536 protein-coding genes, 4 tRNA genes, 1 rRNA gene, 5 pseudogenes and 1 riboswitch (1 of these 547 only partly in view) are annotated in these 757,257 nt (G+C 59.0%); of the genes and pseudogenes, 290 read left to right on the top strand and 256 right to left on the bottom strand.

Translation table 11 applies throughout. The features are described from left to right. Positions 1-303 precede the first annotated feature (303 nt). From Enr13x_RS39460 to Enr13x_RS23075, 4 genes and pseudogenes are all read left to right on the top strand, one after another. Positions 304-729 (top strand): annotated as a pseudogene (locus tag Enr13x_RS39460) (class I SAM-dependent methyltransferase); the annotation flags it as partial. Positions 730-896: 167 nt separating this feature from the next. Then, on the top strand, positions 897-1,118 hold the full coding sequence (locus Enr13x_RS39455) for a class I SAM-dependent methyltransferase (protein WP_261344149.1): 222 nt from the start codon (positions 897-899) through the stop codon (positions 1,116-1,118). Continuing rightward, the gene (locus tag Enr13x_RS23080; RefSeq protein ID WP_145389216.1) at positions 1,115-1,801 is read left to right on the top strand and encodes a UbiX family flavin prenyltransferase; all 687 of its coding nucleotides are present in this window, start codon (positions 1,115-1,117) and stop codon (positions 1,799-1,801) included. The genes Enr13x_RS39455 and Enr13x_RS23080 overlap by 4 nt, the downstream gene beginning before the upstream one ends. Next, complete coding sequence (locus Enr13x_RS23075) at positions 1,798-2,766, top strand: 4-hydroxybenzoate octaprenyltransferase (protein ID WP_145389215.1); 969 nt, start codon at positions 1,798-1,800, stop codon at positions 2,764-2,766. The genes Enr13x_RS23080 and Enr13x_RS23075 overlap by 4 nt, the downstream gene beginning before the upstream one ends. Before the next feature lie 295 nt (positions 2,767-3,061). Here Enr13x_RS23075 and Enr13x_RS23070 read toward each other — a convergent pair whose 3' ends face one another. After that, a complete protein-coding gene (locus Enr13x_RS23070; RefSeq protein WP_145389214.1) occupies positions 3,062-3,505 on the bottom strand; it encodes an NUDIX hydrolase in 444 nt (147 codons plus the stop codon). A gap of 84 nt (positions 3,506-3,589) precedes the next feature. Between Enr13x_RS23070 and Enr13x_RS23065 the strand changes: the two genes are divergently transcribed. Beyond that, complete coding sequence (locus Enr13x_RS23065; protein ID WP_231743727.1) at positions 3,590-4,894, top strand: CCA tRNA nucleotidyltransferase; 1,305 nt, start codon at positions 3,590-3,592, stop codon at positions 4,892-4,894. A 58-nt stretch (positions 4,895-4,952) separates the two neighbouring features. On the opposite strand, the gene Enr13x_RS23060 is transcribed toward Enr13x_RS23065, so the two are convergent. After that, a complete protein-coding gene (locus Enr13x_RS23060) occupies positions 4,953-6,347 on the bottom strand; it encodes an asparagine synthase-related protein (protein WP_231743726.1) in 1,395 nt (464 codons plus the stop codon). 277 nt (positions 6,348-6,624) lie between these two features. Beyond that, entirely contained in the window at positions 6,625-7,995 is a 1,371-nt protein-coding gene (locus Enr13x_RS23055; RefSeq protein ID WP_145389213.1) for a peptidylprolyl isomerase, read from the bottom strand. 155 nt (positions 7,996-8,150) lie between these two features. On the opposite strand from Enr13x_RS23055, the gene Enr13x_RS23050 reads away from it, so the two are divergent. Beyond that, positions 8,151-8,849 (top strand): RsmD family RNA methyltransferase, encoded by a 699-nt coding sequence (locus tag Enr13x_RS23050; RefSeq protein WP_145389212.1) that lies wholly within the window; start codon positions 8,151-8,153, stop codon positions 8,847-8,849. A gap of 326 nt (positions 8,850-9,175) precedes the next feature. On the opposite strand, the gene Enr13x_RS23045 is transcribed toward Enr13x_RS23050, so the two are convergent. From Enr13x_RS23045 to Enr13x_RS23025, 5 genes are all read right to left on the bottom strand, one after another. Beyond that, the gene (locus Enr13x_RS23045; protein ID WP_145389211.1) at positions 9,176-9,835 is read right to left on the bottom strand and encodes a 3-keto-disaccharide hydrolase; all 660 of its coding nucleotides are present in this window, start codon (positions 9,833-9,835) and stop codon (positions 9,176-9,178) included. A 138-nt stretch (positions 9,836-9,973) separates the two neighbouring features. After that, positions 9,974-10,372 carry a hypothetical protein gene (locus Enr13x_RS23040; protein WP_095740141.1) on the bottom strand — a complete coding sequence of 133 codons (399 nt, stop codon included), beginning with the start codon at positions 10,370-10,372 and terminating at the stop codon, positions 9,974-9,976. Between the two features lie 1,208 nt (positions 10,373-11,580). After that, positions 11,581-12,438 carry a branched-chain-amino-acid transaminase gene (gene ilvE / locus Enr13x_RS23035; protein WP_145389210.1) on the bottom strand — a complete coding sequence of 286 codons (858 nt, stop codon included), beginning with the start codon at positions 12,436-12,438 and terminating at the stop codon, positions 11,581-11,583. A gap of 39 nt (positions 12,439-12,477) precedes the next feature. Continuing rightward, the gene (locus tag Enr13x_RS23030; RefSeq protein ID WP_145392630.1) at positions 12,478-13,287 is read right to left on the bottom strand and encodes an enoyl-ACP reductase FabI; all 810 of its coding nucleotides are present in this window, start codon (positions 13,285-13,287) and stop codon (positions 12,478-12,480) included. A gap of 26 nt (positions 13,288-13,313) precedes the next feature. After that, on the bottom strand, positions 13,314-13,772 hold the full coding sequence (locus tag Enr13x_RS23025; RefSeq protein WP_145389209.1) for a 3-hydroxyacyl-ACP dehydratase FabZ family protein: 459 nt from the start codon (positions 13,770-13,772) through the stop codon (positions 13,314-13,316). Between the two features lie 437 nt (positions 13,773-14,209). Between Enr13x_RS23025 and pgsA the strand changes: the two genes are divergently transcribed. After that, on the top strand, positions 14,210-14,902 hold the full coding sequence (pgsA, locus tag Enr13x_RS23020) for a CDP-diacylglycerol--glycerol-3-phosphate 3-phosphatidyltransferase (protein ID WP_231743725.1): 693 nt from the start codon (positions 14,210-14,212) through the stop codon (positions 14,900-14,902). Between the two features lie 7 nt (positions 14,903-14,909). Further along, positions 14,910-15,911, top strand: a complete 1,002-nt coding sequence (locus tag Enr13x_RS23015; protein WP_145389208.1) for a CPBP family intramembrane glutamic endopeptidase — start codon at positions 14,910-14,912, stop codon at positions 15,909-15,911. Between the two features lie 76 nt (positions 15,912-15,987). Here Enr13x_RS23015 and Enr13x_RS23010 read toward each other — a convergent pair whose 3' ends face one another. Both Enr13x_RS23010 and der read right to left on the bottom strand, forming a co-directional pair. After that, positions 15,988-17,361, bottom strand: coding sequence for a hypothetical protein (locus Enr13x_RS23010; protein ID WP_145389207.1), 1,374 nt, complete (start codon positions 17,359-17,361; stop codon positions 15,988-15,990). Between the two features lie 165 nt (positions 17,362-17,526). After that, the gene (gene der, locus Enr13x_RS23005; protein WP_145389206.1) at positions 17,527-18,864 is read right to left on the bottom strand and encodes a ribosome biogenesis GTPase Der; all 1,338 of its coding nucleotides are present in this window, start codon (positions 18,862-18,864) and stop codon (positions 17,527-17,529) included. 133 nt (positions 18,865-18,997) lie between these two features. Between der and Enr13x_RS23000 the strand changes: the two genes are divergently transcribed. Then, complete coding sequence (locus Enr13x_RS23000; RefSeq protein ID WP_231743724.1) at positions 18,998-19,915, top strand: uracil-DNA glycosylase; 918 nt, start codon at positions 18,998-19,000, stop codon at positions 19,913-19,915. 138 nt (positions 19,916-20,053) lie between these two features. Beyond that, positions 20,054-21,721, top strand: coding sequence for a glutamate ligase domain-containing protein (locus tag Enr13x_RS22995; RefSeq protein WP_145389204.1), 1,668 nt, complete (start codon positions 20,054-20,056; stop codon positions 21,719-21,721). On the opposite strand, the gene Enr13x_RS38195 is transcribed toward Enr13x_RS22995, so the two are convergent. Together Enr13x_RS38195 and Enr13x_RS22985 are read right to left on the bottom strand one after the other, a co-directional pair. Beyond that, positions 21,718-23,700, bottom strand: coding sequence for a hypothetical protein (locus Enr13x_RS38195; protein ID WP_197455300.1), 1,983 nt, complete (start codon positions 23,698-23,700; stop codon positions 21,718-21,720). The two genes, Enr13x_RS22995 and Enr13x_RS38195, sit on opposite strands and share 4 nt — an antisense overlap. Further along, positions 23,700-25,802, bottom strand: a complete 2,103-nt coding sequence (locus tag Enr13x_RS22985; protein ID WP_145389203.1) for a multiheme c-type cytochrome — start codon at positions 25,800-25,802, stop codon at positions 23,700-23,702. The genes Enr13x_RS38195 and Enr13x_RS22985 overlap by 1 nt, the downstream gene beginning before the upstream one ends. A gap of 298 nt (positions 25,803-26,100) precedes the next feature. Here Enr13x_RS22985 and Enr13x_RS22980 point away from each other — a divergent pair, with 298 nt between their 5' ends. After that, complete coding sequence (locus tag Enr13x_RS22980) at positions 26,101-26,637, top strand: hypothetical protein (protein ID WP_145389202.1); 537 nt, start codon at positions 26,101-26,103, stop codon at positions 26,635-26,637. Positions 26,638-26,796: 159 nt separating this feature from the next. Beyond that, on the top strand, positions 26,797-27,261 hold the full coding sequence (locus tag Enr13x_RS22975) for a hypothetical protein (protein WP_145389201.1): 465 nt from the start codon (positions 26,797-26,799) through the stop codon (positions 27,259-27,261). A gap of 403 nt (positions 27,262-27,664) precedes the next feature. Here the strand turns inward: Enr13x_RS22975 and Enr13x_RS22970 are convergent, their stop codons facing one another. Continuing rightward, entirely contained in the window at positions 27,665-28,438 is a 774-nt protein-coding gene (locus tag Enr13x_RS22970) for a hypothetical protein (protein ID WP_145389200.1), read from the bottom strand. Between the two features lie 233 nt (positions 28,439-28,671). Then, on the bottom strand, positions 28,672-29,250 hold the full coding sequence (locus Enr13x_RS22965) for an anthranilate synthase component II (protein ID WP_145389199.1): 579 nt from the start codon (positions 29,248-29,250) through the stop codon (positions 28,672-28,674). Positions 29,251-29,585: 335 nt separating this feature from the next. Here Enr13x_RS22965 and Enr13x_RS22960 point away from each other — a divergent pair, with 335 nt between their 5' ends. Together Enr13x_RS22960 and Enr13x_RS22955 are read left to right on the top strand one after the other, a co-directional pair. Next, positions 29,586-30,137, top strand: a complete 552-nt coding sequence (locus Enr13x_RS22960) for a DUF2617 family protein (RefSeq protein WP_145389198.1) — start codon at positions 29,586-29,588, stop codon at positions 30,135-30,137. A 96-nt stretch (positions 30,138-30,233) separates the two neighbouring features. Continuing rightward, positions 30,234-30,998, top strand: a complete 765-nt coding sequence (locus tag Enr13x_RS22955) for a HisA/HisF-related TIM barrel protein (RefSeq protein WP_197455299.1) — start codon at positions 30,234-30,236, stop codon at positions 30,996-30,998. A 30-nt stretch (positions 30,999-31,028) separates the two neighbouring features. Here Enr13x_RS22955 and Enr13x_RS22950 read toward each other — a convergent pair whose 3' ends face one another. Both Enr13x_RS22950 and Enr13x_RS22945 read right to left on the bottom strand, forming a co-directional pair. Then, positions 31,029-32,282 (bottom strand): DEAD/DEAH box helicase, encoded by a 1,254-nt coding sequence (locus Enr13x_RS22950; RefSeq protein WP_231743723.1) that lies wholly within the window; start codon positions 32,280-32,282, stop codon positions 31,029-31,031. 45 nt (positions 32,283-32,327) lie between these two features. Beyond that, positions 32,328-33,440 carry a hypothetical protein gene (locus Enr13x_RS22945; RefSeq protein WP_145389196.1) on the bottom strand — a complete coding sequence of 371 codons (1,113 nt, stop codon included), beginning with the start codon at positions 33,438-33,440 and terminating at the stop codon, positions 32,328-32,330. A 659-nt stretch (positions 33,441-34,099) separates the two neighbouring features. On the opposite strand from Enr13x_RS22945, the gene Enr13x_RS22940 reads away from it, so the two are divergent. Both Enr13x_RS22940 and Enr13x_RS22935 read left to right on the top strand, forming a co-directional pair. Further along, positions 34,100-35,806: a BBP7 family outer membrane beta-barrel protein gene (locus tag Enr13x_RS22940; protein ID WP_197455298.1), complete on the top strand. Its 1,707-nt coding sequence runs from the start codon at positions 34,100-34,102 to the stop codon at positions 35,804-35,806. Between the two features lie 172 nt (positions 35,807-35,978). Beyond that, positions 35,979-40,217: a beta strand repeat-containing protein gene (locus Enr13x_RS22935; RefSeq protein WP_145389194.1), complete on the top strand. Its 4,239-nt coding sequence runs from the start codon at positions 35,979-35,981 to the stop codon at positions 40,215-40,217. Positions 40,218-40,413: 196 nt separating this feature from the next. On the opposite strand, the gene Enr13x_RS22930 is transcribed toward Enr13x_RS22935, so the two are convergent. Beyond that, on the bottom strand, positions 40,414-41,361 hold the full coding sequence (locus Enr13x_RS22930; RefSeq protein WP_145389193.1) for a putative 2-dehydropantoate 2-reductase: 948 nt from the start codon (positions 41,359-41,361) through the stop codon (positions 40,414-40,416). A gap of 334 nt (positions 41,362-41,695) precedes the next feature. On the opposite strand from Enr13x_RS22930, the gene Enr13x_RS22925 reads away from it, so the two are divergent. Both Enr13x_RS22925 and Enr13x_RS22920 read left to right on the top strand, forming a co-directional pair. Beyond that, positions 41,696-42,685: a nucleoside hydrolase gene (locus tag Enr13x_RS22925; protein ID WP_145392624.1), complete on the top strand. Its 990-nt coding sequence runs from the start codon at positions 41,696-41,698 to the stop codon at positions 42,683-42,685. A gap of 414 nt (positions 42,686-43,099) precedes the next feature. Next, positions 43,100-47,878 carry a cadherin domain-containing protein gene (locus Enr13x_RS22920; protein WP_197455296.1) on the top strand — a complete coding sequence of 1,593 codons (4,779 nt, stop codon included), beginning with the start codon at positions 43,100-43,102 and terminating at the stop codon, positions 47,876-47,878. Positions 47,879-47,945: 67 nt separating this feature from the next. On the opposite strand, the gene Enr13x_RS22915 is transcribed toward Enr13x_RS22920, so the two are convergent. Continuing rightward, positions 47,946-49,334 (bottom strand): BBP7 family outer membrane beta-barrel protein, encoded by a 1,389-nt coding sequence (locus Enr13x_RS22915; RefSeq protein ID WP_231743722.1) that lies wholly within the window; start codon positions 49,332-49,334, stop codon positions 47,946-47,948. A gap of 780 nt (positions 49,335-50,114) precedes the next feature. Beyond that, positions 50,115-51,646 (bottom strand): 16S ribosomal RNA (locus Enr13x_RS22910). Between the two features lie 639 nt (positions 51,647-52,285). On the opposite strand from Enr13x_RS22910, the gene Enr13x_RS22905 reads away from it, so the two are divergent. Continuing rightward, positions 52,286-54,094 (top strand): hypothetical protein, encoded by a 1,809-nt coding sequence (locus Enr13x_RS22905; protein ID WP_231743721.1) that lies wholly within the window; start codon positions 52,286-52,288, stop codon positions 54,092-54,094. A gap of 304 nt (positions 54,095-54,398) precedes the next feature. On the opposite strand, the gene Enr13x_RS22900 is transcribed toward Enr13x_RS22905, so the two are convergent. From Enr13x_RS22900 to Enr13x_RS22875, 6 genes are all read right to left on the bottom strand, one after another. Then, a complete protein-coding gene (locus Enr13x_RS22900; protein ID WP_231743720.1) occupies positions 54,399-54,845 on the bottom strand; it encodes a PEGA domain-containing protein in 447 nt (148 codons plus the stop codon). A gap of 273 nt (positions 54,846-55,118) precedes the next feature. Next, positions 55,119-58,373, bottom strand: a complete 3,255-nt coding sequence (locus Enr13x_RS22895) for a hypothetical protein (protein WP_145389191.1) — start codon at positions 58,371-58,373, stop codon at positions 55,119-55,121. Continuing rightward, positions 58,370-58,900, bottom strand: coding sequence for a KdsC family phosphatase (locus Enr13x_RS22890; protein WP_145389190.1), 531 nt, complete (start codon positions 58,898-58,900; stop codon positions 58,370-58,372). The genes Enr13x_RS22895 and Enr13x_RS22890 overlap by 4 nt, the downstream gene beginning before the upstream one ends. 21 nt (positions 58,901-58,921) lie before the next feature. Beyond that, positions 58,922-59,968 carry a KpsF/GutQ family sugar-phosphate isomerase gene (locus Enr13x_RS22885; RefSeq protein WP_145389189.1) on the bottom strand — a complete coding sequence of 349 codons (1,047 nt, stop codon included), beginning with the start codon at positions 59,966-59,968 and terminating at the stop codon, positions 58,922-58,924. Between the two features lie 407 nt (positions 59,969-60,375). Continuing rightward, positions 60,376-61,461, bottom strand: a complete 1,086-nt coding sequence (locus tag Enr13x_RS22880) for a redoxin domain-containing protein (protein WP_145389188.1) — start codon at positions 61,459-61,461, stop codon at positions 60,376-60,378. 116 nt (positions 61,462-61,577) lie between these two features. Further along, on the bottom strand, positions 61,578-62,819 hold the full coding sequence (locus Enr13x_RS22875; protein WP_145389187.1) for an NAD(P)/FAD-dependent oxidoreductase: 1,242 nt from the start codon (positions 62,817-62,819) through the stop codon (positions 61,578-61,580). A 400-nt stretch (positions 62,820-63,219) separates the two neighbouring features. Between Enr13x_RS22875 and radC the strand changes: the two genes are divergently transcribed. The 4 genes from radC (at position 63,220) to Enr13x_RS22855 (ending at position 68,590) form a co-directional block, all read left to right on the top strand. Further along, the gene (gene radC, locus Enr13x_RS22870; protein ID WP_145389186.1) at positions 63,220-64,173 is read left to right on the top strand and encodes a RadC family protein; all 954 of its coding nucleotides are present in this window, start codon (positions 63,220-63,222) and stop codon (positions 64,171-64,173) included. Positions 64,174-64,465: 292 nt separating this feature from the next. Beyond that, a complete protein-coding gene (locus tag Enr13x_RS22865) occupies positions 64,466-66,214 on the top strand; it encodes an alkaline phosphatase (RefSeq protein WP_231743719.1) in 1,749 nt (582 codons plus the stop codon). Between the two features lie 97 nt (positions 66,215-66,311). Then, positions 66,312-67,160: a suppressor of fused domain protein gene (locus tag Enr13x_RS22860; RefSeq protein WP_197455295.1), complete on the top strand. Its 849-nt coding sequence runs from the start codon at positions 66,312-66,314 to the stop codon at positions 67,158-67,160. 53 nt (positions 67,161-67,213) lie between these two features. Continuing rightward, positions 67,214-68,590 (top strand): DUF1501 domain-containing protein, encoded by a 1,377-nt coding sequence (locus tag Enr13x_RS22855; RefSeq protein ID WP_145389185.1) that lies wholly within the window; start codon positions 67,214-67,216, stop codon positions 68,588-68,590. 128 nt (positions 68,591-68,718) lie between these two features. On the opposite strand, the gene Enr13x_RS22850 is transcribed toward Enr13x_RS22855, so the two are convergent. The 4 genes from Enr13x_RS22850 to Enr13x_RS22835 form a co-directional block, all read right to left on the bottom strand. Next, positions 68,719-71,523 (bottom strand): c-type cytochrome domain-containing protein, encoded by a 2,805-nt coding sequence (locus tag Enr13x_RS22850; protein WP_145389184.1) that lies wholly within the window; start codon positions 71,521-71,523, stop codon positions 68,719-68,721. Positions 71,524-71,639: 116 nt separating this feature from the next. Beyond that, on the bottom strand, positions 71,640-71,960 hold the full coding sequence (locus tag Enr13x_RS22845) for a hypothetical protein (protein WP_145389183.1): 321 nt from the start codon (positions 71,958-71,960) through the stop codon (positions 71,640-71,642). Positions 71,961-72,120: 160 nt separating this feature from the next. Continuing rightward, the gene (locus Enr13x_RS22840; protein ID WP_145389182.1) at positions 72,121-73,017 is read right to left on the bottom strand and encodes an aminotransferase class IV; all 897 of its coding nucleotides are present in this window, start codon (positions 73,015-73,017) and stop codon (positions 72,121-72,123) included. Continuing rightward, positions 72,992-74,101: an alpha/beta hydrolase family protein gene (locus Enr13x_RS22835; protein WP_197455294.1), complete on the bottom strand. Its 1,110-nt coding sequence runs from the start codon at positions 74,099-74,101 to the stop codon at positions 72,992-72,994. The genes Enr13x_RS22840 and Enr13x_RS22835 overlap by 26 nt, the downstream gene beginning before the upstream one ends. Before the next feature lie 187 nt (positions 74,102-74,288). Between Enr13x_RS22835 and Enr13x_RS22830 the strand changes: the two genes are divergently transcribed. Both Enr13x_RS22830 and Enr13x_RS22825 read left to right on the top strand, forming a co-directional pair. Next, positions 74,289-74,810, top strand: a complete 522-nt coding sequence (locus tag Enr13x_RS22830) for a hypothetical protein (RefSeq protein ID WP_145389180.1) — start codon at positions 74,289-74,291, stop codon at positions 74,808-74,810. A 286-nt stretch (positions 74,811-75,096) separates the two neighbouring features. After that, positions 75,097-76,074 carry a transglutaminase-like domain-containing protein gene (locus Enr13x_RS22825; RefSeq protein ID WP_231743718.1) on the top strand — a complete coding sequence of 326 codons (978 nt, stop codon included), beginning with the start codon at positions 75,097-75,099 and terminating at the stop codon, positions 76,072-76,074. Positions 76,075-76,492: 418 nt separating this feature from the next. Here Enr13x_RS22825 and Enr13x_RS22820 read toward each other — a convergent pair whose 3' ends face one another. Continuing rightward, positions 76,493-78,640, bottom strand: coding sequence for a family 16 glycoside hydrolase (locus Enr13x_RS22820; protein ID WP_145389179.1), 2,148 nt, complete (start codon positions 78,638-78,640; stop codon positions 76,493-76,495). 217 nt (positions 78,641-78,857) lie between these two features. Between Enr13x_RS22820 and Enr13x_RS38190 the strand changes: the two genes are divergently transcribed. Beyond that, entirely contained in the window at positions 78,858-80,831 is a 1,974-nt protein-coding gene (locus Enr13x_RS38190; protein WP_231743717.1) for an alpha/beta hydrolase fold domain-containing protein, read from the top strand. Positions 80,832-81,101: 270 nt separating this feature from the next. Here the strand turns inward: Enr13x_RS38190 and Enr13x_RS22810 are convergent, their stop codons facing one another. Continuing rightward, positions 81,102-82,991 (bottom strand): sulfatase-like hydrolase/transferase, encoded by a 1,890-nt coding sequence (locus tag Enr13x_RS22810; RefSeq protein ID WP_145389178.1) that lies wholly within the window; start codon positions 82,989-82,991, stop codon positions 81,102-81,104. A 286-nt stretch (positions 82,992-83,277) separates the two neighbouring features. Between Enr13x_RS22810 and Enr13x_RS22805 the strand changes: the two genes are divergently transcribed. Continuing rightward, complete coding sequence (locus tag Enr13x_RS22805; protein WP_197455291.1) at positions 83,278-85,254, top strand: serine/threonine-protein kinase; 1,977 nt, start codon at positions 83,278-83,280, stop codon at positions 85,252-85,254. On the opposite strand, the gene Enr13x_RS22800 is transcribed toward Enr13x_RS22805, so the two are convergent. Both Enr13x_RS22800 and Enr13x_RS22795 read right to left on the bottom strand, forming a co-directional pair. Further along, positions 85,169-85,885 (bottom strand): RNA polymerase sigma factor, encoded by a 717-nt coding sequence (locus Enr13x_RS22800; protein WP_145389176.1) that lies wholly within the window; start codon positions 85,883-85,885, stop codon positions 85,169-85,171. The genes Enr13x_RS22805 and Enr13x_RS22800 overlap by 86 nt on opposite strands. Positions 85,886-85,962: 77 nt before the next feature. Beyond that, positions 85,963-87,519, bottom strand: coding sequence for a DUF1559 domain-containing protein (locus tag Enr13x_RS22795; protein WP_197455290.1), 1,557 nt, complete (start codon positions 87,517-87,519; stop codon positions 85,963-85,965). Between the two features lie 598 nt (positions 87,520-88,117). Between Enr13x_RS22795 and Enr13x_RS22790 the strand changes: the two genes are divergently transcribed. The 6 genes from Enr13x_RS22790 (at position 88,118) to Enr13x_RS22765 (ending at position 93,969) form a co-directional block, all read left to right on the top strand. Next, complete coding sequence (locus Enr13x_RS22790) at positions 88,118-89,587, top strand: CmpA/NrtA family ABC transporter substrate-binding protein (protein ID WP_145389174.1); 1,470 nt, start codon at positions 88,118-88,120, stop codon at positions 89,585-89,587. Between the two features lie 19 nt (positions 89,588-89,606). Further along, positions 89,607-90,512: an ABC transporter permease gene (locus tag Enr13x_RS22785; RefSeq protein ID WP_145389173.1), complete on the top strand. Its 906-nt coding sequence runs from the start codon at positions 89,607-89,609 to the stop codon at positions 90,510-90,512. 1 nt (position 90,513) lies between these two features. Then, entirely contained in the window at positions 90,514-91,419 is a 906-nt protein-coding gene (locus Enr13x_RS22780; protein ID WP_145389172.1) for an ABC transporter ATP-binding protein, read from the top strand. Between the two features lie 79 nt (positions 91,420-91,498). Continuing rightward, positions 91,499-91,957: a cyanase gene (gene cynS, locus Enr13x_RS22775; RefSeq protein WP_197455289.1), complete on the top strand. Its 459-nt coding sequence runs from the start codon at positions 91,499-91,501 to the stop codon at positions 91,955-91,957. Between the two features lie 3 nt (positions 91,958-91,960). Beyond that, on the top strand, positions 91,961-92,560 hold the full coding sequence (locus tag Enr13x_RS22770; protein ID WP_145389170.1) for an ANTAR domain-containing response regulator: 600 nt from the start codon (positions 91,961-91,963) through the stop codon (positions 92,558-92,560). 221 nt (positions 92,561-92,781) lie between these two features. Next, complete coding sequence (locus tag Enr13x_RS22765) at positions 92,782-93,969, top strand: cohesin domain-containing protein (RefSeq protein ID WP_145389169.1); 1,188 nt, start codon at positions 92,782-92,784, stop codon at positions 93,967-93,969. 221 nt (positions 93,970-94,190) lie between these two features. Here Enr13x_RS22765 and Enr13x_RS38185 read toward each other — a convergent pair whose 3' ends face one another. After that, on the bottom strand, positions 94,191-94,349 hold the full coding sequence (locus Enr13x_RS38185) for a hypothetical protein (protein WP_197455288.1): 159 nt from the start codon (positions 94,347-94,349) through the stop codon (positions 94,191-94,193). 32 nt (positions 94,350-94,381) lie between these two features. On the opposite strand from Enr13x_RS38185, the gene Enr13x_RS38180 reads away from it, so the two are divergent. After that, positions 94,382-95,017, top strand: a complete 636-nt coding sequence (locus tag Enr13x_RS38180; RefSeq protein ID WP_197455287.1) for a cohesin domain-containing protein — start codon at positions 94,382-94,384, stop codon at positions 95,015-95,017. A 77-nt stretch (positions 95,018-95,094) separates the two neighbouring features. Here Enr13x_RS38180 and Enr13x_RS22755 read toward each other — a convergent pair whose 3' ends face one another. From Enr13x_RS22755 to Enr13x_RS22740, 4 genes are all read right to left on the bottom strand, one after another. Next, on the bottom strand, positions 95,095-96,093 hold the full coding sequence (locus tag Enr13x_RS22755; RefSeq protein WP_197455286.1) for a helix-turn-helix transcriptional regulator: 999 nt from the start codon (positions 96,091-96,093) through the stop codon (positions 95,095-95,097). 294 nt (positions 96,094-96,387) lie between these two features. Beyond that, a complete protein-coding gene (locus Enr13x_RS22750) occupies positions 96,388-97,497 on the bottom strand; it encodes a hypothetical protein (protein ID WP_145389166.1) in 1,110 nt (369 codons plus the stop codon). A gap of 50 nt (positions 97,498-97,547) precedes the next feature. After that, on the bottom strand, positions 97,548-100,328 hold the full coding sequence (locus tag Enr13x_RS22745) for a serine/threonine-protein kinase (protein ID WP_197455285.1): 2,781 nt from the start codon (positions 100,326-100,328) through the stop codon (positions 97,548-97,550). Between the two features lie 12 nt (positions 100,329-100,340). After that, positions 100,341-101,036 carry a sigma-70 family RNA polymerase sigma factor gene (locus Enr13x_RS22740; protein ID WP_145389164.1) on the bottom strand — a complete coding sequence of 232 codons (696 nt, stop codon included), beginning with the start codon at positions 101,034-101,036 and terminating at the stop codon, positions 100,341-100,343. 388 nt (positions 101,037-101,424) lie between these two features. Between Enr13x_RS22740 and Enr13x_RS22735 the strand changes: the two genes are divergently transcribed. Then, complete coding sequence (locus Enr13x_RS22735; RefSeq protein ID WP_145389163.1) at positions 101,425-102,114, top strand: hypothetical protein; 690 nt, start codon at positions 101,425-101,427, stop codon at positions 102,112-102,114. Positions 102,115-102,332: 218 nt separating this feature from the next. On the opposite strand, the gene Enr13x_RS22730 is transcribed toward Enr13x_RS22735, so the two are convergent. The 7 genes from Enr13x_RS22730 to Enr13x_RS22700 all read right to left on the bottom strand — a co-directional run bounded on the left by Enr13x_RS22730 (position 102,333) and on the right by Enr13x_RS22700 (position 115,796). Next, positions 102,333-105,761 carry a DEAD/DEAH box helicase gene (locus Enr13x_RS22730; protein WP_145389162.1) on the bottom strand — a complete coding sequence of 1,143 codons (3,429 nt, stop codon included), beginning with the start codon at positions 105,759-105,761 and terminating at the stop codon, positions 102,333-102,335. Positions 105,762-106,524: 763 nt separating this feature from the next. Beyond that, complete coding sequence (locus Enr13x_RS22725; RefSeq protein ID WP_145389161.1) at positions 106,525-106,875, bottom strand: hypothetical protein; 351 nt, start codon at positions 106,873-106,875, stop codon at positions 106,525-106,527. Positions 106,876-107,054: 179 nt separating this feature from the next. Next, entirely contained in the window at positions 107,055-107,714 is a 660-nt protein-coding gene (locus Enr13x_RS22720) for a hypothetical protein (RefSeq protein ID WP_145389160.1), read from the bottom strand. A 119-nt stretch (positions 107,715-107,833) separates the two neighbouring features. Beyond that, positions 107,834-108,172, bottom strand: a complete 339-nt coding sequence (locus tag Enr13x_RS22715) for a hypothetical protein (protein ID WP_145389159.1) — start codon at positions 108,170-108,172, stop codon at positions 107,834-107,836. Between the two features lie 951 nt (positions 108,173-109,123). Next, positions 109,124-109,609, bottom strand: a complete 486-nt coding sequence (locus Enr13x_RS22710; protein ID WP_145389158.1) for a hypothetical protein — start codon at positions 109,607-109,609, stop codon at positions 109,124-109,126. 1,313 nt (positions 109,610-110,922) lie between these two features. Beyond that, the gene (locus Enr13x_RS22705) at positions 110,923-111,720 is read right to left on the bottom strand and encodes a hypothetical protein (protein WP_145389157.1); all 798 of its coding nucleotides are present in this window, start codon (positions 111,718-111,720) and stop codon (positions 110,923-110,925) included. A 155-nt stretch (positions 111,721-111,875) separates the two neighbouring features. After that, a complete protein-coding gene (locus Enr13x_RS22700) occupies positions 111,876-115,796 on the bottom strand; it encodes an ATP-binding protein (RefSeq protein WP_145389156.1) in 3,921 nt (1,306 codons plus the stop codon). 379 nt (positions 115,797-116,175) lie between these two features. Between Enr13x_RS22700 and Enr13x_RS22695 the strand changes: the two genes are divergently transcribed. Continuing rightward, positions 116,176-116,814 (top strand): hypothetical protein, encoded by a 639-nt coding sequence (locus tag Enr13x_RS22695; protein ID WP_145389155.1) that lies wholly within the window; start codon positions 116,176-116,178, stop codon positions 116,812-116,814. 250 nt (positions 116,815-117,064) lie between these two features. Here Enr13x_RS22695 and Enr13x_RS22690 read toward each other — a convergent pair whose 3' ends face one another. From Enr13x_RS22690 to Enr13x_RS22675, 4 genes are all read right to left on the bottom strand, one after another. Then, positions 117,065-118,180, bottom strand: coding sequence for a non-reducing end alpha-L-arabinofuranosidase family hydrolase (locus Enr13x_RS22690; protein WP_145389154.1), 1,116 nt, complete (start codon positions 118,178-118,180; stop codon positions 117,065-117,067). Between the two features lie 388 nt (positions 118,181-118,568). After that, positions 118,569-119,576 (bottom strand): Kelch repeat-containing protein, encoded by a 1,008-nt coding sequence (locus tag Enr13x_RS22685; RefSeq protein ID WP_145389153.1) that lies wholly within the window; start codon positions 119,574-119,576, stop codon positions 118,569-118,571. Beyond that, entirely contained in the window at positions 119,549-122,746 is a 3,198-nt protein-coding gene (locus Enr13x_RS22680; protein WP_231743715.1) for a DUF5060 domain-containing protein, read from the bottom strand. The genes Enr13x_RS22685 and Enr13x_RS22680 overlap by 28 nt, the downstream gene beginning before the upstream one ends. Positions 122,747-122,831: 85 nt before the next feature. Then, a complete protein-coding gene (locus tag Enr13x_RS22675) occupies positions 122,832-123,971 on the bottom strand; it encodes an isocitrate/isopropylmalate dehydrogenase family protein (protein ID WP_145389152.1) in 1,140 nt (379 codons plus the stop codon). Positions 123,972-124,234: 263 nt separating this feature from the next. On the opposite strand from Enr13x_RS22675, the gene Enr13x_RS22670 reads away from it, so the two are divergent. From Enr13x_RS22670 to Enr13x_RS22645, 5 genes are all read left to right on the top strand, one after another. Next, positions 124,235-125,140 (top strand): LysR family transcriptional regulator, encoded by a 906-nt coding sequence (locus Enr13x_RS22670; protein ID WP_145389151.1) that lies wholly within the window; start codon positions 124,235-124,237, stop codon positions 125,138-125,140. 289 nt (positions 125,141-125,429) lie between these two features. Further along, complete coding sequence (locus Enr13x_RS22660) at positions 125,430-126,473, top strand: molybdopterin-dependent oxidoreductase (protein ID WP_145389150.1); 1,044 nt, start codon at positions 125,430-125,432, stop codon at positions 126,471-126,473. 665 nt (positions 126,474-127,138) lie between these two features. Beyond that, entirely contained in the window at positions 127,139-130,903 is a 3,765-nt protein-coding gene (amt, locus tag Enr13x_RS22655) for an ammonium transporter (RefSeq protein ID WP_145389149.1), read from the top strand. Next, entirely contained in the window at positions 130,900-132,018 is a 1,119-nt protein-coding gene (locus Enr13x_RS22650; RefSeq protein ID WP_145389148.1) for a response regulator, read from the top strand. The genes amt and Enr13x_RS22650 overlap by 4 nt, the downstream gene beginning before the upstream one ends. 231 nt (positions 132,019-132,249) lie before the next feature. Next, complete coding sequence (locus Enr13x_RS22645) at positions 132,250-132,867, top strand: class I SAM-dependent methyltransferase (protein WP_145389147.1); 618 nt, start codon at positions 132,250-132,252, stop codon at positions 132,865-132,867. A 255-nt stretch (positions 132,868-133,122) separates the two neighbouring features. Here the strand turns inward: Enr13x_RS22645 and ispF are convergent, their stop codons facing one another. Continuing rightward, positions 133,123-133,626, bottom strand: a complete 504-nt coding sequence (ispF, locus tag Enr13x_RS22640) for a 2-C-methyl-D-erythritol 2,4-cyclodiphosphate synthase (protein WP_145389146.1) — start codon at positions 133,624-133,626, stop codon at positions 133,123-133,125. Between the two features lie 183 nt (positions 133,627-133,809). Here ispF and Enr13x_RS22635 point away from each other — a divergent pair, with 183 nt between their 5' ends. From Enr13x_RS22635 to Enr13x_RS22590, 10 genes are all read left to right on the top strand, one after another. After that, positions 133,810-134,799 carry an ABC transporter ATP-binding protein gene (locus Enr13x_RS22635; RefSeq protein ID WP_145389145.1) on the top strand — a complete coding sequence of 330 codons (990 nt, stop codon included), beginning with the start codon at positions 133,810-133,812 and terminating at the stop codon, positions 134,797-134,799. A gap of 68 nt (positions 134,800-134,867) precedes the next feature. Next, positions 134,868-135,707: a polyphosphate kinase 2 family protein gene (locus Enr13x_RS22630; RefSeq protein WP_145389144.1), complete on the top strand. Its 840-nt coding sequence runs from the start codon at positions 134,868-134,870 to the stop codon at positions 135,705-135,707. Beyond that, entirely contained in the window at positions 135,707-136,246 is a 540-nt protein-coding gene (locus Enr13x_RS22625) for a PilZ domain-containing protein (protein ID WP_145389143.1), read from the top strand. Before Enr13x_RS22630 ends, Enr13x_RS22625 begins: the two co-directional genes overlap by 1 nt. Positions 136,247-136,260: 14 nt before the next feature. Next, positions 136,261-136,920, top strand: a complete 660-nt coding sequence (locus Enr13x_RS22620; protein WP_145389142.1) for a zinc ribbon domain-containing protein — start codon at positions 136,261-136,263, stop codon at positions 136,918-136,920. 467 nt (positions 136,921-137,387) lie between these two features. Next, positions 137,388-137,735, top strand: a complete 348-nt coding sequence (locus Enr13x_RS22615; RefSeq protein ID WP_145389141.1) for a hypothetical protein — start codon at positions 137,388-137,390, stop codon at positions 137,733-137,735. A 55-nt stretch (positions 137,736-137,790) separates the two neighbouring features. Next, positions 137,791-138,018, top strand: a complete 228-nt coding sequence (locus Enr13x_RS22610) for a hypothetical protein (protein ID WP_145389140.1) — start codon at positions 137,791-137,793, stop codon at positions 138,016-138,018. Positions 138,019-138,020: 2 nt separating this feature from the next. Beyond that, positions 138,021-138,791, top strand: coding sequence for a sulfotransferase (locus Enr13x_RS22605; RefSeq protein WP_145389139.1), 771 nt, complete (start codon positions 138,021-138,023; stop codon positions 138,789-138,791). Continuing rightward, on the top strand, positions 138,788-139,450 hold the full coding sequence (locus Enr13x_RS22600) for a class I SAM-dependent methyltransferase (protein WP_145389138.1): 663 nt from the start codon (positions 138,788-138,790) through the stop codon (positions 139,448-139,450). Before Enr13x_RS22605 ends, Enr13x_RS22600 begins: the two co-directional genes overlap by 4 nt. Before the next feature lie 32 nt (positions 139,451-139,482). Next, positions 139,483-140,637: a DegT/DnrJ/EryC1/StrS family aminotransferase gene (locus Enr13x_RS22595; RefSeq protein ID WP_145389137.1), complete on the top strand. Its 1,155-nt coding sequence runs from the start codon at positions 139,483-139,485 to the stop codon at positions 140,635-140,637. Positions 140,638-140,641: 4 nt separating this feature from the next. Next, positions 140,642-141,742, top strand: coding sequence for a glycosyltransferase family 4 protein (locus tag Enr13x_RS22590; RefSeq protein WP_145389136.1), 1,101 nt, complete (start codon positions 140,642-140,644; stop codon positions 141,740-141,742). Between the two features lie 31 nt (positions 141,743-141,773). On the opposite strand, the gene Enr13x_RS22585 is transcribed toward Enr13x_RS22590, so the two are convergent. Then, complete coding sequence (locus tag Enr13x_RS22585) at positions 141,774-143,306, bottom strand: Nramp family divalent metal transporter (RefSeq protein ID WP_145389135.1); 1,533 nt, start codon at positions 143,304-143,306, stop codon at positions 141,774-141,776. Positions 143,307-143,649: 343 nt separating this feature from the next. On the opposite strand from Enr13x_RS22585, the gene Enr13x_RS22580 reads away from it, so the two are divergent. The 6 genes from Enr13x_RS22580 (at position 143,650) to Enr13x_RS22555 (ending at position 150,496) form a co-directional block, all read left to right on the top strand. After that, positions 143,650-144,819, top strand: a complete 1,170-nt coding sequence (locus Enr13x_RS22580; protein ID WP_197455284.1) for an RDD family protein — start codon at positions 143,650-143,652, stop codon at positions 144,817-144,819. Then, entirely contained in the window at positions 144,816-145,892 is a 1,077-nt protein-coding gene (locus Enr13x_RS22575) for a stage II sporulation protein M (RefSeq protein WP_145389134.1), read from the top strand. Before Enr13x_RS22580 ends, Enr13x_RS22575 begins: the two co-directional genes overlap by 4 nt. Further along, entirely contained in the window at positions 145,882-146,880 is a 999-nt protein-coding gene (locus tag Enr13x_RS22570) for a hypothetical protein (RefSeq protein ID WP_145389133.1), read from the top strand. Before Enr13x_RS22575 ends, Enr13x_RS22570 begins: the two co-directional genes overlap by 11 nt. After that, complete coding sequence (locus tag Enr13x_RS22565; protein WP_145389132.1) at positions 146,880-147,839, top strand: DUF4129 domain-containing protein; 960 nt, start codon at positions 146,880-146,882, stop codon at positions 147,837-147,839. The genes Enr13x_RS22570 and Enr13x_RS22565 overlap by 1 nt, the downstream gene beginning before the upstream one ends. After that, complete coding sequence (locus Enr13x_RS22560; protein ID WP_145389131.1) at positions 147,836-149,386, top strand: DUF4350 domain-containing protein; 1,551 nt, start codon at positions 147,836-147,838, stop codon at positions 149,384-149,386. The genes Enr13x_RS22565 and Enr13x_RS22560 overlap by 4 nt, the downstream gene beginning before the upstream one ends. A 129-nt stretch (positions 149,387-149,515) precedes the next feature. Beyond that, on the top strand, positions 149,516-150,496 hold the full coding sequence (locus Enr13x_RS22555) for an AAA family ATPase (RefSeq protein ID WP_145392604.1): 981 nt from the start codon (positions 149,516-149,518) through the stop codon (positions 150,494-150,496). Positions 150,497-150,577: 81 nt separating this feature from the next. Here the strand turns inward: Enr13x_RS22555 and Enr13x_RS22550 are convergent, their stop codons facing one another. After that, a complete protein-coding gene (locus Enr13x_RS22550; RefSeq protein ID WP_145389130.1) occupies positions 150,578-151,663 on the bottom strand; it encodes an SGNH/GDSL hydrolase family protein in 1,086 nt (361 codons plus the stop codon). A gap of 304 nt (positions 151,664-151,967) precedes the next feature. Then, positions 151,968-153,317, bottom strand: a complete 1,350-nt coding sequence (locus tag Enr13x_RS22545; RefSeq protein ID WP_145389129.1) for a DUF6666 family protein — start codon at positions 153,315-153,317, stop codon at positions 151,968-151,970. Positions 153,318-153,529: 212 nt separating this feature from the next. Between Enr13x_RS22545 and Enr13x_RS22540 the strand changes: the two genes are divergently transcribed. Further along, positions 153,530-154,405, top strand: a complete 876-nt coding sequence (locus tag Enr13x_RS22540; RefSeq protein WP_231743714.1) for a Vgb family protein — start codon at positions 153,530-153,532, stop codon at positions 154,403-154,405. Between the two features lie 8 nt (positions 154,406-154,413). Here the strand turns inward: Enr13x_RS22540 and Enr13x_RS22535 are convergent, their stop codons facing one another. From Enr13x_RS22535 to Enr13x_RS22500, 8 genes are all read right to left on the bottom strand, one after another. Next, positions 154,414-154,773, bottom strand: coding sequence for a hypothetical protein (locus Enr13x_RS22535; RefSeq protein ID WP_145389128.1), 360 nt, complete (start codon positions 154,771-154,773; stop codon positions 154,414-154,416). 618 nt (positions 154,774-155,391) lie between these two features. Next, entirely contained in the window at positions 155,392-156,009 is a 618-nt protein-coding gene (locus Enr13x_RS22530) for a response regulator transcription factor (protein WP_231743713.1), read from the bottom strand. 210 nt (positions 156,010-156,219) lie between these two features. Then, entirely contained in the window at positions 156,220-156,885 is a 666-nt protein-coding gene (locus Enr13x_RS22525; RefSeq protein WP_145389127.1) for a hypothetical protein, read from the bottom strand. Continuing rightward, positions 156,882-159,149: a serine/threonine-protein kinase gene (locus Enr13x_RS22520; protein ID WP_231743712.1), complete on the bottom strand. Its 2,268-nt coding sequence runs from the start codon at positions 159,147-159,149 to the stop codon at positions 156,882-156,884. The genes Enr13x_RS22525 and Enr13x_RS22520 overlap by 4 nt, the downstream gene beginning before the upstream one ends. Before the next feature lie 41 nt (positions 159,150-159,190). Further along, positions 159,191-159,823 (bottom strand): hypothetical protein, encoded by a 633-nt coding sequence (locus Enr13x_RS22515; RefSeq protein WP_145389126.1) that lies wholly within the window; start codon positions 159,821-159,823, stop codon positions 159,191-159,193. A gap of 92 nt (positions 159,824-159,915) precedes the next feature. Continuing rightward, on the bottom strand, positions 159,916-160,722 hold the full coding sequence (locus tag Enr13x_RS22510) for a hypothetical protein (protein WP_145389125.1): 807 nt from the start codon (positions 160,720-160,722) through the stop codon (positions 159,916-159,918). Positions 160,723-161,161: 439 nt separating this feature from the next. Beyond that, positions 161,162-161,416: a hypothetical protein gene (locus tag Enr13x_RS22505; protein ID WP_145389124.1), complete on the bottom strand. Its 255-nt coding sequence runs from the start codon at positions 161,414-161,416 to the stop codon at positions 161,162-161,164. Positions 161,417-161,931: 515 nt separating this feature from the next. Continuing rightward, entirely contained in the window at positions 161,932-162,696 is a 765-nt protein-coding gene (locus Enr13x_RS22500; RefSeq protein ID WP_145389123.1) for an AraC family transcriptional regulator, read from the bottom strand. Positions 162,697-162,816: 120 nt separating this feature from the next. Between Enr13x_RS22500 and Enr13x_RS22495 the strand changes: the two genes are divergently transcribed. The 3 genes from Enr13x_RS22495 to Enr13x_RS22485 all read left to right on the top strand — a co-directional run bounded on the left by Enr13x_RS22495 (position 162,817) and on the right by Enr13x_RS22485 (position 168,840). Next, complete coding sequence (locus Enr13x_RS22495; RefSeq protein ID WP_231743711.1) at positions 162,817-166,086, top strand: DUF1553 domain-containing protein; 3,270 nt, start codon at positions 162,817-162,819, stop codon at positions 166,084-166,086. Positions 166,087-166,181: 95 nt separating this feature from the next. After that, positions 166,182-167,618 (top strand): DUF1501 domain-containing protein, encoded by a 1,437-nt coding sequence (locus tag Enr13x_RS22490; RefSeq protein WP_145389122.1) that lies wholly within the window; start codon positions 166,182-166,184, stop codon positions 167,616-167,618. Between the two features lie 13 nt (positions 167,619-167,631). After that, positions 167,632-168,840 carry an aminotransferase class V-fold PLP-dependent enzyme gene (locus Enr13x_RS22485; protein WP_145389121.1) on the top strand — a complete coding sequence of 403 codons (1,209 nt, stop codon included), beginning with the start codon at positions 167,632-167,634 and terminating at the stop codon, positions 168,838-168,840. A gap of 22 nt (positions 168,841-168,862) precedes the next feature. On the opposite strand, the gene Enr13x_RS22480 is transcribed toward Enr13x_RS22485, so the two are convergent. The 4 genes from Enr13x_RS22480 to Enr13x_RS22465 form a co-directional block, all read right to left on the bottom strand. Beyond that, complete coding sequence (locus tag Enr13x_RS22480; protein ID WP_197455283.1) at positions 168,863-172,306, bottom strand: peptidase associated/transthyretin-like domain-containing protein; 3,444 nt, start codon at positions 172,304-172,306, stop codon at positions 168,863-168,865. A gap of 5 nt (positions 172,307-172,311) precedes the next feature. Beyond that, a complete protein-coding gene (locus Enr13x_RS22475) occupies positions 172,312-173,316 on the bottom strand; it encodes a hypothetical protein (protein ID WP_145389119.1) in 1,005 nt (334 codons plus the stop codon). Positions 173,317-173,518: 202 nt separating this feature from the next. Next, positions 173,519-174,565 (bottom strand): tRNA epoxyqueuosine(34) reductase QueG, encoded by a 1,047-nt coding sequence (gene queG / locus Enr13x_RS22470; protein WP_231743710.1) that lies wholly within the window; start codon positions 174,563-174,565, stop codon positions 173,519-173,521. A gap of 9 nt (positions 174,566-174,574) precedes the next feature. Next, entirely contained in the window at positions 174,575-175,696 is a 1,122-nt protein-coding gene (locus Enr13x_RS22465; RefSeq protein ID WP_145389118.1) for a Gfo/Idh/MocA family protein, read from the bottom strand. A 181-nt stretch (positions 175,697-175,877) separates the two neighbouring features. Here Enr13x_RS22465 and Enr13x_RS22460 point away from each other — a divergent pair, with 181 nt between their 5' ends. After that, entirely contained in the window at positions 175,878-177,023 is a 1,146-nt protein-coding gene (locus Enr13x_RS22460) for an AraC family transcriptional regulator (protein ID WP_145389117.1), read from the top strand. 78 nt (positions 177,024-177,101) lie between these two features. Here Enr13x_RS22460 and Enr13x_RS22455 read toward each other — a convergent pair whose 3' ends face one another. The 3 genes from Enr13x_RS22455 to Enr13x_RS22445 all read right to left on the bottom strand — a co-directional run bounded on the left by Enr13x_RS22455 (position 177,102) and on the right by Enr13x_RS22445 (position 181,025). Next, the gene (locus Enr13x_RS22455; protein ID WP_145389116.1) at positions 177,102-179,660 is read right to left on the bottom strand and encodes a serine/threonine protein kinase; all 2,559 of its coding nucleotides are present in this window, start codon (positions 179,658-179,660) and stop codon (positions 177,102-177,104) included. Beyond that, positions 179,660-180,304, bottom strand: a complete 645-nt coding sequence (locus Enr13x_RS22450; RefSeq protein ID WP_145389115.1) for a sigma-70 family RNA polymerase sigma factor — start codon at positions 180,302-180,304, stop codon at positions 179,660-179,662. Before Enr13x_RS22450 ends, Enr13x_RS22455 begins: the two co-directional genes overlap by 1 nt. Positions 180,305-180,695: 391 nt before the next feature. After that, positions 180,696-181,025: a co-chaperone GroES gene (locus Enr13x_RS22445; RefSeq protein ID WP_145392594.1), complete on the bottom strand. Its 330-nt coding sequence runs from the start codon at positions 181,023-181,025 to the stop codon at positions 180,696-180,698. A gap of 324 nt (positions 181,026-181,349) precedes the next feature. Between Enr13x_RS22445 and Enr13x_RS22440 the strand changes: the two genes are divergently transcribed. Together Enr13x_RS22440 and Enr13x_RS38175 are read left to right on the top strand one after the other, a co-directional pair. Further along, the gene (locus Enr13x_RS22440) at positions 181,350-184,394 is read left to right on the top strand and encodes a hypothetical protein (RefSeq protein ID WP_145389114.1); all 3,045 of its coding nucleotides are present in this window, start codon (positions 181,350-181,352) and stop codon (positions 184,392-184,394) included. A gap of 157 nt (positions 184,395-184,551) precedes the next feature. Beyond that, positions 184,552-184,917, top strand: coding sequence for a DUF1294 domain-containing protein (locus tag Enr13x_RS38175; protein ID WP_231743708.1), 366 nt, complete (start codon positions 184,552-184,554; stop codon positions 184,915-184,917). A gap of 207 nt (positions 184,918-185,124) precedes the next feature. Here Enr13x_RS38175 and Enr13x_RS22430 read toward each other — a convergent pair whose 3' ends face one another. From Enr13x_RS22430 to Enr13x_RS22420, 3 genes are all read right to left on the bottom strand, one after another. Further along, complete coding sequence (locus tag Enr13x_RS22430; protein WP_449336656.1) at positions 185,125-186,054, bottom strand: transposase; 930 nt, start codon at positions 186,052-186,054, stop codon at positions 185,125-185,127. 755 nt (positions 186,055-186,809) lie between these two features. Beyond that, a complete protein-coding gene (locus Enr13x_RS22425) occupies positions 186,810-187,745 on the bottom strand; it encodes a glycosyltransferase family 2 protein (protein WP_231743707.1) in 936 nt (311 codons plus the stop codon). 177 nt (positions 187,746-187,922) lie between these two features. Next, complete coding sequence (locus Enr13x_RS22420; protein ID WP_145389111.1) at positions 187,923-189,212, bottom strand: lipopolysaccharide biosynthesis protein; 1,290 nt, start codon at positions 189,210-189,212, stop codon at positions 187,923-187,925. Positions 189,213-189,370: 158 nt separating this feature from the next. Between Enr13x_RS22420 and Enr13x_RS22415 the strand changes: the two genes are divergently transcribed. Continuing rightward, positions 189,371-189,730, top strand: a complete 360-nt coding sequence (locus Enr13x_RS22415) for a hypothetical protein (RefSeq protein WP_145389110.1) — start codon at positions 189,371-189,373, stop codon at positions 189,728-189,730. Between the two features lie 658 nt (positions 189,731-190,388). Next, the gene (locus Enr13x_RS22410) at positions 190,389-191,036 is read left to right on the top strand and encodes a hypothetical protein (protein WP_197455281.1); all 648 of its coding nucleotides are present in this window, start codon (positions 190,389-190,391) and stop codon (positions 191,034-191,036) included. Positions 191,037-191,146: 110 nt separating this feature from the next. Here Enr13x_RS22410 and Enr13x_RS22405 read toward each other — a convergent pair whose 3' ends face one another. The 5 genes from Enr13x_RS22405 to Enr13x_RS22385 all read right to left on the bottom strand — a co-directional run bounded on the left by Enr13x_RS22405 (position 191,147) and on the right by Enr13x_RS22385 (position 196,857). Next, positions 191,147-192,322 carry a hypothetical protein gene (locus tag Enr13x_RS22405; protein ID WP_145389108.1) on the bottom strand — a complete coding sequence of 392 codons (1,176 nt, stop codon included), beginning with the start codon at positions 192,320-192,322 and terminating at the stop codon, positions 191,147-191,149. Positions 192,323-192,400: 78 nt separating this feature from the next. Further along, the gene (locus Enr13x_RS22400; protein ID WP_145389107.1) at positions 192,401-192,970 is read right to left on the bottom strand and encodes a hypothetical protein; all 570 of its coding nucleotides are present in this window, start codon (positions 192,968-192,970) and stop codon (positions 192,401-192,403) included. Between the two features lie 108 nt (positions 192,971-193,078). Beyond that, positions 193,079-194,080, bottom strand: coding sequence for an NAD-dependent epimerase/dehydratase family protein (locus Enr13x_RS22395; protein ID WP_145389106.1), 1,002 nt, complete (start codon positions 194,078-194,080; stop codon positions 193,079-193,081). A 227-nt stretch (positions 194,081-194,307) separates the two neighbouring features. Then, positions 194,308-195,450 carry a glycosyltransferase family protein gene (locus tag Enr13x_RS22390; RefSeq protein ID WP_145389105.1) on the bottom strand — a complete coding sequence of 381 codons (1,143 nt, stop codon included), beginning with the start codon at positions 195,448-195,450 and terminating at the stop codon, positions 194,308-194,310. 12 nt (positions 195,451-195,462) lie between these two features. Beyond that, a complete protein-coding gene (locus Enr13x_RS22385) occupies positions 195,463-196,857 on the bottom strand; it encodes a hypothetical protein (RefSeq protein WP_145389104.1) in 1,395 nt (464 codons plus the stop codon). Positions 196,858-197,049: 192 nt separating this feature from the next. Between Enr13x_RS22385 and Enr13x_RS22380 the strand changes: the two genes are divergently transcribed. Further along, positions 197,050-198,249, top strand: a complete 1,200-nt coding sequence (locus Enr13x_RS22380) for a hypothetical protein (RefSeq protein ID WP_145389103.1) — start codon at positions 197,050-197,052, stop codon at positions 198,247-198,249. Here Enr13x_RS22380 and Enr13x_RS22375 read toward each other — a convergent pair. Beyond that, positions 198,224-199,162 carry a DUF368 domain-containing protein gene (locus tag Enr13x_RS22375; protein WP_197455280.1) on the bottom strand — a complete coding sequence of 313 codons (939 nt, stop codon included), beginning with the start codon at positions 199,160-199,162 and terminating at the stop codon, positions 198,224-198,226. The two genes, Enr13x_RS22380 and Enr13x_RS22375, sit on opposite strands and share 26 nt — an antisense overlap. 103 nt (positions 199,163-199,265) lie before the next feature. On the opposite strand from Enr13x_RS22375, the gene Enr13x_RS39450 reads away from it, so the two are divergent. Next, positions 199,266-199,391, top strand: a complete 126-nt coding sequence (locus Enr13x_RS39450; RefSeq protein WP_261344148.1) for a hypothetical protein — start codon at positions 199,266-199,268, stop codon at positions 199,389-199,391. Between the two features lie 131 nt (positions 199,392-199,522). Continuing rightward, complete coding sequence (locus tag Enr13x_RS22370) at positions 199,523-200,308, top strand: undecaprenyl-diphosphate phosphatase (protein WP_145389101.1); 786 nt, start codon at positions 199,523-199,525, stop codon at positions 200,306-200,308. 211 nt (positions 200,309-200,519) lie between these two features. On the opposite strand, the gene Enr13x_RS22365 is transcribed toward Enr13x_RS22370, so the two are convergent. After that, positions 200,520-202,478 carry a hypothetical protein gene (locus Enr13x_RS22365; protein ID WP_145389100.1) on the bottom strand — a complete coding sequence of 653 codons (1,959 nt, stop codon included), beginning with the start codon at positions 202,476-202,478 and terminating at the stop codon, positions 200,520-200,522. Positions 202,479-202,994: 516 nt separating this feature from the next. Between Enr13x_RS22365 and wecB the strand changes: the two genes are divergently transcribed. Next, the gene (gene wecB / locus Enr13x_RS22360) at positions 202,995-204,185 is read left to right on the top strand and encodes a non-hydrolyzing UDP-N-acetylglucosamine 2-epimerase (protein WP_145389099.1); all 1,191 of its coding nucleotides are present in this window, start codon (positions 202,995-202,997) and stop codon (positions 204,183-204,185) included. Between the two features lie 141 nt (positions 204,186-204,326). On the opposite strand, the gene Enr13x_RS22355 is transcribed toward wecB, so the two are convergent. Further along, a complete protein-coding gene (locus tag Enr13x_RS22355; RefSeq protein ID WP_145389098.1) occupies positions 204,327-205,751 on the bottom strand; it encodes an oxidoreductase in 1,425 nt (474 codons plus the stop codon). 322 nt (positions 205,752-206,073) lie between these two features. Beyond that, on the bottom strand, positions 206,074-207,066 hold the full coding sequence (locus Enr13x_RS22350; RefSeq protein ID WP_145389097.1) for a dihydrodipicolinate synthase family protein: 993 nt from the start codon (positions 207,064-207,066) through the stop codon (positions 206,074-206,076). A 171-nt stretch (positions 207,067-207,237) separates the two neighbouring features. On the opposite strand from Enr13x_RS22350, the gene Enr13x_RS22345 reads away from it, so the two are divergent. The 7 genes from Enr13x_RS22345 to Enr13x_RS22315 all read left to right on the top strand — a co-directional run bounded on the left by Enr13x_RS22345 (position 207,238) and on the right by Enr13x_RS22315 (position 217,577). Further along, the gene (locus tag Enr13x_RS22345; protein ID WP_145389096.1) at positions 207,238-208,089 is read left to right on the top strand and encodes a helix-turn-helix domain-containing protein; all 852 of its coding nucleotides are present in this window, start codon (positions 207,238-207,240) and stop codon (positions 208,087-208,089) included. 76 nt (positions 208,090-208,165) lie between these two features. Next, entirely contained in the window at positions 208,166-208,858 is a 693-nt protein-coding gene (locus Enr13x_RS22340; protein WP_145389095.1) for a hypothetical protein, read from the top strand. 195 nt (positions 208,859-209,053) lie between these two features. Then, a complete protein-coding gene (locus Enr13x_RS22335) occupies positions 209,054-211,243 on the top strand; it encodes a DUF1549 domain-containing protein (protein ID WP_145389094.1) in 2,190 nt (729 codons plus the stop codon). Positions 211,244-211,281: 38 nt separating this feature from the next. Next, positions 211,282-212,649, top strand: coding sequence for a DUF1501 domain-containing protein (locus tag Enr13x_RS22330; protein ID WP_145389093.1), 1,368 nt, complete (start codon positions 211,282-211,284; stop codon positions 212,647-212,649). A gap of 4 nt (positions 212,650-212,653) precedes the next feature. Then, positions 212,654-213,124, top strand: a complete 471-nt coding sequence (locus tag Enr13x_RS22325; RefSeq protein ID WP_145389092.1) for a DUF1579 family protein — start codon at positions 212,654-212,656, stop codon at positions 213,122-213,124. A gap of 83 nt (positions 213,125-213,207) precedes the next feature. After that, entirely contained in the window at positions 213,208-216,117 is a 2,910-nt protein-coding gene (locus Enr13x_RS22320; RefSeq protein ID WP_231743706.1) for a PSD1 and planctomycete cytochrome C domain-containing protein, read from the top strand. Further along, positions 216,114-217,577 (top strand): DUF1501 domain-containing protein, encoded by a 1,464-nt coding sequence (locus tag Enr13x_RS22315; RefSeq protein WP_145389090.1) that lies wholly within the window; start codon positions 216,114-216,116, stop codon positions 217,575-217,577. The genes Enr13x_RS22320 and Enr13x_RS22315 overlap by 4 nt, the downstream gene beginning before the upstream one ends. Positions 217,578-217,853: 276 nt before the next feature. Here Enr13x_RS22315 and Enr13x_RS22310 read toward each other — a convergent pair whose 3' ends face one another. Both Enr13x_RS22310 and Enr13x_RS22305 read right to left on the bottom strand, forming a co-directional pair. Next, positions 217,854-218,987 carry a glycosyltransferase gene (locus Enr13x_RS22310; RefSeq protein ID WP_145389089.1) on the bottom strand — a complete coding sequence of 378 codons (1,134 nt, stop codon included), beginning with the start codon at positions 218,985-218,987 and terminating at the stop codon, positions 217,854-217,856. 2 nt (positions 218,988-218,989) lie between these two features. Beyond that, positions 218,990-219,943, bottom strand: coding sequence for a hypothetical protein (locus tag Enr13x_RS22305; protein WP_145389088.1), 954 nt, complete (start codon positions 219,941-219,943; stop codon positions 218,990-218,992). 217 nt (positions 219,944-220,160) lie between these two features. Here Enr13x_RS22305 and Enr13x_RS22300 point away from each other — a divergent pair, with 217 nt between their 5' ends. Continuing rightward, entirely contained in the window at positions 220,161-221,663 is a 1,503-nt protein-coding gene (locus Enr13x_RS22300) for a Gfo/Idh/MocA family protein (RefSeq protein ID WP_145389087.1), read from the top strand. Between the two features lie 100 nt (positions 221,664-221,763). Here the strand turns inward: Enr13x_RS22300 and Enr13x_RS22295 are convergent, their stop codons facing one another. The 3 genes from Enr13x_RS22295 to Enr13x_RS22285 all read right to left on the bottom strand — a co-directional run bounded on the left by Enr13x_RS22295 (position 221,764) and on the right by Enr13x_RS22285 (position 224,426). Further along, positions 221,764-222,984 (bottom strand): hypothetical protein, encoded by a 1,221-nt coding sequence (locus Enr13x_RS22295; RefSeq protein WP_145384426.1) that lies wholly within the window; start codon positions 222,982-222,984, stop codon positions 221,764-221,766. A 92-nt stretch (positions 222,985-223,076) separates the two neighbouring features. Beyond that, positions 223,077-223,322, bottom strand: coding sequence for a hypothetical protein (locus Enr13x_RS22290; protein ID WP_145384425.1), 246 nt, complete (start codon positions 223,320-223,322; stop codon positions 223,077-223,079). A 354-nt stretch (positions 223,323-223,676) separates the two neighbouring features. Further along, positions 223,677-224,426 carry a 7-carboxy-7-deazaguanine synthase QueE gene (locus Enr13x_RS22285; RefSeq protein ID WP_231743705.1) on the bottom strand — a complete coding sequence of 250 codons (750 nt, stop codon included), beginning with the start codon at positions 224,424-224,426 and terminating at the stop codon, positions 223,677-223,679. Positions 224,427-224,440: 14 nt separating this feature from the next. Between Enr13x_RS22285 and queF the strand changes: the two genes are divergently transcribed. Beyond that, positions 224,441-224,809 carry a preQ(1) synthase gene (gene queF, locus Enr13x_RS22280; protein WP_145389086.1) on the top strand — a complete coding sequence of 123 codons (369 nt, stop codon included), beginning with the start codon at positions 224,441-224,443 and terminating at the stop codon, positions 224,807-224,809. Positions 224,810-225,033: 224 nt separating this feature from the next. After that, positions 225,034-226,041 carry a sugar phosphate isomerase/epimerase family protein gene (locus Enr13x_RS22275; RefSeq protein ID WP_145389085.1) on the top strand — a complete coding sequence of 336 codons (1,008 nt, stop codon included), beginning with the start codon at positions 225,034-225,036 and terminating at the stop codon, positions 226,039-226,041. 105 nt (positions 226,042-226,146) lie between these two features. On the opposite strand, the gene Enr13x_RS22270 is transcribed toward Enr13x_RS22275, so the two are convergent. After that, the gene (locus tag Enr13x_RS22270) at positions 226,147-227,436 is read right to left on the bottom strand and encodes a hypothetical protein (protein WP_145389084.1); all 1,290 of its coding nucleotides are present in this window, start codon (positions 227,434-227,436) and stop codon (positions 226,147-226,149) included. Positions 227,437-227,791: 355 nt separating this feature from the next. Here Enr13x_RS22270 and Enr13x_RS22265 point away from each other — a divergent pair, with 355 nt between their 5' ends. Both Enr13x_RS22265 and Enr13x_RS22260 read left to right on the top strand, forming a co-directional pair. Further along, on the top strand, positions 227,792-228,280 hold the full coding sequence (locus tag Enr13x_RS22265) for a hypothetical protein (protein ID WP_145389083.1): 489 nt from the start codon (positions 227,792-227,794) through the stop codon (positions 228,278-228,280). 92 nt (positions 228,281-228,372) lie between these two features. Further along, positions 228,373-230,190, top strand: a complete 1,818-nt coding sequence (locus Enr13x_RS22260) for a tetratricopeptide repeat protein (protein ID WP_231743704.1) — start codon at positions 228,373-228,375, stop codon at positions 230,188-230,190. A 329-nt stretch (positions 230,191-230,519) separates the two neighbouring features. Here Enr13x_RS22260 and Enr13x_RS22255 read toward each other — a convergent pair whose 3' ends face one another. Next, positions 230,520-231,800: an aminotransferase class I/II-fold pyridoxal phosphate-dependent enzyme gene (locus Enr13x_RS22255; RefSeq protein WP_145389082.1), complete on the bottom strand. Its 1,281-nt coding sequence runs from the start codon at positions 231,798-231,800 to the stop codon at positions 230,520-230,522. Positions 231,801-232,233: 433 nt separating this feature from the next. Between Enr13x_RS22255 and Enr13x_RS22250 the strand changes: the two genes are divergently transcribed. From Enr13x_RS22250 to Enr13x_RS22225, 6 genes are all read left to right on the top strand, one after another. Continuing rightward, entirely contained in the window at positions 232,234-232,989 is a 756-nt protein-coding gene (locus tag Enr13x_RS22250) for a (Fe-S)-binding protein (protein WP_145389081.1), read from the top strand. A gap of 74 nt (positions 232,990-233,063) precedes the next feature. Next, positions 233,064-234,443: a lactate utilization protein B gene (locus tag Enr13x_RS22245; protein WP_145389080.1), complete on the top strand. Its 1,380-nt coding sequence runs from the start codon at positions 233,064-233,066 to the stop codon at positions 234,441-234,443. A gap of 65 nt (positions 234,444-234,508) precedes the next feature. After that, entirely contained in the window at positions 234,509-235,132 is a 624-nt protein-coding gene (locus Enr13x_RS22240; RefSeq protein WP_145389079.1) for a LutC/YkgG family protein, read from the top strand. Between the two features lie 49 nt (positions 235,133-235,181). Next, positions 235,182-236,042: an alpha/beta hydrolase family protein gene (locus Enr13x_RS22235; RefSeq protein WP_145389078.1), complete on the top strand. Its 861-nt coding sequence runs from the start codon at positions 235,182-235,184 to the stop codon at positions 236,040-236,042. Next, positions 236,032-236,655, top strand: coding sequence for an HAD family hydrolase (locus Enr13x_RS22230; RefSeq protein WP_145389077.1), 624 nt, complete (start codon positions 236,032-236,034; stop codon positions 236,653-236,655). Before Enr13x_RS22235 ends, Enr13x_RS22230 begins: the two co-directional genes overlap by 11 nt. A gap of 410 nt (positions 236,656-237,065) precedes the next feature. Further along, positions 237,066-273,956 (top strand): CARDB domain-containing protein, encoded by a 36,891-nt coding sequence (locus Enr13x_RS22225; RefSeq protein ID WP_145389076.1) that lies wholly within the window; start codon positions 237,066-237,068, stop codon positions 273,954-273,956. Between the two features lie 107 nt (positions 273,957-274,063). On the opposite strand, the gene Enr13x_RS22220 is transcribed toward Enr13x_RS22225, so the two are convergent. Then, positions 274,064-275,284 (bottom strand): hypothetical protein, encoded by a 1,221-nt coding sequence (locus tag Enr13x_RS22220; protein ID WP_145384426.1) that lies wholly within the window; start codon positions 275,282-275,284, stop codon positions 274,064-274,066. A 92-nt stretch (positions 275,285-275,376) separates the two neighbouring features. Continuing rightward, positions 275,377-275,622 (bottom strand): hypothetical protein, encoded by a 246-nt coding sequence (locus tag Enr13x_RS22215; protein ID WP_145384425.1) that lies wholly within the window; start codon positions 275,620-275,622, stop codon positions 275,377-275,379. A gap of 248 nt (positions 275,623-275,870) precedes the next feature. Here Enr13x_RS22215 and Enr13x_RS22210 point away from each other — a divergent pair, with 248 nt between their 5' ends. After that, on the top strand, positions 275,871-276,653 hold the full coding sequence (locus Enr13x_RS22210) for a sugar phosphate isomerase/epimerase family protein (RefSeq protein ID WP_145389075.1): 783 nt from the start codon (positions 275,871-275,873) through the stop codon (positions 276,651-276,653). 517 nt (positions 276,654-277,170) lie between these two features. Here Enr13x_RS22210 and Enr13x_RS22205 read toward each other — a convergent pair. Next, on the bottom strand, positions 277,171-279,513 hold the full coding sequence (locus tag Enr13x_RS22205) for a hypothetical protein (protein ID WP_145389074.1): 2,343 nt from the start codon (positions 279,511-279,513) through the stop codon (positions 277,171-277,173). 364 nt (positions 279,514-279,877) lie between these two features. Between Enr13x_RS22205 and Enr13x_RS22200 the strand changes: the two genes are divergently transcribed. The 4 genes from Enr13x_RS22200 (at position 279,878) to Enr13x_RS22185 (ending at position 284,087) form a co-directional block, all read left to right on the top strand. After that, a complete protein-coding gene (locus Enr13x_RS22200) occupies positions 279,878-280,846 on the top strand; it encodes an ABC transporter ATP-binding protein (protein ID WP_145389073.1) in 969 nt (322 codons plus the stop codon). Positions 280,847-280,853: 7 nt separating this feature from the next. After that, entirely contained in the window at positions 280,854-282,059 is a 1,206-nt protein-coding gene (locus Enr13x_RS22195) for an ABC transporter permease (RefSeq protein WP_145389072.1), read from the top strand. Between the two features lie 114 nt (positions 282,060-282,173). Continuing rightward, on the top strand, positions 282,174-283,091 hold the full coding sequence (locus Enr13x_RS22190) for an NAD(P)-dependent oxidoreductase (RefSeq protein WP_145389071.1): 918 nt from the start codon (positions 282,174-282,176) through the stop codon (positions 283,089-283,091). Between the two features lie 21 nt (positions 283,092-283,112). Further along, positions 283,113-284,087 carry an NADPH:quinone reductase gene (locus tag Enr13x_RS22185; protein WP_145389070.1) on the top strand — a complete coding sequence of 325 codons (975 nt, stop codon included), beginning with the start codon at positions 283,113-283,115 and terminating at the stop codon, positions 284,085-284,087. Positions 284,088-284,428: 341 nt separating this feature from the next. On the opposite strand, the gene rsgA is transcribed toward Enr13x_RS22185, so the two are convergent. Further along, positions 284,429-285,577 carry a ribosome small subunit-dependent GTPase A gene (rsgA, locus tag Enr13x_RS22180; RefSeq protein WP_145389069.1) on the bottom strand — a complete coding sequence of 383 codons (1,149 nt, stop codon included), beginning with the start codon at positions 285,575-285,577 and terminating at the stop codon, positions 284,429-284,431. A 127-nt stretch (positions 285,578-285,704) separates the two neighbouring features. On the opposite strand from rsgA, the gene acs reads away from it, so the two are divergent. Beyond that, positions 285,705-287,660 (top strand): acetate--CoA ligase, encoded by a 1,956-nt coding sequence (gene acs, locus Enr13x_RS22175; RefSeq protein ID WP_145389068.1) that lies wholly within the window; start codon positions 285,705-285,707, stop codon positions 287,658-287,660. 286 nt (positions 287,661-287,946) lie between these two features. Here acs and Enr13x_RS22170 read toward each other — a convergent pair whose 3' ends face one another. The 3 genes from Enr13x_RS22170 to Enr13x_RS22160 form a co-directional block, all read right to left on the bottom strand. Next, positions 287,947-288,153: a hypothetical protein gene (locus Enr13x_RS22170; RefSeq protein ID WP_145389067.1), complete on the bottom strand. Its 207-nt coding sequence runs from the start codon at positions 288,151-288,153 to the stop codon at positions 287,947-287,949. Next, the gene (locus Enr13x_RS22165; RefSeq protein WP_145389066.1) at positions 288,150-289,607 is read right to left on the bottom strand and encodes a YeiH family protein; all 1,458 of its coding nucleotides are present in this window, start codon (positions 289,605-289,607) and stop codon (positions 288,150-288,152) included. The genes Enr13x_RS22170 and Enr13x_RS22165 overlap by 4 nt, the downstream gene beginning before the upstream one ends. Before the next feature lie 355 nt (positions 289,608-289,962). Further along, positions 289,963-291,231, bottom strand: a complete 1,269-nt coding sequence (locus Enr13x_RS22160; protein ID WP_145389065.1) for a tagaturonate epimerase family protein — start codon at positions 291,229-291,231, stop codon at positions 289,963-289,965. Positions 291,232-291,856: 625 nt separating this feature from the next. On the opposite strand from Enr13x_RS22160, the gene Enr13x_RS22155 reads away from it, so the two are divergent. Both Enr13x_RS22155 and Enr13x_RS22150 read left to right on the top strand, forming a co-directional pair. After that, positions 291,857-291,927 (top strand) — tRNA-Cys (locus tag Enr13x_RS22155). A 100-nt stretch (positions 291,928-292,027) separates the two neighbouring features. Further along, complete coding sequence (locus tag Enr13x_RS22150; RefSeq protein WP_145389064.1) at positions 292,028-293,326, top strand: hypothetical protein; 1,299 nt, start codon at positions 292,028-292,030, stop codon at positions 293,324-293,326. Between the two features lie 361 nt (positions 293,327-293,687). Here the strand turns inward: Enr13x_RS22150 and Enr13x_RS22145 are convergent, their stop codons facing one another. The 3 genes from Enr13x_RS22145 to Enr13x_RS22135 form a co-directional block, all read right to left on the bottom strand. After that, positions 293,688-295,112, bottom strand: a complete 1,425-nt coding sequence (locus Enr13x_RS22145) for an arylsulfatase (protein ID WP_145389063.1) — start codon at positions 295,110-295,112, stop codon at positions 293,688-293,690. 339 nt (positions 295,113-295,451) lie between these two features. Continuing rightward, positions 295,452-295,697: a (2Fe-2S)-binding protein gene (locus tag Enr13x_RS22140; RefSeq protein ID WP_145389062.1), complete on the bottom strand. Its 246-nt coding sequence runs from the start codon at positions 295,695-295,697 to the stop codon at positions 295,452-295,454. Next, on the bottom strand, positions 295,694-296,881 hold the full coding sequence (locus Enr13x_RS22135) for a M20/M25/M40 family metallo-hydrolase (protein ID WP_145389061.1): 1,188 nt from the start codon (positions 296,879-296,881) through the stop codon (positions 295,694-295,696). Before Enr13x_RS22135 ends, Enr13x_RS22140 begins: the two co-directional genes overlap by 4 nt. A 100-nt stretch (positions 296,882-296,981) precedes the next feature. Here Enr13x_RS22135 and rlmN point away from each other — a divergent pair, with 100 nt between their 5' ends. Then, positions 296,982-298,082 (top strand): 23S rRNA (adenine(2503)-C(2))-methyltransferase RlmN, encoded by a 1,101-nt coding sequence (rlmN, locus tag Enr13x_RS22130; RefSeq protein WP_390621112.1) that lies wholly within the window; start codon positions 296,982-296,984, stop codon positions 298,080-298,082. Between the two features lie 240 nt (positions 298,083-298,322). Here the strand turns inward: rlmN and Enr13x_RS22125 are convergent, their stop codons facing one another. The 3 genes from Enr13x_RS22125 to Enr13x_RS22115 all read right to left on the bottom strand — a co-directional run bounded on the left by Enr13x_RS22125 (position 298,323) and on the right by Enr13x_RS22115 (position 302,555). Beyond that, positions 298,323-299,843: a carboxypeptidase M32 gene (locus tag Enr13x_RS22125; protein WP_145389059.1), complete on the bottom strand. Its 1,521-nt coding sequence runs from the start codon at positions 299,841-299,843 to the stop codon at positions 298,323-298,325. Between the two features lie 74 nt (positions 299,844-299,917). After that, positions 299,918-301,525, bottom strand: a complete 1,608-nt coding sequence (locus Enr13x_RS22120; protein ID WP_145389058.1) for an AI-2E family transporter — start codon at positions 301,523-301,525, stop codon at positions 299,918-299,920. Between the two features lie 208 nt (positions 301,526-301,733). Further along, on the bottom strand, positions 301,734-302,555 hold the full coding sequence (locus Enr13x_RS22115; protein ID WP_145389057.1) for a DUF6690 family protein: 822 nt from the start codon (positions 302,553-302,555) through the stop codon (positions 301,734-301,736). Between the two features lie 465 nt (positions 302,556-303,020). On the opposite strand from Enr13x_RS22115, the gene Enr13x_RS22110 reads away from it, so the two are divergent. Both Enr13x_RS22110 and Enr13x_RS22105 read left to right on the top strand, forming a co-directional pair. Next, positions 303,021-304,778 (top strand): TolC family protein, encoded by a 1,758-nt coding sequence (locus Enr13x_RS22110; RefSeq protein WP_145389056.1) that lies wholly within the window; start codon positions 303,021-303,023, stop codon positions 304,776-304,778. Next, entirely contained in the window at positions 304,775-304,999 is a 225-nt protein-coding gene (locus Enr13x_RS22105; RefSeq protein WP_145389055.1) for a hypothetical protein, read from the top strand. Before Enr13x_RS22110 ends, Enr13x_RS22105 begins: the two co-directional genes overlap by 4 nt. A gap of 111 nt (positions 305,000-305,110) precedes the next feature. Here the strand turns inward: Enr13x_RS22105 and Enr13x_RS22100 are convergent, their stop codons facing one another. From Enr13x_RS22100 to Enr13x_RS22085, 4 genes are read right to left on the bottom strand one after another with little or no spacing between them, the layout of a single operon-like run. Further along, the gene (locus tag Enr13x_RS22100; RefSeq protein ID WP_145392590.1) at positions 305,111-306,931 is read right to left on the bottom strand and encodes an ATP-binding cassette domain-containing protein; all 1,821 of its coding nucleotides are present in this window, start codon (positions 306,929-306,931) and stop codon (positions 305,111-305,113) included. A gap of 27 nt (positions 306,932-306,958) precedes the next feature. Beyond that, positions 306,959-307,879 (bottom strand): dihydroorotate dehydrogenase, encoded by a 921-nt coding sequence (locus Enr13x_RS22095; protein WP_145389054.1) that lies wholly within the window; start codon positions 307,877-307,879, stop codon positions 306,959-306,961. A gap of 10 nt (positions 307,880-307,889) precedes the next feature. Next, the gene (locus Enr13x_RS22090; RefSeq protein ID WP_231743702.1) at positions 307,890-308,540 is read right to left on the bottom strand and encodes a phosphopantothenoylcysteine decarboxylase domain-containing protein; all 651 of its coding nucleotides are present in this window, start codon (positions 308,538-308,540) and stop codon (positions 307,890-307,892) included. 5 nt (positions 308,541-308,545) lie between these two features. After that, the gene (locus tag Enr13x_RS22085) at positions 308,546-308,905 is read right to left on the bottom strand and encodes a TerB family tellurite resistance protein (protein ID WP_231743701.1); all 360 of its coding nucleotides are present in this window, start codon (positions 308,903-308,905) and stop codon (positions 308,546-308,548) included. A gap of 961 nt (positions 308,906-309,866) precedes the next feature. Between Enr13x_RS22085 and Enr13x_RS22080 the strand changes: the two genes are divergently transcribed. Next, positions 309,867-310,967: a DUF481 domain-containing protein gene (locus tag Enr13x_RS22080; RefSeq protein ID WP_145389052.1), complete on the top strand. Its 1,101-nt coding sequence runs from the start codon at positions 309,867-309,869 to the stop codon at positions 310,965-310,967. On the opposite strand, the gene Enr13x_RS22075 is transcribed toward Enr13x_RS22080, so the two are convergent. Further along, positions 310,964-312,307 (bottom strand): Gfo/Idh/MocA family protein, encoded by a 1,344-nt coding sequence (locus tag Enr13x_RS22075; RefSeq protein WP_145389051.1) that lies wholly within the window; start codon positions 312,305-312,307, stop codon positions 310,964-310,966. The two genes, Enr13x_RS22080 and Enr13x_RS22075, sit on opposite strands and share 4 nt — an antisense overlap. Before the next feature lie 176 nt (positions 312,308-312,483). On the opposite strand from Enr13x_RS22075, the gene rsfS reads away from it, so the two are divergent. From rsfS to Enr13x_RS22060, 3 genes are all read left to right on the top strand, one after another. Then, positions 312,484-312,927 carry a ribosome silencing factor gene (gene rsfS / locus Enr13x_RS22070; protein WP_231743700.1) on the top strand — a complete coding sequence of 148 codons (444 nt, stop codon included), beginning with the start codon at positions 312,484-312,486 and terminating at the stop codon, positions 312,925-312,927. A gap of 75 nt (positions 312,928-313,002) precedes the next feature. Next, complete coding sequence (gene argS, locus Enr13x_RS22065) at positions 313,003-315,000, top strand: arginine--tRNA ligase (RefSeq protein ID WP_145389050.1); 1,998 nt, start codon at positions 313,003-313,005, stop codon at positions 314,998-315,000. Between the two features lie 413 nt (positions 315,001-315,413). Continuing rightward, positions 315,414-316,919 carry a serine/threonine-protein kinase gene (locus tag Enr13x_RS22060; RefSeq protein ID WP_145389049.1) on the top strand — a complete coding sequence of 502 codons (1,506 nt, stop codon included), beginning with the start codon at positions 315,414-315,416 and terminating at the stop codon, positions 316,917-316,919. Here the strand turns inward: Enr13x_RS22060 and Enr13x_RS22055 are convergent. Continuing rightward, positions 316,916-317,284 carry a 2Fe-2S iron-sulfur cluster-binding protein gene (locus Enr13x_RS22055; RefSeq protein ID WP_145389048.1) on the bottom strand — a complete coding sequence of 123 codons (369 nt, stop codon included), beginning with the start codon at positions 317,282-317,284 and terminating at the stop codon, positions 316,916-316,918. The genes Enr13x_RS22060 and Enr13x_RS22055 overlap by 4 nt on opposite strands. Positions 317,285-317,467: 183 nt before the next feature. On the opposite strand from Enr13x_RS22055, the gene Enr13x_RS22050 reads away from it, so the two are divergent. Further along, positions 317,468-320,845, top strand: a complete 3,378-nt coding sequence (locus Enr13x_RS22050) for a DEAD/DEAH box helicase (protein ID WP_145392584.1) — start codon at positions 317,468-317,470, stop codon at positions 320,843-320,845. 25 nt (positions 320,846-320,870) lie between these two features. Continuing rightward, the gene (locus tag Enr13x_RS22045) at positions 320,871-321,428 is read left to right on the top strand and encodes a hypothetical protein (protein WP_145389047.1); all 558 of its coding nucleotides are present in this window, start codon (positions 320,871-320,873) and stop codon (positions 321,426-321,428) included. A gap of 108 nt (positions 321,429-321,536) precedes the next feature. Here the strand turns inward: Enr13x_RS22045 and Enr13x_RS22040 are convergent, their stop codons facing one another. The 5 genes from Enr13x_RS22040 to Enr13x_RS22020 form a co-directional block, all read right to left on the bottom strand. Further along, a complete protein-coding gene (locus tag Enr13x_RS22040; RefSeq protein WP_145389046.1) occupies positions 321,537-322,202 on the bottom strand; it encodes a YeeE/YedE family protein in 666 nt (221 codons plus the stop codon). 30 nt (positions 322,203-322,232) lie between these two features. After that, entirely contained in the window at positions 322,233-322,799 is a 567-nt protein-coding gene (locus Enr13x_RS22035; RefSeq protein WP_145389045.1) for a YeeE/YedE thiosulfate transporter family protein, read from the bottom strand. Next, positions 322,796-324,208 (bottom strand): MBL fold metallo-hydrolase, encoded by a 1,413-nt coding sequence (locus tag Enr13x_RS22030; protein WP_145389044.1) that lies wholly within the window; start codon positions 324,206-324,208, stop codon positions 322,796-322,798. The genes Enr13x_RS22035 and Enr13x_RS22030 overlap by 4 nt, the downstream gene beginning before the upstream one ends. A 482-nt stretch (positions 324,209-324,690) precedes the next feature. Beyond that, positions 324,691-325,974 (bottom strand): Gfo/Idh/MocA family protein, encoded by a 1,284-nt coding sequence (locus tag Enr13x_RS22025; protein WP_145389043.1) that lies wholly within the window; start codon positions 325,972-325,974, stop codon positions 324,691-324,693. Positions 325,975-325,980: 6 nt separating this feature from the next. Beyond that, positions 325,981-326,529: an RNA polymerase sigma factor gene (locus tag Enr13x_RS22020; RefSeq protein WP_145389042.1), complete on the bottom strand. Its 549-nt coding sequence runs from the start codon at positions 326,527-326,529 to the stop codon at positions 325,981-325,983. 404 nt (positions 326,530-326,933) lie between these two features. Here Enr13x_RS22020 and Enr13x_RS22015 point away from each other — a divergent pair, with 404 nt between their 5' ends. Beyond that, on the top strand, positions 326,934-329,078 hold the full coding sequence (locus Enr13x_RS22015) for a sensor domain-containing diguanylate cyclase/phosphohydrolase (protein WP_197455279.1): 2,145 nt from the start codon (positions 326,934-326,936) through the stop codon (positions 329,076-329,078). 100 nt (positions 329,079-329,178) lie between these two features. Here the strand turns inward: Enr13x_RS22015 and Enr13x_RS22010 are convergent, their stop codons facing one another. Further along, positions 329,179-329,937, bottom strand: coding sequence for a PilZ domain-containing protein (locus tag Enr13x_RS22010; protein WP_145389040.1), 759 nt, complete (start codon positions 329,935-329,937; stop codon positions 329,179-329,181). A gap of 258 nt (positions 329,938-330,195) precedes the next feature. On the opposite strand from Enr13x_RS22010, the gene Enr13x_RS22005 reads away from it, so the two are divergent. From Enr13x_RS22005 to Enr13x_RS21990, 4 genes are all read left to right on the top strand, one after another. Continuing rightward, positions 330,196-331,692, top strand: a complete 1,497-nt coding sequence (locus tag Enr13x_RS22005) for an arylsulfatase (RefSeq protein ID WP_145389039.1) — start codon at positions 330,196-330,198, stop codon at positions 331,690-331,692. A gap of 102 nt (positions 331,693-331,794) precedes the next feature. Beyond that, entirely contained in the window at positions 331,795-332,655 is an 861-nt protein-coding gene (locus Enr13x_RS22000; protein WP_145389038.1) for a phosphoenolpyruvate hydrolase family protein, read from the top strand. Positions 332,656-332,657: 2 nt separating this feature from the next. Further along, positions 332,658-333,851, top strand: a complete 1,194-nt coding sequence (locus tag Enr13x_RS21995) for a Tm-1-like ATP-binding domain-containing protein (protein ID WP_145389037.1) — start codon at positions 332,658-332,660, stop codon at positions 333,849-333,851. A 116-nt stretch (positions 333,852-333,967) separates the two neighbouring features. Next, the gene (locus Enr13x_RS21990) at positions 333,968-335,320 is read left to right on the top strand and encodes a sulfatase family protein (RefSeq protein ID WP_197455278.1); all 1,353 of its coding nucleotides are present in this window, start codon (positions 333,968-333,970) and stop codon (positions 335,318-335,320) included. Between the two features lie 28 nt (positions 335,321-335,348). On the opposite strand, the gene Enr13x_RS21985 is transcribed toward Enr13x_RS21990, so the two are convergent. From Enr13x_RS21985 to Enr13x_RS21960, 6 genes are all read right to left on the bottom strand, one after another. Then, positions 335,349-336,038 carry a metallophosphoesterase family protein gene (locus Enr13x_RS21985; protein WP_145389035.1) on the bottom strand — a complete coding sequence of 230 codons (690 nt, stop codon included), beginning with the start codon at positions 336,036-336,038 and terminating at the stop codon, positions 335,349-335,351. Positions 336,039-336,158: 120 nt separating this feature from the next. Then, on the bottom strand, positions 336,159-338,267 hold the full coding sequence (locus Enr13x_RS21980; protein ID WP_145389034.1) for a hypothetical protein: 2,109 nt from the start codon (positions 338,265-338,267) through the stop codon (positions 336,159-336,161). 143 nt (positions 338,268-338,410) lie between these two features. Continuing rightward, positions 338,411-340,024 (bottom strand): ribulokinase, encoded by a 1,614-nt coding sequence (locus Enr13x_RS21975; RefSeq protein ID WP_145392582.1) that lies wholly within the window; start codon positions 340,022-340,024, stop codon positions 338,411-338,413. 178 nt (positions 340,025-340,202) lie between these two features. Next, complete coding sequence (locus Enr13x_RS21970) at positions 340,203-341,534, bottom strand: sigma-54-dependent transcriptional regulator (protein WP_145389033.1); 1,332 nt, start codon at positions 341,532-341,534, stop codon at positions 340,203-340,205. A 165-nt stretch (positions 341,535-341,699) separates the two neighbouring features. Further along, positions 341,700-343,049: a sensor histidine kinase gene (locus tag Enr13x_RS21965; protein WP_145389032.1), complete on the bottom strand. Its 1,350-nt coding sequence runs from the start codon at positions 343,047-343,049 to the stop codon at positions 341,700-341,702. A gap of 270 nt (positions 343,050-343,319) precedes the next feature. Continuing rightward, complete coding sequence (locus tag Enr13x_RS21960) at positions 343,320-344,219, bottom strand: DUF2202 domain-containing protein (protein ID WP_145389031.1); 900 nt, start codon at positions 344,217-344,219, stop codon at positions 343,320-343,322. A gap of 449 nt (positions 344,220-344,668) precedes the next feature. Between Enr13x_RS21960 and Enr13x_RS21955 the strand changes: the two genes are divergently transcribed. Continuing rightward, positions 344,669-345,562 (top strand): hypothetical protein, encoded by an 894-nt coding sequence (locus Enr13x_RS21955; protein WP_145389030.1) that lies wholly within the window; start codon positions 344,669-344,671, stop codon positions 345,560-345,562. A gap of 831 nt (positions 345,563-346,393) precedes the next feature. Here Enr13x_RS21955 and Enr13x_RS21950 read toward each other — a convergent pair. After that, positions 346,394-347,797, bottom strand: coding sequence for a Gfo/Idh/MocA family protein (locus tag Enr13x_RS21950; protein ID WP_231743699.1), 1,404 nt, complete (start codon positions 347,795-347,797; stop codon positions 346,394-346,396). Between the two features lie 215 nt (positions 347,798-348,012). Here Enr13x_RS21950 and Enr13x_RS21945 point away from each other — a divergent pair, with 215 nt between their 5' ends. Continuing rightward, entirely contained in the window at positions 348,013-348,615 is a 603-nt protein-coding gene (locus tag Enr13x_RS21945; RefSeq protein ID WP_145389028.1) for a c-type heme family protein, read from the top strand. On the opposite strand, the gene Enr13x_RS21940 is transcribed toward Enr13x_RS21945, so the two are convergent. Continuing rightward, positions 348,605-350,239, bottom strand: a complete 1,635-nt coding sequence (locus Enr13x_RS21940) for an alkaline phosphatase (RefSeq protein ID WP_145389027.1) — start codon at positions 350,237-350,239, stop codon at positions 348,605-348,607. The genes Enr13x_RS21945 and Enr13x_RS21940 overlap by 11 nt on opposite strands. 294 nt (positions 350,240-350,533) lie before the next feature. Here Enr13x_RS21940 and Enr13x_RS21935 point away from each other — a divergent pair, with 294 nt between their 5' ends. Beyond that, positions 350,534-351,091 (top strand): hypothetical protein, encoded by a 558-nt coding sequence (locus Enr13x_RS21935; protein ID WP_145389026.1) that lies wholly within the window; start codon positions 350,534-350,536, stop codon positions 351,089-351,091. 738 nt (positions 351,092-351,829) lie between these two features. Here Enr13x_RS21935 and Enr13x_RS21930 read toward each other — a convergent pair. The 4 genes from Enr13x_RS21930 to Enr13x_RS21915 all read right to left on the bottom strand — a co-directional run bounded on the left by Enr13x_RS21930 (position 351,830) and on the right by Enr13x_RS21915 (position 356,388). Further along, on the bottom strand, positions 351,830-353,413 hold the full coding sequence (locus Enr13x_RS21930) for an acyltransferase family protein (protein ID WP_261344207.1): 1,584 nt from the start codon (positions 353,411-353,413) through the stop codon (positions 351,830-351,832). A 209-nt stretch (positions 353,414-353,622) separates the two neighbouring features. Continuing rightward, on the bottom strand, positions 353,623-355,404 hold the full coding sequence (locus tag Enr13x_RS21925) for a serine/threonine-protein kinase (protein ID WP_231743698.1): 1,782 nt from the start codon (positions 355,402-355,404) through the stop codon (positions 353,623-353,625). A 415-nt stretch (positions 355,405-355,819) separates the two neighbouring features. Continuing rightward, positions 355,820-355,902, bottom strand: a tRNA-Ser gene (locus tag Enr13x_RS21920). Positions 355,903-356,061: 159 nt separating this feature from the next. Then, positions 356,062-356,388, bottom strand: a complete 327-nt coding sequence (locus Enr13x_RS21915; RefSeq protein ID WP_145389024.1) for a hypothetical protein — start codon at positions 356,386-356,388, stop codon at positions 356,062-356,064. 224 nt (positions 356,389-356,612) lie between these two features. Between Enr13x_RS21915 and lysS the strand changes: the two genes are divergently transcribed. Beyond that, complete coding sequence (gene lysS, locus Enr13x_RS21910) at positions 356,613-358,211, top strand: lysine--tRNA ligase (RefSeq protein WP_145389023.1); 1,599 nt, start codon at positions 356,613-356,615, stop codon at positions 358,209-358,211. A gap of 292 nt (positions 358,212-358,503) precedes the next feature. On the opposite strand, the gene Enr13x_RS21905 is transcribed toward lysS, so the two are convergent. The 7 genes from Enr13x_RS21905 to Enr13x_RS21865 all read right to left on the bottom strand — a co-directional run bounded on the left by Enr13x_RS21905 (position 358,504) and on the right by Enr13x_RS21865 (position 371,072). Then, positions 358,504-359,502, bottom strand: a complete 999-nt coding sequence (locus tag Enr13x_RS21905) for a hypothetical protein (RefSeq protein ID WP_145389022.1) — start codon at positions 359,500-359,502, stop codon at positions 358,504-358,506. Positions 359,503-359,620: 118 nt separating this feature from the next. After that, positions 359,621-361,318 carry a putative sodium/potassium/calcium exchanger gene (locus Enr13x_RS38170; protein ID WP_231743697.1) on the bottom strand — a complete coding sequence of 566 codons (1,698 nt, stop codon included), beginning with the start codon at positions 361,316-361,318 and terminating at the stop codon, positions 359,621-359,623. A 205-nt stretch (positions 361,319-361,523) separates the two neighbouring features. Continuing rightward, a complete protein-coding gene (locus Enr13x_RS21885; protein WP_145389018.1) occupies positions 361,524-363,875 on the bottom strand; it encodes a polyketide synthase in 2,352 nt (783 codons plus the stop codon). A 1-nt stretch (position 363,876) separates the two neighbouring features. Next, positions 363,877-366,699, bottom strand: coding sequence for a VWA domain-containing protein (locus tag Enr13x_RS21880; protein ID WP_231743696.1), 2,823 nt, complete (start codon positions 366,697-366,699; stop codon positions 363,877-363,879). Continuing rightward, positions 366,696-369,104: a BatA domain-containing protein gene (locus tag Enr13x_RS21875; RefSeq protein WP_145389017.1), complete on the bottom strand. Its 2,409-nt coding sequence runs from the start codon at positions 369,102-369,104 to the stop codon at positions 366,696-366,698. Before Enr13x_RS21875 ends, Enr13x_RS21880 begins: the two co-directional genes overlap by 4 nt. 14 nt (positions 369,105-369,118) lie before the next feature. Further along, positions 369,119-370,000: a DUF58 domain-containing protein gene (locus Enr13x_RS21870; protein WP_145392576.1), complete on the bottom strand. Its 882-nt coding sequence runs from the start codon at positions 369,998-370,000 to the stop codon at positions 369,119-369,121. After that, a complete protein-coding gene (locus Enr13x_RS21865; protein ID WP_145389016.1) occupies positions 369,990-371,072 on the bottom strand; it encodes an AAA family ATPase in 1,083 nt (360 codons plus the stop codon). The genes Enr13x_RS21870 and Enr13x_RS21865 overlap by 11 nt, the downstream gene beginning before the upstream one ends. 176 nt (positions 371,073-371,248) lie before the next feature. On the opposite strand from Enr13x_RS21865, the gene Enr13x_RS21860 reads away from it, so the two are divergent. From Enr13x_RS21860 to Enr13x_RS21825, 8 genes are all read left to right on the top strand, one after another. Beyond that, positions 371,249-374,206 carry a tetratricopeptide repeat protein gene (locus Enr13x_RS21860; protein WP_231743695.1) on the top strand — a complete coding sequence of 986 codons (2,958 nt, stop codon included), beginning with the start codon at positions 371,249-371,251 and terminating at the stop codon, positions 374,204-374,206. A 38-nt stretch (positions 374,207-374,244) separates the two neighbouring features. Beyond that, positions 374,245-375,036 carry a DUF4159 domain-containing protein gene (locus tag Enr13x_RS21855; protein ID WP_231744438.1) on the top strand — a complete coding sequence of 264 codons (792 nt, stop codon included), beginning with the start codon at positions 374,245-374,247 and terminating at the stop codon, positions 375,034-375,036. 120 nt (positions 375,037-375,156) lie between these two features. Beyond that, the gene (locus Enr13x_RS21850; protein ID WP_145389013.1) at positions 375,157-376,146 is read left to right on the top strand and encodes an AAA family ATPase; all 990 of its coding nucleotides are present in this window, start codon (positions 375,157-375,159) and stop codon (positions 376,144-376,146) included. Continuing rightward, positions 376,143-377,153, top strand: coding sequence for a DUF58 domain-containing protein (locus Enr13x_RS21845; protein ID WP_145389012.1), 1,011 nt, complete (start codon positions 376,143-376,145; stop codon positions 377,151-377,153). The genes Enr13x_RS21850 and Enr13x_RS21845 overlap by 4 nt, the downstream gene beginning before the upstream one ends. After that, positions 377,150-379,279 carry a BatA domain-containing protein gene (locus tag Enr13x_RS21840; RefSeq protein WP_145389011.1) on the top strand — a complete coding sequence of 710 codons (2,130 nt, stop codon included), beginning with the start codon at positions 377,150-377,152 and terminating at the stop codon, positions 379,277-379,279. Before Enr13x_RS21845 ends, Enr13x_RS21840 begins: the two co-directional genes overlap by 4 nt. Positions 379,280-379,694: 415 nt before the next feature. After that, complete coding sequence (locus tag Enr13x_RS21835) at positions 379,695-383,690, top strand: hypothetical protein (RefSeq protein WP_145389010.1); 3,996 nt, start codon at positions 379,695-379,697, stop codon at positions 383,688-383,690. Further along, a complete protein-coding gene (locus Enr13x_RS21830; RefSeq protein ID WP_145389009.1) occupies positions 383,687-386,086 on the top strand; it encodes a hypothetical protein in 2,400 nt (799 codons plus the stop codon). Before Enr13x_RS21835 ends, Enr13x_RS21830 begins: the two co-directional genes overlap by 4 nt. A 107-nt stretch (positions 386,087-386,193) precedes the next feature. Beyond that, the gene (locus Enr13x_RS21825) at positions 386,194-387,228 is read left to right on the top strand and encodes a hypothetical protein (protein ID WP_145389008.1); all 1,035 of its coding nucleotides are present in this window, start codon (positions 386,194-386,196) and stop codon (positions 387,226-387,228) included. 170 nt (positions 387,229-387,398) lie between these two features. Here the strand turns inward: Enr13x_RS21825 and Enr13x_RS21820 are convergent, their stop codons facing one another. Continuing rightward, entirely contained in the window at positions 387,399-388,313 is a 915-nt protein-coding gene (locus Enr13x_RS21820) for a hypothetical protein (protein ID WP_145389007.1), read from the bottom strand. Between the two features lie 236 nt (positions 388,314-388,549). On the opposite strand from Enr13x_RS21820, the gene Enr13x_RS21815 reads away from it, so the two are divergent. From Enr13x_RS21815 to Enr13x_RS21785, 7 genes are all read left to right on the top strand, one after another. Then, on the top strand, positions 388,550-388,810 hold the full coding sequence (locus tag Enr13x_RS21815; protein WP_145389006.1) for a hypothetical protein: 261 nt from the start codon (positions 388,550-388,552) through the stop codon (positions 388,808-388,810). Between the two features lie 375 nt (positions 388,811-389,185). Then, positions 389,186-390,160 (top strand): LysR family transcriptional regulator, encoded by a 975-nt coding sequence (locus Enr13x_RS21810; protein WP_145389005.1) that lies wholly within the window; start codon positions 389,186-389,188, stop codon positions 390,158-390,160. 102 nt (positions 390,161-390,262) lie between these two features. Then, positions 390,263-394,840, top strand: a complete 4,578-nt coding sequence (gene gltB, locus Enr13x_RS21805; protein WP_231743694.1) for a glutamate synthase large subunit — start codon at positions 390,263-390,265, stop codon at positions 394,838-394,840. A 94-nt stretch (positions 394,841-394,934) separates the two neighbouring features. Next, positions 394,935-396,437: a glutamate synthase subunit beta gene (locus Enr13x_RS21800; RefSeq protein ID WP_145389004.1), complete on the top strand. Its 1,503-nt coding sequence runs from the start codon at positions 394,935-394,937 to the stop codon at positions 396,435-396,437. 102 nt (positions 396,438-396,539) lie between these two features. Further along, complete coding sequence (locus Enr13x_RS21795) at positions 396,540-397,418, top strand: sugar phosphate isomerase/epimerase family protein (protein WP_145389003.1); 879 nt, start codon at positions 396,540-396,542, stop codon at positions 397,416-397,418. Between the two features lie 655 nt (positions 397,419-398,073). Beyond that, entirely contained in the window at positions 398,074-398,439 is a 366-nt protein-coding gene (locus tag Enr13x_RS21790; RefSeq protein WP_197455276.1) for a PilZ domain-containing protein, read from the top strand. Between the two features lie 46 nt (positions 398,440-398,485). Further along, positions 398,486-399,796 carry a homoserine dehydrogenase gene (locus tag Enr13x_RS21785; protein WP_145389001.1) on the top strand — a complete coding sequence of 437 codons (1,311 nt, stop codon included), beginning with the start codon at positions 398,486-398,488 and terminating at the stop codon, positions 399,794-399,796. 95 nt (positions 399,797-399,891) lie between these two features. On the opposite strand, the gene dapA is transcribed toward Enr13x_RS21785, so the two are convergent. The 6 genes from dapA to Enr13x_RS21755 form a co-directional block, all read right to left on the bottom strand. Then, entirely contained in the window at positions 399,892-400,797 is a 906-nt protein-coding gene (dapA, locus tag Enr13x_RS21780) for a 4-hydroxy-tetrahydrodipicolinate synthase (protein WP_145389000.1), read from the bottom strand. 25 nt (positions 400,798-400,822) lie between these two features. Further along, positions 400,823-403,411, bottom strand: a complete 2,589-nt coding sequence (locus Enr13x_RS21775) for a hypothetical protein (protein WP_145388999.1) — start codon at positions 403,409-403,411, stop codon at positions 400,823-400,825. After that, positions 403,408-404,334, bottom strand: a complete 927-nt coding sequence (locus Enr13x_RS21770; protein ID WP_145388998.1) for an ABC transporter ATP-binding protein — start codon at positions 404,332-404,334, stop codon at positions 403,408-403,410. The genes Enr13x_RS21775 and Enr13x_RS21770 overlap by 4 nt, the downstream gene beginning before the upstream one ends. A 1-nt stretch (position 404,335) precedes the next feature. Continuing rightward, complete coding sequence (locus tag Enr13x_RS21765; RefSeq protein WP_145388997.1) at positions 404,336-406,792, bottom strand: hypothetical protein; 2,457 nt, start codon at positions 406,790-406,792, stop codon at positions 404,336-404,338. A gap of 399 nt (positions 406,793-407,191) precedes the next feature. Next, positions 407,192-409,213, bottom strand: a complete 2,022-nt coding sequence (locus tag Enr13x_RS21760; RefSeq protein WP_145388996.1) for a DUF4129 domain-containing protein — start codon at positions 409,211-409,213, stop codon at positions 407,192-407,194. A gap of 59 nt (positions 409,214-409,272) precedes the next feature. Then, on the bottom strand, positions 409,273-409,506 hold the full coding sequence (locus Enr13x_RS21755) for a DUF4339 domain-containing protein (protein ID WP_231743693.1): 234 nt from the start codon (positions 409,504-409,506) through the stop codon (positions 409,273-409,275). Between the two features lie 601 nt (positions 409,507-410,107). Here Enr13x_RS21755 and Enr13x_RS21750 point away from each other — a divergent pair. Continuing rightward, a complete protein-coding gene (locus Enr13x_RS21750) occupies positions 410,108-411,844 on the top strand; it encodes a hypothetical protein (protein ID WP_145388995.1) in 1,737 nt (578 codons plus the stop codon). A gap of 211 nt (positions 411,845-412,055) precedes the next feature. Then, complete coding sequence (locus tag Enr13x_RS21745) at positions 412,056-413,561, top strand: HTTM domain-containing protein (protein WP_145388994.1); 1,506 nt, start codon at positions 412,056-412,058, stop codon at positions 413,559-413,561. 241 nt (positions 413,562-413,802) lie between these two features. On the opposite strand, the gene Enr13x_RS21740 is transcribed toward Enr13x_RS21745, so the two are convergent. Continuing rightward, positions 413,803-414,570: a 3-keto-disaccharide hydrolase gene (locus Enr13x_RS21740; protein ID WP_231743692.1), complete on the bottom strand. Its 768-nt coding sequence runs from the start codon at positions 414,568-414,570 to the stop codon at positions 413,803-413,805. A 192-nt stretch (positions 414,571-414,762) separates the two neighbouring features. Between Enr13x_RS21740 and Enr13x_RS21735 the strand changes: the two genes are divergently transcribed. Beyond that, entirely contained in the window at positions 414,763-415,326 is a 564-nt protein-coding gene (locus Enr13x_RS21735; protein ID WP_145388993.1) for a hypothetical protein, read from the top strand. Between the two features lie 9 nt (positions 415,327-415,335). On the opposite strand, the gene Enr13x_RS21730 is transcribed toward Enr13x_RS21735, so the two are convergent. Beyond that, positions 415,336-416,265, bottom strand: a complete 930-nt coding sequence (locus Enr13x_RS21730) for a cobalamin-binding protein (protein ID WP_145388992.1) — start codon at positions 416,263-416,265, stop codon at positions 415,336-415,338. A 526-nt stretch (positions 416,266-416,791) separates the two neighbouring features. Next, entirely contained in the window at positions 416,792-417,511 is a 720-nt protein-coding gene (locus Enr13x_RS21725) for a hypothetical protein (protein WP_145388991.1), read from the bottom strand. 257 nt (positions 417,512-417,768) lie between these two features. Here Enr13x_RS21725 and Enr13x_RS21720 point away from each other — a divergent pair, with 257 nt between their 5' ends. From Enr13x_RS21720 to Enr13x_RS21705, 5 genes are all read left to right on the top strand, one after another. Continuing rightward, complete coding sequence (locus tag Enr13x_RS21720; protein ID WP_145388990.1) at positions 417,769-419,055, top strand: MFS transporter; 1,287 nt, start codon at positions 417,769-417,771, stop codon at positions 419,053-419,055. A gap of 97 nt (positions 419,056-419,152) precedes the next feature. Continuing rightward, the gene (locus tag Enr13x_RS21715) at positions 419,153-420,217 is read left to right on the top strand and encodes a peptidase M42 (RefSeq protein WP_145388989.1); all 1,065 of its coding nucleotides are present in this window, start codon (positions 419,153-419,155) and stop codon (positions 420,215-420,217) included. Between the two features lie 338 nt (positions 420,218-420,555). Then, positions 420,556-421,290, top strand: a complete 735-nt coding sequence (locus Enr13x_RS21710; RefSeq protein ID WP_145388988.1) for a dioxygenase family protein — start codon at positions 420,556-420,558, stop codon at positions 421,288-421,290. Between the two features lie 393 nt (positions 421,291-421,683). Then, entirely contained in the window at positions 421,684-421,854 is a 171-nt protein-coding gene (locus tag Enr13x_RS38165; RefSeq protein ID WP_197455275.1) for a hypothetical protein, read from the top strand. 41 nt (positions 421,855-421,895) lie between these two features. After that, on the top strand, positions 421,896-423,128 hold the full coding sequence (locus tag Enr13x_RS21705; RefSeq protein WP_145388987.1) for a DUF1559 domain-containing protein: 1,233 nt from the start codon (positions 421,896-421,898) through the stop codon (positions 423,126-423,128). A gap of 12 nt (positions 423,129-423,140) precedes the next feature. Here the strand turns inward: Enr13x_RS21705 and Enr13x_RS21700 are convergent, their stop codons facing one another. Beyond that, entirely contained in the window at positions 423,141-424,136 is a 996-nt protein-coding gene (locus Enr13x_RS21700; RefSeq protein WP_197455274.1) for an AraC family transcriptional regulator, read from the bottom strand. 441 nt (positions 424,137-424,577) lie between these two features. On the opposite strand from Enr13x_RS21700, the gene Enr13x_RS21695 reads away from it, so the two are divergent. Further along, a complete protein-coding gene (locus Enr13x_RS21695; protein WP_197455273.1) occupies positions 424,578-426,134 on the top strand; it encodes a sulfatase family protein in 1,557 nt (518 codons plus the stop codon). 59 nt (positions 426,135-426,193) lie between these two features. Here the strand turns inward: Enr13x_RS21695 and Enr13x_RS21690 are convergent, their stop codons facing one another. Further along, positions 426,194-426,811, bottom strand: coding sequence for a TolC family protein (locus tag Enr13x_RS21690; RefSeq protein WP_231743691.1), 618 nt, complete (start codon positions 426,809-426,811; stop codon positions 426,194-426,196). 291 nt (positions 426,812-427,102) lie between these two features. Here Enr13x_RS21690 and Enr13x_RS21685 point away from each other — a divergent pair, with 291 nt between their 5' ends. The 3 genes from Enr13x_RS21685 to Enr13x_RS21675 all read left to right on the top strand — a co-directional run bounded on the left by Enr13x_RS21685 (position 427,103) and on the right by Enr13x_RS21675 (position 429,374). After that, positions 427,103-427,657, top strand: coding sequence for a HupE/UreJ family protein (locus Enr13x_RS21685; protein ID WP_145388984.1), 555 nt, complete (start codon positions 427,103-427,105; stop codon positions 427,655-427,657). A 167-nt stretch (positions 427,658-427,824) separates the two neighbouring features. Then, positions 427,825-428,154: an ArsR/SmtB family transcription factor gene (locus Enr13x_RS21680; protein WP_145388983.1), complete on the top strand. Its 330-nt coding sequence runs from the start codon at positions 427,825-427,827 to the stop codon at positions 428,152-428,154. Between the two features lie 119 nt (positions 428,155-428,273). Next, positions 428,274-429,374, top strand: a complete 1,101-nt coding sequence (locus tag Enr13x_RS21675; RefSeq protein ID WP_231743690.1) for a CobW-like GTP-binding protein — start codon at positions 428,274-428,276, stop codon at positions 429,372-429,374. 135 nt (positions 429,375-429,509) lie between these two features. Here Enr13x_RS21675 and bioD read toward each other — a convergent pair whose 3' ends face one another. Next, on the bottom strand, positions 429,510-430,178 hold the full coding sequence (gene bioD / locus Enr13x_RS21670) for a dethiobiotin synthase (protein WP_145388982.1): 669 nt from the start codon (positions 430,176-430,178) through the stop codon (positions 429,510-429,512). A gap of 24 nt (positions 430,179-430,202) precedes the next feature. Between bioD and Enr13x_RS21665 the strand changes: the two genes are divergently transcribed. After that, complete coding sequence (locus Enr13x_RS21665; protein WP_145388981.1) at positions 430,203-431,084, top strand: carbon-nitrogen hydrolase; 882 nt, start codon at positions 430,203-430,205, stop codon at positions 431,082-431,084. 44 nt (positions 431,085-431,128) lie between these two features. Continuing rightward, a complete protein-coding gene (locus tag Enr13x_RS21660) occupies positions 431,129-431,779 on the top strand; it encodes a toprim domain-containing protein (RefSeq protein WP_145388980.1) in 651 nt (216 codons plus the stop codon). 599 nt (positions 431,780-432,378) lie between these two features. On the opposite strand, the gene Enr13x_RS21655 is transcribed toward Enr13x_RS21660, so the two are convergent. The 3 genes from Enr13x_RS21655 to mch are packed head-to-tail and all read right to left on the bottom strand — an operon-like array spanning position 432,379 to position 435,958. After that, positions 432,379-434,079: a fatty acid CoA ligase family protein gene (locus Enr13x_RS21655; RefSeq protein WP_145388979.1), complete on the bottom strand. Its 1,701-nt coding sequence runs from the start codon at positions 434,077-434,079 to the stop codon at positions 432,379-432,381. Next, the gene (locus Enr13x_RS21650) at positions 434,076-435,005 is read right to left on the bottom strand and encodes an ATP-grasp domain-containing protein (RefSeq protein ID WP_145388978.1); all 930 of its coding nucleotides are present in this window, start codon (positions 435,003-435,005) and stop codon (positions 434,076-434,078) included. Before Enr13x_RS21650 ends, Enr13x_RS21655 begins: the two co-directional genes overlap by 4 nt. After that, complete coding sequence (gene mch / locus Enr13x_RS21645; protein WP_145388977.1) at positions 435,002-435,958, bottom strand: methenyltetrahydromethanopterin cyclohydrolase; 957 nt, start codon at positions 435,956-435,958, stop codon at positions 435,002-435,004. The genes Enr13x_RS21650 and mch overlap by 4 nt, the downstream gene beginning before the upstream one ends. A 429-nt stretch (positions 435,959-436,387) precedes the next feature. On the opposite strand from mch, the gene def reads away from it, so the two are divergent. Continuing rightward, complete coding sequence (def, locus tag Enr13x_RS21640) at positions 436,388-436,972, top strand: peptide deformylase (protein WP_145388976.1); 585 nt, start codon at positions 436,388-436,390, stop codon at positions 436,970-436,972. Between the two features lie 48 nt (positions 436,973-437,020). Continuing rightward, entirely contained in the window at positions 437,021-437,959 is a 939-nt protein-coding gene (gene fmt / locus Enr13x_RS21635) for a methionyl-tRNA formyltransferase (RefSeq protein ID WP_145392566.1), read from the top strand. A gap of 330 nt (positions 437,960-438,289) precedes the next feature. Here the strand turns inward: fmt and Enr13x_RS21630 are convergent, their stop codons facing one another. Continuing rightward, on the bottom strand, positions 438,290-439,453 hold the full coding sequence (locus Enr13x_RS21630) for a transposase (protein ID WP_145388975.1): 1,164 nt from the start codon (positions 439,451-439,453) through the stop codon (positions 438,290-438,292). Between the two features lie 292 nt (positions 439,454-439,745). Between Enr13x_RS21630 and Enr13x_RS21625 the strand changes: the two genes are divergently transcribed. Beyond that, on the top strand, positions 439,746-441,026 hold the full coding sequence (locus Enr13x_RS21625) for a Gfo/Idh/MocA family protein (RefSeq protein ID WP_145388974.1): 1,281 nt from the start codon (positions 439,746-439,748) through the stop codon (positions 441,024-441,026). Between the two features lie 592 nt (positions 441,027-441,618). Then, positions 441,619-442,878, top strand: a complete 1,260-nt coding sequence (locus Enr13x_RS21620) for an outer membrane protein assembly factor BamB family protein (protein WP_197455272.1) — start codon at positions 441,619-441,621, stop codon at positions 442,876-442,878. A gap of 77 nt (positions 442,879-442,955) precedes the next feature. Here the strand turns inward: Enr13x_RS21620 and Enr13x_RS21615 are convergent, their stop codons facing one another. Both Enr13x_RS21615 and Enr13x_RS21610 read right to left on the bottom strand, forming a co-directional pair. Beyond that, on the bottom strand, positions 442,956-444,140 hold the full coding sequence (locus Enr13x_RS21615) for a GIY-YIG nuclease family protein (protein WP_145388972.1): 1,185 nt from the start codon (positions 444,138-444,140) through the stop codon (positions 442,956-442,958). 376 nt (positions 444,141-444,516) lie between these two features. Further along, on the bottom strand, positions 444,517-446,814 hold the full coding sequence (locus tag Enr13x_RS21610; RefSeq protein WP_145388971.1) for a diguanylate cyclase: 2,298 nt from the start codon (positions 446,812-446,814) through the stop codon (positions 444,517-444,519). A 520-nt stretch (positions 446,815-447,334) separates the two neighbouring features. On the opposite strand from Enr13x_RS21610, the gene Enr13x_RS21605 reads away from it, so the two are divergent. The 5 genes from Enr13x_RS21605 (at position 447,335) to Enr13x_RS21585 (ending at position 455,566) form a co-directional block, all read left to right on the top strand. Further along, positions 447,335-449,551, top strand: a complete 2,217-nt coding sequence (locus Enr13x_RS21605; protein ID WP_145388970.1) for a TolC family protein — start codon at positions 447,335-447,337, stop codon at positions 449,549-449,551. Positions 449,552-449,636: 85 nt separating this feature from the next. After that, positions 449,637-450,698, top strand: coding sequence for an efflux RND transporter periplasmic adaptor subunit (locus Enr13x_RS21600; RefSeq protein ID WP_197455271.1), 1,062 nt, complete (start codon positions 449,637-449,639; stop codon positions 450,696-450,698). Next, the gene (locus Enr13x_RS21595) at positions 450,695-452,104 is read left to right on the top strand and encodes an efflux RND transporter periplasmic adaptor subunit (RefSeq protein ID WP_197455270.1); all 1,410 of its coding nucleotides are present in this window, start codon (positions 450,695-450,697) and stop codon (positions 452,102-452,104) included. The genes Enr13x_RS21600 and Enr13x_RS21595 overlap by 4 nt, the downstream gene beginning before the upstream one ends. 9 nt (positions 452,105-452,113) lie before the next feature. Then, positions 452,114-454,378, top strand: a complete 2,265-nt coding sequence (locus tag Enr13x_RS21590) for a site-2 protease family protein (RefSeq protein ID WP_145388967.1) — start codon at positions 452,114-452,116, stop codon at positions 454,376-454,378. Positions 454,379-454,561: 183 nt separating this feature from the next. Further along, positions 454,562-455,566 (top strand): endonuclease/exonuclease/phosphatase family protein, encoded by a 1,005-nt coding sequence (locus tag Enr13x_RS21585; RefSeq protein WP_145388966.1) that lies wholly within the window; start codon positions 454,562-454,564, stop codon positions 455,564-455,566. Between the two features lie 279 nt (positions 455,567-455,845). On the opposite strand, the gene phoU is transcribed toward Enr13x_RS21585, so the two are convergent. The 7 genes from phoU to Enr13x_RS21550 all read right to left on the bottom strand — a co-directional run bounded on the left by phoU (position 455,846) and on the right by Enr13x_RS21550 (position 463,183). Then, positions 455,846-456,526 carry a phosphate signaling complex protein PhoU gene (gene phoU, locus Enr13x_RS21580; RefSeq protein ID WP_197455269.1) on the bottom strand — a complete coding sequence of 227 codons (681 nt, stop codon included), beginning with the start codon at positions 456,524-456,526 and terminating at the stop codon, positions 455,846-455,848. 8 nt (positions 456,527-456,534) lie between these two features. Next, a complete protein-coding gene (pstB, locus tag Enr13x_RS21575; protein WP_145388964.1) occupies positions 456,535-457,368 on the bottom strand; it encodes a phosphate ABC transporter ATP-binding protein PstB in 834 nt (277 codons plus the stop codon). Between the two features lie 13 nt (positions 457,369-457,381). Then, a complete protein-coding gene (locus Enr13x_RS21570; protein ID WP_145388963.1) occupies positions 457,382-458,611 on the bottom strand; it encodes a PstA family ABC transporter permease in 1,230 nt (409 codons plus the stop codon). Further along, entirely contained in the window at positions 458,608-459,555 is a 948-nt protein-coding gene (gene pstC, locus Enr13x_RS21565) for a phosphate ABC transporter permease subunit PstC (RefSeq protein WP_145388962.1), read from the bottom strand. Before pstC ends, Enr13x_RS21570 begins: the two co-directional genes overlap by 4 nt. A 145-nt stretch (positions 459,556-459,700) precedes the next feature. Next, on the bottom strand, positions 459,701-460,765 hold the full coding sequence (locus Enr13x_RS21560) for a PstS family phosphate ABC transporter substrate-binding protein (RefSeq protein WP_231743689.1): 1,065 nt from the start codon (positions 460,763-460,765) through the stop codon (positions 459,701-459,703). Positions 460,766-461,279: 514 nt separating this feature from the next. Next, positions 461,280-462,284: an AAA family ATPase gene (locus Enr13x_RS21555; protein WP_145388961.1), complete on the bottom strand. Its 1,005-nt coding sequence runs from the start codon at positions 462,282-462,284 to the stop codon at positions 461,280-461,282. Between the two features lie 107 nt (positions 462,285-462,391). After that, positions 462,392-463,183 carry an SDR family NAD(P)-dependent oxidoreductase gene (locus Enr13x_RS21550; protein WP_231743688.1) on the bottom strand — a complete coding sequence of 264 codons (792 nt, stop codon included), beginning with the start codon at positions 463,181-463,183 and terminating at the stop codon, positions 462,392-462,394. Positions 463,184-463,679: 496 nt separating this feature from the next. Between Enr13x_RS21550 and aceE the strand changes: the two genes are divergently transcribed. Together aceE and Enr13x_RS21540 are read left to right on the top strand one after the other, a co-directional pair. Then, positions 463,680-466,409, top strand: coding sequence for a pyruvate dehydrogenase (acetyl-transferring), homodimeric type (aceE, locus tag Enr13x_RS21545; protein ID WP_145388959.1), 2,730 nt, complete (start codon positions 463,680-463,682; stop codon positions 466,407-466,409). Between the two features lie 89 nt (positions 466,410-466,498). Continuing rightward, positions 466,499-467,977 (top strand): 2-oxo acid dehydrogenase subunit E2, encoded by a 1,479-nt coding sequence (locus Enr13x_RS21540; RefSeq protein WP_145388958.1) that lies wholly within the window; start codon positions 466,499-466,501, stop codon positions 467,975-467,977. A gap of 142 nt (positions 467,978-468,119) precedes the next feature. On the opposite strand, the gene msrA is transcribed toward Enr13x_RS21540, so the two are convergent. Next, the gene (gene msrA, locus Enr13x_RS21535) at positions 468,120-468,629 is read right to left on the bottom strand and encodes a peptide-methionine (S)-S-oxide reductase MsrA (RefSeq protein WP_197455268.1); all 510 of its coding nucleotides are present in this window, start codon (positions 468,627-468,629) and stop codon (positions 468,120-468,122) included. A gap of 177 nt (positions 468,630-468,806) precedes the next feature. On the opposite strand from msrA, the gene Enr13x_RS21530 reads away from it, so the two are divergent. The 6 genes from Enr13x_RS21530 (at position 468,807) to Enr13x_RS21505 (ending at position 480,529) form a co-directional block, all read left to right on the top strand. Then, positions 468,807-471,194: a DUF1592 domain-containing protein gene (locus tag Enr13x_RS21530; RefSeq protein ID WP_145388956.1), complete on the top strand. Its 2,388-nt coding sequence runs from the start codon at positions 468,807-468,809 to the stop codon at positions 471,192-471,194. Positions 471,195-471,202: 8 nt separating this feature from the next. After that, positions 471,203-472,480 (top strand): DUF1552 domain-containing protein, encoded by a 1,278-nt coding sequence (locus tag Enr13x_RS21525; RefSeq protein ID WP_145388955.1) that lies wholly within the window; start codon positions 471,203-471,205, stop codon positions 472,478-472,480. Positions 472,481-472,961: 481 nt separating this feature from the next. Next, positions 472,962-474,692 carry a DUF5060 domain-containing protein gene (locus Enr13x_RS21520; RefSeq protein WP_231743687.1) on the top strand — a complete coding sequence of 577 codons (1,731 nt, stop codon included), beginning with the start codon at positions 472,962-472,964 and terminating at the stop codon, positions 474,690-474,692. A gap of 107 nt (positions 474,693-474,799) precedes the next feature. After that, on the top strand, positions 474,800-477,256 hold the full coding sequence (locus tag Enr13x_RS21515) for a cytochrome c family protein (protein WP_145388954.1): 2,457 nt from the start codon (positions 474,800-474,802) through the stop codon (positions 477,254-477,256). Positions 477,257-477,303: 47 nt separating this feature from the next. Beyond that, the gene (locus tag Enr13x_RS21510) at positions 477,304-478,830 is read left to right on the top strand and encodes a DUF7133 domain-containing protein (protein ID WP_145392560.1); all 1,527 of its coding nucleotides are present in this window, start codon (positions 477,304-477,306) and stop codon (positions 478,828-478,830) included. Positions 478,831-479,347: 517 nt separating this feature from the next. Next, positions 479,348-480,529, top strand: a complete 1,182-nt coding sequence (locus Enr13x_RS21505; RefSeq protein ID WP_145388953.1) for a DUF6786 family protein — start codon at positions 479,348-479,350, stop codon at positions 480,527-480,529. Between the two features lie 181 nt (positions 480,530-480,710). Here Enr13x_RS21505 and Enr13x_RS21500 read toward each other — a convergent pair whose 3' ends face one another. The 10 genes and pseudogenes from Enr13x_RS21500 to Enr13x_RS21455 form a co-directional block, all read right to left on the bottom strand. Beyond that, positions 480,711-482,030: a hypothetical protein gene (locus Enr13x_RS21500; protein ID WP_145388952.1), complete on the bottom strand. Its 1,320-nt coding sequence runs from the start codon at positions 482,028-482,030 to the stop codon at positions 480,711-480,713. Continuing rightward, a complete protein-coding gene (locus tag Enr13x_RS21495; protein WP_145392559.1) occupies positions 482,027-484,573 on the bottom strand; it encodes a serine/threonine-protein kinase in 2,547 nt (848 codons plus the stop codon). Before Enr13x_RS21495 ends, Enr13x_RS21500 begins: the two co-directional genes overlap by 4 nt. Next, positions 484,573-485,250: a sigma-70 family RNA polymerase sigma factor gene (locus Enr13x_RS21490; RefSeq protein WP_145388951.1), complete on the bottom strand. Its 678-nt coding sequence runs from the start codon at positions 485,248-485,250 to the stop codon at positions 484,573-484,575. The genes Enr13x_RS21495 and Enr13x_RS21490 overlap by 1 nt, the downstream gene beginning before the upstream one ends. 164 nt (positions 485,251-485,414) lie before the next feature. Continuing rightward, positions 485,415-487,184, bottom strand: a complete 1,770-nt coding sequence (locus Enr13x_RS21485) for a matrixin family metalloprotease (RefSeq protein WP_145388950.1) — start codon at positions 487,182-487,184, stop codon at positions 485,415-485,417. Between the two features lie 178 nt (positions 487,185-487,362). After that, positions 487,363-488,976 (bottom strand): prenyltransferase/squalene oxidase repeat-containing protein, encoded by a 1,614-nt coding sequence (locus tag Enr13x_RS21480; RefSeq protein ID WP_231743686.1) that lies wholly within the window; start codon positions 488,974-488,976, stop codon positions 487,363-487,365. Positions 488,977-489,352: 376 nt separating this feature from the next. Further along, positions 489,353-489,802, bottom strand: a complete 450-nt coding sequence (locus tag Enr13x_RS21475; protein ID WP_231743685.1) for a hypothetical protein — start codon at positions 489,800-489,802, stop codon at positions 489,353-489,355. 271 nt (positions 489,803-490,073) lie between these two features. Next, positions 490,074-491,217: pseudogene (locus tag Enr13x_RS21470) on the bottom strand (transposase). 589 nt (positions 491,218-491,806) lie between these two features. After that, positions 491,807-492,511, bottom strand: a complete 705-nt coding sequence (locus Enr13x_RS21465) for a hypothetical protein (protein ID WP_145388949.1) — start codon at positions 492,509-492,511, stop codon at positions 491,807-491,809. Between the two features lie 588 nt (positions 492,512-493,099). Continuing rightward, the gene (locus tag Enr13x_RS21460; RefSeq protein WP_231743684.1) at positions 493,100-495,373 is read right to left on the bottom strand and encodes a serine/threonine protein kinase; all 2,274 of its coding nucleotides are present in this window, start codon (positions 495,371-495,373) and stop codon (positions 493,100-493,102) included. A gap of 2 nt (positions 495,374-495,375) precedes the next feature. Continuing rightward, the gene (locus tag Enr13x_RS21455; protein ID WP_231743683.1) at positions 495,376-496,011 is read right to left on the bottom strand and encodes a sigma-70 family RNA polymerase sigma factor; all 636 of its coding nucleotides are present in this window, start codon (positions 496,009-496,011) and stop codon (positions 495,376-495,378) included. Positions 496,012-496,607: 596 nt separating this feature from the next. On the opposite strand from Enr13x_RS21455, the gene Enr13x_RS39050 reads away from it, so the two are divergent. Both Enr13x_RS39050 and Enr13x_RS21445 read left to right on the top strand, forming a co-directional pair. Further along, on the top strand, positions 496,608-499,826 hold the full coding sequence (locus Enr13x_RS39050; RefSeq protein ID WP_145388948.1) for a PSD1 and planctomycete cytochrome C domain-containing protein: 3,219 nt from the start codon (positions 496,608-496,610) through the stop codon (positions 499,824-499,826). Positions 499,827-499,975: 149 nt separating this feature from the next. Beyond that, positions 499,976-501,430, top strand: a complete 1,455-nt coding sequence (locus Enr13x_RS21445) for a DUF1501 domain-containing protein (RefSeq protein ID WP_145388947.1) — start codon at positions 499,976-499,978, stop codon at positions 501,428-501,430. Between the two features lie 44 nt (positions 501,431-501,474). On the opposite strand, the gene Enr13x_RS21440 is transcribed toward Enr13x_RS21445, so the two are convergent. The 7 genes from Enr13x_RS21440 to Enr13x_RS21410 all read right to left on the bottom strand — a co-directional run bounded on the left by Enr13x_RS21440 (position 501,475) and on the right by Enr13x_RS21410 (position 511,803). Then, entirely contained in the window at positions 501,475-502,335 is an 861-nt protein-coding gene (locus Enr13x_RS21440; protein ID WP_145388946.1) for a PEP-CTERM sorting domain-containing protein, read from the bottom strand. Positions 502,336-502,553: 218 nt separating this feature from the next. Beyond that, a riboswitch (cobalamin riboswitch) is annotated at positions 502,554-502,788 on the bottom strand. Between the two features lie 173 nt (positions 502,789-502,961). Continuing rightward, the gene (locus tag Enr13x_RS21435; RefSeq protein ID WP_145388945.1) at positions 502,962-503,495 is read right to left on the bottom strand and encodes a hypothetical protein; all 534 of its coding nucleotides are present in this window, start codon (positions 503,493-503,495) and stop codon (positions 502,962-502,964) included. Then, a complete protein-coding gene (locus Enr13x_RS21430; RefSeq protein WP_145388944.1) occupies positions 503,492-506,863 on the bottom strand; it encodes an efflux RND transporter permease subunit in 3,372 nt (1,123 codons plus the stop codon). Before Enr13x_RS21430 ends, Enr13x_RS21435 begins: the two co-directional genes overlap by 4 nt. 74 nt (positions 506,864-506,937) lie before the next feature. Further along, positions 506,938-508,422 (bottom strand): efflux RND transporter periplasmic adaptor subunit, encoded by a 1,485-nt coding sequence (locus Enr13x_RS21425; protein WP_145388943.1) that lies wholly within the window; start codon positions 508,420-508,422, stop codon positions 506,938-506,940. A 128-nt stretch (positions 508,423-508,550) separates the two neighbouring features. Beyond that, positions 508,551-509,060 carry a hypothetical protein gene (locus Enr13x_RS21420; RefSeq protein ID WP_145388942.1) on the bottom strand — a complete coding sequence of 170 codons (510 nt, stop codon included), beginning with the start codon at positions 509,058-509,060 and terminating at the stop codon, positions 508,551-508,553. A 653-nt stretch (positions 509,061-509,713) separates the two neighbouring features. Beyond that, the gene (locus tag Enr13x_RS21415; RefSeq protein WP_145388941.1) at positions 509,714-510,538 is read right to left on the bottom strand and encodes a mechanosensitive ion channel family protein; all 825 of its coding nucleotides are present in this window, start codon (positions 510,536-510,538) and stop codon (positions 509,714-509,716) included. Positions 510,539-510,600: 62 nt separating this feature from the next. Next, positions 510,601-511,803: a hypothetical protein gene (locus Enr13x_RS21410; RefSeq protein ID WP_145388940.1), complete on the bottom strand. Its 1,203-nt coding sequence runs from the start codon at positions 511,801-511,803 to the stop codon at positions 510,601-510,603. Between the two features lie 324 nt (positions 511,804-512,127). Here Enr13x_RS21410 and Enr13x_RS21405 point away from each other — a divergent pair, with 324 nt between their 5' ends. Further along, positions 512,128-513,177 carry a mechanosensitive ion channel domain-containing protein gene (locus tag Enr13x_RS21405; RefSeq protein ID WP_145388939.1) on the top strand — a complete coding sequence of 350 codons (1,050 nt, stop codon included), beginning with the start codon at positions 512,128-512,130 and terminating at the stop codon, positions 513,175-513,177. A gap of 15 nt (positions 513,178-513,192) precedes the next feature. Here Enr13x_RS21405 and Enr13x_RS21400 read toward each other — a convergent pair whose 3' ends face one another. Next, positions 513,193-513,582: a CoA-binding protein gene (locus Enr13x_RS21400; protein ID WP_145388938.1), complete on the bottom strand. Its 390-nt coding sequence runs from the start codon at positions 513,580-513,582 to the stop codon at positions 513,193-513,195. A gap of 591 nt (positions 513,583-514,173) precedes the next feature. On the opposite strand from Enr13x_RS21400, the gene Enr13x_RS21395 reads away from it, so the two are divergent. The 4 genes from Enr13x_RS21395 to Enr13x_RS21380 all read left to right on the top strand — a co-directional run bounded on the left by Enr13x_RS21395 (position 514,174) and on the right by Enr13x_RS21380 (position 520,468). Continuing rightward, entirely contained in the window at positions 514,174-514,608 is a 435-nt protein-coding gene (locus Enr13x_RS21395; RefSeq protein WP_145388937.1) for a DoxX family protein, read from the top strand. A gap of 101 nt (positions 514,609-514,709) precedes the next feature. Beyond that, on the top strand, positions 514,710-516,056 hold the full coding sequence (locus Enr13x_RS21390; protein ID WP_145392548.1) for an efflux RND transporter periplasmic adaptor subunit: 1,347 nt from the start codon (positions 514,710-514,712) through the stop codon (positions 516,054-516,056). Then, a complete protein-coding gene (locus tag Enr13x_RS21385; protein ID WP_231743682.1) occupies positions 516,053-519,283 on the top strand; it encodes an efflux RND transporter permease subunit in 3,231 nt (1,076 codons plus the stop codon). Before Enr13x_RS21390 ends, Enr13x_RS21385 begins: the two co-directional genes overlap by 4 nt. Before the next feature lie 564 nt (positions 519,284-519,847). Next, on the top strand, positions 519,848-520,468 hold the full coding sequence (locus tag Enr13x_RS21380) for a DUF3124 domain-containing protein (protein WP_231743681.1): 621 nt from the start codon (positions 519,848-519,850) through the stop codon (positions 520,466-520,468). 3 nt (positions 520,469-520,471) lie between these two features. Here Enr13x_RS21380 and Enr13x_RS21375 read toward each other — a convergent pair whose 3' ends face one another. From Enr13x_RS21375 to Enr13x_RS21365, 3 genes are all read right to left on the bottom strand, one after another. Then, positions 520,472-522,181, bottom strand: coding sequence for a kelch repeat-containing protein (locus tag Enr13x_RS21375; RefSeq protein WP_145388935.1), 1,710 nt, complete (start codon positions 522,179-522,181; stop codon positions 520,472-520,474). 133 nt (positions 522,182-522,314) lie between these two features. Continuing rightward, on the bottom strand, positions 522,315-522,767 hold the full coding sequence (locus Enr13x_RS21370) for a hypothetical protein (protein ID WP_145388934.1): 453 nt from the start codon (positions 522,765-522,767) through the stop codon (positions 522,315-522,317). Further along, positions 522,767-524,545 carry a DUF1559 domain-containing protein gene (locus tag Enr13x_RS21365; protein ID WP_145388933.1) on the bottom strand — a complete coding sequence of 593 codons (1,779 nt, stop codon included), beginning with the start codon at positions 524,543-524,545 and terminating at the stop codon, positions 522,767-522,769. The genes Enr13x_RS21370 and Enr13x_RS21365 overlap by 1 nt, the downstream gene beginning before the upstream one ends. A 405-nt stretch (positions 524,546-524,950) precedes the next feature. Here Enr13x_RS21365 and hemP point away from each other — a divergent pair, with 405 nt between their 5' ends. Both hemP and Enr13x_RS21355 read left to right on the top strand, forming a co-directional pair. After that, entirely contained in the window at positions 524,951-525,145 is a 195-nt protein-coding gene (gene hemP, locus Enr13x_RS21360) for a hemin uptake protein HemP (protein ID WP_145388932.1), read from the top strand. 203 nt (positions 525,146-525,348) lie between these two features. Further along, on the top strand, positions 525,349-525,804 hold the full coding sequence (locus tag Enr13x_RS21355; protein ID WP_145388931.1) for a hypothetical protein: 456 nt from the start codon (positions 525,349-525,351) through the stop codon (positions 525,802-525,804). 95 nt (positions 525,805-525,899) lie between these two features. Here Enr13x_RS21355 and lptB read toward each other — a convergent pair whose 3' ends face one another. Both lptB and lepB read right to left on the bottom strand, forming a co-directional pair. Next, entirely contained in the window at positions 525,900-526,811 is a 912-nt protein-coding gene (gene lptB, locus Enr13x_RS21350; RefSeq protein ID WP_145388930.1) for an LPS export ABC transporter ATP-binding protein, read from the bottom strand. A gap of 203 nt (positions 526,812-527,014) precedes the next feature. Next, positions 527,015-529,018: a signal peptidase I gene (gene lepB, locus Enr13x_RS21345; protein WP_145388929.1), complete on the bottom strand. Its 2,004-nt coding sequence runs from the start codon at positions 529,016-529,018 to the stop codon at positions 527,015-527,017. A gap of 317 nt (positions 529,019-529,335) precedes the next feature. On the opposite strand from lepB, the gene Enr13x_RS21340 reads away from it, so the two are divergent. Continuing rightward, entirely contained in the window at positions 529,336-531,306 is a 1,971-nt protein-coding gene (locus Enr13x_RS21340) for a tetratricopeptide repeat protein (protein ID WP_145388928.1), read from the top strand. A 283-nt stretch (positions 531,307-531,589) separates the two neighbouring features. Here Enr13x_RS21340 and Enr13x_RS21335 read toward each other — a convergent pair whose 3' ends face one another. Then, positions 531,590-532,942 carry a rhomboid family intramembrane serine protease gene (locus Enr13x_RS21335; RefSeq protein WP_145388927.1) on the bottom strand — a complete coding sequence of 451 codons (1,353 nt, stop codon included), beginning with the start codon at positions 532,940-532,942 and terminating at the stop codon, positions 531,590-531,592. 510 nt (positions 532,943-533,452) lie between these two features. On the opposite strand from Enr13x_RS21335, the gene Enr13x_RS21330 reads away from it, so the two are divergent. Next, on the top strand, positions 533,453-534,511 hold the full coding sequence (locus Enr13x_RS21330) for an SGNH/GDSL hydrolase family protein (protein WP_145388926.1): 1,059 nt from the start codon (positions 533,453-533,455) through the stop codon (positions 534,509-534,511). Between the two features lie 6 nt (positions 534,512-534,517). Next, complete coding sequence (locus Enr13x_RS21325; protein ID WP_145388925.1) at positions 534,518-535,900, top strand: MBOAT family O-acyltransferase; 1,383 nt, start codon at positions 534,518-534,520, stop codon at positions 535,898-535,900. 16 nt (positions 535,901-535,916) lie between these two features. Here Enr13x_RS21325 and Enr13x_RS21320 read toward each other — a convergent pair whose 3' ends face one another. Together Enr13x_RS21320 and Enr13x_RS21315 are read right to left on the bottom strand one after the other, a co-directional pair. After that, positions 535,917-536,660 carry a hypothetical protein gene (locus Enr13x_RS21320; protein WP_145388924.1) on the bottom strand — a complete coding sequence of 248 codons (744 nt, stop codon included), beginning with the start codon at positions 536,658-536,660 and terminating at the stop codon, positions 535,917-535,919. A gap of 78 nt (positions 536,661-536,738) precedes the next feature. Beyond that, positions 536,739-537,443: a hypothetical protein gene (locus Enr13x_RS21315; protein ID WP_231743680.1), complete on the bottom strand. Its 705-nt coding sequence runs from the start codon at positions 537,441-537,443 to the stop codon at positions 536,739-536,741. Between the two features lie 200 nt (positions 537,444-537,643). Between Enr13x_RS21315 and Enr13x_RS21310 the strand changes: the two genes are divergently transcribed. The 3 genes from Enr13x_RS21310 to Enr13x_RS21300 all read left to right on the top strand — a co-directional run bounded on the left by Enr13x_RS21310 (position 537,644) and on the right by Enr13x_RS21300 (position 543,157). Further along, positions 537,644-540,475, top strand: a complete 2,832-nt coding sequence (locus Enr13x_RS21310) for a RecQ family ATP-dependent DNA helicase (protein ID WP_145388923.1) — start codon at positions 537,644-537,646, stop codon at positions 540,473-540,475. 307 nt (positions 540,476-540,782) lie between these two features. Beyond that, positions 540,783-542,801, top strand: a complete 2,019-nt coding sequence (ftsH, locus tag Enr13x_RS21305) for an ATP-dependent zinc metalloprotease FtsH (protein ID WP_145388922.1) — start codon at positions 540,783-540,785, stop codon at positions 542,799-542,801. Further along, entirely contained in the window at positions 542,798-543,157 is a 360-nt protein-coding gene (locus tag Enr13x_RS21300; protein WP_145388921.1) for a (2Fe-2S) ferredoxin domain-containing protein, read from the top strand. The genes ftsH and Enr13x_RS21300 overlap by 4 nt, the downstream gene beginning before the upstream one ends. Before the next feature lie 177 nt (positions 543,158-543,334). Here Enr13x_RS21300 and Enr13x_RS21295 read toward each other — a convergent pair whose 3' ends face one another. Genes Enr13x_RS21295 through Enr13x_RS21285 form a run of 3 tightly spaced genes read right to left on the bottom strand, consistent with a single transcriptional unit; the run spans position 543,335 to position 545,102 of the window. After that, the gene (locus Enr13x_RS21295; RefSeq protein WP_145388920.1) at positions 543,335-543,814 is read right to left on the bottom strand and encodes an ExbD/TolR family protein; all 480 of its coding nucleotides are present in this window, start codon (positions 543,812-543,814) and stop codon (positions 543,335-543,337) included. Next, positions 543,811-544,248 carry an ExbD/TolR family protein gene (locus Enr13x_RS21290; RefSeq protein ID WP_145388919.1) on the bottom strand — a complete coding sequence of 146 codons (438 nt, stop codon included), beginning with the start codon at positions 544,246-544,248 and terminating at the stop codon, positions 543,811-543,813. The genes Enr13x_RS21295 and Enr13x_RS21290 overlap by 4 nt, the downstream gene beginning before the upstream one ends. Next, positions 544,245-545,102, bottom strand: coding sequence for a MotA/TolQ/ExbB proton channel family protein (locus Enr13x_RS21285; protein ID WP_390621111.1), 858 nt, complete (start codon positions 545,100-545,102; stop codon positions 544,245-544,247). Before Enr13x_RS21285 ends, Enr13x_RS21290 begins: the two co-directional genes overlap by 4 nt. A gap of 1,225 nt (positions 545,103-546,327) precedes the next feature. On the opposite strand from Enr13x_RS21285, the gene Enr13x_RS21280 reads away from it, so the two are divergent. Together Enr13x_RS21280 and Enr13x_RS21275 are read left to right on the top strand one after the other, a co-directional pair. Further along, positions 546,328-546,591, top strand: coding sequence for a BON domain-containing protein (locus Enr13x_RS21280; RefSeq protein WP_145388918.1), 264 nt, complete (start codon positions 546,328-546,330; stop codon positions 546,589-546,591). Positions 546,592-546,730: 139 nt separating this feature from the next. After that, positions 546,731-546,949 (top strand): hypothetical protein, encoded by a 219-nt coding sequence (locus Enr13x_RS21275; protein WP_145388917.1) that lies wholly within the window; start codon positions 546,731-546,733, stop codon positions 546,947-546,949. A 37-nt stretch (positions 546,950-546,986) separates the two neighbouring features. Here Enr13x_RS21275 and Enr13x_RS21270 read toward each other — a convergent pair whose 3' ends face one another. Beyond that, entirely contained in the window at positions 546,987-548,594 is a 1,608-nt protein-coding gene (locus Enr13x_RS21270) for a sulfatase-like hydrolase/transferase (protein WP_145388916.1), read from the bottom strand. Between the two features lie 48 nt (positions 548,595-548,642). After that, on the bottom strand, positions 548,643-549,356 hold the full coding sequence (locus Enr13x_RS21265) for a hypothetical protein (RefSeq protein ID WP_145388915.1): 714 nt from the start codon (positions 549,354-549,356) through the stop codon (positions 548,643-548,645). Positions 549,357-549,470: 114 nt separating this feature from the next. On the opposite strand from Enr13x_RS21265, the gene Enr13x_RS21260 reads away from it, so the two are divergent. The 4 genes from Enr13x_RS21260 to Enr13x_RS21245 all read left to right on the top strand — a co-directional run bounded on the left by Enr13x_RS21260 (position 549,471) and on the right by Enr13x_RS21245 (position 556,816). After that, positions 549,471-550,910: a sulfatase-like hydrolase/transferase gene (locus Enr13x_RS21260; RefSeq protein WP_145388914.1), complete on the top strand. Its 1,440-nt coding sequence runs from the start codon at positions 549,471-549,473 to the stop codon at positions 550,908-550,910. 253 nt (positions 550,911-551,163) lie between these two features. Beyond that, the gene (locus tag Enr13x_RS21255) at positions 551,164-552,474 is read left to right on the top strand and encodes a Gfo/Idh/MocA family protein (RefSeq protein WP_145388913.1); all 1,311 of its coding nucleotides are present in this window, start codon (positions 551,164-551,166) and stop codon (positions 552,472-552,474) included. 74 nt (positions 552,475-552,548) lie between these two features. Beyond that, positions 552,549-554,429 (top strand): HEAT repeat domain-containing protein, encoded by a 1,881-nt coding sequence (locus tag Enr13x_RS21250; protein WP_145388912.1) that lies wholly within the window; start codon positions 552,549-552,551, stop codon positions 554,427-554,429. Between the two features lie 461 nt (positions 554,430-554,890). Then, positions 554,891-556,816 carry a hypothetical protein gene (locus Enr13x_RS21245; RefSeq protein ID WP_145388911.1) on the top strand — a complete coding sequence of 642 codons (1,926 nt, stop codon included), beginning with the start codon at positions 554,891-554,893 and terminating at the stop codon, positions 556,814-556,816. Positions 556,817-556,822: 6 nt separating this feature from the next. Here the strand turns inward: Enr13x_RS21245 and Enr13x_RS21240 are convergent, their stop codons facing one another. From Enr13x_RS21240 to Enr13x_RS21230, 3 genes are all read right to left on the bottom strand, one after another. Beyond that, the gene (locus Enr13x_RS21240) at positions 556,823-558,313 is read right to left on the bottom strand and encodes a sigma-54-dependent transcriptional regulator (protein ID WP_145388910.1); all 1,491 of its coding nucleotides are present in this window, start codon (positions 558,311-558,313) and stop codon (positions 556,823-556,825) included. A gap of 9 nt (positions 558,314-558,322) precedes the next feature. After that, positions 558,323-561,568, bottom strand: a complete 3,246-nt coding sequence (carB, locus tag Enr13x_RS21235; protein WP_145388909.1) for a carbamoyl-phosphate synthase large subunit — start codon at positions 561,566-561,568, stop codon at positions 558,323-558,325. Positions 561,569-561,675: 107 nt separating this feature from the next. Continuing rightward, positions 561,676-562,968, bottom strand: a complete 1,293-nt coding sequence (locus Enr13x_RS21230) for an MFS transporter (RefSeq protein ID WP_145388908.1) — start codon at positions 562,966-562,968, stop codon at positions 561,676-561,678. A gap of 148 nt (positions 562,969-563,116) precedes the next feature. Between Enr13x_RS21230 and Enr13x_RS21225 the strand changes: the two genes are divergently transcribed. The 4 genes from Enr13x_RS21225 (at position 563,117) to Enr13x_RS21210 (ending at position 566,650) form a co-directional block, all read left to right on the top strand. After that, complete coding sequence (locus tag Enr13x_RS21225; protein ID WP_231743677.1) at positions 563,117-563,476, top strand: hypothetical protein; 360 nt, start codon at positions 563,117-563,119, stop codon at positions 563,474-563,476. Positions 563,477-563,488: 12 nt separating this feature from the next. Further along, positions 563,489-564,280 carry an SMC-Scp complex subunit ScpB gene (locus Enr13x_RS21220; RefSeq protein WP_145388907.1) on the top strand — a complete coding sequence of 264 codons (792 nt, stop codon included), beginning with the start codon at positions 563,489-563,491 and terminating at the stop codon, positions 564,278-564,280. Positions 564,281-564,808: 528 nt separating this feature from the next. Further along, entirely contained in the window at positions 564,809-566,107 is a 1,299-nt protein-coding gene (locus Enr13x_RS21215; RefSeq protein ID WP_145388906.1) for a sensor histidine kinase, read from the top strand. 153 nt (positions 566,108-566,260) lie between these two features. Next, positions 566,261-566,650, top strand: a complete 390-nt coding sequence (locus tag Enr13x_RS21210; RefSeq protein ID WP_145388905.1) for a hypothetical protein — start codon at positions 566,261-566,263, stop codon at positions 566,648-566,650. A gap of 526 nt (positions 566,651-567,176) precedes the next feature. Here the strand turns inward: Enr13x_RS21210 and Enr13x_RS21205 are convergent. The 6 genes from Enr13x_RS21205 to Enr13x_RS21180 form a co-directional block, all read right to left on the bottom strand. After that, the gene (locus Enr13x_RS21205; RefSeq protein ID WP_145388904.1) at positions 567,177-567,470 is read right to left on the bottom strand and encodes a hypothetical protein; all 294 of its coding nucleotides are present in this window, start codon (positions 567,468-567,470) and stop codon (positions 567,177-567,179) included. 8 nt (positions 567,471-567,478) lie between these two features. Continuing rightward, positions 567,479-568,753, bottom strand: a complete 1,275-nt coding sequence (gene lysA, locus Enr13x_RS21200; protein ID WP_145388903.1) for a diaminopimelate decarboxylase — start codon at positions 568,751-568,753, stop codon at positions 567,479-567,481. 569 nt (positions 568,754-569,322) lie between these two features. Next, a complete protein-coding gene (locus Enr13x_RS21195; protein ID WP_145388902.1) occupies positions 569,323-570,825 on the bottom strand; it encodes a Gfo/Idh/MocA family oxidoreductase in 1,503 nt (500 codons plus the stop codon). A 339-nt stretch (positions 570,826-571,164) separates the two neighbouring features. Next, positions 571,165-571,596, bottom strand: a complete 432-nt coding sequence (locus Enr13x_RS21190) for a gamma-glutamylcyclotransferase family protein (protein ID WP_145388901.1) — start codon at positions 571,594-571,596, stop codon at positions 571,165-571,167. A gap of 195 nt (positions 571,597-571,791) precedes the next feature. Beyond that, the gene (locus tag Enr13x_RS21185) at positions 571,792-572,994 is read right to left on the bottom strand and encodes a 3-hydroxyacyl-CoA dehydrogenase family protein (RefSeq protein ID WP_145388900.1); all 1,203 of its coding nucleotides are present in this window, start codon (positions 572,992-572,994) and stop codon (positions 571,792-571,794) included. Between the two features lie 41 nt (positions 572,995-573,035). Further along, complete coding sequence (locus tag Enr13x_RS21180; RefSeq protein ID WP_197455265.1) at positions 573,036-573,890, bottom strand: alpha-1,2-fucosyltransferase; 855 nt, start codon at positions 573,888-573,890, stop codon at positions 573,036-573,038. A 381-nt stretch (positions 573,891-574,271) separates the two neighbouring features. Between Enr13x_RS21180 and Enr13x_RS21175 the strand changes: the two genes are divergently transcribed. Further along, a complete protein-coding gene (locus Enr13x_RS21175; RefSeq protein WP_145388898.1) occupies positions 574,272-574,751 on the top strand; it encodes a hypothetical protein in 480 nt (159 codons plus the stop codon). Between the two features lie 40 nt (positions 574,752-574,791). Here Enr13x_RS21175 and carA read toward each other — a convergent pair whose 3' ends face one another. Both carA and Enr13x_RS21160 read right to left on the bottom strand, forming a co-directional pair. Continuing rightward, positions 574,792-575,922 (bottom strand): glutamine-hydrolyzing carbamoyl-phosphate synthase small subunit, encoded by a 1,131-nt coding sequence (gene carA / locus Enr13x_RS21170; RefSeq protein WP_145388897.1) that lies wholly within the window; start codon positions 575,920-575,922, stop codon positions 574,792-574,794. Between the two features lie 552 nt (positions 575,923-576,474). Continuing rightward, positions 576,475-577,950, bottom strand: coding sequence for a GntP family permease (locus tag Enr13x_RS21160; RefSeq protein WP_145388896.1), 1,476 nt, complete (start codon positions 577,948-577,950; stop codon positions 576,475-576,477). A gap of 250 nt (positions 577,951-578,200) precedes the next feature. Here Enr13x_RS21160 and Enr13x_RS21155 point away from each other — a divergent pair, with 250 nt between their 5' ends. The 3 genes from Enr13x_RS21155 (at position 578,201) to sdhB (ending at position 582,143) form a co-directional block, all read left to right on the top strand. Further along, positions 578,201-579,097 (top strand): succinate dehydrogenase cytochrome b558 subunit, encoded by an 897-nt coding sequence (locus Enr13x_RS21155; RefSeq protein ID WP_145388895.1) that lies wholly within the window; start codon positions 578,201-578,203, stop codon positions 579,095-579,097. A 105-nt stretch (positions 579,098-579,202) separates the two neighbouring features. Continuing rightward, positions 579,203-581,185, top strand: coding sequence for a succinate dehydrogenase flavoprotein subunit (gene sdhA / locus Enr13x_RS21150; protein WP_145388894.1), 1,983 nt, complete (start codon positions 579,203-579,205; stop codon positions 581,183-581,185). A 106-nt stretch (positions 581,186-581,291) separates the two neighbouring features. Continuing rightward, positions 581,292-582,143, top strand: a complete 852-nt coding sequence (sdhB, locus tag Enr13x_RS21145) for a succinate dehydrogenase iron-sulfur subunit (protein WP_145388893.1) — start codon at positions 581,292-581,294, stop codon at positions 582,141-582,143. A 313-nt stretch (positions 582,144-582,456) separates the two neighbouring features. Here the strand turns inward: sdhB and Enr13x_RS21140 are convergent, their stop codons facing one another. The 3 genes from Enr13x_RS21140 to Enr13x_RS21130 form a co-directional block, all read right to left on the bottom strand. After that, a complete protein-coding gene (locus tag Enr13x_RS21140) occupies positions 582,457-583,809 on the bottom strand; it encodes a DUF58 domain-containing protein (RefSeq protein WP_145388892.1) in 1,353 nt (450 codons plus the stop codon). 335 nt (positions 583,810-584,144) lie between these two features. Then, positions 584,145-585,113 carry an ABC transporter permease subunit gene (locus tag Enr13x_RS21135; protein WP_231743676.1) on the bottom strand — a complete coding sequence of 323 codons (969 nt, stop codon included), beginning with the start codon at positions 585,111-585,113 and terminating at the stop codon, positions 584,145-584,147. Beyond that, positions 585,110-586,093, bottom strand: coding sequence for an ABC transporter ATP-binding protein (locus Enr13x_RS21130; RefSeq protein ID WP_231744434.1), 984 nt, complete (start codon positions 586,091-586,093; stop codon positions 585,110-585,112). Before Enr13x_RS21130 ends, Enr13x_RS21135 begins: the two co-directional genes overlap by 4 nt. A 292-nt stretch (positions 586,094-586,385) precedes the next feature. Here Enr13x_RS21130 and argJ point away from each other — a divergent pair, with 292 nt between their 5' ends. Then, positions 586,386-587,576 (top strand): bifunctional glutamate N-acetyltransferase/amino-acid acetyltransferase ArgJ, encoded by a 1,191-nt coding sequence (gene argJ / locus Enr13x_RS21125; protein WP_145388891.1) that lies wholly within the window; start codon positions 586,386-586,388, stop codon positions 587,574-587,576. Positions 587,577-587,733: 157 nt separating this feature from the next. On the opposite strand, the gene Enr13x_RS21120 is transcribed toward argJ, so the two are convergent. Further along, positions 587,734-587,806: transfer RNA gene (locus Enr13x_RS21120), tRNA-Thr, on the bottom strand. A 719-nt stretch (positions 587,807-588,525) separates the two neighbouring features. Here Enr13x_RS21120 and Enr13x_RS21115 point away from each other — a divergent pair. From Enr13x_RS21115 to Enr13x_RS21100, 4 genes are all read left to right on the top strand, one after another. Next, complete coding sequence (locus tag Enr13x_RS21115) at positions 588,526-589,857, top strand: tetratricopeptide repeat protein (protein WP_145388890.1); 1,332 nt, start codon at positions 588,526-588,528, stop codon at positions 589,855-589,857. Between the two features lie 317 nt (positions 589,858-590,174). Continuing rightward, positions 590,175-591,287, top strand: coding sequence for a tRNA guanosine(34) transglycosylase Tgt (tgt, locus tag Enr13x_RS21110; protein ID WP_145388889.1), 1,113 nt, complete (start codon positions 590,175-590,177; stop codon positions 591,285-591,287). Further along, positions 591,284-591,586 (top strand): P-II family nitrogen regulator, encoded by a 303-nt coding sequence (locus tag Enr13x_RS21105; protein ID WP_145388888.1) that lies wholly within the window; start codon positions 591,284-591,286, stop codon positions 591,584-591,586. Before tgt ends, Enr13x_RS21105 begins: the two co-directional genes overlap by 4 nt. A gap of 356 nt (positions 591,587-591,942) precedes the next feature. Then, a tRNA-Met gene (locus Enr13x_RS21100) sits at positions 591,943-592,016 on the top strand. A 481-nt stretch (positions 592,017-592,497) separates the two neighbouring features. On the opposite strand, the gene Enr13x_RS38155 is transcribed toward Enr13x_RS21100, so the two are convergent. Beyond that, on the bottom strand, positions 592,498-592,929 hold the full coding sequence (locus Enr13x_RS38155; RefSeq protein WP_197455264.1) for a hypothetical protein: 432 nt from the start codon (positions 592,927-592,929) through the stop codon (positions 592,498-592,500). A gap of 165 nt (positions 592,930-593,094) precedes the next feature. Here Enr13x_RS38155 and Enr13x_RS21090 point away from each other — a divergent pair, with 165 nt between their 5' ends. The 5 genes from Enr13x_RS21090 (at position 593,095) to Enr13x_RS21070 (ending at position 601,079) form a co-directional block, all read left to right on the top strand. After that, positions 593,095-594,627 carry a carboxylesterase/lipase family protein gene (locus Enr13x_RS21090; RefSeq protein ID WP_145388887.1) on the top strand — a complete coding sequence of 511 codons (1,533 nt, stop codon included), beginning with the start codon at positions 593,095-593,097 and terminating at the stop codon, positions 594,625-594,627. 105 nt (positions 594,628-594,732) lie between these two features. After that, positions 594,733-597,981, top strand: a complete 3,249-nt coding sequence (locus tag Enr13x_RS21085) for an ankyrin repeat domain-containing protein (RefSeq protein ID WP_145388886.1) — start codon at positions 594,733-594,735, stop codon at positions 597,979-597,981. Positions 597,982-598,056: 75 nt separating this feature from the next. Next, on the top strand, positions 598,057-598,905 hold the full coding sequence (locus Enr13x_RS21080; protein WP_145388885.1) for a hypothetical protein: 849 nt from the start codon (positions 598,057-598,059) through the stop codon (positions 598,903-598,905). 19 nt (positions 598,906-598,924) lie between these two features. After that, a complete protein-coding gene (locus tag Enr13x_RS21075; RefSeq protein ID WP_197455263.1) occupies positions 598,925-600,283 on the top strand; it encodes a PQQ-binding-like beta-propeller repeat protein in 1,359 nt (452 codons plus the stop codon). Positions 600,284-600,350: 67 nt separating this feature from the next. Beyond that, positions 600,351-601,079: an RNA polymerase sigma factor gene (locus tag Enr13x_RS21070; RefSeq protein ID WP_145388883.1), complete on the top strand. Its 729-nt coding sequence runs from the start codon at positions 600,351-600,353 to the stop codon at positions 601,077-601,079. A gap of 38 nt (positions 601,080-601,117) precedes the next feature. On the opposite strand, the gene Enr13x_RS21065 is transcribed toward Enr13x_RS21070, so the two are convergent. The 3 genes from Enr13x_RS21065 to Enr13x_RS21060 are packed head-to-tail and all read right to left on the bottom strand — an operon-like array spanning position 601,118 to position 601,978. After that, complete coding sequence (locus Enr13x_RS21065) at positions 601,118-601,489, bottom strand: hypothetical protein (RefSeq protein WP_145388882.1); 372 nt, start codon at positions 601,487-601,489, stop codon at positions 601,118-601,120. 59 nt (positions 601,490-601,548) lie between these two features. Further along, the gene (locus tag Enr13x_RS38150) at positions 601,549-601,698 is read right to left on the bottom strand and encodes a hypothetical protein (protein ID WP_197455262.1); all 150 of its coding nucleotides are present in this window, start codon (positions 601,696-601,698) and stop codon (positions 601,549-601,551) included. A gap of 4 nt (positions 601,699-601,702) precedes the next feature. Further along, positions 601,703-601,978 (bottom strand): hypothetical protein, encoded by a 276-nt coding sequence (locus Enr13x_RS21060; protein WP_197455261.1) that lies wholly within the window; start codon positions 601,976-601,978, stop codon positions 601,703-601,705. 106 nt (positions 601,979-602,084) lie between these two features. Between Enr13x_RS21060 and Enr13x_RS21055 the strand changes: the two genes are divergently transcribed. The 5 genes from Enr13x_RS21055 (at position 602,085) to Enr13x_RS21040 (ending at position 609,522) form a co-directional block, all read left to right on the top strand. Then, positions 602,085-605,111, top strand: a complete 3,027-nt coding sequence (locus tag Enr13x_RS21055; RefSeq protein ID WP_145388880.1) for a protein kinase domain-containing protein — start codon at positions 602,085-602,087, stop codon at positions 605,109-605,111. Positions 605,112-605,196: 85 nt separating this feature from the next. After that, on the top strand, positions 605,197-605,373 hold the full coding sequence (locus tag Enr13x_RS38145) for a hypothetical protein (RefSeq protein ID WP_197455260.1): 177 nt from the start codon (positions 605,197-605,199) through the stop codon (positions 605,371-605,373). A 7-nt stretch (positions 605,374-605,380) separates the two neighbouring features. Continuing rightward, the gene (locus Enr13x_RS21050) at positions 605,381-607,744 is read left to right on the top strand and encodes a DUF1592 domain-containing protein (protein WP_145388879.1); all 2,364 of its coding nucleotides are present in this window, start codon (positions 605,381-605,383) and stop codon (positions 607,742-607,744) included. A gap of 27 nt (positions 607,745-607,771) precedes the next feature. Continuing rightward, the gene (locus Enr13x_RS21045) at positions 607,772-609,031 is read left to right on the top strand and encodes a DUF1552 domain-containing protein (protein WP_145388878.1); all 1,260 of its coding nucleotides are present in this window, start codon (positions 607,772-607,774) and stop codon (positions 609,029-609,031) included. Between the two features lie 71 nt (positions 609,032-609,102). Beyond that, positions 609,103-609,522, top strand: coding sequence for a hypothetical protein (locus tag Enr13x_RS21040; protein WP_145388877.1), 420 nt, complete (start codon positions 609,103-609,105; stop codon positions 609,520-609,522). 105 nt (positions 609,523-609,627) lie between these two features. Here the strand turns inward: Enr13x_RS21040 and Enr13x_RS39045 are convergent, their stop codons facing one another. Both Enr13x_RS39045 and Enr13x_RS21030 read right to left on the bottom strand, forming a co-directional pair. Further along, positions 609,628-610,227, bottom strand: coding sequence for a Fic family protein (locus Enr13x_RS39045; protein WP_261344206.1), 600 nt, complete (start codon positions 610,225-610,227; stop codon positions 609,628-609,630). Positions 610,228-610,247: 20 nt separating this feature from the next. After that, entirely contained in the window at positions 610,248-610,625 is a 378-nt protein-coding gene (locus tag Enr13x_RS21030) for a helix-turn-helix domain-containing protein (RefSeq protein WP_145388875.1), read from the bottom strand. Positions 610,626-610,917: 292 nt separating this feature from the next. Here Enr13x_RS21030 and Enr13x_RS21025 point away from each other — a divergent pair. The 6 genes and pseudogenes from Enr13x_RS21025 to Enr13x_RS21010 form a co-directional block, all read left to right on the top strand. Continuing rightward, a pseudogene (locus Enr13x_RS21025) lies at positions 610,918-612,744 on the top strand (copper-translocating P-type ATPase); the annotation flags it as partial. A gap of 258 nt (positions 612,745-613,002) precedes the next feature. Beyond that, positions 613,003-613,413 carry a TolC family protein gene (locus Enr13x_RS39560; RefSeq protein WP_390620987.1) on the top strand — a complete coding sequence of 137 codons (411 nt, stop codon included), beginning with the start codon at positions 613,003-613,005 and terminating at the stop codon, positions 613,411-613,413. After that, positions 613,371-613,682 (top strand): annotated as a pseudogene (locus Enr13x_RS39035) (TolC family protein); the annotation flags it as partial. The gene Enr13x_RS39560 and the pseudogene Enr13x_RS39035, both read left to right, overlap by 43 nt. 123 nt (positions 613,683-613,805) lie before the next feature. Next, entirely contained in the window at positions 613,806-614,438 is a 633-nt protein-coding gene (locus tag Enr13x_RS39030; protein ID WP_315857109.1) for a TolC family protein, read from the top strand. A 51-nt stretch (positions 614,439-614,489) separates the two neighbouring features. After that, entirely contained in the window at positions 614,490-616,004 is a 1,515-nt protein-coding gene (locus tag Enr13x_RS21015) for a copper oxidase (RefSeq protein ID WP_145388874.1), read from the top strand. A gap of 77 nt (positions 616,005-616,081) precedes the next feature. Continuing rightward, positions 616,082-616,360 carry a metal-sensitive transcriptional regulator gene (locus Enr13x_RS21010; protein ID WP_145388873.1) on the top strand — a complete coding sequence of 93 codons (279 nt, stop codon included), beginning with the start codon at positions 616,082-616,084 and terminating at the stop codon, positions 616,358-616,360. A gap of 664 nt (positions 616,361-617,024) precedes the next feature. Here the strand turns inward: Enr13x_RS21010 and Enr13x_RS21005 are convergent. Both Enr13x_RS21005 and Enr13x_RS21000 read right to left on the bottom strand, forming a co-directional pair. Then, a complete protein-coding gene (locus tag Enr13x_RS21005; RefSeq protein ID WP_145388872.1) occupies positions 617,025-618,047 on the bottom strand; it encodes a hypothetical protein in 1,023 nt (340 codons plus the stop codon). Positions 618,048-618,588: 541 nt separating this feature from the next. Further along, positions 618,589-618,843 carry a DUF7218 family protein gene (locus Enr13x_RS21000; protein WP_145388871.1) on the bottom strand — a complete coding sequence of 85 codons (255 nt, stop codon included), beginning with the start codon at positions 618,841-618,843 and terminating at the stop codon, positions 618,589-618,591. A 465-nt stretch (positions 618,844-619,308) separates the two neighbouring features. Between Enr13x_RS21000 and Enr13x_RS39025 the strand changes: the two genes are divergently transcribed. The 4 genes from Enr13x_RS39025 to Enr13x_RS39855 all read left to right on the top strand — a co-directional run bounded on the left by Enr13x_RS39025 (position 619,309) and on the right by Enr13x_RS39855 (position 621,376). Next, positions 619,309-619,452, top strand: coding sequence for a hypothetical protein (locus tag Enr13x_RS39025; RefSeq protein ID WP_231743674.1), 144 nt, complete (start codon positions 619,309-619,311; stop codon positions 619,450-619,452). 341 nt (positions 619,453-619,793) lie between these two features. After that, positions 619,794-620,282 carry a YeeE/YedE family protein gene (locus Enr13x_RS20995; protein ID WP_261344145.1) on the top strand — a complete coding sequence of 163 codons (489 nt, stop codon included), beginning with the start codon at positions 619,794-619,796 and terminating at the stop codon, positions 620,280-620,282. After that, positions 620,275-620,865, top strand: a complete 591-nt coding sequence (locus tag Enr13x_RS20990) for a YeeE/YedE thiosulfate transporter family protein (protein ID WP_145388870.1) — start codon at positions 620,275-620,277, stop codon at positions 620,863-620,865. The genes Enr13x_RS20995 and Enr13x_RS20990 overlap by 8 nt, the downstream gene beginning before the upstream one ends. 40 nt (positions 620,866-620,905) lie before the next feature. After that, positions 620,906-621,376, top strand: a complete 471-nt coding sequence (locus tag Enr13x_RS39855) for a cysteine dioxygenase (RefSeq protein ID WP_145388869.1) — start codon at positions 620,906-620,908, stop codon at positions 621,374-621,376. A gap of 16 nt (positions 621,377-621,392) precedes the next feature. On the opposite strand, the gene Enr13x_RS20980 is transcribed toward Enr13x_RS39855, so the two are convergent. After that, the gene (locus tag Enr13x_RS20980; protein ID WP_145388868.1) at positions 621,393-621,989 is read right to left on the bottom strand and encodes an exopolysaccharide biosynthesis protein; all 597 of its coding nucleotides are present in this window, start codon (positions 621,987-621,989) and stop codon (positions 621,393-621,395) included. A 209-nt stretch (positions 621,990-622,198) separates the two neighbouring features. Here Enr13x_RS20980 and Enr13x_RS20970 point away from each other — a divergent pair, with 209 nt between their 5' ends. Together Enr13x_RS20970 and Enr13x_RS39445 are read left to right on the top strand one after the other, a co-directional pair. Then, the gene (locus Enr13x_RS20970) at positions 622,199-622,630 is read left to right on the top strand and encodes a macro domain-containing protein (protein ID WP_315856893.1); all 432 of its coding nucleotides are present in this window, start codon (positions 622,199-622,201) and stop codon (positions 622,628-622,630) included. Next, positions 622,612-622,740: a protein-tyrosine phosphatase family protein gene (locus Enr13x_RS39445; RefSeq protein ID WP_261344144.1), complete on the top strand. Its 129-nt coding sequence runs from the start codon at positions 622,612-622,614 to the stop codon at positions 622,738-622,740. Before Enr13x_RS20970 ends, Enr13x_RS39445 begins: the two co-directional genes overlap by 19 nt. Before the next feature lie 806 nt (positions 622,741-623,546). Here the strand turns inward: Enr13x_RS39445 and Enr13x_RS20960 are convergent. The 4 genes from Enr13x_RS20960 to Enr13x_RS38140 are packed head-to-tail and all read right to left on the bottom strand — an operon-like array spanning position 623,547 to position 625,355. Beyond that, positions 623,547-623,840 carry a hypothetical protein gene (locus Enr13x_RS20960; protein ID WP_145388866.1) on the bottom strand — a complete coding sequence of 98 codons (294 nt, stop codon included), beginning with the start codon at positions 623,838-623,840 and terminating at the stop codon, positions 623,547-623,549. Positions 623,841-623,889: 49 nt separating this feature from the next. After that, entirely contained in the window at positions 623,890-624,615 is a 726-nt protein-coding gene (locus Enr13x_RS20955) for an alpha/beta fold hydrolase (protein ID WP_390620986.1), read from the bottom strand. Positions 624,616-624,618: 3 nt separating this feature from the next. Continuing rightward, entirely contained in the window at positions 624,619-625,146 is a 528-nt protein-coding gene (locus Enr13x_RS20950) for a formylglycine-generating enzyme family protein (RefSeq protein WP_197455257.1), read from the bottom strand. Then, positions 625,104-625,355, bottom strand: a complete 252-nt coding sequence (locus Enr13x_RS38140) for an acyl carrier protein (protein ID WP_197455256.1) — start codon at positions 625,353-625,355, stop codon at positions 625,104-625,106. The genes Enr13x_RS20950 and Enr13x_RS38140 overlap by 43 nt, the downstream gene beginning before the upstream one ends. Positions 625,356-625,697: 342 nt before the next feature. Here Enr13x_RS38140 and Enr13x_RS20945 point away from each other — a divergent pair, with 342 nt between their 5' ends. Further along, entirely contained in the window at positions 625,698-627,455 is a 1,758-nt protein-coding gene (locus tag Enr13x_RS20945) for a hypothetical protein (protein WP_145388863.1), read from the top strand. 205 nt (positions 627,456-627,660) lie between these two features. Here the strand turns inward: Enr13x_RS20945 and Enr13x_RS20940 are convergent, their stop codons facing one another. After that, the gene (locus Enr13x_RS20940) at positions 627,661-631,062 is read right to left on the bottom strand and encodes a M56 family metallopeptidase (RefSeq protein WP_145388862.1); all 3,402 of its coding nucleotides are present in this window, start codon (positions 631,060-631,062) and stop codon (positions 627,661-627,663) included. Beyond that, positions 631,062-631,445, bottom strand: coding sequence for a BlaI/MecI/CopY family transcriptional regulator (locus Enr13x_RS20935; RefSeq protein ID WP_145388861.1), 384 nt, complete (start codon positions 631,443-631,445; stop codon positions 631,062-631,064). Before Enr13x_RS20935 ends, Enr13x_RS20940 begins: the two co-directional genes overlap by 1 nt. A gap of 172 nt (positions 631,446-631,617) precedes the next feature. Here Enr13x_RS20935 and Enr13x_RS20930 point away from each other — a divergent pair, with 172 nt between their 5' ends. The 8 genes from Enr13x_RS20930 (at position 631,618) to Enr13x_RS20895 (ending at position 643,652) form a co-directional block, all read left to right on the top strand. Next, a complete protein-coding gene (locus Enr13x_RS20930) occupies positions 631,618-632,052 on the top strand; it encodes a BlaI/MecI/CopY family transcriptional regulator (RefSeq protein WP_145388860.1) in 435 nt (144 codons plus the stop codon). After that, positions 632,049-635,414 (top strand): M56 family metallopeptidase, encoded by a 3,366-nt coding sequence (locus Enr13x_RS20925; protein WP_145388859.1) that lies wholly within the window; start codon positions 632,049-632,051, stop codon positions 635,412-635,414. Before Enr13x_RS20930 ends, Enr13x_RS20925 begins: the two co-directional genes overlap by 4 nt. A gap of 120 nt (positions 635,415-635,534) precedes the next feature. Continuing rightward, the gene (locus Enr13x_RS20920; protein WP_145388858.1) at positions 635,535-636,890 is read left to right on the top strand and encodes a DUF1800 domain-containing protein; all 1,356 of its coding nucleotides are present in this window, start codon (positions 635,535-635,537) and stop codon (positions 636,888-636,890) included. 29 nt (positions 636,891-636,919) lie between these two features. Continuing rightward, positions 636,920-638,146: a DUF1501 domain-containing protein gene (locus Enr13x_RS20915; protein WP_145388857.1), complete on the top strand. Its 1,227-nt coding sequence runs from the start codon at positions 636,920-636,922 to the stop codon at positions 638,144-638,146. A gap of 346 nt (positions 638,147-638,492) precedes the next feature. Then, positions 638,493-638,966: a hypothetical protein gene (locus Enr13x_RS20910; protein ID WP_145388856.1), complete on the top strand. Its 474-nt coding sequence runs from the start codon at positions 638,493-638,495 to the stop codon at positions 638,964-638,966. Between the two features lie 326 nt (positions 638,967-639,292). Further along, on the top strand, positions 639,293-640,366 hold the full coding sequence (locus Enr13x_RS20905; protein ID WP_197455255.1) for a GNAT family N-acetyltransferase: 1,074 nt from the start codon (positions 639,293-639,295) through the stop codon (positions 640,364-640,366). 160 nt (positions 640,367-640,526) lie between these two features. Further along, entirely contained in the window at positions 640,527-642,944 is a 2,418-nt protein-coding gene (locus Enr13x_RS20900) for a heavy metal translocating P-type ATPase (RefSeq protein ID WP_145388854.1), read from the top strand. A gap of 234 nt (positions 642,945-643,178) precedes the next feature. Beyond that, entirely contained in the window at positions 643,179-643,652 is a 474-nt protein-coding gene (locus tag Enr13x_RS20895) for a DUF305 domain-containing protein (RefSeq protein ID WP_145388853.1), read from the top strand. Here Enr13x_RS20895 and Enr13x_RS20890 read toward each other — a convergent pair. The 5 genes from Enr13x_RS20890 to Enr13x_RS20865 all read right to left on the bottom strand — a co-directional run bounded on the left by Enr13x_RS20890 (position 643,633) and on the right by Enr13x_RS20865 (position 650,548). Further along, positions 643,633-643,839, bottom strand: coding sequence for a hypothetical protein (locus tag Enr13x_RS20890; RefSeq protein WP_145388852.1), 207 nt, complete (start codon positions 643,837-643,839; stop codon positions 643,633-643,635). The genes Enr13x_RS20895 and Enr13x_RS20890 overlap by 20 nt on opposite strands. Positions 643,840-643,869: 30 nt before the next feature. Next, positions 643,870-644,403, bottom strand: a complete 534-nt coding sequence (locus Enr13x_RS20885) for a hypothetical protein (RefSeq protein ID WP_145388851.1) — start codon at positions 644,401-644,403, stop codon at positions 643,870-643,872. 55 nt (positions 644,404-644,458) lie between these two features. Further along, the gene (locus tag Enr13x_RS20880) at positions 644,459-647,914 is read right to left on the bottom strand and encodes an efflux RND transporter permease subunit (protein WP_145388850.1); all 3,456 of its coding nucleotides are present in this window, start codon (positions 647,912-647,914) and stop codon (positions 644,459-644,461) included. A 10-nt stretch (positions 647,915-647,924) separates the two neighbouring features. Then, positions 647,925-649,352: an efflux RND transporter periplasmic adaptor subunit gene (locus Enr13x_RS20875; RefSeq protein WP_145388849.1), complete on the bottom strand. Its 1,428-nt coding sequence runs from the start codon at positions 649,350-649,352 to the stop codon at positions 647,925-647,927. A 722-nt stretch (positions 649,353-650,074) separates the two neighbouring features. Further along, positions 650,075-650,548, bottom strand: coding sequence for a DUF1569 domain-containing protein (locus Enr13x_RS20865; protein ID WP_145388847.1), 474 nt, complete (start codon positions 650,546-650,548; stop codon positions 650,075-650,077). On the opposite strand from Enr13x_RS20865, the gene Enr13x_RS20860 reads away from it, so the two are divergent. Together Enr13x_RS20860 and Enr13x_RS20855 are read left to right on the top strand one after the other, a co-directional pair. Then, positions 650,547-650,780, top strand: coding sequence for a CIA30 family protein (locus tag Enr13x_RS20860; RefSeq protein WP_145388846.1), 234 nt, complete (start codon positions 650,547-650,549; stop codon positions 650,778-650,780). The genes Enr13x_RS20865 and Enr13x_RS20860 overlap by 2 nt on opposite strands. A gap of 1 nt (position 650,781) precedes the next feature. Then, the gene (locus Enr13x_RS20855) at positions 650,782-651,333 is read left to right on the top strand and encodes a sugar O-acetyltransferase (RefSeq protein WP_145388845.1); all 552 of its coding nucleotides are present in this window, start codon (positions 650,782-650,784) and stop codon (positions 651,331-651,333) included. 18 nt (positions 651,334-651,351) lie between these two features. Here Enr13x_RS20855 and Enr13x_RS38135 read toward each other — a convergent pair whose 3' ends face one another. Then, positions 651,352-651,507, bottom strand: a complete 156-nt coding sequence (locus tag Enr13x_RS38135) for a hypothetical protein (protein WP_197455254.1) — start codon at positions 651,505-651,507, stop codon at positions 651,352-651,354. A gap of 204 nt (positions 651,508-651,711) precedes the next feature. Between Enr13x_RS38135 and Enr13x_RS20850 the strand changes: the two genes are divergently transcribed. From Enr13x_RS20850 to Enr13x_RS20835, 4 genes are all read left to right on the top strand, one after another. Next, complete coding sequence (locus Enr13x_RS20850; protein ID WP_231743672.1) at positions 651,712-651,981, top strand: type II toxin -antitoxin system TacA 1-like antitoxin; 270 nt, start codon at positions 651,712-651,714, stop codon at positions 651,979-651,981. Beyond that, positions 651,978-652,499, top strand: a complete 522-nt coding sequence (locus tag Enr13x_RS20845) for a GNAT family N-acetyltransferase (protein WP_145388844.1) — start codon at positions 651,978-651,980, stop codon at positions 652,497-652,499. Before Enr13x_RS20850 ends, Enr13x_RS20845 begins: the two co-directional genes overlap by 4 nt. A gap of 298 nt (positions 652,500-652,797) precedes the next feature. Beyond that, the gene (locus Enr13x_RS20840; RefSeq protein WP_145388843.1) at positions 652,798-653,397 is read left to right on the top strand and encodes an RNA polymerase sigma factor; all 600 of its coding nucleotides are present in this window, start codon (positions 652,798-652,800) and stop codon (positions 653,395-653,397) included. After that, on the top strand, positions 653,394-653,693 hold the full coding sequence (locus tag Enr13x_RS20835) for an anti-sigma factor (RefSeq protein ID WP_145388842.1): 300 nt from the start codon (positions 653,394-653,396) through the stop codon (positions 653,691-653,693). Before Enr13x_RS20840 ends, Enr13x_RS20835 begins: the two co-directional genes overlap by 4 nt. 17 nt (positions 653,694-653,710) lie before the next feature. Here Enr13x_RS20835 and Enr13x_RS20830 read toward each other — a convergent pair whose 3' ends face one another. Continuing rightward, complete coding sequence (locus tag Enr13x_RS20830; RefSeq protein ID WP_197455253.1) at positions 653,711-655,282, bottom strand: alginate export family protein; 1,572 nt, start codon at positions 655,280-655,282, stop codon at positions 653,711-653,713. A 58-nt stretch (positions 655,283-655,340) separates the two neighbouring features. Here Enr13x_RS20830 and Enr13x_RS20825 point away from each other — a divergent pair, with 58 nt between their 5' ends. Further along, complete coding sequence (locus tag Enr13x_RS20825) at positions 655,341-657,566, top strand: methyl-accepting chemotaxis protein (RefSeq protein ID WP_197455252.1); 2,226 nt, start codon at positions 655,341-655,343, stop codon at positions 657,564-657,566. Positions 657,567-657,603: 37 nt separating this feature from the next. On the opposite strand, the gene Enr13x_RS20820 is transcribed toward Enr13x_RS20825, so the two are convergent. The 9 genes from Enr13x_RS20820 to Enr13x_RS38130 all read right to left on the bottom strand — a co-directional run bounded on the left by Enr13x_RS20820 (position 657,604) and on the right by Enr13x_RS38130 (position 664,528). Continuing rightward, positions 657,604-658,098, bottom strand: a complete 495-nt coding sequence (locus Enr13x_RS20820; protein WP_145388839.1) for a GNAT family N-acetyltransferase — start codon at positions 658,096-658,098, stop codon at positions 657,604-657,606. 30 nt (positions 658,099-658,128) lie between these two features. Next, the gene (mnhG, locus tag Enr13x_RS20815) at positions 658,129-658,485 is read right to left on the bottom strand and encodes a monovalent cation/H(+) antiporter subunit G (RefSeq protein WP_145388838.1); all 357 of its coding nucleotides are present in this window, start codon (positions 658,483-658,485) and stop codon (positions 658,129-658,131) included. Then, complete coding sequence (locus Enr13x_RS20810) at positions 658,482-658,811, bottom strand: monovalent cation/H+ antiporter complex subunit F (protein ID WP_197455251.1); 330 nt, start codon at positions 658,809-658,811, stop codon at positions 658,482-658,484. Before Enr13x_RS20810 ends, mnhG begins: the two co-directional genes overlap by 4 nt. Then, the gene (locus Enr13x_RS20805) at positions 658,808-659,281 is read right to left on the bottom strand and encodes a Na+/H+ antiporter subunit E (protein ID WP_145388837.1); all 474 of its coding nucleotides are present in this window, start codon (positions 659,279-659,281) and stop codon (positions 658,808-658,810) included. Before Enr13x_RS20805 ends, Enr13x_RS20810 begins: the two co-directional genes overlap by 4 nt. Further along, entirely contained in the window at positions 659,278-660,825 is a 1,548-nt protein-coding gene (locus tag Enr13x_RS20800) for a Na+/H+ antiporter subunit D (protein WP_145388836.1), read from the bottom strand. Before Enr13x_RS20800 ends, Enr13x_RS20805 begins: the two co-directional genes overlap by 4 nt. After that, positions 660,822-661,169 (bottom strand): Na+/H+ antiporter subunit C, encoded by a 348-nt coding sequence (locus Enr13x_RS20795; RefSeq protein ID WP_145388835.1) that lies wholly within the window; start codon positions 661,167-661,169, stop codon positions 660,822-660,824. The genes Enr13x_RS20800 and Enr13x_RS20795 overlap by 4 nt, the downstream gene beginning before the upstream one ends. A 5-nt stretch (positions 661,170-661,174) precedes the next feature. Further along, a complete protein-coding gene (locus Enr13x_RS20790; protein WP_145388834.1) occupies positions 661,175-661,588 on the bottom strand; it encodes a Na+/H+ antiporter subunit B in 414 nt (137 codons plus the stop codon). A 2-nt stretch (positions 661,589-661,590) separates the two neighbouring features. Next, the gene (locus tag Enr13x_RS20785) at positions 661,591-663,966 is read right to left on the bottom strand and encodes a putative monovalent cation/H+ antiporter subunit A (RefSeq protein ID WP_197455250.1); all 2,376 of its coding nucleotides are present in this window, start codon (positions 663,964-663,966) and stop codon (positions 661,591-661,593) included. A 391-nt stretch (positions 663,967-664,357) separates the two neighbouring features. Then, on the bottom strand, positions 664,358-664,528 hold the full coding sequence (locus tag Enr13x_RS38130; RefSeq protein WP_197455249.1) for a hypothetical protein: 171 nt from the start codon (positions 664,526-664,528) through the stop codon (positions 664,358-664,360). A 753-nt stretch (positions 664,529-665,281) separates the two neighbouring features. Between Enr13x_RS38130 and Enr13x_RS20780 the strand changes: the two genes are divergently transcribed. From Enr13x_RS20780 to Enr13x_RS20745, 8 genes are all read left to right on the top strand, one after another. Further along, positions 665,282-665,584, top strand: coding sequence for a hypothetical protein (locus Enr13x_RS20780; protein ID WP_197455248.1), 303 nt, complete (start codon positions 665,282-665,284; stop codon positions 665,582-665,584). 4 nt (positions 665,585-665,588) lie between these two features. Beyond that, on the top strand, positions 665,589-666,524 hold the full coding sequence (locus tag Enr13x_RS20775; RefSeq protein ID WP_145388832.1) for a DUF6745 domain-containing protein: 936 nt from the start codon (positions 665,589-665,591) through the stop codon (positions 666,522-666,524). A 69-nt stretch (positions 666,525-666,593) separates the two neighbouring features. Next, on the top strand, positions 666,594-667,796 hold the full coding sequence (locus Enr13x_RS20770; protein ID WP_145388831.1) for an STM4015 family protein: 1,203 nt from the start codon (positions 666,594-666,596) through the stop codon (positions 667,794-667,796). Between the two features lie 4 nt (positions 667,797-667,800). Beyond that, the gene (locus Enr13x_RS20765; protein ID WP_197455247.1) at positions 667,801-668,913 is read left to right on the top strand and encodes an STM4014 family protein; all 1,113 of its coding nucleotides are present in this window, start codon (positions 667,801-667,803) and stop codon (positions 668,911-668,913) included. Then, entirely contained in the window at positions 668,910-669,509 is a 600-nt protein-coding gene (locus Enr13x_RS20760; RefSeq protein WP_145388829.1) for an HAD family hydrolase, read from the top strand. The genes Enr13x_RS20765 and Enr13x_RS20760 overlap by 4 nt, the downstream gene beginning before the upstream one ends. Further along, positions 669,503-670,312 (top strand): STM4013/SEN3800 family hydrolase, encoded by an 810-nt coding sequence (locus Enr13x_RS20755; RefSeq protein ID WP_145388828.1) that lies wholly within the window; start codon positions 669,503-669,505, stop codon positions 670,310-670,312. The genes Enr13x_RS20760 and Enr13x_RS20755 overlap by 7 nt, the downstream gene beginning before the upstream one ends. Next, on the top strand, positions 670,293-671,630 hold the full coding sequence (locus tag Enr13x_RS20750; protein WP_145388827.1) for an STM4012 family radical SAM protein: 1,338 nt from the start codon (positions 670,293-670,295) through the stop codon (positions 671,628-671,630). Before Enr13x_RS20755 ends, Enr13x_RS20750 begins: the two co-directional genes overlap by 20 nt. After that, a complete protein-coding gene (locus tag Enr13x_RS20745) occupies positions 671,627-672,547 on the top strand; it encodes an STM4011 family radical SAM protein (RefSeq protein ID WP_197455246.1) in 921 nt (306 codons plus the stop codon). The genes Enr13x_RS20750 and Enr13x_RS20745 overlap by 4 nt, the downstream gene beginning before the upstream one ends. 73 nt (positions 672,548-672,620) lie before the next feature. On the opposite strand, the gene Enr13x_RS20740 is transcribed toward Enr13x_RS20745, so the two are convergent. Both Enr13x_RS20740 and Enr13x_RS20735 read right to left on the bottom strand, forming a co-directional pair. Then, positions 672,621-673,052 (bottom strand): Fur family transcriptional regulator, encoded by a 432-nt coding sequence (locus tag Enr13x_RS20740; RefSeq protein ID WP_145388826.1) that lies wholly within the window; start codon positions 673,050-673,052, stop codon positions 672,621-672,623. A gap of 89 nt (positions 673,053-673,141) precedes the next feature. Continuing rightward, positions 673,142-673,513 carry an ArsR/SmtB family transcription factor gene (locus Enr13x_RS20735; protein WP_197455245.1) on the bottom strand — a complete coding sequence of 124 codons (372 nt, stop codon included), beginning with the start codon at positions 673,511-673,513 and terminating at the stop codon, positions 673,142-673,144. A gap of 1,241 nt (positions 673,514-674,754) precedes the next feature. Between Enr13x_RS20735 and Enr13x_RS20730 the strand changes: the two genes are divergently transcribed. From Enr13x_RS20730 to Enr13x_RS20710, 5 genes are all read left to right on the top strand, one after another. Then, positions 674,755-675,513 (top strand): choice-of-anchor M domain-containing protein, encoded by a 759-nt coding sequence (locus Enr13x_RS20730; RefSeq protein WP_145392527.1) that lies wholly within the window; start codon positions 674,755-674,757, stop codon positions 675,511-675,513. 34 nt (positions 675,514-675,547) lie between these two features. Next, the gene (locus Enr13x_RS20725; protein ID WP_145388825.1) at positions 675,548-676,681 is read left to right on the top strand and encodes a DUF1559 domain-containing protein; all 1,134 of its coding nucleotides are present in this window, start codon (positions 675,548-675,550) and stop codon (positions 676,679-676,681) included. Next, positions 676,678-677,175 (top strand): hypothetical protein, encoded by a 498-nt coding sequence (locus tag Enr13x_RS20720; protein WP_145388824.1) that lies wholly within the window; start codon positions 676,678-676,680, stop codon positions 677,173-677,175. The genes Enr13x_RS20725 and Enr13x_RS20720 overlap by 4 nt, the downstream gene beginning before the upstream one ends. A gap of 479 nt (positions 677,176-677,654) precedes the next feature. Next, positions 677,655-677,867: a hypothetical protein gene (locus Enr13x_RS20715; protein ID WP_145388823.1), complete on the top strand. Its 213-nt coding sequence runs from the start codon at positions 677,655-677,657 to the stop codon at positions 677,865-677,867. A gap of 371 nt (positions 677,868-678,238) precedes the next feature. Then, complete coding sequence (locus tag Enr13x_RS20710; protein ID WP_145388822.1) at positions 678,239-678,898, top strand: MerC domain-containing protein; 660 nt, start codon at positions 678,239-678,241, stop codon at positions 678,896-678,898. 173 nt (positions 678,899-679,071) lie between these two features. Here Enr13x_RS20710 and Enr13x_RS20705 read toward each other — a convergent pair whose 3' ends face one another. The 3 genes from Enr13x_RS20705 to Enr13x_RS20700 form a co-directional block, all read right to left on the bottom strand. Then, a complete protein-coding gene (locus Enr13x_RS20705; protein WP_231743671.1) occupies positions 679,072-679,998 on the bottom strand; it encodes a family 16 glycosylhydrolase in 927 nt (308 codons plus the stop codon). A gap of 124 nt (positions 679,999-680,122) precedes the next feature. Next, complete coding sequence (locus tag Enr13x_RS39440; RefSeq protein WP_261344142.1) at positions 680,123-680,254, bottom strand: hypothetical protein; 132 nt, start codon at positions 680,252-680,254, stop codon at positions 680,123-680,125. Between the two features lie 117 nt (positions 680,255-680,371). Further along, positions 680,372-680,584: a hypothetical protein gene (locus Enr13x_RS20700; protein ID WP_145388821.1), complete on the bottom strand. Its 213-nt coding sequence runs from the start codon at positions 680,582-680,584 to the stop codon at positions 680,372-680,374. Between the two features lie 501 nt (positions 680,585-681,085). Here Enr13x_RS20700 and Enr13x_RS20695 point away from each other — a divergent pair. The 7 genes from Enr13x_RS20695 (at position 681,086) to Enr13x_RS20665 (ending at position 689,062) form a co-directional block, all read left to right on the top strand. Next, positions 681,086-682,252: a DUF58 domain-containing protein gene (locus Enr13x_RS20695; RefSeq protein ID WP_197455244.1), complete on the top strand. Its 1,167-nt coding sequence runs from the start codon at positions 681,086-681,088 to the stop codon at positions 682,250-682,252. Beyond that, complete coding sequence (locus Enr13x_RS20690) at positions 682,233-684,443, top strand: transglutaminase-like domain-containing protein (RefSeq protein WP_145388819.1); 2,211 nt, start codon at positions 682,233-682,235, stop codon at positions 684,441-684,443. Before Enr13x_RS20695 ends, Enr13x_RS20690 begins: the two co-directional genes overlap by 20 nt. Then, complete coding sequence (locus Enr13x_RS20685; RefSeq protein WP_145388818.1) at positions 684,440-685,417, top strand: AAA family ATPase; 978 nt, start codon at positions 684,440-684,442, stop codon at positions 685,415-685,417. Before Enr13x_RS20690 ends, Enr13x_RS20685 begins: the two co-directional genes overlap by 4 nt. Before the next feature lie 107 nt (positions 685,418-685,524). Continuing rightward, positions 685,525-685,959: a hypothetical protein gene (locus Enr13x_RS20680; protein ID WP_145388817.1), complete on the top strand. Its 435-nt coding sequence runs from the start codon at positions 685,525-685,527 to the stop codon at positions 685,957-685,959. Continuing rightward, on the top strand, positions 685,956-687,521 hold the full coding sequence (locus Enr13x_RS20675; RefSeq protein ID WP_145388816.1) for a permease: 1,566 nt from the start codon (positions 685,956-685,958) through the stop codon (positions 687,519-687,521). The genes Enr13x_RS20680 and Enr13x_RS20675 overlap by 4 nt, the downstream gene beginning before the upstream one ends. A 102-nt stretch (positions 687,522-687,623) precedes the next feature. Beyond that, a complete protein-coding gene (locus tag Enr13x_RS20670) occupies positions 687,624-688,643 on the top strand; it encodes a DUF1559 domain-containing protein (protein ID WP_145388815.1) in 1,020 nt (339 codons plus the stop codon). Between the two features lie 8 nt (positions 688,644-688,651). Continuing rightward, positions 688,652-689,062: a carboxypeptidase regulatory-like domain-containing protein gene (locus Enr13x_RS20665; protein ID WP_231743670.1), complete on the top strand. Its 411-nt coding sequence runs from the start codon at positions 688,652-688,654 to the stop codon at positions 689,060-689,062. A 372-nt stretch (positions 689,063-689,434) separates the two neighbouring features. Here the strand turns inward: Enr13x_RS20665 and Enr13x_RS20660 are convergent, their stop codons facing one another. From Enr13x_RS20660 to Enr13x_RS20650, 3 genes and pseudogenes are all read right to left on the bottom strand, one after another. After that, complete coding sequence (locus Enr13x_RS20660; RefSeq protein ID WP_231743669.1) at positions 689,435-691,981, bottom strand: cytochrome c3 family protein; 2,547 nt, start codon at positions 691,979-691,981, stop codon at positions 689,435-689,437. 186 nt (positions 691,982-692,167) lie between these two features. After that, positions 692,168-694,432: a dockerin type I domain-containing protein gene (locus tag Enr13x_RS20655; protein WP_197455243.1), complete on the bottom strand. Its 2,265-nt coding sequence runs from the start codon at positions 694,430-694,432 to the stop codon at positions 692,168-692,170. Positions 694,433-694,574: 142 nt separating this feature from the next. Then, positions 694,575-694,688: pseudogene (locus Enr13x_RS20650) on the bottom strand (ECF-type sigma factor); the annotation flags it as partial. Positions 694,689-694,916: 228 nt separating this feature from the next. On the opposite strand from Enr13x_RS20650, the gene Enr13x_RS20645 reads away from it, so the two are divergent. From Enr13x_RS20645 to Enr13x_RS20610, 8 genes are all read left to right on the top strand, one after another. Continuing rightward, on the top strand, positions 694,917-695,477 hold the full coding sequence (locus Enr13x_RS20645) for an EF-hand domain-containing protein (RefSeq protein WP_145388814.1): 561 nt from the start codon (positions 694,917-694,919) through the stop codon (positions 695,475-695,477). Between the two features lie 196 nt (positions 695,478-695,673). Next, positions 695,674-696,789, top strand: a complete 1,116-nt coding sequence (locus Enr13x_RS20640) for a hypothetical protein (protein WP_145388813.1) — start codon at positions 695,674-695,676, stop codon at positions 696,787-696,789. A gap of 197 nt (positions 696,790-696,986) precedes the next feature. Beyond that, positions 696,987-697,553 carry a carboxymuconolactone decarboxylase family protein gene (locus Enr13x_RS20635; protein WP_145388812.1) on the top strand — a complete coding sequence of 189 codons (567 nt, stop codon included), beginning with the start codon at positions 696,987-696,989 and terminating at the stop codon, positions 697,551-697,553. A gap of 446 nt (positions 697,554-697,999) precedes the next feature. Next, positions 698,000-698,332 (top strand): zinc ribbon domain-containing protein YjdM, encoded by a 333-nt coding sequence (locus Enr13x_RS20630; protein ID WP_145388811.1) that lies wholly within the window; start codon positions 698,000-698,002, stop codon positions 698,330-698,332. Between the two features lie 47 nt (positions 698,333-698,379). After that, a complete protein-coding gene (locus Enr13x_RS20625) occupies positions 698,380-699,858 on the top strand; it encodes a nicotinate phosphoribosyltransferase (protein WP_145388810.1) in 1,479 nt (492 codons plus the stop codon). Continuing rightward, complete coding sequence (locus tag Enr13x_RS20620; protein WP_145388809.1) at positions 699,855-700,544, top strand: NUDIX hydrolase; 690 nt, start codon at positions 699,855-699,857, stop codon at positions 700,542-700,544. The genes Enr13x_RS20625 and Enr13x_RS20620 overlap by 4 nt, the downstream gene beginning before the upstream one ends. After that, positions 700,534-701,172 carry a bifunctional nicotinamidase/pyrazinamidase gene (pncA, locus tag Enr13x_RS20615; RefSeq protein WP_231743668.1) on the top strand — a complete coding sequence of 213 codons (639 nt, stop codon included), beginning with the start codon at positions 700,534-700,536 and terminating at the stop codon, positions 701,170-701,172. Before Enr13x_RS20620 ends, pncA begins: the two co-directional genes overlap by 11 nt. Before the next feature lie 220 nt (positions 701,173-701,392). Then, on the top strand, positions 701,393-701,812 hold the full coding sequence (locus Enr13x_RS20610; protein WP_145388808.1) for a hypothetical protein: 420 nt from the start codon (positions 701,393-701,395) through the stop codon (positions 701,810-701,812). 284 nt (positions 701,813-702,096) lie between these two features. On the opposite strand, the gene Enr13x_RS20605 is transcribed toward Enr13x_RS20610, so the two are convergent. Both Enr13x_RS20605 and Enr13x_RS39845 read right to left on the bottom strand, forming a co-directional pair. Further along, positions 702,097-702,846, bottom strand: coding sequence for an energy transducer TonB (locus tag Enr13x_RS20605; RefSeq protein WP_145388807.1), 750 nt, complete (start codon positions 702,844-702,846; stop codon positions 702,097-702,099). After that, a complete protein-coding gene (locus Enr13x_RS39845; protein ID WP_145388806.1) occupies positions 702,843-703,046 on the bottom strand; it encodes a hemin uptake protein HemP in 204 nt (67 codons plus the stop codon). Before Enr13x_RS39845 ends, Enr13x_RS20605 begins: the two co-directional genes overlap by 4 nt. Positions 703,047-703,404: 358 nt before the next feature. Here Enr13x_RS39845 and Enr13x_RS20595 point away from each other — a divergent pair, with 358 nt between their 5' ends. Continuing rightward, on the top strand, positions 703,405-705,696 hold the full coding sequence (locus Enr13x_RS20595; RefSeq protein WP_145388805.1) for a TonB-dependent receptor: 2,292 nt from the start codon (positions 703,405-703,407) through the stop codon (positions 705,694-705,696). A gap of 272 nt (positions 705,697-705,968) precedes the next feature. Then, on the top strand, positions 705,969-707,819 hold the full coding sequence (locus Enr13x_RS20590) for a glycerophosphodiester phosphodiesterase family protein (protein ID WP_145388804.1): 1,851 nt from the start codon (positions 705,969-705,971) through the stop codon (positions 707,817-707,819). A gap of 261 nt (positions 707,820-708,080) precedes the next feature. Here Enr13x_RS20590 and Enr13x_RS20585 read toward each other — a convergent pair whose 3' ends face one another. From Enr13x_RS20585 to Enr13x_RS20570, 4 genes are all read right to left on the bottom strand, one after another. Continuing rightward, on the bottom strand, positions 708,081-709,532 hold the full coding sequence (locus Enr13x_RS20585; RefSeq protein WP_145388803.1) for an alkaline phosphatase D family protein: 1,452 nt from the start codon (positions 709,530-709,532) through the stop codon (positions 708,081-708,083). A 257-nt stretch (positions 709,533-709,789) separates the two neighbouring features. Continuing rightward, the gene (locus tag Enr13x_RS20580) at positions 709,790-714,979 is read right to left on the bottom strand and encodes an FG-GAP repeat domain-containing protein (protein ID WP_197455242.1); all 5,190 of its coding nucleotides are present in this window, start codon (positions 714,977-714,979) and stop codon (positions 709,790-709,792) included. Positions 714,980-715,302: 323 nt separating this feature from the next. Further along, positions 715,303-715,509 carry a carbon storage regulator gene (locus Enr13x_RS20575; protein ID WP_145388801.1) on the bottom strand — a complete coding sequence of 69 codons (207 nt, stop codon included), beginning with the start codon at positions 715,507-715,509 and terminating at the stop codon, positions 715,303-715,305. A 183-nt stretch (positions 715,510-715,692) separates the two neighbouring features. Further along, on the bottom strand, positions 715,693-716,037 hold the full coding sequence (locus Enr13x_RS20570; protein WP_145388800.1) for a hypothetical protein: 345 nt from the start codon (positions 716,035-716,037) through the stop codon (positions 715,693-715,695). A gap of 375 nt (positions 716,038-716,412) precedes the next feature. Between Enr13x_RS20570 and Enr13x_RS20565 the strand changes: the two genes are divergently transcribed. The 3 genes from Enr13x_RS20565 to Enr13x_RS20555 all read left to right on the top strand — a co-directional run bounded on the left by Enr13x_RS20565 (position 716,413) and on the right by Enr13x_RS20555 (position 718,165). Continuing rightward, a complete protein-coding gene (locus tag Enr13x_RS20565) occupies positions 716,413-716,604 on the top strand; it encodes a hypothetical protein (protein ID WP_145388799.1) in 192 nt (63 codons plus the stop codon). A gap of 473 nt (positions 716,605-717,077) precedes the next feature. Continuing rightward, positions 717,078-717,434: a hypothetical protein gene (locus Enr13x_RS20560; RefSeq protein ID WP_145388798.1), complete on the top strand. Its 357-nt coding sequence runs from the start codon at positions 717,078-717,080 to the stop codon at positions 717,432-717,434. A gap of 104 nt (positions 717,435-717,538) precedes the next feature. After that, complete coding sequence (locus tag Enr13x_RS20555) at positions 717,539-718,165, top strand: tetratricopeptide repeat protein (RefSeq protein ID WP_145388797.1); 627 nt, start codon at positions 717,539-717,541, stop codon at positions 718,163-718,165. Positions 718,166-718,289: 124 nt separating this feature from the next. Here the strand turns inward: Enr13x_RS20555 and Enr13x_RS20550 are convergent, their stop codons facing one another. The 4 genes from Enr13x_RS20550 to Enr13x_RS20535 all read right to left on the bottom strand — a co-directional run bounded on the left by Enr13x_RS20550 (position 718,290) and on the right by Enr13x_RS20535 (position 722,438). After that, positions 718,290-718,796 (bottom strand): hypothetical protein, encoded by a 507-nt coding sequence (locus Enr13x_RS20550; protein ID WP_145388796.1) that lies wholly within the window; start codon positions 718,794-718,796, stop codon positions 718,290-718,292. Between the two features lie 84 nt (positions 718,797-718,880). After that, positions 718,881-719,828, bottom strand: a complete 948-nt coding sequence (locus tag Enr13x_RS38125; RefSeq protein ID WP_197455241.1) for a TlpA family protein disulfide reductase — start codon at positions 719,826-719,828, stop codon at positions 718,881-718,883. Positions 719,829-720,435: 607 nt separating this feature from the next. Further along, positions 720,436-721,011, bottom strand: coding sequence for a DinB family protein (locus tag Enr13x_RS20540; RefSeq protein WP_145388794.1), 576 nt, complete (start codon positions 721,009-721,011; stop codon positions 720,436-720,438). 194 nt (positions 721,012-721,205) lie between these two features. Next, positions 721,206-722,438, bottom strand: coding sequence for a DUF1559 domain-containing protein (locus tag Enr13x_RS20535; protein WP_145388793.1), 1,233 nt, complete (start codon positions 722,436-722,438; stop codon positions 721,206-721,208). An 85-nt stretch (positions 722,439-722,523) separates the two neighbouring features. Here Enr13x_RS20535 and Enr13x_RS20530 point away from each other — a divergent pair, with 85 nt between their 5' ends. The 20 genes from Enr13x_RS20530 (at position 722,524) to Enr13x_RS20440 (ending at position 745,705) form a co-directional block, all read left to right on the top strand. Further along, the gene (locus tag Enr13x_RS20530) at positions 722,524-723,696 is read left to right on the top strand and encodes a GspE/PulE family protein (protein WP_145388792.1); all 1,173 of its coding nucleotides are present in this window, start codon (positions 722,524-722,526) and stop codon (positions 723,694-723,696) included. Next, complete coding sequence (locus Enr13x_RS20525) at positions 723,693-724,748, top strand: type II secretion system F family protein (RefSeq protein ID WP_145388791.1); 1,056 nt, start codon at positions 723,693-723,695, stop codon at positions 724,746-724,748. Before Enr13x_RS20530 ends, Enr13x_RS20525 begins: the two co-directional genes overlap by 4 nt. Then, the gene (locus tag Enr13x_RS20520) at positions 724,745-725,557 is read left to right on the top strand and encodes a hypothetical protein (protein ID WP_145388790.1); all 813 of its coding nucleotides are present in this window, start codon (positions 724,745-724,747) and stop codon (positions 725,555-725,557) included. The genes Enr13x_RS20525 and Enr13x_RS20520 overlap by 4 nt, the downstream gene beginning before the upstream one ends. Before the next feature lie 17 nt (positions 725,558-725,574). Next, entirely contained in the window at positions 725,575-726,840 is a 1,266-nt protein-coding gene (locus tag Enr13x_RS20515; protein ID WP_231743667.1) for a type II secretion system F family protein, read from the top strand. 43 nt (positions 726,841-726,883) lie between these two features. After that, positions 726,884-727,261: an acyltransferase gene (locus Enr13x_RS20510; RefSeq protein ID WP_145388789.1), complete on the top strand. Its 378-nt coding sequence runs from the start codon at positions 726,884-726,886 to the stop codon at positions 727,259-727,261. A 53-nt stretch (positions 727,262-727,314) separates the two neighbouring features. Next, positions 727,315-727,779 (top strand): prepilin-type N-terminal cleavage/methylation domain-containing protein, encoded by a 465-nt coding sequence (locus Enr13x_RS20505; protein WP_197455240.1) that lies wholly within the window; start codon positions 727,315-727,317, stop codon positions 727,777-727,779. After that, entirely contained in the window at positions 727,776-728,135 is a 360-nt protein-coding gene (locus Enr13x_RS20500; protein ID WP_231743666.1) for a hypothetical protein, read from the top strand. The genes Enr13x_RS20505 and Enr13x_RS20500 overlap by 4 nt, the downstream gene beginning before the upstream one ends. Positions 728,136-728,197: 62 nt before the next feature. After that, positions 728,198-729,043, top strand: coding sequence for a DUF1559 family PulG-like putative transporter (locus Enr13x_RS20495; RefSeq protein WP_145388787.1), 846 nt, complete (start codon positions 728,198-728,200; stop codon positions 729,041-729,043). 338 nt (positions 729,044-729,381) lie between these two features. Beyond that, on the top strand, positions 729,382-730,563 hold the full coding sequence (locus tag Enr13x_RS20490; protein ID WP_231743665.1) for an RHS repeat-associated core domain-containing protein: 1,182 nt from the start codon (positions 729,382-729,384) through the stop codon (positions 730,561-730,563). Positions 730,564-731,945: 1,382 nt separating this feature from the next. Next, positions 731,946-732,383: a hypothetical protein gene (locus Enr13x_RS20485; RefSeq protein ID WP_145388785.1), complete on the top strand. Its 438-nt coding sequence runs from the start codon at positions 731,946-731,948 to the stop codon at positions 732,381-732,383. 608 nt (positions 732,384-732,991) lie between these two features. Continuing rightward, the gene (locus Enr13x_RS20480; protein ID WP_145388784.1) at positions 732,992-733,387 is read left to right on the top strand and encodes a site-specific integrase; all 396 of its coding nucleotides are present in this window, start codon (positions 732,992-732,994) and stop codon (positions 733,385-733,387) included. Positions 733,388-733,897: 510 nt separating this feature from the next. Continuing rightward, entirely contained in the window at positions 733,898-734,854 is a 957-nt protein-coding gene (locus Enr13x_RS20475) for a tyrosine-type recombinase/integrase (protein ID WP_145388783.1), read from the top strand. A gap of 25 nt (positions 734,855-734,879) precedes the next feature. Continuing rightward, positions 734,880-735,971 carry an RHS repeat domain-containing protein gene (locus Enr13x_RS20470; RefSeq protein ID WP_145388782.1) on the top strand — a complete coding sequence of 364 codons (1,092 nt, stop codon included), beginning with the start codon at positions 734,880-734,882 and terminating at the stop codon, positions 735,969-735,971. Positions 735,972-736,820: 849 nt separating this feature from the next. After that, entirely contained in the window at positions 736,821-738,407 is a 1,587-nt protein-coding gene (locus tag Enr13x_RS20465) for a hypothetical protein (RefSeq protein ID WP_145385934.1), read from the top strand. A 656-nt stretch (positions 738,408-739,063) separates the two neighbouring features. After that, positions 739,064-741,115, top strand: a complete 2,052-nt coding sequence (locus Enr13x_RS20460; protein WP_197455238.1) for a hypothetical protein — start codon at positions 739,064-739,066, stop codon at positions 741,113-741,115. Between the two features lie 292 nt (positions 741,116-741,407). Further along, on the top strand, positions 741,408-742,364 hold the full coding sequence (locus Enr13x_RS20455; RefSeq protein ID WP_145388780.1) for a tyrosine-type recombinase/integrase: 957 nt from the start codon (positions 741,408-741,410) through the stop codon (positions 742,362-742,364). 25 nt (positions 742,365-742,389) lie between these two features. Then, the gene (locus Enr13x_RS20450) at positions 742,390-743,463 is read left to right on the top strand and encodes an RHS repeat domain-containing protein (protein WP_145388779.1); all 1,074 of its coding nucleotides are present in this window, start codon (positions 742,390-742,392) and stop codon (positions 743,461-743,463) included. A gap of 48 nt (positions 743,464-743,511) precedes the next feature. Further along, complete coding sequence (locus Enr13x_RS20445) at positions 743,512-744,228, top strand: hypothetical protein (protein WP_145388778.1); 717 nt, start codon at positions 743,512-743,514, stop codon at positions 744,226-744,228. A gap of 840 nt (positions 744,229-745,068) precedes the next feature. Then, on the top strand, positions 745,069-745,206 hold the full coding sequence (locus tag Enr13x_RS38120; protein WP_197455237.1) for a hypothetical protein: 138 nt from the start codon (positions 745,069-745,071) through the stop codon (positions 745,204-745,206). Between the two features lie 166 nt (positions 745,207-745,372). Beyond that, positions 745,373-745,705 carry a hypothetical protein gene (locus Enr13x_RS20440; protein WP_145388777.1) on the top strand — a complete coding sequence of 111 codons (333 nt, stop codon included), beginning with the start codon at positions 745,373-745,375 and terminating at the stop codon, positions 745,703-745,705. Between the two features lie 66 nt (positions 745,706-745,771). On the opposite strand, the gene tnpC is transcribed toward Enr13x_RS20440, so the two are convergent. Next, the gene (tnpC, locus tag Enr13x_RS38115) at positions 745,772-746,614 is read right to left on the bottom strand and encodes an IS66 family transposase (RefSeq protein ID WP_197455236.1); all 843 of its coding nucleotides are present in this window, start codon (positions 746,612-746,614) and stop codon (positions 745,772-745,774) included. A gap of 15 nt (positions 746,615-746,629) precedes the next feature. On the opposite strand from tnpC, the gene Enr13x_RS20430 reads away from it, so the two are divergent. From Enr13x_RS20430 to Enr13x_RS20410, 5 genes are all read left to right on the top strand, one after another. Further along, positions 746,630-747,388, top strand: coding sequence for an Rpn family recombination-promoting nuclease/putative transposase (locus Enr13x_RS20430; protein ID WP_197455235.1), 759 nt, complete (start codon positions 746,630-746,632; stop codon positions 747,386-747,388). A 197-nt stretch (positions 747,389-747,585) separates the two neighbouring features. After that, on the top strand, positions 747,586-748,014 hold the full coding sequence (locus Enr13x_RS20425) for an RHS repeat-associated core domain-containing protein (protein WP_197455234.1): 429 nt from the start codon (positions 747,586-747,588) through the stop codon (positions 748,012-748,014). 1,214 nt (positions 748,015-749,228) lie between these two features. Then, the gene (locus Enr13x_RS20420) at positions 749,229-750,137 is read left to right on the top strand and encodes an Rpn family recombination-promoting nuclease/putative transposase (protein WP_197455233.1); all 909 of its coding nucleotides are present in this window, start codon (positions 749,229-749,231) and stop codon (positions 750,135-750,137) included. 1,060 nt (positions 750,138-751,197) lie between these two features. Beyond that, positions 751,198-752,847 (top strand): cytochrome c3 family protein, encoded by a 1,650-nt coding sequence (locus Enr13x_RS20415; protein ID WP_197455232.1) that lies wholly within the window; start codon positions 751,198-751,200, stop codon positions 752,845-752,847. Positions 752,848-753,258: 411 nt separating this feature from the next. Next, entirely contained in the window at positions 753,259-753,993 is a 735-nt protein-coding gene (locus Enr13x_RS20410) for a hypothetical protein (RefSeq protein WP_145388771.1), read from the top strand. A gap of 208 nt (positions 753,994-754,201) precedes the next feature. Here the strand turns inward: Enr13x_RS20410 and Enr13x_RS20405 are convergent, their stop codons facing one another. Next, positions 754,202-755,647, bottom strand: coding sequence for a DUF1501 domain-containing protein (locus Enr13x_RS20405; protein WP_197455231.1), 1,446 nt, complete (start codon positions 755,645-755,647; stop codon positions 754,202-754,204). Between the two features lie 25 nt (positions 755,648-755,672). Then, positions 755,673-757,257, bottom strand: the final stretch of a protein-coding gene (locus Enr13x_RS20400) for a DUF1553 domain-containing protein (protein ID WP_197455230.1). 2,441 nt of this gene lie beyond the right edge of the window; only the last 1,585 of its 4,026 coding nucleotides appear in the window; its start codon lies off the right edge, out of view; its stop codon occupies positions 755,673-755,675.

Raw genomic sequence — 757,257 nt, 5'->3', positions numbered from 1 at the left:
GAGCAGGGTCCCATCGATGTCAAAAAAAAGTGTCCGCATGGCGAAAAAGTTAGCAGATGTCGAGCCGCGTACCAGCACCGTGGGGCCGAAACCGACGCGACGGCCCACGGCCTGTTTTGGACCGTTCCCGTTTTTGCGGTTCTCTATTGTGTCCTTCCCAAACCGCGACCGTCATGCCAGAACCTAAGGACGGTTTTTGCGGCCGCCGGTACCGGTAGCTCGTCGTCAGGGCGTTTGACGAGATTCGCTACCCATAGAATCGAGCCGTGACCACGCCCCCAGCCAATCGATCGATCCCCTTCCATGACCGCCAACGTGACCGAACCAGCGCCACCCACCGTCGACACGCCCCCCAACGAAACGGCCGGGGAATTGGACAAGAGCAATGCTCGGGTGCGCGAGATGTTTCGCCAGATCGCTCCCCGCTACGACCTGATGAACCAATTGTTGTCGCTGAATATTGACAAATACTGGCGCAGCCAAGCGGTCAAACGCTTGCGTCTGGTTCCCGGCGTGCCGGCGCTGGATGTGTGCACCGGGACGGGCGATCTGGCGATCGCGATCGCCGACGCGGCCCCCCAGGGTGTCGAAGTCGTGGGCAGCGATTTTTGTTACGCGATGTTGGAAATCGCTCGGCAAAAACGCGTCGTCGGTTCGCCTTCGGAATCGATCGATTTTCTCGAAGCCGATTCCCAGCAATTGCCCTTCGCGTCCAACCGGTTCCAATGTGTCACCGTGGCCTTCGGTTTGCGAAACGTCGCCGACACCGATCGAGGCTTGCGCGAGATGGACGCGGGTGTGCCGGGCAGGCGGGCAAGTGATGGTGTTGGAAATTCTCCCAAGCCGACGCTGCCGGGGGCTGCGGCAAACCTACAACTTTTATTTCAAGCACATTTTTGCCCCGGGTCGGGCAATGGTTCGCCCGCAATAACAAGTCGGCTTACTCGTATCTGCCCGATTCGGTCAGCCCGCTTTCCGGACGGGCAGCATTGGCCGATCGGATGGGGGCGGCCGGATTGACGGATGTCAAATTCACCCCGCTGACGTTTGGGGTCTGCACGATCTACGAGGGCACCAAGCCTGTTGCGAATGCCGGCCCAGGTGGGGATCCCCAATGAGTGCCGCGGAAACTCCGGCCGCGCGGATCGATCCGCTGGTGATCGGGATCACCGGTGCCAGCGGGGCGATGTATGCGATCCGTTTGCTGCAAACGCTGGCCCAAGCCGAGATCGACGTCCATTTGACGATCAGCCCCAGCGGCGCGGCGGTGATCAAGCAAGAAACGGGCTTGGCGATCAATCTGCGCGGTTTGGATTTGCCCCAGCTGGTTTCCTACATCCCGCCCTGGTCAACCGATCGGCATCGCAGTTTGGTCCAGCAAACGGATTGGGAGAGCAGCTTGGCCCAGCGGTTTCACTATCACCAACACGACGACTACATGACCCCGATCGCCAGCGGTTCGTTCCGCACCAGCGCGATGGTCGTCTGTCCGTGCAGCGGCAGCACGCTCAGTGGGATCGCTCGCGCGGCGGCGAGCAACTTGATTCAGCGGGCCGCCGAAGTCCACTTGAAGGAGCATCGCAAATTGGTCGTCGTGCCCCGGGAAACACCGGTCAGTGCGTTGCAGTTGGAGAACATGCACAAAATCGCGTTGGCCGGAGGCGTGATCTTGCCGGCGATGCCGGGGTGGTATCACGACGTCGACTCGCTCGATTCGTTGGTGGATTTTGTCGTCAGCCGGATCTTGGATCAACTGGCATTGGACAACCGATTGATCCAACGGTGGAAGGACGGATCATGACATCAGGTGGTGTGAGTTCAGGCGGCGAGAGGCCCAGAGGCAGCGGTGCCGGCGGCGGCAGATTAGCCGATTGGCTGGGGCTGATTCGATTCAGTCATACGTTGTTTGCACTGCCGTTTGCGGCCTTGGCGACGGTGATGGCGATCGCGACGCCGTTGCCGGGCGGGGGATCCGTGAGCGTGCGTTTCCGCGATCTGCTGGGCGTTTTGCTTTGCATGGTCGCGGCCCGCAGCGCGGCAATGGCATTCAACCGATTGGTCGATCACAAGATTGATGCGGAAAACCCCCGCACGAAAGGGCGTCACCTTCCCGCCGGCGTACTCTCGCGCAGGGCGGTGCTGTTGTTCACCGTGGGTTGCGGGGCGTTGTTTGTCGCCTCGACCGCGCTGTTCTTGCCCAATTGGATTCCGCTCGCGGCGTCGGTCCCGGTGCTGTTGTTCTTGCTGGGGTATTCGCTGGCCAAACGGTTCACCAGCGCGGCGCATTTGTGGCTGGGCGTGGCGCTCAGTCTGTCACCGATCTGCGCCTGGGTCGCGATACGCGGACCGGTGGTGTTTGCCTGGCCGAGCGATCTGGTCGCACCGTTGTTGCTTGCCGCCGCGGTGGCCGCGTGGGTGACGGGGTTCGACATCATTTACGCGTGCCAGGATCAGGCGTTTGATGCCGACGCCGGGCTCCACAGTGTGCCGAGTCGATTCGGGGTGGCCGGAGCGTTTCGAATCGCGGCCGGATCACACGCGGTGATGTTGGTCTTGCTGGCGCTGATGCCCGGGTTGGCCCCGAACGTCGGATTCGGCTGGCTGTACTGGATCACGCTGGTTTGCATCGCCGCGTTGGTGGTGCGACAGCACACGCTGGTGCGTCCGAACGATCTGAACCGTGTCAATGAGGCGTTTTTTCATGCCAACGTTGCGATCAGCGTGTTGTTATTGGTCGCCGGATCGATCGATTGTTTGTGGTTGTAGCGTTGGCCGAGGGGCGTTAGCGAAATGCCAGCTGATTTGGCATAGAAGGCGTTAGCGGAACGGCGCGAGCGGGCTGTCGTTTTTGTGAGCCGCGACGCGTAAGCGGCCGGGCACTGCGACGCTGCCCGAGGCCTTACGGCCAGCGGCTCACCATTGAAACAGCAGATCCCGACCAAATCGACAGCCCGCGAGCCGTCCGGTTGCGGTTCAAAAACACCTTGAACGACCGGAGGGCTCGCGCCCTGCCGCTAACAAAAGACACCCCGTTTGGTGTCAACGTGGGTCGCATTGCCCGCTAGCGCCACTCGCAATTCAGATCGATTTCGCCCTGTTCCCAGGCCGTCAGGAACGGCGGCAGACTGGGCAGCACGTCGTCGGCATTTCGGACGTCTTGACGGCTCATCCAAAACACATCGGCAACCTCGTCCGGGTTGGCGATCGGATGGTGATCGTCCTCTAAATGCGCGTGCCACCAGGCCAGGTTGGTGCCCCACGAGGTCACGCTGCGGTAGCATAGACCGGCCGGAGTGACGTCAATGGCCAGTTCTTCCTGCATTTCGCGAACCAGGGCCTCGGCTTCGGTTTCTCCTTGTTCGATCCCTCCGCCGGGCAAACACAGCTTGCCGGGGGCGGTCACGGTCAACGCGCGACGGATGATCAGCAGTTTGGCGTCACGAAAGACGACGGCGACGACGCCTCGTTTGCGGCGCGTTCTCGGCTTGATCGGAGGAGAGTTCATAGCCCAGCTTGTAACCGAACGCGGAGAAATCGACAATCGTGATCCGCCCCATTGAGAGAAACATCCCCCTTCCACGGCAAAGCATTGACGAAAATCGGTCCCCTGTTTGATTCCAACAGCGATCACTCTCTGGAAACGCGTGCGTCGTTTGCCGAGGCGACTCGGATCTGTGCGCGGTTGCATGAGCGCGGCCACGTCGCATATTTTGCCGGCGGATGTGTCCGCGACGCGCTGCTGGGGCGTGAACCCAAGGACTTCGACGTCGCCACCGACGCAACACCCGACCGCGTCCGCGAAATCTTTGGAAAACGCAAGACGCTCGCTTTCGGTGCGTCGTTCGGCGTGATCGGGGTGTTGCCAGAAAAACGCCCCCAAGACTCGCCGCCCAACCGTGAACACGTGCACCCGACCGAAGTCGCGACGTTTCGCAGCGACGGCGAGTACAGCGACGGCCGGCGTCCCGACAAGGTCCATTACGGTGACGCCAAGCACGACGCCTTGCGCCGCGATTTTACGATCAACGGGCTGTTCTTCGATCCCGCCGAAGAAAAAGTGATCGACTACGTCGGCGGCCAAGTCGATCTGGCGGCGCGGCGGTTGCGAACGATCGGTGCCGCCGACCAACGCTTCGAAGAAGATAAATTGCGGATGCTGCGGGCGGTTCGATTCGCGACCACACTCGGTTTCGAACTCGATGCGGCGACGAAAGCGGAGATCGTCCACCGGGCCGGTGAGCTGGCGGTGGTCAGCGCCGAACGGATCGGTGCGGAGATGCGGCGAATGGTGGTTTCGATCCATGCGCCGCGCGGTTTGGAACTGTTGATCGAGTGCGGGCTGGACCGGCTGATCCTGCCCGAACTGCGATTGGCCGAGCAGTCGTCGTTGGTCAATTACCTGGGACATCGCCAGTCGTTGGATTTCGAATCCACGATGGCGTTGATCTTGTACGTGATCGCTGAAAACCCCACGGCCGCGCCGATCGGAACGCTCGTCAAACGGATTTCGCACCCGTGGCGGCTTTCCCGCGAAGAAACACGCCGGATCACCGCAGCGGCGAAACGCTGGCCGATCATCGCCGACGCCCATCAGCAGAAGTGGTCGGTCGTGCAACCGACGCTGGTGGATCGGGACGTCGATTGTGTTTTTCACGTCGCCGCGGCGATCACCTGCGCCAAGGAATTGCCACAAGCCGGAGTCGACCTGTGTCGCAAGGCACTCGCCTGGCCCGAAGACCAACTCAACCCCCAGCCGTTGTTAACCGGCGACATGCTCCGCGCCGCCGGCCATCCGCCCGGCCCCCATTTTCGCGGCTGGTTGCAAGCCGCCCGGGACGCCCAACTCGATGGCCAGATCACGACCGGCGACGAAGCACTGGCGATGATCGAGTAAAAAAGGTGTCCGACACCTTTTTGGTTGACGAGGGGGTTTGGGGTGATTGGGGTCTCGGTTAATGGGACTCGGTCGGGGTCTTGGTTCGGATCATTCGGGCGAATTCATCGCGGTAGGTTTGTTCGTTTTTGGGGAACAGCCGCTCGAACGTTTGCGGATCGGCGGCGCCGTGTTGGAAGCGGCGTTTTTGAAACACCGGCATCTCGACGCCGGTCACCTGCCGAATGCCGGCGGCGACGATGTCTCCCTTGAGCGCGTAGAGTTTTTGATGGTCCCAATCCGTTAGCGCAACGAACGGGACCGCCTCGGCGATTTCGATCACGTCGGGGACCGCGTAGGGGCTGAATCCTTTGAAACCGAATGCGGCGGCCGGCGCGCTGGTGCGACTGTGCCCGCGACTTTGCCCGCCGCTGTAGACCAGCGAATGTTTGACCGCGTCGACACCCCAGCCTTCCTGATACAGCATCCGATTGCCCAGCACGCTGCGGATCGTCAGTTCCGGGTTGTCTTCGATCGGATAGTCTTTCAAGTTTTCATCGCCGCCGTCACCATCGATCAAGTAGTTCCAATCCGGATAGCGTCGACGAATCTCGCGGAGCAGTGCGTAGCCCATCGTCGCCGACTGGACGTCCAGCGGTTTGTAGTCTTCGATCGCTGCGACGGCGTCCTGCCAGCGGACGTCCGCCAGCGGGACCTCGATCGGTTCGAGTAACATTTCCAGGTCGATCGCCTTGAGGAATTCGCGCGCTTGTTCGACGTCTTGCGAGCGGCCTTCCAGGGACAACGCGAACGCTTTCAGGCGTGACGGCGAATGGCCGCGTCGGCGGAGTAAGTAGTCGACCAGCACGAGAATCGAACCGCTGTCGATCCCGCCGCTGAACATCACTCCGATCGGTTCCTGATCCGGGATCGTGATCAGATACTGATCGATGACTTCGGCCAGGCGTTCGATGTACGCGGCGCCGATGGCGTCGATGTCGGCCGGCAATCGATTGCGTTCGGGGGCAAAATAACGCGTCAGTTGTGGATTCGGATCAGGGCAACCGACCAGTTGCAGTTCGAGCAGATAATGCGCCGGCACCATCCGCGTGTAGGAGGGATGGAATTGATCGGCTAGACCTTCGATGTTCAACTGATCCAGAATCTGACTCATCCGCTCGGCAATGACCAACGCCGGCCCTTCGGCTCGTTTGGCCAAAAAGTATCGCATCGGTCGTCCGATCGACCGTGCCATCCGGATCGTTTTCCCCTCTTGCTGGCAGATCGCGAACTGGCCGCGGATGCGACGAACCGCTTCGGCATCGCCACTGGCGACGGCGGCGCACGCTTGCTCGCGTGGCATGTTCAGAATCACGTCTCCGTCCGGATCCATCAGGTTGACGACCCGGTCGATCAGCGCCGGGGCTTGTCCATCAAATGCGGCGCGTGACATCGGGTCGGTTTGCTGAGACATCGCGGTTACGGGATCGAACGTGGAAGCGGGTGGGGGAGCGCTGCGGTATAGCTTAATGATCCCGATGAGAGGCGTCAGCCGGTGGCGGCTGGGGGGATCGGCATGCGCCGGTCGCTAAACGGGCTGTCGATTGAGTGAGCCGCGACGCGTAAGCGGCCCGGCATTTCGGCGCCCGCCCGAGGCCATACGGCCAGCGGCTCACCATTGACTCCGCAGATCCCGAATCAATCAACAGCCCGTCACGCGTCCCGCTGGGATGGCATTGGCCGCGCTTCGATCAGGGCTGGGGCGCAAAGGGATCGGCGTAGATGACTTCAGGCAGCGTGTCGGGGCGATTCAGAATTTCGGCCTCGATGATTCGGTCGGGCGGCATGATCACGGCGCCTTTCTTTTTTTCTTTGTGCGGGTCCACTCTCCGCAAGGCACCCAAGACGTCCATCCCCTTGGTGATTCTGCCGAACACCGTTTGCTGGTCGCTGACCGACGGCAAGGGCAAGAACAGCATCGCGAATTGGGTGCCCGCCGTGTTGGGAATAAAATCTTTGTTGGGGCCCGGCAATTTCGCCATCACCAGGGAGCCGGCCAGGGGCATCCGAACGACGTCGCGACCATGTTCATCGGCGATGAAATGATCCGGTCGTGAGCTGCCGTCGCCGAGCGGGTCGCCGGTCAACGCCAGCAGTCCGTCGACGACTTGAAAGAAATCCAATCCGTCATAGAAGCCCGATTCGACCAATTCGATGAAGTGTGCGACCGTTGAGGGGGCTTCGTGAATGAACAGGTCGGCAACGATTTCGCCACGCGTCGTTTTGAAGCGGACTTGGGGCAGGTCATCGGGATCGTTGCTCAACAGTTCTCGCTCGGTCTCGTGCTGTTTTTTGATGGCCTCAAATTGAACCATCAAGGCCCTGTCCTTGTCTTCGAGTTCATCTTCCTGAAGGTTCTTGTAGAGGCTTTCGGCGAGTGGGAAATCGCCGGAGCACATCGCGGCACGTGCAGCGGTCAGCGCGACGTAGCGGAGTCGGATCCCGTAATCGAGCAGTTTCGCCGCACCTTCGACCGTTTCGAGGTCGTACACGTCGTGTTTGAACCGCTGTTCCAGGACCGTCACGACGTATCGCATGGCCACCGGGTGTGGGAAGAAGTCGATCAGGTCGAGTGCTTTGCGATAGGCCTGGTTCATCAGCGTGCGACTTTCGTTGCGCAGCGTCAGGTAGGCTTGGCGATCGTCGTTGAATCCGTTGACGAACAAGATGTACTGGCGCCGCATCTGCAACACCTTGTCTTTGAACTGCTGCGAGACGTCATTAAATTCGTCCGTGGCCGCCATCCCTTGTTCGTAAAACTCCGGCGGAGCTTTCTCTTTGAATTCCTTGATGATCGCCTCCGTTTCGGCCGCCATGTCGGGCGAGTCGGTCGTGGAATCGGCGGCCTGGAGGTCCGCCGCGTGGGCGGCATGGTCGTGTCCGCTGTGGTCCACCGTCGCCGAGTCGGACGTTGTCGCAGCCGGCATTTCAGCCGGTGGGCCTGCTTGCGCCGGCGCATCGGCATCCTGTTCTTGCCCGCGTGAATCCTGGCCCGGACCGAGCGACAACGCCGCGACGAGGAAAACGGGGACGAGTGTTTTGAGTGGGCTGCGGACAATCATGGAGTTCTAGAAACCTGCGGTGGGAACGAAGGAGTTCAGCAGCACTACGCAGCGAGCCGCGTTTCGGTTTTTGAGCGGCCGCCGACTCGTCCGGCCGGGCCGAGTCGGCGCCAGCGGGGATCGCGAAAAATTGCTGTCCGCGTATACTTCCCCAGATGAACCGCTCCCGCAAGCCGCGTCGACCGCGAACCGGATCTCTCGAATCGAAAGATCCACCGTCCACACCGAAGAAACCGCAAAAACGGCGTCCGCAAAAGTTGCGGATTATCGGCGGGTCGATGCGTGGCCGGACGGTGGTTTACCACGGTGCGGAATTCACGCGGCCGATGAAGGACAGCGTGCGCGAAAGTTTGTTCAACATCATCGGACCCCGCATCAAGGGGACGAAAACGTTCGATTTGTTCGCCGGCACCGGAGCGGTCGCCTTTGAATCGCTCAGCCGCGGCGCGTCGTCGGCCATCGCGATCGAAAAGAACCGGCGGGCCCACGCTTTTCTAGAATCGACCGCCGAGACGTTGGGTGTGGCGAACAAGATCAACATTCTCTACGGCGACGCGTTCCGTTTGGGCAGCAGTCTGTTGGGGCCGGCCAGTCCAGATGCCCCGCTGGACGATACCCCGCGGATTGTTTACCTGTGCCCACCCTACGCGATGTGGGAAACCGCCGCCGAGTCGCTGCAGGGGCTGATCCGTTTGGCAACGAACCACTCCCCGCCGGGCAGTCTGATCGTCGCCGAAACGGACAAGCATTACGACGAATCCAAACTGCCGCCCGGGCAGTGGGATCACCGCTTGTACGGCGGCACCCGTCTATCGCTGCTCGAACCGCCGATGATTTGTGGCATGCGGATGTGACGCAGGACGCAGACCTGTCGGTCAGGTGGCGCGTCACGGATGGCTGCAGGTGTTAGCGGAACGGCGCGAGCGGGCTGTCGATTTTGTGAGCCGCGCGCCGCGTAAGCGGCCGGGCACTGCGACGCTGCCCGAGGCCTTACGGCCAGCGGCTCACCATTGACTCAGCAGATCCCGACTCAATCGACAGCCTGCGAGCCGTCCGGGCGCGTTTCAAAACGCCGTGAAAGACCGGAGGGCTCGCGCCCTGCCGCTAACAAATCACACCCTGTGGAAGCGTGACGCATGAGTTCTACCGATCGGCGGACGACTGATGCGGCAGCGAACGGCTACAGCGGTTTGACCCGCAGATTGCGGAAATAGCAAACGCTTTTGGGGTCGTGGGCTTGCAGCGCGATCGTGCCTTCACCCAAGCGGCGTTCGAAATTCTTGTCGAACGCTTGTTTGTCTTCCGGTTCGGTGTAGTCGACCATCGTTTTTCCGTTGACGATCAGTTGGATCCGGCGACCGGTCACGATGATTTCTTGGGTGTACCACTGGTTGTCTTGGATCCCGTTGGCGGCCAGATCATCGGCCGAGACGTTTTCGACCGCGTATAAGCTACTCGTCTTTTTGGGGTCTTTGTGCGACACGTTGACCTGGCATTCATAGCCATGCTTCGGCCAGCCGCTCGGTTGGTACTTGGTGTGGAAATAGATGCCGGCGTTGCTGCCCGGCGTCGTCATGACTTCGGCCTTGAAATGAAAATCTTTCATCGGCGCCAGCGGCCCGACGTAGAACGCGTGGCAACGCTCGCCACGACAAACCAGCTTTCCCTCTTCGACCTGCCAGGCATCGGTGTTTTCCTCTGCCAGCTTCCAACCTTCCAGCGATTCCCCGTCAAAAATTTTGACGAATCCGTCTTCCGAGGAGGGTGATTCGGCGGGGGCGGCGTGGGGGCCGGCCAGGCAGACGACGGCAACGGCAACGGAACAGACGAAGGAACGCATTTGCAAAGACTCTTTTGTGGGGGAGGGATTTGTGGGGAAGGGAATCGAGGAAAGATTGTGACAATTCGTAAAAAAACGCTTGCCGCACCGCGGTGCTGCAAGCGTTTTTGTGGGTTCACTCGGCAGTCGGATCGACGACTACTCTTTGCCAGAATCGGTCGCGGGGACTTCGCCGTTCTTGATCTTCTCGGCAAAGGTCTTGCCGTCTTTGCTCTTCTTTTCACCGGCTTTTTCCAAACCGGCGTAGATCTTCTTTTGAGCTTCTTCGGGGTTCTCTTTGACCCAGTCCTTGGGGAAATCTTCCGCCTTCAGGAACTCGTGGATGGCCTTGCCGTACTCGTTGCGGACCTTTTTCTTGTCTTCTTTGTTGACGTGGCAGATGTAGCAACCGTGCTTACGAGCTTTTTTGACGAAGGCCTCGTCGACATCATCGCCGCTCAAGTATTTGTTTTTCCATTGCTTGCTGAATTCGCTCGTCGCCAACGCGGGGCTGGCCAGAAGAGCGAGACAACCAAATAGAATTGCGAACCGTTTCATGCATTGTCTCCGAGGAAATTTCGATGCCTCGTCTGTGGAGGCATGCCCAAGATAGGGGGCTTAGGTGGGTGGGGGATCAGTTTTGTACAACCGATTGCCCTAATTAACGCTCAAATCGACCGAAAAGTCAAATCGGGCGGACTGTTTTTGGAGCGTTTTCGCGCGGAAATGCCTTTTTGGGCGAGTTCGGCGCATGCGAGACGACCCGGGTTTTCTGCCCCAAGGCACCAGCCACTCGGGCTGGCACTTCGAGAAAACCCAGGTCGCTCGACTTGCTGCTGGCAGTGTTTTGACCCGGCCTGCCCCACGCACTCCGAGTCAGCTCCTGCTGCACAAACATGGATCGACTGTTCAGGGTGCTCGAATTGATCACAGCCCGGCGATTGAGGGGAAACGGGCAATGCGTCCTGCTTTGACGCCGAAGGGTTAGCGGAACGGCGCGAGCGGGCTGTCGGTTGAGTGAGCCGCGACGCGTAAGCGGCCGGGCATCCAGGTGCCCGCTCGAGGCCTTACGGCCAATACCGCTAAATCGAGAAGGGAACATGAATCACCCTGGCTCCCCTCTCCCCCGATTCCTGGCGAGCCTAAGCGAGTCAGGAATCGGGGGAGAGGGGCTGGGGGTGAGGGGGATAAGTGGGAATTTATACTGTGCGCCGTTGCTGGATTGCGGCGACGATATGCTCTCGAACCCCGGTTGGACATGGCGACACAGCAGAAATCAGCAGAGTATCGCCCCATCGGATACTCACGTCCAAACTTTTCTCCGGCGCAACCACGATTGCTCATCATCTGCTAAACCGAGTTTTCGAATTCATTCGCTCGGCCGCGCTGATCACGAACAAACTCGGTGACCTTGTGATTGCATCGTCGTTTCGTCATGTGGATTCCCCCTCACCCCCAGCCCCTCTCCCCCAAACAAGCCTCTCGTCATTGCAACATATTGGCATTCTAAAATCACTCGGTGCCCATGATCAATCAGAATCAACGAAGAGGCTTGTTCGGGGGAGAGGGGAGCCATTTTGGGGTAAGTCGAATCTCGATTTAGCGGTATTGGCCTTACGGCCAGCGGCTCAGCATTGCCTCGACCCATTTCCACTGAATCGACAGCCCGCGAGCCGTCCGGTTGCGTTTCAAAAACACCGTGACAGACCGAAGGGCTCGCGCCCTACCGCGAACAAACAACAGGGCAACGGTCTCGGCGAGGCGGCTTAGCGCCGCACGAGTTCGCGGAACGCCTTGTTGAGCTGCTGGGTAATCGGGCCGACCTTGCCGTCGCCGATTTTGCGTCCGTCGAGCGTCACCGCGGGAATCACTTCCGCCGCGCTGCCGGTCAGAAAACACTCATCGGCGACGTAGATGTCGTGTCGCGTCATCGGCAGTTCGGTGGTTTCGATGCCTGCTTCGCGGGCCAGTTCCAACACGGCGTTGCGGGTGACGCCTTCCAGGATGCCGGCTTCGATCGGCGGCGTGTTCAGTCGGCCGTTCTTGATCACGAACAGATTGTCGCCGGTGCACTCGGCCACTTCGCCTTTGTGGTTGAGCATCAACGCTTCGATGCAGCCGGCTTTGAGCCCCTCCATCTTGGCCAAAATATTGTTCAGGTAGTTGAGCGACTTGATTCGCGGGCTGAGCGCCGCCGGATGGTTTCGAATCGTCGAGGCGGTGACCAATTCCAAACCATTTTCGTAGTATGACTCCGGATACAGCGTGATCGAGTCGGCGATGATGATGACTTGTGGATCGGAGCACTTGAACGGGTCCAGCCCCAGCGGGCCGGCCCCGCGGGTGACGATCAAGCGGATGTAGCCATCGACGATCTCGTTCTTGGCGACCGTTTCGTTGGTGTCGGCGGCGAGCTGTTCCAGGGAAATCGGCAGCTGCAAATTGATCGCACAGGCTGATTCGTCGAGCCGTTTCAGGTGCTCGGCCAAGCGAAACACTTTTTTGTCGTAAATCCGCATGCCTTCAAAGACGCCGTCGCCGTAGAGCAGACCGTGATCGTAGACGCTGATTTTCGCGTCGTCCGGGGCATGAAATTGGCCGTTGATGTAGATCTGTCGGGACATGTCGATTGAAAACAGGAGACGCGAGAGGGGGGAAAGAAATCAGCCGAGTTGGGAATCGGTCACGGCACCGACGACGGAAGCGTCAAAATAGTTGATCGACATGCCAGCGTCGACAACCACTGATTGTGCCGTGATCCCACTACTTCGCGGCGACAACAGGAATGCTGCCGTCTGGGCAACTTCTGCCGTTTTCACCGCCTCTTTACGGGGGATGACCTGTTCGGCGTAAAGGTAAGAATCGACGTAGCCGGGAATACCGGCCGAGGCACTGGTCTTGAGCAAGCCGGCGGCCACGGCGTTGAACCGGACGCGGCTAAAGCGGCTGAACGATTTGGTCAGGAACGCCAGCGACGATTCCAACGCGGCCTTGATCGGCGCCATGAATCCATAGCTTTCACTGGCCATGCGGGTGGTGCTGATCCCGATGGTGACGACCGACGCGTCGGCGCTGAAGCGATCTTTCAAGGCGTTGGACAGGTTGATCAGTGAGTAGGCGGAGATGTCCACCGCCTGCAAAAATTGTTGTCGCGTCGTTTCGTGAAAGGGCTGAATGCCGTCGGGATAGTCGGCAAACGCGATCGAGTGCACCATGCCCGCCAGAGAGACACCTTCGTCGCCCAGTTGGTTCGCCAACGCGTCGATCTGGTCTTGGTGTTCGACATCGCAAACCCGCACGTCGCGGTCCCGCAGCAGTTTCGCGGTGCTTTCCTTGCGGGCTTGGCTGCGGACGGCGTAAATCACCTTGCCGCCGGATTGTTCGATGATCCGTGCGATCGCGTACGCCACGCTTTTTTTGTTGGCGACGCCGAGGACCAAATAGGTCTTTCCGGACATCTGCAAAAAATCCATCACGGCCGGTTGGTTCTCTTGATCGCTCACCGCTCCGCCTCCCCGTTCGTCGCCGGCGACTCGGGGACGCTGACGCTGACGGCAAAATCTAACCGCATCGCCAGTTTTCCATTGAGCATCATTTTGCCGGTCAGGTAAAAGGCGTTGCTGAGCTGGTCGTTCAGCGTCACGTGAATCTCCACGCTGTCGTCGGGGCGGATCATGCGTTTGAATTTGACGCTGTCCATGCGGGTCGCCACCGGCACGCTGCCCGCCGCGCCGTCCATCTGTTGGTGCAGCAACACCGCGCCGGCCTGCAGACAGCATTCGCACTGGATCACGCCGGGGACGATCGGTTGCCCCGGAAAGTGGCCTTGGACGAAAAATTCATCCGCGGAAAACGTTTTTTTGCAGACAATTGACTTCTCGCTCTGTTCGCAGATTTCGTCAATCAGACGCATCGGCGGGCGGTGGGGGATTGCCTGTTCGATTGCTTCGATACTCATGGGCGTAATTGAAGTGTTGATCGGCAAAGCGCCAAGACGGCAGGCGGATCGGAAAACCCGGCTGCGGGCCGCGTGCAGTGTCCAAATCAGGAGGCAGGGGGCTGTCGATCGCAGATGTCGCGTAACGGCGTGATCACTCCCGCAATCGGAATCCCTCCCGCGATCGGATTGAGTGAGCCGCGACGCGTGAGCGGCCGGGCAATCGCGTGTTGCCCGAGGCCTGACGGCCTGCGGCTCACCCTTGACTCCTCAGATCCCGATCGATTTACGATCCGCCCGCAAGTCCCGTTCACCTTAAAACGAGGCATTGAAAGGGCACCATGGGAATCGCCAGCAAAGGGGAGACCCGCGCAGCTTCAGCACGGAGGCGGGCTCTGCAGGCTCATCCGGGCGAAAACCCCGCGTGCCCCTTTCCTCGTTGGCCAGAGACGATCATCATGTCGACAGTCCGTTGTGCAGCCCCGACGCGTCTGAATCATCCCCAAAAAGCAGTGCCCTTGCCGTCGTCACCGCAGTCCGTGCCTCCCGAATCGCCTCCCGAACCGCTCCGTTCGATCGGGAAGCGTTCGATTTACAACGTGCCGAACGCGTTGACCAGCATTCGGTTCGCCATGGCGATCGCCGTGATGGCGCTGATCCCGTCGGGCTATTTCCTGGCCGCCACGGTCGTCTTTTTGATCGCCGCGTCGACCGATTGGATGGACGGCTATTGGGCACGCAAATACGGCCAAGTCACGAAGTTCGGTCGAATCTTTGACCCGTTTGTCGACAAGATCATCATTTGTGGCTCCTTCATCGCCCTGGTCGGGGTGGCCAACACACCCGTTGCCTCGTGGATGGCCACGCTGGTCGTCGGTCGCGAGTTGTTGGTGACCAGTTTACGAGGCATGGTCGAGGGCAGCGGCAAAGATTTTTCGGCCAGCTGGCTGGGGAAATGGAAAATGGTGCTGCAGTGCGCCGCGGTCGTCGCCTCGCTGATCTTTCTGCAATACGCAACCGCGCCGTCCTGGCTGAACTACACCACGCTGGGATTGGTCTGGGGATCGATCCTGTTGACCGTGTACTCGGGCTACGATTACACGTTGGCCGCGGCAAGGCTGATGCAGGACGAACCCGACGAACCGGAATGAACGCTCCATGCCGCGCGTGAACCCCTTTGAAATCGGCTTCTTCGCCATCTCGCTGACCGTGCTCACGCTCCTGGTTGCCGGCAGCGTGCTCTGGATCCGGTGGTTCCTTGGACAGGGCAAACGAAATCTGTGCGGCGACGTTTCATCCGAACTGATCACCCGGCTTCCCCAGCCCCGGCCACGCTGGACCGTTTTTGATTTCGTGTTGATGTTCGGCCTGCTGATCTTGGTGGGGGCGCTGTTGCAGCAATCACAGCAGCCCGATCAACCGGGGCCCGACGAAGCGCCACAGGCCGCGGCCGATGTGGTCGATCAAGCCGTCGATGCGCCGCCGGGCGAAGACCCGGGTGAAGACCCGGGTGAAGACCCGGGTGAAGACCCGGGCGTTCGCGCGGCGAAGCTCGTCAAACAGGTTCAGATCCACTTCATCGCCAACCTTTCCGCCTTCGTGTTCACCTTGGTTTTCTTGCGTCTGACTCAAGGGGCGAGCCTTGCGCATTTGACCCTGATTCCGAATCGGCAGGACGTCCGTCGCGGGCTGTTTGCAACCGTCTGGATTCTCGCTCCCGTTTTGTTGTTGAATCTGTTGGTTTCCCAACTGGTCCAATACGAACACACGGTGACGAACTTGCTGGCCGAAGAGAGCGGGACGCGGACGTTTCTGGCACTGTTTCTTTCCGCCGCGTGTTTGACCCCGATCGTCGAAGAGTTTCAGTTCCGTTTGCTGCTGCAAGGCGGGCTGCAACAGGTCGCCGACCCGCTGCCGGATTCCGACCCCCTGTCGAGTTGGAAACCCGCCACAGCCTGGCCGATCTACGTCACCAGTTTGCTGTTCGCGGCGATGCACTTGGGCCAAGGCGCCGCGCCGATCCCGCTGTTTTTCCTGTCGGTCGGATTGGGGTTCTTGTACCAGCGAACCGGCCGTCTGGTGCCCGTGATCGTCGTTCACATGCTGCTCAACGCCGCAACGCTGTGCATGGAGTTTTGCCGCGTCAATGTGGGGTTGTAGCGCTTCGCTCGACCCTCCCGTCGCTTCGCTCGACCCTCCCTGCCAGGGAGGGTGACTCAAGCGGCGTGTGCCACACTCAATGGTCGGCGTTTGATGCTGGCAGATTCGCCGCAATCACGCTGGCGATCAATCCCGGCAGAAAGATCGCGCCGGCATCGGCAAAGCGTCCCAGCGGCGGGCTCGACAAGATCACAAAGCCGACGCTGAAGATCATGTACGAGATCGCGACGACGGCCAATGCATTCCAACCGTCGGGGACGATGATCGGTCCGAGTGTCGGCTGTCTGGTCGCTTGGATCAACAACCCCAGCGTTCCCATCAAGATCATCGCCAGAAAGATCGGATGCATCGCGATGTTCGCCGCGGTGCCCCAAACGCTGCGACGAACCGCCAGCATCAACCAGCGCACGTAGCCGCCCGGTGACTGAGCCAGAATCGCCCGATTGAAGGCACCGATTCGTCGGTGAACGGCGACTTGCGGAGCGACTGGGCCGACCGCATCTCGTTGTGCGAATTGATCGCGGGCGAGCGGCCAAACGACGCCGTAGTTGATCTGGCCCCATTGCTGCTCGATCGTCAACGTGGGCAGCGAGCCGCCGGTTGGGTTGGGCAATTGAAACCCTTTCCTCTCCAATTCGTCGGCGACCGCTCGTCCCAGTTCCCCCGACTCGCCGGGCAGATCCCTCAGCGTCTGGGGTGGGACCGTTTGAACCAGGACCGCGGATAGGTTTTGATGACCGAACGGGGCGATACCGAAATCGGCGACCACCCATTTTCGAACAAACATCCAGCCCACGACGACCACCGCGATCGATAGCGCGATTTTGAATCCCAGCAGTGGCGATGGCGGGGGCGTTGACCGGTTTGTTTCCGCGGCGTCGTGGGGCTTGTGATGACGAGACAGCAGCCAGCCGGCCACCGCGATCCAGGGGATCAGAAACAAGTAGGCCGGTCGAACAAAGATGGCAAAAATCGCGACAGCCGCGCACGCGATCGCTTGGGGCGTCGATCGCGTGCGCGACGCATTCATCAAAAACGCGGCCGTGATCACGCCCAGCGACGCCGCCGGCGCATCGGTGCTGATGGTGCTGATGTGGTCCGCCGCCGTGCATCCGACCAACACGCAAGCCGCCGCCGCCGTTGCCGATCGCAGCGGCATGCCACGGCCGATCAAGGCTTCGGCCAGCACCCATGACGCGGTCGCGTGCAGCAGCACGTGCAGCAGCGGAACCCAGGACAGTCCGACGGTCGCTTTGAGAATGGACAAGACGATCGGATAGGCCGGCGTGCGAATCGAAAGCAGCGCGTCGGTCAACGAATCCAGCGGATAATCGACGTAGCTGGGCGTGTCATTGACCGTGTGCACGGAAAGACGGCCCGAGACGGCGGCCAGGAGGAAGCCGGTCAAGGCGAACAGGATCCATCGAACTGCTGGGGCGTTCCGTTTCATCGACTTTGTGATCTTTGTACGACGTCCTTTCTAGGTCGTCGAGGAAAGTCCTACGGACGACAGCCCGGAAGGGCCATCGTACCCACAAGAGCGGTCGGCTAGAGCCCGACGGTCCCTCCAGGGTTTCCCCTGCTGCATTGACAGGCTGGAAGCCTCTCCCACTGCCTAACGATTGATCGCGTCCTCTTCATCGTTCCTCGCTCGTTTTTGCAAGTACATCTTGATCGGCACTTCGCCAAATTTCAGATGATCGCGCATCACGTTCATTAGGTAACGCTGGTAATCGTTGGAGAACGCCTTCGGATCGTTGCACATCACGACGATCGTCGGCGGTTCGGTGGCGACTTGGGTGGCGTAATAGATTTTGGGTCGGCGATTCTGATACAGCGGCGGTTGGTGGGCTTCAATCGCGCTCCGCAACAAACGATTCAACTGTCCGGTCGACACCCGCTCGCGGGCCTGTTTGAACAGCATCGACGAATGATTCATCAGCGCTTTGACGTTCTTTCCCGTCTGGCCGGTGATGAAGGCAATCGGCGCGTAGGAGAGCGTCGGAAATTGACGGCGCAGATAACGAACCCATCGCTCGGTCGGAATCGTGTCGTGCAACAGGTCCCATTTGTTGATCACAAAGATGCACGGTTTGTAGTTCTCGATGACGTAGCCGATCAGTTGCTTGTCCACTTTGCTGGTCGTTTCATTGGCGTCAAAGAACATCAGCACGACGTCGGCGCGGCGGATGCTGCGTTGGGCCCGGTGCATGCCATAGTATTCCAGGTCGGTGCGTTGGCTCTTTCGTTTTCGCAAACCCGGCGTGTCGATCGCGATGAAGGTTTGGCCGTCGACTTCGAAGTGCACGTCCACGCTGTCGCGCGTCGTGCCGGGTACTTCGCTGACGATCATCCGATCGGTTTCGGCCAGGGTGTTGACGAAGGTGCTTTTACCGACGTTTCGCCGGCCGACGATCGCCAGTTTCATCGTCGGCACGTTGACCGTTTCGTCCGACGGCGGAAGCCGGTCGCGAATCAGTTCCAACAGCTCTTCGCGGTTGCGATTCTGAGTCGTGCTGACCGTGATCAAATGCCCGCGGCCGAGCCGGTGAAACTCATCGGCGTGGATGTCCTGGTGCCGCTGGTCGGATTTGTTGGCGACCAGAATCACCGGACGCTCGACCCCTCGGAGCCGCTCGACGACCAATTCATCCAGCGGCATCAGCCCGGTTTGGACATCGACGACCAACAGGATGACGTCGGCCGAATTGATCGCAAATTCAATCTGGCGGCGGACGTCCGCGGTCAAATCGTCCGGGTCTTCGATGCCCAACCCCCCGGTGTCGGTCAGCTCAAAAAACTGGTCCTCCGATTCAATCAGGGTCGTCATGCGGTCGCGGGTGACACCCTCATAGTCGTCAACAATCGCCAGACGGCGGCGGGCGAGCCAATTAAAAAGACTGCTTTTGCCGACGTTCGGACGGCCAACAATCGCAACTTGGGGGACGGGCATGGAAAAGACTGTCGGACAGGCGTGGCGCGGAACGGGATGGGAAACCAGCGTGCTATGTTAAACGCCATGGTGCAAAACAAGTAGGCCGTGTGTTATCTATGGTGCCATGCCGCAAGAAAATCAAAACATCCCAATGCTCGATCCGGCCGTCACGCTCGCCCAAGCCGGCGGACTGGCCGAACATCTGCAACGCATCGGCGTCCAGTGGTTGCCGACGGCCGATCCGGATGCCGCGGCCGCACTGGCGGAACATTTTCGATTCGCCGGCAGCGGTTCGCCCGATCAAGCCGCCGATCAAGCCGCTCCGCCGTCGTCCGCCTCAGCCCCCCCGTCGGTTCAGCCCGCCGCCGCGGCGCCGCCCGCCACTCCCGTCGCGGGTGCCAGCGGGGCGGTGCAGCCGAGCGTCGGCGGACCCGCCCCCGCGTTCTCCCTCGAGGTCGATTCGGCCGATCCCGCCGAGCCCTACCCCGGACCCTCGCTCGCCTCCGATGCTCGCGCCGCCGAACTGGCAAAGTTCTCCGAACAGGTGGCCGCCTGCACGCGCTGTGAAATCCTTTCCAAGTGCCGCACCAAAACGGTTTTCGGCGAAGGCAACGTGAGCCCGCGCGTCGCCTTCTTTGGCGAAGGCCCCGGCCGCGACGAAGATCTGTCCGGCCGCCCGTTCGTCGGCAAAGCCGGTCAACTGTTGACCAAGATGATCCAAGCGTGCAAGTTCGCCCGCGAAGACGTCTACATCATGAACACGGTCAAGTGTCGACCGCCCAACAACCGAAACCCCGAGCCGACCGAAATCGAAAACTGCCGTGAGTACTTCCAAGCGCAGCTGGAAATCTTGCGACCCGAATACATCGTCTGCCTGGGGCTGGTCAGCGCCCAAGCGCTGCTTCGCACCAAACTGTCCGTCGGGCGATTGCGAGGAAAATTTCATCAATACTTTGATAGCAAAGTGTTGGTGACCTATCACCCTTCATACCTGTTGCGCAATCCGGCCGCAAAAAAAGCGGCCTGGGACGACTTGCAGCTGATGCTTCGCGACGCCGGCTTGATGTAGCCGCCGAAAAAACTCGTATTGACCGGTTTTGCAATACAAGAACAATCTGTGCATCGATCGCGGATACCAAACGTAAGCGAAAGGATCGCTTACCCATTCGTGAAAGCTGAACCCCACGATGTGCACGGAGGCCATCTCATGCGACACGCATTTGACGTTCGACAAAGCGTTTCTTTTCGGACACTCCTTGGCGATGACTCGGTCAACAAAGAGCTGGTTCCGCTGTCCAAGGTGTCCGGCACGGGTGCTCCGCCGATGACGTCGGCGACCGTGGAAAGTTTCGCGGTCGAAGACGACGCGCCTGCGGGACCGGTCATGCTGGCCGGGTTGTTTCCCGAGGCCAAGTTTTTCGGCTGCGAGGATCTCGGGGTTTCAAATCTCGTCGCAGACGTCGCGTCCTGTGGTCCAGGCGATGTCGTGATGTACCGCGTCGGTGAAGGCGATCCGAACGAGTTGATTTCGGTCGCGTTGGCCCGCGGCGCCGGCGGCATTTTGACCGAACAAATGTTGCCCTGTCCGCTGCCCCAATGCATCGTCGGCAGCGTTGACCATGCCTTGGCCCGAATCGCATCGGCTCGGCACCAGCAGCCCGATCGGACGTTGTTGACCGTTGGCGTTCTCGGTCATAGCGGCAAAACATCGACGTGTCTGTTGGCGGCAACGTTGACCAAGGCGTTGGGGATTCGAACCGCCTACCAATGTGACCTCGGATCCAGCGACGGCGTGGTCAACGAGACATCATCACGACAGGTCTGTTACGGCGCCGAGTTGATCGAGTGGATCGCCGAATCGAGCGACTGTCTGAGCCGGATCGCGATCATCGAGATCGATGAAACGGCCGCCCGCGATGGACACTACGACTCGATGCAGTTTGACGTGTTGCTCGTCACGGGGAAACGCGAGTTGTCCGACGATTTTGGACCGTGTGGGTTGCAATGTTTGATCGAACAACTGACGTCGACGGGAATCGTGATCGCACCCGGCGACGACGCCAAGACGGTTCGATTGTTGGACGAATCGCGGTGCAAGCCGATCTATTATGGCACATCGTCCGACAGCGAATTCGGTGCGATCATGATCGATCAATCCGGCGGCATGGCGACGCTGATGCTGACCGCCGGTGACACCAGCGCGATGATGGAAACGCCGCTGTGCGGGATCTCGATGGCATCCAACATCGCCGCCGCCGCGGCATTGGGTTCGCTGTTGGGGCATTCACCCCACGAGATCGCCAAGCATTTGTCCACGCTTCGATCGATTCCCGGCCGTGGTCAGCGTTTGGTTGATTTTGGCCACGCGACGGTGGTGCTGGAAACCGGCGGGACGGTGGATCGTGTCACCGAGGCGTTGCGGACGGCCAAGGCCGTCGGTGCAGGCGGTCGGGTCTGGTGCGTGTTGGCGATCGGCGAAGGCGACGACGACGATTTGTTGGCCAGCTACGGACACGCGATCGAACGATTCGCACATCATTGCGTGGTGACGTCGCGTCCCCATCAGTCCGGTTCGTTTTTGCAGCGCTCCCACCAGTTGCTGGACGGCGTGAAAAAGTGCGCCGCGATTCGCTTGGTTGCCGATCAAGACAAAGCCATCGAGTGGGCGATCGAATCCTCGCGGGCGCGTGACACGATCGTGGTGATCACCAGCCAACGTGTGCAATCGGCTCACGAATCCCGAACCGAGATCGAACGGCTGGCGCGTCTTGTCGATGTCGCCCGATCCAAACAAGACGCCGAAGAAGAAGCCGCGTCGGGCGCCGATTCCGCCGGGGAAGTTGGTGCACCGATCAAACTGAAACTGTTCCGTTAGAACTTCCAGCGGTATTCCATCCGGGTGCCGTAGACGTTGTCATCGCCTTCGCGCCAGCCGTGCATGACGTCGAACCGCAGCAGCGTCGCGTTGGAGATCGGGAACTGATACCGGGCTCCGATCGCGTACTGATCGCCGCGGGCGATCGCGCGATCACCGTGGGGCGTCAGGTAACTCAGCTCCAGCAGCAGCTGGCGGTCCAGATCGTCGCCGATCAAATCGACGCCGACCGAGCCGCCGGCCGTATCGGCGGCGGAGGTATCCAGCGTGGCAAAGCCGTTCAACCCGTCGGTGTCAAAGTTGATTCCCGTGTTGCGTAAGATGCCTCCGGAGATTCCGGCGCGGGCGACCGATTGTGGCCGGTCCCAACCATAGAAAAAGTTGGCGTAGGGAACCACGGTCAACGGCGCGGCCGTGATCCAACTGTTTTCAACCAACAGCAATCCGCCGTCGGCGGTTCGGTCGGATTTGGCGCGATCCTGTCCCGCATTGACGATCACACGGACGCTGTTGCTGATGCGATCGAAGTAGCGTCGCGTAAAACTGAACGTCGCGTTGTGGTAGCTCAATGAATCATCGTTGCGGTGATTCAGGTACGCATAGCCCGTTTCGATGTAGCCGCCATAGGCTTCGATGAACCACGCGGTCCCGAAGGCTTGTGCATCGCTGTTGTCGGCAAACGCGGGGCTGTTGAGTTGATCGAACACGGCAAAGAAGCTGACATCAAAGTTGGCCCAGTTGAGCAGCCGGCTGTGCTTGGCCGGTAGGGCAAACGCGATCCCGCTGACGGCGTCTTCCATCCAAATGCCGTTTTGGAACAACAGCGGCATCAGTCCCGCCGAGATCGGCAACTCCAGCGGCGAGGATTGATTTCCCAAGGCCCCCAGCATGACGCCCAGATCGCCTTCGAAGAACGCGGTCGCCGGCGTCAGGTTCATTTCGTTGCGGTAATGCAAATCACCGTCGATCATTTCCCAACGCGTGAATCGATTCTGTTTGTCCAAGGGGCCGACAAAGGCATGGAATCGTTCGGTGTCGGTGATCTGGAGATCCAAATCCAAGTTCAAGCGATTGGCCCAATTGTCGGCCCGCCCGCCGGCGTTGCGCCCCGCTTGGATGCCCGTTCGAAAGTCACCGTAGACATAAAACTTGGGGCGAACCAGGTTCATCGGACCGAATAGATCGCGTCCCCGCGGTGTGATCCCGTCTCCGTACCAGACGCGCCCCCATTCGACCCAGGGATGCTGGGTCGGGACGTCGCGTTTCGCATCGTAGACCCAGGCTTCGCGGCCGGAATCGTGGTAGCAGGCGTCGGGATCGAGCGGCATGGGGGAGAAATCCATGCAGGGGTGGTGCAGCACGATCGGCGCCGGTTCTGCGTGCGGATCCCGGTTCAACGTTTCGCCCAGTGTCGTGGTTCGGGCTTGCGCGGTCGGTGCTTGCGCGGTCGGTGCTTGCAACGCTGGTTCAACGAGTGATCGATCGGCGTCGATCAGTGGTGCGCTGGTTGCAGCGGTGCCGGAAACCGCAGTGTCGCTGCCGAACAAGTCTGCAGGCAATGGCGGGAGTTGCGTATCCGTCGTGGGCAGGCGCCGCATCGCCATCTCTGGTTGTGGCTCGATTTGCGGCGTGATGTATCGATCCAGTGCGGCGGTGAATCGGTCCAGTCGCGATCCCGTTTGTGGCCGCGGTGCGGCATCAGCGCGGCGTGCCGATTCGGCGACAGATTCGTCGCAAACGGCGGACGGATCCGACGCGGCAGGTGGCTCGGTTGGTGTTGGACTCGTTTGCCGGTCCAGCTCCGCAAGTGTGCGCCGAAGCACGCGGTCGAAGTCCGTTGTGACCAGGGGCGTGGCGCCCATTGGAGTCGTCGCGTCCGTTGTTGAATGAACCGGCGGCAGGCGACGGGGATGGTCTGCACCGATCGCGCACAGCGACAGCAGCGTCAGGGCGAACAAGTATCGTTTTGATTTCGTCATCAGCGCACCCAAAATGTATGACTGGAGGGGTGCAGGTCCAGCGTGTTTTCCAACATGCGGTGAATCATGTCCGGCGTGCTGTCGATTTGACGCATGAAGTAAATCGGTTCGGTGCGGTTTCGCATTCGCACGCTCAATCGATACGGTCCTTTCTTTGTCATCACGTCGGCGGGAATCGAGTAGCGGGCCGTTCGTGAATCGAGCGGCGCAATCGAGTGGGCTTCCATTCGGATCAATGGCGGGTGGTTCAGTACCGAAACGGGAACGGCACCGGGGCGTAGGAAAACGAGTTGGTCGAGGGAGAAGTTCAGCGGCAGAGCGGCTTCGCGATCCGTCCCGCGAACGTTGTTGATCAAGAACTTGGTTTGCAGATTGAACAGATCTTTGTCGCGCTTTACGCGGTGTGTCGCGACATCGACCGAGTGCATGTCGGCCAGATCGCCGTGTCGATCCAGATAACCGCTTTCCCAAACACGACAGCCGTCGGGATCGATCAACGCGACGTTCAGCCAAAGCTGTGGTTGTGCGCCCAGCGAACCCGTCGGCAGATTGTGTCCCTCGCTGATGTTGCGAACCGTGTAGTTGAATTTCAAACGGCGTCCGGCGGTCGGCTCGTGTTCAAAATGCGGGCCTTCGATTTTGAGTCCGCCTTCCATGGTCGCGATCGACCCGGCGCGCTTCTCGGCGAGCTTGGCCTGGTTGGCGTCGATGATCTTGCGTCCGTCGCGTCGATCGTCGGCGGTGTCCCACGGTTCGGGGAATGTCATCCCTGCGGTCACCGCATTTTCAAACGCGTCGGTTCCCCAGCCGGCTCGATAGTCGAACGCCAGCCACTGGCGCGGCGTGTACTGCTTGGCTTTGGGGTGGTGCGGAAAGATCCCCGGGTGGGCGATGGAGAAGCCCGGCCCCCAAAACATGTGATTGGACTGTTTGCGTTTCTCGCCGAACGGCTTGTCACCCAGATGGGCCACGAAGTCGGTTTGATAGCCATGCGGTTTGCCCGGCACGGCACCCATGTGACAATCCTGGCAGGACACACCGCGTTTGGACGCGGGGCCGGCTCGATATTGTGCGTGCACGACTTCTAGCCAAATGCCCGGATGGACGGCGACCTGGTGACAGGAGACGCACACGTCGCTGTTGGTCAGCGGCTTAAAGAACCGGCCCTGCAAGTGAATCGCTTGTCCCGGCCCGCTGTCCTGCGGCGAAAGTTTCAATTTCAACGCGTCGGCATTGGCGATCGCGTCACGGACCCCCGCTCCGCCGCGTCCGCCGTAGACCGGCGCGTGAATGTTGCCGGGAACGATTCGGCGGTCCCCGTTGCTGCGCCAATAGTGTTCGTTGATTCGGTGACAGGCGATGCAGGTGACGCCTTCGCGGACCACGGGTGGGGCATCGAGCACGCTGGCCGAACGGGGGATTTTCAGTTGGGTTTGGACCGGAGAATGGCAGCGGTTGCAAAAGCTGCCCACGGTGCCCTCGGTCAGCTCGGTCATCGCTTGTTCGAATCGATTGTACATCGGCGAGACGGTGGCATAGGCGTGGCCACTGGCCCTCCATTGTTCGTATTGAACCGGGTGGCAGGCACGACACGATTCTGCGGAGGGATAGCAGTCTTCCGTCCACAGGTCTTCGTGGGGATCACGTCGGGCGGTGTCGTCACGGTCTTGGGCCGGGCCCAGGCCGGCCAGCGGATCGGCGGTCGAGCCGTGCAGCAGATCGTCTTGCAGTTCGCCACCGAGCAAGTCGCCGCCGAGCAAGTCGCCGCCGAGCAAGTCATCACCGCTCGCGGTCAACGGGGTGTCGGTCGCCGGCGATTCACCGTCGCCCCGTGCAGCGATCCGCAGCGATTGCCGCAATTGGTCGACCGACAGCGGAGCCTTCGCCGGGTGGTCGGGGCCAGCTGCGATGCGCTGGAGCTGGTAGAACGATTCGGGATCCCATGCCGTTGGTGTGGCGAGACGCTGGGGGGGCTGCCACGAATCTCGCTCGCTCGGATGCGACCAAGACTGGGGGATTGTTTGTTGCGCCGGCGCGGGAACCACGCGAAACGTCAAGATGACGGTGATGGATGCCACCAGAATGATGGGTTTGGCCTGCATTGCCCGCCTGTCCGGAGCTCGGAAGAATTGAAACGGGACCGGTCGACTGGCACCGATCTGATTCTTCGATTCGTCCTGACATGACCGTTGCATCCGGTCGGACTGACATAGCCGGTTCAAAGCTCCTAATCGGAACAGCTTATTGAGGAAAAACCCTCTGCGGGGTCACCCCTTGGGACGCTGTCCAAGATTTTTCGAGCTAGCGTTCAGTGTTCGTGCAGACGGCGCGAAAGCTTTTCAAACCGGATCGGTTCTCGGTCCAATCCCGGCAGACCCTCTCACAACGGTTGTCAGAACGATGCCAACGTATTCCTACAAGACCTTGCCCACCGAGGGACAAGCGAAAACGTATCGATGCAAAGTGGTCGGAGACAGCACCGCAACGCTTCAAGTCGGTCGCAAATCCCTCAAGGTCTTCGTTCGTGAAACATCCGGTGGCGGTTTCACACTCGGACTCGGCCCGAAACTGGCAAAGAAGATCAAGTCAGGCAAGAGCTACGACCTTCGCTACGACGGTCGCCGCATTCAAGTCATCGCCGAAACGTTCGTCGAAACGATTCAGGGGGAGGCTCGCTTGCAAGTCGGCACGATCCGTGAATACGAACCGAAAGAACGCTGGGCATTTCGTCTCCCCTTTACCAAAGGTTCTCGCGTGATTGGACATGATTCAGGCATCAATAGTGGTGCAGCCTACGGTGGTTTCGTGTTGGTGCTGTTTTGCGTCATGTCGCTGCCCGGCGTCGGCGACCGACTCGGCACCGCGCCCCGAATCGAATCAGCCCTGGCGTTGATGAGCAAGAATATCACCGACGTGGTGCACGCAATCCGCCACTAACCCGCAAATCTTTCCTAAAGCCTCTCGTCGTCGTAACCGATACAAATGGTGTTCGCATCCGCGGACGCCATTTTTTTTATGCGCCCCGGCCCTTGGACTGACACTGGCACCGGGGCTGACAGTCTATCCCGCTGTGAAGTGGTGAACGAGAGCAACACGATGAGAGCTGACCGCAAACCAGACGAGCGACTGAGTCGTGTTTCACGCACGCTGTTGGGGCTGGCGCTGCTCTGCGGCGTCGTGACATCCAGCGCCGGTTGTCGGCTGTGTTGCGACCGCGAAGACCAAGCCTATTCAGCCTACGGAGGCAGTTGGGAACGGACGCAGCGTGACTCGGGACGTGTCGGCAGTCTGTTTGATCCCGGTGGTGCACGAGTCGGAGACGTTTCTCCTCGCGACGCGGGCCGCGATGAAATCGAAGCTCGCGAGCGGGTGGCGCCGCTCGGCGGCGTCAAATCCAGGGGCTCTGACGGCGACCCGACGCCTGAACCGGTCCGGCCCGAGAAGAAGTCGGACGAGGAAACCGAGCAGGAGTTCCAAGAGCGATTGAGGCGGTTCCAGGAGGAGAAAATGCTCAACGCGGGCATCGTTCCCGGTGAACCTTCGCCTCCTGATTTTCGTTAACGCGTCTCGCTCTGTTTCGGCCATCGCAAGTGGGATCGGCTTCCAGCCTGTCGGGTCAGTGATCACAGACTGGGCGCCAATCCCACTTTGGTGTTGGCAACGAGTGTCTTCCTAGATGCCCGCGGGTTATCGCTGTGAAGCATTTTTCTCATGTGTTTCTTGAGGTTTTAGCGGCAGGGCGCGAGCCCTCCGGTTCTTCGCGGTGTTTTTGACGCGCGACCGGACGGCTCGCGGGCTGTCGATTGAGTCGGGATCTGCTGAGTCAATGGTGAGCCGCTGGCCGTCAGGCCTCGGGCAGCGTCGCAGTGCCCGGCCGCTGACGCGCCCGAGGCTCACAAAATCGACAGCCCGCTCGCGCCCTGCCGCTAAAAAATGCTTCACAGCGCTTCCCGAGGGTGGGCGATTACGGTTCGTCGATCAGCACGACATCATCAGGTAGCGGTAGCATCCCGTGCTGGGTCAATCGGTCCAGTTCGCGATAGCGGATGCTCACGTAGTCGGTCGTGTTGTTCAAGGCTTGCTTCATTCCGGCTTCGATCAACGCCTGGACTTTGTCGTTTTCAATGGTGCCGCTACGTCCGGTCACCGAGGACAGCGGCACCCGCATGACTTCTAGTTCCTTGACGGCGTCAAGAAAGTGTTTTTCGATCCGCGGGTCGGACGAGATTCGGACATGATCGAACTCGTGACGGACCACGCGGTCGTCCCAGAACTGATCTACCGTTGGCGGAGTGCGCAACCAGACATCGTGTGATGAAATCAATTTGATGGAGCGAAAGCGGACGCGAATCGTCACCATCGCTTGACCGAGCGCGCTGTTGTTTCGTCGACCTTCGATCTGCCATTGCGCGCGGCTGTCGTAGCGATAACGAAACGTGAACCTTGTCTCGCCGGCCAGACGTCGACCCAAGGGCAAGGACGTCGGATCGCTGGTCGGTTGACCGCCGGTGATCAGCCGCACCGTGCCGCGGCGAATCAACGTGGCAATTTCGGGCGTGGCTTTGGGCAATTCATTGAGTCGAATTTCAACGCTGCGATCTTCTCGGTCTCCACTCCGATCGGGCGCAACGCTCTGACCCATCGCCGGCGCCATACCGATCAAAGCTGAAACCATCACGCCGGCCAAGCAAGCCATCGGATGTTTGAAGGACCAGTGGTCACGCGGTGACGGATGCATGGAGTCCCCGGATGTTTAGGTGGCGCATGCCAAGTAACCGCACCAGTGAGTTCGGACGTTACGATTGTTTGCTCTGGATGTGGTTGGACACAACCCGCTCGTGGCCTGACTGGTAAGGGACATTGCAGCTTCAAATGTCACGCCTCCGGTGACGCCGTCCAACACAATTCTATCTTCATTGCCGTCGCTGGACGGCGGACCCGACCGTCGTCGCCGCGCATTGCGGAGATCGTTCACCAACGCAAAAACCGGGTCAACATTTCGATTCCCGGCTGGGTAAGAAAACTCTCCGGATGAAACTGCCATCCTTCCAGTTTGAATGTTTTGTGGCGGACACCCATGATTTGGCGTTGGCCACCGGTGTCGGTCCAGGCGGCGACTTGCAAACAGTCGGGCATGGTTTCCGGATCGATCACCAGGCTGTGGTATCGTGTGGCGACGAACGGATTGCGCAGCCCTGCGAACAACCCTTGGTCGTCGTGGAAGATTTCGTCCGTCTTGCCGTGCATCAACTGTGGCGCGCGAATGATGGTTGCCCCGAACGCTTGGCCGATCGATTGATGCCCCAAACAGACGCCCAGCATGGGAACCTTGCCGGCGAAGTGTCGAATGCACTCGACGCTGACGCCGGCTTCGTTGGGCGTGCAGGGACCTGGCGAAACCAAGATCCGCTCCGGCGCCAGCGATTCCATTTCGGCGACCGAGATTTCGTCGTTTCGAAACACGCGCAGCTGCGTCGTCGCGTCGATCTCGCCCAGGCGTTGCACGAGGTTGTAGGTGAATGAATCGTAGTTATCGATGACGATGACCATGCGGAAACCAGGTAACAACGGGGCTGTCTGTCAATGGGAATCTGAACGCGATTGGACAAAATGCAAATCTTTCATTTTGGAGCGATAAACGCTCTTCTGTCTTGTTCGCGAGAGCATCTATAATGACGTGCATCAGGCGATTTGCCGAGAGCCTGACGCGTCACTTCGAATCGGAAAAGAGACGAAACGCTCGGCGGTTTGCGGCCTCGGGTCGCGCGTTATCGTAGTCTGTTGTCCCTTGCCGGCAGAATCGAGCCGCAGCAACGTGGGATTTTGGTCCCGGATTTGCTATCGATTCCTGCCCCTTATCATTCGTCGATCCCGGAATTCCGCCAGTGCTCTCGGTTCGCCCCAAAGTCGCCGAACTTGCGTTTCACGTTTTCAGCCGGTCGCTCCACCCCGAGCTGTACAGGGTTCATCGCACACGCCGCATCGAGCGAAGTGCGTATCACGCGCAGGTCAATATTACCAACTGCGGACACGTGATCACCTGGAACACGACCGGCAAAACGCCGGTGACCGTCTGTGAAGTCGCGACCGGCGCCCATCAGCCCTTGCCCACCAAACGCTGCCTGATCAGCCACTCGCTCAAGGGCAGTCGCACCGACAAGGCCGATTTCCATTCCGGCGTTGGCTATCGGACCCATTTTCAGTTGGAACCTGTCGCACCCGACATGTTCTTCATGGTGCAGCAGCAGCTTTCCAAGCAGCCGACCGAAGGATTGCTGCACACCTTCGATGCCAGCGGCAGAATGTCGCTCGGTGCACTCAGCTACGTCAATATCGAGACCCGTCAACGCTCGATGCTGGTCCAGGCGATCCACACCTTTCCCGACGACTATGCGATCGTGAAAGTCGAATCGCTGTTCTCCCTGCCCGACGCCTGATTATGAATCGTGGCGTAAGCTTCCAGCTTGCGTTCGCAAGCTTTTGGCTTGCGGCACTTGTCGCAAGCTGGAAGCTTACGCCACTTTGGGGTTGAATTGGACAAGGCACTTGTTTCGCGTTTCGTCGGTGTGATCGATCTGCAGGACGGGCTCGCGGTCCACGGAGTCGGTGGGCGGCGCGATCAATACCTGCCGGTGATGACCTTCCAAACCTCCGGCCGGTCGGCCCTTCGAATCGACGGGGACGCGTGTCGTTTGATCGATGCCTACCACAGCGTCGGCATCGGTTCGCTGTACGTCGCCGATTTGGACGGCATCCGGCGTGACCGATGCCAACAGTCGCTGATCGAGTCGATCGCCCATCACGCGTGGGCGGCCGCTGATTCGGATCGCCGCGGGACCCTTTTCCTGGATCTGGGATTGCGTGACGCGGTCACCCCGCAGCGCTGGAACTGGATCGAATCCCTGGCTCGAAACCATCCGCGCGCTGTCGTGATCCTGGCAACCGAATGCGCCGACGACGTGTCACTGTTGGATGACGTTTTGTCGCGCGTGCCGCGGGATCAGGTTGCCGTCAGTTTTGACTACCAAGACGGACGCTGGTTGTCCGCGTCGACTTCGGAAGAGGCTTGGTTGGACGCCTGTGGCCGCAACGCGGTGTCGACGGTGATCGGACTGGATCTGGCTTCGGTCGGGGGAACGTCGATCGGGCGCACGCTTGAATTGTGCAAGCGGATGCGACGTCCATTGCCGCAACCGCGTTATGTCACCGGCGGAGGGATTCGCAGCGCCGGCGACGCCCAGCGGTTGCTCGATGCGGGCGCGGATCAATTGCTGGTCGCCAGTTTGTATGCCCAGTGACCAGCAGTAATCGTCAGGCTGGATGAAGTCCTAGCGGCGTCGCTTGACTTTCTTGTGCATCGGGTTGAGCCGTTTCCGCATCGGGTCGGCTTCTTTCTTCTCCGGTTCAGCCGGCTTCTCGGGGGCTTCGAATCCCGGGATCGAGTCGCGGATCAGCAGTTTGTTGATCCGCTGTTCGATGCTGGTCAGGAAATCGCCTTGACCGGGGACGATGAAGGTGAACGCGACGCCATCGCGGCCCATCCGTCCCGTCCGCCCGACACGGTGAACGTAGTCGTCACTGTCTTCGGGAACGTCGTAGTTGATGATGTGTGAAATCGTGCTGATGTCGATGCCGCGGCCGACGACATCGGTGGCGACCAGGATTTCCAGGTTACGGTCTCGCAGACGCTGCAGCACACGGTCCCGTTCACGCTGGGCCATGTCACCATGCATGGCGGCACAGGAAGGGTGTTCTTTGCTGATCGCGCGATACAAACGATCGGTGCCGCGTTTGGTGCGACAGAAAATAATCGCCTGCTTTGGTTTCTCTCGTTTCAAGAGTTCGACCAGCAGATCCTGTTTGCGTTCTTGGGGAACCGTGAAGTAATGCTGCTCGATCGTTTCGACCGACATCTCGTTTTTGCAGCAGTCGATCACGATCGGGTCGTGCATGTAGGATTCGGCCAATCGCTGGACCGTCGGGGGTAACGTCGCCGAAAGCAGCAGCGTCTGTCGATCTCGCGGGCACTTCCGCAAAATGCGTTCGATCTGGGGACGAAACCCGATGTCCAGCATCCGGTCGGCTTCGTCCAGCACGACGCACCAGACGTCTTTGGTGCGGAGGGAGCGACGTTGCAGGTGGTCGTGCAGTCGTCCGGGAGTGCCGACGACGATTTGCGCGCCGTTTTCCAGCTGGCGCAATTGGGTCCGAATGTTTTTGCCACCGGCCAGCACCGCGATTTCGGTGTGCACGCCGGCCGCCAATCGCTGCGCCTCGCGGCCGACCTGATCGGCCAGTTCGCGCGTCGGGACGACGACAATCGCTTGCGGGTCGCGACAGTCTTCGAGTGAATCGAGCTGTTCAAGAATCGGGATCGAAAACGCGGCGGTTTTTCCAGTCCCGGTGCGGGCCTGGCCGATCACGTCGAGCCCCTGGAGCGCCAAGGGGATCAATTCCGATTGAATGGGGGAAGGTTTTTCAAAGCCGGCTTTTGCGAGCGCTCGGCGCATCACCGGAGACAGGTCCAGGTCGTCGAAACTGGCTTGTGCAGGATCGAGGGTTTCCATTTGATTTGCGTTCATGCCGCTAGCATAGCGACATCGCGCGCTTTCCACTACGACAGCTGGTCACCCTCGGGGCAACCAATTTGCCGACGCGACGGATTGTTCCAGTCGGACGCGCCCCTGACACCGCATTTCCTCTTCGGCAGCCGCCATCCGGACGTGCACCATCACGTCGTTGCCTTCTGGAACCCGGTCGCGCCAGGCAATGGGAATGTGAATCCCATCGATGGGGGATTGGCGGACCATGTCGCGGACCTGATCGGGGTTAAACTCCCAGCGTCCGATCCGCGCGTCCTCGGAGTCGTCGTTGGGGTCCAGCACCACAACCGTCAGATCCGCGTCGACGTCAAAGTTTTCCAGCGACAATAGGCGACCTTTGGCGTCCACGACCGTCACGATCAAGAACAGGCCGTCGATGTCGGCGTCTGGGTCAAATTGATGCCCACCGGACAGGCCGTCGTGCAGCTCCAGGCGGTCCGGGATCGGCAGCGGCGCCGATGTGGGAGGTTCGAACCCCATCGTTTTGGCGTCTTCGGGATTCTTTACTTTTCCCGGTGGCGATTCGGGGTCCTCGTCCGGAGGCAGCGGCGGGCCGGGGATGATCTGGTCGTCCATCAATTCGCCCTCGCCGGGCGGAATCAGCTCGGCCGGCGGAGGAAGCTCCAGCAGCGGGCCTTCCGGTTCCGTTGGCTGCGGAGCAGGGATCGCCTCGGTCGGCATGCCCAGGCCTTCTCTGGGTCGGTCTTCGTTGGGCGGGTCGACCAATGGCTGGGCCGAGTCAGGCGTCTTGGGGCTTTCTTCCGCTGGAGCGATGGGGGCGGCCGGGGCAGGCGACTCTCCGATCGCCGGGGGCAGCGGCAGACCCGGCCCGGCAGCGGGTGCTGGCGTTTCACTTTCCGACGATTCGGTCTGGTCTGGAGTGGGCCGCGGAGTCGGTTCCCGCATGCTCGGCGAATTCAAGTCCAGGATTTCGTCGGCGCCTGGCCTGGTCGGGCGGGCATCGTCGGGAACTTGCGGCGGGCTTTGGTTCAGGATCCGTTCTCGGCGCGCGCGATTCGGGGAACTCTCCGGACCGACGGCTTGGCCGCGGGAACGTTCTAGCTCGTCGCGGAGCACGCGGTTTTGGTAATCCGCGTCATAAAGCTGGTCTTCCAGCACACGAATTTCGTTAGCCATTTTGGCGCGATACACGTCTTCGTGGGCCCGCCCCCGGCAGCCTGGTGCCGAGCCGATCAGGCAGCAGATCGCAAGCAACGCGACGGGGGAACGCGCAGGGCGGTTGCGAACATCCCCGGCGTCTCTTGGAAGCCGGGGGAGTCGCAAGACAGGAACGAAGTCGGCCGGTCGCGCTGTCACAAGGATCTTTGAAAAAGTCAGTGGATTGGTTGAAGAAACAACAGCGAACGGCCGGTGGACCGGTTCGCTGTGTGTCGAGTACCAATCTGAGGGCGGTCAGGTCAAGTGGTCCGGGGAGGCAGTCGGCAGTTGTCAGTCGGCAGTTGTCCTATGGGTCGTATCTGTCCTATTGGTCCTATTTCACCCCGATGGGACCAATGCGACGAATGCGACCGATGCGACGCGGCTCCATCGCCATGGTTGGCAATTTGTAACGGTTGCGCCGTGTTTGATGATTTTTCCGATTTTTCGGATTTTGCCTGCAGGGGACTTTGGGGGCGCGTCGATATCGCAACTGACAGGTCGTGCCCGCTGCGTGAAACGCGGCGGCACTCCGAAAACCCTTGCTGCGTTTGGCCTCCCTTTGCCAAGACGTCAGTCTTCCGCGAGCGTCGCGGATTCGGCCGCAGCCGGGTTTTACCCCCCCAGAGTCTCAAGTGGTGACGACCGTGCCTAATTTTCAACTTTCCCGCCCGCTCGCTGTCGCCTTGCTGACGGCGTTTTCGCTCAGCCCGCTCGGGGCACCGAGTGCCAGCGCACAGACTTCATCGAGCCAGCAACGTGATGACGTCGATCAGCCCGAGCATGTGCAGGCGGCCCGTGCCAGCTGGTCTCCCACCCGATCCTCTGCGGGCGTGACGAAACAAGTCCGGCGTCCGGCGGCTCAGCCGGCGGTGCAACCCAAGAACAGTCGCCACGCCCAGGCGGTACGACCGAGCCAGAGAATGGCGTCCGGCAAACCGGATTCCGCGAATGCCGCTGCGGCGCGTCCGTCGGGCGTCCGACAAGCCGGGCACCAAATTCCAACGCCTCCGCCGATGGAAGGCGAGATCATTTACGAATCCGCAATCGTCGACGGCTCTTGCGACGCGATGGGAGCGAGCTGCGGTTGCGGTTCGGTCGGCTGTGACGGCATCGGTTGCGATTCGATGGGCAGCTGCGGGCCGAATTGCGGATGCAGCCTGTGCGGCGAGCTTCCCAGTGGACGCGCATGGCGACCGGCCATCACGCTCAGTCTTCCCCAGGACGGCTGGGTTTCCTTTGAAGGCCTCGGGTTTTGGTCCGACGGGATGGAACTGCCCGCGTTGGTCACCCAGTCACCGTCGGGCACTGCTCAAGCCGACGCGGGCGTGTTGACGCGAGACACCACGACCACGCTGTTTGGCGGCCCGGGTGGGGCGTTGTTCGACGATTCACGCGCCGGATGGCGGCTGAAGTTCGGATTCTGGCTGGATCGATGCCACACCTTCGGTGTCGGTGCCGACTACCTGGAACTCGATCGCGAATCGGAAAGTTTTTCGGCCACCAGCACGGGCAACCCGATCTTGGCTCGGCCGTTCTTCAACACGCTGACGGGCCGAGAGGATGCCGAGTTGGTCGCACTGAACAACGGCGCCGACATCCAATTGACCGGGACGGTCGGTGTGACCGCTTACAGCGAACTTGCCGGCGGCAGTGTTTATCTGCGTCGGATGATGTGCTGTGATGAAGGCTGTCGTCAATGGTTGTTCTGCGGAGGTGCCGGCCACTACTGCTCGCGATCGGAATTCCGAGTGGGATATCGGTTCATGCAGCTCGATGAAGGGGTGGGCATCACCGAAGACCTGACCAACAACGGGACCTTCAACATTGGTGACTTCGATATCATGGACCAATTTGATACCGAGAACCAATTCAACGGCATCGACTTGGCTTGGAACTACCGCATCACACGCGGCTACTGGACTTGCGAAAGCCTGGTTCGCCTGGCGGTCGGCAACACGCGTCAAACGGTTCGGATCGCGGGCCAGACGGTGATCGTCGATCGCAACGACGCGGCCAATCCGACGACGGAAACCTACGACGCGGGGCTATTGGCACTGGCATCCAACAGCGGCACGCATCAACAAGATGAGTTCTCCGTGTTGCCCGAGCTGAATCTGACGCTGGGGTATCAGTTGACCGATCACTTGAAGGCGACGTTCGGATACACCGGCATTTACTGGTCCAACGTCGTCCGTCCGGGGCAACACATCCCGACCATGATTGACACCAATCAGCTGCCTCCGGCGATCACCGGTGCCAGCGACCCGCGTCCCCTGTTCGCCTTCGACACGACCGACTACTGGGCTCACGGCTTGACCTACGGCCTGGAGTACCGGTGGTAATCGTTAAAACCTGCAGCTGGGTGAATTCTTCTCCGCCCGGGGCCGATAGCAGCGATTGAGACTGGTCTCCCCCCGAACAATTGAACGCCGATCGCAATCAGGCAGTGCAGCGGTCACGATCCACGCATCGTGATGATCGGCGTTCGGATCACCCGATTACAGGAACGTTCCCATGGTCTGGCAACGAATGATTCAGCGACTGGTGCGTCGCAAGCATCGTTCAGATACCGAAACAAGAAGCAACAAGCGTCGTCGCGTGTTGCGGCACGAGTCATTGGTCAAACGCCAATTGCTGGCCGCCGATATCGGTGCAATCTCCGGTGTCGCGTTTACCGACCTGACCGGTGACGGTCTGACCGGCGATGACCCACGTTTGGAAGGCGTGACGGTCGAGCTCTATCGCGACACCAACGCGAACGACACGTACGATGCCGGAACCGACGTGTTGGTCGACACCGTGACGACCGACACGAATGCGGACCCTGTCCCGGGGCAGTATCGCTTTGATGACCTGTCGGTCGATACCTACTTTGTGCTCCAGGGCGCGGCGCCCGGTGATGTCGACGAGCCATCGGCTCAACTGGTCGAAATCACCGCCGATGACGCCGATGGCGAAACCATCGTGACGATCGACGATTTCACCAGCGGTGCGCAAATCGCGACAGCCGTCGCTACCCAGACGGTCAATCAAACGGTCGCCGCGGGGAACGCCTTGGGTGAACATCGCGACGCCCAACTGACCCACACCGGTGCTGCCGGCAATACGACGTTCCAAGTCGATACGGCCAACCAACTGATGAGTCTGAGCACCGGTGGCGGGGCGACGAGCGAAGTGACGGTCGAATACGACGGAGACGATGGAGCCTTCGGATTGACCGTGCCGCCCGGGTTTTCACCGGCCTCGTCGTTGGCAGGCGGAACGGCCGGTGGAGCCGTCCCCACCAACACCGGGATCGAAATCGTCGGTCGTGGGGCCAACCAAGCGGAATCGATGATCGTGACCGTCATCACGTCGGCAACCGCAGGGTCGGAGATCACCATTCCGATTCAGCAGAACGCGACGCTGCAGTCCATCTTTGTCGAATTCGACGATGCCGGTTGGGGAATCATCGCGACCGAACCCGGATTCAGCGCACCGGCCGATTTCAACGACATCATCGCGATCCGCGCTCAAGCCGCCATCACCAACGCCGATAACGACATCTTCTTTTCGGTTGTCGAATCGCGCGGCCCGGCCCCGGTCACCAGCAACCTGCAAAACACGCAACTGCTGACTCTCGGCGGTACCGTCTTCTCCGATTTTGGCGGTGGAGCGGACACCAACGACGGTGAACTCGACGGCGGCGAAACCGGAGTCTCCGGAGTCACCGTCGATCTCTACGCCGAACCCGTCGGCGGTGGCGCGATCGACCCGAGCACGCAGGCCGCAGTGGCAACCACAGTGACTGACGGCAACGGCGACTACTCCTTTGCCCAGCTCTCCGCCGGCAACTATGTCGTGGTCATCCCCGAGTCCGAATTGGGGGCCGGGCAATCCTTGTTCGGTCACGTCTCCAGCACCGGAAACGACCCGGCGGCGGATCCGGATGACGACGTCAGTGACGACGACAACGGAACCCTGGTCGCGGGCGTCGGAATCGTCACCGGCGAAATCACCTTGGTCGCCGGGGCCGAGCCCACCGATGACGGCGATTCCGATTCCAGCACCAACTTGTCGGTGGACTTCGGTGTCGTTCCGACGATCGATCTGGTGATCACCAAAACCCTCGATTCCGCCGCGTCGACGCTGCAAAGCGGTGGCGAGGCGTTCTTCGACATCGCCTTCCAAAACGACGGGCCCCTCGATGCCACCACCGTCGTGATTGACGACGTGATCCCTGCGGGCATGACCATCAATCAGGCCAATTCCAACTTCGGAAGCTACACGCCGACGATCAACGGCCAGAACGTGAGCGTCGCGATCGGCACACTGGCAGCCGGAGCGAACGACACGATTCGAATCGCCGTCGACATCGACAACGGGCAAACCGCGGACTTGACCAACACCGCGACGATCAGCGGCGATCAGGTCGAAACCAACGACACCAACAACTCCGATGATGCCGTGGCCACGTTGGTCACCACCGACCTGGCCATCACCAAGTCCGACAACACAACGGGATCGGTCGTCGCCGGGGAACAGTTCACCTACACCATCACGGTGACGAACAACGGTCCGGATACCGCGACCGGAATCACGGCAACGGATGATCTGCCGGCCGACCTGTCCTTCGTCAGTGCCACGTTCACCACCGGCAGCGGCACGGTGACCGAAAATCCCGCGGGTAGCGGCAGCCTGTCGATCAGCATCGATGATCTGGCCGCCTCCGCGACAGCGGTTATCGATGTCGTCGTGCTGGTCGCCGCTGACGCCGGTGACACGCTTGACAATACCGCCACCGTCGCCGGATCGCCCGACACCGATTCCGATCCGTCCAACAACAGCGCGACCGAAACCACGCCGGTAGTCCGCAACGTGGATGTCGCAGTCACCAAAACCACGACGGGGACCGCGGTTGCCGGCGAGCAGTTGACTTACACGGTCGAAGTCACCAACAACGGCCCGGGCGTCGCCCGAGGCGTCGAGGTCGTTGACACGCTGGATGCCCGTTTGACCTTCGATAGCTTTGATGCCGGAACATCGGGAGTGACGGTCACCGAGAACGGCCAGATCCTAACGTTTGATGTCGGCACGCTGACCAGCGGTCAAACCGAAACGTTTACCTTCGTCGTCGACATTGCCAGTTCCGCCACGGGCACGTTGAACAACCAAGCCGATATCACGACCACCGATGTCGACACCGACGCAACGAACGACAGTGACGACGTGGACGTGGCGATCACCGTCGACACCGATTTGGTGATGACCAAGGTTGTCGATGCCGCGACCGCGGTTCCCGGGCAGGATACGTTGACCTACACGTTCACGATCTCCCACGACACCGACAGCGTCAGCGATTCCGGCGAAGTCACCTTCACCGATACGCTGCCGGCCGGATTGACCGGGTTGACCATCGACGCGCCCGATGCCACCTCGTCCGGGTTCGACACGGCGCAGCAGACCGTGACCGTCGTGCACGACCCGATTCCCGTCGGGGAGACGCGAACGTTCACCGTCACCGCGTCGGTCAATGACGATGCCACGGGATCGATCGTCAACACCGGCAGCATCACCGTGGCCGGTGCGGAAACGGACACCACCAACAACAGCGACACGGCGACGACGGACGTGACGCCGCAATTCGACGTGACGCTGACCAAGTCCGCCGGAGACACGACGCCGGATCCGGGTAGCAACGTGACCTACACGATTGACGTGACCAATTCCGGCCCCAGTACCGCCACCAACGTGGTCCTGACCGATGACGTGCCGGCCGGATTGACCTTTGTCAGCGGCTCCATCGGCGGGCAAGCGGCATCGCTGTCGGGCAGCACCGTGACCTTCCCCGCGGTCTCGCTGGACGAAAACGAGACCTTGACGGCGACGTTGGTCTTTACCGTCGGCGTCGACACCAGCGGGACGGTGACCAATACTGCCAGCGTCACCGCCGACACGGGCGAGACGGACACGACCAATAACACGGCAACTGCCGAGATCACCGCGACGCCGCAGGCTGATTTGACGGTCGAGAAAACGGTCGATGATGACATCGTGCAAGCCGGAGACACCCTGGTTTACACCGTCACGGTGACCAACGACGGCGTGTCGACAGCGTTCGGCTCGGTCGCAACCGACACGCTTCCCACCGGCGTCACCTTCGTCAGCGGTACCGACCAAGACAGCAATGCGTTGTCGGAGACCAATGGCGTCGTGACCGTCGACGCCGGTGATCTCGCGCCCGGTGCGTCGTTCAGCTTCACCATCAATGCGACGGTCGATGACACGGCGAGTGGAAATCTGCAAAACGTCGTGGTTGTATCAACGACGACGAATGAATCGGACGATACCAACAATACCGATTCAGCAACGACGGAGGTCGACCCGATGATTCGGTCGATCAGCGGTTCGGTCTACTTTGATCGGGACAATGACGGCGTTCGTGATGCCGATGAAGTCGGCATCGAGGGTGTCCAGATTCGGCTGACCGGAACCGACAGCTCGGGCGACGCGATCGCAGAACGCACCGTGTTGACCGACGCAAACGGCGATTACGAATTCACGCAACTTGGGGCGGGAACCTATCAAGTCGAAGAGGTTCAGCCGGATGATTTCTTGACCGGCCAGAACACCGTCGGCAGCGGAGCGACCGCCACCGTCGTCGACGATGTCTTCACCGATCTGGAACTCGGAATCGATGAAGACGCCACCGACTTTAACTTTGGAGAACGAGCACAAGTGCTATCGAAACGACGCTTCCTCGCGTCCTCGTGATGATTGTCCCCGCGGAATGATTCTTCGTCTCGCACTTCGCCGGAGCCGGTGATGTAGCGAAATGCTGATCGACGATCGAATCCACCGCGTCGACACGACAGTCTCACGCATTGGCGAGGAAGCTGCCAACGCACGGCCTTTCGGGGGGAAGGCCGTGCGTTTTTTTGTTGGTCACGATCGTTATCCGCAAAGCCTTTTACGCTTCGGAATGGTCGTCGGCTTGCCGCGCCGACTCCATGAAACTCAGCATCTGGTAGAGCATCTCAACCTTAGGCATCGCAACGCCCGCGGCGTTGGCCGTGTCGATCGGCGTCTTGAGAATCCGCTGCAGCTCCATTGTTCGCCCCGCCAGGTAGTCCAGACGCATGCTGCTATCATAGGGCTTCATCGTTCGCGTGTGGTCGATCGTCTTTTCGATCCACGTCGAATCGATCGACGCACCGCAGGCGATCGCCGCCCGATGGACTTCGGTGATGATGTCGCGGATCAATTGGACCGACGTCTCGTTGCCGATCAATTTGTCGGTCGATGCATCCAACGCCACCGACAGCCCGTTGAAGGGGATGTTCCACATCAACTTTCGCCAACGCACCATGTTCAGATCGTCCGAGGTTTGAACTTCGATGCCCGCCGCAGTCATCTCGCCACAAATCTGTTCGGCCTTGGACAACGTCTCCGGGGAGTTTTGATAGGGGCCGAAGACGATGCGTCCGTAGTCGATGTGGCGGATGTGCCCCGGTCCGACTTTGTTGCTGCACAGAAAACAGCAACCGCCGAAGACGCGTTGGTCGCCCAGAAGTTCCGCGACGTCGCGTTCGACGCCGAGTCCGTTTTGCAAGATCAAGGCCACGCCGCCTTGCGAGGTCGGCTTGGCAAGCAGTGATGGCAGCAGATGGTTGTTGACGGTCTTTAAACCGACCAACGTGACGTCACAGGCCGGTACGGTGTCGATCGACGCGTGTGCGTTGACCGTGGGCAAATCAAAATCGCCCCAGTGGCTTTCGATGTTCCATCCGTGTCGGCGGACATGCTCGTAGTCGGAGTGCAACAGAAAGTGAACGTCGTGCCCGGCCCGGGCAAGCATCGCACCGTACAGGCCTCCGACGGCGCCGGACCCGAGAATCGCATAGCTTTGTTTGATCATCGTGATGGGTGGGGGAGTGGGATCGCAACTGACTCGGCGGGCTCAACTTACGAAACTCGGGGCGGTTTGTCGATTTGAGAGACCGTCCAGCTTAAGACGATCGCTTTTCCGATGTACGATGGCCCTTCCGGGGCGTCGCCCGTGTCTCACGTCAGCGGTCGTCGAGTTCAGCCGACGCGTACTGGCAAAGCCGAGTCGGTCGGGGCTACAATTTGGCACAAACGTTTGTGCTGCTGTATTTTCTCCCACCTTACGATGACACCTCATGAGATTCTTCCCACCGCTTTTGACCTGCCTTTCCCCCTTTCTGCTCGGTTCGATTTCGTTGCTCGCGATGTCCAGCGTGTCGGCCCAACAGTTCGAGCGTCCGGTCCAACTGATCTTTGACACCGATATCGGAAATGATTGCGACGACGTGATGGCGGTGGGCGTGATCCATTCGCTGCAGTCGCGTGGCGAGTGTGAATTGCTGGCCGTCACGATCACCAAAGACAACCCGTTGGCGGCCGCCTTCACCGACGCGCTCAACACGTTTTATGGGCGCGGCGAAATTCCCATCGGGGTTTGCGACAGTGGCGTGACCCCCGAAAAGGGCAGGTTCAACGTCTTGGCCGAACAAAAAGATGACGGCCGATTGCGTTACGAGCACGACCTCCGCTCCGGCGAGGACGCCCTAGGCGCGGTCGACCTGTTGCGGCAAACGTTGGCGGCAGCCGAGGATCAAAGCGTGGTGATCGCCCAAGTCGGTTTCTCAACCAACCTGGCAAACCTGCTGCGCAGCGGCCCGGACCAGCACAGCAAGCTGTCCGGCGTGGATCTGGTCAAGCAGAAGGTGCGTCTGTTGTCGGCGATGGCCGGCGCCTTCACCAAGATCCCCAACAACCAGGGTCAACTGTACGATCACCGTGAGTACAACGTCGTCAAGGATTTGGAAAGTGCCAAGTATTTGGCCGAAAACTGGCCGGTTCCGATCGTCTGGAGTGGATACGAAATCGGTTTGAATCTTCGCTACCCGCACGAGAGCATTGAAAAGGACTTTGCCTATGTCGATCACCATCCGGTCGCCGAAGCCTATGTGCTCTACAATCCCCCGCCGCATGATCGTCCGACTTGGGACCTGACGTCGGTGTTGCATGCGGTGCGACCGGACCGGGACTACTTTGATCTTTCACCGCCCGGAAACGTGACGGTCGACAAAGACGGGCTGACGACGTTCCAGCCGGCCGACGACGGTCGAGACCGTTATTTGATTCTGCGAGAGGGGCAAAAAGGCCGAGCCATCGAGGCGCTCGTCGCCCTGACCAGCCAACCGCCGTCGAACTAACTGATTCTGGCTCTCCTTTCACCGAATCGAGAGGCCGTGCGGTTTTCAAGTCACCCTTCTGGCAGGAGGGCGAGCGAAGCGGTGGGCATCGGCATCACGTAAAGAAGTCACTCTCCCAGAGGGAGGGTGACGATCACTTTGTTGATGAACGGATCGCTTAACTTGATGCGTATCGGTGCGAGGCGGGCGACGGGCCTGCACTTCCGCAAATTGTGCCCAAAAACTTTTCTTGTGGTGTGACATCCCGGCGGACGATTCCGCCTGACAGGCACGGGCAGATCGTCATGTTGGCGAATCTGCCCTGATAGCCGAACGCCGCCCAATGGATTTCTCGACGGCGATGAATCTTCCGCGATGGACTGCCCCACACCGCTTTTTTGCACCGGCATTCCCCGGACAAGGTCTCACGTCAATATGCGTCAACACACCAAGGGATTTTTCTCGCGTCTCGCGTCTCGCCACTGGTCCGCCCGGCATTCTCGCAACCGCTCGCGGAAGCAATTCGGACGTCGAAGTCGACTGGAAACACTGGAATCGCGACGTGTGTTGGCCGCCACCATCGCTTCGTTTAGCCCCACGCCCAGCGGGTTTGTGGCGGAACTGAGCGAAGAAATTGACACCTCAGTCATCAACCTCTACGACTCCGAAAACGGCCTGGCGGGCGCCGCCGATGTGACCCTGACCGGCGCGAATACGGGAGACGTCGCGGGATCGTTGATCCTTGACGGCACTTCAGTGACTTTCATCGCTAGCGGCGGACCCTTGGCGGCCGACACCTACACCGTGACGCTGCGTAGTGCGGCCGATGGGTTCACGGATCTGGCGGACGGCGAATTGCTGGACGGGGACGACGATTCCGTGGCGGGCGGAGACTTTGTCGATACCTTCACCGTCTCCAGCGGACCGGCGCTCGTCGTCAGCTTGCCAGACTTCGTGCGCGGCCCGACGCAAACGATCCAGGTCCCGGCCGCCGGCAGCGGAGAGGATCTGCCGCCGGGATTGCCGATTCAATTGAGCGATGCCGACGGGGTCACGTCGTTGACGTTGACGATCGAATACGATCCGACGTTGCTGGATATCAGCGGCGTCCAACTGGGCAGCGATGCTCCGGCCAACAGTCAAGTCGATGTCAATTTGACCGTCCCCGGCGTCGCCACTATCTCCTTCTTCAGTCTCGCCCCGTTGGACGCCGGCGCCGCCGATCTGGTCGACATCATCGCAACCGTCCCCGAAGACGCGACGTATGGGACCAGCCAATCCGTCCGCATGACATCGATCGAAGTCAACGCGGGGGGCTTGGATGCAACCGGCGACGACGCCTTGCATGTCGTGGCGTTCGCGGGCGACGTGAATCAAAACCGACGCTACGATGCCGAAGACGCTCGGTTGATCGCCCGGGTCGGAGTGGATCTGGATTCAGGGTTCGTGTTCTCCAACCCGACCAGCACCACCGCGTCGACTCGCTTGTACCCCAACATTGACCCCGTCCTGTTGGGCGACGTGACCGGTGTCGATGGAGTCAGCCCGTTGGATGCCAGCGATGTGCTGCGCCGAGTCGTGGGGCTGTCGACGCCGAACATTCCCGACCTTCCCGATGCCCAAGCGCCGACGGGAATCAGTTTGTCATCCGACAGCATCGATGATTCAGTCGCCGTCGGCACGACCGTGGGCACCTTCACGACCTCCGACCCCGACTCCGGTGACACTCACACCTACACACTCGCCAGCGGAACCGGCGATACCGACAACGCGTCGTTCACCATCAACGGCAACTCGCTCGTTACCGCACAAACCTTCGATGCTTCCGCCCAGAACTCGGTCACGATCCGTGTCCGATCGACCGATTCGACCGGCCGTTTCGTCGAACGAGTGCTGACGTTGACGATCGAGCATGCCAACGCTGCTCCGACCGCTCTGGCGATCGACAGCACGACGGTCGACGAAAACGTGTCCAGCGGAACGGCCGTCGGCACCTTCAGCACCACCGATGCGGACAGCGGTGACACCCACACTTACAGCATCGTTTCCATCGACGGAAGTACCACCAGCACCGCGTTCACCATCTCCGCAGACGCACTGCTGGTCGGCACGGCGCTGGACTTTGAAACAAAATCCAGCTACAGCGTGGTCGTGCGAAGCACCGATGCGGGCGGTTTGTCGGTCGACCAGACGTTTACCATCAACGTTTCAGACGTCAACGAAACGCCGACCGCGCTGACCCTCAGCAACTCCACCGTCGGAGCGGACGCAGCGGTCGGCACGACGGTCGGCACGCTCGCCACCACCGATGTCGATTCCGGCGATACCTTCTCGTATTCCCTGGTCAGTGGAACCGGAGACGACGACAACGCCTCGTTCTCCATCTCCGGCGACGAACTTCAAACCGCCGCGACGTTGGATTTCAGTTCGCAAACCAGCTATAGCGTGCGGGTGCGGACGACCGACGCCGGCGGTGAAACGTTCGAACAGGTGTTTACGATCACACAAGGTGATTCGGCACCTTCGGAAGTCACGCTCAGCAGCGACACGGTTGCCGAAAACAGCGCGGCCGCGACCGTGGTCGGTGACCTGCAAACAACCGATTCCAACCCCAGTGATTCGCACACCTACACGCTGGTGTCCGGCGACGGTGACGACGACAACGCATCCTTCACGATCTCCGGCGGACAACTTCTGACCGCGGAATCGTTCGATTTTGAATCGCAAGACTCCTACACGATCCGCGTCCGCAGCACCGACTCGACCAGCCTGTTTGTCGAACAAGTGCTGGTGATTTCCGTTACCAATGTCAACGAAGCGGCCACCACGATTTCGCTCAGTCATTCCAGCGTCGCCGACGGCCAACCCAGCGGAACCGCGGTGGGAACGCTCTCCAGCGATGACCCCGACAACGCCGACACGCTGACGTACACGCTCGTGTCCGGGACCGGCGATGATGACAACGCGTCCTTCACGATTTCCGATGACCAACTGACGACCGCGTTCGCAGCGGACCAAAGTACAAAGTCCAGTTACTCGATTCGGGTCAACGTCACCGACGCCGACGGGCTCTCCGTCGAAAACACCTTCACGATCAGCATCACCAACGAGAATGTTGCCCCGACCGCGGTCGCACTCAGCAATGCGACGATCGCCGAAGACGCCGCCGTGGATTCCGTTGTCGGAACGTTGACCACCACCGATGCGAATTCGTCAGACGTGTTTGTTTACACCTTGGTTGCCGGCACCGGCGATACCGACAACGCGTCCTTCGCCATCGACGGCGACACGCTGACACTCAACACCGCATTGGATTTCGAGACCCAGTCCAGCTATAGCGTCCGTGTTCGCAGCACCGATCCGTTCGGGCTGTTCGTCGAAGACGTGTTCACGATCTCGGTCTCCGATGTCAACGAAGCACCGGATGCACTCACGCTCGACTCGACGGAGCTCACTGACGGCGACCCCAGCGGCACATCGGTCGGCACGCTTTCTGTCACCGACCCCGACTCCGGCGATTCGGCGACCTACTCGTTGGTCGCCGGCGACGGCGATACCGACAACGCTTCGTTCACGATTTCGGGGACGGAACTGGTCACGGCATTCGCCGCCGACTTCTTCCAACAAGGCAGCTATAGCGTTCGCATTCAAGCCGAAGATGCGGGCGGTTTGGTTGTCGAGCAGACGTTTACGATCACCGTGGCCGAGCCCAATAGCGCTCCGTCGGCGATCAGTCTGTCGGCCAACACCGTCGCGGAGGATTCCGCCGCCAACACCGCCATCGGAACGCTGTCCAGTACCGACGCGAATCCATCCGACTCGCATACCTACACCCTGGTCAGCGGCAGCGGTGACACCGACAACGCCTCGTTTGTGATCAGCGGCGACGAGTTGCAGATCGCTGATGTTGCCGACTTCGAGACTCAATCGTCCTACAGCATCCGCGTCCGCAGCACGGATTCCGCCGGACTGTCGACCGAAGAAACATTTGTCGTCAATGTCACGGATGTCAATGAAGGCCCATCGACGGTGTCTCTCAGTTCGTCACACGTCGCTGACGGGGAAGCATCGGGAACGGTTGTCGGCGTGCTTAGCAGCGATGACCCCGACGCGTCGGAGACGTTGACCTACACGCTGGTCAGTGGAACCGGCGGCGACGACAATGCCGAGTTCACGATCAACGGCGATCAACTGCTGACCGCCTTCGCGGCCGATCAGTCCACCAAAAGCAGTTACTCGATCCGCGTCCACGTCCAGGACGCCGATGGCCTGAACGCCGAGCAGACCTTCACGATCAGCGTCACCGAATCCAACGTCGCACCCACCGCGATTGCGTTGTCGCAGACGACCGTCGCCGAAAACGTTGCGGTGGGTACCGTGGTGGGGACGTTGACGACGACCGACGCCAATGCCAGCGATACGCATTCCTACCAGCTTGTTGCCGGAGACGGCGACAGCGACAATGCGTCCTTCACGATCGTCGACGGCGTTGTGCAAACCGCGGCGGACCTGGATTTTGAAACACAGTCGGCGTACAGCATCCGTGTTCGCACCACCGACAATTTTGGCGAATCGTTTGAACAAGCGGTTTCCATTTCCGTGTCCGACGTCAATGAGACGCCGGAAAACCTGGGGCTCAGCTTTTCATCGGTCGCCGACGACCAGCCCGCCGACACCGTGATCGGAGACCTGTTCGCCGACGACCCCGACAGCGGCGACACGTTGACGCTGTCTCTCGTCTCCGGCGATGGCGACACCGACAACGCCGACTTCAAGATCGAGAACAATCAGCTCGTGATCACCGAAGCGGTCGACGATGCGATCCAATCGCTGTACTCGGTTCGCGTACGGGCCGAAGATTCGCAGGGACTGTTCACCGAGCAAGTCTTCAGCATCGACGTGACCGAAACCAACGTCGCGCCTTCGGCCGTGTTGCTCAGCAATTCAACACTGACCGACGGTGATCCGTCGGGAACGGTGGTCGGCACGTTGACGGCGACGGATTCCAATTCATCCGACATCCATAGCTTCAGCTTGGTTGCCGGATCTGGAGATACCGACAACGCCTCGTTCACGATCGACGGCGATCAATTGAAGTCGGCGGTGGCAATCGATTCCGGATCACCCAGTTCGTTCAGCATTCGTGTGCTCGCACTAGACCGCTACGGCCTGACCGTCGAACAGGTGCTGACGATCACCGTTCAGTCGTCCTAACAACCATCGGGAATAAAGTGGCGTAAGCTTCCAGCTTGCGATCCCGACAGCGTCAGCTGACAAGACACTAGAACGAAACCACGGCGCCGAAGCTCAGCCCGTGGGCGATGAAGGTGTCGGTTTCGAATTCAAATGACGGGTCACGCGTTCCCGACGGAACCTCCGGAGGGAACTGTGAGACGTTGCGATCCATCATGTCCGCCACACGCAACGTGTTGGACCAGATCAACACGTTGTAGCCGATCGACAGTTCGATGTAGCGGTCCAATCGCGTCGTGAACATCACACCCAATTCGGGAATCACGCTGAACTCCGATTCATCATAGCTGCCGATGTTGGTCGATTGAGCCAGCAGCCCACCGGTGAAGGTGCTCGATCCGCCTCCGGGAACCGTATTGGTCGTTTGACCGTCGATCCGTGCCTCGGCCTGATTGACTCCAAAACCGAGCTTTGCCATCGCGTTGAAGGTGGAATGGCTGCGAAGTCGACGCAGATAGTGCAGCCCGATCTGGGCACCATGGAACCGGTTTTCCGCTTGGAAGTCGTCAAACAGGGATTGGGTCGTTCCGGCGATGATTTGTCCCTGAGCCGCGGTGAACGTGCTGGCCTGGTCGATCCGCAACGATTCATCCAGACGCCCATGACGATAGCCGACCAACAGGTCCAACTGGTCGCACGATGACGTGCACAGTCGCTGACGACGCATGACGTCAAAGGCATACAATTCACTATCAACCTGTACAGAAATGTTGCCGGTCAAGAAATCTGGATGGGCGATCAGCATCGCGCTTTCGGTGTTCGATCCGGTGTCAAAGACGGGGCGGGCCAACAATGAGCGGCTATCGCGAAACGTCTCGGTGTCCTCGAAGACGCCCAGGCCGCTCAATTCAAATCCGTCGCCGCATGCATTGACGCCCCAATTGAGCGTGACTCGAGCGCCAGATCGCAATTCGTCACCGACGCCGGTTCCGCCAAATAAAACTGATGTTCCTGACTGGCCCAATCGCCCCGTGTCATCCGCCGACGTACCTGTGGGGCTGGTTGTGACCAAGGCGGGCAGGTCGACCGCGTCGAGTGACCACAGCAGGTACTCGGTATGGACGGAAAACGCGGTTCGCTGATGTTTCATCATGCCCATGCTGTCACAACCGAGGGTATCACAGTGGGCATCGAACGATTCGCCGGGGAAAGATTCATGCGACACGGTGGCGACCGATTGACGCTGGTGATTCTGGGGACGTTGTTGGCGATTCGGTTTGCCGTCGGTCTTGCCAGTCGAGACCGGTCGCCAGGTCATCAGCGGCGATTCCTCGTCCGACGGTACGGCGATGTTATTTTGCGCAAGCGGGCGTCCTTCGGCGGCAGACAGGATTTCGAGGTTGGATCCGAAAGCCATCCACACACAGCCAGAAACGGCGGCAGTCCAAGGGTTTCGCAGCAGGGACAGAAACGACATGTTGCAGACTCAGCGTCTTCGACGTAGGGAACGAGTTGCACGAACACAACTTCCTCGAATCCATGTATCGGTCACCAGCCGCCTAATCGTTAACCCTTGCCTAATCGATAAACCCGATTGTTGAATCCGACGATCGCAATCCGGTTCCCACAGGCCCGTTCGGGGGGCCGTTCCCGCGACCCGGGGTCTGTCCCCGCGCATTGGAAATAGGACCAATGGGGCAGATAGGACCTATGCGTCCCCTAGGTCCCATTCCCCACGCGAGTCGCCGCCATCGCAGGCCCCGCCAATCATCACACGGGCACCCGGGGTCTGTCCCCAGGCACCCCGGGGTCTGTCCGCAGGCACCCCGGGGTCTGTCCCCAGGCACCCCGGGGTCTGTCCCCAGGCACCCCGGGGTCTGTCCCCAGGCACCCCGGGGTCTGTCCCCAGGCACCCCGGGGTCTGTCCCCAGGCACCCCGGGGTCTGTCCCCAGGCACCCCGGGGTCTGTCCCCAGGCATTGAAAATAGGGCCAATGGGGCAGATAGGACCTATGCGTCCCCTAGGTCCTCTTGGTCCCATTTCCCCACTCGCCCCGCGACCATCGCAGGCCCACTGCCAACTCCCGCAGCGCGCACGAAAAAACCCGCTTCGGCTGGCGACAGTCCGAAGCGGGGCTTCGTGATTTTTTGGTGGTGAAATGGAAGCAAGCTTCCCTGTTGAGTTCTCTTCGCGAGATCACTTCCACGGATTCGATTCCCACTGTCACCAGTGAAAACCTATTTCTAAGAATCCTTAGAAAGGAGGTGATCCAGCCGCAGGTTCCCCTACGGCTACCTTGTTACGACTTAGTCCCAATCGTCGAGCTGACCTTCGGCGCCTGCGTCAGTAAACTGTTCGCTCAGCGACTTCGGGCCCTCCCAACTTTCGTGGCTTGACGGGCGGTGTGTACAAGGCTCAGGAACACATTCACCGTAGTATGCTGACCTACGATTACTAGCGATTCCGGCTTCATGCAGGCGAGTTGCAGCCTGCAATCCGAACTGAGGCACGGTTTTTGGGATTTGCTCCACCTCGCGGCTTAGCGTCCATTTGTCCGTACCATTGTAGGACGTGTGCAGCCCTAGACATAAAGGCCATGAGGACTTGACGTCATCCCCACCTTCCTCCGGTTTGACACCGGCAGTCTCTCTAGAGTCCCCGGCTTGACCCGCTGGCAACTAGAGATAAGGGTTTCGCTCGTTAAGGGACTTAACCCGACATCTCACGACACGAGCTGACGACAGCCATGCAGCACCTGTGCAAGAGCTCCCCGAAGGGCACTCTCTACTTTCATAGAGACTCTCAAGCATGTCAAATCTAGGATAAGGTTCTTCGCGTATCCTCGAATTAAGCCACATCCTCCACCGCTTGTGTGAGCCCCCGTCAATTCCTTTGAGTTTCAGCCTTGCGACCATACTCCCCAGGCGGAACACTTAACGCTTTCGCTACGGCCGAGAGGATGTGGAAGTCCCCTCAACCCAGTGTTCATCGTTTACGGCTAGGACTACCGGGGTATCTAATCCCGTTCGCTACCCTAGCTTTCGTGCCTCAGCGTCAGTAAAGACCCAGTGTTGCGCCTTCGCCACCGGTGTTCCCTATGATATCAACGCATTTCACCGCTCCACCATAAGTTCCCAACACCCCTGTCTTCCTCAAGCTTGAGGGTTTGCGACGCAATTCCACGGTTGAGCCGTGGGCTTTCACATCACACCTACCAAGCCGCCTACGCACGCTTTAAGCCCAGTGATACCGAATAACGTTTGGACGGTTCGTCTTACCGCGGCTGCTGGCACGAACTTAGCCCGTCCTTCCTCTGAAGATCGGTCAAGACCTGCTCTGCACAGGCCCTTCCTTCCAACTGACAGCGGTTTACAACCCGAGGGCCTTCATCCCGCACGCGGCGTCGCTCGGTCAGACTTTCGTCCATTGCCGAAGATTCTCGACTGCAGCCACCCGTAGGTGTCTGGGCAGTGTCTCAGTCCCAGTGAGCCGGGCCATGCTCTCACACCCGGTAACCATCGCTGCCTTGGTGAGCCATTACCTCACCAACAAGCTAATAGTATGCGGTCCAATCCAAGGGCGGAATCTCACCTTTGATCCGAAGATATCATCCAGTATTACCGCCAGTTTCCCGACGCTATCCTGGACCCCTGGGCATGTAACCACACGTTACTCTCCCTTTCGCCGCTGTCCGAGTTTAATGCAAGCAAAAAACTCTTCTCGCACGACTTGCATGCCTAATCCACGCCGCCAACGTTCATTCTGAGCCAGGATCAAACCCTTCAATTTTGTATTGCATCACATGCTCGCCAAACAAGTTTGGCTCACACGGGAAAATCAAAGTTAAACCGAAAGTTGATTCTGCTCCGGGCCGTTCGGTTAACGACCCAGCGATTCGCCATTTTGCTGCCGGGAAAAACACCCCGAAGGGCATCCAGCTTCCCAGCAAAGCGATCTCGCAAATGCTGAACTCAACAGAAGTTTCACCACCAAATTGTCAATGATCAGTTGGCTCGGGGAGAAGCGACTTGCGTCGCTCGCCCTCACCAAGGAGGCGGAAAGATAGGGGCGGGTTCGCTGATTGACAAGAGGCATCGGTGAAATTTCTGAAAATTAATCGCGAGCCACGTTTTTTGGCAGGCTAATTGCCCTGCCGCCGCGCCCGATCCCTGCCGCCGCGCCCGATCCTTGCCGACGCGCCTCCCGCTCGCCCCGTGGTTCCCGGCAACGTCCGCCCTCACGCCGCCCCGGAAACGCAACGCGGCTGAGGGAACTCCCGCACAGCGGCGACCCCACGCGGACTGACTTGTTTAATCCGAAAGGTCCGATGATTGGAAGAGTCGCGATCGCGTCAGTCCGATACCGAAGAAGCGGCATGCTCCGTTGGTTCCCCCCACCGCCCACTCTCATTTCGAAGGTCGATTCTCGATGTCATTTACGCCTCCTTCTGCCGGTAACGGCGCGGATGCAGATCGCCAACTTGATGCCCTGATCTCTCGAATCCAATCCCTCACCGGCGGCGAATCGGTCGCCCCGGCCGCCAAACAACAGCCTCGACCCGCTCAAGGAGCGACGGGACCGGGCGTGACGGCGACGAACCAGGTTCCAGCGGGGCAAGTCGACGCCGGCGGCTCCGGGGCCGGGGCAACCCGTCCGTCGCCCCCGCCGGCGGGACTCTCCGGCGGACCACAGCCCGCACAGCGGCCGACCGTGCCGCAGCGACCGGCCGCCCAGAATCCGACGCCAGCGGCCGGGGACACGCCTGTGACGCCGCAGGGCGCCCCCAGACCCAATCGCCCGGGGACCCCGCAAGGCGCAGCATCAGCATCAGGATCAGCGGCTGCCAAGCCGCCTCAACGCGCCCGCCCACAGCCTGCCAAGCCGCCCGCCAAAGAGGCCGCCGGTGGGCCGAAACAGTCACTCGGCGGAGGCGTCGAAATCCCTCCGGGCCCGCTCGGATTCGAGCCCTCGCGCGACGAGGCCTGGCGACCGGTCGAGCCGGAATCGATGGAAAAGGCTGGGATCAATGAATCGATCCTGGAAGCGATCATGTATCGCTTTCTGTTGACCGCGGGGGAATCCGAAGGCCGCAAGATCGCCGATCAGGTCAAGGTTCCGTTTCGTCTGGTCGAACCGATTTTGACCCGCATGAAGATGGAACAGAACATCGCCTACAAGAACGCGACGGCCACCAACGATTACGTTTACATCCTGACCGAAACCGGCCGCCAGATCGCACGCAACCATTCCGCCGATTGCACCTATTTCGGGGCCTGTCCGGTCCGGCTGGAAGATTACATCAAGAGCATTCGCTACCAGACGATCGAGGGCCAGTATCCCAAAAAGGCGGATTTGGTTCGCGCGTTCAGCGACCTGTTGATCAACCCCAAGATGCTCAATCGCCTCGGACCGGCGATCGCCAGCGGGCGCGGGATGTTTTTGTTCGGCTTTCCTGGGAACGGTAAAACGTCGATCGCCGAACGGGTGACCGGAGCGTTTGGCAAGTACATCTGGATCCCGCGCAGCGTCGACATCGATGGCGACGTGCTGCGGGTCTTTGACCCCATGAACCATGTGCTGGCGATGCCCGAAGAAAACACCGGGCTGCTGGACATCGGCGGATTCGACAAACGCTGGGTGCGGATCGAACGGCCCACGATCATCGCTGGTGGTGAATTGACGATGGAAATGCTCGAGGTGCTGTGCAACTCCGACACCAACATCAGCGAATCCCCGCTGCAATTAAAAAGCAACTGCGGCACGCTGGTCATCGATGACTTCGGTCGCCAGAAAATGCGCGTCGACGAGTTGCTCAACCGGTGGATCATTCCGCTGGAAAAACGCTATGACTTTCTCAACATGGCCAGCGGGAAGAAGATTCAAGTCCCATTCGACCAACTGGTGATTTTCAGCACCAACCTGGAGCCCAAGGACTTGGTCGACGACGCGTTCTTGCGACGGATTCCCTACAAGATCGAAGTCGAAAACCCGCCGGAACAGGACTTTCGCAAGCTGTTCGAAATCATGTGCCGGATCACCAAGGTGCCCTACAACCCCGACGCGATCGACTACTTGATCAAGACCCATTACCTGCCCGTCGGCCGCCCGTTTCGCAACTGCCAACCCCGTGACTTGTTGCTGCAAGTCCGCAACTTCTGCCTGTATAACGACTTGGAAGTTGAACTGAAGAACGAATACTTCGACTTCGCCTGCGACAACTATTTCTCGGTGATGTAACCGGTGGCATTTCCCGAATGCCATCTACATTGATTCTGCACGAGGTGTTTCTTGTTAGCGGCAGGGCGCGAGCCCTCCGAGACTGTCACGGTGTTTTGAAGCGCGACCGGACGGCTCGCGGGCTGTCGATTTAGTCGGGATCTGCCGAGTCAATGGTGAGCCGATGGCCGTAAGGCCTCGGGCAGCGTCGCAGTGCCCGGCCGCTTACGCGGCGCGCGGCGCACAAAAACGACAGCCCGCTCGCGCCGTTCCGCTCACACCTTCAACGTCAAAGTGGATGACAACGGGCGTTCCCTGTCTGCGATCACTGTCGCGGCGCGGTCACCATTCCCGAATTGGATTGCTGGCGCAGCCCGTCGGCTCTGGCGATGATCTCTTCCGATGCCGGCAGCGTCTTAGGGACCAGGGTCACGTCGATGATGCGTTCGTCACGAATCTCGCCCGGCCAGAGCGTTTCGGCGACAAAGTCGATGCCCGGCCACTGGTACCAGGGCGGGTTGAATCGGCGCCGGATCGTTTCGGTGCGATACCCGTCGGCCTCGATGCGAAACTCGCGCGTCCCGTAAAAAACAAACGGGGTCGCAGCCGGTGACGCCCCGATGACCTGATTGTCGACCGAGACCATGGCGCCGGGAGGATTGGTGCGAACCGTCATCCGTCGGCGGACACAGCCTGTCGCGGCCACGCAGCAACACGATACGGCCACGACGAGAAACAAGCGGCGATCAAGACGGCTGGCGGGCATCGGCATGCGAATTCGGACTCCAACAGCGGACGGAAAGACAGACCCAAAAGCGTAGTAACACGTTTGGGGCTTGCTGTTCCAGGCCAATCTCACCAGCCGCCAGGGTCTGTCCCCGGTGGGGATAGGACCTATAGGACGTAGGGGACCTATGTGTCATATCTGTCCCATTGGTCCTGTTTTCCCTTCAGGAGCCGTGGCCCTGCGTGGCGCGGTGGTTTTGCGTGGCGCGGTTTTGCTAAACAGCCGCTGCATCACGGTTGCACGCCCCGGGATGGCGGGTCAGTTCGGCAATGTCACGTTGTTGAACTGGGCGTCTTGCATGACCGTCTGGAACTCAAACGTCTTCAAGTTCAACAGCATCCTTGGCGAGTGAGTTTGAAAGCCCTTGCGACCGTCCGGCCAGGTTCGTCGCAGGAAGGCACTTTGGCCTTGGGTTCCCTGGGCGTTCAGCCAGGATTTTTTTGATTCATAAGACACCCGCGCCGCGGTGCCTTCGATCAAGCCGTGTTTCTCAGTGTTGGTTCGTACGACGACGCCGCCGTCGGCGATCATCTCCCATGGCGTCGGCATCCCGGGAATGCTTCGCAGGTCGGCGGGCGTTCCCGGCGAAACGCCAAATTTCAATTGCCGGCAATCCATCGTCATCTCGCCGACGGCCAAACGTTCCATTTGCGCCACATCGACGACTTCGTCCCACGACGACAATTTGCGAACGCCGGTGCGAACCCCGCCGGAAAACTCCAGCGTCTCGTGCTTCAGGTCGCCTTGCATCGCTTCGCGGAACGTCAAATGAACGCCTTGCAGCACCAAGCCGCCGAGATGGTCTGACTGGGCAGCCTCCGGAGCCAGGATCGAACTGTCCTGGTCCATCATCATCCAACCGCGATACCAGCCCGGCCCGGTGCCCAACAGTCGGCCGCCGTCGCCGGGCGAAAAATCCAACCGGGTGGCGGTGATCACGTGGACGGATTGTGTGGCCAAATCGGCCGCGCGCTGTTCCGCCCGGACAACGACCGCATGCTGATCGGTCTGGACAAGGCTGACACTGGATAGCTCCGCCGTCGCCATGGAAGCTTGGTCCATCAACTGCACCGGCTTGGCCAGCGTGATCTGCATTTCGCCGCCGTTGATTCGTGCCAGCCACGGATCGGCGCCGCTGACGAATTCCGAGTCGATTTGAACGCCTCCGGTCAGCAGCGCGGCTTGACCATCAAATTGCATGTTGCCGCCCCAACGGCAAAGCGGCGGCGACGTCCAATCGATGGACGAGACGGAAATCGGGTCACCGCTCGAGGTCGAGTCGGCCGCAAACGGACCGGCATTTTGCGACTCGGCGGGCAGTGGCGCTGCATCACGCGCGAGCATTTCGGCGGGCACCTTCATCTCGCCGGCACCGGTCACTTGGACGACATTTTCACTCGGCCAAACCTTGATCATCGGTCCGACAAAGTACCCGTCTCCCATTTGCAGTCGCGCCGGTGCGTCGGGGCCGCTGCCGAGTTGCAGATAGTCCTGTCCCGAACCTTGGGCGACGGCGCTGCGCTGCATCCGCATCGTTTGGCCTGACATTTGAATCGGCAGCATGGATGTGCCGACATTGATCTGGTGTTCAAGCCGCACGTCGCCGACCATGCTGACGTCTTTCGGTTGAACCCCGGCCGGCGTGATCAGCAATTCCGCACTGACGTGATCCCCGGACAGCTTGGGGCGTGGGCGAGCAACCGGGGCACGCAAGGGGCGAGAAGCGTCGGGCTGGCGGGGTGCGTCCGGCTGATTGACAAAACTGGCCAGTCCGCCGGGCGACGTCGCTGCCGGGCGGGCACCCTGCTGGCCGGGCGCCGGCAGGAGCGCACCGCTCGTCGTGGCTGCTGTCGTCCGTTTCCCATAATCGGCCGACGGCTTGAAAAACAGACTCAACCGGTTCATGTTGGCGAGCAATTCGTTGGAATCGATTGTGACCGACTCCAACGCATGAACGCTTTCCGGAAGCAAGGTCATGGCGCGTTTTGATTGCTCAGCCGGTTGGACGATCTGTCCGGCCGATGAAACTTGACCGTTCGATGAAGGGGCGTTGAAGGACTCGACGGGTTGTTCGACGTAATGTGGTTTCAAGATGCCTTCGACCGCGCCGGCTCGGGCGACGCCGCCGTCGGACAATCGGGCTTGAATGTCGCCATCGATCTGGAACCGCAACTTGCTCTGCTCACGTTTTTCTTTGACCGCCGCCACGGTGGCTTGCCCCGTCGGTTGCAGTTTGAAGCTGTCCGTCCAGCTGACCTCGCGTAGCATGATCCCGGCATCGTTGATGGAGACATGCCCTTGGCCGCGGACATCGACCACACCGATCGTTTCGGGCGTTTCGGGGTTGTATTGATAGGCGAAACGGGCGAGCTTGGCTTGCAGATTTCCGCGACGGATCACGACCTGATGGGCGTTCTCGGGCTCGGGAGCGGCATCGGCAATCAACAGCCCGCCGACGGCATCAAACTCAATTTCGTCTGCGGCAATTTGGAAGTCGTAGGAGGTCAGTCGGATCTGGGCGGGACGACCGGTGGCATGCACGCGGTCGATCCAATCGAGCGGACCGCGTCGGACGACCGAGCGATTGGCCGGATCACGCAGAATCAGATCCACGGTGTCGCAGGTGAACGTGTCGATGGCTTGCCCCCTCACCGTCCGTACCATCGTGATCGAATCCCGCAACGACAGCCGATCGAGGGCAAAGTCGTAGATCAGCCCATTTTTGCATTTGATCGAAATCTCGCCGTGATCGTCCGCCGCTTCCTTCGTTCCGATCCGTCGCGGTCGATTCGGGTCTTGGACGGATTCATTGAGCGGAATGCGCAGTTCTTCCAGGTAGACCAGATCCATGCGATCCAATAACGTCGAGGGGACTTCGGCCTTGGTCGCGGAAGTTGCCGAAGCGGCGAGATAAATGGTCAAATCGCTGCCGAGCAATTCGGCGCCGGCGATTTGCATGGCGATCCGCTCGGTCGTCCAAACTTTTTGGTTGTCGATCCGTACGTTTCGCGTTTGCACGGCCAGCGTTTCGCTGCGTTTGGTCGTGCCCCGGCGTTCGATTTCAACATCGCCGATCATGCGTCCCATTTTGATCGGCGGCGCGCTGCCTCCCATCATGTCCAGGGATTGGGCGAATTGGACCTCCGCGCCATCCTTGGCGGTCAACACGATCGGTGTTGCCGCGGCATCCTCAGAAAGGCCGCGTCCGACGACGATCGTCAACGGCTCCAGTTTCCACTGGTCTTCGGAAATCTGGCGCCAGTTCTCGAACAGCAAGGCACCGTTGCTGGTCAGCAACCGCTTGCAATCGCCCAGCTGCCACGCATCGGCGGGAAACAGGTCCGCGAGATCCTCCTTCAGATCGACGCGTTGGGTCGGCGGTCGCGGTTCCACGCGGGCGACGTCGGGAACCGTCAACAGCCGCTGTGCCGCGGCGCGATACACGCCGGCACAGATCAACAGCACGGTCAGTGCGATCAAATAGTTTCGAGCATTCCGGCTGATCCACGTCACGCTGATGCCTCCGCCGCAGACCAAAGACTCTTGGCGCGCAACAGTCGCTCGATCGTCTCGCGAACCGCGCCGTGTCCGCCGCTGCTGGAGAGCACCCAGTGGGCGACGTTTCGTACGTCGGCCGCGGCGTCGGCCGGAGCGACGGCAAGACCGACGCGCCGCATCACGGGGACGTCCGGCAGATCGTCACCGATGTAGCAAACCGACGACAGTTCGCAGCCCCATTCGGGAAGGATCTCCAACGCGCGTTGCAACTTGTCGCCGCTGCCTTGGCTGACATGGCTGATCCCGAGCTCCACGGCACGTCGCTCGACCATCGGGCTGTTTCGGGCGGTGATGATGCCAAACGGGAACCCGGCCTGCATCCAGAGTTTGATGCCCAACCCATCGCGAACATGAAACTGTTTGGTTTCCGCACCGGCCGAGTCATAGATGATCCGGCCATCGGTCATCACTCCATCGACATCCGACAGGATGCATTGAATCGGTTGGGCAACGGAGTGATCGCTGTCGGATGAAACTGGCATTCGAAACGGCTGGCCTAGGGATTAACCGTGAAATGGAATCGTCGACGGCGAGGTCGCGGGGTCGGAGGGGTGGCTGATTTCGCCCAGCGTGATCAAATCGGTGATGTCGACCATCCCAATCGGCTTGCGATCGGAATCCACGACCGGCAACTCGCTGATCCGAAGCTGGCTGAGCAGCGCGATCGCGTCGCTGAGTAGCGTTTGCGGTGCGACACAGTGCGGGTCGAGCGTCATCTTGGCTCGGATCGGACCATCCAACGCTTCTTCACAGCGTGATTCCAGCAACCGGGCGAGATCGCTGTCGGTGAAAATCCCGGTCAGCTGGCCGTCATCGTTGGTCAACATCACCGCGCCGCTGCGGCGTCCGGAAATCGAACACGAAACCATACACTGGCGAATCGAGACCGACTGATTGGCGACACGACAGCACGTCAGGGGACGCATCAATTGGCCGACGTTGGAAAGTTTTCGGCCGAGCGCGCCGCCGGGGTGAAACTTGGCGAAATCACGCGCGGAGAACTCGCGCAACTGGCTGGCCAACAACGCCACCGCGTCACCGACGGCCATCATCACCGTTGTGCTGCTGGTCGGGGCCAGCCCGTGCGGACAGGCCTCGGCGTGGCGTCCGTAGACGACCCTGCAGGTCGCCGCGGCGGCCAACGGATTGTCATCGTCGGCGGTAAACGAAATCAGCCCGGATCCCTGTTGCCGCAATTGGGATGCGATCCGCGTGATCTCTTCGCTGCGGCCGGAATTGGAGAACGCCCAGACCAAATCGTCGCTTTTGACGCGGCCAAAGTCTCCGTGGATGGCTTCGGTCGGGTGCAGAAAGTGGGCGGGGGTTCCCGTGCTGGCCAACGTGGCGACCAGCTTTTGGCCCACCAAACCGGCCTTGCCCACGCCCGTGACGACGACATTGCCGGAACATGCCGCCGTTAGTTCAGCCGCCGCGACCGAAGCGGGCCCGATGGTTTGGGCGGCCTGCGACAACGCAGTCGCCTCCCGGGAGATGATTTCACGAACCGACCGCAGTCGCTCCAGAAGCGTTTTGGGCACTTTCGACAGCACGTCCGAATCGTCAGAACTTGACGGGCCCGGAGTGCGATCTGACGGCAATGGTCGTGCAGCAGACACGTGGATCCTTCCCAAATGTGTGGTCTGAGCCGGTCTTCCCTACCCGGCCCGCCGGCAAACGCCCCTCCAGCGGCACGCTCGACGACAGCGGTCAATCCTACCCAAGATCCCCGAACCATGGAAAGGCCAGACTGGGGGGAGAAAGTCGGCAGTTGGCAGTCCTGAGTCCTGAGTCCTGAGTCCTGAGTCCTGAGTCCTGAGATACCCAAATACCCCGGACATTTTCCTGTCATCCATTTTCTTGTCTTCCCTCCCCATTCTTCCGGCAGCGTCCTACTCCCTTTCTCCTTGTCTCCTTGTCTCCGTGTCTCCGTGTCTCCGTGTCTCCTTCCTCTCCCCCATCACTCCGCGAGCAACTGCTCGATCGTCTCCCGCATTTGCTTCTCCCCCGGCGTCCCCTTCCAATTCATTTCCCCCTGCCACCAACGCCGCAAGAAACCTTGTTTGTCGATCAGATACACGGTCGGCCACATCGTGTTGGACCACTGTTTCCAATTGGCCGACTGGGCGTCCATCAACACCGGGTATTGGATCTGTTCGGTCTCGATGGCCGCGGCGACCCGCTCGGCCGATCGTTCGGCGGGGGTTTCCGGGGTTTGGATTCCGATCACCACCAACCCGTCGTCGGCATAGTCGGCATGCCAGCCGTTGTAGTGGGGCAGATTGCGTCGGCAGTTGATGCATTGGAACGCGTAGAAATGGACCGCGACGACCTTGCCTTTCAGATCATTGAGTGTTCCCGGATCGCCCTGCAACCAACTTGCCCCTTCGCGGGTCAACTCCGGTGCCGCGGGATACATGCGTTTGACGGCGGAAAAATCGAACGACGGACCGGTCAACGCACTGAGCGTGCGTTTTTGCTGGTTCGTCAACGCATCGACAACCGCTTGCTTCTCGTCCGCTTTCGCCTGGTTGATTTGCTTGGCAGCGGCGGCATTGTCCGCTTGCTGATCCTGCACTTGTTGCTGAACCGCTGTGACAACGCGATCGGTCTCTGCGAAGACTTCATACAGTGATTCTCGTTTCGCCGGCGACACCCCCAGCGCCGCAGCGGTTTTGTCGCGGACGATCATCCGGGTGCCGAGGGCCTGGTTGTGCAACTGATCCAGACGCTCCATCTGTTTTTGATCCAGAATTTTGGCCAAGGCATCGGTCAGTTGGTCGGTCAAGCGACTGATCGTTTCGATTCGTTCCGCGACGGGACGGATTCGGACGCGAAACCAAGGCCCGTCGATTGGCGCCAGCGCGTCATGAATCTGGCGGATCTGATCGTCGGACAGGTTCAATTCCCGATGCACTGCATCGTCGCGGATCATTTGCAGCAACACCGGTTGGGTTTCCGGCGGTGCGGCCTGGGCAAGCAAAACCGATGCGTTGACGGCCGTCGCGGACAGGATCGCGACAACCAAGAGTGATCTGTAGAACATAGCTGGACGTAGTCTGCGGGGCCGAGGGAGTCTGCCGGGACGAGGGACGCAACGACCAGAATATGTCCGTCGGGCGGAGGCGTCCGCCCGACGAGAGCTCCTCTGGCAGCCATGCGCTACGACGCCATCGCCACCTTGGCCTGCTGGATCGATTTTTCCATGTCGTCGAACATCTTTTCGGCGCCCTCTTTGAAAATTCGTCCGATCAGCAAATCGGTCAACGTGCCGCGATGCTCGGGATGTTCTTTCATGAAGTGGCCGATGCTGAATTCTTTGGTATAGAACGCATGGACCAGCTTTCGCACCCACATCGCCCCTTGTTTGAATTCGTCGGCCCAAGCGGCCAGCCGTTCTCCGGACACGTCGTTTTCCCGGATGCCTTGTACGACGGCATCACCGGCTCGCACGCCCATGTCCAGTGCAAAGTAAACACCGGAGGAATAGACCGGGTCGATGAACCCGAAGGCGTCGCCGACCAACACCCAGCCATCGCCGGCGTGTTGCTTGGTCATGTAAGAAAACTCTTTGGCGGTTCGCAATCCGCCCAGTCGGGTCGCCGGTTCCAAGCGCGGTTTCAGTCCCGGGCACCGCTCCAATTCCTCCGCAAAGACCTGTTCCTGAGTCCCTCGGCCTTTAAGCAAAAAGTCGTTGTCGGCGACGCAACCGATGCTGGTGATGCCGCGGGACAGCGGGATGAACCAAAACCAAGCGTTTTTGGATTCGGTTTGCAGAATGATCGTCGCCCCTTCGTTGTCGCCGTCGCCCCGCACGGCGTCACGGTAGTAGCCCCAGATTGCGGCTTTCTTCAGGTCGGGATTGACCTCTTTCAATCCCAGCTTGTTGGCGAGGAAGGATTGTTGGCCGGTCGCATCGATGACGACCTTGCAATCGATCTGCTTGGATTGGCCCGATTGATCTTTGACGACGACGCCGATCGCCTTGCCGGCATCATCAAAACGCACATCGGCCAAGCGGGTCTCGTCGTAGCAGTCGGCACCCAACTCCGCCGCTCGATCAAACAACATCTTGTCGAATTCACTTCGTTCGACCTGCCACGTGTCGCTGCACTCGCGCTGGTCGTGCTCGCGAAAGAAAAACGGTGCCGATTCATTGCCGCGGTGGGAGACGAATTGCACACTTTTTTTGACCTGCCATCCGGCCGCTCGAATCCGATCGGTCAGCCCCAATCGTTGGAGTGGCCAGAACGTTTCCGGCATCAGCGACTCGCCGACGTGAAACCGGGGAACACGCTCCCGCTCGATCAACAGTGTTTCAAGACCGGCTTCGGCGGTGATGGAAGCCGCCGAGCCTCCGGCAGGCCCTGCACCAATGACAACACAATCGTAGGCAGACTTCATCTTCGGTTTTGTTCGTTCGTCTGGAAGAAATGGGGCGGGATGACAACAACACGCTCGGCTTGATCGAGCCGATCGAGTGTTTGCCGTTGGAACAACGCAGCGTGGTTGGATCGACAACGTTCTGCGTCCCAGTTTAGCAACTCGGACAGTGGCGGTCGCGTCCATGACGCGCGATCGCACGGTTCACCAGAGTGTGGAAATCAGAAGGGACCCGCCTTCTGGCGACCGGCACGGCGATTGATCGGGCCGCCGGCAATCCCATCCGATGTTCGCCGTGCGACGCCGCAGTCGATCATGCGTCCCCGCAGATGGGACCGGGCACCCCACGGACGGTTCCAGGTTCGTTACGATCTGCGTAACAATTAGACGTCATCACGCAGGGAATCAGCGGGATCCGGCCATGGGGCAGCAAAAGAAGCGGAAAGAAAAACTTCTGCAACTCTTCAAGACACTCTCACCCATCAGTGCATTTTCCAAACAACAGGCGCGGGAGCGGTGTGCCGACCTGACGCCGCAGTTCGTCTCGTTGGCGCTCAAAGATCTGGTCCGCGAAGGGATTTTGGACCGCTATGAATCGTCCGATCAAGAGACCTATGCCTGGCGGAACGCCCAGATCCGCGTCGATCCGTCGCATTGGATCGAACGACAAGTCAGCGGCAACCAGGTCACGGCGCAGCCGGAACAGGAGCGACCGCGGGAGCGATTGCTGTCGTCCGGCGCCGAGACGCTCAGCGATGCCGACCTGTTAGCGATCTTGATCCGGGTGGGCGTGAAAGGCGAATCGGCGATCGAAGCCGGGAAGCGGTTGTCCAAGACGTTTTCCGACAAGCTGTCCGATCTGCGACGCAGCGGCAAAGACGAATTGCGAAACATCAGCCCGGCGATCACGGTGACCAGCTACGCGGCGATCATGGCCGGCATCGAACTGGGACGTCGCGTCGCGCGGCACGAACAGCTGCACCGCCGGGCCCACGGCCCGATCACCAGCACCAGCGCGGCGGTGGAGTTTTGTGACGACGCCTTCAGCGGGCTGGCGATCAGCGGGGTCCAAGAGGAATTCCATATCGTCACGTTGAGCACCAAACACCTGCCGATCAACACCCATCTGATCACCCGCGGCACGTTGGACGCGAGTCTGGTGCATCCTCGCGAAGTCTTTCGGCCGGCCATCCGCGATTCCGCATCGGCCGTCATCCTGGTGCACAACCATCCCTCAGGGGATGCGACACCGAGCCGCGAGGATCATCAAGTCACCGATCGGATGACCGAAGTCGGACAGCTGTTGGGGATCACGGTGTTGGACCATATCGTGGTCGCGTCGGAGGGGTCGGTCAGCATTCGAGAATTGGCGTGAGCCCCACTCGGAGAACGGCTCGGCAACGACTATTCTGACCGCCCTCCAATGACAACGCGTCACGGCGGTCTGTCGATCCCTTCCGATCACACCTGAAAGGTGCCGCGAAGGTGCCGCTGCACGCTAGCGCAAGGGGTGAATCCTAGCGGAAAGGACACACCGTGCCCGGTGACTCGCTGTGGCTGGTGGGCTCGCGCCCATCGGCTGAATCAATCCATCGGCCCCCTGCACTTGGTGGTGCTTGCGGGCAAGATCGTCCCCGACCTCGAACATTCATCCAATCTTCACAAATATGAATCCTCGCCAAGTAGACGCTGATCGGCGTTTCTTTCCTGCCCCGGGACTGGTGATGGCCTCGTTGGCGGCACTCGTCTCGCTGGCGTGTCCTGCATCAGCCGCGAAGCCGGTGCCTGTGGCCCCGGCGAAGTCCGAGGCGGCGAAGTCAGAGGGCCAAACGCATGACAAGGGCGATCCGATGCGTTGGCTGCAGCAGCAATCGGTTGACACACAGTCCCCCGTCTACGGCCATTGGGGATTGGACGCGACCAAGTACAGCAGTTGGAACGAGCACAGCAACCGCTTGGTACCGGTTTACACCTTCGGTCTGACGCTTTCGGACTGGCGTGATCGGGGCAGTTTGTACGCCGACGCCGAGCGGTTGAAAACGCTGGAGCGGTCTTCGGAGACCAGTTCGATCAATCCCACCGCGATGTACTTTGACCAGACCGACGTGTGTCAATTGCAGCGAGCGGCCGTCGACGCCGGTTACAGCAATATCATCTTGTTGGTGTTGGACGGGATGGACTGGCAAACCGCGCGGGCCGCGGCCATCTACAAAACCGGACGCATCGCTTTTGAATCCGGTCGCGGCACCGGACTGGCATTTCAAGACGACCGACGCACGCAAACGGACTTCGGATTGCTATCGACCAGCGCGGCCGCCGGAAGCGCGAAGACCGACGTCGACGCGCAACGGGTGCTCAGCGTCAGCGAGCAGTCGTCGTTCGGGTACGACGTTCGATTAGGCGGCCGAACGCCATGGAATGAGCGGAACGGTAGCGGATACTTGATCGGCGCAGATCTGTCGCGTCCGCATACCGTGACCGACTCCGCCGCATCGGGGACCGGCCTGTGCAGCGGCATCAAGACGTACAACGGTTCGATCAACGTCGCGCTCGATGGGACGCAAGCCGTCCCCCTGGCGCGTGAATTGCAACGCGACCAGGACTTCATGGTCGGCGTGGTGACCAATGTTCCCGTCAGCCACGCGACGCCGGCAGCGGCCTACGCGAACAACGTTTCACGCAAAGACTACCAAGACCTTGCCCGCGACCTGATCGGTTTGCCATCGGCCGCCCATCGCAACGATCCGCTACCCGGCATCGATGTGCTGTTGGGCGCGGGCTGGGGCGAGCACAAAGACGAAGACGAGCTGCAAGGCAGCAACTTTGCCACGGGCAACCGGTACTTGCATGAAGACGACTTGCGCGCTGTCGATCTGCGAAACGGTGGCCGGTACCGAGTCGTCCAACGCGCGGCGGGCAAATCGGGCCGCCAATCGCTGCGTCGTGCCGCGCAAGCCGCCGCCGACAACCAAGAGCGACTGCTCGGATTGTTTGGGACCAAAGGCGGTCACCTGCCATACGCGACCGCCGACGGCGGCTACAACCCGGCGGCGGACGTCTGGGACGCGGAGATCTATTCCGCCGCCGACATCGACGAGAACCCGACGCTCGCCGAGATGACCGAAGCGGCGCTGCTGGTTTTGGAACAGTCGATCGACGGGTTTTGGTTGATGATCGAAGTCGGCGATGTGGATTGGGCCAATCATGCCAATAACCTGGACAACAGCATCGGCGCGGTATTCAGCGGCGAAGCGGCGTTTGTCAAAGTGATGGACTGGGTCGACGAGAACAACGCCTGGGACCACACCGCGGTCATCGTCACCGCCGACCACGGTCACTATCTGGTTCTGGATCACCCCGAAGTCATCGCCGCGGCGGGACGAGGCAAAACGGCAAAGGAATTGGCAGAAAAATAGGCGCCGCAAAGATGCATCGGGAATGTCGCCACGGAACAACTGTTAGACTGTTGCGTTGATTGAATCTGTGCGACGCAACCCTGAACGGTGAACCCAGGTGGACGTAGAATTCCGGTGCCCGAAATGCGCCAAACGCTATAAAACCGATGAAACCCATTCGGGCAAGAAAACCCGATGCAGCGGTTGTGGCGAAACGATCGAGGTCCCTTTTCCCCCGCTGGAAATCCCCGACGAGGTGACCGACGGCGGCAGCACGGTTTATCGCCATGAAGCCAGATCGCGCGAGTTTGAATTGGCGATCGGCGACAGCGAGAACATCGAACGTGTCGAAGCCCATATCGCCAAACACCTCGGCGAGGTCGACAGCGTCTGGCATGAGCTTGTTTCGGATCTGGTGCACATCGACGTGCACTGGGTCAAACCCTCCGCGGAGCGTCCCTTCCACACCCTGATCACCACCGGAATGAGCGATCGACCGATGTCGCCACCGGAGGGTGCCGAAGAATTGGCGTACGCCGAGTTGATGCTCTGCTTGCCGCCGGAATGGAAACTGGACGAACAATCGTTGCAGGACACGGCCAACTATTGGCCGATCCAGTGGCTGAAGTTCTTGGCCCGATTTCCGCACGAATATGAAACCTGGCTGTTTGATGGTCACACGATCCCCAACGGTGACCCCGCCGATTCGCTTGACCCCAGCACCGATTTTATCGGTTGGTTGCTGACGTTCCCATCGACGACCGGCGAAGAGTTCATTCGGCTGAAGATCTCGGACGAAAAATCCATCTACTTTCTCGCCGCGATCCCGTTGCTGCAGAACGAAATGGATTTCAAACTAAAATACGGTACCGAACGCTTGCTGGAACGTTTTGACAAGGCTGGTTACAACGAAGTCTTGAACGTGAATCGCAAAGACGTCTCGAAGAAACGCTTTTGGTTGTTTTGACCCCGCCCTGCCTCGCCCCACCCCAACCCGCCCCGCCCCGCGACACCGACACGATGCTGACACGACGACAACTGCTGGCAAGCTGCGGCACCGGCCTGGGATCTTTGGCGCTCTCGGATCTGCTCGCCCGAGATGCTTCGGCGAGCGGATTGCATTTTCCGGCCAAAGCCAAACACGTCATTCATTTGTTCATGAATGGTGGCCCCAGCCAAGTCGATACGTTCGACTACAAACCCCAACTGAACCAGTTCGCCGGCAAGACCGCGCCGACCGGGACACTGAAAACGGAACGCCCCACCGGCAATGTTCTGGGCACACCGTTCCAGTTCAAACCGTATGGACAGTCGGGAATCCACGTCAGCGAGTTGTTCGCCAAGACGGCCGAGCACATCGACGACATCTGCTTGATCCATTCGATGCACGCCGATGTCCCCAATCACGAACCGTCACTGATGCTGATGAACACGGGTGAATCGCGTTTGGTTCGCCCCAGCGTCGGATCTTGGCTGACCTATGGGCTGGGCAGCGAAAACAGCAACCTGCCGTCGTTTGTGACCATGTGCCCGGGCGGCTATCCGATCAAGGAATCACAGAACTGGCAAAACGCGTTTCTGCCAGGCAAGTACCAGGCGACCTATGTCGACACCAGCCACCGTCAAGTCGATCGGTTGCTGGAGAACATTCGCAGCGAATTGGTGGCGTCGACGGATCAACGTCAACAATTGGATCTGTTGGCCAACCTGAACCGGCAACATGCCGCGGCCCGACGCCATGACGAACGCTTGCAGTCGCGGATCGAGTCGTTCGAATTGGCCTATCGGATGCAAAGCGAAGCGGCCGACGCGTTCGACATCACGCGCGAACCACAATCGGTCCGGGACGAATACGGCGACGGCGACTTTGCCCGCCAGACCCTGATCGCGCGACGGTTGGTCGAACGCGGCGTTCGCTACGTGCAGCTCTACACCGGCGCGGGACAACCCTGGGACAATCACGACGACTTGGAAAAGCAGCACCGCAAACTGGCCCAGCAGGTCGACCAGCCGATCGCCGCCCTGTTGGCGGACCTCAAACGCACCGGGCTGCTCGACGAAACGATCGTGATCTGGGGAGGTGAATTCGGCCGCACCCCCGTCGTCGAGATGCCTCGCAAGGGCACCAACCAAGGCAAAATGAACGGCCGCGATCACAACCACTACGGCTTTACCGTGTGGATGGCCGGTGGCGGCGTCAAAGGCGGCCAAACCGTCGGCGCGACCGACGAGATCGGATTCCAGGCGGTCGAAAATCGCGTCCATGTCCACGACCTCCACGCGACTCTGTTGCGATTGATGGGGCTGGACCACAAACGATTGACCTACCGCTATGCCGGACGCGATTTCCGTCTGACCGATGTCCACGGACGCGTCGTGGACGAGGTGCTGGCGTAGGACGGTCGTGGGATAGGTCGTAGGTCACGCTGTGCGTGACAGCGGACGCACGTAGGTCACGCTGTGCGTGACGGCGGACGGTCGTGACGTTGGCATGCTCAGCATGCCCTACCGAACTACGGCGTCCACTACGGCAGCACTTCCACGGTGATCGGGTGCGAGGCCAGGCCGCCGTCGACGCCGGCGGTCAGAAAGAACGACCGCTTGCCGGGGACGGCGGTCGGATCGGCGGTCACGAAAAACTCTCGCTGCGACGCGCCGGCAAGGATCAACAATCCGTTCAGTCCGATGTTGTCGACGTAGACGCCTTGGCTGGCGTTGCGACCGGATTGCTCTTTGCCGAACGAAACTTCGTTCTGAAACCCTTCGCGACGCTGAACCGACACGCGTGCCGAAACCGTTTCGCCCCGCCGCACTCGCAGCGTCCAGTTTTCGTGGGCGGCGATCTCGGCATCGACCGGTTTCAGGATCGGGATGACCTGTGCCGGACTGGGATCGAATTTTAATTTCCCCGGCGATCCCGCCCGCCGCTCGACGCGCGTCCCGTTGATCAGCGCCGATGCGGTCAGCGTCGGTTCGATCTCGCCCTCCCAGCCCTTCTCGTTGGGATCCGCCCAAATCACAGCGGTTGCGGATCGTTGACCGGCTTCGATCGTGAGGGGGAAATTGCTGACCAACCGATCCGGCAGCCCGTTGATCTCGAGTGTCACGGCGCCGTCGAATCCGTCCAGCCGATCGATCTGGACTTGAAATTCGCGTCCGGTGGCCGGATGCAGCGGTTTGCTGATCGGTTTGGTCGTCGGCCGGAACCCCGGTCGTGCCGGGCGGATGGCCAACCGATACCCGTACGCCGGACCGCCTTCGCCGCGTGTGTCACCGATGCGAACGGTGTACAGTCCATCGGCCGGTGCGGTGAACAACAACCGACTGTTCTTGCCCGCCAGCCGCCGCGGATCGTCGTCGTTTTCATAGAACACATCAAACACGGGCAATCCGTTGGCCAACGGTTCGCCGCCGGGCGGCAATGGTCGAACGATGTAGGCCGGTTCGCCGAGCGCATGGGTCGTCCCGCTGGTACCGAAATACGTCCAACGATTCCCTTGACCGGGATACACATTGAATCCCGAATCGGGACCGCGCGGATGCATCTGCAAACGCGTCACTTCGCCGGCCGCGTACAGGTAGTCGTTCAGCTGCATTTCTTCCCAGTTGAACACGCGAAAGTCGCCGATCTGATTGCTGTCTTTCCCGCGAAAGGTGAAGTACGAATCACGAACGGCTTGCAGACGGACTCTCAGAACGGGCTCGCCAGCGGCGCTGAGCACCGTCACGATCGGGTCGAGTCGGCTGTCCGTTGCAGCGTCGGCATCGATCGCCCAGACTTCACCCTTGCGTGCCTGCCAACGAAACAGGTCCACTTCACCGGCCCGGCCGATCTGCCCCTTGATCGACACGTGACGATCGACGTCCAGGATGGCGGCGGCGGAATCCGGTGAGCCGCCGGGTTGCGTCATCGCTTGACGCAAGGTTGATTCGTCCAGCGAAATCGGTTCCCCCAAATCCATCCAGACCGGCCGCAGTTCGTTTTCGGGGCGACTCGTGCTCGACGATTCGATCGGCGGCAAGGGGCGGGAGACGACTTGTCCGTTCATCATCGAAATCATCACGTGTCGACTGTCCGGCGTGATGAACAGATCCGTGCCCGATTCCGGCAGAGACTCCAGCGACGCCAGCGGTTGCCAATCGACCCGGCGGACCCGTTTGACGCTGCCGGATTCCGAGATCGCGACGAGCGATTGGTCGTCTGGGGCGATGGCGAAATTGACGATCGGCGTCTCGTCCATGAACCGCGTGGCCACCAACGGGTTGATTCGCGGCGTGCGGATTGATCGCAATCGCCAGGCGCGAAGTCGGTTGTCGGCACTGACCGCCACAATGTGTCTTCCATCATGCGTGATCGCGACGGCAAACACCTCGCCTTCGGGTTGGCTGAGCGTGTCCAGCCGGATACCTTGCTCGACGTTCCAGACCTTGACCGTCTCGTCGGCACACGCGCTGACCAGCACCGTTCCATCGGGCGAGAACGCCAAGTCAAAGATCGCGCCGTTGTGTCCGGTCAAGCGACGAACCACGTCGCCCGATTCGGCATCCCACAACACGATCGTTCGGTCATAGCCCGCGGTCGCCACCAGCGCACCATCGGGCGAAAACACGGCGGCGTACAACGTGTCTTGGTGCCCGACGAATTCTCGAATCAAGGCTCCCGATTCGGTGTCGTAGATCGCCGCACGACCGTACGCCCCGGTCAGACCCGAAGCGGCCAACACATGCGTCGCATCCGAAGAAAACGTTAACGAGTTGATCTTTCCAAGGTCCTCATCCGAGATTTCCGTTTTCTCATTCGTCTCCGAATCCCGCGAGGCATGCTCGATTTCGATTCGTCCATAGGAAGCGCGCGCGGTAACCCGTCCGTCAGCTGAACGGGCGATCGCGGTGATCGGAGCGACGACGCCGGGAGACGGCTTGATCGAGGGCGTCCGCAGTTCGCGTTTGACCGGCATCTCGCCTTGTGGTCCGGCGGCGCCCTGTTCGATCCATCGCGCGAGGATTTCCAGTTCACGTTCGTCGGGGCCGGCGGCATCGTCGGGCGGCATCACCGGTTCGACTTCGCCACGGACCATCATCAGCAATCGGCTGCTGGCCGGCACGCCCGGCGTGACGGCGACTCCGGTTTCGCCCCCCTTGGCCAACCCGGCATAGTGCTCCAGCACGAGTCCACCCTGCGGATCATCGGCGGTGTGACAGCCGACGCAGTAGGTTTCCAAGATGGGATAGACGTCACGGACGAACTCAACGCGATCGGCTGCGGTCCCGCGGGCCGGAAATGAGACGATCCAGGCGACGAACCCGACGAACAACAGACGCAAAACCATTTGATCTTCTGGCTAGTTTGAGGTGTCACGGAAACCAAGTGGCCATTGTAACCATGTTGGCCCCACCAGCAGTTCTCACGCATTCATTTCGCCAGAATGATTTCGCCCGAATGCCTTCAACTTGGTCCCTGATCCAAGATATAAAGAAGGGACTGGAAATCGGTCTCGTCGGCCATCCGCAGCAGGGTGCCCATCCCGGGACCGATCGGTGTGCCGATGGCGTTCAACGGGGTTTCGAGCGATTGAAAGACCGAGACGTTGTAACGATCGTCGTACAGCCAATAGTCGAGCGACGCAATTCCGTCGTTCTTCACCGTCAGTTGCTGCTCCCCGCTAAACACGGCAGCGGATGCGTTGGATGCCGAGCCGACGATGAGTCCGACGGCAATGATCAGGCCCAAAATTCCGTTTGTCAATCGATTTCGCTTGCTGTGCATGGTGTTTTGCTCCGAATGGCTTGCCAGCGGTCTGGCGAAAACAAGTGGCGTCCGACACGATGTTTGACGCGTTCGGGAATGACTAACCGGCGGGAGCAGATTTCCTGCGCACGATTTCAGAAAAATTCGGCGTTGCCAGATCGAGACCGCTGAATCCAGCTCAGCGGTTCGCCACGTAGGCGTCGAAACCAGACCGCAATGCTTGATAGACAGGTCCGGGCGGCCGCTGGGGGGATCCGTCGATCGAGTTGGCAAACCAGATGCCACAACTGGTGCCGGTCAACAGGACTTCGTCAGCGGCCCGCAATTCATCGGGATCGATGCGTCGCTCCAGCCAGGACACCCCCAACGTGTCGGCCAGATGACGCACGACTTGCAGCGAAACGCCCTGCAAGACTTGATCGCGCGCTGGCGAAATCAGCCCGCCACCTTGGACGATCAACAAGTTGGCGAGGCTGGTTTCGGTGACCGTGCCATCAGAATCCAGTAAGACGCCGAGTGCTTGGGGATCCAATCGACGTGCCTGCCGATCGGCCAGGTAGTAGTGCAATCGACAGCGCACCTTGATGTTGCGTGACCAACAGGCACTCGGCGGCTGCTGGACCGACGTGACGACCAGGGGGCTGCCCGATCGTGTTCGCCGCTGCACCAATGCCGAGTCGATCGGGTACAGATCGATCACCAGGGTCGGTGCATCGGTCGTTCCGGGTGACGCGAACCACAAGACGCCGAATTCTTTTTGCGTCTTGAACCATGACCCGTTCCGCTGAATGACTTCGTCAATCAATTGCGACAGCGATTGGCGGGAAGGGAGACCGGAGATTGCCAAGGCCTCGGTGGTCCGTTGCCAACGATCCAAGTGCCGGTCGAGTTCAAATAAACGCCCGTTGTAGCATCGGATGCGTTCGACGGCCGTCACCGCTTGAGTGACCGCGGGGTCTCGTGAGGACAAACAGAGGTCATCACCATTGATCCACGATCCGTTGTGGTACGCCAGACGTGCAGGGTCTGGCTCGATCGGACGTGGGGAATCAGAAACTGATTTGTCGGATGCCATTGATCAGCCTCGCCATATCGACTCCGGCGTTGCAACCGCCTTGATAGTAGTCCAGTTCCGAGTGGCGGAGTTTGACGATCGAGGCGCAATCGCGCGAGCGAACGGGCAGTCGCGTGCCGTCGACGCGTGAGGCAAAAACGGTCGGCCCGCTGTACCCCAGCGCCGTGTCGCGGCGAATCTTTTCCAACAACCAATAGCGTTTCAGCACCACGTCACGTCGGTTGTAGAGCAACACCAGTTCGTCCATGTTTTTGGTCGCACAGCGATGGTAACCATTGCCGCCAAGCCATTTCGACTCGATCGCGGGCGCCACCAAACCGACGCGAACGTTTGCACCCGTCAACGCAGGCTCGGGCAATTGTCGCCCCGAAAGTGTTCCCCCGGCCAGGGCGTGAAGTGCCCCGGTGGTCACCCGCGCCCCGAAGCTGTATCCGATCATTGCCATTGGAACACAGGCCTGGACGTGCTGGCGCAAAAACGAAGCCAAGTAGAGCCCTTGTGCATCACAGCGGTCTGCCTTGAGTCGAAAATCTTGGACGCCGATCAATTCCTTTTCACTCGGCCAACTGTAGATCATCCAATCAATCGGACCGCGTGCGCCACGCATTCGGATCCGGTTTCGAATCATGGCCGATCGGCTGACGACTTCGCGCACCGGCATTCGGTTGCCGTGGACATAGAAAACGACGGGACGATCGGGGGAGAGCGAGGCCAGGTAGTCGTTCTGGTTGATCTCGCAGGTCGATCCACAATCGATTCGCCACATCCGAAAGGGAATTTCGACCAACGGGGCGCGACAGGCATCCGCGGTGAGGTGACGGGTCGAAATCAGGAAGACTCGATCGGAATCACAAACGCAACATTCGCTTGAGGCCAAAAAGTCGGCCACCGCCGCTTCCTCGTGATCACCGTGCGCCGCGATCAGGGGCAAGGGATCCGATTCATTCGGCTCGGGCGAGTCGATCGTGTGTTCGACGACATCGGCGATCGCTTCGTGGTCGGTTGCCGCGACATGATCATCCATGCACACAACGGGCATCGCGACGCAGACGAGCAACACGAAGATTCGGATTGACGGGAACATCCGCATCATATGGCTTGAGGTGGGATCAAAGGCGGGTGGGTGAGAACTAGCGTCTTACCGGACGCAACAAATTGTTGCTGAAAAAAAACGATGTTGCGTTTGCACATCATTCAGAGCGTCCTAGTTTTGTGTGGTTCTCGATCCGAGACCAACGAATACGCTCCCTGTGCAAATCGCGGAATCTCCAATGAACAATCGTATTATTCTAGTCGCAATGACTGTCGCCGTCGTAACGACGACTTCGGGCTGCACGCCGTTCCGAAACTTCTTTTTCGGTCGCGGGGCAAACTGCGGCTTGTGCACGCGATTGTCCACTCCGCTCCGCAGGCAAGCTCCGCTGGCAGCGGCCCAACCGACCTGCAACCAACCCCTGGCGGCTCAACCCCGTTACACCCCGCCGGCGGCCGGTTACGGATGCAATCCGGATCCCTGCGCGACCGGCTATGCCCCGGCGGCCCGAACGATGAGCGCCTACCCGGCGGATCCCTATTGCTGCCCCCCCGGCTACGGTGCGGCCCAGGGTGGAATCGTCAACGGCCAGGGCTACATTCAACCGTACAGCGGCGCTTGGCAACCCCGCCCGACCGACAGCCAAGGCTACCGGGCAAACTACTGGGGATATCCCGATGTCGGCTACCGAGTCGACGCCGATGGCGATCGAATCATCTATGAGGAACCGCTACCGGACGGAGCCCGAGCGGTCAACTGAACCGGTATTCAACTGATCCAGCCATCAAATCGACCAACGACCAACGCACGAGACGCAAGCGGGTGGGACAGGCACGGGGATCCCCACACGTTTGCGTTTCGTGCATTTTATCGTTCAGACTACTCTTAGGAACTTCGGAACAACAAGTGACGGGAATAGATTGTGGGATCGGCTTCCAGCCTGTCGTTTTCGCCATGACAGGCTGGAAGCCTATCCCACTGATTGTTCCGATCGATCCTTCGTAGGCAGATACCCATTCCCGACCGGCACATCCCTAGGCAATTCCATGCGATTTAACGATTCGATCCTTCGGCGAGCTTGGATGAAACGCTCGGCGCTGTGGGGCGCCGCAGCCGTCGGCTCGATCGATTCCCTTGTTGGCTCGTCGGCCAACGCCCAGGCACTGGTGTACGAAGAACAGCCGATGACCCATTGGCGGATCGGTCTGGTCTTGACCACACCGGTGACCTGCACCAACGTCCTGGCGACCTTTCCCGTGCCCACCGACTGGCCCGAACAAACGGTCACGGTGCGGAATCAGAACATCGCCCCCCAAGTCACACGTTGGGAGGTGCGCGAGTTGGGCGGAGGCACGAAACAGGTCGTCTTGCAAATGCCGCGCGTCGCTGCCGGATCGACGGTCGAATTCACCATCGACGTCGATATTCAGCGTTCGCGCATCCTGCCCCCGGATGACACGTCGACGCTGGTGATTCCCAAACGACTTTCACGCGATCTGAAACTTTACACCGGCAACAGTCCCTTCATCGATGCCTCGCACCGCTCGATTCGCGAGGCAGCGAATGAAGTTGCACAGATGGAAGCGGACAACGATTGGCGGCGCGTGGAACTAGCCTATGACTACGTCCGCGACAAAGTGCAGTACGTCGAAGGCGATCTGAAAAACGCCTCGTTGGCGCTGAAAGAGGGCAAAGGCGACTGCGAAGAAATGACCAGTTTGTTCGTCGCGATTTGTCGCAACTTGAAAATTCCCGCACGTGTCGTCTGGATTCCCGATCACTGCTATCCCGAGTTCTATCTCGAAGACGCCGATGGAAACGGGCACTGGTATCCCTGTCAAGCTGCCGGGACCCGACAATTCGGACGCATGGACGAGACACGCCCCGTGCTGCAAAAAGGTGACCGTTTCAAAGTCCCCGAAAAGAAAACGCCGGTGCGATACGTTTCCGAATTCTTTCGCTGTGACCGCAAAGGACGCGGAACCCCCAAACCGACCTTCATCCGCGAACGGTTGGACGGCTAAGACCTGAGCATGGCACGGGGGGGAGTGTTGGTGTGCAGGCTTCAGAGACCGTCCAGCTTAAGACGATCGCTTTTCTGATGTACGATGGCCCTTCCGGGCCGTCGCCCGTGGGGCTCTGCGCGACGACCTAGAAAGGACGTCGTACACCCCTCCGCCGACCACCTCTCACCCAATCGGTCAGATCATTCAGATTTGTCGCGTTTCGCGCTAGCCCTAAGCTGGACGGTCTCTTCAGCCGCCCACCGTCGCTGCTTCGCAGCGACCGGTTTTGCGAGTACGATGGCCCTTCCGGGCCGTCGTCCGTTGGACTCGCGACGACGACCTCGAAAGGACGTCGTACAACGCTCCGCTGACCACATCACACTCAAGCGGCTCAAAGCGAAACACCCACGGATCGGCACGCACAGCGTGCCCTACTTCACTCGTCCTCGACCGGAAACACAAACTCGCTGACGGTTTCTCCGTCGACCTTGTGATGCCGCAGCGTCAAATGCGGCTCTTTCTCGTCGCCGGTGTATTGCAATTCACCGGACAGGAATCCGCCGGCGACGCGTAGGAATCGGTGTTGCGGCCGCTGGTCGCCGGGTTTCCAGCCCAGTTGATGTTTCTCGCTTCCCGGGCCGCAGCCGAATTCCCAAAGCTTGGACTCCGGGTCAAACGACGCGTATTGCCAATGGCGGTCGCCACAGAGCACGATCACATTCTCGAGCGTCGCCAGCTTGGCGCGAATCTCATCGCCTTCGTAGGCAAAGATCTCGTTGGCGTGATTGTCCTTCTTGTTCGCCCGGTCGGGGCCGACGACAGGCGTCGGGCTGCAGATCACTTTGAATTTCGCGGTCGATTCATCGAGCGTTTTGAACAGCCATTCTTTTTGCTCGTCACCCAGAATCGTCTTCTCCGGTCCGTCCGGCATGGAATTGGGACTGCGGTAGTCGCGTCCTTCCAAGAACCAGACTTCCAGATCACGCCCCCACCGGACGCTGGTGTAGCGTGGGGTTAACGACGGAAATTGTTCTTCGTTGAACAGTTTGACCCCCTGCTCGAAACTGACCGACCCATACGTTTGTCCGGCCCAGCAATCATTCTTCAACGTGTCGTGGTCGTCTTTCAAAAAGTAGCTGGTCGTTCGGCTGTAGAAGTCTCGGTTTCTAGGCAGGGCAAAGATTCGACCCCATTTGAAACGCATCAATTCCAGCGTCATCGCCCAGGGATCGGGTTGGTCGTAGTATTCGATGTCACCGGCGTGGACAATGAAATCCGGTTGCATTTTGGTCATCGTCGGATAGATCTTGTGGCCTTTCATCCCATCGTCGCGGCGGATGAAATCATGACAGGTCGTGATGCAAAACTTGACGTCCTTTGCTGCGTTGACCTTCGGTGCGGTTCGAAAGGCCCCGCGGAGGACCGCCGTGGTTTCGTCGCCGTCGAGTGACTGGGCTTCGATAATGGCGGCGTACTGTGTGTCCGGTTTCAAGCCCTCGATCTTCCACTGGGCCGTGAAGTCACTCTCGGGGCCTGTCGTGATCCAATCGGTGGTCTTGGTTGCGTACCGTTGTTTGCCGGGAAAGTACATCAGCCGAACGCGTCCGGCCGCCCCCGGGCATGCCCCCAGCATTTGCGAAAGCGTTGCGCCCTGGGGAAGTTGTTCGCCGAGCAGTTTTTCGGGATCGGTCTTTTTAGACAGCTTTGACGCGTCGCTCCTGGAGATCGAAACAAATTCCTTGCCATCGGCGACGAAATCGGGTCGGGCGGTCGTGCGTGTCCAGATCACAATCGAATCTTGATCCGCCCAACTGTTGCGCATCGCATTGCCGAGAAACGGCCCTGTCGCGGTCGGAGTTTCGAGATCGGTGGGGTCGACGTCTTTGGCGGTGAACTGAAACTTTCGATAGGCCGCTTTCCCGCCGTGGTCGGTCAGCATGATGCGGTCACCGGGCTTGGGGCTGCCAAAATCCTCTGAACCATAGAACTTGCTCAGCGCGATCGTCTTGTCCCAACTCGGTCCGGTCGTCTTGGCAGCGGCAACCAGCTGACCGTTCAAGTAATGTTCCAGTCGATGGCCGCTGGCGACGACACGGGACTGGTTCCACTGGCCGACCGGATGCAGCACCTTTTCGGCCCCCGGCGCGACCAGATCGTAGATCGACGCCGTGCTGCCCTTGGCCAGACTGGTCGGTTTGTCGTCGATGATCTGATACTCGATCCCCAGATAGTTGTTGCTGAACAGGTGCCTGCCGAACCGGCGGACGCGGTACTTCAATCCCGTGTTCGTTTTTTCTTCGATCTTCCATTCCCACGACAATTCAAAATTCGGCGGCAGCGGGCCGCTGACAAGACTGCCGTTGCCGCCACGCGGATGGACCAACCGGACCTCCCCGTCGGCAAACTCCCAACTGTCGGTCACCGGCTTTTTGTCGAGCGTTTCCCAAAACTCTGGCGTGGCAAAGTCGAGCTTGTCGGCGGATGGCGGGGCAGCAGTTCTGGGGTCTTCGGCGATGGATGCATTGGAGCCAATTGACGACGCCAAAAGAAAAACCAATAGCGGAAAACTCTTGAATCGGATCATGAGCGGATGCGTTCGGTGGGGCAGGGGAATGGAAGGGCGTTTTGGTTGGAGGCTGGTGTCGACAGCAAGGCGCACGATCACTCGGCGTCGCTCGAAGACACGAGGCTGCGGTGGGGCTATACTCTAATCCATTCCCGCCTCCAGCGTGTTCCACGCTCCTTCCGTTTTCTTTCCCGCTTTGGTGGCCCACATGTCCCACAGAATTCCCGTTCTTCTGGTGCTGATCGCACTCATCGCGATCCCCGATTCCGGCCTCCAGGCCCAGGACCAAGAAACCGAAACAAAGATGCGCGACGCCGGAGCGGCGGTCGAGGTGTACAAGACCACCGAGGACGCCGAGGGGGCTCCGGTGTCGTTGAACGCGTACGTTTTTTATCCCGCCGATCACAAACCGACCGACCGGCGTTCGGCCATCGTTTTCTTCTTCGGCGGCGGATGGAAAAATGGCACGCCGAACCAGTTCGTCGAGCATTGCAAGTACCTTGCTTCACGCGGTATGGTCGCGATGACGGCCGACTATCGTGTTCTCAATCGCCAAGGGACGAAGGCACTGAAATGTGTCGCCGACGGCAAATCGGCCGTCCGCTGGATCCGCCAGCAGGCCGATCGTCTGGGTGTTGATCCCGAACGAATCGTCGCCGGCGGAGGCTCAGCCGGAGGACACGTCGCCGCGTGCACCGGCGTGATCAAAGGGTTGGACGAATCCGGCGAAAACACGTCGGTCAGCAGTCGCCCCGACGCGCTGGCACTGTTCAATCCGGCCGTCGTCTTGGCCGGGATCGATGATCGGCCGCCGCTAGACCCGGAAAAGGTCGCCGGCCTTCCCGAACGAATGGGCACCGATCCCAAAGCACTCTCGCCCATCCACCACATCGGTGCGGAGGCTCCGCCAACGATCATCTTCCATGGGAAAGCCGACGCGACGGTCCCGTATTGGACGGTCCAGGAGTACTGCGGGGCGATGGAAAAGGCCGGCGGTGACTGCGAACTGGTCGGATTCGAAGGCCAGGGACACGGATTCTTTAACCACGGTCGCGGCGACAATTCCAGCTACGAAACCTCGATCCGGCAGTTGGACCGATTCCTCGTCAAACATGGTTTTTTGGAACCACCCCGTTCCCAAGATTCACCACGATTGACCACCATTGATCTTAGCAACGACGTCGACCGTCAGGTGATCGTCGATCGCGAGCCGGGGCAATACCTCGGACACCCGACCACGTGTTTGTTGGAAGACGGCAAGACGATGCTGTGCGTGTATCCGAAAGGGCATGGCCGCGGCGGCATCGTTTACAAACGCAGTGACGATGGCGGACTGACGTGGAGCGACCGATTGCCGACCCCAGAGAACTGGTCGACGTCCAAGGAAGTCCCGACACTTCACCGCGTGATCGGCCCCGACGGCACCAAACGCATCATCATGTGGTCCGGGCTGTATCCGGCTCGACTGGCGGTCTCGGAAAACGATGGACTGGATTGGAGTCCGCTGAAACCCGTCGGCAATTGGGGCGGGATCGTCGTGATGGGATTTGTCGAAGCGCTCCAGACCGGACCCGGCCACTACCTGGCGATGTTCCATGACGACGGGCGGTTCTTCGCCGCCGATGGAAAACGCTCCGATACCTTCACGCTCTACAAAACCTTCTCCACCGACGGCGGCCTGACTTGGTCAGCCCCCCAGTCCGTTTATCAATCCTCCGACGTTCATCTTTGCGAACCCGGTTGCATCCGCTCTCCCGACGGAAAACGGCTGGCGGTGCTGCTGCGCGAAAACGCCCGGCGAAAGACTTCACACATCATCTTCTCCGATGACGAAGGCAAAACGTGGTCGTCGCCTCGGGAAGTACCGCTTGCCCTGACCGGAGACCGCCACACCGGAAAGTACACTGCCGACGGAAGACTGTTCATCAGCTATCGTTGCCAGTCGCCCGTTCAATCCCGCAAAGATCGCGTTTTCGAAGGCGATTGGGTGGGCTGGGTCGGAACCTGGGACGATCTTGTCGAAGGCCGCGACGGCCAATACTTTGTGCGCCTGGGCGACAACACCAAAGGCGCCGACACCGCCTATCCCGGCGTCGAAGTGTTGCCGGACGACACCATCGTCACCACCACCTATGGCCATTGGACCAAGGGCGAGCAGCCGTACATCCTGAGCGTCCGGCTGAAGCTGAGCGAATTGGACCGTCGGTAGGGCATGCTGTGCAGGCCATGCGTCACCCCGAAAGGGGTGAAAGCCAGTAGCCGGTGGTCGCGATCGCGCACCACCGGAAACCTCGACCAAATGACGGTTTGACCCCGACGGGGTCACAGCGATTTCTGCGATGCGCGTCGGGGTCATGCTGTCGCTTCGTTTCGACCCCGGCGGTGGTCGCTGCGCTCGACCGCCGGCTACTTGCTGGCTATCCCTTTCGGGATACGAAGACAAAGAGAGAGCCTGAGCGTTGTGCGTCCCCTGGCAACGTCAATCCACCACATTCGCCGTCCCGTTGAGTTCGTTCAAGGCTCGATTCATCACGCGAACACGGTACTTGCCGTCGGAGTTGAAGCCTTTTTGATACTCCAATCCTTGCCGCATCGGATCGATCACCGGCCGCGCCTGGTCGTCGATTTCGTCCAGCACGATGGCCGCCTGCAACCGCTCCCACTGGGCGCCGGTGGTCATTTCATGGATCAAAACCGGTAACGCCTGATCGGGCAACTCCATCCGGCACAGCGCTCGTGCGGCTGCGGTCCGGACCGCCGAGGAGCGATCGGTCAACAACTTTTTCATCGGTTCCACCGCCGCTCCCTTTGCCGCCACGCCCAGATTGCCGATGCCGGTGGCCGCCCAATAGCGAATCACGCTATCGCCGTCGTCGGCAGAATCGACCAGCTTTTGGAGCGCCGACGGTCCGCTGGAAGCGGCGACGGCGATGTCACCGAGTTGCGCGTTGTAGCGTTCCGCGTCGGCCTGCCGGAGGATCGCAAATTCACTGCCCAATTCTTTTGCTCGTTCGGCAATGATCGCTTCGGGGATCAACCCCAAGTCTCCCGTTTCGCCGATCCACTCGGTTTGTGCTGCACGCATTCGTTTCAACACATCGGCATAATCACTGTCGCCCGCCAAATTGTTGACCTCGTGCGGATCGGCCACGCAATCGTAGAGTTCCTCGACCGGCTTGGTCGGCGAGAAATAGTATTCCGCTTCGGCCGTCAACTCGCCGGCGTCATGCAAGCGACGCAACTCACGCATCGTGGCACCTTTCTCGCAGGTGTTGATGTACTGGTAATAGCTTTTCAGTGGTTCAAAATTGCGGAGATAGCGGAAGCGTTTGTCGCGCACCATGCGGATGATGTCGTAGCGTTCGTCCATCCGGTCGCGGGCCCCGTAAACGTATTGCCGCGCCGCCGGCAGGTCTTTGCCCAAAAATGGTTGTCCCTGGACGTGGGGCGGGACATCCAGTCCGGCGAGGTTCAAGACGGTGGGGCCGAAGTCGATCGAGCTGACCAGTCGATCGGAGACCTGACCGGGGGTGCCCTGTCCGTCAACGCGATACGCCTTGGGAATGCGAACGACCAGTGGAATGTGCGTGCCCGAATCGTACAACCAGCGTTTCGCCCGCGGCAGCCCAACGCCGTGATCGGACCAAAACATGATGATCGTGTTCTCGTACAAACCGTCGTCTTTCAATTGGCCGATCAGTTTGCCGACCCAGTGGTCCATGGCCGTGATCAGTTCGTAATTGCGTTTCCAGTCTTCGCGCGTGACCGGTGTATCGCAGTAGTACGGCGGCAACTGCAACGCGGCAGGGTCTTGACGCTGGTCGTCGGTGAGAACTTCCGTGACGGATTCGTATTTGCTTTTGGATGCGATGCCGGATTCGTGGCAACCGGTGAAATTAAAAACGGAGAAGAACGGCGTCGCGTCATCGCCGCGGTCGCGCCAATGTGCCTTGCCCGATGAAACGTCCCAGGTGTCGCGGGGCGTCTTGAATTGGTAGTCCTGTTTGGAGTTGTTGGTGCAGAAGTAGCCGGCGTCGCGGAGGTATCGGGGAAAGGGACGGATCGAGTCGGGCAGCGTGGCCGTGCACCGCATGTGATGCGTCCCGAGCGTCGTTTGGTACATGCCTGTGATGATCCCACTGCGGCAGGGCGCGCACACCCCGGCGGTCGTGAACGCGTGGGTGTATCGAACGCCCTCGCCGGCCAATTGATCGATGTTGGGCGTGATCGCGTGCGGGTCTCCGTAGCATCCCAGGTGTGCACTGATGTCTTCACAGGAGAGCCACAGGACGTTGGGACGCGAATCGGATGCGAGTGAAACGGAAACACAGCAAGCGACAAAACAGGATGGGAGAAAAAGTCTGAACATGTCGGGGGCGAGGCGGGATACCGGGAAGGGAAGACGGCGCCGGAACGTTGCGGCGCGACGCGTCCATGATAGCCCCTCGATCCGGCGCCGTCGCAGGAGATTGCCGAACGGTCCGGCACTCGAGTGCTGCGCTGTCTCGGGAAACGGACGCCGGAGGGAAAATACGTCGCATCTGATTTTTTCATTTTTTCTCGCAACATCCGTTCGGTCGCCACGATCATCTGAGCAGCGGGCATTTGCGAGGCGTGACCGCAAGTCGCGATCCCATCGCCGATTGGAGAGCTCGATGACGACTGAACTGATTCGGCCTTTGCGTTCCGAGATCAAATCCACCACGCCCCAGTCACGCGTGCCATCGGAGACGCGAAGCGGAATGGCGCCCAGCCTGCCCGAGATGATTTCAAAGTCACGGCGGCTCGCTTCGGCGTTTTCAAAACTGGGGCATTGCATCGGCGACTTTCAACTGGTCAGCTTGGCCGGTGAGGGATCGTTCGGCAAAGTTTTCTTGGCACGACAGCGTTCGCTCGATCGCGACGTTGCGCTAAAGATCACCGCGGACTTGGGCCACGAGGGTCGGACGATGGCCCGTCTGGAACACTCGCATGTCGTGCAGGTGTTTTCCGAAGAGGTGGTTTCCGATCGCGGAATCCGGCTGCTGTGCATGCAATATGTGCCTGGGGGAACCTTGCATGATGTGATTCGGGGTTTGAGTTTTCCGGGCCGAAAGCAATGGGACGGAAACGCGATCCTGGACATTGTTGACGATCTCAACACGCATCCGGCCGTCATGGATCCGGCAAGTCTAAGAAGCCGCGAGCAGTTGGCTCAGTGCAACCGCGACGAAGCCGCCTGCTGGATCGGTCAACAACTGGCCGAAGCACTGTCGTATGCGCACGGGCGGGGCGTGCTGCATCGGGACATCAAGCCCGGCAATATCATGGTCAATCAATACGGAAAGCCGTTGTTGATGGATTTCAGTTTGTCATTGCCCGCGGCGGACGTTTCGAATGATCGTGACGCCATTTTTGGTGGGACGATCGGCTACATGGCACCCGAGCATTTTGACGCCCTCAATCCCCATCACCCCAGCGGTCCCGATCAAGTCACCGAGCAAAGCGATCTCTATTCCCTCGGCGCGGTGCTGCTGGAGTTGGCGATGGCGGGCCATGAACGCACGCGCCCTGAAGTGGTCCAACCAGGCAACGCGAATGTCGCACCGGCTCTCCGTCGCATCATCGGTCGCTGCCTCGAACCGAACAAACAGGATCGGTATTCTTCGGCGAAAGAACTTGCCGACGCATTGTCGGGCTGCTTCGAATTGTTGCGCGTCGAACGCTCCTTGCCCGCCAAGGGAACGCTCACCGCCGTCGCCCAAAAGTACCCGCTGTGGTTTATTTTGCTGTGCACCTGTGTTCCGAATCTGACCGCCAGTGCCATCAACCTGCTGTACATCGGTGTGGTGGTGATCAAGGACCTGACGTCGGCGCAGCAGACGGCGTTTTTTCAGATGGTCGGTGGGTACAACGTCGCCGTGATCTCGCTGATGGGCGTGATGCTGCATCGAACCTTGTTCCGGGCCGCAAACAGTTGGCAAAAATTGCGCGGCGATCGATTGCTCGGTGCCGAAGAACTCCGCGAAGCCAGGCGACAAACGTTGCGTCTACCGTTCTGGACCTTTGTCCTCGGCAGCGTCGGGTGGCTGCCGTTCGCGATCACGATTCCGTTGGGCATGGAGTTGCTGGCCGGACCGGTCGACCGTGGCGTGATGCTCCACACCGGCGTCGCGTTTGTGGTGACGGGGCTGGTCGGCATCGTGACGAACTATTACGTCGTTGCATTTGTCGTCTTGCGAGCCGTCTACATGTCGCTGTGGCGTGACGTTGATCGATTACGAGAAACGGCGTCGAACGAGATCGCCGACGTTCCGGGCAAAAATCGCATCTGCCAGATCATCGCCGGCTTGACCCCCTTGGGCGCCGCAACGCTGTTGATCTTGGTCGGGCCAGAACACTTCACCGCCGACAGCTACCATCAATTTCGTCACACCGTGGTGGTCCTGATCGCCCTGGCGATGGCCGGCTTTTGGCTCAGCATGACGGCCACCGCGTTTCTGAACGAGGTGGTTGCGGTGATGACGGTGAAACCACCTGCGAAAACCGATGCCGGCACGGGAAAGCTCATGTCTTGGGTTCGCAGTATTTTAGCAACCGCAACGTTCGCAACTCCTGCCGAAGCGCTTCTTCGGTCGGGGAATCAAGAGTAGCAGCGACCTCATCGGCCAGCAACTTGGCAAACTTGTCGCGGGCCCGATGCAGCGTCACTCGGTAGCGGTTTGCCGAAAACGGGCTGTCCAGCAACTCCTGGACGAGCCTGCCTTTTTCGGCTGCCGACAGGTCTTCGTTTTCGACGTGGATTCGCAACACCGCAGCGAGCCTTGCGTTCACGTCATCGAGTGCAGTCCAGGTCTTTTGCAACAATTCATCACGCCAGCAATCGATGAATTCACGCTCGTCGCCGACCGCGGCAGAGACGTTGTTGTCGGCCAGCGAATCGGCCAACGCCGGCGGCAGTTCTGCATCGCGGCGATTCCGGTAGTAGTCCCTGGCCAAGTTGACCAGGACGGTTTTGAGATAGTCTCGGAACCTGCCCTTGCTCGATTCGGCGTGACGCAAATCACCACGCAAAACGCGCAGTGCCAATTCTTGAAACAGGTCTTCGGTGATTTGTTCGTCGCGAGTGACGGCCAGCAAATAACGCCATGCCGCTCCGCTGTAGCGGTCGACCAGCGCGTGTCGCGCCGACGTGGCGGATGTGTCCTCACCCGCATGCGCCCGGCGGATCAAACTCCAACGGGTCGCGATGTCGCGGATTCGTGTCGGGTCATCACGTTCCATTGAATCCCACCAGGTGTGCCGATTGGATGGCTGCGATGGACAACCCGCTGCCCATCGCAGTTCAGGCGGCAGGCTGCTCAAAAATTGACCGGTTCTGCCCCGGCCCGCGTCAACAGTTTTTTGAACACTTCCGGATCGATCGCATCGGCGATGAACCTCACCGCACCGTCGCCCATTAACACGTGAAAGCCACCCGGACGGCTGTCACCCGTTTCTGCCAGCGGATCGGTAAGGTCAATTTCCAAGTCCACCGGTTTGGTCCACGGTACGGCGGCCTGCGAACTGCTTTCGATCGCCATGATCGTATTGGAGAGGCCATCACGCACGTCGCGGAACGCGGTTGGACCAGCATCATGGAACATCAATTCCTCTCCCTGGGGCACCTGAAACACGGTGTGTCCCGGGGGAACGATCGCGCTGGGATCGGCGTAGGTTCTCGGCATCTGATCCAACAACGGGCGGTTGTTGGGGCTGTCCCAAGGTTCATCCAAATGGAACTGCTCGTAGAGCGCCTGCTGTTCGATGAAGGGCAAGATGGCGACCCGCCAACTGAGCAAGGCTTTTCCGTTTTCATCTCGGATCGCGCGATCGGGAAGGCTTTTGTAAACGGAATGGTAGTTATGCATGGCCAAACCGATTTGCTTCAGTTCGTTGCTAGCCTGCATGCGACGTGCGGCTGCGCGTGAGGCTTGGACCGCGGGCATTAGTAGACCGACAAGGACCCCGGTGGTGCCCATGTTGCCGGAGAGTCGCACGGTGACGACCTTGCCCTTGCGTTCGGGACGAATCATCGCGGCAATCTCCGTGCCCAGCCGTTCGATGTACTTTGCCATCGCCTGGTTGACCGGATCTTCGCCTTGGACGTTGTTCATCATTTCGGATGTCGCGATCATGCGCCCGAAATCGATCGCCTGATTCAGCGCGTCCTCCAACTTGGCCGCGGAATCATCATCGCGTCCGATCGCCGAGATCATCAACGATCCGGACATCGGTGCGTAGTCCATGTTGACGTACAACGCATCGGTCAGTTCGCCGATCTCGGTCAGATCTCTCAGTGGAGGCGGCAATAGCCCGGCGTTTTGTCGCAGCATGCCGGTGACCAGGGGGCGGATCTGTTGCATCCCGGCGACCAGTGTGACACCGTTTCGGCGCGGGATCCGTGAAACCAGACTTGGCACTTGCCCGGTCCCACCCTCACCGGCGGCCAGCATCTTTGTCAGGTAGCCTCCGCTGCCGACCAGAATCGTGCGTGGACCGGCTTGATGAAGCCGAACGATCGGCGGGCGTCGACTCTCGTAGACCTCCAGCCCGTCGACTTGTTTCGCTTCAAGCTCATTGAGAATCATCGGGTTCAATTGACCGATGCCGGTGTCGACGTTGAACTGAATCACCGCGCCGGCCTGCGGGCCCATCGGGCCGGGCATGCCGACGATGACTTTGACATCGTCGATATTCAGCGGGTCGACGCCGACATACTGCATGCCCGCGGCTTGCGCGACTTCGATCGGGGCCAATTCCCACTCTGGTGAAGTCAGCATTTGGCGCGGAGAAAGAAACCCGGCGGCGACCGCGTCGTCCGGGATGTACTGGCTGGACAGTTTTTCGGCGGTTTGTGCCGACGAAACGGATGGCATCAACAAAACCATCCAACACAGCCCACAGGCTGTGATCGAGCACAAAGTCTTGCGGGAAATCATGGTTGTCTCCGGACGTGGGGAATCGAGCTGAGGCAATTCTAACGGATTCCCGGCAGACCATTCATCCAGAGACCGATCAATCCGGGCCACGTGATTGATTTTGTGTTTTGGCAACCAAGGTGCAATCGCGGTCAAGCGTTTGGCCGGTTGACCGGTGCTTCGTCTGACCGGTCCTTCGTCATGCATTGCACGCTCCGCAAGCAGCCCTGCACCGACCTTACGCAGCGGTGCTGCCAGACCGATTGAGTGGAACACGAAACCGAACCGATTTTTTCTGCCGTCGACATCGACAAATCATTGACAAACAAGCGATTCATCGGAGTTCACTCCCCGATCCGTGTGATCCCAAGAGTGGATTGGCACAACTGTTGCGACGTGATTTCGCCAGCGAAGCATCGGAGTGATCGGATGTTTTGAGCGATCAAAAACAAGCGGATGCGCACTACGTCGTTCCGACTTTCTAAACCGCGGACCCTTCCGCCATCGCGAGCCAGCGCGCTGCTGCTCGAATCTTCGCATTCCAAGGAATCTAACCATGAGTGTCTTTCGGCGTGATCCCTTTGATCCCGATCAATCGCTTGAACATCAACACCACGCGGGATGCGGCCATGGGCACTCGCATCGCGAACCGGCCTCTCCATCGCAGTGCCATCGAGAGAGATGCCATCAAGAGAGATGCCACGAACAAGAATGCCACGAACAAGACGAGCAGCGCAACACCGACCATGACGTCACGCAAGCGACACTGTCGTCCGAAGACGCGATGAGCCGCGCGGTCGAAACGGCGGTGGTCAAGGCGATCTTTGGGCAGAGTGATGTTTCGCGGCGGAAGGTACTGGCGGCTGCGGGGGCCGGTGTGGTCGCTGAAATCGTCCGCGGCATGTTTCCTTTGGACACGGCCAAAGCGATGGCGATGGAAATCGGCAAGATCGAAAAACCGGATCTTTCGATCGGCTTTATCCCGATCACCTGCGCCACGCCCATCATCATGGCCGAGCCGATGGGGTTCTATGAAAAACACGGTCTGAATGCGAAGGTGCGACGCGCCAGCGGCTGGGCGATGGTCCGTGACTGGGCGATCACCAAAGAAGTCGACGCGGCGCACATGCTGTCGCCGATGCCACTGTCGATCACCCTCGGTGCCGGATCGCCCAAGGTTCCGTTCTATATGCCGGCGGTTGAGAACATCAACGGTCAAGCGATCACGCTGGCCAACAAGCACAAGGGCGTCAGAACCGCTCAGGACATGAAAGGTTTTCGGTTCTGCGTGCCCTTTGAATATTCCATGCACAATTACCTGCTTCGCTATTACCTCGCCGAAGGAGGATTGCATCCGGACAAAGACGTGCAAATCCGCGTGGTTCCGCCGCCGGAGATGGTGGCGAATTTGAAAGCCGGCAACGTCGACGGGTACTTGGCCCCGGATCCGTTCAACCAGCGGGCGGTGTACGAAAATGCGGGGTTCATTTTCAAGCTTTCCAAAGAAATCTGGGAAGGACATCCCTGTTGTGCGTTTGCGATCTCGCAAGAGTTCGCCCACACACACCCCAACACGTTCCTGGCACTGTTCCGCTCGATCGTCGACGCGACGGCCTATGCGTCGGACAAGTCCAACCGCAAAGAAATCGCCAAAGCGATCGCGCCGCGAAACTACTTGAACCAGCCCGTCACCGTGCTGGAACAAGTGCTGACCGGTCGCTACGCGACAGGCTTGGGCGGCATCGGCAACGTTCCCGATCGGATCGATTTCGACCCCATGCCCTGGCATTCGATGGCCGTCTGGATCCTGACCCAGATGAAACGTTGGAAGCACGTCGATACCGACTTCGATTACAAGACGGTCGCCGAAGAAGTCTACATGGCAACCAAGTGCAACGAACTGGCCTCGGAAATGGGCTACGAAGATCGCACCAAAACCTACACCAAACACGTGATCATGGGCAAAGAATTTGATCCGGCCAAACCCGACGAGTACTTGGCGAGTTTCCCGATCAACAACCTTTAATCCCGCAGGCGAATTCAAGATGAATCCCAAAACCTGGCGTTTGCCGCGCGATCCGAAGTGGTGGCAAGCCAAGATTTTAAGCGTCGTGATTTTAGTTGCCCTGCTGGGCGGCTGGCAGTACGCGACCAGTCGGCCCGCGTTCGACCCGACGGGTAAAACCGAAGACGAACTGATGTTGCTGGAATTCAACGGCGACATCGTGATGAACGACGCCGGCGATTATGTGTTCAACGAGGAAAAGACCAGCGGCGTGCCCGGACCGCTGCTGGTCGGTAAAAAGATCGTCGAGGAGCTTTCGCATCCGTTTCACAAGAACGGAACCAACGATCATGGAATCGGTCACCTGATTTTTTACACGGTGTCGCGATTCAGCGTCGGGTTCGTGCTGGCGAGCGTGGTCGCGATCCTGGTCGGCGTGGTCGTGGGACTCAACCCCGTCATCTTTCATGCCGTCAATCCGTTCCTGCAGGTGCTCAAGCCGATCTCCCCGTTGGCTTGGATGCCCCTGCTGTTGTACACCGTCCAAAAACCGACGATCACCGCGATCCTGGTGGTGTTCATGGCGTCGCTTTGGCCGACGATCGCGAACACGGCGTTCGGGTTGTCATCGATCGACAAGGATTACTTGCGGGTTTCTCGGATGTTGGAATTCGGCTGGTTCCGGCGACTGTTCACGGTGATCCTGCCGGCGGCGGCCCCGGCGATCGTGGCGGGGTTGAGGATCAGTTTCGGTTCGGCGCTGGTGGCCGTCGTGCCGGCTGAAATGCTGCTCGGCGAACTCGGTGTCGGCTATCTGACGTGGATCGAGTGGAACAACTTGGACATTGCCGGCGTGTTGTTCGCCATCCTTGTGGTCGGCTTCGTGGGCTTTCTGATGGATGCCCTGTTCTCAAAACTCTCCAAGGCGGCCAGCTATGCAACTTGAAATGCCAACTCCTGATCTTCAATCCGCTCCGCCTGCCGAAGCGGACCAATCGAGCGACGGTCAATTGTCCGTCCGCAACGCATCAAAGTTTTTTCCGTCGTTGACCGGCGACGGCCAGGTCTGCGTTTTCCGCGACGTGTCGCTGGAGATCGCGAACGGGGAATTTGTTTCGATCATCGGGCATAGCGGTTGCGGGAAAAGCACGCTGCTGAACATTATCGCGGGATTCGACCAACCGACGTCCGGCGAAATCCTGGTCGACGGCAAGAAGGTGCACGGTCCGGGGTTGGACCGGATGGTGGTGTTCCAGTCGTTCGCGCTGATGCCGTGGATGTCAGCCTTTGACAACGTCCGCGTGGCCGTGCGTTCGGCGTTCCCGTCTTGGGACAGCAAACAGGTTGCCCAACACACGACGCGCTATTTGCATCTGATGGGCCTGACCGATATCGGTAAAAAAATGCCCGCCCACTTGTCCGGCGGAATGCGCCAACGCGTCGGACTGGCCCGCGCGTTTGCGGTGCAACCCAAAGCCCTGCTGCTGGATGAGCCGTTCGCTCAGATCGACGCGTTGACGCGTGGATCGATCCAGGACGAGCTGATTCGGATGTGGGATGTGGCCGGCGCGACCGTCTGTATGGTCACCCACGATGTGGACGAAGCGATTCTGTTGAGCGACCGAATTGCATTGATGACCAACGGCCCCGAAGCACGGGTCGCTGAAATCGTCGATATCAATATCCCGCGTCCGAGAACGCGTGAACAACTGATCGAATCGGACGACTACATGCGGTTGCGGACACGCATCTTGCGATTTTTGATCGACCACAACCGCCGGCCGACGGCGTTGGATGACACCGCCCACGCGATGGATGCCTATCCCCAGAGTGATGCATCCGTCTCGGATTGAACGGCTTCGTTTTGTTGGATTCCGAACCTTTGACCCCGCAGTTTCTTTCTCCTTTCGCAGAGTACTCTCAATGACCACGATGACAGAACCCATGCCCAGCCTCGAGCAAGTCGTCACCAAGATCGAATCGGTCAAGGTCGCCAAAAGTCTGACCTGGGCCGAACTGGCCGAAAAGATCGGCCAGAGTCCCGTCTGGGTCGCGGCGGCACTGACCGGTCAATGCTCCATGAGCGACGACGACTGCGCCGCGGTCAAGGAGGTGTTGGAGTTGACCGACGCCGACTGCAAGGTCTTGCAAGGCTATCCCTATCGGGGTTCGCTGACGCAAACGATTCCCAGCGACCCTTTTGTCTATCGCTTCTATGAAATCATGCAGGTCTACGGCATGGCGATGAAAGAAGTGGCACAAGAGGAATTCGGAGACGGAATCATGAGCGCAATCGATTTTTCGATTGACGTGGATCGTGAACCCGATCCGAAGGGAGACCGAGTGAAAATCACCTTCAGCGGCAAATTTCTTCCCTACAAAAAGTTCTAAGTGATGGCGACACCGCTTCCGCCACCGACGCTCAAGCTGATGCTGGTCGACCAGTCGAGCCAGCGTCGCGCGATTCTGGAAAAGATCCTTCGGGACAACGGTTACACCAACGTCTTTTCGACGTCGGGGCTGGACGATCTGTTCGCGCTGGTGGCGACCGTCAAACCCGACGTTGTCCTGATCGAACTGGATAGTCCGAAACGCGACACGCTGGAACAACTGCGCGAGATCCGGCAACGTCAACCCACGCCCGTGGTCATGTTCGCTCAAGATCAAGACGCTCAAACCGTCCACGCGGCGGTCGACTCGGGCGTCTGTGCCTACATGGTGGACAGCGTCGATCGTGTCAAAGTCAAGCCGGCAATCGACTTGGCGATGGCGACCTTTGCGGCCTATCGTCGCTTGCGAAATGAAGCCGACAAATATCGGACACAGCTCGATTCACGAAAGGAGATCGATCTGGCCAAGTCGCTGTTGATGCGGCACGAGCGCCTGGGCGAAGCCGAAGCGCACCGGATGCTGCGAAAGATGGCGATGGACAGCAATCGCAAACTGCACCGCGTCGCCCTGGACGTGATTTCGTCGTTCAAGAACAAACACTGATCCCACCGCGCCTCGGTCGACGAATCGAACCTCCCGACCGGCATGGGGATCGACACAAGTCCGTTCTGGCGCGATCATCGCTTGCCCCCAAGGGCCATTGCATCGGAGAACAGCACATCAAAAACGTCGACGTCAGGTTTTTTTCAGATACTCTGTGACATCGGGGCGACGGAATCCGCCTTGTTCCTGAGCACCTACCCGAATCCCCGCCTGACAGCCCCATGAAATTGATTCCCAGAAACAGACGACGACGCCCGACGATCGAGAGTCTTTCGGCCCGTCGGTTACTGGCCGCGGTCGACATCGCCGATGATTTGACGGCAGCGCCGGCGTCGGTGGTTTCCGTTCCCGTCAACATCGATGACGCCGATGGAGTCCGTGGTGCCGAGATCCGGCTCCGCTATGACAGCGACCTGTTGGATCTGGAACAAGCCGATGTCACCGCCGGCTCGGTCTGGGACAGTGGCAATGACACCCAGGTGACCGTGAATGTCGACGATGCAACCGGCACGATCGTCATTTTCATCTCGTCGTCATCCGAACAAGCCGCGACCGCGGGAAGCCTGGTCGAGTTGCAGTTCACCGTCGGCGGGGATGCAACGGTCGGGACGGCGACCACGATCGATCTGACCTCGGTCGTGTTGAACGAAGGCCAACTCAGTGTCACGCCGTCACCCATCGCGGGGGACGATGAAACCGACGGAACCCTGACGATCGTCGCAAGCGGTTCGGACACGATCTCCGGATTCGTGTTTGCAGACGCCAATGCCAACGGCAGCTTGGATACCGGAGAGGCAATTCCGGGTGTCACGATCAGGTTGATCCACACGACCACCGGCGCGGAGCAGCAAACGGTGACGGCGGCCGATGGCAGTTACCAGTTCACCGAGTTGGCGGCGGGGACGTACACCATCACCCAACAACAACCTGTCGCCTACTTGGATGGCGGGAACAATGAATTGACGGCGACGCTGACGGCCGGCGAAGCGTTGCAGGACCAGAATTTCACCGAACTCGGCCTGCTTCCGGGATATTTGTACAACCGGCTGCTGACAACGCTTGTCATGCCCGTCGGCTCCGATGCATGGTCCAACGAAATCGGTCGAATCAATGACGACGCGGAATCGGGGAGTGTCGCGACGGCACCCACGACAACTTTCGCCGCTGATGCCGCGACGTCTCTTTCTTCGCTTGCCGCGTCGAATGAATCCGCGACCGCCGCTGCAGCGACCTCCGAGTCGTTGCTGTCAGTTTCCGGCGGCGAGGGGGAAGCGATTCCGGCAGCGGCCGACGAGAGCTTCGGGACGTCCGACGTCACGGCTGCGATGAGCGCCGTGGTGCCCCCATCCGACGACCAGGATGAAGACGAGACCCTCGAAGAGGTCTACGCCATGACGCAGCTTTGGTAACCGACCGGCAGCGAAAATCGCCCAGGCGTCGGTGTCTCTTTGACGCCGAGCGGGGGACGTGATGTTAGCGGCGGGGCGCAAGCGGGCTGTCGTTTTTGTGAGCCGCGCGCGCCGCGTCAGCGGCCGGGCACTGCGACGCTGCCCGAGGCCTTACGGCCAGCGGCTCACCATTGACTCAGCAGATCCCGACTCAATCGACAGCCCGCAAGCCCTCCGGTCTTTTAACGTAGATGGCACTGCGCGACGGAATCGCCGGCGTGGCGACTTTCTCGATCGTCCAAATCGACCGCCCAGTTCGCCAACGATCGTCGGTTGGCCTTGTTCTGCGGATCGGCGAGCAGGTAAAGGACACGGGGTGATGCACCGTGGCGGGATGCCACGCTTCTCGATCTTCTCGATCCGTGGGACCAGGATGGCAGTTCAGACACGCAGGCTTGCCGCCGAGCGGTTGGAATCCAGGCGATTGTTAGCAACCGTTTCGGTGGAGCAATCCTTCGACGAATCCGCGCGCGAGCTGCGTTTGCCGCTGCGTGTTGAAAACGCGCAGGACGTCCGCGCCGCGGAAATTCGAATCGAATACGACCCCAACGTGGTTCGCGCGGAAGAATGGAAAGTCGAACCGGGGGAGTTTTGGAATGGCAGGGTCTCCCTGTCCGTCAACATCGACCAGGATGCCGGTACGATCACGGCGTTCTTGTTTACCGCGGAGCCGGTGGCTGCGACCGCGGGCGATTTGATCCGCATCGATTTCCAAGAGGAAGCTTGTGTGAGCCAACCCGGTGCCGCACCGATCACCGTCAGCCATGTGCATTTCGATGAACGTGCCGCCGCGTTGTCGGTCACCGCACCGATGGATCGGCAGCCGGTCCTGCAACCGTTCTCGCAGCTCGCCGATTCGTCCTCGCGTCGGATCGATCACTCTGGCGATCTACCGATGGGGCCGTTGCGCCCCGATCGTGTCGACGCGTTGATGGCCAGTTGGTTGCCGAGCGAACGTGACCCGGATGAAACGGTTAGGAACTTCGGAACAATAAGTGACGGGAATTGAGTGTGGGAGAGGCTTCCAGCCTGTCGTTTTCACCATGACAGGCTGGAAGCCTATCCCACATATTGTTCCGACGGTCCTTATACGGTTTTGACCAGCGACCGCGAGCGTCGAAATTCGGCCGGAGAGCAATCGTTCCATCGTTTGAACACGCTGCTGAACGACGAGGGTGACTCGTAGCCGACTTGAGTCGCGATGCTGGCGATTTCGACGTCGGTTTCACGCAACAACCGTCGCGCTTTTTGCATCCGCAATTCCGTCAAGTATTGCAGCGGGGCGCGACCGAGAAGATTGCGAAAGCGGTCGGAAAACGCGGACTTGGAAACTCTGGCTCGCTGAGCCATCGTGGGGACGTTCCAGGCAGACTCGGGGGTTTCGATCATCGTCTTCAACACCGGACCGATCACGGTGTCGGTCATCGCCCGCAGCAACCCCGATTGATCTACCTCGTCGACCGACTGGCTGTTGCGATGCAGCTCGGTGGCCAGGGTTTGAATCAAGACCAGCTCGGCCAACTTGCGTACCGTCAGTTGCCAACCCGGTGCCGCATCATGGATCACCTGGTGTGCCAGATCCAATAGCGGCAGGCACGTTTTGAGATCCCCGTCGCGGCGGTGATTGAGGTGGATCAGGGCAGGCAACCCGATTGCCAAGGGATTGATCGACAACCCTGTCAATTCAAATTGTCCATACAGGACGGTGGTCGAAACGTGCGGGTCCGGCAAAATCGGCCAGATGCCATCGGAGAGGCGTTCGGCGACCGGTTCGGTGTCGCTGCCAAGTTCCCGCAACAGTTGGTGTCGACCGCCATCGGTGGTGATCAGGTGGTCGCCGGCGATGACACGGATCGGTTCGGCGGTCGTTTTGCCCTGCGTGTTGTCATCCCATTCATTGCCGCCCCGATCATTGCCGCCCGGAACGAACCAGCCCCCGCCCCGCGTGATGACGTACATGCTGACGATGCCGGCGGGGACGTCCAGCCCCCATCGGGTCGGCAGATGCCAATACGCGGCCTGCCACCTGGGCAGGTACAGCTTGGACAATAGTTCTGTGACCGGATCGGATTCCAGGGGATTCATCAGACAAGCATTCATTGGCGTAGGGTCCGCAGCTGCGGTACCGATGGGCGCTGGCGGATTGCCAATCAAATACCGGTGGGACCTGCGGCGGCAACGCCGAACCAGACGCGGCCGATCTGGTTCCAGGCGGAATCCCCGCCGCGAGTGTCACGGCATGGAGGATGTTTTTGTGAGAAAAGATCACGAACCGATCCGCATCGAACGGAAATCAACCGTCGGATCGATTGGAGTGGGATCGGCTTCCAGCCTGTCAATTCAGCATCGACAGGTTCGAAAGCCTGTCTCATTTGAAGGCTACTGGGAACGCGCCGCGTTTACCGCTTCGCCGCGGCCGGCGATTTCGCCACTCAACAAGGCGCTTCCGGAGACCACCGAGGGGGTGGTTGCGACGGGGCGGGACAGTCCTCGGACCCCCGCCGACTTCCGTTTGAATCGATTTCTTTCGACGGGGTCGCCCTGCGTCCATCGGCTGACCAGGGTGCCGGAGCGTTTGGAATCGTGTTCGGAATCCAGCCCCGGCGTCTCGGCGATTCGAAAGTTTCGGTAGTGTCCCATGCTGGGATCAAGTTGAATTCGAATCTGGGATGACAATGCCGTGGGGCCCAAGGTCGGCAGGGCGGTGCTGTAGACGCGAATCATGCCACCGCCGTCACTGACGGAGGCCGCGGGGGTTTCAGCGAGTGGCCGTACCGGGTTTTGCACCAGCGGCTGGACTGGGTTTTCCGCCAGCGGCTGGACGGGGTGTTCAACCTGCGTGGACGCGGTTTGCGTCAGCGGCGTCGATGCCGTCACGGCTGATTGCGACAGGCCCGAGGTTCGAAGCGTTGCCGGCGATTGAGCAGGTGTCCGCTGAGCATCACTGCCGGCGTAATCCACGGTCAGAAAATGAATCTCCAAGTCCGTGGTGAAATCCATGCTCGCCAGTTCGTCCGCGTGATCGGAGGGCAACTCCGGAGTGCGGACGGCGATCATTCCGCCTTCGTTATCCGATGGCGGCTTGTTCGACGATGACGCATCGTCGGTCGAAGGAGCCATCGGACCGGTTTTGCGTTTTTTGTCCGACGGCTCTTGCGGCAGATCGTCGGCCAGAACGTCGATCGCTGGATGGTCCGACGTCCGATCCAGGGCATCCGGCGATGTCGGTCGGATCGACTCAAGGCGAATCGCCGGCGCGGTTTCCGCGGCTGTCGTCCCCGGCCGCACTGCGGAGACCTGCGAGACTGCGGCGACCTGCGATGCCGTCATCTGACCTGTCGCCTCCGCTTCGGCGTCCATCGCAAGCCCCAAATCGACATCACCAGCCAGCATCGTCCGGCTCTCAAGTCGTTCGACTTTCAAGGGCATTCTTCCAGCTGCGGCGCTGCGACGGGGGCGTGATGAACGGTTGACGGAGTCGTGTTTCATGGGAGGCGTCTGGATCGGTTGAACGAGAAACCGCGTTGAAGATTAGTTTGTCATGTTTCGTCGAGTGGTTGCTTTTGCAGCAATTCCGCGAACTCTGGACGATCGAGCAAGTCGGCGTCGTTGGCATAGCCCGTCTGGATCGCCATCTGCAGCGTCTCGTTGGCATACTCGATACAATCGGACTTCGTCACCCGTCCCTCTGCCGTGACACCCGAGCGAACGATCTGCAGCGCGGTCGTCAACAATTCTTCGGCGACACCGGCCAGACGTTCTCCATCATCGAGCCACAATTGGCGGCGACGGAGTGCAAACGCGAGTGCTTCGTCGAAGTTTTGGTGGTCCCGCAACAGCCTGCCGCAATTGTAAAAATGTTTGCTCAGGTAGTCGCGATAGCGCGGGACTTCGGGGGCAGCCAAATGGGCCAGGTGTTGATGCTCGACCGCCAGTCGATAGGAGTCGAGTGCTTGATGCGGTTGGCCCAATTGTTCCAACACAAAGGCGTGGTTGTTGTAGATCCCGCCCAGGGTACTTTGCAGCTCCGCGTCATCGTCGAACGCTTCGGTCAAGCCGACTTGGTACACGAGCGCTTGGTCAAACGCCCGCCTTGCCGCGTCGAATTGATCTTGCGATGCCAGCGCCATGCCGAGGTTGTTTTGTGTCACGGCCAAGTCGCGTTGGTAGGTCAATTCGTCCGGCCAGCGATCGATCAATTGTTGTTGGATCTGGGCGGCTTGACGATAGGATTCGATCGCGGCGTCCAAATCTCCGCTCGCCGATTGGGCCGCACCCAGGCTGTTCATCGTGAGCGCGACACGGCCGGCCGAGGCGGGGCTGGCGTGGTCGTCGGAAAGCTCCTGCAGCTGTAGCTCAAGGGCGGCGCGGGCGTAGCCGACCGACCGCTGCGGATCGCGTTCGGCCAACAATCCGCTGAGATTCTGGTAGGTCGATGCCAGCTGTTTGGCCAAGACTTCGTTGTGCGGTTCGTTCTGGGCGATCGCCAAGCTGCGTTGAAACATCACTTCGGCTTGATCCGGGCGATCGGTCTTGCTCAACAACAACGCAAAATTGCCGACCGCCATCGCCAACCCCGCACGCGTCGCCACGTCATCGGGGGCGGCATCGAGCAAGGCTTGCCAGCGCCCGATCGCGGATTCGTAGTGCCGTTGGGCGGCTTGGTATTGGCCGCCGCGTTCTAACGCCAGCGCCAGATTATTTTCGCTGGTTGCCAATTGGTGATTGATCGACCGGCTGGCCTGGTCGCTATTGGACAACTGTTGAAACAATCGCATCGACTCTTGAAGCGACTCGATGGCTTCGCCGGGCGAGCCGATTTCGTTTTGCAACGAGCCGATCTTGCCGTAGGTGATCGCCAGATCTTCGGTCAAACTGACGTCGTCGTCGGCCTGATCGGCAAACGCTTGGTAGTAGGCCAACGTTTCGCGGAGCAGTTGTTGTCGCACGGAACTGGCCGCCGGGATCTCGGACAACAGTTCTGCCATTTGGGCGCCCAAGCGATCGACCGTCGCGCGGGCCAGGGCGTCGCTGCGTTGGGCCAGCACCGCGTTGGCGTCGGATTCCTGTTTCGCCGCGGCGACCATCGCGATGCTGGCCGACAGCCCCAGCACGGCGAACCATCCGAACACAAACGTCATCGCCACCATGTTGCGATGGGCGTGTGCCCAATGGGACAACCGGTCGATCATCGTCGGCGGTCGGGCGACGGTGGGCTGGCCCCGCAACACACGCTGCATGTCTTCGGCGAATTGCAACGCGGTTTCGTAACGGTTGTCGCGCGATTTGGACATGGCTTTGGCCACCACGGTTTCCAAGTCCCTGGGGATGTCGTCACGCATCGTCCGCAGCGGGGCCGGAGAGCGCTCGCCGATTTGACGCAGCACTGCCGGCGTGTCGTTGCCGTCATGCGCCGGGCGCAAGCACAGCATTTCATACAACGTCGCACCCAACGAATAGACGTCGGTCCGCCCGTCGACGATCGCCGATTCGCCACGGGCCTGTTCGGGACTCATGTACTTCACCGTCCCGACAATGTCACCCGTCTTCGTCATGCTGGCGTCGGTCTGGCAGCGAGCCAATCCGAAATCGGTCACCCAGATTTTGTCGTCGTTGTCCAAGATTAAGTTCGACGGTTTGACATCCCGGTGCACGACACCAAACTCGTGGGCGGCGTGCAGCGCATGGGCGACGTCGATCGCCCGCCGCAACGTGACGTCGATGTCGGGCATCGCCCCGCGGTCGGACTGATCGGCGATCACCGCATCCAGCGATCGTCCCTCGATGAACTGCATCGCATAGTAGTGGACGCCACGCTGGACGCCGACGGTGTGCACCGGCACGATGTGGGGGTGATTCAGTTGCGCCGCCGCGTGGGCTTCGTTCTTGAATCGGGCGATTTGACGAGCGTCCAAGACGGCGGCAAACGGCAATAACTTGATCGCGACAATCCGCTCCAACGACAACTGCCGTGCGCGATAGACCACTCCCATGCCGCCGCGGCCGACTTCGTCCAGTAAACGAAAGTCGCCCAGCAGACGCTGGTCTTCGAAACCGTCGTGGCGATCGGCATCGGATTGCGGAGCGAATCCGGCCGCGACCTGGTGCAGATCGTCCAGCCCGTTGATGTAACAACGCAGCGGATCAATCAGTTCCGGATCGTCGACCGCCAGATCCTCCAGTGCCGGCGGTGCGCCCTGTTCCAATGCCGACAGGTAGCGATCGAGCAACAACGTCATCCGATCCTTTTGAGAATCGGACAGATGTCGCGTCGCCGAGGGTTCGACGCTTAAATCGGAGATCGAAGAATAGTCCAACACGTCGCTCGGTCGTTACGCTCGGGGATGCTCGTAGGTCTGTTTGAACTTGTCCATCGCCCGCAACCACAGCATCCGCACGGTGCCGGGACGACGATCGAGTCGGTCGGCGATTTCGTTGAACGAGAGTCCCTGCAAATTGCGCAACACGATCACGTCGCGGTACTCCGGACGAAGCTTTGCCAATTGATCGGCCAGTTCGACCGCACGCTCACGCCGTCTGGCCGGCTCGCTGGGCGACGGTCCGCGATCGGCCAACACATTGGCCAGATGACAGGCACTTTTGTTCAGTGATGCGCCGACCTGTTCGATCGACACTTCACGTCGCATGTCGCGTTTCTGGGCGTTCAAATGCATGTCGACGGCATCACGCAGACAGTTCACCAAGATTTGTCTCAGCCAACATAAAAACTCCGGCTCGCTGACCCCTCGAAAGGCCCGGAAATCGCGATGGGCCGCCAGCATCGTGTCCTGGACCAAGTCGGACGGACTCATCCGCCGCCGCAGCCGGCGATCGAGTTGTGTGGTCGCCAGAATCGTCAGATAATTGCGGTACAGCTGCAATAGCTGCCCGAGTGCCTCCGCGTCGCCGCTGCCGCTGGCATCCTGACACGCCGCATCCGGACACGCCGCATCCTGGCGAGCCGCGGACAGCAATTGCGGGACGTCGATTTCGCTCGTGTCGGTTCGGTCAATGGAAATACTGGTCATGCTTTGTCTCTCAATGTCCGTTCACGCGAGATCTCCGTCTCATCTTAACCGCAACGTTGCTTCGTCGCCCTCTCGCGACCACCGCTGGATCTTGGATCGGTACGAACGCCTGGAAAACTCTGCTACTCTAACGATCGCCGCACAGAAACCCACTCTATGCACAAGATAGGGCGCAATTTGACGACGGTGGCAGCTAGACAGTTCCATTGGGTCGCCGGAATCCCTTCCGGAGCGTGGACTTTCGGTCGCCGCGATGCGTTCGTTCTGGGCTGAATACCGGCCTGGACACGGGGCTGGACAATCTGGCAACCGCAACGGTCAAATTCGAAATCGATCGGCGAGCTTTCGGCCGCAAAATATTTCCCTCCGCTGCTATGGAGAAACCACGATGGCGAAAACGGAACAGAGTCGTCAAAAGAAGCTGGCGAAAAAACGCAGCAAAGAAATCGCGAAACGGAAGCGATTGGCGGCCGAGAAAAATGCGTTGAGTTCCGTGGCGGGGCAGATTGCGATCGCAGCACGATCCAAGATCAGCCAATGCTATGTTTCCGGCTCGATTCTTGACGACGAATCAGAACAGGGCCTGGATGCCGGCCTCGGCGGTGTCTTGGTCACCCGCCCGATCCCCGATGGAAGACTGGTGTTCGCCTGTTTCTTGGTCGACAAGTATTGCTTGGGCGTCAAAGACTCGTTTGCAAATTTGGTCACGCCAAGCCAATTTTCAGATCATCTTCGCGGGTTGCGGTCGTCGGGGGACGTCGCCAAGTGCGATCCCGTGGTGGGCAAGAAATTGGTGACCGACTCGGTCGAATGGGCGAAACAGTTCGGACTCGCCCCCCACCGCGACTACCAGCGAATCAGTGGCATCTGGCACGACGTCGACGAATCGCAATGCACCCGCACGTTTCAATTCGGTCGCGATGGCAGGCCCTGTTTCGTTCCAGGCCCCAACGACAGCCCGGAATTCGCTCGTCGCGTGATGGACACCATTGCCGCCCATTTGGTTGAAGGCGACGAGAAGGTCATCGTTTTGGACGAGGGCATCGACGATTTAAGGATCGATGCCGTAAATGAGTAGGCAGTAGGCAGTAGGCACAGTGATTTATCGCGGATGCGTGGATCACCGCTGCACCCTCTTTTCTTGTCGCCCGTCTCCCAACGGTCCCGCCCCATTTTTCTGCCCCCCATTTTCCTGTCATTTCCCCACCGCTGCCAAACGGCCCCGCCGAGCACCCCAAGGCTGAACACCAACGGTTGCCGAACCGATTCCTCCGCAGACCGCCAAGTGCACGGTGGTCATCCCAGCAGGTCTTGCAAATCCTGGGCCGTCAGCTGTCCGATCAGCGATTTGTTTTGGCTGACGATGGCATCGGCCAGATTGCGTTTGGACTTCTGCAACTCGACGATCTTCTCTTCCACGGTCCCGCTGCAAATCATTCGGTAGGCGTTCACACTCTGGGTCTGCCCCATTCGATGGGCCCGATCGATCGCCTGGGCCTCCACCGCCGGGTTCCACCAGGGATCCAAGATGAACACGTACTCGGCCGCCGTCAGATTCAAACCGTTGCCGCCGGCCTTCAAGCTGATCAAAAACAGTTGGCATTCGGGATCGTTTTGGAAACGCCGCACCTTCTCGGCACGTTTTCGCGTTTTGCCGTCCAGGTATTCGTAGTTCCAACCCCGTTGATCCAGATCTTGTTTCAGCAGCCCCAGGAGCGAAGTGAATTGCGAAAACACGAGTGCCTTGCGGCCTTCGCGATGCAGTTCGTCCAGTCGTTCGAGTAGTTCCTCGATTTTAGCCCCCCGCACGCCGCAATCGGGATGGATCAACCGCGGATCGCACGCGGCTTGGCGTAATCGCAACAACGCTTCGAGCACATGGATCTTGGCCTTCTTCAAACCGAGTTCCTTCACCTTGTTGCTCAAGTGGACGCGATAATGCTCCCGCAGTTCGTCGTACAGTTTGCGTTGTTTCTTGTCGATCGAGCAGGACAACGTCTGTTCGACCTTTTCCGGCAACTCCGTCAGGACTTCCGATTTGGTGCGTCGCAGGATGAACGGTTGCAGTGATTTACCCAAGCGTTCCACGTGCCGGCGTTGCGCCTCGTCTTCTAAATCGGGCAACTGGCCCGACGAGGGTTTGGCGTTGGCGAGCATTCCCGGATTCAGAAAATCGAACAGGGACCACAGGTCGCCCAAGTGGTTTTCGATCGGCGTCCCCGTCATCGCCAAGCGGTGTTCGGCGGGCAGCAAACGCGACGCCCGGGCGACCAAGCTTTTCGGGTTCTTGATCGCTTGGGCCTCGTCCAGGATGGCGTAGTCGAATTGCATCTGCGCCAACAGCGGCGCGTCGATACGCATTGTGCCGTACGTGGTCAACAGGACATCGATCGAATCGGGCGCCTCGGTAAAGGCGTCCCAGTCGGATTTGCGTTCGGTGCCGGTATGGTTGCGGACACGCAATTTGGGCGTGAATCTTGATGCTTCGTCCAGCCAATTGAACACCAGACTTTTGGGGACCACGACGATCGACGGGTTGCGCGTTTGCCCCTTGGGCACACGTCGTTTGCGACGCGCCTCGAGCAGCGCCAGCACTTGAATTGTTTTCCCCAGCCCCATGTCGTCGGCCAGGCAACCGCCGAAGCCGAATTTTTGCAGAAACCGCAACCATCCCAGTCCGGTCCGTTGATAATCACGCAACTCACCCGCAAAGGTCTTCGGTGGGGCGGCCGGCTTGATGCCGTCGAACGATTTCACCTGACGCAGGAACTTTGAAAAATCGTGGTCGCGTTTAACGCCGCCTTGTTCCTCCAACAACAGGTCCAACAACAGGCCTTGGGATCGGTGAAAGCGAATCGAACCGTCGTGTTCTTGTCCCGATTCGCGAATCCCGACAAACTTGGACAACCAGTCTTGGGGCAACATGCCGACCGTGCCGTCGTCCAGTTGGATGGTGGATGCACCCGATTGAAGCGCTTCGAGCAACTTGGGCAGGGAAGCGTTGACGTCGTCGAAGGCCACTTCGGCGTCCAGGTCAAACCAATCGACACCGCTGGTGACTTGAATGTCGATGTCGGATGCGATCCGCAGCGGCGCGCCGTTGGCCGTCACGCTCCATCCCGATTCACGCAACGATTCGACGACCGTCAGGAACCGATCGGGAGCCAGACTTACATTGGACGAATGGCGATCGATTGAAAAATCCAGCACGTCGTGGTCCAGCTTCGACAACCAATTCCGTTCGGCGTCCCAGTTGCGAAGCTGCACGGCGCCGGCATCATCGTCGAACCACCACCGTGCCGTGGAGTCGAACGTCAAGTCTCGATTCGGATACTGGATCGACATCGAAACGGTGAAGTCGGTCGCCTTGGGTTCGCGCTGTTCCAACAAGCAGTGCGCCACCGGTTCGTCGACGCGTTTAGGAATCTTTAGGGATTCATGCAGTTCCAGATCGACGTCGCCGTGGTGTGTGGACAGTTCGACCAACAGAGACTTCAAACTGGTGCGCGGTACCTGGATCGACGGCGTTTTTTGCCACGCCCGCATCCGACGGCAATCGTTCGGTGCGATCGTGACCAGACGGGTGCGGAGCGTCTCGGGCGACTCCTCGTTGTCTGGCAAGTCCGTCGGTTCCGAGTCGAATTGCAGTAGCGCGCAACCGATCGTCGACGACCACATCAGTTGCTCGATCGAACAGACCCCGATGTCGGGAACGACCAATTCGGGTGTGACGATCAACTTGGTCCGTTGATCGGGATCGGGCGCGACTCGCAACTGCATCGTCGTCAACGCCGCGACCGAAACGTCGTCAACCCGGCGGGCGTCTTCAAAGTGTTGTTTGGAATCGCCGAGTTTCCAGGCCAGCCGTCCGGTGGCATGCAAGGCTTCGAGCGATTCCCGAACCAACAGCGGCTCGACGGAGAACAGCCGATGGCCTTGGCGATAATTCCCGTAGAAGCGATAGCCGTTGGTTTCCCTGACAGGCTCCAGCATGGCCAACGCGTGCCGTTCTTGGGGATCGCTTAGATCGGCGATGTCCGAATCCAGCAGTTCGACGGAGGTCGGCCGGCTCCAATCACCGTCTGCCTTGCGGTAACTCTGCATCGAGGCGACACGCAGCGCGCCGGAATTGGCGGGGTCGGAGATTGAAAAAACAAACCAGTGTTGAGCTTGTTGAATCGAATCGGGCTGATGTCCGGTGGGCAAGCCCAACGGGGAGGGACGGGGCGAAGCGGCCAGCGAACTGGCGATGCCGCTTAGTTGCGACTTCCAAGCCGGTGGCTGGGGCTTGCGCGGTGCCTGGGGTTTCGAGCCGGACGCCGCTTTTTTCGCACCCCTCGCAGGGCCAGACACGCGGTTCGCGATCCTCGACGTCAACGAGTCTCCGATCAATACGTCGTCGACCTCGAATAAATCCAGCGTGTCGATGTCGACGAAGGGGCTGGCGTAGAGCAGATCGAACTTTGTGATCGTCGCCCAAAGGTGTTTGCAATTGTACCCGTCGCAGAACCTGGGGCAGTCACACGAGACGCCCAGTGAGGAATCGACGAGTTCACTGAAATCGAGCAGGACCTCGTACGTTTCGCCCATCGATCCCTCGACTGCGGCACGCACGCCCAGTTTTCCGACATCGACCAATTGGACCTTTTCGATCATCTCCACCGTGTCACCGCGACGGCGATCTCCGGATTCAAATTCGTCCGTCGCGGCCGCTGTTAACTTCATGTTGTTACCCAGTCCATTCGGGGGCAGGTTCAATTATCGTGGAATCGCCGATCGTGGTGCCAATTGTAGCGACGTGAGCAAAATGATCGAGGCCAGATGACGCGCCGAAACACACACCCCAGCGGGACGAGTCAGCGAGCGGCGAGTGATGCCCTCCCTTCCCTCCACGCCGGTCGTCCATCACCGAAAGCTCCGCCCGTCTACACCGACCGGGTGAAACCGATTCGCCGGAGGTCAGCGCCGCGGCACCACCGGACCACGCACCCCAATCCTCCCCACGACCCCGGACGGGGTCGCAGCAAATCCCGGCACCCCGCCGAGCGAAGCCTTCGGCTCAATCGAAACCTCAGAGACTGTCCGAGAAACCGGGGGCGATCGTTGGCGGCAAATCGTTGTCCCACCGCGAGGACTCAGAAAGAAGGTAGGAAAAGGGTGGATGAAGCGCGAGACACCCGGCACACACCGTGCACTCTTTTCCTACCCCAAATTTTCCTACCTCCATCTCCAACCGAGGCATCACCCGCGGATCATCATCAATACAACCGCGCCTCTTCACGTTGAGGAAGTTGGCAAGCATGCCAACGCAATTGGGTTGCAACTCTGACGGAACCTCAGCCCACCGCGACCGCACGTCAGACATCGCAGCGGAAAGCAATTCGATCAAGCTCAGCTTCGCCCGTCACGCGACCGGGAAGGTAGCGTCAACGATTGCCAAACCGCTCGCAAGCCCGGATCTTGTGTACGGGATGGTTCCTTACGATTGTCATTCAGTGCCGAGTCGCTCACGGATCGCCTCGGCGGCGGAAACAAATCGATCTCGCTGACCTCCATGGTACGTGTAACCATCCAGGGCAAAGACTAGCTCATCTGTATCGTCGACCAAGACATCGATATCTGCGACATTCCCAGCCGCGAACAGCTGGAGTTGATAGGTTCCGAAGGCTTCCAACTTGTCACCATTCTCTGTGGACTTAATCGGAGCCAAGGTGCGAAAAAGGGCCCTGAATCGTTCGAAGTCATCCGGTGGTATCATTATCTCGGTATTGTCCGGAAACGTTACTGACACTGACTGTATTCGGGTGTTTGCGACGATTGCAATTCGTTCATCGGTCATTGGACCGGATGAGGAACTGAAGCACCCAATGCAAGTCGCTAGCAAGGACGTCGCGAAAAGCACACGCATCGTTTTTCTCGGGAAGAGGCGACAATCCCCGAAGATAGGCAGTGGGCGGTCCATTTTAGACACCGCATAAGTCGTGCTTTGGTGCATTTTATCGTCCTGCCGAATGTGATCTACGATTGGGCCATTGATTGCTTGTTCGTAATGTGGTCAATACACCGTTGGGCATATTTGCCGTGCTCCGGCCAACGTTCGGCAGCGTGCTGGTACAAGGCAATTGAAGCGTTCCAATCGCCGCGCATTTCCAAGCTCGATGCTGCCGCGATTGCATCATCCGCATTGACGTAATCCTCGAAGGAACGCTGGCCGTGCTTCCACATTGACCGAAAACGCCCTCCATCCAGGCGCGGAACGAGCGAGAATCTTACGGCGAGAGCGGCGGGCACCGGTGAGAAATAGACCGCAATCGAATACCATTGCCATGCGTCGTACCCAGCGATGATTGCGACGAACCGGCCCAGCCCGAAGTACAATGGCAAGGTTACCGTGACGCCGAGAAGCGACAAGAGCGAAAAGCGGTACATGGTCTGCTGAAGGAAGTAAACCAGTGATGCCATTGCTACAGCAACAAGCAATCCATTCGCTACAATTGCCAACGGATAAACCGTCGAGGGCGGCGGAGGGGGCATTGGCCCGCCAACAGGCATCGGAACTGCGGCCGCCGTAAGGTCGCTCGGCTTAACGTAGTACAGTGGCCAGCCAACGGGGAGCGGAAGCTCGGAAAGGCTCTGGTAACGCGTCGACTCTGAGAGTGCGCCGGTGACAGGATCCACGGAATACGACTCGGAGGGCGCGTCGTTTCCTGAAAATGCGGACCAACCCCAAAGCAGAACTGCCAGCCACGTCAAAGCCGTCCATCGCTTTGGATTCAATGGGCTCGCACGCTGTTGCGTCATACTTGTGCCTCACGTTCATTTGCACGGTGACGTGTGACTTGGCGCAAAGCCGCAAGTCCACCCAAGACTGCAATGGAGTAGCCAGACGCGACCAATGAGTTTGAAAGATTCAGCAGCCATACAATTGGATGGGCTGCCCCAGAGCGAAAGTCATCGATCGTCGCACCTCTCATCGGATACTCTGCCGCAATGCTTCCAAGTGTACCAGCAAGAATCAACACAAAGGCGACACTTAGGAGAAGCGAAGTGATGGATTTGTAGCGACACAGGGCGATCAATGCTGCGACGGCAAAAGTGAAATACGTCAACGGAAGCGCCCATTGGGTAATCTGCATCGGTGCCATCCAAAGGGTCCCGATGCTTGCTGACTCTCCGTCCGGGTTTGCGATGGTGACATTTCTCTGACATCCCAGAGCCAAGAATCCAACGCATGCGTAGACGTAGACGCTGACTTTCAATTGACACATTGAACAGATCTAATTGGTAGCACGGCGGTGCACAACTCCGGAAACACGAACCGCTAATCGACGCTGATGAACGCGAATCTCTGATGCCGTTTCAAACAGCAGACAACGCGAACGATGTGCGATCGATCCGCGCATGTGGAGGAACGGGGATCCATCGGACGCCAAACCTGGTCGACCTCAGGTGGGCCGGTTACAAGTCTGGATTAGAGCGGATCCTGCCAGAGGGTGCCAGTTTTTCAGGCCCAGGCGAACTCGAGCTGAATGGCGGGAACACGGTCTAGTTCGGGTTCCGGCTCCTTTGCACGTATTTGTTCATTTTTCAGGTACCATTCGTACCCAAGTGCGAAAAACCACTACTTATTGCGGTGTCCCAAAAGCGACGCTCCGTCAAGATCCAACGACTCGCGATAGCCGTCCGGACACGCTTTGCATCTTGCGCAACAAGTAGGACGAATGCCATTCCGTCCCAAACCGCGATGGCCAAAAGCGAGTCATTGAAGCCCAGCGGGCTGACAGAGTGTTTGCCGGACCCGTCAGGGCCCGGTGTTCGATGGTGATCGCGGCGCAGGCCTGGAAGGCCGACACAGTGCCTGATCTCACGAGCCCCGAATTGTGTCGGCCCGCTGAGCCTTGGCGACTTTGCGCGAGCACCCTCCAGCAAGTACGCCGGCGCACCAGTCAGACCGCCGCAGATCAATTGCCACAAAAAACACGAGAAGTCGCGAAAAGAGAACGGGCGATCCGTTGAGGGGCGTTGGTTAGCAGTGCGAACAAGAGGGATCACGTGGTCGCCGCGAACGACTCACCACTTCAGAAACGTTAACTCGCGGCCTCCGTTGCGACCGATGGTTCGCTGTCGTAAGCCGTGTCGTTCAGCATTAGCTGCAATTCGGGCCGTGCGGAAGCGAGTGCAGCAAGTATCTCCATCCCGTCGCCGAAATACAAGTCAGAACATGCCACGACAGACCCATCGTGTCTCTCTATCAGCAGAGACTGACTGTCTGACAGGTTGCGCAGGTTGAGGGATGCGATGTGAGAATACGGAATAGCGTCTCCGCCCGCACCTATGCCCGTTGACGACCAAGCAATGGCGTCTTGGTTCAGTTCCAACCATGCGACATCGTTTCTCGCGATCCCAATCCAAACCGCTATCGCCCCTGCAAACAGAAGCAACGACAGCACCAGAAAGACCAGATGCAACTGGATCGCAAGAAAGCAAGCTATCGCCAAAGCGATCAGCACGACGCCCGACCAAATCTGAAAGAGCGACCGGTAGCGAAATTCGTAGCGGTAGATTGATGTCATCTTGCTACAGTCGGGTAAAGTCGACCGTTCACCGCGGCACGGCACGGCGGACGACATGGTGTTTTCAGTTGACGCCGCGACCGTGCTTGCGTGTGCAACGGATGGTTCGCGCTTTCGGCCTCGATGCCAGCCCGTGCCATCGCCGCTGATGGCCAATGTACTCGATCGGAAACGCCGTGGAAAATTTTGTGTCCCAATCAACGGTCGGGCCTTCAGTCGCCGATTTGTCTTAAATCGTACTCCTGCTCAGCATTGCGGTACTCGTACTCGACCGTCAGGCGTTGGTTTGTCTTCCTCGGCCAAGCCGGGAGCGCCGTCCGACCTGACGCGTTTGCCCAACGGGCATGCACGACCAAACCGACGCCACCAACGCAGCGTCCACGGCATCCCGTAGGGATTGCAGCGAGTAGCCGGAGGTCAGCGCAGCGCCACCTCCGGGCCACGCGCCCAATCCTCCCCTCGACCCCGGACGGGGTCGCAGCAAATCCCACCACCCCGCCGAGCGCAGCCTGCTGCAAAACGGAAACCCCGAAGACCGTCCGAACCATCGGGAGCGATCGCTGGGGCAAGTCGTTTTCGAACCGCGGGGACTCAGAAAGAAGGTAGGAAAATTGCAGGTAGGAAAATGGGTGGCTGAAGAACGAGACACCCGGCAAACCCCGAGCTCTCTTTTCCTACCCCAAATTTTCCTACCTTCATCTCCAGCCGAGGCATCACCCGCGGGGCATCATCAATACAACCGCGCCTCTTCGCGTTGGACGAGGCATTTGTTGATGGCCGTTGGCCAATCCCTCTGCTTCTCGTTTGCGGACCTTGGGCGATGCCCAAGGCGATGGATGTAAACGGCCGTTGGCCGAAACCATCCACTCAGAACAGATCTGACGTGCATACGATGTGTCGATACATGCCCCCTTTGGGAGAATCGAGCGCAGCGAAGTGAGGGTTTCGGTTGCTGCTTGGCCGCGCCGACCAATCTTGAAGTGAACACCGCGATTCACCGCTCGACCTCCCCTCGCTGCGCTCGACCCTCCTGCCAGGAGGGTGACTTTAGAGCTGCACGACCTCATCGGGCAGGAGAACCTTCGGTCCCCGTCCATGGCGGTGCGCTGTTGCGACTGAAGTTCGGTGTACCCGCGGACGACGGCCCGGAAGGGCCGTCGTACTTGAAAAGCGGACCGTTGTACGACGTCCTTTCTAGGTCGTCGTTGGGAGTCCAGCGGACGACGGCCCGGAAGGGCCGTCGTACTTGAAAAGCGGTCGTCCTTAGGCTGGACGGTCCGGTAAGCCTGGACACCAACGGGGGCGGATGCAGGTTAGATCTGTGGCGCCGGTAGGGTTTCCATCGGCAGGGTGTCGCTCGGTGAGTGCGTTGACTCATCGACGGTTTCGACTTGTTGTTGCAGCAGTCGCCGGGTCGGTTCGAATCCCGGCGCGGTGGCGATGGGTTTTAGCGCCGGACTATTGAGGATCCCGTCGTAGTGTGAGAGCAATTCTCGCAGCTCGGGTGAATCGCCCTGGGCGATCAAGTCGTCGACACGGTCCGGGGCCAAAAACTCCATCCATGCTTCTCCATCTTCCATCGCCGACAGGCTGGCGATCAATCGCTCCGGAGCCGACTCGGTCCGCGAGAGACTGCGTGAGGAGGGATGCCGCAGCGCTTCCGGGTTGCCTTGATACAGCCACGGATTTCGCGGCGAGGGATGACTGAATTCCACCTGCGGCGTTTTCAGTGCCAAGGGCGGTTTCCGTCGACCCGGGAAATGACTGTCGTATCGATGTCGCTCGCGAAAGTAGGGATCGTTCAACAGATCCGGTGCTTCGAAACTGCCGAATCGATAGGGATCATAGACGTAGTTGTCGAACCGGTAGGGATCAAACGCCCCGGGACGCGGGTAGTTGTAATCCGGATAGCTGAACACGCCGATGCTGATGCCGCGCGTCGTGGTGGGATACGGCGTCCGATACTTGTTGGGCACGTTGGCACTTGCGTGTGCCCTGGTGGTGGCTCGACCGGAACGCATCGCGCGAGACCGGTTTCCAAACCATTGTGCTTGGGCAAGACCACAATCGATGAACAGAAACGCGACCAGGATGACGGATAGACGACTCATGGGAACCCCGCAGGTGGACGTTGCAAATCTCTGCGGAAGCATAGATTGCACCTTGACCGTGCAGGGCGACGATTGACGCGGCGCTAGGTCGATTCATGCTTTGTCGGCGGAACCAACGGTCACCATCGGGACGACCAAATCTTTTCCGAAAAGATTCAAGGTGTCGTCGCGGCCAGCCGACGGTCGAGCAATTCACGGACTCGCGAGGCCAACGTCGCCGGAAGAAACGGTTTCTTCAGACAGGGCACATCAAGCTCGTCCATCGCGTGCTCGGAGCCCGCATCGGCGTGACCGGTGATTAGCATGATCGGTAAATCCGGTCTCGTCTTGCGGATCCATTTCAACAACGCCGTTCCGGTCATTCCAGGCATCAAGACGTCTGAAATCACCAGATCAAATTCACCATCGGATTCAATCTTGCGTTTAGCGTCCAAGCCATCGACAGCGGCGACGACATGGTACCCGTAATGTCGCAACGAATTGCACGCCAGGTCGCGGATCGCCTGTTCGTCTTCGACCAACAAGATCGTCTCGTTGCCTTTGCTGGGTTCCTGGCCGGGCGTCTGGGGGCCCGGCTCGTCGCCCTGTTCTTTGGTAGCGGGAAGAAAGATTTTGAAACGGGTCCCGCGGCCAACTTGGCTGTCCACCGAGATCTGGCCGCGAAACTGTTGGACGATGCCGTAGACGATCGCCAGCCCCAGGCCCGTTCCTTGGCCGTGCGGTTTGGTTGTGAAGAATGGATCAAAGATCCGTTCACAGGTCGCCGCGTCCATGCCGTGGCCGGTGTCGGCGACTTCGAGGACCACGTGGGGACCGGGAGCATCGAGACGGAGTTCGGGCACGGGGTGGTCGGTCACGTCAACGTTGGACGCATGGATGCTGAGTGTTCCTCCCTCGGGCATCGCGTGGGAGGCGTTGATGGCCAGATTGACGAAAATCTGTTCCAGCTGACTCTCATCGCCGCGGATGTTGTCAAGATCTTCGGCGACGTGATACTTCACGGCCACCGACGCATCGACAACGCCTTGCAGCAACGGTTCCAATCCCTCGAGCACCTTGCCGGTCTGGACGATGTCCATCTTGTTCGTCGACGCGCGGCTGAAGGTTTGGATCTGGCCGGTCAAGTGGCGTCCGCGTTCGGCCGCGTCCAAGATCATCTGCACGCCTTGATCCACCGCGGGGTCACCCTTGGCACTGAGACGGACAAACTCGGCGCCGTACATCACGACCGCCAAAAAATTGTTGAAATCATGCGCGATTCCACCGGCCATGCGGCCGACCGCTTCCATCTTCTTGGTCTCCGAGAGCTGTTGCTGGAGATCGACGAGCGTGGAGATGTCACGAATGATGACCTGGTGTCCGATCTGATTCCCGCCGGCGTCGGTTCGCGTGTTGACCGACAAGATCGCGTCAAAGGGTTTCCCATCGAGGGTTTGCATTTTAAAGCGGCTGCCGCGGAGATGATTGGTTTTGCGCAACTCCGATTCAAACCGATCCGCTTCGTCTTGGTCCACAAACAGGGTCCGCAAATGAGCGGTCGAGGGTCCGGTTTGCGCCAACAGTTCTTTCCCGACATCGTTACAACTCTGTAACGTCCCATCGTCCGCGAACAGACAAATCGCATCCTGAGAATCTTCAAATAGCAGCCGGAATTCGCGCTCGCTGGAGACAACCCGATTGGTCTTGCGGGCGACCTCACGCTCCAGACCGCGGGCCATTCTGCCGACCCTGGCCCAGTTAAAAAACGCCAACAGTGCCAAGGCGAGGATCGAGGCAAATCCGATCGCAACGACCGGTTTGAACCAGACTTTCGATTGCAACGGCACCGGCAACACGCTGAAACGGAACGTCGCGGGTGTGGGATCGATTTGCCCCGCCGCATCCTCGACGCGAATCTGAACGTGGTGTTCGCCCAGCGGCATCGCGTCAAACGTGATCTCCTCGCCGAGGGTTTCAAATGGCGTCCAATCTTGGCCATCGACCTGGGTGGAGACACGGAAATAGCGTTTCAGTCGTTGGGGGGTGAATCGTTCTAAGCCGCGGACACGCAGATGCAGCGTTTCACCTTCGCTGAGCGTTTGGTCCCCGTGGATGACCTCGGTTTCCGGCGGATGGGTATCGGGGCGATAGCGATAGCATCGCGTCCCCACTGCCACCCACAGCCCACCGGAATCGCCCGCGACGACACGGGTCACGCGCGTGTCAAAGGGCGATGTGGCAATCGGTGGCGGCAGACGCTGCACCCCCGCGGTCAACACTTCGATCTTTCCTTGCGATGACGCAAACAGTTGTTTCCTTCCGTTCTGACCGACGATCTTGCCTTGACGATCGAACATCATGTCCCACTCGCCATCGCGATACCGCGCCAACGCCGCGCGACCGCCCAGATCGCCGCGACATTGCACCCACGCTTCTCCGCCGAGCACGCGAAGCTTGCCCACGGCCGACGACGGCATCGGGACTTCTGACCAGGTCGCACCCAGATCGGTCGTCCGCATCAGCCCAAAAAAACCTGACACAAAAACCGATCCGTCGGCCAGCGCGGTGACACTCGGCGGATGACTGATCTGAGCCCGCTTGGGCAACGGAATCGTTTGGATCGATTCGGTATCACAGTAGACGAGGTGAAACGGCGGGAAATTGTTCGCTCCCAGGATCGCCCAAATTCCGGCGCGCGGGTCCGCGTCGGAGCGACGGACACGAACCCGATCTTCAAAATCGGAAATGTCTTTGACGTGCAATCGATCACCGTCGACCCCGATCAAAAATCGGCGTCGATCGGCATCGGTTGCGGAGACCCAGACCACACCGCGGCCGTCGATTCCCAGCAGCTTCGGCTTGACGTGCCCGGCCAAATCAACCCAGTCGAGACGATCGTTGTTCCAACGGTACAGCTTCTCATCGGACGCCACCCACAGCACCCCGTCGGGTCCTTCCGCAATCGGTGCGGTCAAGTCGGGGTAGTGCGTCGGCTGGCCCGATGCCCATCGCACCAAGCCGCCCTGGCTTTTCTTGAACCAGATTCCTCCCTCTGAATCGCGATGAACCGGACCGCTGACGTTTTGATGCAGCTGCCACTCCGGCTCGATCCTCTCCCAGCGGAGCAGACGCTCCGAACCGGCGATCCAGACCGCACCCTGTTTGTCTTCGAACAGGTAGTTGTTGCCACCGGTGATGTCGGTCAGTTGGCGAGACGCTTCGGTCCAACCCTCGCCGACCCAGCGATAGATCACCGGTCCGCGGCCCGGCGTGCAGGTGAACACTTCACCGTCTCGGGTCGCGACCAGTTTCGCTTGCTCCAGGCCGGCGATCTGATTCGGGATGCGGCGCCACGATCCGTCTTTGAATTGAAAGAAGTGGGTGTCGGTGGCGACGATCAATCCATGCCGGGCACTCTCGACCAAGGACCAAACGTAGGTGTCTTCTTCCCAGAGCCCGGCGTCCTTGAGCGGTTGTCGGAAGCCGTCGTCGGTGAACTCGGCCAGGCCTTGATTGGTCAAGACGAACTGTTGGCCGCTGGAAACTCGGACGTAGTCGGATGTGTAACTGCTGGGCAAGCCGTCAGCCTGGCGCCAGGTCGTGAACTGTCCGTCTTTCATGCGGGTCAGCCCCGCGGTGACATCGCCCTTGGGCCATTGGTCACAACAAAACCAGAGTGATCCATCGGTGTCTTCGACGATGCGACGGATGCTGGGGCCGGCCAATCGGCCTTGCAGCATGCTGTCGTCAAACGTTTCACCGTCAAAGCGTCCTGCGCCGCGGTCCGTGCCCACCCAGAGTGTGCCGTCGTCGGCAACCAGAACACAGCGAACGTAATTGCTCGGCAGACCGTCTGCGGTCGTGTAACGTTTCCAGCGATATCCGTCGTAATGATACAGCCCGTCCGAAACGGCAAACCAAACCGATCCATCGGCGGCGACGTCGGCATGCGTGACGGACTTCTCCGCTAATTCAGCATCATAAAAGAACGAATGAACTTGCCAGTGTCGCGCGATCGGGGCCGGTTGCTGCGCGAGCCCGCTGATCGCGAACAGGGACGCGACGAGCGGAAACAACAGTTGGACGGAACGAAGCATTTTCTGGCGACCCTACGGGGATGGGGCAAGCCTTGTTGTAGTGAACCCTCGCATCGAGAACCACCTCTATGGCCGCTTCGGTTGCCTCGCCCCCGCACCAGAGGTGGGTGGTTTCCCCCGTCCGCGACGTCGCCTCATTCCACGTCGTCGTGCGGATTATTCGCATTCTGGTGGAAACGCTAGCCCGCCCCCGTGAGGCTGGCCCCTCATTCGCCCACTTTGGTGATCGCAACCACAAAGCGATGACCTAATTCATGCCATACCCGCGGATTTTCTTCGGCACGTGCGTTTCTGACGCACTGCTTTGCTGACGCACCGCTTTGATGATGCGTTGCCGTCAATTCACCAACGCGGTCACATGAACACCGAATCAACTTGGATGAGCGCTCCGATGGATGATGTTGCCGAACTTCTAAAAAATTTAAATGTGTGTCAGTCGCTTGTGCGAAAAACCGATGAAGCTTCATCGACGGCCATTCGCCTGCTGACGACCGGTTTTGAAATCCATGCCGATTGCGATTTGGGCGGCCGCCGCATCTCCGATGTGATGAACCAGTCGATCAGCGGCTACATGGAATGCACCAACGCCAGTCTGTATCGACGCGGCCAGGCGATCGATCACATCGGCAGCGTCAAGGTTCGCAAGCCCGAGATCATGATTGCGGGAATCATGGGCAATCACCATGAGGCTGCTGAAAAGCGGATCGGTAGCCGGCGGGCGCTTCAATTGTTCCATGCCGTCGTTGCCATCGATCGTTGGATCGTCCGGGGGCGGTTGCACATGACGAGTAACAAAACCGTCAAAGAGTTTCTGCATGCCAACCGCGACTACTTTCCCGTCGCCGATGCCTGTGTCATCGATGCCGAGTCGCCGGAGAGCCCGCAACAGATGAATGTGGCGATCGTCAATCGCGCCCGCGTGTCGTTCATGGAGATCACGGAATTGGAAGAGTCCGAATCCGCGTCCGATCAATCGCCGGTCGCCCGACTGTTGCACGAAGACGCGGTCGGCGGATAGCTGTTCGCGACGAGTAGACGATGACTCGCTGATGCGAGGTCGCTACCGCCCCCAGACGGCGGCCTCGGGGAAATGGGGGGTGGCAAAACGATGGGGGCAAAATGATGGGGATGGCAGAATGATGGGGATGGCAGAATGATGGGGATGGCGGGTGTTGGCTCCGCGATTCGCAGCGGTCAGAACATGATTCTGCCCCGTATCATTCTGCCAATTCAAACCAGCCTGAACGTCCACGCTCTGGCGAGCGTCGCTACTTTAGAATTCCCAGTCGCCAGGGGATGTCGCCATAACTGCCGCGTTGATATTCCGTGTCATCGGCTCCTTGAAACAGCAATTGCATCCCGTCAGGATCCACTTCCAAACGTTGGTCGTAACCGCTGCGAATCAGTTCGCCGTGGCTGTACGAGGTCGCCCACGATTGGTCTTGATTGACCACATTGATCGGTGAGACGAAGGGCTGCTGGCGGCTTGCCGCTAACGGCGTCCAGGTTCCGTCCAGTCGATCACTGACGAAGCCTTTGAAATACCGTCTGCGGCCGGCTTGGGCTTCGACCACCGTCAGATACGTGTGCCGACCTCGGATCGCGTACGTGTGACTGGCTTCGAAGATGTCGGCTTGCAAGACCACATGGGGATCCGACCAGCCGCGATTCGGGAAATCGTCGAGCGAGGTTTCGGCACGCCACATCTGACCGTTCAGCGTCGTGAAGAACAAATGCGCCTTGTCGTCGTCACAGATGACCCAAAAATCGAGTCCCGCCTTGGCGCCGTCTTTGACCACATACAGCGGTTCGGGACGCGTCCAACGGTCGGGCTGGTCAATCGAATCGTTGGTGGAAAAGCAAGGGCCGTACTTCAAACCACGGGTTTCATCGCTGGCCTGATAGATCAGGTACCACTTGCGATGCGGCTGGAAATAGAAAATCTGTGGCGCACCGTGGTAGCCCATCGTCAGGTCCAACACACTCCAGTCGGCGTCCTTGGCATCGGCCCAGTCGGCAAAGGAAAGGTACCCGATTCGAATCCGGCCATCGCCGGTTTTGCGTTTTCGCAACGTGCAAAACAAATGCCAACGGTCGGCATAGCGCACGATGCTGGGATCTTTCACGGCCAACCAAGGATGCTCGGAAGAGGCCGGTAAACGCTCTGCGTCCACCCCCAAGATCGGCGCCCCGACGCGCCAACGAAAGATGCCCGAAACCAGCGGGTCATCGGCGCTGCGATCCGTCACGGGGCGCGACGCCGCTTTCGCTGTTTCCTGGCCGCTCGCGACCAAGCCCAACGGGAAAGTGGTGACACACAGCAGCACCGCGACACAAGCCACGGCGACGGACCGCAACGCGTTACAAAGGAGACGTCGTTTCATACCCGATCACACCAAGCTTAGGAGGACGATTCGCACACCATCGGATGATTGAGACGGTGCATTGTAGAAGAGTCGGGCGGGCTGTGCCTGCCATCGGTCACGCACAGGGTGACCTACCATTCTTTTAGCGGCAGGGCGCGAGCCCTCCGGTGTGTTGGCAAAGATGCGCAAGCCGGATCGCTCGCGCCCTGCCGCTAAAACCTCGGCAAATGCAGGAATCAATGGTTCACGGCGAAGGGCAAGGCCTGGGAACGAATCTTCAGCTAGGGATGACATTTCCCGCTAGGCGGACCACGACGGCAAACGGTCGGGGCCGCTTGCGATCGTTGGGCGTAACCGCTGCGGATCAGTTGGCCGCGGTTGATCGAGGTCGCCCACAATTGCGTGATCACTGTTGGTATTTTACGACCGGCAATTTGAGTCGTTCAATCGTCGTCAACTCCGGGGACCCGCCGCGGTTGCCCGATCCAGACGCCGTGTAAACGTACTCGCCCATGATCGCGAATCCCGAACCGTGACGTCCGCGATTAAGCTTGGGCCATGACCGCCAAGTACCCGACACCGTGTCAAAGGCTTCGACGTCGTTGTGGGCGGTCTTTTGAGTCGTCTCACCGCCGCCGACGATCACTTCGTTTCGCCAAACGGTGGCCATGTTTCCTGCCCGCGGCGTGGGAAGGATTGGGCTTTCAGATTCGGGAAGCCAACGGGCGCTTCCAAAATCGTACACATCGACCGGCGGCACGACACGGCTAAACACCTCGTTGGTCGCTTTTGACGTCGTTCGGCCGGCGATCGAATACAGACGGTTGGCTGAAACAACTGCCTGAAAGTGATCCCGCGCATGGGGCGCATCGGCCAGCACGTCCCAATCGCCGGTCACCGGATCGTATCGATCCAGCCAAGGTTGGAAACCGTCGATGTGGCCGTTGGTGATGCCGCCGACCAGATAGATCATGCCGTCATGGTAGACCGCTCCGGCACCGCCACGGCGACGACTCTCCGGAATACTGTGCACGAAATCGAAACGGTCTTCATCGGGATAGTAGACGACGATCTTTTCGAGCGGCGTTTCATGAGGGTACGGCCCCGTCATCGCGCCCATCAGATAGATCGCGTCACCCACCACGACAGCTTGAAAATGATGCAATTCCAGCGGCGTCTTTGACTTTGCCGTCCACGTGTTCGTCGCGGGGTCGTAGACGTCGACCGGGTTCACGCGACGGCCGCCGATCAGATACAGCTTGTTCTGGTAAGCCACCAAACTGGCTTCATGGCGGGCCGTCGGGCTGCCGATCGCATCGATGGTTTCCCACTGCCATCGACGGCCCGAGTCAGTCTGTCCTGAGTCAGTCTGTCCTGAGTCAGCGACTACTTTTTTTTTAACACGACCAACCAATCTTGATCGGGATCCGACGGTGCTTTGCCTAGTGACACCGTGCCGCCGCCGGAAACGCTTGTCGTGCCGCCCGATTGCAACGGTCCGCCGTCACGCGGGTTGAACCAGCGGACGTCATAGGTTCCCGCGGCACCGGATAGATCGAGCGACGAGGATCCGCCCTCGCAAAGGTACACCAGGTAGGTGTCGTTCGCTTTGGCGAAACAGTACTTCGTCGGCTTGCGATCGGGATTCCCGATCAGCTCATCGGCGTTCTTCATTTCCCAAAATGGGATTTGATGGTCGTGAAAGAACCCGATCGCGATGCGGCAATAGTCCCAACTCTGGTCGCGGCTGCGCCAGTCTTCACAGACGATATCGTTTTCATCGAACTGGTAACCGAAGTAGTACTCGTTACCCGCACCGCCGGCCATCAGGGTTCCCCATAGCGTTTGTTTGCGGACCTTGTGCTGGGTGTACGCCATCTTGCCCGTCCGGTCGTGTCCGTCAAAGCCGTTGTAGCCCAGATCGGGGCACTGGGCGTGGGCGGCACTGCCGGATTCGTCGAACGCGACGATCCAGGGTTTGCCCGCCTTGGCGGATTCGGAGACCCATTTGGCCGTTTGAGCGTGCGTGGTTTCCAGGCTGCTGTTTTGCAGGGAGACACCGGTGAGTTTTGATCGCTCGCCCAGCAGCGGCCGATAGACCTGGTCCTGTTGGGACGGAAAGGTGTGCACGACGATGTTGTGACCGTAGGCGTCCAAGTCGGCGAGATAGTTGATCATCGCTTGTTGCTGCTCGGTCGTTTGCGTGTTCTCTTCGCCCAGGTTCCAGTTGAGCGCCAGGTTGTGGCCGTAGCGGGCGATCATTTCGCGGCAATACAGTTTGCGTTGCGATCCGAGATTGCCGCCGTCAAGACTTTCCGGAACGCCGCCGGACGCCTTGTGTTTGTTGTGATCGTCGTTTTCGGTTTCCTGCAATTTGAAGTGCAGGTACATGCCTTTGGCGGTCCCGTGATCGAACACGGTTCCCCACTGATCCAGCTTGCTGCAATCGTAATGCAGTTTGTCCTCGCGTTGGATGAAGGGCCAGACGTTGTCGCCATCGCCTCCGGCGTTGTAGGTCAGAAACGAAAACGCGTTGCAGCCTTTGCCGGACAAGTAATTGACCGCACCGATCAGGCCCTTGCCCTTGCCGTCGCCCCAGGTCGGGTCGCCCGGTTTCCAGTCCTGGACGTGTGGTGTCCAGGTTTTGATAGGCGCTTTCCTGGGGTTGCCGGCAATCGTGTTATCAAAGTCGGCATAGGCGAGCAGGGTTTCTGGCGCGTCGGCGCCGACTTTCAGGAAATACTTTTTCGATCCGGCGAATTGCAGATAGTGTTTGCCGACATACGTCAATCGGCCTTGGCCACGCAGGTCGCGGCCGGTCTTGTCGCTCTCGGCGATCGTGAACGATCCACTGGCCCCATCAAAGGGTGCCAGCGGCTTGGAGGCTGCGTCGGAATCGAGCGCCGCCAAGCTGCCTTGATGAAAGGAAACGGTGTAGGTCCATTGGCCGGTTTGATCGGGAGCAAAATGGGCGCGCCAGACCGTGCCGGATTCGGCCGACGTGTTTCCGGCGTTGCCATCGGCGGCGAAGTAGCCCGGCACCGTGTACTCGGTGCCGCCGGAGTGTTTTAGCCGCACCGTCATCCGATAGTCGGTGAACGGATTGGGCTGGTTGTCTTTTTCGTGGGCATAGGGTCCGCTCAGATCCAACGTGACCTTGTGCCAACGCTTCAATTCACCGGAGACGTCGACGCCGGCGTCACCGTTTTCGCCGCGGGGCCGTTGCAGCGGTTGATCGCTGGAGGGTTTGGTGGGGCTGGTTTTCGATTTGGCAGTGGCGCCGTGTTGCGGCTGCGCGGCCTGTTTTGCCAGGATCGGCGCGATCGACTTGGCGGTCGCAGCATCGGCGGCGGTGAAGGCGACGGCCGACCATCGGGCCCGGCTGAACTCTTGCCCGTCCTTGCTGCCGATCGTTGATGAAACGCCAATCATGGCACCTTCGGTGATCGGAACGTTGTTCCAAGTCTTGTGAAACGCTTTGCCTTCTTTGTACATCGCATCGGCGAGCGGATTGGTGTACTGGCCGATTTTCGATTCATCGACCGACACCTCATAACTGGATCGGCCATCGTTTTCGCCGACCGTTTTCAGGGTGATGTTGTAGCGCCCGGTGGGGAACGGAAACGTTTTGGCGGTCGATCCGCGTTTGTGTTGTTCGGGGTTGATCGCCAGCCATTTGCCCTGGTCCAGGTAGTAGCCCGATTTGTTGCCTTCGGCGAATGCGGCGGCGGTTAATTGCAAGGACGCAGCGTCACCGTCGGCTGAGGTTTTGGTGGCTGTCGTCGCCGTGGTGGTTGACGCCGCGCCATTGTTCGTTGCCGCAACCAGCGGGAATGTTTTGGGGAGCGTTCCATGTTTCAGCCGCGGTTCAGGGCCGGCGTCGGCGGGACGCTGGAATTCGCGGTCGGTCGTCATCAAGAACTTGTCGAATTCGAAACCGTCTTCCCGCATCGAAAAATGAATGACGTGCTCGCCCGGTTCGTCGATTTCCAAAAAGATCTTGTACGGTTCTCCGCAGTGCTGTTTCTCGGTGCGTTGTTTGCTTTCCCATCGCCAGGTCTGTTTGCCCTGGCACCACTGCAATCGCTGGCCGCTTTCCGGCCAAGTGCCATCGATCCCCACGTGCAGACCGTTGTCTTCGGATCCGGTCGAATGGGCGCGGACCCAAACGTAGTAGGTCCCCGGTGTGGAGATGTCGACCTTGTAGTGCAGCACGGCCATCGCGCCGGGCTGGGGTGAAAAATTGGTGCCGCGGATCAGTTTGTCGCCGTGGGTGCGACGCGTATCGGGCAGAATTTCCAAGTAGGCGCCACCGCTGGCTCCAGCGACGTGGGACGGATCGCCGTCCGGTGTGATCGACGGCGTCCATTCGGAATGCGTCAAGTAAAACGCACGAACGTCGTCGTCGGTTTGTTTGAAAAAGTGTTCCGCTTCGACGGCCACCAAGCCGTCCTGTTCGGCGAACACGACCGATTGATCGACGATCGGGCGCCGTGCCTGCACAGACGCTGCGGTGACGGCTGCAATGAGCAGCACCAATGTGGTGACGATGCGAGGTTTCAGTCGTGTGGTTCGTCTCATCATGTTTGCCCGGTGGGGAGGGGAGGGAAATCAGGGGAATGGGAAAACGCTTCGTGGGGAACGACGTTTTGGAATCGAGGCGTGGAAATCAAGTGGCGGGGGTGGCGACGCTGCGTGCGTCGTGGCCCGGCGTGTCGCATCCCAACGCGTCACAGACTGCATCGGCGACTTGGGACGTGGTGGCGTTGCCGCCCATGTCGGGTGTGATCACGTTGCCGTCGGTGATCACTTTCTCGACCGCCTGTTCCAAGTCCACGGCCGCGCCCAGACAAACGGCGTCGTTGTGTTTGTCGCCCAGCCAGTCCAACATCATCGCGGCCGACAGTATGGTCGCCAGCGGATTGGCGACGTTCTTGCCGGCCAGTTGCGGTGCGGTCCCGTGGGAAGGTTGAAAGAGACCGTGCTCTTGGCCGATCTCGGCCGAGGGGCCGAGGCCGAGCCCGCCGACCAAGCCGGCTCCCAGATCCGACAGAATGTCGCCGAACTGGTTTTCCATCACCAAGACGTCAAAGTCCCAGGGGTTTTGCACCATGTACAAACTCATCGCGTCGACATACACCGCGTCGGCTTGAATTTCGGGATAGTCTTTCGCGACATCAAAAAAGACTTTGCGAAAGAACGCCATGCTTTGGAACACGTTCGCCTTGTCGACACAGGTGACCATTTTTTTGCCGTCGACGGGACGTCCGTTGCGACGCCGGGCCAGCCGGAAGGCAAAATCCGAAACCTGCGACGTGCCTTTGCGGGTCACGACCAGCGTGTCGGTGGCCACCTCGTCGCCGACCCTGCTGCCGCCGCCGAAGGATGCAAACAGTCCTTCCAGGTTTTCTCGGATGATGACAAAATCGATGCCCGGGCCGGTGTCTTTGAGCACGCCCGGGGCGCCGCGATAAAGTTTGACCGGACGGACCGCCGAATGCACCGCCAACGCACGTCGCAATCCGACCATCATCGTCGGCTGGACTTCGGTGCCGTCGGGGTAGCGCACGTCGGGCAGACCGATCGCGGACAACAACACCGCATCGGCGGCCAAACAATCGTCCAGTACCGCCGCCGGTAGCGTTTCACCCGTGTCGCGATACAGTTCTGCACCCGCGCGGTGTGACGTGAACCCCAGATCCAAACCGTCGATCTGGTTGACCATGTGGTCGAGTACCCGGTGCGTTGCGTCCATGCACTCCGGTCCAATGCCATCGCCCGGCAACAACGCGATTCGATAAGAACTCATACGATTCAAGAGAAGAAGGATGGGGAGGGGAAGGTTGAACGCGAGGTACGAGCGGCCGGGGAGGGTTCGTTGTGGCTCGATTTCACGCCGTCACAACCGATCGACCTCCCCTCGCTGCGCTCGACCCTCCTGCCAGGAGGGTGACTTCAAGTTTTGTGACTTGCGTCGCCACGAGTTTTGAGGTGCCAATTGTAAAACCTTTGGCTCATTCGTTACAATATAATAGTCTGAAACATTCATTTGGTATTTCTGAATGGTCCGTCATGCCGCGTTCGATCCAGTCCGAAGATTTGAATTTCGCTCAACTGCGGACGTTTCAGTTGGTGATGCAAGAAGGCGGTTACGCGGCGGCGGCCCGCGTTTCGCACCTCTCGGTGCCGTCGGTCTGGCAACACATCCAGGCGTTGGAGAAGGTTTATGGGGTGGAGTTGTTTGCGCGGGCGGGACGGCATGTCGAGCCGACCGCGGCGGCGGAGACCTTGTACGAACATGTCAGTTCGATCTTGGTTCAGGTCGAATCGACATTTGATGTGGTGGCACGATCCTCGATCGACCAAACGATACGTGTGGTCGCCGGGGCGCGGATGATGCTCGAAGACCTTGCGGCTCCGTTGGCGGCGTTTCACAAACGGCACCCCAACCACTTGGTGATTCGTCAGGGCAGCGATCGCCGGGCCGAAGAGTTGCTGATGGACGACCAAGCCGACCTCGCGATGGCCTTGGAACCGGGGCCGGACCGCAAGTCAGCCCACCTTCACTATGAACCGGCCTACACGGTCGAATTTCTGGCGGTGGCGAAGAGATCGCATCCCTACATGAAGTCACGTGCGGCGGGGCTGGAGGAGTTGGCCGAGCACCCTCTGGTGGTCACGTTGGCGGGGACGCATGGAAGAGACGCGCTGGACCAGGCGTTGCACCGGGAAGGTTTGCAGGCCAAGATCAGCGTCGAAACCGACAACAGCGCCTTTACCATCGCCTGTGTCGCCGCCGGCATGGGGATCGGCATCCTGGCCGGCCGCAGCAACGGCGTGTTGAGCAAGAAACTCGCCTCACGATCACTCAGCGACAAACTTGGTCAGCGCAGGATCGTGTTGATGTGGCGGAAGGGACGATTGCTGACCGACCCGATGGTGGACCTGGTCGAACAATTGAAATTGGCGCCGGAGTGACTTTAAGTCGCTGTTGTACGGCGCGTGTGGGTGTCTCGCCAAGACATTCGGCAATGCATCTCGCCCCGCCGAAACGCTGTACCCGTTCCACTACTGTCAAACATAGCGTTGACACACTACCTCTAGCGAGCTCTCCTCATCTCCGTGTCTCCGTGTCTCCGTGTCTCCGTGTCTCCGTGTCTCCGTGTCTCCGTGTCTCCTTGTCTCCTTGTCTCCTTGTCTCCTTGTCTCCTTGTCTCCTTGTCTCCTTGTCTCCTTGTCTCCTTGTCTCCTAATCTCCCCCCCACGCATGAACCCCAAACCGCTCCCTCCCCATCAGCAATTGGTCGGCCGCGATCGTTGGCCCGTCGTCGGCGAACGGGCGCCCCGCCACAGCGATCTTCCGTGGACGATCACGGTTGGCGGCCAGGTGTGGACCGAGCGTCGTGTGGATTTGCACCAACTGGCGACGATGCCTCAAACGACACGACGGATCGATGTGCATTGCGTGACGCGGTGGTCCAAGTTGCAGATGGAGTTTGAAGGCGTTCGGTTTGCGGAACTTGTCGCCGCGCCAAACGGTCAGCCGCTTTGGAATCCGCAGGCCCGATTTGTTTCGTTTGTCGCTCGAAGCGAACGCTCGCATAGCACGTCGCTGCCGCTGCAGGAACTGTTGACCCTGGATCCCTTGATCGCGTTGAAAGCCGACGGCGAATCCTTGTCGAGCGAACACGGCGGACCGGTACGGATGGTCGTGCCGGGCAAGTACTTTTACAAGAGCGTCAAGTGGCTGCAACGCATCGAGTTTCTGTCCGACGATCGACTCGGTTATTGGGAATCCGAAGCCGGTTACCACAACGGGGCCGATCCTTGGAAAGAGCAGCGGTACATCGCCGCGAGTCTGGGAAAGCAAGACGCCGCTCGGCTGATTCGCCAACGTGATTTCAGCGGCCGTGATCTGTTGAGTTTGGAAGCGCGCGGTCTGGATCTGGAAAAGCTCCATGCATCCAACTCGCTGTTGCGCAACGCGGATCTGCGGGAAACGAACCTGCGTCGCGCGGATTTTCGTGGCGCCAATCTTTCCAACGCGCATTTGCAATCCGCCGATCTGCGTGATGCGAACCTTCGCGGGGCGGATTTGGAAGGCGCCGATTTTTCAGCCGCCGACCTCCGCGGCGCCGACCTGCGCGATGCATCACTGTTCGGCGTCAGCTTCGGCGTGGTGAATGCCGACGGCGGGCTTTCGCAGGCTGCCTTGATCGACGCGACGACCAAGATCACCACAACGTCCTTCGACGCGCTGACACCGCAGCAGCGGGCTTGGTTGCGATCGCAATCCGTGACGTTGTTCTAGAGCTTTGTCTGGATTCAACTGCGGCGTTGTGTTTGTTGAGCGGAAAAGGCGGCAGCGACCAATGGCACGGGCATACGTGTTGGTGTACACGCTTTAGCCGCCTACTGTCGCTGCGTCGCAGCGAACGGGAATCGCCTGAAGAGACCGTCCAGCTTAAGGCGATCGCTTTTCTGATGTACGATGGCCCTTCCGGGCCGTCGCCCGTGGGGCTCTGCGCGACGACCTAGAAAGGACGTCGTACACCCCTCCGCCAACCACCTCTCACCCAATCGGTCAGATCATTCAGATTTGTCACGTTTCGCGCTAGCCCCAAGCAGGACGGTCCCTGAAGGCTAGACACCAACGGTTGCTGCATCCCCTGTTACTTCGCCCAAGTCCAAGAGTCGCCGAAACACGCGTGTGGCGGCAAGCGGCTGCGATTTTTCATGCGGGTTTTCCTTCACGGTGAACGATCCGACCAATCGGCAGGCTCAGCCCGTTCGGTTTTATTTGTCAGGTGGAAGACCGCAATCGGCTGGGATTTTCATTCCGTGACCGTCTTACCGCTTAACGATAGCGTGACGCCTCAAGTGATCATTGCATGGTGGACTTGACGGCGACCGACGGAAGAGATCCGTCGGGACCAACAGGGGCAACGGTTTTGAACAAAGGGATCTGCACGAGGAATGAACGATCTGACATCCATTGATTTGTTGTGGGTCCTGCTCTGCACCGGCCAAGTGTTGTTGATGCAGGCCGGTTTCTGCTTGCTTGAAAGCGGAATGTCGCGGGCCAAGAACAGCATCAATGTCGCGATCAAGAACTTAATCGACATTTGTGTCTCGGCGATTGCGTATTGGGTCGTCGGTTTCGGATTGATGTATGGCGCGTCGCTGACGGGCTGGTTGGGTTCCTCGCATTTCTTGTTGGGCGCCGACGTCGGGTCGGGCTTGTTGGCATTCTTTCTGTTTCAAGTCGTCTTTTGCGGGACGGCGACGACGATCATCAGCGGTGCGGTGGCAGAGCGGATTCGTTTTCGCAGCTACGTGATCATCAGCGTTTTTGTCAGCGCGATCGTGTATCCGGTCTTTGGTCACTGGGCCTGGGGCGGGATCGTTGCGGGCAGCGGTTCGGGGTGGCTTGCGTCGCTGGGGTTCATCGATTTTGCCGGATCCACCGTGGTGCATTCGGTGGGGGCCTGGGTTTCGTTGGCGGCGGTTCTGATCGTCGGTCCCCGGTTGGGGCGGTTCGGCACGCATCCCCGAGCGATCCAGTCGAGCAATTTGCCGATGGTCGTGATCGGCATCGTGGTGCTTTGGTTCGGCTGGCTGGGCTTTAACGGCGGCAGCGGATTGGGGCTGACCGACGAGGTTCCGAAGATTTTGGTCAACACCATGATTTCGGCTGCGGCGGGTGGCATCACGTCCTTGGCGATCGTGATGTTTCGATTGGGCCGTCCGGACGTTGCGATGGTTGGCAACGGCGTGATCGCCGGGCTGGTCGCGGTCACCGCGGGGTGTCATCTGTTGAGCCCCTTTACCTCGCTGATCGTTGGCAGCATCGCCGCAGTGATTTGTCTGGCATCCACGTGGATGCTGCATCGGCTGGCGATCGACGACGTGATCGGCGCCATCCCGGCACATGGATTCGCCGGTGTCTGGGGCACGTTGGCGATCGCGTTGTTGACCGATCCGGCGGCGTGGGGCAACGGAAACGATTGGGCGGGCCAGCTGGCGGTGCAATCGTACGGCTGCGCCGCCGCGTTCGCATGGGCGTTCGGATTGAGCTTTGTCGTCTTGTATGCCATCAACGCGGTGTATCCGCTGCGGGTGCCGCGGCGACATGAATACATCGGGTTGAACATCGCGGAGCATCAAGCCAATTCTGAACTGCAAGATCTGTTGACACAGATGTCTCGGCACCGAAAGGGCCGCGAATTCAGTCACCGCGTCAAGATCGAACCGTTTACGGAAATCGGCCAAATCGCCGCGGCATACAATCGAGTGATTGCGGAGGTGGACCAGGAGTTCGCCGGCCGGCGAGAGGCCCAGCAACAATACGAAAGTATCTTCAACGGCGCCGTCGAGGGGATCTACCAGACGTATCCCGACGGATCGTTTCGCAGCGCCAACCCGGCGTTGGCAAAACTGTGCGGCTACGAATCCGCCGAACAGCTTTACGCGTCGGTTCGAAATGTTGCCGCCGAGGTCTACGCCGACGGCGAAACACGCGATCAGTTTCTGCGTGAAATCGCGCTGCACGATCGCGTCAGCGATTTCCGAGCCCGATTGCGACGCCGCGACGGATCGGAGATCTGGATCAGCGAAAACGCCCGTGCGGTTCGAGACGAAGAGGGAAGTGTCCGGTATTTCGAAGGCACCGTTGTTGACATCACCCAGCGGTTGTCGTCCGAGCAACTGCGTTTGCAAAAAGAACAGGCCGAGGCGGCCAACAACGCCAAGAGTGAGTTTCTGGCGGGGATGAGTCACGAAATGCGAACCCCGCTCAACGGCATCGTCTCGATGTTGGAATTGATGGACGAGGGTGAACTTTCGCGACAACAAGCCAAGTACTTGCAAATCGCCAGACGGTCGTCCACCACGTTGTTGGCGATCATCAACGACATTCTGGACCTTTCCAAGATCGAAGCCGGCCGATTGGAACTGGAATCGGTTCCGTTTTCACTGGTCGATCTGGTGGACGAAACCGTCGAAATGCTGTACCACCGAGCCAAGTCCAAGGGGCTGCATCTGTCAGCGCATTTCGAACACGGCGTTCCCGAAATCCTGCTCGGCGATCCGGTGCGGCTGCAACAAATCCTGATCAATCTGATCAGCAACGCGATCAAATTTACGCTGGTCGGCGGAGTCAATTTGCGGGTGCGGCTGGACCGATCCGAATCGACACCCGATGCCGCCGCGTCGGGCGGTGATCAATGGTTGCAGATCGAGGTCAGCGACACCGGCATCGGCATCCCGCTGGAGCGACAATCGAAGATCTTCGAAGCGTTCGCGCAAGCCGACGCGTCAACCACGCGGCGTTTCGGCGGCAGCGGATTGGGACTGAACATCTGCCAGCAGTTGGTGGTCGCGATGGGCGGTCGGATTCGGGTCCACAGCGAACTCGATGTCGGTTCCACGTTCTGCTGTGTGATCCCCGCGATGGAACCGGATGCGACGATCGAAGACGTGCCCAAAACCAATATCCTGGCGCAGCGAAGTCATTCGCGAATCGCAGGAAAGTCGGTGCTGTTGATCGCACCGGCCAACGGGGAAACCGATGTCATTCAGGACTATCTGGAACGTTGGGGCGCGAACTGTCTGGTGGCCAGTTCCGTCCCCTCGGCCCGGCAAACGCTCCGGGCGGTCCACGGATCCAACGACAACATCGACCTGTTAATGGTCGAAACGAGTTTGATCGGTTGGCCGGCCGATGAGACGTGGCCGGATGGTTTGGAGGCGATCAAACGACGCGTCCTGATCGGTGAATCGGACCGCGAGCACCCCGCCGAAGTGCTGCTCAGCCAGCCCGTCCGGCCGTCTGCGTTGTTGGAAGCGATCGAGACGTCGCTGAGTGATTTGCCGAAGTTGGGGCAACCCAATCGCAATCGCCGGGACGCGGGCGACGAATCCATCGGCAAGGGACGTCGGGTGCTGGTCGTCGACGACAATGAAATCAACACCACCGTGGCATCGGAACTGTTGGAGCGACTTGATTTTCGAGCCGACACCGTCGCATCGGCCGCGGCGGCCATCACGATGGCGAAAGACGCCAGCTATGACGTGATCCTGATGGATTGCGAGATGCCGGTGATGGATGGCTTTGATGCGACCCGCGAGCTGCGGCGATTGCATCAGGCCGGTGAACTCGATTTGCCGCCGGATCGTCCGCTGCGGATCATCGCGGTCACCGCCCAAGCGTTGGCGGGACAGGTCGAACGTTGTTTTCGCGCCGGAATGAACGCCCACCTCGCCAAGCCGATTTCGAAAACGGTGTTCGCGCGCACCCTCCGCGATGTGTTCGAAGCCGAACCGATCGACAACAACGCGGTCCTCGACACCCGGTCCAACGCGCCGGTCGGCCCGTTCAGCCATCTTGCGTCGGAAGCGGCATTGAATTGGCACGAAGTCGTTCAGCGTTGCGGCGACAGCGAAGCGACATCCTACGAAGTGATTCGCATGTTCAAACGGCAATTGCCGGAACAATTTGGCGGGTTGAGTGACGCCATTGGTGACGGAGATCTGCAACGGGCCGGCGCCAGTTCCCATCGACTCAAGGGCGTTGCGGCCACGATGTCGGCGGTCCCAATTGCCACGCTTGCCGGAGCGATCGAAACCGCCGTCCGAAACGGTGACCAGAAAGATTTGCCACAAACATTGAAACAACTGGAATCGGAAATCGAGCGCTGTCTCGATTGGATTGATCAAAAACTGGCCGAGGTTGAACCATGAATGACCGCATTTTGATTGTCGATGACGATCCCATCATTCGACAAATGATCTCGTCGACGTTGCGACAAGGCGGTTTTGAGGTCGTCACCGCCGAAGACGGGCGCGGGGCGCTCGAGCGGCTCAAAGAAGGCAATACCCGTTTGGTGATCAGCGATTGGCAGATGCCGGAAATGAACGGCATCGACCTCTGTTGCCAGATTCGAAACGGTGATTTCGGCGGCTACGTCTATTTGATTCTGTTGACCACGATGGATTCGGTTGCCCAACGCGTCGAAGGGCTGGTTTCTGGCGCCGATGATTTCGTCAGCAAGCCGTTTCATCCCAGCGAGTTGATCGCCCGCGTCAACGTCGGCAAACGCGTGCTGCAATTGGAGACCCGCGAGGCGTTGATTTTTTCGCTGGCAAAGCTGGCCGAAAGTCGTGACCCGGAAACCGGACATCACATCGAACGCGTTCAATGCTACTCGCGTTGTCTGGCCGAACAGTTGGTACACAACCCCAAGTTCGCCGAGACGATCACACCCCAGTACATTCAACTGATCTATCAAACCAGCCCCCTGCACGACATCGGGAAAGTCGGCGTGCCCGATGCCGTGCTGTTGAAACCGGGCAAATTGACCGACGAAGAATTCCTGGCCATCAAGGCACATCCCCGGATCGGCGCCGAGACCTTGCAAGGGGCGATTCAACGGAGCCCCGAAGCATCGTTTTTGAAGATGGCGTATGACATCGCGCTTTCGCACCACGAAAAATATGACGGTAGCGGTTACCCCGAAGGCCTGGTTGGAGATGCCATTCCGCTGTCGGCGCGGATCGTGGCGCTGGCGGATGTGTACGACGCGTTGACGACGAACCGAGTCTACAAAGACGCCTATTCGCACGAAAGATCTGAATCGATCATCGTCCAAGGTCGCGGCAGCCACTTTGATCCCGATGTCGTCGATGCCTTTCTGGAAATCGAAACCACCTTCATGGCGATTCGCCGACAATTCGACGACAGTCGCGACGTCGACACGCTGCAGCCGATCAGTGCGGCCCCGATCAGTGCGGACGGGATCAGTGCGGACGGGATCAGTGCGGCCCCGATCAGTGCGGACGGGATGTCGGTCGGTTGAGCGGTTGGGCGTCGTGGGAACCACTCGAGGGTGCCAACCGGGCCAACGGTGTCACACGCCCGCGGCGTGCGACATCAAAGCTTGGGGGCGCGTTAGCGCACCCCAAGCATCGGTCACCATCAGGCCGCCAACCCCAACGGGGTGGAACAAGTCTCTCGACCTCCATGATTTCATCAGCCATCGGTGTGAGCACGGGGACCCCGTTGCGTCTTCTCGCGTTATAGTACCGCGATGCTGCACCCGATTGAGCTACCGTCCCAGATCGACACGCGACCGATTCCGCCTGCGGTCGCCGCAAAACTGTCGTCGATGCGTGCGCGGATCGAGGCGTTTCAAGATTGCTGGGACCAGCATCGGGCCGAGCAGTTCGTCGCCGCGGACTACGAATTGGTCTACCAGACGCTCGACTGGGTTCGCCAACAGCAACCCCTGATCGGAAGCCGGTTTCTGGAGTGGGGCTGTGGTTTTGCCGCCGTCGCCTGTCTGGCCGATGAGCTGGGGTGGAATGCACACGCGATCGAGGCCCATGTGGACTTGATTGTGCAAGCGCGGAAGACGATCGCGAGTTGGCCGGCGAAAGTTGATTTGTTGGAAGGCAATTTTTTGCCGCCCGGTGCGGCGGGACTTGCCTTCGATCCGACGTTGCCGTCATTGGGGCATGCCGGTGAATCGGCGTATGAAGCGTGGGGCTTGGACTTGGATGACTTTGCGCTGGTCTATTCGTATCCTTGGCCGGGCGAAGACGAATTCCACGAAGATGTCTTTGATCGCTACGCCGCGATCGGCGCGATGTTGTTGATGTTCATCGGGCCCAACGAGATGCGGTTGTTGCGCAAGGTCCGCGATTGACGATCCGCGCGGGCTTGCGTTCAATACCGCGCCGTAAAGACAAGCGGAGGTGCCGCCGGGACGCTGGCGGGCTGTCGTTTTTGTGAGCCGCGCGCGCCGTGTAAGCGGCCGGGCACTGCGACGCTGCCCGAGGCCTTACGGCCAGCGGCTCACCATTGACTCAGCAGATCCCGACTCAATCGACAGCCCGCTGGCGCGATCCGGCTGATATCCAACCGTGATCAGCCGATTAGCGCCAGCCTACGGGCCCCCACCTCAGCGACCGGCCAACAACACGACGACGCGGGTGGCGATCGACTGCCCCGTGCCGATTTCGCCGACGCCTTCCCCGGTCTTGGCCTTGATACTGACCCGATCGACGTCGATGCCCAACATGTCCGCGACATGCCCCCGCATGGCGTCGATGTGAGGCGCCATTTTGGGACGCTCGGCCAGAATCACGCAGTCCAGGTTGACGATTCCCAGTCCCCGCTGGTGAACTTGGTCGAGCGCTGCTTGGACGAAGTCGCGGCTGTCGCGATCCGCGTTTTCGTCACGGGTGTCGGGGAACAGGCGTCCGATGTCCGCGGCGCAGATCGCGCCGAGCAACGCATCGGTGATCGAATGCAGTAGCACGTCGGCATCGCTGTGACCGATCGCGTGCAGATCCGCCGGCACGTCGATGCCGCCGATCCGCAGCGGGCCCCCGGCACCCAAGCGATGCGAGTCGTAACCCAGGCCGATGCGGAGGTTTGGCACGTTGGCGGTCGTCGAAGGCATGGTGGTGTGTGGTTGGGGCGGGGAAAAGTGGGATAGGCTTCCAGCCTGTCAATGCGGAGATGACAGGCTGGAAGCCTATCCCACGGGGATGATTTCGCGTGCTCCAAGGCTGGCTCGTGGCAAACGGATCTCGCCACTACAATACCGCCGCTTGTCCTCTTTCTCCAGCGTCACCCGAGTGCCATGTCGATCATCGAAGTCCGAGACCTGACGAAGTCCTATCGCGTTTATCGCAAGGGAGAAGGTCTGAGGGAGAGTCTCAAGGGGCTCTTTCACCGCGAATACCAGGAGGTCCATGCGGTCCGCGGCATCGATTTGGACGTCCAGGCGGGGGAGTTCGTGGCGTTTTTGGGGCCCAACGGAGCCGGCAAAACGACGACGCTAAAATTGTTGTCCGGCGTGATCGACCCGACCAGCGGCAATGCGACGGTGATGGGCTATGTGCCGTGGCAACGAAAAAACGCCTATCGCCGCCGATTCGCACTGGTGATGGGGCAGAAGAACCAGCTCTGGTGGGATCTGCCGGCGCAGGAGTCCTATCGGCTGCAGCAACAGATCTACGGCGTCCCGGAAGATCAGTTCCGCAGCACGATGGATGAGCTGACGGATCTGCTGGAGGTCGGTTCGTTGCTGAGCCAGCCGGTGCGGGAGCTTTCGCTGGGCGAACGGATGAAGATGGAATTGATCGCGGCCTTGTTGCACAGCCCTGATGTGCTGTTTTTGGACGAACCGACGATCGGGCTGGATGTCATCGCCCAGCACAATATCCAACAATTCCTGCGTTACTACCAAGAAAAACGTAAAATCACGATCCTGCTGACCAGCCACTACATGAAGGACGTCGCCGCGTTGTGCAAGCGTGTGGTGGTGATCGCCCGCGGCAGAATCGAGTACGACGGTTCGCTGTCGGGCATCGTGGACAAGTTTTCCGGCTACAAAATCATCACGCTTCAATTTGCCGAGGAGCACCATCCGGATCTGCGGGCGTTCGGGGAGGTGTTGTCTCAGACGTGGCCGAAAGTGCGGCTGAAGGTCGCGCGGGCGGAGGTCCCACGGGTGTTATCACGCTGTCTGGCCGATCACCCGATCGAAGACGTGGCCGTGGAAGATCCGCCGTTGGAAGACGTGATCGCGGGACTCTTTCGCGAGACGAGCGAGAAGCGTGCCAGCTAGAATGATTGAACGGAATCGTCAAAAAGCGTATTTTTTCCCAATGCTCCTCCAGACACGGCGATCGCTTCATGGATTTTGAGAAAGAATTTCGCGTCAAACCATCCGAGTCGGTTTCGCTGAAAAAACGCGAAACGAAAACCAAAGGCCCCTTTGATGGGAAGGCGGATGCGGTCGCCGCGACGGAAGACACGATCGCCACGATCCAGGATCTGCAGTACCGCATGTATGTCGAGGCCAAGCAGTCGTTGTTGATTGTGCTGCAGGCCCCCGATGCCGCCGGCAAGGATGGTGTGATCCGCAAGGTGTTGGGCAAGATGAATCCGCAGGGCTGCCGAACGCACCCCTTCAAAGCCCCCAGCCGCGTGGAACTCGCCCACGATTTTTTGTGGCGGATCCACCGCTGCACCCCGGCACGCGGCAAGGTTGCGATTTTTAACCGATCGCATTACGAAGACGTGCTCGCGGTCCGAGTCCAAAACCTGGTCCCCGAATCCGTTTGGCGGCCGCGTTACGAAATCATCAACGACTTCGAACGCAATTTGGTCGCCAACGGCACACGAATCCTCAAGTTTTATCTTCACATCAGCCCCGAAGAACAGCTAGAACGCTTTCGAAAGCGTTTGGAAAACCCCGCCAAACACTGGAAACTGAATCCCGGCGATTATGAAGCCCGCAATCAATGGGACGAAGTCCGTCGGGCGTATGAAGACGCATTTGAACATTGCAGCACCAAGGATGCCCCTTGGTATGTGATCCCCGCGGACCACAAGTGGTTTCGCGACGCCGCCATCTCCTCCATCGTCGCCAAGACGCTCAGTGAGATGGATCCACAATTTCCCCCCGTCGAAGTCGACTTGGACGAGATTCGACGTTTGTACGACTTAGCAAAGGACGCCCAGAAAATCTGATGGCAGAAATCACCCTACGCGACATTGAGATTTTCTATGACGGCGAAACGTTGAAGATCTCCAGCAGCGAAGATCCCGAAAAATCCGTCTCCTTCGATCCCAAGTCGGTCAAGGGGCTCGTTGATTTCGTGCACCTGCTCTCACCGCCCGAAGAAACCGAAACCCAGACGCAAGAAGAAAACCGCAGGGAGTCGTTCCGGGTTCCCGTCATCGAAGACAGCGGGCTGCGCGTCACCCTGATCTCCGGTAAAGAACGCTGTGAGTCCAAGCCGACCAACATCAGCATGACCGGTGTGTTTGTGGAAGTCCCCAAGGACCGCACGATCCCGCTGGACATCAACGACGAACTTCGCGCCCGGCTGACGATGAACAAAACGGAGATCGAACTCGAAGCGATCGTGCGTCGCATCGAACCGAAAGGATTCGGTTTGTTCTTTCCAGAAGCATTCAAAGGTGAACACGTCGATCCGCCGCCAACGGTTCGGCGAATCGTGATGGATCTTCAACGTCGCTGGATGATGCATCGCAAAGATCTCTAACCGAGGAACCGTCGATGTCGATCAAAAGTGTCCGCTGCCCACGATGCAACGCGTCGATGAATGTCCCCGCATCGATGGCGTCGACGCGATGCCCGTCGTGCGGCGAAACGTTCGCGATCTCCACTGCCGGGGCTGCCGCCGGGGCCACATCCGGGGCCGCCGCCGGGACGGGGCAGCCCAAGAGCCGACGCGGCGGCGATTCCAAATCCGCCGGCTTCGACGAAGACGACGACGGCCGTTCGGAGGACAGGATCGGACAGTGGCTGGTCGTCGGCGGCGTCGCCGGTCTGGCCGTCGTCGGGCTGATTCTGCTGGTCGTGTTTTCCGGCGGGGCGGAGGAAGAGCCCGAAAAACCCAAGCTGCCGGTCCGCACCCAAGCCACCGTCGTCGAAAACCTGAACCTGGACGACACCCCCGCCGACACCGAGTATCGTGAAGTCAATCTGCCCGAATCGACGCGACAGCAGATCTATCGCGACTACAGCCAGATGATCGCGTCCTCGTTCGGCAAAGCCAAGAAGATTCCCAGCGGGGGAGCCGCCGGACAGGCGCTCAACAAAACGCTCGGTTCGGTCGTCGATCGCGAAGTCACGCACATGGCGTTGGTTCACGGGATCAGCGAAGAAGACATCGCGCAAATCTATGCCGAGGGGCAAGCGAAAGGCTGGAAATGAGACACCCGCGCGCCGTCATTTCGATGTGACGGTCACCCTCTGGTGAGCGACGTGCGGTGTTTGGCAACACAGGTGCCTTTCGGCAGGTGTGAATCCCAAGCGCCAGAATGGTCCGTCCCTCGCAAAATGTCAGGCATGACGCCTGTAGGGCAACGCTGTGAAGCATTCTTAGCGGTCGGGCGCGAGCCCTCCGGTGTGTTGGCAGAGATGAAGAACCGGAGGGCTCGCGCCCTGCCGCTAAAACCTCAAGAAACACATGGGAAAATGCTTCACGGCGTTACCTGTAGGGGGGCAATCCGGTAGCCTTGAACGCCCGGCGGACCGATAGCCGAATTCGTCTGAATCGGCGATACTTTTGGTCCGGCGTGTGCAGGTGGATTCATCAATTCGGGTGCTGCCCGTGACCGAAGGGTTCGCCGCGGGCATCCAGCCACGTCACTCCCCATTCTCAAGGACTTGCGTTCGTCATGAACAAACTACTACTCGCCGCCGCGGTATGCGTCGGCTCCCTGGCCGTTTCCGAATCGACCAGCCAGGCAGGGGACTGTTATTACCGCCGCTCGGTCGCCCGCCCGGTGGTCCGTTCGGGCTACGCATATCGGGCTCCGGTCGCCGTGCCACGCGTTTACTCCGGCGTCTCTCGCGCTCCGGCGTACCGCTACGTGTCTCCCGGCTACCGTCCCTATTCGTCGTATCGACCGGGCTATGGTTACCGGCCGGGTTATGGCGGTTACATTGGGCCGAGCGTCCGCTTTGGCGGTTATCCGGGTTACGGCTACGGCCGCAGCGGGATCTCGATCGGAATCGGGTTCTAAGCGTCTTGCGATCCGCCCGCCGCTGAAGTTCTATTGATGGCACGGGGGTCGATGGATGAATCGACCCCGAGTCACCCTTTCGCCCTACGGTTTGAAAAGCAGGATCTTCGTGGACAAGAAGCAAAAGAAACGACTGGACGTTATCAACAAAAAACTGACCAGTTTGCGGCAACAATTGGCCGGTTCGCGGCAGCAGGCTGATGACTTGGATGAATTGAAGGATTTGGAAACCGAGATCGCCAAGCTGGAAGCCGAAGCGGCCGAGATCAAGGCAGCGAAGTAGGCGTGGCTGGCGCGAGAAAACCGATCCCGACCCAATTCCAAGGCGAATCGCCGGATCCGGTGTTGGTGATGGGGATGCACAATTCCGGCAGCACGGCATTGTCACGCTGCCTTCACGCTTGCGGGTTGTTCATGGTCAACAATGCCACGCAGTGTGAATCTCACTTCTTTTCCAATTACATCAACGACGAACTGCTGATGGGCGGCGGTTCCAACTGGGCCAACTATCCGATCCTGTCGGTCGAAGAGGTGATGAGCTATCGGGCGACCGTCGGCAACTTCATGCTCGAGCAATGGCGCATCGATCTGATGCAATGGGGTTATGACGGCACATCGCCGTGGGGAATCAAAGACGCCCGGACCTGTGTGTTGTTGCCGCTGTACCTGGACGTGTTCCCGGACTGCAAGATTCTGTTCATCCGACGGGATCCTGATGACATCGCGGCATCGTTGTCGCACCGTGAAAAACCCGGTGTCGGTGTCTACAAGGACCCGGAGCACTGGAAGAAGCTGACCATGGCCCATTTCGAGCGTGTGGAAACGTTCGGACGTGCCCATCGTTGGTATCATGAAGTCGGTTATGAAGAGCTGTGTCTTGAACCGGTGGCCGTGGGGCGTCGCATCCACGACTACCTGGAACTTCCCTACACCAAAGAGCACGAGCAGGTGTATCGGCGCACGATGCACCGTGACCGTCTGGGCACCAAAGCCTGGACGGCGTTCAAGTGGCGCGTGATGGCGATCAAAAAAGGCTTGCAGGTGATGCTGGAATGAGCGTGCGTCTGATCAAGCAAGCCGCGGTGCTGGCAGCCCGAATCGGTCGTCGCAGCCGCTATGAAATCGCCAAACGAATCATGCCCAGCACTGCGGTGCTGGGGCCCAAGGTCGTTCCACGTGTTTCGGGCCCCCTGCTGGAAAAGCGGGAGATCAAGTTGAACCTGGGCTGCGGGCCGATGCACCTGGACGGTTACATCAACATCGATGCCGACCCGGCCGCGTGCGCGGATTTCTACATGGACTTTGGGGAACTGGAGCAGGCGTTTGCCGCGGCCAGCGCTCGAGAAATCCTGATGATCCACTCGCTCAGCTATCTCAATTTGTGGCAGGCGCGAAACTTTTTTCGCGCCGCCCACAGACTGTTGATGCCCGGCGGAACACTGGTGATCGAATTGCCTGCGATTGAAAAGTGTGCGAAACATCTGCTGGAATCCGAAGGTGATCTGCCAGCCTATCTGGAGGGGGTCCGGGGAGTATTTGCGTTTGATTTGAGCGAGATCACGAACCAAATTGCGTTCACTCCGTACTCGTTTGGTTGGTCGGCGTGGCACCTGCAGCAAGAACTTCGCGATGCATCTTTTTCGCAGATCGTTGTGACCGAGCCGAAATTCCACGAACAGCCATGGCGTGACATTCGCGTGGAAGCGACCAAATAGCAGCAGCAGATTCCAACGTTCGGACACCCGTTATGCCAAAGTTCGTCGATACGCGAGACGAGTCGATTTTGCCGGTCGACGGAAAGAACATCGTTTTGTTTCATCCCCATGTGCCCGAGTCCGCGATCGAAGGCGTCGCCGACACCCTGCGGACACGTTGGATCGGGCAAGGCCCGAAAGTGGAACGTTTCGAAGAAGCGTTTCGGCTGGCGCTGGGATCGGGCCACCATCCGGTCGCCGTCGGGTCGTGCACCGACGCGATCCACCTGGCCTACGTGCTCTGCAACCTGAAACCGGGCGACGAGGTCATCGTCCCCGTCTTCACTTGCACCGCAACGAATATCCCGTTGCTCTATCATGGGATTCGAATCCGATTCGCCGATGCGCAATTGGGCACGATGAACATCGACCCCCAACACGTGCGATCGCTGATCACCGATCGGACTCGGGCGATCGTTTGTGTCCATTACGGCGGTTTGCCCTGTGACATGGACGAATTGCAGGCGATCGCAACCGATGCGGGCGTGCCGTTGATCGAAGACGCCGCGCAAGCCGTCGGTGCGAGCTACAAGGGCGTGCCGGTCGGTGCGATGTCCGACTTCACCGCATTTTCCTTCCAAGCGATCAAGCACATCACGACCGGCGATGGGGGCATGTTGATGATCCGCGATCCGCAGCTGGTCGCCAAAACCAAACGCATTCGCTGGTTCGGGATTGATCGCGAAGCCAAACAGGGAGGGACGTGGCAGAACGACATCAGCGAAATCGGTTACAAGTATCAAATGACCGATATCGGTGCGGCGATGGGCTTGGCGGCGCTCGAAACGCTTGACGACGTGCTCGCCCTTCGCCAGTCGATTCTGGCTCGCTACATCGGACGACTCGAGGGGATCGACGGCATCGAAGTCGTCGGCGCAGAATTCAAAGATCGTGTGCATGCCGCTTGGCTGTGCACGGTGTTGGTCGATCGACGGAAAGACCTGGAGCGAAAGCTCCGGGACGCTTCAATTGAATCCGGACAGGTTCATTTTCGCAACGACCGCTACAGCGTGTTCGCCAATTTCCGAGAGGGCGAACTCCCCAATATGAACGCCCTGGAAGAACGCTATTTGGTCTTGCCCCTGCACACCCACATGTCCCTGGCCGATGCAGACCGGGTGTGTGATGTGATTCAATCGGGTTGGTAAAGCGTTGAAGAAAGTACTGCTCGTTTACGAATCACTGGAAACACCGAGCACCACGGTTCGGGCGTTGCAGTTCCGTGAGTGTTTCCAGCGCGACACGGAATTGGAGGCCACGTTCATCGGCCGGACCAGTGAGCCGATGAATGCGGTGATGAAACGTTGGCCGTGGCGTCCGAGTCTGCGGCGGCCGGCGATTGCAGCCGAATCGGCAATCATCCGCCGACGTGAATCGCAGATCGTGGACATCGCACGCCAATGCGACGTCGTGATGATGATGACGGTCCCCTCGTGGTCGCTGCATCAGCGTTTGGCGGATCTGCCCCGGACACGCCTGATCACCGACCTGATCGACGCGCTCTGGCTGCCCTGTTTTCAAGCCCAGGGATGGCAACACATCCACGAAATGCTTGCGACCTCCGACGCGGTGATCTGCGAAAACGAATACACCGCGCAATACACACGCAAACACTGCCCCAACGTCGTCGTCGTTCCCGATGGGCCGCAGTTGGACGTGTTCGATCCGTTGCGCGCGTCGATCCAACGCGATCAACGCCAATGCCGCATCGGCTGGATCGGAGGCAAGTACACCGCCGATGCCCTGTACCGAATCTTTGAACCGCTGGAGGAGTGTTTTTCGCGACACCCCGATGTCCATTTGCGATTGGTCGGCGCGGATCCCGATCGGATTCCCCGTTTCGAAAACGTGCGTTACAGCGTGCTGCCGTCGTACGACCAACAAACGATGGTCAAGGAAGTGCTCGCGATGGACATCGGCATTTTCCCCATGTTCAACGTTGCGGAATCACTGTATCGGGGAACCCTCAAGACCAAGGTGTACATGTCTGGCGAAGCCGCCGTGATCGGCCAGCGCCTGGGGGAAAATGAAACGTTGATCCGAGACGGCGACAACGGTGTGTTGGCCGGAAACGACCAACAATGGTCCGACGCGCTGAGTCGATTGATTCAAGACGTGCCGTTCCGCCGGCGGATCGCCCGCGCCGGATTGGAAACGATGGAACGTGAATTCACTCGCGATCACTGCTACCGGCGACTTCGCGACGTGATCCTGAAGGTGGAATCGATGTCCGGCCCGGGATCGGAATCTTGACAGGCTGGCACGCCACCGCCACCACGGGTCGCTACGACAAAACGGCAAACACCGTCCAGCCGCCGGTGACCAGCATCGCCGCGGCGGACAGCCACAGGAACACGTCCCAAATCTTGTTCGGTTCTAAACCGTCCACCGATCGTTTGTAACGGAAAAACAGTGCCGCCCCCGCCAGCATCGGCAACATGATGCCCTGCGCGATCCCGCTGATCAAAACCAGTTGCGCCGGTGCGGGAAAGGCGATGAAGATGACCACGCACAGGACCGGGAACACGCCGCTGAGGATCCGGATCCATCGGTCTCGCGTTTGTTCGTCGTGGGCGATCAAGCCGATCACGCGGAGCGCGTCGGAAAACGTTCTGGCGTGGGACGCGTTGGCGACAAAGAACGTGGAATACAGCACCGCCAGGGCACCGAACAAAAACACCGTGGCGGCCCATTCCGAGAAAACCGGTTGAAACATCACCGCCAAGGTCCGCACCATGTCGCCTTTCTCGGGGTTCAACCCGATGCGATGCAGGACCGAAGCGCCCAGCAGGAAGAACGCGACGGTGGCGAAGGTGTAGATCAGCATCGCCCCCCAAGCATCGACATGCATCACCCGCATCCATCCGGCCGCACGCTGTTTCCACGCCTGGCTGCCATCGTTCTTGCCGGTGAATTTCCCGTACCCTTTTTCCAGGCACCAGTACGGGTACGTGATCAGTTCGGCGGCGCCGACGCCGATGATCCCGAACGTCGCCAGCGCGGTGCGAATCGGGCTGATCCCCGCCGTCTTCTCCGGAAACGAAAACATCAATCCGGAAAGAAACTCTTTGGCGCTGAAGGCGAATTCGGCTTCGCTTTGCAGCCAGTAAACGTTGACAACGACCAACAGCGTGAACGACGCCACCAGCGCGGTGGAGAAGGATTGAATCAGGTTGTAACGCCCCACGACCAGGATCACGCTGGTGATCAACGAGATGAGGATGGCCCAGATCGCCGTGTCATGGGGATGCAGGTGTTCGTCCGCGGTCGCCGGAGGATAGGTGGCGTCGTAGCTGGCCCAGGTATTCGGCGTCGACACCTCGAACTCCGATTCACCACGGTCATGCGCCGCTCGAAACGCGTCAAAACGGGCCAATTGTTCCGCATCGGCGGCCTCGTTGTACGCGACGCCTTGACCCGTCAGCGGGGCGCTGATCGACAGCGCCTGGCCGACCCCGCCGACGATGCCGCCCAATTGTGAAATGCTGGCCAACCACATGATCAACCAGTACCAGACCAACCAATTCCCACGCCCCTTGATCCGCGGCCCCGGCACTTCGTCGAGCGCCACCAGGGTGGTCTTGCCGCTGATCAGCGCGTAGCGACCGAATTCGATTTGCGCAAACACCTTGATCACGCAGCCGATCACGATCAGCCACAACAGACTGAATCCCGCTTCGGCCCCCGTCTTGGTCGTGGCGATCAATTCGCCGCTGCCGACAATCGACCCCGCCACGATCAGCCCCGGCCCTACCGCCAATAAGATCCGCCCAAACGAGGTCGGAGGGGAAATGATTTCACTTTGGTCTTTGATCATGGCGGAGAGTTTAGCAAAGCCGGAGCCGAGCGGGGGCGGCGGGTTTCGGGTTCCAGGTTTCGGGTTCCAGGTTTCGGGTTCCAGGTTTCGGGTTCCAAGTTCCAAGTTCCAAGTTCCAAGTTCCAAGTTCCAAGTCAGTTGGCAGAAAAAGGGGGGGCAGAAAAATGCGTGGTGAAAAACCAAAAGCAGACAAGAAAATGGCTGACAAGAAAATATCGAACCATTCTGGAACTTGGAACTTGGAACTTGGAACTTAAAAAAGCCGACGGTTGCGTCCTGTGCCCTTGGGGGGTGATAATCAAGGGACCACCGGGATGACCGTTTTCGCTTCTCAATCAATTGCATGGCTGCAGTCCAACCGCTCGACACGACCATCGCCGTGGTCACGCCGGAGAACATCGCCTTTGAGTACCAATTGGCGGGGCCGTTCCGTCGTTTGCCGGCGTATTTGATTGATTTGGCGGTCCGCTGGGGCGTGATTTTGGGGGTCGGGTTGGCGATTTTGATCATCGGCGGCCTGCTCAGCGCATTGTCGACGTTTTACGGGCCGCTGACGTTTGCCTTCATCGTGATCTTGATCTTTGTGATCAATTGGTTTTACGGCACGATCGGCGAGGCGTATTTCAACGGCCGCACGGTGGGGAAGTGGTTTTGTGGCATCCGCGTGATCGAAGTCGACGGCCGCCCCGTTTCGCCACGCAGCGCGTTGCTCCGCAATTTGCTTCGCATTGCGGATCTGGCGCCCGTCGCGGCGATCAACACCTGGGACCCCGACGTCCCGCCGATTTATTTCATCCCCACGGGCATCATCGGATTGGTCTCGATGACGATGACCCAGCGGATGCAGCGTCTGGGGGATCTGGCGGCCGGAACGATGGTCGTGGTGGACGAGCGAAAATGGCAATTGCCGATCGCCAAAGTCGACGATGCACGGGTGCCGGCGTTGGCGTCCTACATTCCCGGCGATTACTTGGTCACACGAAAAATGGCCCGAACCCTGGCGACCTATGTCGAACGGCGACACTTTTTGACCCCGCCGCGTCGTCGCGAAGTCGCTCGAAACCTGTCCGATCCACTGATCGAGCGGTTTGAATTTCGCCAGGACATTGACCCCGACTTGCTGTTGTACGCGCTTTATTACAAAACGTTCCTGGCCGATTCGATGACCGAGCCGGCTGACCTGGGCCCGTTGGCCGGCTACAGCCCGCTGGCCAAAGATGCCGACAAACCGTCGGGGTTGGCCGAGCCGCTGCAGAGCGTCATCCCGGATGAACTGGGCAAACCGGCACAGCGTCAACCCGTTCAGCGGCGACCGACAACGCAGGGACCGACAACGCAGGGACCGACAACGCAGGGACCGACAGCGCAGGGACCGACAACGCAGCGCGGCGACGTTTGGAGCAGCCCGTCGTCGAGCGCGGCGGCGAATCCTCCCCCGCCGCCACCCGCGTCCACCGGGGCGCCCGCTGCGCCGGCAACTGACCCACCCCGGACTGCGGGGGACGGCCAGTGAACGTCGCCAAGCTGTTAGAAAAACGTCGTGTCGATTGGACCGAACTGGAACGATTGTGCGAGGCCATGGAACTGCGTGGCAGCACCGATTCGGTCAGCCCCAAGCACCGCGGGGCGTCGGGCGTGGCACGGTTTTCCTCGCTGTATCGGGCCGCCTGTGCGGATCTGGCGCTGGCCGATGCCTACCAATTGCCGCCCAACACCGTGACCTATCTGCACCGCTTGGTCGCCCGCGCCCACAATCAACTTTATCGCACCCACACCCCGGCCCCGGGCGGTTGGTTTCGCATCTTATTTCACGAAGCCCCGCAGCGGATCTTTAACGACGGCTGCGTCCGCGTCGCCACGCTGGTTTTCTTCGGGCTGTTCGCGCTGTCGATGGTGATGGGCGCCGCCGAGGAGCAATTTCCAGGTTTCGCCGAACGGATCTGCGGCACCAAAATGCTTGAGGGGACGGCGGAATCTTTCAAAGAACCGCTGGCCGTCCGTCCCGAAGAATACACCGCGCGGGCGGCGTTCTACATCCGTCACAACACCGGGATCGGGCTGCAGTGCTTTGCCTATGGCATTTTGCTGATTCCTTGTCTGGTCACCCTCGCCTACAACGCCATCGTCCTCGGCGCGACCTTCGGTTACATGTCGCGTGACGGGATCGAGGGGGCCGATCATTTCTTCGAATTCGTGACCGCGCACGGCCCCTTTGAATTGACGGCGATCGCGTTGTCGGCCGGCGCGGGATTGCGATTGGGCATGGGGTTGTTCTACACCCGCGGGCTGTCGCGCGTCGACTCGGTCCGTCAATCCGGACGAGATTCGGTGCCGGTCATGGCGGCCAGCGCGACGATGTTTATCTTGGCAGCCTTCACCGAAGGGTTTTTGTCACCCAGCGGGGCGCCTTACTTGATCAAGGTGGCCTGGTCGATCTTTTCCAGTGGCATGATCACGCTGTATTTCGTCGTGCTCGGGTTCCCACGACACGAAAGCGACGGTGGATCGTTGGTGCGGACGGCGCGGTACGCCGATCTGGTCGATTCGCGTCTCTCCGCGGACGAAGGAGACGGCGATGCAACTTGATCAAACCCATGTGGCCGTCCGTGTCCGAACCTTGACGGAAATCGGCGACTTGGCGCTGGTGCTGTTGCACCGCTACCCGTCAATGCTGTTGGTCGGGTTCCTGCTCGGTGCCTGGCCCTGGATGGTCGCCAACGCGCTGCTGCTGTCGTGGATTCCATTGACCGAAGCGCAATACGGCTTGGATGATTCCGAAGCGACCTGGGAATTGATCCGCTACGCGACCTGGATGGCGCTGCTGGTGTTTTTGCAAACACCGGCCGCGGGAGTCGTCACGACGATTTACTTGGGCCAAGCGGTGTTCGAACAAAAACCCAGTTGGCGCAGCGCGCTCAAAATCTCGCGTCAACAATTCTGGCGTTGGTTTTACTGTTTGGGGATTCGGCGTTTGGCGATCCCGGTGATGATCCTGGTCGCGGCTCGATGGTTCCAACCCTATGACACCTTCGTCGACATCACGCTTCCGGTGATCCTGTTCTTTGTCGCGCTGGTGGTTCGCGCCGGGCGGCCGTTTTTGCCGGAGATGATTTTGTTGGAGATGTGTCCGCTGCGAAGCAAGAATGCCAACGAGATCACGCTCGGACGTCGTGCACGCGCCCTGCATCGCCCGGCCGGAAGCGACGTCGGCAGCCGCTGGATCGCGGTCGCCACCACGCTGACCATCCTCTTCGCCGGGCTGTTCTATAGCTTGGTGTGGGTGCGTGGGATTGCGACCGGTTATTGGAATATCGGATTGGTGACGCTGTTGGTGCTCTATCCGTTGGCGCTTTGGTTGGTCGGCGGGTTGAGCGTGGTGGTTCGGATGATCGCCTATCTGGATACTCGTATCCGTCTGGAGGGCTGGGACGTCGAGCTGGCCGTGCGGGCCGAGGCATTGCGTCAATTCGGCGAAGAAGCCGGCGTGCCCAAGGTTCCCGCGCAGCCGCCGATCGAAACGGTCCCGCCGCCGATCCCGTTGGACGCCGCTCCTGCAATCGGAGACGCATCGTGATGGGACACAAACTGTTCCGTTCAACGTCAGCAGATGGTCGGCCCCACCCGCGGCAACCGAATCGGGCGGGAATCGTGGTGGGACTGCTTGCGATCGTTCTGGCAATGGTGGTGCCGCCTTCGGTCGATTTGTTTGCCGCCGACGGCGAACCGAACGGCCGTGTTTTGGCACTCGCGGCGTCGGGCGATGCTGTGAAACCGCCGCCGACGATCGAGGTTGACGGGAGCGTCAACGAGTCGCTGGACTCCACGCCCTGGTACGACCCGCAATCCAGGCAACTGGTGCCGATCGAATTGGAAATCCGCCAAGACGACTCGATCCATCGCGAGAGCCGTTGGTTGCCCAAACCGAAAAAGATTGCTCAGCCCGATCGACCATCTAACACGACGACCACTGGAGCGGCCACGGCAACCGGTTTGTTCGGCACCTCCGTGACCTGGGGCAATCTCTTCGGCTGGGTGTTGCTGGCCGCGATGGTGCTGGGGATCGTTGGAATCACGGTCTATGCCATCTCGCGGGCGGAATTGCGAATGGAAAACCGCACGTCGACGGCGTCCGCAGCCGACGTGAAGGGATTGCCCGACGAACAGACCTTGGAACGGATCAAGCACTTGCCGCCCGAATTGCGGCGAACGGATGTGAACTTGCGGACCGAATGCGAACGTTTGATGGGCGAGGGACGCTTTGACCAGGCCATCATCTTGATGCTCGGCCATCAGCTGTTGTTGCTGGATCGCAACGGCCTGCTACGCCTCAGTCGCGGAAAGACGAACGGCCGTTATGTTCGCGAAACCCGGAACCACCACGACACCATCGCCACCTGGTTGCGCGCCACGGCCGACGCGTTCGAGCAATCTTATTTCGGCCGGCACGAGATTTCTGCCCACGTGTTCGAACAACTGTGGCGGCAGAATGAAATGCTGGAATCGGCTACCCAAGCCTACGGAGCGGGCAAATGAAACGCATCCTGCTCCCGACCCTCATGCTGTTGGTCCTGGCCGGTTGTGACAGCGGACTGCGCACCAGTTACGGACCCAGCGTTGGAATCCTCGCCAAACGCAGCGTCAACGGATTCACCACCTTTCGCAACGCATTCAGCAACGCCGGTTTTGCCACGCGTGATTTAAATCGTTTGACGGATCGATCCAAACGCAGCTCGGTGATCGTCTGGACGCCCGGACATCCGACGGGAATCGAAGCCAACACGACGCGGTGGCTGGACCGATGGTTGCGGATGAAAGACAAGACGTTGATTTATGTGGTCCCCGACAGCGGCAGTGAAACGGAGTTTTATCGCGACGCCCGACCGCTCGCGCCACCGCAGCAACGGCTGGAATATCGCAGAAAATATGCCGAGAACCTGATCAAAGAACACCAGTGGCAACTGTTGCGAACGGCCTTGCCGTCCAACGGTTGGCTATCGATCCAGCCCAAAGTGCAGCGAACCCGATTGGTGTTGGCGGATACCGAAGCGGCGCGCGATGAAGCGTGGAGTGGTCTGGCCGAATCCCCAGATCCGCGTCGCGTGGAATGGGTTTTGGAAGCGTATGATCGCAAGAACAAGTCACAGCAGGGGACCGTTGTGTTTCAACCGGTCGGGCCGGGTTCGCCGGTCTGGCCGATGGGACAAAATGTGACACCGACGTCAACGACAACCGAATTCCAGTCGATCGTGGTGTCCGAAGACGGTGATACCCTCGTGGCCCGCATCACCAGCAAAGCCTGGGGCGACTCGCAAGTCGTGGTGGTGGCCGGCGGATCCTTGTTGACCAACTATGGATTGACACGACCAGAAAACCAGGCGATCGCCGAGCGGCTGATCAGTGCGTCGTTTGCGCCGTTGATTCAGTCCCGGCGCGTGGACCGGCGAGAACGACTTTTCGCCGACGGGGCTCCGCCGCAAGTGAGCTTCGCCACGGCATCGTATTCGTTGCCGATCAGCGACCGCAGCAATGAAGTTCCCCGAGCTTCCGGTGCGGAATTTTTCACCGAGTTCCCGCTCAGCTTCGTCACCTTTCACATCGCGATCTTGGGCTTCGTGATTTGCTTGATGTTGATGCCGATCTTCGGTCGCCCCAAACGAGTCGATCGCGGCGTCTTGACGCACTTCGGAGACCACCTGACCGCGGTGGCGACCTTGATGCGGCGGCGCGGCGGTGAGACCTTCGCCAGGCGACGGATCAGTGACTACATGAAACACGTCCGTGATGAAACCGCGGGGCCGTGGGTGATTGAAGAACCCGTTCATGCCCCCGACCCGGCGCTCCACTTGCACGTGCCCGAGCCGATCGGGTTGGGGCCGGTTGGGTTGGGGCCAAAACGGATGGGCCCGAACACGACGGCCCCGCAACCGAATGCATCGCCACAACCGATTGCCGACGAACCGGCCGACGAACCGGCCGGAGCCCCGCCCGGCGAAACGGCCAAGGCGGTTGACACGAGTCCAATCCATCCCGAATCTACCGATCGTCGTCAAGACGATTCCACCCCACCTGATCGAGGCTGACCGTTGACTGACCCGACTCCTGGAAACACACAAGCCGGATCAGGTTCCGACGACCTGCTGGCATCCCACGGCGCAACCGTGAACGCGCCCACCCCCGCTTCGCCGGCCGCCGAGCCGGCAGGCGGTCCGATTGCGTTTCAAGGCAAAAGCGAACGGTTCGAACCGGTGGAACGGCTCTACCAAGCGGTCTCGGCCGAAGTCGCCAAATTGTACGTCGGCCAAGACGAACTGGTGCTCGGAACACTCACCGCGCTGTTTTCCGGCGGCCATGTGCTGATCGAATCGGTGCCCGGGCTGGGCAAGACACTGTTCGTCCGCACGCTCGGACGGGCACTCGGCTGCGAATTCGGCCGAATCCAATTCACCGCCGACCTGATGCCTTCGGATATCACCGGCGCCCCCGTGTTTGACATGCAAAAGAGCGAGTTTCGCTTTCGTCCCGGGCCGGTGTTCACGCAGCTGTTGTTGGCCGACGAAATCAACCGCTCGCCCGCCAAGACGCACGCGGCGCTGTTGGAAATCATGCAGGAATACCGCGTCACGATCGACGGAACCAGCCACGTCGTGCCCCAGCCGTTCCTGGTCATGGCGACGCAAAACCCGTTGGAAAGCGAAGGCACCTACAACCTGCCGGAAGCTCAACTGGATCGGTTCATGTTCAAGTTGAAGGTCGACTACCCGAACGAAGCCCAAGAAGCGGAAATCTTGAAACTGCACAGCAAGCAGGTGAATCTGAATGAACGGCTGGAGAACGAGGTGCGGACGATCACCGACCCCGACACCGTTCGCAAACTGATCCAGCTGTGCGGGACGGTCAACGTCGAAGACGCACTGGTCGACTACATCAACAAGATCGTTCGCGCGACGCGTTCGTGGCCGGCGTTTCACATCGGTGCCTCGCCACGCGCCGGGTTGGCGTTGATGCAATGCGCCCGGACGCTGGCGGGATTCGGCGGTCGCGATTACGCGATCCCCGATGACGTGGTCGAAGTCGCGATTCCGGCACTTCGCCATCGCGTTCAGCTGAGCGCCGAAGCCGAAATCGAAGGACGCGACGTCGACGAAGAATTGCTGGCCATGATCCGAGGCATCGAAGTCCCCCGAGATTGAAAACCGGTGGGAGAGTGGGGTAGGCTTCCAGCCTGTCATCGGGCGCGACTTGTCGTCCGACGGTCCTAACGGATCACGCCACTACTGGTCCGCATCGACTTGCAAGACTCCTGACGCACGCAGTTCGTCCGCCATCCGCTTGGCGACCAACAGCCGGCCCTGTTGCGACAGATGAATGTGATCATCGATGAACAACTCCAGCTTATTCATCGGGTCGATCTCCTTTTCCAAATCGATCAGCGTGTCACCGCGCGCGTCGGCGACGTCTCGGACGATCTGGTTGTAGCTGCGATGAATCTCAAGCAAGTCCTCCAGATTCTTGGCTTCCCCGGATTCGACCAGATACGGCGGAACCCCGATGTCGAAGGCGTGCGGCGCGGTCAGATACCAACAACGAATCCCATTGGCCTGGCAGGTCGCGCTGATTGCACTGAGGTTGGCACGATAATCCTCCGGCTCCACCCGCATCCCCGAAGCGGCGGCCGGGTGACGCTGTACAAAACTTTGAATCAGCTGGAAAAGGCGAGCGTTTCCTAGACCGTCGGCCACCGTCGATTCGCCCGACTGTTGATCCTTGTCCTGAAACCCTCGCGCCAGCCAATGGTCATTCCAGCCGAAGTACACGGTCACCAAATCGGGGTCCCACTGGATCGCCTCGGTTTCCAACAACCGTTTGCCTTGAAAGGAGGTGTAGCCGATGACGCCGGCGTTGATGACCTCAAACTTACCGGGCGCGACCTTGTCCAAGTAAGCCCGCAACATGTCGGGATACGTGATCGGTCCGAAATGCGTGCAGGAATCGCCGAGACAGACGATTCGAAACACCCCGTCCTGTTTGTCGGCAGAGAAATCGGGGCCGTAAAAACCCATGCTGTTGTGGCCGAGCGCACCCGGACGCGGACGCCAAAACAGCGTCTCGTCGCGAGCCAAGAACGGTTGGGGGGAATTCGTGTTGTAGTCGTCGATTGGAAACGTAAATTCCATTCGCTCGACGCCCACGGGAACGCGATACCCCGCCACACGCAGCAGCGCTTCGACGACCACAAAGAACGATGCGACGACCACAACGCTCAGGATGACCTTCCGGCCAGCGGAGATGGTGCGGCGTGGCTGGGGAGGTTCCGGCGGAGGCTGCTTGCTTTGGGAAGGCGATTTTTTTTTGACCACGATCGTCCTGCAGCAAGCCGCACAAACAAAGAAAAAAATTCGCCTGATGGAAAAGGCGCGGGGGAGTCGGTTTAGATTATCAGACGGAACAGACGCCGTCCAACCAACGCTTGTTAGCGGCAGGGCGCGAGCCCCCCGGTCTTTCAAGATGTTTTCGAGCGGCAACCGGACGGCTCGCGGGCTGTCGATTTGGTCGGGATCTGCTGAGTCTATGGTGAGCCGCTGGCCGTAAGGCCTCGGGCAGCGTCGCGGCTCACAAAAACGACCGGCCCGCTCGCGCCGTTCCGCTAACGCCGTCACTGTCTCACTTTCGATCGACCATCATCGTTCCGTTGTCGGCGACCTTCAGCAGCGGCCGTGAGTAGCGTGATTGTCCACCGAGTCCGCCCGGGCGGTAGGTGAATCCGATCGCCAGATTCCAGCCTTCTTCCTGGCTGCCGCCGCTGCCCGTTTCCTCGTTGGGAATCAGGTACGTCGCCGAGGTGTTCCAGAGCAAGTTGCCGTGGATCGGAAGATCGATTTCCATACCCAGCAACCCGTCCTCATTGTCGGTCCAGCCGGCGAAGCCTTCACAGGAACCGAGGCGGGCCAAGCGTTGGCGATAGAACAATCGATACTGTGTCAACGCTTCCATCGCGATGTCATTGCGGATGACGGTTCCGCTGTTGTTCAAAACGCTCGTGGTCGCGGTGTCGTCGTCGATGCCGGCTGCAAATTTAAATCCGAACACGTTTCCGCCGCGATTGACCCAACCCAGTTCACCGCGGATCTGAATCAGGTCGCTGCGGTAGTACCAGTCTTCGTACAGATAGTCCAACACCAAGCCGTACTGGAAACCGTAGTCGACCGTACGGAAGATGCCGCTGGTCAAAAAGATTTGGCCCCGCGTCTCGTCCGTGAACCCGGCTCCGGAAAGATTGTTTTGGGTGAAGCGAACTCCGGATTGCCAGGCGATGTCGGCTCCGAAAAAGCGAACCGCGGTCCCTTTGTTGAACCCTTCATAGAACCCAAAGCTGCCCGTCCCGCGACGGTCGGTTCCCGTCGCGCTGATGTTGGCAAAGTTCATCGGCCCGGTGTGCCCGGCCACGCCGGCAAACAGGTCCAGTTGGGCCCACTGGATTCGCAGTCGCGGGAACAAGCAATCGATGAAACCACCGATGCCGCCGCGACACGCGTTGCATCCACAGGTCGGGTCGTAGCCGTCGCAGCAGGCGTCGCATCCGACACCATCGCATCCACACGTCGGCTCGATCCACGTTTCGGCTCCGCAAGACGCTTCAAACCCGCAGGACGCTTCGATCCCGCAACCGGGTTCCACGAAGACGTCGCCCACCGGACAATCACAAACCGTCTCGCAGCCGCAGCTCGATTCAAAGACGCTGGGACCGTAGCCCATTTCGCCCTCGTAATACGACACCGGCCGTACCACGCCGTCGGTTTCGACCGCGTGACCAACGGCGACGTTGCGCGCCGCTCGTTTGACCGGTTTCACAGCCGAAAGATCGACGCGTTCGCTTTCAAAGACGTCGGCCGCCGCACGCACGACCGGCTCGTCGGCCAACGTCGGGACCACCAGCACCGGCAATACGGCGATGAACACCAGAAGCCACGCGGCAGACTGGCCAACGCGGCGGCAAAGGCCGGTTGCGGACATATTTCCAGGACTCGACGTGTTTCGACCAGGCAAGACCCGCGTAATCGAGTGGCTTGACGTTATCATGTTCCAAATCTTTCCGCTGGGAGGCGTTGCGACATCAGAAACCGCTTCTCGGTACATTTCTTGTTTTATGTTCGGCACTCCCAATCGTGATCATTAGAAAACTTTGCGCAATCGGAATATCCTGCCACCATTCCATCCTGGTCGCCTTGCTCGCCATCCCCTTGGGGGTGGCGATCGCGATCGGATCGGCGCAGGCTCAGGAGGCGGCTGAGGACGCCGTGGTGAGCAAGGAGATCGATGTCCCCGAGCCGATTGAGACCGAGAAGGCGACCGTCAATTACCCGCGAGCGGTCGCGATCGATGATGGAAAGTTGCTGGTCGTGGACCGATTCTTACCGGGCGTTTGGATCCAGGATGGAGAGAATTTCAAGGTGTTCACGCCCGGGACGCCGCTGTTGCGCAAGCCGATGAACGCACCGTGGTGCGTGACCCCCCATCCAAATGGGGGCATACTGATCGGCGATTCCGCGACCCGCGAGATCTATCATGCCAAGCAGCCCGGCGCCAAATTGGTGGCACTGAATAATGGGTACCTGGGGATTCCGATGGCGATCGCGGTCGGCGACGGCGGCAAGACGATCTATGTCGGCGATGCCGAGCGTCGGGCCGTGTTTCGGCTTCCGATCGAAGGTGGAAAGCCCGAGTTGGTCGCCCGTGTCAATGCGCGCGGGTTGTCACTGGACGACGAGGGGAACCTGTGGGCGGTGACGCCGGACGCCGAAGCGATTCAGAAAATCGACGTGCAGAAGAACACCGCCGAAACCGTCGTCGGCGGTCGCCCCTACGCGTTTCCCAATGGTCTGGTCTGGACCGGCGACGGGGGCTTTGTCACCGACGGGTACGGCAAGGCGATTTGGCGGTTTTCTGCCGATGGGACGACGGAAAAGTGGTTCGAAGGCGAACCGTTGGGCGGACCGGTCGGCATCACGGCCGACGACAAGTATCTGTACGTCGCCGACCCACAAAAAAAACAGGTCTACCGCTTCGATCGCGAGACCAAAGCGGTGGAACCTGTTCTTTAATCGTTCTCTCAGTCGCGGACGATCACGCGACCGTGCTTGGTGATCACGATGTCGACGCATTCGCCACAGCACTGGAACTTGTACGTCAGGATCTTACGACCCAGGAATCCTTTGCGGCAGCCGACGTAGCAAGGGATCTCACCGGCGCATTCGCAGGGAACGCAAACGGTGACGGGGTACTTGCAGCAGGTCACGGGATCCACGACGCAGAACGTCACGGGGACTGGGGGCGGCGGGCAGCAGCAAACCGGTGCCGATTCACAGCAAGGAGCCGGTGCGGGCTCACAGCAACCAGCCGACGCGTTCACAGCGGCAAGTGAACCGATCATCAACGCCGTGCAAGCCGCAAAAATTCGAAGACCTTTCATGGGGTTTTCCTTCTGTTAGGGGTGTCTCGTTCGGTGCCGCGGGTACGGGGGGGCGACATCAATCTGATTGGCGAAGTTTTGCTCATCAACAAGGTTTGTGCAAGTCGCCCAGATTTTTAATTTGCTTAGCAATTGGCGTACCTTTTGACGGTTCTGACGGTGAAATCGGGGCCAGAGCGGCCATCGACCCGTGGCCCCATCCCGCGTTCTCAGCCATTGAGCGGGTCCAATGGCAGCCAGGCATCCCCTCAACAAAATCAACGGGAGCACCCAGAATGACGACACCCGCGGACCGCGGCTGCGCGAATCGTCACACTCCGATCGAAAAGTGTTCAACCCCACACGCCCCGCATCTACCGGGGACAGACCCCGATGGGTCGGGGACAGACCCCGATGGGTCGGGGACAGACCCCGATGGGTCGATCGAGAACAGCGCGAAATGGGACCAATGGGACAGAGAGGACGCATAGGACTCATTTGTCCCATAGGTCTCATTCGTCCTATTTAGCGCTCCGGGGACAGACCCCGGTGGATAGCGGACCGGGGACAGACCCCGGTGGGTCGATCGGGGACGGTCGATGATAGCGCTCCGGGGACAGACCCCGGGTGGGGCGGTTTTCACTCGAGTTCGTCGTCTTCGACGACTTCGGGGCTCGCCGGATCTTCCGGTGCGCGTTTCCGCAGCTTGCGTTGCAACGACCGCCGGTGGATCCCCAACCGGCGGGCCGCTTCGCTGATGTTGCCCCCGCAATCGGACAGCACCCGGTGAATGTGCTCCCACTCGTTGCGGGCCAGACTGGGCGCCGGGAAACTGACTTCGCCGGTCGGCACCGACGGTTCGTCGCCGCGGGCAAACGCCGCCAAGATGTCATCCGCATCGGCGGGCTTGCTGAGGAAATTGATTGCTCCGGCGCGGACTGCATCGATCGACGCGGGAATGCTGCCGAACCCCGAGAGCATGATGATTCGTGCATTCGGATTCATCTGCAACAATTTCCGCAGCAAATCCAATCCCGATCGGCCCGGCATTCTCAGGTCCAAGACGGCCAGGTCGGTGGGCGAGTGCTGGAAGACTTCCACCGCTTCGTCATAGCTGCCGGCCGTCTGCACGCGAAACCCGCGTTGCCGCAGCGCCATCGCCAGTCGATCACGCAAAATCAACGTGTCGTCTACGAGCAGGATACTGTCCGCTCCGATCGTCGCGGCATTGTAAACGGGGGCAATTTCATCTGTCATGATCATCGTTTCTGCTGCCTGGCCCGGGAATCACCAATGGGAAAGCTTACCGCAGATTGTAGACAGGTGTACGCGATCGGCTATCCCACCGCAGGCGGCCAGTGGGGCAAAATCCGCTGATTCACATCGTACCGGTCTCGAAATCGGGCGAGCGACCCAATCGCTGCCGGGTGCGTCTGAATCGAATCAACGCGCGGTGGACGCGATCGGTTAGGACGCGTAACGGCGGCTGAACACCCCCAGCACGCCTCCGGTGCAGCACAGTCCGACCAGCGCCAACGCAAACAGTCCTGCCGTCGCCCGCAATCGCTCACCGACGACGGAGTTATTCATTGCCCTTCGAATTCGTTTTCGGCTGTCGGCATCAAACTTCAGCTCGACCGCGATCTCGTACAATTCGCGGTCGCCCATTTTCAGCGTACCGAGATACCGCCGATCGATGAGTTCGTCTTCGATCCACTGCTGATCTAAAAACGCATCGTCGCACAGCCACCCGGTCGTTTCCTTGATGTACAGCGCCACCGCGGCCGGCTTGAGCACTTCCAGTTCCGCTTCACACTGTTCCATCGTCTCGGCGCCACTGGTCGTGACCACCCAACTATGGACGGGGGATTGCAGGTCCGGCTCGGTTTCGATCCAGCCCGGTCGATCGTCGGGATAGGTCACGTGGTCCATCGGCGCGACCGACAGTTCCGCGCGTTTCGGCTTGGCGGACGACTCCGAGTCGGCCGACGCGGATGACTCGGCACGCGGCTGCTCGGATACGGTTTCACCGGCGCGGTTGGCCGTGGCTTCGAGAGACGATTCGGCGAGTCCGACCGACGCGACAAACGCGACGACGAAACAGGCCGAGGCGGCGGGAAAGAGCGTTTTCATACGTTTGCCTCCCGAAGGCGGGGTGACGGATGCTTGCGTCTCGGCCAAGGGTTGGCCGCGAACATGCGTGGGTTGATCCAAGGGGCCGACATTTGTGTCGCCATCGCCAGCCCGCCGGCGACCAACAATCCCATCGGTTGCGGCACAGGAATCAATTGCTGGACTCCCCAGGCAGCGACACACACCACCGCCACGCTCCACAGACTCAATCGGGTTCGCCGCAGCGGATCAACCGACTTCCACCAACGGATGCCGCCGAACAACAAGGCGAAGTGAGCCATCATGCCCGACGCCCGGATCGTCGAATCCTCACGATACAGTGCTTGCGGCAATTCGGCGCCCAGCATTTCGCTGCCGCCGGGAACCAGCGACAGCAGGAAAAATTCATTCAATGCATAGGCGAACAGGCCGACTCCGGCGCCGACGCCGGCCAGCACCAACCGCCTGGGCAGCCCTTCGCCGTCATCGCGTTCCCAAAGTTTTCCCAGTCCCAGGATGCCCTGCGCGCCGACCAGCACGACCAATCCCATCCAGAAGTACGGTGCCACGTCGACGGCGCTGACATCGCCACTGCGGAGCCCGATCACGCCCGCGGCAACCGCCATCGTCAACACCGTCAACGACGACGCGATCCACGAGGTATTCAACTCCGCCATCCGCACCAAATTGTGCTTGGCCCGCAACAGATGACGCACCTCGCTTCGCCATTCTTGCCTGGTCCGGGCCTTGTTGGACGGACCGGCTTGTGACGCGATACGATGCGCCTTGGCATAGCTGGGCTGTTCACTCGAATGCAGCACCATTTGTCGAATGATGTAGTACGGCACGTAGAACGCACCCAGAATCGAAAGCGCGGGCAACAACCAATGCGTGTTGATGAACAGCACAAACGCCAGGAAGGCGCCGATCCAAAATCGCGACCGCGGCGATTGCTCCAGCGATTTCCACCAGGCACGTAAATCGTGGGCCGATGAGCGGATCGCTCGTAGCAGCGGTTCGTCGGCCGAGGCCGGAGACGCCGCCGCCGAATCGGAATACTCCAGTCCCAGCAGCGGGGCGAAGTTTTCCGCCGGCTGCATGGTGTCCGAAGCAGCGTGTTGCCGGTGATCACGCCCCTGGCCCTGCAGCGGCTGTGCGTCCCCGGCGACCTCGCTGACCAGCGTCGGGACCGCAGCGGCGTCGGACACCGACAGTCCCAGCGGGGCAACGAGCTCGGCAATCGTGGCCGGTCGTTTCGCCGGGTCCTTGTCCAATGCCGCCAGGATCGTTTCCCGATACGGCGATGTCACCCCGGACAGATCGGGCAGCGCGGTGAGGTGTTTGACAATGATTTCGTGACAGCTCTCTCCGTCAAACGGCACGCGTCCGGTCAGCAGTTCGTAAAGGATGATTCCCAATGCATAGACATCGATCTCGCGACCGTACTTGCCACGGCCGATTTCCGGGGCCATGTAATGAAACGTGCCCACGCTTTCGGTGTGGCCGCCCCGTTGCGACGACGAAATGTATTTGCTCAACCCATAGTCACCGACCTTCACGATGCCCAGATCATCGAAGACGTTGCCGGGTTTCAGGTCGCGGTGGACCAAACCGGCGCCGTGCAGGTGGGCCACGCCCGCGGCGATGCCGGCAAACCAACGCCGCGCCTCGGGTTCGGGCAATCCATCCGGGTTGCGGTCCAGAACCTCACGCAGATTCGCCCCGGCCACGTACTCCATCACCACCCAAGACCCACCGTCGGCGTCCCGGCAAATGTCGTACAGGGCAACCAGATTCGGATGCTTCAGGTTCAGACACTGCGAGACGCCCCGCAGCTCGATTTCCAGGTTGCGTTGAATCCGCTTGAGCGCGACTTCTTTGCCCGCCTGGCTGACCGCAAAATAAACTTCGCCGAACCCGCCCACACCGACTCCACGCCGTATCGTGTACGGCGGCAGCGGCTGAGCACCGGGGGCATAGGTGAAGGACATCGGTCGATTTTCGGGGGGCGATCCGAGCGAAGTTTCGCGAAACGCAGGTTGCATTCTATCCCCATTCGCGGAACCGTCACCCGGAATTTGCGGTTCCCGGTCGCTCGATTTCCGCGCTTCCCCCCTGGACTTCGGTTGGCAGCAGCGGAAGAACTTGGCGGCAAGTCCCCGACCGTTTTTTCTTTTCTGACGCTGTCCGCGTTCCGCCTCGCTGTCGGTCGGAGAGCCGTGGGGATTGCCGATGCCGGGTTGCTGGGCGGCATCGTCGGCCGCGTCGATGGGTGGTTCGGTCATGTCTCGGCCAACGAGTGTGCGAGTATCGGGGGCGAGAGTTTTCATACTTCTTCCAACATCATGTCGAGTTCACCGATCGAGACTCGGCGTCCCGGGACAAGGTCGACCGGTTGCGGTCGATTGGTGCGACGCGACGATCCGTCCGTCGACGCGCCGGGTCTCAGTTTCGCCTGCCAGCGCTGGTCGCGAATCACCAGCACCGCCGCAGTGTCCACGGCGGTGCAGCGGATATGGTCGCCGACGCTGGGCCCGATCAAGATGGTTTGATCGACCAACAAAATCTGGTCGATGTGTTGGTCAAACCGATGGGGCGGATCCAGCGAAAGGACCGCCGAACGCGACAGCGGCGAAGGCTGATGCAGCCGCAACGTGGCCGAACCCGAGATCGGAAACACGCTGTCGGAAACCAGCAATCGGCCGGCGGAATCCTGTCGGCCCGCGGCTTCTTCATCCTCCGCCGCGGTCCAGAAATAGTCACCGTTGCGGCGAACCAACGTTCCTTCGCGGCGCCGCCAATCGGTCCGGACCTGGATGTCGGTCGTTGAATCCGGGCGGGCGCCGCCGACGGCCAGACGGTCACCGGCCAGCAACGCGAACCCGCCGCAACGATCGATCCACAAACGCCACGCGGACGTCTGGGCAGGTTCGGTCGTCGGGCGGATCGTTTCGTTCATCGGGCAAGAGCAGAGGAGAAGCGTAGGTTTCCAGCAACGTTCGCGAATAGACTACTTCGGCGAACAGGTGACGTCGCAAACGGGCGCGACATTCAGTTCAATTGAATGGCGACAAGCGCCTTGGACTGGCCGGGCTCGGAATCAAAGTAGTTGGCGATGTCGTCCAGCAGGTCTTCGTCGCCGGAATCTTCCAAGTTGATCTCACCAAAGTATTCCGCGTCCACGCTCATCGTCTCCTCTTCGACGTCGATGCGGGTTTCGATCTCGTCGAGCAGTCGACGGGTTTGGGACAGGTGGCTGTCATCCAAGCTCAGCTCGCTGGCGGTCTGGGCGACGCGAAGTGCCCCCAAGCGTGCTTGCAAGTTCTCGACCTCGACTTCCAATTGACGTTTCGCGCTCAGCATTTCTTCCATGCGATGTTGTGCCGCGCTCAACGTCGACTGCCGAGCGGTCAGCATTTGTTGCAGCTTGTCCGCGGTCGCGCGGCGCGTCTTGAAGCGTTTGAAGCGGTTCTTCAAATCGTCTTTGACTTGCACCGAGGTGTAGGTGCGTCCGGCGTAGGTGAAGTACTCGTTGCCGCCTTCCAAATCGCCGGTCAATCGTTCGATGTCGTTCTGGGCCGAGGCCAGTCGTGACTCGGTTTCATTCAACTGTTTTTCCAGTCGGACGACTTCGATCTTCTCGCGGGCAATCCGCTTGGCGTTGTCGGTGATCTCAGGCTTTAAATCGCTGATCATTTGGCGGGCCCGCTTCAATTCCCACTCCAGGGGGACGGCATCGCTGGCAGAATCGCGGAGCCAACTGACCCCGCATCGGGTGTAACTGGCCAGCGGAACACCGACGGCCAAACTTGACAAAAGTGCGACGGCACCGCCGGCGACGATGGCTTTCTTTAACATGGACTTAGATCCCCAAAAATTGGCGTTCAAAAAGAGCCTTCATTGGGTCGGCTCGGGTTTCGCTCTCCTGTTCGGCACCCAAATCGCATTCTTGGGGCGGCCGGAAAGAAAATTTGGGGATCTTTCTCGGTTTCGCTAGAAAAAGTGCAGCCTCGGCGGGGGGCGGCTCGATTGCACCGACTTTGGCACGACGGTGCTGGCGGAACGGCGCGAGCGGGCGGTCGATTTAATGAGCCGCGGGCGCGTAAGCGGCCGGGCACTGCGACGCCTGCCCGAGGCCTTACGGCCAGCGGCTCACCATTAACTCAGCAGAACCCGACAAAAACGACAGCCCGAGAGCCGTCCGGTCGCGGCTCAAACGCCCCTCGAACGACCGGAGGACTTGCGCCCTGCCGCTCACAATCGGCAACCCGTTTGGTGCCGAAGTCGATGCCGTGGGTCATTCGCCGTCACACGAGGTGTTGCTGCGGATCAGATAGTGGATCGGATCGTCGACTGCGTCCCGGCGGAGGTGAGAAACAAAGTCCTGAAGGTCTGCAGTTCGATCACGCGCGGAATCCACTTTCGTCGGCTGAGACACCGCAAGGGGCTCGCGGCCTGAATCACCATCCCAGTCTGGTTTCGATTTCTCAACGATCACAAAAAGCCCCTTCTTTGCAATACAACGTAAAACGAACACCGACGCCTCTTCCATGCGGTGCCCATCAATCAACCGACAGCGGTTCACCGAAACATCATCTCGTCTGCGAGGTTTGTGTGGTGGTGTCGTGTCTCGTTCTTCCGTTCGAACGATCGATTGATCGACTCACCTTCATCATACAGTCGTGGATCGCGAGCGCGTGTTTCGACGGATGCGATTCATCCATTTGCACCAAGGAAGCCAAACGTGCTGCGCGGCAACGGAATAACGTAGCACGCGTGATGCCCGCTTCGAAAGCGCACACCTGCATCGTTCTTCTGTCGGCAACCGGTTTCAATCCAATGTCCATTGACGTTGATTTGCCGTAGTCCACACCGCCACGCATGCAACCCAGCCTACGGATCACCCTGTCGGCCCAATGGAGCGTCACCCCTGCGGTGAGTGAGCTTTCACCAGAAGAACGCTTTTGGGCTTTCTGTACCGAATGACCAATGCGTTCTGGTTGAATGACCCTCCCCCTCGGGATAGTTTTCACATCCCGACCAAACCTCCTGGTCTAGCTTTCCCCCCTATTTTCTTCCCCACCGTGAAGTTGACTGATATTGCCGCCGGTACTCGGACGGAGAAAGCTTCATCAACCGTCGGAAACTGCGGCTGAAGTGGGCATGGTCATAGAACCCGGTCGCCAGGGCGATTTGCGAAATGGTTTGCCGGGTTTCGGTCAATCGTTTGGCAGCGTTTTCGACGCGGACGCGAACCAGGTACTGTCGCACGGAACAGCCGAACGCTTTTCGAAATCGTCGCTCGAACTGGCTGACCGACAGGTCGGCCATCGTCGCCAATTCGGGAGTCGTCAAGTGATCGTCATAGTGTCGGTGCAGGTGGGCGATCACGTCGGCAAACGCCGCGACTGTCCCGCCGGGTGAACGAAGCTGGTCGACTTGGCGCGAGAATCCGGCGATCCCAATCACCTTTCCGTTGCGATCCCGCAATGGAATCTTGCTGGTCATCACCAGTCGCGGTGAACCTTCTGCTTCCGGGGCACTTTCGATGCGGTTCCGGATCGCGCGCCCGGTCTCCAACACCGTCAGGTCGTCGGCGCGATACTCGTCGGCGCGTCGCTTGGGGAAAAAGTCGTGGTCGGTGCGTCCGATCGCGTCTTCTTCGTTGGCGACGCCGCAGTAGTCGCAACCACGACGGTTGAGCGCAATGAACCGTCCGCGGCGATCCTTGACAAAAAACGAAACACTCGGCAGCAGATCAAAGAGCCCCAAAATCTGCCCCTGGGGATCGAGACGCTGGTAAAACCGGTCTTGCATGCTGGTATTTGCCATGCCGCAATTTTACACAACTGCGTTTTTCCGGTGCAAGACGCCGGTGTCGATATCGGCGATAATGGGGCCAGACTCGCCCCGCGATGGTTTTCACGTCGCCCCCGATTTGCACATCTCTGGATGGTTCAATTCAACATGGTTCGCTCGTTCGTCGTTCTCGTCTGCGGTTTGGTCGTCTGCACCGTTCCGTCGTGGCATTGTCTGGCCGAAGATTTGGACTTCAACCGTGACGTGCGTCCGATCCTGTCGGACAAGTGTTACTTTTGCCATGGGCCGGACGAAGGACATCGCGAAGCCGGGCTGCGGCTTGACGTCCGCGAGGAAGCGATCGATTTGATTGAATCCGGCGAGGTCATCGACCGGATTGACAGCGACGACGCGGATCTTCAGATGCCGCCCCCTGCATCCAATCTCAGTCTGACCGAAAAGGAAAAGCGGACGCTGAAACGCTGGATTGACGAAGGCGCGGTGTACGCCGACCATTGGGCGTTCACACCACTACCCGAGACGGAGGCGGTGCCGAGTCCGCATGAAGTCGAGTGGTGCCGCGAGACGTTGGACCGGTTTGTGTTGTCGCGTTTGCAGCGGGAAGAGCTTCTGCCCAACCCGCCCGCCGCACCGCGGCGCTGGCTGCGTCGCGTCACGTTGGACTTGACGGGATTGCCGCCGACCCCGGCAGAAATGCAAGCCTTTGATCAGGCGCTTGCCGCTGACGATCACCGTGGCCATCAAGACGAAGTTTACCAGGCCGTCGTCGATCGGCTGTTGCAGTCATCCGGTTTCGGCGAGCACCTGGCGGTCTCTTGGTTGGACGCCGCCCGCTACGCCGATTCCTATGGCTATCAAAGCGACAAGTTGAATACGCAATGGCCATATCGCGATTGGGTGGTCGAAGCGCTCAATCAGAATTTGCCCTATGACCAATTTTTGACGTGGCAACTGGCCGGCGATCTGTTGCCCGATGCGACGCGTCAACAAAAGCTGGCCACCGCGTTCAACCGGATCCACCGGCTGAACAACGAAGGCGGCGCGGTGTTCGAAGAATGGCGAATCGAAAATGTCGCCGATCGCGTTCACACCTTCGGCACCGCCGTCTTGGGGCTGACCCTGGAATGTTGTCGCTGTCACGATCACAAATACGACCCGATCCCGATGCGCGACTACTACTCGTTGTCGGCGTTCTTCAATTCGATCGACGAAAGCGGTGTCTACGATCGCACCGAAAAAGTTCCCTGTCCTTCGTTGTTGTTGCCGACCGCCGAGCAAGAGGCAACGTTGCAGGCGGCGCGCGACCAGTTGCGGATTGCCGAACAACAATACGCCGCGACGTTGAAACGATCTGAACAGCGTTTCGCATCATGGAAACCCGAATCGGACGACCAGCCGACGATTGCGGATCTGCGATTGGCGATCGGTTTTGACGTCGACTTTGATAACACGATCAAAGACGTCTACCACCCGTCGCAATCGGATCGGTCGTGGACTTCGATGTCACCGTTGCAGGATGTGGTGGATTGCTCGATCCCGCGATTGGACCCAAGGATTGCCTCGGACGGCAAGGATGTCGGCGCCGATCAAGCTGCTGATTCGCTCGACAACACCGGGGGCGATCAATCGAATGCCGGCCCGGCAAGGATTGACGTCCCGCGGCGGGCGATCGCTCTCGATGGCGAACGCGGGGTGACGACGCATGGTGTGCCGTCGTTCGATCGTTGGACCGCATTCTCGGTCGTCGTGACGTTGCGTGATGTCCAGCGAACGCCCTATCGAAGTGTGATCGCGCATCACACCCGGGGGACCGATTGCGGGTACAACGGCTGGGATTTGACGATCGAAAATGGACACCTCGAATCACGCATGGCTCGCGTGTGGCCGGGCAATGCGATGGCGGTTCGAACGATCGCGCCGATTCCCGCCGACTCGTGGCACCAAGTCACCGCGACCTACGACGGTTCCTCCCGCGCCGCCGGCTTGCGACTGTATCTCGACGGCGAATTGCTGGAGACGGAAATCTTGCGTGATCGTGTCAAGAAACAAGCCAACGTTGTGGTCGATCACGGCGGAGAATTTGTCGTGGGCCAGCGTTTTCGCGACCGTGGTTTCGCCGGCGGTCTGATCGATGACGTCCGCGTCTATGATCGTGCGTTGACGGCGCCCGAATTGAAACATCTGGCAACCGGCGCGCCGATCCGACCGACCAAGGACTATTTTGCGTCCGCAATCGATCCACCCAGTCGAGAGGCGATGCAGGTGTTGACCGCGGCCAGAAAGGCGGTGGTGATGGCAGAGGAGGCGATGAATGAAATTCCGATCATGGAAGAGATGCAGCACGCCCGGCCGGCCTATGTGCTCGCCCGCGGCCAATACGATGCACCGAAAAACGAAGACACGCGCGTGGACCGAGACACGTTCTCGCAATTCGGGTTGCCGTTCCCAGACGACGCCCCGCGCGATCGGTTGGGATTGGCCCGCTGGGTCACCGACCCGCGAAATCCGCTGACCGGGCGTGTCGCCGTCAACCGGTTGTGGGGAAGCTTCTTTGCCAGCCCGTTGGTCGCGACGCCCGAAAATTTTGGGTTGCAGGGTGAATTGCCCACGCACCCTGAGTTGCTCGATTGGATGGCACGCGATTTCGTCGATCATGGCTGGGACGTCAAACGCCTGTGCCGACAGATTGTGCTGTCATCAACCTATCGCCAGGATTCCCGTGTCAGCGCGGAAAAGCTGCAACGAGATCCGGACAACGTGTTGCTCGCCCGGGGGCCATCGAACCGTCTCTCCGCCGAACAAATTCGTGATCTGGCGTTGGCGGCATCGGGGTTGATGGACAAGCAGCAGGGCGGCCCGCCGGTTTCGCCGTACCAGCCCGGTGCGGATCTGTGGCGTGAATCCAATGGCATGTCACCGCCCTACCAGCAGTCGGTCGGTACGGCGCTGTATCGGCGATCCTTGTATTCGGTTTGGAAACGCACCGCTCCGTTGCCGAACATGTTGGCGCTCGACGCGACGACGCGGGAGGTTTGCACGATGGAGCGATCACGGACCAACACCCCGCTGCAAGCCTTGGTGCTGATGAACGACGTCCAGTTCGTCGAAGCCGCCCGCGCGTTGGCGGAGAGCGTGATGGGTGAGAGCGATGACATGGCACGCATTCAACTCGCGTTTGCCAAGCTGACCGGTCGCCGAGCGGACGAGAACGAAGTGACGCATCTGGTGTCCCTGCTGGAACAAGAACAAACCTATTTCGGCGAGCATCCACAGCGCGCCGCGGAGCTTGTTGCGATCGGGCAGTCACCGAGTTCACAGGACGCCCCCGTGCCACACCTCGCCGCGATGACCATCGTCTGCCAAGCCATCATGAACTTGGACGCAACCGTCTGGAAACGCTAACGTTCAAAAAAAGGTGTCCGACACCTTTTTTGCAAAATTTTACCCAGTCTGCCAAAAAGGTGTCGGACACCTTTTTGACCACCAACGGACCATCGATGAACATCAACACTCGCCGTCATCCCATGGCGGCCAATCGTCGCTTGTTTCTTAAAAGCAGTGGCGCCGGTGTCGGACTCGGTTCGGTCGCGCTACGCAGCTTGCTCGGCAACGAGTCGGACGCGTCGGCAGAGACCGGCGGGATGCACTTTCCGGCAAAGGCCAAGCGGATCATTTATTTGTTCCAATCGGGAGGCCCGGCGCAGCAGGATCTGTTCGATTACAAGCCGCTGTTGAACCAAATGAACGGCCAGGAGCTGCCAGCCGAGGTGCGCGGTCAGCAGCGATTGACCGGGATGTCGGTCAATCAATCGTCGCTGCCGCTGGCGGGGTCTCAGTTCAAATTTTCGCAAGCCGGACAGTCCGGCGCCTGGCTGAGTGATCTGTTGCCGCACCATCGTGACATCGCCGACGACGTGTGTTTTATCAAATCGATGCACACCGAGGCGATCAACCATGACCCCGCGATCACGATGTTTCAAACGGGGTCGCAGATCGCCGGACGTCCGTCGCTGGGCGCTTGGTTGTCGTATGGGCTAGGCAGCGTCAACGATGATCTGCCCGCGTTCATCGTGCTGGTGTCGGCCGGCCAAGGCGGCCAACCCCTGTACGCGCGGTTGTGGGGTAATGGATTTCTGGATTCTAAATACCAAGGCGTTCAGTTCCGCGGTGGAAGTGATCCGGTCTTGTATCTGTCCAATCCGCAGGGCGTCGACCGGAACCGTCGACGGGCCCAGTTGGATACGATCAACGAGCTGAATCAACACCAGTTCGCACAGGAGTTGGATCCCGAAATTGAATCGCGGATCGCCCAGTATGAGATGGCGTTTCGCATGCAGGCGAGTGTGCCCGACGTCGCCGATTTTTCCGATGAGCCCGAATCGACGTTCCAGCTGTATGGCGAGGACGCGCGCAAGCCGGGAACGTTTGCCGCGAATTGTCTACTGGCCAGACGACTGGCCGAGCGGGACGTGCGGTTCATTCAGTTGTATCACCAGGGCTGGGACCAGCACTCGAATTTACCCAAGGGGATTCGCGGGCAGGCGAAGGAAACGGACCAACCCTCGGCGGCACTGATCAAAGACCTCAAGCAACTCGGATTGCTTGACGACACCCTGGTGATCTGGGGTGGGGAATTCGGGCGGACGTCGTATTCACAAGGCGTGTTGACGGCCGACAACTACGGACGAGATCACCACCCACGCTGTTTCACGACCTGGATGGCCGGTGGCGGCATCAAACCGGGGATCAGCTATGGCCAGACCGATGAATTCGGGTACAACGTGATCGAAAACGGAGTTCACGTCCACGATTTCAACGCCACGATCTTGCACTTGATGGGAATCGATCACGAACGATTGACCTTCAAGTACCAGGGGAGACGCTTTCGATTGACCGACGTGCATGGAGAACTGATCGAGCCGATTTTGGCGTGATGCGAGGAATCACTTGTCAAACGCATTTCGAAAACACTGGCGTCTCAACCCCGATGTCGATTTCCTGAATCACGGCTCATTTGGCGCGACGCCGATCGTGGTCTTGGAAACGCAACGCCGTTGGATCGAGCTTCTTGAACGCGACCCGATTGAGTTTCTGGGGCCGGAACGTTCATTGTTGCCCAAACTGGATCGGGTCCGTGATTGCATCGGTGGTCTGGTCGGGGCCGACGCGGCTGATTTGGCGTTCGTGCGGAACGCGACCGAAGGCGTCAATGCGGTGCTGCGATCGTTCCCGTTTTCAAGCGGCGACGAAGTGGTGATCACCAACCACGGCTACAACGCTTGCAACAACGCCGTCCGTTACGCGGCCGAGCGTTGCGGTACCGGGGTCTCGGTCGCCGAATTGCCGTTCCCGGTTGAATCCGACGCTCAGGTCATCGAAGCGGTCGATGCGACGCTCTCGCCCAAGACGCGGTTGTTGTTGATCGACCACGTCACCAGTCCGACCGGCTTGGTCCTGCCCGTCAAAGAATTGATTGAACTGGCACATCGCCGTGGCGTTCGCGTGATGGTCGACGGGGCACATGCCCCCGGGATGGTGCCCGTCGATCTTTCACAGTTGGATCCGGATTACTACACCGCCAATCATCACAAGTGGTTGTGTGGCCCCAAGACGTCGGGATTTCTGTACGTGCGGCGGGAATTACAGCCTGAGGTCCATCCGACCACGATCAGCCACGGTGCGAATTCGCCGGGGCTCGGACAGACCCCGTTTCTAGCAGAGTTCAATTGGGTCGGAACGTACGACCCGACGCCGATCCTTTCGGTGCCGACGGCAATCGAGTTTCTAGGAGGCCTGAAAGAAGGCGGGTTGTCGCAGTTGATGCGCGACAATCACGCGCTCGTGCTGGCGGGGCGGCAAGTGTTGCTGGATGCAATCGATTGTGGCCTTCCCGCGCCGGCGGAGATGCTCGGCTCTCTGGCATCGGTTCCTTTGCCGGCCGATCGCGTCGGTAACGGTGACGCGGTGAAGGGGTTGCAGCATCGGCTCTATCACGAACATGCCATCGAGGTGCCAATCTTTCTGCTCAACGGCACGCTTCCCTGTCTGCGAATTTCCGCCCAGGTCTACAACAGCTTGGAACAATACGAACGGTTGGCCGACGTGTTGCGGAATTTGTCAGGACTTTCAACGACTCGGTTCCGACGAAACGCGTGACGCGTTCCGCACCCACCGTCATTCATTCGACCAGCGATGTGACGATTCCCGAAACGATCAGTAACTTCCGAGATTCGTTTTCGGCCATGTGATTTTCCAACAGGTCTTCGATCAAACCACGGGTCCAGTCGGGATCGATCGCCGCAGCGGCGTGCAACGGCAAGGCTTGGGAAAACATCACAGACTGATCGCGTTGGCCAAACAACCAAGACCAGTCGTCAAAACAGGGTTCGACCAGAGCCTTGGCAACGTCTCGATTCACCGGTGCGAGCAACTTTGCCAGTGTCGCGGTGGGGAAGAACGGCGTGATGCGACTGGACCGATTCTCGACCCAGACCGAAGCAAACAAGTACTCTTCGGCGAGGGCAGGATTCCATTTTGCGACTTCTTCGATGCGTTCGGCCAACCAATGCCTGGGCTGGATAATCATCGGTCCCTCGACGGGCGACTCCATGATCTCTAGCGCCCGACGCGCCAGAGTCGTTTTGGTCGTGATGTCCGCATCGGATGTCTTTGCCAGATGGAATAGAAAGTCTGCTTTGCCCAGGCCGCCGTCACACAACTCGGCAAGGGCCAAACCACGCTCGACATCACGATGCGGCAGATCCAGCAAACCGTTCGTCATTCCACGCGAGGACAATTGTTCCAGTCCCAGTTGTTTGCAGAGCGATTGGGGCTGCTGATCGCCATATTCGGTGGCGAATCGCACCGCCAGAGTCTGCAATCGATCGATCTCATCGGCGTAGGCAGTCAGCCGAATGAGTTGCGATGCTTTCTGGGGGGCGATCGACGCATAGGCCGGCAAAAAGTACCGGGCAACACCGGCAACCTTTTCCCGCTCACCGGAAGCCAGGATTTGGTCCAGTTTGGGGTGATCGGTGTAGGCGTCAGACAACAGTTCGTTTGCCGTCTCGGTCTCACCCAGTTCCAACAAGATGGCAGCGAGACGACCCGCGGAAACCAGAGCCGGGTCGCCGGTCTGCTGTCGCGCCAACACGAGGGCTTCGCCGAGTAGTTCGAGCCGTTCTTCGGACTGGACCGATTGATCGGCCAGCGATAGCGAATGGGAGAATGCCGCGCCATTGTCCAATAACGGAAGCACTCGCTTTTTTTGCTCGACGCTTAGCCAGTCCATTTGCATCAGTATCATTCCGACGGAGGATTTCATGTCGGGCGACTGCGCGAGCGCGGTGAGTTCATCAAACGCGGTTTCGAAATCAGCGATCGAAAGCGTACGATAGTAGCTGGAGATTCGGTGGAACGTGTCGCTGGGCTTGGGCGTTTCAAAACGCTTGATCAGTTGACGGGCAAATCCTGCCGCGTCGACTTGGCTTTCGGATTGGAGTCGCAGCAGTGGCGGCGAAAGAGGTGCTGCATCAAGCCGTTTCAACTCGATCGGGCCGAGTGGTTGGCCCGCCCGACGCACCACCACGGCGGCGTGGTAACCGTTTTGATGCACGGCAAAGACGGCGGTGCTATCGGGGATGGAGAACATCGCTCGACCGTCTTCATCGCTCCGCCCCCGTTGATGATCGACGTACACGCCGCGACAGGCGATCCGAGCACCCTGGAGGGGACGTTTTGAATCCGCGTCGATCACCCGAATCGGTTGGTCGATGGTTTTCCATTGGGGACGCATTTTGATCGTTCCCAAATCCAGATCGGCTTGCTCGTTTCCGGCAATGGCCGCGTCTCGCCAATAGGTGGCTGTCGTGCGATAGCCTGGTGCCTTCAACTCAACGGACACGTCGCATTTCCAATCGATGATGGCTGGTGACTCAAACACACCCCGTTGATCGGTTGTAATCGGCGAGTTTTCGTCGAACAGGTTGACGGTAAAGGCGTCACGCCCGTTGTAGAGTTCTTGTTGCAGCACTTCGGGCGTCCGCACCGTCACACTGACGGTCTCGATGGGGCTGCCGTTGGTATCCACGACACGGCCACGGATCGTCACAGCGTGGCGAGGATTGATTTGCAACTCCACCTCTGCGTCGGGCGACAATTGCACCGATGCGGCTTGTTCGGTCATCGCGTGGTCGTTGCGTGCGGTCAAATGCACCGTCGCGTTTTCAAGTACGCTAAAGAAGCGAAACTCGCCCTCGGCATTGCTGAACAACGTTTGCGTGCGGGTGAAGCGTTCGTCTTTGAATTGGCAATCGATCTGGGCCGCTGCAACGGGATGCCCCTGTTGATCGACGACTCGGCCGGTTGCAGCCGACATGCGTTGCATGGGAAGCGGATCCAATTGCAATTTTCCGTCGACCGGCAACTGTTGCGGATAAATGTAAAAGCCGCCCGCTTTGATGTGTCGTCCGAGTGCATCGATCGGGAAGTAGCAAATCCGTTCACCCGGGGAAAACCAAATCTGGAACGTCCCATCGTCGCCGGTGACGTTATCCGGGTGAGAAAATGAGAAATGCTGGATATTGACACCGGATAGCGGATCACCGGATTGTTCGTCCACAATCTGACCACGCACGCGAATGCCATCGAACCACTCGATCACATACGACTGGACATCGTCCGTCAAGTCAGTGGAATTGAGTTCATGCTTGGTTGTTAACGAGACGTTGTCCGGCATCTGTGAATTGCAAGCCAGTTTTCCCGGAGTCAATTGCAGCGGGGCAAGCGTGCCATCGGTGCGCAGCGAGGTGGTTCCCCACGTGTAAGGCTGGGTTGCACCCTGCGTGAACCGAAACTCCTGGGGCGACGATGCAACCGTGACCGGTGTGGTGAAAAACGCCGAATCGGAGTCGGGTTCGGTTTCTGCGGTCCAGCGTCCCTTCGTTTGGCGAGTCCGCAGGGTCACGAGACGAGCCCGTCCGTCGTCGCTGCGAGTTAGGGGCAATCGTTGGGAACCGATCGATTCGCCCCACACATAAACCATCGCCAAACGAGACGGGGCAATCCACGTTGCTCGGGTCTTGCCTTGGGCATCGGTGGTAGCAGATTCCGGAATCCCTTCAAATTTTGGTATCACGGTGGTGCCCCAAACCGCTGGCGCGAGTCGCGCCCCCACGACGGGAGCTCCATTGTCATCGATCACCTCGATCGTGGCCGCTGCCGCTGGATCGAGCTGGATTTCGAGTGGCACACCACAACGCAAGCGGGTCTGAAGGACTTCGCGCGCTTTCATCCGATGCCCAGGCGCGGCGACCACGATCAAGACTCGATCGTGATGCAAGAATTGTTGCTGTTCGTGATCGATCGCGACTTCAAACTCACCGCTGCCGATCGCCGGTACGGCAAGGCTGCCCGGTGTCTGGTGCCACATTCCCACGTCCTGCGAGCCCGACAATCCGACCATGTGAATCGTCGCGCTGTCGAGTGGTTGTCCCGAGGCATCCAGAACTCGGATCTTGACCACGTCAGGATTGCTGGCTGCCGATGCGGGGACCGCAGCGAGCCCGTAAACGGCGAAGGAAACGGATAACGTCAGTGCCGCCATGGGTCGGCCAAAGTTCATGCGATTCATCTTTTGATTGTTTTCCCCGGTGGTTGGTACCCCGTCGATCGCACCGGAGCGCTGTGTCGTATAACGCCGCCCAACGGTCCGATATCAAATTTCAACACAAGATCCATCTGCGGATCGATCAAGTCGTGGGTCTCAAAGACCAGTGGACACAAGGACCCACACGCAAATCCTGAACTGCGCCGATCGACAACTTTCTGGGCGTCGTCATTGCCGACGAGCGAGGCCACCAATCGGCTCTCGTCACTCGGTTCCAATTGTCCGACGCGGCAGTCGACGAGCGTCAGTCCAGTGTCGGTCACAAAACTCGGTAAGACCGTCAGCTTGCCTTTGAAATAGTCACGTGCGGCGACGCGGGCAGTGAGGTTGAGTCCGCCCAACAACTCGCACGGCGTGAGCTGATCCTTCGTGATTTCGATCGAATACGCCAGATTGATATCACTGTTGCGGAATCCGATCGCCCAATAACGACCGTCATTCGCTTCGATCAACACCTCTTCCGGACGATAGCTGCCCACCGGGATCGAGATCGCCTCGTGCAACGAATCGATCGTGCGATGGATTCCACTTTTCGAGACCAACGTCGCTGTCAGCTTGGAAAGCACGGCGTCCTCTTGCAACCCATCCAATCGGGCTTCCACGCTGCCCATGCCTTGAATCGGGATCAGTCGCGCCCGCCAAGGATTTTCCAGCAGCTGAAGCTCGAAGTGTTCGGCGGCGTCGAAACCGCGCAGCCGCAGCGGCCGATTGGTCGCGTACTTTTCACGCAACGGATGCAATCGTCCGTCGTCATCGAAATCAATCAACAGCCGATCAGCCTGTCCGGCGAAAACGCCGTCTTGATCACGATCGACCAATTCCATCGCAAATTCACGACCGTCGATCGACACACGGCCGCGCAGTCGATCGACGTCTTCAGCCCGCAACGGAGAGAACGGTTCACTGGCGTTGATCATGCCGGTGAACACCGCCGCCAGTACGAGGCACCCCAAAAGTCGAGTCATTCGATCTCCTTCGTCGCTGCGACGCTGTCTTGGATCCTAATCAGCCTTGTGTACGACTACGATTGTACAGTGGTGTTTCCGCCACGTTGTGCCTGAAGAGTCCGTTGCGGCAGTCTGCTGGGATAGGGAGTCAGCAACCGTTTGGATTTATTTGCAAAACTGAAAAGTTGCAACAGAAAAACGTCGGCCGCGTGTCGCGAGGCTACCGGATGATCTTTTCGATCGCCCAGCGGCAGGCTTCGGCGACCATTTCGTCTTCGTCCTCGGCGCCGCGTTTGAGAGCGGGCAGCGCGTCGGGGTTGCCTTGATTGCCGAGCACGATGGCTGCGTTTCGGCGCATGCCCCGCAATCGCGTCCGCCAAAATGGGGACTTGCGATACCGGGCGCGAAACGTTTCTTCATCGATTTCAAACAGCGATTGGAGATCGATGCGATCGAGCACTCGCTGCTCCGCCGGCGTTTGGCTGCGACGCGATGGCTTGCGATTCCATGGGCAGACTGTTTGACAGACGTCGCAGCCAAACACCCAGGAGCCGATTGCGTCGCGCAGTTCCAGCGGGATCGCATCGCGATGTTCGATCGTCAAGTAACTGATGCAGCGACCCGCGTCGAGCACGCCGGGGGCGGGAAAGGCGTCGGTCGGACACGCGTCCAGGCAGGCCGTGCAGGTGCCGCAATGACTGGTGTGATGGGGTGCGTCATAGGGCAATTCGACATCGACCAAGAAACACGCCAGAAAGAAGTAGCTGCCGAGTTGGCGATGCAGCAGCAACGTGTTCTTGCCCCGCCAACCGAGCCCGGCCAGTTGCGCCAGTTCGCGTTCCATCAACGGCGCGGTGTCGATGCAACCGCGGGTGGAAACCTGCGGCGCGGCTTCGGCGACCAGACGTTTCAGTTGCTTGAGTTTGGCATGGATCGTGTCGTGGTAGTCGACACCGGGCCAGGCGTAGCGCGCCACCGATCCCTGGCCGTCCTCGCATGGTTGGCCGGCATCGGCCGGGTATGGATACGCCAGCACGATGATGCTCTTGGTCCCCGCCATCACTCCGTCGGCATGGCGGTAGGCGTCCAAACGGTCGGCAAAGTACTGCATCCCGGCGGCGTAACCCGACTCGATCCATTTGACCAGATCGGTGAAGCCTGCGGAATCAACCGCCGGGGCGATCCCGGCGTTGATGAACCCCAATTCCGCGGCCCGCTGTCGAAACAGCGGCAGCCAGCCGGCGGGATCGGGGGGCGATTCATTCACGGGCGTGGTTCACGATTGCAGCGTGAATTCGGGCAATTTGACGATCTCTCCACCCTTGGTGGCCGACTCATGAGCACACAACCCGACGCAGGTCCAGTTGGCGCTGGTGACCGCGTTGGGCCAGGGATCGCGATCTTCGCGGACCGCGCTGACCATTTCGTGAACCAGGTGCGGGTGTGATCCGCCGTGTCCGCCACCTTGGACGAACGACAAGTGATCGGCGTCGTGGATTTCCGAGGGCAGCGTGAACTTTTGGATCTCGGCAGGCAACAGATGAGCAAAGTCGGGCACTTCGATTTTTTCCGCGATCTCGGCTTCGGGCTTTTTGGCAGTGTGCAAGACATGCGGTTCGTTTTCGATCAACGTCCACTCGAAACTCTTTTTGGTTCCGTAGACGTCAAAGCTCTCGCGATACTGGCGGGCGACGTCATACAGGAACCGCCAGATGTGCGCCGAAACATCGCTGTCTTTCAACTTGATGTGACAGCTCTCCACGGCGAATCGGTTGCCCGACTTTTTCGCAATCGACTCGCGGACTTCACCGGACCCGAAACAACTGACGTATTCGGCCAGGGCATCGGTCAGACCCAGGCAGGGGCTGACGACGTGCGTCGCATAGTGCATCGGGATCATCTCCTCCCAATAGCTCGGCCAGCCGTCCATGTCTTGCGGGTGTGATGCGGCCAAGTGTTGGATCTTTCCCAATTCGCCTTTCTCGTACATCTGTTTGATGAACAGAAACTCGCGGCTGTAGACGACCGTTTCGGCCATCATGTACTTCAAGCCTGTCTCCTTAACCTTTTCAACGATCTGGCGGCATTCGTCGATCGTCGTTGCCATCGGCACCGTGCACATCACATGTTTGCCGGCATCGAGCGCTTGCAGTGACATCCATGCGTGATCGGGGATCGGGCTGTTGATGTGGACGTAATCGATGTCCGGATCAGCCAGCAGTGCTGCGTAATCGGTGTAACGTTTTTCAATCCCAAATTGGTCGGCCGCCTTGTTCAGTTCGACTTCGTTTCGTCGGCAAATGGCGACGACTTCGGCGCCGGCATGGGCTTGATAGATCGGAATGAACTCGGCGCCAAAACCGAGGCCAATCATCGCGACGCGAACAGGTTTGGACATGGGAAGCCTTTGCGAAGGGGAGGGAGTTGGGAAAACGAATCTCGATGCCGGATCAACGGCGACGCGGGGAGGCCGAGCCGCCGTTTCAAAACCACGGTGTTTGAGCGTGGCGAGCGACAAACTTAGCAAAAATCACGACACCATCAATGCAATATCGCGCATCATTGCTAAGCTATTTCACATGCAGCAACGAAGTGTGGCGCTTTTAATCGAATCCAGCAACGAGTATGCCCGCGGGCTGCTGCGCGGGGTGTTGCGATACCAGGAAGAGTTTGGCCGATGGAAGGTCGATTTGCCGGAGCAGCATCGTGGAGCGGATCCGCCGAGTTGGTTGCGTCGCTATCCGGGCGACGGCATCTTGGCGCGAATCGAAACTGACAAGATTGCCCAGGCGGTCCGAGCGACCGGGTTGCCGACGATTGATTTGAGTGCGGCGCGGCGTCTGCCCGACATCCCTTGGTTGGAAACCGACGACCAGCAAATCGCGGACTTGGCGGTCGAGCATTTCCGCGAACGCGGATTGCGGACGCTGGCGTTCTGTGGTGAAACCGAGTTCAACTGGGCGTGTTGGCGTCGCGACGCGTTTGTCGCCGCGGCGGGGGCACGTGGGTTGGAGGTTTCGGTGTATGACATTCCGCCGGAAACGCCGCGTACGACGTGGGCGCGTCAGCGGCCCAAGCTGCTGCGTTGGATCCGGGATCTGCCCAGTCCCTGCGGACTGATGGCGGCGTATGATTCCTTGGCCCGCCGGATTTTGGATTTGTGTGATGAAGCGGGGCGGAGTGTTCCCGATTCGATCGCCGTGTTGGGCGTCGATGATGATCCACTGCTGTGCCGGTTGGCTTCGCCTCCGTTGACCAGCGTCATTCCGGATGCCGAGCAAGCGGGGTACGTCGCGGCGGAGTTATTGGAGAAGATGATGGACGGTGCGGTCGTCCCCGCGACGGGGACCTTGTTGCCTCCGATCGGGATTTCAACCCGCCGCTCGACCGATACCGTTGCGGTGGACGATCCTGAAATCGAAAACGCCGCGCGCTACATTTTGGCCAATGCCTGTTCGGGAATCCGCGTCGGCGACGTGGTGGCCACGACATCGATGACGCGTCGCGCGTTGGAGTTGCGTTTCAAAGCGATGTTGGGCAAGACGCCTCACGAGATGATTGTCGCGACGCGGATCCAGCGCGCCGAACGTTTGCTGCGGGAAACCTCGTTCCCGCTGGATTTGATCGCGCGGCGTTGCGGCATCGAGCATGCGGAGTATCTGAGCGTAATGTTTCGAAAGCAGCGTGGGATCACCCCCGGCAAGTACCGCGATTCGTTCCGCTGAGGGTGGGATAGGCTTCCAGCCTGTCATTTCAGTGTCGACAGGTTGGAAGCCTCTCCCACTTATTCTGCTAACAATCCGCTAACGGACTTCGTCGCCGTGGATCCGCCACCAGGAACGCGCCTCTTCGACCGACCAGGGATGTGCCGCGATCAGCCGGTCCAGTTCCAACGCCAAATCGTCGATCGTCGCGAAGCGATCGTCCACGCTTTTGGCCATGCACTTTTTGACCAGCGCGATGATCGGTTCGGGGACGTCTTGGTCGCGATGCACGCCGATGCTGATCGGTTGTTCGGTCAGCACCAGTGCAAACAAGGATTCCGGGTCACACTCGATGAACGGCGGGCGGCCGGACAGCAGAAAGTAGGCGATGCATCCGACGGAATAGATGTCCGAACGGGGGTCGATGTTATTCGGTTCGCGATAGCGTTCGGGTGCCATGTACATCGGGGTGCCGGCCCAGATCGTTTCCGCGGTCTGGTAGGAATCCGCGTCGGGTTGCAGCGGTTTGGCCAATCCGAAATCGAACACGACCGCCCAGTCACCGACGGAAGCGTCCAGGGAGAGCATGATGTTTTGGGGTTTGATGTCTCGGTGCACCAATCCCAACTTGTGAGCCTCGCCGAGTGAGTCGCAGACCTGGCGGAGAATGAACAGTGCCCGCCCGATGGACTGGAACCCGCTTCGTGCCACGACATCGTAGAGCGTGATGCCCTTTAAAAATTCCATCACGCAATACGCTTCGCCTTCGTCGCCGCGGCCGTAGTCGTAGATCGTGACCGTGTGCGGATTGCTCAGCGACGCGGCCAGTTTGGCTTCGCGATCGAATCGCAGCCTGTCTTCCAAATTGTCTCGGTCACCGCGCAAGACCTTCAACGCCGTATCGCGACCGAGTTGTCCATGTTTGGCGCGATAGACGACTCCCATCCCGCCGCTGCCCAACTCGGCGATCAACTCATAGCGGCTCAAGGGGTGGACGGCGGCCTGTGCCAACGCGGTTCGTCTGGCGATCCGTCCGGCAGCCGTCAGCGCGGTGACGGTCAACAACATCCCCAACGCGAGGAATCCCATCCAGACGGTTTGCGCGGTTGCAAAGGCGGAGTCCGCGGTGCGTTCCACAACGATCCCCAATCCCCGTTGATTGACCCAACGCCACGCTCCCACCACGTCGACGCCGGCGTAGTTGCGATAGGGTTCTAGCTTGGATCCGGATTGTCCCGAGGAAGCCGCCGCGACGGAGTAGGTCAGCGGTTGCGTGCGTCGAAATTGGCTTGCCAATTCAGTGGCGGATGTCGCGGATGTGCCCGGATCGGAGACTCTTAATCGGCAGGAAACCGAGTCGTCATCGGACGCGTCGAGCGTCAACCAATCGAGCGCGCGGGGGCTGTTGGTGACCATCATGCCGTTGGCGTTGACGGCATACACGTCCAGCCCGCCCGCGCCTGAGGCTTCGCGAAAGATCTGGTCCAAGGCGTCGTACATGCCAAAGCCACGAATCGAGATCGTGGCGATGACGCGTCCGTTGTCATCGCGAATCGGCATGATCTCGGCCATCACCGGCAGGCGGGTTTCGGGTTGAACACCGCTGTCGTCGGCGGTCAAGATTTCGGGACCGAACAACACGGTTTCACCGCGCATCGCACGCGCCAGGTTGGCCGCCCCGTCGGGCGCGACGTTGCCGCCGATGTCGGCCCCGTCGGCCGACCAACTGGCGAGGATCTTTCCGGTGCGATCCCAGACGACATACTTGATGTCCGGTTGCTGAGACTGGGTGACCAGTGCCGTGCGGAGTTGTTTCGCGCCGGGGGCCTTGCGCAGCGCCTCGACCGATTCGTCCTGTTCGCTCGATTGAACCAGCGAGATGATCGCATCCCGCAACTCGCGGTGCCGCGCCCAGGATTCGGTCAGTCGCGATTGATCGTCGAGGAATTGATCGACGCTGACCCGAACGGCATCGGCCACGCCGGCCAATTCATTCGCGGCGGATTGGCGCAGGTTTGAGTCCACCTTCGTGTAGGTCCACCATCCGATCAGCGCGGTCGGCAAAATGGTGGCCAGCCAGAGCCATCCGGCATTGAAACGCCGGTGGCTTGTCGCCCGAGTTTGCCAGATCCCGGCGGAGGGGCGGCGGCGCGCCGGGGCGGCTTCGTCGCGATACCGGGGCGAGGCATGGGTGCGTTGTGAACTCTGTTGTGTGACTTGGGCGGATTTCGAAGGGGCGGGTTTGGATCCGGACCTCGATTTTCTCACCCCGCTCCTGTAGGTCTGACGCTGCGGTTGCCGCTCCGCTTCATCCGGCGTCGGTTTGGACTTGAGAGTCGATGTGTCGCTGGTTGAGTCGCGTTGGCTGGGTGGCAAGAACGGCGCGCCCGCCGTGGATGCACCACCGTCGGTTTCTTGAGCGGGGTGTCCGGGGGGCGATGAAGTTGCCAAGGCGGACGGGATCGCCGGTTGTTTGGCCGAGTTGCCTTCCAGCCGAGCCGATTGGTGGTCGTGCTCGTCCAGCAACGACATCACTTCGTCGATCAGTGTCTGGTCGTCGCCACACTGCGAGACCAGGAACGCGTGTTGCTGGTCAGCGGGAAGGTCGTCGACGGCTAGAAATAATTCACGGACCCGCGCGTAACGCTCCGCATTCATCAAGTCGTCTCGGGTTCCGATGCCGCGGGAGGAGGACTAGGGGAGTCGGTGTCGGGGTCGACGGAGGGATCGGATTCCTCGGCTTCTTCGCTGTCGCGTCGCAGCTCACGTCGCATCCAAGCGCGGCTCATGGCCCATTCCTTTTCGATGGTGCGGAGTCCCAGTTTCATTTCCGCGGCGATCTCGCGCATCGTCATGCCGCCGAAGAAACGCAGCTCGACGATTTTGGCTTGCCGGGGGTTCAGTTGGGCGAGCTGTTCGAGCAGGTCGTCCAACGCGACCACGTCGTCGTCTCGATTGAGTTCAAAGGTGACGTCGTCGTGCAATTGCCGTCGCTCCCAGCCACCGCCCCGTTTCAACGATTGGACCTTGCGGGCATGATCCACCAAGATCCGTCGCATCACGGTGGCGCCGATCGCAAAGAAATGCGTCTTGCCCTGCCAGTTGATTCTGGAGTGGTCGACCATCCGCATGTAGGCCTGGTGGACCAGCGACGAGCTGCTGAGTCGATTCCGCAGCGGTTCGTTCTGCAGGAATCGGCCTGCCAAGCGGCGCAGGTCGTCGTACATCACCGAGAACAGACGGTCGGTCTCGCCTTCGGTTCCCTGTTGACTGCGGCTGATTAAATCGGTGACTGAAGGCATGGTTCCGGATAAGGCATCAGCGACTCGAACGTCCGTCGCGGCCGAGCGTCCCCCTACAGCGAGTGAGCTCGATCATGCGACATCTTCGGCGGATGACCGCCCGCCCCCCAATGTAACTTATCCGAGTAGTGTAACTGCTCGGACGGCGAAAATGTTCTCAATTGTTTGCGGCCCGCCACTGGCGGGCCGCCGCCCGCCGCGGGACGTCGATTTTCCCGGTGACGGATTGGATCATAGCGGAAGGATCCAAGACTTCTGCAGCGTGGGCCCTCTGTGGCGTTTGCTTGCTGCGCAAACGCCGTCTCTGCCAGAGGAAGAGAATCGAAATCGGTTGCAAAAAGCTTTCGTGATGCAATCGGTGTCCCCCGGCGAGCCACCCTGGGCGGCGGTGTCAATCGTCTTCGGGTTTGTTCCGGCGGAACACCGCGACGATATCATCGACCGGGACGACAAACAGCTGATTGTCGTGTTCCAGATCGACCGGCACCGCGTTCTTGGGATGGAAAAGGATCTTGTCGTACTGACGCAACGGCAGCTCTTCGTCGTTTTCGACCACGGCGCTGATGGTCACGATGCGTCCGGTGATCGTCGGGATTTCGGCCGCATCGGGCAGCGCAATGCCGCCGCGGGTTTCGCGTTTCGGTTCGTCCTTGCGGACCAACACACGATCGCCAATCGGCTCCACGTATTCGAACGCCGCGTTTGCCTTTTTCTTCGCCATCACCACTCCGTAAGGATTCATTCTTTTCCGCCCCGACATCAGCGATCGTCGGGATCTGGGGCACAGGCAATAGTCTTGCGAGACAGGGCGTTTTCGTACACCCGGCATCGTGGGTGGGGCCGTGGCAACATGAGTAAAATCGGCAAGAATTGCCGATTAGGGCAAATCGACGGGCAAACAGCCATCATGGAGATTGGCGAGATTTCGCAGCACTTGGCAACCGCGCTGGACCGGCCAAAGTGATCTGGCCGATTCACAGCCCAGGCGGAAATGGAAACCGTACGCTTTTCTCTTTTGACCGATGGTCTTTCGATGCGCAAGGATGTGAAACGTTCCCTCGTGATGTGGCCGCTGACGGCGTCCATTTTCGTGACCGGACTCAGCTGGCTGGCGATGCAGGCCGATCCGGGGGCAAGAATGCTTGTCTCCGGTGCCGTCACGCTTTGGAAAACCTCAGGCTTGTCGCAGTCGATTCTGCCCCGGACCACCAGGCCGGACGCCCCCCGCGTCAGCGCCACCCCGGCGGGTTTGTCGTCCGGTCGGATGCCGGCGTCCTCGGGCAAAACCGCTGCCCAGACGACCGCCCAGACGACCGTTTCGGCGGGCCGCCCGGCCGGCGATGCCGTCGCGGATGCCTGGGCCGAGTTGTCGCAGATCGAATCCTGGAACGATGCGTCCTTCGAGCTTCAGCAACCTCGCATCGCGGGCATCCCGGCCCCCTCGCTGGACAGCCACAGCGACATCTTCGGCTTCGATGCGAATTTTGATGACGCCGCGGGCGAGGCGTCCACGGCCGACCTACCGGTCTTGGAGCTGACTCCGACGGTGGAGCAACGCGTCTCGGTCCAGCTGGATGCGGCGAACGTCGCCTCGGCCGACGAGATAGTGATTCGCATCGATCCCGATGTGTTCTTTGCCGATGAACGCCCGCTGTCGCAAGGACAACCGTACGCGCGTCTGGATGACCCCACGCCCCGCATGGCCGAACGCCCGACCTACGACGTCGCCTTGCCCTCGGCGTTTGAAGCACCCGCCGCGACGGTCGCCGATCTGGCTCCCGACGTGAACGAAATCGAAGCGACACCGGGCAAACCCGCCACGGATCTGTTGGGCGCCGAAGAGAAGTCGGCCGCGCCCGCTGCACCGCGGGGCAAAATCAACGGTTCACCCGACGATCGAGTTTCGCCCGAGGTGACGGAGATCACGCGGCAATCCGATGGCGGCGCGGAGGACTCCGGTTCGACTCGAAATCTGACCCAGCCGCGGTCGGCCGCGTGGCCGGTCCCGCATCGATTGATCGAACAGCTGGACATCCTTGAATCGATTGTCATCCGCACCGATCTGCCGGCCGACGATTTCGACCTCAATCCGGAAACGACGCCGCTCACAACGATCGGTCACCACGAACTGCTCGAATGGTCCAAACAGGTTCGTGATCTGCTCAGCCAACTTCACCAGGCCAATCGTCTCGGCCAGCGTGATGTCCAGCCCTTGCTGGATCAATTGAAGCAGTTGCAACAGTTTGCATCGGTCGAAGCGGAATCCTTGCGTTCGCGCAGTCGTCGGGTGGCGTGGCTTCAAGCGGCGTATTCGATCGAACGACGTTTGGCGGTCTGGGAACCGATTTTCAGAATCAATTCGGGCAGCTTCTCCGCGGTGCATCACGTCGGTGATGATCTGCCTTCGGTCGCCGATGCGATTGATCAATTGGAAAGCCGGCTGGTGGTGACCGGTGACGCGGCGGGCTGGTCCAAGTTCCTGTTGTTGGAATCGGTTCGTGACGCGTTCGGGGCCGGTGATGACAACGCACGCCGCGAAGTCGCTCAGAAATTCTTGTCGCGATTGACGTGGCCGAATTTGGCGGCACCGCATCAGCGCTTTCTCGCCGACCCCGCGGTCCGCGATGTCGCCGTCGCGATCAAGCCTTGGGCCAGCGGCGCGATCGACTATTCGGCGCTGTTGCACCAGATCGAACGGGCGGAATCCAACGCGATCGATCTGGTGACCGCCGAGATCGCACAATCGATGCAGGCACTCGGTCACGCCAATCATCCCCAGGCCCAACAATTGTCGGCCAACCTGGACACGCATTACCGCAATGCGAACGTCCGCTTTTCGCTCAGCGAAGAACTGTTGCGCGACCTGATGCCGCAACTGCCCACCCGCGAAGTTCCCCTGCGAACCACCATGCTGGGCAGTCGTGTGACCGGGGTCAGTCGCGTCAGCACCGATCTGCAGTTGCGGCTGATCCCATCGCCGTCGACGTGGGAATTGACGTTGGAGACCATCGGCAACGTCTCCACGCGAAGCATCGGGCGGAGCGGACCGGCGGCGATCAAGACGACCAGCGTGAATCCATACACCGCGGCCACTCCGATCACCATCAAACCGGACGACATCTTCCTCGGTGATCCCGCGGTTCACGTCGGCGGGCGATCGCGACTGCGTGGGATCAACACGACCTATGATTCCTGGCCATTGGTCGGAACGCTGGTCCAGAGCATCGCGGAAACTCAGTATTTCGAAAAAGCATCGTTGGCTGACCGTATCGGCCGCAACCGAATTCGAACGCAGGTTGGCGAAGAGATCGATCGCAGCGTGACCGAAAAGGTCGACCAGGCGACGGCGAAATTCAGCGAAACGATCCTCGGCCCGTTGAATCGGCTGCAACTGGAACCCCGCGTGATCGACATGAGTTCGACGGCGTCGCGATTGATGGCACGCTATCGCATGGCCGGCGATTGGCAATTGGCCGCCATGACGCCTCGACCCCGAGCACTCCGCGACAACCTGTTCAGCGTGCAATTGCACCAGTCGGCGATCAACAACACGCTGGAACAATTGGTCCCCCAGGATGAAACGTTGCCGATCGATCAGGTGTTGACGCAATGCTTTGAAGTGCTCGGTGCGGGCGACCGTCCGCTGCCGGACGATCTGCCCGAAGACATCTCGATTCAGTTTGCCAAGCATCGACCGATCACGGTGGAAATCGAAGACGGCAAGGTGTGGATCACGATGCGAATCATCCGTTTGCAGGGCGATCGTTTGCGACTGAGAAACTTTATCGTGCGAGCGGCCTACACGGCCCAGATCGATGGGCTGAGTGCCGCGTTGGTTCGCGATGGGCACCTCAGCATCAGCGGTCCCGGCATGTCGATGCGACAGCGATTTCCCGTCCGAGCGATTTTCAACAAGGTGCTCTCGCCGACGCGTCCGTTGCCGTTGACGTCCCCAGAGTTGTTGGCCGAACGATTGCCCGAGCAAAGTGGGATCACGCAGTTCGAATTGCGTGACGGTTGGGTCGGCATTTCGATCGGTAAAACGACCGAGAACCAACGCGTCGCAAGCCGCCCGGTCGGGATTCGGTAAGGAACGACGGGGACACGTGCCGGACACGTCAAAACCTCGTCCAGGCGGACGGGATGAAGTCCCTCGTTTGTCGAAACCCTCCCTGGTGGAGGTCGTGCAGTTTTCAAAGCCACTCTCTGGGCAGGAGGGTCGAGCGAAGCGAGGGGAGGAGCGACCGGTGAATCGCGGCGATTATTATAAAACATCATTGCCTGTGATCGCCGCATGGTTGTTCTTGGTGTTTGTCGGATTGTTGGTGGTGAGCGACCAACTGCCAACTCTGGTGTTGTGGTTCTACCTAGGCGCCAGCCTGATCACGTTTTTGGTGTACGCGATCGATAAGTCCGCCGCCCGGCGTGGTCGTTGGCGGACTCAAGAGAACACGCTGCACCTGCTAGCCATGATCGGCGGTTGGCCGGGGGCGCTAATCGCTCAGGAGAAGTTGCGGCACAAAACCAGGAAGCAATCCTTTCGTATTGTTTTTGGATTGACTGTGCTGCTTAACGGTGTGATGCTCGTCACGTTGTGGGTGTTGCGGCAGTAGTATCCCGAAAGGGATTGCAGCACGTAGCCGGCGGTCGAGCGCAGCAAACGCCGTCTCTCCCAGAGGGGGTTCTTCGCGGATTTTAGTGGGTGCGCTCGAATACTCGGGGAAGGTTTTTTGAGGGATGACTGCGATGTCCGATGGTTGTGTTCGGTAGGATGGCGAAGCCAGGTGAAGCGGAGGCGGGCTCTGCTCTCAAGGAACTTCCTACCCAGCTAGTTCATTGGGGACCACTCGCAGGTTGAGTGCAGCTGCCCGTTTCGCCAGATTTTCCATTGCTCGCTTCTTGTATTGCTGTTCGTAATAGTCGTTGCCGACATCGACATATTCCCTCCCGTACTTCAGCATCCCATAAACTATTTTCGCGAGCTTGTGGGCCGTCGCCGTGATCGCTTTGGGTGAACCAAGACGGGAACGGATCCTGCGAAAGAACGCTCCTAAGGCGCAGTTTGATCGTGCCAGGGACGCGGCGGCTGTTCGAAGTGCGGCGGCGGCTCGGTTCGCACTTGTACGTGTTTTACCACTGAGCAATTTCCCACCTGTCTTCTTACTGCCCGGACATAGGCAAAGCCAAGAAGTGAAATGCTTCTCTGTTGCCCACCTACTCATGTCGGTACCGATTTCAGAAATCAGTGTGATTGCGGATTGACCGCTAATCCCATCAATGGTCGTCATGTCGACGCCCAGCACCCGATAGAGCTGATTGCGCATATCGAACCGGGGGCTATTGCTTCCAGCTTTAGGAGCCTTCAGCTTCGGCAGAATCTCACCGTCACTTCGGTCGGAAAATGTACCCAAATGTTCTTCAAGCTTGGAATCGACTTCCGACAGTTTGGAACCGTAAAAACGGTACAGTTCCAGAGCCTGTTTTAACGCAAATACATGTTCTTCACGCCAATTGCCTTCCAGAGCTTTCGCGATCGTCGACTCGTCATTTTTGCACCTTGGATCGCGAAGTTTTGCGAGTAGGTGAGGGTCTCGACTGCCCGCAACAATGGCATCCAAAATGGCAAGGCCAGTGGTGCCGGTGATGTCCGAAATGACGTGATGGAGCTGGACATTCATTTCCATCATCGCCTTCTGCATCCGTTGGATATGCTCGCTCGCGTTGGCGACGAGCATGGCTCGTTGCCGCATGTAAGAACGCAGAACACAAATTGCCGCACTCTTCCAACCAATCTGCGAGCGACGCCAGATCGGATGTAAAGGTGCCGAAGCAGCGAACGTGTGATGAGTCGCGATCGGAGGGCACGGCAACATAGTGCTGGGTCGAACCAATATCGATGCCGGCAGCGTTCAAGTTGATTGTGTCAAGTGATTGTGGAACGGGTGCGTTGTCAATCGGAAACCCACCACGTGATCGACGCTTAGGTTTCCCAGAGGATTTCTTCTTGGCCATGGCGGAACTCCGAAAGGTGACTTCAACGGAAAAACGCGGCAGGCGCGGGAGTAGGGCTCTGTTATTCTCTCAAACGGGGTCAACGCCGTGAGGCGAGCCACCAATGTCATTTTCAAGCAAACTCCCGGGACCAGGCTGAGAAGCGGGCACGAAGCACCACGTAGAGAACGGCCTCCACGACCCGCCGCGTATCCGACATGATAATCCTCACACCCAGTTCCTCGGAATCATTTGGTCACTTGTGGCCTGCGGCGGCTGAGGAGCAACCCGCCAAGGAATCACCTGGTCTGCGATGCGCCGAAGAGGCTTCGTGCCCTCCGCCGGCCCCCGTGTCGGCGGAGGGTCGTTTGAACCGAGCGTTTGTCCTCGCTCTCCCCATTCGGACATCGCAGCAATGCCTCGAAAAACCTGGGGCCTGAGCGATTAGCCACTAAAATCCACGAAGCACTCCTAGAGGGAGAGAAGCTAAATTGAAGGCAAGACGACGTGGGGCTCAGGCGAGTTTAAGTTGTCTCAGCAGACGATTGACGCTTCGCCCCGGGGAACAGAGGCCGGACCAGGCCAAACGGGCGTAGCCGCGAAGACGGTGCCCGCCGAGTAGATCGATCGATGCCAATCGGTATTGCAGCAACGCATAGACATTGACCTGTTTTGCGAACCGCGACAGCAATCCCGCGCGGGCCCGCTGGGCAAAGTAGTCTTCGTAAGCAATTTCCGGCAGGTTTTCTTCACGCCGCCTGGCCAGCTCGCAGGCGAATTCAATGCTCGCCTGCAGCTTTCGCATGTGCTTGCCGTTGATGCTGCCGGTGTGGATGCGGTATTGCAGCAGCGGTTCGGGCAGGTTGGCCAGTTCACCGACTTCGCCCATCCGCAAGAACATGTCCCAGGCGTCGAACATGCCATGCTGTTTCCAATAGCCACCGATGCCCTTGAGCAGCGCGGTCCGCATCAGAATGGTGGGATGACACATGGCGTGTTGGCCTTTGCGCAACTGGCTGTAGATCGATTCATGATCGGTCGCCAACGGGATCACGCGTCCCGCTTTCTGGGCGCCGCGGGGAACGATCTGGGAACCGACCAGTCCGACGTTGGGGTGATCGCGCAAGAACGCGACTTGTTTTTCCAATCGCGTCGGGTCACAGATGTCATCGCTGTCCATGCGTGCGAGAAACTCGGTCTCACAGAGTTTCAGACCATGGTTGGAGGCGACCGCTGTGCCCGCATTGTCTTGATGGATGACCGTGATCCGCGGGTCATCAAGAGAATCGAGGTAGTCGCCGGATTCGTCGGTCGAACCGTCATCGACGATGACCATCTTCCAACGCGAATAGGTTTGCCCGCGGATCGACTCGACGGCGTCTGCCAGGTAGGGCATGCCGTTGTAGACGGTCATCAAAACGGAAACGTCTGGTTCTAGATCCGCGGACAAAACGGGGGGCTCCATTGTTCTTCTGCACAAGTCGTGACGTGGGAATCGTGACGTGGGACGCGGCGTGTTGCTCAGCATAGTTGATGCGGCGCGGACAGCTAGCAGGCGTGGTCCGAGCGGGGACGCGCGACTCGCCGAAGGATCAGAGATGCGTCACAACCACTACAACAAGGACAATCAAGACGCGGAGGCTGTCGCGAGTTCGTGGATTGCGGCCCGGAAGGCCAAGACGCGATAAATCGCCGTGACGTAAAATCCACTGACCAAGCCGATCGTCATGCCCAGAATGGTCATGGAGTGGACCAGCGCCGACGAGATCACGACGGTCGCGACCAGCCCCCACATCGCCGCCCAAAAGTTTGCCGCGGGACGATTGATCGCTCGCAGGCCACTGCCCATCGCATAGCTGACCCCCGATGCGACGGTTCCGAACCCGAGAACCGCAATGGCGACGCCGTGACCGCCGTATTGCTGGTCAAAGATCCACACGATCAACGCATTTCCAATGACTGCCACCAGCACGGCAAACAGCACTAAAACCGTGACCATCACGCCCGTAAACCGCCATACCAATCGGCTCGCCGCGGCGGCACCGCCGGCGGCGAAGGCGTGGGCCGCTTTGGGCGACAACACATTGCTCATCCCCAAGATGAACGGATTGGCGAGCATCACGACGGTCATGCAGGCCGCGTAGATTCCGGTCGCGCGTTCGCTGATGATCGCCGCCAGCAACCAGTGGGCAAAGTACATGTGCAGCACCGAGGTCAGATGCGCACCGACGACCCATTTGCCGAAGCTGCTGTTTTTGATCCAGTCCGACCGCAGGCGAGTTCGGTCCCATTGGAATTCGGATCGGACAAGATACAGCCAAGCCGATCCGGCGATGCCCGCGGCGCCCCCGGAAACCAGGTAGGCGCCGGTCGCATGCATCTGGTCCTGTCGCGCCAGCAAGGCCAGCCCGCCCAATTGAAGCACGCTGACCGCCAGATCCAATGCCATCGCCGTCGCAACGCGGAGGTGGGCGAAGGCGAAACGCCGCGCGAATTCACGCAGCATCAAGAATGGCAGCAAGATCACCAGCAGCCACAACAAACCGAGCAGACCGGTCGTCGGCCGCGTCATCTGGACGATCACACAACAGGCCGCCAACACGAGCATCGCCAGCCCATTTAATCCGATCGATTGTCCCAGCGAACTGGCGGCGTACTTGCGTTGGTCGTCCGCGGAAAGCCGTTTGACGAAAACGGTGTAGGGGACCGAGACCAGGGATTCCTGGAAACTGACCAACAGCACAAACACACTGAAGGCCAGTGAATAATAACCCAACTCGGATTCGGAGCCGAATCGTCCGACCATCACCGTGGTTGCAAAACGAGTCCCGCTGACCACGATCTGATCCAGCAACGACATCACCGTGTCGCCACGAGCGGTGCCTCGCAGACGTGCAAGAACTTCGGCCGGTTTCATCGGCGGTGTCCACGGAGGATCATGACAGGAAGCTGGCTCATTGGCGACAGGATCGGTTAGGATGTCGTTGACTGTGCAGAGTTTAGTTGCCGGCGGCGATCCGGTAACCCCGGCACCGGTGACTCTCAGGGATCAACTGAAGACGATCGATAGAAGACATGGAATCGACGAATCCCTTTGCCCCTCCGAGGCGAAATGCGGCCGGTCCCGAGCAGCGCGCCCGGGGCCGTGCGCTCGCTCGTCAACTCGCCGCAACCGGCGCGGCCAAGGGGGCGGTCGTCATCAAGCTGCGATCATTGGGATTCGGTGATGTCGACGCAGACGAATTGGCCGACGCCGCAATTCGGAATCAAACGAGAAAACGGCGCATCAAGGGGATGGGCGTGATCTTGACCGGGGCAGTGATCGTCGGGGGCGCGGTCGCCCTGTCCCCCTTCGTCGCCGCCAAGTTGGTTATCATCGTCGGGGTCTTCGGGACTTTCTTTTGCATGCTGGGTATCGCGCAACTGTTTGGTTGACGTTGTCTTGTGCGCTCTGGCATGACAAAAACGCTTTCTCACCAGGAACTCCATCGATGAATAATGACCTGCACTATTCGGGCGAAGGTTACAAGACGTTGGGCAAGCGGTTCGCCGAAAACGCCGTGCGTTTGATTCGCCAGCACGATTGATCGAAGCCGCCGGGACCGTAGGTTCTGCGGTCGATAGCCAACGTCGCTGGCGTCGTTAAACGGCGTCGTTGAACAGCGTCGCTGAACAGCGTCGTTGGCGAGACAGGGGTGGCAGAATGATACGGGGCAGAATGATGGGCAACATTGTGAAGCATTTTTTTGCGGTAGGACGCGAGCCCTCAACACGGGGGAAACTGCTTCACCGCGTTAACTGATCGGGTAGCCGGCTGGTTGAACTTATTCGAATTGCATTCCCCAGCGATGGTTGATGTGCGGTCGCGGTGGGCTGAGGTTGCGTGGGACCCCGGCCCGTAAGGTTATCGCCCACCCAACTTGAGTTCGCCTGGGCGTGCAACGCTGGCAACTGGATGTGGCGCTCTGACCTTATCTGGTGTAAATTCGCCGGCCGACGAGATTGGCCTCTGCAGCTCTGGGAAAGTCGTTAAAATTAAGATCGCTATCAGTGTGTTAGCCAGTCTCTTCACATGACCCATCAGGTGGGCACTATGACAACCTGGATCGGAACGAACCAAGCTGGATGGGACGGCAACGAGATTGGCTTCCACAGTATTCAGGGCTGCACGGGACTCGTGCTGCAAACCGACAACTGGATCGCCGGATGGCATGTCGGCGGAGGAGGCGGCGGCAACGACTACATGTATACCGGGCAAAGCAAGATTGCGTTTCTCGGTCCGGCCTTTCTGGCCTACGTCCAAGCGATCCACCCCAATCCTTGGCCCGGGGCAGGATTGATGGCCGGCACCAACAAGCTAAGGATCATCCATAACGGCCACGATGCCTGGGAAACGGAAGTGGAGGATTTCGCCGGTATCTTCGGGTACCATGGCACAACGAAGGGGCTAAATCTCCGAAGCAAGGTGGGGGCAGTCGACAGTTGCGATGTCGTGATCACCAAGGTTCGGAACGACTGTCAGATCAGGTACAAGCGGACCAGTAAGGTGCAGCACACACCGCAGACACCCGCTCAGCAACTAGCAAGCCCGGTAATGACGATCTACAAGAACGGTCCACTGGCAGACCGACAGCCCATCGCTGGACCTGAGTCTCACTCAGCGGCCGTCGTTCGGACGGACTCCAACGCTGGGCAATTCCACCGCGCACGTTGGTGGAGCACGTCCAGGCATACCGTTTGACGGGCTCGAAGCTTTGACGTACGGGGTCGGCAGACTAGTCCTGAATCAAATGCAGCTTGATTTGGAACATGATTCTGCCCCATATGATTCTGCCACTTCCATGCATTGCGTCATTTCGCCAGGGTGGCGTGTTTGGCGACGGCGAACCCGAGTGCGTCTTGCTTGGCGGCGCAGAAGTCCATGATCAGGTCATAGCCTGAGCTGTCGCCCGACTGGGCGGCGTGAGCGGCGATCTCGATCAGCAGCGGTACGATCGATTGCGACGGCACGTCTTCGGGAACGTGGCGGATCGCGAACTCGATCGCTTGCAGGGGGCGTCCGACGCGGTCGAGCAGATCGATGTAGGTTTCGATCGCCGCGGTGCCGTGTTCTTGGGGATCGACGTTGATCGCTTTTCGTTCGAACAGTTTCAATCCGGCGTCGACGTTTTCGCCCAGCAAGATCGAATAGAACGCGGCATAGGCGGGATAGAAATCGACGAACGGTTCTTCGCCGGGGTATTGGAACTGGTGGTGCAGCTGGCGTCCGTATTGTGTCAGTTCCCAAGCCTTGCGAAGCTGTTTCGGATCCGTCAGTGTGGACGCAATCCGCACGGTCGATGACAGGTGGGTTGTATCGAGGTGATAGCCACCGTCTTTCATCACCCAAGGCCGATTGGCCAGCATGTCGGACAGCGATTCATCATCGCCGGGGGCGGCATCGCGGGCGGTGATATCGTCGCGGACCAGCGTGATCAATTCGTTGTAAAAATGTTCCAGCAAACGTTCTCCGGCGGCGCGGCGGTCCGCTTTGCTGCGTTGGGCGATCGCCTGGTCAAACAACGTGATGCTGTTGCAGGTACCCTGATGGTCCAGGACGGCCTGGAATCCCCGTCCCACATCGACGCCTTCGTGCAACAGGACGCGTTGCATTTCGTCGTAGTTGTCGTCCGTGATTTCGACTTCGGCGATCAGGTTCCGGATCAGTTCGTTGTCGCCGGTCGGTCGCAGGTAGGTCCAGCCTTCGAAAACACGTCCGGCTCGGATCAGCATTTCGCCCGACTCGCGACAGGCTTCCAAAAGTCCCAGTTCCAATTGTCGCTCGACCTCTTCCGACCGCGTCGGTTCGTCTTCGCTGGTCAACAGCGGCAACCCCAGTCGGTCGCGGACGATCATTTTTCGGGCCTCGAACAACTCCATCGGCAACTGTTCTTGGCGGAAGGATTCCGCGAGCTGTTGGAGCAATTCCGATCCAGAGGTGTCGCAGTGGCGGAGGGTTTCAAAGATTTGGCTGGCAGATTCAGACATCGACAGAATGGGAGTTACGGTAGGAATCGTACAAGAGGGTCAGCATCGACGGGCTGGAAACCGATCCCACGAATCGCTTCACGGGGCGTCCGATGCGGGGGGATCCGGCGGAGGATCCGAAGGCGGACCGGTCGGTGACGCGAACGCTTCATCGGGTGACACGGGCAACTGTGCGGCGTCCGCGTAGCGATGAAGCCATTCCAGCAGCGTGCCGAGCTTGAGCGCCGCGGCGGGCAGAAGATTGTCGCTGTGTTCGGTCATGTCCGCTAGTGGACCGAGCAGTTCGTCACATTGATGGCGAATTTCGATCGCCAACGATTTGGCGGTTCGATAGCGATCGCGACACAGGTCCAAGCGAGCCTTGGCCGCCGCCACCCGCTTTTGAGCTTCCAGGGCGCTGACGCGATCACCGGCCCGCGCGGACGACTGTTTTTGTTGCAGATTGTCTTTCGCCTCGGTCAATTCACGCTCGGCAAGCTCCGTCTGATGACGCCAATACCGCGGCACCTCGTCGCCGAAATACTGATCCGCCCGGTGAATGGAAATCCGAATCTCCTGCAGCGTTTTCTCCCAGCTGTCGGCCATGGAGAGCACCCCGGTGCGGAGCCGCTGAAGCGAATCAATGTTTCGCACGTCGCTGGTCGACATGGGAGCGCCTTGCAGGGTGTGGGGGAGGAGATCGGGTCTGGAACGTCTGGACCATTGGACCACGCTTTGTCCCGCGCAGCTACCGTCGTTCGAGGGGGATGCTGGTGATCAAGTCGTCTGATCTTGCCACGCCGTCCGCAATTCTTGGAGTCCCTGGTCCATCGAAACACGAACTTTGTACCCCAATCGTTCCTTGGCCGCCGAAATATCGAAATAGTGATCTTTGGCCAATTGGGCTGCCACAAAACGGGTCATGACCGGTTCGGTTTGTCGGCCGGTCAAGCGAGACGCCGCCTCCAGCGCAGCCCCGACGGCGTAGGCGACTCGGAACGGGACGCGCCGGGAGGGGGCCGCGACCGAGCCGATTTGGCAAATCTGTGCGATCCAATCCCAACAGTTGACCGGTTCATCCTGGGCGATGAAATACGCCCGTCCTCCCGCCACCTCGGGACGTTGCTGCAGCGCGTCGAGTGCATCCAGGTGGGCGGCGGCGGCGTTGACCACGTGAACGGTGTCGATCCGGTTTTTGCCATCGCCGACAATTTTTAATTTGCCCGCCGCGGCACGGTCGATCACGCGGGCGAGCAAATGCGGGTCGTCTGCGCCCCAGATCAGATGCGGACGCAGGGCACACGTGTTCAACTCACCCGGCCGGTGGGCCTGCAAAACCGCTTGCTCGGCGAGCGCTTTGGTTTGCGGATAGGCGCACAGCCAGCGGTCGGGATAGGGCACCGATTCGTCGACGCCGCGCTGGTCGTCACCGGCGAACGTCACGCTGGGGCTGCTGGTGAACACCAGGTTGCCGATGCCGTGCTTGTGACAGGCATCGATGACATTCAGGGTGGCTTGTGTGTTGATCCGGTAAAACGTTTCATAGGCTCCCCAGACGCCGGCGACCGCGGCGGTGTGCACGACCGCATCGACGTCGCGAATCAGCCGTTCGCTGACGGCGGCATCGGACAGGTCGCCGCGATGGTACGCGACGCCCTTGTCGGCCAGTTCGGGGTAGTCACCACGCGAGATACCGACGACCTGGTCGCCGCGGGCGAGCAGCTGATCGACAATTTCGGCACCGAGAAATCCGGCCGGTCCGGTAACGAGAACGCGCATGGAGGAAAGAACCAGCAATGGGAAGAATCGAACGAGTCTCGTCGTGAAGCGGAAAAGGGGTCAGGCCCCAAAAACCAAATGGCCCGAAGGGTGCTCCGCAAGCGGAAAAGGGGTCAGGCCCCAAAAACCAAATGGCCCGAAGGGTGCTCCGCATTTTTGGGGCCTGACCCCTTTTCCGCGGTGACCCCTTTTCCGCGGCCGAATCTTCCAGGCTGACTCGCGGTTCGTCAAGCGGCGCGGGAGTGGCTCAGGGGCACACGGCCGCTGGGCGGTGAGGCCTTGGAGAAGAAATCGCGATTGTGAAAGGGCATCGAAATCTGGTCCACAAAATCGGTGTTCGTCTCGTCGCGCAAACGCTTCAGAAACCGGGCGCCGTCGAGGTGTTCGTCGTAGTGGCGGCAGACATTTCGGGACAGCCGTGATCGCTTTTCCGGCGGCATGGAATCGATCCGTCGGATCGCCGCGATCAAGCCCTTGCGGCCGCGAAAGCAGACCGCGTTGACTCCGTCGACCAGTTCGGGATGGAAGCGGTCGGCGTACTCGATGATCGGGATGGTGCCGACCGACATCGCTTCGATCGCATTGTGGCAGACCGGCTGGGACGCTCCCGGGCAACACAGAAAGAACTGGTGGGACGCCAAGGTCGCCATCCACTCCTCGGCCGGGATCGGGGCACTTGCGCTGTCGCGAAGCACGATCCGGTCAGCGCGGCCGTCGGCGTCACGCTCATGAATCCGAACATCAAACGTTTGGGGCAGCGTCGACAGGATCTCCAACCGTGACAGCACGCCGAACTCGCTGTGCATCGAGTCGCGTCCATAGCGCCGGTTCTGGTTTCCGGCAAAGAAGATGCCCGCTTTCATTTGCGTCCGCAGCGTATTGAACCGACCGTCGGCCGAATCCTGGATCTGTTGCGGATGCATCGGATAGGGCATGACCAGGGTTTTGGCGGCCGGCTCGCGTCCGACCAGCATGGCGACGGTACGTTGTCGGCTGAGGACTCGATCGGCGCGACCGCCGTCGACGTCGAGCAACACCAACGAGTGCGGCGGAAACGGACGCGATGGTTCGATCCAATGGACATGGGGCATCGCCAGAAAGCGACCGCCATGGGGCTTGTGGGCAATCGCCGCCAGCAGCACGCGGCTGCAACGCACCGTGACTGGCGAATCGATTTTGCCGGCCAACGCCGCCAGGCACGCCAAGTGCCGTCCGCCATCGAACAGCAAATGATCGGTGTAGAGATCCAACCCGATGGTGGTGGCAGAGGGTTCCAATGCCGATTTCGCCGCTGATTTCGACGCGGAGGCGAGTTGTTGTTCGGCCAGGCGAATGTCAAACGGATAACGAAGCAGGTGTTTCAGTTTCATCGCAATTGAATCCTATCCGGCCCGTCGAATTGACGAAGACGCATGATCGGTGATGCCCATTTCGAGCAGGGAGTTCTTGCCGGAGTGGTGCGCGGCGATGTGTTTGGCGTGCCGCCGACAATTGGCGGTAATGTCCGCCAACGTCGCCTCCGCCGTGCTCAGCAATTGTGGAATTTGGTCGACGGATTGATAGATCCAGCCGATCGAGCCGGTCGGTTCGGCGGCGCGAACTTGATCGGCCAGCCAACATCCGTCCGGGACCATCACGGGGACGCCACGGATCATCATTTCCAGCAAGACGCCGCTGCACCGCGCGACGTAACGCTCGGCGTCGTACAGAAACAATCCGATCCCGGCCGTGTCCAACCAGCCGTGGTAGGCCGCGCTGGTCAGGTTTCCACGCAAAATTTCCAGCCCCACACCGGTGTCCCGCTCGGCTCGGTCCGACGCCGATGGGGGGCAGGCGGGTTGCAGCGACAGCGGGATCATCCGTTGCCAACGTTTTTCAGGAAGCTGCATCGACCAGCTGAAACGGCCCGAACGCAGGTAAGGTTGCTCGATCGATTCCAGCAAGCCGCGAATCTGGTCGCGCCCCTTTTCGGCTCGCGGCATACCGGCCAACAGAATCTTGGTTCCGGCGGGCGAGGGGGGCGACGTTGACGGGCGGTTTTCGGCCCGGGTGGGGTAGGGAATTGCGGTCGCATGGACGCCGACGGCCGCCAACTGTTGACACAGCGATTCGGTGGTCGCATGCAGATGGATCCGGTGTCCGGTGATCGCCGCCACAGCTGCGTTGACTTGGCGGCCGAATGCGACCGCGCGTTCGGTCACCGTGGATTCAAACACGGCGAAATGGAACAGGACGTGAAGGGTCATCGGGGCCAGGTCGCCCTCGCGGTCCAGGGTTTCGATCGCGTGGGCCAATGCCAGAATTTGAAAGTCGCCGCCCGTGTTGATCACGATCCGATCGTTCGGTTGTGGGGCGAAGCGTCGAACCGAATCAACAAACGCCGATGACCAGGCATTCAGCATCGCGCGCGGGCGCCGCGACGGTCGGCAGAGAAAATCGTCAACGGATTGCCGGATTCGGCAGATCACCGAACCTCCGACCGGGACGGCATGGCAATCTCGCTGGACCATCGAAGGGCCGTCGACGCCGAGTGACCAGTTTTCCATCCGCCGCACGTCGAACCGCGGTTCGATATCCAGATGTTCCAGCCGGGAATCACCAGACAATTGCGGATTGCGTCGCGGTAACGATGCGTGTGTGACCAACTTGGGCCGATAGCCGAGCTGGCGTGCACCGTCAGCGAGCAGGCTGGCCAATTCCAAATAGTGACCGCCGATGTCGCGGACGTTGTCGTCCAGGAACAAAATTCGCGGTGAATTTGGCGGCGATGCGGACATGGGCGAGAAAGAGGGGACGCTGGGTGAACCGACCGATTCAGGTGAAAGGATCGGTCTTAGCAATTCCTGACGGTGGCGTCCATGTTGGTTCAAGCCGGTCGATACTGGTTCTTAAGCTCCGGCTGGGATCGATCGTCCACCCGAAAAACGTCGCTCTTGACGTCTGGGGTCGGGGTTTGATAGCCCAAGCGAATGAAAAATTCCCTTCCCTTGTTGGCATCCGTCCAGACCGCCGGGCTCGTCGTCGCAATCGCGATCGCGTTGGCATCGTTCTCGCCGTCGACTGCCGCTGAGTTGCCGCAAGCTGCACCGCAGACTGAATCCTGTGTCTTGCTTCGCAACGGCAACGTTCTGTCCGGTGCCGTCACCAAGATCGGCGGGACAATCTGCATCACACGCAGCGACCAATCAAAAATCAATCTTCCGAGCGACCAAGTCGAAACGGTGGGGCGATCGATGCGCGAGTTGTACGAATACCGACGCAAGAATCGTTTTCAAGGTGACTTGAAGCGCGTGCAGGCCGATGTTCGTTGGTGCTTGCGGCATGGGTTGGTGCGAGAGGCTGCCCAGGACGTCCTGGAAGCGAGATCGCTTGAGCCGTCGAATCCGCAAACGATTCAGTTGTTGCGGCAGATCGCAGCCGTGCTCAAACAGCAGGCCAATCCCACGCAGTCGCCCGCCTCGGACGAGCCGCAGGTTCCTTCGGTGAGAACGGTCTCGCACGAAACCGCGGTGGTAGATGATCGCGGGGGTGTCGAGTCAGAGACGGCGGCCGAGTCCAGCGGGTTGCCGGAGAGCTTGGTGTATGAGTTCACGGCGCGAATTCAACCGATCTTGATGAATCGTTGTACCAGTTGCCATGCCCGTGACGACCGAAACACGCGTGAGTTCCAGATCCACACCGCACTGACATCCAAGTGGGCTCCCAAGGATGTGGCCAAAGACAATCTGCAGGCTGTGATGCAGTACGTTGACCTGACCGACCCGGCGAGCAGTCTGATCCGTCGCCGTGCGTCGGACGGGCATGGCGGCCGACGGCATACCTTTGGCAGCCAGGGTTCGGCGATGATGACCAGCTTGGATCGTTGGCTTCATCAGCTTCCGTCAAACCATTCGGCGTCGCGTTGGCAGGCGGCGTTGGGGCAAGGCGATGGCGGCGAGACGTTGGTTCCGGCTTCACCGCCGCAGCTTGCGGCAATTGATCAGACCGGCCAGGCGGGTCAGACGGAGTCGGCAGCGGGGATTCCCGATCTGCCGGAAACGCTCCCGACGGAGTCGGTTTGGAAGGCAGGGCCGCCGGTGACGGAAACCGCGCCGCGGACCAGGCGCATGCCCAAGGTTGACAACCCGTTCGACCCGGACATCTTTAATCGACGGGTTCATGGTCGCTGACCAGATCGCTTTCGGCAACGCGTTCGAGTACCAGGACGAACGCCGCGGCGCCGACGACCAGCGCGATCAACAGGATCAGGCTTCCGTTCCACTCGCTTGGCGGAACCACTTGCATGATCCGCTCCTTCATCTTCAATCCGGCGGTCTCTGCGGTCGGGACTTGTAACGGCCATAGCTTTTCCACGCTGCCGATCATCAACCCGACCAGGACCGCCATCGTCTTGTCGCGGTGGTGATCGAGCATCCAGCTTAACAGGCGAGAGAACGCGAGCAGCCCGAACAGGCAACCAAACGCGAACACGCCGAGCTGGACGATGGAACTCAAGTCGATGTCCAGCTTCACCGTGTTCTTGATCAGTCCCGTGATCGGGTGATAGACGCCCAGCAGGAGCAGGATGAAGGCGCCGCTGATGCCGGGCAGGATCATCGCGCAGATCGCGATGGCCGCGGATCCGAACAGATAGATTAACGAGTCTCCGCCATCGGTGGGCGAAAGCCGTCCGACGAGCACGGCGACCAAGATGCCGAAAGCGCACGCGGCCAGGCTGGCCGGGCCCCAGCGTTTGACCTGCCGACGCACGATCAGCACGCTGGCCAAGATCATGCCGAAAAAGACGGCAAAGGTTTCTGGCATGTGATGGTCGAACAGCCAATTGATCAGCCCCGCCAGCGCGACGCTGCCGATCACAACGCCGCCGCCGATCGCAGCCAAAAAGCGAGCGTCGACATAGTTCCAGGCTTCCTTCCAACGACGCGAGACGACTTGCCCGATCAAATGAGAGTCGACGCGACTGACCGCATCGATCAAACGTTGGTAATGCCCCAAGACCAGCGCCACGGTTCCTCCGCTGACCCCTGGCACGATGTTCGCTGCCCCCATACAAAATCCACGCAGCAGATTGATGACGTCCATACGAATTGAATTCGACACAGGGGGCGATGCCGCATCCGGTGTGGTGGGTGTCGTGCAGGCGTTTGGAGTCGGTGGATTCGTTACAGGCCGGGCATCCGGATCGATGCACTCTGTGTCAGCGTTCTGGTTGTCCGGTGACATGATGGATGGTTCCCTCGTTCGCTGCGGCGATGAATACTGCGGCAACAGTTTGAGCGTGATGGTGTGCCGCGAGAAGCGGTCGATTTAGCGCTTTGTCAACTTCGAAGCGGAAAAGGGGTCAGGCCCCAAAAAACCAATGGCCCAAAGGGTGCTTCGCATTTTCGGGCCTGACCCTTTTTCCGATGCAGGCCCCGTGAATAACCAAATGGAAATAGTGGCGTGATCGAGACCATCATTCTGGCCATAGTGCAAGGGATTGCCGAATTCCTTCCGATCAGTTCATCCGGGCATCTCGTGATTTTGGGGGCGATGCTCAGCGACGCCCAAAGCGAATCGCCGACGTTGGAGATTATCTTGCACGCAGGGACGCTCGGGTCGATCTTGGTGATTTTCTGGCGTCGTATCTTAGATTTGCTGACCAGCGACCGGCGTGTGATCCCTTTATTGATTGTCGGAACGATACCGGCCGTGGTGGTCGGGCTGACGATTAAATCCCAATTCGGCTGGATTCTGAAAAACCCGATGCTGGCCGGCGCGATGTTGATCGTGACCGGAGTCATGCTGATCGTACTGGGCAAGCTGCCCGCGCGGCATCGCGCCTATCGCGACATGTCGTACTGGGGCGCGTTCGTGGTCGGCTGTTTCCAAGCCTTCGCCATTCTGCCCGGGATCAGCCGTAGCGGGTCGACGATTCTGGGCGGCCGCTTGTTGGGACTGAAAACCGACGATGCGGTCGTCTTCTCGTTCCTGCTGGCGATTCCCGCGATCTCCGGTGCGACGGTGCTGGCGATCAAGGACCTGGTGGACCAGGTGCAAGAGGGGGTGCCGATGGATCACTCGATCGTCGAGTTGGGCGTCGGGGCTGTGGTCGCGTTCGGCGTCGGGATCTTCGCGCTCAAGTGGCTGATCGGATGGAGCCGTCAAGAACGCCTGCACTGGTTCGCCGGATGGTGCATCCCGGCGGGGGTGTTGGTTCTGGGACTCTGTCTTGCCGGGCTGGTTTAGGCAGTCCGAGCGGGCGGTCGTTTTAGTCGGGAACTGCTGAGTCAATGGTGAGCCGCTGGCCGTAAGGCCTCGGGCGGGCGCCGGAATGCCCGGCCGCTTACGCGCCACGGCTCACAAAATCGACAGCCCGCGAGCCGTCCGGTCGCGTTTCAAAAACACCGTGCAAAACCGGAGGGCTCGCGCCCTGCCGCTAAAGAGCCAGTGACGCTCCTCAACGGCGTCGGCCTCGCCCGCGGCCTTTGCCTGACGGCGACTTCTTGTGGTTTTCAAGATTATTGTCGACCAGCGTGTTGACGACCTCTTGCCACGTCGGAACGACCTTGCGTCTGGCGGGCGCCTCGCCACGCGAATCCGAATCCGATTCGTCTTGGCGGTTTCGGGAACCGCGTCGTGGCCGCACGTCGTCGTCATCCGTTTCGGCGCTGCCGCGCTCGTCTTGGTCGGCCGATTCGGATTCTCGTGTCGATCGTCCGCGTCCGCCCCGGCGTCCGCGTCGTCGGCGACCGCGGCGGATCACATCAACTTCCTCGTCGTCTTCGTGGTCATCGTCAAAGGCCGAGGCTGGGATGGGTTCGTCGTCGAGATCGTCGTCCAGTCCGGCATCGTCGCGGTCTGAATCGCCGCGTCCGCGGGACTGCGGTCGGGCTTCTTCGGATTCGCTTGCACCGGCGCCTCGCGATTTTCTGCCACCGCGACCACGGCGTCCACGTCGTCGACGACGCGTGCCGGACTCTTCGTCTGTCTCGTCGTCGGAGTCGTCGGAGTCGTCGGCATCCAGGTCAACGCCCAGTGCGAATTCATCGTCGACCAGTTCAAATTCGTCGCCGTCGCCATCGACGGGGTCGAATTCGTCTCGGCTGATCGTTCGGCGGCGGGATTGTCCGCCGCGCTCGCGGCGTTTGGGAGCGTTTCGGCGTGAATCGTCTCCGTCATCGCCGCCGAACTTCTCGTCGTCGCGGCTGGCGACGGCTTCGTCCGTCTTGGGTTCCAGGTCCAGCGAATCTTCGCTCATTCGTTGGCGTTGGCCCCGGCGACCACGGCGTCCGGAGCGTCGTCGTGGGCTTTCGCCGTTTTCCGATCCGTCTCGGTCTTCCGTTCGGTCGCGGCCGGGGCGTGAGCTGTCGCGATCCCCGCGTTCGCCACGTCCACGCGGTTCACCCGCCGATGACGGGCGGTCGGTATCATCGGATTCGTCGCGGTCATCAAAACCACGTTGGCGTCGCGGTCGCTCTTCGCGTGCGGGCGAACGATCCTGGCGTGGCGGCTCTTTCTCCGGCACGGCCGCGGCTTCGACCGGTTCCGGTTCATCGAGGTCGTCCTCCAGATCGGAAAAGGAGCGGAACGACAGCGGGTCGGGCGGATCGAGCGGCTTTTCGGAATGGGAGACGGGTGTCGCCTCATCGTCGTCGCGTGTTCGCTTCGTCACGGGCGCGACGATCGGTTCGTCTTCCACATCGCTCGGCTCCTCGATCACTTCGGGTTCGGGGCCGAGGTCGATCCCCAGTCCGTCGCCGAAGCTTCGCGGTGCTTTTTTCGACTTCGACGATGCCGATTCTTTGCGAGCCGGTTTGATTTCCATCGGGGCTCGGTGGGGCGGCGGCTCGTCGGTGGCTTCGATCCCCAGTTCGCCGGCGAGTTCGGACCAGGCGGCACTGTCGGGCTCGGGGGCCTGCTCCGCTTCGGGCTCGGGTTGCGGCTCGGTGGCCGAAGAATCGGACGACGGCGAGTCGGCGAACAGCTTGTCAGACTCGCTGAGAGTGGCTTCGACGTGCAGCAGTTCTTCGACGACCGGCTCGTCTGTGGCGGGGGGGCCACCGGCGGCCAGTTCATCGATCCGCGGATCCTTGGCACGGACTCCGAATCCGGGCAATTGGTTGGAAGCGGTTTCGGCCGTCAGTGCTTGGAGCACATCGTCAGCCGAGGGGCCGTCGTCACCCAGATCGGATTCGTCAGGCACATCCGCGACCGCTTCGGCGACCGGGGGCATGTCTCGTGATGCCGGTTCGTCCGAGTCTTGATCGGAAAATCCGGATGGATCCGACGCCGATGGGCGTTCGTCCTCGTTTTCGGCTTTCGATTCGGCTTGTTTTGTCGGCTCGGATGCTTTGGGGGGGGCGGGCGGACCAGGGGTGCCAAGGAGCTTGGCAAGAAGGTTCCAATTGTCTGACATTCGGTCTAATAATGAGTTGTTTTGGAGGGGGCAGCAGTCAACCAACCCACGCTGCGTGACGGATAGGGGGGGCCCTCAGAAAAGGAGTCCGATCCACTCGCTCGATGCCCGCGGCACCCATCCAGAATCTGGTCGATGGGTCTTTCACGATGCGACTGTTCCTCTGCAAACCAAGTGTCAGCTTCGGAAGTGGTGTTGGCAGAGCGATGGAGTACTCCAACGAGTCGTTGTCCGGCAATTCCAAATCCGGCAAACCCAGATCAGGTGCGGATCACCGGTGGCTCGCACTTTCCCGACGGTGTGTATCCTGCCGCTGTCCTCGTAAAAGGGGCTGTCTGCTGTGATTGATGCCCGAATTGGCCGGCCGATTTCAATTCGGACGGTTCTGTTGACGGACGTAGTCTATATGTATAGCCGCGTACCTCCGGATTCCCAAGGGGATTCCAGGCTAATGAAGGTCCGGATCACCGATCAATCAGGTATTTCTGCCGTCTTCCCGAGAATCCTCGCTTGCGAATGCCTTTTCAAACCGCCCCGTCCACGTATTCTTCCGAGTCGTCACAGGTCATCCCCCGTCGCGAGGGCCCGCGTTTGCGACCGCTGATCGTCTTTGGCACCCGTCCGGAGGCGATCAAGCTGGCCCCGGTGGTGCGGGAATGCCAATCGCGACCGGACCAGATCGCTCCGATCGTCTGCAGCACCGGCCAGCACCGCGAAATGCTGGCGCAGGTCTTGGGATATTTTTCGATCACACCGGACATCGATTTGGGATTGATGCAGCCCGGGCAAACGCTCACTCAATTGACCGCCCGCTGTCTGGAAGCGGTCGATCGGGTCGTGGGAGAACAAGATCCCGACTGCATCGTTATCCAAGGCGACACGACGACCGTGATGGCCTCGGCGATCGTCGCGTTCTACCACCGGTTGCCCGTTGTGCACGTGGAGGCCGGTCTGCGGACCGGTGATTTGATGGCGCCGTGGCCGGAGGAGTTCAACCGCCGCGTGACCGGGATCGTCACGAACCTGCACTGTGCCCCGACGACGCGCAGCGAGTCCGCTTTGCTGGCCGAAGGCGTTCCCCAAAACTTCATCCGCGTCACCGGCAATACCGTCATCGATGCCTTGTTGCACAGCGTCGCGAAAGAACGCGCCGACGACACCCGATGGCGACAAAAGTATCCGATGGCGATGGCCGACCGAGTGGTCCTGGTCACCGGTCACCGACGCGAAAATTTTGGCGGCGGGCTCCAACAGATCTGTGCCGCGCTCGCGCAGTTGGCTGCCAGCCATCCCGAGACTCAGTTCATCTATCCGGTTCACATGAACCCGAACGTGATGGGGCCCGTTCATGAGCTGTTGGGGGCATCAACCAACATCCATCTCGTGCCGCCGGCCGACTACCCCGAGTTTGTCTGGTTGATGGATCGGGCGACCTTGGTGATCACCGATTCCGGCGGCGTTCAGGAAGAAGCCCCGTCGCTGGGCAGCGCGGTGTTGGTCACGCGGACGAAAACCGAACGTCCCGAGGCGGTCGAGGCCGGACTGGCAGAACTGGTCGGCACCGATCGCGATCGGATCATCCGCCGCGCAAGCGACCTGCTGGCCCAGCCCAAACGCAGCAGAGGAGCCAACGTCATCGACAATCCCTACGGCGACGGAAACGCATCCAAACGCATCGTCGATTGGATGCTCGAGGTAGGGAGTTGAAACTTCAACCTTGTTCCCAGGCTCTGCCTGGGAACACACGGTCCCGGAGCCTCCGCCTCGCGAGTCGGCCGGCGGGAGCCGGCGGCGCATCGCGTTCCCAGGCCGGAGCCTGGGAACGAGTTGCAACTCGGGACTGGAAACTTACTCCTTTTTCAGTGCCAACAATTCTTTCCGCTCGGGAAGATTTTTGTAGAACGGATCCAGTGGGTAGCAACCGCTGATGATGCCTTTTCTCGGCGCGGTGGTGCAGTCGCTGAAGGTGCGGCAGACCTTTTTTCTGGCCAGCTGGGTTCCTTCGAGCACATCGGCCGGTAGGTCGGGATAAGAGAGCACCATGCGGCCGAGCCCGATCGAATCGGCCCATCCGTTGCGGATGACGGCTTGGGCCACATTGGGCAGCCAGTCTTGCAGATAGGTGTACCCCGAGCCGACGACGAACATCGCCGGAAACCGTTTTTTCAGTTCGGCAGTGGCCTCGATTTGACGGTCCACCCCGATCAGCGGTGCTTCGGGCGGCTGGTATCCGTCGCTGGGCGGAAAGAAGGCGGGCCGCTGCAGGTGCGGTGTGTAGTAGGGGCTGCCCGCGGTCGTGCAAATCAATTTCATCCCCAGCGATTGCATCAAATCCAAAAACCGAATTGGTTCGGACAATTCCACGCCGTCGCCGCGTGAATTGGACCCAAAGACCAGCCGCGGGTCGCCGGCGGGATCGGGTTCGCCGACGCCCGATTCGGATTTTCGATAGGGAAGGAAGTCATAGATACTGAGCCGGACGCCCAATTCCAACTCGGGGGCTTCGGCACGGATCCCCGCGACGATCTCGCGCAGGAACCGCGTTCGGTTTTCAAAACTGCCACCGAATTCGCCCCGGCGGTCGACACCGCTCAGCAGCTCGTGGCCGAGGTACCCGTGACAGTGTTTGACGTCGACAAACTGATAACCGAGCTTGGCGGCGCGGACCGATGCGACGACAAAGTCATCGATCAGGGACTTGAGTTCATCATCGGTCATCACGCCCGAGTCGTCGTTGATGTTCAACCGCGGATCGAGCGCCGGGTTTCGCTGGGCCGCGCGCGGCTCGGCTTTCGCCTTTTCGTTCGGGCGGGCGAATCGTCCCGAGTGGGTCAATTGCAATCCCACGACCAAATCATCGGTGTTACCGAAACGTTCGGCGTGCGCCGCGATCAACAGTTCGCGCAGACCACCGATTTCGGAAAGATTGTTTTCGGTCAGACACAATTGGTTCGGGTTGGCCCGGCCGTCGTGCCGAACCGCAACCGCTTCACCGCCCCACATCAATTTGGCACCACTGATGCCAAAGTTTTTCCAACGCCGTCGGGTCAGGTCCGTCGGCTTGCCATCCTTGGTCCCGTCCCAGCCTTCCATCGGCAAGATGCAGAACCGGTTTCCGATCGTCAATTCGCCGACCTGGCCGGATTGTGCAAGCGGTGATGCGGGGCCCGATTCGACGACTTCATCGGCGGGGAGCTGCAGCTCAAGTTCGCGGAGTCGCGATTGGAAATCGTCAAACGTTTTCAGGCTGGCGATGCGTGGATAAGTAGGCATGGGAAGCGACGTCAGTGGTTTGCAAAGAGGTGAAGAGAGATGAATGGCGGCTGAGCGGTTTGATGCTCAGTTGTACGCCCCGTGTCGATGCCAGCGGGACGCGTAAGCGGTCGGTTGATTGAGTGAGCCGTGACGCGTAAGCGGCCGGGCATTGGGACGCCCGCCCGAGGCCTGACGGCCAGCGGCTCACCATGGACTCAGCAGATCCCGATTCAATCATCTGGCCGGTACGCGAGCGGCGTGTGCAAGTTTGGCGACCGTCACGCGCCACTGGCTAACGCCACGTGCTGGGATGGATGGTTCATCCGGATCGCTGGTGCGGTTAGGCGGTCGTTTCAAGTGACTTTCCGGCGCGATCCAGGATCGTTTCCAGGTCGCGGGCGATGTGGCCGAGCACTTCGCGGTCGCTGTCCGGGCGAGCCGGGGAGCCGGGGTAGGTTTGATCGGTTCGGATTTGCTCACGCAGCTTCAAGAACATCGCCGCGTCGTGCTTGTAGGCGGGTACCGGGGGGCGGAAGGCGAACGCGCCGAGGTATTGGAGCAAATCGTTCAGTTCGTAGAACGCTTCGTCACCGTTTTCCCACATCGCGTCGCGGGCGGCAAAGGCATCGGGCGCAAACGTACTGAGCCCCAACAGATAGTCGCTTCCGTACATCACCATGTCGATCGCCAGGTCGTTGCCGGTCATGACCTTGAATTCCGGGCGGATCTTGTCCCGCAACTGCAACCGTTGCCACTCCATGACCCGATCGAGTGATGAGTGTTTGGCACCGACGCAGTTTTGGATTTGCATCAGACGCTCGTAGACGTCCAGTGAATAGATGCAGCCAAAGGGGGCGAACACGGTTGCCAATTCAAACGCGTAAAACGAGTCGCAGGCCGAGGCCAGTGTTTCGTAGTTGGAAACGATCTGATCGTCACTGCCCTGGGGCAGCCCATAGGACTGGAAAAAAATCGGGGTTCCGCCGAGCGACTGGATTTGGTCGACCCCGACTCGGTAGGCGTCGGCATCGAAGGCGGCCCCGGGTTGGTCGGCGACGAAGGCTCCGGCGACATAATCGCGGCCCCCCGCGATCGCCTGCGTCCGCTCCAACGCCTGTTGGCGCGTCGCATCGTCGATCAGATTTCCGTAGCCGGTGTCCATGTTGATGGCCGGTGCCAGTCCGGCGTCGAACGTCCGTGCGACATGATCGTCAAAACCTTTCCAGTCCACCGCAAGGTCGCTCAACAGCGGCAACAGAATCGCCGAAACACCGGTGATTTTTCGCCGGGGTTTCAACATCTTGATCGGGTCAATCGATTCCACTTGGTTCATGGTCTTGGCCAGTTGCGTTTCGGGCAAATATGAATTCAGATTGGCAGAGAATAGACGATTCTTTTAAAGCTGTCTTGGAAAATCGGTTACGCCGCGTTTGGCAGATCGGGCACGCGTGCTGTCGCGGGACGTTTGCATGCCGGTGCGACCGATGCCGATGAGAACCTGGGAATGCCAAAACAAAGACTGACCGACCGAGCACTGCAAGAGAATCTTCCGGAGTGGGGCGTGCTGGTGCTGGAAAGTCACCATTCACCGCAATTCACGATGGAATGGCGCGAGCACCGGTTTCTGAAACTGGTCTACGTGTTGCGTGGCCGCGGTGTGCTGGAGTTCCAGGATCGTGTGTATCATTTTGAATCAGGGGACTTGGTGATCGTACCTCCGCTGACGGCCAACCGGATCACCGATGCACCGGATGCCGCCAGCAGTTTGTATGTTTGTTGCATCGATCCGTCGCTGTTCGCGTTCGACGGCGGGCTCATCGACCGGCTCCGCTGCGGCTTGGTCGCCGGAAATCCGCATTTTTCCAATCGGGTGGCAACACAGCTTCGTCGGATGCGGCATCACCAGGTCAGCGGTGATGCGACGCGACCGGTCTCGATGGTCGCCTCGGCGCTGCGAATCGTCGAATGGGTGATGCAGCTGGGGGGCTCCTCCGCGGAGGCGGATGTTTCGCGGGGCCGCCGCAGCAACGACCGCGAGCTCGTCGAAGATTATGTGGCGCGACTGGCGACGGAGTTCTATGAGGCGTCGACGATCGACGCCGCCGCAGCGTCGCTCGGGCTCTCCCGCCGCGCGTTCACCAAGCTGTTTCAGGAGGTCACCGGATCCACTTGGTTGACCCATGTCCGTCGGCTTGCCATCAACCACGCCAAGCACCAGTTGGCGCAAACCAATCTGTCGATCGCATCGGTGGCGTTCGAATGCGGTTTCAATGACCTGTCGACGTTTTATCGCCAATTCAAATCCCAAGTCGGTGTGGCGCCCAAGAGCTATCGTCAATCGATCGAGGCGGATTGACGTTTCAAGTCGCCAATGCCGCGGGGTTGGGGTATAACGGAACTCTTCCGATCCCCCTTCTGGTTGAGAAAACGCCATGTCTGTGATGCAGTCTGTGATTGAGAAACGTCGCTTCAGGTCGGCCGGGCTGGTCCTTGTGGCGCTGTGGACGGTCGGTTTCATCGGCGTCTCCTCGGCTCCGTTGTCGCGCGGCGACGATCCGGTGTTCTCCGGGCCACAACCTGGGGAGAAACTGACGCCGCTGAAGTTGCGGGGCGTTTACGATGACGTCGCCGGCCAGGAATTCGACGCGATCGCCGACGCCGAAGGCAAACCCACGTTGCTGGTGTTCGTCCACAAACTGACCCGTCCCGGACTGGGGTTGGCCCGTGGTTTGACCAACTATGCCCAAACGCTCAAAGAGCCGCCGTCCTACTCCGCCATCGTTTGGCTCAACGACGACAAGGCCGAAGCGGAAGCCTACCTGACTCGGGCGCGGCCGTCGTTGAATTTAAAAGTCCCCGTCGGAATCTCGATCGACGGCGCCGAAGGGCCCGGCGCCTACGGGCTCAATCGCAACGTCGAGCTGACCGTTTTGATTGCCAATGACAACAAAGTGCTGGCGAATTTTGCGCTGATCCAACCCTCGATGACCGACGGCGTGAAGATCGCAGGCGAGTTCGCCAAAGCACTCGGAAAGACGCCTCCCACCGCGGAAGAACTGCAAAAAGCGGCCTATCCCGGACGAGCCATGAACATGCGCAGACGCCCGAACGCCGGCAGGAAATGAGGGAAAGAGTCGAGTTTCTGAAATCTCAAGTTTCAAGTTTCAAGTTTCAAGTTTCAAGTTTCAAGTTTCAAGTTTCAAGTTTCAAGTTTCAAGTTTCAAGTTTCAAGTTTCAAATCTGACGACTGACGACTGACGACTGACGACTGACGACTGACGACTGACGACTGACCAACCCATTCGCGAGGCAGCTCCTTCGTGTTGACCATCCGACGCTTGTTTCGGTTTTCGATGATCGCGGTGGTGCTCTGCGCCGGCGGTGTGGGGGAGCGGGCGCGGGGGAACGGGCCGACCGAGGCGATTGATTTTGAGACCCAAGTCGTTCCCATCCTGACGCGGTTCGGTTGCAACGCCGGGGCCTGCCACGGCGCCGCGATCGGACGCCGCGGGTTCAAGCTGTCTCTGTTCGGTTCCCGACCGGTCGACGACCAGATCGCCATCGTGCAGGAATTGGAAGGTCGTCGGGTTAATTTGGACCGACCAACGCAAAGTCTGTTGTTGCGCAAAGCCACCGAAACGATGGAGCATGGCGGCGGGGAACGGTTTGACGATGCGTCACCCGCCTACGCGATCCTGGAACGATGGATTGCCCAAGGCGGCAAACGTCTGCAGCGGCGACAACTGACGGATCTCGCTGTGACGCCGACCAACGTCTTGCTGAAAAAAACCGACGACTCGGTCGCGGTGTCGGTCGTTGCCCGGTTCGATGATGGATCAACGCAGGATGTGACCGACGTCACGTCGCTCACCTCGGACGATTCCGAATCGGTATCGATCGACCGCGATTCAAATCGTCTGACGGTCCATCGTCGCGGCGAACACGTCGTCATCGCGCGGTATCTGGATCGGGTCCAGGCGATTCGGTTGGGCATCCCGCTGGGGACGCAGCAACTTGATCCATCGACCCGTGACGGCCGTCCGGGTTCCGTGGTGGACCGATGGATCGATGGCAAGCTGCGACAGTTACGGATTCCCGCCTCGCCCCGGGCCGACGATCATGAATTCGCGCGGCGGGTTTGGCTGGACCTGACCGGACATCTTCCCTCGCCGGATCGGTTGGATGCGTTTGTCGCGGACCGATCCGACGACAAGCGGCGACGGTTGATCGACCGCTTGTTGAAGACCGATCAATTTGCGGCCTATTGGGCGCTGAAGTGGGCCAATCTGTTGGGCATCGATAGCAAGTCGCTGCAGCCCGAAGGCAGTCAGGCGTATCACGGTTGGTTGACCGAATCGTTTCGCCAAGACAGCCCTTGGAACGCATCCGCGCTGGCGATGTTGACGGCCAGCGGGGATGGTTACGTCGACGGCAGCGTCAACTTTCTGCGATCGGGGAACGGTCCTGATGGGCTGGCTGAATTGGCGACCCGCGTGTTCATGGGGGTTCGCTTGCGCTGTGCCAATTGCCACGATCATCCGCTGGATCACTGGACCCAAGACGACTATCACGGGCTGGCGGCGATCTTTGCCAAACTGAAACGCGGCCGTGTCGTCAGCACGTCGACGCGTGGCGAGGTGACTCATCCGGTGACCGGGCAACCCGCGCTTGCTCGGATCCCCGGGACACGCGATCTGTCGGCCGACGATGACGGTCGGATGGAATTTGCCCGCTGGGTCACCGCGCCCTCCAATCCGTACTTCGCCCGCGCCGCGGTCAATCGAATCTGGGCTCAATTGATGGGACGCGGTTTGATCGATCCGGTCGATGACATCCGCGCGACCAATCCCGCCAGCCATCCCGAGTTGCTCGACGCGCTGGCAGACGAGTTTATCGCAGGAGGGTTTCGTTTCCGCCCGATCATCCGTCTGGTCTGCAACAGCGACGCCTATGGCCGCACGTCGCAAACACGCCCGGCCAATCAATCCGACTCGGTGTACTACTCGCACTTTCTTCCCCGCGGATTGGAAGCCGAGGTGGTTGCCGGGGCGATCGCGGACGTCACCGGCGTCGACATCGTGTACGGTGCAGACGATCAACGCGATGCCATCCGGCTGACCGACAACCGAATGGATTCGGAAACGCTGGACATTCTCGGTCGCTGCGACCGCGAAGCGGCCTGCGAAACGCCGGCGCTGAGTTCCGGTTCGCTCGCCAAGGTCCTTCATTTTCTCAACGGCGACCTGTTGAACCGGCGGCTGGATGATCGGCAGGGCCGATTGACAAAATGGTTGCAGACGTACCCGGACGACTTCACACTGATGGAGACGCTCTACAAGCAAACCTTGTCGCGTCCGCTCAACGATTCGGAACGTCGCTACTGGGCGGAGCAATTCGACTTGGCAACCGAATCGGGCGGGCGATGGCGTGATCGGCAGACGCGCCAGATGTTCTTCGCCGATGCGTTCTGGGGCTTGCTGACCAGTGAAACTTTCCTGACCAACCACTAGCTGACCAACCACACGCTGACTTGCGAGCGACAAAACCCATGAAAAATCGTCATCCCGATCGACGCTGTGATGGGGTTCACCGCCGCGAACTGCTGCACGTCGGCGGTTTGTCGGCGCTGGGGATCGGTGTCAGCGACTGGCTGATGGCTCGGCAGGTGCGTGCCGAATCAAACGCGACGGAGCAGATCGATGATTCGGCCACCGCCCAGTCGTGCATTCTGATTTGGTTGGACGGCGGCCCCAGTCATTTGGACCTGTTCGATTTGAAACCCGACGCACCGGCGGAGATCCGCGGTCCGTTTTCACCGATCCCGACCAACGTCCGCGGCATCGAGGTCTGTGAACAATTGCCACAAACGGCGGCGATGATGGACAAGGTCGCGCTGGTGCGATCGATGACGTCGCCGTTGGGCGAACACAATTTCGCCAGTCATTATTTGTTGACCGGATACAAACTGAATCGGGCGTTGACGTATCCGAGCATGCCAGCGGTTCAAAAACACCTTTCCCAGTCCCAGACGGCGATTCCCACCAACATCGCCATCGCGAAACCCAATGGGATGATCGGCAGCGGTTACCTGCCCGAGTCGACGATGCCCTTCATCGTCCAAGGCGACCCGTCCAGGCCGGAGTTTCGTGTCCAGGATTTGGAGTTGCCGGTCGGCATGACCCCCGATCGTTTGACACGTCGCCGTCGGTTTCGAAACGCCGTCGATGAACTCACGCGGCAGACCGAAACACGTCTGGCCGATTCGGCCCGATCTGAGTCGGCGCAATCCGATTCGGCCTTCGACCAGGCGTTTCGACTGGTGCAATCGCCCCAGGCGCGGGCGGCATTTGATTTACAACAAGAATCACAACGCGATCGAAACCGTTACGGGCGGCACCTGATCGGACACGGATGCCTGATGGCCAGGCGACTGGTCGAAGCGGGCGCGAAATTTGTGACCGTGACCGACCGCGGTTGGGACACACACGAAGACATTTATCTGCGATTGAAAGAGGGCTTTACCGGCGGGACGGCGGGCAAAATTCCGAAGCTGGATCAGGCCTATTCGGCGCTGCTGAATGATCTCTCCGAGCGTGGGCTGCTCGATTCCACCCTGGTGATCCTGATGGGAGAATTCGGTCGGACTCCCAAATTGAACCCGCGTGGAGGGCGCGATCACTGGCCCGGTGCGTTCAGCGTCGCCCTGGCCGGCGGCGGCATCGTCGGCGGTCAAGTGATCGGCAAAAGTGACGCGCACGGCGAACGACCGGCCGAGCGACCGATCAGCCCTGCCGATTTGGTCCGCACGCTCTATCATCTGATCGGAATCGATGGTGATTTGGAATTAAACACCGCCGACGGGCGTCCCGTTCAAGTCAATCGCGACGGGACCGTGATCGGCGACCTGATCGGGTGAATCCATGAGCGACATCAACAAAGCGGAGTTATTTGAGTGGCTTTCGGGAAACTGGAAAGGCACCTGTCGGACGTGGTTCGAGCCCGACGAACTGGCCGACGAGTCCGAGGTCCGGGGCGAAATCCGGTTGCTCTTCGGAGGCGCGTTCGCCAGACACACCTACGAAGGCGCGATGCAAGGAAAGCCTCGGCGCGGCGAAGAATTGATCTCGCAAAACGGTGTCTCGGAGCAATTTCAAGTTGCCTGGATCGACAGTTTTCACATGAGTGATGCGATCCTGTTCTCCCAGGGCCAGGCAAACGAGAGCGGATTTGAGGTGGTCGGCGAGTATGATGTCGCCAAGCATGCACCCCGATGGGGCTGGAAAACGCGGTACCAAAAAACCGGCCCAGAGGAACTGACGATCACGGCCTACAACGTCGTCCCGGATGGTACCGAAGCCAAAGCCGTTGAAACGGTGTATGGTCGAGCCTGATCGCCTGTGCGGCTCGATCAAATTTCTCAGTTCGGTTAAACTGACCGATCGGTTCTATTGAAGTTCACATTTGGCGGAGCGACGTGATTCGTTTACTCACATTCATTGCAGGTATCGGGATTGGGCTTGTTTCCTTTCTGGGGGGGCGTGTGCCCGCCGATGACAATGCCACGTCGCCACCGGTGGATTTCAATCGGGACGTGCGGCCGATCTTCAACCAGCACTGTGTTGCCTGCCACGGCGGAGTCAAGCAGGCCGGTGGATTGAGTTTTGTCTATGCCGACAGCGTGCTCGCGGTGATCGATCCGGGCAGTTCCGAAGACTCGTACTTGATGGAACGCGTGTTGCTTCCTGCCGAGGAGGAAGAGCACATGCCGCCGAGCGATCACGGCCGCTCGCTCAACGAGGCTGAAATCGACATTTTGAAACGTTGGATCGACGGTGGCGGCGAGTGGGGAAAACACTGGGCGTTCACCCAGCCCGAACTTGCCGAAGCCCAGCCTGCCGAAACCCGCTCGACCGAATCCGATGCGTGGTCGCGAACGCGGATCGATCCGTTTGTGCTCGAAAAGATGCAACAGCAAGGGCTCGCGCCACAAACCGATGCGAAGCCGGAAGAATGGTTGCGGAGGGCTTCACTGGATTTGACGGGGTTGCCGCCGACGCCCGAACAAGTCGACGCCTTCTTGGCAGACGTCCGCCGTGACGGCGAAGCTGCTTACCGGGGCGCCGCCGACGATCTTCTCGGCTCACCCGCCTTCGGCGAACGTTGGGCCAGCGTTTGGCTGGACGTCATTCGCTATGCCGATTCGCGAGGTCTGGGGTTGGATGGCCGCCGCACGATCTGGCAATTCCGCGACTGGGTGATCCGCGCGTTCAACGAAGACATGCCGTATGACCAATTCACCGTCCGCCAATTGGCCGGGGATCTGTTGCCCGATCGGACGCTCGAGGACTTGCTCGCGACCGCTTGCCACCGCACGACGCAGACCAATGAAGAAGGCGGAACGGATGACGAGACGTTTCGCACCGAAGCGGTGATGGATCGTGTCAACACGACTTGGCAAGCTTGGCAAGGTGTCTCGTTCGGATGTGTCCAGTGCCACTCGCATCCTTACGATCCGATCGAGCACAAGGAGTACTACCAGTTCCTGGCGTTCTTCAACAACACCGCCGACAGCGATCTGGGCAACGATCTGCCGACGCTGGCCGTTCCCGTGGATCACGATCAATTCGACAAAGCGTTCCGGTTGGACGAACAGGCCGACCAGTTGTGGTTGACCGAGTGGCAACTCGCACGCGAGCTGGTCACCGACAACGACCTCTGGAAACCGATTTCCGATCTGGAACTGTCCACCAACAACCAGACACGCGTCGTCGCCAAAACGGTCGATGGGGTCGCGGAGTACCAGACGACGGGAACGGTTCAAACCAGAACGAAGGTTCAAATCAGCGGCCAGATCGACGAGTCGATCGAACAGATCACGGCGCTGCGGTTCACGGGTTTCCCCAAGAACGAGCAACAGGCCCTGATCGATTCGGAATGGGGATTCATCGTCACCCACCTGACGGCCAAACTGGTTTCCCAAGACGGGACCGAAACGGCGATTCAATTTGAACAGGTGATCTCCGACGAACCCGATCCGCTGTTGCAGCCCAACGAAAGTTTGAACCCCAAATCCAACCATGGATTCGGGCCTTATTCACGAATCCATCACCCGCGCACCGGCGCCTTCTTGGCCAATCCGCCGGCCCAAGTCAAACCGGGCGACCGACTGGACGTGGAGATCGTGTTCAACGATGTCGAATTGGGCGCGTTTCCGCTGATCGCCCATCGCGGCAGGATTGCGGTCAGCCAATCCGGTGGGTTCACCGAGTGGCTGACGGATCCCGAACGCGTGGCGGCCCGCGAACAGATCGCGGCGCTGCGTCGCGAGCGGTCGTCGATCCGTTCGATCAACACGCCGATTCTGGTCGAACGGCCCCAGCCGTTTGCTCGACCGTCGCGGGTCTTTGATCGCGGCAATCAGACCACAAAAACCGATCCCGTCGTCCCGGCGATTCCAGCGTTTTTGGCCACGCCGTCGGTCGAGCCGGACGCTTCGCTGACGCGACTGGAGATGGCAAAATGGCTGACCAGCCCCGAGAACCCGCTGACGGCGCGCGTCGCCGTCAACCGATTCTGGGCGCAACTGTTCGGCACCGGCATCGTGGAAACCCAAGAGGACTTCGGGATTGCCGGAGCACCGCCGACGCATCCGCGGTTGCTGGATGATCTGGCCGTCCGATTCCGCACCGAGATGGGATGGAGCGTGAAGACGTTGTTGCGCGAATTGGTGCTCAGTTCGACGTATCGTCAAAGTGCGGAAGTCGACGCGGAACGATACGAAATCGACCCGGCCAACCGCTGGCTCAGCCGCGGCCCGCGGGGGCGTTTGCCTGCCGAGACGATTCGCGATCAAGCTCTGTTCGTCGCCGGCCTGTTGAGCGAAAAAACATTCGGACCGCCGGTTCATCCGCCGCTTCCCGAAGGCGTTTGGAAACCGTTTCAAGGTGGTGACAAATGGGCGACGGTCGACCCCGACAATCCGGACCGCTATCGACGAACGATCTACACGTACACGAAACGAACGATTCCCTATCCGATGATGGCATCGTTCGACGCGCCGTCACGCGAGTTTTGCTCGATGCGGCGATTGCCTTCCAACACGCCGACCCAGGCGTTGATGACGCTCAACGACGCGACGTTCGTGGAAGCATCACAGGCATTGGCCGATCGCATGATCGCGGCCGCCGACGACGTCGACCAACAGCTTCGTTACGGTTTCCGATTGGCGACCTGTCGAAAGGCCAAGCAAGCGGAATCGGTTGCGATCCGAGAACTTTATGATTCGATCTTACAACAGCATGACGGCGAAGAACCGGACGAGCGGGCGGCGATGACCGCGGTCGCCAGCGTCTTGTTGAACTTGGATGAGGTTTTGACGAAATGAGTAGCATCGAACAACGACTTGCCGGCGAAGTGTTCACCCGCCGGCTGCAATTTGAAACGCGACGACACTTTCTACAGCAATCCGCGGCCGGATTGGGCGCGGCGTGGTTGGCCAGCCAGGCCGGTGCGGCGTCGGCCAGCCCCAGCGCCGGCGGCTTGGGAACGATTGCCGCGAAAGCCAAACGCGTGATCTTTTTGCACATGATCGGGGCGCCCAGCCAATTGGAATTGTTTGACCACAAACCGGCGTTGCACGAGGTCGACGGAAAAGACTGCCCCGCCGAATACCTGGAAGGCAATCGATTCGCCTTCATTCAAGGCACGCCAAAAATGTTGGGGCCCCGTTACCCGTTCCAACAATATGGTGAGTCGGGCGCGTGGGTGTCCGATCGGCTGCCACATTTTTCCAAAGTCGTCGACAAGGTTTGTTTCGTCAAATCGATGCAGACCGACCAGTTCAATCATGGACCGGCACAGTTGATGGTGCAGTGTGGCCAGTCTCGCGTCGGTTACCCGTCGATCGGTTCCTGGGTGACATGGGGCTTGGGATCGGAGAGCGAAGATCTGCCGGGATTCATCGTGCTGCTGTCCGGCGGACGGCAACCACGCGTGGGAAAAGCGTTGTGGAGCAGCGGTTTCCTGCCGTCGGTCTATCAAGGGGTTCAGTGCCGGTCCAAGGGCGATCCGGTGTTGAATGTTTCCAACCCGACCGGCGTCTCACGCGACGAGCGACGCCTGGCGCTGGATACGCTGGACCGTTTGAACCAGATGAACTACGAAGCCTTCGGCGACCCGGAAACGTTGACGCGAATGAAGCAGTATGAGCTGGCGTTCCGGATGCAAACGTCCGTGCCCGACGCGATGGACATCAGTCAGGAGACGAAAGAGACGCACGAGGAGTACGGTACCGAGCCCGGTCAAGAATCCTTTGCCAACAATTGTTTATTGGCGCGGCGGCTGGCCGAACGTGGCGTCCGCTACATTCAGTTGTTTGATTGGGGGTGGGACTCCCACGGAACCAACGAAGGTGAATCGCTGGGGAAGGGTTTGTCGAAAAAGTGCATGCAGACCGATCGTCCGATGACCGCGCTGTTGAACGATCTGGAACGCCGCGGCATGCTGGAAGACACGTTGGTGGTCTGGAGCGGTGAATTCGGTCGAACCTCGATGGCCGAAAACCGTGGCGGCCAAGCAACTCGGTTCCACGGTCGCGATCACAATCCCAACGCCTTCACCCTGTGGATGGCCGGCGGTGGTGTCCGTCCGGGCATGACATACGGCGCGACGGATGAACTGGGGTACCAGATCGCCGAATCGCCGGTCCACCTGCGTGATTTCCACGCGACGATGCAGCACCTGTTGGGAATCGATCACCGCAAGATGGTGTTCCCCTTCCAGGGACTGGATCAAAAACTAACGGGTGTTAAACCGGCGCGGGTGGTCGACGAGATCTTGGTCTAGTCCTCGGTCGATTCATAAACCAACGGTGCCTGACACAAATGACGCGGGCACAAGCGTTGGTGTGTGCAGGCTTAAGCCGCCAACTGTCGCTGCATCGCAGCGACCGGTTTTTCGAGTACGATGGCCCTTCCGGGCCGTCGTCCGTCGGACTCCCGACGACGCACTAGAAAGGACGTCGTACATCGGTCCGTGTAGCCGCCTAAGGTCGCTGCGTCGCAGCGACCGGGAATCGCCTGAAGGCTAGACACCAACGGTGCCTGACGCCGCTTTCGCGCTCTACCCGGGGACCGTGTGCGTCTGCACGACGTCACGCAGCAGCTGTTCGTAGCGATCGACCATCGAGTTCCAACCGAATCGATCGACGATTCGGGTTCCCGCCTGTCCGAGTGCTTCACGCTGCTGGGCGTCGTTGATGAGCTGCGCGATGCCGCGGCGAAGGCCTTCAACCGACGATTCCACCAACCAGCCGTCACGGCCGTGGTCGATGATCACTCGCGGTCCGCTTTCGCAATCGACACTCAACGAGGGAATGCCCAGCGACATCGCCTCCAACAAGGCCGACGGGAATCCTTCATAGCGGCTCGGTAAACAAAACAGCGTGGCCTGGGAGAGTGGTTCGGCAAGCGGGCGCACCCAACCGGGTAACTCGAATCGATCGCTGATGCCGAGGGATCGGGCCTGGGCGAGCAACGCGTCGCGCCGTGACCCTTCGCCGTAGATCACCAAACGCCATTGCGGATCGTCCGACGTGGCTTGGGCAAAGGCGATCAACAGGCGATCGAATCCTTTTTCGGGTTCCAGTCTGCCGACGCCGGCGATTTGTTTTCGCGCGCACGCCGGTTCGCGGTCAGAGGTCAACGGGGGCGGGTCGACGGCGGAGGGAACCACGGCAACCGATCGGGAAAACGGTCGCAGGTAGCGTGCCGAGGTTTCGGTCAACGCGACGACCGTTGCCGCCGTTTTGTATTGGCGTCGACGCACCGCATTCCAAATTGGTCCGAGTGACTGACGCGCCGGATCGCTGCGTTCGCAAACCACCACCGGCGGTCCCGATGGATCAGTCGCCAACAAGACGTCGACGTTGGTGCGATCACAAAAGGACAGGATGACGTCCGGGGAAAGTCGGTCCACTAAGTCGGCGATGGCGCGATGCCGCGCGCGAACCTGATGGAATTTGGCCAACAATCCCCTCGCATCGCTCGACAGAGCGAGCGGCACGCGATGGACGCTCTCGGTGACCGCGTGTCGATCGGAGGATCCATCGTCAAAGGTGATCAAGCTGACCCGATGCCCGCGCTGGGTCAAACGAGACGTCAAGCCTGCCATCACACGTTCGGCACCGCCGCCGTCGAGCGAGTGGATGAAACAGGCGATCGACAGCCGGACCAATGGCGCGTCATCGGCTGGCATGTCTAAAGATCGATTTGTCCGTTTGGTGCCGGCAACTCTTCCTCGGTTGGTTCAGGTGGTGGCGGTACCGGCAGTGACAAACCGTTCTTTTCCGCTGGCTGATTGTCAGCCTCGGCGGGCTGATTGTCAGCCTCGGCGGGCGCGTTTCGGTCGAGTTCGATCCACGTCCCCAACAAGTCCAAGGTCCGTTGGAATCCATCGATGCGAGTCATCACCACCAGATCAGGGTTCATCGTCACGCCGAGAAATCGGGTGTGCAATTCGTTGATCGATGGGGAGAGCTGGCCAGAATCAACCGCGGCGATGATGCGTTCGGGTTGCAAATACTTCAACCACACATCGCCGTCGTCGGGACGCTCGGCCAGGGCGCGGTACAGGGTTTCGGCGGCGTCGCGCAGTGCGGGCAGCGAAAACTGGACCGGTGACGTCAGGTCCGGAACGCCGCCTCGGCTGCCCGGTCGATACTGGCCGTACGACGGATTCGCACCGGGCCCGACTGGTGGGTACTGGGATGGCGGCGGCGACCGGTAATCCGGGACGGACGATCGGGGCTCGCTGTAACCCCGTTCATACGGCGATCGATAACCAGGATCGTAACGTGAATCGTAACGGGGGCGGTACGACTCGTACCGATCGACATAACCGGCATAAGGCGGCGGAACGATCGAACCGGGGCCGATATTGAGCGAGAAGAAAGGCGTCTGCACACGGACACGGCTCGGCGGCCCGACGACAACCGGGGCCGTCGCCCAGCCTCCCTGGTAGTACGGCGCGGGCAAAATCGGCGGTCCGACGATCACCGCTCCGCGACCGCGAAAGCCTCGGAAATACTGCGCGTTTGCCTCGTTGCCGGCCACCAGGATGGACAACATGCCGGCGACCGCGATTCCGACCGGAAGCCTGCGGAGGACGGTGGAATGAGCCGCCGTCGAAGTTCGTTTGACGATACCAATCATCTCGGGGATCCCAGTGGAGGAAACGTTCCTATCGACGTTGATATTTGAACTGCATTCGCAACGCATCGTCGCCGATCTACCCAGTCTACCTCCGAATTTGTGCCCCAAAACCCACATAAGGCCCTTCGGAAGCTGTTAATATGTCGTTCGGCCGTCTTTCGGCCTCCGTCCCCCCCTGCCAGTCATTCCCTCCCGAGATCGAGAAGGCTTGTTTGCCATGAGCAACCCGAATCCCCACCCCAGTACCCGCCGCAGCTTTTTGAAGAAAACCGGGTCGGCTGTCGCCGGCGGCAGTTTTTTAGCTGGCAGCAGTTTTCTGATCACCGGCACCAAAGCCAGCGGAGCGATCGACGGGGCTAACGACCGCGTTCGCATCGCCGTCGCAGGACTCAATGGCCGCGGCCAAGCTCACATCGGTGGCTGGATGGGCGCGCCCAACGTGGAACTGGCCTACGTCGCCGATCCGTGGGAAAAGGCGCTGGCAAAAGGGATCAGTGGCGTCCAGAAACGCGCGAAGGGCAAGATGACGACCCAGGGAATCGATGACATCCGCCGGGCGCTGGATGATCCGACGGTCGATGCGATTTCGATTGCGACGCCCAATCATTGGCACTCCTTGATGACAATCTGGGGTGCCCAAGCCGGCAAACACGTGTACGTCGAAAAACCGATGAGCCACGATATCGCCGAAGGTCGCGTGGCCGTCGCGGCTCAGAAGAAATATGGCGTCGTGATCCAGCACGGCACCCAGCGACGTAGCAACGCGGGAGTCGCGGGGCTGCACGAAGCCTTGAAGTCCGGCAAGTTGCCGCGGTTGAAAATCGCCTACGGTTATTGCTGCAAACCACGCAACGGCATCGGTCACGAGCCGATCAGTGCTCCGCCGGCCGAACTGAATTGGGAACACTGGAAAGGCCCCGCGGTGATCGACCAGTATCACGCCAACTACGTCCCTTACGACTGGCACTGGTTCTGGGAAACCGGCAATGGAGATTTGAACAACCAGGGCACGCACCAATTGGACGTCGCGCGATGGGCGATTGACGACGACCAAACCCACCCGACGCGAACCATGGCCATCGGAAGCCGTTTTCAGTGGGACGATCAGGGCAAAACCCCGAACACGATGTTCGCGATGGCCGAGTATCCGAACGGGCAAATGGTTTTCTTCAACGTTCGCAACGTCAACTACAAAGGCTACCAACGGCAGGTCTTCAACGAGTACTACCTCGAAGACGGCAGCGTGATCACCGGCGAAGGCAATTACCAGATCCTGCGTCCGGGGGCCTCCAAGGCTGAACCGCTCAAGATCGAGCCGGGCGACGTGACTCCGGGCGGCAATTGGAATGCCTTCATCGCCGCCGTCCGCGCCGGCAATCCCGAGATGGCCAACGGGAACGTGATGGATGCCCATTACGGTTGCGTGCTCGGCCACATCATGAACAACTCCTACCGCTTGGGGGCGGAAGTCCCGTTCAGCGAAACGGCCAGCGATTTTGGCGGCAACGAAGACGCGATCGAGCACTTCGGGCGGTTGCACAAGGTGATGTCCCAAGGCGTCGGAATTTCCGGCAGCGACGCGAAATACAAACTCGGACCGATGCTCAACTTCAACGCCGACACCGAACGCTTCGAAGGCGAACGGGCCGACGAGGCCAACGTGTTGGTCAAGGACGCGAACAACCCGGGTTACGAAGTCCCCTCGGTCGACGCGGTTTGATGCCCTCGTAAGCCCTCGTTCCCTGGCGCCGCCTGGGAACGGGTTTTGCAATAGGCTCCGCCTGGGCTGCGCAAAATTGCAACTCAGAAGGATAGCAGATTTAGGCCGTATCGGTTCCTGGGGATGACGGTAGTACGCTGCGGCGGAACATCGTCATGGTTTGTCTGAGGTTGTCCTTCACCCAATTGCATAGGGTTTTGTGGGTAACGGAGGCGAGGCTCGTTTCAATGGCTTCCGCACTGACGTCGGCGACGCTGGCAGCCATTGATAAGACGTTGCGGGTGAAACCGCTGCGAGAATGTTGTCGACCCATCTGCTTGCCCTTACCGATCAAGGATTCAAGGATTTCGCTGCTCGCCGGCAACCTCTCCCCGGGGGCAAGAATGCTTGAATTCTCTTCGATCGCCGAGACGATCTCGTCGCGAAACGCTTGGCTCTGCCAATCGCCTACATCACACGAAAGTTTTTCAGCCAGGGAAGCAGCCGAGTCTGCGTTAAAACCGACTGTTCGTGAGTGCTCTAACGTCTTGTCGACCATCCGCATCAGACGTGCCCAGACTGCGATCGATTCACGATAGTCAAGCACCCAAGCGAATTTCTCTTCCAGGCGACCAAGTCGATCTTGTTGCTGACGTTCTTCATGGGGGGTGTCAAGCAGACGCAACATCCGCTCTGCCCACCCGATCAGACTGTGCAGATTCATGAAGCGTGCCTTGACCTTGAGTTTGGGAGGCAACAACGATCCCAGCTCAGTCTGTTTGGCTTTCGGTTGTGTCTTTCCACAGTGCCCGAGAAACGAATCCCATTGAGGGTCTTTCTGCAGGACATGTTTGAGTGCCGTCGCAGTTCGGTGACACATGTCGGTCAATGCGATCGTCGACTCGCTTTCCTGTTGAAAACCAGCGATTCCGTTGACCAAGTCGGAACCTTGGTCGGAAATGATGGCCTTGACCTGACCGACTCGGTCAGCAGCTTTCTTCAGTTGCTCGGCAACAATCTTGCCGTTGGATGTCTGGACAATCTCGATCAGGATGGCCGAGAGATCGCTCAGTCGGATAGGCCGATCGAGATTGAGCCAATGTTCAAGGCGAATCCCAACGATCAAAAGACATTTCTCGTTTCCCAATTGGATCGTGTGGTCGACCAGGAGAATCCAATCGTCGGCCTGTTCTTTGGGACGCGTTAATTCATGCAGCCCCCGTCGCAGCGTCCAGTTCTGAATCGTGTTTGCCGTAGGGGCGTGAGACAATCCAGAATGGATGGTGCCTAGCGTGCGGGCAATTTTCTCACAAGCTCGATAGCTGATGGTTGCTTGGAGCACCCAAGAAATCGTGAGTACAACGAGACTCAACGAAAAAGAATGTTGGGGGGCCGGCGGCAGCAATTGAGTCGACGGCTGCGTCGGGCGATTCTTCAGGGGCTGCTCCGCGTTTTTAACTGCTCTAATTCACTCTGCAGCTCGGCGACGCGCCGCCGCAGTTGGCTTGCCTCGCCTCTCCATCGCTGGCGGCTCTCTCTCGCATTGCAGAGGTTTTGCTTGAGTTCCTTAATCAACCGCTTGGATTGCATGGCGTTGTTCTTCCATTTCTCTCGTCCACGGCGTGCCGAACCAAGAAGTTTGGAAACAGGTGACTTATACTCAATCGTGGCTTGAGACATGACTGAACCTCCATGACGCGGAAAAACTGCATATAAGAGAACCAATTCCGTCAAATTCTCAAATAGCAATTTCAACACAAAACCGGTCGGTTTTGCGCAGCCCAGGCTCCGCCTGGCGTAACAACGGGGGCGTAGGGCATGCTGTGCATGCCGGGTATCACTGCAACGGAGAACACCCACGGATGGCAAGGCGTACCCACGGATCCCAGGCTGCTTTTCATCCGTGGGTACGCTCTGCCATCCGTGGGTTCATTCAAATCGGGCATTGGAGGCTTTGGCATTGCGTTCCCAGGCCGAGCCTTGGAACGAGTGGTTGAGTGGTGGCCAAGGGTGCATCAGCGAGGCAAACCCGGCTCACGTCCCGCGGCGGTTGCCGAACCAGCGGATTTGCATGCGGTCGCAATACTGGTAGCCGGCCGATTCGGCCAGCGGACGGAGCCAGCGCTGGGCGGCGTCCATCTCGGCGTTCGTCACGCCCTGCGGCATGATGAAGACGTCCTCGTTGTCGACGTCGAGCGCTCGGGAAACGTCTTGAACCTCGCCGAATTGCGCCGCGTCGCCGACGACGAATTTCAGTTGAAAGCCGATCGCGGCGTCGATCAAGTTTCGCATCGTATCCAGCGGCATGCGGCGCTGTTCGTGCAGACGACTCCAGCGCGGATGCTGCTGCGGGTCGGGCGTGCTGTCGGCCAGTTTGGGGCTGAGCGAAAGCAGGTCACAGGGGATCGGTTTGTCGATCGTCCCGGCGGTTTCAATCGTCAGGTGAAACCCGGCCTGCATCAGCGCGTCGGACAATTCAGTGACCGCGGCCGGTAGCAGCGGTTCGCCGCCGGTCAGCACGACGTGTGCGACGCCACTTTGCCGAGCCGCTTCGACCAGCGATTGGATCGTCTGGCGGTCGCCCGACGGGTCCCAGGACGCGTAGGGCGTGTCACAGAACCAACAGCGCAAATTGCAGCCGCTGGTGCGGATGAAAAAGCTGTCCGTCCCGGTCAGCCGGCCTTCGCCTTGTCGGCTGGTAAAGGTTTCGCTGACCAGCAATTGGGCGTGACCCGGTCCCCTGGTGGATTCGGCCGGTGCGTGCGAAAATTGTGATTTACCCAAGGGAGAAAATAGCGTTGAGTGATTCAGAAAACTTTAGTGACATCCTGGAAGTGTTCGACAATCCCAACACGTCGCGCAATTTTACCATCGTGCACCATTGCCCCGAGTTCACTTCGGTGTGCCCCAAGACCGGTCAGCCGGACTATGGGAAGATCATTTTCAGCTACGTTCCAGACAAATTGTGCGTGGAACTGAAGAGTTTGAAAATGTATCTGCAGCGATTTCGGAACGAAGGCATGTTCTACGAGGCCGTGACAAACCGCATCATGGATGACTTTCTGGCGGTTGTACAGCCAAAAAGTGTGACGGTGGAGAGCCAGTGGACGCCCCGCGGGGGCCTGCACAGCAATATCATTGTCCAGTATCCAACGCCCCAAGCGTAGGATAATGCCAACGCATGAGCGTGATCCGACGCCGGCCCTCGGCCAATGCCACTTACTTTGACGCCAAACGCGGTGTTTTGTTAGCGGTAGGGCGCGAGCCCTCCGGTCTTTCACGCCGATACCGGACGGCTCGCGCCGTTCCCCTAACACGTTCAAACCCAAAGTAAATGGCATTGGGCGTTCGCCCCCCCGACAACTTCCTTTCAACCCCAGCTTGCAATTTGATGACTGACAGAATCCCCGTCCTTTTGAGTGGTTTTGCGGACGAAGCCGCCAACGAAAAACTCGCCGTCCAGCAATATTCGGCGTTCGCCGCGTTGGGGTTGCGCTACTACTCCATGCGGTTCGTTGACGCCGGCGAAGGCATCAAGAATGTGATGTTGCTGAGCGACGCCGAGATCAATCATCTGGTCAAGATGCAATCCGACTATGGGTTGAAGGTCAGCAGCATCGGTTCGCCGATCGGCAAGGTCAAACTGCAAGATGTCGACGACGGGACCGCAAACAAGTTCATCCCGTTCGAAAAGTACTTGGCCGAGGACGTTCAAACGGCCTGCGATCGCGCCGAAGCCTTCGGTGCCAAATTGATCCGCGGGTTTGCGTTTTATCATCCCAAGGGCTCGGCGCCGGAAGACCATCTCGATCAGGTCGCCGACCAGCTCGGGCAGATCGCCGAAGCCTGCGACAAACGCGGGTTGACGTTTGGGTTGGAAGTCGAAGCCAATTTGGTCGGGCAAACCGGACCGCTGCTGCAAGCCATCGCGGCGAAAGTCAACCATCCCGCGATGCTGACGATTTTTGACGGTGCCAACATCGTCACGCAAGGCTTCACCGCCGATGAAACCTTCGCCCAATATTTGGCGATGAAGGACAGCATGGGGTGGATGCACGTCAAGGACTATCACGATCCCTCCCCCACCGGTCGGATCGACCACGTCGACGAGGCCAGCCTGGAGAATTTCGTGCCCGCCGATCGCGGCGATTGTGGTCACGAAGCGATCTTCCGCGATTTCAAAGACTTCTTGCCCGAGCTTCACCAGCGGGCGACCCGCCGCGGCGCCGATGGCGTGTTCCTGGATCTGGAACCGCACGTCAAGGGCGGTGGTCAGTTCGGCGGATTCAGCGGCCCCGACGGATTCGGTGTCGCATTGCGAGGCCTCTGCCGGGTGCTCGATTACGTCCAGATTCCGTACGAGCTGCGCGGTTTTGCCGACATCAAGGAATCGCTGTAACGCATCGATTTCCCGCGTCTGACACCGTGAACGACCGGAGGATTTGCGCCCTACCGCTAACACGTGCTTGGCAGCGTTGACATCCAGGGCTGATTCGCCGGCGGCTCAATCGGGCTGGCGAATCGGGTTCCAGTCGCGGCCGGCACGCGGCAGCGTCGCCACCCGCGGTGCGGCACGGCCTGCCGTTGACGGGGCCGGCGGTTTTGACGGGGCCGAACGCATCCCGGTACCGAGGAACGGATTGGAGCGGACCGGCGGTGTATTGATTTCCGGCGACTCGACCGCCGGCGTCTGCGACGGCTGCGGGGAGTCCATCTGAACCGACGGCAATTGCACCGGCAACTCCGCCTCAGGCTGCTCTGCTGCTGGCGTCTCCACAACTGGCACTTCAAGATCGCCTGTGCCGGGCTGGTCCAATCCCAGGTCGTCGTCGCCACGGAAATAGGCGGCCGGAGGCAGTTGTTGTTCGACCGCTTGATCGTTCAACAGATCCGGCTCGCCGCCAAGCGGTTCGACGGTGTCGGCGGATGCGGCGTTCGGGGCGGCCGAGGCGAAGGGCAGCTGGTTCGGGCCCGAAAAATCGAGCAGCGGTTCTTCCACCTGTGGCGCGACAACGGTGACCGGCATCGATTGATCGCTCGGCGAAGCCGCTTCGCTGGGCAGGTCTTGGTCAACGGGCAGGTCTTGGTCAACGAGCCAGTCTTGAGGCAGTTTCATGGCGTCATCGGACGCAGCCGACGACTCGGCAGGGCTTGCCGGGCCGGCATCGGCAGCCGGATTCGCGGTGTCAGAGAACTCGTACGCGTCCAGACCGGCATCGCAGCCCGCATCGTCACAGGATGCCGGGGGACGGCTGCCCATCGGTTGGGGAGTTCGGTGCAACGTCGCTTCGGCATGGTTGAACCCGGCAATGGGCCTGTCGCAGCCGCCGCTGTCGCAATCCCCAGCCTGGCAGGACGCGACGCCGCTCGAATACACGGCGGGGCCCGACACGGCCGGCAGACTGGGCAGCCCGGTCAGCAGATGGGGCAGCCCGCGGTGGACTTGGGACAGTCCGGTGCCGGGCGGATAGATCTGGCCGCAGCCGTCGCGACATCCGGCGTGGCCGAATCGGTCGGCATAGCCATGCGGCGGCAGATCCGCCCCCGGCCGAAATCCGCCGTCGCGACAGACGTGGTATCCATCGCCCCAACCGACCCCCAGCAATCGTCCCACACGCTGCATCGTGGCGGGATGATCGGCCTGGGCGTCGGGCAGCGTTGGGTTGCCCGCGGACAGGGTCAGCGCGGCCAGTGCCAGAGCAGCGGTGGTGGCCAGACGCTTGCGTCTGGTCGCTCGACGCGGATGGGGCGGGTCGAGAGGCGTGGTTCGCGGTTGATTTGATTTGCCTGGCATGAGCCGACTCGTCATCCGTGACAGGGTCGCGAAGTGAAAATCGGGCGACGACGCTCCGCCGATCCCGTTTTCGGAAATGCAGTACACAGGACGATTAATCGGCAAATTCCTCGCGATTTCTGGTCGTCGAGCGAGTCGGAGCGTGCAATTTGCGGCGGACCGGATCCGTCTGATTCGGTTGTCGGGGCTGCGTCGAGTTTTCCGGCGACGAATTCTTGGATGGCCTTTATCCCTCACGGGGATTTGTGCCGGTTTCGGCGCGGGGCCGCCCAATGCGAGCTAGCGTTGGAAAGTCTCGTCCCCAAACCACACCTCCGTACGCCCGTCGCACCGCCCGCGAACCGGAAATTCACTTATGTCTCAACGCAACCGATTCCTGATCGATCCCCCGGTCCAGTGGTCCATCATCCGCCGCATGTCGATGCATTGGTCGCTGACCATTTTGGCGTTGCTGGCGATCGGGATTGGCGTCCAAATGGTTTACGCCCCCGGCAACCAGACGTTTGGACAGGCGATCGCGCGGTCATTCGGCGCCCAGGCACCGCTGTTGTGCATCATGCTGATGTTGTATCCCGTCTACGTTTGGGACATCGTCAAACTCAGCCATCGCTTCGCCGGCCCGATGTTACGCTTGCGCGGCATCTTGAATGAATTGGCCGACGGCGGACGGGCGATGAAGCTGCGGTTCCGGCCCTGCGATTTCTGGCAGGAAACGGCAACGGATTTCAATCGATTCTACGAAGAACACATCCGTTTGAAGAATCGCTGTGAAGAACTTGAAAACGAATTGAAGTCGATGAGAGAGTCGGTGGAAAAGTTGGAGTCGGCCGAATTGTCGGCTTGATCGGGCGATTCTTGCCAAGCTCATCTACGCATCGATTCGCCGGCACGGCATAATAAAGGGGTCTAACCTCAACCCCGCACGAGCCCACGCCGATGATACGATCGTCTTCCCAGCACCTTACGCTGCTCGCCTTGCTGTGCCTGAGCGGCGCGGTTTTGTTCGCTCCTTCGCCCGCGTTGTCTCAAACTCCGAGCGAGGAATCAACGCAGACCGCTGATCAGCCCGCTTCGCAGGACGCCGAGACGCCGCAAGCCGAGCCCGCCGACGAGACCGAGGCGACGAGTGATGCCGCCGACGCAAGCGCCGACGAAATCGACGCCGGCCAGGATGAATTGGACGAGGCCGCCATCTTGCGTTTCGACGCCAAGAGCCCACGCGAGCTGGAGGCGGTCGAACGATTGCTGCAAACGGCGATCAAGAAAGGACTTTCCGGCGAAAACGCGTCGTTCGCAAAAAAAATGTTGGGCTCGGTGCTGTTGCAGAAAAGCCAGCAGCTGATCGCCGCGATGGGACAAACCGCCGGCAATCGCAACCGCGCCATCCAGTTGCGCGACGAGGCGCTGCGGACGCTTGAAGACGCCCTGGACAATGACCCCGAACTGGTCGAAGCCTACCTGCTGGTCGCGCGACTGAACATGCTGCCAGGTGGCGACAAGGACGCCATCACCGCAGCGACCTCCAGCGCGATCGATCTGTTGGCCGACAATCCCGTCGAACGCAGTGCCGCCTATGTGCTGCGTGCGTTGACCTGGGGACCCGGAAACGAAGACAAGCGTCTGGCCGACTTGGATGCCGCCATCAAGGACGATCCCAAGAACCGCGAAGCGTTGCAGGCCCGCGCGGCGGTTCGATTGCAAAACCAAGACGTCGCCGGGGCGATCGAAGACATGGAACGGGTGCTCGCCGAAGACCCGACCAATTTGCAAGTCGCTCAAACCGTCGTGCAAAAGTTGGCCGATTTGGACCGCGTCGACGACGCCCTGGAATTGCTCAGCAAAACGCTCGAAGCAAAACCCAGCGAAGGGCTGTACCGGATGCGGGCGATCCTGTACCGCATGCAGTTAAAAGAAGAAGAGGCGCTGGCGGACCTGAACAAAGCCCTCGCCATGCAACCCCAAGATCCGATTTCGCTGCTGCAACGCGCCGAAATCTCCGTCGCACGCAACAACCTGCAAGCCGCCAAAGACGACCTGCGGGCCGCCGAACGGATCGCACCCGGCGTTGCCGCCGCCGAACAGGCGATCTTTGTCCGTTGCCTGATCGCGATCGAAGAAGGCCGCATGGCCGACGCCATCAACGAAATGAAAACGTTGATCGATCGCGATCCGACCAACGACGGCCGCAAACTGCAGCTGGCCAACCTCTACTTGCAAGACGAACGGCCGCGGCAGGCGATCGAAGTGCTCTCGGCGATTTTGGACCGCGATCCGACCAATGTCTCGGTCCTCCGCTCACGAGCCGACGCCTACCTGTCGGTCGGAGATCACGACAAGGCGATCGAGGATTACGAACGTGCCATCAAAGTTGCGGGTGACGATTCCACCAACTTCGACCTGTCGGGAATCCTAAACAACCTCGCTTGGGTCCTGGCCACCAGTCCTCAAGACAGCGTCCGAGACGGTGCCCGCTCGGTCGAATTGGGGGAACGCGCCGTCGAACTGACCGATGGACAGGAACCCCACATCCTCAGTACGCTCGCGGCGGGCTATGCCGAGATGGGCAACTTTGAAAAGGCGATCGAGTGGAGCAGCAAGGCGGTCGACGTCGGCAAGGCACAAGAGCACGAACAGCTCGAACAACTCGAAGAGGAACTGGAGCAGTACCGTGCCGGAAAACCCTGGCGAGAAAAACAGGAGACCGAAGAAAACGCCGTCCCGATTTTGTCACCGGAAGATTTGATCGACACCTGACATCAACCTTGTTCCCAGGCTCTCGCCTGGGAACACGCTGTCTTGGAGGCTCCGCCTCCACCGGATGCAAACGCGAGGCGGAGCCTCGCCGGCATTGCGTTCCCAGGCAGGAGCCTGGGAACGAGTCGGTGTAGGTCACACTTGGCATGCACAGCATGCCCTACTTTCCTTGTTCCCAGGCTCTCGCCTGGGAACACGCAGTCTTGGAGGCTCCGCCTCCACCGGATGCAAACGCGAGGCGGAGCCTCGCCGGCATTGCGTTCCCAGGCAGGAGCCTGGGAACGAGTAGGTGTAGGTCACACTTGGCATGCACAGCATGCCCTACTTTCTTACCCCAAACACTTGCTGATCTGTCGCACGGCTTGACGCAGGCGGTGTTCGTTCTCGACCAGGGACATCCGCAAGTAACCTTCTCCGGCGGTGCCGAACCCGCTGCCGGGGCTGACCGCGACGTTGCCTTCTTCCAGCAACTTCATCGCAAAATCCATTGTGCTCATGGCACTGCGCCACGGTTCGGGGACTTCCGCCCAGACGAACATGCCGGCCTTGGGGGGCTCGACTTTCCAGCCCAGTCGACGCAAGCCGTTGACCAGCACGTCGCGGCGTCCTTGGTAGATGGCGGATTGCTTCTCGACATTCGCTTCGGTTTCTCGCAGCGCGACGATCGCGGCAATTTGGATCGCCTGGAACATCCCGTAATCGTAATAACCCTTGATGGTTCCCAAGCCACGAACCATGTCTGCGTTGCCCGCACAGAATCCGACCCGCCAGCCGGCCATGTTGTAGCCCTTGCTCATCGTCGTGAATTCCACACCGACGTCCTTGGCACCGGGGGCGGCCAGGAAACTCGGCGGGACATAGCCGTCGAAGGCGACGTCGGCGTAGGCGAAATCGTGGATGACCATGAACCCGTATTTTTTGGCCAGCCGCACAACTTCGACAAAAAAGTCGGGCTCGATCACCGCCGAACTGGGATTGTGCGGGTAGTTGACGATCAACACTTTGGGCGATGGCATCATGTTCTCGCAGGTGTACGCCACGTTCCGCAAGAATTTGTCCGGGTCGGCCACGTCGAGGGCGACCACATTGCCCGACGCCAGGATGACGCCGTACATGTGAACCGGAAAATAGGGCGACGGGATCATCGCGGTGTCACCCGGACCCATCAGGGCCAGGCACATGTGTGAGAAACCTTCTTTGCTGCCCAGACAGGAGATGATTTCGTGATCGGGGTCCAGACGCACCCCGTATTTGCGATAGTATTTTCCGGCAACTTCACGCCGCAGGTTGGCGATGCCGTTGGATTTACTGTAGCCGTGGTTGCCGGGATCCGAGGACGCGTCGTGCAGTTTTTGGATCACGACCGGATCGGGCGGGTCGGAGGGGTTTCCCATCCCCAAGTCGATCACATCGTCGCCGGCACGCCGTTTCTGGTACAGCGAGTTGTTGATGCGGCCAAACATGTACGGGGGCAAGCGATCGACGCGCGAGGCGAATTTGACCTCGAACGGGGCTCGGACGGGATCGGTCGTCGGCGCATCAATCGCGGGTGCGTCGATATTGGGAGAATCATCGAGACTGGAATCATCGAGACTGGCTGTGTCACTCATTTTGGCCAAACCGTTGCTGCGCCGGAGAAAAATGGACGATCGTCCTATTGTCGATCAGAAACGCGTTTCCTCCCAGGGGTTCGCCAAGATTGTTGACAAGATCGCGGCAAACCGTGTCCGAACCACGCCGTTTAGGAGTTCTTGTCGTTTTTGTGAGCCGCGACGCGTAAGCGGCCGGGCACTGCGACGCTGCCCGAGGCCTTACGGCCAGCGGCTCACCATTGACTCAGCAGATCCCGACTAAAACGACAGCCCGCTTGCGTCTTACCGCAAAAAGATGCTTCACAGCTTGGAGACTTCCGCATTCTCAACGAATTTTCGCTCATCCTGGCAGCAGATGGCCACGCTGAACAAATCGGTCGCGTTTCGTTACTATACTGACCACGGTCACTCGTCTGGTCCCCGCTTCCTCCATCCCGATCGCCCCTGATTCATGACTGTCGCACTGTTTGTCCCCTGCTACATCGACCAGCTGTATCCAGACGTGGCGATCGCGACGCTCGAATTGTTGGAACGATTGGGGGTCGACGTGGCGTACCCCGACGGCCAGACCTGTTGCGGCCAGCCGATGGCCAACACCGGATGCGAAGCCGACACGGCGCCCGTGGCCCGACGGTTGGTCGATCTGTTCGCAGATTTTGAAGCCGTGGTCTGTCCCTCGGGATCGTGCGTGTCGATGGTCCGCAATCACTATGGCGCCTATTTTGATGCCGATGACGCGAGGTTTCAGCACGTCACGTCGAAAACCTACGAATTGTGCGAATACTTGCACGACGTCGTCGCGGTCACCCATCTGGACGTCAAATTCCCGCACCGCGTCTCGCTGCACCAAAGTTGTCACGGGTTACGCGAGCTGAGGCTCGGCCAATCGAGTGAATCGATGACGCCGCGGGAGAACAAAGTCCGCAAGTTGTTGAATCTGGTCGAAGGCATCGAGTGGGTCGAACCGGATCGTCCCGACGATTGCTGTGGTTTCGGCGGCACGTTTGCGGTCAACGAAGCGGACGTGTCGGCCGAAATGGGCCGCGCCCGGATCGCCGATCACTGCGGCAAGGGCAGCGAGGTGCTGGCGTCAGCCGACATGAGCTGTCTGATGCATCTGCAAGGTCTGATTCGCCGCGAAAAAAATCCGATTCAAGTCATGCACGTCGCCCAAATTCTGTCCGGACGGCCGCTCGGCGCGACGTGAATCGATGTCCCGTCTGGCAACCAACAAGCCGCTACGCGAAACTTTTCCCAAAACTACTTCAGCCACTTGCCACCATGCTCCCGATCATCCAGCATCCGGCTGCCGCCAAGGAATTTGTCAACGACCCGAATCGGTCCCGCTGGCATGACCAAGCCCTGTGGTTCGTTCGCAGCAAACGCGACAAACAAGCCGCCTCGTTGCCCGAATGGGAATACCTGCGCGAGACCGCGTCGGGGATCAAAACGCACACGATCGCCAATCTGTCGCATTACCTGCAAGAATTCGAACGCAATGCGACCGCCCGCGGAGCGATCGTCCACTGGGCACGCGACGCGGAACATCACAACGAGATCGTGCTCCGCATTCTTCAAGATCACAAGACGCATCGGATCGTCAAGAGCAAATCGATGCTGACCGAAGAATGTGGGTTGAACCACTACTTGGAAGACAACGGCATCGATGTCGTCGATACGGACTTGGGAGAACGGATCGTCCAACTGCGTGGTGAAACCCCCAGCCACATCGTGTTGCCGGCCATCCACATCAAAAAAGAAGAAGTCGGCGACACTTTTCACACGCACCTGGGGACCGACGAAGGGGCGTCGGATCCGAAGTACCTGGCCGAAGCGGCGCGGGGACATTTACGCGACAAGTTTCTCGCCGGCGAAATCGGCATCACCGGTGTCAACTTTGCGATCGCCGAAACGGGTGGCTTGGTCGTCTGCACGAACGAAGGCAACGCGGACCTGGGAACGTCGCTGCCGCGGGTTCACATCGCCTGCATGGGCATCGAAAAACTATTGCCGCGGCAACGTGATCTCGGCGTGTTCACCCGCCTGCTCGCTCGATCGGCGACCGGCCAGCCGATCACCAGCTACACCTCGCACTTCAACGGTCCCCGCGACGAGAACAGCGAACTGCACATCGTGCTGGTCGACAACGGCCGCAGTCGATTGCGGGAAAGCGAAACGTTTCGCGCCGCGATGCATTGCATTCGTTGCGGCGCGTGCATGAACACCTGCCCCGTCTATCGGCGCAGCGGCGGGCACAGCTATCGCGCCACCGTACCCGGCCCGATCGGCAGCGTGCTTTCGCCGACCCGCGACCAGAATTCCTACAAGAGTCTTCCCTACGCCTGCAGCTTGTGCGGATCGTGCAGCGATGTCTGTCCGGTCAAGATTCCGCTGCATCACCAATTGTTGGCGTGGCGTGGGGAACTGGTCGGCAAAAAACTGTTGCCGGTCTCCAAGCGGCTTGCGATGCGGTTTGCGTCGTATCTGTTTCGCTTCCCCGCACTGTTTCGGATGGTCGGAAAAGTCGGACGCTTCACGCTAAGGGTGCTGCCGCGTTGGGCCACCCACCATCGTTTGAACACTTGGACGATCGCCCGCGAGCTTCCCGAGGCTCCGAAAGAGACGTTTCGCGATTGGCATCGACGTCATCGGGATCACTGAGAGCCATCGGGATCACTGAGAGCCATCGGAACCACCGAGAGCCATCGGAACCACTGAGAATCGAGATGATGAAACCGACACCCGCCGACACCGACGCGCGGCAGGCGATCCTGGATCGCATCAACACCAAACAGGTCGACATCCCGCCGTTGCCGGACGTCGATGTGGATCGTGTGATCGAGTTCGATCAACCGATCGACACGTTTATCGAGATGCTGGCGATGGTCGGCGGTCAGGCGCACCAGGTCGATTCGCAGCGCGACGTCCGCGCCTTGCTGGAGGAGATCGACGTCTTCCGCACCGCGACCCGCATCGTCTCGTTGGCACCCGATTCGGTCGCCGGAACCATCGACGCAACGCAAATCGACGATCCCCACGACTTGGCAACGGTCGATTGGACGATCGCCCGTGGTGAATTCATGGTCGCCGAAAACGGGTCGATTTGGATCGACGGGAACAGCCTTCCGCATCGCGTGTTGCTGTTCATCGCCCAATACCTTGCGATCGTCGTGCCGCGATCGCAAATCGTTTCCAACATGCACCAGGCTTACGAGCGGATCGAAAACTTTTCGGCGCGATTCGGCGTCTTCGTCTCCGGACCCAGCAAAACGGCCGACATCGAGCAGTCGTTGGTGCTGGGGGCACACGGTTGCCGCAAACTGCAAGTCTTCATTGTCGGCGATTTGTAAGCCTGCGTCGGCCGATCGTCTCCAACCCTTGGACATCCGGAATCGTGATATGAATGCACTGACGCGCACCGTCGTGATGCTCGCCTTGGTTTGCTGCGCCACTGCGGCGCGGGCGGACGAGCTTTCCGGGAAGCAGCTTCCCGGGAAACAGACCGATTTCCATTCCTTTGCCCGCTATGACTTTCAACACAACGATCGAAAGTGCATCATCGTGGCACCCCAATCGCCCGCCGCGGGCAACCCGTGGATCTGGCGGGCACGCTTTTTCGGGCACCAGCCGCAGCTTGACGTTGCGTTGTTGAAGCGGGGGTTTCACGTCGCCTACATCGATGTGGCGGGCTTGTTCGGGGCACCCCAGGCCGTTGAAATTTGGGACGATTTTTACGACCACCTGACGGAGACGTATCAATTCCATCCCAAACCGGTGTTGGAAGGGATGAGCCGCGGCGGATTGATCATTTTCAACTGGGCGAAAGCGAATCCCGACAAGGTGCAATGCATTTATGGTGATGCACCGGTGTGCGACATCAAGAGCTGGCCGGGCGGCAAAGGCAAGGGGGCCGGCAGCCCGGGCGAGTGGAAACGTTGTTTAAACGCGTATGGTTTGACCGAGGCCGAGGCGATGGACTCGCAATCGCCAAAGTCGCATTGCAATCCCATCGATGGACTGGGACCATTGGCGGCGGCTGATGTCCCGGTGCTGTGCGTCGTCGGCGATGCCGACGTGGTCGTTCCGGTGGATGAAAACACCGCCATCCTACAGCAGCGGTATCGCGATTCGGGTGGGCCGATCGAAGTCATCCACAAACCCGGGGTCGGGCATCACCCGCACAGCTTGAAAGACCCGGCGCCGATCGTCGAGTTTATTTTCCGCCACCGAGCGATCACCGAAGAAGATCATGCAAATTGAGTTCGTCTATTTTGATCTCGGCAACGTGTTGGTGTCGTTCGACCCCGAGATCGCCTGTCGTAATTTTTCCGAGCTGGCGGGCATCTCCACCGACAGGGCCCGCGAAGTCCTCTATGACAGTGGGCTGCAAGATCAATACGAGAGCGGCCAGATCACCAGCCGCTCGTTCACCCAGACGCTGCGGCAAGTGTTGGATTTGGACGCCAAACGGTTACCACAAGATCTGGTCTTGGACGCGATCAGCGACATGTTCACGCCCATCGATTCGATGGTCGAGGTCGTGGAGCTGGCCCGACGCAGCGCCGGGCGTGTGGGCGTGTTGTCCAACACCTGCCCCGCCCACTGGCGCTGGGTGCGAAAACAGCCCTGGCCGGTCTCGCAGATCGACTATGACGTCAAGATTCTGAGCTGCGAAGTGATGTCGATGAAACCGGACACCAAGATCTACGAGGCTGCCGAAAAAGCCGCGCGGGTGCGTCCCGAACGGATTCTGTTCATCGATGACAAGCCGGAAAACGTCCAGGCGGCAGCGGAGCGAGGTTGGCGCGCCCACCAATGCCTGGGAGGCGAGCAAGCCAAATCCGTGATCGAGCAACATTTGGGCGTCAAGTGAAGTGAAGTAAGCATCCTGCTTGCCACCCCGGCCGGCACCGCCGGCGGACCCCTGAGGCGGAGCCTCCGAGCAATCCCGTTCCCAGGCGGAGCCCGGGAACGAGTCGCAAAGTGGGGTAAGCATCCTGCTTGCCACCCCGGCCGGCACCGCCGGCGGACTCCGGAGGCGGAGCCTCCGAGCAATCCCGTTCCCAGGCGGAGCCCGGGAACGAGTCGCAAAGTGGGGTAAGCATCTTGCTTGCCACCCCAACCGGCTCCGCCGGCGCGTGCCGTTTTCCCGGTGGACAAGTGTTGATTCTCGCCAGTTTTGCGATGACAATGCAGGGGGGCTCCCAATCGGGGTAGTGGCGCATCGCTGTTGAGTTCAGGCGGCATCCGCCGCCACCCCTCAACATCATTGCCGAGTACACCATGTTCCAGTGGCGCAAGACCGAAGGCGTTCGGTCCAAGAAGAGCCGGAAAAAGAAACAACAACCTCGCCGAAGCCACCTTGAAACGCTCGAAGCCAGACGGCTTCTCGCTCGCGAAGTCTCGGGCACGCTGGCCGGAGACGACACCTGGTCGGGAACCATCCACGTCACCGGCGATGTCACGGTTCCGTCCGGATCCAAACTGACCATCGAGTCTGACACGGTCGTCAAGTTTGAAACGGGGAAATGGCTGACCGGAAACGGTGCAATCGAAGCGGTTGGGCTAGCCGGACAACCCGTCATCTTTACCAGTGCCCTGGATGACACCGTCGGCGAAGATCTGACGCCCGGCGTGGACGGTGTTCCGTTTCCCGGTCACTGGGAATCGCTGTACCTGAGCGGTCCCGACACGTCGCTCGATCACGTCGAAGTCCGTTACGCCGGGGACACCGATGGCAATGGAGCGTTCTCTGGTCAAACCGGTTCGATCGAGATGTACTTTGACTCGGATGAACCGGCCGAACAAACACAACTCTCCAACGTCGTGATCAAGCACGGCTATTCCAACGGGGTCAACGTGTTTGCCGGTAGCCCGAACTTGGTCAACGTCAACGTCAACGATTCGCTCGGGGTGCCGTTCTACTTCGATATCGATGCCGATCCAAGCGTTTCGCAAAGTGGCGGAACCGGCAACGCGGGCGGCGATCGGATTGCCGTCCAAGCGGGAACGTTGACCGAAGATCGGACGTGGGATTACGGCGCGTTGCCTGTCGCGATTATTGGCAACGATTTGGTCATCGGGCAAGACGACGCCAACAATCCGGTCACCTTGACGGTCGCCCCCGGCACCGTCGTCAAGGTTTCCCAGGCTCAGTTCCTGCATGCGAATCAGGGAAAGATTCATGCCGTCGGAACCTCGACTGAGCCGATTGTCTTCACCGCCGCAACGGATGATTCGATCGCTGGAGATTCCAACGGTGATGCCGACACCACCAGTCCATTCCCCGGCTATTGGGAATCGATTTATCTGGACAGCCCGGGCAGCGTCTTTGAAAACGTCGAAGTCCGCTACGCCGGGGACACCGATGGGAACGGTGTTTTCGGCGGACAGACGGGTTCCTTTGAAATCCGTTACGACAATCGCGATCCTGCGCTGCAAAACCGACTCACCAATGTCCGCATCTCGGACGGCTATTCCAACGGTGTGAACGTGCGTGCCGGTGCGCCGGACCTGGATACCGTTCACGTCGAAGATTCGCTTGGCTATCCGTTCTACTTTGATCTCGATTCCAATCCATCAACCGATCAATTAACCGGTCGCGACAACGCATCCGGCGACCGGATCGTGTTGCAGAGCGGAACATTGAGCGAAGATCGGACGTGGGACTACGGCGACCTTCCGCTGCACATTGCGCCGGGCGATTTAACCGTCGGACAAGATGCCGCGAGCAATCCGGTCACGTTGACGATTGCCGCCGGTACGGTGATCAAAATGTCGAATGCGCAATTCCTGCATGCCCGGCAAGGAACGATCGCGGCAAACGGCACGCCGTCGGATCCGATCGTGTTCACGGCGATCACGGACGACTCCGTCGGAGGTGATTCCGAAGGAGACGGTGATGCGACGATGCCCTATCCCGGTTTCTGGGAAGCGGTCTACTTGGACGGTCCCAATAACGTTTTTGAAAATGTTGAAATTCGCTACGCCGGCGACACCGATGGGAACGGGATTCTAGGCGGGCAAACAGGCAGCATTGAATTGCGATACTCCGGCGACGATCCGACAGAGCAGACGCGGCTGACGAACGTTCGCATCTCCGACGGGTATTCCAACGGAATCAATCTCAGCAGCGGCGATCCCGTGCTGCAGAACATCCATGTCGAAGACAATTTCGGCATCCCATTTTATTTCGAACTCGACACGGATCCACAAACGACGGGATTGAGCGGCCGCGGCAATGTGGGTGGCGATCGGATTGCGATTCAATCGGGGACGTTGACCGAAGATCGCAGTTGGGACTATGGCGATTTGCCGATTCACGTGACGTCGGGAGATTTCACGGTCGGTGCCGATGCCGACGGCAATCCGGTGACATTGACGATCGCCGCCGGCACGGTGATCAAGATCCCGAATGCACGCTACTTCCGAGCGCTACAGGGCACCATCAACGCGGTCGCTACGGCGGACGATCCGATCCTGTTTACCGCGGCAACCGATGACACCGTCGGCGGAGACTCCAACGGCGATCGAAACGCGAGCACGCCGTTCCCCGGTTATTGGGAATCGCTGTATCTGTATGGACCATCCAATGTGTTGGAAAACGTCCACGTTCGCTACGCCGGAGACACCGATGGCAATGGGATCTTAACCGGACAGGTCGGTTCAATCGAACTCTACCACGGCGGCGACCAACCCGAAACCCAAACCCGTCTGACCGACGTCACGGTGTCCCACGGTTACTCAAGCGGCATCAATGTCCGAGAGGCGAATCCGACGCTGGAAAACGTCCACGTGTTCAAGAACGTGGGTGCCGCGTATTACTTTGAACTCGACGCGGATCCCGCCGTCACGAATCTGACCGGCCGTGACAATCTTGGCGGCGATCGGATCGGCATCCAAGCGGGGTCGCTGACTCAAAGTCGTGTTTGGGATTACGGCGATCTGCCGATTCACGTCATTGCTGGCGACCTCACCCTGAGAACCGATGCGGAGTCCAACCCGGCAAACCTGGACATCGCAGCGGGAACGGTGGTCAAGCTTGATTCCGCCCGCTACATCTGGGCCCGCGACGGAGCCTTGCGTGCCGTTGGAACATCAACCGAGCCGATCTATTTCACCGCCGTCAGTGATGACACGGTCGGCGGTGATGTGACCGGCGACGGCGATGCCAGCAGTCCCTATCCCGGTTTTTGGGAAACGATCGCCCTCGACGCTCCGGGAAGTGTGCTTTCCAACGTGATCGTACGCTATGCCGGTGACAGCGACGGCAATGGAGCGTTGTCCGGTGAGCGGCAGGCGATCGAAGTCAGCACGGACATGACGCTGACCAACGTAAACGTCGAATCGTCTTACGGCGGCGGATTGCGAATCGAGGGCGGAGCGACCGTGACGTACACCGGGGGACGATTGGATTCGACCACCGAATCGACCAATGCCGCCCGTTCAGCGATCGCCGTGGTCGACGGAACGCTGTCCGCGACCGATTTGGATTTGATCGCCAACGACGGCCCGGATGACATCGGTGTCTATGTCCTCAACGGGCAATCCGCCAGTGTTTCCGGCAGCAATTTCATCGGCAACACGATCGCCGTGCGACACGACGGGACCGATCCGGGACTCGCGTTCTTTCAAAACAACTGGTGGGCCAGTTCGGGAGGCCCGAATGATCCTTCCGCGCTGGACGGAATGATCAATGACAATCCGGCCGGGCAGTTCGTCACGGACTACGCCGACTACGGCAATTTTCTGACGTCGCCGGTCAGTCGAGCCGTCGGGCCCCGCGTGGTTGCGTTGGAAAAATTGCCGCCCACGACCGAGCCGATTCATTATCGTTACGAAGCGACCAACAACGCGCTGGACGATAGCGGCACACGCAACGGAACCCCGGTGGGCGACGCAACCTACGGCGCCGGGCGAACCGGTGGTTCCTCGTTCTTGCTCGACGGCGATGGCGACTATTTCAATCTCGGCGCCTGGGCTCCCACGGACGACTGGACGCTTGCCGCCTGGGTCAACCCGAACACCGTTCCCGCGACCGGGCTGGTGGGGCTGGTCGGCAGCCAATCCTCCGGCCGCGATTGGTCGATCTCGATCAGCGATGGCAATTTCGTCGCGATCTATGGAAACGGCCAAACGCTCGACAGCGGCGTCGCGGCGTCGGAGAGCGTTTGGACGCACGTCGCGGCGACGCTCCGCGATGGCACGTTGCACCTTTACACCGACGGGGTGCTGCGGAGCAGCGTTGCCGTCGCCACGCCCTATCTGCCGTCGGTCTCCGGTGTCCGGCTGGGAAGTTCGACCTACAACAACGCCGGCTTCTTTGATGGACGGATCGATGAAGTCTCGATCGTCGAGCGAAGTGTTAGCGATGGCGAGATCGTTTCCTTGCGCGACTCGGGAACACTCGATCCATTCACTCCCCAAGACCGATTGCTGGTGACATTTGATCGGCCGATCGACACCGCCAGCTTGGGAGTGGATGACATCGGCATTTCGGGACCGTCGTCCGTGTCCGCCGTCAACGTCCAAAGCGTGACTCAGTATGCGGCGGTCGTCACCCTTTCCGGGCGACTCAGCAACGCCGGAACGTACGTCGTTTCTGTTGGGCCGAATGTGTCGGGATCCGCGGGCACGCTGATGGACCAGGATGCCGACGGCGTAGCTGGCGAAGCGGTCGAGGATGTCTTCCAGACCTCCATTCTGATCGACACGTTTGGCCCTCGCGTCACCGGGCAGTCTCCCGCCGGATCCACCGGCACGGTTCTCTCATCGATCGACATCACCTTTAACGAGTCGATCGATCCCGATTCGCTCTCGGTCGACGAGATTCAATTGATTGATCCGACAACGCTGGCGGCATTGGACGCCTTTGACCCCGATGCCGTGATCGATGGGTTCAGCGTCTCGGTGACCAAATCCACCGACGTTTTCAGTGGACTCAGCGGCGCGCTGGCCGTCCTGGACGATGTCTCACGTCATGCCTCGGTGCAGTCCGTCAATGAGCCATTCATCAACTACGGTTCGTCGGTCGGCAATTATTCGGCGGATCGATCGATACCGCTGCTAGGTACAGACACCAACTATCTCGTGTTGGATGTCGAGGCAACCATCACGATTCCCACCGCCGGCAAATGGACCTTCGCGATCGCCAGCGATGATGGATACCGATTGGACATCGACGGCAGGATCGGTGAATTCCCGGGGACGCGCGGCATCACGACGGATTTGCACGTATTCGATTTTCCCGCGGCGGGCGACTATCCGTTGCGATTGGTGATGTTCAATCAGACGGGGGGACTCGGATTCGAACTGGCTGCGGCCGAAGGCGAGATTTCAACTTTCGATTCCGGCACGTTTGCGTTGGTCGGATCAGACGGCGGATTGACTGTGACGACCCATCCGGTCCGTCCGGTCAGCAAGATCCAGATCTTGTCCGCGGAGTCGATCGATCCGTCCAACACGACGTTTCGAATCACGTTTCCGCCGCAACCGTCCGACGGCGAATACCAGTTGGTTGTCGATCCCCGCGTCACCGATCTGCAGGGCAATCGGCTGGATCAAGACAATGACGGGGTCGGGGGCGAGCCGGTCGAGGACCGATACATCAGCCGGATCACCGTCGCGCGTGATCCGCTTCGTGTCGTTGGCCAATCGCCCTCCACCACGATCAATGGCGCGTTTGAAGAGTTCACGGTCACCTTCAATGTTCCAATCGATCCCAACAGTTTTGCCACCACCGATGCACGTGTGATCGGACCCGGCGGCGAAGTCACGGTGACATCCATCGAGCAGGTCGACCCGACGACCTTCCGGGTCAACGTCCAGCGGACCACCGAAGACGGTGACTATCAATTGTTCATCGGCCCCGACATCACCGATCCGGTCGGAAACCGAATGGACAGCGACGGTGACGCGGTCCCGGGCGAGTTGGAAGACCGATACGTGGGCGGCTTACAGGTCGCCGGCGGTGGCCCCTATGTCACCAGTTTTTCACCGACCGGTACCCTCGGACCGGGCAGTGACACCGCCGAGATCTCGTTCAGCGAACCCGTTCGGCTGAATAGTTTTTCCACCGACGACGTTGTGTTCACCGGACCGGCCGGCGTGATCCCGGTAACGTCGATTCAGGCGATCGGGCAGCGTTCCTATGCGCTGTCGTTTCCCGCGCAGTTGGCCGGCGGAACGTACACCTTCGCCATCGGTCCGGACATCGATGATTTTGCCGGACTGCCGATGGACCAGGATCGTGACGGCATCGCCGGCGAACCGTCCCAAGATGTGTTCAACGCATCCTTCACGATCGACGCCGCCGGACCGACCGTCACCGCCTACACCCCCGATTTCGTCACCAAACCCTACGCGTTCATCGACTTTACCTTCGACGAAGCGATCACAGCGGGCAGCTTCACGCCCCAAGACGTGAATTTTTCCGGACCCGGCGGAGTGATCCCGGTCAGCCAAGTGATCACGATGGATGTCAACAAGGTCCGCGTCTCGTTCGGCACCCAAAGTGCGCAGGGCACCTATTCGTTCGAGGTCGGTCCCCAAATCACCGACTTGGCCGGCAATCCGATGGACCAAGACGGCGACGGGACTTTTGGCGAACCGATCGAGGATCTGTTCAGCGGAACGGTCACCTTTGCGTCGCCGGATCTGGAAATCACGTCGGCGATCGTCCCGACCGAAGTTCAAAACGGCGACACGGTGACGATTCAGTGGATCGTCGAGAACAACGGCGGCGCCGCTGCGGCGAAACCATGGACCGATCGCGTCGTCTTGTCTGCCGACAATGTTTACGGCGGAAGCGACGACCGATTTCTCGGTAGCGTCACTCAGGACGTCGACTTGGCCCAGGGCGAAAACTACACCGCGTCCATCCAAGCATCGATTCCGTTCGGCATTGGCGGAAACTACTACGTTTTCATTCGTAACGACCATAGCAACCAGGTCTTCGAAGAAGACGAGATGAACAACACGTGGTCCAACGCCATCACGATCGCCGAAGCCGATCCGCCGGCGGACCTGATCGTTGATGCGATCTCCATTCCGTCCGGCGCGTTCATCGGTGACACCCTGGACGTGACCTGGCGGGTCCGCAACGACGGCACGGCGACGACGGTCGTCGACAGCTGGACCGATCGCCTTTATTTGAGCAGCGACAACGTCCGCGGCGGTGACACCTTGTTGGGCAGCTACACCCACACGGGAAACCTGGCTTCGGATGCGTCCTACACGATGTCGGCCAGTCCCGTGATTCCGTCCCACGTCGCGATCGGCAACTACTACGTGCTGGTCGAAACCGATGCGACCAATCGAGTCGACGAGCCGACCGCCGAAGGCAACAACGTCTCAGCGAGCAACACCCAAGTCGACGTGGCACTGACACCGCTTCCCGACCTGGTCTCCTTCGGTGTGGCGATCGACGCGGGAGTGACACCCACCAGCGGCGAAAACCTGACCGTCAACTGGACGACGCGCAACGACGGCGACGCGACCGCAGCTACAGCGTGGATCGATCGCGTTTATCTGTCGGGCGACCCGACGCTGTCCAGCGACGATGTCTCCTTGGGCCAGCAATCGGTTGCAAGCAGTCTGGTCGTCGGGGCCGAGGTGCAAAACAACTTGACGGTGAAGCTGCCCGACGGCGTCTCCGGAACGAACTATTTGATCGTCGTCCCCGACGCCGACAATGCGGTCAACGAGGGCGCTGGAGAAGCGACGGGAAACGCCAGTCTGGAGATTGACGTCACCAGTTTTCCCTACGCCGATCTGACCGTCAGTAAAGTCGTCGCGCCGGATTTGTTGATCGGAGATCCCGTCGATTTGACGGTTTCTTGGACGGTCGATAACGTCGGGACCGGCCCCGGGCGTCAAACCGGTTGGACCGACCGCGTGGTCTTGTCCAGTGACGGAATTCTGGGCGATGCTGACGACAGGGTGCTGGGCGAATTTCAGCATTTTGGCGCCGTGCCGGCGGGAGAGTCCTACACCCGTACGGAAATCATTCCCCTGGCCGCACGGACGAGCGGTCGGTTTACGTTGTTTGTTCAAACCGATAGCGGCGATGTCGTTTACGAACTCGATGGCCACGCCAGCAACACCGGTTCGCCGGCCAACAGCGTCGATATCACCACCGCAGCCTACAGCGACTTGTTTGTCGATTCGGTGTCGGTGACCGGTGGGCAATCAGCGACCTCGGGGTTGCCCTTAGAAATCAATTGGACGATCGGCAACCGAGGCATCGCGACGACCGACCGCGACACTTGGACCGACTACATTTATGTCAGCAAAAATGAGAACGGCAGCGGCTTGCGCTTGATCGGCAGCAGCACCCACGGCGGGGCGCTGTCGGTCGGTGACTCGTACACGCGAACCGAATCCTTTGATCTGCCCCGCGATCTGGATGGACAGTATTACGTCTTCGTTCGCACGGGCGGTCCCTACGAGTTTCTGTACGCAGGCAATGACGCGAGCGGAGGCAATCAGGGACGCAGCGACGCGGTTGACGTGTTGTTCGTCCCGCCGACCGCCAATCTGGTCGTCCAAGAGGGATCGATCACGGTCCCGGATTCCCCCGGCGGATTCCAGGACGGGACGCAGATCGAAATCAGTTGGACCGTGCTGAATGATTCGATCGACGCCAATGGGACCACCGAGAATGGCTGGACCGATCGCGTCTATTTGCAATCGACCGACGGGGCACAGATCTTTGAATTGGGCCGCTACTCCGTTGCTGATCCGCTGGAACCAGGAAAATCGGTCGCGCGTACCGAACTGGTGCAGTTGCCCCGCGCCGTCGGTCAGTTTCGCTTGTTTGTCCAAACCGATGTGACGGGCAAGGTGCTCGAAGCGAACGAGCTGGACAACACCTCGTTCTCCGATCCGTTCCAGTTGAATTTTCAACCGCGTCCCGATCTGCGGGTCGATGTGACCAGCGACTATCCCTCGGGCGTGACCGCGGGGACGTCAATCGATGTCGCGTTCACGGTCCGCAACGCCGGCACCGCCGACACGCCCTCGGCAGGCAGTCGCTGGTTCGATCGCGTCTGGCTGTCGTCTTCATCGAGCAGCACGTCGGGGGCGATTCTGTTGGGCGAACTGCAAAACGGATCGGCGCTCGGTTTTGTCGGAACGACCTCGGGCCAGGCAACCGAGTACAGCAGTTCGGCGACGTTTTCCATTCCCCGTGCTCTTTCGGGCAACTGGTTCGTGTTGGTCGAGACCGATGCCAGGAACGCCGTCGATGAGTTTCCCAACGACGGGAACAATCGCGACGCGCAAGCCATTGCGATCGATGCCAATCCCGTTCCGCCGCCGGATTTGGTCGCCGATTTCGTCGCCGGTCCCGGCGATGCGTTCGACAATTCATCGTTTACGGTTCGCTACAAGGTCACCAACCGCGGTGCGGGCGTGACCGATCCGGGGGCCTGGACCGATCAGCTTTGGCTGACCCTCGGACTGGACGGCCCCAATTCGGCACGCGGCGATCGATTGATCGGCAGCTATCGGCATGGCGGTGTCTTGCAGGTCGGTGAGTCGTATGAAGCCGAGGCGACGGTCAACATTCCCAAGGGTTTGACCGGACAGTATTTCTTGACGGTCTACGCCGATGGCTATCGCAGTGTTTATGAAGCGTCATTTGCCGAAAACACGAACCCGGACGCGCCCAACGATCTGGACGGAAACAATTACGCCAGCACGCCGATCAACATTCTGTTGACACCACCGTCGGATCTGCGTGTCCGCGAACTCAACGTCAACACGGACCAACCGATCGTGGGCGGACAAAAGGTGTCGCTGGATTGGATCGTTGACAACATCGGTACCGTCGCGACCGACCGCGAAAACTGGGCCGATGCCGTCTACCTGTCCGAGGACGGCGAGTTTGATTCCTCGGACCAACTGGTGTTCGCCATCCCCCATGACGGACGATTGCATCCCGGCGACTGGTACTCGCAAGACGTCGAATTCACGCTGCCGCCGTCGGCCGAGGGCAGCCACTTCTTTGTCCGGACAAATGTTGATCCACGAATCGCGCTGACCGAAGAAGCGAAATTTCTCGAAGAAGTCGCGGCGGTCCTCAAACGGGTCGAAGTGGCCACGGGCAAACCGATCGGCGAAACCGAAATCGGCGATTTGAAACAATTTTCGCGAAACGAGTTGCTGGCGATCCTTGCCGGACCGACCAACACGCTGGTCCAAGTATACGAAGGCCCCTTTACCGACAACAACGTCGGGTCGGTCGCGGCCGAGGTGGTCGATGCGATCGCGAATTTGGTGGTCGAGAACGTCACCGCAACGCCGACCAGCAAATCCGGCGAACCGATCACCGTTTCTTGGACCGTTCGCAATGCCGGTGACTTTGCGACCAACGAAGTGACGCAATCGATCAGGCAATACGTTTATCTATCCAAAGACCCCGTGTTCGACGCCAGTCGCGCACTGTTGGTCGGATCACCGGTAAAGGTGTTGAACGCTCCGATCGAAGTCGATGGTTCGTACAACACCAGCATGGTCGTTTCGTCACCGCCGGGCAGCAGCGGTAACTGGTACGCCCACGTCTTTGCCAACGTCGGACTGTCCCGTGGCAAACCCGTCTTGACCGCGTTCGGAAAGAGCAGTTTCCCGAATTGGCCGAAGTCTTTTGTCGACAAGACCTGGGAAGCCGGACAAAAGTCAGACAACTTTGCGTCATCGCAGATCATCGCGATCGAGTACGCCGAACCCAATCTTGTGATTTCCAATTTGTCGGGCGTTCCCACCAGTCCCGACAGTGGGTCACTGTTAGACGTCTCGTTTACGGTCACCAACGAAGGGACTCGGGCGACGCGCGTCGACAAGTGGGCCGATCGCGTGTTCCTGTCGACCGACACCTCGACCGATGCGTATGACATCGAACTGGGCGGGGCGCAACGTGACGAAGTGCTGGAGATCGGCGAGAGCTATGCTGTGGCGCTGCAAGTCCGCGTGCCGAACAATATCGGTGGCGAGTTCCACTTGATTGCCCAAACCGATGCCACCTTCGCTGATCGAAGCGCCGCGTTGTACTCGTTGCCCTATCCGATCGCCGAGGGCTGGCCGCGACTGCGCGGCGTCAGTGACGAAGTTTTGGAATTCAACGACGAAGGCGACAATCAGGCTTCGGTGCAGTTGGACGTGCAATTTGTTCCGGCGCCGGATTTAGTGGTCGATTCCGTCGATTTCGTCAATCCCTCCGATCCGTCGTCCAACGTGGTGGAGGTCGGCAACGATTTCACATTCACCTACACATACACGAACGACGGGGGCGTGATCCCGGATTCGCAAGTGCCGTTCGTTGATCGCGTGTATCTGTCGCGAGACCGATTGCTCGATGTGTCAAGCGACCACTACGTCACACAGATTCGCCGTTTCGACGCTTTGGCATCGGGACAGACCGGCACGATCACCGAGACCGCTTGGCTGCCACGTGGGATCACCGGCGACTACTTCATCATCGTTGCGACCGACTTTCCCAATGCGTACCATCCCGACGGCGAGGTCATCGAAACAAACGAAGACAACAACATTACCGTCGCGGCAACGCCGATCTTGATCGTCCAGCCGCCGCCGTCGGATTTGCAGGTGATCGACATTTCCGCGCCGACCTCGGGCAGCGTCGGTGACGTGTTGTCGGTTTCTTGGACCGTCGAAAACCGTGGTGACGAAAAGGCTCAAGCTCGTATTGCCGACTCGGTTTATCTGTCCGCCGACAGCGTGTGGGACATCGGCGATCGTTTCCTCGGCCGTGTGGAACCTTTTTCTGCCCGCACGTTGCAACCGGGTGATTCTTATTCGGCGTCGCTCGATTTCGAAGTCCCCGTTGTCCTGCCGGACGGCTATCGGATCATCGTTCGCACCGACATTTTTGATGACGTCGTCGAGGGAGAAAATAATCGCAACAACGCTTCGGCATCGGCCGACGAGGTCAACATCACGGTGCCGCTGCTGCGATTGGATATCCCGCTGGAAGACCAATTGGCGGTCGGTGTCAGTCGGTTGTTCCAGCTCGACATGACGCCGGGACAGACAATACGAGTCGATTTGGACAGCACCACCGACACCGGACGGCACGAATTGTACGCGGCCCACGAACGGCTGCCTTCGCCGTTTGATTTCGATGCCGCCTACGAAGGTTATCTGTCGGCCGATCAGTCGATGATCATTCCCGAAACTCTCGGCGGCCGCTATTTCGTGCTCGCGCGCGGCGGCGTTCGGATCGATGTCGAAGAAAACGATCCCCGCGCCCGTTCGGAATACCCCGTGACCGTGAACGCCACTCGGATTCCGTTTGGCATCACCGATGTGACACCGGATTCGGGCGGCGACGATCGCTACGTGACGGTGACGATTCGCGGAGCCGAGTTCCCCGAGCAAGCGGCGGTGCGGCTGGTACGACCGACGTTGGCCGAGTTGGCGCCGGTTTCGGTTTCGCGAATCGACGCCACCAAGATCGTTGCTGTGTTCGATCTTCGCGATGCACCCCGCGGGTTGTACGACATCCAAGTCTTGCACCCCGACGGGCGGTTGGCGGTCGATCCGTATCGTTTTCAAGTCGAATCCGCGGATCCTTTGGCGGTGAACGTCGGCGTCGGTGGACCCAGCCAAATCGACCTGGGCGCCACCGGTGCCTATGGATTTGCAGTTCAAAATCTGGCCAATGTCGACACGCCTTACACGTTGCTGGAATACGCGTTCCCCAATGCGCCCAACCGTCGCCCCGATCTGATCCCCGGACCGGCGATCGAATTCGCCAGTGGCTTGCGAGGCGATGCGTCGACCGTTGCCCCGCTGTTCGATTCGATCAGCACGTTCGATTTTGCCAGTGTCGAGCCGGACTTGAATCTTGCCGGCGTGTTGACCGCCCGCGGCGTTGCAATCGATCTGCCCAACCAAGGGGTGACGGAAGTCGGTTCGGCGGTGACGATCTATCCGGGTTTGCGCGAAATCTTGGAAACCGATCCGAATTTTCTGAAAGAACTCAGCCCGTTCGAATTGGAGGATCTGGGATTCGACTTCTACGTCGCAGCCGCGGCGACGCCGATGACGTCGGCCGAATACTTGGACTATCAACGAGACGAAGCGGCGAAGTTGCGTGACGCGATCTTGGCAGCCAACATTGAGGATCCGACTTCGTTCTTGGGCAAGGCTCAGTCGGCGCTGGTTGCGGTCGCTCGCGATGCGGATTCCTTTTCGGACCTGTACCTGCAAGCCTTGCTCGATAGCGGACTGCTGCGCGACGAAGACATGCCGCCGATCGCGGACGGCCAGGCACAGAACATCAACGCGTTCTTCAGCGTGATCGGTGGCTTGATGGGCGGTGAAACGGGATCGGGAATCGTCGACGAGGCCGGCGTTTCGCTGGCGTCGGCGAGTGACAATCTGACTGCGTTTGTCGAATTGATCCGCGAGTTCTACGGTCACACGCCCGACGTGACGGGGGGCGGGGATGTCGCCGATTTCGATGACTTTGATCGTGGACTTTCCAGCCCCACCTCGTTTGTCACGTTCACGCTGCGCGCCGGCCCCCCGCCGTTGTTTGAATTTGGTGAGATTGCCGATGAAATCGCCTTTGACCTCGATGACCTTGGCAATCAACTCGGCGATTCGACGTCGTTGACCGGACCGACCGGCTATGGAGACGAAAATTTTGTTCCGGTTGCGACGCCGCTGCCGTACACCGTTCGCACGAGCTATGACGGCGAAGCGGTGGACGCGGCACGCGAAATCCGAATCCTGGTTCCGCTCGATGACACGCTCGACGAACGCAGCTTCCAAGTCGCGGACATCCAACTCGGTGGCCGATCGATTTCGCTTCCCGCGGGACGACCGAATTTTGTCGGTGAATTTGATTTGACCGATACCGACGGCTACGTCTTGCAAGTCACCGCCGGTGTGGATGCGAATACCCGCGTCGCGTCGTACCTGCTACGCGCGATCGATGGTCGCGACGGATTGCCACCGGTCGACCCGGCCATCGGTCTGTTGCAGCCGGGCGAGCAGGTGACCGTCGGTTTCTGGGCGGCAGCCAATAACGTGGTTGCGGCGGGCGATGATGATCCGCTGGCAACCGGCGACGAGATCCAAATGACGGCTCGGTCGATCATCGATGGCGGAGCCGAAGTCGATAGCCGGGTCTCATTGGCGACGCTAGATGCCTTCGCGCCGACCAGCACCGTCACCACGACCGCAATCGGCGGAAATCAATTCGAAGTCTCCTGGACCGCGACCGACGACGCCGGAGGAAGCGGTGTCGCGGCGTATTCGTTGCTGGTCTCGCGTAACGGCGGCACGCGCTATCGCAGCGTGTTGTATCGGACCGATCTGACGTCGTATCTGTACCAAGCAGAATCCGGTGAGCAACCGTTGTTCCTGGTCCGCGCGATTGACCACGCCGGCAATGTCGAGCCCGTCGCCCAAGGCGTGCGCGTGCCACGACTGGTGCCGGAAATCAATCTCGGCAGCGCCCCGTCGGTCAGTGTGATCCAGCCGGTGGTGATCCCCAAAGCGGAGGCCCGCCCGGGGACCGTCGCCGATCGCTTGTTCGCCGAAGCCGCCTTCGGAATCCCTTCCCAGACCAGTGCGACGCAACCGAGCAAATTCACTCGGGTGATTCGCCCGTTGGCGGCGGAACGTTTTGCGACGATCCCTGACGAAAGCGGTGCGGGGATCGGGGCACTGGCGATGGCGGTCGGACCCGATGGGACGATTTATCTGTCCGGCGGTGCCGGCAGGAATGAGTTGTATAAAGTGGGACAGGCTTCTAGCCTGTCATCCAACGCGCTCGACAGGCTGGAAGCCTATCCCACGACCACGCCGATTTATGAACTGGTGTTTGATGCGTCGGGACAGCTGTGGGCGTCGACCGGTGGCGAAGGGCTGTTGCAATTGGATCCCAATACCGGTGCGGTGCTGGATCGGATCGGGGCGGGGATTGCGTTGGGGATCGCGGCGATCCCCGGTGAAACGGCACTCTATGTTTCGACCACCGGTGGGATCAGCCGGTTCGACACGGCGACCCGCAAGTTGACGCCGTTTAGCGAAATCCGCGTCGATTCGTTGGCCGTTGCCGCCGACGGGACACTGTACGGCACAGCCTGGCCCGAAGGCGGCGAGGTGTTGCGATTTGATTTCCGCGGTCGCGCCGAACGCATCGCAACGGTCAGCGGCGGCGCCGAATCGATCGCGTTTGGTCCCGTGGGATCGATCCTGGAAGGGGCGTTGCTGGTCGGCCATGAAACCGAAGGCAGCGTCACCGTGCTCGACCCACTGTCGCTGCGGCAAACCAAAATCGCCACCGGTGGCCGCGGACGTGTCGAGGGAATCCAGCCGATCAGCGACGGACGATTCTTGGTCACGCGGGGCAATCAAGTCGACGTGTTCTTTACCGTCGCGGCTCCCCGTGTGATCGAAACAAGGATCGGCGACGGCATGAATCGAGCCGAGTTGGTGTTCGATGTCGCACTGACCAACAACGTTTCCGATCCGGCCGGCGGCAACAATCCTGCCAACTACACGCTCAGGAACAACGAGACGGGGGAGACCGTCAACATCGGCGCGGTCCGCTACGACAAGGCGACACGATCGTCACAGTTGCTGTTTGAAACGCTCTCGCCGGCTGAATACGAGTTGACGGTGTCGTCGACGGTGGAAAGTGAACAGGGCATCCCGATCGGGGGCAGCGGTTTCACCACCACCTTCCGCGTGTTCGAAGACGTTTCAATTTCGACGCGCGTCTCGTATTCCAACACCCGCATCAACCGCGCCGACGGCACGTTGTTGTTTGACGTGATGGTTTCCAATTCGGCCGATTTTGATATTGCCGGTCCGATCAATGTGGTCTTCGATGATCTCGGTGACAATACCGTCGTCTTTTTTGACCACGACGACCAACCCGCCGGCGCCAATGGCTATCAAGTCTTGGCGGACGGAACCGTGCTCGGGGCCCATTCGAATTCCCAGTGGCACACCGTCACGATCGCGAACCCGAATTTGTTGGACCTGAATTTCAACCCGCGGATCCTCGCCACGTTGCCGCCGAACCAGCTGCCCATCTTCGCTTCGGCACCCGCCTTGGCGGCGACCGCCCAGACGCCGTACGAGTACGTCGCCGAGGCGGACGACCCGGACGGTGCAACGATCACCTACGTCTTGGCCGGCGGACCGAAAGGTGCCACCATTGATCCGAACACCGGGGTTGTCGATTGGAATCCGGGCCGCGACGCAGCGCCGAAAGCCGAGTTCGAATTGCGAGCCTACGACGCGAGGGGGGCTTACAAACGCCAGACCTGGATCGTGGACGTGACGGGCGCCAACCGCGCGCCCGTCATCGCACCGGTTGCAGATGTCTTTGCCACCGAAGGCGACTTGATCGAAGTCCCCGTCAGCGGATTTGATCCCGACGGAGACGACCTGTTCTACTTTGCCGACAACTTACCGCCGGGGGCCGTTTTCGATCCCTTCGGCCAGGCCCTGCGTTGGCGCCCCGAGGGTGATCAAGCGGGTGTCTATGACGACGTGACCTTGATCACCAGCGACGGATTCGTCGAAACCAGTGTGTCGTTCCAAGTCGTCATCGCCAACAACAACGTCGCGCCGACGGTGGCACCGGTTGCGTCGCGGACGATCAATGAAGGCGACGAAATCACGTTCACCGTGTTCGCTGACGATGCCGATGGGGACGAACTGCGCTACCTCTCGCCGAACTTGCCGCCCGGGGCGTTTTTGGATCCCAATACCGGGATCTTCGAATGGACGCCGGGGTTTGATCAACACGGCGTTTATGAGCTGAACCTGTATGTGGATGATGGTACCGTCCTGGCCGAAACGCAAACCGTACTGACGGTCAATAATCTGAACGGTCCGGTTCAATTCCCCGCGATGGATCCCTTTGAAATTTTTGAAGGCCAATCGTTTCAGTTGCGAGTCGCGGCGTTTGACCCCGAATTCCCCGTCGCGCCAGTGACCCCGTCGGCCAACACGGAAGACTTCTTCGTTGACTATGGAAGCTTCATTCCCGATCTGACCTACGTCGTGACGGGATTGCCCGCCGGGGCAAGCTATGACGACACCACGCAGTTATTGACTTGGACACCGGGCTTTAATGATTCCGGTCAATACGACATCACGTTCCAGGCCAGCGACGATGGCGATGGGACCGGTGTGCCGACGACCGATACGGTCACGCTGTCCTTGACCGTTGCCGACGCAAACTTCCCGCCGCAAATCGTCGATGTGGCTGCGCAGTCCGTGGCGGTTGGTCAGACGCTGGACATACCAATTTCCGCCAGCGACTTCGAAGGTGCCCCGCTGGCACTTGGAGTCACGTTCAGCGGCGCCACGCAATTGCCCGACTTTGCGACGTTCACCGACAACGGAGACGGAACCGGAGTGTTGTCGCTTGCGCCGCAGCCTGGTGATCGAGATGACATCTTGGTTGCGGTGACGGCCACCGAAACCACCGGACCGCTGCCTCTGAAATCGACCGTCGAGTTTACGCTGCAAATTACCAGCCCCAACGAGCCGCCGAGATTCACTCCGTTCTTCGACTCCGTCGCGCTGGTCGATAGCCAGTTCTTGATCGATCTGCTGATCAGCGACGACGATCAAGATGACTTGACCGTCACCGCGACCGGATTGCCGGCCGGAGCGTCATTGATCGATACCGGTGTGTACGGACGACACCAATTCAACTGGACACCGACGGCCGCCGACAATGGGACGCATACGATCTCGTTTACGGTCACCGACAGCGGCAACGGCGACGACGCGCTGAAGCTATCCGACACGCGGACGATCACGCTGAACGTCCGCGACAACAACATCCGCCCAAACTTGGATCCGATCGGACAACAAACGATCGCCGAAGGCCAGACGTTGCAACTCACCGCATCGGCGTCAGACCCCAACAACGACCCGGTGTTCTTCAAAGCCGGATTGGCCGTCGGCGGCGTGGTGGGACAGTTGCCCGGCGGCGCGACGTTTGACGGCCAGTCGGGGCAATTTCGCTGGACGCCCAGCCAAACCCAGGCGGGGACCTATCGGATTCGCATCACCGCCAGCGACGGCGCGGGATCGCGCAGCGAAGACGTTCTGGTGACGGTGACCAATACCAATCAGGCACCGACGCTCAGTACGTTGCCGCGGTTGTTCACCCGCGAAGGCGATCAATTGGTGTTCACGCTTTCGGCGGGCGATCCCGACGGCGAGACGCTGATCTACAGCTTTGACGGTGCGGCACCCGACGGATTCAATTTCGATCCAGCCGGCCGGACGGTGATTTGGGACGTCGACTTCGATTCCGCCGGCAACTACACGTTCCCGTTCAGCGTGACGGATCCGTCCGGCGCGAAAGACTCCGTCGACGTTTCCGTCACCGTGTCTGGAACGAATCGGGCTCCGACGATCGACGCTCCCCAGTTGCGCAACGCCCAGATCGGAACCTTGCTTGAAATACCGATCACCGCGACCGATCCGGATGGCGACACGATCACGCTCGCCGCCAACGACTTGCCCGCCGGTGCGACGCTGGATGCCGATGACGTGATCCGCTGGACCGCGGCCAGTTTCCAAGCCGGCACGTTCACGGTGCGATTGACGGCGGACGACGGAGAAACGTCAACGGTTCGTCCGCTGACGATCGTCGCCTCGTTGGAGCCGGCCGGTCCCAAGGTGCAAGTCATCACCACGCCCAGTTTCCCGGCCACGCCGGGGCAACCGATCACGATCGAGCCGATCGCCGATAGCGATGTCGAACTAACCAGCACCACGTTGTCCATCGACGGCACACCGGTTGTGCTCGACTCGCTCGGACGCGGAACGTTCGTCGCCGACGCGCCGGGACGCTTCACGGCAACGGCGGTGGTGACCGATGCCGAAGGCCGCACGACGACGATCACCAAACCGGTCTATGTGCGCGACCCGAGCGACTTCGCCGCTCCGGTGATCGAAGTGCTGCAATTGGCGCCGCCGGTGTTCACCGAGCCGCGGGATCTGATCGTCAGCATCTCCGACACGGGACTGGCCGACTACCGCATCGAACTTGTGCCGCGAGGCGGCGGGGCGGCGCGATTGATCGGTGCGGGCACGACCAGCATCACACAAAACGTGGAACTGGATCCCGCAAAATTCGCCAACGGTTTTTACACCTTGCGAGTCACGGCCAGTGATTTCGGTGGATTGACTTCGACGTTCAATCATGACATCGAAATCAACTCCAGCGATAAATCGGGATCGCTGTTTGAATCGGCGACCGATCTGTCAGTGACGCTCGGCGGGATCAGCGTTCCGATCACGCGGGTTCACGATTCGTTGACGATTTCAGATGAAGATTCCGCGTTCGGCACCCGTTGGACGCTGCCGCTGCTCGATCCGCGATTGTCGCTCGACTTGGGGGGCGATTCCGATGACGCATTTGCGGCGATGACCGATGACGCGCGGGTCTACTTGACGCTACCCGATGGACAACGCGTCGGATTCAGTTTCGCGCCGATGGAGACCTCGTCAGGCAGCATCACCACCTTCGCACCCGCCTGGCAAGCCGACGCGGGAGTCGATTGGACGCTGGAAAGCTTCAACGCCAACCTGCGCCAAGCGGGTTCGGGTTACTACGTGGTCGGCAGCGGTCTTCCCTACAGCCCAACGCTCGTCCCCGCCGGCGACACCGTCTTCACCCTCACCTCCCCCAGCGGCACACAGTTTGCCTATTCTGCCAAAAAGGTGTCGGACACCTTTTTGCTGGGGCGGATCACGGCGGCCGATGGCAGTGTGTCGCTGCGGGTGACCGACAGCGGGATTGTCGCGCCCAGCGGGGAGCGGTTGACGATTGTTCGCGACAGCGACGGGCGGATCAGCGAACTGGTCGGGCCGACGGGTGAGCAGTTTGTTTATCGCTACGATGATCAAGGCCGCCTGGCGATCGTGATCGATGCGTCGACGGGCGACCGGACGTTCTATGGATATGACACGAGTTCCAGGCTGACGACGATCAGTCCGAAGTCGGGCGCCGGTCAGTCGATCACGTACGACGTCGACGGCGCGGTCGATTCGGTCGCGACGATTCAACCGCACCTCGGCGGCACGCGGCAAATGCTGTCCGTCCCGATCACGGGCACGCTGGGAAGCGGGGACGACACCTACGCGTTCACGATCACCGCAGGCGAACTTCGCAGCAGTCCCAGCGGTGCGATTACGATCGGCGTGGATGTCGATGGTGCGGTGGGCCAGATCGTCGACTTAGTGGCCGGCACTTCGGTGGACAATGGTTCGCGAGCCGTTCGCACCTACAGCATCCAGGATCCCGGCACCTATTCCTTGTTGATTTCAGGTGCGGCGTCGGCAGCGTACACCGTTAATCTGTATGCCGCAGGAGACCTGAACGGCGACCGACAAGTTGACGGGTTGGACCAGACTCTTTTGACTGCCGCGTTCGGATCGATTCGTACCGACGCGAACTATTTGGAATCCGCCGACGCGGACCGTGACGGCGATGTCGACGCGCTGGATCGTTCGGCACTGGAAAGTGCATTCGGATGGATCGCCAACCAAGCGCCCGTCATCGTGTTACCCGCCTTGCCGATCGAAATTCGAAACGGGCAATCGGTGCCGCTTGATTTAACGGCGTTCAGTTCTGATCCTGAGAATGATCCGTTGTTCGCTGTAGCTTCGTCCGTCGCCGGAGTTGATGTTCGCAACCTGGGCGGCGGATTGGCGGTGGTCAGTTCCACCGGATCCATCGGTCAAACCGGAAGCATTGACGTCGCCGCCAATGATGGAATTCTTTCTTCAGCCGCGACCTCTATGTCAACGTCGGCCGTGGCTGCCGGCTTTGTCAAATTGGAAATCGGCTCGCGCGAACGACTCATGTCTCCCGGCGATGTCGCCCTGATCAGCGTCCAAGGGATCCGACCCGACGGTTCGGTGGTCGAATTGTTGCCGGGCGAAGCATCGTTTAGCAGCACCGCCGGCGACGTCGCTTGGGTGACCGACCGCGGACTCGTTACCGCCGGCATCGCAGGAACCGGCGTCATAACGGTGACCGCTGCCGGGTTAGCGGCGGCTTTGGCGGTTGAAGTGGGGGCGCGTGCCGAGCGATTGGTTGAAGTGTTCCCGACCAGTTATGCGATGACCGCAGGCGAAGCGAGAGAGATCGTCGTTCGTGAACGTTTGCTCGATGATATTATCGACATCTCACCCTCGGTCACGGGCACCGTTTACGTTCCCGAGAACGCCTCCGTTGTGTCGGTTGACGCCGAAGGAAACCTGGTCGCCGTCAGTGAAGGCACGACGCGGGTGACCGTCATCAACGGCGGACGGGCAACGGTCATCGACATCTTAGTTGCCTCGGCGGCAACCGGTACGGTTTCGATCGGTGCCGACGGCGGCTTGGTATCCGACGGCACCGGAGTCGTGGTCGGCGTTCCCGCCAGTGCCGTGGATGCTGCGAGAGACTTTTCGGTTCAGCGGGTCCAGGAAGGCGATCTTCCGTATTCCGTTCCCGGTGGATTCAAGTTTGCTGCGGGGGTAACGATCACCGGCGACGAAGTGGCGACCGATCTGCCGCTCAGCTTGGCGATCCCCGCTCCGCCGACGGCTTCACCGGGCGACGAGTTTTTCCTGATGCAACCGGTCGATGTCGTTTTGGAAGGCGGTGTTGTGGAACAGAGTTGGCGTTACGTCGATTCAATGGTTGTCGGTGCCGACGGGATCGCGCGCACAACCAGTCCTCCGAACATCGGCGTCGGGGCGCGTACCTGGAACAACGGTTCGTCGGCAATCTTCAAACCCAGCCCGGTAGCCGCCTACGCGATGACCGCACCGGATTTGTCGGGATACTTGGCCCTGCGAAGCGATATTCAAATCCGTGAAAAGCAATACAACGACTATTCGGCACAACGGTTCCCGGGAGTGGTCAGCTTTGATCAAGCGACCGGTCCCGATGCGGGCGATCCGGAGAAACGGTTCTATGCTTCGGCCGGCCCGTTCGGTGACATGTTCCTGCCGGTGGTAGCCGAGTTTGACTATGACATGAAATACCACGCAGCCCAGCCGGAAGGTTTGGTGTTGCTGGAAACGAATCGCGTCCGCGTCAGCGAGGCAGAAATCCAGCAGGGGTTATTCCCGCTGAAGCCTCGATTGATCGCAGCGACGCTGAAGGCACCGACGATCACTTCGGCCGAGATTGTGATCAGTTCGAACAACGAAGAACCACAGCTAAAACTTACCGGCAAGGACTTTTTGTTCCAAAGTCCTTACGCGGATGCAGGGCCGCTAGGAACACGCGTGGCCGACTTGTTCGTGACCTTTGAAATCGGCGGTCGTGACACCTTCGATGCCGACGGCAATGTGTTTCCGGTCGGCGGATTGGATTACACCGTCGACGGTTCCGAACTGACCGGCGACGCCACAAGTTTGACGGTACCGATTCCGCAAGGCGTGTTGGTGGGGGCGAGTACGATCACGGTGACTCGCCCGAACAACGCACCGCTGGACGGTAAATTCGGCCGCCAGATCTTTACCAGTAATCCCGTCACCCCCGTGACGCAGGGCCGGTTTGCCTTTGTCCCCGCCGGCGGGGCCGATACCGTCACCGTCTATGACTTGTTTGCAACACAGCCTTATCAAGGCAACGACAAATTGGTGCCGAAAGTCGTCGCAGTGATTCCGCTGGGAGCCGGCCGCACCGATGTGGATGCCAATGGTCTGGCGCCGCGCAAAAGCGTTGTTTCGCCCGATGGAACCCGCGTCTATGTCACGCTGCAGCGATCCGGCGAAATTGCAGTCATCGATGCGGTCGCGCTTCAAGAAGCCGATATGATCACCGAAGATGATCCGAGAGTTCCGGACGATGTGAATAAGGACGGCGTTCAACCGATCGATCTGCCCTCCGGCGCACAACCGTTTGATGCCGTTGTCGATCCCCAAGGTCACTATTTGTTCGTGTCCGACTTTCGGCATCCGATCGTTTACGTGATCGACATCAACCCGTACTCGCCGACATTCCACGAACTTGTCGATTCGATTGACTTGCCGGAGATGGAAGTCCCCCGCGGATTGCGCGGACTGGCTGTTGAAACCGACGGAAGTGCGTTGATGGTGACGGCGCCTTCGGGAACCATCTATGAAAGCGCTCCGGCGGACCGGCCCGGCAAGGTATTACGCATCGATTTGAACCCGCTTCGCGACGCAAACACTCGCAAGTTGGTTTCCGGATCGGGGGAACAAAGCAAGGCACCGCCGATCGACGGACGTTTGATCTTTGATAAACAGTTGCCCGATGCGATTACGGAGGTCGGCCCCAATCCCTACGACATTACGGCAACCGATGAAGTCGGGGTGTTCCTGATTGTCGATCGCTCGGCAAGCGGAGAAGGGTTCGGGGTACTACGACGCGGAACCGAAGTCTTTGATTACCAATTCGTCGACCTGAATCCGTTTGGACGAATTCCCAGATTGGTCGAAGGACGCGATACCCAGGCCTTTGGAGTCCGCAATGCGCAGAGCGTGGAATTTGTACCGGCCAATCTGTTCAAAGACGCGATTGGCAAAGAACACCCCTCCTACGCTTTAATTACGGGGTTCAAAAAATTCACTTCGGGCGATCCGATGAGTGACCCCAGCCTGGGAGTGTTTGATGCCTACAACCCATTGTTCGAACACTGGATCAACGGTGTCCCGGTATCTCGTTCGACAATCAATGAATCGATTGTCGCCGGCGGCAACATCGGGATCATTCGAAAACCGACCGGCGACTTTGATAGCTTGGTCGATGAGCCTCGGTTGGTTGCGGCAACACGACCGATCGAAGCCGGTTTCCCCGACAACGTTGCCGTGTCCGCAGCCACGGGGATCGCGTTGGCATCGTTCACTGCCAAAAACACCGTGTTCGGGTACGACACGGCTTCGGCGATTTCACTGATCGAAGAATATTCCGAACGCGGCGTTTTGGATCCGTGGGGCCAATATCCCAACGGCGAACCGCCGGAAAATTCGATTGCGGAACTATCGACGATTCTGCGCGGGCCCCTGTCGACCGTTCCCATTGATGCAGTCTCGCCCCAAGTCGGCATCGCCGCTGATTACCGATTCTTTGCCGACAACGAACCGGGCGAACGACCGTCGGTCGGCTATGGCGTTCCGCCGATCGATCCCTTCGGTAACGGACCTCCTAACCTTTACGCACCGCTGGGGACCGATCGCGGACCGCGCGGCATCAGCATCCAACCGACACTCAAAGGCAACTTGATCGGCCTTTCGCCGACGCCGTACAACCAGACCCCGAGTCTGCAAAGTTTTCCGAATCAAGCGGCCGATGTCGAAACCGGAATCCAATCCTCCGCAGAAATTCAAACCGGCGCGTTCCACGAAACGCATTCACTGGTTACCTATCAATCGCAGGGTCAAATCCGCGGTCTGAATCTCCATTACGATTCGTTGCGCGCCGAAACTCGATTGATCCATTACTTTGCGATACCGCAAGCCGACAAGATTGACACAACAGGCGATCCGCGAATTGCCGTTTCGTTGTCCGCACGGAACGCTGATGCTGTTTTCCAAGCCGACTCAAAACCGAACGACGAAGTATTGGAACAATTGCGCGATGCGGGACTGTCCGAAAATACGTTCTTTACCAAACTGCCCAGTAAGGTCGAAGGGGATTCGCAGTATGGGCTCGGAATCCCGTTTGACCTCAGTGAAGCTGCCAGCGGACTGTACACACTGTCGATGGATTACCAAATCGTGCGCGAGCAGGGCGGACGTCTGGTTCCCGAGCGTGTTCAAACCCAAACCGAACCGCTGTCCGTCGTCAACTCCCGCAAGGGCGCATTCGGAGCGGGTTGGGGATTGGAAGGCTATTTGGAATTGTTCGAAGGCGACGGCGGAGTGTTGCTGGTCGACGGCAACGGAACCGAACAAATCTTCCTGGCGCCTGAGGAGTTTGGACAGGCCTACACACCGCTGGCACTGGACTACTCCGAACTGAAACAGGACGCCAACGGTCGCTTTACACGGCGAATGCTGGACGGAACGGTCTATCAATTCGACGCAGACAATCGTTTGTCCGTGGTCCGCGATCGCCATGGAAACGAAACCCTGTTCACTCACCGAGACGGCCGTTTAATCTCCGTTACCGATCCCGTCGGACTGGTAACGACGTTCGGCTATTCGGGCGATCAAGTGACATCGATTACCGATCCGGCCGGGCGCGTTACCCGGTTTGAATACACCGGCGATCAATTAACCAAGATTACCGATCCGGACCAAACGTTTCGAACGTTCAATTACGATTCTTTGCCGTATGAACCGGATCGCGATGCGCGGCCGCTGACCGGATTGATCACGTCCCAAGTCTTTAAACGGGGCAACGCCAACGATCCCCTGGATGACGAATTCAACGAAACGGTTTCCTACGACGGAATCGGACGAGTTAACGGCGGTGAACGAATCGACGCAAAGACATTCACTCTGTCTCCATCACAATCCTTTGCCGTTCTAAAGGTTGCAGACGCGTCGAACTATGATTCCGCGCCCAAACTGGAGATCGTCGCTTCACCGGAACGTCGTGCCGAACCCGATCGACCCGAAGCTGAAAAGTGCGGCATTGATCCGGATCACAACAATGACGAAACGTTAGGTTACCGCGCCGGTGCGACGTACACCGATTTCCGCGGCAACAAAGTCGAATACGAAGTTACCGGGTTCGGTCAACTAACCAAAGTCGAAGACGACCTTGGTGTCGTGCGGCGATTCGATCGCTCCGCCGCGGGCGGACAGATGATCGCGGAAATCGACGCACTCAGCAACGTGGTCTGTTTTGTCTACGACGCCTTTGGGAACATCATCGAACGCACCGATTTTCCGGGCGGCCCCGATTCCGGTGTCGCCGTCAAGACGGAATACGAATTCGATCTTGCCAAGAACAATCAACTGGTGCGCATCACCGAAGGGATCTCTCAGGGAACCTACGGACGCGAAACCATTCACACGCTCAACGCGGTGGGCGATGCGATCACCGTGACAACCACCGTGCCGGATGCCCCTGAAGGCAACCCGACCAGCACCGTCAAGAAATTTTCGTTCACCACCAGCGGACTGCCATCATCGGTCGAAGACGGCTTGGGCAACGTCACCAGCTATACCTACGATACGCTGGAGCGTATGAAAACGACCGTCTTTACCGACGGCACGATGACCTTTGACTACGACGGACTGGAAGGCAATCTGGCGCGCACGGTTGATCCGGCCGGCGACGTCGTTGAAATGACCTACGATCCGATGAATCGTGTTTTGACGACCACCAATTTCCTGCAGGATGTTCAATACACCAGCACCAGTGATTACGACGCCCAGGGAAACCCCATTCTGCAAACCGATCGCAATGAAACCCAAACCACCTTTGCATACGGCGTGATGAACCGGCCGATCGAGCGAAGTGACGATGCCGGCGAGCTGAACTACGTGTCGCAATTCGCATACGACTTAACCGGCCTGACGCCGGACTACAGCATCGAAAGAAATCCATCGTACAGCTACCGCATCATCAAGAACCCGCGCGGATACTACACCACGGAAGTTTATGACAAGCATAACTTGTTGATTCATCAATACGATGAACTTGGGCGGCAAACCACGTTTACCTACGATGCCGCACGGCGACACGAGGACGATCTGTTGCCCGGCGGAGTATTCATTGACCGAACGCTGGACGGTCGCGGTCGGATTGAATCCGAAACAGGTCCGACCGTCGAAGTCAGCTATTTTGAACACGACAACCTGGATCGATTGACGCAAGTTGTCGAAGAAAATGATGCCACCGAAGATCGCATCACACAGTATTTCTACAACGTGTTCGACTCGGTCGGTTTACAGATTGACGCCGAAGGACATTACTTGCGGACCTACCACGACCTGGCTGGCAATCCCACGCAGACGATCGAAGCCGCCGAATCCGACGATCCGTTTGCGACTGTATTCGGCTACGACACCCGCAATCGCGTCGACTCCATCACCTACAACGGTGCCGCGTCCGAGTCGTTCACGTATTTCCCCGACGGCAATATCGAAACCCGAACCGATCGTCGCGGATTTACAACCCTTTTTGAATACGATGCGTTGGATCGACAGATCAAAATCACCAACGCCGAAGATGAAATCACTCATCTATTCTACGACGGCAATGGAAACGTTATCGCAACCGTCGACGGCCGCGCCGACGGCAATCGCGACAACACGGAATTCCGGTCCGAGATGGATTACGACGGACTGAATCGGATGATTGCGTCGACCGACCCGCTCGGTAACATGACCACCTACACCTATGACGCCGTCGGCAACCTGCTGACCGAAGTCGATCCGAGAGGCAATGAAGACGGTGCCGATGCGGCTGACTATACCAGCACCTATTTCTACGATCCGATCAACCGCATGTTCCGGGCCGAATACCCGACCGGCGTTATCAAAGAGTTTGATTTCGATGCCGTCGGATACCAATTCTACGAACACACGTTCGGCGGTCAAAATTCAACCAATTCCAATTTGACGATCAATACCTATGACAAATCGGGCCGATTGCGAAAGGTCGTCGACGGTGAAGGCAACACCACCCGCTACGATTATGACCAGATTGGAAACCTGGTTCAATTGATCGACGACCGCGGCGCCGACCACCGCACGGAATTCAAATACGATCTCTTGGGCCGTGAAATCGAACGTAAGATTGCACCGGGTAGCGACGAAGAAGCAATTTGGGGAACCGATTACAACCCGCTGGGCTTGGTCGAAACCAACATCGATCCCACCGGTCTGCGCATTGAATTCGGCTACGACGATCTGAAACACATGGAGACACGGACGCGAAATGGATTGGTCGATCGGTTTGTCTATGACGCCGCCGGAAATCTGATGTCCCAGACCGATCCCCGAGGCGACTTCTATACAACGAATTACGATTACGACAAAGTCGGTCGCCTCGTCAAGGAATTTGGTCCAAGCGGCACCTCCGACAATCCGGTACCCTACGAGATCGTTACCGAATACGACGATGCCGGAAACATGACCTCGGTTTCCGATCCGCGAAACGTCGAATGGAAAACGACCTTCACCTATGATGCCGCCGGTCGTGTCACAAGCGAAACCGACGCTTTGGATTTCACAGCCTACTACGAATACGACGCTGTCGGCAACCGAACGGAAATTCGTGGGCCGGAAAGTAGTGGTGAATCCGACGACACCTACCTGGTGACACAATACTTTGATGGGCTGAATCAGCTGATCGGCATCACTGAACCGGCCGATCCCGATGCGGCGACGACAGCGGGTTACACGACCTGCTTTGCCTACGATGCCTTGGGCAACGTGATCGCGACGGGGGATCCACGCAACGGCGCCTCCAGTTGCGACGGTTCAATTCCCTCGGGCGAAATTATTACCACGCGAGTCTACGATTCGCTGAGCCGGCTGAAAGAACGCACCGATGCAGCGGGTAATGTTGTAAAACGCGACTACGATCCGGTCGGCAACTTGACGGAAATGATTGACGCCCGCGGCTATATGACAACCTATGACTACGATCGGCTGGGGCATCAGAAGCTTGAAACCCGACAGGCCGGTGAACAGGGAGAACTCTTTGCCGTCACACAGTTCAAATACGATGCAGTCGGAAACCTGGTACGCCAAGTCGACCCGCGCGGTGACCGCTATTGGACGGAGTTCAAATATGATGACCTGCACCGGTTGATGGAAACTCATGTCAACACATTCGATGCCGCCGAAAGTGAACAAGTTCTTGTCACCAAGTACACGCATGACGATGCGGGAAACGTCGAATCCGTCACGGATCCCCGGGGTGACTTCTTTAAAGTCGAATATACCCACGACGCCAAAAACCGCGTCGTCAGTCAGTCGATGAACACGGGCGCCGAAAACACACCCGGGCCGCGCTCCGTACGCACCTATGTGTATGACGCTGCCGGAAACCAGACATCGGTCGTCGATCCTCGTGGTGCCTACTACACGTCGACCATGACGTATGACGAGCGAGGGATGCTGCGGGAAATCTCTCAACCGACCGGCAGCGAAAACGCACCGGGCGCACCTGCGGTTACCACTTACGACTACGACGCGGCCGGAAGAACCAAAACGATACAGTTGCCTTGGGTGAACACGCCCACCGAGCGCGGTATCGTCAGCTATGAATACACGCCGCGGGGGCTGTTGTCGGCGGAAATCGATGCGGAAGGCAACCGCATCGAATACTCCTATGATGCGGCCGGAAACTTGGAGGTTACTACACGATTCGGGGATGAATTCTCCGAAACCAAGATTGAAACCGTATTCCCCGATGCTTTGGGGCGTACGGAACGCGTGATCGATGCCGACGGACGGGAATCTCGCCTGTTCTACGATGAAAACAGCAACCTGATTCGGGTGGTTGGCCCGACACTCGACCAAGCCGGATTGCCGCACGAGCAATCTTGGACCTACGACGCACTCAATTTCCAATTGACGCATACGGACGCCGAAGACCACACCACGGCAAACCAGAACGACTTTGTCGGCAACGTGATCGCCACCACCGACGGTCGCGGCGAATTCTTTACGACCTTCATCAAATACGACGCGCGGAATCTGGTTTTGGAAACACGACGTCCGGCGGGCGAATCGATCGATTCAGGTCAATATCTGGTTGATCAGTACGACTACGACGGCGTCGGCAATCAAGTCCGTCACATTGATCCGCGCGGACCGGCCTACGCGACCACCGCGATTTATGACACCATGAACCATCCGGTGGAAACGTCGCGAGCCTCGGGTGAATTTGGAAGCCCGAGTCAGCACGTCGACAAGTTCCAATACGATGTTGCCGGCAACCGAATCGCATATATCGATCCGCGAGGCGAGCAATTCATCAGTCGTTACACCGTCGACTTTGCCGGCCGCACGCTGACCTCGGAATACCCCAGTGGTGACATCGGAACAACCGACACGGTGATTGACCGAAAAAGCTATGACGCGATGGGCAACGTCGTCCAACAAGTCGGGATCGGCGGCGAAGACTACGTAACGACCTATCGGTACGATCTACTGGGACGGATGGTCTTGATGACCGATCCGATCGGTGAGAGCGAGGAATCCGTGTACGATGCCTTCGGCAATTTGATCACGCTAACAACCACGCTCGGACAGACACAATTCCGCTATGACAAACTGGATCGTAACGTTCTGACCGTCGATGCATTGGAGCACGAATCATTTAGTCGCTATGAATCCGGCGGCAGCAAACGCATTGATACGAACCCCAGAGGTTACGAATCCACCACCGTTCTGGATGGTTTGGGACGAATCGTTGAACACACCGATGAAATTGGAAACACCGCCACGACTAAATACGACGCGGTCGGTAATCCGATCGAAGCGGTCGATCCGCGCGGTATCAAAACGGTTAACCGCTTTGATGCGCGAAACCTGTTGATCGCGTCCACCAAGGCTGCGGAAACAGACGAAGCGTTGACCTACACGATGCAGTATGACGTCCTGGGCAACTTGGTCGCCGAAACCGATCCCCGGGGTCAGTATTTCACCGTTAACTATTTTTACGATAATTTAAATCGACTGACCGAAGTTCATATGCCTGCCGGTGTCCCCGGCGAGCCCGGTATCCCAACTCCGGGATACGAAGACAAATTGGTGCGAAAGGTCTCCTACACCGAACTCGGATCGGTGGCGTCGGAGACTTCGGTACGCGGTGACTTTTACACCAACGTCTTCACCTACGATCGGCAAAATCGATTGGTCAGAATTGACGCACAGGTCGGCACGCCGGATTCGCCCGAAACCGTCACCGTCCTGAACGACTACAACAACGCAGGCAATATTGTTTCGACCACCGACGCAAACGGTTTTGTAACCAACAGCGACTATGACTTAAAAGGCCGCGTGATCCTGCAAGAAGTATTGACCGACGATCCGGCCGCCGGGTCGGCGGAGAAGTTTGTCAATCGATGGGAATACATCAACCGCGCTGACGGTTATGCGGTCCAGTACTTCGACGCCGCAGGCAACCTGGATACGGAAACCATCTACGACGCGCTGGGGCGCGCCGTTTCCGTCACCAGCCGCTTTGATGAAGACGCAACGATGCGGTATGACGCCAACAACAACTTGATTGCCGAAACCAGCGGATCCGTGTCCTTTACTTATGATTACGATCCGCTCGATCGCCGAGATACCGCGACCGACGCCGACGGCAACACCTCGCGATTTGAATATGACGCCAACGGAAACCTGACAAAGACCTTCGATGCGTTTGGCGTTCTGATCGATCATTCGGACTATGACCTGCACAATCGACGCGAAACCTATACCAATGCGCTCGATGAAACAACGCGATACGAGTACGACGACGCCGGCAATTTGACCAGCGTCACGGACTCGGCGGACAATGTGACCACCATGGATCACGACGCTACTGATCGCATGATCCGCGAAACCACCAGCCAAGGCGTTCGTGAATATGTCATGGATCCGGCTGGCAACATCATTGAAACCACCGATCGCAACGGTCGCCGCACCTTGTATACCTACAACGGTCGCAATCAAGTGCTCCGCGAACGATGGCTGGATGACAACCACGATGTCATTTTTGAAGTCAACAATGTTTACGACGCCGGCGGACGATTGATATCCACCACGGACCCGAACTCTTCGGTCTCCTATCAACTGAGCGGCGATGTACTCGGTAATCCCTCCAGCGAAACGACCGATGCCGTCCCCGGAATCGATCCCATCGAAGTCTCCTACACCCGCAATATCCTTGGGCAAACCGCGCAACAATCAGTCCGTGTCGGTACCGCAAGTCCACTACTGACGGAAACTTATTCGTACCAGGCCGCTACCGATCGGATGGAGAGCATTCGTCAAACCGGAACCGCCGTTACCAACAAAGAAGTAAGATTTGAGTACGCGACCGGACTCGCATCGATCTCCCGAATTGAACGCTATGACGATCGCAGCTCACAGAGCTTGCTGGATACGACGTTGACCTACGACAGTCGCGGATTTCTGGATGTGCTGCGACACGTCAATTCCGGTTCTGCGATCAGCGAGTATGACCTGGACTACGATATCGCGGGCAATATTGAACTCATCTCCGGCACCTTTGATGACGCCATCTATTCCTATGACGATCAATATCAGCTAACGTCGGTAACGCATACCGCGACCGAACTGGACGACGAAATCTATGATTACGGCGCCAACGGACAACGGATCGCGTCGACGCATCACGGAACCGCCTACCAAACCGACGATCAAAACGAACTGCTGTCGGCAGGAGATCTGGCGTATGAGTATGACGACGAAGGAAATCTAATCACGTCGACCAACGTCGATGACAACACGGTGGATCGCTATGCCTGGGATCACCGCAACCGCCTGATCCAGGTCGAAACCTATGACGAGAACAACACGCTGGTCCGAGTCGTTCAGTACGGCTACGACCCGTTGGACCGGCGGATATCCCGCAGTGTCGACAACACGCCCGGCGACGCGACCGATCCGCAAATCGAGTATTTCACCTACGTCGACGGAAAGGTTGCAATCAAGTGGGTCGATGTTGACGGCGGCGGTGCAAGTTTGCCGGAAGTCGACACGACCTACCTGCAAGGCCCGGAAGTCGATTTGGTACTGGCTCAGGATTTCGGCGACGCCGGATACCAATGGCTGGTGACGGATCATCAAAACACCGTTCGCGAAATCACCGATGCAGGCGGGAATTTGTTGACCCACTTCTGGATCGATTCCTTCGGGCGCGTTCTCGGGCAAACCGTCGAAGGCTTCTCCAGTGATTACCTGTTTGCCGGGCGTGAGTATGATCACGAAACCGGGCTGTATTACATGCGGGCAAGATACTTTGATCCGCAGGTCGGACGCTTTATCAGTGTGGACCCGATCGGATTTGCTTCCGGCGAAAGCAATCTCTACCGCTACGTTGAAAACAACCCGGTCAACTTGCGTGACCCCAGCGGATTGAGTCTGTTTGCCAACCCGTTCCGAAGCGCCGTTCAAGCCGCGCAGCGTCCGATCGGTCCGGTTGATTCGCTGGATACCGCCAAGTTCGTCATCGGGGCAGTCAACGGCGCGATCGACGCCTCCATTCAAAGCGGGATCGAGCTGGCCAACACGTTTGTGTTTGATCCGATTCGCATGGCAACCGGCCAAGCGCCCGAAGGACAACTCTGGACCCAGGCCGTCGTCCACGGCAACTATACCGAAGCCGGTAAGTTAATCGGGCCGATGGTACTGGGTTTAGTTCCCGGAATCGGGCCGGCGCTCGCCGCCGTTGCCGGCGCAGCGATCAATGCTCGTGATTTCCAAGAGAGCTTTCTGAAAGCGACGACCGCATATTACGGCGGTGACGGTCGCGGTTTTGGGGAAGCAATGACGGAAGTTTATAGCGGAGCCAAAGATCTGGGCGGAATCGGCACCGCCTATTCGAGCGTCAAATCGGTCGGATACAACGCATTGGGCGGCAACTCGATTCGCCACGGTGCCAAAGCCGACGCCGGCGAAACCCGCTCAATGGCAAAGGCTCAAGAGCGTGCGGCACAAGGTCAAACCACCGACGTCGCCCAGCGTGTGCAGCACAAACACGACGCAGTCAATGCCGAACCGACCAATTCGGCGCCGACGGCTTCGCGAAACCGGTCTGCATGGGAAACGCTGTATTCGGGAGCCAAGTCGTTACACAGTTCCTACGTTAAAATGCGAGGATACTACGACAAGGCAAAAGCAACCTACAACGGAGTCCGCGATCACTTCAACGATCCGGAGGTGCAACGCGACTATTACGAAAAACTGGAAACCGCCGAGAAGTTCTATAACAACGTCAAAGGCAAGGTCGAATACCTAAGGAAGAAGTTCAACGAGCGTCCCAAGCCGACAACGCATGACGCGGTCAAGAATGCATCGATTGCATCCAGATTGCTTACCGCCGCGAAAGAGCTGGATCCGTCCAACTTGTTCCCGGGAAAAACACACCCAGTCGACCGACTGGAACAGGCCAAGCCGAAAGACCGTGTCTATACAGGTGACGATGCATTGCGACTGGCCGCGCGTGTCAGGGAACTGTCGGGCGTGCCGACGTTTACCGACTCAAGCCGAAAAACTGCGATCGATACGTTGGTGGCACAGCAGGTCGAAAAAGGTCATTCGGCCGATACGATACGTTCGTTGATCGGCGATATGCAGAAGACGCTCGGCAGCGGTGCTCCCGGATTCATGGATCGCCACCGCGTCGCCAACAAATTCAGCGGTTCACAACAGTACCATCAAATGTTGAGGGTTTTGGAGGAAACCGCAGTCCGCCAAAAAGGAAAACCGAACGGCGATATCGCTGCCGGAGTTTTGCGCATCGTTCGCGACGGAGACGCCGGCGGAAAAGTGGTTCACCGGCTCAGCGATTCGGGAACCAAGATCGATTTCCAAGATGTCGGGCGCGACTTTTTCCAAGCGACCGAAATCCGTTACCTGATGGCGCAAAGCAACTCGACGCTTGATTTTATCAACACGCTTTCCGGTCCGGGGCCGTTTGCCGGTCGGCAGGATGCTGCCAACGCGCTGGGGACAGTCAGTCAATTGCTTGACAGCGAGTTCTTTGTCTTGGGCGCAAAGGGAAGCTTCTTGGAGAACACCAAACTGACCTCGTTCGGTGACGGCTTGAATGCGATCCGCGCCGAGGCTGCGACCTATGCGTCGGCCATCGGCAGAAACGGTGCGGCGATTGCCGATGCCGTCGCCACCAAAATCGTCGGTATCCTGGACAACTTCATCAATCCGGGTGTCGCGGTGAAGACCAAGAAGAACGCATTCAAGGCGTCCGGAAATCCCAACAGCGCCGACCTGGATATTCGTCACCGCGGGCTGGAAGATTTCATAACCGGCATCGGTGGCCGAAATCAATTGTTCGCCCATGATGTGATTGACCCGGTCAGTAAAAACTTGGCAGTGCATCCCAGCGAACTCAACAACCCCGCGCCGCGTGTTCGCTTAGGATTGGACAAATCTGGCGGCCTGCAACTCCAATATTTCAATGTTCCCCAACACAAAATGGGAACATTCCATCGGTCGAAAGAGTTTCAGCAATTCGCAAAGAATCTGGACGAGTTCGTACGCAAGGGTGAACAGATTGCATTGGTGACACAAGCCGCCGGTATCGAACTTGATTTTGTCGCCTGGGTCGGCCGCAACGGGATGTTGGAAACCAGTGCCAAGGGTCTGCACACCGATCCTGAATTCCACATCCGCATGGGTGCAACCGGAGTCAGCTATGACGCAAAAACCGGAACCACCGCGTTTACCAGTGAATCGGGTTCACAGTTCACCGATGCGCGACGCACGACGATCTATAAAAAGGCGTACCTGCCGGTAATCAACGCAGTGGGCAGAGTTTTTAATCGCGATCAAAACCTGCTGGCGTCAGATGAACCGTCGACGATCTATGGTCCGGTCGACGTTCGGATTCCTGCCGACACTCAATCCGCGCCGAACCGGTCGGCCGGGTTGAAGACCGGGTTGTCACAGGCCGCCGGCGACATTGAATTCCAAGTGTCAAAGGACGAAGCCATCGGGGATACCGCCGCGTTTTCGCAAATCCTCGAAGCAGCCGCGATGTATTGGAAGGCCGAATTGGGCATCCCCTACGACGTGTCCGTCAAAATCGATGTTACGGACCTAAAAGGCGGACGACTGGCCTCTGCGATTCCGGAATCCTTCGAAAACGGCACGTTGACGGCATCCATTTTGATCGATGACAACGCCGCCGGACGGGAGTGGTTCATCGACCCGACTCCGCTGGATGATCGTGAATTCAGTGGCGCCGAACCGGTCAACGGCTATGATCTATTAACCGTGGTTTCACACGAATTGGGGCACCTGCTCGGATTCGGCCAATGGCATCCGGGATTTGCGTCGATTACCCAAGGCATCGAATCGTCGGCTCCATTCATTGTTACCGCAGGAAACGAGTTTGCCCTGCTTCCCGGCGGCAACGAAATGGACCCTGCCCGCCACGGCGAACGGCTGATGGCTGCAACGCTGCGGGCCGGGACGAGAAAGTTGCCGGGAGCGGAAACTGATATTCTTACCGATGCCTACAACACGGCGACGCTGACCGAGTCCAACTTTGATTCGTTTGCGAACGCCAACGACGTTCATCAAGACGGCCACGACGGAGTTCCGCTGGGATTTGTGCTGATGGCTGATTCGGTGGCATCCGCCTATGTCACCGGTCCGGCTGTCGGGTTGACCAACGAGGACTTCGAGCAATCGAATGAGACCGCCGACGATTTCGCCTGGGATGTGATCGGCGACATCTCGATCGCCGCCGGTGACGTGATCATCACAGAAGACGTCGGCATGGTTTCCGATCTGTCGCAAACCTATGTCGTGCCCAACGGCATCAATACGATTTCGTTTACGTTGACCGGGATTTCGATGGACGTCGGGGGTGTAGCTGATGGCAACGCGGTGCATCCGCCGGAGGTGTTTGAGGTCGCTTTGTTGGACTCAGTCAATGCGACCAGCTGGATGGGCGAGATGCCCAAGTTGCCCGGTGGCGACGCGCTGCTTTCGATCCAGGCCGACGGGACGGTGTACTTTGCCGACGGCGTGACCGTTGAAGGGGTGCGTCGCAGTGGACGGATCGGTGACTTGACCCAGCCGATCGATGTCGTGATCAGTCTGCCGGCCGAAGCGAGCGGCGAAGTCGCGACGTTGATGTTTGATCTGGTCGGATTCGGTGACGACAACAGCCAGGTCCAGGTCGGCGATATCCTGCTGGAAGCGAGCAACGGTTGGCAAAACCCGATCAACAAGTTTGACGTCGATGACAAACTCACCGACGGCGTCAAGTCCGTTTCACCAATTGACGCGTTGATCGTGCTGAACGAACTGGCACGCATCACGGTCCATCATGCATCCACCAACAAGCTGTTTGAAATCACCGACACCGTCGGACCGCCACCGTTTTACGACGTCAACGGGGACGGGTTCATCACGCCCCTGGACGCGCTCCGCGTGATCAACGAAATCGCCCTCCAGCAAGCCGCCGAACCGGAAGCGTTTGACGAAGCGTTGGGGGAATGGTTGGACGAGGTTTAGACACGTAGGTCACGCTGTGCGTGACAAGTGGCATGCACAGCATGCCCTACAAACCCGGGAGGCGGAGCCTGGGCTGCGCAAAATTGCAACTCAGAAGGATAGCAGATTTAGGCCGTATCGGTTCCTGGGGATGACGGTAGTACGCTGCGGCGGAACATCGTCATGGTTTGTCTGAGGTTGTCCTTCACCCAATTGCATAGGGTTTTGTGGGTAACGGAGGCGAGGCTCGTTTCAATGGCTTCCGCACTGACGTCGGCGACGCTGGCAGCCATTGATAAGACGTTGCGGGTGAAACCGCTGCGAGAATGTTGTCGACCCATCTGCTTGCCCTTACCGATCAAGGATTCAAGGATTTCGCTGCTCGCCGGCAACCTCTCCCCGGGGGCAAGAATGCTTGAATTCTCTTCGATCGCCGAGACGATCTCGTCGCGAAACGCTTGGCTCTGCCAATCGCCTACATCACACGAAAGTTTTTCAGCCAGGGAAGCAGCCGAGTCTGCGTTAAAACCGACTGTTCGTGAGTGCTCTAACGTCTTGTCGACCATCCGCATCAGACGTGCCCAGACTGCGATCGATTCACGATAGTCAAGCACCCAAGCGAATTTCTCTTCCAGGCGACCAAGTCGATCTTGTTGCTGACGTTCTTCATGGGGGGTGTCAAGCAGACGCAACATCCGCTCTGCCCACCCGATCAGACTGTGCAGATTCATGAAGCGTGCCTTGACCTTGAGTTTGGGAGGCAACAACGATCCCAGCTCAGTCTGTTTGGCTTTCGGTTGTGTCTTTCCACAGTGCCCGAGAAACGAATCCCATTGAGGGTCTTTCTGCAGGACATGTTTGAGTGCCGTCGCAGTTCGGTGACACATGTCGGTCAATGCGATCGTCGACTCGCTTTCCTGTTGAAAACCAGCGATTCCGTTGACCAAGTCGGAACCTTGGTCGGAAATGATGGCCTTGACCTGACCGACTCGGTCAGCAGCTTTCTTCAGTTGCTCGGCAACAATCTTGCCGTTGGATGTCTGGACAATCTCGATCAGGATGGCCGAGAGATCGCTCAGTCGGATAGGCCGATCGAGATTGAGCCAATGTTCAAGGCGAATCCCAACGATCAAAAGACATTTCTCGTTTCCCAATTGGATCGTGTGGTCGACCAGGAGAATCCAATCGTCGGCCTGTTCTTTGGGACGCGTTAATTCATGCAGCCCCCGTCGCAGCGTCCAGTTCTGAATCGTGTTTGCCGTAGGGGCGTGAGACAATCCAGAATGGATGGTGCCTAGCGTGCGGGCAATTTTCTCACAAGCTCGATAGCTGATGGTTGCTTGGAGCACCCAAGAAATCGTGAGTACAACGAGACTCAACGAAAAAGAATGTTGGGGGGCCGGCGGCAGCAATTGAGTCGACGGCTGCGTCGGGCGATTCTTCAGGGGCTGCTCCGCGTTTTTAACTGCTCTAATTCACTCTGCAGCTCGGCGACGCGCCGCCGCAGTTGGCTTGCCTCGCCTCTCCATCGCTGGCGGCTCTCTCTCGCATTGCAGAGGTTTTGCTTGAGTTCCTTAATCAACCGCTTGGATTGCATGGCGTTGTTCTTCCATTTCTCTCGTCCACGGCGTGCCGAACCAAGAAGTTTGGAAACAGGTGACTTATACTCAATCGTGGCTTGAGACATGACTGAACCTCCATGACGCGGAAAAACTGCATATAAGAGAACCAATTCCGTCAAATTCTCAAATAGCAATTTCAACACAAAACCGGTCGGTTTTGCGCAGCCCAGGCGGAGCCTCCAAGGCAGTGTGTTCCCGGCCCAGTCTGGGAACAAGGCTGATGACAGGCTGGAAGCCTATCCCACTTCGCAGAATCATCCGGCTTGGGTATGGTGAGAGATCACACTTCCCCTCTCTTGGACCTGTTGCCCCCATGGCTGAACTGAACCTTGCGATCCGCATCGATTCGCTTGGATTGCCCCTGAAACGTGCGCTTGATGTCGCCGCCCAATTGGGCATGCGATCGGTGGAACTGAATGCCCGCAGCGAGATTCATCCCGAATCGCTCTCCGAAACCGGCCTGCGGCATCTGAGAAAACTGCTGGACGAACGCAACCTCTCGGTCGCCAGTTTGCGGTTCCAAACGCGACGGGGTTACGACAATCCCCAGGACCTTCAACGCCGAATCGAAGCGACCAAGGCGGCGATGGCTCTGGCGTACAAACTCAAGTCTCGCACGGTGATCAATTCGATCGGGTTCATCCCCGACGACGAGAACGATCCCCGCTATGAATCGTTGCAGGCGGTGCTCAGCGATCTGGGACGGTACGGCGCCAAGGTGGGCGCCTGCCTGGCCGCGGAGACCGGTGCGGAATCCGGCCAAAGCCTTGCCGACTTGCTCGACAAGGACGAAGAGGGATTCGTCGCGGTTGCGCTCAATCCGGGCCAGTTGATCGTCAACCGGCACAGTGTCTCCGAAGCGGTCAAGGCGCTGAAGGATCGAATCCAAGTCGTGTGCGCCACCGACGGCGTGCTCGACCTGGCCGCCGGACGGGGGCTGCATGTGCCGATCGGCGAAGGCACCGCGGATTTCCCGCAAGTCTTTGCCACGCTGGAAGACGTCGGGTTTCGCGGACCGTGCATCGTCGGGCGTGGGGACTCGTCGCTGGCGGAATTGCAACAAGGCGTGGAGTACTTGGGGAATCTGGGGATGTAGTGGGAGCAGAGGAAACCCACCGATGGCAGGGCGAACCCACGGATGGCAGGGCGAACCCGCGGATGGCAGGGCGAACCCACGGATGGCAGGGCGAACCCACGGATGGCAGGGCGAACCCACGGATGGCAGGGCGAACCCGCGGATGGCAAAGCAAACCCGCGGTGTGAAATCGAGAGGACGCCTGGAGGGTTTGGTGCGCGACCGGCTTGTCGACCCTCCCCGGCGCGGCCGTGCAGTTTCGAAGTCACCCTCCTGGCAGGAGGGTCGAGCGCAGCGAGGGGAGGTCGAACGGTCAATCGCGGTATTCACTTCACGCTTGATCGGCGACTCCAAGCAGCAACCCAAACCCTCTCCTCGCTGCGCTCGACTCTCCCAGGGGGAGAGTGACGAAAACCATTTACCTTCAACGACTTAAAAACTGCACGACGGCTGCCTGGGAGGTTGAATAAGATCAATCGCTAGACCACCCTCCGTGGGTCTGCGTTTCCAAACATCGCAACCGAAGGCGGCTCAAGCGTTAATACAACTCCATGGTCATGAAGTTCCCCGAGTCGGTGATGATCACGCCGATGGTGGTGTCGGGCTGGATCTTGATTTTTTCCGATTGCACCTGCCCTCGCGGCGGTATGATTTCGATCGTGTAATTCCCCGGGGCGACTTCCCAGTTGATCCCCGTCTTGGGATCTCTGCCTCCCGCGCCAGCGGCGATGGTGTAGTCCCGTCGGTTGATCGTCAGCACGGCAGGGCTGGCGGTTTCATTGGCGATGAACAATCTCGCCTTGCCCGGTGCAGGCCATAAACCGGCTGCCTTTGCGGCCTGGGCATCGCGGGACACCAACGTGATGGCTGTTTCATTTCCTTTGCCGACCAGCTGCACCGATAATCCGCCGGTGGGCCCGGTAAACGTCAGACGGGCGCTCTGGCGATCGATCTTGGTGTCCGCCACCGTTTCGTCCCATTTGCCCCATTGTCCAGAAGCCAGCTGACGGCGATAAAAATCAACCACGGCGTCCAATTTCGCGGCGACGGTCGTTTGAATCACCTTGCGGAACGGGCTGCCTTCGGCATGAAAGCCCTCGTGGCCTTGCGGCACCGGCAACGCGTCATAGCTGTCCGCGGGCAGGCCGCCGACCGGTTTTCGGCTGACGGAGGCTTTTTGCCCGAGGACGTTGACATCGACGCTGACCTCGAAACTGTACTTGGTGTCCAAGAACTCGCCGGGCTTGGTCATTTTCGCTGTTCCTCGGGCGCGTCCGTCTTCGATCACGATGGCGTCTTCCAGATCGTTGTTGCTGCCGACGCTATTGTTGTCGGCCCAGATCGACACGGAGCTGACGTTGTCGTCGGCATCGACCAGCAATTTGACTTGCGGCGTGAATTCAAAGTAATCGTCCGCGGCGGGTCTTCCCAAGGCCGCGGTCAACTTGGTCAAGTTGAGCGGTTTTTCGGAGAAGACGATGGCGGTCATCGGATCGTCAAAGAACATCATGGGATACGCGACGACGTTTGACAGGTTGTAAGTCCTGTTGCCCATCACCAGTTTGCCGGAATTGGCAAGCTTGGGCGCATCGGCGAGCCGTTTGACGGGCGTCGAATCACGCGTCAGCACGGGCACGTCGAAGCTGATTTCGGCGGTGTAGACCTTGTCGAAGAAGTCACCGGGTTCCCTGAGTGCGACGGTGCCTCGTGCGCGGCCGTTTTCCACCAGGGCCGTGCCGACAAGTTCGTCGTCGGAACCGTGTCCGGGCGTTCCGCCGGCTTGCAGACTCAGCCGACGCGGTTGGTCGTCCTCATTCAACACGACGATCAAGTGCGGTTGCGGCCAAGAGGGACCGCCCTGGTCGTCTTCGTCGTTGCCGGTCTTGCGGAGTCGTGCAAGAAGCGTGTCTTGTTTGACGGCCTTTGGGGTTGCCACAATCTTTGTCTTCCACTCGTCGTATTGAAAGACTTCGTAGGCGATCACATGGGGTAATTTGAAGGTCGTGCCGTCCATCACGATGGTGGCTTCGTTGGGTAGTTTTGGCAACGTGTCGATGCCTTGCTTGGGTTTGTCCTTGCGCTTCGGCAGTGAAGCCATCCGCTCGGCCAACGCTTCTGTTTTCGCCGCGTCGGCCGCGATCTGCTCGGCTTGCTCCCTTACTTGCTTGGCTTTCTGTGCAACTTTTTTGGCTCGTTCAATTTCGTCCTTCATCCCGTCCCATTGCATCCCTTCGGTGCGGAACTCGACCTCGCATCCCTCCTCTTGGGCGCGGAGGTTGACGGTCAGCGATGACTTTTTCTGCGAGAAGTCCATGCTGACGTAGTGCGCAAAATCCATCGTCGTCTTGTCCTTCTGCCAGTTTCGTTTTTCAAGTTCCTCGACGAGGTACTTCTGGACGGTTTTCAGGTCCGACGGGGTTCTGAATTCGACGGTTTCGAAAAAGTCGCTGTATTCGAGTTCGGTGGCGTCGTCAGGGATCGGCAACTCTTTCGGCGTCGGTTGGTCGTCTTCTTCCCACATCATTCCCGTCGGCGTCAAACGCACCGCGCTGCCGCCGTCTTCTTCACTCACACGGACGACCAGGGTCATGTTGCCCTTGGCAAAGGTCTGGACCCAGAAACTGCTTTGCAAGTTGTCGCGTGCCGATTTACGCCAGCCCTGCTGGGTCAGTTTCTGGGCGTAGTCCTTGCCGACCGATCGAAAGTCCGAGGGCATTTGAAAGCGGACGTCGCCACGCCGTTTCATCATGCTGTACTCTGTCGCGCCGTCCGGAACGATCAGGTTCCGAACACGCATTTCCTGGGCGGCCGCGGGAACCCCGACCCCGATACCAGAAACAACCAACAGAGCCGCCACGGAGTGGAAAAGTTTGCGGAGCATCGCGAGTTTCTCCTTGGGGGGATCGTTCGAGTCGACCCATTCATTTGAGCGGGGGTGGGCGTAGTAGGCCAGAAAAAAGATGGGAATCTTGGGAATTCCTGCAAGCATCGGTGTCGCCACATCGCAAGTCACCCTCCTGCCAGGAGGGTGACTTTAAAAGTGAACGACCTCCAACAAAGGGGCGTCGATACCTGTGGGGTGACAGGGAGGATGAGGCCGAAGCCAGCTCCGAGTGATAGAGCAGGCAGTTTGAGGGGTTTGGATGGAGTCTCTTTTCGGATCTTTTCACGATGACGTGGTCGGGAAGGTTTGACATACTCGGCGTCCGACAGAGGCTTTTTAATCCTGGTCTGATTCCAATGCCGTGATCCACGCCGAATCTCCCGCCCTGGAAATCGTCAATCTGCGCAAAAAATATGGGCGTTTGGAGGCGTTGCGTGGCGTGGAGTTTGAGCTCAGCCGTGGCGAATGCCTGGCCTTTCTCGGGCCCAACGGCGCCGGCAAAACGACGCTGATCCGAGCGTTGGCCGGACGAACGCGCCCGACCGCAGGGACGATCAAGGTGTTCGGTCACCCGATCGATTCGATTGGAGCCCGCCAGGCACTGGGGTTGGTTCCACAAGATCTGGCACTTTACGGGGACCTGACGACGCGTGAGAACCTGGTGGCGTTTGGCAAGTTTCACGGCGTGCCGCGTCGCGAGCTGAAAAAGCGAATCGACTGGGCGCTGCAGTGGACGGGATTGGCCGACCGCGCCAAGGATCTCGTGGGTGGGTTTTCCGGCGGCATGAAACGCCGCGTCAACTTAGCCTGCGGCGTGTTGCACCGGCCCAAGATCATCCTGTTGGACGAGCCCACCGTGGGCGTCGATCCACAAAGTCGCGAACGGATCTTTACGATGCTGGATCAATTGAATGACGAAGGGGCGTCGATTCTGTTGACGACGCACCATCTGGACGAAGCGGAACAACGAAGCGATCGAATCGTGATCTTGGATCAAGGCCGTGTGATCGCCGATGGGACGATCGATGAATTGGTGCTCAGCACCGTCGGGCATTCGCGGTTGGTCCGGGTGCGGGTAGATCGACCGCTGACCGCGCCGGTGGCGGTACCGCTGACGGTGCCCGGTAACGGCGAGCAACGTCGCACCTATCACGTCGGCCAGGCCGGTCGCGAATTGATTGAAACACGGATCGACGATGTGACGGTCCATTTAGGGCCGTTTTTACAGGCGGTGCAAAACAACGGTTATCAGGTGTCTGACATGGAGGTGCAGGCGCCTTCGTTGCACCATGTGTTCCTGCATCTGACCGGCAACGAACTGAGGGATTAGAACGCTCGTGATTTGGACGATCATGCAACTCAGTCTTCGGCGGCTGCTGCACAATCGGGTCGAACTTCTGTTGACGTTCGTGGTCCCGATTGCGTTCTTCAGCGTGTTCGCGTTGATCTTCGGAAACGGGATCGGCAGCGGCACCACGCCGAAGGTGAAAGTCGTGATTGTCGACGAGATTCAATCGCCCGACAGCACCGCAATCGTCGAATCGTTACGGAACAGTGCCGGCCTGCGTTTGATGAACGATGATTCGCAAGACGGTGCGTTGGACTTGGATGCCGCCTCGGACATGGTCCGACATGGCGGCGTGACGATCGCCATCGTGCTCAAGTCGGGGGACGGCGACGCGATCCGATCGGATTTGCTTGCCGACGCGTCCGATCAGGTGGCCGGACAGGTCGTGTCGGCGTTGGTGGGACGAGAATTGGTGATCGCCAAAACGCGTCAAGCGGCCAGGGCGCGACGGACGATGGTACGGCGCCCGCGACTCGGCGATGCTGCGGCGCCGCCCGATCAACCCGCCGGGCGGGATGCTGCCGCCCAAGCGGATACGTGGGACCCGTCCGAACTGGTGCAAATCGTGGACGTCATCGGCGAGGACAAGGCGAACCCGGTGGTCAGCATGTATGCCGCCGGAATCGCGGTGATGTTCTTGTTGTTCGGTGCCACCGGTGGCGGTGGGGTTCTGCTGGAGGAACGCGAGAACACGACGTTGGATCGATTGTTGTCGACTGAATTAACGATGGATCAACTATTATTGGGCAAATGGTTCTACCTGACCGCGCTGGGGTTCGTGCAGGTTTGTGTGATGTTCGTCTGGGGACAGTTTGTTTTCGGGATCGACTTGCGGGGGCATCTGGACGGTTTTGTGATGATGACCCTGGTGACCAGCTCGGCCGCCGCCGCGTTCGGTCTGTTCCTGGCCACCCTTTGCAAGACCCGGGGGCAGCTCAATGGGCTGTCGGTGATTTTGATTTTGACCATGAGCGCGCTCGGTGGGTCGATGGTTCCCCGGTATGTGATGAGCGAACGGATGCGAGAATTGGGGCTGTGGACCTTCAACGCGTGGGCTCTGGATGGCTACGACAAAGTTTTTTGGCGTGATCTGCCTCCCGATGCGCTGCTGCCACAGCTAGCCGTGTTGATGATTGCCGCGGTAGGGTTTCTACTTGTCGCTCGGGCGCTCGCGATACGATGGGAATTCGATTGATCCGGCGGCCCGCCGAGTGGGATAGGCATTCAACCTGTCAAGCTGCGACCGCTGTCAGGCCGAAAGCCCATCCCACATTCGTTCCGAACAGTCTCTTTTTATCAACCACGAAGAATGACAGCTATTGAACCCGGCAAAACAAGGATCGGTTGGATCGGCACCGGAGTGATGGGGCACAGCATGTGCGGCCACCTGATCGACGCGGGATACCAGGCGACGGTTTACAATCGTTCTCCGGAGAAAACGCAAGGCTTGGTCGACAAAGGCGCCACGGCCGTCGATTCACCTCGAGCGGTCGCCGAAAACAGCGACGTCGTGTTCACCATCGTGGGTTTTCCCAGCGACGTGCGGCAGGTGATGCTCGGCGAGGGTGGGGTGTTGGAGGGTTCACGCGAGGGGATGGTGTTAGTCGACATGACGACCAGCGATCCGAGCTTGGCGATCGAAATCGCAGAGGCGGCCAAGGCGATCGGGGTTCAGGCGATCGATGCCCCCGTCAGCGGTGGTGATCTGGGAGCCCGCAACGCGGCGCTTTCGATCATGATCGGCGGAGATGCCGAGACGGTCCGGCGGATCGACCCGCTGTTTCAATTGATGGGCAAGACCATCGTCTACCAAGGCGGACCCGGGTCGGGCCAGCACACCAAAATGGTCAATCAAACCCTGATCGCCAGCGGCATGATTGCGATCTGCGAAGGTCTGCTCTACGCCCACAAAGTCGGATTGGACATTCCGACGGTGCTCAAAAGCGTCTCTTCCGGCGCCGCGGGAAGCTGGTCGCTGTCCAATTTGGCGCCGCGAATGATCAACGGTGATTTTGATCCGGGATTCTTCGTCGAGCATTTTTTGAAGGACATGAAAATCGCTCTCGATGAAGCGTCCAAGCGAAATCTCGCCCTGCCCGGTCTGGCGCTCGGCTACCAGCTCTATCATGCCGTCGCTGCGCAAGGGCATCGCCGCGACGGGACTCAGTCGTTGATCCTGGCGCTGGCCAAGCTGAACGGTTTTGATTGGAAAAACGAAAACCGCTAACGTTCCACCGAAGTCTCCACCATGAAAGCTGCGTACATCACACAGACCGGCACACCGGACGTCATCCGATTTGGTGACCTGGAGCCGCCGACGGCGGGGCCCGGACAAATCCTGATTCGCAACCACGCCGTCTCGGTCAATCCGATCGATACCTATGTGCGTAGCGGTCTGGTGGCGTTCGAGCTGCCCCAACCCTTCATCCCCGGCTGTGACGCCGCGGGCGTCGTCGAATCGGTCGGCGACGGTGTGGAAGCGCATTCGGTCGGAGATCGCGTTTGGTGCACCAATCAAGGGCTGTTGGGCCGGCAGGGCACCTTTGCCGAGCAGATCGCGGTCGATGCCCCGTGGTGCTTTGCGCTGCCCGACTCGGTCGACTTCGCGACCGCGGCCGCCAATGCGTTGGTGGGCGTGACGGCGCACTTGGGGTTGTTCCGCAGTGCCGCGATCGAGCCGGGCGAGACCGTGTTCGTCATCGGCGGCACCGGTGGCGTGGGCGCGATGGTGGTGCAACTGGCCAAGGCGGCAGGCGCGTCGGTGATCACGACGGCCGGCTCGGACGCCAAATGTGAACGCGCTCGGGAGTTGGGCGCCGACCACGTGATCAATTATTCGACGCAATCGATCGCCGAAGGGGTCAAGGCGATCGCGCCCAAGGGGGTGAATTTATTTTGGGAGACGCGCCGGATGCCGGACTTCGACGAAGCGATCGACTTGATGGCTCCGCGAGGACGCATGGTGTTGATGGCCGGTCGCGATTCCAGGCCCGAATTTCCCGTCGGTCCGTTCTACGTCAAAGAGTGCTCGTTGCACGGGTTTGCGATGTTCAAGGCGACACCGCTGGAAATGCGCCGTTGTGCCGAAGACATGAATCGCTGGATGGCGAGCGGTAAACTGAAAGCGAACATCGCCCAGACGCTTCCGCTTTCCGAAGCCGCCGAGGCGCATCGTATGCAAGAAGCCGAGAACGTCGGCGGCAAGATCGTCCTGACCGTCTGAGCGACCAGCCCGACAGCGCGTTCCGAGGCTTCGTCTTGGAACGCGATGCGTCGGTGGCTCCGCCGCGACGGTCTGTTGGCAAAAATGCGCAAGCCGGAGCGCTCGCGGGCTGTCGATTGAGTGGAATTGGTCGAGCCAATGGTGAGCCGCTGGCCGTAAGGCCTCGGGCTGGCGCCTGAATGCCCGGCCGCTTACGCGCCCACGGCTCACAATACCAACGGCCCGCTTGCGCCCTGCCGCTACAACCTCGTCAAAAACAGAAACGAATTCGTTCACGGCGTAAGGCAGAGCCAGGAAACGAGGGGAATAACTCGGTTGTCGCGCCAGCGGTGCGCGACGCTTTACAGCAGCAAGTCGTCTTCGAGCAGGTGGCAATACGAATCATAGCGTCGGGCGTCGATGCGGCCGTCGGCGACGGCGTCTTTGACGGCGCAGTCGTCTTCGCTCAGGTGCAGGCAGTTGGCGTAGCGACAGTCACCGACATGGGGCCGCAGGTCGGGCATCAACCCGGCGACTTCTTCGGCGGTGATGTCCCACAATTGAAATTGGCGAATGCCCGGCGTGTCGAACACCCAGCCGGCATTTTCGCCGTGCAGCGGTATCAGGGTGGAGGTGGTCGTCGTGTGCCGACCTTTTTGGTTGTCTTTGCTGACCTCCGAAACGGCCAGCCCCAACCCGGGCTCGACGGCGTTGAGCAGGCTGCTTTTGCCGACGCCGCTTTGTCCCGACAGCGCCGTCTGTTTGCCCTTGAGAAGCTCTTTCAGGTAATCGATGTTGGTTCCCCGATCGGCGCTGGTCAACAAGACGCGATAGCCGAGCGAAGCGTACACGCCCAGGATCGGCTGCAGCGCCGCGGGGTCGACGAGGTCACATTTATTGATGATCACCACCGGGTTCAAACCACATTGTTCGGCCGACAGCAGGAATCGGTCGATCAGGGCGGGTTTGATCGTCGGCTCGGCGGCGCTGGTCACGATCAACAGGTGGTCCACGTTGGCGGCGATGATGTGTTGCTGGCCGCGACTCTGTCGGCTGATGATCCCGTGACGTGGCGCGACGAATTCGATCATGCCCGTCGTCTCCGATTCGGCACGAAACTGAATTCGGTCGCCCGCGACGACGGTTCCGCGACCGTCGATGCTGAGCGATTTGAGGACTTGGCGAATCGAACATTCAAACGTCCGCCCGTCGTCGGCCAGAATCGTGTTGCGGAGACCGTGGGCGCGGAGCACGCGGCCGCCGATCAGCATCGAGTCGTGCGACTGGGGATCATCCGCGGACGCCGGTGCACTGGCCTGGACGCCAACGACCGTGCGTTTGCGCGTCAAGTCGCCTTTTCCGCTGACCCGTTCGTTTTTGATCGCATCGGCGAGCGATTCGGTATCGCCGACATGGAACTGTCGCGTCAAGTCGCTGTCGCGCACCCGTCCCTGATGCCGCTTGCGAAAGCTGACGCGTGACTGGTTGGATTTTCGTTTCTTTTTGGCCATTGCTGAAGTGTAGCAGCGAGTGGCAAACGAGCACAGTTCGCCCTACCAATGCCGTGTGGTGGTGTGGTTTTCCGTTGGTTAGACTATTCGTCTCTCCACTTTCCTACCTTTTTCGGATACGCGTTGGATGTCTGAATCTTCTTCTGGCCAAATCGACCACGTTCTCGACGAAAGCCGTCTGTTTCCCCCGCCTGCTGAATTCACGGAAAAAGCGGTGATTCGCACGACGGAACAATATGACGAACTGTACGCGCGGGCGCGCGATGATCGCGACGGATTTTGGCGTCAAGAAGCCCTCGAGCACCTGCATTGGTTCGAGCCGTTCGACGAGACCTGCAAGTGGGATTCGCCCCACGCCGAATGGTTCGTCGGCGGAAAAACGAACGCCAGTTACAACTGTCTCGATCGCAACATCGAACTCGGATTGGGGGATCGACCGGCCATCATCTGGGAAGGTGAACCGGGCGACACACGCACGCTGACGTACAGCGAACTGAAGACCGAGGTCTGCAAATGTGCAGCGGCGCTTCGCGAGCTGGGGATTCAGTCGGGCGACATCATCAGCATCTACATGCCGATGACGCCCGAATTGGCGATCGCGATGTTGGCCTGTGCCCGAATCGGTGCCATCCACTCGGTCATCTTTGCCGGATTCAGCGCCGAATCGATCGCCGACCGCAATCAGGACGCCCAGGCCAAGATGGTCATCACCTCTGATGGGCTGTACCGACGTGGCAAAGTGTTGCCGCTGAAAGAGACCGTCGACGAGGCGCTCGAAAAGTCGCCCTCGGTGCAAACCTGTCTGGTGTTGAAACGGGCCGGCAACGAAGTCGTGATGCGGGAAGGCCGGGACGTGTGGTGGCACGATGTCGTCGACAAACAGACCGGCGACCTGCCGGCCGAGCCGATGGACAGCGAAGCGTCATTGTTCATCTTGTACACCTCCGGCAGCACCGGAAAACCCAAAGGCATTCGTCACACGACCGCCGGCTACAACCTGTGGGCAAAACGGACGTTCCAATGGGTATTTGACCATCGTGACGACGACATCTATTGGTGCACCGCGGACTGCGGTTGGATCACCGGGCACAGTTACATCGTTTACGGACCGTTGGCCGCGGGCGCAAGTTGTCTGATGTACGAGGGCGCCCCGAACTATCCCGCGGAAGACCGATTTTGGGAGCTGGTCGAAAAGTACAAGGTCACCATTTTGTACACCGCGCCGACGGCGATCCGTGCGTTCATCAAATGGGGGGATCAGCACGTCGAAAAACACGATCTGTCGAGTTTGCGATTGCTGGGCACCGTGGGTGAAGGCATCAATCCCGAAGCTTGGATGTGGTACCACAAAAAGATCGGCGGCGAAAAATGCCCGATCGTCGACACCTGGTGGCAAACCGAAACCGGCGGCATCATGATGAGCCCGTTGCCGGGGATCACGGCGACCAAACCCGGATCGTGCACCAAGCCGCTGCCCGGAGTCGTTCCGGTGATTTTGGATGAGAACGGTCAATCGGTCGACGAGGAACACGGCGGCAAGTTGTGTATCGAACAGCCTTGGCCGGGAATGTTGCGCGGCATTTGGGGGGACGACGAACGGTTTGTGAGTACTTACTGGGCCACGTTCAAAGGGGAATACCTGACCGGCGACAACGCCCGCCGCGACAAGGACGGTTACTACTGGATCATGGGACGCATCGACGACGTGATCAACGTCTCGGGTCACCGCTTGAGCACGATCGAAGTTGAAAGCGCGCTGGTCAGTCACCCCTCGGTCGCCGAAGCCGCCGTCGTCGGCCGCCCCGATGACCTCAAGGGCGAAGCGATCGCCGCCTTCGTCACCGTAACCGACCCGAACCCCGGCGAGGAGCTTCGTCAGGAGCTGCGGAACCATGTGAGAAAGCAGATCGGCGCACTCGCCCAACCGGACGACATTCGTTTCGCCGCATCGGTCCCCAAGACACGGAGCGGAAAGATCATGCGGCGTCTGCTCCGCGACATCGCCGCCGGACGCGAGGCCGCCGGTGACACCAGCACGCTGGAAGATTTCACCGTCCTGGCCCAGCTCCGCGAAGAAGAGTAGTGGCGGAGGCTGCGGCTCGTGCTCCTCGTTCCCAGGCTCCGCCTGGGAACGCACTGTGCTGGAGGCTCCGGCCAGTTGGCCGAGATCGGTGTGTGGCTTTGCCACATGAGGACCGTCGGCAGAATAAGTGGGATAGTCTTCCAGCCTGTCATGGCGAAAACGACAGGCTAAAAGCCTATCCCACAATCAATCCCCGCCACTTATTCTTCCGACGGTCCTAGGTACGCCGGCGGAGCCGGCTCGGGTGGCAAGCAGGATGCTTACCCCACTTCTCTGGGAACATGGATCAAGGGAACGATCGCTCTTTCGCGAGAATGCGATCCATCAGTGGCAGTTCGGTGTAGTACATCGCCGCCGGGTCGATTTGGTGTTGTTCCAACCACAGCGTCCGTTCGCGCACCGTTCGCGTCGTTGCTAATCGCGGCAAGACGACGCCCCAGACGACGAGCATGCCCAGGATCACGGCCATCAACCGCAGGTGTCGATGACTCATTGGCCGGTCTCTGCAAACAGCACGCCGAACATCAGGTACGCCATGATCAGCGTCAGCAGCAAGTTCAACGATTGACCGCAGACGTACAAAATCATCGGCTTGCCGCCGCGAAAGTAGGGCAGCAGTTGTTTGAAATTGGTTTCCAATCCGATGCAGACAAACGCTAGGCAAAAGAACCAACCGCGGAGTGTCTTCGTCGATCCGCCGATCATCGCTTCGATCATCAGGTTTCCGCCGGTCAGGTTGGCGTGCAGGATCGAAAACAGGATCGACGCTCCGATGAAGCCGAGCACAAATTTGGGGAACCGATACCAAATCTCGCCGATGCCGGGTTTGGCCGCATCGCTGCGTTTTTCGACGTAAGCGACCCAGTAGGCCGCGACGCAAAACGCGGTCACGCCGATCAGGATGTTTTGAATCATCTTGACCGTCGCGGCGACTTCCAGGGCTTCTTCGCCCAGGGTCGCACCGGCGACCGCGACCGCGCCGGTCGCGTCAATCGTACCGCCCAACCAGGCTCCACCGACATCGTTGGGCAACCCCATCGCCTTGATCGCCAGGGGCAACACAATCATCATCACGACGGTGAAAGAAAGCGACAATCCGATCGCCAGCGAAAGTTCTTCTTTCTTTGCCTTGCACGAGGCGGCCGTCGCGATCGCGGCGGAAACACCGCACACCGACATGTCGGCGCTGATCACCATGTTCAACGATTTCGAAGGGATCTTCAACACCTTCTGTCCGAACACAAACGTGCTGATCAAGACGATCGGTGTGACCACCCAGGCGACCCCGATTCCGGGGATCCCGAGCGCCATCAAGCGGCTCATCAAGACTTCGGCGCCCAGCAAGACCAAGCCGGTTTTGATGAAAAATTCGGTCATGATCGCCGGTCTCCATCCCTGCGGCGTGCCGATGGTGTTGCTGATCACCAGCCCCACCAGCAACGCCCACAACGCGTATTCCAGGTTGTATGCCTTGATCACACTTTGCCCGGCGAGCACATACGCGACGGTCGCCAATAGAAAAACGATCGGAAAGGCTTTGAGGAATCCGAGCGCGTTTTTCTTTCGCATCTTCATCGCCAGCGTGAACAACAGGCCGATGATGAAAAACGCGCCCAACACGCCCCGGTAGGTCGTCGTCGCAGCCTTGCCCTCGTCGCCGGCGACGTAGAACGCGTCGACGGGGTTTTGCGTCCATTTCCCCGGTTTGGCCAACCAGCTTTTCAGTGGACTGGAAATCGAAACGGATTCACCTTGGGCGATCGCGGTGAACGAGTTTGCCGGGACGGAAAGCCAGACCGCGGCAAAGGCGACCACCAAGATCAAGCCCGCGCACCAAATCGCCCACCAATCTTCGGTGGTCTTCATCTGTTCCCAGGTACTGACCCGGGGCTGTTCAACGATGTCTGATTTCGATGCTTCTCTGGGAGCGTCGTCTGGGTTGCTCATCTGGGGATCGGCGCGGGGGGATAGGCTGCGGTGGGAAAGCCGTCACTGGCTGGGGAGGTCCACAGAATATCATGACGCGGGCAAGCGATGTAGCTGACTTGTCCCAAACCATCTTGACGCACCGGTGACTTAGGATCGAACGGAAAATAAGTGTCGGATCCCACTTATTTCCCGTGCGTTGCTTAAGAGTTGACGATGACGCGGGGAGCGTGCGGTGTGGCTCGGACTCACTGAAGGATCACCGATCGACCCTCCCCTCGCTGCGCTCGACCCTCCCTGCCAGGGAGGGTGACTTAGGTTGTCTCGATCCCCATGCTCCTGGCAGAGTTTCGTGAGGAGCGGTTGTGCGCTGCCCCTACATCCCGCTGCGCAGGGCGTCGAGATGTCGTCCGAAGTGATCGTCGAGCACTTCGCAGTACGTGTCCGGGTGTGCGACCAGACAATCGCGGACGACGGCACCCCACTTGGCGTCGGTCAACACGGATCCGAAGGTGCAGTGCAGGATCTGGCGTCCGGGTTTGGTGAACCCTTTTCCTGCGGGGACGTCCGCCCACATTTCCAGGTACTCGCTTTCCAGCGTTTGGTCGTCGGCTTGATCGGTCGTCGGGGCGTCGGCGAGTGTTGCCGAGACGTGATAGGTGGCCTTGTCGGTTTCGTATCGATCGCGTGAGAAATCGATGATGCCGCGGAAGGCAGCCGGATCATGGCGTGCGACCACGCGGAGCGCTTCCAGGTAGCTGGTGCCGGCGGTCTTGACGTGAAATTTGCCGGCCGTGGTGCGAGCCAAGGCGGCGTACATCGAAACCTTGTCGCTGCCGGAGTGGAGGCTCAGTTTGTAAGGTCCGAGCAGTTCAGCCACCGCCGCGTGATCGGCCAGCGAAGCCTCCAGAGCCGTCAAATCGCCTTTGAAATCGACGCCTTTTTCGAAGTCGCCGATAAAACGCGGTGCCAGACTGACCAGCTTCATGCCGCCCTTGAGGCACTGGTCGGCGATGATGTAGTGCTCCGGCAGTGTGGTCGGCTGATCGGTTTCGTCGACGGAGAGTTCAATTTCGTAATCTTGACCGGCCGTTTCGTTGACGTGTCGGATGTAGTCACCGAGTTTCAGGGCGCGTGCGATCGCGGGGCCGTACTTGACCGCCGCACGCATGCAAGCCTCTTCGTCCAGCTGGATCGTCGATCCGGTCGACAGCTGGATCGACTTGCCCAGATACGAATCGAACCAGGGCGCGGTGTCGCGGGCCGACGAAAACTTTTCTCGCAGCGTTGCTTCGTCATAGTCATCGGCTTTTTGGTCGACATCGTCGGAGGGATCGATCGTGAAGAATGTGAACCCGGCCGCAGCGGTGATGTCGACGTCCTGATCAATTTTCAGGTGGTCGGCGTCGGCTCCGATCGGCCCGTCCCATCCGGCTGCTTCGGCCGCCTGCATCGCGTCGGCCATCACGCCTTCGGGCGTTCGCTGGGTTCGCGTCATCTCGCGAATCGATTGCTGGGGGAAGATCGCCGTGATTCCAGCGCCGCAACGCTTCATCGCGGCGACATGCCCGGGGGTTGCGAGGCCGGTGCGATCTCCGAATCCGAAGCTGGGTTCAAGCCCGAGGGTCGTGCATTTCTTGGTCATTGCAATCTATTCCACAGGGAGGGGAATGTTTGGGAGTGGTTTCGTGTTTGGGGGGTAGCTTACGGTTGGATCTGGGATCCTTGAAGCACCTGATCGGTTGCGGTCCGGCCGCGGGAAAGCGCCGGCGTGGCAAATCACGGTCCAATTCTGGCGAAACATCAACAATGCATCGGTGATCGACACCAAAACGAAGCCGCCAGCAGTAGGCTGGGGAACGGAAAAAACGTGGATTTTTTGACGCTTCTCGCTGAACGCCACCAGCCTTCCTGCCCATCGCATCGCGAAGAACCACGCCAATCGGTTGCGTGCATCTCTTTGAATCTGTCGGGCGGGACTGAATTTTCGCAATCGGAGTGAGTGGCGATGAGCGAGACGTGTCGTTTTTTTTGCCAGGTCAATGCGTCGGCGACCCCGTGGCGGCGGATACGCCACGCTGCGGAAAGAAGCCCCAAATCCGGCGAACTTTTTGAATTCGTCCGATGTCTCTCAAGAGGGCGTGAGAAGCGTCCGATACCTCACTTCACGACAAGAACGATTCTCCCAGTCAGTCGCGAAAGGCAGGCTGGACGGATCCGGGAGTTCTTGACGGTTGCGGAAAGTTTTCTTACTCTTTCCGTCAGTTGAAGGCGACTTGGCCGAGTGGTTAGGCAGCGGATTGCAAATCCGTCTACAGCAGTTCGAATCTGCTAGTCGCCTCTCTTTGAGAGGTCCGATTCTCGAGACCGATTGATTTGACGCAATGGCGCCGTGCGAGCTGGTACATTGAGAGGCTCTACCCCTCTCGCGGAGTGCTCGCATGTGGAATTCGATTTGCCGATGGACAGCCGGCATGCTCTTTCTCGGCGTCGCGGTGGCCGTTGCCGATGAAGCGGTCGATGATCAAGCCGTTGCCGAGGTCGATGCCGTTGCCGAGGTCGATGGACTCGTGTTTCGAGAACCCTTTTCGGGGCTTTCGGCCAGCGAAATTCAGTCCAAGCTGATCGTGTTTTTGGTCACCGACGAGGACCCGTTCGCGTGGACCAAGGCCAAGCTGGACAAGGCCGACAAAAACCGTCTCGGCGGGGGACCCGATGTTTGGTGCGGCCAAAATTTTCGACGCTCGTTCCAGAAACTGTTCGTCAATCGTCCCGACCTCAAGGATCGCTGCATCGCCCAACGCGTCGTCGCGGGGTTGCCGGCCAATTTGACCGCTGATGTCACACGGACTCTGCCGCCGCGGGCGATCACGGCGATTTGTGATGGGCAATATCGGCTGCTTCATTTCAGCGTCGGTGTGCCCGAACCGGACGATTTGATTCAGATGATCGAAGACGCCGAAGAAAACAAAGCGTTGCTGCAACTGCATCCCGATGATCCCGCCGCGCTCGGAAAAGCGATCTTGGAGCGGACGAACAAACGGGTGCGACGCATCTATCGCGAAACACTCGCTCGCTTGGCCGAACCGATGAACTGGGATCAGACGTTGGCCACGGTCGACGATGCCTGGATCTCCAACTACGCACGCTTCGTCTCGGAGCTGAATCCGAGTTACCTGTTCGATGTGCGGTTGCGGTTCGGACTGAGCGATACCAGTGATCTGGTGCGACTGATCGTTTTGGAACAGCACTGCGAAACGCGTCGGGATTGGTGTGACGCGTTGGCTCCCTACATCATCGGGCGGCCGATGCGTTCGATCATGAATCCGTTGGTCGATACCACGTGGGCAATCCCCGCGGTGCTGGAGAGCAACGCGGAGGATCACGAAGAGGTGTTGAGATGGTTTTCGTCTCGCCGCGAGAATTCGTATGTGGTACTGGCCATCAAGCCGACGAATCTGGACCGCGACATCACGTGGCCGCCGCCGAACATCAGCCGCAATCCGCTGGCCAAGCGAAGCTGGAGTGAGTTGGAAACGGCGATGTCCAACCATCCGTTTCGCAGCGTGACCGCGGAGGAGTTGGCCGTGGTGCTTCGCGAGAACGACGAAATGCCGATCAACCTGCTCGCACCGACGCGGGCGAGATACGTGATTTTTGAGCCCGGGAAAAAGAAGCTGACGGTGGTCCGCGAATCGGATCTGCCCGGCAAGTTCATTCATCGGCTGGAGACGAAGTAGCGACCTCCATCGGCTTGGTCGCCCTCGTTACGAGGCGTCGCCTGGGAACAAGAAAAGTGGGGTAAGCATCCTGCTTGCCACCCTTGCCGGCTTCGCCGGCGTGCTCACGAGGCGGGGTGCATGAATTGTCTAAGTGGCGGAGTTGATCGTAGCGGACGTCGTCAAGACTTTCGCGAGCCGCCGGCCCTCTCTGGCGTTTGCTTGCTGCGCAAACGCCGTCTCTCCCAGAGGGAGAGAGACTAAATGGATTGCAGAATGCTGCAGTAAAAGAATCGAAGTCCCCCGCCTTACTCTCACGGGAGCCGGAGCCCCCGGGGCAGTGTGTTCCCAGGCGGAGCCGGGGGAACAAGTGCGGTGGCCCTCAGCGTTTCGCTGGCGTCTCCAGCGGCAGCCGGTCGCGTTCGACCAGCGACAGCATCTCCTGGACCTGTTCGGGATGCGCCGCGGCGATGTCGTCGCTCTCCCCGATGTCGCGGCGCAGATCATACAGTCGCCAGTCGGGGTTGCCGTTTCGGTTTTTTCGGTAACGCACCAATTTCCAGGGGCCGCGGCGGATACCGATCGACGTCTCGCCCTCTTGGCTGGCCCAATACAGGTACGCGTGTTTCGGTTGGGAATCGGGCTTGCCGATCAAGGTCGGTAAATAGGAGATGCCATCGATGTCACCGGGCGGCTCGATACCCGCAACGTCGCACGCGGTCGGGAGAAAATCCCAGAACGCTGACGGCAAATCGGATTGTGTTCCGGCGGCCACTTTGCCGGGCCAGCGGGCGATCATCGGGACGCGGATGCCTCCGTCGTGCATCGAACGTTTGTAACCCTTCAATGGGCCGTTGGAATCAAAGAACTCGTGATCATGGTTGCCTTCCCGGTGGGGGCCATTGTCAGACGTGAAAATCACGAGCGTGTTGTCATCGATCGACAGATCCTTCAACAACTCGAACAGGCGACCGACATCGGCGTCCATGCGGGTGATCATCGCCGCAAACCCTTTTTCCGGGTTCGGCCATTGGCGGTCCGCGTAGATGCCATAGTCGGGGACTTCCATGCCGTCCTTCAACACGCGTCCGCCTTCGTTGTTCGCATGCGGGATGGTCCAGTGGATGTGCAACAGAAACGGGCTGCGATGGTTGCGTTGAATAAAATCCAGCGCCGCATCGGTCAGCTTGTCGTGGGAGTACGTTTCTTTCTGTTTCGAGACCCGTCCGCGGGCACCGGGAGCATCCATCAAGACGTTTCCGGGCAAGCGGTCTTGGCGATCGTTTTCCCATAGAAACGGCGGATAGTAGTTGTGGGCGTTGCTTTGATTCATGTAGCCGTACCAATAATCGAATCCGTTTCGATTGGGGTGGCCATCGTTGTCGATCTCCGCCGGTTCGTTGACGTTTCCGAGCGCCCATTTGCCGACGCCACCGGTCGCGTATCCGGCCTGTTGCAGCAACTTGGCGACGGTTTGTTCTTTGCCGGTCAATGAGAACGCACGATTACCGGTCAGCCCCGTGTGGCCGACATGTTGGCCCGTCCAAAGCACCAAACGCGACGGACGGCAAACCGTGTGTCCGGCGTAATGATCCGTGAAACGCATGCCTTCGGCCGCCATGCGGTCCAAGTGGGGTGTTTGGACTTCTTTCTGGCCATAGCTTCCCAGATCGCCATACCCCAAGTCATCGACCATGATGTAGATGATGTTGGGGCGATCTTCGGCGGCGATGGCGGTGCATGACGCGAACGCGACGAACGCAGAAAAAACGAGGAACGATTTGCAGAGGAGTTTGGGCAGGGGCATCGGTGTCACGTTAAGGCGGGTAGTGCTTCGTCAATTTTAAACGGAGGGTGCCGCGGAAAAGGGGGCAGGTACCAAAAATGCGAAGCACCCTGCGGGCCATTTGGTTTTTGGTACCTGACCCCTTTTCCGCTTGAAGTGCAGACCCGCAGTATAAAGCCCATCGATCCAACCGTGGGATCAGCTGAGTCAACGTTGAGCCGCCGGCCGTAAGGCCTCGGGCGGCGCCACAATGCCCGGCCGCTGACGCGCCCGCGGCTCACTCAATCGGCCTTCACTGAGCGGTATTGGGGGCGCCGCCGACAAACGGAAAGCCGATGGCATGGACGAACCGTACGTTGCCTACTTTTCGTCGCGGTAGTTCTGGCGGTCCAACGCGTATTGATCCGCGTCGGGCAAGGCTTCGGATTCGGGCGTCTCGGATTTCCAAAGCTGTTCCAAGTACGGCCGGCACCAACCGCAACCGGTGCCGGCGCCGAAACACTCCGAAAGTTGCGACGCGGTTTTGGGATGCTCGGTGCGAATGAACTGGATGACTTTCCGCTTGGCAACGCCGAAGCACAGGCAAATCGGTTGGTCGTCGTTCATGAATCGTCGGCCGGACAGATCAACAGGGTCGCGACGCGGCACGCGGCCAGGTAATCGGGGATGTTCAATCGCTCGTCGGCCGTGTGGATGTTCTCTTGGCCGCAACCGACGGTGACGGCGTGGATGCCGTGCTCTTTCAACCAGTTCGCATCCAATCCTCCACCGGCGACTTGGCGGTAGGGCTCGCGACCGATGGCCTTCAGTGCCTGTTCGAGCGCTTCGACGGACGGGTCGTTGTCGGCCAGACAGAAGGCTTCGTAATCGACGCGCGACTTGAAATCGCATTTGCCGCAGAGACCTGCGACATTGCTGACCGAGTCGGCGGCGGCTTCAAACGCCGCGCGGATCTGGGCGACGATGGTTGACCGGAACTCGGGGTCGTGGCTGCGTGCTTCGGCGCGCAAGGTCACGTGGGGTGTGACCACGTTGGTGGCGTCGCCCCCCTGGATGACGCCGACGTTCGCCGTCCCGCTGCGTCCTTCTTTTTCGATCCGGCCGAGCCATCCGTCGGATTCCAGGTCGGCGATCGCTTTGGCGGCCATCACGATCGCGCTGGCGCCCTGTTCCGGGGCGGCTCCGGCGTGCGCGGGGATGCCTGTCAAACCGATTTCCATCCGCTCGCCGCCGATCGCACCGACGGTGACCTTTTCGATCGCGCCGCCGTCGAAATTGAAGGCCCGATCGACGGGACCGACCAACGACGCGTCCAGATGACGTGCCCCTTCCAGCCCGATTTCTTCTTGAATGAAAAAGGCGATCACGGCGGGATCGAGATCGGACCGTCCCCTTCGCAGCCGTTCGATCGCCGCGGTCAGGATGGCCGCGCAGCCGCTCCGGTCGTCAGCCCCCAGCCCGGTTCCGCCGTGGCTGTGAACGCGGTCCCCCTCGACGAAGGGGTTGCTGCCGAGACAGATCGGGACCGTGTCCATGTGTGCCGAAAGCAGCGTCCGGGGGCCCCTGCCGCTGCCCGGCAGGTGAACGATCAGGTTGCCGCAATTGCCTCTCATCCGGGTCCGGGTTTCGGCGCCGTCGTAGCGGATCGCTGATTCGTCCAGTCCGGCCTGAATCAAGGTCTTGGCGATGCGGTCGGCAACGTCGCGTTCATTGCCGCTACCGCCCTCGATTGAGGTCAAATCGAGGTACCGGGCCAGTGCTTCAGCTTCGTTGACTACGATTTCTTTCATCTTGCGGTTAAATTGAGGGCGTTCCGGAAAGCCGGCTTTCCCATTAGCGTAGGGTTCGATCCGTCGGCGTGTCGAGTGCCTCGCCTCCTTTTACCGCGTGTTGGTCTGCGTGAATCTTCCCGTCATCCAAACCGAATCCAGCCCGAACGAGCCCCCGCCGCGGGACGGCCGCGCGCACCTGCTGGATCTGTCGTTTGCCGATTTCCAGCGATGGCTGATCGAACACGGCCAACCCAAGTTCCGTGCCAAGCAGGTGTTTGGTTGGATCTATGAAAAACGGGCGCGCGAGTTTGACGCGATGAGCGACCTGCCCAAAACGCTCCGCGAGCAGTTGGCGGCGGAGTTTGTGATTTATCGATCCGACGAAGCGGCGGTACAAACCAGCCGTGACGGCACCGACAAATTGCTCGTGCGATTGGCCGATGGTGGAGAAGTGGAATGCGTGCTGTTGCGCGACGGTCATCGACGCAGCATCTGTGTCAGCAGCCAGGTCGGTTGCGCGATGGGGTGTGTGTTTTGCGCCAGCGGGCTCGACGGGGTCGATCGCAATTTGACCCAAGGCGAGATCGTCGAACAAATGCTTCGACTGCAGGCCCGTTTGGAACCGGAGGAACGGTTGAGTCACATCGTGATGATGGGCATGGGGGAACCGCTGGCGAATTTGGATCGCGTGCTCGGCGCGTTGGAGACGGCAAAGTCGCCCGACGGATTGGGGATCAGCCCGCGACGGATCACGATCAGCACCGTCGGCTTGCCACCGGCGATCGATCGGTTGGCCAACAACGGCGTGCCCTACAACCTGGCCGTCAGTCTGCACGCACCGAACGAGGCACTGCGCAGCGAGCTCGTCCCGGTGAACGAAAAGATCGGAATCGATGCCGTCCTGGCTGCCGCCGATCGCTACTTTGCCGCCAGCGGACGCCGGCTGACGTTCGAGTACGTTTTGTTGGGCGGCGTCAACGACGCTGCGGAACACGCGCGAGAATTGGCGCAATTGCTGCGGCATCGCACGGTGTTGCTGAACGTCATTCCCTACAACCCCGTCGAAGGGTTGCCGTACCAGACGCCCAGTCAACGAGCGATCGCGGAGTTCCGCCAGATCCTGGAATCGGCGGGCGTCAACGTCATGTTTCGGCAACGCAAAGGCGACGAAATCGACGCCGCCTGCGGACAGCTGCGACGCAATCGGAAGCCGCACTGAAAACCAGATTTCAGCGGGACGCGTGAGCGACCGGCGCGTGGTGATGATCTCTGCACGCAATGCCATCTACATTGGCGCTGAAGGAGTTAGCGGAACGGCGCGAGCCGTCCGGTCGCGCTTCAAAAACACCGTGAAAGACCGGAGGGCTCGCGCCCTGCCGCTAACAATAGACACCCCGCTTGGCGCCGGGGGCACGCGCCACTGGCCGACGACGCGTCCGACGAAGTACGAAAAACGGATTCAGATCCCGTACAACGGTCGCAGCTTGTTTTCCAGGTAACGCATCAGGTGATCCGATGAGAGTGGCTTGCCCGTCGCGGCGGTGATCAACTCGCTGCCGCTGTGATTTCGCCCGTGCCGGTGCACGTTGTCTCGCAACCATTCCAGCAATGGCGCGAACTCTCCGCGTGACATCATCCCGTCCAGATCGCCCAACGATTCAGCGGCGGCGTCGAACAATTGCGCCGCGGCCAAGTTGCCGAGCGTGTACGTCGGAAAGTACCCGAACAATCCCGCACTCCAATGGACATCCTGCAACACGCCATCGGCGTCCGACGGCGGCGTGATGCCCAGGCACTGCTGGTACTGTTGATTCCAAGCTTCCGGCAGGTCGCTGATCGAGAGCTCTTCGTTGATCAATGCCTGTTCCAGTTCGAATCGAATCAAAATGTGCAGGTTGTACGTCGCCTCATCGGCCTCCACACGAATCAGACTCGGTCGCACCTGGTTGATCGCGAAATAAACATCCTCCAACTCGGTTCCGCCCAGTTGCCCCGAAAACGTTTGCTGCGCTTTGGGGTACAGCCAATCCCAAAACGGCCGGCTTCGCCCGACCTGGTTCTCCCACAAACGCGATTGGGACTCGTGGATGCCCAGCGACACATAGCTGCCCGGTGGCAAACCGAACCAATCGTTTCGCAATCCCTGTTCGTACATGCCGTGACCGGCTTCGTGCAACGTGCCGAACAGCCCGCTGGGAAGCCAGTGTTCTTCGTAACGTGTCAGAATGCGGCAATCATTGGGCCCCAACGTCGTGCAGAACGGGTGGCTGGTTTCATCCAAGCGGCCGCGAGCAAAATCAAACCCGACCCACTCGGCCACGTCACGGCTGAAGGCCCGCTGTGACGGGATCGGAAAACTGCGTTGAAGCGGCTCGACGTTCGGCTGTTGCGGCGAGTCGGTCACCGCGACGATCAATTCGCTCAACTGCTGTTTCAGGTCGCTGAAGACGGGGTTCAGTTCATCGACCTTTGCATCCGGTTCATATTCGTCCAGCAACGCTTCATAGACGCTGCGCGAGGTTCCTTCGGCCATTCGGGAACCGGCTTCCCGTTTGAGTGCGATGATTTCGGTCAGCGCGGGCTCAAAGGCGGCGAAAGAATCTCGTTTGCGGGCGTCATCCCATGTCTGTTGTCCCCGCACCGTCGCGACGCTCAAGCGGGTGACCAAGTCGAGGGGGAGTTTTTGGTCGCGGACAAAATCGCGGTGCAGCGATCGGATCGTGGCGGCCTGGTCGGAATGTGGATCCAGGTCGCCACTGTGCTGGAGCAATTCCTGCAACGCGTCGCCATAGTGGGCATCGGTACGCAGTTGGTGCGCCGAGGAGCGGAGCGTGCTGACTTGCTCGGCGCGGTACTCACCGGCCGCAATCGGCATGCCCGTCCGCTCATCCCACTCCAACGCATCGGCGGCGGAATGGAAGATCGCGGCGCGGCGAGCGGTGGAGCAGACGGATTGGAATTGGGATTCGTTCAGGGGCATCGGGACGGCAGGAAAATGGGAAACGAAGACAAGAAAATGGGTGACAAGAAAACCTGAAATCTCAAATCTGAAATCTATCCGCCCGGCGCGACGGCGTCTTGCTCGGGGGCCTCGCGGAGTTCGAGTTCGTGGTTGAGGATTTCGAGCAGGGTTTGCAGGAACACGACGACCATCGGGCCGATCAGGATTCCGATCGGGCCGAACACGGGGACGCCTCCCAGCACGCTCAGCAGCGCGACCAGTGGATGCAATTCGGAGTGACCGTGCAACACATAGGCTTTGATCACGTTGTCGATCGAGGAAACAATCGCGGCGCCATAGATGGCCAAAAAGATTGCCGCTCCGTAGCGTTGGTCGACTGCAGCCAGGTAGATGGCGCAGGGCACCCAGACCGATGCGGCGCCCAAAAACGGAATCAGGGCCATCACGGTGGTGACCATGAACAGCAGGATGAATGATTCGAATCCGCAAAAGAAGAATGCGATCGCGGCGAGCAGTCCCTGCACCAGTGCGCTCAAGATGCTGGCCAACACGACCGCACGACTGGTCTTTTCAAACTCGCCCAGCAGTCGCAGTTCATAGGAGTCGTCGAGTGGACTGAGCCGCATCAGCGTGTGGACCATCGCCGGCCCGTCGACGAAGAAGAAGTAAATGGAGATCACCATGATCAACATGCCGATGGCGATTTGCGCGACGACTTTTCCCGTCACCCCGGACAGTTTGACGAAGCGTGGCTGCAAGTACTCCCTTGCCGCGCGGATCGCCGCGGCCAAGTCCTTTTCACTCGGATTGGTCAACAGTTTGACTTCGGTTCGAAAGGATCCACCCAATTTGGCATTCATCCAGGAGTGAATCGACGCCGATGCGACCACGGATCCACGATGAAAACGTTCTTCGACGGCGATGCGTTCGGCCGTGTCTTCTGATTCTTGAATCGTTTCCAACTGCGAGACGACCTGGCTGAGTTCATTCAAGTGGACTTGCGCAAGTTCGCCGGTTTCACCCGTCGGGGCGGCGCCGACCACTTCTTGATCCAGAAAGGTGATCAGCTCCTTTGACTCTTTGATCTGTGCTCGGACCAAATCAGGCTCGTCGATCTGGTCCAGCATGCCGGCCAGATCGTCGAGTCGGCGGAACCGGTCGGCGTGTTGAAGTTCAAGCCCCAGCCGGGTTCGGCCTCGCTCAAATGCCGCTTTCAAATCGTCCAAGTCCGTTCGGCTGACCAACCCCGTCAATTGCCCGATGGCCACGGTTAAGAGCAAGACGATCGGCATCAACACGATCGCCAGAATCACCGACGTCGTCGCAACGGCTGCGGTGCGTCGTCGGCCGTTCAGTTTCTTCAGAATCCACTCGTTGACCGGTCGGAAGATGACGACCAACGCCGCGGCCATAAACAGTGGAATGAAGAATCCCACCATGACCTTGTAGAACAGTAATCCGACAACCAGGATTCCCGCGATCAACATGATCACCGAGGTGATCCGCGCCAGGGACGGCAGTTTTTCCAAGGCCGTCCGTGGCGTTGACTCGTCTCCGGGCGGTGCCGCGTGGGCGTCGGTTGCCGCACCGCCGACGGGCTCGGGACCGGAAGGGGGTTGGGCGTCCGCGGACTCGGTTGACGATGTCTCGTCTCGATCACGGGGGGCGTCATCGGAATTTTCGGAGGGTTCTGAATTCACGGCAACGGTGCCCCGGGGTGGCTGAAAAATCGGTCTGGACGCATGATAGGATCCGGCACCAGCGCGGTGCTACCGGACAGGCTCAGATGGCGAGCCGGAAGGCGCCAAATGATGGCTAAAATGTAGGGATCGGTCAGGGTGACGCTTCGAGCCATGTGTCGCAGTTCGCCTGCGCACCCGGTGGTGCACTCGACCGGCGGGGCGCCGGTTACCAGCGACCGGTCTGGCGGTCTGAAATCACGATCCTGCGCGCTTCGGCGCTAATCCCGTATGCCAAGTCGGGTTGGTTCAATTCCAGGAACACCGTGTATTTCTGGTGGATCGCGTCGCTGTAGACCACCGGTGCGTGCGTCAGACGCATGAAATGCACCGGCCGTCCGTTCCAACGCTTGGTAAAGGCACCGGCTTCCAATGCCGGTTCGCGTTGCAATCCGTAGTAGCCCGTCATCGTTTCGGAAAAACGCCTCGGGTCACCGGTGAATCCGTGGAACGTCAAGCGTTGCAAACGATCGGAATAGTCGAAATAGAACGTCAGCGTTCCGGCCACGTCGTCGGCCCTGATGCCGGTCACCACCGGAACACGCAAGCCTTTTAAATTCAAATCCGCCAACACCGTGCTGACACGTGAGAATCGATTGACGACCCATTCGGGGCCGATATCGAATCGCATCACTTCGCGGAGGTCTTTGACCTGATAACCACTCAGCGTCGGCTCCGCGTCGGGGTCCTCCGGTATGGCGCCCAGCTTTCGCGCCAGTTCGGAATCATAGCGATAGCGATCCGCACGGACTTGCCGCAGCTTTTCGACTTCATAATGTGAATGGTTGGCGTAGCCGCTGGTTCGGACCTCTTCGTTGGTCGAGATACCGGGCGCGAGACCCGACAATTCGTCGACGGCCGACGATGCACCGTCGAAGAGCGAGCCGACCGTGGACATCGTCTGACGCCCCATCTCGGTCTCCGTCGCGACATACGGGCCGACGGCGGCAGCGGCGAGCAGGGCGGTGAGTTTTAGGCGGAGCGATGGCATGATCAATGTCCCGTTTGTTCCAGTGTCTACACAACGCTTTTTATCGGAACGCGGACAGGGCATTCTTCTCGGAGCCGCAATCCTTGGGGGTCACGATGACTCTAGCGATCGTAGCACCGCGGGGTGTGAAACTCGGTTTCACGCTCCGGCCCTTGGTGCGGATCTGCAAAGTTGGTGGCGATCAATCGAAACACGCTGTTTCGGCTCAGGAATCTCGGCGGGGTGTTCGATAACTGACGAAAGCGACGCCTCGAGCAAGTTTGCGGATTGACGCGACTTTGTAGTCCAAATCCATTCCGTTGGTGATTCACCCTCTTGCCGCACCCACCGATTCCATCCGACGCCAACCGTCACTCAGCCATCAATGGGGCTGGGACTTGTTGGCTGCGCGTGCGGCAATGGGGATGCGTTTGTCTGGGGTTGTTTTTCACCTCGCCCAACCTCGGGTGCCATCGGTATCACAGCATGGCCGAGACGATCGGTCAGCGGACCGATTGTGTTGACGCCTTGGTCTGTCAAATCGAACCTCATTCAGCGGCCCTGGTCGCGACGGTTGATGACGTCCCGGCTCCATTGACGTTGCGCTCGGCCGAGCAACTCGAATCATCGCCGATGCGCGAGATCTCACTTCCAGACGCTTTGGCCATCGCATTGGAAAACCGCAGCGTGCTGCGAGACCTGGGCGCCGGCGTGTTGCGGGTTCCCGGCCAGGTGCAATCCGAATACAGCGAATCTCTGCAACGGTTGGATCCGCAAGAGAGTGTCGAAGCGGCCCTGAGTGCCTTCGACGCCCAGTTCTATGCCCTCGGGAAATGGCAGAACAATGATCGCCGATTCAACAACCGTTTCTTCGGTGGCGGTGCCAACGCGTTCAAGCAAGACACGCATGACTACGTGTTTCAGTTGAGCAAGCGGACGCCAACGGGAGCCCAGTTTTCTGTGCGAAGCGTCACCGACTACGACGCCAACAATGCGACAGGCAATCTGACCGACAGCGCCTGGCAAACCCAGCTGCATGCCGAAGCCAGACAGCCACTGCTGCAAGGCGGCGGTCTGCAATTCAATCGCATCGCGGGCCCTGCTGCCGCACCGGGTGTTTACAACGGCGTGTTGATCGCCAAGGTCAACAGCGAAATCACGTCGGCCAAGTTCGAACAGGGCGTTCGTGATTACGTCAGCAACGTGATCAACGCGTATTGGGATTTGTACTTTGCCTATCGCGATGCCGACGCGAAACGCGATGCGATGTTGCGTAGTGAACAAACCTGGAAGAGCTACGCGGCCCAGAAATCGAGTAATCGTCAATCGGGGGCGGCCGAAGCGTTGGCGCGGGAGCAGTACTACCGATTTCGTAGCGAGTACCAAGACGCCGTCGCCGGAAAGCCGTCGATGCGGACTCAGAACGGCAATTCGTCCACCGGGGGAGCGTTCGCGGGAGTCGGTGGCGTGCAGGCGGCTGAGCGGCGGTTGCGGCTGATTCTGGGGTTGCCGATCAGTGACGGAACGTTGCTTCGGCCGAGCGACGATCCTTCGATCGCAAGAATCGACTTTGACTGGCAATCCATTTCCACCGAAGCCGTCTTGCTGCGAAGTGAATTGCAGCAACAACGATTGAAAATCAAACAACGCGAAATGGAACTGTTGGCGGCCAAGAATTTTCTGATGCCGTCACTGGATTTTGTCACGCTGTATCGACTTCGCGGTCTCGACAAAAACCTGGGCGGAAGTGATTCCGCGATCTCCGATTTGACCTCGTTCGACCTGCAGGAATACGAAGCCAGTCTGGAGCTGAAGTTGCCGGTGGGATTTCGGCAAGGCCATTTGGCGGTTCGGCATGCGAAATTACAAGTGGCCCGCGAACGGGCGATCTTGTCTGAACAACAGCGTCAAATCATTCATGACTTGACGTCGATGGTGGCCGAATGTGACCGGGCTTACGCGCAAGTCGAAACCAATCGCAACCGATACCTTGCCGCCAGCGATGCCTTGGCCGCATTGGAAACGTCTCAACAGGCCGGTATGCCGATCAATTTTGATCAACTACTTGATGCCCAACGGCGTGTCAGTGAATCGCAGTCACGGTTCTATGCCGCACTGGTCGAATACACGATTGCGACCAAGAACGTGCACTTGGAAAAGGGGACCTTGCTCCGCGCCAGCGACGTGCTGCTGATCGCCGAGTCCGGATCGGATGGAAACGAACCCCCGCCGGCTTCGCCGTGAACGATCTTTCTTCTGTGATTGATGAGGGCTCGCGCCCTGCCGCGAACACTGCCGCGAAAACTTTCGCGTCGTTGTGTGTGGGTATCACGTACTCCGGTGCGGACGCCCGCAACGAGAACGGTGTCACGCGCGACCAATGTGAACACTGTCAAATTGCCAATGTCATCGAAACCATTGCGCAACAAAAAAACGTTAAAGAAAATTCGAAAGCAGTACCGTGATTGCTCTGTCCCTCAATCGATGAATCAGTAGATTCATCCAACGACGGATGGGCCCTCGGGGCAAGATGCCCACCGGTCGCCGTCGATTCAATTGATTTGAATCGACGGCGGCTATTCTTCAAGCTCTTCCCATCTCAGGTAGGCCGACGCAAGTTCTTTCTCGGCCGTTGCCAGCTGAGCGGCGTCGGCCGCGATTTTGTCACCGCCACTCTGGTAGTACTCCGGTTCCGCCATGGCGGTGTGCATGTCGGCGATCTGTTGTTCCAAGCGTTCGATGGTTTCCGGCAGCGCTTCCAGCTCGCGTTTTTCTTTGTAAGACAGCTTTCGTTTTGCGGGTTCCGTTGGCGGGTTTACGTCAGGCTTGGCCGATTCTTTCTTGCGCGGGGTCGTGGCTGTCTTGACGGCCGCACCATTGCCGTTTGTCGACGCCTGGCGTCTGGCGACGGCGTCGCGCCAATCGTCATAGCCACCGACGTACTGCCGGATCGTGTCGTCTTCAAAGACGATTGTGCTGGTCACGACGTTGTTCAAGAACGTCCGATCGTGGCTGACCAACAACAGCGTTCCTGCATAATCTGCCAACAACTCTTCGAGCAATTCCAGTGTTTCGGCGTCCAAGTCGTTGGTCGGCTCATCCATCACCAGCACGTTGGCGGGTTTGGTCATCAGCTTTGCCAACAAGGCACGATTGCACTCGCCACCGGAAAGAAACTTGACCTTGGTTCGTGCCCGTTCCGGCGTGAACAGGTAATCCTGTAAGTAGCCGAGCACGTGTTTGGTCTTGCCGCCGACTTTTAGTTGTTCGCTGCCATCGCCGACGTTTTCCTGGACCGTCTTTTCCGGGTCCAGCGTGTCGCGGAGCTGATCGAAATAGGCGATCTCCAAATTGGTTCCCAGGCGAACTTTGCCGGAGTCGGGTTGGAGTTTACCCAACAGCAACTTCAGCAGCGTCGACTTGCCGGCGCCGTTGGGGCCGATGATTCCGATCTTGTCGCCACGCATCAGCTCGATCGAAAAACGATCCACGATGGTGTGATCATCGTAGGCAAAACTGACGTCGGTCAGCTCGGCGACCAGCACACCACTGCGTTGGGCATCTTGCACTTCCAGTTTTGCATTGCCGACGCGGTTCTGTCGTTTGCCGCGTTCGACGCGCATCGCTTTGAGGGCTCGAACACGACCTTCGTTTCGCGTGCGGCGCGCCTTGATCCCTTGGCGAATCCACGCTTCCTCTTCGGCCAACCGTTTGTCGAACAATGCGTTTTGTTTTTCTTCGGCCTCTAACGCTTGTTCTTTTCGGGTCAGGAACGTTTGGTAATCGCACGACCAGTCGAACAACCGGCCGCGATCGACTTCCCAAATCCGCGTCGCCAGTCGTTGCAAGAACGAACGGTCGTGGGTGATGAAGACCAGGGTCTTGTCCCAGCGCGAGAGAAAGTCTTCGAGCCAAAGGATCGATTCGATATCGAGATGGTTGGTCGGTTCGTCCAACAGCAGAATGTCGGGCTGGGCCACGATCGATTGTGCCAGCAGGACACGTCGTTTCATGCCGCTGGAAAGTGACTCGAATCGAAGCGCCCCGTCGAGTTGCATCCGCGACAACGTGGTCTCCACCGCATGCTCGGCTTCCCATCGCGTGGTCGGGTCGGAGATCTTTTCCGCCGGGATTCCGGACAACACGATTTCAGCGATGGTACCCGATAGGTGCGAGGGCACGTCTTGGGTCAATCGCGCGACGCGTGTTTTGTCACCGAGCTGGATTTCACCGTGGTCGGGCTGTAGCTCGCCGGCGAGCAACTTCAGCAAAGTGGTCTTGCCCGCGCCGTTGCGGCCCAGCAAGCCGATTCGCTGGCCGACTTCGATTTGAGCCGTGACGCCGTCCAGCAGGGGCGGTCCGGCGAACCCAATGGATACATCCGCAATCGTCAACAGTGCCATCGCCGAGCTTCCTTTTCCGGATCAGACCTTGAGAGTTCCGACGACGTCCGCAACGCGGGCGGCGCCGAGTTCGGCCAGGGCGGTCGGCAATTGGTCGACCAGCCGAGTCGACACGGTGGGATCATAGTAATTGGCCGTTCCGATTTGCACGGCGGAGGCGCCCGCGACGAGGAATTGCATCACGTCGTCGATCGTGGCGATGCCGCCGATTCCGATGATCGGCACGTCGACCGCTGAGGCGACCTGATGAACACATCGCAGCGCGATCGGCTTGATCGCCGGACCGCTCATGCCGCCCATTCCGTTGCCCAGCATCGGCCGTTGACGTCGCCAGTCGATGGCCATGGCCAACACGGTGTTGATCAGACACACGGCATCGGCACCGGCTTCCGCCGCGGCCTTGGCGATGTCCGCGATCCGCGTCACGTTGGGCGTCAGTTTGGCCAGGATCGGGACCGCACACGCCTCGCGTGCCGCCGCGACGACGTCGTGGCAGCTGGACGCGTGGGTGCCGAAGTCGACGCCGCCGCTGACATTGGGACAGGACAGATTCAGTTCGACCGCGGCGACGCCGAATTCACCGATCCGTCGGGCCAGGGTGACAAACTCGTCTTGGGTGCGTCCGGCCACGCTGACGACAACCGGTGTCGACAAGGATTGCAAGTAGGGCAGGTGGTGTTGGATGAACGCATCGACGCCATCGTTGTCCAAACCGATCGCGTTGAGCAATCCGGCAGAGGTTTCGACCGTGCGCCAAGGGGCGTTGCCGATCCGTGGTTCGGCCGTGATCGTCTTGGGCAGCACCGCGCCCAGGCGAGACACATCGACGACGTGTTCCATCTCCCTGGCGTAGCCGAAGGTTCCCGAGGCGACCATGATCGGATTGGGCAGCGTCATCCGGCCCAGGGTGGTCGACAAATCCATCGTTTGCGTTGCAGTCATAAGCCTTCGGTTACAAGGGTGTCGCAGGCGTCTTGCGAATCAATCGGCGATCGATTTCAGTCATCAGGACGTCCGCCACCTTTTGTTTGGTTCCTTTGACGCGGGCGATGACTTCGCCGGCGGTGTCCAACAGTTCGACATCGTTGACATCGGAATCCATCGCAATCGGACCATTGCTGATGATCATGTCGCAGTGTTTCTTTTCCAGCTTGACCGTCGCACGGAACCTGCGGTCGTTGGTTTCCAACGCAAATCCGACGACCCACTGATCGTCCCGCTTGGTTTGTCCCAGCGTCGCCACGACGTCGGGGGTTTCGATCAGTTGCAGCGTCAGTGGTTCGCCGGTCTTGGCGATTTTTTCTGTTTCGACGATCTGGGGCATGTAGTCACAGGGGGCCGCTACCCCGATCGCTCCGTCACATTCGGTAAACCACTCCTGGCTGGCCGCCAACATGTCGTCGGTCGTGACCACCGAGATCACTCGGGCGCCCGCCGGGTAGACCGTGGGAACCGGCCCCGAGACGATGACGACTTCATGCCCCAGTTGCAATGCTGCGGTGGCCAGCGCGGCACCCATCCGTCCGCTCGATGCGTTCGAGATGTAACGAACGGGATCGAGATACTGACGGGTCGGTCCCGACGTGATCAAAATCTTTACCACGTCGACTATTCCAGGGTTTGGTCAAGCAATTGGTTCAGCTGCTCGGTCGACATTTCCATTTTGGCGGCTGCCAGCGCAAAGAGACGTTTTTCACTCTCGTCCAGAACGCCGTCGGCGGCCATCATCCGCACCAAGTCGATCATCAACTCTTTGCGGCCTTCCGGGTCTTGGGGCAGTTCCAACGCCGCGTCGTCGCCCAACCCGTATCGGATCGCGCGGCTCAACTCCGCTTCGCCCAACCCGAGTTCATGGCAACGTTCGGCGACAAACGAGACCTCGCGTTCGCCGATCGTCCCGTCGGCCATCGCCATCACGACGAGGTTGCGTAGTTGGCGCATTCGATCACTGAAATGTTTCTCGTTCATAAACGAAATCCTAACTTTCCCCGTCGCGACTGCCTAGCGAGGTGATGCAGTTTTAAAGTCACCCTCCTGGCAGGAGGGTCGAGCGCAGCGAGGGGAGGTCGAACGGTGAATCGCGAGTTTTACTTCACCTGCCAGAGTCGCGTCCCAAGCAGCAAACAGAACCCTCCCCTCGCTACGCTCGACTCTCCCAGGGGGGGCTTCGCGAATTTTAGTGGCTGCTCTCGGATACTCGGGGAAGGTTTTTTGAGGGATGACTGCGATGTCCGATGGTTCTGTTCGGTCTGATGGCGAAGCCAGCTGTAGCGGAGACGGGCTCTGCGGAGGAGCAACCCGCCTAGGAATCACCTGGTCTGCGATGCGGCGAAGGTGCTTCGTGCCCTCCACCGGCCCGCGTCGCCGGAGGGGCGTTTGAACCGAGCGTTTGTCGTCCAACACCCATTCGGACATCGCAGCAATGCCTCAAAAAACCTGGGTCCTGAGTGATTAGCCAATAAAATCCACGAAGAACCCCCAGGGGGAGAGTGACGAAAACCCTTTCATATCAACGACTTAAAAACCGCTTGGTCTCGCCAGGCAGGGTTTCGATTTTCCACCGAGTTAAGCCTGCTATTCCAATACGGGGCGCATCGGTTGCGTCCAGCGGAGGCCCGTGCGTCGGTCGCTTTCCTTTCGCCTGAACCGAATTCTGCCTCTGGCGCCGTCGGCTTGATGCCGTTTCAGGCTTCCGATCATGAAAAGCTGAGATATTGCCAGAGGGCTGGGCAAATCAGCCATGACAGCACCGCTGAATCTTTGTTAACCCGATCCGTGGGTGGGCGAGATGATTCATTGGATGCGATTTGACGTCATGGGAATACTTCAGATGGGTAGAACGGGCAGTTCAGAGGGGATAGCTAGGGCAGGTCTTGCAGCTGTCGCCTTGTTGTTGATTTGCAGCGGAGCGTTTCCGACGGGGCTCACGATGGCCGAGACGCCGCTCTGGCAGTTGGGCATTCCGACTTTCGGGGGAAAGCCGCCCGAAGAGCAGGCCCAGGCGGGCCCTTCGTTCCATTTTCCGCCCCCGGACTCCGAAGTCGCCCCGATGGCTGTTGAAGTGGCCGGACCGGAAGTGGCCGGACCGATTGAGCAATCGCTTTCGGAGGTCCAGCCGGCGGCCTATCAAGTCAGCCAAGGCGCGACGACGGCGGTGGTTTCCCCCGGTTTGCCGATGCCGCCGCTGCCGGCGGCGGCGGCGCAACTGGATTTGCCAGTCGCACCCGTTGCCCCGGCCGGCACGACCGTTCCCGTTGCTCCGGTGGTCGACCCGTCGACGCCGATCGGCCAGGCACTTGCCTCGGGCGCGCCGGTGGAGTCGCCGCCGTTGGCCGAAGAAACCGCGTCGTGGTATGAAATCCCCTGGCGGTGGGTCACCCGCGGCTGGAAGAACCACGCCGAGCTGGGGCTTGATGGCAGCAGCGGAAACTCACGGACGCTGGCGCTGCAGACCGGCTTGGAGATGAAACGCAAGACCGACCGCTACACGTTGGGGATCGATTTCGATTATCGCAAGGCGACCAATCGCGGCCTGACGACCGAAGACAACGGCCGGTTGAACCTGGATTACGACCGGCTTTTCCAGGATTCCAAGTGGTCGGCGTTTGGAAAGTTTGGGGCCGAATGGGACCAGTTCAAAGCGTTCGATTCGCGGCTGAATCTCAACGGCGGCCTGGGCTACCATTTCATCCGAACCGACGACGCGATGCTCGCCACTCGCTTCGGTGCCGGTGCTTCGAAAGAGATCGGCGCGCCCGACGACGACTGGAAACCGGAAGCGGTGTTCGGCGCCGAGGGGGAGTACCAGCTCAACCGCTACAACAAGATGAAGGCCAAGGTGGACTACTTCCCGGCCTGGGAAGATTTCTCCGACTACCGAGTTGTCAGTGACGTCGCGTGGGAAATCCTACTCGACGACACCGACAATTTGTCCTTGAAATTGGCGCTGACCGATCGCTACGACAGCACGCCGCAAGGTGCCAAGCCGAACGACGTTTATTATTCGCTGTTGTTGCTGGTCAAGTTCTAGATCAGCTTGGTTTTGCCGGGGATGGCGAACGACGGCTCGGGACGCGGGCCGTTGTAATCGAAATCGCTGGGGAACAGGTCCAACTGCGACTCGTTGGTCAGGAAGTCCCAGGTCACCTTTTGTCCGGTGTAGGCGGCGACGCGTCCGAGCACGGCGGTCATCGAGCTGTTGGCCGTTTCCTTGAGTTCGACGATCGGGTCGCCGGCACGGATCGAATCGACCAGGTCCTTGTGCTCTTGTCGATAGGCGGACTGGATGTCGCCTTTCATCGACCACACTTCGTTACCGTCACGGTCTTTGATCGACGCGCCGCCGTTGCTGCCGTAGATCGTGGCGGTGCCCTCGGATCCGAAGATCTGGTTGCTGACGTCGCTCTGCGATCCGGGGATTTGTCGGCACATGAACGAGACGCGTCGGTCACCGGAATAGGCGTAATCGATGGAGTTGCTGTCCCACATTTCGCTGCCGTCGGGACGGGTGAATCGGCCGCCACTTCCGTACGCGGACTCGGGTGGTCCCTGCATGACCCAGTTCATCACATCGATGTTGTGCACGGCTTGTTCGGCGATTTGGTCGCCGGAGAGCCAGATGAAGTGCATCCAGTTGTAGATCTGGTATTCGGTGTCCGACATGCCTTCTTTGCGTGTCTTGTGCCAGATGCCGGTGCTGCAGTATCGGGCGGTCATGTTGATGACATCGCCGATGGCGCCTTCGTGGATCTGGCGAATCGCTTCGACGTAGTTCGTTTGACGGCGGTATTGGGTCCCGGTGACGATCGCGGTTTTATTGGCGACCGCTTTGTCATGGGCCTGGAGACAGATTCGATAGCCGGCGGGGTCGACACAGGACGGTTTTTCGGCGAACACGTGCTTGCCCGCGTCGACGGCTTCCATCACGTATTGCGGCCGGAACCCCGGGGGGGTGGTCATGAGGACCAGATCGATTTCGGGGTCATCCAGGATGCGTTTGTAGGCATCGATTCCGACGTAGTTTTTGTCTTCGCGAACGGCCACCTTGTCGCCGAATTGTTTTTCCAGCCGACTCAGGACACGTTGTTTGTTGGCATCGACGTCCGCGGTCGCGACCAGTTGGATGTGCTCGTTGATGGTCAACGTGTCGCTGAGCGCCCCGGTACCGCGTCCGCCCAGCCCGACGATGCCGATTCGGACCACGTCGTTGCTGCCTTGGTCTTTGGGCTCGGCCCCCCGCACGGCACGAGGCAACATCGCGGCGCCGGTGATTCCGGCCGAAACGGCCGAACCCTTTTTCAAGAATTGACGTCTCGACGACGTGGAATCTTGGGCCGGGGAAGTGGTTTTATGATTGTTGACGTTCGTCATTCAAATGTTCCTGAGGTGGGGTAACGTGTCGCCGGGACAAATGGAACAATCCCGGTGGGGCGGGCGAGCGGGCCAATCGTATCAAGTCCAATAGTGTACTAACCGGACGTTGCGGAATGTTGACTCCGTTCTCGCTGACCCGTGACAGAAAAAACAAAACTGATAGACTTTCCCCCATGACCGAACACAAACCTACTGATTCTCAGAACCCGATGGTCGCTCCGTCGCGGGCGATTCGACCCCATGGTACCACCGAAAGCCGGAAAATTGCAGCCATGGCGGCGCGTGTGGCCTTGGAAAACAACGGCAAAGACGTCGTCGTGATCGACGTTTGTGGTCAGTCGGCAGAATTCGACCTGTTCGTCCTGGCGACCGGCCAAAGTCGACGGCAATTGCACGCCATCAGCGAGCAAATCGACGATGCGCTGGAAAAAGGGATGGGCGAAAAACGCGACGGCATCGAAGGCTATGACGAAAGCCGCTGGATCGTCTTGGATTACGGCAGTGTCGTCGTCCACCTGTTCGATGAAGAGACGCGGGAGTTTTACGACCTGGAATCACTCTGGGCCGACGGGACTGCCATCCCACTCTCTGAGCTGGGTATCGAGCAGACCGACTGATCCTCCGCTTTCCTACCTCCACTTTGGTCCGGCGTCGCGGTTGATTCACGCCCGTCGGACGTTCTGGCAATCACAATGCATCTCCCTTCATTGTTCACCGGTCGCGTGACCGACGCGCTCTCGCGATGTTCCTTTGCCTCGCAGATCGATGACCCGGATCGATACGCCGCGATGATCCGGCCCGCCGGTAACCCCAAGTTCGGGGATTACCAATCCAACTGCGCGATGCCGATCGGAAAACGGGTCGCCGATTCCAATCCGCGCCAGGTTGCCGCGGAATTGATCGAGCAGCTGCAACTCGATGACGTTTGCGAGACGCCGGAGATCGCCGGCCCTGGGTTCATCAATCTCAGGCTCAAGGACAGCTTCTTGCAGGACCGTCTGGCAGAGATGCTCGCCGACGACCGCTGTGGCGTCGACCCGGTTGCGTCGCCTAAAAAAATCCTGATCGATTACTCCTCGCCCAACGTCGCCAAGCCGATGCACGTGGGCCACATTCGCACCACCGTGATCGGAAACTGTTTGGCCAAGACGCTTCAGTTTCTCGGGCACGAGGTGGTCACCGACAACCACCTCGGTGACTGGGGCACGCAGTTCGGCATCATCATTTACGGTTACAAACACTTCGGTGACCCCGAGGTGGTGCGCCAGGACCCGGTGCCGGAATTGGCCAAGCTGTATCGCATCGTGCATCAGCTGATGGGCTACCACAAAGCGATCCAAAACGTGCCCAAGTACGAAGCCGAGATTGCGCGGTTGGAGGACTTGCATGCGGCCGCGGTACAGGAAGCCGAAGGTGCCGAGGGAAAGGATGCCAAAAAGAAACGAAAGGCCGCCGAATCACTGGCCAAAAAAGTCGCAGCGGCGCGATCGGATCTGAAATCGGCCCGAGCGGCGATCGCGGCGACCGACGCGGATCCCGTGATGAAACAACGTGCCCAAGCACATCCCCAGATCGCCAACGCCGTCCTGGACGAAACGTCGAAACTGCACGCCGACGATCCGGAAAACATCGCGCTGTGGGAACAGTTTCTGCCGCACTGCAAAGACGAAATCAACCGGATTTACTCGCGGCTCAACGTGACCTTTGATCACACGCTGGGTGAGTCGTTTTACCACCCCATGCTTGGTGAAATCGTTGACGATCTCAAGCAACGGGGGCTGGCCAGCGAAAGTGACGGCGCGATCTGTGTGTTTTTGGATCAGTTCGATGCGCCGATGATCATCCAGAAACGCGACGGTGCCTACCTGTATGCCACCACCGATCTGGCTACCCTCCGTTACCGCCAGGAAACCTTCACGCCGGACGAAGTGTTGTATGTCGTGGACGCTCGGCAAAGTGAACACTTTGAAAAACTGTTCGCCGTCGCCGAAATGACGGAGCTGATCGATGCCAAACTGGTGCACGTCAGCTTTGGGACCGTGCTGGGCGAGGACGGGCGGCCGATGAAGACCCGCAGCGGAACCTTGATCGGGTTGGAAAGCCTGTTGGATGATGCCGTCGAAGCCGCCTATCAGGTCGTCTGTAATCCCGATCGGTTGGTCAAATTGCAGCCTCCCATGGATGACCAGGAGAAACGTTTGGTGTCCGAACGCGTCGGCATCGGCGCGATTAAATACGCCGATCTGTCCCACGACCGAACCAGCGACTACAAATTCAATCTCTCCAAGATGGTCGCCCTGTCGGGCAACACGTCGACCTATGCGCAGTACAGTTTCGCCCGCACGACCAGCATCTTGCGTCGAAACGAGGTGACCGAAGCCGACGTGGCCGAGCGGATCGAAGTATCCGGCATCACGCTGACGCATCCGGCCGAACGGGCGCTAGGATTGCAGTTGTTGCAGTTCGAGGAAGCGCTTCAGAATGTCTATGAAGACTACCGGCCGAATCACTTGGTCGACTACGTCTATTCGACCGCCGAAGCGTTTTCGAAGTTCAATGATCAGTGCCACGTGCTCAACGCCGAAACCGATGCCATCCAGAACACGCGGTTGGCGCTGGTCGTCCTGACCGGACGTGTGATCAAACAAGCGTTGGAATTGCTGGGCATCGAAGTCGTCGATCGGATGTAGCGACGAATCTCGGGGGTGAGATCGATGCCCGCGCAACCGGGGCCGCCGGATGACGTCTTGAGCGGAAAATAGGTGTCGGATCAATGGGAGTGGGATAGGCTTCCAGATTGTCATTTCGGCATCGACAGGCTGGAAGCCTATCCCACCGATTTTCTGCTGATTGCTACGTCTGTTTTGACGTTTTTGCGGTCTTCGGTGGGAGATCGCCGCCGGAACGGCACGTCAGCCAGCCACAATGCCCCCTACAGCCCCGTTGAGCCCTCCTTTGTGGGGAAATCGGATTGCCGCGGCGGTCGATTTTGCGAACCCGGCGAGGACAACGCAGACGATTCGGCGTTTGTTGGTGTAGACTGTCCGGTCAGCGCTTGTTGACCTGCGACGCCCGCCAATCTGCTCTCTTATCTCTTGCAACGATGGAACAACCGACCCCCGAGGAATTTGCTCGCCGAATCGGAGACCTTGGGCTCGCCGAGCGGCGCCAAGTCGATCACGCGATGGGAGAGCTGGGCGGCACGGAAATCACGCTCGATTCGGTGATCAAGCAGATGCAGCGCCGCGGGTTGGTGACGACGCTGCAAACCGAAAAAATCCTCCGTGGCGACCGCGTCGGGTACTTTTACGGCGACTACAAGGTGCTGTATCTGATCGGTGCCGGTACGTTTGCGCGCGTGTACCGTGCCAGCAAGGGCGACGAAGTTTTCGCCATCAAAGTGCTTCGCAAGCGATTTCGGGACGAGCCGAAAGAGATGGAACAGTTTCTCCGCGAAGGAAGCATGGGATTGAAGCTGCGGCATCCGAATATCGTCAGCATCCACGAAGTCGTCGCCGATCCGCGGAATCCGTTTTTGGTGATGGAGTTTGTGGAGGGGCAGACGCTTCGGGAACTGGTCCGCTTGCGGGGAAAGCTGCCGCCCAAATTGGCACTGCGTTTGATTCACGAAGTCGCGTCCGGGCTGGCTCATGCGGCCAGCATGGGGATTTCGCACCGCGACTTGAAACTGTCCAACGTGCTGATTTCCTCCGACGGCAAGGCGAAACTGGTGGACTTCGGATTGGCGGCATTGAGCGACCGGAAAAACCCCGAAGAAATCGCCGATTGCCCCAATGCCCGGGCGATCGACTATGCCGCGTTGGAACGTGGGACGGGAGTCCGCAAGGACGATCCGCGTAGCGACGTTTTCTTTGCCGGCAACATGCTCTACCACATGCTGGCCGGTGAGCCGGCGCTGACCGAAACACGCGACCGGCTTGCCCGCTTGAATGTGTCGCGTTTTCAAGAGATCAAACCGATCAGCCAGTTCGTTCCCGGCATCCCCGGGGTCGTCACTCAGTTGCTCGGCAAGATGATGGAGTTCAATCCCCAGAAGAGAATTCAATCGTCGGCCGCGTTGCAGGCCGAGGTCCGCAAGGCGATCGACATTCTGGAAAAGGGCCCCGGCAAAGCGAGCGCCGATGGGTCAACGCCGAGTGTGGGTGAGCACTACGACGATGACGATGTGCCGACCGATGAGGGTGAAGGTTATGTCGTGATGTTGGTGGAATCCAAAGCGGCACTCCAAAACGCGATCCGCGAACGGCTCAAGTCGCGGGGGTACCGTGTGCTGATCACCCAGGACCCCAATCGTGCATTGTCGCGTTTTGAACCCGGCGACGATCCTCCCGCGGACTGCGTGATTTTCAGTGCCGCGGAGCTGGGGACGCTGGCGTTGGAGGCTTACAACAAGTTTGCCTCCGATGAACACACCAGCGAAATCCCCTCGATTTTGTTGGTCGACCGACGTCAAGCACGCATCATTTCAGAGGCCCGTCGTGGTCCCCGTCGGCAACTGTTGGCGTTGCCGTTGAAGGTCAGGGAGCTTCGCGCGGGGTTGATCAAAGTGCTCACCGGCACCCAGCGTCGTCCGGCGGGGACCTATTAAGCGTCCTGTTCCACCCAGACCGGCGCGGGCTGGATCGTGTCCGCCACGGGCGATCCTTGATCCTTGCGCCCGCTGCCTTCCAGACGGCTGATCAATTTGACACTCATGTCATGATCGCACTGGATTTGACAGCTCAAGCGAACACCCGCGTCGCTGATTTGCCGCACCGCAAGGGTGTCCCGTTCGGCTTCCGTCATTCTTGGGGGTTCGCCGTCGGTGAACTGGACCCGACAGGTGGTGCATTTTGCCACGCCCCCACATGCGTGTAGTTGATCGGTACCCGCGTCGTCGACGAGCGCTTGGACCAATCGTTTTCCCTTGGCGACTTCAAAACTACCCACGCCCTCGACAGTTAATTTCGGCATTCGTTTCCACTCATTGAAAGTTTATGAAGAATCTTCGTCTGAACCGGCATTCGGGCCCCGGTTGGCATCGCAACGGAGGAGCCTAGCGGTAGAATAGCGGGTTGGCCAACGTTTTTAAAAGTCGCACAGAAGAGATCACCGGCCTGGAAAGCGGCGGATCGAAAAAAGGAACCTAGTTTGAGTATGGAATTGATCACGGAGAATTTGCCGGCAGCGTTTGGATTGTTGCTCGGCGAAGCGGTTTCGCGGCTGGTGGACGATCACGATCAATCGCTCGACAAGCGGGCGGCGATGCTGCGAGTCGAGACGCCCAAGTTTTCTCAAAGCGACGGCAAGATGTGCTTTGAGTTCCGGATGCGTCCCGGACGAAAACTGCCCTATCTGGTGAACTTGCAAATCGAACCGGACGTCGAGGAGGGCGACCGCGACACGCTCGAGTCGCCGCTGGACCTGTCGCTTCGCGCTTCGGTGACCTGCGCGTGTTCGGAATTCGAACGCGCCGAATCGAGGCGGACTGGAAGCGGCCGATGCAGTTGCACCCTGGCGGTCGCCTGGTGGGTGCACGAACAGATCTCCCGACGCAACAGCGAAGAGGTGTTGCTGTTTTTGAGCGACTTGAAGACCGACACCGTCGCTGCCGGCCGTGACGTGGTCAACCAACTGCTGAAACTGACCGACGAAGCGCACGCCAAAGAGGAAGACACCACCACGCGGGTGCAATGGCGGATCAAGATTTCGAACAACCAACTGTACGGACCGGTCAGCATCAATCCGTTCGTCCAGCGGTTGAAAAAGAATTCCAAGGGTTGGTCCAAGGGGCGTCAGACTCCCGCGTTCGACCTGCTCCGACGTGACGGCGAAGGAACGCCGGTCGACAGCCAGATCGCGGCGCTCACGTCGCAACCGAGCTCGGAGATGAATCGCGATTATTACCACCTGTTTCAATCGGTCGATCTGTTGGTCGGGCATCCCAATGTCGCCTGGGACGACACCTCGGCGACGCCCATCGAAGTCTCCCGCGGTGAAATCTCGGTCGCGCTCCAGCCCGTCGAAATCGACTCCTTGGACGACGAAGAACGGGCCGGTGAAACGCAAATCGAACGCGAGTCCGATCCCGCCAAGCGAAAAACGCTGTACCGCGTCGCCTTGCAGGTGCCGGGGATCGACATCGATATCAATCAATGCGAATTGGTGCTGGGCAATTTACATCCCGCCCAACCGGTCGTGCTGATCGCCGAGACCAACGGCAATCGGCTGATCATCGCCGCGCTGCGCGATCGCCGCGCGACCCGCTTGATTTCCTATCTGCTCAAAAGCGACTTGCACGAAGTCTTGGTGGACGACGACGCGGCGCACCAATTGACGATGAACATCGGCCAAATCGGGTCGCTCGTGCGTGTCGATCTGCCGGACCAGCTCGCCGGACCGCTCGAGGAGATCGAAGCCGAGATGGTGCTGGAATTGCGGCCCCGCGGTGGCGCTGGAATGTTCGTCCGTCTGTCGATGTTCGATTCCCGATTGCAAGACATGATGCGTCCGGGTGAAGAACCGGCCATCGTGCCGGGCATCACCGACCAGGGACCCATTCGACTGGTCCGCGACACCAAGGCCGAACGTGAGCACGCCGGCGAAGTGATCAATCGATTCCAGATCAATCAACTCGTCCCCGAAGAACCCTATGGCTGGGTCGCGCAAAGCGACGAGCAAGCGTTGGATCTGTTGGCGCGGCTGTACGATGCCGGTGACGAGGCGCCGCGCATGATTTGGCCCGAAGGTGAAACGATTCGCGTCCGCGGTGAAATCACGCCCTCCGCCCTCCGCGTCCAGATCGACGATTCAAAAGACTGGTTCGGGCTTTCGGGAACCATTTCGGTTGCCGGACAAGAAGTCAATCTGGAAGATCTGTTGACCGCCGTGACCGAGCGTCGCGCGCTGGTTCGCGTCGGTGATCGCGAATTTGCAAAGATCAGCGATGCGTTCCGCAAGCGTTTGGAACAGCTCGGGGATACCCTGGTCGCCGATCGCGGCACTCTAAAAGTGGCCGATGCCGCCGTCCCCGCCGTTCAAGAATTGCTCGGCACCGACGTGACCTTGGAAGTGTCGGCCCGATGGAGTCAGGTGATCGAAAACTTGGACTCGTTGGCCGATTACCATCCGATCAAACCCGACACGCTGGACGTGGATTTCCGAGACTACCAGTTGGACGGCTATCGCTGGCTGGCGCGTTTGAGCCGCTGGGGCGTCGGCGGAATTTTGGCCGACGACATGGGGCTCGGGAAAACCGTGCAAACACTCGGTGTCTTGGTCGATCGTGCCGCCGGCGGTCCCACGCTGGTGGTCGCCCCGACCAGTGTCGGCGAGAATTGGGTTCGTGAAACGCAGCGGTTCGCCCCCGAACTCAATCCGGTCTTGTATCGCGAAGGCAATCGGCAACAAGTCATCGATGCGGCCAGCCCTGGCGACCTGGTCATCGTCAGTTATCAATTGGTCCAGCGTGACGCCAAGCGTTTCGCCGCCAAACGTTGGAACACGCTGGTCCTGGACGAAGCGCAGTTCATCAAAAATGCCCAAACCAAGACCTCCCGCGCCATCCGCGATCTCGAAGCGGATTGGCGGATCGCACTTTCGGGCACGCCGTTGGAAAACCACCTCGGGGAATTGTGGAGTCTGTTGCGGACGATCAGCCCCGGGTTGCTCGGATCGTGGGACCGCTTTCGGAACCGGTTTGCCGATCCGATCGAACGCCACAAAGATCCCGAACGCCGCGAGTCGCTGGCACGATTGGTCCGCCCCTTCATCTTGCGGCGCACGAAAGAAAAGGTGCTCAAAGAACTGCCACCCCGTACCGAAATCACCCTGCAAGCGCACCTCAGTACCGAAGAGCGTGCGATGTACGACGAGGCACGTGTCGCGGCGCTGGCCGAATTGTCCGGCGGGGATGCAAAGCCGGGCGAACACCGGATGCGAACGCTCGCCTGGTTGACCAAGCTGCGGCAATTGGCCTGTCACCCTCGACTGGTCGACCGGATGTGGGACAAGGGCAGCGCCAAACTCAGTTTGCTGAACTCGTTGGTCGATGAATTGCACGACGGCGAACACCGCGCGTTGATTTTCAGCCAATTCGTCAAGCACCTCGGACTGATTCGAGAATTGCTCGATGAGCGTGGGATCAAATACCAATACCTGGACGGCGCGACGCCGGCCAAAGAACGGCAGCGCCGGGTGGATGCCTTCCAGGAAGGCGAGGGCGAATTGTTCTTGATTTCGCTCAAAGCTGGCGGAACGGGTTTGAACCTTACCGCCGCTGATTACGTCATACACTTAGACCCCTGGTGGAACCCGGCTGTCGAAGATCAAGCCACCGACCGCGCGCACCGAATCGGGCAAGAACGTCCCGTGACGGTTTATCGATTGGTCGCGTCTGGTACGATCGAAGAACAGATTCTGGAGATGCACGCCGACAAACGCGAACTGGTCGCCGGTGTCTTGGATGGAACCGACCGCGCGGCGAAGATGGACACCGAAGATTTGATACGTCTGATCAAAGCGGGCGATCGATAATCCCTACCCGCCGAGGGCCGATGCGATGTGGACGATCTTGGCAGAAAACCCGCTGTTGATCTCGATCATGATCGGGATCGTTGTGGCGGGGTTGTTTTATGGCTGGTTGCAAACCGGCAACAAACATCTCGGGATCGCCACCTTGGCCGCCGCGTTGCTGATTCCGGCGGCGTTCTATGCCGCGAACGCCATCGTGACCGATCGAGAAAAAATCCTCGAAGCCATCTACGCGACGGCCGATGCGGTCGAACAAAACGATCACGAGTCGGCGGTCATCTACATCGCCGACCGGGCGACGCGACAGCGGGCATTGAACGAATTGCCCAACTACGAATTTCATCGTCTGGCGGTTCGCAATATCCAAATCCAGTTCGTCACCGGCAGCTATCCCTTGGAAGCGACTGTCGATCTGGACGCCTCGGTCACCGCCAGCATGTCTTCGGGCACGATGAGAAACGTCCGCGTCCCCCGACGCGTGATTTTGACCTTTCAAAAACAGCCCGACGATTCCTGGTTGGTCACCGACTACACCCACAGGCCGTTGACCGGCGGCGCCGACAACTTCACCCCCAATCGAATTTAGCAACGCACCAAAAAGAGGTGGGATAGGCTTCCAGCCTGTCATGGCGAAAACGACAGGCTGGAAGCCTATCCCACAATCAATCCCCGCCACTTATTCTTCCGACGGTCCTTACCGCGTCGTTGTAAACTCCAATACGATTAACACGACCACCAACAACGACGCACTGCCAAGCGTGACGGCGGTTCGGTTCTGCGGAAAAAAATCGAACAGGGTCAGCTTGCCCTTGTCACCGATTGGATCGAGGTTGCGGCTGATCCAACTCGATGCCTCGGCAAAGACGTAGGAACCGGCAACCATCCCCACCATCATCGCGATCGCATCAAAGTTTCCCTGCCCCAGCGCGGCGGCCCCGGTGCCCGGACAATAAGCGGACAACGCGAATCCGCATCCGAACAGCAGCCCCCCGATGACGTTGGAAGCCAAACGAGTCGGCTTGATATGGAATTCCACCATTTCGGCTCGGTGTAGCGTGTGGATTCCCAACATGCCCACGACGACCGCGGACAACATGACTTTCACAACCGTGAAGTCCTCTAACAACAGTTGTCCGATCAAGATGTGAAATTTCGCGACGCCGCCTTTTTGCAATAGGAAGCCAAACACGATGCCGAAGAGCACGCCCAACGCAAGTGAGCGGCCCGCCGCGGACAGCGGCTTAGGCTGCTTGTCTTGATCGTTTTTTGCGTGTGGCGCTGTGATGTCGTTTGGCGCTGTATCGTTCGGCGCTGTATCGTTCGGCGCTGTATCGTTCGGCTTTTCCGTAGTGGTGGACATCAGGTGGGCTCCTTGGAAAGAATGGGCCGCCTAAACGGCATACATCAGCATCGCGGTCACGATGCCGCCAATAAAAAAGCAGATCGCGGCGATCCAAGACCCGATCGCAAGTTGAAGTGTGCCGCTGATCCCGTGGCCGCTGGTGCAGCCTCCGGCCATCCGCGCACCAAACGCCATCAGACCGCCGCCGCAGAATGCAACGAGGACACGAAGCAGTCCGCTGTCTGCGCCGAAGCGGTCTTGCCACATCAGTGGTAGCAGGCGACCGGTCCATTCGTTTCCGCTCCAGGCGGCAACGAAGGCGCCGATCACCACGCCGAGAACCAACATGAACTCCCAGCCGATTTTTGGCGGGTTGTCCTGGAAGTATTTCAGTCGTTGCGTGTGATGCGGAGCTGTCAGGTTGCCCAGCATGCCGGCGGCACGTGCGTAGGCTGTCGACGCGCCCAAGGGTTTATTTGAAAAATAGAACGTCAACATGGACAGCACGCCGATCAACGCTCCGACCAGGTAGGGTGACCACGCCGGACCGGAGTACTCCAGCGGATTGACTTCGGCGAGCGATGTCAGTGCAGGGGAGAGCGTCTGCAGGATCATGCCGTTGCTCCTTCGGGCTGTTCACTTGGAAAACCGGCCGCCGTCCAGGCACCCCAGCTTCCCGGCACATTGCTGACGTCGCTGAAACCGCGTGCCTTCATCAAGCTGGCGGCGATGCTGGCGCGATATCCGCTGGCACAATAGGTGGCGTACCGGGCGCTCTTGTCCAAGCCGTTGATACGGTCGCGCATGTCGGCGACGAAGTGATGTTTTGACCCTGGTATGTGACCGGACGCCCATTCGTCGGGAGCGCGAACATCCAGGATCGTCAAATCGCCGTCGCTGATCTGCAACTCACGCAATCGCTGAACGGGGATCTGTTCCAGGGTTTCCAACGGCAGGCCGGCGATTTCCCACGCCTCCATTCCGCCGCTCAGGTAGCCGGCAAAGCAGCCATGGCCGGTTCGCACCAGCAGCCGCTCGATCCGATCGAGATCGTCTTCGCGCTCGACGACCAACAGCAAGCGTTGGTCGAGGTCGAGCATTTGTCCCGCCCACGCCGACAACTCCGATCGGCCTGCGATATTGATCGCACCTGGAACGTGACCTCCGCCGAAGGCCAGCATGGACCGAGTGTCCAGGACATGGACGCCGGGTTCGCGGGCGACACGTCGAAAGTCGTCCGGCGGCAGTGCCGGAATGGTCGGCAAGCGATCCATGATGTCCGGTCCGGCGGCGTTGATTTTTTTCAGTTGCGGGTAGTGCCAGGGAACCGGAGGCGCGTCGGTAACGACAAACTGACGGAACGACTCGAGATCCGGATAGCTGAGGAACGGATTCGTCCGCCGCTCGTATCCGATGGTGCTCTGCAGGCGATCACCGATGGCGGCTCCACATGCCGAGCCGGCGCCATGGCCCGGAAAGACCGTCACGAAGTCGTCCAACTTCAAGAAATAGCCGTACAGCGTGTGGTACAACGCTTCGGCCAATTGCGCGGTCTGTCCCTCCCCGAGTAAGTCAGGGCGACCGGCCGAGCCGACGAACAACGAATCCCCGGTGAACACGGCCCATGGCGTGTCGTGATGACCACTTTCTGCGATCTCAAACGTCATGTGCTCCGGCGTGTGCCCCGGCGTGTGGCGTGCCGTTAACTGAAAAGACCCAAAGTCGAATGTCTCTCCATCGGCCACGGGCTGTCCATCAAATTGATAGTCCGCATGATCGCCACTCAGATAGATCTGTGCCCGCCCAACCCGCTCGGCGAGTGAACGGCTTCCGGACACAAAGTCTGCGTGAATGTGTGTCTCGAAAATGTGGGTGATTGCCAAGCCATGCTTGCGTGCGAGCTGCTCATAAACCTCGACGTCGGTTCTCGGGTCGATCACGGCAGCATGGCCAGAATCGGTATCGCCTAGCAGGTATGACAACTGCGCGATCCCGTCGGTGAATACGGTTTCTTGAACAAACATGCTTGGGAATCCTCCTACGAACGAAACCTAGACGGCCACAAACTTTCACGTGCGGAAGTTTGACGAGCAACTTGCGGTTGAACACTCTTCGCAAATCGTTTTGCAAATCGCGCGCCAAGCGTGTCGTCCCTGTCAGATACAACGCGGACTCAGCCAATCGACCGCATACCAAGCGGATTCGCTCCGGCGTTTGGTCGCGAATCATTCAGGTTGATCCCTACACGGTCGACGTTCGCGACGTCCGGCAGGCCACTCGCGCCCGCCAGTGCGATTGGATGGCCAATCAAGGTGTGGGAAGAGAGTGAAGCGTACATTGATCCCAAGAAAGGACTTAGCGACCGTCGGTGTTTGCCCTTGAGGGGCCGTCCAGCTGAGGACGACCGGTTTTTCGAGTACGACAGCCCTTCCGGGCCGTCGTCCGTTGGACTCCGGACGACGACCTAGAAAGGACGTCGTACTGTGCCAATCGGGAACGGAGGGGCCTAGCCCCTTGCTGATGATTGCTGCAAATGGAACTTGGCTTCGTTGATCCATTTGAGCATCTGAAGCCGTTTACCGGTTCGGGTGGCCTGGTGTCCGAGCATCGCCATCAGCGTGCTGGCGGCGGCAGATTCCACTTGGTTCTCCGCCGCGCCGCGACGAATCGAACCGAGAAAGGCTCGCTGTTGTTCGACCGTGGCTGTCTTGAGAGACGAGGGTCGATCCGACTGCCAGACGAGGTTGCCATCGAGGGAATAGATCTTGCCGGCGGATAAGTCGGCTCGTCCCAACGTGCCGTGGACGTGTTCGCTGGTGTTGTTCCACGATTTTGCAACGCGGCGACATTGCGACATCAGCACGGCGCCGGTGGTGAATTCAAATTCAACGGTATGATGATCAAACACTTCGCCCGAACGATCGGGTTGCAGCGATGGATGTTCGGCCGTGTCGAAGGTTCCCCAACCGCCCTGACCTTGAGCGACGAAGGGGGCTTGATCGAGTGCCCAGCGGATCACGTCCAATCCCGCGACGTGCTGTTCGACCAAGAAATCGCCTCCGGTCCATTGGAAATGGTTCCAGTTTCGTCGTTGGAAATCCGCGTCCGATTCGTTCCCGGCGCGAGTCGGCGGCCGCAAGGATCCGGCATTGCAAAATGCTCTGGCAAAGACCGGCGTTCCGACGGCGCCGTTTCGCACACGTTCGATCACGTCTTGGTAACGATGGTCATAGCGGCGTTGAAAACCGACGTGCACAGTCAGTCCAGCGGCGTTGGCCTGTTCCGCGGTGTCGATCGACTGCAGGACGCCGGCGGCGTCGGCGGCGAGCGGTTTTTCCAAAAAGGCGTGCTTGCCCGCTTCGACGATTTTGCGAAAGCAGTCGGGGCGATCCACCGGCGGTGTGGTCACGTAAACGATGTCGGCGTCGGAATCCAGAATCGGGTTGAGACAATCTGCGCCGCCGGAGCGAACACAATTCGCCGTGATCTGGCCGCCGTAGCGTCCTTTCAAGCTGCGGTACAGCGACTGTGTTTGCGAGGGGAAATAGTCCGCCAGCCCGACCAATTGCACCGCTTCGTCATCGACGGCCCAGACGGCGTCGGCGAGTTCACGGGCGCGACGACCGCAACCGACGATCGCGATTTTGATCGGGGCATTGCTGCCGCCCTGAACCGCTTTTCCGACCGCGACGGCGCCGCCAATAGCGCCTCCGGCGATCATCAGCCCGCTATCCTTGATGAAACTCCGTCGGGCACAGGACGACGAAGTGTTTTCCTTTGACTTGTTCATCAACCCTTAAGCACCCTCGCGCATTTTTTGTCGCGCGCGACTGAGCATCGGCCCGATCGAGTTCTCGGCCAGACCAATCGCCTTGCTGATTTCCTGGTAGGACATCCCTTCCAGATGGTACATCCGGACCACACTCGATTCCTCGGGATTGAGTCGGGCCATCAGGCGTTCCACTTCTTCGCGATTCTCGATCCGTTCGGTCGGCTCGGTCGTCGCCGGTTCGGCAGCGGTGACGGACAACCGACTTCGAAACCCATCCAGATGCAACCGTCGGGCGATCACCCGTCGCGCGATGACGGTCAGGTAGGTTGCCAAGGAACTGTCGCGGCGAAATCGTCGCAAGACGCCCCGATCCGAAGCCAGCAAGACCATGAAGACCTCGGCGACCAGGTCGTCCCGGGTCGAATCGTCGAGCGACAGGCCGCGTGATTCGGCGGTGTGATTGGCGACGTGGATCACCAGTCCGAGAAAGCGTTCGGTAAAGTCCTGCCAGGCGCGCGGCGCTCCATCAATGCAGCGTTGGAGGAGAATTCGATCGATGTCAGAGAGACTCACGGTGTCGATACCAAAAGAGAAGCTTCACAATAGCCGGTGCTTGCTGCCTTCTTTTCGGCGACACCCTTCGCCCAGCAGACCCCTTCATGGTAGGTGGGGTGACAGCAAATCGCAAGCTTTGAAAGGAAACCTCCGCCATCACGGGGGGCGTGCGTCGCGCCGCTCGTTCCAATTCTACCAGTCAGGCGACAAGGGCGAATCGCTCTCTTTTCGACGCCCCGGCCGGCCGGCGTGACCTATGGTTGCCAGTAGCCGGTATTCTCGTCGTCACTCCTCCGTATTTGAGCCTAATGACTCATTCTCAGACACCTTTCGAGCCCCAGAATCCTACCTTCAACGCTGCCGTTCCCGCCGCGGGGGGCCTGTCGAATTCATCGACGGTTGCCCGGGGAACTGCGAATTGTGTGACGAATCTGCTGGCCAAACTGCAGATCGCCTCGGAGGCTGTCGCGGAGACTCCGGCGGAACGTCCCGAGAAAGACGCCGAGAACCGCTTGGCCGTCGTCCGCTTGGGGATCGCGACGTCGTTGTTCTACGCGCTGCGAACCAAACACCCGGCGACCGCCGCGCACGGATTGAGGGTGGCGTTGTTTTGCAGCAGTTGGGCCGAGCAGATGGGCCTGGATCACGACCTGCGAGACCGAATCGAAGTCGGGGCGCTGCTGCATGACGTCGGCAAGATCGGAATTCCCGATCGGATTCTCCGCAAGCCGGGGAAACTGACCGTCGACGAGCAGCTTGTGATGGACACTTGTCCGGATGTCGGATGCGATATTCTGCAAGGCTGCACCGCGGACCCGGACTTGTTGGACATCGTTCGCTACTGCAACGTCTGGTACGACAGCCGACGCGATGGGGAAACGCCACGCGGCGAAGCGCTGCCGTTGGGGGCGCGGATGCTGGCGATCGCCGACGCCTTTGACGCGATGACGACCGAGCACGTGTATCGGCCGGCGATGAGCCGTGATCGCGCGCTTGCCGAACTGGTTCGCGGCAGCGGAACGCAATTCGATCCGGATCTGGTCCACGATTTCAGCCGCCTGCTCGAAGCCCGGCCGGAGATTCTGCAAGGATCGATGGTCCACCGCTGGCTCCAACAATTGCGTCCCGAAGATTCTCAGGCGTTCTGGACCGGGACTGCAAACGTCGCGGTCGGCAAGTCCCATCGAACCAAAGAGGTGGTGCGGCGCGAAACGCTGTTCAATCAACGCCTGTTGTCGACACTCAAAGACGGCGTCGCGTTTACCGACGGCGAAGGCAACGTTTCCCAGTGGAACGTTGCCATGGAGCGACTGACCGATCTTCCCGCCGAAGCGATCATCGGAAAACAATGGTCTGCCGCGGCACTCCGGATGCGTGACACCGACCGCGACCGCGACGACGAAACCATTTGTCCGTTGCAGGAATGTTTTCGAACGGGCGAAGCGGTTCGACGCGCGATGATCATCGAAGCCGTCGGAACCGATCCCGTGTCGGTGCACGTCGAAGTCGCTCCTGTGCATGGGGAACGCCCCGGGTCCCACGGTACCGTGATCGTGGTTCACGACCTGTCCGACCGCGAACACTTGGAGCGTCGACTGGACACGCTGCACCAACAAACGCGACTGGACGGACTCACCCGTGTCGCCAACCGCGCCCATTTCGACACCACGTTGGAAGAGCTGGTTGCCGCCACCGCCGCCGGCGGACCAACGTTTGCGCTGGTGATCTGCGACCTGGACCATTTCAAGCGAATCAATGATACATTCGGCCATCCCGCCGGTGACGAAGCGCTCAAAGTCTTTGCCAACGTGTTGCGGTCGCAGAGCCGTGATGGTGACTTGGTGGCGCGATATGGCGGTGAGGAGTTTCTGTTGTTGGCCAACGCGTGTGACAATGCGACGGGCGCCAAACGCGCCGAAGTCCTCCGCCAGACACTCGAATCGACACCCATCGAAGCCCTCGGCGGAGAGTGCATCACGGCCAGTTTCGGCGTCACCGAATATCAATCCGGCGACAGCGCGGAAACCGTGTTGGCACGAGCCGACCGAGCCTTGCTGAAGGCAAAAGACAACGGCCGAAACCGAGTCGTTCAGCTGGGGTTGGGGAAAATGTCCGAAGTCGCCGAGCCCGCCCACCGGGCCGGTTGGTTCGACTGGTTGATCGGCGGTGACGAAGCCGTCGCGACGAAGGTTGATATCCTGACTCCCGTTCCGATCGACTTGGTGATCGAAAAACTGCGCGGCTTCATCGCCGATCACCACGCCGAAATCGTCAACGTGGCTGAGAACCAGCTTTCGCTCAAAGTCGTCTCGGGATCCAGTCCGGGCGGCCGCCGCCGCGTCGATCATAAGATTTCATTCCATGCGGTGTTGACGCTCAGCGAAGCGCAAAAAGACGAACTGCTGACCGAAAATGCGACACCGGGTTGCAGCACGAAAGTCCACTTGGAACTCAAGCCGATCCGAAATCGCGATCGCCGCCGACGCGAACTGAAAGACGCCGTCCAACAGCTCGTCGCCAGTTTTCGCTGTTACCTGATGGGCGAGATCATCAACCGCGTCGACTAGGGCTTTGTCAAGGATTAGATGTGGCGTAAGCTTCCAGCTTGCGCTCCTCGTTTCACTCGTGAAACGCAAGCTGGACGCTTACGCCACTTTGCCCGATGGACTATGAGAGCTGAAGGACGGCGTTGTGGAATTGACGTCCGGTTCCGGCGTGCGTGAACGCGACTCCGGAGGCGTATTGCGATCCCCGCAGCGAGGTCCAAACGGTGGTGCCGACGACGGCGTTGCCATCATCGAGTTGCAGCATCACTCGCGTGCCGATCACCAATTCATTCGGACCGATGATCTGCAGCCCGCTGCGACTGGTCGATACGATTCGACCCGCGCCGCGATTCTGAGGCTGGTACTGCCGGATGGTGACGCCGACGTCGACCGATTCGCGTCGCGCCGCGCGGCGGCTGAGTTGACCGGCGCGGATGCCTGCGGAAATGAAGTCATCGGGAAGCGAACGGCGAAAGTACAAACCGCTGGCGTATTGATCGAGTCCCGATTGACGGGACCAGCACACCCGCGCGAGCATTTGCAAGGTTTCGTGTCCCGCCAGGTTGTGGATTTCCAACGTCGTTGACTTGAAAAGCGGCCGATCGTGCCGATAGCGAATCGCGCAACCGCTGGAGTTGAGATCCACGATCTGACAGGGAATTTGATCGTCGCCTCCCAGCGGCGCATGAACCAAAAGCCGGCACTGGATGTCGCGAACATCCTGCCCGCCGATCACTTGAAATCGCGGCTCGTAGCGGTCATCGTCGACGGTTGGGCCGACCGGGATCGTGTGTGTCGGATGCTCTGGAGTTCGCAATGCGGGAGTGTCTGCCCCCGAAGCCCCGGGCAGGTTGGTTCGAGGTGATGCAACGGTGGGCATGATTTTGCACTCGCAAGAGAAGTCGTGACGGAGGAAACCCTAGCATGCGCAAGCCATCGCGAGGGGGGCAGGTTCGAGAACTCCGTCGCACCCGCGACCGGCGAGATCATCATCGAACGATCTTGCCGTTTGGAGAGTCGTCAATGGGCAATTCGCTCCATGGATCGGTTACACTGCTCGAAAGCGACCGGTCCAAAACCGCAACTTGGTTTTGCGTCGCACCGATCCCTCACGTCCCTCATTCGCAACATCCTGAAGATGCCCGCTATGCGTTTTTTGTTGATGATCGCCGCCGTTGTCTTGATCGGCGTTATCCCGCGATCTGGCCTGGCCAAAACCCCCAACATCGTTTTTATCCTGGCTGATGATCTCGGCTATGGTGAACTCGGATGCTACGGTCAAGAAAAGATTCGGACACCCAATATCGACCGGCTCGCCAAAGACGGGATGCGTTTCCTGCAACACTACACCGGAGCGCCGGTCTGTGCTCCGGCACGCTGCACCCTGATGACCGGCCAGCATCTGGGGCACGCCGAGATCCGCACCAACCGAGATTCCGGCAACGGACGCATTTATCCCGGACAATTTCCGATCACCGAACAAGTCGTCACGATCGCCGAGGTGTTGCACGAGGCCGGCTACGCGACCGGTGCCTTTGGCAAATGGGGGCTCGGTCCGTCCAACACAACCGGTTCACCGATCAAACAGGGATTCGATCGCTACTTCGGTTACAACTGCCAACGCAACGCCCACAGCTATTTCCCCCCGTTCTTGGACAGCGACGAAAAAGAAGTTCAGATCAACAAGTATCCGATCCCCGGCCACGACCGCAAACCGGACGGGGAAGTGGTCGCGGATGACTATCGGGCGAAAACGTATGCGCCGGATTTGATTCTGCAGGAGGCCGTCAAGTTCCTGGAAAAGAACAAGGACAATCCGTTCTTTTTGTATTGTCCGTTCGTCGAGCCTCACGTCGCCATGCAGCCGCCCCAAGAATGGATCGACAAGTATCCGACGGAGTGGGACGACCAGCACGGACCGTATCGGGGCGAGAACGGTTACCTGCCGCACCCGCGACCGAGAGCCGCCTACGCCGCGATGATCTCCGACTTGGATGAACACGTCGGAACGATTCTGGATCAACTGGACAAGCACGGTTTGACCGATAACACGGTCGTGATTTTCACGTCCGACAACGGTCCGACGCATGGCAGCCGCAATCCCGAGTTCCATGTCGGTGGAGCGGCCTGCAAATTCTTCAACTCCACCGGCGGACTGAACGGGTACAAGGGCAGCTGCTACGAGGGCGGCATTCGCATCCCCTGCCTGGTCCGATGGCCCGGTCAGGTTGCCGAAGGAAGTGAGAATGATTTTCCATCGTACTTCCCGGACTGGTTTCCCACGTTGGCTGAGATCGCCGGCGCCAAGCTTCCCGAGCAGCAAATACTTGACGGCGTCAGTCTGGTCGGATTGGTGCAGGGGAAAGAAACGCAACGCTCGAAACCCCTGATTTGGAATTTCAACGGTTACGGCGGAATCGTTGCAGTCCGGGACGGCGACTGGAAAGCCATTCGCCGCAACATCAATCAAAAACAAGCAGCCGATTGGGAGCTTTACAACATTGCAGACGATCCCTCTGAAACCAAGGATCTGGCCAAGTCCCATCCGAAAATCGTCAAACGGCTCGAACTTGCCTTCATCAACGACCGCACGTTCGAACCGGATTTTCCGATGAAGATCTACGACGAGCGTTGACCCCCTTTTCGCTCGCGGTGGGTTGAGCGGATTCGATTGCATTATCCTTTCGGACCTGGTCAACCTGATGAATTTCGCCGCCCTATTGAACGAGCTTCTGCAATGCCAAACCCGTGGACTGGAACAGGAAACCCGTACACACGCGAAGAGGTGGTGGCGCGATTGCACGCGACCCTTGACCGCGGCGAATCGATTCTCGCCGCGGGCGCCGGCATCGGCATCAGCGCCAAGTTTCTTGAGCAGGGCGGCGCGGATCTGATCATCATTTACAACTCCGGCCGTTTCCGAATGGCCGGTCACGGTAGCACCGCCGGGTTGATGGCCTACAGTGACGCCAACGCCGTGGCGATGGAGATCGGCGAGTACGAAGTGCTGCCGATCGTCAAAGAAACACCGGTCATCTGCGGTGTCCACGCCTCCGACCCGCGACGACGGATGTGGCATTGGTTGGGCAAAGTCAAAGAGATGGGGTTTTCCGGCGTCAACAACTTTCCAACCCACGCCATCGTCGACGGAAACTTTCGGCAGGTGTTGGAGGAAACCGGGATGAGTTTTTCCCATGAGGTCGAAATGGTCGCCCTGGCACGACAGATGGACCTGTTCAGCATCGTCTATGTCGCGACGGCCGAAGAGTCCGAGGCGATGGCCAAGGCGGGCGCCGACGCGATCATCGCCCACGTCGGTACCACGATCGGTGGCAGTATCGGCGTCACGGATGCCAGTTGCACGATCGAAGACGCCGCCAAACGCACGCAGGAGGTTTGCGATGCCGCAAAAACCGTGCGCGACGACATCTTCTTGCTCTCCCACGGCGGTCCCATTTGTGGCCCCGACGATGCCGCCTACATCAATCAACACACCGACGCGGTCGGATTCGTCGGCGCAAGCAGTCTGGAACGAATGGCCTTTGAGCAGTCGTTGCTGAAATTGACTCGAGAGTTCAAGCAGATTCCGGTGCGTTAGCGATGAAAGCGATTGCCGTACTCGGGACGTTTGACACCAAAGGCGACGAGTTGGAGTTTGTCGCCCAGAAAATTCGTGCCCAAGGATTCGCCGTCCTGACGATCGACGTGGGGACCGGCGGTCCGCCGCGCATCACGCCCGATGTCACGCGCGACCAGCTGTTGGCGAGCATCGAAGCGGACTTGAAACCGATCGCCGGGGACCGTGGAGCCTGCGTGACGTTGATGGGACGCGCGGCGGCGGCGGTGTTGCCAAAATTGGCTGCGGAAGGACGGATCGACGCGGTCGTTTCGCTTGGTGGTGGTGGCGGAACGTCGATCGCGACTGCCGCCATGCGCGCCCTGCCGATCGGATTCCCCAAGTTGATGGTCTCGACCGTCGCCAGCGGCGACACGTCTGCTTACATCGGCACCAAAGACATTTTGATGATGCCGAGCGTCGTTGATGTCGCGGGGCTGAATCGCATTTCGCAACTCGTGTTCACGCGCGCCGCGGGTGCGATCTGCGGCATGGTCCAGGCGGAAGTCGAGTCGGACGCGGCGAAACCGATCATCGTCGCCAGCATGTTCGGCAACACGACGAAGTGCATCGAGATCGCAAAACCGATTCTGGATGACGCCGGCTACGAGGTCTTGGTGTTTCACGCGACCGGCATCGGTGGGCGGGCGATGGAAGATCTAATCGCCAGCGGGATGGTTGCCGGCGTGTTGGACATCACGACGACCGAGCTGGCCGATGAATTGCTGGGCGGCATCATGTCCGCCGGACCGAATCGGCTGGAAGCTGCGGGAAAAGCGGGATTGCCGACCGTCATCGCGCCGGGATGTTTGGACATGGCCAACTTTGGCCCTCGCAACACCGTCCCGGACCGCTACCGGTCGCGCCTGATCTACGAACACAATCCCGACAACACCTTGGTCAGAACGACCCCGGAAGAATCGGCGCGACTCGGACGCACCCTCGCCGATCGACTGGGCTGCTACGGCGACAACGTGACCGTCATGATCCCGACCAAGGCGATCAGCGTGATCAGCGCCAAAGGGCAGCCGTTTTATGATCCACGTGCCGATGCCGCCTTGTTTGAATCGATTGGAAAAACCGACAAGCCGGTGATTCGAATCGAGTGTGAAATCAACGACGAAGCGTTCGCCTCGGCTGCCGCCAACGAGCTGTTGCGGCGGTTGGCCAGTGTTTAACGCTGGTTGCGACCGAGGAAGTCATGCATCTCGGGTGGCGATGGGCTACGATGGTCGCCCCCGGTCAAATTTTCCAACCGCAAGCGTTTCCTCCCCCTCACCATCCCGCCCAGACCATGAAAGATCGATTCGCCCTGCTGAGTTTGATGCTGTTGTCCGTCAGCGCAATGTTTTCATCGGCTGTGCACGCCGCCCCACCGGCACCCAACATTGTTTTGATCTTTGTCGACGACATGGGCTACGGCGATCTGGCGTGCTACGGAAACTCAAAGAACAAAACGCCTCATCTGGATCGACTTGCCGCCGAAGGCCAGCGTTGGACGAACTTTTATTCTTCCGGGTCCACCTGTGTTCCGAGCCGAAAAGGATTGATGAGCGGCCGACATCCCGTGTTCATTCCGCGCCAGGCAAACGGATTGAAGGACGATCGTCGTGCCCTGATGCCGGCGATGCTCAAACGGCAAGGTTATGCGACGGCCATTCTTGGCAAGTGGCACCTGGCCGGTTATCCCAAAGACTTTACCGTCGACCCGATGCATCCCTTGGAATGTGGTTTCGATTCTCACTACGGCACCCCGGGCAGCAACGACGTGCCGCCCCCGCCGGGCAAGAAACAAACGCGCGAGGTGTTTGACAATTGTGATAAATTCTCGTTCCCGGTCCCGCTGATTCGTGGCCGCGAAGTCGTCGAGTTTCCTGTCAACCAGGAACTGCTCACACGCCGTTACACCGAAGAAGCGGTGAAATGGATTGAGCAACAGAAAGACAATCGTTTCTTTCTGTATCTGGCGCACAACATGCCGCACGCGCCGATCTTTGCGTCACCCGAGTTTCAAAACCGAAGTGCGGGGGGCCGGTTTGGAGACGTGGTGGAAGAAATCGATTGGTCGGTCGGTCAAGTGGTCCAGACGGTTCGTCGGATGGGGATCGAGAAGGAAACGTTGATCGTCTTTACAAGCGACAACGGCCCTTGGTCCTGTTTCGGCCCGCATGGTGGAACCGCCGGTCCTCTGCGTGGCGAGAAAGCGACGACTTGGGAAGGCGGCCAGCGTGTTCCGACGATCTTCTATTGGCCCGGAACGATCAAGCCGGCCACGATCGACGGCATCGGAGCGAACCTGGACCTTTACGCAACGTTTGCGACGCTCACCGGCGGCGATCAACCCAACGACAAGCCTGGGTACATCTCGACCGATCTCAGCCCCACGCTGCTCGAGGGCAAGCCGAGTGGACGACAGACATGGGCCTATCATCAAAATGCGTTCCGATCCGGCCGCTACAAGATTCACGTCGCAAGCACGCTGCCCACCGATCCGGTGACCCGTCGCCGACGGTCGGTGACAAGGTATGACACACCGTTGTTGTTCGATCTGGAGGCCGATCTCGGTGAGCAACATGACATCGCCGAGCAGCATCCCGAGGTGGTCGCTCGGTTAGTCCGCGAGATGCAGGCGTTCCACGGCAACTAGGCCGGTATCGGACCGAAAACGCGATCGCTCAGGCGCGTTCCAGTTGTGCCCCGTACGGTCCTTGATCGAGCCAGAAACTTCGCGTCTGGCCCTGTTCATTGGCTTGCCAACAGTAGCCGGCATCGACGTCTAGACAGGTCAGCCAGCCGCCTTTACACGCCGCCGTATCGATACACACGGCATGTCCCATGTCCAGCGGTGCGCCGCTGCGTTGCGGCGTGTGCCCACAAACCATCACTCGCCCGGATCGGTGTGGTGCGCGCTCGGCGGATGATTCCCAATAGAGCATGTGGCTCGGTTGCTCGTCTAATTCCATTTCGGGGTAAGCGTTCGCGTGAACGAAGAAATGGTTCTCGCCGACATGGTACGGCTTCAGCCGAGTGGACAGGAATTCCCAATGTCGTTTGGGGATCTGTTCAACATGGTCGATTCCGTATGACGACAAGACCGCATCGCCACCGCAGGCGCGCCACTCGACATGTCGGTTGAATGACTTCTTTGCCGCCAGCATCATCACTTCATGATTGCCGCGAAGTGCGACCAGACCTTGGTCCTGGCGATCGATCAACCAGTCCAGCACGCTGCGCGTGTCGGGACCCCGATCGACGAAATCCCCCAACGTGATGATTTGATCATCCGGAGAAAACTGCGCGGCCGATTCCAATCGCTTCAGCGACTGATAGCATCCATGAATGTCCCCGATCGCCAGTGTACGCATTTCCGCAACGCCAACAATTCTTTGATCAAAGCTCCATTTTATCCGTCGCTCGACGGCCTGGTCAAAGTGATACCACGTTCTTCGATCTTGTACAAAGCCAAATTGAAAGCTGACAAAGCACTAGTCCGAGTCGAACGACAAGAGTTGCCACTGAGCTTGAATCTCGATCGATTCGGGATAGTACGAATTCAACAACGCGTGCGACAGCGCGGTGCCGCGTGAAGGTGTCAGGACGACTCGCGCGTCAACCAGTCCCTCTGGATCAGCCCGCTCGGAAAGGGTTTGGACCAGTCGTGCGTCGCCGATCATGCCCTCCACTTCGTACCGGCTGATTTCACCCGCGGGAACCACCCACTCGGGCCGCGAATGTGGCTGATCGGAATCCGCAAAATAGACGTCGACCGTCATCGCCAAGCCCACTGGCAGTGGACGCTTCAGCTCCAAATACGGAATTCGAAGTTTCGCCACGCGTTCGAATTCTCCCGCTCCGGCCGACCGGGAATACACACGCTCCCTCCCTCGGGCGATCGGCAAGGCTGTAATCGCAGACGAAACGATTTCCCGAAGTTGATCCGACATCACGGCAGCCAGCGTATCGGGTTGGTCGGGAACGATCGTCAATGGAATCTTTCCCGAACTGAGTTGCCCGGTGGTGGTCTGCGCGGCGACGGTCAAGGTGTAGTCAAGTTGGTACTCGACCGTGTGGTTTCCGAGCGACTCGTCGCCGAGTGAAACGCCGGGCAAATTGCACCGCCAGCCGCCGGCGATCGTTGTTGCAGCCGATTTGCCGTCCAAACGTGAATGCGTCTTCGTCACGACTCCGGCGATGGCTGGATCATCAAACAACAAGAATCCGAACGGGATCGCACCGGTTCCCCAGACCTGGACGGGAACCCCGACGGGATACGCTGTTCGGATCGCGGGCACAAATTGGTACCCGTTGACGATCTGGGTCCATTGTTCCACCGAGAGCTTGGTGCGTCGCTGTCGAATCAGTTCCGCAGCCAGCCTGGCGGGCCGAACGGGAGCGTTCAGCATCAGGTCAATCGCCGCGTCGAGCGAAATCGGCAAGGCCTGGTCCAGCAGAGCAGTTGTTTCTTCGGAGACAAAGACGGATGCGTCACGATCAAATTCGAGTTGATGCAGCTTGGGATGCCGCCGGATGTATTCCCGGTACGTCGGCGGGACCATCGAACGGAACAGGGCTTGCGGTGACCCCTTGGCCGGCGGTCCATCACCATAGGACGTCTGGATCACAGAACCCGGACTGCGATTTTCGGCGGCGTTGAGATCTTCTAGAAGACGATCACGGAGTTGTTTCTTGATGTCTTCCAATGCCACCTGTTCCTCGGCGGTCCGAACGCGCTGCGGATGACCAAGCTGCGACGCGGGCGGATCGGCCGTGGCGTCTGGAGTTTGTTGGGCGTTTACGGTTGATCGGGTTGCTGCAGCGATCGATTTTGCGATGGGTTTTCCAGGACGGGCACCGCGAAGTTCCTGAAATTGCTTGGCTTGATCGGGCGATAAAATCTCCCGAATGTCGTTCCATGTCTGTTGATGCGAAAGCCATCCGAGTTGAACTTTTTCGCGTCGCGCCGTCTGTAAACGGAGTTCCTCGTGTTTGCTGGTCGGTTGGACTTCGTTACCGGTTCGATCGGTTTCCGCCTTCAGTCGGCGCGTGTACTCGGCAATCCTCTTGCCGTGATTGGCGATCGCGTCTCGGATCCTTGCACTCTGATCGGTTGACAGATCGAGCCGCGTTGTAAGATCGGGGGCGAGAAACGCTCGGTATCCGCGACGTTGGATGACCAATTGGTCGATTCGATGCTGTTGTGTTTCACTGAGCAACTGCCGCGCCTTGGACTCCGCCCGCCGCCAGTGATGCTTGCGGTCCGCTTGTGTCCCTGGCGGAGTGCTTGCTCCGGCCTGGCGATAGATCGCTGCGATCGCGGTGACTTGCTTGGCCGACAATCCGGCGTCGCTTCCGGCCCTGCTGTCGCCGGCGATGCGGACCCATTCCCAACCCGCACCGTTGGATCGCACGTGCCCGAGATGACTGTAGGGATCCGGCCAAAACCAATCGTCGATCAGCTGCGTGATCGTCGTCGGTCGCTTCGGTTCGGCGACGCCGGGTTCATCGTTCGCCGTTGCGGTCGGCGGAAAAAACACCGCGACGCCAATACAAATCAGCGCCAGACAGGGAGGGCCGGCAAACTTGTCTCGTCGCATGATCATCCCTCAACGTGATTGTGTGCTGGTCACCTCGTCCTGCCACAAATGATTCTATCTCGCCATCATTCTGCCCCCGCATCATTCTGCATCCTTTTCTCAGCCGCGGTTCTTTCCGCCCGCCGTCCAACGCATCAGCAACGCTACAGCGTCTGCATCACATCGGCCAGCTTGCGGTAGCGATGGTACAGTTCACGATAACTTGCTTCGTGATCAAGATTCGGTTTGACAATTTGCTTTTGGGATTCAGGAACGGCTGCCATCGCGCGAGCGGCATCGGCGACGCTGGTGAAACCGCTCTTGGACTCGCCGGCTGCGATCATGCCCAACACGGCTGCGCCGATTGCGGGTCCCTGTTGCGACGGGTGCACTTCGATTTCGCTGCCCAGCACATCAGCGTAGACCTGGACGACGGCGGGATTGTGGTGTGGCAATCCGCCGCTTGCGACAAACCGCTGGACGGGGATTCCGCCGTCGCGCAGCACGTCCACAATCCACCGCACGCCGAACGCAGACGCCTCCAACAGTGCCCGATACATGTGTGCCGGAGTGGTCGCCAGGGTAAGTCCACTGAAGGCACCTTTGACCGTTCCGTCCATCAACGGTGTGCGACAGCCGTTCATCCAATCCAAGCACATCACGCCGTCGGCACCGGCCGGCAACGCGATCGCGTCTTGAGCGAGTTGATCAAAGGAATCCAGGTTCAGCAATTTCAACAACCAGGCAAACGCATCGCCGACAGCGGCTTGCCCGGTTTCATAGCCGAACATCCCCGGCAAAATGCCTCCGTCGACGATCCCTGCCACCCCATCGACCGGATTGCCTTGGCGGGCATTGAGCATATGGCAACTGCTGGTTCCCATCACCATGACCAGCGTCCCCGGTTCGGCTTCACCGACCCCAGGCACTGCCGCATGGGCGTCGATCGTGGCAGCGGCGACGGCAATTCCGGCGGGCAATCCGAGTCGGTCGGCCGACGCATTGCAAAGCGTTCCGGCGAACTGGCCCGGCGACAACATTCGGCCAGGCATTTTGTCGCGCGCCGCGGCGGCCAGGGTCGGATCCACGGCTGTGAAGTAAGCGTCCGATGCGTATCCCGTTTCGGCAGACCACAGCGCTTTGTAGCCGGCTTGGCAGGTTGATCGGGGCAATTCAGTCGCATCACAGCCCACCAATTGCCAGACAAACCAGTCGCCGGCTTCCAGCCAAACCTCGGCGGCTTCCGCGACTTCCGGTGCCTTGTCGATGGTTTCCAACATTTTGGGAAAGAACCATTCCAAACCGATCGTCCCACCGTATCGATCCATGAACGCCTCGTTGCGTTCTTTGGCGATTTGATTCATGCGATCGGTTTGTTCGATCGCGCCGTGATGTTTCCACAACTTTGGCCAAGCCAGCGGAGTGTTTTGAAATCGTTCCAGCGCGCACAACGGCGTCCCATCGGTGGTGGTCGGCAACATCGTGCAACTGGTAAAATCGACGCCGATGCCCACCACGCGATCGACATCGATTCCGGATTGCTCGATCGCCTTTCGTGTCGCGTCGGCTGCCGATTCGATCCAGTCCGCGGGATGTTGCAGTGCGAAGTGTAGCGGCAGTGCGGCGCCGCTGGTCGGCAGGGTTTCGGTGATTTGCCCATGACGGTACGCGCTCTCACAGACGGCGAGCTCGTTTCCGTTCCGGTCGACAATCACGGCGCGGGCCGACTCGGTTCCAAAATCCAATCCCAACGCGACAGAATCAGTAACAGCGGTCATCGGTTTCCAGTTGAACAGGCTCGGAGTGCGACGCATCGTCAAACGCTATCCTACGACGTCCTTTCTAGGTCGTCGAGTAGAGTCCTCTGGAGGCAAGCCCGGAACGGTCATCGTACCCGACAAAGCGGTCGCCTTTCAGATGCCGGGGACTTTCACGTCAACATCATGCCGGATGAAATCATCCGTCGTCGATGTCGCGCAATTTGTAGATCAACGCGCGGCGGCTGATGCCCAGAACTTTGGCTGCCTTGGTTCGATTCCCGTCGCATTCTTCCAGTGTCGCCAGAATCGTCGCCCGTTCGACTTGAGACAAACGCCCCGCATCGGGCAATTCCGCGCGCTGGTCGACGGCGACGTGGGCGGGCAAATGTTCGGGCAGGATCACATCGCCCTGGCAAAGCAAACAGGCGCGTTGAATCGCGTTCCTCAACTCACGTACGTTTCCGACCCAAGTGTGGGCGAGCATGGCGCGAGAGGCTTGGGGCGAAAACCGCACCTGGCGATTGGCGAACTGACTGGCAAATTGTCTGGCCAGTGGAATGATGTCTTCGCGTCGATCGGCAAGCGGCGGAACGATCAATTCCACCACGTTCAGCCGGTAATACAGATCTTCCCGAAAACGCCCCTCGGTCACTTCGTCCTGCAGGTTGCGGTTGGTCGCGGCGATCAATCGCGTGTCGACCTCCACCGCTCGATCTGCACCGACGGGCGTGACCTGATGGGTCTCCAACGCGCGCAGCAATTTGGGTTGCATCTCCAACGGCATCTCACCAATTTCATCCAAAAACAGAGTGCCGCCGGCTGCCGAGCGAAACATGCCCAAACGGTTTTCCGATGCGCCGGTGAATGCCCCTTTGACATGGCCGAACAGTTCGCTTTCGACCAAGGTGGCGGACAGACCGGCGCAATTGGTGGTCACGATGGGGTGCTTCGCACGATGGCTCCACTGATGAATCAGTTTGGCGATCCATTCTTTCCCGGATCCGCTTTGTCCCTGGATCAGGATCGGAGCGTCCGAGGGCGCGACGACAGCGATGGTTTCGATCAAGCCTCGCATCGCGCTGCTTTCACAAACAAACTCCGTCGGCAGTTCCGGCAGCGTCAGTTTGCTCTTGGGATCGCCGACCGATCGCATGCCCAACGCGTCGAAGACGGACACCTTTAACTCTTCCAAATCGATCGGTTTGGACAAATAATCGTCGGCCCCGCGCTTGACCGCGTCGACCGCCTGTCGGACATCGGCGAACGCGGTGATCAGCACAACGGGGACGGCCGGCAGGCGTTGACGTATTTTCGGCAGCGCTTCGATGCCGCTCATGTTCGGCAGTCGCACGTCCAACAGAATCATGTCCGGCGGACGTACATCTAACAATTCCAGCATCGATTCGGCGGAAGACGCTTCGATGATTTCCAGCCCCTGACGTTGCAGAAAACCACCCATCAGTTCGCGCTGGGCGGGTTCGTCGTCGACGATCATCAAGACGGGTTGGGCTGGCGCGGGTTTCTTCATGTGTCCGATGTTGACCAGGAACCTTTACGGCAACGCCGTGAAGCATTTTACCGATGTGTTTCTTGAGGTTATAGCGGCAGGGCGCGAGCCCTCCGGTTCGTCATCTTTGCCAAAACACCGGAGGGCTCGCGCCCGACCGCTAACCAATGCTTCACAGCGTCGCCTTTACCGGTTGACGGAAGCCATTGGATTGCCATTTGACACCGTTGATGCGCCGCGAATGCCGTCGATCCAGAACACGCTGCCGTCCCCATCACCGGGCCTGTAGCCGACGTCCCAGTCATGCGCACCGGCGATGCGTCGAACGATCGAAAGCCCCAGCCCTGTGCCGCCGGGCCGCCGCGTGACATAAGGTTCGAACAGGGTGTCGACAATTTGTTCACTGGCACCGGGACCCTGATCGGCGACTTCGATTCGGAACGTGCCGCTATGCGACGACCGCATCGAAAGTCTAATCTTGCTGTGCTCGGGCGCAAAGGCGATGGCGTTTTGCAAGAGATTGAACAACACTTGGCGAAGTTGGTCACGATCGGCCTGAATGGCTTGGACCTCCAGACCCACTGTTTCCAGATCCAAGTCCTTGGCATCCAGATCCGACTGAAGCAGCGTCTTGAGTTCCGCCACCAAGTCTTCCATCGGTATCGCTTCAATCTGAAGTTCGGATTGCCGCGCAAAGGCGAGGAATTGATTGATCCGCGCGGTCACGCGGTCGCATTCTTCGATGACCGCTTCGGCCTGTTCCTGCTGGTCCGGTTCAGGCAATCCCGCGTCGACCAATCGCTGCGTCCAGCCACGAATCAATCCCAACGGATTTCGTGTTTCGTGGGCAAGTCCCGCCGCCGCTTGTCCTAATTCCCGCAAATGCCTCGTCTCGGCGGTCAGCAATCGCGTCTTGCCTTCGGATTGGGCCAGCCGGACCGTGAATTGCCAGACCGCACCGATCGAGGCCAGCAGCAGCGTTCCCAGCACAAAAATCAGGATCCGGCTTCGCGCTTCGAGGTAAAACTGGGACATCGTTTCCGTCCGATCCAGCACGACAACCGATCGAAACGACTCCGTGCCCCGCCGTTCCATCGCCACCGACAATCCTCCCGGCATCGGCGGATCGTTTTGCATCTGAAATTCGCGGACCCGTTGCAACGTGTTCTCGACGACATGTTCCCCCACGGGCAACTCATACGCGATCAGGCGTTCGTCCCCCGCAACGTACGACTGTTCCACGTTGCCATTGGCGACGACGGCGATGGCAAGCACGTTGGTCGATCGAGCGAGTGTTTCGAGCGTCGAGGGAAGCTGTTGCCGAACAAATGGGCTGAACCAACGATGCGATTGAATCGAGTTGCTGACCGCGGTCGACAACGCATCCCCTTGTGACGAGAGCGTCGCGTGGATCAGTCGACATTGATGGACATGCTCGGCGCGCTGCCACACCGCAAACATCACCCACAAACCGACCAGTACCACCAGACCGACGATCCGTGGCTTGGGAATTCGTGTGCGGTTGATGGGCTGCATCGTTTTCCTGTTCGCATTGGGGATGGGGCATTGTAGAACGGAGAGGGCTGGCGTCGTGGGCCAAACCGTACAATTGGAGTGGGATAGGCTTCCAGCCTGTCATTTCGGCATCGACAGGCCGGAAGCCTATCCCACTTTGCTTCCGATCATTGTTATGCGAGGGACGCCGCGTGACCCCTTGCTAACGCGTGCGGGCTAAAATTGACAGGTCGCTCGCGCCGTTTCGCTCGCGCCGTTTCGCTCGCGCCGTTTCGCTCGCACCTTTGAACGTCAAAGTCCTCGGCCCTGACCGCCGGCACCAGGGCCCCGACCGCCGGCAGCAGGGCCCTGACCGCCGGCACCGTTTCCGGCACCTCCGCCGCGACCGTTGCCGCCGCGACCGTTGCCGCCGCGACCGTTGCCGCCGCGACCGTTGCCGCCGCGACCGGCGCCCTGGCGTGCGTTGCCGTTGCCGCTGGAGTTTGCGATCGCATCGAACTCAGCCTGGGTCAGAAACTGTGCCGTGTAGGTGGATCCCTGCGATGCAATCTGGGATGCGAACGCGCGAAGGTGGTTCTGCGAACCCTGCATCAAACGCTCCAGCACCTGACGGGTCTGGGGAACGCTGGTGGCGGCCAGTTGTTTGCGGAGGTCGGCGATGTCCATTTCTTCGATTTTGGCGCCCGCCTTCAGTGCGTCCAACGGACTGCGACTGCCCTCGGCGATCAGGGTCTGATACAGCCGTTGGTATTCGGGTGTCACGAACACGCCCGGGGTGTTGCTGGATCGTTGCAGCCCAATCCCGCTGCCTCCGATCAGCCTCGCCACAGACTGCATGTGTTGGCTTTCGGCGCGTGAAAGATTGCGGAACACCCTCTCGCTCGATGTCTCCGCGAGCTTGTTGTAAACATCGCGCGCCAGTTTCTCCTCTTCCCACAAGCGGAGCAGGTCGATCGAGTTGTCGTTGAAGTCATACAGCGGCGTTGATTGTCGTCCGCGGTTGGATGGTTGCGCGGAACCATTGCCGGGATTTCCCGATCGCGATTGATTGATGGCTCGCTGAGAACCACGGCCCTGTCCGGTGCCCTGCCCGGCACCCGCTCTTCCTTTGCGTTGTTGAGCGCTGGCAGTCAGCGGGAGCACGATCGTGAGCATCGCGATGGCGGCGAGAAAGATTGGTAACCGTTTCATGGCAATCACCTCGGTGGTTGATGGATTTGTCTGGGAACTAGGGAAGCAAATGCAATGCCGCGATCCGCGGCGGGACCCGGGAATCCGTCCGTTCGGTCGATCCGCGGCAAAACGTCCGTCATTTCGGTGCCGCCGTTCGCTTTATCGCTCGTGCTAGAACCCACTGCCCTGCAAGGAATGCAGGAGACGTCCCCGTTGACCCTGCAATTTTTGCGCAGTTGGGGTTGGCGTTCAGGGTCAGATCGACGATCGGCGACAAAACAGGAAATCGATTGAAAAAGAATGCGCTCCAAGACACCGGGGATTTCCGTGTTTCATGCTGTTTTTCGGCGGGACGCGTCCTCCCCAGTTCGCAGATTCCGACGCCAACGGCACGGTGGTTGCCTATTGATCTGTCAAAACCATCCACTGTGGCTCCGGTCGACGGGGCGAACCCAAAAGGAAAAACCATGAAGATGCTTGTCTGGCTGTCCGCGACGTTCACCGTTCTGCTTGTCCTGGCCTCGGGATTGACCGGCGCGCCCCCGAGTGACTCCGATGCAGCGGCCGACAAACCGGCCGCGGCAACGCCATCGTGTTGCCTGGACAAGGCCGCCGCGGCCGATACGGGAAAGGAATCCGATGCCAAGCCGGCTTGCTGTTTGGCAGCCTCGGACTCAGAGGACGCCCCGCAATGCAGTGGTTGTCTGAATCCGACCGCCGCAGCCGGATGCGGCAAGTGTGCCGACGCGGGAAACAAAGCCGCAAACGTTGACGCGACCGCAAAGGAAGCAGGGAAGTCGTGTCAGTTTTGTAGCGACGATGAATGCAAACAGGAATGCACCGATTGCGCCGCTGTGCGGACGGACGCCGAAACCGTTGCCGCGAAACAGCCCCAGCCGCTGGGAAAGGGAGCCGCGATGCGGGGCGGGCCCGGCATGGGACGCGGACATGGCCATGACGCCCAGCATGACATCGATCACGAAGACTTTTTCTTCTTGATCGAACACAAAGAAACGATCCGACGCACCGTCAAGAATTTGCCCAACGGCATCGAAACGCTGACCGAATCGGACGACGAAGATGTGGCCGCACGGATCCAGAAACACGTCGAATCGATGTACGACCGGATGGAACACGTCAATCCGATCCGCATGCGAGACCCCTTGTTCCGCGAAATCTTCGCCAACGCGAAGAAGATCAAGATGGATGTGGAACACACCGAGCATGGCGTGCTGGTCCGGGAAACGTCAAAGGACGCCTACGTCGCCAAGCTGCTGCAGGAACATGCCAAAGTCGTTTCGCTCTTCATCAAGAACGGCTACTCGGAGCTGCCCAAGAACCACGCACCGCCGAAGCGTTGATCGAAACCCCGATCGCGATCCGCTGTCGAGTATGGTTAGCGGTAGGGCGCGAGGCCTCCAGTTTTTCGGAGTACGACGGCCCTTCCGGGCCGTCGTCCGTTGGACTCCTGACGACGACTTGGAAAGGACGTCGTACAACGGTCCGCTTTCCAGGTACGACGTCCCTTCCGGGCCGTCGTCCGTTGGACTGCCGACGACGACCTGGAAAGGACGTCGTACAACGGTCCGCTTTCGGAGTACGATGGCCCTTCCGGGCCGTCGTCCGCTGGACTTCCGGCGACGACCTGGAAAGGACGTCGTACAACGGTCCGCTTTCGGAGTACGATGGCCCTTCCGGGCCGTCGTCCGCTGGACTTCCGACGACGACCTGGAAAGGACGTCGTACAACGGTCCGCTTTCGGAGTACGATGGCCCTTCCGGGCCGTCGTCCGTTGGACTGCCGGCGACGACCTAGAAAGGAGGTCGTACAACGGTCCGCTTTCGGAGTACGATGGCCCTTCCGGGCCGTCGTCCGTTGGACTGCCGGCGACGACCTAGAAAGGACGTCGTACAACGGTCCGCTTTCGGAGTACGACGGCCCTTCCGGGCCGTCGTCCGTTGGACTCCTGACGACGACCTGGAAAGGAGGTCGTACAACGGTCCGCTTTCGGAGTACGATGGCCCTTCCGGGCCGTCGTCCGTTGGACTTCCGACGACGACCTGGAAAGGAGGTCGTACAACGGTCCGCTGACCTCATCACAACCAATCGACCCTCCCCTCGCTTCGCTCGACCCTCCCTGCCAGGGAGGGTGACTTCCGGTGTGTCGATACCGATGCTGCCTCGCTCTGTGCTCAATCCGCAAACGGATGCTGCCAGGGTTCGCGATAGTCACGTCGAAGCAGCATGGTCGCTTCTTCATCGCCCAGGATCACACGTTGCTTTGGATCATATTCCAGCGGTCGCCCTCCGAGCCGCATCGAGAGGTTCGCCAAAATACAGCTCGCCGTCGAAATGTGGCCTTCTTCGATGTCGGCCACCGGGCGGCTGCGGTTTTCGATCGCCTGGAGAAAATCCAGCATGTGTAAACGCGTCGCCGGGGCCGCGTTCAGTTCGATGTCCTTCTCCGTCAAATCTTCGGGGTACTTTTCTCGCTCGAAGAAGCAATCGAAATGGAGCGGTTTGGCGCGTTTGTCTTGCGGGATAAAGTCCGCCCGCATCGTGCTCGCCTTCAACGTGCCCTTTTCACCATAGATGAACAACGCCCAAGGATAATCGGGATCGGTCGGCGAACCCCAGCTGCGATGGGTCCATTGGGCGTTGAAATCGTCGAACTCAAACGTCGCGCTCTGCGTGTCGGCAATATTCGACTTGCCATCGGTTTGAACCAGGATGCCGCCGGTGGACGCGATGCGATTCGGCCAGCCGAGCCCCAACATCCAGCGGGCGGTATCCAGCATATGGACACACATGTCCCCCATGATGCCGTTGCCGTATTCGGTGAAGGTTCGCCACCATCGTTTGTGCGGCAACCCGTCATAGGGTCTTAGCGGAGCGGGACCGGTCCACATGTCGTAATCCAGGTGATCCGGCACCGGCATCACGTCGGGATTGCCGTTGGCCCGCATGTGATAGTAACAGCACATTTCGACGTGACCGATCTTGCCCAACAGCCCCGCTTCGACGACCTGTTTTTTCACATCGATCAAGTGCGGAGTGCTCTTGCGCTGCGTGCCGACTTGGACGACGCGGTTCAGTCGCCGGGCCGCATCGACCATCGCTTCGCCCTCCAGCACGTCGACGCTGATCGGTTTTTGGACGTACACATCCGCCCCCGATTCCATCGCCGCGATGGCTTGCAACGCGTGCCAATGGTCTGGCGTGCCGATGACGACGATGTCCAGCCGGTTTTCGTTCAGCATCTCGCGGTAATCGATGTACGTCTTCGGCTTTTTCCCCGACGGCTGACGTTCACTGGCGATTTGAACCGCTTCATTGAGCATCCGTTGATCGACGTCGCAGATGCAAACGACTTCGACGGGCGTCACTTGAATCAACCGCCACAGGTCACTCTTGCCGTACCAACCCGCGCCGATCAGCCCGACGCGCTTGACCGGACGATCGGCTGCCCCAAACGCCTTGACGCCGAGTGCACCCGAGGCAATCGATGCCGCACCGGCTTGCAACAATCGCCGCCGCGGAAGCGAGACAGTTTCACGCTTGGAAGTCTGTTGGTCACAGGATGTCTTGTTGCTCACAACCGTTGCTCCGTGTGGGTGGGGCGCGATGGAACGCATGATGTCGGTCGCCCAGCATTATAGGCGTTCTTCGGAGAGGCAGTCTTGAGTCGTCGCGGCGAATTGCCTCCGCATAAAAACCTTGACGTCTCGCCACCTGACGATATAACGGAGTCGGGCGAGATCCGACAGTACCGGCGTCTCCACTCCATCCAACCTCGCGGGGGATCGCAAGCATGAAACGGACGCACCATTTAATTTTAGCGCTTTCGCTGTTGCTGTTCACGGCAACGGGATGCACGGGAACGAAGACGGAGCCGGTGACGGATCAGACACCCACCGGCGAACCGTCCCTGTCGATCGTCGAGGGGGCGACACCGAGTGAGGAAAGCAAAGCGGCGATGCTTGCCGCGAAGGACGCCTTGTTCACGCGTCTGTCGGGCCGTTTGATGGAAGCGATGGCGGACGCAGGCCCGGCCGGAGCGATCGGGGTGTGCAGCCAGGAAGCAGTCAAGATTGCCAAGGAAGTGGGGGCCGAACACGCGGTGCAAATCGGTCGCACGGGCGTTCGGCTCCGCAATCCCAACAATCAGCCTCCCGATTGGGCCGCAGCGTTGGTCGAACAGAACGTCGACACGCCGGTCTTCGCGGTGCTGTCCGATGAATCTGCGGCAGCCCTGTTGCCGATCAAGCTGCAGGCGCAGTGTTTGATGTGCCACGGTCCAGACGAGCAAATCGCGCCCGAGATCCAGCAGAAGCTCGCCCAACTCTATCCGGACGATCGAGCGACTGGGTTCAAGGAGGGCGAGTTGAGGGGCTGGTTCTGGATCAAGGAATGAGTGCTTCGGGCTGGTCCAGTTGAAAGTAGTGTCCGTGGTCGGCGGTCAGAATCAGCACGGTTTCGTCCCAGCCGCCGTGTTGCTCGATCCACTCGACGACGGCGGCGAAGGCATCGTCGCCACTGAGGACGGCGCCGATGGAGTTGTCGATGTTGTTGGAATGGTTGGCCCAGTCGACGTCGCCACATTCGATCATCAACCACCAGCGTTCCGATCGCGCGTCGAGGACATCGAGCGCGGCAACCGCCATCTCGCGCAGTTGGACGTTTTCTCGCCCGTCTTCAGGGCTGTAGACCTCTGCCGCTTCCGGTGTGGGATTCCCAAAACTGATCACCGGATCGTAGTTCCCGTCGGCGGTGCGGAACGGCAGGTGTCCGCCTTGGACGCCGAAGTAGCCGAACAAACGATCGCCGCTGGTTTTGGCGTGGCGGACCGCGTCGTTCAAGACTTCCGTGCCCGTTTTACCCGGCGTGCGTTGCGCCACGACATACTGGCCTCCGTTGGCGACGTCGATGGCGGCCAGGTCATCGCTGGTGATGTACCGATTGCCGGGCACAAAGTTTTTTCCCTGCGAACCATCGGTGTCTTTGTCGGTCCCCCAGCCGCCACCGATCAGTACATCAACGCCCGACAGTCCGCCGGGATGGTAGCTGGACGGAAGCCCGACCAGGTCGCGCGTCAGGTCTTGATAGTCACCGCGATGCACATTGCTGGCGTAAGCGCAGGCGGGGGTGGCGTGGCTGATCGGAACGCTGGTGACCACACCAACGGGGATGTTTTTTTCTTGCAGTGTCCTGGCGATCGGCAGGACTTCACGTCCCCGCGGATCCACGTTGATCGCCGCGTTGTAGGTTTTGATCCCCGACGTCATCGAGGTTGCCGACGAGGCGGAGTCGGTGAAGGCGTGCTTGGTCTGCTTGCTTTTGGCGATCGGGTAATCGACGTCGGTGATCGGACTCCAAGGCGTCGCGCCACACAGCGCCGGATCGTATCCGCCGGGCACCTTGCCGCCGGGCGTCGTGACGATCTGATCGTCGACGTTGATGGAAGTTCCGTCATTGTGGGGGCTGGTGACGTAGAATCCGAAGTCGGTTTTCGCACCACGGTAGTCTTGAAAGGCAAGACCCTGGCCGCGGCCGCTGTCGTAGCTGACCTTGCCCTGTTTCGCGATCGCCGCAGCCCGCGTGGTGTCCCAGTCCATCCCGTCAAAGACGAACAGGATGATTCGTTTCTTGCCCGATTCGAACGCAGACTTTTGCAGCCGATAAACATCGGTCTGGTCAAAGTATTCCGCTTCGGGATTGAAGGTTTCCGAAGGGACTTGGCCGTACAGGTTCTCCAACGCCGCCCGGTCACGGTACACGCTGTTTTCACCGCTCACCGATTTCAGATCCATTCCAAAGGTGTAGACGGGGATCAGCCGATTGCTGTGGTTTTTCCAGCTCGAATATTTGCTCGGGTCGGGCCCCCAATGGCCCCATTCGGAGCGGTTCGCTCGCACGGCTTCTTCCTGCAGCGTCGCAATCGGGTCGGGATCCTGACCCGATGACGGACCGGCGGCAATCACCAATGTAAGGAGTGCGAGAAGGGACGGGAGTTGTTTTTTGAAACAGTGAATCAGCATCTCTGATTGATCGATCGGTGGGGGCGTTGAGGTGGGGATGCGTCTGCGACGCAGTTCGGCGGACGGCTGTCTGCGCGTTGCGTGATTGTGATCGAGAAGCAGTCACCGTGCGAGATGGTTCAACACGCCGTAACTGTGAATTTGCGGTGGGCAAGTTGGCACCATCAGCAAACCGGTTGGGCTTCTGTCTAAGTGATATCGACCGACGATCGACTGTCCGTTACATTTCCGCCGGAACGGGGTGTACTTGCCCCCTGACCATGAAAGGCTCTCATACTTTGAAGGACAGACTTTATGATTCGCATAGCTTGTTTGATGGTGATGGTATTGGTTTCGTGTTTGCACGCACGAGAAACGGTTGCAAACAACTGGTTGATTCCAATCAAGGGAACCGTTGATTATATACACGGCGCACCGGAACCGATTGGGGTTTGCACGAGTCCCGTGCCCGGGGTTGAGTTGGCGGTGACGGGCCAATATCACGTCAACGTCAATGGAATCAACCTGGGCGGCGACGGAGCAGCCGTAACATGCGTCTTCGATCAACCGTTATTCGGGATTTACGCGAAGTACGACGGATCTTTCCAATGGCAGTCTGAAGACGGCGAGATCTTAACCGGGAAATACATCGGTTTTGATACGAATCCAACGGTATTAATTGAACCTTCACTACCCTTTGTTCTGTTCGAGACGATCATTTTCATTACGTTTACCGACTCGGACGGCAACTTCGCGGGGCTCGCAACTGCCAGAGGCTATGACATCCCCTTCGGCAATCCGGCGACATCGCCACCCGACCCAGCGGGAGTGTTTGCAAGCTTTCGAGGTTTTCTGATCAACACAGCCCACTGACATCGGCGCTGCGAGTCAGATTGTTTCTTTGTGAACAGAGTTCGGTGATTCAATCCGAACGCCCAGGGATCCGGTCTGGTGTGCCGCGTCGGCTGGCAGAGTCGGCTGGCAGAGTCGGCTGGCAGAGTCGGCTGGCAGAGTCTAAACCCGGGTTTGATCGACCCGGGTTCTTTCCTGCCTAAGGTGTTAGCGGCAGGGGCGCTAGCGGGCTGTCGATTTTGTGAGCCGCGCGCCGCGTAAGCGGCCGGGCATTGCGACGCTGCCCGAGGCCTTACGGCCAGCGGCTCACCATTGACTCAGCAGATCCCGACTAAATCGACAGCCCGCGAGCCCAATGCCACTTAGCAACGCACGGAAGATAAGTGGGATAGGCTTCCAGCCTGTCGACGGTGCAATGACAGGCTGGAAGCCTATCCCACTCGTAGGATCCGACACTTATTTTCCGTTCGATCCTTACTTGAGCGCTGACGGTGTTAGCGGAACGGCGCAAGTGGGCTGTCGATTTTGTGAGCCGCGCGCCGCGTAAGCGGCCGGGCACTGCGACGCTGCCCGAGACCTTACGGCCAGCGGCTCACCATTGACTCCGCAGATCCCGACCAAATCGACAACCCGCGAGCCGTCCGGTCGCGTTTCAAAAACACCGTGAAAGACCGGAGGGCTCGCGCCCTTCCGCTAACAAAAACACCCCGCCTGACGCCAAAGTAAGTGGCACTGGCTCGCGGCCTCAAGCGAACGTCGTTACGAGTTCCTTTGTCGCGGCCCGTTCAGGATTCGACCGATGAGCGTGTAGCGGACGCCGAATTGGTAGGTCAGCAACAGGAATGCGGAGATCACGATCGTGATTCCCGCAAACTTCACAAACGCGGGCACCGTGGAATCCCGAACGAACCACTGGGCCAGCAGGACAAGCGGAAGGTGAACCAGATACAGCCAGTAGGACGAGTCGGAAATGTACCGCATCGTACGGCTCTCGCGAGACATCAGGCGCCGGCACAGCCCGATCGATCCGAAGATCATCAGCCAGGCAAACAGGGCCTGCAGGAAGAGTGCCGCAAGTGCATGGAGGGAGTGGTCTTGCTGTGTCGGAACGATCCCGAACGTTCCGGAGACCCAATCCAGACCGATCGGAAAGACCAGGAACACCGCGATCGGCAAGCTGATCGCCCACGCCCGCCCGAGACGGCCATCGGCGTCGTCCATGTCCCAGTACAAGGCGCCGAAGAAAAAGAACACGGCGTAGTAGGCGAGCACGCTGGGAAGCGGCAGCAGACCGATCGAGGGCTCCGGACCGAAACCGTTCGGGTTCATGTGCGACAGGGGCAACATCGTCAGCGGAATCAGCCACAACAGACTGAGCGGAGAACACACCAGCCAGGAGGGAAGCTTGCGGAGCTTCAATGCATCGGCGAGGGGCGCGTAGATCAGGAATGCCGCGATCAACCAACAAAGAAACCAGAGGAACCACAAATGCATGAAGACCGGAAACTGAAACAATAACGCCTCGACCGTTTTCCAACCGGGACCTTCTGCGACACCACTGCCAGAACCGAAATCGTCCCCCACGCCGAGCTGATTGGCGATCTCGGATCGACCGACCATCAAGGTCTGTTCGTCCAACGGAAGCCCAAACGTGGTCGCGATGAAGTTGGTGGTGCCGAAGTCGATCTTGAGCACGTCCTTTGGCGTTTGTCCGTTTGCGTCGACGGCGTCCGCGTCGGCTCCGGCACGCAACAGGAGGGCGGCCTCTTCGGCGCGGCCGATGAACGCTGCGCTATGCAAGGCCGTGCCCTGATCGCCGTTTCGCTGGTTCACGTCGGCTCCCGTTTCCAGCAGCATTTCAACCATTTCTGTGTGGCCGAGAAAGACTGCGACGGTCAACAGCGACGCGCCATCCTGGCTGACCGCGTCGACCGCAATTTCATCGTTTTCCAGCGCGGTTCGGACACGCTCGGTGTCACCCGCGACGACCGCTTCCCAGACGGCCGCGTTCTGGGATCCGCCCGATGACGGTCGACTGACGAAGGAACTGACCGCCCACATGGCCGGCACGATGGTCAAGCAACCGAGAAAAAGCGGCAGGCCGATTCGTTTGAGTCGTTGTTTGATCAGCCCGCCGAGTCCTCGCTTTCGCCACAGCATTGCCGTGAAAAAACCGCTCAGCATGAAAAACAGCGGCATGCGAAACCCATGCAGGGCGGCGAATAGAACGGAGTAGAAGTCGCTCTGTTGCGAGTCCTTGACGGTCCAGGGGATCGGAGAAAACGAGAGTGCGGCGTGGAGCACGATCCCCAACAACATCGCAATCGCACGTAGCGCGTCCAGGTCATGGCGCCGCTTAATCGTCGGCTCGATGGCGGGAACCGTGGCTGCCGGTGGAGTTTTCGATGCGTCCTGCGGTGGGGTGGGGATGACGGCGGTGTCGAATGAAGTACTGATGTTGAACTCCTAGGATTGGTGCCGGAGACTTGGAAACGAGCGCAGGGATTGACGGACTTTCTGACGCTTGCGGCAGAATGATGGCGAGAAATCCCCTATCGAATCTGAGCTTGTTCGATCTCGGCCAGGACCAGAAACGCGTTGGTGATGCTGTTGCCGGCGAATCGTTTTCGCCAGGCCTCCGCCGACGGCTTGTCGGATCGCTGGACTCGCAGGTACAGCCAGTAGGAGACTACCAATCCGACGACGCCGATGGCGAGTGACGGGATCAGTGAATTCGGATGCAAAACGGCATCGAAACCGATCGCAACCGTGACCGGAATCCACATCAACCACCATGGGAATCCGATCACCGCGCCGACTTGAAGGTAGATGTTTCTGACGGCGTTCAGTTTGTTGCGGATCTGGTCGACGGGTTCGGAGTAGTCGATTCGATTGATTCGGGTGCAGACGGCTGCTGCGGCGGCGATCACGAGGATTCCGTAGACGTGCAGAATGATTCCGCAGACCAGTCGATGGGGCACATGGATGTTTTGTGCCCAGCATTGAGCGCCCAAGACGATGATGACGACCCCGATCACGATCTGGAGGATTTGTCCTCGAAAGAGCGGACGCAGCGACGTGCCGACGCGTTCCATCAGGTCGCGGCGCGTCAACAACAACCGCGCGGCCAACTCCTGGTGTTGCAGACTTGCCGTGGACGGCTGGATCGCCGACGGGGTGTCGGTCTGCCGGGCGACGTCGCCAACAATCATGGTGGGTGCCAGCGACGGGTTGCTCGTCGACGCGATCGTCTGCATGTCGGATTTGATCTGGCTTGCGTGTTGGTACCGGCGTTGCGGTTCCTTTTCCAGTGTTCGCAGAACCACCTCGTCGAGCCGCACGTCAATCTGGACCTTCTGTGACGGGGCGGCGAATCGTCCGATCGGAAGCTCGCCGGTCAGCATTTCATAAAAGACCACGCCCAGGGAATAGATGTCGGCTCGATGGTCAACACCGCGAGCGCCTTCCAGCTGTTCCGGAGCCATGTACCGCGGCGTCCCCATGATCTGGTGCGTCCCGGTCAGCATCGTCTGCTGGCTGTCGCTGCCCAGGATCCGCGACAGACCGAAGTCGGCAATCTTTACCGAACCGTCTTTGGCCATCAGGATGTTTTCCGGCTTGATGTCGCGGTGGATGACGCCCTTGTCGTGGGCGAATTGCAACGCGTCACAGAGATGCGGCACGATTGCCAACGCGTGCTCGGGTGACAACTGACCGGCGCTGACGACGTCGCGAAGGGTGGGGCCGTCGACGAACTCCATCAAGAAGTAGTGTGTGTCCTCGACTTTCCCGAATTCGAAAACCGAAACGATGTTGGGGTGGTTGAGCTTCGCCAGCGTGCGGGCTTCGCGGGTGAACCGGAGGGCAAAATTCACTTCGTGGGCAAATTCTTCCGGCAGGACTTTCAGCGCGACCATGCGATCGAGCCCCTTTTGTCGCGCCTTGTAGACAGCCCCCATGCCTCCCGCGCCGAGAAGCTCGAGCACCTCCAGGGCGGGGAACAACTCGGCCAGACGTCCGATCGTCGGCGGCACAAATGCACCGGCTCGCTTGTCGTCGTCCTTCAGCGCGCCGTTGATTGCCGTGACATGATCGGGAAATCGGTCCAGGTACTCCTGCTTCGTCGGCGACTCACCGCGTCGTCGCCGATAGTCGATTTCCAAAACGACCAATTCGGCCAGCAGCACGTCGCGTTCATCATCGGTCACGTCCCCCTCCAGGACCGATTCGATGGTCGATGGATCGCCCGACTGCCAATGTCGTTCGAATTCGGCGCACCGATCATCAATTCGTTCCAGGGCCGCGATCGGAAGTTTTTTCTGGCGAACACTCATCTTCTTCGACTCATTCTTGCTGATGCAGCTCTGGAGCGGGCACTGGGGACGCTCGGTGAACCGTTCTGAACGCACAAACCCGAGCACACAAAAAATGCGGGGAGGGTTCGTGTTTTAGCTCCCCTCCAATCAAGCAACCGCTCTTTCCGGCACCTGCCCGACAGCGAATCGAAAAAAAACTGACAGCCAGATGCCCGCGTTCAGACGCAGCGTTGCAGCCAGAAGAAAAAAGGTGTCCGACACCTTTTTGGATGGCGACACCTTTTTGGATGGTTGGATGGAATAGGGGGGCCAGGGAAGAAAAAAGGTGTCCGACACCTTTTTGGATGGCTGGATGGAATAGGGGGGCCAGGTGGGTGGTGCCAAAAAAAACACCCTCGAAAACATAACGTTTTCGAGGGTGTGTTGGTCACAGCGGAGGACATGGGACTCGAACCCACAACCGCTTGCGCGGCAACTGATTTCGAATCAGTCTGCTTGCCAATTCGCTTATCCTCCTGGGGGAACGACCGCGTCGTCGAAACGGGCTGCCGTCCATCACAGAAGTGTAAATCACAATTCGGGTTCGGGGCAAGTGGCGTAAGCTTCCAGCTTGCCAGTGCGGGGCAATTCCAGATGGCAAGCAGGATGCTTACCCCACTTTCCAGACGGCAAGCATTAGTGGGTGTGGTAGACCTTGAACCCGTATTCTTTGAACCACTTTTCCCATTTGACGGCTTCGGCGTGGGATTTCACGGGCAGCTTGCGTTCCTTGACGCAGCGGTATTTGACGTCCAGATGGCCGTTGTGCTGCTCTTCCTTGACTTCACACCCCAGTTTTTTCAACGTCCCGGCAATCGCGGTTGCCTTTTTGGCGTCGTGGATGTGTTTCGCTTTCCATTCCTTGCACTGGAAATGGACGACTTCGGCCGCCGACGCTTGGTCGGTGGCGGAAAAACAGCTGGCGATGACCAGGAACAGGGTGACGGCGAGAAAACGACTCATGGGGGACTCGGATTCGATCGGTGGCGGGAGAAAAACGCGTCATGGTCCAGCGTCACGACGACGCCGGCAACAACAAACCGTCTGATAGCCAACCGTCGCGTTCCGGGTCAAGACAGCTCCCGGGCCCTCGCCTTGTCAAAACGGGCGATCGGTTCGACAATTCGGCCCACGCTCGGAAATTCGGTCGTTTTCCGCGGCAGTTTTCAACCCAATCAGCAGTCAAGATGAATCAGAACCCAGACGGCGGCAACGAAAATGGATCTCCCGACGATGGTGACAACACCGACCCGAGAGTGGCACGCCGCGAAAAACTGCGACAAATTGAAGCGATGGGGATCGACCCCTATGGTTCGCGGTTTGACGACCGGACGTTGATCGGGGATTGCCGCAAACGGATCCCCGAAATCAAGTTTCAAACCAAAGACGGCCAGGTTCTAGAGCTGCCGGACGTCGAATCCGACGACGTCGATTATCGCCAGTGGAAATCGGACAACGGTCCCGGCGAAGAAATCGGTCCGACGGTTCGCGTCGCCGGCCGCATCATGCTGGCTCGACCGACCGGCAAGCTGATTTTTTTGAACATCAAGGATTGGACCGGATCGATCCAAATCTTTATCGGCAAGAAACAAGTCGGCGAGGATGATTTCGCGCTCGCCAAGCTGTTCGACCTGGGGGATTTGATCGCCGCCGAAGGACGGTTGGGACGCACCAACACCGGCGAATTGACCGTGTTCGCCGAGAAGTTGACGTTCCAGACCAAGATGCTGGAACCGCCACCGGAAAAGCACGCGGGGCTGACCAACGTCGATCTGAAGCAGCGGATGCGGTACGCCGACCTGGCGTTCAACGACGGCACCATGGAAACGTTCTTGGACCGCACGCGAATCGTCAAGTCGATCCGGGCGACACTGGATGCGGATGGGTTTTGCGAGGTCGAAGGCCCGACGCTTCATACCGTTGCCGGTGGCGCCGCGGCACGCCCCTTCGAAACGCACCACAACGCGCTCGACATGGGGCTGACCATGCGGATCGCACTCGAACTGCACCTGAAACGGCTGATGGTCGGCGGCATGGAACGCGTCTACGAACTCGGGCGTGTCTATCGCAACGAAGGCCTCAGCCCGCGGCACAATCCAGAATTCACGATGCTGGAGGTCTATCAAGCGTACGGCGATTATGTCTCGATGATGGAATTGACCGAACGCGTGATCTGTGACGCCATCGAAGCGATCGGCGGCGGATACCAACGCGAATACGCGGGCAAGACGATCGATTTCACACCACCGTTCAAGCGGGCCACTTACGCCGAGTTGTTCAAACAGGCGACGGGAATCGACGAGACCGATGACGACGCGGTGATCGAGTACGCCAAAAAATTAGGCCTGGACACCGAACACAAGCACCCCGATGTCGTCCGCAACGAGATCTTTGAAGAGAAAGTCGAGGACACGCTGGAAGGGCCAATTTTTGTGATCGACTACCCCGCCAGTATTTGTCCGCTGACGAAACGCAAACGGGACAACCCCGAAATCGCCGAACGGTTCGAGCTGTTCATCAGTGGGATGGAACTGGCTAACGCCTACACCGAATTGAACGATCCCGACCTGCAGCAGAAGCTGTTTGAAACGCAATTGGAAGGGCAGAATGATGAAGAGTCGATGGCCAAGATGGACCACGACTTTATCCGCGCACTGCGTCACGCGATGCCACCGGCAGGCGGGCTGGGGATCGGAATCGATCGCCTGGTGATGATCCTGACGGGACAGAAATCGATTCGCGACGTGATCCTGTTTCCGGTGCTGCGGCCGACGGAAAATGGGTGAGGGAGTGTGATGCGGAAAGCGGACCGTTGTACGACGCCCTTTGTAGGTGGTCGGGGCGAGCCCTCTGGACGACGGCCCGGAAGGGCCGTCGTACCCGCAAAGCGGACCGTTGTACGACGCCTTTGTAGGTGGTCGGGGCGAGCCCTCTGGACGACGGCCCGGAAGGGCCGTCGTACCCGCAAAGCGGACCGTTGTACGACGCCTTTGTAGGTGGTCGGGGCGAGCCCTCTGGACGACGGCCCGGAAGGGCCGTCGTACTCGGAAAGCGGTCGTCCTAAGCTGGACGGGGCACTCAGCCGTCGGTGGCTCGTTTGCGGAAGTAGGCTTCGATGGCGTCGCGATAGTGGGTGGGCAGATCGCGGCTGATCTTTTGCAGGGCTTCTTTGCGTTCGGCCGGCGGCAGGTTTCCCCAGCCGTCGTCGTCGCCCAGGTTCTTCTTTTTGACGTTTCCGTCTCCGCTGCCCCCGGCGATCTGGCTGTCTTGCATCGGCGATTCTTGGCCGTTTTTCGGATCGCCTCCCGAGCTGCCGCCGCCCTGCTGTTGTTGTTGCTGCTGCTGTTGTTGCTCTTCGAGTTTGTCGATCAACTTGGTCAGCTTGTCGATGATCTTCTGTTCTTGGCCTTCGACCTTTTCATCGCTTCGGCCGAGATCCAGACGGCGGGTGACATCGGTCATCAACCGTGAGATTTCGTCCAGCGAGTCCTCTTTGAGGGGTTTGATGTCGGCGACCATCAGCTTTGCCAGTCGAGAGAATCGGATCGGGCAATCGTCTTCGTTTTCCAGCAGGGTGCGGAGGTCGGTGAGCGCTTCTTGTTTCATCAGCAACGCGTGGTAACAGGCACCGCGATAGAACAACGAGCTGGCGGGGTCGATCGACTCGGTCGCGTCGACTTCGGCGATCACCGGCAGCGCTTCGTCGTACAGGCGTGATCGCACCAGCAACCGGCCCAACCAGGTTCGGACGGTCATCCGGATCGGCTTGGGTAACGATTCGATTTCCGCGTAGTCGGCCGCGGAGGGGTCGATACTGGCCGCGGCGGCGAGCGGGTCTTTGGCCGCGATCTCCGCCAGACGCTCGACCGCGTCGGTCAAACCGGCGACCGCCTCGACAAAGGCATCCATCGGGTCCTGATCGGATTGTTCCAATTGCAGCCGAAACCGCTCGGACGCTTCCGCGCTGGCGGCCGGCGGGGCGCCGTAGTCGTTGAGCGAACCGCGCAGCAGAGCCGACATTTGTTCGCCGTCGAGGGCCTTCCAACTCTGTTCACTTTCCAGCGATCGATCCGCCATCGCGGTCGACCCGAGCAGCAAGAAAACGAAACAGTAAGACGGGACTGAACAGAGAAAACTCCGCCGCTTCTGAGAGGTTCGATTACGAATCACAGTGGTCCGCCTGTGTTGGAGTCGCTTACTTATTGCGCTGCATCACCAAGTCACGCGTTATTTTGTACAGCCTAGCCTGGCGATCGGACAAGTTCTTTAGCAAAGGAAGCACGTCCTGTGCCGAAGTCTCATCCGATTGTAGGAGTCCGGCATAACGTTGTGTTGTCGATTTGATCCTGGTTTCCATCGTTCGGATCAGTTTCAGCTCGGAAATGGCGCCCACCAGCGGCTGTTCTCCGGGCTGTCCGGCCTGTTGGGGGGCGGATTGGCCCTGTTGTTTTTGTTTTTCCAGGTCCCGCTGAGCCTGTTGTAAAGCCCCGATCATTTCTTCGATGGCGGCCAGGACATCTTGTTGCATGCCTTGTGTGACGGCATCAATTTGCGTTTTGCCTAATCTCTGGGCAATTCGTTCACTTTCGTCGCGGATTTGCGCCACCACCTCGGGGAACGCCACGCTGGAGCCTTCTTCCCGCAGCAGCAACATCGCGCGATCCGCTTCGACCGTGATTTTCTTTTGGTCAAAGGACAAATCGCCGGCTTTCAGGTCCGTTTGTCGGTTGCGTTGCGATTTCGGCGTCGCGGCCAACTCCGCCGTGTCGTCGATCACTTTTGATTGCATCGCAGCCATCTTCTTGAGACGACTTTCCAGTCGCGCAAGTTCCCTCTGCATCTCTTCTTCGCGAAGTTGACGCAGGATTTGTTCGAGTTCGTCGATCGCCTGACGCAGATTCTCTTCGGCCGCCAGCTGGTCCTCGACGGCCTCGTCGCGCTTGGACTGCTCCAGATCCTGCTCCGCTTGACGCATCTTTTCGATCGCCTGCTGCAACTTCTGTTCGGCCTGTTGCTGCGGCGACTGCGGCTGCTGACTCTGCTCGCCTTGCTGACCCTGCTCGCCTTGCTGACTCTGTTGCTCCGACCCAGGCTTAGCTTCCCCCTCCTTAGCTTCCCCCTCCTTAGCTTCCCCTTCCTTAGCTTCCCCCTCCTTAGCTTCCCCTTCCTTGGCTTCCCCTTCCTTGGCTTCCCCTTCCTTGGCTTCCCCTTCCTTAGCTTCCCCTTCCTTAGCTTCCCCTTCCTTGGCTTCCCCTTCCTTAGCTTCCCCTTCCTTAGCTTCCCCTTCCTTAGCTTCTCCTTCCTTAGCTTCTCCCTCCTTAGCTTCTCCCTCCTTAGCTTCTCCCTCCTTGTCTTCTCCCTCCTTGTCTTCTCCCTCCTTGTCTCCTGACTCCTTGTCTCCTGACTCCTTGTCTCCTGACTCCTTCTCCCCCCCGTTTTCCTCAGCGAGTTGATCTTTCAGTTTCTGCCCGCGATCCGCGATCGACTCCTGTTCTTTCTCCAGTTGATCGAGTTCCGCCCCGTTTTCGGTCCGTGCGCGGGTGCTTCGTTGCGAGCGTTCGATGCGTTTGAGATCCTTGATCATCTTCGACAAACGTTCTTTTTCATCGCGGATCCTGTTGGCCCGGTCTTCGCTGGTCAGCAGTTTCAAGATCTCCGCGAGCCCGACGCTGGCTGAATCCTGATTGTTGACCGCGTCCGAGAATTTTTCGTTTCGGAGCGCTTCGCTGGCGTTCCTGAGTTGCTGCAAGACGAACTTTTCGCGGGACTGTTTGGCCGCCTGACGCAGCAACGCCGCGCGGTCGGGGTTCTCGGCGGCCTCGACGTCGGCCAGACGCAGCAACAGCTCTTCGAGACGCTGGTAGCGATCGGCGACGCCGGCTTGGCGGAGCACCAGGTCCGACTCGGGGGCGGGATCTTGGGCGGTGGCGGTGACGGCCCCGCAGAGGGAGGCCGAGAGGACGAAGAGAGCGGCCGCGAGGACGCGGAAGGGAGTGGATGGACGCATGGCGGCTCGACGTGTGACCGAGCGATTCGATTCATTCATCAAGTCATTGTCCCACATATCGTTTTCCAGGTCTGCGGCAGTTTATTACCGGTTATTTGAACAAGTCTTTGACGCGGTTTTTGCGTTCTTGCTGGGTGTCTTCTTTGAGTTGTTCTTGATCTTGGATCAGGCCGCGAACCAGGTCCAACAGTTCATTGTAGCTTTCCAAGTCAAGCATTTTCTCCAAGACGGCCGTCAGCTCCAAGAGCACTTGGTCGGCGGTTTGGATCGCCGCTTCGGTTTGCTCGAGCGCCTGTTCCGGCTGCTGGATTGAGGCTTCGATCGATCGGATCTGCTGCTTGAGTTGCTCCATGGAGACATCCGCGATCTTTCGCAGCGGGTCGCGAACTCCGCTGCCAAGTCTTTCCTGTCGGTCCTTGGAGTCAACTCGATTGTTGACCATTTCCAGCAGCAGATCATCGAGTGACTCTGCAATTCCGGTCAGTTCTTCGGCGGTTTTGCTGGCCTGCAAGCCGCTTTGTTGGACTCGAAGTCCGATGATTCGCAGTTCGCGTTGCCGTGTCTGTTGTTCAGATTCCCCTTGTTGGCGTTCCATCAACAGCTCAAACCGATCGGATCGGAACCCGGCGAGTTGTTCGCGGAGTCCCTGGGTTTCGGTAACGGTTTGTTCCAGCCGGGTGCGGAGTCCGAGTTCGCGTCGCTCCATCAGCGTCAGCAGTTCTTCGGGCGTGACGACTTGCAAGCGAAAGATCTCGCTGGTGGTCAGATGGGTTCCGTCCAGATCGTATCCGTCGCGTGCTTCGGCATAGACGCTGATGGCGCCGCCGGGTTGCAACGCGGGGATTTGCCCGGAATTGGTCAATTCACGAAGATCGATGACGGCACCGGCCTGGCCATCGCGGTTCAGTTCCAGCCGTTGCGAGATCGGTTCGACCGACACGGGCGGGGCGGCGTCGGCTGCGTCATCGCCTTGTTTGGCCGGGGCGTTCTGTGCGACGAAGGCGGTCACCGAGACGACGCCGTAGTCGTCTTCGGCGACACATTCCAAGGGCAGCCGGGCGATCGGTGTGACCGCGGATTGGATGCCGTTGAGCGCAAGTGAGACGCTGGGCGGTTCGTCAAGAATCGCACCCAGGAAGTATCGAAACGGGGCTTGAGCGCTGATCCCGTCGGGGTCGGAAGGAACGATGCGAATCGCGGTCGGGTTGTTGAACGTGTCCAGATTCAACCGGACGGACTGGCGGTCCTCGGAGTACGCCAATTCTGTCACTCGGGTTTCTTGCCCATCCGATTCCAGGACCACATCGACATCACCCAGTGGCAGACTCGAAACCGCTTCCAGCGTCACACCGCTGCCTTCGCTGATCCGCAGTCCGGCTTGGTAGGGTGTTTCGAAATCGAACTCGGCTTCATCGGTCGCGGCGGAACTGGCGGAATCACGGAGGTAATCGGGATAGCGGATCTTGACGTTCAGCGCCGAAATCGCCGGGGGTTCGGCGGCTTCGATCCGATAGTCGATCAACCGGTCATCGAGACCTTGGATGGAAAACGAAAACGACGACGCCAGGTTGCTCAGCGGCGGACCGTCCAGCACAAACGCCTGGTAGCCGTCGCGTTGGCGTCCGACCCGTCGCATGTTGGATTGTCCGCGGGTGCCGTCATCGGTCTCGTAATAAACGGTGCACGCCGAGGGGACTTCGGCGTCGTCGGCGGCCGCGCGAATTCGCAATGTGGCGCTGCTGCCGGTGGGCAGACGCATCACGCCGTTTTCAAATTCGATCCGCTGCGGGTCCGAATCTTGGACGTTCGATGCGCTGATGGTCGGCAAGTCGACGCCGACCATTTCCAGCCTGGCCCGCCGCGGCCAGCGGGCGTCGGACAGCAGCGTCAATCGGGCCGCGGCGCGGGCGAACGCGCTGGGGCTGTAGGCGGCAAACATCAGCGCCAGCAGTAACAGTGGACCGGCCAGGGCGGCTTTTTGAATCAGCGGCTGCATCCGAAACACACGCCCCGGATCGACTTCATCCACCGATTCGGACGCTTCACGGTGAACTAAACGCAACAGGTCGGGCGAGTGCGAATCGCCGGAGCGCCCGGGCCGCGACAGTTGGACGGCGGTCACCAAGCGGCCGGCGAGTTGCGGGTGATGACGCTCCACCAACAAGGCCAAACTGTCATCGGGAAGCGGACGGCTTAACCGATCGATCAGCATTCGGACAACGATCACGAACACCGCGAAACCGACCGCGGCCAACAGAATCCCCCGCGCCGAGCGAGGCATTTCGGTGCCGCCCAGGGTGACGGGCACGTAGTCGATCAACAATCCGATCCAAAACGCCACCAAGACGACTGCGATGATGGCCAGCACCGAGTCCCAAACCACGTAGCGGCGAATCCGTCCACGAAGCGATTGGAGCAACGATTGAAGTTGGGGATCAAGCATACTAGGCCAATCTGTGTAGTCTGCGGACGACCCATTCCATTGTCAGCACACTGGCGATCAGCCACAACAGCATGGCGTTTCGGCGCTCGGTGAAGATGGCGTCGGGGGTTCCGGGAAGGATCGTGGTTTGGGGCTGCGGGCTGATGGTGGTGACGATGTTTTCGATCAACGAGTCCCCTGCGGCGTCGGCGTCGACTTTCCAGTATTCTCCGCCGGTCGTCTCGGCCAAGCTCGCCAGGTCTTCGTCGTTGCGTCGGGGGCGTTCCAGTTCGACCGTGGGCAATCGCACTTGCACGTTCTGGCGAAAGACTTCTTCACCGAGTGCGTCGCCGAGGGTCAGCCGCAATTCGTGATTTCCGTCGGTGCGGACGACAAATCGGCCGCTGTAAATCCCCGGTCGCGATTCGCCTTCGACGGGAGTCAGCCGAACATCTTCGACGCCCTTGGGCGTGATCAGTTTTGCCTTGACCTCCGGCAACGTCAGCGGTTCGAATTGCTCGTCGGTCAACACCGCGCGAACCGTGATGGTGTCGCCGACCATGGCCCGGGGCGAATCGACCAACAGCAAGCCGCGGTTGCTGTCACGCAACAGTCGTCCTTCGCTGACCCAACGAATCAGTTTGGTGTAGTAGTTGTCGAAATAGGCATCGCTTTCGCGGCGCATTCGCCACATCTCGCCGCTGCCTTGAAAGAACACCCGTCCGGCGCCGTAGAACTGGCTGGCCATGTAAACGGGCAATGAATCCGAAATCCGCGTCGTCGGGTCGGAGAAATACGCATAGACCTTGGCGATCGGTTTGGCCGCTTTGACGCCGACGTAATCATAAACGCCGCCGAACGAATCCCAGGCTTCGAAGCTGGTGGCGGGATCATCGGTCACCCACAGGAACTCGGCACGACGCGCTTCCGGGGTGAATTCCAGCGGCCAAGCGGTTTCGCCCCCTTCGCGGCCCGAGCCCATCATCAACCCTCGACTGGAAAACGTGACGGGGAAGAAGCTCGCGATGCGGGAGACCCGCGGATCGGTTCGCAATCGCAGCCAGCGGGGGTGATAGACCGGTCCGCCGACGATGATCAAGCCTCCCGATTGCGAGGCGAGCCAGCGGTCGAGCAACTCGATCGACGCCGCGGGAATCTGCGTCCAATCGGGATCAAACATCGCGATCGCGTCATACTCGAACAGCTCCGCCGGGGTGGCGGGAAACTCGGTCAACAGCTGATCGGCGTCCTGGCTCATTCCCGGTTGACCGGTTTGCAGCCAGGTGTCCAAGCGGATCGATTTTTCGCGGTGCAGCAGGTTGCGGACGAAGCGGTATTCGCGGGTCGGACCGCCGGCAATCGTGAGCACGCGTAGTTTCCGCGCGACGACTTCGTAGCGTGCGTCGCTGACATCATCCTTTTGGTTTTGGTCTTTTTCGACCGGCAGGATTCGGATCGCCAGTCGCCGCCGGCCGACCGATTGGGGCTCCAGCTCGAACTTGATGCCGACCAGCGAACCGTCGCCGGTCAGCTTGACCGATTGCGAATCGATCACCTCGGTCGGCAGCGCGTTGGAAGCGCCGCCGTCGGCGGTGGTCGCGTCCAGGCCGTCGAGCAGTTGAACTTCGACATTCAACGCGTCGCCGCCGGTCCCTTGAAGCACGGCCGAGACGGCGAATTTGTCGTTCGGATAAACGCGTTTGGGGGCATCCAGATCGACCACGCGAACGTTCGTCGGGGGCTTGCTGCTGCCGAGCCCGACGGGATAGACCGAAACTTCGCTGCGTTTCGCCAGGGCCATCGCCGAGGCCACGTTGCTGCCGCCGTTGTTTTGTCCATCGGTCATCACCACGATGCCGGCCAACGTCGTCGGGTCGTGGCTGGCCAACACGTTGGTGATCGCATCGCCGATTCGGCTCTGCGAGGCCGCCGCCGCGATGGCGTCTTCCCAGTTGAGCACTTTGATCGGTTGCTGGGCCGGGGCCGACGGTTCGTCGGAATCTTCGCCGTCGGTCGGTTTTGGAACGTCGTCGGCCAACCCGACCAGCGACGCGAACGATCGCGACGTGGCGGTGCTGTACGTCCAGCCGCACAACAGGATGCCGGTGCACATCGTCACCGCGGTCACGCCCAGCAACCAGCCCAGGCTTTCGCGTCCACCGCCGGACTGGGAATCCGACGTGGGGGCCGACAAGCCGCCGACCAACAGCGACGCGAGCGACAGCGCCAGGGCGACGCCCAGCAGGATCAGGCCGGCGATGGCGATCGGTGAGGGTTGACGGATGGCAGTCACGGGGACGGCCGAGTCGTCTTGCCCGGGCTTGTCTTGCTCGCTTGCGGAATCGATTTCGATTCCGCCACCGGATTGCAGCAACAGCGGTTCGGCCGCGTCCCCAAAGCTGTACACACTGACGCGATGTTGTTGACCGAGACGCTCGACCAGCTCGTTTTCGGCCAGCAGTTCGGCGGCGCGTTTGGCCCGACTCTCGCTACCGATCGCGTCCGATTGCGCCAGCGACATGCTCTGGCTGGTATCGACCAGCACCACGACTTCGCTGGGCCGCAAGATCTCTCGCTGGGTGCGGCGTTGCAGATCAAAAAAGAAAAACAACAGGGCGACGATCATCGACAGCCGAAGAAAAATCAGGGTCCTGCTGACCGACCGAGAGAGTTCCGCGGTGTCGCGTCGGTAAAACCGCGCGCAGCCAAAAATCACCAGCGCGGTCGAGATCAGCAGCAACGCCCACCACCACCAGCCTTCGATCGAGGCGGCGCGGGCGAACTCATAAACCGTGCTCTCCAACGCCACGCTGCTTTCGGCTGACTGTTCCAGTGTTTCGTTCACGCCGATCGCCCTCCCGCCGCCAAACCAAATTCGTGACGCTGCGAACCGCCACCTCGATCTTCCGCTGCCATCGTGCCGCCGGTTGAAACGGGGGCCCGGGTGTGATAGCTGGCCCAATAGGCCAGCGCCTGTTCGGCCGCCAGCAACAACCCGAGCAGCGCTAACAGCATCAGCCCGAGTGTGGAACTGCCGGCAAATTGATTTTGTTGCCGCCAGTCTTCGCTGGACACAAATTGCACGTCGATCGGCAATAGGGCCCTGCGAATCTCCGCGGCGTCGGCGCGTTCCAAGTCGCCCTCGCCCCCGACGATCGTGCTGGCCGAGGGAATGACTTGGCCGCCGCCATCGGCTTTCAGCAGTCCCCACTCGAACAGTCCCGGACGCAACAGTTCGTCGACGTTGGATTCACCGGCGATCAAGCGTTCGACCGGATCCAGCGACACGCGGACGGTGTCCGGTTCCGCTTCGGTGCCGATGATTTCCATCACCACGCGCGGCGGGGACTGGGAGGGAGTCACCAATTTCATTTCCGGAAAATAGGATCGGGTGGATAGGGTCTTGCGAAGCGGTTGGGTGACGGCGTGGGACGTCGAAGCGCTGGCGCCGCTCCAGAGCCGCGCGTTGGACAGCAACATGAACGGGACGAACGTCGGGTCGCCGGGCCAGTTGGTCCAGCCCGGGGCGAGACTGCTGAGCACGGTGACGACGGTGCCGGCGCCGGAGGTGTGTTCGGTGACCAGGGGAATGCCGTCGCGGCGGACCAGCACCTTGCGATAACGCCGCGGCTCTCCGGCCCCGTCCGCTTCGTCGACCAGCGTCCATCCCTTGGCGACGCCGATCATCGACAGCGAAGCATCCCCGGCGCTCCGCAACGGATCCAGGAAGGTGTCGTTATCGCCGAACAAAACATCGCCGGTCTGAGATGACCCGCCGACGGGCAACTCTTCAATCGTTTGAAGCGGTGCCGGCAACAGACGTCGATCCTGTGTCAGCAAGATGCGGTTGTAGTCACTCGCCTGAACGGCGTCACCGAGGAACCAGGCGATCCCGCCGCCTGCTTCGACGTATTGCTGCAGTGCGGTCGCGGTGGTTTCGTTGATCTGTGGCAAATCCATCAAATAGATCGCCCGGTAGGGTGCCAACATTTCCAGCGTCGCGCTGCGCAGAAAGGCCGGCGGTTTGATATCGGGTTGGGCACCGATACGCACCTGGCTGCCGGGGTCGAGCACGGCGGCGACGGTGTAGGCGCCGGATTCGTCCAGATCCGAGTCGATCACCAACACACGTTCGACATCGGTCAGCGGCAATGTGCAGATTCTTTGGTTGTCCACGGCCAACGCATCCGAGGGCAGTTCCACTTCGATCGCATGCGTTCCGGTTTCGCCGACGAAGACTTGAAACGATTTGGTGATTTCGGCACCGGCGGCCAACGACTCGATGACCAATCCGGGCAACGAATCCACGACACCGCTGACGCGGCGCGAGGGATCGACCGAATTGACCTGGTCACCATAGCGAATGACGCGACAGGCCAGCGTGACGTTCTTGACCTCGCGGGGACTGTAATTTTTGATCGTCGCGCGGACGACGACGGGAACGCCGGCGACCCAGACGTCTTGGACCGGCGCCAGATCGGTGATGGCCAGGTTTCGTTCCGGACGATTGGCACAGTCGATCATGCGGACCTTTAAATCGTCGCTGGAAAACTTTCGCATCGCTTCGGCCAACCGCTCGGTCGATCCCCAATCGCGGGCGCGAAAATCGCTGGCGATGTAAACGTACTGGTTGTCCGCCGACGTCGCGGCGGCCAATTCGCCGGCCAGGTCCAACGCCGGGACCAGATCGGTTCGAATCGGTGACACCGCGGTCGCCATCACGCGTGCGATCAGGCTGCTGTCGCCCAGCACGGTTTGGCTGGACAGGTCCGCAGCGACGTCGCCGGAATCGCTGCCACCCTGGACGGCCAGGGCGGCGCGGCTGGCGCGCATCACCGTCAATTGATGATTGCCTTCGTCGTTGACCAGCCGCTGCGTCAACTGTTGCAACGCCTGCAGGGCCCGATCATAGGACGTCGTTTCACCGCCCCCGCTGACGTCGCCCATCGAATAACTGTCGTCCAGGATGATGATGTGGTGCGTGGTTTGCCCACCCAGGGCGCCCAGGATTTGACGGCCGCCGGTCCATCCGCACAGCATCATGACCAACACCGCGGCGACGGCCAGACGTGTCAACAACAGCAACAACTGCCGCAGACGCAGCCACTTTTTTTGTTTCCGATAACTGGCCAACAAAAAATCCATCGCCGCCCAACGTCGTCGACGATGACGGAGCATGTTGATCAGGTGGACCAACAACGGAACCGCGACGAAGGCGAAACCGGCCAGCAGAGCGGGATACAAGAACATGGTTCGCGGCCTCCTTACCGACGTAGCTTGGGAAGCGAGGTGCGGTGCGACAGGAATCGTGCCAGCAGGGCATCCAGCGGATCGCTGGTTCGGACTTGGATGTAATCGATCGAAAGCCGGCCACACGCTTTGCGCGTCGCGTTCAAGAATTGATCGAGCGCCTCGACGTAACCTTGTCTCAGCGCGCGGGGATTGCAATTGAGCATGTCGTCGCTTTCGAGCCCTTCGAACCGCGTCGCACCGTTGAAGGGGAACTCGATCTCGTCGTCATGCAAGACGTGGAACAAGGCGACGTCGTGGCCGCGCGAACGCAGCACCCGCATGCCTTCGACCAGCGAGTCGATTCCCAGCAAGTCCGAGACGATCAGCACCAACCCACGACGGGGGATTGCTTGGCCGACCTGTTTGGCAACGCGGATCAGATCGGTTCGGCCGTCGGCGCCCACCTGGTCCAGCATCGCCAGGATCCGCGCGAGTTGTTGTTGATTGCTTTTGGCCGGCACGATGTCACGGACTTCGGTGTCAAACGTGATCACCCCGCAGGCATCTTTCTGGCGCAAGGCCAGGTAGGCCAGCGAGGCGGCGATGGAAGCGGAGTAATCAAATTTATTTGTTTCGCCTTCGCCATACGACATGCTGGCACTGCGGTCGACCAGCAACGTCAATCGCAGATTCGTTTCTTCTTCGTACTGTTTGATGTGCAAGCGATCCTGCCGCGCGTACACCTTCCAATCGATATGACGAAGCTCGTCACCGGTGTTGTACTGGCGGTGCTGCAGGAATTCGATCGACTGGCCGAAATAAGGGCTGCGGTGCATGCCCGACAGGAATCCTTCGACCACCCGACGCGCCGTCAATTCCATTCGACGGATTCGCTGCGTGACTTCAGGACGCAAATATTTTTTGGAATCGGGCATCACGCGAAAGCTCGTCTTCGGTCGTCGGTGTCGCCGCTACGATGCGATCGATCACATTGTCACTGGTCACCCCGTCACTTTCGGCGGCAAAATTCACCACCATGCGGTGACGGAGGACGGGTTTGGCCAGTTTTTGGATGTCATCGATCGAGACGTGAAAACGACCTTCCAGCAGCGCCCGGGCCTTGCCGCCGAGGATCAGAAACTGGACGGCCCGCGGACCGGCTCCCCAGCCGACCAGATCGTTGACGAAATCCGGCACGCCGTTGTCGCCGACGCGGGTTTGGCGGACCAACGAGAGCGCGTAACGCACCACGTGATCGCTGACCGGAACGCGCCGCACCAGGTCTTGCAAACGGATGATCTCTTCGGCGTTGAGCACCGCTTGGACGTCCCCGGTTTCCATGCCGGTGGTGCGCCGTGCGACTTCGAATTCCTCGTCAAACGAGGGGTATTCGACATACACTTTGAACATGAAACGGTCCTGCTGCGCTTCGGGCAGCGGGTAGGTGCCTTCCTGTTCGATCGGGTTCTGCGTGGCGAGCACAAAGAACGGGTTGGGCAGCGGGTGGCGGGTTCGTCCGACCGTGACTTGCCGCTCCTGCATCGCCTCGAGCAACGACGCTTGGGTCTTGGGCGGCGTCCGGTTGATTTCGTCGGCCAGGATGATGTTGGCAAACAACGGGCCTTCCATGAACCGAAACCCACGGTGCCCGGTCGAGCGGTCCTCTTCAATGATCTCCGTCCCCGTGACGTCGGCGGGCATCAGGTCGGGAGTGAACTGGACGCGTGAAAACGCCAGGTCCATCGTTCGGGCCAGAGTGCTGATCATCAACGTTTTGGCCAGCCCGGGGACGCCTTCGAGCAGAACGTGACCGCGACTGAACAGCCCGATCATGATCTCTTCGATGACTTCCTGCTGTCCGACAATGACTTTGCCAAGCTCTTGGCTGATCTGTTTTTTGGCATCGTTGAGACGTGCCGCGTCGGCTGCCGAAAGCTCGCCCATCGCCGCCCCGTCGTTCCCTGCTGACTCGACCGAGTTATCCATTCCGTTCCCACAATCAAAAGGTGCCACGCTTACTGAACCGCTACAGGATACCAGCCGGGCTACGCGCCGGATATAGGAACGTGCTCGAACTGTCTCGATCGACCCTTGCCCTGGTCCGTTCCGCTACAATCGAACGTCGTGCGATTGAACCGTCCCGCCCAATGGTGCCCACCGCCGTGTTTCGACCGTCAGCCTATCGCGTTGTGTTACCGCGTCGCCCCGCCCCCAGTTGTCAGAGTCGTCGTCCTGGTCGACACCTCACCCAAGTGTCCAGCATTCAAGCGGATCAGACGGACGGCGGGCAACCGAAACGTCGCTGCGTCATCGCGCCGGTTTGGTTGCGGGTCGCCACATTGGCCTGGCTGGTGCTGTTGTTGCCTTGCGATCCCGCCCGGGCGGCCAATTACTCCGAAGCCGAAGCGTTGTTCCTGTCGGGGAAAATTGACGAGGCGGAAGCAATCGCCAAAGCCGAAGTGGAGCGGGGGATTTGGAATCGCCGCTGGTCGGAACTGCTGATCCGATGCCAACTGGCGACCGGACAATACGAACCGGCTCTGGAAACCTATGACGCGGCGATCGGCCGCTATCCGACCAGTTTGCCGCTCCGCGTGCTGGGGATCGATGTCGCCCACTTTAACGATTTGCCCGACCGGGCGGCCGGCGAAGCGGCGATGATCCAGCGCTATCTGCAAACCGGCCAATTGAAGTATGCGACGTCCGACACGTTGATCGCCGCTGGACGCTTTTTTGCCGAAAACGGGATCGATGCCCGGATCATTCTCAAAAACTTTTTCGACCGCGTCCTCGAGACAGACCCCACCAATCTCGAAGCCTTGATCGCCACCGCAGAACTGGCCATCAGCAAGGGCGATTTTGCCGTCGCCGCCGAAACGGTCGCAAAAGCCCAGCAGCGGGAACTGGAAGACGCGCGGTTGGAATACCTGCGTGCCGTCGCGCTGCAATCGTCTGATTCGCAACAGGCTCAAGCCGCACTGATCCAATCGCTGCGGCTGAACCCCATCTATGAGCCGACGTTGATTCTGAAGGCGGAAAAGGAGATCGATCGCGAAGACTATGCCGGGGCCGAAACGACGATCGAACGGATGCTGGAAACGAATCCCAAAAGCCCGGCCGCATTCGCGCTCAAAGCCGTGCTCGCGCACCTGGCCGGAGACTACGACGAAGAGAAAGCGTTGCGTGAGAAGGCGCTGCAGTGGTGGCCGACCAACCCCGAAGTGGATCATTTGATCGGACGCAAACTGTCCGACAAGTACCGGTTCGCCGAGGGGGCCCACTATCAACGACTGGCGTTGACGTTCGAGCCCTCACACATCCCGGCGACGTTCCAGTTGGCTCAGGATCTATTGCGTTTGGGCGACGATGACGTCGGCTGGAAACTCGCCGAACAGGTCAACACCGAAGACCCGTACAACGTCGTCGCCTACAACTTGATGACACTGAAAGATCGCATCGACGGGTTTGAAACGATCCGGGCCAGCGACGTGGGGGCGACGCCAAGCGACGGTGATGATCCGGTCGCCGAGTTGGGGTTGGAAGAACTCCGCGAACCCGGCGAGATCCTGGTCCGGATGGATCCGCGCGAGCGCAAGGTTTATGGCAATGCGGTCGCGGAGTTGTTGTCCGAAGCCAAGCAGGTGCTTTGTGAGAAGTATCAATTGGAACTGACGCGCCCCGTGATCGTGGAGATTTTTCCCAAGCAAAGCGATTTTGCGATTCGCACGTTCGGGCTTCCCGGCGGCGAAGGTTTTCTGGGCGTGTGCTTCGGACGCGTGATCACGGCGAACAGCCCGGCGTCGCAGGGACCAAGACCGACGAATTGGAAAAGCGTGCTGTGGCACGAATTTTGCCACGTGATCACGCTGACCAAAACCAAGAACCGGATGCCACGATGGTTGAGCGAAGGGATCTCTGTGTATGAAGAGCTGGAGCGAGACCCCCGGTGGGGACAGTCGATGACCGCCCGCTATCGCGAGATGATCCTGGGCGATGACTTCACGCCGGTGTCCCAGTTGAGCGGGGCTTTTCTCAATCCATCGTCATCAACACATCTGCAATTCGCCTACTACGAATCCTCGCTGGTCGTCCGCTACCTGGTCGAAGAGTACGGCGCCGAAGCGCTCAACGCCACGCTCGAATCGCTCGCCGAGGGCATTCCGATCAACGAAGCGCTGGCAAAAAACATTGCCCCGATGGAGCGGATCGAAGCCGGCTTTGCTGAATATGCGCGCACGTTGGCCACTGATTTTGGCAACGGGCTGGATTTCACGCGTCGCCAGTCGCCCAACCAAGCGGATGAGGACGACCGCGACCCGGCGGAAATTTTGAAGTGGGCCGATCAGAATCCAGACAACTATTGGGCGCGGATGACACTGGCCCAGGCGGCACTGGCGCGAATGCAATACGAAGCCGCGGCGGAGCATCTGGAATTTCTGGTGGAGAAAAACGCGGCGACGGGCGAGACCGAAGGCGTGCTGGAGTTGCTCGCGGTTTGTTACCGCGAACTGGGGAAGGTAGAGAAAGAACGCGAGGTTTTGAAACAGCTTTTTTCAGTTTCCTCCGATGCTTTGCCGAGTTTGCAGCGTTTCATTGAAATGGAGAAATCGCAAAACGACTGGTCGTCGGTGCTCGAATCTGCCGTCCATGCACTGGAGATCCAGCCCTTTGCGTTGGACGTGCACCAATCGTTGGTGACGGCCTGTCGCGAGCTGGATCAAAGCGAAAAAGCGATCGATTCGTTGCGTGCCCTGCAAGCGATGGATCCGGTGGACGTGGCCGGTTTGGATTTTCAAATGGCTCAATCGCTGGCCGCTGCCGGTGAGATCGACGCGGCGACCGAACACCTGATCGACGCCTTGTTGATCGCGCCGCGTTATCGCGACGCCCACCACTTGCTGCTCGCGCTTCAAGAACAGCCGAAGGCGACGGAGCAAGGTCAGCCTGTCGAAGAGGCCGCGGCGGACGAGGAACCGGCCGAAGAGACGTCAGCTGAAGAAAAGCCGGCTGACGAGAAACCCCAAGCGTCTGGCGCAGACGTGACCGCTGCGCCCGATCGATCGGAACCGGGCGACGCCGGTCCGTCCGAAATTCCTGCCTCGGAGAGTGTCGTCGAATGATTCGCCAACGATCCAAAACCTTCGTCATGCTGACGGCGATGCTCGTCGTCAGTGCGGCCGGCATCGCCTTGGCCCAGTGGGGACGTCGCTTTCGCAGCATCGAAGAAGACCGGCGTGGCGTCCCGCAATGGGAAGTCGATCGGCAGTTCCCCGGTGACAGCTTTACCTTTGCCCGCGTTTACTACGACTCGTATTACGGCCGCGGTGGTGGTGGCGGTTGGCGAACCGATTACCCGGACAGCGATCTCAATTTCTCGTTGCGGCTTCAGCAGTTGACCACGATCAAGGTCAATCCTAATCCCGTGATCGTCAATCTGACCGACGAGAACCTGTCGGACTATCCGTTCCTGTACATGATCGAACCCGGCGGGTTGGTGTTTAGCGAAGCCGAGGTGGTGGCGCTACGCAAGTATTGTTTCGACGGCGGCTTTCTGATGGTGGACGACTTTTGGGGCGACACCCAGTACGAAAATTTGGCGTTCGAGCTGGAACGTGTTTTTCCCGATCGGAAACCGTTCGAAGTCCCGCTGGACCACGAAATCTTTCACAACGTGTACGACATGAAAGAAAAGCCGCAGGTGCCGGCCATCGGCAGGGCTTGGGGATCGGTCACTTGGGAAGACACCCGCGACGGCAGCGACAACAGCGTGCCGCACTATCGCGCTATCGTCGACGACAAGGATCGGATCATGGTCTTCATCTGCCACAACACGGACCTGGGGGACGGCTGGGAACGCGAAGGCGAAGATGAAGAATATTTTCGTGAGTTTTCCGTCAAAAAGGCCTATCCGATGGGCATCAACATCGTCACCTACGCCATGACCCATTGACCCGCCGCACCATTGAATCGCTTTCTCGAGTGCCCTTTCCGTTTTGTCTTTCACCACTTCATCGACGGTCTCCCGCATCGGGACGCCCTTGATTGTTCGGACCCACCTCTCAACTAGCCAATGACAGTCACTGAATCCAACGTGGTCGAGCAGATCCAAGACGCCCGCGAAAAAATCGTCGGCGAACTTTCCAAAACGATCGTCGGACAGCACGACGTCATCGAACAGCTGTTGATCAGCCTGCTCGCCGGCGGCCACTGTTTGATCACCGGTCCTCCCGGGTTGGCGAAAACCCTGCTGGTCCGCAGCGTCGCCCAAGTCTTTCACTTGCAGTTCAGCCGCATCCAGTTCACGCCCGATCTGATGCCGGTCGATATCGTCGGGACGGAGATCCTGGAGGAAACCGCGGACGGGCATCGTGGGCTGACGTTTGTCAAAGGCCCGGTGTTCGCCAACGTGATTTTGGCCGATGAGATCAACCGGACGCCGCCCAAGACCCAAGCGGCGATGCTCGAAGCGATGCAAGAACACCAAGTGACGGCGGCCGGGACGCGTTACGAATTGCCCGAACCGTTCTTCGTCTTGGCGACGCAAAACCCGATCGAAATGGAAGGCACCTACCCGCTGCCGGAAGCCCAGCTGGATCGGTTCTTGTTCAACGTCAAAATCGATTATCTGCCGCCCGAAGATGAGTTGTCGGTGGTGTTGCGGACAACCGCGTCGAAACCCGAACCGATCAACCCGCTGTTCTCCGGCGAGGATGTGTTGCAGTTCCAGCAAACGGTGCGTGACGTCCCGATCGCGACCCCGATCGCCGAATACGCCGTCAAAATCGCTCAAACCACGCGCCCCAACCGCGAAGGCTCGCCCGATTTTGTCAACGAATGGGTCGGCTGGGGCGCCGGAACACGTGCGTCGCAAACCCTGGTGCTGGGCGCCAAAGCTCGCGCACTGTTGATGGGCCGCGCCCACGTGCAAACCGACGACATCGTGGCGCTGGCGCATCCGACGCTCCGCCACCGCGTGCTGCCGACCTACAAGGCCGAAGCCGAAGGGGTGACGATCGAGCAAATCATTGACAAGCTGTTGGAGACGATTCCCAAGCCATGAGCGCCGTCGCCAATGCCGGGGCCTCCCCCGCCCGAAAAAACGCTGCCGGATCATCAACAGCCGGATCGAATTCGAACGCGAATCATCGCGCCGGCGTTGACCCCTCGGCGCTGATGCGGATCAAGAGTTTAAAGCTCCGCGCCAAGACGGTGGTCGAAGGGTTTTTCTCGGGGTTGCACCGCAGTCCGACGCACGGCAGCTCGATCGAGTTCAGCGAATACCGTGCCTACGTCCCCGGAGATGATTTGCGCAACCTGGATTGGAAACTCTACGCGCGGAGCGATCGGTACTTCATCAAAAAATTCGAAGACGAGACCAACCGGCGTTGCTACCTGGTCGTCGATCAAAGCCGTTCGATGGGCTACGGATCGATCGACTACAGCAAGATGGAATACGCGCGAACGGTCGCTGCGACGCTGGCTTATTTCCTGACCATGCAACACGACGCCGTCGGTGTGCTGACGTTCGATGCGGAACTCGGTGATTTTTTGCCGGCCAAACTCGGTGCCAAACAATTTCACCAGATCCTGGTCGAACTCTCCCGTCCCGCGGTCGGCAAAGGCACGGACATCGAAGCCCCGCTCCGCCAAGTGACGTCGTTGGTGCCACGCCGCGGGCTGGTGATTTTGATGAGCGATCTGTTGGCGCCCCCGGGTATGCTGAAGACGCAATTGGCGGCGCTCCGCGCACGCGGGCACGAAGTGGTGTTGTTGCGGATGATCGATCCGGGTGAACTGGACTTGGGAATCGACAAGCCGGCGATGGTGACCGACGTCGAAACCGGCCAACAGATTTACGTCGACCCGTCCGCGGCAAAAGCCAACTACACCGAGCGATTCGAGCGACACCGCCGCGAGATCGAATCGATTTGTGAATCGACCGGCGTGGGGTTCTATGAACTGATCACCGACAAGCCGCTCGATTTGGCGCTGTCCAGTTTGATCAACGCCCGCAACCGACTCGGCAAATCGGGGCAGCGATCGATCAGCGAGGGAGTGCGGCGATGAGTTTTCTGGCACCGCTGTATTTTCTGGGCGCACTGGCTGTTGCCGGACCGATCCTGTTTCACTTGATTCGGCGCCAACCCAAGGGCGACGTCGAATTCAGTTCGCTGATGTTTCTCGATTCGACGCCGCCGCGACTGACACGACGCAGCCGTCTGGAAAACTGGCCGTTGTTGTTGCTGCGGTGCGCAGCGATTTTACTACTCGCCTTCGCCTTCGCCAGACCGTTTTTGCCGCTGTCGGAATCGGATTCGGTGGAAGGCGTCAAACAGGCGGTGATCGTGTTGATCGACCAGAGTGCGAGCATGAAGCGCACCGGTTTGTGGGACCAGGCGACCAGCAAAGCCAAGCAGATTCTAGAACAGGCCGACGATGAAACACTGTTTTCGGTGATCGCCTTTGATTCCGCGCCGCGGACGATCTTGTCACTGGAGGAGTCCACGCAACTGGTCGCGGACACCCGCAAGAGTGCCGCGCGTGACGCGATCGATCGACTGACGCCGACGTGGCAATCGACTGATGTCGGCAAAGCGATTCGCTACGCCGCCGATCAGGCAGCTCTTTTGGAACTCGGAGAATCCGAAAACGCTTCGGCCACACCGAATAACCCCAATGCCAGCGCGACGATTGAAACGCGAATCGTATTGCTGAGCGACCTGCAGTCCGGCGCCGAGATCGAAACGCTGCAGGGATATGAGTGGCCCAGTCGCGTGTGGTTGGACATGGAAACGCTGATCGCCACGACCCGCGGAAACGTCAGCCTGCGGGTGATGCCCCAAACGCCGGCCGCCGACACCGATGAAGCCATCCGAGACGCAGCGGGAGACGTCGTTCGCGTCCAGGTTGCACAGACCGACGACGGCGACACGTCCACGTTCCGACTTCGGTTTGAGAACCAGGACCAGGATGCCGCGGTGATCCAAGTGCCTCCGGGACAAACACGTTTCTTTTCGGTCGAGTTGCCCGAAGCCGATGATGACGGCGACCCGGCGCGGACGGCGACGCTAACCGTTTCGGGAGACCGCGACGGTTTTGACAATACGTTCCACTTCATTCGCCCCAAACGCATCGATCAAGAAGTTCGCTTCGTCGAATCGCCACGCAATGTCTCGACGTCCGATGGGCCGTCGGCGGAATCTGGGCCGGGGTCGGATTCATCGGTTCGCGAAACGCTTTCGTTTTACGCCAGCCAGGTGCCGTGGTCTGACCCCACGCGAGAGGTCACGTTGACAGTGCGGACCGAAGACGACTGGGGCGAAGGCTTGGATCCGGCCACGACGCCGCTGCTGATCATGAATGCTTCGGCGACACTGGAATCTAACCGCGATGCGATCGAGCAATACCTGTCATCCGGCGGACGTGTTCTAGTCGTGCTCGATCGGGCGGTCGATGAAGCCACGGGGGCCGCGCTTGCGAGCTTGTTACAGTCTTCCGAGCTGAAGATCGGCGAATCCGAATCTGACGACTACCGCTTGATCGCTTCGGTCGATTTCAAGTCCGCGTTGATCGCTCCGCTGTCGGATCCCGGTGTGAACGATTTCAGCAACATTCGAATTTGGAACCACCGTCAGCTCGACGGACTCGGTCAGGTGCCCAGTGTGACGCTGAAGTTGGACGACGGTTCGCCGTTGCTGGTGCGACGGGATATCGCCAACGACGATCCAGAACTTTCCGGTGGTAAGCTTTGGGTGTTGGCGAGCGGTTGGCAGCCTGCCGAAAGCCAGTTGGCGTTGTCGACCAAGTTTGTCCCGATCCTGCTGGGCATGCTGGGGCGAAACACGCAGCTCGCCCCGGAATCGCTGGTCGTTGGTGATCCACTCGGTGATGACGATGTCGCGACGGAACCGGGTTTTGTGGAGTCCGATGGAGAAACCTACGCGATCAACTTGGATCCGACGGAAAGTGTGACCACGTCCTTTGATCTGGATCGAATCGTCCAGTTCGGCGCGGTTGTCTCGTCGCCGATGGCGCGGCAGCAGGAACAGACCGCCGAGCGGGCGCTGCGCGACATTGAACTGGAAGCGCGGCAAGGCTGGTGGCAATGGTTGATCCTGGCCACGCTCGGATTCATCGCGGCGGAAACACTGCTCGCCGCCAGAGACTCCTCCCGTCAACAGGCAGCCGCATGATGTTACACCCCGCAACGATGTGGCAAATGGTTTCAGGCACCCATGGCACGGGTTTCAGTACGACGGGAATCAGCAACCGTTGGTGGCTAGCCTTGAGGCGATTCCCGGTCGCTGCGACGCAGAGACAGTGGGCGGCTAAAGGAACCGCCCAGCTTAGGACGACGGGTTTTTCGAGTACGATGGCCCTTCCGGGCCGTCGTCCGCTGGACTCCGGACGACGACCTGGAAAGGACGTCGTACATCGGTCCGCTCACCACATCACACTCGATCGACCGGATCATGGGGATTCGTCGCGTTTCGCATCGTTCCTAAGCGGGACGGTCCGGAAACCCCGCGCAGCAACGCAGATGCCCGTGTCATTCGTGTCCGACACCTTCTCTCCAAAACCGCGAACTCCGTCTCAGGTGACGAAACGATGAGCGACACCCCTTCCACCGGAAACGATCTCCGATTCGATTCCAAGCTCGGCATGGCGGAACGTCAACTCGAACGCATTCGGCGTGAGATGAATCATGTTTCTGGTCGTGTCCGCTCCAGACACTTTTGGACGTTGTTGGCTGTGTTCGCGATCATCGCCATGTTGTTCGCGTTGATGTTTCGCGGCGCACAATTATTCGGGCAAATCGACGACGTCACGACCTGGACGTTGAACGTCTCGGTGTTGGTGATCGCAGTGATGGCGTCGTGGGTGCTTTCGCGTCGATTGGCCGGGGGCGTCCAGGCGACGGCGGCGAAAATCGAAACCGCGTTTCCGGGTTTGGGCGAACGGCTGTTGACGGCGACTTACTTAGACGACGAACAGACGGCCGGACCCCTCGGGCAGCATCTGATCGGCGAGACGCACGACCATTTTCGTTCCCATGATTGGCAGACCGTGGTGTCGACGTTGTCGTTGTGGTCCTCGCGATTTTGTGGCGTCGGTGCGTTGGCCGCCGCGATCGGCGTGTCCATGATCGATTTCAGGCAGGATCCCGACGTGTCACTGTTGCCGTCATCGCTGGCGTCGCAATCCGAAACGCAACAGGACGTGACGGTATTGCCCGGCGACGTGTCGATCGAACGCGGCACCAGTCTGGTCGTGACCGCCGAATTCAGCGAGTCGGCCCCCGAGTCGGCGACGTTGATCACGGAGTTCGTCGATGGAAGGCTGTCGGAAGTCTTGATGAAACGAAACTTGAGCGATCCGATCGTCGGCGGTTTTTTGTCTCGCGTCGATCAACCACTGTCGTATCGAATCGAATCGCCGCGCTGGAACAGCCAAACGTATTCGGTCGAGGTGTTCGAGTTTCCCGAGTTGCGACGCAGCGACGCCGTGCTGGAGTTTCCCGAATACACGCAGATGAAATCACGTACGGTCGAAGACACGGTCAAGGTTAGCGTGGTCCAGGGGACTGAAGTGACGTGGCGGCTGCTGCTCAACAAACCCGTCGTCTCATGCACCCTGACGACGAAAAGCGGCGACGCGATCGATTGTTCGCCGGCCACCCGAATCGTCGACGCCAAAACGGAGGATCCCACGCAGCGCTATGCGGCCTATGTTGCGACCGTTACCGCCGAGCAATCAGAAACCTATCTGTTGAAACTGGTTGACGACGAACAACGCGAAAACAAGTATCCGCCCGAGTTGTCGATCAAGGTGTTGCCGAACAAACCGCCCAAATTGAAGCTCGAAAAGGCTCGCGATGTGACCGTGTCGGCGATCCAGGAGTTGCCGCTGCGTGCAAACGTTCGCGACGACTATGGCATTTCAAAATCGGGGATCACGTACCGGATCGAAGAGGAGCCCGAAGTGACCGTCGAGCTTGCCGAAAATCTGGCGCGCAATGTCGATTCGAGCATCGATCACACACTGGACTTCGAATCGTTGAAGGCGAAACCGGACGATTTGGTTTCGTACTATTTCTGGGCCGAAGACATCGGGCCGGACGGAAAACCGCGTCGTACCGAAAGCGATCTGTTTTTTGCCGACGTGCGTCCGTTCGAAGAGATCTTTCGCGAGGGCGATTCGCCGCCGCCGTCGCAACCGGGACAGCCGTCCGGCCAACAGCAGCAAGCCGAAGAGTTGGCGAAACTGCAAAAACAGATCATCACCGCGATCTGGAACCAGATCCGACTGGAGATGGCCGGAACCGCACCCGCGCCGGAAGACATCCAAACCATCAGTGACTCCCAAACCGATGCGATCGGCCAGTTTGAAGAGATGGCGGAAAAGTTGACCGACGCAAAGTCCAAGGAGATCGGTTTGCGGGCTTACCAAGCGATGAACGAGACCGTGAAGAACCTTGCCGCCGTTGATCTTCCCGAAGCCCGCTCGTCGGCACAACGCAGTTTTTCGAGTTTGCTGAAACTGCGATCGCGTGAGTTCGAAGTCACGCGTCAACAGAGACAGCAACAACAAAGTCAAAGCGGCGGAGGCGGCCAGAGCCGACAACAGCAGCTCGATGAGTTGGAGTTGGACGACGACGAGAACCGTTACGAAACGCAGCAGCAGGCCCAGCAGCAAACCGCCCAGCAACAGGCCGCCGCGGAAGATCGACAGGTCCTCAGCCGGCTTCGTGAACTCGCCAAACGCACCGAGGATTTGACCGAGGAGTTGGCGAAGCTGCAGTCGGCACTGGAACAGGCAGAGAACGAAGAAGAAGCCGAGGAGATCCGCCGACAGTTGAAACGGTTGCGGGAGCAGCAGCAGGAATTGCTGCGGATGTCGGACGACCTGGAATCACGGATGCGTTCGCCGGAAAACAGCGAGCGGATGAACGAGCAAGCCGACAAACTGCAAGAGTCACGCGAGGATTTGCAACAGGCGAGCAAGGCGACGGAGGAAAATGATGCTTCGGCGGCCCTGGCCGCCGGACGCCGCGCCGAACGCCAGCTGGATGAGCTGCAAGAAGAGTTCCGTCAACGAGCCGCGGGGGCATTTGATGAGACCGTTCGGGAGATGCAGCGCGAAGCGACCGAGCTGAAAAACGAACAAGAAAAGATTGGGCAGTCGATGCGAGAGCAGGTCGAAAAAGCCTCGCCGGGATTACGCGGTGACGAACAAACCGACGCCGCACCGCAGCAGCTGGAAGACCAGGCTGAACGGTTCCGTGATCTGGTCGACAAAATGGAGCGGACGGTCAGGGAGGCCGATGAAGCCGAACCGTTGCTGGCGGAAAAGCTGTACGACGGTTTCCGTCAGGCGCGACGGTCTCAAACCGAACAGCAGCTGGAAAATGCCGCCGAATTGGTCCGTCGAGGCTTTATGCCGCAAGCCGAACAATTTGAGCAGGAAGCGGCCAAGGGAATCGAGCAACTGCAGCAAAGCATCGACGAAGCCGCCGATGCGGTGCTGGGTGATTCCACCGAAGGGTTGCGACGCGCCGCTCAGCAACTCGAACAACTCACCCGTGGCGTCGAGCAGGAACTGCAACGGGAGGCTTCCGAAATGCAACAGGGTCAACAACAGGGCGAGCAACAAGGTCAACAACAAGGCGAGCAACAAGGCCAGCAACAAGGTCAGCAACAAGGCCAACAACAAGATCAGCAACAAGGCCAACAACAAGATCAGCAACAAGGCCAACAACAAGATCAGCAACAAGGTCAACAACAAGGACAGCAACAAGGCGAGCAACAAGGCGAGCAACAGGGTCAGCAACAAGGTCAGCAACAAGGCCAGCAGCAAGGTCAACAACAAGGCCAACAACAAGGCCAGCAACAAGGCCAGCAGCAAGGCCAGCAGGGCGGCCAGCAGCAAGGTCAACAACAAGGTCAACAACAAGGTCAACAACAAGGTCAACAACAAGGTCAACAACAAGGTCAACAACAAGGTCAACAACAAGGTCAACAACAAGGCCAACAACAAGGCCAGCAGCAAGGCCAGCAACAAGGCCAGCAGCAAGGTCAGCAGGGCGGCCAGCAACAAGGCCAGCAACAAGGTCAACGTCAGCAGCCGGGGTTGCGTGGTGGACCGCAGCAGTCGTCCGATTCGCCGCAATCACGCCAGGATTCTGCCGGGGGCCGTTTCGCCGCTGAATCACCCAGCGAGGGCGGAGGTCCGATCGGTCCGCTGACCGGAGACTTCCGCGAATGGTCGGATCAGATGCGGGACGTCGAAGAAATGGTCGGCGATGCGGACCTGCGAGCGAGGGCGAACAGTATTCGCGATCGTGTCCGTCAAATGCGAACCGAAATGAAACGTCACGGCGAGGCGCCGAAATGGGAACTGGTCGAAGACTTGGTGGCCGAACCGCTGCGAGAATTGAAACAAGAGGTCCGCGCCGAACTGCTTCGGCGCACGGCTTCCAAGAATGAACTCGTACCGATCGATCGCGATCCGGTGCCGGCTCAATTCACCGATGCCGTGCGTCGCTACTACGAGAACCTTGGCAGTGCGGATGTCGAGACGGGTTTGATGGAGTCGCCGAGGTGAGCATGGTTTTCGAATCGTATCCTGTCTTCATCGCCGAACTGGTCATCGGTTCGCCCCGGTGGACGGTCCCCGCGATCGTCATCGGGACGGTGTTGACATTCCTGGTGCTGTGGAACTACGCCACCAGTGGTGGTCGTCGGGTTCGGACGGCTTGGCTGGGTGTCACGTTGAAAGTGATCGCGATCGCATTGTTGGCGGTTTGCTTGTTGCAACCGATGCAGCGCGGCGAGCGTCCGCGTCCGCGGGCGAATCTGTTGCCGATCGTCGTCGACACCAGCGGCAGCATGGACCTGAAGATCGGCCGCTCGGACGAATCGTGGCGCGATCGGATCGAGACCGACATGGCGGCCGATTCGCCAGTGTTTTCATCGATGGCCCAATTGTTCGAAACGCGGATCTATGGATTCGACAAGCGATTGTCCAGCGCCAGTGAAGTCGCCGATTTGCGCCGCGGTGGGACGGGCAGCCGATTGGTGGAAAACCTCGGCGAGCTTTCGCGGCGACTGGAAGGCCGCCCCGTCGCCGGCGTGTTGCTGATGACCGATGGCAATGTTGCCGGCGTCGCGGAGGAACTGGAGGAGTTGCCGGAGTTGAAGTTTCCGGTTTACCCCGTGATCCCCAGCCGAACGACGGGGCTGAATGATTTGCGAATCACCAGCACCACGGTGCGACAGACCAATTTTGAAATCTCGCCCGTCACGTTGGCCGTGCAATTCGCGATCGATGGGTCGTTTCCCGGTCAAGCCATCGCGAGATTAACCGACGTCGCGCTGCAATCGGTGGTTGAAGAGAAAACCGTGCCGCTGCGGTCGGACGAAAAAACGTTCAGCGTGTCGTTTCAGTTCCGCCCCGCCGACGTCGGGTTGCGGTTCTATCGTGTCGACTTGTTCCGCGAAGTCGATCGGGCGGCGTTCGACCAGCTGGATGAATTGATGGACACGCCGTCGTCTGAAACCACGCTGGTCAACAACACCCGTTTGATCGCGGTCGATCGCCAGGGCGGTCCGTACCGTGTGCTCTACGTCGCCGGTCGGCCGAACTGGGAATTCAAGTTTCTGCGACGTGCGATCTCGGAAGACGCCGAAGTCGAATTGACCGGTCTGATTCGAATGGCCAACAAGGAGCCCAAATTCAGTTTCCGCGACAAGGAAGTTTCCAGCACCAACCCTCTGTTTCAAGGACTTGGTGACGACGCCGAAGAAACCGCCGAGCAGTACGACGAACCGGTGATGATTCGAATCGGCGTCAAGGAAACCGAAGAACTCGCGTCGGGGTTCCCGAAGGTCGAAGAGGAACTGTTCGGGTTCGACGCGTTGATCATCGATGACATCGAACCGGAGTTCTTTTCACAAGACCAACTTGAAATGGTTCGCCGATTTGTTTCATCCCGTGGCGGCGGGCTGTTGATGCTGGGGGGCCAAGAAATGTTTCGCGGCCGAGCGTTCGGTGACTCCTTCCTGGGCGACCTTTCGCCGGTTTACGTCAGCCGGACCGATTCCGGTTCGCCGGACGATTATTCGGTCGGCCTGACTCGCGAAGGGATGTTGCAACCTTGGATGCGATTGCGCAAAACAGCCGACGCCGAGACGAAGCGTCTGCGGACGATGCCGCAGTTCGATTCGGTCAACGTCGTCGGCAGCTTGAAACCCGGTGCCTATCAACTGGCGACGGTCAAAGGCGGCGGCGGGCAGGTTCAACCGGCGATCGCGGTCCAACGTTTCGGTAAAGGCAAAGTCGGGGCGATCACCATCGCGGACCTCTGGAGATGGTCGATGCAACCCGATCCCCAAAACCCCGACGACGCCGCCCAGGCTTGGCGCCAGATCACCCGCTGGCTGGTCGGCGACGTGCCGCGTCGCGCCGAATTGTCGGCCAAACCCGGACCCGACAACGACGACTCGATGGTGCTGCGTGTCGATGCGCTGGACGAAGCGTTTATGCCTCTGGAAAACCCGACGATCACCGTCAACGTGTTTCGCCCCGGCGGCGACTCGCTGACGTTGGATGCCAAGCCGATCGGAGAAATCCCCGGCGCGTATTCGGTGGCCTACTACGACGACCAACCCGGACAATACATGGCGACCGCCGAGGTTCGCGCCGAAGACGGCGAACTGGTCGGCACGCCCACGGTCGGTTGGAGCCGCCAAATCGCGGGACGAGAGTTTGACACGTTGGGAGTCAATCGGGCGTTGCTGCAGCGGATTGCCGAGCAAAGCGGTGGAGACATCATCGCGGAAGAAGATTTGAATTTGATGGCGCGGCGGCTGAAGTCCGAGAAAGTCCCCGTGATGGAAACCTGGGTCTTCCCGCTCTGGCATCGCGGCTGGGTGATCGCGTTGGCGCTCGGTTGTCTGTGCGGAGAATGGGGACTTCGTCGATGGAGAGGGCTGGCATGAGCATCGGTTTGAAAACGTGGGGTAAGCTTCCAGCTTGCCGTGAACAAAAGTGGCGTAAGCTTCCAGCTTGCGACCCCCGGCCAAGAATTGGCCGCACGGCAAGCAAGATGCTTACCCCACTTTTGCAGATCGCAAGCTGGAAGCTTACGCCACTTTGGTTGTTGTTGGTTGTGGTGGGGGCGGTCGCGCGGGCCGATGACGCGGCGGAACCGGTGGACGTGATCGTGGTTGTCGGTGCACCGGGGGCGGACGAGTTCGGTGAGGCGTTTGCCCAGTGGTCCGAGACATGGAAGGCGACCAGTCAGCGGGCCGGGCTGACGATGCAACGGATCGGACCGACCGGAGACGATCGGGAGAGCCCTGACCGCGAGACCACTGATCGCGACCAACTTCAAGAAGCGCTGAAACGGTCCGCGTCGACCACCAGCGGCCGTCCGCTGTGGTTGATCTTGATCGGTCACGGAACATGGGACGGAGCGTCGGCGGACTTCAATCTGGTCGGCCCCGATGTGAATGCGAAAGAATTCGGCAGCTGGCTCGATTCGATCCGACGGCCGCTGGTGATCGCCAACTGCAGCTCGTCGAGTGGTCCGTTTGTGAACCGATTGTCCGGCAAAAATCGCGTCATCGTGACGGCAACCAAGAGCGGATCGGAGCAGAATTTTGCCCGGTTCGGCGAATACTTCGCCGCCGCGTTTGGTGCCGCGGACGCCGATTTGGATCACGATGATTCGGTCAGTGTTCGCGAAGCGTTTTTGAAGGCCGCCGTCGACGTGGATCGCTTCTACAAAGAACAAGGCCGTTTGGCGACCGAACACGCCTTGTTGGAAGACAACGATGACCGGAAGGGATCGTCGTTGTCGCTGGTGCTGGGCAAAGCGACGTCAAAGGGGGACGCAAAAGTCGACGGCGAACTGGCCAGTCGCTTCAGTATTCCGGTCAGCGATCGCGGCCCGCAGCTGACCGACGAGCAACTGGTGTTGCGAGACGAGCTGGAATCAAAACTCCGCGATGTTCGCGACCGGTTCAGCGATGCCGATCCGGAACAGCTTCGCCAACACGCGCTGCCGATTCTATTGGACCTGGCAAAGCTCTACGCCGAAAGCGACCGTCCGGCTGATGAAGGAGACGAAACGCGATAGAGAGCAATGATCGGGACGACGGCCCGGAAGGGCCGTCGTACTAGCGAAATCCGGTCAGCGGATCGTTGTGCGGCGTCGGGGCGAGCCCTCGGGACGACGGCCCGGAAGGGCCGTCGTACTTGAAAAAGTGGTCGTCCTAGGCCGGACGGTCCTTCAGAGCTGGACACCCACTAGACGATTCCCAGGGGGAATCGGAAACGACCGTAGGTCATCGGTCCGACAAGCCCGCGTGCCGCGCCGCGTTTGACTTTCATGTTGTGGTGGGCGCGGTTGGCATAACGCAGCACGTCGACCAGATCGTTCTCGTTCAGTTCGACGATCACTGAATCTGCTTCTTCGGACGCTTCGGTCGCCGTCCGAAGATGAACGGCAAGCATCTCTTCGAACGGGGATTCAGCGATGGTGGTGACGACGATCGACGGCAGGGCGTCCACGTCGGGTTCGTCTTCATGCGAAGCGTCTGAACGGGTCAGGATGACGCGTCCCGACTCGGTGATCGTCAGCAATTCGGTGGTTCGGGTGCAGTCCATGATTCGGAACAAGGCGATCACCATCTGCCGACAACCGAGATGAATCTCGCAACGATTGGCAAACGGTTCTCCCAAGACACGGAACCCTCTGGTGATGCGAAAGCCCGCTTCGTCGAGGGCATCGTCGGACCGCCGGCGATAGAAATAGATCGAACCCGAGTCGGCCGTTACAAAGTGTGGTTCGCGGTATCGTTTCAGCAGGAACGGGACCAAGGGCCAAGCCACCGCCGCCACGACCAATCCCATCCAGAACGCATAGGGCGTCAATTGCACCGACACGTCGCCGAGTTTGAAGCACTCGTCAATAAACAGAACGACGAAGAATGTTCCGCCGCAGATTTTTCTCGCAACCACAAGTATTCGAACCATCGGCCACGCCGTCACGCGCCGCGGATCATCCGGTTGCGAGGCGATTTCCGATCGATCGGGTGATTCTTGTTTTGTCGGTGACTCGTGCGTTTCCGTTAACATCTTGATCTGTCGGGCATCGGCGGTCCGTTGGAACGATTCAATGGAAGGATAGGTCGGGAAACGTTTCGCGGGGTTGGCCGGCACGCGTGGGATGATTGTTTTGGCAGGCGATGCGTCTGAGCGTGATGGACGAACAGTCGGGGAGTCGAATTAGCGCGAACGTGACGCTCCTAGCGTCTGGGGTGCTCTCGTTGATTTGCAAGCATTGCTTTGGACGATGAACCGCTTAGGCACCAATCGCCGGCGTCGTTCTATGCGGGCATTCCCGCTGGCGATCGTTCGGCAATCCCCATCACCACCTTTTCCGGAGACACCTTCCGATGTGGCGTGCATTTTTTATTGCGCTGGGCATCATGGCGATCATCGTCGGTTTCGAATCGCTGGTGATCGACAGCGCGAACATCTACTCCAATCGCGGTTCGAGCGCGAAAGAATTCTTCAATCCTTCCAGTATCGCCGGACAGACCACGATCACTTGGCAACCCAAAGAGTGGTTTCCGTGGTTGGTGTTGAGCGTTGGATCACTGATTGTGATTTATTCATTCACACTTCCCCAGCGATTCAAGCCGAGCGGTGATTGAGAGTCGCTGGGATCGGGTTTCGCCGCTGCATGCAGCGCGCCAGAGCTATGGACTTGATCATCGTTCCCCGGTGCGTGTTGAACGCGGTTCCCCGGTGCGTGTTGAACGCAGGGCGTCGAAGGTATGCGCGATTCAGCGCGCCAGGACGGTGATTCGGTTCACATCGGGTGCCGAAAAACGCCAGTGCCCTATCCGTTCCCCCCGAAAGATCTCCGCATTCTGGGCGGATAGCGGCGGATTAAGGCGCGTTAGGTGCGTTGACGGTTGACGCCGGCTTCCGTGGCTTGACGACCGTTTCAAGCCCGCTTAACTTCCCATTAGCAGGTCCGAACTGTCAGGACTGACAATATTAGCCAAGCTAATTCTGGATTACATTTGCAACTACGAACGCTTGAGATTTTCTGTGACGTCGCCCAGCTGCGTAGCTTTTCCAAAGCTGCGGAGGCTCGTGGCGTGACACAGAGTGCGGCCAGTCAAGCGATCCAGCATCTCGAAGAGTCACTCGGCGTTCAACTGATCGATCGTTCGACACGACCGTTGTCGCTGACCGCTGCGGGGACGAATTATCACGGCGGGCTGCGAGAGATTTTGGCGGAGTACCACCGATTAGAAGAACGCGTGATCACGGCCGGACGCGGGTTATCGGGGCCGTTGCATGTGGCGGCGATCTATTCGGTGGGACTGAGTTACATGCCCGAAGCGATCGAGGAATTCGGTCATTTGTATCCGGATGTCGACGTGCGAATCGGTTACTGCCAGAACGAGGCGGTGATCCGGAACGTGGTCAACGGCGATGCGGAAATCGGGTTGGTCAGTTTTCCCAAGGCGAACAAGCAACTCGTTGTGGTGCCGTGGCAGAAGGAGCCGGTGCGGTTGGTATGTGCGTCAAAGCATCCGTTGGCTCGTCGCAGCGAGGCGGAGCTGTCGGATCTGGATGGCATCGAGATGATCGGATTCGATCGCAGCCTTGAATTGCGGCGGATGATCGACGCGACGTTAAAGCGATCGGGGATCCGCGTCGATTTTCGAAACGAATTTGACAATGCCGATTCGCTCGTGCGAGCGATTCAGGCGAACGACGGGGCGGGGTTTCTGCCCGAGGCGGCGGTCCGGCGTGAGACGGCGACCGGCGCGTTGCGGGTCGTCGCCTGTCGTGCGTTGCGGATGGTCCGTCCGCTCGGGATCGTTTTCCGACGCTCGGGGCGTCCGAGTGCGGCCGGATACGAATTCGGATCGCTGTTGTTGGGTCGCCCTTTGGAACCTGACCGAGACAAACGTGGCGGACGCAGTCGTCACAAGTCGCAATCGCAGGGGCCGCCAATCGTCCCCGGTACCTCCGTCGTCGCGTAGACCGCCGCGACGGCCCGTTTCCAATCACACACCTAACAAGCTCACGATTCGCATCCGCAGACGCGAATCATTCCCCCACACGAAACTGAAGCCTTCACTCCGATGACATCAACGAAAGAAATCGAGATGCGTGATCCACTGTTTCATCTGCCCAAGAAGCAAGGGTTGTATGACCCTGAGCACGAGAAAGACGCGTGTGGGGTCGGGTTCATCGCTCACATCAAGGGTGTGCCCAGCCATCAAAACGTGCTCGATGCCGACGAGATTCTCCGCGCGATGGATCACCGTGGTGCCTGTGGTTGCGAACCGAACACCGGTGACGGCTGCGGCATGATGTGTGGACTACCGCACAAGTTTCTTGCCAAGGTCGCCAAGGAAGATTTGGGCGTGGACTTGCCCGAGCCGGGGCGTTTCAGCGCCGGGTTGGTGTTCCTGCCGCAGGACGCCGCCGAACGTGCCGAGTGCAAGCAGACGATCGAAAAGCTGATCGCCGATCGCGGCCAGGTTTTCTACGGCTGGCGCGACGTGCATCAGGCGACCGATTTCGCCGACGTCGGTCCGACCGCACGGGCTGCCGAACCGGTGATCGAACAACTGTTCGTCGGTGCCGCCGATGGACTCAAGGGCGAAGCGTTCGAGCGTGAGCTGTACATGATTCGCAAACGCGCCAGCCACCTGTTGCGCGGCAGCAAGACGCTCAAGCAGGCGTTGATGTTTTACATCTGCTCGCTCAGCACCAAGGTGATCATCTACAAGGGGATGCTGACGCCGGCGCAACTGTTGCCCTACTATCCCGATCTCCGCGATCCGGATTTCAAAACGCACCTGGCGATGGTCCACAGCCGGTTTTCGACCAACACGTTCCCCAGTTGGGACCGCGCCCAGCCGTTGCGTTTCATGAGCCACAACGGCGAGATCAACACGCTGCGTGGCAACAGCAACTGGATGAAGGCACGTCAGGGGACTGCCGAAAGCAAGTTGTTCGGTGACGACCTGCAAAAACTGTTTCCGGTCGTCGAGCCCGATTGCAGCGATTCGGGAACGTTCGACAACGTGCTCGAGTTTCTGTTGATGAACGGACGCACGCTGCAGGAAGCCATCATGATGATGGTTCCCGAAGCCTGGCAGAAACACGATTCGATGAGCGAAGACAAACGTGCGTTCTATGAGTATTTTTCGTGCATGATGGAACCGTGGGACGGGCCGGCGTCGATCGCATTTACCGACGGGTCCTACATCGGTGCGACACTTGACCGGAACGGATTGCGCCCCAGTCGTTATTACGTCACGCACGATGACCGCGTGATCATGGCCAGCGAAGTCGGCGTGCTGCCGGTCGATCCGGCGATCGTCAAAGAGAAGGGGCGTTTGCAGCCGGGCAAGATGTTTTTGATCGACTTCGAACAGGGGCGACTGATCCCCGACGAGGAGCTGAAGACCAACTTCGCCAAAGCGATGCCCTACGGCGATTGGCTCCGTCAAGAACGCATTCGACTGTCGGACCTGCATCCGGAAGCGGAACCGCACGGTTTTGACAGTGACACGCTGCTGCACCGCATGCAAGCGTTCGGATACACCAGCGAAACGATGAATTTCATGTTGCGTCCGTTGGTCCGAGACCTGCGTGACCCGGTCGGCTCGATGGGCAACGACAGCGCGCTGGCGTGTCTGTCGGACAAGCCCCGCATGATCTATGACTATTTCAAGCAGTTGTTCGCGCAAGTCACCAACCCGGCGATCGATTCGATTCGCGAAGAGGTGATCATGTCGCTGGAATGCTACATCGGGCCCGAGCAAAACTTGTTGGACGCAACGCCGGCGCACTGCCATCGTTTGTTGGTCGAGCATCCGATTTTGACGAACGAGGAACTCGCCGCGCTGTCGCACATCAACCACGAAGGCTGGCAAAGTCGCGTGATCGACATCACCTTCGATCGCAGCGAAGGCAAGGCGGGGTTGCAAGCCACGTTGGACCGAATCTCTGCGGAAGCGGAATCCGCGGCCGACGCGGGGATCGAATTGGTGGTGCTTTCGGACCGCAAGATCGGACCCGACCGCGTTCCGGTCAGTGCCCTGTTGGCGGTCGGAGCGGTCCATCATCACTTGGTCAAACAGGCCAAGCGGACGCGAATCGGTCTGGTGGTCGAAACGGGCGAGGCCCGCGAAGTTCACCACCACTGCCTGTTGATCGGTTACGGTGCCGATGCGATCAATCCCTACTTGGCCTTTGAGGCGCTCTGGCAAGCGCGTCGCGACGCCTTGATGGACCCGTCGTTGGATGATGACAAGATCGTCGCCGCCTATCGCAAGGGCGTCGCCAAGGGCATGCTCAAGGTGATGGCCAAGATGGGCATCAGCACACTGCAAAGCTACAAGGGCGCCCAGATCTTTGAAGCCCTGGGCTTGAAGGACGAGGTGATCGGCAAGTGCTTTGTCGGCACCGCCAGCCGCATTCAAGGCGTCTCGTTTGACGTGATCGCCGAAGAAACGCTGCGTCGCCATGCATTGGGTTATCCCAAACGCAAGAGCGATAATCTGCCGACACTGCCCAACTTGGGTGAATACCATTGGCGGGCCGAAGGCGAAAAACACGCCTGGTCGCCCGATTCGATCGCGGACTTGCAAATCGCCGCGCGGAACAACAACGAAGACGCGTACTGGAAATTTGCCGGCAAGATCAACTCCGACAACCGTTCCCGCTGCACCCTCCGCGGGCTGTTGCGATTCAAGGAAACCGGAAACTCGATCCCGCTGGAAGAAGTTCAACCGGCGTCGGAAATCGTCAAACGTTTCTGCACCGGCGCGATGAGTTTCGGCAGCATCAGTGCCGAATCGCACGAGACCTTGGCGATCGCGATGAACCGTTTGGGCGGGAAAAGCAACACGGGTGAAGGCGGAGAAGACCCGTTGCGATTCCAACCGCTGGAAAACGGCGATTCCAAGCGTTCGGCGATCAAACAAGTCGCCTCGGGTCGCTTCGGGGTCACGATCGAATACTTGACCAACGCCGATGAGATCCAAATCAAGATCTCGCAGGGAGCCAAGCCGGGTGAAGGCGGTGAGCTGCCGGGCAAGAAGGTCGACAACAACATCGCGCGGATTCGTTACAGCACGCCCGGTGTGGGGCTGATCAGCCCTCCGCCGCACCACGACATCTACTCGATCGAAGACTTGGCGCAGCTGATTCACGATTTGAAAAACGCCAATCGTGCCGCCCGGATCAGTGTCAAATTGGTTTCCGAGGTCGGTGTCGGTGTGATCGCCAGCGGTGTGGCCAAGGCGTTCGCCGATCACATCCTGATCTCCGGCGACACCGGCGGAACCGGGGCGTCGCCATTGACCAGTATCAAACATGCCGGTTTACCGTGGGAGTTGGGGATTGCCGAGACGCACCAGGTGTTGGTGCTGAACAACCTTCGCAGCCGCGTCGTGTTGCAGACAGACGGCGGACTGAAAACCGGTCGTGACGTCGTGATCGCCGCCTTGTTGGGGGCCGAAGAGTTCGGATTTTCGACCGCACCGTTGATCACGCTCGGTTGCATCATGATGCGGAAGTGTCATCTGAACACCTGCCCGGTCGGGATCGCGACACAAGATCCCTATCTGCGTGAAAAGTTCTCCGGCAAGCCCGAGCACGTCGTCAATTACCTGTTCATGGTGGCCGAAGAAGCACGTCGCATCATGGCCGAACTCGGTTTCCGAACGATCGACGAAATGGTCGGCCGTAGCGACGTGTTGCACACCGACGACGCGATCAAACACTGGAAAGCCGACGGATTGGATTTGACCGCGATCCTGCGAGTTGCGACCAAACCGAATCCGGACGTCAAAGTGATTTGCAGCCAGGCCCAAGATCACGGCCTGGAAAAATCACTCGACATGACGGTCTTGTTGGACAAGGCACGCGAGTCGATTCAGACCAAAGAACCGATCGTGATCGAATCACCGATCATCAACATCAATCGTACGGTGGGAACGATCCTCAGCAACGAGGTCGCCAAGGTGTACGGCCAAATGGGGCTGCCCGACGACACGATCCGACTTCAATTGACCGGATCGGCGGGACAAAGTTTGGGCGCCTTCTTGGCCCACGGCATCACCATCGACTTGGAAGGCGACGCCAACGACTACGTCGGCAAGGGGCTCAGCGGTGGTCGCATCATCGTCTATCCGCCCAAGCAGAGCAGTTTCAAGTCGCAAGACAACATCTTGGTCGGCAACGTGTGCCTGTACGGTGCGACCGGCGGAGAAGCGTTTTTCCGCGGCCGTGCGGCGGAGCGTTTCTGTGTGCGAAACAGCGGAGCCAAGACCGTCGTCGAAGGCGTCGGCGATCATGGTTGTGAATACATGACGGGAGGACGCGTTGTGATCCTGGGTGAAACCGGTCGGAACTTTGCCGCCGGGATGTCCGGAGGGATCGCCTACGTCTGGGACCGCGCCGGTGATTTCAATATCAAGTGCAACCTGGCGTTGGTGGAATTGGAGCGGATCGACGATCCGGACGAGGAAGCCGAAATCAAAGAATTGATCACCCGACACAAGCAGTACACCGGCAGCGAAGTCGCCGCCGAGGCACTGGAGGATTGGGAGACGTTCCTGTCGCAATGTGTCAAAGTCATGCCCGTCGACTACAAACGCGTGCTGCTGGCACAAAAAGAACAAGCGACCCCGGTGGGGTAAGCGTCCCGCTTGCCAACCCCAGTGCGGCAAGCTTCCCGCTTGCCGCAACATCTTCACCTCCAACACATTCCAACGTAAGACCAAGAGCAGACTGATGGGAAAGCCAACCGGATTCAAAGAGTTTGATCGTAAAAAAGTACCGTGGCGATTGCCGGTCGTTCGACTGAACGATTACGACGAAATCTACACCGAGCACAAAATCGATCACCTCCGCGAGCAAGGCGCCCGTTGCATGGATTGCGGCGTCCCGTTTTGTCAGTCCGGCACGGGATGTCCGATCGATAACTTGATCCCCGAATGGAACGACCTGGTCTACAACAATCGTTGGAAGGAAGCGATCGAGCGGTTGCACAAGACCAATAACTTTCCCGAGTTCACCGGACGCACCTGTCCGGCGCCGTGCGAGGGATCCTGTGTGTTGGGGATCAACCATCCGCCGGTGACGATCAAGAACATTGAAAATGCGATCGTCGATCGGGCTTGGGAAGAAGGCTGGATCGTGCCCGAACCGCCGGAAAGCCGGACCGGAAAATCCGTCGCGATTGTCGGCAGCGGCCCGGCCGGATTGACCGCGGCGGACCAGTTGAACAAGGCCGGTCACAGCGTCACCGTTTACGAACGGGCCAATCGCATCGGTGGATTGCTGCAGTACGGCATTCCGAACATGAAGCTTTCCAAAGAAGCGGTCCAGCGCCGCGTGGACAAGATGACGGCCGAAGGGATCAAGTTCGTCACCGGCGCGAACGTCGGCGTCGACTTGGACCCCAAGGAGCTGGTCAATGAAAACGACGCGGTCCTGTTGGCCTGTGGTGCGACGAAGCCGCGCGACTTGCCGATCCCCAATCGGGACGCCAAGGGCGTTCATTTTGCGATGGAGTTTTTGACCGCCAACACGCGTCAAAGCGTCCACGGAGAAACCCTCGGCGACGGGTTCATCAGCGCCGAAGGCAAAGACGTGATCGTGATCGGGGGCGGTGACACCGGAACCGACTGCATCGCGACCAGTTTGCGACACGGCTGCCGCAGCCTGGTCAATTTCGAACTGCTGCCCAAGCCGCCCGAAGAGCGTGCCTCGGATAATCCTTGGCCGGAATGGCCTCGCGTCTTCCGTGTCGATTACGGACACGAAGAGGCCGAAGCGAAATTCGGTCGGGATCCTCGCGAGTATCAAATCCTTAGCAAGGAATTTGTCGTCGACGCCGCCGGCGAACTGGCGGGCATCAAGACCGTCGAGGTTGAATGGACGAAAGACGAGTCTGGGAAATGGCAAATGGCGGAGGTCGAAGGGTCGGAGAAACAGTGGCCTGCCCAATTGATCTTGCTGTCGATGGGATTCTTGGGGCCGGAACAGTATGTCCCCGAATCGTTGGGGATGGAGACCGATCCGCGAAGCAATTTCAAGGCCGAGCATGGCCAATTTGCGACGAACATCGACAAGGTCTTCGCCGCAGGTGACTGTCGCCGCGGACAGAGTTTGGTCGTCTGGGCGATCAACGAGGGGCGTGGTGCCGCTCGCGCGATCGATGTTTTTCTGCAGGGCGAGAGCAATTTGCCCGCGCCAGGGGTTACGATGGGAACGGCGATGCAAGTCGGCTAGCCGCTATAACCTCGTAAAACTCAGCACATCAATCGTTCACGTCGTGGGGCGGAGCCTCGGGGCGAGTCTGTGCTTTTCTTCCCCACACCACCCATCACGACCATGAAACGACGTCAATTCATTGCCAGCGGTGCTGCGCTGACCGCCACGTTGGCCCAGTCCAGCTGGCTCCGCGCCCTGGAAGCGGACAACAAGTATCGCAACGAGATCGGAATCCAGCTCTACACGCTGCGAAACGAAATCCGCGCCGACGTCGCGGGCACGTTGAAGGCGGTTGCCGAGGCCGGGTACAAGCAAGTCGAACCGTACGGTTTTCCCGGTGCCGACGACATGATTCGCGAAGCCAAAGCCAATGGGATGGCGGTGCATTCGTCTCACATCAACACCGACGGAATCCTGAAACCCGACCAGAAAGGGGTTCAGCCGTTTGAGCAGCTGCTCGACAAAGCCAACGATCTGGGGCTGACCCACCTGGTGGTCCCTTACCTGGGTGCCGAACAACGCGGTTCGTTGGACCAGTACAAGGAGGTCGCACAGCGGTGCAATGTTGCGGCCGAGAAAGCGAAACGGGCGGGCATTCAATTGGCCTACCACAATCACGCCTTTGAGTTCAAACCGTTCGAAGGTGGCAAATGCGGTTATGACGTCTTCGTCGAAGAGTTCTCGGCGGACATGAAGTTTGAAATCGACGTCTTCTGGGTCGCCGTCGGTGGCCTGGATGCGGCGGATCTGATTCGCAAACTTTCCGGACGCGTGACGCAGTTGCACCTCAAGGACCTGGATCGGTCCGTCAAGCCGCCGCAGTACGAGGGGATCCCGAAGGAAGCGTTCAAGGAACTGGGCAACGGGATGATCCCGATGGAACCGATCCTGGCCGCCGCCGCGGATGCTGGCGTGGCACATTGCCATGTCGAGCAAGACCACTCGCCACACCCGGTCAAAAGTATCCAGCAGAGCGCGGCGTACCTGCGGTCGCTGTAGCGAAGTGCGCCAACTGGTGCGTTGCTTGTGAGCGGCAGGGCGCGAGCCCTCCGGTGTTTCATGGTGTTGTTGCAGCGCGCCGGACGGCTCGTGGGCTGTTGCTTTTGTGAGCCGCGCGCCGCGTAAGCGGCCGGGCACTGCGACGCTGCCCGAGGCCTTACGGCCAGCCCCTCACCATTGATTCAGCAGATCCCGACGAAATCGACGGCCCGCTCGCGCCGTTCCGCTCACCAGCGTCGACAGGCTGGAAGCGGATCCCACTTGTTTTCAGTGCGTTGCTAGGGTGCCGGTCGGCGGCCAAAAGGGGCAATCGGGAAATGGCCGCCGGCGTCGAAAAGGATCACTCCGTCGCCAGCGTTGCCGGTTCGAGTTCTCCGTTCACCATGCCAATTAGGGGGATGGTGGGCGGCCAGATCGTGGCAGGGGGAAGGGGCCGATCGAATCGGTCGCGGCGTCACGGTCGGTTTCTTAAGTATTCATGCGGAAATCTATTTGCATGAGGGCGGAATGCCCGGCAAGGTTAAAGTTAACGGGAAGCGTCGGCGTCGGCACATTCTGTCTGACCCGAACACGCACCCGATCGCAATCCCTGAAATCCCTTTGTCGACGCAAGAAGCCACGCGTCACCCACAGAACGTGTAGGAGTCTGCCCACAATGCTGCGTCTTTCCGGTACCGCACCGAACACGGACGTCGAGAACGCCATTCGGGATCTTCTCGAGGAAGACGCGTTTTACGATCGCATCGAAAACCGTTCGTCGCACCGCGAGCATTTGGTCCGGCCCGTGGCGATGCTGATCCGGGGATCTCAGGAAGAAATCATTGCATTCTCACGGAAAGTTTCGGCGGCCGGAATTGGCTTGATCACTTCGGCGGAAATTCCCGAGCGATCCACGGCGGTGCTGACGATTGAGTCGCTCAAGGGTGGGCCGATCAAGATGCTGGCGCAATGCCGCTGGTGCCGTCCGTATGGTCCCAACTGGAAGATTTCGGGTTGGCAATTCATCAACCTACATCGTTAGTGCCGGGTCTCGTTGAAACCGGGTCGGGCGGTTAACATCTGGCGTCATGGAAAAGACAAACATTGCCATTGTTGGCCTGGGTACTGTTGGTAGCGGTGTTGCGCGTCTGTTGCTCGATCATGGAGACCGCACGGCGCGTCATGCCGGACGAACGTTGTGGTTGCGCAAAGCGGTCGCGAGAGACCTTGCCAAAGCCGCCGCACGGATCGATCTTCCCGAGGGCGTGTTGACGGATTCGATCGATGAAGTCGTCAATGACCCCGAAATCACCGTTGTGGCGCAATTGATCGGTGGGCTCGAACCGGCCCGATCGATCATGCTGCGGTTGCTGGAATCGGGGAAAGACATCGTCACGGCGAACAAAGCCCTGCTGGCCGAGCACGGTCCGGAATTGTTTGATCGGGCGCGACAATTGGGCCGCAGTATCGCCTTTGAAGCGTCCGTGGCCGGCGGAATCCCGATCATCGCCAACATCAGCCAATGCCTGTCGGCCAACCAGTTGCAATCGCTCGAAGGGATCCTGAACGGGACCAGCAACTTCATCGTCAGCCAGATGGACGAGTTCGGTTCCAACTACGAGGAAGTCGTCAAAACGGCGCAGGAACTCGGCTACGCCGAAGCGGATCCGACGATGGACGTCGACGGCACCGACGCGGCACAAAAGCTGGCGATTTTGGCGCACTTGGCGTTCGGCGCCACCGTCGACTGGAACGACATCCCCAAAGTCGGGATCGATGGGTTGGATCCGGTGGACCTGCGATACGCGCGGGAGCTCGGCTATCGCATCAAATTGTTGGCCGTCGCCAATTTGACCGACGACGGCTTGGAATTGTCGGTTTCGCCGACGCTGTTGAAGATCGGGACGCCGTTGGCCGAAGTGCGAAACGCGTTCAACGCGATCCGTGCGATCGGCGATGCCGTCGGCCCCGTCTTCTTTCACGGCCTGGGGGCCGGCCAGATGCCGACGGCGTCCGCCGTCGTGGCAGATTTGATCGACACCGCCGTCGGCCGAACCAAGTTGACTTTTCAAACGCTGGAATACTTCTCCAGCGACAACCCGCCCCGCGCCATCCTCCGCGACGCCGAAACGTTACGCGGACGCTTTTACCTGAGGTTGCATGTCGCCAATCACCCCGGCACGTTGGCGGCCATCGCCAACGTCTTGGCCAAGCATGCGATCTCAATCGCCTCGGTGATCCAGCACGAATCCGAAACGGCTCGCGGGGAGATGGAATTGGTGCCGCTGGTGATCATGACGCACCAGGCCACCGAGGGCGCGGCGAAGTTGGCGACCAGCGAAATCGAAGCGCTCCCCGCCGTCCAAGGCGTCGTCACACGATTCCGCGTGAAAGAATAGTTTTGCCAAAAAGGTGTCCGCCACCTTTCCCAAAGCCTCAGCTGCCCGGTCTGCCCATAGCCCCTGTTTTGCCAAAAAGGTGTCGGACACCTTTTTCAAACGGCTGCGGCGCTGGCGAGGCCATAGGCGAGAATCGTTTGTTGCAACTGCTGCTCGGCTGCTTCGTCCAGGGGCGTCATCGGCAAACGCAATTCGCCCGTGTCGCGTCCGACCATCCGCATCGCGGCTTTGACCGGGATCGGATTGGTGGCGAGTCCCAGCATGTTGCTGCACAGGGCGAACAGCTGGTGGTGCATCTTGCGAGCGAGTTCGTAATCACCGTTGCTGGCGGCATGGACCAATTTGATCATGTCGCCGGGAACCAGGTTGCCGACGACCGACACCACGCCTTCGGCTCCGACGCTCATCATCGGCAACGTCAGCGAATCGTCGCCGGACAGCACGGTCAGATCGGTCGTGCCGACGATCGCCGAGCATTGATCCAGTTTTCCCGTCGCTTCCTTGACCATCGTGATGCCCGGCAATTCGGCCAGTCGCTGGATCGTCGACACGTCGATTTCTTTTCCGGTGCGGCCGGGAATGTTGTAGACGCAGACCGGGATCTCGACCGCTTCGGCAACCGCTTTGAAGTGTTGGTACAAGCCCTCTTGAGTCGGCTTGTTGTAATAGGGGGCGACCTGCAGCGTCGCATCGGCTCCCTCCTTGGCGGCGCGCTTCGTCAATCGAAGGGCTTCGGCGGTGCTGTTGCTGCCCGTCCCGGCCATCACTTTCGCACGACCGGCGACACACTGGATGGTCTCCGCGATCACGCGTTCGTGCTCGTCGTGCGTCAACGTCGGAGATTCGCCGGTCGTGCCCACGGGAACGATGCAACGGGTGCCCGCCTCGAGCTGGAATTCGATCTGCTGTTTCAACCGGTCGTAGTCCACACCGCCGTCGGCAAAGGGCGTGATGATGGCGACCGATAGTCCGGCGAAATCAGATCCACGACGCTGGGTCATAAGGAGTCCCTGGGGTGTTGAATTTTTAGCGAGTGTAAGGGCGAAACGAGCGCAGCAGCCTACCGCGGATCAGGAAAAACACAATTCCCCGGACCGTCGCCATGCCGAATTGGTTCGGCAAAACCACCAAAATCCCCAACATAATGGCCGCGAAAGTCGTCACGGCCAGGGCCGGTCCTTTCCACCACGGCCGATACTCAAACGTCACACGCCAATTTCCCGGTGGAATGAGCACCGCCTGATTCAAGTGGCTGCTGCGGAAAACCCTTAGCGATCTCGACGAATCACCGGCAACGGAGTCCAGCCCGGCCCGCCAGTTCCCGTCCTGATAGACACAGCGTTCCAGCACGCAATCGGTGTCGCAGCGGACGAGGATCGTTCCGTCGGCCGCTCGGTCGACGCGTGCCGATCGCCCGGTCGGTGCGGTGACCGAACCGGCCACTGGTGCAGTGACGGAACCGGAGGTCGGTGGAGCTGCCGCCAGGTGTGGCAACGGCAGCCCGGGGCGGAGTACGAGTTCTGGAATCAGTTCCCGCAGCGGTTTTTCCGGCAACCATTCGGTGAAAACGCGGAGGTCGCGAACCGGTTCGGTCATCCGCCGCTGCACCGAAACCAGGGTCAGTCCATCGGCCGCCGTGGCCGAGTGGCCGTCGACGTGCGAGACCGCTCCGATCGCCAGCCACTGTCGGATCGCCTGCCAAAACGCCGCGCGTTGTTCGCGGTCCAGGTGTTGCAGATGGTGGTTGCACGACCACCAGAACTCTCCATAACTGCGGCTCTTGATGCTGACCATGCTGTTGAACACCGCCTGTCGCTCAGCCAGATGCCAACGCCCGAACCAGGCGATCCGTTCGCTTGCGGCGACTTCCAACGGGCGATCGACGGATCGGGTGGTCCGCCATTGCTGCGGCCACATTCCCGCTTGCGTGCGCAAGGTGCGTGTCCGTGCGATCGGCGCCGGGCTCGCCTGGTGGGCCAATTGTCGTTCCCGCCAAACATCCACCCGCGGCAGCAACGTCGATGTGTTGGTGATCGCATCGATCGCGATCAACGCGACCCAGGCGCCGCCGATCCAGATCGCGGGGCGGCGCTGATCGTGCCAGCCGGCAAACCGCCGCAAACCGACCAGCGCGCACAAGACCGCCACCGACCACCCACACGACCATCGAATCATCGCGAGGCCGCCGGCGACATCCAGTCGTCCCCAGTATTCGTCGACCGGAATCGCGTCGGGGTCGATCGGGAGCCAGCGTTCCCATTGCTGACTGGCCAGGTGCGCCAACACACCGCCGCCGGAAAAACCGACCAACAGCATCAACGCCAGGGGCAATTCAACTTTGTCGCGATCGGACGAAATCCACTGTGCCGCGACCATGGAACTGGCGATGGCAAAGATCGGTAACCATTTCACCGGATAGCGAAATGAACTGTAGCCGGGAATCCACTGACAGAGCATCCAAAATGGTCCCCCGACGGCGCTGTCACCATGTTCAAGCACGCCGGGGATCTGTTGCAGCCACCAGACCAGGCCGAAATGCCCGAAACAAATCGTCAAGCTGACCAGCGAGACGGCCAGCCAGGGATCCACAAAGTAGCTTCGCGGCCGGGCCAGACGGCAAAGCAGTGCAAACCCTACGACCAAACCCGCGTAGAGCGACGGTGTCCACATCCGGCCTTCACCGGGAATCACGTTCGCGATCCGTCGATGGACGGGAAACAGATGGCCGAAGGGGCGTGGCGAGAGGGTTTCGACGGCGTGCCAGGGTGCAAGCGAAAACTCGTAGATCTCGCTGCGCTGGGCCACACGCGCCGCGCGAACACTTTGGCGACTCCAATCCAGCGATGCCGCGATTTGGATCGAGCTGATCCCGACCGCCAACGCACCACTGCAAACGCCGACAAGCAGCGTGCGGACGAATTCGCATTGCATCCACGTCCGGCCTTGGCGACGGGCTTGTCGAAATTGCCCCCGGGCGTGGAACAGCGAAATCGCGGCGGCCGTCATCACGCAGTGCAATGCCGACTGGGGATCGCCACCGAGCACCATCATGGCCAGCGCCGTGGCGGCGATCACAATCCGCCGACGCATCGACCGTGATCGGCCCGCCGTCGACATCGTCGGCAGGCAGGCGCCCAGGGCGAACGGAATCCACGCCGCGCCGACCAAAAACGGAGGATTGCAACACAGCGAGAAAACGCTGCCCGAGAGCGGATAAACGATTGCCGCCACCAACACTCCCAGCCGCCGGCAGCCGATCGACTTGGCCAACCAGGCCGCGGCGGCGGAGGCCAGCAACAGATGAACGATCAGATAGAGGCTGATCAGCGATTCGTTGGACAGCCGATCGCTGGCCAGCGGAAACGAATACACCAGCCATCGCAACGGGTACAAGACCGCCGTCGACGTCTCACCGATCAAGGGCATGCCGGTGTGATCGAGCGGGTTCCAGAGCGGCAGCCACTGTGCGGCCGTCCGCTCGGCCACGTAATCATACAGCGGCAAGTAAAAATGGTTGACGTCGCGGAATGCGATGCGTTTTCCCAACAGCGTCGGCCAAGTCGATCCCAGGATGACGGCAACGACCAAGGCTACCGACGCAACACAGCGGATCACGTCACCAGGCCCTTGGTCACGGTCATAAAGACATCTTCCAACGTCGGGGCGCGATCATTGAACGAACGCAAACGGACCCCTTCAGCAATCATCGTCTCCATCAACGTCGCCAGCCCTTCGTCGTCGGTTTCCAGTTCGGCGACGATGTAGGTCGGTCCCTGTTCGATCGATCGCAACGAGGGGCTGCTGCGCAAGATCGACATCCCGGCCTCTTCCCCCGCGACGAACTGAATTTCGACGTGCCGGTTTCGTCGAATCTGTCGATAGACCGTTTCGATCGGACCGCTCATCAACAATTGTCCGCGTTCGATGATGCCGATCGAAGTACAACAATCGGCCAGTTCGGTCAGGATGTGGCTGCTGATCAGAATCGTCTTGCCCATCCGACGCAACTCCTTGAGCAACTCTTTCACTTCGACGCGGGCGCGGGGATCCAAGCCGCTGGCGGGTTCGTCCAGAATCAACACCGGCGGGTCGTGCACCAGGGTTTTGGCCAGGCACAGGCGTTGTTTCATGCCGCGTGACAAACCGTTGACGAAATCGTCGCGTTTGTGGGTCAGATCCAGCAACTCCAAGACGTTGTCGATGATCTGTTTTCGATCCTTGCGTCCGATCCGATAGGCGACGGCAAAGAAATCCAGAAATTCCCAGACCCGCATGCCGTCGTAGACGCCAAAGTTGTCGGGCATGTAACCGACGGCCTGACGAACGCCGACCGGATCGGCCATCACGTCACATCCGGCGACTTCGCCGCGACCGCGTGTGGCCCGCAACAGCGTGGCCAAAAAGCGAATCGTGGTGCTCTTGCCCGCACCGTTGGGGCCGATGAACCCGAACGTCTCCCCGGCTTCAATATGAAGATCCAACTCCTGCACGGCAGTGAAGTCGCCATAGTCCTTTCCGAATCCTGTCAACGTAATCATCTCACTCGCTCTCCGTCGGCGATGGCTTGCTGTTGGTCGTGTCCGTTTCAGCCGAATCCGAATCCGATTTCGAATCTTCCGATTCCTGCGTCGTGGTCTCGATGCGGTTGACGCGGCGAAAGTCACTGACAAGATTTTTGTCGGCGACCGGTTCGGGGAGATCGGCATGTTGAAGGTGAATGATGGCGATCGTTTGCGCCGTTTGCTGGCTTGCCGCAGGGGAGATTTCCAGTCCATCGAGTGAACCATCGATTCTGGCGATCAGCCGGGTCGTCCCGTCGGGAACCGATTCCGATGCCGCCAAACGTTTCATCAGGTCGTCGGCATGCATCGGCAAATCGTCGGCGACCATCAATTGATCCGAGCCGCGAAACTCAACCGTTTTTGTCTCCCCGCGATTGAACGTTCCGACCACGGCGATTTCGGTCTCACCGCGATCGCTCTTTCGCACCAACAGCGTGTCCAAAAACTCGATGTCCGCTTCGCTGGTCAGCGTGCGGTCACCGTCAAATTCAATCACGCCGCCCAGATCGACCATTTCTTCGCTGTGGACGTAACGCATGCGGTTACTGTTGATGGCGAAATCAGCCAGCGACGGCCCTTCTTCAAAAGACGTGCGGATCAGCGGTTGGATGTCGGTGTTCGGATCCGGCTCGCCATCGAGCGGGGCTGCGATGCCGTCGACCGTGCGAAATTGCAATTCGTACCGACTGGAGAGCGAATTGTAAATTCCGATCATGCGGGTTAAATGCGCGCGGGGATATCCGGCGTGTCCTTCCAAGATCGCCAACTCCGTCGTGCTGCGGGCAAAACCGATATCCAGCCTCGCCTGACGAGCGGCAAACGCGGCGCCGATCACGGCGATCAGCGGGACGGCAAACCACGCGTACTCCAGCCGATTCATCAATCGAAACACGAGATAGTTGATCGGTACCAACACGATCAAATAGATCGCAAGTGATCGCACCACCAGCGCGGAACCCGGTATCTCGATTCCCGCTTCGCTGGTGAGTTTTTCTTGCAACATCGAGATCGCGTCGCTGGAATCGTTCCAGGCCGAAATGCCGGTCACCGCGTCGACCCTGCAGAACGAGTCGAAGGGGCTGTTGCTCTTTTTCTCGTCGTCGTCGGAACCGGCGAGCAAACTGTCGCGGGTGATGATTCGGAATCTGGTGTTCGCGGCGGCGTCACTGCGGAGCGTTGTCCCCTGGAAAAACAAACGCAGTTCGCTGGGGCTGTATCCTTGTTCGGCCAACTCTTCTGGGCTGATGTCGCCGAGGTTGGGTTCGACGTACTCTCGCGGCGGACGATTCAGAACCACGCTATTGACGAAGCTGTCGTAGGAGTCCCAAGCTTCGACCCAGTTGTCGGTCAGATCGAATCGAGGCTGGATGACCGAACCGCGGCCGATGCGTCGCGTCAAAACGAGTGACGCCGTCTTGTCGACGGCCGATGCGTCGGGATCGAGTCGCCCGTCGACCGCGATGTGGCTGACCTGAGACTTGACCAGTTCAATTTGTTTTTGTAACGATCGATCCGTCGCCACGGAGTTCTTGGTCAACAACTCGGCCGCCGCATCACCATCCAGTTCGATGTTGCTGGTCGGGATTAGCGGCAACACGTCGGCCAGCGAGGTATTGGCGATGGCGTCACTGGCCGCCGGTCCGTTGACGATCAAACGGCCGCCGAAACGGATCCAATCGGCTAGCGCGGTGTGTTGTTGCGGCGTCAACGCGTCTTCGGACAGATCGTCCCAAAGCACCACGGCGGTGCTGGACCAATCCAACATCGTTTCTGGCAACGGCAGCAGGTCGCTCGCGTCAGGCACCACAACGCGATAGTTACTGTGCCCGGTCGGGTCTTGGATCTCTGATTCAAACGATCGCGTCCAGTTGGCCGTTTGCAGACGCGTGAATCGTTCCGGACGCTTGCTCAGCACGACAAAAAAGTACTCGCTGCCGCGCATCACGTTGAACGGTTGCCCACCCGTATCCAAGATGCCGCCGCTGCGGGGGACAAATCGGCTGGACAGGTTGACGCGTCGTATGTCGATCGAATTGGGGATCGGGCATCGAAAACGGAAATCAAAGCCGCGCATCTGGCCTTTGGGTAAGACCACCGGACGGACCGACTGGAGGCTTTGGATCGCGCCCGTTCGTTCCATGTTGACGTCGCGCAGAATCACCTCCGATCGACTGGACAGTTCGCCGCGGGTGTCAGCCTTGTTGCTGCGGATCGACTGTTCCGCCGTCATCCAGTGCCCCGGCTTGACCGCCCCGAACGACTCGCTTTGGTCCGAGGGGAACGCGATCGCCGTACGAGTCGAATAGGCCTCCAGCGGTGCATTTTCTCCCTCCTGGGCGTCGGGGTCGGTCGTCGGGGTCGTGGTGCATCCGTCACAGCCGACGATCAGCGGGACGGTGAGCAGGGCAAACAGCAAAAACGCGGGACGCGGCATTCGAAAAATCGACGTGGGAAAGTGGCGGAGAAGACGAGTCGGGGGGCGGCCCCGTCCGGACCGTGATTAGTGTACGCGATTGGTGCGCCGGAGAGGATTCCCGACGCGCGGATTCGCCGCTGCCCGATGCGTGCAACATGCTTCACGTGTACCCTTTTCCTCGGACCGGCCGTTTGGCGCCAGCGGGCTGTCGATTTAGTCGGGATCTGCTGAGTTAATGGTGAGCCGCTGGCCGTAAGGCCTCGGGCAGCGTCGCAGTGCCCGGCCGCTTATGCGTCGCGGCTCACAAAAACGACAGCCCGCTTGCGCCCTGCCGCTAACAATGAACTCCCCGCTTGGCGTCAACGTCGATGACATTGGTCCGAACGCTTGCGGAATCGGCTGACGTCAGTTGGGTTTTCACGCGCCGGCCATCTCGTGGACCGGGGCGTTGGTCATGTGTTTCCACATCGCCTTGGCGGCATCGAGATCACTTTGCCGCGCCTGGCCGCGGCCGTATACGATCCGGTCGTACGCCATGGTCAATCGGCCCGTCGCCGCCTCGACCGGTGCAAACAGAGCCTTCGCATCGTGCCGTTGCTTCGTCGTCTGCCTCAATCGCAAACCAAACTCGGAGAACGTTTCGTCACGGTTTCGCTCAAACCCGCGTTCACGCGACCAGGCCTCAAACGCTTGGCAGGTCATCACCACCACGCGTCGGGGATCCTTTTCATGACCGATCGGATTTCGAAACGAAGAAAACGGTCTGCGCGGGGCATCCTGAACTCCATGTGGTCCGATCGTGTCCGCCAATCCGGTGGCGTCGCGCTCGCGTCCAAACAATGACTGCCACCAGAGCGCCAACCGTTCCCGCATTTGATACAGATAGAACGCAACGATCGCCAAGAGTCCCAGTATCAACAGGAATCGAAACAGACCGCTGACGGCGGGCAGCACGTCAGGCAACGACGGCATCGAACTGCTCGACGACGAACCGGATGTCTCCGCCGAGTCTCCTCGCTCACCACCGCTTTCCGAGTCCCGTTGTTCGTCTGATTCCCTTTGTCCGTCGCCTTGCGGATCTTCGGCACGATCCTCTTGCTCTTGAGCGGGCTCACCGGAGGCCGACTCGTTAGGTGACTCATTGTCGGTCTCACCTCGCGACGACTCTTTCCCTTGGGATGAATCTTGCCCTTGGGATGAATCTTGCCCTTGGGATGAATCTTGCGACGAATTAGTTTCGCGTTGTTGATCGCCACGGTCGGTCGATTGCTGTTGCCCGGATTGCTGTTGCCCGGATTGCTGTTGCCCGGATTGCTGTTGCCCGGATTGCTGTTGCCCGGATTGCTGTTGCCCGGATTGCTGTTGCCCGGATTGCTGTTGCCCGGATTGCTGTTGCCCGGATTGCTGTTGCCCGGATTGTTGTTGTCCGGATTGTTGTTGTCCGGATTTCTTGCCGTTTGACTTGCCACTGGCGCGGTTTTGATTGACTCCGGCTCCCTTCTGATCTTTTTGGCTCGGCGCGCGATCGCGATTGGTTTCTGCATCGGATGGGTTGTCCGATTTGTCGGCGGCTTCCTTTCCCCAGCCCGCACTGCTGGCGGTTTTGGGATCCGTTTTCAAGAATTTCGGCAGTTCAAAATTGGCGATCGCCGCCCCCGGCATGGGGGCCAGGAACGCCAGCATCAACAGTGCCGCGATCAGGGCAACGCCGCCGGCGAGCCAGGCAACCGTGACATCGCCCGGCATGTCCACATCGCGTTGTCGCAGGTAGCGGCGGAGGTTTAGAAAGCTGGTGGTCACCAACAGCGAAAGACTCGAGAACAAATACAGTCCCAGCATCAACTGTGCCCGCGCCCAGACTTGCGGACTGTTCTGCAGCATGAATTGACCGATTCCGAACAGGGGCAGCGCGGCGAGGGCGAGCAGGAACACGGTGCGACCGGGTTGGTGCGATTTTCGACGCCGCCTTTCTTGTTCCGAAACGGGGGCTTGCTGGTCAGGGGTGTCCGCGGCGATTCGACGCGACAGTCCGCTTGCTTCGTCCAATCCCCGATCAATCAGCCCCTCGCCGCTGGCGTCGACCGATTCATCGATCACGGTGCAGTCGTGAACGATACGGTCGGCGAGGTAACCGATCAGGACGACCAGCCCGATGGAAAAGAACATCGATCCGACGAAGCCGGTCATCACGAACACCATCGCGGCGCCGAGGGCCATCGCGTAGCCTGCCGAATAGGCTCGGCTTTCTTCGATGACCATGCGGGCCAGCGCGACCGATCCCATGGTGTACATCAGGATCAGGTAGAAGATGCGATCGGAGAAGTTGCCGTCGTAGAGCAGCGAGACGAAGAAGTTGGCCAGGCTGCTGATCATCAAAAAGATCAGCACCGGTCCGACACCGATGGCGGCATAGTCAGCGGGTTGGGGGCGACCGGCCAAGGGGCAATAACTCGACGGAAAGAGACGCGTTGGAGACGGCGCGGCGGAAAGGATGCGCCCTACGGAGCCGTCTTTTTAGCATCCTCGGGATGGCTGCGTCGCCAACGTTCCATCGCCGGACCGACTTTATTCATCGGAATCCACTTGTTGCGTGTCTTACTGCTCTGAACCAGCGTGGCCGGATCAATTTGTCCTTTGTCGATACGGCTGAGCAGGTCGGCTTCGGAGATGGGGCCGATGCGTCGAGCCTTTCGGATCCAGCCGCTCGCCATGTAAAACCATTGAGTTGACATCTCGATCGCCACCTTCGAAAAAAGAAAAGAGTTGGGGGAGAGAGCCTCTCATGAACTTGGCAGCGTGTGTCGTTTTTCCTCCCTCTGTCCCACATCACCATCGTCGCTTTCTCCACCGAAGCTACAGTTTAACGAAGAAATGCCGCACGGTGCGCGCCAATTAATGGGGCGGAATGCGGCAAAGTGGACTTTTTCGGTGGTCGAGCGCGCAATTTGGCACGCGATTACCTCGGCAGACGGGGTGGCGGGAACCTCCGATGGCAAGATTCTCAGCAACAACTATAGTTTACCCCGACTTCACCGCCCCCTTCGTCTAGTTTGGCCTAGGACGTCAGGCTTTCCGCCTGGAAACGCTCGTTCAAATCGAGCAGGGGGTACTGCATTTTGGGCAGCAACCGTGAAATTCGCCAGAATTGGCATCCGTTGGTGCAATTGCTCTCTAATTTTGTTTGACGAGCTTCGTTTAACCATAGGATAATGACGCGTCGCGGAGTAAAAGCAGGCTCGCCTTCGGCCGGATGCCCAGCGACTCGCGACCATCATTCCCTCTTCTTGCTTCGTCTGCTCAACCGTCTGCTCAACACATAACAACGGATTCGTCATGACACGAACTCAACGTGCCACCCTCACCCCTGCTCCGTGTCGAGCGGTCGCAGCGTCGGTTCCGCGGACCGATCTGCGTCGGAAACAGCTTGGTATCCGGGCGCTGGCATTGTTTGTCGCGCTGGCTGCCGCTGCCATGGTGGCGGCGACCGCGTCGGGACAAGCGGTCAAGTACGATGTGCTGGATGTCGAACCCCTGATCGACGACAATTTGGCGACGGTTCAACGCGAGGCGAGAGCCTATGCGACGACACGCGATCTGAGCGGTTTTTCGCAGACGAAATTGGCCGTCGTCCAGCGGTATTTCCAGCAGTACGTGCCGGCCAAGATCACGCAACCCGACGCCACACATCAAATCAATGACGTGATGGGACACGTTCGCGCGGTGATGGACAGCGCGGTTCGGTCTCAAACGCCTGGGGCGGGGAGCGTGATGAGGTGGCTCTACGCCGGACTCAAACCCGTCGCGTTGGGCAACTACCAGCCTGCGGCGCGGATCAACGCGATTCAATTCATCGCCGGGTTGTCTCGGCCCCCGGCGCAGCGTGGGGGTGTCCCGAAACCCTATTCGTTTGTGCTGACCGATTTGAAAACGATCTACGACGACGTCAACAACCCCGACGGTGTGCGGGCGGCGGCGCTGAAGGGTATCGAACGGTACGTCCGCTACTCGCCGTCCAACGATCCGACACTGCAAGGCGTCAAAGACAGCTTAACCCAGTCGATGGTTCAGTTGCTTGAGTCAGATCCGCCCACCGGGCGCGACGAATTGGCACATGCGTTCTTGCAACGCTATGCGGTGAGCATTCTGACCCAGATGAGCACCGACGCGACCTACGGCAAACAATTCGTCAGCATCAGCACCAACGAAGACAAACCGAATCTGATCGCTCTGCACTCCGCTGCCGCAATCGCCCGGCTTCCCGGCAAGATGCCCGAAGGCGAGGTGGAAACCCAAGAGGTGTTGAAGCAGTGGTCCAAACGGGTCTTGGCCGCCTACCAAGACGAACTGGCGCGGCTGGCCAAACTGGAGAAATCCACGGGCACCCCGACCATCCGCCAACCCGCCGCCCCCGAGACCTTCTTGAAGGAGACCAAAGATCCGAACGAGAAGACGCCGCTGGCCCCCGGCATGCGTGGCGAATCGATGATGGGGATGGATGAAATGTACGACATGGATATGGAGATGGACATGGGGACTGGGATGGAAATGGAGATGGACATGGAAGGGATGATGGAGATGAGCATGATGGGGATGGGAATGCGGACCATGGCTGCCAAACCACAGCCCGCGGAGATCGTCGCAAGCCGCAAGAAGCTGAACTACATCTTGCAGCAAGTGCTGTTGGGAGTCACCGGGGAAGGGAAAGTCGTGGAAGATGTGGAATCAATCCAAGCCACCGGCGGGTTGATGGCGTCGACCCCCGCCGACGCGCTCGATGCGACCAAGCAATGGCTGACGTCCTTGTTCGACGTGACCAACCAACTGAATGACACGACGCTGGACACGCGAAGGAAATATGTCACGGCACTTCAAGAACAGGTCGCCACGCTGGAGGCCCTTGCCGAAGGAAAGGCGGTGCAACAGCGGGCCGCGATCGACGCCCCCGTCTTCCGTTTCGGAAATCCACTCGATCCAGTCGGCGAGGCCGAAGCACCGGCCGACGGGGAGCCCGCTCCGGCGGCACCGCCCGCGGCTGCCGTGCCGGCCGATATGGACGCGTTGCTCAACTAACGCAACGGACGGAAAATAAGTGGGATAGGCTTCCAGCCTGTCGATGCGGAAATGACAGGCTGGAAGCCTATCCCACTTCAACAGATCCGACACTTGTTTTCCGCTGGTTGCTAACACACCACATCATTGTTAGCGGCAGGGCGCAAGCCCTCCGGTCTTGCCGTGTGTCGTGACGACACTCGTTTTCGGTTTGTCGCTCACTCGCCCTGCCATGTCGATTCAACCGCCTCGTGAGCGTGATGCGATGCGGCCGGTGGATGCCAGCCCGCTGGCCGTACTGCGTTTCATCCTCGGCGTCACCTTTTGGTTTTGGGCGACGGACTATTTGGCCGACGACCGTTGGCGGATTCTGTTCGTCCAGCCGATCGTGTTGTTCAAGTACGCCGGGTTCCATTGGGTGAACCTCTGGCCGGGCGATGGAATCTGGTGGCATTTCCAAATCGCCCGCTGTGCCGCGATCGCATTCGCGCTGGGGTTGCTGACCCGTTTTAGCGCCGCGGTGCTGGCCGTCGCGATGGCCTATGTGTTGTTGGTCGAACGCCAGATCTACAACAATCACGACTACCTGCTGGCCTGCACCGCACTGCTGTGCTGTTTTTTACCCTGCGGCCGCACGCTCTCGTTGGATCGCCTGCTGTTGCGACGCAACGCCGGCGATTCCCACATGCGTCTCTGGCAGTGGTGGCTGGTTCGGTTTCAGCTCGGGCTGCCGTATGTGTTCGGGGGAATCGCCAAGCTCGATTCCGATTGGCTGGCCGGCCAACCCGCAGGTCTGTTCGTCGCTTCACGCGTCGACACGCCTTTGATCGGAACGTTGTTTCAGTTGCCGGGTTCGGCGTTGGTGATGGCTTGGGGAGGACTGCTGTTTGATCTGCTGATTGTTCCTGCGTTGATGTGGAACAAGACGCGGCCGTTCGCCGTGGTGGCTGCACTGGTGTTCCACTTGACCAACGCCACCATCTTCCAAATCGGCGTCTTTCCGTGGTTCATGTTGGCGACGCTGTATGTGTTCTTTCCCGCTTCGTTTGTCCCCCAGTTGCTGCGGCGGTTCGGGGGATTGCTGGGGAAACGCGGCACCACCGCGGAAGTGGCACAACCCGATCGCCCCGTTTCTGGCGTCCACCGCGTCGCAGTCCGGCTGGCGGTTGTCTACGTCGTGATACAACTGCTGCTGCCGATGCGGCCTTGGGTCTTGCCCGGAAATCCGAGCTGGAATGAACGGGGCCAGCGATTTGCCTGGCGGATGATGCTGCGGCACAAAGATTGTTTGCTGTGGTTCAAAATCCAAACCGACGATGACTATTTGATCGTGCCGGCCAAGATCGTGATGACACCGAACCAAGTCATGCGTGCACCGCGCGATCCTGAATTGGTCCGCCAGGCGGCGCTCAAACTTCAGTCCCTTGCCGCGTCGATGGGCCAGCCGGGGTGCAAGGTGTATGCCCTGCATCTTGTCTCACTGAACGGTCGTCCCGCCCAACCGTTGGTCCAGCCCGACGTCGACTTGACGCAGGTCGAACGGGGCTGGTTTTCCGACGACTGGGTGATGCAAGATCCGGGTCCGCTGCCACGGGAGCCTTGGCGGGTTCCGTTCGACCAGTGGTGGGGACGCATCGCAATGCCGGCGACCTTTCGCGAGCTTCGTTCGATGCGGCCGAGTGAAGCCGAAGCAGAGTTCGACCGCTTGGGCCAGCAGCAGCGGGCAACGTCGCCTTGAATCGGGCGTAGCGAAACGCGCCAACGGCCTGACGATCAGTTCGGTTTCTCGCAGTGCGATAGGCTTCCAGGAACCGTTGTACGACGTCCTTTCTAGGTCGTCGTCGGGAGTCCAACGGACGACGGCCCGGAAGGGCCGTCGTACTCGAAAAGCGGTCGTCCTAAGCCTGGACGGTCCCTCCAGGCTGTCATCCCGACGTCGACAGGCTGGAAGCCTCTCCCACATCTTCTCCCTGCGTGACTTACAGCTCTTTAACGCGAATGCCTTTCCAGTGCACGATGCCTTTGGCGCCCTTGTGGATCTGCAGACCAAAGAAGCCTTGCGTGTAGGTTCCGTCGTCGACCCAGTGTGCGACGGGGACACCGTTGACCCATGTTTTGATCACGTTGCCCTTGGCGGAGATCGTCAATCGGTTCCAGCCTTCGCGATCCAGTGCCGCGCGAGCTTCCTTGTGTTCCTTCAACCAGACGGGATAGAAGTAGCCGCCGCAACTTTGGCCATAGATGCCTCCGTTCCAGAACCGGTCTCCGCTGATCCCTTCCATTTCGGCTTGTGGCCCGAACACTGTTTCAGCATTTTTGCCGGGTTTGGTTTGGGCCCGGAACATGACGCCCGAGTTGCCGTCGACTTCCCATTTCATCTCGCAGGTGAAAATGAAGTCTTTGAAATCGTTTTTGTCGGTGCTCAAGTAGGTGCTATTGGAGCCGGGGACGACGGTTCCCACCAGCACGCCGTCCTTGGCTTCAAATTTGCAAGTTCCTCCCTTGGGGGACCAACCGGTCAGGTCGTTGCCGTTGAACAGGTCGCGAAAGCCTTCGGTCAATTCCGGCTCCGGATCGGTGTTCAGCAGCATCGCTTCCGGTTTGGGGGCGTTCTGCTGGCTCTTGTATTTGGCATACCATGCTTTTTGGGCCGGATCGACGCTGCCGCCGTCGGCAAATCCGCTGACGGCGAACAGGCAGACGAGGGCCCCCTGGACGAGCGTTTGTTCAATAAAGTTTCGCGACACTTCGGTTCTCGAAAGGTTGGTGAATTGGAAATGGGCGGCTGTCGCTCCGACATCCGCACCGGACCTACGCCAGGATAATCGATTCTCAGCCGTTCTGCGGTCAAGATTCGTGGACGATTTAGGCTACAATCGCGGGCCAGGGCTGCCTACGGGGTGGCTCCAGGCTCAACTCTGTTCGACGATTGGACTGTCATGAATTTCGCCCACTTTGTTCCAGGCCTGTTGGTTGGCGGGCTGCTGTCCGTTTCTTTCGCCAGCCAATGCGCGGCTTCCATTGGTCTGTCGGAATGGACGGTCACAACGGCCGGGAAACACGAGGTCTCCAAGTGCGATGCGTATTCCGAGGAACACGGCGTCTGCCTCCATCGGGCCTTCAATGACGCTAAACAGGACGAGAAGAACCCGGTGTTTGTCTCCCACATCCAGTGGTGGAGGTACTACAAGGGACATGTCGTCGGCAAAGCGAAAAAGGGGTTCTTCGTTTTCGATGAGCGATCGACCAAGGTGCAGTTTTTTACAGATCAAAAAAAACTGGACGAACGCATCAAGGAATTGAATCTGAAAGACCCCCTGTCCAAACGGATGACGCCGCAGGATGGATTCAATCAGGTGTTTGGTGCAATGATGAAGAAACTGTACGAGCAAGAGTTGAAGGAGATCGAGCAGGGCACCGGCATTGCCAAAGACCTGAATCCCGCTCAGCGTGAAGCGATGAAGAAGTCGATTGAGCAGTACCTCAAGACGCTCGAGGACTAACACTCCTTCTTATCGCTCGGAGGAACCGTTTGAAATCTGAAGCGATTCGGGTAGCCCGTCCGGCAGCGGATGAACCTGTGGATGCAGCGTATGGGCCAGGATTTCCAGACTATCCACCAGCCGCGGTCCGGGGCGATTGAAATAGGCCGAACCGTCGACCACGAAGACACGCCCCGATTGAACACAGCGGAGTGAGCTCCAGCCCGGAAACGATTGCAGCCGCGAAACATCTTTGAGCGATCGTTGGACGTCGAATCCACAGCACGCGATCAGCATTACGTCCGGGTCTGCCGAAACGACACGCTCCCAGTCGACGCCGACCGAACGCTCGCCCGCAACGCCGATGATTCCCGTGCCGCCGGCCAGTTCCACCAACTCGGGGTTCCAGTGACCCGCGCTAAACGGCGGGTCGATCCATTCCAACAGCATCACGCTGGGCCGGTGGTGAATCGTTTGGGAGCGTTCCTTTACCTTTTGCAGACGTAGATTCAAGCGGTTGAGGCAATCTTCGGCGCGCCCGTCACACCGGGCCGCGACGGCGACTTGGCGAATGCTGTTCAAGACGTCGGCCAGGCAGGCGGGTTCTAAATGGACGACCCGCGTGTCGCCCGAGAGGTCACACAATGCTTGTTTCACTTCACCTTCCGACACCGCGCAGACATCACACAGCGTCTGCGTGACGATCAAGTCCGGTGCCAGTGAACGCACCAGCGGCACGTCCAGGCTGTACAGCGACCGTTGCTGCTGCAATTGTTCACGTACCAACGCGTCGATTTCGCTGCTCGATGCGTCGCCCGGAATGATCGTCCGCGTCACCTTGGGCAAATCGGACACCGACGTCGGAAAGTCGCATTCGTGAGAAACCCCGACCAGCTGATCGCGCAAACCGAGTGCGCAAACGATTTCCGTGGCACTGGGGAGCAGGGAAATGATCCGCATTCGGTCTCGACTGTTTGAGTGGTTGGTGTTTCATCAGATCGGCCGTCCCATCATCTTTCGCAGCCAACGACCGTCAACCCGGCGTGCGGGCGACAGGGACCGTCCAGCTGAAGGCGGCGGCTTTTCCGAGTACGACGGCCCTTCCGAACCGTCGTCCGTGGGGCTCCCGACGACGACCTAGAAAGGACGTCGTACAACGGTCCGCTTTCCGAGTACGACGACCCTTCCGGGCCGTCGTCCGTTGGACTGCCGACGACGACCTAGAAAGGACGTCGTACAACGGTCCGCTTTTCGAGTACGACGGCCCTTCCGGACCGTCGTCCGTGGGGCTCCCGACGACGACCTAGAAAGGACGTCGTACAACGGTCCACTTTCCGAGTACGACGGCCCTTCCGGGCCGTCGTCCGTGGGGCTCGCCCCCACGACCAGGAAAGGACGTCGTCCAAAGATCCGCCGACCGGATTTCGCAGGTGCGATGGCCCTTCCGGGCCGTCGCGTTCCGCGTCTTTCGTCCGCTAGAGGGTCCCTACATTCGCACCAATGCATTGAGCACAAAGGATCCAGCAACGGAGATCAACAGCACCCACAGGCAATAGGCGATCGTGAGTTTGGGGCCTTGTCGGATGACCCAGAGTCCGGCCGCCAATTCCAGGGCGGTGAGCAACATCGACAGCCACGTTAGCGCATCAAAGTGCTGCCCCATCCATCGGCCGGCAAACAGCGTGATGAAAAAAGCCGGCAAGCCCACCGCCATTCCGAATAGGGCTTCCAGAATGCCCGACAGCCCATTCCAGGACGCGATCCAAGCAAACGGGCAGTACAGACACGCCAAGAGCGCTGCCGTCGGCAAGCGGTAGTGCCGAAACCTCAGCAAGGTCCAAACGACCCAACACCAGACGATCGCGTACACGCCGCCGCTGGTCACCAAGGGGAATTTCATGGCGGTCGCGATCAGTGCTGCGACGATGGCCGTGACGATCAAAGCAGTCCGAATCGTGAATCGTGTGCGGACCGTTCCACCGTTCGGGTGGGCCGGTGGTGGCGCCGGCAGCCACGGTAGCGCCAAACAAAATAGGGTCACCGAAACGAGCATCCCGATGGCGAACGGTCCGATCAGGGGCGACGGTCGACTTTGGTCCGAACCGGTCCAGTCATAAAACGCCGGAATGAACCACCCCACGATCAGACTCGCCGCGATCAATAGCGGGAAAATGGGGACGCGTTGGATTGCGTTTCGAATGGCCATGGTGATCGAGAGCCCACCGAGACGGACCGGATGCGCTGCCAGACGTTTGGCAACCTTGTTTCATTTTTCGGACCTGGCTTGATGATCTGGGAACGATCTCTATAACGTCGCACAATGAAACATCAGCCAATGAAACACCAACCGATCACGATACTCGCCGTTCGCAACGCAAGACGACCGCGGAGAATGGTTTGACAGCGCTGCCTGAGAACGGAACTCTCCAAAGGCGCCGCCTGCGCGGTGACTTGAGTGCCAGCATGATTGACGGTGCGGCATTTGGCGGGATGGTGGGTTTCGGCGAGACCTACATTGCGGCGTTCGCGTTGGCGATCGGGTTGGGTGAAATGGCCTCGGGAATGGTCAGCAGTTTGCCGTTGATCGCCGGGGGGCTGATGCAGTTGACATCCCCCACGGCGATCCGCGTCTTGCGCTCGCACAAACGTTGGGTTGTCATTTGTGCGTTTCTTCAAGCCTTGACGTTCGTGCCGCTGTTGATTGCCGCATGGATCGGGGCGATTGATTCAGTGACGTTGATCCTGGTGGTGTCGATCTATTGGGGAACCGGATTGGCGACCGGGCCGGCTTGGAACACCTGGATCGGCACGATTGTCCCCCGGCCGATCCGGGCACGTTATTTTGCCAATCGCACCCGAGTCTCCCAAGGATGCGTGTTCGCCGGGTTCCTGATCAGCGGTGTGTTACTGCAATGGTTCACGACATTGGGTTTGCAACGCGTCGCGTTCACCATCTTGTTTGGCGTTGCGGGGGCATGTCGTCTGGTCTCGGCCTGGATGTTGCTCCGGCAGAGCGAGCCGGTTCCGTTGCCGCCCGGCATGCGTGCGATCCCGTGGAAACGTGTGTTTCATCATTTGCGTGCCAGCAGCGGCGGAAAATTGCTGGTCTATCTGTTTGCGGTTCAGGCCGCGGTGCAAATGTCGGGGCCGTTTTTCACCCCGTTCATGCTGAACAAGCTGGAGTTTTCCTACGGCGAGTTGACGGGGCTGTTTTCGATCGCGTTTTTGGCCAAAGTCGTCTCATTGTCGTTTTGGGGACGCGTCGCCACTCGGACCGGTGCGAAGAATCTGCTCTGGATCGGCAGCATCGGCATTGTGCCGATCAGCGCCTGTTGGGTCGTCTCGCAACACTACGCCTGGCTGGTTATTGCCCAGGCGGCCAGCGGCATGTTTTGGGCCGCCTACGAGCTGGCGTTTTTCTTGCTGTTTTTTGAATCGATCGCGGTCGAAGAACGCACCAGCGTGCTGACGATTTACAACTTGCTCAACACCACCGCGTGGGTGATGGGAGCTCTACTGGGCGGCGCGGTGCTGTTCCATTTTGATCTTAGCTTCCAGGGCTACCTGGTGTTGTTCGCGCTTTCATCACTCGGGCGTTTGATTGCGTTGGGGCTTCTGTTGCGGGTGCCGCGGCTGATTGTGGATTCGGATGAGATGGGAGTGCGAACCGTTGCCGTCCGCCCCGGTTCCGCTTCGTTGGACACCCCGGTCCTGGCCAGTTTGCCCGATCAGACCGGCGAACAGGGCTGAACCGATGGAGCCCGCAAGACCGGAGGGCTCGCGCCCTTCCGCTAACATCGGTGCGGTATTTATGATTCAGCGATCAGCTCGTTTCTGAGGACCTTCGGTGAACAAACCGTCTGCCAACATCGACGAATTCCTGCATCTGCTTCGAGCCCTGGTCCGAGAACCTTCGGTCGTCGGCGTGGAAGATGCATTTTTTCGTGTCCTACGGCGAGAGCTTGAAGAGTATCCGGTCAAGGTGGATCGCTTCCACGGGCTGTTGGTGGCTCAGGGTTCCGAGCCGGACAGTGTCTATCTGTCGGCACACGTGGACCGGCACGGATTGTTGTGTACCGGGCCCAATGAGTTTCAATATGCCGCGTTCATCGCGGGCAACCGGGGTGAATTGACGGGTGATTCGGTTTCGGAACAATTCATGGAGTTGATCGCCGGACGCTTTGATGGCCAGCGTGTCCAGGCCCACACGCCCTACGCGGGCACTTATTGCGGTCAAGGCCAGATCACGCGTTCCTACGTTTGTCCGCGACGACGCAACTTGATCTTTGAACTCGACGGTTTGGAGTTCTTGCAACCCGGGTTTCCGGTTGCGTTTCTCGACCGATTGCGCGTCGATGACAACTTTGTTTCGGCACAGCTGGACAATGTGGTTAGCGTTGCGATGCTGATCGATTTGATCCGCTCGGGATTCAAGGGGACGGCGTTGTTCACCGCGGGTGAAGAAGCGGGACGCAGTTGGCGGTTTGCGGTGGAGTGGTTTCAGCGACATGACCTGCAGACGGACCGGCTGATTGTTTTGGACACCAGCCCCTTCACAACCTTGGACGAAGTCGCCAAGCAAGACGTCGTGCTCAGGAATCGAGACTCGATGGCGACCTTCGACGAACCGCTGACCGACCAACTGGTCGGGATTTGCGATGGTTTAAACATTCGTCACCGCTTCAAAGATCGCTACGTCGAATTGTTGAACTTGGAGCGTGAAAAACCGCTTTCGATTGGTCGCACCGAACTGGGACGCATCATCGCCGCGACCGATGGCCTGGTCCGTGGGACGACGTTGCAATTGCCGACCACGTCATATCACACCGCATCGGAAACAGCGGAGAAATCCAGTATCGCCGCGATGCTGCGACTGTTGCGGACGATCTGTGAGTTGCCCGATGCGGATTGACGATTCGGGCGGGGTGTCACACGGTTCGCCCCGACGCGGCAGATTCACCACGGAGTGCACGGAAGGAGTTAGCGGAACGGCGCGAGCCGTCCGGTCGCGCTTCAAAAACACCGTGAAAGACCGGAGGGCTCGCGCCCTACCGCTAACAAAAAACACCCCGCTTGGCGTCAAAGTAGCTGGCATTGGGGCTAGGCCTACGGACACGCTGTACAATCAAGGCATCGCTGAAAGATCTGACTTTCGGCGGAACCTGGCGCGGCAACGGACGTTTCATTGCTACGTCATCATCCGAATCGAAATCCCGTGGGATCAAACCTGCGCAGAACAGGGGAACGGTCATGAATCGAAATGCAGCAGTCTTTGGACGGCGTGGAATCCTTCATGGCGGAATGGCCTTGGGAGCCACCGCGCTGACCACTCCAGGTTTGTTCGCGGAGCTGATTCAGACGCCGCCTCAAACCGAGGGCCCGTTTTATCCCAACAAGATGCCGCTGGATACCGACAACGATCTGCTGGTGATCAACGACTCGATCACCCCGGCCGTCGGTGAAATCACGCACTTGAGCGGCCGTGTGTTGGATGGCAAAGGCAATCCGGTCCGCAACGCCTTCGTCGAAATCTGGCAAGTCGACCACAACGCGGTGTACATCCACACCGGCGACAAGACGAATCGTGAAAACCAAGACACCAACTTTCAAGGGTATGGCCGATTCCTGACCGATTCCAAAGGCCACTATTACTTTCGCACCATCAAACCTGTCCCCTATCCGGGGCGAACCCCCCACATTCATTTCGGGGTCAGCCAGGGTGGAAAACGGATTCTCACCACGCAGTTGTACGTGAAAGGGCATCCGGGCAACGCGCGCGACCGACTGTTCCAGGGCATCGATCCAAATGCTCGCGAGACGGTGTTGGCGGATTTCGCGCCCCTTCAAGATTCAAAGCTCGGTGAGCTGGCCGTGAACTTCGACATCGTCCTGGGCGTCACCGCCAAGGAAGACGAATCCGGCAAGATGCACGGCATCGGTAAGTCTCAATGGTTAAGCCGGCAGGGACGCCCGAACCGAAGTTGAGCGGCGGTGTTAGCGGAACGGCGCGAGCGGGCTGTCGATTAAGTCGGGATCTGCTGAGTCAATGGTGAGCCGCTGGCCGTAAGGCCTCGGGCAGCGTCGCAGTGCCCGGCCGCTTACGCGTTCGCGGCTCACAAAAACGACAGCCCGCAAGCCGTCCGGTCGCGCTTCAATCACACCGTGAAAGACCGGAGGGCTCGCGCCCTGCCGCTAACATCGGGTGCGCTGTTGTGGGCCACACCTCTTCCTAGCCTTGCGGCATTCGATCGATCGAACTCTTTTCGATCCGATGGACAATTTCGACAGCGATCTGGACAAACTCGCGAAGAACTTATTTGCGTTTCCGTCCTTTAATGGACTGGTACCAAATAGTTCCTTCTCTTGAGGCGAAATTGCGTGAAATCTATCCAAGCATGGGGCACTCTACTGGGCTTGCTCGTTTGTCTTTCTTTAGTCGGTGGTTGCGGCCAACCGGACGCGGCACCCGATGCCGGCGAGCTGAGTGATTACTTGGCGGACAACCCCGAGATCGCGAACGCCGAACCGCCAGAAATCGAAACGGAATAAGTGTCTGCCCCAAACTCCTTTTCTCTTATGGAAGTGCATTGATGAAACGAAAGACATCTGGATTCACGCTTGTCGAACTCTTGGTCGTGATTGCCATCATTGGAATTTTAGTGGGTTTGCTGCTACCGGCCGTCCAGGCGGCTCGCGAAGCAGCACGCAGAATGAGTTGCAGTAATAATTTTAAGCAAATCGGAATCGCCCTCCACAACTACCATTCGGCTTATAAACAGCTTCCGATGCTGATGGGTGGAACGGATTCGGCAACCAACACGGCCAACGCGGTTCCGGCAACGAGCAACAACGCGATGCAGTTGAGCATTTTTGTCGGGCTGACGGCGTTCATGGAGCAACAGGCGCTCTGGGATCAGATTCGAAATCCACTTGATGCCGACGGCGACCCGACGACGACCAATGATGTTTACAATTCGATGGGGCCGGTCCCTAACATGGGCCTGGGCAACCACAATACGGCGATGTACGCGCCGTGGATGACCGAGATTCCGACGCTGCGTTGTCCGTCTGATCCGGGCGTCGGTTTTCCCGCTCAGGGACGCACCAACTACGCGGCTTCAACCGGCGATTCGATTCATCAGTCCAATGTCGGTTTGCTCAATTATGACGCGACAAAGGGAAAGTTTGTCCTCAACAGCGGCCGCGCCCAACGCGCCCGTGAATCGCTGCGTGGCTTCTTTGTTCCTCGCAAGGACATGCGGTTTCGCGACATCATGGATGGATTGTCCAATACGATTGCGGCGGCGGAGATCGCGACCGATCTTGGTGATCGACAAATCATCACCACCGCAAAGTCTCAGAACGTGATCAACGTCTATGACGATCCGAGTTACTGTCAACAATTTTTGAATCCTGATCGACCGCGATTTTGGGACGCCGCGGCGCCCGATTTGATCACCGGGGCCGAAAACGGACGAGGGTATAAATGGGCGATGGGCTATCCGTTCTGGTCACAGGTCACGACGATCACGCCGCCCAACCGTGAGATCTGTCTACGCAGCGGGATCAATTCGCCAGGCATCATTCCACCCAGCAGTCGTCACCAGGGCGGCGCGCATGTTTTGATGGGCGATGGTGCCGTGGTCTTCATTACCGATTCGATCGAAGCGGGTAACTCCAACGCGCAAACGATCTACGTGAATTACCAAAGCACCAGTAGCATTGCGCCTTCGCTTCCCGGGGCTCCAAGCCCCTACGGACTGTGGGGAGCGCTCGGGACCCGTGCCGCCAACGAAGTCGTTGATCAATCGCTGAACCAATAGGATCGCGTTCGCTCAGCAGGCCGTCGGTTCGGGGTGTCGCCCCGAACCGGTACAACCCCACTTGCGGTATTCCGCCGGAGTGCATCCGCAGTGACGTTTGAATGCGTTGCTGAAGGACGATGGCGATTCATAACCGACCAACGCCGCAATGTTGCTGATTTCGAGGTCACTTTCTCGAAGCAGACAACTGGCTTTTTGCATCCGGATTTCAGTCAGGTACTGCAGCGGAGGTTTACCAACGAGGTTTCGAAAACGTTCCGAGAAATGGCTCTTGGAGACGCGAACGCTTTTGGCCATCGACGGCACGGTCCAGGGTTCTCCCGGCCGGTCGGTGATCGCGTTCAAGACCGGTCCAACGGTCGGATCGATGATGGCTGCGATTCGTGCGGTGGCGGAACCCGGCGATTCCCCGGGGGCAACTGCCTGCGCAGACTCCAGGGTCAGCGCGACCCCCAACGTCTTTAGAAAGATGAGCTGGGCCAGCCGTCGCACCGTCAGCTCCCAACCAAGCTCACGAGCCTGTTCCTCGGATCGGATGATCGTCAGCAGGGGAACGCACGACCGAAGTGGGGCATGTTGATGATGGTTCAAACGGATCACCCGCGGCAAGCCGATCTCCAGCGGATTGAAATGCAGCTGCTGTGGTTGAAACTGCCCGTGAAGCAGGCTGACGCGCGCGGCGTCGATTTCAGGACCGTGGGGTTTCCCGTACGGTCGCTCCAGCCAATCGGCGATGGGCTGACTGGAAGTTGTTGTTCGGGCGACCACTCGATGGGCATGGCTGTGAGGCAGCAACACATGGTCCCCTTCGACCAGCCGGATCGGTGGTCGATCATCGTCTAGCATGTCGAGCCATCCGCTGCCGCTGGTGATGACATACATGCAAACCAGGCCCACTGGCACATCCAGGCCCGAATCCGCATCCAACTGCATCTGCCTGGCCGTCCAGAGCGGCAGGTACAGACGATCCAGCAATGCAGTGACCAGGGTGTGACTCGGCATCATCATGTGCGGGTTCCGTTGAGAGATTCCGTTGAGAGATTCCATTGAATCAACACGCCGAATGGCGGCCGGCGTTCCTTCGCCAGTTCCTCTAGACACGGATTGGCGGGCGCAACTGTTACAGCGGTTCGTCAGTTTTTTGACGCATTGCCATGATCGAACGCCTTGGTCCCCGGATTGCATCGTCCTGGGGCAGGCAACGCCCCCTCGCGAAATCCGATCAGCGGTTTTCGCGATCGGAATCTGCACGGTCCCACGACAACCGGCCAGACGATTGGGTACACTGTTGCATCCTCCAACATGGTCACGCCGCCAGCCACATTGGGGGCGGCGGCTTCATCAGGCCGAACGAGACCCCGGTTTCTGGTGAACCGCGAAGTTCAGGGCGAAGGACTTCGACAAAATGGAATCTCATCCATGACCAATCCTCCCCCCACGAGTACCACAATGAGAATCAAGTTGTTGCCGCTGTTCACGATGCTGATGGTCTTGGCTATCCCCGCCGGATTCCTCCAGCTAGCCGTCGCCGAAAAACCCAACGTGATCGTGATCATGGCGGACGATCTGGGCTACGGAGATGTTTCGTGTTATGGCGCGACGTCGTTGACGACTCCGAACATCGATCGATTGAGTGCCGAAGGACTGCGGTTTACGAGCGGATATTGCTCCGCATCGACCTGCACGCCGACACGCTATTCGTTGTTGACGGGCACCTACGCGTTTCGCGGTGAACGCACCGGGATCGCGCCGCCCAACGCGCCGGCGATCATCAAGCCGGGAACCGACACCGTTGCGTCGCTGCTGCAACGCGCCGGTTACGCGACGGCGGTCATCGGCAAATGGCACCTCGGGCTGGGGGGAGAAGATGGCCCGGATTGGAATGGCCAGTTGAAACCGGGGCCGCTGGAGATCGGCTTTGATACCTGTTTCTTGCTGCCGACGACCAATGACCGTGTGCCGCAGGTGTATGTCCACGACCATCGGGTTCCGAACTTGGATCCGGCTGACCCGTTGTGGGTCGGCAGACAAAAGCCCAGCCCCGATCATCCGACCGGGTTGACGCATCGGGACACGCTCAAGATGGACTGGTCGCATGGGCACAATTCGACGATCCACAATGGCATCAGTCGGATTGGGTTCTACACCGGTGGACACGCCGCGCGTTTCCGCGACGAAGACCTGGCCGACAAGTGGGTGGAAAAATCTGTCGCGTTCATCGAGCAACATCAGGACGAACCGTTCTTTCTGTTCTTCTCATCGCACGACATTCACGTGCCACGGATGCCGCACGAACGTTTTCAAGGCAAGACATCACTCGGGTTCCGCGGCGACGCCATCATCGAACTCGATTGGTGCGTCGGCGAAGTCATGAAGACTTTGGACCGATTGAATCTGGCCGAAAACACATTGGTCGTGTTCTGCAGTGACAACGGCCCGGTGCTGGACGACGGCTACAAAGACGGTGCGATCGAACAGATCGGCGATCACCGCGCCGCCGGTCAGTATTCAGGTGGCAAATACAGCGTCTATGAAGGCGGGACGCGAACGCCGTTGATCACGCGATGGAAAGGTCGCATCAAACCCGGAGTCAGCGATGAAGTGGTTTGCACGATCGACTTGGCGGCCAGTCTGGCGGCGCTGACCGAACAGTCGCTTCCGAACGACTTTTTCTTGGACAGTTTTAATGTGATCGACGCGCTGCTGGGAAAAGATGGAGCCCAGGGCCGCGACCATTTGGTTCAGCAAGACAACGGCGCCGCCGGCACCTACGGAATGCGGGCCGGCCAATGGAAACTGCATCGCTATGGAAAAAAGACGGCTCGCAACGTCGTGGTCGAGACCCAGCTTGCCAACACCAGCGTGCCGCCGTTTCAACTGTTCAACCTGGACGACGACCCCGCCGAAACGTCCAACGTGATCGAGCAGCATCCGGACGTCGCCGAGCGACTGAAGAAGCAACTCGATAACCTGATCGAGCAGGGACGTAGTCGCCCCGCCTCGTAGGGCATGCTGTGCATGCCAGGTGACCGTCCGGCATCGGAAGTTTAAAAGTGGACAAATCACTAACCCGCGATGCGTTCGATCTGTGCCAGCGTGCTGGCCAGATTGGCTTTGGCGCGGGCAACTTGGACCTGCAGCGCAAGCAGTTCACGGTAGGTGGCGATCAAATCCGTAAAGTCGGCTTTCTTGCCTTGATAGTCGGCCGTCGCGATTTGCAGGGTTTGTTCGGTACGTGGAATCAGGCGATCGCGGAACAGTTCCAACTGTTCGATTGCAGCGTAGGCGGCGGCGACTTGACGGCGCAGTGAGCCGCGGACGCGATCGCGCTCGGCATCCAAACGAAGTGACGTGCTGCTGCGTTGGTGGGCCGCCTCGCGAATCCCCGCGTTGATCTTGTCTCTCCAGATCGGAAGCGTCACACCGACGGTGAAGTTGATGTTGTCGTGGCCGTTGGCAACACCGCTCAACACGTCATGGTCGTCACTGATGATGGAATACCCCAGCCCGAGTTGAAAGTCCGGGTATTGCTGCAGGCACGCCAACGATTCCTTCGCGCGGTCACGTGCGATCTCGGCTGCCAGCCCTCGCAACATCGGGTTGCTTCGTTCGGCGTGGGCGACCAGTGAATCCAGTTCCGGTTCGGCTTCGTCGAGGTGAAGCTCATCGACGGTCGTCGGCATGTAGTGTAACGGCTGACTGAGATCACGCTCGTCGCGGGACCTGCCAACGGCCTGTCGATTGCAGCCCGCACGCGTCAGCGAGAGGGTCACGCGCGACGGCTCTCGCTCGGGAGCTGGCGCCACAGGCCATCGCATTGATTTCGGAACATCGCTTCAAGCAATAGCCGGCAAGTGTTTCGATCGCGATCATGGGCCATTGAACCCCCATCCCGCCATGATATGTTTTGTATTCGGAAACACTTCCCAATCGCAACGATTGCAAACATTTCACCATCAACGGGATGAACTCTTATGATGCTTCGCATGTTGGCTTTGATCAGCTTGTTCGCGGCCGTCTCGACCGCCAGCGCGCATCCCGGCCACTCGCACGAATTGGCCGGCACCGTCCCAAACGGGATCGCGCACCCGTGGATGGGAATCGATCACCTGTTGGCGATGCTTGTGGTGGGGGTGATGGCCATGCGATGCGGGCCGCGTGGTCGATGGACTCTTCCAGTCTTATTTTGTGGTTCGATGGCGATCGCAAGTCTGGTCGGGCGAGCAATCGGACCGGTATCCGGACTGGAGATCGGACTGGCCCTCACGCTGGTCGCGATGGGAGTCTGCCTGGTCCGACGATTCCATCACGCAATGTTCCCCGTCATTGCCACCCTCTGCGGCGGATTGCACGGGTTTGCCCACGGCGTCGACATCGGGGCTGGCGTCGGCTCAGTTCAATACCTTGCCGGCATGATGCTGGGGACGGCAGTGATTCATCTAATCGGCATCGGGATCGGAACCGCGCTGTACCCCACTCCGTCTCGATCACCATGCGTCGACCCGTCAACCAGCAACACCGTGGCGTAAGCTTCCAGCTTGCGACCCCAAGGAAGCCGCAGGCTTCCACGCGGTGGCGTAAGCTTCCAGCTTGCGACCCCAAGAAGCCGCAGGCTTCCACGCAGTGCCGCAGGCTTCCAGCCTACGCCCCATTCCCCCGCCCGTTTCTTACCCGGCATGCGGGAGCCTGATGAATCATGCCCCAGTCAAAAAACGATGAAGCAACACGCTGTGCGGCTTACCTGAAAGCGGTCGGCGATCCGCTCAGGATTCGCATCGTGCGGGCGCTGCAACTGGGAGCGTTAAGTGTTTCGGATCTGGCCGAACTGTTGGGCCAAGAGATCGGCGTGGTTTCGCACCATTTAAGAGTGCTCTATCACGCGGACATCGTCCAGACTCGGCGCGACGGCAAATACATCTACTATTCGCTCAACGACCAGTTTCTCGACGTGAGCCGACGCAACCGTAATCGCGTGCTCGATTTCGGTTGCTGCCGTTTGGATGTCGGGGAAGCGCCGACCAAATGATTTCCAAGTGGTGCCGGGGCGTTGCTTGACGGACGTTCTGACGTTCGTCAGAATGTTGCGTCGTGAAGTCCGGCGGCGATCTTCGCCTTGACCGCATCCATTGGAACCCAGCAGCAGCGATGACGTCTCCCATTCGGTTTATCATGATCGGCGGCTTTCTCGGCGCCGGCAAAACCACCTTGATTTCCCGCTTGGCGCGGCACTACCAGACCCAGGGGAAACATGTTTGTGTGGTGACCAATGACCAGGCCGCCGGCTTGGTCGATACGGAGTTGTTGCGGAGCCAAGGACTCGATGTCAACGAAGTGGCCGGCTCGTGTTTTTGTTGCAATTTCCACGGCTTGACCGACGCCATCGAAGCGTTTGAAACCCATCAGCGTCCCGACATCATTCTTGCCGAACCGGTCGGCAGTTGTACCGATCTGATCGCCACGATCGCGATTCCGATGATGGAGCAACTCGGTGAGAAGTTTGTGCACAGCCCCTACGCGGTGATCTTGAAACCGAGTCACGGATTGAAAATTTTGACCGGTGGCGAAGGGCGAGGTTTTTCGGAACAGGCCGAGTACATCTTTCGCAAACAACTCGAAGAATCCGAGTTGATTTTGATCAACCGCATTGACGAATTGAGCGAGCAGCAGCAAACCCAGTTGCGGGACTGTGTCGAAGACCAATATCCCGGCCGACCGGTGCTGTTTTTGTCGGCCAAGACCGGCGAAAATGTGGAGGCGGTTTGCGACTCGCTGGCCGGTGACGCGGCGGCGCGAGAGCGATTCATGGACGTGGACTATGACGTCTACGCCGAAGGGGAAGCGGAGCTGGGGTGGCTCAATGCGACCGTCGCTCTGAAATCCAGCGTTCCGATGTCGATCGATCGCGTCGTCGTGCGGATCGTCGACTTGATTCGAGCGCGGTTGGAAACGCTCGATGCCGAACCGGCCCATTTAAAGGTCTTCTGCTCCTCCGGCGATGCGGTCGGCGTTGCCAATCTGGTCAGCAGCAATACCGCGACGACACTCTCGGTCGCTTCGCAAGCCGAGGGAACGGCGTTGACGCTGATTATCAACGCGCGTGTCAGTCTGGATCCCGAAGCCCTGCAGGAATCCGTCGACAGTGCCGTCAGTGCGTTGGCCGCAGAGTTCACGGGCCATGCCGAGATGCAATCGATAGAAAGTTTTCGCCCCGGACGTCCCGTCCCAACCTATCGCGCCGGGACGTAGTGGATTTTGTCGGTAACGCAGCACTCGTTGGGTAACGACAATGGCCAGCGTGCCCATGCGATCGACCGAACCGCTTTGAGTCGTCGCGGACGTGATCGATTCCAGCAGCTTGATCCGCACGTTGAGATCGAGACTTCAACACCCCTGTCCCCAGGCGACTTCCCGCAGATCCAATTCCGGTAACCAGTGGCGGATTTGTTCGGCGTTGCTCTGCCCCGATTCGTCTGCGGTGGGACCGGACGCGGTCAGGTACAGACGGCTGACGGTGACCTGGGACGACGCCGCGGCGCGGCATGTCGCGATCACTTCGTGAATCACCCCCAGTCGATTGGCCGCGACCAGATAGAGCTTCGCGCCGCGAAACCGTCGAAACAGATCGATGTTCAGCAGCTCATCGGCGATCGGACTCAACAGCCCCCCGGCACCTTCGATGATCAACGTGTCGCAGTGATCGCGCCAACAATCGGCGCCGCGCGTCAACAGGTCGACGTCGACGCGCTGCCCCGACCGTCGGGCTGCCTCGTCGGGTGCGACCGAGGCCTCGAAACGCTGGGGGCAAACCGCGTCAAGATCCAAGGGGCGGCCGGCGGCTTCCCAGAGCTTAAGGGCGTCGGCGGAAACGAGCTGGTCGGCCGGTGCCACAGAATTCGTCTCCGAATTGCGGGGTTGCCGGATACAACCACTCGCGACGGGTTTGTAGACTCCTACGCGAACACCGGCGTCCCGTTGTGCAACCGCAAGTTGTTTGGCAACGTAAGTCTTTCCGACTTCCGTTCCGGTGCCCGAAACGAAGACGATCTCCAATGCTCTGCCTTTCCCTTGCCTGAAATGAACGAAACCGTGACCAATCGAAATGTACGAATCGGACTGCTGCAAATGTCGTACGCCGGCTCACGCGACGCGACGCTCGACGAAGTGGAAAAACAGATCGACGAGGCGGCTTCCGAATCGGTCCAGATCCTCTGCCTTCAAGAGCTTTTTGCAACCCCCTATCCTTGCCAGGAAGAGGATCACTGCAATTTCGACTACGCCGAATCCCTGGACGGTCCATCGGTCCGTCGGATGCAAGACTTGGCAAAGCGGCACGAAATGGTGATCGTCGCCCCGATTTTTGAAAAGCGTGCCGCCGGCGTCTACCACAACACCGCGGTCGTCGTCGACGGGGACGGCAGCATCGCGGGAACGTATCGAAAGATGCACATCCCGGACGATCCGCTGTATTACGAAAAGTTCTACTTCACGCCGGGCGACATGGGATTTCGTACCATTGAAACCCGCTACGCCAAGCTCGGTGTCGGGGTCTGCTGGGACCAATGGTTTCCCGAAGCGGCTCGCTTGTTCGCGCTGGCCGGCGCCGAAATCCTGTTGTACCCGACCGCGATCGGATGGATCGACGGCGAAAAGGAGGAATTTGGTGCGGGACAACTCGACGCTTGGCAAACCTCGATGCGGGCCCACGCGATCGCCAACGGCCTTTGGCTGGGGGCGCCCAATCGCGTCGGCCGGGAAGGCCAAGTCGAATTTTGGGGGTCGTCGTTCGTGGCTTCACCCCGCGGTGAAATCGTCGCCCAAGCCGCTCCATCGGGCAACCACGTCTTGTGTGCCGATTGCAATCTGGACGAAATCGATGTCGTGCGGACACATTGGCCGTTCTTGCGCGACCGCCGCATCGACGCCTACGAAGGACTTTCCAAACGTTTGATCGACTGAAGCGACTGACCAGACGTGTCGCCGGGGTGTGGACATTGCCGGACATGACGTTCATCACTCAAAAAACCAAGCTGATCGACTGCTCGCCGACCGAACAACCCTATCGTGAGTTGTTCATCGTCGAGGGCGATTCGGCGTCCAAGGCGGTCGCGCGGGTTCGTGACCAGCGGTTTCAGGCCGTGTTGCCGATGCAGGGCAAACCGATGAACGCGACGAAGGCGTCCGATGCGGCGGTCAGGAAAAACCAGTGGTATGCTGCCCTGATCGATGCATTGGGGACGGGCTGGCACGCGGAAGATCTGGCGGATTTGCGCTACGATCGGATCCTGTTCTTGTTTGACCCCGACGCGGATGGAATTCACTGCGGTGCGTTGATGCTGATGTTTTTTGACGTCTACTTGCGGCCGCTGCTGGATGCCGACCGCGTCTCGCTGGTCAAATCACCGCTGTTTGAAATCCGCGCCCGTGGATACGCCGACGCCCTGCATGCCTACAGTGAAGACCACCTGCAGCGGATTCGTACGGTGCTCGATGAAAAGAACATCGCCCATCGCCATCAGCGTTTCCGCGGACTGGCAAGCCTGGGCGAGACCACGCTGAAGGAACTCTGCGTCGACCCGAATTCCCGAACCGCCTACCTGCTGCGGCACAGCGACGCGCTGGCCGCTCGATCGGTTTTTGGGCCCCAGCGGTAACGCTGCGATGCATTGATTTCCGGTGTTGGACGAGTTCCGCGACAAACCGTCTCGTTTCGCGACGCCGCTCACCCGGATGGGCTAGCCGAAAACGCTCTGAAGCGGGTCTCTAACCGCCTTTGTCTGCCGTTTAATGGGTTCTCAATTTGCATAATTGCCATCAAGCTGTATCATGCAGGAAGTCGAGTGTGACGTCGGGGCACACGTGCACGGGGCGATCGGCTGCTGATCTCACCTGAAAGTGCGGTTTCAGACCACCGTTTTCGCGAGTTCAGCTGGAGGGGATTCAACTCGCATCCGAGTCGGGGCAGCTCGGATGCGGGGCCCCCGAAATTCTCAGCGCGCGAATTCTTCGCCGCACGGGCGGGTAACGCTGTGAAGCATTGATGTTCTGTGTTTTACGGTGTGTCGTTTTAGTCGGGATCTGCTGAGTCAATGGTGAGCCGTTGGCCGTCAGGCCCCGGGCAGCGTCGCAGTGCCCGGCCGCTTACGCGGCGCGCGGCTCACAAAATCGACAGTCCTCTCGCTCTGTACCCCCAAAAATGCATCACAGCGTTGACGTGCGGGTCGGCGGGCGGAGACGTCCACGACGCTTGGTTTCAACGCAGTTCGTCGGCGAGTTTTTCCCGAAAGATCTTGCTGTTGTGTCGGATATCCACCGGCAACGGTTCACGGCGGATGATCACTTCTTGGATCGTTCGGGTGATCGGGTTTCTTGCGGCCAGATCCAACAGTTCGGCCACCAGCCGCTGGGAATCTTGCTTGGACTTCGGCCAATGTTCGCGGATCGGTTCGATCAACATCACCGGCGTTTGATTTCCAGGCTGGCCGCGTCCCACCAGCGCGGATCGATAGACATGCCGATGGGCGTTGAAGATCGCTTCGCAGGGGACCGTAAACCAGGTTCGGCTGCCGCCGCGAACCCGATGGGCTTTTCGGCCGCAAAACCAGAACCGATCGCGTGAATCGAGATAGCCGACGTCACCCATGCGATGCCAAACCGTGTCTCCATCGAAGACTTTGTGCATCGGATTTTGATCACCGCGGACGACATACTTGCGCGTCACCATGGGACCGCTGACCATCAGTTCGCCGATTTTTTGGGTGGGCAATGCCTGGGTTTGTTCGATCGTCTCGATGGGGCCGTCGTCGATCTCGATGACTTTCCACTGAACGCCTTGAAAACGGGTGCCGACGCAAACGCCTTTGCCCTTGGTTGCGGCCGGGCCGGTTTCGGCGATCACTTCGCGCGATTCGATCGACGCGATCGGCAGCGCTTCGGTGGCGCCGTAGGGCGTAAAGATCTCGCCGTCTTCGGCGATCAAGTCACGCAGCTTGGCCATCGTCGACGCGGGCACGGGGGCTCCGGCGGAGAGCACGCGTTTCAGCGTGGGGAAGGGGCGTTGGACGCCGTGTTCATTGCACCACCGCACGACGGTGTTCCAAAGGGCGGGCGAGCCGAAGGCTTGGTCGATCTCCCATTGCCGTGCCGCTTCGATCAAGCGACGCGGATCGACGTCGGCCGGACGAGTGGGATCCATGTCGGGGATGATCGTCGTCACGCCCATCACGGCATCGAACAAACCGAACAGTGGAAAACACGCCAGGTCGCGTGATCCGCGGTGGATGTCATAGCGTTCGCGGATGCGATCGATTTGTGCGTGAAACGTTCCGTGGCTGTACAAGACGCCCTTGGGGGGCCCGGTGCTGCCGGTCGTAAAGATGATCGCCGCCGGATCGGGGCGATTGATGAGGGGCAATTCGAGCGTCTTTCGTGCAGCCGTTTCGCCTTCGACCGTCGCATCACGACCCAGCTGGATGATTTGTTCAAGTGTTTTGCCGCCCCAGAAATAGCGTCGCCCCAGGGTGACGTTCCAACCAGCGGTCGGAAAACGATGTCGCAGCAACGTGCGAATCGCTTGTGCTTTGGGAATCCCCACAAAGCCATCGGGCCGAGCGTCGGACAAACATTTCACGAGGTGTTTCCGCCCGATGCCCGGATCGATCAACACCACGATCACGCCGGCTTTCAATAGCGCAAAGACCAGTTCGATGAACTGTCCGCCGAAGGGCACCAGCATCGCCAACCGCATTCCCGGTCGGACTCCCCAGGCGACCAATCCCCGCGCGATCAAATCGGTGCGTTCGTCAAGATTCTGGAACGTCGTCAAGGCATAGTTGCGCGGTCCGTCTTCGGCCGGCGGTCCGCTCGGTTCGGCAATCGCGATCGCTCCGGGGGTCAACGAGGCGATGATGCGAAGCCGCGAGGCGACGTTTCCGTCGCGCACTTCTGTGCTCATGTTGTCACTCTTTCGGTTTCAGCCACCAGTGTGCTGATGACGTGTTCGGCGATCGACTCATCGATCACGCTTTGGGCGCCTTTCCAGCCCGGGATCGCGTTGACTTCGAGGAACAGCGGTGGCCCCTGATCATTGTCAATCAGGTCGACCGAAGCGAACACCAGCCCGAACAGTTCGGTGATTCGTTTGGCCGTCGCTTTCACGCACGCATCCAGTTCGATCCGCTGACAGGTCGCTCCCGCGGAAACATTGGATCGAAAGCAGTGGTGGTTGTGCCGACGCACGCCAAACACCTGTTCGCCCACGACCAGCCAACGTGTGTCGCGGCCGCCCGGTGGTACGAAGGATTGGATTTGAAGCACGGCCTTCAACTGTTCGAGGGTCGAGAAGCTGGTCCAGGCAAGCTGGGCGTCGCTGATCCTCATCACGCCGCGGCCTTCGCCTCCGAAGATCGGCTTGACCACACAGTCACCGCCCAATTCGTCAAACGCTTGCATCGCTTCACCGCGAGATTGTACGACACGAGTCGAGGGCGTCGGCAATCCGGCACTCGCCAACCGTGCCAGACTTGCAAATTTGTCGATCGACCACTCCAACCCGCGGGGCGGATTCACGATGGCGGTTGGGTGCGGGGTCAATTGGTCCGCGATGGCGTGCAGCGCCGCCAGGCGGAAGGTGATCTGTTCCATCGAGCCGGCCGGCATCGTTCGCGTCAAAATCGCGTCATAGTCGGACAGCTGCCGTCGGTCGGACTGCAGCGAGACTGGCGTTTGGCCTTCACCGACGCGTGCGGCGATCGTCTCCCAGGGGGCGATGTCCAAGCGATGGCCTTGCCGACAAGCCGCGTCTCGAAGCTGTTCGGCGTGCCAGCCGCTGTCCGGTCCGAGCATCAGCAGGCGTCGCGACGCGAGCGGCGAACCGCTCATGTGCCGAAGGACTCTCGCAAAATCTCCGTGACGGTTCGTCCGGAGGTGAAGGTTCGCCCCGAGCGGAGGTTCTCAATCGAGACGACTGCCGGGCTGAACAGCGACGGGTCGACCGCGTAGAAATCGTGATTGTATTGAGCGAAAATCTCGGCAAAGGGGCGACCATGGTCCGCCGACGCGGAACTGGGGATTTTGTCCAGAATCGACTCGATGGACTCGTCGGGGCAATCGACCCACAGTGAAACGGTCGCACCGTAGAGCATCGCATCGTTGGTGCGACCGATCCCCGCGATCGTGTTTCCGTGCCCGGCAGGCGGCGGCAGCGGAGCCGAGCCGGTCGCCGAAATCACGGTTCGAACGTCAAATTCCAGATCATCCAGTTTGTGCATGGCCGTTTCGACGCTGCGGGCGACGATTTGAATCGAACCGGCGATCGAGGTGCTGGGAGCCACCCCGACGGTCAGCGATTTTGGTGCGATGCCGCAGTCCCCGGCGATCGTTTCAATCGCCGACGCCGAGGGCAGTTTGTCGGATTCCAAGATGCCGCAGGCTGAATCAGATCCCTGATCCCTGAGTCCTTGCTCGATCAGCATCTTTTCTTTGCCTCGCAACAATCGCATCGGGCCACTGCCCATCGCGAAGTAGTCGTCCGACTGGACCGGCCAGCCCGCGTATTGGCAGCCCAGGCAGCCGAGTCGAGGGAAGTCGGTTTCGACAAAAACGGCATTGGCGACGCCGTAGGCGGCACGGTCGCAGGGAACGACCGAAACTCGCCCCAGCCCGCCCATGCAGGCCTGCGCCAGTTGCAATCCCGCCCGGATCGAGCCATGCGTTTCCACGCCGAAATCCAACACGGTCGCTTCGGCAACGCGATGCAGCTGGACCCGCGCCAGAGGGTCAGATCGCAGCCCGTGCCAGATTGCGGCGGCAGCTTGATTGGGCGAAAAGTCCATGGGCGAAAACAGCGGTCGGCGGATCGTTGGAGGGGGACTCGACTCACGACGTTGTCCGGTCGGCGAGGTGTTGCAGGTAGGCCGCGACTTGTGCTGGCAGGATCGTGCCAGCACAGGGGATGCCTACCGTCGGCTCAGCGTCTCGGATCGAGAATTGAGTTGCGGTGGATAGCCAGGATCGTGGCTGAAGGACGACAAAATGTCGAGAGGGGGCCAGGGATACCGGCTAAGCCCGAATGACAAAACTCCACGAATCGGTCATCTTAGGGGCCGCAGCAGTCGCCGAAACACTCGATCACTGCGGTCCACCCGATCACCTTGCCGCGGAACCAGCCTCTCCCAGCCATGTGGGCCTCGGTCGTGTTGCACACAACGCGATTCCACACCTCCCGGCCTCGTCCAAATACCATTGTCGCATAGTGGCCTGTCATGTCTCTCGAAATCATCTACTACCCCCATCCTACACTTCGCTATGTCAGCAAGCCGATCAAGCGAGTCGATGCCGAATTGCGAAAAATCGCTGACGAGATGCTGGATTTGATGTACGAATCCAAGGGCGTCGGACTGGCGGCAAACCAAGTCGATCTGCCGCTGAGGATGTTCGTCGCAAATCCCACCGGTGAAAAAGGCAGTGGCGAAGAGTTCGTGATCGTGAACCCCGAAGTCAGCCGTCCCAAGGGTAGCGAAGTGGGCGAAGAAGGCTGTCTTTCATTGCCAGGGCTCACCGGAGACGTGATCCGCCCCAAATCGATCCGCATCAGCGCGTTCGACATGAAAGGCAACCCAATCGAAACGACGCTGGAAGGTTTTTTGGCGCGTGTCTTCTTGCACGAAATCGATCACCTGGACGGGACCCTGTTTTTCGACCGCATGGGAGAGCACGCGGCGCTGGAATTGGGAGCCGGCATCGACGAATTGGAAACCGATTTTCGCTCCAAGCAGGCGACCGGATCGATTCCGCCCGATGACCAGCTGATCGCACGGTTGGCCGACTGGACGAACAAATACTGCTGAATCGAATCAGCGTCTTCTGGAGAGAGCATCATCGTGCGTATCATCACCATGGGAACCGGCCCGTTCGCCGTTCCTTCGTTCGAAGCCATTCGTCGTTCCGGACACACGCTGCTGGCCGTCGTCACCAAACCCGAACCGCCGGTCAAGAGCCGCAAGGGACCTCCGCCGGCCCCGGTGCGAACCTGGGCCGCGCAGCACGGACTGTCGATTCTGGATCCAGCTAGTATCAACGACGTCGAGGCGATTGGGCAGCTCAAAGCCCTTCAACCCGACCTCTTGGTGGTTTGCGACTATGGTCAAATCCTCAAACCCGACGCGTTGGCAGTGTCGAACTTGGGAGGCATCAATTTGCACGGATCGCTGTTGCCCGCCTACCGTGGTGCCGCTCCGGTCCAACGAGCGCTGCTCAACGGCGATCGCGAAACCGGTGTCAGCGTCATCCACATGACGCCGAAGTTGGATGGCGGCCCGATCTTGGGCACCCGGCGAACCACCATTGCCGATGATGAAACGTCGGGACAACTCGAACAGCGACTCTCACAACTCGGCGTCGACCTGGTGCTGCAAAGCATCGACGAACTGGAGCGTTGGGATGGCGAATCGCCGATCGGTGAAGTCCAAGACACCGAGCGAGCGACCAAAGCGCCGCGATTGAGCAAACGAGAAGCGCAAGTCGATTGGCAACGAAGCTGCCGAGAGATCGATTGTCTCGTACGCGGCATGCAACCCTGGCCGGTCGCGTTCTCGATGATCAAGGTTCGAGAGAACAAGCCACCGCTTCGATTGACCATCCTCAAGGTCACGCCGGTTGAGCAGCCGACGGACGATTTGCAGCCCGGACAAATCACCGGAGGCAAGGAATTGGTGGTAATGGCCGGCGATGGTGCCTTGCGAATCGACACCCTCTGCCCGGCCGGCAAACGCGAAATGACCGGTGAAGAGTTCCAGCGCGGCTATCAACTGGCACGCGGAACGCAATTCCTCTAATCACCTCTCTGTTCGTCGCAATTCAACTCAAACGCCGGTGCCTCATCTTTTCCGGTGCCACCCACCGATCGCCGCTGTCTCATCTTAGTTGGTGCCACCCACCTATTGTCATCCTCAGCATTTGGCGGTGCTATCATTTGGTGCCACGCACTGATTAGCGCCCCAGGCACTCACTAGGTGACAGCCGAGAGTAGCATCGACAGTCAGTCGCACTAAACATGAGTTGCAGACGCTGGGGCCTACAATGATGCCGGGGCCCGGCCAAGAGGCGACCGTGGCTTGCTGAAAAGATTGAAGCGCCCGCCGGAAGTGATACGGGGCGGAGAATTGCTAGACGGCGAAACACTCGGCGACGCGTCGCTGCCCCCTAACCCAGTTGCGGCCGCTCGACTCGGCGAACTGCGACATGCCGCTCGGTGAGCCCGCACAGCAACTGTTGCCAAAGTAACGCTGGAAGTTCCAGACCAAATCGCGCCACATCGACAAGTCGATTCCGAGACGCGAAACCAGACCTTGCAATCTTGGCGGTATCTCTCGTCCCGCGCCTTCTTCACTCTGTTTGGCAGTCCAACGGAGAAGCTCAACATAGTCCTTCAGGCTGATCCCCAGAAACCCCTTGTCGCTCGCCCGCACTCCGGCCTGGTTCGGTTGAGCGTCGCTGGAAAGCGTCGACTCATCCAGCGTCAACGGTGCCAGCCATCCGTCGCGGCGGATGCGTTTACCGGTCGGATTCTTTCCTTTTGCCCGCTTCTTTTCACGCAGTTCATCTACCGGCGTGGTGCGGCGTTCTTCGCCAGCCTGTTCCGTCGTAACCGGAACCAGATCAAAAGCGGCCGAATCGATTTCCTGACCTTGTTCTCCTTTGATCCGATCATAGCCGGACGTGTGGACAGACTGATCGGGCGATTCCGCCATCGCTGCACGGACCGGATTGAGGTCCACGTACATCGCACATGCCAGCAAGCCGGCCTCGTCGGTGATCCGTTGCAGCTTGAATCGGCCTTCCCAAAATCGGCCGGTGCACTCGTCTTGCCGGTTGGCCATCCGCGCAATCGGTTCGCTCAAAGAACGCATGAACCAAGAGATATCCGACAGGCGACGACGCACTTCGGCAAGCCTCTCTCGATCGGACACCAACATTTGAACCTCGTTTTCGGTGGGTTCACCCAAATGTTCTTCCATTCGACGGCCGGGAAAGACTTTCAGCCACCGAATGGCGACCTCCTGGTCCGTCCACGCGCCGACAACGTCGGGGCGATTGCGGAGGATCAGATGCATGTGATTGGACATCACGGCGTAGGAGAGCACATCGATGCCGAACACAGACGCCAGAGCTTCCATTCGACGCCGGATCCACTCACGCCTGAATCCGTAGTCCTTGCCGGTCGCCTGGTCGACCCCAGCTAAAAAAGCACGCCGAACACACCGTTGGACGGCGTGCACAATCGATACCTCATCACGATCAACTTGTTCCGAACGCAGCGGACGTCCCATCACAAATCCCTCCCCGGATGCAGCTAGCGGTTTGATTCTACCTCGATCGGAAAAGGAGTCAACTAAACAGTGGGTGGCACCTATCGAAAACTAAACAGTGGGTGGCACCTATCGAAAACTAAACAGTGGGTGGCACCTATCGAATGCTATCGAATGAACAGCAAACGGTGGGTGGCACCAATTAAGACGGAATGGGGGAGGTGGCGCGAATGGGGGATGCTTTGCGGCTGCTATAATCGGTGTCTCTGCTTCCCAGCCCTGCCTCTCCCCCCCGTTTCCGATCGCCATTGTCATGTCAAATCGAAGAACTCTTTTGAAAGCCGCCGGCATTGCCGCTGTTTCCCCTCTCGGATTGGGCACTGCGCTGCAGACTCGGTCGGCCCGTGCCGCCGCCAGCGAACGCATTCGGTTGGGCGTGATCGGCATCGGCCCCCGATGCCGTTATGTGTTGGGGGGGATGCTGAAACACGCGGACGTCCAATGCGTGACCATCGCCGATGTACAGGCCACCCGCCGCGAACAAGGCAAACAGCTGGTCGACCAGCATTACGGCGACTCGAACTGCAACACCGTGATCGATTTTCGACGTGTGCTCGATCGCAAGGACATCGATGCCGTGCTGATCGCGACCGGTGATCGTTGGCATGCGACCGCGTCGATGCTAGCCGCCGATGCCGGCAAGGATGTTTACAGTGAAAAGCCGTGCGGGATCACGATCGATCTGTGCCAACGACTCTCCGAAACCATTGCCCGAACCGGGCGTGTCTTTCAAGCCGGGACGCAACGCCGCACGGTCGCGAACTTTGCCCAAGCCGTCGAACTCGCTCACAACGGAAAGCTCGGGAAGTTGCAGAAGCTGCACGCGACCGTTTACATGCCCGAAATCAACACGACCTGGTTGCCGGGACAACCGACGCCGGATCCAAACGTGTGCGACTGGAATATGTGGCTGGGCCCCGCCCCATGGAGACCGTTCAACCAAGAGTACGTCAACGGTCGCTGGCGCGGTTACGTTGAATTTGATTCCGGGGCGCGGTTGCTGGACTGGGGCGCCCATACCGTGGATCTGTGTCAGTGGGCCAATCAATCCGATGACACGATTCCCGTCGAATACTCGCCCGATGAATCAGGCATCACGGCACGCTATGAAAACGGCGTGGAGTTGAGAATCCATTTCTTGCAAACTCCGTTCGGCCAGCGGCCGGGCTGGGTCCAATCGCTCGGCACCTGTCCGGTTCGTTTCGAAGGCACCGAGGGCTCGGTCGAAGTCGGCGACAGCGGGGGCATCGTGATCCAACCGGAATCGATCGGCAAAGGGTTGCCGCAACTGCCGAAGAAAGAGTCCGGTCTGGACGTCGAAGCTCACTCGCGGAACTTCCTGGACTGCGTCAAGTCACGTGAGCTGCCCAACGCCAATCACATCGTCATGCGTCGATCACACACCGCGTCCCACGCCGCCGCGTTGTCCTGGTTGCTGCAGCGGACGCTGCGGATGGATCCGTCGACGGAGACGTTCATTGACGATGACGAGGCAAACCGATTGCGAGTGCGGCCTGAACGCAATTGGGCCTAGGTTGCCACACGTCGCGCTTGTCCATCTGCCTGTCAGGTACTGGTCTCTCTACGCCAGTCGCAAGAGTTGAAGTCACGCTCCCTCGGGACGTCGCTTCTTTTACTGCAGGATTTGGCAATCGATTTCGTTTCTCTCCCTCTGGGAGAGACGGCGTTTGCGCAGCAAGCAAACGCCAGAGAGGGTCGGCGGCTCGCGAAAGTCTTGACGATTTCCGCTACGATCAACTCCGCCACTTCTACAATCGACGTCCCCTGGGAGGGTGGCGGAGGAGTTTACGCTCGACGCGGCGAGGGTCGATGTGGCTCGGAATCGCTCAGCGACGACCGCTCGACCCTCGCTGCGCTCGACCCTCCCTGCCAGGGAGGTGACTGTCATTGTGTAGATACCGATGCCCCGGCAGCGAGGGGGACTGATGGGGTGTGGAAAACAATCCGCGCAAGGTGGGTGGGGAACACCGTCGCGCGTCGTCCCGGATGTGCCCGGGGGGCGGACTGGCGTCCTGCACACGATCTGTGAATGCTTTAAACTGCTGCGGCACGTCCAACGCAAGCCCGTTGATGATCCGACCCGCCGAATCCTCACGAATCTCTCGATGCCATTCAGGTTCCAAATGATCCGCTCTCGATTTTCGATCCGTTGTGTCACCGCCGTCGCACTCGCGTTGACCTCTTGCGTCGTCGATGCCGACGATTGGCTCGGATTTCGCGGTGACGGTCGCTCGTTTGCTCCCGAGGCAAAAACCCCTGCCGAATTTGATGCCGAATCCGGCAACAACATTGCGTGGCGGACGACCACGACGGGGCGTGGGATTGGCGGTCCGCTGGTTATCGGGGATCGAGTGATTGTGACCGGATGCGGCGGGGAAGACGAACGGGATCTGTATGTCGAATCCTATTCAGTCGCCGACGGCAAATTGCGTTGGTCGCGGCCGATGCGTGCCACGGGCCGACCGTTCACGCACCCGACCAGTTCCAACGCGTCCCCCACGCCGGCGAGTGACGGCGAGCGGGTCTTCGCATTGTTCAGCAGCTGCGACTTGGTCTGCTATGATCTCGCCGGACATTTGGTGTGGTATCGGGCTTTGGCGATCGATCGTCCCAAGACCGGCAACGATATCAGCATGAGCAGTTCGCCGGTCGTCGTCGACGGTGTGGTCGTGGTGCAACTTGAAAACCAGGGCGATTCGTTTGCGGCGGGAATCGATGCCAAGACTGGCGAGATTTTGTGGACCAACGCGCGAAACGCGTCGTCCAATTGGTCGTCGCCGCAACTGGTACAAACCGAAGACGGCATCTCCGCCGTCGCGATGCACAACGGTCGGGGAGTGGAACTGGTGGACGTCAAAACCGGCAAGGTGCTCAAACGCTTTGACGTCTCCGGGGATGGAACCGCATCGAGTACGTTTGCGTCCCCCTACATCATCGTTCCCGGTCAATCCACGACGGCGATCCGGTTGAGTGCGGCGGAGACCGACGGTGACGACGCGGTTGCGACGATCCAGTGGCAAAGTAACAAGCTGCGTCCGCAACGCTGCAGTCCCGTCGCTTCCAACGATCGAATCTACATGGGGCGCGGGAGCACGTTGATGGCCGGTTCGATCAGCGACGGGTCGATTCTGTGGCAAGCGCGGCTCGGTAAATTGAGCAACGTCTGGGCCACTCCGGTGATGACGGCGACGGGGATCTACATCGTCGGGTCGGACGGGAAAGTCATCGTCGTCGAAGATCAAGGCGACAAGGGCGAAGTGATCGCGGAATCGGAGCTGGGCGAGTCCGTGTTGGCCAGCCCGGCGGTCAGCGGCGACGCGCTGTACTTCCGCAGCGAACGCGGACTGATCAAAGTTGCGGACTGAGATTCACTCGGACCTGTCAGTTAACCCCGGGTGCCTAGATCGCCTTGCTTACCAAAAAGGTGTCGGACACCTTTTTGCTAAGCGGTCATCGATTTGCGATAGTACTTTCGGCCGGCCTGTTCGGGCGCGAAGGTGCGATCGAGCTCTGCGGGATGTTTTTTGAACCACGATGCGACCGTGCCCAGCGTGTAAGGAAACGGGCCGTGTCCGCGGTCCGCGGCGCTTTCCAAGGTGGCTTTCCAACCGTTGATGATCGGTTTGATCGCTTGATAACCGTCGCTGCCGATCGGCGTGGCGGCGACCGCGCTGACTTCGCCGCAATGGATCAGGTACCAGGTGTGGCAGCCATCAAACCCGGGGACCGCATAGACAAAGCTGTACTTGCGACGTGCGTTCGCCAAGAGGATGAGTTTTCGGTGCACGTAGCGAAGCGACTTGAGCGTCTGGTGTGCCCGACCGGCCAGTTCGTATTGACGATTGGCCGAAGCGGATTCCATGCGATCCTGGAGCGCGATCAGCGGTTCGTCATTGAATCCATCCAAAAAGCTTTCCGCCGCGTTGACTTGGCTGGCGTATTCCCCACGCGTGCAAGCGGCCGCGCAAGGGCCCAGGCAGGTGTTCAATTCCAGCCGCAAACAGCCGGGACGATGATCGATTTGGAACAGTGAAAGTTGTTCGGCAAATTCGAACGTCTGCTGTTGGCTGCAATCGCGCAACCGAAAGACTTTGTTGAGTGCGTCGACGGCGTTGGCCATCCGTTTGGCACCAAAAAACGGCCCCTGCAGCGCGATGTAGTCTTTGGGAATCTTTGGCGAGAGAAAGAACTGGGGTGCCGGCGCACGCCCCAAACACAGGTAGACCGGCCGCTGACGTTTGGGAACGCCTTGCACGTTCCACCGCGGTGTGAATTGGCGAATCAGCTGTTGTTCTCGCAGCAAGGCCGCAAACTCACTCGGTTGCGTCTCCCATTGAATCGCACGGGTGTTTTCGATGATGCGGCCGCCTTTCTCGTCTTCATTGGCAGCACTGAAATAGCTGAGTAGCCGACTCCGCAGCGATTTGCTCTTCCCGACATAAATCAGATCCCCCGCGCGGTCGAGCATCCCATAAACACCGGGAACGCGGGGACAGGACTGGGTGATTTGTCGTTTCAGCTTGGACTTGGATGTCGCCCCGACGGCTTCAACCGGACGCGCGGTACGCGGATTGAAGGGATCGACCCCGAATCCGAATTCGTCGTGATTTGGCGATAGCACGTCCACTTGGAACCCTTCCCTGAGATTTCGTCACCCGCGATCAATCCGGTCAGTATGACCGATGAAGGGGCCAGTTGAAAATCGCAGTTTCCAGCACAGGGTTGCACGTGATTTGCTGGCAAATGCGTGGGTGGCGGGATCGCCACGCGCCGGTCGCTGACGCGTCCCGCTGGGATGACATCTCAGCACGTGGCGTGAGCCCAATGCCAGCTACCTTGACGCCAAGCGGGGTATTTTTTGTTAGCGGTAGGGCGCGAGCCCTCCGGTCTTTCACGGTGTTTTTGAAGCGCGACCGGACGGCTCGCGCCGTTCCGCTAACACCTTGAGAGCCAAAGTCGATGGCACGTGGCGTCAGCCAGTGGCGTGGGGGTGGCGGGAGGTCCTAGCCGACCGGGGACTCGTTTTCGTGTTGGTGCTCGATGAGTTCCGATTGGGTGGTGCGGCACAACTCGAGCAGTTCGTTGGTGTCTCGCAGCAGGTCGAGCCAGGAGATTTCTTGTTCGCTGGCCCGCTGGCGGATTCGATCGGCGGCTTTGGCGATCGAATCGATGTCGCAGCGACGGGCGTACATTCCCAAACGTTCCGCCAGCGTCTGCATCCCCTCGGTGTCTTGGTTGTCGATGGCTGCGGCGAGGCGTTCGACTTGAAAACCGATTTGGATCGCCGCTTCGCTGTTGGTCGTCGCGTCCGGCTCGGGTTTGCTGGTGATGACGCTGGCGAAGTGTTCCACCAATTCGGGATCGAATTGAGAGCCGGCGTAGCGCCGCAATTCCTCGATGGCCACCTGATGCGAGCAACCGTCGCGATAGACGCGGTCGGAAACCATCGAGTCATAGCTGTCGCAGATCGACAGGATGCGAGCCCCGATGGGGATTTCCACGCCGACCGGCAGATTTCGAAAGCGTCCCGAGCCGTCAAAATGTGCTTGTCGAAACTGAACCGTTTCGGTCAGCTCTTCGCACTCGAACGCGGTTTCGATCAGTTCCACGCCGATGCGATCATGCCAGGCGATCAGTTCCATTTCGTCGGGGCTGAGTTTTCCGCGTTTGAGTAAGATTTCATCGGAGACACCGACTTTGCCGATGTCGTGCAGCAGCGCGGCGATCTCCAGGACGTATTGGCTGGCCGAGTCCATGTACTGTTTGGAGACACGCGAACAGAGGTCCGCCACACGGCGGCTGTGCTGTGCGGTGGCGGCATCGCGATAAGACAGCGATGCGATCAGCGCGGTGACGGCTTGGTAGGGAATTTCGGTGCGTTCACGCGAATCGGATTCTTCGCCATCCATTTGCGAAAGTTCCGGGCTGTAGGGAATCACGCAATTGCGTCCGCCCCGTTTGGCGGCGTACAGGCAAACGTCGGCTTGATTGATCAATTCCTGGGGATCGGAGGCGTTGAAGCGTGTCTCGGAAACACCGACGCTGGCGGTCAAGCGAAGTTGAGCGGGTTCCTTGAACGTGATTTGTTCGATCGACGCCCTGGTTTGTTCGGCCAGATCGAGCGCGGATTCAAAATCGATGCCGGGCAGCAGCACACAGAATTCTTCACCCCCGTAGCGACAGACCAGTCCGTGTCCGCCGTGGTTTTCTCGGAGCACACGAGACACTTCTCGCAACACATCGTCGCCGACGCCGTGGCCGTAGGTATCGTTGACGCGTTTGAAGTGGTCGTTGTCGAACATGATGCACGAAAGCGGTTTCTGTTCCGCCGCGGCCGTTTTCCACAAGTGGCCGAACCGTTCGAAAAAGGCGCGTCGGTTCAGGCAACCGGTCAATGCGTCGGTCGTCGCCAGGATTTCCAGTTCTCGATTCTTCTCTTCGATCTCATCGCGACTTTCACGCAACATCGACAGCATCGCTTCGAGCTGTTTGCGATGTTCTTCGATGTGGGTCACGTCGCGGAACGTCGCCAGTGCCCCGCGTCGAGCGTTGCCGCCACCGATCGGGGCTGCGTTGACCGAGAATATTCGCTCGGCACCGTCGTCGACCTTCAGGTGCAGAATCTGTTCGGTGATCGTGGCGGATTCATCGATCGCCGTCATCCAGGGGAAATCATGGTCGGATCGGTCAGACTCAAACGTCCAAGGCAACTCGTTTGCCCGCGATTCCACCAACAGCTCGCTGGGCACATCGACGGTTTCGGCAAACGCGCGGTTGGCCAGCACGATCTTGGCTTTTTCATCCAGCACCAACAAACCCTCGGCGAGCGTGTCGAGAGCTTGGCGAACACGTTCGGGCACCACCTGGGTGGTGCTGAAAACCCGCATCACCTTGCCCACAAACAGCGTGTAACCGAACACTCCGGTGATGCAGTAGAACGCCAGCAAACGCATCAGGGGGTGTTCGGCAATCGCACCAAAGGTCGATTGGTCGGGGGCTCGGTAGCAGAATTCGACCTCGCCCCAATCGCGACGGTTCAGCGTGATCGGCACGGTGATCGCGTCGATTCCTCGGCTGTCGCTCGCCACGCGACGCCACAGATCGTCGTGGTGCCCGGCATTGACTTTCAAATCCCCGTGCTTGCTGCGAACCCCGATGGAGAGCAGGTCGGCGTCGCGATCGACCAGTGTTTCGGCCGTCGCACGCAGGTCCACCCACTGTTGTTTTCGAACGTGGGCTGCCGCGTTGACCGCGACGGCCTCGCTGAGACGTCGCCGTGACGCACCTTCGATTTTCGTCACATCGGGCAATAGCCCGAACCAGTGACTAGCCAAAATCAGGCTAGCACCGAGGCAGACCAACGCAATTGCGAGGCGAATCGATTGGAGATAGACCCTACCCAAGGTGCAGCTTTAGACGAAAACGAGAGGATGCGGTCAGCTCGGGGCGTCGCCACCCCGGTATCGAGCCAAGTTTTGCTTGCGCCTATGGGCACGGGGGCGGGGAATCGCCAGCAAGTCATCCGGCACACGAAAAGAAAACGGGATTGCGCCGCGATGGGCGGTTGTGCGGATCGCAACGGCCAGCGAGTGTCAGAGGCCGCGAGGGCTGACGCGTCGCGTCTACTTCCAATGGGCGGGCTGCGTCTGCCAACATGCCGAACCGTCTTGCAGGCATTGGGTAAACCTTGCCGTCTGTGAGGATTGTTCTCGTCTGCCGTGCCGTGAACACGCCATTTCGTCGTGGCGGATCGATCCGAATCACCGTTGCGACCGATCCCTGACATTGCATGCCGCTGCAATCCGCTTGGAATGCGCGTTCGTGAAGGACTTACACGAGAATTTGATGCCACGGATGGGATTCGATCTGCATAAACTCGTTGCGATTGTCATGGTGTCCGCCATGACGATGGTGCACGGTGTGTATGCCGAAAGCCCTCCGGGCAGCCGAGGATTGGGGATTCCCCAGGCGAATCCTTCGCCGCCGGCCGACCAAACGCCGGCGGACCAGGCACCCGCGGTCGGCAGTTTGCCGAAACGCCTGCCCCCGGCGCCGGTCCCGCGTCTGCCGGGTCCGACACTTGCCGGTGAAACGGCAGCGATGCAGTGGTGGACCGATCGAGTCACCCAGCAAGTGCTCGATCGTGATCGCTGGGTTCGCTTCGACCTAGAAACGATTCTGCTCGATACGCTCGCCCACAGCCCCCGCATCTTGAGCGTCGGTTATGAGGCCAGTTCGACGTTCCAACGGATTGTTCAGCAGGACGCCGAATTCGATTCGACGATTCTGTTGAGCGGCAATCTCGGGGCGACCAATGATCCCGTGGGGAACACCCTCACGACCGGCGGGGCAGATCGTTTGCGTGAAAAGTCGCTCAACTTCAGCGGCGGCGTGCGAAAGAAAACACGCACGGGGACGGAGTTGGAATGGACCCAGGAAATCGGTTTCTTGGACAGCAACAGTTCCTTCTTCGTTCCGCGAGACCAGGGGAACGCACGGCTGAGTCTCAGCTTGACCAAGCCGCTGTTGTCGCGCGGAGGGCGTTACTACAACGAGCGGTTGGTTACCCAGGCTCGGATCGAAAGCCGCGTCGCATGGCAGGACATGCGGGGGGCAGTTGAGCAACGTATCGCCGATGTGATCGCCGCCTATTGGAAATTGTACGAGTCCCGGGCCCAACTGACGCAGCAACGCGAATTGCTCGCCCGCAGTCGCAACATCGAACGATTGTTGGTCAGCCGCAAAGATTTCGACGCCGCGTTGATTGAAATCACCAAAGCCAAACAACGCGTGGCACGCCGCGCCGATCAGGTGATCGACCTGGAAGCCGGTCTGAAAAAGCAACAGGCACGTCTAGCCGCCTTGGTGGGCAGTGAAGCGATGATCGGAGCGGACAGCGATTTGGAGCTGATCCCGATGGCCGCCCCGGTGACCGACTCCGTGCGGTGGAACTTGCGCGATGCCGTCGCACAGGCGCTGCAAAACCGCCCCGAAGTTCGCGCCGCGACGTCTGACGTCGAACTCTCCGCGTTGGAGTTGCGTGTCGCGCGGGCCGAGCTGGAACCGCAGCTCAATTGGGTCTTCAACGGCTACCTATCGCAGCTCAACGGGGCCAGCAAGGTCGCGAGGTCTTTCGGCGAACAGTTCGATAATGCCCCCGGGCTCTCGACGGGACTGGAGTTCGAACTCCCGCGAGGCCAACGGGCATTTCGGGCTCAGCACCGTGAAGCCTTGTTGAGGGCACGTGAGCGATCCCAGCGACTGCGCGAAGTGATCCAGCAAACCCAGTTCGACGTCGAATCCGCGCTGATCGATTTGGAACGCTTTGAGAAACAGCTGATCAGCAAACGCAACGTGTTGTCGACCGCGGTGACCGAAGAGAACATCTTGACGGTCCAGTGGCGGATCATTGGTGGCGATGATTCTCGCGTCGGCATCAAGCTGGAAAACTTGCTCGATGCACAACAACGTCGGACCGATGCGGAAAAGGACTTGGTGAAGGTCGAATCGGCGTACATGATTGCGCTGGTCCAATTGCAACGCGCGATGGGAACGCTGTTGATCAACGAAGGCATTCGCCCCGTGCAATCGGAGTGTTCGGGTGAGATCAACTTCTTGCACGATGACTACCGATCCACGGTGATTGCTTCGCCCGCCGAAGCCGCCGATGAAACTCAGGCGAAGCCGGCAACGCTTGACTCGAGTCCGTTGGATCTTTCCGCAGTGGACGATCTGCCGCATGACGCATCCGGCAGAGAGCTGTCCTCGACAAGGCTGCCCGCCACACAGTCCTCCGGCATGCCGACGCCCACACAGACGCCCCCAACGATGCCCTCGTCGGCCGCGACGCCGCCGAGCCCGAGCCGCCACGGCGGCGAGTCGTCGGATCATGCACCGCGGCAGGTCGCGGTGCCGCGACGCATCGGTCGACCGGCAGCGACTGCCGCGTCCACGTCGCCATCGCAGTCAACGCCACCGCAGTCAACGCCACCGCCAAGCTCCGATTGGCGAAATCCATCGGCGGGTTGGGCACGCTAGCGACGCCCACGTCACCCGACGCGGCGTCCCCGGGCGTGCCAGAACCGTCAACTATCCGAAGCCACCATCGAATCGCATGACCGTCATGAACTTCCATTCAAACCATCCGAAACGAAAGCGATCGAAGCGTCCCCCGATCACTGCAACGGTCGCGTTCTCGATCCTGACTTCTTTCGGCTTGCTGATTGGTGCGCTCGATATTGTCCCGGCGACCTTGATCGCGCAGGACAGCGCCGGTTATTCACCAACCTCGCGTTCATCGCAAGGCATCCGCGGCGGCTCGGTGACGATGGACTACGAAGGTTTCACGGTTCCCAAGTTTGACATTCTTGTCGCCGCAACAGAGATCGGGCGTTTGGAAGAGGTGAACGTCAAGATCGGCGACCGTGTTTCCAAGGGCCAGATGGTTGCCAAACTGGAAGACGGGTTGCAGGTGGAAGCGGTGGCGACGGCCCGCTGGCGGGCGCAGATGCACGGTGAATCTGATGCCGCCAAGGCGGAAACGGCGTTGATGAAATTGCGTTTCGAACAACTGCAATCGTTGGCCGACCAGGACATCGCCCGTCCCGACGAATTGAAACGAGCTTACGCCGACTGGGAAATCGCCAAGTCAAGAGAATTGAACGCGGTGGAACAAGACCAGCTTCGCAAACTGGAATTGTCACGCTACGAACTGCAATTGCGGCGACGCAAAGTGCTCGCACCGATGGATGGGGTGGTGGCCGAACTGTTCCATGCCCCCGGCGAGTACATCACGCCGGCGGATCCGGCGGTGATTCGATTGGTCGTGCTCGATCAGATCTACGGGGTGTTCAACGTCCCGGTCGAAGAAATTGGTCTGATTCACCCGGGGGATCAAGTTCAGGTGTTCATGCTCAGCGCGTCCAAAAGCGTGCGCGGTAAAGTCGCGTCGATTGCACCCGACATAGACGGAGAAAGTGGAACGATCATGGTCAAGGTGTTGCTGGACAACCAGAACGGTGAACTTCGAGCCGGAGACCGATGCCGGATGAAGCCTGCACGGAACCAGACCGCGCAACAGGAACGGATCCGATTGCCGCTGACACGGCGTCTCGGTGCCATCACGCCCTCCAACGCCCGCTCCAGCGGAATCTCTCGCCAAGATGGGGTGCCGGATATCCGATGAGCACCAGGCCACCTTTGCTCACCGATGGGTCGGGAAAGACGACCCCCAGCGGACATGCATCAGCATCGCCGGAGAGCGACGCTGCGCGCCCCGATGCGGTACGGGCAGAGGTCGGTTCGTCGGCAGATTGGGCCAAGACGGTGGCACTGATCGAAGCGGTCGTCGAGGCCAAGGATCAATCCGAAGCGGTGATGGCGTTGGTTCAATGCATCGCCAAGCAGTTCCCGGCGAGCAGCGTGCGTTGTGGCATCGGAACGACACGACTGCGCCGGTTCTACGAAAGTCGTTTGGGCTGGCTGGGGCCGGCAAGTGAATTGTTTCAAACCGCGGCGGAAAGCTGGGATGAAGAATCGCCGTCGCTTCCGACCCGGCCTGCCGTTCCGACGGAGAGAATCGCGAAGGACGAGCCCAAACCCAGCGACGCGATTCGTTTGAACCTGGATGACGACGTCGGGTTTGGCCGTTGCGTGTTGTGGATCGAGGGTGGCCCGGTGACGGCTGCCGATCGAACTTGGTTGCGACGCGCGCTGCCCGCGTTGCGGGCGATCGTTTGGACGCAAAGCGGAGGGGTGGCGGCACAACTGTCGCGATCGCTGTCCCGAAGCGGCTTGAGCACACGGATTCTGTTGGGGTTTGCCGGATTGGTCGTCGTGTTGCTGGCGATTTGGCCGGTTTCCTACCGCGTGCGTTGCACCACACTTGTCCGCCCCAAACATTCGCGGATCGTCTCGGCACCGTTTGACGCGACCTTGTTGTCGACTCACGTCCAGCCGGGCGACGCCGTCCAGCGGGGTGACGTCTTGATTTCACTCGACGGTCGTCCGCTCCGCTTGGAACTGGAGACGGTGGAAGCTCAGATCGGCCAGGTGCTGAAGGAACGCGACGTGGCGATGGTCGGCGGACGCGTGGCCGATTCACAGCAGGCCAAGTTAAAGATCCGAGAATTGACCCGACAACGTGACCTGCTCTTGAGCCGTCTGGATCGTCTCAACGTCAGCAGCCCGATCGATGGTGTGATCGTCCTGGGCGATTTGAACCGTTCGATTGGTGCACCGTTGGAAACGGGGCAAGCGGTTTTGGAGATCGCACCTCTGGATGAAATGTTGGTCGAACTGGAAATTCCCGAATATGAGATCGGCTACGTCGACCGGGGCACCTTGGTTCGCGTCCGCTTGACAGCCGCGGAAGGAGATCCGATCGAACAACCGATCGACACCGTCTACCCGAGCGCCGAATTGCGCGACGATCAGAACGTGTTTGTCGCACACCTCAATGTCGACAACCGAGCCGGAACGCTGCGCCCCGGAATGCGTGGCGATGCGATCGCGTATGGACCCGTTCGCCCCTGGCTGTGGTCGATGCTCCGTTCGGGATGGGAGAAATCGTTATGGTGGATCGGGTACTGAGACAAATCCATGGACGATCAAACCAATCATTCGACCCCAGACGGAGCCTCGGTCGACCCGTTATCGGTCGTCGTTCAAGTCGATCCGGCGTTGGAGTTTTCGTCGCGTGGTCAAGGCACGCAAACCGTCTATGTGGCCAACGACCGACGAACCGGAAAATTCTATCGTTTCGGCGCACGGGAATATCATGCCGTGACGTTGATGGATGGTGAGCGGACGCTCGGCGTCATTTGCCGCCAGCTTCAACGTGACGGTGTGTTGTGGTCTGAAGTCGATGTGATCGCGTTCGCCAAGGAGCTGACTCAACACCGACTGGCGATGGTCCTCACGGCAGACCGCCAGGCCCGGCCGACGGGCCAAACCAGTCAGTCCGCCGATCAAGCCGCCGGGGAAACCGACACGGCGAACAGCGAATCCGAGCCGGTCGCGGGCGAATCCGCACCGGCCAAAACGGCATCAGCGAAGACTGCATCAGCGGGGGCAAAGCGGTGGGGCGGGATGGCGTTGCGAACCTTCGGCGGGTTGCTGACGCAGCGTTTTCCGCTCGCCGACGGCGACCGGATCGCGACAAAGTTGCTGCCCGGATTTGGGTTCCTGTTTGGCATTCCCGCAATGGTCGCCTGGGCGGTGCTCGTGGGGGCTGGGGTCGGCGTGGTGTGGTCCAACGCCGACGCCTTTTCTGCGGAGGTTCGGCGTGTCTTTGACCAGCAATTGTGGTTGGTCTTGGCTGTCATGTGGTGCGTCTTAAAACTTGTTCACGAATGTGGGCATGCCGTGTGCGCGAAATTCCACGGCGTCCGCGTCGGACGGATGGGAATCATGTTTTTCCTGTTCGCACCGTTGGCTTATGTGGACGTCACCGACGCCTGGAAACTGGTTCGACGGCGTGATCGCGTGCAAATTGCCTTGGCCGGCGTCTACGTGGAACTCGCCATCGGAGCCGTCGCCGCATTGCTTTGGTGGTTCTGTCCCGTCGGGTTTACCAAACACCTCGCCGCCCAAGTGTTTCTGGTCGCGGGCCCGGCGACTCTGCTGGTCAACGCCAATCCGTTGCTGCGTTTGGACGGCTACTATGTGTTGAGCGATTTGCTGGAAATCCCCAATCTGCGTGCGCACGGGCGGAAACGGTTGGGGGCGATGATCGAAGCGTTGCTGTTTCGTATCCCGATGCCCGAGAGTCCCTTGACCGGTTGGCGAAGAGACTTTGCCGGCATTCATGCGCTGTGCTCGGTGGTGTTTCAAATTGTCTGGATGTCGGGTTTGGTGTTTGCCGTCGCGACGTGGGCGAAAGGGTTCGGAATCCTGATCGCGGTCATCGCCGCAATGATGTGGGGCGTGTTACCACTGTTGCGATGGATGTACAAGATTTGGACACTCGAACCCCGCACAGGCCTGGTCTTAAATTTCTACCAACGGCGTCTGATTGGCATCTGCACCGTCGTCTATCTCGGCGTTCAGTATGCGACGGTTCAGAGTTCGCCGTTGGCGCGACGGGTGCCGGTGGTGGTGCAGTTTCAAGAGGAACAGATCGCGCGAGCCCCCGTGGACGCGTTTGTGACATCGGTCTTTGTACGCTGTGGCGATCGCGTCGAACGGGGAACCTTGTTGCTGGAACTGGAGAAACCGGAACTGGTGCTGCAACGCGACCAGTTGATGGATCAGCGTGACGTCGAGTTGGCCAAGGCGATTCAGTACCGTCAACGAAGCGAGCTTGCCCTGTCCAAAGTCGCACAGCAGAATGCCGAAAGCCTCGCGCGGCGGCTGGCCGAGATCGACGAACAAATCGACAGCATGCGAATCGTGGCGACCCGTGCCGGCAAGATCACCACGCCGGCAACCAACCAGCTCTTGGGACGCTACGTTCAACAGGGCGAAGAATTGTTGCGGGTTTCGGATCCACAGGAAAAGGAAATCTTGGCGATCGTCGCCGAGGATACTTTGGAGGCCTACAACAAGGCGTCGGCGTCCAAGCAAGTCGCTTCGATCCGTCTGCGGGGCGGCGTTTCGATCACCGCGCCGCTGCAGGATCTACAACCTTCCGCCAGTCGTTCCCTGCCGCACCCCGCCTTGGCGGCGACGGTCGGCGGCCCGTTGGCGGTGCAGATGCGACAGCAATCGGAGTCGAACGAGTTGGTTCATCCGCAATTGCGCAGCGTGCTGCCGTTGGATCCGTTGACCAGTCTGGCCGTACAATCGGGGCAAATCGGGCGTCTAACCATCCCGGATGATCGCAGTCTGGTGTCGCGGATTTGGGATCATCTGCAATCACGATAGCGTTGCGAGATCCCCTCGTGCTTTGTCACGACTAAAACTTAGGGTTGCTCGTTTGATCGGAAACGGGGTCCGGTACCAAAAATGCGAAGCACCCTGCGGGCCATTTGGTTTTTGGTACCTGACCCCCTTTCCGTGGACAACCCTAAAATCAAGCTGTGACAAAGCACTAGTGGAACGTCATTGATGAATGAATTGTCTGACCCGCCGCACATCGAAACGCCGAAACGTTCGTCAGGGCTGACGGAGGCGGTCGTGGCGCTGGCGCGGTTGGCGTCTCTGGCGGTCTTGCTTGTGACGTTCGCAACCCTGTTCGCCCGTTGGTTCTGGGTGTCGGACCTGCTTGCCAATCTGCGAACCCAGCAATTGATCGCCATCGTGGCAGTGATCGCCCTGTGCACGCTGGTCAGGCAATCTCGTTTGGCATGGATCGCCGCGGCCTGTTTCCTGGTCCACTTCGCTTCCATCTTCGTTCAACTGATCCCCGATCCGACGACAGGACCGGGTGGTGAGCCGTCGCTGCGGGTGATGACGATGAATGTATTGACCGGCAACCGGTCCTATCGGCAAATCGTGGAGGAGATCCGCGATGTCGATCCCGATGTCGTCGCGATTCTGGAACTCAGCCGCGGATTGGACGACCATTTATCCGACCGATTAAGCCTTCAATATCCGCACGCGTTGACGCGTCCGGAGGATCACGGCAATTTTGGAATCGGCATCTACAGCAAACACCCGTTCGCCGACGCCCACGCGTTTGAACTGAACGAAGACATTGCATCGATCGAAGCCGAGTGTCTCGGGTATCGATTGATCGCGACGCATCCATTGCCGCCGATGGGTGCCCGTGGGTTTCGCTCGCGCAATGAGCACCTGGCGTTGCTTGCCGAACGAATCGATCGAGGGCGAAAACGAGTCCCCGAGCAGCCGATCATCGTGATGGGGGATTTGAACGTGACGCCCTGGTCACCGCACTTCGGCGAATTTGAACGCCGATCGGGGCTGCGGCGGGCCAAGCAAGGGCTTGCCGTCACGCCGACCTGGTACGCCGGTGGTTCCCGTTTTCCGATGGGGTTGGTGCTCGATCACATCTTGATCAGCCCGTCGCTCGAGTGTGCGAGCTATCGCGTCGGTCCGGGCATCGGCTCGGATCACCGCAGCGTCAGTGTCGACGTGAGACGATTGCCGTAGCCAAGGTCGCCGCGGCGCTATTGAGGATTGAGCGGCCAATCTGTGTCGGATCAATGAGAGTGGGCTAGTGCTTTGTCAGCTTTCAATTTTCGAGCCTGCGTTTGTCGAGCGGAAAAGGGGTCAGGTACCAAAAACCAAATGGCCCGCAGGGTGCTTCGCATTTTTGGTACCTGACCCCTTTTCCGCGGTACCCTAAGAATAAAAGTTGACGAAGCACTAGGCTTCCAGGCTGTCGATGCCGAAATGACGAGCCTGGAAGCCTATCCCACTTTTCTCCGCTCATTGCGTGTCGGAGTCGCCGAGGCCCCCGTGTTTGTGACGAACGATTTCACCTTCGACCAGGTAGATCGTTTCTTCGGCAAGGTTTTCCGCCAGATCGCCGATGCGTTCCAGTTGACGCGAGGCGCTGAAGCAATGCAGGGCCGGTTCAACCAGAGCCGGATCCGCTTTGATCAACTCGTGCAGATGTTCAATGATCTCACGATTCTGCTGATCGACCAAGTCATCCATCTTGATGACTTCGACTGCCATTCTCGCATCGGTGGTGACGAAGGCGTCCAGGGAGCGTCGGACCATGCGAATGGTGGCATCGACCATTTCATTCATCTTTTCCGGGACGGTGAACAGCGGAAACGACGACATCGCTTTGGCGCGTTCGGCGATGTTGCACGCCGTGTCGGCCATGCGTTCCAATTCCCCGTTGACCTTGACCACCGTGATCAACCACCGCAGATCGCCTGCCATGGGTTGGTGGAGCGCCAGGAGTTTCAGGCACTCCTCTTCGATTTTTACATCGGTGATGTCGACACCTTCATCGCTTTCGATGACGCGATCCGCGAAATCGGTTCGGCGTTCCACGAGCGCGCGGACCGCCAATTGGATCATTTGCTCGACGACGGTGAATTGGTTGACCAGCTGCTCGCGAAGACTTTCAAGTTCGCGCTGGAGGTGTTTTGACATCAAGATTTTTATCCAAACTTGCCACGGACATAGTCGTCGGTCTGTTTCTGTTTCGGCCGCGTAAACACCTGCTCGGTGGGACCGGCTTCGATCAGTTTGCCTTCGAAGAAGAACGCTGTTTTATCACTGCAGCGAGACGCTTGCTGCATGTTGTGTGTCACGATCACGATCGTGTACTGGTTTCTCAGCTCAAAGATCAGGTCTTCGATCGCCAGCGTACTGGATGGATCCAATGCGCTACAAGGTTCGTCCATCAAAAGCACTTCGGGGCCGACCGCGATCGCCCGGGCGATACACAATCGCTGTTGCTGCCCGCCGGAGAGTCCGAGTGCGGGGCCGTGCAATCGATCTTTGACTTCGTCCCAAACCGCTGCTTTTTGCAACGACCATTCGACCAGTTCGTCCAGCTCGGATTTGGACGTTTTCATGTGCAGCCGCGGGCCGAAGGCGACGTTGTCATAAATGCTTTTGGGAAACGGGTTCGGCTTTTGAAAGACGATGCCGACTTTGCGGCGGAGCCCGACGACGTCCAGACCAGGGTCCAGGACATCGATTTCGACGTGATCGTTGGAGGCATCGCCGGTGATCGCAAGCCGTCCCTTGGCTCGCGCGCCGGGGACAACATCGTTCATCCGATTGATCCACTTCAGCAGGGTGCTTTTACCGCAACCACTGGGACCGATGAATGCGGTCACCTTGTGCTTGGGGATGTCCAGTGACAGGTCGTGGATCGCTTGAAAATCGCCATACCAAGCATTCAGTTTTTCGATGTGAATCAACGTCTGATCGGGGAGCGCGTCGGAATTCTGCTCCGAGTCGATCGCTGGCGTTACGCTTGACATGACTTCGCGGGGTTCAAGATTGAGCTTTTTGGACGTGATGACGAATATAGATGGCCGTCGAGTTCAAGAGAAGTAAGACGACCAACAGGACGATGATGGCGGCGGCGGAAAGTTCCTTGAACTCATCCTGTTGGCGTCCGGCCCAGTTAAAAATCAAAACGGGCATGGTCACCGCGTCGTCCATCAGGTGTTTGGGACCGGTGCTTTTGGCGACCGCCGCACCCATCACGACCAGAATCGGCGCGGCCTCGCCGATGGCTCGTCCCATCGCCAAGATCGCTCCGGTCATGATCCCGGGCAACGCGGCCGGCAAACAGACGTCACGGACGGTCTGCCATGTCGTCGCTCCCAACCCCATCGATGCCTCACGCAGCGAGGACGGCACCCCGCGGAGCGATTCCTGGGACGAAATGATGATAATCGGCAGAATCACCAGCGCCAGCGTCAGCCCCCCGGAAAGAAAGCTTTTGTCGAACGGCAGTCGAAAGTAGTACCAGCTTCGTTCGGTGATCGTCCCACCGATAGCTCCGGCCCGAACCGTTTGACGGCGAATGGCGGGGTCGGACGGTTTGGGAGTCCCAGGCGTCCAGATCGAAATCTCGATCGAATTGCCATCCGGATCGACGGCTTGGAACGGCTCGTCAAACGTGGTTTGCCGCTTCGTGGGGTCCGATTGCGGCACAAACACCACATGCCCCGGTTCCAAGGTCAAGACTTGGTAAAAGTGCTTGTATCCCATGATCTCCATGCCGGCCGACTCGTTGACGCGGATCTGGCCGAACACGTTGAACATGTAGACGAATACGGTCAGCCCCAGCAGCCCGTAAACGATCGAAGGCACCCCGGCGAGATTGGAGATGTTGAGCTGCACAAATCCATGGATCCAACGCAGCAGCTTGTTCGTCGGCTGGAATTCTTCTAAGAAGACTGCCGTTCCGACGCCCAGTGGCAGCGCGACGAGGGCACAGGTGCCGCAGACGAAGAGCGACCCCAAGATGGCCGGCCACATCCCACTCCGCTCAATTTCCAATTCGCTGTGAGAACGCGTCAGCAAGTCGCTGCTCAATCGAGACTGCCCTTGGCTCCAAATCGAAATCATCAGGACGACCAAGATGACCACGCTGATCAATGCGATCGCGACGCACAGAAAATAGAACCACAGGCTGAACTGTTTACGCCGTCGGGCATTATCGGCCAGGTATTTAGCGTCCTGTTTGACGATCGCGTCCGGCATGGAGCTCATTGGTACGACTCCTTGAATCGTCGACGGATGATTTGGCCGACCAGTGTCATCAGAAAGGTGATGGTGAACAGCGTCACGGCGACCGCGTAAAGGCTGTAGTACTGTACGGTGCCGTATTCGCTTTCGCTCTTGATCATCTCGACGATGAACCCCGTCATCGTTTGCGCTTGCTGCGTCGGGTCGAGCGTCAGCGTGGGCAGCGTTCCGGCAGCCAACGCAACCACCATGGTTTCGCCGATCGCTCGACTGAAGGCGAGCAAGAACGCCGAAATGATGCCGCTGAGCGCCGCGGGAACGACCACTTTCACGGACGTTTCAAACGGGGTGCAACCGAGGCCGTAGGCGCCTTCACGCAAGCTGCGCGGCACCGCACGCATCGCGTCCTCGGACAGGCTGCAGACCATCGGCAGACAGAGGATGCCGACGGCGATCCCCGCGCTGGTTGCATTGAAGGTTGAGAACGCCCCGTCGCTGAACAGTTGAAGCGACGGGCTGATGACCAAAATGGCAAAGTAGCCGAGCACGACCGTGGGGACGCCGGCAATGATCTCCAAGATCGGTTTGAGCCAGGATCGGATCTTCGCCGACGCGAATTCGCTCAGGTAGATCGCCGTAATCAGACCTAACGGTAACGCGATGATCATCGCGATCAGCGTCACACGGAACGTCCCACTGAGCAGCGGCATGATTCCGAATTTGGCCTGCGCCAAGTCTTTGCTTTGCAGAGCGGTCCATTCGGTGTCGGTCAAGAAACCCGACATCGTGACCGCGTCGCTGCGAAAGAAGCCCGCACTCTGCGTGATCAGCATGTAAATGATGCCGACCGTGATCAGCACCGTTGCAGTGGCGCATAACGCCAGCGAAATCACAATCAGACGTTCCGACAAGGCACCCGAGCGGGTCGACCGAAACTCGCGATTTTGAAGTGCTTGGGGGAGCGTCATCAGTTCACCGTATGCTTCCGATTGCAGGGGGGCAGCAACCGTTGGTGTTTAGTCTTTAGGCGATACCCTGTCGCTGCAAAGCAGCGACAGAGGGCGGCTAAAGCCTGCACACCAACACTGATGCCCATGCCATCTGTTACTGCGCCTACTTGGTCAAGTTTTCCGGCTGATAGATGTCAGCAACCGCACCACTACGCGAGTTACCATCGGCATCGATGTAGTGGGTTCCGGCGTTTTCTGCGTCCAAGTTGTTCATTGCACGTTGCATGATCTCATCGGGCAGTCGGACGTAGCCGACGCGTTCGCAAAGCGTCGGTGCGTTGTCCAGGAAGTACGACACAAAGGTCGCCACTTCGGCACGGGGCAGCGAAGCGGTGCTGACATAGATAAACAACGGTCGGCTGAACGGTGCGTAGGCTCCGCTGGCGATGTTCTCCGGCGTCGGCAAGTACGCTTGCTCGTCTTTGGGATTGACGATTTTTGCGGCCTTCAATTTGTCCTTGCTCTCTTCGTAGTACGCCACGCCGAAGAATCCGATCGCATAGGGATTTCCGGCGACACCGTTGACCAGAACGTTGTCGTCTTCGTTCAAGTTCATGTCGTTTCGCAGCGCCGCTTCGGATTTGCCGATCACGACTTCGCGGAAATAGTCGTACGTCCCGCTGCCGGTTCCCGGTGAAAAAATCTCGATCGTTTCCTCCGGCCAACTGGAGTCGACGTCGCTCCATTTCTTGGCCGCGTCAGCACCGACAAAGATCTGTTTCAGTTGGTCGACCGTCAACGTGTCGACCCAATCGTTTTTGGGGTGCACCACGATCGTCAGTCCGTCATAGGCGACGGGCATTTCGATGAACTCGACGCCGTTTTCTTTACACGCTTCGAATTCACCCGGTTTGATCGGACGCGACGCGTCGGAAATGTCGGTCTCTTTGTCTTGGAACATCTTGAACCCGTTTCCGGTGCCTTTCCCATCGACGCTGACCGTCACATCGGGATACAGCTTGGCAAACTCTTCTTTGACCGCGTTGGCGATCGGTTGCACCGTGCTGCTGCCGTTGATCTTGATCGTGCCGGTCAGGTTGGAGGCGGCGGTCCCGCTGCCCGGTTCGGTCGTTGACGTTTCCGTCTGGCTGCCGCACCCGGCCATTGCGACCATCAGACTCGAGAACAACGCAACGCAGCCGATCGCTCGTTTCCGATTCCGGGGCATCGAGCGAGAAGTGATTTGGAGGAACATCCCAGGAAAGACTCCGGTAAAGAATGGGGGGGAACCCGTGTCGCGATTCGAAAGGCTGCCGATCAACAGGAGAGCGGCAAAGCGTGCCCCGAAAGGGGCCATGCGCGGAAAGATAGCAGCGACTGCCTGAATTGACGACCGTCTAGCAGACGCTACCCGTGTGAAGATTCGATGAACCTGGGACGCGGTGCACAGATATCCAACAATTCCCCGCGTCGCGTCCGATTTCCATCCCGAGAGCCGGCCACAAACTTGACGACTTTCTGGGAGTTTTCGTCCGTTCTGCCGGATTTCTTCGCGCCGGGTGAGCGTACCGCCGATGCTGGCCCCCCCGCATGAGTGTGTGCGATTTCCACTCGTTCCAGGGCTCCGCCTTGGAACGCTTCTGGCGGTGTGGCTCCGCCACAGGCGGTTCACGGGCAGGAGGCGGGAGCCTCCAATACAGTGTGTTCCCAGGCGGAGCCCGGGAACAAGGGAGGCGAGTCCGCTACTCGGCGGCCTCGCGGACTTTTTCCAGAATCTCCAGCAGCACCGAATCGGTTTCGATGCCCTCGGCTTGGGCTTCGAAGTTGAGCAGCACGCGGTGTCGCATCGTCGGCAGATAGACGCGGCGGATGTCTTCGAAACTGACGTTGTAGCGTCCGGCCAGGATGGCGCGGACTTTTGACGCCAAAGCCAGGGTCTGGGCGCCCCGCGGACTGGCACCCCAACGCACGTATTGATTGGTGGCGTCGACCGAGTGGGCGCCGTCGGGATGGGTGGCCAGGGTCAGTCGGACCAAGTAGTCGCGGATCGGAGGTGTCAGCACGACGTCCCGCACCATGGCTTGCATGCCGCGAATTTCGGCCCCATCCATCACCTTTTCGATTTGCGGTTTCTCGCCGCGGGTGGTTCGTTCCACGATCGTGTTGAGATCGTCACGGCTGCTGTAGCCGACAACCAACTTGAACAGGAACCGGTCCAATTGGGCTTCCGGCAGCGGATAGGTGCCCTCTTGTTCGATCGGGTTTTGGGTCGCCAAGACGAAGAAGGGTTGTTCCAGTTCGTAGCGCGCACCGGCCGCCGTGACCGTGCCCTCCTGCATCGTTTCCAGCATCGCGGACTGCGTCTTGGGCGTCGCGCGGTTGATTTCGTCGGCCAGCAGAATCTGGGTGAAGACCGGTCCGCGTTGAAATTGGAACTGCCGTCGACCGTCTTCCGATTCGACGATCATGTTGGTTCCCAAAATATCCGCCGGCATCAAGTCGGGGGTGAATTGGATTCGATTGAAATCCAGATCCAACACTTCCGACAGCGTTCGCACCAGCATCGTTTTGCCCAGCCCCGGCACACCTTCCAGCAGGCAGTGTCCGCCACACAGCATCGCCGTCAGGACTCCCTGGACGATGTCGTCATGACCCACGATGACGCGGCCGATCATTTCACGAACTTGTTCATAACGCTCGCGAAAGTGGTCGGCTTTCGCTTGGGTCGATTCATCAGCGCTGGTCATAAATCACTCAAGAGGAGAAAAACGATGCGGAGGTGCCGCCGCCCTGGCTGGGCAGTGGACCTGGCTGGGCAGTGGACCCGTCTGGTCCGTGGAGCAGTCTAACGAATTCAGCGTGGGTGTGTCCGACTCCAGCCGCCGTTGACTTGAATCGTTTGGCCGCTGCAGAACGTGTTGTCCGGATCGGCGACGTAACACACCGCCCGCGCCACGTCTTCGGGGGTCCCCCAGCGATTCATCAACGATTGACGTCGCGCCCGCCCGTCCCAGTAGGCATCGGTTGTTTCGCCCCACGCCGTTTTGATCCAGCCGGGGGCGACCGTGTTGACGCGAATGTTCGGACCGACGTCCTGTGCGACGCTATTGGCAAACGCCATCACGGCGGCTTTGACCGGACCGAACATTTGCCCGGCGTCCCCTTCCATCCCCAGCGGTGCTTGGTCCCATCCGATGAACGTCATCGAGGGTGGCGGCGTCTGGCCGCTGGGAATGTCATCCGTCCAGCACCGGATCACTTGACGGCTCAGGTCGATCGTCGCCAGGACATCGGTTTCGATCAGCCGCCGCAATTTCTCGCCGAACGTTTCGTGTTGAAACTCACCGGTCAACACGTCTGCCCCCGCGTTGTTGACCCAAGTGGTCGGCGGGCCGAGGAAGTCCCAACTCTCGTCGAGCAACCGCCGTCGCTGCTGCGGCTGGCAGATGTCGGCTTGAACCAGCCGGGGCGTCGCCCCCAAGGATTCCACCGCAGCGGCGGTTTCTTCGGCGCCGCGTAGATTCTTGCGGAAATGAATCACAAATTTTGCCGCGACGGCTTCATCGGCGGCGGAACCATACGAGCCGTGTTGTCGCGCCAGACCGATCGCGATCTGACGACCGATCCCCGATGAAGCACCGGTCACGACAGCTCGGAGAGGGCACGCTTGCATGAGTGGGGGGCGGTTGAACCGTGAATGCTCGAATCGCTTCGATAGTCAAGATTGACGGCGCGGGTAGCTCCGCGGAGGGGGTTTGTCCGCAGGGTCGCCGGAAGCTAAAAAGTCGCAGCGGCATTTGCTGCCCCTGTCTGTCCGCCGCAATGGGCGACAGGACCACGTATTAACGCCAGGCCCTTGTCGCCGCAAGCCCCCGGCGGCTACCCTTTTGGGGCTGCACAAAAGCCATAAACTCTTCAAATTGGATCAACGGTGGCCTTCGAGTTACCGTAACACTTCGGTTGTTGCGAACAATCAATTTCACCCGCGTGAATTTCCATCGGAGTGAACATTGTGCGTTTGAGACGCCGAAGAGTGGAACGACCTGCCGAATGATTCGGTTGCTGATCGAAACGGTTCGCTTGGACCGGTCAGCGCGACCGCTGATTCGATTTGTGAACTTGCCTTCAGGGAACTTGCTTGTATGAACGACTCGAAGATGATCGCCCAGGATGAAGTGAAGAAGCAACTTGGCGAACTTGAGCGGAACGCTGAAGTCGATATCGATGCTTCAGAAACGAAGGAGTGGCTTTCGTCGCTCGAATACGTGCTTAAGAGCAAAGGTCATGATCGAGTTCGTTTTTTGCTCGAGAAACTCCGTGACCGTGCCGCCGAGCAAGGCGTGCAAGCGGCGGCCGACACGACCACGCCGTACCTGAATACGATTCCGGTGCATGACGAGCCGGCTTATCCGGGCAACCGTGATTTGGAACGACGCATCAAATCGATCATCCGCTGGAACGCGATGGCGATGGTCGTCGGAGGCAACAAACGCGGCGGGGGAATCGGCGGACACATCAGTACCTTTGCCTCCAGCGCGACGCTTTACGAAGTCGCCTTCAATCACTTTTTCAAAGGCCGTGGCGAAGACGGATACAGCGGGGATTCGGTTTACTTCCAAGGCCACGCGTCCCCGGGGATGTACAGTCGGGCGTTCGTGGAAGGCCGGTTGGGCAAAGACAAACTGATCAATTTTCGACGTGAGCTGGAACCCGAAGGTGGGCTCAGCAGCTACCCGCACCCTTGGTTGATGCCCGATTTTTGGGAGTACCCGACGGTCTCGATGGGGTTGGGACCGATCATGTCGATCTACCAGGCCCGATTCAACGAATACCTCCGCGACCGCGGGATCAAAGACACCAGCGGCCAAAAGGTTTGGGCATTCCTTGGCGACGGCGAATGCGACGAACCGGAAACACTCGGCGCGATCGGATTGGCATCGCGAGAAAAGCTGGACAACTTGATCTTCGTCATCAACTGCAACCTGCAGCGATTGGACGGACCGGTCCGCGGTAACGGAAAGATCATTCAGGAATTGGAATCGATCTTCCGCGGTGCCGGTTGGAACGTGATCAAGGTCATCTGGGGCGGCGAGTGGGACGAATTGCTCGCCCGCGACACGACGGGCTTGCTGGCCAAGCGGATGGGCGAGGTCGTCGACGGCCAGTACCAGAAATACACCGGCATGCCGGGCAGCTACATTCGCGAACACTTCTTCGGCAAGTACCCCGAACTGCTCAAGCTGGTCGAAAACTACAGCGACGAAAAGCTGGAAAAAATGCGCCGCGGCGGGCACGATCCCGAAAAAGTCTTCGCGGCCTACCAAAAAGCCGTCAGCTTGAAGAACGGAAAACCGACCGTCGTGTTGGCCAAGACCATCAAGGGCTATGGCTTGGGCGAGGCCGGTGAAGGGCGCAACGTCGCCCACAACCAGAAAAAACTGAACGAAGCCGAGTTGCTGGAGTTCCGATCACGGTTCGGAATCCCGATCAGCGATGACGAAGTCGTCAACACGCCGTTCTACAAGCCGCCGGCCAACAGCACTGAAATCAAGTACTTGCACGAACGGCGCAAGGCCTTGGGTGGCTACCTGCCCTCACGCCCGACCGAGCACCCGACGCTGGAAGTTCCATCGCTGGATGACATGGGCAAGACGATCAAGCGGCTGGAGAACAAGAGCATCAGCACGACGTTCGCCGTGGTTCAAACGTTGATCGCCCTGTGCCGCGATAAAAAGATCGGCAAGTACATGGTTCCGATCGTGCCCGATGAATCGCGGACGTTCGGGATGGAAGGGATGTTCACCCAGTTCGGAATCTACGCCCACGCCGGACAGCTGTACGAACCGATCGATTCAGCGATTCTGCAGAAATACAAAGAGGCGCAGGACGGCCAGATCTTGGAAGAAGGCATCACCGAAGCGGGGTCGATGGCCAGCTTCAACGCCGCCGGGACCGCCTACAGCTGTCACGGCGTCAACATGATTCCGTTCTTCATCTACTACAGCATGTTCGGTTTCCAACGCATCGGAGACCTGATTTGGGCCGCCGCCGACATGCGGGCCAAGGGATTCCTGGTCGGCGGAACGGCCGGCCGCACGACGCTCAACGGTGAAGGGCTGCAGCACCAAGACGGGCACAGCTTGCTCAACGCGATCGCTTTCCCGACCGTGCGGTCCTATGACCCCGCGTTCGCCTACGAGGCCGTCGTGATCATCCAAGAAGGCTTGCAGAAGATGTACGCCGAGGGCGAACAGTGCATCTACTACTTGATGAGCGAGAACGAAGAGTACACGCATCCGGAAATGCCCGAAGGTTGCCAAGAGGGAATCGTCAAAGGCATTTACAAATTCCGCAGCCGCGAAGTCGACAAGGCGAAAGCCCGTGTCCAATTGTTCGGCAGCGGAGCGATTCTCAACAGCGTGCTCGCCGCCCAGGAGTTGCTGGCCGAGAAATACGGCGTTGCCAGCGACGTTTGGAGCGTGACCAGCTACACACAACTCCGCCGTGATGCGGCCGCTTGTGACCGTTGGAATATGCTGCACCCCACCGAGACACCGAAAAAGAGCTACCTGGAAGAGGTGCTCGACGGGGTCGAAGGCCCCTTCATCTCGGCCAGCGACTACGTTCGCGCGTTGGGCGAGCAACTGACACCTTGGATCCCCGGCGACTACTATGTCCTGGGGACCGACGGCATGGGCCGCAGCGAAACCCGCGAAGCGTTGCGCCGCCACTTTGAAGTGGACAAAGAATCGGTCACGATCGCCACGCTCAGCCGACTGTGCAAAGCCGGTGTCGTTTCGCCGACCGACGTCAAACAGGCGATCGATGACCTCGGCTATGACGCGGACAAACCCGACCCTTATTATGCTTAGTCGATCACCTTTGACCTAAGTTTATCCTTCGACCGAGCGAGGGCACGATGCCTTCGCGCCAGCTCTCTCCTATCGCTGATAATTCATCTATGGCTACTGAAGTTACCCTTCCCGATCTTGGTGACGGCATCGAATCCGGTGACGTCTTAGAAGTGTTCGTCTCGGTCGGAGACGTCATCTCCGAAGGCCAAGACATCGTCGAAATGGAGACGGACAAGGCGACCGTGCCGGTCCCGTCGTCGGTCAGCGGAAAGGTCTCGAAGATCGCGGTCGGCGAAGGGGACACGGTGCCGATCGGGGGTGTGTTGATCGAAGTCGAAGCCGAATCGGGTGCCGCGGCACCGGCCGCCGAGCCGGCTCCGGAAACGCCCAAAGCCGAACCGACCCAGGAGGAAGCACCCGAGCCGCCCGCGCCCGCCGCGCCGGCTGCCGCCACGCCGGCCCCTGCTCCCGCCGCGCCTGCTCCCGCAACTCCCGCGCCCGCCGCCAAAGCCCCGCCGGCTGCACCTGCCGCTCCGGCCACGCCAGCTGCTGCCCCGGCACCCGCCCCGTCGGCCGATCCGGATGCCGAAGGGGGCGTGATTCCGGCCGGTCCGGCGGTCCGTCGCTTTGCACGCGAGGTCGGGGTCGATTTGGCCCGGGTTACGGGAACCGGCGAAGGCGGACGCATCACGCGTGACGACGTGTTGGCGGCCGTTCGCGCCGCCAGCCAGTCGGCCAGTCAAGCCGCTGCCAATCAGACTGCCGCCGCGTCGACTGCTGCCAGCCCGGCGACCGCCAGCCCGGCCACTCCCGCCGCGGCGGCTGACCCCGCGGCCGCCTTGGGGTCCGATCGACCCGGCACACCGGCGATGGATGATTTTGGTTCGATTCACGTCGAACGAATGAGCAAGATTCGCAAGACGATCAGCAAGCAGATGCACGTCAGCTGGTCGACCGTGCCCCGCGTGACCAATTTCGATGATGCCGATATCACCGAATTGGAACATCTCCGCCAGACCAGCAAGGACGACTACGCCAAGCAAGGTTTGAAGTTGACGACGATGCCGTTTTTGATCAAAGCGGTGGCGACGGCCCTGAAGCATCATCCGGCGATCAACGCGACGATCGATACGGAAAACGAGCAGTTGATCTACAAAGACTACGTCAACGTCGGCGTCGCCGTGGATACCGACCGAGGCTTGGTCGTCCCGGTGATGAAAGATGCCGATCGAATGAGCGTGCCCGGTGTGACGCGGACGCTGGCCGAAATGGCCGGCAAGGTTCGCAGCGGCCAATTCGCCGTCAACGACCTGCGCGGCGGTTCGTTCACGATCAGTAACTTGGGTGCCATCGGCGGGCAGTACTCCACGCCGATCATCAACGTCCCGGAAGTCGCGATTCTGCTGGTCGGCCGCAGCCGCAAATTGCCCGTCGTGATGCCGGACGATTCGATCCAGCCGCGGCTGATGATGCCGCTCTCGCTCTCCTACGACCATCGCCTGGTCGACGGCGGCACCGCGGCACGCTTCCTCAACGAAGTGATCGATTTGCTGGAAGCTCCCAGCCGTCTGCTGCTGGCGTTCTGATTTCGACCGGGCGCTTGCGCCCTGCTGTTTCTGTGAGCCGCGCGCCGCGTCAGCGGCCGGGCACTGCGACGCTGCCCGAGGCCTTGCGGCGAGCGGCTCACCATTGACGTAGCCGAGAACGGTTTGGTTGCGCGTCAGGGCGTCACGAACTTGCTTCGGTTTGCTTCGGCAACACCCAGTCGGGTCGAATGAAGTGACAGGTGTAACCGCCCGGGTTGCGCAACAGGTAATCTTGGTGTTCCGGTTCGGCTTCCCAAAACTCACCCGCCGGCTCGACTTCGGTCACGACCTTGGCCGGCCAAATCCCCGACGCGTTGACGTCCTGGATCGTTTCCAATGCGGTGCGTTGTTGTTGGTCGCTGGTGAAGTAGATCGCCGAGCGATACGACATGCCGCGGTCATTGCCTTGACGATTCAGTGTGGTCGGATCATGCACCTGGAAAAAGAATTCCAGTAGCTTTCGAAAATTCGTCTCGCTCGGATCAAAAATCACCTCGATCGCTTCGGCGTGTGTACCGTGATTTCGATAGGTCGCGTGTTCCACGTCGCCGCCGGTGTAACCGCATCGCGTCGACACCACCCCGGGTTGCTTGCGGAACAGGTCTTCCATGCCCCAAAAGCACCCGCCCGCTAAAACCGCTCGCTCTGTCATCGTCATGGCTCCCTTTTTCGTGAACGACAATTCTCGTCTGATTGATCATAGCTTGGTCTCGGCACCGCTCCAAACGCCGACGGCACCGCGTCCCGGTGGAGTCTATCTGGCAAGAACAGTGCCCATGGGGCCAAAATCGGGTATGGGAGAAGCCCCATTCGGTGGTAAAATCGGGGCATGAACATTCCCGCCACCCCGTGCGTCCGCATGGGTTTGCTGCTGGCGTTTAGCCTCACAGCCGCTTCCAACCTGACCGCCGCTGATCCCACCCCTTCGATTGATTCTCAGCACACCGCGCGAACGGAATTCGTTCAGCACTACTGTGTTGATTGTCACGATGGATACACGCAAGAAGGCGACCTGAATCTGGCCGATTTGGCATTCCAACCCGCCGATCCATCGAATCTGCGGCGGTGGGTGATGATTTTTGACAGGGTTCATTCCGCCGAAATGCCTCCCCAAGACGCAGGGACTCCGGAACAGGAGACGCGTGACAATTTCCTGGCCGCCATCGCTGCGCCGATCCATCAAACGCTGCGGCAGGAGACTCGAACGCTGGGGCGAGTGCGTTCCCGCCGGTTGAACCGAATCGAATACGAAAACACGATGCAAGACTTGCTGGGCATCGACATCCCCCTGCAAGAGTTTCTCCCCGAGGACACCTATCACAACGGCTTTGCCACCGTCGCTCAGGCGCAACAGATCTCACATCATCTGATGGAAAAGTATCTCGATGCCGCCGATGCGTCGCTCGATGAAGCGTTCCGCCGCGCCCTCGATGGGGATTCAAAGCCGTTCCGTCACACCTACACCAGTGCGGAACTCGGTCGTCAAGTCGGACAACGTGACCCCTGGCATGTCGGCGACAAAACGATCGCCTGGTCGGCCAATCTGGTCTACCACGGACGTGTCCCGGAAACGGAAGTCCGCCGGACCGGATGGTACCGCGTCACGCTTCACGACGCTCACGCCGTGAATGTCCAGCCGGGCGAAGGCGTTTGGTGCACGGTCCGCACCGGTGTCTGTTTTGCAAAAGCGCCGATGATGTACCTGGCCGGTATCTTTCGTGCCGATGAAACGCCTCGCGACCAAACCTTTGATGCATGGATCCGCAAGGGCCATCTGATCGAGGCACGCCCTTCGGACCATACCATCGAACGAGTGCGTGGGACGGGGCTGAACAATTACAGGGGATCCGCCCGCGACAAACGCCCGCTGCCCAAGGTTCCGGGGTTGGCGTATTCATCGATCACGATGGAATCGATCCACAAGGCTCCTGCACGCGAAGATGTCGCCCGATTGCTGTTCGGTCAGACACGGATCGATCGCAATCTGTCGCGTGAGGAAATCGCTGCGTTGATGAAGCGGTTTGCGACGCGGGCCTTTCGTCGCCCGGTAACCGATCAAGCGTTCGCACCCTACCTGGCGCTGGTCGACGAAGACTTGGCCGCGGGGATCGAACCGCGAGAAACCCTGAAACGCGGTTATCGCACGATTCTTTGTTCGCCGCGTTTTCTGTATCTCAGCGAGACGCCTGGCAAACTCGATGATCATGCGGTTGCGTCGCGATTGAGTTATTTCTTGTGGTCCACGATGCCGGATCAGACGCTGATGGCCGCGGCCGATGCCGGCGAGTTGACGAACGCTGAAACTCGCCGCCGACATGTCCAACGCATGCTCGACGACGACCGTGCCGAGGCGTTGATCAACGCCTTGGCCGATCAATGGTTGAACCTCCGCGAGATCGATTTCACGTCACCCGACGCGGGACTGTATCCAGAGTTCGACGAGACGTTGCAACAGTCGATGGTCGACGAGACCCACGCGTTTTTGGAAAAACTGATTCGTGATGATCTGCCGGCGGCAAACATTGTCGATTCCGATTTCGCGATGCTGAACGAGCGTTTGGCGAAACATTACGGCATTCCAGATGTCCATCATCAAACGATCCAAGCCGTCGCATTGTCGCCCGAGCACCGTCGCGGCGGATTGATCACGCAGGGCTCGATTTTGAAAGTCACCGCCAACGGCACCACCACATCACCGGTGATCCGCGGCGCGTTCATCAATGAACGCATCCTCGGCGTCGAGATTCCTCCGCCACCGGACAACGTCCCGGCGATCGAGCCTGACATTCGCGGCGCCGTGTCGATCCGCGATCAGCTTGCAAAACACAGCGACCAAACGTCTTGTGCGGCCTGTCACATCAAGATCGACCCGCCGGGTTTTGCACTGGAAAACTACGATGTCATTGGGGGTTGGCGGACGCGGTATCGGAATTCGAAAGCCGCCAAGAAGGGAATTCCGGTCGATCCGCACCACCAGACCGCCAAGGGCGAAGCGTTCGATGACATCGAGCAATTCAAGCAAATTGTGTTGCGGGATCCCGAGCAGATCGCACGAAATTTCACGCATCAATTGGTCACCTATGCGACCGGCGCTGCGGTCTCCTTTAGCGACCGACGGGTGATCGAAGCCATCCTGGATCAAACCCAAGCCCAGCAGTTTGGCTTCCGCTCCCTGATTCACGCGGTCGTCGACAGCTCGATCTTTCTCAACAAATAAGGCACGTCATGAAGTTCACCAACACAAAACTCGATCGACGCACGGTGCTGCGAGGCTCGGGGCTAGCCGTCGGGTTGCCGTTCCTGGACGCGATGATGCCGGCGATTGCAAGTGCCGCCGAAACCGAAGCCCCACGACGCTTCGTCTGTTTCAGCCTCGGCCTCGGGTTGCACGGTCCAAACCTGTTCCCGAAGGAGTCCGGGTTCGATTACGCGCCGTCGCCCTATTTGGCGGAGTTTCCCGATCTGCTCCCCGATTTGACAGTCTGTTCGGGAGTGTCCCACCCGCAGGTCGCCGGCGGACACCGCGCCGAAGGCACGATTCTGACCGCGGCGCCGCTCAGTCGATCGGATGCGAATTTTCGCAATTCGGTTTCGCTGGACCAGTTGATGGCCAAGCACCTGGGCGACCAAACACGGTTCCCTTCGTTGGTGCTCAACGCCTCGGGGGACAATTCCAGTCCCTCGTACACCGAAAACGGAGCGATGATTCCGCCGGAGATGTCTCCGTTGCGACTGTTCGAACAGCTGTTCGTTGCCGACGCACCGGCGGTTCGCCAACAAAATTCGGCGCGGATGCGGCACGGACGCCGGGTGATGGATCTGGTTGCCGAAGAAGCGAAGTCATTGCAACGGACGTTGGGTGCCGGCGACCGCGACAAACTGGACAACTACTTCACGGCCGTCAACGAGTTGGAGAAACGACTCGCCGCCAACCAAGCATGGATCAATCGTCCGAAACCGCAAGTCAGCAAACCCGAATCGTTGGCCCAATCGGTTTCCGATGGGATCGAGAAACAGCGGGCGATGTTTGACGTGATGGCGTTGGCGCTGCAAACCGATTCGACGCGTTTCATCACGCTGCACCTGGGCAATGGTGGCAAAGTCGAACTCGACGGTGTCACCGAGGCGCACCACGCGCTCAGCCACCACGGCCAGGATGAAGAAAAGCTGCGGCAACTCGCGATTTTAGAAAACGCGTTGCTCGCCGAGTGGGCCGATTTCGTTCGAAAGCTGAAGACGGTGCAGGAGTCGTCGGGCACGTTGTTGGATCAGACGATGGTGTTGTTGACGTCCAACCTCGGCAATGCGTCCAGCCACGACAACAAGAACATGCCCGTGCTGCTTGCCGGTGGCGGATTCAAGCACGGCCAGCACTTGGCGTTCGACACCAAGAACAACTACCCGCTGCCCAACCTGTATCTGTCTGCACTGCACCGATTGGGTCTGCACCGAGACCGTTTCTCGACCAGCACCAGCACGATGACGGGCCTGGAACTGGTCTGATATCGCCTGGGACGTCGGTTCTGTTACTGAAGAATTTGGCAACCGATTTAGATTCTCCCACTCTGGGAGAGACGGCGTTTGCGCAGAAGTCGTAGTGGTCTGTCGAGCGATCAATGTCATGCGCCGCTGATCCGTCTGAGTGGATCTCAGACTCTAATCGGTGGGTTACGGTGCGACGCTGGAAGCGCCAGCCCGAGGACCCCCGCCAGTGCCCATTTAAATGAACCCACGGATGGCAGAGCGTACCCACGGATGAAAAGCAGCCAGGGATCCGTGGGTACGCCTTGCCATCGGTGGGTGTTCTCCGTTGCGGTGATACCGGAGATCGTTTGTTTGATCAGATCGATCGAAGAAGCCGATCTCAAAAAACGATTCGGCGACGATTACCGATAGTATCAAAATCGGGTCCGCCTGTGGTTGCCAACCTTCTCCACAAAAAGCGAATTGAATCAGATTCGGTATGAATCCTTGCGAATTGACGATGACGAGCCTGCATCGGCTGACGGCCCCCGCCGACAGTGAATATGATGTGCGTCCCTCGGCTTCCCTCCCCCTGTTCCGCCTGAATGATTCCCTCGCAATGATGAAACTTGCCCGTTGTTGTCTGATCGTCGCGTTGTCGTTTGGATTCGTGCTGCAAGCGGCGGCGGCGGAGACGTTCGACCACCAAAATGGCGAGACCATTTCCGCACGCCAATGGGACGTCGCCGACATTCGGTTTAGAGTGGAATCACTTTCCGATCGACCCGTCGACGTTGAATTCGGCGCGACGTTCAGCAATGAATCGGGAGATCGCTTCGACGTGCCGGGTTTCTACAACGGAAACGACGAGTACCGGGTTCGTTTCACGCCGCCTTCGACAGGCCGTTGGACCTACGTCACGCGCGCCTCTCAGGCGGCGTTGGACGGTAAATCCGGGGAATTAAAAGTCACGGCCGCCGGGGACGGACGCAAGGGAGGCATCGTGATCGACTCCCGATCACCGCGTCAGTTCCGATACGAGAACGGCGAAACGTATTACCCGATCGCTTTCGAATCCGATTGGTTGTTCGCGCTCGATGCCGAGAACCCGAACCAGATTCCGAAGACGCGTAAGTTGGTCGATGCACTCGCGGCCAACGGTTTCAACCAAGTCGTGATGAATGTCTTTGCGTACGACGTCAATTGGAAAAAAGACTCGCGACTGACGGACGAAGGTGATTATGGCAGCCCGAGCGTTTTTCCGTTCGGCGGAAACAATGACTCGCCCGAACATTCGCAGCTGAATGTCGAGTATTTTCAACGACTCGACCGCGTCATCGAATACCTCGACCAAAAGGGGATCGTCGCCCACCTGATGGTCTATGTCTGGAACAAACGCGTCAATTGGCCGGCAGCCAACTCGGCAGACGATAATCGTTATTTTGACTACGTCGTCAGCCGCTACCAGGCGTATCCGAATTTGATCTGGGACGTTTCCAAAGAAGCGTTGGGGTACGGGCACAATGACGTCAACTACATTCACCAACGGATCGAACGATTGCGAGGGCTGGACGCATTCAAGCGTTTGATCACCGTTCACGACTACGGTTATTGTCGTCGATTCCCACAGAACATCGATTTTGTTTCGGTGCAATTGTGGAGTTCAGAGCTTTACGGTGTGATGAGGAACGTCTGGGAAGCGATCCCGGGCAAACCGATCTTGAATATCGAGCACGGCGGATACGAACGCGGGCCGTACGTCGTCTTTACGGGCAACTACACCTCGCCGGAGGTCTGCTTGGAACGCGCCTACCAGTGCGTTTTCGCTGGGACGTTTCCCACCCACTATTGGCAGGGCGCCGCCTGGAACGTGGTCATTGCTGACATCGATGCATTGCCGCCGGAATCTCGCCCCCGTCTGGATTACTATCGGCATCTACGAACACTTGTCGATCGATACGACTTGGGCAACTTGATCGCTGGGGACAAGAAAAGCAATGCGGGCTTTTGTCTGCACGACGGAAAGGGATTGCACGTCTATTATGTTCCCAAAGAATGCGAGTTCGTCGGGCTCCGGCTGCCCTCCGAGACGCGTGGCCAGACGATGACGACGACTTGGTTCAATCCCTTTGACGGAACCTTCGGTGAACCGTCCAAACAAGAAATCGTTCAGTGGCCGGCGGTGGCAAAACCCGGCGATGGCTTTCGCATCTTGATTCTCAAGATTGAATCCGATGCGAATGCGAAATGAGACGTACCACTGTCCGCAAAACGTTCGAGATTGCACGACCACTCACCTAGATTGCTCACACGCGACCGACCACCTTTCGAAAAGGGTCGCAAATTGGGGACGACAATTTGAATTCACTCACACGACTCAGACATCACGTTGAACGGTTTTGGCGGCCGTTGGTTTGCGCGGTTGCGATCGCCATCCCGGGCGCCTTGCGAGCGGAAGAACAAACGCCCGCGACGGGCGGTCCTGATTCGATCGCCGCACCGATGGTCAGCGGGTTTGATCGATTCGCGCGGCATGACGAGCTTTCTCCGACACGGGCCGGTTCGCTGTTGATCAGCGAACTGAGCTGCGTCAGCTGCCATGCGTCCGACGACGATTGGCTGAAACCCAAACGCGGTCCGCGATTGACCGGTGCCGGCAACCGGCTGCAACCGAAGTGGCTGAAACAGTATCTGGCCGATCCGGTTGCGATGAAACCGGAAACGACGATGCCGCACGTGCTGTCGACCCTTCCCGAATCGGAACGCAGCGAAGCGATCGACGCGCTGGTCGCATTCCTGGGTTCACAACAACAACCGTTTGCCGTCATCAAAGCCGGTGGTGCGTTGCCGGTGGTCCACGAATTCTGGAAACGGGGCGACGCCGATCGCGGCAGCAAACTTTATCACGCCGTCGGGTGCGTGGCCTGCCATGACCCCGACGCGAATTACGAAACGGTCGAATCCAAAGCTTCGGCGATCGACGAGCTGATCGAACAGCTCGACCCAGAAGAAATCGCGGATCTGGGTTTGGCCAGCGAAGCACGGCCGGTGGATTCGGTGCCGCACGGTGATCTGGTCAGCAAGTATTCGCTTCGCTCGTTGACGATGATGCTGTTGAATCCGACCAAGACGCGTCCCAGTGCGCGGATGCCCTCCTTGCGACTCACGCCACTTGAAGCAGCGGACATCGCGGCGCATCTGCTGCGAAATCAAACGTCGAATCAGATCGACATGCAGCCCAACGTTGCACCGAAAGCCATGGTGGACAAGGGACGAGCGTTGTTCGTTCAACTGCGTTGTGCGTCTTGCCATGATGCATCCGATGCGTTGACCGCTGCGGCGGCCAAGCCGCTGTCGCAACTCAATGCCGCCGCCGAATCAAGTTGCATGAAAAACCCCAGCGGCGAAATGCCTCGGTACGGGTTGGACGACGAACAACGTCGTGCCATCGGCGCACGCCTGACTGCCGTACGATCTGAAAACCGCACCGCCGCCGACGATGTCGATTTCCGAATGCTGCAATTGAATTGCTACGGATGCCATCGGCGCGACGAACGAGGCGGGGTCGGCCGGTTTCGCAAAGCCTACTTCGAAACCGTCGGGAATGTGGATTTGGGGGACGAAGGTCGATTGCCGCCGACACTGGGCGGGGTCGGGCGCAAATTGACGCCCAAAGCGTTGGCGTCCGTTTTCCATCCCAAGACGCGACCCCATCGCCCCTTCATGACCGCCCGCATGCCGGCCTATTCCGACGACACGGCCGATTCCATGGTCCGGGGCTTTCAAGCAGCCGACCGAGTGGACCAGCAAGACGCGGTCGATCTTCTGCCGCCGCAACAGGAGATGACCGATGCCGGACGCGACCTGGTCAACACCGGCTGTGTCGGTTGCCATGCGTTTCGCGGCGAGAGTTTGCCCGGGGTCGTCGGAATCGACTTGTCGGGAACCACCAACCGCATCGATTCCAAGTGGTTCTACGAATTCGTGCTGAATCCCAGCGCGGTGAAAAAGCGGACGCGGATGCCCACCTTTTTCCCTGACGGAAAGACCAATCGACCGGAGTTGCTCGATGGTGACGTCCGGCACCAGATTTCAGCGATCTGGGCGTATTTAAAATACCTGGACCAGGAACCGCTGCCGGAAAAGATCGAGACCGTGCGTTCGGCCAACTACGAACTGTCGCCGACCGAAAGACCGATCGTGCTGCGGACGTTCATGGAACAAGCGGGAACGCACGCGATCGCGGTCGGCTTTCCTCAAGGCGTCCATTTTGCATTTGATGCCGAACGGGCGCGGCTGGCGATCGGTTGGAAGCAGCGTTTTCTGGACGCACGTGGCACTTGGTTCGAACGTTTCACTCCTCCGGCGGATCCCTTGGGCGCCGCCCAAGTCACGATGCCGGCGGGACCCGTGGTGATCGTCGATGAAAGCGAGAGTGAAAACGAAGATCGAAATTCCGACTCCCGTTTCGGCGGCTATCGACTGGATTCCGCCGGCGTGCCGACGTTTCTGTACGACGTCGCAGGCTGGTCGATCGAAGACCGCATCGAGGCGACCGAATCCGGAACGCTCAGACGTACGGTCACGGTTCGCGGCAATCCCCCCGGGCAGAAACTTCGCTTGCTCGCTCATGCGGCCAAGCGACTGAAACCGGAAGGACCCTTCGCGTTTTCCGACGGCCAAGGTTTGACCGTGACCCTTTCAGATGATCTCGCGCGAACCGGTGCGTTGCGTCGGTCCGGCGAAGTCGACCAGTGGCTGATCCCCTTGGACGCGCAGGACAGAAACACCGCTATTTTGGAGTATCGTTGGTGATTCGATTTTTGATCTCGGCCTTTGTGGCGTTCGCTTTCCCGCTGACGATGGTGCGGGGCGGTGAAGAAGAATACTACCGGCTGATTGACGTTTCGGTTGCCAAGGCGGCGACGGACTCGCGATCCAAGAATTGGAAACCCGCGCCCGATGGATTGGCACTGGAAGTCGGCGGGCTGGCGCTGCTGGACGATTCGCGGCTGGCCGTCGCGATTCGAAAAGGCGAGGTTTGGATTTTGGACGGTGTCTATGACGACCCGCCCAACAATGTGACGTACAAACGATTCGCCACCGCGCTGCACGAACCGCTCGGATTGCTCTATCACCAGGGCGACTTGTACACGACGCAGCGGAGCGAGTTGACGCGGCTTCGCGACGTCGATGGTGATGATGTGGCGGATGAATACTTGACCGCCGCGAAAGGTTGGGGCGTGACCGGACACTATCACGAATACGCCTACGGCCCCAAGCTGGACGGCGATGGCAATTTGTGGATCACCCTGAACATCGGGTTGGGACTCAAGGGCGACCAGCTGAAACGCGTCGTGCCTAACGCCGCACTAGGGTATCGACAAGGCCGCTGGCGCGGCTGGGGCATGAAGCTGACGCCGGCTGGCGAACTGGTGCCGGTTTGTGCCGGGATGCGATCCCCGTCCGGCTTGGGTACCAACGCCGCGGGAGACATGTTTTACACCGATCAGCAAGGCAATTGGGTGGCCACCAATTCGCTGCATCACATGCGACCGGGCGCCTTTTTTCATCACGCCGAAGCGCTCGCGTCGATGAACGAGCCGGGATCGACGATTCACGGAGTCGAACAGGTTCCCAGTGGTCTGCCGCTGCCACAGGCCCTCAAGCAATTCAAGCCCCTTCGACCACCCGCGGTTTGGTTCCCCTACAAAAAGATGGGACAATCGACGACCGACATCATGTTGGACCAAAGCGGCGGAAAGTTCGGACCGTTTGACGGCCAGTTGTTTGTCGGCGAATTCACGCAGGCCGGAATCAATCGCGTGTTTTTGGAAAAGGTCGGTGGCGAGTACCAGGGCGCCTGCTTCCCTTTTCGACTCGGGTTTGCCTCCGCGGTGTTGCGGATGACCCAAGGCAACGATGGCAGCGTGTTTGTGGGGTTGACCAATCGCGGTTGGAGCAGCTTGGGGCGTGCGAGCTACGGATTGCAGCGTCTGGTATGGACGGGGAAGACGCCGTTTGAAATCAAGGAGATGCGAGCCAAACCCGGTGGTTTCGAACTCACCTACACGCAACCGGTTGATCCCAAGTCGGCGGGCGACGTGAATTCCTATCGCATGGTCAGTTACACCTACCTGTACCATTCGACCTACGGCAGCGACGAGATTCAAACCAAGACGCCGACCATTGTGGCGGCCGAGGTTTCGGAGGATCGCAAACGCGTGCGTCTGAGGGTCGAGGGGCTGCGGCCCTACTTCGTTCACGAGTTGAACGCTCCGGGCGTACGCAACGCATCCGGACAACCGCTCGTGCATCCCGAAGCATACTACACCTTGAATCGAATCCCCGAGGGGCAGCAAACCTCCACCGCGTCCCAATCCAACTGAGTGTCGCTCGTGGCCCCGCATACCTAACCCGGTGAAGCATTGACTTCCAGTGTTTGACCCCAAGCGGGGTGTGTCTTGTTAGCGGCAGGGCGCGAGCGGGCTGTCGTTTTTGTGAGCCGCGGGCGCGTAAGCGGCCGGGCACTGCGACGCTGCCCGAGGCCTTACGGCCAGCGGCTCACCAATGACTCAGCAGATCCAGACTAAAACGACAGCCCGCTCGCCCTCCGGTCTTTCAAGGTGTTTCTGATGCGCGACCGGACGGCTCGCGCCGTTCCGCTAAAACGTTTGCCCGCTTCCTCGTTCCCAGGCTCCGCCTTGATACGCACAGCCGCGTGGGGTGCAGCTGTCACGAGAGATCCGCTGGACGCATCAATTGCGGCTACAATACTCGACACACGCACGATCGATTCCGAAGAGGTCAGAGATGAAGGTTGATTTTCGCTGCAGTCACGGACTTGCCTGTTTGTTGATGTTGTTACATTGGTCTGGTGTTACGTCCGCCCAAGAGTCAAACGCTGTGAACCAAACCTTTCACGACGATCTGGAATTCCTGGAAAGGCACACGCCGATCGTTGTGCTGCAGCGCGATGAGGCCGCCGTTGCGATTGCGCCGGATTATCAAGGCCGCGTGATGACAAGCACCTTCGATCAAGACCAGGGGCCCAGTTTCGGCTGGATCAACCGAAAAGTGATTCAGGCGGGGCTGCTTTCCGATCCCCAGCGGAAGGGAAAACTGGAGGAGCACATCTATATCTTTGGCGGTGAAGAACGATTTTGGCTTGGCCCCGAAGGCGGCCAGTTTGCGCTGTTTTTCAAACCCGGCACAAAGTTCGAGTTTTCCGATTGGACCACGCCGCCGGCGATCGACACCGAACCCTTTGAATTGATCGCCAAATCGAATCACTCCGCCGAATTCAAACGTGACTGTGAATTGACCAACTACAGCGGCACCACGTTTTCAATGGGCATCGAACGGACCATCCGATTGCTGGACGAAGAAGCGATCGCCGATGCCTTGCAGTCACAGTCGGTCCCGAGTGACGTCCAGGTTGTCGCCTATGAAAGCGACAATCGGTTGACCAATCGCGGCGACCAGGCTTGGAAACCCGAGACGGGATTGCCGTCGATTTGGTTGCTGGGCATGTACAACCCCTCGCCGCAGACGACGGTTGTGATTCCGTTCAAATCCGGTCCCGAAGAAACGCTGGGGCCGAAAGTCAACGACACCTACTTTGGGAAGGTGCCGCCGGAGTACTTGACGGTCGAACAAGACGTGTTGTTCTTCAAGGGCGATGGCACACGGCGGGGCAAAATCGGGATCACGCCGGAACGATCCAAAGGAATCGCCGGCAGCTACGACGCGGACGGAAAGGTGCTGACGATCGTGACGTACAACGTCCAAGCAGCGCCCCAGGGATTCGTCAACTCGATGTGGGAACACCAAGCGGAACCGTATCAGGGCGATGTGATCAACTCCTACAACGACGGATCACCGGCGCCGGGCGAGCCGCCGCTGGGCCCCTTTTATGAACTCGAAACGTCCTCGCCGGCTGCGGCGCTTGCGCCCGGCGAGACGATGCGTCATGTTCAGCGGACGTTGCACATCCACGGTCCCGAGAACGCACTCGATCCGATCGCCTTGCGCTTGTTCGGCGTCAGCCTGAGTGAAATCAAGGCCGGCCAAACCAATCGCAAGTGAGCGACCGGTTCCCGGCGGCCACCCTACGCCGTGACCGATTTTTTAGCGGCAGGGCGCGAGCCCTCCGGTCATTTTGCAACGTTGCGGAACCGGAGGGCTCGCGCCCTGCCGCTAACACCTTGTCAAACACAGGAAAAAAATCGTTCACGGCGTAGGGGGCCAACGGGGAACTGTATTTTCGCTACCGCTCGTCCGGTGTCTTGCCTTCCTTTTCGGCTTGCTTGCCGGACCATCGTCGGCTTCCGATGGCCAATAGACTGGCGACGATCGCGGCGCCGGGGTAGGCGATTCCGGAAATCCGAATTGAATTCGGCTCACCGCTTGATTGCACCGGTGGCGGTGGATCGGTGGCAAGGGAGTCGGCAAATTCGCGGGCGATGACTGCCAGAACTGCCCCGCGGATCTCGCCGGCCGGATCGGGACTGAGATCCATTTCCACGCCGGCGATCAGCCCGACGCTGCGGTGCATGCCGACGGTGGCGTCCAAGACGACGTCGACCATCGACGCGTTGATGTCGTGCATCATCGACGGCAGATCATGCTCAAAGACGATGTTTTCGATCAATCCGGTCGACTCGCCGAACCAATCGTTGATCGCGTGATCGATGACCGATCGTCCCAGATCAGGAGTCTCGTCGTTGGTCCCGTCCGCGACGTCACGAAGTCTCTCCAACGCATCTCCGCCAAGTTCCCATTGCTCGTCGTCGTTTGGGTCATCGGCGAGGTCGCTGGACTCTCGGAAATGCTGATGCGATAGCGGCAGTGTTTCGATGGTGCCGGCGAGATCGGGTTCGCTATCGACGTCAATCGTTTTCGACACATCCTCCGTCAATGACTCGTCAAAAGGTGTTTGCGTTGACGTCGTGGATTCGGGGATCTGGTCGACCGAGACGGTGTCGCTTGCCACCGCTTGGGGCCGCTCTCGGTCTCTGCTATCCGGTCTGACGACTTCGTCTTGGGTGGCGATGGTGGCCGATCCGGGTGCGGAAACCAGCGTCTCGGTCGCCGACTCCGTCGTCGCCGGTGATGCGTCGACGGTCGCGCCTGCAGACGCATCGAGTTCGCCTTCGGGACGCGACGATGAACCACCGCCGTCGTTCGTGGTCGACCCACGCGTGGATCCAGAGGTGGGCGACGACGGGACAACAATCAGACCGATGATCGTCGACGGGGAGGATGCCCGCGGCGGGACGACGTTCTGTTGCGGTGTTTGGGCCGCAGCCTGACCACGCGGCAGCTCTCCGCGTGTCAATTGACCGATTCCACGAACGGATGCTTGTCGGTCGCCAGGTTGACGATCCGAAGGGGTTCGTTGCGAATGACTGTCGTTGTGCGAAGCACCGACAACACTTGCGGCGCGATCGATTCGATCCCCACCGCCGATGCGATCAAGCACCGCCTGATCGCGTGGTGAGACTTGAAAGAAAATCCCGCCGGCCAGCATACAGCGAGATTCCAACTGTTCCAGCAACAGTGATCGGGACTCCTCTGGGATGCTCATGATGCCGCCCTCCCAAGATCTGCGGGCGTGGCGGCGACGGATCGGTAGTTGCTTTGATGCTTTTTCAGGTAATCGTGGAAGCGTGCGACTTCGGGGGCCAACCGAACCGCGGTCGACTGCCGCTCGATGGCTTCGTGATAGGCCTGGGCGGCCGCCACGCGATCACCGAGTTGTTGGTGTAGGAAACCGAGGTTGTTCAACACGGCTCCGATCATGCTTTGAGTCTCGGCATCATCGAGGAATCGATCCGCGAGCGGTCGGCCGAGGGCGAGCGCTTGGTCAAACGCGGCCAGTGCAGCGACACGTTGGTCGGCTTTGGACAGCGCCAGCCCCAGATGGTTGTAGCTGAGTACCAAATCGCGACGATAGGTGGCCTGTTCGGGCCATCGGGTGAGCAGTTCGTTGCCGATTTCGATGGCACGATTGAACGTGTCGATCGCCGCGGCGTTTTGCTGGGCAGCCGATTGAGCCGCACCGAGTGTGTTGAGCGTGACGATCGTTTGCGTCGCCAATTTCGCGTTCCCTCGGTCGGCCTGAAGGGCATCGAGTTGTCCCGAAAGTGCTTCCCGTGCGTAGACGACCGCGCGCTCCGGTGACGTGGTGGTCAACAAGCCGCTGAGACTGGTTCGGACCGCGGCGAGCTGTTGTTGGCTCTCCAAGCTTTTCGGCGGACCGTTTTCGGTGAGCAAACGGATCGCTTCGAGGTAGGTTTCTTCGGCTTTTTCGTTGGCTTCGGTCTGGTTCAGCAGCAAGCCCAAGTTGTTCAGACTGGTCGCCAAGGCCAGCCTGGCGGTTTGATTTTGCGCGCCGGCCGCTCGCCGCACAATGCGTTTTTGTGTGACGATGGCGCGGGCGAAGTATCTCGCTGCGTCTTCGAGCTTGCCGCCGCGGACAAATGCCTGGGCCAAATTGTTTTGGCTGGTTGACCAGTCGAGCAAGGTTGCATCGCTTGCCGTTGGCTGGTCGGCGAGCTCGGCATAGAGCGATTCACTGCGAGCCAGGGAGTCGATTGCCTTGTCGTTTTCGCCCAGTTCGGACTGCAGGGAACCGATTTTTCCGAGCGTCACGGCGAGGTCTTCGCGTAGTTCCGGATCGTCTTTGGCTTCAGCGGCAAACCGCTGATAGTAGTCCAGCGTTTCGACCAGGAACTGACGTCTGACGGGGTCCGCGGCGGGGATACCGGAGAGCAGTTCGGGCAACTGTGAACCAAATCGGTCGACGACATCGCGGGCGAGTGCTTCGCCCTTGCTGGCGCGACGGGCGCTTGCATCAGAGACCTGCTTGGCGGCAGCCAGCTTGGCCGTCGCGATTGCCGAACCGACAAAACCCAGCATCACGACCAGAGCACCGGTCATCACCACACTGCGATGTTTGGCGGCCAGACGAGCGACACGGTCGGCGATCGAGGGAGGCCGAGCGACGGTCGGTCGGCCCTCCAAAACGCGATTCAAGTCGCTGGCAAAGTCTTCGGCGGTGTCGTAGCGATCCTCGCGACGCTTTGACATCGCTTTGGCGATCACGGTTTCCAAATCCCGTGGCAGATCAGGCCGCAGGCTGCGCAGCGGCGTGACGTCGTGTTGGTCGATCTGTTTCAGAATCGTCGGTGCATCGTCGGCGTCGTGAGCCGGACGCAAGGTCAGCATCTCGTACAGGGTTGCCGCGAGCGAGTAGATGTCGGCCCGTCCGTCGATCAACGCCGACTCCCCGCGCGCCTGTTCGGGACTCATGTAGCGCATCGTGCCGATCACATCACCCGATCGCGTCAACGTCACGTCGGTTTGACAACGGGCGAGTCCGAAATCGGTGATCCAGATTTTCCCAGATTGGTCGAGCATCAAGTTGGACGGTTTGACGTCGCGGTGGACCACCCCGTTCTCATGCGCGACCTGCAATGCCCCGGCGATGTCGATCGCCCAGCGGATGGTTTGCGACGTGCGGGCCTCGATTCGATGTGTTGCATCATGGCGGGCCGACGTCACCTTTGCGTCGATCGACTCTCCGTCAATAAACTGCATCGCATAGTAATGAACCCCCCGCTCGCTGCCGACGCTGTAGATCGGCACGATATTGGGATGCTGAAGCAAGCCTGCCGCGTGGGCTTCATTCTTGAACCGGGCGATTTGCCGGGCGTCGAGAAGTGATGCGAGCGGCAAGAGCTTGATTGCCACCCGGCGGTCGAGCGATTTTTGACTGGCTTCATAGACGATCCCCATGCCGCCGCGTCCGATTTCACGTTGGATCGTGAAATCTCCGAGCGTCATCTTGCGTTGTTGCTCTGGCGAATCGGCACGACTCGGATCTTGGAAACCGGGAGACACGCCATACAACGCATCGAGCTTTTCCAAGTAGGCGGCGAAGACGTCGGCCAGGTCCGGATTGTCCTGGTTGACTTGACGGACATCCATGCGTTCGCCGTTTTCCAGCGCGAGCAAGTATTGATCGAGCAATTCGGTCAAACGCGATTGCTGGTCTTCGGTCAAACCCTGAAGCATCGAAGGCTCCGCGCCGGTGGCGTCGATTTCGGAATGATTCAGTGCCACCATCAATGCATCGCCTCCGTTGTCTTAAAACTTTCCAACGCCCGCAGCCAAAGCATTCGAACGGCGCCGCACTTGCGATCCATCCGTTGGGCGATCTCGTCGAAGGAGAGACCTTGTAAGACGCGGAGCACGATGACTTCGCGGTAGTGGGGCTTGAGACGACTGAGCTGGTCGGCCAAGATCACCGCGTTTTCGCGGGCCTGCAGCGGTGAACTGGGCGAGGGGCCGCCGGCGGGCAAGATTGCGGCCAGGTTACCGGCAGAGTTCTCCAATCGATTGCTGGCCGCTTCCAACGATACCTCGCGGCGGATGTCACGCTTTTCAACTTTGACATGGCGTTTGAAACTGCGGTGAAGCGTGTGGATCAGGATCGTCCGCAACCAACACAACAATTCGCCTTGGCTGGTCCCCCGAAAATCCGCAAAGTCCTGGTGGGCCGCCAACATCGCTTCTTGAACGATGTCCGACGGGTTCAGTCGACGGCGCAACCGACGGTCCAGTTGGGTGCTGGCCAGGATGGTCAAGTAGTTGGCATACCATTGCAGCAACTGGCCGAGCGCGTCGCGGTCGCCGTTGCGTGCGCTGGCGAGCAGCTCGGCAAAACCAGCCTCGTCGCCCGGCTCCACGGGGGGTGGGGTGTTGGCTGAATACGTTGGGCTGGGGGAGTCGGTGGCGACCATGGTGCGGACTTCAGGAAGAGAAAAGAAAGAGGGCCCGGGCAGCATCACAGCGGAGGGCGGTTTTCACCGTCTTGCCGCCCGCTGTTGAGTCAGTTGCGAAGAGAGACGTGAATCCGCCGCACTTTGGAACATTTTTTTCAAAAGATTGTGCTCCGTCACGTCGGTCAGCGAAACGCTCGACGGGCTCGGAATTGACCGCCACGGGTTCGCCCCAAAGAAGAAAACACTGCATCGGATGGAAGGTGGTGGCGATGCCCCCGATGCACAAACTCGTCCGATTCACTCGCCAGATCGCGGAATGCCTGTAGCTCATCAAACGACACGCCACCGTCGTCATCCGCATCCGCGGCCGAGATCTTTTGCCAGGGCCGCTCGCCGATTTCGGTCTCGGTCAACAGCCCGTCGCCGTCGCTGTCTTGTTCGTTGAAGGCTTCCAGCTGAAACGCCATCAGGGCGGAGTCGATTTCGTCCAGGGTCACGAGTCCGTCGCCGTCGCCATCGGCTTCCAGAGTGATCAGTTTTTCCCAGAGCCGCTCGGACACTTCCGCTTCCGAGAGCGCGCCGTCTTCGTCGGCATCAAACCGGGCGACGAACACTTCGGTTTCACCTCCGAACAGACGTCCCGGGAACAATCCGACGAGATGGTGTCCGTGATCGGACTGGCCCTGTTCGTCCGCGTCGTCATCGCTCTGGTCCACCAAACCGCCCTCGTCAATCAGCTCGGTGCCCTCGTCTACTTCATCGCTGTCTACTTCATCGCTGTCTACTTCATCGCTGTCTACTTCATCGCTGTCTACTTCATCCCCCTCCTCGACCTCCATGCTGTCCTCCAGTTCGTCGGAATCTTCCGGATCGTCGCCTACATCCAATGCGTCCACCTCGTCGAAATCGTCACTTTCCTGCAGTTGTTCCGCGTTCTCCAATTCGTCTGCTGCGGCGACCGAATCGAGCGTTTCCGTGCTGCCGTTGTTGAGCGCGTTGATAACCGTCAAGGCATCCAGAGCCGTGATCGAGTTGTCTCCATTGACGTCACACAAGCCGACGGTTTCGAGTTCCGACAAGTCCGTCAGGGCGTTTGAAGATGCCCGATCGAGCTGGTTGATGACCATTAACGCATCCAGCGGAGTGGTCGTGTTGTCTCCATTGACGTCGGTCGGATTGGTGTAGTTGAAATCCACTTGCTGGGCATCCAGTCGATCACCGAACGGACGCCAGCGCCCGCCGCGCCGCCAGCGGTTTCGCGGGAACGGGTTGTCATCGCGATCTCCGCTATCATCGCTGTCGGTCGGGGTTTCGACTGTCGGTTCGTCGGTCGTCTCACCATCGACTTCCGGCGTGTCAATGCTGTCGGTCGTGTCAATGCCGGCGGCGGCGTACAGGTCCTGGATCGCGGCAACGTCAACACTGCTCAGACTGGTGAACGATTGACTGGGCGAAACGAACGGGGCCAACACGCTGGCGACCGAATCGGTGTGATCGAGTCCGAGCGAATGACCGATTTCGTGAACGGCGACCCAGACGAGATCGAACGCGCTGTTGCCCAGCGCGTTTCCCACCTCCCAAGCTTCGGACACGTCGAACTGAATGTCACCGGCAATCCGGGCCGGGTTCACGTCGTCGGGAAAGTAGGCTTGGGCGAGTGTGCCGGCGGTGCCGTCAATGTTGACAAACGAGATGTCGATCGAATCGCGCAAGCCCACCTCGTCGGTGGGCGTGAACGTGATGTCCGCGGCGCTGGACCAGACGTCGAGCGCGGTTTCGATGGCCGCCGTGGTTTCGGCTTGCGAGAGTGAACTCGGTGATCCGTTGATCGTGTAGGTCAGTTCGGCGCTTCCCAATCCGGCACCATCCCATCCCAAACTGGCCGCCAGCACGCGTCGCGTTTCAAGCGGCTGGAGGGACAGGCGACGTTTTCTTTGTTGGCGGCGTTTCATGAGCGGTTTCGAAGAGTCGGGGGTAGCGGCGGGAGGAAGTCGCATCGAATCGGGAAGCTCGACAGCGGCTGTATGCTGGCTCGATGCTCCCGAGATGAACAGGGACTTTTTCGGCCGGTGATGTCACGATGGACGCCGAAACTTTTGACGCGTTCCGCGGCGCCGGGTGCGAAAGGTGTCACGGATCGAAATCTTCGTCGGGATCGTACAGTGGCATGTGTCGGTAGTAGACTTCCAGGCAATACACGGAGAAGCAGGTCGTGTAGAGACGCCCGGCATGGCGTCCCCAGGCGTCGTTTCGTGGCGACCAACTGCCTCGCTCGCGGCCGTGCAACACTTGCTGCGCCGGCAACTCGACTTTCAGTTTGTCGTTCCACTCAGTCCAATGTCGGCCACCGTAGTGATGCAAGGCTTGGGTGGCGTAGTACCAGTAGTAGACATCCGGCTCTCGGAAACTGATCGGGTGATTGATCGCCAAGGTTCCCAATCCTTGTGCCATGCCGGGCATGTTGCGATGCCATCCCATGTATTGTCGACATAGCAATCCTTCGGCGGTCATCGACGGCGACGCCACATCGCCGACGGTGTAGCAGTAACCGACGGCGTAATAATCGTTCTCTCGTCCGGCACGCACCGAATCCAGGTACCGCTGGACGTTGGGCCAAACGGCGGCGTCGACCTCCAACCCCCCGGCCTCGCCGCTCTTGAGCCCCATGACAAACCAGCCGGTCACCGAGGTGTCGCTGTCGATCCGTGGCTGGTAGCGCCAACCGCCTTGAGGCGACTGGGCGCGGACCGCGAAGTCACAGGAGCGTTGGGCGTAGGGGCGAATCCAGGAATCGCTGGTCATCGCGTACAGTTCGCACAAGGCGATCATCGCTTGCGCTTGCGCGTACATTTTTTCATGGGGCGCTGATTGGACGGCCATGAAACCCTGCCGGTCTTGCTGTTTGACCAACCAACGCACGGCCCGCAACAACTCTCTCCGATAGGGGCCGCCGCGGTGCGTGCTGCCGGACCCCATCAGCGCGATCATCGCCATCGCGGTGGCGCTTACCTTGTTCTCCGATCGGGCGCCATCGCTGTAGGGACCCCGTAGACTCCAACTTCCGTCGTCGAGTTGTTGTCGTTTCAACCACTGCAAACCCAGTTTCACCGCGTCCTCGGTCGCCTGGGTCCCACCGGCTTTTTTCAGCAGTTCTTGTTTCATTGCCCCGCTGCGACCGCCAAACATGTTCTTGGGAGACGGTGGCAATTTGACGATCGATGTTTCGACCGACCCTTCGCCTGTTTCCAAGACCGGCGCGAGAGACACCCATTCAACGGACGCGTCGAATTCGAGCGGATCGAGGTCCAGCTCCGATTCGTTCGGCGCTTCCGTCGGCAGCTCCTCCCACTCAATCGGTTCGATCGAAAACTCGGCCAACTCCGTCGTCTCGCGATCGTCTCCCTGCGTGATCGTCAGCACCATCTCGCCGATCTGGCCTGAAGAGGTGCTGATCAACGCCAGCAACAACAAAAGCAACAGGTGGATGAACAAACTAAACAGCCATGCCGGCATCTCTTCGAGGCGGCGTTTGATGGTTCGATAATGAAATCGACCATCCAATTGCTCCAGGTCCTCGTCCGGCGCCGCGTCGTGGACCAACGGAGGTGCCGGCTTGGCGACGGTCGGCGTGTCGCGTCGCCAACGAGTACGCAAGGAAGGCGTCCGAGGCCGCGCCACCGGTGGCATGATGACGGCGGGAGGCAGGGTCGGCGTGCCGAGGGTGGATTGGGAGGAGGCGTGCATCGAAGGTAGTCTGCCAAGTGAGATCGTGCGGACAAGAAGCAACGGTTGGTGTGTAGTCTTCAGGGACCGCCCAGCTTTAGGCGACCGTTTTCCCGGGTACGATGGCCCTTCCGGGCCGTCGTCCGGAGGGCTCGGCGCAACGCCTTCCAAAGGACGTTGTACGACGATCCGCTGATCCTTCCACTCGTTCGACAAGTTCGTTTGGATTCGTCGCGTTTCGCGTCTTAGCAACGCTCGGAAGATAAGTGGGATAGGCTTCCAGCCTGTCGACGCTGGAATGACAGGCTGGAAGCCTATCCCACGCGTTAGATCCGACACTTATTTTCCGTGCGTTGCTTACCTAAGTTGGGCGGTCCCTTTAGGCGATTCCCGGTCGCTACTTCGCGGCCATCGCAACTAGCGAGTACCGGTCGGAGGTATCCGTGCCGGTTTCGTTTTCGCGTTTCTCCACGAGCCGTGCGATCCGCTCGGCGCGTGCCGCCCGCTTGGCCTCCGCCCGCGCCAGACGCATCGGTCGGACACGCTCTTCGTAGGCGATTCGAGCCAGGCGTTGACGTTGGGCGTTTTGATACGCCATCGCGTAGATCTGGTTTTGGACCTGCGCCGAGTATTGCTGCGCCGCCAGCCCCAACGATTGCGGATAGTTCGACGCGAGCACGTTGGAGGTGTAGGGAAGGCTGGTATTCAAAGGCATCGCGCTGCCGGTCGACGGACCACCGCCCCGGCCTCCCCCACCGCTGCATTGGGCGACCACTTGTTCCGACGAACACATTGCCACCGAGACCAAGCCGGCGACCAAGAATCCCATCGTTTGTTTCCGAATCACGAGAACACCTCCGCGTGCACTGAACTGAGAAAAGATCGAGCCGTTTGCCGGCTCACTGATTCAGTAGGGAACGCGAACCCCAATTCGTCACAGAAATTTCTGCCGGCTACTTTCTGCGATCTCATCCGGGAGGTTCTTCCGCGAGTTTAGTGGGTGCTCTCGAATACTCGGGGAAGGTTTTTTGAGGGATGACTGCGATGTCCGATGGTTGTGTTCGGTAGGATGGCGAAGCCAGGTGAAGCGGAGGCGGGCTCTGCTCTCAAGGAACTTCCTACCCAGCTAGTTCATTGGGGACCACTCGCAGGTTGAGTGCAGCTGCCCGTTTCGCCAGGTTTTCCATTGCTCGCTTCTTGTATTGCTGTTCGTAATAGTCGTTGCCGACATCGACATATTCCCTCCCGTACTTCAGCATCCCATAAACTATTTTCGCGAGCTTGTGGGCCGTCGCCGTGATCGCTTTGGGTGAACCAAGACGGGAACGGATCCTGCGAAAGAACGCTCCTAAGGCGCAGTTTGATCGTGCCAGGGACGCGGCGGCTGTTCGAAGTGCGGCGGCGGCTCGGTTCGCACTTGTACGTGTTTTACCACTGAGCAATTTCCCACCTGTCTTCTTACTGCCCGGACATAGGCAAAGCCAAGAAGTGAAATGCTTCTCTGTTGCCCACCTACTCATGTCGGTACCGATTTCAGAAATCAGTGTGATTGCGGATTGACCGCTAATCCCATCAATGGTCGTCATGTCGACACCCAGCACCCGGTAGAGCTGATTGCGCATATCGAACCGGGGGCTATTGCTTCCAGCTTTAGGAGCCTTCAGCTTCGGCAGAATCTCACCGTCACTTCGGTCGGAAAATGTACCCAAATGTTCTTCAAGCTTGGAATCGACTTCCGACAGTTTGGAACCGTAAAAACGGTACAGTTCCAGAGCCTGTTTTAACGCAAATACATGTTCTTCACGCCAATTGCCTTCCAGAGCTTTCGCGATCGTCGACTCGTCATTTTTGCACCTTGGATCGCGAAGTTTTGCGAGTAGGTGAGGGTCTCGACTGCCCGCAACAATGGCATCCAAAATGGCAAGGCCAGTGGTGCCAGTGGTGCCGGTGATGTCCGAAATGACGTGATGGAGCTGGACATTCATTTCCATCATCGCCTTCTGCATCCGTTGGATATGCTCGCTCGCGTTGGCGACGAGCATGGCTCGTTGCCGCATGTAAGAACGCAGAACACAAATTGCCGCACTCTTCCAACCAATCTGCGAGCGACGCCAGATCGGATGTAAAGGTGCCGAAGCAGCGAACGTGTGATGAGTCGCGATCGGAGGGCACGGCAACATAGTGCTGGGTCGAACCAATATCGATGCCGGCAGCGTTCAAGTTGATTGTGTCAAGTGATTGTGGAACGGGTGCGTTGTCAATCGGAAACCCACCACGTGATCGACGCTTAGGTTTCCCAGAGGATTTCTTCTTGGCCATGGCGGAACTCCGAAAGGTGACTTCAACGGAAAAACGCGGCAGGCGCGGGAGTAGGGCTCTGTTATTCTCTCAAACGGGGTCAACGCCGTGAGGCGAGCCACCAATGTCATTTTCAAGCAAACTCCCGGGACCAGGCTGAGAAGCGGGCACGAAGCACCACGTAGAGAACGGCCTCCACGACCCGCCGCGTATCCGACATGATAATCCTCACACCCAGTTCCTCGGAATCATTTGGTCACTTGTGGCCTGCGGCGGCTGAGGAGCAACCCGCCAAGGAATCACCTGGTCTGCGATGCGCCGAAGGTGCCTCGAGCGCTCCGCCGGCCCCCGTGTCGGCGGAGGGTCGTTTGAACCGAGCGTTTGTCCTCGCTCTCCCCATTCGGACATCGCAGCAATGCCTCGAAAAACCTGGGGCCTGAGCGATTAGCCACTGAAATCCACGAAGAACCCATCCGGGATGAGTAGACGTGGGCAAACCGAAGCCCCCAAGTTCCTGAACCATCCCAAACAGAAGGATCGTTCACATGTTCCACTAGCGGATCATTGAGCTTTGGCGCCAGATGCGCGCGAGGAGGCGCGGCAGTGGCCTACTCCTCGATCGGTGGGCGATCTTGCCCGCGTCCTTCGGGTCCACGTCCATCGGGTCCACGTCCATCGGGTCCACGTCCATCGGGTCCACGTCCATCGGGTCCACGTCCATCGGGTCCACGTCCATCGGGTCCACGTCCATCGGGTCCACGTCCATCGGGTCCACGTCCATCGGGTCCACGTCCATCGGGTCCACGTCCATCGGGTCCACGTCCATCGGGTCCACGCCCATCGGGTCCACGTCCTTCGGGTCCACGTCCTTCGGGTCCACGCCCATCAGGTCCACGCCCATCGGGTCCACGCCCATCAGGTCCACGCCCATCAGGTCCACGTCCGTCGGGTCCACGTCCATCGGGTCCGCGTCCATCGGGTCCACGTCCATCGGGTCCACGTCCATCGGGTCCACGTCCATCGGGTCCACGTCCATCGGGTCCACGTCCATCGGGTCCGCGTCCATCGGGTCCACGTCCTTCGGGTCCACGTCCATCGGGTCCACGTCCTTCGGGTCCACGTCCTTCGGGTCCACGTCCATCGGGTCCACGTCCTTCGGGTCCACGTCCATCGGGTCCGCGTCCATCGGGGCGAGGACCTTCAGGACGTCGTGCGCCAGGGCCCTGTCGGACCGGACCGCCGACCCGAGGTCGTGCATCGGGAGCTTGCCGCATTCGCCGTTGTTGTTCGGCAGTCAAAATCTCAGCCAAGCGGCGATCTACTTTCGCTTGCAGCTTCGCGATCGCATCGCGTTGGACCTGCGATAATCCGAGGTGGGATTGAACGAACACCGGCAGGACTTGGCCGACTGGCGGTGCCGCGTTCCGCTCTGGTCCGCCTCGCATGCCGCCATCGCGAGGCGGACTGTGCGGGGAACTGTGTGGCGGACCGTCAGCTCGCTGATGTCGTTCCGGCCCGCGACCATCGGAGTCAGCGGGCGGCTGGGCGAGTGCGGAACCGGCGAGCAAGATTGCGGAGCCGGCAAAGAGGGTAGCAAGACGCGGTTTCATCATGTTTTCCGGTGTGAATGGGGTGTCGAACGGCGAACGCGTCTCCCGAGGAATTGAAAACGCGATCGAGCGGCGGAGCACGGTGCTGCGGTCCTAATCGAGTCCATGAACAGACCTTGTGTGCCCGCCCGCTGGAGCATCAGTTGCGATCCCGCGTCGCAACCGTCGTCGAAAAATCAAAGAAATTGTAGCGTTGCCCTACCAGCGATGGACAAAGCACTAGCGCAAAAAGGGCACTAGCGCTGGAAGGGGACTCCGATCAGGCGGTTCCAGGTTTGACGTTGTGCCGGCGTCAAAATCTTCAGGATCTCGTTGACGGTGTTTTGGGTCGCCGCCACGTGAGCCGGATCGCGCGGGGGCCCGCCACCAAAGTCACGAATCGGAGGCCCGTTGCCGCGGCCGAATCGCTCGCCCGGCCGATCTTCCGGCGGTCGACCCTTGTTGAATCGATTCGGCGGCCCGACATCGAATCCGCCCGGCGGCGGACCGCGACGCCCGTCGTCGCGAGAGCGTGGCGGTCGATCATCCCCTGGCTGGCCACCACGCGGCGGTCCGTCCCTGCGGTCGGGCCGCGTCTGTTCGATGATCCGATTGATCTCGGAGCGTTGTTGCCGCGTCAACCCGAGCGCCGCGACGATTTCGGATGTCTTGAACGTGAACGGCAAACTTCGCTGTCGGGCGATCTGCCGAAGCCGTGTCAATTGTTCGGCCGACAATTGCTGCGAGACGAACGCGTCGAATTCTTGCAACAGAAACGTCATCTCCGCACTTTCGTTGCTCAACCGGCCTGGCTGCTGATTCACTAACGATCGCCGTTCGGATTCCAAGACCGCGATTGCCACTTCCAGATTGGCCGCCGTCGTTTGATCAATCGACAATTCTTCTTGCACCGCGGGGTCGGCAAGTTGCATCAACGGAGCAACATTTTCCAGCACACGCAATTCCTGGACCATCGTTTCGACCCGCGCCGAGGTTGCGGCCAGTTCACTTTTCAGTGCCGGGTCGTCCGAGCGGAGGTCCAGAAAGTCACGGTAGAATTCGAGCGAGGTTTCCAGAAAGCTGCGTCGAAGGTCTTGCAAATCACCGCGGTAGGCGAGTTCGCTTTCGCTGAGATCACTGAACGTGTCGACGGCCGAACGGGCTTGTTGGAAACTCTGTTCGGCAAGTCGACGTTGCTCGGTTTCGCGGTCGAGTGCTTGGCGCGTCGCACGGTGTTCTCGCCAAACCACCAGCGTGGTGATCAACAGCGACAGCGTCGCGATGACCAGGATTCCGACGGCCGCGGCGACCAACCCGCTGTTGCGTCGTCGCCATTTCGTCAACCGCTCCAGCACCGTCGGCGGCTTGGCCTTGATCGGTTTGTCGTCCAACCAACATTGCAAATCATCGGCAAACTCCTGCATCGTCGCGTAGCGTTCGGCCGGCAACTTGGCGATCGATTTGCGAACGATGTTGTCCAATTCGGGCGGGATGTCGGGGGCAATCGATGCCGGCGAGGGTGGCTCGACTTCGACGACCCGGTTCAACAATTCGCGAAATCCGTCGCCCTCGATCGCCGGCCGCAGCGTCAGCAATTCATACAGTGTCACGCCCAACGAGTAGACGTCGGTGCGGTGATCCAAGATCGTGCGCTGACCGGAGGCCTGTTCCGGAGACGCATACCGCAGCGTGCCCATCGGGTCGCCGGTCCGCGTCAGGTTGCTGGGGTCGGACTCAATTTGTGCCAACCCGAAATCGGTCACCCAGACTTTGCCGGTGCCGTCGATCAGCAGGTTGCTGGGTTTGATGTCGCGATGGATCACGCCGTACTGGTGTGCGTGCTGGATGGCGATCGCCGCTTCAAACGTCATCCGGACGACCGACTCGAAGTATCGGCGGCGGCCGGATTGGCCGTCACCGGTCGCGAACGTCGCTGAGATTTGGGGGATCGTCGACGAGCGGAGGTCTTGCGCGGTGTCCCGGCCGCCACCGCGTTTTGCGCCCCGCATCTCTTCGATCACATCGGCCAACGTGTGCCCTTCGATCAATTGCATCGCGTAATAATGCAGCCCCCGATCGCTGCCGACCGCGTAGACCGGGACGATGTTCGTATGATGCAGCGCCGCGGCGGCATGCGCTTCGTTGCGGAAACGTTGCAACCGAACCTCGTCCAATCCGCTGGCAAACGGCAACACCTTTAGCGCCACGCGACGACCGAGCGACAATTGAATTGCATCGTAAACCACTCCCATGCCGCCGCGACCGAGTTCCCCGACGATTTGAAAGTCGCCGATCGGCTTGGCCGTGAACTCCGCGTCGGGCGAGACCGCCCCGAGCGGTTTTGCAGAGGCGGGGCCGGCCCGATGCACCAACGCCAACCCTTCCAGCGACGGACGCAGTTCCGAGGCGATCTCGGCATGTTCGGCCAAGTAGACATCGATCGGCGGAGCTTGGTCGGCGTCCAGCAAACGCATGTAGTCTTTCACCGCCGATACAACGCGGTCGTCTTCGGGTTCGTCCGTTGTGGTCACCGTCAAACCTCTCCCATCGTCGTCTTCAGTTTCGCCAGCCCCCGCACCCACAACTTTTCCACGCTGTCGACACTGCGTCCCATCGCCTTGGCCACGTCCGCAAATGGCAGCCCATCGACGTGCCGCAACACGATCACGCGCCGGTAATCCTCCGGCAGCGACTCGAGCGCCTCGGCGAGTTGCAAAAACGCTTCCTTGCGGGCGAAATGTTGGCTGGGCGACGTGATCTCGGCGGCAATGCGCGACTGCAGAAACCCCGACGCATTAGCCAAACTGGCGTTCAACTGTTGCTCCAGTCGCGGATCGCGTTTCTGTGTCCCCAAAAACTTGCGAACATGCATCGACAGCAGATTGGACAAGATGCCGCGCAGCCAGCCGGCGAATTCTTCCGCCGTCTGGCCTTGAAAGTCCGCGATGTTTCCGTGGGCGGCCAAACACACCTCTTGAGCGATGTCCGACGGGTCGGCTTTGCCCTGCAAGTGATGGTGCAGCCCGGTTCGAGCCATGAACACCAGATAGTTTCGGTAACTGTTAAGCAATTCACCGAGCGCTTCGCTGTCGCCGGCCTGCGCCGCAGCGATCAACCGGGTCGTGCCTTGCTGCGGTGCATCGAGCTTGATGCGATCGTCGTTCGTCAAAGGTTCGCTCGGGCGGTCATGGAAACGTTTCAATCATACCGGTTGCGGTCACAAGCCAAAACCGTCACCTAGAAAGAACGATTCTAGTGCTTTGTCAGCCACCGTTGGTGTTTAGCCTTTAGGCGATTCCCTTTCGCTGCGACGCAGCGAAAGGGGCGGCGAAAGAGACCGTCCAGCTTTAGGCGATCGCTTTTCGGATGTACGATGGCCCTTCCGGGCCGTCGCCCGTGGGGCTCTGCGCGACGACCTAGAAAGGACGTCGTACACCCCTCCGCCGACCACCTCTCTCCCATTCGGTCAGATCATTCAAATTTGTCGCGTTTCGCGCTAGCCCTAAGCTGGACGGTCTCTAAAGTCTGCACACCAACGCTTATCCCCGTACCATTCGGGGCAGGATTCATTTGCCGCCGATCCGTGCCGCGACGCATTGCAAGCATCGCAGATGCAACGACCGGCGGATTGCGGTTAGAATGGTCACTTGCCCCCTCCGCGACTCCGCTTGATCCCCCACCAAACGCCGGCAGCGAGAAGAACCAGACGTGCGACCATCGTCCGGTAGGAAACCGATGCAGAAAATTCTTCTTCCAATTGCTCTGATGCTCTTTCCCTCCACCGCGACCCTGGCGTCTGAGGTGGATTTTGTCCGCGACGTGCAACCGATTTTTCAACAGCACTGCGTCTCCTGCCACGGCGCGGAGAACCAGAAAAGCGGGTTGCGGCTGGACATCAAGTCCGAAGCGTTCGAGGGTGGCGATGGCTGGGGACCAAGCCTGATCGTGGGGCAGGCGGACGAGAGCCCACTGATCGAGTTGGTCACCAGTGAAGACGAAGGGTCACGGATGCCGCCGGAAGGCGAACCGCTTTCGGCAACCGAGATTCGAACGCTGACGCGATGGGTTGACGAAGGCGCCCGCTGGCCGGACGGGGTTGATCTGGCGGAACTGGAAGACCGAATGGATCACTGGTCGTTTCAACCGATGGCCTCGCCGCCGATCCCCGACGTCAAACGCATCCGGTGGCCACGCGGTGCGATCGATCGCTTTATCCTGGCGCGACTGGAACAAGATGGGCTGACGCCTGTCGACGAGGCAGACCCCGTGACCTGGCTCCGCCGCACCACGTTTGATTTGACCGGTCTTCCTCCGACGCCGCAGCAAGTGGGCGAGTTTCTGGAACAGATCGAGCACGGTGATGCGGCCTACACCGCCGTCGTCGACCGCTTGCTCAAATCACCCCGATACGGCGAACGTTGGGCACAACATTGGTTGGACGTCGTCCGTTACGCCGATACTCATGGGTTCGAGGTGAACACCGAACGACCCCATGCGTGGCCCTATCGTGACTACGTCGTTGCGGCAATGAATGCCGACACCCCCTACGATCGTTTCATCAAGGAACAAATCGTGGGCGATGCATTGGGTGCCGACGCGGCAACGGGTTTTCTGATCACGGCTTCGGTTTTGTTGCCGGGTCAGATCGGCAAGGACGCACCGTCGATACGGCTGGCACGTCAGGATGCGCTGGACGAAATCGTCAACAATGTTTCACAGACCTTTCTCGGGCTGAGCGTCGGGTGTGCGCGATGTCATGATCACAAATTCGATCCCATCTCCGCGAAGGACTACTACAGCATGCAGGCGTTCGTCGCGGGCGTCGAGTACGCCGACCGCGAGATGCGTTCGCCGGAATCCGATGCACTGAAACGAGACGCAAAAGGGATGCGCCGACGGGTTTCCGAAATCGACGAGCAACTGCTCCGATTCGTCCCCCTGGCGCATCCGCGTGTCGATCGCGATCTGGAAACCTACCTCACCAACGCCGCTGAAAACACGGAAACCTTTCAATCGCTGACGGCGAAGTATGTTCGGTTTACGATTCATGACGCCAATCGCCACCCGAGTCTCGGTTTGATCGAGCCGTGTGTGGACGAATTCCAGATCTTCACCGACGGTGCCGACCCGCAAAACGTCGCCATCGCCTCGCACGGAACGAAGGTCACCGCGTCGGGCAGCAGAACGTCGGCCAACCACAAACTGGAACACGTCCACGATGGTCAATTCGGCAATGCTCGAAGCTGGATGTCCGACGAGAAGGGACGCGGCTGGTTGATGTTCGAACTTCCCCAGCCCACTCGGATCGCCAAGATCGTGTGGAGCCGCGATCGCAAGCAGCAGTACACCGACCGGCTCGCCACCGCCTACACGATCGAAGCGGGACCGTCGATCGAAGCCATGAAGACGCTGAAGCACGTTCCGCCACAACGCGCCGCCGTCTCTCCGTCGATCAACGTGGATCGGTTTGCGCCGGTGCGAGCAAAACGGTTGCGTTTTACCGTACTTGCGACCAACAATCTGGAACCGTGTCTCGACGAACTGGAAGTGTTCAATGCCGCCGGCCAAAACATTGCCTTGGCAGACACAGGGACCAAACTCACCACATCCAGCGATACGATCGTCGCCGACCGTCACGAGCCGGGATTCATCCACGACGGCCGCTACGGAAACTCGCGCAGTTGGATGTCCGGACAGACCGGTGCCGGCTGGGTCGAACTGGAATTTGCCGAAGCTCAGGAGATCGTGCGAGTCGCGTGGAGCCGCGATCGTTTAGGTAAGTTCCAGGATCGTTTGCCGACCGAGTACCGCATTGAAACAACGGCCGATCAAGATTGGCAGCTGGTCGCCGATTCCAGCGACCGTCGCGCCGCAGACGTCGACACCCCATCGGACCGGCAACTCTCGACGGTGGGCTTGAATGCCGAAGATGCGCAGCAAGCGAATCGCTTGATGAAGGAGAAGCGAACGCTGGAAGCAAAGATTAAAACGGCCGAACGAGGAAAACTGGCGTTCGCGGGCAAGTTCCGCAAACCCGACGCCATCGCCCGACTCAATCGCGGCGATCCCGAACAACCGCGAGAGCCGGTGGTCCCCGCCGTTCTGAGTGCTCTCGGAGAATTGGCGCTGCCGGCTGAGACCGCCGAACAAGAGCGCCGCCGAGCCCTGGCGGACTGGATTGCCAGCCCACAAAATCGTCTCACGGCACGGGTGATGGTCAATCGGATCTGGCAATGGCACTTTGGCACCGGGCTGGTCGACACGCCAAACGACTTTGGCCGCAACGGGTCCCAGCCATCGCACCCCCAATTGTTGGATTGGTTGGCCCAGGAGTTCATCCGATCGGGTTGGTCAATCAAACACATGCATCGTCTGATCGTGTTGTCGGCAACCTACCGCCAATCCACTCAATCCGATGCAGCGGCGGCGGCCAAGGACACCGACGTGCGACTGTTGTGGCGCTATCCGTCGCGACGATTGGAGGCCGAAGCGATCCGCGACGGCATGCTCGCCGCCAGCGGTCAGTTGAACCTTAAAATGGGAGGCCGTGGATTCAACTTGTTCAACAAGCGTGGCGGGTTGTCGGGGTTCACGCCCGTTGAATCATTTACGGGCGATGGCCTGCGGCGGATGATCTATGCCCACAAGGTGCGACGTGAGCGGGACGCAGTTTTCGGTGCGTTCGACTGTCCCGACGCGGGGCAAAGCACCGCGCGACGGATCGAATCCACGACGCCGATCCAAGCACTCAACCTGCTGAACAGTCGCTTCACCATCGATCAAGCCGCTGCGTTTGCGGCCCGATTGCAAACCGAAGCGGGCGAGGACCTCCGTCAACAGATCCAACTCGCGTACCAGATCGGATTCAATCGTGAGCCGGATCGCGGTGAAATGGCCGAAGCGCTGCCGGTCGTTCGCGAGTATGGTTTGCAGACACTTTGCCGAGCAATGTTCAACAGCAATGAGTTTTTATTCTTCCCTTAGTATCGAGCGAAACACCAGTGGGATAGGCTTCCAGCCTGTCGGACCGAGCATTCGCAAGCTGGAAGCTTACGCCACTCGTCGGACCGAGCATTCGCAAGCTGGAAGCTTACGCCACTGGTCGAACCACGCACTCGCCGGACCGCCACCAGATGAAACCCCTCTCCCCTATCGGACGCCAATTTCTCAGTCGACGCGGGTTCCTGACCAGTTCCGCGACCGGACTGGGATCGATCGCGCTGCTCGATCTGCTTTCCCAAGACCGTTTGCTGGCCGCACAGCCGACGATCGATCCGGCCCGGCCCTTCGCGCCGCGGGAAAGTCACTTTCCCGGCAAGGCAAAGCGTGTCGTCGTGATCTTTTGTGCCGGTGCGGTCAGCCAGTTGGAGACCTGGGACTACAAACCCGAACTGATCCAGTTCGACGGTCAGCCGCTCAAGGACGGCCCGGCGGTCACGTTTCAGGGACCGGCCGGGAACCTGGCCCGTCCGCAATACAACTTTCGTCAACGCGGCGAAACGGGTAAGTGGGTCAGCGACATGATTCCGCATCTGGCGGAATTGACCGATGACATCGCCTTCATTCACTCGCTGACCAGCAAGAGCAACACGCACGGACCGGCGGAGAACTTTCTTTCCACCGGAACTCCGTTGGATGGTTTCCCCAGCGTCGGCTCTTGGGCCAGCTACGCCCTGGGCAGTGAAAATCAAGACCTGCCGGCGTACGTGGCCATCCCGGATCCCCGCGGTGTGCCACAAAACGGGTCCAACAATTGGGGACCGGGGTTTCTGCCAGCAGCGTTCCAAGGCACACCGCTCAGTTCCAAGGAACCGATTCGACATCTTAGCCCGCCGATCGTCTCTTCCGACGCCGATCGTGCCACCCGTTCGTTGCTGCAGCGGATGAACGCTCGGCATTTGGAACAACATCCCGGCGATAACAAGCTGGCGGCCCGGATCGCCAGCTACGAACTGGCCGCGCGGATGCAATTGAGCGTCCCGGAGGTCACCGATTTGAATTCCGAACCGGCCCACGTTTTGAAGAGTTATGGGGCCGACGACGAATCGAATCCGATCCGAGCCGCGTTCGCCCGCAACTGCATCCTCGCCCGACGGTTGATCGAGAGCGGCGTCCGATTCGTCCAGTTGTTTAATGGTGCTTATGCCAGCGGCGGAGAACTCAACTGGGACGGGCACAACAAGCTGAAAGAACAATACGACAAACACGCCGCCATCCTGGACCAGCCGACCGCGGCACTGATCAAGGACATGAAGTCACGCGGTTTATTGGAAGACACGTTGGTGGTGTGGTGCACCGAGTTCGGTCGCATGCCGTTTTTCCAAAAAGGCGCGAAGGGCCGCGATCACAACCCCGACGGATTCACCTGCTGGATGACCGGCGCGGGAATCAAGCCGGGTGTCAGCCACGGGATGACGGATGAACTGGGACAAAAAGCGGTCCAGGACATTCATCCGCTGTATGACTTCAACGCCACGATTTTGCATCTGCTGGGTCTCGATCACGAGCGGTTGACGTTCGAACACAACGGCATCGAACGCCGTTTGACAAACGTCGAAGGCCATGTCATCGGAGAGGTGTTGGCGTAGGCGAATCAACGGCGTTCATTGAACGCAACGATGTTTTCCGCACGTTACGGACGCCGTCGGCGGCGCAACGAACCGACACCGGCAACCAAACCCAGCAGCGCCAGCCCGCCGGGTTCGGGCACGGCGGTGATGTTCAACACGCCTACGCCAATCCCTTCGCCGAGTCGAAAGTCAAATCCCCCCGACCCGGACGTGATCCAGTTGTCGACAATCGGATTTCCCTGGCTGTCGGTGAACGACCCATCGCCGGGGATATCGAACAGACGCACATAGCGAATGTTGTTCAGATCAAGCAGCCCACTGGTGACCAGCGGATCGGCGCTGAGATCGTCTAGGTCGAACGGAGTCCCGAAACCGGCCGCGTGCTTGCCGGCAAGGTTATAAACGTTGGTCACGTCGAAGGGAGAAAAGTTGGTTCCGAAACCGCCCGGCAATGGGCCTTCGTTCAAACTGATGCTGGGGAAACGAGCGAAATCGGTCCCATTGGTTGACACATCGACGTAGGCAAACTCGGCAAACAGCCCCGGTGTCCCTTCGGTGTTCTGGCCGAACACGAACCCATTTTCGAACACGGCAAAATCGTGGCCGGCCCCGTTTCCGATCCCCGTCGAGAACGAAACGGTCAAGAAACCCGGTGAAACCCCGGCGGCGATCTCCGTCGCGTCGAGATCCCCCAGGCTGTTGAAGCCGCCCGTCTGATTGATCGACGTGCTGCCGCGCGGGCCAAACATCGTCCGCGTCGAATCGATCACGTCGGCCCACGCGACGAGTCTACCATCATCCGCCGCGATCGCACCGTCGATCGCGTGGGTGGTGTCGGTCGGACCCGAGTAAATCTCGGCAAACAGTGGCGAGGCGGCACTCGTAAACAAGACGGCGCCGGACAAAATGAAATGGCGAAACATGCAAGAAAACTCCTTCGTGAATCCATTCCACAGCACCAACGCATCCGGGAAGGCGCGCATCTCGATCGCGATCCACTCGTCGCGGTCAACGACTCAGTAGGGGACGGGCGAGCAACGCCGGCGCAGAAACGTGTTCGTACGGTGTGTGAACGGGTTGAAATCAAGCCAATGCGCGATGACCTCGCGCACCGCAACGTCTGCCTCAATCCAGGAAGGCACCCAAACGTCTTCGCGAGGTAGGTCTTCTGACTCGCCACCGTTTCCCATCGCTCACGGCCTTCTCGTTCACATGTTTTGCGAACAATGGCTCTTTCTAAGACAGAAGCGATGGATGCGATCCAAATGGAATCGCGGGTGGCACACAGCGGCCGGACCGTCCCGGAATTTCACCGGAGTTCCCTGTTCACCCGCCCGGCTGAAACCCGGCGAGTCACCTCGAACGGGCCGTAGAATAGAAAAGGTTCTCGTGCTGTCAACACACCCGGATTGGGATCCAACGGAAAATGAGACTTTGGGCAATTCACTGTCGCTGCGACGCAGCGACAGTGGCGGCCAAAGCCTGCACACCAACATTCTTGTCCGTCCCATTCGGGCTACGCACCCTCCGCTTAAAAGTTGACGGTGATTTAGTGATCGTGATCGTGATCATGCTCGTGCGCAACATTGCCCGTGTACGACTTTCCTTCGATCTCGATCACCACCGCACCTTCGGCACCGGCATCGAGCCATTGGTCCAGTTTTTCATCGGCCGATGTAAATCGGGATGATTGTTCGGGCGGATCGTTCGCGTCGGGATTGGCCGACAAATCGAATGAAGCGACTTGGCCATCGCGTTTCAGACTGACGACCAGTTTGGCGGCCGCAATGGGAACCGGCTTCGTCGCGGAGGAATCCAGGACGTACATCGAGACCCCGTCGGCACCATGGACCAGCTCGGCATGAAAGGCTTCTTTGCCGAGTTCCACGAGATCGCCCCCGTGTGGGCCGTGCTCGGGATGTCCGTGGTCATCGTGGGTGTCAGTCGACGCGTCGGATTCGGTGTTTGCGGATTCGGTGTTCGGATTATCGGTCGCGGAGTTCGCCGGGTTCGTCGAGGGATTGCATCCGGCTAACACGACGGCCAATGCGACCACGGAAATGCAAGTGAAGGTGATTTTCATCGGGTTCTCTCAAGGGGTGAGGGGGATTTATCATCGGTGGATGTCGCCACAACGTGTGACGATCTGTCTTTCAAAATTTGTCGGCCGGCACCAAGACCGATGGTCCAGAACAGCGCCGGGCGGACAAAGAACTCCGCCAACGTGCTGGTCAGCAATCCGCCGACGATCACGGTGGCGATCGGGTACAGGATCTCTTTGCCGGGTTCGCCCGCGGCCAACGCCAACGGCAGCAACCCGATGCCACTGGTCAGCGCCGTCATCAGCACCGGCGCCATCCGCTCTTGGCCGGCCCGCGTGACCATTTCTGGCGTCCAAGATTCGCCTTCGTGCTCGACCAGATGCAGATAGTGATTCAGCAATAAAATGCCATTGCGGCTGGCGATCCCACACAGCGAGATGAAACCGACCATCGCAGCGACGGTCAGGTTTTGGTCGGTCAGAACCAGCGCGGCGACCGCCCCGATGAATGCGGTCGGCAGGGCAACCAGGACCTGCAACGAGAAGTTCACGTTGCCGAACAAGGTGTACAGCACCAGAAACATGCCGACCAGCGCGACGACCGACAGCAAGGCCAATCGTCGGGATGCGGATTGCTGACTTTCAAACTGTCCGCCGTATTCGATGAAGTAACCCGGTTCCAATTCCATCTCGGCCAACGCCGTCTTGATGTCGTTGACGACGTCGACGACACCTCGCTGGGACACGTTGGCTTGCAACACGATGCGTCGACGGACCTGTTCGCGTTTGATCATGTTGGGGCCGCCACTTTCGTAGATCCGTGCGACCGACTCGAGCGGCACCATCCCACCGTCCGGCAACGGGATGACCAGCCGCTTCAATTTCGTGACGTCTTCTCGAAACGGTTCGTCCAGCCGAACGAGTAGATCAAACGTGCGTTGACCGAGCAGCACCTGGCTGACGACTTCTCCGTTCATCGCGGTCTGGACGATTTCCATCACATGCGCCGGGCGCAGACCGTTTTGCGTCAACGCCCTACGATTGAGTTCGATCCGCAATTGCGGGATATTGGTTTGCTGTTCGATCAAGACGTCCGCCAGCCCCTCGACGCCGGCAATCCGCTGTTTCATTTCCTCGGCTTTCTTCCGCAGCACGTCTAAATCGTCACCGTAGAGTTTGATCCCGATCTGAGCTTTGACGCCCGAGATCATGTGGCTGATCAAGTGCGCGAGCGGTTGTTCGGTGCTGGAAACGACTCCGGGAATTTCATCCATGGCTTGTCGAATCTCGGTGATCGTCTCTTCGCGATCCGCCTCGTCGGCGATTTCCAAAAACAACTCGGTGACGTTGACGCCCTCGGCATGTTCGTCCAGCTCCGCTCGTCCGGTTCGCCGAGCGATCGATTGGACGTTGTCAATTTGCATCAATCGTTGTTGAACCGACTGGCCGATCTTGTTGCTGGTGGCCAACGACGTGCCGGGGGCGAGCAACGCGTTGACCTGCACCGAGCCTTCATTGAAGGGAGGTAAGAAATCACGTTCCAATTGGGATGCTGCGATCAGTGCAAAAGCGACCAACACCGCGGCGATCGCCAAGACCGGCCCGGACATGCGCGTGCTCAGGTTGATCGCCAATCCGGCGATCCCCTTCAACCCTTCCAGCAACCGACCTTCCTCCGCGGTTTCTCCGCCCAGCCACATTTCCAGCGTCTCAATCCCGATCAAAATGACCGGCGTCAATCCGATCGACCACCAAAGCGGATCGCCTGGCAACTCCAGCGGCAGCGACAACAGATCCACCGCTCGGGGCAGCACCCAGTACACGATCAAGGCCGCGATGCCCAGCGACAACACCGGTAAAACCAATCGCCACACCCGCCGACCGACCAGCAGCAGTGACGCCAGAACCGGGGTCACGGTCAACGAGACGGCCAGGGACACAACCAGCGAGACCACGTAGCCCATCGCCAGCGGCACAAACAGCTTGCCTTCCATGCCTTCGAGTGCAAACAGCGGAATGAAAACCAGCACGACGATGGCCGTGCCGTACACGACGCTGCTGCGGACTTCGATGCTGGCTTCGTAAACGACCTTCAGGATTGGCCGAGGATTGACCGCGTTTCGGTTTTCCTTCAGCCGGCGAAAGATGTTTTCGACATCGACGATCGCATCATCAACCAATTCACCGATCGCGACAGCCAAACCGCCCAGCGTCATCGTGTTGATCGACAATCCGAACGCGGCGAAGACGCAGGCGGTGGCAATGATGGACAGCGGGATGGCCGTCAGTGTGATGAAGGTGGTACGGAAATTGAGCAGAAACAAGAACAGGATCACCAACACCAGCACTCCGCCGTCGGCCAGCGCCTCGACGACGTTTTCGATCGCCCGATCGATGAAGGATCGTTGCGAATAGACGTTGGCAATACGGATGTCGTCCGGCAGCGCGATCTTCAGTTCCTCCAAGGCTTGCTCGATCGCCCGGTCGACCGCACGCGTATCGCTTCCGGGTTGCTTGTTGACGGTCAGCACCACGGCCGGGCCGCCTTGGATGGCTCCGTCCCCGTCACGGATGTAGGCCGATGAATCGCCGCGCATTTCTTGGACGCCCTCGACGACACGGGCGACGTCGCCGAGCGTGATCGCGCGACCTTCCCGCAACGTGATGGCGATTCCCCGTAACTCGTCCAAACTTGTGATTCGTCCCAAGCCGCGGACGAGCAACTCGTTGGCACCGCGTTCGTCTAAATAGCCGCCGGTCGCGTTCAGATTCGATTCGGCCACGGCGGTGTGCACATCGTGCATCGTCAGGTCAAACGAACGCAGCGCGTCCGGGTCGACCAGCACCTGGTACTGCATCCGGCCGCCGCCCATCGTGAACACTTGGGAAACCCCCGGGATGGTCAACAGGCGTTGGCGGACCACCCAATCGGCCAGCGTTCGCACTTCCATCGGCGGCGTCTGGCCTGCTTCGCTCCACATCCCGTACATCAGGATCTGTCCCATGATGGACGAAATCGGCGCCAGGGTCGGCTTGACGCCGTCGGGCAGTTGATCGGTCGCCAGCTGCAACCGTTCGGTGACCACCTGTCGATCGTTGTAGATGTCGGTGTTCCAGTCGAATTCGACGTAGATGACCGACAGACCGATGCCGCTGCTGCTACGGACCGCTTCGACACCGCTGGCCCCATTGAACGCGGTTTCCAGCGGAAACGTGATCAACGCTTCGACTTCTTCGGGAGCCATGCCGGGGGCTTCGGTAATCACCACCACCCGCGGACGGTTCAAGTTGGGAAAGACGTCGATCGGCAACCGCGTGGTTTGATAGCCGCCGACGAGCAGCAACATCGCGGCCACGGCCAGCACGATCAGCCGATTGTTGAGCGAAAAGGAGATGATTTTGTCTAACATGGTCGCAGAGCGGTCGATTTCCGTTTCCGGAGCAAAGGGGACATTGGAGCGCGAGGGGGGCTTTCGCTCGACGATCAGTGGTTGTGGCCGGCGTGGGGATCGATCGCGGCGCCGGACTGGTTCTTCATGGCCATTTGCAATTGGTGGGCGCCGCTGACGGCGATCACCTGTCCCGGCCAGACTTGTCCGTCATTGTGGATCGCGACGTGGACCGAGTCGCGGGCAATGATGGACACCGGGACGCGATCGAAGTGGTCGCCGTTTTCGACGAACAGATACCGCTCGGCCCCTTCTTCGGCGACGGCGTCTTTGGGAACGACAATCGCGTTTTCGACTTGCGAGATCGGCAGCCGAACGGTCAATCGTTGCCCCGGTTTGTACAGCCAACTGATGTAGCGTTTGTCGCCACTTTGTTCGGTCCGTTCCACTTGGTTGGTCAGCGAGACGTAAAACGGCAGGGCGCGTGATCGGCGATCGACTTCGTTTCCGATGTATACCACTTTCAGCCCGTCGATCAGCTCAGGCCCTTCACCGGAGGATTCGATGATGGCTTGAACATCGGCCCCGGTATCGGCCGCTCTTCGCAACGCCTTTCCGTCCCGTTGGAACGCCTGGCCTTCGATCAGCACCTGGCTGAAATCAGACAGCTGGGCCAACTCGTCGCCGGCGCTGACCGATTCGCCGCGGCGAGCCAACAGCTCGGTCACCAGAAACTCCGCCTCCACATGGCGATGCTCGGCCGGCGGCACCGGAGGTTGAAGCATCGACGCGTAACGCTCCGTCGATGATTCGGAAAGACGATCGTTGGCATGGCCGAGCGATTCGTGGTGCAACGAATCGTCTTCATGAATCAAGGGAGCGTAAACCGTGATCTCACGAATCAACACCCGCGATCGTTCGATCTGCATGATCTGCTGCTCAGTCAAACCGTGCAACAACATCGCTTGCCGCGCCGCCCGAACACCCGCCATCAGTTTGTCGCGCTCGTACTGACGGGCCAACAGCGTTTTGCCGGCGATGGCCCCGGACGTCGCAACCGACGACAGACGATCGATCTCTCGCTGTTCCACATCCAGCTCGCCCAACTTTGTCAAAAACGTCTCCTGGGTGTTGACCAGGTCTTGGTGAGTCAATCGCAGTGTGAACAGCGGGGCGCCACTTTTGACCAACTCCCCTCGCGAAACCAAGATCGAATTTAGCACGCCCGTCAATGGGCTGGTCACCGCAATGTGCGTCCGTCCCGGCCACTGGGTCACCACGCCCGGGACCTCCATGTATTGCGTGTATCGCCCGGCTTCGACCGTCGCGGTTCGCAGTCCCATGTTGGCCCGAGCCTGCTTGCTGAGCGCAACCGATTCGGCTTGGGAAGATTCGCCGTGGTCATGTCCTTCGTGCGGGTCATGGTCCGCCTCCGTTTCGTCCGCCACCGGATCGGCCCCACGAAACCGAGACAGGGGATTCGTTCCGACTGCGACGCCAACAACGATCGTCAGCAGGACGGCGACAAGGGTGATCGACGCACCGCGCAGACGCGCAAGCCACAAGTGAGGCGCAGGCATGTTTGGGGTTCCCTAAAATCGGCACGCACACGTTTCAAGAACGCATGGCGCGGATCATCGATCGAATGCGTTTCCGCGATCGATGAAATGGCAAAGATGATTTGACAACGACGAAGTGAATCGTGCGGTCAAATCTGCCAAGAGCAATGCAGGGCGCAGCGGGACAGAGAGCCGTCCAGGGCGACACTGTTGCGGGCGCTGTGATCGTACAAACGACTGCGCGACGATCGCGCCAATGCGCCGTCGGTTTCGGCAGCGGCGAATTGAACCTGCCCGATGTCGGCCGAGAACGCGAATCCGCTGGAAACGATGAAGCTGCATTGGACCACCGAGCAACACGGCGTGTCACTATGCCGACAGGGCGTATTGCGACAGGGCGTTTGCCGGCAATCGTTGAAGCTGACCAGCCACGTTCCGAACGGCTTCAGGTGGCGGTCGATCGCGTCATGATCGCTGCTCGCATGGCCATGACAGTCATGCCCACCACACGCCCCCGTTTGCTCGACCGGTTGGTGCTCCCCATGAACCTGCTTCGCGTGCGCTTGCTTCGCATCGGCGCAAGCGTGATGGAGTGTGCACCCGAAGATCGAGTGCAGCAACATCGCTGCGACGGTGAAAAGTCTGCACGTGGCGTTCACGTTCGGAATCCCTGTGGTGGAAAGATAATCTTGTTATCGACGATCCGATCGTCGTGGTAAAGTCAATTTTGCGACCGGACGGCACACGAACATCGCCGAGGCGTTCGGCCAGAAAGGTCGCTGGGGGCCAACCCTCATCAGGATCTGGACCGCAACCAGACCCGTCGGATCAACCGAGTGCAACAGCTTGCACATGGGGTGCCGGAATTCGCTGGCGGCCGCGCCATCGTTGCGGAATCAGCTCCAACCCGCAGAAACATGCGGTTCGACCGACGCTGGACACCGAACGGACGACGCCGAAGGCGATATCAAATTGACAACAACATGTCATCAATAACGCGGCGAGTGCTTTGCAAAACGCTGATTCACTCTCCCGCTGGGAGGTCGTGCAGTTCTTAAAGTCACCCTCCTGGCAGGAGGGTCGAGCGAAGCGAGGGGAGGTCGAACGGTGAATCCCGGCGTTCACGTCACCCTTGATGGGCGCCCCCAAGCAACCCCTCTCCTCGCTAGGCTCGACTCTCCCCGGAGGAGAGTGACAAAAATCGCTTGCGATCGACGACTTAAATAACTACTGCACGGGCTCCCCAGGGAGGCTGACCTGCATTGAAATTCAGTCCATCGAAAACGTCAGCGTCAGAAAGGCTGACCAAGCGCTAGACGCTCGGCTGGGCGACGGGTGCCGCCACCGCCGGTTTGATTTCCAAGCGACGCAACATCGCCTTGCCGCGCAACGTCAGGTCGGTGGTGAACGAGAATTGATCGCGTCCGTCCAACGGATAGGCCTTGAGCCGGTAATGTGTCCCCCACGGTTGCTCGGCGGCCACGACCACGACCGGACGGTCCGAATTGAGGTAGGGGCTGGTGATCGCCACGTCGTGCAACTTTTGTCGAACCAGAACACCATCGTGATCGGGGTGCAAATAGAAGTCCGCGACGCACATCAGATCGCGCTTTCCGCAGGTGTCGTTGTAAACGGCGGTCATCCAGATTTTGCTGTGGGGAATGGCGACCAAGGTGTCGTCGGGCGTCAGGACCTGGACCGTTCGTAAATCGTGCGATTGAACTTCGCCATACGCGTCCTCGATTCTCACCCAGTCACCGTTGCGGTAGGGCCGTTCGTACAGGGCAACCACTCCCGCGATCAGACTGCTGGCGTAATCTTTGAACGCGAACCCCAGCGCAACGGCAAGCGTCCCCGAAATCGCGATCAGATTCTCGGGCGTCGGGTTGATGAACAGTGGAATGATGTAGGCGAACAAAAAGACCACCACCACCACGCGGAAAATCGGTTCCCAGGGAAGAATCCAAAGCCGAAACCGATCCGGCACGCGTTCGGCAAGCCGTGGCACCAACCATTTGATCGCCACCGCCAGTACGATGCCCACCGCCAGAACGATGGCGGCCTCCACCAGCTGGATATCGCTCCAGTCACGTAGGATCTGACTGATTTGTTTTTCGGCGTCCTGGGTGTCAGGCATGGTCATCGTTCCACAAGGTGATCATCAACAGAATCATCAAAGGCTTCGCTTCCGCTCGTTGCTTAAAACGCATCGCCCAAAAATCCTTCACCAACCAAATCGCGGCGGATTTGGGGATACGCGGTCAAGGTGACTTGGAACCGCCCGTCCCGCTCGGCGACGGCACCGGCCAGCCGAAGCTCGGCCAAGCGGCGGCAGATCTGTTCGCGCGAAAACGGCAACAGTGTCACGAGAGTCGCCAGAGACAGCCCGCCGTGCTGAAGCAGTGTGTGAAGGAGAAATCGCTCGATGCGGTTCCTGCCGTTGTCCGGCGCGTGCACCTCAAGCTCGGACGGAGGCACCAACCAAAGCGTTGACCCCGCTGACGTGTCATCGTCTTGCCCGTCTGCGTCCGAATCCGGGTCGCAGATCCGCAGACAAGACGTCCAGAGTGCGAGGGCGACCCCCGGGTTGCCTCGCGAATGGGCCGCAAATGATTTGACCAGATCCGACGTCGCTGGCTGGGACTTTTCAGACTCGCTGTCGGATCCTTTCGAACAGTCAGGAAACACCGGGGCGTCGCGGCCCCGTTGCACGAATTCGATTTGCTGAAGATCGTAGACGCCACGCAACCAGGCATCCAAACGCGGCGCGTCGAACGGCGCCAACGTCATCGGCGGACCGAGCATGTCTTCGATACCAGCGGCCTGTTGCAGAAACGCCCAAGCCCAACTGTCACAACCCACGAGCACACGCCCGCCCGAGGCCAATCGCTCGATCAGACTCCGCACAAGCGTCAGCCCCGATTCGTGCCGTAGATAGAATCGCTCCAACGACGGGATCACCAGCATCGAATCGCCCGACGCATCCCAGGCGGTCAGATCCAGGTCTTCGGCATCCATCTCGCCGAGCACGCGATCCGTCTCCGGCGCCTCGAGCAGCGGTGACTGGCGCTCCTGCGCCAAAGCCGCGAGCATCTCCGCGATGCCAGACCCCGGCGGACCGACCAGGGGGACGACACGGCGCCCGTCCGACCCATCGGTTTCAAACCCTTCGGTCAGCCCTTCCGACACCTCCCCGGCGACTCGCTTCCAATCGATCTCGTGCGTCAACGGTTCCAATTCGACGGCGGAACAGTTTCGCAACTTGTTCGAATGGCCCGCGGCGGATTGCTCCGAAAGCTGCAGAAACTCGCCCTTGAACCAACGCCAAACACGAAGCGATCGCCCCAGCGCCGCTTCATTGGCGGCCGAACATGGGACTTGAAAGTCGCTCGCAGGAATCACGTCCCATCGCTTCAATGGATACTACACCTTGATCGCTGGTCGTCGATCGTTGATCGTCGAAACATTCACCTTGATTCCCCCGTTTCAGAGTACCAACGCGACTACCGCCCCGGTAGACAAATTCAGTTCATTTTCGACAGACAACGTTCGACAGACAATGACAGACGCGATCGGAACCGCGTGGCAACCATCCGGTGTATAGTTCAGGTTTCCAGCCGCTCCCTTCCCACAGCCTGGACCAGCCGCTGACGCCAACGGCATGGGGTTTGGGCTCCACGGCTATTGCCAGTTCATACCATCGCGATCGACCGGAAATTCGGCTCCATGGAACTTCTTCATCGTTACCTCGCCGGCGCGTCCAGCCTGGTTCCGTTTCTCGGCACCATCGCCGTCGTCCTGGTCGGACTGGTGGTGGTCGATCGGATGTTGAAACGAAGATGGAAAGACAATCCGGACGCTCAGTTCCGTTTTCAACTGATCATGCTGTTGTTGACATTCGCCGGTCTGTTGTTGGTCATCCTGGCCCTGCCGGTGAGTGTCGAAACGCGTGGGCAATTGCTCAGCCTGATCGGCATCTTGCTCAGTGCCGCGATTGCACTTTCCTCGGCGACCTTTATCGGCAACATGATGGCCGGCATCATGTTGAAGGCCGTCAAAAGCGCACGCCCCGGCGACTTCATCACGGTGGCCGAGTTGACCGGCAGGATCACCGAAATGGGACTGCTGCACACCGAAGTTCAAACGGAATTGCGCGACCTTGTGACGGTGCCGAACCTGTACATGGTGACACACCCGATGCGCGTGGTGCGTTCATCGGGCACGATCATCAAATCCGATATCTCACTCGGCTACGATGTCCCCCACGAAGATGTTTTCCGAGTCCTCTCCGAAGCAGCCTCCGGCGCCGGCCTGAAAGACTGCTTCGTTCAAATACGTGGGCTCGGCGATTTTTCGATCACCTATCGTGTGGCCGGGTTACTCGAAGATGTCAAAAGTCTGATCTCCGCACGCTCTCGTCTGAATCAAGCGGCGCTCGACGCCTTGCACGCCGCCGACATCGAGATCGTTTCACCATCGTTCATGAACACCCGCGCGATTCCCGAAAACAAACGGTTCATCCCCCAGCCGACGCTCAAGGTGGTTGCGGATAGACCGAGAAAGACGCCAACGGCAGAAGACATCGCGTTCGACAAAGCGGAAGAGGCCGCGACGGTCGAGCAACTTCGCACGTCCATCCAGCTGATCGACGCTGACATCAATGCGCGCAAAAGCGGACCGGCCGATGCGTTTGGGCCCTCGGTCGAACAACTGATCGAGAGAAAAGAACGTCTGGTGCGGCAGCTCAAGGCCGCCGAAGAGGAGCTGAAGGATTGATCGCACCGAGCGGTGTTACATCCTGGCCAACAGCACCAAAAGACAACTTCCGTCGTCGATCACATTGATGCCGGCCTGGCGGGCGGACTCGCTGGCCTGTTCGTCTTCGGCGCCCGGTTGCATCCAAATGTGTTGCACCTCGGCGGCAATCGCATCGGCGACGACCTTCCGCGTGACGGCGGGTGGCGTGATGATCGAAAGGGCTTCGGGGACCATCGGCAGATCGGCGATCGACCGAAACGCACGATGACCTTCAATCTCGTCTTGTGCCGGATTCAGCGGATACGCGTCGCGCCCCGACGCTAACAGCGCCCGAAACACCTTGTTGCCGTACTTCTCTCGGCGTGTGGAAGCCCCCGCGACGGCATAGGTTTTCGATGCGAGAAATTGTTGAAGATTGTTCATGACGTCAAACAAGGTGTTTATCGCGCGACAAACGCAACTCGAAAATTGAACGCTGACAAAGCACTCGGCAATCCATGCTTCACAGCGTTTCCCACAAGGACGATGTCCAAACGCGGACGTAAACCGCCTCAATCTTTTTGGGCCATCGTTGGATCGCCCCGCCGAAAGGTCTTCACACGGGCGTCTCCAGCCCCGCTTTGGGATTCTACCATGAACGAAGTTCGCACCTGAAGTCACCCTTCCCGGCCAGGAGGGTCGTGCAGTTTGACGGTCACCCTCCCTCTGGGAGGGTCGCGGAGGAGTGTGCGCTCGGAGCGGGGAGGGGTGTGGCGACGCCAAAGTTGCTAACAACGATGAAGCATCAATGCCGGCACGCAGGGTGATGGAAGTGGCGTCGTCGAGATCGCAGCGGGAAACACGCTTCCGAATCGCATCGCGCGAACCTGGTTCCCATCGTGTGAAACGACATTTATTTCACGAATCATCTTTTTTCTAGAAAGGTATTCACCTGTCCCCGGGTTATTACCCCTTGAACACCAACCCTGTGAGTGACGGGGCTTTGTCTAAATCGATGGGAATCAAAACGAGACCATGTTGAATCTGAATCACGAGAAACTACGATCCGCGGGATTGCTGGTGCTGCGAGTCGGCATCGGATGTTTGATGTTGGTCCATGGGCTGGCAAAGCTGAACGGTTTCAGCACAATGTCCGAAAGTTTTCCCGACCCGATCGGCATGGGGAGCACGTTGAGTCTGGTGATGGCGATCGGCGCCGAAGTCGGTTGCTCGCTGCTGTTGATCATCGGCTTCGCCACGAGATTTGCCTCGCTGCCGTTGGCCTTCACGATGATCGTCGCTCTGTTTGTTGTTCATGCGGCGGATCCGTGGCAGGCGAAGGAACTGGCTGCGGTGTATCTGCTGGTCTATGTGTCCTTGGCATTGACCGGGCCAGGCCTGTTCTCGGTTGACCATGCCGTGTTTGGTCGGAAAACGTCAGCATCACTTACTTCTGAGGAAACGGCGTGAAGATGATGATTCGTGGAACATTATTCGGTTCCACCGTGTGTGCCGGTGCGCTGATCCTGTTGTCGGTCGGCTGTAATCGGTCCCCGTCGGGGCCGCCGCAGATGCCGGTCCCTTCGGTGACGGTCGCCAAGCCGGTGGTCAAAAAAATCGTTGAATGGGACGCCTACACGGGCCGTTTGGAAGCGGTCGATTTGGTGGAGGTGCGGGCTCGCGTCGGCGGCTATTTGCAATCGGTTCATTTCGATGAAGGGCAAGTCGTCCAGGCAGGCGATCTCTTGTTCGTCATCGACCCGCGGCCCTTCGAAGCGGAATTGAATGCGGCCAGGGCAACGCTGCAGCAGGCAGAGTCGGGTTTGAAACAAGCGATGGCGGTGAAGGATGAAGCCCAGGCGCGAGCGTTACAGTCAGACGCCCAGCTGAACCTCGCCGATCTGCGTTTCAAACGCGCCAAGGTTTTGAACAAGCAAAGTGCCTCGTCACAGGAAGAGGTCGACGAGCGAGAAGCAGAATATTTGCAAGCCAAAGCAGACATCGAAGCCGCCAAAGCGGCCATCAGTTCTGCCGAAGCGGCGATCGCGACCGCCCGAGCCCAAATCGAGCTGGCCAAAGCGGGCGTTGAAACCGCGGAATTGAATCTCCAGTACACGCGTATCCGGGCTCCGGTGACCGGACGGATCAGTCGTCAGGCGGTCACCGAAGGCAACTTGATCGCCGGCGGGACAAACACGTCCTCGCTGTTGACCACGATCACCTCAATGCAACCGATCTATTGCGTGTTCGACGCCAGCGAGCAAGACGTGTTGAAGTACATGCGATTGGCAAAATCCGGCGAACGGGCGAGTTCGCGGGTGGTCAAAAACCCGGCCTTCATCGGGCTGGTCGACGAAGGCGGATTTCCACACCGCGGTCACATGGACTTTGTCGACAATCGGTTCGACATCGACACGGCCAGCATGCGCGCCCGATGCGTGTTTCCCAACGACGATCAACTCTTGCTGCCCGGCATGTTCGCACGTGTTCGGATCCCCGGCAGCGCCGCCCGCCAAGCCGTCTTGATTCCCGACTCGGCCATCGGAACGGACCAATCGTCCCAATACGTTTACGTCGTCGTCGATGAAACGATCCAGCGTCGCCCCATCAAACCGGGGCCGATCGTCGATGGCTTGAGAGTGATTCGCGAAGGGCTGCAGGGGGACGAAACCCTGGTGATCGAAGGCTTGTTGCAATCCAGACCGGATCAAAAAGTCCAAACGGTGGAAGGAACGATTGAAGTCGTCGAAGACGGGTTGCCGGATGATTACGAACCGGTTCCCGAGAGCGAGTGGATTTCTCCCATCCCCGATCCATTGCCAGAAACCACGTGGCATCGGATTCCCGCTTGCCAACCCATTCAAATGGCATCTTGCCCACCCAAGTCACACGCCGTCAGCGGGGAACACCTGTCATGAAATTTCCCCACTTCTTTATCGAGCGACCGATCTTTGCGGCCGTGCTGTCGTTCGTGATCGTGCTGGTCGGCGGGATCGTCTATTTTTCGCTGCCGGTTTCACAGTACCCCAGCGTCGCCCCACCGACGGTGCTGGTACGGGCGTCCTATCCGGGAGCCACACCACAAGTCATCGCCGACACCGTCGCCACGCCCATCGAACAAGAGATGAACGGCGTTGACGATATGTTGTACATGGAATCGTCATCCAGTTCCGACGGCACGATGCAGCTGACCGTCACCTTCAAGCTCGGAACGGACTTGGACGACGCCCAGGTGTTGGTGCAAAACCGCGTCGCGATCGCCGAATCACGGCTGCCCGAGCAGGTGCGGCAGATCGGCGTCACGACGACCAAGCAGATTCCCGACATGTTGATGGTCGTTCACCTGATCTCGCCGGACGACAGCCGTGACCAACTCTACATCAGCAACTATGCGTTTCTACGCGTCCGTGATGCGCTGATGCGACTCGACGGCGTCGGCGAAATTCGGATCGCCGGCGGCAACGAATACGCGATGCGTGTGTGGCTGGACATCGAAAAGATGACCCACGTTGATTTGACGGCCGGCGAGGTGGTCGAGGCGATCCGCAGCCAAAATGTGCAAGTCGCCGCCGGCGTGATCGGACAACCGCCGATCGACGACGCGGGTGATTTTCAATTGAACGTCACCACCCAAGGCCGGCTGATTCGCGAAGACGAATTCGGCGAGATCATCGTTAAACGCGGCACCGATGGCCGCGTCACACGCCTCCGCGACGTCGCCCGAATCGAACTGGGGGCCCAAGACTATTCACGTCTGAGCTACCTGGATGGAAAATCGGCCATCGCCGTTCTGATCTACCAGCGGCCCGGTACCAACGCGGTCGACACGGCGGCGGAAGTCAAGCAGACCATGCAGGCAATGAGCGAGGAGTTTCCGCAAGGGATCGACTACCGGATCGCTTACAACCCAACCGATTATGTCGAAGAGTCGATCAGTGAAGTGTTTCAAACACTGTTCATCACCACGATTTTTGTGGTCTTGACCGTGTTCTTGTTTTTGCACGGATGGCGTCCCACGATCATTCCCGTGATCGCCATTCCGATTTCGCTGATCGGGACATTCGCCGTCATGCAGTTTCTCGGCGTCACGTTGAACACGTTGTCGTTGTTCGGATTGGTCCTGGCCATCGGGATCGTGGTCGACGACGCGATTGTCGTGGTCGAAAACGTTGAACGTTTGATCGCGGAGGGGTTGTCAGCGCGCGAAGCGACGCACAAGGCGATGGACGAAGTCGGGTCGGCGTTGATCGCCACGACGCTGGTGTTGATCGCCGTGTTCGTGCCGACCGTGTTCGTACCGGGGATCAGTGGCCAGTTCTATCAACAGTTCGCGCTGACCATTTCCATCTCGACGGCGATCTCGACCTTCGTCTCGTTGACGCTCAGCCCCGCGTTGTGCGCGATCTTGCTGAGACCCAAAGATGCGCCGAAAAATCGCATCGGCCGATTCGTCGATTTTCTGTTCGGCTGGTTCTTTCGGCTGTTCAATCGAACGTTCGACTTTTCCAGTAATGTCTATGCCGGCATCATCGGCCGGTTGGTCAAAAAGAGCGGTATCGCGATGGTCCTTTACGGCGTTCTGCTCGTTTTCACGGGGCTGAGTTTCGGGTTGGTTCCCACCGGCTTTATTCCCGATCAAGACCAAGGCTATGTGATTGTTGCCATCAACCTGCCCGACGGGGCGTCGCTCTCACGCACCGACGCCGTCGTCCGCCGCGTGGCGGAAATCGGCAAAGAGATTGACGGCGTCAAGCATGCCGTCGGGATCGCCGGCCTGTCCGGAGCAACGTTCACGATCAAACCGAACGCCGCGGTGACGTTCTTGCCGCTGGAAGATGCCAAGGAGCGCGCCGAACGGGGACGAAGCGTCCAGGCGATCGTCGCCGACATGCGGCGCGGTGTCGCTGAAATCAACGAGGCCCAGATCTTGATCATTCCGCCACCCCCGATTCGCGGCATCGGTCGCGGTGGTGGTTTCAAGATGTATGTCCAGGATCGCAGCGGAGCCGGAATCGATGCGTTGAACCAAGTCACCGGGACCATGCTGGCCGCGGCCAATGCGCAGCCCGGCGTGACGCAGGTGTTCACCAATTTGCGCGCCGACGTGCCGCAGGTGTATGCAGACGTCGATCGAACCAAAGCCCAGATGTTGGACGTGCCGGTCAACAACGTGTTTGACGCATTGCAGATCTATCTGGGATCGATGTACGTCAACGATTTCAACTTTTTGGGGCGAACCTATCGCGTGACCGCTCAAGCGGAACCGGAATTCCGTGACGACGCCGACGACATCGTCAAGATTCGCACCCGCAGTGCCCGCGGTGCCAGCGTCTCGCTGGGATCGGTCGTCGACGTCCAGCAAACCGCCGGACCAGACCGACTGGTGCGTTTTAATCTGTTTCCATCGGCCGATTTGAACGGAACGACGGTACCGGGTTTCAGCACGGGCCAGTCACTCGCGACCATGGAATCGCTCGCGGAACAAAAGCTTCCGCCCGGTTTCGGTTACGAGTGGACCGAAATCGCCTTTCAAGAAAAACGGGCCGGCAATACGATCGTGTTCCTGTTTCCCTTGGCCGTGCTGTTCGTCTTCCTGGCATTGGCGGCCCAATACGAGAGCTGGCTGTTGCCGCTGGCGATCATTTTGATCGTGCCGCTGTGTCTGTTGTTCGCGTTGGTCGGAGTCTGGTTTCGAGGCATGGACAACAACGTGCTGACGCAAATCGGCTTCATCGTCTTGATCGGATTGGCGTGCAAGAACGCGATTTTGATCGTCGAGTTTGCCAAAGCGGAAGAGGACGCCGGCAAAAACCGCTTCGACGCCGCCATCGCCGCCTGCCGGTTGCGACTGCGTCCGATTTTGATGACCGCATTTTCCTTCATCTTGGGCGTCGTGCCACTGTTGGTGGCAACCGGAGCCGGTTTCGAAATGCGACGGGTGCTGGGAACCGCCGTGTTCAGCGGCATGCTGGGCGTGACGCTGTTCGGATTGTTTCTGACGCCGGTGTTTTATGTGCTGCTGCGACGGTTTGCCCAAAAGACGCAAAGCCGGACGACCGACACAACGCAGGCCCAACAACCAGTCGCCCCCCCGGAATCGAAGGAAGAGCCGGAGCTGTTGGCCGAAGGCGCGACGTCGGCGTAATGCGGCAGTCGACCGCATCGCCAGGTGGACGCCTGACGGAACGAGTTCCAGTTTGCAAACGCGGTTCTTTGCAACCGCGGCGGCCGAGAAGGAAGGTTACTGGACCACTCCAATCACCGTTTCCCAACCCGGAATCCACCGCGTTGTCGTGTCGCTGCAGCGGGTGATGAATCACGACAGACCGGTGCGTAGTGTTCGAACCGGCAAAGCGTCTTTTTTGGGTTGCCGATGCGTTGGATGCTGCCATGATCGATCGACACACCCACTCACAGCCCGATGGATTGCCGTTCGAATTACACCGCGGACGAGGAGCAGACGGAGGAATACGAGTACACCAGCTATGCTGCCACGATCACTCTGGAGATTGCCAATCGTCCGCGTGGCTAACGCCGCTGACACTTACTCGCTGGCACGATACCGATTGATTGAGCGATTCAGTTCGCTCGAACCGTCAGGGGCGGGGAATTGACCGATAAAGATTTCCCCGATTGAATCGGCCGCTCGTTGTCGCTACCTTCAAAGGAATAGGTAGCGACGATGGGAAACCACAACCAGGGAAGTGACGTGTCGAATCGAATTACCGAAGAACAGGCCGAAAAGATCTCTCGACAGATCAAGTTATTGATCTTTCTGCTGGTCGTCGTGCCGATCATCCTGATCGTCATTTTTGTTGAATTTCGGCTGCGTTCGATCGCCGGCAGTATTCCCTATCAAACGCCCAGTCTGCGCGATGAAGCGCGGATGGAAGTCGATGCGTTGCCCTGGCATCCGGTCGAAGGACAACGGCTGTACGTGCCCGCCTATTCCCATGTTTATCACCAAAAGGGAGAGCCGTATCCGCTGACGGTGACGCTGAACATCCGTAACACCGACGACACCAACGAGATCGCGATCACCTCGGCACGCTACTTTGACACCGCCGGCAAAGAACTGCGATCGCTGCTGAAAAAGCCGCTGCGTCTGGCTCCGCTGGCGGCGACCGAATTTGTGATCGCGCGCGATGACAAGATGGGCGGCGCCGGCGCCAGTTTCATCGTCGAGTGGCAGGCCGGGACCAAAGTCACCCAGCCCGTGGTCGAAACCGTGATGGTCGACACGACCAACACTCAAGGCCTCTCCTTCATCGCCCCCGCGGTCGTCCTCAGCGAAGGCGTCTACACGCAGAATGATGAAGCGGCCCAATGAGGTTCAATCGCCGATCTGAATCCGGTCGATCGTTGTGAACTTGCCGATTTCCATGTCCGCACCACCGACCATCAACAGCGCACCCTCGCCGGTCGGCAACATGCGGTGAAAGAATCGGGCCCGATCGCTCTTGGCAATCGTTTCCCAACGCTGCCCATCGCCGGACAGACGATGCAGCATTCCGTCCATCGTGCTGACGTAGAGTGTTTTGCCGCTGGCAAAGGATGCCGCACCGAAACCCAACATGCCGCGACCGGGCAATGACGGCGCCTGGTTCCATGAATCAGCTTTCGGATCATAGACGTCCACGCGTGTGGTCGGTTTGCCATCGGAACTCATACCGCCGATGACGTACAATTTCCCATCGTGGGCGGCGACGCTGATCGCCCGTCGCTTGAACGGCGGCGTGGCCACCGGCTGCCATTGCGCCGCAGAATCGCTCAAGTCCAGTGACCATGCAGTGGAATGCCATTGGCTCTCGGCGCTCTTTCCGTCCAACTTCCAACCGCCGAAGACGTACACGCGATCACCGAGGACCGCGGCGTCCAGCGACGAACGGGCTTCGGGAAGCGGCGGCAAATCCGTCCAAGCGTTCGATGCGGGGTCGTAACTGGCGACAGAGGCTTGTGAACGCAAATCGTGTTCTTCGCCGAGTTCGTTGACGGCGGTGAATCCGCCGATCCGAATCAACCGGTTCTGATAGGCGACCAACGCCAACCCTTGCAGCGACGGTCCGCCGGGCAATGATTTCCACTGCCCCGTTTTTCCCGCCGTCAAATCCAGGCTCCAAAACCGATCGGATTGCTCTGCGGTCGAGTATGAATGGGCGTCGCCGGTATGACCGCCGTAAACGTAAAGCGTCTGGTCTGCGATTGCCGCACCGAAACTGGTCAGTTCCTTGGGCAGATCGGGCAAGGGGGCGGGGCCGATCGAGACGCTGCTGTCAGTTTCCATGACCGGTCGTTGGGGTTCGCGTTTGGGGCGTTCTTTCGGTGCGGACGAAGACGACTTGCCGGGAATTCGAAAGGTCGCGGTCAAATAATCGGTCGTGCTGCCGTATCGCTTTCCATCGAGTGTCCCACTTGCTTGCTCGTCGGTCACCCCCACGACGATCGCGCCGAGTCCCGGTTCCACGACTTGCTGTTTGAACGTCACGATCCCCGCGATGTCCGTCTTGTCCGATGCTTCTTCGTGACCGTCTTCGCAATACAGCTTCACTTGCAGACCATCTGCCGGCTTGCCGTCTCGCAATACCGTGACCTGGATGCCTCCGCCATTGGACGCCGTGATGATCGACTGCAACGGAGCGTCGGATCGCGGTTCGTCCGGCCAACCACCGGGGGCAAGGTGCGGCAAGTGTTCGACGTGATAGGTCAACTTGGTGTCATGATACAGCCCATAGGTCACGCTGCCAGCAATCTCGTGCGTCGGATCGATCGGTTTTGTGCTGCGCAGCCCGATCAACGCATCACTGTCGATCTCGGTCGTCGCGAGAGTCGTCTGGCCGCTGGAAAGCTGGATCGCGGCGATCGGGCCCGGCATGTGGTAGGTCCGGTCCGCCGGTGATTCGCCAAACCACAAGACGGCATGGCCTTCGTCATCGGTCGCCAACCAAGGCATGTGCGCGCCGGCGGCTGATGAGAGAATCAAGCAGAGAGCAACCGAAAGTACGCGCGAAGCGACGGTGACATCAAACGGTCCAAGAAGTTTCATTTTGGTTTCTTTTTTGGGTTGGTTACTAAAGTGGGATAGGCTTCCAGCCTGTCAACGCGTGGGATAGGCTTCCAGCCTGTCATTTCCGGACCAATCGCCTGATACCCGCTACCGCGATTCATCCATCCGATCGTCATTTCAAAAACTCGACCGCAAACGCCAACACGTTCGGCTGGCCGGGTTTCAATTCGCAAGTCAGTTGGCTTTCGGCGTCGAACGCGGGATCGATCACCGCATCAGCCGGCGGCAACGACGCCGCTTGCTGGGCGGGAAGTCCGCCGAGTAGTTCTGCGGGGATCATCGCCACGCGGACGCGGTAGGTCCCGCCGTGCAGCCCGGCAGCGGCGGGGACCTGGAACTTTCCGTCGAACACAGGTGCCGATGCATTGGGGCCCGTCGTCTGCCGCATCGGTTCCAGCGTGACGACGGCCCCGGACAGGGGTTCGCCGCCAACGTGCACCGTTCCGGTGGCCGTGACGCTCGGTTGTGAAGGCGGAGTGCATCCGACGGCCAGAGCGACCATCGTCAAACAAAACGTTGCAGCCGAGTAGGGCAGGTTGTTGAGCACAGGACGGTTGTGATTCATTACCAGGGGGCCTTGTCGATGACTTCTCCATCGTTGCGACTGGTCAGGCGATGCAACGTCACCGCATCGACCGACTCGGTCAAGAAACGCACGCTTCCATCGCTCAATAGGAACTGGACGCCGGCCGCATGGGGGCCCCGGAATGATTCATAGGACGGTATATCAAACAGCGAGATTTCGTTGGCGTTGAAAACTCCGAACGTCGTCGCGCTGGAATGATATGGATAGCTGACCGCCCACTTGCCCGCGCTTTGACCGCCCGATCCCGGATAGGGGAAAGGTAATGACGACGTCTCGCGAACCTGGACGCCAAACTCGCCGGCCAGCAGCGTGTTCGAGGTTCCGTCGGCGTTGGAGATGTCATCCACGTCCACCCAGGTCAGCCACGACGAGGCTTCGGGGATGCCCGCCATCACTCGTTCGCTCTGAAACACATTCATCGCATCAACGATCGCGCCGTTGTGGATTTGGTTGCGATACTTTTTGGTTCCCGTGGAGATCGCATAGCTGGAGTAGCCGTCGGGCGTTCCGCCGCTATCGGGCAACGACATCGACGGACACAAATACACTTCCGGAGTTTTCTTCGCCGGCGCCTCGTTCTGCGGGGACCATGCATCGGCGTTCAGGTCGAACTGCTGGAACAACGCGTCTTCTTCGACAAACGGCAAAATTGCAACGAATGCCGTCAATCCGCCGCGTTGGACAGGCCGGCGACTCGTTCCTCCGACGCGAACCCCCAGCGCACTCGGCGGCAGATTTCCGTGGACATCGTCATAGTTGTGCATCGCCAACCCGATTTGCTTCAAGTTGTTGCTGCACGACATCCGCCGCGCCGCTTCCCGCGCCGCTTGGACCCCGGGCAACAACAAACCGACCATGATTCCGATGATTGCGATCACGACCAGCAACTCGACCAGCGTGAACGCGTCGCGCGACGTTCGCGGCAACCGTTGGGGTGAACGAACAGTCGATTGACGCGGTCCCCGAAGACTCCCCCGACGCCGGCGACGAAGCACCATCCCGCCGGCGACGACAGCCAATACCGCCAAGCCACCGGGCTCCGGCACCGCCGACGGCGTGATAAAGGGGGTGTTTTGGGTGAACGTGTCGATTCGAAATTGGTCCAGCGACATGCTGGTGGATTGGGCGTTGAAGTCGAACCGGTATTCGGCCTGCGACGAATCCAAATCCCACAGCGCAAGATAGCTGACACCTTCACCGCCAAACGTTCCGCCCAACGAAACGCGTGCCGTTTCGAGCACCAAACTCGGTGCGATCGTTCCAGCGGTGGCCGCCGAGGCACTTAGCAAGACGGACGAGTAATCCAGCTCGGAACCCAACGTTTCGAACTGCGCCACGATCCGCGTGAATCCGCCGCCGGAGGTTCCTGAGCGGACGGTCGCGTAGGCATCGGTCAAGAAGCTCGAACTGTCGCCGGGCCCAAACAGACCGCCGTACGCGTTGCCGCTGGAGGCCAACGACTGGTTCGATTCAAAGGTCAGCGAGCTGATCGGCCCGCCATCCCCGAAACTTTCGTTGGCGGTCGGGGACGTGCCCGCGGGCAGGAATCCGGGCGTCGTTCCGCCGGGGAAATCGTCGAAGCTGTCCCAGAACACGAAGCTGCTGTTGGCGGCCGATTCGGACCACGTGAACACCTCGCCGTTGACATCCGGCACCGACTCGCCGGGGGTGAAGATGGCTGCAGTCGCAACCGATCCGGTGCCGATCGACCCGAAGCCGATGGCGACCGCCAAACAAATAAACTGACACCAACGCACAGCATTGACCTCTCGATGCAAGTAGAACAATCGCCCACACGTCGCCCAGTGCGACGGGGGTCGAAGCTTCGTTCTCGCTTGCTGGGTCGCTGAGCGACTGCGGTGCGGAATCGTCGCTTCGGACGACCGATCGCAGCGTCGCTATGCCTGGCTTGCTACCTTTGAAAGCTATTGAGAATAGGTCTCAACAAAACAGAAGATAGTCGTTGTGATTTCGTTTTGAAAGCCCACCTGAGCCCAAGAATTAGTGAAGGGGAACGGTGCACTCGCGAATGGATCGGGAAAACGCAGATCAAAAAGTTTTCACAACGAATGTTGACAAAATTGCTGGAAGCGGTTTTCTTATTGAGACCCACTCGCAACACGCTGTTTTTGTAGTGGGGCCCTTCCCATTCGGCCTACCCCATGTCTTCCAATCCCAACGATGATTCGAACGCCAATCCGCCGGAATTGGCGGCGACGAATCTTGAGAGTTCGCTCCGCAAGATCGTGCGTTTTTCAGATCTTTCGCGTTGCGGGGACGAGGTTTGGATCGAGTACGAAGGCAAGCTCTACCGCCTGCAGAGCACCCGCCAAGGCAAGTTGGTCCTGACCAAATAAGCCAAAAAGGGGACGGGGGTGGTTTCGCCAGCTGCTGGCCTCCTTCGGTGTGAATTGTTCTAATGACGTGCTCTCCATGGCCACCCCAATGCCAACAGAGTTTGAGCGTCCGATCGATTCCCGTTTCTCCGCTTGTGAAGTTCGATCGCCGATCATGTCCGAGCTTTAAGAAACAACCATCGAATGGACTGAGTCACAAGCTGATGCAACCCTATCGAGAATTTAGGCATGTGAAGTGTGGCCGCTCTTACGTTGCGCAAGGGGAGTGGTATCGTCAGTTGAACGATCCTGTTTACACGGGTGATAGTCGCTCCCGGTTGTTCTGCGAACATTGCCAAGAGGCGGTCTACCCACAGAACCTTGTTTGGGCAGACAACGAACAACCCATCGACGAGTTTTTGCGTCAGAGGCTCAAGCTTTGCTCGATACCGGTGCGGTTCTTTCGCAATCTCTGGGTGGCTCTGGCTCTGGGCTGTCTCCTGGGCGTAACGGCCTTCACCGTTTGCCTGTCTGTCATCCCTTCCGAATACAATTTGGTGATCGGAATGGTTGCCGGCGGTGTTGTTGGACTTTTCACGCCCTTTCTATCCCAGGAACTCGCCGATCGACTGAATACGATCGATTTCACCGATCTCGATGAATCAGTTCCAAGTCGCTAGCGGTGTACGAATCCGATCACGCGCACGACGCGCCGATTCTTGGGTGTCGAGACCGCCGAACAGGGAAGGGGGGTTTTAACGAATCGCGGCGTGGCTTAGACGTCCGAAACATTCGTGCGCCGTCGCAGGGCGCGCTTTTGACGGAAGTGCGGTGGCGGTACGAGTGACTTTTCTTGCGCCGACTGGACGTTCGCGGGAGCTGCCGCGATGGCCACGGGGGCCTCTGCGTGGCGCTCATCGATCGCTTCCGCGATCCGCTCGGCCCCATCCATGTCCCCCAAGTACTCTTCGCGGACCTTGGGGTGCCGTTTCACTTCGTCGGGTGTCCCGTCGATCAACACTTGGCCTTGGTAGATCACATAACAGCGGTCGACCGTGCCCAAGATTTCGCGGGCCGCATGATCGGTAATCAAAACGCTGATCCCCGAATCACGCAATTGCTTGATCACGCCCTGGATCGATTGCACGGTGACGGGGTCGATCCCCGCAAACGGCTCGTCCAGCATCACAATTTTCGGATCCGAGACCAGACACCGAGCGATCTCCAGCCGGCGTCGTTCACCGCCGCTCAGCCCCGCAGCTCGACTCTTGCGGATATGCGTGATGTTGAACTCTTCGAGCAACTCTTGCGTGCGGATTTTGCGTTGTTTTCGGTCCATCCCCAACAGTTCCAGCAGTGCCGAGATGTTTTGTTCGACCGTCAGTTTCTTGAACACGCTGGGTTCTTGCGGCAAGTAACCCATGTGTCCGTCTCGGGCACGGCGAAACATCGGCCAATCGGTGACGTCGCGTCCGTCCAAATAGACACGGCCGCGGTCGGGTTGGATCATGCCGCAGATCATCCGAAAACTGGTCGATTTGCCGGCTCCATTGGGCCCCAACAATCCGACGATCTCCGCTTTGCCGACGTACAGGTTGACCCCATCGACGACGCGGCGTCTGCCGTAGGTCTTTTGCAGATCGGTGGCTTCCAGAACCGTCGTGGGCTCGTCGTGATCGATACTCATCGCACTTGAAATCCGTTTCGAGAATGATTGATGACCGGGCCACTTCGGCGGCTAGTGCTTCGTCAACTTTTATTCTTAGGGTACCGCGGAAAAGGGGTCAGGTACCAAAAATGCGAAGCACCCTGCGGGCCATTTGGTTTTTGGTACCTGACCCCTTTTCCGCTCGACAAACGCAGGCTCGAAAATTGAAAGCTGACAAAGCACTAGCGTATGAACCGGAAGCGGTCGAAATTGGGGGTGAAGGGGACGGGTGAGTTCCAGGGGTGTGGCCAAAACACCATCAGCGCCTTGCCGACCAACAGATCGCGTGGGACGTAGGATGCATCGGCGAACGCGTAGGCTTGATCACGGAACCGGTCGGGCAATCGGGCGCCCAGCTTTGTGCCGGCCCAACATCGAGCATCCAGACTTTCGGGGCTGTTGTCGCCCATTGGAAAGAATTGATCTTCTTCCAGGCGAAACGTCACTTTGCGACGTGTTTGCCACGCGGGGAATTGTTCCCAGAGGTCCGGTCGCGCCATCACATCTTGGATGTCGCGAAAGCTGACGTTTTGCTGTGCGAGTTGATACAGCTGGTTCATGTCGTAGTCAAAGATGCCGAACGAGCTGTTGTCGGTCGCGACGTAATACTTGTCGCGATCAATTTTGACCCGGGCGATCGTCGCTGCGCCGCCGCGCACCGCGATGCCGACCGGGGCGGCGTCCATCGGATGCACGGCCGATTTGTACCGCGGATACGCTTCGCCGTCGCCGCGAAACGCTCGGGCATCAAACGTCGTCGGACCGTCAAATTCAACCAGGGCGTCGTCCACCCACAGCAACAACTGGTCGTCACAATTGCTGAATCGGACCGAGAACGTATCGCCGGCCCGAGCCCCGCTGGCACCTTCAACCGAAGACGTTGTTTTGCCGTCCGCCGTAGAAAACTCCAACGGTTGGTCTCCGTCCAGGATGGCAAGTTTGGCGTTGCCGTTGGTCAAATCGATGCGGCATTGGTATTGAACCCCGGCCTCGATCAATTCCAGCGTCAATTCCTTGCATTCGCTCGACGCGGTCACATCGGATTCGACGATCAGGTCGCCGACCCAGTGCAAACCATCATCGGCGAAACCGCGCTCGCCGAATCGAGCATCGCCACGGAACTGAGCCAATGAACCACCCGACTGGTAATCGGGATTCCATGGCGGCTTCCCGGCCCAACGAGCGTTGGAGGGTGTTGTTTCGTAGACATCGCGACTGGGGACGGTGATGTAACAGTCATAGGCGTAGAAGTCGGTGATCAGTCGACTGCTGTAGGGGGCAACCGTATTGAGCGGTCCGCCTTTGGCAGCGATGTTCCACTCGTTGTCGGTCGGCCAGCGATGGAAGTAGCGCAACCAATGGGTCTCGGTCTCGTTCATGGGTTCGACCGTGGCGACCAAGCCGGCTTGGCTGCGTTCGATTTCCCAAGAGTCCTCCGGCGGGGCCGCGGTGTTTTCACGCCAGGGTTGGATTCGGCTTGGGTAACCCGATTTGATCAGCAAATCGGATTGCTGGTCGGTGTCATAGACGTGGTGCCGCATCGCCAACAGTTTGTCGGCCGGTTTACGGAGGATGACATCCGAGGTCGGTTGATCGGTCGGTGCCGCGTAAACATCGCCATGAAAGACGCTGATCGTTTCGTTGGGCAGCCCGACCAGACGTTTGATGTAATTCTGCTTCGGATTCCCAGGGAACTTAAACACGATCACGTCCCAACGTTCGGGCTCGCTGAGCGTGTAGGCAAACTTGCTGACCAGGATACGATCGCCATTGAAGGTGGTGGCGTTGCTGTTTTCGGCCAGATCCAGGTTGTTGACGTAGCGGCAATTGGGACAAATACCGCCGACCACCGTGTCGTCCTGGTACGGCCCACGACGCTCCTTGCTGGCACCGATTTGGAAACGATGATCACACTGCTGGCAATCGATATCCTTGTGAGCCCCCATCAGCGTCGGCGCCATCGAACCGGTCGGAATCACAAACGCTTCGGCGACAAAAGCGCGAAACAGCAGCGCCAGAACGAACGCGACCACAAACGCTTCGACGGTTTCCCGTTGGGCGGAGGTGCGAATCGAATCGCCGAACCGTTGCTCCGGCGTGCGATCATCGGTCGCCGACTCGGCACGCGAGGGTGTTTTTTTAGCGGCTTTGCCGGTGTCGTTCGAATTCTTCGATTTTCGCGTCATTCGTCGCTACGGATCAACTTGAAAGGGGGGGGAGATCTGGCGAAAGGCCAGTTCATGCGGGGATAATAGCTGGTTGATCGCTCGCTGGGAACTTCGATTGCGGCGGGCGATTCTTGGCCGTCGACACCGTGCGGCCGCCCAGAATTCTGCATCCGGCACCCAGGCGATCGAGAAAAACATGCGAGCACACGGCATTCCGGCGTGGATTTTAGGACACCGGGGCAACCAGCCGGGCATTCCAGCTGCACAATTTTGGCGGAATCGATAGAATACAACCGGTCAATCAAACTGAATTTCCTCGTCGGCCCGTCGGAAAGATGCTCCAACCTTTGCAACACGATTCCCGCCGAGTCTGGACCTGGTTCGCCACCCTTTTGATCTGTGGGGGGCTTTGCCTGGGCACCAGCGGCGTCGTTTCGGCGGCTGACGGTGACGGAGCGGCCGATGACAAGGCGAAAACGACCGACCAGCTGATCAAGGAGCTGATTGAAAAACTCGGCAGCGACAGCTACGCCACCCGAATCCGGGCCCGGAATCAGCTGAAAATGTACGGGCTGGAAGCGTTTGATGCCCTTCGCGAGGCCCAGAATCATGACGACAGCGAGATTTTGTCGGCCGCCCGCTATCTGATCAGCAGTCTGCAAGTCAGTTGGTCCAAGGACTCGGATCCGAAAGAAGTCCAAGAGATCCTCAGTGAATACGGCGCCCAAAGCGAAACCGACCGACTCGGGCGGATTGAGTTGCTCGGCCGTTTACGGGACCAATTGGGGGTCGAAGCGTTGGCGAGACTGGCGCGATTTGATCCCAGCGTACCGCTCAGCCGTCGCGCGGCGATGCTGGTCCTGAAACAGCCGCTCGGGCGCGAGAAGGTCGGCCGACGTCGGTTGGCCGAGCGGATTGAAGCGGTGATCGGAGAAAACGATCGTGATTCGTCCCAGTGGTTGCTGGCCTACGCAAAGGATCTGCAGGCGGGAAGTTATTCACCCGAGCGATGGGAGGAACTCGTCCGGCAGCAGCGGAGGCAGGTCGATGCGGGGGTCAGTCCCGACGTCACGTCCGCATCGGTGATGCAGATGATCCGCGTCTTGGCAACGAGGGCGCTGGCCGAAGACGCGCGCCAGGCGGCATTGTCGCTGGTGATGGAGCACATCGATCTGATCGCGCCGGCGACACGTGATCTGTCCGAGCACGCCGGGTGGTCGATTCGTCAGGGGTTATTCCCGATCGTGGTGGCACTCTATGAACGGCACCAACACACCTTTGGCGAAAACGCCGAACTGCTCTATTCGGCCGCACAAGCCTATGACGAAATCGGCCAAAGCGAGCTGGCCCAAGAACTCGCCTCGGACGCGTTGCAGATCAACCCGTTACCCGAAATCGTCGCGAATGATGCCACCGAACCCGGTGAAGAGGAAAAACCGAAAGCGGTCGAAAACGCGATCACCGACCACCAGCTGCAAGAAATCGCGTACGCCCACTATCAAGCCGCGCTATTGCTGCGTTCGCGCGGACGTTTCGAGTGGGCCGAACGGGAGAACCGGGAAATCATCAAGCATTGCGATATCGAATCGATCGTCGGCGTCAGCGCGCGTCAGGAATTGGCCCGCATGTTCAGCGAACAATTGCGGCACGAAGACGCCGCAACGGTGTTGTTCCCGATCGCCGACCGGGCAAAAAAAGATCGCCTTTACCAGTCGCGCATGTCGCGTTGGCAGATCAGTTTGAGCCGGATCCGAAGTCTTTACGAGTACGAAAGTGGACTCGCGTTGCTGGAGAAACACGGCGACGATCAAGAGACGTTGAACGAAGTCAAAAGCAAGCTTCTACTCGCCTATCGATTTGACAACGACAACATCGACATCCTGATTCGGATGTATCGCTTGGATGATCCCGACGACTCCGATTGGAAGCCGTCGGTGATCAAACAGATCGTCCAGAATCGGGACGCGCTCCAGCAGCGAATCTCACGGATCGAGTCCCGCAAGAAGATCATCAAGCCGGAAGACTACAAGGCGGAACTGGGCGAAGCGTACAACCAATACGCCTGGTTGGTCGCCAACACCGAAGGCGACTATGAACGCGCGTTGAAATGCAGTCTGGACTCGTTGGAATTTCTCGATTCGGAAGACTTGATGTACCGCGCCGCGCGTCTGGATACCTGTGCCCGTTGCTATTTCGCGCTCGGCCGGATCGAAGAAGCGGTCATCACGCAGGAACAAGCGATCAAGCTCGACCCGTTCTCACCACCGATGCTTCGTCAGCTGGAACAATTCAAAGCGGCGTTGTAGGTCACGCCGTGCGTGACGAAGTATTAGCGGCAGGGCGCAGCCGGCTGTCGGTTTAGTGAGTGAGCCGCGACGCGTAAGCGGCCGGGCATCCAGGCGCCCGCCCGAGGCCTTACGGCCAGCGGCTCACCATTGCCTCGACCAATTCCACTCAATCGACAGCCCGCAAGCCCTGCCGGCTTGCGCATCTTTGCCAACACACCGGAGGGCTCGCGCCCTGCCGCTAACAAATCGTTCACGGCGTAAGGCGGAGCCTGGGACGGTGGCAAGCAGGATGCTTACCCCACTACCCGCCGCGGGCCAGGCTGAGTAGTTCGTCGCGTTTGCGCAATCGTTCTTTCTTTTCTGCGTCGATCAATTGGTCTTCCGGTGCCACGATCTTTTCCAGCGTCGCGATGGCGTGGTCGCGGCGCTGCAGCACTCGCAATTGAATCTGTGCCAGCCGCAGGCAAGCGTCGTCGGCCAGCAAACCTTGTTTTTCCACCACGATGGCGAGCGGGCGAATTGCGTTGACCCACTGTTTTTGCGTGCAAAGATCCGATGCGTATCGCATCAACGTCGTCTCGCCTAAACCCGCGCCGACTTTAAGCGTGTCCAGCCGCAAGAACGCCTGCTGCGCCGCCGGCAAATTGTTCGTTTGCAGACTCTGACGGAGCACGTAGGCCAGGCGATTGAATTCGGGGTGGGCCTGACACTTCTCGGCCACGCGTTCCGGCGACACTTCGGATGTCTGCCGCTTCTTTTTGCGCGTCTTCCTTTTCGCCGCAGCGGCCGGTGCGACGGGGGAGCGTGATGGCGTTTTGGGTTTCCGCTTGGTCGATGCCAGGCCGATCCATTGACTTTTCGAAACATCGCCGCCGGTCACCTGCAACGCCTTCTCGACCGGGTTTTCAATTTCGTCATGCTTGTCGCGATCGCGTTTTCGTTGCTTTTCGCCGTACAGCAAAGGGTATTGCTGCAACCAATCGTTGCGAGAAATGGCGTCCCAGCCTTCGCAATCCACTTCGTCGGTTCTCAGAAAGTAGATTCCGATCGGAAACCCCATCAAGGCACCGATCACGTGGCCCATGGCGCCCGACATCGCAAACCCGCTGAACACGACGGAGAGGACATCCAGGCCGATAAAAAACACGCAGATCGTCACGATGCGTGGTTCGGCCGTCCCAACGAAAGGAAAGAAGAAGTAAAAGATACTGATCTCGTTCTCCGGCGCCCAAATCAGTGCGATCACCATCAAGGTCGAGATCGCCCCCGACGCACCACCGGCCGCTTCTTCGCTGCCCATCAAGAACATCGGTATCTGCACCACTGCACCGATCAACGCACAGGACAGCAGATAGATGGCCAAGAACCGACGATTTCCGACTTTGCCTTCGACCACCAGACCGAAGCAGAACAAGAAGAACATGTTGCCCATCAGATGGAACGGGTCAAAGTGCATGAAGCTGCCCGTCAGCCACTGGAGCGGATTGATTTGGTTGAATTGAATCAACAACCAATCAATCTGCTCCGGTTCCCAGGTGCCGATAAAGACCTGGAAGGTGGTTGCAAAGAACACGGCGATGTTCGCGACGATCAAACTGCCCGTGACCCAAGGCAGGTGATAGAGAGGCGCGTCGGTGCTGTAAGGGATGATCATCCAAAAGGACTCACGTAGACAAGCAAATCATCGTTTGTGCCCCAAATCATACACCAATCGGACCGCTCGCTGACGCGTCCCGCTGGCATTGGCTCTGAACGTGTTAGCGGAACGGCGCGAGCGGGCTGTCGATTTAGTCGGGTTCTGCTGAGTTAATGGTGAGCCGCTGGCCGTAAGGCCTCGGGCAACGTCACAGTGCCCGGCCGCTTGCGCGTCGCGGCTCACAAAACCGACAGCCCGCGAGCCGTCCGGTTTCACCGTGCAAGACCGGAGGGCTCGCGCCCTACCGCTGCAAAAAACACCCCGCTTGGTGCAAAGTATGCGGCATTGGCCGTCAGCCAGTGGCGTGTGGGTGGGACCTGTGGCGTTGATCCGATCTGAGTATCCTATAGCTGCACGTGTCGCCTGACTTCTCTCACACGTTTCCTCCACCATGCTTCGCATCGCGCCGCCCGACAGCCCCTCTGGGGCTGGGATGATTTCTCCGATTCCTTCTGCCGTGGGCAAGTGATGCTGCGTCGATGGTTCGTCGGGATGCTGCTGGGAACCGCTTTGGTGGCCGTCACTTCACCCTGGTTCGTGCGCAGCTACGTGCCACGCATCGACGACCCGACGCGTGGAGTCGCGGTGCTGCAACCGGGATCGAATTACCGTTGGCGTAGTGAAGGGTATGCGACAACGCAGATCGGACCGTTGGGGATGCCGGGAAAAGTGGCGTTGGATCGCGATGATCGCGGCGGACTGCGTCTGGCGCTCTGGGGAGACTCCCAGGCCGAAGGGGTTTGTGTCGATGATCGAGACAAGATCGCGGCCCAGGTCGCACGATTGTCTTCCGATCCGATCCACGTCTATCCGTTCGCGCGCAGCGGCGACGACTGCAACGACTGGATTGCACAGATCGCAACGTTGAGTGACAACGATGCGGTCGGAATTGACGCGCATGTCTTCCTGGTTGCCGAGTGGTCCGACTGGACGGTGGAGATCGGTGGCGTGGACGATGGGTTGAATCCATCGCGATCCAAAATCAGCGAGATGTTTCCCGCCTTCCTGATTCAAGCGGCGCGCAACCTCGTCACGACCGGCGACGGAACGACGCGTCGTCGGCTGAGGTTTCGCCCCGGTCCGCTCCACGGGCCACGCGGCCCCACCGCGTCCGGCCAGTCCCAGTCGTCCCGTGCGAGGGTATCCAATGCAACGTTGGCAGATCGATTCTCCCGTCAGTTGGAACGGCTGCATCAACAATGCGACGCGCCGTGCATCTTTGTCTACGCGCCGTTGATTCCCGCGATCATCGATGGTGAAACCAAGTTCGATGACCCGAATCAGGAGTTGTTTGAACGATTCCGCCGCCAGTGTGCGGATCATGGTTTTGACGTTCTCGACGCGCGAGACGCGATGAACGCGGCGGCCCACGCGGGCGATTGGCCACGAGGATTTCACAACGGCCAATTCGGGGTGGGGCATTACAACGCGACTGGGAACCGAATCATTGCGGAACAGTTGTTGAAGATTCCCGGTAGGCTGGCGCCGGGCGGTCGGCCTGTCCCCAACGATTCGGCGAAGGACTGATCCACGATGCAGTTCACGCAGATCGAGTTTCTGATCTTTTTGGGATTGATCCTGTTGGCCGTGTGGCGGTGTCGCACGCGGGTGCCGCGCAATCTGATTCTGCTTGCGGCAAGCTACTACTTTTATTCGTACTGGGACTACCGTTTTTGTGGGCTGTTGTTGTTGTCAACGGCAGTCGACTTCTTTGTGGCTCGGCGGATTTCCAACGCGGTCGCGTCTCGGGGCAAGCGAGCGTGGTTGTGCGTCAGTCTTGGCGTCAACCTGGGCGTGCTGGGCTTCTTCAAGTACTTCAATTTCTTTATCGAATCCGCGACACCGTTGATCGAATCGGCCGGTCTGAACGCGGGCACGTTGAACATCATCTTGCCGGTCGGCATTTCGTTTTACACCTTCCAGACGCTCAGCTACACGATCGACGTTTATCGTGGAAAGATCCGCCCGACCGATTCGCTGCTCGATTTTGCGTTGTATGTCGCGTTCTTTCCCCAGTTGGTCGCCGGACCGATCGTGCGCGCCAGTGAATTGTTGCCCCAGCTATCGCGGCGTCCGAACTGGTCGTCGCGGCGTTTTTATGGCGGATTTCAATTGGCGCTTTGTGGGTTGGTCAAGAAAGTGCTTTTGGCGGACCGCTTGGGCGAAGTCGTCGATGTCGTGTTCGCGGCCCCGCAGCTCTACGGCGGACTGACCGTCTGGCTGGCGGTGATCGGATACGCGGGACAGATCTACTATGATTTTTCCGGCTACACCGATATCGCGATTGGTGTGGCGAAGATGCTGGGCTATCGATTTCCTAAGAACTTTCGACACCCCTACTTGGCGACCAGCGTCGCCGATTTTTGGCACCGCTGGCACATGACGCTTTCACGTTGGCTGCGTGACTACCTGTACATTCCGCTGGGAGGCAGTCGTTGTGGCGGGTTTCGTACGAACGTCAATTTGATCATCACGATGGTGCTGGGCGGGCTGTGGCACGGGGCGGCATGGACGTTTGTGCTGTGGGGGCTGTGGCATGGCACGGCGCTGGTTTGCGAACGCGAGCTGCGCCGGCGTTATGAGTTGCGCAAGGCCGTGTGGCTGGGACGGCTGTCGACGTTCTTGGTCGTCGTTTTCGGCTGGGTGCTGTTTCGCAGCACCTCGCTGGACCAATTTGCGTCCATCACGCGGCAAATGCTATTTCAGTCACCGGGGATGGATTGGTATCCGCCGTTGGCGATCGCGGCGATCGGGATCATGGTGCTCGAACACGCCGCCTGGACCACTCGAATGAGAATCGCGATGCGTTTGCGGGCCGAACGCTGGTACACACCGATCGTGACGACCGTGATGATCTGGTGCTTGGTCCTGTACGCGCCGCGGGGCTTTACCCCGTTCGTGTACTTTCAATTTTGAACAACGCGGAACGGCATCAGTGCAGCGAGATCGCTTCTTGCAGCGGTCGTAAGACGGCGGCAACGAGATACTCGTCGACCAGATCGCGACAGAGCGACGACAGCCGCATGAATTCGTTGTCGAACGATTCATCCGGGCCCAGGCTGTCGTAGCGGCGGACCGTCAGGTAAACGCTCAATTGATCTTCGCTGTATTCCCCGGTCCGCACCTGATAGGCCGTGGTGCGGGATTCGAAGCTGATGCGGCACTGGGTCCGGCATTCTTCATCGAGTGCGAATTGCAGCGAGGGCTCATTGGAGAGCACTTTGCCGTAGGGCAGTGTGGTAAACCGTTCCAGAGCCGGCGCGATTCCGATCGCCTGGTTCAAAATCTCGTTGTGGTTCCCGCGATAGTTGAAATCGAATCCCAACATCACGCTGAGCGCTTCGCAATCCAGCGGCGTGATGGAAAGCTCATAGGGAACCAGTTCCAGAACGCTGCGGTGCTGGTCGATCGCGGCCTCCAACGATTCGGGGTTGACCGAACCGCTGTTGAGCCGCCGGGGCTCGATCGAAACCCAGCGGTAGGAACCCTTTTCCTTTTCTTCTTCGAGCACAAATTCTGACTTCTCGCGGGAATAGAAGTTCAGCATCTGGGGGTAACGGCGTCTGACCTGTTCGAAATAGTGTAGCACGGACTCGCGATTTTGCGGCAGATCCATTTCGGTTGCCAAGTTCATGTTGAGATAAAAATCATCGCTGAACATTCCGTAATCGCTCATCCGCTGCAGATTCCTTGTTTTGGTGTGAAGTCCAACTGAGCCGTTGGAGAGAAGAGATTGAATCGGCGTCTGCCGTGGCTAGTTTGCGAAGACGACAACATCATCGAAGGCGTTTAAGTCGTCAAACGACCCGAGGCCGATTCGTCCGTGGGTGAACGTTTTGTCAAACACCTCCATCTGCGGTTGAGTCATGTCGTCAAAAAAAATGGCGATTCTGCCCGATTCGACGTCTCGCACCAGTTTGACCTGGTGCCATTGGTCGTCCCAGGGCGTTTCGCGGGTGTTGTCGGTCAGTGCCCGACGGGGGGCTTCGTTGACGATCATGATTTGACCGCTGTGCGGGTCGGGCCGGGCCCCCAGGTGCACGTAATAAAAGTGCTGGTCGTCGCGATAATTGAAAAACACACAGCAATCGCGATGATTTCCGGTGTCTTTGGTGCTTTTGACCCGAAAGTGGATTTCGAAGCTGCCCAGTTCCAGGTCCTTGATCAGTGCGACATGCAGGGGGCTGCGCACGGGCGGCTTGTATTCGCTGCTGCGGTCGGTGATTTCGATCGTTTTGGAGCCGTCGCGGGTGCTGTGTTTCCAGGTCTTCGGGTCGAGCATTTCCCAGCGGCTGGTCCCAGACTCGAAATCATCGGTAAAAACCGGTTCGTTGGCGATTCCGCGTCCCTGGCCCCAGACGGTGCCGGCCAGGATCAGCACGACGAGCCGGAAAAGCAGGGGGGTGACCGTTGAGAAGCGGAAAGACAGCGGTCGGGCACAGTGCATGGCATGCGTCATGGCGAAGTGCAGGCTCGGTTGAATCAGGTCACGGCGGCAGAAACGATCGAGTATAGACGAGGTTGCCCCAGACTGCCATCGGCTGTTGTCATCGCGGGCCGGTCGCGGCGGGCGGGTCGCGGCGGGCGGGTCGCGGATCGCCAATGGATGGGAAATCCGTATACTTTTGACCGCACACGCCTTCTCAAACGGACTGATTCATGAATGCCACTGCCACCGACTACGATTCGTTGCTCTCGCGGTTCGGCCTGAGCGAATTTCGCCCCGGCCAGCGTGACGTGATCGAAGCCGTCGCCAGCGGTGAAGACGTCATGTGCGTGATGCCGACCGGCGGTGGGAAAAGCCTCTGTTACCAGCTGCCCAGCCTGGCCCGTCCCGGCACGACGATTGTCGTTTCGCCCCTGATCGCGTTGATGAAGGACCAAGTCGACACGCTGCGGCAATTGGGAATCGCCGCCCGACTGATCAATTCCACGCTCAGCGCCCGCGAACAAGAAGACGTGATGGAATCGATGGCCCGGGGCGAACTGGAAATGGTCTATGTCGCACCGGAACGGCTGCGCAACGGTCGATTTCTGGAAACCTTGCAACGCTGCCAAGTCACGTTGCTTGCGGTGGACGAAGCCCACTGCGTCAGCGAATGGGGGCACGACTTTCGCCCCGATTACTCGCGATTGGGCCAAGTCCGCTCGCAGTACCTGGGTGGTCTACAAACGATCGCGCTGACCGCTACCGCGACACCGATGGTGCGTGACGACGTTTGTGCGCTGTTGGATCTGCAATCCCCCAAAGTTTTTGTGACGGGGTTTGCCCGCACGAATCTGCATTTCGGGGTTTCTCAGAGCAAGACGGATCTGGAAAAAGAAGACCAGCTGACCGAATTCGTCAAGAGTCAGGACGGCGCGGGAATCATCTATGCCGCGACACGAAAGTCGTGCGAAGCGATCGGCGAATGGTTGCCCGAAAAGACACGCCGCCCGATCGGTGTCTATCACGGTGGCATGGAGTCAGAGAAACGCCGCATCGTGCAGGAAAAGTTCATGTCCGGCGAGTTGGCGGGGATCGTTGCCACCAACGCGTTTGGCATGGGGATCGACAAGTCCGACATCCGATTCGTCGCCCACTACAACATGCCGGGAACGTTGGAGGCCTATTATCAGGAAGCCGGCCGCGCAGGACGCGACGGACTGGAGAGCGATTGCCGACTGTTTTTCTCGTACCATGATCGCTACATCCAAGAGTTCTTCATCGAGAACCGTTACCCCTCCAAAGCGATCGTCAACAAGGTCTATCAGTATTTGCTCTCGCGTCCGGAAGACCCGATCGAGCTGACGCTCGATCAAGTCCGCGATGCGATCGATGCGGACAGTTCCGAAGCGATCGGGACCGCCCAGACGCTGCTCGCCAAAGCCGGCGTGCTGCGGCGGCTCGACAGCAGCCAAAACCAGTTGCTCGTTCGGATCGACAGCGACGCCCCGACCCTGCTGGATTTCTTGCCGAAAGAAGCGAAACTCCGCCGCCGCGTGATGACCGCGATCGAGAAAGTTGTCGGTCGACGCCGGAATGATGACGTCTACGTGCGGCCCAACCGTTTGATGGAATTGGCCGATGTCGATCGCGAGCAATTGATGCGGACCTTGCGTGAGCTGAGTCGGTTGAACGCGTTCGACTACTGTCCCCCGTTCCGCGGACGCGCCGTCCATTTTGTCCAGCGCGACGTCCCCTTCGAGAACCTGGAGATCGATTTCGAAGAACTTGCGCGGCGAAAAGCGAACGAATACGAAAAATTAGAAGCCGTCATCGGTTTCGCCCGAACCGGCGGATGCCGCCAACGCGTGATCCTGGACTATTTCGGCGACCCGGAAAGCAAGAATTGTGGAAAGTGTGATCGCTGTGACATCGACAACGCAAGCAATGCGAGCAGCGCGGTCACGGACGGCCTGACCGAATCCGATGCCAACGCGTTGCTGTGTGGTTTACGCGTCATCCTTAGCGGCGTCACCCGCATGCACGGTCGATTCGGCAAGAATCTGGTCGCCCAGATGTTGTGCGGGTCCCAGAACAAACGCATCACCCAGTGGAAGCTGCAACGATTGAGCACCTACGGGATGTTGTCCTCGATGAAACAGGCACAATTGAGCAAGGTCATCGATGCGATGATCGAGCATGGGATGATCGAGCAACGTGAAGTCGATCAACGTCGCCCGACGGTCGAAATCAGCGACTTCGGCAAGTCGGTGATGCACCTGAAATCTCCGCTCCCGGCATCGTTCACGTTGTCCAAGGGGCTCGCCCGAGGGCTGGCCGCGGCGGCGCGGCACATCGAATCGACCGACGTGGCCAAAGCCGATCCGGATTCGCAATCGTCGCCGGCGCAGGACGACGTTGCCTTGAGCGAAACCCAGCCGCAACCGCAGTCCGGCATCCCCATCACCCTCGATGATTTGACCAGCCCCGAAAAGAAGCTGGCCGATGAGATCGGCGAGGCGCTCAAACGTTGGCGGCGCCGAGCGTCCGCGGCGCTGGGAATTCCCGCCTATCGAGTCCTGACCAATTCGACGATCGACCGGCTGGCGGACATTCGTCCGCAAAGCAGCAGCGAACTGGAAGTCGTCTCGGGGATCGGGCCGGCCACCATGGAGCAGCATGGCTACGACATTCTGGAGATCATCCGCGGTTGCCTGAGCGAGACAGAGGATCAGGGAACCGCGACCGCGGGGAGTGACGTTGCGGTACCGCCGGGGGGGCCGTTAGACTTAGGGACGGCCGAACCGACTGCGGAGGAGTCGCCGGCGCTGCGGGAATCCGATTCCGATAACAATCATCCCGCCCAGCCAGCCCCTGATCCGCCAGACGGGACGGACGAGTCGGTCGGTGAACGCGACGCGTACTGGACCTGGCGGCTGTTCAGCGACGGATTCACGATGGAGGAAGTTTGCCAGATTCGCAAGCTGAATCGTCGCCAGATTGCCTGTCATCTCCAAGCTGCCGCGGCGCGGGGTCGGAGCGTGTCGCCAAGTTGGCAGTCCTGAGCCCCCACATTCCATTTTCGCGCAAATTGGTACAATCGAACCCCATCCGGCTAGCCCCTTGCGGATTGTAGCCCGCCGGGATGACTCCCCGAGCCGAGTTTTGGGGAATGCTTTGACACCGATTTATGATACCAGCGCATAGTTTTCGTGTTGGTTTCGGCGTGTGGCATCGGTTTTGCTCACCACTGCTGCAGTCGGGCAACCTGTCACGGGGCGTTTGCCAATCGGACTTGGCAATCACCCTCGCCCCTTCCTCTCAAATATCACCGCCTCGCCAAGGCGAGCAACTTTCGATCGAAATACCACTATGGAAAATCGTCGCGAAGAGACAGACGTGAACGCACCTCCCCCGCGTCGCAATAACGGATTGCTGATCGCGGTGGTGCTGGCGATCGGATTCGCCATCCTTTTTTGGCGAACGGAAGACCCGGGATCCAAGATCACCGCCAGCTTTTTCAATGAGCAGTTGGCCAAGAAAAACATTGAAAAGGTCAGCATCGGCGAGCAAACCGTCGTCGGGACGTTCAAGAACGAACCCCAAGCGCCTCCGGTGATCAAGGACGGCATCGAAACGGTTGAAAAGGACGACAATGGAAAGCCGGTCACGCTGAAGAAAAAGTTCTACTTCAACATCTCGCTCGATCCGCAATCGTCGTCGCGAATCGAAAGCGCGTTGATCGAGGCCGATATTCCGTACGATTTCCAGGCGCCGGACAACACGCGTGAACTGGTCAATCTGCTGATCTTCATCGGGCTGCCGCTGGCGGTGTTCCTGTTCGTTTTCATGATGATTCGTCGCACACGCAACGACATCATGGGCGGCGGATTTTTGTCCGGGTTTGGAAAGAGCCCGGCGAAACGATTCGAAGCCAACGAGAAAACCGTGACGTTTGACGACGTCGCCGGCTTGCAAGGCGTCAAGGCGGACCTGCAAGAGATCGTCGATTATCTGAAAACGCCCGACAAGTTTCAAAAGCTCGGCGGACGGGTTCCCAAGGGCGTGTTGCTGAACGGACCGCCGGGAACCGGAAAGACCCTGCTGGCTCGCGCGGTGGCCGGAGAAGCGGAGGTGCCGTTTTACTCGGTCAACGGTAGCGAATTCATCCAAATGTTCGTCGGCGTCGGGGCCAGTCGCGTCCGCGACTTGTTCCAAACCGCCAAACAAAACAGCCCCGCGATCATCTTCATCGACGAAATCGATGCCGTCGGACGCCAGCGTGGTGCGGGACTGGGCGGGGGACACGATGAACGGGAACAAACGCTGAACCAGATTCTCGGTGAGATGGACGGGTTCACGCCCAGCCAAGCCGTCATCGTCGTCGCGGCCACCAACCGCCCCGATGTGTTGGACCCCGCCCTGTTGCGTCCCGGTCGCTTCGACCGGCACGTCGCGGTTAATCGCCCGACGATGAAAGGCCGCGAAGAGATCTTCAAGGTCCACGTCCGCGATGTTCCGTTGGCCGATGATGTCAAACTGGATCGACTGGCCGCGGGAACCATCGGATTAACCGGAGCCGACATCCAAAACATGGTCAACGAAGCGGCGTTGTGGGCCGCCCGCCATGACAAGAAAGAAGTCGACATGAACGATTTCGATTACGCCCGCGACAAGATCCTGATGGGGGCCAAACGCGAAGAAGTGCTGCGTGGGATCGAGAAAGAAAAAACCGCCTATCACGAAGCCGGTCACACGTTGACCGCCTGGCATCTGGACGGTGCACACACCGTGCACAAGGTCACCATCGTTCCACGCGGACGCGCCTTGGGCGTGACGCAGTACGTGCCCAACGAAGATCGTTTGAACGTCAGCAAGAAGGAGTTGGAACACCAACTGATTGTGCTGTTGGGTGGGCGTGCGGCAGAAAAGATCGTCTATGACGAACCCACCGTCGGGGCGGAAAACGATCTCGAACGCGCCACCAGCCTCGCACGCCGAATGGTCACGCATTGGGGGATGAGCCCAAAGCTTGGACCGGTTTGCTACAAGACCAGCGACGAAGATCCGTTCTTGGGACGCGAGATGCATCAGTCGCGACAATTCAGCGAACACACGCAAGAGTTGATCGACGAAGAAGTTTCCCGAATCTTGATGGAAGCCGACCAACGCGCCGAGCAGTTGCTGCGTGAGCACCGCGAAGATCTGGAAAAGATCACCCGCGCTTTGATGGAAGAAGAGGAACTCGACGAGCAACAGATCACGGACCTGATCGGCGAATCGATTCAACAGAAGATGAAATCCGAAGAAGAAACGATCCCCGGGACCGTGTCCTCACCGGAAGTCAACGATCCGGGCGTTTCGAATCCCGTGGTCAACCGTGACGAATGAATCTGAACTCAGCCCGTAAGAAAGCAACCAAGCTTCGACTGCATCAGGTCGAGTACACGCTGGTGGTTTGCATGGACCGCAAGACCGCCAAGTGCTGTAGTGGCAAAGCGATGGAAGAAACGTGGCGGCACATCAAGCACTGCTGCAAACAACATCGCAAAGCCGGGCGATCGGTCGTGTTGCGGATCAAGGCGGGCTGTATCGGTGTCTGCAAGGGAGGTCCGATTGTCGGCGTGTTGCCCGATGGAATCTGGTACGGAGACTGCACGCCGCAGGTCATCGACCGAATCTTTGACGAACACCTCGGCCAAGGATCCGTCGTTGAATCCCACGTGATCGCCAGCCCGTCGTCGTAGGGCATGCCGGGGCTCGTAGGGCATGCTGTGCATGCCGGGATGTCGCTTTCGCATCCCGAACGGGATCGCAGCAAGGGCGCGTAGGGCATGCTGTGCATGCCGGTAGGTCACGCACAGCGTGACCTACCAAGAGCCGCCAATTGCCGCTCGCCCGGCGTGACGGATCATGGCTCGCACTCAGCGTCGCGGTTTGGCGAACTTGATTTTTTCGATCAACTTGACGACTTGATCGGTGTCGTCTCGATAGCCACTGACGGACGTGATGGCCTGGATCACGTAGGCGTAGCGGAGGTTGTAATCGGTATCGATTTCGATCTCGGGACCGTCGTCGTCTTCGGCCGGTTCGTCGGTCCCGACCAAGCCGATCACGTTGGCGCGCAGCTTGGTGAAGTCGGTGCCGAGGTTGATTTCGTTGAGCGACATCGACGTCAATTTCCCGTCGTTGTCGGCCCGCAGACGCAGTTTCAGTGGCAGATCGGTGACGTCGGTGGTGGGGTTGCCGTCGCCGGCCAACGGCATCCGGACGGTGAAGTCGCCTTCCATTTCGACGATTTTGAACGTCATCACAAAAAACACGAGCAGCAGGAAAACGATGTCGATCATGCTGGTCATGTTCAACTCGTTCTTTTCGTGCTCGACCTCATGCCGCATTCTCATGATCGATCCTCCTTGGCACGCAGCGCGAATTGCTCAAGCTGTTGATCTTGAGCGACGCGGATGATCTCTTGAACCTGGCCGGCCGCGACGTCTTGGTGACCTCGAATGATCACGTTGGCGTCCTTGGGCGACTTCTTTTCGGCTTTCAACACCGCCAGTTCGCGGCGGAGTCCGGTGCTGAGCGTTTCGGTGGTGTAGCTGTCACCGCCGAGAATGATCTCGCCGTCCTTCGCGACGTGCAAGATGATCGGAAACTCCAGCGGCTTTTCCGGCGGCTTGACCAATTGGCTGCTCGGCAACACGACCCGTTCGTTTGACTCGGTTTGCGAAAAGTTGATCAGCACCATGAAGAACGCGATCAACTGAAACGTCATGTCAATCATCGGAGTCAAATCGCCTTCGGCCAAGTTCGGCTTCTTTGACTTGACCTTCACTGGGCGCCGCCTCCCGGTTGAATGTCTTCAAAACGGCTCATCAAGTTTTCGCTCTGCACCCCGACTTCCAACAGCAATCGCGAGACTCGGTTCCGCAAGATGTTGTAGGCGGCGATCGCGGGGATCGCGACGGCCAGTCCGACCAGCGTGGTGAACAACGCGGTCGAGATCCCTTCGGCCAGCTGGGCCGGTTTGGGGGTTTGTGGGCTGGTGGCGATCACGCGGAACGATGCGATCATCCCTTGAACCGTGCCGAACAAACCGATCATCGGGCTCAGGTTTCCGATCAGTGCCATGTAGCTCAAGCGGTGCTCGAGCTTCATGCTCTCTTCCTCGCCGACTTCCTGCATCCCTTCGATCGCTTTGTTGTAGCCGCGCGAGATTTTGGCCAGTCCGGCAGAGAGGACTTGGCCAAGCACCGATTCGTCGGTGCGGGCCATGTCGTAGGCTTCCTGGAACTGCTTGGCGTTGAGTTTCTCTTCAAAGCTTTCGATCAGCTCGTTCGGGCACAACGTCTCACGGCGCGCGGCCAGCATGTTCATCACAAACAGCGAAACCAGCGTGACCGACAGCAGCAGGAAGATGATCAGATACGTGTAGCCGAGCGAATCGAGCACCCAGCTCAACAGCGAATCCGATGGGGGCGGCGATGCGTCCCCGCCTCCGGCCGCGGCTCCACCCCCGGCAGGGGCGCCTCCGCCGCCATCCGCCGGACCGGCCGCGGCGTTATCGACCGGCGGTGCGGCCTCTTCGCCGGGGCCCGCGATGTCGGCGAATTCATCCATCGCTTCGTCTTGAGCCACCGCCATTCCAACCGGCCCCGACACGCAAAACAGCACCGCGACGATCAACATCGCGGCTTTGACAACAACACCGGATCGACTGGGGAGCCCAAATACCTGGAGCGGGCCATACACGTTGGTCATCAACGACATTCTCCGAAAGAAAAGCTGGATTCTTGATGGGATAGTGGTGGGCAAACGAGGCATCGGGGCACACACAGAAAAGGCTCGACGGCGCCACGACACGTCCTTAGAACAGAATAGTCTATCAGACGTGCTCAATCACCGGTCAACATCCCGCCGGAAACCGCGGTTTCGCGTTCGCAGCAGCCGCGCTAGTCGGCAAGTCTCGCAAAACCCCGCCGCCGCGGCCCGAACCCGACCATCGAGTTGCGACAAACCACCAGGACCATAGGGACCTGTTGTTTTTCAGTTGTCACAGTCCTCCGGTCTCCCGCACCGGCCTTCGGCCGCGTCAGTTATCTTACTGACGCATTTCTCGTTTCACCGCGGCAGCGGTTTCACGCCAGCGGCGTGCCACATCAAAGCTTGGGGTCGCGCTAGCGCACCCCAAGTTTCGGCCACCATTAGGCTGCCAACCCCAGCGGGGTTGAACAAGGCGTTTTGCCGGATTCGCGCAGTTCGGCCCCCGGACCACATCGCGTCGTTTGTTGAACCCCGCTGGGGTTCCAGTTCCCATTTCGACAAAACCCGGGGTGCGCTCCGCGACCCCGGGCTGTGTTGTGGCACCGCTCTGCGGTGTGGCGTTTAGCTAGAAACGCAAACGCTCTGTAATACGATTGCCGGCCTTCAGCCGCGTCACCGGACTGCTTGCGGGCTGTCGTATTAGTCGGGATCTGCTGAGTCAATGGTGAGCCGCTGGCCGTAAGGCCTCGGGCAGCGGCGCAGTGCCCGGCCGCTTACGCGTCGCGGCTCACAAAATCGACGGCCCGCTTGCGCCGTTCCGCTACCATCACTCTCGCTTGTCAATGAAATCCGCCGGTAGTGAATGCCTCTTCAGTTGACGCCGACGGGGCATCCCCTAGAATCGGTCCGATCGCGGTTGGCGACCAACCGTGGTTCTCTCATCAAAGAAAGATTCTTGCGCCTGATGATCCGGGCACCGTGGGACATCGTAGTCCCTGGAGAGTTCATCAACCGGCCGTCGCGGAACGGGCAGCCGTTTCGATCAACAAGCTTACCGTCTTTGTCGCCGATCTGACTTTGCTGTCGGTTTGGCGTCGCTGCGGTAACGACTCATTCACGCAAGGAGACGATGATGATATGCGCGCCACCCATGAAGGAGCAGAAACCATTGGTGCTAGACAGTGAGTTCAAACAAACGCAACAGGAAGACGTTGAGCAGATTCTGTTGCGAGCGCTCGGCGACAGCGGCCATACCCAACTCGCCAACGTCGTCTGCGATTACAGCGACGGGCGGATCGTGCTTTCAGGACGGGTGACATCGTATTACCTGAAACAACTGGCACAGGAAATTGTGCGAAAGGTCGAGGCGACGGCGGCGGTCGAAAACCGCTTGCGAGTGGTCGTCCCCAAATGATCGCCCCCTCAACGTCCGTCATCGGACGCGTTTCGTCTTTTGTCCCCTGTCTGCGGTGTCAAATGTCTGCGGTGTCATACGCTTCGGAAGTCTCCGCGGCGTGTCGTGTGGCGAACGTTTCAACCAACGGAGTGATAGCATGCCCCAACTGAAATTCAGTAAGACCTGTCCGATCTGTGGACGCAAGAGTTTGATCCCCGTTTACTGCCTCGGCAAAAAAGTCACCTGCGGACATTGCCACGGGGATTTTCGCGCCACCGACACCACGGGGAGCAGCGAACAGGGGTCAGAGTTGATGGATCGAGCGGAAGCACTGCTCGCCACCAACGGCATTCGACGTCACAACCCCGCCTTCTGAATGAGGTTGATGGCGACTTCCGCGATGACCAAAATCCTTACTGTGGCAGTTCGGGCCTCGACCAACGGCCGTCATCGTTTCGATCGAGTGCTCTGAATCGCTTGGTCAGGACCGCTTTGGTAGGGCCCGAGCGGCCGGCCAGATACTCCTGCAACGTCACATGACCGTCGTGATCGATGTCGCGTTTTTCGAACAGCGTTTTGAGTCGCGCGTTCTCCGGACCGGGACGTTGACGTTTTGGTTCCACGTCCTTTGGCTCGGGCGCGCTGTCGCGTCTTCCATCCAGATACCAATCAAAATAGTTCTCGGCTGCTCGACTCATTCCTTCCGATTTCAACGCCCAAATTCCCGGTGGAGAGAGTTCGTCGGTCCACTGCAGTAACTGGTCATGCAGTTGTTTGGCGATTTCTGGGTGCTGTGACAGCAGGTTGTGTTTCTCCTCCGCATCTTTGTCCAGGTCAAACAGATACTCGCGATCATCACTGCGCAAATACTTCCACGCTCCGGTGCGAATCGCGGATTGCCCCAGCCACCTCCAGTACAACGTCTGATGCGGTGCGCCGGGTTTTTCACCTGTCAAATAAGGAACAAGATTGACACCATCGAGCGTCGGATCGTCCGGTAAACCGGCCAGCGCGTTGGCGGTTGCGGCGACGTCCAAGGTGATGACGGGTTGAGAATAGATTTGTCCGGCGGGAATGTTTCCTTTCCAGCTGACGACAAACGGGACTCGGATGCCGCCTTCGGTCAGCATGCCTTTTTCGCCATTCATCGGATCGTTGAGTGATCCGTCCCAACCGGGGCCGCCGCCGGGTGCATCCAGTTTGTGAATCTTCAGCGGCGCACCGTTGTCGCTGATGACGAAGACCAACGTGTTCTCTTCGATTCCCAGTTCACGAAGCGTTGCGACGATCCGCCCGACGCCGTCGTCAACGGCTGAGATCATGGCCAACGCCTGCCGCCTCCGCTCGGGCATCGCGCCCGGGAAACGATCCAAGTACTTCTTGGGGGCGTCCAACGGGACATGCGGCGCCCGATACGCGGCGTAGAAGAAAAAGGGTTGCTCACGGTAACGCTGGATGAACGTGCAGGCAAAGTCCGAGACCAGGTCCAGGTGGTAGCCGCCGCCGGTTTGTCGGGCGGTGGTAAAGTCCTTGCCGTCCAGATCCATGTTCCACGTCCCGGGGCCGTTGCTGTTCTTGAAAAAGGCATGATCGAAGCCGTGCTCGGTGATTCGATCCCCGGCGCCGAGGTGCCATTTTCCCGCCATGCCGGTGGCGTAGCCTGCCCTCTTCAAGCGTTCACCGATCGTCGTCACCTGGTCAAATTTCGCCATCACGGAAGCGTCTTTGGCCTGGGGATTGGATTCCAGCCCGAATCGATTCTGGTACCGTCCGCTGATCAACCCACCGCGTGAAGGCACGCATTGCGGCGCCGTGGTGTAACCATCGGTCATTCGGACACCGGCGTCGGCCAACGCGTCGATGTGGGGTGTCCTGACATCGTCGTACACGCCCTGACAACTGAGGTCGGAATACCCATGGTCATCGGTATAAACGACGATGATGTTGGGTGGACGGTCGACCGCGGCGACGGTCGCGGACATCCCCAACAACAAGACGATGGACGAGATGAGTTGTTTCATTGGTGTCAGTATATCTTGAGTTCTCTAACCGGGACAAAAGGTCGTCATCTAGGACTTCGTCTCTTCATCCTTCGCAAGGATGCAAAACACGCATCCGACCATCGCGGTCTTGGGGAGCGTCCATTTGAGAATCGATCCGTAGACCGGATGCCAGAAGCTTGCGCCGGTTCCATCGTCGCGTTCGAACGAGTTGGACGGTATGCCGTGGCGTTCCTTGGCGATCGTTTCCATACGAAAACCGTCACGCCAGCGACGAGGGGCCAACGGGGACAAGATGCCGGCGGTACAGACAACGATCAGCATCAACGACAGAAAGAATCCGGCGATCAGCCCCAACAACCCGCCGATGCCGCCGGCGCGCAGCGCCCGGGTCGACTTTGCTTTCAAGTCGACTTCGCGGTGACGTGATGGAGTACCAGGTTGCTCAGGCGAGTCCGGCGGATTTGGCGCGTCGTCGGCATCTTCGATTGGAACGCCGAACGGCTTTCGAAGCGTGGTGACCATTCGAAACAATCCGACCAGCAAGCCGACGGTCCATCCCACCGCGGGCATGAATTGCGGGATTTGCTTCGTCGGCAACGACGTGAACGCTCCGACCAGCCATGCGAGCGTGCCGAGTTGTGAAAACACGATCACGCCCAGAATGCACCACATCGACGTCTCCAGCAGCGCTCGCCCAGATCGCCAGACCACTTCGATCAGGAAGCTGATCGTGTCGTGGCCTTGCGGGGCGCGGTCGTGAACCGATCGGGGAGTTTTCATGGACGAGGAAGACTTTTCGGAGTCCGCTGGCGTGACGCAGCAGCGGGTGCAGGCTAAGTTGGTGTGTCTTGCACGCTGTTACAACCCACGCTTGATTTGATTTGAAGACCTGTCATGAAACACATCCTCAACGCTTTCGGCGCTCTCTGCTTGGTTGGGTTTTTCAACGCTGTTGCGGCTGACAACGTGTCGACGCGGCAAATCGGTGAAAAGCCGAACGTGATCGTGATCATGGCCGACGACGTCAGCTGGGAAGCGTTTAGTTGCTATGGGGCCGAAGACTATTCTACACCGCACATCGATGCCCTGGCCGCCGATGGCGTTCGTTTTAATCATTGTTACTCGACGCCGATTTGCACGCCCAGTCGCGTCAAGCTAATGACGGGCAAGTACAACTTTCGCAACTACACGCACTTCGGCTATCTGAACCCCAAGGAAAAGACGTTGGGGCATCTGATGAAGTCCGCTGGCTACAAGACTGCGATCGCCGGCAAATGGCAACTCAACGGGTTGTACAACAAACTTCCCGGCTTTGATGAACCGACCCGGCCCCAACAAGCGGGTTTTGACGAGTCGTATCTGTGGCAGGTCACGACGGGCAAGCAAATCAAAGAGGGCGGAGGCGAACGCTTTTGGAGCCCTCCGCTGGAGCGTAACGGGCAGATGCAGTCTGTCGACGAGAATCTGGAACAGTACGGACCGGACCTGCTGTGCGATTTCATCTGCGACTTCATGCTGAAAAACCAGCGGGATCCCTTCTTCGTTTACTACCCGATGATGCTGGTGCATGATCCGTTCGTCAAAACGCCGGACACGATCGGCGATGCCCCGCGAACCCAAGCCGCCAACAAAGCGCCCAAAAACAAAGCGGAGCGGAAAGAGAATTTTGTCGCCATGGTTCAGTACATGGACAAAATCGTCGGCCGAATCGTCGATCAGGTGCGTGAACTCAACCAGCTTGAAAACACGATCATCATTTTCACCGCGGACAACGGAACCAACACGTCGATCAGTTCTCGGTGGAACGGCCAGATCATCAAGGGGGGCAAAGGCGGGATGACCGACATGGGGACCCATGTTCCGATGGTCGCCTCGTGGAAGGGAGCGACGCCGCCGGGATTGGTGCTGGATGATTTGATCGAGTTCACCGACTTGTATCCGACGCTGGCCGCCGCAGCCGGAATCACGCTCGGCCCCGAGGATCCGATCGATGGACGCAGCTTTTTACCGCAGCTTCGGGGCGAGCGGGGCAATCCGCGACAGTGGGTGCTGTGTCACTATCAACCCTATTGGAATAAGACACCGGGGCAATTCGTTCGCACTCAAGATTTCAAACTGTACCGTGACGGGCGGTTTTACAACGTCCCGGTCGATTTGAAAGAAACGAATGACCTTGGTCAAAGCAACTTGGTCCCACGCGTCGATCAAGTGCGGCAGCAGTTAGTTGGCGTGATCGAACAATGCCCACCTGCGCCGGTCGGCCGGGGCAGTCGAGAGACCGAATCACGGCCGATCTATCCGGATTGGAAAAATCTGGTCGACCCCAACGACTGATCCGAATTTGATGCAACAACCTTGATGCTCTGCGTGATAGCAAGTAAGCACTGCGCGATAGGGCGCGCCGTGGGTGCGACTTTCGCACAGCTGATGAAGCGGTTTGGAAAAGCGATCGGTTTGCCACCGCAATTCTGGTCCGTCTGTGGAACGGCTCTCGCGACAAAGCTATGCTGGCGGCATGGGGAATGCACGCTCCCAGCGATTAGCGGTCCCGACGGTCAAACGATCCACACGATCAGGTAGGTAGGTCATGTCGAACAAGCAAGTGAAGTCTCCCACCCAAACACCTCGCCGAGGTTTCTTGAAGACCGCTGCCGCGACGGCCGGTGCGGCGATCACGGCGCCGACGATCATCCCCAGTTCAGCGCTGGGATTGGATGGTGCGGTCGCTCCCAGCGAACGAGTCGTCGTGGGCGGAATCGGTATCGGCCGACGCGGAGGCTATGACCTAAGTTGTTTCTTGCCGCAGAAAGATGTGCAATTCGTCGCGGTCTGCGACGTCAAGCAGAAACGTCGTGGCGAAGTCAAAAAGATCGTCGACGACCATTACGGGAATCAAAAGTGCGAGACCTATCGCGACTTTCGTGATCTGCTCGACCGCAGCGACATCGATGCCGTGTTGATCGCCACCGGACCGAACTGGCATTCGACCGCGGCGATGACGGCTGCCAAGGCGGGCAAGGACATGTATTGCGAAAAGCCGGTGACCAAGAACATCGCACAAAGTCTGATCCTGACCGAAACGATGCGTCGCACCGGACGCGTATTCCAAGCCGGAACGCAACGTCGCAATCTGCCGCACTTCGCGTTCGCCTGTGAACTGGCACGCACCGGCAAGCTCGGCAAGCTGACCAAAGTCTACGCCCACCCGATGGGCATGAACGCGTTGATGAGTGGCTGGCTGGGGCCCGAACCGGAACCCGATCCGGAAGTCGTCGACTGGGACATGTACCTGGGGCCGGCCGCTTGGCGCCCGTTTAACAAGAAGTTGTTGGACGGTTTTAATTTTGAAAAGGGCGGCGGCTTCGTCGGTGCCTTCTCCGGCGGCGGCGTGTTGGAATGGGGGTCACACTGTGTCGACCTCTGTCAGTGGGCCGTCGATGATTGCCCACCGCCTGTGCAATATGACCCGCCGAAAGATGGCGAGATGGTGGCGCGTTACGAAAATGGCACCGAGTTGATCTTTCGCGAAAAAGGATGGATCCCGCTGGGGTCGTGCCCGGTACGCTTCGAAGGCGAAACCGGCTGGGTCGAAGCCGGTGACAGTGGAAAGATGGTGTTGAGTTCTCCGGAGTTGCTCGCCGGCAGAGAGGTCGCGGAAATCGGCGGTTATCCGGCGACCTTCCACGTCCGCGATTTCCTGGACTGTGTCAAGACGCGGCGGCAACCCAAGGGGAATGCCGACGCGGCCTGCAATGCACACATCGCCTGCCACGCGGCAAACATTGCGTTGTATTTGGATCGCCAAGTCAATTACGACAACGCGACGCACGAATTCATCAACGACGAACAAGCCAATCGAATGCGTTCGGAGGCTCTACGCGAACCGTGGCGCCTGTAATGCCCTCGTGAACCAGGCTTTCGGCCTGTGTTTCTGTTGCTCACACTCGTCCCCAACGCCCTTGGCCCCCTCCCATGCATACGACACGACCTTCCCTCCACACCTTCACGTTGTTCTGTGCCTCCATCGCAACGCTGGCAATCCTGTCCGTCGCCGCCGTCCCGGTCTCGGCGGCGGAAACGGAAACGGAACTACTCGACATCCTCCGCTCGGACGCTGCGGGCGGTGAAAAAGCAATCGCCTGTAAAAAGCTGGCAATCCATGGATCCAACACCGCGGTTCCCGAACTAGCCAAGCTGCTGCCCAATCCACACTTGTCCTCCTGGGCGCGAATCGCCCTCGAAGTGATTCCGGGCACCGAGGCAGACGAAGCCTTGCGAATGGCAACTCAAACACTCGACGGCAGACTTCTGGTCGGCACGATCAATTCGATCGGAGTCCGTCAGGACGCCGGCGCGGTCGAGATCTTGGGAACACGTTTACAGGACAGTGATCCCGACGTCGCATCGGCCGCCGCCATCGCGCTGGGACGAATCGGGAATGAGCCGGCAACGAAATTGCTTCAACAAGCCCTGCAGATCGCATCCGGTGATGTCCGGAGCGCCGTTGCCGAAGGTTACTTGCTGTGTGCCGAGCGGCTACACGGTGACGACAAGTCGGGGGCGGCGACGGAGATCTATGACCAGATCCGCAACGCCGAACTGCCGATGCAACGGATTGTCGAAGCCACGCGTGGCGCCATTTTATCCCGCCATGAAGACGGGATCGCCTTGTTGATGGAAACGTTTCGATCCGACAACAAGAAACTGTTTCAGCTCGCACTCGGCACGGCGCGCGAGTTTCCCGGCGGCGACGTGGACCATGCCCTGGCGAAAGAATTGACACGAGCGACTCCGCAGCGGGCCGCCTTGATCGTTCAAGCGATGGCCGATCGAACCGAAACCGTTGTCCTGGATGCAGTGTTGCAGGCCGCACAATCCGGTGACAAACAAGTCCGTGTGTCCGCCATTGATGCTCTCAAACGCGTGGGTGATGTTTCCGTTCTTTCACCGTTGTTGACGATTGCTTTGGACCAAGACACGGAACTCGCCCAAGCGGCCAAGGACACGCTGGCCGAACTACCCGGCGCCGGCGTCGACGCGACCATTGTTGCGATGCTGCCCGACGCGACAGGGAAAAGCTATCCGCTGCTGATCGACTTGGTCGGCAGCCGGCGCATCGATGCGGTTCCTGATCTGGTCCGCGCACTCGAACATTCCGATCCTGCCGTTCGCGCTGCCGCCCTGATCGCGCTCGGGGAAACGGTCAGTCTGCAAAAGCTGCCCTTGTTGGTCGAGCAGGTCGTCGCTCCCAAACGCAGCGAAGATGCCGCGATTGCCCGCCAAGCTCTGAAAGCGGCGAGTGTCCGCATGCCCGACCGCGAGGCTTGTGCGGCGGAACTCGCATCGGCGATCGGTCGCGCACCAGCAGAAACGAAAACGGTTCTCCTGGAGATCCTCAGCGATGTCAGTGGCACGACGGCATTGCAGACCCTCGCCACGTCGGCCAAAAGTTCCGATCCAGAATTGCAGGACACCGCCAGTCGTTTACTGGGCAAGTGGAACAACTTGGATGCCGCACCGGTTTTGTTGGACTTGTCCACGACCGCCCCGGCGGAGAAGTATCAGGTGCGTGCGCTGCGTGGCTACATCGGACTGGCGAGGAAGTTTTCGATGCCGGAACGCAACCGCGCCGAGATGTGCAAACAGGCGCTGGACGTGGCCAGCCGAGTCGATGAGCAAAGGCTGGTCTTGGATGTCTTGAAATTGCACCCCAGCGTTGCGGGGTTGAAACTGGCGATCGATGCCAAGCAGATCCCCGCAGTGAAGGACGACGCGACGGCCGCGGCATTGGAGATCGCACAACAGCTGCGCAAGAAAGGCGTCGACGTCAGCCGCCTGAAGCCGGGCGCTTGAAGCGGGGCGTTTGAAGCGGGGCGTTTGAAGCGGGGCGTTTGAAGCGGGGCGTTTGAAGCGGGGCGTTTGAAGCGGGGAGCCCACCGGCAATTCCGTTGTTTGTTAGCGGCAGGGCACGAGCTCCATACCGCTAAATCGAGAAGCGACTTACCCCAAGATGGCTCCCCTCTCCCCCAATTCCTGACTCGCTTAGGCTCGCCAGGAATTGGGGGGAGAGGGGAGCCATGGTGATTCATGTTCGCTTCTCAATTTAGCGGCAGGGCGCGAGCCCTCCGGTCCCCCACACCGGCCCTACGGCAGCATCACCGGACGGCTCGCGCCGTTCCGCTAAAAACCGCTACTCTTGCAATCGGCCAAAAACTTCTTGGATTTCAAAATCCGCATGGCTGTCGACGTCGTCACACAGGTGATAGGAGCCACACCAATCACCTTTGATCGATCTCTATCCTGGGAGAGGAGCGATGAGCAAGGCGTCCGTTTCGCGAGTTTTTTTGGTTTTGGTCGCTGTCGGTGGAGTCCTCGGTTACGGGGCGTGGCAGAACGCCTTTTATGTCACGATCGAACGCACGGACGTCCACCCCAGCCCGGATCCGCTGGATGATTTGACGCTCGTCGATGACCGTTTGGAAGATTTACATCCCGACTTTGACCCGCAACGGGTCGATCGCCGAGACTACGAGGGTTGGCAGATCAACCACAGCGCGGCCGTCATCCGATTGGATTGTCCCGACATCCGGCCGGACCGAGAGACCGCAATGACGCGGCTCTATGCGACCTACGCCGATGCGATTCGGGAATCCCAACGCAGCGGGCTGACCGTGCTACCGAGCGCCAACATGCTCGATGGATTTGCCAAACAATTTGACGACGGATTGTACGCGGCATTGGACTTGGCCTGTTTTCGGGGTGATGCCGGCTTTTCTCCTTCCGCGGTGGACGTTGTCAATGACTTGTTCTCCGCACTGCCGGCCCGGAGTCAGGCCCGTGGATTTCTCGCCGCGGCGCTGCAGCTGGCCGATCGACCGGTTCCGTTGGACGCGCACCAGCAAGCCGCTGCGGATGCTTGGTTGCAGGAGTTTCAATCGGATCCGTCGCGATCGAAACCCATCTCCTTTTACACCTGGAACGATGACTTGCGGCGGGTTTGGAAATTCTTTCGTTTCCTGCAATATCGTTTTGATCAAGACCATGTCGCGGTGCCGCGCGAGATTGCCGATGTCCTCGCGTCCGATGAAACGCTGCGTCGGGAATACCTGGAATTGGTCGACTTCTATTCCAGGCTGACCAACCCACCGGACGGCTTGAACCTGAGCCAGTTGATTGGAACCGATGCCGAGTTGCCGGAACTGGCCCGACGGCACCACGTGCAACGTCCGGTGGTCAGCGTTCTGCCGTCGTCGACCAGTCGTGAAACGGAGCTGTTCAACCGGATGTTCTCCAGCGGTACGGCGGCACAGACGAACCTGATGGTGGAATTGATTCGACGGATTCGGTCGGGTGAGGTGGATCTGACACCGCGTCAGGATAGCGGTTGGTACGACCAGCAGATCCATGCCTTGGAAACGCTGCTGTTGCCGTCGCGTGGGAAAGAAAGTCAGAAATTGCTGCTGACGGCGAAATACAAACGTCGGTTGATCCAAGCCTTTCAGGCGTTGATCACCAAGCGTCGTGAGACGCACGCCAGGCAACTTGGCCCCGCCGACGTCACTTCGGCACTGCCCCCTCGCAAGATCCGGCCGCGATTGCGCGTCGAACCCTGTGCCACGTTTTATCTTCGCACCGCCCGCAGCTACGCCTTCCTGGAATCCTTTCTACACGTCAATCACGAAGCCGAATTGGGCCAGCTTCACGGCTGGCGTGAAGAGGGCCAACGGGAAACTGATCTGCAATCCGAACTGGCATCGATCAAGCAGCTGTTTTACGGATTCTATTTGGTGGCTTGCGATGACATCGGATTAGCTCCCGAACTGCGCGACGAGGAAGCCGTCGACGTCGAGGATGCCTACCGCAGCGCCGAAGTCTGGCTGGCCGATCTCACGCACCGGGACCTTGCCGTCGACACCCGTGTGTCGGTTCCGATCTTGTATGACCCGATAGTCGATACAACTCGTTTGTGGGGCACACTCGGTGTCCGGATGGTCAAACTAAACGCCAACTACGTGCGTCCGCCGCAAATGCGAGAAAATGCGGATTCGCCGTGGCAGCCCCTCGGTGTCGATCGATTGGGCGATGCGAAGTACGTGATCGCGGTGGATGAATTTGCCGAGTTCAGCCTGCCGGGCCGGGAAACGTTGACGCGTCAGCAGTTGCGGGACTTGGCGGATCGTCACCACAGCAAGCAGGCGATTTTGGAAGCGTTGTCGAAGTCCACAACGACGCAAAAGTAAGCCCGTCTAAGCGTCGTCCGAACCGGCGTCGCCGCTCTCGCCATCTTCCTCGTCGCTTTCTTTCTTGTACTGGTCCAAACGACGATAGAGCGTTCGGGCGCCGATACCGAGGATTTTGGCGGCTTCTTCTCGGTTGTCGTTGGTCAATTGGAGCGTTTTTTCGATCGCCCAACGTTCGATCACACTGAGCGGCTGGCCGATCAGGTTGGAATCGGTATCGGCACTGATCGTCGGCAGAGTGATTTCTTCCGCTGCGTGTTCACCGGCTTCGTCATCGACCAGTTCTGGCGGCAGGTCTTCCACATCCAGTTTGCCGTCGGTGTCCAGTACCACCATCATTTCCACAAAGTTTCGCAACTCGCGGACGTTGCCCGGCCAATCGTAGGCGAAGAAGCGTTTGGTGACGGCGGGTGTGAAGTGCGCCGCGGGCTTGTCGTGTCGTCGCAAGAACATCTTGCGGAAATGATCCATCAACGGGATCACGTCTTCGCGGCGTTCCCGCAGCGCCGGCAATTCCACGGTCACGACTTTCAAACGAAAGTAGAGATCGCTTCGGAAGGTGCCGGCATCGATCATCGCTTCCAACGGGCGATTGGTGGCCGAGATCAAACGGACGTTGACCTTGATCGCTTTGTTGTCGCCGACGCGAGTGATCTTGCTTTCCTCTAACACTCGCAGCAATTTGATCTGGGTGCTCATCGGCATGTCGCCGACTTCGTCTAGGAACAGCGTGCCGCCGTTGGCATATTCGAAGGCACCGATGCGGTCGGCATCGGCACCGGTGAAGGCACCTTTGACGTGTCCGAACAATTCACTCTCGACCAGGTTTTCTGCGATCGCGCCGGTGTTGATCGCCACGATCGGCTTGTTCCGTCGCGGGCTGTTTTGGTGAACGGCCTGGGCGACAATCTCTTTTCCGGTTCCATTTTCGCCGGTGATCAGAACGGTCGCGTCGGTCGCAGCGATGCGCCGCAACCGATCGATCACCTGCTGCATCTTCTTGCTGGTGTAGATGATGCCTTCGAACCCGAAACGCTCGTCCAATCGCGACATCAGTTCGCTGTTCTGACGGCGCAGGCTGACCGCACCGACGGCTTTTTCCACGATCGCACGCAAGCGGCTCGGCGTGATCGGTTTTTCGAGAAAATTGAACGCGCCCTGCTGCATCGCTTCGACGGCGATGGGGACCGTGGCGTGGCCGGTCACCATCACCACTTCCGCGTCGGGCAATCGTTGACCGGCCAGCTTCAACAGTTTCATGCCGTCGACGTCGTTCATCACCATGTCGGTGATGATGATGTCGAACGTGTCACGCTCGATCAACGTGGCCGCTTCGGGGCCGCTGGTCGCGACCGTGCACTTGTAACCGACCTTTTCCAGACTTTCCGTCATCGCTCGTGCGTGCGCCGCTTCGTTATCGACGACCAGCAAGCGAAACGTCGACGGATCGTATTCCGGTTTGCCAGAGGATTTCTTGAGCGATTGGGATTCAGACATCGGGATCGATTACTCCGCGTAGCGTTCTTGGAGTGACTGGACGGTCATCACGTCCTCTCCCAGGGCTTGCATCGCACGCACGGCCGCTTCGGCTGCCGCGACAGTCGTGATACAGGGCACCCCTTGCTGCACGGCTGCGGCGCGAATCCGGCCTTCATCCGTGCGGGCGCCTTTGCCATTGGGCGTGTTCATGATCAACGCGACATCTTCGTTCTTCAGATAGTCGATCAAGTTCGGTTGCCCCTCGGCCAACTTTTTGATCCGCGTCACCGGGACGCCCTCCGCCTCCAGTCGTGCCGCGGTGCCACTGGTGGCCAGGATTTCAAACCCGAGGGCACGCAGGTCCTTCCCCAGGCTGACCGCGGAACCTTTGTGTCGCGAGCTCAAACTGACAAAGATTTTGCCTTCGGTGGGCAACGTCACACCGGCGGCAAGCTGGCTCTTGGCAAACGCCAGCGGGAATTTTTCGCTGATCCCCATCACCTCGCCCGTGCTCCGCATTTCCGGTCCCAACACGATGTCGACGCCGGCAAATTTGCGGAATGGGAAAACGCTTTCTTTGATCGAAACATGTTTGGGGATCGGTTCTTGGGTGATCCCCAGTTCCGCCAGTTTCATTCCCGTCATCACCTTGGTGGCCAAGTTGGCGACCGGGACGCCGGTGGCTTTGGCGACAAACGGCACCGTCCGGCTGGCCCGCGGATTGACTTCCAAGATATACACCTTGGGTCCGTCGTCTTCGTTCTTGATGGCGAATTGGATGTTCATCAGCCCGACGACATGCAATGACTTGGCCAACTTGATGGTCGCTTCGCGGAGTTCGGCCAAGACGTCCTGGGGAATCGAAAACGGCGGGATGGCACAGGCCGAGTCACCGCTGTGCACCCCGGCCTCTTCGATGTGTTCCATGATTCCCATGATGACCGCATCGTCACCGTCACAGATCGCGTCCACATCGACTTCCGTGGCGTCTTCCAGGAAGCGGTCGATCAGGACCGGTTGACCATCGGCGACGATGAACGCTTCGGCGACGTAGCGTTCGAATTGCGACTTGTCGTAACAGATCTCCATCGCGCGCCCCCCCAACACAAAACTGGGGCGGACCAACGCCGGATAGCCGATGCGTTTGACTTCCTTGCGGGCCTCTTCCATGTTGCGGGCGATGCCGCTGGGTGGCTGCCGCAACTGCAAGTCGTTGATCAACTGTTGGAATCGCTCGCGGTCCTCGGCGGCTTCGATCGTATCGACGCTGGTGCCGATGATCGGGACGCCGGCCTCTTGCAGCCCGCGCGCCAGGTTCAGTGGCGTCTGTCCGCCGAACTGAACGATCACGCCGTCGGGTTGGGTCGCGTCGCAGATGTTCAACACATCTTCGATCGTCAGCGGTTCAAAGAACAGGATGTCGGAGGTGTCGTAGTCCGTACTGACGGTCTCGGGGTTGCTGTTGACCATGATCGATTCATAGCCGATCTCACGCAGCGCGAAACTGGCGTGACAGCAGCAATAGTCAAATTCGATGCCCTGTCCGATCCGGTTCGGACCACCGCCCAAGATCACGACGCGTTTCTGGTCCGCTTTGGGCGGCAATTCGTCTTCGATCTCGTAGGTGCTGTAGTAGTACGGCGTGTAAGCTTCGAATTCTGCGGCACAGGTGTCGACGCTTTTGAAGACCGGACGGATGCCCAAATCCAATCGATGCTGACGGACCTTCAATTCGGTCGAAGACAGCATGTGGGCGATTTGTCGGTCGGAGAACCCATCCCGTTTGGCGTTCCACATCCGGTCGCGGTCCATCGCTTCGAGCGATCCGAGTTGCAGGATTTGCTCTTCATGTTCGATGATTTGCGACAGGTGATCCAAGAACCAGTGATCGATGTGCGTCAGCGCATGCACTTCCTCGATCGAGATGCCGGCCTTGAGGGCGTAGCGCAAGTAGAAGATTCGATCGGCGTTGGGGGTACCCAGTTTGGCGCGAATGGTGTCCAGATCGGGTTGGTCTTCGGTTCCCCACAGATCGCGATTGTCGCTGCCGAGCCCGAAGGCGCCGACTTCCAATCCTCGCATCGCTTTTTGCAATGATTCGCGAAACGTGCGTCCGATCGCCATGGTTTCGCCGACGCTTTTCATTTGCGTCATCAGCGTCGCGTCGGCTTCGGGGAATTTTTCGAAGGCGAACCGCGGGATCTTGGTCACGACATAGTCGATCGTCGGTTCGAAGCAGGCTTTGGTTTTCTTGGTGATGTCGTTGGGCAATTCCCACAGTCGGTATCCGACGGCCAACTTGGCGGCGATTTTTGCGATCGGAAATCCGGTGGCTTTACTGGCCAGGGCGCTGGAGCGACTGACGCGTGGGTTCATTTCGATCACGATCATCCGTCCGGTCGACGGCTCGATCGCGAATTGAATGTTGCTGCCGCCGGTTTCGACGCCGATTTCGCGGATCACGGCCAACGAGGCGTCGCGCATCCGTTGGTATTCTTTGTCGCTGAGCGTTTGGGCCGGGGCGACGGTGATCGAGTCACCGGTGTGAACCCCCATCGCATCAAAGTTCTCGATGCTGCAGATGATCACGACGTTGTCGTCTTTGTCGCGCATCACCTCCATTTCGTATTCTTTCCAGCCGATGATCGATTCTTCGATCAGGACTTCGGTGACCGGCGATTGGTCCAGGCCGCTTTTGACCAGGGCATCGAAATCGTCTTTGTTGTAGGCGATCGCGCTGCCGCTGCCGCCCATGGTGAAACTGGGGCGGACGACGGCCGGCAGACCGACGTCTTCCATCGCCGCACGGGCTTGTTCGATGTTGTGCACCACATGGCCGCGGCAGACGTCCAGGCCGATTTTTTCCATCGCCGCTTTGAACTGGTCCCGTTCCTCGGCTTTGGCGATCACCTTGGCGTCGGCGGCGATCATTTCGACGCCGTATTTTTCCAGCACGCCGTTGGCGTCCAGGTCCATGGCAACGTTCAGGCCGGTTTGACCTCCCAGGGTGGGCAGCAAGGCGTCCGGGCGTTCCTTTTCGATCACTTTTTCGACCATTTGCCAGGTCAGCGGTTCGATGTAGGTCGAATCCGCCGTGGCCGGGTCGGTCATGATCGTCGCCGGGTTGCTGTTGACCAGCACCACTTCGTAGCCCTCTTCACGGAGGGCTTTACACGCCTGGGTGCCGGAATAGTCGAATTCACAGGCCTGGCCGATGATGATCGGCCCGCTGCCGATCAGCAGAATTTTTTTGATGTCGTCGCGTCGTGGCACGTCGTTTTCCGGTGGAGAGCGAGATCGTTTCCAAATTTCGGGAAAGATATCAGATCAACCACCGTCTTGCGTAGGATAGGCAACACCAGAAAACCGGGATTTGTCCGCTAAGCCGGCGTACTGTCTGCCGCGACCGCGTTATTTCCCTTTGCCGCACTGGACTTGTCCCAGAACGTGGCGAAGAACAGCACCGACACGCCAATCGCCAACCCCGCGGGCATCAGCCAAAATTCCGCGGCCCCCGCCGCCCAGCCCTCCGACGTCGTCGGATCCAGATTGATGTAATCGCCCCAGGGACCATGAATCAGGTTCCCGACCAGCATCCCGGCACCGTAGGTCAACAACCCCAGCAATGCCTGCGCGCTGGTCCGAATCTCTTTCGGCGCGATGCGATCGGTGTAAAGCTGGCCGGTGACAAAGAAAAAGTCATAGCAGATCCCGTGCAAGACGATCCCGATGACCAACATCGCCGAGGTGCTGGGCATCAGTCCGAACAAGGCATATCGCAATGCCCAGGCCAACATCCCGACCAACAACATCCACTTGACGCCCAGGCGGGCGAGGAAAAACGGGACCAGGGCCATGAAGAAGATCTCGCTGACCTGGCCCAGCGCCATCACCCCCGCACTGTCGCTGCCGAAGGCCATTTTTTCGACAAAGTCATACGTCCGGGCGTAGTAGAACGCCAACGGGATGCAAATCAGAAACGAGCAGACTGCAAAGACCAAGTAGCTGGGGTTGCGAAACAGTCGCACCGCATCCAACCCCAACACTTTGCCGATGCTGACCGGGTTGTCGCGCCCCTGTGGCGGCGACTTGGGAAGCGTGAAGCAATAGATCCCGTAAATCAAGCCGACGACCGCCGAGAGCCGCAACGGCAGATTCGAGCTGCCCGCGTCTTCCACCCCTGGCAGCACCGGGATCGGGAATAGCCCGAACATGGACTGTGAAACCACCAACCCCGAGACGATCCAGCCGATCGTGCCCCAGAGTCGAATTTTGGGAAAGTCGTTTTCAATCGAATCCACGTTCTGGAACGTGATCGCATTGACCAACGCCAGCGTCGGCATGTAGCACAAGAAAAACGCCATCATCACCCAGTAAAATCGGGTCGGTGAGTCGACGATCGTGCTGCACCACCAGAGCATCGCGGCGCCGGCAATCTGCAGCACTCCGTTGATGATTTCCTTGTTGAACAGCCGGTCGGCGACAAACCCGACGATGATCGGGGCAAAGATCGCCGCCCACGTCTGGGTCGAATAGACGTCACCGATGATCGTGTTGAGATTTTCTTCACCGGCAAAAATCTGCTGCAAGTAACTTGTCATCGGGACGAAGAACGCCCCCCAGACAAAAAACTGCAGAAACATCATCACATCAAGGCGAACTGCTTTGGACATCGGCGACGTCTTAGAAAAAAGTACGAATCAGAAATCAACTCGACCGCTATCATAGCGACTCTCGGTCGCGAAGGTATCGCGGCGCGGCCGCCCAATAGCCGCATGAACTTGCCGTCGAGGATTGCCCAGTCGAACCAGACCGCCAAAAATGAGTGCCTCCGCCAAACGATCTCGCAAACTCGATCCGAACACGAACCGGTCCAACGCCGATGCGCCGAAATCCAACGCCAGGCCCAAGCCCTGTGCATTGTGTGGTCGCGTCACCCGCCGTGGGACGACCGAGCACCACTTGATTCCCCGTCGCTGCCACCACAACAAATGGTTTAAAAAACGGTTCACCAGGGCTCAAATGCAAGAAACGATTTCCGTTTGCCACGATTGCCACGGCTCGATCCATCGCTTTGTGCCGCGGGAAAAAGACCTCGGACGCCATCACAACACCGTCGAATCTCTGCTCGCACACGAACAAATCGGTCGATTCGTCGCCTGGGTTCGAGACCGCAATTAGGAACGTCCCGCAATGAACGACGACGAATACCCCTCGGCTGAATCAGGTTCCCCCGATGAGCCGGATGCCGATTCGTTCTTGGAGGACGATGCCGAATTTGGCGAAATGTCGCTCGATGATATCGGAGCGGCCTATGCGCGAGCCGCTGCGGCGCATGATCCGGAAACGTTTGCCCTGCCGGATTCACCGTCGAGCAGCGAAACCGCTGAGGAACCGGCGTCAGATGCGTCAACGGAGAACGCGGCTGACGGCGACGACGACGAAACCGTCCATCCCGAAGGCATCATCGAAGCCGCCCTGTTCGTCGGGCATCCCGACAATCAATCCTTCACCGCCGCCCGGTTGGCGTCACTGATGCGTGGCGTCACCGAAGAGGAGGTTGTGGAGATGATCGAAACGCTCAACCAATCCTACAAGTCGGCCGAACAGGCGTTACGGATCGCTGAAGATGAAGGCGGTGGATACAGGATGACGATTGCCCCCGCGGTCGAAAAAGTCCGCCATTCGTTCCTCGGCAAAGTCCGCGAAGCTCGTCTCAGCCAAGCCGCCGTCGAAGTGTTGTCGTTGGTCGCCTATCAGCCGGGGGTGACCGCCCAGACCGTCCAAGATCAGCGTGGGAAAGAGAGCGGTCCGCTGCTCAACCAGCTCGTCCGCCGCCGACTGTTGGAAATGAAACGGCAACAACCTGCCGATGGCGGGCGCAAAGTGCCACACTACTACCCCACCGAACGTTTTCTCACCCTGTTCGGCCTCGACTCCCTGGATGACCTGCCGTTGGTCGACGAGAGCTTTCTGGGCCACTAGTGCTTCGTCGATTCTAGATTTTCGGGTTGCTTCGGTCGACCGGTTTTTCGAGTACGATGGCCCTTCCGGGCCGTCGTCCGTTGGACTCCCGACGACGACCTAGAAAGGACGTCGTACAACGGCTCGCGGACCGCATCACACTCAATCGACGAGATCATTAAGATTCCTCGCGTTTCGCATCGTTCCTAAGCTAGACGATCCTAAAGCCTGCACACCAACACTCTTGCCCGTGCCATTCGGATCAAGCACTCTAAATTTCAATGTTGACAGACCACTCGTGGCGGAAGTTTGCGGGTTTTCGGACACGCCGCCGGCCCGACGACTTCCTCCCCTCTCCCCCTTCCAATCCGGTTGATCCGTCCGGTTCGTAGGGGCTGCGTCTATTGACGTTCGACGAAAACCCGCCAACGTGATCTCAATGCCGGTAGGGAAAGCTAGGCTTGGACAATTCAAGACCATTTGCATTTCGTCACCTTGAACGGGGCCAATGACCGCCGTTCGCATCTCGGTGACATACCGGTGAATCCCATGCCAGCGGCGCCACTTCCTCCCAACGAATCGGTTCGGTTGCAATCTCTGGCCGACTACCAGATTGTTGACTCATTGCCCGAGCAAGAATATGACGACATCGTCGGCATCGCAGCTCGCATTTGCAGAACACCGATTGCGTTGGTCAGCTTGATCGACGCCGATCGCCAATGGTTCAAGGCGCGGGTCGGAGTGGATGTCGCCCAGACCGATCGTTCTGCGGCATTCTGCGCGCACGCGATCTTGCATCAAGACGAGGTATTGGCCGTCCGTGACGCGACGCAAGATCCGAGATTTCTGGACAATCCGCTGGTCACCGGGGCTCCGCACATTCGCTTTTATGCCGGATCGCCTTTGGTGACACCCCAAGGCATCGCATTGGGGACACTCTGCGTGATCGATTCGATTCCCCGCGAACTCTCTGGCGAACAATTGATGTCGCTCAAAGCACTCGGTCGCCAAACCACGTCGCTGATCGAGTTGCGTGGGCGAACGAATCAATTGGAAAAGTATCGCTCGGAACTGGAACGATCCAACGAAGCACTGCAAGAATTCGCCTACGCCGCATCACACGATTTGAAGCAACCGATTCGTGGGATCGGTTCCCTGACAGAGTTCTTTGTCGAAGATTACGGCGACCAGTTGGATGATTCGGCAAAAGAAAAGCTGGAACTGATCCGGCGGCTGACCGATCGCGCCCAAACCATGATCGATCAAATGCTGTACTACGCCCGTGTCGGCAGCGTGGTCGATCGGCTGCAGCCGGTCGATCTGAACGAAGTGGTCGACCAGGTTAAGGAGAATCTGTTTGCCCTGATCGCCTCCGGCCAAGTCACGATCCAAAGCAGGCAGCTACCGTCGGTCAGCGGTGAACCGGTGCTGCTCAATGAGTTGTTTCAGAACCTGATCTCCAACGGAATCAAATACAACGACAACGAATCGAAAACCGTGGAGGTCGGATTCCAGACAAAGCGGATCGGGGACGAGGACGAACCGGTGACCGCCTTCTTCGTCGCCGACAATGGGATCGGCATTCCCAAACGGATGCGCCCCGAAGTGTTCACGATTTTCCGCCGGTTGCATGCCGCCGACGCCTATGGCGGAGGTTCCGGAGCCGGTCTGACGATCGCTCGAAAAATTGTCGAAACCCACGGCGGCAGAATCTGGATCGATCCGGCTTACCAGGGTGGCACCTGTTTCTGGTTCACGATCGGATCCTCGGCGGCAGGAATCGAAAACGAATTCCGCCATGACAACATTCGATCCGAACGGGATGTCTGTCACGCCATCGGCATCTGAGCCATCCAGTCCGGGCCGCAGCTACACGTCTTCGTGCGGTCGAACTAGGATGGTGGTCAGGTTGCGTGTTTGGATGGTCTGGGCCGCAGCGCCCGGCCTGAATCCCGACCGATTCGCCCTCCTGTCCGCCCCCCCTGCCTTCAAGGTCCATCGATGCCCGCGCGATTGCTCACCCTATTGTTGGTTGTATTCTCTCTGCCCGTGACGACCGTTCCAGCGGCGAGTCCGGCGGGGCGTTGGTCCGGCAGTTGGTCGTCTTCGTCGACGGGGCATCAGGGGCCGCTTCGCGCCAAAATCCGCGCCGTGGACGCCAATACCTACCGAGCCCTGTTTGCCGGGCGGTTTGCCAAAGTTATTCCGTTTGTCTATCCGGCAACATTGCAACGCATCCCCGGCACCTACAACCGATATCACTCGTCGACGCGTTTGCCGCTGTTGGGCGATTACCGCATGACGGCGACCGTCACGCCGCATCATTTCAACGCGACGTTTCGAGGCAAGAAGGATTTGGGCGTCTTTCGGATGTCACGCGCCGCTCGCTGATTGGGGGTTGTCGACTTGATCAGCCGTTTAACGCGTCTACGGGTGTTCGGTGATCGCTGGCTTGACCCCGGACGGGGTCAAAGCCAGTAGCCGGAGGTGAGCGCAGCGTCACCTCCGGATATCCGGTCACCCGACGGACACGACCCCGGAGGGTGTCGAAGCAAATCACGCGAGAATCCTCGGCCCCGGCCTGCCGCCCCGAGTGGACAAGCATCTCAATCAATTGTTTTGGAGACGCGGACTGCGGCACCGCAGGTGGATTGATTCGCTGCGACCCCGACCCCGACCCCGTCCCGGGGTCGGTGGGAATCTGGGACGTGCTTCCCGGAGGTGTCGCTGCGCTGACCTCCGGCTACTTGCTGAAATCCCTTCGGGATACTCGGTTAGCTGCAGCGTTTGCAGCTGATAACACTCGCACCGGCAGCCATTTAATGCGAGGCTACGTGTGATCCGATTCACTCAATAAACCGCACGCGCCGCTCGCTGACGCTTCCCGCTGACGTCTCAGCCAGCGGCGCCTGACCGCTCATCCCGCCAACTCTTGCATCCACGCGGCGAAATAGAACGTGCCACAAAGCACGACACTGATCTTCCAGGCGGCCAACAGCGCCATGAAGGTCGCATTGGATTGGACGTCCAACACGGTGCCTTTCTGTGGCGACGTCAATCCGATCAGCACGAAGACCACGGGCAGCGCCAGCGTCTGAAACGCGGCCAAGGCGAACAACAGAAACGCCAACGGAGGCACCAGTTGAATCAACGCGATCCAGAGTGCAGTCACGGCGGTAACGACCAGTAGTGCCCGCAATCCGAATCGCATCCCCGCAATCACTCCGGAATGATTTCACAGCGAATCAGATCCTCAAACGTCTCTCGCCTGCGAATCAACTTGGCCTGACCGTGTTCGATCAGCACCTCCGCCGCTCGGGTCTTGCTGTTGTAATTGCTGGCCATGACAAACCCGTAGGCGCCGGCGTTCTCCAGGATGACAAAGTCACCGACACGGCACATCGGAAGCGCTCGACTGTGGACGTAGCCGCCTTCGCGCTGGGTGAAGATATCGCCGGACTCACACAGCGGTCCGCCGACAACGGCTTCGACGGTATCGCGATCCTCGACGGCGGCACCGTCGGAAGAACAAACCGAAATCGGGTGGTGGGAACCATACATGACCGGCCGCGCCAGATCGTTGAACCCGGCATCGAGCAACACAAACAGGTTTTCGCCCACCTTTTTGACGCTGCGAACTTCGGCGACCAAGAATCCCGATTCGGCCGATAGGTAACGCCCCGGCTCGATTTCCAACGTCACCGGATGACCGAACGACTCGCTCAGTCGGTTGCGGGTGCTGTCCCACAATTGAAAGTATTTTTCCAAATCGACATAGGATTCCGACTCGCTGTACGGCACGGGCAAACCACCGCCGGCGCTGATCGTCGTGATCGTCCTGCCGACCTCCATCGCCACGCGTTCCATCGCTTCACAGACCTCGCTCAGGTGTTCCAGGTCGGTGCCCGAACCGATGTGCATGTGCAGCCCGGTCACGGTGACGCCGTACTGATCGGCCCGACGCAGGCAATCGTCGATCTGGGTGTGCCAGATTCCGTGCTTGCTTTGTTCGCCACCGGTGTTCGTTTTTTGGCTGTGACCGTGGCCGAACCCGGGATTGATTCGCAGCGTGACTTCGGCGCCGGGAAGACGCTCGCCCAGCTGCGAAATCATATCGGGTGATCCGCAATTGACGTGCAACTTGTGCTCGACGACCAAATCCAAGGCGGCGGCGTCAAAAATATCCGCGGTGTAGACGATCTGGTGGTCGTGGGGGGAATACCCCGCCGCGAGCGCACGCTGAATTTCACCGCAGCTGACCGCGTCAACCACCACATCACGCCGCCGCATGCGATCCAAAATGGCGATGTTCCCGCACGCTTTCTGGGCATAACGGATCACGTCGAATTGACTCAAATCCGCAATCCGCTGCTCGATCACGTTCAGGTCATAAACGTAGAGCGGCGTACCGTACTGTTTGGCCAGTTCCGCGACGGAAATCCCCGCGATCTGATGGCGACTGGTAGAAAATTTGGGCGTTGTCAGAGAGGCCATCGCGATCGCAGGGCGGAAAGAGGAAACGGGGCGGATAAACGGCGAGACGCATTCTGTCCCCGAGGAGGCTGTTTTGTCCAGCCACCGCCTGTACCAGGACTCGTTCCCAAGCTCTGCCTGGGAACGCAACCGAAGTGGGGTAAGCATCCTGCTTGCCACCCCCGCCGGCGCACATCAGTGGGGTAAGCATCCTGCTTGCCACCCCGCCGGCGCAGCCGGCGGACTCCTCAAGCAGGGCCAGGGGCACATCACGTTGAGAGACTGGACCCGCGAACCACCAACGTGGTTCGCTGTGAGGCATTTTTCCCTGTGTTACTTTAGGTTTTAGCGGCAGGGCGCGAGCCCTCCGGTACTTCCTCTTTGCCAACACACCGGAGGGTTCGCGGGCTGTCGGTTTTGTGAGCCGCGACGCGTAAGCGGCCGGGCACTGCGACGAAAGCCCGAGGCCTTACGGCCAGCGGCTCACCATTAACTCAGCAGATCCCGACTAAATCGACAGCCCGCTCGCGCCCTACCGCTAAAATGCTTCACAGCGTCGACCCGCGTGGTTCGCGTTTCTCCGGCTCCGATCAGGATCCGGCGGGATCTTGGCCGTCGGTCCAGGGGCCGGCCAGCTTCATGTATTCCGGCTCGTCAAGCGTGCTGCCGAAATCGCCGGCCTTCCAACCTGCGATGTGGTTGGGCAATTCACGAGCCTTCGATTTGGCCTCCCATTTCTTCGCCCAGCCGGGATCTTTGGTGCTGATGCCGCGGTTGTCGGAATCGACGAAGTAGACCTCGCCGTTGCGATAGCTTTGTGCCCCCAAGTTGACCACGGCCATGGCCGCGGCGCCCAGGTCCGGCGGGTTGTTGCAAAGTTCCGGCTCGCCGGCTTCACAGGCATCCAAGAAGTTCGCGAAGTGGGCCTTGGTCGTGTTCTTGACCGGCTGGGTGGAGATGCGTTCGTTTTCAAACGTCCGTTTGGCGGAATCTCCCTGCGAAGTGACTTGGCGTCGTTCGGGGACAAAATCAAATCCGTCAAAACCTTCGCCGTTGCCGAGTTCGAAGGTGCCGTAGTGACCACGGATCAACTGATTGACGCGAGATTCCTGGTTGCACATCGTCGCGGTGATCAAACCCTGGACGCCTTCGTTGAAGTCCGCCGCGACGGTGGCAACGTCGGGCACATCGCGGCCGTCGTACTCCATGAAAATCCCGCCCGCTCCGACCACGCGTCCGGGGATCCGAAGTCCCGTCGCCTTCAACATCGAAGTCGTTCGGTGCACGAACAAGTCGGTGAACATGCCGCTGCCGAAGGGCCAGAATCGTCGCCATTGCTTGTAAACCGCTCGGTCAAACGGCATCTCCGGGGCGAGTTCTTCGTTCGTGCCCAGCCAACGCTGCCAGTCGATTTTCTTGGGGTTCATGTCGTCCACCAGCTTGTAATAGCGCCATTGGCCGACATTGCTGTTGCGGAAGTATTCGGTTTGGAACCCGAGAACCTTGCCGAGTTTTCCGTCTTGAAGCAACGCCCGGATTTCGTTCCAAACCGGCAGACTGGTGGACTGGACGCCGACCTGCATGACCTTGCCCGAGGCGCGCCACTTGTTTTCGACGTTGAACGCTTCTTCGACCGTCTTGGTCATCGGTTTTTCGCAGTAGACGTTCAACCCCGCGGCGAGCGAATCGATGATCTGTTTGTGGTGCCAGTGATCCGGAGTTCCGATGCAAACGGCGTCCAGATTTTCTTTGGCAATCATGTCGTTGTAATCGACATAGCGCCCCGGATCCGTACCGGTTTTGTCTTTGATGTAATCGGCGACCATGTCGCGCTGCGTCTCGTAGACCTCGGCGACCCCGACCAAGTCGATCTTGCGGCCTTCCTTGTGCAGGTCACAAAGAGTTTTCACGTGGGCGCCGAAACCGCGCCCGCCGGGGCCGATGAACCCGATGCGCAGGCGTTCGTTGGCACCGGTGGCGGCATCGGCACGTCCGGGCAGCGTCATCGCGACGCTCGCCGCCGCACCCACTGTGGCGCCGTTTTTCAAAAAGGATCGTCGGTCGGTACTTGGTTTTTCAGCAGGTTGGTGCATGCTCGCGTGCCTCGGGCCGATACGGCAGGTGGGAAAATATGGCGGGAAACTCTGAGCCGCCAATTGTAACTGATCGGTCGCCGATTGGTATCCATGCCCGCCAACCAAACGGCGATCTGCCGACATCGGTGGCATGTCCTCCCCCCGCCTGTCGGAGTTGGTGCGGTTCTTAGATCGCTGATTTCAAACCCACCGATGGCAGCGCGGACCCGCGGATCCCAGGCTGCTCTCCATCCGTGGGTCCGCGCTGCCACTGGTGGGTTAACCTCCGCCTGATCTCTGGGGCACGCGGTTCAAGTCGGAGCCCTAGAACGCGCCATGAAACCGCGCGACCTCCGATCACCCATCGGTCGGCCAGAGCTGGATTCCGCCGATGACCGGCACTTCGGAAAACCCATCGGCAAGCGGATCGCGATGATAGAAATAGGTATAGGCGGTCCCCATCCGTTCGCCTTTTTCTCCATACACGTCGACCACATGACGGTGGTACAGGTCGTCCGGCGAATTACCGTCGGTTCCTTCGATGTCGTCCAAGACGGACAGCACCCGCGGCATCAACGGCAGTTCGAACATCCACCGTTCGCCGGCCACGTGATGTTTTCCCGCCAGGAGCGCCGGATAGTCATCGCGCCCATACAGCGTTCCTTGCACCCAGCCTGGAATCACCTGCAGCGGCGCGACGGGCCAGCAGGTCTCGCGACATTGCCCGCGTTTGAGTGTGCCGTAGACAAAGACGGAATCGATCGCTGGTTGGTTCTGGGGGAGAAGCATTTTGGGGACTATCGCCGGAATGGAACGTGGATTCCTCAGGTTGGGGCCCGTAGGCTCGCGGCAAACGGCTGATCATCGCTTGACATCAGTCGGTTCGCGCCAGCGTCCGGGCCCCTCGTTGATGTTAACTCACCGGTATGGAGCATCAGTGGGGGGCGCGAGCTGGAAGCTCTGGTGGGGTCGCAAGCTGGAAGCTTACGCCACTTGGGCATCATCGGGCTTGCGCATGGACTTGAATTCGGATTGCCATCGACTGATCGCGTCATCGATTCGTTCCGTACCGAGTTCGGCGAAGAATTCGGACCAGTTTGCATCGCTGGTGAATCCCAGCCCGCCGGCCATCGCCAAGTCGACGGTGGACATCGAATCGGCGACGCCTTCTTTCAACAGACAGGTTGCTTCGATCCACATCGGGATCGTCAACAACAGCAACACATCGCCGTCGGAAAACGCGCGGCGATCGGTGCGATAGGTTTCAATCAGTTGTTGCGTTGGATCGGACAACTGCTGACTGCGTCGACCGCGATCGTAGTCAAACAATCCGCCGCCGGAGTCGCGTCCGAGTCGTTTTCGTTTGAGCAAGGCCGGCACCATCGGCGACGGATCAATCCGCTGCGGGAACGCGCTGGTGAACGCTTTGCCGGCATGGTACATCGTCGGCGCGCCGATCCAGTCGATCAATTCCAGTGGAGACATCGGCATGCCGTAGGCCAACGCGGCACGTTCGATCTGGCGTTCGGACGCACCACGACACAGCAGCAACAAGGCTTGATTGAGATACGGCGAAAGCATTCGGTTGACGATGAACCCCGGCCCATCCTGACAGCGAATTGCACGTTTGCCCAGCCGCGCCGCGTGATCCACGACCGCTTGGATCGCATCGTCGTCACTGCGTTTTCCCGCCACAACTTCGACGGCCGCCCGTGCATGGACGGGCATAAAAAAGTGCATCCCACAGACTCGACCGGGTGAACGCAGCCGCCGGCCGGCGATCTCGTCAATCAACAGCGTGGACGTGTTGCTGCAGAGCACCGCCGTCTCGCCCAGCCCAGCCTGGAGCGCAGCAAACATCTCTTGTTTCACTTCACAGCGTTCGACGATCGACTCGATCACGATCGGCGCTGTGGTCGCATCGGTCGAACTCGGGTCGCCGACCGTGATCGCGTGCAGTGATTCAGGAAGCGGTGATCCTCCAGCCAGTGAACCGTCGCGTGTCGCGTATCCCGCTTCGTCAAACGCGCGCGCCGCCGCCCGAATCGCTTCTTCAGATTGGTCTGCCAGGCAAAACGGTAGGTTTCGTGCCGCGTGGGCGTCGGCAATCGCTCGTCCGACCACGCCCGCTCCGATCAACAGAACGTGGGGCAAGCCGTGCGGCCACTGCGGGGAATCGGGTTTCATCGCAGTCCTTCAGTAGCGTCCGTTTAAAAGTTGACGAAGCACTAGGCGACAGCTTGCTCGGCCTGGTCGTTGGGGGCGACCACCGTGTGCTCGCGTGAGTGCAGTTCGACGCGCGGTTTTTGACCGAAATATGCGGCCCATGTCGTGAACGTGCTGGGCGGTCCCATCATCCAGTCGGTTTCGGCCAACGCGTACATGTCCCGCAACGCGCTGCCGGGGCCGCGGGTGATGTGGAGGCCGGAAAAGTTCTTGAGATTTAGTTGTTCGTGGCTGCAGACCAAAAACTGGACCTTCCGCCCCGGCAATTGCTCGCACACGCTGTGCATCCACTGCGCGTACAGATGGTCGTCAAAACAGTAGCGGCCGCCCCGGAACTGGGCATAGTCGCCGCGGCGGATGTGGACCCCCACGACCAGGTCACTTTCGCGACGCGCCTGGTCGAGCGTCCGACCGATCGCTTCTTGATCGGATGGCGAGATGGCAAAAAAATCACGAATCTGCGACCAGTGCTGCTGCAACAATCGCGGGCCGCGAAAACACCACCCCTGCAACAACATCGTGCGTCCGGAATCAACGGCGCTGCGAAATTGATCGCCTTCCAAATCGCAGACTTGGCCCGATCGCAATCGAATCACCTTGGCCGGATAGTGCCGCAATCCGACCGTGTTCATCGCATTGGTCAGCGCGTGGATCCCGTTCATCAGGATGCCGCGGCGTCGTGGCGATGGAACCTGGCCAGGCTCGATGTCGCTCGTCGACCGGTTCAAGTGCCGATCGTAGCGACACCAAAGATCGTGACGGGTGCTAGGGAACAGGTTCGCATACTCGGCGAAACAGGGATTGCGTAGCTCAACGCCATAGTGCCGCGCTGCCGCAATCAGATTGGCATAGAGCATTAGCCGGTTTCCGAGTTGGCCGTACCTTCGTGCGATAATCATCATGAGCGGCGGGCCATCCTCGAAGCGGAACGAAACATCCAAGCCAGGGGCGAAACAACAGAAATCAGGATCTGACGCCAGCCTGCCCGTGCTGAAACAACCAGCTGATCCGTCGCGATGCTATCGCCGGGCCGAAAGTGTTCACAAGTCCGGTTCTCGGATTTTCCCGATCGGCCTTCGCCATCGGCCTTCGCCTGCGAGCACGACACGCCGAAGAGGAAGTTGAAGAACTGGTCTTGCCCTGTACTGCTGATTCTTGCGATACGCGGGCCACGTGCCAACAGGCCGGACCACACATTTAACTCGCCATGCTTCGCCCACGGGAGACGATTCACTGCGATGAAGACTCAATCACTTGCCCTGCCTTGCGCACTCGTTGCAGCGATGATGCTCGCTTCGTTCACCAACGCGTCCGCACAGGACTCTGCCACGGAACCTCAACTACCCGGCAATCCGTTGACTCGGATGATGAGCGGGCTGAACCCGATGAATTGGCAGATGCCCAAGCTGAAAATGCCGACCATGTCCACGTTTTTGCCCACCAGTGACGAAAAGGAGCGGGTGATCACCAAAAAAGACAGCTTGGTGGACGAGGTCTCCACCACGGCCAAAAAGAGCTGGCAACGCACCAAGGAGACGCTGAATCCGATGCGATTGATCCCCGCCGGATTCCGTCAGGACAGTCAAACGTCGCCGGCGCCGGAACCCAAGCAACAAGGCGGCTTCTTCAGCAACCTGTTCTCGCCGTTCCCCAAATCCGAGGATGAAGAAGTCAATCGCTCGGTCAACGAATTTCTCAAGCAAGAGCCCGTCCGCTAGAAGCCGCCAACGTGGCGTAAGCTTCCAGCTTGCGTGACACCTACTTGGCGATCACGCTCTGGAATCGATCGAACAGGTAGTGGCTGTCGTGCGGGCCCGATGACGCTTCGGGGTGATGCTGGACACCAAAGGCCGCCGATTCGCGATGCCGAACGCCGGCGATCGTGTCGTCGTTGAGGTTGCGGTGGGTGATCTCCAAGCAGTCCGGCAGCGATTCTTCCTCGACGGCGAAGCCGTGATTCTGCGTGGTGATTTCGACTTTACCGGTTTGCAAATCCAGCACCGGTTGGTTGGCCCCCCGGTGACCGAATTTCAGCTTGAACGTCTTCGCACCACACGCCAACGAGAGCAACTGGTGCCCCAGGCAGATGCCGAAGATCGGCGTTTTTCCGATCAGTTCGGCAATGGTTTTTTGGGCGTAACCCAACGGTTCGGGGTCTCCGGGACCGTTGGACAGGAAAACGCCATCCGGCTCGAGCTTCAAGATTTCGTCGGCGCTGGTGTCGCCCGGGACGACCGTGACTTGGTTCCCGCGTGACGTGAAGTGACGCGGGATGTTCCACTTCATTCCGAAGTCCATGCAGACGACTTTTGCGTTCCCCGCGCCGGCGGGGGCTCCGTGCCGAGCGATTTCGGTTTCGGTCCAGTCGTCGAGCCGGTTGTCCCACTTCCGCGATTGCGTCGGCATCACTTCGCGGACCAGATCGCGGCCGAGCAAACCGAGGCTGTTTTTTGCTTTTTCGACCAGCGAAGCGTCGTTCAGATCACTGGTCGATAAAATGCCCCGCATGGCACCCTGCTCGCGAATCCGCCGCACCAGGGCGCGGGTGTCGATCCCGGCCACACCGACGATGCCGTGCTGCTGCAGGTAAGCGGACAAGCCGCCTTCGGCGCGATAATTACTGTAGATTCGGCTCTCTTCGCGGACGATGAACCCCGACAGCGACGGTTTCTCGTGCTCGATATCGATCGAGTTGACGCCATAGTTCCCGATCTCGGGATACGTCATCGTCACGATTTGGCCGTGATAACTGGGGTCCGTCAGGATTTCCTGATAGCCCGTCATGGAAGTATTGAAAACGACTTCGCCGTTGATTTCACCGTCGGCCCCGAAGCCTTCTCCGGTGTAAACCGTGCCGTCTTCGAGCGCAAGTTTTGCGATGCGGGTCATGGGGATAGTGAGGCGAGTTGCCCAAATAGCGGAATGGGTTGGGTGTTGATCAAAAACTCCCATAGGTTAGCGGCGATTCGCTGTTTCGACGAGTGGGTGCGTGCATCGGTTGATCACGTGCCTGCTGGTGTTAGCGGAACGGCGCGAGTCGTCCGTCGGTTGAACGGGATTGGTCGAAGCCATGGTGAGCCGCCGGCCGTAAGGCCTCGGGCCGGCCGCTAAAAGCCCGGCCGCTAAAAGCCCGGCCGCTAAAAGCCCGGCCGCTAAAAGCCCGGCCGCTAAAAGCCCGGCCGCTAAAAGCCCGGCCGCTAAAAGCCCGGCCGCTAAAAGCCCGGCCGCTAAAAGCCCGGCCGCTAAAAGCCCGGCCGCTAAAAGCCCGGCCGCTAAAAGCCCGGCCGCTAAAAGCCCGGCCGCTGACGCGTCGCGGCTCACTCAATCGACGGGCCACAAGCCGTCCGATAGCGGCTTACAAACACCCCTGAACGACCGGAAGGCTCGCGCCCTGCCGCCAACAAAGAGCGCCGCGCTGAACGCCCACCGCGAGCCATCGCCTCACCCCACCCCGGGGAACAACCACGCCATCAGCAGGCTGGCGGCCAACGCCGACAACCCCGTCGCAATGCTCATCGGCGAAACCACTTTCAACCCCTCGGCTTCGGTCATCCCGCTCATCCGCGTGATCACCCAAAACGCGCTGTCGGTCATCCACGACACCGGTTTGCTGCCCGCCCCGATCGCCATCGCCAGATAGACCGGGTGGAACGGCAGGTCCTCCGAAAACGCAAAGCCTTGCAACACACCCGCCGAGGTGATCATGGCAACGGTGGCGGATCCTTGCAGCGTTCGAATCGCCGTGGTCACGCAAAACGCCAGCGGCAACAACATCAGTCCAGCGTTGGCGTCGACCAGCGATCCGACCGCCGTTGCGATGCCCGCTTGTCGCAGCATCGCTCCGAACGCGCCGCCGGCGGCGGTGATCAAAATGATGTTCCCCGCCGACGCCAAGGAGCGGCTGACCAGCGTCTTGCGTTGGTCCGAATCGATGTACCGGATCAGGGTCATGCCAAACGCCAGGCCGATCGCGATCGCGATGTTCTTGTCGCCGACCAGTTTCAACACGTCCGTCAAGCCGCTCGGCTCGACCGCGCCCGACTTCAGCAGGTACGCCAACACACTGCCGATCGTGATCAGGATGACGGGCACCACGATCGGAAGCAGCGACTCGAGGAAGCCCGGTGAACGCCCGCGATCGAGCTGCTCCGGCGAGTCCTCTGATTGCTCTGTTGCTGTTTCCGAATCGTCGGTCTCGTGTTCCGGCAACGACTCCCCCGCGATCTCGCGCAGCGGAACATCGACGAAGTGATTGATCAGCCGCGCCGACGCCAGGGACAGCACGCTACTCAGGCTGCCGACGGCCAGCCCGACTCCCAGCATCACGCCGACGTCGACGTTCAGGATCTCGGCGACCTGAAGCGGCCCGGGAGTGGGAGGGACCAACGAGTGCGCGATCGAACCGCCGGCCAGGATGGCCAAGATGAACAGCACGTAATCGCGACCGACCACGCGGCGCAAGGATCGCGCCAAGGGGATCATCAAGTAGAAAACCGTGTCAAAGAAAACGGGGATTCCGATGATGAAGGAACTCACCGCCAACGCTTCGGGCGAACGTTTCGGGCCGACCCACTTCAGCATCCGTGCGACGATGGTCCGGGCCGCCCCTGATTCCGACAAACATCCGCCGATCACGCTGGCCAGCGCAATTAAAATCCCAATTTTTCCGGCCGTCGAACCGAACGCCGACGTCACACGCGCTGCCGCACTGCTGTGCGTAAATGACACAGCCGCTTCCGGCGTCCAGGCCTTCGCGGCCACCTCCGCATCGGCGTACTGTTGAAGCGATTCCGGTGCGGTCAAACCCGCAACCAGCAATCCGGCCAACAATAAGGTGAGAAACGCGTGCAGCCGGAACACGAGAATGCTGACCAAGACCACGACGACAGCAAGGGCAACGATCAACCAGATGCTCATCAACAACTTCTTGGTGTGCGGATTCTAAGTGTGCGGATTGCGCGTCGGACACAAACTTCTTGAATTTGTCTGCGTCAATCCGTCGATCTAGGCGAGTGGACGAATGCAGCCTACAGTATGCCGTGAAGAACCTTAACAAAATTCGCAGGGCCGCGCGGCCGATGGCAGTCTGCGGTATCTTACCGTGGCGTTCGCACCAAGCGTCCCCTTCGATTTCCTCTTCCTCCCAACGCACCGGTCAAGAAGTCACGTGTCCGACTCCAACTCCGATTCAAACAGCGAGCTGTCGTTTTTCACCAAGCATGAATTTGCGATCCGCCGACTTCACTCGTTGACGGGAATCGTGCCGCTGGGTCTTTACATGTGCGTTCACCTGACGACGAACGCAAGCCTGCTGGGCAGCGTCGAAATCTTTCAGCGCGCCGTTTTCTTGATCCACAGCCCGGGGCCGCTGTTGCCGCTGATCGAATGGGGCGGAATTTTTCTCCCGTTGCTGTTCCACGCCGGTCTGGGGATTTGGATCGCCAAGACGGGGCGCAGCAACAGCAGCCAGTACCAATTCACTAGCAACAAACGGTACTCCTGGCAACGTTGGACCGGATTCATCGCCCTGGTGTACCTGTTTCTGCACGTCATGCACCTGCACGGCGGGATTCACGCCGAAGGTTGGATGAACGCGATTTACAAAGTGGGCTTCGGTCGATTCAGCCCTTACAACGCGGGCAGCTCGTTGGTCGACGCGATGAATCTCGGTTACGGAATCATCTGGCCGGCGATCTACCTGGTCGGTGTCCTGGCCTGCGTCTACCACTTTGTCAACGGACTTTGGACCGCCGGGATCACCTGGGGCCTTTGGATTTCCCCCAAAGCCCAGGCACGGGCGACCAAGGTGTGTGTGGCGCTGGGCTTGGTTTTGACGGTTATCTCCTTGGCTGCCTGGGCCGGAGCCGTTTTCCCAGGAAAAGAAGACGTCGCGGAGATGCGTGCGATCGAAGACCGCATGTATGACGCAGGTGTCGTGGCCGGTACCGTTCCTGAAAACGAACACAAACGTGACCTGCGCGGCCGTGCAGCGGCGGCAGAAGAGTCCGGGGACGCGGCGGACGGCGAGCAAGCTTCTGCGGGAACGGCCGAGCCGGCGTCCTGACACCGATCGGCCTGGCTCGTCGACGGAACTCCCCGGTCACGCCACTTTCCGTTCACGCAATTCCATTCGAACTCAACACACTCAACTCTTTCATCCTCAGTCACTATGTCAAATCAACGTGTGGTCGTCGTCGGTGGTGGTCTTGCTGGTCTCGCCTCGGCGATGAAATTGGCGGAACTGGGCGTCGCTGTCGACCTGATCAGTCTGACACCCGTCAAACGGTCTCACAGCGTCTGTGCCCAAGGCGGCATCAACAGCTGCAACGACCAGACTCGCCAGCTGGGCGACAACGAATGGAAACACTTCGACGACACGGTCTACGGGGGTGACTTTCTCAACCACCAGCCGCCCGTCAAAGAAATGGCTTACTGGGCCCCCAAGGTCATCGAACTGATGGACCGCTTGGGAGTGCCGTTCAACCGGACCGGCGAAGGTTTCTTGGACCGTCGTCGCTTCGGCGGCACGCTCTACAAACGAACCGCCTTTGCCGGTGCGACCACGGGACAGCAGTTGCTGTACGCCTTGGACGAACAAGTCCGGCGCCGTGAATCCGAAGGCCTGATCCGCAAATTCGAGTTCTGGGACTTCCTGGGGCCGATCCAAGACGAAACGGGACGTTGCCGCGGTGTCGTCGCCCAAGACATGGTCTCGATGGAAATCCGAGCCTTCCCCGCCGACGCCGCGGTCGTCGCCACCGGCGGTTGTGGTCTGGTGTACGGCCGCAGCACGATGAGTGTCTTCTGTACCGGCAGCGCCGCCAGCCGCTGTTTCCAAGCCGGTGCAAAATATGCCAACGGCGAGTTCATCCAAGTCCACCCGACGGCCATCCCCGGCAGCGACAAGCTGCGTTTGATGAGCGAGTCGGCGCGGGGCGAAGGCGGACGTGTCTGGGTGCCACGCAAACCACATGATTCACGCGCACCACGCGACATCCCCGCCACTGACCGCTACTATTTCCTCGAAGAACGGTATCCGGAATACGGCAACCTGGTGCCCCGAGACATCGCCACCCGCGAAATTTTCGACATCTGCGTCAACGACGGACTCAGCGTCGACACCGAACGGATGTGCGTTTACTTGGATTTGACCCATATTCCGAAAGCGGAACTGGACCGAAAGCTGGGCGGGATTCTCGAAATCTACGAGAAATTCCAAGGCGTCGATCCGCGGATCGAACCGATGCGGATCTTCCCCGCAGTCCACTACAGCATGGGCGGTTTGTGGGCCGACTACGTCAAGAGTGCCGACGGAGGCTTGGAAGCCGGCGCGCCGGCCAACCACATGACCAATATCGAAGGGCTCTACGCCATCGGTGAATGTGATTACCACTACCACGGTGCCAACCGATTGGGCGCCAACTCGTTGCTGTCTTGCATCTTTACCGGTTTGTTCACCGGACCGTCGATCGTCAACTACATCGACAACCAATCCGGCGGCCACGCCGACATCGACCCCGCCACCCTTTCCGGTGCCGTCAGCAAACAGCAAGAACGTCACGACTCGCTGTTGACCGGTAACTCCGGCAGCGATGAAAACCCGTACCTGATTCACCAGGAACTCGGCGACATCATGACACGGGCCGCCACCGTGGTCCGCCGCAATGACCAACTGACCGATGCAATCGAGAAAGTGAACGAATTGCACGACCGCGCAATGAAAGTCAACTTGTCCGACACCGGCAGCTGGTCCAACCAGAACGTGATCTTTGCCAAATCGCTGCAAGACATGTTCCCGATCGCCAAATCAATTCTCGGCGGTGCGCTGCGGCGCGACGAGTGCCGAGGAGCCCACTTCAAACCGGACTTCCAAAAAACGTCGTTGACCGCGGAAGACCCGGCCGCACGGCGCAAACAGGCCGAAGAGTGGTGCGACGCGTTCGAAAAGAACAACGACAAATACCTGAAAAGCACCATCGCCGATTACGACAACGCCTCGATGCAACCGCAGTTCAGCTACGAAGACGTCGACACGTCGTTGCAACCGCCACGCCCAAGACTGTATGGGCTTGTCGGTGCCGATATCATTGAAGAGGTCTGGAAAGAGCGGGCCGAGGCCAAGAAGAAGCAGCCCGAAATGGCCTCCTCCTGAGAAATCGTCGCTCGTTTCTCCCGGAACGAGTTCCCGGTCAGACGACCGAGATCAAAACACTTCATCCAACGAACATTCAACTTTCGACAATTTCATAGGTCAACGCATGATTGCCCTGGATCCCGCCGCGAATCGCCCCCAGTTCATCAACGTCCGCGTCAAGCGACAAGATGGTCCTGGCCAAGAGCCGTATTGGCAGTTGTTCAAGATCGACTACGAGCCGGAATTGAATGTCATCACAGTTCTTCAGCGAATCGCCGCGCTCAGCAAGACGTCAGACGGCAAGAAGGTGACACCAGTCGTCTGGGATTGTGGCTGTCTGGAAGAGGTCTGTGGCGCCTGCACCATGCAGATCAACGGACGCGTCCGCCAAAGCTGTAGCGCGCTGGTCGATACACTGCTTAAGGACAATGCCGATGAACTCGTCTTGGAACCGATGAGTAAGTTCCCCGTGCTGCGCGACTTGATGGTCGACCGCAGGCGGTTGTTCAAAGCGCTGGAAAAGGTCAAGGCGTGGGTCCCGGTCGACAGCTACTACAACATGGGACCCGGCGAACGACAGTTGCGCGCGGCCCAAGAACAAAATTACCCGCTCAGCCAGTGCATGAGCTGTGGTTGCTGTGTCGATGCCTGCCCGCAGTACAACAAGATTGAGCTGGAGCGGAAGAAGGACGAGACGGATGAAGAGTTTGCCAAACGTGAACAGGAAGCCTGGGACAAAGGTTTCGTCGGTCCCCACGCGATCTCTCAAGCGATGTTGTTCAACAATCACCCGACCGGCAAATCGATCGCGGGCGAACGATTGGATGCACTGACCGCCCCCGGCGGAATCCAAGCCTGCGGCAATGCTCAGAACTGCGTCGCCGTTTGTCCCAAAGAGATCCCGCTGACCACCTCCATCGCCCGCGCCGGACGAGCCACCACGATCCACACCATCAAAAAGTGGTTCGAGAAGTAGTGGTAGTGGTACCGGTGAAAAAGGTTCCCCCACCGCTTTTCATCCCGGAGGACGTCAGTTCTTTTGCTGCATGATTTGGTAACCGATTTAGATTCTCTCCCTCTGGGGGTTCTTCCGCGAATTTAGTGGCTGCTCTCGGATACTCGGGGCGTCAGACCGGGTCCGAGGGCTAGGCGCGTTTCGCTTCGACACCCTCCGGGGTCGCGCCACGCGGGTGGCTGAATGTCCGGAGGTGTCGCTTCGCTCACCTCCGGCTACTTGCTTTAACCCCTATCGGGGTAACGCAAAACACCTACCGCTAAACGCCCCCCACTCATGCCGTCCGCAAATTCACTTCACGGCACAGGCTGCGGATCGCTTGTTCATCGGCCAAATGAAACGTCGGAATACTGGCGGCGATCAAGGGGCCGGCGACCGCGCTGTAGTCGTTGATGTCCAACGTGTTGATGATTGCCGCAACCGCTTTCCCGCGGCGGGCGAATCCGATCAGGGTCGATAGTGCGTCCGGAGTCGCCTGCTGCAAGATCGCAATCAGCGTTGTCTCGTTGCTGATCCGTGATTCCGTTTCATTGAGCAGTTCGGCAAGCGTCATCCCATCGCTGCGTTCCAGACGCGCCAGCGTCGTTCGCAACTGTTGTAAGTGGACTGCACCACGCGATGCGTCCAAGACGACCGGCCGCAGCCGATCATTGTTGTCCAGCATCGTTGCGGATTGTTTGGCTTGATCACGAACGCGGTGGTCGCCGATCCAACCGTCGGTGCGGATGCGGTCCGCGGCGTCGCGCCCGTTGCTGACAAACCCGAACGGTTGCGATTGATCGTGCAGGGAACTGGCGATTGAAAATGCGGCGGTGATGGCCAGGTCGGTTCGGATCGGCTCGTGATGTGTCGGATTGGTCTCGGTGTGCATGTCCAGCACCAACGTGGCTCCCGCGATCGACGTCGGCTCGTAGACCTTGCTGTGCAAGACGCCGGTGCGTGCGGTGGCCGACCAGTGCACCCGCCGCATCGGGTCGCCGGGTTCCCAACGACGAATGCCTCGCAAACGCGTGGGGTCTTCCATCACGTTGTCGCGCATGCGGATTTCCCCCATCGGCCGACGCGAAGCGATTTCATAATCGTCCAGTTCGACCGTTTTGGGCAGCACCGTCAAATACTGGGGGTGAGTTCCCAGCCGATAACGGCGATACAAACCCATCAGGTCTCCGGTTTCCAGCACCGTGGGGCCGATCTGAAAATAACCGCGACGATTGCACCGGATCGTGTAGTCCAGATGGCGTGTTTGTCCGGGCCACATCAACAGCACCTTGACCCGGTCGCCCTGAACGTCCAGCGTCGGTGGCGTGTGAATCGTTGCCCAGCGAGGAATCAAGTCTTCGACCAGCAACCAAAACACCGGGATCTTGCTGGTGTTGGTCACCGAAACCTTGACGCTCAGGGATTCTCCGATCTTGAGTTCTTCGTCACCGCCTTCGCGGGTGGCGATCGAGCATCGGGTCCACGTCATCGCCAAGAATCGATTGATCAAAATCACAGCCGCCGCGACGATCGCGGCAAGCACCCACAAGGAACCTCCGAACGCAAGCCCCAGCAGCAACACCGCCGCGACGGCAGCGATCAGCGACAAACCGGCCCCCGGCCCCGACGATGCATGTGGATCTCCCATCGCATCAGTGTAACTCGGATGAAACGTCGCGGGTTCCAGCGAAAAGCGACGCGACCGACGCAAAACGATGTCGGAGTGACAGAATGATTTGAAGTGCCAGAATCATACGGGGCAGAATGATATTCCGACCGCTCTGACCCCGAAACCAGAATCATCCTTCCATCCCATCATCCCATCATCCCATCATTCTGCCACCCCATCATTCTGCCACCCCATCATTCTGCCATCGTTTTGCCCCCATCGTCTTGCCCCCATCTGTCCGAGACGGTGTCTACAGACAGCAGCGATGCCACATTACGACTTACTAACCGCTCGATGCTAACAGCTACGGATCCCTACAGCGGCGCCGGCAAGTCGCGTTTGATGAATTGTCGCGCGGCGAGCAGATAGCTGACGCCACCGAGCACGATCAAAATCATCGGGTACATCAGTGGAGGAAGCATCGAATCGGGCATCGGCGTGGTCCAATCCCACGGCGCCCACAGGCCGTCTTCGGCGACCAAGGCGGCCAATTTCTGGGGGCGGTAACAGTTAAAAAACGACATGCCTTGCAACCAGTCCAGCGACTCGGCCGCCTTGCCCAAGCCGAACATCACCAACTGCACGACATAGATCGCCATCACCATGCCGATCGTCCGCCATCGGTATCGGTCGATGCTGCTGAAAAAGCTTGACAGCCCCAGCAGGAAAAAACCGAATGCGAATAGGCTGAACGTCGGTGCCGCAAACGCTCGCGAGTCGACACGCTCGGATAACGGAAACGATTCGACGACCGGTTCGCTGATCTGCAGCGGAATTGTCCATCCGAACAGCGGCACATCGACGCTCGGCGGCGGAACGGTTTCGTCCACCGTCGTCACCGACACCCCGACAAACATCCCCAACCACACCAGCCCGCACAACAACACCAGCCCGCCGACCGCAACGGCCGCGTGGGACCAGATCAATTGCGCGCGACTGATCGGTTGCGCCAGGATCATTTCCATCGTACCGCGGCCGAGTTCCCCACTGACAACATCGCTGCCCCGCGAAAGGCACCAGATCACCGTGCACAGAATGATGATCGGTTCGTCAAACGTCAGCCCGACGCGACCCTGGTAGGTGAACAGCGAATCAAAACTGATCGGCGAGAGTTTTTCAAAACCCCGCAACTGTTCAAGGATGTTTTGAAACTGGCCCATGTCCAACAGGCTGACGACCCAGACACGAACCCAGGCGAACGCGAACAACGCCAGCCCCAGTGAGACGAACAGCAACGATGCCTGTTTGATGTAACTGCGTAAAAGAATTCGGTTGATCATCATTCCACCCCATCGCCGATACTGTCGTCGACGTTGCCGTCGGGCGGCACTTCATGGTCACGGGGATCTTCCAGGGTGTCGTGATGCACCGAGTCATAGACCGAACGCAGGCCCAGCGGCTCGATCCGCATCCGTTGCAGCCCCAGCGAACTGATCCAGGGCAGCATCGGGGCCAGGTCGCCGGCGGTGTCGATGCGGACCGACACCGCGCCGTCACTGGCGATCGAGTCGACTTCGGTGATGCTGATGTGATCGCGAAACGGTTCGGGCAGGCTGGCCAGCGTGGCCGGGCGATCCAAGGCCGTGCCTGCTGGTAAATCGGCCCAGATGCGATGCCGCTGGAACAGATCCGCCATCTGCAGCTCCAACACCAAGTGGCCGCCACGTAGAAACGCGACGCGATTGCAGGTGTCTTCGATCTCACTGAGCACATGAGACGAAAAAATCACGGTGCGGCCTTCACGATGGGCCTGAGAAACCAGCTCCAAGACCGTCCCACGAACCGTCGGGTCCAAGTTGGCGGTCGGTTCATCAAGGATCAACAGTGGCGTCGCCGGAGCCAGGACGACGGCGAGCGCCAATTTTTGACGCATGCCGGTCGACATCATTGAAACGTGACGTCGCGTGTCCAGCTCCAACGCCTCCGCGATCGCCCGGCTGCGCGACAGATCGCCGCGGGGGTGAATGTCCGCGAAAAACTTCAGCACGCCGTCTCCCCGCATGTGCCGGGGCAATCGGGCATCGCCGGGCAGATAGGAGACCTTTTGTCGCACAGCGACCGGATCGATTTGGGGGTCCGATCCGCAGACACTCGCGCTCCCGCCGCTGCGGTTCAAATAGCCCAGTAGGGATCGGATCAGAGTCGTTTTGCCCGCGCCGTTGGGGCCCAGCAGCCCAAAAATGTCGCCCTGGTGCACTTCCAGATTGCAATCGACCAAGGCCCGAAACCCGCCGTAGTGCTTGGACAATCTGTCACACACCACGACCGGCGGACGGTTGCCGGTCTGGCTAGCAGCGGCCGAGCGATGTGGATTCGCAGGCGGAGTCAGTATTTGGCCCGGCAGGTCGATCAATTCGGTCAAGGGAGGCTCGTGTTTCAAGAACAGCTCGGAACCTAATGGTGGAAATTCTGTCGGTCTATTGTGAGAGTCGGTCAAACCTTAGAATCTAACTCTTGGTCTGAGACTGTCATTCTCGATCGAGCGAGCAGCTTCCGCTACCGCACTGCAGGCTTTCTTTTCATTCCTCCCGCCCCTCCATTCGGCAAACTTGTCCATGACTTCATCTGAACTTCCCGCCGGATTCCAGTTTGCCGGCGTCGCCTGTGGCATCAAACCCAGCGGAAAACCAGACCTGTCGCTGATCGTTGGAGACAACCGTTTGGTCGCTTCCGGCGTTTACACACAAAATCAAGTGGTCGCCGCGCCCGTCGAAATCTGCCGCAGTTTGACGCCCTCCAAACGGATCCGCGCCGTCGTCACCAACAGCGGCAACGCAAACGCCTGCACCGGCCGGCAAGGTGAATTGGATGCGGCGGAGATGTGCCGGAGTGTCGCCGACGCCATTTCTGCGTCCGAAGCGGAGGTGCTGGTGATGAGCACCGGGATCATCGGAAAGAAGATGCCGATGGACCGCGTCAACGCCGGCATCAAAAACTCCGTCGCAAAACTCGGACGCGATATCGACGACTTCACCGCCGCGGCGGACGCCATTTTGACAACCGACAAGGAACGCAAAGCCGAGTGCCGCGAAGTCAAACTCGGCGACCAGACGATTCGGATTGCCGCGATGGCCAAGGGAGCCGGCATGATCTCGCCCAATCTGGCCACCATGCTTGCCGTCGTGATGACCGACGCCCAACTGGACCCCCAGCAATCTCAACGGATCCTGCGCGAAGTCGCGTCGAAAAGTTTCAACTGCGTCAGCGTCGATGGCCACACCAGCACCAACGACACGCTGCTGTTGCTTTCCAGCGGCGCCAGCGGCATCCGCATCGACGACTCGAACGAAAAAGCATTCATCCGCGCGCTGACCGATCTTTCCTGTCGCCTGGCGCGGGAATTGGTCGCCGACGGGGAAGGCGCAACGCACGTCATGAAGATCCGCGTCGTCGGTGCCGATGACGATGCCAGCGCCGCCACGATCGCGCGAACCATCGGTGCCAGCCCGCTGGTGAAAACCGCGATCTCGGGAGGCGATCCGAATTGGGGACGTATCGTCTCCGCCGCCGGCTATGCCGACGCCAAAATCAATCCCCAGCAAACGTCACTCAAGCTTGCCGGGACGGAAATCTACCACAACGGCGTCCCAACCGACTTTGATGCCGCCGCAGTCAGCAAAGCGATCAAGGCCACCAAAGAAGTCGACTTGGACCTGTTCGTCGGAAATGGCCCGGGAACCGCCATCCACTGGGCCAGCGATCTGACCGTCGAATACGTCCGCTTCAACAGCGAGTACACGACCTAGTGCTTCGTCAACTTTTATTCTTAGGGTACCGCGGAAAAGGGGTCAGGTACCAAAAATGCGAAGCACCCTGCGGGCCATTTGGTTTTTGGTACCTGACCCCTTTTCCGCTCGACAAACGCAGGCTCGAAAATTGAAAGCTGACAAAGCACTAAAGAAGAGCCGACGAGGAGATTCGAACCCCTGACCTATTCATTACGAATGAATTGCTCTACCAGCTGAGCTACGTCGGCGTGTTTGGATCGACGAAGTCGCCATCGCGGTGGCATCTCCGTCGCAAGCGTGCAAATTACAAAACCAAAGCCTGGTCGACCAGGGCCCATCGGGCCGCTGGAAAAATTCTCCCCAGAACCCTCGGCACAACTAACTTCTTCGGCCGCGCGATCGCCAACCTGTAACGAAATTCCCACGGAGTGGATCTTGTTGGGAGGCCGATTCTATTGCTGTAGCTTTTGGCAACCGATTTAGTCTCTCTGCCCCTGGGAGAGACGGCGTTTGCGCAGCAAGCAAACGCCAGAGAGGGCCGGTGCTGCAAAAGCCTTAGCGTTTTCCGCTTCGATCAAATCCGTCACTGACACAATCGACGTCCCGAGTCACACGGCCCCGTTTCACCGAATTCAAGCCGGACCAGTCCCCCCCGGAAATTCTTCTCGAAACTGCGAATTCCAAAAGAAATCCAAGCGAATTCCACCAATTTTTTTCGTTATTTTTCCGGGCAATGGTTAAAAAGCGTCGTTCTAGCGAGCTTTTTCACGAGCGATCGGCGTGCCACGACTCGACAAAAAATATTTTTTTCGCTAAAAATTTTAATCCTGGGCGAGCTCCCGTCGCCGCCCAGGCCCAAAAGTCGGCCAGACCGCTCGCACGCGAGGCTGTTGCGACATGAAACGTTTCTGGACCGGCGGACCAACACAACAATCGCTCGCTGCCGCGAGCAGGAGAACTGAACTCGATGAATGAAGTCGAACTGGACGTCGTCGACTTGAAAGAACTCATTCTGTCGAACAATTCGTTCGGACCGAATGATGTCGCCGAGATTCGGCAGATGATCGCGGAAAACTACGGCCATTTCGCCGAGCTTCGAGACGCGGTCAATGAAATGGAAGATGATCCGGCGCTGACGCCGGCTGGCAAGACAAAGATGGGGGTCTGCCAGTTCTTGCTGGGCCATTTCGCCGAATCTCTCCAGACCCTGCGCGCCGCCGACGGCAGTGCGACCGCGCTGTTCTACTGCGCCCGGTCACTGTTCGAATTGAAGGATTTCGACACCGCGATCGAGACCTACGAACAAGCTCAGCGGGCCGGCTACAACGAAGACCAGTGCAAAATCTTCATCGCCGAATCGCATCGTTACAGCGGTCGCATCGAAAAAGCGATGTTGTTGCTCGACGATATCTTCGGCCCCGCCGAACAAACCGCCGAATACATGTACCAACGTGCCGCCACCGTTGCCGGTGTCGGTGGACGTCGCGATGAAGCGATCACGTTGTACCAGCGGGCCGTCCAAACCGACGAAAACCACGCCGGAGCCCTATTTGGGCTGGCCTGGGAAAATGACCGCATGGGCAATGACGAAGAAGCACTTCGCTTGTACGAGCGGGCGGCCAAGGCGTTCCCGACCGGTGTCGGTGCCCTGATCAACCTCGGACTGATCTACGAAGATCGCAACGAGTTCGACAAGGCCCAGATGTGCTACAAGCGAATCTTGGACGCACACCCCGATGACGAACGCACCCGGTTGTACATGAAAGACGCGTCGGCCAACGGCAATATGCTGTACGACGAAGAAATGCAGCGTCGCAACGACCGCTTGGCCCAAACGCTAAACATGCCGGTCGCCAATTTCGAACTGAGCGTGCGAAGCCGCAACTGCCTGTCCAAGATGGGCATCGAAACGATCGGCGACTTGACCCGCACCAGCGAGTCCGAATTGCTGTCCAGTAAAAATTTCGGCGAAACCAGCCTGATCGAAATCCGCGAGATGTTGGTCAGCAAGGGACTTAAACTCGGACAATTTGCTCACGAGAAAAAGGCTCCCGAGCCGCCGGTCGATACCAGCCACTTGTCGCCCGACGAGCAAGCCATGCTGGAGCGACCGATCTCCGATCTGAATCTGTCGGTTCGAGCCCGCAAGTGCATGGCTCGTTTGCAACTCAACTCGATCGGCGAACTGCTGCGTAAAACCGGTGATGAGCTGCTCGAGTGCAAGAACTTCGGCGTCACCAGCCTGACCGAAGTCCGCGAGAAACTGACCGACCTGGGACTGAAACTGCGCGGCGATTGATTCGCCTCCACCTCGTTCCCAGGCTCCTGCCTGGGAACGCACGGAAAAGTGGGATAGGCTTCCAGCCTGTCGATGCGGAAATGACAGGCTGGAAGCCTATCCCACTCCAAGAGATCCGCCTCGTTCCCAGGCTCCCGCCTGGGAACGCACCGCCCGGAGGCTCCGCCTCACGAGCCGGCCGGTTTACTTAAGCCCCCATGCGTCAGCAAGGGCGCGCGGGCCCCTCGCTAGCGCGTCAGGCTGACGTTTCTCTTTTCGATCCGACCTTTCAAATTTGAAATCTCGGGTCTGGAATTCTTGACCGAGTCCGCTTGCGCATGACCTTCCGCTTCCAGCTCCACCACACCGACACGGCCACCGGTGCACGACGTGGGACGTTCACCACGCCCCACGGACCGGTTGAAACGCCGGGGTTCATGCCGGTCGGAACACAGGGGACGGTCAAGGGGCTGACGATCGATCACGTCGCGTCCACCGGGGCGCACATGATTCTGGGCAATACCTATCACCTCGGTCTGCGTCCCGGTCACGAAACCGTTCGCGCCCTCGGTGGGTTGCACGCCATGTCGGGGTGGGAAGGGCCGATCCTGACCGATAGCGGTGGGTTCCAAGTCTTCAGCTTGAAAGGCATCAACAAGATCTCCGAGCATAGCGTCGTCTTTCGCAGCCACATCGACGGGGCGCTGATCGATCTGACGCCCGAACATTCGATCGAAATCCAAGAATCGCTCGGCAGTGACGTCGCCATGGTGCTGGACCACGTCGTCGCATTGCCGGCCGAGCGGGACGATGTCCAGCAGGCGATGGAGCGTTCGATTCGTTGGGCCAAGCGTTGTTTAGAATACGCCAGCCGCGACGACCAGGCGAAATTTGCGATCGTTCAGGGCGGTCTGGATGTCGATCTGCGTGTGCAGTGCGCGCGGGACTTGGCGTCGATGAATTTCGAAGGCTACGCGGTGGGGGGATTGAGCGTCGGCGAGACCCCCGACGAGATGTATCGCATCACCGCGGCGACGACGCCCGAGTTGCCGGCCGACAAACCCCGCTACTTGATGGGCGTGGGCCGACCGATCGACCTGTTGGAAAGCATCGTTCGGGGGATCGATCTGTTCGATTGCGTGATGCCGACACGCAACGGCCGCAACGGGTTCGCCTTTACCGACTCCGGACCGATCAAAATTCGTAACGCGAAACACAAAACCGACACGTCGCCGTTGGATGCATCCTGCGACTGTCTGGCTTGCACGCGGCACAGCCGCGGCTACTTGCGGCATCTTTTCATCGCCGGTGAAATGTTAGGGCCGACGCTGTTGTCGTTGCACAATTTGACGTATTACCAGAAAGTGATGCGGGGTGCGCGGGAAGCGATCCGAGCGGGTACACTCGTGGAGTACATCGCGACGAAAAAAAATCAGTGGGGAATCACGTGAGACAGATCATCGCCGTCGTTCGTCCCCATCTGGCCGAGCGCGTTCTAGAAACACTCAAGCGTGCCCCGTTGGAAGCGCTCACGGTCAGCGAAGTCAAAGGGTACGGTCGCCAGAAAAGTTATCTGGACGAGTATCAAGAGACCGAATTCTCCGAAGCGTTTCTGCCGAAAGTCGAAATCACGATGTGGGTCGATGATTCACGTTACGAGGAGACGTTAGAAAAAGTCGTCACGGCGGCGCGGAGCGGACGGATCGGCGACGGCAAAGTTTTCACGCTGCCCGTCGAAGTCTTTCAGTAAACGCTTTCGCGCGTCTGCCTAGGAAGTCACCCTCCTGGCAGGACGTCGTGCAATATTGGAAGTCACCCTCCTGGCAGGAGGGTCGAGCGAAGCGAGGGGAGGTCGAAACGCAACCCATCCACGTCCGTTCGACATTCACACCAACCGTGAATCATTGCCGCCCCTGATGTGCGACGCGCCGGCGAGCGCCGCGTGGACGATTCATCATCACCGACGCCCTCTCACGTCGTGTCGATTCGCGCTATAAACGTTCGTCGCGCGCGTGAGTTCCGGCGGTAACGATTTCATCTTCAAGAAATTTTCACTTTCGAATCGAAACGGCTAGGCGCGAGCGAAGGGATCGACGATAACTTCGGTGCGGGATGGAGCAGCCCGGTAGCTCGCGAGGCTCATAACCTCGAGGTCGTCGGTTCGAATCCGGCTCCCGCAACTTCTCGGAACGATCAAAGTCGTTTCCGACCCTGAAGTGAACAAGAGGTCGACATGGTTTCCATGTCGGCCTCTTTTCGTTTTTGCCCTGTGTTTCGCGGTGTCTGCCGGTTCGCCAACGTCTGGTTGCGTTCTTCGTTTCTTTGGTCCCGCCATAACCTTGGTTATGGGATTGGGCCTGGTTCTGGGTCTCGGGGCGAGAATTCTGCAATTCTTCGTTTTTCTATCGGTCTGGGTTAACCAACGTCTGACTCGCTCAGACGGTCAGAACGTGAAAAGGGTTTGACGCGGCAAATCGCTGAATTTCCAAGCAATTCACGGTTGAGGGGGTGGCCGCCGGCTTGTTCTGCGGAAGAGAAACAGAGCAGTGCTGGGTAATGAAGTTTTGAGAAGCGGAGAGGTTCGAGTTGATGGCCAGGTCAGTGGGGTTTGCGACAGTTGAATACAGAACGACACGAGGCCTTCCTGTTTCTGTCGCGTGACTAAAAGGAACTTCGCCAATTGACGAGCGAATCGATTTGGAAACGCAGCGTGAACGGTAGAAAGAGCTTGTCGACTCGATCGGCGTATTGCTGAATCACCAAGTCAGCTGCGTTATACGTTGGCTGCGGGGGCAAAATCCCGTGTTTTAACCCGGTAAATCCTGTAACCCCGTCTCCCGTCTCCGTCAGGTAGCAAGACACCGCTACCTTTGCGCCGCTAGAACACAGGTCCAGATGAAGAACTCGCTTGGTCGAACCACCATCGTTCGTTGTATGCCGATCATTCTTTGCACGCTCATCGCTTGCGTCGTTTGGATGCTCGATGGTGAAGTGGTAAGTGCTGATTTCACGCGGTTCCGGGGTGCGGACGCGAGCGGTAAGCTGAACGTCGATGATGGTTTTGCCCACAATGAAGTCATTGAGTGGTATCAACCGAAAGCCTCACCGTACAATTTGAATTGCTCGGCACAAATGATCTCGACGAGCTTTGCATCGGGACGCCAAGCGTGAGCGATGGCAACCTGCTGATCCGAACGTTGACGAAGATTTATTGCATCAGCGAAGAGAATTAACCTTCCTCACAAACCGATTGATTTAATGAAGCATTCCGTCATCTCGGCGTTCACTTTCGTAGCCTTCGCCGCATTTGCATCGGCCGGCCAAGCCCAAGTCGTGCAAACTCAACACGGACCGGTTCACGGGCACGAGTCCGGTGATGCCGACATCCTCTCGTTCAAAGGCATCCCGTACGCCGCGCCGCCGGTCGGGGAGCTGCGATGGAAGCCGCCTCAAGCGGTGCAGCCGTGGACGGCGGTTCGCGACTGCCAAGACTACGGACCGATCTCGCTGCAGCGAAAAAATTGGGAAAAGGGAGGACAGAGCGAGGACTGTCTTTATCTGAACGTTTGGACGAAGAAGAATTTTGAAGATGCCAAACGTCCCGTGATGGTTTGGATTCACGGCGGCGGCTTCACGCAAGGTTCAGGCAACCAAGGAATGATCGGCGGCGACGGTTTGGCCGGCAAGGACGTCGTCTTGGTCTCGATCAACTACCGTCTCGGTGCGCTCGGGTTCATGACGCATCCGGCTTTGTCCGCTGAATCGCCTCATGGTGTCTCCGGCAATTACGCCATTCTGGATCAGATCGCAGCGTTGCAGTGGGTACGCGACAACATTGCGAACTTTGGCGGCGACCCCGACAACGTCACCATCTTCGGGGAATCGGCCGGTGGCACCAGCGTTTATCTTTTGACGGCCACACCGCTCTCCAAGGGTCTGTTCCATCGCGCGATCCTGCAAAGCCCTTGGTTGGATCCGGTGATCTTCCGCGACTTGAACAAGGAAACTGATTTCGGCCCGGCCGCCGAGTTTGACGGTACCGAACAAACCAATCGCTTGTTTGGTGAAAATGAAACGGATGCTTTGGCAAAATTGCGAGAGATGCCAGCGGAAGAACTGATGGAAAAGGTCAAGCAACGTTGGCCGGTCGCGACCGACGGATACGTCTTTCCCCAACGTCCGCCGGAAATCTACGCGGCCGGGAAGCAACACAAGATCCCCACCATCGTGGGAACCAACCGTGACGAGGGAACCATGTTCGCTGGCCGTCAAGGTTTCAAGAACATGCAGGACTACCGGGATGCGTTGGTGGAACGATTCGGGGCGGATGCCGATCGGCTGATTGATTTCTATCTGGAAGACACGAACAAGGATTTGCGAAAGTCCGCGGTGCAGTTGATTACCGACGGTTGGTTCGTTCAGCCGGTTCGTCAGTTTGCCCGCGCCATGGACGATTCTGGATCGGACGTGTGGATGTATCACTTCACCAAACCGGTGTGGGGCTGGATGGGCGCGGCGCATGCCGCCGAGATCGGCTACGTGTTTGGCAAGCTCGAAAATCCATCGCCGGAAGACGCTGAGCTTTCCGGCGCGTTCATGAACTACTGGGTTCAGTTCGCCAAAACGGGAAATCCCAACCTCGAAGGTTCGCACGAGTGGCCAGCCTTCACCACCGACGGGGACCAGCATCAACGGATGGATTCGACGATCGAATCCGGCAGCGGGTTGAGGTGTGAGGCTTGCGATCTGTTGGATGAGATTCGTGGCGTTGAAATGAAAGTAGCTGAATGAACCACAGAGGCACGGAGATGCACAGAGAGGTTTTTGTAGTGTCAATTCTCTGTGTCCCTCCGTGACTCCGTGGTTCAATCCTTCACTTGAATAGAGGTCGATCAAATGAACCGGGCGATTTGGAATTTAGGCGGCATCAGCATCATTGCTGTGGTTATCACTTCAATTGCAGGCCTCTCCAATGCCACGGCAGCGAAACCCTTCTTCGCCAGTCCGCATGTCCGGCCGATCGCGATCGCCGATGATCTGGTGCTGGTGGTCAACACGCCGGCGGATACTGTCGACGTCTTCAATCGAAAGACCCGTCGGCTGGTGAAGCGGATCGCCGTCGGCGTTGATCCCATCACCATTGTGGTTCGTCCCGATGGCGATGAGGCCTGGATCGCGAACCATGTTTCGGACTCGATCAGCGTAGTCGATTTGCGGAACGGAACCCCGACATATCTGAACACGATCGCGACGGTTCAACAGTTCGATCGCGAATCCCGTTCGACTCGCTTTGACGAACCGGTTGGAATCGCATTCGCCAGCAACGACAAAGCGTACGTGGCGCTATCGTCGGAAAACACCATCGCGGTGGTCGATGTCGATCGGCGGGAGGTGACCAAACGTCTAAAGATCAACGCCCAAGATCCACGAGCTATCGCGGTCGTCGGCGACCGTTTGTATGTGATCCCGTTTGAGTCGAACAACCAAACGCAACTTTCCGGCGGAAGCGGGCATGAAATCGACGGTGACTTGGTCACCTTCGACGCTTGGCAGCACTCCATCTTCCACAACAACGTGCTGTCGCTGGGGCACGTCGTCGACATCGTCAAACATCCCGATGTTCCTGACCGCGATCTGTTTGTCTTTGACACCGGAACCGATGAATTGGTTCAAACGGTCGATACGCTGGGGACGTTGTTGTACGGATTGGATGTCGATGCCAGCGGCAATGTGTTCATCGCGATGACGGACGCTCGCAATGAGATCAATGGTCGATCGGGAACGAAGAAACACGGATTGAAGGAACTGGGCAACCGTGCGTTCCTCAACCGCGTCACGCGAATCGGAGCGGATCTGGGTAGCGAGTCGATTCAGTTCTTTGATCTGGAACCACTACCACCGCAGCATCCCGAACCGGAAGCGGCTTTGGCAACTCCCTATGCCATCAAGGTCAGTCGGGATCAAAAAACGCTGTTTGTTTCCGCCGCTGCGTCCGACCGGCTGATTGCGATGGATGCCAGTTCGGGCGAGGTGCTTGATCAAGTCGACGTGCAAGCGGTCCCACGCGGCATTGCCATCGACCACGACAATGCGGGTCAACCACAAACGGCTTGGGTTCTCAATTCGGTCGAAAATTCCATTTCGGTCGTGGACGTGTCCGATGTGTCGCGGATGCGAGTGATCGAGCACTTGTCGATGGAGGATCCAACGAATTCGGTGTTGAAGCGGGGACGAAAGGCTTTCGAATCCGCGGAGGTTTCGACGACGAAGACGTTCTCATGTGCCAGTTGTCACCCCAACGGTCATACCGATCAATTGCTTTGGGTTTTGAAAACGCCAATCGTCAGCGGCGGTGATCAGATCATGCCGCGGTCGACCATGCCGGTGCGAGGACTTCGCGATACCGAGCCGTTTCATTGGGATGGCGTTCCGGGCGACCCCTATGGTGGCAATAACAGTGCCAGCGTTCACGCGTCGGTGCCGCCCAACAGCGATGTCGACGATCCGCTGTCGAGCATTCGTCACCTTGTCGATGGCGGAATCGCGAACACGATGTCGATGGACGATGGTTCAGTACACCACAATCCGACGCAAAACGACGAAGGCAAAGCCGGAACGCTGGATGCAGCAGACCGGGATGCCATGTCGGCGTTTCTGTTGAGCATTCGCTACCCACCGGCACCGCGGCGTCCGTACGACAATGTGGTCTCCGATCAAGCCAAGCGAGGATTCGAATTGTTTCACGTCCTTGGTGATGACGATCCGACCAAGTCGCGTCCAAACGTGTGCGGGGATTGTCACCGGATGCCATTCTTGGTCAGCACCAATACGCCGGGGACAGGCATGGACGCACCGACGTGGCGAGGCGCGCAAGATCGTTTCCTGATTTTGCCACAAGGCAGATTGAACATCATCGACTTCGATTTCTACGCGGCTATCGCCGTTGGCGGACAAGACGAGCGTAGCATCTGGCAACTGTCTTGGGCGGGTCGCGAGCGATTCAACCCGATTTGGGACATGGTGCTTGAGGGAAGCACAGGAATGTCCGGTGCCTACGGCCGGCAATGGACGATGAACCAGTCCAATGTCAATGATGACCAAGGTCGTGCTCTGTTAAACGCGCTCGAACAAGCCGCCTCGGAAGAAGCGATCACACTGAGAGTCGAAGGAACGGTGATCGAAGGTGACGTGTCGACTCCGATTGAGCTCGTACTTCAAGGCGAAGCCAAGCGAACACGCTATGAAGATGTCAATGATCTGGACGCCCATTACAGCCGCGCTGAATTGGAAGACGCCGCTGCGGCAGGCCGTTTGATCCTGACGTGGACGGCGACGCTTCCTTCGACCGAGTCGTTCGAAGCCCAGCCGGCAATCTGGACGCGTGGCCCGATCGAGCAACAGCGGGGACGGCAGCAGTTCCCGATTTTGCATCCAGCCAGTCCGGAAATGCTGATCAGCGGTCGACATTTCGGTTCCGATGCCACGGTGTTTGTCGATGGAAGAGCCGCCGATGCCAAGGTCGATATTGTTGGCGAAGATGTCTTGATTGGGTTTGGCAAGCTGCCGTCCATTGGCATGCACCTGATGCAAATCAAAGCCGCCCACCCGGACTTCAGCAATGATTTCATTTTCTATGTCGCGGCAGACGCGGCAGACGCGGATCGGCTGAGGATGGAACAGGACCGGCCTCACCTGGATCTGCAAAACCAGCTTGCCGAGGCCATCGGCCGCGGAAATCTTCGACGCGTTCGTGGGTTGGTCTCCCGTGGTGCAGCCACGGATGCGGTCGACCGCGAAAGTGGCAGCTACGCGCTGGCGACTGCGGCCCTTTATGGCCACGCGGAGATTGCCGAGTATCTGATCGAAGCGGGGGCCGATGTCGATGCCAAGAACCGTGACGGAAACACGGCCTTGCACATCGCCTCATTCTTGTGCCACAAAGAAGTGGTCGCCGTCCTGCTCAAGCGCAACGCATCGAGGGCGATCCGCAGTGCTCACGGCGAACGCGCGGTCGACACGGTCGCCGGTCCTTGGAGCGACGGCCTGGCACGCCTCTATCAATTCATTGCGACATCGACGTCACAGGACATTGATCTCGAAGCCGTGCGGAATCAACGCCCGCAAATGGCCGCGATGCTCCAGTGATCTCATCAAAACAACCAACCGTTCCCCCAAGAATCTGTCCCGATCACGCGTAGCATAGGCTTCCAGCCTGTGTGGATGAACTTGTTCACAGGCTGGAAGCCTATGCTACGTATATTCTCTTTTCCAAAGGAAATCAGTGAAATGAATCGAAGAAATCAGCACCGGACGCTTCGTGCGTTCATCGCACTGGCGGCCTCGTTCATCGCGTCGTGGACCCAGTCAGCGAGCGCACAGGACTTTGACTTGATCGAGCAACGATTGGGTGGAATCGTCGCCGACGGCGAGCTATCGCTCGAACAGGCACAGGTAATGTTGCACGCCCTTCGGCAACACGCCCAGCAAGATCACGAGCGGGCCGAGATGCATGAACTGTTCGATAAAGCCGGCATCGCCGAATCATCGGTCTTCCGGCTGCAACGTGCGATGGAGGAACGCGGAATACACGGTCAGCAACAAAATCTCGCCATGCAGGTTCTTTTAAGGGCCTTGCAAACCAAGAAGTCCTCGGCGGATGAATTTAAGTTTCCCACCAAGTTGCGTCAACATTTGCAAACCGAAGGCAAGTTGCCCGAAGAGCAAGTGCAACTCATCACCAACATCGCTGCTCGGCTGGCTCACGAAGCGGACGCCAGTCGCGAGCGGAACCAACAACGATCGAAGCAAACGCAAATGCAGCGGAGACAGGTCGAAGAGAAGATTGTTCGGTGGATCGAGTCACTCGAAACGGAACTTCGCGAAGCCGTCGAGTCCGAAAAACTGACCGAAGACGAGGCTTGGGAGAAATGGGAATGGATCAAGGAAAACCAAATCGAACCGAAGCTGGATGCCGCTATGGAAGAACGTTCGTTGACCGAAGAGCAAGCCGAAAACATCTGGGTTGAAATCGAAGAGCGTGAAGCTGAGCGTCGTGAGCAAGATGAATAATTTCGTCCTATCTCAAACCATGATCTTGAAAATGATGCGAAAGTTGCTCGCTTCACCCTTGGCCTTCTTGCTTTTCGCCACGCTGCCGACGCTCTCGGGTGTCTCGCGTGGTGAAGAGACTCAGCCGGATCGACATTGGGGTCAGTGGCGTGGTCCCCAAGCCAACGGTACGTCGGCAACGGCGGATCCCCCTGTGACGTGGGATGAAGACTCGAACGTCAAGTGGAAAGTTGCCATTGATGGTCGGGGAACATCGACGCCGATCGTCTGGGGCGATCGGGTGTTCGTCCTGACCGCGATCAAGACCGACCGCAAGGATGACGCGATACCGGACCCGCAAGACCAACCCAAGACGAACTTCTTCGACATCAAACAACCCAATGCGGTCCATCAATACGTTGTGCTCTGCTTGGACCGGAACACCGGCGACGAAGTTTGGCGTGAGATGGCGGTTGTAAAAATTCCTCACCAGGGTGCTCACAACGACAATGATTTCGCCTCCGCATCGCCGACGACGGACGGCAAGCATTTGATTTGCTGGTTCGGTTCGGCAGGCCTGTTCTGTTATTCATTGGATGGCGACCCGCTGTGGCAACGCGATCTCGGCGAAGTCAACGTCGGATCCAGCCTGGGCGAGGGCTGTTCGCCGGTGCTGCACGACGAGAAAGTCGTTATCGTTCGCGACCATGCGGGCCAATCGTCGATCGAAGTCCTCGATGCGACATCAGGTCAAACGCTTTGGCGAAAGCAACGCGACGAAGGCAACGCATGGGCGACCCCTTTGATCACAAAGGCCGCCGGCAAAACCCAGGTGATCACGGCAGCTTCGAATCGGATCCGCAGCTACGATCTTGATAGCGGCGACATCATCTGGCAGTGCGACGGTTTGACCGGCAACGTGACGCCTTGCCCCGTTCGATTGGGCGATCACGTCATCTGCATGAGCGGCTACCAGGGTTATTCAGCTTTGGCATTGCCGTTGGACAGGACGGGCGAGTTTACCGCGTCGGATCATGTGCTTTGGCAGATTGACCGTGGCACGCCGTACATACCGTCACCACTGCTCTACAACGGCTTGCTCTACTTCAACCAATCGAATCAGAACATCTTACGCTGCGTTGACGCCCAAACAGGCGAACTGGTGTTTGGCCCGGAACGGCTGAGCGACGTTTCGAACATCTATGCATCGCCCGTAGGTGCTGCGGGGCGAATCTACGTCGTCGGACGCGGTGGAACGACCATGGTGCTCAAACACGGCCGAACCTTTGAGGTCATTGCCGTCAATCAACTCGACGAACGCTTCGATGCCTCACCGGCCGTCGTGGGCGATCAATTGATTTTGCGGGGATCGAAATTTCTGTACTGCATTGAGCAATAGCAAACGAACAGAACGAGCAAGCCAGATCTTCGTTCCGATATCAGCCAGGAGCTGGTAGCATGGGGACATGGACTTGCCGCCCAAACGCCCGAACTTCGAAACAACGCAATGGAACCTGGTCGCTCGGTCCAACACGGACCAAGCCAGCCAGGTGACCGCCCGCTGTGCATTGGAAGAATTGTGTCGAACGTACTGGTATCCGCTGTACGCCTTTGTTCGCAGCCGTGGCCATTCGTCGGACGATGCGCAGGATCTGACCCAGGCGTTTTTTGCGAAGATCATCGAAAGCAACGGATTGGCATCCGCCGATGCGTCGCGGGGGCGATTCCGGGCTTACATCCTCGGCGCAATGAAACATTTCTTGTCGCATGATCGGGAGCGGAAACGGGCACTGAAGCGTGGCGGAGGCAAGGCAATCATCGAGTTTGATTCGCTTGACCCCGAGGCACGCTACGCGGTGGAACCGGCAACAACCGATGATCTGGACGCCACGTTCAATCGACAATGGGCGCAGCAGATTACCGCATCAGCGATGGCATCACTACGAAGTGAAATGGTTTCCAGTGGAAAACAAGACTTGTTTGAAGCTTTGAAAGTGGGATTGGCTGGCGGTGCCATCGACCGCCAACAAGTCGCGAACCAGATCAGCATGAGCGACGGGGCGGTCAAAGTCGCATTGCATCGTTTGCGAGTTCGCTATCGTGAGATCTTGCGGGCGACCATCGAGCAAACCGTGGCGGATGCGTCCGAGGTCGATGATGAAATGCAGCAGTTGGTGGACGCTTTGACTTCATGAGGGAATGAACCCCATCCCGAATTCACTCCTTTCCGAATTCACTCCTTTCGGAACTGCGTCATCCGTCGCAGGAAGTTGGGCATCTTGCCGACGTAGCATTGGCAGTGCTGGCACACGGTTGTTCGGATGCTGATGGAACATTCGCATCGCGGGCAGGGACGCAGAGTGGGTTCTTCGATCTGTGGTGGAGGTGGAAAGGCATCAACGCTGCCGAGGACTCGCATCAAGCTGGAGTCCGAAACGCTCTTCTTGGGAGCGGCGACTTGTAGCAGCGGATGCGGAGGCGGGATCTCGGCAGGGATCAATACCTTTTCTCCGCACTTGGGACAGGGATGTGTTTGTCCGAATAGCCTGGGACTGGCCTTCAACTTGTGCCCGCTGGGGCAGTGAACGTATTGATGCGTCATCATTGTTTCGCCTGGGTGAGAATCCGTCGCCTACCTTTTTCTGACGAACGCTGCCGTCCGGGTTACAACCAACTCATCGCGTCTCGTCCGATCGAAACGATTGTGGTGACCGCCGCGATGCAGATCACAACGCCAATGACGGTCAGCACCGCCCGCATCTCGTTCTTCTTCAAGGCGCGCAGAGCAGTGCGGAGAGTGTCCGTGATCGACATTCGGCTATTCCTCCTGTCCGGTGATCAGAACATCGCCCGAAGTCAGATCGCCGGCGATCGGTCCGGAAACAAAGGTACCGATTGACACGGATAGAGCTGGCTCGATGGTGCCGGTCGAAGTGACAGATCGAGTGATGTCATCGGACTCGATCTCGGCGGTTTCCCAGGTGATTTGATTGCGTCTATCCTGATAGCCGATCGCTAGTTGGTATCCGGCCGCGCCGGCGACGCCTAGAATGCCAACTGCGAAAATAGTTTTGAACATGATGTCGATCCACAATCGATGTGCCTTCGTGGGTACCTGACAGTTTTTGCGGACACGGTTACACAAATCAAAAAGACAAGCTGAAGGCCAAGACTTTTTCGTCTGGAGCGAGTTGCCCCCCATGAACAATGCCGCTCCCATTACCTGCTCGACTTGCGGACGAACCCTGCGTCCGGACGCCCCCGAACAGTTGTGCCCGGCGTGCTTGATGACCGGGGCGATGGAAGTGGACGATCTGCCGGCCACCGAGATTCGACCGGTCGAAGTGGAAGCGGAGGGATTGTTGGTCGCGGTCGATGATGGTGAAGGCGATCCCGCCGCCGCCGCCCCGCACGAGTTCGGCGGATACTGCTTGATCAAGGTGCTCGGCAAGGGCGGCATGGGCGTGGTCTATGAAGCCGAGCAGATCGCCACCGGTCGCCGCGTCGCGCTCAAGATGCTGGGGACGCAATTGGATTCGCCGGAAGTTCGGGCGAGGTTTCTTCGCGAGGGTCGTTTGGCCGCTGGGGTGAGTCACCCCAACAGCGTGTACGTTTTTGGCACCGAAGAGATCGAAGGCCTGCCGGTCATCACCATGGAGATCGTTGGCGGCGGGACGCTGCAAGACAAGCTGGATCGGGTCGGTCAGTTGCCGATCGTCGAAGCCGTCGACGCGATGTTGGACGTGATCGAAGGACTTGAGGCGGCGCTAAGCAAAGACGTCCTGCACCGCGACATCAAACCGTCGAACTGTTTCATTGGTCCCGACGGCCGCGTCAAGGTCGGCGACTTTGGCTTGTCGGTCTCGACGATCAGCAGCGTGGAGACGTTTGCAACCGCGACTGGGGTGGCGCTCGGCACACCAGCGTTCGCGTCCCCTGAACAACTGCGTGGCAACGAACTCGATCACCGCAGCGACATCTACTCAATCGGATCGACACTGTACACGTTGCTCTCGGGCAGCCAGCCGTTTGGCGGCAACAACGCGGTGCACATCGTCGCGGCGGTTCTCGATGAAGTTCCTAAGCCGCTCGATCAGCTTCGCGACGACGTGCCGCCGGAATTATCGGCGGTCGTTGCAAAATGCTTGGCGAAGAAACCTGAATCACGTTTCGGCGACTACACATCGCTTCGCAAAGTCCTGCTTCCGTTCAGCTCGCGGCGCCCCGAGCCAGAACCGGCTCCACTTTCTCGGCGAGCCCTTGCCGGCATGATCGACCTGTCGATCGCTTGGACGCTGCCAAGAACGTTGCTGGCCGCGTCGGTTGGCGCACTGGAATTCAGTGAACTGATTGCCTCGCCGTGGTACTGGCCGTTCGTCGTGGCCAGTTGCGTTTGGTTCGTCGCCTACTTCGGCGCGACCGAAGGCTTCATCAATCAGTCGCTGGGAAAACGCTTGCTGGGTCTGCGTGTCACGACCAAGTCCGGGCGGCAGATTGGAATCAAACGTGCGGTCGCTCGTTCGCTACTCTCGCTGCTAGCCGTTCAGACTTTGCTGGTCATGCAGGCGTTGTTTGTTTTCGATCTTGTCGGCTTTGGTTTGCCGGGCTGGTTGTACGGAGTGATTTACTTATCGATCGGATTGACATTGTTGTTGTTGCCGATGGTCACGATGCGTCGGCGAAACGCAATGGCGACCGTTTGGGACAAACTCACGCAAACGCGAGTTGTGATGCCGGCCGTCGATGCGGTGCGGCTGAAGGTGTGGGATAGGCTTCCAGCCTGTCTTGAACAGGAATTGAGTGACAGGATGGAAGCCTATCCTACGGAGATTGGTCCGTATCGTTTGACGCGGATCGTCCGCGATCCGGATTGGATTGAGGCCATTGATCCGGCGCTGCAACGAATTGTATGGCTGAAGAGGCGAACCGAACCACTGGAACCGTGCCGTCGCGAAGTTGCTCGGCCGGGGCGTTTGCGTTGGCTGCAGAGCGTTTGCAAGCAAGATGAGGTTTGGGATGCGTTCGAAACCAAACCCGGTGTGCCAGCGGCTCAGATTGTTTCGAACAGTAACGTGACCTGGGAAGCCTCGGGCCACTGGCTGTATGACCTTTCGCTCGAACTTGCTTCGGCCAGCGATGATCGAACGTTGCCTCAAGAACTTTCGCTTGATCACGTGTGGATCACGCAGCAAGGGCATGCGGTGTTGCTTGACGATGCTTATCCCCAAGGTTCTGAAACGACAAACAACGTCGTGGATCTTGTTGAAGATCCCACCGAGCAAGGGGCTTTGACAAGCTCCACTACAAAGCTGACACAAAATTTCTTATCCAACGTCGCTGCGACCACCCGGCCACACACCATCCCGCTGCGAGCACGCGCGCTTCTTGTCAATTTACGACTCGGCAAGTTCGATCGTTTGAGCTTTCTGGCTGGCAATCTTCGTTCGCTGTTGACCAAACCGGCGAGAATTGACCGTGGTAGCCGTGCGACGGCGTTGCTGACGGTGCCGCTGCTGTTGATCGCAACGGCCTGGATCACCGGGCAAGCGAACGAGCAATCGTATCGAGCAGCGTCCGCGCGGTGGTCGGCCGCCTATCCGGGGTTACCTCCACTGAGCACCGTGTTACTGTTCCGTCATCCGCTGCAAGAACGCATCGGTGAGCAGACGTTGCGGATTCATTTGGCCGGCCACTACTCCGAATTTCTCGACGATTTACAGTTTCGTGACGATCGTACGGACATTGTTGCAACGCTCGGCGATCCCGCGATGCAAGACTTCTTACGACGGACGCTCAAGCGGCCACCGAAATTCAGCGTCGCCGAATTGAAGCGAGCCGATCGACGCGTCGCCGATGGCTTGCAGATCATTTTCGCAACATGGAAACGCTCCCGAACGCTGGAAATGCTGGGATTGGCGTTGTTCGTGTTGGCCTTCACCGGAACAGTGCAGTTGGCCGCCATCATGCTCAGTGGCAGAACAGTCGGACAAGCCGTTTTCGGCTATGCCGTTGTTGACGATGCGGGCGCACCGGTGGGGCGATTGCGGATGATCGCCCGCTGGCTGGTCACTTGGATTCCCATCGCCATCGTGCTGTGGCTGACTCAGATCAATCCGTGGGCCTATTTGGCTCTGGTCCCATGGCTCGCCGCCGCCATTTTTGCAATCCGGTCGCCTGAAAGAGGGCTGCCGGAACAATTGACCGGGACTTGGTTGGTCCCGAGGTGAAATTCTTGACTTCTCTGTAACCACGAGCGTGATCTTCGTCAGGTACTCGGGCATCGGCCCTTTTCCGCACTGTTGGAACTCCATCATGACGTTTTCGCTTCGACTGACTGCATTGCTGATCGCTCTGGCCGCTCGCTCGGCGTGCGACGCCAACGAACAGTTAAAGCCCAACTTTCAGTACCTCGACACCAACGGCGACGGCTACTTGGGCACGAAGAAAGCGGAAGCCATCGCGAAATACGTCAACGAACCGGCGAAGTGAAGTATCAATGAAATGGACACTCAGTTTGTTCTTCGCGTCAGTCATGCTGCTGCAATCCAACGGCCGGGCCGACACGCTCGACCCGGCGGTGAAATCTCTCGTCGAATCGTCGTGCATCCATTGCCATGATGCCGCTACTGACACCGGGTTGAATTTTGAATCGTTGGGAACAGACCTCAGCGACGATGCGGTCGCACGGCGTTGGGAACAGGTTTTTGATCGGGCACGAACCGGCGACATGCCACCTGAAGATGAAGAGCGGCCCGATCCGGAAGTGCTTGCCGCGGCGACCGAGGCGTTGCACCAAGCCATGACTCGGGCAAGTCTGGCGAAGCAATCAAGTGGCCGCGTTCCAGCCCGCCGGCTGACGAAGTTGGAACTTCGCTACACGATGCAGGACTTACTGGGCATCGAAGCCGATGTGACCAGCGGCGTCCCCGACGAAGTCGAATCGGGCAGCTTCGACACCGTCGGCGCGAATCAGCGGATCTCGGCGGTTCACATGGAAAGCTATCTCGCTGCCGCCGGCGAAGCTCTCACGCACGCCATCCGACTCGGCGATAATCCCTTCCGCAAGATCGCCGATCATGCCGCGACCAATTTTGCCCACCTCGAACCTTGGCACAACAAGCCGCTGAACCTTGGTGGCAGCATCACTCGCAAGCTGAAGTTCAGTCCTGGCGTGGTGATGTTCCGCGACGTGGACTATCTGACTCAGTTTACCTACCAGATTCCAGTCGCCGGGATTTATCGCTTGCGTGCAGGTCTTGCCGCATACCAATCCGAAAAACCGGTTACGGTGAAGATCATCGTCAAGAATCAGTCCGGCAGTGCCAAGCTGGCCGCGTCTCGTGACTTGTTGCCCGGCGAACCGTTTGAACTGGTGCTGGAGACCTATCTTCGACCCGGCGACGCACCGTACCTGACCTTTGACGATTCGGTGCAAACAGGCGTCAACATCTTTTCCGCCGGTGGAGCCGCCAACTATCGGGGACCGGGCATGGCGATCACCGAGCAATCGATCGAAGGTCCGATCCACGAAAGCTGGCCGCCGGCGAGCACAACCAATCTTCTGGGCGACCTTGTGTCAAAATCAGGCGATGCAGAAATCGCTGATGTTCGGGCCTCCATGGAAGACATCGCGCCGCGTCTGTTTCGCCGACCGGTGATCGAGTCGGAGATTGACGACTTCATGCGGTTGGCACAGCCCGCGATGCGGGACGGTCGCGGAGCCATCGAAGCGTTGAAAGTGTCGCTGAGATCAATGCTCAGTTCGCCGCAGTTTCTGCTATTCGGCGGGCAGCCCGGAGAGCTTGACGATCATGCGTTGGCGAGCCGCTTGTCATACTTTTTGTGGCGTAGCTTGCCCGATGAAAAACTCTTCGACGCAGCAAAAGAGGGAACGCTTTCGGATCCAAAAACGCTAGCCGACCAAGTCGATCGAATGCTGGCGGATGCGAAAGCGGAGCGTTTTGTCAAAGACTTCGTCGGCCAGTGGCTCTGGCTGCACCGCATCAATGCGACCGCACCAGACGATGGTTTGTATCCCGAGTTCGATGAGTTGCTGGGCACGGCGCTGCCAACGGAGACCGAGTTGTTCTTCGCTCACTTGATTGAAAACAATCGGCCGGCAAGGGATCTGATCGATTCTGACGACACGTTCTTGAACCGACGACTTGCTCAGCACTACGGCATCGACGGCGTCGAGGGCCAACACTTTCGCCGGGTGACAATTCCCGACAACCGTCCTCGCGGTGGCGTCCTGACGCAAGCGGCGGTCTTGAAAGTGACCGCCAACGGCACGTCCACGTCGCCAGTCACTCGCGGCAATTTCGTGCTGACCAATTTCTTGGGAACGCCACCTGCACCGCCGCCGCCCAGCGTCGGCTCGATCGAACCGGACACGCGTGGCAAGACGACGATCCGAGAGATACTCGCCGCTCACCGTGACATGGAAACGTGCAACCAATGCCACAAGCACATCGACCCGCCGGGGTTTGCCTTGGAGAGCTTTGATCCGATTGGCGGCTATCGCACTCGCTATCGGGCGTCCGGCGGAGAGCGGGAGTTCGGCGGATTCGTCGCGAAGTTGCCGCCCCGCGAAGGGCCACCGGTCGACTCAAGCGGCAAGACCGCTGAAGGCGAAGCGTTCGACGGGATCGAGCAGTACAAACAGCACCTGCTCGACAAGGAGGAGCTGATTGTGCGTCATTTCATTTCGCAGTTGATCGTCTTCGGAACCGGCAGCGAGATCGGGTTCGCTGACCGTGAAGCCATTGACCAAATCATGAACGAAACCCGCGATGACGACTTTCGCGTCAAAAACATCCTTCACGCGATTTTTCAGAGCCGATTATTTCGCGAGAAGTGATTCGGGATCATTCACCAAAGACTTAACATGGCACATCTTCCCCGACGAACATTCCTTCGCGGTACCGGCGTAGCGTTGGCCCTGCCGTTGCTTGAATCCATGAACCCGGTGTTGGCCGCATCGCAACCGGTCGCTCCGAAGCGGATGGTTTTCATCTGCACGGCACTCGGACTTCACCCGCCTAACCTGTGGCCCGAGACAACGGGGAAACATTACGAGAGCACGCCGTACCTTGATCTATTACAGCAGAACCGCGATGACTTCACCTTAATGGGCGGACTGTCGCACGAAGACCAAACCGGTCGACAGCCTCACGACAGCGAAAAAACTTGGCTGACCGCGGCTCGTAAACCCGGCACGGCCGGTTTTCGCAACACCATCAGCGTCGATCAGCTCGCCGCCAGCAAGATCGGCGACCAGACGCGGTTCCGCAGCATCACGCTGGGAACGGTCAGCCCCCAAAGTCAATCGTACACGTCGGGCGGCGTCATGATCCCGGCAGAGACCAGTCCGGCCGCCATGTTCGCGCAGATGTTTCTGCAAGGCAAACCAGCCGACGTCGCACGTCAGAAGCAACGTTTAGGTGACGGTCGCAGCATCTTGGACCAGCTCGGTTCCCAAACGAAGAAGCTACGGCAAATAGCCAGCACAGCCGACAATCACTTGCTGGATGACTATTTCGAGTCCGTACGCACTGCCGAAAACAACATCGCCAGTGCCGAGGACTGGATGCAGCGTCCCAAGCCCCTCGTTGATGCCCAGCCGCCCGAGGATATTGCCGACCCTGCGGACTTGATCGGTCGCGCGCGTTTGTTGATGGATTTGATTCCGTTGATTGTGCAGACCGATTCATCACGAGTCATCACGTTGATGGTGCAAGATCACTACGTGGTTCCCAAGGTCGAAGGCGTCAGTGGCAATCATCACAACCTGTCACATCACGGCCAGGATCCGGCAAAAATCAAACAACTCGAGCGGATCGAAACCGGCATCATGGGCTGCTTCGCGGACTTGCTTTCGCAAATGAAGGCTCCCACCGAGTCCGGATCGTCGCTACTGGACAACACGTCGATCGTCTTCGGCAGCAACCTCGGCAACGCTAACGCGCACCACGCCAAGAACCTGCCGGTTTTCCTGGCTGGCGGCGGCTTCGACCACGGCAGCTACATTAACCTTCGCAAGAACGGCGACCAACCGCTGTGCAATCTGTTCGTGCGTTTGCTACAGGACGCCGAAGTCGAAACGGATGCCTTTGGACAAAGCACAACGGCTCTTACGTGGAACTGATCCCGAGTTCGCCGACCGACTGCATCAGGAGGTTTGGGGCGAAAACGCAATTTCGGGCTAGCAAGAATTCCATGCAACTCCCGAGCGGACACGGCGAAGACGAAGCCGACTCATGCGAACGTGAAATACGGCGAGCACGAGCGACACGTTTTCGACATTTGGCTAGCCGAATCATCGAAACCGTCAAGTTGGAAAGCGAATTGTCGAGTCTGAAGGGACTCAAGAAGTACAGCAACGGGCCGTTCGATTCCTACTCGCTGATCGCGATTGAATTCGTCGCCACCGCTGACATCAACGACTCGCCGCAGCGGTTGAGTTCCAAGAACAATGACGCCGAAGCCGAACGGCCTCGCGACGCCGCGAAACCGACCGTCAACGCGATCTCCGTCGCCCTCCATCGAGCGCCCTCCGATCTCAACTTTGTTGTCAGGTGGAAACGGAAGTTGGAGCGTGCGAGTCATCACGATCCCGTCTCCCCAGCCCTGCATTAGTGCCATATAGAAAAGATGCAGATCCAATACTCAAGGGCTTTGCCGCGAGACCTGATCGCTTCTTTGTCATCGCTCATTTGTCTGCTGCCTCCCTTATGTACATGCTTACTCGCTGAACCTTTGGTGTAAGTCAATCAGCGGTCCATCGTTTCGCGAGTCAGCTGCTTTGATTGCAGCAATGTACTCGTCGCGAATCGGACTCTCGGTGTCGCGAAGACCGGTTGCCGGCCAGAGTGTTGCTGGCTGGGCATGTTGCATCAGCCACACATTCGCCAAGAGTCGATCCCACCGCCCATTCCCATCTTCAAAGGGATGAACCCAAACCGCGCGGTGATGAAACTGAGCGGCGGTTGCGATCACGAGACCGCTCGTTTCGTTGTGTCTCTTGTCGGCCTCCATCGCAATCACCCCGAGTTCCGCTGCGATGATATTGGGGTTCACTCCGATGTTCTTTTCAGTCGATCGGATCTCTCCTGCCCAACTCCAGATCGAACCAAGCATTTCACGATGGAGTCCGAGAAGCCAATCAAAATTGAACGGCGCGATCTTCCGGGATGGTTTCGACAGTAAGTATTTCTCTGTCACGCGAAGGATCGATGCAAACTCGACCTCGTTGAGCTCGCGCCGTGTTTTGATCGACTTGAGTTTTAGGCCCGATCCATCAAACGGTGTGTCGTCATCTTTCCCGCTAGAACCAAGCCCCATACCCTTGCTACGACCAGCGTTCATGAGGCCCACAGTTTTCGACTGGACGATGCAATGCGAGCTTTCGCTTCTTCGAGATGCGATTGAGCCGAAGCCCGCGAGACAGCTTGGGACTCGAGAGCCACATTGCCCTGCGTCAGTGCAATCAAACGTTTGGCTTTTGCAGTCGCGATGTGATCTCGAAATTTCGCGGCGGGAATCTCTGTTAGATCGAGCGAGATACCCAGAGCGAGCAGAATGGCCTGCACGTTTGCGAACGAGAATTCGTGGTCCTCACCGCCGAGAATCCGAATGACCGTGGCCCGAGAAACGCCGCTGCGGCGCGCAAGATCCGAAACAGAGATATCGAGCTCTCGTTTTCGTTCTTGGATGCGGGCGACTATTTCGGGAAGCGGCATGGCGACACGTCCAGGTTAGATGGAGGGGCTGATTCGCAAATCGGGCAGAAAGCCGCAGCTCATCGGCCAAGCTGCAAGTGTTGCATGTGTGATACAAAAGTCAACGGATTGTTTGCTGGGAAGCGACGATACGCCCTGCAAAAGACGGCAAAAACGCGATACTACTCAAGCGGGAACAAAAACGGCCCGATACTGGCCCCGCCTACACCCGCACAAGCACGCATCCCTCAACAGAGTGGTGAGGAGTCGGTTTGAGGGAGGTGTGGTTTGCTCAACTTCAATGAGACCCTTCGGATGGCCATTGTTGATTCGCGGCGCCAAGTCGTTTCGCACGATGAACTTGAACATGTTCTCGTTGATCGCTGTGGGAACATTTGCGGCATATCTGTTCAGTTTGGTTGTCGTGTTGCTTCCCGGTGTGATCCCAGAGGCGTTCTTCGAGAACGGCGTTCCACCTCTCTATTTTGAAGCCGCGGCGGTGATCATCACCTTGGTGTTACTTGGGCAAGTTTTGGAACTGCGAGCACGACAGCAGACAGGCGGAGCGATTCGCGAACTCATGAAGCTTGCTCCCGATACGGCACACCGAATCACTGACGATGGCGAGGAGGATGTCTCGCTCGATTCAGTCCACAAAGGCGATCGGCTGCGAGTGCGTCCTGGCGAGAAAGTTCCGGTCGATGGGAAAGTTCTCAGCGGGGCGAGCAGCATCGACGAGTCGATGTTGACGGGCGAGCCGATGCCGGTGAAGAAAGTGGATGGTGACGAGATCACGGGCGGGACGTTGAACCAGACCGGTGCGCTGGTGATGGAAGCCGTCGGTGTTGGCGGTGACACGGTTCTCAACCGCATCGTGCAGATGGTTGCCGACGCTCAGCGAAGTCGCGCCCCGATTCAGAAACTGGTCGATGTGGTTGCTCGTTACTTCGTGCCGGCAGTGATCGTCTGTTCGATTGCAGCGTTCATCGGCTGGGCGGTGTTTGGTCCGGCGCCGCAGCTTGCTCATGCGTTCGTAGCAGCCGTTGCGGTTTTGATCATCGCTTGCCCATGTGCGTTGGGACTGGCGACGCCCATGTCGGTGATGGTCGGCGTTGGCCGCGGTGCCAAGGAAGGCGTCTTGATTAAGAACGCGGAAGTCCTCGAAGTCATGGAGAAGGTCGACACGATCGTTGTCGACAAGACGGGCACGCTGACCCAGGGCCGACCGGAAGTGACGGGCGTCAAAACGTTTGGTGACTGGAATGAGAACGATGTGTTGACGTTGGCTGCTGCTGTCGAAGCACAAAGCGAGCATCCGTTGGCTCAGGCGGTCGTTCGCCGAGCGAAGGCCGATGAGTTGCAGCTTGTGGAGGCGATTGAATTCGACAGCATCACCGGTGGTGGCGTTCGCGCCCGAGTCGATGATCATGATGTGTTGATTGGCAAGGCTGACTTGTTGGACGAACAAGGTATCGAGGGAATCGGTGCAGGGCGAGACAAAGCAGGGTCGCATCAGGCTGAGGGGGCGACGGTAGTGTTCCTCGCGATCGACAACAAGCTGGCGGCCATTCTCGCGATCACTGACCCGATCAAGCAAAGCACTCCGGCAGCACTGGAGACGTTGCATGAACTGGGGTTGCGAGTCGTGATGCTGACCGGTGATGCCGAACCGACCGCGAAAGCCGTCGCATCGAAACTGGGCATCGACGAATTTCATGCCGGGGTTTCGCCCGAGGAAAAGCATGACTTCGTTCGCAAGCTGAAGAAAGATGGCAAGACAGTTGCCATGTGTGGCGATGGGATCAACGACGCTCCTGCACTTGCCGAAGCGAATGTTGGCATCGCGATGGGCACGGGGACGGGCGTTGCGATCGCGTCGGCCGGTGTCACGCTCGTCGGTGGCGATCTGCGCGGGGTGGCTGCGGCGGCGAACTTGAGCCGAAAAACGATGAACAACATCCGTCAGAATCTTTTCTTCGCGTTCGTTTACAACGCGATGGGAATCCCGGTCGCAGCTGGGTTGCTGTATCCGATCTTCGGCGTATTGCTCAGCCCCATGATTGCAGCGGCAGCGATGAGTTTCAGCAGTGTATCGGTGATCGCGAATGCGTTGAGATTGCGGGCAGCCAAGCTCACATAATTCCGGTTGGTCGATTTGCGACCAGCGCATAGATTCGATAGACCGTACAACTGGCCCATCTTTCCGCAAATGACGTCCCGAAAGTCCTCTACAAAGATACCCCTCGAAGGTATCTTGCCGATCTGAAAAGCAAGCCAATATGCCGCTGCTCAGATCAAAGGAGTGACTCCAGTGCGATCGTTGTTGTTCAAGTCCGGACGATCAGTCATTGTGACTGCCGGAATGTTTTGTACCGCTGCCAGTGCCCAAATGCCTTCGATGAGCAACACGGCTTCGGCGATCGGTCGCACCTTCACGCCTCCACCACCTGTGCCATCGGCACCCTACGGTTTAGATCAGCTCGATCCAAGCGGGCCACTGTTCCCCGGCGTTCGTGTCGACGGCAGCGACTTCGGTAGCACGCCAGCTCCCGTTTACGTCGACGGCGAAATGAGCTCGGAAGTGTTGCCAATGGAAGCAGAAGTCCAAGGGTACAGGCTAGATGATTTCCTGACTCTAGCGGCTCAGAACAATCCCACGATCCGTCAAGCTCGACTGCAGATTTCAGCACAAACCGCCAAGGCCTTGCAGGCGGGTTTGTACCCCAACCCGACTCTGAATTACATCGGCGAACAGATCGGAGTGATGTTGAAGGCGACAAGGATTCGCCGGGCGAGTTTCAGGGGATGACAGTGAGCCAGCGTTTTGTCACTGCCGGCAAGCTAAAATTGAGTCGTGAAAAATACATGCGTCGTGCTCACATTTCCGAACACCTCGCGATGGCTCAACAGTTCCGCGTCTGCAATGACGTGCGGATTCACTTCTTCCGAGCGCTGGCGGCTCGCGAAATCGTCGAGCTGCGAAAGGAACTGTTGAAAACGTCTGAAGACGGTGCTGTCACTGCACGCGAGCTTTACAACCAAGGCCAAGCAACACGACCACAAGTTCGCAAATCGAGCATTGCGTTGCAGCGGGCGAGGCTAGACGTGTTGTCCGCAGAGAATCACTACCGCGAATCATTTCGGCGGTTGGTTGCGATCGTGGGTGTCGACTTAACCGACGGTGTCGTGTCTGGCGAGCTGATGCCGCAAGGTGAACCGCTTTCTTATCAGGAGGCGATGTCTTTGGTGCTGACCGAAAGCCCAGAACTTGCCGCCGCCCGAGCGAAGTTGGCAGCGGACCGTGTCACCATCAGACGCGAACAGGTCGAGTGGGTTCCTGACATCGTTGCCGAAGGCGGAGCCGGATACAACTTCGAGGCTAAAGAGACAACGGCAACCGCAGGCGTGTCCATCGAGTTACCCGTGTTCGATCGCAACCAGGGCACCATTCGCCAAGCTCAATTGGACTATCGCCGGCAACAGGAAGAGATTCGACGAACCGAGTTGATGCTGCAGCAGCAGATGGCCAACGTCTACCAACAGTATTTGACGGCACTGCAAATCGCGACGGAATACGATCGGGTGATCATTCCCGAAGCCGAATTGGCCTATCAAGAATTGCTCGAAAGCTACAAAGCGAACCGTGTTGATTGGCCGACCGTTCTGGACGCACAGATGGATTACTTCGAATCACGTTTGACCCGAGTCCAGCATCTCGAACAAGTCCGCACGAACGAAGTTCTCGTCGGGGGCTACCTGTTGCACGGCGGATTGATGACAGCCCCCGGACCAACGCCACCAGGGCACATCGACGCCGTCGCGAAGCCTCGTTAGTCAACGCTTTGTCTTCACGAAGATCCATTCACAACATACAGTCTCAATCTCATGCCTTGTCCAGAAGATCGTCGCAAGTTTTTGAAGGTAGGCTCGTTCGCCGCAGCAACCGGTTTCGTTGGCAATTTGCTGGGACGCGATGCCAACGCGCAAGAGCCCATGCAGCACAGCGGAATGAAGCAACACGACAACATGCCGCAGCCAGTGGGCAACGCGTCAGCTCGCCCTGAAATCCCGGCCTCATCTGATGTCGTTGCGGAATACCACGGCTTCTCGCGTTTCAAACCCGGTCGTGGTCTCGACCCAGACTCGGACTATTACATCGGCAAGCTGGTTCCGGGTTTTCGCCAGGCTTCCGATGGTCCCGCGCCGTTTGAGGCTCCCGATATTCCGAAGCTGCCTTACAAAATGGATGGCGGCGTGAAGGTGTTTGAACTTGTGCCGATGGCGGTTCAACAAGAGTTTCATCCTGGCGTGAAGATGAACGTCTACGGCTATAACGGAAGCATGCCGGGGCCGACGATCGAAGTCACGCAAGGCGATCGTGTTCGCATCATCGTGACCAATGAATTGCCTGAAGATACGTTCGTCCATTGGCATGGTTTCGAGCTGCCCGTTCAGTATGACGGAGCCGCCACCTTGACTCAGAATCCCATCAAGCCCGGAAAGACGAAGGTCTTTGAATTCGACATCCATGAGGAAGGCACGTTCTTCTATCACTCGCATGTGGCGATGCAAGAAGCGTTTGGACAAGTCGGTTGGTTCATCGTTCATCCCCAGAAAGTCTTCGATCCACCGGTGGATCGCGATTTCGGATTGCTGTTCCAGAATTTTCAAATTCCGCCGACGCACACGATCAGCGATTCGTGGTCGATGGACTGGAACTGGCACACGATCAACGGCAAGAGCGGTCCCTACACGACACCGCTGGTATGCAAACATGGCGAGCGTGTTCGTGTGCGACTGTTGAACTTCGCCCCGATGCAACACCATCCGATCCACCTGCACGGACACACGTTTTGGGTGACCAGTCACGAAGGGGCTCGCATACCCAAGAGTGCCTGGGTTCCTCGCAACAATGAATTGGTCGGCGTTGCTCAAGCATCAAGCTTCGAGTTCATCGCCAACAACCCCGGCGATTGGATTTTTCATTGTCATATGATCCATCACATGATGAACCACATGGTCAAACAAGTTGGACCGCGAATGCGCGATGACGCTTCGGTCGATCAGTACCTCGCGAATCTCAGTAGCCGTCCGCAAGTCGACGCTTCAACTGACGAAAAGTTCGCGACGCCAGGCTACCCACAGAAGATGCAGGGCATGGAGATGTCCGAGGAATTTATGAAAGCCATATGGAGCCGAAAAGAAGTTCGCGGAATGCGAGCCAACTATGCTATGTCGGTCAAAGGATTGATGACCGTGCTGCGAGTTCTACCAGACGACCTGTATGAGTTGGTCATGAACAGCGACCAGCCAGTTGAAAAAGGAGCGGTATTCGCCGAAATCGTTCGTCGTTTCGGTGACCCCGGTAAGTACGAAGCTGCGCCCAAGATGATGATGTGAAGCGGACTAACTGCGGAGCCGTTTAGAGGATAAAATCGTCGACTCTGCGAAACCAACCTGCCAAAAAGTCTCCACGAATGCTCCCAGACGACGAAAAAAAGAAACTCAACAACCGACTTCATCGTGTCATCGGGCAAGTCGAAGCGGTTGGTCGTATGATCGTGGATGATGAATACTGCGTCGATATCCTGATGCAGTTGTCCGCCGCGACGGGCGCACTCAACAAAGTCGGCCAGATCGTCTTGGAGCAGCACATCCGATCCTGCGTCAGCGATGCCATCAAGAGCGGTAACGCCAAGGAACGTGATGAGAAGATCGAAGAGCTGATGAAGGTTTTTCGGAAGTACGGCCAGTGAGTGGAGAAAGATGGGGAGTGAAGACCATGACTGCAGCCCAGGCTCCCAGACTTTTTCAACAAGATCGTGAAGAAACATCGGGGCCGTGCATCCGCAGTGCATCAGGGAAGAGACTCCCCCAGTGGGAGTCCTTTGATAGTTCTTGGAACTGTCCGCGATCGCGGTGCTGTTGGTGCCCCCGCCGTCCGCTCGGGCAGGATCACACGACGCGAAGCCTTGCCCTCATGCGTGTTGCCAACCCTGAGGGGCTGAGTTGTGTTTGGCTCGGTGGGTTTTGGCGGGTTTGTCTTGGAGGTGCGAAGAACATCGGGCCAAGATCGCGACGCTTGGAACTTGCATGACGATGACGGCGACCACTTAGCAAGGTAAGGGAAATACGTGCCGGATCTGGTGAAGGGGGATAGGCTTCTAGTCTGTCACTTCAGCATTGACAGGCTGGAAGCCTATCCCACGAATATTCCGTGCGTCGGGTGTCGTCATAAAAGTCGTTGCCTGAGGCAAATGTGCGAAACGCCCGCGGTGGAGCAATCCACTGCGGGCGTTGTTCCTTTTCGGATAGAATCAGAAACAATGAGGATCAACAGATCACTGGTTTCTACGAGCAAGATTCTCTGCTTGACACTGCATCATCAACCGGAACCGGTTTCACAATCACGTCCATCTCTCAGCCGTTGTCACGTTGATGGGGCATCAAGATCGGCTTCCAGGTTTGCAGACGCTCGAACACGTCATCCATCGCGGCGACGACCTGCTCAGACGAGCCCCGCCAACGGAATCCTGCTGTCCTACCATCGCGTTTCACCTCGACGCTTTTCATCATGGTTGTCATGGGTGTGCTGCCATCGGCCCACAACAATTCATAAGCGACAATTCCATCGAGCACCGTTTTCATCTTGCCGGCCACATCCTCGGACTTCGCAACGAAATCTGCCTGCTCATACAAGGTGCCGTCGGATTGCTTTCCGAACGACCAAGTGATCTGTTGGTGCTGCGCAAGGATTGGCATGGCAATGGGATGCTTTTTCAATTCGGCAAGATTGATTGCTGCGCCATACATCCAGGCATCCTCGACTTTGTCCGTCAACAAGGGTGATTCCTTGCCGTCAAGCGACGGGGACTCACCGGACAACAGCTTCAATGCTTCCTTGCCGTTGGGCACCGACGACGCCAACAGGATGGTGTCCGAGTCGACCATCACGATGGTCATTTCCTGATCGCCCGAGGGGCCATCGTCGGACGGTTTCTGCTTGGACAGTGTGATCGTGTGCAGTGTGTGGTCTTGCCACTGCGTCTTGCGGTGGTTCATCGCTTTGCTTAGCAGTTTTTCAATCTTGTCCGCATCAAAATTCGCCTGAATGAGAACCGTTCCGGTGTACTCCCGGTAGTCCCGGCTGAACATGGTTAGTGATTTCAGATCTTTCGGCGGATCGATCCCGTATCGCTGTTTCATCCAACCCTGCGCCATCTTACGAAGCATCGGCTTCTCGCTTCGCAGTTTCTGCCACACCTGCGAATCGCTGAGAGATTCGTAGTCGACGTGGACAAGCCATTGTGCGTCGGCGGGCACGTGCGACGGATCAAGGCCTTCAGCTTTGGAACTCGACAGTCCCACGGTTGACAGAAACAGGATCGAGCAGAGGGGAAGCCACGCCTGTCGCAGTGACAGCATATTGGTTCGAAACAGCATTTTGTGGGGCTCCTAGAGCTTGTTTGGGATTCAGAAACTTTGTGCGTCGATCGTTGTGGCTGCGAACGTCGTGCCAGACTTCTCGACCTGCGGCGAAGCATTCCTAACGTATCTGACGGACCGCGAGCTGCCGGCATTGAACGTCATCCCAGAGCCACACCCGAATCAGCAGGAAGCACTCCCGGGAACAATAGCTGTTGCATCCATCCGGTACGACAGGCTTCCAGCCTGCAGTTCAGGCCGTCAATTCTTTGGAAAGTACCGCCAATACATCGGGCTTTCCCAAGATGTGCATCAAAAAAGTCCACACCGCCGGCAGCATGCATTCGATACGTTGGAGCCACGCGGCAGCATTGATCGCACAAGCCGCGGCAACAGGGCAGCATCTTTTTGACTGAACCGAGCTGTGACGTTATCGGGTGCTGTGTTGCTTGGTCAATAAACAAGCACCAGCATGAACGATTTAAGACCACAGGAAGCGGCCAGCTTGCAATGGAAGGTGTTTGCAAACGGAAGCTGACGCCACTTACATATTCGGTGCTTAGTGGCTTCGCAGTGCTTCGATCAGGTCGTCTTTGGACATTTTCGATCGGCCTTCGATTCCGACCTCCTTGGCCCGCTCGTATAACTCTTCCTTGGTCTGGTCTTCATACTTGTCCGCCTTCCCACCCCGTTTGCCTGCGGTTTTGCTACCGGAATTCGCGATTCTGGCAGCTTTCTCTTTGCTCATTCCTTGATCGCGAAGTGACTCGTATTGTTCATCGTTCTTGATGGACGGCCCGTGATCCTTCGTCATGTCTAAGTCACCCGTTGTCGTGTGTCTGTCTTATCGATGGGTATCAAGATCAATCCGGCGAAAAAGCCGCAAACTCCATGCCGTACTGACCTCAGACTCCACCCATCGAGAACGCGCGGCGGAACGACTCTTGCAACGCACCCCGAAACGCCCGCGAAGCTCGCAGCGTTCGTCGATGCGGTACTTCATTTAGAATTTGGTGGTTCTCAACGACTCAAACGCACGGCGAACGGTGTTGCGAACGGTGCTGCGAACGCCGAAGTCGCAAGCGTGCGTAAACAGATCAGTGCGAAAAGTGCGCGATGGCCGATCAGTCAACAGCAGCCTTCGACAAGACGGTCACCGCCGAATCAGTCGCATTAAATTTTAGCACCGCTGGATCGATTGCTGGCGGTAGCGAAACTCGTCGCAAGTCTCGATCGCTTGAGTCACCGAACGTCCTGACGACTTTCGCTACCGAAGATCGTGTCACTGATTGTTCCGACGGTCCTTCCCACCGAATACGGTTGCGGCATAAAAATTGCCCAGATGTGCGCCGTGCCGGTTGACGGTATTGGCTATGAATTTGAGACACGCCCCGGAGATGACCAAGCGATGAGCGGAATCTAAGTGTCGGATCTCTTGTTGCGTGATTGGCTTCCATCCTGTCACTTCAGCGACCACAGGCTGGAAGCTTAGCCCACTTATTTTCCGCGCGTTGCCAGGTGAAAAATTTGATCAGCAAAACCTATCGAAAGAATACGCGCGTGAAATGGAAGTGGGGAGTCAGTTAGCTCGATGACAAAGATTAGATGCAGTTTGCGGATGATGCTGAGTTGCAAGAACGCACCCGGCAGTATGCAGGCTTGGGACAACAGCGGTTTCGAAGTGAAAAATATGGCGTTGAACTGTTGATTTTGAGGAGACGTTAGATGAATAACCCGTTCGCGAAGAAATGATGGTCGCCGTATTTGGTCGGTGTGGGAATCGGCGTACTGAGTTGGTTTGCATTCTGGAGCGCCGACCATCCGCTCGGAATCACGACCGCCTTTGAACATACGTCCGCACTGGTGCTGAAGGCGGCAGTTCCTGGACTGTCCGAGTCGAACAGTTACTACCAAGATGAATCCCCGAAGATCGGGTGGGAATGGATGTTGGTACTCGGCGTTTTTGTCGGCAGCATCATCAGTTCGTTCACGTCCGGCGACAGAGAGCCGGTCACCGTGCCGCCACTATGGAAACGCCGGTTTGGATCGAGCGTGCCGCGCCGTCTGACTGTGGCCCTCCTCGGTGCCGGATTGATGATGTTCGGCGCTCGGCTGGCACAAGGGTGCACCAGTGGTCACGGCATCAGTGGAAACCTTCAACTGGCAGCTTCAAGCTGGTTGTTCTCGATCATATTTTTTTCAACAGCCATTCTGACCGCATTCGCGGTGTATGGGAGGACTCGCAATGTTTGATCCACTATGGAAACTGGCGCTGGGCTTGCTGACCGGAATGGTCTTCGGCCTGCTGCTGCAGAAAGGACGAGTGGCAAAGTTTCACGTGATCGTTAACCAGTTCCTGTTTCGCGACTGGACCGTTGTCAAGATCATGGGCACGGCCGTCGTGGTGGGGGCGATCGGGATATACGCGTTGCTGCCTACGGGTGCCGTTTCGCTACACATCAAGCCGCTTGTTTGGCTTGGCATCGTCGCGGGCGGGCTTTGTTTCGGAGCGGGAATGGCGATCTTTGGCTATTGCCCCGGGACCAGCGTTGCCGCCTGCGGTGAAGGCCGTCGTGACGCGATGGTAGGGGTGATCGGAATGTTGCTTGGGGCAGGACTCTACGTGGTTCTGTATCCGCAGCTCTCCGGATTGCTGAAGACTTGGGGCGACGCCGGGAAGGTGACGCTTCCGGAGTGGAGCGGTACGTCGCCCTGGCTGTGGATAGGCGTCGTCTGCTTCGGAGCATTGGCAGCGTTTGCAGTATTCGACCGCAGTTGGGGAGATACCTCGCCGAGGCTGCACAAGGACACACGCCAGCGACACGGCGCGAGCTAATCAGTAGGCGCACGTAACATCAACGCCGAATAAACTAGGAATGCAACCGATGAGACCTGGCCCTTTTCCGCGGGCTAAAAGATCGGTGCCTCGAGTACCTATTCGGACGCAGCGGTTGCGACTCAGCCGAGAGGACTTAGGAGATTATATTGCATTTCAACCGCGGCAGTTCTCGTGTCAGCTGCGCTATCGGGCGCCGCACTTTGAAGTGAATCGCTTCTGCTGGCTCGGTGGACAACGGAGTTCGATTCACGGTCACCGAGGCAGCGTGTGCTGCGTCCGCGTCGTTGAGGGGACGCTCACCGATACCGACTTTGTCCGCAAGCCTAACGGGCGGAGCGACGAGATCAGTCGCCGCCGTCTTGTCCCAGGCCAATTCGTCACCCGCGCCGGAAGCAAAATTCACCGCTGTGGCAACGAAGATTCGCCGGGTTACGAATTGGTTTCATTGCATCTTTATTCGCCGCCGTTGGCTCCACTTTCCGAACGAGTGTACGGAGAAGCGAGGTGAATCATCTTTTGTCATGTCAATTCCCGAGAAATTGATAGACGACCAATCCGGCAGTGGCGACCGAGAGGACGATTGCGAATCCCGCGACCAGGCCGTCTTTGGCCAACAGAGCGAGTGCAAACGCAGCGATTGCGGCACCGGCGACGTTCGCGCTGAAGGGCACGAATTCAAGAATCGGTGTCGTCATGGCGACCAGAACGCAAGCGATTGCAATAATCGAAGCACCAGCATGATTGATCAGCCACTGGTAGCGAGGCTTCGTCAACCAGTCCATCCATTGGGCGGGCTTGCGGACCCATGACGCCATCTTTCTGGCACGCTCGGCTTTTACCTTGCGACGTTCCATCCACTCCGGGACCCAAAGGTGCTCGCGGTGCATCACGATCTGCCCTGCGACAACGATAACGAGCAGCCCTAAAACGGTTGGTACACCGGGAATGTCGGCCGGCCCGGGAACCATCATGATCAAACCGACCAGCATCAGAACAGGTGCGAAAGTATGCTGTCCTAGAACGTCCATCATTTCGCCGAACGTCAACGGATCGTGTTGATCCGCGGCATTCTCCAGTTCGTTCAATATGTCCTCGGTGGGGTGCGATGTTGAAATCGACATGAAACGCTTTCCTCTCACTTCAATGGCTGGGCAGGGTACTCTTACTCCGACAAACTAGTTTTTGTTCTTCGGTTGACTCAATTCTTCCGTCATAATCGGAAGTATTCCCCGTTTCAGATCAAGGTCTTCCGCGACGCGCTTCGTTGATCCGCTGCATTTCCTTCGTCGGCAATTTGTCTCGTCATACCGAAAACACCCGACGACCGGCAGTGGGCGAAGCTACGCGTCTTGCTGCGAAGCAGCTCGCGACGTGGCAAGCCGATCATGCTTCGCGTCGATGCCGTAGCGATGCACCAAGACGGACATCGCTTCTTCTTGTCGGCCAACGGCGTGTGGTTGGTCGATGCAGTGCCACCTTCGTTTTTGACAATCCCGGACTGAATCTGTCCGGCGGAGTCAACGGTGCAATCCTGAACGCGACGGGTCCGAAGATTCAAGAAGAACTTCATTCTTTCTTGAAACAGAAAGGCACGTCTGCGGTCCCCGCCGGCACCGTCGTGCCAACCGAAGCCGGCAGCTTGCCGTTTCGATGCATCCTTCACGCCGTTGCTATCGACCCATTCTATGACTCATCGGTTCAGCTTATCCGTCGAACGGTCAAGGTCATGGCCGAACGGGCCTGGTGGCCGCGGCCGTCTTGATCGTGTCCGGTAAGGCACAAACGGCGGCGGACGCGATCGCGATGATTCAGGCGGTCCGTCCCGGTGTTGAATTGAACAAAGCACAACGATTGATCTTGGAGCAAATTTAATGAGCCGCGACGCGATCATCATTCACAAAGTGGTTCTTCCTGGATTTTGTGGCTGATCGCTCAGGACCCAGGTTTTTTGAGGCATTGCTGCGATGTCCGAATGGGTGTCGGACGACAAACGCGCGGTTCAAACGCCCCTCCGCCGACACGAGGCCGGTGGAGCGGACGAAGTACCTTCGCCGCATCGCAGACCAAGTGATTCCTTGGCGGGTTGCTCCTTCGCAGAGCCCGCCTCCGCGTCAGCTGGCTTCGCGATTAGACCGAGCAGAACCATCGGACATCGCAGCCATCCCTCAAAGAACCTTCCCCGAGTATCTGAGAGCAACCACTAAACTCGCGGAAGAACCCCAAAATCAAAACTAGCCACGCACGAAGTGCGGGATGTGGGCTAAATGCTATTCCAATCGCCAATTTGCATTGTTCAATTTGCAATTTGCAATCAAATATCCAACGAGCCACCAACACCCCCGAAACACTCGACTCCCCCCGCATGACCGAAGTCACCCTCGGTGTGGCCTTGGTCGCTAGCCGGCCGAATCGCGTATTCAAAGCCTTGATTGATTCAAACGACGTCCTTCAATCGGCGATGGGCAGCTTCTTCGACGCGGCCAAACATCAAGGAGATCCAGACGATGCTTAGTCGATCAGGATGAACTCGGGACCAATATTCTTCCTTGGTAGTGGATTGCAAATGCGGAAGCGAACTGGCCGACCGGATGAGCGACACGGCGTAAAGCGATTTCTCGCAAACGCTGGTCCGAGAAAGCTCGGTGATGCCGAAACTCGATCACTCCCGGTTTAATCGTTCATGCGTCATCCTTTGACTCGCGTTCTTCCAATGCGTCGCCGAGTTGATCCATGAAGTGGCCAAATTCGTTAGCGCTTTGCATGGCCTGTTCTTTCCATTGATCCTCGGTCAGCTCGAACGCTCGCTCTCCGATCCGCTGGACCTCCAGACGCGTGCTTTGGATCACCGCTCGGCCGTTCGCGTTGCTGTACCATTCCAGGTACAGGCACTTTCGCCACGTGAACGGCGGATTTTCGCCGGCTCGAATCCGGCGAAGCAATTCGTCGGTGGGAATGTCGAAGTGCTTGATCATTTGATCGGCGGTGATGTCGCCGACGTGACCGGACCATGAACTCGATGCTTTACTGCTGCGGTCCGTGATGCTCGCGTGCGGTGCTCAACGTTGACGCAACCTCGTTAAGAATCTGTCGAATGTAGGAATTTACCTCGGCGGGGTGAGTGATCGAAAGCACGTGCCCGCCGCCTGCAACGATCTCGTCGGGATCCGTGTAGCGCAACGGGAGTGTCCAGTCGCGGTCACCGTGCAGTTGAAAGACGGGACAAGAAACTTTCGGTGTGATCGACCAATCCAAAATGCGACGTAACGACCATTTGAAAACGACCGGGTTGGAGTCGCGGAACTGACAAGCAAGTCCGTACACGAACGGTGCATGCCGTTTGCCAAACGGCGTCGCGATCGGCCGAGTCAGAACTTGAAGTAGACGTACCGGAATGAAGGGGATCAAGAACCCAAGTGGTCGAGCGCAGCGGGCAAACATTGGCAATTGCGACGGCGCCCTGATACTTCCGATCAAGATCACGGCTCGGGCGTCAACGTGTTCTGCCAGATGCAAAGCGACGATTCCGCCAAACGATGCGCCGCCGATGATGCACGGATCGTTGTCGAGTGTTTCGGCTAAACGGCCGGCGTAGTCATTGATCGTTTCGGAACGTTCCGGCTCCAGCCAACCTGGACAATGCATCTGCGGGAACGAAATTTTTTGCGGCGCAAAGATGCGGGCGTCCGCAGCAAGCCCTGAGAGCAGAACGAGCGGCGGCGTATCAACTGAAGTCGTAGACATTGTCATAAGTCAACTTGGGACGTCACCAACGCATCGAAACCCGAGGCACCGGCCGCGCGCGTCGGGATTTCGGCCGCGGCGGTAACTTAGCCGGCACAGTTCAATCGGCCCCACCCAGCTTCCACCGCGCTCACTTCGCACTCCGGTTTCAACCTCGGCGACCGGGTCGTGTCTGGTGGCAGCTTTGCTAGAATATAATTTAGGCGAGAACCAATCGCGGCACCAATGCCAGATCGTGCCACTCATGTGCCTCAGGCCAAACCGTGATTGACCAAACATCTGCTGCACCGCCGGCAGCGGCAAACCCGCCAATTCGTAGGTTTCGCCCCGCCCGTGGATTTCCGCGTCGACACGTTCCGTTTCGTCGAACGCTCCTGCGGCGGCGTATTCCCACTGGGCTTCTGTTGGCAGATAGCTCCGCTCAGATCCGTCCGCGGCCCCGTCGTGGCCGTTTGCCCAACGTGAGTAAGCATCGGCGGCGTACCACGAAACCATCACGACCGGTTGCATCGCCGTCCCCGCTCGAGGCTTCCACAATTGTTCGCACAACTCAAACTGCATGTCGGCTTGCCGGCCCCCTGGTTCAAGAACGCGAATTCGGCGAGGTCGCGAACCCGGAACGGCTGCCGAGTGAAGATCAGTTTGCCGACTGGCGTCTTCGGCGTGTCCGGAATTGTGACGCCGAATTCATCTTCGGTTTCCATGATCAGCTCGATCAGATCGAGCCAATCCGAAGACGCGTTCACGATAAATCTCTCTGCGCAGGAAACGAATGGGCAGGAAACGACGAGGGCTTGAGGACCGCCATTGTAAAATCTTTGCCGACGAGTTCCTTGCAGACGATTTTGGAAATCGTGTCATCGTCCGCCTTCACACCAGAGCCTCGCTAATGGAACTGCGTATAAGCATTCACGACGACAAATGGGGGATCAGCGACTGGTAAGCCGAGAGGTGGAAAATCCCGACATGTCGGCTGTCGGCAAGCTAGCTTTCGGAGCGGCACCCGGTTGTTGCGGTTCTGAGCGCCGGGCGATCGCGATTCGATTGGTTGCGTCGCGTCAGACCTTGTCTCTGTAACGATTTTGCGGATGAAGTATGCACTTGTCATCACCGGCGTTCTCGCGGGGCTAGCGATCGCGGCTCCCCAACTGGTGGTGTTGGGGTATTTCCTGTTGATCGTGCCGGGGTTGGTCCTTACTGTCGCGCCTACCGTGTTCGTTTACCTGGCCGCGACGGCGGTCGTGCGGCGACTGCTGCCTATCCCCTCGCCCTTGACTGCAACCGCGGTGGCATTCGGTGTCACGCTGCTGCTCGGTTGGGCTGTCATGCAGCCGTTTCGTTTAGCGGCAATCGCTGCGTATCACGCCGACGAGTTGCCTGATGTGGTGCCCAGTCAGGTCATCGAACTTGATGGCCACGTTCGCATCGAAAGGCTGGATCAACGCCACGAGCCTGAATGCGACTACTTGGTCCTCGCCGTGCTCGACTCGCCCCGTGTGAAAAGCTTGACCACAGTCACAGCCGGGCGCAGCGCTGGACGGGACAAACCGTCGGATACCGTGCCCTCCGCCGCCTACGCCTTGGTCTCCGCGAAGTCAGATCCCGCCCCAGGCATATCTCCGAGTAAGCCAGGCCAGATCGTCCGCGAGTATCCGCCGTTGGTTCAAGCGAACCGTGGAATGAGTGTGATCACGGCATGCAAAGGGGTGGAGGCGAAATGGGCGGTGCGATTGGCCGGAGAGGAGCGACTGAGAGAGGTCGACGCGATCGAAGCCGAGGGAGCGGATTGGATCGTCCGGATTGAAAATCCATCGAATCGCCGAACTTCAACCCTGCGTCGGATCACAATCCTTGACTCGAAGGGCACAGTCCGTTTTCGCAAGAGCTATCGCAAGCAGGCTGTTCCCGCTCGCATGTTCTACATTGGTTTTCAAGCGAGTATGGCGGGCGGCCCAGTCTCGGCGTCCTTCCATTTTGGACGTCAGCTCATCGAGTCTGGCCAACGGTCGCTGGAGCTGGAACCCGCGCTGTTGCAAACGATCAAGTTTGCTGTCCCGCCGTGTGACAGACACGCACTGGAGTTGCTACGAAACCAAACCGTCCAGGCACTTGACGACCCGATAGCATCGACCGCCCAGCTCGATCTGGCGCGACACTACCTCGGCTTATTTTTCTTTGACACGACTGCGGGCGACCATGCACTGATCGCGAGAATCGTGGCCGACGATCGCGTCAGAGACATTGAAACGCCAATTAAGAATGTTTTTTCGAAGGACAAGACGCCCGCCGCGATGCGGGATGCTTATGTCGATCGAATTTCCATGGACCACACCTCGGCAAGTCTGCGTCATTGGTTGGCAGAGCGTTTGGCAAGTTTTCCACCGGGAACGTTTGCCAATCCGGACGCCAAGTATCTTGCAATCTGGAATTCGCCGGAGATCTACCAACAAGCGTCACCGCTGATTGCAACGTTGGCTGATCTTGGCCCGGAACAAGCGATGCCTAAACTCAATGAGATGCTCGACACCGCGCTTGCGCTGCCGCATTGGCGGGATCGACGCTCAACCGTTGATGGTATCCGAGCGGCGCTGGTTCGCTTGGGTCCGCAGGCATCGGCCGCAGCACCGCGGATACGAGAACTGTTTCTACGTCGCCCTTCGCCAATTATGAATCATGCCGACGATGCCGATCAGTGGCGATTCGCATTGGCCAGAATGGGTGTCGCGCTCGAGGACTTGCCGGTCTTCCCAGATCAATCACCCAAGTCTGTCGAGCGGAATCTTCGCCAAGTAGCCAACAAGCTCGAACGGTATGAACAGGAACACGCGCCGGAGCAGGAAATATGATCGGTAACATGATCTTCCAACTGTTTAGCTGCAGTGTGCCAATCGCATTCGTAACGTTGGCGGTCATGCAGACGACTGGTTGATTCGCAATTGCTGTGACAACAGGTCTTATCGGCCGTTGCTCACAGGGTCGCTGATCGGCCGGTGAATTGCATCGCGGCCAAAGACGGCGTTCCACAAATCGTTTGGTCGAACTAAGAAACGCTCAATCATTCGAGCTTTCGATGGTGATATCGCCGAGGTCGCGGTCTTCTCCTGGTTGGATCACCAGGGAGCGGAATGCTCGGCCGATCATTCGATTGTCGCGGCTGACTCGAGCTGAATACTGCCACTCGGGCGATAGGCCGAGCACCTCGAAGCGTCCGTCATCGTCGGGAATGATCTTCGATGGCGCGTATCGTTTCCCTTCGACTCGAGCCCAGATCGCAGTTCGATCGTCACGCCGAAGATCCCCCCATTCGATGATCAGTTCTCCATCCGTGATTGGTTCGCCATCCGCGTCGATCAGTCGACCATGGACACGCCCCGCAGCTGACAGCTTGATTTCAAATTGTTTTCCTTCGCCATGCTCGACGATCGTGCCACCGATTAAGTCTCGCGTCCGGTCAAACGCGAACACTTTTCTGCGTTCATCAGGAAGTAGATCTTCCACGACAAAGTCCTTTGGCATTTTATCTTGCCATCCCCACCGCTCATTGCCGCCATAGATTTCCAGTTTCGCGGTTGCGGGCTTTCCACCGGGATCGAGGATCGTGACTGGGATGGGTTGCGATTTTCTGATCGGTAAATCTACCCTCACGACAGACTCCTCCGAATTCGGGTCGACGAGGGCAACCCGGTTGTAGTTGCCGGGGATGAGGAAACTCGGCGCGGTGTCGTAATACGGATAACCGCCGTTGGCATTTCGGTACTTTATCAGTTCAAATTCGCCGTACCCTCTTGGGTAGACCGCCATGCGTGCGTGGTCGCGGTTGCCGGTGCTGAACGCAATCACGCCAGCGGTGGGCAGGACCGGAATGCGGTAATTGCCATCTGCATCGGTGTAATTTTGGCCGTCTACGTCGACACGAATCTTTCCTGGGTAGGTGGTTTCTAAATCGCGATTGCGAAACCAATAGTAGGCAATCGTGCCTTGAAACGGTTCATTTGTTTCCGCTTCGTACGCTCGTCCCTCGGCCCAGATTCCCCGCTTCAATTTGAAGTCGATTTTGTAAGTGCGGTTTGCCGGCATCCCGGTAGATTCGCTGGCGATGGCTTCGACCGGAATGTACGGTTCATTTTTAGGTCCATGGACGATCAAGCGGTTGCCGTTTCCGGCCGGCAATCCGTCGATTCGGAATCGTCCGTCTTTATCCGTCCTGGTCATCCAGTGTTGACGTTCGCGAGTCGACGTCAGTTTCTGATTATTGACGAGATTGGTCTTCACCAAAGCGTCGCTGATCGGCTGTCCCGTTTCGGCATCGGTCACCGTGCCCATCACGACCGACGACGGTCCGATAACCGCCTCGAAATTGGGCGGATACAACTTCGTTGGCGGTTTATGGGCATAGCCCTCGGCTTGTGGAACGGTCACGACGTTTTCACCACCGTCGTTGCGAACAACTAGAGTGGTTGATTCAAAACCGTCTCGCTCGATCAGTAATTCGAAAAAGCAATCGGCCGGCAATTCAGTCAATCTGAATCGACCCTCGGCATCCGTCGTCGCCCTCGGCAAGGCATCGCGGAGCGGCACCTGCTCGATGGTATTAACAAGGCGATTGACATCACGGATCAAATCTTCTTCGGTCTCTGGGACCGGATTTTTTGGGCGTGAATTTTGAATGCCACCGCCGCTGTTCCTGAACCAGCGTTTTGAAAACCACCGAATACGAACGCTTGCGTTCTCGATCGGCTGGCCTTCAATATCGACCAATTTCCCTGACACGGCGGGGCCTTCCTTGTTGAGTTGGAATGTCGCGCCGGGTTTTGGGAGTTGGCTATTCTGCTCAGGCCAATCTGGGTTGAATCCGGTCGCGGAACCGAACTTCCGAGGACTGGCGGTATTGAAGGCGTACCCCTTCGCACGGACAACCATGAGTTCACTCATCTCCCAGACTCCAACTTGATCCGGTGCTGGGGCAGTGCGTTTGAGTTCAAACTTGCCGTTCTCATCTGTCGTGACCTTGACGGGCTTCATCGGGTCATCGTCGTAAACACGACTTCGCCACCAATAGACATCCGCACCGGCCTTTGGTCCGTCGCTACCGAGAATCGTCCCGCGAATCACGCCCAGAGGCACTTCGGCTGAAGTGGGCGTTTCGGCCGTCGCATCGGTTTTCGCCAGCTTTTCTTCTGGCAACTGCGTCGACTCGTCGGTTTCTGGTTGAGCGATTGCCAGGTCCCTCGGCGGACCGGCCGACACGATCGCCGCAGGAGTGAACGACAAACCCGCGATCAAGACGGCTGCCACCGACACGGCTGCTGCTGACCATTTTGCCTTCGTTCCCGCTGCCGTTGAGAGTCGACGACCGTCTTCCATGATTCGCTTGACCCGGTGCTGGAGCATGCTGTTGCCCGACGCAATTCCGACGGCGGAGCCAAGGGGAAAGTCGCAACGTTCGGCTAAGTCAACCAGCCGACGCGCGTAGCATTGACGCGACGCACCGAGCCCCAAAGCGAAGTCGTCGCAAACGTCTTCGGCGGTGCCCTCGATCCAATCCACCAATCGCCACAGCAGTGGTTGGAAAAACAGCAGCGACAGAACCGCGTGGTTCACCATCCGCACGATCAAATCATGACGCTTCAAGTGTGCGAGTTCATGGGCGAGGACATCGCGAATTTCCGCATCATCGCTGGACTCCATCATGCCAACGTCGTCACTGCACAAATGAATGATCGGATTCCATACGCCCGACAAGAACGGACTCTCGAAGTACGGACTGCAAATGACTCGCGGCGACGTCGCTTGAAGGTCGCGGGCCATTTGGTCGCAGAGAGCTTGGATCTCCGAACTTGCCGGCACGCTGCGTCTCAAGGATCGCCTCAGTGACAGAAAAGCTCGGCCGTGCCGGATCAGCAACGCCAGGGACACAACCAACCAAGCCGCGACTGCAATTGTTCTGCAAACGAAGAACGCTCCAGCGCCGGCTGTCGCTGTGGCGTCGATTGTGGTCAGTATCGTTTCGTCGCCAACGTCTTCGACACCGGCCAGCTCGTTTGGCGGTGGAACATCAAACACTGGCTGCAAATCCGAAGCAGCCAACGCGACCGGTTCATTGGGAACAGCCTCATTCTCAATTCTCTGTGGTGGAACGTCGCCGCTGGTCGCAAACTCATTTGGCATCGCGATCGCACGCGTGGAGAACGAAGTATTCGCCTCGGCCGCCACCTCCTGGGTTGGCGTGACGGGCCACCAACCGTCGACTTGTGCTTGTTTCATGCCGACGGTCACCAGGGGCGACACGACCACCGCCACCATTGTAAAGCGATAGATCATCGACAGCACCGCAGCGTCGCGAACCCGGCAAAGCCGAACCACAGCCATCACGCCCAAGATCAAAATCGTTGACTGCACTGCGTACAGCATTCCGATCTGCCAAACCGACTCAATCCAACTGAAAGCGTTCATCACGATCCCTTCTTCTTGGCTTGGCGGTTGATCAGTTTGCGAAGGTCAGCGAGTTCATCCGCGGAAACGTCTTCGCTTTGCAGCAAGTGGGCGACCAACCCTTCGACGCTGCCGCGGAAGACACGGGTGAGCAGGTCTTGGGTCGCCGATTGCTTGAAGTCCGCTTCGCAAATCAACGGAAAGAACGTGAAGGTGCGTCCCTCGGTTTCATGGTCGACCGCTTGCTTATCTTCCAATCCTCGCAGCAGCGTTTGCACGGTGCTGTGAGCGATCGGTTCGGACTGATTGATTCGGTCGGTGATCTCACGAGCGGTCGCCCGTTCGTTTTCCCAGAGCACCTGCATGATCAGCAGTTGCACCCGTCCCAGTTGCGTCGTGTTCATCGGCGTCCTCGATTGGCTCGCGGCGTTTACCCGACTAAATCTATGGCGGTAAACAACCGGCGTCAATCGACATCGACAACTATTTTTTACGAAAACGCTTGACTTGCCTACGCACTGTCGGCAACAATGCCTACACGCAGTAGGTAGGCAGCACTTTCGAGGGATACGGGATATGGCGAAGCCGGACACGACACCGCTGACGCAGGCGCAGCGGGAGATCATGGAGGTGGTTTGGGATCAGGAGGAAGTCACGGTCACACAGGTGCGAGACGAGCTTGGCAAGCGGCGCGAGGTCGCTCGCAACACGATCCAAACGATGATCGTTCGCCTCGAAGAACGTGGCTGGCTGAAGCACCGGACCGAAGGCCGAACGTTCTGGTACTCCGCCAACCGACCTCGCACCGCTTCCCTCGGGGCAAAGGTTGCTCAAATGGTGGATCGGCTATTCGCCGGTTCGCCGGAAGAAATGGTCACAGCGCTCATGGAATATCGCGGACTGTCGGCCGATGAAGCCGATCGGATTCGTGAGATGATCGACACGGCGGAGACGAACTCGCCCAAGAAGGTGAATCGCAAACCGGGCCGAAAACGCGGAGGTCAATCATGAATACACTCTCTGACCAACTGGTTCTGTGGGGAGTCAACGTCTTGATTCACTCGACGGTTTTGGCAGCGGTTTTGTTGTGCGTCGCGATGTTGTTTCGCAAGCGAGCCGCCCTGCGGTATTGGATTCTGTGTTGCGGTCTGTTATTGGTATTGGGCAGTCCCGCGGTTTCGGCATTGATTCAATCCAACGGAAGTGGCTGGGTGGCACTCGCTTTGCCAAATGAATCCGTTCCAGCAACCGCGGTTGCCGTAACCGACCCGCCAATGACGGCAAACGACTTGTCGATGCAACACTTGCCATCACAGCAAGTCAATGCATTCATCACGCCTCCGGTCCCGGACGCGAACCACGTCGAAGAGTTTGCTGATAGGCCCATCGTAAGCAAGCCAATGACGGCTGCCGAGGTTCCGGTGAAGCCCTCCGCTTGGACGTCCGAAGAGTCTCGCTCACCGATGCAGTGGCTCGCGATCATCGTGACCATCGCCACGGCCGTTTGGGCGGCGGGCACGACGCTGTTGCTGGTGCGAATGGCGATAGGCTGGATCCGGCTCGCAGGGATTCTGCGCCGAGCAGAAACCATCGCAGATCCTGATTACGTGGCAGCGTTCACAAAAGCATGTGCGTTGGCCGGTTGTAAGGAAGCACGCATGCCGCGCTTGCTTGCGTCCGATGAAGTCAGCGGCCCGCTCGCCGCGGGAATCTTTGCCGGGTCAGTCGTCCTTCCCAAACAGCTGATTGCGGAGTCGAGTCCGACTGATCTAACCGATGTCCTGATTCATGAAGTCGCTCACGTCGTCCGGCGAGACCCGATTGTCGTTGTGTTGCAAAACCTCGTCGCAGCGATCTATTGGCCGCACCCGCTGGTGCGAAGGCTGAACCGCGAACTCGCCAAAGCCCGCGAAGAGGTCTGCGACAATTTCGTCTTGGCGACGACCGATGCACCCCTCTACAGCCGCACGCTGCTGTCGTTGGCTCAACTCGTCCAGCAGCCCGAAACGCTCCCTGGAAGCGTCGGTTTCTTCGCATCACGTTGGAAATTGGAACAACGCGTCGCGGGGCTACTCGATGAGAACCGCGACACGCAAACTTTATTGAGCAAACGCGGATGGGCATTTGTACTGGTTTCAACGGTCGGTTTGCTGGCAGCCATCTGCTTCGGCACCCTCACCATGGCAACGGCACAGAACAAGATCGATGAATCGACCGCCAAGTCAGAAGCGGATTCAAACGAGCTTGCGATCAGCGGTATCGTTCGCGAACAGAGTGGAGACCCGATTGGCGGAGCGAAGATCTGGTTGGCCGTCACATCGTTCGAGTTCAATAGTGAAGTGAATATGGAGAATCGGGAGGGGTTGCTGCGTGAGTTGGGTTCAACGGATGAGCAGGGCCGGTTTGAGTGCTTACTGGACACAACAACGGCTTTGGAAATCCGCAACCGCCCTCGATTCGCTCGGGTTCAAATTATTGCAACGTCTGATGGGCATGGGATGGATTGGTTGCCACTGGATGTGTTCCAGGACGATCCGATTCCCAGTCAGGAGAGAGGTCTACTGCAGTCCAGAATCGATGACGCGTTTGGCGATGGACGGTTCGCCAGCAGAACACTTGTCTTGCGACCCGAGTCGCAGCCGGTACAGGGACGGCTGGTCGATCTGGAAGGCAACCGATTGTCGAACGTGACCGTGTTCGTCGAAAGCCTTCGTCAACCAAACGTTCCGCAGTTGATGAACGCCCTGGAGAATGCTTGGAAGCAGGGCGTGTATGACGCGATGAGTTCAACTGGCGTCGCTGGCGGACTTGCCAGAACCGAGCTGCAAAAACTCTTCCCTCCGATCAAGACGGACGAAAACGGCGAGTTTCAAATTCGCGGCATTGGCGATGATCAACTAGCCACGCTTGTCTTTCAAGACGAACGTATCGAAGCCCGCCCCGTGCATGTTCTCGGTCGCGAGATGGAGATGGTCAGCCTGCCATATAGGGATCAAAAACCCGACGGAACGAAGGACTTATTCGTCGGACGAGACTTTAACCATTTCGCCGCCCCATCGATTCCAATCGAAGGGACTGTCACGGACTACGACACGGGCAAACCTATCGCAGACGTATTGGTCTCTGTCGAGCGACTATTCAGACACAAGTACGCAAAGTTGCGGCTGGACACCCGCCACATGCGTGCGGTGACCGATGAGCAAGGTCGCTTTCGTATCACCGGGATGCCGCCGGGGGAAGGCCACATTCTTGAAGCCGTTCCGCCAAAGTCCGAGCCTTACCTGCCCGCACCGCAAGAAGTTTCTCTGAGTCTTGAGGATGGCAAGACGAAACGCATCGAAATCAAGCTCAAGCGGGGCGTCTGCATCGAAGGGCGTATCACGGATATAGAAACTGGCGAACCACGATCGGCGGCGATCGACTACATGGCGTTGAGTGAGAACCCATACGCGATCGATGTAGCCGGATGGGACCCCAAGTTGAGGTTAGATCCTGTCCGGGTTGAGCAGCGCTACGTGACGGACAGCGATGGCCGGTATCGTTTGCTCGGTCTGCCCGGACCCGGCGTGTTGTTGGTCACGTCGCTCGATCCGGGTTATCCGTTGGCAACCGGCGTCGAAACGATCGAAGGCTATGATCAGTCCGTTGGCACGCTTCCCACAACGCCTTTTCCCATCAAGGCCTCCAATTGGCACCTGGTAAAACAGATCAATCCGGCGAAAGACGCAATCTCATTGACGACTGACCTGACGCTCGATGGTGGCGTCCGCATTCCCGGTCGCGTCGTCGGCCCCGATGGAAAACCGGTTTCGGACCTTTACGCCCTCGGGTTAACGGAGGGCGACAAGTACTGGAGCCCAAAGTATCACGACAAGGTTCGCTTGACTGATCAGTTCACGGTCAACGGCTATGACGGCAAGGGGCCACGTCAACTGTTCTTTAAAAACCAAGACGAAACGCTCGTCGGACAGTATCGGCTTGAAGGCACCGCACCGCCGGAGATCGCTGTCAAACTCGAACCGTCCGTGCGAGTCACCGGACGTTTGATTGAGAACGAAACCGGTCTTCCCGCGGCGCGATACTTTGTTGCCTGCGGGGAGTGCTTGCTAAGCGGAAACGCTCCGCCATTGGACTTCATGATTCATTGGTGCCATAGCGACAACGATGGCGAATTTGAGATCAAGGGTTTGATGGCAGGTCATGTCTATAAGATGAAGGCTCGCGATCGAAGCGGCAAGAAAGTTGACTTCACGATTGACCTGACGGATACCAAGCCCGGCGATGTCATCGACCTGGACGAGTTCGGTCGCACTTCATCGAAGCGTTCTCGCTATATGTACGTACCGATGCGCATTGGATGGAGTTGTTTGTGAGGGCGGTATCCGCGCGGAAGCCGGCGCGAATTCTGAGCTTGGAGCGTGTCGGCAAAAAGACAAATATCGTTTTGAGTCTGATGCAATGGCAGGAAAATATTGCGAGAAGGAATTGCAGCCGTGAAAGTCGCAAACCTAGCCGAGTGGAAGCCTTATGAGCCGACTGAGTCTCGTCCGTGGGATTTGCGCCTTGTTCATCACCTTCACCGACGAGCCGGATTCGGTGCGAATTGGGGTGAGTTGCAACGAGACATCGACGCCGGTCCACAAGATGCGGTCAGCCGAATCCTGACCGTTGCGAATCTCACCAAGAGTTTCGGCGATGCTGGAATCGGAGGCGAACCGAAAGCCTTGACGAATTCCGCTACGGATTTTGATTCACTTCAGCAACTGATCGGTGACGCTGCGGTCAGTTCCGGTGACATCAATCGGCTGAAGGCGTGGTGGTTCTATCGAATGCTATATTGCGGTGATCCGCTGACCGAACGCATGACGCTGATGTGGCACAATCACTTTGCCACCAGCAACTTGAAGGTCGCCAATGTCGCGATGATGAAACGCCAAAACGACTTGATGCGACAACATGCGTTGGGAAAGTTCGGCGATCTGTTGCGAGCGGTCATCAAGGATGCGGCGATGATGGTCTGGCTGGATGCAAACGCCAATCGAAAAGGCAAACCGAACGAGAACCTCGCTCGCGAGTTGATGGAACTGTTCACGCTGGGGGTCGGACACTACAGCGAAACCGATGTGAAAGAAGTCGCCCGAGCACTCACCGGCTGGACGGTCCGCGGCGGCGATTTCGAGCACGTGATGGCTTACCACGATGGTGGAACCAAACAAATACTCGGTGAGCAGGGGAGTTTTGACGGTGACGACGTTCTGGACATTCTGCTGAAGCAGGAACCGCTTGCCCGTCGAATCGCGATGCGTTTGTGCGAAGCGTTTTTTGGCGAAGCTGTCATCACCGATGACGCGCTCGACGAACTTGCCGGCGGTCTTCGCGACCACGACCTGGATATTGGCTGGGCTGTTGAAACCATTCTCCGCAGCGAAACGTTCTTTTCGGATACCAACATTGGCAATCGTGTGCATGATCCGATTCAGTTCATGATCGGACCTCTACGAGCCTTGGAAATGCTCGATCCGCCGCCGAGCACCTTGTTGCTCGCAGAATGGGCGTCCAAACTCGGCCAAGATTTGTTCTATCCACCCAATGTATTCGGATGGCCCGGCGGTCGGTCGTGGCTAACGACCCGAACGATGATCGGCCGCGCCAACTATGTGTCCGCGTTGTGTCGGGGCGAGTTGCATCGCCCGAACCATCCACCGGACATCGAGGCGCTGGCGATCAAACAGGGTTGTTCGACACCGGCTGATCAATCCAAGCTCGCGAGCACGTTGCTTCTAGGTCACGAGAATGCACCCGGCGACATTGAAGCGATCCTTCGGCGACCGGCGTCGCAACTCGGTTAGTTGAATCCACGAAGACACGGGAACAAACGATGAAAACGAATCGACGACGCTTTCTTGACCAGAGTTCCACCGTAGTGTTGGGAGCAATGACCTCGCTGGTCAGCCGGGCAGTGGTGGCCGACGACCGTTCTCTGCCGGGACAAAACGGCAAGATCTTGGTCGTGATCCAGATGAGCGGCGGCAATGACGGAATCAACACGATCGTCCCCTATGCCGACGAAGGTTACGCAAAGCACCGCAAGAAACTGCGATTGTCGACGGATCGGCTACTCAAGATTGACGAGTCGGTGGGATTTCACCCGTCGATGCGTTCTGCGGCGGATCTGCTTGAACAAGGTAAGCTTGGAATCGTACAAGGTGTCGGCTATCCGAACCCGAGTCGTTCGCACGACACGAGCATGGCGATCTGGCACTCGGCCCAGGTCGGCGGCGAAGAGACGCTGCGATCCCACGGGTGGCTTGGCAAGGCGATGGACACAACCCGCGAAGCCGTCATCGGGGGTGGAGCAAAAGATCCCGACATGATATTGGTCGGCGACGAATCCCCACCACTGGCCATCCAAAGTCGTCGCTCGACCGCCGTGACACTGTCTAGCCTAAGCGACTTGCGACTTCGTCGACCCGCCGTCGCACAACCGACAATTCAAAACGACCAGACGCCTAACTCCTCGCTTGCCCGGTTCGTCGATCAGACGATGCAAAACGCGATCACCACGGCGAGTGTATTGGAGCAAAACATCGAGGATAGAATCGATGGCAGTGCCAAGTTCCCGTCCACAAGGCTCGGGCAGCGCATGCAGACCATTTCAACCATGGTCAAAAGCGGTTTTCAAACGCCCATCTACTACGCGATCCACAGCGGCTACGACACCCACGCGGCTCAATTGCCGTCGCACGCGCGTTTGCTCAGAGAATTTTCCGATGCGGTCAAAGCGTTCATGGACGACGTGGAGGCTGCAGGAATCTCCGATCGAATCTGCGTGATGGGCTTTAGCGAATTCGGCCGGAGGGTCACCGAGAATGGTTCCGAAGGAACCGACCACGGAACCGCCGGCCCCGTCTTCCTTGCCGGCAGCCAAGTCCGATCCGGGTTGATCGGATCAACACCCAAACTGTCCGACCTCGTCGACGGTGACCTGCAAATGACCACCGACTTTCGCAACATGTACCAGGAAGTCGCACAAAAGTGGTTGGGCACCGCACTGAAATTGCCTGTGCCACGACAATCTTTGCCTATCAGCCTGTTTGACGCTTAGCCGTCTGGCCCGATGGGAATGCCAATGCGAAAGCCAAAGAAGCCGCATTTGATCGAGCAACGCGATCGCTGATTCCCCAACCTCACGATGTTCCGAATGCCCCGGACTGTTGCTAGATACCCAGACTTGCCGAGTTCTGCTACGAAATTTGCGTTTCTGTATGCTCTTCGATATAAACCTGAGAAGATTGACGTTCAAGCTATTGAAGAGGATCGCATTGCGTCGAGTCGCGGGAAGGCCAAGTCCGACAAAACTTTACACCTAATCTCGAAGCGGATGCCCCGAGTTGTTCATCGAATTTAATTGTCGGCCAATTCACTACTACACTGCTGCAAGAGACCAGATCATGACACTTCTTCGCCTGGCAATTTTCGTCGTGTTATCGGTTACGACGATCGCAATTCACGCTGAACCGCCACCACAAAAAACTGGCGATGTTGGAGATGAAGGCGCAACGCAAACGGTCAAAGAGTTTCTTCAGGAACTCCAAGAAGAGAAAACCATCATCCTCAAGAATCGCATGGACGCGATGAAGAAGCTCTTCGATCTTGGCAACTTGTCCCTCGACTCATTTTTGGATGCAGAGCGTGACTATCTGGTCGCCCAAGCTTCGCCGTTTCATGCAGAACGCGACGAGATCAAAGCACTGCGGGCGATCTTCAAGAATCGTCAACGGCTGGAGAAGTACCGCGTATCTTGTTTCAAGAACGGCGCGTGCTCCGAGGAGGAGCTGACACAAGCACGATTGCAACGGCTGGACGCACACATTGCGTTGATTAGCAAGCTACCGCCACAGGCCACGATTAGAAAACGCGAATAGCTGCAACTCGCTCTTTGTTTCACGCGGACTTTCCCTGCAGTCCACTCGATTCGACTCAGGCCCAGCGGGACGCAGGCCTGGGAAGGGATATCCAAGCCGCTAGGGCGCAGGTGGTGCTTGCAGTCTCGGCGATCGACTGGCAGTTGCCGCTCTGCACTTCAAACACTCTTTCGGCGGTACCCGTCATGACTCATGAGATTCAAGATTCCGTCACAAGGAAAGCTTCTGGCTTCCAATTCGCCATCGCTGGCAGGATCGAGTTCCTGAATGCGGATCACTGGGACAATGTGACTGCGGAGTCATCTGTGTTCTTGAGTCGCCGGTACTTGAGTTCCGCTCAGGATGAGTTCTTTGAAGCGATTGTTCGCGACTTCGCCATCGTCTACGACAAGGAAGAACCGGTGGCCGCAATCGCGACTCAAACATTCGATGTTGTCGGAACTCAACTGATTGGTGGAAATTCAGCGTTACCGCAGAATCTGCCCGAGCAATGGAAACGGAAGTCACTGTCATTGCTAAAACGCCGGATCATGATTTGTGGCAATGTTCATACATGGGGGCCACATGGCGTGGCAATCGCGGCGGGCCAGGATCATCAACGCGTTTGGCAGGGCATCGCCGAATGTCTGTATCGAATCCGACGCGCCAATCGACTCCATGGCCAGGTCGACTATGTGATCGTCAAAGACCTACTCGAATCGGACCCGTTGGATGCGTCGGCATTGGAACCGTTTCGCTACCGATCGATGGAGACCGAGCCGAACATGGTTCTTTCGCTTCATCCACAGTGGCAGTCGATGGACGACTATCTGGGTAGTTTGACAAAGCGTTACCGCGCTGCAGCGAGGAAAGTCAAAAAGCCGTTCGATTGCGACACTCTTTCAGTATCGCCGATTGAAAACCTAAGAGACGAATCAGACCGAATCTTGGAATTGTACAAGGCGGTGGCAGCGAAGGCAGATGTCTGCCTGTTTGAATTGAACATCACGACGCTTCCACGAATCGCCGAATCGTTGGATGATGATTTCGAGACGATTGGGATCCGTGAAAATGGATTGTTGATCGGATACGTGACTGTCATTCGTGACGGCGAAACAGCAATCGGTTTCTACTTGGGCATGGACTACGAAGCAAACGCACGATTGCCCGTCTATCACGCATTGCTGTTGGCCGTGATCGAACAAGCCATTCGTTGGCGATGCAAACGCATTTCGTTTGGACGAACGGCGTTGGAGGCCAAGAGTCGTTTGGGTTGCAAACCCGAGACCGTTCACGTTTGGGTCAGGCATCGTGTTCCTCTCCTCAATTTTGTCGTTCACCAATTACTGAAGAACGTCAATCACGACGAACCGCCAGAGCGAAATCCGTTTAAGGATGCCAACAATGAAACGCTGCCTTGAATGCTTCGTGGCTGCGATTGCTTTGGGGGTTGCGGTACCCATTCGCTTGTCCTTTGGAATCTTGCGAATTCGGCCCCGTTGCCATTGCCTGAGCGGTATGCGACTTGCATACCACTGAGGGGTAGATTGAGCAACGACCAATTGGCAGCCAGGAGAGATCATGGACCACACCGAAGATAGAGCGAGGGAGAAGCAGATCGATCCGGTTTGCGGAATGACCGTCCCCGCGGATAGCCCACGATCGGCCGAGTTTGAAGGCGAGAAGTACGTGTTTTGCAGCGATCGGTGCTTGACGAAGTTCGAGCACGACCCGGCGGGCGTGCTTGCAGACAAAGATGGGGAGAGTGGGAGTCCGGGAGATGGGAAGATGGAGCATTCGTGCTGTGGCGGATCAGCGACCAAGGCGAAGCGAAAACCATCATCGACGCAACGTCTTCCCGACTCCCCCTCTCCCGACTCCCAGACTCTTTTTACTTGTCCAATGCACCCGGAGATCGAGCAAGTTGGCCCCGGCGATTGCCCGATTTGTGGAATGGACTTGGAGCCGAAGGTCGTCGCGTTGGATGACGAGGGTGAAGATCAACAATACGCCGACATGAAACGTCGCTTTTGCGTTGGCGTTGCGTTGTCGGTGCCATTGCTCGTGATCGCGATGGGGCCGATGGTGGGTTTGCGGGTCGCGGATTGGATGAGCCAAACCGTCTTTGGCTGGGTGCAGTTGGCGTTGGCGACACCGGTTGTGTTCTGGTGCGGATGGCCCTTGTTGGTTCGTGGAGCCAAGTCATTTCGCACGATGAACTTGAACATGTTCTCGTTGATCGCGGTGGGCACGTTGGCGGCGTATCTGTTCAGTTTCGTCGTCGTGTTGCTTCCTGGTGTGATCCCGGAAGCCTTTTTCGAAAACGGTGTCCCGCCACTCTATTTTGAAGCCGCGGCGGTGATCATCACGCTGGTGTTGCTTGGACAAGTATTGGAACTGCGAGCACGACAACAGACGGGCGGAGCGATTCGCGAACTCATGAAGCTTGCTCCCGACACGGCGCACCGAATGACAGACGATGGCGAGGAAGACGTCTCGCTCGATTCAGTCCGCCAAGGCGATCGGCTGCGCGTTCGTCCTGGCGAAAAAGTTCCGGTCGATGGAAAAGTATTGAGTGGGTCGAGCAGCGTTGACGAGTCGATGCTGACGGGCGAGCCGATGCCGGTGAAGAAAGTGGAAGGCGACGAGATCACGGGCGGGACCTTGAACCAGACCGGTGCGCTCGTGATGGAGGCCGTCGGTGTTGGCGGCGACACCGTTCTGAACCGGATCGTGCAAATGGTTGCCGACGCTCAACGAAGTCGCGCGCCGATTCAGAAGCTTGTCGATGTGGTCGCTCGTTACTTCGTGCCGGCGGTAATCGCTTGTTCGATTCTCGCGTTCATCGGCTGGGCCGTGTTTGGTCCTGAACCGCAACTCGCTCATGCGTTCGTAGCGGCCGTTGCGGTGTTGATCATTGCTTGTCCATGCGCGCTAGGGCTGGCGACGCCCATGTCGGTGATGGTGGGTGTTGGCCGCGGTGCCAAGGAAGGCGTCTTGATTAAGAACGCGGAAGTCCTTGAAGTCATGGAGAAGGTTGACACGATTGTTGTCGACAAGACGGGCACGCTGACGCAGGGACGACCGGAAGTGACGGGGGTCGAAACGTTTGGTGGCTGGAATGAGAATGATGTGTTGACGTTGGCTGCTGCGGTCGAAGCCCAGAGCGAGCATCCGTTGGCTCAGGCGGTCGTTCGCCGAGCGAAGGCGGATGAGTTGCAGCTTGTGGAGGCAGAAGAGTTCAACAGTATCACCGGTGGTGGCGTTCGCGCCCGCGTCGATGATCATGATGTGTTGATCGGCAAGGCTGACCTTTTGGTCGAACAAGGCATCGAGGGCGTCGATGCGGGTCGGGACAAAGCGGGATCGCATCAGGCCGAGGGGGCGACGGTTGTGTTTGTGGCGATCGACGGCAAGTTGGCGGCAATCCTGGCCATCACGGACCCAATCAAGCAAAGCACTCCTGCAGCACTTAAGACCTTGCATGAACTGGCATTGAAAGTCGTGATGTTGACCGGCGATGCCGAACCGACCGCGAAAGCCGTCGCATCGAAACTGGGCATCGACGAGTTTCATGCCGGGTTTTCGCCCGAGGAAAAGCATGACTTCGTCCGCAAGCTGACGGAGAAAGGCAAAACAGTTGCGATGTGTGGCGATGGAATCAACGACGCTCCTGCACTCGCCGAAGCGAATGTTGGCATCGCCATGGGCACGGGGACGGGCGTTGCGATTGAGTCCGCCGGCGTCACGCTCGTCGGTGGCGATCTGCGCGGGGTGGCGGCGGCGGCGAACTTGAGTCGCAAAACGATGAGCAACATTCGTCAAAATCTGTTCTTCGCTTTCATCTACAACGCACTGGGAATTCCGGTCGCGGCTGGGTTGCTGTATCCAATCTTCGGCGTGCTGCTGAGCCCCATGATTGCAGCGGCAGCGATGAGTTTTAGCAGTGTATCCGTGATTGCAAATGCGTTGCGATTGCGTGCCGCTAAACTCACGTAATCCGTGGCAAAGCAGGATTTCGCTTCTAAGGAAAGCCGATCAATCCCCATCTAACAACTATCGGCATTGGCATTCGGCGTGCCATGGCGATGACCGACCAATTCGGTCGCGCATCACACAGACCATCGGGCCTTCGCGTTGGAATTTGAGCCTTCTCCTGACCTTCGGATACCTCGGCACCGTATTTGCAGATTCTTTGGGCACTCGAATCACAAACCCACTAAGGAAAAGGACATGTCCAACTACCGACTCTTTGGAGCAATGATCGCAACGTCGACCACCGTCATGCTGTTGTTGATGTATCTGAACACCTACGCGATCGACCACGTTTACTGGAGCGAGACTCGCTTTTACATGGCACTCGTGATGGGAGCGACGATGGCGGTGATTATGTTGTCGTTCATGCTCGGCATGTACAAGAGTACGAAGACCAACGCGGCCATTTTCGCTACCAGCGTCGCCGTCTTCGCCGGGTCGCTGTACCTCGTACGCAGCCAAGAGACCGTCGAAGATGTCTCGTGGATGAAGGCGATGATCCCACACCACTCGATCGCGATCCTGACCAGCGAACGAGCCGAAATCAGCGACCCACGAGTCCGCGAACTGGCCGACCAAATCATCGAAGCCCAAAGGAAGGAGATCGCAGAGATGAAGAAGCTGATTGCGGATTTGGAAGAGGAAAACTCTTCTACTGTTGCGTCGAGATAAACGCCTCGCGAGCGAGTTTGCTGATCGCGATCATGTCGTGGTCTTTGTTCCAACTCATGATGAACGCGAGCATGCTGATGATGAGTAGTGTCAGCACCAACGCACCGAAACGAGGCATCCGAGACGACAACTCGGCCACGGCAACAATCACCGCAGCCGAAATCAACGCTTTGACAATCAACCACACCTTGATCGGTCCTTGATGAAAGCGTGCGGCCTACTCGTGGTCGCTGTGAGCTTCTTCCTTGAAGTCGCCTGTATACGGCGTGCCACCAATCACCCCCGTCATGCTGCCTTCGTACTCTTGGACGACGCCAAGCTTTTCATGCGTGCCGATGAACCGTGACGCTTTGCCGTCGGGATCGCTATCTTCAGGTGACGCATCCAGAGTCACCGTCATTTCGGGATCGACGATGTTCAGCTCAATGGTATCGGCATCAATTGGGGCGGACGTCTTTTCATCGCCTCCCAGGACATAGGCGGTTGCTTGAGTCTTGTCGTGATCGACGGTGAATTCGACGTGGTACTTTCCGCCACCCCAGTCGGCGATTGTGCCGCCGTGAGGGCCAGTTCCGTGGCCATGGCCGGCAACACTGTGATCCCTTTCGTCGCCTTCGACGTCATCATGGGCATGTTCGTCTGCCCCGACATTTGGTGCCGGTGTCGTGGACGCGGTTTCGTGCTTGCAACCGACGAAGCCCAGAAGGCAAGCGGCGGTGAGCAGCGAAGCGAAGAAGTTTTGAATGTTCATGGAATGGTTCCTAAAATAGAGAATGAATTTTTTTCGTAGCAGTCGGTTGTGTGAGCTAAATCATTGCCAGTTCGTCCTCCTCTGTTTTTTGCTCGGCAAGCCGCGCGGCGTCTCGGCCGCTGAACTTCCAAAACAGTCCTGGGTGAATCAGGAATTCGCAAAAGGTTGACGTGGTCAATCCACCAAGGATGACCGTTGCCACCGGGTAAAGAATTTCACGTCCAGGTTCTTGGCCACCCAAAACCAATGGAATCAGTCCAATGCCCGCGGTAAGCGCCGTCATCAACACAGGTGCGAGTCGTTCAAGGCTTCCGCGAACGATCATCGCTTGCGAAAAGTCTTGACCTTCCTCTTTCATCAAGTGGAAGTAATGCGTTACCAGAAGAATCCCATTGCGAACCGCGATCCCACCGAGCGAAATGAAGCCAACCAAGCTTGCGACCGTTAGACTTTGCTGCGTGATGACCAACGCCAGCACACCGCCGATGAACGCGGTCGGCAAGGCATTGAGAACTTGCAGGACGATACGCACCGATGGAAACAGCAGCATCAGCACCACAAACATTCCAACGATGGAGATGCCGGCCAGAACGATGATCAGCTGAGTCGCACGCTGCTGGCTTTCAAACTGCCCGCCATACTCGATGAAATAGCCGATCGGCATTTGCACTTCATCGTCGACTCGTTGTTTGATTTCCCCCACCGCACTGGCAAGATCACGGCCCTGCGTATTGCAGCGGATCACGATCCGTCGGCGGGCGTTTTCCCGATTGACGGAGTTTGGCCCCGTGCCTTCACCGATGTCTGCGACCTCTCGCAGTTCAATCTGCCCGCGTTCGGTTTCGTCGGCTTGATGCGGCAAGTCGATACGAAGACGCCCGAGATTGGCATAGTCGGTCCGATACTCCTCTTCCAAGCGAACGAGTAGATCGAAACGACGTTGGCCTTCGAGTACTTGTGAGACCACCTCGCCTTGCAAAGCCGTTTGCAACACGTTGGCAACGTACTCTCGAGTCAGGCCGTGCAGAGCCAAGTCGTCTGCGCGCAACTCGATGTGCAACTCGGCCGTTTCGCGAATCGGCTCGACGATCGGAGGCGTGATGCCAGGGATATCCTGGATCGTGTTTTTGACTTGCTCTGCTACACGACCAAGCGTGTCGAGATCATCGCCGTGAATTTTGATCGCAATTTGAGCGTAGACGCCCGAAACCATGTGGCTGATCAAGTGGGCAAGCGGTTGTTCGACTTCAATGTCAACACCCGGCGCTTCGTCGCTGATCTTCTCCAGCAAATCGGCAAGGATGTCCTCGCGATTCGTGCCGGAGTCCGGATTCATGCTGAGGATGTATTCGCCAAAGTTCACCGGCGATGCATGTTCATCCATCTCGGCCCGACCGGTCCGGCGAACAAAATACAGAATTTCTCCGTTGGGCGTTTCGTCTGTCTTCTGCATTGACTGAAAGACCGCGTCGATAGCACGCGACACCTTGTTCGACGCATCCAGTGACGAACCCGGCGGCAGCGTCACGTTCACTTGGATGCTGCCTTCGTCGAAGGGCGGCAAGAAGTTTCTGCCCAACTGGGACATTTGCCAAGCCGCCAGCGCGACGGCGATCCAAGTCAGGATCAGCAGCGTGCGAGGCATTGACATGCTAAGTCGTATCAGCGGCGTGACGAGCTTCTTCAGCCCGTGCAGCAAGAACCCGTCGCCCTGGTGGTGAGTCGCACCTGACTTTGGAAGCAAGTAGTACGAAAGCACCGGCGTGACTGTCATCGACACGACGAACGATGCGAGAATTGAAACGATGTACGCAAGGCCAAGCGGCGTAAACAAACGGCCTTCCACTCCCGAGAGCGCGAACAGTGGCAGGAACGAAAGAATGACAACGGCGGTGCCGAAAACGATCGAACTGCGAATCTCTTTACTCGCTTCAAAGACAATGACGATCGACGGCTTTTGTTCTTCGATTGGCAGCGAGTTGTTTTGCTTCAAACGCCGAAAAATGTTCTCAACGTCTACAATCGCATCATCGACCAATTCGCCCATGGCAACGGCGATACCGCCAAGCGTCATGACGTTGATCGACAGTTCACTGCCGCTAAGGATCCCGACCAATCGGAAAACGAGTGTTGTCAACACAAGCGACAGCGGAATGGCGGTTAGCGTGATGAACGTCGTACGGAAATTCAGCAGGAACAGGAACAACACGATGATGACCAGCACAGCACCGATCACGAGGGCTTCTGCAACGTTAAAGATCCCGCGGTCAATGAAGTTCTTCAGTCGAAACAATTCGCTATTGACGATGATGTCGGCTGGCAACGACGCTTCGACTTCCGCGAACGCCGCCGCAACATCGTCGGTCAGTTGCCGTGTATCGACGTGCGGTTGTTTGACCGTCGTGAACACGATTCCAGGCCGACCGTTGACACTTCCGTCGCCCCGCTTGAACTGCGGTCCCTCGGTCACTCGGGCGACTTGTTCGAGCAACACGGAGCGTTTCGGATTGCTGCCGACCGGCACCTTTTTGAGGTCTTCAATGACGACTCGCGATTGCGGCCCGAGTCGCCCAAGCACACGAATCGGGCGTTCCGTCTCGCCTGTGACGGCGAACCCGCCGCTCGTGTTGATGTTGCTTTCCCGCAGCGCTTTCTCAACGTCTTGCACCGTAATGTCGTATTCCAACAGTGCGGTGGGGTTGATCAAAATCTGATACTGTTTTCGATCGCCGCCCTGCATGAAGACTTCCGCGACGCCTGTTGTCTTCAAGAGCCGAGGCCGGATGATCCAGTCGGCGATCGTACGAAGTTCGAGTTGTTGCTTTGTGTCGCAATAGAAGTTTGCTTCATAGGTTCGATCGTCGATCGCAATCGTCGCGGTTGGGGTGTTTGGCTCTTCGGCCGTCGACCAGTCGGCGAATTGCGGATCAAGTTTCTCCCAAGTCGCAAAATCGTGTCGATCGCCCGGTCGCCAAACGTCGATGCGAGGCGTCTTTCCGTCGGCCTCGATCATTTCCGCCATCAGATTGGTCGTTCCAACTTGAGCGAGTTTTCCGCCATTGGGACCGTCTTGGCGATAGATCCCCGCGATGATGATCTGGCCCATGATTGAGGACGGCGGTGTCATCTGCGGCCGAATTCCGGCGGGCAGGATCCCTTCGAGCGTGGTCAATCGTTCTTGCACGGTCTGGCGAGCCGCGCGAATTTCGGTCGACCAATCGAATTCGATGAAGATGATGTTCAAGCCGGAAGTCGACTGACTGCGGACGGCCTGCACTCCGTTGGCCCCCATCAACGCGATCTCGATCGGCTGAGTGACCAGCGTTTCAACTTCCTCTGTCGCCAGGCCGGGTGCTTCGGTGATGATGACAACGCGAGGCCGATCAAGGTCTGGAAAGACGTCGATCGACATTTGGGTGGCAAGGTACGAACCGTAGACCAGCACGATCAAACTGATCGCGACGACCAGCATGCGGTAACGCAAAGAGAATTTGATGATTGAGTCGAGCATGTTGAGCCTCTCAGTGTGCGGCGTGAACGGTTCCGTCCGGATGGACGTGCAGGCCGGGCTGCTCGCCGCTGGCTGTTTGCGATTTCAAGACTCGATTTAACGATGCGGCGGAACTCTGGGCCAAATAGCTTCCGCGTGGAATGCTGCCGTCATTGGCGATCACAATCGACTGTCGGTCTTCGTGCAGCACATGAACCGGCAACTGTTTGAAGAGGTCGCCGTTCTGACGGAACACATACGCCTCGGGGCCGTCACGCACGACCGCTTCGGCAGGCACAACGATGACGTCCTCAAACTGCTCGACCGGCACGCGAATCCTGGCTCGTTGGCCGGGCCGGAATCGCCAAACCAAGAACTGTTTTCCCGATTTTGTGTAGGCGTGAGACTGATTCGATAATGGGATAAAGAAGTCAAAGGTGCGGCTATCAGGGTCGATCGAATTCGATAGATGCCGAATGTGAAACGATTGCGCGATCATCGGCCAATCACTGGCTTTGTCCTCCGCAAACTCGATCTCGACGGGACGATTCTCTGCCGCCGCCTTTTCCAAGAACGACGCTTCGCGTTTGAAGGCGTGTCCAACGACGTACAGCGATTGGTGGTTCGATAACTTGGCGAGCAACTCGCCGGCTTGCACCTGCTGGCCCATTTCCACGCTCAATTCTTGGACTTCATAGGCCACGTGGCTCGATGAAGAGGAATCTGTGATAAGATTCGCTTGCTGAACGGGCTTTCTGGATTCGTCGATCGAAGTATTTTGCCCAACCAATGGTGGTGGGGCGGTGACTTCGATGGTTGAGACGAACTGCCCTTGTTGTTGAACGAGATCAATTTGCTCGGGACGCAAGCCACGGGTCAGCAAATCTTGCCGAGAGGATTGAATGATCGCTCGCTGGCGGCTCATGTCCGCTCGCAGTTCGATCATCTTTGCCTTGGACACAGCACCTGCGCTAACGGCTCCGGACAAGCGGTCGATCTGCTCTTGAATGATGCCGATCTCTCGGTTTGCCTTGAAAAGTTGTGTTTGCGTGCTCTGCAGGTATTCACTGAACAGGCGGAGTGTGAACAGGGGATTGCCAGGTCCCATCGTGTCGCCCGGAAACGCATGAATCGCGGTCACGATGCCAACCGCAGGCGACGTTACACCCCGATCTGACAACCCCGGGCGATCTGCTACGACACCGGGGATGGTGACCGAGCGCCAGTACGATTGCGGCTTCGCGGGAGCGGATGACAAGCCAAGGTTTTTCCTTGCTTGCTCGCTGATCTCAAGCACCGTCTGCTTCTCGGCAGACTCGCCCGACGAGCTAGCAGGCGGCGTATCGCTTACCTCTTTACTACCGAACAATTCAGCTCGGAAGAACCAGAGTGCGGCGACCACGCCGATGATGATTGTCGGCCCGACCAGGGCTTGGAAAACGGATAGGAAGTGTTTCATTGTGTGGTTCAATCTCGACGGATCTTCAGCGGGCAGCACCAACCGGTAACGAAAATCTGCAAAGACTTCCGGCTAGACCGAATGGTTGGATCGAAACTCTTGATGAGTTCCGCTACGGAGAAGCAGGTGCAACGCAGTCAAAGAGTGCGCGCACGCTTCCGTTACAGCCGAAGAGAGGCCGTGAGAAGGTAGATTGGTAGAGTCCGATCGCGACCCGGCGGATCACTGGTGCGCCATCGTGGTCGATTGTCGACGGTGAGCGGCACAGAAAACGCGACACAGTCCGCCGAGTGGACCTCCAGCCCGATGGCCCCAGAGAGTCGCGTCAACGACTGACCCGATGCAGCTAAATAGACGGCATCAGAATCGTGTTCGGCCGCTGGCGAAAGTGAGTCATTTGGCGGTGTCGAATCGCCTTCGCCAACATGCTGATGGTGGTCGTCATGGGCGTGATCGTGACCGTGCAAATGCACGTGTGGACGCCGACCATGACCGTCCGGCTCAGCCACAACGCTACCCGCGTGCGAATGAGGCAAGCATTGCCCCAACACGAATAAGGGAATCAGCAGGAGTGAAAGGAACCTGGTCATGATTACAGTTTATCAATCAGTCCAGGAATAAGCTATAGCGATCTGACAAGGACCGGCCGGCGGAGTCCTTACGGACTTGCCACCTTCACACGGTTTGTTCCAACACAGTTGCTTTGTGAACGGACGCGTGGATCATGAGTCAGGCTCGTTGGGGACAAGGAACCCCAGGTGATGGCCGGCGTGCATCCACATGAACTGTTTCCAATCCTCGACCGGCAACTCGTTCAGGAACGGATAGTCCTCGATTGGGCCTGCAAACGCCTTCGCACGCTCGATCGTCGCGATACAATCATTGATGATCGCGTCGTCATCGGGGCCAGGTTCCGACTTGGGCTTCAAACGATCCAAGGTCGGTCCGCTGGACATCTTGCGGGTCCGCAACATGCGATTGAAAATCCACTTGATGAGGGTGGCTCGCAAGATCCACGGCAGCCGAAATCCAAAACCGTCCATACCGCCGGTCATGGTTGCGGTGAGGTGTTCGCAGATCTGGGTGAGGTTCCAAGTTTTGGTTTTCGTATAACCGCTTCTACGGAGATTTTGAATCTCCGCGATCACTTCATCGCCGGTGTGAAAGTCGAGCGTTCGTTTTTGCGTGGCTGCCATGGGGGCTTCTCGTAGACTGTCGAACAATATGTACCAACTAAATTTCGACACGAAATCCGGACAGTATACCGAGGTCAATCTTCGCGTCGACAAGGTAGTCGCTCATTCCTGCTGCCGTCCCATGCCCAATTGGAAGCTGACACCCTACCAAGTTCAGTCCGTCGGAATCTTGGTCGGTGACAAGAAACCCGGTCCGTTCGAGATCCTGGTTCACTCGATCGAGGTACAGTGAGATGAGCGAGAAGCAAAAGATGCTCGCCGGTCAACCTTACGATCCCGCTGACAGTGAGCTGACGGCCGATCGCCTGCACGCTCGGAAGCTCCTTCATGTTTTGAACAACGCCGAACCAGGCGATGGCAAACGCTTAAGAAATGTTTGCCGCGAACTGTTCGGCAAAGGCGGTGAAACGGTTTGGCTGGAACCACCGTTTCGCTGCGATTACGGGACCAATATTTATCTTGGCGAGAACGTGTATTTCAACTTCGATTGCGTGATCTTGGACGTTTGCGAAATTCGGATCGGAAGCAATGTGTTTATCGGACCCGGCGTTCACATCTATGCCGCCACGCATCCGCTGGACGCAGAGTTGCGCCGTACGCAGGAGTTTGGCAAGCCGGTCACGATCGGAAACGATGTCTGGGTCGGAGGCAAGGCGATCGTCTGCCCCGGCGTGACGATCGGAGATCGCAGCGTGATCGGTGCCGGCAGCGTGGTGACGAAGCACGTGCCAGTCGGAGTGGTTGCGGCTGGCAATCCTTGCCAAGTGATTCGTAAACTTGAATAACGAAGATGGTATCCGTTCTTATCGAGCTCGTTTTGCGACGCTTTCCCGCAGGCGATTCCAGGCCGGCTTGGCCTTGCCGTCGTGACTTCGCAGCCCGAGCGTTCCGAGGTACTCTGCGAACGCCGCGAGCGACATCACCACGATTCGATTGAGTTGACGCAGCATCATGTTCATCCGACCTATTCTCTCGCCACTAGAGCGAGATTGCAACTGCCGGCGTCGTTGGCGTTGGTGGCGGCTTCGCGTGCCGCAGGGACGGCCGACAATCTAGCGGCTGAAGCCACGCGCTGCGGCCACGATGAACAAGATTGCATTGTATTGCGGTCCGCAGTACAATGGCGACAAAGCAGTTTTGGCCAATCTTGGAGCATTTTTCGGATGCAAAAAACAAGTTCACTGATGGTTCGTCTGGACGAGCAGTCCAAAGCGATGCTCACCGCCGCAGCCGAACTTCGCCGAATTAGCGTTAGCGATTACGTTCGCAGTGTGGTCGTGGGGCAGGCCGAGCGAGAATTGGCGGCGGCAAAGTCACACACGATTGCCATGACGCCTGATGAACAGTTGCAGTTCTGGAATGCGCTTTCGAAACCTCCCAAACTAACCAAGGCTCAGAAAGATCTCGGAGCGATGATGCGGGGCGACGTGTGAGCGGTGTCCGTTATCCCGACGGTTGGCGAGTCGAATTGCTTCGCAAATCGCACGACCGTCGAGGTTTCAGTTCTGGACAAGAGCAAGTCGACAGATGGCTGAAAAAGTCAGCGTTTCAGAGCCAAAAGAAGCACCTCAGCTCAACCAAGCTTTTGCTTGATGGCGAGAACCACCTCGTCGGCTACTACTCGCTAGCGACTTCGCAAGTCGACTTTTCTGATCTTCCCACCGATGTGGCCAAGTCGCTACCTCAGCGACAGTTGCCCGTTGCTGTTCTGGCTTGGCTGGGAATCGCCAGTTCGTTTCAAGGCCGAGGTATCGGAAAGCGTTTACTCGCAACTGCTTTGAAGGATTGCTTCGACGCATCGGAAACCTTCGCGTTCATCGCTGTCATTCTCGACTGCGTCGACGAACCGTCCAAAGCGTTCTACCAGCACTTCGACTTCGCCGAGTTGCCAGGGTACCCGATGCGACTCTCTTTGCCGTTCAAACTGCTGGAGCGAATGGTGAACGAGTAGCCATTCCGATAGACAAGTCAACGCGGGACACCTGACATTCGATTGCATCCTGCATGCGATTGCGATCGCCCCGTGCTAAGATTCCTCTGCTGACCTAGCCATCAAGGCGGTAGCAAAGACTGTCTCGACGCCGACACTTGCCATCGGATATCCGTCATCATCTCTCCTTGGCTGGATGTGATCGTCGGATATTGGGTGCTTGACTGTTGCGAGTCTCGCAGTGACTCGCCGACGTGATTGAAAGATTTCTGACAGAATGTGTCTCCGGCTGTGTTGATTCCTGCAGGAGACAAATTTCTTGAGCGAATTTCCAGAAACACGCGATAGCCTGCTGGTTCAGGTCCAAGATCCCGCCAATCGGGACGCATGGGAGATGTTCGCTCGGATTTACCGCCCCGTGATTGTCCGGATCGCTCGGGCTCGGGGGCTGCAGCACGCAGACGCGCAGGATTTGTCGCAGCAAGTTCTGATGGCGGTTGCCAGTGCGATCGGCGATTGGGAAAAGCGTGACGACTCGACGCGGTTTCGGCATTGGCTGAGCCGAGTGACGAAGAACGCGATTCTCAACGCTCTGATGCGGCGGCCCAGAGATCAGGCTGTGGGTGGCTCCTCCGTCGACGAACTCTTGCGTGAGGCTGTCGATCGTGATGGGGCTACGACGGAATTGATTGAAACCGAGTTGCGTCGCGAACTTTATCTGCGAGCAGCTGAAATGGTGAAAGTGGAATTTCGTCCCGATTCCTGGCAGGCGTTTGAATTGTCGGTCGCCGGTGATCTGACGATTGAACAAATTGCCGCCGAGCTTGGCAAAAGCGTCGGAGCGATCTACACCGCGCGCAGTCGTATCATGTTTCGACTGCGTGAAGTCATCTCTGAACTTGGAGAACAAGACCCATGACACAGACCCAGCAACATTGCAGCCCCCCCGACCATCTGCTTACTTTCCTGCGAGGACAACTGAGTCCCCAGGAGGAGTCCGAACTGCAACTGCATCTGAATGATTGCGTCTTGTGTCGTGAGCGACTCGACGACGCAGCGGCGGACGCGGATGCGTGGAAAGAAGCTCGGCAGTTCTATGGAAGCGGAGCCTTGCATGGATCATCTGATGAATCCACCTACGGCCACGAAGAGGCAGCTCAGGGGTCACAGCGAATCCGACAAGTGCTCGATACGCTCACGCCGACCGATGACTGATGTCGTGATCGAAACGACTAGAATCGCAACGTCGACTGGATGTAGGTGAATTCGCCGTCGTTGCCGTTCGCTCCGTTGGCAGCGATGCCGGCAGGGCCGCCTTGGATGACGGGGCTGTCGAAGTAGTCGCCCGCCCAGAGGTAGCTGTACCCGACCAACAAGTGGGCTCGTGGCGAGATGCTCCAACGCAGCTGCAAATCCAACTCGTGGCCAATCTCGTTGCCCGCGGACCCGGTGGGATCATGAAATGCTGCGGCCGTGCCGTTGGTGTACAACGCGTCCCGGCGGTTGGCGAGCCAGAAGTTATGGAAATGGATGCGACATTCCAGGTCGTTGCGGACCGCGAGCGAGGTCTGAAGACTCAAGTCTTGAATGTTCTGACGCCCGGTCAAATCGGCAAGTCCCAAGTAGTAGTGGCCACGTGGTTCGAGCTGGTAGAACGTTCCGTGAACACCGTCGTTTAGATCGTTGTCGCCCGACGCCCAGTCGTAATAGAGCCAAGTGGTCGGCTTCAGCGGTAGCCTTTCACACGTGTGGCCCAATCCGACCGTTGCAAAACCGGCCGATTGACGGGAAGTCGAAAATTTCCCGAACTGGTAGCCGCCTTCCGCTTCGAACCGCAGGTCGCCTTCGCGGCGCAAAACACGCCCGCCGATCGTGTGGACATCAAAGCCACCTGGCACACCGGCGAAGGTTTGCACTCGATCGTCATCTTCGGTCATACCAAAGTAGAAAACGTCGTATCGCACCGTGTCGGTTTTCGTTGTACCAAAGACCCCATAGAATTGTCGGCTTTGGTCAGGGTTGTCGAAGTTGTGATCATCGGGCCGATGCTGTCTCGGATCGATCGGCCGCACCCAGAACGCATCGACACGCGCCGCATCCGACTGCCACCAGGTGCGTACCCCGTCGTGCGTTAGCGGCGTGTTCCGCCACGGACGACTTGCGAGCAGTCTCTGCGAACCGTAGTGCATTTCTTGGCGTCCGAACCGCAGCCACCATGCTTGATCCCCGCCATCGGTCAACAGCAATGCATCCACAGCAAGCATTTGCAGATCGAAACGGTTGACTTCGCTGGCGCGGGGCGACAGGTTTTCGCCGTCACTGGTCGCATCGATCGCTTGCCCGAAGACACGCAGGTTGTCTCCCAGATGGATGTCTGCGAACAAGAACATCTGCGACAGCACAAATTCGTCACTGCGACCGGTCAATCGGGGACCGCCGCGCAGATTGTTCTCGTTGTGATACCGAGAACGGAATCGGCCGCCTAAGTCGATGGTGATGTCGCTGCTGGGGCGCAGTCGTTTCAGTCGCTCCCCCAGGAAAGCTCCCTGGTACGCTGGATCGTCTAGGTAGCGAAAGTCGTTGTCGATAAAGCTTTGCTTGTAGGCGGATCTGGCGACCTCCGCATCGTCGGCACAGGTGTGCGACGCCGCAAAGGGTGAGATGGCGATCGCGAACAACAAGACTTTGAGTCGGGAAAATCGTTTGACGTTCATACTGGCAAAGATCGGAGAACGCCCCGTCTTGACGACAAGGAAAACACGACATTCGGGGGCCATGTCCAACCGCTCGGCAAGGTGGGTCAACTACAATCGGAGTAATCAAAATCATTTAACAGTGCGATTTCTCTCGGGAGACACCACTATGCGTATCGTCCATCAGCTGCTGATTGCAACGATTCTGCCGACGATTTTGATTTGGCTGGTGGGGATCTACGCGACCAGTGTCAGCGAAACCAGTTTGCGCCAGGCCATCGAAACCAATTCGGTGAACCGCGCTCAAGAAGTGATCGACGAGGTGGACTGGATCATCCAAACGCGCGCGACGACGTGGCAAGCGTATCTGCAAACCGACCTGGTGCGTGAGTCATTACGGACATCGAACGAAGAGATGATGGAAGTGGACGACCCCGCGGGATTGGTGCAGCAACGTGATCGGCAGTGGCGATCGACGCCGGCGGACGAGTTCAACCCGTTGATGCAGCAGGTCATGAACAATGATCTGGCCCGCGACTTCGATATTTGGCTGCGGCAACTCGAAAAAACGGCGGGACACGCTGTTTTCGGCGAGGTTTTTCTGACCAACCGATATGGTGCGAACGTCGCCCAAACCAATCGCACCTCGGACTACCGCCAAGACGACGAATCATGGTGGCAACAGGCGGTTGAAAATGGACTGCATCTTGAGGATGTCAGTTTCGACGAGAGCGCCGGGATTTTCTCGGTCGACATTTGCCTCAAGGCGGTCGACGAGGACGGCGAATTCCTGGGCGTCATGAAAGCCGTTTTGAACATTCAAGAGTTGATTGAAATCGTCGACAAGTACAAACGCAACAGCCAAACCGACGGCTATCTGTTGCTCTTCGATCGAGAGCGCAACGTGATCCACGAAGCCGGTGAGCATTCGACAGGGCTGAGAGACGGCAGTGCGTACTTTCGCGACGTCGAGTTCGATCAGAACCGGAACGCATTTGTTGCAAATCTAACCGATGTTCGCGATGGGGAAGCGTTACTGGGCGCGTTCGCATTTTCCCGCGGACACGGTGATTTTGCCGGGATGGGCTGGATCGTTCTGGAGGCAAGAAATACTTCGACGGTTTTTGCTCCGATCAAACGACTCCGCAACCAGATCGTCTTGTTGGCGCTGGCCGCAACGCTGCTGGTCGTCCTCGCCGGATGGCTGATCGCGCGTTCGGTGACCCGTCCCATCGACGAGTTGCTCGAAGGTGCCTATCGCATCGGACAAGGCGAACTCGAAATCCGAATTCCTGTTGCCGGCCAGAATGAAGTCGCCAAATTGGGTGCGGGATTCAACCAGATGGCTGCAAATTTGCAATCAATGGTGGACGACCTGAAAAACAAAGAGGAAAAGCTGACCGAGCAAAACGAGCGATTGGAATCACAACGTTTGACCCTCGCATCACAAGAAGAAATGCTGAATGCACAACGCGAGCGGGACACGCTTTTTGAGGCGATCGCGGATGCGGTCAGGCGACTCAACTCCACCAGCGATGACATTCTATCGACCACGTCGAAACAGGCTCGCGGTTCGCACGACCAGGCCGCCGCAGTGTCTCAAGCCGCCAGCACGATGAACGAGATCTCCAGCATTGCCCATGACACTGCAGGACGTGCCAACGGGATGGTCGACGAAGCGAAGCATGTCGAAGCAACTGCCGAAACAGGCCGTGAAGCGATGGAGAAATCGATCGCAGCTTTAGAGTCGGTCAGGAGGCAAGTCGAAGAAACAGCAACCCACGTGATTTCGTTAGCCGATCGAGCTCAAGCGATTGGCGAAATCACCGCGACGGTCGATGACATCGCCGAACAAACCAACGTCCTGGCACTCAACGCCGCCGTCGAAGCCGCGCGAACGGGAGAACACGGCAAGGGATTCGTCGTCGTGGCTGCCGAAATCAAACGTCTGGCTCAGCAATCGATGCAATCGACACGCCAGGTGCGCGATATTTTATCGGAAATCCTCGATGCGATCCGCAAAGCCGTCGAATCGTCGGAGCAAGAAACAGAGGTCGTTGCCGAAGCTTCCCAAGTCGCTCAGCAAACCGGGAACCTTGTGCAAGCGTTGTTGGAGACGATCTCCGCGTCTGCGTCGACCGCAAAAACGATCGCTTCGGCAGCAACAAGGCAGGCTACCGGTACGGTCCAACTCGATCAAACGATGCAGCACATGGAACAAATGACGTCCGACCACGCAACGGCCTTGCAAGAGATCGAACAATCGGCAATGAATTTAACCAAGTTGAGTACCGAACTGGCAGAACTCACGTCTGAATCCGCCGGCGGGCGATCATCGACCGTGGGCAAAGTGTGGCCTTCGCCAAGGTTGGGCGAAGCAGCGCACGGGAGATAAGTGGGATAGGCTTCCAGCCTGTCTGCCACGCGAAAGGTCAACCAAGATCGTTGTTTGGCACTCGCCGCATGGGATAGTTCGTCAAATGCACCCCACGGCATTCAACCGATTGTTCACGCATGACGTTGAATCCCATCCGTTCGAAGAAGGGCTTGGCGGTGAGACTGGCGTCGGTCGTGATCTCATCGATCCCGTTCGCGGCAGCGTCGTCGAGAAGCGTTTCGACGAGACGTCGCGCGATGCCGCGGCCCTGATGGTCGGCGGAGACGAACAAGCGGTCGAGATGTCCGCCGCGGGTCATGTCGGTAAAGCCGACGACGCGGTCCCCTTCGACCACGACGTACGCAAAGCGATCATCAAAACGGGCGCGCCAAGCCTCCTGATCGATCGTCGCCGGCGCCCACGCATCGAGTTGCTGTTGCGTGTAGTCGCGAGCATTGATGCGGTGAACGCAATCGCGAAACAGGGACAAACACGCCCCTGCATCTTCCGGTCGAAACGGTCTCAGCTGTAGCGGTGCGGCTGGATTCATTCACTTGTGCCAACAGGAAACGGTGCCGATTCATGGGTTGATATCGCTGGACGCATCGGCGTCCGAATCGCCTCGCGGCGACTCGTCGATCACCGATCCCTGCCACATCGGAACGTGCTGGCGATAGGCGGCTCGTCCAATCATGTGAGCGGCCACCGGCGTGGTCACAAACAGGAAGCCGATGATCAGAATCGCGACCGTCGTCGTTTCCATGTTGCCCAACCCCACCGCAGCCGACAGCACCGTGCAACCGACCCCCAGCGTCGCGCTCTTGGTCGCACCGTGCATCCGCGTGTACAGATCGGGCATTCGGACGACCGCGATCGCGGCCAGCAAGGCAAAGCTGGTGCCGGTGATCAGTAGCACGGCGGTGAGAAGATCACTCATTTTTCAGGTCCCCGTTGAAGATACCAGCAGAAACCGATCGTCCCAATGAAGTTGAACAACGCAGCCACCATCGCGACGCGCAGAAAAATGGCGTCCCCCGTCTCGATCGCGCTCACGGCAATCAACCCGACAAGCAAGGTTGCGACAAGGTCGAGCGCAACCACGCGGTCGGGAAAGGTAGGGCCGAGAACCACACGCAGAAACGCCAACCCCACCGCGATCACGAAAAGCACCATGGAAACACGGGCCGTCAGCACCACCCATGTCGTCGCTGCGATCAGTGGCGTGATCGCGGTCCAATCCGTTTGAAAAAGATTCGCCATCATCGAAGCAACTCCAGTAGTCGCCGCTCGAATCCGTCTTTGATGCTATGGCGAACGCTTTCGGGGCTGTCGACGAACATCGCGTGCACGTACAACGTGCGGCGGTCTTCCGACACGTCCAGACTGAGCGTACCGGGCGTCAACGTGATCAGGTTGGCCAGCAACGTGATCTCTTGATCCGTCTTCGCGTCGAGCGGCACGGCAACGATTCCGGGACGCATGTACAAATGAGGCGTGATGACGTCGTAGGCGACGCGGAGATTCGACAACACCAGTTGCCACAGAAAAAATCCGGCAAACCGAATCGCGATGGGCAGTCGTTGAAAATAGCGACTCGACGCCAACAAGGGTTGGGCGCACCACAGCACGCCATAACCGAGCATGAAGCCAACCACCAGACTGAGCAGAGAGATTTGGCCGCTGGCCAGCGCCCAGACGAGTGCCAAGAGAATGTTGAAGACGAAGTGGGTCATGGGTGGGTCTCGTCACGCAGGAATGCAGGATCTTGATAATCGGGCAATACCGCTTCGATGTACGCACCGGAATCGAGCAGCTGTTCTGCCGTTGCGTAGGACATCGTCATCACCGGCCCCGCCAGCAATCCGATCCCCACTGTGACCGTCACCAACAACACGATCGGCCCCAAGAGAGCAAGGCGACGAAGCGGCGAAAGGCTGTTGACGGAGACAATCGGCACATCAACGTTCGGCGCCGGCTTCCAAAATGCCTCGGCCCAAATCTTGGTCATCGAGAACAGCGTCAGCAAGCTCACCACCAGAGCCGCTGCAACGATGGCGTAGCTTTCTGTTTCCAGACCGCCGCGAATCAGCGTCAGTTTAGCAAAGAATCCGGACAGCGGCGGGATCCCGGCCAGCGACATCGCCGACAGGAAGAACAGGATTGCCAGCACGGGCATCGAGTGTTGCAACCCGCCGATTTCGGCAAGCCGGCCGCTACCGAAACGGCGTTCCACCACTCCGCCGATCAGAAACAGATTCGTTTTCACGACGATGTGGTGAATGATGTAGAACACCGAACCGGCAAGGGCCAGCGGTGTGAACAAAGCCAGCCCCATCAACATGTAGCCGATCTGACTGACGATATGGAACGATAAGATTCGGCGAATTTCGGTTTGCGCCATCGCGCCCAAAACCCCCGTCACCATGGTCAGCCCCGCGATCAGCAACAGCAGGTTGTGAGTGAACTCCAAATCGGTGACGAACAACAACGTGAACGCTCGAATCAGCGAATACACACCGACCTTCGTCAGCAGCCCGGCGAAGATCGCGGACACGGCGACCGGCGGCGTGTGGTACGACGCGGGCAGCCAAAAGAACAAGGGAAAAACGGCCGCCTTGGTTCCGAACGCAATCACAAACAGCATCGCCAACACCGAGACGATCCCTTCGTCCGGAAAGCTACGCAGTTTCACCGCGAGGTCCGCCATGTTTAGCGTTCCGGTCGCAGCATAGATCACTCCGATCGCCGCCAGAAAGGCCGCCGACGAAACCAGATTCAATGCGACGTACTTGATCGCCCCTTCCAATTGTCCTCGCTCACCGCCGAGCGTCAGCAATACGAAAGACGCAATCAGCATCACTTCAAACCACACGTACAGATTGAACAAGTCCCCTGTAAGAAACGCCCCGCAAACGCCCATCAGCAGCAATTGGATCAGTGGAAAAAAGCCGTAGTCGACACGGCGGTCGTCAATCGTTGCCAGCGAGTACACCGACACCGCAAACATGACCAGTGCGGCCAGCATCACCATGATCGAACTCAGTCGATCGGCCACCAGTGTAATCCCGAACGGAGCCGGCCAGCTTCCGACTTGCAACACGAGAATGCCATCACGGTCCACCAGCCACATCAGCGCAGCGGCGGACAACAGCAGCAGTGCCGATCCGGCGACACCGATGACTTCCTGCGCGGCAAAAGAATTCCAAGCCAGCAGTGAGATCGCCATGGTGGCAAGTGGCAACGCGATCGGAAGGATGACGGCAACCTGTTCCATCATGTGTCCGTCGCCTTCAACTGGTCCAGATCGTCCGTTCCTAAGGTCTGGTGGGTGCGGTAGATCAGGACGAGCGCGAACGCCAACACCGCGAAGCTGATCACGATGGCTGTCAGAATCAGTGCTTGTGGCAGGGGATCGGCAATCTCCGCCAAGGGTTGCGATTGACCGTCCGACACCACCGGCACACGACCGCGAACGAGCCCGCCCGCCGTGAAGATCAGCAGGTTGGCGGCGTGGCTGAGCAGCCCCAGCCCGATCAGCAGCTTGACGACGCTGCGGCGTAACATCATGTAGATGCCCGCCGCATACAATCCGCCGACGGTAACGGCCAACGCGATGTCCATAACGCCTATTCTTCCAGAAGTGAAAACACAAAAACGAGTGAGACCCCCGTCACCACACAGTAGACGCCCAGATCGAACAACAACGGCGTTCCAAGATGAATCTCCCCGAGTCCCTTCGTCGCAACCTTCATCCACAGCCCCGTCAGAAACGGACGACCGAACAACAACGGAGCGACTCCGCAACTGAGCGACAGCAGCAGCCCCGAACCGATCAGCACACGCGGCGACACACGCAGCACCCGGCGGGCCGCGGCGACATGGTGCGCCATCGCGTAGAGCGCAATGGCGCCGCTGGCCACCAAACCACCAACGAACCCGCCTCCCGGTTCGTTGTGTCCGCGCAGGAACAGAAACACCGATGACAGCAGCAGCAACGGAAACAGAAAACGAATCGCAGTCTTCAAAATCACGGAATCCATCGTCACATGCCCTCCGATCTGCGAGCCGCCGCCGGCAACGAATCCATCGCCGCATCGTCCGAGGAGTCAGTTCGTTTGGGTGCACGCAGTTTCAAAAGCGAATAAACGCCGATCGCTGCGATCGACAGCACCGTGATCTCGCCGAGCGTGTCCAACGCCCGGAAATCCACCAGAATCACATTCACCAGATTTCGACCATGGGCATCCGCAACGCTGTGGGCGGAGTAGTAGTCAGAGATGGGATGGTCGGAGCGAACCGTCATCGCGAATAACAACAAGGCCGTGATCGTGCCGCCCGCCACGACAGCGATCACTGCGTCCCTGACGCGTGTCTGGACGGACGAGAGACGACGGAAATCAGGCAGCCGGCAAAACGCCAGGACGAACAGGACGACCGTCAACGTTTCGATCACGAACTGAGTCATGGCCAAGTCCGGGGCGCCAAAGAGCACAAAGATGCCGGCGACGGAATAGCCGACCACTCCCATCGCTCCGACCGCCAGCAGCCACGTCCTTGCTCGAACCGCCACAACCGATGCCAACAAAATCAACCCGGTTAAGAGGATTTCATGGACGCGAAAATCAAGAGAAACAGGCTTGAGATGTGACAGCAACTCGCTCCCCAACGCCATCCAGACGCTGAAGACCGTCAGTCCAACCATCGTCAGCAGGTAGAACCGCAAGTAGCCGTTTTGCAAAATCGCCGTCAGCCCGCGGGCAAAATCATTGACGGCCGTCAACAGGCGGTGATACATCTGGGCAGGGCCGAACTGCGTCAAGACATCGAGCCCAATGAACCATCGTTCCAACCGGTGGCGTTGCCAATACATCGTCATCCCGCCGGCCAACGTCAGCAGCGACAACCCCAGCGTGACGTTCACCCCGTGCCATAACGCCAATTTCACCGGAACCGCGTGACCGACAACCCAGTGGCTCGCGGCGGACAGCAATTCGCTGATTCCTGTCGGCATCAAACCCAGCACGAAACCGGTGACACCGAGCATCATCGGTGGCCCCCACATCGCCGGACCGCTTTCATGTGCCGCCAGCGTCGCCTCGGTTCCTCGGCCAAAGAATGGCTTCAGGCAAACGAGTCCGACCGCGACGACCAGACAAACATTCGAGAGCACCGACGCGGTCAAAAACGAGACGCCCGCCCAACCGCCGACCGCTTCGTACCAGGTTTCCTTTGCGATAAATCCGAACGTGGGCAGCATTCCCGACATCGAAAGACCGGCTAAACAAGCCGCCGCGAACGTGACGGGCATCGCCGACCGCAGGCCGCCGAGCTTGCGAATGTCGCGCTGATGAACCGCATGGTCGACGGCTCCAGCCACCATGAACAACCCGCCCTTGTACAGCGCGTGGGCCACCAACACCGCTAACGCAGCCGACATCGTGGCTTCGGTTCCGATGCCCAACAGCATCGTCAGCGATCCGAGCACACTGATGGTCGCGTAGGCGAGGATCTGTTTTAGGTCCGCCGCCCGCAGCGCCAGCCATGCGCCCAGAAGCATCGTGATCGTGCCGACCGGGGCGATCATCCAAAACCACTCCGTCGTCCCGCCCAAGATCGGTTGCAACCGAGCGATCAAATACACCCCCGCTTTGACCATCGTGGCCGAATGCAGGTAGGCGCTGATCGGCGTCGGGGCCGCCATCGCATTGGGAAGCCAAAAATGGAACGGGAACTGCGCCGATTTCGTAAACGCTCCCGCCAAAATCAGCACCAACATGGGAACATAGAACGGGTGCTGACGAATGGCTTCCGCATTGTCCAGCAGCGAAGAGAGCTCGAACGAACCGCCCGCCAATCCGAGCAACAGCAACCCCGGCAACAACGCCAATCCCCCGCCCCCGGTCACCAACAACGCCTGCAACGCGGACGCTCGTGATTCGGGTTTGTCAGAATTAAATCCGATCAACAGATACGACGTGATGCTGGTCAATTCCCAGAAGATGAACAGCGTCAGCAGGTTGTCAGCCAGCACCAGTCCCAACATTGCCGCCATGAACAACAGCAGCAACATCCACAGCCGCCCCAGTCGTTCATCGCCGTTCAGGTAACCTGCCGCATAAATCAGAATCAACGCGCCAATGCCGGTGATCAGCAGCCCGAACAGCAGGCTCAGTCCGTCCAGCCGCAGCGACACCGTCAGATTCAATGCCGGCACCCAGTCGACCGACGCCGACACCTCTTGCATGTCAACGACCGATGGCCACAAGTTCAGCATGGAGGCGACCACCCCGACCGGGATCAATGCCAGCCCCCAGCCACCGCGCGAACCGAAGACGCGATTGACCACCGGCGCGACTGCCGCGGCAATCAGAATGGCCGACACCCAAAGAAACGGCAGTGTTCCCGATTGAAACATCATTGACCGGGGCCCTCGAAAGGGCAGCTAATTTTCCAGTGTGAATCCGACACGTGTTTCGACATCAAACCAAGGAACAGATAGACGTTCGACGGACGTTCCTGTCCGTCGCCGAAGTATCACGCTGAATCGAGATGCCTGATCTACGATCGTCTCCAGAGCGCATCCAGATGGAGGGCAATCGTGGCCGATCGAAGCACAGGCCGGGTAGCATCGGCCAACCTATTGTTTTCGGGATCCACGAGCACGGTCTCGAAAGGGGATTGCATTGGTTCGGTCCGCATGATTCGGAGTCTAACAGAATGCGGCGATCGCTGTCGGAGCGGTTCGAAGAAAACGCCGGGCGATTATTGAAGATCTATTAAGACAGCGATCCAGATAGCCGCCGCAAAATTCACCAAAACTTCCACCAAGGCTTTGCTGCGACTTCCGGCAGATTCAGCGTTTCGAACCAGTGTTGGACCTCGGCATCGGTTAATTCCGCAGTGACCGTCACGTCAGGCGGCGAGGCCTGCAGGAATGGGCCAAAAAAACCACCTCCCCATTGACGCGACTGGATCATCATCGGCCACAACAGGAGGACCTGTTGTCCATGACCGCCTCGCCATCGTTTGCCATTTGTTGCAACAATGCGGGCGAACGGGAGAGATGAGCAACAAGTCCCCGACCGAGCATTTCCAGCCCCGAGACGATTTCCGAGTCGACTTCCGGATCATCATCATCGGCATCTTCGTCGGGAAGGCTCGCAACGGAGCCCGCCCAATGCAAAAGAGATCCGAGAACTTCGCCCCCCGTCAAGTCCGGATCGGCTCCTGCTTCCACTCCTGCGCCCAACCAGACGGCCAGGAAACCGGCCCCGGTTGGGCTAGTGACTTCGCCAAGTCGTTTCGCGACCAGCAGCCTCGCCCGCTGACGATGTTCATGCTCACCAATCGCGTTGAGAGCGTCGCGAAGATCATCCGGGCAGTCGGATCCCTGATGTGCACTCGCAGCTCGGATCACATCGTTCGATAATTCATCCGGCGAAGTCTTTGATGAATCCAATTCAGGCTCCTGAGCTGCTTTGTTGATCGAGTTGATAATAAGTGGGATAGGCTTCCAGCCTGTCGACGCTCAGTTTTCGTTCGTTGCAAACGCGAAAAAATCACTCCATTGCAAGGACACTGTTCCTGTCCCTGCATTCTAGCAGGTACCATACTCAATGCACGTCGACGGATTGAAAGTGCCCATTCCATGGCGTGACCAAACGAGTCCATCGACACCGCATCCTATCGACCGCTGGATGGCACTCTTACCTGCAACCAAACGGAACAGAATCATGTCTCAATTTCGTCACGGGGACGTCATGGTCGAAGAGGTGGCAACCTTGCCGGACACTCGACGCAAGGCACAACACACTATTCTTGCCCACGGCGAGCTGACCGGGCACTGCCATCGAATCGCCGAACGGGGTGCGGCCGATCTGTACGACACACCCGACGGTCTGTTTCTTCACGTGACAGCGGAGGTCGCGACCCTGGTCCATGACGAACACGACGCCATCACATTGACGTCCGGCTTTTATCGCGTCTGGCGGCAACGAGAGTATTCACCCGAAGAAATTCGCACCATCCGGGACTGAAGCCATGATCATGACGCCACTGCAGGCCCGTGAGCATGTGCTTGCGGGTGAATCGAAGGCCGTTCGCGTCGATGGCAGCATCGATTTGAGCGGTACGGAAGTAAAAACGGTCCCCTGCTCGATCACGTGCAATGATCTGGACCTCAGCGGTACTGCGATTACGTCCCTTTCGTCAAAAGTGAAAGTGCGATCGCGGCTGACCCTGGATAATTGCAAGCATTTGGAGCGGTTGCCGACTGGATTGACGTGTGGATCACTCAGTTTGCGAGGCTGCAACTTCCTGGACAGATTGCCAGAGCGGTTGAACACATGGTTCTTGAATGCGAGTGAGTGCCCTCGTCTATCCGTCTGGCCAAAAGAGGCGACGATCCGAAACGGTAACGTGCATTTGAGAAACTGCATCGAAGTCCGCAATCTTCCTCGCTGGTTGGGGCCGCTCGGGCAGTTGGATTTAGCCGGTTGTGTGAACCTGCACGAGGTGCCTGAGGGGCTCCGGGTGTCCGGCTGGATCGACATCGGTGGTTCGAGCATTGCTTCGTTGCCGAATTCGCTTCGGACCGCTCCGCTACGATGGCGGAGTGTTCCGGTAACGCACGAGATCGCGTTCGAGCCCGAGAAAATCACCTCAAAGCAGGTCTTGGCCGAAAAGAACGCGGAGCTGCGCCGGGTCATGATCGAACGCATGGGATACTTGCGATTCTCGGAGGAGGTCGGTGCGAAGGAGTTGGACCAGGACACCGACGCCGGCGGCAATCGGCAATTGTTACAAATTGAACTCGGCGACGATGAGCCGCTGGTTGGGTTGGCGTGCCGATGTCCATCGACGAACCGTCAGTATTTTTTGCGAGTTCCACCGCAGATGAAAACCTGCCACCAAGCCGCCGCCTGGATGGCCGGCTTTGACGATCCGTCTCTTTACCGGCCGACGATTGAAACCTAGTCGTTCAAGTCTGGTAGATTGTCGGCGTTTTCCCATTACGCCTTGTCTCACTTCCCCCTGGAGCAACCGATGAATCGACGCGAGTTGGTTTTCATGGATTCGGCATCGAACAAGTTTTGGAACATTGAACTCAGCGGCGACTCGCACACGGTGAACTTTGGGCGATCAGGTACCGATGGACAGACGAAGACAAAAAGCTTTGCCAACGAGGAGGCGGCTCGCAAGGACTTTGACAAGTTGGTCGCTGCCAAAATGAAAAAGGGCTATGTGGATGCCGGCAGTGCTTCCGCCTCAACAGGGAAGGACGGTGACGTGCTGCCGGTACTCGCGTTTCGCTCGATCGTGAAGCAAGACGATATTGATCACAACGCGAAAACCTTCATTGGGAAACGTGTCGCAGATTATGAGCCCGACAAGAAACCGACCAGCGGTGGCAAGACGGTTTACCGTTTTCGCAGCGACTATGATGACGCCACCTGCATCCCGCACCTGACGCACTTTCTGGACACCGACGCGGCCAGCGAAGCGATGGGAATCATCATCGGCAATTGGGCTGGCGATGACAGCGATGGCGATCCCAGCGATGTGATCGAACTGCTCTGTGAAAATCGCGATCGACTCAAGAGCCTCAAAGCGATCTACCTCGGCGACATCGTTTCTGAAGAAAATGAAATGTCGTGGATTCATCAGGCAGATGTGTCGCCGTTGTTGAATGCGTTCCCGGAGTTGGAATTGCTGCGAACCCGGGGTGGCAATGATCTTGCGATTAGCAAGCCGCAGCACGCGAAATTGCGAGGCCTGATTTGCGAGTCTGGTGGCTTGCCGGCCGAGGTTGTGCGCGCCGTTGGGCGTTCCAAATTCCCTGCACTGGAGCATTTGGAACTCTGGCTCGGAACCGACGAGTACGGTGGCGATAGCACAATCGAAGATTTGCAACCGATTCTCAGTGGCGATCTCTTTCCGAACTTGAAATACCTAGGCTTGCGAAATTGTCAGTTCGCAGATGATGTTGCCGCGGTGATTGTCAACAGTCCGCTCGTCCAGCGCATCGAAACGCTCGACCTCTCGTTGGGTGTGATGACAGATGAAGGTGGAAGGGCCCTTCTCTCGCTGCCGACTGACGGGGCTCTTCAGCATGCCAGTCTTCACTACAACTATTTGACAAGCGAAGTCACCAAGTTGTTGAAAAAACTGCCGATCAAGATGGATTTATCCAAGCCCAGTCACATGGACGATGACGAAGAGTGGCGGTTTGTGGCCGTGGGTGAATAGTCGCATGCCGCCGTCACCACAAACACACTGGATCCTCGGCGATTCCTCAAGCAAACGATTCTCCGACTACAGTGCAGCTGCGGTGCGATGTGGAATGCAACCGCCGAGGTGCGTCGAATGGCTGGATTTGATCGGTCGTGGTTGTCAGGCATTGAATTGCATTCCCGCCGGATCCCGATTGCGGATCGATTCGTTCGGTCAGCGTGACGATGTGCTTGCCGCGCTCATCCGACATGGCGGAGGAAACGCATTTCCAAAGCCGGGAGAAATCCAATCGCTGGACCGGCAATACTCAGGTCTCTGCCGGGTACTGGAAGATCTGAGCCATTGGTCGACGCAGCGCACCGAGATATCGCTCGATCAAAATCCGATGGACATTGCCGTCATGTTCGACAAATGGGCAACGCATCGGCGATTGTTGCCTGACCGCCCCCAAACGAGATTGCTGCCGACCGAAAAGATCTCATTCGGGGAATCCTTGAGGCGCTTTGCGAAGCAGGTCGGCGGCCGAGTTTTTGTGAAACCTCGGTATGCATCGTCCGCGTCCGGCGTGTGCTGCTACCGCATCAGCAAGGGTCGGCAGCAATTGATCGCGCCCATCGAGATTGTCCGTGACGCGGGCGGCATCGGATTGTTTAATTCCCTTCGCGTGCGTTCGTTCACATCGCCAAGTGACATCGAAGACATCTTCGCAGTACTCGTCCCTCAGGGCATGATCGCCGAGGCCGCCGTGAACAAAGCTCGCGTCGAAGGCGACCGTTTTGACCTGCGCGTCGTGGTGATCAACGGACGTGCCGAGCATCTGGTGGTACGGCAAAGCGCTTCGCCGATCACGAACTTGCACTTGGGAAATCGGCGTGGATCGTTGCAGGCGGTGACCGATGCGGTCGGTTCATCGCGAGTCGAACGCTGCCGACGCCTGGCGTTGCATGCGGCGAGTTGTTTCCCAGAAACGCTGTATTGCGGCGTCGACATCCTGTTGCCGCGTTCGGGTGATCCGCTGGTTTGCGAAGTCAACGCGTTTGGTGATTTCTTGCCGAATCTAGTTGCCGGCGGCAAAACGGTGTATGAGGCCATCCTTCAGTCAAACGCCGCTGACCGGGAGGCCCTCGCTTGATTCCACCGACCGCCATCGTTTTCGATCTCGATCAGACCTTGTTCGACCGCCGGCATGCGATGGATTGCTGGATCGCCAACCTGGACATGTCCGATCGTGATCGGACACAGTTGAGTGACCTTGATCAAAACGGTTTGGGAGATCGCGACGACTTCTTTGCGGCTTTCGAGTCGATGACCGGTGCGGACATCGATCAAAACCGCTTTGCCGTGTCGCTGGCGAGGTGCATTCGAAACGAACTCGGGTTGATGACTGCATTGAAACAGTTGAAATTGAATCACAGGCTCGCCATCCTGACCAACGGCGGCGTGGACACTCAGACGATCAAACTGCAAGCACTGACGCTCGACCAGATCATCGAGTCCGATCGGATCTTCATTTCAGCTCAGATTGGCGTGGCAAAACCTGACCGCGCAGCATTCGAGTTCGTCGCCAACGCCTTAGGATTGCCGGCAACCGAGTGCCTGTACTTTGGCGACCAACTCGAAACCGACGTGATGGCTGCCAGGGCTGCTGGCTGGAGGGCTTGTCAGGTGTCTGGACCGGATGATTTGCAGCGTCAGTTGACTCCTTGGCTTGAGGGGGCCGCATGTTGACCCATATCGGACGCAGCGACCTCTTGATGGCAACGCTGGATACGCTTCGCTTTGACGTGGCCCAAGAACTGTTTGAACAGGGGCGTTTGCCCAACTTCGCTCGTTACTTGCCGGCCAATGGCTGGCAACGCCGACATTCCCCCGCAACGTTCACCTACGCAGCCCATCATGCGTTTTTCGCCGGGTTCCTACCAACGCACGCCGGTCCAGAAAAGCACCCCCGATTGTTCGCGTCAAGCTTCGGCGGCAGCGAAACGACGGGCGAGCAGACCTATGTTTTCCCACAAGCGACGCTTCCGCAAGCGCTCTCGGCGGTTGGCTATCACACCATCTGCGTCGGTGGTACAGGGTTCTTCAATCCTGACAATGCGTTGGGACGTGTCCTGCCGGAACTGTTTGACGAGTCGCATTGGTCGAAATCAATGAGTGTCGTTGACCGGAATTCTGCGAGCCACCAGGTGGATTGCGCGGTCGAAGGGGTCGAGCAGCAAACGGATAAACGGGTGTTTTGCTTCATCAATTTTTCCGCGATCCACCAACCCAATTGGTTTTTCGCGTCGGAACGAACCGCGGCAGGTCATTCACCAGCAGACCGAACCGACAACAAACACAGCCACGGCGAAGCGTTGATCGAAATCGACCGTCAGATCCCCAGGTTGCTGGACTGTTTTCGCCGCCGAGGCAGTCTGTTTGGCATGATCTTTTCTGATCACGGAACAGCCTACGGCGAACAAGGCTACTGGGGTCATCGCTTGGCGCATCCGGTCGTTTGGGAGGTGCCCTATGCCGAAATTGAATGGTGAATCGACACGCGGACTCGCCGAAACGATCGCGAATGATCAGTACGCGGGCTATGCCTATGCGTATCCTCACAAAACGTCCTACCGAGAACTCGATCCGCCCGTCGAGTTGTCGACCGCCTGGGCGAACGAAGACAAGTCGCGGCTGTATCTTTACGTGCACCTTCCGTTTTGCGAAATGAGGTGTGGGTTTTGCAACCTGTTCACAGCGTCGCAACCCGCCGACGAACTGGTCGATCGGACGTTGAAAGCGATCACGCGACAATCCAGAGTGGTTGCGGAATCGGTTGAGCCACAGAGCGTCGCTCAGGTCGCCATCGGCGGCGGCACCCCGACTTATTTGCACGCCGACGAACTCGACGACGTCCTGCAAACCATTCGACGAGATTGGCCACTCCCAACGGCGAGTTTCCCGTTTTCAATCGAAGTTTCGCCCGCGACGGTCGACCCGAACAAGCTTCGCGTGCTGATCGACCACGGCGTGCGGCGGATCAGCATGGGTGTGCAAAGCTTCGTTCAACGCGATTTGAATCGTCTCGGTCGTCCTCAACAGAACCACCAAGTCGACTCGGCGATCGACCTGATTCGTCAAAGTGGCGTTGAGGTCTTCAACTTGGATTTGATCTATGGCAATCACGATCAAAGCGAGGCAGATTGGGTGCGGACGGTTCGGCGAGCACTCGCCTACCGGCCCGAAGAGCTGTTCATGTACCCGCTTTACGTTCGCGAGTTGACAGGACTTGGACGTACCGGACGGAGCCCTGCCGAAAATCGCAGGCATCTTTATGGACGGGGTCGAGAAATGTTGTTGGAGGCTGGTTATCGTCAAATTTCGATGCGAATGTTTCGCCGGGACGACGTTGAATATTCGACGCAGCATTGTTGCCAGGAAGACGGTATGATCGGCCTTGGTCCTGGCGCTCGCAGCTACACGTCCGACCTGCATTACAGCAGCGAATACGCCGTCAGTGGCGTCGGTGTCCGAAAGATCATCGCAGACTACTGCCAACGCAAAACAGCCGATTTTTCTGCCGCCGACTATGGCGTCTGGTTGTGTCGCGATGAGCAAGCCCGGCGATATCTCATTCGGTCACTGCTTCAAACCGACGGATTGGACCGTTCGGCGTTTCTCGAAAACTTTGGTCGTGACGTTCGCAATATGCTGCCGCAAGTCGACGAACTCGTGCGACTCGACTTTGCAAAGATTACATCACAGCGATTGACTCTAACTGTCAATGGACTTGCTCACAGCGACGTGATCGGCCCCTGGTTGTACTCCGATCAGGTTCAAGAGCAAATGGAGCAGTATGAATTGAAATGAAAGTCACACGCATTTTGTATCGAGGTTCGCTGTCCAGTTGCAACTATGCGTGCGGATATTGCCCCTTCGCCAAGACGACCAACACGCGTGAAGAACTCGATCGTGATCGGGACCAGTTGCAGCGGTTCGTCGATTGGGCAGCCGATTGCCGTCAACCTCTCGGTGTGATGATCACACCGTGGGGCGAAGCGATCATCCATCGGTACTATCGCAATGCCATGATTGACCTGTCACGGATGGACCATGTGCACCGGATCGCGATTCAAACCAATCTCAGCGGTTACTTGGGCGATCTCGAGGATGCTCTGGTCGATCGAATCGCCATCTGGGCAACCTTTCACCCCGGGGAAACCGACCTGCCTCGATTTCTGGATCGTTGTGCGACCTTGCAACGACTGAGCATTCGGTTCAGTGTCGGGGTCGTGGGGTTTCAAGAGCATTTCGACGAAATCGCCGAATTGCGCAAACGCCTGCCGGGTGATGTTTACCTGTGGGTCAACGTGCCCAAGAGCAGTGGGATCGACTACTCAGACGAGGAGCTCCGATTCTTGAGCTCCATCGATCCGTATTTCCGATGGAATCTACGGCGTTGGCCCAGTCTCGGTGCAGCGTGCCAGACCGGGCACACGTCATTCACAGTGGATGGCGAAGGTGACGCACGACGATGCCACTTCGTTGACGACGTCATCGGGAACATCTATCGCGACGACATCTGGTCCCTGTTGAAGCCCACAGCATGCCCCAATTCGACGTGCGGATGCCACATCGGCTACGTGCACCGCGAAGACTTCGGGCTCGATCAACTCTACGGCGAGAATCTTCTGGAGCGTATCCCGCTGACTTGGCCGAAAATCGACTTTCCGATGACGGATGAGCCGACGTCGATTCCGTTGACGCCGTTACGCCCCATTCGATGAGGTGTCACAGTCGGTCGGAACACGTCGATCGTCGGGCGACTCGAACATCGGGTCTTTGGAGACGACGAACCGCCTACTTGCAGTCGTTGCAGCGGCCGCGGAGCAGGATCTCTGTGATTTCGCCTACCGCCTGACTGGCGCGCTGACTGCTTGCGGTCAGTTTGACGGTGTCCAGGCAAGAAACGGTACCGCACACGGTGCAGAGAAAGTGCGGATGGCCGTCGGAGTCGCCTTCGCCTGGGCGAATTTCTTCGAAGCGATAGACGTGATCACCGAGTTCGGTGCGGCGAAGCAATCCCGCGTCGGTCATGTCGTTCAGGTTGCGAAACGCCGTCGCTTTATCGACACCGCTCTCGGCCAAGCGCTCGGCAACTTCCGCGTGCGTCATCGGCGAGATCGCCTCACGCAACATCTGCAACGTGGCGAGCCGCGCCGGAGTCGCCCGCAGTCCCACGGCACGAATCGTGTCTTTGGCGGAATCGGTGGGGATGGAGGATTGTTTCATGCAGATGTCCACCCAGAGGATAGTCGATGTGACCACCGTTCGTCGTCAACGTGAGCCATTTGCCTTCTAAAGGGTAGGTCGGATTGTGGTCATGCGTCTTCCATCGCGTGCATGACCCCGTTGGTCACCAATCGCGAAATGTGCCCGTCGGCCAGACTGTAATAAACGTGCTTGCCATCACGTCGGGATCGGACGACCCGTTCGCTCTTGAGCACACGCAAACGCTGCGAAATCGCCGGCAACGGTTCCTCCAAGGCTTCGGCGAGTTCCGAGACGCAACACGACCGTGCCTCCAGCATGATCAGCAAACGCAATCGTTGCGGATCACCGAGGGCCCTGAAAATCGCCGCCGCCCGCTCACAGGCGGCATCGTTAAACCTGACCGGCTGATGCTCGTGCTCGCCGCCTCGGCAACTCGGAGAGTCATCGTCTGTCAGGTTCGGTTTTGCTTGGGAACTCAACGCTATCTCGACTCAACAGTTGCAGGAATGCATAAGTGTAGGATCGTCTTTGCGACGCGTCAACCAAGTTCTTCCCGGCTCGAAGCCATCACCTGTTTGTTGATCGCCGTTGGTCAGTTGATCGCGGCGCTCATTGTGGGCCTTGGACGATGCTCACCGGGAGTGTTCTTCCTGCATGTGATGACGATGACATCGCCGAGAGCATTCGCATGCCCAACGTCAAAGAGGTGAGCGACCATAAAGAGTCGCACTTGTACGTGCAATGCGATTGCACCACAGGGATTCAGACGATAGGATGGCCGCCATCGGCTTGGATCGCACGGTTTGCGCAATCACCCTATCGCTTTTATTACAACACGACCCGATGACTTCCCCGTTCCGGTCCATCGTCGCAACCTTGATTTGTGCTCTTGTGAGCATCAGTCAAATTCCGGCGTGGATGCATGTCGCCGGATGCGACGGTCGAGGTCATGCCGGGGTGGGCATCGAAACCGCATCGGCCGAACCAGCTCGTGGTTGCTGCCATTGCTCCACTGGCCACTGCGATGCGTCTGGAATCCGTGATGATTCCCCCGAACTGGATGCCAGCGATTGCCCAAAAGGTGGTTGCCCAGATTCTTGTGCGATCTGTCAGAAATTGTCGGCGCCAAATGGCGTCGCGTGGAACGTCCAGTCGGCTTCATGCGATTGTCGATGCCTTTGCGTTCTGCAGATCGTTTCTTCACTCCCTGCTGAATCGACACCCCTCTCGATTTCTCGTCCCCGAGGTCCGCCTGCCACGGCGTGCAAGACACCTCTGGGTTGAATGGCACGGGCATCCGTGTTGGTGTGCAGGCTTTAGCCGCCCGGTGTCGTTGCGTCGCAACGACGCGGAATCGCCCAAAGAGACCGTCCAGCTTAGGGCTAGCGCGAAACGCGACAAATCTAAATGATTTGACCGAGCGGGTGAGAGGTGGTCGGCGGAGGGGTGTACGACGTCCTTTCTAGGTCGTCGCGCAGAGCCCCACGGGCGACGGCCCGGAAGGGCCATCGTACATCAGAAAAGCGACCGTCTTAAGCTGGACGGTCTCTAAAGGCTAGACACCAACGGGTGCTGCATCCTGTTTGGTTGTGCCTGTCCTGTGCCATTTGGCTTTGGTTTGAATGACCGTATGGCACTGCGCGGTTTTCGGTCGCTGCTGCGCAACGAATGAACGAGCGGCCAAATCATACATTGAATCCGTTTTCTTTTGGAGTAAGAGATGAATCACCTTGTCATCACATCAGTTCGCATTTGCTTGATCGGCGTGGCCTGCACCCTAGCGGGGAATGTATCCGCAGACGTCGTGGAATACTCGGCAGGACATTCCGACATCGGGCTGGCCTACGAAGATGGCGAACTAAACCTGCACTTTCACTTTGGCGGAGATACGATCCTGGACGGCGCTCCAGTGGGTGGCGTTGGAGGGATCGAGTTCAACCCGAGTGATGCCTATGTCCTCGTTGATGATGCCGCGATGTATCCCGGGGGCGCTCCCGGTCCCATTTCCTTTTTGGGTTTGAACACGGGTGACCCTGTCTGGATCTTGCCTCAAAGCAACACCGCAGGGATGCCATTTCTCGGGATTGCGACCGAGGAGCTTGAGGCACCGTTTACGTCGGCGAGTTTTGAAATGACAGGGTTTTCAGGTCCCGGTCAGTTTGCCTTGTGGCAAGGCGGGTTTGCACCGTCCGTGTTCATGCAAACCAGCGACGGGATCATCGGTGGCCCCGGCGATACGTTGTCGCTCCCGAGTGTCGGAAGCCACGACCACTACAACTGGGGCTTCACGCAACAAGGTGTCTATGACATCGAACTCACTGCGACCGCGTACAACGGAAGCTTGCCAGGTGGATTCGTCAGCGACACGGAGACGTTCCGATTTGTCGTCGGGAATGTGACCGCAATCCCCGAGCCGAGCAGCTTCGCTGCAATCGCATTCGTCACGACCGGCTTCCTCGTGCGGCGCCGTCGTCGCTAAGTACGTGCCCACCAACGGAACAAGGACTATTGAGATGAACTCTCACCCTTTGCGTGCATCACGCAGCGCTTTCACGTTGCTCGAGTTGCTCGTCGTGATCGCCATCATCGGCATCCTGGTCGCATTGCTGTTGCCCGCCGTTCAGACGGCGCGCGAGGCGGCGCGGCGGACTCAGTGCAGCAACAACATGAAGCAGATCGGTATCGCCGTTCACAATTACCATGGCATGCATCGCTGCATTCCAACAACGACGACCGGTCCTGACTCGTCCGCCGGCAACTGTGGCAGTGGGTTCTACAGCTGGCTTGCAATGGTGTTGCCGTTCGTTGAACAAGGCAATCTGTACGACAAGATTGACTTCAACCGGTCGCTTTCGAACCACTGCAATTACACCCATAGCAGCGACTACCTCGACTACGACATCGCTCCGGATCATCCCAATGCGGAGGCCGCCAGAACACTCGTCGACACGTACCTTTGTCCATCGGATCCAGCGGGTGTGGTGCAGGTTCACGACGACGGCGAGCAGCTTGCCCCCGGAAGCTATGCCGCCAATGTGGGCTGGCCGATACTCTCGTCCTGGCCCGGGGATAGTCGTCCACCACTGGAACGGCAAAACGGTGTCTTTGGGTTGTTCAATCCATCACAGCCACACGCTTGGCACGTCCCCAAGGTCAAGTTTCGAGATATCACCGATGGACTGTCCAACACCGCCGCGATTGCGGAACGGAAAATCAGCGTGATCTTTGTCGTGCAGAGTCCATTCGGTGGCAGCTACGTCTCCGGAGAGGTCGATGAGAACATGCAGTCCTTCTGCGGAAGCTCCATTCGTGCACGGTCACTTGATCGCTGGGTTCCCTATTGTGGCTCCGTGACCCACGGCGATCCGAGTTTCGTGGAGAAGCATGGGCATTCCTGGATCAGTGGCTGGACGTTTGCAGCCAATACCTACATGCACGTCATGCCGATTGGTGATCGAAACTGTCATACCTATGGAGGTGAAAGCATCGGGAACAACTTGGTCACGCCGGGAAGCTACCATGTCGGCGGTGTGCATGTGATGATGGCCGACGGGAGTGTCAGCTTTCGCTCGGAATCAACTGATTTGCAGCTCTGGTGGGCGATGGGCAGCGGCAATGGGGGCGAGGTTCTCGCGAATCTGGAATGAAGGACAAACGGATTGTTGTGGCGTTCGTGTGGGGCGCGACGCTGCTGATGTTGCCCGGTTGCGACTCGGATCCATTACCACCGCCGACGCTTGAACGACTTGAGCAGGTCCTGTCGGTATCATTTCCGAAGGATTGCGAGGTGATTGGTGGGACAGAGTCAGCGGGGGCTTCGTCGCTGTGTCTGATCGTAAGCTCGAAGCCATTGCCGCTGCCGGTCGATCGAGCATCGAGGACGGCACATCGATCGAGACGCGGAAAGCGACCGGTAGGGACGCCGTTCCCCGACTCGGCGCTCGCCAACCTAGTAGCGGCCAGTTTATCGGGGGCCAGTGAAGTGCCAGCGGACAACGCACCGCGGTTGACCGTCGAGCGCGGCGCCAGCCACATTGGTCAAGTTGGCGATTGGCAATTCACCTATCGCGAGGCAGCGACCGAAAGCGGTTGGTTGACGGCAGTTGAGATTTATTCGACGCAAATCATGGAAAAGCAATAAGTCACCGACTGGCCGTGGGGTTGGGGCGGGTGCGGTCTGTGGTACCCGGCACAAATCAAGGGGGGGATGGCAGAATGATTCGGGGCAGAATGATGGGGTGAGCGTCGATTGGCACGAAGCAAGTTGTCGCGAAAACGCCTTGTCAACAGGCCCTTCCGCCAGCTGCTGAAGTCTGCACCGTGACATGGCGTGGTGGATCTTCCGGAAGATCTCGAGCAGAAAGATATTAAACAAGATCCACTACCCAAAAAGAGTAGCGCCGGACTACGAGCGCGAGCCGGCATTTCTTTTTCCGACCCCCAGATGCAATTCCCTTGCATGTCGGATTGACGTACTTAACCGCCACCTTACAATCGCGCTTGATATGCACCTGCATTCCCTGCGCACCCGCGTCTAGGGCCGTGGGCAAACGCCCGCAGCGAGCTTTCTGTTCTCAACCGCTGTTCCATCAACGAAGCGTCATCACCAAGGTTGTCTATATGTTTCACGCACTTCGTCATTCACTGCGTCGCAAGAAGCTGGCCAAGCAAGATCGACGTGCCCGGCGCAAGCACGCCCACCGCATCGAAACGCTTGAGAAAAGAATGCCTTTGGTTGCCAGTCTGCAAGCGATGTTGGCGACTGAACACGTCGATCTGAACCTTGCAAACGATGGCGTGCAGTTGTCGCGGAACTCGTCGACGGCTTGTTGATTTATCGAAATCTGCTGAATCAATGGTGAACCACCGAAAGTCTTGACGACTTCCGCTGCAGCTTGATGCCTAAGCATTTGGCTGCGATGCAACGGAGAAGCCTACGGAGATCGCGTTGAAACCAAACCTTTCCCCTGAAAACATCGTCTTTGGCGATTTCTTCAATCCCGACAAAAAACCAAGCCGACTGGCACTTGCAAACCGGTTGCAGGTGCGTTAGTTTTTCGCAAGTCGAGGTAACCGCACGGTGTGACGTGGTGATTTTCGTCATCGATGCGCCACTCGGATGAGACCTGCGATGGTTGCGGTTCCTTCGCTGGCGGGGGAAACTGCCGTGAATACGGAAAAATTGATTTTAGAGAGGATTACCAGTGAGCCGCGAGTTATCTGTGATCGAAGTCATCTCGGCGGGGCCGACCGAGCAAAGCGTTCGATCGGGCTGGAGCGACTGGGCCGGAATGGTCGCGTCGATCGGGTGTGCGATTCATTGTGCCGCGATGCCGCTGGTGATCGCTTATTTGCCCGCTCTCGGACTGAGTTTCTTGGCCGACGAGGCGTTCCACAAATGGATGGCCGGCGGTTGCTTTGCCATCGCACTGACCGCTTTCATTCCAGGGCTGCGTCAACACGGACGCTTGACCCCGGTGATCATCGGCAGTGTCGGCTTGATGGTGATTTCAATCGCGGCGTTTGGTTTCGCCGGAGAGTGCTGCGCCGCATGCGAGAGCGGTGCGGCATCGATCCCCGCGGGCACGCTCGACGAGTCGGGTAAGGTACTTGATTCCGCCACCACAGAAGTGTGCACCGACGACTGCTGTCCCCACTGTGCGAGCGAAACCGCTGCGGTCGGGCCGAAACCTGTGCTTGCCGGTGTCAACGTCGCCGCCTTGCCGATTCAGTCCCCGTGGGTCGCACGAATCGTCCCATGGATGACGCCCCTGGGCGGAATCGTGCTCGTGATCGCCCACCTGCTCAATCGGCGCTACGGTTGCCTGTGCGGTTGCTGCGACAAACCGGAGTCGTCCGGTTAGGACCAGATCGCCAATCGGACGGTTGAAGCCTGTCAGCAGAAAAGTTGCGGTGTAATCGTGTGAGCCGAACGCGCTGGAGGTTCGAGAAAGTACGACGGCCTTTCCAGGCCGTCGAAACCAGCGACTCGTCTTCTCCATGAATCGCTTTGTCCATCATCTGGCACCAGAAATCGCTACTTCACACGTTCCCAGACACGAACGTAATCGACTTCCATCGTGGTGGGGAACTCATCGTCGACTTCGACATCCGAGGGGACGAAGCCCTTGACCGTGTACGTCGAATAGGGCGGACGGAGCCCGAGTGAAAGGGCGACGTTCATCTCGCGGTGCCAGTAACGATTTGGTTTCTGGCCGATCGCTTTGCCGTCAATGAACCAGGTAACCGTCTCTGGAGTCACTTCGCAGCCGTAGGTATGAAAGTCGTCGCGCGGATCAAACGGTAGTCGCAGCTCATTGGCTTGCGCGTCCTTGTAGCATTGATCGTTTGGTCGACGCCAATCGCGGCCGCCGATCCCCGGTTTGCCGTTGGATAAAATCGCGTGCAAGTTGCAGTCCGCAATGCGTTCGTTGCCTGGAACACGATCGCCTCGCTGCGTTAGCTCGACGATGTCGACTTCGCTGTATCGGGTTTCCCCCACGGCAACGATCGAATCGTCGATCTTACTGTACAGCCAAAAGGAGGGACACACGCCGGGAAACAGTGCAGCCGCTTTGACACGTGCCTCGTAGTATCCATAGGTTCCTGTGACATGCGACTTCAACATGCCGGATGTATACGGCGTTGGCGGTCGGCGTCCCTTGACGACGGGTGTCGGCAGCCGTCGCATCGTGATCTGGAGAATCCCGTTTGACACCGCGACATTGCTCTCGTTGTCCCAGACCCAGGCGCCAAAATTCTCGGGCGACTTGTTCCATTTTCGCCAATCAACGTCATCGCCATCAAAATCGTCGGACCGATCCCAGCGAATTTTCCACTGGTCGGTGGAAGCCGCAGAGAGTGGGACGTTGTGCTTGCCATCCTGCGCAAACAGTCGCGTTTGATTACAAACGGACAACGAGGCCACGATCACCATTGAAACGAACAGAATCCGCCGGACCATTTCGCTGTTACCTCTGAATGTTGCGTCGGTACGGCGGCATTGTATCGCAAACGGTAGGGATGATGTCGCGATTGGCTGCTTCGCCCGAAGGTGGCGGCTCCTGCTGAGCGTGACAATCTTTTTTTTAAACTTGACGAACCGGCGTGTTCGCGTCACCGTATTGCAGAGAGTCTTTGGTCGGACCGCTGTCTAAACGATAAACACAAATCCAATTGTCTTTGATGGCTTCGCGGGTCCGGTCTCTTTCGACGATCATTCTGTGCGTTGTGCTCGCTCTCGGGCACGCACCGGGCTGGTTGCATGTTGCCACCTGCGATGGCCATCACGCTGCCGTCGAGACGCCGACGGGGCATTCTTGTAGCTGTCATTTGCATCATTGCGAGACGGCATCGAACGACGCTTCGGAAAGCGAGCGGCCGAATGAATCCGTGCCCGCACACGATTCCGATTCGTGTGCGGTCTGCCAATCGCTGGCTGCTCCTTGCGGTTCGATTGCCGGCGTCACCGCGTTGGTCGTCTGTGATGCCGTGCACCCGATGCCTGGCCGCTCTCGGTCCAACGTCGACGTCGCCCGCTTCGTTTTCATGCCACCGCTGCGTGGTCCCCCCTGCGAAGCAATTCTCTAGACGTCTCGTTCGCGTCCCACACCCGGAATGCAGTTCGAATAGGAAACGTGCCGGCTACCGCTGCGCCGATTCAGTATCGAGACCTGATCCGGCCTGTTGGCCCTGTTAGTCGGTTTGCACCGATCCGGGAGCGTTGCGAATCAATGAGTCAACCAAGCCAGCTTCGTGCGGGCGCGCGTCATTTTACGGCGCCCGGTCCGACCAAACCGTGTCGTGCAATGCGTGCGTTCCGTACGAAGCCCTTTTGATCACCGTTGTCGCGGCGGCGAGCGAATGAGAGTTACACGCCGGCGCGCGTGATTCGTTGCAGCGCTGCAACAAGGCGGACCTTGGTGCAGACGTGGCCTGTACTTTCAACAAGACATAGATTCAGTCTCGATTCAGTCCTCTTTCATCCTAGGTATGTCTCCATGGCTATGGTCCATGCTGGGCCGTCGGAGCGGGGTTGGTGGTCACGATTGTTGACAACCGACTTTTGCCCGTGGGCCAATCGTTTCGTTTATTGGCTGAAAGAACCCGTCGGTTGGTTCGTGCTGGGCACCGTCGTGAGCGTGATCGTCGGTCTTTATCTGGCGCCGATCGGCTGGACGCTGGCCGCATCACTCGCATCGGTAATCGCCGTCGGGATGGTATGGCCGGCCGTTGCGGTTCGTGCGGTGAACTGCCGCGTGACGTCTAGTAGCGTACAGGTTCATGAAGGCGATCGATGCGAATTGCAGCTGGCCGTGCGAAACCGGTTGCCGCTTCCCGTCTGGGGATTGGCGGTCGAGGGCTTTTTGGATCGCAAGCGTGAACAGAGCGACCACGCCGCCACTCCCACCGTCGCGCTGGCCTTCGTTCGTGCCTGGGCCATTTCGAATTATCGTTTTTCGGTCCAGCCCGTATTGCGCGGCCGCTATCCCGACGGCGATGCGATATTGACGTGTTCGTTTCCCTTCGGGATTTGGACGGCCAAACGCAAGATGCAAGACGTCGCATCGGTCACCGTCTGGCCCAAAGTGTTTCCGATTGCGGGGCAGACCGCGATGACGGGTCGGCGAGCCGCGGAATCCGGGGAAGGCAACCGAACGGGTCGAACAGGCGATTTCATCGGCGTGCGGGAATACCGTCACGGGGATTGTTTGCGACAAGTCAATTGGGTCGCCACGGCGCGGTCGGGCGCGTTGGTGGTGACCGAACGAAGTGGCCCGCAGTGCCCGAGTGTGGAAGTGACCGTCGACGTAGCAGGGTCCTCCAATCGTGATCCATTGGCCGATCGCATTCGAGTCGCTGCCAGTGTGCTGGCCAACTTGCATCGGTCAGCGGTTCCGTTACGGGTGCATCTTGGACAGCGTTGCTTTCACGTTCGACGAGGCTGGGAAGGATGGGTGCAGATGATGGATGCGCTGGCAGACGTGCCGCCGGAAGGTGCTGGCGACCCATGCTATCCGAATCCGTCTCGACAGCATGCTTCGATCACGATCGCTTCGGACCATCGTGGCGACATTGCGGTTTGCGTCGCCGATCCCAGCGTGAATCCGCGGTTGATGAGCGGCCATTCGCATCGAGTGATTCGTCGCGATCATGACCTGACGTCCCAACTGTTTGCGTTTTGGACAGAGGTGCGTGATGCCAACCTGGTCGCGTAGACGCATCGAGACGCTTGGATTAGCAGCGTTAGCAATCGTCGCGGTGACGGCACTTCGCATTGGTGTGGAGTCTCGGTATTGGTTTCTGGCGGAACTGGGAACGCTGTGCATCGCTTTCGTGGTCGGCGAGTTCACCAGGACTTGTCGATTGGCGGGTTCCACGACGGCGGTACTCGTTTTCACACCGATCGTGTTTGCCATCGCTGCCCGCGCGTTCGGTTCGCCGATCGCTTTTGAGATGTCAACGCTTGCGACCGTCGGTGCCATCGCTCTTGCCATGGCGTCCGCGGCGACGACCAATCGCGTTCGAGGTTTGTCGCTCGTTCTGAGCGGCTTTTTGGTGCTGTTTTGCGCCGCGATATCGGACAACCGGTACGCCGCGGTGGTGCCGTTGATCTGGATGCTCGGCTGCGTCTGGCATTTGATCGCCAACCATTGGGAACGCCTTGATCTGGCGATGCCCGATTCAGTTCAGCGGAATTGGTCGTTGCGGCCGGGTATCCTGCTTGCCGCGATGCTGGTGCTGGCTGCCGGTGGCTATGCGGTCAAGGATCGTCTGACGTCATCGGGGCGACTGGAGATCGGTCTGATGCCCACCAGTGGCGGCAGTCAATGGTCCGACCCAGCCGCACGCAGCGGGGTTGGAACCGGCGACGCCGCGATTGCCGCCAAAGATCATGCCGAATCCTTCGGTGCCGTCGACTCGGACCTGTTCTTGGAATCGACCGAGCCGACACTGTTCGACATGTTCAATGACATGATCGGCGAACCGAAGAAGAAAAACAACAAGTCGGAACGTGCCCAGGCGATGGGAAACGAAAACTTCATCCCGTCGCACCAGCGGAACGCAAAAAGTGAGCAAGGTGGCGGGACGTTTTCGACCGAGCGGACAAGACCGAAAAAGCACGTCCGTTTCAAGGACGCCAAAGAGGCAAGCGTCGTGCAATGGGATGGCCCAACCGGCATCCGTTTGGCGATGCACCGCTACGACACCTTTGACGGGCGTGACTGGTCGCAGTCAGCGGACTGGAACAACATGTCGCTCAATCGAGTCGACATCAACGATACAACATGGTTCTTTGATCCGCTCGGGCGCGCCGCGCTGTCGGGTGCCCCGGACGCAACGTCGGTCGGGCTCCTCAAAATCATTCGGCTCGACTCGCCGCGACTGCCGGTACCGATGATGACCGCCGGCGTGCATATCAAACAGATCGATCGGCAAGACTTTTTTGGCATCACACCCGACGGCTGCTTTTTTATGCCGGGACGCGAAAAGGTTCCGCCACTGACGGTCGTGCACGCGGCCAGCATCAATTTAACCGAAGACGCAATTCGTGCAGGACTAAAGGAGCGGGTTCGGCCGCAGCCACAGCATCCGGGGATCGGCGAGTTGTCAGATCGAATTGTCGCAGACCAAACCGTCTCGTTCGACAAGTTACAGTCCATCGTCAACCATCTGCGCACCGAATTCACGTTCACCCGCGATGGTGACGCGGCCGCAAGTTCGCTGACGGAATTTCTGCAATCCCGCCGTGGCGGCGACCACCTGTTTGCCACGACGGCGGCACTGATGGCGCGTCAGATCGGCTTGTCCTCGCGGTTGGTCACCGGTTTTTATGTTCGTCCCGATGCATTCGACATCACCGCCGGCCACGCCTCGGTGCTTCCGCAAGACGTCCACGTGTGGGCCGAAGTACAACTGCAGGATGGGCGTTGGTTTGAGATTGAACCGACGCCGGGATTCCGACAACCGCACTACAAGCCATCTTGGACCTTGCTCGCACGCCGGTTTGCTGCCGCATCTTGGCCCATCATCGTCGGCGGGGCCGTGGCATTGGTTTGCGTTTACCTGACGCGTTGTGTTTGGATCGATTGGCTACTCGCAGCCGCCTGGAGTCAGGCACGTTGGCTGCGGCCACGTCGCCGGCTTCGGTTGGCAATCCGAATCATCGAAACGCGCGCACGTCTGGCCGGCCAACGTCGCCCGATCGGAAAATCTCAGCGAGCCTGGCTGGAACAACTCACCCACGCCGACGCAACGCTCGCCAGCGCAGCCCGACAATTTTCGGATGCCGCCGACGTCTTGTTCTTCGGCGCCGGCAATCCACCTTCCAAACGTGACGCGACCGCCCTGGTCGACTTGCTTCGCGTCCGCACGATCAACGCTCTTACCAAGGAGGCGACGTCATGAATTTGACCGCCGGAACCATTTCGCCCGAGGAATCTGCTGATTCCAATTCGTCATCCGACCTTCAATCTCTGCGAGACTATCTTCGTGGAGTGTTACTGGGCAAAACCGAACAAATCGATTTGGTCATCGCATGCCTGCTCTCACGCGGGCACTTGTTGCTGGATGATTTACCAGGCACGGGAAAAACGACGCTGGCCAAAGCGATCGCGGAGGGGATTCACGGGCGGTTGGCGCGCGTCCAGTGCACCCCCGATCTGATGCCCGCCGACATCACGGGGTTCAGTCTGTTCAACCAGAAGACCCGCGAGTTTGAATTCCGACCCGGTCCGGTCTTCGCCGACGTGCTGTTGGCCGACGAATTGAACCGGACGACGCCGCGAACGCAAAGCGCGCTGTTGGAAGCGATGGCCGAGCGACAAGTCACCATCGACGGGAAACCCCATCCCTTGTCGGCGACGTTTTTTGTGATCGCCACCCAAAATCCCATCGACTCTCACGGCGCGTACCCGTTGCCCGAAGCCCAGCTCGACCGATTCGCGATCAAACTGCGGATCGGCTATCCCGATCGCGAAGCCCAGCGTCGCATTCTGCAGCGGGAGGTTCGCGATCGGACGGATATCAACGACGATGCCAAACCTTCATCGCCCCTGTCGTTGACCGATCTGCAACTTTTGCAGCAGAGAGCGCAATCGGTGAGTGTGCATCGACGCGTTGCCGACTACCTGATCGACCTGGTCGAAGCCAGCCGCGACGACGACGCGGTCGAGTTGGGGGTCAGTCCACGAGGCATGATGAGCTGGCAAGCGGTCTCGCAGGCTTGGGCGATGTTGAAAGGACGCGATTTCGTCACGCCGACCGATGTCGCCGAGGTGGCCCATCCGGTGTTGTCGGTCCGCTTGCTCACACGTGGTGAAACCGTGGACAACGTGATCGATCGGATCATGAATTCGGTTCCCGCTCCGGAGTACAAGTGATGATCATTGCCCGAAAGTCCCCCGTGACGACGCGACGCATCAACCTTCAATGCCTTAGCTCTACTGGGGATTCGCTCTCCCGGTGGCCGGATTTGCGAGCGCTTACCATGACGCTGTTGCTCGGCGTCGTCGGCTGTGTCGGCGAACCGGCATCGCCCAAGACGTCTCATTTTGAACACGACCACGAGATGGCCGAGCATTGGCCGAGCGATCTGGCGGACGCGTCGGCAAAACTCCGTGCAAGGCTCGATGCGATCGTAACGGCGCTCGAAGAAAACCCCGACCAGGCACAACAGCTGGCGGACGAAGTCGCAGAGATTGTCAGCTGGGTGCCAGAGATCGCCGCCGACACGAATCTGTCCGAACAGGATTGGATACCGCTCGATCACGCCGCGGAGTCGCTGGCCGCGAATCTGCGCGCCGCCGGCAATGCGTTGACCGAGTCCAATCGCAGGCAAACATTCGCCTTGTGTGAACAGATCGACCAGTCACTCTCCAAGATTCCAGATCAATTCCCTTCACGGAAAGGGGCATCGCAATGAATTCAGCACCAGTCATGCTTGTCGGCGGACTGCTCCGCATCGCTCAAGGTTTGCTCGCCGCCGCCCCGACGTTGGTGGTCGGCTTGTTGATCGCCGCGATTCTCCGTTACTACCTGGGGCGTGATGGAACACGCCGGCTGTTCGGTGGCGATTCGCTACGAAGCCTGCCCCAATCCTGGTTGGTCGGCATGCTGTTGCCGGTCTGTTCCATCGGTGTGTTGCCGATCTTGATCCAAATGCGGCGTTCGGGTGTCAAACCGGGTGCGATGTCGGCGTTCGCCCTGTCAGCTCCGCTGTTCAATCCGTTGTCGTTGCTGTACGGGCTGACATTGAGTCGACCGCTGGTCATCATCATGTTTGCCGTCGGTTCATTGATCATCGTGACCGCGCTGGGGTGCTTGTGGGATTGCTTGGATCGACGTCGGCAGCAGACGGCTGATTGCGACCGACAGGAGACGGATTCCGGATTGATTGGCACGCGTCGTTTGGCGGCAACGGTGGTTTACATGGCGCGCGACGCATCGGGGGTGCCGCTGGCGCAAGCGCTGCTTGCGCTCTCGGGGCTTGCCGTCTTGGCAGCTGTCTTGCCGTACGGCGCGATGCAACACAGTGTTGAGCGCGATGACCCGATGGCACCACTGACGATGTTAGGGGTCGCGGTGCCGGTCTACGCGACGCCGATGTTGGCGATGAGTCAATTGGGCATGATGTTTCAACATGCCAACTCCCCCGGCGCGGCCTTCACGTTGCTGATTCTTGGAACCGGGATGAATCTTGCCACACCGTTTTGGTTTGGCAGACATTATGGATGGAAGGCGTCGGCCTCGTGGCTGGCCGGATTAGTGTTGATTGTCGTCGGCATTTCGTACGGCATCAACAAACCGCTTGTGCCGCCGGGCGTGCAACCGGCTGGCCATACCCATGCGTTCGACATCTATGCCAATCCACTGCCATCGTTTCCGCCGAATCTGTGGGCCGCGTGCGACGAAGTGATCTCGAAACAGGCCGACCTTGCGGGATGGATCTCGATGGCGGTGCTCGCCGGCTTTGCGATCCTCGGAATGATCCTGCGGGCGTTGGCGATCGACGAGTCGCGATTGGCGCTTGAGAAACCGGAAACGGCCGAAGTAAACGGACCGCGAGGATTTGACGTCATCGTTCCGAGAGGCGTGATGGGCGCCACCCTGTTGGCCGGTTTGGTGGCACTGAGTGTCGTTGCCTGCTACGCCTACTACCCGCCGCCGGAGGAATGCTTGGAAGAAATTGCCTTGGCCCGCGCGGAGTGCTTGTCGGCTGCAAACAGCGGTAACAAGGATCACGCTCTGTTCTGGCTGCCGGTTTGGGAAGAATGGAGCCGACGTTTAGAGGTGGGAGCCTTCCTGCGACACGGAGAATTACGGCGTTACCAGAGCATGCAGGGGTATCTGATCCGCAAGAAGCTGGAACTGCTCGAGCACGAACTGGAACACGACCCCTACGAGCCGGAGGAGGTCAAGGCCGTGATTCAGGGAATCTTTGCCACCAATTCGCGTTGGGTCGCAAGCTTTCGCGGCCCCACCTAGTGCTTTTTCGAGCGTAAAAAGGGGCACGAACGCCACCGACGGACTATACTCCTCGGCGGTCGGACCGGATCTCTTCAATCAGTGAAGCTCTGGAGGAAATGAATGAAAACGTCAGTCTCGCGGGTCGGTTTTACGCTGATCGAGTTGCTGGTGGTCATCGGAATCATTGGAATCTTGGTTGCCTTGTTGCTGCCCGGGGTGCAGGCTGCGCGGGAAGCGGCAAGACGCGTCGATTGTTCCAATCGCGTGCGGCAATTGGCCCTCGCGACGCAAATGCACCACGATACGTTTAAGTATTTTCCGCCGGCACGCTACGAGTCGCGTCCGGACGCCAGTCCGTCCGATCAATGTGGGCTGGAAACGCCCACCTGGCTGGCCCGGGTGATGCCGTTCATTGAACAAGTTGCCCTGGCAGATCAGTGGGATTTTTCCAAGCCGTGGCACCAGCACGACGAAGACGTTCGCACCGTCGTTCCAGACATTTTCCTTTGTCCGTCGCGACGCAGTGGCACGAGCCCCGTCGGCACGCGCAGTCTGCGAACCACCGTGACGGGCGGCGGCGGTCGCTTGCCTTGCGGTTGCCCCCTGCCGCCACGTCCAGTCGATGTCTCACTCGACGTCCCCGGAGCGCTTTGCGACTATGCCGGAAACCATGGCGACTTGAGCCCTGGCGCGACCGGCGAACCCACCGATTTCTATTTCGGCGGCAACGGCACCGGAGTCATCATCAGTGTTCGCCCCAACTGTAAAGAGGGCGATGCGATCAGCCCGTCCGATCGGATCCGCATGGCATCGGTCAGCGACGGAACGTCCAACACATTTCTGTTTGGTGAAAAGTTCGTCCCGATCACCCAACTGGAACAGTTTCCATTCGACTCGCCCGCCTACGACGGGGATCATCTGCCCGCCTCCTGTCGCCTGGCCGGCCCGGGACTGCGGCTGGCAAACGGTCCCAACGATGTGCTGGCAGACATGTTCTCCTTTGGAAGCTGGCACCCCGGCGGAGTTCATTTTGCCCTCGTTGACGGGAGCGTTCGATTCTACAGCCCCGATACCGACACCAAAGTCCTCGGGGCGTTGGCGAATCGACGCGATGCCCGCGTCGTCGAGTTGGCCCCGTGAGCAGCGTCATGACCAGAGCCGGCCTGTTTGTGGTGGCAGCCCTGTACGTTGTCATGTGCGTGGGCTGTGGCAACACCGTCGGTCCGACATCCGGGGTGGTCCGATTTGACGATGGCACCCCTGTTTCAGCGGGCAGCATCGAGTTTCGAAGACTGACGGACAAAGAACGTTTTGCCAGTCGCATCACGCCCGAGGGGGCATTCCAGCCTGCGAATCAAGACGGGGAGATCGGTCTGCCGCCGGGATCGTACGAGGTTGTCGTGGTGCAAATCGTGTTGACCGAAGATCTGGCCAAAGAAGCCCATTCGCACGGAAACACCGTTCCCCGTCGCTATGCCGATTACTACACCAGCGGCCTGAAGGTCGACATTGCCGACGGCCAAACCGAGCCGGTCGAGATGGTGCTTCAGTCGCAGTAACTGAAACGCCAGTGTTTCGCAGCGTTTGCCCAAAGGGCATCCACAACATAGCCTGGGGTCAGGGAACGAGCGCAGCGGAGTGACCGCCACCCCAGGGAAAGAACTTTGAGGTCGAGCAGATCTTAATTCGTTGAGACGATAAGGTGTTCGTCACTCTCCCCCTGGGAGAGTCGAGCGTAGCGAGGAGAGGGTTTGCGTTGTTGCTTGAGATCGCCCATCAAGAGTGAAGTGAACGCCGCGATTCACCTTTCGACCTCCCCTCGCTTCGCTCGACCCTCCTGCCAGGAGGGTGACTTTAAAACTGCACGCCCCCCTTTCGATTGTCCGTCGGCTCTGCCGCCGGCAATCGAAGAGGGCAGGGGTTTGGGTGGATCAGCGGCGTCTTCTACGCCACCAGATGACGCCGGCAAGGCCCACGAGTAATCCTCCTCCCACACCGGCGACCTGCCCCCAAGCGGACATGAGGACGATTTTGTGGATCAGCCCTGCGTGCTGCTCGTTGGTTTTGGGAAGCTGCCCGGTGTACTTGGCGATGTGATGCAGAAGGTTGATGGCGGCGGAGTTGGCGGGTATCTCTTGGTGGCAGGCGATGCAGGTGCCTTCCCGCTGGATGTGCTCGATTTCTTGCTTGTTCAGGGCGCGCGAGAGTTTCCAGTGGTGGCCCACCGTGGCGAGTTGGTTTCCGTCGCGGTCGACAATCTGCGACCAGTCATGATCCAGATTCTCGATCGCGGGTTGTTGCGGTTTCGCCCGCTCGGACAACACCGTGCCGTCGCTCGTTTCGAGATCTGCAACATGCGTTTCGTTCCACGGCCTTGTCCCAGGAATTCCAAGGCCCAGGGCTTTGTCTGACGCGTGGCACGATTCACAGCTCCGCGCGTTTTTGGTCATCGTGTGCGGCTGGGTGGGGCTCATGTCGATCGCCAACTGGCCGCCTTCGCCACTGCCTTCGGTACCGGCCGGCGTTTTAAAAATATGATTCTGCAAAATCGTTTTGCCGTCGGCTCCGATGATCGTGACCGATGGCTGGCAGCCGGGCGCCAGCGGCGTCACGCGACCTTCGCCGTTGATTCCCATCATCGGTTCCTCCCAGCGCAGGTAGCTGCGGCTCTCGGTGACCTTGCCGGGAATCACCGTCTGAAACTGCTCTTCACCGTCTGCCGTTCGGAATTCGGGCTGCATGTGTTTGCGACCGGCGGCGACCCAGTCGAACCCGGTCTGTGACTCATCGCATTCCGGGCAACGATCTTTCTGACTGTAATCGACCTTGACGTGACATCCGTAACACTGCGGCGTCCAGCTTGCGTGGCAGGTGTAGCATTCCATCCGATCCAAGTGTTTGGCAACTCCCTGCATCGCCACCAAACCTCGCGCGCTGATCTGGTTTTCTTCCACCAACCTCTTCAACGGCTTGAGCCGCAGATCCTTTCCTTCGGCGGTGTAGACGATCACTTCGTCGCCGTCGCGAACCGTGTTTTCGTAAGGATTGCCGCGGGCGGTCAGCAGATATCCGTCTTTCTTGTCGTGTTGAGACCCGGCCCAGGTGTGCGGCAGTTGTTGATCGGTGACGCCACGCGGCTGGCCATCGGCCGGTGACATGTCGAATTCATCCATGTAACCGAGCGGCAATTCCCACGGATACTTGTCCGGCGTTCCGTGGCAGTCGGAGCATTCGATTTGCACCGCAGCCAGCGTCGTCGGATTGAGGAAACCGTCACCGTGCACGTCGATCGAAGTGTGGCAATCCTGGCACTTCATGCCCTTTTGGTAGTGAATGTCTTGCTCCATCGCGATGTAGTGCTTGGAGTGCAAGTCGGGTGTCCCGGCTCCCGTTTCGGTGAACGGCGACGTGTACGGCGTTTCCATCAATCCTTGAAACGAAACCCCGACGCGTTTGCCGCGATTGTGGCACGTCGTGCACGTTTCAACCGCCAAGCCGTGGTAACTCGTTCCATGGACGGTAACGGTCGCTTCACGCGTTCCCTGTATTTGGTGGGTCAGCGGATGCGTCGGCTCATCGGTCGGGATCGAACGGTCGTTTCCTTCATAGAATCCTTCGTTGCTGTAGGGAATATGGCAGGACGAACATCCCATGCCGCGAAAATCGCCTCGCCGCGACCGTCCCTTCACCGCGTGGTGACAGCGGTTGCATTCCTGACGGATGTAGGTGAACGCGGCACGTTCCGGGTTATCGCTGAGCTGATCCAGCTGATCGAAGCCGACCGCGTCAGGCAGGGGTTCATGCCGATCGACAAACACGTTGGGTTCCAATTTTCGCAACCGTTCCATGTAGGCACGATAGGCGTCGGTACCGAGCCTCGCCTTGGGGTCGGTGGGGTTCTCCACCGCGTAGTTGCCGTACTTGTGCTCGTATCCGGTCAGCGCCCCGAAGGACCAGCACGTTCCCTGGATCTTCCCCGCCTCGGTCATCATCAGACTTTGCCACTGGATTTCGACTTGTTCCTGGTGGCACTGGCCGCAGGTCTCTTCGTTCACCCAGGGGCTGCCGGGATCGGGAAAGAAGTCATCGCCCCCGTGCGCGATCGTTTTCTCCTTGGTCTCTTTCGGATCGCCGTTGTGACAAACCACGCAGCCGGCCGGATCCCCCAGTTCTGTCCCGCGGGCCATGATTTGGTTCAGCATTTCGGAACCGATTTCTCGAATCGGCTCGATCTCCCCGTGACACGCCATGCACCCCGAATCGGCGGCTTGGGGAAAGTGATCCACCAATCGTTCTTGCGAGACTGCAACCGCCGTCGTGGCAACGCAGCACAGAAACGTGATCGAAGCGATTTCGAACCGACGCGTCCAAGCGCACCGTGTCGCGAGGATCGGTGTCTCGCTCATCCTGTCAAACATCAACGGCAAACTCTGGGGCAGCGTCTCTCGGAATGCGTCCGCGATGACCGGATCGGCCACGCGATGGGCGGTTGAGTTTCACCGCATCGGTCTCCAGGTGGAAGCGGCATTCCGCTCCTTTCCGAAGAAAACGATGGATTCTCGCTCCCCCCCGATGCCAAAAGTGCTCACTGCAAGCGTCTGTGTTTACCCTGGCGAGATTTCGCCCGAGCTGGCTCAATGCTCATCTCATCGCTGGTTTCCCTGTCAGGCCAATTGCACCTGGAAATTGATCCGCATGATCAGATTGTCGACGTCTGACAGCTCGACCTCGTGCAGGTCGTCGCCCAGGACGATCCACATGTCGGATGCGGCGATCTGAACTTGGTAGGTTCCCGCATCGCTGATCGAGTCAAACGAGTATCGACCGCGGCTGTCGGTCGTGGTTTGTGCGACCAGGTCACCGGCGCTGTCGAGCAACTCCACGGTCACGCCTTCCACTCCCGCGTCCTCATCCTTTTGTCGATCGCCATCGGACTGACCACGTGCCTGATCGGACCGCTGATCCAACCGCAGATCGCCACGTTGATTCACTTGATCTTGCGCCAGCAAGCTCAAGTTCGTGTCGCTGAACTGGCTGGAAATCGTCCCAAAGTCATCGAAGTCCGGGGCGGCGACGACCGTCCCGCTGATTGCAAAGGATGCATCCGAAGCGTCCGATGAATCGGTACCGTCGGTTGCACCGGAGGCTTCGTTGAGTGCCGCGAAGTCTGCGGCGACGGAGGCGGCGATCGCCTGGCCCACCTCTTGGCCGACCAGGTCATCGAAGTCGAAGTGAATGCCCAAGTAGACTCGGCTACGCCCGTTCTCTGCCATCGCTTCGCTAAAAGAATCAAATTGGCGCGTCGCGTCGTCGAGGTCCAGACCGTAAGCCTCTTGCAACTCAGGATCTTCCAACAGAATCTCCAACTCTCTGGAAGTCACTTCAAACGAAATGTCATCCGTTCCATAAAAATCTTGCAGTGTCCCGAACAGGGCTCCGCCGAAGGTCGCGTGGCCGGAGATGTACGTCGGGAATTGGGGCGTGAATCCGACAATGTCTCCGTCGTCTTCGGGGCCTCCCAGCGGCGTCCAATCTTCATCGCCTTCGGTTAGCGGGTTGCCATCGCTATCGCCTTGTTGGATCGCGGTGACCGGCCGCCAAAACTCTTCGCTGAATTTTGTATCCCAAGCAACAATCGCCGCGTCTGCCATGGCGACGGAGGCTTGAGCGAACAGGGCGACGTTTTCTTCAAACGTATTGTCTTGCTGAGTCGCGACGCTTTCCAACACATCCGTGAACAGCGCGAACGGAGTGCCCAGCCCTTCGCGGTCATAGGCCCAGAACAGGCCGATTTCAGTTTGCTCGGCGGTCCGCTCCGTGCTATCGACCGAACCTAGCGCCAACACTTCGTTGTAGGACTCCGCATACGCTTCACTGGTCAGATCAGGCGGGGATTCGGGGGAGAATTCGTCAACGGATGAAATGGAGAAGGTGTCCAGATCACCCCAATCCGGTCCCCACGCCGGAACGTTGGGGCTGTAGGGATCCGGTTGGAAATATCCGGCTTCGTCGGTGTACGTGTATTCCCCGACCACTTCCGAACCGTCGTCGACGCGGAGCGCCAAGATGTGGTTGGCCACGTCTTCACCGAGGGCAAAGCTGTCCGCAAGATCGATTTGCGAATCCTGGGCCGCGATCCAATCTTCAAGGGCTGCATCGAGTTGTGCTTGTTGGTCTGGGTACAGGCCACTCAGCGCGGTGTAAGCCGCAGCCGTGGCGGCGACTTCCGCGGAAACGTCGCCCGTCGTGCTCGTCAAGGAACTGTCGTAGTCATAGAACGTGCCGTCGGAATTGCCTGATGCGATCGCAACGGAATCAAAGATGGCCAAGTTCAAAATGGCGTTGGAACGCGACGCGTATCCGGGGTTCTGGTTTTCCGTGTTATCGACCAATACTTCGCCAAAGACATCATTCCAAAACAGCACGGAATCCGACGCTTGCTCGGCGGCGATTGGGTCTTCATCGGTCGAATCGTCGGTCGCAGGGTCTTCCGTGGTAGGAAGTTCGTCTGGTTCGCCACGGCTATCTCCGGGAGACTGTGACGATCCACCCAACTGTCCCTGTTCACGACTGAGCCGGTTGATCACCATCAGCGCATCGAGCGCGGAATCACGACCGTCGTTATTCACGTCGGTCATGCGGCCTGGTTCACGTGGTTGGTCGCCGCCGGCGTCTCCCCCCTGATCTTGACCGCTTGCCAATTGGCGGCTCATCTGGTTGATGATGGTCAGGGCATCGACGGCCGAGACAACGCCGTCTTGGTTGACGTCTTCGGGCATCGCCTCGTTGTGAAAGAGATTCGCCGCAAGGAGCTGGCGCGTTTCCAGGTTCTCGGGTTGAGGTCGTCGTCGCAGTGTCTTTCGCTTCATGCGATGCTTACGACGAGAAAGAGTTTGGCGTCCAATCCAGCGATTCCAGAAGCGTGCCATGGGACCACCTGTGCGTTTTTCATCCAGAAGAAGTGGGAGTAGATCATCGCCAACACGTCGCGGCGTACCGCGATCAGTACCGGCTCACTTCTTAGGTGAGCTTCTTCGTCACAAATGTCACACTTTGGATCGCTGGTGCTCCCTACACGCACATCTCCCGCTGCAACCAAGCTCTTGCATAGGCCCAGTTTCGTTTCGTGGTTCGTGGAGAAACGCCGAGAACCTCGGCGGTTTCGTCGATCGTCAGCCCCGTGAAGTCGTCCAGATACGTTTGCGGTCGAGAGGAAAACAAATCGGCTGCGGAGACACCGCTCTCGACATCCGTCGTCAACTCTTCAATCGTTTGGCGTCTGATCCATTCGAAAAAGATTTCTGAAAAGCGTGGCCCTGGTCATCGACCGATGGCGCATTACCTCCGGGATGGCTGTCTCGCAAACGCCATTCGCTCTTCCCCGGCTCGTCAATCTCTCTTTGGAACCCAACCATGAATCGTGTCTTTCAATTCGCCGTCCTCGTCGCCATCGCGGCAACGCCAAGCGTCCTGTTCGCCCAACCACCTGGACGCGGTGGGCCCGGTGGCATGCGTGGAGGCGGTGGCCCCCCGACTGAAATGATCATTCAGCTGTTCACCCAAGCGGACGCCAACCGAGATGGAGTTGTGACCAAAGCGGAACTGACTGCGGTTCTGCAAAGCCAAAGTCGCAGCAATCAGTTCGGACGCGGCGGCCCGCCTCCGCAGGGTGGTAACTTTGGCCCCCAAAACCAACAAGCCCTGAACGCACCGCCGCAAGACGGTGGTCCCCAAGGCCCGCCCCCGCAACCCGGCCAAGTCCTGCCCGAACCGATCGCGCGGTCGCTGAACCTGAACGACAAACAAACGCGCCAGCTCTCCGCCTTGCAAGCCGATGTCGACAAGCGTCTCGCCGGGATCTTGACCGACGAACAAGAAGAGCAACTCAAGAACGCCCGTCCGCCGCAGGGTCCCGACCGCGCCGGCGACGATCCTGGAAACCGCGCCAACGGTCGGCCCCAACGCCCACTGTGATTGTGATTGGTTGCCGATCGCGTTGGAACTGTGCCCCCGAGGGTCGTTGAAGCAGTCGACCCGCGGTCGGAATGACCGCCGGTCACTCGGTCGCTCGAAATCTCCAATTTTTCGTGACGTTTCGCTCGAAATCCTTCCTGTTTTGATAGCGAAGGCGGACGCAGTAAGACAACTCGAAAACATTGGGAGACGAGACATGAACGAGACCCACGAAATTCGTTTTCTTCGCATCGAGCATCTCGAATCTCGATCACTCTTGGCAGCCAATCTGTTTGCCAGTGACGAAATTGATTTCGATCTGTTTGCCGATGCCGCTGACTCCAGCAGTGCGCGGCAGAATGCCGGCGATGACTTGACGCAAGAAGTGCGAACGTTTGAAAGTGCAAACCGCGTCGGCTTGCAGGCTTTCATCGGTCCAACCCAGCCTGAAACGAATTCCAATCTGACGGAGAACACATCGTCTGACTTGACGTCACAGACGGACGCCGCGGAGACACTGAGACACGGCCCGCAAGCACGACGCTCGCCGGGGTCCGACGCATCCGATGCGACCGATCAGTCACCCAGCTCGGCAGTGGACGCAGCGTTGGTTGCAATCACGGAAACCGAATCGACTGAAACCGTGGACGATGCGATCACATCCGAGACGGAAACTGAGTCCGAACTTGCCCAACAACAATTGTTCGACTTGACCATGGTTTCCGCCATCGAAACACGTGAGCAGGAACTTGTCTCCCTTTCACTCGCCCGTTCGGTCACGAGCGACGACTCAATCGATGGACTGATCGAGTTGTCTTCGTCGTCGAATAGCGTTTACTCAATGGACGATCTGCAAGACGATGACGCTCCCCCGTGGACGTTTGCTCTTCCCGTTGCCCCAGAGATCCAATCGGTGATCGATCAAGCGTCGAATCCAAGCGACGAAGTCACCGACGCGATGTTCACACACTGGTTCGGTGGAACAGACGAAACGATCGCGTTCGACCAACAGCTTCTGTTGATCGGGCCTTCCATCGCTGCCGACGACTGGTTCAACGCGCAAGGGGAATCGATGCTACAACTGCATCGTTCGTTCGAACTGATCACCGGCGGAAAGGAGCTTCCCCTGTCCGACGCGGCTCTCGACGCGCTCATCGCATCACTTGCCGAGACGGCAGAATCGCGGCTCCAGCCGGTTGGCAGCACGTATTCGTTTGAGCTCCCAAGACTCGCCTATCCCGCGATTGCGATCTTGACGGTTGCCGTGATGATGGCACGACGCAAACACAAACATCCCCTGCCTGTTGCACCACCGAGATCGCGTCCCCGCTAAGTAATAAGCGAAAATTCTGTGGGATAGGCTTCCAGCCTGTCGACACAGCAATGACAGGCTGGAAGCCTATCCCACTGGTTAGATCCGACACCATCTTTTCCATCTCGTGTTGGCGGACGGAAAAGCCAATCAACCATTCACAACGCATCAGGAGATCCAAACTGATCCGACTGGTCAAATCAATACGAGGAATCACGATGACAGACTTCACCGTTCACACGATCGAAACCGCCGGCGAAAGCAAGCCCCTGTTGGAAAAAAGTAAAAAGACGTACGGATTTGTGCCCAATCTGCACGCCGTCATGGCCGAATCCCCGGCGCTGCTGGAGGCCTATCGGACGGTCGCAGAGATCTTCGACACCAAGACCGAACTGTCCCACACCGAGCGTCAGATCATCGCGATGACCAACAATCGGCTGAACGGTTGCACGTATTGTATGGCAGCGCACACGACGATCATGCAAGGGTTGAAGGTGCCCGAGGATGTGATCGAATCACTTCGCGACGGCACCCCGATTGCCGATCCGAAACTGGAAGCGCTCCGCGTCTTTGCCGAGACGGTCAACGTCAAGCGTGGCTGGGTCGAAGACAGCGAGATCGAAGCCCTGTTGGAGGCGGGATACACCAAGCAAACGGTGCTCGATGTGATCGTGGGCACCGCGTTCAAGGTCCTGTCGAACTACACCAATCACGTCGCCGAAACCCCGCTCGACAAACCCTTCGCAAAAAACGAGTGGAGCGCCGAAGCTCAACCCTCGAGCTGAAGTCGTCCGGCAACGCGGTGAAGGATTGTTAGCGGAACGGCGCGAGCGGGCTGTCGATTTTGTGAGCCGCGCGCCGCGTAAGCGGCCGGGCACTGCGACGCTGCCCGAGGCCTGACGGCCAGCGGCTCACCATTGACTCTGCAGATCCCGACTCAATCGACAGCCCGCGAGCCGTCCGGTCGCGTTTTAAAACGCCGTGAAAGACCGGAGGGCTCGCGCCCTGCCGCTAACAACTGCCTCACAGAACGGATCGTGGAGGCCCTTGCTACGGTTATCAAGGTTGCATGAACCGTTGCGGATACTGATTTGCGATATTGGCTACGTCCCAAAGAGAACACGAATCGCAGCCATCGCTTTCATGCGCTTCACTTGGCTTGGCTTCCCAAGCCGGCACAAATCGGGATAATCGTCGCTCCAATTTCATTGAACGACTCGGTGAACCATAGATGAGCGATTTACCCAACTGCCCGCAATGCGACGGCGAATACACCTACGAAGACGGGCCGCTGCTGGTCTGCCCCACTTGTGGCCATGAATGGTCGCCGGCCGAGGAGGCTGCCGCGGCGGACAATGATGCCACGCGCGATGCAAACGGCAACGTGCTCGAAAATGGCGATTCCGTGATCGTCATCAAGGACTTGAAGTTCAGGGGCGGCGTCGTCAAGGGTGGCACCAAAGTCAAAAATATCCGGATCGTTGACGGCGATCATGACATCGATTGCAAGGTCGACGGGATCGGAGCGATGTCACTGAAATCCGAATTTGTCAAAAAAGCGTGACGCCCTCGCCCTCTTAGTGTATAATTGACACTAAGAGGAAAGGGAACATGAACCGATCATCGAATTCGCTGGCGTTGCTGACTGACTTGTACGAGTTGACGATGGCCTATGGCTATTGGAAATGCGGCAAAGCGGAGCAGTCCGCCGCGTTTCATCTGTTCTTTCGCAACAGCCCGTTTCACGGCGGCTATGCGATTGCCGCGGGCCTGGAACCGGTGCTGGATTTCCTGCGTTCGTTTCGATTGGACGCTTCCGACGTCGAATATCTGGGGACGCTCGTCGGCAATGACGGTCGGCCACTTTTTGACGCGGAGTTCTTGCAGTACCTGGCCGAACTCGAGCTGACGTTGGATCTGGATGCGATCCCGGAAGGCACCGTCGTGTTTCCGCATGAGCCGCTGCTGCGTGTCTGCGGGCCGATCGTGCAATGTCAGTTGATCGAGACCGCGATGTTGAACCTGATCAATTTCCAGTCCTTGATCGCAACCAAAGCCTCACGCGTCGTGATGGCGGCCCAAGGCGACGCCGTGCTTGAATTTGGCTTGCGGCGGGCCCAGGGAATCGACGGGGGGTTGGCGGCCAGTCGTGCAGCCTTCATCGGCGGTTGTGCCGCAACCTCGAATGTGTTGGCCGGCAAGCGGTTCGGGATACCGGTCAAGGGCACCCACGCCCACAGCTGGGTGATGTCCTTCGACAGCGAACCGGACGCCTTCGCCGCCTACGCCGAAGCGATGCCGAACAACTGCGTCTTTCTGGTCGACACGTACGACACGTTGCAGGGGGTTCGCCATGCGGTCGAGGTGGGGCGACGGCTTCGCGAATCGGGGCATCGGATGGTCGGCATCCGACTGGATTCCGGGGACCTGGCGTGGTTGAGCATTGAAGCCCGCAAGATTCTTGATGCGGCTGGATTCCCTGATGCGGTGATTGTCGCCAGCAACGACTTGGACGAACGTCTGATTCAAAGCTTGAAGTTTCAAGGTGCTGCGGTGACGGTCTGGGGCGTCGGAACCAAGTTGGCCACCGCTTACGACCAACCCGCACTCGGTGGCGTCTACAAACTCGGCGCGATCCAGGACGAATCCCAGCAGTGGCAGCCCCGCATCAAAGTCTCCGAACAATTAATCAAGACGTCGACTCCGGGGATTCAACAAGTGCGCCGCTACGTGGACGACGATGGCATGGCGATCGCCGACATGATCTACAACGAGCTGCAGCCGATTCCCGAGACTTGCACCGCCGTCGATTTCCAAGACGCCACCCATCGAACGGAGTTCGCCGCGACGGTCGCGTTCGAAGACTTACTCAAACCGATGATCCGCCAAGGCAACGTTGTCGGCGAATCGATCCCACTGGACGATATTCGCAGCCGAGCGCTGAAACAATTGCAGCAATTTGATCGCACGATTCTGCGGATCGACCATCCGCACCGATATCGCGTCGGACTCGAGCACGCTTTGCATGACTTGAAGGCTGAAATGGTGCTCGAATCCAGGCAACGCATCAAAACGGGGACCGCGACATGACGTCGACCTACAAGTATCCAAGGCCTGCGTTGACCGTCGACTGCGTTGTGTTTGGGCTTGATGAACCCGAGTTGAAGGTCCTGCTGATTCGACGTGACTTGGAACCCTTTCGCGGCAAATGGGCCTTGCCGGGTGGTTTCGTCCATCTCGATGAGTCGCTGGAAGATGCCGCCAAACGCGAGCTGCGGGAAGAAACGGGGCTCGAAAAAGTCTTCCTCGAACAGCTCTACACCTATGGTAACGTCGAACGCGATCCCCGCGAACGCGTCGTCACGGTTGCCTACTATGCGTTGGTCCGTCTTTCGGAACACCGTGTCGTCGCGTCGACGGACGCCCGCGATGCGGCATGGTTTGGCGTCCACGACGTCCCGCGCCTGGCATTTGACCACGACCGGATCTTGAAAGCCGCCTACCAACGGCTGCAAAACAAACTGCGATACGAACCGGTCGGTTTTGAATTGCTACCTAAAAAGTTCACGTTGCGGCAGTTGCAGCGACTCTATGAGATCATTTTGGACAGGTCGCTCGACAAACGAAATTTCCGAAAAAAGATCCTTGGCATGGAGGTGCTTGAGGAGCTTGATGAGGTGGAGGCCGATGTGGCGCATCGCGCCGCGCGGCTGTATCGATTCAATCCAAAGCGTTATCGTGAAATGGTCAAACGGGGAGTGAACTTTGAAATCTGACAGCACCACGAAAGATCACCAAGCGTTGTTGCTGGTTGATTTGCAGAATGATTTCGTCGACGGGGGAGCACTGGCGGTGCCCGGCGGGTTGGAAGTGATCGAAGTGGCCAACAGGTTGATCCCCAAGTTCAATTGGGTGGTTGCGACACAGGACTGGCACCCGGCCGATCACCAAAGTTTCGCCAGCCAACACGCCGGACTGGCCATTGGAGATCAGTTCTTGCTGGATGAAATACCGCAAGTCGCCTGGCCGGATCACTGTATCGAGCATTCGCAGGGTGCGGAGTTCGTGGCATCGTTGGCTCAGGATGGAATTGATCATGTGGTTCGCAAGGGAACCCAACGGCAGATCGATAGTTACAGCGCGTTCTATGACAACGGACACCTACATGCGACGGGCCTGGCGGACGACTTGCGCCGTCACGACATTCAACACGTGTTCGTGATGGGATTGGCCACCGATTACTGTGTGCGGGCAACGGTGTTGGATGCGATCAACGACGGCTTCCGCGTCACGCTGGTGGTCGACGGCTGTCGCGGCGTCGAAATGAACCCCGGTGACGTCGAACATGCCCTGAAAGAAATGCAAGACGCGGGCGCCGAACTGGCTCGCAGTGACGAACTTTAACATGGACGCAAGTGCAGTCGCGGTCATCGAATGCCTTTCGACCGTCGCCCCATGCCGGCCGAATGAAATACAGCATTCAAGCGATTCGACGTGACGTGTCTGCGTGAAAAAGCCCCCTTCGGATCAGGACGCGCGTTGCGCATTGTCCGGAACGGGCCATCGTGTCGTTGCGATCACCGTTCCGCCGATTCTCACAACGACCGACACGATGGGGAATACGATGAACCGCCACACGATCTTTTTGGCTGCAAGCTTGATGCTCTTGGTCCTGGAATATGCCGATGGCCAAGGTCCCCTGGGGCCTCCCAGGATGCCAAACGCTGGGGGCGGCTTGCAGCCGCAAATCGCCAACAGCTCCACCACCGACGCCACCGCGATCGCGCTGAGAAACCTGCCCAACCCGCAAACACTGGCGCAGATGATGATCACGAATTACGACGCCGACGCCAGCGGAGAACTCAACCCATCCGAATTGCAAACCGCACTGGAGGGTCTGCGGACAATGATCGTGCAACAAACACAGGTCGCCCAAACCGCAGTCGCCGCACAGCAAACTCAGCGCAGCTTTCAGAACGTGATGCGAAATCCCGTCAACGCGGGCATTGCCCCCCCGCCACCGGCTGGCCGACCTGGACTTTGAAAACGGCTGACTCTAACGGAATCAATTTCTGTCTGCGCCGCGTCCCTGACGCCTGGCACAATGCTTGCCGGTGGCGTTTGCGCGATGCCACTTACGTTGCGGGTGAACGTGTTCGCAACGAGCGGAATAAAAGTGTCGGATCTCTGAATGTGGGATAGGCTTCCAGCCTGTCATTTCAGCTTCGACGAACCTGGACGCCTATCCCACCGATTTTCGGTGCGTTGCTAAACGACATTGGTCCTTAACCTACCGGGTCGTCTTGCGATCATCCGTGGTTCGCCTGATCACAAACGGAAACGCACCGGCAAGACTTCTTCGGACGCGACCGCGCGGCCGAAGCGTCGGGCCGGTTGGCCTTTCCATCGTTTCACCGCCTGGACGGCCGCCCGATCGAGCGAGCCGTGGCCGCTTGATTCGATGATTTCGACTTCAGTGACGTTGCCGGCTTCGTCGACTCGCAACCGCAACAACACCGTGCCTTGCAGTCGGTCGCGGGCGGCGTCGAGCGGGTACTGCGGCGGCGGGTTCGATGAAAAATCGACGGGCGTCTCGGGTGACAATCCGACCGGTTGGGGGATCGGGATCGCATCAACCGCCGGCGGCGTGACTTTACGGGCAGACCGACGGGGCGGCCGTACTGAAACCACCGTTTCAATACTGGGCAATTTCGCAACTTCGGGGGATTGGCGATGCAGCGTCACGTCGACTTCGGAACGAAATTCGGGAGTGTCCGGTGGAGGAGGCAGCCGACTGGTCGTGGCGGGCTCAAACGACGGCTGATTCGCAGTCTCCACGGATCGATCCGGAGGTGATGGATCGATCGCTGCAAGCGGTTGGATCGTCGGCAGTGGCAGAATCTGGACCGGAAAATCCAGGGCCGTCGGGCTGGCGACGCTCAACTGGATCGCGACGACCCGTTGTTGGCCCGCCGACGTGAACCGGTCGGTCGCCGCCAGCGGTACGGCGCACAGCACCGCCGCACCGACTGCGTGAATGAACAGGGAAAACAGTGTCGGGCGAACGGGGAAACTCATTTGCACAAGTATAACTTTCCCGCGGAAGTTCGTCGAAGCCGGTACATCAACTCGCCATGCTCGATCCAGATTTCAACGCGACCACGAAACAAGTCGTGCGAGGCGATAATCAACGGTGAAGCTTCCGGCGATGGGGTGGGGCAGTCGGGTGCCGATGGGTCGGCCTTTCGATCGTCGGGTTGGTCGTTGGATTGCTGCATTCGCAATTCTGTTAGCAGACGACGTGCCAATCCCCCCTCGGTGAGCGTTTCTCTTCGTCTGGATGCCAAATTCGCCCTGGAATGGCCGATTTTCGTGGCTCGCCGCGTGTCCTGTGGCCCGCAGCCGCGGACACGGGCGGTGGATTTCCCGCCGATCCCGGCGGACTTTCCACCGCGTCGTCTTGCCTAACCGGATCGCATCGTTCGCATCACGTTGACTTTGACGGCGTCCTCGGTGCAATTGAAAGCGATTGAACTGGATACGCCGATGACAACCAATGGATCAGTTTGAACGGATTCGCCGACCTAGCATTGTCGCGACGGGGGCGATTCGGTTCACAGATGGATAGACGACATCGTGAAACACAAGACAACCGTCGCATTGACGCTCGCGCTCGCCCTCTGGCAGACCCGTTCGTCAGGCCAAGAGCCCACTCTGCCGGAAATCGAGGTGCGCCCACCGGCAACCGACCAGGCACCGGCAACCGACACCGCGGACAATGTATCTCCGCTTTCCGGCCAGGATTCACCAACGACCGGGATCGATCCGACGTCACCACCGAGTGCTGGGCCGCAGAATGCCGCGTTTCCGTCGCTCAGCGAGCAACTGTTCGGTGGCACGATGAGCAATCCGACGGGACTCAACAGCGTCTTCCGCGGCGAGACGGATTTGTTCGAAACGCCTCGTTTGGGAACAATCGTCGACCGCGACGAACTCGATCGCCGCCAAGCATCGACGGTCTATCGAGCGTTGCAGAACGAAGTCGGCGTGATGTTGCAACAAACCGGCAACGGACAACTGTCACCATTCATCCGTGGTTTGACCGGGCAACAGATCCTGATTTTGGTCGACGGGATTCGGATGAACACCAGCATTTTGCGCCCGGGACCGAACCAGTACGCGGCGACGATCGACCCCGGTTCGATCGATCGCATCGAAGTGATCCGCGGCGCCGAATCAGCCCTTTGGGGCAGTGACGCGATCGGCGGCGTAATCAATGTCGTCACTCGCAGCGCCGATCCGCTGCGTGGCGACTACGCCAGCCCCTCCTTTAGTCAATTTTACAGCACGGCCGAAGCGTCCTCGTACACGCGAACCGGGTTCAGCGGTTGGTACGGAGCGACGGGGTTCACCGGAGGCGTGTCGTACTTGGACGTCGGTCGGCTGGATCGCGGTGGCGACTTGGGGCGGCAACCTGGCACCGACTACCAACAGTTCGCCGGAGACTTGAAACTGCAACGCATGCTGACGGAGAATCACCTGTTGACCGTCGCAATGCAGCACTTCGAGCAGGAAGATCTCAAACGTAGCGATCGGTTCTTGCCCTTCGTGCTCGGTCCGGCCAGCGACGGAACCGTGCCGACGCAGCGACCGACAGTCTTCGATCCGCAACAACGCGATCTGTTGTACGGGCGTTTGGAAGGGTTGCTGCCCGAAGATGCCGTTCTCGCCGACATGTATTCCGTCACGCTCTCCGGGATGCGAACCAAAGAAGCATCGGTCGTCGATCGCTATTCCGGCAACGACCCCGCCGCCGTGGTGACCCGTCGTGAAATCGGCGAATTCGATGACTGGGGATGGGGGACGACCTTGTCCTTCGTCAAGGACATGAACGATTACGGCAAACTGACCTACGGAACCGACTACTACAGCGAATCGATCGACGCCGAACGTGTGCAAATCGACAACCCGGATACGCCCGGCGCAACGTCGACGGTCACCGACCCGCAATATCCCAATGACTCCGAAGCCGATCGCGTGGGCGTCTACGCCTCCTGGAACGTGGCGCTGACCGGTCGGCTCGATGCCACGACCTCGCTGAGGTACGAGAACCTGAACGTGTCGGCGACGCCGAATTTTGACACCCTCGGCCCGACCTATTTTGAACGGTCTTATCAAGACTGGATTGCCAGTGTCGGCCTGGGGTACAAGCTGACCGATGACGTGCGTCTGGTCGGCGGCTACTACGAAGGATTTCGGGCACCCACGATCGATGACCTGACGGCCAACAAGACGTTCTTGCAAAATAACCAATCGACGCCGCTGGTCGGTAACCTGGACGTCGAACCGGAACACAGCAAGACGTATGAAGTCGGGCTGAAGTTCAATGACGATCGTTTGCGACTGCAGCTGACGGAGTTTTGGACCGATTTCGACAGCTTCATCAACCGCGAAACGATCGGCGGATCGCGATTTCTGACCAATCAAGAAGCGTACATCAATGGAACCGAACTGGCCGGTGAGTACGTGATCAACCGCAACCTCGCCCTGTACGGCAACTTCTACTACACCTACGGGACGGTGACCACCAACGACGATCCGATTTCACGCATCCCGCCGATGCAAGGCATCCTCGGGCTGCGTCTGACCGAGCCTTGCCACCGATCGTACATCGATGTGTATACCTGGATGGTGGACCGCGCCGACCGCTACAGCGAATCAAACCTGAGCGACGTTCGATTCATCGCCGGCGGCACCCCCGGATACGCGACGTTGAATGTCCGCATGGGGCGCACTTTTGGAACGGACAATCAGCACCAAGTCTCGTTGTCGCTGGAGAACATCACCGACAAGTACTATCGTGTGCTCGGCAGCGGAGTGGACGGTGCAGGATTCAACGCCGTGTTCGGTTATCAATACGCGTTGTAATGATCTCGTCGATTGATAGAGTGCTGTACGACGTCCTTTCCAGGTCGTCGTCGGGAGTCCAGCGGACGACGGCCCGGAAGGGCCATCGTACGTGAAAAAGCGGTCGCATCGAGCTGGCCGGTCTCTTCAGGCAATGACTGCTCGCTGCGGAACAGCGAGGCAGGGCGGCTAAAGCGTGCACACCAGCGCTCTTGGCGTCGTCAATTCGCTTGCGTTCTCCATCGCGACCGATAGACTCGCATGCCTGAACCGAAACCGAGGTCAACCTGCCGATGTTTTATCGAGTGCTCCCGCTGCTGCTTGTTCTCACCAGCCATCTCGCCGCGGCTGAATTGCAACGGATCCGGGTAAATGACGAGGGCACGGGGTTCGTCCGCGCAGAGTCTGGATCTCCCTTTGTCCCGTGGGGCTTCAATTACGACCACGAAGGCGATGGTCAACTGCTCGAGGATTACTGGGATGACCAATGGCCCACGATAGAATCCGCTTTTGTGGAGATGAAAACGCTCGGTGCCAACGTGGTCCGCATTCATCTTCAATTCGGCCGGTTCATGGAAAGCCCGGCGGAGCCGCGGCAAGATTCGCTCGACCAACTCACTCGTCTGATTCAGCTGGCCGAGCAAACCGGGCTGTACCTCGACCTGACCGGGCTGGGCTGTTACCACAAACAAGACGTGCCCGAGTGGTATGACAGACTCAGCGAAGAAGACCGTTGGTCGGCGCAAGCGGTCTTCTGGGGAGCCGTCGCCGAGACGTGTTCGGCAAGCCCCGCCATCTTCTGCTACGACTTGATGAACGAACCGGTCGTGCCTGGAGGCGACAAACAACGTGACGATTGGTTGGGACCAGGTTTCGCCGGCAAGCACTTTGTGCAGTTCATCGCGCTGGATCGAAAGAATCGAAACAGGACGGATGTCGCACGAGAATGGATCCGCCTGCTCGTCTCGTCGATCCGCCAGCACGACAAACAGCACCTGGTCACCGTCGGCTTGGTGCCGTGGAGTTTGGATCGCCCCGGGATGACTTCGGGATTCGATCCCGAGCTGATTGCCGACGACTTGGACTTCATCGCCATGCACATTTACCCGGAATCGGGCAAGCTGGCCGAAGCGATTGAGACGGTCAAGGGATTTGCGGCGGTCGGTAAACCGGTCGTCATCGAAGAGACGTTCACGTTGAAGTGTGGCGCCGACGAACTGGAACAGTTCATCGATCAATCCCGGCCCCACGCGACCGGCTGGATCGGCTTCTATTGGGGAAAGACGCCGGATGAAATCCGTCCGGCAAAGACGATCCCCGAGGCACTGACGTTGAGTTGGCTGGAGTTGTTTCAGAAAAAACGCGACGAGATCGTTGGACACACGGAACCGTTTCTCGACAACGGCGTGACGGCGCATCGGGGAAATTCAGGAAGGTTTCCCGAGAATACGATGCCGGCGTTCCAGAGTGGGATCGATCTCGGAGTCGACTGGATCGAGTTGGACATCCTTCGCACCCAAGACGGACGGCTTGTTGTCATTCACGACCAAACCACAAATCGTGTCGGCGACCAAGACCGCGTGGTCGCTGAAACGACCTATGAACAGCTTTCAAAGATCGACGTGGCCACCGACTTTCGCAAACGAACCGGCAAGAGCATCGACGAATGCCCTCCGCAACGTCTTCCGCTGTTGAAAGACGTGTTGCAGTTGGTCATGACGCAATACCGAACACGGGTTTCGATACAGCCCAAAATGGATTGCGTCGCAGACGCCGTGGCGCTCGTCAACAAGATGCACGCCGTACGCTGGGTCGGGTTCAATGATGGAAACCTCGACTACATGGCCCATGTGAAACGACTCGCCCCCACGATCCCCGTGTTCTGGGATCGGGGCAAGCAGACGAACATCGACGACGACATCGCGATCGCAAAGCAACACGGATTCGAAGCGTTGGTGGTCCATCACGCAGGCATCACGTCGGCGAAGGTTCAAAAGATCAAAGCGGCCGGGATCGCCGTCGGCGCGTGGACGGTCAATGACCCGGACACGATGAAACGCCTGCTCAAACTCGGCGTCCAGCGGATCTACACCGACCATCCGCGATTGCTGCTTTCGTTGATTGCGGACGGGCCTGTCGATTGATTCGGCCGATTGGCTCACACCGTCTTGCTCTTTGTTAGCGGCAGGGCGCGAGCCCTCCGGTCTTTCACGGTGTTTTTGAAGCGCGACCGGACGGCTCGCGGGCTGTCGTTTTAGTCGGGATCTGCTGAGTCAGTGGTGAGCCGCTGGCCGTCAGGCCTCGGGCAGCGTCGCAGTGCCCGGCCGCTTACGCGTCGCGGCTCACAAAATAGACAGCCCGCTCGCGCCGTTCCGCTAACACATTCTCATTCCGCCGACCGCGGTTCAATCGTGACTCAACTCGCTCAGTTTCAACGGAAATTCCTTGACGATCTCTCCACTGTTGTCGATGCACTTGAACGTCATCACGGGATCGTCGCTGCGCAGGTCGAAATGGAGTTGCCCCCAAAAGTTGCCTTCATTGTAGGACCAGACGGCGTTGGGGAACGTCTGGTGCGTGTGTTGGTTCGTCACCTTGGCCGACACAAACTCATACAGCGGATAGCCGCGTGGACGATCAATTTTCCAGATGTCCGAACGGTGGCGGTCCCCGGAAATCAGAATCACGCCATCGATCTTGCGATCGTTGATCAGGTCAAAGATCTCGTCGCGTTCGGACCGCGCCCAACTGCCGGCCCACGAGTCCTTGCCGTCTTTGTCGGCACCGTCGGACCACATGGTTCCCGACGCGATCACTTTGAACTTGCCTTTGGCCTGGGCCAGTCCATCAAGCAGCCATTGCTTCTGGTCCGGTCCCAACATGGTTCGGTCCCGTTTGTCGCGGTAGAAACGTCCGTCGGTCATGAAGAAATCGACGTCCCCGAGCGAGAATGAATGCCAGGTGCCGGGCATTTCCGGACCACCGCCGTAATGCGGATTGTTCCAGTTTTGAGTGAAGACCTTCCAGTTGGGGCGTTTCCAGTCCGCTTCCAGACCAGCGCCGCCGGAGGAATCATTCATGGCCATGTCGTGGTCGTCCCAAACGGCATACATGCCAACGCCGGCAATCAGCTCTCGATAGGCCGGGCTGAGGCAACGACGGTAGTAGAATAAACGTTGGGCACCGCGGCGATTGACGACATCGATGTAAACGTTGTCGCCAAGCCCCAAGTACGCCAACGGTCGCGATTGGGCCATGTTGCGCCACGCGAATTCGTTCGGCGGAACGTAGCGTGACCCCGATCCGAACGTCACGTCGAAGTCAACCTTTTGCCCCGTGTCCGGCGCCGTCCGAAATTGGAACGCCGCGGACTGGATCGTTCGGCCATCGACGTTGACCGAATAGTCGTAGTCCGTGAACGGTTGCAATCCCGTCACCGTCATGACGGCCGTGAAGTCGTCATCGGCGGCGGTCTGCACGCTTTCAGATGTCTGTTCCCCGACGTTGATTTGAACCCGTGCCGGCCCCGCGGTGCGAACCCAAAACTTCGCCGACGTCGGCTTGAGATCGCCGAGCATGGGGCCATTGAACAGTTTCAAGTCGTGTTTTTCGACCAACTTGACGAACTCGGGTTCGGTCAACAGATCCGCCATCGCACCTTCGGCGCCGAATCGTCCGGTTTGTCCCTTGGGATCACTGCCGTACAGGGCGTCGATCAAGTAGGGATCCAGATCCAGCATCACTGGATCCTGCTCGCCACCGGTCAGGGGTTCTTTTGCCCCAGCAGACGTTCCTGCGGCGAGCAACAGCGTCGCGATGAACGGGTTGAGAAGCGTCGTCCAAGGTTTCGTTTTCATCAGTTTTCCTTCGAGGTCGGGGCAAGGTGTCCGACATTCTAGGCCACCAGCCCGACCCCAAACAACTCACACCACTCCTCGTCGTCAGAACGCCAATTCAACCCCCGCCCCCTTTTTATCCCGTCCCCTTTTTATCCCGAATCATGCTGCCTTCCGTACCACGCCACCGTTTTCCCACCCCATCGTTTTGCCCCCATCGTTTTGCCCTGCCCCTGATACCCGAGACCGGAAATGCACGGCGGAACGAAAGCCCCGATTCAAATTCGCTTCAGAAAATTCAATCCGAATCGACCGTAGTCTTGGCCGTCCACGTCTCCGTCGTCGTCTGAATCGAAACGAGGGTCGTAGCCATCTTCGGAAGCCGATTTTAGAAAACTCAGGCCAAATCGTCCGTAGTCTTGGCCATCGACATCGCGGTCGCCGTCGCTGTCACCGAACAGGCGAAAGAATTCGTCGACGTAGCGGCCGCCGGGTGTGCCATCGAAGTCTCCGTCGAAGCTATTGCCCGCGGCATCTCGCACATAGCCATCGCGGATCGCAAGCCGATAGATCCCGTCCAACAGCGAACCGGAGGCGTCGACCAAGGGCCCCTGGAACCCGATGGTTGCCCGCGTTCCCTCCGGCAACACTTCGATTTGTGATGTAATCGAAACGCCCATGCCGTCGAGCGTCTGGACTTCAAAGGCACCTTCATCAATCGTGACGGGCGAGTCAAACGTGACGCTGACCGATCGGACGATACTGTGTTGTCCGCCATCGGTCACCACCGGGCCAGACGTTGGAGCGGTGTTGTCAACGAAAAACTTTTCGTTGATCTCGGGGGACGCCTCACTGAGTGGGTTCCCGAGAACGTCCTGGATGTCGTGCGTCTCGGAGAGGTCAATCCCGACGATGCCGTCGAAATCGGGAAGGTCACCACCCGACACCGTCAGTTCGAATACGATTTCTCCGGTGCTTTGTACGGAGCTGACGTTTGTCACAAGCGCCGTCGATCCCCCAACGACGACGAAGTCCGAAGCGTCGACCTGGCCGACTTGTTCACTAAACTCGAGTCGGAATTGCAGTGAATCGGCATGGGTCGATTCGTTCAACGGGGCGTGTCGGACGACGCGGTTCAAATCGGGGGCTCCGGGAGTCCGATCAACGATCTGAAAGAACGCGCGGTAGTCGCCGCCAGGACGACCATCCCCCGAAGCGACGTCCGCATAGATAGCCCAGTCACCTGATCCGGCAACGTTTGAATCTAAGAACTCGCCGTCAAGCTGTTCCCCCGCTGTATCGAGAATCCCCGTGGCGTCCCCGTCCAATTCGACCAAATAAAAACCTTCGGGGAGAGGTGCTGCCGGACGAAACACCGCCGTCAACGTCTGCGGCTGCCACTCAATCGCCCCGTCGGACTCGACCAGGAATTGGTCATCCGATTCGAAAAAGCTAGCATCCAAGGAATAGCGAATGCGAAAGTTGTCGGTCGTCAGTGTGTCGGGATCGACGGGATGACTAAAACGCATCTCGATCTGCTGCAACGAGCCGAGCTGGTGAGCCGTGCCGGGTTGGAAATTTGCGTCGGTGACGGACACACCGAAAGGCGTCACGGTTGGCTGAACCGTCAGCGTCTCGTCCAATTCAATCGGCTTTCCTGATTCGTCGACCAGTTCTGCAGACAAACGATAGGATCCGGGTTTCAGATACCCTCGCGACATCAACCGGAGGTGCCCCGGTGACTCGACGTGCGAGTAGTCGCGTTGATAGAAGGCGTCCAACGGCACGGTGTAATCGTCTGCCGTGCCGAACACCTGGTCGGTTCCAGAATACGTCAGAACTGCGTCACGTTCATGCGTCAGGGGGATATCCAGGTGTTCGTTGAACTGCAGGTGAATCACGTGGGTATCGTATTCCGTTTCCACGACGTCAACGCTGTCCAGGTTTGCGGCCGTGGTGTCCGTTCGATCGATGGTAAACAAATACCGCAGCGCGCCGCCGGCCGTGCCGTCACCGCTGATCGATGGAAAACGAAGTCCGGCCGACTCTCCATCGAGCGCGTTGCCGAGCGGGTCGGTCAATCCGTCGAGGGACACGGTATACTCATCGAGGGGGAGCAGTTGGTCGGCCGTCCAAATGAGGATCTTGTTGACGGGATCAAAAGTTGCTTGCCCGGAACGCAGGCCCGAATGCTCACCAACAACACGAATGTTCTGCGGCGTCATCGATTCGGGATCAATCGCATCATTGAGCCAGAAAATCAACTGTCGCGTTTGATCGATGACGTCATCTTGTTCTGGATAGGCCCTCAACACGCGCGGCCCCGCATCGTCAAACGCTGATTGGGGCGTCACTTTCAAGCGATATTTTCCCTGCGATTGGTGCTCCCCGAAAACCTCCAAGGTATAGCGACCGGAGACGTTGAAGTGGTGCATCAGGCTCGGGTCGAGCGAGGCGATCCCGCTGCCGGAGTCGATGGCCTGCGAGTTCTCCGCGATCACCACACCTTGCTCGTTCTTGAGAACAAGTCCGGCGTCGAGTGGGTATTGATACTCGGCAGCGTCGATATCAAACAGAAAAGTCTCACCCGCCTCCGCTTGCAAGAGGAATTGATCGACTTGCTGCGGAGCGTCGATCGAAGCGTGGATGACGGCTCGATCGTTGCGTGGATCGTTCGCCGCAGAAGTCAGCAGCCGAACTGAATCGCCTTCGGACTCCGCGATCCAAAGATCGTCCGCCCCGTCGCCATCGGCGTCTTCCACCAGAAATCCGGCTTCATACAGTCCCCCGGGATCGAATTGGATGGCCCGACTGAAACGCCCTTCACCATCATTCAGGTGCACTTCCACGATCGAATGGTCACGAACGGGAACGGCGACGTCGTCGTGACCATCCCCGTTGAAGTCACCGGTTTCGAGCATAAAGGACCCGTCGCTTCCGGGAATGGATTCATGCAGGCTAAGATCGCCATTCTCGTCGGCGAGAAACAAATCGATGGATCCCGTCGTCCGGCTGATGCTGGCGACGTCCGGGAAACGATCGTTGTTCAGGTTCAGCGCGACGACATCTTGGGAATCCGACGGCACGACGAATCGTTTTCCGGACTCGAACGTTCCATCGCCGCGTCCCAGTAGAACCGTGACGGCGGCCCCCAAAGCGTCACTGACCAACAGGTCGACGTTGCCGTCATCGTTGACATCAGAGATCTCGATTCCGTTTGATCGGCGACCGCCCGTCGCGAGCGTCTCGCCGGACGTGAACGTGCCATCGCCGTTGCCGATCAGAAGGGTGACGCTGGCCCCAAAATAGTTGACCACCGCCAAGTCGGGATTGCCGTCGCCGTTGAAGTCCGCACTGCGTATCGAGTTCGGCCGATTCCCCGCGGGAAGACTGCCCCCATCGACAAACTGACCAGTCTCGCTGCCCAGAAAAATCGAAACGCTGCCGACGGTTTCGTATCGGGAGTGGGCGAGGTCGTCGATTCCGTCGTGGTTGAAGTCGGCAGCCACCAGCGTGTCGGCAAACGTGGCATCGGGGCCGACATTGAGTTGGGCGGTCTGAGTGAACGATCCATCCGGCGCCGCAAACAACACGCTGACCGTTCCGTCGCCGCTGTTGGCCGTCGCCAAGTCCCGAAAGCCGTTGCCATCGAAGTCGCCTTTGACGATCGAGTGCGGCTGCCGACCAACTTCCACCGGAGGGTGCTCGTCCACTTCGTACTTCATCTCGTCGATCAAGCGATTCAAGTCGACCGCGGAATCGTCGCCGATTTCGTGCCGATGTTGCGCCCCCGACTGGAGCACCCAATCCGCCTGATCAGCATGGTTGTAGATCACCTCCGTTGCGACCGGCCCGATGTTGAATCCGAACGCCGTTCCCGGATACAACCCTTTTCCAAAGTTCGCCCAAGTCACTTGCTGAAGAGGATCCCGCACGTGATTGAGCGACATCGCATGGCCGACTTCGTGATAGATGTTGCCGGTCGGAAAGCCACGCACCGAATCGGCAAGCGAAGAACCTTCTGCCGTTCGGAATCCACGTTGACCATTTCCAGAATGTCCGGATCCCTCAAAGCCTCCGGTTCCATGCGAGATGTAGCTGTCACCTTCAGCCGGTAGCACGGTGGTCACATCGACATCGTGGCGATCATAGATGGCCTCAAAACCGCCGATCAGAAATGGAATATTTTGAGGATCCTCGAACGCCGTATCGAACGAACGCCCACGGTGCTCCGCCAACTGTTGATCGAAGTCGAAAAAGAAGAGCGGGACGTCGCGTTGGTCGGCAAACATCCCAATCGTCGAACCGCTGACCGCATACGCACCGAGCCCCAATTCGGACGTGGCTTCGATCAGTAGAAAGTAGCGACCGGGCGTCGAAAGTGCCGGTAGAAGTTGGTGGTCAAAACGATGTTGATCGGCGTACGCGAGCAACTGACCGTACCCATTGAGCAGCGTCAGACGTCGACCGGCAAGCGCCATGTGGTCATTGGAATTGCTACGAAAATCAAAGCGAAACGTCTCCAATCCACGCCCCTCTAACGCAATCACATCGACGTCACCGACCGCTTCCAAAACCGATGCCCTGGTGGTGACCGCTTCGGTGACGTGCCAGACACTCCCATGATCTTGGAGTTCATCCCCATGCTCCGGCTCAACCAAGGCGTCTGCGTAAAACGAGAGCGACGCGGCGTAAGGAAGGGGAGTGGTGGCGGAACCTGGCGTTTTAAACGTCAGGGAATACTGTCCGCTTTGTTGGACCGAATGCACCAATCCCAAGCCGTTGGTGTCCGCAGCGACGAGTGTTCCGTCGGGATTGTGGAGCGAAACTTCCGGCACGGCACCGGGTGGATCAAGGGGATCGTTGGCGAGATCCAGGATCAGTGTTTGGCCGGCGGAAGCTTGAACGGAAAACACGTCGAGATCCGCGGAGTTATCCAGTTCGCCCCGAAGCATCGTCGGTGCGGCGACCTCCGTGGCCTGACTCACCGACTCGTTTGGCTCGATTTCGTCGCGTCCACGAAACGGATCGATGGTCACGCTGATTGCGTAATCCGTGCTCGGTAAGTTGAACCGATTCCCCGCATGAACACGCAAAAAGTAGTCGCCGGATTTCGGAGCGACAAAAATGCTTTGAAACAGATCCGTCGACTCGATCACGACGCTGCCCGAGGCATTGAGCAGATCGAATGCGGTAAAAGGCTGGCGGTCCCCGGCTGCACTATCAGAATATCGCGGGTCGATGATCATCGAATCGCCGTGCTGCAGCGATGTGCGAAAGAAATCGCTGTCGGCGGGTGTCGAAAAGGACCCGCTCAAAATTTGTGATCCGGAAAACACATCGGCCGTGGCCATGTCGTCATTCGGTTCCGACTCCACCACATTGCCGGCGAGCATCCAGCGCCGCTCAAGCGTCTCGGCCATCAACCGCCGCAGCGGTCGTCCACCCGTTGTGCGATGTCGCCCCATTTTTCCGCCTTGCATCTTCACACTCGTCCATCTGGATCAGAAAGCCCGCGACCGCCCCGACGCGAGCCAATTCCCCGGTGGAGAGCCCGATGCGGTCCAACGACCCGCTAAACTTTAGACAATGACGCTACGGACTCAAGCACCTGGGGGGATCGATCCGCGTAATCCGGGATTTCTAAGTGGCCAAATGCGGCGCTGTGAAGGGACGCCGCGGTACCTGCAGCCCGCTTGCGACGGCGCCGCGTTGGAGGATCCGACGCGTGACGTGCTGAATGTAGCAAGACATTGGGCGGCAGAATGCCTGGAAGGCACGACAAAATGTCTTAGGCGACTCGTCGGCGTCGCGAATTTGATTTCCCCTGGTCTTGCCGGTCGGTTGCGATGTGATGCAGTTCACCACGGCGGATGGCGACTTCCTGCGGAGCGTCGATCCCGACCGAAACACGATTCCCCTTGATCGCAGTGATCGTCAGCACGATCTCGTCACCGATTTGAATGCGCTCGTTCTCTTTCCGTGATAACACCAGCATGATTCGTCTCCTCGATGGTTCTGACGTTGAGTCTGCCTACAGCGTCATCGCTGTCGCGTGCTGACTTTCACGGTTGCAACCTTTGTGCCAATCAAGCAGTCGTCAGCAGGCATCTTACTCCGACACTCCGTCTTCATTAGGGTCCGACAGGAGAACGCGGTGCAGGCCGCATGCGTCGCAGGCCTACGCCTCTTCTTGGCTGAAACGATAACACCAACGGTCCCCGCAGGGCTCCAAATCGTACAAGGCGTAGCTGCTCGGGCGGCCCATCGGTTCGACCAGCTCGCTTTCGTCCACGATGTCGCCAAAACGAGCAATTCGCGATGCGCTAATGGGCAGCACCAGTGAAGGCGGCAGATGGTAAATGCGAGCGGGGTCCACGGCGTGTCGATAGCCGTCGAGCGGTCCACCGAGGAACTCGACCCATTCGTCGCCGTCAAGTAACTCCGTCTCAACCGTGGTAAACGCCTCGTACCAGTGCTCAATCCACTGGCCGGCCCGCGTCAGAACATGACCCAAGAAATCCATCGAAGTGACCTCCGCAATGCGAGAACAGCCTGACTCCGTCGTTAAAAGCATTTTACGTGCCACGCAACCGACTTGCCAGCTTTCGATGACAAATTGTCGCCATCGTGCCAATTTGTCGTCTGCCAGCGGCAACCGTCAATCGCATCTCAATCGTTGACACATGTCGTTGCGATTTGTTCACGATCGTCCAAACCGCCGGTGGCACTTTCGCCCGAAATCATCCCCGAATCATCATTTTCACGATCTGTTCAGCGGATAACGAGTGTTTTGGTCACGCGATTTGCAACGCTGTCGTTTTCCGTTGTTCGGCTCAGACATGCCTGTGACCGGCACCGGGACTGCCATTGCCCACCCCCAAACCGAAGGAGACATCACATGAATGGTTTCATCATCATCGAAGTCGACGACGGATTCACCATTGCCGAAATCCCCGAGGGGGCCACTCCGGAATCGGTCGCCATGCAACGCGGCGGCGTCCTGGTCGAGGGCGGGCCCTACAAGTCGTTCGAGGAAGCATCCGACGTGCTGGCAACCCTGCCGAACCCCTATGAATCGAAACGGATGTAGGACGCGAGTTCGCGCCCAATGCCTTTTGTTAGCGGTAGGGCGCGAGCCCTCCGGTCTTTCACGCGGAAACCGGACGGCTGGCGGGCTGTCGATTTAGTCGGGATCTACTGAGTCAATGGTGAGCCGCTGGCCGTCAGGCCTCGGGCAGCGTCGCAGTGCCCGGCCGCTTACGCGTCGCGGCTCACAAAATCGACAGCCCGCTCGCGACGTTCCGCTAAGGACCGTCGGAAGAATAGGTGGGATAGGCTTCCAGCCTGTCATGGCGAAAACGCTAGGCTGGAAGCCTATCCCACAATCAATCCCCGCCACTTATTCTTCCGACGGTCTTAACACGTTAAGAGCCAAAGTAGATGGCAGTGGGCGTACGGCCCAATTGCAAACTCGCACGAAAAATGCTGCGCGATCGCCTCTTGACCGACGATAAGAACGTGTGATGATTGATCGTGATACGTTCTCTCCGTAGCCAACCATCCATGCGAACTCGCCGACTCAGCCGCCGTTTCAACTTGCGTCAGACGCTTGTCTGGGCGTGCGTTGTCGGCTTTGGTTTCGGCATCGTTGCTTCGCCCTCCGCCGCGCTACTCGATCACGGAGACCAGCCGACCCGACTGGTTGGCACCGTTCTCGGTCAGGCCGCGTTGCCGGGTGAGACGATCGGTCGATCCGATCGAGAGGGGACGAAACCTGGGCAACCCAATGCGGCGTGTTTCCTCGCTCCGCATCGTAGCGTTGACAGATTGCCGCTCGGGGACGGTTCGTTCTTGCGATCCGGCAAGGGCTGGCGTGGACAAACTTCGCTCACCGCGCTCGGGGTTCGCTTGCAGATTTAGACGCGGGACGATTTTTCGTTGTCCCTGATGCTTTCTGCAAACTAAACCCGTCTCAGATTCGGCTGCCGGCTTGAACCGCGCAACCGGTCTGCCTGGAGATCGTTATGTCCAAATCCAACACACTCTCGCACGCCATCACCTCAGCCATCCGTGCTGCCCATCAACCTGACTCCGCCGCCGCACTGCCCCAGGGCGTCAGACTGCCAAGCCCCATTTTCAACCAGATCCGCAGCGGCGATTACACTGCTGCCTACCACTCATTGCGAACGCTTCCCCCCAATCACCTCCATCGCAGTTGTTTGGGCGTCTGCGCCTTGCGGATCGGTAAAACCGACGAAGCCATCCAGATCTTTCGCGGCCTTTCACTCAGCCCCGGTACGACGATGGTACGAAGTGACGCCGATGACGTGCTGCTGATCAACTATGCGACTGCACTGCTGTTGGGGAATCTGCCCAGCGGAGCGCTCGACGTGTTGGGGGAAATAAAAGACCGCGACGCGCCGGCGGCCGTTCAAGTCCGGTCGGCCATCAACCAGTGGGCGAGCGGCCTTTCATTCTGGCGACGATGGGACTGGAAGCTCAATCACATCGAACCGCCGAATTGCGTGGTACCGATTGACTTCGCCCCCGGCATCTTCCCGCTCGCGGTCCCGCCATCGCCCCCGCGCCCGGTGGCAGGAACCTCTTCGGCACCGCACGCTCAGGACCAGATCACCTTGAGCGATCGTTAGAAAGTTGGGCGACCACGTCGTCCGGTGCCATCCACCGAACCTGCCGGCAACATCCGATTGCATTGGGTGGGTGGCACAATTCTCTCTGGGTGGCACAATTCTCTCTGAATCGCAATCGGCATGGCTAGGGCCCTTCTTTGGCTGTTTGCGTACATTGAGCGAGAAGTTCAGCACCAATTCTAATGTGCATCTCTCCATTCGACGTTTGACAAGTGCTTATCCAGGCATTGCGAACCCGGATCAAACGCATGTTCAAATCTCGCCGATCAAGGTAGGTATGGTTCTTCTCGACATGCTTCGTGAACTCGTCCTCAAATCCGTTGCTTTCGTACTTTGCGTCCCATTGACGGCGACAGCTCTCCACGTCATCAAAAACAGTAACCACGATATCCAAGAAATCCCTTGGTGAAGTCTTGGTGCCCCCCTTCCAATTCGCGATGCCACGAATCCCAACGTTGCGATAGATAACGGCAAGTGACCTAGCGATCTTTCGATGTTCCGGCGTTAACGCATCTAAGTCCTCAACGTCATCAACAATCACGAAGGTCGACACCTCCCAACCCTCGTCCAGCTGGACGTTGGGGAATCGCATGGTCGAAGGCTTCGCCGCAATTAAAGAGTCGGTTTCCATGCAGGCCATCGTAACGTCATTTTGTGCCCCCCACCAACTCTGCCAATCGTTGCCGATTCCCTAGAAGTTTCGCTTCACTCGCTTTTACTTCTTTGCAGCGGTTTTCTCGAGTGCCGCGCGGACAGCGTTGCCGATTTTTTCACCTGTCAAGTCACGGGCCAGGACTCGGCCATCGGGGCCGATCAGCCAAATCGACGGGACGCTTTGCACTCCAAAATCCTGCGTGGTCGTCTCGGTGTCGTGCCACGCGCCGAGGTAGCCATGGGGATACGGCACCGGACGCTTTTGAAGAAATCTCGACGGCAGATCGATGGAGCTGTCGACGCTCAGACCAATGATTTCAAGCTGATCGCCACCAAACTCTTCGTAAACTTTGGCGAGGTTTGGTATTTCGGCGATGCATGGGCCGCACCATGTGGCCCAGAAATCGACGACCAGATACCGTCCCAGAAAATCCGTCGATTTGATTTCGCCGCCATCGTATCGTTTGGCCGTCCAAGACGGTGCAACATCGCCGGGCATCACCACGTTCTGCAGTTTCAATTCCATCTTGCCGACGCGAATGGATTGGCGTTCTTCGCTCAGAACAATTTGCTTGAACGCTGATCCCCATGATTGGCTTGCAACCTCTTTGCCTTTCGCGGCAAGATGGGGAATCACCGGGATCACATTGTAGCGGCCCAGCTCCAGTCCTTTCACGACGAAACGGCCGTCCGCCGCGACGGGAAACGTCCACACGGGCCGGCTCTCATAGGCTTCTCGCTTCTTGCGTTGATACTCGTCGTAGGCGTCCGTCTTTTCGAATTCAGCAAACCACGCTTTCCGTTCTTCGTTGGACATCTCGCGATAATTCTCGGGCCGCTTCAGCCGTGGCCCCCGATACATTCCTTCAACGACAACCATCGCTTTTTCGAGTGACAGCTCTCCGCCGCGAAACCAATCAGGAATTTCAGCAGGCAAAGCCACTTGGCCGGTGATCGTGCCGACCGTCTCAGCTTGTTCGGACTGGGCCTCGACCTCGTCATTTGCCATGCCTCTTCCGATCGCACCAAGCAATGCCACCGACACCGCAAAAACTAGAAACGTTTTGAAGAATCGCATGGCGTCTTTCTCAAATTCGGATGGGCAGGGTGCGGATTGCTTTTTGTCAGCAGAATGATCAGCGTCAACCAATCGCCGCTGCAGTGCTCGCAGATCAAGCCAGAATCGTTGCCCGATTGAGTCAACGGTCTGCAGGGATCGTTTTACCACGCGGACGCCCTGCGGCCAGTGGACCAAAGAAACTGGCGACAGCCACGTGGCGATCATGACCACATCAAACAACCGCGCCGAAGCGTCGTCTTCATCCCGGAGGGATTGCAGCGAGTAGCCGGAGGTCAGCGCAGCGCCACCTCCGGACCACACCCCCGATCCTCCATCGACCCCGGACGGCAACGCTGTGATGCATTTTCCCCATGTGTTTCTTGACGTTTTAGCGGCAGGGCGCGAGCCCTCCGGTTCTTCATCTCTGCCACAACACCGGAGGGCTCGCGCCCTACCGCTAAAAAATGCTTCACAGCGTTGCCCGGACGGGGTCGCAGCGATCTCCGGCATGCCGCCAAAGACGGAAAAGAGTCCAGCCCCTTCTCGTCTCACATGGCTATTTGGCGTCTTTTTCATCGGCAAACACGCTGCGACTGGCCTTGGTGCCCCAAGTGCGGTCGTTATGATCGGCAGACAATCCAGGCGCGATCGTTAGCCAACGCCATTGGCCATCGTGAACCATCCGAGCGACCATCACAATCTGGCCGACGTGATAGGTTAGATGAGTGACGGAACGAGTCAGTGCTTGCGCGACTGTATGCGGTTCACCCCTGATGTGTATCGTCTGACCGACGTTTTCGGCGTCGATTGAGTCGACGGCGTTGACCAGCGCCGACCATCCGCGATCAAAGTACTCCAGCAGCGACTGCCGGTCGCCATCCCAATCAAGAAACTCGGCATCACGATCGCGGTCGGGCTTTTCGCCGTCGGTTGTCAAAAAATCTGTCCAACGGCTGTGGAGATTACCTCCGAGGTGGCGCAGGAGGATTGCGACTGAGTTCGCGTCCATCGCAGGACGCGAGTGGAGTTCTGCATCAGTCAGTTGCGCGATGGTGGCGTCAATCATGCGTCGGTAGGACGCTACCGTCTCACGCATCGCATCAAGCCACGTCGTTGAGCCGAAATTTTCCATCTTGAACCTAATCACTTGTTGACGACCTGGTTGCCCAGGATCGGGGTCTTCTCTGCCGCTTTATCTCGGCTGGATCATCGCCTAAGCAACGAGCGGAAATTAAGTGCGATAGGCTTCCAGCCTGCCGATGCTGAAATGACAGGCTGGAAGCCTATCCCACTTTGAAAGATCCGAAACTTATGTACCGCTCGTTGCTAAAACACTTCGCCGACCAATTCGTTTTGATTGCGCGTTCCCAAGGCTCCCCACAAACCGAAGGGGCTGGGGCTGCCCGGGGACAATGCGTCTTGTCCGTTCAATGTCACGCTTCCTTTCGCTGCTCCCGCTTCGATCGAATCGGTGAGGAAGACGACACTGCCGTCGCCCATCGCCACGTGGCCTCCGCCCTGGTGACGACTGCTGACGGTTAACGTTCCGATCGTCGTCGAATCGCCTCCGAAACAAAGTTGCGTGTTCGGCGGCAGCGTCGTGTTGAACCCGGACATCAACGGCATCGCGTCGGCCCAACGATAACCTCGTCCCTGGCCACGAATGGACGACAATTGAACCGACCCGCGTGCGTTCCAAAAACGGGGACGCTCCGGATCGATCTGGCTGCGACAGATTTGGATATCATCCAATACCCCACCGCCCCAACCGTTTTGAATGGAGGGAACCGTGCGAATGTCTTTGTCACCAAGATCGGTCGCGATCTCTCCGATCATGATCGTCGTCGACAGTCCGTCGGTCACGTCGTCAAACGACGTCACCATTCTGGGGACAAACATCCCGCGGCCGGTGGCCCGCATCTGTGCCTCGCCGCTGGGCGACCATTGGGAGTCCTGATAGCGCCACAGCCCCTCGTCTAAACCTTCGATCGCGTCGCCCAAGCAGGCCGCATAATTGGTTCGTCCAAGCGCGGGTGATCCGATGCCGGGATCCGACGGGCAACGATAGGTCGGGACCTCATCATCCCAAGGTCCATAGGATTGCATCGATGGCACGGGGCCCATGCTCGGATAGCGATGCTGTGGATCGCTCAATTCGTCGACGTCCATCATCATGTCATCGAACTCCTCTTCGCCGAGCACGTCGCTGCCGGGCACCGGGCCGACCCATTCGTCGCTGATGGACTTCCAAACCGACGTCTTTCCCAGAAACGGCGTGATCGACACCAGAAAACTCAGCCGAAACTGGTTCGTCGCTGCCGGATCATTGGCGTTGTTGAAGGTCCCGGTCCCGTGCGGCGGAAGGATGGTGAACGCATCATGGTACTGGGCGACACCCAAAGCCACCTGCTGCAAGTTATTGCTGCAGCTCATCCGCCGAGCCGCCTCGCGGGATGCCTGGACCGCGGGCAACAACAGTCCCACCAAAATTCCGATGACCCCAACAACAACGAGCAACTCCAGCAACGTGAATCCGTTATGATACCGGCGGTGGTTCATGGTCTTTTCCAGTGGGTTGAAAACCATAGCTTAACAATCTCCCGCATCACGCGTGCATCGTGACGCGAGCTTTTCGGAAATAGGAATGCAGGTTTCTTTCTCACGATCGCGGCGATCCTCCACCGATCCAGACTTCGCGATCGCGATGGTCAACGAATGCTTGACCGCGGCGTTGGATCGTGGCGCCAGTGACGTGCACCTTCAACCGCGATCCGGTCGATGGGAAGTCTCGTTCCGCCTCAACGGCGTCTTGCAACCATTTGATTCCTACGACTTCAGCGACCACAGCGACCCGGTTTCCCGTCTGATGGCCTTGTCGGGATTGCCGTCGTATCGCGGTGGCGTCCCACAGGAAGGCCCGCTTCGCTGGCGCGACGCAAGCGGCAATGAACATGAAATGCGGCTGGGCATTTTCCCCACGGTGCACGGCAATCGCGCCGCGATCCGAATCATGGCAGACCGCGAATCCGTCCGCCATTTGGATCAGCTCGGGTTCGATGCCGCCACCCAAGAACAACTGCGATCGGTCTGCGATTCACGCGACGGATGGCTGCTCGTCGCGGGGCCCGCCGGCAGCGGCAAGACCACGACACTTTATGCTTGTCTCCGCTACATCGCCGGCAGCGGATTCCAGCGCAGCGTTCTGACGATCGAAGATCCGATCGAGTCGGTGATCGATTCGATCAGCCAAAGTCAATTGCAGCCCACCAGCGGCATGACGCTGGCATCGGCACTACGGGCGGCGGTTCGACAAGATGCGGAAGTTTTGCTGGTCAGCGAAATTCGCGACGTTGAGACCGCCGAAGCAGTCTTGGCGGCGTCGATGACGGGCCATCTGTGTTTCTCGTCCATCCATGCCGGTTCAATCGGTGTGACGCTACGTCGGCTGGTGCAAATGAAGTTGCCGAGTTACGCGATCCAAAGTGGACTGCAGGGCATCTTGTGCCAACGCTTGTTGCGGCGGCTCTGTTCAGCATGTGGATCCCAATCCAACTCATCCGCGAATCCGGATTGTGATGGGTGTCACGGCACGGGATACCAAGGACGCATTCCGATCTCGCAGATCCTCGCGTTTGATGGTTCGTCCGCCGGCCAAGCGGTGTTCGACGGTTTGGACCAGGGACGGTCCGCCATGGAAATCGACGCGATCGCCACGCGAGCAGGGATCAAATCGCTGCACGACCAGGCGGCGCGACTGGTCGACGAAGGCCGCACGGATCCGGGCGAAGTGTTTCGCGTGCTGGGGCGACGACCATGATGTCAGCGGACACACCGAAGATCAACTTGGACGACGACTCGCTCGTGATGCTACTGAGCGAAGTGTCCGCGATGGCGGCGTCCGGTCGCCCCTTGATTTCGGGACTTGCCGACTTGGACGACGCATCGATGGGAAAGATCGGGCGGGCGGCCAGGGCGGTTCGATCCGGCATCGACCGGGGCCAGCCGGCGTCGGAATCGATTGCGTCCTTGTCGCGCGTCTACCAAGCGCCCCTGCGAGTTGCGATGGAAGTCATGGCGCGCACCGGGTCCACGGTACCGATCGACGAAGCCGGACGGTTGATTCGCCAATCCAATCAGTCGCGGCGTCGGATACGTATCGCGTCGATCAACCCGGTGCTGAACGTCATCGTCGCTGCGGCGGTTCTGTTTTTCGTCATGCCCTGGATCCTCGTGTCGCTGTCCGAATCGCAACTGATTCGCCCGGCTTTCGCGCCGTCGATCACGGAGATCTGCCAGGCCTTCGCCCAAGACTTTTTGCTGGCTGCCATCGCGACCCTAATCGTCGTCGGCTTGTTCTCGTTGGTGTTGTATTGGGGCTTTTCTCGCTCCCGCCGTGGCAACGGGCTTGATCGCGACCACGCCACGTTCTGTCGCTGGTTGGCGATTCAGATCAGCCCACCCGATCGACAGGCTGCGACGAACGCGAGTGACCTGGAACTGGGCCGATTGATCGGCTCGGCCGCCGAGGTCGCCGGCCCTGCGTTTGCTGCTTCGTGGGCCGGCGTGATCGAGAAAATACACGGCGGTACAACTTCGGAATCCTCGTTGGCCATGCCGCCCGACACGCCCGGCCCGGTCAGGCGATGTGTGGCCGATTTGGTCTGCGGAAACCGTGAAGGGGAGAGCATCACGCTGGATCTGCAGCGTTTGAGCGATCTCTACACGCAAAAGTCTCTGCGTCACCAAACGTGGTGGACCGAGATGCTGCCGCGCCTGGTGACGGGGGCCCTGATGATCGGAATGATGGTGATCTTACTGCGAGCCATCGTGATGCCGCTGTTGGATATCGTCGGTGAGGTGGTGCCATGAATCAATCGCATGCAAACGCTGAAAACAGTATTGCCATGACCGCCGAACTGGAACTTTGGCAATCGATTCGCGAGGACACACGCCGCCGCCTGACGCGCGTGGTTTCGATCGGGGTGTTGTATCTGTTGGCTGCCCTTGCGGTCGGAGCCTACTTGATCCTGACCATGGCCGAAGTCGCCAGTGACACCGTGGTGTTGCATTCTTGGAGACCGGAATTGATCGACGTGACGTGGATGAAGATGGCGGCATTGGGCTATGCCGTCGTAGCGTTCATCGCGATCGTCGGCTACCTCGTGATCCTGATGATGATTCTCCAACGCCTGCCCGCGCTGTTGTGCTCGATCGCCGGGGCGATGCCATGGATCGGATCGACCATGAGGATGGTGGCGATGGGTGAGTGGTGTCAATCGATCTACCAATCGTTGCTGCGTTCACAGACCTATGGAGATGCGTTGCAACAAGCTTCGCAGGCGGTTGATCATGCAGGGCTGCGGCGTTGGTCAGCGATTTCATCCAAACGCATCGAGCTCGGTCATCCGCTGTCGGTGGTGCTGCAGTCGTCACCGATTCAAGACCAACCGTTGTCCGCGGTGGCGGTTTTGGCAGCCGAAACACTTGCCCCGGAACAAGCCGTCTTGATCTGGCATCGGGCGGCTTCGGAGTGTCACGTTTTGGCGCAATCGCGACTCGATCGCACGGCCGCCGTCCTTTCCATCAGCTTCCTCTTGGCGTCAGTCTTCGTCGCCTTTTTTGCACTCTTGTTGATGGGGTTGTCGATGCAGACGCAAATACGGGGATTGATGTATTGACGGACAGAATCCTTCAGATGATCGTCGCAATCGCGGTTCCGGCTGTTTTTGCGGTCGCCCTGCGCGGGGTCAAGCGACCGTTGATCCGTCGCTCGGCGCTTGAAATGCCTGTGCTGTTGATTGCGTTTCTGGACGTGACAGAATGGTTGCTGTGGATCGCGTGTCTGCTGGCGGTGTGCGTGGCGGCACCGCACCCGGTGACCTTGTTGCTGGTCGCACTGTTTGTCGTGTCGATCGCAGCGGCAAGTCGGTTGCGCTACCGTGAAGAGCAGCGTTCGCTCAACCGTTGGCTGCGGATGGCCGCCGACACCGGCGTCGCCCTGCCTGCGTTGCTGGACAACCTGGCCAACGGATGCCGCAGTCGGATCGCTCGCCAAGCCAAACGTTGTGCCAAACGCTTGCATCGCGGTCAAGCGTTAGCCGATGCGGCCCGTCGCGCCAGGCTTCCACTGGATGCCGATACCGTGGCGGCGACCCTGATTCACACCCACGAGACTTCGTCCGACGACCAATCGTTGCGATTGAATTCGATTCGTGACCCGCTTGCACCGGTTCACGTCCAGGATGAATCCTCTCGATCGATGACACTGACCGCTCAACAATTCACCTACGTCGTCGCCACAATGGTGCTGGCTTGGTTGTTCGGAATGCTGATCCGATCGCACCTGATCCCACTGTTTACCGAGCTCCACGATGCGATGCCCTTCTCAAGGATCGGTTCCCACGCCGCGCTCGAGACCGTCGCGTGGGTGGGAAACATCATCGTCAGCTTGCTGCTGGCTTGGCTGTTGCTCGCCGGAATCGTCCGTTGGCTGCCGCTGTGGATGGCGCGCTGCGTTCCCTGGTTCGGCAGAAAGGCCATCGATCAATGGCGCTGCGAAATCCTGCGGACACTCGAACGCGGGATGCGCGCCGGACTTGCCGAAACCCAGATTCTTCAATCTGCGGCCCAAACCACAGGCGTTCGCTGGATTCGTTCCCGTTGCCGTTCGGCTCAACGATTGCTCGATGCCGGAACGCCGCTGGCCCTGGCGATGCGTGGCGGCAAAATCGTCTCGGGCCGCGAGCAAGTTTGGTTGACCTGTGCAGCGAGCAACGGAAACCTGCCCGATGCGATCACGAAATTGGTCAGCGACGTGGGCCGCCGTCAAGCACACCGCTGGAGAATTCGTATGGCATGGTTCGTCCCGTTGGCGACGGTGTTGGTCGGCGTTTTTGTGCTGGCCCACACGATGTTTTTGTTTCACTTTTTGTACGGTCTGATCAGCGGGATGTCCGGCTGACTTCGATCAATCTCGCCGACGCGCGAGCGAGGGAATGTAATTCATGACTCGTCTTCATCGACAGAATCATCGACGCCGACATGGATTCATGTTGTTCGAGATACTCGTCGCCATGGCGTTTTTTGCGGCCGCCACCGCGATTGCGCTCAAAACGCATCAGGCCAGCATGGATTACGACCGCGCCGCGATGGATCAATTGCGTCAACAAATCGTGATGGAGAATCTTGCTGAGCGGTTGGCGAGTGTTCCCTACGCGGAGATTTCCACAACGGCCTCGAAGTTGCAAACCGATTCGGAAGCCGAATTCACGGTCGAACCGTTTGAATCAAACGCCAAACAAGGGTTGCACGTGACCATCAAGATTCAGGCCGGCGGTCGCCCTTTGTTGCATCATCTGTGGCGACTGGAGCCAACGTCATGAGCCGAAGCAATCCGAGCTGGATGCGTTCACGATCGAGGTTGGTACGTGCTAGGATGACCAATGGGTTCACGTTGATCGAGTTGCTGCTGGTCTTGACATTGACCGCCACGCTCTTGGGCGGTGTGATCGGTTTGCTGTCGATCGCCCGGCAAAGCAGCCAGCAAGCAGCGCAAAACCAATTTCACCGACAAGAGATCCGCCGATTTGCCGACGACATTCGCCGCGACGTTCACCATGCCGAACGCAGCGTGTTGAGTGATGGTGAACTTGTGCTGACCGCCGCGTCGCCCGACCGGACCACGACCTATCGGATCGAAGATGAATCCGTGGTCCGCCGCCGGGTGGTCGAATCAAATGACTCGGCTCAGTCGGTCGACAGTTACGCGTTCGGCAAGGACGCCAACGTTGACGTCCGATGGCTGGAGGAACTCCGTGCCGTTCGCTGGACCATCACGTCAAAACAACGTCCACAGCAACCCATTGAAATCCTCGCTTCGGAAAGGTCGACACGAGAATGAATCACCGCTCGTTACGAATCCGTCGCACCGGGTCGGTCGGCTTGATGCTGGTGTTGATGTTGGCCCTGCTGGTCGGCACCTTCGCCGTGTCGGTGGCGCGACGTGCGTCGAATGAACGTCACCACGTGCTGCATCACCAGTCGATCATGGCTCTGCAATCGGCGATCGAGGCGGTCGAACAATCCGGCCCAGATTCGGACGCAAAGGTCCGACTGCCCCTGGACCAGGACTCGAACCGTTGGATCATGGTGGAATCCATCGGTGGACCGGAAACGAAACGTCAGTACCAGGCAACGCTCTACCACAACGACCAGCCCAGCCTGTCCATCCAGCGACTTGCAAGGAGCGACTCATGATCCACCCATACGAGCCGTCAACCTCACTCACCCCTCTTGATCCTCCTTCGGTTGTTTCAACGATGCCTGCATCCCGTCGAGCGTTCACCTTGGTCGAGTTATTGGTCGTGATCGCGATCATCGGAATACTGGTGGGACTGGCCGCGCCCGCACTGCAAGCGATGCGTGAATCGTCTCGCCGGTCGCTTTGCCAATCGCGGTTGACGCCGATCGGGATGGCGATCCAAAGCTATCACGATCGTTGGCAACAGTTTCCCGTCGGTACCGTCGCCGACTCGGGGCCGGTTCAAAACGAACCGGTGGGGAACCATCACAACTGGTTGGGACGTCTGCTGGATTTACTCGACCAACCGGTGATCGCAGCCCAGATTGATCGGTCCATTAGCATTTACGACGAAGGAAACGCGGCGGTTTTGCAGCTGCAGTATCCGGGTGTGAAATGCCCGTCGGCTGGTCGCTACCCGGCCAATGCCAGCTGCTACGTAGGACTGCATCATCCGGCCGAAAAGGCGATCGACGAATCCGACCACGGTGCGTTCGTTTTGAATCTGGCGATCAGCCGAGACGACATCAGCGACGGCATGTCCAACACCGCGTTTGTCTCGGAAAAAATGCTGCGAGACGAGGACCTGGGTTGGCTCAGCGGCACCCGCGCCACACTTCGCAACGTCGGCGGCGGCATCCAAACCAGCGACGACATGTTCACGCCCTTGCCGCCATCGACTGTCGGATCGATTGGCAGCCATCATCCCGCCGGTGTGCACGTGCTGTTCGGATCAGGCCAAATCCGCTTCCAGACCGATCAAACGGATCAACGCGTCCTGGAGCAGATGGTCGACCGACGCGACGGCGGGCTGCCCCTGCACTTTCAATCGATCGAAGAACAACGCCGCCAAAGCGTCGAATGAATTCCATTCCACCGACCGGGTTGCGATACAGGGTCAAAAAAGTTCAACCCGCTGCTCCAGAATGAGAGTGCCGCTTCCAGCGGAACGCGTCAGCGAGCGGCGCGTGCCAATCGTCCCCCCCAATCCCCAGCCGACGATCCACATTCAAACTGAACTGAACCACCGTACACACCAGAGCATCAAACGATGGCCGACCCCCGGCGTACAACCGCAACCACACGCTGTCGAGCATCCGTTATCCTAGGCCAACGATCGGCAATCTCCGCGACGGCGGCGACGACAACCGAAACAACGGCAGTGTGAGTCTCATCGCAACGATGATCGCTAAGGGTTCGTTCATGGGAAGCATCGGCACCGACGGCATCTTCGACGATAGGGAGAACCTCGGCCACCGAGTCGCACGAGGCGACGGCACAATGTCGCGCATCCAGATCCAAACCGGCCGGCAAGCGATCGAGGACTCCCCCTCAGTCCCTGCGTCGACCACCCCCACCTACAACGACAAACTAGTCGCCCGTACCGCTCCCGACGGAATGCGTTACTACCATCGCACCCAACAGTACAGCATCAACGCACTGACCGATTCGAGCGGGACGATCAAGGAACGCTACGCCTACGACGCGTATGGCAACCTGTCGATCTTTGATGGCAGCGGAACTGCACGTACGACGACGGCCGAAGGCAACCGCTACGCGTACACCGGACGCGAGTGGGATGAAGAGCTGGAACTCTACCACTTCCGGGCTCGAATGTATGATCCGGTGTGTGGACGGTTTTGCGCGAAGGATCTTCTTGGATATGTTGATGGCCAAAATGCTTACGCGAATTATTTCGCAATCTTACGCGTCGACCCTACAGGCCTTTTGTCGCAAGATTTGGTTGGAATTGACGGGCAAGGAAACTTCATTTGGAAACGAACTCCCGAAAACACGTGCTACATCCGGACTGCAACTGGTGAAGTGGATGTTAGGTGTCCGATCACGCCTCCTTCCCATCCGAACAGGATTGACTACTTGGACGGGCTTCGTGGGATCTACAACGGGATTTCGAAGTTGCAAGCCGCATGCAAGAACTGTCAGTGCGATTGTACCGAAGCCGAATGCAACACGGACTCTATTTTGCTTGTAAAGGCATGGCTGTCGGCTTGGCAAGCAAACTTCAGCAGTGTACCGGACAGAAATCCTATCAGAGTTGGTGGTTGGTACTGCTACGACTGGGCACAGATATTCGAATCCGCCTTTGATCGAGTTGGTTCAAAGTGTTTCACAAAGGAGTTGCGTGCAAGTTCACAGGGCAAGCCGCCGAAAGTCTACATTCATGTTTGGCTCACTGTCACAGTAGGATCGACTAGTGCTTCCAATTGCCAAGTATCGCTTGATAACGGATTTGGGCTGATCGAAATGACATATTCGGGCGGGCAGCCAATTGCGCATCCATTTGACCCCGACAAAGAACTTTACTGGAGTACTTGCGATGAGGACCGAGTCTTACCGTTCCCTGTATGGTCAAGCACTTACTAAAGTCTTCGCGTGCCTAATCATTTACATCCTGGCGGCACCGCCGAATGCACCTGCAGAGACTCAGGCAGTCGCCAAATCGCAAAAACTCGTGGTATGTGTGTCTGCAAAATTTGGCGATGGGATTCGCACGGAAACGCTATTGATATCGCAACGAGGTAACGAAACTCGGTGGTCGGCAATTCTTGGCGATGGGCGATTACGTCAGGAGTTAAGCGGAGCAATACAGTTTGGAGAGGGTGAATTCAGGCATTACTTGGAGAGTCTGAGGACCGACCTAGAAGCGCGCAGCGATTTGGGAGGAAGGTTGCATAGTGACGACATCGTCTTCGTTTTTTCGGCAATCGACGGAGACAATATGGCGTGGACGCTGCCTCTCAGGCTCTCCAACTTGGGGGATGGCCTCGAGTCAAGTAAGAAGATTCACGGATTGCTGCACTCGATTCATCAGGCAAAGAGCAATGGAATTGGATTCATGAATCACTTTCTATTGTCAGACTCTCCTACAGGGGCGCAAGCGACTGGTTATGCACCCGAACGTCGTGAGAGAAAGGGGAAGACGCTGAGATCAAAGAACTAGGCCGAGCACTTTGGACGAAGAAAAAGAGTCCAAAAAAATTGGTCAGGATAGATTGGCAGGATATATAATTTGATGGTCACTGTCTCTGAGCTCACGGCGGACGATTGACGTGAACGCAGGACCGAGCCAACGTCCGCCGCAATTAATGGCCGCATTGCCCTACCGATCGACCGACTGCGCACCAGGACGCGCAAAGAACGCCGAAGGCACGGCGGGTAGGATGCCCGTCGACTGAAACCCGTCGGTGACACGATGTCAGTCGGAGAACGATGGCAGGAAGCGGGAGCACAGTTTCAGGTTTCAAATTCCATGCTCCAAGTTGAAAGAGATGAACTTTGAAGTTGAACGAGGTGAGCGGGCCATCGTTCGCCGACCGGAGCGAGGGAGGGATCGACCGAGCGGAGCCGACGGTTGACGGAGGTGCTGACAGCGACCGAAGGATGAGGGCAGCGCCGAGCGCGAGCGAGCAGCACCGACGCCGAGGGCGGAGCCCGATAAGAACAGTGCGAGGCAGGAGGCCGAGCTCCATATCAAGAAGGGCGAAAGTGACCGCGTCCGAGCCCAAGCGAGGTAAGCCGGGAACGAGACGCTCGGTAAACCGTCATCCGACAGCTTGTCTTTTCGGCCAAAGCCCTCTGCGAATCTCCGACAGGCTCCTCGGCACTGATCCGCCAAGCCACTCGGCCGCTCTCGAACCGAGTCTCATCATCACGGCGAGACAATGGAGACCTGATGCGGTGTAAACTGATGCATCGTCTCCTATGGAACATTCAGACATTCAGTTCACGCGTGACCAAATTCAGCAATGAAACCGGCGAGATACTTCTCTGATTCAATAACCATCGGGGCGAACGAGTACTTGGTTGAAGTTCGCGAGGGCGTCGGTGAAAAGAAATATCTTTGCATTCAGAGGAACCCGTCAATGAACTCTAAAGTGGAGTCGATCGTCGTTTACGAGTCGTCTCTTCCAAAATTCCTCGATACGATCGTTCGGGCAGCTGGCGCAATCTACCATGACGTGCGTGCGCTCAACGACGCAGTCGAACAATCGAGTTACGAAGATCGAGTAAATCAGATACGCGAGCGTTACCCGAATGCCTATACAGCTTGGACCAAGGAGGAAGATCTTCACCTCAGCGAAAAACATCGTGATGGTAAGACGATCGACGAACTGGCGGTGATCTTTCAGCGTCAGCCAAACGCTATTCGATCGCGACTGAAGAAACTCGCGTCCAATGAGTAAATTCGCCTATTGGATCGCGCAAGAGACCGCGTCCGAGCCTAAGCGAGGTAAGCCGGGAACGAGCCATTCGGTAAACCGTCAACCGACAGCTTGTCTGTTCGGCCAAAGCCCTCTGCGAATCTCCGACAGGCTCCCCGGCATTCATGGGCACACCACTCCCCGGGCGTCCGGGACTTCACGTCAAAAGCCGACCGCCCACTCTTCCCAATGTTTTTTGGCTCTCGCCGAGCCGGACTGACGCCGTCACCCGTGACCCTCCGGCGATCAGGCCGAGAGAAGGCGAGAGTCAAAAAACACTCACGTGCGATCGTTAACACCAAGTGCGTTGACTTTAACGATTGATGACGAAGCGGTTTTCTACTTTCGCCGCGGTTGGCGAGTTGCTCTGTTGACAACCAGGCGGAGCTGTCGCGTCATCGAGGTGGCCCACGCTCTCGGGCTCATTGAACTTGATCACCATCGCCACCGATCAAGGCCGCCGCCATCAGTGACAACCGAGAGACACGCAGCGCAGCCGGCCGGATCGCCAAGCCCACGCGACCCCGCCGGCATGGATCTTCCCCAAGGCGTCCGCGCGATCGCAACGCACCAACACAAGGTCACCCCCGATGGCTTCGACATTACCAGCCCTGGTCCAAAGCTACGTCGAATACCTGCAACGATCGGGGCACAAACGACGCATCGTCAACATCACCAGGCAGCAACTGGACTACTTCGTCACCTGGTGTCAAACGCAATCGATCACAGCCAACGACCAAATCAGCGACACAACCGCCGCTGACTATGTTGGTCACCTGCAAAACGAAGTTGACTTAATCAATGGTGCAGCGATTGGGATCCGCATCGTTCGTGAACGCGTCACAAAGCTTCGTCGCTTGTTTGAATGGCTTGCGCGAGAGACCAATTTCTCCAGTGACATCGCAGCGACGGTTCCCCCGATCGATAAACGCGGCAAGGCGAATCTGCCAAGCAACAGCCGCTATGACCAAAAGCTTCCGGCCTAGGACGCCAACCTTCCGGGGCCTGCAGTCAACCTGCCGGGTAGCATCCGGTAGGGTTCCGGTGCCGTCCGGCCCGCTTTCGATTGACGCAAGTCGTTCCCAGTCAAGCAGCTAACAACGATCCAACCCAACCGAACTCCAAAACGTGGCAAGCCACCCCCATTCAAACGCTCAAGAAACGACAACTACAACCAAAACCTCGACCCCCTTGTTCCAGACCTCAACCCCCTGAGCAAGCAAGCTCAACCCCGGCTCTGACGCTGCTCTTCTGCAGCTTCACCCCACCTCACGCAATCAGTAAGTCGTTGTGCGTTGGAGGCTTAACCGCTCTGGCATCGAAACCGGTGCCAAAACCTCGCAAGGCCCCCTCATTAAAAGCCTTGCCATAGCTGCATCACCACGGCCGTGATGCCGCCTTCTTCGGCCGTGGTGACGTTCACCCGGTCGCCTTCACCCTGATCGAGCACGCCCGGCTACCGGTGCGCGCCGATTGCAACCCCAGGATGCAAATCCATGTCAAACCTTCCTACTCCCACCGTCCTGCTGTCTCGTTACTTCAACCACCTCAAGATGAACAACTGGTCGGCCACGACCATCTCGCGCCGCGACTACGTCTTGAACAAGTTCATCACCTGGTCAAGCGAACGCGGCATCGAGTCCGTCACCGAGATCACGCCCGAGTCACTCGCAGCCTATCGTCGTTGGCTTTATCACTACCGCAACGAACGCACCGGCAAGTCGCTCAGGTTCTGTACTCAAGCAAGTTACTTGTCAACGGTCGCACACTGGCTCGCATGGCTGACCGAACAGGGTTGGATCAACAGCGATCCATCAACCGGCATCGAACTGCCCAAAGAAGAACAGCGTCTCCCATCATCGCACCTGACGATCGACGAAATCGAAACGCTACTCAGTTCAGTCGATCTCACCACGCCAACCGGTCTTCGCGACCGCGCGATATTGGAACTCTTTTATGCCACCGGCATGCGACGCGCCGAGTTGATCGCACTGAAGCTCGACGACATCAACCACGAGTCCGGTCTTGCGATGATCCGCCAAGGCAAGGGACGCAAGGATCGCGTGGTACCGACCGGCAAACGAGCACTCGGATGGCTGATGAAATACCTTCACGATGGTCGCCCCGCACTGCTCGACGACGATACGCAAGTGATCTTCCTAACGTCCCGCGGCAACGCGTTTCATCCGGTCACACTCAGCCAACTCGTCAGGAGCTACTTGAGCGCGGCGGGTATCACCAAGCCCGGCAGTTGTCACATGCTCCGCCACACCACAGCGACGTTGATGCTCGAAGGCGGCTCGGACCTGCGCTCGATCCAAACGTTACTCGGTCACGAGCAGCTCAACACCACCCAAATCTACACGCACGTGTCGATCAAACGCCTGCGCGAAGTCCACGACAAAACGCATCCGGGAGCCAAGGACCGCCCACCGCAAAGCGACACCGAATAGCCTGTCCATCAGTTACAATGGCGGGATGCTCTGCAAGCCAACATCCCGTCGTCGAACCCTTCAACGCCGTCTCGCGCGCCGCCGCGCGGGAGGCGTCAAGTCGTGCGCCGATTCAAAACAAATCCGTAGCTGCAAAACGCTTCGTCAACCAACCTGCTCGCCCGACAAATCACGCACTGAAAGCGACAAGTCATCAATCAAGTTGGCGTTTCGCTATCACGGCACCCAACAGTACAGCATCAACGCCCTGACGGATTCAAGTGGGACGATCAAGGAACGCTACGCCTACACGGCGTACGGCACACCTACGATCTACGATGCGGCAGGTACGATCCGTACGACCACTGCCGAAGGCAACCGGTACACCTACACCGGACGTGAGTACGACGACATCACCGACACTTACCACTACCGCGCCCGAATCTATCTTTCGCGTCTTGGCCGGTTTGGCTCCAGAGACCCAATCGGGTATGACGGAAGTCCGAATAATTTATACGAGTACGTTTCATCTGAGACATTGAATTCTCTCGATCCTACTGGAAAGATTGGGGTTATTGCTGGCTGTGCAATTGTAGGTACGGTGGGTCTCGTTGGATGTCTTGCAAAACACAGAGCATGGGACAACTCGAATGGTGCGAGAAATCCAACGGGGGCTGAACGCGCCTGCGTAAATAAGCTTTTCCGAGTGATGCCACGTAGGTCACTATGCGCTATGAACTACAAAATCGCGCGCAATGGTCCCTTGACGCTTTGTAATCACGTATGCCGTCTATTTGGGCAAAGAGGCAATCGTGTATACATGCCGCCGAATGCCGTTGCATGCAGCAGTTGCAACAATGCGATTCAGGGATTGTTGTCGATGATGCACGAGTGCGTTCACGTAAGGCAAACTTGCTTCGGCTCAGAAGAGTGTCGTGAGACGGAAGGCTATGGCATCTCACTTCTGCATCTGCACCAAGATCGAATAGCGATCTGTCAGCGGTTGAAGCAAGAAGGTCTGTGCCCATCATCGGAGGCTTGCCTTACGAATATCCAAAATGCACTACAGGGTGATGAGCTTGAGTTCATAAACTATTACGAAAAGTGCAAGGGACGCAAACCAAACCTGCCATGGTGATAACGTGAACAACCGAGGTGCCAATTACTCCGGCAAGTATGTGTTGCTGGTAACCCTAATTGTTTCTGTATGCCTGCTTTGTGTGCTAGCTTTCGTAAAGGATACGCAATCAGTTCCTCAAAAGCGGAATTTCGGGAACCTTCCTGGAAATGCACATAGTTCGACGGATGGACAGGGCGTCCAGTCAAGAAATTCAAACGAAAGCTCGGAACCGAACGCATCAAAGGGGACGGGGGTTGAATCCCGCCAATCAGCGGCGGACGAGTGATGTGATCACAGGACCGAGCCAACTTCCGCCGCAACGCTTGGCCGCGAAGCTATCCCAGTTGACCGGTCGGACACAGCTCGAGCGCAAAGAACGCCGAAGGCACGGCGGGTAGGATGCCCGTAGACTGAAACCCGTCGGTGACAGGATGTCAGTCGGAGAACGATGGCAGGGAAGCGGGGGAGCGGTTCTATGTTTCAAGTTCCAGGTTCCAAGTTGAAAGAGAAGAGTTGGAAGTTGGGAAGACCGAGCGGGCCATCGTTCGCCGACCGGAGTGAGGGAGGGATCGACCGAGCGGAGCCGACGGTTGACGGAGGTGGTGACAGCGACCGAAGGATGAGGGTAGCGCCGAGCGCGAGCGAGCAGCACCGACGCCGAGGGCGGAGCCCGATAAAGACAGTGCGAGGCAGGATGCCGAGCTCCTTATCAAGAGGGTGCATTCCCATTTAGTTGACGTTTTTGCTAGCAACCCGTCGGGGGCTTGGCTGCTGTTTCTGGATCCGGTGTTGACGGTATCTTGGGCGATTCAAGGATGATTTTCCACTCGCCTAGCAAGGATGCCGACGACAATGCAAGGACTAGACATGGGGCAAGAGAATGGTGAACGGATTGAGTCGGCCGAAGAAATGCTCGCGCTCTTTTACGCTCAGTTGGTTCCCAAAGTTACGCTCTGGAAACAACGGATCTCAGATCATCCCGAGCAACTCGCAACGCTGGAAAGAACCATCCATGATGCCTTTGCCCGCGGTGCGGACATGGTCGTCGCCGGGCTGATCTCCGCGACCATGATCGAAAAAGGTTTTGAAAAGGCATGCCAATCGAGTCGGGTCAACTTCTCAAGACCGCTTCAGAAAGGGCGCGAGACTAGGGTCGCCGTTCGTTTGCTCGGCGGCATGCTGTTCTGGGCCACAGCGCTCTACTGTGCCCCTAAGAAAAAGTTGCTTGGTCGAGACGATTCGCCCCGCGTCGGCTTGCATGTTTCGCTTGCTCAATTCGGGTTCGGCAAAGGCGTCTCGCCCGCGCTGGAGAGTCGCGTGGCACGCCAAGTGGCATTGTGTCCTTCGATCGAAGTGGCTCACCGAGAACTGGTTCGCGATGGTATCACACTTGATATCAAGGCGGTCAAACGGATCGCCTATCAATCTGGCGACGGCTTATTGCGCCTACGACGGCATCGGCTCAAACTGTTTCGGCAGGGCAAGTTGGCGAGCACCGGTGAATTGGCCGGGAAACGAGTGTCGGTGCAAATTGATGGCGGAAGAATGAAAATACGCGGCAAAATGCTACCTGCATCGACTTCCAATGCGTCAAGCGATGATGTCGCTCAGGGGCAAGCTGACTCGCCCGGGCGCTCGGCAAAGAAACCTGCACGCTCGTTTGAAGCGGACTGGCGGGAGCCTAAACTGATGACGATTTTTGTTCACGACGAGCAGGGGCGGATGGTGAAGGAGCATGAAGCGACGATCGACGGCACCCTGACTGGGCCCGACGCGATCGCCGAATTGGTTGCGATGCATCTGCATCGGCTCGGAGCCGCGGAGGCACATAGCGTGACGTTCGTCGCCGATGGCGCCCCCTGGATTTGGGATCGTATTGATCGCATCATTCAATATGCGGGACTCACGAGCGTCGTCACGCATCAGGTCTTGGACTGCTGCCATGCGGTGCATCACGTTTCCAAAGCGCTTGCTTCGCTTGGGCTCGACGCAGACGTCCGCCAGGGGCTTTATCGTCAGTACCGAACGCTGCTGCGAAACGGTCAATGGCGGCGAGTGGTTGATGAGCTCGCCGGCCTAGAACGCGTCGGAAAATCGGCCACAGAACTGGAAACAGAAATCCATTACCTTTGCCGACATGGTGAAGCGGGTCGGTTGAGTTACCCTGCCTATCGTCGCAGCGGAATCCCTTGTGGTAGCGGGGCGATCGAAAGCAGCATTCGCCGCGTGATCAATTTGCGTCTAAAGAGCAATGCAATGTTTTGGAAAAGCGAAAACGCGGAGCAGATGCTTCAAGTTCGCGCTCATCTGATTCCTAATCGTTGGGATGAATCAATCGGCGAGCTGGCCGAATTCCGTCGCACCCAGGCAAGCGACAGTTGGCACTGGGAGCCTCGTCCAATGAGCTGCAAAGTTGAAGCCACTGACCAACAACTCCTTTCGGCCGACGATTAACGTGATTTTTGCGTCAACTAAATGGGAATGCACCCTATCAAGAAGGGCGAAAGTGACCGCGTCCGAGCCCAAGCGAGGTAAGCCGGGAACGAGCCACTCGGTCAACCCTCAACCGACAGCTTGTCTGTTCGGCCAAAGCCCTTTGCGAATCTCCGACAGGCTCCCCGGCATTCATGGGCACACCACTCCCCGGGCGCCCGGGACTTCGCGTCAAAACCCGACCGCCCACTCTTCCCTACGTTTTTTGGCTTTCGCCGAGCCGGACTGACGCCGTCACCCGTGACCCTCCGGCGATCAGGCCGAGAGAAGGCGAGAGACAAAAAACACTCACGTGCGATCGTTAACACCAAGTGCGTAAACTTTAACGATTGATCCCGAAGTGGTTTTCTACTTTCGCGGCGGTTGGCTGATTCCGTCGCTTGACAGTGAGCGGAAGCTGTCGCGTCATGGAGGGCCGGCCGATCCGTGAGGCGTTGATCCACGCATCGCCTCTGCACCTTCAAGGCTCTCGGCTGCCAACGACAGCCGACAGGTGCGCAGCTTCCGCGGACCCGATCGGCAACCGCCGACACCTCTCCCCGCCAGCCTTTCCCAAAAACAAGCCTACAACCAAGGGCCGGGCCACCGGTCTGCGCGCATCCAACGGAGCCAACACGATGAACGATGACTTCCTGAACGCGATCCTCGATAACCCCATCAAGGCCATCGCAGAATTCTACGCAGGCTGCCTCAACGAAAACGACCGCGCGAAAGCTTACGTCAATGACGAACTGCACCTGACCAACGAACAGGCAACCGAGCAACAAATCGGATTCGCCGACCGCACACTTGGCAAGCAGATCCCACAGCGCCGCATCAAGCGCGGCCGCGAAGTCCGTGACGCGCTCGTCGCCGCCGGCCTTTACAAAGCCAACGGACGCGAAACCATGCGCGGTCGTGTGACCGTTCCGGTCGTCAACGACGAAGGAAACATCATCGGTCTGCGAGGTTACAAGATCGATGCGCACGCGAGTGGCGAAGACGTGATCACAGTCGGTCAATCCGAACCCGCCATCAGCCCCGCGACGCAAGTTCCGGTTGCCACGACGGAAGAACCAACCACGAAACAAACGAAGGACACGAAAACGGACGACAGTGACGAACTGATCATCGAAGACAACCAAATCATCTTCATCCGCGATGATCGACGCTATCGAATCCGCGGTCTTGAAAAGAATAAGTCGACGCTGACACTCAAAGTCAACCTGATGGCTTCGCGCGACGACCTCGTTCACATGGACACGCTTGATCTTGTGAAGGCGCGCTCACGAACCTCGTTCATCAAGGCTACGGCAACGGAACTCTACACCGATGCCGACATCATCAAAAAGGACATCGGCACGTTGCTGCTCAAACTCGAAGCGTTGCAGTCCGATCGCATCGCGGCGTTGAAACAACCGGCGCGCACCGAAGTCAAGCTCAGCGACGACGAGCAACGCGAAGCGTTGGCTCTGCTTCGCTCTCCCAACTTGCTTGAGCGGATCGTCGCCGACATGGATGCTTGCGGGATCGTTGGCGAGTCCACCAACAAGCTCGCCGGTTACCTGGCCGCGACCAGTCGCAAGCTTGCCAAACCACTGGCTATCGTGATTCAATCATCATCCAGTGCCGGCAAGACATCATTGATGGATGCGGTTCTTTCGATGATGCCGATCGAAGACGTCAACCGCTTCAGCGGCATGACCGGCCAGTCGTTGTTTTACCTCGACAGCGACAGCATCCGTCACAAGATCCTCGCCATCGCCGAAGACGAAGGCATCCGCCAAGCCAGCTACGCACTGAAGCTTCTCCAAAGCGAAGGCGAGCTGCGTCACGCCACCGTCGGCCGCGGCGAAGACGGACGCAGCCAAACCCAAGAACACCACGTCGAAGGCCCCACACAAATCTTCCTCACCACAACAGCCCTCGACATTGACGAAGAACTCATCAATCGATGCTTGGTGCTGACGGTCGATGAGTCACGCAACCAAACCGATGCGATTCAAAACATCCAACGCAATGCACGCGCAGCGGTGCTCAGCCAATCAAGCGAACTGAAACGATCGCTACGCAAGCTGCATCAAAACGCTCAGCGATTGATTCGTCCGCTCACGATCGTCAATCCCTACGCACCGCAACTGACCTTCGCCAACAACAAGACTCGGCTTCGTCGAGACCATGAAAAGTACCTCACGTTGATTGACACCATCGCGCTGTTGCATCAACATCAGCGAGAGGTTAAGCACTCGACGCTCAATGAGCGACAAGTCGAGTACATCGAAGTCACCAAGAACGACATCGCGGTTGCCAACGGGATCGCGGGTCTGGTGCTTGGTCGCAGCCTGGATGAACTGGCACCGCAAACACGGAATCTACTCGGCCTGCTCAACGGGTACGTCGGCGAAACCGCAAAAGCCAATTCCGTCCCGCGTGACGCTGTCCGCTTCACGCGCCGCGACATCCGCGAAGCAACGTCCATCGGCAACAGCCAACTGGGCATTCATCTAAATCGCCTCGTCGATCTGGAATATGTCCACGTCCACCGCGGACGCAAAGGCGGACGATACATTTACGAGTTGCTTTACAGCGGTGAAGGCCGCGAAGGCCAGCCGTTCATGATGGGCCTGATCGATCCCGGCAAACTCACTGAACCTGCACTTACAACCAAAACCTTCCGGGCTTCGCGATAACCTTCCGGGCTCGGCAGTCAACCTGCCGGGTGGCATCCGGCCTGGTTCCGGCGCCGTCCGGCCCGCTTCCGATTCACTTAACTCGTTGCACCGCAACGACCTAACCGCTCTGGCATCAAAACCGATGCCAAAACCTCGCAAGGCCCCCTCATTCGAAGCCTTGCCATAGCTGCATCGCCGCGGTGGTGATGCTGCCTTCTTCGGCCGAGTGACGTTCACCCGGTCGTTTTCACCTCGATCGAGCACGCCCGGCTACCGGTGCGCGCCGATCACAACCCCAGGATGCAAATCCATGTCAAACCTTCCCGCTCCCACCGTCCTACTGTCTCGATACTTCAACCACCTCAGGATGAACAACTGGTCGGCCACGACCATCTCGCGCCGCGACTACGTCTTGAACAAGTTCATCACCTGGTCTTCCGAACGCGGCATCGAGTCCGTCACCGAGATCACGCCCGAGTCACTCGCAGCCTATCGGCGTTGGCTCTATCACTACCGCAACGAACGCACCGGCAAGTCGCTCAAGTTCTGTACTCAAGCTTCCTACCTCTCAACGGTTGGTCACTGGCTCGCATGGCTGACCGAACAGGGTTGGATCAACAGCGATCCATCAACCGGCATCGAACTCCCAAAGGAAGAACAACGTCTTCCATCATCGCACCTCACGATCGATAAAATCGAAATGCTGCTCAGCTCGGTCGATCTCACCACACCAACGGGTCTTCGCGACCGCGCGCTGTTGGAGCTCTTTTATGCTACCGGGATGCGACGCGCCGAGTTGATCGCGCTGAAGCTCGACGACATCAACGACGAGTCCGGCCTTGCGATGATCCGTCAAGGCAAAGGACGCAAGGATCGAGTCGTGCCGACCGGCAAGCGAGCCCTTGGATGGCTGATGAAATACCTTCACGATGGTCGACCCGCACTGCTCGACGAAGACACCGACGTGATCTTCCTAACGTCCCGTGGCAACGCGTTCCATCCGGTCACGCTCAGCCAACTCGTCAGAGGCTACTTGACCGCGGCGGGCATCACGAAACCCGGCAGTTGCCACATGCTCCGCCACACCACAGCGACGTTGATGCTCGAAGGCGGTGCGGACCTGCGCTCGATTCAAACGCTCTTGGGTCACGAGCAACTCAACACGACGCAGATCTATACCCACGTGTCGATCAAACGTCTCCGCGAAGTCCACGACAAAACCCATCCGGGAGCCAAGGACCGACCGCCGCAAAGCGACACCGAATAGCCTGTCCATCAGTTACAATGGCGGGATGCTCTGCAAGCCATCATCCCGTCGCCGAACCCTTCAACGTCGTCTCGCGCGCCGCCGCGCGGGAGGCGTTAAGTCGTGCGCCGATTCAAAACGAATCCGTAGCTGCAAAACGCTTCGTCAACAAACCTGCTCGCCCGACAAATCACGCACTGAAAGTGACAAGTCAACTATCAAGTTCGCGTTTCGCTATCACGGCACCCAACAGTACAGCGTCACCGCGCTGACCGATTCGAGCGGGACGATTAAGGAACGGTATGCTTATGATGCGTACGGTGGGTTATCAATCTTCGATGGTAGTGGAACCGCGCGTACATCAACGGCGGAAGGTAACCGCTATACCTACACGGGCCGCGAGTACGACGACGTCCTTGACCTCTACCACTATCGCGCCCGCATGTACGATCCGATCGCGGGCCGGTTCTGCTCCAGAGATCCGATTGGGTATGCAGGACGCAGTCTGAGCCTGTACCTATTTGTGGGCTCAAACGCTTTGAAGTTTGTTGACCCGTTCGGGCTAAAAGGGACAGTCACACCTCCATCCACACCCGTTCCTTGGTGGCCAAGCACGCCGATCGCACCAAATCCAAATGGACCTCGACCTGGCCCAACGACAACTCCACTTCCATTGCCGGAGAATATTCCTCCGATGCCGCTTTTGCCGCCTGGTGTTCAGCTACCACCACTAATTCCTGGCACGCCAGAGTACAAAGAGTGGATCAAGAAGGCGTGGGAATTGCACCGGCGCCGGGGCTGGCGGGCATGCTCGCAAGACGAAGAGGAAGAGGATGATGGACCGGAAGACCCTCACCCCTACGACAAGAGGTTTCCAAGAAAGTGCTTTGATGACTTCATTATCGATGCGGACTATTGTGCGGAAGCGGAAGAAATCTGCATCGAAGTGACCGAGGATATTGAATTCTGTAGGGAAGACGTCTATGAGCCTTGTATGGATAATAAATTCAAAAAACTACGCAAGTGCAGCAATGATGAACCTGGCTTCGATCCACTAACCCCAGATCCCGAAAACTGGCCAGATCCTCCTAATGAAATATGGCCGGAATACCTATTTTAGCGATTCAACATCATCCGCGTGGCACTTGGGTTGTTGAAGGACACTCTGATGGCATCAAACAATTCAAATGACGAAAACTGCCAATCCGCCCTATTGCTCGTCAAGCGTGCAGTTGCTGAAAAACACAACGGTGCATTCTTGGATTCCGTTCAGAGCTTCTCAGAGTTCCTTGAGGTCATTGACTGGCAAGACCACCGACAAAAAGCGTACTGCCTCTCTTACGTTCCTATGGAACTGGTGGCTCTGGCAGCTCACACTACGGAAGCTGAAACACTGCTGTCCAAAACTGTTGAAAGTGCAATTGCCGGGTCTAAGAACGGCGATTTCAGGTTAGAGCACTTCCAACTTGCATCATTGATTTTCAGGCTCAGAAATTCGCCTCACGAACTCGCTGAGTTGTTCTATTCGTTTCCATACGGGGAATTCAAATGCGAAGCATACCAGCATGCACAATGGGCACTAGTCGCTGTTGCTGACTATGAGACCTGCGGGAAATTTCTAAGTATTGACGAGTCTCTGAAGACGGTGGAATCGAAAATTCAATTGCTCGAAGTGCAACCACCGAAACGCGAAATAGGCCAAACCTCCGGTCGGCGTTATCGGCTCTTGGTGAGTATTTTCCAGATCATTGCACTTCACGCAACTACCGGAAGGAGGGAGGAAGCAATGGACATTCGGGACCGACTTTACAGTAGCAACATACACTTGCGATCGCGTGAGAAAGAAACGCTGAACGCAGCTTTGCGTGGTGTTTTCCCGTCATGACATACAAATCTGCAGAGAGGCTCGCGTGGAAGCCAGACTCGTTTTTCGGTTTTCAGCCGAAATGACGAGCGGCGGACGATTGGCATGAACACAAAACCGAACCCACATCCGCCGCAATGGATGGCTCGCCAGCTTTACTACGCCTGGCGGACACGATGACCGCCTTTGTCTTCGGCACGATGCCGGGCCGTGCACCTTCGAGCATAAAAGAACGCCGTAGGCACGGCGGGTAGGATGCCCGTCGACTGAAACCCGTCGGGGACAGGATGTCCGTCGGAGAACGATGGCAGGAAGCGGGAAGGCAGAGAGGGAGACAAGGAGTGGTAGAGTGATGATGGTTGTGGAGTGAGGTAGCGTGCCATCGTTCGCCGACCGGAGTGAGGGAGGGATCGACCGAGCGGAGCCGACGGTTGACGGAGGTGGTGACAGCGACCGAAGGATGAGGGTAGCGCCGAGCGATAGCGAGCAGCACCGACGCCGAGGGCGGAGCCCGATAAGGACAGTGCGAGGCAGGATGCCGAGCTCGTTATCAAGAAGGGCGAGAGTGACCGCGTCCGAGCCTAAGCGAGGTAAGCCGGGAACGAGACGCTCGGTCAACCCTCAACCGACAGCTTGTCTGTTCGGCCAAAGCCCTATACGAATCACCGACAGGCTCCCCGGGCAACAATCCGCCAAGGCCGCTCGACCGGCAGCCAGACCAAGCCCGACGCCAACTTCTTCCCCTACGTTTTTTGCCTTTCGCCGAGCCGGACTGATGCCGTCACCGGTTCCCCGCGGTGGCAGTCCGAGAGAAGGCGAGAGGCGAAAAACGCGCTCGTGCGATCGTTAACAGCAAGTGCGTTGACTTTAACGGTTGATGGCGAAGCGTTTTTCTACTTTCGCAGCGGTTGGCCGATTGCCTTGTTGACACCGAGGCGAATCTGTCGCGTCATCAAGGTTCAGCCAACGCGCGGTGCGCCCGAACCGCTGGCAACCTGACCGGTCCAAGGCCGATCGATCCCAACGACCGCCTTGAGACACGCAGATTCGCCGCCACGTCTCGCTGCCCGCCGACTTCTCTCCCCACCGTTCTTTCCCTGACAAAAACAAACCCATTTGCAAGGGCCGGGCCACCGGTCTGCGCGGAACCAACGGAATTCAAACCATGAACGAGACCTTCATTCAACAAATGATCGAAGCGCCACTCGAAACAACCGCGCAGTACTTCGCCGATTGTTTACCACGACATCAAAAGGCAATCTCGTTTCTGAAAACGAACCACCTGATCGCCGGCGGTGATCTCAACGTCGGTTTCTCCGACCGGACACTCGGTAAGCTGTTGCCGGCCAATGCGACGCAAGCGTTCTATTTGCCCAGGTGTCGCTTCGTGGCGCGGGCTGCCGGCGACTGCTTTTCACCAATCCGAAGATTCGTTGGACGGGTGTGGCGTAGTGGCCGCAGTGGCTGTGTCGGCGTGTCAGCATTGTGGGATTGGTGACCAACGCAACGGCGCCGGAGACATTGATCGCCACCGCAGCCCAAAATCACGCTTTGTGTTTGTGGCCTAGGCCCACACATCCAAGTGATGCCGTGCCGCCGAAGACACCAGGCTATACATCGCCGCCGCCACTCGGCCTCCTCGGTTGGATCCAACGAACAACCAGTTTTTTCGACCGATTGTCAAGCGGCGAAGTTCGTTTTCAGTCGCGTTGTTGTCAATCGGGATCGCGCCGTCGCCGAGGAACACCGACAGCTCGTCCCACTGATTCAACGCATAACGAACCGCCTTGCCGATCGAGCTCTTCGGGAGCACTCGCCGATCACCGTTCATCTGCAGCAACCAGTCATGCAGATCGTTCATGATCGGCACTGACTCGTTCTGACGCAGTTCCAGACGCTCGGCCGCCGAAGCTTCTCGCGCGCGATCCTCAACCTTGTACAGGCCACGGTAAAACGCCAGCGCCCGCGCAGCGGCGACCGGGTCGTTCGGCCTGGCTTCGACGAACTTTCGACGCGCGTGCGCATTGCAGCACGCGGCAAAGATTTGATCTTGTGCTCCCAGGTAGACTCCGTCGTTGACTCCATAAGCATCAACCACCGCGTGGCCGTGAAAATCACGAAGGAATTTCGCCGGGCCGTCGCGCCTACGGCTTTCCGTGAAGTCGAACACGTTATACGGATGATCCTCATGGCCTCGATACAGCCAGAATCGTGCAGTCCGCATCTTGCCCGGGAAGCCGGGATCCTGCAGCCGAACCGACGTATCATCCACTCCCAGCACGTCGCCCGAAACGATTCGCGACTTCATCAGCTCCACCAACACACCGGCCAGTGTCGCGATATTCGCCAGCATCCCAAACTGTGTGTTGCGAGGGATCAGCATCCCGGCGCGGGCGAAGATGGACACCCGCCGATCACCAACGTGCAGATTCTGATCCCAATCATCGGCAAAAGCTTTGACGATGACAAAGCTTCGATTCTCGATGTCTTGGCGACCGATGATCACGGGCGGTTCATCGACATTGAAATTCAGACGACGCTGCCTGCAGGGCTCTCCGAGCGACTGACCTATTACGCCGCCAGCCAGTTGGTCGAACAACTCGGCGAGGGCGACAGCTACCGGGAATTGCGTCCCTCGATCGGAATCTGCATCCTTGATGCGATCCGGTTCCGCGAATCGTCCGCCTTGCATCTCGACTTCCAACTTCGATCTCCGAGCGGCGAATTGCTGACAGATTGCCTGCAAATCCACCTTTTAGAGTTGCCGAAGTACGATCCGGATGCGGATAATGGCGTGATCGCAGACCCGATCAAGCAGTGGATCCACTTCTTTCGATTTGCCGCAAGTTCCAGCCCCGAAGAATTGCGGCAACAACTACCCGATCTGGTCTTTTCCGAAGCGATAGGAGTACTGGAGATGATTGCCCGAAACCCAGAAGAAAAGCGTTTCTACGAATCGCGGTTAAAAATGCAGCGCGACGAACAGGCACGCCTGGAAGCGGCTGAGGAACGTGGAGAGGCCCGTGGAGAGGCCCGAGGTGAGGCAATCGGCCGGGTGCGAGTGCTTCAATCGCTTGCGGGCGTCGCAGAATCAACGATCGAAGACCTGCGAATGCATTCATCGAAGGAACTTGCGGCGATGGAAGTGGCGCTAAAACGTCAGCTTCGTGAGCGCAGCTAGAACTTTCTGCCGCAATCCACTCCTTGAAACGATGGCTGTTTCTCGCGCAACGTCAACACGCCCGAAAGACGTTCTTGCGAGCGGGATGAATCAGGGGACGCAATCCAATCAAGCGTCATGGTTGCACAACCAGCCTTCAAGCATGCAGGAAGTCCGGTAAATCGAAGCACCATACCTGCATTTCACCCACGAATACCGTGATTCACTACGTCGGCACCCAACAGTACAGCGTCACCGCGCTGACCGATTCGAGTGGGACGATCAAGGAGCGGTATGCTTACGATGCGTATGGTGGTCTGTCGATCTTTGACGGTAGTGGCGCAGCGCGAGCGTCGACGGCGGAAGACAACCGATACACGTACACCGGTCGTGAGTACGATGACGGCCTCGACTTGTATCACTACCGCGCCCGCATGTACGACGCGATGTGTGGACGGTTTTTGAGTCGCGATCCGATTGGATTCGACGGAAGTCTTTGGAACATTTACGAGTTCCTGGACAGCACGCCACTTTCTTCGTCCGATCCGAATGGTACGGATCGATGGGTCATCAACGGTGTGACTGGGCCACAAAATTGCATGCGTCGAAACACACGGAGAATCACCTCAACCATATTACTGCTGTGAAATGCTAACTTCGCCAAAAGGATGTGGGTGTACTGCTCCCGATGGCGTCCTGTCTTGGATTAGTTGGGAAGCGGCTTTCAGCGGTTTATCCGTTCACCCAGCGTCAATTTACTGCGGGTACCACAACGAACTTCCTGGCGAAGGAACGAAGTATCCGTCTTCAGATGACTTTGATGAAGAGACGTATAGAAAGATGAGAAATGACAGTGGCCAAAGTGTGTATTGGAATGGAGTTTTCAATAACTGTGGCGATTACGTACGAGAGACCCTTTTCCCGAGCGGCTGGGAACGTGATTCAGACCCGCTACTCCAATGACGAACCCCTACCAAGCACCTAGTTCAGAAAAGGACGACGAGCCAAAATGTCATACATCGTTTGATCTCAAAAGGGAACTGGTTCTTGCCGCTGCGATCACGCTAATCGTGGCGAGCACAGTGCTCCTTCGAACGACAGATTGGTATGGCCCAGGTTGGATTGAGCGCGGCTCTGTCATCCTACTCGTCATTTGGGCCTACAAGTTTCTCAAGCGAGAAAAGTCTAAGGCGGGTAAATCAAAGGGGACGGGGGTTGGACCCCGCAAATCAGCGGCGGACGATTGATGTGATCACAGGACCGAGTCGACTTCCGCCGCAATGGGAGGCTACTTGGTCTTGACCAGAAAAAGGGTCAGGAGCCGAATTGGCAGGATAGGCAACCTGATAGTTGTTACCTCTTGGCTCGCGGCGGACGATTGATGTGAACGCAGGACCGAGTCAACTCCCGCCGCAATGCATGGCCGTCTAATTCTGACGGTTGGCCGACCACGCAGATCTCGAGCATCAAGGAACGCCTTAGGCACCGCGGGTAGGATGCCCGTCGACTGAAACCCGTCGGGGACAGGATGTCAGTCGGAGAACGATGGTAGGAAGAGGGAAGGCAGAGAGGGAGACAAGGAGAGGGGGAGACAAGGAGTGATGGAGTGATGATGGTGGTGGAGTGAAGGAGCGGGCCATCGTTCGGCGACCGGAGTCAGGGAGGGATCGACCGAGCGGAGCCGACGGCCCGCGGTGGTGGTGACAGCGACCGAAGGATGAGGGTAGCGCCGAGCGCGAGCGAGCAGCACCGATGCCGAGGGGAGATAGGATCAAAAGTCGTGGGTTGCCAAAACGGCTCCCTCAATTCATCATCAGGAAAGATTCTTGCTCGTTTCTACTTCGAAAGTGGACGGTCCAAAATGGCGATTGGCATTGATCCGACGGTCGACTTTGCGTGCAAGCGGCTGCTAGGAAGTCCTGATCATCCGGCGATTACGCTTCACTTTCTTAATGCGGTCTTGGGTGGACACCCGCCGATCACCAACGTGCAGATTCTGAACCCAATCATCGGCAAAAGCTTTGACGATGACAAAGCTTCGATTCTCGATGTCTTGGCGACCGATGATCACGGGCGGTTCATCGACATTGAAATTCAGACAACGCTGCCCGCCGGGCTTTCCGAGCGACTGACCTATTACGCGGCCAGCCAGTTGGTCGAACAACTCGGCGAGGGCGACAGCTACCGGGAATTGCGTCCCTCGATCGGAATCTGCATCCTTGATGCGATCCGGTTCCGCGAATCGTCCGCCCTGCATCTCGACTTCCAACTTCGATCTCCGAGCGGCGAATTGCTGACAGATTGCCTGCAAATCCACCTTTTAGAGTTGCCGAAGTACGATCCGGATGCGGATAATGGCGTGATCGCAGACCCGATCAAGCAGTGGATCCACTTCTTTCGATTTGCCGCAAGTTCCAGCCCCGAAGAATTGCGGCAACAACTACCCGATCTGGTCTTTTCCGAAGCGATAGGAGTACTGGAGATGATTGCCCGAAACCCAGATGAAAAGCGTTTCTACGAATCACGCTTGAAAATGCAGCGTGACGAACAGGCACGCCTGGAAGCGGCTGAGGAACGTGGAGAGGCCCGGGGAGAGGCCCGGGGTGAGGCCCGGGGTGAGGCCCGGGGTGAGGCAATCGGCCGGGTGCGAGTGCTTCAATCGCTTGCGGGCGTCGCAGAATCAACGATCGAAGACCTGCGAATGCATTCATCGGAGGAACTTGCCGCGATGGAAGTGACGCTAAAACGTCAGCTTCGTGAGCGCAGCTAGAAATCTCTGCCCCAATCCACTCCTTGAACTAGTTCAAAGGGGACGGGTGTTCAACCCCGCAGATCGATGACAGGAAGCGGGAAGGCAAGAGAGGGAGACACGGAGAGAGGGAGTGATGTGGTAGTGAAGTAATCGAGCGGGCCATCGTTCGCCGAACGGAGCCGACGGCCCGCGGAGGTGGTGACAGCGACCGAAGGATGAGGGTAGTGCCGAGCGCGAGCGAGCAGCACCGACGCCGAGGGCGGAGCCCGATAAAGACAGTGCGAGGCAGGATGCCGAGTTCGTTATCAAGAAGGGCGGGAGTGACCGCGTCCGAGCCTAAGCGAGGTAAGCCGGGAACGAGCCACTCGGTCAACCGTCAACCGACGGCTTGTCTGTTCGGCCAAAGCCCTTCGCGAATCTCCGACAGGCTCCCTGGCAGTCAGGGGCATGATTCCAAACCGTGGGTATCCAGCCTTCAGGCGCCTCTCCGCGACGCCTTCGGCGCTCGCACGACCGGACAAGGATCGGCTAAAGCCTAGACACCAACGCAACCGAACCGACCGCTCAACTGTCGCCGATACGACCTCGCTACGGGTTTGCTACCAGTTGCGTGCGTCTCTGTTGCCATCCTCGTTCGGTGGGCGGCACCAAATCGCACTCCCCGTCGCGATGTCGGCTCGCGCCACGTACAATGAAAAGAAAGCCGTCAACGCAATCAAGCCTTCCTGCCTGTGCGTCCCCCAAAGCAAGCGAGGTGATGTGGAAGGTTTGCGTGGCCGGGTCAGGTTCAACGGACAGGGGCCAAGCGATGGAATTCATGAAGTCTCTTTTGCTTCAACTCCTTGCCGCGGCGGGAGTCCTGACGCTCACCGCTGGCTGTTCAAACACCGAGGAGAATGCGACGAAGGACGCGGCGCAACGAACACCTCACGAAGAGCCATCAAGCATCGAGACCTCAAGGACAGGGTTTTCCGCTCTGCCTAAGCTTGCTTTTGCCGACGACTACATCGGTTCGGATGCTTGCCGAAGTTGCCACGCGGAACAACACCAATCGTGGCACGCCTCCTACCATCGCACAATGACCCAGCCGATCGATCCCTCGACTGCTCCCAAGGCGATCGAAGCCGGCCAGACCATGGTTGCAGGAAAGACCTATCGTTTCCGGCGCGACGGAGATCAGTTTTTTGTGACCGAAGAAGATGCCTCGGCGGGAACGCGTCGAGGCTTCCGACTGGTGATGATGACCGGATCGCATCATATGCATGTGTTTTGGTATGATTCAGGCGTTGAAAAGTCGCCCAGCATGTTGCCGATCGTCTATCTTCTTGACCAACAGAGATGGATTCCGCGGGGGTCCGCATTCTTGCGTACTCCGGGAAACACTTACGAAGCCGAACAGGGACGCTGGAACAGTACTTGTTGTCTGTGCCACTCCACTCACCCGCGGCCACACGTTTCGGCGGATCGCTCCTTCGCCAATGGCTGGCAGACCGAGGTCAGTGAATTCGGAATCAGTTGCGAAGCCTGTCACGGTCCCGGCCAGGGACATGTATTGATCCATCAGGCGTCAAACAAGCAAGCAGCAGCCACGGGATCGACACAGCTACGAGATCGGATTGTCGACCCGATGGACTTGGACTCCGATCTGCAAAGTGAAATGTGCGCCCGATGCCACTCGGTGGGATTTGCAAAAAACGAACGAGAGTACATGCGTCGTGGTCTCGACTATCGCCCGGGGCAATCCATTGAAGACTCGCGGCGGTACCAAATCGTTCGTGCCAGCCCTGGTCATGTTAATGATCCGGCTCTGGCCCACTGGTTGCAAGTGACGGGAGCCGACCCGAGCAATAGCTTTTGGCCAGACGGACAAATGCGCGGGACCGGCCGTGCCTACAGCGGCATGATCGAATCGCCGTGTTTCAAAAGCGGCGACATGACTTGTCTGTCCTGCCACACGATGCATCAGCAGGATCGATCGCTCCAAGAGGAATGGCGCGACGATCAACTTCGGCCGGGAATGCGTGGCGATCAAGCGTGTTTGCAGTGTCACCAAGAATACGAGCAACTCGGGTCCAAACACACGCACCATCCGGTGGAGTCCACCGGCAGTCGCTGTGTCAACTGCCACATGCCGCACACGGTTTACGGGCTGCTGAAGACGGTTCGTTCGCATACCATCTCGTCACCCAGCGTACAAACGGTCATCGACACCACTCGCCCCTCGGCATGCAATCTTTGTCATCTGGACCAAACGCTTCAAGAAACATCGCGTCATCTCGCCGAGTGGTATGGACATCAGCAACCCCAGTTGACCGATGAAGAGAAAACAATTGCATTGTCGGTGCTTCAACTCCTTAAAGGGGATGCGCCCCAACGCGCTATCCAGGTCGCCGCAATGGAACGCACGGAAGCACGGGACGCATCGGGAACTGAGTGGCTTGAACTCTATTTGTTAGTTGGGATGCTCGATCGCTATGACGCCATCCGTTTTATCGCCGAGCGGGCATACAAATCACTACCGGACAGCAAACCGATTGAATTTGATTTTGTGGCCCCGCCGTCGGTTCGCTCGCAAATCATCACGGAACGCTTGGATGAATATTGTGAGGAAGCGATCCTAACCCGTGACGCTCGGGTCCTGGTCGACAAGCAAGGCAAAGTCGATCGAGAGTGGTTGCACCGACTTTTGGAAGACCGCAACGAGCGTCCGGTCAACATTCAAGAATAGCGACGCAATCTGCACGACCGGGCCGATGCGGCGCCGCGTTGTTTGTCATGCGCGAGAAAATGGGTCAGGAGCCGAATTGGCAGACGATTGTAGCTTGACGGCGACTGCCTCTTTTCTCGCAGTGGGCGATCAGACCGTCACACTCATTGCAACGCTCACCCGAGTGCACTGCCGAGCGGGTTGAGTGGAAAACCGCTGCTCACCGAAGTGCAGATGCTCGAACCGATTCTCGTCAAGACGTTCGAGGATGACAAAGCTTCGATTCTGCAAGCGATCGATTCGTCGATGTGACGGCCTCGAAGGATTTTGTTTGGGTTTCCGCGATTTTGAAGAACAAATGCCCGTTTTGTCCGTTCTAGACTCTACCGTGGACTGACCCAGCAAGACGCCGTCACCAATCCCATTCACATCATGAATCGACTCCCTTTTCTTCTCGTCTTTCTCGCCGCCTGCCTGGCGAATGACTCGCGCCGGACGGTCACCGCCCAAAATGCGAACTTGAAACGATTTCAGCAGCAACAACAACAGCTGCAGCGGCGGATGGACCAGGCGGTCAAGGACGCCGCGAAGAATCAGCCGGATCTGCCCAGCGACCCTGAACTGCTCTCGCTACATAAGGAGTTCATCGTCAAGGCGGAAAAACTGGCCGGGGAATACGAACGCAAAAAGCAATTCGACAAGGCCCGCGAAGTCTTCGAGGCGATGGCGCGTCTGGTGCCCAAATACCCCGAAGCCGAAGCGGGCGTGAAGCGGATGCTGCAGATGCAGTCGATGAAGGATCGCAAGGTGATCAAGGTCGAGGCGACCGGAGGCTGGCAAGATTCCGGGGCGCAATTGATCAAGGGCATGCCGGTTCACGTCGAAGTCCAGGGCACCTGGAGTGTGGTGTTCGAAACGGGGGCGGAGGGCATTGAGATCCCCGAGAAAATGAAACCACGCGATTCCCGGATCAAGCTGGGGACGCTGATCGGCGTGATTGCGTCCTCACCCGGCGAGCTGGAAAAAGCCAAACCGTTTGTCGTCAAACACGGTGGCGATTTCGTTGCTGATTCCTCCGGACGCTTGTTCCTGCGGATGTTCGACGTCGACCCGACGGACAATCGAGGCGAGATGATGGTGCTGATCCAAAGCACGTTCGGGAACTAGTGCTTCGTCAACTTTTATTCTTAGGGTACCGCGGAAACGGGGTGTTTTTGGTTAGCGGCAGGGCGCGAGCCCTCCGGTCTTTCACCGTGTTTTTGAAACGCGACCGGACGGCTCGCGCCGTTCCGCTAACAAAAACTTTCTCGTTGGGTGTCAAGCCTGCGATGAGCTGGATGACAGGCTGGAAGCCTACCCCACTTCCCTGCACACCTTAGCTGAGGATATCCGTCAACACGTTCCCGTGCACATCGGTCAGCCGCATGTCGCGTCCGCTGTAACGGTACGTCAGTCTTTCATGATCGACGCCCAACAAATGCAACACCGTCGCCCAAAGGTCATAGACGGTGCACGTGTTCTCGATTGCGTGATAACCCAATTCATCGGTCGCGCCGTACCACGTTCCGCCCTTGACGCCGCCGCCGGCCAGCCAAACGCTGAACCCTTGCGGGTTGTGGTCCCGTCCGTTGCTGCCTTGCGAAAACGGCGTCCGGCCGAATTCGCCTGCCCACACAATCAGGGTCTCCTCCAGCAGTCCGCGAGCGCGTAGATCTTTGATCAGCGCCGCGATCGGTTGGTCGACTTGAAACCCCATCGCCCGGTGCCCCTTTTCCAGATCACCATGCTGATCCCAGGGATTGGCCGCTCCACCGGCGCCGATGCCCTTGGTCAAACAACTCAGCTCGATGAATCGGACACCGCGCTCGACCAACCGCCGAGCCAGCAAACACTGCCGCGCATAGGCCGCTTTCTGCTGGTCGCTGGAATCCAACCCGTACTGACGTCGGGTCGACTCACTTTCGTCCGAGATGTCACACAACTCCGGTACGGAAGTCTGCATCCGAAACGCTGTTTCATAGTTCTGGATCGCCGCTTCGACTTGCGCGTCGCCTCCGGCCTGATTCAAGAACTGTTGATCAAACGAATTGGCAAACTCCATTCGCCGAAGTTGATCGTCGCGTAACCCTCGGGGACGCACGTTGCGGATCGCTTCGGGTTGGTCGGCTTTCAAGACCGATCCCTGGTGTTGCGCCGGCAAAAACCCGCTGCTGAACAGACTCAATCCGCCGTGCGGCACGACCGCGTTGCCGCTTTGCAAGACGACAAAACCGGGCAGATTCTCGTTCTCGCTGCCCAGTCCGTAGGAACACCACGCCCCCGCACTCGGATGCCCCATGAACGGAAATCCCGAATGCATCACAAAGTTACCCTGGGCGTGCTCGTTGACGGGCGTGGTCATCGACCGAACCACGGCCAACTCATCCGCCACCGACGCGATTTCGGGAAACATGTCACTGATCGGCAATCCCGACTCGCCGGAGCGTTTGAACGTAAACGGGCTGGCCATCACGTTGCCGTTTCGATTGAACTGTGTCCGTTCCACCTGGACCGGCATCGGCTGTCCGTGCAACGCTTCCAGCTTGGGTTTTGGGTCAAACGAATCGACGTGCGAAACGCCGCCGGACATGTAACAAAAAATCACATGCTTGACTTTGGGCGGATGATGAAACGTTCGCAGCGCCGCGTCGTCGGGCAACGCATGCAGCGGATCCGCTGCGCTGGTGTTTGCCCCTCCGTTGTCTTGCATCATTGCCGTCAGCGCCGCGGCACCGAATCCGGTTGAACATCGTTCCAGAAACAGTCTGCGTGAGCGATGCATCGGCATGGGCGGGTGTGGTCGACGATCAGCGAACATAAAGAAACTCCTTGAACGACAACAACGCGCGAGCCAACTCGGACCAGGCTTGTCCGGTCTCGCTGAGCTTGGATTCCGGAATCGACTTCCATTGACGGCGTAACTGCTCCAACGACGCACGATCCTGTTGCATTGCATTTCGCTCGACTTCGGTCAGTTGTTCCAGCAACCTTGCTTCGGACACAAAAGACGCCGAATCCGCTGCTGACGCCGCGATCTGCTCCGCGGTCAACGCACGATCATAAAGTCTTGCCTGCAGGATCGTTCCCGATAGCAAGCGATTTCCTCCGGCGGGCAGATGCCGAATCCCGAAGCCGACGACGGATTCGCCGGCGGCAAAGGTCAGTGGTCCGCCACTGCGATAGGGTTTTCCATAGGGCTGGCCGTTGTGATATCCGGCGATCTGGCCGTCCGCATCATAGGTGATCGCAACATGCACCGGTTGGCGATCGGCTGCCGCCTCTTCGGAACCGCCAAACGGCTCGGTGCGCTGAAAGTTGTTGCTGCCGGCGAGCCATTGCCGGCGATCTCGTTCGGCGAATACGATCGCGTCAAACAACGCGCCATTTTTGGACTGCAGCGTCATCGCCCCGCCGCCTCGTTGATCTAAATCCTTCAGTTTCACCCAGACCTCCAACGTTTTTTGCGACAGGGGCACGCCGATCGAGTTGGTCAGGGCATACCCGCCATCGGTCACGATCAATCCCTGTTTGGATTGTCGCGCACCGTTCATCAGGTTCACGTTCGCGCTGCCGACTTGATCGTCCAGCCCGATCGTGAAGTCCCAACGACCGATCGGCATTGGCACGTCGACCGTTGACAGCTGGCCTTCAGATTCATCCTGATCGCCAAGTCGCTCGCGGGCCAACTGCCACCGCGCGTCGATCGCCGATTCGATCTGATTGATCTGTAGTCCCAATTCCGCTCTCTGTCGCGCCCGCTCGGCGACGACCAAACGCATCTCATTCAAGAACGTTTCCGACTGGGCGATTTCGCGATCCGACGGCTGACGACCGAACGCTTGGAGGAACATGGCGGCGATGCCGTTGCGGTCGCCGTCGGACGTTGCCTCGGCAAGCGTTTGGCTTGCCCAATCATTAGCGACGTTGTTGATCTGGGCATCATTCATCATCGCCAGCGACTGGGCGGGAACGTTCGTCACGTCCCTCCGGCCGACGCTGCTGAACGGTTCGGGAAAATCAAAGGCACGCAAGAAGGGATCCAAATCATTGCGGATCACCCGAACATAAATACTCCGTCGTGGCGAAGCCGCTCCGACGGGCGCGCCGAAATGTTGGTCCTGCAATCGCCCCGACACACTCAATAACGCATCCCGGATTGCTTCGGCTTCCAACCGGCGCACATTCGCGCGGGCCAACAGCACATTCTCAGGATCCGCTTTCTCGACCCCCGGCTGCGGCAGGGAAGAGCGTTGCCAGGTATCGGACGACACGAGCAGCCGGATGAATGTTTTGATCGACCACCCATCCTTGGCGAACCGAACCGCCAGCCAATCGAGCAACTCGGGATGCGAGGGCAGATTCCCAAGACGCCCAAAATTGTCCGGCGTGGAA

The organism is Stieleria neptunia, assembly GCF_007754155.1.
Classification (GTDB): domain Bacteria; phylum Planctomycetota; class Planctomycetia; order Pirellulales; family Pirellulaceae; genus Stieleria; species Stieleria neptunia.
This window is presented reverse-complemented; position numbering and strand designations above follow the sequence as displayed.

Coding starts and splice junctions, on each gene's coding strand:
- Enr13x_RS23080 (WP_145389216.1), top strand. CDS start 1,115: ATGAGTGCCGCGGAAACTCCGGCCGCGCGGATCGATCCGCTGGTGATC.
- Enr13x_RS23075 (WP_145389215.1), top strand. CDS start 1,798: ATGACATCAGGTGGTGTGAGTTCAGGCGGCGAGAGGCCCAGAGGCAGC.
- Enr13x_RS23070 (WP_145389214.1), bottom strand. CDS start 3,505: ATGAACTCTCCTCCGATCAAGCCGAGAACGCGCCGCAAACGAGGCGTC.
- Enr13x_RS23060 (WP_231743726.1), bottom strand. CDS start 6,347: ATGTCTCAGCAAACCGACCCGATGTCACGCGCCGCATTTGATGGACAA.
- Enr13x_RS23055 (WP_145389213.1), bottom strand. CDS start 7,995: ATGATTGTCCGCAGCCCACTCAAAACACTCGTCCCCGTTTTCCTCGTC.
- Enr13x_RS23050 (WP_145389212.1), top strand. CDS start 8,151: ATGAACCGCTCCCGCAAGCCGCGTCGACCGCGAACCGGATCTCTCGAA.
- Enr13x_RS23045 (WP_145389211.1), bottom strand. CDS start 9,835: ATGCGTTCCTTCGTCTGTTCCGTTGCCGTTGCCGTCGTCTGCCTGGCC.
- Enr13x_RS23040 (WP_095740141.1), bottom strand. CDS start 10,372: ATGAAACGGTTCGCAATTCTATTTGGTTGTCTCGCTCTTCTGGCCAGC.
- ilvE (WP_145389210.1), bottom strand. CDS start 12,438: ATGTCCCGACAGATCTACATCAACGGCCAATTTCATGCCCCGGACGAC.
- Enr13x_RS23030 (WP_145392630.1), bottom strand. CDS start 13,287: ATGGATTTTTTGCAGATGTCCGGAAAGACCTATTTGGTCCTCGGCGTC.
- Enr13x_RS23025 (WP_145389209.1), bottom strand. CDS start 13,772: ATGAGTATCGAAGCAATCGAACAGGCAATCCCCCACCGCCCGCCGATG.
- pgsA (WP_231743725.1), top strand. CDS start 14,210: ATGTCGACAGTCCGTTGTGCAGCCCCGACGCGTCTGAATCATCCCCAA.
- Enr13x_RS23015 (WP_145389208.1), top strand. CDS start 14,910: ATGCCGCGCGTGAACCCCTTTGAAATCGGCTTCTTCGCCATCTCGCTG.
- Enr13x_RS23010 (WP_145389207.1), bottom strand. CDS start 17,361: ATGAAACGGAACGCCCCAGCAGTTCGATGGATCCTGTTCGCCTTGACC.
- der (WP_145389206.1), bottom strand. CDS start 18,864: ATGCCCGTCCCCCAAGTTGCGATTGTTGGCCGTCCGAACGTCGGCAAA.
- Enr13x_RS23000 (WP_231743724.1), top strand. CDS start 18,998: ATGCTCGATCCGGCCGTCACGCTCGCCCAAGCCGGCGGACTGGCCGAA.
- Enr13x_RS22995 (WP_145389204.1), top strand. CDS start 20,054: ATGCGACACGCATTTGACGTTCGACAAAGCGTTTCTTTTCGGACACTC.
- Enr13x_RS38195 (WP_197455300.1), bottom strand. CDS start 23,700: ATGACGAAATCAAAACGATACTTGTTCGCCCTGACGCTGCTGTCGCTG.
- Enr13x_RS22985 (WP_145389203.1), bottom strand. CDS start 25,802: ATGCAGGCCAAACCCATCATTCTGGTGGCATCCATCACCGTCATCTTG.
- Enr13x_RS22980 (WP_145389202.1), top strand. CDS start 26,101: ATGCCAACGTATTCCTACAAGACCTTGCCCACCGAGGGACAAGCGAAA.
- Enr13x_RS22975 (WP_145389201.1), top strand. CDS start 26,797: ATGAGAGCTGACCGCAAACCAGACGAGCGACTGAGTCGTGTTTCACGC.
- Enr13x_RS22970 (WP_145389200.1), bottom strand. CDS start 28,438: ATGCATCCGTCACCGCGTGACCACTGGTCCTTCAAACATCCGATGGCT.
- Enr13x_RS22965 (WP_145389199.1), bottom strand. CDS start 29,250: ATGGTCATCGTCATCGATAACTACGATTCATTCACCTACAACCTCGTG.
- Enr13x_RS22950 (WP_231743723.1), bottom strand. CDS start 32,282: ATGAACGCAAATCAAATGGAAACCCTCGATCCTGCACAAGCCAGTTTC.
- Enr13x_RS22945 (WP_145389196.1), bottom strand. CDS start 33,440: ATGGCTAACGAAATTCGTGTGCTGGAAGACCAGCTTTATGACGCGGAT.
- Enr13x_RS22935 (WP_145389194.1), top strand. CDS start 35,979: ATGGTCTGGCAACGAATGATTCAGCGACTGGTGCGTCGCAAGCATCGT.
- Enr13x_RS22930 (WP_145389193.1), bottom strand. CDS start 41,361: ATGATCAAACAAAGCTATGCGATTCTCGGGTCCGGCGCCGTCGGAGGC.
- Enr13x_RS22925 (WP_145392624.1), top strand. CDS start 41,696: ATGTCCAGCGTGTCGGCCCAACAGTTCGAGCGTCCGGTCCAACTGATC.
- Enr13x_RS22920 (WP_197455296.1), top strand. CDS start 43,100: ATGCGTCAACACACCAAGGGATTTTTCTCGCGTCTCGCGTCTCGCCAC.
- Enr13x_RS22915 (WP_231743722.1), bottom strand. CDS start 49,334: ATGTCGTTTCTGTCCCTGCTGCGAAACCCTTGGACTGCCGCCGTTTCT.
- Enr13x_RS22905 (WP_231743721.1), top strand. CDS start 52,286: ATGTCATTTACGCCTCCTTCTGCCGGTAACGGCGCGGATGCAGATCGC.
- Enr13x_RS22900 (WP_231743720.1), bottom strand. CDS start 54,845: ATGCCGATGCCCGCCAGCCGTCTTGATCGCCGCTTGTTTCTCGTCGTG.
- Enr13x_RS22890 (WP_145389190.1), bottom strand. CDS start 58,900: ATGCCAGTTTCATCCGACAGCGATCACTCCGTTGCCCAACCGATTCAA.
- Enr13x_RS22880 (WP_145389188.1), bottom strand. CDS start 61,461: ATGTTCTACAGATCACTCTTGGTTGTCGCGATCCTGTCCGCGACGGCC.
- Enr13x_RS22875 (WP_145389187.1), bottom strand. CDS start 62,819: ATGAAGTCTGCCTACGATTGTGTTGTCATTGGTGCAGGGCCTGCCGGA.
- radC (WP_145389186.1), top strand. CDS start 63,220: ATGGGGCAGCAAAAGAAGCGGAAAGAAAAACTTCTGCAACTCTTCAAG.
- Enr13x_RS22865 (WP_231743719.1), top strand. CDS start 64,466: ATGAATCCTCGCCAAGTAGACGCTGATCGGCGTTTCTTTCCTGCCCCG.
- Enr13x_RS22855 (WP_145389185.1), top strand. CDS start 67,214: ATGCTGACACGACGACAACTGCTGGCAAGCTGCGGCACCGGCCTGGGA.
- Enr13x_RS22850 (WP_145389184.1), bottom strand. CDS start 71,523: ATGGTTTTGCGTCTGTTGTTCGTCGGGTTCGTCGCCTGGATCGTCTCA.
- Enr13x_RS22845 (WP_145389183.1), bottom strand. CDS start 71,960: ATGCACAGCAAGCGAAATCGATTGACAAACGGAATTTTGGGCCTGATC.
- Enr13x_RS22840 (WP_145389182.1), bottom strand. CDS start 73,017: ATGGCATCCGACAAATCAGTTTCTGATTCCCCACGTCCGATCGAGCCA.
- Enr13x_RS22835 (WP_197455294.1), bottom strand. CDS start 74,101: ATGTTCCCGTCAATCCGAATCTTCGTGTTGCTCGTCTGCGTCGCGATG.
- Enr13x_RS22830 (WP_145389180.1), top strand. CDS start 74,289: ATGAACAATCGTATTATTCTAGTCGCAATGACTGTCGCCGTCGTAACG.
- Enr13x_RS22825 (WP_231743718.1), top strand. CDS start 75,097: ATGCGATTTAACGATTCGATCCTTCGGCGAGCTTGGATGAAACGCTCG.
- Enr13x_RS22820 (WP_145389179.1), bottom strand. CDS start 78,640: ATGATCCGATTCAAGAGTTTTCCGCTATTGGTTTTTCTTTTGGCGTCG.
- Enr13x_RS22810 (WP_145389178.1), bottom strand. CDS start 82,991: ATGTTCAGACTTTTTCTCCCATCCTGTTTTGTCGCTTGCTGTGTTTCC.
- Enr13x_RS22805 (WP_197455291.1), top strand. CDS start 83,278: ATGACGACTGAACTGATTCGGCCTTTGCGTTCCGAGATCAAATCCACC.
- Enr13x_RS22800 (WP_145389176.1), bottom strand. CDS start 85,885: ATGGAACGTGATGACCCGACACGAATCCGCGACATCGCGACCCGTTGG.
- Enr13x_RS22795 (WP_197455290.1), bottom strand. CDS start 87,519: ATGCCATCCGTTTCGTCGGCACAAACCGCCGAAAAACTGTCCAGCCAG.
- Enr13x_RS22790 (WP_145389174.1), top strand. CDS start 88,118: ATGAGTGTCTTTCGGCGTGATCCCTTTGATCCCGATCAATCGCTTGAA.
- Enr13x_RS22785 (WP_145389173.1), top strand. CDS start 89,607: ATGAATCCCAAAACCTGGCGTTTGCCGCGCGATCCGAAGTGGTGGCAA.
- Enr13x_RS22780 (WP_145389172.1), top strand. CDS start 90,514: ATGCCAACTCCTGATCTTCAATCCGCTCCGCCTGCCGAAGCGGACCAA.
- cynS (WP_197455289.1), top strand. CDS start 91,499: ATGACAGAACCCATGCCCAGCCTCGAGCAAGTCGTCACCAAGATCGAA.
- Enr13x_RS22770 (WP_145389170.1), top strand. CDS start 91,961: ATGGCGACACCGCTTCCGCCACCGACGCTCAAGCTGATGCTGGTCGAC.
- Enr13x_RS22765 (WP_145389169.1), top strand. CDS start 92,782: ATGAAATTGATTCCCAGAAACAGACGACGACGCCCGACGATCGAGAGT.
- Enr13x_RS38180 (WP_197455287.1), top strand. CDS start 94,382: ATGGCAGTTCAGACACGCAGGCTTGCCGCCGAGCGGTTGGAATCCAGG.
- Enr13x_RS22755 (WP_197455286.1), bottom strand. CDS start 96,093: ATGAATCCCCTGGAATCCGATCCGGTCACAGAACTATTGTCCAAGCTG.
- Enr13x_RS22750 (WP_145389166.1), bottom strand. CDS start 97,497: ATGAAACACGACTCCGTCAACCGTTCATCACGCCCCCGTCGCAGCGCC.
- Enr13x_RS22740 (WP_145389164.1), bottom strand. CDS start 101,036: ATGACCAGTATTTCCATTGACCGAACCGACACGAGCGAAATCGACGTC.
- Enr13x_RS22735 (WP_145389163.1), top strand. CDS start 101,425: ATGGCGAAAACGGAACAGAGTCGTCAAAAGAAGCTGGCGAAAAAACGC.
- Enr13x_RS22730 (WP_145389162.1), bottom strand. CDS start 105,761: ATGAAGTTAACAGCGGCCGCGACGGACGAATTTGAATCCGGAGATCGC.
- Enr13x_RS22725 (WP_145389161.1), bottom strand. CDS start 106,875: ATGACCGATGAACGAATTGCAATCGTCGCAAACACCCGAATACAGTCA.
- Enr13x_RS22715 (WP_145389159.1), bottom strand. CDS start 108,172: ATGCAGATTACCCAATGGGCGCTTCCGTTGACGTATTTCACTTTTGCC.
- Enr13x_RS22710 (WP_145389158.1), bottom strand. CDS start 109,609: ATGACATCAATCTACCGCTACGAATTTCGCTACCGGTCGCTCTTTCAG.
- Enr13x_RS22705 (WP_145389157.1), bottom strand. CDS start 111,720: ATGAGTCGTCTATCCGTCATCCTGGTCGCGTTTCTGTTCATCGATTGT.
- Enr13x_RS22700 (WP_145389156.1), bottom strand. CDS start 115,796: ATGCTTCGTTCCGTCCAACTGTTGTTTCCGCTCGTCGCGTCCCTGTTC.
- Enr13x_RS22695 (WP_145389155.1), top strand. CDS start 116,176: ATGAGCGCTCCGATGGATGATGTTGCCGAACTTCTAAAAAATTTAAAT.
- Enr13x_RS22690 (WP_145389154.1), bottom strand. CDS start 118,180: ATGAAACGACGTCTCCTTTGTAACGCGTTGCGGTCCGTCGCCGTGGCT.
- Enr13x_RS22680 (WP_231743715.1), bottom strand. CDS start 122,746: ATGATGAGACGAACCACACGACTGAAACCTCGCATCGTCACCACATTG.
- Enr13x_RS22675 (WP_145389152.1), bottom strand. CDS start 123,971: ATGAGTTCTTATCGAATCGCGTTGTTGCCGGGCGATGGCATTGGACCG.
- Enr13x_RS22670 (WP_145389151.1), top strand. CDS start 124,235: ATGCCGCGTTCGATCCAGTCCGAAGATTTGAATTTCGCTCAACTGCGG.
- Enr13x_RS22660 (WP_145389150.1), top strand. CDS start 125,430: ATGAACCCCAAACCGCTCCCTCCCCATCAGCAATTGGTCGGCCGCGAT.
- amt (WP_145389149.1), top strand. CDS start 127,139: ATGAACGATCTGACATCCATTGATTTGTTGTGGGTCCTGCTCTGCACC.
- Enr13x_RS22650 (WP_145389148.1), top strand. CDS start 130,900: ATGAATGACCGCATTTTGATTGTCGATGACGATCCCATCATTCGACAA.
- Enr13x_RS22645 (WP_145389147.1), top strand. CDS start 132,250: ATGCTGCACCCGATTGAGCTACCGTCCCAGATCGACACGCGACCGATT.
- ispF (WP_145389146.1), bottom strand. CDS start 133,626: ATGCCTTCGACGACCGCCAACGTGCCAAACCTCCGCATCGGCCTGGGT.
- Enr13x_RS22635 (WP_145389145.1), top strand. CDS start 133,810: ATGTCGATCATCGAAGTCCGAGACCTGACGAAGTCCTATCGCGTTTAT.
- Enr13x_RS22630 (WP_145389144.1), top strand. CDS start 134,868: ATGGATTTTGAGAAAGAATTTCGCGTCAAACCATCCGAGTCGGTTTCG.
- Enr13x_RS22625 (WP_145389143.1), top strand. CDS start 135,707: ATGGCAGAAATCACCCTACGCGACATTGAGATTTTCTATGACGGCGAA.
- Enr13x_RS22620 (WP_145389142.1), top strand. CDS start 136,261: ATGTCGATCAAAAGTGTCCGCTGCCCACGATGCAACGCGTCGATGAAT.
- Enr13x_RS22615 (WP_145389141.1), top strand. CDS start 137,388: ATGAACAAACTACTACTCGCCGCCGCGGTATGCGTCGGCTCCCTGGCC.
- Enr13x_RS22610 (WP_145389140.1), top strand. CDS start 137,791: ATGAATCGACCCCGAGTCACCCTTTCGCCCTACGGTTTGAAAAGCAGG.
- Enr13x_RS22600 (WP_145389138.1), top strand. CDS start 138,788: ATGAGCGTGCGTCTGATCAAGCAAGCCGCGGTGCTGGCAGCCCGAATC.
- Enr13x_RS22595 (WP_145389137.1), top strand. CDS start 139,483: ATGCCAAAGTTCGTCGATACGCGAGACGAGTCGATTTTGCCGGTCGAC.
- Enr13x_RS22585 (WP_145389135.1), bottom strand. CDS start 143,306: ATGATCAAAGACCAAAGTGAAATCATTTCCCCTCCGACCTCGTTTGGG.
- Enr13x_RS22580 (WP_197455284.1), top strand. CDS start 143,650: ATGGCTGCAGTCCAACCGCTCGACACGACCATCGCCGTGGTCACGCCG.
- Enr13x_RS22570 (WP_145389133.1), top strand. CDS start 145,882: ATGCAACTTGATCAAACCCATGTGGCCGTCCGTGTCCGAACCTTGACG.
- Enr13x_RS22565 (WP_145389132.1), top strand. CDS start 146,880: ATGGGACACAAACTGTTCCGTTCAACGTCAGCAGATGGTCGGCCCCAC.
- Enr13x_RS22560 (WP_145389131.1), top strand. CDS start 147,836: ATGAAACGCATCCTGCTCCCGACCCTCATGCTGTTGGTCCTGGCCGGT.
- Enr13x_RS22545 (WP_145389129.1), bottom strand. CDS start 153,317: ATGTCCGCAACCGGCCTTTGCCGCCGCGTTGGCCAGTCTGCCGCGTGG.
- Enr13x_RS22535 (WP_145389128.1), bottom strand. CDS start 154,773: ATGAAAGGTCTTCGAATTTTTGCGGCTTGCACGGCGTTGATGATCGGT.
- Enr13x_RS22530 (WP_231743713.1), bottom strand. CDS start 156,009: ATGACAGATGAAATTGCCCCCGTTTACAATGCCGCGACGATCGGAGCG.
- Enr13x_RS22525 (WP_145389127.1), bottom strand. CDS start 156,885: ATGAAAACGCTCTTTCCCGCCGCCTCGGCCTGTTTCGTCGTCGCGTTT.
- Enr13x_RS22520 (WP_231743712.1), bottom strand. CDS start 159,149: ATGACCGAACCACCCATCGACGCGGCCGACGATGCCGCCCAGCAACCC.
- Enr13x_RS22515 (WP_145389126.1), bottom strand. CDS start 159,823: ATGAACGAAACGATCCGCCCGACGACCGAACCTGCCCAGACGTCCGCG.
- Enr13x_RS22510 (WP_145389125.1), bottom strand. CDS start 160,722: ATGTTAAAGAAAGCCATCGTCGCCGGCGGTGCCGTCGCACTTTTGTCA.
- Enr13x_RS22505 (WP_145389124.1), bottom strand. CDS start 161,416: ATGGAAGAGGCGTCGGTGTTCGTTTTACGTTGTATTGCAAAGAAGGGG.
- Enr13x_RS22500 (WP_145389123.1), bottom strand. CDS start 162,696: ATGGCAAATACCAGCATGCAAGACCGGTTTTACCAGCGTCTCGATCCC.
- Enr13x_RS22495 (WP_231743711.1), top strand. CDS start 162,817: ATGGTTCAATTCAACATGGTTCGCTCGTTCGTCGTTCTCGTCTGCGGT.
- Enr13x_RS22490 (WP_145389122.1), top strand. CDS start 166,182: ATGAACATCAACACTCGCCGTCATCCCATGGCGGCCAATCGTCGCTTG.
- Enr13x_RS22480 (WP_197455283.1), bottom strand. CDS start 172,306: ATGAACTTTGGCCGACCCATGGCGGCACTGACGTTATCCGTTTCCTTC.
- Enr13x_RS22475 (WP_145389119.1), bottom strand. CDS start 173,316: ATGACTCGACTTTTGGGGTGCCTCGTACTGGCGGCGGTGTTCACCGGC.
- Enr13x_RS22465 (WP_145389118.1), bottom strand. CDS start 175,696: ATGTCCAAACCTGTTCGCGTCGCGATGATTGGCCTCGGTTTTGGCGCC.
- Enr13x_RS22460 (WP_145389117.1), top strand. CDS start 175,878: ATGCAGCAACGAAGTGTGGCGCTTTTAATCGAATCCAGCAACGAGTAT.
- Enr13x_RS22455 (WP_145389116.1), bottom strand. CDS start 179,660: ATGAATGCGGAGCGTTACGCGCGGGTCCGTGAATTATTTCTAGCCGTC.
- Enr13x_RS22450 (WP_145389115.1), bottom strand. CDS start 180,304: ATGCCTTCAGTCACCGATTTAATCAGCCGCAGTCAACAGGGAACCGAA.
- Enr13x_RS22445 (WP_145392594.1), bottom strand. CDS start 181,025: ATGGCGAAGAAAAAGGCAAACGCGGCGTTCGAATACGTGGAGCCGATT.
- Enr13x_RS22430 (WP_449336656.1), bottom strand. CDS start 186,054: ATGCGGCAACGAGCCATGCTCGTCGCCAACGCGAGCGAGCATATCCAA.
- Enr13x_RS22420 (WP_145389111.1), bottom strand. CDS start 189,212: ATGAAACCGGCCGAAGTTCTTGCACGTCTGCGAGGCACCGCTCGTGGC.
- Enr13x_RS22415 (WP_145389110.1), top strand. CDS start 189,371: ATGGAATCGACGAATCCCTTTGCCCCTCCGAGGCGAAATGCGGCCGGT.
- Enr13x_RS22410 (WP_197455281.1), top strand. CDS start 190,389: ATGACAACCTGGATCGGAACGAACCAAGCTGGATGGGACGGCAACGAG.
- Enr13x_RS22405 (WP_145389108.1), bottom strand. CDS start 192,322: ATGTCTGAATCTGCCAGCCAAATCTTTGAAACCCTCCGCCACTGCGAC.
- Enr13x_RS22400 (WP_145389107.1), bottom strand. CDS start 192,970: ATGTCGACCAGCGACGTGCGAAACATTGATTCGCTTCAGCGGCTCCGC.
- Enr13x_RS22395 (WP_145389106.1), bottom strand. CDS start 194,080: ATGCGCGTTCTCGTTACCGGACCGGCCGGATTTCTCGGTGCCGAAATT.
- Enr13x_RS22390 (WP_145389105.1), bottom strand. CDS start 195,450: ATGAAACTGAAACACCTGCTTCGTTATCCGTTTGACATTCGCCTGGCC.
- Enr13x_RS22385 (WP_145389104.1), bottom strand. CDS start 196,857: ATGTCCGCATCGCCGCCAAATTCACCGCGAATTTTGTTCCTGGACGAC.
- Enr13x_RS22380 (WP_145389103.1), top strand. CDS start 197,050: ATGAAAAATTCCCTTCCCTTGTTGGCATCCGTCCAGACCGCCGGGCTC.
- Enr13x_RS22375 (WP_197455280.1), bottom strand. CDS start 199,162: ATGGACGTCATCAATCTGCTGCGTGGATTTTGTATGGGGGCAGCGAAC.
- Enr13x_RS39450 (WP_261344148.1), top strand. CDS start 199,266: ATGCACTCTGTGTCAGCGTTCTGGTTGTCCGGTGACATGATGGATGGT.
- Enr13x_RS22365 (WP_145389100.1), bottom strand. CDS start 202,478: ATGTCAGACAATTGGAACCTTCTTGCCAAGCTCCTTGGCACCCCTGGT.
- wecB (WP_145389099.1), top strand. CDS start 202,995: ATGCCTTTTCAAACCGCCCCGTCCACGTATTCTTCCGAGTCGTCACAG.
- Enr13x_RS22355 (WP_145389098.1), bottom strand. CDS start 205,751: ATGCCTACTTATCCACGCATCGCCAGCCTGAAAACGTTTGACGATTTC.
- Enr13x_RS22350 (WP_145389097.1), bottom strand. CDS start 207,066: ATGAACCAAGTGGAATCGATTGACCCGATCAAGATGTTGAAACCCCGG.
- Enr13x_RS22345 (WP_145389096.1), top strand. CDS start 207,238: ATGCCAAAACAAAGACTGACCGACCGAGCACTGCAAGAGAATCTTCCG.
- Enr13x_RS22340 (WP_145389095.1), top strand. CDS start 208,166: ATGTCTGTGATGCAGTCTGTGATTGAGAAACGTCGCTTCAGGTCGGCC.
- Enr13x_RS22330 (WP_145389093.1), top strand. CDS start 211,282: ATGAAAAATCGTCATCCCGATCGACGCTGTGATGGGGTTCACCGCCGC.
- Enr13x_RS22325 (WP_145389092.1), top strand. CDS start 212,654: ATGAGCGACATCAACAAAGCGGAGTTATTTGAGTGGCTTTCGGGAAAC.
- Enr13x_RS22315 (WP_145389090.1), top strand. CDS start 216,114: ATGAGTAGCATCGAACAACGACTTGCCGGCGAAGTGTTCACCCGCCGG.
- Enr13x_RS22310 (WP_145389089.1), bottom strand. CDS start 218,987: ATGCCAGCCGATGACGCGCCATTGGTCCGGCTGTCGATCGCCTGTTTC.
- Enr13x_RS22305 (WP_145389088.1), bottom strand. CDS start 219,943: ATGATTGGTATCGTCAAACGAACTTCGACGGCGGCTCATTCCACCGTC.
- Enr13x_RS22300 (WP_145389087.1), top strand. CDS start 220,161: ATGAGCAACCCGAATCCCCACCCCAGTACCCGCCGCAGCTTTTTGAAG.
- Enr13x_RS22290 (WP_145384425.1), bottom strand. CDS start 223,322: ATGTCTCAAGCCACGATTGAGTATAAGTCACCTGTTTCCAAACTTCTT.
- Enr13x_RS22275 (WP_145389085.1), top strand. CDS start 225,034: ATGACTGACAGAATCCCCGTCCTTTTGAGTGGTTTTGCGGACGAAGCC.
- Enr13x_RS22270 (WP_145389084.1), bottom strand. CDS start 227,436: ATGCCAGGCAAATCAAATCAACCGCGAACCACGCCTCTCGACCCGCCC.
- Enr13x_RS22265 (WP_145389083.1), top strand. CDS start 227,792: ATGTCTCAACGCAACCGATTCCTGATCGATCCCCCGGTCCAGTGGTCC.
- Enr13x_RS22260 (WP_231743704.1), top strand. CDS start 228,373: ATGATACGATCGTCTTCCCAGCACCTTACGCTGCTCGCCTTGCTGTGC.
- Enr13x_RS22255 (WP_145389082.1), bottom strand. CDS start 231,800: ATGAGTGACACAGCCAGTCTCGATGATTCCAGTCTCGATGATTCTCCC.
- Enr13x_RS22250 (WP_145389081.1), top strand. CDS start 232,234: ATGACTGTCGCACTGTTTGTCCCCTGCTACATCGACCAGCTGTATCCA.
- Enr13x_RS22245 (WP_145389080.1), top strand. CDS start 233,064: ATGCTCCCGATCATCCAGCATCCGGCTGCCGCCAAGGAATTTGTCAAC.
- Enr13x_RS22240 (WP_145389079.1), top strand. CDS start 234,509: ATGATGAAACCGACACCCGCCGACACCGACGCGCGGCAGGCGATCCTG.
- Enr13x_RS22235 (WP_145389078.1), top strand. CDS start 235,182: ATGAATGCACTGACGCGCACCGTCGTGATGCTCGCCTTGGTTTGCTGC.
- Enr13x_RS22230 (WP_145389077.1), top strand. CDS start 236,032: ATGCAAATTGAGTTCGTCTATTTTGATCTCGGCAACGTGTTGGTGTCG.
- Enr13x_RS22225 (WP_145389076.1), top strand. CDS start 237,066: ATGTTCCAGTGGCGCAAGACCGAAGGCGTTCGGTCCAAGAAGAGCCGG.
- Enr13x_RS22215 (WP_145384425.1), bottom strand. CDS start 275,622: ATGTCTCAAGCCACGATTGAGTATAAGTCACCTGTTTCCAAACTTCTT.
- Enr13x_RS22210 (WP_145389075.1), top strand. CDS start 275,871: ATGGCTGAACTGAACCTTGCGATCCGCATCGATTCGCTTGGATTGCCC.
- Enr13x_RS22205 (WP_145389074.1), bottom strand. CDS start 279,513: ATGCTCCGCAAACTTTTCCACTCCGTGGCGGCTCTGTTGGTTGTTTCT.
- Enr13x_RS22190 (WP_145389071.1), top strand. CDS start 282,174: ATGACAGCTATTGAACCCGGCAAAACAAGGATCGGTTGGATCGGCACC.
- Enr13x_RS22185 (WP_145389070.1), top strand. CDS start 283,113: ATGAAAGCTGCGTACATCACACAGACCGGCACACCGGACGTCATCCGA.
- rsgA (WP_145389069.1), bottom strand. CDS start 285,577: ATGGCCAAAAAGAAACGAAAATCCAACCAGTCACGCGTCAGCTTTCGC.
- acs (WP_145389068.1), top strand. CDS start 285,705: ATGTCTGAATCTTCTTCTGGCCAAATCGACCACGTTCTCGACGAAAGC.
- Enr13x_RS22170 (WP_145389067.1), bottom strand. CDS start 288,153: ATGAGTCATCGACACCTGCGGTTGATGGCCGTGATCCTGGGCATGCTC.
- Enr13x_RS22165 (WP_145389066.1), bottom strand. CDS start 289,607: ATGAGCAACCCAGACGACGCTCCCAGAGAAGCATCGAAATCAGACATC.
- Enr13x_RS22160 (WP_145389065.1), bottom strand. CDS start 291,231: ATGACCAAGAAATGCACGACCCTCGGGCTTGAACCCAGCTTCGGATTC.
- Enr13x_RS22150 (WP_145389064.1), top strand. CDS start 292,028: ATGTGGAATTCGATTTGCCGATGGACAGCCGGCATGCTCTTTCTCGGC.
- Enr13x_RS22145 (WP_145389063.1), bottom strand. CDS start 295,112: ATGCCCCTGCCCAAACTCCTCTGCAAATCGTTCCTCGTTTTTTCTGCG.
- Enr13x_RS22140 (WP_145389062.1), bottom strand. CDS start 295,697: ATGAACGACGACCAACCGATTTGCCTGTGCTTCGGCGTTGCCAAGCGG.
- Enr13x_RS22135 (WP_145389061.1), bottom strand. CDS start 296,881: ATGAAAGAAATCGTAGTCAACGAAGCTGAAGCACTGGCCCGGTACCTC.
- Enr13x_RS22125 (WP_145389059.1), bottom strand. CDS start 299,843: ATGCCCCTGAACGAATCCCAATTCCAATCCGTCTGCTCCACCGCTCGC.
- Enr13x_RS22115 (WP_145389057.1), bottom strand. CDS start 302,555: ATGCCATCGCTCCGCCTAAAACTCACCGCCCTGCTCGCCGCTGCCGCC.
- Enr13x_RS22110 (WP_145389056.1), top strand. CDS start 303,021: ATGGCCGAGACGATCGGTCAGCGGACCGATTGTGTTGACGCCTTGGTC.
- Enr13x_RS22095 (WP_145389054.1), bottom strand. CDS start 307,879: ATGACTGCAACGCAAACGATGGATTTGTCGACCACCCTGGGCCGGATG.
- Enr13x_RS22085 (WP_231743701.1), bottom strand. CDS start 308,905: ATGAACGAGAAACATTTCAGTGATCGAATGCGCCAACTACGCAACCTC.
- Enr13x_RS22080 (WP_145389052.1), top strand. CDS start 309,867: ATGGCCGAGACGCCGCTCTGGCAGTTGGGCATTCCGACTTTCGGGGGA.
- Enr13x_RS22075 (WP_145389051.1), bottom strand. CDS start 312,307: ATGACGAACGTCAACAATCATAAAACCACTTCCCCGGCCCAAGATTCC.
- rsfS (WP_231743700.1), top strand. CDS start 312,484: ATGACCGAACACAAACCTACTGATTCTCAGAACCCGATGGTCGCTCCG.
- argS (WP_145389050.1), top strand. CDS start 313,003: ATGCATCTCCCTTCATTGTTCACCGGTCGCGTGACCGACGCGCTCTCG.
- Enr13x_RS22060 (WP_145389049.1), top strand. CDS start 315,414: ATGGAACAACCGACCCCCGAGGAATTTGCTCGCCGAATCGGAGACCTT.
- Enr13x_RS22055 (WP_145389048.1), bottom strand. CDS start 317,284: ATGCCGAAATTAACTGTCGAGGGCGTGGGTAGTTTTGAAGTCGCCAAG.
- Enr13x_RS22050 (WP_145392584.1), top strand. CDS start 317,468: ATGGAATTGATCACGGAGAATTTGCCGGCAGCGTTTGGATTGTTGCTC.
- Enr13x_RS22045 (WP_145389047.1), top strand. CDS start 320,871: ATGTGGACGATCTTGGCAGAAAACCCGCTGTTGATCTCGATCATGATC.
- Enr13x_RS22040 (WP_145389046.1), bottom strand. CDS start 322,202: ATGTCCACCACTACGGAAAAGCCGAACGATACAGCGCCGAACGATACA.
- Enr13x_RS22035 (WP_145389045.1), bottom strand. CDS start 322,799: ATGATCCTGCAGACGCTCTCCCCTGCACTGACATCGCTCGCCGAAGTC.
- Enr13x_RS22030 (WP_145389044.1), bottom strand. CDS start 324,208: ATGTTTGTTCAAGAAACCGTATTCACCGACGGGATCGCGCAGTTGTCA.
- Enr13x_RS22025 (WP_145389043.1), bottom strand. CDS start 325,974: ATGAACAAGTCAAAGGAAAACACTTCGTCGTCCTGTGCCCGACGGAGT.
- Enr13x_RS22010 (WP_145389040.1), bottom strand. CDS start 329,937: ATGCCCACCGTTGCATCACCTCGAACCAACCTGCCCGGGGCTTCGGGG.
- Enr13x_RS22005 (WP_145389039.1), top strand. CDS start 330,196: ATGCCCGCTATGCGTTTTTTGTTGATGATCGCCGCCGTTGTCTTGATC.
- Enr13x_RS22000 (WP_145389038.1), top strand. CDS start 331,795: ATGCCAAACCCGTGGACTGGAACAGGAAACCCGTACACACGCGAAGAG.
- Enr13x_RS21995 (WP_145389037.1), top strand. CDS start 332,658: ATGAAAGCGATTGCCGTACTCGGGACGTTTGACACCAAAGGCGACGAG.
- Enr13x_RS21990 (WP_197455278.1), top strand. CDS start 333,968: ATGAAAGATCGATTCGCCCTGCTGAGTTTGATGCTGTTGTCCGTCAGC.
- Enr13x_RS21985 (WP_145389035.1), bottom strand. CDS start 336,038: ATGCGTACACTGGCGATCGGGGACATTCATGGATGCTATCAGTCGCTG.
- Enr13x_RS21980 (WP_145389034.1), bottom strand. CDS start 338,267: ATGCGACGAGACAAGTTTGCCGGCCCTCCCTGTCTGGCGCTGATTTGT.
- Enr13x_RS21975 (WP_145392582.1), bottom strand. CDS start 340,024: ATGACCGCTGTTACTGATTCTGTCGCGTTGGGATTGGATTTTGGAACC.
- Enr13x_RS21970 (WP_145389033.1), bottom strand. CDS start 341,534: ATGAAGAAACCCGCGCCAGCCCAACCCGTCTTGATGATCGTCGACGAC.
- Enr13x_RS21965 (WP_145389032.1), bottom strand. CDS start 343,049: ATGCAGCCCATCAACCGCACACGAATTCCCAAGCCACGGATCGTCGGT.
- Enr13x_RS21960 (WP_145389031.1), bottom strand. CDS start 344,219: ATGAAACGGTTACCAATCTTTCTCGCCGCCATCGCGATGCTCACGATC.
- Enr13x_RS21955 (WP_145389030.1), top strand. CDS start 344,669: ATGAAGATGCTTGTCTGGCTGTCCGCGACGTTCACCGTTCTGCTTGTC.
- Enr13x_RS21945 (WP_145389028.1), top strand. CDS start 348,013: ATGAAACGGACGCACCATTTAATTTTAGCGCTTTCGCTGTTGCTGTTC.
- Enr13x_RS21940 (WP_145389027.1), bottom strand. CDS start 350,239: ATGCTGATTCACTGTTTCAAAAAACAACTCCCGTCCCTTCTCGCACTC.
- Enr13x_RS21935 (WP_145389026.1), top strand. CDS start 350,534: ATGATTCGCATAGCTTGTTTGATGGTGATGGTATTGGTTTCGTGTTTG.
- Enr13x_RS21925 (WP_231743698.1), bottom strand. CDS start 355,404: ATGAGTGTTCGCCAGAAAAAACTTCCGATCGCGGCCCTGGAACGAATT.
- Enr13x_RS21915 (WP_145389024.1), bottom strand. CDS start 356,388: ATGAGTCGTTTTCTCGCCGTCACCCTGTTCCTGGTCATCGCCAGCTGT.
- lysS (WP_145389023.1), top strand. CDS start 356,613: ATGAATCAGAACCCAGACGGCGGCAACGAAAATGGATCTCCCGACGAT.
- Enr13x_RS21905 (WP_145389022.1), bottom strand. CDS start 359,502: ATGGCGGATCGATCGCTGGAAAGTGAACAGAGTTGGAAGGCCCTCGAC.
- Enr13x_RS21885 (WP_145389018.1), bottom strand. CDS start 363,875: ATGCTTGATCCCCAACTTCAATCGTTGCTCCAATCGCTTCGTGGACGG.
- Enr13x_RS21875 (WP_145389017.1), bottom strand. CDS start 369,104: ATGTTCTTGTATCCCGCTCTGCTGGCCGGTTTCGCCTTCGTCGCGGTT.
- Enr13x_RS21865 (WP_145389016.1), bottom strand. CDS start 371,072: ATGGATAACTCGGTCGAGTCAGCAGGGAACGACGGGGCGGCGATGGGC.
- Enr13x_RS21855 (WP_231744438.1), top strand. CDS start 374,245: ATGCTCGTCGTCAGTGCGGCCGGCATCGCCTTGGCCCAGTGGGGACGT.
- Enr13x_RS21850 (WP_145389013.1), top strand. CDS start 375,157: ATGACAGTCACTGAATCCAACGTGGTCGAGCAGATCCAAGACGCCCGC.
- Enr13x_RS21845 (WP_145389012.1), top strand. CDS start 376,143: ATGAGCGCCGTCGCCAATGCCGGGGCCTCCCCCGCCCGAAAAAACGCT.
- Enr13x_RS21840 (WP_145389011.1), top strand. CDS start 377,150: ATGAGTTTTCTGGCACCGCTGTATTTTCTGGGCGCACTGGCTGTTGCC.
- Enr13x_RS21835 (WP_145389010.1), top strand. CDS start 379,695: ATGAGCGACACCCCTTCCACCGGAAACGATCTCCGATTCGATTCCAAG.
- Enr13x_RS21825 (WP_145389008.1), top strand. CDS start 386,194: ATGCTTACCCCACTTTTGCAGATCGCAAGCTGGAAGCTTACGCCACTT.
- Enr13x_RS21815 (WP_145389006.1), top strand. CDS start 388,550: ATGTGGCGTGCATTTTTTATTGCGCTGGGCATCATGGCGATCATCGTC.
- gltB (WP_231743694.1), top strand. CDS start 390,263: ATGACATCAACGAAAGAAATCGAGATGCGTGATCCACTGTTTCATCTG.
- Enr13x_RS21800 (WP_145389004.1), top strand. CDS start 394,935: ATGGGAAAGCCAACCGGATTCAAAGAGTTTGATCGTAAAAAAGTACCG.
- Enr13x_RS21795 (WP_145389003.1), top strand. CDS start 396,540: ATGAAACGACGTCAATTCATTGCCAGCGGTGCTGCGCTGACCGCCACG.
- Enr13x_RS21790 (WP_197455276.1), top strand. CDS start 398,074: ATGCTGCGTCTTTCCGGTACCGCACCGAACACGGACGTCGAGAACGCC.
- Enr13x_RS21785 (WP_145389001.1), top strand. CDS start 398,486: ATGGAAAAGACAAACATTGCCATTGTTGGCCTGGGTACTGTTGGTAGC.
- dapA (WP_145389000.1), bottom strand. CDS start 400,797: ATGACCCAGCGTCGTGGATCTGATTTCGCCGGACTATCGGTCGCCATC.
- Enr13x_RS21770 (WP_145388998.1), bottom strand. CDS start 404,334: ATGATTACGTTGACAGGATTCGGAAAGGACTATGGCGACTTCACTGCC.
- Enr13x_RS21765 (WP_145388997.1), bottom strand. CDS start 406,792: ATGCCGCGTCCCGCGTTTTTGCTGTTTGCCCTGCTCACCGTCCCGCTG.
- Enr13x_RS21755 (WP_231743693.1), bottom strand. CDS start 409,506: ATGTCAACTCAATGGTTTTACATGGCGAGCGGCTGGATCCGAAAGGCT.
- Enr13x_RS21750 (WP_145388995.1), top strand. CDS start 410,108: ATGACACGAACTCAACGTGCCACCCTCACCCCTGCTCCGTGTCGAGCG.
- Enr13x_RS21745 (WP_145388994.1), top strand. CDS start 412,056: ATGTCGATTCAACCGCCTCGTGAGCGTGATGCGATGCGGCCGGTGGAT.
- Enr13x_RS21735 (WP_145388993.1), top strand. CDS start 414,763: ATGAATTTCGCCCACTTTGTTCCAGGCCTGTTGGTTGGCGGGCTGCTG.
- Enr13x_RS21730 (WP_145388992.1), bottom strand. CDS start 416,265: ATGCGGATCATTTCCCTGCTCCCCAGTGCCACGGAAATCGTTTGCGCA.
- Enr13x_RS21725 (WP_145388991.1), bottom strand. CDS start 417,511: ATGGCCATTCGAAACGCAATCCAACGCGTCCCCATTTTCCCGCTATTG.
- Enr13x_RS21720 (WP_145388990.1), top strand. CDS start 417,769: ATGATTGACGGTGCGGCATTTGGCGGGATGGTGGGTTTCGGCGAGACC.
- Enr13x_RS21710 (WP_145388988.1), top strand. CDS start 420,556: ATGAATCGAAATGCAGCAGTCTTTGGACGGCGTGGAATCCTTCATGGC.
- Enr13x_RS21705 (WP_145388987.1), top strand. CDS start 421,896: ATGAAACGAAAGACATCTGGATTCACGCTTGTCGAACTCTTGGTCGTG.
- Enr13x_RS21700 (WP_197455274.1), bottom strand. CDS start 424,136: ATGATGATGCCGAGTCACACCCTGGTCACTGCATTGCTGGATCGTCTG.
- Enr13x_RS21695 (WP_197455273.1), top strand. CDS start 424,578: ATGAGAATCAAGTTGTTGCCGCTGTTCACGATGCTGATGGTCTTGGCT.
- Enr13x_RS21690 (WP_231743691.1), bottom strand. CDS start 426,811: ATGCCGACGACCGTCGATGAGCTTCACCTCGACGAAGCCGAACCGGAA.
- Enr13x_RS21685 (WP_145388984.1), top strand. CDS start 427,103: ATGATGCTTCGCATGTTGGCTTTGATCAGCTTGTTCGCGGCCGTCTCG.
- Enr13x_RS21680 (WP_145388983.1), top strand. CDS start 427,825: ATGCCCCAGTCAAAAAACGATGAAGCAACACGCTGTGCGGCTTACCTG.
- Enr13x_RS21675 (WP_231743690.1), top strand. CDS start 428,274: ATGACGTCTCCCATTCGGTTTATCATGATCGGCGGCTTTCTCGGCGCC.
- Enr13x_RS21665 (WP_145388981.1), top strand. CDS start 430,203: ATGAACGAAACCGTGACCAATCGAAATGTACGAATCGGACTGCTGCAA.
- Enr13x_RS21660 (WP_145388980.1), top strand. CDS start 431,129: ATGACGTTCATCACTCAAAAAACCAAGCTGATCGACTGCTCGCCGACC.
- Enr13x_RS21655 (WP_145388979.1), bottom strand. CDS start 434,079: ATGAGCACAGAAGTGCGCGACGGAAACGTCGCCTCGCGGCTTCGCATC.
- Enr13x_RS21650 (WP_145388978.1), bottom strand. CDS start 435,005: ATGAGCGGTTCGCCGCTCGCGTCGCGACGCCTGCTGATGCTCGGACCG.
- mch (WP_145388977.1), bottom strand. CDS start 435,958: ATGGACTTTTCGCCCAATCAAGCTGCCGCCGCAATCTGGCACGGGCTG.
- def (WP_145388976.1), top strand. CDS start 436,388: ATGTCTCTCGAAATCATCTACTACCCCCATCCTACACTTCGCTATGTC.
- fmt (WP_145392566.1), top strand. CDS start 437,021: ATGGGAACCGGCCCGTTCGCCGTTCCTTCGTTCGAAGCCATTCGTCGT.
- Enr13x_RS21630 (WP_145388975.1), bottom strand. CDS start 439,453: ATGGGACGTCCGCTGCGTTCGGAACAAGTTGATCGTGATGAGGTATCG.
- Enr13x_RS21625 (WP_145388974.1), top strand. CDS start 439,746: ATGTCAAATCGAAGAACTCTTTTGAAAGCCGCCGGCATTGCCGCTGTT.
- Enr13x_RS21620 (WP_197455272.1), top strand. CDS start 441,619: ATGCCATTCAGGTTCCAAATGATCCGCTCTCGATTTTCGATCCGTTGT.
- Enr13x_RS21600 (WP_197455271.1), top strand. CDS start 449,637: ATGAACTTCCATTCAAACCATCCGAAACGAAAGCGATCGAAGCGTCCC.
- Enr13x_RS21595 (WP_197455270.1), top strand. CDS start 450,695: ATGAGCACCAGGCCACCTTTGCTCACCGATGGGTCGGGAAAGACGACC.
- Enr13x_RS21590 (WP_145388967.1), top strand. CDS start 452,114: ATGGACGATCAAACCAATCATTCGACCCCAGACGGAGCCTCGGTCGAC.
- Enr13x_RS21585 (WP_145388966.1), top strand. CDS start 454,562: ATGAATGAATTGTCTGACCCGCCGCACATCGAAACGCCGAAACGTTCG.
- phoU (WP_197455269.1), bottom strand. CDS start 456,526: ATGTCAAAACACCTCCAGCGCGAACTTGAAAGTCTTCGCGAGCAGCTG.
- pstB (WP_145388964.1), bottom strand. CDS start 457,368: ATGTCAAGCGTAACGCCAGCGATCGACTCGGAGCAGAATTCCGACGCG.
- Enr13x_RS21570 (WP_145388963.1), bottom strand. CDS start 458,611: ATGAGCTCCATGCCGGACGCGATCGTCAAACAGGACGCTAAATACCTG.
- pstC (WP_145388962.1), bottom strand. CDS start 459,555: ATGACGCTCCCCCAAGCACTTCAAAATCGCGAGTTTCGGTCGACCCGC.
- Enr13x_RS21560 (WP_231743689.1), bottom strand. CDS start 460,765: ATGCCCCGGAATCGGAAACGAGCGATCGGCTGCGTTGCGTTGTTCTCG.
- Enr13x_RS21555 (WP_145388961.1), bottom strand. CDS start 462,284: ATGACCAGCGCTGATGAATCGACCCAAGCGAAAGCCGACCACTTTCGC.
- aceE (WP_145388959.1), top strand. CDS start 463,680: ATGAACGACTCGAAGATGATCGCCCAGGATGAAGTGAAGAAGCAACTT.
- Enr13x_RS21540 (WP_145388958.1), top strand. CDS start 466,499: ATGGCTACTGAAGTTACCCTTCCCGATCTTGGTGACGGCATCGAATCC.
- msrA (WP_197455268.1), bottom strand. CDS start 468,629: ATGACAGAGCGAGCGGTTTTAGCGGGCGGGTGCTTTTGGGGCATGGAA.
- Enr13x_RS21530 (WP_145388956.1), top strand. CDS start 468,807: ATGAACATTCCCGCCACCCCGTGCGTCCGCATGGGTTTGCTGCTGGCG.
- Enr13x_RS21525 (WP_145388955.1), top strand. CDS start 471,203: ATGAAGTTCACCAACACAAAACTCGATCGACGCACGGTGCTGCGAGGC.
- Enr13x_RS21520 (WP_231743687.1), top strand. CDS start 472,962: ATGACGAGCCTGCATCGGCTGACGGCCCCCGCCGACAGTGAATATGAT.
- Enr13x_RS21510 (WP_145392560.1), top strand. CDS start 477,304: ATGGTGCGGGGCGGTGAAGAAGAATACTACCGGCTGATTGACGTTTCG.
- Enr13x_RS21500 (WP_145388952.1), bottom strand. CDS start 482,030: ATGAGCATCCCAGAGGAGTCCCGATCACTGTTGCTGGAACAGTTGGAA.
- Enr13x_RS21495 (WP_145392559.1), bottom strand. CDS start 484,573: ATGGTGGCACTGAATCATTCCGAAATCGACGCCACCGGCGCGGAGCCT.
- Enr13x_RS21490 (WP_145388951.1), bottom strand. CDS start 485,250: ATGGTCGCCACCGACTCCCCCAGCCCAACGTATTCAGCCAACACCCCA.
- Enr13x_RS21485 (WP_145388950.1), bottom strand. CDS start 487,184: ATGAAACGCCGCCAACAAAGAAAACGTCGCCTGTCCCTCCAGCCGCTT.
- Enr13x_RS21480 (WP_231743686.1), bottom strand. CDS start 488,976: ATGCACGCCTCCTCCCAATCCACCCTCGGCACGCCGACCCTGCCTCCC.
- Enr13x_RS21465 (WP_145388949.1), bottom strand. CDS start 492,511: ATGCACGACCTCGGGTCGGCGGTCCGGTCCGACAGGGCCCTGGCGCAC.
- Enr13x_RS39050 (WP_145388948.1), top strand. CDS start 496,608: ATGCTCTTTCCCTCCACCGCGACCCTGGCGTCTGAGGTGGATTTTGTC.
- Enr13x_RS21445 (WP_145388947.1), top strand. CDS start 499,976: ATGAAACCCCTCTCCCCTATCGGACGCCAATTTCTCAGTCGACGCGGG.
- Enr13x_RS21440 (WP_145388946.1), bottom strand. CDS start 502,335: ATGTTTCGCCATTTCATTTTGTCCGGCGCCGTCTTGTTTACGAGTGCC.
- Enr13x_RS21435 (WP_145388945.1), bottom strand. CDS start 503,495: ATGAAAATCACCTTCACTTGCATTTCCGTGGTCGCATTGGCCGTCGTG.
- Enr13x_RS21430 (WP_145388944.1), bottom strand. CDS start 506,863: ATGTTAGACAAAATCATCTCCTTTTCGCTCAACAATCGGCTGATCGTG.
- Enr13x_RS21425 (WP_145388943.1), bottom strand. CDS start 508,422: ATGCCTGCGCCTCACTTGTGGCTTGCGCGTCTGCGCGGTGCGTCGATC.
- Enr13x_RS21415 (WP_145388941.1), bottom strand. CDS start 510,538: ATGCCTGACACCCAGGACGCCGAAAAACAAATCAGTCAGATCCTACGT.
- Enr13x_RS21405 (WP_145388939.1), top strand. CDS start 512,128: ATGGAACTTCTTCATCGTTACCTCGCCGGCGCGTCCAGCCTGGTTCCG.
- Enr13x_RS21400 (WP_145388938.1), bottom strand. CDS start 513,582: ATGAACAATCTTCAACAATTTCTCGCATCGAAAACCTATGCCGTCGCG.
- Enr13x_RS21395 (WP_145388937.1), top strand. CDS start 514,174: ATGTTGAATCTGAATCACGAGAAACTACGATCCGCGGGATTGCTGGTG.
- Enr13x_RS21390 (WP_145392548.1), top strand. CDS start 514,710: ATGCCGGTCCCTTCGGTGACGGTCGCCAAGCCGGTGGTCAAAAAAATC.
- Enr13x_RS21385 (WP_231743682.1), top strand. CDS start 516,053: ATGAAATTTCCCCACTTCTTTATCGAGCGACCGATCTTTGCGGCCGTG.
- Enr13x_RS21375 (WP_145388935.1), bottom strand. CDS start 522,181: ATGAAACTTCTTGGACCGTTTGATGTCACCGTCGCTTCGCGCGTACTT.
- Enr13x_RS21370 (WP_145388934.1), bottom strand. CDS start 522,767: ATGAATCACAACCGTCCTGTGCTCAACAACCTGCCCTACTCGGCTGCA.
- hemP (WP_145388932.1), top strand. CDS start 524,951: ATGTCTTCCAATCCCAACGATGATTCGAACGCCAATCCGCCGGAATTG.
- Enr13x_RS21355 (WP_145388931.1), top strand. CDS start 525,349: ATGCAACCCTATCGAGAATTTAGGCATGTGAAGTGTGGCCGCTCTTAC.
- lptB (WP_145388930.1), bottom strand. CDS start 526,811: ATGAGTATCGATCACGACGAGCCCACGACGGTTCTGGAAGCCACCGAT.
- lepB (WP_145388929.1), bottom strand. CDS start 529,018: ATGACGCGAAAATCGAAGAATTCGAACGACACCGGCAAAGCCGCTAAA.
- Enr13x_RS21340 (WP_145388928.1), top strand. CDS start 529,336: ATGCTCCAACCTTTGCAACACGATTCCCGCCGAGTCTGGACCTGGTTC.
- Enr13x_RS21335 (WP_145388927.1), bottom strand. CDS start 532,942: ATGATCATCCCTTACAGCACCGACGCGCCTCTCTATCACCTGCCTTGG.
- Enr13x_RS21330 (WP_145388926.1), top strand. CDS start 533,453: ATGCTGCGTCGATGGTTCGTCGGGATGCTGCTGGGAACCGCTTTGGTG.
- Enr13x_RS21325 (WP_145388925.1), top strand. CDS start 534,518: ATGCAGTTCACGCAGATCGAGTTTCTGATCTTTTTGGGATTGATCCTG.
- Enr13x_RS21320 (WP_145388924.1), bottom strand. CDS start 536,660: ATGAGCGATTACGGAATGTTCAGCGATGATTTTTATCTCAACATGAAC.
- Enr13x_RS21315 (WP_231743680.1), bottom strand. CDS start 537,443: ATGACGCATGCCATGCACTGTGCCCGACCGCTGTCTTTCCGCTTCTCA.
- Enr13x_RS21310 (WP_145388923.1), top strand. CDS start 537,644: ATGAATGCCACTGCCACCGACTACGATTCGTTGCTCTCGCGGTTCGGC.
- ftsH (WP_145388922.1), top strand. CDS start 540,783: ATGGAAAATCGTCGCGAAGAGACAGACGTGAACGCACCTCCCCCGCGT.
- Enr13x_RS21300 (WP_145388921.1), top strand. CDS start 542,798: ATGAATCTGAACTCAGCCCGTAAGAAAGCAACCAAGCTTCGACTGCAT.
- Enr13x_RS21295 (WP_145388920.1), bottom strand. CDS start 543,814: ATGAGAATGCGGCATGAGGTCGAGCACGAAAAGAACGAGTTGAACATG.
- Enr13x_RS21285 (WP_390621111.1), bottom strand. CDS start 545,102: ATGTTGATCGTCGCGGTGCTGTTTTGCGTGTCGGGGCCGGTTGGAATG.
- Enr13x_RS21280 (WP_145388918.1), top strand. CDS start 546,328: ATGAAGGAGCAGAAACCATTGGTGCTAGACAGTGAGTTCAAACAAACG.
- Enr13x_RS21275 (WP_145388917.1), top strand. CDS start 546,731: ATGCCCCAACTGAAATTCAGTAAGACCTGTCCGATCTGTGGACGCAAG.
- Enr13x_RS21270 (WP_145388916.1), bottom strand. CDS start 548,594: ATGAAACAACTCATCTCGTCCATCGTCTTGTTGTTGGGGATGTCCGCG.
- Enr13x_RS21265 (WP_145388915.1), bottom strand. CDS start 549,356: ATGAAAACTCCCCGATCGGTTCACGACCGCGCCCCGCAAGGCCACGAC.
- Enr13x_RS21260 (WP_145388914.1), top strand. CDS start 549,471: ATGAAACACATCCTCAACGCTTTCGGCGCTCTCTGCTTGGTTGGGTTT.
- Enr13x_RS21255 (WP_145388913.1), top strand. CDS start 551,164: ATGTCGAACAAGCAAGTGAAGTCTCCCACCCAAACACCTCGCCGAGGT.
- Enr13x_RS21250 (WP_145388912.1), top strand. CDS start 552,549: ATGCATACGACACGACCTTCCCTCCACACCTTCACGTTGTTCTGTGCC.
- Enr13x_RS21245 (WP_145388911.1), top strand. CDS start 554,891: ATGAGCAAGGCGTCCGTTTCGCGAGTTTTTTTGGTTTTGGTCGCTGTC.
- Enr13x_RS21240 (WP_145388910.1), bottom strand. CDS start 558,313: ATGTCTGAATCCCAATCGCTCAAGAAATCCTCTGGCAAACCGGAATAC.
- Enr13x_RS21230 (WP_145388908.1), bottom strand. CDS start 562,968: ATGTCCAAAGCAGTTCGCCTTGATGTGATGATGTTTCTGCAGTTTTTT.
- Enr13x_RS21225 (WP_231743677.1), top strand. CDS start 563,117: ATGAGTGCCTCCGCCAAACGATCTCGCAAACTCGATCCGAACACGAAC.
- Enr13x_RS21220 (WP_145388907.1), top strand. CDS start 563,489: ATGAACGACGACGAATACCCCTCGGCTGAATCAGGTTCCCCCGATGAG.
- Enr13x_RS21215 (WP_145388906.1), top strand. CDS start 564,809: ATGCCAGCGGCGCCACTTCCTCCCAACGAATCGGTTCGGTTGCAATCT.
- Enr13x_RS21210 (WP_145388905.1), top strand. CDS start 566,261: ATGCCCGCGCGATTGCTCACCCTATTGTTGGTTGTATTCTCTCTGCCC.
- Enr13x_RS21205 (WP_145388904.1), bottom strand. CDS start 567,470: ATGCGATTCGGATTGCGGGCACTACTGGTCGTTACCGCCGTGACTGCA.
- lysA (WP_145388903.1), bottom strand. CDS start 568,753: ATGGCCTCTCTGACAACGCCCAAATTTTCTACCAGTCGCCATCAGATC.
- Enr13x_RS21195 (WP_145388902.1), bottom strand. CDS start 570,825: ATGCACCAACCTGCTGAAAAACCAAGTACCGACCGACGATCCTTTTTG.
- Enr13x_RS21190 (WP_145388901.1), bottom strand. CDS start 571,596: ATGCTTCTCCCCCAGAACCAACCAGCGATCGATTCCGTCTTTGTCTAC.
- Enr13x_RS21185 (WP_145388900.1), bottom strand. CDS start 572,994: ATGAAACCCGATTCCCCGCAGTGGCCGCACGGCTTGCCCCACGTTCTG.
- Enr13x_RS21180 (WP_197455265.1), bottom strand. CDS start 573,890: ATGCTCTATGCCAATCTGATTGCGGCAGCGCGGCACTATGGCGTTGAG.
- Enr13x_RS21175 (WP_145388898.1), top strand. CDS start 574,272: ATGAAGACTCAATCACTTGCCCTGCCTTGCGCACTCGTTGCAGCGATG.
- carA (WP_145388897.1), bottom strand. CDS start 575,922: ATGACCCGCATCGCAAAACTTGCGCTCGAAGACGGCACGGTTTACACC.
- Enr13x_RS21160 (WP_145388896.1), bottom strand. CDS start 577,950: ATGAGCATCTGGTTGATCGTTGCCCTTGCTGTCGTCGTGGTCTTGGTC.
- sdhA (WP_145388894.1), top strand. CDS start 579,203: ATGTCAAATCAACGTGTGGTCGTCGTCGGTGGTGGTCTTGCTGGTCTC.
- sdhB (WP_145388893.1), top strand. CDS start 581,292: ATGATTGCCCTGGATCCCGCCGCGAATCGCCCCCAGTTCATCAACGTC.
- Enr13x_RS21140 (WP_145388892.1), bottom strand. CDS start 583,809: ATGGGAGATCCACATGCATCGTCGGGGCCGGGGGCCGGTTTGTCGCTG.
- Enr13x_RS21135 (WP_231743676.1), bottom strand. CDS start 585,113: ATGATGATCAACCGAATTCTTTTACGCAGTTACATCAAACAGGCATCG.
- argJ (WP_145388891.1), top strand. CDS start 586,386: ATGACTTCATCTGAACTTCCCGCCGGATTCCAGTTTGCCGGCGTCGCC.
- Enr13x_RS21115 (WP_145388890.1), top strand. CDS start 588,526: ATGAATGAAGTCGAACTGGACGTCGTCGACTTGAAAGAACTCATTCTG.
- tgt (WP_145388889.1), top strand. CDS start 590,175: ATGACCTTCCGCTTCCAGCTCCACCACACCGACACGGCCACCGGTGCA.
- Enr13x_RS21090 (WP_145388887.1), top strand. CDS start 593,095: ATGAAGCATTCCGTCATCTCGGCGTTCACTTTCGTAGCCTTCGCCGCA.
- Enr13x_RS21085 (WP_145388886.1), top strand. CDS start 594,733: ATGAACCGGGCGATTTGGAATTTAGGCGGCATCAGCATCATTGCTGTG.
- Enr13x_RS21080 (WP_145388885.1), top strand. CDS start 598,057: ATGAACTTGTTCACAGGCTGGAAGCCTATGCTACGTATATTCTCTTTT.
- Enr13x_RS21075 (WP_197455263.1), top strand. CDS start 598,925: ATGATCTTGAAAATGATGCGAAAGTTGCTCGCTTCACCCTTGGCCTTC.
- Enr13x_RS21070 (WP_145388883.1), top strand. CDS start 600,351: ATGGACTTGCCGCCCAAACGCCCGAACTTCGAAACAACGCAATGGAAC.
- Enr13x_RS21065 (WP_145388882.1), bottom strand. CDS start 601,489: ATGATGACGCATCAATACGTTCACTGCCCCAGCGGGCACAAGTTGAAG.
- Enr13x_RS38150 (WP_197455262.1), bottom strand. CDS start 601,698: ATGTCGATCACGGACACTCTCCGCACTGCTCTGCGCGCCTTGAAGAAG.
- Enr13x_RS21055 (WP_145388880.1), top strand. CDS start 602,085: ATGAACAATGCCGCTCCCATTACCTGCTCGACTTGCGGACGAACCCTG.
- Enr13x_RS38145 (WP_197455260.1), top strand. CDS start 605,197: ATGACGTTTTCGCTTCGACTGACTGCATTGCTGATCGCTCTGGCCGCT.
- Enr13x_RS21050 (WP_145388879.1), top strand. CDS start 605,381: ATGAAATGGACACTCAGTTTGTTCTTCGCGTCAGTCATGCTGCTGCAA.
- Enr13x_RS21045 (WP_145388878.1), top strand. CDS start 607,772: ATGGCACATCTTCCCCGACGAACATTCCTTCGCGGTACCGGCGTAGCG.
- Enr13x_RS21040 (WP_145388877.1), top strand. CDS start 609,103: ATGCAACTCCCGAGCGGACACGGCGAAGACGAAGCCGACTCATGCGAA.
- Enr13x_RS39045 (WP_261344206.1), bottom strand. CDS start 610,227: ATGGGGCTTGGTTCTAGCGGGAAAGATGACGACACACCGTTTGATGGA.
- Enr13x_RS21030 (WP_145388875.1), bottom strand. CDS start 610,625: ATGCCGCTTCCCGAAATAGTCGCCCGCATCCAAGAACGAAAACGAGAG.
- Enr13x_RS39560 (WP_390620987.1), top strand. CDS start 613,003: ATGAGCAACACGGCTTCGGCGATCGGTCGCACCTTCACGCCTCCACCA.
- Enr13x_RS39030 (WP_315857109.1), top strand. CDS start 613,806: ATGCCGCAAGGTGAACCGCTTTCTTATCAGGAGGCGATGTCTTTGGTG.
- Enr13x_RS21015 (WP_145388874.1), top strand. CDS start 614,490: ATGCCTTGTCCAGAAGATCGTCGCAAGTTTTTGAAGGTAGGCTCGTTC.
- Enr13x_RS21010 (WP_145388873.1), top strand. CDS start 616,082: ATGCTCCCAGACGACGAAAAAAAGAAACTCAACAACCGACTTCATCGT.
- Enr13x_RS21005 (WP_145388872.1), bottom strand. CDS start 618,047: ATGCTGTTTCGAACCAATATGCTGTCACTGCGACAGGCGTGGCTTCCC.
- Enr13x_RS21000 (WP_145388871.1), bottom strand. CDS start 618,843: ATGACGAAGGATCACGGGCCGTCCATCAAGAACGATGAACAATACGAG.
- Enr13x_RS20990 (WP_145388870.1), top strand. CDS start 620,275: ATGTTTGATCCACTATGGAAACTGGCGCTGGGCTTGCTGACCGGAATG.
- Enr13x_RS39855 (WP_145388869.1), top strand. CDS start 620,906: ATGCAACCGATGAGACCTGGCCCTTTTCCGCGGGCTAAAAGATCGGTG.
- Enr13x_RS20980 (WP_145388868.1), bottom strand. CDS start 621,989: ATGTCGATTTCAACATCGCACCCCACCGAGGACATATTGAACGAACTG.
- Enr13x_RS20960 (WP_145388866.1), bottom strand. CDS start 623,840: ATGATCAAGCACTTCGACATTCCCACCGACGAATTGCTTCGCCGGATT.
- Enr13x_RS20955 (WP_390620986.1), bottom strand. CDS start 624,615: ATGACAATGTCTACGACTTCAGTTGATACGCCGCCGCTCGTTCTGCTC.
- Enr13x_RS20945 (WP_145388863.1), top strand. CDS start 625,698: ATGAAGTATGCACTTGTCATCACCGGCGTTCTCGCGGGGCTAGCGATC.
- Enr13x_RS20940 (WP_145388862.1), bottom strand. CDS start 631,062: ATGAACGCTTTCAGTTGGATTGAGTCGGTTTGGCAGATCGGAATGCTG.
- Enr13x_RS20935 (WP_145388861.1), bottom strand. CDS start 631,445: ATGAACACGACGCAACTGGGACGGGTGCAACTGCTGATCATGCAGGTG.
- Enr13x_RS20930 (WP_145388860.1), top strand. CDS start 631,618: ATGGCGAAGCCGGACACGACACCGCTGACGCAGGCGCAGCGGGAGATC.
- Enr13x_RS20925 (WP_145388859.1), top strand. CDS start 632,049: ATGAATACACTCTCTGACCAACTGGTTCTGTGGGGAGTCAACGTCTTG.
- Enr13x_RS20915 (WP_145388857.1), top strand. CDS start 636,920: ATGAAAACGAATCGACGACGCTTTCTTGACCAGAGTTCCACCGTAGTG.
- Enr13x_RS20910 (WP_145388856.1), top strand. CDS start 638,493: ATGACACTTCTTCGCCTGGCAATTTTCGTCGTGTTATCGGTTACGACG.
- Enr13x_RS20900 (WP_145388854.1), top strand. CDS start 640,527: ATGGACCACACCGAAGATAGAGCGAGGGAGAAGCAGATCGATCCGGTT.
- Enr13x_RS20895 (WP_145388853.1), top strand. CDS start 643,179: ATGTCCAACTACCGACTCTTTGGAGCAATGATCGCAACGTCGACCACC.
- Enr13x_RS20885 (WP_145388851.1), bottom strand. CDS start 644,403: ATGAACATTCAAAACTTCTTCGCTTCGCTGCTCACCGCCGCTTGCCTT.
- Enr13x_RS20880 (WP_145388850.1), bottom strand. CDS start 647,914: ATGCTCGACTCAATCATCAAATTCTCTTTGCGTTACCGCATGCTGGTC.
- Enr13x_RS20875 (WP_145388849.1), bottom strand. CDS start 649,352: ATGAAACACTTCCTATCCGTTTTCCAAGCCCTGGTCGGGCCGACAATC.
- Enr13x_RS20860 (WP_145388846.1), top strand. CDS start 650,547: ATGGGGGCTTCTCGTAGACTGTCGAACAATATGTACCAACTAAATTTC.
- Enr13x_RS20865 (WP_145388847.1), bottom strand. CDS start 650,548: ATGGCAGCCACGCAAAAACGAACGCTCGACTTTCACACCGGCGATGAA.
- Enr13x_RS20855 (WP_145388845.1), top strand. CDS start 650,782: ATGAGCGAGAAGCAAAAGATGCTCGCCGGTCAACCTTACGATCCCGCT.
- Enr13x_RS38135 (WP_197455254.1), bottom strand. CDS start 651,507: ATGAACATGATGCTGCGTCAACTCAATCGAATCGTGGTGATGTCGCTC.
- Enr13x_RS20850 (WP_231743672.1), top strand. CDS start 651,712: ATGCAAAAAACAAGTTCACTGATGGTTCGTCTGGACGAGCAGTCCAAA.
- Enr13x_RS20835 (WP_145388842.1), top strand. CDS start 653,394: ATGACACAGACCCAGCAACATTGCAGCCCCCCCGACCATCTGCTTACT.
- Enr13x_RS20825 (WP_197455252.1), top strand. CDS start 655,341: ATGCGTATCGTCCATCAGCTGCTGATTGCAACGATTCTGCCGACGATT.
- Enr13x_RS20820 (WP_145388839.1), bottom strand. CDS start 658,098: ATGAATCCAGCCGCACCGCTACAGCTGAGACCGTTTCGACCGGAAGAT.
- mnhG (WP_145388838.1), bottom strand. CDS start 658,485: ATGAGTGATCTTCTCACCGCCGTGCTACTGATCACCGGCACCAGCTTT.
- Enr13x_RS20810 (WP_197455251.1), bottom strand. CDS start 658,811: ATGATGGCGAATCTTTTTCAAACGGATTGGACCGCGATCACGCCACTG.
- Enr13x_RS20805 (WP_145388837.1), bottom strand. CDS start 659,281: ATGACCCACTTCGTCTTCAACATTCTCTTGGCACTCGTCTGGGCGCTG.
- Enr13x_RS20800 (WP_145388836.1), bottom strand. CDS start 660,825: ATGATGGAACAGGTTGCCGTCATCCTTCCGATCGCGTTGCCACTTGCC.
- Enr13x_RS20795 (WP_145388835.1), bottom strand. CDS start 661,169: ATGGACATCGCGTTGGCCGTTACCGTCGGCGGATTGTATGCGGCGGGC.
- Enr13x_RS20790 (WP_145388834.1), bottom strand. CDS start 661,588: ATGGATTCCGTGATTTTGAAGACTGCGATTCGTTTTCTGTTTCCGTTG.
- Enr13x_RS20785 (WP_197455250.1), bottom strand. CDS start 663,966: ATGATGTTTCAATCGGGAACACTGCCGTTTCTTTGGGTGTCGGCCATT.
- Enr13x_RS38130 (WP_197455249.1), bottom strand. CDS start 664,528: ATGATGATCCAGTCGCGTCAATGGGGAGGTGGTTTTTTTGGCCCATTC.
- Enr13x_RS20780 (WP_197455248.1), top strand. CDS start 665,282: ATGTCTCAATTTCGTCACGGGGACGTCATGGTCGAAGAGGTGGCAACC.
- Enr13x_RS20775 (WP_145388832.1), top strand. CDS start 665,589: ATGATCATGACGCCACTGCAGGCCCGTGAGCATGTGCTTGCGGGTGAA.
- Enr13x_RS20770 (WP_145388831.1), top strand. CDS start 666,594: ATGAATCGACGCGAGTTGGTTTTCATGGATTCGGCATCGAACAAGTTT.
- Enr13x_RS20765 (WP_197455247.1), top strand. CDS start 667,801: ATGCCGCCGTCACCACAAACACACTGGATCCTCGGCGATTCCTCAAGC.
- Enr13x_RS20755 (WP_145388828.1), top strand. CDS start 669,503: ATGTTGACCCATATCGGACGCAGCGACCTCTTGATGGCAACGCTGGAT.
- Enr13x_RS20750 (WP_145388827.1), top strand. CDS start 670,293: ATGCCGAAATTGAATGGTGAATCGACACGCGGACTCGCCGAAACGATC.
- Enr13x_RS20745 (WP_197455246.1), top strand. CDS start 671,627: ATGAAAGTCACACGCATTTTGTATCGAGGTTCGCTGTCCAGTTGCAAC.
- Enr13x_RS20740 (WP_145388826.1), bottom strand. CDS start 673,052: ATGAAACAATCCTCCATCCCCACCGATTCCGCCAAAGACACGATTCGT.
- Enr13x_RS20730 (WP_145392527.1), top strand. CDS start 674,755: ATGAATCACCTTGTCATCACATCAGTTCGCATTTGCTTGATCGGCGTG.
- Enr13x_RS20725 (WP_145388825.1), top strand. CDS start 675,548: ATGAACTCTCACCCTTTGCGTGCATCACGCAGCGCTTTCACGTTGCTC.
- Enr13x_RS20720 (WP_145388824.1), top strand. CDS start 676,678: ATGAAGGACAAACGGATTGTTGTGGCGTTCGTGTGGGGCGCGACGCTG.
- Enr13x_RS20715 (WP_145388823.1), top strand. CDS start 677,655: ATGTTTCACGCACTTCGTCATTCACTGCGTCGCAAGAAGCTGGCCAAG.
- Enr13x_RS20705 (WP_231743671.1), bottom strand. CDS start 679,998: ATGGTCCGGCGGATTCTGTTCGTTTCAATGGTGATCGTGGCCTCGTTG.
- Enr13x_RS39440 (WP_261344142.1), bottom strand. CDS start 680,254: ATGATCGTCGAAAGAGACCGGACCCGCGAAGCCATCAAAGACAATTGG.
- Enr13x_RS20700 (WP_145388821.1), bottom strand. CDS start 680,584: ATGAAAACGAAGCGGGCGACGTCGACGTTGGACCGAGAGCGGCCAGGC.
- Enr13x_RS20690 (WP_145388819.1), top strand. CDS start 682,233: ATGCCAACCTGGTCGCGTAGACGCATCGAGACGCTTGGATTAGCAGCG.
- Enr13x_RS20685 (WP_145388818.1), top strand. CDS start 684,440: ATGAATTTGACCGCCGGAACCATTTCGCCCGAGGAATCTGCTGATTCC.
- Enr13x_RS20680 (WP_145388817.1), top strand. CDS start 685,525: ATGACGCTGTTGCTCGGCGTCGTCGGCTGTGTCGGCGAACCGGCATCG.
- Enr13x_RS20675 (WP_145388816.1), top strand. CDS start 685,956: ATGAATTCAGCACCAGTCATGCTTGTCGGCGGACTGCTCCGCATCGCT.
- Enr13x_RS20670 (WP_145388815.1), top strand. CDS start 687,624: ATGAAAACGTCAGTCTCGCGGGTCGGTTTTACGCTGATCGAGTTGCTG.
- Enr13x_RS20665 (WP_231743670.1), top strand. CDS start 688,652: ATGACCAGAGCCGGCCTGTTTGTGGTGGCAGCCCTGTACGTTGTCATG.
- Enr13x_RS20655 (WP_197455243.1), bottom strand. CDS start 694,432: ATGGCACGCTTCTGGAATCGCTGGATTGGACGCCAAACTCTTTCTCGT.
- Enr13x_RS20645 (WP_145388814.1), top strand. CDS start 694,917: ATGAATCGTGTCTTTCAATTCGCCGTCCTCGTCGCCATCGCGGCAACG.
- Enr13x_RS20640 (WP_145388813.1), top strand. CDS start 695,674: ATGAACGAGACCCACGAAATTCGTTTTCTTCGCATCGAGCATCTCGAA.
- Enr13x_RS20635 (WP_145388812.1), top strand. CDS start 696,987: ATGACAGACTTCACCGTTCACACGATCGAAACCGCCGGCGAAAGCAAG.
- Enr13x_RS20630 (WP_145388811.1), top strand. CDS start 698,000: ATGAGCGATTTACCCAACTGCCCGCAATGCGACGGCGAATACACCTAC.
- Enr13x_RS20625 (WP_145388810.1), top strand. CDS start 698,380: ATGAACCGATCATCGAATTCGCTGGCGTTGCTGACTGACTTGTACGAG.
- Enr13x_RS20620 (WP_145388809.1), top strand. CDS start 699,855: ATGACGTCGACCTACAAGTATCCAAGGCCTGCGTTGACCGTCGACTGC.
- Enr13x_RS20610 (WP_145388808.1), top strand. CDS start 701,393: ATGAACCGCCACACGATCTTTTTGGCTGCAAGCTTGATGCTCTTGGTC.
- Enr13x_RS20605 (WP_145388807.1), bottom strand. CDS start 702,846: ATGAGTTTCCCCGTTCGCCCGACACTGTTTTCCCTGTTCATTCACGCA.
- Enr13x_RS39845 (WP_145388806.1), bottom strand. CDS start 703,046: ATGCAGCAATCCAACGACCAACCCGACGATCGAAAGGCCGACCCATCG.
- Enr13x_RS20590 (WP_145388804.1), top strand. CDS start 705,969: ATGTTTTATCGAGTGCTCCCGCTGCTGCTTGTTCTCACCAGCCATCTC.
- Enr13x_RS20585 (WP_145388803.1), bottom strand. CDS start 709,532: ATGAAAACGAAACCTTGGACGACGCTTCTCAACCCGTTCATCGCGACG.
- Enr13x_RS20580 (WP_197455242.1), bottom strand. CDS start 714,979: ATGGGGCGACATCGCACAACGGGTGGACGACCGCTGCGGCGGTTGATG.
- Enr13x_RS20575 (WP_145388801.1), bottom strand. CDS start 715,509: ATGCTGGTGTTATCACGGAAAGAGAACGAGCGCATTCAAATCGGTGAC.
- Enr13x_RS20570 (WP_145388800.1), bottom strand. CDS start 716,037: ATGGATTTCTTGGGTCATGTTCTGACGCGGGCCGGCCAGTGGATTGAG.
- Enr13x_RS20565 (WP_145388799.1), top strand. CDS start 716,413: ATGAATGGTTTCATCATCATCGAAGTCGACGACGGATTCACCATTGCC.
- Enr13x_RS20560 (WP_145388798.1), top strand. CDS start 717,078: ATGCGAACTCGCCGACTCAGCCGCCGTTTCAACTTGCGTCAGACGCTT.
- Enr13x_RS20555 (WP_145388797.1), top strand. CDS start 717,539: ATGTCCAAATCCAACACACTCTCGCACGCCATCACCTCAGCCATCCGT.
- Enr13x_RS20550 (WP_145388796.1), bottom strand. CDS start 718,796: ATGGAAACCGACTCTTTAATTGCGGCGAAGCCTTCGACCATGCGATTC.
- Enr13x_RS38125 (WP_197455241.1), bottom strand. CDS start 719,828: ATGGCAAATGACGAGGTCGAGGCCCAGTCCGAACAAGCTGAGACGGTC.
- Enr13x_RS20540 (WP_145388794.1), bottom strand. CDS start 721,011: ATGGAAAATTTCGGCTCAACGACGTGGCTTGATGCGATGCGTGAGACG.
- Enr13x_RS20535 (WP_145388793.1), bottom strand. CDS start 722,438: ATGAACCACCGCCGGTATCATAACGGATTCACGTTGCTGGAGTTGCTC.
- Enr13x_RS20530 (WP_145388792.1), top strand. CDS start 722,524: ATGCAGGTTTCTTTCTCACGATCGCGGCGATCCTCCACCGATCCAGAC.
- Enr13x_RS20525 (WP_145388791.1), top strand. CDS start 723,693: ATGATGTCAGCGGACACACCGAAGATCAACTTGGACGACGACTCGCTC.
- Enr13x_RS20520 (WP_145388790.1), top strand. CDS start 724,745: ATGAATCAATCGCATGCAAACGCTGAAAACAGTATTGCCATGACCGCC.
- Enr13x_RS20515 (WP_231743667.1), top strand. CDS start 725,575: ATGATCGTCGCAATCGCGGTTCCGGCTGTTTTTGCGGTCGCCCTGCGC.
- Enr13x_RS20510 (WP_145388789.1), top strand. CDS start 726,884: ATGACTCGTCTTCATCGACAGAATCATCGACGCCGACATGGATTCATG.
- Enr13x_RS20505 (WP_197455240.1), top strand. CDS start 727,315: ATGACCAATGGGTTCACGTTGATCGAGTTGCTGCTGGTCTTGACATTG.
- Enr13x_RS20500 (WP_231743666.1), top strand. CDS start 727,776: ATGAATCACCGCTCGTTACGAATCCGTCGCACCGGGTCGGTCGGCTTG.
- Enr13x_RS20495 (WP_145388787.1), top strand. CDS start 728,198: ATGCCTGCATCCCGTCGAGCGTTCACCTTGGTCGAGTTATTGGTCGTG.
- Enr13x_RS20490 (WP_231743665.1), top strand. CDS start 729,382: ATGGGAAGCATCGGCACCGACGGCATCTTCGACGATAGGGAGAACCTC.
- Enr13x_RS20485 (WP_145388785.1), top strand. CDS start 731,946: ATGAAACCGGCGAGATACTTCTCTGATTCAATAACCATCGGGGCGAAC.
- Enr13x_RS20480 (WP_145388784.1), top strand. CDS start 732,992: ATGGCTTCGACATTACCAGCCCTGGTCCAAAGCTACGTCGAATACCTG.
- Enr13x_RS20475 (WP_145388783.1), top strand. CDS start 733,898: ATGTCAAACCTTCCTACTCCCACCGTCCTGCTGTCTCGTTACTTCAAC.
- Enr13x_RS20470 (WP_145388782.1), top strand. CDS start 734,880: ATGCTCTGCAAGCCAACATCCCGTCGTCGAACCCTTCAACGCCGTCTC.
- Enr13x_RS20465 (WP_145385934.1), top strand. CDS start 736,821: ATGGGGCAAGAGAATGGTGAACGGATTGAGTCGGCCGAAGAAATGCTC.
- Enr13x_RS20460 (WP_197455238.1), top strand. CDS start 739,064: ATGAACGATGACTTCCTGAACGCGATCCTCGATAACCCCATCAAGGCC.
- Enr13x_RS20455 (WP_145388780.1), top strand. CDS start 741,408: ATGTCAAACCTTCCCGCTCCCACCGTCCTACTGTCTCGATACTTCAAC.
- Enr13x_RS20450 (WP_145388779.1), top strand. CDS start 742,390: ATGCTCTGCAAGCCATCATCCCGTCGCCGAACCCTTCAACGTCGTCTC.
- Enr13x_RS20445 (WP_145388778.1), top strand. CDS start 743,512: ATGGCATCAAACAATTCAAATGACGAAAACTGCCAATCCGCCCTATTG.
- Enr13x_RS20440 (WP_145388777.1), top strand. CDS start 745,373: ATGAACGAGACCTTCATTCAACAAATGATCGAAGCGCCACTCGAAACA.
- Enr13x_RS20420 (WP_197455233.1), top strand. CDS start 749,229: ATGGCGATTGGCATTGATCCGACGGTCGACTTTGCGTGCAAGCGGCTG.
- Enr13x_RS20415 (WP_197455232.1), top strand. CDS start 751,198: ATGACCCAGCCGATCGATCCCTCGACTGCTCCCAAGGCGATCGAAGCC.
- Enr13x_RS20410 (WP_145388771.1), top strand. CDS start 753,259: ATGAATCGACTCCCTTTTCTTCTCGTCTTTCTCGCCGCCTGCCTGGCG.
- Enr13x_RS20405 (WP_197455231.1), bottom strand. CDS start 755,647: ATGCATCGCTCACGCAGACTGTTTCTGGAACGATGTTCAACCGGATTC.